This is a genomic window from Aeromicrobium erythreum (assembly GCF_001509405.1).
Classification (GTDB): domain Bacteria; phylum Actinomycetota; class Actinomycetes; order Propionibacteriales; family Nocardioidaceae; genus Aeromicrobium; species Aeromicrobium erythreum.
The window spans coordinates 1,578,905-2,482,367 of the sequence record NZ_CP011502.1 but is presented as its reverse complement, the minus strand read 5'-3'; the positions used below and the strand labels follow the sequence as shown (position 1 = coordinate 2,482,367).

General features: G+C 72.1%; 856 protein-coding genes, 12 tRNA genes, 1 other RNA gene, 3 pseudogenes and 4 riboswitches (2 of these 876 cut by a window edge). Of the genes and pseudogenes, 480 read left to right on the top strand and 392 right to left on the bottom strand.

Translation table 11 applies throughout. The features are described from left to right. On the bottom strand, positions 1-1,301 hold the 5' portion of the coding sequence (locus Aeryth_RS11745) for a hypothetical protein (RefSeq protein ID WP_067858853.1). Its footprint begins 526 nt before the window's first position; the window shows 1,301 of its 1,827 coding nt (coding positions 1-1,301); the start codon lies at positions 1,299-1,301; the stop codon falls past the left edge of the window. A gap of 223 nt (positions 1,302-1,524) precedes the next feature. Between Aeryth_RS11745 and Aeryth_RS11740 the strand changes: the two genes are divergently transcribed. Genes Aeryth_RS11740 through Aeryth_RS11730 form a run of 3 tightly spaced genes read left to right on the top strand, consistent with a single transcriptional unit; the run spans position 1,525 to position 4,947 of the window. Further along, positions 1,525-2,748, top strand: coding sequence for a glycosyltransferase (locus tag Aeryth_RS11740; RefSeq protein WP_067858850.1), 1,224 nt, complete (start codon positions 1,525-1,527; stop codon positions 2,746-2,748). Between the two features lie 2 nt (positions 2,749-2,750). After that, positions 2,751-3,986 (top strand): polysaccharide pyruvyl transferase family protein, encoded by a 1,236-nt coding sequence (locus Aeryth_RS11735; RefSeq protein ID WP_067858847.1) that lies wholly within the window; start codon positions 2,751-2,753, stop codon positions 3,984-3,986. Continuing rightward, on the top strand, positions 3,976-4,947 hold the full coding sequence (locus tag Aeryth_RS11730; RefSeq protein WP_067858844.1) for a lysylphosphatidylglycerol synthase domain-containing protein: 972 nt from the start codon (positions 3,976-3,978) through the stop codon (positions 4,945-4,947). Before Aeryth_RS11735 ends, Aeryth_RS11730 begins: the two co-directional genes overlap by 11 nt. Positions 4,948-4,965: 18 nt before the next feature. Here Aeryth_RS11730 and Aeryth_RS11725 read toward each other — a convergent pair whose 3' ends face one another. Next, the gene (locus tag Aeryth_RS11725) at positions 4,966-6,876 is read right to left on the bottom strand and encodes a glycosyltransferase (RefSeq protein WP_067858842.1); all 1,911 of its coding nucleotides are present in this window, start codon (positions 6,874-6,876) and stop codon (positions 4,966-4,968) included. Between the two features lie 100 nt (positions 6,877-6,976). Here Aeryth_RS11725 and Aeryth_RS11720 point away from each other — a divergent pair, with 100 nt between their 5' ends. Next, entirely contained in the window at positions 6,977-7,681 is a 705-nt protein-coding gene (locus tag Aeryth_RS11720; RefSeq protein WP_067858840.1) for an IspD/TarI family cytidylyltransferase, read from the top strand. 21 nt (positions 7,682-7,702) lie between these two features. Here the strand turns inward: Aeryth_RS11720 and Aeryth_RS11715 are convergent, their stop codons facing one another. Further along, positions 7,703-8,683, bottom strand: a complete 981-nt coding sequence (locus Aeryth_RS11715) for a glycosyltransferase (RefSeq protein ID WP_067858839.1) — start codon at positions 8,681-8,683, stop codon at positions 7,703-7,705. 61 nt (positions 8,684-8,744) lie between these two features. Between Aeryth_RS11715 and Aeryth_RS11710 the strand changes: the two genes are divergently transcribed. From Aeryth_RS11710 to Aeryth_RS11695, 4 genes are all read left to right on the top strand, one after another. After that, on the top strand, positions 8,745-10,091 hold the full coding sequence (locus Aeryth_RS11710) for a TrkH family potassium uptake protein (protein ID WP_067858836.1): 1,347 nt from the start codon (positions 8,745-8,747) through the stop codon (positions 10,089-10,091). Further along, positions 10,084-10,758 (top strand): potassium channel family protein, encoded by a 675-nt coding sequence (locus Aeryth_RS11705; RefSeq protein WP_067858832.1) that lies wholly within the window; start codon positions 10,084-10,086, stop codon positions 10,756-10,758. Before Aeryth_RS11710 ends, Aeryth_RS11705 begins: the two co-directional genes overlap by 8 nt. A 790-nt stretch (positions 10,759-11,548) precedes the next feature. After that, positions 11,549-13,261 (top strand): sodium:solute symporter family protein, encoded by a 1,713-nt coding sequence (locus Aeryth_RS11700; RefSeq protein ID WP_067858829.1) that lies wholly within the window; start codon positions 11,549-11,551, stop codon positions 13,259-13,261. 9 nt (positions 13,262-13,270) lie between these two features. Beyond that, on the top strand, positions 13,271-13,543 hold the full coding sequence (locus Aeryth_RS11695; protein ID WP_067858824.1) for a hypothetical protein: 273 nt from the start codon (positions 13,271-13,273) through the stop codon (positions 13,541-13,543). Positions 13,544-13,599: 56 nt separating this feature from the next. On the opposite strand, the gene Aeryth_RS11690 is transcribed toward Aeryth_RS11695, so the two are convergent. Then, positions 13,600-14,154, bottom strand: coding sequence for a 1-acyl-sn-glycerol-3-phosphate acyltransferase (locus tag Aeryth_RS11690; RefSeq protein WP_067858821.1), 555 nt, complete (start codon positions 14,152-14,154; stop codon positions 13,600-13,602). 69 nt (positions 14,155-14,223) lie between these two features. Here Aeryth_RS11690 and leuS point away from each other — a divergent pair, with 69 nt between their 5' ends. Together leuS and Aeryth_RS11680 are read left to right on the top strand one after the other, a co-directional pair. Next, positions 14,224-17,025: a leucine--tRNA ligase gene (gene leuS / locus Aeryth_RS11685; protein WP_067858818.1), complete on the top strand. Its 2,802-nt coding sequence runs from the start codon at positions 14,224-14,226 to the stop codon at positions 17,023-17,025. A 15-nt stretch (positions 17,026-17,040) separates the two neighbouring features. Then, a complete protein-coding gene (locus tag Aeryth_RS11680) occupies positions 17,041-17,898 on the top strand; it encodes a DegV family protein (RefSeq protein WP_067858815.1) in 858 nt (285 codons plus the stop codon). On the opposite strand, the gene Aeryth_RS11675 is transcribed toward Aeryth_RS11680, so the two are convergent. Further along, the gene (locus tag Aeryth_RS11675) at positions 17,879-18,226 is read right to left on the bottom strand and encodes a putative quinol monooxygenase (RefSeq protein WP_067858812.1); all 348 of its coding nucleotides are present in this window, start codon (positions 18,224-18,226) and stop codon (positions 17,879-17,881) included. The genes Aeryth_RS11680 and Aeryth_RS11675 overlap by 20 nt on opposite strands. Positions 18,227-18,320: 94 nt before the next feature. Here Aeryth_RS11675 and Aeryth_RS11670 point away from each other — a divergent pair, with 94 nt between their 5' ends. The 3 genes from Aeryth_RS11670 (at position 18,321) to Aeryth_RS11660 (ending at position 21,855) form a co-directional block, all read left to right on the top strand. Then, a complete protein-coding gene (locus Aeryth_RS11670) occupies positions 18,321-18,602 on the top strand; it encodes an ArsR/SmtB family transcription factor (RefSeq protein WP_236749729.1) in 282 nt (93 codons plus the stop codon). A gap of 113 nt (positions 18,603-18,715) precedes the next feature. Then, on the top strand, positions 18,716-19,591 hold the full coding sequence (locus tag Aeryth_RS11665; RefSeq protein ID WP_067858807.1) for a helix-hairpin-helix domain-containing protein: 876 nt from the start codon (positions 18,716-18,718) through the stop codon (positions 19,589-19,591). Continuing rightward, positions 19,588-21,855, top strand: a complete 2,268-nt coding sequence (locus Aeryth_RS11660; protein WP_067858804.1) for a DNA internalization-related competence protein ComEC/Rec2 — start codon at positions 19,588-19,590, stop codon at positions 21,853-21,855. The genes Aeryth_RS11665 and Aeryth_RS11660 overlap by 4 nt, the downstream gene beginning before the upstream one ends. Here Aeryth_RS11660 and Aeryth_RS11655 read toward each other — a convergent pair. Continuing rightward, entirely contained in the window at positions 21,840-22,652 is an 813-nt protein-coding gene (locus tag Aeryth_RS11655; protein WP_067858801.1) for a DUF1206 domain-containing protein, read from the bottom strand. The two genes, Aeryth_RS11660 and Aeryth_RS11655, sit on opposite strands and share 16 nt — an antisense overlap. A 62-nt stretch (positions 22,653-22,714) precedes the next feature. Between Aeryth_RS11655 and holA the strand changes: the two genes are divergently transcribed. Continuing rightward, positions 22,715-23,686, top strand: a complete 972-nt coding sequence (gene holA, locus Aeryth_RS11650) for a DNA polymerase III subunit delta (protein ID WP_067858798.1) — start codon at positions 22,715-22,717, stop codon at positions 23,684-23,686. A gap of 102 nt (positions 23,687-23,788) precedes the next feature. Here holA and rpsT read toward each other — a convergent pair whose 3' ends face one another. Next, positions 23,789-24,049: a 30S ribosomal protein S20 gene (rpsT, locus tag Aeryth_RS11645; protein WP_067858795.1), complete on the bottom strand. Its 261-nt coding sequence runs from the start codon at positions 24,047-24,049 to the stop codon at positions 23,789-23,791. A 223-nt stretch (positions 24,050-24,272) separates the two neighbouring features. Between rpsT and Aeryth_RS11640 the strand changes: the two genes are divergently transcribed. Beyond that, positions 24,273-24,608, top strand: a complete 336-nt coding sequence (locus Aeryth_RS11640) for a hypothetical protein (RefSeq protein WP_067858791.1) — start codon at positions 24,273-24,275, stop codon at positions 24,606-24,608. Positions 24,609-24,675: 67 nt separating this feature from the next. Further along, a complete protein-coding gene (gene lepA / locus Aeryth_RS11635) occupies positions 24,676-26,544 on the top strand; it encodes a translation elongation factor 4 (protein ID WP_067858788.1) in 1,869 nt (622 codons plus the stop codon). An 18-nt stretch (positions 26,545-26,562) separates the two neighbouring features. Here the strand turns inward: lepA and Aeryth_RS11630 are convergent, their stop codons facing one another. Continuing rightward, a complete protein-coding gene (locus Aeryth_RS11630; protein WP_067858785.1) occupies positions 26,563-27,801 on the bottom strand; it encodes an FAD-dependent oxidoreductase in 1,239 nt (412 codons plus the stop codon). Positions 27,802-28,044: 243 nt separating this feature from the next. On the opposite strand from Aeryth_RS11630, the gene Aeryth_RS11625 reads away from it, so the two are divergent. The 3 genes from Aeryth_RS11625 to Aeryth_RS11615 all read left to right on the top strand — a co-directional run bounded on the left by Aeryth_RS11625 (position 28,045) and on the right by Aeryth_RS11615 (position 32,096). After that, positions 28,045-29,880, top strand: a complete 1,836-nt coding sequence (locus Aeryth_RS11625; RefSeq protein WP_067858782.1) for an AMP-dependent synthetase/ligase — start codon at positions 28,045-28,047, stop codon at positions 29,878-29,880. Between the two features lie 54 nt (positions 29,881-29,934). Further along, on the top strand, positions 29,935-31,044 hold the full coding sequence (hemW, locus tag Aeryth_RS11620) for a radical SAM family heme chaperone HemW (RefSeq protein ID WP_083516622.1): 1,110 nt from the start codon (positions 29,935-29,937) through the stop codon (positions 31,042-31,044). Positions 31,045-31,190: 146 nt separating this feature from the next. Continuing rightward, positions 31,191-32,096, top strand: coding sequence for a CHAP domain-containing protein (locus Aeryth_RS11615; RefSeq protein WP_158509206.1), 906 nt, complete (start codon positions 31,191-31,193; stop codon positions 32,094-32,096). 81 nt (positions 32,097-32,177) lie between these two features. Here the strand turns inward: Aeryth_RS11615 and Aeryth_RS11610 are convergent, their stop codons facing one another. After that, positions 32,178-33,026: a DUF3097 domain-containing protein gene (locus Aeryth_RS11610; protein WP_067858773.1), complete on the bottom strand. Its 849-nt coding sequence runs from the start codon at positions 33,024-33,026 to the stop codon at positions 32,178-32,180. Beyond that, positions 33,019-33,450 carry a hypothetical protein gene (locus tag Aeryth_RS18335; RefSeq protein WP_067858770.1) on the bottom strand — a complete coding sequence of 144 codons (432 nt, stop codon included), beginning with the start codon at positions 33,448-33,450 and terminating at the stop codon, positions 33,019-33,021. Before Aeryth_RS18335 ends, Aeryth_RS11610 begins: the two co-directional genes overlap by 8 nt. Before the next feature lie 153 nt (positions 33,451-33,603). On the opposite strand from Aeryth_RS18335, the gene hrcA reads away from it, so the two are divergent. The 8 genes from hrcA (at position 33,604) to era (ending at position 40,355) form a co-directional block, all read left to right on the top strand. Then, on the top strand, positions 33,604-34,641 hold the full coding sequence (gene hrcA, locus Aeryth_RS18330; protein ID WP_067858767.1) for a heat-inducible transcriptional repressor HrcA: 1,038 nt from the start codon (positions 33,604-33,606) through the stop codon (positions 34,639-34,641). Positions 34,642-34,657: 16 nt separating this feature from the next. Next, positions 34,658-35,818: a molecular chaperone DnaJ gene (gene dnaJ, locus Aeryth_RS11595; protein WP_067858765.1), complete on the top strand. Its 1,161-nt coding sequence runs from the start codon at positions 34,658-34,660 to the stop codon at positions 35,816-35,818. 44 nt (positions 35,819-35,862) lie between these two features. Continuing rightward, positions 35,863-36,207 carry a histidine triad nucleotide-binding protein gene (locus tag Aeryth_RS11590; RefSeq protein ID WP_067858762.1) on the top strand — a complete coding sequence of 115 codons (345 nt, stop codon included), beginning with the start codon at positions 35,863-35,865 and terminating at the stop codon, positions 36,205-36,207. Positions 36,208-36,272: 65 nt separating this feature from the next. After that, entirely contained in the window at positions 36,273-37,295 is a 1,023-nt protein-coding gene (locus tag Aeryth_RS11585) for a PhoH family protein (protein ID WP_067858760.1), read from the top strand. Next, positions 37,273-37,800, top strand: a complete 528-nt coding sequence (ybeY, locus tag Aeryth_RS11580) for an rRNA maturation RNase YbeY (RefSeq protein ID WP_067858757.1) — start codon at positions 37,273-37,275, stop codon at positions 37,798-37,800. The genes Aeryth_RS11585 and ybeY overlap by 23 nt, the downstream gene beginning before the upstream one ends. Continuing rightward, positions 37,797-39,092, top strand: a complete 1,296-nt coding sequence (locus Aeryth_RS11575) for a hemolysin family protein (protein WP_067858754.1) — start codon at positions 37,797-37,799, stop codon at positions 39,090-39,092. The genes ybeY and Aeryth_RS11575 overlap by 4 nt, the downstream gene beginning before the upstream one ends. Next, positions 39,085-39,444 carry a cytidine deaminase gene (locus Aeryth_RS11570; RefSeq protein WP_067858751.1) on the top strand — a complete coding sequence of 120 codons (360 nt, stop codon included), beginning with the start codon at positions 39,085-39,087 and terminating at the stop codon, positions 39,442-39,444. The genes Aeryth_RS11575 and Aeryth_RS11570 overlap by 8 nt, the downstream gene beginning before the upstream one ends. Next, positions 39,441-40,355, top strand: a complete 915-nt coding sequence (gene era, locus Aeryth_RS11565; RefSeq protein ID WP_067858749.1) for a GTPase Era — start codon at positions 39,441-39,443, stop codon at positions 40,353-40,355. The genes Aeryth_RS11570 and era overlap by 4 nt, the downstream gene beginning before the upstream one ends. Here era and Aeryth_RS11560 read toward each other — a convergent pair. Then, positions 40,352-40,621 carry an acylphosphatase gene (locus Aeryth_RS11560; protein ID WP_067858746.1) on the bottom strand — a complete coding sequence of 90 codons (270 nt, stop codon included), beginning with the start codon at positions 40,619-40,621 and terminating at the stop codon, positions 40,352-40,354. The two genes, era and Aeryth_RS11560, sit on opposite strands and share 4 nt — an antisense overlap. A gap of 33 nt (positions 40,622-40,654) precedes the next feature. On the opposite strand from Aeryth_RS11560, the gene Aeryth_RS11555 reads away from it, so the two are divergent. Beyond that, positions 40,655-41,665, top strand: a complete 1,011-nt coding sequence (locus Aeryth_RS11555) for a PHP domain-containing protein (protein ID WP_067858743.1) — start codon at positions 40,655-40,657, stop codon at positions 41,663-41,665. 1 nt (position 41,666) lies between these two features. Here Aeryth_RS11555 and Aeryth_RS11550 read toward each other — a convergent pair whose 3' ends face one another. From Aeryth_RS11550 to Aeryth_RS11540, 3 genes are read right to left on the bottom strand one after another with little or no spacing between them, the layout of a single operon-like run. Then, on the bottom strand, positions 41,667-42,404 hold the full coding sequence (locus Aeryth_RS11550) for a hypothetical protein (protein ID WP_067858740.1): 738 nt from the start codon (positions 42,402-42,404) through the stop codon (positions 41,667-41,669). Continuing rightward, on the bottom strand, positions 42,401-42,760 hold the full coding sequence (locus tag Aeryth_RS17690) for a hypothetical protein (protein ID WP_067858737.1): 360 nt from the start codon (positions 42,758-42,760) through the stop codon (positions 42,401-42,403). Before Aeryth_RS17690 ends, Aeryth_RS11550 begins: the two co-directional genes overlap by 4 nt. 40 nt (positions 42,761-42,800) lie before the next feature. Next, positions 42,801-43,310: a flavodoxin family protein gene (locus Aeryth_RS11540; RefSeq protein ID WP_067858734.1), complete on the bottom strand. Its 510-nt coding sequence runs from the start codon at positions 43,308-43,310 to the stop codon at positions 42,801-42,803. A 180-nt stretch (positions 43,311-43,490) separates the two neighbouring features. Between Aeryth_RS11540 and Aeryth_RS17965 the strand changes: the two genes are divergently transcribed. The 5 genes from Aeryth_RS17965 (at position 43,491) to Aeryth_RS11520 (ending at position 48,960) form a co-directional block, all read left to right on the top strand. Further along, positions 43,491-43,634 (top strand): hypothetical protein, encoded by a 144-nt coding sequence (locus Aeryth_RS17965; RefSeq protein WP_158509205.1) that lies wholly within the window; start codon positions 43,491-43,493, stop codon positions 43,632-43,634. A gap of 47 nt (positions 43,635-43,681) precedes the next feature. Continuing rightward, entirely contained in the window at positions 43,682-44,413 is a 732-nt protein-coding gene (gene aqpZ, locus Aeryth_RS11535) for an aquaporin Z (RefSeq protein WP_067858731.1), read from the top strand. Positions 44,414-44,578: 165 nt separating this feature from the next. After that, positions 44,579-45,520 (top strand): AAA family ATPase, encoded by a 942-nt coding sequence (locus Aeryth_RS11530; protein WP_144433761.1) that lies wholly within the window; start codon positions 44,579-44,581, stop codon positions 45,518-45,520. A 22-nt stretch (positions 45,521-45,542) separates the two neighbouring features. Next, the gene (locus tag Aeryth_RS11525) at positions 45,543-46,802 is read left to right on the top strand and encodes a DUF58 domain-containing protein (protein WP_067858725.1); all 1,260 of its coding nucleotides are present in this window, start codon (positions 45,543-45,545) and stop codon (positions 46,800-46,802) included. Next, on the top strand, positions 46,789-48,960 hold the full coding sequence (locus Aeryth_RS11520) for a transglutaminase TgpA family protein (protein ID WP_067858722.1): 2,172 nt from the start codon (positions 46,789-46,791) through the stop codon (positions 48,958-48,960). The genes Aeryth_RS11525 and Aeryth_RS11520 overlap by 14 nt, the downstream gene beginning before the upstream one ends. A gap of 8 nt (positions 48,961-48,968) precedes the next feature. On the opposite strand, the gene Aeryth_RS11515 is transcribed toward Aeryth_RS11520, so the two are convergent. Together Aeryth_RS11515 and Aeryth_RS11510 are read right to left on the bottom strand one after the other, a co-directional pair. Further along, the gene (locus Aeryth_RS11515; protein WP_067858718.1) at positions 48,969-50,417 is read right to left on the bottom strand and encodes an acyl-CoA synthetase; all 1,449 of its coding nucleotides are present in this window, start codon (positions 50,415-50,417) and stop codon (positions 48,969-48,971) included. Then, positions 50,414-51,751, bottom strand: coding sequence for an SLC13 family permease (locus Aeryth_RS11510; RefSeq protein ID WP_067858716.1), 1,338 nt, complete (start codon positions 51,749-51,751; stop codon positions 50,414-50,416). The genes Aeryth_RS11515 and Aeryth_RS11510 overlap by 4 nt, the downstream gene beginning before the upstream one ends. A 145-nt stretch (positions 51,752-51,896) precedes the next feature. Here Aeryth_RS11510 and Aeryth_RS11505 point away from each other — a divergent pair, with 145 nt between their 5' ends. After that, complete coding sequence (locus tag Aeryth_RS11505) at positions 51,897-52,634, top strand: IclR family transcriptional regulator (protein ID WP_067858713.1); 738 nt, start codon at positions 51,897-51,899, stop codon at positions 52,632-52,634. Between the two features lie 24 nt (positions 52,635-52,658). Here Aeryth_RS11505 and Aeryth_RS11500 read toward each other — a convergent pair whose 3' ends face one another. Next, on the bottom strand, positions 52,659-53,708 hold the full coding sequence (locus Aeryth_RS11500) for a glutathione S-transferase C-terminal domain-containing protein (RefSeq protein ID WP_067858710.1): 1,050 nt from the start codon (positions 53,706-53,708) through the stop codon (positions 52,659-52,661). A 194-nt stretch (positions 53,709-53,902) separates the two neighbouring features. Here Aeryth_RS11500 and leuA point away from each other — a divergent pair, with 194 nt between their 5' ends. The 6 genes from leuA to Aeryth_RS11470 all read left to right on the top strand — a co-directional run bounded on the left by leuA (position 53,903) and on the right by Aeryth_RS11470 (position 62,260). After that, complete coding sequence (gene leuA / locus Aeryth_RS11495; protein WP_067858707.1) at positions 53,903-55,669, top strand: 2-isopropylmalate synthase; 1,767 nt, start codon at positions 53,903-53,905, stop codon at positions 55,667-55,669. Between the two features lie 278 nt (positions 55,670-55,947). Next, positions 55,948-57,039 (top strand): saccharopine dehydrogenase C-terminal domain-containing protein, encoded by a 1,092-nt coding sequence (locus Aeryth_RS11490; RefSeq protein WP_067858704.1) that lies wholly within the window; start codon positions 55,948-55,950, stop codon positions 57,037-57,039. Continuing rightward, positions 57,036-58,568, top strand: a complete 1,533-nt coding sequence (amaB, locus tag Aeryth_RS11485; RefSeq protein ID WP_067858702.1) for an L-piperidine-6-carboxylate dehydrogenase — start codon at positions 57,036-57,038, stop codon at positions 58,566-58,568. The genes Aeryth_RS11490 and amaB overlap by 4 nt, the downstream gene beginning before the upstream one ends. A 77-nt stretch (positions 58,569-58,645) precedes the next feature. Beyond that, positions 58,646-59,866: a VOC family protein gene (locus tag Aeryth_RS11480; protein ID WP_067861686.1), complete on the top strand. Its 1,221-nt coding sequence runs from the start codon at positions 58,646-58,648 to the stop codon at positions 59,864-59,866. Positions 59,867-59,928: 62 nt separating this feature from the next. Further along, complete coding sequence (locus tag Aeryth_RS11475) at positions 59,929-60,243, top strand: hypothetical protein (RefSeq protein WP_144433760.1); 315 nt, start codon at positions 59,929-59,931, stop codon at positions 60,241-60,243. Between the two features lie 976 nt (positions 60,244-61,219). Continuing rightward, positions 61,220-62,260 carry an SGNH/GDSL hydrolase family protein gene (locus tag Aeryth_RS11470; protein WP_067858696.1) on the top strand — a complete coding sequence of 347 codons (1,041 nt, stop codon included), beginning with the start codon at positions 61,220-61,222 and terminating at the stop codon, positions 62,258-62,260. 13 nt (positions 62,261-62,273) lie between these two features. On the opposite strand, the gene Aeryth_RS11465 is transcribed toward Aeryth_RS11470, so the two are convergent. Beyond that, entirely contained in the window at positions 62,274-62,972 is a 699-nt protein-coding gene (locus Aeryth_RS11465) for a DUF429 domain-containing protein (RefSeq protein WP_067858693.1), read from the bottom strand. A 68-nt stretch (positions 62,973-63,040) separates the two neighbouring features. Here Aeryth_RS11465 and recO point away from each other — a divergent pair, with 68 nt between their 5' ends. The 12 genes from recO (at position 63,041) to Aeryth_RS11405 (ending at position 72,044) form a co-directional block, all read left to right on the top strand. Then, positions 63,041-63,769 (top strand): DNA repair protein RecO, encoded by a 729-nt coding sequence (gene recO, locus Aeryth_RS11460; protein ID WP_067858690.1) that lies wholly within the window; start codon positions 63,041-63,043, stop codon positions 63,767-63,769. A 16-nt stretch (positions 63,770-63,785) separates the two neighbouring features. Next, positions 63,786-64,580 (top strand): isoprenyl transferase, encoded by a 795-nt coding sequence (locus Aeryth_RS11455; protein WP_067858686.1) that lies wholly within the window; start codon positions 63,786-63,788, stop codon positions 64,578-64,580. Between the two features lie 20 nt (positions 64,581-64,600). Beyond that, positions 64,601-65,047, top strand: a complete 447-nt coding sequence (locus Aeryth_RS11450; protein ID WP_067858683.1) for a hypothetical protein — start codon at positions 64,601-64,603, stop codon at positions 65,045-65,047. Positions 65,048-65,070: 23 nt separating this feature from the next. Next, positions 65,071-65,739: a peptidylprolyl isomerase gene (locus tag Aeryth_RS11445; protein WP_067858680.1), complete on the top strand. Its 669-nt coding sequence runs from the start codon at positions 65,071-65,073 to the stop codon at positions 65,737-65,739. Positions 65,740-65,768: 29 nt separating this feature from the next. Next, positions 65,769-66,548, top strand: a complete 780-nt coding sequence (locus tag Aeryth_RS11440) for a fumarylacetoacetate hydrolase family protein (RefSeq protein ID WP_067858677.1) — start codon at positions 65,769-65,771, stop codon at positions 66,546-66,548. Continuing rightward, entirely contained in the window at positions 66,541-68,082 is a 1,542-nt protein-coding gene (gene gltX, locus Aeryth_RS11435; protein WP_067858674.1) for a glutamate--tRNA ligase, read from the top strand. Before Aeryth_RS11440 ends, gltX begins: the two co-directional genes overlap by 8 nt. A gap of 108 nt (positions 68,083-68,190) precedes the next feature. Continuing rightward, positions 68,191-68,262, top strand: a tRNA-Gln gene (locus Aeryth_RS11430). A 27-nt stretch (positions 68,263-68,289) separates the two neighbouring features. Continuing rightward, a tRNA-Glu gene (locus Aeryth_RS11425) sits at positions 68,290-68,362 on the top strand. Between the two features lie 61 nt (positions 68,363-68,423). Then, positions 68,424-68,499 (top strand) — tRNA-Glu (locus Aeryth_RS11420). A gap of 736 nt (positions 68,500-69,235) precedes the next feature. Further along, positions 69,236-70,045: an NYN domain-containing protein gene (locus tag Aeryth_RS11415; RefSeq protein WP_067858671.1), complete on the top strand. Its 810-nt coding sequence runs from the start codon at positions 69,236-69,238 to the stop codon at positions 70,043-70,045. 62 nt (positions 70,046-70,107) lie between these two features. Then, entirely contained in the window at positions 70,108-71,586 is a 1,479-nt protein-coding gene (locus Aeryth_RS11410; RefSeq protein ID WP_067858669.1) for an Ada metal-binding domain-containing protein, read from the top strand. Continuing rightward, the gene (locus Aeryth_RS11405) at positions 71,583-72,044 is read left to right on the top strand and encodes a methylated-DNA--[protein]-cysteine S-methyltransferase (RefSeq protein ID WP_067858666.1); all 462 of its coding nucleotides are present in this window, start codon (positions 71,583-71,585) and stop codon (positions 72,042-72,044) included. The genes Aeryth_RS11410 and Aeryth_RS11405 overlap by 4 nt, the downstream gene beginning before the upstream one ends. Positions 72,045-72,067: 23 nt before the next feature. On the opposite strand, the gene Aeryth_RS11400 is transcribed toward Aeryth_RS11405, so the two are convergent. Continuing rightward, on the bottom strand, positions 72,068-72,682 hold the full coding sequence (locus tag Aeryth_RS11400) for a class F sortase (RefSeq protein ID WP_067858662.1): 615 nt from the start codon (positions 72,680-72,682) through the stop codon (positions 72,068-72,070). Continuing rightward, the gene (locus tag Aeryth_RS11395) at positions 72,675-73,505 is read right to left on the bottom strand and encodes a CHRD domain-containing protein (RefSeq protein ID WP_067858660.1); all 831 of its coding nucleotides are present in this window, start codon (positions 73,503-73,505) and stop codon (positions 72,675-72,677) included. The genes Aeryth_RS11400 and Aeryth_RS11395 overlap by 8 nt, the downstream gene beginning before the upstream one ends. A gap of 228 nt (positions 73,506-73,733) precedes the next feature. Here Aeryth_RS11395 and Aeryth_RS11390 point away from each other — a divergent pair, with 228 nt between their 5' ends. The 3 genes from Aeryth_RS11390 (at position 73,734) to Aeryth_RS11380 (ending at position 75,515) form a co-directional block, all read left to right on the top strand. Then, positions 73,734-74,243, top strand: coding sequence for an RNA polymerase sigma factor (locus Aeryth_RS11390; RefSeq protein ID WP_067858657.1), 510 nt, complete (start codon positions 73,734-73,736; stop codon positions 74,241-74,243). Continuing rightward, positions 74,240-74,959, top strand: a complete 720-nt coding sequence (locus tag Aeryth_RS11385; protein ID WP_067858654.1) for a hypothetical protein — start codon at positions 74,240-74,242, stop codon at positions 74,957-74,959. The genes Aeryth_RS11390 and Aeryth_RS11385 overlap by 4 nt, the downstream gene beginning before the upstream one ends. 76 nt (positions 74,960-75,035) lie before the next feature. Beyond that, positions 75,036-75,515, top strand: a complete 480-nt coding sequence (locus Aeryth_RS11380) for a hypothetical protein (protein WP_067858651.1) — start codon at positions 75,036-75,038, stop codon at positions 75,513-75,515. 36 nt (positions 75,516-75,551) lie between these two features. On the opposite strand, the gene Aeryth_RS11375 is transcribed toward Aeryth_RS11380, so the two are convergent. Continuing rightward, on the bottom strand, positions 75,552-76,268 hold the full coding sequence (locus Aeryth_RS11375; RefSeq protein WP_055965411.1) for an IclR family transcriptional regulator: 717 nt from the start codon (positions 76,266-76,268) through the stop codon (positions 75,552-75,554). Between the two features lie 110 nt (positions 76,269-76,378). Between Aeryth_RS11375 and leuC the strand changes: the two genes are divergently transcribed. From leuC to Aeryth_RS11350, 5 genes are all read left to right on the top strand, one after another. Further along, a complete protein-coding gene (leuC, locus tag Aeryth_RS11370) occupies positions 76,379-77,803 on the top strand; it encodes a 3-isopropylmalate dehydratase large subunit (protein ID WP_067861683.1) in 1,425 nt (474 codons plus the stop codon). 2 nt (positions 77,804-77,805) lie between these two features. Further along, a complete protein-coding gene (gene leuD / locus Aeryth_RS11365; protein ID WP_067858648.1) occupies positions 77,806-78,405 on the top strand; it encodes a 3-isopropylmalate dehydratase small subunit in 600 nt (199 codons plus the stop codon). A gap of 127 nt (positions 78,406-78,532) precedes the next feature. After that, positions 78,533-79,060 carry a hypothetical protein gene (locus Aeryth_RS11360; protein ID WP_202967661.1) on the top strand — a complete coding sequence of 176 codons (528 nt, stop codon included), beginning with the start codon at positions 78,533-78,535 and terminating at the stop codon, positions 79,058-79,060. A gap of 10 nt (positions 79,061-79,070) precedes the next feature. After that, the gene (locus Aeryth_RS11355) at positions 79,071-79,886 is read left to right on the top strand and encodes a lysophospholipid acyltransferase family protein (protein WP_083516407.1); all 816 of its coding nucleotides are present in this window, start codon (positions 79,071-79,073) and stop codon (positions 79,884-79,886) included. Next, the gene (locus Aeryth_RS11350) at positions 79,886-80,887 is read left to right on the top strand and encodes an NAD(P)H-dependent glycerol-3-phosphate dehydrogenase (RefSeq protein WP_067858645.1); all 1,002 of its coding nucleotides are present in this window, start codon (positions 79,886-79,888) and stop codon (positions 80,885-80,887) included. Before Aeryth_RS11355 ends, Aeryth_RS11350 begins: the two co-directional genes overlap by 1 nt. A 24-nt stretch (positions 80,888-80,911) precedes the next feature. Here Aeryth_RS11350 and Aeryth_RS11345 read toward each other — a convergent pair whose 3' ends face one another. Next, positions 80,912-81,976 (bottom strand): trans-sulfuration enzyme family protein, encoded by a 1,065-nt coding sequence (locus Aeryth_RS11345; protein ID WP_067858642.1) that lies wholly within the window; start codon positions 81,974-81,976, stop codon positions 80,912-80,914. A 116-nt stretch (positions 81,977-82,092) separates the two neighbouring features. Here Aeryth_RS11345 and Aeryth_RS11340 point away from each other — a divergent pair, with 116 nt between their 5' ends. Continuing rightward, positions 82,093-83,166, top strand: coding sequence for a D-alanine--D-alanine ligase family protein (locus tag Aeryth_RS11340; RefSeq protein WP_067858639.1), 1,074 nt, complete (start codon positions 82,093-82,095; stop codon positions 83,164-83,166). A gap of 574 nt (positions 83,167-83,740) precedes the next feature. Here Aeryth_RS11340 and Aeryth_RS11335 read toward each other — a convergent pair. Beyond that, complete coding sequence (locus Aeryth_RS11335) at positions 83,741-84,217, bottom strand: DUF3515 domain-containing protein (RefSeq protein WP_083516406.1); 477 nt, start codon at positions 84,215-84,217, stop codon at positions 83,741-83,743. Then, positions 84,196-84,432, bottom strand: coding sequence for an Lrp/AsnC family transcriptional regulator (locus Aeryth_RS11330; protein ID WP_067861677.1), 237 nt, complete (start codon positions 84,430-84,432; stop codon positions 84,196-84,198). The genes Aeryth_RS11335 and Aeryth_RS11330 overlap by 22 nt, the downstream gene beginning before the upstream one ends. Positions 84,433-84,512: 80 nt before the next feature. On the opposite strand from Aeryth_RS11330, the gene Aeryth_RS11325 reads away from it, so the two are divergent. Beyond that, positions 84,513-85,490, top strand: a complete 978-nt coding sequence (locus tag Aeryth_RS11325) for a thiamine-phosphate kinase (protein WP_067858636.1) — start codon at positions 84,513-84,515, stop codon at positions 85,488-85,490. Positions 85,491-85,527: 37 nt separating this feature from the next. On the opposite strand, the gene Aeryth_RS11320 is transcribed toward Aeryth_RS11325, so the two are convergent. Further along, positions 85,528-86,982, bottom strand: coding sequence for an amidase (locus Aeryth_RS11320; RefSeq protein ID WP_236749728.1), 1,455 nt, complete (start codon positions 86,980-86,982; stop codon positions 85,528-85,530). Then, positions 86,952-87,137, bottom strand: a complete 186-nt coding sequence (rpmB, locus tag Aeryth_RS11315) for a 50S ribosomal protein L28 (protein ID WP_055965440.1) — start codon at positions 87,135-87,137, stop codon at positions 86,952-86,954. The genes Aeryth_RS11320 and rpmB overlap by 31 nt, the downstream gene beginning before the upstream one ends. 168 nt (positions 87,138-87,305) lie before the next feature. Here rpmB and Aeryth_RS11310 point away from each other — a divergent pair, with 168 nt between their 5' ends. From Aeryth_RS11310 to coaD, 4 genes are read left to right on the top strand one after another with little or no spacing between them, the layout of a single operon-like run. After that, complete coding sequence (locus Aeryth_RS11310) at positions 87,306-88,901, top strand: DAK2 domain-containing protein (RefSeq protein WP_067858633.1); 1,596 nt, start codon at positions 87,306-87,308, stop codon at positions 88,899-88,901. A 10-nt stretch (positions 88,902-88,911) separates the two neighbouring features. After that, entirely contained in the window at positions 88,912-91,095 is a 2,184-nt protein-coding gene (gene recG, locus Aeryth_RS11305) for an ATP-dependent DNA helicase RecG (protein WP_193786266.1), read from the top strand. Beyond that, complete coding sequence (gene rsmD / locus Aeryth_RS11300; protein WP_067858631.1) at positions 91,092-91,646, top strand: 16S rRNA (guanine(966)-N(2))-methyltransferase RsmD; 555 nt, start codon at positions 91,092-91,094, stop codon at positions 91,644-91,646. The genes recG and rsmD overlap by 4 nt, the downstream gene beginning before the upstream one ends. A gap of 13 nt (positions 91,647-91,659) precedes the next feature. Next, positions 91,660-92,139, top strand: coding sequence for a pantetheine-phosphate adenylyltransferase (coaD, locus tag Aeryth_RS11295; protein ID WP_067858628.1), 480 nt, complete (start codon positions 91,660-91,662; stop codon positions 92,137-92,139). An 8-nt stretch (positions 92,140-92,147) separates the two neighbouring features. Here the strand turns inward: coaD and dinB are convergent, their stop codons facing one another. After that, complete coding sequence (dinB, locus tag Aeryth_RS11290; RefSeq protein ID WP_067858624.1) at positions 92,148-93,362, bottom strand: DNA polymerase IV; 1,215 nt, start codon at positions 93,360-93,362, stop codon at positions 92,148-92,150. A gap of 382 nt (positions 93,363-93,744) precedes the next feature. Between dinB and Aeryth_RS11285 the strand changes: the two genes are divergently transcribed. From Aeryth_RS11285 to Aeryth_RS11245, 9 genes are all read left to right on the top strand, one after another. Beyond that, positions 93,745-94,326, top strand: a complete 582-nt coding sequence (locus Aeryth_RS11285; protein WP_067858621.1) for a YceD family protein — start codon at positions 93,745-93,747, stop codon at positions 94,324-94,326. A gap of 3 nt (positions 94,327-94,329) precedes the next feature. After that, entirely contained in the window at positions 94,330-94,515 is a 186-nt protein-coding gene (gene rpmF / locus Aeryth_RS11280) for a 50S ribosomal protein L32 (RefSeq protein WP_055965465.1), read from the top strand. Then, on the top strand, positions 94,490-95,227 hold the full coding sequence (rnc, locus tag Aeryth_RS11275) for a ribonuclease III (protein ID WP_067858618.1): 738 nt from the start codon (positions 94,490-94,492) through the stop codon (positions 95,225-95,227). The genes rpmF and rnc overlap by 26 nt, the downstream gene beginning before the upstream one ends. 7 nt (positions 95,228-95,234) lie before the next feature. Further along, entirely contained in the window at positions 95,235-96,089 is an 855-nt protein-coding gene (mutM, locus tag Aeryth_RS11270) for a bifunctional DNA-formamidopyrimidine glycosylase/DNA-(apurinic or apyrimidinic site) lyase (protein WP_067858615.1), read from the top strand. A 186-nt stretch (positions 96,090-96,275) separates the two neighbouring features. Continuing rightward, entirely contained in the window at positions 96,276-97,397 is a 1,122-nt protein-coding gene (locus Aeryth_RS11265) for a TIR domain-containing protein (protein WP_144433759.1), read from the top strand. 126 nt (positions 97,398-97,523) lie between these two features. Continuing rightward, positions 97,524-98,753 carry a deoxyguanosinetriphosphate triphosphohydrolase gene (locus Aeryth_RS11260; RefSeq protein WP_067858609.1) on the top strand — a complete coding sequence of 410 codons (1,230 nt, stop codon included), beginning with the start codon at positions 97,524-97,526 and terminating at the stop codon, positions 98,751-98,753. Positions 98,754-98,776: 23 nt separating this feature from the next. After that, positions 98,777-100,657, top strand: coding sequence for a DNA primase (dnaG, locus tag Aeryth_RS11255; protein ID WP_067858606.1), 1,881 nt, complete (start codon positions 98,777-98,779; stop codon positions 100,655-100,657). Between the two features lie 98 nt (positions 100,658-100,755). Further along, positions 100,756-101,361 (top strand): sigma factor, encoded by a 606-nt coding sequence (locus Aeryth_RS11250; protein ID WP_067858603.1) that lies wholly within the window; start codon positions 100,756-100,758, stop codon positions 101,359-101,361. After that, positions 101,352-101,424, top strand: a tRNA-Asn gene (locus Aeryth_RS11245). Before Aeryth_RS11250 ends, Aeryth_RS11245 begins: the two co-directional genes overlap by 10 nt. An 82-nt stretch (positions 101,425-101,506) precedes the next feature. On the opposite strand, the gene Aeryth_RS11240 is transcribed toward Aeryth_RS11245, so the two are convergent. From Aeryth_RS11240 to Aeryth_RS11230, 3 genes are read right to left on the bottom strand one after another with little or no spacing between them, the layout of a single operon-like run. Next, positions 101,507-102,064 (bottom strand): LURP-one-related family protein, encoded by a 558-nt coding sequence (locus Aeryth_RS11240; protein ID WP_236749727.1) that lies wholly within the window; start codon positions 102,062-102,064, stop codon positions 101,507-101,509. Positions 102,065-102,092: 28 nt separating this feature from the next. Then, the gene (locus Aeryth_RS11235; protein WP_067858600.1) at positions 102,093-102,677 is read right to left on the bottom strand and encodes a hypothetical protein; all 585 of its coding nucleotides are present in this window, start codon (positions 102,675-102,677) and stop codon (positions 102,093-102,095) included. Between the two features lies 1 nt (position 102,678). Beyond that, the gene (locus tag Aeryth_RS11230; RefSeq protein ID WP_067858598.1) at positions 102,679-103,428 is read right to left on the bottom strand and encodes a PIG-L deacetylase family protein; all 750 of its coding nucleotides are present in this window, start codon (positions 103,426-103,428) and stop codon (positions 102,679-102,681) included. A 35-nt stretch (positions 103,429-103,463) separates the two neighbouring features. On the opposite strand from Aeryth_RS11230, the gene Aeryth_RS11225 reads away from it, so the two are divergent. Further along, positions 103,464-103,682 (top strand): DUF4287 domain-containing protein, encoded by a 219-nt coding sequence (locus Aeryth_RS11225; protein ID WP_067858595.1) that lies wholly within the window; start codon positions 103,464-103,466, stop codon positions 103,680-103,682. A 6-nt stretch (positions 103,683-103,688) separates the two neighbouring features. On the opposite strand, the gene Aeryth_RS11220 is transcribed toward Aeryth_RS11225, so the two are convergent. From Aeryth_RS11220 to Aeryth_RS11205, 4 genes are all read right to left on the bottom strand, one after another. After that, complete coding sequence (locus tag Aeryth_RS11220; RefSeq protein ID WP_083516619.1) at positions 103,689-104,879, bottom strand: heparan-alpha-glucosaminide N-acetyltransferase domain-containing protein; 1,191 nt, start codon at positions 104,877-104,879, stop codon at positions 103,689-103,691. Positions 104,880-105,292: 413 nt separating this feature from the next. Continuing rightward, positions 105,293-105,700, bottom strand: a complete 408-nt coding sequence (locus Aeryth_RS17685; protein ID WP_144433758.1) for a hypothetical protein — start codon at positions 105,698-105,700, stop codon at positions 105,293-105,295. Next, positions 105,697-106,137, bottom strand: a complete 441-nt coding sequence (locus Aeryth_RS11210) for a hypothetical protein (RefSeq protein ID WP_144433757.1) — start codon at positions 106,135-106,137, stop codon at positions 105,697-105,699. Before Aeryth_RS11210 ends, Aeryth_RS17685 begins: the two co-directional genes overlap by 4 nt. 259 nt (positions 106,138-106,396) lie before the next feature. Next, positions 106,397-106,473, bottom strand: a tRNA-Ile gene (locus tag Aeryth_RS11205). A gap of 37 nt (positions 106,474-106,510) precedes the next feature. Here Aeryth_RS11205 and Aeryth_RS11200 point away from each other — a divergent pair. Then, a complete protein-coding gene (locus Aeryth_RS11200; RefSeq protein WP_067858583.1) occupies positions 106,511-106,939 on the top strand; it encodes a phosphatase domain-containing protein in 429 nt (142 codons plus the stop codon). A gap of 19 nt (positions 106,940-106,958) precedes the next feature. Here the strand turns inward: Aeryth_RS11200 and Aeryth_RS11195 are convergent, their stop codons facing one another. Next, positions 106,959-107,264: a GNAT family N-acetyltransferase gene (locus tag Aeryth_RS11195; RefSeq protein WP_067858580.1), complete on the bottom strand. Its 306-nt coding sequence runs from the start codon at positions 107,262-107,264 to the stop codon at positions 106,959-106,961. Between the two features lie 173 nt (positions 107,265-107,437). Here Aeryth_RS11195 and Aeryth_RS11190 point away from each other — a divergent pair, with 173 nt between their 5' ends. Continuing rightward, a complete protein-coding gene (locus Aeryth_RS11190) occupies positions 107,438-107,938 on the top strand; it encodes a DUF3145 domain-containing protein (RefSeq protein ID WP_144433756.1) in 501 nt (166 codons plus the stop codon). 14 nt (positions 107,939-107,952) lie between these two features. Here Aeryth_RS11190 and Aeryth_RS11185 read toward each other — a convergent pair whose 3' ends face one another. After that, the gene (locus Aeryth_RS11185; protein WP_067858575.1) at positions 107,953-108,780 is read right to left on the bottom strand and encodes an acyl carrier protein; all 828 of its coding nucleotides are present in this window, start codon (positions 108,778-108,780) and stop codon (positions 107,953-107,955) included. Between the two features lie 74 nt (positions 108,781-108,854). Here Aeryth_RS11185 and Aeryth_RS18325 point away from each other — a divergent pair. Continuing rightward, positions 108,855-109,532: pseudogene (locus tag Aeryth_RS18325) on the top strand (alpha/beta fold hydrolase); the annotation flags it as partial. A 73-nt stretch (positions 109,533-109,605) separates the two neighbouring features. Then, on the top strand, positions 109,606-109,806 hold the full coding sequence (locus tag Aeryth_RS18320; RefSeq protein WP_236749726.1) for an alpha/beta fold hydrolase: 201 nt from the start codon (positions 109,606-109,608) through the stop codon (positions 109,804-109,806). Here Aeryth_RS18320 and Aeryth_RS11175 read toward each other — a convergent pair. Together Aeryth_RS11175 and aceE are read right to left on the bottom strand one after the other, a co-directional pair. Then, complete coding sequence (locus Aeryth_RS11175; RefSeq protein ID WP_067858572.1) at positions 109,746-110,828, bottom strand: phosphatase PAP2 family protein; 1,083 nt, start codon at positions 110,826-110,828, stop codon at positions 109,746-109,748. The two genes, Aeryth_RS18320 and Aeryth_RS11175, sit on opposite strands and share 61 nt — an antisense overlap. Before the next feature lie 77 nt (positions 110,829-110,905). Next, on the bottom strand, positions 110,906-113,668 hold the full coding sequence (aceE, locus tag Aeryth_RS11170; RefSeq protein ID WP_067858569.1) for a pyruvate dehydrogenase (acetyl-transferring), homodimeric type: 2,763 nt from the start codon (positions 113,666-113,668) through the stop codon (positions 110,906-110,908). Positions 113,669-113,888: 220 nt separating this feature from the next. On the opposite strand from aceE, the gene Aeryth_RS11165 reads away from it, so the two are divergent. The 4 genes from Aeryth_RS11165 (at position 113,889) to Aeryth_RS11150 (ending at position 115,358) form a co-directional block, all read left to right on the top strand. Further along, a complete protein-coding gene (locus tag Aeryth_RS11165) occupies positions 113,889-114,275 on the top strand; it encodes a DUF3052 domain-containing protein (RefSeq protein WP_067858566.1) in 387 nt (128 codons plus the stop codon). Positions 114,276-114,339: 64 nt separating this feature from the next. After that, positions 114,340-114,795: a peroxiredoxin gene (locus tag Aeryth_RS11160; RefSeq protein ID WP_067858563.1), complete on the top strand. Its 456-nt coding sequence runs from the start codon at positions 114,340-114,342 to the stop codon at positions 114,793-114,795. After that, entirely contained in the window at positions 114,795-115,100 is a 306-nt protein-coding gene (locus Aeryth_RS11155) for a thiamine-binding protein (RefSeq protein WP_067858560.1), read from the top strand. The genes Aeryth_RS11160 and Aeryth_RS11155 overlap by 1 nt, the downstream gene beginning before the upstream one ends. Before the next feature lie 184 nt (positions 115,101-115,284). Next, a tRNA-Val gene (locus Aeryth_RS11150) sits at positions 115,285-115,358 on the top strand. 27 nt (positions 115,359-115,385) lie between these two features. On the opposite strand, the gene Aeryth_RS11145 is transcribed toward Aeryth_RS11150, so the two are convergent. Further along, positions 115,386-115,736 carry a hypothetical protein gene (locus tag Aeryth_RS11145; RefSeq protein ID WP_067858557.1) on the bottom strand — a complete coding sequence of 117 codons (351 nt, stop codon included), beginning with the start codon at positions 115,734-115,736 and terminating at the stop codon, positions 115,386-115,388. Between the two features lie 71 nt (positions 115,737-115,807). On the opposite strand from Aeryth_RS11145, the gene Aeryth_RS11140 reads away from it, so the two are divergent. The 4 genes from Aeryth_RS11140 to Aeryth_RS11125 are packed head-to-tail and all read left to right on the top strand — an operon-like array spanning position 115,808 to position 121,024. Beyond that, on the top strand, positions 115,808-117,937 hold the full coding sequence (locus tag Aeryth_RS11140) for a RecQ family ATP-dependent DNA helicase (protein ID WP_067858554.1): 2,130 nt from the start codon (positions 115,808-115,810) through the stop codon (positions 117,935-117,937). Positions 117,938-117,966: 29 nt separating this feature from the next. Next, positions 117,967-119,112, top strand: coding sequence for a Nif3-like dinuclear metal center hexameric protein (locus Aeryth_RS11135; protein WP_067861662.1), 1,146 nt, complete (start codon positions 117,967-117,969; stop codon positions 119,110-119,112). Further along, a complete protein-coding gene (locus Aeryth_RS11130) occupies positions 119,070-119,852 on the top strand; it encodes a zinc ribbon domain-containing protein (RefSeq protein ID WP_470207147.1) in 783 nt (260 codons plus the stop codon). Before Aeryth_RS11135 ends, Aeryth_RS11130 begins: the two co-directional genes overlap by 43 nt. Next, positions 119,849-121,024: a bifunctional RNase H/acid phosphatase gene (locus Aeryth_RS11125; protein ID WP_067858548.1), complete on the top strand. Its 1,176-nt coding sequence runs from the start codon at positions 119,849-119,851 to the stop codon at positions 121,022-121,024. The genes Aeryth_RS11130 and Aeryth_RS11125 overlap by 4 nt, the downstream gene beginning before the upstream one ends. A gap of 48 nt (positions 121,025-121,072) precedes the next feature. On the opposite strand, the gene Aeryth_RS11120 is transcribed toward Aeryth_RS11125, so the two are convergent. The 3 genes from Aeryth_RS11120 to Aeryth_RS11110 form a co-directional block, all read right to left on the bottom strand. Next, complete coding sequence (locus Aeryth_RS11120) at positions 121,073-121,834, bottom strand: YaaA family protein (protein ID WP_067858546.1); 762 nt, start codon at positions 121,832-121,834, stop codon at positions 121,073-121,075. Positions 121,835-121,880: 46 nt separating this feature from the next. Further along, positions 121,881-122,456, bottom strand: coding sequence for a TMEM165/GDT1 family protein (locus Aeryth_RS11115; protein WP_067858543.1), 576 nt, complete (start codon positions 122,454-122,456; stop codon positions 121,881-121,883). Between the two features lie 204 nt (positions 122,457-122,660). Further along, positions 122,661-123,050, bottom strand: a complete 390-nt coding sequence (locus Aeryth_RS11110; RefSeq protein ID WP_067858541.1) for an ACT domain-containing protein — start codon at positions 123,048-123,050, stop codon at positions 122,661-122,663. A 65-nt stretch (positions 123,051-123,115) separates the two neighbouring features. Here Aeryth_RS11110 and rnpB point away from each other — a divergent pair. Together rnpB and Aeryth_RS11100 are read left to right on the top strand one after the other, a co-directional pair. Then, positions 123,116-123,511, top strand: an RNA gene (rnpB, locus tag Aeryth_RS11105) — RNase P RNA component class A. A gap of 817 nt (positions 123,512-124,328) precedes the next feature. Next, positions 124,329-124,823: a hypothetical protein gene (locus Aeryth_RS11100; RefSeq protein ID WP_067858538.1), complete on the top strand. Its 495-nt coding sequence runs from the start codon at positions 124,329-124,331 to the stop codon at positions 124,821-124,823. Positions 124,824-124,901: 78 nt separating this feature from the next. Here the strand turns inward: Aeryth_RS11100 and map are convergent, their stop codons facing one another. Next, positions 124,902-125,750: a type I methionyl aminopeptidase gene (gene map / locus Aeryth_RS11095; protein ID WP_067858535.1), complete on the bottom strand. Its 849-nt coding sequence runs from the start codon at positions 125,748-125,750 to the stop codon at positions 124,902-124,904. Between the two features lie 76 nt (positions 125,751-125,826). Here map and Aeryth_RS11090 point away from each other — a divergent pair, with 76 nt between their 5' ends. Together Aeryth_RS11090 and Aeryth_RS11085 are read left to right on the top strand one after the other, a co-directional pair. Beyond that, a complete protein-coding gene (locus Aeryth_RS11090) occupies positions 125,827-126,024 on the top strand; it encodes a hypothetical protein (RefSeq protein WP_067858532.1) in 198 nt (65 codons plus the stop codon). Continuing rightward, entirely contained in the window at positions 126,021-126,293 is a 273-nt protein-coding gene (locus Aeryth_RS11085; RefSeq protein WP_067858529.1) for a hypothetical protein, read from the top strand. Before Aeryth_RS11090 ends, Aeryth_RS11085 begins: the two co-directional genes overlap by 4 nt. 169 nt (positions 126,294-126,462) lie before the next feature. Here the strand turns inward: Aeryth_RS11085 and panB are convergent, their stop codons facing one another. Further along, the gene (gene panB, locus Aeryth_RS11080; protein ID WP_067858526.1) at positions 126,463-127,398 is read right to left on the bottom strand and encodes a 3-methyl-2-oxobutanoate hydroxymethyltransferase; all 936 of its coding nucleotides are present in this window, start codon (positions 127,396-127,398) and stop codon (positions 126,463-126,465) included. 154 nt (positions 127,399-127,552) lie between these two features. Then, the gene (locus Aeryth_RS11075; RefSeq protein ID WP_067858523.1) at positions 127,553-129,313 is read right to left on the bottom strand and encodes an NAD+ synthase; all 1,761 of its coding nucleotides are present in this window, start codon (positions 129,311-129,313) and stop codon (positions 127,553-127,555) included. A 41-nt stretch (positions 129,314-129,354) separates the two neighbouring features. On the opposite strand from Aeryth_RS11075, the gene Aeryth_RS11070 reads away from it, so the two are divergent. From Aeryth_RS11070 to Aeryth_RS11055, 4 genes are all read left to right on the top strand, one after another. After that, complete coding sequence (locus Aeryth_RS11070; protein ID WP_067858520.1) at positions 129,355-129,753, top strand: YchJ family protein; 399 nt, start codon at positions 129,355-129,357, stop codon at positions 129,751-129,753. Between the two features lie 53 nt (positions 129,754-129,806). Continuing rightward, a complete protein-coding gene (locus tag Aeryth_RS11065) occupies positions 129,807-131,144 on the top strand; it encodes a glutamine synthetase family protein (protein WP_067858518.1) in 1,338 nt (445 codons plus the stop codon). Between the two features lie 862 nt (positions 131,145-132,006). After that, positions 132,007-134,937, top strand: a complete 2,931-nt coding sequence (locus Aeryth_RS11060; protein ID WP_067858515.1) for a bifunctional [glutamine synthetase] adenylyltransferase/[glutamine synthetase]-adenylyl-L-tyrosine phosphorylase — start codon at positions 132,007-132,009, stop codon at positions 134,935-134,937. A 5-nt stretch (positions 134,938-134,942) separates the two neighbouring features. Further along, positions 134,943-136,133: a DUF3152 domain-containing protein gene (locus Aeryth_RS11055; protein WP_144433755.1), complete on the top strand. Its 1,191-nt coding sequence runs from the start codon at positions 134,943-134,945 to the stop codon at positions 136,131-136,133. Between the two features lie 33 nt (positions 136,134-136,166). Here the strand turns inward: Aeryth_RS11055 and Aeryth_RS11050 are convergent, their stop codons facing one another. The 7 genes from Aeryth_RS11050 to Aeryth_RS11020 all read right to left on the bottom strand — a co-directional run bounded on the left by Aeryth_RS11050 (position 136,167) and on the right by Aeryth_RS11020 (position 142,661). Then, entirely contained in the window at positions 136,167-136,445 is a 279-nt protein-coding gene (locus Aeryth_RS11050) for a WhiB family transcriptional regulator (protein WP_067858509.1), read from the bottom strand. A 116-nt stretch (positions 136,446-136,561) separates the two neighbouring features. Then, positions 136,562-137,794: an SAM-dependent methyltransferase gene (locus tag Aeryth_RS11045; RefSeq protein ID WP_067858506.1), complete on the bottom strand. Its 1,233-nt coding sequence runs from the start codon at positions 137,792-137,794 to the stop codon at positions 136,562-136,564. Continuing rightward, positions 137,791-138,609 (bottom strand): DUF1365 domain-containing protein, encoded by an 819-nt coding sequence (locus Aeryth_RS11040; protein ID WP_236749724.1) that lies wholly within the window; start codon positions 138,607-138,609, stop codon positions 137,791-137,793. The genes Aeryth_RS11045 and Aeryth_RS11040 overlap by 4 nt, the downstream gene beginning before the upstream one ends. Beyond that, a complete protein-coding gene (locus Aeryth_RS11035; protein ID WP_067858503.1) occupies positions 138,606-139,898 on the bottom strand; it encodes an NAD(P)/FAD-dependent oxidoreductase in 1,293 nt (430 codons plus the stop codon). The genes Aeryth_RS11040 and Aeryth_RS11035 overlap by 4 nt, the downstream gene beginning before the upstream one ends. Positions 139,899-139,913: 15 nt before the next feature. After that, on the bottom strand, positions 139,914-140,147 hold the full coding sequence (locus Aeryth_RS11030) for a hypothetical protein (RefSeq protein ID WP_067858500.1): 234 nt from the start codon (positions 140,145-140,147) through the stop codon (positions 139,914-139,916). A 127-nt stretch (positions 140,148-140,274) separates the two neighbouring features. Next, the gene (locus Aeryth_RS11025; protein WP_083516402.1) at positions 140,275-141,555 is read right to left on the bottom strand and encodes a fatty acid desaturase family protein; all 1,281 of its coding nucleotides are present in this window, start codon (positions 141,553-141,555) and stop codon (positions 140,275-140,277) included. Positions 141,556-141,569: 14 nt separating this feature from the next. Further along, positions 141,570-142,661, bottom strand: a complete 1,092-nt coding sequence (locus tag Aeryth_RS11020) for a ferredoxin reductase (protein ID WP_067858497.1) — start codon at positions 142,659-142,661, stop codon at positions 141,570-141,572. Positions 142,662-142,821: 160 nt separating this feature from the next. Between Aeryth_RS11020 and Aeryth_RS11015 the strand changes: the two genes are divergently transcribed. From Aeryth_RS11015 to Aeryth_RS11005, 3 genes are all read left to right on the top strand, one after another. After that, the gene (locus tag Aeryth_RS11015) at positions 142,822-143,481 is read left to right on the top strand and encodes a TetR family transcriptional regulator (RefSeq protein ID WP_067858495.1); all 660 of its coding nucleotides are present in this window, start codon (positions 142,822-142,824) and stop codon (positions 143,479-143,481) included. 310 nt (positions 143,482-143,791) lie between these two features. After that, positions 143,792-144,814 (top strand): IS30 family transposase, encoded by a 1,023-nt coding sequence (locus Aeryth_RS11010; protein ID WP_067854539.1) that lies wholly within the window; start codon positions 143,792-143,794, stop codon positions 144,812-144,814. A gap of 512 nt (positions 144,815-145,326) precedes the next feature. After that, entirely contained in the window at positions 145,327-145,899 is a 573-nt protein-coding gene (locus Aeryth_RS11005; protein WP_067858492.1) for a hypothetical protein, read from the top strand. Positions 145,900-145,902: 3 nt separating this feature from the next. On the opposite strand, the gene Aeryth_RS11000 is transcribed toward Aeryth_RS11005, so the two are convergent. Further along, on the bottom strand, positions 145,903-146,325 hold the full coding sequence (locus Aeryth_RS11000; RefSeq protein ID WP_067858489.1) for an SRPBCC family protein: 423 nt from the start codon (positions 146,323-146,325) through the stop codon (positions 145,903-145,905). Positions 146,326-146,489: 164 nt separating this feature from the next. Here Aeryth_RS11000 and Aeryth_RS10995 point away from each other — a divergent pair, with 164 nt between their 5' ends. From Aeryth_RS10995 to Aeryth_RS10985, 3 genes are all read left to right on the top strand, one after another. Further along, positions 146,490-147,026, top strand: a complete 537-nt coding sequence (locus Aeryth_RS10995; RefSeq protein ID WP_067858486.1) for a hypothetical protein — start codon at positions 146,490-146,492, stop codon at positions 147,024-147,026. Positions 147,027-147,097: 71 nt separating this feature from the next. Further along, the gene (locus Aeryth_RS10990) at positions 147,098-147,316 is read left to right on the top strand and encodes a hypothetical protein (RefSeq protein ID WP_067858483.1); all 219 of its coding nucleotides are present in this window, start codon (positions 147,098-147,100) and stop codon (positions 147,314-147,316) included. A gap of 15 nt (positions 147,317-147,331) precedes the next feature. Then, on the top strand, positions 147,332-147,814 hold the full coding sequence (locus Aeryth_RS10985) for a hypothetical protein (RefSeq protein ID WP_067858481.1): 483 nt from the start codon (positions 147,332-147,334) through the stop codon (positions 147,812-147,814). A 1-nt stretch (position 147,815) separates the two neighbouring features. Here the strand turns inward: Aeryth_RS10985 and Aeryth_RS10980 are convergent, their stop codons facing one another. Then, positions 147,816-148,850 (bottom strand): zinc-binding dehydrogenase, encoded by a 1,035-nt coding sequence (locus Aeryth_RS10980; protein WP_067858479.1) that lies wholly within the window; start codon positions 148,848-148,850, stop codon positions 147,816-147,818. Positions 148,851-148,971: 121 nt separating this feature from the next. Between Aeryth_RS10980 and Aeryth_RS18070 the strand changes: the two genes are divergently transcribed. From Aeryth_RS18070 to Aeryth_RS10970, 3 genes are all read left to right on the top strand, one after another. After that, positions 148,972-149,118, top strand: coding sequence for a GPGG-motif small membrane protein (locus Aeryth_RS18070; RefSeq protein WP_169795972.1), 147 nt, complete (start codon positions 148,972-148,974; stop codon positions 149,116-149,118). Positions 149,119-149,197: 79 nt separating this feature from the next. Then, complete coding sequence (locus Aeryth_RS10975) at positions 149,198-149,656, top strand: SRPBCC family protein (RefSeq protein ID WP_067858476.1); 459 nt, start codon at positions 149,198-149,200, stop codon at positions 149,654-149,656. Positions 149,657-149,937: 281 nt separating this feature from the next. Continuing rightward, complete coding sequence (locus tag Aeryth_RS10970; protein ID WP_067858473.1) at positions 149,938-150,540, top strand: DUF6226 family protein; 603 nt, start codon at positions 149,938-149,940, stop codon at positions 150,538-150,540. A gap of 25 nt (positions 150,541-150,565) precedes the next feature. Here the strand turns inward: Aeryth_RS10970 and Aeryth_RS10965 are convergent, their stop codons facing one another. Continuing rightward, positions 150,566-152,167, bottom strand: a complete 1,602-nt coding sequence (locus tag Aeryth_RS10965) for a peptide chain release factor 3 (protein ID WP_067858471.1) — start codon at positions 152,165-152,167, stop codon at positions 150,566-150,568. Between the two features lie 60 nt (positions 152,168-152,227). On the opposite strand from Aeryth_RS10965, the gene Aeryth_RS10960 reads away from it, so the two are divergent. After that, positions 152,228-152,923 carry a polyamine aminopropyltransferase gene (locus tag Aeryth_RS10960; protein ID WP_067858468.1) on the top strand — a complete coding sequence of 232 codons (696 nt, stop codon included), beginning with the start codon at positions 152,228-152,230 and terminating at the stop codon, positions 152,921-152,923. A gap of 10 nt (positions 152,924-152,933) precedes the next feature. On the opposite strand, the gene Aeryth_RS10955 is transcribed toward Aeryth_RS10960, so the two are convergent. After that, on the bottom strand, positions 152,934-153,377 hold the full coding sequence (locus Aeryth_RS10955; protein ID WP_067858465.1) for a hypothetical protein: 444 nt from the start codon (positions 153,375-153,377) through the stop codon (positions 152,934-152,936). Positions 153,378-153,469: 92 nt separating this feature from the next. Here Aeryth_RS10955 and Aeryth_RS10950 point away from each other — a divergent pair, with 92 nt between their 5' ends. Next, complete coding sequence (locus tag Aeryth_RS10950; protein ID WP_067858462.1) at positions 153,470-154,624, top strand: PQQ-dependent sugar dehydrogenase; 1,155 nt, start codon at positions 153,470-153,472, stop codon at positions 154,622-154,624. A gap of 148 nt (positions 154,625-154,772) precedes the next feature. Here the strand turns inward: Aeryth_RS10950 and Aeryth_RS10945 are convergent, their stop codons facing one another. Continuing rightward, a complete protein-coding gene (locus Aeryth_RS10945; RefSeq protein WP_067861656.1) occupies positions 154,773-155,999 on the bottom strand; it encodes an FAD-binding domain-containing protein in 1,227 nt (408 codons plus the stop codon). Positions 156,000-156,106: 107 nt separating this feature from the next. Between Aeryth_RS10945 and Aeryth_RS10940 the strand changes: the two genes are divergently transcribed. Beyond that, on the top strand, positions 156,107-157,690 hold the full coding sequence (locus Aeryth_RS10940; protein WP_067858460.1) for a protein kinase domain-containing protein: 1,584 nt from the start codon (positions 156,107-156,109) through the stop codon (positions 157,688-157,690). Between the two features lie 9 nt (positions 157,691-157,699). On the opposite strand, the gene Aeryth_RS10935 is transcribed toward Aeryth_RS10940, so the two are convergent. Continuing rightward, positions 157,700-158,122, bottom strand: a complete 423-nt coding sequence (locus Aeryth_RS10935) for a DUF3806 domain-containing protein (protein WP_067858457.1) — start codon at positions 158,120-158,122, stop codon at positions 157,700-157,702. A gap of 79 nt (positions 158,123-158,201) precedes the next feature. On the opposite strand from Aeryth_RS10935, the gene Aeryth_RS10930 reads away from it, so the two are divergent. Then, positions 158,202-158,639, top strand: coding sequence for a VOC family protein (locus tag Aeryth_RS10930; protein ID WP_067858455.1), 438 nt, complete (start codon positions 158,202-158,204; stop codon positions 158,637-158,639). Positions 158,640-158,658: 19 nt separating this feature from the next. Here Aeryth_RS10930 and Aeryth_RS10925 read toward each other — a convergent pair whose 3' ends face one another. From Aeryth_RS10925 to glnA, 7 genes are all read right to left on the bottom strand, one after another. Then, on the bottom strand, positions 158,659-159,006 hold the full coding sequence (locus Aeryth_RS10925) for a hypothetical protein (protein WP_067858452.1): 348 nt from the start codon (positions 159,004-159,006) through the stop codon (positions 158,659-158,661). 113 nt (positions 159,007-159,119) lie between these two features. Then, the gene (locus tag Aeryth_RS10920) at positions 159,120-160,631 is read right to left on the bottom strand and encodes a S8 family serine peptidase (protein ID WP_067858449.1); all 1,512 of its coding nucleotides are present in this window, start codon (positions 160,629-160,631) and stop codon (positions 159,120-159,122) included. Between the two features lie 149 nt (positions 160,632-160,780). Beyond that, entirely contained in the window at positions 160,781-162,508 is a 1,728-nt protein-coding gene (locus Aeryth_RS10915) for a DUF2075 domain-containing protein (protein ID WP_083516401.1), read from the bottom strand. After that, entirely contained in the window at positions 162,489-162,815 is a 327-nt protein-coding gene (locus Aeryth_RS10910) for a MazG-like family protein (RefSeq protein WP_067861650.1), read from the bottom strand. Before Aeryth_RS10910 ends, Aeryth_RS10915 begins: the two co-directional genes overlap by 20 nt. Positions 162,816-162,988: 173 nt before the next feature. Next, a complete protein-coding gene (locus tag Aeryth_RS10905; RefSeq protein WP_083516400.1) occupies positions 162,989-164,671 on the bottom strand; it encodes a TIGR02391 family protein in 1,683 nt (560 codons plus the stop codon). Continuing rightward, positions 164,664-165,812, bottom strand: coding sequence for a DNA cytosine methyltransferase (locus Aeryth_RS10900; protein ID WP_067858443.1), 1,149 nt, complete (start codon positions 165,810-165,812; stop codon positions 164,664-164,666). Before Aeryth_RS10900 ends, Aeryth_RS10905 begins: the two co-directional genes overlap by 8 nt. A 470-nt stretch (positions 165,813-166,282) precedes the next feature. Continuing rightward, the gene (gene glnA, locus Aeryth_RS10895) at positions 166,283-167,704 is read right to left on the bottom strand and encodes a type I glutamate--ammonia ligase (RefSeq protein ID WP_067858441.1); all 1,422 of its coding nucleotides are present in this window, start codon (positions 167,702-167,704) and stop codon (positions 166,283-166,285) included. 190 nt (positions 167,705-167,894) lie between these two features. Between glnA and Aeryth_RS10890 the strand changes: the two genes are divergently transcribed. Next, positions 167,895-168,260, top strand: a complete 366-nt coding sequence (locus tag Aeryth_RS10890; protein WP_067858438.1) for an RDD family protein — start codon at positions 167,895-167,897, stop codon at positions 168,258-168,260. A gap of 6 nt (positions 168,261-168,266) precedes the next feature. On the opposite strand, the gene Aeryth_RS10885 is transcribed toward Aeryth_RS10890, so the two are convergent. From Aeryth_RS10885 to lipA, 3 genes are read right to left on the bottom strand one after another with little or no spacing between them, the layout of a single operon-like run. Further along, positions 168,267-168,605, bottom strand: coding sequence for a hypothetical protein (locus tag Aeryth_RS10885; RefSeq protein ID WP_067858435.1), 339 nt, complete (start codon positions 168,603-168,605; stop codon positions 168,267-168,269). Beyond that, the gene (locus tag Aeryth_RS10880) at positions 168,605-169,309 is read right to left on the bottom strand and encodes a DUF4191 domain-containing protein (protein ID WP_067858433.1); all 705 of its coding nucleotides are present in this window, start codon (positions 169,307-169,309) and stop codon (positions 168,605-168,607) included. The genes Aeryth_RS10885 and Aeryth_RS10880 overlap by 1 nt, the downstream gene beginning before the upstream one ends. Positions 169,310-169,330: 21 nt before the next feature. Beyond that, positions 169,331-170,296 (bottom strand): lipoyl synthase, encoded by a 966-nt coding sequence (gene lipA, locus Aeryth_RS10875; protein ID WP_236749723.1) that lies wholly within the window; start codon positions 170,294-170,296, stop codon positions 169,331-169,333. Positions 170,297-170,374: 78 nt separating this feature from the next. On the opposite strand from lipA, the gene Aeryth_RS10870 reads away from it, so the two are divergent. The 4 genes from Aeryth_RS10870 (at position 170,375) to Aeryth_RS10855 (ending at position 175,011) form a co-directional block, all read left to right on the top strand. Continuing rightward, a complete protein-coding gene (locus Aeryth_RS10870; RefSeq protein ID WP_067858432.1) occupies positions 170,375-171,646 on the top strand; it encodes a sensor histidine kinase in 1,272 nt (423 codons plus the stop codon). Next, complete coding sequence (locus Aeryth_RS10865) at positions 171,643-172,299, top strand: response regulator (protein WP_067858431.1); 657 nt, start codon at positions 171,643-171,645, stop codon at positions 172,297-172,299. Before Aeryth_RS10870 ends, Aeryth_RS10865 begins: the two co-directional genes overlap by 4 nt. 628 nt (positions 172,300-172,927) lie before the next feature. Then, entirely contained in the window at positions 172,928-173,806 is an 879-nt protein-coding gene (locus Aeryth_RS10860; protein WP_067858430.1) for an ABC transporter ATP-binding protein, read from the top strand. After that, positions 173,803-175,011 (top strand): ABC transporter permease, encoded by a 1,209-nt coding sequence (locus Aeryth_RS10855; RefSeq protein ID WP_067858429.1) that lies wholly within the window; start codon positions 173,803-173,805, stop codon positions 175,009-175,011. The genes Aeryth_RS10860 and Aeryth_RS10855 overlap by 4 nt, the downstream gene beginning before the upstream one ends. A gap of 41 nt (positions 175,012-175,052) precedes the next feature. On the opposite strand, the gene lipB is transcribed toward Aeryth_RS10855, so the two are convergent. Next, positions 175,053-175,778 (bottom strand): lipoyl(octanoyl) transferase LipB, encoded by a 726-nt coding sequence (gene lipB, locus Aeryth_RS10850; RefSeq protein ID WP_236749722.1) that lies wholly within the window; start codon positions 175,776-175,778, stop codon positions 175,053-175,055. Between the two features lie 67 nt (positions 175,779-175,845). Here lipB and Aeryth_RS10845 point away from each other — a divergent pair, with 67 nt between their 5' ends. Continuing rightward, positions 175,846-176,271, top strand: a complete 426-nt coding sequence (locus tag Aeryth_RS10845; protein ID WP_067858427.1) for a hypothetical protein — start codon at positions 175,846-175,848, stop codon at positions 176,269-176,271. A gap of 3 nt (positions 176,272-176,274) precedes the next feature. On the opposite strand, the gene Aeryth_RS10840 is transcribed toward Aeryth_RS10845, so the two are convergent. From Aeryth_RS10840 to lpdA, 3 genes are read right to left on the bottom strand one after another with little or no spacing between them, the layout of a single operon-like run. Beyond that, positions 176,275-177,165: a TIGR01777 family oxidoreductase gene (locus Aeryth_RS10840; protein WP_067858424.1), complete on the bottom strand. Its 891-nt coding sequence runs from the start codon at positions 177,163-177,165 to the stop codon at positions 176,275-176,277. A gap of 7 nt (positions 177,166-177,172) precedes the next feature. Further along, positions 177,173-179,050, bottom strand: coding sequence for a 2-oxoglutarate dehydrogenase, E2 component, dihydrolipoamide succinyltransferase (gene sucB, locus Aeryth_RS10835; protein ID WP_067858421.1), 1,878 nt, complete (start codon positions 179,048-179,050; stop codon positions 177,173-177,175). 19 nt (positions 179,051-179,069) lie between these two features. Next, entirely contained in the window at positions 179,070-180,482 is a 1,413-nt protein-coding gene (lpdA, locus tag Aeryth_RS10830; RefSeq protein WP_067858418.1) for a dihydrolipoyl dehydrogenase, read from the bottom strand. 214 nt (positions 180,483-180,696) lie between these two features. Between lpdA and Aeryth_RS18125 the strand changes: the two genes are divergently transcribed. Beyond that, positions 180,697-181,299, top strand: a complete 603-nt coding sequence (locus Aeryth_RS18125) for a hypothetical protein (protein WP_193786265.1) — start codon at positions 180,697-180,699, stop codon at positions 181,297-181,299. 17 nt (positions 181,300-181,316) lie between these two features. Here Aeryth_RS18125 and Aeryth_RS10820 read toward each other — a convergent pair whose 3' ends face one another. The 3 genes from Aeryth_RS10820 to Aeryth_RS10810 are packed head-to-tail and all read right to left on the bottom strand — an operon-like array spanning position 181,317 to position 184,583. Next, a complete protein-coding gene (locus Aeryth_RS10820) occupies positions 181,317-181,772 on the bottom strand; it encodes an ASCH domain-containing protein (RefSeq protein ID WP_067858416.1) in 456 nt (151 codons plus the stop codon). Further along, complete coding sequence (locus tag Aeryth_RS10815) at positions 181,772-183,139, bottom strand: serine hydrolase domain-containing protein (RefSeq protein WP_236749721.1); 1,368 nt, start codon at positions 183,137-183,139, stop codon at positions 181,772-181,774. The genes Aeryth_RS10820 and Aeryth_RS10815 overlap by 1 nt, the downstream gene beginning before the upstream one ends. Continuing rightward, positions 183,132-184,583 carry a leucyl aminopeptidase gene (locus Aeryth_RS10810; RefSeq protein WP_144433754.1) on the bottom strand — a complete coding sequence of 484 codons (1,452 nt, stop codon included), beginning with the start codon at positions 184,581-184,583 and terminating at the stop codon, positions 183,132-183,134. Before Aeryth_RS10810 ends, Aeryth_RS10815 begins: the two co-directional genes overlap by 8 nt. A 78-nt stretch (positions 184,584-184,661) precedes the next feature. Here Aeryth_RS10810 and gcvT point away from each other — a divergent pair, with 78 nt between their 5' ends. Both gcvT and Aeryth_RS10800 read left to right on the top strand, forming a co-directional pair. Then, a complete protein-coding gene (gcvT, locus tag Aeryth_RS10805; protein ID WP_067858413.1) occupies positions 184,662-185,777 on the top strand; it encodes a glycine cleavage system aminomethyltransferase GcvT in 1,116 nt (371 codons plus the stop codon). 87 nt (positions 185,778-185,864) lie between these two features. Further along, positions 185,865-186,059 carry a hypothetical protein gene (locus tag Aeryth_RS10800; protein WP_067858399.1) on the top strand — a complete coding sequence of 65 codons (195 nt, stop codon included), beginning with the start codon at positions 185,865-185,867 and terminating at the stop codon, positions 186,057-186,059. Between the two features lie 49 nt (positions 186,060-186,108). Here the strand turns inward: Aeryth_RS10800 and Aeryth_RS10795 are convergent, their stop codons facing one another. Further along, positions 186,109-186,675 (bottom strand): DUF3043 domain-containing protein, encoded by a 567-nt coding sequence (locus tag Aeryth_RS10795; protein ID WP_067858396.1) that lies wholly within the window; start codon positions 186,673-186,675, stop codon positions 186,109-186,111. A gap of 69 nt (positions 186,676-186,744) precedes the next feature. On the opposite strand from Aeryth_RS10795, the gene Aeryth_RS10790 reads away from it, so the two are divergent. From Aeryth_RS10790 to Aeryth_RS10740, 11 genes are all read left to right on the top strand, one after another. Continuing rightward, the gene (locus Aeryth_RS10790; protein WP_067858394.1) at positions 186,745-187,455 is read left to right on the top strand and encodes a PspA/IM30 family protein; all 711 of its coding nucleotides are present in this window, start codon (positions 186,745-186,747) and stop codon (positions 187,453-187,455) included. Then, positions 187,430-188,341, top strand: a complete 912-nt coding sequence (gene htpX / locus Aeryth_RS10785; protein ID WP_083516398.1) for a zinc metalloprotease HtpX — start codon at positions 187,430-187,432, stop codon at positions 188,339-188,341. Before Aeryth_RS10790 ends, htpX begins: the two co-directional genes overlap by 26 nt. Before the next feature lie 13 nt (positions 188,342-188,354). Then, positions 188,355-188,927 carry a PspA-associated protein PspAB gene (pspAB, locus tag Aeryth_RS10780; protein WP_067858388.1) on the top strand — a complete coding sequence of 191 codons (573 nt, stop codon included), beginning with the start codon at positions 188,355-188,357 and terminating at the stop codon, positions 188,925-188,927. A gap of 37 nt (positions 188,928-188,964) precedes the next feature. Further along, positions 188,965-190,233, top strand: a complete 1,269-nt coding sequence (locus Aeryth_RS10775) for an aspartate aminotransferase type Ic (protein ID WP_067858385.1) — start codon at positions 188,965-188,967, stop codon at positions 190,231-190,233. A gap of 4 nt (positions 190,234-190,237) precedes the next feature. Continuing rightward, positions 190,238-191,338, top strand: a complete 1,101-nt coding sequence (locus Aeryth_RS10770) for a glycerate kinase family protein (protein ID WP_067858382.1) — start codon at positions 190,238-190,240, stop codon at positions 191,336-191,338. A gap of 121 nt (positions 191,339-191,459) precedes the next feature. After that, positions 191,460-191,837 carry a HesB/IscA family protein gene (locus tag Aeryth_RS10765; RefSeq protein WP_067858379.1) on the top strand — a complete coding sequence of 126 codons (378 nt, stop codon included), beginning with the start codon at positions 191,460-191,462 and terminating at the stop codon, positions 191,835-191,837. Between the two features lie 353 nt (positions 191,838-192,190). Continuing rightward, on the top strand, positions 192,191-193,165 hold the full coding sequence (locus Aeryth_RS10760; protein WP_067858377.1) for a carbohydrate kinase family protein: 975 nt from the start codon (positions 192,191-192,193) through the stop codon (positions 193,163-193,165). Between the two features lie 120 nt (positions 193,166-193,285). Next, complete coding sequence (gene ctaC / locus Aeryth_RS10755; protein ID WP_067858374.1) at positions 193,286-194,134, top strand: aa3-type cytochrome oxidase subunit II; 849 nt, start codon at positions 193,286-193,288, stop codon at positions 194,132-194,134. Beyond that, the gene (gene ctaD, locus Aeryth_RS10750) at positions 194,134-195,891 is read left to right on the top strand and encodes an aa3-type cytochrome oxidase subunit I (RefSeq protein WP_067858371.1); all 1,758 of its coding nucleotides are present in this window, start codon (positions 194,134-194,136) and stop codon (positions 195,889-195,891) included. The genes ctaC and ctaD overlap by 1 nt, the downstream gene beginning before the upstream one ends. Positions 195,892-195,894: 3 nt before the next feature. Continuing rightward, complete coding sequence (locus tag Aeryth_RS10745) at positions 195,895-196,299, top strand: cytochrome c oxidase subunit 4 (protein ID WP_317698907.1); 405 nt, start codon at positions 195,895-195,897, stop codon at positions 196,297-196,299. A 39-nt stretch (positions 196,300-196,338) separates the two neighbouring features. Beyond that, the gene (locus Aeryth_RS10740; RefSeq protein WP_236749720.1) at positions 196,339-197,520 is read left to right on the top strand and encodes a L,D-transpeptidase; all 1,182 of its coding nucleotides are present in this window, start codon (positions 196,339-196,341) and stop codon (positions 197,518-197,520) included. A 551-nt stretch (positions 197,521-198,071) separates the two neighbouring features. On the opposite strand, the gene qcrB is transcribed toward Aeryth_RS10740, so the two are convergent. The 4 genes from qcrB to ctaE all read right to left on the bottom strand — a co-directional run bounded on the left by qcrB (position 198,072) and on the right by ctaE (position 202,410). Then, positions 198,072-199,775 carry a cytochrome bc1 complex cytochrome b subunit gene (qcrB, locus tag Aeryth_RS18120; protein WP_067858368.1) on the bottom strand — a complete coding sequence of 568 codons (1,704 nt, stop codon included), beginning with the start codon at positions 199,773-199,775 and terminating at the stop codon, positions 198,072-198,074. Next, positions 199,772-200,839 carry a cytochrome bc1 complex Rieske iron-sulfur subunit gene (qcrA, locus tag Aeryth_RS10730; protein WP_067858365.1) on the bottom strand — a complete coding sequence of 356 codons (1,068 nt, stop codon included), beginning with the start codon at positions 200,837-200,839 and terminating at the stop codon, positions 199,772-199,774. Before qcrA ends, qcrB begins: the two co-directional genes overlap by 4 nt. A gap of 5 nt (positions 200,840-200,844) precedes the next feature. Then, positions 200,845-201,675, bottom strand: a complete 831-nt coding sequence (gene qcrC, locus Aeryth_RS10725; RefSeq protein WP_067861630.1) for a cytochrome bc1 complex diheme cytochrome c subunit — start codon at positions 201,673-201,675, stop codon at positions 200,845-200,847. 96 nt (positions 201,676-201,771) lie between these two features. Then, positions 201,772-202,410 carry an aa3-type cytochrome oxidase subunit III gene (gene ctaE / locus Aeryth_RS10720; RefSeq protein WP_470207139.1) on the bottom strand — a complete coding sequence of 213 codons (639 nt, stop codon included), beginning with the start codon at positions 202,408-202,410 and terminating at the stop codon, positions 201,772-201,774. 24 nt (positions 202,411-202,434) lie between these two features. Here ctaE and Aeryth_RS18315 point away from each other — a divergent pair, with 24 nt between their 5' ends. Together Aeryth_RS18315 and trpD are read left to right on the top strand one after the other, a co-directional pair. Further along, positions 202,435-202,845, top strand: coding sequence for a response regulator (locus Aeryth_RS18315; protein WP_417863350.1), 411 nt, complete (start codon positions 202,435-202,437; stop codon positions 202,843-202,845). Beyond that, on the top strand, positions 202,842-203,888 hold the full coding sequence (gene trpD / locus Aeryth_RS10710; RefSeq protein WP_067858360.1) for an anthranilate phosphoribosyltransferase: 1,047 nt from the start codon (positions 202,842-202,844) through the stop codon (positions 203,886-203,888). Before Aeryth_RS18315 ends, trpD begins: the two co-directional genes overlap by 4 nt. Before the next feature lie 12 nt (positions 203,889-203,900). Here the strand turns inward: trpD and Aeryth_RS10705 are convergent, their stop codons facing one another. Further along, positions 203,901-204,176: an Lrp/AsnC family transcriptional regulator gene (locus Aeryth_RS10705; RefSeq protein ID WP_067858357.1), complete on the bottom strand. Its 276-nt coding sequence runs from the start codon at positions 204,174-204,176 to the stop codon at positions 203,901-203,903. Beyond that, the gene (locus tag Aeryth_RS10700; protein ID WP_067858354.1) at positions 204,173-205,912 is read right to left on the bottom strand and encodes a DEDD exonuclease domain-containing protein; all 1,740 of its coding nucleotides are present in this window, start codon (positions 205,910-205,912) and stop codon (positions 204,173-204,175) included. Before Aeryth_RS10700 ends, Aeryth_RS10705 begins: the two co-directional genes overlap by 4 nt. Before the next feature lie 804 nt (positions 205,913-206,716). Here Aeryth_RS10700 and Aeryth_RS10695 point away from each other — a divergent pair. From Aeryth_RS10695 to Aeryth_RS10685, 3 genes are all read left to right on the top strand, one after another. Beyond that, positions 206,717-206,938 carry a hypothetical protein gene (locus tag Aeryth_RS10695; protein WP_067858351.1) on the top strand — a complete coding sequence of 74 codons (222 nt, stop codon included), beginning with the start codon at positions 206,717-206,719 and terminating at the stop codon, positions 206,936-206,938. Positions 206,939-207,033: 95 nt separating this feature from the next. Continuing rightward, a riboswitch (cyclic di-AMP (ydaO/yuaA leader) is annotated at positions 207,034-207,197 on the top strand. A 24-nt stretch (positions 207,198-207,221) separates the two neighbouring features. After that, positions 207,222-208,187: a C40 family peptidase gene (locus Aeryth_RS10690; protein ID WP_067858348.1), complete on the top strand. Its 966-nt coding sequence runs from the start codon at positions 207,222-207,224 to the stop codon at positions 208,185-208,187. A 27-nt stretch (positions 208,188-208,214) separates the two neighbouring features. Next, the gene (locus tag Aeryth_RS10685) at positions 208,215-209,462 is read left to right on the top strand and encodes a hypothetical protein (RefSeq protein ID WP_144433752.1); all 1,248 of its coding nucleotides are present in this window, start codon (positions 208,215-208,217) and stop codon (positions 209,460-209,462) included. Here Aeryth_RS10685 and Aeryth_RS10680 read toward each other — a convergent pair. Next, entirely contained in the window at positions 209,429-211,216 is a 1,788-nt protein-coding gene (locus tag Aeryth_RS10680; RefSeq protein WP_083516395.1) for an AMP-dependent synthetase/ligase, read from the bottom strand. The two genes, Aeryth_RS10685 and Aeryth_RS10680, sit on opposite strands and share 34 nt — an antisense overlap. A gap of 101 nt (positions 211,217-211,317) precedes the next feature. Between Aeryth_RS10680 and Aeryth_RS10675 the strand changes: the two genes are divergently transcribed. Genes Aeryth_RS10675 through Aeryth_RS10660 form a run of 4 tightly spaced genes read left to right on the top strand, consistent with a single transcriptional unit; the run spans position 211,318 to position 214,138 of the window. After that, positions 211,318-211,755, top strand: coding sequence for an SRPBCC family protein (locus tag Aeryth_RS10675; RefSeq protein WP_067858342.1), 438 nt, complete (start codon positions 211,318-211,320; stop codon positions 211,753-211,755). Beyond that, the gene (locus tag Aeryth_RS10670; protein WP_067858339.1) at positions 211,748-212,086 is read left to right on the top strand and encodes a hypothetical protein; all 339 of its coding nucleotides are present in this window, start codon (positions 211,748-211,750) and stop codon (positions 212,084-212,086) included. Before Aeryth_RS10675 ends, Aeryth_RS10670 begins: the two co-directional genes overlap by 8 nt. Further along, positions 212,083-213,102: an ROK family glucokinase gene (locus Aeryth_RS10665; RefSeq protein ID WP_067858336.1), complete on the top strand. Its 1,020-nt coding sequence runs from the start codon at positions 212,083-212,085 to the stop codon at positions 213,100-213,102. The genes Aeryth_RS10670 and Aeryth_RS10665 overlap by 4 nt, the downstream gene beginning before the upstream one ends. Before the next feature lies 1 nt (position 213,103). Continuing rightward, entirely contained in the window at positions 213,104-214,138 is a 1,035-nt protein-coding gene (locus tag Aeryth_RS10660; protein WP_067858333.1) for an ROK family glucokinase, read from the top strand. Here the strand turns inward: Aeryth_RS10660 and Aeryth_RS10655 are convergent. Both Aeryth_RS10655 and Aeryth_RS10650 read right to left on the bottom strand, forming a co-directional pair. Continuing rightward, a complete protein-coding gene (locus tag Aeryth_RS10655) occupies positions 214,044-214,487 on the bottom strand; it encodes a hypothetical protein (protein WP_067858330.1) in 444 nt (147 codons plus the stop codon). The two genes, Aeryth_RS10660 and Aeryth_RS10655, sit on opposite strands and share 95 nt — an antisense overlap. Further along, positions 214,480-215,265, bottom strand: coding sequence for an alpha/beta hydrolase (locus Aeryth_RS10650; RefSeq protein WP_067858328.1), 786 nt, complete (start codon positions 215,263-215,265; stop codon positions 214,480-214,482). The genes Aeryth_RS10655 and Aeryth_RS10650 overlap by 8 nt, the downstream gene beginning before the upstream one ends. Before the next feature lie 80 nt (positions 215,266-215,345). Here Aeryth_RS10650 and Aeryth_RS10645 point away from each other — a divergent pair, with 80 nt between their 5' ends. From Aeryth_RS10645 to Aeryth_RS10635, 3 genes are all read left to right on the top strand, one after another. Continuing rightward, positions 215,346-216,098: a lysophospholipid acyltransferase family protein gene (locus tag Aeryth_RS10645; RefSeq protein ID WP_067858325.1), complete on the top strand. Its 753-nt coding sequence runs from the start codon at positions 215,346-215,348 to the stop codon at positions 216,096-216,098. Positions 216,099-216,219: 121 nt separating this feature from the next. Continuing rightward, entirely contained in the window at positions 216,220-216,735 is a 516-nt protein-coding gene (locus Aeryth_RS10640) for a DUF427 domain-containing protein (RefSeq protein WP_067858322.1), read from the top strand. Between the two features lie 73 nt (positions 216,736-216,808). Beyond that, complete coding sequence (locus Aeryth_RS10635) at positions 216,809-218,146, top strand: class II 3-deoxy-7-phosphoheptulonate synthase (RefSeq protein WP_335338735.1); 1,338 nt, start codon at positions 216,809-216,811, stop codon at positions 218,144-218,146. A gap of 57 nt (positions 218,147-218,203) precedes the next feature. Here Aeryth_RS10635 and pknB read toward each other — a convergent pair whose 3' ends face one another. Beyond that, complete coding sequence (pknB, locus tag Aeryth_RS10630) at positions 218,204-220,243, bottom strand: Stk1 family PASTA domain-containing Ser/Thr kinase (protein WP_067858316.1); 2,040 nt, start codon at positions 220,241-220,243, stop codon at positions 218,204-218,206. A 130-nt stretch (positions 220,244-220,373) separates the two neighbouring features. Beyond that, complete coding sequence (locus Aeryth_RS10625) at positions 220,374-221,381, bottom strand: polyprenyl synthetase family protein (protein WP_236749719.1); 1,008 nt, start codon at positions 221,379-221,381, stop codon at positions 220,374-220,376. Between the two features lie 59 nt (positions 221,382-221,440). Between Aeryth_RS10625 and metF the strand changes: the two genes are divergently transcribed. Beyond that, positions 221,441-222,349 carry a methylenetetrahydrofolate reductase [NAD(P)H] gene (gene metF / locus Aeryth_RS10620; protein ID WP_236749718.1) on the top strand — a complete coding sequence of 303 codons (909 nt, stop codon included), beginning with the start codon at positions 221,441-221,443 and terminating at the stop codon, positions 222,347-222,349. 13 nt (positions 222,350-222,362) lie between these two features. Here the strand turns inward: metF and Aeryth_RS10615 are convergent, their stop codons facing one another. Continuing rightward, positions 222,363-223,643, bottom strand: coding sequence for a phytoene desaturase family protein (locus Aeryth_RS10615; RefSeq protein ID WP_067858302.1), 1,281 nt, complete (start codon positions 223,641-223,643; stop codon positions 222,363-222,365). Between the two features lie 74 nt (positions 223,644-223,717). Between Aeryth_RS10615 and Aeryth_RS10610 the strand changes: the two genes are divergently transcribed. The 22 genes and pseudogenes from Aeryth_RS10610 to Aeryth_RS18305 all read left to right on the top strand — a co-directional run bounded on the left by Aeryth_RS10610 (position 223,718) and on the right by Aeryth_RS18305 (position 243,911). Next, complete coding sequence (locus Aeryth_RS10610) at positions 223,718-224,449, top strand: methyltransferase domain-containing protein (protein WP_067858299.1); 732 nt, start codon at positions 223,718-223,720, stop codon at positions 224,447-224,449. A gap of 22 nt (positions 224,450-224,471) precedes the next feature. Then, on the top strand, positions 224,472-224,864 hold the full coding sequence (locus tag Aeryth_RS10605; protein WP_067858296.1) for a DUF3040 domain-containing protein: 393 nt from the start codon (positions 224,472-224,474) through the stop codon (positions 224,862-224,864). 367 nt (positions 224,865-225,231) lie between these two features. Further along, positions 225,232-225,681, top strand: a complete 450-nt coding sequence (gene mraZ / locus Aeryth_RS10600; protein ID WP_241270777.1) for a division/cell wall cluster transcriptional repressor MraZ — start codon at positions 225,232-225,234, stop codon at positions 225,679-225,681. Positions 225,682-225,834: 153 nt separating this feature from the next. Then, entirely contained in the window at positions 225,835-225,966 is a 132-nt protein-coding gene (locus Aeryth_RS18470) for a hypothetical protein (protein ID WP_256475569.1), read from the top strand. Between the two features lie 14 nt (positions 225,967-225,980). Beyond that, positions 225,981-226,943 (top strand): 16S rRNA (cytosine(1402)-N(4))-methyltransferase RsmH, encoded by a 963-nt coding sequence (rsmH, locus tag Aeryth_RS10595; protein ID WP_067861615.1) that lies wholly within the window; start codon positions 225,981-225,983, stop codon positions 226,941-226,943. Continuing rightward, positions 226,940-227,365: a cell division protein FtsL gene (gene ftsL, locus Aeryth_RS10590; RefSeq protein WP_067858293.1), complete on the top strand. Its 426-nt coding sequence runs from the start codon at positions 226,940-226,942 to the stop codon at positions 227,363-227,365. Before rsmH ends, ftsL begins: the two co-directional genes overlap by 4 nt. Further along, positions 227,362-229,125, top strand: a complete 1,764-nt coding sequence (locus tag Aeryth_RS10585) for a peptidoglycan D,D-transpeptidase FtsI family protein (RefSeq protein WP_067858290.1) — start codon at positions 227,362-227,364, stop codon at positions 229,123-229,125. The genes ftsL and Aeryth_RS10585 overlap by 4 nt, the downstream gene beginning before the upstream one ends. 231 nt (positions 229,126-229,356) lie before the next feature. Then, positions 229,357-230,841 carry a UDP-N-acetylmuramoyl-L-alanyl-D-glutamate--2,6-diaminopimelate ligase gene (locus Aeryth_RS10580; protein WP_067861612.1) on the top strand — a complete coding sequence of 495 codons (1,485 nt, stop codon included), beginning with the start codon at positions 229,357-229,359 and terminating at the stop codon, positions 230,839-230,841. Next, complete coding sequence (locus tag Aeryth_RS10575; protein WP_067858287.1) at positions 230,838-232,193, top strand: UDP-N-acetylmuramoyl-tripeptide--D-alanyl-D-alanine ligase; 1,356 nt, start codon at positions 230,838-230,840, stop codon at positions 232,191-232,193. The genes Aeryth_RS10580 and Aeryth_RS10575 overlap by 4 nt, the downstream gene beginning before the upstream one ends. Before the next feature lie 81 nt (positions 232,194-232,274). Beyond that, entirely contained in the window at positions 232,275-233,339 is a 1,065-nt protein-coding gene (gene mraY / locus Aeryth_RS10570; protein WP_067858284.1) for a phospho-N-acetylmuramoyl-pentapeptide-transferase, read from the top strand. Next, positions 233,336-234,802 (top strand): UDP-N-acetylmuramoyl-L-alanine--D-glutamate ligase, encoded by a 1,467-nt coding sequence (gene murD / locus Aeryth_RS10565; RefSeq protein ID WP_067858281.1) that lies wholly within the window; start codon positions 233,336-233,338, stop codon positions 234,800-234,802. Before mraY ends, murD begins: the two co-directional genes overlap by 4 nt. Before the next feature lie 7 nt (positions 234,803-234,809). Continuing rightward, complete coding sequence (gene ftsW / locus Aeryth_RS10560; RefSeq protein WP_067858279.1) at positions 234,810-236,036, top strand: putative lipid II flippase FtsW; 1,227 nt, start codon at positions 234,810-234,812, stop codon at positions 236,034-236,036. A gap of 2 nt (positions 236,037-236,038) precedes the next feature. Beyond that, a complete protein-coding gene (gene murG / locus Aeryth_RS10555) occupies positions 236,039-237,124 on the top strand; it encodes an undecaprenyldiphospho-muramoylpentapeptide beta-N-acetylglucosaminyltransferase (RefSeq protein ID WP_067858276.1) in 1,086 nt (361 codons plus the stop codon). Continuing rightward, a complete protein-coding gene (murC, locus tag Aeryth_RS10550) occupies positions 237,121-238,536 on the top strand; it encodes a UDP-N-acetylmuramate--L-alanine ligase (RefSeq protein WP_067858273.1) in 1,416 nt (471 codons plus the stop codon). Before murG ends, murC begins: the two co-directional genes overlap by 4 nt. Next, positions 238,533-239,258, top strand: a complete 726-nt coding sequence (locus Aeryth_RS10545) for a cell division protein FtsQ/DivIB (protein WP_067858270.1) — start codon at positions 238,533-238,535, stop codon at positions 239,256-239,258. The genes murC and Aeryth_RS10545 overlap by 4 nt, the downstream gene beginning before the upstream one ends. Before the next feature lie 217 nt (positions 239,259-239,475). Beyond that, entirely contained in the window at positions 239,476-240,651 is a 1,176-nt protein-coding gene (gene ftsZ, locus Aeryth_RS10540) for a cell division protein FtsZ (RefSeq protein ID WP_067858267.1), read from the top strand. 35 nt (positions 240,652-240,686) lie between these two features. Next, positions 240,687-241,403 carry a purine nucleoside phosphorylase YfiH/LACC1 family protein gene (locus tag Aeryth_RS10535; protein ID WP_067858264.1) on the top strand — a complete coding sequence of 239 codons (717 nt, stop codon included), beginning with the start codon at positions 240,687-240,689 and terminating at the stop codon, positions 241,401-241,403. After that, complete coding sequence (locus Aeryth_RS10530; protein WP_067858261.1) at positions 241,400-242,113, top strand: YggS family pyridoxal phosphate-dependent enzyme; 714 nt, start codon at positions 241,400-241,402, stop codon at positions 242,111-242,113. Before Aeryth_RS10535 ends, Aeryth_RS10530 begins: the two co-directional genes overlap by 4 nt. A 72-nt stretch (positions 242,114-242,185) precedes the next feature. After that, positions 242,186-242,680, top strand: coding sequence for a cell division protein SepF (locus Aeryth_RS10525; RefSeq protein WP_067858258.1), 495 nt, complete (start codon positions 242,186-242,188; stop codon positions 242,678-242,680). Further along, positions 242,680-242,982, top strand: a complete 303-nt coding sequence (locus tag Aeryth_RS10520; protein WP_067858255.1) for a YggT family protein — start codon at positions 242,680-242,682, stop codon at positions 242,980-242,982. Before Aeryth_RS10525 ends, Aeryth_RS10520 begins: the two co-directional genes overlap by 1 nt. A gap of 111 nt (positions 242,983-243,093) precedes the next feature. Beyond that, positions 243,094-243,198: pseudogene (locus Aeryth_RS18310) on the top strand (DivIVA domain-containing protein); the annotation flags it as partial. Positions 243,199-243,410: 212 nt separating this feature from the next. After that, positions 243,411-243,911 carry a hypothetical protein gene (locus Aeryth_RS18305; RefSeq protein WP_236749716.1) on the top strand — a complete coding sequence of 167 codons (501 nt, stop codon included), beginning with the start codon at positions 243,411-243,413 and terminating at the stop codon, positions 243,909-243,911. A 205-nt stretch (positions 243,912-244,116) separates the two neighbouring features. On the opposite strand, the gene ileS is transcribed toward Aeryth_RS18305, so the two are convergent. Continuing rightward, entirely contained in the window at positions 244,117-247,347 is a 3,231-nt protein-coding gene (ileS, locus tag Aeryth_RS10510; protein ID WP_067858252.1) for an isoleucine--tRNA ligase, read from the bottom strand. A 285-nt stretch (positions 247,348-247,632) separates the two neighbouring features. Here ileS and Aeryth_RS10505 point away from each other — a divergent pair, with 285 nt between their 5' ends. Genes Aeryth_RS10505 through Aeryth_RS10495 form a run of 3 tightly spaced genes read left to right on the top strand, consistent with a single transcriptional unit; the run spans position 247,633 to position 249,562 of the window. Next, the gene (locus Aeryth_RS10505; RefSeq protein WP_067858249.1) at positions 247,633-248,034 is read left to right on the top strand and encodes a TraR/DksA family transcriptional regulator; all 402 of its coding nucleotides are present in this window, start codon (positions 247,633-247,635) and stop codon (positions 248,032-248,034) included. A gap of 35 nt (positions 248,035-248,069) precedes the next feature. Next, positions 248,070-248,624, top strand: a complete 555-nt coding sequence (lspA, locus tag Aeryth_RS10500; protein ID WP_236749715.1) for a signal peptidase II — start codon at positions 248,070-248,072, stop codon at positions 248,622-248,624. Next, positions 248,621-249,562: an RluA family pseudouridine synthase gene (locus tag Aeryth_RS10495; RefSeq protein ID WP_067858247.1), complete on the top strand. Its 942-nt coding sequence runs from the start codon at positions 248,621-248,623 to the stop codon at positions 249,560-249,562. Before lspA ends, Aeryth_RS10495 begins: the two co-directional genes overlap by 4 nt. A 76-nt stretch (positions 249,563-249,638) precedes the next feature. Here Aeryth_RS10495 and Aeryth_RS10490 read toward each other — a convergent pair whose 3' ends face one another. Continuing rightward, entirely contained in the window at positions 249,639-250,313 is a 675-nt protein-coding gene (locus Aeryth_RS10490; RefSeq protein WP_067858244.1) for a PDDEXK family nuclease, read from the bottom strand. Beyond that, on the bottom strand, positions 250,310-250,606 hold the full coding sequence (locus Aeryth_RS10485; protein ID WP_144433751.1) for a hypothetical protein: 297 nt from the start codon (positions 250,604-250,606) through the stop codon (positions 250,310-250,312). Before Aeryth_RS10485 ends, Aeryth_RS10490 begins: the two co-directional genes overlap by 4 nt. Before the next feature lie 168 nt (positions 250,607-250,774). Between Aeryth_RS10485 and Aeryth_RS10480 the strand changes: the two genes are divergently transcribed. The 5 genes from Aeryth_RS10480 to Aeryth_RS10460 all read left to right on the top strand — a co-directional run bounded on the left by Aeryth_RS10480 (position 250,775) and on the right by Aeryth_RS10460 (position 258,100). Further along, positions 250,775-252,001, top strand: a complete 1,227-nt coding sequence (locus tag Aeryth_RS10480) for a pyridoxal phosphate-dependent aminotransferase (RefSeq protein WP_067858238.1) — start codon at positions 250,775-250,777, stop codon at positions 251,999-252,001. Between the two features lie 112 nt (positions 252,002-252,113). Next, positions 252,114-253,094 carry an ATP-binding cassette domain-containing protein gene (locus tag Aeryth_RS10475; protein WP_067858235.1) on the top strand — a complete coding sequence of 327 codons (981 nt, stop codon included), beginning with the start codon at positions 252,114-252,116 and terminating at the stop codon, positions 253,092-253,094. After that, positions 253,091-253,894 carry an ABC transporter permease gene (locus Aeryth_RS10470; RefSeq protein WP_067858231.1) on the top strand — a complete coding sequence of 268 codons (804 nt, stop codon included), beginning with the start codon at positions 253,091-253,093 and terminating at the stop codon, positions 253,892-253,894. Before Aeryth_RS10475 ends, Aeryth_RS10470 begins: the two co-directional genes overlap by 4 nt. A gap of 127 nt (positions 253,895-254,021) precedes the next feature. Next, positions 254,022-257,576, top strand: coding sequence for a DNA polymerase III subunit alpha (gene dnaE / locus Aeryth_RS10465; RefSeq protein ID WP_067858230.1), 3,555 nt, complete (start codon positions 254,022-254,024; stop codon positions 257,574-257,576). 11 nt (positions 257,577-257,587) lie between these two features. Next, positions 257,588-258,100: a hypothetical protein gene (locus Aeryth_RS10460; protein WP_067858227.1), complete on the top strand. Its 513-nt coding sequence runs from the start codon at positions 257,588-257,590 to the stop codon at positions 258,098-258,100. On the opposite strand, the gene ybaK is transcribed toward Aeryth_RS10460, so the two are convergent. After that, positions 258,066-258,557 (bottom strand): Cys-tRNA(Pro) deacylase, encoded by a 492-nt coding sequence (gene ybaK / locus Aeryth_RS10455; RefSeq protein WP_067858224.1) that lies wholly within the window; start codon positions 258,555-258,557, stop codon positions 258,066-258,068. The two genes, Aeryth_RS10460 and ybaK, sit on opposite strands and share 35 nt — an antisense overlap. Further along, entirely contained in the window at positions 258,532-259,749 is a 1,218-nt protein-coding gene (locus tag Aeryth_RS10450; RefSeq protein WP_236749714.1) for a benzoate/H(+) symporter BenE family transporter, read from the bottom strand. Before Aeryth_RS10450 ends, ybaK begins: the two co-directional genes overlap by 26 nt. 43 nt (positions 259,750-259,792) lie before the next feature. Between Aeryth_RS10450 and hisD the strand changes: the two genes are divergently transcribed. The 6 genes from hisD to Aeryth_RS10420 all read left to right on the top strand — a co-directional run bounded on the left by hisD (position 259,793) and on the right by Aeryth_RS10420 (position 265,310). Next, on the top strand, positions 259,793-261,094 hold the full coding sequence (gene hisD, locus Aeryth_RS10445; RefSeq protein WP_067858217.1) for a histidinol dehydrogenase: 1,302 nt from the start codon (positions 259,793-259,795) through the stop codon (positions 261,092-261,094). Next, positions 261,094-262,185, top strand: a complete 1,092-nt coding sequence (locus Aeryth_RS10440; protein WP_067858215.1) for a histidinol-phosphate transaminase — start codon at positions 261,094-261,096, stop codon at positions 262,183-262,185. The genes hisD and Aeryth_RS10440 overlap by 1 nt, the downstream gene beginning before the upstream one ends. Continuing rightward, the gene (gene hisB, locus Aeryth_RS10435; RefSeq protein ID WP_067858212.1) at positions 262,182-262,784 is read left to right on the top strand and encodes an imidazoleglycerol-phosphate dehydratase HisB; all 603 of its coding nucleotides are present in this window, start codon (positions 262,182-262,184) and stop codon (positions 262,782-262,784) included. Before Aeryth_RS10440 ends, hisB begins: the two co-directional genes overlap by 4 nt. Next, complete coding sequence (gene hisH, locus Aeryth_RS10430) at positions 262,784-263,434, top strand: imidazole glycerol phosphate synthase subunit HisH (RefSeq protein WP_067858209.1); 651 nt, start codon at positions 262,784-262,786, stop codon at positions 263,432-263,434. Before hisB ends, hisH begins: the two co-directional genes overlap by 1 nt. 596 nt (positions 263,435-264,030) lie before the next feature. Next, positions 264,031-264,777 carry a bifunctional 1-(5-phosphoribosyl)-5-((5-phosphoribosylamino)methylideneamino)imidazole-4-carboxamide isomerase/phosphoribosylanthranilate isomerase PriA gene (gene priA, locus Aeryth_RS10425; protein WP_067858207.1) on the top strand — a complete coding sequence of 249 codons (747 nt, stop codon included), beginning with the start codon at positions 264,031-264,033 and terminating at the stop codon, positions 264,775-264,777. Positions 264,778-264,779: 2 nt separating this feature from the next. Continuing rightward, entirely contained in the window at positions 264,780-265,310 is a 531-nt protein-coding gene (locus tag Aeryth_RS10420; protein ID WP_067858204.1) for a DUF1707 SHOCT-like domain-containing protein, read from the top strand. A 2-nt stretch (positions 265,311-265,312) separates the two neighbouring features. On the opposite strand, the gene Aeryth_RS10415 is transcribed toward Aeryth_RS10420, so the two are convergent. Next, positions 265,313-265,651 (bottom strand): hypothetical protein, encoded by a 339-nt coding sequence (locus Aeryth_RS10415; protein WP_067858201.1) that lies wholly within the window; start codon positions 265,649-265,651, stop codon positions 265,313-265,315. Between the two features lie 32 nt (positions 265,652-265,683). Here Aeryth_RS10415 and hisF point away from each other — a divergent pair, with 32 nt between their 5' ends. The 20 genes from hisF (at position 265,684) to Aeryth_RS10315 (ending at position 288,255) form a co-directional block, all read left to right on the top strand. Then, entirely contained in the window at positions 265,684-266,460 is a 777-nt protein-coding gene (hisF, locus tag Aeryth_RS10410; RefSeq protein WP_067858198.1) for an imidazole glycerol phosphate synthase subunit HisF, read from the top strand. Beyond that, on the top strand, positions 266,450-268,252 hold the full coding sequence (locus Aeryth_RS10405; protein ID WP_335338721.1) for an ABC transporter ATP-binding protein: 1,803 nt from the start codon (positions 266,450-266,452) through the stop codon (positions 268,250-268,252). Before hisF ends, Aeryth_RS10405 begins: the two co-directional genes overlap by 11 nt. Then, on the top strand, positions 268,249-270,063 hold the full coding sequence (locus Aeryth_RS10400) for an ABC transporter ATP-binding protein (RefSeq protein ID WP_067858192.1): 1,815 nt from the start codon (positions 268,249-268,251) through the stop codon (positions 270,061-270,063). The genes Aeryth_RS10405 and Aeryth_RS10400 overlap by 4 nt, the downstream gene beginning before the upstream one ends. Positions 270,064-270,083: 20 nt before the next feature. Continuing rightward, the gene (gene hisI, locus Aeryth_RS10395; RefSeq protein WP_202967660.1) at positions 270,084-270,422 is read left to right on the top strand and encodes a phosphoribosyl-AMP cyclohydrolase; all 339 of its coding nucleotides are present in this window, start codon (positions 270,084-270,086) and stop codon (positions 270,420-270,422) included. Then, positions 270,419-271,006: a Trp biosynthesis-associated membrane protein gene (locus tag Aeryth_RS10390; RefSeq protein ID WP_067858186.1), complete on the top strand. Its 588-nt coding sequence runs from the start codon at positions 270,419-270,421 to the stop codon at positions 271,004-271,006. Before hisI ends, Aeryth_RS10390 begins: the two co-directional genes overlap by 4 nt. A gap of 98 nt (positions 271,007-271,104) precedes the next feature. Next, on the top strand, positions 271,105-272,295 hold the full coding sequence (locus tag Aeryth_RS10385; protein WP_067858183.1) for a glycosyltransferase family 4 protein: 1,191 nt from the start codon (positions 271,105-271,107) through the stop codon (positions 272,293-272,295). Then, the gene (locus tag Aeryth_RS10380; RefSeq protein ID WP_067858180.1) at positions 272,292-273,053 is read left to right on the top strand and encodes a hypothetical protein; all 762 of its coding nucleotides are present in this window, start codon (positions 272,292-272,294) and stop codon (positions 273,051-273,053) included. Before Aeryth_RS10385 ends, Aeryth_RS10380 begins: the two co-directional genes overlap by 4 nt. Next, entirely contained in the window at positions 273,053-273,793 is a 741-nt protein-coding gene (locus tag Aeryth_RS10375) for a sugar transferase (protein ID WP_067858177.1), read from the top strand. The genes Aeryth_RS10380 and Aeryth_RS10375 overlap by 1 nt, the downstream gene beginning before the upstream one ends. 38 nt (positions 273,794-273,831) lie before the next feature. Beyond that, positions 273,832-274,077: an HGxxPAAW family protein gene (locus Aeryth_RS10370; protein ID WP_067858174.1), complete on the top strand. Its 246-nt coding sequence runs from the start codon at positions 273,832-273,834 to the stop codon at positions 274,075-274,077. 7 nt (positions 274,078-274,084) lie between these two features. Further along, a complete protein-coding gene (locus Aeryth_RS10365; protein ID WP_067858171.1) occupies positions 274,085-274,744 on the top strand; it encodes an RDD family protein in 660 nt (219 codons plus the stop codon). A gap of 120 nt (positions 274,745-274,864) precedes the next feature. Beyond that, positions 274,865-275,350, top strand: a complete 486-nt coding sequence (locus Aeryth_RS10360; protein WP_067858168.1) for a hypothetical protein — start codon at positions 274,865-274,867, stop codon at positions 275,348-275,350. A gap of 143 nt (positions 275,351-275,493) precedes the next feature. Continuing rightward, positions 275,494-276,300 (top strand): indole-3-glycerol phosphate synthase TrpC, encoded by an 807-nt coding sequence (trpC, locus tag Aeryth_RS10355; RefSeq protein ID WP_067858165.1) that lies wholly within the window; start codon positions 275,494-275,496, stop codon positions 276,298-276,300. Between the two features lie 86 nt (positions 276,301-276,386). Further along, positions 276,387-277,616, top strand: a complete 1,230-nt coding sequence (gene trpB, locus Aeryth_RS10350; protein ID WP_067858163.1) for a tryptophan synthase subunit beta — start codon at positions 276,387-276,389, stop codon at positions 277,614-277,616. Continuing rightward, the gene (gene trpA, locus Aeryth_RS10345; protein ID WP_202967659.1) at positions 277,613-278,410 is read left to right on the top strand and encodes a tryptophan synthase subunit alpha; all 798 of its coding nucleotides are present in this window, start codon (positions 277,613-277,615) and stop codon (positions 278,408-278,410) included. The genes trpB and trpA overlap by 4 nt, the downstream gene beginning before the upstream one ends. Continuing rightward, positions 278,407-279,267, top strand: coding sequence for a prolipoprotein diacylglyceryl transferase (gene lgt / locus Aeryth_RS10340; RefSeq protein ID WP_083516392.1), 861 nt, complete (start codon positions 278,407-278,409; stop codon positions 279,265-279,267). Before trpA ends, lgt begins: the two co-directional genes overlap by 4 nt. 70 nt (positions 279,268-279,337) lie before the next feature. After that, on the top strand, positions 279,338-280,060 hold the full coding sequence (locus Aeryth_RS10335) for a VIT1/CCC1 transporter family protein (protein WP_067858160.1): 723 nt from the start codon (positions 279,338-279,340) through the stop codon (positions 280,058-280,060). A 184-nt stretch (positions 280,061-280,244) separates the two neighbouring features. After that, positions 280,245-284,813, top strand: coding sequence for a glutamate synthase large subunit (gene gltB / locus Aeryth_RS10330; RefSeq protein WP_067861604.1), 4,569 nt, complete (start codon positions 280,245-280,247; stop codon positions 284,811-284,813). Next, positions 284,806-286,275 (top strand): glutamate synthase subunit beta, encoded by a 1,470-nt coding sequence (locus tag Aeryth_RS10325; protein WP_067858157.1) that lies wholly within the window; start codon positions 284,806-284,808, stop codon positions 286,273-286,275. Before gltB ends, Aeryth_RS10325 begins: the two co-directional genes overlap by 8 nt. A 191-nt stretch (positions 286,276-286,466) precedes the next feature. After that, positions 286,467-287,924, top strand: coding sequence for a pyruvate kinase (pyk, locus tag Aeryth_RS10320; RefSeq protein WP_067858154.1), 1,458 nt, complete (start codon positions 286,467-286,469; stop codon positions 287,922-287,924). 55 nt (positions 287,925-287,979) lie between these two features. Then, positions 287,980-288,255: a DUF3072 domain-containing protein gene (locus Aeryth_RS10315; RefSeq protein ID WP_067858151.1), complete on the top strand. Its 276-nt coding sequence runs from the start codon at positions 287,980-287,982 to the stop codon at positions 288,253-288,255. A 16-nt stretch (positions 288,256-288,271) separates the two neighbouring features. On the opposite strand, the gene Aeryth_RS10310 is transcribed toward Aeryth_RS10315, so the two are convergent. Next, positions 288,272-288,357, bottom strand: a tRNA-Leu gene (locus Aeryth_RS10310). A 29-nt stretch (positions 288,358-288,386) separates the two neighbouring features. Between Aeryth_RS10310 and Aeryth_RS10305 the strand changes: the two genes are divergently transcribed. Both Aeryth_RS10305 and Aeryth_RS10300 read left to right on the top strand, forming a co-directional pair. After that, on the top strand, positions 288,387-289,043 hold the full coding sequence (locus tag Aeryth_RS10305; RefSeq protein ID WP_144433750.1) for an ANTAR domain-containing response regulator: 657 nt from the start codon (positions 288,387-288,389) through the stop codon (positions 289,041-289,043). A 130-nt stretch (positions 289,044-289,173) separates the two neighbouring features. Further along, the gene (locus tag Aeryth_RS10300) at positions 289,174-290,448 is read left to right on the top strand and encodes an ABC transporter substrate-binding protein (protein ID WP_067858148.1); all 1,275 of its coding nucleotides are present in this window, start codon (positions 289,174-289,176) and stop codon (positions 290,446-290,448) included. Between the two features lie 617 nt (positions 290,449-291,065). Here the strand turns inward: Aeryth_RS10300 and Aeryth_RS10295 are convergent. The 5 genes from Aeryth_RS10295 to Aeryth_RS10275 form a co-directional block, all read right to left on the bottom strand. After that, positions 291,066-291,890 carry an ABC transporter ATP-binding protein gene (locus Aeryth_RS10295; protein ID WP_083516390.1) on the bottom strand — a complete coding sequence of 275 codons (825 nt, stop codon included), beginning with the start codon at positions 291,888-291,890 and terminating at the stop codon, positions 291,066-291,068. Position 291,891: 1 nt separating this feature from the next. Beyond that, a complete protein-coding gene (locus Aeryth_RS10290; RefSeq protein ID WP_067858145.1) occupies positions 291,892-292,794 on the bottom strand; it encodes an ABC transporter ATP-binding protein in 903 nt (300 codons plus the stop codon). Continuing rightward, positions 292,784-293,779 (bottom strand): branched-chain amino acid ABC transporter permease, encoded by a 996-nt coding sequence (locus Aeryth_RS10285; RefSeq protein ID WP_067858142.1) that lies wholly within the window; start codon positions 293,777-293,779, stop codon positions 292,784-292,786. Before Aeryth_RS10285 ends, Aeryth_RS10290 begins: the two co-directional genes overlap by 11 nt. Positions 293,780-293,790: 11 nt before the next feature. After that, complete coding sequence (locus Aeryth_RS10280; protein WP_144433749.1) at positions 293,791-295,131, bottom strand: branched-chain amino acid ABC transporter permease; 1,341 nt, start codon at positions 295,129-295,131, stop codon at positions 293,791-293,793. Positions 295,132-295,251: 120 nt separating this feature from the next. After that, entirely contained in the window at positions 295,252-295,995 is a 744-nt protein-coding gene (locus tag Aeryth_RS10275) for a DUF554 domain-containing protein (protein WP_067858135.1), read from the bottom strand. Positions 295,996-296,091: 96 nt separating this feature from the next. Here Aeryth_RS10275 and Aeryth_RS10270 point away from each other — a divergent pair, with 96 nt between their 5' ends. Both Aeryth_RS10270 and polA read left to right on the top strand, forming a co-directional pair. Then, complete coding sequence (locus Aeryth_RS10270; RefSeq protein WP_067858134.1) at positions 296,092-296,703, top strand: GNAT family N-acetyltransferase; 612 nt, start codon at positions 296,092-296,094, stop codon at positions 296,701-296,703. A gap of 685 nt (positions 296,704-297,388) precedes the next feature. Next, positions 297,389-300,052, top strand: a complete 2,664-nt coding sequence (polA, locus tag Aeryth_RS10265; RefSeq protein WP_067858131.1) for a DNA polymerase I — start codon at positions 297,389-297,391, stop codon at positions 300,050-300,052. Between the two features lie 704 nt (positions 300,053-300,756). Here polA and Aeryth_RS10260 read toward each other — a convergent pair. Then, positions 300,757-301,956, bottom strand: a complete 1,200-nt coding sequence (locus Aeryth_RS10260) for a hypothetical protein (RefSeq protein WP_067858128.1) — start codon at positions 301,954-301,956, stop codon at positions 300,757-300,759. Positions 301,957-302,052: 96 nt separating this feature from the next. On the opposite strand from Aeryth_RS10260, the gene Aeryth_RS10255 reads away from it, so the two are divergent. Further along, positions 302,053-303,732, top strand: a complete 1,680-nt coding sequence (locus Aeryth_RS10255) for an MmpA family trehalose lipid delivery protein (protein ID WP_067858125.1) — start codon at positions 302,053-302,055, stop codon at positions 303,730-303,732. A 96-nt stretch (positions 303,733-303,828) separates the two neighbouring features. Next, positions 303,829-303,972 (top strand): hypothetical protein, encoded by a 144-nt coding sequence (locus Aeryth_RS17960; protein WP_158509204.1) that lies wholly within the window; start codon positions 303,829-303,831, stop codon positions 303,970-303,972. A gap of 109 nt (positions 303,973-304,081) precedes the next feature. On the opposite strand, the gene Aeryth_RS10250 is transcribed toward Aeryth_RS17960, so the two are convergent. Continuing rightward, positions 304,082-305,167 carry a glycosyltransferase family 4 protein gene (locus Aeryth_RS10250; RefSeq protein ID WP_236749713.1) on the bottom strand — a complete coding sequence of 362 codons (1,086 nt, stop codon included), beginning with the start codon at positions 305,165-305,167 and terminating at the stop codon, positions 304,082-304,084. Between the two features lie 144 nt (positions 305,168-305,311). Between Aeryth_RS10250 and Aeryth_RS10245 the strand changes: the two genes are divergently transcribed. Together Aeryth_RS10245 and Aeryth_RS10240 are read left to right on the top strand one after the other, a co-directional pair. Beyond that, the gene (locus Aeryth_RS10245; RefSeq protein WP_236749712.1) at positions 305,312-306,043 is read left to right on the top strand and encodes a class I SAM-dependent methyltransferase; all 732 of its coding nucleotides are present in this window, start codon (positions 305,312-305,314) and stop codon (positions 306,041-306,043) included. After that, entirely contained in the window at positions 306,010-310,041 is a 4,032-nt protein-coding gene (locus Aeryth_RS10240) for an alpha-(1->3)-arabinofuranosyltransferase domain-containing protein (protein WP_083516388.1), read from the top strand. The genes Aeryth_RS10245 and Aeryth_RS10240 overlap by 34 nt, the downstream gene beginning before the upstream one ends. Here the strand turns inward: Aeryth_RS10240 and Aeryth_RS10235 are convergent. After that, positions 309,942-311,204 carry an acyltransferase family protein gene (locus tag Aeryth_RS10235; RefSeq protein ID WP_067858116.1) on the bottom strand — a complete coding sequence of 421 codons (1,263 nt, stop codon included), beginning with the start codon at positions 311,202-311,204 and terminating at the stop codon, positions 309,942-309,944. The two genes, Aeryth_RS10240 and Aeryth_RS10235, sit on opposite strands and share 100 nt — an antisense overlap. Next, the gene (locus tag Aeryth_RS10230; protein WP_067858113.1) at positions 311,201-313,027 is read right to left on the bottom strand and encodes a hypothetical protein; all 1,827 of its coding nucleotides are present in this window, start codon (positions 313,025-313,027) and stop codon (positions 311,201-311,203) included. The genes Aeryth_RS10235 and Aeryth_RS10230 overlap by 4 nt, the downstream gene beginning before the upstream one ends. An 89-nt stretch (positions 313,028-313,116) precedes the next feature. On the opposite strand from Aeryth_RS10230, the gene pgfA reads away from it, so the two are divergent. The 3 genes from pgfA to rpsA all read left to right on the top strand — a co-directional run bounded on the left by pgfA (position 313,117) and on the right by rpsA (position 317,107). Beyond that, positions 313,117-314,121 carry a cell envelope lipid trafficking protein PgfA gene (gene pgfA / locus Aeryth_RS10225; RefSeq protein ID WP_083516387.1) on the top strand — a complete coding sequence of 335 codons (1,005 nt, stop codon included), beginning with the start codon at positions 313,117-313,119 and terminating at the stop codon, positions 314,119-314,121. 78 nt (positions 314,122-314,199) lie between these two features. Then, on the top strand, positions 314,200-315,465 hold the full coding sequence (locus Aeryth_RS10220) for a M18 family aminopeptidase (RefSeq protein ID WP_067858107.1): 1,266 nt from the start codon (positions 314,200-314,202) through the stop codon (positions 315,463-315,465). Between the two features lie 196 nt (positions 315,466-315,661). Next, positions 315,662-317,107 (top strand): 30S ribosomal protein S1, encoded by a 1,446-nt coding sequence (gene rpsA, locus Aeryth_RS10215; protein ID WP_067858104.1) that lies wholly within the window; start codon positions 315,662-315,664, stop codon positions 317,105-317,107. 80 nt (positions 317,108-317,187) lie between these two features. Here rpsA and Aeryth_RS17955 read toward each other — a convergent pair whose 3' ends face one another. Continuing rightward, positions 317,188-317,349, bottom strand: a complete 162-nt coding sequence (locus tag Aeryth_RS17955) for a hypothetical protein (RefSeq protein ID WP_158509203.1) — start codon at positions 317,347-317,349, stop codon at positions 317,188-317,190. A 93-nt stretch (positions 317,350-317,442) separates the two neighbouring features. On the opposite strand from Aeryth_RS17955, the gene Aeryth_RS10210 reads away from it, so the two are divergent. Further along, positions 317,443-318,396, top strand: coding sequence for a GlxA family transcriptional regulator (locus Aeryth_RS10210; RefSeq protein WP_067858101.1), 954 nt, complete (start codon positions 317,443-317,445; stop codon positions 318,394-318,396). Between the two features lie 282 nt (positions 318,397-318,678). Here Aeryth_RS10210 and Aeryth_RS10205 read toward each other — a convergent pair whose 3' ends face one another. Further along, the gene (locus tag Aeryth_RS10205) at positions 318,679-320,019 is read right to left on the bottom strand and encodes a class I adenylate-forming enzyme family protein (RefSeq protein WP_236749711.1); all 1,341 of its coding nucleotides are present in this window, start codon (positions 320,017-320,019) and stop codon (positions 318,679-318,681) included. Between the two features lie 61 nt (positions 320,020-320,080). On the opposite strand from Aeryth_RS10205, the gene Aeryth_RS10200 reads away from it, so the two are divergent. Continuing rightward, the gene (locus Aeryth_RS10200) at positions 320,081-320,989 is read left to right on the top strand and encodes a VldE C-terminal domain-containing protein (RefSeq protein WP_067858098.1); all 909 of its coding nucleotides are present in this window, start codon (positions 320,081-320,083) and stop codon (positions 320,987-320,989) included. A 1-nt stretch (position 320,990) separates the two neighbouring features. Beyond that, positions 320,991-321,587 (top strand): dephospho-CoA kinase, encoded by a 597-nt coding sequence (coaE, locus tag Aeryth_RS10195; RefSeq protein WP_067858094.1) that lies wholly within the window; start codon positions 320,991-320,993, stop codon positions 321,585-321,587. 98 nt (positions 321,588-321,685) lie between these two features. Here the strand turns inward: coaE and Aeryth_RS10190 are convergent, their stop codons facing one another. Beyond that, positions 321,686-322,630: a sigma-70 family RNA polymerase sigma factor gene (locus Aeryth_RS10190; protein WP_067858091.1), complete on the bottom strand. Its 945-nt coding sequence runs from the start codon at positions 322,628-322,630 to the stop codon at positions 321,686-321,688. A gap of 259 nt (positions 322,631-322,889) precedes the next feature. Here Aeryth_RS10190 and Aeryth_RS10185 point away from each other — a divergent pair, with 259 nt between their 5' ends. After that, the gene (locus Aeryth_RS10185; protein WP_067858089.1) at positions 322,890-323,393 is read left to right on the top strand and encodes a hypothetical protein; all 504 of its coding nucleotides are present in this window, start codon (positions 322,890-322,892) and stop codon (positions 323,391-323,393) included. Between the two features lie 9 nt (positions 323,394-323,402). Here the strand turns inward: Aeryth_RS10185 and Aeryth_RS10180 are convergent, their stop codons facing one another. Next, positions 323,403-324,698, bottom strand: coding sequence for a geranylgeranyl reductase family protein (locus Aeryth_RS10180; protein WP_067858086.1), 1,296 nt, complete (start codon positions 324,696-324,698; stop codon positions 323,403-323,405). Between the two features lie 36 nt (positions 324,699-324,734). Here Aeryth_RS10180 and Aeryth_RS10175 point away from each other — a divergent pair, with 36 nt between their 5' ends. Beyond that, positions 324,735-325,460 (top strand): queuosine precursor transporter, encoded by a 726-nt coding sequence (locus Aeryth_RS10175; protein ID WP_067858083.1) that lies wholly within the window; start codon positions 324,735-324,737, stop codon positions 325,458-325,460. Between the two features lie 27 nt (positions 325,461-325,487). Here the strand turns inward: Aeryth_RS10175 and Aeryth_RS10170 are convergent, their stop codons facing one another. The 4 genes from Aeryth_RS10170 to Aeryth_RS10155 form a co-directional block, all read right to left on the bottom strand. Next, positions 325,488-326,795 carry a tRNA guanosine(34) transglycosylase Tgt gene (locus Aeryth_RS10170; RefSeq protein WP_067858080.1) on the bottom strand — a complete coding sequence of 436 codons (1,308 nt, stop codon included), beginning with the start codon at positions 326,793-326,795 and terminating at the stop codon, positions 325,488-325,490. Between the two features lie 31 nt (positions 326,796-326,826). Continuing rightward, positions 326,827-327,486 carry a M50 family metallopeptidase gene (locus tag Aeryth_RS10165; protein ID WP_067858077.1) on the bottom strand — a complete coding sequence of 220 codons (660 nt, stop codon included), beginning with the start codon at positions 327,484-327,486 and terminating at the stop codon, positions 326,827-326,829. A gap of 25 nt (positions 327,487-327,511) precedes the next feature. Beyond that, positions 327,512-327,916 (bottom strand): tetratricopeptide repeat protein, encoded by a 405-nt coding sequence (locus Aeryth_RS10160; RefSeq protein ID WP_067858074.1) that lies wholly within the window; start codon positions 327,914-327,916, stop codon positions 327,512-327,514. Between the two features lie 69 nt (positions 327,917-327,985). After that, positions 327,986-328,684 (bottom strand): hypothetical protein, encoded by a 699-nt coding sequence (locus tag Aeryth_RS10155; protein ID WP_067858071.1) that lies wholly within the window; start codon positions 328,682-328,684, stop codon positions 327,986-327,988. Between the two features lie 125 nt (positions 328,685-328,809). On the opposite strand from Aeryth_RS10155, the gene Aeryth_RS10150 reads away from it, so the two are divergent. Then, positions 328,810-330,291, top strand: a complete 1,482-nt coding sequence (locus Aeryth_RS10150; RefSeq protein ID WP_067858068.1) for a DNA recombination protein RmuC — start codon at positions 328,810-328,812, stop codon at positions 330,289-330,291. A 51-nt stretch (positions 330,292-330,342) separates the two neighbouring features. Here the strand turns inward: Aeryth_RS10150 and Aeryth_RS10145 are convergent, their stop codons facing one another. The 4 genes from Aeryth_RS10145 to Aeryth_RS10130 form a co-directional block, all read right to left on the bottom strand. Next, positions 330,343-331,512: a cystathionine gamma-synthase gene (locus tag Aeryth_RS10145; protein ID WP_067858065.1), complete on the bottom strand. Its 1,170-nt coding sequence runs from the start codon at positions 331,510-331,512 to the stop codon at positions 330,343-330,345. Beyond that, positions 331,509-332,885, bottom strand: coding sequence for a cystathionine beta-synthase (locus tag Aeryth_RS10140; protein ID WP_067861593.1), 1,377 nt, complete (start codon positions 332,883-332,885; stop codon positions 331,509-331,511). Before Aeryth_RS10140 ends, Aeryth_RS10145 begins: the two co-directional genes overlap by 4 nt. 99 nt (positions 332,886-332,984) lie before the next feature. Continuing rightward, the gene (locus Aeryth_RS10135; RefSeq protein ID WP_067858062.1) at positions 332,985-335,276 is read right to left on the bottom strand and encodes a protein translocase subunit SecDF; all 2,292 of its coding nucleotides are present in this window, start codon (positions 335,274-335,276) and stop codon (positions 332,985-332,987) included. Between the two features lie 44 nt (positions 335,277-335,320). After that, complete coding sequence (locus Aeryth_RS10130) at positions 335,321-335,647, bottom strand: hypothetical protein (RefSeq protein ID WP_067858059.1); 327 nt, start codon at positions 335,645-335,647, stop codon at positions 335,321-335,323. 54 nt (positions 335,648-335,701) lie between these two features. Between Aeryth_RS10130 and Aeryth_RS10125 the strand changes: the two genes are divergently transcribed. After that, a complete protein-coding gene (locus tag Aeryth_RS10125; protein WP_067858056.1) occupies positions 335,702-336,679 on the top strand; it encodes an aldo/keto reductase in 978 nt (325 codons plus the stop codon). A 235-nt stretch (positions 336,680-336,914) separates the two neighbouring features. Here the strand turns inward: Aeryth_RS10125 and Aeryth_RS10120 are convergent, their stop codons facing one another. From Aeryth_RS10120 to Aeryth_RS10105, 4 genes are all read right to left on the bottom strand, one after another. Then, positions 336,915-337,505, bottom strand: coding sequence for a hypothetical protein (locus Aeryth_RS10120; protein ID WP_067858053.1), 591 nt, complete (start codon positions 337,503-337,505; stop codon positions 336,915-336,917). A gap of 70 nt (positions 337,506-337,575) precedes the next feature. Beyond that, positions 337,576-338,409: an iron uptake transporter permease EfeU gene (gene efeU / locus Aeryth_RS10115; RefSeq protein ID WP_067858050.1), complete on the bottom strand. Its 834-nt coding sequence runs from the start codon at positions 338,407-338,409 to the stop codon at positions 337,576-337,578. A 70-nt stretch (positions 338,410-338,479) separates the two neighbouring features. Continuing rightward, positions 338,480-339,706 carry a ribonuclease D gene (locus tag Aeryth_RS10110; RefSeq protein ID WP_067861591.1) on the bottom strand — a complete coding sequence of 409 codons (1,227 nt, stop codon included), beginning with the start codon at positions 339,704-339,706 and terminating at the stop codon, positions 338,480-338,482. Positions 339,707-339,711: 5 nt separating this feature from the next. Further along, the gene (locus Aeryth_RS10105; protein WP_067858047.1) at positions 339,712-340,290 is read right to left on the bottom strand and encodes a DUF3000 domain-containing protein; all 579 of its coding nucleotides are present in this window, start codon (positions 340,288-340,290) and stop codon (positions 339,712-339,714) included. 78 nt (positions 340,291-340,368) lie between these two features. Between Aeryth_RS10105 and hemE the strand changes: the two genes are divergently transcribed. The 3 genes from hemE to hemQ are packed head-to-tail and all read left to right on the top strand — an operon-like array spanning position 340,369 to position 343,467. Continuing rightward, the gene (gene hemE / locus Aeryth_RS10100; RefSeq protein WP_067858044.1) at positions 340,369-341,418 is read left to right on the top strand and encodes a uroporphyrinogen decarboxylase; all 1,050 of its coding nucleotides are present in this window, start codon (positions 340,369-340,371) and stop codon (positions 341,416-341,418) included. Further along, on the top strand, positions 341,418-342,740 hold the full coding sequence (gene hemG, locus Aeryth_RS10095; protein ID WP_067858041.1) for a protoporphyrinogen oxidase: 1,323 nt from the start codon (positions 341,418-341,420) through the stop codon (positions 342,738-342,740). Before hemE ends, hemG begins: the two co-directional genes overlap by 1 nt. Before the next feature lie 22 nt (positions 342,741-342,762). Beyond that, the gene (hemQ, locus tag Aeryth_RS10090) at positions 342,763-343,467 is read left to right on the top strand and encodes a hydrogen peroxide-dependent heme synthase (RefSeq protein WP_067858038.1); all 705 of its coding nucleotides are present in this window, start codon (positions 342,763-342,765) and stop codon (positions 343,465-343,467) included. A 291-nt stretch (positions 343,468-343,758) separates the two neighbouring features. On the opposite strand, the gene msrB is transcribed toward hemQ, so the two are convergent. Beyond that, a complete protein-coding gene (msrB, locus tag Aeryth_RS10085) occupies positions 343,759-344,181 on the bottom strand; it encodes a peptide-methionine (R)-S-oxide reductase MsrB (protein ID WP_067858035.1) in 423 nt (140 codons plus the stop codon). Between the two features lie 64 nt (positions 344,182-344,245). Here msrB and Aeryth_RS10080 point away from each other — a divergent pair, with 64 nt between their 5' ends. Beyond that, entirely contained in the window at positions 344,246-345,115 is an 870-nt protein-coding gene (locus Aeryth_RS10080; protein ID WP_236749710.1) for an SGNH/GDSL hydrolase family protein, read from the top strand. On the opposite strand, the gene Aeryth_RS10075 is transcribed toward Aeryth_RS10080, so the two are convergent. Then, entirely contained in the window at positions 345,087-345,746 is a 660-nt protein-coding gene (locus tag Aeryth_RS10075; protein ID WP_067858032.1) for a dihydrofolate reductase family protein, read from the bottom strand. The two genes, Aeryth_RS10080 and Aeryth_RS10075, sit on opposite strands and share 29 nt — an antisense overlap. A gap of 27 nt (positions 345,747-345,773) precedes the next feature. Here Aeryth_RS10075 and Aeryth_RS10070 point away from each other — a divergent pair, with 27 nt between their 5' ends. Further along, complete coding sequence (locus Aeryth_RS10070) at positions 345,774-346,607, top strand: PPK2 family polyphosphate kinase (RefSeq protein ID WP_067858029.1); 834 nt, start codon at positions 345,774-345,776, stop codon at positions 346,605-346,607. Between the two features lie 2 nt (positions 346,608-346,609). On the opposite strand, the gene Aeryth_RS10065 is transcribed toward Aeryth_RS10070, so the two are convergent. From Aeryth_RS10065 to Aeryth_RS10050, 5 genes are all read right to left on the bottom strand, one after another. Beyond that, positions 346,610-347,647, bottom strand: coding sequence for an AbrB family transcriptional regulator (locus tag Aeryth_RS10065; protein WP_067858026.1), 1,038 nt, complete (start codon positions 347,645-347,647; stop codon positions 346,610-346,612). A gap of 90 nt (positions 347,648-347,737) precedes the next feature. Next, positions 347,738-348,496, bottom strand: coding sequence for a sirohydrochlorin chelatase (locus tag Aeryth_RS10060; protein ID WP_067858023.1), 759 nt, complete (start codon positions 348,494-348,496; stop codon positions 347,738-347,740). Next, positions 348,493-348,672 (bottom strand): hypothetical protein, encoded by a 180-nt coding sequence (locus tag Aeryth_RS17385; RefSeq protein WP_083516385.1) that lies wholly within the window; start codon positions 348,670-348,672, stop codon positions 348,493-348,495. Before Aeryth_RS17385 ends, Aeryth_RS10060 begins: the two co-directional genes overlap by 4 nt. Further along, complete coding sequence (locus Aeryth_RS10055) at positions 348,669-350,351, bottom strand: nitrite/sulfite reductase (protein ID WP_067858020.1); 1,683 nt, start codon at positions 350,349-350,351, stop codon at positions 348,669-348,671. The genes Aeryth_RS17385 and Aeryth_RS10055 overlap by 4 nt, the downstream gene beginning before the upstream one ends. Before the next feature lie 290 nt (positions 350,352-350,641). After that, the gene (locus Aeryth_RS10050) at positions 350,642-351,262 is read right to left on the bottom strand and encodes a hypothetical protein (RefSeq protein ID WP_144433745.1); all 621 of its coding nucleotides are present in this window, start codon (positions 351,260-351,262) and stop codon (positions 350,642-350,644) included. 133 nt (positions 351,263-351,395) lie between these two features. Here Aeryth_RS10050 and Aeryth_RS10045 point away from each other — a divergent pair, with 133 nt between their 5' ends. The 3 genes from Aeryth_RS10045 to Aeryth_RS17950 are packed head-to-tail and all read left to right on the top strand — an operon-like array spanning position 351,396 to position 353,228. Beyond that, positions 351,396-352,271, top strand: coding sequence for a YihY/virulence factor BrkB family protein (locus Aeryth_RS10045; protein ID WP_067858014.1), 876 nt, complete (start codon positions 351,396-351,398; stop codon positions 352,269-352,271). Between the two features lie 11 nt (positions 352,272-352,282). After that, entirely contained in the window at positions 352,283-352,684 is a 402-nt protein-coding gene (locus Aeryth_RS10040) for a DUF4333 domain-containing protein (RefSeq protein ID WP_067858011.1), read from the top strand. Position 352,685: 1 nt separating this feature from the next. Beyond that, complete coding sequence (locus Aeryth_RS17950; RefSeq protein WP_067858008.1) at positions 352,686-353,228, top strand: DUF4333 domain-containing protein; 543 nt, start codon at positions 352,686-352,688, stop codon at positions 353,226-353,228. Positions 353,229-353,328: 100 nt separating this feature from the next. Here the strand turns inward: Aeryth_RS17950 and Aeryth_RS10030 are convergent, their stop codons facing one another. After that, on the bottom strand, positions 353,329-353,598 hold the full coding sequence (locus tag Aeryth_RS10030; RefSeq protein ID WP_067858005.1) for a hypothetical protein: 270 nt from the start codon (positions 353,596-353,598) through the stop codon (positions 353,329-353,331). 261 nt (positions 353,599-353,859) lie between these two features. On the opposite strand from Aeryth_RS10030, the gene Aeryth_RS10025 reads away from it, so the two are divergent. Further along, positions 353,860-354,285, top strand: coding sequence for a hypothetical protein (locus Aeryth_RS10025; protein WP_067858003.1), 426 nt, complete (start codon positions 353,860-353,862; stop codon positions 354,283-354,285). 608 nt (positions 354,286-354,893) lie between these two features. Here the strand turns inward: Aeryth_RS10025 and Aeryth_RS10020 are convergent. Beyond that, a complete protein-coding gene (locus Aeryth_RS10020; protein ID WP_067858000.1) occupies positions 354,894-355,322 on the bottom strand; it encodes a GNAT family N-acetyltransferase in 429 nt (142 codons plus the stop codon). Positions 355,323-355,649: 327 nt separating this feature from the next. Here Aeryth_RS10020 and Aeryth_RS18300 point away from each other — a divergent pair, with 327 nt between their 5' ends. Both Aeryth_RS18300 and Aeryth_RS18295 read left to right on the top strand, forming a co-directional pair. Beyond that, positions 355,650-356,447, top strand: coding sequence for an MFS transporter (locus Aeryth_RS18300; protein ID WP_236749709.1), 798 nt, complete (start codon positions 355,650-355,652; stop codon positions 356,445-356,447). Between the two features lie 6 nt (positions 356,448-356,453). Beyond that, on the top strand, positions 356,454-356,903 hold the full coding sequence (locus tag Aeryth_RS18295; RefSeq protein WP_236749708.1) for an MFS transporter: 450 nt from the start codon (positions 356,454-356,456) through the stop codon (positions 356,901-356,903). Between the two features lie 114 nt (positions 356,904-357,017). Here Aeryth_RS18295 and Aeryth_RS10010 read toward each other — a convergent pair whose 3' ends face one another. The 5 genes from Aeryth_RS10010 to Aeryth_RS09985 all read right to left on the bottom strand — a co-directional run bounded on the left by Aeryth_RS10010 (position 357,018) and on the right by Aeryth_RS09985 (position 359,119). Next, on the bottom strand, positions 357,018-357,581 hold the full coding sequence (locus tag Aeryth_RS10010) for a hypothetical protein (RefSeq protein WP_067857997.1): 564 nt from the start codon (positions 357,579-357,581) through the stop codon (positions 357,018-357,020). A gap of 342 nt (positions 357,582-357,923) precedes the next feature. Beyond that, on the bottom strand, positions 357,924-358,343 hold the full coding sequence (locus tag Aeryth_RS10005; RefSeq protein ID WP_144433744.1) for a hypothetical protein: 420 nt from the start codon (positions 358,341-358,343) through the stop codon (positions 357,924-357,926). Positions 358,344-358,845: 502 nt separating this feature from the next. Then, positions 358,846-358,920 (bottom strand) — tRNA-Val (locus Aeryth_RS09995). Between the two features lie 29 nt (positions 358,921-358,949). Further along, a tRNA-Cys gene (locus tag Aeryth_RS09990) sits at positions 358,950-359,020 on the bottom strand. A gap of 27 nt (positions 359,021-359,047) precedes the next feature. Next, positions 359,048-359,119: transfer RNA gene (locus tag Aeryth_RS09985), tRNA-Gly, on the bottom strand. A 93-nt stretch (positions 359,120-359,212) separates the two neighbouring features. On the opposite strand from Aeryth_RS09985, the gene Aeryth_RS09980 reads away from it, so the two are divergent. The 3 genes from Aeryth_RS09980 (at position 359,213) to Aeryth_RS09970 (ending at position 360,719) form a co-directional block, all read left to right on the top strand. Next, the gene (locus Aeryth_RS09980; protein ID WP_067857987.1) at positions 359,213-360,049 is read left to right on the top strand and encodes an aminotransferase class IV; all 837 of its coding nucleotides are present in this window, start codon (positions 359,213-359,215) and stop codon (positions 360,047-360,049) included. A 41-nt stretch (positions 360,050-360,090) separates the two neighbouring features. Beyond that, positions 360,091-360,162: transfer RNA gene (locus Aeryth_RS09975), tRNA-Val, on the top strand. Positions 360,163-360,233: 71 nt separating this feature from the next. Further along, positions 360,234-360,719: a YbaK/EbsC family protein gene (locus Aeryth_RS09970; RefSeq protein WP_193786264.1), complete on the top strand. Its 486-nt coding sequence runs from the start codon at positions 360,234-360,236 to the stop codon at positions 360,717-360,719. Between the two features lie 25 nt (positions 360,720-360,744). On the opposite strand, the gene Aeryth_RS09965 is transcribed toward Aeryth_RS09970, so the two are convergent. The 4 genes from Aeryth_RS09965 to Aeryth_RS09950 are packed head-to-tail and all read right to left on the bottom strand — an operon-like array spanning position 360,745 to position 363,571. Then, positions 360,745-360,948: a hypothetical protein gene (locus Aeryth_RS09965; protein ID WP_067857982.1), complete on the bottom strand. Its 204-nt coding sequence runs from the start codon at positions 360,946-360,948 to the stop codon at positions 360,745-360,747. Between the two features lie 42 nt (positions 360,949-360,990). Continuing rightward, positions 360,991-361,578: an acetoacetate decarboxylase family protein gene (locus Aeryth_RS09960; RefSeq protein ID WP_202967658.1), complete on the bottom strand. Its 588-nt coding sequence runs from the start codon at positions 361,576-361,578 to the stop codon at positions 360,991-360,993. Then, positions 361,575-362,996, bottom strand: coding sequence for a flavin-containing monooxygenase (locus tag Aeryth_RS09955; protein ID WP_067857976.1), 1,422 nt, complete (start codon positions 362,994-362,996; stop codon positions 361,575-361,577). Before Aeryth_RS09955 ends, Aeryth_RS09960 begins: the two co-directional genes overlap by 4 nt. Continuing rightward, positions 362,993-363,571, bottom strand: coding sequence for a TetR/AcrR family transcriptional regulator (locus Aeryth_RS09950; RefSeq protein ID WP_067857973.1), 579 nt, complete (start codon positions 363,569-363,571; stop codon positions 362,993-362,995). The genes Aeryth_RS09955 and Aeryth_RS09950 overlap by 4 nt, the downstream gene beginning before the upstream one ends. A gap of 56 nt (positions 363,572-363,627) precedes the next feature. Between Aeryth_RS09950 and Aeryth_RS09945 the strand changes: the two genes are divergently transcribed. Continuing rightward, positions 363,628-365,322, top strand: coding sequence for an FAD-dependent oxidoreductase (locus Aeryth_RS09945; protein WP_067857970.1), 1,695 nt, complete (start codon positions 363,628-363,630; stop codon positions 365,320-365,322). 18 nt (positions 365,323-365,340) lie between these two features. Here Aeryth_RS09945 and Aeryth_RS09940 read toward each other — a convergent pair whose 3' ends face one another. Continuing rightward, positions 365,341-365,799 (bottom strand): Lrp/AsnC family transcriptional regulator, encoded by a 459-nt coding sequence (locus Aeryth_RS09940; RefSeq protein ID WP_067857968.1) that lies wholly within the window; start codon positions 365,797-365,799, stop codon positions 365,341-365,343. A 37-nt stretch (positions 365,800-365,836) separates the two neighbouring features. Continuing rightward, positions 365,837-367,252 (bottom strand): aspartate aminotransferase family protein, encoded by a 1,416-nt coding sequence (locus Aeryth_RS09935; protein WP_067857964.1) that lies wholly within the window; start codon positions 367,250-367,252, stop codon positions 365,837-365,839. Positions 367,253-367,403: 151 nt separating this feature from the next. On the opposite strand from Aeryth_RS09935, the gene Aeryth_RS09930 reads away from it, so the two are divergent. From Aeryth_RS09930 to Aeryth_RS09835, 20 genes are all read left to right on the top strand, one after another. Continuing rightward, on the top strand, positions 367,404-368,945 hold the full coding sequence (locus Aeryth_RS09930; RefSeq protein ID WP_067857962.1) for an APC family permease: 1,542 nt from the start codon (positions 367,404-367,406) through the stop codon (positions 368,943-368,945). Positions 368,946-369,029: 84 nt separating this feature from the next. After that, positions 369,030-370,277: a saccharopine dehydrogenase family protein gene (locus Aeryth_RS09925; protein WP_067857959.1), complete on the top strand. Its 1,248-nt coding sequence runs from the start codon at positions 369,030-369,032 to the stop codon at positions 370,275-370,277. 78 nt (positions 370,278-370,355) lie between these two features. Beyond that, a complete protein-coding gene (thrS, locus tag Aeryth_RS09920) occupies positions 370,356-372,341 on the top strand; it encodes a threonine--tRNA ligase (protein WP_067857956.1) in 1,986 nt (661 codons plus the stop codon). A gap of 327 nt (positions 372,342-372,668) precedes the next feature. After that, positions 372,669-373,940 carry a hypothetical protein gene (locus Aeryth_RS09915; RefSeq protein WP_144433743.1) on the top strand — a complete coding sequence of 424 codons (1,272 nt, stop codon included), beginning with the start codon at positions 372,669-372,671 and terminating at the stop codon, positions 373,938-373,940. A gap of 59 nt (positions 373,941-373,999) precedes the next feature. Beyond that, on the top strand, positions 374,000-374,539 hold the full coding sequence (locus tag Aeryth_RS09910; RefSeq protein WP_067857951.1) for an HIT family protein: 540 nt from the start codon (positions 374,000-374,002) through the stop codon (positions 374,537-374,539). Further along, on the top strand, positions 374,539-375,177 hold the full coding sequence (pgsA, locus tag Aeryth_RS09905; RefSeq protein WP_067857948.1) for a phosphatidylinositol phosphate synthase: 639 nt from the start codon (positions 374,539-374,541) through the stop codon (positions 375,175-375,177). Before Aeryth_RS09910 ends, pgsA (Aeryth_RS09905) begins: the two co-directional genes overlap by 1 nt. Positions 375,178-376,064: 887 nt before the next feature. Then, positions 376,065-377,099, top strand: coding sequence for an AurF N-oxygenase family protein (locus tag Aeryth_RS09900; RefSeq protein ID WP_067857945.1), 1,035 nt, complete (start codon positions 376,065-376,067; stop codon positions 377,097-377,099). A 1-nt stretch (position 377,100) separates the two neighbouring features. Continuing rightward, on the top strand, positions 377,101-378,765 hold the full coding sequence (locus tag Aeryth_RS09895) for an FAD-dependent oxidoreductase (RefSeq protein ID WP_067857942.1): 1,665 nt from the start codon (positions 377,101-377,103) through the stop codon (positions 378,763-378,765). 9 nt (positions 378,766-378,774) lie between these two features. Further along, on the top strand, positions 378,775-379,701 hold the full coding sequence (gene pdxS / locus Aeryth_RS09890) for a pyridoxal 5'-phosphate synthase lyase subunit PdxS (RefSeq protein ID WP_067857939.1): 927 nt from the start codon (positions 378,775-378,777) through the stop codon (positions 379,699-379,701). A 326-nt stretch (positions 379,702-380,027) separates the two neighbouring features. Continuing rightward, entirely contained in the window at positions 380,028-380,651 is a 624-nt protein-coding gene (gene pdxT / locus Aeryth_RS09885; RefSeq protein ID WP_067857936.1) for a pyridoxal 5'-phosphate synthase glutaminase subunit PdxT, read from the top strand. Between the two features lie 41 nt (positions 380,652-380,692). Continuing rightward, positions 380,693-381,448 carry a YebC/PmpR family DNA-binding transcriptional regulator gene (locus Aeryth_RS09880; protein ID WP_067857933.1) on the top strand — a complete coding sequence of 252 codons (756 nt, stop codon included), beginning with the start codon at positions 380,693-380,695 and terminating at the stop codon, positions 381,446-381,448. An 832-nt stretch (positions 381,449-382,280) separates the two neighbouring features. Continuing rightward, on the top strand, positions 382,281-382,823 hold the full coding sequence (locus Aeryth_RS09875) for a crossover junction endodeoxyribonuclease RuvC (RefSeq protein ID WP_067857930.1): 543 nt from the start codon (positions 382,281-382,283) through the stop codon (positions 382,821-382,823). Further along, positions 382,820-383,416 (top strand): Holliday junction branch migration protein RuvA, encoded by a 597-nt coding sequence (gene ruvA, locus Aeryth_RS09870; protein WP_067857927.1) that lies wholly within the window; start codon positions 382,820-382,822, stop codon positions 383,414-383,416. Before Aeryth_RS09875 ends, ruvA begins: the two co-directional genes overlap by 4 nt. Positions 383,417-383,421: 5 nt before the next feature. Continuing rightward, complete coding sequence (ruvB, locus tag Aeryth_RS09865) at positions 383,422-384,477, top strand: Holliday junction branch migration DNA helicase RuvB (RefSeq protein ID WP_067861586.1); 1,056 nt, start codon at positions 383,422-383,424, stop codon at positions 384,475-384,477. A 156-nt stretch (positions 384,478-384,633) separates the two neighbouring features. After that, positions 384,634-384,927, top strand: a complete 294-nt coding sequence (yajC, locus tag Aeryth_RS09860) for a preprotein translocase subunit YajC (RefSeq protein ID WP_067857924.1) — start codon at positions 384,634-384,636, stop codon at positions 384,925-384,927. Beyond that, the gene (secD, locus tag Aeryth_RS09855; RefSeq protein ID WP_067857921.1) at positions 384,927-386,558 is read left to right on the top strand and encodes a protein translocase subunit SecD; all 1,632 of its coding nucleotides are present in this window, start codon (positions 384,927-384,929) and stop codon (positions 386,556-386,558) included. The genes yajC and secD overlap by 1 nt, the downstream gene beginning before the upstream one ends. Continuing rightward, entirely contained in the window at positions 386,558-387,691 is a 1,134-nt protein-coding gene (gene secF / locus Aeryth_RS09850) for a protein translocase subunit SecF (protein ID WP_067857917.1), read from the top strand. Before secD ends, secF begins: the two co-directional genes overlap by 1 nt. 50 nt (positions 387,692-387,741) lie before the next feature. Further along, on the top strand, positions 387,742-388,191 hold the full coding sequence (locus Aeryth_RS09845; RefSeq protein ID WP_067857914.1) for a hypothetical protein: 450 nt from the start codon (positions 387,742-387,744) through the stop codon (positions 388,189-388,191). A gap of 5 nt (positions 388,192-388,196) precedes the next feature. Further along, the gene (locus tag Aeryth_RS09840; protein ID WP_202967657.1) at positions 388,197-388,721 is read left to right on the top strand and encodes an adenine phosphoribosyltransferase; all 525 of its coding nucleotides are present in this window, start codon (positions 388,197-388,199) and stop codon (positions 388,719-388,721) included. A 165-nt stretch (positions 388,722-388,886) separates the two neighbouring features. Then, on the top strand, positions 388,887-391,220 hold the full coding sequence (locus Aeryth_RS09835; RefSeq protein ID WP_083516382.1) for a RelA/SpoT family protein: 2,334 nt from the start codon (positions 388,887-388,889) through the stop codon (positions 391,218-391,220). 67 nt (positions 391,221-391,287) lie between these two features. Here Aeryth_RS09835 and opgC read toward each other — a convergent pair whose 3' ends face one another. From opgC to Aeryth_RS09810, 5 genes are read right to left on the bottom strand one after another with little or no spacing between them, the layout of a single operon-like run. Then, positions 391,288-393,756, bottom strand: a complete 2,469-nt coding sequence (opgC, locus tag Aeryth_RS09830) for an OpgC domain-containing protein (RefSeq protein ID WP_067857911.1) — start codon at positions 393,754-393,756, stop codon at positions 391,288-391,290. Then, a complete protein-coding gene (locus Aeryth_RS09825) occupies positions 393,726-394,151 on the bottom strand; it encodes an ATP-binding protein (protein WP_067857908.1) in 426 nt (141 codons plus the stop codon). Before Aeryth_RS09825 ends, opgC begins: the two co-directional genes overlap by 31 nt. Further along, complete coding sequence (locus tag Aeryth_RS09820; RefSeq protein WP_067857905.1) at positions 394,151-394,480, bottom strand: STAS domain-containing protein; 330 nt, start codon at positions 394,478-394,480, stop codon at positions 394,151-394,153. The genes Aeryth_RS09825 and Aeryth_RS09820 overlap by 1 nt, the downstream gene beginning before the upstream one ends. Continuing rightward, positions 394,477-396,432 (bottom strand): glycosyltransferase, encoded by a 1,956-nt coding sequence (locus Aeryth_RS09815; protein WP_067857902.1) that lies wholly within the window; start codon positions 396,430-396,432, stop codon positions 394,477-394,479. Before Aeryth_RS09815 ends, Aeryth_RS09820 begins: the two co-directional genes overlap by 4 nt. Continuing rightward, positions 396,429-397,676, bottom strand: a complete 1,248-nt coding sequence (locus Aeryth_RS09810; protein ID WP_083516381.1) for a PP2C family protein-serine/threonine phosphatase — start codon at positions 397,674-397,676, stop codon at positions 396,429-396,431. The genes Aeryth_RS09815 and Aeryth_RS09810 overlap by 4 nt, the downstream gene beginning before the upstream one ends. Before the next feature lie 855 nt (positions 397,677-398,531). On the opposite strand from Aeryth_RS09810, the gene Aeryth_RS09805 reads away from it, so the two are divergent. After that, positions 398,532-400,106 carry an alkaline phosphatase D family protein gene (locus Aeryth_RS09805; RefSeq protein WP_067857896.1) on the top strand — a complete coding sequence of 525 codons (1,575 nt, stop codon included), beginning with the start codon at positions 398,532-398,534 and terminating at the stop codon, positions 400,104-400,106. A 40-nt stretch (positions 400,107-400,146) separates the two neighbouring features. Here Aeryth_RS09805 and Aeryth_RS09800 read toward each other — a convergent pair whose 3' ends face one another. Both Aeryth_RS09800 and Aeryth_RS09795 read right to left on the bottom strand, forming a co-directional pair. After that, positions 400,147-401,751: a hypothetical protein gene (locus Aeryth_RS09800; RefSeq protein WP_067857893.1), complete on the bottom strand. Its 1,605-nt coding sequence runs from the start codon at positions 401,749-401,751 to the stop codon at positions 400,147-400,149. 75 nt (positions 401,752-401,826) lie between these two features. After that, the gene (locus Aeryth_RS09795) at positions 401,827-403,059 is read right to left on the bottom strand and encodes a DUF349 domain-containing protein (protein WP_067857890.1); all 1,233 of its coding nucleotides are present in this window, start codon (positions 403,057-403,059) and stop codon (positions 401,827-401,829) included. 116 nt (positions 403,060-403,175) lie between these two features. Between Aeryth_RS09795 and Aeryth_RS09790 the strand changes: the two genes are divergently transcribed. The 3 genes from Aeryth_RS09790 to aspS are packed head-to-tail and all read left to right on the top strand — an operon-like array spanning position 403,176 to position 407,042. After that, positions 403,176-403,886 (top strand): MBL fold metallo-hydrolase, encoded by a 711-nt coding sequence (locus Aeryth_RS09790; protein ID WP_067857887.1) that lies wholly within the window; start codon positions 403,176-403,178, stop codon positions 403,884-403,886. A 1-nt stretch (position 403,887) separates the two neighbouring features. Further along, on the top strand, positions 403,888-405,258 hold the full coding sequence (gene hisS, locus Aeryth_RS09785; protein ID WP_067857884.1) for a histidine--tRNA ligase: 1,371 nt from the start codon (positions 403,888-403,890) through the stop codon (positions 405,256-405,258). After that, complete coding sequence (gene aspS / locus Aeryth_RS09780; RefSeq protein WP_067857881.1) at positions 405,255-407,042, top strand: aspartate--tRNA ligase; 1,788 nt, start codon at positions 405,255-405,257, stop codon at positions 407,040-407,042. Before hisS ends, aspS begins: the two co-directional genes overlap by 4 nt. Positions 407,043-407,067: 25 nt before the next feature. Here the strand turns inward: aspS and Aeryth_RS09775 are convergent, their stop codons facing one another. Next, the gene (locus Aeryth_RS09775; RefSeq protein WP_067857878.1) at positions 407,068-407,565 is read right to left on the bottom strand and encodes a hypothetical protein; all 498 of its coding nucleotides are present in this window, start codon (positions 407,563-407,565) and stop codon (positions 407,068-407,070) included. 8 nt (positions 407,566-407,573) lie between these two features. Next, positions 407,574-408,599 carry a DUF695 domain-containing protein gene (locus tag Aeryth_RS09770; RefSeq protein ID WP_158509202.1) on the bottom strand — a complete coding sequence of 342 codons (1,026 nt, stop codon included), beginning with the start codon at positions 408,597-408,599 and terminating at the stop codon, positions 407,574-407,576. A gap of 56 nt (positions 408,600-408,655) precedes the next feature. Between Aeryth_RS09770 and Aeryth_RS09765 the strand changes: the two genes are divergently transcribed. From Aeryth_RS09765 to Aeryth_RS09730, 8 genes are all read left to right on the top strand, one after another. Next, positions 408,656-410,026 (top strand): replication-associated recombination protein A, encoded by a 1,371-nt coding sequence (locus Aeryth_RS09765; RefSeq protein ID WP_236749707.1) that lies wholly within the window; start codon positions 408,656-408,658, stop codon positions 410,024-410,026. A 588-nt stretch (positions 410,027-410,614) separates the two neighbouring features. Then, positions 410,615-411,145: a hypothetical protein gene (locus Aeryth_RS09760; RefSeq protein ID WP_067857873.1), complete on the top strand. Its 531-nt coding sequence runs from the start codon at positions 410,615-410,617 to the stop codon at positions 411,143-411,145. Next, positions 411,142-411,459 (top strand): DUF6167 family protein, encoded by a 318-nt coding sequence (locus tag Aeryth_RS09755; RefSeq protein WP_067857870.1) that lies wholly within the window; start codon positions 411,142-411,144, stop codon positions 411,457-411,459. The genes Aeryth_RS09760 and Aeryth_RS09755 overlap by 4 nt, the downstream gene beginning before the upstream one ends. After that, complete coding sequence (alaS, locus tag Aeryth_RS09750; RefSeq protein WP_067857868.1) at positions 411,459-414,137, top strand: alanine--tRNA ligase; 2,679 nt, start codon at positions 411,459-411,461, stop codon at positions 414,135-414,137. Before Aeryth_RS09755 ends, alaS begins: the two co-directional genes overlap by 1 nt. Positions 414,138-414,175: 38 nt before the next feature. Then, a complete protein-coding gene (ruvX, locus tag Aeryth_RS09745) occupies positions 414,176-414,622 on the top strand; it encodes a Holliday junction resolvase RuvX (protein ID WP_067857865.1) in 447 nt (148 codons plus the stop codon). A 7-nt stretch (positions 414,623-414,629) separates the two neighbouring features. Continuing rightward, the gene (gene mltG, locus Aeryth_RS09740) at positions 414,630-415,757 is read left to right on the top strand and encodes an endolytic transglycosylase MltG (protein ID WP_067857863.1); all 1,128 of its coding nucleotides are present in this window, start codon (positions 414,630-414,632) and stop codon (positions 415,755-415,757) included. Further along, on the top strand, positions 415,750-416,586 hold the full coding sequence (locus Aeryth_RS09735; protein ID WP_083516380.1) for a shikimate dehydrogenase family protein: 837 nt from the start codon (positions 415,750-415,752) through the stop codon (positions 416,584-416,586). Before mltG ends, Aeryth_RS09735 begins: the two co-directional genes overlap by 8 nt. A 9-nt stretch (positions 416,587-416,595) precedes the next feature. Beyond that, on the top strand, positions 416,596-417,303 hold the full coding sequence (locus Aeryth_RS09730) for a prepilin peptidase (RefSeq protein ID WP_067857860.1): 708 nt from the start codon (positions 416,596-416,598) through the stop codon (positions 417,301-417,303). A gap of 33 nt (positions 417,304-417,336) precedes the next feature. Here the strand turns inward: Aeryth_RS09730 and Aeryth_RS09725 are convergent, their stop codons facing one another. Next, positions 417,337-417,651: a DMT family transporter gene (locus Aeryth_RS09725; RefSeq protein WP_067857856.1), complete on the bottom strand. Its 315-nt coding sequence runs from the start codon at positions 417,649-417,651 to the stop codon at positions 417,337-417,339. A gap of 11 nt (positions 417,652-417,662) precedes the next feature. Next, positions 417,663-417,726, bottom strand: a riboswitch (guanidine-III (ykkC-III) riboswitch). Positions 417,727-417,820: 94 nt separating this feature from the next. Between Aeryth_RS09725 and aroC the strand changes: the two genes are divergently transcribed. The 10 genes from aroC (at position 417,821) to Aeryth_RS09675 (ending at position 426,526) form a co-directional block, all read left to right on the top strand. Then, a complete protein-coding gene (gene aroC, locus Aeryth_RS09720; RefSeq protein ID WP_067861575.1) occupies positions 417,821-418,999 on the top strand; it encodes a chorismate synthase in 1,179 nt (392 codons plus the stop codon). Next, positions 418,996-419,511 carry a shikimate kinase gene (locus Aeryth_RS09715; RefSeq protein WP_067857853.1) on the top strand — a complete coding sequence of 172 codons (516 nt, stop codon included), beginning with the start codon at positions 418,996-418,998 and terminating at the stop codon, positions 419,509-419,511. The genes aroC and Aeryth_RS09715 overlap by 4 nt, the downstream gene beginning before the upstream one ends. Next, positions 419,508-420,719, top strand: a complete 1,212-nt coding sequence (locus Aeryth_RS09710) for a 3-dehydroquinate synthase family protein (RefSeq protein ID WP_067857850.1) — start codon at positions 419,508-419,510, stop codon at positions 420,717-420,719. The genes Aeryth_RS09715 and Aeryth_RS09710 overlap by 4 nt, the downstream gene beginning before the upstream one ends. Next, on the top strand, positions 420,716-421,825 hold the full coding sequence (locus Aeryth_RS09705; protein ID WP_067857847.1) for a M24 family metallopeptidase: 1,110 nt from the start codon (positions 420,716-420,718) through the stop codon (positions 421,823-421,825). The genes Aeryth_RS09710 and Aeryth_RS09705 overlap by 4 nt, the downstream gene beginning before the upstream one ends. Next, the gene (efp, locus tag Aeryth_RS09700; protein WP_470207146.1) at positions 421,822-422,388 is read left to right on the top strand and encodes an elongation factor P; all 567 of its coding nucleotides are present in this window, start codon (positions 421,822-421,824) and stop codon (positions 422,386-422,388) included. Before Aeryth_RS09705 ends, efp begins: the two co-directional genes overlap by 4 nt. Next, a complete protein-coding gene (nusB, locus tag Aeryth_RS09695) occupies positions 422,388-422,792 on the top strand; it encodes a transcription antitermination factor NusB (protein ID WP_067857841.1) in 405 nt (134 codons plus the stop codon). Before efp ends, nusB begins: the two co-directional genes overlap by 1 nt. A gap of 130 nt (positions 422,793-422,922) precedes the next feature. Then, complete coding sequence (locus Aeryth_RS09690; RefSeq protein WP_067857839.1) at positions 422,923-423,570, top strand: ABC transporter permease; 648 nt, start codon at positions 422,923-422,925, stop codon at positions 423,568-423,570. Further along, positions 423,563-424,756, top strand: a complete 1,194-nt coding sequence (locus Aeryth_RS09685; RefSeq protein ID WP_067857836.1) for a betaine/proline/choline family ABC transporter ATP-binding protein — start codon at positions 423,563-423,565, stop codon at positions 424,754-424,756. The genes Aeryth_RS09690 and Aeryth_RS09685 overlap by 8 nt, the downstream gene beginning before the upstream one ends. Then, positions 424,753-425,556: an ABC transporter permease gene (locus tag Aeryth_RS09680; protein ID WP_202967656.1), complete on the top strand. Its 804-nt coding sequence runs from the start codon at positions 424,753-424,755 to the stop codon at positions 425,554-425,556. Before Aeryth_RS09685 ends, Aeryth_RS09680 begins: the two co-directional genes overlap by 4 nt. Position 425,557: 1 nt before the next feature. Beyond that, positions 425,558-426,526: a glycine betaine ABC transporter substrate-binding protein gene (locus tag Aeryth_RS09675; protein ID WP_202967655.1), complete on the top strand. Its 969-nt coding sequence runs from the start codon at positions 425,558-425,560 to the stop codon at positions 426,524-426,526. 23 nt (positions 426,527-426,549) lie between these two features. Here the strand turns inward: Aeryth_RS09675 and Aeryth_RS09670 are convergent, their stop codons facing one another. Together Aeryth_RS09670 and Aeryth_RS09665 are read right to left on the bottom strand one after the other, a co-directional pair. Next, the gene (locus Aeryth_RS09670; RefSeq protein WP_067857833.1) at positions 426,550-428,424 is read right to left on the bottom strand and encodes a hypothetical protein; all 1,875 of its coding nucleotides are present in this window, start codon (positions 428,422-428,424) and stop codon (positions 426,550-426,552) included. A gap of 121 nt (positions 428,425-428,545) precedes the next feature. After that, complete coding sequence (locus tag Aeryth_RS09665) at positions 428,546-429,718, bottom strand: HNH endonuclease (RefSeq protein ID WP_067857830.1); 1,173 nt, start codon at positions 429,716-429,718, stop codon at positions 428,546-428,548. Between the two features lie 142 nt (positions 429,719-429,860). Here Aeryth_RS09665 and Aeryth_RS17945 point away from each other — a divergent pair, with 142 nt between their 5' ends. From Aeryth_RS17945 to Aeryth_RS09580, 17 genes are all read left to right on the top strand, one after another. Beyond that, entirely contained in the window at positions 429,861-430,856 is a 996-nt protein-coding gene (locus Aeryth_RS17945) for a hypothetical protein (RefSeq protein WP_067857828.1), read from the top strand. A gap of 89 nt (positions 430,857-430,945) precedes the next feature. Further along, positions 430,946-431,554, top strand: coding sequence for a bifunctional pyr operon transcriptional regulator/uracil phosphoribosyltransferase PyrR (gene pyrR, locus Aeryth_RS09655; RefSeq protein WP_067857825.1), 609 nt, complete (start codon positions 430,946-430,948; stop codon positions 431,552-431,554). Beyond that, entirely contained in the window at positions 431,551-432,516 is a 966-nt protein-coding gene (locus Aeryth_RS09650; RefSeq protein WP_067857822.1) for an aspartate carbamoyltransferase catalytic subunit, read from the top strand. Before pyrR ends, Aeryth_RS09650 begins: the two co-directional genes overlap by 4 nt. Next, positions 432,513-433,820: a dihydroorotase gene (locus Aeryth_RS09645; protein ID WP_067857818.1), complete on the top strand. Its 1,308-nt coding sequence runs from the start codon at positions 432,513-432,515 to the stop codon at positions 433,818-433,820. Before Aeryth_RS09650 ends, Aeryth_RS09645 begins: the two co-directional genes overlap by 4 nt. Beyond that, the gene (gene carA / locus Aeryth_RS09640; protein ID WP_067857815.1) at positions 433,817-435,004 is read left to right on the top strand and encodes a glutamine-hydrolyzing carbamoyl-phosphate synthase small subunit; all 1,188 of its coding nucleotides are present in this window, start codon (positions 433,817-433,819) and stop codon (positions 435,002-435,004) included. The genes Aeryth_RS09645 and carA overlap by 4 nt, the downstream gene beginning before the upstream one ends. Next, positions 435,004-438,324, top strand: a complete 3,321-nt coding sequence (carB, locus tag Aeryth_RS09635; protein WP_067857812.1) for a carbamoyl-phosphate synthase large subunit — start codon at positions 435,004-435,006, stop codon at positions 438,322-438,324. Before carA ends, carB begins: the two co-directional genes overlap by 1 nt. Next, the gene (pyrF, locus tag Aeryth_RS09630; protein WP_083516377.1) at positions 438,321-439,172 is read left to right on the top strand and encodes an orotidine-5'-phosphate decarboxylase; all 852 of its coding nucleotides are present in this window, start codon (positions 438,321-438,323) and stop codon (positions 439,170-439,172) included. The genes carB and pyrF overlap by 4 nt, the downstream gene beginning before the upstream one ends. Before the next feature lie 65 nt (positions 439,173-439,237). After that, positions 439,238-439,681, top strand: coding sequence for a hypothetical protein (locus Aeryth_RS09625; RefSeq protein WP_067857810.1), 444 nt, complete (start codon positions 439,238-439,240; stop codon positions 439,679-439,681). 61 nt (positions 439,682-439,742) lie between these two features. After that, positions 439,743-440,066, top strand: a complete 324-nt coding sequence (gene mihF / locus Aeryth_RS09620; protein ID WP_067857807.1) for an integration host factor, actinobacterial type — start codon at positions 439,743-439,745, stop codon at positions 440,064-440,066. After that, positions 440,056-440,652, top strand: coding sequence for a guanylate kinase (gene gmk, locus Aeryth_RS09615; RefSeq protein ID WP_067857804.1), 597 nt, complete (start codon positions 440,056-440,058; stop codon positions 440,650-440,652). Before mihF ends, gmk begins: the two co-directional genes overlap by 11 nt. Before the next feature lie 36 nt (positions 440,653-440,688). Next, positions 440,689-440,997: a DNA-directed RNA polymerase subunit omega gene (gene rpoZ, locus Aeryth_RS09610; protein WP_083516376.1), complete on the top strand. Its 309-nt coding sequence runs from the start codon at positions 440,689-440,691 to the stop codon at positions 440,995-440,997. A gap of 10 nt (positions 440,998-441,007) precedes the next feature. Further along, complete coding sequence (gene coaBC / locus Aeryth_RS09605; protein WP_067857798.1) at positions 441,008-442,261, top strand: bifunctional phosphopantothenoylcysteine decarboxylase/phosphopantothenate--cysteine ligase CoaBC; 1,254 nt, start codon at positions 441,008-441,010, stop codon at positions 442,259-442,261. An 83-nt stretch (positions 442,262-442,344) separates the two neighbouring features. After that, positions 442,345-443,532 carry a methionine adenosyltransferase gene (gene metK / locus Aeryth_RS09600; protein WP_067857795.1) on the top strand — a complete coding sequence of 396 codons (1,188 nt, stop codon included), beginning with the start codon at positions 442,345-442,347 and terminating at the stop codon, positions 443,530-443,532. A 366-nt stretch (positions 443,533-443,898) separates the two neighbouring features. Next, positions 443,899-444,981, top strand: a complete 1,083-nt coding sequence (locus tag Aeryth_RS09595; protein WP_067857792.1) for a sugar ABC transporter substrate-binding protein — start codon at positions 443,899-443,901, stop codon at positions 444,979-444,981. A gap of 121 nt (positions 444,982-445,102) precedes the next feature. After that, positions 445,103-445,864, top strand: coding sequence for an ATP-binding cassette domain-containing protein (locus Aeryth_RS09590; RefSeq protein WP_067857789.1), 762 nt, complete (start codon positions 445,103-445,105; stop codon positions 445,862-445,864). Positions 445,865-445,872: 8 nt separating this feature from the next. Continuing rightward, complete coding sequence (locus tag Aeryth_RS09585) at positions 445,873-447,168, top strand: sugar ABC transporter permease (protein WP_067857786.1); 1,296 nt, start codon at positions 445,873-445,875, stop codon at positions 447,166-447,168. Positions 447,169-447,220: 52 nt separating this feature from the next. Then, a complete protein-coding gene (locus tag Aeryth_RS09580) occupies positions 447,221-448,405 on the top strand; it encodes an ROK family protein (RefSeq protein WP_067857783.1) in 1,185 nt (394 codons plus the stop codon). Positions 448,406-448,417: 12 nt separating this feature from the next. On the opposite strand, the gene Aeryth_RS09575 is transcribed toward Aeryth_RS09580, so the two are convergent. The 3 genes from Aeryth_RS09575 to xylB all read right to left on the bottom strand — a co-directional run bounded on the left by Aeryth_RS09575 (position 448,418) and on the right by xylB (position 452,197). After that, positions 448,418-449,566: an ROK family transcriptional regulator gene (locus Aeryth_RS09575; RefSeq protein WP_067857780.1), complete on the bottom strand. Its 1,149-nt coding sequence runs from the start codon at positions 449,564-449,566 to the stop codon at positions 448,418-448,420. Positions 449,567-449,568: 2 nt separating this feature from the next. Further along, on the bottom strand, positions 449,569-450,729 hold the full coding sequence (gene xylA, locus Aeryth_RS09570) for a xylose isomerase (RefSeq protein ID WP_067857777.1): 1,161 nt from the start codon (positions 450,727-450,729) through the stop codon (positions 449,569-449,571). Between the two features lie 82 nt (positions 450,730-450,811). After that, positions 450,812-452,197 carry a xylulokinase gene (gene xylB / locus Aeryth_RS09565; protein WP_067857774.1) on the bottom strand — a complete coding sequence of 462 codons (1,386 nt, stop codon included), beginning with the start codon at positions 452,195-452,197 and terminating at the stop codon, positions 450,812-450,814. A gap of 149 nt (positions 452,198-452,346) precedes the next feature. On the opposite strand from xylB, the gene Aeryth_RS09560 reads away from it, so the two are divergent. The 5 genes from Aeryth_RS09560 to Aeryth_RS09540 all read left to right on the top strand — a co-directional run bounded on the left by Aeryth_RS09560 (position 452,347) and on the right by Aeryth_RS09540 (position 458,822). Next, a complete protein-coding gene (locus Aeryth_RS09560) occupies positions 452,347-454,071 on the top strand; it encodes an alkaline phosphatase D family protein (RefSeq protein ID WP_067861567.1) in 1,725 nt (574 codons plus the stop codon). A gap of 59 nt (positions 454,072-454,130) precedes the next feature. Then, positions 454,131-454,634, top strand: a complete 504-nt coding sequence (locus tag Aeryth_RS09555) for a flavin reductase family protein (protein WP_067857771.1) — start codon at positions 454,131-454,133, stop codon at positions 454,632-454,634. Positions 454,635-454,679: 45 nt separating this feature from the next. Next, positions 454,680-456,569 carry a 1-deoxy-D-xylulose-5-phosphate synthase gene (gene dxs, locus Aeryth_RS09550; protein WP_067857768.1) on the top strand — a complete coding sequence of 630 codons (1,890 nt, stop codon included), beginning with the start codon at positions 454,680-454,682 and terminating at the stop codon, positions 456,567-456,569. Between the two features lie 10 nt (positions 456,570-456,579). Next, on the top strand, positions 456,580-457,485 hold the full coding sequence (locus Aeryth_RS09545) for a PAC2 family protein (protein WP_067857765.1): 906 nt from the start codon (positions 456,580-456,582) through the stop codon (positions 457,483-457,485). Positions 457,486-457,949: 464 nt separating this feature from the next. Beyond that, positions 457,950-458,822, top strand: coding sequence for an acyl-CoA thioesterase (locus tag Aeryth_RS09540; RefSeq protein ID WP_067857762.1), 873 nt, complete (start codon positions 457,950-457,952; stop codon positions 458,820-458,822). A gap of 12 nt (positions 458,823-458,834) precedes the next feature. Here Aeryth_RS09540 and Aeryth_RS09535 read toward each other — a convergent pair whose 3' ends face one another. From Aeryth_RS09535 to Aeryth_RS09525, 3 genes are all read right to left on the bottom strand, one after another. Then, entirely contained in the window at positions 458,835-460,727 is a 1,893-nt protein-coding gene (locus tag Aeryth_RS09535; protein ID WP_067857759.1) for a CocE/NonD family hydrolase, read from the bottom strand. A 65-nt stretch (positions 460,728-460,792) separates the two neighbouring features. Then, positions 460,793-461,668, bottom strand: a complete 876-nt coding sequence (locus Aeryth_RS09530; RefSeq protein WP_202967654.1) for a MaoC family dehydratase — start codon at positions 461,666-461,668, stop codon at positions 460,793-460,795. After that, entirely contained in the window at positions 461,665-463,011 is a 1,347-nt protein-coding gene (locus tag Aeryth_RS09525; protein ID WP_067857756.1) for a 3-oxoacyl-ACP reductase, read from the bottom strand. Before Aeryth_RS09525 ends, Aeryth_RS09530 begins: the two co-directional genes overlap by 4 nt. A gap of 217 nt (positions 463,012-463,228) precedes the next feature. Here Aeryth_RS09525 and Aeryth_RS09520 point away from each other — a divergent pair, with 217 nt between their 5' ends. After that, entirely contained in the window at positions 463,229-464,632 is a 1,404-nt protein-coding gene (locus Aeryth_RS09520) for an acetyl-CoA C-acetyltransferase (RefSeq protein ID WP_083516608.1), read from the top strand. Positions 464,633-464,718: 86 nt separating this feature from the next. Here the strand turns inward: Aeryth_RS09520 and Aeryth_RS09515 are convergent, their stop codons facing one another. Beyond that, entirely contained in the window at positions 464,719-465,420 is a 702-nt protein-coding gene (locus Aeryth_RS09515; RefSeq protein WP_067857753.1) for a TetR/AcrR family transcriptional regulator, read from the bottom strand. 117 nt (positions 465,421-465,537) lie between these two features. On the opposite strand from Aeryth_RS09515, the gene uvrB reads away from it, so the two are divergent. The 4 genes from uvrB (at position 465,538) to Aeryth_RS09495 (ending at position 470,450) form a co-directional block, all read left to right on the top strand. After that, positions 465,538-467,622: an excinuclease ABC subunit UvrB gene (uvrB, locus tag Aeryth_RS09510; protein WP_067857749.1), complete on the top strand. Its 2,085-nt coding sequence runs from the start codon at positions 465,538-465,540 to the stop codon at positions 467,620-467,622. Next, on the top strand, positions 467,619-468,407 hold the full coding sequence (locus tag Aeryth_RS09505) for an aldose 1-epimerase (RefSeq protein ID WP_067857747.1): 789 nt from the start codon (positions 467,619-467,621) through the stop codon (positions 468,405-468,407). Before uvrB ends, Aeryth_RS09505 begins: the two co-directional genes overlap by 4 nt. 111 nt (positions 468,408-468,518) lie before the next feature. Continuing rightward, entirely contained in the window at positions 468,519-469,253 is a 735-nt protein-coding gene (locus tag Aeryth_RS09500; RefSeq protein WP_067857744.1) for an N-acetylmuramoyl-L-alanine amidase, read from the top strand. Between the two features lie 198 nt (positions 469,254-469,451). Next, a complete protein-coding gene (locus Aeryth_RS09495) occupies positions 469,452-470,450 on the top strand; it encodes a TerC family protein (RefSeq protein ID WP_067857741.1) in 999 nt (332 codons plus the stop codon). Positions 470,451-470,496: 46 nt separating this feature from the next. Here the strand turns inward: Aeryth_RS09495 and Aeryth_RS09490 are convergent, their stop codons facing one another. Further along, on the bottom strand, positions 470,497-470,802 hold the full coding sequence (locus tag Aeryth_RS09490; RefSeq protein ID WP_067857738.1) for a putative quinol monooxygenase: 306 nt from the start codon (positions 470,800-470,802) through the stop codon (positions 470,497-470,499). Beyond that, positions 470,795-472,243 carry an APC family permease gene (locus Aeryth_RS09485; RefSeq protein WP_067857735.1) on the bottom strand — a complete coding sequence of 483 codons (1,449 nt, stop codon included), beginning with the start codon at positions 472,241-472,243 and terminating at the stop codon, positions 470,795-470,797. Before Aeryth_RS09485 ends, Aeryth_RS09490 begins: the two co-directional genes overlap by 8 nt. Before the next feature lie 109 nt (positions 472,244-472,352). Here Aeryth_RS09485 and Aeryth_RS09480 point away from each other — a divergent pair, with 109 nt between their 5' ends. Then, positions 472,353-473,633: a cytochrome P450 gene (locus Aeryth_RS09480; RefSeq protein ID WP_236749706.1), complete on the top strand. Its 1,281-nt coding sequence runs from the start codon at positions 472,353-472,355 to the stop codon at positions 473,631-473,633. Positions 473,634-473,642: 9 nt separating this feature from the next. On the opposite strand, the gene Aeryth_RS09475 is transcribed toward Aeryth_RS09480, so the two are convergent. Further along, on the bottom strand, positions 473,643-474,035 hold the full coding sequence (locus Aeryth_RS09475) for a hypothetical protein (protein WP_067857732.1): 393 nt from the start codon (positions 474,033-474,035) through the stop codon (positions 473,643-473,645). A gap of 76 nt (positions 474,036-474,111) precedes the next feature. Beyond that, a complete protein-coding gene (locus Aeryth_RS09470; RefSeq protein ID WP_067857729.1) occupies positions 474,112-474,765 on the bottom strand; it encodes an MBL fold metallo-hydrolase in 654 nt (217 codons plus the stop codon). Between the two features lie 55 nt (positions 474,766-474,820). Here Aeryth_RS09470 and Aeryth_RS09465 point away from each other — a divergent pair, with 55 nt between their 5' ends. Together Aeryth_RS09465 and uvrA are read left to right on the top strand one after the other, a co-directional pair. Continuing rightward, positions 474,821-475,027: a hypothetical protein gene (locus tag Aeryth_RS09465; RefSeq protein ID WP_067857726.1), complete on the top strand. Its 207-nt coding sequence runs from the start codon at positions 474,821-474,823 to the stop codon at positions 475,025-475,027. Positions 475,028-475,145: 118 nt separating this feature from the next. Then, positions 475,146-478,007 (top strand): excinuclease ABC subunit UvrA, encoded by a 2,862-nt coding sequence (gene uvrA, locus Aeryth_RS09460; protein WP_067857723.1) that lies wholly within the window; start codon positions 475,146-475,148, stop codon positions 478,005-478,007. Between the two features lie 105 nt (positions 478,008-478,112). Here the strand turns inward: uvrA and Aeryth_RS09455 are convergent, their stop codons facing one another. Further along, complete coding sequence (locus Aeryth_RS09455; RefSeq protein WP_144433740.1) at positions 478,113-479,096, bottom strand: type IV toxin-antitoxin system AbiEi family antitoxin domain-containing protein; 984 nt, start codon at positions 479,094-479,096, stop codon at positions 478,113-478,115. Positions 479,097-479,329: 233 nt separating this feature from the next. Here Aeryth_RS09455 and uvrC point away from each other — a divergent pair, with 233 nt between their 5' ends. From uvrC to Aeryth_RS09405, 10 genes are all read left to right on the top strand, one after another. Further along, the gene (gene uvrC, locus Aeryth_RS09450; RefSeq protein ID WP_067857716.1) at positions 479,330-481,270 is read left to right on the top strand and encodes an excinuclease ABC subunit UvrC; all 1,941 of its coding nucleotides are present in this window, start codon (positions 479,330-479,332) and stop codon (positions 481,268-481,270) included. Next, positions 481,267-482,127 (top strand): RNase adapter RapZ, encoded by an 861-nt coding sequence (gene rapZ, locus Aeryth_RS09445; protein WP_067857711.1) that lies wholly within the window; start codon positions 481,267-481,269, stop codon positions 482,125-482,127. Before uvrC ends, rapZ begins: the two co-directional genes overlap by 4 nt. Continuing rightward, positions 482,124-483,092 (top strand): gluconeogenesis factor YvcK family protein, encoded by a 969-nt coding sequence (locus tag Aeryth_RS09440; protein WP_067857705.1) that lies wholly within the window; start codon positions 482,124-482,126, stop codon positions 483,090-483,092. The genes rapZ and Aeryth_RS09440 overlap by 4 nt, the downstream gene beginning before the upstream one ends. A 38-nt stretch (positions 483,093-483,130) precedes the next feature. Continuing rightward, a complete protein-coding gene (whiA, locus tag Aeryth_RS09435; RefSeq protein ID WP_067857702.1) occupies positions 483,131-484,114 on the top strand; it encodes a DNA-binding protein WhiA in 984 nt (327 codons plus the stop codon). Beyond that, positions 484,095-484,880 (top strand): putative protein N(5)-glutamine methyltransferase, encoded by a 786-nt coding sequence (locus tag Aeryth_RS09430; RefSeq protein WP_067857699.1) that lies wholly within the window; start codon positions 484,095-484,097, stop codon positions 484,878-484,880. Before whiA ends, Aeryth_RS09430 begins: the two co-directional genes overlap by 20 nt. 62 nt (positions 484,881-484,942) lie before the next feature. Then, a complete protein-coding gene (gene gap / locus Aeryth_RS09425) occupies positions 484,943-485,947 on the top strand; it encodes a type I glyceraldehyde-3-phosphate dehydrogenase (RefSeq protein WP_067857696.1) in 1,005 nt (334 codons plus the stop codon). A 1-nt stretch (position 485,948) separates the two neighbouring features. Next, positions 485,949-487,166 (top strand): phosphoglycerate kinase, encoded by a 1,218-nt coding sequence (locus Aeryth_RS09420; protein ID WP_067857693.1) that lies wholly within the window; start codon positions 485,949-485,951, stop codon positions 487,164-487,166. Then, on the top strand, positions 487,166-487,960 hold the full coding sequence (tpiA, locus tag Aeryth_RS09415; RefSeq protein WP_067857689.1) for a triose-phosphate isomerase: 795 nt from the start codon (positions 487,166-487,168) through the stop codon (positions 487,958-487,960). Before Aeryth_RS09420 ends, tpiA begins: the two co-directional genes overlap by 1 nt. Positions 487,961-487,976: 16 nt before the next feature. Further along, entirely contained in the window at positions 487,977-488,213 is a 237-nt protein-coding gene (secG, locus tag Aeryth_RS09410) for a preprotein translocase subunit SecG (RefSeq protein ID WP_067857686.1), read from the top strand. A gap of 1 nt (position 488,214) precedes the next feature. Continuing rightward, on the top strand, positions 488,215-488,568 hold the full coding sequence (locus Aeryth_RS09405) for an RNA polymerase-binding protein RbpA (RefSeq protein WP_067857684.1): 354 nt from the start codon (positions 488,215-488,217) through the stop codon (positions 488,566-488,568). An 85-nt stretch (positions 488,569-488,653) separates the two neighbouring features. Here Aeryth_RS09405 and pgl read toward each other — a convergent pair whose 3' ends face one another. From pgl to tkt, 6 genes are all read right to left on the bottom strand, one after another. After that, positions 488,654-489,370, bottom strand: coding sequence for a 6-phosphogluconolactonase (pgl, locus tag Aeryth_RS09400; protein ID WP_067857681.1), 717 nt, complete (start codon positions 489,368-489,370; stop codon positions 488,654-488,656). Further along, on the bottom strand, positions 489,370-490,269 hold the full coding sequence (locus tag Aeryth_RS09395; protein ID WP_067857678.1) for a glucose-6-phosphate dehydrogenase assembly protein OpcA: 900 nt from the start codon (positions 490,267-490,269) through the stop codon (positions 489,370-489,372). Before Aeryth_RS09395 ends, pgl begins: the two co-directional genes overlap by 1 nt. Beyond that, positions 490,269-491,786: a glucose-6-phosphate dehydrogenase gene (zwf, locus tag Aeryth_RS09390; protein ID WP_067861559.1), complete on the bottom strand. Its 1,518-nt coding sequence runs from the start codon at positions 491,784-491,786 to the stop codon at positions 490,269-490,271. Before zwf ends, Aeryth_RS09395 begins: the two co-directional genes overlap by 1 nt. Before the next feature lie 9 nt (positions 491,787-491,795). Beyond that, positions 491,796-493,400: a glucose-6-phosphate isomerase gene (locus Aeryth_RS09385; RefSeq protein WP_067857675.1), complete on the bottom strand. Its 1,605-nt coding sequence runs from the start codon at positions 493,398-493,400 to the stop codon at positions 491,796-491,798. Between the two features lie 3 nt (positions 493,401-493,403). After that, positions 493,404-494,492 carry a transaldolase gene (gene tal / locus Aeryth_RS09380; RefSeq protein ID WP_067857672.1) on the bottom strand — a complete coding sequence of 363 codons (1,089 nt, stop codon included), beginning with the start codon at positions 494,490-494,492 and terminating at the stop codon, positions 493,404-493,406. 83 nt (positions 494,493-494,575) lie between these two features. Continuing rightward, positions 494,576-496,753 carry a transketolase gene (gene tkt, locus Aeryth_RS09375; RefSeq protein WP_067857669.1) on the bottom strand — a complete coding sequence of 726 codons (2,178 nt, stop codon included), beginning with the start codon at positions 496,751-496,753 and terminating at the stop codon, positions 494,576-494,578. A 47-nt stretch (positions 496,754-496,800) separates the two neighbouring features. Here tkt and Aeryth_RS09370 point away from each other — a divergent pair, with 47 nt between their 5' ends. Both Aeryth_RS09370 and Aeryth_RS18465 read left to right on the top strand, forming a co-directional pair. Further along, positions 496,801-497,838 (top strand): heme o synthase, encoded by a 1,038-nt coding sequence (locus tag Aeryth_RS09370; protein ID WP_417864619.1) that lies wholly within the window; start codon positions 496,801-496,803, stop codon positions 497,836-497,838. Next, on the top strand, positions 497,835-498,278 hold the full coding sequence (locus Aeryth_RS18465) for a GNAT family N-acetyltransferase (protein ID WP_144433879.1): 444 nt from the start codon (positions 497,835-497,837) through the stop codon (positions 498,276-498,278). Before Aeryth_RS09370 ends, Aeryth_RS18465 begins: the two co-directional genes overlap by 4 nt. Before the next feature lie 66 nt (positions 498,279-498,344). Here the strand turns inward: Aeryth_RS18465 and Aeryth_RS09360 are convergent, their stop codons facing one another. From Aeryth_RS09360 to Aeryth_RS09350, 3 genes are read right to left on the bottom strand one after another with little or no spacing between them, the layout of a single operon-like run. Next, positions 498,345-499,247, bottom strand: coding sequence for a COX15/CtaA family protein (locus tag Aeryth_RS09360; RefSeq protein ID WP_067857660.1), 903 nt, complete (start codon positions 499,245-499,247; stop codon positions 498,345-498,347). Beyond that, entirely contained in the window at positions 499,238-500,011 is a 774-nt protein-coding gene (locus Aeryth_RS09355; RefSeq protein WP_067857657.1) for an ABC transporter permease, read from the bottom strand. Before Aeryth_RS09355 ends, Aeryth_RS09360 begins: the two co-directional genes overlap by 10 nt. Continuing rightward, complete coding sequence (locus Aeryth_RS09350) at positions 500,008-500,952, bottom strand: ABC transporter ATP-binding protein (protein WP_067857654.1); 945 nt, start codon at positions 500,950-500,952, stop codon at positions 500,008-500,010. The genes Aeryth_RS09355 and Aeryth_RS09350 overlap by 4 nt, the downstream gene beginning before the upstream one ends. Before the next feature lie 58 nt (positions 500,953-501,010). On the opposite strand from Aeryth_RS09350, the gene Aeryth_RS09345 reads away from it, so the two are divergent. Next, positions 501,011-502,108 carry an ATP-dependent DNA ligase gene (locus Aeryth_RS09345; protein WP_067857651.1) on the top strand — a complete coding sequence of 366 codons (1,098 nt, stop codon included), beginning with the start codon at positions 501,011-501,013 and terminating at the stop codon, positions 502,106-502,108. Here Aeryth_RS09345 and Aeryth_RS09340 read toward each other — a convergent pair. After that, a complete protein-coding gene (locus Aeryth_RS09340) occupies positions 502,105-502,896 on the bottom strand; it encodes a GTP pyrophosphokinase (protein WP_236749705.1) in 792 nt (263 codons plus the stop codon). The two genes, Aeryth_RS09345 and Aeryth_RS09340, sit on opposite strands and share 4 nt — an antisense overlap. Before the next feature lie 105 nt (positions 502,897-503,001). Here Aeryth_RS09340 and Aeryth_RS09335 point away from each other — a divergent pair, with 105 nt between their 5' ends. Then, positions 503,002-503,577, top strand: a complete 576-nt coding sequence (locus tag Aeryth_RS09335) for a YdeI/OmpD-associated family protein (RefSeq protein ID WP_236749878.1) — start codon at positions 503,002-503,004, stop codon at positions 503,575-503,577. 203 nt (positions 503,578-503,780) lie between these two features. On the opposite strand, the gene Aeryth_RS09330 is transcribed toward Aeryth_RS09335, so the two are convergent. Next, positions 503,781-504,869, bottom strand: a complete 1,089-nt coding sequence (locus Aeryth_RS09330; protein ID WP_067857646.1) for a DNA polymerase domain-containing protein — start codon at positions 504,867-504,869, stop codon at positions 503,781-503,783. 124 nt (positions 504,870-504,993) lie between these two features. Between Aeryth_RS09330 and Aeryth_RS09325 the strand changes: the two genes are divergently transcribed. The 10 genes from Aeryth_RS09325 to Aeryth_RS09280 all read left to right on the top strand — a co-directional run bounded on the left by Aeryth_RS09325 (position 504,994) and on the right by Aeryth_RS09280 (position 514,668). Next, entirely contained in the window at positions 504,994-505,695 is a 702-nt protein-coding gene (locus Aeryth_RS09325) for a helix-turn-helix transcriptional regulator (RefSeq protein WP_067857643.1), read from the top strand. After that, positions 505,692-507,116 carry a Fe-S cluster assembly protein SufB gene (gene sufB / locus Aeryth_RS09320; RefSeq protein ID WP_067857641.1) on the top strand — a complete coding sequence of 475 codons (1,425 nt, stop codon included), beginning with the start codon at positions 505,692-505,694 and terminating at the stop codon, positions 507,114-507,116. Before Aeryth_RS09325 ends, sufB begins: the two co-directional genes overlap by 4 nt. Next, positions 507,116-508,303: a Fe-S cluster assembly protein SufD gene (gene sufD / locus Aeryth_RS09315; RefSeq protein WP_067857638.1), complete on the top strand. Its 1,188-nt coding sequence runs from the start codon at positions 507,116-507,118 to the stop codon at positions 508,301-508,303. Before sufB ends, sufD begins: the two co-directional genes overlap by 1 nt. Before the next feature lie 3 nt (positions 508,304-508,306). Next, on the top strand, positions 508,307-508,633 hold the full coding sequence (locus Aeryth_RS09310; protein ID WP_067857635.1) for a non-heme iron oxygenase ferredoxin subunit: 327 nt from the start codon (positions 508,307-508,309) through the stop codon (positions 508,631-508,633). A gap of 5 nt (positions 508,634-508,638) precedes the next feature. After that, a complete protein-coding gene (sufC, locus tag Aeryth_RS09305; RefSeq protein WP_067857633.1) occupies positions 508,639-509,397 on the top strand; it encodes a Fe-S cluster assembly ATPase SufC in 759 nt (252 codons plus the stop codon). A 2-nt stretch (positions 509,398-509,399) separates the two neighbouring features. Next, positions 509,400-510,641, top strand: a complete 1,242-nt coding sequence (locus tag Aeryth_RS09300; RefSeq protein WP_067857630.1) for a cysteine desulfurase — start codon at positions 509,400-509,402, stop codon at positions 510,639-510,641. A gap of 2 nt (positions 510,642-510,643) precedes the next feature. Beyond that, positions 510,644-511,105: a Fe-S cluster assembly sulfur transfer protein SufU gene (gene sufU, locus Aeryth_RS09295; RefSeq protein WP_067857627.1), complete on the top strand. Its 462-nt coding sequence runs from the start codon at positions 510,644-510,646 to the stop codon at positions 511,103-511,105. A 20-nt stretch (positions 511,106-511,125) separates the two neighbouring features. Continuing rightward, on the top strand, positions 511,126-511,485 hold the full coding sequence (locus Aeryth_RS09290; RefSeq protein WP_470207145.1) for a metal-sulfur cluster assembly factor: 360 nt from the start codon (positions 511,126-511,128) through the stop codon (positions 511,483-511,485). A gap of 227 nt (positions 511,486-511,712) precedes the next feature. Next, entirely contained in the window at positions 511,713-513,311 is a 1,599-nt protein-coding gene (locus Aeryth_RS09285; protein ID WP_067857621.1) for an ABC-F family ATP-binding cassette domain-containing protein, read from the top strand. A gap of 142 nt (positions 513,312-513,453) precedes the next feature. Next, the gene (locus Aeryth_RS09280; protein ID WP_067857618.1) at positions 513,454-514,668 is read left to right on the top strand and encodes a glycoside hydrolase family 16 protein; all 1,215 of its coding nucleotides are present in this window, start codon (positions 513,454-513,456) and stop codon (positions 514,666-514,668) included. On the opposite strand, the gene Aeryth_RS09275 is transcribed toward Aeryth_RS09280, so the two are convergent. Next, positions 514,652-515,437 (bottom strand): SURF1 family cytochrome oxidase biogenesis protein, encoded by a 786-nt coding sequence (locus Aeryth_RS09275; RefSeq protein ID WP_067857615.1) that lies wholly within the window; start codon positions 515,435-515,437, stop codon positions 514,652-514,654. The genes Aeryth_RS09280 and Aeryth_RS09275 overlap by 17 nt on opposite strands. A gap of 69 nt (positions 515,438-515,506) precedes the next feature. Between Aeryth_RS09275 and moaA the strand changes: the two genes are divergently transcribed. Then, entirely contained in the window at positions 515,507-516,493 is a 987-nt protein-coding gene (gene moaA, locus Aeryth_RS09270) for a GTP 3',8-cyclase MoaA (RefSeq protein WP_067857613.1), read from the top strand. A 5-nt stretch (positions 516,494-516,498) separates the two neighbouring features. On the opposite strand, the gene Aeryth_RS09265 is transcribed toward moaA, so the two are convergent. Together Aeryth_RS09265 and Aeryth_RS09260 are read right to left on the bottom strand one after the other, a co-directional pair. Further along, positions 516,499-516,693 (bottom strand): acetone carboxylase, encoded by a 195-nt coding sequence (locus Aeryth_RS09265; RefSeq protein WP_202967653.1) that lies wholly within the window; start codon positions 516,691-516,693, stop codon positions 516,499-516,501. Further along, complete coding sequence (locus tag Aeryth_RS09260; protein WP_067857607.1) at positions 516,686-517,048, bottom strand: DUF3099 domain-containing protein; 363 nt, start codon at positions 517,046-517,048, stop codon at positions 516,686-516,688. Before Aeryth_RS09260 ends, Aeryth_RS09265 begins: the two co-directional genes overlap by 8 nt. 77 nt (positions 517,049-517,125) lie before the next feature. Between Aeryth_RS09260 and Aeryth_RS09255 the strand changes: the two genes are divergently transcribed. Beyond that, positions 517,126-517,341 carry a dodecin gene (locus Aeryth_RS09255; RefSeq protein ID WP_067857604.1) on the top strand — a complete coding sequence of 72 codons (216 nt, stop codon included), beginning with the start codon at positions 517,126-517,128 and terminating at the stop codon, positions 517,339-517,341. Between the two features lie 6 nt (positions 517,342-517,347). Here the strand turns inward: Aeryth_RS09255 and serB are convergent, their stop codons facing one another. Further along, positions 517,348-518,592, bottom strand: a complete 1,245-nt coding sequence (serB, locus tag Aeryth_RS09250; protein ID WP_067857601.1) for a phosphoserine phosphatase SerB — start codon at positions 518,590-518,592, stop codon at positions 517,348-517,350. A gap of 125 nt (positions 518,593-518,717) precedes the next feature. Between serB and Aeryth_RS09245 the strand changes: the two genes are divergently transcribed. The 3 genes from Aeryth_RS09245 (at position 518,718) to Aeryth_RS09235 (ending at position 521,170) form a co-directional block, all read left to right on the top strand. Beyond that, on the top strand, positions 518,718-519,524 hold the full coding sequence (locus Aeryth_RS09245) for an ABC transporter ATP-binding protein (RefSeq protein ID WP_067857598.1): 807 nt from the start codon (positions 518,718-518,720) through the stop codon (positions 519,522-519,524). Positions 519,525-519,602: 78 nt separating this feature from the next. Continuing rightward, the gene (locus Aeryth_RS09240; protein ID WP_202967652.1) at positions 519,603-520,052 is read left to right on the top strand and encodes an NfeD family protein; all 450 of its coding nucleotides are present in this window, start codon (positions 519,603-519,605) and stop codon (positions 520,050-520,052) included. A gap of 2 nt (positions 520,053-520,054) precedes the next feature. Continuing rightward, positions 520,055-521,170: an SPFH domain-containing protein gene (locus Aeryth_RS09235; RefSeq protein WP_067857595.1), complete on the top strand. Its 1,116-nt coding sequence runs from the start codon at positions 520,055-520,057 to the stop codon at positions 521,168-521,170. 87 nt (positions 521,171-521,257) lie between these two features. On the opposite strand, the gene Aeryth_RS09230 is transcribed toward Aeryth_RS09235, so the two are convergent. Next, positions 521,258-521,785 carry a YbhB/YbcL family Raf kinase inhibitor-like protein gene (locus Aeryth_RS09230; RefSeq protein WP_067857592.1) on the bottom strand — a complete coding sequence of 176 codons (528 nt, stop codon included), beginning with the start codon at positions 521,783-521,785 and terminating at the stop codon, positions 521,258-521,260. A gap of 221 nt (positions 521,786-522,006) precedes the next feature. Between Aeryth_RS09230 and pstC the strand changes: the two genes are divergently transcribed. From pstC to Aeryth_RS09185, 9 genes are all read left to right on the top strand, one after another. After that, positions 522,007-523,020: a phosphate ABC transporter permease subunit PstC gene (gene pstC, locus Aeryth_RS09225; RefSeq protein ID WP_236749704.1), complete on the top strand. Its 1,014-nt coding sequence runs from the start codon at positions 522,007-522,009 to the stop codon at positions 523,018-523,020. Continuing rightward, positions 523,017-524,228 (top strand): phosphate ABC transporter permease PstA, encoded by a 1,212-nt coding sequence (pstA, locus tag Aeryth_RS09220; protein ID WP_144433739.1) that lies wholly within the window; start codon positions 523,017-523,019, stop codon positions 524,226-524,228. The genes pstC and pstA overlap by 4 nt, the downstream gene beginning before the upstream one ends. Then, positions 524,225-525,844 carry a substrate-binding domain-containing protein gene (locus tag Aeryth_RS09215; RefSeq protein ID WP_067857589.1) on the top strand — a complete coding sequence of 540 codons (1,620 nt, stop codon included), beginning with the start codon at positions 524,225-524,227 and terminating at the stop codon, positions 525,842-525,844. The genes pstA and Aeryth_RS09215 overlap by 4 nt, the downstream gene beginning before the upstream one ends. After that, on the top strand, positions 525,841-528,417 hold the full coding sequence (locus Aeryth_RS09210; RefSeq protein ID WP_067857586.1) for a hypothetical protein: 2,577 nt from the start codon (positions 525,841-525,843) through the stop codon (positions 528,415-528,417). The genes Aeryth_RS09215 and Aeryth_RS09210 overlap by 4 nt, the downstream gene beginning before the upstream one ends. Then, complete coding sequence (locus Aeryth_RS09205) at positions 528,414-529,346, top strand: sortase domain-containing protein (RefSeq protein ID WP_067857584.1); 933 nt, start codon at positions 528,414-528,416, stop codon at positions 529,344-529,346. Before Aeryth_RS09210 ends, Aeryth_RS09205 begins: the two co-directional genes overlap by 4 nt. A gap of 148 nt (positions 529,347-529,494) precedes the next feature. Continuing rightward, a complete protein-coding gene (locus Aeryth_RS09200; RefSeq protein ID WP_067857581.1) occupies positions 529,495-531,366 on the top strand; it encodes an Ig-like domain repeat protein in 1,872 nt (623 codons plus the stop codon). 68 nt (positions 531,367-531,434) lie between these two features. Beyond that, the gene (locus Aeryth_RS09195; protein WP_067857576.1) at positions 531,435-532,295 is read left to right on the top strand and encodes a phosphate ABC transporter ATP-binding protein; all 861 of its coding nucleotides are present in this window, start codon (positions 531,435-531,437) and stop codon (positions 532,293-532,295) included. Position 532,296: 1 nt separating this feature from the next. After that, complete coding sequence (locus tag Aeryth_RS09190; RefSeq protein WP_067857573.1) at positions 532,297-533,019, top strand: lytic murein transglycosylase; 723 nt, start codon at positions 532,297-532,299, stop codon at positions 533,017-533,019. Positions 533,020-533,189: 170 nt separating this feature from the next. Further along, entirely contained in the window at positions 533,190-533,987 is a 798-nt protein-coding gene (locus Aeryth_RS09185) for a TrmH family RNA methyltransferase (RefSeq protein ID WP_067857570.1), read from the top strand. 35 nt (positions 533,988-534,022) lie between these two features. On the opposite strand, the gene def is transcribed toward Aeryth_RS09185, so the two are convergent. Beyond that, complete coding sequence (def, locus tag Aeryth_RS09180; RefSeq protein WP_067857568.1) at positions 534,023-534,619, bottom strand: peptide deformylase; 597 nt, start codon at positions 534,617-534,619, stop codon at positions 534,023-534,025. A gap of 177 nt (positions 534,620-534,796) precedes the next feature. Here def and Aeryth_RS09175 point away from each other — a divergent pair, with 177 nt between their 5' ends. The 3 genes from Aeryth_RS09175 to Aeryth_RS09165 all read left to right on the top strand — a co-directional run bounded on the left by Aeryth_RS09175 (position 534,797) and on the right by Aeryth_RS09165 (position 537,905). After that, positions 534,797-536,104: an acyl-CoA dehydrogenase family protein gene (locus Aeryth_RS09175; RefSeq protein ID WP_236749703.1), complete on the top strand. Its 1,308-nt coding sequence runs from the start codon at positions 534,797-534,799 to the stop codon at positions 536,102-536,104. A 14-nt stretch (positions 536,105-536,118) separates the two neighbouring features. Further along, a complete protein-coding gene (locus Aeryth_RS09170) occupies positions 536,119-537,342 on the top strand; it encodes an acyl-CoA dehydrogenase family protein (protein WP_067857562.1) in 1,224 nt (407 codons plus the stop codon). Positions 537,343-537,449: 107 nt separating this feature from the next. After that, a complete protein-coding gene (locus Aeryth_RS09165) occupies positions 537,450-537,905 on the top strand; it encodes a MarR family winged helix-turn-helix transcriptional regulator (protein WP_067857559.1) in 456 nt (151 codons plus the stop codon). A gap of 46 nt (positions 537,906-537,951) precedes the next feature. On the opposite strand, the gene Aeryth_RS09160 is transcribed toward Aeryth_RS09165, so the two are convergent. Further along, entirely contained in the window at positions 537,952-538,971 is a 1,020-nt protein-coding gene (locus Aeryth_RS09160; RefSeq protein ID WP_067857556.1) for a zinc-dependent alcohol dehydrogenase family protein, read from the bottom strand. Between the two features lie 380 nt (positions 538,972-539,351). On the opposite strand from Aeryth_RS09160, the gene Aeryth_RS09155 reads away from it, so the two are divergent. Then, positions 539,352-539,714 carry an FKBP-type peptidyl-prolyl cis-trans isomerase gene (locus Aeryth_RS09155; protein WP_067857553.1) on the top strand — a complete coding sequence of 121 codons (363 nt, stop codon included), beginning with the start codon at positions 539,352-539,354 and terminating at the stop codon, positions 539,712-539,714. A 64-nt stretch (positions 539,715-539,778) separates the two neighbouring features. Here Aeryth_RS09155 and hrpA read toward each other — a convergent pair whose 3' ends face one another. Genes hrpA through ypfJ form a run of 3 tightly spaced genes read right to left on the bottom strand, consistent with a single transcriptional unit; the run spans position 539,779 to position 545,092 of the window. Continuing rightward, positions 539,779-543,399, bottom strand: a complete 3,621-nt coding sequence (gene hrpA / locus Aeryth_RS09150; protein ID WP_236749702.1) for an ATP-dependent RNA helicase HrpA — start codon at positions 543,397-543,399, stop codon at positions 539,779-539,781. Beyond that, positions 543,396-544,166 (bottom strand): CPBP family intramembrane glutamic endopeptidase, encoded by a 771-nt coding sequence (locus Aeryth_RS09145; RefSeq protein ID WP_067857550.1) that lies wholly within the window; start codon positions 544,164-544,166, stop codon positions 543,396-543,398. The genes hrpA and Aeryth_RS09145 overlap by 4 nt, the downstream gene beginning before the upstream one ends. Further along, on the bottom strand, positions 544,163-545,092 hold the full coding sequence (gene ypfJ, locus Aeryth_RS09140; protein ID WP_067857547.1) for a KPN_02809 family neutral zinc metallopeptidase: 930 nt from the start codon (positions 545,090-545,092) through the stop codon (positions 544,163-544,165). Before ypfJ ends, Aeryth_RS09145 begins: the two co-directional genes overlap by 4 nt. Positions 545,093-545,166: 74 nt before the next feature. Here ypfJ and Aeryth_RS09135 point away from each other — a divergent pair, with 74 nt between their 5' ends. Beyond that, a complete protein-coding gene (locus tag Aeryth_RS09135; RefSeq protein ID WP_236749701.1) occupies positions 545,167-546,453 on the top strand; it encodes a DUF445 domain-containing protein in 1,287 nt (428 codons plus the stop codon). A gap of 78 nt (positions 546,454-546,531) precedes the next feature. Next, positions 546,532-546,617: transfer RNA gene (locus Aeryth_RS09130), tRNA-Leu, on the top strand. A 97-nt stretch (positions 546,618-546,714) separates the two neighbouring features. Here the strand turns inward: Aeryth_RS09130 and Aeryth_RS09125 are convergent. The 5 genes from Aeryth_RS09125 to Aeryth_RS09105 form a co-directional block, all read right to left on the bottom strand. Beyond that, positions 546,715-547,353: a potassium channel family protein gene (locus Aeryth_RS09125; protein ID WP_067857544.1), complete on the bottom strand. Its 639-nt coding sequence runs from the start codon at positions 547,351-547,353 to the stop codon at positions 546,715-546,717. Positions 547,354-547,399: 46 nt separating this feature from the next. After that, entirely contained in the window at positions 547,400-548,365 is a 966-nt protein-coding gene (locus tag Aeryth_RS09120) for a GGDEF domain-containing protein (protein ID WP_067857541.1), read from the bottom strand. Positions 548,366-548,475: 110 nt separating this feature from the next. Then, positions 548,476-550,503, bottom strand: coding sequence for a glycoside hydrolase family 16 protein (locus tag Aeryth_RS09115; protein WP_067857538.1), 2,028 nt, complete (start codon positions 550,501-550,503; stop codon positions 548,476-548,478). A gap of 178 nt (positions 550,504-550,681) precedes the next feature. Continuing rightward, positions 550,682-552,163: a vWA domain-containing protein gene (locus Aeryth_RS09110; protein ID WP_067857536.1), complete on the bottom strand. Its 1,482-nt coding sequence runs from the start codon at positions 552,161-552,163 to the stop codon at positions 550,682-550,684. Positions 552,164-552,171: 8 nt separating this feature from the next. After that, positions 552,172-553,047 (bottom strand): AAA family ATPase, encoded by an 876-nt coding sequence (locus Aeryth_RS09105; RefSeq protein ID WP_067857533.1) that lies wholly within the window; start codon positions 553,045-553,047, stop codon positions 552,172-552,174. A gap of 36 nt (positions 553,048-553,083) precedes the next feature. Here Aeryth_RS09105 and Aeryth_RS09100 point away from each other — a divergent pair, with 36 nt between their 5' ends. Then, positions 553,084-553,482 carry an SRPBCC family protein gene (locus Aeryth_RS09100; RefSeq protein WP_144433738.1) on the top strand — a complete coding sequence of 133 codons (399 nt, stop codon included), beginning with the start codon at positions 553,084-553,086 and terminating at the stop codon, positions 553,480-553,482. A 9-nt stretch (positions 553,483-553,491) separates the two neighbouring features. Next, positions 553,492-554,802, top strand: a complete 1,311-nt coding sequence (locus tag Aeryth_RS09095; protein ID WP_067857530.1) for a M20/M25/M40 family metallo-hydrolase — start codon at positions 553,492-553,494, stop codon at positions 554,800-554,802. A gap of 25 nt (positions 554,803-554,827) precedes the next feature. Here the strand turns inward: Aeryth_RS09095 and Aeryth_RS09090 are convergent, their stop codons facing one another. Together Aeryth_RS09090 and Aeryth_RS09085 are read right to left on the bottom strand one after the other, a co-directional pair. Next, on the bottom strand, positions 554,828-555,025 hold the full coding sequence (locus Aeryth_RS09090) for a DUF5703 family protein (RefSeq protein ID WP_067857528.1): 198 nt from the start codon (positions 555,023-555,025) through the stop codon (positions 554,828-554,830). 2 nt (positions 555,026-555,027) lie between these two features. Continuing rightward, positions 555,028-555,993, bottom strand: a complete 966-nt coding sequence (locus tag Aeryth_RS09085; protein WP_067857525.1) for an aldo/keto reductase — start codon at positions 555,991-555,993, stop codon at positions 555,028-555,030. Between the two features lie 48 nt (positions 555,994-556,041). Between Aeryth_RS09085 and Aeryth_RS09080 the strand changes: the two genes are divergently transcribed. After that, positions 556,042-556,881: an undecaprenyl-diphosphate phosphatase gene (locus Aeryth_RS09080; RefSeq protein WP_067857522.1), complete on the top strand. Its 840-nt coding sequence runs from the start codon at positions 556,042-556,044 to the stop codon at positions 556,879-556,881. Between the two features lie 38 nt (positions 556,882-556,919). Further along, positions 556,920-557,612 (top strand): SDR family oxidoreductase, encoded by a 693-nt coding sequence (locus Aeryth_RS09075; protein ID WP_067857519.1) that lies wholly within the window; start codon positions 556,920-556,922, stop codon positions 557,610-557,612. Between the two features lie 466 nt (positions 557,613-558,078). Here Aeryth_RS09075 and Aeryth_RS17940 read toward each other — a convergent pair whose 3' ends face one another. Beyond that, positions 558,079-558,231: a CorA family divalent cation transporter gene (locus Aeryth_RS17940; RefSeq protein ID WP_158509201.1), complete on the bottom strand. Its 153-nt coding sequence runs from the start codon at positions 558,229-558,231 to the stop codon at positions 558,079-558,081. Between the two features lie 83 nt (positions 558,232-558,314). Here Aeryth_RS17940 and Aeryth_RS09065 point away from each other — a divergent pair, with 83 nt between their 5' ends. Continuing rightward, positions 558,315-559,676, top strand: a complete 1,362-nt coding sequence (locus Aeryth_RS09065) for a recombinase family protein (RefSeq protein ID WP_158509200.1) — start codon at positions 558,315-558,317, stop codon at positions 559,674-559,676. A 285-nt stretch (positions 559,677-559,961) separates the two neighbouring features. Here Aeryth_RS09065 and Aeryth_RS09060 read toward each other — a convergent pair whose 3' ends face one another. Then, positions 559,962-560,555, bottom strand: coding sequence for a hypothetical protein (locus tag Aeryth_RS09060; protein ID WP_067857510.1), 594 nt, complete (start codon positions 560,553-560,555; stop codon positions 559,962-559,964). A gap of 170 nt (positions 560,556-560,725) precedes the next feature. Here Aeryth_RS09060 and Aeryth_RS09055 point away from each other — a divergent pair, with 170 nt between their 5' ends. The 4 genes and pseudogenes from Aeryth_RS09055 (at position 560,726) to Aeryth_RS18285 (ending at position 564,090) form a co-directional block, all read left to right on the top strand. Further along, a complete protein-coding gene (locus Aeryth_RS09055) occupies positions 560,726-562,996 on the top strand; it encodes an ATP-binding protein (protein WP_144433737.1) in 2,271 nt (756 codons plus the stop codon). A gap of 125 nt (positions 562,997-563,121) precedes the next feature. Further along, positions 563,122-563,364: pseudogene (locus tag Aeryth_RS18550) on the top strand (SDR family NAD(P)-dependent oxidoreductase); the annotation flags it as partial. Between the two features lie 46 nt (positions 563,365-563,410). Beyond that, entirely contained in the window at positions 563,411-563,623 is a 213-nt protein-coding gene (locus Aeryth_RS18290; RefSeq protein ID WP_067857505.1) for an SDR family oxidoreductase, read from the top strand. Positions 563,624-563,652: 29 nt separating this feature from the next. Next, the gene (locus Aeryth_RS18285; RefSeq protein WP_067857502.1) at positions 563,653-564,090 is read left to right on the top strand and encodes a hypothetical protein; all 438 of its coding nucleotides are present in this window, start codon (positions 563,653-563,655) and stop codon (positions 564,088-564,090) included. Positions 564,091-564,629: 539 nt separating this feature from the next. Here Aeryth_RS18285 and corA read toward each other — a convergent pair. From corA to Aeryth_RS09025, 3 genes are all read right to left on the bottom strand, one after another. After that, entirely contained in the window at positions 564,630-565,589 is a 960-nt protein-coding gene (gene corA, locus Aeryth_RS09035; RefSeq protein ID WP_067861543.1) for a magnesium/cobalt transporter CorA, read from the bottom strand. A gap of 101 nt (positions 565,590-565,690) precedes the next feature. Further along, positions 565,691-566,524 carry an FHA domain-containing protein gene (locus tag Aeryth_RS09030; RefSeq protein WP_067857496.1) on the bottom strand — a complete coding sequence of 278 codons (834 nt, stop codon included), beginning with the start codon at positions 566,522-566,524 and terminating at the stop codon, positions 565,691-565,693. 1 nt (position 566,525) lies between these two features. After that, positions 566,526-566,795 carry a hypothetical protein gene (locus Aeryth_RS09025; RefSeq protein ID WP_067857493.1) on the bottom strand — a complete coding sequence of 90 codons (270 nt, stop codon included), beginning with the start codon at positions 566,793-566,795 and terminating at the stop codon, positions 566,526-566,528. Positions 566,796-566,916: 121 nt separating this feature from the next. Between Aeryth_RS09025 and mshC the strand changes: the two genes are divergently transcribed. After that, complete coding sequence (gene mshC / locus Aeryth_RS09020) at positions 566,917-568,131, top strand: cysteine--1-D-myo-inosityl 2-amino-2-deoxy-alpha-D-glucopyranoside ligase (protein WP_067861541.1); 1,215 nt, start codon at positions 566,917-566,919, stop codon at positions 568,129-568,131. Positions 568,132-568,162: 31 nt separating this feature from the next. Here mshC and Aeryth_RS09015 read toward each other — a convergent pair whose 3' ends face one another. The 4 genes from Aeryth_RS09015 to Aeryth_RS09000 form a co-directional block, all read right to left on the bottom strand. Next, complete coding sequence (locus Aeryth_RS09015; RefSeq protein WP_067857490.1) at positions 568,163-568,864, bottom strand: DUF2786 domain-containing protein; 702 nt, start codon at positions 568,862-568,864, stop codon at positions 568,163-568,165. Next, positions 568,861-569,706: a PAC2 family protein gene (locus Aeryth_RS09010; protein WP_335338720.1), complete on the bottom strand. Its 846-nt coding sequence runs from the start codon at positions 569,704-569,706 to the stop codon at positions 568,861-568,863. The genes Aeryth_RS09015 and Aeryth_RS09010 overlap by 4 nt, the downstream gene beginning before the upstream one ends. Before the next feature lie 39 nt (positions 569,707-569,745). Next, positions 569,746-573,414, bottom strand: coding sequence for a methionine synthase (metH, locus tag Aeryth_RS09005; protein ID WP_202967763.1), 3,669 nt, complete (start codon positions 573,412-573,414; stop codon positions 569,746-569,748). Positions 573,415-573,673: 259 nt separating this feature from the next. Then, positions 573,674-574,966, bottom strand: a complete 1,293-nt coding sequence (locus Aeryth_RS09000; protein WP_083516368.1) for an MFS transporter — start codon at positions 574,964-574,966, stop codon at positions 573,674-573,676. A gap of 74 nt (positions 574,967-575,040) precedes the next feature. On the opposite strand from Aeryth_RS09000, the gene Aeryth_RS08995 reads away from it, so the two are divergent. The 5 genes from Aeryth_RS08995 to Aeryth_RS08975 all read left to right on the top strand — a co-directional run bounded on the left by Aeryth_RS08995 (position 575,041) and on the right by Aeryth_RS08975 (position 579,985). Further along, a complete protein-coding gene (locus tag Aeryth_RS08995) occupies positions 575,041-575,688 on the top strand; it encodes an HAD family hydrolase (protein WP_067857484.1) in 648 nt (215 codons plus the stop codon). Positions 575,689-575,725: 37 nt separating this feature from the next. After that, positions 575,726-576,679: a site-2 protease family protein gene (locus Aeryth_RS08990; protein ID WP_067857481.1), complete on the top strand. Its 954-nt coding sequence runs from the start codon at positions 575,726-575,728 to the stop codon at positions 576,677-576,679. Then, on the top strand, positions 576,676-577,563 hold the full coding sequence (locus Aeryth_RS08985) for a tRNA (adenine-N1)-methyltransferase (RefSeq protein WP_067857478.1): 888 nt from the start codon (positions 576,676-576,678) through the stop codon (positions 577,561-577,563). Before Aeryth_RS08990 ends, Aeryth_RS08985 begins: the two co-directional genes overlap by 4 nt. A gap of 185 nt (positions 577,564-577,748) precedes the next feature. Continuing rightward, on the top strand, positions 577,749-579,461 hold the full coding sequence (gene arc, locus Aeryth_RS08980) for a proteasome ATPase (RefSeq protein WP_236749700.1): 1,713 nt from the start codon (positions 577,749-577,751) through the stop codon (positions 579,459-579,461). Positions 579,462-579,556: 95 nt separating this feature from the next. Continuing rightward, positions 579,557-579,985 carry a GNAT family N-acetyltransferase gene (locus Aeryth_RS08975; RefSeq protein WP_067857472.1) on the top strand — a complete coding sequence of 143 codons (429 nt, stop codon included), beginning with the start codon at positions 579,557-579,559 and terminating at the stop codon, positions 579,983-579,985. 37 nt (positions 579,986-580,022) lie between these two features. Here Aeryth_RS08975 and Aeryth_RS08970 read toward each other — a convergent pair whose 3' ends face one another. Next, complete coding sequence (locus Aeryth_RS08970) at positions 580,023-581,198, bottom strand: glycosyltransferase family 4 protein (protein ID WP_067861535.1); 1,176 nt, start codon at positions 581,196-581,198, stop codon at positions 580,023-580,025. A 140-nt stretch (positions 581,199-581,338) separates the two neighbouring features. Here Aeryth_RS08970 and dop point away from each other — a divergent pair, with 140 nt between their 5' ends. From dop to Aeryth_RS08945, 5 genes are all read left to right on the top strand, one after another. Beyond that, positions 581,339-582,841 (top strand): depupylase/deamidase Dop, encoded by a 1,503-nt coding sequence (dop, locus tag Aeryth_RS08965; protein WP_067857469.1) that lies wholly within the window; start codon positions 581,339-581,341, stop codon positions 582,839-582,841. Between the two features lie 724 nt (positions 582,842-583,565). Next, complete coding sequence (locus tag Aeryth_RS08960; protein WP_067857466.1) at positions 583,566-583,766, top strand: ubiquitin-like protein Pup; 201 nt, start codon at positions 583,566-583,568, stop codon at positions 583,764-583,766. An 11-nt stretch (positions 583,767-583,777) separates the two neighbouring features. Further along, entirely contained in the window at positions 583,778-584,593 is an 816-nt protein-coding gene (gene prcB / locus Aeryth_RS08955) for a proteasome subunit beta (RefSeq protein ID WP_067861533.1), read from the top strand. 11 nt (positions 584,594-584,604) lie between these two features. After that, positions 584,605-585,300 (top strand): proteasome subunit alpha, encoded by a 696-nt coding sequence (prcA, locus tag Aeryth_RS08950; protein WP_067857463.1) that lies wholly within the window; start codon positions 584,605-584,607, stop codon positions 585,298-585,300. Between the two features lie 109 nt (positions 585,301-585,409). After that, complete coding sequence (locus Aeryth_RS08945; protein WP_067857460.1) at positions 585,410-587,029, top strand: alpha/beta hydrolase; 1,620 nt, start codon at positions 585,410-585,412, stop codon at positions 587,027-587,029. 30 nt (positions 587,030-587,059) lie between these two features. Here the strand turns inward: Aeryth_RS08945 and Aeryth_RS08940 are convergent, their stop codons facing one another. Beyond that, positions 587,060-588,040 (bottom strand): aldo/keto reductase, encoded by a 981-nt coding sequence (locus Aeryth_RS08940; RefSeq protein ID WP_067857457.1) that lies wholly within the window; start codon positions 588,038-588,040, stop codon positions 587,060-587,062. A 77-nt stretch (positions 588,041-588,117) separates the two neighbouring features. Between Aeryth_RS08940 and pafA the strand changes: the two genes are divergently transcribed. The 8 genes from pafA to Aeryth_RS08900 all read left to right on the top strand — a co-directional run bounded on the left by pafA (position 588,118) and on the right by Aeryth_RS08900 (position 597,330). Then, on the top strand, positions 588,118-589,479 hold the full coding sequence (pafA, locus tag Aeryth_RS08935; protein ID WP_067857454.1) for a Pup--protein ligase: 1,362 nt from the start codon (positions 588,118-588,120) through the stop codon (positions 589,477-589,479). Between the two features lie 108 nt (positions 589,480-589,587). Next, positions 589,588-590,511 carry an FKBP-type peptidyl-prolyl cis-trans isomerase gene (locus Aeryth_RS08930; RefSeq protein ID WP_067857452.1) on the top strand — a complete coding sequence of 308 codons (924 nt, stop codon included), beginning with the start codon at positions 589,588-589,590 and terminating at the stop codon, positions 590,509-590,511. Between the two features lie 20 nt (positions 590,512-590,531). Beyond that, positions 590,532-591,518: a helix-turn-helix transcriptional regulator gene (locus Aeryth_RS08925; protein WP_067857450.1), complete on the top strand. Its 987-nt coding sequence runs from the start codon at positions 590,532-590,534 to the stop codon at positions 591,516-591,518. After that, on the top strand, positions 591,515-592,480 hold the full coding sequence (locus tag Aeryth_RS08920) for a helix-turn-helix transcriptional regulator (RefSeq protein ID WP_067857447.1): 966 nt from the start codon (positions 591,515-591,517) through the stop codon (positions 592,478-592,480). Before Aeryth_RS08925 ends, Aeryth_RS08920 begins: the two co-directional genes overlap by 4 nt. A 25-nt stretch (positions 592,481-592,505) precedes the next feature. Next, positions 592,506-592,769, top strand: a complete 264-nt coding sequence (gene tatA / locus Aeryth_RS18510) for a twin-arginine translocase TatA/TatE family subunit (protein ID WP_083516367.1) — start codon at positions 592,506-592,508, stop codon at positions 592,767-592,769. Between the two features lie 3 nt (positions 592,770-592,772). Beyond that, a complete protein-coding gene (gene tatC, locus Aeryth_RS08910) occupies positions 592,773-593,630 on the top strand; it encodes a twin-arginine translocase subunit TatC (protein ID WP_236749699.1) in 858 nt (285 codons plus the stop codon). Between the two features lie 33 nt (positions 593,631-593,663). Then, the gene (locus Aeryth_RS08905) at positions 593,664-594,533 is read left to right on the top strand and encodes a YegS/Rv2252/BmrU family lipid kinase (protein ID WP_067857443.1); all 870 of its coding nucleotides are present in this window, start codon (positions 593,664-593,666) and stop codon (positions 594,531-594,533) included. Between the two features lie 19 nt (positions 594,534-594,552). Next, on the top strand, positions 594,553-597,330 hold the full coding sequence (locus Aeryth_RS08900; protein ID WP_067857439.1) for a DEAD/DEAH box helicase: 2,778 nt from the start codon (positions 594,553-594,555) through the stop codon (positions 597,328-597,330). Here Aeryth_RS08900 and Aeryth_RS08895 read toward each other — a convergent pair. Next, positions 597,320-598,282: a 5'-3' exonuclease gene (locus Aeryth_RS08895; RefSeq protein WP_067857435.1), complete on the bottom strand. Its 963-nt coding sequence runs from the start codon at positions 598,280-598,282 to the stop codon at positions 597,320-597,322. The genes Aeryth_RS08900 and Aeryth_RS08895 overlap by 11 nt on opposite strands. Positions 598,283-598,568: 286 nt before the next feature. After that, on the bottom strand, positions 598,569-600,122 hold the full coding sequence (locus Aeryth_RS08890; protein ID WP_067857433.1) for a M20/M25/M40 family metallo-hydrolase: 1,554 nt from the start codon (positions 600,120-600,122) through the stop codon (positions 598,569-598,571). A 107-nt stretch (positions 600,123-600,229) separates the two neighbouring features. Here Aeryth_RS08890 and Aeryth_RS08885 point away from each other — a divergent pair, with 107 nt between their 5' ends. The 3 genes from Aeryth_RS08885 to Aeryth_RS08875 are packed head-to-tail and all read left to right on the top strand — an operon-like array spanning position 600,230 to position 603,625. Further along, complete coding sequence (locus Aeryth_RS08885) at positions 600,230-601,306, top strand: M24 family metallopeptidase (RefSeq protein ID WP_067857430.1); 1,077 nt, start codon at positions 600,230-600,232, stop codon at positions 601,304-601,306. Between the two features lie 13 nt (positions 601,307-601,319). Beyond that, entirely contained in the window at positions 601,320-602,819 is a 1,500-nt protein-coding gene (gene lnt, locus Aeryth_RS08880; protein WP_067857427.1) for an apolipoprotein N-acyltransferase, read from the top strand. 14 nt (positions 602,820-602,833) lie between these two features. Beyond that, positions 602,834-603,625 carry a polyprenol monophosphomannose synthase gene (locus Aeryth_RS08875; protein WP_083516602.1) on the top strand — a complete coding sequence of 264 codons (792 nt, stop codon included), beginning with the start codon at positions 602,834-602,836 and terminating at the stop codon, positions 603,623-603,625. Between the two features lies 1 nt (position 603,626). Here Aeryth_RS08875 and Aeryth_RS08870 read toward each other — a convergent pair whose 3' ends face one another. From Aeryth_RS08870 to Aeryth_RS08845, 6 genes are all read right to left on the bottom strand, one after another. Beyond that, the gene (locus Aeryth_RS08870; RefSeq protein WP_067857424.1) at positions 603,627-604,001 is read right to left on the bottom strand and encodes an RNA polymerase-binding protein RbpA; all 375 of its coding nucleotides are present in this window, start codon (positions 603,999-604,001) and stop codon (positions 603,627-603,629) included. Positions 604,002-604,063: 62 nt separating this feature from the next. Continuing rightward, the gene (locus Aeryth_RS08865; protein ID WP_067857421.1) at positions 604,064-605,389 is read right to left on the bottom strand and encodes an MFS transporter; all 1,326 of its coding nucleotides are present in this window, start codon (positions 605,387-605,389) and stop codon (positions 604,064-604,066) included. Then, positions 605,376-606,161, bottom strand: coding sequence for a glycerophosphodiester phosphodiesterase family protein (locus Aeryth_RS08860; protein WP_067857418.1), 786 nt, complete (start codon positions 606,159-606,161; stop codon positions 605,376-605,378). The genes Aeryth_RS08865 and Aeryth_RS08860 overlap by 14 nt, the downstream gene beginning before the upstream one ends. Positions 606,162-606,222: 61 nt before the next feature. Beyond that, positions 606,223-607,758 (bottom strand): UDP-N-acetylglucosamine 1-carboxyvinyltransferase, encoded by a 1,536-nt coding sequence (locus Aeryth_RS08855; protein WP_067857415.1) that lies wholly within the window; start codon positions 607,756-607,758, stop codon positions 606,223-606,225. A gap of 38 nt (positions 607,759-607,796) precedes the next feature. Beyond that, positions 607,797-608,765 carry a DMT family transporter gene (locus Aeryth_RS08850; RefSeq protein WP_067857412.1) on the bottom strand — a complete coding sequence of 323 codons (969 nt, stop codon included), beginning with the start codon at positions 608,763-608,765 and terminating at the stop codon, positions 607,797-607,799. A gap of 1 nt (position 608,766) precedes the next feature. Then, a complete protein-coding gene (locus tag Aeryth_RS08845; RefSeq protein WP_067857409.1) occupies positions 608,767-609,426 on the bottom strand; it encodes an MBL fold metallo-hydrolase in 660 nt (219 codons plus the stop codon). A 67-nt stretch (positions 609,427-609,493) separates the two neighbouring features. Between Aeryth_RS08845 and Aeryth_RS08840 the strand changes: the two genes are divergently transcribed. Both Aeryth_RS08840 and Aeryth_RS08835 read left to right on the top strand, forming a co-directional pair. After that, positions 609,494-610,387, top strand: coding sequence for an alpha/beta hydrolase (locus tag Aeryth_RS08840; protein ID WP_067857406.1), 894 nt, complete (start codon positions 609,494-609,496; stop codon positions 610,385-610,387). A gap of 41 nt (positions 610,388-610,428) precedes the next feature. Continuing rightward, entirely contained in the window at positions 610,429-611,223 is a 795-nt protein-coding gene (locus Aeryth_RS08835; protein WP_067857403.1) for an alpha/beta fold hydrolase, read from the top strand. A gap of 27 nt (positions 611,224-611,250) precedes the next feature. Here Aeryth_RS08835 and Aeryth_RS08830 read toward each other — a convergent pair whose 3' ends face one another. The 3 genes from Aeryth_RS08830 to Aeryth_RS08820 are packed head-to-tail and all read right to left on the bottom strand — an operon-like array spanning position 611,251 to position 613,238. Beyond that, entirely contained in the window at positions 611,251-611,637 is a 387-nt protein-coding gene (locus Aeryth_RS08830) for a low affinity iron permease family protein (protein WP_067857400.1), read from the bottom strand. A 9-nt stretch (positions 611,638-611,646) separates the two neighbouring features. Further along, a complete protein-coding gene (locus Aeryth_RS08825; protein ID WP_067857397.1) occupies positions 611,647-612,819 on the bottom strand; it encodes an MFS transporter in 1,173 nt (390 codons plus the stop codon). Continuing rightward, positions 612,816-613,238, bottom strand: coding sequence for a DoxX family protein (locus tag Aeryth_RS08820; RefSeq protein WP_067857394.1), 423 nt, complete (start codon positions 613,236-613,238; stop codon positions 612,816-612,818). Before Aeryth_RS08820 ends, Aeryth_RS08825 begins: the two co-directional genes overlap by 4 nt. Positions 613,239-613,986: 748 nt before the next feature. Here Aeryth_RS08820 and Aeryth_RS08815 point away from each other — a divergent pair. Beyond that, positions 613,987-616,347 (top strand): ATP-binding cassette domain-containing protein, encoded by a 2,361-nt coding sequence (locus Aeryth_RS08815; RefSeq protein ID WP_067857391.1) that lies wholly within the window; start codon positions 613,987-613,989, stop codon positions 616,345-616,347. Further along, complete coding sequence (locus Aeryth_RS08810; protein ID WP_067857388.1) at positions 616,344-617,282, top strand: DMT family transporter; 939 nt, start codon at positions 616,344-616,346, stop codon at positions 617,280-617,282. Before Aeryth_RS08815 ends, Aeryth_RS08810 begins: the two co-directional genes overlap by 4 nt. Here Aeryth_RS08810 and Aeryth_RS18275 read toward each other — a convergent pair. After that, a complete protein-coding gene (locus Aeryth_RS18275; RefSeq protein WP_067861529.1) occupies positions 617,266-619,011 on the bottom strand; it encodes a GNAT family N-acetyltransferase in 1,746 nt (581 codons plus the stop codon). The genes Aeryth_RS08810 and Aeryth_RS18275 overlap by 17 nt on opposite strands. Positions 619,012-619,154: 143 nt before the next feature. Here Aeryth_RS18275 and Aeryth_RS08800 point away from each other — a divergent pair, with 143 nt between their 5' ends. Together Aeryth_RS08800 and Aeryth_RS08795 are read left to right on the top strand one after the other, a co-directional pair. Then, a complete protein-coding gene (locus Aeryth_RS08800) occupies positions 619,155-619,955 on the top strand; it encodes an alpha/beta fold hydrolase (protein ID WP_067857385.1) in 801 nt (266 codons plus the stop codon). A gap of 215 nt (positions 619,956-620,170) precedes the next feature. Beyond that, positions 620,171-620,350: a hypothetical protein gene (locus Aeryth_RS08795; RefSeq protein WP_144433736.1), complete on the top strand. Its 180-nt coding sequence runs from the start codon at positions 620,171-620,173 to the stop codon at positions 620,348-620,350. A 5-nt stretch (positions 620,351-620,355) separates the two neighbouring features. Here Aeryth_RS08795 and Aeryth_RS08790 read toward each other — a convergent pair whose 3' ends face one another. Both Aeryth_RS08790 and Aeryth_RS08785 read right to left on the bottom strand, forming a co-directional pair. Further along, positions 620,356-621,435 carry an SDR family oxidoreductase gene (locus Aeryth_RS08790; protein WP_083516365.1) on the bottom strand — a complete coding sequence of 360 codons (1,080 nt, stop codon included), beginning with the start codon at positions 621,433-621,435 and terminating at the stop codon, positions 620,356-620,358. A 91-nt stretch (positions 621,436-621,526) separates the two neighbouring features. Beyond that, positions 621,527-621,991: an Lrp/AsnC family transcriptional regulator gene (locus Aeryth_RS08785; RefSeq protein WP_067857376.1), complete on the bottom strand. Its 465-nt coding sequence runs from the start codon at positions 621,989-621,991 to the stop codon at positions 621,527-621,529. 81 nt (positions 621,992-622,072) lie between these two features. Here Aeryth_RS08785 and Aeryth_RS08780 point away from each other — a divergent pair, with 81 nt between their 5' ends. The 8 genes from Aeryth_RS08780 (at position 622,073) to Aeryth_RS08745 (ending at position 630,401) form a co-directional block, all read left to right on the top strand. Then, positions 622,073-623,005, top strand: coding sequence for an EamA family transporter (locus Aeryth_RS08780; RefSeq protein WP_067857373.1), 933 nt, complete (start codon positions 622,073-622,075; stop codon positions 623,003-623,005). Between the two features lie 355 nt (positions 623,006-623,360). Beyond that, a complete protein-coding gene (locus Aeryth_RS08775; protein WP_067857370.1) occupies positions 623,361-624,716 on the top strand; it encodes an HNH endonuclease signature motif containing protein in 1,356 nt (451 codons plus the stop codon). Between the two features lie 9 nt (positions 624,717-624,725). Further along, on the top strand, positions 624,726-625,259 hold the full coding sequence (locus Aeryth_RS08770; protein WP_067857367.1) for a GNAT family N-acetyltransferase: 534 nt from the start codon (positions 624,726-624,728) through the stop codon (positions 625,257-625,259). A 99-nt stretch (positions 625,260-625,358) separates the two neighbouring features. Then, complete coding sequence (locus Aeryth_RS08765) at positions 625,359-626,081, top strand: MIP/aquaporin family protein (protein ID WP_067857365.1); 723 nt, start codon at positions 625,359-625,361, stop codon at positions 626,079-626,081. A gap of 46 nt (positions 626,082-626,127) precedes the next feature. Beyond that, a complete protein-coding gene (gene glpK / locus Aeryth_RS08760; RefSeq protein WP_067857362.1) occupies positions 626,128-627,648 on the top strand; it encodes a glycerol kinase GlpK in 1,521 nt (506 codons plus the stop codon). An 83-nt stretch (positions 627,649-627,731) separates the two neighbouring features. Next, on the top strand, positions 627,732-628,280 hold the full coding sequence (locus Aeryth_RS08755; RefSeq protein WP_067857359.1) for a DnaJ family domain-containing protein: 549 nt from the start codon (positions 627,732-627,734) through the stop codon (positions 628,278-628,280). Continuing rightward, a complete protein-coding gene (locus Aeryth_RS08750) occupies positions 628,273-629,202 on the top strand; it encodes a DNA-3-methyladenine glycosylase family protein (protein ID WP_067857356.1) in 930 nt (309 codons plus the stop codon). Before Aeryth_RS08755 ends, Aeryth_RS08750 begins: the two co-directional genes overlap by 8 nt. Positions 629,203-629,228: 26 nt before the next feature. Beyond that, positions 629,229-630,401 carry an MFS transporter gene (locus Aeryth_RS08745; RefSeq protein ID WP_067857352.1) on the top strand — a complete coding sequence of 391 codons (1,173 nt, stop codon included), beginning with the start codon at positions 629,229-629,231 and terminating at the stop codon, positions 630,399-630,401. On the opposite strand, the gene Aeryth_RS08740 is transcribed toward Aeryth_RS08745, so the two are convergent. After that, the gene (locus tag Aeryth_RS08740; RefSeq protein WP_067857349.1) at positions 630,379-631,104 is read right to left on the bottom strand and encodes an alpha/beta fold hydrolase; all 726 of its coding nucleotides are present in this window, start codon (positions 631,102-631,104) and stop codon (positions 630,379-630,381) included. The two genes, Aeryth_RS08745 and Aeryth_RS08740, sit on opposite strands and share 23 nt — an antisense overlap. Beyond that, positions 631,101-631,721 carry an L-threonylcarbamoyladenylate synthase gene (locus Aeryth_RS08735; RefSeq protein ID WP_067857346.1) on the bottom strand — a complete coding sequence of 207 codons (621 nt, stop codon included), beginning with the start codon at positions 631,719-631,721 and terminating at the stop codon, positions 631,101-631,103. The genes Aeryth_RS08740 and Aeryth_RS08735 overlap by 4 nt, the downstream gene beginning before the upstream one ends. 104 nt (positions 631,722-631,825) lie before the next feature. Here Aeryth_RS08735 and Aeryth_RS08730 point away from each other — a divergent pair, with 104 nt between their 5' ends. From Aeryth_RS08730 to cysD, 4 genes are all read left to right on the top strand, one after another. Further along, the gene (locus Aeryth_RS08730) at positions 631,826-632,386 is read left to right on the top strand and encodes a winged helix-turn-helix domain-containing protein (RefSeq protein WP_144433735.1); all 561 of its coding nucleotides are present in this window, start codon (positions 631,826-631,828) and stop codon (positions 632,384-632,386) included. Then, a complete protein-coding gene (locus Aeryth_RS08725; protein ID WP_067861527.1) occupies positions 632,383-633,630 on the top strand; it encodes an MFS transporter in 1,248 nt (415 codons plus the stop codon). The genes Aeryth_RS08730 and Aeryth_RS08725 overlap by 4 nt, the downstream gene beginning before the upstream one ends. Before the next feature lie 62 nt (positions 633,631-633,692). Continuing rightward, the gene (locus Aeryth_RS08720) at positions 633,693-634,502 is read left to right on the top strand and encodes a phosphoadenylyl-sulfate reductase (protein WP_083516363.1); all 810 of its coding nucleotides are present in this window, start codon (positions 633,693-633,695) and stop codon (positions 634,500-634,502) included. 32 nt (positions 634,503-634,534) lie between these two features. Next, entirely contained in the window at positions 634,535-635,473 is a 939-nt protein-coding gene (gene cysD / locus Aeryth_RS08715; RefSeq protein ID WP_067861524.1) for a sulfate adenylyltransferase subunit CysD, read from the top strand. Positions 635,474-635,558: 85 nt separating this feature from the next. Here cysD and Aeryth_RS08710 read toward each other — a convergent pair whose 3' ends face one another. Next, positions 635,559-636,395, bottom strand: a complete 837-nt coding sequence (locus Aeryth_RS08710) for a TIR domain-containing protein (protein WP_083516362.1) — start codon at positions 636,393-636,395, stop codon at positions 635,559-635,561. A 135-nt stretch (positions 636,396-636,530) separates the two neighbouring features. On the opposite strand from Aeryth_RS08710, the gene Aeryth_RS08705 reads away from it, so the two are divergent. The 3 genes from Aeryth_RS08705 to cobA all read left to right on the top strand — a co-directional run bounded on the left by Aeryth_RS08705 (position 636,531) and on the right by cobA (position 640,225). Continuing rightward, positions 636,531-637,544 carry a hypothetical protein gene (locus Aeryth_RS08705; RefSeq protein WP_202967651.1) on the top strand — a complete coding sequence of 338 codons (1,014 nt, stop codon included), beginning with the start codon at positions 636,531-636,533 and terminating at the stop codon, positions 637,542-637,544. A gap of 198 nt (positions 637,545-637,742) precedes the next feature. Beyond that, positions 637,743-639,041 carry a sulfate adenylyltransferase subunit 1 gene (locus Aeryth_RS08700; protein ID WP_067857338.1) on the top strand — a complete coding sequence of 433 codons (1,299 nt, stop codon included), beginning with the start codon at positions 637,743-637,745 and terminating at the stop codon, positions 639,039-639,041. A 2-nt stretch (positions 639,042-639,043) separates the two neighbouring features. After that, entirely contained in the window at positions 639,044-640,225 is a 1,182-nt protein-coding gene (gene cobA, locus Aeryth_RS08695; protein WP_067857335.1) for a uroporphyrinogen-III C-methyltransferase, read from the top strand. Positions 640,226-640,229: 4 nt separating this feature from the next. Here cobA and Aeryth_RS08690 read toward each other — a convergent pair whose 3' ends face one another. The 3 genes from Aeryth_RS08690 to Aeryth_RS08680 are packed head-to-tail and all read right to left on the bottom strand — an operon-like array spanning position 640,230 to position 641,704. Further along, positions 640,230-640,661, bottom strand: a complete 432-nt coding sequence (locus Aeryth_RS08690; RefSeq protein ID WP_067857332.1) for a hypothetical protein — start codon at positions 640,659-640,661, stop codon at positions 640,230-640,232. Then, a complete protein-coding gene (locus tag Aeryth_RS08685; protein WP_067857329.1) occupies positions 640,654-641,019 on the bottom strand; it encodes a hypothetical protein in 366 nt (121 codons plus the stop codon). Before Aeryth_RS08685 ends, Aeryth_RS08690 begins: the two co-directional genes overlap by 8 nt. A 1-nt stretch (position 641,020) precedes the next feature. After that, entirely contained in the window at positions 641,021-641,704 is a 684-nt protein-coding gene (locus Aeryth_RS08680; protein WP_083516360.1) for an alpha/beta hydrolase, read from the bottom strand. Positions 641,705-641,855: 151 nt separating this feature from the next. Between Aeryth_RS08680 and sigK the strand changes: the two genes are divergently transcribed. The 4 genes from sigK to Aeryth_RS08660 are packed head-to-tail and all read left to right on the top strand — an operon-like array spanning position 641,856 to position 644,528. Continuing rightward, positions 641,856-642,452, top strand: a complete 597-nt coding sequence (gene sigK / locus Aeryth_RS08675) for an ECF RNA polymerase sigma factor SigK (RefSeq protein ID WP_067857327.1) — start codon at positions 641,856-641,858, stop codon at positions 642,450-642,452. After that, the gene (locus Aeryth_RS08670) at positions 642,449-643,153 is read left to right on the top strand and encodes an anti-sigma factor (protein ID WP_067857325.1); all 705 of its coding nucleotides are present in this window, start codon (positions 642,449-642,451) and stop codon (positions 643,151-643,153) included. Before sigK ends, Aeryth_RS08670 begins: the two co-directional genes overlap by 4 nt. Before the next feature lie 43 nt (positions 643,154-643,196). Beyond that, on the top strand, positions 643,197-643,964 hold the full coding sequence (locus Aeryth_RS08665) for an alpha/beta fold hydrolase (RefSeq protein WP_236749698.1): 768 nt from the start codon (positions 643,197-643,199) through the stop codon (positions 643,962-643,964). Between the two features lie 27 nt (positions 643,965-643,991). Further along, complete coding sequence (locus Aeryth_RS08660; RefSeq protein WP_144433734.1) at positions 643,992-644,528, top strand: hypothetical protein; 537 nt, start codon at positions 643,992-643,994, stop codon at positions 644,526-644,528. A gap of 18 nt (positions 644,529-644,546) precedes the next feature. Here the strand turns inward: Aeryth_RS08660 and Aeryth_RS08655 are convergent, their stop codons facing one another. Genes Aeryth_RS08655 through Aeryth_RS08645 form a run of 3 tightly spaced genes read right to left on the bottom strand, consistent with a single transcriptional unit; the run spans position 644,547 to position 646,739 of the window. Beyond that, positions 644,547-645,032, bottom strand: coding sequence for a hypothetical protein (locus Aeryth_RS08655; protein ID WP_067857317.1), 486 nt, complete (start codon positions 645,030-645,032; stop codon positions 644,547-644,549). A 46-nt stretch (positions 645,033-645,078) separates the two neighbouring features. Further along, positions 645,079-646,359: a WXG100 family type VII secretion target gene (locus Aeryth_RS08650; protein ID WP_067857314.1), complete on the bottom strand. Its 1,281-nt coding sequence runs from the start codon at positions 646,357-646,359 to the stop codon at positions 645,079-645,081. Next, complete coding sequence (locus Aeryth_RS08645) at positions 646,356-646,739, bottom strand: hypothetical protein (protein WP_067857311.1); 384 nt, start codon at positions 646,737-646,739, stop codon at positions 646,356-646,358. Before Aeryth_RS08645 ends, Aeryth_RS08650 begins: the two co-directional genes overlap by 4 nt. A 116-nt stretch (positions 646,740-646,855) precedes the next feature. On the opposite strand from Aeryth_RS08645, the gene Aeryth_RS08640 reads away from it, so the two are divergent. After that, entirely contained in the window at positions 646,856-647,191 is a 336-nt protein-coding gene (locus Aeryth_RS08640) for a DUF4333 domain-containing protein (RefSeq protein WP_067857309.1), read from the top strand. A gap of 21 nt (positions 647,192-647,212) precedes the next feature. Here the strand turns inward: Aeryth_RS08640 and gcvP are convergent, their stop codons facing one another. The 10 genes from gcvP to Aeryth_RS08590 form a co-directional block, all read right to left on the bottom strand. Further along, positions 647,213-650,077: an aminomethyl-transferring glycine dehydrogenase gene (gcvP, locus tag Aeryth_RS08635; protein ID WP_067857306.1), complete on the bottom strand. Its 2,865-nt coding sequence runs from the start codon at positions 650,075-650,077 to the stop codon at positions 647,213-647,215. Between the two features lie 78 nt (positions 650,078-650,155). Further along, positions 650,156-650,244, bottom strand: a riboswitch (glycine riboswitch). A gap of 32 nt (positions 650,245-650,276) precedes the next feature. Beyond that, positions 650,277-650,867, bottom strand: coding sequence for a MerR family transcriptional regulator (locus Aeryth_RS08630; protein ID WP_067857303.1), 591 nt, complete (start codon positions 650,865-650,867; stop codon positions 650,277-650,279). Between the two features lie 175 nt (positions 650,868-651,042). After that, a complete protein-coding gene (locus Aeryth_RS08625) occupies positions 651,043-651,504 on the bottom strand; it encodes a bifunctional nuclease family protein (RefSeq protein WP_067857300.1) in 462 nt (153 codons plus the stop codon). Positions 651,505-651,506: 2 nt separating this feature from the next. Next, entirely contained in the window at positions 651,507-652,223 is a 717-nt protein-coding gene (gene ftsR, locus Aeryth_RS08620) for a transcriptional regulator FtsR (RefSeq protein ID WP_067857297.1), read from the bottom strand. After that, the gene (locus Aeryth_RS08615; RefSeq protein WP_067857294.1) at positions 652,220-652,654 is read right to left on the bottom strand and encodes an FHA domain-containing protein; all 435 of its coding nucleotides are present in this window, start codon (positions 652,652-652,654) and stop codon (positions 652,220-652,222) included. Before Aeryth_RS08615 ends, ftsR begins: the two co-directional genes overlap by 4 nt. 152 nt (positions 652,655-652,806) lie before the next feature. Further along, complete coding sequence (gene gcvH, locus Aeryth_RS08610; protein WP_144433733.1) at positions 652,807-653,184, bottom strand: glycine cleavage system protein GcvH; 378 nt, start codon at positions 653,182-653,184, stop codon at positions 652,807-652,809. A gap of 52 nt (positions 653,185-653,236) precedes the next feature. Further along, positions 653,237-653,959: a DUF881 domain-containing protein gene (locus Aeryth_RS08605; protein ID WP_067857291.1), complete on the bottom strand. Its 723-nt coding sequence runs from the start codon at positions 653,957-653,959 to the stop codon at positions 653,237-653,239. Beyond that, positions 653,952-654,284 (bottom strand): small basic family protein, encoded by a 333-nt coding sequence (locus Aeryth_RS08600; RefSeq protein ID WP_067857287.1) that lies wholly within the window; start codon positions 654,282-654,284, stop codon positions 653,952-653,954. Before Aeryth_RS08600 ends, Aeryth_RS08605 begins: the two co-directional genes overlap by 8 nt. Further along, positions 654,281-655,096 carry a DUF881 domain-containing protein gene (locus tag Aeryth_RS08595; RefSeq protein ID WP_067857283.1) on the bottom strand — a complete coding sequence of 272 codons (816 nt, stop codon included), beginning with the start codon at positions 655,094-655,096 and terminating at the stop codon, positions 654,281-654,283. Before Aeryth_RS08595 ends, Aeryth_RS08600 begins: the two co-directional genes overlap by 4 nt. Before the next feature lie 8 nt (positions 655,097-655,104). Next, entirely contained in the window at positions 655,105-655,680 is a 576-nt protein-coding gene (locus tag Aeryth_RS08590) for a cardiolipin synthase ClsA (RefSeq protein WP_067857280.1), read from the bottom strand. 185 nt (positions 655,681-655,865) lie between these two features. Here Aeryth_RS08590 and Aeryth_RS08585 point away from each other — a divergent pair, with 185 nt between their 5' ends. Further along, complete coding sequence (locus Aeryth_RS08585) at positions 655,866-656,483, top strand: superoxide dismutase (protein WP_067857277.1); 618 nt, start codon at positions 655,866-655,868, stop codon at positions 656,481-656,483. A gap of 89 nt (positions 656,484-656,572) precedes the next feature. Here Aeryth_RS08585 and Aeryth_RS08580 read toward each other — a convergent pair whose 3' ends face one another. From Aeryth_RS08580 to Aeryth_RS08565, 4 genes are read right to left on the bottom strand one after another with little or no spacing between them, the layout of a single operon-like run. Further along, entirely contained in the window at positions 656,573-658,531 is a 1,959-nt protein-coding gene (locus Aeryth_RS08580; RefSeq protein WP_067857274.1) for a bifunctional copper resistance protein CopD/cytochrome c oxidase assembly protein, read from the bottom strand. Then, positions 658,528-659,052, bottom strand: coding sequence for a copper resistance CopC family protein (locus Aeryth_RS08575; protein ID WP_067857272.1), 525 nt, complete (start codon positions 659,050-659,052; stop codon positions 658,528-658,530). Before Aeryth_RS08575 ends, Aeryth_RS08580 begins: the two co-directional genes overlap by 4 nt. Next, positions 659,045-659,761, bottom strand: a complete 717-nt coding sequence (locus tag Aeryth_RS08570; RefSeq protein ID WP_067857269.1) for a YcnI family copper-binding membrane protein — start codon at positions 659,759-659,761, stop codon at positions 659,045-659,047. Before Aeryth_RS08570 ends, Aeryth_RS08575 begins: the two co-directional genes overlap by 8 nt. A 37-nt stretch (positions 659,762-659,798) precedes the next feature. Next, a complete protein-coding gene (locus Aeryth_RS08565) occupies positions 659,799-660,305 on the bottom strand; it encodes a hypothetical protein (protein WP_067857266.1) in 507 nt (168 codons plus the stop codon). A gap of 58 nt (positions 660,306-660,363) precedes the next feature. Between Aeryth_RS08565 and rocD the strand changes: the two genes are divergently transcribed. After that, positions 660,364-661,575, top strand: a complete 1,212-nt coding sequence (gene rocD, locus Aeryth_RS08560) for an ornithine--oxo-acid transaminase (RefSeq protein WP_067857263.1) — start codon at positions 660,364-660,366, stop codon at positions 661,573-661,575. 3 nt (positions 661,576-661,578) lie between these two features. After that, positions 661,579-661,998 (top strand): hypothetical protein, encoded by a 420-nt coding sequence (locus tag Aeryth_RS08555; protein WP_067857261.1) that lies wholly within the window; start codon positions 661,579-661,581, stop codon positions 661,996-661,998. A gap of 3 nt (positions 661,999-662,001) precedes the next feature. Here Aeryth_RS08555 and Aeryth_RS08550 read toward each other — a convergent pair whose 3' ends face one another. Then, positions 662,002-662,805 (bottom strand): spermidine synthase, encoded by an 804-nt coding sequence (locus Aeryth_RS08550; RefSeq protein ID WP_067861518.1) that lies wholly within the window; start codon positions 662,803-662,805, stop codon positions 662,002-662,004. 5 nt (positions 662,806-662,810) lie between these two features. Next, positions 662,811-663,029 carry an RNA-binding S4 domain-containing protein gene (locus Aeryth_RS08545; protein WP_236749877.1) on the bottom strand — a complete coding sequence of 73 codons (219 nt, stop codon included), beginning with the start codon at positions 663,027-663,029 and terminating at the stop codon, positions 662,811-662,813. 83 nt (positions 663,030-663,112) lie between these two features. Between Aeryth_RS08545 and Aeryth_RS08540 the strand changes: the two genes are divergently transcribed. Beyond that, a complete protein-coding gene (locus Aeryth_RS08540; RefSeq protein WP_067857254.1) occupies positions 663,113-663,481 on the top strand; it encodes an RNA-binding S4 domain-containing protein in 369 nt (122 codons plus the stop codon). Between the two features lie 7 nt (positions 663,482-663,488). Here the strand turns inward: Aeryth_RS08540 and Aeryth_RS08535 are convergent, their stop codons facing one another. The 24 genes from Aeryth_RS08535 to infC all read right to left on the bottom strand — a co-directional run bounded on the left by Aeryth_RS08535 (position 663,489) and on the right by infC (position 690,068). Beyond that, positions 663,489-663,893 carry an NUDIX hydrolase gene (locus Aeryth_RS08535; protein ID WP_067857250.1) on the bottom strand — a complete coding sequence of 135 codons (405 nt, stop codon included), beginning with the start codon at positions 663,891-663,893 and terminating at the stop codon, positions 663,489-663,491. A gap of 7 nt (positions 663,894-663,900) precedes the next feature. Then, a complete protein-coding gene (locus tag Aeryth_RS08530; RefSeq protein ID WP_067857248.1) occupies positions 663,901-664,500 on the bottom strand; it encodes an LOG family protein in 600 nt (199 codons plus the stop codon). Continuing rightward, positions 664,497-665,288, bottom strand: a complete 792-nt coding sequence (locus Aeryth_RS08525) for an inositol monophosphatase family protein (protein WP_067857246.1) — start codon at positions 665,286-665,288, stop codon at positions 664,497-664,499. Before Aeryth_RS08525 ends, Aeryth_RS08530 begins: the two co-directional genes overlap by 4 nt. A 61-nt stretch (positions 665,289-665,349) precedes the next feature. After that, positions 665,350-665,787 (bottom strand): MarR family winged helix-turn-helix transcriptional regulator, encoded by a 438-nt coding sequence (locus Aeryth_RS08520; protein ID WP_083516357.1) that lies wholly within the window; start codon positions 665,785-665,787, stop codon positions 665,350-665,352. Positions 665,788-666,523: 736 nt separating this feature from the next. Then, a complete protein-coding gene (locus Aeryth_RS08515) occupies positions 666,524-667,096 on the bottom strand; it encodes a DNA-3-methyladenine glycosylase (protein WP_067861516.1) in 573 nt (190 codons plus the stop codon). Further along, positions 667,093-668,418, bottom strand: coding sequence for a M1 family metallopeptidase (locus Aeryth_RS08510; RefSeq protein WP_067857242.1), 1,326 nt, complete (start codon positions 668,416-668,418; stop codon positions 667,093-667,095). The genes Aeryth_RS08515 and Aeryth_RS08510 overlap by 4 nt, the downstream gene beginning before the upstream one ends. Next, positions 668,391-672,269, bottom strand: coding sequence for a Pls/PosA family non-ribosomal peptide synthetase (locus Aeryth_RS08505; protein ID WP_067857239.1), 3,879 nt, complete (start codon positions 672,267-672,269; stop codon positions 668,391-668,393). The genes Aeryth_RS08510 and Aeryth_RS08505 overlap by 28 nt, the downstream gene beginning before the upstream one ends. Positions 672,270-672,336: 67 nt before the next feature. Further along, entirely contained in the window at positions 672,337-672,582 is a 246-nt protein-coding gene (locus Aeryth_RS08500; RefSeq protein ID WP_067857236.1) for a DivIVA domain-containing protein, read from the bottom strand. After that, the gene (gene argH, locus Aeryth_RS08495; protein WP_067857232.1) at positions 672,579-674,018 is read right to left on the bottom strand and encodes an argininosuccinate lyase; all 1,440 of its coding nucleotides are present in this window, start codon (positions 674,016-674,018) and stop codon (positions 672,579-672,581) included. Before argH ends, Aeryth_RS08500 begins: the two co-directional genes overlap by 4 nt. After that, positions 674,015-674,548 (bottom strand): arginine repressor, encoded by a 534-nt coding sequence (locus tag Aeryth_RS08490; protein ID WP_193786282.1) that lies wholly within the window; start codon positions 674,546-674,548, stop codon positions 674,015-674,017. The genes argH and Aeryth_RS08490 overlap by 4 nt, the downstream gene beginning before the upstream one ends. Beyond that, complete coding sequence (gene argF / locus Aeryth_RS08485) at positions 674,545-675,483, bottom strand: ornithine carbamoyltransferase (protein ID WP_067857218.1); 939 nt, start codon at positions 675,481-675,483, stop codon at positions 674,545-674,547. Before argF ends, Aeryth_RS08490 begins: the two co-directional genes overlap by 4 nt. Beyond that, complete coding sequence (locus tag Aeryth_RS08480) at positions 675,480-676,700, bottom strand: acetylornithine transaminase (protein WP_067861512.1); 1,221 nt, start codon at positions 676,698-676,700, stop codon at positions 675,480-675,482. The genes argF and Aeryth_RS08480 overlap by 4 nt, the downstream gene beginning before the upstream one ends. A gap of 29 nt (positions 676,701-676,729) precedes the next feature. Beyond that, on the bottom strand, positions 676,730-677,710 hold the full coding sequence (gene argB / locus Aeryth_RS08475) for an acetylglutamate kinase (RefSeq protein WP_067857216.1): 981 nt from the start codon (positions 677,708-677,710) through the stop codon (positions 676,730-676,732). A gap of 9 nt (positions 677,711-677,719) precedes the next feature. After that, on the bottom strand, positions 677,720-679,063 hold the full coding sequence (locus tag Aeryth_RS08470; protein WP_067857214.1) for a bifunctional glutamate N-acetyltransferase/amino-acid acetyltransferase: 1,344 nt from the start codon (positions 679,061-679,063) through the stop codon (positions 677,720-677,722). Then, a complete protein-coding gene (gene argC / locus Aeryth_RS08465) occupies positions 679,060-680,118 on the bottom strand; it encodes an N-acetyl-gamma-glutamyl-phosphate reductase (RefSeq protein WP_067857212.1) in 1,059 nt (352 codons plus the stop codon). Before argC ends, Aeryth_RS08470 begins: the two co-directional genes overlap by 4 nt. A gap of 61 nt (positions 680,119-680,179) precedes the next feature. Continuing rightward, on the bottom strand, positions 680,180-681,610 hold the full coding sequence (gene argG / locus Aeryth_RS08460) for an argininosuccinate synthase (protein ID WP_067857205.1): 1,431 nt from the start codon (positions 681,608-681,610) through the stop codon (positions 680,180-680,182). Positions 681,611-682,336: 726 nt separating this feature from the next. Next, on the bottom strand, positions 682,337-684,850 hold the full coding sequence (gene pheT / locus Aeryth_RS08455) for a phenylalanine--tRNA ligase subunit beta (RefSeq protein WP_067857202.1): 2,514 nt from the start codon (positions 684,848-684,850) through the stop codon (positions 682,337-682,339). An 82-nt stretch (positions 684,851-684,932) separates the two neighbouring features. Continuing rightward, positions 684,933-686,036 carry a phenylalanine--tRNA ligase subunit alpha gene (gene pheS / locus Aeryth_RS08450; protein WP_067857199.1) on the bottom strand — a complete coding sequence of 368 codons (1,104 nt, stop codon included), beginning with the start codon at positions 686,034-686,036 and terminating at the stop codon, positions 684,933-684,935. A 64-nt stretch (positions 686,037-686,100) separates the two neighbouring features. Continuing rightward, a complete protein-coding gene (locus Aeryth_RS08445; protein WP_067857197.1) occupies positions 686,101-687,129 on the bottom strand; it encodes a sensor histidine kinase in 1,029 nt (342 codons plus the stop codon). A 24-nt stretch (positions 687,130-687,153) separates the two neighbouring features. Then, a complete protein-coding gene (locus tag Aeryth_RS08440) occupies positions 687,154-687,882 on the bottom strand; it encodes a 3-keto-5-aminohexanoate cleavage protein (RefSeq protein WP_202967721.1) in 729 nt (242 codons plus the stop codon). Beyond that, positions 687,879-688,703 carry a TrmH family RNA methyltransferase gene (locus Aeryth_RS08435; RefSeq protein WP_067857195.1) on the bottom strand — a complete coding sequence of 275 codons (825 nt, stop codon included), beginning with the start codon at positions 688,701-688,703 and terminating at the stop codon, positions 687,879-687,881. The genes Aeryth_RS08440 and Aeryth_RS08435 overlap by 4 nt, the downstream gene beginning before the upstream one ends. Positions 688,704-688,723: 20 nt before the next feature. After that, complete coding sequence (gene rplT / locus Aeryth_RS08430; protein WP_067857192.1) at positions 688,724-689,116, bottom strand: 50S ribosomal protein L20; 393 nt, start codon at positions 689,114-689,116, stop codon at positions 688,724-688,726. A gap of 27 nt (positions 689,117-689,143) precedes the next feature. Next, entirely contained in the window at positions 689,144-689,338 is a 195-nt protein-coding gene (gene rpmI, locus Aeryth_RS08425; RefSeq protein ID WP_067857189.1) for a 50S ribosomal protein L35, read from the bottom strand. A gap of 1 nt (position 689,339) precedes the next feature. Continuing rightward, entirely contained in the window at positions 689,340-690,068 is a 729-nt protein-coding gene (gene infC / locus Aeryth_RS08420) for a translation initiation factor IF-3 (protein WP_067857186.1), read from the bottom strand. A 275-nt stretch (positions 690,069-690,343) separates the two neighbouring features. On the opposite strand from infC, the gene Aeryth_RS08415 reads away from it, so the two are divergent. Continuing rightward, positions 690,344-691,363: a GNAT family N-acetyltransferase gene (locus Aeryth_RS08415; RefSeq protein WP_083516355.1), complete on the top strand. Its 1,020-nt coding sequence runs from the start codon at positions 690,344-690,346 to the stop codon at positions 691,361-691,363. Positions 691,364-691,591: 228 nt separating this feature from the next. Here Aeryth_RS08415 and Aeryth_RS08410 read toward each other — a convergent pair whose 3' ends face one another. From Aeryth_RS08410 to rpe, 9 genes are all read right to left on the bottom strand, one after another. Then, positions 691,592-692,077, bottom strand: coding sequence for an SseB family protein (locus tag Aeryth_RS08410; RefSeq protein WP_067857180.1), 486 nt, complete (start codon positions 692,075-692,077; stop codon positions 691,592-691,594). Next, positions 692,074-692,490: a PH domain-containing protein gene (locus Aeryth_RS08405; RefSeq protein ID WP_067857177.1), complete on the bottom strand. Its 417-nt coding sequence runs from the start codon at positions 692,488-692,490 to the stop codon at positions 692,074-692,076. The genes Aeryth_RS08410 and Aeryth_RS08405 overlap by 4 nt, the downstream gene beginning before the upstream one ends. Beyond that, on the bottom strand, positions 692,487-693,332 hold the full coding sequence (hisG, locus tag Aeryth_RS08400) for an ATP phosphoribosyltransferase (protein WP_067857175.1): 846 nt from the start codon (positions 693,330-693,332) through the stop codon (positions 692,487-692,489). Before hisG ends, Aeryth_RS08405 begins: the two co-directional genes overlap by 4 nt. 91 nt (positions 693,333-693,423) lie before the next feature. Next, positions 693,424-693,687, bottom strand: coding sequence for a phosphoribosyl-ATP diphosphatase (locus tag Aeryth_RS08395; protein ID WP_067857173.1), 264 nt, complete (start codon positions 693,685-693,687; stop codon positions 693,424-693,426). Positions 693,688-693,694: 7 nt separating this feature from the next. Continuing rightward, positions 693,695-694,174: a 6,7-dimethyl-8-ribityllumazine synthase gene (ribH, locus tag Aeryth_RS08390; protein WP_067857170.1), complete on the bottom strand. Its 480-nt coding sequence runs from the start codon at positions 694,172-694,174 to the stop codon at positions 693,695-693,697. Then, positions 694,175-695,455, bottom strand: a complete 1,281-nt coding sequence (locus Aeryth_RS08385; RefSeq protein ID WP_067857167.1) for a bifunctional 3,4-dihydroxy-2-butanone-4-phosphate synthase/GTP cyclohydrolase II — start codon at positions 695,453-695,455, stop codon at positions 694,175-694,177. Then, on the bottom strand, positions 695,452-696,078 hold the full coding sequence (locus tag Aeryth_RS08380) for a riboflavin synthase (protein WP_067857165.1): 627 nt from the start codon (positions 696,076-696,078) through the stop codon (positions 695,452-695,454). Before Aeryth_RS08380 ends, Aeryth_RS08385 begins: the two co-directional genes overlap by 4 nt. Continuing rightward, positions 696,078-697,115 (bottom strand): bifunctional diaminohydroxyphosphoribosylaminopyrimidine deaminase/5-amino-6-(5-phosphoribosylamino)uracil reductase RibD, encoded by a 1,038-nt coding sequence (gene ribD, locus Aeryth_RS08375; RefSeq protein ID WP_067857163.1) that lies wholly within the window; start codon positions 697,113-697,115, stop codon positions 696,078-696,080. Before ribD ends, Aeryth_RS08380 begins: the two co-directional genes overlap by 1 nt. Positions 697,116-697,196: 81 nt before the next feature. Next, a riboswitch (FMN riboswitch) is annotated at positions 697,197-697,324 on the bottom strand. Positions 697,325-697,424: 100 nt separating this feature from the next. Further along, on the bottom strand, positions 697,425-698,090 hold the full coding sequence (rpe, locus tag Aeryth_RS08370) for a ribulose-phosphate 3-epimerase (protein WP_067861508.1): 666 nt from the start codon (positions 698,088-698,090) through the stop codon (positions 697,425-697,427). A 76-nt stretch (positions 698,091-698,166) separates the two neighbouring features. Between rpe and Aeryth_RS08365 the strand changes: the two genes are divergently transcribed. Then, positions 698,167-698,388 carry a hypothetical protein gene (locus Aeryth_RS08365; protein WP_067857161.1) on the top strand — a complete coding sequence of 74 codons (222 nt, stop codon included), beginning with the start codon at positions 698,167-698,169 and terminating at the stop codon, positions 698,386-698,388. A 7-nt stretch (positions 698,389-698,395) separates the two neighbouring features. Here Aeryth_RS08365 and Aeryth_RS08360 read toward each other — a convergent pair whose 3' ends face one another. From Aeryth_RS08360 to Aeryth_RS08320, 8 genes are all read right to left on the bottom strand, one after another. Then, positions 698,396-699,667, bottom strand: coding sequence for an RsmB/NOP family class I SAM-dependent RNA methyltransferase (locus Aeryth_RS08360; protein WP_067857156.1), 1,272 nt, complete (start codon positions 699,665-699,667; stop codon positions 698,396-698,398). Next, positions 699,664-700,587: a methionyl-tRNA formyltransferase gene (gene fmt / locus Aeryth_RS08355; RefSeq protein ID WP_067857153.1), complete on the bottom strand. Its 924-nt coding sequence runs from the start codon at positions 700,585-700,587 to the stop codon at positions 699,664-699,666. The genes Aeryth_RS08360 and fmt overlap by 4 nt, the downstream gene beginning before the upstream one ends. A gap of 70 nt (positions 700,588-700,657) precedes the next feature. After that, positions 700,658-702,655 carry a primosomal protein N' family DNA-binding protein gene (locus Aeryth_RS08350; RefSeq protein ID WP_202967720.1) on the bottom strand — a complete coding sequence of 666 codons (1,998 nt, stop codon included), beginning with the start codon at positions 702,653-702,655 and terminating at the stop codon, positions 700,658-700,660. Between the two features lie 141 nt (positions 702,656-702,796). Continuing rightward, the gene (locus Aeryth_RS08345) at positions 702,797-705,625 is read right to left on the bottom strand and encodes an aconitate hydratase (RefSeq protein WP_417864568.1); all 2,829 of its coding nucleotides are present in this window, start codon (positions 705,623-705,625) and stop codon (positions 702,797-702,799) included. Between the two features lie 162 nt (positions 705,626-705,787). Further along, entirely contained in the window at positions 705,788-706,504 is a 717-nt protein-coding gene (locus Aeryth_RS08340; RefSeq protein WP_067857149.1) for an RDD family protein, read from the bottom strand. Continuing rightward, the gene (locus tag Aeryth_RS08335) at positions 706,501-710,031 is read right to left on the bottom strand and encodes an SCO7613 C-terminal domain-containing membrane protein (protein ID WP_144433732.1); all 3,531 of its coding nucleotides are present in this window, start codon (positions 710,029-710,031) and stop codon (positions 706,501-706,503) included. Before Aeryth_RS08335 ends, Aeryth_RS08340 begins: the two co-directional genes overlap by 4 nt. Before the next feature lie 57 nt (positions 710,032-710,088). Next, entirely contained in the window at positions 710,089-711,264 is a 1,176-nt protein-coding gene (locus tag Aeryth_RS08325; RefSeq protein ID WP_417864611.1) for a class I SAM-dependent RNA methyltransferase, read from the bottom strand. Between the two features lie 242 nt (positions 711,265-711,506). Further along, positions 711,507-713,537 carry an APC family permease gene (locus Aeryth_RS08320; protein WP_067857139.1) on the bottom strand — a complete coding sequence of 677 codons (2,031 nt, stop codon included), beginning with the start codon at positions 713,535-713,537 and terminating at the stop codon, positions 711,507-711,509. Positions 713,538-713,656: 119 nt separating this feature from the next. Here Aeryth_RS08320 and Aeryth_RS08315 point away from each other — a divergent pair, with 119 nt between their 5' ends. Beyond that, entirely contained in the window at positions 713,657-714,319 is a 663-nt protein-coding gene (locus Aeryth_RS08315; RefSeq protein ID WP_067857136.1) for a potassium channel family protein, read from the top strand. After that, complete coding sequence (locus Aeryth_RS08310) at positions 714,319-714,981, top strand: potassium channel family protein (protein ID WP_067857134.1); 663 nt, start codon at positions 714,319-714,321, stop codon at positions 714,979-714,981. Before Aeryth_RS08315 ends, Aeryth_RS08310 begins: the two co-directional genes overlap by 1 nt. Before the next feature lie 687 nt (positions 714,982-715,668). Here Aeryth_RS08310 and Aeryth_RS08305 read toward each other — a convergent pair. From Aeryth_RS08305 to dut, 4 genes are read right to left on the bottom strand one after another with little or no spacing between them, the layout of a single operon-like run. Continuing rightward, the gene (locus Aeryth_RS08305; RefSeq protein WP_067857130.1) at positions 715,669-716,361 is read right to left on the bottom strand and encodes a DUF3159 domain-containing protein; all 693 of its coding nucleotides are present in this window, start codon (positions 716,359-716,361) and stop codon (positions 715,669-715,671) included. Continuing rightward, positions 716,354-716,710: an OB-fold nucleic acid binding domain-containing protein gene (locus Aeryth_RS08300; protein ID WP_067857126.1), complete on the bottom strand. Its 357-nt coding sequence runs from the start codon at positions 716,708-716,710 to the stop codon at positions 716,354-716,356. Before Aeryth_RS08300 ends, Aeryth_RS08305 begins: the two co-directional genes overlap by 8 nt. 9 nt (positions 716,711-716,719) lie before the next feature. Continuing rightward, positions 716,720-717,367, bottom strand: coding sequence for a DUF3710 domain-containing protein (locus Aeryth_RS08295; protein WP_067857121.1), 648 nt, complete (start codon positions 717,365-717,367; stop codon positions 716,720-716,722). Continuing rightward, positions 717,364-717,822 (bottom strand): dUTP diphosphatase, encoded by a 459-nt coding sequence (dut, locus tag Aeryth_RS08290; RefSeq protein WP_067857116.1) that lies wholly within the window; start codon positions 717,820-717,822, stop codon positions 717,364-717,366. The genes Aeryth_RS08295 and dut overlap by 4 nt, the downstream gene beginning before the upstream one ends. 51 nt (positions 717,823-717,873) lie before the next feature. Between dut and Aeryth_RS08285 the strand changes: the two genes are divergently transcribed. Both Aeryth_RS08285 and Aeryth_RS08280 read left to right on the top strand, forming a co-directional pair. Next, entirely contained in the window at positions 717,874-718,359 is a 486-nt protein-coding gene (locus Aeryth_RS08285; protein ID WP_067857114.1) for a DUF3093 domain-containing protein, read from the top strand. A gap of 5 nt (positions 718,360-718,364) precedes the next feature. Beyond that, entirely contained in the window at positions 718,365-718,811 is a 447-nt protein-coding gene (locus tag Aeryth_RS08280) for a DUF4235 domain-containing protein (protein ID WP_067857112.1), read from the top strand. Positions 718,812-718,853: 42 nt separating this feature from the next. On the opposite strand, the gene Aeryth_RS08275 is transcribed toward Aeryth_RS08280, so the two are convergent. From Aeryth_RS08275 to Aeryth_RS08265, 3 genes are all read right to left on the bottom strand, one after another. Continuing rightward, the gene (locus Aeryth_RS08275; protein ID WP_067857109.1) at positions 718,854-719,153 is read right to left on the bottom strand and encodes a DUF4193 domain-containing protein; all 300 of its coding nucleotides are present in this window, start codon (positions 719,151-719,153) and stop codon (positions 718,854-718,856) included. Positions 719,154-719,217: 64 nt separating this feature from the next. After that, positions 719,218-720,036, bottom strand: coding sequence for an inositol monophosphatase family protein (locus tag Aeryth_RS08270; protein ID WP_067861503.1), 819 nt, complete (start codon positions 720,034-720,036; stop codon positions 719,218-719,220). Continuing rightward, positions 720,033-721,085 (bottom strand): ferrochelatase, encoded by a 1,053-nt coding sequence (locus Aeryth_RS08265; protein WP_067857105.1) that lies wholly within the window; start codon positions 721,083-721,085, stop codon positions 720,033-720,035. Before Aeryth_RS08265 ends, Aeryth_RS08270 begins: the two co-directional genes overlap by 4 nt. Before the next feature lie 886 nt (positions 721,086-721,971). Between Aeryth_RS08265 and Aeryth_RS08260 the strand changes: the two genes are divergently transcribed. Both Aeryth_RS08260 and Aeryth_RS08255 read left to right on the top strand, forming a co-directional pair. After that, complete coding sequence (locus Aeryth_RS08260) at positions 721,972-723,183, top strand: MFS transporter (protein WP_067857099.1); 1,212 nt, start codon at positions 721,972-721,974, stop codon at positions 723,181-723,183. Position 723,184: 1 nt separating this feature from the next. Then, entirely contained in the window at positions 723,185-726,631 is a 3,447-nt protein-coding gene (locus tag Aeryth_RS08255) for a proline dehydrogenase family protein (protein ID WP_067861501.1), read from the top strand. Positions 726,632-726,635: 4 nt separating this feature from the next. Here Aeryth_RS08255 and Aeryth_RS08250 read toward each other — a convergent pair whose 3' ends face one another. After that, positions 726,636-727,238, bottom strand: a complete 603-nt coding sequence (locus Aeryth_RS08250; RefSeq protein ID WP_335338733.1) for a trimeric intracellular cation channel family protein — start codon at positions 727,236-727,238, stop codon at positions 726,636-726,638. A 121-nt stretch (positions 727,239-727,359) separates the two neighbouring features. Between Aeryth_RS08250 and sepH the strand changes: the two genes are divergently transcribed. Then, complete coding sequence (sepH, locus tag Aeryth_RS08245; RefSeq protein ID WP_067857091.1) at positions 727,360-728,364, top strand: septation protein SepH; 1,005 nt, start codon at positions 727,360-727,362, stop codon at positions 728,362-728,364. A 12-nt stretch (positions 728,365-728,376) separates the two neighbouring features. On the opposite strand, the gene Aeryth_RS08240 is transcribed toward sepH, so the two are convergent. Genes Aeryth_RS08240 through Aeryth_RS08225 form a run of 4 tightly spaced genes read right to left on the bottom strand, consistent with a single transcriptional unit; the run spans position 728,377 to position 733,432 of the window. After that, a complete protein-coding gene (locus Aeryth_RS08240) occupies positions 728,377-729,030 on the bottom strand; it encodes a thymidine kinase (protein ID WP_067857088.1) in 654 nt (217 codons plus the stop codon). 21 nt (positions 729,031-729,051) lie between these two features. After that, positions 729,052-730,161, bottom strand: coding sequence for an alkaline phosphatase family protein (locus tag Aeryth_RS08235; RefSeq protein ID WP_067857085.1), 1,110 nt, complete (start codon positions 730,159-730,161; stop codon positions 729,052-729,054). After that, complete coding sequence (locus Aeryth_RS08230) at positions 730,158-730,730, bottom strand: DUF5998 family protein (protein ID WP_067857083.1); 573 nt, start codon at positions 730,728-730,730, stop codon at positions 730,158-730,160. Before Aeryth_RS08230 ends, Aeryth_RS08235 begins: the two co-directional genes overlap by 4 nt. After that, on the bottom strand, positions 730,730-733,432 hold the full coding sequence (locus tag Aeryth_RS08225; protein ID WP_067857079.1) for a bifunctional acetate--CoA ligase family protein/GNAT family N-acetyltransferase: 2,703 nt from the start codon (positions 733,430-733,432) through the stop codon (positions 730,730-730,732). Before Aeryth_RS08225 ends, Aeryth_RS08230 begins: the two co-directional genes overlap by 1 nt. A gap of 115 nt (positions 733,433-733,547) precedes the next feature. Between Aeryth_RS08225 and Aeryth_RS08220 the strand changes: the two genes are divergently transcribed. The 5 genes from Aeryth_RS08220 (at position 733,548) to Aeryth_RS08200 (ending at position 739,770) form a co-directional block, all read left to right on the top strand. Then, entirely contained in the window at positions 733,548-734,138 is a 591-nt protein-coding gene (locus Aeryth_RS08220; RefSeq protein ID WP_144433730.1) for a hypothetical protein, read from the top strand. A 130-nt stretch (positions 734,139-734,268) separates the two neighbouring features. Next, positions 734,269-736,737, top strand: coding sequence for a DNA gyrase/topoisomerase IV subunit A (locus Aeryth_RS08215; RefSeq protein WP_067857073.1), 2,469 nt, complete (start codon positions 734,269-734,271; stop codon positions 736,735-736,737). A 4-nt stretch (positions 736,738-736,741) separates the two neighbouring features. Further along, positions 736,742-737,491, top strand: a complete 750-nt coding sequence (locus tag Aeryth_RS08210; protein ID WP_067857070.1) for an LppX_LprAFG lipoprotein — start codon at positions 736,742-736,744, stop codon at positions 737,489-737,491. A 3-nt stretch (positions 737,492-737,494) separates the two neighbouring features. Next, entirely contained in the window at positions 737,495-739,279 is a 1,785-nt protein-coding gene (locus Aeryth_RS08205) for an MFS transporter (RefSeq protein WP_169795970.1), read from the top strand. Next, positions 739,276-739,770 carry a beta-class carbonic anhydrase gene (locus Aeryth_RS08200; RefSeq protein WP_067857067.1) on the top strand — a complete coding sequence of 165 codons (495 nt, stop codon included), beginning with the start codon at positions 739,276-739,278 and terminating at the stop codon, positions 739,768-739,770. The genes Aeryth_RS08205 and Aeryth_RS08200 overlap by 4 nt, the downstream gene beginning before the upstream one ends. A gap of 92 nt (positions 739,771-739,862) precedes the next feature. On the opposite strand, the gene Aeryth_RS08195 is transcribed toward Aeryth_RS08200, so the two are convergent. Next, positions 739,863-740,870: a DUF1707 domain-containing protein gene (locus Aeryth_RS08195; protein ID WP_067857066.1), complete on the bottom strand. Its 1,008-nt coding sequence runs from the start codon at positions 740,868-740,870 to the stop codon at positions 739,863-739,865. Positions 740,871-740,905: 35 nt separating this feature from the next. Further along, complete coding sequence (locus tag Aeryth_RS08190; RefSeq protein ID WP_289016631.1) at positions 740,906-742,966, bottom strand: DNA gyrase/topoisomerase IV subunit B; 2,061 nt, start codon at positions 742,964-742,966, stop codon at positions 740,906-740,908. 257 nt (positions 742,967-743,223) lie between these two features. Between Aeryth_RS08190 and Aeryth_RS08185 the strand changes: the two genes are divergently transcribed. The 6 genes from Aeryth_RS08185 (at position 743,224) to Aeryth_RS08160 (ending at position 747,219) form a co-directional block, all read left to right on the top strand. Then, positions 743,224-743,451: a DUF7455 domain-containing protein gene (locus Aeryth_RS08185; protein WP_067857058.1), complete on the top strand. Its 228-nt coding sequence runs from the start codon at positions 743,224-743,226 to the stop codon at positions 743,449-743,451. 162 nt (positions 743,452-743,613) lie between these two features. Beyond that, on the top strand, positions 743,614-743,802 hold the full coding sequence (locus tag Aeryth_RS08180) for a DUF6458 family protein (RefSeq protein ID WP_067857049.1): 189 nt from the start codon (positions 743,614-743,616) through the stop codon (positions 743,800-743,802). 72 nt (positions 743,803-743,874) lie between these two features. After that, positions 743,875-744,396, top strand: a complete 522-nt coding sequence (locus tag Aeryth_RS08175) for a hypothetical protein (protein WP_144433729.1) — start codon at positions 743,875-743,877, stop codon at positions 744,394-744,396. Further along, positions 744,393-744,854, top strand: coding sequence for a hypothetical protein (locus Aeryth_RS08170; RefSeq protein ID WP_067857044.1), 462 nt, complete (start codon positions 744,393-744,395; stop codon positions 744,852-744,854). The genes Aeryth_RS08175 and Aeryth_RS08170 overlap by 4 nt, the downstream gene beginning before the upstream one ends. 1 nt (position 744,855) lies before the next feature. Next, positions 744,856-746,694, top strand: a complete 1,839-nt coding sequence (locus Aeryth_RS08165; RefSeq protein ID WP_067857035.1) for an alpha/beta hydrolase — start codon at positions 744,856-744,858, stop codon at positions 746,692-746,694. Positions 746,695-746,724: 30 nt separating this feature from the next. Further along, positions 746,725-747,219 (top strand): hypothetical protein, encoded by a 495-nt coding sequence (locus Aeryth_RS08160; protein WP_158509199.1) that lies wholly within the window; start codon positions 746,725-746,727, stop codon positions 747,217-747,219. A gap of 97 nt (positions 747,220-747,316) precedes the next feature. On the opposite strand, the gene Aeryth_RS08155 is transcribed toward Aeryth_RS08160, so the two are convergent. From Aeryth_RS08155 to Aeryth_RS08145, 3 genes are all read right to left on the bottom strand, one after another. Beyond that, a complete protein-coding gene (locus Aeryth_RS08155) occupies positions 747,317-748,561 on the bottom strand; it encodes an RNA polymerase sigma factor (RefSeq protein WP_083516350.1) in 1,245 nt (414 codons plus the stop codon). 270 nt (positions 748,562-748,831) lie between these two features. Continuing rightward, the gene (locus tag Aeryth_RS08150) at positions 748,832-750,307 is read right to left on the bottom strand and encodes a glutamate-cysteine ligase family protein (protein ID WP_067857029.1); all 1,476 of its coding nucleotides are present in this window, start codon (positions 750,305-750,307) and stop codon (positions 748,832-748,834) included. 36 nt (positions 750,308-750,343) lie between these two features. After that, positions 750,344-751,339: a DUF4192 domain-containing protein gene (locus tag Aeryth_RS08145; RefSeq protein WP_067857026.1), complete on the bottom strand. Its 996-nt coding sequence runs from the start codon at positions 751,337-751,339 to the stop codon at positions 750,344-750,346. Positions 751,340-751,475: 136 nt separating this feature from the next. Between Aeryth_RS08145 and Aeryth_RS08140 the strand changes: the two genes are divergently transcribed. The 6 genes from Aeryth_RS08140 to Aeryth_RS08115 all read left to right on the top strand — a co-directional run bounded on the left by Aeryth_RS08140 (position 751,476) and on the right by Aeryth_RS08115 (position 758,923). Then, positions 751,476-752,897 carry a DNA polymerase IV gene (locus Aeryth_RS08140; RefSeq protein WP_067861493.1) on the top strand — a complete coding sequence of 474 codons (1,422 nt, stop codon included), beginning with the start codon at positions 751,476-751,478 and terminating at the stop codon, positions 752,895-752,897. Positions 752,898-752,906: 9 nt separating this feature from the next. After that, positions 752,907-755,075 (top strand): S9 family peptidase, encoded by a 2,169-nt coding sequence (locus Aeryth_RS08135; RefSeq protein ID WP_067857024.1) that lies wholly within the window; start codon positions 752,907-752,909, stop codon positions 755,073-755,075. A gap of 9 nt (positions 755,076-755,084) precedes the next feature. Next, positions 755,085-755,882, top strand: coding sequence for an exodeoxyribonuclease III (locus tag Aeryth_RS08130; protein WP_067857022.1), 798 nt, complete (start codon positions 755,085-755,087; stop codon positions 755,880-755,882). 2 nt (positions 755,883-755,884) lie between these two features. Continuing rightward, a complete protein-coding gene (locus Aeryth_RS08125; protein ID WP_236749851.1) occupies positions 755,885-757,099 on the top strand; it encodes an APC family permease in 1,215 nt (404 codons plus the stop codon). 86 nt (positions 757,100-757,185) lie between these two features. Continuing rightward, on the top strand, positions 757,186-757,620 hold the full coding sequence (locus Aeryth_RS08120) for a MarR family winged helix-turn-helix transcriptional regulator (RefSeq protein ID WP_067857020.1): 435 nt from the start codon (positions 757,186-757,188) through the stop codon (positions 757,618-757,620). Further along, positions 757,604-758,923, top strand: coding sequence for an MFS transporter (locus Aeryth_RS08115; RefSeq protein WP_067857014.1), 1,320 nt, complete (start codon positions 757,604-757,606; stop codon positions 758,921-758,923). Before Aeryth_RS08120 ends, Aeryth_RS08115 begins: the two co-directional genes overlap by 17 nt. A gap of 82 nt (positions 758,924-759,005) precedes the next feature. Here Aeryth_RS08115 and Aeryth_RS08110 read toward each other — a convergent pair whose 3' ends face one another. Then, positions 759,006-761,399, bottom strand: coding sequence for an immune inhibitor A domain-containing protein (locus Aeryth_RS08110; protein ID WP_067857011.1), 2,394 nt, complete (start codon positions 761,397-761,399; stop codon positions 759,006-759,008). A gap of 249 nt (positions 761,400-761,648) precedes the next feature. Between Aeryth_RS08110 and Aeryth_RS08105 the strand changes: the two genes are divergently transcribed. Both Aeryth_RS08105 and cspE read left to right on the top strand, forming a co-directional pair. Then, the gene (locus tag Aeryth_RS08105) at positions 761,649-762,149 is read left to right on the top strand and encodes a CAP domain-containing protein (RefSeq protein WP_067857008.1); all 501 of its coding nucleotides are present in this window, start codon (positions 761,649-761,651) and stop codon (positions 762,147-762,149) included. Positions 762,150-762,353: 204 nt separating this feature from the next. Continuing rightward, entirely contained in the window at positions 762,354-762,560 is a 207-nt protein-coding gene (cspE, locus tag Aeryth_RS08100; protein ID WP_055967782.1) for a transcription antiterminator/RNA stability regulator CspE, read from the top strand. 101 nt (positions 762,561-762,661) lie between these two features. On the opposite strand, the gene Aeryth_RS17935 is transcribed toward cspE, so the two are convergent. Continuing rightward, on the bottom strand, positions 762,662-762,838 hold the full coding sequence (locus Aeryth_RS17935) for a hypothetical protein (RefSeq protein WP_158509198.1): 177 nt from the start codon (positions 762,836-762,838) through the stop codon (positions 762,662-762,664). A 67-nt stretch (positions 762,839-762,905) separates the two neighbouring features. Next, positions 762,906-764,486, bottom strand: a complete 1,581-nt coding sequence (locus Aeryth_RS08090) for a DUF7669 domain-containing protein (RefSeq protein WP_067857003.1) — start codon at positions 764,484-764,486, stop codon at positions 762,906-762,908. Between the two features lie 158 nt (positions 764,487-764,644). Here Aeryth_RS08090 and Aeryth_RS08085 point away from each other — a divergent pair, with 158 nt between their 5' ends. From Aeryth_RS08085 to Aeryth_RS08070, 4 genes are all read left to right on the top strand, one after another. Next, the gene (locus tag Aeryth_RS08085) at positions 764,645-765,040 is read left to right on the top strand and encodes a thioredoxin family protein (protein ID WP_067857001.1); all 396 of its coding nucleotides are present in this window, start codon (positions 764,645-764,647) and stop codon (positions 765,038-765,040) included. A gap of 88 nt (positions 765,041-765,128) precedes the next feature. Continuing rightward, positions 765,129-765,449: a putative quinol monooxygenase gene (locus Aeryth_RS08080; RefSeq protein ID WP_067856998.1), complete on the top strand. Its 321-nt coding sequence runs from the start codon at positions 765,129-765,131 to the stop codon at positions 765,447-765,449. Positions 765,450-765,501: 52 nt separating this feature from the next. Further along, positions 765,502-768,159: a DEAD/DEAH box helicase gene (locus Aeryth_RS08075; RefSeq protein WP_083516348.1), complete on the top strand. Its 2,658-nt coding sequence runs from the start codon at positions 765,502-765,504 to the stop codon at positions 768,157-768,159. Positions 768,160-768,290: 131 nt separating this feature from the next. Beyond that, complete coding sequence (locus Aeryth_RS08070) at positions 768,291-769,667, top strand: GntP family permease (protein ID WP_067856992.1); 1,377 nt, start codon at positions 768,291-768,293, stop codon at positions 769,665-769,667. Between the two features lie 5 nt (positions 769,668-769,672). Here Aeryth_RS08070 and Aeryth_RS08065 read toward each other — a convergent pair whose 3' ends face one another. After that, positions 769,673-770,356 (bottom strand): FadR/GntR family transcriptional regulator, encoded by a 684-nt coding sequence (locus Aeryth_RS08065; RefSeq protein ID WP_067856991.1) that lies wholly within the window; start codon positions 770,354-770,356, stop codon positions 769,673-769,675. 17 nt (positions 770,357-770,373) lie between these two features. Between Aeryth_RS08065 and Aeryth_RS08060 the strand changes: the two genes are divergently transcribed. Continuing rightward, entirely contained in the window at positions 770,374-770,925 is a 552-nt protein-coding gene (locus Aeryth_RS08060) for a gluconokinase (protein ID WP_236749850.1), read from the top strand. Here Aeryth_RS08060 and Aeryth_RS08055 read toward each other — a convergent pair. After that, entirely contained in the window at positions 770,922-772,151 is a 1,230-nt protein-coding gene (locus tag Aeryth_RS08055) for a lipase family protein (RefSeq protein WP_067856985.1), read from the bottom strand. The two genes, Aeryth_RS08060 and Aeryth_RS08055, sit on opposite strands and share 4 nt — an antisense overlap. A 198-nt stretch (positions 772,152-772,349) precedes the next feature. On the opposite strand from Aeryth_RS08055, the gene Aeryth_RS08050 reads away from it, so the two are divergent. Then, entirely contained in the window at positions 772,350-773,855 is a 1,506-nt protein-coding gene (locus Aeryth_RS08050; protein ID WP_067856982.1) for an aldehyde dehydrogenase family protein, read from the top strand. Positions 773,856-774,050: 195 nt separating this feature from the next. Here the strand turns inward: Aeryth_RS08050 and bluB are convergent, their stop codons facing one another. After that, on the bottom strand, positions 774,051-774,701 hold the full coding sequence (gene bluB, locus Aeryth_RS08045; RefSeq protein ID WP_067856980.1) for a 5,6-dimethylbenzimidazole synthase: 651 nt from the start codon (positions 774,699-774,701) through the stop codon (positions 774,051-774,053). Positions 774,702-774,799: 98 nt separating this feature from the next. Here bluB and Aeryth_RS08040 point away from each other — a divergent pair, with 98 nt between their 5' ends. The 3 genes from Aeryth_RS08040 to Aeryth_RS08030 are packed head-to-tail and all read left to right on the top strand — an operon-like array spanning position 774,800 to position 778,631. Further along, a complete protein-coding gene (locus tag Aeryth_RS08040) occupies positions 774,800-776,374 on the top strand; it encodes an alkaline phosphatase D family protein (protein WP_067856977.1) in 1,575 nt (524 codons plus the stop codon). Then, entirely contained in the window at positions 776,371-777,615 is a 1,245-nt protein-coding gene (locus tag Aeryth_RS08035) for an alkaline phosphatase family protein (protein WP_067856974.1), read from the top strand. Before Aeryth_RS08040 ends, Aeryth_RS08035 begins: the two co-directional genes overlap by 4 nt. 59 nt (positions 777,616-777,674) lie before the next feature. Next, positions 777,675-778,631, top strand: a complete 957-nt coding sequence (locus tag Aeryth_RS08030) for a glycoside hydrolase family 6 protein (RefSeq protein ID WP_067856971.1) — start codon at positions 777,675-777,677, stop codon at positions 778,629-778,631. Positions 778,632-778,637: 6 nt separating this feature from the next. On the opposite strand, the gene Aeryth_RS08025 is transcribed toward Aeryth_RS08030, so the two are convergent. The 3 genes from Aeryth_RS08025 to Aeryth_RS08015 form a co-directional block, all read right to left on the bottom strand. Beyond that, entirely contained in the window at positions 778,638-780,452 is a 1,815-nt protein-coding gene (locus Aeryth_RS08025) for a serine/threonine-protein kinase (protein WP_158509197.1), read from the bottom strand. 11 nt (positions 780,453-780,463) lie between these two features. Then, positions 780,464-781,465: an FhaA domain-containing protein gene (locus Aeryth_RS08020; RefSeq protein WP_067856965.1), complete on the bottom strand. Its 1,002-nt coding sequence runs from the start codon at positions 781,463-781,465 to the stop codon at positions 780,464-780,466. Positions 781,466-781,579: 114 nt separating this feature from the next. Next, positions 781,580-782,005, bottom strand: coding sequence for an organic hydroperoxide resistance protein (locus Aeryth_RS08015; protein ID WP_067856962.1), 426 nt, complete (start codon positions 782,003-782,005; stop codon positions 781,580-781,582). 154 nt (positions 782,006-782,159) lie between these two features. On the opposite strand from Aeryth_RS08015, the gene Aeryth_RS08010 reads away from it, so the two are divergent. Further along, entirely contained in the window at positions 782,160-782,894 is a 735-nt protein-coding gene (locus Aeryth_RS08010) for a hypothetical protein (protein ID WP_067856960.1), read from the top strand. A 67-nt stretch (positions 782,895-782,961) separates the two neighbouring features. Here Aeryth_RS08010 and Aeryth_RS18115 read toward each other — a convergent pair whose 3' ends face one another. The 5 genes from Aeryth_RS18115 to recC form a co-directional block, all read right to left on the bottom strand. Further along, positions 782,962-783,798, bottom strand: coding sequence for a hypothetical protein (locus Aeryth_RS18115; protein ID WP_067856958.1), 837 nt, complete (start codon positions 783,796-783,798; stop codon positions 782,962-782,964). 95 nt (positions 783,799-783,893) lie between these two features. Next, positions 783,894-784,604: a hypothetical protein gene (locus Aeryth_RS08000; protein WP_144433726.1), complete on the bottom strand. Its 711-nt coding sequence runs from the start codon at positions 784,602-784,604 to the stop codon at positions 783,894-783,896. A 153-nt stretch (positions 784,605-784,757) separates the two neighbouring features. Then, positions 784,758-786,578 (bottom strand): exodeoxyribonuclease V subunit alpha, encoded by a 1,821-nt coding sequence (gene recD / locus Aeryth_RS07995; protein WP_067856953.1) that lies wholly within the window; start codon positions 786,576-786,578, stop codon positions 784,758-784,760. Next, positions 786,575-789,904: a UvrD-helicase domain-containing protein gene (locus Aeryth_RS07990; protein ID WP_067856950.1), complete on the bottom strand. Its 3,330-nt coding sequence runs from the start codon at positions 789,902-789,904 to the stop codon at positions 786,575-786,577. Before Aeryth_RS07990 ends, recD begins: the two co-directional genes overlap by 4 nt. After that, positions 789,901-793,254: an exodeoxyribonuclease V subunit gamma gene (gene recC / locus Aeryth_RS07985; RefSeq protein WP_083516345.1), complete on the bottom strand. Its 3,354-nt coding sequence runs from the start codon at positions 793,252-793,254 to the stop codon at positions 789,901-789,903. Before recC ends, Aeryth_RS07990 begins: the two co-directional genes overlap by 4 nt. Positions 793,255-793,660: 406 nt before the next feature. On the opposite strand from recC, the gene Aeryth_RS17670 reads away from it, so the two are divergent. Both Aeryth_RS17670 and Aeryth_RS17665 read left to right on the top strand, forming a co-directional pair. Beyond that, on the top strand, positions 793,661-794,146 hold the full coding sequence (locus Aeryth_RS17670; protein WP_144433725.1) for a DUF6318 family protein: 486 nt from the start codon (positions 793,661-793,663) through the stop codon (positions 794,144-794,146). Further along, positions 794,143-794,916: a hypothetical protein gene (locus tag Aeryth_RS17665; RefSeq protein ID WP_144433724.1), complete on the top strand. Its 774-nt coding sequence runs from the start codon at positions 794,143-794,145 to the stop codon at positions 794,914-794,916. The genes Aeryth_RS17670 and Aeryth_RS17665 overlap by 4 nt, the downstream gene beginning before the upstream one ends. 60 nt (positions 794,917-794,976) lie before the next feature. Here the strand turns inward: Aeryth_RS17665 and Aeryth_RS07970 are convergent, their stop codons facing one another. Further along, on the bottom strand, positions 794,977-796,407 hold the full coding sequence (locus Aeryth_RS07970) for a S8 family serine peptidase (RefSeq protein ID WP_067856937.1): 1,431 nt from the start codon (positions 796,405-796,407) through the stop codon (positions 794,977-794,979). Between the two features lie 114 nt (positions 796,408-796,521). Continuing rightward, positions 796,522-797,493, bottom strand: coding sequence for a hypothetical protein (locus Aeryth_RS07965; RefSeq protein WP_067856934.1), 972 nt, complete (start codon positions 797,491-797,493; stop codon positions 796,522-796,524). Positions 797,494-797,599: 106 nt separating this feature from the next. Between Aeryth_RS07965 and Aeryth_RS07960 the strand changes: the two genes are divergently transcribed. Further along, a complete protein-coding gene (locus Aeryth_RS07960; RefSeq protein ID WP_067856929.1) occupies positions 797,600-797,968 on the top strand; it encodes a DUF2256 and DUF3253 domain-containing protein in 369 nt (122 codons plus the stop codon). 49 nt (positions 797,969-798,017) lie between these two features. Next, positions 798,018-798,557 carry a hypothetical protein gene (locus Aeryth_RS07955; RefSeq protein WP_067856921.1) on the top strand — a complete coding sequence of 180 codons (540 nt, stop codon included), beginning with the start codon at positions 798,018-798,020 and terminating at the stop codon, positions 798,555-798,557. 1 nt (position 798,558) lies between these two features. Here the strand turns inward: Aeryth_RS07955 and Aeryth_RS07950 are convergent, their stop codons facing one another. Next, positions 798,559-799,200 (bottom strand): dihydrofolate reductase family protein, encoded by a 642-nt coding sequence (locus Aeryth_RS07950; RefSeq protein ID WP_067856918.1) that lies wholly within the window; start codon positions 799,198-799,200, stop codon positions 798,559-798,561. A gap of 31 nt (positions 799,201-799,231) precedes the next feature. Next, positions 799,232-799,504: an excalibur calcium-binding domain-containing protein gene (locus tag Aeryth_RS07945; RefSeq protein WP_067861487.1), complete on the bottom strand. Its 273-nt coding sequence runs from the start codon at positions 799,502-799,504 to the stop codon at positions 799,232-799,234. Between the two features lie 147 nt (positions 799,505-799,651). On the opposite strand from Aeryth_RS07945, the gene Aeryth_RS07940 reads away from it, so the two are divergent. Beyond that, complete coding sequence (locus Aeryth_RS07940) at positions 799,652-800,599, top strand: ADP-ribosylglycohydrolase family protein (RefSeq protein WP_067856915.1); 948 nt, start codon at positions 799,652-799,654, stop codon at positions 800,597-800,599. An 85-nt stretch (positions 800,600-800,684) separates the two neighbouring features. Here the strand turns inward: Aeryth_RS07940 and Aeryth_RS07935 are convergent, their stop codons facing one another. Together Aeryth_RS07935 and nrdR are read right to left on the bottom strand one after the other, a co-directional pair. Then, complete coding sequence (locus tag Aeryth_RS07935) at positions 800,685-803,612, bottom strand: vitamin B12-dependent ribonucleotide reductase (RefSeq protein WP_067856912.1); 2,928 nt, start codon at positions 803,610-803,612, stop codon at positions 800,685-800,687. 103 nt (positions 803,613-803,715) lie between these two features. Then, entirely contained in the window at positions 803,716-804,237 is a 522-nt protein-coding gene (nrdR, locus tag Aeryth_RS07930) for a transcriptional regulator NrdR (RefSeq protein ID WP_067856910.1), read from the bottom strand. Between the two features lie 362 nt (positions 804,238-804,599). On the opposite strand from nrdR, the gene Aeryth_RS07925 reads away from it, so the two are divergent. After that, positions 804,600-805,010, top strand: a complete 411-nt coding sequence (locus tag Aeryth_RS07925) for a VOC family protein (protein WP_067856908.1) — start codon at positions 804,600-804,602, stop codon at positions 805,008-805,010. A 9-nt stretch (positions 805,011-805,019) separates the two neighbouring features. On the opposite strand, the gene Aeryth_RS07920 is transcribed toward Aeryth_RS07925, so the two are convergent. Together Aeryth_RS07920 and Aeryth_RS07915 are read right to left on the bottom strand one after the other, a co-directional pair. Then, entirely contained in the window at positions 805,020-805,736 is a 717-nt protein-coding gene (locus Aeryth_RS07920) for a type 1 glutamine amidotransferase (protein WP_067856905.1), read from the bottom strand. A 39-nt stretch (positions 805,737-805,775) separates the two neighbouring features. After that, positions 805,776-806,135, bottom strand: coding sequence for a LysM peptidoglycan-binding domain-containing protein (locus Aeryth_RS07915; protein ID WP_067856903.1), 360 nt, complete (start codon positions 806,133-806,135; stop codon positions 805,776-805,778). A 393-nt stretch (positions 806,136-806,528) separates the two neighbouring features. On the opposite strand from Aeryth_RS07915, the gene lexA reads away from it, so the two are divergent. After that, positions 806,529-807,329, top strand: coding sequence for a transcriptional repressor LexA (gene lexA / locus Aeryth_RS07910; protein ID WP_083516344.1), 801 nt, complete (start codon positions 806,529-806,531; stop codon positions 807,327-807,329). A 78-nt stretch (positions 807,330-807,407) separates the two neighbouring features. On the opposite strand, the gene Aeryth_RS07905 is transcribed toward lexA, so the two are convergent. The 4 genes from Aeryth_RS07905 to miaA form a co-directional block, all read right to left on the bottom strand. Continuing rightward, positions 807,408-809,339 (bottom strand): ATP-dependent DNA helicase, encoded by a 1,932-nt coding sequence (locus tag Aeryth_RS07905; protein ID WP_067856900.1) that lies wholly within the window; start codon positions 809,337-809,339, stop codon positions 807,408-807,410. Positions 809,340-810,437: 1,098 nt separating this feature from the next. Next, a complete protein-coding gene (hflX, locus tag Aeryth_RS07900; protein WP_067861483.1) occupies positions 810,438-811,832 on the bottom strand; it encodes a GTPase HflX in 1,395 nt (464 codons plus the stop codon). A gap of 29 nt (positions 811,833-811,861) precedes the next feature. Next, positions 811,862-812,698: a diaminopimelate epimerase gene (dapF, locus tag Aeryth_RS07895; protein WP_067856897.1), complete on the bottom strand. Its 837-nt coding sequence runs from the start codon at positions 812,696-812,698 to the stop codon at positions 811,862-811,864. 10 nt (positions 812,699-812,708) lie between these two features. Further along, positions 812,709-813,650, bottom strand: coding sequence for a tRNA (adenosine(37)-N6)-dimethylallyltransferase MiaA (gene miaA, locus Aeryth_RS07890; protein WP_067856894.1), 942 nt, complete (start codon positions 813,648-813,650; stop codon positions 812,709-812,711). Positions 813,651-813,714: 64 nt separating this feature from the next. Between miaA and Aeryth_RS07885 the strand changes: the two genes are divergently transcribed. Beyond that, positions 813,715-813,966, top strand: a complete 252-nt coding sequence (locus Aeryth_RS07885; RefSeq protein WP_067856891.1) for an antitoxin — start codon at positions 813,715-813,717, stop codon at positions 813,964-813,966. Positions 813,967-813,984: 18 nt separating this feature from the next. Here Aeryth_RS07885 and Aeryth_RS17930 read toward each other — a convergent pair whose 3' ends face one another. Further along, on the bottom strand, positions 813,985-814,653 hold the full coding sequence (locus tag Aeryth_RS17930; RefSeq protein WP_067856888.1) for a class III extradiol ring-cleavage dioxygenase family protein: 669 nt from the start codon (positions 814,651-814,653) through the stop codon (positions 813,985-813,987). Positions 814,654-814,774: 121 nt separating this feature from the next. Here Aeryth_RS17930 and Aeryth_RS07875 point away from each other — a divergent pair, with 121 nt between their 5' ends. Next, on the top strand, positions 814,775-815,344 hold the full coding sequence (locus Aeryth_RS07875; protein WP_067856886.1) for a hypothetical protein: 570 nt from the start codon (positions 814,775-814,777) through the stop codon (positions 815,342-815,344). Positions 815,345-815,359: 15 nt separating this feature from the next. On the opposite strand, the gene Aeryth_RS07870 is transcribed toward Aeryth_RS07875, so the two are convergent. Continuing rightward, entirely contained in the window at positions 815,360-815,935 is a 576-nt protein-coding gene (locus tag Aeryth_RS07870; protein WP_067856884.1) for an HhH-GPD-type base excision DNA repair protein, read from the bottom strand. 54 nt (positions 815,936-815,989) lie between these two features. Then, positions 815,990-816,655 (bottom strand): TetR/AcrR family transcriptional regulator, encoded by a 666-nt coding sequence (locus Aeryth_RS07865; protein ID WP_067856882.1) that lies wholly within the window; start codon positions 816,653-816,655, stop codon positions 815,990-815,992. Positions 816,656-816,705: 50 nt separating this feature from the next. Between Aeryth_RS07865 and Aeryth_RS07860 the strand changes: the two genes are divergently transcribed. The 3 genes from Aeryth_RS07860 (at position 816,706) to Aeryth_RS07850 (ending at position 823,214) form a co-directional block, all read left to right on the top strand. Beyond that, positions 816,706-819,591, top strand: a complete 2,886-nt coding sequence (locus Aeryth_RS07860) for an MMPL family transporter (RefSeq protein ID WP_067861481.1) — start codon at positions 816,706-816,708, stop codon at positions 819,589-819,591. Next, positions 819,591-821,669, top strand: coding sequence for a YhgE/Pip domain-containing protein (locus Aeryth_RS07855; RefSeq protein WP_067856879.1), 2,079 nt, complete (start codon positions 819,591-819,593; stop codon positions 821,667-821,669). The genes Aeryth_RS07860 and Aeryth_RS07855 overlap by 1 nt, the downstream gene beginning before the upstream one ends. Positions 821,670-821,846: 177 nt before the next feature. After that, complete coding sequence (locus Aeryth_RS07850) at positions 821,847-823,214, top strand: aminotransferase class I/II-fold pyridoxal phosphate-dependent enzyme (protein ID WP_067856876.1); 1,368 nt, start codon at positions 821,847-821,849, stop codon at positions 823,212-823,214. Positions 823,215-823,259: 45 nt separating this feature from the next. Here Aeryth_RS07850 and miaB read toward each other — a convergent pair whose 3' ends face one another. From miaB to Aeryth_RS07830, 4 genes are all read right to left on the bottom strand, one after another. After that, on the bottom strand, positions 823,260-824,777 hold the full coding sequence (gene miaB / locus Aeryth_RS07845; protein ID WP_067856873.1) for a tRNA (N6-isopentenyl adenosine(37)-C2)-methylthiotransferase MiaB: 1,518 nt from the start codon (positions 824,775-824,777) through the stop codon (positions 823,260-823,262). A gap of 106 nt (positions 824,778-824,883) precedes the next feature. After that, positions 824,884-826,509: an alpha/beta hydrolase gene (locus Aeryth_RS07840; RefSeq protein ID WP_144433722.1), complete on the bottom strand. Its 1,626-nt coding sequence runs from the start codon at positions 826,507-826,509 to the stop codon at positions 824,884-824,886. A 129-nt stretch (positions 826,510-826,638) separates the two neighbouring features. Then, on the bottom strand, positions 826,639-827,061 hold the full coding sequence (locus tag Aeryth_RS07835; RefSeq protein WP_067856871.1) for a VOC family protein: 423 nt from the start codon (positions 827,059-827,061) through the stop codon (positions 826,639-826,641). Positions 827,062-827,137: 76 nt separating this feature from the next. Then, the gene (locus tag Aeryth_RS07830) at positions 827,138-827,821 is read right to left on the bottom strand and encodes a DUF305 domain-containing protein (RefSeq protein ID WP_067856868.1); all 684 of its coding nucleotides are present in this window, start codon (positions 827,819-827,821) and stop codon (positions 827,138-827,140) included. 123 nt (positions 827,822-827,944) lie between these two features. Here Aeryth_RS07830 and Aeryth_RS07825 point away from each other — a divergent pair, with 123 nt between their 5' ends. From Aeryth_RS07825 to Aeryth_RS07805, 5 genes are all read left to right on the top strand, one after another. Then, complete coding sequence (locus Aeryth_RS07825) at positions 827,945-829,498, top strand: LVIVD repeat-containing protein (RefSeq protein WP_067856865.1); 1,554 nt, start codon at positions 827,945-827,947, stop codon at positions 829,496-829,498. A gap of 183 nt (positions 829,499-829,681) precedes the next feature. Next, on the top strand, positions 829,682-830,410 hold the full coding sequence (locus Aeryth_RS07820) for an amino acid ABC transporter ATP-binding protein (RefSeq protein ID WP_193786293.1): 729 nt from the start codon (positions 829,682-829,684) through the stop codon (positions 830,408-830,410). A gap of 43 nt (positions 830,411-830,453) precedes the next feature. Beyond that, the gene (locus Aeryth_RS07815; protein ID WP_067856859.1) at positions 830,454-831,347 is read left to right on the top strand and encodes a glutamate ABC transporter substrate-binding protein; all 894 of its coding nucleotides are present in this window, start codon (positions 830,454-830,456) and stop codon (positions 831,345-831,347) included. A 75-nt stretch (positions 831,348-831,422) separates the two neighbouring features. Next, positions 831,423-832,067, top strand: a complete 645-nt coding sequence (locus Aeryth_RS07810) for an amino acid ABC transporter permease (protein ID WP_067856856.1) — start codon at positions 831,423-831,425, stop codon at positions 832,065-832,067. After that, on the top strand, positions 832,064-832,936 hold the full coding sequence (locus Aeryth_RS07805) for an amino acid ABC transporter permease (protein WP_067856853.1): 873 nt from the start codon (positions 832,064-832,066) through the stop codon (positions 832,934-832,936). The genes Aeryth_RS07810 and Aeryth_RS07805 overlap by 4 nt, the downstream gene beginning before the upstream one ends. A 3-nt stretch (positions 832,937-832,939) precedes the next feature. On the opposite strand, the gene Aeryth_RS07800 is transcribed toward Aeryth_RS07805, so the two are convergent. After that, on the bottom strand, positions 832,940-833,401 hold the full coding sequence (locus Aeryth_RS07800) for a hotdog fold domain-containing protein (protein WP_067856850.1): 462 nt from the start codon (positions 833,399-833,401) through the stop codon (positions 832,940-832,942). Positions 833,402-833,482: 81 nt separating this feature from the next. On the opposite strand from Aeryth_RS07800, the gene Aeryth_RS07795 reads away from it, so the two are divergent. Beyond that, on the top strand, positions 833,483-834,040 hold the full coding sequence (locus Aeryth_RS07795) for a PadR family transcriptional regulator (protein ID WP_067856848.1): 558 nt from the start codon (positions 833,483-833,485) through the stop codon (positions 834,038-834,040). A 22-nt stretch (positions 834,041-834,062) separates the two neighbouring features. Here the strand turns inward: Aeryth_RS07795 and Aeryth_RS07790 are convergent, their stop codons facing one another. The 13 genes from Aeryth_RS07790 to dapA all read right to left on the bottom strand — a co-directional run bounded on the left by Aeryth_RS07790 (position 834,063) and on the right by dapA (position 845,620). Beyond that, on the bottom strand, positions 834,063-834,629 hold the full coding sequence (locus tag Aeryth_RS07790) for a regulatory protein RecX (RefSeq protein ID WP_236749849.1): 567 nt from the start codon (positions 834,627-834,629) through the stop codon (positions 834,063-834,065). A gap of 2 nt (positions 834,630-834,631) precedes the next feature. Further along, complete coding sequence (recA, locus tag Aeryth_RS07785) at positions 834,632-835,711, bottom strand: recombinase RecA (protein WP_067856842.1); 1,080 nt, start codon at positions 835,709-835,711, stop codon at positions 834,632-834,634. Between the two features lie 446 nt (positions 835,712-836,157). Then, positions 836,158-836,601, bottom strand: a complete 444-nt coding sequence (locus tag Aeryth_RS07780) for a hypothetical protein (protein ID WP_067856839.1) — start codon at positions 836,599-836,601, stop codon at positions 836,158-836,160. A 104-nt stretch (positions 836,602-836,705) separates the two neighbouring features. Beyond that, a complete protein-coding gene (locus Aeryth_RS07775; RefSeq protein WP_067861477.1) occupies positions 836,706-836,900 on the bottom strand; it encodes a DUF3046 domain-containing protein in 195 nt (64 codons plus the stop codon). Between the two features lie 45 nt (positions 836,901-836,945). Further along, positions 836,946-837,467: a GNAT family N-acetyltransferase gene (locus tag Aeryth_RS07770; RefSeq protein WP_067856836.1), complete on the bottom strand. Its 522-nt coding sequence runs from the start codon at positions 837,465-837,467 to the stop codon at positions 836,946-836,948. A 92-nt stretch (positions 837,468-837,559) separates the two neighbouring features. Further along, positions 837,560-837,856: a helix-turn-helix domain-containing protein gene (locus tag Aeryth_RS07765; protein WP_067856833.1), complete on the bottom strand. Its 297-nt coding sequence runs from the start codon at positions 837,854-837,856 to the stop codon at positions 837,560-837,562. Positions 837,857-837,934: 78 nt separating this feature from the next. Then, the gene (locus Aeryth_RS07760) at positions 837,935-838,414 is read right to left on the bottom strand and encodes a CinA family protein (RefSeq protein WP_067856830.1); all 480 of its coding nucleotides are present in this window, start codon (positions 838,412-838,414) and stop codon (positions 837,935-837,937) included. Beyond that, positions 838,411-839,034, bottom strand: a complete 624-nt coding sequence (gene pgsA, locus Aeryth_RS07755) for a CDP-diacylglycerol--glycerol-3-phosphate 3-phosphatidyltransferase (protein WP_067856827.1) — start codon at positions 839,032-839,034, stop codon at positions 838,411-838,413. The genes Aeryth_RS07760 and pgsA (Aeryth_RS07755) overlap by 4 nt, the downstream gene beginning before the upstream one ends. 29 nt (positions 839,035-839,063) lie before the next feature. After that, positions 839,064-839,543: a hypothetical protein gene (locus tag Aeryth_RS07750; protein WP_067856825.1), complete on the bottom strand. Its 480-nt coding sequence runs from the start codon at positions 839,541-839,543 to the stop codon at positions 839,064-839,066. Between the two features lie 4 nt (positions 839,544-839,547). Further along, positions 839,548-842,043, bottom strand: coding sequence for an FtsK/SpoIIIE family DNA translocase (locus Aeryth_RS07745; protein ID WP_083516340.1), 2,496 nt, complete (start codon positions 842,041-842,043; stop codon positions 839,548-839,550). A gap of 85 nt (positions 842,044-842,128) precedes the next feature. Then, the gene (locus Aeryth_RS07740; protein WP_067856822.1) at positions 842,129-842,827 is read right to left on the bottom strand and encodes a sirohydrochlorin chelatase; all 699 of its coding nucleotides are present in this window, start codon (positions 842,825-842,827) and stop codon (positions 842,129-842,131) included. A 190-nt stretch (positions 842,828-843,017) separates the two neighbouring features. After that, positions 843,018-844,697, bottom strand: coding sequence for a ribonuclease J (locus tag Aeryth_RS07735; RefSeq protein WP_067856819.1), 1,680 nt, complete (start codon positions 844,695-844,697; stop codon positions 843,018-843,020). 11 nt (positions 844,698-844,708) lie between these two features. After that, positions 844,709-845,620 (bottom strand): 4-hydroxy-tetrahydrodipicolinate synthase, encoded by a 912-nt coding sequence (dapA, locus tag Aeryth_RS07730; RefSeq protein WP_067856816.1) that lies wholly within the window; start codon positions 845,618-845,620, stop codon positions 844,709-844,711. Positions 845,621-845,732: 112 nt separating this feature from the next. On the opposite strand from dapA, the gene Aeryth_RS07725 reads away from it, so the two are divergent. Next, positions 845,733-846,539, top strand: a complete 807-nt coding sequence (locus Aeryth_RS07725; protein ID WP_067856813.1) for a thioesterase family protein — start codon at positions 845,733-845,735, stop codon at positions 846,537-846,539. Here Aeryth_RS07725 and Aeryth_RS07720 read toward each other — a convergent pair. The 4 genes from Aeryth_RS07720 to Aeryth_RS07705 are packed head-to-tail and all read right to left on the bottom strand — an operon-like array spanning position 846,518 to position 848,794. Continuing rightward, on the bottom strand, positions 846,518-847,012 hold the full coding sequence (locus tag Aeryth_RS07720; RefSeq protein ID WP_067856811.1) for a DUF2306 domain-containing protein: 495 nt from the start codon (positions 847,010-847,012) through the stop codon (positions 846,518-846,520). The genes Aeryth_RS07725 and Aeryth_RS07720 overlap by 22 nt on opposite strands. Next, positions 847,009-847,443: a MarR family winged helix-turn-helix transcriptional regulator gene (locus Aeryth_RS07715; protein WP_067856808.1), complete on the bottom strand. Its 435-nt coding sequence runs from the start codon at positions 847,441-847,443 to the stop codon at positions 847,009-847,011. The genes Aeryth_RS07720 and Aeryth_RS07715 overlap by 4 nt, the downstream gene beginning before the upstream one ends. 32 nt (positions 847,444-847,475) lie before the next feature. Further along, positions 847,476-847,985 (bottom strand): dihydrofolate reductase, encoded by a 510-nt coding sequence (locus Aeryth_RS07710; protein ID WP_067856805.1) that lies wholly within the window; start codon positions 847,983-847,985, stop codon positions 847,476-847,478. Beyond that, complete coding sequence (locus Aeryth_RS07705) at positions 847,982-848,794, bottom strand: thymidylate synthase (RefSeq protein WP_067856803.1); 813 nt, start codon at positions 848,792-848,794, stop codon at positions 847,982-847,984. The genes Aeryth_RS07710 and Aeryth_RS07705 overlap by 4 nt, the downstream gene beginning before the upstream one ends. Positions 848,795-848,847: 53 nt before the next feature. Here Aeryth_RS07705 and Aeryth_RS07700 point away from each other — a divergent pair, with 53 nt between their 5' ends. From Aeryth_RS07700 to Aeryth_RS07680, 5 genes are all read left to right on the top strand, one after another. Further along, positions 848,848-849,348 carry a hypothetical protein gene (locus tag Aeryth_RS07700; protein ID WP_067856800.1) on the top strand — a complete coding sequence of 167 codons (501 nt, stop codon included), beginning with the start codon at positions 848,848-848,850 and terminating at the stop codon, positions 849,346-849,348. A gap of 300 nt (positions 849,349-849,648) precedes the next feature. Then, the gene (locus tag Aeryth_RS07695; RefSeq protein ID WP_067856797.1) at positions 849,649-850,302 is read left to right on the top strand and encodes an SPFH domain-containing protein; all 654 of its coding nucleotides are present in this window, start codon (positions 849,649-849,651) and stop codon (positions 850,300-850,302) included. Beyond that, complete coding sequence (locus tag Aeryth_RS07690) at positions 850,299-850,817, top strand: GNAT family N-acetyltransferase (protein WP_067856794.1); 519 nt, start codon at positions 850,299-850,301, stop codon at positions 850,815-850,817. Before Aeryth_RS07695 ends, Aeryth_RS07690 begins: the two co-directional genes overlap by 4 nt. Next, entirely contained in the window at positions 850,814-851,518 is a 705-nt protein-coding gene (locus Aeryth_RS07685; RefSeq protein ID WP_067856791.1) for an AzlC family ABC transporter permease, read from the top strand. The genes Aeryth_RS07690 and Aeryth_RS07685 overlap by 4 nt, the downstream gene beginning before the upstream one ends. After that, on the top strand, positions 851,515-851,823 hold the full coding sequence (locus tag Aeryth_RS07680; protein WP_067856788.1) for an AzlD domain-containing protein: 309 nt from the start codon (positions 851,515-851,517) through the stop codon (positions 851,821-851,823). Before Aeryth_RS07685 ends, Aeryth_RS07680 begins: the two co-directional genes overlap by 4 nt. On the opposite strand, the gene Aeryth_RS07675 is transcribed toward Aeryth_RS07680, so the two are convergent. From Aeryth_RS07675 to Aeryth_RS07650, 6 genes are all read right to left on the bottom strand, one after another. After that, positions 851,820-852,437: a PaaI family thioesterase gene (locus Aeryth_RS07675; protein ID WP_067856784.1), complete on the bottom strand. Its 618-nt coding sequence runs from the start codon at positions 852,435-852,437 to the stop codon at positions 851,820-851,822. The genes Aeryth_RS07680 and Aeryth_RS07675 overlap by 4 nt on opposite strands. Then, positions 852,434-853,186 (bottom strand): 4-hydroxy-tetrahydrodipicolinate reductase, encoded by a 753-nt coding sequence (dapB, locus tag Aeryth_RS07670; RefSeq protein WP_067856781.1) that lies wholly within the window; start codon positions 853,184-853,186, stop codon positions 852,434-852,436. The genes Aeryth_RS07675 and dapB overlap by 4 nt, the downstream gene beginning before the upstream one ends. A gap of 9 nt (positions 853,187-853,195) precedes the next feature. Then, positions 853,196-854,407 carry a kynureninase gene (gene kynU / locus Aeryth_RS07665; RefSeq protein ID WP_067856763.1) on the bottom strand — a complete coding sequence of 404 codons (1,212 nt, stop codon included), beginning with the start codon at positions 854,405-854,407 and terminating at the stop codon, positions 853,196-853,198. Positions 854,408-854,494: 87 nt separating this feature from the next. Beyond that, positions 854,495-856,735 (bottom strand): polyribonucleotide nucleotidyltransferase, encoded by a 2,241-nt coding sequence (locus Aeryth_RS07660; protein WP_067856748.1) that lies wholly within the window; start codon positions 856,733-856,735, stop codon positions 854,495-854,497. 236 nt (positions 856,736-856,971) lie between these two features. Continuing rightward, complete coding sequence (gene rpsO, locus Aeryth_RS07655) at positions 856,972-857,262, bottom strand: 30S ribosomal protein S15 (protein WP_067856746.1); 291 nt, start codon at positions 857,260-857,262, stop codon at positions 856,972-856,974. A 144-nt stretch (positions 857,263-857,406) separates the two neighbouring features. Then, entirely contained in the window at positions 857,407-858,363 is a 957-nt protein-coding gene (locus Aeryth_RS07650) for a bifunctional riboflavin kinase/FAD synthetase (RefSeq protein WP_067856742.1), read from the bottom strand. Between the two features lie 96 nt (positions 858,364-858,459). Here Aeryth_RS07650 and Aeryth_RS07645 point away from each other — a divergent pair, with 96 nt between their 5' ends. The 3 genes from Aeryth_RS07645 to Aeryth_RS07635 are packed head-to-tail and all read left to right on the top strand — an operon-like array spanning position 858,460 to position 860,829. Next, the gene (locus Aeryth_RS07645; protein WP_144433720.1) at positions 858,460-858,765 is read left to right on the top strand and encodes a hypothetical protein; all 306 of its coding nucleotides are present in this window, start codon (positions 858,460-858,462) and stop codon (positions 858,763-858,765) included. Then, positions 858,752-860,173 carry a sensor histidine kinase gene (locus Aeryth_RS07640; RefSeq protein ID WP_202967719.1) on the top strand — a complete coding sequence of 474 codons (1,422 nt, stop codon included), beginning with the start codon at positions 858,752-858,754 and terminating at the stop codon, positions 860,171-860,173. The genes Aeryth_RS07645 and Aeryth_RS07640 overlap by 14 nt, the downstream gene beginning before the upstream one ends. Continuing rightward, positions 860,170-860,829: a response regulator transcription factor gene (locus Aeryth_RS07635; protein ID WP_067861473.1), complete on the top strand. Its 660-nt coding sequence runs from the start codon at positions 860,170-860,172 to the stop codon at positions 860,827-860,829. The genes Aeryth_RS07640 and Aeryth_RS07635 overlap by 4 nt, the downstream gene beginning before the upstream one ends. 138 nt (positions 860,830-860,967) lie before the next feature. On the opposite strand, the gene Aeryth_RS07630 is transcribed toward Aeryth_RS07635, so the two are convergent. From Aeryth_RS07630 to rimP, 9 genes are all read right to left on the bottom strand, one after another. Continuing rightward, positions 860,968-861,822 carry a serine/threonine-protein kinase gene (locus Aeryth_RS07630; protein ID WP_144433719.1) on the bottom strand — a complete coding sequence of 285 codons (855 nt, stop codon included), beginning with the start codon at positions 861,820-861,822 and terminating at the stop codon, positions 860,968-860,970. Then, positions 861,822-862,187: a hypothetical protein gene (locus Aeryth_RS17655; RefSeq protein WP_144433718.1), complete on the bottom strand. Its 366-nt coding sequence runs from the start codon at positions 862,185-862,187 to the stop codon at positions 861,822-861,824. The genes Aeryth_RS07630 and Aeryth_RS17655 overlap by 1 nt, the downstream gene beginning before the upstream one ends. A gap of 97 nt (positions 862,188-862,284) precedes the next feature. Then, positions 862,285-863,487 (bottom strand): phospholipase D-like domain-containing protein, encoded by a 1,203-nt coding sequence (locus tag Aeryth_RS07620; protein WP_067861471.1) that lies wholly within the window; start codon positions 863,485-863,487, stop codon positions 862,285-862,287. A gap of 71 nt (positions 863,488-863,558) precedes the next feature. Next, on the bottom strand, positions 863,559-864,449 hold the full coding sequence (gene truB, locus Aeryth_RS07615) for a tRNA pseudouridine(55) synthase TruB (protein WP_067856731.1): 891 nt from the start codon (positions 864,447-864,449) through the stop codon (positions 863,559-863,561). Next, positions 864,446-864,898 carry a 30S ribosome-binding factor RbfA gene (gene rbfA / locus Aeryth_RS07610; protein WP_067856728.1) on the bottom strand — a complete coding sequence of 151 codons (453 nt, stop codon included), beginning with the start codon at positions 864,896-864,898 and terminating at the stop codon, positions 864,446-864,448. Before rbfA ends, truB begins: the two co-directional genes overlap by 4 nt. 66 nt (positions 864,899-864,964) lie before the next feature. Beyond that, positions 864,965-867,748, bottom strand: coding sequence for a translation initiation factor IF-2 (gene infB / locus Aeryth_RS07605; protein WP_067856725.1), 2,784 nt, complete (start codon positions 867,746-867,748; stop codon positions 864,965-864,967). A 154-nt stretch (positions 867,749-867,902) separates the two neighbouring features. Then, entirely contained in the window at positions 867,903-868,190 is a 288-nt protein-coding gene (locus Aeryth_RS07600; protein WP_067856722.1) for a YlxR family protein, read from the bottom strand. Further along, the gene (gene nusA / locus Aeryth_RS07595; RefSeq protein WP_067856719.1) at positions 868,187-869,290 is read right to left on the bottom strand and encodes a transcription termination factor NusA; all 1,104 of its coding nucleotides are present in this window, start codon (positions 869,288-869,290) and stop codon (positions 868,187-868,189) included. Before nusA ends, Aeryth_RS07600 begins: the two co-directional genes overlap by 4 nt. Then, positions 869,290-869,853, bottom strand: coding sequence for a ribosome maturation factor RimP (rimP, locus tag Aeryth_RS07590; protein WP_083516335.1), 564 nt, complete (start codon positions 869,851-869,853; stop codon positions 869,290-869,292). Before rimP ends, nusA begins: the two co-directional genes overlap by 1 nt. Positions 869,854-869,955: 102 nt before the next feature. Here rimP and Aeryth_RS17925 point away from each other — a divergent pair, with 102 nt between their 5' ends. Further along, entirely contained in the window at positions 869,956-870,420 is a 465-nt protein-coding gene (locus tag Aeryth_RS17925; protein WP_067856716.1) for a hypothetical protein, read from the top strand. Between the two features lies 1 nt (position 870,421). Continuing rightward, positions 870,422-870,835 carry a DUF4439 domain-containing protein gene (locus Aeryth_RS07580; protein ID WP_067856713.1) on the top strand — a complete coding sequence of 138 codons (414 nt, stop codon included), beginning with the start codon at positions 870,422-870,424 and terminating at the stop codon, positions 870,833-870,835. A gap of 24 nt (positions 870,836-870,859) precedes the next feature. Here the strand turns inward: Aeryth_RS07580 and Aeryth_RS07575 are convergent, their stop codons facing one another. Beyond that, on the bottom strand, positions 870,860-872,605 hold the full coding sequence (locus Aeryth_RS07575; RefSeq protein ID WP_193786292.1) for a proline--tRNA ligase: 1,746 nt from the start codon (positions 872,603-872,605) through the stop codon (positions 870,860-870,862). A gap of 15 nt (positions 872,606-872,620) precedes the next feature. Then, entirely contained in the window at positions 872,621-872,989 is a 369-nt protein-coding gene (locus tag Aeryth_RS07570; protein ID WP_067856707.1) for a DoxX family protein, read from the bottom strand. Positions 872,990-873,075: 86 nt separating this feature from the next. On the opposite strand from Aeryth_RS07570, the gene Aeryth_RS07565 reads away from it, so the two are divergent. Continuing rightward, complete coding sequence (locus Aeryth_RS07565) at positions 873,076-873,369, top strand: putative quinol monooxygenase (RefSeq protein WP_067856704.1); 294 nt, start codon at positions 873,076-873,078, stop codon at positions 873,367-873,369. A gap of 14 nt (positions 873,370-873,383) precedes the next feature. Here the strand turns inward: Aeryth_RS07565 and Aeryth_RS07560 are convergent, their stop codons facing one another. From Aeryth_RS07560 to Aeryth_RS07535, 6 genes are all read right to left on the bottom strand, one after another. After that, complete coding sequence (locus tag Aeryth_RS07560; protein ID WP_067856701.1) at positions 873,384-874,274, bottom strand: GNAT family N-acetyltransferase; 891 nt, start codon at positions 874,272-874,274, stop codon at positions 873,384-873,386. A 106-nt stretch (positions 874,275-874,380) separates the two neighbouring features. Continuing rightward, the gene (ispG, locus tag Aeryth_RS07555; RefSeq protein WP_067861470.1) at positions 874,381-875,514 is read right to left on the bottom strand and encodes a flavodoxin-dependent (E)-4-hydroxy-3-methylbut-2-enyl-diphosphate synthase; all 1,134 of its coding nucleotides are present in this window, start codon (positions 875,512-875,514) and stop codon (positions 874,381-874,383) included. A gap of 29 nt (positions 875,515-875,543) precedes the next feature. After that, the gene (locus Aeryth_RS07550; protein ID WP_067856699.1) at positions 875,544-876,854 is read right to left on the bottom strand and encodes a M50 family metallopeptidase; all 1,311 of its coding nucleotides are present in this window, start codon (positions 876,852-876,854) and stop codon (positions 875,544-875,546) included. Further along, positions 876,851-878,083 carry a 1-deoxy-D-xylulose-5-phosphate reductoisomerase gene (gene dxr / locus Aeryth_RS07545; RefSeq protein WP_067856696.1) on the bottom strand — a complete coding sequence of 411 codons (1,233 nt, stop codon included), beginning with the start codon at positions 878,081-878,083 and terminating at the stop codon, positions 876,851-876,853. The genes Aeryth_RS07550 and dxr overlap by 4 nt, the downstream gene beginning before the upstream one ends. Positions 878,084-878,149: 66 nt before the next feature. Next, the gene (locus tag Aeryth_RS07540; RefSeq protein ID WP_067856692.1) at positions 878,150-878,956 is read right to left on the bottom strand and encodes an ABC-2 transporter permease; all 807 of its coding nucleotides are present in this window, start codon (positions 878,954-878,956) and stop codon (positions 878,150-878,152) included. Beyond that, a complete protein-coding gene (locus Aeryth_RS07535; protein WP_067861469.1) occupies positions 878,953-879,864 on the bottom strand; it encodes an ABC transporter ATP-binding protein in 912 nt (303 codons plus the stop codon). Before Aeryth_RS07535 ends, Aeryth_RS07540 begins: the two co-directional genes overlap by 4 nt. Before the next feature lie 131 nt (positions 879,865-879,995). Here Aeryth_RS07535 and Aeryth_RS07530 point away from each other — a divergent pair, with 131 nt between their 5' ends. The 3 genes from Aeryth_RS07530 to Aeryth_RS07520 are packed head-to-tail and all read left to right on the top strand — an operon-like array spanning position 879,996 to position 882,846. Further along, positions 879,996-881,147: a sensor histidine kinase gene (locus tag Aeryth_RS07530; protein ID WP_067861468.1), complete on the top strand. Its 1,152-nt coding sequence runs from the start codon at positions 879,996-879,998 to the stop codon at positions 881,145-881,147. Beyond that, entirely contained in the window at positions 881,144-881,809 is a 666-nt protein-coding gene (locus Aeryth_RS07525) for a response regulator (protein ID WP_202967718.1), read from the top strand. Before Aeryth_RS07530 ends, Aeryth_RS07525 begins: the two co-directional genes overlap by 4 nt. 56 nt (positions 881,810-881,865) lie before the next feature. Beyond that, the gene (locus Aeryth_RS07520) at positions 881,866-882,846 is read left to right on the top strand and encodes an SDR family NAD(P)-dependent oxidoreductase (protein WP_067856689.1); all 981 of its coding nucleotides are present in this window, start codon (positions 881,866-881,868) and stop codon (positions 882,844-882,846) included. Here Aeryth_RS07520 and Aeryth_RS07515 read toward each other — a convergent pair. From Aeryth_RS07515 to rpsB, 15 genes are all read right to left on the bottom strand, one after another. Further along, positions 882,843-883,283, bottom strand: coding sequence for an AMP-binding protein (locus Aeryth_RS07515; protein WP_067856686.1), 441 nt, complete (start codon positions 883,281-883,283; stop codon positions 882,843-882,845). The two genes, Aeryth_RS07520 and Aeryth_RS07515, sit on opposite strands and share 4 nt — an antisense overlap. Beyond that, complete coding sequence (locus Aeryth_RS07510; protein ID WP_067856683.1) at positions 883,283-884,014, bottom strand: enoyl-CoA hydratase; 732 nt, start codon at positions 884,012-884,014, stop codon at positions 883,283-883,285. The genes Aeryth_RS07515 and Aeryth_RS07510 overlap by 1 nt, the downstream gene beginning before the upstream one ends. A gap of 28 nt (positions 884,015-884,042) precedes the next feature. After that, complete coding sequence (locus tag Aeryth_RS17920) at positions 884,043-884,198, bottom strand: hypothetical protein (protein WP_158509196.1); 156 nt, start codon at positions 884,196-884,198, stop codon at positions 884,043-884,045. A 98-nt stretch (positions 884,199-884,296) separates the two neighbouring features. Continuing rightward, positions 884,297-885,265 carry a DUF222 domain-containing protein gene (locus tag Aeryth_RS07505; RefSeq protein WP_067856680.1) on the bottom strand — a complete coding sequence of 323 codons (969 nt, stop codon included), beginning with the start codon at positions 885,263-885,265 and terminating at the stop codon, positions 884,297-884,299. Positions 885,266-885,321: 56 nt separating this feature from the next. Continuing rightward, on the bottom strand, positions 885,322-886,101 hold the full coding sequence (locus Aeryth_RS07500) for an HAD family hydrolase (protein ID WP_067856677.1): 780 nt from the start codon (positions 886,099-886,101) through the stop codon (positions 885,322-885,324). Continuing rightward, positions 886,098-887,228 carry a dual-specificity RNA methyltransferase RlmN gene (gene rlmN / locus Aeryth_RS07495; protein WP_067856672.1) on the bottom strand — a complete coding sequence of 377 codons (1,131 nt, stop codon included), beginning with the start codon at positions 887,226-887,228 and terminating at the stop codon, positions 886,098-886,100. The genes Aeryth_RS07500 and rlmN overlap by 4 nt, the downstream gene beginning before the upstream one ends. A gap of 61 nt (positions 887,229-887,289) precedes the next feature. Then, positions 887,290-888,291, bottom strand: coding sequence for a zinc-binding metallopeptidase family protein (locus Aeryth_RS07490; protein ID WP_067856669.1), 1,002 nt, complete (start codon positions 888,289-888,291; stop codon positions 887,290-887,292). Between the two features lie 54 nt (positions 888,292-888,345). Beyond that, positions 888,346-889,218, bottom strand: a complete 873-nt coding sequence (locus Aeryth_RS07485; RefSeq protein WP_067856666.1) for a transglutaminase family protein — start codon at positions 889,216-889,218, stop codon at positions 888,346-888,348. Then, positions 889,215-891,683, bottom strand: coding sequence for a circularly permuted type 2 ATP-grasp protein (locus Aeryth_RS07480; protein ID WP_067856663.1), 2,469 nt, complete (start codon positions 891,681-891,683; stop codon positions 889,215-889,217). The genes Aeryth_RS07485 and Aeryth_RS07480 overlap by 4 nt, the downstream gene beginning before the upstream one ends. Further along, positions 891,680-895,015: a transglutaminase family protein gene (locus Aeryth_RS07475; RefSeq protein WP_067856660.1), complete on the bottom strand. Its 3,336-nt coding sequence runs from the start codon at positions 895,013-895,015 to the stop codon at positions 891,680-891,682. Before Aeryth_RS07475 ends, Aeryth_RS07480 begins: the two co-directional genes overlap by 4 nt. A gap of 66 nt (positions 895,016-895,081) precedes the next feature. Beyond that, positions 895,082-895,963, bottom strand: a complete 882-nt coding sequence (locus Aeryth_RS07470) for a phosphatidate cytidylyltransferase (protein ID WP_236749846.1) — start codon at positions 895,961-895,963, stop codon at positions 895,082-895,084. Beyond that, positions 895,953-896,507, bottom strand: a complete 555-nt coding sequence (gene frr / locus Aeryth_RS07465) for a ribosome recycling factor (RefSeq protein ID WP_202967752.1) — start codon at positions 896,505-896,507, stop codon at positions 895,953-895,955. Before frr ends, Aeryth_RS07470 begins: the two co-directional genes overlap by 11 nt. Then, entirely contained in the window at positions 896,507-897,241 is a 735-nt protein-coding gene (gene pyrH, locus Aeryth_RS07460) for a UMP kinase (RefSeq protein ID WP_236749874.1), read from the bottom strand. Before pyrH ends, frr begins: the two co-directional genes overlap by 1 nt. 125 nt (positions 897,242-897,366) lie before the next feature. Beyond that, complete coding sequence (gene tsf, locus Aeryth_RS07455) at positions 897,367-898,182, bottom strand: translation elongation factor Ts (protein WP_067856651.1); 816 nt, start codon at positions 898,180-898,182, stop codon at positions 897,367-897,369. Positions 898,183-898,275: 93 nt separating this feature from the next. Continuing rightward, the gene (gene rpsB / locus Aeryth_RS07450) at positions 898,276-899,151 is read right to left on the bottom strand and encodes a 30S ribosomal protein S2 (protein WP_067856648.1); all 876 of its coding nucleotides are present in this window, start codon (positions 899,149-899,151) and stop codon (positions 898,276-898,278) included. A gap of 334 nt (positions 899,152-899,485) precedes the next feature. Here rpsB and Aeryth_RS07445 point away from each other — a divergent pair, with 334 nt between their 5' ends. Continuing rightward, entirely contained in the window at positions 899,486-900,424 is a 939-nt protein-coding gene (locus tag Aeryth_RS07445) for a M23 family metallopeptidase (RefSeq protein WP_067856645.1), read from the top strand. On the opposite strand, the gene Aeryth_RS07440 is transcribed toward Aeryth_RS07445, so the two are convergent. The 3 genes in view from Aeryth_RS07440 to Aeryth_RS07430 are tightly spaced (each overlapping or abutting the next) and all read right to left on the bottom strand, a layout consistent with a single transcriptional unit that may run on beyond the window. Then, entirely contained in the window at positions 900,381-901,781 is a 1,401-nt protein-coding gene (locus Aeryth_RS07440) for a condensation domain-containing protein (protein ID WP_067856641.1), read from the bottom strand. The genes Aeryth_RS07445 and Aeryth_RS07440 overlap by 44 nt on opposite strands. Continuing rightward, positions 901,762-903,246, bottom strand: a complete 1,485-nt coding sequence (locus Aeryth_RS17650) for a hypothetical protein (protein ID WP_067856639.1) — start codon at positions 903,244-903,246, stop codon at positions 901,762-901,764. Before Aeryth_RS17650 ends, Aeryth_RS07440 begins: the two co-directional genes overlap by 20 nt. Next, positions 903,243-903,463, bottom strand: partial view of a condensation domain-containing protein gene (locus tag Aeryth_RS07430; protein ID WP_067856636.1) — the end only. 1,201 nt of this gene lie beyond the right edge of the window; only the last 221 of its 1,422 coding nucleotides appear in the window; its start codon lies off the right edge, out of view; the stop codon is at positions 903,243-903,245. Before Aeryth_RS07430 ends, Aeryth_RS17650 begins: the two co-directional genes overlap by 4 nt.

The following is a 903,463-nucleotide window of genomic DNA, read 5'->3' as shown; positions in this document are numbered from 1 at the left end:
AACGGCTCGAGGTCGCGGAACCGCAGGAGCGGGTAGATGCCGGCGTTGTTCGCCGGGCCGTAGTTCGAGCCCCACGTCGGGACGATGCGGATCGCCCACGCGACGGTGCCCGCCACCACGACGAGCGAGAGACCGAGGCCGACGGCGGCGGTCCGCCGGTCGAGGCGGCGGATCACGGCGGCCAGCCCCACCAGCACGACGCCGGTGACGAACGGGTCGATGTAGCGCGTGTACGTCCAGGAGTCGAAGCGGGGACCGTCGGGGTAGACGTGCGACGTGGTCGACGACCACGCCACGAACGACAGCAGCGCGGCGGCCACGCCCAGGCCCCACACGAAGCCGTCGGGCCCGACCGCACGGCGCAGCCGCAGGTCCGACCACGTGTGCCGCGTGAGGACGAGCCCGCCGATGACGACCAGGCCGAGCGTCGCGCACAGCTGCGCCCACGTCTGGACCAGGGTGACGCGGGCGAAGATGCCACCGAGCGACGTCAGCTTGCCGAGCAGCGAGGTGCCCTGGCCGAAGCCGTCGACTGTGACCTCGCTGACGACGAGCCCGGCGAGCCAGGCGACGAGGCGCTGGCCCACGCCGAGGAGCACCAGGCCGACGAGCGCGGTCTGCCAGCGGCGCCGCACGAGCAGCAGCAGCCAGATGCCGGCGACGAGCACCAGCACCAGGGCCCGGGCGTGCGTGAAGTAGGCGAGCAGCGTCGCGAGGACGAACCATCCGACGTTCGGGACGGTCGGGCGGTCCCACAGCCGGTACGCCGCGACCATCGCCCACGCCGCGAACAGCGCGAGCGACTGCTCGGCGAGGACGTAGTCGGAGACGGCGGTGCGCGCGGGCAAGAGCATCACGACGCTGGCGGCGGCGACCGCCTGCGGCGTCGTGAGGCCGAGGCGGCGGCCGAGGAAGGTCAGCGGGACGACGGTGAGCAGGCCGACCAGGATGTTGACGTGGATCGCCGCGGCGTAGACCGTGGCGCCGTCCTGCGTGAACCACCAGATCGGGGCGAGGAACAGGCCCGCGCCCGGGTAGTAGCCGAGCGACAGGGTCTTGGTCACCGTCCCCTCGCCGGACAGCAGCCTCGACGCCTGCAGCACGCCGATCTCGTCGTACGGAGTGCGGGGCGCGGCGGCGGACAGGGCCACGTAGAGGTTCAGCAGGACCAGGCCGACGAGCAGGCCCACCGACACGACCCACCAGAAGCGGGCGTGGGCGGGCGTGGCGCCGGCGGGGTCGATCAGCTCGCGGTCGACGCTGCCGCGTCCGCTCTGCTGCTGCGGCGTGGTCTCGCGCAAGGCGGCTCCCTCGTCAGGTCGTGAAGATCATCGACGATGCTATCCGGCGGCCCTGCGGGGGCGCGGCGAGCCCTTCGGCGTCCCCGGGGCCGTGGGCCCGCGCTGCTAGGGTGGGGTGGCTCCGATCGTCGGTCGGAGAGCCAGCAGACCGCCCGTTCAGCGGGAGTGACAGCGAGACGAGACGGGCGTGCCGCAGCACGCCCGGGGACGGGGACGAAGCAGCGTGCACCTCCTCGTGGTCGCCTCCACCTTCCCGGCGCACGACGCCGACCCCGTGCCCGCGTTCGTCCGCGACCAGGTGATCGCCCTGCGGGCGGAGGATCCGTCGCTGCGGGTCACGGTGCTGGCGCCGCACGACCGCCGGTCGGGCACGCAGAGCTCCACCCGGCACGCCGACTACGACGAGCACCGCTTCCACTACGCGTGGCCGCGCGGTGCGGAGCAGCTGGCCGGTCGGGGCATCATGCCCACGCTGCAGGCCAAGCCCTGGCTCCTGCCGACCGTCCTCACGCTCTTCGTCGGCGAGTTCCTCGCCCTGTGGTCGTTGGTGCGCCGCGAGCGCCCCGACGTCGTCTACGCCCACTGGTTCACCCCGCAGGCCGTGGTCGCGCGCTGGGTCGGGCGGCTCACCGGCACGCCGTTCGTGTTCACCACCCACGCCTCCGACGTCAGCGTCTGGTGGAAGATCCCGTGGCTCGGGCCCCGCGTGGTCCGCTCCCACGCCGTGCGCGCCCGGCGCATCACGGCGGTGAGCCGACGCTCGATGGCCAAGCTCCGCGCGTTCTTCGACGACGACGCCTGGGCGGCGCTCGAGCCCCGCACCCGCATCATCCCGATGGGGGTCGACCTGCCCGACGCCGAGGAGCCGTCCGTCGGTCCGGGCGAGCGTGTGCTCTTCGTCGGCCGGCTGGCCGAGAAGAAGGGCGTCGCCTACCTCCTCGAGGCGCTCGCCGAGGTGCGTCGCACCCGGCCGCAGGTCTCGCTCACCGTCACCGGCGACGGGCCGTTGCGCGCCGACCTCGAGCAGCGGGCCGTCGAGCTCGGTCTCGGCGCCGACGCCGTGCGGTTCACCGGCTACCTCACGGGCGCCGACAAGGCGGCCCTCCTCGCGGACCACGGCACCTATGTGGTCCCCTCGATCATCACCGACAGCGGCGACGCCGAGGGCCTGCCGGTGGCGCTCATGGAGGGCCTCGCCGTCGGTCAGGTGTGCATCGCCACCGCCGAGAGCGGTGCCGACGACTTCCTCGTCGACGGCGAGAACGGCTTCCTGGTCGGTGAGCGCGACAGCGCCGCCCTGGCCCGGGCGCTGACCGCCGCCGTCGACCTGGACGACGCACGACGCGCACGCATGGGACACGAGGCGATGCGGACCGCCCGACAGTTCCACTGGCCCACCGTGGCCCGTGCCCATCTCGACTTCCTGTTCGCGGACGAAGGAGTGTGACCGTGGCTCGCCGCATCCTGCTGATGAACAGCGACCTCGCAGCCAACCGAGGAGACCGCGCGATCGCCGAGGGCATCGTGGCCCTGGTGCGCTCGCGCGACCCCGAGGCCCGCATCACCGGCATCTCGCAGTACCCCGAGCGCGACGGCCGGTGGTACGACATCGACGTCCTCGACATGGACTTCCAGTCGCTGTCGCCGTTCGCCTGGCTGCGGCTGCTGCGCGAGGCGCGGCGTCACGACGTCGTGCTCTGGGGCGGCGGGGAGATCCTCAAGGACTACACGAACAAGGCCGCCCTCTGGTACTGGGTGGTCAAGATGACGATGCTCTCGTTCGTCAACCGCAAGGTCGTGGGCGCGTTCCAGGGCATCGGCCCCACGCGGTCCGCGTCGAGCCGGCGGCTCATCGCCCTCGTCGTCGGCCGCTGCCGCCGCTTCATCGTCCGCGACGACGAGTCGCGCGACAAGCTGCTCGGCTGGGGCGTCGACGCCGACCGGGTGCTCGCGGCGTCGGACCCGGCCGTGCTGCCCCGCCCCGAGCCGATGTCGCAGGAGCTGCGCGCCTCGCTCGTGGCCACCTACGGCCTCGCCGACGACTTCTTCGACGACGTGGTCTGCATCGGCCCGCGCGACTGGTTCCACTACAAGCAGAGCGGGCTGCTGCCGTTCAAGTACCGCCAGGCGCTGCTGCGGCGTCTCGGTCGTGACGTCACGGTCGGCGACGAGCGGCACGAGGCCTACCTCGCGTCGCTGCGCAGCACGGTCCGCGAGGTCGCCCAGGCGTCCGGCTCGCGGCTGCTGTTCCTGCCGATGCACATGGGGGAGGCCGACACCGCGCTCTGCCACGACCTCGCGGCCGCCGTCGGCGACCTGACCCAGACCTGCGTGCTCGACCAGGACGACCTGGGGCCGGCCGAGCTGCGGTCGGTCATCTCCTCGGCACGCGCCATGGTCGGCTTCCGCCTGCACTCCAACATCATCGCGATCAGCTCCGGCGTACCGTCGATCAACGTGTACTACGTCGACAAGGGCCGGGTCTTCTTCGACCAGGTGGGCATGAGCCGGTACGCGCTCCCGATCGAGGACGCGCTCGAGGACGGCTTCGGCGCGCGGGTCGGCGGTCTGCTGACCACGCTGCTGGCGGAGTCCGACGAGGTGCGGGCCTCCCTGGAGGAGGCGACCGCGGCCCAGCGTGCGTCGGTCGCCGCGGCCTACGACGAGGCGCTCCGTGTCCTCTAGGGTCCGCCTCGCGCTCGTCACGACGTTCATCGTCCTGGTCGTCGTCTTCTTCGCGCTCTACCTGCACGACCTCGACTGGTCGGTGCTCGGCGACCTGACGTTCACGTGGTGGCTCGTCGTCCTCGCCTCGCTCGTCTCGCTCGCGTTCCGGTTCTGGGGCGTGATGATCTGGGCGCTCATCCTGCGCGACCTCGGTGCCCCGCGGCTGCCCCGCTTCCCGGTGCTCGCCGACATCTACGCGAAGGCGTGGATGGGGCGCTACATCCCGGGCACGGTCGCGTGGATCGGCGGCAAGATCTACCTGGCCAGCCAGCAGGGCATCGCCAAGAGCCGGCTCGCCGTGTCCTCGCTGCTCGAGGCAGGCATGCAGATCGTGGCGTCGATGTTCGTCGCGCTGCTCATCCTCGGCCTCGACCCGCGGCTCGACGTCATCTCCACGACGATGAAGGCGTTCATGGTGGGCCTGGCGCTCGCCATGCTGCTCATCCTCGTGCCGCCGGTCTTCAACCGCGCGACGCGCTTCGCGTTCCGGCTGATCAAGCGCGAGTCGGCGCTCGCGGAGGTCCGCACGAACGCGACCGCCACGATCCGCTCGTTCGTGCTCTACAGCATCGGCACGGTGCTGGCGGGCAGCAGCTACTTCTTCCTGACCAAGGCGATGTACCCGCAGATCAACGCGGCCGACGACTTCTGGTTCATCGTCGGCGCGTTCACGCTGGCCGGTGCGCTCGGCATGGCGACGCCGCTGCTGCCCAGCGGCATCGGCGTGCGCGACGGCGTCCAGCTCGTGCTGCTCTCGCTCATCATGCCCAGCGAGTTCGCGCTCGCGATCACCGTGGCGAGCCGGCTCTGGTCGGCACTCGTCGACCTGCTGTTCCTCGGGACGGCCGTCCTCGGACGCAAGGTCCTGGCCCGCAACGACACGGTGCCGGGCCCGGTCGCCCCGCCGCCCGCGGGCTGACCCGCCGGCGGACCGGGCTCAGCCGCGGTCGCGGCTGGTGCCGAAGGTGTCCTTCCAGGCCTCGGGCGACGTGACCTCGGGCAGCGCCTCGCGGTACTCGCGCGCCAGCCGGTCCCAGTTCTTGCGCAGCTCGGCGTGCAGGCGACGGCTCTCGCGCCACAGGCGACGGAACGTCGTCCGGTCGCGGCGGTACAGCGACTGTCCGCGTCCGTCGGCGCTGGAGATCAGGGCCGAGTCGTAGGCCGGGACGCGCCACCACGTGGCGTCGCCCTTGGCCAGCTCGACCTGCGGACGCTCGACGTTGCCCTGGGGCACCTCGGTGCGCCAGTGCCGGGCCGCGGCCTTCGCCGTGAACAGCGCCAGGCGGGGGCCGCGTGGCTCGCGGTCGAACTTCGGCGGGAACACTCGCTTGCCCTCCCACGTGTCGGGTAGCTTCTCGGGGTCGCTGATGACCTGCGTCTCGACGAAGTCGCGCGTGGCCGCGCGCAGCTCCGGCATCGTGCCGGCCATGGTCGGGTGCAGGTGGCTCGGACCCTTGAGCAGGTCGCGGATCGCGCGGTGGCGCAGGGTCGCCGCGTAGTACTGCATCGTAAGCAGGTGCTTGAGGTCGATGCGCCCGGAGTTGCTCAGCAGCTTGCCGCCGCCCGGGTGCTGCGAGTGCAGCAGGCCGGTGAGGAGGCGGTTGCGGGCGTGGTAGTACGCCTGCCAGTCCTGCGAGTCGTCCTTGTCGACCCACGACACGTGCCACAGCGCACTGCCGGGCAGCGAGACGGTGCGGTAGCCGTGCTCGCGGGCGCGCAGCGCGTACTCGGCGTCGTCCCACTTGATGAAGACCGGCAGGGACAGCCCGATCTCGCGGATCACCTGGGTGGGGATCATGCACATCCACCAGCCGTTGTAGTCCGGGTCGAGGCGCTGGTGCATCCAGGGCGTTTGCCGCAGGTTCGCGCGCCGGAAGTCGTGGCGCATCTGCTCGGGCAGCGCCGAGCGCCACATGAAGTAGTAGGTGTCGACCGTCTCCGACAGCGCGTGCAGGATCGGCTTGTCGAGCAGGTCGAACATGTGGCTGCCGACGATCGTGGGCGTACGGCAGAAGCGCGAGAACTGCACCGAGCGGCGGATGCTCTCCGGCTCCACCTCGACGTCGTCGTCGAGCAGCAGCAGGAAGTCGCTGCGCCCGGCGTCGACGGTCTCGAGCATCGCGCGCGAGAAGCCACCCGACCCGCCGAGGTTCGGCTGGTCGACGATCTGCAGCTGGTCGCCCAGCGCGGCGGCGACGTCGGGGAAGCCGGGCTGGTCGGCGACCTTCTGGTCGCCCTGGTCGACGACGTAGACGACGTCGACCTCGCGCAGCACCTCGGGCTGGTCGGCGAGCGTGCGCAGGGTCGTGACGCAGTAGTCGGGCTTGTTGAAGGTCGTGATGCCGAGGGAGGTGTTGCCGGTCCGCACCGGCTCGTCGTCCGTGCTCCAGTCGCCGCCCTCGAGCACCACCGGCTCGTCGCCCGCGACGATGTCGAACCAGTACCAGCCGCCGTCGCCGAAGTTGCGGATGGGCAGGTCGAAGACGCTCTCGGTGAGGCCGCTCAGGTCGTTGGTGGCGACCCGCTGCTGCACGCCCTGGGCGTTCGAGCGGTAGACGATGATGCTGCCCTCGCCCTGGGTGCGCACCGTCAGGCGCACCGAGCCGACGACCGTCCAGCGCTGCCAGTAGGCCGCCGGGAACGCGTTGAAGTAGCTGGCGAAGGACACCCGGCGCGACGTGCGGACCCGGAAGCGGTCGCGGCCGAGGATGTCGTTCGCGTGCGCGTCGTCGCTCACGCGCAGCGGCTTGCCCCGCACGGCCGTCCAGACCTCGGGGTCGGCGTAGAGCGGCAGGATGTCGGGGTCCCGCTCGAGGGGGAAGAGGACGCGCTGCAGCAGGTGGGGCATAGGTCAGGGGTCTCCGAGGTCGACGGTCCGCGGCCGGGCGACGGGCGGCGGCATGCGCGTCCGAGCCTAGTACGCCGGTTGCTGCGCTACGCTCACCGGCGTGGCAGAGCGTCGGACGTGGGCGATCGTGCTCGCTGGCGGGCTCGGACTGCGGGTCGGCGCCGACCGGCCGAAGCAGCTGCTCGACCTCGCCGGACGCAGCGTGCTGCAGCGCAGCGTGGCCGCCCTGCGCGACCACCCCGCGGTCGACGACGTCGTCCTGGTCGCGCCCGCCGCGTGGCGCGCAGCCGTCGAGGAGCACGTGGGGCCGGGGCTGCGGGTCGTCGACGGCGGACGCGAACGTCACGACAGCACCCGGGCGGGTCTCGCGGCCCTGCTCGGGGCCGGAGCGAGCGCGGGGGACAGGGTCCTGGTGCACGACGCGGCCCGTCCGCTCGTGAGCGCCCGCATCGTCGCCGACGTGGTGCGCGCGCTCGACGAGCACGACGTCGTCGCCGTGCTGGTCCCGACGCCCGACACGATCGTGCAGGTCGACCCGACGACCGGGCTGCCGACCGCGCCGCTCCCGCGCGCGACGCTGCGTCGCCACCAGACGCCCCAGGGCTTCACCGTGGGCGTGCTGGAGGAGGCGCACCGCAGGGCCTGCGCCGACCCGGCCGTGCAGGTCACCGACGACTGCACGCTGGCGATCGCGCTCGTGCCCGACGTCCGCGTGGGCGTCGTCGAGGGAGACCCCGAGAACCTCAAGATCACCGACGCGACCGACCTCGTCGTGGCCCGGGCGCTGCTGGCCGCGCGCCCCTAGGGGATCCCCGCCGCCGACCGGTCAGCTCGGCGGAGGCGGCACCTCGGCGGGGTCCATCGGTCGCCAGGTGCGGTCGCGCCAGATGCGACGCGACGCCCGCGCCCCGCGCACGAGGTCGCCGACGCCGTGCAGCGTGTGCTGGACGACGACCAGCCGGAAGACCTCCTTGGCGAAGGTCAGCAGCGTGCCCAGCGCGAAGCCGACCCGGTGCAGCTGCCCGTGCTCGGCGAAGTAGCGTCCCACGTAGGCGCGGTTGCGCATGACGTGGAAGCGGAAGAGCGGGCTGCCGTCGTTCAGGTGCCGCACGCCGAGGTTCACCTGCTGCTGCTCGCGCTTGCGCTGCAGCACGAACGCGTCCATGTAGACGACCTCGGTGTGCTGGGCCGCCAGCCACGCGTAGGCGGCGTCGTCCCACGTGATGAAGAAGCGGGGGTCCGGCAGGCCGATCGTGCGCACGACGTCGGCGTGGATCAGCATGCCCTCGAACGTGCCCGAGTTCGTGATCGCGTAGCCCTCGTCGTCGAAGGTGCGCCGGAAGCCGTACGGCAGCGGCACGCCGAGGAACTGGTTGAACTTGGCCTGCCAGTAGAACGGCGAGCCGTCGAAGTCGTAGCGGCGGCCGTGGATGACGCGGAACCGCTCCATCGCGGGCGCGAACCGCTCGAGCGCCTCGGGCAGGATCTCGACGTCGTCGTCCATCAGCCACACCCACTCCGCGCCCAGCTCGAGCGCGGTGCGCGTGCCCTCGCAGAACCCGCCGGACCCGCCCGTGTTGGTGTCGAGGCGGCGGTCGACCAGGACGCCCTCGGGGAACCAGCCGGCGGCCTCGGCGACGACGTCGGGGGTGTCGTCGGTGCTGGCGTTGTCGACGACCACGATGCGCCACGGCGGCACGGTGAGCGCGGTGGCGCTGCGCAGCAGGTCGGCCAGGTACGTCGACCTGTTGTAGGTGACGATGACGATGGCCAGCCGGGCGGCAGGCGAGGCGGGGACGTCGGACATCCGCGTCAGACTATCGGCCGATCCAGGCCAGGTGGCCGGGTGGGGCAGGTACCGTCGTCCCGTGCCCCGACCGAGGATCCCGGCTGCCATCGCGCACCCCGTGCGTCTGCTGCCCCTCACGTTCTTCGCCCTGGTCGTGCTCGGCACCCTCCTGCTGCTCCTGCCCGTCGCGCGCAGCGCCGAGGGTCGCGCCGACCTCGTCGACGCGTTCTTCACGTCGGCGTCGGCCGTGACGGTGACCGGGCTGGCCAGCGTCGACACCTCGACGTACTGGAGCCCGACCGGGCAGGCGATCATCCTCGTCCTCGTCGAGATCGGCGGGCTCGGCATCGTCGCGCTCGCGACCGTGCTCGGCCTGTTCATCGGCGGGCGCCTCGGCCTGCGCACGCGCCTCGTCGCCCAGGCCGACATGCACGTCGTCAACATCGGCGAGGTGCGGCCCCTGTTCCGCCGCGTGGCCGTGACCATGTTCGGGTTCCAGGCCGTCATCGCGGCGATCCTCACGACGCGGTACCGCCTCGCGTACTTCGACGACCTGCCGACCGCCCTCTGGCACGGCGTGTTCGACTCGGTGATGGCGTTCAACAACGCCGGCTTCTCGCTCAACAGCGACAGCCTGGTCGGCTACGCCGGCGACGGGCTCATCATCATCCCCATCTGCGTGGCGGTCTTCATCGGCGCGATGGGCTTCCCGGTGCTGGCCGAGCTGTTCAAGGAGTGGCGCACGCCCGACCGCTGGACGATCCACACGCGGCTGACGGTGTGGGGCTCCCTCGGCCTGCTCGTCTTCGGTGCGCTCACGTTCCTCGCGCTCGAGTGGGCGAACCCCGACACCCTCGCGCCGATGTCGGTGCACGACAAGCTGGTCACGGGCATCGAGGGCGGCATCATGCCGCGCTCCGGCGGGCTCAACAGCTTCGACTGGGGTGCCGTGTCGGGGGAGACCCTCGCCATCGGCACCATCCTCATGTTCATCGGTGGCGGCAGCGCCAGCACCGCGGGCGGCATCAAGGTGACCACGTTCCTGCTGCTCGCGTTCGTCATCCTCGCCGAGCTGCGCGGCGACCCCGAGGTCACGGTCGGCAACCGGTCGGTCGGCCCCGCCGTGGTCCGCACGGCGCTCAGCATCGCTCTGCTCTCGGTGATGCTCGTGACGTCGATGACGCTGCTCATCATGATCCTGACCGACTTCCCGTTCGACGAGGTCCTGTTCGAGACGACGTCGGCGTTCGCGACCGTCGGGCTGAGCACCGGGCTCACGCCGCAGCTGCCCGACAGCGCGAAGCTGGTGCTCGCCGTCTTGATGTTCATCGGCCGAGTGGGCACGATTGCGGCGGCGTCGGCGTTCGTCCTGAGACGGCGTGCACCGCGCTACCACCTTCCCGAGGAGCAACCGATCATTGGCTAAGAAGAAGGACACCGCACCCAATGCGCCCGTCATCGTCCTCGGGCTGGGTCGCTTCGGCACCGCCGTGGCGCGCTCCCTCGTGCACCTGGGGCACGACGTCCTGGCCGTCGACGAGCGTCCGGAGATCGTGCAGCGCTACGCCAGCGACTTCACGCACGTCGTCGCCGCCGACACCACCGACACCGAGGCGCTGCGCCAGATCGGCGCCGAGCAGTTCGAGGTGGCCGTCGTCGGGATCGGCACCGACATCGAGGCGAGCGTGCTGACCGTGCTCGGCCTGCTCGACCTCGGCGTCAAGGAGGTGTGGGCCAAGGCGATCAGCGGCAAGCACGCCGCCATCCTCGAGCGCGTCGGCGCCACCCACGTGATCCGGCCGGAGTCGCAGATGGGCAAGCGCGTCGCCCACCTCGTCACCGGCACCATGACCGACTTCATCGAGTTCGACGACGGCTTCGCCATCGCCCGCACCCGCGCCCCCGAGTGCACCGTCGACCGTACGCTCACCGACTCCGACGTGCGCCGCAAGTACGGCGTCACCATCGTCGGCGTGAAGACCCGCGGCCAGGACTTCACCTACGCCCAGGCCGACACCTTCGTCACCACCGGCGACGAGCTGATCGTCTCCGGCCCCACCTCCAAGGTCGAGGAGTACTGCGCGCTGGGGTGAGGGGCTGCTGCTGCGTGCACGCGGCTCCTCGCTCGACCTGCGGCTGCGTCGGCGCGGCTTCTCGTGGACCTGCGCTCCGCCAGGGCTTCGACCGGGCGGCTGGGAGCGGCGCTGGTCCGGGGTCTCCGGCTGCGGGTTGGTGTTGAGGGTCGAGCGGTGGGTCTGCCACTGGATCGTCGTCGGCGGTGGATCTGCCACCTTCTGAGCGCTGTACAGGTGGAGAATCCACCGCCGGCAGGGCCAGACGTGGCAGAGGTTCTCGCTTCTCGTGGACCGTGCCACGCGAAGGAAGAAGCACTGCCCACCCCGCCCCCAAGGGCACCCACGATTCTTCCTTCGTGCGTCGAAGGTCGAATGCTTCTGCGTTGGTGACGGGATCCCGTAGCAAACGCAGAAGCCTTGGAGTCCCACGCACGAACGCAGATCCTTGCGTCCGACGCGGGCCACGGCCCGAGACCCCAGACCAGCGCCGCCGCCAGCCGCCCGGTCGAGGCCTTTCGGAGACCACCCCCAGCGAAAGTCGAGGCAGCGCACCAGCAGGACGAGACCCCCTGCGACAGCGCACCAGCAAACCCGGACCCCCGCAGGCAGCGCACGAGCAGACCCAGACCCCCGCGGCAGCGCACCACCAAGCCCAGACCCCCTGCGGCAGCGCATCAGTAGGACGAGCGGACGCCACATCAGGACGCGACACCGCCCCCGCCCGGCCCGGCGCGCGGGGAGGGCGGGGGAGGCGTACCGTGCGGGAGGACCATCCGGTTGTGCACGGGAACCATCTGAGGGGAAGAGGATGCAGGCCATCACCACGACGCTCGCGTCCGCCGACGGGTCGTTCCGGCTCGACGCGGACGTCTTCGACTACACGATCGTCGCGATCTACTTCGCCGTCGTGCTGGGCATCGGCTTCCTGGCGCGTCGCCAGGTGTCGACGAGCATCGACTTCTTCCTGTCGGGGCGGTCGCTGCCGGCGTGGGTGACGGGGCTGGCGTTCATCGCGGCGAACCTCGGCGCGGTCGAGATCATGGGCATGAGCGCGAACGGCGCGCAGTACGGCATGGCGACCGTCCACTACTTCTGGATCGGCGCCGTCCCCGCGATGCTCTTCCTCGGCGTCGTGATGATGCCGTTCTACTACGGCTCCGGCGTGCGCAGCGTCCCCGAGTTCATGCGCCGACGCTTCGGCACCGGCGCGCACCTGGTCAACGCGCTCAGCTTCTCCGTCGCGCAGCTGCTCATCGCCGGCATCAACCTGTTCCTGCTGGCGACGATCGTCAACCGGCTGCTGGGCTGGCCGCTGTGGGTCTCGCTGGTCGTGGCCGCCGCCGTCGTCCTCAGCTACACGGCGCTCGGCGGGCTGTCGGCGGCGATCTACAACGAGGTCCTGCAGTTCTTCGTCATCGTCGCCGCGCTCGTGCCGCTGACGATCATCGCGCTGCACAAGGTGGGCGGCTGGCAGGGCGTCGTCGACAAGGTCCAGCCCGGGCCCGAGCAGCTGTCGTCGTGGCCGGGCACCGACCTCACCGGCATCGACAACCCGTTCTGGTCGGTGGTCGGGCTCGTCCTCGGTCTCGGCTTCGTCCTGTCGTTCGGCTACTGGACCACCAACTTCGTCGAGGTGCAGCGCGCCATGGCGTCGTCGTCGATGTCGGCGGCCCGACGCGCCCCGGTCATCGGCGCCTTCCCGAAGATGTTCATCCCGTTCGTCGTGATCATCCCGGGCATCATCGCCGCGATCGTCGTCCCCGAGCTCGCGGCGCTCAAGTCCGGCGGCGACGCGCAGGGCGTCACCTACAACGACGCCATCCTGCTGCTCATGCGCGACCTGCTGCCCAATGGCATGCTCGGCGTCGCCCTCGCCGGACTGCTCGCGTCGTTCATGGCCGGCATGGCCGCCAACATCTCCGCGTTCAACACCGTCTTCAGCTACGACCTCTGGCAGCAGTACGTCGTCAAGGACAAGGAGGACGGCTACTACCTGAAGGTCGGCCGCATCGCCACGGTCGGCGCCACGGTCGTGGCCATCGGCACCGCGCTCATCGCGTCGAACTACGACAACCTCATGGACTACCTGCAGACGCTCTTCGGGTTCTTCAACGCGCCGCTGTTCGCGACCTTCATCCTCGGCATGTTCTGGAAGCGCATGACGGCGACCGCCGGCTGGTCGGGCCTGGTCGCCGGCACCGGGGCGGCGGTGCTCGTGGCCGTCCTCAGCGAGGACGCGCTCGGCCCCGCCAGCATCGGCGCGATCGGTCTCTCGGGCCAGGGCGCATCGTTCGTCGCCGCCGGTGCCGCCTTCGCCGTCGACATCCTCGTGAGCGTGGCCGTCACCCTCGTGACCGCGCCGAAGCCCGAGAAGGAGCTCGTCGGTCTCGTCTACTCCCTGACGCCCAAGGAGGACCTCGTCGACCCCGACGAGGGTGCGCTGCCCTGGTACCAGTCGCCGGTCAAGCTCGCCGGCATCGGGCTGGTCCTCGTCGTCGTCCTCAACGTGATCTTCCGGTAGGAGCACAGCATGAGCGAGAAGCACACCGCGGGCGCGTTCGACGTCCGCACCCTCATCGGCGGCCTGCTCGGCGTCTACGGCCTGATCCTCACCGGCCTCGGGCTGTTCCGCGCCACCGAGGCGGAGCTTGCGCGAGGGGACGGGCTCAACATCAACCTGTGGGCCGGCATCGGGATGCTCGTGGTGGCCGCCGCGTTCCTCACCTGGGTGCGCGTGCGTCCGCTCGTCGTCCCCGCCGAGCCGACGTCGTCACCCGCCGACGGCACGTCCGACGGGAGCTGAGCCGGGCGTCGCTGTACCTTTCGCCGCCCACGGCCCGGCACCCCCGCCGGGCGGGCCTACTCCTCGCGCAGACGCGGGACGGTGGCGTTGGCGGGCTTGATGCCGAGCTTGTCGGCGTAGAAGGCCCGCACGACGTCCATGTCGGCGGCGACGTCGTCGGAGGCGACGAACGTCGGGCCGTAGCCCATCGTGCGGGTCGGCGGGTCGAAGAAGGCCAGCGTGATCGGGAGCCCCGTCTCGCGCGACAGCCGGTGGAAGCCCGACTTCCAGTACTCCCCGCGCGAGCGCGTGCCCTCCGCGGCGATGACGAGGCGGAAGTCCTCGCCGTCCCGGGCCTCCGCAGCCAGCTCGCCGACCACCCCGCCCGCGTCCCGACGGTCCAACGGCACACCGCCGAGCGCCCGCAGGACCCACCCGAGCGGCCCCTTGAACAGCTCCTTCTTCACCAGCACGCGCGGGTGCGCCCCGTCGTGCCACATGACGAGCAGCATCGTCACGAAGTCCCAGTTCGACGTGTGGGGCGCCCCGACGAGGATCCCGCGCGACGGCGTCTCCCCGACCATCGTGTAGCCCATGCGGCGGATGACGAACCGAGCGAGACGTTGGCGCATGCGGCGAGCGTAGCCGCGTCGGGTGCTCCGCTCGTCAGACCGTCGATGCCTCGTCGGTAGCATCGTCCGGTGAGCACCGCCGACCGCGCCGACACGACCGACCGTCCCGACACCCACCGCTACACCGCCGGCCTCGCCGCCGAGATCGAGGCGCGCTGGCAGGAGCGCTGGGAGCGCGAGGGCACCTTCGAGGCCCCGAACCCGACCGGTGAGCTCGCGGGCGACGGCGAGCTGCCGACGTCGACGTACTACCTGATGGACATGTTCCCCTACCCGTCGGGCGCGGGGCTGCACGTCGGCCACCCGCTGGGCTACATCGGCACCGACGTGGTCGGGCGTCACCAGCGGATGCTCGGCAAGAACGTGCTGCACACCCTCGGCTACGACGCCTTCGGGCTTCCGGCCGAGCTGCACGCCATCCAGACCGGTGAGCACCCGCGCGCCAACACCCTGGCAAACATCGCGAACATGCGCCGACAGCTGCGCCGCCTCGGCCTCGGCCACGACCAGCGCCGCTCGTTCGCGACCATCGACCCCGACTTCGTGCGTTGGACGCAGTGGGTCTTCCTGCAGATCTTCGACGCCTGGTACGACGAGGAGGCGGGCCGCGCCCGGCCCATCGCGGAGCTGCGCGAGAAGCTGGGCACCGACGACCCCGCGGTCATCGACCCGCACCGCCTGGCCTACGTCAGCGAGTCGCCGGTCAACTGGTGCCCCGCGCTCGGTACGGTGCTGTCCAACGAGGAGGTCACCGCCGAGGGCCGCAGCGAGCGCGGCAACTTCCCGGTGTTCCAGCGCAACCTGCGCCAGTGGCAGATGCGGATCACCGCGTACGCCGACCGCCTGCTCGACGACCTCGAGACCGTCGACTGGCCCGAGCCGGTCAAGCTGATGCAGCGCAACTGGATCGGCCGCTCCCACGGCGCGGAGGTCGAGTTCGACGTGCCGGCGGTCGAGAACGCCGCGATCCGCGTGTTCACGACCCGTCCCGACACGCTGTTCGGCGCCACGTACATGGTCCTGGCCCCCGAGCACGAGCTGGTCGACGCGATCGTCACCGACACGTGGCCCGAGGGCACCGACGAGCGCTGGACCGGGGGCGCCGCCTCGCCCACCGAGGCGGTCGCGGCCTACCGGCACGCGGCGTCGCGCAAGACCGACGTCGAGCGCCAGGAGAGCAAGGAGAAGACGGGCGTCTTCACGGGCGCCTACGCGGTGAACCCGGTGAACGGCGAGCAGGTGCCGGTGTTCGTCGCCGACTACGTGCTCGTCGGCTACGGCACCGGCGCGATCATGGCCGTGCCCGCGCACGACGAGCGCGACTTCGCCTTCGCCACGGCGTTCGGCCTGCCGACCCCCCGCGTCGTCACGGGCGGGGACGAGCTGCCGTGGACGGGGGAGGGCGTGGCCACCGCGTCGTCGAACGACGAGGTGAGCCTCGACGGCCTGTCGGTCGCGGAGGCGAAGGCGCGCATCATCGCGTGGCTGGAGGAGAAGGGCCTCGGCACGGGCACCACCACCTACCGGCTGCGCGACTGGCTGTTCTCGCGCCAGCGGTACTGGGGCGAGCCGTTCCCGATCGTCTTCGACGACGAGGGCCACCCGCACGCGGTGCCCGACCACCTGCTGCCCGTCGAGCTGCCCGACGTGCCCGACTACTCGCCCCGCACCTTCGAGCCCGACGACGTCACGAGCGAGCCGGAGCCGCCGCTGGGTCGCGCGCACGACTGGCTCGAGGTCGAGCTCGACCTGGGCGACGGCCCGCGTCGCTACCGTCGCGACACCAACACGATGCCGAACTGGGCCGGCTCCAGCTGGTACCAGCTGCGCTACCTCGACCCGCACAACGCCGACGCGCTCGTCGACCCGGCGAACGAGGCGTACTGGATGGGTCCCACGGACGCCAAGACGACCGGCGGCGTCGACCTGTACGTCGGCGGTGTCGAGCACGCGGTGCTGCACCTGCTGTACGCGCGCTTCTGGCACAAGGTGCTGTTCGACCTCGGCCACGTGAGCAGCGCCGAGCCGTTCCACCGGCTGGTCAACCAGGGCTACATCCAGGCGTACGCCTTCACCGACGCACGCGGCACGTACGTGCCCGCCGACGAGGTGCAGGAGCACGTCGCCGACGACGGCAGCACCACGTACACCTACGACGGCGCCCCGGTCACCCGCGAGTACGGGAAGATGGGCAAGAGCCTGAAGAACGTCGTCACCCCCGACGAGATGTACGACGAGTACGGCGCCGACACCTTCCGCGTGTACGAGATGAGCATGGGCCCGCTCGACCAGTCGCGGCCGTGGGAGACGCGCGCCGTCGTCGGCGCGCAGCGCTTCCTGCAGCGGGTCTGGCGTCTCGTCGTCGACGAGGAGACCGGCGAGACCCGTGCCGACGGCGGCGAGCCCGACCGTGCGACGCTGCAGGTCCTGCACCGCACGATCGACGGCGTCGCGGCCGACCTCGACGGCCTGCGGTTCAACACCGCGATCGCGAAGCTGATCGAGCTGACCAACCACTGCACGAAGGCCACGGTGACCAGCCGCGAGGTGCTCGAGCCGCTGGTGCTGATGCTGGCGCCGTTCGCCCCGCACGTGGCGGAGGAGCTGTGGTCGCGGCTCGGGCACGACGCCTCCCTCGCCCACGCGTCGTTCCCGCAGGCCGATCCGAGCCTGCTGGTGGCCGACACCGTCACGTGCGTCGTGCAGGTGCAGGGCAAGGTCCGCGCGAAGCTCGACGTCGCGCCCGACGTGTCCGAGCAGGAGCTGACGTCGCTCGCGCTGGCCGAGGAGAACGTGCAGCGGGCCATCGACGGTCGTGAGGTCCGCAAGACGATCGTGCGCGCCCCCAAGCTCGTCAACATCGTGGTCTGAGGGGACGGGACCGACATGGCGGCGCGACGCATCGCGGTGGTGACCGACTCCACCGCCTCCCTCGACCCGGCCGACGCCGAGCGTGAGGGCATCACGGTCGTGCCCCTCAAGCTCGTCATCGGGGCGGCGACGTTCACGGAGGGCGTCGACGCGACGTCCGACGACGTGGCGCAGGCGCTCAAGGACTTCGTGCCGGTGAGCACGTCGCGCCCGACGCCCGAGGAGTTCGCCGCGGTCTACGCGCGTCTCGCGCAGGAGGGCCACGACGCGATCGTCTCCGTGCACCTGAGCGCCGAGATCTCCGGCACCTTCGAGTCGGCCCAGGTGGCTGCGCGGGAGGCGCCCGTCCCCGTCATGTGCGTCGACACCCGGCAGGTCGGGATCGCGACCGGGTTCGCCGCAGGGCGGGCGGCCGCGGTCGCGCGGGCGGGCGGCGACGAGGCCGCGGCGGTCGGGGCGGCGCTGGCGGCGGGGGAGTCCTCGAGCGTGCTCATGTACGTCGACACCCTCGAGTACCTGCGTCGCGGTGGACGCGTGGGCGCGGCCACGGCCCTCATCGGCTCGGCCCTCGCGGTGAAGCCGTTGCTCACGCTGCGTGACGGCGTGGTGGTGCCGCTCGAGCGCGTCCGCACGTCGGCCAAGGCGGTGGCGCGGCTCGAGGCCCTCGTCGCGGAGGCGGCGGAGGCGGCCACCGAGGGCTACGACATCGGCGTGCAGCACCTCGCCAACCCCGACCTCGCCGACCAGGTCGCGGAGCGGCTGGCCGGTGTGCTCGGCCGCGACCGCCTGCCGGTCAACGAGGTCGGCGCGGTGATCGGAGCGCACGTGGGTCCCGGCATGCTCGCGGTGACGGTCACGCCTCGTCCGGGGTAGGCACAGGCTCCAGCGGCGTCCAGAAGGTGACCTCGAGGTCGCCGGCCAGGAGCTCGTGGCGACGGTCGAGGAACTCCTGCATCGTGGGCGTCGCGAGGTGCGCCGCCAAGGCGGCGCCGTCGGCCCACTGCTCGTAGAACCTGAGGTCGCCGTCGGGGCCGTGGTGCAGCTCGTACACGCGGCAGCCGGCCTCGGCGCGCGTGGGGACGAGGAAGGAGCGCAGGGTGCGCTCGAGCTCGTCGGCCCGTCCAGGTCTCGCACGTGCGGTGCCGACGAGGGCGACAGACGTGGCGGCGTGAAGCACGGCCTCAGGTACGATCTCGCTCATACCTACGGACCCTAGGACGGGATCCAGGTACGATGCAAGACCTACCTCAAGGAGCCGACGGACGGGAGCGCAGGTGACGGACCGGGAACCCGGGGTGCCGGCGGACCTCCAGGCCGTGCTCGCGGCCCTGGCCGACCCGCACCGGCGGCGGGTCGTCAGCAGCCTCGCGCGCGAGGACGCCGACGTCGAGCGACCCTGCGGCTCCTTCGACCTGCCGGTCTCCAAGGCGACGCGGACGCACCATTTCCGGGTGCTGCGCGAGGCAGGTCTGGTGGAGCAGCGCTTCCACGGCAACGGCAGCAGCGTCAGGCTCCCACGCGAGGACATCGAGCGAACCTATCCGGGGCTGCTCGCCCTCGTCGTCGCCGAGGACTGACGACCGCTCCGTCCGCAGGTCCTGTACACAGGGGTCGACGGCGCCGGCGGTCGTCGTCCACAGTCTCTGCGGCGATCCGCCGCGGGACGTCGCCAGGTGCCTAGCGTCGAGGGGTGAGCACCCCACGGCACGGACCTCGTCCGGCACCACCCCAGGAGACCCGCGCCGAGGTCGCGCGGCGCCGGCTCGCGCAGCTCGCCGCGTCGTTCGAGGCCACGCACGACGACGACCCGTTCGACCGGCTGGTCGGTCCGACTCAGGACGCCTCCGGCGCTGGGTCCGAGGTCGTCGACCGTGCCCTCCAGAGGCCCGCGCAGGGGCCGGAGCAGGCGCCCGTGCCGGCTCGCGGCCGGCGTCGCGCCGACGTCGGACCACGCGCGGGGCTGTCGGCGGTGCATCTGCGCGTCGTGGCCACGGCAGCGGTCGCGGCTGGCGTGCTGCTCACGTGGTGGCTCCTGGCGGAGCGGCCGCGCACGTCCGACGTCGACCGACCGCTCGAGGTCTCGGCCCGGGCCGACCCGACGGGTGCCCCGGCGGCCGAAGGCGGCGCGGAGGACGACGGGCGCGTCGTCGTCGACGTGGCCGGGCAGGTCAGGCGGCCCGGCATCGTCACGCTGCCCGCGGGGTCGCGGGTCCACGAGGCCATCGAGCGGGCCGGCGGCATCAAGGGCGCGCTCGACCAGCCGACGCTCAACCTCGCGCGGGTGCTCGTCGACGGCGAGCAGATCCTCGTCGGCGTCGACCCTCCCGCAGCTGCCGTGGCAGGCCCGGGCACGGGCGGCACGGGTGGACCGGGCGTCGCCGTCAACCTCAACACGGCCACGCTCGAGGAGCTCGACGCGCTGCCCGGCGTAGGCCCGGTCACCGCCCAGGCGATCCTCGACTGGCGCACCGAGAACGGACGCTTCACGTCGGTCGACGACCTGCTCGACGTCGCCGGCATCGGCGAGAAGACCCTCGAGGACCTCCGCGACCGCGTGAGCGTGTGAGGCGCCCGGTCCTGGTGCTCGCCGGCGTCGACGTCCGGCTGGTGCCGGCGGCGCTCGGCGCGTGGGCCGTCGCCGCCTGGGGCGTGACCGCCGGGCCAGGTGCTACCGTCGTCGCGGCTCTCGGGGCCGTCGCACTCGCGGGCGTCGCAGCACGGCGCTGGCCCCGCGTCGCGCTGGTGGCGGTGGCCGTGGCCGCCGTCGCGACGTCGGTGACCTGGCGGCTCGGCGACGTCCGCGCGACCCCGACGGCCGCGCTCGCCGAGCAGCGGGCGCGGGTGACGCTCGAGGTGCAGGTGAGTCGCGACGGCCGCACCTTCGAGGGCGTCGGTGGTCCTGGCACGGTCGTGGGCCTCGTGGTGCTGCGGCTGCGCGACCAGCGCGGTCGGGTGCATGGCGTCCGCGACCCCGTGACGGCCTTCCTCGTCGGCGAGCACCGCGACCTCGTCGTCGGTCGTCGGCTCACGGTCGACGGTCGGCTGTCGCCGGCGGACGACGACCAGGACACCGCGACGCTGCGCGTCGAGCGACGCTCGGCTGTCCAGGGCAGCGCCTGGTGGTGGTCGGCCTCCGAGCGCGTGCGAGCGGGTGTGCGCCACGCCGTCGACCACGTGCCCGGCGCTCCCGCCGCCCTCGTGCCGGCCCTCGTGGTCGGTGACGACGCCGACCTCTCGCCCCGCGTCGAGGAGGAGTTCCGACGCACCGGTCTGACGCACCTGCTGGCCGTCTCGGGGACGAACCTCACGATCGTGCTCGCGCTGGTGCTGGCGGTGGCGCGAGCGGGCCGGGCGCCGCCGCGCGTGCTCCTGGCGGTGGGTCTGCTCGGCGTCGTCGGGTTCGTGCTGCTGGCGCGGCCCGAGCCGAGTGTGCTCCGGGCCGCGGGCATGGGGGTCGTCGGGCTCGCAGCCCTCGGGCTGGGGTCGCGCGGTGGTGTGCGCACGCTCTGCGTCGCCGTCGTAGCGCTGCTGTTCTGCGACCCGTGGCTCTCGCGCGCGGCGGGGTTCGTGCTGTCCGTGAGCGCGACCGCCGGCATCCTGCTGCTCGCACCCCCGTTCGTGCGGGCCCTGGAGCGGTGGGCACCGCGGTGGGTGGCCGTCGCGGTCGCCGTGCCGCTCGCCGCACAGGCGGCCTGCACGCCGGTCATCGCGGCGCTGTCGTCCGAGGTGTCCGTCGTCGCCGTCGTCGCCAACCTCCTCGCGGCGCCGGCGGTCGCGCCCGCGACGGTACTGGGGCTGGTGGCCGGGCTCCTCGACCTCGTCGTCCCGTCGGTCGCGTCGGTCCTCGGCACCGCGGCCGCGGCCTGCGCCGGCTGGATCGTGCTCGTGGCGCACCACGCCGCGGCCCTTCCCGGGGCGAGCCTGGTCTGGCCCTACCCGTGGTGGTGGCTGCTGGGCGTCGTGCCGGTGGTGCTGTGGCTCGGCCGCCGCGCCGCCTCGCGCCCGGTCGTCGCGACCGGCCTGGTCCTGGGCCTGTGCCTCGCGATGCTGCGACCGCCCAGCCCCGGGTGGCCACCGCCCGGGTGGGTCATGGTGCAGTGCGACGTCGGCCAGGGCGACGCCACCGTGCTGCGCTCCGGCCAGGACGAGGCGGTGGTCGTCGACGCCGGTCTCGAGCCCGTCGACGTCGACCGCTGCCTGCGCGGTCTCGGCGTGCGGCGTATCCCGGCCCTCGTGCTGACGCACGGCGACGCCGACCACGTGGGCGGGAGGTCAGGGGTGGCGGGCGGTCGTGCGGTCGGCGCGGTGCTCGTCGGACGCCCGGGGCCCACGGTGCCAGGGGTCCCCACCCGCACGGTGTCGCGGGGCGACCGTCTCGTGGTGGGCGACGTGACGGCCGACGTGCTCTGGCCGCGGGCTCAGCCCACGACGCGGGCTCGGAGGATCGAGGTCGACCGCAACGCCGACAGCGTGGTCCTGCGCGTGGTGGTGCGGGGCGTGACCCTCCTGCTGACGGGCGACGTGGGGGAGGAGGCGCAGGAGCACGTGCTCCGCGCCGGCAGCGTCGTGCGGGCCGACGTGCTGAAGGTCGCGCACCACGGCAGCGCCGACACGTCGTGGCGGTTCACGCGTGCGGTCGCTCCACGCCTGGCCACCGTGTCCGTCGGGGCCGAAAACGACTACGGGCACCCCACCGGCACCGCCCTGCGGATGCTGCGCCAGGTCGGCGCGGTGGTGCACCGCACCGACCACGAGGGCGACGTCGCGGTCGTCGTGCGCGACGGACGCCTGTCGGTCGTGTCGCGGGGGAGCGGTCAGCGGTCGAGGTAGCGCGCCCGGGCGAGGCACCAGACGCCGTACAGGCCGATCCCCACCGCGATGAGCGCCAGCAACCATGGTCCGAAGGGCTGCTGCAGGACCGTGCGCAGGGCCTCGTCGAGGCCGCCCGAGCGGTCGGCGTCGTGGGTCAGCGCGGCGAAGCAGAACAGGGTCCCGACCAGCCCGATGGCGACCCCCTTCGCCACGTGCCCGACCGCGCCGAGACGCAGGAGCCAGTCGCCCGAGGTGCCGCTCAGACCCTCCGGCGCGAGGTGCTCGCGGTGCCGGTCGCTGAGTCCGCGCCATGCCGTCCACGCGCCGTAGCCCACGACGGCGAGCCCGGCCACGCCTACGAGCACCGCGCCGGCGGGCAGGGCCAAGGCGCGCGCCGTCCACGTCTCGCTGCCCGACCCGCCCGAGCTGCCGCTCCGGGTGATGACCTGCACGCCGCTCCAGCCCACGACGCCGTAGACCACCGCCTTGACCAGGTCGGCACCGCGAGCCGCCCACAGCGTCGCGCCGTCGTCGTCGCGGTGCCCGACGACCGCCTCGAGCACGCGCCACAGGACGAGCACCGCCATCCCCGCGACCACGAGCCAGAGCACGGTCCGGCCGAACGGCTGCTGCGCCAGCTCGGCCAGCGCGCCTCGGGTGTCGGCCGAGCCGCTGCGGTGCCCGAACGCGAGCTGCAGCGCGAGGAACGCCAGCACGAGGTGCACGAGCCCGTAGGCCACGAAGCCGAAGCGGACCAGGTGGTCCACCCACGCGTCGTCGGCGTGGGCGACGACGTCGTCGGCGTCGAGCGGCATGGCGAGAGCGTACGCCCGCGTCGTCGGGCGGGCTCGTCGGAGCGGACGACTACGCTGGGCGCGTGGCGTCGCCGTTCGGGAAGATCCTGCTCATCACCGGGAGCTCGGAGTACCTGTCCGACCGCACCCGGGCGCGCGCCGTGGCCGGCATCAAGGCCGCCGACGCCGAGTGCGAGGTCGCCACCGCCACGTCGGGCGGCCTCGGGGCGGGCGAGATCGCCGGACTCACGAGCCCGTCGCTCTTCAGCTCCGCCAGCGCCCTCGTCCTGACCGAGCTGCAGGACCTGCCCGACGTCGCCCAGGGCGAGCTGCTGGCCTACGCGAAGGACCCCAGTCCCGACGTCGCCGTCGTGCTCGTGCACGGGGGAGGGCAGAAGGGCAAGGGTCTGCTCGACAAGCTGCGCGCCCAGGCGGCGGTCCACGAGGTCAAGAACGAGGCGCCGAAGTACGAGCGCGACCACGCGCGGTGGGTGGCCGGCGAGCTGCGCGACCTCGGCACGCGGATCGACGAGGAGGCGGCGACGCTGCTGGTCGCCGCCGTGGGCCAGGACCTGCGCGCCCTCGCCGGTGCCGCCGACCAGCTGGCCGCGACCCTCGACTCCGGCAGCGAGGTCACGGTCGAGGTCGTGCGCCGCTACTTCGGCGGTCGCGCCGACGTGCGCGGCTACGAGATCGCCGACGCCGCCATCGAGGGGCGGATCAACGTCGCGCTCGAGCAGGCGCGCTGGGCCGAGACCGCCAAGGTCGCGCCGGTGCTCATCACGAGCGCGCTCGCCGCTGGGCTGCGTCAGCTCGCCCGTCTCGCCGACGCGCCCGCGCGGCTGGGCGAGGGCGAGCTGGCCCGCCACGTCGGTGCGCCGCCGTTCAAGGTGCGCGTGCTGCGGCGCCAGCTGCAGGGGTGGGAGCCGTCCGGGCTGGCCCGCGCGCTCGACGCGGTCGCGCAGGCCGACATCGACGTCAAGGGCGGCGCGGCCGATCCCGCGTACGCCGTCGAGCGCATGGTCCTGCAGGTCGCGGCCGCACGCCGGCGTTGACGTCGCCGCCGTGTGCGTCGGCCCTGCGCGGTCGTCAGCGCCTGAGCACGACGAAGGCCCCCGGCGGTGCCGGGGGCCTTCGTCGATGCTGGGGGGCTGCGGTCAGAGCGACGCGGCCTTCTTGGCGATGGCCGACTTGCGGTTCGCCGCCTGGTTCTTGTGGATGACGCCCTTGCTGGCGGCCTTGTCGAGCTTCTTGCCCGCCTCGGCGGCGTACGCCTTGGCCTGGTCGGTCTCGCCGGCCTCGACGGCGGCGTGGAAGCGACGCACGGCCGTCTTCAGCGCGGAACGCACCGACTTGTTGCGCTCGCGAGCGGCCTCGTTCTGACGGTTCCGCTTAATCTGCGACTTGATGTTCGCCACGTGGCTGACCTGTTCTCTCGTGCGTGAAGGGAATGTGCTGCAAGTGTGAGGGCGTGCGTGCGGGCACGCGACCACCCACAGTACCAGCGAGCACCGTGCGCCCCCAAATCAGCCCCGAGCGCCCCTCGCCTCGCCCGCGTTCCGTGGACCTGATGACGAAAGTCCGCGCCGAAACCGTCGCCAGCTCCCCACGACGCGGGGAGGGGGTCCTACGATCCGAGGCATGCAGACGCTCTACGACGTCCTGGTCTGGCTCCACGTCCTCAGCTGGGTGGTGGCCCTCGTCGGCTACGTGACGACGATCCGCCGCCCCCAGCTCAACCTCGCGATGGTCGTCGGTGTGACCGCCGCCTTCGTGCTCGGCGTCGTGCTGACCGGCGTCGCGCCCGCGGCCGACGTCGACCTGAACTACGCCAAGATCGGGCTCAAGCTGGCCATCGCCTTCGTCGCGGTGGGCCTCGCCCACGGCACCCGACGTCGCCCCACGCCGAACCCGTTCGCGCACGTCGTGGCCGGCCTGGTCGTGGTCAACGTCGCCATCGCCTACCTCTGGACGTGAGCCCCGGTGGGTACGCCCCGGTGGGCGTGCTCACGGGCCTCGCCCCGGATGGGAGGATGGGGGCACCATGACGAGCACCACGACGCCGGGCGCGGCGCCCCAGCCGGGTTCGACCGACCCGTCCCTCCTGCGCAACTTCTGCATCATCGCGCACATCGACCACGGCAAGTCGACGCTGGCCGACCGCATGCTGCAGCTCACCGGCGTCGTCGACGAGCGTGCCGCGCGGGCCCAGTACCTCGACCGCATGGACATCGAGCGCGAGCGCGGCATCACCATCAAGAGCCAGGCCGTCCGCATGCCGTTCACCAAGAGCGCGGGCGACGACGCCGGGACGCACTACGTGCTCAACATGATCGACACGCCCGGCCACGTCGACTTCACCTACGAGGTGAGCCGCTCGCTGGAGGCCTGCGAGGGCGCCATCCTGCTCGTCGACGCCGCCCAGGGCATCGAGGCGCAGACGCTGGCGAACCTGTACCTGGCGATGGACGCCGACCTGCACATCATCCCCGTGCTGAACAAGATCGACCTGCCCGGCGCGCAGCCGGAGAAGTACGCCGAGGAGATCGCCGGCATCATCGGCGGCGACCCCGACGACGTGCTGCGCGTCTCGGCCAAGACCGGCCAGGGTGTCGAGGCGCTGCTCAACCTCATCGTCGACGAGGTGCCGCCGCCGGAGGGTGACGCCGACGGTCCGCCGCGGGCGCTGATCTTCGACTCCGTCTACGACACCTACCGCGGCGTCATCACCTACGTCCGCGTCGTCGACGGTCGGCTCAGCCACCGCGACAAGATCAAGATGATGTCGACGAACGCCGTGCACGAGATGCTCGAGGTCGGCGTCATCAGCCCCGAGCCGGTCAAGGCCGACCACCTCGGCGTCGGCGAGGTCGGCTACCTCATCACGGGGGTGAAGGAGGTGCGCCAGTCGCGCGTCGGTGACACCGTCACGTCGAACGCGCGCCCGGCCGACGAGCCGCTCGGCGGCTACGCGCACCCCAACCCGATGGTCTTCTCGGGCCTGTACCCGATCGACGGCGACGACTTCTCGACCCTGCGCGAGGCCCTCGAGAAGCTGCAGCTCAACGACGCCGCGCTCGTGTACGAGCCGGAGTCGTCGGGCGCGCTGGGCTTCGGCTTCCGCATCGGCTTCCTCGGCCTGCTGCACCTGGAGATCGTGCGCGAGCGTCTCGAGCGCGAGTTCGACCTCGACCTCATCTCCACGGCGCCGAACGTCGTCTACAAGGTGGTCATGGAGGACGGTCGCGAGATCGTCGTCACCAACCCGAGCGAGTACCCGTCGGACGGCAAGATCGCCTCGGTGCACGAGCCGATCGTCTCCGCGACGATCCTCGCGCCGTCGGACTACATCGGCGTCATCATGGAGCTCTGCCAGGCCCGCCGCGGCCAGCTGAACGGCATGGACTACCTGTCCGAGGACCGCGTCGAGATCCGCTACACGCTGCCCATGGGCGAGATCATGTTCGACTTCTTCGACGCGCTGAAGAGTCGCACGAAGGGCTACGCGTCGCTGAACTACGAGCTCGCCGGCGAGCAGCAGGCCGACCTCGTCAAGGTCGACATCATGCTGCAGGGCGAGGTGGTCGACGCGTTCAGCGCCATCGTCCACCGCGACTCGGCCTACGCGTACGGCGTGATGCTCGCGGGCAAGCTCAAGGAGCTCATCCCGCGCCAGCAGTTCGAGGTGCCCATCCAGGCCGCCATCGGCGCCCGCATCATCGCCCGCGAGAACATCCGTGCGATGCGCAAGGACGTGCTCGCCAAGTGCTACGGCGGCGACATCAGCCGCAAGCGCAAGCTGCTGGAGAAGCAGAAGGAGGGCAAGAAGCGGATGAAGAACATCGGCCGCGTCGAGGTCCCCCAGGAGGCGTTCATCGCCGCCCTCTCCACGGGTGGCGACGCCGCCAAGTAGCCCCGCCGGCCGTCGGGGTCAGCGGGCGCCGACGGCCGCGGCGACGTCCTGCGCGGCCCGCACGCCCGACGCGAGGGCTCCCTGGATCGAGGGCGTCTCGCGGTGGTCGCCGCAGACGAACATCCCGCCGCCGACGTCGGCGCGGCGGGCGGGCTCCAGCGGGGGGACCGCCCTCGGCAGCGCGCGGACGACGTCGTGGCGCACCAGCAGCTCCCACGCGTCGACGTCGGTGCCCCACAGCCGGGCCGCCTGCGCCAGCGCCGCCGCGTCGGAGAGACCGGCGCCCGCCAGGGCGGTCACCTGCACCAGGTCGCGTCCCGGTGGGGCGTAGCCGGGCGCGGCGGCCGACACGACGGCCGTGTTCACCACGGGGCCGCAGTCGCCGTCGACCAGCAGCAGCCGGTCCCGGGGCATGCCGGTGGGGGTGCTGAACCACCAGGTGACCAGCCCGCCGACCGGCGGGGCCACGGACACCGCGCCCAGGCCGACCGCGTCCTGCACGTCGGTCGCGACGACGACGGCGCGGGCCCGGAGCGACCCCGACCCCGTGCGGACGGTGACGCCCTCGGCGCCACGGTCGACGCCGAGCACCCGGACGCCCGTCTCGGCCGGACGACGCAGGCCGCCCGCGAGCCGGGCGGGCAGGGCTCTCATGCCGTCGCCGGGCACCGCCGGTGTGCCGAGCAGGAACCAGCGGACCAGCAGGCGTGCGTACCGGGCCGACGTGGCCCCGGTGTCGTCGGCCAGGACGCCGGCCAGGAACGGCTCCAGCACCTGCCGGCGCAGCGGGCCGCGGACACCGGCCGCGTCGAGCGACGCCGCCACCGTGTCGTCGGCCCGCCGCAGGACGTGCCCCTCGCCGCCCAGGATCGGTGCCGCCCACCGGGCCAGGGCCGCCAGCTCACGGGGGCGCAGCAGACCGCTGCGCAGGGTGGGGGCGAGCAGACGCGGCTCGCGGCGCGGGTCGCCGAGGGTCGCCACGGAGCCGCCACGACGGACCCGCACCCCGGCCGCGAACGGCTGCAGGTCGAGCGCGTCGAGGTCGACCAGGTCGCGCAGCGCCGGGTACGCCGGGTTGAGCAGCTGGAAGCCGACGTCGCAGAGGTGGCCGTCGACCACGTCGGTGGCCACGCGCCCGCCCACCACGTCCGAGGCCTCCAGCAGTCGGGCGTCCACGCCACGCCGCTGCAGCGTCGTCGCGCAGGCCAGCCCCGCGAGTCCTGCTCCGACGATCACCACGTCCACCCGTTCCGCCATGGGTCCACGATCCCATCGTGTCCGCGATCCGGCACGGTGCGGCGAGGCTGCCGACGGCGGGCGGAAGCACGCCGACGCCGCCGCGGACGCCTCGGGTTGCAGGCCGGGCGACGGGTCCTCAGGAGGTCCGGTCGTCCGATGGATGAGCGGCGCAACCGATCGATCGGGCCCTCCGGGAGTGACCGGTGGGTAGGTTATGGTGAGCGGCACCACATTCCCCCGGAACGTCGTGTGAGGACACCCATGCCGCAGACCGCAACGCCCGAGCAGCTCAAGATCGTCGAGGACCGCGCGCCGAACGTGGCGACGATGTTCTACGACCGTGTCGCTGCGTCGCCGAACCGGGAGGCGTACCGCTTCCCCGACGAGAACGAGACCTGGCACTCGCTCACCTGGGCGCAGACCGGCGAGCAGGTCGACCGCATCGCCGCCGGCCTCGTCGCGCTCGGCGTGCAGCCGGAGGAGCGCGTCGCCATCGTCTCCGGCACCCGCTACGAGTGGATCTTCGCCGACCTCGGCGTCAACGCCGCCGGTGCCGCCACGACGACCGTCTACCCGACCACGACGGTCGACGACGAGAAGTACATCCTCACCGACTCCGCCAGCCGCGTCGTCTTCGCCGAGGACGACGAGCAGGTCAAGAAGCTGCTCGAGATCCGCTCCGAGCTGCCCGACGTCGTCAAGGTCGTCACGTTCGCCAGCACCCTCACCGACGGCGACTGGATCATCTCCCTCGACGACCTCGAGGCCCTGGGCTCGGAGCACCTGGCCTCGAACCCCACCGCCGTGACGGACCGCGTCGCGGCCATCACCCGCGACGACCTTGCGACCCTCATCTACACCTCCGGCACCACGGGCCGCCCGAAGGGCGTCCGCCTCGCCCACGACGGGTGGACCTACGAGGGTGCGGCCATCGCCGCCGGCGGCTTCCTGACGCCCGACGACCTCGAGTTCCGCTGGCTGCCGATGGCGCACTCCTTCGGCAAGGTGCTGCTCACGACGCAGCTGCAGATCGGCTTCGCCGCCGCGATCGACGGTCGCGTGCCGAAGATCGTCGAGAACCTCGCCATCGTGAAGCCGACCTTCATGGGCGCGGCGCCGCGCATCTTCGAGAAGGCCTACGGCCGCATCATCAACATGACCGAGGAGGAGGGTGGCGCGAAGCTCAAGATCTTCCGCTGGGCGGAGAAGGTCGGCCTCGAGCACTCGCGCGCCGTCCGGGCCGGCAAGCCGGTCTCGCCCGCGCTGAAGGCCAAGCACGCCGTTGCCGACAAGCTCGTCTTCTCCAAGGTGCGCGCCCGGTTCGGTGGGCGGGTCCGCTTCTTCATCTCCGGCGCAGCGGCCCTGTCGCCCGACATCGCCGAGTGGTTCCACGCCGCGGGCGTGCTCATCCTCGAGGGCTACGGCCTCACCGAGACCAGCGCGGGCTCCTTCGTGAACCACCCCGACGCGTTCAAGCTCGGCTCGGTCGGCCTGGTCATGCCGGGCACCGAGGTCCGCGTCGCCGACGACCGCGAGATCCTGATCAAGGGTCCCGGCGTCATGCGTGGCTACCACAACCTCGAGTCCGAGAGCGCCACCACCGTCACCGACGACGGCTGGCTGCACACGGGCGACGAGGGTCGCGTCGACGAGGACGGGTTCCTCTTCATCACCGGCCGCAAGAAGGAGCTCTTCAAGACCTCCGGGGGCAAGTACGTCGCCCCGCCACACATCGAGGGCGTCTTCAAGGGCATCAGCTCGATGACGTCGCAGATCATCGTGCACGGCAACGAGCGCAACTTCTGCTCGGCGCTCATCACCCTCGACCCCGACGCGGTGGCCGAGTGGGCCGAGGCCCACGGCATGCAGGGCAAGTCCTATGCCGAGGTCGTGAAGTCGCCCGAGATCCACGCGATCGTCTCCGAGCAGGTCGAGGAGCTCAACCAGCGCCTCAACCGCTGGGAGACCATCAAGAAGTGGGAGATCCTCGACCACGACCTCTCGGTCGAGTCCGGCGAGCTGACGCCGAGCATGAAGGTCAAGCGCGCGGTCGTGGAGGCCAACCACAAGGACCTGCTGGACTCCTTCTACGCTTGAGCGGTGCAGTCGTACGCCGAGGGGCCGGTCACCGAGGGTGACCGGCCCCTCGGCATGTACGTGCACGTGCCGTTCTGCTCCGTGCGGTGCGGCTACTGCGACTTCAACACCTACACGGCCGACGAGCTCGGCGAGGGTGCCACCCGCGCCACCTACGCGTCGTCGGCGATCGCCGAGGTGCGTCGCGCCGCCGAGGTGCTCGGACGCCGGCCCGTCGAGACCGTGTTCTTCGGCGGCGGCACGCCGACGCAGCTGCCCGCCGACGACCTCGTCCGGGTGCTCCGCGCGCTCGACGAGCACCTCGGGCTGGCCCCCGACGCCGAGGTGACGACGGAGGCCAACCCCGACAGCGTCACACCCGCGTCGCTCGCCCGGCTGCGCGAGGGCGGCTTCACGCGGATCTCCTTCGGCATGCAGTCGGCGGTCCCGCACGTGCTGGCGACGCTCGACCGCACCCACGACCCCGCACGGGTGCCGCAGGCGGTCCGCTGGGCGCGCGAGGCCGGCTTCGAGCAGGTCAGCGTCGACCTGATCTACGGCACGCCGGGGGAGTCCGTCGACGACTGGCGCACCACGCTCGACGCCACGGTCGCGCTCGAGCCCGACCACGTGTCCGCGTACGCCCTCATCGTCGAGGACGGGACGGCCTTCGCCCGCAAGGTCCGCCGCGGCGAGGTGGTCATGCCCGACGACGACGAGACGGCCGACAAGTACCTGCTCGCCGATGCGGTCCTGTCCGAGGCCGGGCTCGGGTGGTACGAGCTGTCGAACTGGGCCCGTGACGCCGACGCCCGCTGCCGCCACAACCTGCTCTACTGGCACGGGGCGGACTGGTGGGGCGTCGGCCCCGGCGCGCACTCGCACCTGGCCGGGCGACGCTGGTGGAACGTCAAGCACCCTGCGGCCTACGCGCAGCGGCTCGAGCGCGGCGAGTCGGTCGAGGCGGGCAGCGAGGTCGTCGACGCGGCCGGCCGCCGGCTGGAGCAGGTGATGCTCGAGCTGCGCCTGCGCGAGGGCCTGGCCCTCGACGCCCTCGACGCCGCCGGACGGGCGGAGGTGCCCGACCTGCGCGACCGCGGCCTGCTGCTCGGCGACGAGCGGCTCGTGCTCACCCTGGAGGGCCGGCTGCTCGCCGACGCCGTCGTCCGACAGCTGACCCCATAGCGGAGGTTCCTCTCACTTTTCGGGACTTTAGTCATTCGCGATGCAGGACCTTCGTCGAGGACTTACGGTTCACGTGGGAGAAACAGCAACTCGGGGGAGTTGGCGAGGGAGCAATGCGCATCGCGCATTGGCCAACGGTGATCAGCATGCTCATCGGATTGGCCATTTTTGGTATACCGACATCGGCGGACGCGGCGAGGACCGTGCTCTGCACGAGCTACACGCAGTGCAAGGCGAAGGGGTACAGCGACGGTGGCTACGGCTCCGTCCGGTCCACGTCCTTCTGGAACCAGACGCCGGGCCGCAACTGCACGAACTACGTCGCCTACCGGCTGACGAAGAACCGTCTGGTGGCACGCCCGCCGGGTACCGACGCGGCCCGCACGTGGGGCCGGGCGGCCCGGGCGGCCGGCGTCCCGGTGCGCAGCTACGCCCCGCGTCGCGGCGACGTCGCCTGGTGGGACGCCTACAAGGGCTACTCCGGGGAGAAGGGCCACGTCGCGATCGTCGAGCGGGTCCGCGCCGACGGGTCGATCGTGGTCTCGGAGGACAACATGAACGGCACGTTCATGTGGCGCGTCGTGCGGCGCGGCTCGGCGTGGCCGTCGGGCTTCGTCCGCTACCCGACGTCGGACGGCTCGCCGTCGGGGCTGCTCGAGTCGATGAGGTCCGAGGACGGCAAGGTGTCGGTCAGCGGCATGGCCAGCGAGCCCGACCGGTGGGGCAAGGACGTCGACTACACCGTGGCGCTCGGCGCACCGCTCGACGCGGCGAACGGGGTGCGACCCGTCGAGACGTTCTCGTTCAGCACCGCCTACTACAAGTTCACGTGGCGGCGCACCGTGCAGACGAGGGGACCGGTGCGGGCCTACCTGTACGCGCACAACACCGAGCGCACGCGGGGCAAGGACACGCTGCTCGGTGTCGCGACCCTCGACCTCGTCGAGGACGGGAACGTGCTCGGACGCGTGCTGCCGCGGACGGAGTGGCTCACGCCCACCCCGGCGCCGACCCCGACCGTGCCGACGGTGCAGTCGGTGCTGCAGGACTGAGGGAGGCGCGACGGCCCGGGACCACCTGGTCCCGGGCCGTCTCGCTGCCCAGGCACCGACGGTACGGCGAGGAGCCGCCCGTTACGGGGCGGTGACGAAGTCGATGAGCTCCTCGACGCGACCGAGGAACTCCGGCTCCAGGTCGGTCCAGGAGTCGACCCGGGAGAGGATGTGCTGCCACGCGCGGGCCACGTCGGCCTGCTCGGCGTGCGGCCAGCCGAACGCGGCGCACACCCCGCGCTTCCACTCCAGGTGGCGCGGGACGACCGGCCACGCGGCGACGCCGAGCCGGGCGGGCTTCACGGCCTGCCAGACGTCGACGTACGGGTGGCCGACGACGAGCACGTGGGGTCGGCCGGACAGCCTGGCCGCGATGCGCGACTCCTTCGAGCCGGGCACGAGGTGGTCCACCAGGATCCCGAGCCGGCGGTCGGGGCCCGGGTCGAAGTCGTCGACCACGCCCACCAGGTCGTCGACGCCGTGCAGCATCTCCACGGCGACGCCCTCGACACGCAGGTCGTCGCCCCAGACCTTCTCGACCAGCTCGGCGTCGTGCTTGCCCTCCACGAGGATCCGGCTCGGCAGGGCCACGCGCGCCCGCTGCCCGGCCACCGCACGCGATCCCGACGCCGTGCGGGCGGGCTGCCGCGGGGCGGCGCCGGACGGGGCGACCAGCACCACCGGCCTGCCCTCGAGCAGGAAGCCCGGTCCGAGGGGGAAGACCTTGATCTTGAGGCGCCGGTCCTCCAGGGCCACGGTGCCGAGGTCGCGCTCGACACGCACCACCTCGCCGCACCAGCCCGTCGTGACCTCCTCGACGACCATCCCGAGCTCGGCGGGCACCTCGGTCGAGCGCCCGCGCGGGGGCGCCTTCCAGTCGCCGGCGAGCACGTCGTCGCCGTAGCGACCCCACCCTCGGGTCTCAGCCATGGAGCACGCCCAGCAAGGTCTGGTGGAACGCCTCGAGGTCGTCGCGGCCGATCTCGCCGCTGCTCGTGAGGATCCGCGTGGACGAGCGGGTCAGCCCGACGGCGAGGTCGACGGCCTGCGCCCAGCTGGGCCGCGCGGTGCTCGGCACGACGTCGAGGGGCGGGACGAGGTCGCCGAGGGCCACGGTGTCGCCGTCGGGGACGACGAGCACCAGCTCGCCGCCGACGGGGCCGTGCCCCAGGTGCACCACCTCGACGAAGAGGTCGCCGAGGTCGGCGGCCCACACCGAGCTCAGCGTGCCGCCGCGCGACTCGTGCAGGAGGAACGTGCCGTCGGAGAGCGTCACCCGGCGCGGCCGGTACGTCAGGGTGCGCGAGCGACCCGCGACCGAGACGACCTCACCCTCGCTCCCGATTGCTCCCACGGCGCTAGACTGGCACTTGCGCCTGGTGAGTGCCAAAGCGCCACGCCGCGCCGACGGACCCCGTCTGCGCCGTGCGCGCCCGAGGCCGTCCGGCGTCGTCGCACCCGAGCCACGCACCGTCCAGCCGAGACCGTCCCAGAGGAGGAGAGCGCCGTGCCGGAGGACCGTCGTCTCCCGTCCGAGGACCGTCGCCTGGAGGTCCTGCGCGCCATCGTCGAGGACTACGTCGAGACCCAGGAGCCGGTCGGCTCCCGCGCCCTCGTCGAGCGTCACCAGCTCGGCGTCTCGCCGGCCACCATCCGCAACGACATGGCCGTGCTGGAGGAGGAGGGGCTCATCGCCCAGCCCCACACGAGCGCGGGTCGCGTGCCCACCGACAAGGGGTACCGGCTGTTCGTCGACCGGCTCTCGCAGGTCAAGGCGCTCACGTCGCCCGAGCGTCGCGCGATCGAGACGTTCCTGGGCGGCGCCGTCGACGTCGACGACGTCGTGCAGCGCAGCGTCAAGGTGCTCGCCCAGCTCACCAACCAGGTCGCGATCGTGCAGTACCCGTCGCTGACCCGATCCACGGTGCGTCACGTCGAGGTCGTGGCGCTCGAGGGCGCCCGCGTGCTCGTGGTCGTCATCACCAGCAGCGGTCGCGTCGAGCAGCGCATCGTCGAGCTCGAGGCCACGCCGGGCGACGGTCTGCTGTCCGACGTCCGCTCGCGCATCATGACGGCGGCGGTGGGCCAGCGCCTGCCCGAGGCGTCGCTGCGCCTCGCCGACGTGATCGGCACGTTCGCGCCCGCCGACCGCCCCCTCGTGACCTCCGTGGTCACGACGCTCACCCACGTGTTCTCCGACGAGCGCAGCGACGAGCGCGTGGCCGTCGGCGGCACCGCGAACCTCGCGCGCTTCGGTCGCGACTTCGACACCTCCATCCGCCCCGTGCTGGAGGCGCTGGAGGAGCAGGTCGTGCTGCTGAAGCTGCTCGGCGAGGCCACCACCGACCCCACCGTGCGCATCGGTCTGGAGACCGGCACCGAGGGACTGCCCGGCACGGCGGTCGTCTCGTCGGCGTACGGCACCTCCGAGCAGGCGCTGGCGATGCTCGGCACGCTCGGACCCACCCGCATGGACTACCCCGGAACCATGGCCGCCGTCGGCGCGGTCGCCCGCTACGTCGGGCGACAGCTCGCGGACGGCTGAACAGGACGAAGGACGTATGGCACAGGACTACTACGCGCTGCTCGGCGTCTCCCGGTCGGCGACGCCCGAGGAGATGAAGAAGGCGTACCGCAAGCTGGCGCGCCAGCTGCACCCCGACGTGAACGACGCCCCCGACGCCGCCGACCGCTTCAAGGAGGTCACCACCGCGTACGAGGTGCTGTCGGACCCCCAGAAGCGTGCCGTGTACGACCGCGGCGGCAACCCGCTCGGCGGCGGGGGTGGCGCGGGCGGCTTCGGCGGGGGCGCCGGGTTCAGCTTCGACGACATCATGGACGCTTTCTTCGGCGGTGGTGGCAGCAGCAGCCGTGGTCCGCGCTCGCGTGTGCAGCGGGGGCAGGACGCGCTGCTGCGTCTGCAGGTCGACCTCGCCGAGGCTGCGTTCGGCGTCACGCGCGAGATCAAGGTCGACACCGCCGTGGTCTGCGAGCGCTGCTCGGGCAGCGGCGCCGAGGACGACTCGGCGACGGTCACCTGCGGCACGTGTCACGGCCACGGCGAGGTGCAGCAGGTCCAGCGCACGCCGCTCGGCAGCGTCCGCACGGCCCGCCCGTGCCCGACCTGCCACGGGTTCGGCACCGTCATCCAGGACCCCTGCCACGAGTGCCACGGCGACGGCCGCGTCCGCTCGCGCCGCTCGATCACGGTCTCGATCCCGGCCGGCGTCGACCAGGGCACCCGCATCCAGCTCGCCGGCGAGGGGGAGGTCGGCCCGGGCGGGGGTCCGGCGGGCGACCTCTACATCGAGGTCGAGGTGGCTCGCCACCCCGTCTTCACCCGCAAGGGCGACCAGCTGCGCTGCCAGGTGACGCTGCCCATGACGGCCGCCGCGCTCGGCACGCACGTCGACCTGCCGACCCTCGAGGCCGACCTCGTCGACGAGGACGGACCGGAGGTCGTCGGGCTCGAGGTGCCGGCCGGCATCCAGTCGGGCGAGACGCTCACGCTGCGCGGCCAGGGCGTGCCGCGCCTGCGGGGACCGGGTCGCGGCGACCTCGTCGTCGAGATCGTCGTGCAGACCCCGGACGAGCTCGACGACGCGCAGCGCGACCTGCTGAAGCAGCTGGCCGCCCTGCGCGACGAGGAGCGTCCCGAGGCGCAGCTCGGCAGCACCCACCGCGGCAGCGTCTTCGGCCGCATCAAGGACGCCTTCCGCTGAGTGGCGGCCTCGTCGCGGGCCGCCGGGTGCGGTAGGAAGGGACCATGAGCCCCAGCGCCGACTGCCTGTTCTGCAAGATCGTCGAGGGCGAGGTGCCCGCCGACGTCGTCGCGCAGGACGAGCACGCCGTGGCGTTCCGCGACATCAGCCCGCAGGCACCCACGCACGTGCTCGTCATCCCGCGCGTGCACCAGCCCGATGTCGGCAGCCTGGCCGAGGCCGAGCCGGAGGCGGCCGTGGGCCTGCTGCGCCTGGCCCGCCGCGTCGCCGACGAGGCGGGCGGCTCCTACCGGCTCGTCTTCAACACCGGTGCCGACGCGCACCAGACGGTGTTCCACTGCCACGGGCACGTGCTCGCCGGGCGCTCGCTCGGCTGGCCGCCGGGCTGAGCGCACGGGCGCCGCGGTCCGGCGCTGTCGACGTGTCGGCGCACCCCCGTACCATGGGGGCACACATGACTCCTGATTCTCCCGGGGACCAGCGTCCCCACACGTTCACCGTCCCGACCAGCATCGACACCGTCTCCCTCTACGGACCGGGCGACGAGTACCTGCGCATCGTCGAGGACGCGTTCGACGCGGCGGTCCACGCGCGGGGCAACCAGCTGACCGTCACCGGCGCCCCGGCCGAGGTCGCGCTCGTCGAGCGGCTGCTCGACGAGCTCGTCGCCATCGTGCGCACGGGCCAGGGACTCACCGCCGAGACCGTCGAGCGCTCCATCGGCATGCTGCGCACCGAGACGCAGGAGCGCCCGGCCGAGGTGCTCAGCCTCAACATCCTCAGCAACCGGGGCCGCACCATCCGGCCGAAGACGCTGAACCAGAAGAAGTACGTCGACGCGATCGACCAGAACACGATCGTCTTCGGCATCGGCCCGGCCGGTACGGGCAAGACCTACCTCGCGATGGCCAAGGCCGTCCAGGCGCTGCAGGCCAAGGAGATCACCCGCATCATCCTGACCCGACCCGCCGTCGAGGCGGGGGAGCGGCTGGGCTACCTGCCCGGCACGCTGAGCGAGAAGATCGACCCGTACCTTCGCCCGCTGTACGACGCGCTGCACGACATGCTCGACCCCGAGACGATCCCCAAGCTCCTCACGAGCGGTACCATCGAGATCGCCCCGCTGGCCTACATGCGCGGCCGCACGCTCCAGGACGCCTTCATCATCCTCGACGAGGCGCAGAACACCACCCCCGAGCAGATGAAGATGTTCCTGACCCGGCTCGGCTTCGGCTCGCAGATCGTGGTCACCGGCGACGTGAGCCAGGTCGACCTCCCGTCGGGCCAGAAGAGCGGCCTGCGGGTCGTGCGCGACATCCTCGCGGACGTCAAGGACATCCACTTCGCGACGCTGACCTCGAGCGACGTCGTGCGGCACAAGCTCGTCGGGCGCATCGTCGCCGCGTACGACGCGTTCGAGAACGAGTCGGCCCCGGCCGCGGGACAGGTGGAGCATGAACGTCGACGTCCTCGATGAGTCCGGCCAGGGCGTCGACGTCGTCGCCCTCACCCGGCTGTGCCGCTTCGTCATGCGGCGCATGCGGCTGCACCCGGCCACCGAGCTGACGGTCCGCCTCGTCGACACCGACACCATCGCCGTGCTCAACGAGCAGTGGATGGACAAGAAGGGCCCCACCGACGTGCTGTCCTTTCCGATGGACGAGCTGTCGCCCGGACGGCGCGACCGCGAGCCGGAGGACGAGCCCGAGGGCTACCTCGGCGACATCGCCCTCTGCCCGCAGGTGGCGGCGCAGCAGGCGCCGGCCGCCGGCCACGACGTGTCCGACGAGATCGACCTGCTCACCACGCACGGCATCCTGCACCTGCTCGGCTTCGACCACGCCACGCCCGAGGAGCACGCCGAGATGTTCGGCATCCAGGGTCGGCTGCTGCTGGAGTGGCAGCAGGTCGCGGCGGGCGGCGACGTCGAGGACGGCGTCGTCGAGCCCCGACCGGGCGCCGACGGAGGCAGCCTGCGATGACGGTCGCGATCGTCGCGTCGGTCGTCCTGGCGGTCGCGGCGGGCACGCTGGCGAGCGTCGACGCCGCGCTGTCGTCGTTCTCGCGCGCCCGCGCCGCGGAGCTGCGCGAGGAGGGTCGCGGCGGCGCCGTGCCCCTCGGCCGGATCCTCGAGGACCCCGCACCCGCCCTCAACACGGTGCTGCTGCTGCGGGTGGTCTGCGAGACGGCGGCCGTCGTGCTCGTCGCGCTCGTGGTCGACGACGTCGTCGGCGGGCTGTGGTGGCAGATCGTCGTCGCCGTGGCGATCATGGTCGTCGTCTCCTACGTCCTCATCGGCGTCGGGCCGCGGACGCTCGGTCGCCAGCACTCCGAGGCCGTGGCGCTCGCGTCGGCCGGTCCGGTGCGGCTGCTCACCGCCCTGCTCGGACCGGTGCCCCGGCTGCTCATCGTGCTCGGCAACGCGCTCACCCCCGGTCGCGGCTTCCGTGAGGGACCGTTCGCGTCGGAGGTCGAGGTGCGCGAGCTCGTCGACCTCGCCGCCGCCAGCAGCGTCATCGAGTCCGACGAGTCACGCATGATCCAGTCGGTCTTCGAGCTGGGCGACACGATCGTGCGCGAGGTCATGGTGCCGCGCCCGGACCTCGTGTTCATCGAGCAGTCCAAGACGCTGCGCCAGGCGATGTCGCTGTGCCTGCGCAGCGGCTACTCGCGGGTGCCGGTCATCGGCGAGAACCTCGACGACGTGCTGGGCATGGCGTACCTGAAGGACGTCACGAAGCGGGTCTTCGACAACCACGTCGCGGAGTCGACCGAGCGCATCGACTCCATCATGCGTCCGTGCCTGTTCGTGCCCGACACGAAGCCGGCCGACGACCTCCTCAAGGAGATGCAGGCGCAGCGCACGCACGTCGCGATCGTCGTCGACGAGTTCGGCGGCACGTCGGGCATGGTCACGATCGAGGACATCCTCGAGGAGATCGTCGGCGAGATCACCGACGAGTACGACACCGAGCCCGACGAGCTCGAGAGCCTCTCCGACGGGTCGTACCGGGTGAGCGCCCGCTACGACGTCGACGACCTCGGCGAGCTGTTCGACGTCGACCTCGACGACGAGGACGTCGACTCCGTCGGCGGCCTGCTCGCCAAGCACCTCGGCAAGGTCCCCATCCCCGGCAGCACGGTGGAGGTGGAGGGCCTGCGGCTCGTCGCCGAGGCCCCGAGCGGCCGCCGCAACCGCATCGGACGCGTGCACGTCTCGCGCGTCGACGTCCCGTCCGACCCCGACCCCGTCCCCGGAGGATCCCGTGGCTGACCCCACCCCCGCCCACGCTCTCGACCCGGCTCCCGGACCGGAGGACGCGAAGCTCGCCACCCTGGCCCGCGCCACCCGCGCGCGCACCCAGGCGCCGGCGGGTGCCGCCGTGCGCGACCTCGACGGTCGCACGTACGCCGCGGCCGACGTCGCGCTGACGTCGCTGCACGTCGGTGCGCTCGACCTCGCCGTCGCCATGGCCGTCTCCTCCGGCGCGCGCGGTCTCGAGGCGGCGCTCGTCGTCGCCGACGCGCTGCCCGACGTCGGCGCGGTGCGCGACCTCGCCGGGACGGGTGTCCCGGTGTTCCGCGCCGACACGGCCGGCACGGTCGTCGAGGGGACCACGACGTGACCTTCCGCTCCGGCTTCGCCTGCTTCGTCGGCCGCCCCAACGCGGGCAAGTCGACGCTCACCAACGCCCTCGTCGGCGAGAAGGTGGCCATCACCTCCTCCAAGCCGCAGACCACCCGGCACGCGATCCGCGGCCTGGTGCACCGCGACGACGCGCAGCTCGTCCTCGTCGACACGCCGGGTCTGCACCGACCCCGCAACACCCTCGGCCAGCGCCTCAACGACATCGTCCGCACCACGTGGGCCGAGGTCGACACCATCGCCATGTGCTTCCCCGCGGACCAGAAGGTCGGGCCCGGCGACCGCTTCCTCGTCGAGGAGCTCGCGAAGATCCGCCGCACGCCCGTGCTCGCCGTGGTCACCAAGACCGACCTCGTCGCCCCCGAGCGGGTGGGGGAGCAGCTGCTCGCGGTCCAGTCGGCCGGTGAGGCGGCCGGTCTCGTGTGGCGCGACATCGTGCCGGTCTCCGCGGTCGCCGGCGACCAGGTCGACCTGCTCGCCGACCTGCTCGTCGCCACGCTGCCCGAAGGTCCGCCCATGTACCCGGAGGGCCAGCTCACCGACGAGCCGGAGGAGACGATCGTCGCGGAGATCGTCCGCGAGGCCGCTCTGGAGGGCGTCCACGACGAGCTGCCGCACTCGATCGCCGTGGTCGTCGAGGAGATGGTGCCGCGCGAGGACCGTCCGGCCGACCGCCCGCTGCTCGACGTCCGGGTCAACGTCTACGTCGAGCGCGACAGCCAGAAGGGCATCGTCATCGGGCGCAAGGGTGCGCGCCTGAAGGAGATCGGCACGGTCTCGCGCACCCAGGTCGAGCGGCTGCTCGGGACTCCCGTGCACCTCGACCTGCACGTCAAGGTGGCGAAGGACTGGCAGCGCGACCCCAAGCAGCTGCGCAAGCTCGGGTTCTAGCCGCGGGTCCTGAACCCGGTCTCGCCGACCGGCTCCTCCTCCTCGACCGCGACGTCGGCGACCTCCGCGCGAGGTGGCCCCTGGCGGCACCACGCGAGCACACGCTCGACGGCGGCAGGCTCGCCCTCGAGCACCGCCTCAACGGTGCCGTCGTCGCGGTTGCGTACCCAGCCGGCCACACCCGCTGCGTGCGCCTCGCGCTCGAGCGACGCACGGTAGAAGACGCCCTGGACGTGGCCGGAGACGACGACGTGGCGACGGATCATGCGCCCACCGTAGGCCCGGTGCACGATGGACGCATGGACCCGGTGACCGCGCTCGAGGAGGTCGCGTTCTGGCTGGAGCGCGCTCGCGCCTCGAGCTACCGCGTGGAGGCGTTCCGGCGGGCCGCCGACGTGCTGCGCGACCGCGACGACGTCGAGCAGCTCGCCCGGGAGGGGCGGCTGCGCTCGCTCGACGGGATCGGCGAGCGCACGGCCGGGGTGGTGCGCGAGGTGGTCGAGGGTCGGGTGCCCGACTACCTCGCCACCCTCCGGGAGGAGGGCGAGGGTCCGCTCGTCGCCGGCGGCGAGCGGGTCCGTGCGGCCGTCCGCGGCGACCTGCACACCCACACGGACTGGTCCGACGGCGGCTCGCCGCTGGAGGTCATGGCCCGGACGGCGGCGCGCCTCGGGCACGAGTACGTCGCGATCACCGACCACTCACCACGCCTGACGGTGGCCAACGGCCTGACCGCGGACCGGCTGGAGGCGCAGCTGGAGCTGGTCGCCGACGTCGACGCGCAGGTAGAGGGCACCCGGGTGCTGTCGGGCATCGAGGTCGACATCCTGAAGGACGGGTCGCTGGACCAGGACCCGGCGCTGCTCGACCGGCTCGACGTCGTGGTGGCGAGCGTGCACTCCGACCTGCGCGCCGACAGCATCGCGATGACGCGACGCATGCTCGCCGCCGTCAGGAACCCGGCGACCGACGTGCTCGGCCACTGCACGGGTCGGCTGGTGGAGGGGGGACGAGGTACTCGTCCGCCGAGCCGGTTCGACGCGCGCCGGGTGTTCGCGGCGTGCGCCGAGCACGACGTGGCCGTGGAGATCAACGCCCGTCCTGAGCGGGCCGACCCGCCGGACGACCTCGTGCGGCTGGCGCTCGAGGCCGGCTGCCTGTTCAGCATCGACTCCGACGCGCACGCCCCCGGCCAGCTCGACTTCCTCGACCACGGCTGTGCGCGAGCTGCCGCTCTGGGCGTGCCGCTCGAGCGCATCGTGACCACCTGGCCACTCGAGGATCTCCTGGCCTGGACCGGTCGCCGGTAGCTCAGAGGCGCGCGGCGAGCGCGGCGGCGTCGCGAGGGGCGACGGCGTCGGCCACGCGGCCGGTGACGTCGTCGTAGACGTCGATCAGCTCGCCGAGCTCGCGCACCATGCGACGGGCACGGGCCTCGCCGTCGCCGCAGTCGGCGCGGCACTCGCCGGCGGCCACGCGGTGCGCGGCAGCCAGGGTCGCCAGCGACCACGCCTCGGGCGCGGTGAGGTCGGGCCCGGCCGCGAAGGCCATGACGCGCGACGCGGTGCGGTGGTGCTCGGCGTGTGCCGGGTCGAGGTCGCCCCCGTGCAGCGATGCGGTGCGGGCGACGTCCCAGGCGGCCGCGACCTCGCGCGCCTGCGCGGCGGCGTCGAGCGCGTCGACGTCGTGCGACGCGAGCAGCAGCTGCGTGTGGTCGGCGTAGCCCTGCACGCTGACGCGCGCCGTCGGGTCGACGAGGCGGAGCACCTGCGCGGCCTGTGCGAGACGTAGCCGGGTGCGCAGCTCGACGGAGTCGTCGCCCGTGCCGAAGAGGCGACCGACCAGCGGCACCAGACGGTGCCGGTCGGCGTCGCTCGCGAGGTCGTTGGCGGTGCGCGCCTCGTGGGCGAGCACCGGGTGGGTGCACTCGGGCCGGTCGCTCCACGGCTCGCCGGCCAGGACCGAGACGTACTCCATGACGCAGGCCTCGCCCGCGTCGGCGTCGTGGGCGCCGGCCGTCAGCGTGGGCAGTCCCTCGGGGAGGTTCATGACCCCATGGTCCCAGGACGGCCCAGCCCCGTCCTGTCGACGGCGCGGCGGCGCCGGTGCGCCGCGACGACCACGACGCCGAGGGCGACGGTGGTGAGCGTCCAGACGACCGCACCACCCTGCAGCGCGGGACCGACCCACGACGGTTCCTCGCCCAGGCCGTCGACGGCGTCGAAGCCTGTGCCCCAGGCCCTCCACAGGACGGCGGCGGATGCCAGGGAGGCCACCGCGAGGAGGACGACCGCGACGCGCCACCCGGCAGAGCGGGCCTGCGCGACCACGACCGGCCCGACGCCGACGGTGGCCAGCGCACATGGCGGGCCGGCCATCAGGGCGGCGGCAACGAGCAGGTCCATCCGGTCAGCCTAGGGCGGCACCGGTCGGTCGAGGTGAGCGTCAGCCGACGTCGAGCAGGGCCGCCACCGTCGCGCCGAGCTCGTAGGCAGCCGCACGCTCGTCGTCGCCGACGTCGCCGAGCAGCTGCAGCGGGGCCGCGACGCGGCGCCAGGGGAGGGCCTGCGCGATCGACTCGACCGAGCGGACGGCGCCTTCGGCGTCGTAGCGGCCGTGCACGCAGAGCGCCCACGGAAGGCGGCCGCCGTCGGAGGTCCCGCCCCCGGCGTCGGTGCGGGCCCCGCCGCCGTCGTCGCCCAGCGCTCCGCCGACGGCCAGGAACGTCCGGTCGAAGAGGTCCTTGAGCAGACCCGACATGTACCCGAAGTTGGCCGGGCAGAGCAGCACGAGGCCGTCCGCCGCGAGGAGGTCGTCGGCCGTGGTCGTGTCGGGGGAGAGGACCCGGACGTCGACGCCCTCGATCGCGTCGTCCTGGGCACCGGCTGCGAGCTCCTCGCCCAGGAGGCGGGTGGCCGCCGTGGGCGTGTGCAGCACGAGCAGGAGGGTGCTCACCGAGCCGTCCGGGTCTCGAGAGTCATGCCCCCCAGTATCGCCGGACGCGCATCGTCCGGCGCTGGCGCGACCCTGCGCGAGGAGACGTGACCTGAGTCATATGTCGTCGGACGTGACGATCGGTCTCCTCCGGCACTCTCACCGTCGTCCCCCACCACCCGTCTCCCCGAGGAGTCCCCGATGGCTCGACCCAAGCGCAACCTGTTCGCCCTGCTCGGCTGGCTCGTCTGGAAGCTGCTCTCGCTCGTCGGACTGCCGATCGAGAAGCGCAAGCTCGAGGAGCGTCGCCACGACCGCGGCTCGCGCCGGTCGCGTCGGCGCTGACCGCCCGGCACCCCGTCCCGTCCCCACCTCGACACGAGAGAGGCCCCATGTCCACCACCACGCCCGTCTTCACCACCTCGCAGCGCCTGACGGCCGAGGCGCTCGGCACCTTCTGGCTCGTCCTCGGCGGCTGCGGCACCGCGGTGCTCGCCGGTGACCAGGTCGGCTTCGCCGGCGTCGCGCTGGCGTTCGGCCTGACCGTCCTCACCGGCGCCTACGCGTTCGGCCCCGTCTCCGGCGGGCACTTCAACCCCGCGGTGTCCGTGGGACTCGCGACCGCCCGCCGCTTCCCGTGGAAGGACGTACCGGCGTACGCGGCGGCACAGGTGGTCGGCGCGACCGTGGCCGGTGCGCTCCTGCTCGCCATCGCCTCGGGCAAGCCCGGGTTCGACGCCGTCGCCTCCGGTTTCGCCACGAACGGCTACGGCGACCGCTCGCCCGGCGGCCACGGGTTCTGGGCCGTCGTGGTCACCGAGGTCGTGCTGACCGCCTTCTTCCTCTTCGTGATCCTCGGCGCCTCGTCCAAGCGTGCGGCGGTCGGCTTCTCGGGCCTCGCCATCGGTCTGGCCCTCACGCTGATCCACCTCGTGAGCATCCCGGTCAGCAACACGTCGGTGAACCCGGCGCGCTCGCTCGGCGTGGCCTGGTTCGCGGGCGGCGACGCCCTCTCGCAGGTCTGGGTCTTCATCCTGGCGCCCGTCGTCGGTGCCGCGATCGCCGGCCTCGCCCACGCCGCCCTCCTCGGCGACGACGAGGAGGACGCGGCCGACGCGCAGTAGTCGACGCGTCGTGCCGGCCTGGCGTCGGTCCTCCCCCGGAAGACCGTCGCCAGGTCCGCACATCGCGGGGACGGGGAGGCCCGGCGGAAACTCCTGGTCGTCCTGCGACGTTGGGGGGAGCAGGGGATGATGGACCGACCCCCCGCCACCGACCGAGGGAGTCCCATGGACGACGCCCGAGCCGCCGCCCGCCGTGTCCTCACGAACATCGAGTCCGTCGTCGACGGCAAGCCCGAGGCGGTCCAGACCGCCGTCGTGGTCCTGCTCGCCGAGGGCCACCTGCTGATCGAGGACGTCCCCGGCGTCGGCAAGACCGTGCTCGCCCGCGCGCTCGCGCGCAGCGTCGACGGCTCCGTGCGTCGCATCCAGTTCACGCCCGACCTGCTGCCCTCCGACGTCACCGGCGTCTCGGCGTTCAACCAGCAGAAGGGCGAGTTCGAGTTCAAGCCCGGTGCGGTGTTCGCGAACATCGTCATCGGCGACGAGATCAACCGCGCCTCCCCCAAGACCCAGTCCGCGCTCCTGGAGGCCATGGAGGAGCGGCAGGTCACGGTCGACGGGCGCACCCACCGGCTGGCGACGCCGTTCAGCGTGATCGCCACGCAGAACCCGTACGAGATGGAGGGCACGTACGCGTTGCCCGAGGCCCAGCGCGACCGCTTCACCGCCCGGATCTCGATGGGCTACCCCGACGTCGATGCCGAGCTGGAGATGCTGCGCGACCGCGACGTCGACAACCCCCTCGACCGGCTGCAGCCGGTCGTGACCATCGACGACGTCCGCGTGATGATCGCCCAGGCACGTGCCGTCTTCGCGTCGGAGTCGGTCGAGCGGTACTGCGTGGCGATCGCGCGCGCCACGCGTGAGGACGCCGCGTTGCGCCTCGGCGCCAGCCCGCGCGCGACCCTGCAGCTGGTGCGTGTCGCCAAGGCCCGCGCCTACCTGGACGACCGCGACTACGTGCTGCCCGACGACGTCGACGCCCTCGCCCCGCTCGTGCTCCCGCACCGGCTCGTCCCGGCCCGGGGCTCGGCGCCCGTGGAGGAGACGGTGCGCCGCATCGTGGCCGAGACTCCCGTGCCGCAGGGCGCGGTGGAGCCCCGATGAGCCACCGGTCGGTGACCACGGCGTGAGGCTGCTGCGACGGCTGCCCCGTCCTGGCCTGGCCTGGCCTGGTCTGCGACTGACGGGTCGTGGTGCCGGCTTCCTCGTGACGTCGCTGGTCCTGCTCGCCGCGGCGCCGTTGCTGTCGCTCCCTGCTCTGCTGAGCGTCTCGGCGATGCTGCTGGGCGTCGTCGTGCTGGCGGCCGTCTTCGTGCTCCTCGGGCAGGCGCGGGTCGTCGTCGAGCGGCGCTTCGCGCCCGAGGTGCTCTCGCCGGGCGACACCACGACCGCCACCGTCGAGGTGACCAACCTGTCGGTGCTGCCCGCCCTCGAGGCCCGCTGGAGCGACACCGTGCCGCACGGGCTGAGCGCCGATGCCAGCGGCGTGCTCCCGCCGCTCGGCGGCAGTCGCACCCGCCGGTCGCGGGCGCGGTTCCGCTACCCCGTGCAGGGCCTGCGGCGAGGTCGGCACGTGCTCGGGCCGCTGCGGGTCGAGGTCGTCGACCCGTTCGGCCTCGTGCTGCGCCGCCACACCTTCGGCGACGCCCAGGACCTCGTGGTGCTCCCGCGGCGGCACGCGCTCGACGCGGGATCGACCCGGGGGCTCGACGAGGGGGTCGCCGCCCAGGGCGCGGCACACCGCGCCGGCATCGGCGAGGACGACCTGGTCGCCCGCACGTACCTGCCCGGCGACGCGCTGAAGCGGATGCACTGGAAGGCCACCGCGCACCGCGGCGAGCTCATGGTGCGCCAGGAGGAGCAGCAGGACGACCCGAGGATCGGCGTCGTCGTCGACCCCGACGCGGCGTCCTTCGGCACCGCCCGGGAGCGGGACGGCTGGTCGTACTCGCCCGAGCTGGAGTGGGCGGTCAGCGCCGCGGCGTCGATGGTCGACCACCTCGTGCACGCCGGTTTCGCCGTCACCCTCCGCTCGCCGCTCGACGTGGTCGACCGCCAGCTCGACCACGTCGAGGCCGTCGAGGAGGCCCTCGTCGACCTCGCGGTGCTCGAGCCGCTGCCGGGCGCCGACCCTGCCGACGCCGATCCCGGGGAGCGGACCGTGGTGGCCGTGCTCGGGCGTCCCGACGTCGCGCGTGCCCAGGCCTGGACCGAGGCGCTCGCGGGCGCCACCAGCGTGCTCGCGCTCGTCTCCGCCGGGACGCGCGGACCGGCGCTCGAGGTGCTCGAGCGTGCCGGCTGGCGGCACGTCCCCTACACCGCCCACGACGACGTGTCCGAGGTCTGGTCGCGCCTGGGGGTGAGTCGCACCCGTGCTGCGTCCTGAGGCCTCCACCCGACGTCGCGCCGCCGCCGTACCGCGGCGCCCCTGGCTCGACCAGCTCCTCGTCGTCGGCGCGCTCGCCGTGCTCCTGCTGGGCTACGACACGGTCGTCGAGGGTCGTGACTGGTGGGTGACCACCACACTGGTCGCCGGCCTGGTCGCCCTCGTCTGCGCGGTGCTCGGCAGCCTCGCACCGCGGTTCGCCGTCCCGGTCGGGCTCCTCGTGCTGGTGGTGGTGCTGGGGTGGGTGTTCGTCCCCGAGACGTTCGCCGGACCCCTCCCGACCACCTCGACCTTCCAGGGACTCGGCGAGGCGCTGTCGCGGGCCCAGGTGATCGTGATGGAGGAGGCCGCGCCGGCGGCGGCCGCGCGCCCGCTCGTGCTGCTCCTCGCCGGGGCCTTCGGCCTGCTCGTCCTGGTGCTCGACCTCGTGCTGCGTCTGCGCGTCGGCGTCTTCTTGACGGGAGCCGTGCTGCTGGTGGTCTACGCCGCGCCGGCCCTGGTCTCCGGCGAGACGCCCTCGCTCTGGGTCTTCGCCGGGGCGGCCGCCTGCTGGCTCGCGCTCCTGCGCACCCGCACGGCAGCGACGTCCGCGGGCTGGGCGTCGCTGGTGCCGGCCCTCGGTCTCGGTGGCTCGGCCCTGCTCGTCGGCGTGCTGCTGCCCCCCGTCCTGCCCGACGTCACCGCCGTCGCCAAGCCGTGGGGCGAGCCGCCGCCGCAGGTGTTCGGCCGCGGCATCAACCCGATGCTGCAGCTGGGCCAGAACCTACGTCGCAACAGCACCACCGTCTCCGCGCGCTACACGACCACGCTGCAGGACCCGCCGTACCTCAAGGTCGCGACGCTGCGCGACTTCCGCGGCCGCACGTGGCGTCCGGCGACGGCGAACGACGGCGACCCGTTCGAGAGCCGCATCGGCATCGAGCCGGAGGTCCGGACGAGCCAGGAGACCACCACCATCCGGATCGCCGACCTGCGCAGCAGCATGCTGCCGGTGCCGTACCCGGTGCTCGACGTCGACGGTCTGCGCGGGGCCTGGTCGCTGCGCCGCACCGGCCTGACCATCAGCTCCGACAGCTCCACGACGCGCGACCAGCAGTACACGGTCACGAGCCTCGAGCGGCTCCCGACGGCCGAGCAGATGCGGGCGCTGGTCACGTCGCCGACCGCAGTACCCCTTGACTACACCGCGCTGCCCGACGACGTGCCGCGGGTCGTCGCCTCGACGGCGCGCGAGGTCACGGCCGACGCCACCAACGACTACGACCGTGCCATGGCGCTGCAGGACTACTTCCGCCAGAACTTCGTCTACTCCGAGACCGCGCCGGTCGCAGAGGACTACGACGGCAACGGGGTCGGCGTGCTCGGCACGTTCCTGGAGGAGAAGGCCGGCTACTGCGTGCACTTCTCCTCCGCCATGGCGGTCATGGCACGCGAGCTGGGGATGCCGTCGCGCATCGCGGTCGGCTACGCGCCCGGCCAGGCCGCCGGGGTCGACGACGACGGGAACACCGAGTACGAGGTGACGTCCGACGACCTGCACGCGTGGCCCGAGATCTACTTCGACGGCGTCGGCTGGGTCGGCTTCGAGCCGACGCCGGGCGTCGGGTCGCGCACCGGCTTCGAGGAGCCCGAGGGCACCCCGGAGAGCACCGAGCAGGCAGCACCGCAGGACCAGCCGTCGCAGCGACCGAGCGATGCCGCCGCGGAGGAGGGCTCGGTCACGACCGAGGCGTCGGCCGCCGACTCCGAGGCCCCGACGGCGCCGCGCACCGCCCTCACCGTCGCGGTCGTCCTGCTGCTCGCGGCGCTGCTGCCCGGTCTGCTGCGCAGCCTGCTGCGACGTCGTCGGCTTGCTGCCTCCGACCCCGAGCCGTGGTGGCGCGAGGTGGAGGCGTCGGCCGTCGACGTCGGGCTGGCCGTGCCGCGGGCCGGGACGCCGCGCGGCCTCGTCGACGTGGTCGGTCCTCGGGCCGACCCCGACGACCTGCGCCGGGTGCTCACCGCCGTCGAGCGCTCGCGCTACGCCCGGCCGGGCACCGACGTCGCCGACGAGCGCGAGGCCGCACGCCGGGTGGTCGACCGGGTGCGTGCGGCCGGGTCGCGCGGGGAGCGGCTGCGGGCGTTGCTCCTGCCGCGGTCGCTGCTGCGTCGACGCTGACGCGCGGCTCAGCCCGGCACGTCGAGCATGAGCTTCTTCTGCACCTTGCCCATCGCGTTGCGCGGCAGCGACGGCACGAACCGGACCTCGCGCGGCCGCTTGTGCCACGACAGGTCCGCCGCGACGTGCTCGACCATCCGCGCGGCGAGGGCGTCGTCGGCGTCGTCGGGCGCGACCACCGCGTAGGCGACGATGCGCTGGCCGAGGTCCTCGTCGGGCAGCCCCAGCACGGCCACCTCCTGCACCTCCGGCAGCGCGAGCAGGGACGTCTCGATCTCGCCGGCGCCGATGCGGTAGCCCCCGGACTTGATCAGGTCGACCGACTCGCGGCCGACGATCCGGTGGAAGCCGTCGGCGTCGACGACGGCGAGGTCGCCCGTGGCGAACCACCCGTCGGACCCGAGCACCTCGGCCGTCGTCTCCGGCAGGTTCAGGTAGCCGTCGAACAGCATCGGCCCGCTGACCTCGAGCCGACCGACGGTCTCGCCGTCCGCCGGCACCTCGCCGCCGTCCTCGGCCCGCAGGCGCGTGCGGGCCTCGCCCACCGGCAGGCCGACCCAGCCGGGGCGTCGTTCGCCGTCGGCCCGCGTGCTGAGGGTGATCATGGTCTCCGTCATGCCGTAGCGCTCCACGAGCGCGTGGCCCGTGAGCTCGCGCAGCCGCTCGAAGACGGGCACGGGCAGCGGAGCGCTGCCCGACACGAGCAGGCGCGCGCCGGACAGCGCGCGCGCCGCCTCGGGGTCGCGCGCCACGCGCGTCCAGACGGTCGGCACGCCGAAGTAGACGGTGGCAGGTGTCGCCGCGTACGCCTGCGGCGTTGGACGGCCGGTGTGCACGACGCGCGAGCCCAGGTGCAGCGACCCGAGCACGCCCAGCACCAGGCCGTGGGTGTGGAACAGGGGAAGGCCGTGCGCGACGACGTCGTCGCCCGTCCAGCCCCACGCGTCGGCCAGGCCCTCGATCCCGGTCCGCAGGGCCCGGTGGCTCAGGACCACGCCCTTGGGCGCGCCGGTGGTGCCCGACGTGTAGAGCACGATGGCCGTCTCGGTCTCCGCCACCGGCTCGGGCAGGTCGACGCCTCGGTCCCCGGCGGTCGGGGCGGTCGGCACCTCGACGAGCGGCAGGTCCACGCCGTCGCGTCGTGGCCCGGCCCAGCACGTCGCGCCGGAGTCGGTCACCACGTGCGCGGTCTCGGCCGGGCCCGCGTCGGGCGGCACCGGCACCACGGGCACGCCCGCCAGCAGGCAGCCGCTCACGGCCACGACGGTCTCCAGCGTCGGCTCGGCGCACACCGCCACCGGCCCGGCGTCCGGCAGCCGCGACGCGAACGCCACGGCGACCTCGCGCAGGCCCGCGCGCGACAGCGCCCGGCCGTCGACCACGACGGCCTCCGGGTGGTCCGGGAGGTCGAGGTCGCGCAGCGCACGAAGGAGGGTCGTGGGGGAGGAGGACGTCATGAGAGCACCATGCCAGGGAGGATGAGGGTCAGGGTCAGGGCGACGGGACCGACGACGACCATCGACAGCCCCCACCGCGTCAGCAGGCTGGTCATGCGGGGACGCGCGTCCGGGTCGACGGTCGTGGCGACGTAGGTGGCGCCCACGGTCGAGAACGGCGACACGTCGACGATCGACGCGCAGACGCCGATGGCGCAGATCATCGCCCAGCCGGGTATGCCTCCGTCGGCGATGAGCGGCAGGGCGAGGGGGACCAGCGCGGCGAGCATCCCGGTCGTCGACGCGAAGGCCGAGATGAGGCCGGCCGCCGCGCACAGCAGCAGTGCCGCCACGACGGGTGCGCCGACGTGCGCGGCGCGCTCGCCGATGAGGTCGATCACGCCCATCTGCGTCAGCACGCCGACGTAGGTGATGATGCCGCCGACCAGGAGCACCGAGCCCCAGTCGATCCGGCTCATGGCAGCCTTCCCCGCCGCCGGGTCGACCAGCGCCAGCAACGCACCCAGGCCGAAGCCGATGACGCCGATGTCGGGCTCGAGGCCGCCGAGCGCCATCACCACGACGGCCACGACGAGCGCGACCATCAGCACGAGCGTGAGCACCTGGTGCGGCGTCGCCCGACCGGGCGAGCGGACCTCCGCCGGGGCGTCGTCGTCGAGGGAGAGCGAGGACTGGCCGTACTCCGGCAGCGCGGCACCTCGCGCGACCATGGCGCGCTCCAGGCGCGGCGCCTCCGCACGGCGTCGACCGCGGCCGAACAGCACGTGCGCCACGGCCAGCAGGACCAGGTTGATCACCACGGCCACCGCGAAGAGCAGCAGCGGGCTGAGCGCGATGCCTGCCGCGTCGGCGGTGCCCCACGTGATGATGCCGAACAGGCTGGTGGGGGCGAACGCGCCGGCGCTGAGCCCGCAGCCCATCGACAACGCCATGAGCATGGGGTCGATGCCGCGACGGTGCGCGACGCTCATGCCCATCGGGGCCATGACGAGCCCGCCGAGCGGAGCGCCCATGGCCGACACGAGGGCGGTCAGCGCGAAGAACGTGGTGGGCAGCGCGGCGTCCCGGTCGCCGACCCGCGCCAGCGACGTCTCGATCAGCCAGTCGATGGTGCCGTTGCTGTGGGCGATGCCGAAGAAGTAGGTGACGCCCACGAGCAGCACGAGGATCGACAGCGGGAACCCCGCGACCACCTCCTCCAGGCTGAGGTCGGCGATCCACAGGCCGACGAGCGCGGCCACGGGGAACAGGACGATGCCGATGTTGACGTTGCGGGCTGCGGCGATCGCGAACACGGCGACGAAGATGCCGAGGGCGACGAGCTGGGCGGTCATGGCGCCTCCAGGTGGGGGACGGCTCCCGGTCGGTCCATCAGGTGGAACAGTGGGCCGTAGGCCGGGACGGGCGTGTAACGTAGAGCACACGCGTGTTGCAGGGCAAGTGCCTGGACCCGCCCGTGCTGAGCCCGAGGAGGAGCCTGTGACGACCGCCAGCGTGGTGACCGCGTTCTCGGTGCTGGAGCGCGTCGCCGAGCTCCAGCCGGTCGGGCTGTCCGAGCTCGCCCGGGCCGCGGACCTGCCGAAGAGCACCGTGCACCGCTGCCTGCAGACGCTGCAGGAGGTCGGCTGGGTGGAGTCGTCCGGCGGCACGAGCGCGCGCTGGTCGATGAGCCTGCGCGCGCTGTCCGTGTGTGGCGGCGCCGGAGGTCGCCAGAGCCTGCGCGACCTCGCGCTGCCGCTCATGAGCGACCTGCAGCTGGTCACGACCGAGACCGTGCACCTCTGCGCCCCCGACGGCGACGTGCTGGTGCTGCTCGAGCGGCTCGACACCTCCCACGCCCTCCGCGCGTTCCTGCCGCTGGGGGAGCGGATCCCGCTGCACGCCTCCGCCACCGGTCTGGCCTACCTGTCGGCCTGCCCCGACGACGTGGTCGAGCGCTACCTCGCCGGCCCGCTCGAGCCGCGGACCCCGGCGTCGCTCGTCGACCCCGACGCGATCCGCGCCGAGCTCGTCGCCATCCGAGACCGCGGGTACTCGATCAACGAGAACGGCCTGTCGACCGGTATCAGCTCGCTCGGGGCGCCCATCGTCTCGCGCACCGGCGTCGTGGGGGCCCTGTCGGTGTCGGGACCCTCGATCCGCATCGTGCCCGCGCGCTTCGAGGAGCTCGGGACGCAGGTGGTGGAGTCGGCGCGCCGCCTGGGCCGACTCCTCTGACCCGCGCCCGCCCCGCCCGCTCGCTCAGCTGGGCGGCGTGCCGTCGCCGAACGGCGACCCGCCGAGCTCCTCGCGGTGGTGTGCGGTCGTCCAGCCGGAGAGGTCGGGGCCCTTCGGGACGACGCTCGTCGGGTTGATGTCGGTCTGCACCACGTAGTAGTGCTGCTTGATCTGCTCGAAGTCGGTCGCGTCGCCGAAGCCGGGCGTCTGGTAGAGGTCGCGCGCGTAGCCCCACAGCGCCGGCATCGTGGCGAGCGTCTGACGGTTGGCCTTGAAGTGGCCGTGGTAGACGGGGTCGAAGCGCGCCAGCGTCGTGAAGAGCCGCACGTCGGCCTCGGTGATGGTGTCGCCCATGAGGTAGCGACGCGTCGTCAGCCGCTCCTCGAGCCAGTCGAGCGCGGTCCAGAGCCGGTCGTACGCGGAGTCGTAGGCCTCCTGCGAACCGGCGAAGCCGCAGCGGTACACGCCGTTGTTCACCTCGGTGAACACACGGTGCATGACCTCCTCCATCTCGTCGCGGGTCGCGTCGGGCCACAGGTCGGGCGCACCCTCGCGGTGGTGGTCGGTCCACTCGAAGAAGAAGTCGTGGGTGATCCACGGGAAGTCGTTCGTGACGACCTTGCCGCTCTCGACCTCGACGACGGCGGGCACCGTGATGCCGCGCGGGTAGTCGGGGTAGCGCGCGAAGTACGCGTCCTGCAGGCGCGGGATGCCGAGCACCGGGTCGACCCCGTCGGGATCGAGGTCGAAGGTCCAGCTGCGCTTGTCGTGCGTGGGGCCGGCGAGCCCGAGCGACAGCGCGTCCTCCAGCCCGAGGAGGCGGCGCACGATGACGGTGCGCGTCGCCCAGGGGCACGCGAGCGCGGCGACGAGCCGGTAGCGGCCGGCCTCGACGGGCCAGGTCGGCGCGTCGTCCACGGGCGGCTTGCCGGTGCCCGCGCGGTCGTCGACCGGGGCGCCCCCCTGCCGCGTGATGCGGTCGGGGATGTAGTTCATGTCGCGGTCGAACTCCTGGCCGCTCGTGACGTAGGAGCCCGCCGTGGACTGGTCCTCGCTGCTGGTGTCGCTGCTCATGACCCCAGTCTGTCCGAGCCCGCCCACCGCTGCAGCGTGGTGGTCCCCGCGGACGGTGGGGTAGGCTGGCCGCGATGTACGCGAGCCGACTCCTTCTCTGCCGCGTCGAGGTCCACTAGGTCGGGCCCCTCGGCGCGGAGTTCGTCATGCACCGACCGCAACGACCTGACGAGCACCCCGAGGAAGACACCGACATGACCACGCACCGCACCGGACTGCCCAGCAACGTCGTCGCGCCGCAGAAGGCGTCGCCGATGCCGTTCGGCCGCTACCGCCCGTTCGCGCCCATCGACCTGCCCGACCGCACCTGGCCGTCCCAGACGATCACGAAGGCCCCGCGCTGGCTCTCCACCGACCTGCGCGACGGCAACCAGGCCCTCATCGACCCCATGACCCCGGTGCGCAAGCGCCGCATGTTCGAGCTGCTCGTGCGCATGGGCTACCAGGAGATCGAGGTCGGGTTCCCGTCGGCCAGCGAGACCGACTTCGCGTTCGTGCGCTCGCTGATCGAGGACGACGTCATCCCCGACGACGTCACGATCTCGGTCCTGACCCAGGCCCGCGAGGACCTCATCGAGCGGACCACGCAGGCGCTGACCGGCGCCCGGCGCGCCAACATCCACCTCTACAACGCCGTCGCGCCGCTGTTCCGCCGCGTCGTCTTCCACGCCTCGAAGGACGAGGTGCGCGCCATCGCCACCCGCGGCACCGAGCTCGTCATGAAGCACGCCGAGCAGAACATGCCGGGCACCGCGTTCGGCTACCAGTACAGCCCCGAGATCTTCACCGGCGCCGAGCTGGAGTTCAGCGTCGAGGTCTGCAACGCGGTCATGGACGTCTGGCAGCCCGAGGACGGTCGCGAGATCATCCTCAACCTGCCGGCCACCGTCGAGATGGCCACCCCGAACACCTACGCCGACCAGATCGAGTGGTTCGGCCGCAACGTCGAGCACCGCGAGAACGTCGCCATCAGCCTGCACCCGCACAACGACCGCGGCACCGCCGTCGCCGCCACCGAGCTGGCGCTGATGGCCGGAGCGGACCGCGTCGAGGGGTGCCTCTTCGGCCACGGCGAGCGCACCGGCAACGTCGACCTCGTCACCGTCGGCATGAACCTGTTCAGCCAGGGCATCGACCCGCAGGTCGACTTCACCGCCGGCGGCATCGGCATCGACGAGGTGCGCCGCACCGTCGAGTACTGCACGAGCCTGCCGGTGCACCCGCGCCACCCGTACGCGGGCGACCTCGTCTACACCGCCTTCTCCGGCTCCCACCAGGACGCCATCAAGAAGGGCCTGGAGGACCTCGACCGGATCGCCGCCGAGCAGGGCGTCGACGTGTCCGAGGTGCCGTGGGAGGCGCCCTACCTGCCCATCGACCCGCACGACGTCGGCCGCACCTACGAGGCCGTCATCCGCGTCAACAGCCAGTCCGGCAAGGGCGGCGTCTCTTACCTGCTGAAGACCGAGCACCAGCTCGACCTGCCGCGTCGCCTGCAGATCGAGTTCAGCCGGGTCGTGCAGGGCCTCACCGAGGGCGAGGCGGGCGAGATCTCCGCCGACGGCATCTGGACGGCGTTCAGCCAGGAGTACCTCGAGCGCGAGGAGCCCTACTCCCTCGTGACCTTCACCTCCACCACGTCGTCGGACGGTCACGACCAGCAGGTCGTCGACCTCGTCGTCCGCGGGGAGGAGCGCTCCTTCAAGGGCGAGGGCAACGGTCCCGTCGACGCCTTCGTCGACGGCATGCGTCAGGCCGGGGCCGACATCCGGGTGCTCGACTACACCGAGCACGCGCTGTCGGCTGGCGGCGACGCCCTTGCCGCCGCCTACGTCGAGGCCGAGATCGCCGGCGAGATCGTGTGGGGCGTGGGCATCCACGCCAACATCGTCACCGCCTCGCTGCGGGCCGTCGTCTCCGCCGCCAACCGCGCCGCGGCCCAGACCATCCCCGCCGTCTAGCCCGGTCTGCTCCGCGCCCCCGCCAGGCACCCCCGCCAGGCCCTGCTCCCTCCCCGCTGAGTGTGACGTTTCGGTGTCGTCGCGACCCGATCCGGCCCGCGAACGTCGCGCCCAGCGGGGGAGGACGGTCGGTCCGACGAACTTCACCGGATCGTCATCACTGGACCGTCCAGCCGGTACAGACACGGGGCCTCCCGCTGGCTAGCATCGTGTGACGTCGAGCACCCCTCGACGCCACACTCACGCGACGCGATCCGTCGCCGGCCCCAGGAGGTCCCGTGTCCCGTTCGCTCAACACCGTGGCGGTGTTCGGTCTCGGGAAGGTCGGCGAGCTGGTGGCCGACCTGCTCGTCCGCGCGCAGTTCGACGTCGTCGGCTACGACGCCGCCCCGCGCGACGACCTCCACTTCGCCTCCCACGTGGTCGACGTCGCCGACGCCACCGCCGTCCGCAAGGCGCTCACCGACGTCGACGCCGTCGTGTCGTGCCTGCCCTACCACCTGAACATCGCCGTCGCCGAGGCCGCGTACGACACCAGCACGCACTACTTCGACCTCACCGAGGACGTCCCGACGACGAACCGCGTCGTGGAGCTGAGCCGCCAGCGCCCCGAGTCGGCGTTCGTGCCGCAGTGCGGCCTGGCGCCCGGGCTGATCGGCATCGTCGGTGCCTCGCTCGCGCAGGGCTTCGAGCAGATCCGCAACATCGAGCTCAAGGTCGGCGCCCTGCCGCAGAACCCGACCGGCCTGCTCGGCTACGCGTTCAACTGGTCGGCCGAGGGCGTCGTCAACGAGTACCTCAACGACTGCGAGGTGCTGCGCTCCGGCCGCCGTCAGATGGTGCCGGCCATGACCGAGAAGGAGCGCGTCTTCATCGGCGGCATCGAGCTGGAGGCCGCGCTGACCTCCGGTGGTCTCGGCACGATGTGCCAGACGTACGAGGGCCGCGTGAGCCGGCTCGACTACAAGACCCTGCGCTACCCGGGCCACTTCGAGCAGATGCACTTCCTGTTCGACGAGCTCAACCTGCGCGAGCGTCGCGAGGAGGTCGGCCGGATCCTCGTCGACGCCAAGCCGCCCGTGAACGACGACATCGTCTACCTGCACGCCGCCGTCGAGGGCACGAAGGCCGGCCAGCCGTTCCGCGAGAACTACGTGCGCGGCTACCTGCCGATCGAGATCGAGGGTCGCACCTGGCGCGCCATCAGCTGGACCACCGCCGCCTCAGCCGTCTCCGTCGTCGAGCTCGTCGCCGACGGCGGCCTGCCGCACGCCGGCTTCGTCGCCCAGGAGGACATCCGCCTCGACGACCTCTTCGCCACCACCTCCGGACAGCTGTTCGCCTCCCACGGAAAGGTCTCTCCCGCATGAGCGACGTCACCACCCGCGCCCTCGAGATCCTGCAGCGCCTCGGCGCCGGCAATCCCTTCGACGCCGTTCCCGAGGGGGCGCAGCGCGACCTGCCCGCGACGTCGCCGATCGACGGCCACGAGATCGGTCGGCTCGCGTCGCACTCGGCCGCCGACGTCGGCGACGCGGTGGGCCGCGCGCACGACGCCTTCCTGCAGTGGCGCAGCGTCCCGGCGCCGGTGCGCGGCCAGTTCGTGCGCGAGCTGGGCGAGCTGCTCCGCGAGCACAAGGACGACCTCGGCGCGCTGGTGAGCATCGAGGCCGGGAAGATCCTGAGCGAGGGTCTGGGTGAGGTGCAGGAGATGATCGACATCTGCGACCTCGCGGTCGGGCTCTCCCGCCAGCTGCACGGGCTGACGATCGCCACCGAGCGTCCTGGGCACCGGATGATGGAGCAGTGGCACCCGCTGGGCGTCGTCGGCGTCATCAGCGCCTTCAACTTCCCGGTCGCGGTGTGGTCGTGGAACGCGGCGCTCGCGTTCGTCTGCGGCGACGCCGTGGTGTGGAAGCCGTCGGAGAAGACGATGCTGACCGCCCTCGCATGCCAGGCCCTCGCCGACGAGGCGGCCCGCCGCGCCGGCGCGCCGGAGCACCTGTCGCAGGTCGTGCTCGGCGCCCGTGAGGTCGGCGAGGCGCTCGTCGACGACCCGCGCGTGCCGCTCGTCTCGGCCACCGGCTCCACCCGGATGGGCAAGGAGGTCGCGCCGCGCGTGGCCGCCCGCCTGGGCCGCTCGCTGCTCGAGCTCGGCGGCAACAACGCCGCCGTCGTGGCGCCCAGCGCCGACCTCGACCTCGCCGTGCGCGGCATCGTGTTCTCCGCCGTCGGCACGGCCGGCCAGCGCTGCACGTCGCTGCGTCGCGTGATCGTGCACGAGAGCATCAAGGACGAGCTGGTGGAGCGGCTGGCGAAGGCGTACGCGACGCTGCCGATCGGCTCGCCGCTGGATCCGACCACGCTCGTCGGGCCCCTGGTCGACGAGGCGTCGTTCCGGGCGTTCGGCGACGCGATCAGCCGTGCCCAGGCCGACGGCGGCACGCTCGTCACCGGCGGCGCGCAGGACGTCGCCGCCAGCGACGCGACCGGCGGCGGCTACTACGTGCAGCCCGCCATCGTCGACATGCCCGGCCAGACCGACGTCGTGAAGGAGGAGACGTTCGCGCCGATCCTCTACGTGCTCACCTACTCCTCGTTCGTCGATGCCCTGGCCCTGCACAACGACGTCGCCCAGGGCCTGTCGTCCTCGATCTTCACCCTCGACGTGCGCGAGGCCGAGACGTTCGTGTCGGCGGTCGGCTCCGACTGCGGCATCGCCAACGTCAACATCGGCCCCTCGGGTGCCGAGATCGGTGGCGCGTTCGGCGGGGAGAAGGACACCGGCGGCGGTCGCGAGTCGGGCTCCGACGCGTGGCGCGCCTACATGCGCCGCGCGACGAACACGGTGAACTACTCCACCGAGCTGCCGCTGGCTCAGGGCGTGGAGTTCGTGTGAGCCGCTTCCGGTACCTCCGGGTGTCGGAGGAGGTCGAAGCCGAGGGCGGCCACAGGTGGTCCGTCTCGCCCACGCGCTTGCGCGCGGACCTGGCGGCGAACCTCTCCGAGCTCTACGGCTCCGAGGTGCCGGCGTACACGACGCTCGTCGAGGCGTGCGAGCACGTCAACGCCGACGTGCTCGCCCGCCGCGGCGGCGACGCCGAACGGCTCGGCTCGATCCGTCGCGTCACGGCCGAGCGGCACGGTGCCATCCGGGTCGGCACCGAGACGGAGCTGGCGCAGGTGGCGCGGATCTTCGGCGCCTGCGGCATGTACCCCGTCGGGTTCTACGACCTGCGCGAGGCGACTCCGCCGATCCCCGTGGTCAGCACAGCGTTCCGGCCCCTGGCACGCGCTGAGCTGGCGGAGAACCCGTTCCGCGTCTTCACGTCGGTGCTCGTCGTGGACGACCGTCGCTTCTTTGACGAGCGCACCGAGGCGCGGCTGCGCGAGTTCCTCGACGCCCGCACGCTCTTCCCCGCCGAGCTGCTCGAGCTGGCCGACCAGATGGAGTCCGAGGGCGACCTGACGTTCGAGCGGGCCGACCGGTTCCTGGAGCTGGCGACCGCGTCGTTCGCGTTGTCCGACGAGCCGGTCGACCGTGCCTGGTACGAGCACCTCGAGTCGATCTCGAGCGTCGCGGCCGACATCGGCGGCGTCGGCTCCACGCACATCAACCACCTCACGCCCCGCGTGCTCGACATCGACGCGCTCTACGCGCGCATGGGCGACCTCGGCATCGAGATGATCGACCGCATCCAGGGCCCGCCGCAGGTCGAGCCGGGGGAGGGCGTCGACGTTCTGCTGCGCCAGACGTCGTTCCGTGCGCTCGCCGAGCCCCGCCGCTTCCGCGAGCCCGACGGCTCGGTCGTCGACGCGCACCTGCGGGTGCGGTTCGGCGAGGTCGAGGGCCGGGGCGTCGCGCTGACGCCCGCCGGCCGCGACCTCTACGACGGTCGGGGCTTCCGCGCCTTCCCGCGCACCGAGGAGGAGCTGCACGCGCAGGGCCTGGCCTACTACCGGCGCGACGACCAGGGTCGGCTGCAGCCGATCGTGTACGAGGACTTCCTGCCGAAGTCGGCGGCGGGCATCTTCGCGTCGAACCTCACCAGCGACGGCACGGCCGACGCCCGCCAGCGCGCCTCGTCGCGCGACGCCGCCTGGATGCAGGACGCCCTCGACCGCACCCTGCACGACCCGTACGCGCTCTACGAGGCCGAGCGTGCCGGCGAGGTCTACCGGTTCCCCACCCGCTGACCCGACCGTTGCCGCCTCCGGCCGCGTGTCCCTAGGATGCGGGCGAACCGATCGGAGGACCCGTGCATCGACCCACCGCCCCCGTGGCGCTCCTGGCCTTCACCCTGCTCGCCGTGGCGGCCTGCGGCAGCGGCGTACGACCGAGCGTCGACGACGTCGCCGACGCGATCCGCGACGGACGGATCTCCAGCATCGAGGCCGAGAACGCCGACTGCTCCGCCCGGGTGTTCGTGGAGTCCGACCTCTCCGACACCGCGCTCCTCGGGCTGGTCGACCGTGCCGACCGCCCCGTGACGACCCAGGACGACCGCGATGCCCTCGTCGCCGTGGAGGAGCGACTGATCGCCGAGTGCGACCTCCAGCAGGCCGCCGGCTGACCTCGACCCCGCAGCCCGACAGACCTCCTTCGTTGCCCGACCAGCGACACCGTTGGTCGAGTAGGCCGACCGGCGACGGAGGAGCTCGGTCGGGCGTATCGAGACCACTCTGGCCTGTCGCTGGGGGCTGGCTCGCGCTGGGCTGTTGCCGGGTGGTCTCGATACGCAGGGGCCTCGCAAGCTCGTCCCTGCTACTCGACCAGCGGGGGGTTCGTTGGTCGAGTAGTCGACGCCGCGACGGAGGAGCTGGCGGAGACGTATCGAGACCATTCCAAGCGGGCGCTGGGAGTCGAGCCACGCTGGGCCGTTGCGGGGTGGTCTCGATACGCGTCGACGTGCTCGCTGGCGCTCGCCGTCGCTGCTACTCGACCAGCGGTGGGTCTCGCTGGTCGAGTAGGCCGGCCGGCGACGGAGGAGCTCGGTCGGTCGTATCGAGACCATTCCAAGCGGGCGCTGGGAGCTGGCTCGCGCTGGGCCGTTGCGGGGTGGTCTCGATACGCGTCGACGTGCTCGCTGGCGCTCGCCGTCGCTGCTACTCGACCAGCGGTGGGTCTCGCTGGTCGAGTAGGCCGGCCGGCGACGGAGGAGCTCGGTCGGACGTATCGAGACCACTCTGGCCTGTCGCTGGGGGCTGGCTCGCGCTGGGCTGTTGCCGGGTGGTCTCGATACGCAGGGACCTCGCAAGCTCGTCTCTGCTACTCGACCAGCGAACTTACCGCTGGTCGAGTGCCTGCCCGAGCGCCAGCGAGGGGAGGTGTATCGAGACCACTCTGGGCTGTCGCTGGGGGTTGGGTTGTGCTGGACCGTTGCCGGGTGGTCTCGATACGCAAGGGCCTCGCAAGCTCGCCCCTGCTACTCGACCAGCGGAATTCACCGCCGGGGGTGGGCACGGAGTGTTCACCCCGCAGGCCTGGACGGTGTCGGACCCCCGGCCTAGGTTGAGCGTGTCATCCACGTCACATGATTCGGGGGGATCATGCACCGCACTCCACGTCCACGACTCGTCAGGCTGGCCGCCGCGTGCGCCGGCCCCGTGCTGGCCCTCGGGCTCGTCGTCGCGCCCACCACGGCGCAGGCCGTCACGTACGTCGCGCTCGGCGACTCCTACTCCTCGGGGCTCGGCACCCGCTCCTACCTCGACGACGGCACCGAGTGCCGACGCTCGGCGCAGTCGTACCCGGCGCTCGTCGCCGCAGCCCGTGGGTGGTCGCTCGACCTGCGCGCCTGCTCGGGGGCCACGATCCCCGACGTCCGCGCCGCCCAGCTCGGCGCACTGTCGACGTCGACGCAGAAGGTCACCCTCTCCGTCGGCGGCAACGACGCCGGGTTCGCCGACGTCCTCACCGAGTGCGCCCTGCCGGCGTGGGCGAGCGACTGCGACGCCGCGATCGACCAGGCGCAGGCCACCATCAGCGGCACGCTGCCGTCGGCCCTGTCGTCGCTCTACGCACAGATCGGGTCGCGCGCGCCGTCCGCCGACGTGGTCGTGGTCGGCTACCCGCGGGTGTTCATGGGCGAGGACTGCAACGCCCTCACCTGGTTCTCGCCCGAGGAGCAGACCCGTCTCAACGCCACCGCCGACCGGCTCAACAGCCTCCTGGCGGCACGTGCGTCGGCTGCGGGCTTCCGGTTCGCGAACCCGACGTCGGCCTTCACGGGACACGCGGTCTGCGACGACCCCGAGTGGCTCAACGGCCTGTCCAACCCGGTCGAGGAGTCCTACCACCCGAACGTCGCCGGCCACCGCGACGGCTACGCGCCGCTCGTCGGTGCCCGGGTCGCCTCGACGTCGGTGCGCATCACTGCGGCCACGCAGGAGCAGGCCGCGGAGGAGTCCGACGTGCTCACCGACCGCGCCCGGCGGCACACCGCGGCCGACCGACGCATCGAGCCGCAGGAGTTCCAGGCGCCCGACCTCGACAGCCCACAGGTCCAGCGCGCTGCGCGCCGGCTCGGCATCGACACCTCCGACCGGGCCGAGGTGGACCGCTTCGACCGACGCTTCGCCGCGCGCTGAGCGCCGCGGCCGCTCACACCCAGATCGGGGCGCCGTCGGCCGGGTCCTCCGGGAGCCGGACGGCGGTGCCCTGCGCGACGCGACGTGCCGACCACGCGGCTGCGCCGGCGTCGAGCAGGTCGTCGAGACCTGCACCGCGGGGTGCGACGAGCGGCAGCGTGAGCCCGACCTCGACGAGCAGCGCCCGCCGTCGCGCGGCGCCGTCGGCGGTCTTCTTGCGCTCCAGCAGCGGCTCGCCCGCGAGCTCCGCGAAGCTCGACTCCGGGTGCACCTCCTCGACGCGGACCTCCGGGCGTCCGGCGAGCCATGCGCGCGCGTCGCGGATGGCCGGGAACAGACCGAAGGCCTGCCGGCTGAGACCCAGCCCCGTCGCCTCGCGGTTGAGCCGGTTCGCCTCCGCGTAGTCGGGCGCGTCGATGGCGGCCGTCGACGGCGACCCGAACACCGTCGACGCACGTCCCGGCAGCCGTCGACGCGCCTCGCGCTCGGCGGCTCGTGGTGCGTCGGTCGGCAGGTGCAGGGGGATGTCGACGCCCACCACGTCGACCGGCCCGTGGGCGGCGACGAGACCCCCGACGAGCTCGAGCATCGTGCCGGCGACGAGCACCGCGGCCGTGTCGTCGACGGACCAGTGCACGCCCACCCATCCGGCGCGGCAGCCGTCGACGCCGATGACGGCGGCAGCGGCGGGCAGGGGTGCGGGCGACGTCACGGCTGCATCGTGGCACGGTCGGCTCGTGGCGGCCCGGTTCCGTGGGCGCCGGACGGCAGAATGGGGGAGTGAGCCTCTTCCGCGACCAAGGTGTGGTGCTGCGTACCCACAAGCTGGGCGAGGCCGACCGGATCATCACGCTGCTCACGCGTCAGCGCGGACTGGTCCGCGCCGCCGCCAAGGGGGTGCGGAAGACGTCGTCGCGGTTCGGCGGACGTCTCGAGCCGTTCATGCACGTCGACCTGCAGCTCGCCGAGGGGCGCACGCTCGACGTCATCACCCAGGTGGTCACCCTCTCCGCGTTCGCCCGCGACCTCGGTCTCGACTACCCGGCCTACACCGCCGGCACCGCGATCCTCGAGACCGCCGAGCGTCTCACCCCTCACGACGGCGAGCCGGCGGTGCAGCAGTACCAGCTGCTCGTGGGCGCCCTTGCCGCGCTGTCCGCCCGTCGGCAGCCGCCGAGCACGTTGCTCGACTCCTACCAGCTGCGTGCCCTGGCGGTCGCCGGCTACGCGCCCAGCTTCTCGGGCTGCGCCCGGTGCGGGCTGGAGGGTCCGCACCGCAACCTGCACGTCCCGTCCGGCGGCGTGCTGTGCGACGGCTGCCGGCTCCCGGGCTCCTCGGCACCCCCGGCCGTCACCCTCACGCTGCTCGCGGCGCTGCTCGCCGGCGACTGGCCGGTCGTCGAGCAGGCCGACGACCGCACCCGACGGGAGGCCGCCGGTATCGTCAGCGCGTACCTGTCGTGGCACCTGGAGCACGGACTGCGCTCCATGGGGCACGTCGACCGCTGAGAAACGCCCTGGAGCCATGACCCCCGCACCCCGCCGTCCCCCGAGCGCTCGCCCGGCGCCGCGCGCACCCGAGCCGCACCCGTCCGGCGCGCGCCCGCCCCAGCTCGAGCCGCACCAGGTGCCGCGCCACGTCGCGGTCGTCATGGACGGCAACGGCCGCTGGGCCAAGGAGCGCGGCCTGCCCCGCACGGAGGGGCACAAGCGCGGCGAGTTCGCCCTGCTCGACGTCGTCAAGGGCGCCATCGAGCTCGGCATCGAGGCGGTGAGCGTGTACGCGTTCTCCACCGAGAACTGGAAGCGCTCGCCCGAGGAGGTGCGCTTCCTCATGGGCTTCAACCGCGACGTCGTGCACCGTCGGCGCGACGAGATGCACGCGCTCGGCGTCCGGGTGCGCTGGGCCGGGCGTCCGCGGCGGCTGTGGCGCAGCGTGATCAACGAGCTCGAGACGGCAGAGCGGCTGACCCGCCACAACGACACCCTCAGCCTGACCATGTGCGTCAACTACGGCGGACGCGCCGAGATCGCCGACGCTGCCGCGGCGCTGGCGCGCGACGTCAAGGCCGGCAAGGTCGACCCCGACCGCGTCACCGAGCGCACCTTCGCGCGCTACCTCGACGAGCCCGACCTGCCCGACGTCGACCTCTTCTGGCGCACCTCCGGCGAGCAGCGCACGAGCAACTTCCTGCCCTGGCAGTCGGCCTACGCCGAGCTGGTGTTCTCCGACATCGCCTGGCCCGACGTCGACCGGCTCGCCCTGTGGGCCGCGGTCGAGGAGTACGCCCGACGTCAACGACGGTTCGGATCGGCATGACCGGACCAGGAGGAGCCCCTGTGCGAGGACCGAAGGCGTCGCCGCGCCGTCTGCTGACCGACTGGACCACCACGGCCGGCGTGGCCGGAGACGGCCTGGCCGCACTCGTCGCCGCGGCGGACTCGGTGGCCGACGCGATCCACCTGGCCACGCTCGGCTACGAGGTGTTCGTGCTCGACCCGGTCACCCCCGACGACGCAGCCCCGCCGCGCGTGCACGTCGTCGACGTCGCCGCGGCCGACGTCCCCGACGCGTGGCACGGACGGTTCGCCCTGGTCGTGGCCGACGCGTCGACGTCGGGCCAGGTCGCGCCCTGCGTCGCCGAGGCGGGCCTCCTGGTGGTCGTCGACGACGCGCCGGTCCCGCCCGACCTCGCGCCCGGGCTCGTGGAGGTCGTGGTCGAGGTCGGGCGCGACCCGGACGCCCCGTCCGTCGAGCGCTTCCGCGCGGTGCACGCCCGACTCTGACCCGCGTTGTCTACGATCCGGTCATGCGCCTGCGTCGAACTGCCGCCCTGCTCGCCCTGACCGCCTCCGTCGCCCTCAGCGGCTGCGGTGGTGACGACTCGTCGGCTGCGAAGGACGACGCCGACGGATCGGCGTCGACGGGCGGGTGCGACTGGGTGCGTGGGGGAGAGGCGGCCAAGAAGGTCGACCCGCCCGCGGCGGACGCGAAGCCGGCGACGTCGGTGGTGCTCACGATCAACGGCGCGGAGGTGCCGATCGAGCTGAACACGAAGGCACCCTGCGCCGCGACGTCGTTCACCTCGCTCGCCGAGCAGGGCTACTACGACGACGCCCCCTGCAGCCGCGTGAGCGACCCTGCGCAGGTGCCCTACGGCATCCTCCAGTGCGGCGACCCGACCGGCACGGGCAGCGGCGGCCCCGGCTACTCCTTCGCCGACGAGCTCAGCGGCGACGAGAGCTATCCGGCCGGCAGCGTCGCGATGGCGAACGCCGGCCCTGACACGAACGGGTCGCAGTTCTTCCTGAACTTCGCCGACTCCCAGTTCCCACCGGACTACACCCTGCTCGGCACCATCTCGCCCGAGGGGATGACGGCGCTGAAGAAGGTCGTCTCCGTGGGCGCCGAGGGCGGCGTGGGCGACGGTGCCCCCGCCAAGGCGGTCACCATCGAGTCGGCCCGTCCGGTCGAGTAGCCGCCGCCCCCGCTCGGTAGGGTCGGGGCATGCGTGTTGCGAGGTTCGCGGGGGACGACGACCCCCGATTCGGTCTGGTCGGCGACGAGGACGGGACGCCCACGATCGCCGTCCTGAAGGGTGACCCGCTGTACGCGGGCTACGAGCTGACGGGGCAGAAGATCGCCGTCGACGACGTGCGGCTGCTGGCGCCGGTCATCCCGCGCAGCAAGGTCGTGTGCGTGGGCAAGAACTACGTCGCGCACGCCGCCGAGATGGGCGGGGAGGTGCCCGCCGAGCCTCTCGTCTTCCTGAAGCCGAACACCAGCGTCGTGGGCCCCGGCGACCCGGTCGTCTACCCCGCGCAGAGCTCGGAGGTGCACCACGAGGCCGAGCTGGCCGTCGTGATCGGGCGCATCTGCAAGGACGTCGCCGTCGAGGACGTCGACAAGGTCGTGTTCGGCTACACCGCCGCCAACGACGTGACCGCCCGCGACCTCCAGCGCACCGACGGCCAGTGGGCCCGCGCGAAGGGCTTCGACACGTTCTGCCCGCTCGGACCTTGGATCGAGACCAACCTCGACCCGTCCGACCTGCGCGTGACCTGCGAGGTGGGTGGCGAGCTGCGCCAGGACGGCCGCACGAGCGACATGGTCTTCTCCGTGGCCGACATCGTCGCCTACGTCTCCTCCTTCATGACGCTGCTGCCCGGCGACGTCATCCTCACCGGCACGCCCGAGGGCGTCGGACCCGTCCAGGTGGGCGACACGGTGAGCGTGACCGTCGAGGGCATCGGCACCCTCTCCAACCAGGTGGTCTCCCATGACTGACAGCCCCGTGACGTCGACCGCGTCGATCCCGACGGTCGGCGACGACGTGCCCGTCGTGGCGCGGTTCTGCCCGTCACCCACCGGCAACCCGCACGTCGGCATGGCCCGCACCGCGCTGTTCAGCTGGGCGTACGCGCGGCACCGCGGCGGTCGTTTCGTGTTCCGCATCGAGGACACCGACGCGAGTCGCGACAGCGAGGAGTCCTACGACCTGCTCGTCGACGTGATGCGCTGGCTCGGCCTCGACTGGGACGAGGGCGTCGAGGTCGGCGGCCCGAACGGTCCGTACCGCCAGAGCCAGCGGATGGACGTCTACGCCGACGTCGCGCAGCGTCTGCTCGACGCCGGCCTCGCGTACAAGGCGTACGACACCGCCGAGGAGCTGGAGCAGCGTCGCGACGCGGCCCGCGCGGCGGGTCGCCCGAGTGGCTACGACGGCCTGCACCGCGACCTCACCCCCGAGCAGCAGGCGGCCTACGAGGCCGAGGGCCGCCAGCCGGTGATCCGGTTCAAGATGCCCGCGAAGGACTGGACGTTCGACGACCTCGTGCGTGGACCGATCACCTTCGGCGCCGACAACGTGCAGGACTTCGTCATCGTCCGCGCCAACGGCCAGCCGCTGTACACGCTCACCAACCCCACGGACGACGCGCTGATGGGCATCACGCACGTGCTGCGCGGCGAGGACATCCTCAGCTCCACCCCGCGCCAGATCGCGATGTACGAGGCGTTCGCGCAGATCGGGCTGGGTCACGGCATGGTCCCGCGCTTCGGGCACCTGCCGTACGTGACGGGCGCCGGCAACAAGAAGCTGTCGAAGCGCGACCCCGAGTCGAACCTGCTGGGCTACCGCGACCAAGGCTTCCTCGCCGAGGGGCTCCTGAACTACCTCGCGCTGCTCGGCTGGTCGTTGCCGGCCGTCGACGGTGTCGAGAAGGACGTCTTCACGCTCGAGGAGATGGTGCAGGCCTTCGAGATCTCGCGCGTCAACCCGAACCCGGCGCGGTTCGACCTCAAGAAGTGCGAGGCGATCAACGGCGACCACGTCCGGCTGCTGTCGGATGAGGAGCTGCGCTCCCGCCTGGTGCCGTTCTTCGTGGCGGAGGGCCTTGTGCAGGACCCGCCGACGGAGTCGGAGGCGGCGATGCTGGCGGCGGCGGTGCCGCTCGTGCACGAGCGGATGGCGCTGCTGACCGAGGCGGTGGCGATGCTGCGCTTCCTGTTCGTCGACGACGCCACCTTCACGATCGACGAGGCCGACGCTGCGAAGCAGCTCGACGAGAAGGGTCTCGACGTCGTGCGAGCCGCGCTCGCCGCGCTGGAGTCGATCGGCTCGACCGTGGAGTGGTCGACGCCGACGATCGAGGGCGCGCTGCGCGTGGCGCTGATCGACGACCTCGGGCTGAAGCCGAGGGTCGCGTTCGGGCCGGTGCGCGTGGCGGCCACGGGCAGCCGGATCTCCCCGCCGTTGTTCGAGTCGCTCGAGCTGCTGGGGCGCAAGCGCACCCTGGCGCGGCTGCGCGCCGTCGTCTGAGACCGGCCGACGTCGTCGAGGGACCCGGTTTGAGAGTCCGAGACGACGTCGGGTAAGGTTTCTCCCTGGTTCGGACACCGGTCGAGAGAGCGGGATCCGATACCCCCATGGGGTATGGTGTAATTGGCAACACAGCGGTTTCTGGTACCGCCATTCTAGGTTCGAGTCCTAGTACCCCAGCGAAGATCGGGCTTGCGCCCGGTCCGCGCCCCGTTGGTCTAGCGGTTATGACGCCGCCCTCTCAAGGCGGAGATCGCCGGTTCGAATCCGGTACGGGGTACGAGACAGTCGCACCGCGCCTCGGCGCGGCTGCACTGCTCACATGGTCCCTCGTGGACCGTGGCCCCGTTGTGTAGCGGCCTAGCACGCCGCCCTCTCAAGGCGGTAGCGCGGGTTCGAATCCCGTCGGGGCTACCAGCACCACCCCAGACCCCCCGGCCCTCGGCCGGGGGTCTGGTGCTTTCGCTCGTCCTGCGGCTGCGTTGGTGCGGTTTCTCGTCGAGCAGCGGCTGCGTCGGTGCGGCTCCCCCCTCGGGCGGGGCTGCGCTGGTGCGGCTTTGACTCGTCCTACGCTCCGCAAGGGCCTCGACCGGGCGGCTGGGTGGCGCGCTGGTCTGGGGTGTCGGGCTGCGGGTTGGTGCTGGGAGTGGACGTAGGAGTCTGCGTTTGCGCTGGCCATCGGTGGATCTGCCACCTTCTGAGCGCTCTACAGGTGGCAGATCCACCGCCGGGGAGGTCAGACGTGGCAGAGATTCTCCCTTCTCGTGGACCGTGCCACGAGAAGGGAGAAGCACTGCCCACCCCACCCCGAAGTGCACCCAAGATTCTTCATTCGTGCGACGAAGGACGAACACTTCTGCGTTGGTGACGGGATCCGGTAGCAAACGCAGATTCCTTGAAATCTCAGCGCACGAACGCAGATTCTGGGGTCCCACGCGAGCCACAGCCCGAGACCCCAGACCGGCGCAGCCGCCAGCCGCCCGGTCGAGGCCCTTTCGGAGACCACTCCGAGCGCGACCCGCGGCAGCGCACCAGCAAGTCCGGACCCCTTGCAGCTGCGCAGCAGCGGGACGAGACCCCCGCAGGCAGCGCAGCAGCAGGACGCCCCCGACGCGTGGTCAACCGCCTCACCCGCCGCCCCTAGGGTGGACCCATGCCTCCTGCTCGCATCGCCGTGCTCATCGACGCCGACAACGCGCCTGCCTCGAAGATCGGCGCGATCTTGTCGCAGGTCGCGAAGTCGGGGAACGCGCACGTCAGGCGTGCGTACGGGGACTGGAAGAACGCGCACCTGAAGGGGTGGGAGAGCCGGCTGCAGGAGTTCGCGATCGCGCCGGTGCAGCAGTTCGCGTACACGAAGGGCAAGAACGCGTCCGACATCGCGATGGTGATCGACGCGATGGACCTCCTGCACGCCGGTGTGGCCGACGGGTTCGCGATCGTCTCGAGCGACGCCGACTTCACGCCGCTCGTCATGCGGCTGCGCCAGTCGGGCGCCGAGGTGCTCGGGTTCGGTGGGGAGAAGGCGCCCAAGGCGTTCCAGAACGCGTGCTCGACGTTCTACAAGCTCGAGACGCTGCGCGAGGACGACGACACCGACGACGACGTCGAGGACACCGACGACGTCGCCGAGACCGGTGGCGCCGGCGGCGGCGACACCGTCGAGACCACGAAGACGTCGGCAGGGCGCACCACGCGGCCCGGTCAGCGGGTCGACTCCGCCACCCTCAAGAGCGACCGTCAGCTCGTGCGCATGCTGCGCACCGCGGTCGACGAGGCCGCGGACGACGACGGGTGGGCGCAGCTGTCGCAGGTGAGCGACCAGATCCGCAACCAGTCGTCGATCCAGCCCGGCAACTACGGCTACGCCAAGTTCAGCGGCCTGATCGAGGCGATCGACCTGTTCGAGGTCAAGCGCGACGGCAAGGCCGTGATGGTCCGCCGGAGGAAGCGCGGACGCTGACGTCCCACGGCCACGTCCGAATCCCGCCAGAGACCTCAGGGCCGCCAGGGCAGGATGGGGGTGTGGACGACGTCGAGGCGCAGTACCGGGCGGTGAGCTCGCGCGACGAACGCTTCGACGGCGTGTTCTTCACCGCGGTCCGCACGACCGGCATCTACTGCCGCCCGTCCTGCCCCGCGCGAACGCCGCGGCGCGAGAACGTCGAGTTCCACCGCAGCGCCGCGTCGGCGGAGGCCGCCGGCTTCCGGGCCTGCCGACGGTGCCGCCCCGACAGCACGCCCGGGTCGCCGGAGTGGGACGTCCGCGCCGACGTCGTGGGCCGGGCGGTCCGCCTGGTGCGCGACGGCGTGGTCGAGCGTGAGGGTGTGCCGGGTCTCGCGAGCCGGCTCGGCTACAGCGAGCGGCACGTCACCCGCATGCTCACCCAGGAGCTCGGCGCCGGTCCGCTCGCGCTCGCGACGTCGCAGCGCACACGGACGGCGCGGGTGCTCGTCGAGACGACGGACCTGTCGATGGCCGACATCGCGTTCGCGTCGGGGTTCTCGTCGGTGCGTCAGTTCAACGACGCGTTCCGTCGGGCCTTCGCGCGGACGCCGACCGAGCTGCGTGCGCACGGGCCGGCGGGCACGCGCGGGGGCGGCGCGCTGCACCTGCGGCTCGCCGTCCGCCAGCCGTTCCACGCCGACGCGCTGGCCGGCTTCCTGGCCGACCACGCCGTGCCCGGCCTGGAGCGCGGTGACGGGCGGCTGTTCGCGCGCGTGCTGACCCTGCCCCACGGCAACGGTGCTGCCGAGATGGTCCTGCACGACGACCACGTGGCCGTCCGGCTCGAGCTCGCCGACCAGCGCGACCTGACCGCGGCGGTCGCGCGGCTGCGTCACCTCCTCGACCTCGACGCCGACCCCGCTGCCGTCGACACCGCGCTCGCCGAGCCGGGCCCGCACGCGGTCGACCTGGCCGACCTCGTCGCGACCCGCCCCGGTCTGCGGGTGCCGGGCACGGTCGACGCCGCCGAGACCGCCGTCCGCACCGTGGTCGGGCAGCAGGTCTCCGTCAGCGGGGCCCGGACGGTCCTCGGCCGCGTCGTGGCGACGGCGGGGGAGCCCGTGACCTTCGACCTCGCGCACGAGCACGGCCTCACCCACGCGTTCCCGACGGCCGACGCGCTCGCCACGCTCGAGCCGGAGACGCTCCCGATGCCGCGCTCGCGCGGGCGCACCGTGGTCGGGCTCGCGCACGCGGTCGCGGTGGGCGACCTCTCGCTCGACGTCGGCGTCGACCGGGACGAGGCGAGCCGGACGCTGCTGGCGCTCCCGGGCATCGGACCCTGGACGGTCGGCTACGTCCGGATGCGCGGACTCGGCGACCCCGACGTCCTCCTCGACACCGACCTGGTCCTGCGCCGCATCCTCGACGCCCGCGGTGCCACGACCGACGACGTCCGGCACTGGAGCCCCTGGCGCTCCTACGCCGGCATGCACCTGTGGACCGAGCACCTCGCCCGCCAGGCCGAGCAGCGCACGAGAGGATCGAGAGCATGAGCACCCGATGGATCGACTCACCGATCGGAGGCCTGCGGCTGCACGCGTCGGCCGGGCTCCTCACGAGGATCGAGTTCGACGCGGAGCCGGTCGGCCGGCGGGTCGCCGACCCCGTCCTCGACCTCGCGGAGGAGCAGCTGGCCGCCTACTTCGCGGGGGAGCGGCACGAGTTCGACCTCCCGCTCGCCAACGACGGCACCGAGTTCCAGAAGAAGGTGTGGGGCGAGCTGCACCGGATCCCGTACGGCGAGACCGCGAGCTACGCCGAGGTGGCGCGCCGTCTGGGGTACGAGCCGGTGGTCTCGCGCGCGGTCGGCGCGGCCAACGGCGCCAACCCGCTGCCCGTCGTCGTGCCGTGCCACCGGGTGGTCGGCGCCGACGGCTCGCTCACCGGGTACGCAGGCGGTGTCGAGCGCAAGCGCACCTTGCTCGCACTGGAGCGCCCCGGCCTGTTCTGACCGGGGCGCTCCACGTCCGTGGCTCAGACCTCCTCGGCGAACACCACACGGTTCTCGGTGTAGCGGCCGACGCCGCGGTCGTACGGTCCGGTGCAGGTGATGAGCCGCAGCTGGGAGTCACCCGTCTCGCCGTACACGTCGTCGGTCGGGAACCGTCCGTCCTGCGGTACGTCGCGCACCTCGGTGATCTCGTAGGTGCGGCGCTGGTTGCGGGTGTCGACGACGCTCACCTGCTGGCCGACCTGCAGCTCCGTGAGCCGGGCGAAGACGGCCGGTCCCGTGCGTGAGTCCTTGTGGCCGGCGATGACCACCGGCCACGTCTCGCCCGGCTTGCCGCCGCCGGTGAACCAACCCACGCGGGCAGGGTCCTCGGGCACCTCCAGCTCGCCGCTCGCGTCGTCGATGCCGAGGTCGACGAGCTCCTCGTCGAGACCCAGGGTCGGGATCGTCACGCGCCGCGGGGGAGCCGCTGCGCGCTCCGTCGCCGGGCTCGTCGGCGCGGCGGCGGTCGCCGAGGCACTCGACGTGCTGCGCGGCGGCTCCTCGGGCGCCGCGTCCTGCCCGCCGCAGCCCGAGAGCAGTGCGACGAGCAGGACGGCGAGCAGGACGACCGGGGCGACGCGGGTGCGCTCAGGCACCCTGACGACGCCGCACGACGGTGGCACCGGCGACGCCGAGACCGAGCAGCGTCAGGGCCGCGACCGGCAGGAGGGTCGGGGACCCGGCGGTGCCGCCCTGGCCCGTGTCGACGCCGTTGACGGGCAGCTGGCGCTCGTCGTCCGCGTCGGCGACGCCCTCGCCCGGCGCGGGCTCGTCGTCGGCCGGCGGCGTCGGCTCCTCGTCGACCGCGTTCGCGGCGTCCAGCAGCTCCTGGCTGAAGACCAGCTGGCCACGCACGGCGCCCGCCGTGAAGCCGGCGGTGTGCGTGTCCGCGGAGAACCCGGCCGGGTTCGCCTCGAGCTGCGCGAGGGTGAAGCCGGTGCCGGTGTCGGTGCCGTTGGGTGCGAGACCCGTGGTGAACGGACCCTCCGAGCAGCCGGTGCTGGTGCGCACCGTCGCCGTCGGGTCGTCAGCGGGCGTCGGGTTCGGGAAGGCGATCCGCGGCGGGCCGTTGACGCCCGCGCCGGTCTGGTGGATGTGCGTCGCGGTCTTGGCGGGGCTCTGGTACGGCGTCACCACGTTGTTCAGCGTGATGTTCCAGCAGATGACCTCCTCGTCGGAGTTCACGAGGAACTCGAAGCGACCCGTCGCGCCCGGCTGGCCGACGCCCACGGTGCCGTCGGTGCCGACGACCTGCTGGGGCGTCGCGTCGACGACGAAGGCGCTCGTGAAGCTCTCCGGCGGGTCGACGGGGTCGGGGGTGTCGGCCGAGGCGGTCGACCCGAGGGCGCCCAGGGTCAGGGTCGCGGTGGTCGCGAGGACTCCCGCTCCGGTCCATCGGGTGGCGCGCTTCACGGTCATGGTGGTCCCTTCGTCGTGAGGCGCCGGACGACGCCCGCTCGCGGGGTGTACGTCGGTCGACGACGTCGCGTTCACGGCGTGCACCGGCTTTCTTCTCCCCGCGTCTCGGTGAACGACGACGGCGCGGTGGGCGTAGACCTCGGCATGGGCGCGACGTCGGTGATCGATCTGCCGAGTCGTCCTCGCGTGGCTACGGTGGTGCGGACCCGAGCGCGAGAGGACGGCCGGATGGATCCTCGCGGGTTCGACGTACGTGCTGCGTACGCCGCTCACGGCCACGACCTCCTGGGCTTCATGGTCAATGCCGTGCGCGACCGCGGCCTCGCGGAGGAGTGCGTCCAGGAGACGTTCACGCGGGCCTGGCAGGCGCGCGAGCGCTACGACCCGGCGCGCGCCTCGCAGCGCACCTGGCTGTTCGCCATCGCCCGCAACGTCGTCGTCGACGCCGTGCGGGCGCGGGCCCGCCGGCCCGCGCCGGCGTCGGGGGAGCAGACCGAGGAGTCCGCGACCCGTGACGCTGACCTTGCGCGCCTCCTCGACCACGTGACGCTGGTGTGGGCCCTGGCCCAGCTGAGCGAGGCCCACCGCCGTGTCGTCGTGGCCGTGCGGCTGGAGGGCTTCGGCTACGAGGAGCTCGCAGAACGTGACGGCGTGCCGGTCGCGACCCTGCGCACCCGCATGTTCCACGCGCTGCGAGCCCTGCGTGCGATCCTCGACGAGGGAGAGGAGAGCCGATGACTACGTCGCACCGCCGTGAGCAGCTGCTGGCCGCTGCTGCCACGGGCACCCTCGGCGCCGACGAGCAGGCCGAGCTCGACGCCCTGCTGCGCGAGGACCCGCAGGCGCGGGAGGAGCTCGAGGCACTGCGCGACGACGCCCGACGTCTCGACGCCTGGCACGCGCCCGCGGGGGAGGGCTGGCTGGCGGCCGAGCCGTCCGCCGCGCTCGACGCGCGCGTGGCGTCCGTGGCCGGCCCGGGCCCGTCGGGGTCCGACCACGACGGGCGACGGAGCATGGGAGGGGCCCGGCGAGGGCGCCTGGTGCTCGCCGCGGCGCTGCTGGTGCTGGCCGGTTCCGGCGCGACGCTCGCCGTCCAGTCCCTCACGAGCGAGCGTCCGGTGCAGGGCCCGCCCGGGACCCTCGGTGCCGTCGAGACGCTCGCGCCGGTGCGCGGCGACAGTCGTGAGCCCGCCGACGTGCAGGCGGCGTTCGTCGCGCACACCTGGGGGACCGAGGCCGTGCTCGACGTCCGGCGCACGCGCCCGGGCGCTGCCTACGAGGTCTACGTCGTCGACGAGTCTGGCCGCGAGGTCGAGGCCGGCGGGTTCCTCGGCTCGCGGGTCGAGGTGCACTGCCGCGTCAACGCCGCGGTCGCGCGCCAGGACGTCTCGGGGCTGAGGATCGTCGACGCCCGAGGTGCGACGGTCGCCCTCGCGCGGGCCCCCCGCGTCTGACGGTTGCGAGGTTCATCGACGTGTCATCTTCGTCTGTCATCATCCGGCCGGAGCCCTGACGAGAGCAAGGAGCGAGATGGCCAAGGTCACGTCGTCCGACGACACCACCCCCGCCGTGGGCAAGGCCGGTGTCGAGAAGTCCGGCAAGAACGCCGGGAAGAAGACGAAGAAGGCGAAGAAGGCGAAGCAGGCCCTCTCCGATGCCGAGGAGCAGCTCGCGAAGGCGCTCAAGCAGGTCGAGAAGCTGCGGTCGACGGTCGAGCTGCTCGAGGGCAAGCTGGAGAAGTCGAAGGCGAAGTCCCAGCAGTGGAAGACCGAGGCGCGTCAGGAGCGCACCAAGGTGGCCAAGCTCGAGGCTAAGCTGCGACGGGCCAAGCGGGACGCGCCCGTCGACCGACAGCCGCCGGCCGAGCGCGGCGACCTGCCGGTGGACGACCCGTCGGTGCCCGACGCGTCGTGGACCGTCGTGCGGCTGCGGGCCGCGGCCCGTGAGAAGCAGCTCCCGGGCGTCTCGCGCATGACGAAGTCGGCCCTGCTCGACGCCCTGCGGTCCTGACCCGGCTCTTCGACGCGGGCTGGCGACCAGGAGGCGTCAGCCCGCGCGACGCAGGCTCTGGCTCAGCCGCTCCGCCGCGGCGGCGACCGCCGGCGCGTGCATGCGTCCGGGCTGCCGGGTGAGGCGCTCGAGCGGACCCGACACCGACACGGCCGCCACGACCTTGCCGGAGGGGGAGCGCACGGGGGCCGAGACTGAGCCGACGCCCGGCTCGCGCTCTCCGACGCTCTGGGCCCAGCCGCGTCGGCGCACGGCCGACAGCTCCGCGGCGGAGAACGTCGCCTTGAGCAGGCCCTTGTTCATCCGCTCGGGGTCCTCCCAGGCGAGCAGGATCTGCGCGGCGGACCCGGCGGCCATGGTGAGCTGGCCGCCGACGGGGATCGAGTCGCGCAGGCCGGTGGGCCGGTCGGCCGCGGCGACGCACACGCGGAAGTCGCCCTGACGGCGGTACAGCTGGGCCGACTCGCCGGTGATGTCGCGCAGTCGGGCGAGCACCGGGCCGGCGGCGGCCAGCAGCCGGTCCTCACCGGCCGCGGCGGCGAGCTCGCCGAGGCGCGGGCCGAGCACGAAGCGACCCTGCATGTCGCGGGAGACCAGGCGGTGGTGCTCCAGCGCCACGGCGAGGCGGTGCGCCGTCGGACGGGCGAGCCCGGTGGCGGCGACGAGACCGGCCAGGGTGGCGGGGCCCGGCTCGAGGGCGGAGAGCACGAGGGCTGCCTTGTCGAGCACTCCCACACCGCTGGCGTTGTCCATGCCTTGATACTGCCGTATCGCATGGTGAGACGCAAGTGTTATGCTCTCCACGCGCCGCAGGACGGGCGCACCACGGACCTGGAGACCACGTCAGAGGAGAGATGATCGCGATGGGCAGGACGCTCGCGGAGAAGATCTGGGACGACCACGTCGTCCGCACGGCAGACGGTGAGCCCGACCTCCTCTACATCGACCTCCACCTCATCCACGAGGTCACGAGCCCCCAGGCCTTCGACGGTCTGCGCCTCTCCGGCCGCCCCGTACGTCGTCCCGACCTGACGCTCGCGACCGAGGACCACAACATCCCGACGACGGACCTCGACAAGCCGATCGCCGACCCGGTCTCGCGCACGCAGGTCGAGACGCTGCGTCGCAACGCCGAGGAGTTCGGCGTGCGGCTGCACCCGATGGGCGACATCGACCAGGGCATCGTCCACGTCGTCGGCCCGCAGCTGGGTCTCACCCAGCCGGGCATGACGATCGTCTGCGGCGACTCGCACACGTCGACGCACGGTGCGTTCGGCTCGATCGCCTTCGGCATCGGCACCAGCGAGGTCGAGCACGTGCTGGCCACGCAGTCGCTGTCGCAGGCCAAGCCGAAGATGATGGCGGTGGAGGTCGAGGGCACGCTGCCCGAGGGCTCGACCGCCAAGGACCTGATCCTGGCGCTCATCACGCAGGAGACCACGGGCGGCGGTCAGGGCTACATCGTCGAGTACCGCGGCGAGGCCATCCGCGCGCTCTCCATGGAGGAGCGCATGACGATCTGCAACATGAGCATCGAGTGGGGTGCCAAGGCCGGTCTGATCGCCCCCGACGAGACGACCTTCGCGTACATCCAGGGCCGTCCGCACGCCCCGCAGGGCGAGGCGTGGGACGAGGCCGTGGCCTACTGGCGCGACCTGGTCACCGACGACGACGCCCACTTCGACAAGGTGGTGCGCCTCGACGCCTCGCAGGTCACCCCGTTCGTCACGTGGGGCACGAACCCGGGCCAGGGCGCACCGCTGTCGGCGACCGTTCCCGACCCCGAGAGCTTCGAGGACCCGATCGAGCGTGAGGCCGCCGCCAACGCGCTCGCCTACATGGGGCTCGAGGCCGGGACGCCGCTGCGCGACATCGCCGTCGACACCGTGTTCGTCGGCTCGTGCACCAACGGTCGCATCTCCGACCTGCGTCGAGCGGCCGAGCTGATCAAGGGCCACAAGGTCGCCGACGGCACCCGCATGCTCGTGGTGCCCGGGTCCGTCCGGGTCCGCCTGCAGGCGCAGGAGGAGGGCCTCGACCAGGTGTTCACCGAGGCCGGTGCCGAGTGGCGGGGCGCAGGCTGCTCCATGTGCCTCGGCATGAACCCCGACCAGCTCACGCCGGGCGAGCGCAGTGCCTCGACGTCGAACCGCAACTTCGAGGGCCGCCAGGGCAAGGGCGGCCGGACGCACCTCGTCTCGCCCGACGTCGCGGTCGCCACGGCCGTCCTCGGCCACCTGGCCAGCCCCGCCGACCTCGAGCCCGTCCGCGCGACCGCAGGAGTCTGACCATGGAGAAGTTCACCTCGCACACCGGCGTCGGCGCGCCCCTGCGTCGCAGCAACGTCGACACCGACCAGATCATCCCCGCCGTCTACCTGAAGCGGGTCACCCGCACGGGCTTCGAGGACGGGCTGTTCGCGGCCTGGCGCAACGACCCCGACTTCGTGCTCAACCGCGAGCCCTACCAGCACGCGACCGTCCTGGTCGCCGGCCCCGACTTCGGTACCGGCTCGTCGCGCGAGCACGCCGTGTGGGCGCTGCAGAACTACGGCTTCAAGGCCGTCATCAGCTCGCGGTTCGGCGACATCTTCCGCGGCAACTCCGGCAAGGCCGGTCTGCTGGCCGCGCAGGTCGACGAGAAGGTCGTGCAGCGCCTCTGGGACCTCCTGGAGGAGGAGCCCGGCGCCCAGGTCACCGTCGACCTCGAGTCGCGCACGGTGCGGGCGGGCGAGGGTCCCGACGCGATCGTCGACTCGTTCACGATCGACGACTACACCCGCTGGCGCCTGCTCGAAGGTCTCGACGACATCGCCATCACGCTCTCGCACGACGACGACATCGCGGCGTACGAGCAGCGTCGACCGGCCTTCAAGCCGGCCACGCTCTGACCCACGCCCGGACGTCCGTCCGGCGCGCTGCCAAGAGGCTCCAGTCGCTCTTGACCGCACCCGCGGTGCCGGTGCGAGAGTGAGGCCGGAGCGGGTCCACAGGGCCCCGGAGGGGCAGGAGGCAGCGATGGTCGTCGTCGTGGAGGTCGCGTCGACCGTGCCGCTGCCACGCGAGCTGGTGTGGGAGCGAGTGGCATCGGTGGCGGGCATCCAGCACGAGATGCTCCCGTGGCTGCTCATGTCGATGCCGCGCGGCACGGAGCAGCTCGACGTCGACACCCTCCCCGTCGGGCAGCCGCTCGGCAAGGCCTGGCTCCGGCTCCTCGGCGTGCTGCCGGTGGAGTATGACGACCTCACCGTGGTCGAGGTCGAGCCCGGCCGGCGGTTCCGCGAGGTCTCGCGGATGCTGTCCGCGCGTCGGTGGGAGCACGAACGCACGTTGTCGTCGGTCGACGGGGGTGGCACGCAGGTGCACGACAGGCTCACGATCGAGCCCCGTCTGCGCCATGGCGCCGGTGCCACCCGCGCCGTCGGTGACGGCGATCTTCCGGCACCGCCACCGACGGCTGGCCCGGTGGTGCGCGGAGCACGCGGTGGGCCCCTGAGGGCTCGACACGTGCCGCCCGTCACGTCGCGCGGCGACCGCACGTCATAGGGTCGGGCCCATGGATCGTCCCCGGGCACAGCTGCCGCGAGCGACCCGGTGGATCGTGCGGATCCTGCGCCCGTTCCTCATGGTCGTCACCCGGCGCGACTGGCGGGGTGTCGAGAAGCTGCCGCGCGACGGCGGCTACGTGATCGCCCCGAACCACATCTCGCACCTCGACCCCATCCTCATCAGCCACTTCATGGTGGACCAGGGGGTGGCGCCGCGCTTCCTTGCGAAGGACACGCTGTTCTCCGTCAAGGGCCTCGGGCCGCTGCTCGCCGGCGCGGAGCAGATCCCCGTGCACCGCAGCACCGAGGGTGCAGCGGAGTCGCTACGCTCGGCCGTCGCCGCGGTCGAGGAAGGCAAGGTGATCTCGATCTACCCCGAGGGCACCATCACCCGCGACCCCGACCTGTGGCCGATGAGCGGGCGCACCGGGGCGGTCCGGGTCGCCCTCGCCACCGGACGTCCGCTCGTGCCGCTCGCGCAATGGGGCGCGCAGCGCATCCTCTGGCCGTACACGAAGCTCCCGCGGTTCCTGCCGCGCAAGACGATCCACGTCGTGGTGGGCGACCCGGTCGACCTCTCCGACCTCGTCGGCCTGCCGATCACCGAGGACGTCCTGCGCACCGCCACCGAGCGGCTCATGGACACGCTGACCGCGATGGTCGGCGAGATCCGCGGTGAGCTGCCGACCGGCCCCCGGATCGACGTGCACACGCTCGCCGCCCCCCGGACCGCGTACCGTGCACCGACCGACGCGACCGACGACGTCGCCCCTCCAGCCGACCCCGCCCCGTCCGGCGCGGACGACACCCCGAAGGAGCCGTGATGGCCAGGACCGCCGTGATGGGAGCAGGATCGTGGGGCACCGCGTTCGCGCTGGTGCTGGCCGACGCTGGCAACGACGTACGGCTGTGGGGCCGGCGCGCCGAGCTCTGCGACGCGATCAACGCGACGCACGAGAACGCCGACTACCTGCCCGGCATCGCGCTGCCGGAGACCGTCCGCGCCACCCACGACCCGCGTGAGGCGCTCGCCGGCGCGGAGGTCGTGGTGCTCGCCGTGCCGTCGCAGCAGCTGCGCGCCAACCTCGGCGACTGGGGCGACGGGATCGAGGACTCCGCGGTCATGGTCAGCCTCATGAAGGGCGTCGAGCTCGGCACGCACCTGCGCATGAGCGAGGTGGTCGCCGAGCTCACGGGTGCCGGTCCCGAGCGCATCGCCGTGGTCACCGGCCCGAACCTCGCGAAGGAGATCGCTCGGCGCGAGCCGGCGGCCAGCGTGGTGGCGTGCGCCGACCAGGCCGTCGCCGAGCGGCTCCAGAAGCTGTGCCACACGGCGGCGTTCCGCCCGTACACGAACACCGACGTCATCGGCTGCGAGCTCGGCGGCACCACCAAGAACGTGATCGGCCTGGCCGTCGGCGTGTGCATCGGTCTCGGCTTTGGCGACAACACGAAGGCGTCGGTGATCACGCGCGGTCTCGCCGAGACCGCACGGCTCGGGGTCGCGATCGGCGCCGACCCGCTGACCTTCTCGGGGCTCGCCGGCATGGGCGACCTGGTGGCCACCTGCTCGTCACCGTTGTCGCGCAACCGCACCTTCGGCGAGAAGCTCGGTCAGGGCCTGAGCGTCGAGGAGGTGACGGCGCAGACCCGGCAGGTCGCCGAGGGCGTCAAGTCGTGCCGCTCCGTCGCGGAGCTCGCCGCCGCCCACGACGTGGACATGCCGATCGTCACCCACGTCGCCGCGCTCATCGCGGGCGAGATGGACCCCGAGGCGCTCGTGAAGGCGCTCATCTCGCGCGAGGCCAAGCCAGAGGTCCGCTGACCCTCGCGTCGCCCTGCGCGGGGCTCAGATCGCCGCGAGGGACCGCTCGACGTCGTACCAGATGTCCTCGACGTCCTCGATGCCCACCGAGAGACGCACCAGCGCCTCGGGCACCACGTCGGGCTCCGCCGCGTGCCGGCGACGTCGCTCCCAGGTGGACTCCACGCCGCCGAGGCTCGTGGCGTGGGTGATGACGTCGGACTGCTCGGTGACCTTCTGCGCCATCTCCGGCCCGCCCTGCACCTCGAAGGACAGGATCGTGCCCCAGCCGGGGTAGCGGATGCCGGAGACCACCGACGACGACTGCAGACGTCGGGCGATCTCGCGCGCGTTGGCCTCCGCGCGGTCGAGGCGCACGTGCAGCGTGCGGATGCCGCGGGTGGCGAGCCAGCACTCCATCGCGCCGGGGATGGCGCCGAGGTTGGCGCGGCGGGCCTCGATGGCACGGTGCGCCCGCGGGTTGCCGGTGACCACGGCGCCGAGGATCACGTCGCTGTGCCCGGAGATGAGCTTGGAGGCCGAGTGCACGACGAAGTCGGCGCCCAGCTCGAGCGGCTTCTGCCGCAGCGGCGTCGCGAACGTGTTGTCGACGGCGACGGCCGTGCCGGCGCGCGCGGCCTCGGCGGCGATGTGCTCGACGTCGGCGACCTCCAGCAGCGGGTTGGTGGGCGACTCGAGCCAGACGAGCGCGGCGTCGTCGGCGGCGTCGACCACGGCCTGGGTGTCGGTGACGTCGACGAGCCGCAGGTCGATGAGTCCGCGTCGGGCGCGCTCGCGCAGCTGCACCAGCGTGCCGGAGTAGGCGCCGGCGGGGGCGACCACGGCCGCGCGGGCGGGCACGAGGTCGAACACGGCCGCGCAGGCCGCCTGACCCGACGCGAACGCGAGGGCGCGACCGCCCTCCAGGGCTCCCAGCACCTCCTCGAACGCGGTCCACGCCGGGTTGCCGTGACGTCCGTACTCGGACTCGCCGCCGGGGACGAGGGCGCTGGCCAGCGTGATCGGCGCGTTCAGCGGGGCCCCCGGGGTGCGAGCAGGACGCCCGGCTCCGACGGCGATGGTCGACGACGAGAGCTCGGGTCCGTGCATGACCTCCATTGTGCAGGCCGCCGCCGACACAGCCCAGGGGCCGAGGGCCTCTTCCGCCGTGACATGTTCCATAGGCTCCCGCGGCACGTCGCCGACGCGGGCTAGGCTGACGGGCGATGAACGAGACCTCCAGCACCGTGCCCGCCCGTCCCCGGGTCGTCGTCCTGTTCGGCGGGCGTTCCAGTGAGCACGGGGTCTCCTGCCTCACCGCACGCAACGTCGTCGCGGTCGTGGACCGCGAGCGCTACGACGTCCTCACCGTGGGCATCACGCCCGACGGTCGCTGGGTGCGCGACGACCTCTCCGCCCCGGTGCCGGCGAGCGGACTGCCCGAGGTGGCCGTCGACGGCGAGCCGTTCGCGTGGGAGGAGCTGCGCGACGTCGACGTCGTGCTGCCGCTGCTGCACGGGCCGTGGGGCGAGGACGGCACGGTGCAGGGTCTGCTCGAGGTCGCGGGCGTCCGCTACGTGGGGGCCGGGGTGCTGGCCAGCGCGGTCGGCATGGACAAGCCGTTCACCAAGACGGTGTTCGCGGCCGCCGGCCTGCCGCAGATCCCGTACGTGACGATCCTGCCCGCCCAGTGGGACACCGAGCGCGACAAGGTGCTCGCCCGCGTCGGCGCACTCGGACTGCCCGTGTTCGTCAAGCCGGCCCGGGCCGGGTCGAGCTCGGGCGTCACCAAGGTCGACGACGCCGGGTTCCTCGTCGAGGCGGTCGAGGCCGCCCGCAAGCACGACCCCAAGGTGATCGTCGAGGCCGCCGCGGTCAACAAGCGCGAGCTCGAGGTCGGCGTCATCCAGCAGCCCGACGGCACGCCCCTCGCGAGCGTCGTCGGCGAGGTCCGCAACGACGACACCACGCACGACTTCTACGACTTCGAGGCCAAGTACCTCGACGGCACGAGCGCCAACCTGGTGCCCGCCGACATCTCCGACGTCTTCGCCGCCCGCATCCGCGACTACGCCGTGAAGGCCTTCACGGCCATCGGCGGCGAGGGCCTGGCCCGCGTCGACTTCTTCGCCACCGACTCCGCCCCCGACGGCCTCGTCATCAACGAGATCAACACGATGCCCGGCTTCACGTCGACGTCGATGTTCCCCGTCCTCTGGGAGGCCACCGGCATCGGCTACGCCGAGCTCGTCGACCGCCTCCTCCAGCTCGCCCTCCACCGCTCGCCCGGGCTGCGCTGACGGGGGCTCGTTCTCGTCCTTGACCTGCGGGTGCGCCGGCGCGGGGGTCGTGACCTTGCTGGTGCGCTGCCTGCGGGGGTCTGGTCGCGCTGGTGCGCTGCCTCGGCTGGCGCTGGCTGTGGTCTCCGAAAGGGCCTCGACCGGGCGGCTGGGCGGGGCGGTGGTCTGGGGTCTCGGGCTGCGGGTTGGGCTCGGGGTGGACGCAAGATTCTGCGTTCGTGCGTGGAACTCCAAGGCTTCTGCGTTCCCTACGGCATCCCGTCACCAACGCAGAATCGTTCGACCTTCAGCGCACGAAGGAAGAATCCTGCCCACCCATGCCCCGCTCAGCGGTAGGCCTGCCACCTGTCGAGCGCTGAGAAGGGTGGCAGATCCACCGCCAACGGCGATTCGGTGGCACAGCTACCGCTCAGCGGGCGGGAACGCAGAATCTTGCGCCCGATGCGGCCCACAGCCCGAGAGCCCAGACCAGCGCGGTCGCCACCCGCCCGGTCGAGGCGCTTTCGGAGCGCAGGTCGACTCGAAGCCGCACCGACGCAGCCGCAGGACGACTCGAAGCCGAGCCGCTACGACGTCAGCCCTGGCAGCGCCGCTCGGCGGGGACGTGCTTCTCGATGCTGGCGGCGAGGTCGATGAGGACGTCGGAGGCGGGGTCGTGCACGGCGGGGACGTCGACCTCGACGTTGACGCGACGGTAGACGGTGGTGAAGCGGTAGCCGTCGGCGGTCGTCTCGGCGAACCAATCCACGTCGCGGAAAGGTGCGCATTGAGATGTGGGACCGAAGGCGTCGGGCGTGGCGACGCCGCAGCGCAGCACGACGGGCGGGTCGCCCCAGGCGGCGGCGGGCACGTCCTGGTCCAGGCCCCGCTTGTCGAGGCCGCCGACCGACGCGGGGAGGTCGGCGAGGAGTGCCTGGCAGTCGACGTCGGTGCCCGGCTCGGTCGGGTAGGCGTCGACGAGCACACCGCTCCCGCAGGCGCTGAGCGGGACCACGACGAGGGCGGCGGCCAGCAGGCCGGCGCGACGGGTCAGATCTTGACGACGGGGCACGTCAGCGTGCGGGTGATGCCGGCGACCTTCTGCACGCTCTGGACGACGAGCGTGCCGAGCTGGTCCATCGACGGACCTTCCGCACGGACGATCACGTCGTACGGGCCGGTGACGTCCTCGGACACGGTGACGCCGGGGATCGCAGCGATCTCCTGCGCGACCTGGGCGGCCTTGCCGACCTCGGTCTGGACGAGGATGTAGGCGTGGACCGTCATGAGGACCTCCTGCTCGGGAACCTCGACACCATAGCCGACCACGCCGGTGTCCCGGCGTCCGGCTGGTCCACAATGGACGGGTGCCAGCGCAGCAGCAGGGCCCGGGGCCCGGGACGGTGTCCGACGTCGGCGAGTTCGGCCTGATCGACCGGGTCACGGAGGCCGGTGGCACGTCCGACCGGGTGCTCATCGGGCCCGGCGACGACGCCGCCCACGTCCGCACCGCCGACGGCACGTTCGTCGTCTCCACCGACCTGCTCGTGGAGGGTCGGCACTTCCGACGCGACTGGTCGACGGCCCTGGAGATCGGGCGGAAGGCCGCCGCGGCGAACCTGTCCGACGTGAACGCGATGGGCGGCGTGGCCACCGCGCTCACCGTCGGGCTCGGCGTCCCCGCCGACACGCCGTCGGCATGGGTCGTGGAGCTCGCGAAGGGCTTCGAGCAGGAGGCGGCCGTGGTCGGCGCGCACGTCGTCGGCGGCGACATGACGGCCAGCGACGTGGTCGTCGTGGCCGTGACGGTCATGGGCGACGCGCCGCGTCCGGTCCGACGCTCCGGCGCGCTGCCCGGCGACGTGGTGGCGGTGGCCGGACGCCTCGGCTGGTCCGCGGCCGGTCTCGCGACCCTGGGCCGCGGCTTCCGCTCCCCGAAGGCGGTGGTCGACGCGCACCGCGTGCCGACGCCCCCGTACTGGGCCGGCCGAGCAGCGGCCGACGCGGGCGCGACGGCCATGATCGACGTGAGCGACGGCCTGCTGGCCGACCTCGGCCACGTGGCACGCGCCAGCGGCGTCGTCGTCGACCTCCGCACGTCGGCGCTGACGATCGACGCCCCGCTCCTGACCGTCGGTGAGGCGCTCGGCCTCGACCCGCTCTCGCTCGTCCTGACCGGTGGCGAGGACTACGCGCTTGCCGCGACGTTCAGCGCGCCCACGGTGCTGCCCGACGGCTGGACGGTCGTCGGCGAGGTGCGCGACGTGCCCGAGGGCGCCAGGCCGGCAGTGCTGGTCGACGGCGCGACGTGGGAGGGCGAGCCGGGCTGGCGTCACTGGCGCTGACCCGCGCCCCGACGCGCCGTGCCGCCTCACCGCTCGGCTACGAAAGCGGTGCGACGCCGTCCTGGATGCGCGGGAACGGCCGCGCGGCCTCCAGCTCGTACGACAGCTCCAGCAGCAGACGCTCCTGGCCGTGCAGGGCCTGCAGCTGCACGCCGATCGGCAGTCCGTCGCCGGTGCGGCCGAGCGGCAGCGACACGGCGGGCGTCCCGGTGGCGTTGTTCAACGGCGTGAACGCGGCGTAGCGGACGAGACGGTCGAACATCTCCGGGAACGGCTGGTTCGGCGAGAGGTGACCGAGACGCGGCGTCGTGTGCGCGACGGTGGGGGAGAGGGCAGCGTCGAGCCGGTGCTCGGCGAAGTGCGCGCGCACCACGTGCTCGGAGCGCCTGAGCGCACGGATGGTGCGGGGCAGCCGCCAGAACGACCGCGCGAACCGCGCGGCGAGGAACCGGGTGAGCGGGTCGGTCGCGGTCTTGTCGAACTGCGGGTGCATCACGCGCCGACCGAAGTGCTGGGTCGAGAACGCGAGCATGGCCCAGTAGTGCGTGAACGCGTCGACGAACGTGTCGTCGGCGGGCAGTGGCACCTCGACGACGTCGTGCCCGAGCGACGTCAGCAGCTCGGCGGTGGCGAGCACGGCGGCGCGCGTGTCGGCGTCGGTGGGGGTGTCGGTGAGCGAGTCGAGGACGAGCCCGACGCGCAGCCGCCGCGCCGACGGCCCCTCCACGAGACCCACCGGCGGCAGACCGGGGGCCGTGCGGTGCGCCTCGGCCGCGGCCAGGAAGTGGGCGGTGTCGCGGACGGTCCGGGTGAGGACGCCGTTGCAGACGACGTCGACCGGCAGCTGCGCCGCGTGCACGTCGGGCGCGAGCCGACCTCGCGTGGGCTTCAGTCCGACGAGCCCGCAGGCCGCGGCGGGGATGCGGATCGACCCGCCGCCGTCGTTGGCGTGCGCGATCGGCACGACGCCCGACGCCACGAGCGCGGCGGCACCGCCCGACGACGCACCGCTGGAGAACGCGGTGTCCCAGGGGTTCCGCGTGGGGTCCCACTCGTCGAACTCGGTGCTGGCGCTCCAGCCGAACTCCGGCAACGACGACTTGCCCAGCGGCACGAGCCCGGCCGCGCGCAGCTGGGTCGTGAACGGCGCGTCGGCCGCGGCGGGGACGTCGGGCATGGCCCGCGATCCCTGACGGGTCGCCAGGCCCGCGACGTCGGTGTTGTCCTTGACGTACGTGGGAACCCCGGCGAGGCGGCCGGTGAGCGGACCTGCGGCCAGCCTCAGCGCACGCTCGACGTCGTCGACGACGATCGCGTCGAGGTGCGGCTCCACGCACGCAGCGCGGTCGACGGCTGCCTGAGCAGCGTCGACCGCGCTGATGTCGCCGCGACGGATCGCGGCTGCCAGGGCGACGGCGTCGAGCTCACCGAGCGCGTCGTCGCCGAAGGCGTGGACCTGCCTCAGCGGCTGACCTTGCCGGCCTTGAGGCACGACGTGCAGACGTTGAGGCGCTTGGGCGTGCCGTCGACGACGGCGCGCACGCGCTGGATGTTGGGGTCGAAACGACGCTTCGTGCGTCGGTGCGAGTGGGACACGTTGTGGCCGAAGCCGGGTCCCTTGGTGCACACGTCACAGACCGCTGCCACAGCGACCACTCCTGCAAGCTCGAGAACGGGGTTCGTCGGACGACGAACGTACGAAAGGTGTGCCCGGTGAACGGGCAACCACGTAAGGATAGCCGATGCCCCGGCGGCGGGGCCAATCGCCCTCGCGGTGCCCGGCGCCACGTCGGTGGCCCACGCTAACCTGCCCCCATGGTCCTGCGCCTGCGAGCCGACGCCTTCCGCGCGTGGACGCAGCTCTGCGTGCAGGCGCTGTCCACGGCACGGGCTGAGATCGACGCCCTCAACGTGTTCCCCGTGCCCGACGGCGACACCGGCACGAACGCCTACCTGACCTTCGTCGCGGGTGCCGACGCCGTCGCGGCGCTGCCCGACGACGTCGTGCTGCCCGACCTGGTGAAGGCGCACACCGACGGCCTGCTCATGGGCGCCAAGGGCAACAGCGGCGTGATCCTGTCCCAGCTCGTCCGGGCGGTCTTCGGCGACCTCGACCTCGGCGCCGAGGTCCGCGCCGACGACGTCGCGCACGCGTTCCGCGCCGCCTCCGACGCCGCGCATGCCGCCGTGGGCCGACCCGTGGAGGGCACGATCCTGTCCGTCGCGCGGGCCGCCGCCGACGGAGCGCAGGACGCCGTCGAGTCCGGTGCCGAGGCGCGCGACGTCTTCGCCCTGGCGGCCGCGTCGGCGCGCGTGGCCCTGGAGCGCACCCCCGAGCAGCTCGCGCGGCTCGCAGAGGCCGGCGTCGTCGACGCCGGGGGTCGCGCGCTCGTGGTGGTGCTCGACGCCACGGAGCGCGCGCTCACGGGCCGGGCGCCCACGCCGGCCGCCCAGCACGTGCCCACGCCGCTGGCCGCGTCGGGCGACGACTTCGTCGAGGGCGGTCCGGCGTACGAGGTCATGTACCTCCTCGACGCCGAGGAGAGCGAGATCCCGGCGCTGCGGCACACGCTCGACGCGTTGGGCGACTCGCTGGTGGTCGTCGGCGGCGACCGGCTCTGGAACGTCCACGTCCACGTCGACGACGTCGGTGCCGCCATCGAGGCGGGCCTGCAGGCCGGCCGCCCCTACCGCATCGCGGTCACGCACTTCGCCGACCAGGTCGCGCGGCAGCAGGGTCGGCAGCGGTCGGGCCGGGCCGTGGTCGTCGCGGCCACGGGCGCGGGGCTGGCCGACCTCTGCCGCGAGGCCGGTGCCCACGTGCTCGAGTTCACGCGCGAGCGCCCGGTCGACGTCGCCACGATGCTCGAGACCCTGCGCGGCCTCGACGCCGAGGAGGTCGTGGTGCTGCCGAACAACCAGCGCTACGTCGGCCTGTTCGACGCTGCCGCCAAGCAGGTCAGGGCCGACGGTGTCCGCGTCGCGGTCATCCCCACCCACGCACAGGTGCAGGGGCTCGCGGCGCTGGCCGTCCACGACCCCGGCCGCGACTTCGACGAGGACGTCGTCGCCATGTCGAGCGCGGCGGCGCACACGCAGCACGGCGCCGTCACGGTCGCGGTCGAGCCGGGCATCACCATGGCCGGACCCTGCGAGGCCGGCGACGTGCTCGGCGTCGTGTCGGGCGACTTCGCGGTCGTCGGCTCCGACGTCGCCGAGGTGGCCGACGCGGTGCTCGACCGGCTGCTCTCGCCCACCGCGGAGCTCGTCACCCTCGTCGTCGGCGACGGTGCCGACCACACGGTCGCGCAGACGCTGTCGCGCCGGCTGCGCGAGGAGCGCGTCGACGTCGACGTCGTCGTGTACGAGGGCGGCCAGGAGAACTACCCGCTGTTCGTGGCGGTCGAGTAGGGATGCCATCGTGACCACCAGTCCCGCAGCGACGCCGGGTCCCACGAACCCGCCGGAGCGCCGGCTGCGCTCCGTCGTGGGCGACGCGACGGCCAAGAAGCTCGCGACCCTCGGCCTGGAGACCATCGACGACCTCCTGCGGCACTACCCACGGCGCTACGTGTCGCTGGGGGAGATGACCGACCTCGCGTCGTTGCAGGTCGGGCAGTACGCCACCGTCATGGCGCGCGTCGTCGAGGCGGTCAACAAGCGGTTCGGCCCCGGCGGTCGCAAGACGCGCACCGAGGTGACGCTCACCGACGGCAACGCCCGGCTGACGCTCACCTTCTTCTCCCAGCCGTGGCGCCAGGCCCAGCTGACCCCCGGCACGGTCGGCCTGTTCGCGGGCGAGGTGGGTCAGTTCAACGGCCGGCTCCAGCTGACGCACCCCCTCTACGAGCCGCTCGAGGGCCCCGACGCGCTGGAGGGCCGGATCGCGCGCGGCATCATCCCGATCTACCGGGCGAGCGCGAAGATCCCGTCGCTCGCCATCGAGCGCTCCGTCGAGACGGTGCTGCCCGTCGCCGACGTCGAGGACCCGCTTCCGCAGGACGTCCGCGCCGACCGGGGGCTCCCGTCCGCCGACGTCGCGTTCGAGATGATCCACCGTCCCCGCTCGGACCAGCAGTGGCGCACCGCCCGCGACCGCTTCCGCTTCGAGGAGGCGTTCGTCCTGCAGACGGTGTTCGCGCAGCGCCGGCACGCGGCGCTCGGGCAGACCGCGGTGCCGCGTCGTCGGCGCTCGGGCGGTCTGCGCGACGCCTTCGAGCAGCAGCTGCCGTTCACGCTCACCGACGGGCAGCGTGCGGTGGTCGCGGAGATCGAGGCCGACCTCGCGCGCGAGCACCCCATGCACCGGCTGCTGCAGGGCGAGGTCGGCTCGGGCAAGACCGTCGTCGCGCTGCTGGCGATGCTCCAGGTCGTCGACGACGGCGCGCAGGCCGTGCTGCTGGCGCCCACCGAGGTGCTGGCCGCACAGCACCACCGCGGCATCACGGCCATGCTGGGGGCGCTCGCCGAGGGCGGCATGCTCGGGGGAGCCGCGGAGGGCACCCGGGTCCGGCTCCTGACGGGCTCGATGGGCGCCAAGGCCCGCAAGGAGGCGCTGCTCGACGCCGCCTCGGGCGCGGCGGGCATCGTCGTCGGCACCCACGCGGTGCTGCAGGAGACCGTCCAGCTCGCCGAGCTCGGACTGCTCGTCGTCGACGAGCAGCACCGCTTCGGCGTCGAGCAGCGTGCCGTGCTCGTCGACCGCTACGACACCAAGCCGCACGTGCTGGTCATGACCGCCACGCCGATCCCGCGCACGATCGCCATGACCGTGTTCGGCGACCTCGAGACCTCCACGCTCAGCGAGCTGCCGGGCGGTCGCCAGCCGATCCAGACCACCGTCGTCCCGGCCGCCGAACGCCCCGACTGGCTCGCGCGGGCGTGGGACCGGGTGCGCGAGGAGGTCGCCGACGGTCGTCAGGCGTACGTCGTGGTCTCGCGCATCGGCGATGGCGACAAGGAGGCGGGGGAGAGGGCGGATCCCGAGGGCCCGCCCACACGGTCGCTGGTCGACCTGCACGAGGAGCTCGCGGCCGGGCCGCTCGCGGGGCTGCGGCTCGGGATGCTGCACGGACGCCAGCACCCGGACGAGAAGGATGCCACGATGACGGCCTTCGCGCGGGGCGAGATCGACGTGCTCGTCGCGACGACCGTCGTCGAGGTCGGCGTCGACGTCCCCAACGCCACCGTCATGGTCGTCGTCGACGCCGAGCGGTTCGGCGTGTCCCAGCTGCACCAGCTGCGCGGTCGCGTCGGCCGAGGCGGGCACGCGGGGCTCTGCCTGCTGGTCACCTCCGCCGAGGACGGCTCGCCGTCGCGGGAGCGTCTCGACGCCGTCGCCTCCACGTCCGACGGGTTCGCCCTGTCGCGACTCGACGCCGAGCAGCGCCGCGAGGGCGACGTGCTGGGCGCGGCGCAGTCGGGGGTGCGCAGCAGCCTGCGGCTGCTCTCGGTCGTCAAGGACGAACAGGTCATCGCCGACGCCCGCGAGGCGGCTACCGCGTTCGTCGAGGCCGACCCGGAGCTGACGACCGCGCCCGACCTGCGGGCCGCGGTCGAGCGCCTCGAGCAGTCGCAGCAGGCCGACTACCTGGAGCGCACGTGACCCGCGTGATCGCCGGGCGCTGGGGCGGTCGACGTCTGCGCACGCCACCGGGTGACGGCACCCGCCCGACGTCGGACCGCGTCAGGGAGTCGCTCTTCTCCTCGTTGCAGTCGCTGTTCGGTGGCCTCGACGGGGTCCGCGTGCTCGACGTCTACGCCGGGTCCGGGGCCCTGGCGCTGGAGGCGCTCTCGCGGGGGGCGGCGTCGGCGGACCTCGTCGAGTCCGACCGGCGCGCCGCGCAGGTGGCGCAGCAGAACGCGCGCGAGCTGGGGGCCGAGGCCACCGTGCACCGCACGAGCGCCGCGTCCTTCGCCGCCTCCGCCACCGGCCCCTACGACCTGGTGATGCTCGACCCGCCCTACGCGGTGGCCACCGACGACGTCGCCGCCGTGGTCGCGGCCCTCGCCCCGTCGCTCGCCGACGACGCCGTGGTCGTCGTCGAGCGGTCCACGCGCACGCCGTTCACGTGGCCAGCGGGGTTCGAGGGGTTCCGCGACCGCGCCCACGGCGAGACCACCGTGTGGTTCGGTGCCCGCTCCGACGAGTCCTGATAGCGTCGCCGCCGTGACGCGCGTCGTGTGCCCCGGCTCCTTCGACCCCGTGACCAACGGTCACCTCGACATCGTGCGCCGGGCCTCCCGGCTGTTCGACGAGGTGGTCGTGGCGGTCCTCGTGAACGAGAGCAAGAAGAGCCTCTTCTCGCTCGAGGAGCGGATGGACCTGCTCGCCCAGGCCACCGAGGACCTGCCGAACGTGTCGGTGGCGTCGTTCCGCGGTCTGCTCGTGAACTTCTGCACCGAGCACGGGATCAGCGCGATCGTGAAGGGTCTGCGAGCGGTCTCCGACTTCGACTACGAGCTGCAGATGGCGCAGATGAACGGCAGCCTCACCGACGTCGACACCGTCTTCGTCCCGACCAGCCCCGAGTACTCCTTCCTGGCCTCCAGCCTGGTCAAGGAGGTCGCACGCGGCGGCGGCGACGTGAGCGGTCTCGTGCCCGACTTCGTGCTCGAGCGCCTCGATCGGGAGTTCGGCCGAGCCTGACCCGGCGCCTACGCCTCGTCGCCGTCGTCGGGGAGGGTCGGCATGTGAGCGCGCTCCCCGCGCCCCAGCTGCACGCCTCGGCGCACGGCCCGTGCGCCGAACCGGTCGCGGACGGCGTCGAGAGCGGTGTCGAGACCGGGGTCGGTGGCCGACGTGAGGGGCAGCAGCAGCTGCTCGCCCTGGTCGTCGAGCCCGGACGCCTGGAAGCCGACGAGGGTGACGCCGCGTCGGGCGATCTCGCCGTGACGTCCGCGCAGCAGCTGCAACGTGGCGTCGAGGAGGACCTGCGTGTGGGCGGTCGGGCGCGGGAGCGTGTGCGAGGCGGTGGAGCTGGTGAAGTCGCCGAAGCGGACGCGCAGGGTGACGGTCGCGGCGGTGCGCCCGGCCGTGCGCAGACGCCGCGCGACGCGGTCGACCAGGCCCAGGAGCACGATCTCGACGCCCTCGGGGGTGCGCTCGTCGCGGCCGAGGGCGTGCTGTGCGCCCATCGAGCGACGTGACGGTCGCGCCCGGACCGGTCGGGGGTCGTGGCCGGAGGCGAGGGCGTGCAGGTGACCGGCCGCGCCGCTGCCGACGAGCGTGGCGAGCTCGCCGGGCTGCATGCGGGCGACGTCGGCGATGGTGCGCACCCGCGCGGCGTGCAGCTTCTCCGTGGTGCGGGGCCCGACGCCCCAGAGCGCCTGGACGGGCAGGGAGAGCAGGAAGCGGCGTTCGTCGTCGAGCGGGACGACCAGGAGGCCGTCGGGCTTGGCCATCGCGCTGGCCACCTTGGCGAGGTACTTGGTGCGCGCGACGCCCACCGAGATCGGCAGCCCTACGCGTTCGCGCACCTGCTCGCGCAGTGTGGTGGCGATCTGCGACGGTGCGCCGCGGATGCGTCGCAACCCGCCGACCTCCAGGAACGCCTCGTCGATCGAGACCCCCTCCACCAAGGGCGTGGTGTCGGCGAAGACCGCGAACACCGCGCGACTCGCCTCGCTGTACGCGTGCGGCCTCGGCGGCACGACGAGGAGGTCGGGGCAGAGCCGCAGCGCCTGCCGCAGCCCCATCGCGCCCTTGACGCCGTGCGCCCGCGCCTCGTAGCTGGCGGCCATGACCACCCCGCCGCCCACGGCCACCGGCCGCCCCCGCAGGCTCGGGTCGTCGCGGATCTCGACGGAGGCGAAGAAGCTGTCGAGATCGGCGTGCAGCACCGTCCCCTCCTGCTCCGCCGACGTCTGCACCTGCGCATCCTCCCAGCCCCCACCGACAGTCCGCCGGGCGGAGATTCCCAGGTCGACCTGGGAATCTCCTGTCCAGGCATGGTTTCCTCAGCCGCGCACGGAATGCTCTCCATGCGCGGCTGAGATTCCCGTGCTTGACGGTCCGTGCGCGGAGATTCCCAGGTCGACCTGGGAATCTCCCGCCAGGCACGGCTTCCTCAGCCGCGCACGGAAAGCTCTCCGTGCCTCGCTGAGATTCCCGTGCCCCGTCCGCGCTGCGCTCGTCCAGCCCCCCGCGGCTCGACGGGTGGGGGAGCGATTGGTGTCGCGTGACCTGCACCGGTTATGATGGACGGCGGCCTGGAAACAGGCCGTGATCTGTTGTGCACCTCGACGGACGGACGTGACCGTGCAACCGGGCCCCTTGGTCTTCGACACCCAGGTTCTGGGTCGTCGACCTGGGACCGAACGTACCTTCACCCGCACCGTCGCGGCGCCGGCGGATCTGGGCCACGACGTCTACGGCGTGCCCGAGGACTCGCCCATCGACCTGGAGCTCCGGCTCGAGGCCGTCATGGACGGGGTGCTGGCCACCGGCACCGCCTCGGCGCGCGTGGTGGGGGAGTGCGTCCGCTGCCTGGACGTCCTCGACGACACCGTCGTGGTGGACCTGCAGGAGCTGTACGTGTACGACCCGATCGGCGCCGGTGACGGTGCCGAGGAGGACGGGGAGGAAGACGAGCTTCCGGCCCTCGAGGACGACTTGCTCGACCTCGAACCCGTCCTGCGGGACGCGGTGGTGCTCGCACTGCCGCTCAACCCCGTGTGTGATCCGGAGTGTCCGGGACTGTGCCCCGAGTGCGGGGCGCGACTCGCGGACGATCCAGACCACACACACGGCGATCCGATCGACCCCCGGTGGGCGTCGTTGAGCCGGCTGACCCAGAACCTCCCGGGCGACGTCCCGGGGCCGAACAAGGAGTAGATCGTGGCCGTTCCGAAGCGGAAGATGTCGCGCAGCAACACGCGCCACCGCCGGTCGCAGTGGAAGACCACGGCGACCACCCTCGTCGACTGCGCCAACCCCGCCTGCGACTCCAAGGTCGTCCCGCACCGTGCGTGCGGCGAGTGCGGACAGTACGGCGCGCGTGGCGAGCGTCGCCAGGTCCTCTGATCCTCAGGGCCACGAGGCCCTGAAGGAGGTGCTCGGCGTCCCCGACCTGGACGCCGAGCTGCTGGAGCACGCCCTCACGCACCGTTCGTACGCGTACGAGAACGGGGGCCTGCCCAACAACGAGCGCCTGGAGTTCCTGGGCGACTCGGTGCTGGGGCTCGTCGTCACCGACGCGCTCTTCACCAACCACCCCGACCTCGCCGAGGGCCGGCTCGCGAAGCTGCGCGCTGCCGTCGTGAGCGCGAAGGCGCTCGCGGAGGTGGCGCACACGCTCGACCTGGGCTCGCACCTGCGCCTCGGACGGGGCGAGGAGGCCACCGGCGGTCGGAACAAGTCGTCGATCCTGTCCGACACCGTCGAGGCCGTGATCGGTGCCGTGTACGTGCAGTTCGGCATCGAGCGCGCGTCGCAGGTCGTGCACGCCGTGTTCGACCCGTTCATCGCCCGCGCGGCCGACCTCGGCGCCGGGCTGGACTGGAAGACGTCGCTTCAGGAGATCGCCGCCAACCACGACCTCGGTGTCCCGCGCTACGTCCTCGAGAGCGAGGGACCCGACCACGACAAGACGTTCACGGCGTCCGTGGTGGTGGGGGAGCAGCGCTACGACGGCGGCACCGGCCGGTCGAAGAAGGAGGCCGAGCAGCAGGTCGCCGAGATCGCGTGGCGTGCCATCACCGCCGCGGTGACCCCGGCCGACGCCGTCGAGGCCTGACCGGTCCGTGCCTGAGCTCCCCGAGGTCGAGGTGGTCCGCCGCGGCCTCGACACGCACGTCGTCGGCCGCACGATCGTCGCCGTCACGGTGCTCGACGTCCGGTCCCTCAAGCGGCACCTGCCCGGCGCCGCCGACTTCGTCCCGCGTCTCGTCGGTCGACGGGTCGACGCGGCACGGCGTCGCGGCAAGTACCTCTGGCTCGTGCTCGACGGCCAGGAGGCCCTGCTCTGCCACCTCGGCATGAGCGGACAGATGCTCATCAGCGACGCCGACGCGCCGCCGCCGCGACACCTGCGGATCGTGCTCGACCTCGACGACGGCCGTCAGCTGCGGTTCGTCGACCAGCGCATCTTCGGCGGCATGATGCTGGCCGACGTCGACGAGGAGCAGGTGCCGGTCACGATCGGGCACATCGCGCGCGACCCGCTCGACCCGCGGTTCGACCGCGGTCTCTTCGCCACGCGGCTGCGTCGTCGACGCACGGGCGTCAAGCGCGCCCTGCTCGACCAGACGTTGATCTCCGGCGTCGGCAACATCTATGCCGACGAGTCGCTGTGGCGCGTGCCGCTGCACTACGCCCGCGCGACGGAGAACTTGCGCGCCAAGGAGGTCGACGCGCTGCTCGGCCACGTCGTCGACGTGATGGGCGAGGCGCTCGAGCAGGGCGGCACCTCCTTCGACGCGCTGTACGTCAACGTGAACGGCCAGAGCGGCTACTTCGACCGGTCCCTCGCCGCGTACGGGCAGGAGGGCGAGCCGTGCCCGCGGTGCGGGACGCCGATCCGCCGCGACGCCTTCATGAACCGTAGCTCCTTCACCTGCCCCCGCTGCCAGCCCCGCCCCCGCAACGGCCGCTTCTGATGCGTCCGTGACGAATGCTGCTCACCGCGATTTACCCCTCATTCGCTGGGGACATCCCTCGCAAGGCACGATGTAACGCGCATCGAAGTTGGGCGCTGGGACGGACGTATGTAAGGCGCATGGATTGCGGTCATGTGGCTTCACAGGTTCATGCCGGTCTGTTCGAATGTCCAAAAGGAGATCTCGATGACCGAATTGCCCCTTGCTTTTGTGCTGATGCCGTTCGATGAAGCATTCAGTGATGTCTATACGGAACTGATTGAGAAGCCTCTCGTTGAGACGGGCTTCGAGGTTCGACGTGCGGACTCGCTTTTGAATCAGCGCAGCGTCCTCCAGGACGTGATCCGCGGTATCGATGACGCGGACCTAGTGGTGGCTGACGTGAGCGGACTCAATCCGAACGTCATGTACGAGCTCGGTCTCGCACACGCCATGGGCAAGCGGACGGTCATGATCACTCAGAAGATCGATGAGCTCCCGTTCGATCTTCGGCCTTACCGGGCAAACGAGTACTCGACGCGGTTTGGTGCGGCAGGCCAGATCGCGCAATCTTTGAGGGAAATTGGGGCAGCGGTGCTCACCGGAAGCGCGCAATTTAGCAATCCGGTGCAAGACTTCGCTCCCGCCGCCCTTAGCGGCGAGAGCCAAGTGCAGGATGACGTACCCGGGTCTCGCCGCTCAGGCTTCGCAAACGGAGCAACTAGCGGGGACGATGACGACGCGGAGGACGACCCGGTCGCGGAGCCTGGACTCTTCGAGCACGCTTTGGCGCTACAGGCCAGCAGCGAGCGAATCGTCGATGTGACAAATGTAATTGCGACCGCGACGACCGAAGTCGGCGAGGCTCTCCAAGGGCGCACAGACGAATTGCAGCGTGCTCAGAAGAACCTTGGAGACAAGGGGGCTGGCGTCTACCTGCAGATTATGCGTAAGACAGCAGGCGATCTGGATCAGTTCTCGGATGTGGTGGGTCCGGCCAACGGTGAGTTTCGTGAGTCAATCACGGACTTCGCGAAGGCGGCAACGGCCCTGGCACGGGCGAGAACTGTGGATTCCGAAGAGGACCGCGCTTCGTTGCAGCAGGACATCGATGCGATCTCTGAGGCGGAGGAAACGATGGTGAGTACGTACTTTTCCGTCACGCAGTTCGCCGACACTTTGCTTGCACTGCCTCACATGGATCGAGTGCTTACGCAGGCCGCGCGACGCGCTGCGGCTTTGGTCAGTGAGACCGCCGAGATCACTGAGACCGCGCAATCTGAATATTCACGGGCGCGTGCGCTTCTCGAAGAACGGGCGGCGGAGTAGCGGCTCGACGGACGGACAAAACTGCGCTTGAGCGGGAGCCGCACCAGGTTGTGGTGGTTTAGGTACCAAGGCCGAGCTCGTGGTAGGCCCGTCAGATGAGGCGCCGACCCGGGTAGCCTGCGTCCCGTGGAGAGTCCCTACGGCATCGAGGCGCGCGCCCGGGTCGTGGCGGAGCCGACGAAGCGGGCCGGGCGCACGCCGTTCGAGCGCGACCGCGGCCGCGTCGTCCACTCCGCCGCACTGCGCCGGCTGTCGGCGAAGACGCAGGTCATGGGCGCCGGGTTCGACGACTTCGTGCGCAACCGGCTCACCCACACCCTCGAGGTGGCGCAGGTGGCGCGGGAGCTGGGCGCCTCGCTCGGCTGCGACCCCGACGTCGTCGACTGCGCCGCCCTGTCCCACGACCTCGGGCACCCGCCGTTCGGCCACAACGGCGAGGTCGCGCTCGACGAGGCGGCGGCGGACGTCGGCGGCTTCGAGGGCAACGCGCAGACGCTGCGGATCCTCACCCGGCTCGAGGCGAAGACGGTCGACGGCGCGGGCCGCAGCGTCGGGCTGAACCTCACGCGCGCGACGTTGGCCGCCTGCGTCAAGTACCCGTGGGCACGCGGCGAGGCGCCCGGGGGCGGCCCGAAGTTCGGCGTCTACGCCGACGACCGACCCGTCTTCGACTGGCTGCGGGCCGGCGCTCCGGCGTGGCGTCGCCCGATCGAGGCGCAGGTGATGGACCTCGCCGACGACATCGCCTACTCCGTGCACGACGTGGAGGACGCGGTCGTGGGTGGCTGGTTCAGCCTGCTGCCCGGACGGCTCGACCTCGACGGCGTGCACGCCGTCGCCCGCGACTGGTACGACGCGAGCGCCGACGACGACCGGCTCGGGGGCGCGCTGGAGCGGCTGCGGGCGTTGCCGGAGTGGCCGCGCGCCGAGTTCGACGGCAGCCGCGAGGCCCTCGCCGTGCTGAAGAGCCTGACGAGCGCGCTCATCGGCCGATTCGCCGTGAGCGCGCAACGGGCCACCGTCGAGCGGTGGGGGCCGGGGCCGCTCACCCGCTACACCGCCGACCTGGAGGTCCCGCAGGCGACGCGGGACGAGATCACCGTCCTCAAGGCCGTGGCCGCGCACTACGTGATGCTCGCCGACGACCGGGCACGTCAGCTCGCGACGCAACGCGAGGCGCTCGGCGCACTCGTGGCGCGTCTCCTCGCGACGGGGGAGGAGCACCTCGAGCCGGAGTTCCGAGCCGACCTGCGTCGTGCCACCGACGACGCCGCCCGCACACGCGTCGTCATCGACCAGGTGGCGAGCCTGACCGACGGGTCGGCGAGGCTGTGGGCCGACCGGCTCCTCGGTTGACGCGCACCGCCTAGGATCGACCCGTGGCGGGCCTGATCAACGACGAGGACATCCAGCTCGTCCGCGAACGCGCCCGCATCGACGAGGTGGTCGAGCAGTACGTCACGCTGCGGCGCTCGGGCGGCACCATGAAGGGTCTGTGCCCGTTCCACGACGAGAAGACGCCGTCGTTCCACGCCAACCCGGCGCGCGGCACCTTCCACTGCTTCGGCTGCGGCGAGGGCGGCGACGCGATCGCCTTCATCCAGAAGATCGAGGGCCTCAGCTTCGTGGAGGCCATGGAGCGGCTCGCGGCGAAGTACGGCATCCAGCTGCGCTACGAGGAGGGCGAGTCCCGCGGGCCTCGCCGCGACCCGCAGCAGCGTCAGCGCCTGCTCGAGGCGCACCGTCTCGCCGGCGAGTTCTACGCCCAGACGCTGGCATCGTCGCCCGAGGCGTCGGTTGGGCGACAGTTCGTCACCGACCGCGGATTCGACCAGCGGGCCGCCGAGACGTTCGCCATGGGCTGGGCCCCCAGGTCGGGCACCGCGCTGCTCGGGCACCTCAAGGGCAAGGGGTTCACCGACGACGAGCTCGTCGCGGGCGGCCTGGCGCGCCGCTCGACGCGGGGCCTGTTCGACGTCTTCCAAGGACGGCTGCTCTGGCCGATCCGCGAGATGACCAGCGAGATCATCGGCTTCGGCGCCCGACGGATGTTCGACGACGACTTCATGCAGGGCAAGTACGTGAACACCGCCGAGACGCCGATCTACAAGAAGAGCCAGGTGCTCTACGGCATCGACCTCGCACGCCGCCAGATCTCCTCGGAGAGCCGGGCGGTCGTCGTCGAGGGATACACCGACGTCATGGCCTGCCACGAGGCCGGGGTGCGCACCGCGGTCGCGACGTGCGGCACCGCGTTCGGCGAGGGCCACGCGAAGGTGCTGCGGCGGATCCTGCTCGACGACGGCGCCATGCACGGCGAGGTCGTGTTCACGTTCGACGGCGACGAGGCGGGGCAGCGGGCCGCCATGAAGGCGTTCGAGGGCGACCAGCAGTTCGCCGCGCAGACGTACGTCGCGGTCGAGCCGCGCGGCATGGACCCGTGCGACCTGCGGATCGCCGACGGCGACGCCGGCGTCCGGGCGCTCGTGGACGCCCGGATCCCGCTGTACCGCTTCGTGCTCGAGAACGTGCTGCTGCGCTACGACCTCGACCGTGCCGACCAGCGGGTCGACGCAGTGCGTGAGGCGGTAGGTCTCGCGACGTCGATCCGCGACAAGAGCAAGGTCGAGGAGTTCCTGCGCGAGATCTCCACGCGCGTGGGGGTCGACGTCGACCAGGTGCGGGCCGAGCACCGTCGGTACCGGCCCCCGACGAAGCCGGAACGTCGGGCCCCGGCGCAGCAGTCGGCCGAGCCGGCACCCGCGCCACCGCCGCAGCCGTTCGTCAGCTTCGGCGCGCCCCAGTTCGCCGACGAGCGTGAGGCGTTGAAGGCCCTGGCGCAGCACCCGCACCTGGCGCGTCCGCACGCGGAGGAGCTCGACGACGGCGACTTCACACACCCCGTCGCGCAGGAGCTGTGGCGCACGATGACGACGGTCGGCCTCCCGGCGCAGCCCGACCCGACCTTCGTGCCACGGGTGTCCGACGCGCTCGTCTCCGACGACCTGCGGCGCGTGCTCTCCGTCGCCGCGATGGAGCCGCTCAGCTCGACAGAGGGGGCCACGGCGCGCGTCGTCGCGGCGATCATGACGCGGCTGCGGCTGCTCACGGTCGGACGCCAGGTCAACGACCTGCGCTCCAAGCTGCAGCGCACCGACCCTGCCGAGCAGCAGGAGGAGTACCGCGCGGTCTTCACCGACCTGCTCGCGCGGGAGGCGGAGTTCCGTCAGCTGCGCAACCGCACCTTGGGCGGCGAGTAGTCCCCAGGCCCGCCCGCACGGGCGGGTCCGGCGGGCGCGCGTCCACAGGCGGCGGGGTCGTGCTGGAGCCGGTGCGGCCTGGCGCCGAGGGTGGAGCCATGGACATGGTGCGCCGTCTGCTGGGGGAGCCGACACTCACCGCGGAGGAGGAGCACCGGTTGGCCGTCCTCGCGCGTGGGGGTGACGACGACGCGCGGGCGGTGCTGCTGCGCCGGTCGTTGCGCCTGGCGGCCCTGCGGGTGTGGGCGCTGGGCTTCCGGGGCGACGACATCGACGACGCCCTGCAGGTGGCCGTGCTGGCCCTGATGTCGGCCGTGGCGCGCTTCGACCCCGACCATGGCGCCCGGCTCGCTACCTACGCGTGGCCGTGGATCACCCGGGCCCTGCACGCCCACCGCGAGGCGCGCCCGGAGGTGCCCCACGACGTCGTCCCCGAACCGCGTGAGCCCCACGACGACGGCACCGGGTGCGTCGTCGCCGGGCACCTGGCCAGCCTGCCGCCGCGCGAGCGAGCGGTGCTAGCCGCCCGGTTCAGCAGGACGCCGGAGGGCACCTGTCCGACCCCGTGGGTCGACGTCGCGGGCGGCCTCGACCTCCCCGTCTCGACGGTGCGTCGAGTCGGTGACCGGGCCCTGTCGAGACTGCGCGAGGGGGTTGGTAGAGTTACCGATCGTGCTCCCCGAGTGGGAGACATTCCCCCGTAGCTCAATTGGCAGAGCATTCGACTGTTAATCGAAGGGTTATTGGTTCGAGTCCAATCGGGGGAGCACGGTGCCCGCCAGGGCGACGAGAAGGGGACCGACGCAGCAGCGTCGGTCCCCTTCTCGCGTCAGTGCCGCCTTCGTGCGTTCAGCGGCCGAGGAGCGCGTCCATGCCCACGGCGAAAGCGGCAGCGAGGCGGACGTCCACCCGGGGGTCGGGCACGGAGACCTCGTAGCGGTCGCGCACCGACGTCGCGCGCTCGACCGAGAGCAGCGGCTGACCGGTCGCGTCGTCGACGACGTCGAAGTGCATCTTGAGGAAGGGCAGGTCGGTGAAGCGGCGCAGCACCGCGACGAGCTGGCTGCGCTCCTGGCCCGTGCCGACGAAGCCGTCGCCCTCGAGCGTGAAGGTCGTGCGCATCAGCGACGCGCCGAACTGCTTGCGGAAGGTGCCGAGGGGCGTGCCGTCGGATGCGACGACGTCGTAGGCGCCGCGCAGCTCCATCACGTTGCGGGCGCCGAACGTGAACGCCTCCTGCCGCCGGGACTCGTCGGTGTAGAAGGTCACCTTCTCCTTGAGCGCGAGGCGCTTCTGCTGCGCGACGGCGAGGAGGGCGCCGTCGGGGCCGACGACCTCGTAGCGGTTGGTGGTCATCGCCAGCTTCTGGTTGACGGTGAACGACGGGACGTGCTGCACGGTGGTCACGCCGAGAGCCTAGGGGCTCGGGGGCCGTTCAGTGGTCGATCATGCCGAGCAGTCCCACGACGAAGGCTGCGGCCAGGCGCACGTCGACACGGGGGTCGGGCACGTCCACGGCGTACGTCGAGCGCTCGCCGGGTGCGCGGGCGACCGAGAGCAGCGGCTGTCCGGTGACGTCGTCGATGACGTCGACCGCGATCCGGCGGGTCGGCGTATCGCTGCTGAGCCGCCGCTCGAGCGCGAGGAACCCGCTGCGCTCCTGCGCCGTGCCCGCCAGTCCCTCGGCCTCGAGCACGAACGTGGTGCGGACGAGGCTGCGGGCGGCCTGCTTGCGGAAGGACCCGAGCGGGCGACCGTCGGCAGCAACGACCACGTGACGTGCCCCGAGGCTCGGGCGGCCACGGACCTCGCTTCGGAACGTCTCGCGCGTGCGTGCCTCGTCGGTGTGGAACATGGTGGTCGCTCCCGGTCCCCACGAACGACGACGTTCGGCGAAGGCCAGGGTCGCACCAGTGGGGTCGAGGACCTCGTGCCGCTCGGCGCGCAGAGCCGGACGCTCCCGCACGAGGAAGGCGGGCACGTGCTGGACGTCGACGGTCGTGTCGGGCTGGTCGGGCACGTCAGTCGCCCCACGTCATCGACACGACCTCGAACGCGGCCGCGTGGGTGACGCCCATGCGGGTCCCGAGGGGCCGCGACATCCCCTCGAGGAACTCGGCGGCGTCGAAGTGCTCCCATCCGAGCCCGTCGATGTAGGCGCGGTGGGCCTCCAGCGACGCGACCCCGCGGTCGAAGGTGGCGGAGGTGTCGACACCGTGCGTCGCGGCGGGGGAGCCGGACACCCACACCTGCCGGACACCGCCCCAGGGCTCGAGCCCGTCGAGCAGCTGCTCGCGGTGGATCCACCGGTTGCCGGCGTCCTGCACGGCGTGGATGGTGGAGCGGCCGACGGCGACGTGGTCGGCCTGGTTCGGTGCGCTGCCACCCCACGTGTCGTGGTGGTTCACGGTGACGACGACATCGGGCCGGTGCTGTCGGACCTGCTGGGCGATCGCGGCCCGCAGGGCCACGGTCTGCTCGACGACGCCGTCGGGGAAGCCGAGGAACTCGACCTCGTCGACGCCGACGATGCGCGCGGACTCGACCTGCTCGGCCTCGCGCACCGTCCGGCACTCCTGAGGCGTGAGCGCGTCGATGCCGGCCTCCCCGCTCGTGACCATGCAGTACACGACGGTCTTGCCCTGCTCGGTCCAGCGGGCGACGGCGGCAGCGGCGCCGAACTCCACGTCGTCGGGGTGGGCGACGACGACGAGCGCCCGCTCCCAGTCCTCGTCGAGCGGAGTGAGCGGGACGGGCGCCTCGTCGGTCATGGCGTCAGGCTACGGGGCGCGGCTAGGGTCGGGCCATGGCTGAGCAGCAGTGGCCGACGCAGGGACCCGCGTCGTACTTCCCGTCGATCGAGAAGCGCTACGGCGAGAGCATCGAGCACTGGCTCGACCTCCTGCGCGGGCTCGGCGACGTCGCGCACATGGAGAAGGTGGCGTACCTGAAGAACGAGCACGGGCTCGGCCACGGCCACGCCAACGCGCTCGTGGCCTGGCTCAAGCAGCACCCCGAGGGCTGAGGTCGCTCAGCCCTCGGCGCGGGGGCGGCTGACGCGTGCCACGAGGCGTTCGAGCGGCCCCCGACCGACGAACGCGACCCAGAGCGTCGCCAGCACGAGCAGGCCGACGCTGGTGCGTGCCCAGACGGTGTTGCTGACGCCGACGTACCCGCCGAAGGGACCTCCGGCCAGCGCGGTGAGCAGGAGCAGGTGTCCGGTGTAGGCCGTCAGCGGCATGGAGCCCAAGGCCGCGAGGGGGAGCAGCACGGCACGCAGTCGTCGGGCGAGGAGCAGGCAGAGTCCGATGACGGCGACCGCGAGCCCACCGGATCCGACGATCTCGGGCGCACCGGCCGTGTGCGGCTTGTACTGCATCGCGGTGCTCCACACGTGCTGGATCTCGTCGGACTGCTCGAGCCGGGTGAGGTAGCCGGGCTCGTTGGTGGGGTTCCCGAGGTCGTCGTAGTAGTCCGGTGCGTCCCAGCCGAGGTAGGCGACGAGGTCGTCCCGGTCCGAGCCGATGAGGTGGCCCGCGCCGTACCCGAGCGTGGCGACCAGGACGCCCCCGAGCAGGAGCCCCGCCGCCACGCGTGCGCGGGTGAGCTGCAGACGGCCGACGGCCATGCCGGCCAAGAGCACGGCGAGCCACGCGGTGACGGGGTAGAGGCCGAACAGGGTGAGGTTGAGGCCGGGGCCCGACGCGGCGAGGCTGAGCGCGTGCGCCAGCGCGACCGCGAACGGCGCGACCACCGCGAGCAGCACCGCCACCGTCCAGAGCCGTCGCGTGCTCCAGTGCAGGACGAGGGTCGACGCCACGAACAGCAGCCCGTAGAGCGGCAGGATGACGCCGACGCCGGTGTTCAGGAGCTCGATGGCGAGGCCGATGACGAGGATCAGCAGACCGCGGCGGACGAGCATCATCTGCAGGCGGGTGTCCCCGGGGCGGGCGCGGCCCTTGCAGATGAGGCTGATGGAGACGCCGGCCAGCATCGCGAAGAGTAGCGAGGAGCGCCCGTTGACGATGCCGTCCCAGGTGGACGGATCGGACCAGGTGATGTCGTCGTGGGTGTCGCCCAGGTGGGCGCCGACCATCCCGAGCACGGCCAGCCCACGAGCGACGTCGATGCCGACGATGCGGGGCGGTCGGCCGAACCGGCGCAGCCGCTCCACGGGTCCGACACGTCGGCGCGACGGGGCGCCCTCCTCGACGACGGTCATCGCCACCTCGCTGCCTCGTCCCCGACCTGTCGGGCCGAGCATGCCCTGCCCGGCTGAGAGCGTCGTGAGGGCGCGCCGCGCGCCCGCTCGTCGGGTGCAGTGCAGTGTCATGTTCGTGGTGGGCGGAGCGAGTTCAACTGAAGGATGGTGAGTATCGCGGGGCCCGTGCCAGGTGTCGATCGGATCGCGACCCCCGTGTACAGCAGTGAGCGTCGACCCCTCCCGCCCGTCCGTGGTCATGAAGTATCTGCAACCTGAGCGAAACTTGAAGGCACTCAACGATCTGCGGTCGTCGAACCACGACCGATTGCAGTGACCTGGCCCTCTCTTGAATGAACGCAACTCGGGCCACGGTCGGACTGGGTTGTCGAACTTCGGCGATCGACCCCGCGGAGATCAACGACGCTGTTCAGCTAGCGGGCGAAGTCGGCGCCGATCGTGAATTGAACGCCCTGCATGCGCATCGCAGCGATCCGGTGGATCCCGTTCGTGATCTGCACGCTATCCGCGTCGATGGGCCACGAGACGAGACTGTCGACCGCCAGACGATTGCGCCGGAGCATCCATCGACTCGCGCGGTCCACTGCCTCGTAGTCATCCAATCGTTCTGCCTCGAACAACTGGGTGACCACTCGATTGACTCGCCGCCAGTTGACACGCGCGGCCCATTTTTCGGTGTCCGGTCGATAGGCCTGTTCTCGCGGCAGCGCATTTATGTCGACCACCACCCACCGGTGCGTGCGGTTCGGGTTCGATTGCGACTGAAGCCCTGCGAAAGTCCGTCGCCGTCGCTGCAACACTTTGCGGAGCGACCCGCTCATCGCTGCGACAACGTTCCGAATGCCGCGTAGGCCGATGCAAGAAGGAGCAGAGCCCACGCCACGACTTCCCAGTACACGCGACGATAGTTGAAGATCTCGTCGGGATAATCTGCAAGAAGACTCATGATCTCTCGGCGTCGGCGGATGCGACGGATCGGCTGACGCCAGCGGACTTCTTGCATGAGATCGCGAACGGTTGAGAAATGGCGCGCTAACCTCGCGTCGTTGTGCCAGTACATGCTCACCCGCCAGTAGATCTGGACCAGGGTCGCGGCAAGAGCCATCACTGCCGCAACCTTGTTCGGTGACATACGGGAAAGGCTGCCTGCGCCGTCTGACATTTCCTTCTTTCGGTGCGGTCGAATCCTTCGAGATGTGCAGTTGTCGGAGACAAACGTGGATTCCCTCGTTGGGATGCAGTGCATGTTGATGTCCACGTTCTGATCGTCACGACGCCGACGAACAGGTCTCGATAGCTCAAAGTTCTCTCGCATCGCACTCGAAGCCACCCCGGTCCATCTTCCCTTGGGTGCATCGTCGGCTTGGTCCGCCGCGTACGGGAAGATGGCGAAATCCCGATGATGACGCTCTTAGCGGTTCGTGGGCTTGCCCACGCGGGCCGGGGAAGCGGGCAGTGTTTCAGGTGTCGAGCAAAGGATGACAAGCCTCGCGAGGGACGTGCTGCGTCGTGACCTGTGGTGGGGCGGGTGGGGCTCGAACCCACGACCCAAGGATTATGAGTCCTCTGCTCTGACCGGCTGAGCTACCGCCCCAGGGGTGCACAGCCTAGCGAGCGGGCAGACTGGGCCCATGACCGACGCCGTGATCGCCGACCTGGACGGGACGTTGGTCGACGTGTCGTCGATCCTGCACCACGTGACGGGGGACGAGCGCGACTTCGCGGCCTTCCACTCGGCGTCGCGCGACTGCCCGCCGCGGCCGGAGGTGGTCGAGGCGGTGCGTGCGGCGCACGAGCAGGGGCGTGCGGTGCTGGTGGTGACGTCGCGGGAGTTCGTGTGGCGCGACCTGACGCTGGACTGGCTGCAGGAGCACGACGTGCCCTACGACCAGCTCGTCATGCGCATCGTGGGCGACTACCGCCCCGACCACGTCGTGAAGGCGGAGATGCTCGACCAGCTCGAGAAGGACGGCTACCGGGTGGTCGAGGCGTGGGAGGACGCGGAGGACATCGCCGACCTGTGGTGCTCGCGGGGCATCGACGTGCACGTGGTCGGCTGAGCCGGCCGCGACGTCGCGCTCAGAGGCCGAACATGCCCCGCTGGTCGGCCGGCACGAGGTCGAGGAACTCGGGGTGGTCGCGGATCACCTTGGGCACGAACGGGCAGAACGGCAGCACCTGCGCGTCGCGCTCGGCCAGCTCGCGCAGGGTGCCGACGATGAGCTCCGAGCCGATGCCGCGACCCTCGAACGCGGGGAGCACGCGGGTGTGGGGCAGGGCGTACACGTCGCCGTCGGCGCGGTAGTCGACCCAGCCGGCGAGCTCGTTGTCGACGGTGATCTCGAAGCGGGAGGCGCTCGGGTTGTCCTGCACGACGGAGGTCATGACCTCATCGTCACATGCGCCGCCGACGGTCGCGACCGACCGCTCGGGAGTGTCGCGCCGACGCGGGGGTGGTGCCGAGGAGGCTGCTGTGGCTACCATGGGCGCAACGCGGACTGATGACGCGTGGCTCCGTGAGGTCGCTGGGGAAGGCGGATCTCGAGCTAGGAGGCACGATGAGCATCCCCACCCGTGGAGTCCTGTATGTCCACTCCGCGCCGTCCGCGCTGTGCCCGCACGTCGAGTGGGCGGCCGCGGGCGTCCTCGGCGACAGCGTCGACCTCGACTGGCAGTCCCAGCCCGCGGAGGCCGGCACGTACCGGGCCGAGCTGTCGTGGCAAGCCCCGGCAGGGTCCGCTGCGGCCCTCGCGTCGGCGATGCGTGGCTGGGACCGGCTCCGCTTCGAGGTCACCGAGGAGCCGACCGCCGCGAGCGAGGGGGCACGGTTCTCCTTCACCCCGACCCTCGGCATCTTCCACGCGATGACCGGCCTGCACGGCGACGTCCTCATCCCCGAGGACCGCATCAAGGCGTTCCGGGTCAAGGCGGCGCTGGGTGAGATCACCATGGACGAGGCGCTCGACGGTCTGCTCGGGGTGGCGTGGGACGCCGAGCTCGAGCCGTTCCGGCACGCCGGTGAGGGCGCCCCGGTCCGCTGGCTGCACCAGGTCGTCTGACCCGGCGCGCTCGCTCAGCCGATCGTGACCTTCGCGGACGGCGACGCGGTGTTGCTGTCCTCGTGGAACACGCGGAACTCCCGCTCGCCGGGACGTGACGTGTAGATCTGGGTCTGGAACCGGCCGCCCTCGCGGGTCTGCAGCGAGACGGGGAAGTCCTCCCAGTCGGCGCCCGGGTCGCGGGACTGCACCTGCAGCAGCTGGCCCTCGCCGAGGGAGGGGAACCGTCCGGAGATCGTGAACCGCTGGCCGGCGGCGATGCGGTCGCTCTCGACCGAGAACGTCGGCTTCTCCTCCGGCTCCTGCGTCGCGGACGGCGTCGGCGACGGGCTCGCCGACGGGCTGCTCGACGGCGTCGCAGGGGCGGTCGGGCCGGAGATCGGCGGCAGCTCGACACCGCCCAGACCCGTCGCGCGCACCACGGTGGCGCCGGCGAAGCCGAGGCCTCCGCCGATCACGAGACCGGCCACGACGAACCACATGGCGAGCCGCCAGAGCGCGTCGGCGCGGCCCGCGAGGCTGCGCTCGCCCGGTGCCCGCTCGCGACCCTCGGCGCCGAGGGTCACCGCCACGGCAGGACCACGGCGACCACGGCGGCCGGCAGGTCGGTGCTCGACGACGGCACGGACGGCGTCGTCGACGGTCACGAGCGTGTCGACCGTGGCGTCCTCGAGGTGGACGCCGAAGCGACGACCCAGCTCGTCGGCGACCTCGACGGCGGCGAGCGAGTCGACGCCGAGGTCCTCGAGGCGGGCGTCGTCGCGCACCTCGTCGGGGGTGCACTCGACGACGGTCACGAGGATGTCGGTCAGCTGTGCGCGGACCTCGGCTGGGGTGGGCACGGCGCCAGTCTAACGAGCCACTCGACGTGCTCGGTTCCGGCGCGGCCGAACCCGCCACCTCCTACGATGGGTCGATGACCAGCGGCGACGACCTGCAGTTCGTGGTGGTGCACGGCTACCGTCGCGCCTACCGACGCAAGGGCAAGGGGCCGGCCCTGCTCCTACTGCACGGCCTGGGTTGTGAGTCCAGCACCTGGGAGCCCGTCATGGACGCGCTCGCGGAGCACTACACGGTGATCGCGCCCGACCTGCTCGGCCACGGCGAGTCCGACAAGCCCGACGCCGACTACTCGCTCGGCGGCTACGCCAACGGCATGCGCGACCTGCTGACGATCCTCGGCATCAACAAGGTGACGGTCGTGGGCCACAGCTTCGGCGGTGGGGTGGCGATGCAGTTCGCCTACCAGTACCCCGATCGCACCGAGCGGATCGCGCTGGTGTCGTCGGGTGGCCTCGGCAAGGAGGTCACGCCGCTCATCCGCTTCCTGACCCTGCCCGGCAGTGGCACGGCGCTCGGCCTCGCGACCCTGCGCCCGTGGCGCCGGGCGGTTGCCGCCAGCATGCGCGGACTCTCGCGCACGGGCGTCCGTCAGCTGCGCGACCTCGGCGAGGTAGCCGCGATCTACGAGTCCTTCGCCGACCCGCGGGCCCGCCACGCGGTGCAACGCGTCACGAGCCACGTGCTCGACTGGCGCGGCCAGTTCGTCACGATGATCGACCGGACCTACCTGGCCCGGATCATCCCCGTGCTCGTCGTCTGGGGCGCCGACGATCTCGTCATCCCCGCCTCGCACGCCGACATCGCGCAGCCAGGCGTGGTCGCACGTGCACGTGCTGCCCGACGCGGGTCACTTCCCGCACCGCGACCACCCGGGGCAGTTCGCGCAGATCCTGCACGACTTCGTGGCCGCGACCGACCCGGCCACCTACCACCGGAGCACCTGGCGCGCGATGCTGCGCCAGGGTCAGCCCGTGATGGACCCGGAGCCGCCGCCGGGACCAGGCGCGGTGACCGTGGCCGGCTGAACCGGCTGCTCGTCGACCGGCGCCAGACCTCGTCGCTTGCGCCGCCCTCGGTTCCCCGACGCCCAGGCGCCCAGCGACACCGACGCCCAGCCGATGACGATGCCGGCGATGTCGTCGGCCAGGTAGTGCCAGCCGAAGTAGATGGTGGCCAGCACGGTGACCACGAAGAACGCCCAGGTGATCGCGCGGATCGCGAGCTTCTGGCCGGTGCGCTGCATGAACAGCGCCGCGGTGAACGTCACGGAGACGTGCAGCGAGGCGAAGCCCGCGACGCCGTGGATCTTCTCGCTCGCCCACGGGTCGGTGAGCACGTCGACCCTGTTGCGGAACAACGAGCGTTGCAGCTCGGTGACGTCAGTCGTGGCGAGGTCCCAGTACATCGACGGCTGCGCGAACGCCGGGCCGAGGGTCGGGAGCGCGTAGTAGCTGAGGACGCCGAGGATCCAGTTGAGGCACAGCGCCGTGGCGTACCAGGCGCCGATCGAGAAGTCGCGGTTGAGCACCAGGAAGGCGCCCAGCGTGATGGGGATGAGCGGCAGGTAGGCGATGTACGCGAACGACAGCACGTGCGCCATCACGTCGGTGCCGAGCAGGTTGTGCAGGACCGTGGCCGGGTTGTGGCCGAACATGAGCCAGTGGTCGAGCTCGAGGAGCTGGCGGTCGAACAGCACGCCCTCGCGGTACGTCGGCAGGTAGCTCTTGAGGTTGCGGTAGCTGACGTAGCTCGCGTAGAAGGTGATCAGTCCGGTCGCGATGTAGCCGACCCGCTTGAGCGACCACTCCTCCCGCACCACCTCGCGCGCGCCCTCGCCGATCTGCTTCCAGCCGCGACGACGCACGGCGGCGGGCACGATGCCGGCGGCGAAGAACAGCAGCGCCAGCAGCGGGAGGCGCACGTACGCCGGTCCGAGGAACCCCTCGGGGTCCTTCATGGGCAGATCGAGGTAGAGGGAGGAGAACACCGCGGCGCCCGTGACCGCCACGGACAGCGCGACGGCAAAGGTGTACGGCCAACGACGCATGGGCAACATCCTAGGGTGCATCGGCTAGGAGTTCCCTGAGACGCCGACCGTCGCGGTCGGCGCCCCAGGGCGGTTCGTCAGGCGTCGCCGCCCTCCTGGGCGACACCGCGGGTGGCGGTCGGGTCGTCGATGCGCAGCGACGTGAAGGCGTCGCGCACGACCGACTGCTCGACGAGCTCCTGCTGCGCGAGGCTCTGCAGCACCGAGACGACGATCGACTCCGCGTCGATCTGGAACACGCGACGTGCGGCGGCGCGCGTGTCGGCGAAGCCGAAGCCGTCGGCGCCCAGCGACTGCCACGGTCCGGGGACCCAGCGGGCGATCTGGTCGGGGACGGCCCGCATGTAGTCGCTCACCGCGAGCGTGACGTTCGCGTGGTCCATGAGCTGCGTCGTGATCCACGGGACCCGCTGGTACTCGCCCGGGTTGTTGAGGTTCCACTTCTCGGCGGCGACCGCGTCGCGCGCGAGCTCGTTCCACGACGTGACGGACCAGACGTCGGCCTTCACGTCGTACTGCTCGGCGAGCATCTCCTGCGCCTTCAGCGCCCACGGCAGCGCGACGCCCGAGGCCATGATCCGGGCCGTGTGCCGGCCGCGCTCGCCGCGGCGGTACAGGTAGGCGCCCTTGAGCAGCGCGTCGACGTCGAGGTCCTCCGGCTCGGCCGGCTGGTTGATCGGCTCGTTGTAGACCGTCAGGTAGTAGAGGACGTCCTCGCCGTGCGGACGGTCGTCGGACGTGCCGTACATGCGACGCATGCCGTCCTTGACGATGTGCGCGATCTCGTAGCCGTACGCGGGGTCGTAGTGCACGACCGCCGGGTTGGTCTGCGCGATGAGGGGGGAGTGGCCGTCGGCGTGCTGGAGGCCCTCACCGGTCAGCGTGGTGCGACCCGCGGTGGCACCGATGAGGAACCCGCGCGCGAGCTGGTCGGCCATCGCCCAGATCGAGTCGGCGGTCCGCTGGAAGCCGAACATCGAGTAGAAGAGGTAGACGGGGATCATCGGCTCGCCGTGCGTGGAGTAGGCGCTGCCGGCCGCGATCGCCGACGCCATCGCGCCGGCCTCGCTGATGCCCTCGTGCAGCAGCTGGCCCTTCTCGGACTCCTTGTAGGCCAGGAGCAGCTTGCGGTCGACCGACTCGTACGTCTGGCCGGCCGGGTTGTAGATCTTCGCCGACGGGAACATCGAGTCCATGCCGAACGTGCGGTACTCATCGGGCGCGATGGGGACGATGCGGCGGCCGATCTCGGGGTCCTTCATGAGGTCGCGCAGGAGGCGCACGAAGGCCATCGTCGTCGCGATCTGCTGCTTGCCCGAGCCCTTGGAGAGCGCCGAGTAGGTGTCGGGCTCCGGGAGCTTGACCGACGCGGGATCGACCCGACGCGACGGGAGTCCGCCGCCCAGCGCGTCGCGGCGGGCGCGCATGTACTGGATCTCCTCGCTGTCCTCGCCCGGGTGGTAGAACGGCGCGAGGTCGTCGCCCTCGATCTGCGCATCGCTGACCGGGATGTTGAGCCGGTCGCGGAAGCCCTTGAGGTCGTCCTTCGTCAGCTTCTTCATCTGGTGCGTGGCGTTGCGGCCCTGGAAGGACTCGAGCAGCCAGCCCTTGATGGTGTGCGCCAGGATCACGGTCGGCTGGCCAGTGTGCTTCTGGGCGGCGTCGAACGCGGCGTAGACCTTGCGGTAGTCGTGGCCGCCGCGCGGCAGGCGCTCGATGTCCTCGTCGCTCAGGTGCTCGACCATGGCGCGCAGGCGCGGGTCGGGGCCGAAGAAGTTCTCGCGGTTGTACGCGCCGGACTCCACCGACAGCGTCTGGAACTCACCGTCGGGCGTGCGGTTCATCTGGTTGACGAGCACGCCGTCGACGTCGCGGGCGAGGAGGTCGTCCCACTCTCGGCCCCACACGACCTTGATCACGTTCCAGCCGGCGCCGCGGAAGTACGACTCCAGCTCCTGGATGATCTTGCCGTTGCCGCGCACCGGGCCGTCGAGCTGCTGCAGGTTGCAGTTGATGACGAACGTGAGGTTGTCGAGCTCCTCGCGCGCGGCGAGGCCGATGGCGCCGAGCGACTCCGGCTCGCCCATCTCGCCGTCGCCGAGGAACGTCCACACGTGCTGCTGGCTGGTGTCCTTGATGCCGCGGTCGTGCAGGTAGCGGTTGAACCGCGCCTGGTAGATGGAGTTGATGCCGCCGAGACCCATGGAGACCGTCGGGAACTCCCAGTAGTCGGGCATGAGACGCGGGTGCGGGTAGGACGACAGTCCCTGGCCCGGGCCGTGGGAGTGCTCCTGGCGGAAGCGGTCGAGCTGCTGCTCGCTCAGGCGGCCCTCGAGGTAGGAGCGGGCGTAGATGCCGGGCGCTGCGTGGCCCTGGAAGTAGATGTGGTCGCCGCCGCCGGGGTGGTCCTTGCCGCGGAAGAAGTGGTTGAAGCCGACCTCGTAGAGGCTGGCCGCCGACTGGTAGCTGGCGATGTGGCCGCCCACGCCGAGGCCGGGCCGGTTCGCGCGCGAGACCATGACGGCCGCGTTCCAGCGGATGTAGGAGCGGATGCGTCGCTCGATCGCCTCGTTGCCGGGGAACCACGGCTCGTGCTCGGGCGGGATCGTGTTGATGAAGTCGGTGCTGCGCAGCGCCGGCACGCCGACGTTCTGCTCGCGGGCCCGCTCGAGGAGCTTGAGCATGACGTAGCGGGCGCGGGAGCGGCCTCGCTCGTCGACCATCTGGTCCAGTGAGGCGAGCCACTCGGACGTCTCGTCGGGATCGATGTCGGGCAGCTGCGTCGGCAGCCCCTCGTGGATGACAGCGGGGCGCTCGGTGGGGGACTGGCCGGTGGGCATGTGCGACTCCTGGGACGTCTTGTGGACCTCTCCATCTTTCCACGCCGGATTCGCTAGGGTGACACCGGCGGACGTTGTGAACATCTACCGATCAGTAGGAAAATCCCCTACTTTGCAGTAGGTTCTCGACCACCGCCGCACCCGACCCGGTCCCGGGCGGCACCGCCCCTCCAGGCGTGCCAGAGTGGGACCACACCACCGGACGAACTGAGGAGAACCGTTGGACGCCGCGAGGCTGGGCTTCAGCCCCGACACCGTCATCCAGGAGCTGGGCTGGGACGAGGACGTCGACAACGAGCTCCGCTCCGCGATCGAGGAGATCGTGGGCCACGCACTCGTCGACGGTGAGTCCGACGAGGTGGTCGACGGCGTCATCCTCTGGTGGCGCGACGACGACGGCGACCTCGTCGACGCGTTGTTCGACGCGCTCTCCGACCTCGCCGAGGGTGGGTCGATCTGGGTCCTCACGCCCAAGGTCGGCCGACCGGGCTACGTGACCGGCGCCGACATCGCCGAGGCGGCTCCCGTCGCGGGCCTGTCGACGACCACGACCTCCTCGGCGTCGGCCGAGTGGGCCGCCACCAAGCTCTCCACCCACAAGCGCTGAGCTCCGCCGTTCCCCGCGGCCGATGCAGCGGCGCCCGGGGCTCGTCGCGTCCTAGGCTGGGGCCATGACGATCGACGTAGGCCAGGCGGCCCCCGACTTCACGCTCAAGAGCCAGCATGGCGAGGACGTCACCCTGTCTTCCTTCCGCGGACGTCCCGTGGCGCTCGTGTTCTTCCCGTTCGCCTTCAGCGGCATCTGCACCGGTGAGCTCTGCGAGATCCGCGACAACATCGGCGCCTTCGCCGACAGCGACGTCGAGGTGCTCGCGATCTCCTGCGACCACTTCTTCTCCAACCGCGCCTTCGCCGACGCGGAGGGCCTCACGTTCCCCGTGCTGAGCGACTTCTGGCCGCACGGCGAGGTCAGCCGCGCCTACGGCATCTTCAACGAGGGTGCGGGCGCGCCCGAGCGCGGCACCTACCTCGTCGACGCCGAGGGCGTCCTGCGCTGGAAGGTGGAGCACCCCATCGGTCAGGCGCGCGACTTCGACGCCTACCGCGCCGCGCTCGCCGAGCTCTGATGCTCGCCGCGTTCAGCGTCAGCCCGGTCAGCGCCGACGAGTCGGGGTCGGTGGCGGCCGCAGTCGCCGAGGCCGTGCGGGTCGTCCGTGCGTCGGGCCTGCCGTGCGAGACAACGTCGATGTTCACCACGGTCGAGGGGGAGTGGGACGAGGTGATGGCGGTGGTGAAGGCTGCCGTCGACGCCGTCGCGGCGGTCTCGTCGCGGGTCTCGCTCGTGCTGAAGGCGGACATCCGTCCGGGGTTCACGGGCCAGCTGACGGCCAAGGTCGAGCGGCTGGAGGCGCACCTGCGCGACGACGGCTGAATTCGCCCGAGTTTCCCGCCCAAACGGCTGCGCGCGACACCCGTGCTGCGCCATGATGGGGGTGCTGCGGCCGCCCGGGACCCGAGACCCCGGCGGCCGCAGCCTCTGTCTGTCGGGGACCAGGTCGTCGCGCTCGCGTGCGGTAGGGTTCCCAGGCGTCCGACGCACTCGTCGGATGCACCCGGGGCGAATAGCTCAGCTGGTCAGAGCACTCGGCTTACACCCGAGCGGTCGGGGGTTCGAGTCCCTCTTCGCCCACCCGAGGCCGACGTCCGCCGGGTCGTCTCAGCGCTGCGGGCAGGACGAGCGGACGAGGCGCTCGATCTGCGCCAGACCGTCCGCGACGCCGTCGCCCTCGGCCTGGGCAACGACGGCCACGCCGTAGCGGTCGTGCAGGAGACGGTATGCCCGCTCGACGTCACCGTCGACCAGCGCGACGATCCCGGCGGGCGTGCTGCGAGCGAGGCGCACGACGACGTCGTCGGTGCGCAGACCACCGACCTTCTCCACGACGTCCTTCGCCGCGTCCGTCGTCTGGTCCTGGGCGCACCGCAGGTCGGGAGCGGTCGCGGTGGTGGGCGCACCCGAGCAGCCGAGGAGCAGGACGAGGATGCCGACGGCGAGGGCGCGACGCATGCGACCACTGTCGTCCACAGGGCGCGACGCGGCAAGGAGCCGGTGTCGGCAGCGCCTGACACGATGACCGGGTGACCACCTCCACCGCCACCGCCACCGACGCGCTCGACGCCCTGCGTCGCCTCACCGGCCGACCCGACGCCCAGTTCCACGACGGGCAGCTCGAGGCGATCACGGCCCTGGTCGACGACCACCGGCGCGCGCTCGTCGTCCAGCGCACCGGCTGGGGAAAGTCGGCGGTCTACTTCGTCGCGACCTCGCTGCTGCGCGCGCGGGGCACCGGCCCCACACTCCTGGTGTCCCCGCTCATCGCCCTCATGCGCGACCAGGTGGCCGCCGCCGCGCGCGCCGGGGTGCGGGCCGTCTCGATCAGCTCGGCCAACGCGCACGAGTGGGACGACGTGCGGGCCCGGCTCGACGCCGACGACGTCGACGTGCTGCTGGTGTCGCCCGAGCGCCTCACCAACCCGCGGTTCCGCGACGAGCAGCTGCCCGAGCTGCGCCGCCGCATCGGCCTGCTCGTCGTCGACGAGGCGCACTGCATCTCCGACTGGGGCCACGACTTCCGGCCCGACTACCGACGCCTGGCCGACCTCATCGACTCGATGCCCGACGGGGTGCCGGTGCTGGCCACCACCGCCACCGCCAACCAGCGGGTCGTCACCGACGTCGAGGAGCAGCTGGGTGCCTCCGGGCCCGGCGTTCCGGGCGACGCGGACGTCCTCACGCTGCGTGGCTCGCTGGCGCGCACGAGCCTGCGTCTGGGCTCTCTGCGGCTGCCCAGCTCCAAGGAGCGGCTCGGCTGGCTGGTCTCGCACCTCGCCGAGCTGCCGGGCAGCGGCATCGTCTACACCCTCACGGTCTCGGCGGCCGAGGACCTCGCGCGGCTGCTCACCGAGGCGGGGCACGAGGTGGCGGCCTACACGGGACGCACCGACCCCGACGAGCGCGTGCGGCTCGAGCAGGCGCTGAAGGACGACCAGCTGAAGGCCCTCGTCGCCACCAGCGCGCTCGGCATGGGCTTCGACAAGCCCAACCTGGGCTTCGTCGTGCACCTCGGGGCGCCGTCCTCGCCCGTCGCGTACTACCAGCAGGTCGGCCGCGCGGGCCGCGCCACGGAGTCCGCCGACGTCCTGCTGCTGCCCGGGCCGGAGGACGCCGACATCTGGCGCTACTTCGCGACGGCGTCGATGCCGACGCAGGCCAAGGTCGATGCGGTGCTCGGGGCCCTGGGCAGCACGCCGATGTCGGTCGCTGCGCTGGAGGCGCAGGTCGACATCCGTCGCACGCCGCTCGAGCTGCTGCTCAAGGTGCTCGACGTCGACGGTGCCGTGCGCCGCGTACAGGGCGGCTGGGTCAGCACGGGCGAGCCGTGGGTCTACGACGCGGAGCGGTACGAGCGCATCGCGCAGGCGCGCGAGGCCGAGCAGGAGGCGATGCTCGAGTACCAGGCCGGTCGCACCTGCCGGATGGAGCTGCTGCAGCGCCAGCTCGACGACCCGACCGCCGCGCCCTGCGGCCGCTGCGACGTGTGCGCAGGCCCCTGGTACCCGACGAGCACCGACGGCGAGGCCGTCGCGCGGGCCACGCAGTCCCTCGACCGCGTGGGCGTGCCCGTCGACCCGCGGGCGCAGTGGCCGTCCGGCGTCGGCCGGCTCGGGGTCGACGTGTCGGGGCGCATCCCGCCCGCGGAGCGGCCCGAGACCGGTCGGGTGGTCGCACGACTCACCGACCTCGGTTGGGGCGGCACGTTGCGCGAGCTGTTCGCCACGGGCGCGCCCGACGTCGCCGTGCCGGAGCCCCTGCTGGGTGCCTGTGCGCGTGCGCTGCGCGACTGGCCCTGGGCGGAGCGGCCGGTGGCGGTCGTCGCGATGCCCTCGGTCGCGCGACCCACGCTGGTCGCCTCGGTGGCCGAGGGGCTCGCGCGACTGGGCCGACTCCCGCTGCTGCCGCCCCTGCAGCTGGCGCCGGGCGCACCCCCCGCCACGCAGGGAGGCAACAGCGCGTTCCGGCTCGCGGCTGTGTGGGGGCGGTTCGTCGTGCCCGACGACCTGCGGCAGGCGCTGGACGGGCTCTCCGGTCCGGTCCTGCTCGTCGACGACCTCGTCGACAGCCGCTGGACGATGGCCGTGGCGTCGCGCGAGCTGCGCCTCGCCGGGGCCGACGCGGTGCTGCCGTTCGCGCTCGGCTCGGTCGAGTAGGGCCGCGGTCGGGTCGTAGGGTGGCCGCCATGCCGACCTTGCGTGACGTCGTCCGCGTGCTCGACGAGCTCTACGACCCGCGGTGGGCCGACGACTGGGACGCCGTGGGCACCGTCGTCGGCGACCCTGACGCCGAGGTGTCACGCATCCTCCTCGCCGTCGACCCCGTCCAGGCGGTCGCCGACGAGGCCGTCGCCCGCGGGGCCGACCTCCTCCTCACGCACCACCCCCTGTACCTCAAGGGCGTCACGTCGGTCGCTGCCACGACGCCGAAGGGCCGGGTCGTGCACACCCTCGCCTCGCACGGGGTGGCCCTGCACACCTGTCACACCAACGCCGACTCGCCGCCGCTCGGCGTCTCGGAGTCGATGGCCCTGGCCCTCGGGCTCACCGACGTCCGCCCGCTCGACGTCGACAGCGATCCAGGGCTCGACGCGTGGGTCGTGCACGTGCCGCGCGCCGACGCCGACGCGGTGGCCACCGCCATGCACGAGGCGGGCGCCGGAAGCATCGGCAACTACGACTCGGCCGTCTTCCGCTCCGACGGCACGGGCTCGTTCCGGCCGCTCGCCGGCGCCCGCCCGGCGATCGGCGAGGTCGGGGCGCTCGAGCACGTCGAGGAGACCCGCCTCGAGCTCGTGGCGCCCGCCGCGGTGCGTGAGTCCGTCCGCTCCGCCCTGCTGGGAGCCCACCCCTACGAGGAGGTGTCCTACCTCCTCCTGCCCACGGCAGCGCGACCGAGCGAGCGGGGCAGCGGACGCATCGGCGTGCTCGCGCAGCCCACGACGCTGGGGGAGTTCGTCGAGCACGTCCACCGCACCCTCCCCGCGCACGGCAGTGCCACCCGGGTGGCCGGCGACCTCGACCGGACGGTGCGCACGGTCGCGCTGTGCGGCGGATCGGGCGACTTCCTGCTCCCGACGGCCGACGCGGCCGGCGCCGACGTCTACGTCACGTCCGACCTCAAGCACCACCCGGTGAGCGAGCACCTCGAGCGCCCGGGCGCCTGCGCCGTCGTCGACGTGCCGCACTGGGCGGCGGAGTGGACGTGGCTGCCGGTGGCGGCGTCCGCACTGCAGGACCGGCTGGGCGATACGGTTGACGTCCACGTGTCCACGCTCGTGACCGATCCCTGGTCGCACGCGCTGGCTCCCGCACCCAGGAGGACCCCCTGAAAGCCGAACCGTCCGCCCAGCAGACCCTGCTGGAGCTGCAGACCCAGGACTCCGCGCTCGCCCGTCTGCAGCACCGACGCGGCACCCTGCCCGAGATCGCGCGCATCGAGGAGCTGACGCAGGAGGTCGCGCAGCTGCGTGGGCGCCAGATCGAGGTCGAGACGAAGGTCAGCGACCTCGCCCGGGTGCAGGCGAAGGCCGAGGCGGAGGTCGAGCAGGTCAAGGCGCGACGCACGCGCGACGAGGAGCGTCTCTCCTCCGGGGCGATCACCAACCCCAAGGACCTCGAGAACCTGCAGCACGAGCTGGGTGCGCTCGAGCGCCGCATCGGGACGCTCGAGGACGAGGAGCTCACCGTCATGGAGGACCTCGAGATCGCCGAGGCGGAGCTGCGTGCCGTCACGGCCGACCACGACGCCCTGGTCGCGGAGCTCGAGCACGTCACCGCGGCGCGCGACGCCGCCGTCGCCGCCATCGACGACGAGATCGTCTCGGTGCAGCACGAGCGCGAGTCGACCGCGCCGGCCGTCCCGAAGGATCTCCTGGCGCTCTACGACAAGGTGCGGGGCCAGTACGGCGGGCTCGGCGCCGCCGCGCTGCGGGCGCGTCGCTGCGAGGGGTGCCGCCTGGAGCTCAACGGCGCCGACCTCCGCGAGCTGGCAGCCCGCCCGGAGGACGACGTCCTGCGCTGCCCCGAGTGCAGCCGCATCCTCGTCCGGACGGCCGAGTCGGGGCTGTGAGCACCACCCGCGTCGTCGTCGAGGCCGACGGCGGGTCACGGGGCAACCCGGGACCCGCCTCCTACGGAGCCCTCGTGCGCGACGCGGACACCGGCGAGGTGATCGCCACGCGGGGCGAGACGATCGGCACCGCCACCAACAACGTCGCCGAGTACCGCGGCCTCATCGCCGGTCTCGAGCTCGCGGCCGAGCACGCACCGGGTGCCGACGTCGAGGTCCGCATGGACTCCAAGCTGGTCGTCGAGCAGATGGCGGGCCGGTGGAAGGTCAAGCACCTCTCGATGCAGCCGCTCGCGGCGCAGGCCCGAGAGCTCGCAGGAGCGGTCACGGACTGGACGTGGGTGCCGCGGGAGCGCAACGCCGCCGCCGACGCGCTCGCGAACGAGGCGCTCGACGCGCAGGCGCGCACGGGCAAGCCCGCCGTCGTCGGCACCGGCGTCCGGCAGGAGACCAGCGCCCCACGACCCGCCGACGACGTGACGGCCCCGGTCGACGCACCGGCAGCCGGCGGTGCCAAGGACACCAACCCGCTGCTCGGCTGGCGCGGCGACGTGCACGGACGCCCGACCACGCTGGTGCTCCTGCGGCACGGGGTCACGGCCAACACCCAGCGCAAGCTCTTCTGCGGGCGCGGCGGCTCCGACCCCGGTCTCGTCGCCGAGGGGGAGTCCCAGGCCGCCCGCGCGGCGGCGTGGATCGCGCGCCACCACGACGTCGACGCCATCGTCGCGTCCCCGCTGCGGCGGACGCAGGAGACGGCCGGCTTCGTCGCCCGCGAGACCGGGCTGGAGGTCGCGGTCGACGACGGCGTCGAGGAGGCAGCCTTCGGCGACTGGGACGGCCACGGGTTCGGCGACATCATGGAGCGTTGGCCCGAGGAGATGTCGGCCTGGCTCGCCTCCACGTCGGTCGCCCCGCCCGGTGGCGAGTCCTTCGACGAGGTCCAGGAGCGGGTGCGTGAGGCGCGCGACCGGATCCTCGCCGACCACGCGGGGGAGACCGTCGTCGTGGTCAGCCACGTCACCCCCATCAAGCTCATGACGCGCCTGGCGCTCGACGGCCCGATGTCGATCATCCACCGGATGGAGCTGGCCCCCGCCAGCATCACCACGATCGCGTGGTGGCCCGACGGCACGCCGTCGCTGCGCGGGTTCTCGATCGTCCCCGAGTAGCCCTGCGGTCCGGACGGGTCGGGCCCAGACAGGTAGAGCCCCGACGGGTCAGTGCGCGCCGGTGGTGACGACGTCGAGGCGCGTGCCGTCCTGCTCGACCGTCCAGCCGAGGTCGCGCCAGGCGACGACGAGCTCGTCGACCGTCGTCGGCTGAGCCCCCTCGACGAGCAGGGCGCGGACCAGCCGTCCCTTGGTCGCCTTGTTGAAGTGGCTGACGACCGTGCGGCGGCCGTCCTGCTCGTGCAGCACGCGCACGGTCGCGGTGCGCGGCGCCAGGTCGGCGGACGGCTTGCCCAGGTTGACGTACGCCCCTGATCGCAGGTCCACGAGGAGGCCGCCGTCGGCGGCCTCGTCGAGCACGTCGGGCAGCACGGGCCGCCAGCGCCCCGCGACCGGCCCGAGGCGCGGCAGCGTGACCGTGCCCGACAGCCGGTACGCCGGGATCGCGTCGCCGACGCGGACGAGCCCGAAGAGCGCGCTCGCGACGGCGACGGACGCGTCCGCACGCGCCGTCGCGTCGGCGTCGAGAGAGGCGAGGTCGAGCTCGCCGAACAGCACCCCGGTGTAGACCGACCCGGCGGGCGCGCAGGGCACCTCGAACAGGCGGGCGTCGGTCTCGATCGCGTCGGCCTGCGTCCGGCCGAGGCCGAGCACCTCGGCCGCGCGGCGCGTGCCGGCCAGTCGCACGAGCGCACGGGACACCTGGTCGCGCACGCGGTGCAACTGCGGGAACGACAGTGCGTCGAGGTCGAGCGTGGGACCGTCGGCCGGTGCGGTCTTGCCCTCGGAGGGCGGGAGCAGGATCAGCACCGGGCGAGCCTATCGAGGTCGCGTCGGAGCACAGCGCGCCGGCCGGTCAGCGCAGGCCCTCGACGATCAGCAGCACGCCGAAGATCGCGAACGCCGCCGCAGCACCGATCTTGATGACCTTCTCGGGCAGGTGCTTGCCGAGGACCGCACCCACGACGATCGCCAGGGCGTCGGCGGCGACCATGCCGACGGTGCTGCCGATCCAGGTGCCGAGCCAGTCCTCGCGGACGGCGAGCGTGATGGTCGCCAGCATCGTCTTGTCACCCAGCTCGGCCAGGAAGAACGCCAGGCCGACGGCCAGGAGCGCCGAGCCGGTGGCCTTCTTCGCCTTGTCGGCCTCGTCGTCGGTCAGCTCGTCGCCGCGCAGCGTCCAGGCGGCGAAGCCGAGGAAGGCGATGCCGGCCGCGATCGCGATCGGTCCCTGGTACTGCTCGAAGCTGGAGCCGATCGCGTAGCCGATGCCGACCGACGCGAGGTGGACGATCGCGGTCGCCAGGGTGATGCCGAGCAGCACGTCGCGTGCGCGGTACCGGGTGGCGAACGTCATCGCCATCAGCTGGCTCTTGTCGCCGAGCTCGGCGACGAAGATGACGGCGGTGCTGAGCCACAGGGCCTCGAACATGGGATTCTCCTCGTCCGGACCAGGACGAGGAGCCACGATCGACGAGCCTCGACCCGGACCGTCGTGTGTGTACGACATTCGGGTCGAAAGTCTCGTCCGCCGGACCGTTCTCACGGTCCTGGCCCGCTGCACCGGAGGCGGGGCCCGAGGGCCCGGCATCAGTATGTCGACGCAGCGATTGGGGACTACTCCCTTTCGCGACCCTCACCCTAGGGCATCGAGGATGCGCAGCGCATCGTGACGTCGGTCCCACGGGACGACGAGGTGGTCGTGGTGGAAGCCAGCCACGACGTTGCAGGCGATCTGCTCGGCGGCGAGGGCGGTGGAGATGGAGCTGGTGAGCCCGACGGCGTCGAGTGCCGACACCACGGCGAGCGTGATCCACGCGCCCACGAACTCGTACACGAGCCCGTCCTCCTCGGCCTCCACCTGCTCGACCACGACCGTGAGGCCTTCCCGCTCGCGCACGGTGGCGAGCGCCGTCGAGGTGTCGAAGCCGGGCGCGACGATCGCATACACGACCGGCTCCGGGTGCAGGCGCGGGCGCAGCTCGCCGATCGCCGACGTCGTCCGGGCTTCGTCCTCGAGCTCCACGCGTCCAGCGTAGACGTGTCCGGGGTCCCGGGCCGGGTCGGCTGCGGCCTAGACTGGACGACGAACGAGGCGGCCGGGCGGCCGCGGCGGGCTCCGGTCCGTCGAGGAAAGTCCGGACTCCACAGAGCACGGTGGTGGCCAACAGCCACCCACGGCGACGTGCGGGACAGTGCCACAGAGAACAGACCGCCAGCGGCCCCGCGGCCTTCGGGCCACGGGGTGCGGGCAAGGGTGAAACGGTGAGGTAAGAGCTCACCAGCGACGTCGGCGACGGCGTCGGCTCGGTAAACCCCACCGGGAGCAAGACCAAGAGGGCGCTCCGGCGCCTGCGCTGACGGGCTGCTCGTCCGACGTCAGCGGGTAGGTCGCTCGAGGCACGCAGCAATGCGTGACCCAGATGGATGGTCGCCCCCCAGCCCTCGGGCCGGGGACAGAATCCGGCTTACAGGCCGCCTCGTTCGCCCTTTGTCTTGAACGGTAGAAACTCGCGAGGAGGGCGTGCCGGGCTGCGTGCTTTTGAGGACATCGCACCGTCCTCGCTTGTCGTCGGGGAAGTTGACGTTCACCGAGGCTAGGTCCGCTGTTGCGGTTCGAAGTCGGCTGTTCTGACGGGACCGGCGCACTGCTCGAGTTCCCACTTGGGAGAAGGCGGATGGCTGCGACCGGACAGGTGAACGTTTCGGGTGGCTTGCTTTCCTTGCCGGTAAAGCCATCCTTCACGCATCCGATGCGGATATGACTCTAGAGTGATGACGCATGAGAGAGCATCTCGTCCGCACTAATGGACACCGAGATCACGTTCCCTTCGAATTGGCCATGAAGGACGCCAGCATTCCCGTCGCCCCTGCCGATCCTGAGTGGATTGATGAATTGGAGGTGCCACCTGCGCAACGACCCGCGAACTGTGAGCATTGGGCTGTACATGCCGACGATGTCGGCACGATCGGGGATGCTGTCCGGCGTCGACAGTCGAGTCGGAAGAAGTGGCCCATAGATCCCGATTTCAAGCATCTCGGAAGTCGCGAGTTGAGGTCATATCCGGCGATACCCGGCGAGGAGGACTTCCGCTCCTGACCGGGCGTGCATGGCCTTCAGATGAATGGCCTTCAGATCTGGTTGCGATGGACCTTTGTCGCTTGTCCGCGCGACGTCGGGCTGCAACGATACGCACCGTGAAGCAGTGGAATTCGCAAGGACGGGGACTATCGTAGACATGGCCAGGTTCAATCGGTGTCGGAGGGATCAAAATTCAGTCCCTCAAGAGTTGAGGAGGTATCCGTGATCGACCCGACAATTACAGAGGCTCTAGTGCGACTCGCGGAGGTGGCTGCGCGGAACACGGCAGGTGCCGTGCAGACCAGGGTTCAAACTGCTCGTGCGGCAAAGCAGAACGAGAACACGATCAACGAGCTCGCTGAAATCATCAACCAGTTGGTCGACGACCGCATGGAACTGATGAGCATTGCCAACGTGTTGCGTGAGCAGCTCGTGGCACAGACGATTACGACTGAAGAGATCTCCTACATTACAGAGAAGCTGATCCCTACGGCCGAGACCCTGATGAGTATGTCAGGCGAAAACGACAAAGCGGCCCTGGAGGCGCTGAAGATGCTTGTTTCCGTCGAGACGCTCACGGTCTTGCAGCTCGTAGGCTTCAATTTCAAGGCTGCGGTAGGCGAACCGTTGACGGAAGTCGTGTCTGAGTTTGTGAGTTCGCTCGCGCCGAAGTCCAGGGGAGCGGGGAGACAGAGTCAGGGCCAGAAGCGCCGGTAGTCTTACACGGAACTTGGAGATATCGCTGCGCTGGCCGCCTACTCGCTTTCCACGATGTTTCTGATGCCACGGAAACAGTCAGGGGAGGGTGAGGATCTCCGCGCCGTCGGGGGTGACGAGCAGCGTGTGCTCGAACTGGGCGGTGCGCGAGCCGTCGCGGGTGACGGCCGTCCAGCCGTCGTCCCACTGGTCCCACTCGATCGTGCCGAGGGTGAGCATGGGCTCGATGGTGAACGTCATGCCCACCTCGATGACGGTGTCCGCGGCGGGATCGTCGTAGTGCGGCACGATCAGGCCGTCGTGGAACGCGGGGCCCACCCCGTGACCCGTGAAGTCGCGCACGACGCCGTAGCCGAACCGCTTGGCGTAGGCCTCGATGACGGCACCGATCACGTTGATGCGTCGGCCCGGCTTCACGGCGCGGATCGCCCGGTGGGTGGCCTCGCGGGTGCGCTCGACGAGCAGCCGCGACTCCTCGTCGACATCGCCCACGAGATAGGTCTTGTTGGTGTCGCCGTGCACGCCGTCGACGTAGGCGGTGATGTCGATGTTGACGATGTCGCCGTCCTCCAGCGGACGGTCGTCGGGGATGCCGTGGCAGATCACCTCGTTGACGCTGCTGCACAGCGACTTCGGGTAGCCGCGGTAGCCGAGCGTCGACGGGTAGGCGCCGTGGTCGAGGAGGAAGGTGTGACCGACCCGGTCGAGCTCGTCGGTCGTGACGCCCGGGGCGATCGCTGCCTCGACGGCGTCGAGGGCCTGGGCAGCGATCCGGCCCGCGACCCGCATCCGCTCGATGGTGTCGGCGTCGCGCACCAGCGGGCCACGGTAGGGCAGCGGCGCCGCCTGGCCGACGTACTCGGGACGATCGATCGTCGACGGGACGTGACGCAGCGGGGAGACGTGGCCGGGGCGTAGGAGAGGCACCCAGGCATGCTACGAGGGCGGCCGGAGCGGACCCGGGTGAGGGGCGGCGGCGCGCGCGGTGCGGCAGGATGGCGTCATGAGTGCCGAAGCCCCTGCCTTCTACTTCTGCCTGAAGCACCACACCGTCGAGGGTGAGGACGGCTGCAAGGCCTCCGACCGCCTCGGCCCGTACCCGACGCACGCTGCCGCCGAGCACGCCCTGGAGACGGTCCAGGAGCGCAACGAGTCGTGGGACAACGACCCGGACTGGAACGACGACGCACCTCGCCCGTGAGGCGCACGCGACGCGAGCGGGAGCGGTCGGGCCCGTGGATCGGGGTCGGCGGCCTCGTCGTCATGCTGTGGCTCGTCGTCTCGACCGTCCTCTACGCACCGTGGTGGGGCATCGTCCTGCACCTGCTCGTGCTGGCGTCCTTCGTCCCGCTGCTGCGCCGCCGCATCGCCACCCGCCCCGCCGACGCACCCTGGGTGCCGGTGTACGCTCTCGCGGCCTGGGTCGCCCTCAACGCAGTGGGCGTGCTCGCCTGGGGCTGGCAGGTCTGATCGTTTGCGTGGGGCCCCACGCAAACGTGCAGATCGGGCGCGTGTTTCCGTGGGGGAGAGCCCGTTCACGTGGGGCCCCACGTAAACGCGCAGGTCGGGCGCATGTTTGCGTGGGGGAGAGCCTGTTTACGTGGGGCCCCACGTGAACGGGCCCTGCCGGCGGGCCTTGTCAGGCGTCGAAGGAGTGCTCCGGGGCCGGGAAGGTGCCGGACGCGACGTCGGCTGCGAACTCCTGCGCGGCGCCGAGGATGATGCCGTGCAGGTCGGCGTAGCGCTTGACGAAGCGCGGCGCCTTGCCCGTGCGCAGGCCGAGCATGTCCTGCCAGACCAGGACCTGGGCGTCGCAGCTCGGCCCGGCACCGATGCCGATGGTCGGGATGTGCAGCCGCTCGGTGATCTCGGCGGCGATGGGCGCGGGCACCATCTCCATGACGACCGAGGAGGCGCCGGCCTCCTGCACCGCGAGGGCGTCCTCCATGAGCCGTGACGCCGCGTCTCCGCGACCCTGCACCCGGTAGCCGCCGAGGGCGTGCTCGGACTGCGGCGTGAAGCCGATGTGGGCCATCACGGGCACCGCGCCCTTCGTCAGCAGCTCGATCTGCGGCGCCATCTCGGCACCGCCCTCGAGCTTGACCACGTGCGCCTCGCCCTCCTTCATGAACCGCACGGCCGTGTCGTACGCCTGCTCGGGGGAGCGCTGGTAGGAGCCGAACGGCAGGTCGGCCACCACGAGCGCGCGACGGGCGGTGCGGGTGACGGCCTTGACCAGCGGCAGCAGCTCGTCGACCGTCACCGGGAGGGACGACGCGTAGCCGAAGACGTTGTTCGCGGCGGAGTCGCCGATGAACAGCACGGGCACACCGGCCTCGTCGAACGTCGCGGCCGTGTACTGGTCGTACGTGGTGAGCATGACCCACTTGTGGCCCTGCTCCTTCCACTGCTGCAGGTGGTGGGTGCGCACACGACGGATCGCGGGGTCGGTCGTCGGGCCGGTGGCCGCGGTGCCGACGGACGTCGCCGACGCCGACGGGCCGCCGCCATAGGGGGCGGGCTCCTCCGCCGAGGTGCTCGTGCCGGTCGCGGGGGCAGGGGTGGGTTCGGACATGGTGGTTCCCTCTCTTCTCGCAGCCCCTCGGTGGGGGTCCACGGACGAGGACCATCCTGCCGCATCGACGACGTTTGTCACGTCGCTGTGCCCCAGGTCATGCCCCGGGTGTGCCGGGTGTGCGCACGGTGTGCGCTGGGGTTCGCGCCGCAGGTCAGTCGAGCGACTCGCGCCACCCGTTCGTCATCGGCACGCGCCGGTCGCGGCCGAAGTTGCGTCGGCTGACCTTCGGGCCCGGCGGGTACTGGCGGCGCTTGTACTCGGCCTTGTCGACCAGCGTCACGACCCGCTCCACGAGCGCAGGGTCGAAGCCCTCGGCCACCACGGCCGCGGCGCCCAGGTCGCGCTCGACGTAGGCGTCGAGCACGGCGTCGAGCAGGTCGTAGGACGGCAGGGAGTCGGAGTCGAGCTGGCCGGGACGCAGCTCGGCCGACGGCTCCTTGTCGATCGCGTTCTCGGGGATCGGCGGCTGCTCGCCCTGCTCCTCGGCCCAGCGGTTGCGCCAGCGCGACACCTCCCAGACGAGGGTCTTCGGCAGGTCCTTGATGGGTGCGTACGCGCCGACCGCGTCGCCGTAGATCGTCGAGTAGCCGGTGGCCAGCTCGGACTTGTTGCCGCAGGCGAGCACCAGGTGCCCGTGCTGGTTCGACAGGCCCATCCAGATCACGGCGCGGATGCGGGCCTGCAGGTTCTCCTCGGCGATCCCGTCGAGGTGCAGCGCGTCCTGGTAGGCCTCGAAGATGGGGGCGATCGGGACGGTGTCGAGCTGCAGCCCCGTGCGTCGCGCGAGCTCGGCGGCGTCGCTGCGGCTGTGGTCGGTCGACCACGCACTCGGGTTCGACACCCCGAAGACGTTCTCGGCACCCAGCGCGTCGACCGCGATCGCGCCGACGAGCGTCGAGTCGATGCCGCCCGAGAGCCCCAGCAGGACCGAGCGACCGCCGTTCTTGTGCACGTAGTCGCGCAGGCCGAGCACGATCGCCCAGTAGCGCTCGCCGAGGTCGTCCCACCGCTCGGCGACACGCGGCTCCAGCGGCTCGTACGGCTCCAGCGGCTCGGACGAGACGACCGTGCGCTCGACCCGGAGTCCGGCGAAGCGGGCGTCGGGGTCGGGCATCGGAGCCGTCGCGGCGGGCAGGTCGAGGTCGACGACGAGCAGCTCGGGCTCGAACTGCGCGGCGCGGGCGACGAGCTCGCCGGCGGCGTCGACGACGAGGGAGTCGCCGTCGAAGACCAGCTCGTCCTGGCCGCCGACGAGGTTCACGTAGGCGAGGGCGCAGCTGCCCTCGCGCGCGCGTCGGGCGCAGAGCTCGAGCCGGGTGTCGTCCTTCGCGGCCTCGTACGGGGAGCCGTTGAGCACGACCAGCAGCCCGGCCTCGGCGGCGTCGGCTGCCGCGGAGGGACCGTCCTGCCAGATGTCCTCGCAGATGGCGATGGCGACGTCGACGCCGTGCACCTGCACGACCTGCGTCTCGTCGCCAGGCACGAAGTGTCGGAACTCGTCGAACACGCCGTAGTTCGGCAGGTGGTGCTTGTCGTAGCGGGTGACGACGCGCCCGCCCGTGATCACCGACGCGGAGTTGGTGGGTGCGTTCTTCGGCACCCCGAGCCGCTCGGTGTCGATGTGGTCCTTCGCGGTGTCGAGGTGCCCGACGACGACGACGAGGTCGCCCAGCCCCTCGTCGGCCAGGCGGGTGGCGAGCGCCGGGACGTGCGCGCGGGTGCCGTCGATGAAGCTCAGGCGGTAGGCGAGGTCCTCCACCGGGTAGCCGTTGAGCACCATCTCCGGCAGCACCAGCAGGTGGGCACCCGCCTGCGCCGCCTCGTGCGCGGCCGCGACGACGAGCTCGACGTTGCCGTCGAGGTCGCCGAGACGCGGGTTGACCTGAGCAAGGGCGAGTCGGAGCTGAGGCACGTGGTCAGCCTAGGGCGTCGAGCGTGCCGCATCATGTCGTCATGGCCAGGACCTGGCCGTGCGGCACCGGTGCACCCTTCGACGACTGCTGCCGGCCCTACCTCGACGGCGAGGCAGCGCCGACGGCGGAGCGACTCATGCGGTCGCGGTACACCGCGTACGTCCGCGGCGACGGCGGGCACCTGCTGCGCACCTGGCACCCGACCACCCGTCCGAGGCGCGTCGACCACGACCCGGGCCTCGAGTGGCTCGGGCTGGAGGTGCTGCGCACCGAGGCCGGCGACGTCGGCGACGCGTTCGGCGTGGTGGAGTTCCGGGCCGCCTACCTCGCCGACGAGCCGGGCGTCCTGCACGAGGTGAGTCGTTTCGCGCGGACCGACGAGGGGTGGCAGTACGTCCGCGGAAGGATGGTCGACGACGGCGTGCCGACGATCCCCTGAGCCGCCTCGACCACGAAACATCGCCGTAACACGACCCGTGCGAGACTCTGGCCATGGGTAAGCAGGAAGACTTCGTCCTCCGGGCGCTCGAGGAGCGTGACGTCCGGTTCGTGCGGCTCTGGTTCACCGACGTGCTTGGCTCGCTGAAGTCGGTCGCCATCGCCCCGGCCGAGCTGGAGGGGGCCTTCAGCGAGGGCATCGGCTTCGACGGGTCGGCGATCCAGGGGTTCGCCCGCGTGCACGAGGCCGACATGCTGCTCAAGCCCGATCCGTCGACCTTCCAGATCCTGCCGTGGCGGGGCGAGGCGCCCGCGACGGCGCGCATGTTCTGCGACATCGCGATGCCCGACGGGTCGCCGTCGTTCGCCGACCCGCGGCACGTGCTCAAGCGGACGCTGACGAAGGCCTCGGAGGCCGGCTTCACCTTCTACACCCACCCGGAGATCGAGTTCTACGTCTTCCGGGGCAAGCCCGACGTCGGCGGACGGCCGGTCCCGGTCGACGACTCCGGCTACTTCGACCACACGGCGCAGGGTGGCGGCCAGGACTTCCGTCGCGAGGTCATCACGATGCTCGAGAACATGGGCATCAGCGTCGAGTTCAGCCACCACGAGGGCGGACCGGGGCAGCAGGAGATCGACCTGCGCTACGCCGACGCGCTCTCCACCGCCGACAACGTGATGACGTTCCGCACCGTCGTCCGCGAGGTCGCGCTCAGCCAGGGCAAGTGGGCCTCCTTCATGCCCAAGCCGTTCACCGAGCACCCCGGCTCCGCGATGCACACGCACCTGTCGCTGTTCGAGGGCGACGAGAACGCCTTCTACGAGGCGGGTGCCGAGTACCAGCTGAGCGCCACCGGCCGCTCCTTCATCGCGGGCGTCCTCGAGCACACGGCGGAGATCACCGCCGTCACGAACCAGTGGGTCAACTCCTACAAGCGGCTCGCGAGCGGCTACGAGGCCCCCAACTACCTGAGCTGGGGCCACAACAACCGCTCCGCGCTCGTGCGGGTGCCGATGTACAAGCCGCACAAGAGTGGCTCGGCGCGCGTCGAGCACCGCGGGATCGACGCCGGCTGCAACCCCTACCTCACCTACGCACTCGTCCTCGCCGCCGGACTGAAGGGCATCGAGAACGGCTCGACCCTGCCGCCCGAGACCGAGGACAACGTCTGGTCGCTCACCGACCGCGAGCGCAAGACGATGGGCCTGACCCCCATGCCGCGCAACCTCGACGAGGCGATCCGCGAGATGGAGAGCAGCGAGCTCGTCGCCGAGACCCTCGGCGAGCACGTCTTCGACTTCTTCCTGCGCAACAAGCGCCAGGAGTGGGACGCCTACCGCTCCCAGGTGACCCAGTTCGAGATCGACCGCCTCCTGCCCGTCCTCTGACGGGCGGGGTGGTCGGCTGCTCGTCGGCCGTGACCTTGCTGGTGCGCTGCCTTCGGGGGTCTTGACTCGGGCGGTGCGCTGCCGCAGGGGATCTGGGCTCGGTGGTGCGCTGTCTCGGCTTCCGCTGGGTGTGGTCTCCGAAAGGGCCTCGACCGGGCGGCTGGCGACCGCGCTGGATTGGGCACTCGGGCTGTGGCCCGCGCGGGACCCAAGAATCTGCGTACGTGCGTTGGAGGGCCAAGGGTTCTGCGTTTGCTACGGGATCCCGTCACCAACGCAGAAGCGTTAGACCTTCTACGCGCGAATGAAGAATCTTGGGTGCCTTTTGCGTTGGGGTGGGCAACGCTTCTCCCTTCTCGTGGCACGGTCCACGAGAAGGGAGAATCTCTGCCACGTCTAGCCCCGCCGGCGGTGGATATGCCACCTGTAGAGCGCTGAGAAGGTTGTAGATCCACCGATGGGACGCGCAAACGCGGATTCTTGCGCCCCCCGCGAGCTACAGCCCGAGAATCCGAGCCGCCGCCCCTGCCAGCCGCCCGGTCGAGGCCCTTTCGGAACGCAGGACGAGTCGAAGCCGCGCCGACGCAGCCCCACCCGAACGAGAAGCCGCGCCGACGCAGCCCCACCCGAACGAGAAGCCACACTGACGCAATCCCACCCGAACGAGAAGCCACACTGACGCAACCCCACCCGAACGAGAAGCCGCGCTGACGCAGCCCCACCCGAACGAGAAGCCGCGCCGACGCAGCCGCACCCGAACGAGAAGCCGAGCTGACGCACCCGCAGGCCGAGCCACACCCACACCCCACCCACGCCCCCAGCACGTCACAGCACCTCCACCCACCCCCGGTAGCCTGCGAGCGTGCCCCCCGAGTCTCCCGAGCTGGCCCTGGCGCGTCGTGGATTCCGCGACGGGGCGGCGGCCGCGGCCCACCTCGCCCGCCTCGACGGCATCGACGACGCGCTGGTGGAGCAGGTGGCATCGGTCGCGAGCCCCGACACCGCGCTCGCGTCGCTGGTGGCGATCGCGGAGACGTGGGGGGTCGAGCGGCTGCTCGCGACGCTGCGGGGCGACGCGGAGCTGCGGCAGCGGCTCCTCATCGTCCTCGGCACCAGCGAGGCGCTCGGCGACTTCCTCGCCCGGCACCCGCAGCACGTCGAGGACCTCGCCGCCGACCGGCTGTCGCCCGTCCCGCTCGACCTCGACCTCATGCGCCAGCAGCTCGGTGACGCCGACGACGCCGACGCCCTGCGCGTCGCCTACCGCCGCAAGCTGCTGCACGTCGCCGCCCGCGACCTCACCGCGCTGACCAGCTTCGAGGAGTCGTCGGCCGAGCTCGCCGACCTCGCCATGGCGACGCTGGGCGCCGCCCTCGACCTCGCACGCCGCGACGAGCCCGACGCCGACTGCGTGCGGCTGGCGGTCATGGCGATGGGCAAGACCGGCGGCCGCGAGCTGAACTACGTCAGCGACGTCGACGTGATCTTCGTGCACGAGCCCGCCGACGGCGCCGACGAGCAGGTGGCGGGACGGATCGCCGCACGTCTCGCATCGGCCATGATGCGCCTCTGCTCCGACCACACCCGCGAGGGCACCATCTGGGAGGTCGACGCGAACCTGCGACCCGAGGGGACCCAGGGTCCGCTGAGCCGCACGCTGCGCAGCCACGTCGCCTACTACGACCGGTGGGCGTCGACGTGGGAGTTCCAGGCGCTGCTGAAGGCACGGTTCGCGGCGGGCGACGCGGAGCTCGGCCAGGCCTACCTCGACGCGCTGTCGCCGAAGGTCTGGGAGGCCAGCACCCGCGAGAACTTCGTGCGCGACGTCCGCGCCATGCGCACGCGCGTCATCGAGAACATCCCGTCGCAGCAGCGCGAGCGGCAGCTGAAGCTCGGGTCGGGCGGCCTGCGCGACGTCGAGTTCTCGGTGCAGCTGCTGCAGCTCGTGCACGGTCGGGGCGACGCGTCGCTGCGCAGCCCCACCACGCTGGAGGCGCTGCGCGAGCTCACGGAGGGTGGCTACGTCGGCCGGCGCGACGGTGCCGCCCTGGAGGACGCCTACGAGTTCCTGCGCACCCTGGAGCACCGCATCCAGCTCTACCGGCTGCGGCGCAACCACGTCGTGCCCGACGACGAGGAGGACCTGCGACGCCTCGGCCGGTCCATGGGCTACCGGGCGAACCCGGCCGAGGGTCTGGTCAAGGACTGGCAGGCGCACAAGCGCCTCGTGCGACGCCTGCACGAGAAGCTCTTCTACCAACCGCTCCTGGAGGCGGTCACCTCCCTGCCCGACGAGGGCCTGCGGCTCACGCCCGAGGCGGCGCAGGCCCGGCTCATGGCGCTCGGCTTCAAGGACCCCAAGGGCGCCCTCGCGCACATCCAGGCGCTCACGTCAGGCGTGTCCCGACGCGCGGCGATCCAGCGCTCGCTGCTGCCGGCCATGCTGCAGTGGTTCGCGGAGTCGCCCGCGCCCGACGCCGGCCTGCTCGCGTTCCGACGGATCAGCGAGTCGCTGGGGGAGTCGCACTGGTACCTGCGCAAGCTGCGCGACGAGGGCGAGGGTGCCGAGCAGCTCGCGGCGGTCGTCGGGTCGAGCCGCTACGTGTCCGACCTGGTCCAGCGTGCGCCCGACGCCGTCGCGCTGCTCGGCGACGACGCCGAGCTGGTGCCCAGGGACGCCGAGCGCCTGCGCGGGGAGATGCAGCTCGCTGCCAGGCGCCACACCCGGCCCGACCAGGCCATCAAGGCCGTCCGACGCGTGCGACGCCGGGAGCTGTCGCGCATCGGCATCGCCGACGTCCTCGGCCGGCTCGACATCGACGAGGTCGGCACCGCGCTGTCCGACCTCACGGAGGCGACGCTCGGCGCCGCGCTCACCGCCTCGATCGGGGCCGTCGCCCGCCAGCGGGAGGAGGCCGGCAAGGAGCCCTTCCCGACGCGCATGGCCGTGGTCCTCATGGGCCGCCTCGGCGGCCGTGAGTCGGGCTACGGGTCCGACGCCGACGTCATGTTCGTGCACGAGCCGCTGCCCGGCGCCGACGACGGGGAGGCGGCGGCTGCCGCCACGGCCGTCGCGACGTCGCTGCGCACCACCCTCGGCGCGCCCGGCGACGACCCGGCCCTCGAGGTCGACGCCGAGCTGCGACCCGACGGCCGCAACGGACCGCTCGTGCGCTCCTTCGCCGCCTACGCGTCGTACTACGAGAAGTACTCGGCGGTGTGGGAGGCCCAGGCCCTGCTGCGTGCGCGCGCCAGCGTCGGCGACGCCGACCTGTGCGCCCGGTTCGAGGCGCTCGTCGAGCCCCTGCGTTGGCCCGACGGCGGCGTCTCGGACGCGCAGGTCCGCGAGATCCGGCGCATCAAGGCCCGTGTCGAGGCCGAGCGCCTCCCGCGGGGCGCCAACCCGAAGACGCACCTCAAGCTCGGTCGCGGCGGCATCGCCGACGTCGAGTGGACCGTGCAGCTCCTGCAGCTGCAGCACGCCCACGCGGTTCCCGGACTGCGCACGACGTCGACCTGCGGCGCCCTCGCAGCCGCTGCCGACGCCGGGCTGGTGACCGCGGACGACGCCGAGGTGCTGCTGCACGCGTGGCGGCTGGTGAGCCGCATCCGCAACGCCGTCGTGCTCATGCGCGGCAAGCCGGCGGAGTCGATGGTGGAGCAGAGCGAGGAACGCGCCGGTGTCGCGCACCTGCTGGGGTACGGTCAGCAGCACAGCGAACGCATGGTCGACGACTACCTGCGCGCCACCCGGCACGCGAGACAGGTCGTCGAACGCATCTTCTGGGAGTGAGCGCGATGACGTCGACTGGACCGATCCTCCGCCGCGGTCGACGCGCCTCGTCCCTTGTGACGAGCACGGTGCTGGCCGTCGGGCTGCTCGTCGCGGCCGGCCCTGCGTCGGCCGACGAGCCGACCCCCACGGCCCCGAACCCCACCGGGCCCACCCCGACCCAGCCGACGCCGGCCACCGCGGTGCAGGTCGTCGAGCCGCCCGTGGTCACCGGCACCGCGCGCTACGGGTCCACGCTGACCTCGACGACCGGACGCTACGAGCCCGGGACGGCACGGGTCACCCGTCAGTGGCTGCGCGACGGTGCCCCGATCCGCGGTGCGACGGCTGCCACGTACCGGCTCGTGGGGGCCGACGTGGGCCGCCGCGTCGCGGTCCGCGTGGTCGCCAGCGCCGACGGTCTCGAGCCGGCCACCACGACCACCGGTCCGACGACCGCGGTCGCCACCGCGCCGCTCACGGTGCGGACCGCGCCGCGGATCGCCGGCACCCGACGCTACGGCCAGGTGCTCCAGGCCTCGGCCGGACGCTGGAGCAGCAGCGGCCTGACGAAGCGCTACCAGTGGTACCGCGACCGCACGGTCATCCGTGGCGCCACGCAGCGCCGGTACGCCATCGCGCCGGCCGACGTGGGCCACCGGCTCCGCGTCCGCGTGACGGTCTCGAAGGCGTACCACCGCACCGCCTCGGCCACCGCGGTCACCGCACCCGTGCGGCACCGCCGCGACGCGCGCCGCACTCTCACCTACTCCGTCCGCTCCGACGGGTCGCGGTCGAGCCTGGCCACCTTCCGTCGGCAGGCTGCACAGACCCTCGCCGACGCCCGCGGCTGGCCTGGAGCCGGCGTCCGGTTCCGCGAGGTGCGCTCAGGCGGAGACTTCACGCTCGTGCTCGCGCGGGCCTCGCGCCTCACGTCGTACTCGACCGAGTGCAGCGTGCTCTACAGCTGCCGCGTCGGCCGCAACGTGATCATCAACGAGGACCGCTGGGTGCACACCACGCGTGTGTGGCGCTCGGCCAGGGGGTCGGTGCGCGACTACCGCCACATGGTCGTCAACCACGAGGTCGGGCACTTCCTGGGGCGCGGGCACCTGAGCTGCCCGGGTCGGGGTCAGGCGGCGCCGATCATGCAGCAGCAGTCGAAGGGGTTGCACGGCTGTCGGGTCAACCCGTGGCCGCGTCGCGACGAGCTCTGAGCGGGCCGTCCCGCCCAGCTCAACCGGCCCAGCTCACCCCGCGTCGCGGAGCAGGTGCTCGCGCTCGGTCTGGTTGAGCCCGCCCCACACACCGAACGGCTCACGCACCGTGAGGGCGTGGTCGAGGCACTCGGCCACCACGGGGCAGCGGGCGCAGAGCGCCTTCGCCACCGCCTCGCGGCTGCGTCGACGCGGACCACGCTCTGTCTCGGGGGAGAAGAACGTCTCCGGATCCACACCGCGGCACGCTCCGCGGTGCTGCCACTCGTAGGACTCCTGGATCGGGTCCGGGAGTCGGCTGGTGCTCGCCATGGCCCCTCCTGTTCGACGTGACGGACGCTTCCGTCACTGGGAGTTCGACGCCACGCCGTCTACGGATGGGTCGCATCCGTCACACGGGCACCAGGGGCCACCGCTCGGGTCCACCGTCAGGCAGGGCGCTCCATGCGCAGCTGGAACACGTCGATGTAGCCCACACCGAAGCCGGCCTCGCAGTAGGCGAGGTAGAACTCCCAGAGCCGACGGAAGGTCTCGTCGAAGCCGAAGGTGGCGATCTCCTCCCAGTTCGCCTCGAAGCGCTCGCGCCACAGGCGCAGCGTCTGGGCGTAGTCCTGCCCGAGGCTGCGTCGGTCGGTCACCGCGAGCCCGTGCGTGTGCGCGGCGAGGTTCTCGTCGATCGCCTCGAGCGACGGGATCAGGCCGCCCGGGAAGATGTACTTCTGGATCCAGCCGTAGGAGTTGCGCGTCGCGAGGTAGCGGTGGTGCGCCATCGTGATCGCCTGGATCGACACGCGGCCGCCGGGAGCGAGCACCTCGTCGATCTTGGCGAAGTACGTCGGCCAGTACTCCTCGCCGACGGCCTCGATCATCTCGCAGCTCACGACGGCGTCGAACTCGCCGGTGACGTCGCGGTAGTCCTGCAGGCGCAGCTCGATGCGGTCGGCGACGCCGGCGGCCTCGAACCGCTCCTGGGCGAGGGCGGCCTGCTCCGAGGAGATGGTGATCGTGACGACCTGCGCGCCACGCTGCGCGGCACGGATCGCGAGCGACCCCCAGCCGCTGCCGATCTCGAGCACGCGGGTGCCCTCGGTGACGCCCGCCTGGTCGAGGATCCCGTCGAGCTTGCGGTACTGCGCCTGCTCGAGCGACTCCTCGGAAGACGCGAACCAGGCAGACGAGTACGTCATCGTCGGGTCGAGGAAGCGCTCGAAGAGATCGTTGGAGAGGTCGTAGTGCCGCTCGATGTTCGAGCGCGAGCCCTCCTTGGTGTTCCGCTCGTGCTGCGGCAGCTGCCGGTCGACGAGGCCGCGCAGCCTCTGCAGCGACGGGGGCACGATCGTCGTCAGCCGCTCCGCGAACGGCGTGAGCAGGTCGGCGAGGTCGGTGCCGGGACCGGTGGTCCAGTCGCCGGCCATGTAGGCCTCGCCGAAGCCGATCTTGGTGTCGTGGCCGAGCCGGCTGAAGAAGGCTGCCGGGCGGCGCACCTCCATCTCGGGGGCACCGGGCTCGCCTGCCCCCCACACGGTGCCGTCGGGGAACGTCAGACGCACGGGCGTGCTGGACACGGCGGGGCGGAGGATCGCCTTGGCGACGCGTGCCTTGAACGGGGTGCGCGGGGTCTGCGCGATGCCGGGCCAGCGGGTGGCGAGTACGTCGGTCATCGGGTCGTGCCTTCCTGGGGTTCGTGATGCGGTCGCGGGACGACCGGGAGTCGGCGCAGCCAGAGCCACACACCGTGGATTCGGATCAGCAGGCTGGTCCGATGGGTCATGAGGGGCATCGTCACGAGGAGCCGCACCAGCCGACGTCGCGTGGCGGGCAGCGGCCGGCCGCGGAACGTCGCGGTGAAGACGGCCTCGTCGGGACGGGAGGCGGGGGAGCCCTCGTCGGAGGGCGACTGGCGCAGCACCACCGTGCTCGCGACGGCGTCGGGCTGGAGCCGGAACTGCAGGTCGTAGCGTCCGGCCACCGTGAAGAACGGCGAGACGTAGAACGCCTTCTCCGTGGAGGTGCGGCCCTTCTCGTCGGGCTGCAGCAGGTACGCGTGCCGCTCGCCGTAGGTGTTGTGCACCTCCGCGACGATCGCCTCGGTGCGCTCGCCGTCGAGGATCCAGAACACCGAGAGCGGGTCGAACACGTGGCCCAGGGTGCGGGCGTTCGCGAGCATGACGATCCGGCGACCGCCGACGTCGAGGCCCTGCGCCCGGCAGAACGCCTCGATGTTCTCGCGGAGCGAGCGGTCGGGGTCGCCGATGTGGTCGGCGGCGCGGAAGGTCGAGAACGGGCGCAGCCAGCGCGGCATCCGCGGGAGGTCGTCGACGTCGACGAGCCACTGGTAGACGCGGTAGCGGAAGCGGTGCTTCAGCGGCACGCGTCGGGTGTGGGCGACGTCGCCGACCACGAGCGCGGGCAGCACGGGCAGACGTCCCTGCTCCTCCTCGTCCGCGACGTCGCGCTCGACGTCGGCGGTGGTCACCAGGTCGCTCCGAGGGAACGGGCGGCCTCGACGCCGGAGCGGCAGCCGTCCTCGTGGAACCCCCAGCCGTGGTACGCACCGGCGAACGCGGTGCGGCCGTCGGACAGCCCGGGCAGCTCGCGCTGGGCCGCGACGGACGCCGGTGTGTAGACCGGGTGCGTGTACTGCATCGTGGCGATCACCGTCGTCGGGTCGACACGGTCGGTGGAGTTCAGGCTCACGAGGTACGGACGACTGCTCTCGATGCCCTGCAGGAGGTTCATCCAGTAGGTCACGTCGGTGGCCTCGCCGCGGCCCTCGCAGGAGTCCATGCGGTAGTTCCATGACGCCCGGGCGCCCTCGGCGTCGGGCAGCACGCTGGCGTCCTGGTGCAGGACCGTCTCGTTGCGCGAGTACTCGAACGCGCCCAGCACGCGACGCTCGGCGTCGGTGGCGTCGGTGAGCAGGGCGAGGGCGTCGTCGGCGTGCGTGGCGATCACGACCGAGTCGACGACGTGCTCCTGGCCGGACGCGTCGAGCACGACGACGCCGTCGGGCTTGCGGGAGACGGCGCGGACCGCCGTCGAGGCGCGGACGTCGCCGATCGCGTCGACCACCTTGCGGGTGTAGGCGTTCGAGCCGCCCTGCACCGTGAACCACTGCGGCGAGCCCGTGACGGACAGGAAGCCGTGGTGGCGCAGGAAGGCGAACAGGTAGCGCGCGGGGTACTGCAGCGCGGTGTCCTGGCCGGACGACCAGACGCAGGCCACTACCGGGATCGCGTAGTGCGCGACGAAGTGGTCGGAGAAGCCGTGCAGGCGCAGGAAGTCGCCGTACGTCTGCGGCTCGGCGTCGTCGGGCTCGCTGTCCAGCAGCGCCAGGGCGGCGCGCTGGAAGCGCTTCACCGACGTGAGCAGGCGCAGGTAGGTCGGGTCGACGATGCGGCGACGCTGCGCGAACAGGCCGGGCAGCTTGCGACCGCCCGCGTACTCGAGGCCGCAGCCGTCGCAGTGGATGCTCATCGACATCTCGGTCGGGTGCACGGCGACGTCGAGCTCGGCGAACAGCCGACGCAGCAACGGGTAGGTCCGGTCGTTGTGCACGATGAAGCCGCTGTCGACGTGGTGCGTCGTCCCGTCAGCCTCGACGTCGTGGGTGTGGGCGTGGCCGCCGATGCGGTCGTCGGCCTCGAAGAGCGTGACGTCGTGGGTCGTGCGCAGCACGTAGGCGGCGGTGAGGCCGGAGACGCCGGACCCGATGACGGCGACCCGGGGCCGGTTGCCGGTCGCGGACGTCGAAGAGGTGGTCATGTGAGGGATTCGCCCTCACCGGTCCTGCGGATGGGTCGGTGTGACGCGATCGGTGGGGTCGGGGTCCTCGCCGGCGCGCTTGCTGGCCTCGGTGATCTCGAACAGCTCCGCGCCGAACGCACCCAGCTCCGTCGTGACCCGGCGGGCGGTGTCGAAGAGGATCGCGCTGATCCGACCGCCGGTCGTGATCGCAGCCTCCACGCCCTGCTGGACGGCGTCCTTGGCGATCTCTCGGCGGCTCAGCGCCATGGCCGTCTCCTCGGGGGTCGTGCGGTCGGTCGGCAGCCACCATTGTGGCGCACCACCTGGTGCGTGCACGCCGACGCCCCGGGGCTGGACCGGGGCGTCGGCGGGGTCGTGCTGGGGCAGGGTCGCGTCAGGCGGCGACGTTCTCGCGCTCAGCCTGGGCCGCGGCGGCAGCCTCGCGCTTGGCGCGACGCAGCGCCTTGGACTCCGGGCTCTTGCCCTGCTTGTACGGGTCGTCGGGCTTGCGGGCGTACGACGCGAGCTGACGGGCGACGCTCGCGAGCTGCTTGCTCAGTCGGCCGCTGTTGTACTGCAGGCCGTGGCGCTCGCAGATCGCGCGGATCTCCTGCGCGACCTCGGGGTAGCGACGGGCCGGGATGTCCGGGAACAGGTGGTGCTCGATCTGGTGGCTCAGGTTGCCGCTGAGCACGTGGAACGTGCGGCTGCCGCTGATGTTCGCCGACCCGAGCAGCTGGCGCAGGTACCACTGGCCGCGCGACTCGTTCTCGGCGTCCTCCTCGGCGAACGTCTGCACCTCGGCCGGGAAGTGGCCGCAGAAGATGATGAGGAAGGTCCAGATGTTGCGGATCAGGTTGGCGGCGAAGTTCGCGCCCATGACGGCCAGCGGGGCCCACCAGCCGACGAAGGGCACGAGGGCGAGTGCGATGGCGGGGTAGGCGACGTAGTCCTTCACGACCTGACGACGGGCCTTGCGGGCCGCGCGGCTCTTGCGGTCGCGGAACTCCTTCTTACTCATCTTGCCGCCGAGGTACTCGTCGAGCTCGAGGCCGTGGTACATCACGCCCCACTCGAAGAACAGCATCAGCGCGAACGCGAGCGGCAGGTTGAACCGGTGGTTCGGGTACCAGGGCTGGTCGTCGTCGATCCGCAGCAGGCCGTAGCCGATGTCGCGGTCCTTGCCGTGGATGTTGGTGTACGTGTGGTGGATGAAGTTGTGGCCGTGCTTCCAGTCCTGCGCGGGGGCCACGTTGTCCCACTCGTAGCGCTTGCCGTCGACCAGCGGGTCGTTCATCCAGTCGTACTGGCCGTGCATGACGTTGTGGCCGATCTCCATGTTCTCGAGGATCTTGGAGAGGCCGAGGAGCACGATGCCGGCGACGAACGTCGGCCAGAAGAACGGCGTGAGGATGCCGATGCGGCCCAGCACCTCGCACACCTGCTGCACCCGGATGACGCGGCGGATGTAGTCGGCGTCGGCCTGGCCGAGCGAGTCGAGCGTCTTCTGGCGGATGCCGTCGAGCTCCTCGCCGAAGCGCTCGAGCTCCTCGTAGCTCATGTACTCGAGCCCGATGGTCGACTGCTTGGTGCGGTCGGTGCCCACGAGCGGTGCGGGCGCCTCGTTGTGGTCCGACGCGCTGTAGGGCGCGATGGGGGTGCGCTTGCGAGACATGGAACTCCCTCTTCCTAGAGTGCGACGCTGACGTCGCCGACAGGGACCTGGACGCAGACCTTGATGGTCTCGTCGGTGTTGGCGCCGACCTCGCCGGTGACGACGTGGCGGACGGCGCCGCTGAGCTTCTTGACGGCGCAGGTGTTGCAGACGCCCATCCGGCAGCCGTACTCGGGCGCCAGGCCGGCGGCCTCGGCCTGCTCGAGGATGGTGGCGCCGGAGTTCTCGGCGGTCGTGCCCGAGGCGTCGAAGCTGAGGGTGCCCGTGGCGTCGGCGGCCGTGAGGTCGACGGAGGGCACCTTGAAGTACTCGGTGTGGAGCTGCTCGGTCGCACCACGCTCGGCGTAGACGTCGCGGACCGCGGCGATCAGGCCGGCTGGGCCGCAGCACCAGGTGGGCGACGACGTCGGGTCGACGTCGAGGTGGTCGAGGTGGTCGGCGGTGAACCGACCCTCGAGCGCGGCGCCCGCCTCGGGCTCGCGCGTGTAGACGCGGTGCACGACGGCGCCCGGCAGCTCCTCGGCGAGCCGGTCGAGCTCGGGCGTGAACATCTCGTCGTCGCGGGAGCGGGCGTAGTGCAGGAACGTGACGCGTCCGCGGTGGCCGCGATCGCGCAGCGTGCGCGCCATCGACATGACCGGCGTGATGCCGGAGCCCCCGCTCAGCAGCACGAGGTCGTCGGGCACCTCGTCCGGCAGCACGAACTCGCCCTCGGCCTGGGAGAGGTAGACGATCGTGCGGGGCTGGAGCTCGCGGTGCAGGAACTGGGAGACGTAGCCGTCGGGGTGGGCCTTGACCGACACGCTGAAGGTGCCGTCGCGCAGGGCGCGGGAGCTGGACACCGAGAACACGCGCACCTTGCGGGTGCCGTCGACCTCGATGCCGAACTGGACGTGCTGGCCGGGGACGAAGCCCTTCCACGCGCCGTTGGGCCGCAGGACGACCGTGCTGGCGGCGCCGGTCTCGCGTCGTACCTCGACGACCCGTGCGCGGACGGCGTCGACCGTGAGCATCGGGTGCAGCTGGTCGAGGTAGTGGTCGACCGAGTGCGGCGAGGTCAGGGACGCGACGGCCCGCGACGAGAGTGCGGTGCGGACGAGGCCCATCGCGTGTCTCCTTCGGTCGGCGAGTAGTTCAGTGCACGAGCGTACACTCAAAGTGTGGCGCGATGAAGCAGGCCGCGGCAAGACGCGCCGGTCGTGACGTCCGGCACGCGAACACGTGTTCACCGAGTGGGGTGGGGTCAAGGGCCACTAGACTCCCCACGTGTCCGGAAGTCCGTCGCCGTCCGCTGCGCGGGCCGACACGTCGCGTCAGGCTCAGAAGGAGCGGACGCGCGAGGCGATCCTCGCGGCCGCCCTCGAGCTCAGCCAGACCCAGGGCTTCGCCCAGACCAGCCTGCGCCAGGTCGCACGGCAGGCCGGCGTCGTGCCCACCGCCTTCTACCGCCACTTCGCCGCGATGGACGAGCTCGGGCTGGCGCTCGTCGAGCAGTCCTTCGGCACCCTGCGCGCGATGATCCGTGACGCGCAGCGCGACCCCGAGACCTTCGCCGACATCATCGACGCGTCCGCCGAGATCCTCGTCCGCGTCGTCAAGCAGAACAAGGCCCACTTCGGCTTCGTCGCCCGCGAGCGCAACAGCGGCTCCGAGGCCGTCCGCCAGGCCATCCAGCGCGAGCTCGAGCTGTTCATCTCCGAGCTCGCCGTCGTCCTTGCCCGCCTCCCGCACCTCGACACGTGGTCGGCCGAGGACGTCAAGCTCGCGTCGGGCCTCTTCGTCCGCAACATGGTCTACCGCGCAGAGCAGGTCGTGCAGATGCCCGACGGCCGCCCCGACCTGGAGGAGGAGATCAAGCGCAAGGCCCGCCGCGAGATGCGCCTCATCGTCCTCGGCTTCGAGAAGTGGGACAGCCACTCGGGGTGACGTGGTGACCTTGCCGCTGCGCTGCCGCAGGGGTCTGTGCTTGCCGCTGCGCTGACGCGGGGGGTCGCACCTCGCTGGTGCGCTGCCGTAGGGGGTCTCGCCGTGCTGCTGCGCTGCCTCGGCCTTCGCTGGGGATGGTCTTCGAAAGGGCCTCGACCGGGCGGCTGGCGGCGGCGCTGGTCTGGGGTCTCGGGCTGTGGGTTGGTGCTGGGGTGGGGCGCAAGATTCTGCGTTGGCGACGGGATCCCGTCGTGAACGCAGGGTGGTCTCAACCGGTAGTTGCAAGACGATGTGACTACTGGAGGTGGGTATGCCTGGTTCTCGTCTGGTCGAGGGTGAGCGGTGGGTGATCGAGCGTGGTTTGGAGGCTGGTCTGACGCAGGGCCAGATCGCTGCGGTGCTGGGTCGTTCGCCGGCGACGATCTCGCGTGAGGTGCGTCGTGGTGGTGGTCCGCGTTCGTCGCGTGCCGGTGTGGTGCTGATCGGTCGGCCTGCCCGTTATCGGGCGTCCAAGGCGCAGCGGTTGGCGCGGCGGCGGGCTTGTCGACCCAAGCCGTGCAAGGTGGTGGGCGAGCTTGCTGCGGTGGTCGCTGGCTTGTTGGAGGCTGACTGGTCACCACAGCAGATCGCCGCCATGTTGCCGAGCCTGTATCCGGACGATGAGGCTATGCGCGTGAGTCACGAGACGATCTACCAGTCGCTGTTCGTGCAGACCCGTGGCGAGCTGCGCAGGGAGCTGACGGCGCATCTACGCACCGGTCGGGTCGCGCGCGGCACGAAGACCCGTAGCGAGAAGATCGGCAAGCTCAAGGGCATGGTCTCGATCTCCGCGCGGCCGGCTGAGGCAGATGATCGGGCCGTGCCCGGCCATTGGGAGGGCGACCTGCTGCTGGGCGGGATCGGCAAGGGCCAGATCATCACGCTGGTCGAACGCCGATCCCGGTTCGTGCTCCTGGCGCCGTTGAACACCTCGCGCACCGCGGCCGATACCCGCGAGCAGCTGACCGCGATCATCGCCCGGCTCCCGTTGGAGCTGCGCAAGTCCCTGACCTGGGACCAGGGCCGCGAGATGGCCCAACACGCCCAGTTCACCATCGCCACCGGCATGCCCGTCTACTTCTGCGACCCCCACTCGCCCTGGCAGCGCGGCAGCAACGAGAACACCAACGGACTCCTGCGCCAGTACTGGCCCAAGGGTGCGGACCTGCGCCACGTCACCCAGGACGAATGCGACGCCATCGCCCTACGCCTGAACACCCGCCCACGCCAGACCCTCGGATGGAAGACTCCAGCCCAGACCCTCAACGAAGGGCTACTTGCAACAACCGGTTGAGCCCAACCAGAAGCGTTCGGCCTCGCACGCGTGAATGAAGAGTCTTGAGTGCACTTTGCGTTGGGGTGACGAACGATTCTTCCTTGGTGTGGACCGTTCCACGCGAAGGAAGAATCCTTCCCGCGCGACGCCCGCCATCGGTGGATCATCAACCGCAAGAGCGCTCCTGCGGTTGCAGATCCACCGATAGGACGCGCAAACGCAGAATCTCGGCCCGAAAACGCAGAAACGAAGAATCGTGGATCCAAAGGCGAGCTCAGGCCAGACCCCGAGACCCGAAGCCACCCCCGGGCCCCCTGCCGGTCGAGGCCCTTTCGGAGACCACTCCCAGCGTGAGCTGCGGCAGCGCACGAGCAATCCCAGTCCGCCTGCGGCAGCGCACCAGCAAGGTCACGACCATGGCAGGCCGCGCACCAGCAGGACAAGACCCCCCCGCAGCCAGCACAGCGGCGAAAAACTCCCCTCCAGTGCTAGCGTGGACGCACTACCACTCAACTCGACGGAGGGTCCCGATGGACGAGCTCGGTGCGCTGCTGGACGAGGTCACGCGCGACCACGCCGTGGGTGTCACGGACGACGGTGAGCGTCTGGTGGCGATGCGGGTGGCGGAGGACTGGTCGGTGGGGGTGCGGCTGCACCGGGAGGGGAGCCACCGGCAGTGGGCGATGCGCGAGCTCGTCGTCCGGCGCGGCGCGGGGGACCGGTCGTTCCAGGGCGCCGACGTGCGGGACCTCCCGCTCGGGGCGGTCGTCTCGGAGGCTCGACGGCTCGCGACCCGCAGCGTCGATCCGGGCAGCGAGCCGCGGACGACCGTCGGCCGGCTGCTGGAGGAGCGGTCGGGCCGACTCGGCCGCGACGACCTCGCGATGGCCGCCGTGGCGCTGGAGTACACGCGGCTCGTCGAGCGGGGCGAGCGGGCGCCGGCCAAGCGCATGGCGGAGCGGCACGGCGGCAGCCCCGGAACGTGGACGAACCGGGTCGCCGAGGCCCGACGACGCGGGTACCTCACCGCCGTCGAGCGTGGCGAGGCCGGCGGGGCGCTGACGTCGACCGCCCGCGTCCTGCTCGACCTCGACGTCGGCTGACGGTCAGGCCGACGCGCTCGCCGCTGCGGCGACGTCGGCCGCCTGGCGCTCATGGGCGGCCGTGGCGAGCCGGTCGAGGGCGAGCTTGAAGACGTCGTCGCCGAGCTGGTCCTCGAGCAGGTGGATGATGCCGGGGTCGGACTCGAACTCCGCCGACCACTCGACGTGGCACGTGGTGTCGGAGAACGCCTGCACCTGCACGCTCGCGCGGTCGTTGGTGATGGGGAACGGCGGCTCGGGCATCGTGTAGGTGAGGGTGCGGGTCTCGTCGTCCTGGCTCTGCACGCTGACGACGATGTCGGCGTCGGCCTCGGGGCCCCCGGAGTAGATGCTCAGCCGCGGATGCCACTGGGCGAAGTCCTGGAGGAGCTCCCACACGAGGTCGGCGGGGGCGGCGACGAAGGTCCTGCGGATGATGCGGCTCATACGTGCTTTCCGGTCGTCGGTCGAGGGGGTGGACCCATCCAACAGGTTGCGCCAGGGTCCGGGCCCACCGGGGTGGCAGGATTCTGCCACCCCGGGGCGCGCGGCGTCGCGGGGGCGGGTCGGGCGAGTGCCGTAGGCTCGACGCGCCTCGAAGGGAGAAGCCGATGTCCGACGCTCAGACGCCCACCGCGTCACGGCAGCGCCTGGCGAGCGTGGCGTTGTCGGTCGCCGGTCTCGTCTTCCTCGTGGCCGGGCTGCTCTCGTCGTGGTCACGTCTCGACGTGCTGCTCGTCCCCGTGGCGCTCGGCCTGGTGGCGCTAGCGCTCGCGGTCAGGGAGACAGCAGCCGCCGCTCGACCCAGCCGGGTGGCCGCCGTCGTGCTGTCCGCGCTGTCGATCCTCAGCCCGGTCGCCACCGTCGCCGTCGTGCTGGCAGCCGACGCCCTGGGCACGTCCGCGTCGTACACGCTCACGGTCGACTCGCCCGAACCGGTCGACGTGGTCGTCAGGAAGGACGCCGACCAGGAGCGCAGGAGGTGGGACAGGGGAGACTCGATCACGTTCTCCTCGAGGGCGTCGGTCGTCGGGATCGACGCGCGGGCCGCGACTCCGACCACGGTGATCTCGTGCGAGATCCGCCGCGACGGCAGGACCGTCGCGTCCGCGCAGCGCGCCGGGTCGGTCGACTGCAGCGTCCGCTAGGCGCGAGGCTCCTCGGCGCCGGCGCGACTGATCGGGATGCGGATCGGCCGGTCTTGCGTAGCGTCACGGTCATGACTGATCTGACTCCCGAGAAGCTCGAAGCGATCCAGAACGTCGTCGACCGCGTCGGCGCCTACCAGGACGGTGCTCCCGAGGGGACCGTCGAGACCGAGCTGCGCAAGGGCCTCGACGAGGCCGACGTGAGCCTCGAGGACGCGCACGTGACCGCCCTGGCCGAGGCCATCGAGTCGGCCGACGGCGACGTCGACGCCTCCTCGGTGCTCGGCTGACGGAACCGACCCACGATGGTCGTCGTCCTGCGGGCGCCGCTGCGCTCGCGTGACGACGACGTCGACCACGCCGCAGCCGTCGCGCACGCGCTGCGGCGTGGTCTCGTCGGGGTCGGCGGCCGGCTGCCAGAGCTGCCGGCGGACCTCGACGACGCGGTCGCGCAGGTGGCACGACGTCACGGCGACCGCACGGCCGCGCGCCTCGGTCGGTTCGCGGCGGTGGAGCGGGGCGCGTTCGCCTGGACCCGCGACGTCGCGGGCGAGCTGTGGCTCGGTCGGGTGACCGGCGACTGGCACTTCGACCCGTCGGCCGATGCGGCGACGCTCGACCTCCAGCACGTCCGCGACTGCCGTTGGCTGGACGACCCCGTGCCGTGGCCGGAGGTGCCCTCAGCGGTGCACGCCACGTTCGAGCGGGGCGGGCGCAACCTGCAGCGCGTCCACGACGTCGGCGCCGAGGCCGGCTCGCAGCTCCTGTGGGAGCGCCGCAGCGGCTGAGTCAGCGCCAGGGGTCGATGATCGTCAGGCCCGCGACGGTCGCGGTGTCGAACGTCGGCAGCAGCGCGGCGGCCGTGTCGAGGTCGACGGTGCGCTCGAGCAGCAGGTCCGGACGCAGCCGCCCCTCGGCGACGAGCGTCATCATCTCCGGGTAGTCGCTGGCGGCCATGCCGTGGCTGCCCAGCAGGTCGAGCTCCCACGCGATCGCGCGCTCCATCGGCACCCGCGGGTGCCCCTCGACGCCGGGCAGCAGGCCGACCTGCACGAGACGGCCACGCCGGCGCAGGCTCAGGAGGGCCGTCGCGCTGGTCGCCTCGCTGCCGACGGCGTCGACGGACACGTGGGCGCCTCCGCCGGTGAGCTCCGCGACCGCGGCCTCGACGTCGTCACCGGCGAGCAGGGTGTGGTCGGCGCCGAGTCGACGCGCGACGTCGAGCGCCGCGGTCGTGCGGTCGACGGCCACCACCCGCGCCCCGAGGGCCCGGGCGATCATCACGGCGCTCAGTCCGACGCCGCCGGCCCCGACCACGACGACCCACTCGTCGGCCGCCACGCGGGCCCGTGCCACCAGCGCGCGGTAGGCGGTCGCGAACCGGCAGCCGAGTGCCGCGGCGGTGGCCAGCTCGACGTCGTCGGGCACCGCCACGAGGTTGGTGTCGGCGGCGTGGAGCGCGACGTGCTGCGCGAACGAGCCCCAGTGCGTGAACCCGGGCTGCTGCTGGTCGGGGCACACCTGTGCGTCGCCTCCACGGCACCACGAGCACCGGCCGCAGCCGCACACGAACGGCGTGGTCACGCGGTCGCCCACGGCCCACCGGGTGACACCGGTGCCGACCTCGGAGACGACTCCCGCCAGCTCGTGCCCCGGGACGTGCGGGAAGACGAGGTCCTCGTGCCCGGCCCACGCGTGCCAGTCGCTGCGGCACAGGCCGGTCGCGCGGACCTCCACGACGACGCCGCCGGCCGGTGCCGTGGGGGCGGGGACGTCGCGGACCTGGGGGTCCGCGCGGACGGCGTCGAGGACGATGGCGCGCATCCCGTCATCCTCCCACCCGGCCGGCGCGGAGCGTCTCGCGCTCCAGGTGCGAGCCGCGCGGCGCGGTCCTACGGTGGCGGGACGTTCGGCCCACCCGGGGCCGACGGGAGGGAGCACCATCATGTGGGACACCATCCTGTGGATCGCCGCCGTCGTGATCGGCATCTTCGGCGTGCTGCGCATCATCCGCGGCGACATCCTCTGGGGCGCGGTGCTGATCGTCGTCGCGCTGCTCGTCGGCCCGGGAGGCGTCAGCATCTTGAGCTGATCCGCGTCCCGTGCGCCGTTTCGACGGCGCGCGGGACGGGTAGCACTGATGGGTACAGCCTTCTGCGAGAGGACAGCCCATGAGCACGATCACCGAGTCCGTCGACGTCGACGTCGACGTGCGCACCGCGTACGACCAGTGGACCCAGTTCGAGGACTTCCCGGCCTTCATGGAGGGCGTCGAGCGCATCGACCAGATCGACGACACCCATCTGCACTGGGTGGTCAAGGTCGGACCCGTCACGCGCGAGTTCGACGCGACGGTCACCGAGCAGCACCCCGACGAGCGCGTCGCGTGGACGTCCGACAGCGGGCCGGAGCACGCCGGCGTCGTCACGTTCCACCGGCTCTCGGACCACGCCACACGCGTGACGGTGCAGATGGACGTCGACCCCGACGGCTTCGTCGAGGAGGTCGCCGACAAGGCGGGCCTGCTCGACCGACGCACCCGTGGTGACCTCCAGCGGTTCAAGGAGTTCATCGAGCGTCGCGGCGGCGAGCCGACCGGCGCGTGGCGCGGCGAGGTCGAGCGACCCTGAACCCGGCGTCGCGTCCCTGACGCGACTGCCTGACCTGGGCGACGGCCCAGCGGGGCGACGGTCGGCGCGGTCTCGGATCCGCGCCGACCGCGCGCTGTCTCGACCCCTGGCGCGAGACACCGCCCACCCGGCCTCGTGTCGTGCACCAGGCTACGGACGGGCAGTCCCGCTCCCCAGGGACCAAGGTCCTCGGAACGTCGCGGTGCGCCCGGGACCGACGGCCCGGGCCTCTCGGAAAATGAGGTGCTCGTCGCCCGGGTCGCGTGCCAGGATCAGCCGTCGTGAGCGCGTACCGCAGGCCCGACGTCGAGATCGCGACGTTCCTCGACGACGAGGGTCGTCCGGTGCCCTATGGCACCCTGCAGGGCGACCCGCCTGAGGAGGCCTACAGCCGCTGCGCCCACCCCGAGCGGTTCGAGCCGGTCGTCGCGGTGGCTCGCGCGCTGCTCGAGCACCTGGTGGCCACCTACGAGGTGGAGCGGCGCGACGACGTGGTCGACGGTCGACCGACGACGGTGCTGACCCCTGCCGGCGGGGGAGCCGTGCTGCGGCTGCAGATCGGTGGTGGACCGCTGCCGGACGCGAGGGTCGCAGCGGGCTTCCGTTTCGAGGACATCTGGCCCGACTGCGGCTGCGACGCGTGCGACGACGACGTGGCAGACCTCCTCGACGACCTGGAGCACACGGTGCTGTCGATCGTCGAGGGGCGTCTGAGCGAGTGGCGCGAGGTCCCTGCGCGCGACGGGAGCGCCGCCTGGACGATCCACCAACGGATCGAGGGTCCCCTCGGGCACGACGGCGGGTGGTGGAACCACAAGGCACCGTTCCCCGCGGAGCTCCCCGACGAGCCGCACCGCTGGCCTGCCTGGCACCGGCGCTCCTGACGGAGGGTGCCGGTCCGGCGGACCCTCAGGACAGTGGCGCGCGGTCGTCGACGTCGGCCGACAGCGACTCGAACGTGATGTCGGGGTGCTGGCGCGAGACGAACTGCAGGCGCCAGCGGTCGCTGAACACCGCGAGCGCCGTGCCGTCGCTGCGCTCGAACGTCTCGACGCCGTTGATGCCGGCGAGCGTCTCGCGGTCGGCGGGCTGGATGCGTCGAGCCAGCGTGTAGGGCAGGAAGTCGAGGCGGGTCTCGGCGTTGAACTCGCGCTGCAGCCGGTCGGTGACCACCTCGAACTGCATCGGCCCGACGGCCGCGAGCACCGGCGACTGGTCGCCGCGCAGCGTCGAGCGGAGCACCTGCACGACGCCCTCGCGGTCGAGCTGCTCGATGCCGCGCCGGAACTGCTTGAACCGCGACGTGTCGCGGGCGCTGATCGTCGCGAAGTGCTCGGGCGCGAACTGCGGGATCGGCGGGTACTCGACCTTCGGCCCGAGGTAGAGGGTGTCGCCGATGCCGAGCTGGGAGGCGTTGACCAGTCCGATCACGTCGCCGGGGTAGGCGAGGTCGGTGGTCTCGCGGTCGCGTCCGAAGAGGTTCTGCGCGTACTTGGTGGCGAACGGTCGCCCGCCCTGCGTGTGCTGCACGACCTCGCCGCGCTCGAAGACGCCCGAGCAGATCCGGGCGAAGGCGACGTGGTCGCGGTGGGCGGTGTTCATGCCCGCCTGGATCTTGAACACGAAGGCGCTGAAGGGGGAGTCGACGGCGCGCGGCTCGCCCTGCGCGTCGAGGCGGGGGCGCGGTGCGGGCGCCAGCTCGAGCATCACGTCGAGCAGCTGCGTGACGCCGAAGTTCAGCGCCGCCGCCGCGAAGAGCACGGGCGTGGTGCGTCCGGCGAGGAACTCCTCGGGGTCGTGGTCGGCGCCGTCGGCGGCGAGCAGCTCGTGCCCGCCGACCGCCTCCTCCCACGCGTCGCCGAAGACGGTCGACGCGTCGTCGGGGGAGTGCACCGTCTCACCGGCGATGGTCGCGCCGCCCGACGTGCGCTCGTACTCGACCGCGTGCCCGAGCCGACGGTCGAGCACGCCGCGGAAGTCGCCCGCGATGCCGATCGGCCAGGTGAGCGGCGTGGGCCGGATGTCGATGCGCTGCTGGATCTGGTCGAGCAGCTCGAGCGGGTCGAGGCCCGGGCGGTCCCACTTGTTGACGACGGTGATCACCGGGATGCCGCTGCGGTGGCAGACGTCGAACAGCTTCAGCGTCTGCGGCTCCAGGCCCTTCGCGCCGTCGAGCAGCATGACGGCGAAGTCGACCGCGCTCAGCACGCGGTAGGTGTCCTCGGAGAAGTCGGCGTGACCGGGGGTGTCGACCAGGTTGACCACGTGCCCGCGGTGCTCGAACTGCAGCGCGGTGGACGAGATCGAGATGCCGCGCTCCTTCTCCATCTCCATCCAGTCCGAGACGGTGGCGCGGCGGCCGGCCTTGCCGTGCGTGGCGCCGGCCTCGGAGATCACGCGTGCGTGCAGGGCGAGCGCCTCGGTGAGCGTCGACTTGCCGGCGTCGGGGTGGGAGATCACGGCGAAGGTGCGACGGCGGGCGGCCTCGGCGAGCACGGTGGGGGAGGACATCGACCCGACCTTACCGGCGGCTACCGTCGGCCCGGGAACGAGCCGTGACGAAGGGGCACGATGGCGAGGTTCGAGGAGCTCGACTGGGCGGAGACGCCGTGGGGCCTGGTGGTGCTGCGACGCCGGTTCGACCTCGTGACGCAGCGTGACGTGCACGAGGTCAAGCTCGGCGACGACTACCTCATGTCGAGCCAGTTCACGGTGAGCGAGCGGGCCCTGGCCGAGCTCGGGCTCCGCGCGGCCGCGGGCTCGTCGCTGCGGGTCATGGTCGGAGGTCTCGGCCTCGGCTACACCGCGTTCGAGGCACTGCGCGACGACCGGGTCGTCGAGCTGGTGGTCGTCGACGCGCTCGACGCGGTGATCCGCTGGCACCGCGACGAGCTGTTCGACGACACGCGCGGGCTCGCCTCGGACCCCCGCACCACCCTGGTGCGCGACGACTTCTTCGACCTCGTGCGGACGGGTCGTCTCGAACGACCGGTCGACGTGCTGCTCGTCGACATCGACCACGCGCCCGACTGGCTGCTGCGCACCGACCACGGCGACTTCTACACGGTCGAGGGGCAGCGGGCCGCGGCACGCATGCTCGTCGACGACGGGGTGTTCGGGCTCTGGTCCGACGAGCCGCCGGACGACGCGTTCGTCGACGTGATGCGTCAGGCGTTCGCGACGGCCGAGGCCCACGTGGCGACGTTCGACAACCCGCTCACCGGGGGCACGTCGACCGCGACGATCTACGTCGGCACGCGCGCCTGAGCTGAGTCGCTCAGCCCGGCGTGGCCTCGTGGTGGCGTCGGCCCTGGGTGCGCCGGTCCTCCTTCATCTCCGCCTCGAACAGGTGCGGACGACCGTCGACCAGGCCGTCGCGGGCGGCGCGCTCGAGGTCCTTGAAGGTCGCGTAGTAGCCCTCGTCGTACTCCTCGACGAGCTGGAAGGTCCAGCGCCCCTCGATGACGTTGCGTCCGACCAGCTCGGACTCGATGCGGTCGGCGAGGTCGCCGTGGCCGGCGTCGCGCAGGAGGTCGGCGGCCTCGCCGGCCTGCAGGTCGGCATGCCCGGACAACCGGTGGAAGGCGTACAGCGAGCCGCGCGCCTCCTCGACGGCCTCGAGGGCCTCGCTGAGCTTGCCGAGCGCCTCGACGGTGTCGTCGGAGACGCCGTCGGGTCGGCGGTGGCGGGTGGCGGGACGGTCCTGTCGGTCGCTGCTCATGTCTCCACGGTGGCACTGGTCGCTGGTCGCGGCATCCGCGCGCGCCCTGCATTCACGGTGCGCCCCTTGGTGTGCTCGGTGACACTCGACGCATGAGGCTTCTCGGACTCGGACTCGCGGCCGTCCTCGTGGCGGGCTGCTCCACGGACCCCGACCCCCGCCAGGACGAGGCCTCGCCGGCCTCCACCCCTGCGACGTCGGCGAGCGGCAACCCGCCGTTCGAGGTGGAGGAGGTCGACCGCTTCGAGACGCCCTGGGCGATGGCCTTCGTGCCGGGGACGGGCGACCTGCTCGTCACCGAGCGCACCGGCACCCTCACCCTGCGCGACGCCGAGACCGGGGACCGCACCGAGGTGTCGGGCGTGCCCGACGTCGTCGCGGCCGGGCAGGGAGGCCTCGGCGACGTGGTCGTCGCGCCGAGCTTCGAGGACGACCAGCGTGTCTACCTCAGCTGGGCGGAGGCGGGCGACGGCGGCACCGGTGCCGTCGTCGGTCGGGCGAGACTGGCCACCGGCGACGGGTCAGCGGCCCTCAAGGACCTCGAGGTCGTCTGGCGCCAGACGCCGAAGGTGTCGGGCAACGGCCACTTCTCGCACCGCATCGCGTTCGACCCCGACGGCGAGCACCTCTTCATCAGCTCCGGCGACCGCCAGCAGAAGACGCCGGCCCAGGACACGTCGAACACGCTCGGCACGATCGTCCGGCTCACCCTCGACGGCGAACCGGCGCCCGGCAACCCGCTGGCGGACGAGGGCGGCGCGTCGGCGCAGATCTGGAGCTGGGGCCACCGCAACCCGCTCGGCCTGGAGTTCGCCGACGACGGCACGCTCTGGTCGAGCGAGATGGGCCCCGAGGGCGGCGACGAGCTGAACATCATCGAGAAGGGCGGCAACTACGGCTGGCCCGAGGCGTCCAACGGCAGCGACTACGGCGGCGGCGAGATCCCCGACCACACCGACGGCGACGGCTTCGTCGCGCCGCGCACCGGCTGGACCCCGTCGATCTCGCCCGGCAGCCTGCTCATCTACACCGGAGACCTGTTCCCCGAGTGGAAGGGCGATGCGTTCCTCGGCGCGCTGTCGGGCGAGTCGCTCGTGCGCGTCGACCTCGACGGCACGACCGCCGGCGACGACGAGAAGATCGTCGAGGGCCAGCGCGTCCGCGCCGTCGAGCAGGCGCCCGACGGCTCCATCTGGCTGCTCGAGGACGCCGGCTCCGGCCGCCTCCTCCGCCTCGCCCCCGCCTGAGCGGAGATTCCCAGGTCGACCTGGGAATCTCCGGCGAGGCACGGTTCCCTCAGCCGCGCACGGCTTGCTCTCCGTGCTTGCGTGAGATTTCCGTGCTTCGTCGCGTCGCGTCGCGTCGCGTCCCGCCCCGTCGCGTCGACGCCCACGTTCAACGACGCACACCCTTGCGCCAGGCGCTGTACGACGTGAGCCGCTGCGACGTCGGCCGCTCCAGCCACCGCCACGGGTGAAGGGCGGCGACGTCGACGTCGGCCGAGCGTCGCGTGAACCACGGGACGGGCGCGAAGGTGACGGCGACGGACCGACCAGCGAGCTCCTCGCCGACGACGCCCCGACGTACCTCGACGTCGCGCCGGGTGGCGAGGTCGGCGAGGGTCTCGGCGAGGAACACGAGCCGCTTGCCCGACCACCGCAGCTCGGCCAGCTTCGGCTCGTCGAACACGTAGACGACGGGGAGGTCGGGGTGCGCCTCGAGTGCGGGGTCGGCGTCGCCCATCGACTCCGGCGTCAACCACACGGCCGACGCTCCGCCCTCGACGACGGGCGTGTCGGGGCCCGGGCCGGGGGCGCCGGCGGCGTGCCCGATGCGGACGGGCGCGTGCTCGACCGTGGGTCCGGGGTGGGCGTCGGGCCACTCCTGCACCGGACACGCATCGCGGAGGACGCACGAGCCGCACAGCTCAGAAGCGCGCTTCTCCACCTGCCACCGGCTGAAGCCGTACGGCTTCCCGGTGCCGGCGCCGATCGTCCACTGCCAGCCTAGGCGGTTCGCGGCCCGCGAGCCGTCGAGCAGGTGGCGGTAGAAGTGGTCCTCGCCGTCGCGCCAGTCGCGCCCGTGCCGGACGGTCCAGTGGGAGGCCCACCACGTGCGCACCTGGTTGACGAGCCACCCGTCCTGCTCGAGCTGGTCCTGCACCCAGCCGATGCACGCCATCCGCTCGTCCCAGTCGGGGTCGACGTCGGGGTGGGGAGGCTCGCGGCGCAGCGGCTCGCGCGTCGCCGGGCCGACCCTGGCGTACACGTGGCGCGCGTACTCCTGCCACAGCAGCTCGTCGCGGTACTTGCGCCGGTCGCCCGACGGCGCGTCGGCCACCGCGTCCCACACGGTCGGGAGGTCGAGGAGCCCGTGCGTCAGGTACGGCGACACGCGACTCGCCCCCTGACGCTCGACGGGCAGCACGTTCGAGCGGGTGCGGGCGTAGCCGGTGACGTCGAGCCCGGCGAGCGCGACGTCGGCGGCCGTCTGCCCGCCGCGGTGACCGCCGGGACGGACGTCGCCAGCGGCCTCCCGCGTCAGGTCGCCCAGGTGCTCCGCGACCCAGGCGACAACGGCGTCGGTGTCGTCAGGCGCCGGCAGGGCGGGGAGGGCGGGCATGGGCACAGCGTGCCAGCGGTCGGGCGGCGTCACGACTCGAGCGGGACCGCCGTGTGGGGGTCGCCACGACGCGCGCGCCTGCGGCCGATGGGCTCTAGCCTGGTCGAATGGCCGAACGCTTGAACGACCGTTACGAGCTGGGTGACCTCCTGGGCGCCGGCGGGATGGGTCGGGTCCACCGGGCCCGCGACCTGCGCCTCAACCGCGACGTCGCCGTGAAGATCCTCAAGGGCGACCAGGTCGGCGACGACACCGCGGCGCGCGCCCGCTTCGAGGAGGAGGCCCGCACCGCCGGACGTCTGCACCACCCGGGCATCGCGACCGTCTACGACGTCGGCGAGGACCAGTCGAGCGAGGACGAGGACCCGTTCATCGTCATGCAGCTGGTCGAGGGGACGGCGGTCTCGGAGGTGCTCAAGCAGCGCGGGACGCTCGCGCCCGACGCCGTGGAGCGTCTGCTCGGCGGCGTCGCCGACGCGCTGTCCGCAGCCCACGCCGCCGACATCGTGCACCGCGACGTGAAGCCCGCGAACATCGTGCTCGCGGAGGGGTCGCGTCCGGTGCTCGTCGACTTCGGCATCGCGATCGGCGCGTCGCGCGAGCCGCTGACGCAGACGGGCAACGTGCTGGGCACCGTCGACTACATCAGCCCCGAGCAGGCGCGTGGCGTGACGGCCACTGGCGCGTCCGACGTGTACTCGCTCGGCCTCGTGGCCTACCAGTGCCTCACCGGCACGTCGCCGTTCCGACGCGAGACGTCGGTGGCGACCGCGCTCGCGCAGGTGGGCGACCCGCTGCCGCCCCTGCCCGACAACGTCCCGGAGCCGCTGCGCCGCCTCGTCGAGACGATGACCGACAAGGACCCGCTGAAGCGTCCGACGGCGGCGCAGGTGCGCGACGCGGTGCAAGGTCGCACCGACGGTGTCACCGAGGTGCTGCCCGCCTACGCGGGTGCGACGACCGCGCCGATGGGCGCTCTCGGTGCCACGGGTGCGACGGCGTCGACCTCGGTGCTCGCGCCCGTCGCTGCCACGGCGGCGATGCAGGCGCCGCCGGAGGAGCCGCGTCGACGTCGGCGTGGCCTGGCGGTGTTCGCCGGGGTGGCGGCGCTGGCGGTCCTCGCGCTGCTGGTCGGCATGTCCGGCGGTCTGTTCGCCGACGCCGACGAGACCGTGCCCGACGTCGTCGGCCAGTCGGTCGCCAGCGCGACGGACAAGATCGAGGCCGTGGACGCGACGGTCAAGACCGAGACCGTCGACGAGCCGAACGCGAAGGAGGGCGAGGTCGTCGGACAGAGCCCGAAGGCGGGTGCTCCCGTGCCGACCTCGGGCCCGGTGACCCTGCAGGTGGCGTCGGGCCGCGTGACGGTTCCGGCCGACCTGGTGGGCCAGCCCGCCGACGAGGTCGCGGCCACCCTCGGCGACCTCGGCCTCACGGTGAAGCGCACCGACGTCGAGTCGTCCCAGACGGCCGGCACGGTCGTCGTCGTCGATCCGACGGGTCGGGTGACGGTCGGCTCGACCGTGACCATCGCGGTGGCCGTCGTGCCGGTGGTTCAGCAGACGCAGCCGACCCAGCAGCAGCCTCAGCAGCAGGACCAGGGCAACGGCAAGAAGGACGAGAAGCAGGACCCGAACGACAAGGGTCCTGGCGGCGGGGGCCCGGGCGGCAAGGACGACAAGAAGCCCTGACGCCGGGCGTCACTGCCCTGGCCGCCGTGCCTGCAGGTCGCGCACGGTCTCGCTGACCTGCACGAGGTAGTCTTCGAGGGTCGACTGGTTCTCGCCCGACCACCGCTTGGCGACGGCGTTCGTGGGGTAGAGCACGAGTGACGGGTCGCCCACGACGCCGAGCTCGCTGCCGTGCTGGTCGGTGACGAGCGCCCACCGCAGTCCGAGGTCGTCGACGAACAGCTGCCCGATGCCGGCGCCGAACGCGTTGATGGTCGGGTTCGGGTCGGGGCGCTCCGCGGCGGGAAGGTCCCACCACGCCTCGCGTGCCTCGAGGAAGACGGCGCACAGTGTCGCGGCGTCCTTGACGCCCATCTGCACGAGCCCGCCCTGCAGCGCCTGGAGCCACTGGTGCTCGGCCTCGGTGAGGTCCTCGATCGTGACGTCGTCCATGGGTCCTCCGTCGCTGCGTGTCGTTCGTCGGCCAGCCTAGGTGCTTGACACGACACGTCCCGCCGAGCGTGGATGAGGGATGTCGTCGCTGCCCCGCCTGGACCACGTGAACCTCACCGTGGCCGACCTGCCCCGCACGGTCACCTTCTTCACGAGCCTCGGACTCGAGCTCGCCGAACGCATGACGATCGAGGGCGAGTTCCTCGACACCGTCGTCGGTCTCCACGACGCCCGCACCGAGACCGTCTGGCTGCGTCCGCCGGGAGGCGGGGGAGCGCTGGAGGTGTCGCGGTACGACCGCCCCGGCCACGTGCTGACGGTCCCCGCGCCGCCGCACGCGGTGGGCCTGCGTGCGGTGTGCCTGGAGATCACTGACCTGCGCGCGACCGTCGCGCGCCTCGACGACGAGGGCTACGCGCTGGTCGGCGACGTCGGCGAGCACGAGGGGACCTGGCTGATGGCCTACGTCCGCGGTCCGGAGGGGATCATCGTCTCCCTGACCGAACGGATCGGCTGACGAGCGTCCAGCGGCTCGCTCAGCCTGCTGTGGACGTCGGGTCCGCCAGGAGGCGAGGGAACACCCCGTCGACGCGGAACTCGGCGTCGAATGGCGTCGTGAGGCTGCGGCCGTCGGTGTACTCGACGTGGGCCTCGCAGCGGAGCGAGTCGCCCGTGTCGGTGAGGAAGCCGAGCTCCTCGCAGGTGACGTCGACGTCGCGGACGTCGGCGTGCACGCCGTAGCGGGAGATCAACCAGGCCGCGCCCTCCGTCCCGTAGCGGAGGTCGTCGGCCATGGCCTCCTCGATCTCGGCCGTGGTGGTGCCGCTGCAACCGGCCAGCACGACCGACCCGAGGGAGACGGCGACGAGGCGGGCAAGGCGCATGACCGCAGGGTAGGGCCGCTGGCGAGGGCGGGTCTTCGTCTTCTGGAACGCGTTCCGGCACGACAGCGGCCCCCGAGCGGAGAGCTCGGGGGCCGCTGCGTCGTGGTGCTGCGTCAGCGACGGACGGCGTCGAGCGCGTCGATCATGCCGTGCCCGGCGTAGCTGTTGTTCGACGGCGATCCGGTGCAGAGCGCGCCCGGGGACGAGCTCGTCTGCTGGGGTGCGCAGGGTCGCTCGTCGGCCTGGGCCTTCAGCTGCTGGATGACGCGCGCCGGCCGCCAGCCGGGGTGCTTGGACTTCATGAGGGCGGCGACGCCGGCGACGTGCGGAGAGGCCATCGACGTGCCGCTCTTGAGGCCGTAGCCGTTGTCCTTGACGATCGTCGACAGGATGCGCGAACCGGGGGCGGCGACGTCGATGACGTTCTTGCCCCGGTTGGAGAACGACGACAGCTGCGTCTCGTTCGACGTGCCGATCTGCGCGTACGAGGACACGGTGACGACCTCGGGCAGCTCGGTGGGGATGTCGAGGCAGCCGTTGTTGATGGTCCGCTCGATCGGGGTGCTGTCGTTGGGGCTGCTCGCGCTGGTCGTCTTGTTGGCGAGGTCGTAGGCGGCGTTGCCGGCTGCCGCGACGTGCACGGTGCCCTTCTTCGTCGACCAGGTGACGGCGCGGCCGACGGCCTCGACGACGGCGGCCTGGTTGGCCTGGTCCTGGCACCAGAACTCGAACGGGTCGATGTAGTAGCTGTTGTTGGTGACGTCCATGCCGCGCAGGCCGGACCACATGAAGCCGCAGATGGCGTACTCGGGGTAGATGAAGCCGTCGTCGTTGACGACCTTGACCGACGCCATGCGCACGTTCGGTGCGACGCCGGTGATGCCGATGCCGTTGCGGGCGGCGCCGATGGTGCCGGCCACGTGGGTGCCGTGGTCGCTGGTGGTCGGCTGCCAGCCGGTGGGGGAGCGGTCGACGGTGCCGCCGTCGGTGCAGTTGACGGAGTTGCTGACGTCGATGTTCGGCGCGAGGTCGGGGTGGTCGGCGTCGATGCCGCTGTCGAGGACGCCGACGAGCACCTTGCGGGAGCCGTCGGTGATCTCGTGGGCGTGGTCGGCCTTGATGTGCGCCATGTCCCACTGCTCGCCCTCGCGCGGGTCGGGCTTGACGTACTTCTGGGGCGTGTTCGCGAACTCGCCCTTCAGCTCGGCGCGCTCGGTGGAGCGGCTCCGCGCGGACTGGCGCAGGGTCGACGCCTGCTCGGCGCGCTCGCTGACGGCGACGGTGCGGGTGGTGCCGACGGAGGTGACGCTGGTGCGGCCGAGGCGGTAGACGTCGGCGCGGAAGTCGGCGTGCGTCGACTGCGCGATCACGACGCCGATCTGCGGCCACGCCTGGACGACGGTGCCGCCGGCCTTCTGCACGACCTTGCGCGCGTCGGCGGTGCCCTTGGCGTTCGCCTTCTTGGCGTTGACGACGTAGGCGCTCACCTGCCCCTCGGGCGTCGCGACCGGTACGGGCGTGGACTTGTCGGTGGTCGCCGCGCCGGCGCTGGTGAGCGTGGTCGCGACGACGCCGAGCGTCAGGGCGGCGGCCCCGACGGCGAGCCCGCGTCGGGCTCGAGACATACCTGTGTTCACGTGCTGTCCCCCCTAGGAACTGCCGGCGGCCACGTGAACGTGGCACTGAGACCGACCGTCCCACCCCACCACAGCCCTCGGACAGTCGTCCAGGGTCGGCGGGTTGCAGGTCGGTGACGGAGCGACAGACCCGTCGCTCAGGGGCGATGCGGTGGCGGAGGGAAGTAGGTGCGGAGTCGCTCACGCAGAGCGGGGTCGCACACGTAGACGTAGGTGCCTCGGATGCCTCGGGTGAGCAGGACCCGGTAGATGTTGATGACGTACTCGAGGAGGTCGTCGTCGGTGTAGGTCTGGCCCAGCGTCGTGTTGTTCGCTCGTCCGTTGCGGTCGTGGTAGTTGGACCTGACGAACTCCGGGCCATCGGTGGCGACGTTCCAGCGCAGCTCGTGGCCGATGATCACCCCGGCGTAGTTGAGGTCGTAGCCCTGGCTCGTGTGGATGCACCCGACTTCCTCCAGGGCAGTGCGTGAGTTGATCCAGTCCTTGTCGGTGCGGTTCCAGAACAGCTGCAGGCCGTCGATCTCGATGTCGGGCCTCTGCTTGTCCTTCTTGCTGACCCAGGGCCAGGCGAAACCAGCCAGCACGCGAGAGAGTCCGTGGTCGACGTCGCGCGCCATGATGTCCTCACGCATCTCGCGGAGGTCGTCGTAGAGGCGGAGGTCGTAGTCGGGGAACTCGATCCGCTGCACGGCTGAGCCTCGCAGCACGTCAGCGACGTAGTCGATGTAGGCATCTCCAGCGAGGGTCCGCATCTGGGTCCAGAGGCGCACGTGCCGGTCGTCGTGCTTGGCCGTCTCGATCAGCGCCGTCACCGTAGCGACCGGCAGGTCCGACATCGGCCTCACCGTCTGCTTGTCGTCGAGCAGCAGCACAGGGACACGGCTCCGAGCCTTGATCCAGTCGAGCTGGGTGTGCTCAATACCCTCCTCGTCGCCCGGGAACAGGCGACGGTTGATCTCGCGGTAGCGGCTGCTCAGCATCTGCAGGCTGCCGGAGAACTGCTGAAGACGGTGGGCCTCGTCGACGATAAGCACGTCGAAGTCGTCGTCAGACTCGGCAACGTCGAAGGGAGTGAGCACAGGCAGGTCGCTTAGTGCTGGCGTCGCTTTGAACACGCTGCGGATCGTCTCGCGCAGCGACTGCTGCGGCACGACGAAGCCGATGCTCAGGTCGCCGAGCGTTACGTCGCCTCCCACCTCGTCCTCGACGAAGGTGTCTGCGTCGAGGTGTGCGTCCCGAGGCTGACGCAGGTCGGCCAGGAGCTTGGCGAGGAAGATGCCGACGATCGTCTTGCCCGTTCCGGGATCTCCCTGGACGACCGCTGGCTCTGACCGACCACCTGCTGCCTCCCGGATGATCGCGACGATCGCCTCGACCGCCGAGGCCTGGGTCGGCGTCAGTGACACGAACGGCGACAGCTTGAAGAGATTGCTGTTCTCGATCTCCTCCAGGTCGTTCCTGAAGAGCCCCTCGGCACGGAGCGACTCGAAGATGGCCGCGAACTTCTCGCGGTAGTGGGACCGGTCGTAGTAGTTGCTGTTCCTGGCGCTCGACTGCTTGTTGAGCACGGTGAAGGTCTGGTCAGCGTTGAGTGCGCGGATCAGGTACGTCTCGAGGTCGAGGCAGACCGACTTGTTGAACGTGTCGTCGAGCACGACGCGGAACTTGTCGAGCAGCCTCGCCTTCGGCGACCTGAGGTGCTGGAACATCCTGGTCGCTGCGTTGACCGACTCGCCCACATACACGTGCCTGGACCCGGTGATCGCGTAGACGACGGGCCAGTTGTCGTAGCGCTCGTCCTCGCGCATCCAGTCGTGGACACAGGACGCATCGAACGACGCTTTCCTAATCTTGGAGCTGGTCATACTTCGTGCTCCGTCCGCGCGCCTTCTCGACCGGGTACTTCGCCTTCGTCCGCTCGAGCTTCGCCAGGACCACCTCGTCGAGATCCGCCTCGAGAGCGTCGGCGAGGAGCAAGGCGTAGGTGGCCACGTCCGCGAGCTCGTCGAGCACCGCCTGGCGGTCATGCTCCTCGTCCCACTGAAAATGCTCGAGCAGCTCGGCCGACTCGATGACGATGCTTCGCGCCAAGCTCGCTGGTGTGTGGAACTGCGCCCAGTCGCGCTCGGCGACGAACTCTCGCAGGGAGCGGAGCACCTCGTCGCTTGACATGGGAGCGAGCCTAGCCATCATCAAGCGCTGGCGGGCCGAAGAGCCGTGTCGGAGCGACCTGGGGGTGCTGTTCGCACATCAGGCCGCAGGGTCATCCCGTTGCAGCGTCGGGTTGGAGGACGGTCACGTGACGTGCGTTGAGTTTCTACTCGCCGTCGGAGTCGGCCGCACTTTCATGGCATGAGAACCGCGTCGTCGAGGCGGCGACGGAGGTGAGACATGAGACTGAGTGCGTCCAGACAGTCGTGATGACTGATCACACCGAGTGACTTGATGGTCTCCAGCGTCTCGTGCGACAGCGGATTGCGGAAGGCCGACCAGATCGCCTTCGACAGCTCCCGCTGCCCGTTTTCCAGGTTCTTCGCAGAGTCGCCGGAGATGGACGGTGAACCAGCGCGAAACTGGGATGTGAAGTTAAGGCGCGGACCCGTCCCTTCGCCAAGCGCCTTCCCGAACAATGATGCCTCGGCTTCATCAGGGAGACTTGCGGCCGCGCGCAGGTCGGCCACGTACTGCTTGCAAGCCTCCAGTAGTGCGTGGTAGTAGTCGCCCGCCTTGAAATAGGTCTCGCAGGCCACCTGGATGCTCGGGTGAAGATGGCGCCAGATGAGATCCGCGTAGGGCGGGGCGATTCCCTTTAGGCTCCTGACGGCCTTACCGCGGTCCTCGTCACTCATGTCCGTGTCATCTGACTCGATGATGTTGATGAGTTCGCGGAGGGGTTCTTTCTCCGGCCCTGCAATGGTGTCGGCCCAGTCGTCTGGGTCGACGCCTGCTTCAGTCTCGATCTGCTGCTTCTTCTTGGCCGCTCGAAGCTGCCGACGAAGTTGAGCTATCTCTTCGACCATCCGCTTCAGCACCGAGCGAATCCGTGCCGCGTCTGTCTGGTCCCAGTTGACGGCACGTCGATCCGTAGCGACAACATCCGGCTTGATGGCGTCAAGACCATCGACTGCGATGTACCCCGTGAGGTACGCGTACGCGTAGCTCGAGTCCGAGGCGCCGAAGAACTCGGGCTCGTTGACCAATCGGCCGTTCGCGTACACTGCCACACCTCGCATTTGGGTTGGCAACGGCTTTTCGGCAGCGATCACGACGCCGACGACCCCGACTCTTGTCAGATCTGTTGAGCTTTCGGGTAGGTCGTTCGGTACTTCCCATTTGAACTCGGTGGCAACAGTGGAGACCCTCAGCTCCCGAGTAACCGATATTTCTGAGCCGTCACGTCCGACCACACGGAGGACAACCTCGCTATCGCTGTAGTGAAACAGGCGCGAAAGGCTCTGCGCGAGATCTGCTGCAGCAATGTCGCTGGATCGATTGAGTTGCGAGACCTTGACGGATGTTCCGTGGTCTGCGGGTTCTGCTGGCTCGCTGCGTGAATCGGGCTGGTAATCACCATCGCCCGTCTCGATGAGGTCCTCCCAGACCATCGTGACAAGGGTCCGTTCCGTCTGTCCTTTACGAGTCGTCGACACCTCGATCCGGTGTCCGATCCCAAAAAGCGCGAGCTTCCCCAATCCCTTCTTGCCTGACACAGTTCTTTTGCCGCTCTCGGAGGCAGCCGTCGTGGCCGAGCCTCTCCTATTACGCCCGATCCGCAGATACTTGTTCCGGACGTCGTCGCGCGACATCCCATGGCCGTTGTCCTCGACCACGATGTACTGCGCGTCGCCGCTGCCGACCACGCGGACCGTGATCTCCGTCGCGTCCGCATCGTAGGCATTGGCAACCAACTCCGCTACGGCGTTGGGAAGCCTTGAGTACATATTTGATCCCAAGTGCTCGATCGTGAGGGGGTCGAACTTTAGGACGAGTTTCGGAGCACCTTGGGCCCCATCCTTCGAGTTAGTCATCGTTCATCTCGGACCCAGGGAGGAGCGACGGAGCATCGAGGGCCGCGAGCAGGTGCGCCCCGACTGCCCGTGCGAGCGGAATCGGGACCGCGTTGCCGATCTGTCGAGCGATCGCGACCTTCGACCCAACCCACTTGTAGTCATCGGGAAACCCCTGGACTCTGGCGGCCTCGTGGTGGGTCAGGGCGCGGTTCTCGGTTGGGTGCAGGTATCTGCCCTTCTCGGGCTTAAAAAACTCCGTGCGGATCGTCACAGACGGCTTCGCGTAATTCAGCCGCCCCATGACGTCCCCGCTACCGGACTTATGTTTCTTCCAGCAATCGGCCAGAAGCCGTTCAGGGATGTCGAATCTGTTTCCGTCGGCTGGGATATGACGGATGCGATCAATCGATAGCTGTTCGTAGTGCCGAGTCAGGTGGAGCTCGTTGGTCTTGAATGCTCCAGGGAGTAAGGTGCCGCCAACCTCAATTGTGCGGTTGGGCAAGTCGATCTCGGTCACGGCGGGTCGGAGTCCGTGGAGCACATCGCCCAGTGAGCGCCACGCTGCGTGTGTTGCGTCCTCGGCCTTCGCGTGAGTCGACACCGGGAAACCTGGGGAAGGCAAGTCGCGGTGGTGGCCAATGAGTATGACTCGCTTCCGGACCTGGGCAGCGCCGTAGTCAGCTGCATTCAGCACCATCGCCCGGAACGTGTAGTTGCCGAGAGGCTGGCTTGGCTGGCACTGACGCTTGAATCGGGCCAACTGCACCGAAGCTAGGAACTGCGGAACGTTCTCGAGCACAAAGTACTTTGGCCTGGCCTTGCGGATAGTTTCGGCATAACGCAGCCACAGTTGATTGCGCTCATCGAGCTGCTGCTGCTTGCCGAGGGCGGAGAAGCCTTGACAAGGTGGCCCGCCGATTACGACGTCCGCTTCAGGTATGTCCTCAGATTTCAGCCAGTCCTCGATGCCACCCGCGAACACGGTCTCGGGGTCGTGGTTCTCGGCATAAGTCGCTGCTGCTGCTGTGTCATTCTCGATGGCCCTGAGCGTCTTGAAGCGAGTCGACTCCGCACCGAAGCCAGAGCTGAGGCCTCCGGCCCCACTGAAGAGGTCGAGCACGCGAATCTCGGTGCGCGGAGAAGGCCGAGGAACCGTCATGCACCGAACTCTAACCAGTCTGTAGGACGCTTCGCGGGGGGTTCGCGGAGACGCGCCGATGACACCGCAGTGGTCACCTGCGGCATCGGGGCGTCCAGCTCTCGATGCTTGCCAGCGTCCTCTGAGAGCGAGCGAACGGGATACACGCGCTTCGGCATTCCGTACATATAGATGTGGCTGGAAGGGGGAAAGCGTATCGACGCGTCTGTGACGCGGATTCAGACCGTGCGCTCCGCGTCGGACAATTGTGCCATTCCCTCGCCCGGCAATCGAGTGCGCGACGCGGTGAGAGCGGCATCGACCAGGGCCGGAGACCCTCTGAAGCCGCTCCCATCACTGGCGCACGGCCAGCGCGGGTGACTCCTGTAAGAGGTGGTCAACGAGCGATAACGACAGACGTCCAACTGGCAGGGGTTGCAACAAGAAGCCCCACCACGGCATGCGGGGCGGGGCTTCTCGTTACCGACGGGTCAGATGTCGTAGTACAGCTCGAACTCGTGCGGGTGCGGACGCAGCTGGACCGGGAGGATCTCCTCGGTGCGCTTGTAGTCGATCCACGTCTCGATGAGGTCGGGGGTGAACACGTCGCCCTGGGTGAGGAACTCGTGGTCAGCCTCGAGGTTGTCGAGGACCGCGTTCAGCGACGTCGGGACCATGTCGATCTCGGCGTACTCCTCCGGCGGGAGCTCGTAGATGTTCTTGTCGATCGGGGCCGGCGGCTCGATCTTGTTCTTGATGCCGTCGATGCCGGCGAGCAGCAGGGCCGAGAAGGCCAGGTAGGGGTTGCTCGACGGGTCGGGGCAGCGGAACTCGATGCGCTTGGCCTTCGGGTTCGAGCCCGTGATCGGGATGCGGACGCAGGCCGAACGGTTGCGGGCCGAGTAGACCAGCGCGATCGGGGCCTCGAAGCCCGGCACCAGACGGTGGTAGGAGTTCACGGACGGGTTCGTGAACGCCAGCAGCGACGGCGCGTGCTTCAGGATGCCGCCGATGTAGTGGCGCGCGGTGTCGGACAGTCCGCCGTAGCCGGCCTCGTCGTAGAACAGCGGCGAGCCGTCCTTCCAGACCGACTGGTGCACGTGCATGCCCGAGCCGTTGTCGCCGAAGATCGGCTTCGGCATGAAGGTCACCGTCTTGTCCGCGGCCCAGGCCGTGTTCCGGACGATGTACTTGAACTTCATGATGTCGTCCGCCGCCTTGAGCAGCGTGTCGAACTTGTAGTTGATCTCCGCCTGGCCGGCCGTGCCGACCTCGTGGTGACCGCGCTCGAGGACGAGGCCCGCGTTCGCGAGGTTCGTCATCATGTCATTGCGCAGGTCGGCGGTCTGGTCGGTCGGCGCGACGGGGAAGTAGCCGCCCTTGTAGCGGACCTTGTAGCCACGGTTGTCGGTGATGTCCTCACCGGTCGACCACGCCGACTCCAGCGACGTGATCTCGTAGAACGACTTGTTGGCGCTCGTGCCGTAGTTGACGCGGTCGAAGATGTAGAACTCGGCCTCGGGCGCGAAGAACGCGGTGTCGCCGATGCCGGTGGTGGCGAGGTACGCCTCCGCCTTGCGCGCGATGTTGCGGGGGTCGCGCGAGTACGCCTCGCCGGTGATCGGGTCGTGGACGAAGAAGTCCATCGCGATCGTCTTGCGACGCTTGAAGGGGTCGACGTAGGCCGTGCCGAAGTCGGGGTAGAGCACCATGTCGGACTGGTCGATGCTCTGGAAGCCGCGGATCGACGAGCCGTCGAAGGCCACACCGTTCTCGGCGGCGTCGGCGTCGAATGTCCACGCCGGCAGCGTCACCTGCTGCTGGATGCCGGGCAGGTCGGTGAAACGGACGTCGAGGTACTCGACGCCCTCGTCCTTGACGTACTTGAAGAACTCGTCGGCATTGCCGAACATGGGGCCTCCTCAGCCACGCGGTGGTGGCCTGGTCGTCGATGTGGCGGGAGCGGACGCCTCGGCGGCCGCGTCACCGACGCTAGGCAGAGGCAGTTTCCCTACCGTCACTCCATTGTTTCGGGCATGTTACAAGTCTCGCCCGAGGATGAACGCCACGTGTCGTCGGTGTGCCGCCCGCTAGGCTCACGACGTGTACGACGTCTCGCTCGGTCGCCGCCTGCTGGCCCTCTTCATCGACTGGGCGGTGGCGATGCTCAGCGTCGTCGCGGTCACCCGGACGCCGCTGGCGGGGGAGGGGGCCGTCAGCTCCTTCGTCACCCTCGGGGTCTTCTTCGTCGAGGTCACGCTCCTGACCGGCGTGCTCGGCTACTCCATCGGCAAGCGCGTGCTGAGCCTGCAGGTCGTCTCGCCCGACGGGCAGCCGATCGGCCTCCCGCGGGCGGCGCTGCGCACGGCCCTGCTGTGCCTCGTGATCCCCGCCGTCATCCAGAACGAGGACCACCGGGGACTGCACGACATCCTCTCCGGGTCGCGCGTCGCCCGCCTCGGGATCTGACGTCGCTCAGCGGTCGAGGTCGGCGCGGTTGCGCTCCACCGACACGACCGTCGCGCCGTCGAAGCAGAAGCGCGCCACCCCGCGGTAGGACTCGCGGTAAGTCGTCCGTGCGTACAGGCACGACGCCCCCGACGGCTCCGCCCGTCCGCCCTCCTCGACGAACGTGCGCGCTAGGTCGGGGTCGTCCGTGCCACCGGCCTCGCGCACGTCGTCGGCCGTGAGCGCGTCGCCGCGCGCGTCGAGCGAGCGGTACGTCTGGCTCGTCATCTCGCCCGACGTCGCCGCCTGGCACGCGCCGACGCCGAGCGTCGCCGCGAGCGCCAGGACCAGCCACGTGCGAGGCATCAGCCCCGCATCTGGCGGCGGGCGCCCTTCATGCTCGTCGGCACCGGGCCACGCGGCATGGGTGCGGCCGGGCGCATCGCGTCGAGCGCCTTCAGCTTGTTGAGGATCGCGGTCTGCTCGGCCGGCTTGATCGCGTTCGGCAGCTTGCGCACGTGCTTGATCAGCTTCGGCAGCGGCACCTCGCCGTCGCCGCGGCCGACGACGACCTCGAGCACCGGCACCTCGTCGCCGACGATGCGCGCGTGCTTCTTGCGCTCCGACGCGATCAGGCTGCGCACGCGGGTGGAGTTGCCCTCGCCGACGAGGATGATGCCCGGACGCCCGACGACGCGGTGCACGACGTCCTGGTTCTTGTTGAACGCCGCCGCCTGCTTGACGTGGTAGCCGCGACGCAGCATCTGCAGCGCGCCTGCAGCGGCGCCCGTCTGGCCCTCGACCTGCGAGTAGGCGGCCTTCTCCGCGCGACGTCCGAGCACGAACAGCGCGCCGAGGATGCCGAACAGCACCGAGATGATCACGGTGAGGACGATCGCCAGCACGCCGGTGCCGATGAACGTCAGCAGCAGCACGGCCGGGATGCCGGCGCCCAGCACGAAGGCCAGCAGCATGAACAGGCCGACGTTGCGGTCGGACTGCTTGGTGATCTTGTACGCCTGGCGCAGCTGGCGCAGACGTCCCTCGGGCGGGGCGGCAGGGGTGGACATGCCGCCCATCCTACGGGTGCCTCAGGCGGCGCCGTCCGTGTGGCGGAGGACGACCTCGCCCGTGGACTCACGCCTCTCGACGGCCTGCTGGTAGAGGCGTCCGGCGCGGTACGACGAGCGCACGAGCGGGCCCGACATGACGCCGGCGAAGCCGATCTCGTCGGCCTCGTCCTTGAGCTCGACGAACTCCTCGGGCTTCACCCAGCGCTCGACGGGGTGGTGGCGCGGGGAGGGGCGCAGGTACTGCGTGATCGTGATGAGGTCGCAGCCGGCCTCGTGCAGGTCGCGCAGCGCCTGCGAGACCTCCTCGCGGGTCTCGCCCATGCCGAGGATGAGGTTGCTCTTGGTGACCAGGCCGTAGTCGCGCGCCTGCATGATGACGTCGAGCGAGCGCTCGTACGTGAACGCCGGACGGATGCGCTTGAAGATGCGCGGCACGGTCTCGACGTTGTGCGCGAGGACCTCAGGCCGGGAGCTGAAGACCTCCTCGAGCAGGTCGGGCTTGCCGTTGAAGTCGGGGATGAGGTTCTCGACGCCGGTGCCCGGGTTCAGCTCGTGGATCTTGCGGACCGTCTCGGCGTACAGCCACGCGCCACCGTCGGGCAGGTCGTCGCGGGCGACGCCCGTGATCGTCGAGTAGCGCAGCTCCATCTTCTGCACGCTCTCGGCCACGCGGCGCGGCTCGTCGCGGTCGAGCGGGGCGGGCTTGCCGGTGTCGATCTGGCAGAAGTCGCAACGTCGCGTGCACTGCTCGCCGCCGATGAGGAAGGTGGCCTCGCGGTCCTCCCAGCACTCGAAGATGTTGGGGCAGCCGGCCTCCTGGCAGACCGTGTGCAGACCCTCGCCCTTCACCAGCTTCATCAGCTCGTTGTACTCAGGACCCATCTTCGCGCGGGTCTTGATCCACTCGGGCTTCTTCTCGATCGGGGTCTGGCTGTTGCGGACCTCGAGTCGAAGCATCTTGCGGCCGTCCGGTGCGATCGTCACGCCGTCCAGCGTACGCCGCCGTCCCAGCGTCGCCACGGGCGCACGCCTACCGGGGCGTAGCCTCGCTAGGGTCGAGGCGTGAGCATCCTCGACCGCTCCTGGACCCGACCGCGACCCACGCGCGCCCAGCTGGCGACCGACGTCGTCCTGGGGGTCGTCGCGGCCCTCGTGAGCGTCGCGTCGGTGCAGGTCTACGCCAGCGCGTCGGGCGTGTCGACGGGCTGGAAGGGCGTCGAGGCGTACCTGTGGTTCGGCCTCGGCGGCCTCGCCCTGTGCTGGCGTCGGCAGTACCCGCTGACCGTCCTCGTGGTGGTCTCGGCCGTCTTCATCGTCGTCGGCGAGCGGCTGCTCGAGCTGGGCGCCGTCTTCACCATCCAGATGGTGCTCTTCGCCGCGCTCTACGCCGCGTGGGCGTGGTCGCGGCGGCCGAGGTCGCTGATGGTCGTCACCCTGGTGGTGCTCGTCGGCATGTTCGGCTGGCTGCTGTGGTCGTTCGGTCGCGACCTCATGCCGCCGCTCGGCGAACAGACCGGTCTGCTGCCACCCAAGGTCGCGCTCATCGTCTACAGCGTCGCGCTGAACGTCATGTACTTCTTCGGAGCCATCGCCTGGGGGCAGGCCGCCTACCTCAGCGCCCGACGCAGCGCGCTCGTGGAGGACCAGCGCGAGCGCGAGCGCGCCGTGCAGGACGTCGAGCAGCGGCAGGCCGTGCAGGCCGAGCGGGTCCGGATCGCACGCGACCTGCACGACGTCGTCGCGCACCACGTCAGCGGCATCGGCGTGCAGGCCGCCGGCGCCAGCCGCCTGCTCGAGGCCCGGCCCGAGCGCGCCCGCGAGGCGCTCGGGGCGATCGAGACGTCGTCGCGCCAGGCCGTCGCCCAGATGCACCAGATCGTCGGGCTGCTGCGCTCCGACGACGACGCCGCGCCGTCGGACCGCGGCCCCCAGCCAGGCCTCGACGACGTCCGCCAGCTCGCCGTGACCACCGACCGCCCGTCCGTCGAGGTGCACTGCGTGGGGGAGACGTTCCCCGTGCCGGACACGGTCGGGCTGTCGCTCTACCGGGTCGCGCAGGAGGCGCTCAGCAACGTGCGACGCCACTCCGCGGCGACGTCGGCGCGGGTGACCCTGCGCCACCTCAGCGAGCCGGGGGAGCGCGCCGCGGTCGAGGTCGAGGTGCTCGACGACGGCCCCACCCGCTCCACGCCCCGCGAGGACGGCGGCGGGTTCGGGCTCGACGGCATCCGCGAGCGCGTCGCCATGCACGGCGGCCTCGCCGACATCGGCCCCCGACCCGCGGGCGGCTTCCGCGTGCGGGTACGCATCCCCGTCGACCGGGAGGACGCATGAGCGACCCGACCCCCATCCGCGTGCTGCTCGTCGACGACCAGGAGCTGATCCGCGCCGGGTTCTCGATGATCCTGGAGATCGAGGACCACATCGAGGTCGTCGGCGAGGCGCGCGACGGCGACGAGGCGCAGCGCCAGGTCGCGGCGCTGTCGCCCGACGTCGTGCTGATGGACGTGCAGATGCCCGGCACCGACGGCATCGCCGCCACGGAGCGCATCGTCGCCGAGCACCCCGACACACGCGTGCTCATCCTCACGACGTTCGACGACGACGAGTACCTGTTCGCGGCGCTGCAGGCCGGCGCCAGCGGGTTCCTGCTCAAGAACTGCCCGCCCGAGGACCTCGTGAGCGCCATCGGCCTCGCCGCGCAGGGTCACGGGCTGCTTGCGCCCGAGGTCACGCGTCGCGTCATCGCCCGCTCCACCGGCCGCGCCCGCCACGACGCGACCGTCCTCGACGACCTGACCGACCGCGAGCGCGACGTGCTCCGCGCCCTCGCTCGCGGGCTCAGCAACGCCGAGATCGCCGCCGAGATGTACGTGAGCAGCGCGACCGTGAAGTCGCACGTCTCGCGCATCCTCACCAAGCTCGGCGCCCGCGACCGCGTGCAGGCGGTGATCGTCGCGTTCGAGTCCGGCCTGATGGATGACTGAACCCGACCGAGCGCAGCGAGGGAGCCGTGAGGGCGATGGAGCCGTCGCACCATGGGCGTAGCCGCGACGGAGCGAGTGGTGCACGCCGAAGGCGTCCCGCTGTATCGAGACCTCGGCAGCGGTCAGGCTCAGGTGTGTGCCCGCTCTGCGCTGATCCGCGCCGAGTGGTCTCGATACGCGGCCTCGAGCTCGCTGGCGCTCGCCGCGGCCGCTACTCGACCAGCGGTGGGGTGCTTGCTCGACGCTGATCCGCCCTGAGTGGTCTCGATGCGCCGATGCGGATGCTCGTTCCTCGCGTGCATCGGCTACTCGACCAGCGGTGGGGGTGCTCGCTCGACGCTGATCCGCGCCGAGTGGTCTCGATACGCGGCCTCGAGCTCGCTGGCGCTCGCCGGGTCCGCTACTCGACCAGCGGTGCTGGGTGGGCGCTCGGCGCTGGTCCGCGCCGAGTGGTCTCGATACGCGGCCCCGGGCTCGCTGGCGCTCGCCGGGTCCGCTACTCGACCAGCGGTGGGGGTTACTCGACCAGCGGTGCTGGGTGGGGTGGGCTCGACCTAGCCGAACGGGGGAGGCGATGGTGGCCGCGCGGCCGATGCGGCGAACCTGGACGGATCCCTAGCGTGGACGCATGATCACCGTCGAGAAGCTCAGCAGACGCTACGGGGACGTCACGGTCGTCGACGACGTGTCCTTCGAGGTCCGGCCGGGGCGCACCACGGGTTTCGTGGGCGCGAACGGCGCGGGCAAGACCACCACCATGCGCATGATCATGGGGGTGCTCAGTGCCAGCGCGGGCGAGGTGCGCTGGAAGGGCGAGCCGATCACCGCCGACGTGCGCCGCTCCTTCGGCTACATGCCGGAGGAGCGCGGGCTCTACCCGCGCATGAACCTCGTCGACCAGCTCGTCTACTTCGCTCGCCTGCACGGGCTCGACCCCCGCGACGCGCGCTCGCGCGTCGACGAGCTCCTCGAGCACTTCGACCTCACCGACCGCGGCAGCGACCTGCTCGACACGCTCTCGCTCGGCAACCAGCAGCGCGTCCAGATCGCCGCGTCGCTCGTTCACCGCCCGACCGCGCTGGTGCTCGACGAGCCGTTCTCCGGCCTCGACCCGCTCGCCGTCGACTCGATGGTCGACCTGCTGCAGCAGGAGGCCGCCGACCTGCCGCTGCTGTTCTCCAGCCACCAGCTCGACCTCGTCGAGCGGCTCTGCGACGACCTCGTCATCCTCGCCGGCGGCCGCGTCGTGGCCGCCGGACCCGTCGACGAGCTCCGCGACCGCGGCGCTGTCCGCTACCGGGTGGTCATGGACGGCGCCGACGCCGCGTGGCTGCGCGACCTGCGTGGCGTGCGCACCCTCGACGTCGATGGCGAGGAGGCGCTCGTGGAGCTGGACGGACTCAAGCCCGCCGAGCTGACGCGTGCCGCCTTCGAACGCGGTCCGGTCGTCGAGGTCGCCCGCATGCACCAGCCCCTGTCCGACATCTTCCGGGAGTCCGTCCGATGAGCACCCACACCCCGCACCCCGACCAGAGCAGCGGCACCCGCGCGCCGCGTGACGCGTGGAAGGTCGTCGCGCGGCGTGAGATCGACGTGCAGGTGCGGACGAAGTCGTTCCGCATCGGCCTGCTCGTCACGATCGTCGGCATCGTCGCCACGATCGTCGGCGTCCACTGGTTCCAGAACCGCGACACGACGCAGACGGTCGCCGTCGTCGAGCCGGCGGCCGCCGCGGTGGTCAAGGCCGCCGACCAGCTCGCCGGCGACGACACGCTGACCATCCGCCCGAAGAGCGTCGCCGACACCGCCGCGGCGGAGCGGGCCGTGAAGGACGGCGACGCCGACGCCGCCCTGCTCGCGACCGACGACGGCTACGAGCTCGTGGGGGAGCGCGACGTCGACGCGACCGTGCAGCAGTCCGTCACCGCAGCGGTGCGCGCGACGGCGCTGCAGCAGAACGCCGCCGCTCAGGACGTCGACCTGTCCGCGCTCGACGCCGGCACGACCACGTCGGAGCGGCTGCTCGATCGCGGGGCCGACGACGGCGGGCTGCGCCAGGCGACGTCGTTCGTGTTCGTCCTGCTCTTCTACCTGACCGCGATCGTGCTCGGCATGGGCATCGCGAGCAGCGTGACGCAGGAGAAGGAGAGCCGGGTCGTCGAGATCCTCGCCGCCGCCGTCCCGATCCGTCAGCTGCTGTGGGGCAAGGTCGTGGGCAACACGGCGCTGGCCGTGCTGCAGATCGTCAGCTACGCCGCAGCCGGTGTCGTGGGGCTGCTGCTCACCGGCCAGAGCGGCGCGCTCGACGTCGTCGGCCTGCCGATGCTCTGGTACGTCCTGTTCTTCCTCGTCGGCTTCGTCGCCCTCGCCAGCCTCTGGTCGGTGGCCGGGTCGCTCGCGTCGCGCACGCAGGACCTGCAGTCGACGACGATGCCCGCGCAGATGCTGCTGCTCGTGCCGTACTTCCTCGCGATCCTGGGCGGGGAGAGCATCAAGACGGTCGTGTCGATGATCCCGGTGGTCTCGTCGATGATGATGCCGGCGCGGCTCGTGGAAGGGTCCGTGCCCGCCTGGCAGGTCGCGGTCGCCCTCGGCGGCACGCTGCTCGCGTCGGTGCTGCTCGTGAGGGTCGGAGCGCGCGTGTTCGAGCGGACCCTGCTGCGCACCGGCGACAAGATCGGCTATCGCGAGGCGCTCTCGCTGGCCGAGTAGACGCCACGTCAGCGCCACGTCAGCGCTGGGTCAGGCCGACGTCAGGACGTCGCAGCCCCCGGGAGCCCGAGCACGGGCACCTGGGGGTGCGCGTCGTCGTGCACGAGGTCCGGTGACGACGTGTACGGCTCCCAGCCCAGCAGGTCGACGAGGTGCGGACGCACGGCGTCGGCCGCCTCAGGCACGCGCACCCGGCGTCCCAGCTCAGCGGTCAGCGTCGTCACGCCTGCGTCGGCGATGCCGCAAGGCACGAACCGGTCGTACCAGGCGAGGTCGACGTCGGCGTTGAGCGAAAAGCCGTGCATCGTCACCCCGCGGGTCACGCGGATGCCGATCGCGGCGATCTTGCGCTCCGGGCCGCGCTGGTCGGCCGCCACCCACACGCCGGAGCGTCCCGGCACCCGGCCGGACGCGACCCCGAGGTCGGCGACGGCGCGGATCAGCGCCTCCTCGACCCGCCGCACGTAGTCGACGACGAGCACGTGGGAGGGCAGGCGCGTGATCGGGTAGCCGACCAGCTGGCCCGGGCCGTGGAACGTGATCTTGCCGCCGCGGTCGACGTCGACGACGGGGGTGCCGTCGAACGGACGCTCGTGCGGCTCGGTGCGCTTGCCGGCCGTGTAGACGGGCGGGTGCTCGAGCAGGAGCGCGGTGTCGTCGATCTCGTCGGTCACGCGCTGCGCGTGCAGCTCGCGCTGCAGCTCCCAGGCCGCCTCGTAGTCGAGGGCGCGGTCGCCGTACCAGTCGTCGATGATCTGCAGGCTCACGCTCCTACCGTAGCCCCGGTGTGGACGGCCGCTCGACGCGAGCGGGACGGGCGTCGAGGCTGACGTCATGACCAGCTGGCTGGCGGCGCTCGTGACGTGGTGCAGCACGCTGCTCGGCACGGGCGACGCCGACCTTGCCTGCCTCGAGCTGGGCCGTCTCGACGCGCTGCGGGCGGAGGCGTTCGTGAGCGGCGACCCGGAGCCGCTCCGCGACGTCTACGCCACGCCCACGCTGCGCGAGGCCGACGCGAGCGTCCTGCGCGGCTGGTCCGACCGGGGGCTGCGGCTCGAGGGCATGGCGCAGCAGCGGACGTCGTGCCACGTGGTCGCGCGGTCCGGCCGGCGGGTGGTGCTCGACGTCGTCGACCGGCTCGGGCCCACCCGTGCCGTGGGCCCGCAGCAGGCGTACCGGCTCCCCAGCGACCAGCCGACCCGACGCAGGGTCCTGCTCACCTGGACGGCCGACGGGTGGCGCATCGGCGCGACCCGGTGAGCGTCAGGCGAGGGCCGAGCGGAGGGCCGACGCGAGGTCGGCGTCCTCGAAGACGAACCCGTTGTCGAGCAGCACCCGCGGCACCATGCGCAGCGAGCCGAGCAGGTCGTCCGAGAGCGCCCCCAGCGCCACGCGCAGCACGGGAGCCGGCGCGACGAGCACGGTCGGGCGGCCCAGCACGTCGCCGAGCGTGTTCGTGAACTCGGCGTTCGTCGGCGCCTCCGGCAGCGACAGGTTGACCGGGCCGCTGATGCTCTCGCGCTCGAGCAGGAAGGCCACGGCGCGCACCCAGTCGCGGCGCGACATCACCGACATGCGCTGGCGACCGTTGCCCAGGCGCGGACCGAGCCCGAGCTTGAACGGCAGCAGCATCGGACCCAGGAGCCCGCCCTCGTCGTCGAGGGGGAGTCCGGTGCGCAGGTGCACCACGCGCTGGCCGGCCTGCTCGGCCTCGACCGTGGCACCCTCCCACGCGACGCAGAGGTCGGCGAGGAACCCGTCGCCGCGACCGGCCGACTCGGTGAGCCGGTCCTGGCCGCGGTCGGCACCGTAGATGCCCATGGCCGAGCCCGACAGCAGCACGGTCGGGGAGCTCGACGCCGCCACCGCGCGCGCGATGGTGGTGGTCGAGTCGACCCGCGACGACCACAGCTGCTTCTTGTAGCTCTTCGTCCGGGGCCACCGGGCGATCGTCGCGCCCGAGAGGTTGACGACGGCGTCGGCGCGGTCGATCAGCACCTGGTCGATCCGGCCGGCGGCGGGATCCCACAAGGAGGCGTCAGGACCTGGGGTCCCCGAGCGCACCAGACGCGTCACCTGGTGGCCCTGGTCCCGCAGGTGCGAGACCAGGGCCGAGCCCAGGAAGCCGGACGCGCCGCCGACGACGACGTGCATCAGCGGGTCAGAGCTCGCCCTCGAAGGAGCCGCTCTGCAGCCGCTCCTTGACCGCCGTCAGGAACCGACCGGCGTCGGCACCGTCGATGAGGCGGTGGTCGTAGGTGAGCGCCAGGTACGCCATGCTGCGCACCGCGATGCTGTCGCTGCCGTGCGCGTCGGTGATGACCACCGGGCGCTTGACGACAGCACCGACACCGAGGATCGCGACCTGCGGCTGGTTGATGATCGGCGTGTCGAACAGCGCGCCGTTGCTGCCGAGGTTCGTGATCGAGAACGTGCCACCGGACAGCTCGTCGGGCTTGATCTTGTTCGTGCGGGTGCGCTCGGCCGCGTCGGCGATCTTGCGCGCCAGCCCGGCGATCGAGAGGTCGCCGGCGTCCTTGATCGTGGGCACGAGCAGACCGCGCTCGGTGTCGACGGCGATGCCGAGGTGCTCGCCGGCCGGGTACGTGACCGTGCCGGCCTCGAGGTCGAGCGCCGCGTTGAGCGTCGGGTACTGCTTGAGCGCCTCGACGGCCGCCTTCGCGAAGAACGGCAGGAACGTCAGCTTGACGCCCTCACGCTCGAGGAACGCGTCCTTGTGCTTGGTGCGCAGTCGGGCGATCTCGGTGACGTCGACCTCGTGCACCTGCGTGAGCTGGGCCGAGATCTGCAGCGACTCGGTGAGTCGCGACGCGACGACCTTGCGCAGCCGGCTGAGCTTCTCCGTCTTGCCGCGCAGCGGCGACGGCTCCGATGACGCGGCCGGCGCGGGGGCGGAGGGCGCCGACGCGGCCGGGGCGGGCGCTGCGGCCTCCTCGGCCTTCTTGGCTGCGTCGAGGACGTCCTGCTTGCGGATGCGACCGCCGACGCCGCTGCCGGTGACGGCCGCGAGGTCGACCCCGTGCTCCTTGGCGAGCTTGCGCACGATCGGCGTCACGTAGGTGTCGCCGCCGCTCTGCGTCGAGGCGCCCGACGTCTGCGGGGCCTCCTGCTTCGGCTCGGGACGCGCCTCGTTCTCCGGGTGCGCCTGCTTCTCGGGCTGGGCGGTCGGGGCGGAGGCGGACGGGGCGGGAGCCGACTCCTCCTTCGTGACCTCCTCGGCCTTCTCGGGCTGGCTCTTCTCGGCCTCGGCGGCCTCCTCGAGCTTCTCGGCCTGCGCCGGGTCCTCGGCGGGGTCGCTGTCGAGCGACGGGGCCTCGTCGGACGAGCCGCCCGAGGAGGAGCCCGCGGCGGACGGGTCGCCGACGACGGCCAGCACGGCGCCGACCTCGACGGTCTCGTCCTCCTCGACCTTGATCTCGAGGATGGTGCCCGCGACGGGGGAGGGGATCTCGGTGTCGACCTTGTCGGTGGAGATCTCGAGCAGCGGCTCGTCGACCTCGACGGTGTCGCCGACGGCCTTGAGCCAGGTGGTGACGGTGCCCTCGGTGACGCTCTCGCCGAGCTCGGGCAGCGTGACCTCGGTGCCCTCGCCGGTCGACTGCGTCTCCAGGTGCGGCTCCTCGCCGTGCTGGTTGACCGGGGTGCCGTCGCTCTCGCGCGCCGGCTCCTCACCGGGCTGCTCGGCGGACGCCTCGTCGGAGGAGCCCTCCTCGACGTCGGCGTCCTCGGTCTCCTCCGGCTCGGCCGGGGCCTCGCCGCCGCCGTCGGACGGGCTCTCGTCGGCGTCGCCGATCACGGCGAGGTCGGCGCCGACCTCGACGGTCTCGTCCTCCTCGACCTTGATCTCGAGGATGGTGCCCGCGACGGGGGAGGGGATCTCGGTGTCGACCTTGTCGGTGGAGATCTCGAGCAGCGGCTCGTCGACCTCGACGGTGTCGCCGACGTTCTTCAGCCAGGTGGTGACGGTGCCCTCGGTGACGCTCTCGCCGAGCTCGGGAAGGGTGACGGTCGTTGCCATGATGTCGTCCTCGTTCGGGTCAGGCGTGCGAGTGGAGGGGCTTGCCGGCCAGGGCGAGGGCAGCCTCGCCGAGAGCCTCGTTCTGGGTGGGGTGCGCGTGGATCAGCTGCGCGACGTCCTCGGGGTAGGCCTCCCAGTTGACGATGAGGGAGGCCTCGCCGACCTGCTCGCCGTAGCGGGCGCCGATCATGTGCACGCCGACGATCGGCCCGTCCTTCTCGCGGACGAGCTTGATGACACCGGCCGTGCCGAGGATCTGGCTCTTGCCGTTGCCGCCGAGGTTGTACTCGACCGTCTCGACGTTCTCGTCGCCGTACTTCTCCTTGGCCTGCGGCTCGGTGATGCCGACCGACGCGAGCTCGGGGTCGCAGTAGGTGACGCGCGGGATGCCCGGGTCGAGGACCGGCTGCGGGGAGAGGCCCGCGATCTCCTCGGCCACGAAGATGCCGTGCGCGAAGCCGCGGTGCGCGAGCTGCAGGCCGGGCACGAGGTCGCCGACGGCGAACACGCCGGGGACGTTCGTGCGCAGGCGCTCGTCGGTGGGGACCCAGCCGCGGTCGACCGTGACACCGGCCTCCTCGAAGCCGTTGCCGTTGCCGTTCGGACCGCGACCCACCGCGACGAGGACGAGGTCGGTCTCGATGGTCGAGCCGTCCTCGAGGGAGACCGTGACGCCGCTGTCGGTCTGCTCGACGCCGGAGAACTTGGTGCCCGTCTTGAAGGCGATCTTGCGCTTGCGGAACGCGCGCTCGAGGTTCTTCGACAGCGTCGGGTCCTCCAGCGGGACCAGCGACGGGAGCGCCTCGATGATGGTGACCTCGGCGCCGAAGGAGCGCCAGACCGACGCGAACTCCACGCCGATGACGCTGCCGCCGATGATGACGACCTTCTCGGGGACCTCGCTCATCGTGAGGGCCTCCTCGCTCGTCACGACGCGGCCGCCGATCTCGAGGCCGGGGAGGCTGCGGGCGTAGGAGCCGGTGGCGAGCACGACGTTGCGGCCGGTGTACTGCTGGCCGTCGACCTCGACGACGCCGCCGCCGTTCGCGTCGGTGGAGACGAGGCGACCCTCGCCCTCCACGACCGTGATGCCGCCGGACTTGATGAGGCCCTGCAGACCCTTGTAGAGACGGTCGATGACGCCGGCCTTGTAGCTGTTGACCTGCGCCATGTCGATGCCCTCGAACGTCGCCTTGACGCCGTAGGTCTCGCTGTGGCGGGTCTCGTCGGCGACCTCGGCGGCGTGCAGCAGCGCCTTGGTCGGGATGCAGCCGTTGTGCAGGCAGGTGCCGCCGAGCTTGCCCTTCTCGACGAGCGCGACGCTGAGGCCGAGCTGCACCGCACGGAGGGCGCAGGCGTAACCGCCGCTGCCGCCGCCCAGGATGACGATGTCGAAGGTGTTCGTGCTCTGGTCGCCCGGGCTGTCCGCCACAGTGTCCTCCCGCGTGGAATGGTCGTTCGCCAGCCATCTTGTCACCCTCGGCCCACGCCGCACCACGGGGGGAGCGACCGGTGAGTAGGTTCTCTGGACTCGTCCGCGGGGCTCGTCCGCAGGGGTCGTCGCAGGCGTCGTCGCAGGGGTCGTCCGGGGGAGCGGTCGCCTCGTACCGGGCCCGTCGCCACCGGGGGTCGGGCAGAATGTCGCCATGGCACTGTTCGGCCGCCGACGCGGCAGCTCCGACCGCCGCGCCGTGCGTGACGACATGGCGGCGCTGCGCGACTGGGCGACCATCCGTCACGGCGTCGAGGCGTACGTCGAGCCGCGCACGTCCTTCAACGAGCCCACGGTCGTGCTGGTCGCGTCCGACGGCGAGTCGATCCGCCGACGCGTGGAGTCCTACAAGGCGGCCGCCGAGCTGGCCCGCAAGCTCGGGATCCCGGTCTACGACGCGAACCGTGTGGGCTACCCGCAGCGCATGCGCGACTACGCGGTGCGCCAGCAGGGCCGCTCCAGCGGCCACACGGCGTCGTCCAGCAGCCGCGACCCGCGACGCTCCACCGCCGGCGGCGGACCGACGCGTCCGCCAGCCGGACCCCGCTCGCTGTCGCCGAGCGAGCGCGACGCCATCGCGACGCTGCAGGTCTCGGCCGACGTCGCGGGCGGCGACGTCACCGTCCGCCCCGACGACGAGGTGCTGCGCCGCTGGTGGAAGCAGGCCCGTGCGCGCTCGCACCCCGACCGTCGCGGCGGCGACCGCACGGAGTGGGACGAGGTCGAGCAGGCCGCCCAGACCCTCAACCTCTCCTGACCCCCAGCCTCAGGACGTCAGGGGCGGGGGTCGGCGTGCTCCGGGGGCCAGACCACGGCGAAGCGCTCGAACCGGGTCTCCATCGCGTCGACGTCGACGTCGTCCGCGAGGCCCAGCACCCGGCGGGCGAAGTCGCGGTGCGCCCGCAACCACCAGGCGCGGGTGAGGTCGCCCTCGCCCTCGTCGCGCGCGAACGCGTCGTCGACGGAGTCGAGGCGCCCGACGCGCACGTCGACGGTCCGCAGCACGACCTGGGACCGTCCGGAGCCGTCGAGCACGACCCAGTGGTCGCCGACGCGGACCGGGTGGTCGTCGGGGCACACCGGGCCGGCCGTCGCGCGCTTGCCGCCACCGACGACGAGCGCGAGGAGCGCGTCGGCCATCGCGGGGGAGTCGCCGAACGGCTCCACCGCGGGCTCGACGTCGGCCGCCTCGGGGTGCGCGGCGACGTACGCGGCCCAGAGGTCGTCCATCAGGACCAGCCGGCCTCGTCGAGACCGCCCGGCACCTCGACGTCGGGAGACGGGTCGTAGGGGGTGCGGGTGAAGACGAAGCTCGCCAGCGTCAGCTGCACCGGTCGGCCGTCGGCGTCACGACGGACCGCCAGGCGTTCGCCCTCGTGGTAGCCCTCCAGCCCGATCCAGGTGCCGTCGGCGTCGGCGCGGAAGCGGGCACCGCGGCCCGCGCCCGGCTCGCCCAGCACCAGGTGCTCGTCCTCGAGACGGGCTGAGTATCGGGCGGTGCCCCAGAACCAGTCGCCCACCAGGTCGAGCCGGTCCGCGTGGCCGGGCCGGCGTGTCCAGGCCGGACCAGCCAGGGGCTCCAGCTCGCGCAGGAGGTCGAGCAGGTCGGTGGCCAGGGGGCCGAGGCCGGAGGTGGCGTTGGCAAGGACGACGACGCCATCCCCGGTGGCCGCGTCGACCCGCAGGCCCGCGAGGAAGCCGGGCATCGATCCGCCGTGCCCCACGAAGCGGCGACCGCCGACGTTCCAGACCTGCCAGCCGAGCGCGTGGGCCCCGGTCCAGGGCTGCCGCGGGACGTCGCTCACGGCGACGGGTCGCAGCATCTCCTCGAGCGTGCCCGACGGGAGCAGGTCGTCGGTACGGCCGGCGGCGAACGCGGCCCAGCGCGCGAGGTCCTCGGCGCTCGACCAGAGCTGCCCGGCGGGAGCGAGCGCCTCGGCGTCGTGCTCGGGCTCCACGTGGGCGACGTCGGCGAAGGGGTGCACGGCCAGGCCCGGTGCCGCGTCGGGGCCGGGTCGCAGCGTCGTCGCGGTCATGCCGAGCGGCTCGAGGAGGTCGGCGACGACGCTCTCGTGCCACGACGTGCCCCGCAGGCGGGCGACCAGCTCGCCCAGCACGGCGAAGCCGGTGTTGGAGTAGTGGAACCGCGTGCCGGGGACGTGGACGAGCCGCGGTGCGGCCGTCGCTAGCAGGTCCGTCCACGTCAGCCCTGGCGAGCGCTCCCACCACGAGGCGTCGGTCTCGGCCTGCAGGCCGGCGGTGTGGCTCAGCAGCTGCGCGACGGTGACGTCGAGGTCGAGCTCCGGCAGGTGCCGACCGATCCGGTCGTTGAGGGCCAGGTGGCCCTCGTCGCGCAGCCGCAGCACCTGCACGGCGACGAAGGTCTTCGTGATCGAGCCGATCCGGTACGCGGTCCGGGGCGTGGCCTCAGGCGACGCATCGATGCCGTCGACGTGGCCGGCCGCGCCCGACCACACCGTCCGACCCCCGCGCACGAGAGCGGCGGTGACCGACGGGAGCCGTCGGTCCCGCTGCTCCGCGGCGACGCGGGCGTCGAGCCGGCGGCGGGTCGCCTCGAGCAGGTCCGGCTCAGTCACCGGACGCGAGGTCCGACGCGAGACGCACGAGCGTGCGGACCGAGACGCCGGTGCCGCCGGACGGCGTGTAGCCGTGCTCGCCGCCGTCGTTGAACGACGGACCGGCGATGTCGAGGTGCGCCCAGGGGGTGTCACCGACGAACTCGCGCAGGAACGCGGCCGCGAACAGGGTGCCACCGTAGGGCTTGGGGTTGTGCTGGCGGATGTCGGCGATCTTCGACGACGTCACCGCCGACTTCATCTCCTCGACGATCGGCAGCGGCCACATGGACTCGCCCGTGGTGCGCGCGGCGTCGAGGATCGCGTCGCTGAGGGCGTCGTCGTTGCCGAGCACGCCCGTGGTGCGCTCGCCGAGCGCGACGACGCAGGCGCCCGTGAGGGTCGCGACGTCGACGATCCGGTCGGCGCCGGCCTCGACCGCCAGGGAGAGACCGTCGGCGAGGACGAGGCGGCCCTCGGCGTCGGTGTTGTGCACCTCGACCGTGGAGCCCGAGCGCATGATGAGGACGTCACCCGGACGCGTGGCCGAGCCGCTGGGCATGTTCTCGGCGAGGCAGGCGAAGGCGGTGACCTTGACCGGCAGGCCGAGCTCGGCGATGGCGAGCGTGGCGGCGACCACGGCTGCGGCACCCGCCATGTCGATCTTCATGGTCTGCATGCCGGAGCCGCTCTTGATCGAGAGGCCGCCGGAGTCGAACGTGATGCCCTTGCCGACGAGGGCGAGGTGCGTGACGGCCTTGCGGGGCTCGTAGGAGAGCCGCACCAGACGCGGGGGAGCCTCCGAGCCGGCACCGACGCCGAGGATGCCGCCGCACCCCTCCTTCTCGAGCCGCCTCTCGTCCCACACCGAGACCTTGACCGGCTGGCGTCCGGCGACCTCGGCGATCTGGTCGGCGAACGCCGGCGGTCGCAGGTCCCCGGGCGGGGTGTTGACCCAGTCGCGGGCGAGGGCGGTGGCGCGTGCGACGACCGCGGCGTGCTCGACGGCGTCGACGACCGTGCTCTGGCGCCCGAAGGCCGACAGCACCGTGACCGCACCCAGGCGCGCGTCGTCGTCGGACGCCTTCGTCTTGTAGGCCTCGTAGCGGTAGGCGCCGAGCAGCGCGCCCTCCGCGACCGCGACGACGTCGTCCGCACCGGCCGGCTGCAGCGCCAGGGCGGTGGTCGAGGCCTTCAGCCTGATCGCGGCGCGCACGCCCGAGGCGGCGGCGCGGCGCAGCTCCTCGGCGTCGGGCTCCTCGCTCAGGCCGACGGCGACGACGGTGCCCGCCTTCGTGGCCTCCCCGCCGGGCGCCACGACGACCTGCCCCTTCTCGCCGGTGAAGCCGAGCAGGGCCAGCGTCGGGGCGAGGTCGGCCGCGTCGTCGTCGGTCCGCACGCCGAGCACGAGGACGTCGGTCTTGACCGTCGAGGGCTTGGCGGTGCTGACGGAGACGTCAGGCAAGGAGGAGGCGGACGAGCGGGCGGGCGTCGAAGGGGCCATGTCGCCCATGTAATCACGCAGCCCGCTACGTTGGCCGACATGGACCTGCTCCGTTCGCCGCTGCACGACCACCACGTGGCCCTCGGCGCCAAGATGGCCGAGTTCGGGGGCTGGTCGATGCCTTTGGAGTACCCGTCGGAGTCCGGTGGCGGCGTCCTCGCCGAGCACGCTGCCGTGCGCGAGGCGGCGGGCCTGTTCGACGTGAGCCACCTGGGCAAGGCCAGCGTCCGCGGCGCGGGCGCCGTCGACCACGTGAACGCGCACCTGACGAACGACCTGCGTCGCATCCGTCCCGGCCAGGCCCAGTACACGCTCTGCTGCGACGAGGACGGCGGCACCGTCGACGACCTCATCGCCTACGTGCGCAGCGACTTCGACGTCTTCCTCGTGCCCAACGCCGCCAACACGGCCGCCGTCGTGGAGCGGCTGCGCGCCGATGCTCCGGCCGGCATCGAGGTGGTCGACCGTCACCGCGAGCTGGCCGTCCTCGCCGTGCAGGGGCCCGCGGCCGACGCGGTGCTCGCCGGTGTCGGCGTGCCCACCGACCACGCCTACATGTCGTTCGTCGAGGCGCCCGTCGGCGGCGCCGAGGCGATCGTGTGCCGCACCGGCTACACGGGGGAGAAGGGCTACGAGCTCGTCGTCCGGGCCGACGACGCCCCCGCTGTCTGGGAGGCGCTGCTGGCCGCAGGCGAGCCGCACGGGCTGCGGCCCTGCGGTCTCGGCGCGCGCGACACGCTGCGCACCGAGATGGGCTACCCGCTGCACGGCCACGAGCTGTCGGCCGAGATCTCCCCGGTCATGGCACGCGCCGGCTGGGCGGTCGGCTGGGACAAGCCGACGTTCACCGGCAAGGACGCGCTCGTGCGTCAGCGTGAGGAGAAGAGCGTCCCGCTGGTGCGCGGCATCGTCTCCTCCGGCCGCGGGATCCCGCGACCGGGCATGGTGGTGCGGGCCGTCGGACCCGACGGCGCACCCGGTGACGTCGTCGGCGAGGTGACGTCCGGGACCTTCTCGCCCACGTTGCGCCAGGGGATCGGGCTGGCGCTGCTCGACCGCGCGGTCGGCGACGGCGACGACGTGCTCGTGGAGGTGCGACGTCGCGCTGAGCCGTTCACGGTGACCAAGCCCCCGTTCGTCGCCCCCTCGACCTGAGCCCCGACCTCGTCCCGGCCTGCCGCACGGTCACGTCGGGGCGAGGATGGCACGACCGACCACGCACGACCGATCAGGAGGACGTCGATGAGCTGGACCTGGCTGCTGGAGACCGCCGACGGACAGGAGAAGGGTCGTTCCGACGCCTTCGACAGCCGCGGTGACGCCGAGACCTGGATCGGCGAGACCTTCGCCGAGCTGCTCGACCAGGGCGTCGACCAGGCACGGCTGCTCGACGGCGACACCGAGGTCTACGGACCGATGTCGCTGCACGGCGAGTAGCCCCGTCGGGGCCCTCGCGCGACAGGTGAGGGGCGCGACAGGTGAGGGGTCAGACGCGCTCGCGCGGCTCCTCGCCGCGCGCGATCGCCGGCTTCGGCAGGCGGAAGCGGCGCAGCTGCGTGCTGCGCAGGACGGCGTACCCGGTCGCGCCGCGGGTCGACTCGCCCGGGAAGCGCAGCTTCAGCTGCTTGCGCAGGCCGCTGACCAGCAGGACCTCGTCGAGGATGGTCAGCAGGATCATCACGCCCCAGGCGTAGACGACGACGAGCTGCGCGAGCGGCGCCTGGACGAAGCTGAGGACGAGCACCGCGAGCAGGATCGGCAGCAGGTACTCGGCGACGTTGCGACGACGGTCGACGTAGTCACGCACGAACGCGCGCACCGGGCCGCGGTCGCGCGGGGGGAGGGCGTCGCCCTTGCCGGCCCGCAGGGCCTCCTGCTGACGACGACGCAGGTCCGAGCGCGCCTGACGGTCGCGCTGCATCTGCTCCTTGCGCGTCATCGGCGTCTTCATCGCCTTCTTCCGCGCCGCCTCGGCCTCCTTGCGGCTCGGCGTCGCACGGCCCTTCTTGGCGGCCTGGGTGCGGTCGTCGGGGGCGGCGTTCTCCTGCGTCACGGCGTCACCCTACACAGCGCGCCCACGCGGTCCGGACGCCCACGTGCCGCAGCCCCGTAGGCTGACCTCATGGGGATCGGACGCAGGATTCGCGACATCTGGAGGTCGCGCTCGCACCGTGAGCTCGACGGCGAGGAGCTACGCAGCTCCCTCGACGACACCTACCGCGCCCAGCTCGCACACCTGCAGAAGGTGCGCCGCGGCGTCGCCGACGTCACGACCAGCCGCAAGCGCGTCGAGGTGCGGCTGCGCCAGCTCGAGCAGCAGGCCGCGACGTTCGACGCGCAGGCCCGCGAGGCCGTCGAGCGCGGCGACGACGCCACCGCCCGCACCGCGCTCGGCCGCAAGGTCGGGCTCGAGGACTCGCTCGCCGACCTGCGGGAGCGGCACGCCGCGCTGCAGCAGGAGGAGGCGACCATCACCGACGCCGCCACCCGGCTCGAGGACAGCATCGAGGACTTCCGGCTCCGCAAGGACACGCTGACTGCTCGTGCGTCGGCCGCCGAGGCCCGCTCGCAGCTGACCAGCGCCGACACCGGCATCGCGTCGTCGCTCAGCAGCGTCAACCAGCAGATGGAGGCCGCCGAGCGGCACACCCGCGAGCTGGAGGCCCGTGCCGACGCGATCGACGAGCTCGTCGCCGACGGCATCGTCGCGCGGCCGGGGGAGAGCAGCGACGACCTCGAGGCGCGGCGCTTCGACCGCGAGCTGGGTCTCGACGTCCCGCAGGGCACCGAGGTGGAGGGAGAGGGCCGTGGCCCGCAGCAGGTTCAGGGCTGACCGGGGGCTCACGCTCCGCATGGGCGGGGTGAGCCTCGGGCTGGGCGCGCTCTACGTCGCGTTCGGTGCCGTCCTCATCTCCTTCTCCGGCAGCGCGGTGATCGGCCTGGTCATCACCGTCGCGCTCGCCTGGGGACAGTGGTACTTCTCCGACACGCTCGCGCTGAAGTCGATGGGTGCGCGCGTCGTCAGCCCCGAGCAGGCGCCCGAGCTGCACGCCATGATCGACCGGCTGTGCGTCATGGCCGACATGCCGAAGCCGACGGTCGCGGTCGCCGTCACCGACCTGCCCAACGCGTTCGCGACCGGTCGCACGCCGCGGCACTCGGCCGTGTGCGTCACGACCGGCATCATGCAGCGCCTCGACGCCGACGAGCTCGAGGGCGTACTGGCGCACGAGCTGTCGCACGTGGCCAACCGCGACGTCTCCGTCATGACCGTCGCGTCGTCGCTCGGCCTGCTCGCCGGCTTCATCACCCGCTGGGGGTTCTACCTCGGTGCGGGCAGCAACGACCGCGACAACCGCAACGGCAACGGCAACGGCGTGCCGTTCATCGTCGTGTTCCTCGTGAGCATGCTCGTCTACTTCGTCAGCTTCCTGCTCACCCGCGCCCTGTCGCGCTACCGCGAGCTCAGCGCCGACCGCAGCGGTGCGTACCTGACGGGTCGTCCGTCGAAGCTCGCGTCGGCGCTGGTCAAGATCTCCGGCGACATGAGCCGCATCCCCAACGAGGACCTGCGCGGCGCCCAGGCGCTCAGCGCCTTCTTCTTCGCGCCGGCGATCAACCGCGCGTCCGTGAACGCGGTCATGGCCACCCACCCGCCCCTGGAGCAGCGCCTCGCGCAGCTGGCCAAGGTCGGCGCCGAGCTGTCGGACCCGATCTGATGGGCCCGATCTGATGGGCTGGCTCGACGGCATCCTCGGCCGCTCCAAGCCGCCGGAGGCCGACCTCGACGTCCTCTTCGGGGTGCCCCAGGCCGCCCTGACGCTCGAGGCGGCGGGCTTCGCGGCCACCGGTGCGGGAGCCGTGTGCTTCCGCGACGTCGACGGCGTCAGCGACGACCGCGTGATGGCCGAGGTGCAGCAGGTCATCGGCACCGACGCCTCCGCGACGGTGGCCGTCACCGACGACGGCCAGGGCTTCCGCTGGCTGCAGGTCACGCGGGCGCCGGGCGACCTGCAAGGCCTCGTCAGCGACCTGCACGCCGCGAACTCCTCGATGGCCGATGCGGGCTTCGGCTCCCAGCTGCTGTGCTCCACGGTGCTGTTCTCGACGCCGTCGGGCGGCCCGCTCGGGCTGGTCTACCTGTTCAAGCAGGGCACCTTCTACCCGTTCGCGCCGCAGGCCGGTCGACGTCGCGACAACGCCGTCGAGCTGCAGGTGCGGGCGCTCGTCGAGGGCGACGTGCCGGTGGAGAAGGCGCTGGAGCGCTGGCTGGCGCTCTGGGACGCCCCCGGTCTGTCCGTCTGACGACGTCGGCTCGCACGACCTTCGGTAGGTTGGGCCCGTGAGCCTCGACACCCTCTCTCCCGACGAGATCCGCGCCCTCCACGACGAGCAGCAGGCCGCCTACGAGCAGCTGAAGCAGGCCGGTCTTGCGCTCGACATCACGCGTGGCAAGCCGTCGTCGGCGCAGCTCGACCTCTCCAACGCGCTCCTCGACCTGCCCGGCCAGGACTACAAGGACGCGGCCGGCACCGACACGCGCAACTACGGCGGCGTCGTCGGCAACGTGCAGCTGCGCGAGATCTTCGCCGAGCTCCTGCACGTCCCCGTGGAGCAGCTGGTGACGGGCGACAACGCCAGCCTGGCGATCATGCACGACCTCATCGTCTTCGCGATGCTCAAGGGCACGGTCGGGTCGCAGCAGCCGTGGGCGCAGGAGGAGGAGGTCGTCTTCCTCTGCCCGTCGCCCGGCTACGACCGGCACTTCGCGATCTGCGAGCAGTACGGCATCACCATGCGCACGATCGACATGCTCGACGACGGTCCCGACATGGCCGCCGTGCGCGAGGCGGTCACCGACCCCGCGGTCAAGGGCATCTGGATCGTCCCGACCTACGCGAACCCGACGGGCGCCGTCGTCAGCGAGGCGGTCGCCGCCGAGCTGGCTGCGCTCGAGACCGCCGCGCCCGACTTCCGGATCTTCTGGGACAACGCGTACGCCGTGCACCACCTCACCGAGGAGCGCACCAAGACCGCCGACATCGTCGGTCTGTGCGCCGCATCGGGACACCCGGACCGTCCCTTCGTGCTCGCGTCGACGTCGAAGATCACCTTCGCGGGAGCCGGCGTGAGCTTCTTCGCCTCCTCGCCCGAGAACATCGCCTGGTACACCGGGCTCGTCGGCAAGCGGACCATCGGGCCCGACAAGGTCAACCAGCTGCGTCACGTCCGGCTGCTCGGCGACGTCGACGGCGTGCACGCGCTCATGGACCAGCACCGCGAGATCCTCGCGCCCAAGTTCGCCGTCGTGCAGGAGGTGCTGTCGGCGCGGCTCGGCGGTCTCGACGTCGCCACCTGGACCGACCCCCGCGGCGGCTACTTCGTGAGCCTCGACGTCCCCGACGGCTGCGCCACCCGCGTGGTGCGCCTGGCCAAGGAGGCGGGCATCGCGCTCACCCCGGCGGGTGCGTCCTTCCCGTACGGCAAGGACCCGCGCGACCGCAACATCCGCATCGCGCCGTCGTTCCCGCCGATCGAGGAGCTGCGCACCGCGATGGAGGGCCTGGCCACGTGCGTGCTGCTCGCGGCCACCGAGCAGCGGCTGGGCTGAGCCCGTGCGCGTGCTCGTGGCGCCGGACAAGTTCGCCGGCACGCTGAGCGCGCCCGAGGCGGCCCGGGCGATCGCCCGCGGCTGGGCCCGGACGTCGCCGGACGACGAGGTGGTCCGGCTGCCGATGGCCGACGGCGGGCCGGGCTTCGTCGACGCCCTGCACGACGCGCTCGGCGGCCGGCTGCACGTCGTCCCCGTGCGCGGGTCGACGGGCGCCGAGGTGCCCGTGACGCTGCTCGTCGTCGACGACGTCGCCTACCTGGAGTCGGCGCAGGCCTGTGGGCTGCAGCTCGGTCCGCCGGCCGCCCGGACCGCGTCCACGTGGGGCGTGGGCGAGGCGGTGCGGGCCGCCGTCGAGCTGGGGGTGTCGAGCGTCGTCGTGGGGCTCGGCGGCAGCGCCACGAACGACGGGGGAGCCGGGCTGCTCGGCGCGCTGGGCGCGACCGCCGACCGACCCCTCGACGCCGGTCCGGACGGTCTGCGCGGCGTCACGTCCGTCGACCTCGCCGCCGCGCGACAGGTCGTGGAGGGCGTCGACCTGGTCGCCGCGAGCGACGTCGACGTCCCGCTGCTGGGCCTGTTCGGCGCCACCAAGACGTTCGGGCCGCAGAAGGGGCTCGACGAGGCGGACCTGCTGGAGGTCGACGGCCTGCTCGACGCCTGGGTCGACGCGGTGTGCGGTCCGACCCCGGCGCAGCGGCGCGTGGCGGACGCGCCCGGGGCCGGCGCGGCGGGCGGTCTGGGCCTGGGGCTGCTGCTCCTGGGAGCGGACCGACGTCCCGGCGTCGCGGTGGTGGCGGAGGCGGTCGGGTTGGACGTCGCGTGTGCGGACGCCGACCTGGTGGTCTCCGGCGAGGGCTCCTACGACCACACCTCGCGCAGCGGCAAGGTCGTGCACGGGGTCGCCCAGGTGGCCGGACGACACGCTCGACCGTGCGTGGCGATCGCCGGACGGGTGACGGTGGGTGCGCGGGAGATGCGGGCCATGGGCGTCGAGTCGGCGTACGCGATGCTCGACCTGGTGGGGGAGGAGCGCTCGTTCGCGGACCCGTCGGGCGCTCTGGCCGACGTCGCCGAGCGGGTGGCGCGCACCTGGTCGCGCTGATCGGCGCCCCGCGAGTCCGCGCCCGGCGAGGGATCTCCTGAGGATCGGCGCGTACGATGGAATGGAACCGGCTTCCTCCTGGTTGTCCACCAGGAGAGCACCCGAGACCGACGGAGATGACATGAGCGTCGACAGCAGCACCACCCCCGAGACCACCGAGACCGCCGCCCCGGCCGACGGTGTGAACCTGTCCGCGAACGCTGCGGAGAAGGTGCGGAGCCTGCTCGCCCAGGAGGGTCGCGACGACCTTGCCCTGCGCATCGCTGTGCAGCCCGGCGGCTGCTCGGGCCTGCGCTACCAGCTGTTCTTCGACGAGCGCACGCTCGACGGCGACGAGGTCCGCGACTTCGACGGCGTGAACGTCGTCGTCGACCGCATGAGCCTGCCGTACCTGCACGGCGCGTCGATCGACTTCGTCGACACGATCGAGAAGCAGGGCTTCACCATCGACAACCCGATGGCGACGGGCTCCTGCGCCTGCGGCGACAGCTTCCACTGATGGAGTGACCTCGGGAGCTTTGCGATCGAGCCACCTCGCGAGCCCTGCGAGCGACGGTGGCGAGAGGTCGAGTGGTGCACGCCGAAGGCGTCGGACTGTATCGAGACCTCCAAGCGGTCCAAACCCCACCACGAGGTGAGCGACGAGCATGACCGCCCAGGGTGGTATCGATAGACCTCCCCTCGCTAGCGCTCGTGGAGGCACTCGACCAGCGGGAGCGGGGCACTCGACCAACGAGAGCTGAGCCTCGACCAGCGGTCACCCGGCACGAGCGGCGTGACGCGACGTCACGCCCGACTTCCTCACACGACGGCCCCCTGCGGACGCAGGGGGCCGTCGTCTAGTCTCATCTGGTGCATCTCGCGATCGCCGGCTCTGTGGCCACCGACCATCTGCAGGTCTTCTCGGGGAAGTTCTCGGACTCCCTGGTCCCGGACCAGCTCGACAAGCTGTCCGTCTCGTTCCTGGTGGAGGACCTCGACGTCCGCCGCGGCGGGTGCGCCGCGAACATCGCGTTCGGCCTGGCGGCGCTGGGCCTGCGGCCGACGCTGGTGGCGTCGGTGGGGCGTGACTTCGCCGACCAGGGCTACCAGCAGTGGCTGGAGGACGCGGGCGTCGACTGCTCGCGCGTGCACGTGTCGCCCGACAAGCACACGGCGCTGTGCACGATCACGACCGACGACGCGCACGCGCAGATCGTCACCTTCTACGCCGGCGCGATGGCCGATGCCCGCACGATCGACGTGCTGGAGCTCGGCGACTTCGACCTCGTCCTCATCGGTCCGGACGACCCGGAGGCGATGAACCGGCACACGGCGGCCTGCCGCAAGGCGGGGGTGCCGTTCGCGGCGGACCCGTCGCAGCAGCTGGCGTGGGCCGACGGCGACCTGATCCGCGAGCTCGTCGACGGTGCGGCGTACCTCTTCAGCAACGACTACGAGTCGGCGCTCATCCAGACGAAGACCGGCTGGAGCGAGGAGGAGGTGCAGGCGCACGTCGGCACGCGGGTCGTGACCCGCGGCAAGGACGGCGTGACGGTGTACCCGTCCGACGGCGCGCCGATCGAGGTCGCGGCGATCCCCGACGTCGACGCGGTCGACCCGACGGGCGTCGGCGACTCGTTCCGCGGCGGGTTCCTCGCTGGCGTGGCCGCAGGCCTGGACCTGGAGCGGTCGGCGCAGATCGGCTGCACGATCGCGGCGAGCGTCGTGGAGACGACGGGCACGCAGGAGTACACGCTGACGCGTGAGGCGTTCCTGGACCGTCTGGGCTCGGCCTACGGCGACGACGCGCGGGCCGAGGTGTCCGCCGCGCTGGACCTCGCGTGAGCGTCCCCGACACGGGTCGGGGCAAGGGTGCCCTTACCTGCTCGACGAGGGACGAGTGAGGGTACTGTGAACAGGTCATCGCATGAGTGGTGTGGACAAGAAAGGCGCCTCGTGGGTCGGATGAAGCTGGCGGCTGCTGTCGTCGTCGCAGTTCTCCTGAGTGGTTGCTCGCCCGTCGCGGACCACGACATCAAGCGCCTCGCGCTTCCTGTCGCCGCCAGTGACCGGTCGCAGCCCGTGTGGGACCTGTGGCTCGGCGCCTGGATCGCCGTGCTGGTCGTGTTCGTGCTCGTCTTCGGGCTCATCGTCTACGCCTCCGTGCGCTACCGCCGTCGCAGCGACGACGAGGTGCCCACGCAGGTGCGCTACAACCTGCCGCTCGAGGCGCTGTACACGATCGCCCCGGTGATCGTCGTCGCGGTGTTCTTCTTCCACACCGTCACGAGCCAGAACGAGGTGCTCAAGGAGGTCGAGAACCCCGACCACACGATCGAGGTCGTGGGCTCGAAGTGGCAGTGGGCCTTCAACTACCTCGACGAGGACGCCACGCAGGGCGAGGACGTGTACGACTTCGGCACGCCCGACCAGCCCGCCGAGCTGTGGCTGCCGAAGGGCGAGTCGGTGCGCTTCAACCTGCGCAGCCCCGACGTGATCCACTCCTTCTGGATCCCGGAGTTCTACTTCAAGATGGACGTCGTCCCCGGGCGTGACAACACGTTCGACATGACGCCGACGCGCGAGGGCACGTTCACCGGACGTTGCGCCGAGCTGTGCGGGCTGTACCACTCGCGGATGATCTTCAAGGTCAACGTGGTCTCGCCCGAGGAGTACGAGGCCCACCTCCAGGACCTCGTGAGGATCGGTCAGATCGGTGCCCCCGCGGGCCAGAAGGAGGCCGACGCCGTCGCCGGTCTGCGCGGTGCCGACACGGAGGACGACCAGGACGTCCAGGACGGAGCGGGTAACTGATGGCCACCACTGCGGCATTCGACGACGGTCGGGAGACCACCACCGTCCGTCGTGAGACGACGCTCGGCCAGAAGGTCGTCACGATCATGACGACCACCGATCACAAGGTGATCGGCAACATGTACCTGGCCACGTCGTTCATCTTCTTCCTGATCGGCGGCGTGCTCGCGCTGGCGATCCGCGCGAACCTCATGCAGCCCGGCTCGAACCTGCTGTCGGACGAGGCCTACAACCAGGCCTTCACGATGCACGGCACGATCATGCTGCTCATGTTCGCGACGCCGCTGTTCTTCGGCTTCGGCAACGCGATCATGCCGCTGCAGATCGGCGCGCCCGACGTCGCGTTCCCGCGTCTGAACATGTTCAGCTACTGGCTGTACCTGTTCGGCTCCACCATCGTCGTCTCGGGCCTGTTCGTGCCCGGCGGCGCTGCGAGCTTCGGCTGGTTCGCGTACGCCCCGCTCTCGGACGGCGTCAACTCGCCCGGCATCGGCGGTGACCTGTGGGTCATGGGTCTGTGGATGTCGGGTCTGGGCACGATCCTCGGTGCCGTCAACTTCATCACCACGATCTTCTGCATGCGCGTGCCCGGCATGACGATGTTCCGCATGCCGATCTTCGTGTGGAACACGCTGGTGACCAGCCTGCTGGTGCTCATCGCGTTCCCGATCTTCGCCGCCGCGCTCCTGACGCTGGCCGCGGACCGCATGCTCGGGGCCCACGTGTTCGACGCCGCGAACGGCGGCCCGATCCTGTGGCAGCACCTGTTCTGGTTCTTCGGGCACCCCGAGGTGTACATCATCGCGCTGCCGTTCTTCGGCATCATCTCCGAGATCCTGCCGGTCTTCAGCCGCAAGCCGATCTTCGGCTACGTCGGCCTCGTGGCCGCGACGCTGCTGATCGCCGCCCTCTCGGTGGCGGTGTGGGCGCACCACATGTTCGTCACGGGTGCGGTCGACCTCGCGTTCTTCAGCTTCATGACGTTCCTCATCGCGGTACCGACCGGCGTGAAGTTCTTCAACTGGATCGGCACGATCTGGGGCGGGAGCATCTCCTTCGACACCCCCATGGTGTTCTCGCTGGGCTTCCTCGTGACCTTCCTCTTCGGTGGTCTGACGGGCGTCATCCTGGCGTCGCCGACGCTGGACTTCCCGCTCTCGGACTCCTACTTCGTCGTGGCGCACTTCCACTACGTCGTCTTCGGCACCGTGGTGTTCGCGATGTTCGCCGGCTTCTACTACTGGTGGCCGAAGCTCACCGGGCGGATGCTCGACGAGAAGCTCGGCAAGATCCACTTCTGGCTGCTGTTCATCGGCTTCCACATGACCTTCCTCGTCCAGCACTGGCTGGGTGTCGAGGGCATGCCGCGCCGCTACGCCGACTACGGCCCGAACGACGGCTTCACGACGCTGAACGAGATCTCCTCGATCGGTGCCTTCCTGCTCGGTGCCTCGACCCTGCCGTTCCTGTGGAACGTGTGGAAGTCGCGCAAGAGCCCGCTGGTCAAGCTCGACGACCCGTGGGGCTGGGGCCGCTCGCTGGAGTGGGCCACGAGCTCGCCCCCGCCGCGGCACAACTTCCACTCCCTGCCTCGGGTCCGCAGCGAGAGCCCTGCGTTCGACCTGCACCACCCGGAGATCGCGGAGCTGGAGCTGCTGCACAACCCGGACGAGGGCGGCCTCTTCGCCGACGCGCCGAACACGAACGGCAAGGGTGCGGCCATCAAGGACGCCAAGCAGCAGAAGGACGGTGAGTGAGCGATGAAGGGCATGAAGGCCGAGTACTGGGTCATCATCTCCTGCGGGATCTTCTTCGTCTTCATCGCGCCCGTGTACTGGGTGCTGACGGAGGACCCGACGGGCACCACGGCGCTCGTCATGACGTTCCTGCTGTGCGCGCTGCTGGGCTTCTACCTGTACGTCGTCGCCAAGCAGATCCCGGCACGTCCGGAGGACCTCGACGACGCCGAGATCGCCGACGGCGCCGGTGAGCTGGGCTTCTTCCCGCCGTACAGCTGGTGGCCGCTCTACTGCGCCCTGGCGCTCGCGACGATCGTCCTGGGCGTCGTCGTCGGCTGGTGGCTTTTCATCATCGGCGCCACCATCGGCGCGGTGACGGTCTGCGGCTGGGTCTACGAGTACTACCGGGGCGTGCACGCCCACTGACTGGTCGGTGCGTTCGTGCTCACCGCGTAGGATGACGCGGTGAGCACGACGAACCGTTCCCTGCGCCTGCTGATGGGTGCTGTCCTCCTGGTGACCCTGGGCGCCTGCACGGCCGCCCGGTCCGAGCAGCCGTCGGCTTCGCCGACGCAGCAGCCGGCCACGGTGAGTGCGAACGTCGAGGACCAGGCGTCCGACGTCCCCGTCGACACGGTCGTCTCGGTCGAGGTGCAGCACGGCACCGTCACCGAGGCGTCGTTGACGTCGTCGGACGGCAAGCAGGTCGTCAAGGGCGAGGGCGGCGACGGTCGCTGGGCAGCCACGTCGCGGCTCGAGCCGGGCACCGCGTACACGCTGACCGCGCAGGCGGAGGGCACCGACGGGAAGCCGGCGAAGCTGGTGCGCACCTTCACGACGCGGGCCCTGACGCTGGACCAGCAGACGTACCCCGCGGTCGCTCCGCTGGCGAACGAGACGGTGGGCGTGGGCATGCCGGTCATCGTCACGTTCGACGTGCCCGTGGAGAACAAGAAGCTGTTCGAGCAGCACATGCACGTCACGTCCACCCCGAAGGTCGAGGGTGCCTGGCACTGGATGAGCGACACGGTCGTGCACTACCGGCCGAAGGAGTTCTGGCCTGCGGGCACCAAGGTGTCGGTCGACCTCGACCTGAACAGCCTGCCCGCCGGCAACGGCGTGTACGGCCAGCAGGACCAGCACGTGCCGTTCACGGTCGGACGTCGCATCGTGTCGACGGTCGACGTCGCCCGGCACACGCTGACGATGAACATCGACGGCCGCGACGTGCGCACCATCCCGGTCTCGACCGGCAAGCCGGGTCACGAGACCCGCGGCGGCACGAAGGTCATCATGGAGAAGTTCGCGTCGGTCGACATGGACGCCGCGTCGACCGGCGTCTCGGAGTCCGACCCCGACTACTACGACATCAGCGACGTCCGGTGGGCGATGCGCGTGACGAACTCCGGCGAGTTCCTCCACGCCGCGCCGTGGTCGGTCGGCTCCCAGGGCCGGGAGAACGTGAGCCACGGCTGCGTCGGCATGAGCACCGCCGACGCCCAGTGGATCTACGACCAGTCGCGCCGCGGCGACGTCGTGAAGTTCGTCAACAGCGGCCGCTCCCTCGAGCAGAACAACGGCTGGACCGACTGGAACACCCGCTGGAGCGACTGGGTCCAGGGCTCCGCCCTCAAGCGCGCCTCCTGAGGCTTCTGCCCCGCCGGGCGGGGGAGTGGCGGGCTCTTGGTGCGCCGGCGCGTCCTACGGGCCCGTGGGGCGGCTGAGGACTCGTCCTGCGGCTGCGTCGGCGCGGGTCGTCGTGGGTGTGGTCTCCGCAAAGGCCTCGACCGGGCAGCTGGGCGGCGCGCTGGTCTGGGGTCTTGGGCTGCGGGTCGCGCTCGGGGTGGACGCAAGAATCTGCGTTCTCGCCCGCTTAGCGGTAGGTCTGCCGCCGAATCACCCGTCGGGGGTAGGTCTGCCGCCTTTCCGAGCGCTGTAGAGGCGGTGGATCTACCGCTGAGCTGGGCTGTCGTGGCAGGAACGCAGAATCCTGCGTCCCACGAGAGCCACAGCCCGAGAATCAGAGCCACCTCGCCGCCCAGCCGCCCGGTCGAGGCCCTTGCGGAGACCAGACCCAGCACGAGCTGAAGCAGCGCACCAGCAGAGGTCGGACCCCCCTCGCAGCAGCGCACCAGCAGGGGAGGGGACGACGAAGGGCCCCGGAATACTCCGGGGCCCTTCGTCGTGCGTGCGGTCGGTCAGTGCGACTTCGGGATGCCGGTCTCCGACACGCCCTGGAAGTCCTCACCGAGGTGCACGGGGTGGCCCTCGATCTCGGCCAGGTGCTCGTCGGCGTGCTCGACCTCGGCGAGCGTCGGCTTGTCGATCGCACCCTTGTAGTAGAACGAGCGCACCCGGTGGCGGACCTTCGCGACCCGGCCGTGCGGCAGCGCGACACCGTTCTCGTCCGTCTCGGCCGGAGCCTCGAGGGCCGGGAGACGGTCGTGCGCGGTGAGGCGGTACTGCTCCGTGACCGGGAGCGGGGCGTGACGCTCCGCGTAGCTGCCGTCGGGCGAACGCTCGATGACACCGGTCTCGTAGCCGTGCAGGATCTTGTTCTGGTCGGCGCGCTGCAGACCGATGCAGATCCGTCGCGTGATGATGAACGCGATCACCGGGAACAGGAAGATGCCGATCCGGAAGATGTGCGTGAGCGCGTTGATGCTCAGGTGGAACTGCGTGGCGATGATGTCGTTGCCGCCGGCAGCCCAGCCGACACCGTAGAACGTCATGCCGGCCACGCCGAGACCCGTGCGGGTCGGGGCGTTGCGCGGACGCTCCAGCAGGTGGTGCTCACGCTGGTCGCCGGTCACCCAGCGCTCCACGAACGGCCACAGGGCGAGGACCGTGAACAGCAGGCCCAGTCCACCGACACCCGGGATGAAGACGTTCCAGCTCCAGGTGTGGCCGAGGAAGGTGCTCTCCCAGTTCGGCATGATGCGCACGAGACCCTCGGAGAAGCCCATGTACCAGTCGGGCTGCGAGCCGGCCGTGACCTCCGACGGGTTGTACGGACCGTACGCCCACACCGGGTTGATCTGCACCAGCGCGCCCATGAGGGCGGTGAAGCCGAAGACGACGAAGAAGAAGCCGCCGGCCTTCGCCGCGTACACGGGGAGCATCGGGTAGCCGACGACGTTGTCGTTCGTGCGTCCGGCGCCCGGCCACTGCGTGTGCTTGTGGTAGACGAGCAGCAGCATGTGCGCGGCGATCAGGCCGAGCAGCAGGGCCGGGATCAGCAGGATGTGCGCCATGTACAGGCGGGGGATGATCTCCTCGCCCGGGAACTCGCCGCCGAAGATGAAGAACTCCAGGTAGGAGCCGACGAGCGGGATCGAGCGGATCAGGCCGTCGACGAAGCGTAGGCCGGTGCCCGAGAGCAGGTCGTCGGGAAGCGAGTAGCCGGCGAAGCCCTCGACCATGCCGAGCGCCAGCAGGCCGACACCGATGAGCCAGTTGATCTCACGCGGCTTGCGGTACGCACCCGTGAAGAAGATGCGCAGCATGTGGGCGAGCATCGCGCCCACGAACAGCGCCGCCGCCCAGTGGTGGATCTGCCGCATGAGCAGACCGCCGCGGATGTCGAAGGAGATGTGCAACGTCGAGGCGTAGGCCTGCGACATCTCCAGCCCACGGAACGGGGCGTAGGAGCCGTCGTAGACGACCTCGGACATGCTCGGCTGGAACCAGAACGTCAGGAAGACGCCGGTGAGCAGCAGCACGACGAAGCTCCACAGGGCGATCTCGCCGAGCATGAACGACCAGTGCTCCGGGAAGACCTTGCGCAGGTTCTTCTTCGCCACCCCGGCCAGTCCGAGGCGGTCGTCGAGCCAGCCGACGGGACCAGCGGCCTTCTTGCCGAAGCCCGTGTCCTCGACCGGCGTGTAGGTGTCAGTGCTCATGACTCACCATCCAGTCTCTTCTGGTCGCGCGCAAGCTCGGGATAGCTCGGCGCCACGATCTCGGGGAAGTCGCTCATCGCGATGATGTAGCCCTCGGAGTCCACACCGAGCGGCAGCTGCGGCAGTGGACGGTGGGCGGGGCCGAAGATGACCTTGCCGTTGTCGGCGAGATCGAACGTCGACTGGTGGCAGGGGCACAGCAGGTGGTGCGTCTGCTGCTCCCACAGCGAGATCGGGCAGCCGACGTGCGTGCAGATCTTGGAGTAGCAGAGGATGCCGTCGATGCCCCAGTTCTCGCGACCCTCGGAGGGCGTGATGTCCTCCGGGCGCATGCGTACGACGATGATGGCGGCCTTCGACTTGGCCGCGAGGAGCTCGTGGCCGTGGACCTCGGCCTCCTCCTCGCCCTCGGCGGGGAAGAAGACGGCTGGCTCGGCGTTGATGAGCTGACCGACCTCGATCTCCTCGGGGCGGATGGGCAGGCCCGAGACGTCGTTGACGACGCGCATGCCCTTCTTCCAGACCGTCTCGTCCTGGCCGTGGGGGAGCGGGCCGAGGTCGCGCAGCAGCACGACCGACGGGACCGCCAGCGCGCCCACGGAGAGGAAGAGGCTGTTGCGGATGAGCGGTCGACGACCGACGCCCGACTCCCGCAGGCCGGCGTTGATGTCGGCCATGACGGCCTCGCGGTCCTCGGCGGAGGAGCGGGCCGGGTGACGCATCTCGACCATCTCGTGGTCGCCCATGAGCTTCTTGGCCCACTGGATGATCCCGACGCCGATCAGCAGCAGACCGCCGCCGAGCGTCGCGCCGAGGGCGAAGTTCGACGCGGACCAGTTGAGGAACGTCTGGTCGGAGTCGATCGCGAAGTAGGAGACGGCGAACAGCACGAACAGCAGCGCCGCCACGGTGAACATGCCGGAGATCTGACGCTCGGCGCGGCGCTCCTGCGCCGGGTCGACGTCGGTGGGACGCCACTGGTGCGGCTGCAGGCCCGGGTCTTGCACCGGCTCGGTGCGGGCCGGGGTGCTGCTGCTGTCGTGGGACTGGATCTCGTCACTCATCTCGTTCAGGCCTTCTTCTTCTTCGATCGCGCTCCGTGGGCACCGATCCAGATCGCGAAGCCGATCAGACCGCCGATGCCGAGGACCCAGACGAACACGCCGTCGACGACCGGGCCGAGGCCGCCGCCGCCGAGGCCGCCGTAGTTCGGCTGCTCCTGGACGCGCTTGATGTAGGCGATGACGTTGCGCTTGTCCTCAGGGGTGATGAGGTCGTCGTTGAAGACCGGCATCTGCTGCGGACCGGTGACCATGGCCTCGTAGATGTGCTTGGCGCTGACGCCCTTGAGCGTCGGGGCGTAGCGGCCGTTGGGCAGCGCGCCGCCGGCGCCGACGGAGTTGTGGCAGGCGGTGCAGTTGGTGCGGAAGAACTCGCCGCCCTCACGCAGGCCCTCGACGTCGACGTCCTTGTAGTTCAGGTACTCCTCGGCCGGGATGGCCGGGCCGGGCGCCAGCGACGCGATGTACGCGGACAGCTGGCGGGTCTCCTCGGCGTCGTACTCGGGTGCCTTGCGCGGTGCCTGCGGAGCGCTCTGCGCCATCGGCATGCGGCCGGTGCCGACCTGGAAGTCGACGGCAGCGGCGCCGACGCCGATCAGCGACGGACCGTAGTTGCCGCCGTCCTTCGTCGTGATGCCCTCGGCGTTCTGCCCGTGGCAGCTGGCGCAGCCGATGAGGAAGAGCTCGCGCCCCGCCTCGACGTCGCGTGCCGTGTACTGCTCCGCCTGGGCGGGCTTCGGGGCGAGCGCGGACCAGAGCCCGGCAGCGGCCACGAGACCGAGCACCAGGACGACGAGTCCGGCGAGGGGGTGACGGCGGCGGGTCGACAGAGTGCGCACCGAGAACCTCATTCCTGTCAGGGGTAACCAGCGTACCTAGCGTTCTGCCAGGTCCGCAGGCTTAGGTTGGCCTAACGCCGAGCCGTGCGGCAGGCGTCAGCGGATCAGGTAGATGGTCGCGAACAGGGCGACCCAGACGATGTCGACGAAGTGCCAGTAGTACGACACGACGATCGCGGAGATGGCCTGCTCGTGCGTGAAGCGGCGGGCGACGAACGTGCGGCCGATCACCAGCAGGAAGGCCAGCAGACCACCGACGACGTGGATGCCGTGGAAGCCGGTGGCGAGGTAGAAGAGGGAGCCGTAGGCCGAGGACGGGATGGTCACGCCCTCGTGGACGAGCTCGGCGTACTCGAAGGCCTGGCCGCCGATGAAGATCGCGCCCATGACGTAGGTGAGCACGAACCACTCGCGCATGCCCCACTTGCGGAACTGCAGCAGCGTCCCCGTGCGTCCGGGACGGCCGCGCTCGGCCGCGAAGACGCCGAACTGGCAGGTCAGCGACGACAGCACGAGGATCGAGGTGTTGACGGCCGCGAACGGCACGTTCAGCAGCTGCGTCTCCTGGTCCCAGAGCGCGGGCGTGACGTTCTTGACGGTGAAGTACGCGGCGAAGAGGCCGGCGAAGAACATCAGCTCGCTGGAGAGCCAGACGATCGTGCCCACCGTCACCATGGAGGGACGCCCCTCGGTGCCGTGGAGTCGGGACGCGGGGATCACGGAAGTAGTGGCCACGCGCTCATTATGTACGATTCCCACGTGACCGAGCGCAGCAGGTTCCGAGTCCTGGTCTACAGCGATGACCGAGACGTGCGGAACGCCGTCATGGCAGCGCTGGGCACGCGCCCGCACCCCGACCTCCCCGAGGTCGAGTTCGTCGAGTGCGCGACGGAGCCGGTCGTCTGGCAGTACCTCGACGACGCCCGTCGTCGTCCGGACCTCGTCGTCCTCGACGGCGAGTCGACGCCCGTCGGCGGACTCGGCGTGGCGCGGCAGATGAAGGACGAGATCTTCCAGGCGCCGCCGGTGCTCGTGCTGACCGGCCGCCCGCAGGACGCCTGGCTCGCGACCTGGTCGCGCGCCGACGCCGCCGTGTCCCACCCGATCGACCCGCTGCGGCTCGCCGAGGTCTTCGTCGACCTCGCGCGCTCCGTGCTGCAGCCGGGGTGAGCGCGCGCACCTGGCCCGACGTGCTCGACGAGCTCGTCGGAGGCCGCGACCTGGACTCCGGGTCGACCGCGTGGGCGATGGCGGCGATCCTCGAGGGCGAGAGCACGCCGGCGCAGATCGCCGCGTTCGCGGTGGCGCTGCGCGCGAAGGGCATCTCCCAGGCCGAGCTGCAGGGACTCGTCGACGCGCTGCTGTCGCACGCCGTCCTCGTCGACGTCCCCGGCCGGGTGGTCGACATCGTCGGCACGGGTGGCGACCGGGCCAAGACGGTCAACATCTCGTCCATGTCGGCCGTCACGGCGGCCGGTGCGGGCGCCCCCGTCGTCAAGCACGGCAACCGCGCCGCGTCGAGCCAGAGCGGCACCGCCGACGTGTTCCAGGTGCTGGGCGTGCGGCTCGACGTGCGGGCCGCGTCGGTGCCGGCGGTGCTCGAGCGCGCCGGCATCACCTTCTGCTTCGCCCCGCTGTTCCACCCGGGGCTGCGCTTCACCGGCCCGCCGCGGCGCGAGATCGGCATCGCCACCCCGTTCAACGTCCTCGGCCCGCTGGTCAACCCCGCGCGTCCGCAGGCGTCGGCGGTCGGGTGCTCCGACCTGCGCACGGCACCGCTCATGGCGCAGGTCTTCGCCGACCGCGGCGACGACGCGTTCGTCTTCCGTGGCGACGACGGTCTCGACGAGATCACCACGACGACCACCACTCGCGTGTGGACGGTCGTGGGCGCCGGCGTCGTGGAGGAGGTGCTCGACCCGCGCGAGCTCGGGTTCTCGCTGTCGTCGCCCGAGGCGCTGCGCGGCGGCGACCCCGTGCACAACGCCGACGTGTTCCGCCGGATCCTCGACGGCGAGGTCTCGCCCGTCCGCGACGCCGTGCTGCTGAACGCGGGTGCTGCCCTCGCGGCCTACGACGGCGGCAGCGGACCGCTGCTGGAACGCCTGGCTGCAGGTGTCGAGCGGGCGCGGGCGTCGATCGACTCCGGGGCCGCGCGCGACGTGCTGGCCCGCTGGTCCGCTGTCACGCAGGAGCTGGCACCGACCGACTGAGCAGCCGTCGGCTCAGAGCCCGATGCTGAACGCGTCCTCGAGGTCGTGCCGGCTGAAGGTCTGGAACGCGATCTGCGTCTGCGTCGACAGCACGCCGTCGACCTTGTTGAGCCGGTCGGCGACGACCGCGGAGACGTCGTCGATCCGCGGCACCCGCACCATCGCGACGAGGTCGAGGTCGCCCGTGACGGAGTACACCTCGCTCACCCCGTCGAGGTCGGCGATCTGCGCGGCGGTCTCGGACAGCCGGGACACCTCGGCCTGGATGAAGACGATGGCGGTGATCACGCCGACAGCCTAGACCGCGTGGCGCGCTGGTCGTCGGACTCCGTCGGGAGGGCGGCGACGTGCCGGGCCGCGCCGGCCGTCGGGACCTGCCACGACCCGCGCACCATGCGCACGCCCGGGGACTCGAGCCAGCGCAGGAGCGTCTCGGTCTCCTCGACCGACGCCGCCGGCGCCGGATGGGTGCCGTTGCCGGGCGTGGGCACGTCCTCGGCGGTGGCGAGCAGCGTGTCGACCCAGGCGGCGGGGTGCACGTGCCGGGGGAGCAGGCCGGCGGCGGCGAGCCGGCCGTGACGCACGACGTGCACCTCCCAGCCCTTCTCCGCCGGTGCGGCCGCCACGAGCTCGGCGACGTCGGTGAGCTGCCGCAGCCGCTGGGTGCGGTCGACGGCCCGCAGCGACGCGGCCAACCGGTCGCGCACCTGCGCCGCCTCCTCGTAGCGCTGCTGCGCCCCGAGCTCGCCCATGCGGGCGCGCAGCCGCTCGACGACCTCGGCGGGGTCGCCCGTGAGCGCGGCGTCGAGGCGGGCGACCTCGGTGGCGTAGACGTCGGGGTCGAGGTCGCCGGTGCAGGGCGCGAGGCAGCGTCCGAGGTCGGCCAGGGCGCACGTGCTGCCCCGCGGTCGACGGCCCATGCGGGTGGTGCACTGACGCACCTGGAACGTCTCGTGCAGCGCGGCCAGGGCCAGCTCGCCCTGGCTGCGGTGGCCGAAGGGACCCACGTACACGGCGTCGTCGTCGAGCACGCGACGCACCATCGACAGCCGCGGCCAGGGCTCGCGGGTCAGCTTGATCCACGACTGGCGCTCGGGGAAGCGCGACCGTCGGTTGTACGGGGGGCGGTGCGCGGCGATGAGCCGCAGCTCGCGCACCCGCGCCTCGAGCGCGGTGGCGCAGACGACGGCGTCGACGCGCTCGGCGAGCTTGACCATCTCGCCCATCCGGGTGCGCGTCTCCGCGGCGGTGAAGTAGCTGCCGACCCGCTTGCGCAGGTCGCGCGACGTGCCGACGTAGAGCACGTCGTCGCGCGCGTCGCGGAAGAGGTAGACCCCCGGCTCGTGCGGCAGGTGCTGCGCGAGGTGACGCTTGCGTCGCTGCTCGGGCGTCACCTTCGAGGTGAACGTGACCGCGTCCTCGAGGGTGTGCACGCCGAGCGAGCCGAGCCGCTCGAACAGCCCGTGCAGCACGTCGACGGTGGCGCGGGCGTCGTGCAGGGCCCGGTGGTCGGGGGTCGTGCCGGCACCGAAGTGCGCGGCGAGCGTCGAGAGCTTCACGTTGCGCACCTCCTCGCGCAGCAGTGCCCGCCGCGCGAGCACGGCGGTGTCGAGCACCTCGAACCGCGGCCACGGGATGCCCAGCTCGCGGGCGTTGTGCTTGAGGAAGCCGACGTCGAAGGGCGCGTTGTGCGCCACCAGCACGCTGCCCGCCGCGAGCTCGAGGAAGCTGGGCAGCGCCTCGGCGATCCGCGGGGCCTGCACCACCATCGCGTCGGTGATGCCCGTGAGCACCGTGATGAACGCAGGGATGCTCTCCTCGGGGTTCACGAGCGTCTGCAGCTCGCCCAACACCTCGCCACCGCGCACCTTGACCGCGCCGATCTCCGTGATGCGCGCCCCCGCCTTCGGCGACCCGCCCGTCGTCTCGAGGTCGACCACGCAGAACGTGACGTCGCTCAACGGCCGCCCCAGCTCCTCGAAGCTGGCCTGGTGGTGCACGGGTCGCGTGGGCTGGCTGGTCACGGAGGTGACCGTAGGCGTGGGGTCGGACAGAGTCGGGGCTCCTGGGGGACGGGGGGCGTCCTGCGGCTGCGTCGGTGCGGCTTCTCTCTCGACCTGCGGCTGCGTCGGTGCGGGTTCTCTCTCGGGTGGGGCTGCGCCGGTGCGGCTTCTCGTCGACCTGCGCTCCGAAAGGGCCTCGACCGGGCGGCTGGGTGCGACGGCGGCTCGGGTTCTCGGGCTGTGGCTCCCGTTGGGGGCGCAAGATTCTGCGTTTGCGCGGGCCATCGGTGGACCTGCAACCTTCTGAGCGCTCTATAGGTGGCAGATCCACCACTGAGGGGGCCAGACGTCGCAGAGGTTCTCCCTTCTCGTGGACCGTGCCACGAGAAGGGAGAAGCGCTGCCCACCCCACCCCCGAGGGCACCCAAGATTCTTCGTTCGCGCGTGGAAGTCGAACGCTTCTACGTTGGTGACGGGATCCCGTAGCAAACGCAGAAGCCTTGGAGTCCCAACGCACGAACGCAGATTCTTGTGTCCAATGGGGGCCACAGCCCGAGAACCAGAGCCGCCGCCCGCCCAGCCGCCCGGTCGAGGCCTTTCGGAGACCATACCCAGCGCCAACCGAGGCAGCGCACCAGCAGGACGAGACCCCCGCGGCAGCGCACCAGCAGGACGAGACCCCCGCGGCAGCGCACCAGCACGACGAGACCCACCGCGGCAGCGCACCAGCAGGTCGAGACCCGCCGCAGACAGCGCCGCAGCCCGGCGCACGGCGCACGAAGCACGCAGGGGTTTCTGTCGGGACCGCTGTCTAGCGTCGTGGGCATGAACAGTGAATCCGTCGTCATCGACTGCGACAGCTGCCTGGTGCGCAGTGCCAGCGCGTGCGGCGACTGCGTGGTGAGCGTCCTGCTCGGGGGGCCGCCGCAGGGGGTGGAGGTGGCGCCGGAGGAGATGGCGGCGCTCACGGCCCTCGCCGACGAGGGGCTCGTCCCGCCGCTGCGGCTCGTGACCCCGCTGTCGGGCCCCGACGTGCAGGCAGGGTGACGCGGCTCGCCGTGGGAACCCCTCCTCGACGCGACCCCCCGTCGGCTAGACTCGGCCTCTGTGCGACCGGAGCATGCTGCTCACCCTGAGCGGCATCGGACGCACCGCCGAACTGGCCCGGACGTGGGGAAGACGTCCAGGCCGGACCGGGGAACCATGTTCCTGGGGTGAATCGTGGCGCCGTCCCGCACGGCGTCGCGTAGGGCAGACCTTGGCCCGAACCCGTCAGCTCACCCGGTAGGCGACGAGGACACTGGAGAGAGCACACGTGCACCGACGAGGCATGCCCCGGACGACCCGCACCCATCGCACCGCCGCCGCGGTCGCCGTCCTGACGGTCGGAGCGACGCTCGGCGTCGTCGGCCCCGCGCAGGCCGACCGCGTCACCCCCGCCGACGTCGAGAAGGCGTTCCACGAGGCCGAGGTCGCGAACGAGCAGGCCAACCAGCTCGAGGAGGACGTCAAGGAGGCGCGCGCCGAGATCGCCGACCTCGACGCCGACATCGCCGACCAGCTCGCCGTGTACGAGCGTCAGCGCAAGGCGCTCGGCGCGTCCGTCGTGCAGCAGCAGCTCGACAACCCGCTCGGCCCGACCGCGAGCCTCTTCGGCAGCAAGGACCCGCAGCAGTTCCTCGAGGGCCTCGGCGCCGTCCAGGCCCTCAACAGCACCCGCGCCGACGCCGTCGAGGCGTTCGCCGCCACCGCGCAGGAGCTCAAGAACCGGCGCACGCTGCTCAAGGAGCGCAAGGCCGAGCTCGACCGCGACCGCGACCGTGCCGACGCGAAGCGCGACGAGATCGAGAGCCGCTACCAGGAGGCGAAGACGGCCCTGTCGCGGCTGTCCGCCCCGCAGCAGAAGACGCTCACGAAGAGCGACACCACCGTCGACTTCACGGTCGAGGCCAGCGGACGCGGCGCCGCCGCCATCCAGTTCGCGATGGCCCAGCTCGGCAAGCCGTACATCTACGGTGGCGTCGGCCCCGACGGCTACGACTGCTCGGGCCTGGTCATGAAGTCCTTCGAGGCCGCCGGCGCGTCGCTGCCGCGCGTCGTCGGGCCGCAGTACCAGGCCTCGCAGCCCGTGCCGATCAGCCAGGTCCAGCCCGGCGACATCGTGTTCTTCCCCGACATGTCGCACGACGGCATCTACCTCGGCGACGGCAAGGTCATCCACGCACCGCGTCCGGGCAAGACGGTCGAGATCACCACGCTCTCCATCGGCTTCACCATGGCCGGCCGCGTCGGCTGACCCTGCGATGACCCACCCGCGTCGGCCATGAGGAGGCCGTCGGCCAACGTCGTGGCCGTCGCCGTCCTCGTGGCCGTCGCCGCGGCGGTGCTGCTGTGGCAGCGACCCTGGGCCGGGCAGCCGGCCGCCGCTCCCGCGCCCGTCGCGGTGCCCGCCGACGCACGCGCCGTGCTGGCCGACCAGCTGCAGGCCCTGTCCGACGCCGACACCGAGCAGGCGTTCGTCGCCGCAGCGGGGTCGACCGCTCGGGCCCGCACGTTCGCTCAGGAGGCGTGGGACGCCCGCCGCGACCTCGGCGTGGAGTCGGTGACGCTGCGCTACCTCTCCGGCGGCGACGTCGCCGACCGCGCCGACGGCTCGACGCTGGCCACCGTCGAGGTGTCCTGGCGGGCCGGGGCCGACTCGCCCGTGGCAGGGACGGCCGTGCGGTCGAGCCGGGTCGGTCTGCGGCTCGACCCCCAGCGCGACGGGACGTTCGCCGTCCGCAGCGCCACCAACGTCGGGCAGGACCGTCTGCCGCTGTGGCTGGCAGGTGAGGTGCGGGTGGGCGAGGGTCCCGACGACGTGCGCGTCGTCAGCGTCGACGGCGGCGTGCCCGACCTCGACGCGCTCGCCGCCGCCACGCGCGCCGACCGTGCCGTGCGCGCGACGGTCGCCGACGCCGACGGACGCCTCACGGTGGTCGCGCCGCGCTCACGGGCGACCACCGCGGCGCTGGTGGGGGAGACCCAGGACGAGGTGGCGGCGATCGCCGGCGTGACGACGACCGTCGACGGCACGACCGGGACCGCCCGCGTCATCGTGCTGAACCCCGACCTCTTCGCCGACATGGACGCACGGGCCCGGCAGGTCGTCATCACCCACGAGGCGGCCCACCTGCTCACCGGCGCGGTGGGGACGTCGATGGTCACGTGGGTGGCGGAGGGCTTCGCCGACTACGTGGCGCTGCGCCGCGACGACGCGCCGCTCGCCGTCAGCGCGGGGCAGGCGCTCGCTCAGGTCCGGGCCGACGGTCCGCCGCGCACCCTGCCCGACGCCGACACGTTCGCCGCAGCGGGCGGGCACGGGCTGGGTGCCGTGTACGAGTCGGCCTGGCTCGTGTTCCGCATGCTTGCGCAGGAGCGCTCGAACGAGAGCATCGTCGCCTTCTACGAGTCGGTGCGCGACGGCGCCGACGTCGACGACGCCGCACGGCGTCACCTGGGGCTCAGCGTCGCGCAGATCACCACGCAGTGGCGGGCCTACCTGGAGAAGAGCGCCTCGACGGTGTCGTGAAGGTCGCGCAGCACCGCGGTGCGCTTCACCTTGAACGACGGCGTGAGGTAGCCGTTCTCCTCGGTCCAGTCCTCCTCGAGGATCACGAACTTGCGGATCGACTCAGCCTGGGAGACCAGCGAGTTCGCGTCGTCGACCGCCGACTGGACGGCGGCCTCGAGCTCGGGGGAGTCCAGGGGGCCGTCCCATGCCTCGCGGTCGATGGTGACGAGCGCGGCGATGAACGGCTTGCCGTCGCCCACGACGAGGCACTGGCTCACGACGGGGTGCGCCCGGACCCGGTCCTCCAGCACCGCCGGGGCGACGTTCTTCCCGCCGGCGGTGACGATGATCTCCTTCTTGCGGCCGGTGACGCGCACGTAGCCGTCGTCGTCGACGTCGCCGAGGTCGCCGGTGGCGAACCAGCCGTCGGCGTCGAGAGCGGCGGCGGTGGCCTCGTCGTTCTCCCAGTAGCCGTGGAAGACCTGCGGGCCGCGGAACAGCAGCTCGCCGTCGTCGGCGATCCGCACCTCGGTGTCGGGGAACGGGCGGCCGACGGTCCCGACGCGCTGGGCGGTCGGCGTGTTGACGCACAGGGCCGCGGTGGTCTCGGTGAGGCCGTAGCCCTCCAGGACGGTGACCCCGATGCCGCGGTAGAAGTGCGCGAGCCGGTCGCCGAGGGGCGCGCCGCCGGAGATGGCCCACTCGGCGTGGCCGCCGAGCGCCGCCCGGAGCTTGCCGTAGACGAGCCGGTCGAAGAGGGCGTGCCGCGCGGCGAGCACCGGCCCGACGCGCTTCGGTGCGCCGCGACGTGTCGTCGCGTCCTGCGCCTTGCTGTAGGCGATGGCCGTCGCCACCGCGCGGTCGAAGATGCGGCCCTTGCCGTCGGCGTAGGCCTTCGTGCTGGCGGAGTTGAAGACCTTCTCGAAGACGCGCGGCACGGCGAGCACGAAGGTGGGCTGGTACTCGCCGAGGTCGGCCACGAGGTCCTTGACGTCGGCGGTGTGCCCGAGCCGCGCGCCGGAGCGGATGGCGCCGACCTGGATGATCCGCGCGAAGACGTGCGCCAGCGGGAGGAACAGCAGGGTGGAGGCACCCTCGCGGCCGAACAGCTCCGGCAGCCGCTCGAGGGCGCCGCCCAGCTCGGCGCGGAAGTTGCCGTGCGTGAGCCGGCAGCCCTTCGGCCGCCCGGTCGTGCCAGACGTGTAGATGAGGGTGGCGAGCGAGTCGGGCGTGAGCGTCGAGCGCGCCTGCTCGAGCTGCGCGTCGTCGACCTGCGACGCCTGCGCGCGGACGGTGTCGAGGCCACCGTCGTCCAGGCACCAGACGTGCTGGAGGGCGGCCGTCGCGTCGCGCACGGAGTCGACGCGCTCGCGGTGGTGCGGGCTCTCGACCACGGCGGCGACGGCGCCGGAGTCGGAGAGGATCCACGAGATCTGCTCGGCCGAGGACGTCTCGTAGATCGGCACCGTGACGGCACCGGCCCACCAGATCGCGTAGTCGACCAGCGTCCACTCGTAGCGGGTGCGCGACAGCAGCGCCACGCGGTCGCCCGGGCGCACGCCGGCGGCGAGCAGGCCCTTGGCGACCGCGACGACGTCGGCGTGGAACGCACCGATGCTCACGTCGGACCATCCGTCGGGCCCGCGGCGCGCCAGGGCGACCGCGTCGGGGTCGCGTGCGAGCCGGTCGAGGACGTCGTCGGTCAGGTTGCCCTGGTCGGTCGACGCCGGCGAGGCGGCGGGGACTCGGGTGGCATCGTCCGCAGCAGTCACGTAGCGCAGGCTACTCGCCGTCGACGCCGCACCGGAGGCGTGGGGCGGCGGCGACGCGCCGTCCCACTACGATGAGGATCCGACCGACCGAGGAGGGCTGCATGGCGCGCACGACCAGCGACATCGTCATCGATGCCGCGCCCTCCGCCGTCATGGCGGTCATCGCCGACTTCGACGCCTACCCGGCGTGGGCCACGGGCGTGCGCCAGGCCGACGTGCTGGCCACCGGTGCCGACGGACGCGCCGACCACGTGCGCTTCACGCTCGACGCCGCACCGATCCGCGACACCTACGAGCTGCTCTACACGTGGGACGGCGACCGGTCGGTGTCGTGGCGTCTCGCCGAGAAGGCCACGGTCCTGACCGCGCTCGACGGCACCTACGCGCTCGCGGTGGTCGACGGCGGGACGCGGGTCACCTACCAGCTGGCCGTCGACGTGGCCGTGCCGTTGCTCGGCACGCTCAAGCGCAAGGCGGAGAAGGTCATCATCGACGCGGCGCTGAGCGGGTTGAAGCAGCGGGTCGAGAGCCTTGCCTGAGGACGAGGTCGGGTCCCTCGGGCAGGAGACCCTGAAGCTGCTCCGCGCGCTCGCCGTCGACACCGAGTCGGTCGCCGACGCCGTGCGCGACGCACCGGACCCCGACGCCCCGGCACCTGACCACACAGGGACCGAGGCCGGGTCGCAGCACGTCTGCACCACGAGCTGGTGCCCGGTGTGCCAGGTGGTCGGCTTCGTGAAGGACAACCCCGAGGTGGTTGAGGAGGTCGCGCTGGCGGCCCTCCACCTCGCCCGGACGGTGCGCGACGCCTTCGAGGCCGCCACCCGCACGGCCGCACCGGCCGACGACGAGGAGGAGACGCGCCCATGACGGGTCAGCGCAGCACGGACCGCCCGCCGACCCTCGGCGTGGGCGTCGACATCGGTGGCACCAAGGTCGCCGCCGGGCTCGTCGACGCCGACGGCACGATCCTCGACAGCGTCTCCGAGCCCACCCCGGCCGGCGGCAAGATCGCGGCGCTCGTGGCCGACCTCGTCGACCGCCTGCGCGACCGTGCCACGGCGCCGGTCGCCGGCATCGGCGTGGGTGCGGCGGGCTTCGTCTCCGCCGACCGCTCGACGGTCACGTTCGCGCCGAACATCGACTGGCGCGACGAGCCCCTCGGTGCGGACATCGCGCGGCTGCTCGACCTGCCGGTCGTCGTCGAGAACGACGCGAACGCCGCGGCGTGGGGCGAGTACCGCTTCGGTGCCGGCGCCGACTCCGACGACCTGCTGCTCGTGACGATCGGCACCGGCGTCGGTGGCGGCGTGATCCAGGACGGTGACCTCGTGCGGGGCGGCTTCGGCGCCGCCGCCGAGGTCGGCCACCTGCGGCTGGTGCGCGACGGCCGGCTGTGCGGGTGCGGCCAGCACGGCTGCTTCGAGCAGTACGCGAGCGGCAGCGCCCTCGTTCACGACGCGCGGGAGCGCGCGGCGTCCGACGACCCGACGGCGGCGGCCCTGCTCGCCCGCGCGGGCGGCGTCGACGCGATCACGGGCCCGATGGTCACCGACCTCGCCCAGCAGGGCGACCCCCTGTGCGTCGACCTGCTGCACGACCTCGGCACCTGGATCGGCGAGGGCTGCGCCTCGCTCGCCGCCGTCCTCGACCCCACCGTCATCGTCATCGGCGGGGGCGTGGGCGCGGCCGGCGACCTCGTGCTGGGACCGGTCAGGGCAGCGTTCGAGGAGCACCTGCCCGCCCGCTTCCACCGGCGTGTGGCCGAGGTCCGGCTCGCGACGCTCGGCAACGAGGCCGGCATCGTCGGCGCGGCCGACCTCGGGCGTGCCGCGTCCGACCGCACCACCAGCACGTCGGCCCCCGCCGACCGGACAGGAGACTGACGTGGCGGACAGGCTCGCCGTCGGCATCGACATCGGCGGTACCAAGATCGCGGCCGGCGTGGTCGACGAGGACGGCCGGGTCATCGCCCGCACGCGGCGCGAGACGCCGACGACGGAGCCCGAGGCCGTGCTCGACGCGATCGTCGAAATCACCGCCGAGTTCCGCGCCGAGCTGCCGGTCAAGGCCGTCGGCATCGGCGCCGCCGGCTTCGTCGACGCGTCGCAGTCGACCGTGCTCTTCGCGCCCCACCTCGCGTGGCGGCACGAGCCGCTGCGCGACCGGGTGGCGCGTCGCACGATGCTGCCCGTCATGGTCGACAACGACGCCAACACCAGCGGGTGGGCGGAGTGGCGCTTCGGCGCGGCGCAGAACGAGCCCGACCTGGTCCTCATCACGCTGGGCACCGGCATCGGCGGGGCGCTCGTCATCGACGGCCTGCCCTACCGCGGACACTTCGGCATCGCCGGCGAGTTCGGCCACATGCAGGTCGTGCCGGGCGGCAACGCCTGCGAGTGCGGCAACCTGGGCTGCTGGGAGCAGTACGCGAGCGGCCGCGTGCTCGGGCGACGCGCTGCGGCCGCCGTGGCGGAGGGCTCGCCCATCGGCCGACGTCTGGCCGAGGCGGCCGGCGGACCCGAGCGGGTCGAGGGTGCGCACGTGACGCCCCTGGCGGAGTCCGGCGACGAGGAGGCGATCGCCTGGATCGCCGAGGTCGGCGACTGGCTCGGCGTCGGGATGGCGAACCTCGCCGCCGCGCTCGACCCCGGCCTCTTCGTGGTCGGCGGCGGCGTGAGCGACGCCCGCGAGATGCTCCTCGGCCCCGCGCGGGAGGCCTACTCGCGGACCCTGACGGGGCGCGGCTACCGCTCGGAGGCGCGGATCGTCCGCGCGCACCTCGGGCCCGAGGCGGGTCTCATCGGCGCGGCCGACATGGCCCGTCTCACAGCGCGGCGCCGTCGTCCGGCCAATCCTGCTGCCCGGGTCCGTGTTCGGGCAGCTGCGCGATCAGGTAGATCGCCGAAGCGACGAAGGTGAGCGCCGCGCCCAGCAGCACGGGGCGCGACAACCAGCTGCCGCCGACCGTCGCGAGCACGAGCAGGAGGGGCGAGCCCACCAGGCCCGCCCAGGCGGTCGCGCGACCCCGGTGCAGCGGCCGTGCCGGCCCCGGCCGGACGTGGCGGTAGAACTGCTCGTCGACCGGGTCGGGCTGGTCGTCGAGCTCGACCGGCTCGGGCTCGGGCTCCGGCTCTGCGGGCTGCGCGACCCCGAGGGGGAACGGCAGGTCGAGGTCGAGCCGCTCGACGATCGCGTCGAAGGCGTCGCGGTCGCTGCTGCGTCGCGCCTCGCCGTCGTCGTCGGGCGTGCGGTCGTCGCGGTCAGCCACGGTCGACCCCGTCCGTGATCCCACCCGTGATCTCCGCGACGAACGCGGCGGACCGCTCCCGGATCAGCGGGGCGTCGTGGTCGACGGTCGCGACGTGGTAGCTGTCGGTCAGCTCGACCACGGTCAGGAGGTCGGGTCGCACGCCCTCGCGCACGAGCGCCAGGGTGCTGTCGTCGACGACGTGGTCCTCGACGGAGCGGAAGAACAGCACGGGGGACTGCACGCGGTCGAGGCCGTCGCGGACGTCGTCCCACAGCTGCATCATCGAGTGCAGCGCGCGCAGCGGTGTGCGGTCGTAGGCGCCCTCGCTGACCCCGGGCTTCTTGATGTCGCCGCCGATCGCGGCCATGGACGGCAGCATGTGCTTGAGCACGGGCACCGCCTTGAGCCGCGGGTCGCGCGACGCGACCGCCGGGTTCACGAGCACCACGCCCGCGACGTCGGCGGGCCGCTGCTCGGCCAGGCGCAGCGCGAGGCAGCCGCCCATCGACAGCCCGGCCACGACGACGGCGTCGCACCGCTCCCGCAGGACGTCGAGCTCGTGGTCGAGGGCGCCGTACCAGTCGCGCCAGGTGGTGCGGTTCATCTCCTGCCACGTGGTGCCGTGCCCGGGCAACCGCGGCACCCGGACGGTGTACCCGCGCTCGGCGAGGTCGCGGCCCCAGTCGACCATCGACGCGGGGGACCCGGTGAAGCCGTGGCTGAGCAGGACACCGACGCGGCCGGCGTCGTGGGCGAAGGGCTCGGCTCCGGGCACGACGGTGGGGGACGGGCTCATGGAACCATCCTCTCCCACGGTGTCGCCGCCGCACACCCCCCGGATCGCGGTAGTGTCCGGGTGACGCTGAGGAGGCGACGTTGTTCTACTGGTTCCTGAAGTTCCTGGCCCTGGGTCCGCTGCTGAAGCTGATCTTCAGGCCGTGGGCCGAGGGCACCGAGAACGTGCCCAAGGAGGGCGCGGTCATCCTCGCGAGCAACCACCTGTCCTACAGCGACTGGTTGTTCATGCCGCTGGTGATCCCGCGGCGCGTGACGTTCGTGGCGAAGGCCGAGTACTTCGAGACCCCCGGCATCAAGGGCTGGTTCCAGAAGAAGTTCTTCTCCGGCGCCGGCCAGGTGCCGATCGACCGGTCGAGCGGGTCCGCCGCCGCCGGCGCGATCGCCACGCAGCTGCGCCTGCTGTCGGAGGGCGAGGTCTGCGGGATCTACCCCGAGGGCACCCGCTCCCACGACGGCAAGCTCTACCGCGGACGCACGGGCGTGGCGCGCATCGCGCTCGAGTCCGGCGTGCCGGTGATCCCGCTCGCGGTCATCAACACCGACGTCGTGGCTCCTCCCGGCAAGGTCTTCGGGCGGATGGCCCGGCCCGGTGTCCGCTTCGGCGAGCCGCTCGACTTCAGCCGCTACGAGGGGCTGGAGGGCGACCGGTTCATCCTGCGGGCCGTCACCGACGAGATCATGTACGAGATCATGCGGCTCTCCGGCCAGGAGTACGTCGACCTGTACGCGCAGGACGCCAAGAAGCGCGACCGCGAGGCCGAGCGCGAGGCGGCGCGGACGGCCGAGCGCGCGGAGTCCGACGAGGTCTGGGACCAGATCAAGCCCGAGTGACGCCGCGTCGTCGCGCCCACCTGCCCGGTCCGGCACTCGTCGTGCGCGGCGGAGGTAGGGCGACGACGATGGGAGCAGGGCCCACAGGCGTCGGGCCCGCGACCAGCGGAGGACGGCGGGCATGAGCGCGTACGAGGGTCACGACCACGACCAGCACGGGACCCGGCGGCCCGACGTGGAGGACGTCTGGTCCTACCCGCGCCCGCCCGCCGTGGTCCCCAGCTCCGAGACGGTCGTCGTCGAGCTCGGCGGCCTCGAGGTCGTGCGGACCACGTCGGCCTTGCGCGTCCTGGAGACGAGCCACCCGCCGACCTACTACCTGCCGATCGCCGACGTCCGTGACGGCGTGCTGCGGCCCGTCGCCCGTCGGACGTGGTGCGAGTACAAGGGGGAGGCGGCCTACTTCGACCTCGTGGCGGGCGACCGCGTGGTGCCCGCGGGCGCGTGGACCTATCCCACGCCGACCCGGGGCTACGAGGTGCTCCTGGACCACGTGGCGCTGTACCCTGCGCAGATGGACCGCTGCACCGTCGACGGCGAGGTCGTGCAGGCCCAGGACGGCGACTTCTACGGCGGCTGGATCACCTCGCGCGTCGGCGGACCGTTCAAGGGTGCGCCCGGCACGCTGCACTGGTGAGCCGGGCGTCCTGCGCCGGGCGTCCCTAGGACGGACGGGTTTCGAGCCGGCGGGGGAGCCGCACTAGACTCTCCTGGTGAGCATTCCGAGCCTCGACGACCTCCACGCGATGGGGGCTGCCCAGCAGCCCACCTACGCCGACCCCGCTGCCCGCGAGCGCGCGCTCGAGCAGCTGCGCCGGATGCCGCCCCTGGTCTTTGCCGGCGAGTGCGACGACCTCCGCGACCGCATGGCCGCCGTGGCCCGCGGCGAGGCGTTCCTGCTGCAGGGCGGCGACTGCGCCGAGACCTTCGAGGGCGTCACCGCCGAGAACGTGCGCAACAAGCTGCGGGTGCTGCTGTCGATGGCCGTCGTCCTGACGTACGCCGCCAGCGTGCCCGTGGTCAAGGTCGGCCGGCTCGCGGGGCAGTACGCCAAGCCGCGATCCCGCGACACCGAGACCCGCGACGGCGTGACGCTGCCGGCCTACCGCGGCGACGCCGTCAATGGCTTCGACTTCACGCCCGAGTCGCGCGTGCACGACCCGCAGCGTCTCGTCGACGTGTACCACGCGTCCAGCGCCACGCTGAACCTCGCGCGCGCCTTCACCACGGGCGGCTATGCCGACCTGCGCCAGATGCACGAGTGGAACAAGGACTTCGTCAAGAACAGCCCGGTCGGCGTCAGCTACGAGCAGGTGGGCGGCGAGATCGACCGCGCCCTCGCGTTCATGGACGCCATCGGCGTCGAGCCCGACGCGTTCCGCTCCGTCGACTTCTACTCCTCCCACGAGGCGCTCATCCTCGAGTACGAGCACGCCCTCACCCGGGTCGACTCCCGCACCCAGCGCTCGTACGACGTCTCCAGCCACTTCGTCTGGATCGGCGAGCGCACGCGCCAGCTCGACGGCGCCCACGTGGAGCTGCTGAGCCACATCGCCAACCCGATCGGCGTCAAGCTCGGCCCGACCACGTCGGCCGACGACGCGATCGCGCTGTACGAGAAGCTCAACCCCGAGCGCGAGTCGGGCCGGATCACGTTCATCACCCGCTTCGGCGCCGACAAGATCCGCGACCTCCTGCCGCCCCTCGTGGAGAAGGTGACGGCCGCCGGCCTCGAGGTCGCGTGGGTGTGCGACCCCATGCACGGCAACACCTTCGAGGCCTCCACGGGCTACAAGACCCGCGAGTTCGACGACGTCATCGACGAGACCCGCGGCTTCTTCGAGGTGCACCGCGCGCTCGGCACGTGGCCCGGCGGCATCCACGTGGAGCTGACCGGCGACGACGTCACCGAGTGCGTCGGCGGCGGTCGACGCGTCTCCGCCGAGGACCTCGCCACGCGCTACGAGACGCTGTGCGACCCGCGGCTCAACCGCGAGCAGTCGCTCGAGCTGGCCTTCCTCGTGGCCGACATGCTGCACCAGCGCTGATCCTGCGGCACCCGCCGACACCGGCGCCCCCGGACGAGGTCCGGGGGCGCCGGTCGTTCAGACGTAGATGACGACGGTCGAGCCGACCTTGGCCTTGCCCGAGCCCGGGTCCTGGAAGACGACGCGGTCGGAGCCGGGGATGCGGTTGCGCACGTCGACCTCGAAGCCGGCCTCCTCGAGCGCCTTCACGGCCTCGTCGCGCGGGCGACCGAGCACGTCGGGCACGTCGACGGACTCCGGGCCCTTCGACACCTCGATCGTGACGGTGTCGCCGCGGAACAGCGTGCCGTCCCTCGGTGTCTGGCTGATGACCCGGTCCTTCGGGACGTCGTCGGAGAAGGACTCGCGCACGGTGACGGCGAACGACGCCTCCTCCAGCGCCGCGCGCGCCTCCTGGCGGGTGCGGCCGGTCTGGTCGGGCACCTGGATCGGCTCGCGGCCCCGGCTCACGACGAGGTCGACCACGGTGCCGCGCCGGACCTGCTGGCCGACCTTGACGCCGGAGACGGCGACGACCTGCCCCTGGGGCACGGTCTCGTCGTAGCGCTCGGTGACGTCACCGGCCTGCAGGTTGCGCCTCTCGAGCGCCGCGCGGGCGTCGTCGAGGGTCCGGCCCGACAGGTCGGGCACGGCGTAGCGCTCCTTGCCCTTGGAGACGACCGCCGTGATCTTCTGGCCCGGCAGCAGCCGGTCGCCGACGGCAGGGTCGGTGGAGATGACGGTGCCGAGGGGCGCGGTCTCGGAGAACGCGCGACGGGTGACGTCGAGCTCGAACCCCGCGTCCTTGGCCTCCTCGGCCGCCTGCGCCTCGGCCTGGCCGACCAGCTGCGGGACCGCCTCGTAGCGGCCGAAGCCCAGCCAGTAGCCGGCACCGGCTGCGACGAGCGCCGCGAGGAGCGTGGCCACCAGCAGCAGCCGGCCGCGTCGTCGTGCACGGTCGTCGCGGGTGCGGGTGGGCGGCTCCTGCGGCGGGGGAGCCGCTGCGGCGGCGGGGGTGCGCGACCACGTGTCGCTGCTCCAGCGCATGGTCGGCTCCGCGCGGGCGACGACCTCGCCGGTCTCGCGGTCGACGAGGACGGTCTCGCCGCCGTCGTCGTCCAGGGCCGAGGCCGCGGACGGTGACATCGGGCCCGAGAGGGCGCCGTCGGGGTACTCGTGCTCGAGCACGACCGGGCGGGTCGGCTCGTCGTCGGGGGCCGTCGTGCGCGGCAGGAGGTCGGCGGTGAGGTCGGGGTCGTCGGCCAGCCCCTCCACGAGGGCCCGCTCGACCAGCCGGACCTGCCGCAGCAGCACGCCGGCGTCCTGCGAGCGCTGCGTGCGGTCGCGGACCGTGGCCCTGGCGACGAGCGCGTCGACGTAGGGCGGCAGCTCAGGACGCAGCAGCGACGGCGGCGCGACGTCCTCGTGGACGTGCTTGTAGGCCACCTGGATGGGTGACTCGCCCGTGTGCGGCTTGACGCCCGTGAGCATCTCGTAGAGCAGCGCCCCGCACGCGTACACGTCGGAGCGGGCGTCGGCGCCCTCGTTCACGACGATCTCGGGCGCGAGGTAGGAGACGGTGCCGATGAGCGTGCCGCCCGTGGCGGTGGTGGCGGCGCTGACCGCGCGGGCCAGCCCGAAGTCGGCGACCTTGACCTCGCCGTCGGGGGTGATGAGCACGTTCTCGGGCTTCACGTCACGGTGGACCAGGTGCGCGCGGTGCGCCGCGGACAGCGCCGTGAGGACGTCGGCCAGGAGACGCAGCGCCCGCAGCGGACGCATGGGCGCCTCCTCGCGCATGACGTCGCGCAGGGTGCGCCCCGGTACGTACTCCATGACGAGGTAGGTGATGTCGCCGTCGCGGCCCTGGTCGAAGACGGCCACGACGCCGCGGTGGTTGAGCTTGGCGGCGGCGCGCGCCTCGCGCTCGAAGCGCTGCGAGAACTCCTCGTCGTCGCCGAGCCCGGCGTGCATGACCTTGACGGCGACCGGACGGTCGAGCCGTTCGTCGTGCCCGAGGAAGACGCTGGCCATGCCGCCCCGCGCGATCCGCTCCGCCACCCGGTACCGGCCGTCGAGGACACGTCCGACGAGCGCATCATCACGCGTGACCGTCACGCCGGACCTCCTCACGTCGGCTCCACAGGCCGGCTGACCCTGGGACGAGTGTAGAGAACAGCCTCGCGCGGACGGTGCTGCGCGGCCGTGTCCTCGTCGGGAGTTGCCCGCGCAGCCCGCTCCGCGGTGCTCAGGAGGAGCGTCGGGTCGCGCTGAGCGCCAGCGGTGCCAGGACGTCGCGCGCTGCCGGACCGAGCGCGTCGATCGCCTCGTCGACCTCGTCCTCGAGCCGGGCGATGTCGCGCTCGACGGCCGCGAGCGCGCCGGTGCGGGTCATGAGGTCGGTGAGCGGGGCGACGCCCTCGCGCGTGCCCAGCAGCCGGGTGAGCAGCTCACGGTCGTCGTCGGAGCCCAGCTCGAGGGCACGGGCCACCAGCACCGTGCGCTTGCCCTCGCGCAGGTCGTCGCCCGCCGGCTTGCCCGTCGCGGCCGGGTCGCCGAAGACGCCCAGCACGTCGTCGCGCAGCTGGAACGCCTGGCCGAGCGGCACGGCGACGGCGCTCAGCCCCGCCACCAGCGCGTCGTCGGCTCCTGCCAGCGCCGCGCCGATGTGCAGCGGTCGCTCCACCGTGTAGGAGGCGGCCTTGAACCGCACGATCGTCATGGCCTCCTCGACGGTGACGGTGGCGCGGGTCTGCGCCAGCACGTCGAGGTACTGGCCCGCGACGACCTCCGAGCGGCAGAGGTCGAGGTAGCGCAGCGCCTCGGGCACCCGAGGCAGGCCGGAGGAGCGCAGCTGCTCGTCGGCCCACGAGAGCATGAGGTCGCCCAGCAGCACCGCGGTGGCCTGGCCGAAGCGTGCGGCGTCGCCCACGGACCCCTCGACCGCGCGGTGCCGTGCCTCGAAGTCGCGGTGCACGCTCGGGTGCCCACGCCGGGTGTCGGAGCCGTCCATCAGGTCGTCGTGGACGAGGGCGCTGCCCTGCAGCCACTCGAGCGACGCCGCGGCGGTGACGAGGGCGGGATCGTCGGGGTCGCCGCCGGCCACGAGCCACCCGGCGCGGCAGAACAGCGGCCGCAGCCGCTTGCCGCCGGCGACGAAGGCCACGGCGCTGTCGAGGAACGGGGCGAGGTCGGTGCCGACGTCGGCGAGCTCGGCGCGGCGTCGAGCCGCGAAGCGCTCGAGCTCGTCGGCCACGGCGTCTCGGAACTCGACAAGATCGGCGGCTACCACGTCGCGGACGATACCGTTGGCCCGTGACCGACGCCCCCGCGCCCGTGCCCTCCCACTCGATCGTGGAGGACCTCCGCGACCAGCGTCCCTGCGTCTCCTTCGAGTTCTTCCCGCCCAAGGACGACGCGGGGGAGGAGGTCCTGTGGCGCACCATCGCCGACCTCGAGCCGCTGCGTCCGTCGTTCGTCTCCGTGACCTACGGCGCCGGCGGGACGAGCCAGGACCGCACGGTCCGGGTGACGTCGCGCATCGCGGAGGAGTCGCGGATCCGCGCCGTCGGGCACCTGACCCTCGTCGGGCAGAGCCGCTCGGAGATCGAGGCGGTCCTCAAGCAGTACGCGGCGTCCGGCATCCGCCACGTCCTGGCCCTGCGCGGCGACCCCAAGGGCGGACCCCGGGCGCCGTGGGAGACCCACCCGGAGGGCATGGACCACGCGGTCGAGCTCGTCGAGCTGGCCCGTGACCTGGGCGACTTCACGGTCGGCGTCGCGGCGTTCCCCGAGGGCCACCCCGACGCCGGCGGACTCGAGCCCGACGCCGACGTGCTCGTCGCGAAGCACCGGGCGGGCGCGGAGTTCGCGATCACCCAGCTGTTCTTCCGCGCGCAGGACTACGTCGATCTCGTCGAGCGGGTCCGGTCCCGCGGGAGCGACCTGCCGATCGTCCCCGGCATCATGCCGATCCTGAACTTCTCGCAGGTCGCCCGCATGGCCGAGCTGTCCGGGGCAGAGATCCCGCGTGAGGTCCTCGACGTCGTCGAGCCGGTGCAGGACGATCCTGCGGCGGTGCGTGCGCGTGGCATCGAGCTGGCCACCCAGCTGTGTCGCGACCTGCTCGCCCAGGGCGCGCCCGGCCTGCACTTCATCACGCTGAACCGCTCCAAGGCCACGCGCGAGATCTTCGAGACGCTACGGGGCGAGGGCCTGGTCTGACCCGCACTCCCGCTCAGGCGGGGGTGGCCGGACGACGCGGCACGGCGCCGAGCCGTTCGGCGATCGCCTCGGTGGCGAGACCGATCGCCTCCAGCGAGGGTCCCGGGTGCGCGTGCGCGCCGGCCATCACGACGCCGGGGGGCAGCGTCGGGCCCGGGCGCTGCAGCACCGTGCGCCAGCCTCGCCACTGCCAGCCCCAGTGACCCAGGCGCACGAGGTCGGCGGGGGCAAGGTCGTGGCGCTCCACCACCCGGTCGCGCAGGTCGATCCCGACGCGCACGAGCGCGACCAGCGGGTCCTCGGCCTTGTGGTGCGCGATCGTCCAGCAGCCGGGAGAGCCCTCCCAGAGGTGCAGCGGCGGGTCGGCGTGCACCGCGACGTCGCGGGCGAGCTCGGGCGTCGGGGCGTCCGGCGACACGCGGACGAGTGCCCGATGGGCCGGGATGCGCGGCAGCAGCGCCGGCTCGGGGAGCCCGTCGGGCCAGGTCGGCGCGCACCACGCCACGACGTCGGCCGCCACCACCCCGTCGTCGGTGCGGACGCCGGTGACGCCGGACGTGTCGCGCTCGACGCCCCACGCAGAGCACCCGAGGCGCACGTCGACGCGACGTTCCTCGAGCCGCCGGGCGAGGGCGTCGGCGAGCGCCGGCATGCCGCCCTCGACCTCCCATCGCCCGAAGTTCCGCTCGACCTGGTGGCGTACCGCCGTGGCAGCGGGCACGGCGCGCGGGTCGTCGCCGGCGAGCACGACGTCGTCGAGCACCATGCGACGCACCCGGTCGTCGTCGAAGGTCCGCGCGACCTCGCGGCTCAGGGGACGGCGCGCGTGGAGGGCGCGACGGGTCGCCCGGTCGAGCGAGTCGGCGCTGGGCACCTGGTTGAGCAGCCGTCGTCGGACGAGGTCCCAGGGCTCGGTCATCGGGTCGAGCCACGGGCTCCAGGGATCCTCGCCGAAGGTCCCGAGGAAGGCGTCGACCTGTCCCGAGCGCCGGCCCATCGGCAGGTCCATCACGGTCCGGTCGGCGAACACGTGCCGACGCCCGGGAAGCGTGTGCAGCGTGAGGGCGGCGTCGAGCGGGCGCCCCGACTTGCGGAAGAGGTCGCGCAGGACGCCGGGCAGCGTGAACGTGTCGAGGTCGAGCTGCCACAGCCCGTCGCCCGCCTGGTGCCCGCGCAGACGTCCGCCGAGCCGGTCGCCTGCCTCGAGCAGCACCACCTCGTGCCGCAGCTTCGCGAGCCGTGCCGCGAGGGACGTGCCGGCGAATCCTCCGCCCACCACCACGACGCGCGCCATGGGCCGACCCTAGCGAGCGGCGGCGAGGGCCGGGAGCGTCCGGTCCCGCGGCCACGCTGTGACACAGTGACGCCATGCGTCCCGTGCGTCAGGAGATCATGTGGCAGGCCGTGCTCGACGCGGTCGCGGCCCTCGAGCGCAGCGGTCCGCTCGACGTCCTCGACGTCGGCGGCGGCACGGGCGGCGACGCGGTGCGACTGGCGGCGCTCGGGCACCGGGTCACGGTCGTCGACCCGAGTCCCGACGCGCTGGCGTCGCTGGACCGTCGCGCCGCCGAGGCGGGCGTGCACGACCAGGTCGTGGGCGTGCTGGGCGACACCGGCGACCTGGGGGAGGAGGTCACCCTGGCAGGCACGGACCTCGCGCTGCTCCACGGCGTGCTCGAGCACGTCGACGACCCCGCCGAGGCGCTGCGCACGGTCGCGGCGACGTTGCGCCCCGACGGCGTGCTGAGCGTGGTCGTCGCGGGGCGGCCGGCCGCGGTGCTCGCGCGGACCCTCGCCGGCGACTTCGCCGCCGCGTCCGCCCTCGCGCAGGCCCGCGTCGAGGGCTGGGACCTGCGCGCGCACGGTCCGCGGCGCTACGTGCCCGAGGAGCTGCACGAGCAGCTCGCGGCGGCCGGCTTCACGGTGCTGGCGCACGCGGGTCTGCGCACCTTCGCCGACCTCGTGCCGAGCGCCGTCGTGGACACGGAACCGGGAGCACGCGAACGCTTGTACGCTCTGGAGCGTCTGGTCCGGACGTCCAGCGAGTTCTCAGGGATCTCGGCTGGTCTGCACACCATCGCCCGCCTAGACTTGATCTAGACCCACCACCAGGAGGCCTCCGGTGCCACTCTCCGACGAAGAAGCCCGCCTGCTCCAGCAGCTCGAGCAGTCTCTCGCGGCCGAGGATCCCGACTTCGCGTCGACCCTCCGGGGCTCCAAGCAGGCCGCGCGCAACCGCAAGGTCGCCGTGCTGTCCGGTCTGGGTCTCGTCGTCGGCCTCGGCATCCTGTTCGCCGGTGCGGTCTCCGCGCTGACCTGGCTCGGTGTGCTCGGCTTCGTCGTCATGCTCGCCGGCGGCTACTTCTTCGTCACCGCGTGGCGCCACGGCCTGACGGCCGCGCCCGACGCCGGCCCGACGCGCTCCTCCGGTCCCAAGGGCCCGAAGCAGTCCGGCTCGTTCGTCGACCGCATGGAGGAGCGCTGGCAGCGTCGCCAGGACGGCGACGACCGCTGACCCTCCTGCGGACCTCCTGAGGTCCGCCCCCCACCTCCCCACACCGGGTTCCGCACCAGCGGGACCCGGTGTCGTCATGTCCGGCCCCTGCACGCGTCGGCGGCCCCCACTCAGCGGGGGAGCGGACGGGAGCGGACGCGCATCCGCTCCACTTCGCCCCACCTCGGCGCCCGCCGGGTCGCTGCGCGCTGCAACGACGGGCCAGCACGCCGCTCACGGCGCGCTGCGGCGCGTCGCGAAACTGCCGGAATTTCCGCTGTGTCGCGTTGACGGTGGGGAAAGGTGGGGTAGGGTGGTGCGAAATGGAGCACACGGGGATCCCTGCACGACGGTGGAGGGCCCGACGCGGGAGACGAGGTGAGGGGAGGTGGGCATCGATGCGGACAACTTCTTCGGCACCTACACGCCCCGCCTCGACGACAAGTCGCGCCTGTTCCTGCCCGCCAAGTTCCGCCCGCGGCTCGAGGGCGGCATCGTGCTGACCCGCGGGCAGGAGAACTGCATCTACGGATGGACGACCGAGGCCTTCGGCGCGTTCACCGACCGCATCCGCGAGACGCCGTTCACCAACCGCGAGGCCCGCAACTTCGTGCGCATGCTCTACTCGGGCGCCTCCTCGGAGGTCCCCGACAAGCAGGGCCGCATCTCCATCCCGCCGGTGCTGCGCACCTGGGCCGGGCTCGAGCGCGACGTCGCCGTCGTTGGCGCGATGGACCGCATCGAGATCTGGGACGCCCGCCGCTGGGACGAGTACTCCGCCGGCCAGGAGGAGCAGTTCTCCGACATGTCCGACGAGGTGATGCCCGGCATCTTCTGAGCCCGCGAGGTCCGACCTCCGCCTGTCCGGTCCTGGCATCACTTCCCCGGTGCCAGAGCCGTACGGACGGGGATCAGGCCGCACGGTCACCCCCGCACCACCGTCCACCCCCCAGCCCGCTCCCACGGAGCCCCGAGCACCCGAGGAGGTGCGATGCACCAGCCCCGACGCGTCCGGCATGAGCTCGCCGACGCCGCCGTCCTGATGGCGTTCTCCGCCGGCGTCTCCGTCGCCCTCGCGCTGCTCATCGGGCTCGCCGTCACCCTCGTGGCCGGTGCCGCGTGACGCAGGACGACGGGGTGGGCACCCCGGACGCCCGGCACGTGCCGGTCCTGCTCGACCGGTGCCTCGAGCTGCTCGAACCTGCCCTGACCGCGCCCGGCGAGCGCCGCCGCGTCGTCGTCGACGCGACCCTCGGCCTCGGCGGGCACACCGAGGCGATGCTCCAGCGCTTCCCCGACGTGCACGTCGTCGGCGTCGACCGCGACACCGAGGCCCTGGCCCGTGCCCAGGCGCGCCTGGAGCCCTTCGGCGACCGCGTCACCTACGCCCACGCCGTCTACGACGAGCTGCCCGACGTCCTCGCCGACGCCGGGCTGCGGCGCGTCGACGGGGTGCTCTTCGACCTCGGGGTCTCCTCGATGCAGCTCGACCTCGCCGACCGCGGTTTCGCCTACGCACAGGACGCACCGCTCGACATGCGCATGACCCCCGGCGTCGGGCCCACGGCCGCCGACGTGCTCAACACCTACCCGGCCGACCGGCTCGCGCGCGTCCTGCGCGTGCACGGCGAGGAGAAGTTCGCCCGCCGGATCGCCGACGCCGTCGTCGCCGCCCGCGAGACCGAGCCCTTCACCCGCAGCGCCCGCCTGGTCGAGCTCGTCCGCGACAGCATCCCCGCCGCCGCCCGCCGCACCGGGGGACACCCGGCCAAGCGGACCTTCCAGGCGCTGCGCATCGAGGTCAACGACGAGCTCGCCGTGTACGCCCGCGCGCTGCCCGCCGCACTCGACGCCCTCGCCGTCGGCGGCCGCGTCGTCGTCCTCTCCTACCACTCGCTCGAGGACCGCATCACCAAGCGGACCCTCGCCGACGTGACCACCCTCGACGTGCCCCACGGGCTGCCCGTCGTCCCCGCCGGCCTCGAGCCGCGCTTCAGACTCCTCACCCGCGGCGCCGAGCAGGCGAGCGAGGCCGAGGCCGCCGACAACCCCCGCGCCCGGTCCGTCCGGCTGCGCGCCGTCGAGAGGGTCGCCGCATGAGCACCATGCACGCCGCGCGTCCGCGCCAGAGGACGGCCCGTCAGGCCCGTCCGACCACCCTCCCGCTGCGGCTCGTCGCCCCCGTGCGCAGCCGCGCCGGCCGGGCTCCCTTCGTGGTCGTCGTGCTCACCGTGCTCGGCATCGGCCTCGTCGGACTGATCCTCCTCAGCACCGTCCTGCAGGCCCAGGCCTTCGAGATCGCCCGGCTGCAGTCGAAGGCCGACGCCCTGACGGTGCAGGAGCAGGACCTGCGCCGCGAGGTCGAGCGGCTCCAGGCGCCCGCCGACCTCGCGCAGCGCGCCGTCCAGCTCGGCATGGTGCCCAACACCAACCCCGTCTTCCTCCGCTCGAGCGACGGCAAGGTCGTCGGCGACCCCGTGCCCGCCGAGCCCCGCAGCAACGTCGAGAGGGTCGATCGATGAAGCGTCAGCGTCTCTCCCGCACCCGGCTGCGGGTCAGCCTCCTGCTCGTCGTCAGCCTGTTCATGCTCTTCGGCGTCCGGCTCTTCTGGATCCAGGGCCTCGACGCCCAGGCCTACGCGGCCATGGCGCGCAACGCCAGCACCCAGCCTGTCACCGTGCCTGCGCCACGCGGCGACATCCTCGACCGCAACGGCGAGGTCATCGCGACCAGCGTCGACTCGCTCACCCTCACCGCCGACCCGACGCTGACGACGAAGAAGGCCCCGCAGATCGCGCGGATCCTCGTCTCGAGCCTCGGCGAGGACCGCGTCGACTACTTCGACCTCATCGAGAAGCTGCGCACCCCCGACACCCGGTTCGTCGTCCTCGAGAAGAACCTCCCCGCCGCCAAGGGCCAGAAGGCGCTCCAGGCGCTCCGCAAGGCCGGCGCGGCGGGCGTCTTCAGCCAGAAGACCACCATGCGCACCTACCCCGGCGGGCGGCTCGCCGCCAACCTCGTCGGCTACATGAGCCAGACCAAGGACTCCGACACGCCCGTCGGCGTGCAGGGCATCGAGCGCCAGTACGACGCGCTCCTCACCGGCAAGGACGGCTCCGCCACCTACGAGGTGTCACCGACCGGGCAGCGGATCCCCATGGCCGACAGCACCGTCGTGCCGATGAAGCCCGGCCAGGACGTCCAGACCACCATCGACCGCGACCTGCAGTGGTACGCCGACCAGCGCCTCGCCGACGCCGTGCGCTCCGCGGGGGCCGACTGGGGCCTGGCCATCACCATGGACGTGCGCACCGGCCAGGTCGTCCAGCTCTCGCAGGCGCCCACCTTCGACCCCGGCTCGAAGGCCACCATGCAGGACTCCAACACCGTCTCGCGGTTCGTGCAGACGGTCTACGAGCCCGGCTCCGTGCTCAAGACCATCACCATGGCAGCGCTCGCCGACCAGGGCAAGATCACGCCGGACACGCAGATCAGCGTCCCCGGCAAGATGGTCATCGACAAGTTCCCCATCGGCGACTACTGGCAGCACGGCACGCTCAACCTCACCGCCGCCGGCGTCATCGCCAAGTCCTCGAACCTCGGCACCATCGTCGCCGCGCAGCAGATGAGCAACCAGACGATGCACGACTACCTGCGCAAGTTCGGCTTCGGCGTCGGCTCCGGCGTCCAGCTGCCCGGCGAGTCGCGAGGCATCCTCGCCCCCGCCGCCAGCTGGACCAAGGCCAACCACGCCACCATCTCCTTCGGCCAGGGCATCTCCGTCACGGCGTTGCAGGTCGTGCGCGCCGTCGGCGCCATCGCCAACGGCGGCGTCATGGTCGACCCGTCGGTCGTCAGCGGGTTCGTCGACGCCGACGGCCACCGCACCGACGCCAAGGAGGTGCCCTCCCGACGGGTCGTCTCCAAGAAGGCCGCCGCCGAGGTCACCCGCATGATGGAGGCCGTCACCGCCGACGACGGCACCGCGCCCGCCGCGCAGATCCCCGGCTACCGCGTCGCCGGCAAGACCGGCACCGCCTGGCGGGTCAACCCCGTCACCGGACGCTACGTCCGCGGCCAGAACACCGTCTCCTTCATCGGCTTCGCCCCCGCCGACGAGCCCCGCTTCATCACCTACGTCGTGCTCGACAAGCCCTTCGCCAACGCCGGAGGCGGCTCGACCGCCGCCCCCGTCTTCCACGACATCATGTCGATGGCCCTCGAGCGCTTCGGCGTCGCGCCCACCGGGTCGCGCTCGCCGAAGGTGGCGCAGGAATGGTAGCCGGGCGCGCTCGTGCCTCGCGCTGCAGCACGGCTCGCTCGCTGGCGCTCGCTCACCGCGGACCGGCTCGGCTTCGCTCGCTGGCGCTCGCTCGCCGCTGAAGCGAGTTCGCGGTTCGGTTGGCGTGGCTTGCACACGGTGGGGCTGGAACGGGTTCCGGGGCGGGGTGAGGGGATGGCGCGGAGTCGCTACGTTGGACCGGTGACCGACAGCGAGGACCTCCCGACGACCATGCGGACCCGGCCACGCGAGGTGGCGCGGCGGACGCTCGCCGACGTCGCCCAGCACCTCGACGCACCGCAGGCGGCGGGGGAGGACCCCGTCGTCACCGGCATCAGCCTCAGCACCCGCAACCTCCAGCCCGGCGACCTCTACGCCGCCCTGCCCGGCAGCCGGGTCCACGGCGCCGACTTCGCCGACGCCGCGAAGGCCGCCGGCGCCGTCGCCGCGCTCACCGACGCCGACGGCGCCGCGCGCACGGCAGGCCTGCCCACCGTCGTCGTCGACCGTCCCCGCAGCCGGCTCGCCGAGCTCAGCGCCTGGTTCCACGACCACCCCACGCGGGCGTTCACGACCTTCGGCATCACGGGCACCCAGGGCAAGACCACCACCACCTACCTCGCCGAGTCCGCCGTCGGCAGCGCCCGCAGCGCCGTCGTCGGCACCATCGGCACCCGCGTCAAGGGCGTCCCTGCCGCGTCGGCGCTCACCACCCCGGAGGCGCCGGACCTGCAGGCGCTGTTCGCCGTCATGCGGGAGGAGCAGGTCGAGGTCTGCGCCATGGAGGTCTCGAGCCACGCCCTCGTGCAGGGCCGCGTCGAGGGTTTCGCCTTCGACGTCGCCGCCTTCCTGAACCTCGGGCGCGACCACCTCGACTTCCACCGCGACCTCGACGACTACTTCGCGGCCAAGGCCAGCCTCTTCACGCCCGAGCACGCCGAGCGAGCCGTCGTCAACATCGACGACGAGCACGGCCGACGCCTCGTCGACCTCACGCCGCTGCCCGTCACCACCTTCTCCACCGACGGACGCGTCGCCGACTGGCGAGCCGCCAACGTCCGTCCCCACCGCCTCGGCACCGACCTGGAGGTGCTCGGACCCGACGGGCTCGAGCTCGACCTGCACGTGCCGCTGCCCGGCGTGTTCAACGTCGCCAACGCGCTCGCCGTCATCGCCTCCCTCGCCACGGTCGGCCACGACCCGGCCGACCTCGCCGCCGGCATCGCGACCAGCCCCGGCGTCCCCGGCCGGATGGAGCGCGTCGAAGCCGGACAGGAGTGGACGGCCGTCGTCGACTACGCGCACAAGCCCGACGCCGTCGAGGCCGTCCTCACCGCGCTGCGTCCGGTCACCCCCGGCCGCCTCGTCGTCGTCATCGGCGCCGGCGGCGACCGCGACCTCGGCAAGCGCCCCCTCATGGGCGAGGTCGCCGCGCGGTACGCCGACCTCGTCGTCGTCACCGACGACAACCCGCGCACCGAGGACCCCGCCGCCATCCGACGGGCCGTCCTGGCCGGTGCCGAGGGCGGGGCCGCCGAGGTCGTCGAGGTCGCCGGTCGCCGTGACGCGATCGCCCACGCCGTGGCCGTCGCCCGACGCGGCGACACGGTCGTGGTGGCCGGCAAGGGCCACGAGCAGGGCCAGGAGATCGGCGACGTCGTCCACCCGTTCGACGACCGCGAGGTGCTGCGCCGCCTCGTCGAGGAGCTCGCATGATCCCGCTCAGCCTCGCCGCGATCGCCCAGGCCGTCGGCGGCGTGGTGCACGGCGACGGCGACGTCGTCGTCACCGCACCCGCCACCCTCGACTCGCGCGCCGTGACGCCCGGCGGGCTCTTCGTCGCCCTGGCGGGGGAGCGGGTCGACGGGCACGACTTCGTCGGCGCCGCCCTGCAGGGCGGAGCGGTCGCCGTGCTCGCCTCGCGCCCCGTCGAGGCGCCGACCGTCGTCGTCGACGACGTCACCGACGCCCTCGGCCGGCTGGCCCGGCACGTCCTCGACCTGCTCGACGTCCAGGTCGTCGCGCTCACCGGCTCCCAGGGCAAGACCAGCGTCAAGGACCTCCTGGCCCACCTCCTCGGCCGGGTCGGGCCCACCGTCGCCACGGCCGGCAACTACAACAACGAGCTCGGCGTCCCGCTGACCGTCCTGCGGGCCGACCTCGCCACCCGCTACCTGGTGGTCGAGATGGGGGCTCGGGGGATCGGGCACGTCGCACGCCTGTGCCGGGTCGCGCCGCCGCACGTCTCGACCGTGCTCAACGTCGGCAGCGCCCACGTGGGCGAGTTCGGGTCGGTCGACAACATCGCGATCGGCAAGGGCGAGATCGTCGAGGGCCTGCGACCGGGTGGCACCGCCGTGCTCAACGCCGACGACGTCCGCGTCGACGCCATGGAGCCGCGCGTTCCTGCGGGCTGCGAGGTCGTCCGGTTCGGCCGGGCCGCCCAGGGTCCCGACGACGTGCGCGTCGTCGACGTGACGCTCGACGCCCACGGCGAGCCCGACGTCGTGCTCGAGCACGGGTCCGAGCGCTGGACCACGCACGTGCCGCTCCTCGGCGTGCACCAGGCGTCCAACGCCGCCGCCGCGCTCGCCCTGCTCGCCGGCCTCGGGCTGCCCGTGGCAGGCACCTCGCTCGACGACTACGCACCTGCCACCGCGCAGCGCCTCGAGCGGCACGAGCGCGCCGACGGCGTCGTCGTGCTCGACGACTCCTACAACGCCAACCCCGAGTCGGTGCGGGCAGCGCTGGAGGCCCTCTCCGGGCTCGGCGCGCAGCGCCGCGTGGCCGTGCTGGGGGAGATGCTCGAGCTCGGCGCCGACGCCCACGCCCGGCACGTCGAGGTCGGGCGGGCCGCGGCCGAGCTCGGGACGTCGCTCGTCGTCGCGGTCGGCGACGGCGCGCGCGGCATCGCGGAGGGTGCCGGCGACGTCGGCCTCGCCGTGCCCGACGTCGACGTGGCCCTCGACACGCTCCGGGCGTGGCTCTCCCCGGGCGACGCGGTCCTCGTGAAAGCATCGAGAGGTGCCCGCCTCGAGCGGGTCACGACGCGCCTGCTCGAGCCCTGACCGGCATACTCGACCCGGACCACCCCGACCCGGACCAGCCTCGCGCCCCGCCCCGAACCCCCCGAGAGGACCACCGCCCGCATGCTCGCCGTCCTGATCGCCTCAGCCGTCGCCCTCGTGGGCACCCTGCTGGGCACGCGCGTGGCCATCAACGTGCTGGTCAAGAAGGGCTACGGGCAGCTGATCCGCGACGACGGCCCCACCTCGCACCACGTCAAGCGCGGCACGCCGACCATGGGCGGCACGGTCATCATCCTCGCGTCGCTGCTCGCCTACGCGATCGCCAAGCTGGTCACCGGCTACCCGCCCAGCGCCTCGGCCCTGCTGCTGCTGTTCCTCTTCGCGGGGCTCGGGCTCATCGGCTTCCTCGACGACTACATCAAGATCTCCAAGCAGCGCAGCCTCGGGTTGCGCAGCAAGGCCAAGATGATCGGCCAGGTGCTCGTCGGCCTCGTCTTCGCGGTGCTCGCCATCGGCTGGGAGGACGAGAACGGGCGCACACCGATCTCGCACGCGATCTCCTTCGTGCGCGACATCCCCGGCACCCAGCTGCCCACCGTGCTGCTGGTCGTCTGGGTCCTGCTCATGATCGCCGGGGCCAGCAACGGCGTGAACCTCGCCGACGGCCTCGACGGCCTGGCCACCGGCGCCTCCGTCATGGTCTTCGGCGCGTTCGTCGTCATCAACGTCTGGCAGTACAACCAGAGCTGCGCGACCGAGCAGGTCAGCCGCTGCTACGAGGTGAGGGACCCGCTCGACCTGGCGGTGGTGGCCGCGGCGATCACCGGGGCCTGCTTCGGCTTCCTCTGGTGGAATGCCTCGCCGGCGAAGATCTTCATGGGCGACACGGGGTCGCTGTCGCTCGGCGGCGCCATGGCCGGGTTCGCGCTCATGACCCGCACCGAGCTGCTCCTCGTGATCATCGGCGGCCTGTTCGTCGCCATCACGTTCTCGGTGATCCTCCAGGTCGCGTACTTCAAGGCCACCGGCGGCAAGCGGATCTTCCGCATGGCACCGCTCCAGCACCACTTCGAGCTGCTCGGCTGGGCCGAGATCACCATCGTCGTCCGGTTCTGGATCATCAGCGGGCTGTGCGTCGCCGCCGGTCTCGGCGTCTTCTACTGGGAATGGCTCGCCTTCCGATGAGCACGGAGCACCCGCGTCGCGACGTCGAGACCCTCGGCGTCGGCGATGACTGGACCGGCGTGCGCGCCGTCGTCACCGGCTTCGGGGTCAGCGGCTTCGCCGCGGCCGACACCCTGCAGCACCTCGGGGCGAGCGTCACGGTCCTCGACGAGCGCGTCCCCGACGACGGCTCGGCCCGCGCCGAGCAGGCCACGCTGCTGGAGACGCTCGGCGTCACGTTGCGTCTCGAGCCCGGCGCCACGGCCACGCTCCCTGACGACGTCGACCTCGTCGTCACGTCGCCGGGCTGGCGTCCGGAGTCGCCGGCACTGCGCGCTGCCGCCGAGCGTGGCGTGCCCGTGTGGGGGGAGGTCGAGCTGGCGTGGCGCCTGCGCGGTCCCGACGCGCCGCCGTGGCTGTGCGTCACCGGCACCAACGGCAAGACGACCACCGTGCAGATGCTCGACGCGATCCTGCGCGCCGCCGGACTGCGCAGCGCCGCGGTCGGCAACGTCGGACGCCCCGTCCTCGAGGCGGTCATGGACCCCGAGCCGCTCGACGTCCTCGCCGTCGAGCTCTCCAGCTTCCAGCTGCACTGGAGCTCCTCGCTCGCTGCAGAGGCGTCGGCCGTGCTGAACATCGCCGACGACCACCTCGACTGGCACGGCACGCTCGACGCCTACGCCCACGCCAAGGGCCGGGTGTACGAGAACGTCGAGCGGGCGTGCGTCTACAACGTCGAGGACCCCCGCACCGAGCAGCTCGTGCGCGACGCCGACGTCCAGGAAGGCGCCCGCGCCATCGGGTTCACCCTGGGCGTCCCTGCGCCCGGGATGCTCGGCGTCGTCGACGGCCTGCTCGCCGACCGTGCCTTCGCCCCGGACCGCCAGAACAGTGCCGCCGAGCTCGGCTCGGTCGCCGACCTGCCCGACGACGCGCCGCACACCGTGGCCAACGCCCTCGCCGCCGCGGCGCTCGCCCGCGCGCACGGGGTCGAGCCGAGGGCCGTGCGCGACGGGCTGCGCGGCTTCCGCCGGGGACCGCACCGCGCCGACCTCGTCGCCGAGGTCGACGGCGTCCGCTACGTCGACGACTCCAAGGCCACCAACCCCCACGCCGCCCTCGCCTCGCTGCGCGGCGTCGAGTCGGCCGTGTGGATCGCCGGGGGGCTCGCCAAGGGCGCCCGCTTCGAGGAGCTCGTCGAGGCCGCCCGGGAGCGACTGCGCGGCGTGGTGCTCATCGGCACCGACCGCGCCGTGGTCGCGGAGGCGCTGGCCCGACACGCGCCGGATGTGCCCGTCACGGAGGTCGTCGGCGGGGAGGATGGCCTCATGGACGACGTCGTCGCGGCAGCAGCCGCCCTCGCGCGCACGGGTGACACGGTGCTGCTGGCGCCCGGCTGCGCGTCCATGGACCAGTTCCGTGACTACGCCGCACGGGGCGACGCCTTCGCCGCGTCGGTGCGCCGGCTCCCCACCGCGTGAGCGTGCGATGAGCACCACCGACAAGTCGCCGCGGTCCTCCGGCAGCGCCGTCGCCGGCGCCCAGCGTCTGCTCGACCGTCCGCTCGCGTCGTACCAGCTCGTGCTCGGCACCACGGCGCTGCTCCTCGGCCTCGGCCTGATCATGGTGCTCAGCGCCAGCTCGGTGCTCTCGCTGCAGGTCTACGGCAACTCCTTCGCCATCGTGCAGCGCCAGCTCGTGCTCGCCGTCGTCGGCCTGGCCGGCGCCTACGCGGTCACGCGCATCCCCATGACGCTGCTGCGCCGCCTGATCCTGCCCGGTCTGCTGGTCTCGATCGCCCTCACGCTCGCCACGTTCATCCCGGGCGTCGGCGTCGAGGTCAACGGCAACACGAACTGGATCCCCGTCGCCGCCGGGTTCCGCCTGCAGCCGTCGGAGTTCCTCAAGCTGACCCTCGTGCTCTGGATCGCCGACCACTACGCGCGCCGCCAGAAGCACCTCGACAACCCGCGGCTCGTGCTGCTGCCGATGACGCTCGTCGCGGGCTTCTGCGCCGCGCTCGTCGTCGCCCAGAACGACCTCGGTACCGCCCTGGTGCTCTTCGCGGTCATCGTCGGCATGCTGTGGGTCGTCGGCCTGCCCGGACGCTTCCTCGGCGCGATCGTCGCGTTCGTGGGCGTCCTGCTCGTGTTCTTCGTGGCCACGGCGCCGCACCGCGTCGCGCGCATGCTGAGCTTCCTCAACCCGATGGCCGACCCCGACAAGGACGGCTACCAGGCCGTCCACGCGATGATGGGCTTCGCGCGCGGCGGCTTCGGCGGCGTCGGGCTCGGCGGCAGCCGCCAGAAGTGGGGCTCGCTGCCCGAGGCGCACACCGACTTCATCCTCGCCGTCGTCGGCGAGGAGCTGGGGCTGCTCGGCAGCCTCGTCGTGCTGGTCCTGTTCGTGCTGCTGGCCGTCGCCGGCGTCCGCATCGCCACCCGCAGCCGCGACCCGTTCGCGCGCTACGCGGCCGCCGGCGTCACCATCTGGATCACCGCGCAGGCGGCCATCAACATCGCCATGGTGCTCGGGCTGCTGCCCGTCATCGGCATCCCGCTCCCGCTGCTGTCCTACGGCGGCTCGAGCGTCCTCGTGACCCTGGTCGGCTGCGGCGTCCTCCTGCGCTGCGCCACCACCGAACCAGGCGCCGCCCGCGCGCTGGCCGCCGGCAAGGCGCGCCGCGCGCGCAGCAGCGCCGCCCGGAGGCGTTGACCGTGCGTGCTCTCCTCGCCGGCGGTGGCACCGCCGGCCACACCTCCCCGCTCCTCGCGACGGCCGCCGTGCTGCGCGACGAGGGCGTCGACGTGACCTGCCTGGGCACCCCGCGGGGCCTGGAGACCACCCTCATCCCCGAGGCCGGGTTCCCGCTCGAGCTCGTCCCGCCGGTCCCGCTGCCCCGACGCCCCGGCGCGGCGCTGCTGCGCGTGCCGGGACGGCTCCGCGCGGCGGTGCGCGCCACGCACGACGTCTTCGAGCGCGTGCAGCCCGACGTGGTCGTCGGCTTCGGCGGCTACGTCTCCGTCCCGGCCTACCTCGTGGCGCGACGTCGCGGTGTCCCGCTCGTCGTGCACGAGGGCAACGCGAAGCCGGGCATCGCCAACCGCCTCGGCGCGCGCTTCACCGAGCACGTCGCCACCAGCTTCCCCGACACGCCGCTGCGGCACGGGCAGTACGTGGGGCTGCCGATCCGTCGCCAGATCTCCGGGCTCGACCGCTCCGCCGCGCGGGCCGAGGGTCGCGCGCACTTCGGGCTCGACCTCGACCGACCGACGCTGCTCGTCACGGGCGGCTCGCAGGGCGCCCGTCGCATCAACCAGGCGGTCAGCGGTGCCGCGCGCGACCTCGCCGAGGCCGGCGTCCAGGTGCTCCACGCCGCCGGACGCCCCGAGGAGGTCGTGCTCGAGCGTCCCGCCGACGCCCCGCCGTACGTCGTCGAGCAGTACATCGACCGGATCGACCTCGCCTACGCGGCCGCCGACCTCGTCGTCTGCCGCGCCGGCGCGAACACCGTCACCGAGGTGGCCGCCGTGGGGCTGCCGGCGGCGTTCGTCCCGCTGCCGATCGGCAACGGTGAGCAGGCGCTCAACGCACACCCCGTGGTGCAGGCTGGCGGCGGCCTGCTCATCGACGACGAGGCCATGACCCCCGCCTGGGTCGACCAGGTCGTCGTGCCGCTCGTGCAGGACACCGAGCGGCTGGCCCTCATGTCGGCCGCGGCGACCGACCTCGTGCCGCGCGACGCCGACGCCCGGCTCGCGCGCATGGTCCTGGCCGCCGCAGGTCGGGAGCTCGGTCGATGAGGGTCCCCGTCCCCGACCACGTGCCCGGACCGCACGACCTCGGCCGCGTCCACCTCGTCGGCATCGGCGGGGCGGGCCTGTCCGCGATCGCGCGGCTGCTCGCCCAGCAGGGCGTGAGCGTCAGCGGCAGCGACGTCGCCGACGGCACCGTCGTGCGCGCGCTGCGCGAGGAGGGCATCACCGTCCACGTCGGGCACGCGGCGGAGCACGTCGAGGGTGCCGACACCGTCATCGTGTCCACCGCCGTCCGCGAGGACAACCCCGAGGTCGTGGCCGCCACGGCGTCGGGTGCGCGGCTCTGGCCACGGTCGGCGGGCCTGCGCTCGGTCATGACCGACCGGCGCACGGTCGCTGTCGCGGGCACGCACGGCAAGACCACCACCACCGCCATGCTCACCTGCGCCCTCGTGGCCGCCGGCGCCGAGCCGTCGTTCGCCATCGGCGCGGAGGTCGCGAGCCTTGGCACCAACGCACGCGTGGGCACCGGCGACGTGCTCGTCGCGGAGGCCGACGAGAGCGACGGCGCGTTCCTGCACTACGACCCGGCCCTCGCGGTCGTGACCAACGTCGACGCCGACCACCTCGACACCTGGGGGACGGAGGAGGCCTACGCCGCCGCCTTCGAGCAGTTCGTCGCGACCGTCGGCGAGGTGCTCGTGCTCGGTGCCGACGACCCGGGTGCCGCCAGGCTCGCCGCCGCGGGCACCGCGCGCGGGCTCGACGTCGTCACCACGGGCCTGGGAGAGGGCCACGACCTGCGGGCCCGCGACGTGCAGGTGGCCGCCGGGGCGACGACCTTCACCGTCGACGGCCTCGGCCTCTCCGGCCTGCCGGTCCGACTGGCCGTGCCCGGCGCCCACTACGCGCAGGACGCGCTCCTCGCGCTCGCGGTCGGCCTGCGCCTCGGCCACCCGGCCGAGGCCCTCGTGGAGGGCCTGGCCGCCTACGGCGGTGCCCGCCGTCGGATGGAGCGGCTCGGCGAGGTCGACGGCGTGGTCGTCTACGACTCCTACGCCCACCACCCGACGGAGATCCGCGCCGACCTCGCGGCGGCCCGCTCGATCGCGGGGGAGGGGCGGCTCGTCGTGGCCTACCAGCCGCACCTGGTGAGCCGCACGCGTCTCTACGGCGTCGAGATGGGCCGGGCCCTGTCGGCGGCCGACCTCGTCCTGGTCGCCGACCTGTACCTCGCCCGCGAGGACCCCGACCCCGCCGTCACGTCGGCGCTCGTCGTCGACGCCGTCGACGGCCCGCCCGCCTCCGCCGGTGGGCCCGTGGCCGACCTGCACGACGTCCTGCTGCCGCAGGTGCGGCCCGGCGACCTCGTCCTCACGCTCGGGGCCGGCGACGTGACCGTCGTCGGTCCGCGTCTGCTCGACGCGCTGCGCGCCCGCGGGACGGGCGGGGCATGACCGAGCAGCGCTTCCACGAGCGGCGTCGACGCGACCGCCGGAAGCGGCTGCTCCGCTGGGCCGGCGGTCTCGGCGCCGTCGTCCTCGTCGGCGTGCTCGTCTGGCTCGTCTGGTTCTCCCACGTCCTCGGCGTCCGCGACGTCGAGGTCGAGGGCACCAGGACCCTCGGGGTCAAGCAGGTGCGCTCGGTCGCGGACGTCCGGCCCGGCACGCCCCTGGCGAGGCTCGACACCGCCGCCGTCGAGGCCCGCGTGGCGGGACTGCCCGCGGTCGAGCGCGTCGAGGTCCGACGCAGCTGGCCCCGCACCGTCCGGGTCGAGGTCACCGAACGCACCGCCGTCGCCTGGACCAGGGTCGACGGCGACGTGCGCGCGCTCGACCGCTTCGGCATCGACTACCGGACCCTGCGCCAGCCGCCCCGGGGCCTCGTCGAGGTCAGCACCTCGGCCACCGACCCGCGGCAGCGCCAGCTGGCGGTCGTCGCCGCGGCCGCGGTCGTGGCCCGGCTGGAGAAGGACGACCCCGACCTCCTGAAGGCCGTCCGTGCGGTCGAGGCGCCGAGCCGCGACGCCGTGACGCTGCGGCTCTCACGCGACCGCACGGTCACGTGGGGGAGCGCGGCCAAGCCGGAGCAGAAGCTCAAGGTCCTGCGGGCCCTGCTGCGCATCCGGGCGCGCGGCTACGACGTCAGCGCGCCCGAGCAGCCCACCACGCGCCAGTAGCGCCGACGGCCTCCGGGTCGGCTCGAGCGGGTTCGGAGAGGCGCGCGCGACGGACGTGAGGCAGAGCGTGCGCGACGCGCGGCGTGTCGTCCGTGAGGGCGTCCGCGCGCCGCGTAGCGTGATCCTCGGACAGCAGGTTGACATAACTATAACCCTGACGTTCACGTTCAGACTTGAGGGAGACCCCCTCCAGCCCTCCTCCTGAAAGGCATCGCACATGGCGGTCCAGAACTACCTCGCCGTGATCAAGGTCGTCGGCATCGGCGGCGGCGGCGTCAATGCCGTGAACAGGATGATCGAGGTCGGCCTCAAGGGTGTCGAGTTCATCGCCATCAACACCGACGCGCAGGCGCTGCTCATGAGCGACGCCGACGTCAAGCTCGACGTCGGTCGCGACTCCACGCGCGGTCTCGGCGCCGGGGCGAACCCCGAGATCGGCAAGCGTGCCGCCGAGGACCACGCCGAGGAGATCGAGCAGGCCATCAAGGGCGCCGACATGGTCTTCGTCACCGCCGGCGAGGGCGGCGGCACCGGCACCGGCGGCGCGCCCGTCGTCGCACGGATCGCCCGCTCGCTCGGCGCGCTGACCATCGGCGTCGTCACCCGTCCGTTCACGTTCGAGGGTCGCAACCGCTCGGGCCAGGCCGACGCCGGCATCCAGGCGCTGCGCGAGGAGGTCGACACCCTCATCGTCATCCCGAACGACCGGCTGCTGTCGATCAGCGACCCCAACGTCAGCCTGCTCGACTCCTTCCGCCAGGCCGACCAGGTGTTGCACCAGGGCGTCTCGGGCATCACCGACCTCATCACGACCCCCGGTCTGATCAACCTCGACTTCGCCGACGTCAAGTCGGTCATGTCCGACGCCGGCTCCGCCCTCATGGGCATCGGCTCGGCCCGCGGCGAGCAGCGGGCCGCGGTGGCCGCCGAAATGGCCGTCTCCAGCCCGCTCCTCGAGGCCTCCATCGAGGGGGCGCGCGGCGTCCTGCTCTCGATCGCGGGTGGCTCCGACCTCGGTCTGTTCGAGATCAACGAGGCCGCAGGCCTGGTCGCCGACGCCGTCCACCCCGAGGCCAACATCATCTTCGGTGCCGTCATCGACGACGCCCTCGGCGACGAGGTGCGCGTGACGGTCATCGCGGCAGGCTTCGACGGCGGCGAGCCGAAGGCGCGCGACGCCTCGCAGCCGGCGCTGCTCAAGGAACAGGCGGCACAGGAGCCTGCCACGCCGAGCACGCCGCCGCCGACCGCCGAGACCTACACGGGACAGAAGTACTCCTCGTCGACGCAGGCCGACCCGCTGCCGTCGGGCGACCCGCGCTCGGTCCCCACGCGCGAGCCGCGCGAGGTGCCCTACGGCGACGACCTCGACATCCCCGACTTCCTGCGCTGAGCGCGGCGTCGCCCGCCCGCGCTACCGTCGACGACGTGTTCTTCCACCAGGACCTCGGCTGGGCGCAGGTCGGCTTCACCGACGCCGGCACCGACCTCGGCCGCACCGACGCGGCCGAGGCGGTGCAGGCACGACGTCGGGCCGCCCGGTCGGTGGCCGGAGGACTCGACGCAGGGTCCGACGGCGCGCTCGACGTCGTGTCGATGCACCAGGTCCACGGACCCGACGCGGTGCTCGTCGGCCGTGGCACGCCGACCCCCACCGCCGACGCCCTCGTCACCCGGACGCACGGGGTCGCGCTCGTGGTGAGGGTCGCCGACTGCACGCCCGTGCTGCTCGCCAGCGAGGACGGAGCCGTCGCCGCCGCGGTGCACGCCGGCCGGGAGGGGCTGGTGCGCGGGGTCGTGCCCCGCGCGGTCGAGCGTGTCGTGGCCGACGGGCCGACCGCACCGCTGCACGCCTGGGTCGGACCCCGCGCGTGCGGTCGCTGCTACGAGCTGCCGGCCGACCTCGCCGACGCGGTCGACGCCGCCGTCCCGGGCACCCGGTCGACGACGTCCTGGGGCACCCCGGCGGTCGACGTGGGCGCCGGTGTGGTCGCGCAGCTGGAGGCGCTCGGTGTCACCGTGCACGACGTCGGCGCCGGAGCCTGCACGATCGAGGACGACCGGTTCTGGTCGCACCGTCGCCAGGGCGAGCGCGCGGGCCGCATGGGCGGCGTCGTCGTGCTGGCCGCGGAGGGCAGGCCATGACCCGGCCCGACGAGCTGGCCGCCAACCTCGCCGAGGTGCGGGCGCGCGTCGCCCAGGCCTGCGCGGCCGCCGGTCGCGCTCCCCAGGACGTCACCACCATCGTCGTCACCAAGACCTACCCCGCGTCCGACGTCGCCACGCTCGCCGGGCTCGGCGTCACCGACGTGGGGGAGAACCGTCACCCGGAGGCCGGCCACAAGGCGGCCGAGCTGCCGTCGCTGCTGGCCGACGGCGTCGCCGCACCGCGTCTGCACTTCGTCGGCGGGCTGCAGACCAACAAGGCGGGCGCCGTGGCGCGCTACGCCGACGTCGTCCAGAGCGTCGACCGCGCGAAGCTCGCCCGGTCCCTCTCACGCGGGGCCGAGGCCGCCGACCGCGACCTCGTGCTGCTCGTGCAGGTCGACTTCGACCTCCAGGACCCCGGTCGCTCCGGCGCTGCACCCGACGACGTGGCGGCGCTCGCCGACCTCGTCGCCGAGCTGCCCCGCGTGCACCTCGGCGGCCTCATGACGGTCGCCCCGCTCGGCGTCGCCCCCCGGCCCGTGTTCGAGCGACTGCGCGAGCTGTCCGAGCAGGTGCGCGCGCAGCACCCCGACGCGCGCATCGTCTCGGCCGGGATGAGCGGCGACTTCGAGGACGCGGTCGCCGCCGGCGCGACACACCTGCGGATCGGGCGCGCGGTGCTCGGCGAGCGGCCTCCGCTCCGGTAATCTCACCAGTGTCGTTCACCGACACCACTTCTTCCTCCGAGCCCCCGCTCACCCGCACCCGACGGAGACATCATGGCTGGCGCAATGCGAAAAGTAGGCGAGTACCTGGGCCTCGTCGAGCAGGCTGACTTCGACGAGTACGACGACGAGCCCACCGGTCCGGTGCCGGCCGTCCGTCGCGAGGAGGAGCGGACCCCCGCGGTGCGCGCCCCCGAGCGTCGGGCGCAGGTCGCGTCGATCGACGACCACCGACGCACGCCCCGCGCCGTCGAGCCGGCGCCGTCGATGCTGGCCCGCATCGAGACGGTCACGCCGCGCACGTACAACGACGCGCGCACGGTCGGCGAGCACTACCGCTCCGGCGTGCCGGTCATCATGAACCTCTCCGAGATCGACGACGACGACGCCAAGCGCCTCGTCGACTTCGCTGCCGGTCTCGTGTTCGCGGTGCGCGGCACGATCAACCGGGTCACGTCGAAGGTCTTCCTGCTCTCGCCGGAGAACATCGAGGTGACCGACGAGGACAAGCAGCGCATCGCCGCGGGCGGTTTCTACAACAACGGCTGATGGCGCTCTCCACCATCGGGCAGGTCCTCAGCTTCGTCCTGCTCGTCTGCATCCTCGTGCTCATCGCACGGCTCATCCTGGACTGGGTCCAGCTCCTCGCGCGGTCCTGGCGACCCACCGGGTTCGTCGCCGTGCTGTGCGAGGGCATCTACACCGTCACCGACCCGCCGCTGCGCGCCGTGCGTCGGGTGATCCCCCCGGTCCGCCTCGGCTCGGCCATGCTCGACCTGTCGCCGATGGTGCTCCTGATCGGGATCTACATCCTCCAGGCGATCGTGAACAACACGCTCGTCGGTCGGTGAACACCGCGCGGCGTCCGCGGACGGGACGCGTGTGGCAGCAGTGAACGGTGACCGAGTACGGTGGGTCAGAACCACAGTCTTCGAGACGAAACCACGACACGAGGTGAACTCATGCCCCTGACGCCAGAGGACGTGCGCAACAAGCGCTTCACTCCGGTACGTCTCCGCGAGGGTTACGACATGGGCGAGGTGGACCAGTTCCTCGACGAGGTCGAGGCCGAGCTGGAGCGACTCACCGTCGAGAACGAGGAGCTGCGCGCCAAGGTCGCCGCGGCCTCGACCGGCGAGCCCACCGGTCTGATCCCTGCCGTCAAGGCGGAGCCCGCGCCGGCCCCGACCCCGAGCCCGAGCCCGAGCCGGAGCCGGAGCCCGAGCCGGTCGTCGAGAAGGCGCCTGAGCCCGCCCCGACCCCGGCCCCCGCGCCGGTCGTGGCCGCCACGCCCGAGCCGGTCCAGACCCGCGCGAGCAGCATCGGCGAGGCGTCCACCGCCGCCGCCCGCCTGCTCGAGATCGCGTCCACCAACGCCGACCAGCTCATGGAGCAGGCGAAGGAGGAGGCCGACCGCATCGTCGGTGAGGCCCGCACCAAGGCCGAGCGCCTCACCAACGAGTCGCGCGGCAAGGCCGACCGCCTCGAGACCGACGCCCGCATCCGCGCGCAGAAGCTCGACGAGGAGACCAACGAGCGCCGCCAGCAGGCCGTCGCCGCCATCGAGCGGGAGCGCTACGAGCTCCAGCGCGAGGTCGAGCACCTGCGGGCCTACGAGCGCGAGTACCGGGCCCGGCTCAAGAACTACTTCCAGAGCCAGCTCGACCAGCTCGCCGCGAACGAGAACACCCCGGCTGCCGCCAACCAGGGCCAGAACGACGGGTCGCCCCGCCGCCTGCGCTCCCTGCTCGGCGACGAGGACAGCAACGCCTCGCTCTGAGACCAGCACGACGAAGGCCCCCACCGTCTGGTGGGGGCCTTCGTCGTCTTCTCGGCCGGAGATTCCCAGGTCGACCTGGGAACCTCCCCGGAGCACGGAGAACTCAGCGACGCACGGAGAGCAAGCCGTGCTGGGAGGAGATTCCCGCGCCTGGTGGGGAGATTCCCAGGTCGACCTGGGAATCTCCCCACCGCGTGCAGAAACGTCAGGCCCTGGCCACGGCGACGCGGGCGCTGGCGCCGGTGACGTCGATGCTCGTGCCCTCGGGGAGGTCGCCCAGGTGCACCGACGTCGCGAGCGTCTCGCCCGCGACCAGCGCCTCGTGGATGCGGACCGCGTCGAGGACGGCGGCGTCGCCGTCGACGTGCAGGACGATCCGGTCCGAGACCGACAGGCCGGCGTCGCGTCGGGCCTGCTGGACGCCGCGCACGACGTCGCGGGCCAGGCCCTCGGCCTCGAGCTCGGGCGTCACGGTGGTGTCGAGCGCGACGAAGCCGCCGCGGGGGAGCACCGCGATCTCGGTGCCGCCGGACGCGCCCGCCACCTGCTCGAGGGTGAACTCGCCCTCCTGCAGCGCGATGCCGCCGGACGTGACCGTGCCGTCGTCGGCCACCGACCAGTCGCCCGACTTGGACCCCTTGATCGCCTGCTGCACGTCCTTGCCGAGGCGCGGACCGGCGACGCGGGCGTGCACGGTCAGGCGCGACGTCAGCCCGTGCGCGGCGGCCTCCTCGGAGTCGGCCGCGACGAAGCGGACCTCCCGCACGTTCAGCTCGCGGGCGACGACCTCCTCGAATCCCGACAGGGCAGCAGGGTCGGGCACGGCGACCTCGAGCAGGGGCAGCGGCAGCCGCACGCGCAGGGCCGCCGCCTTGCGCAACGCCGAGCCGGCGGAGCAGACCTCACGCACCTGGTCCATCGCCTCGACGAGGGCGTCGTCGACGACGAACGCGTCGGCGTCGGGCCAGTCGGTCAGGTGCACCGAGCGCCCGCCGGTGAGGCCACGCCAGATCTCCTCGCTGACCAGCGGCAGCAGCGGCGCGACGACGCGGCACACCGTCTCGAGCACGGTGTAGAGGGTGTCGAACGGCGCGCGCTGCTCGTCGGTGAGCTCGCCCTCGGCGTCCGACAGCCAGAACCGCTCGCGGGAGCGCCGGATGTACCAGTTCGTCAGGACGTCGAGGAAGTCGCGCGTCGACTCGCAGGCCTCGGCGATGGCGTAGTCGTCGAGGTAGGTCGTCATCTCGCGCACCCAGCGGCCCAGCTTTGCCACCACGTACCGGTCGAGCGGGTCGGCCGGAGCCGCGTCCAGCGGACGCGCGTCGTACTCGGCCGCGTTCGCGTACAGCCCCAGGAACGCCCAGCTGTTCCACAGCGGGATCATCACCTGGCGCACGCTGTCGCGGATGCCCTGCTCGGTGACCACCAGGTTGCCGCCGCGCAGGATCGGCGACGCCATGAGGAACCAGCGCATCGCGTCGGCACCGTCGCGGTCGAAGACCTCCGAGACGTCCGGGTAGTTGCGCAGCGACTTGCTCATCTTGTTGCCGTCGGAGCCGAGGACGATGCCGTGGCTGACGCACGTCTCGAACGCGGGTCGGTCGAACAGCGCCGTCGCCAGCACGTGCAGCGTGTAGAACCAGCCGCGCGTCTGGCCGATGTACTCGACGATGAAGTCGGCCGGGAAGTGTCCCTCGAACCACTCGCCGTTCTCGAACGGGTAGTGGTTCTGCGCGAACGACATCGACCCGGAGTCGAACCAGACGTCGAGCACGTCGGGCACGCGGCGCATCATCGACGTCCCGGTCGGGTCGTCGGGGTTCGGACGCACCAGGTCGTCGACGTACGGACGGTGCAGGTCGGGCACGCCGTCCTTCAGTGGCAGCGTGCCGAAGTCGCGCTCGATCTCCTCGAACGAGCCGTACACGTCGATCCGCGGGTACGCGGGGTCGTCGCTCTTCCACACCGGCACGGGGGAGCCCCAGAACCGGTTGCGGGTGATCGACCAGTCGCGCGCGTTCTCCAGCCACTTGCCGAACTGGCCGTCGCGGATGTGGTCGGGCACCCAGCGGATCTGCTGGTTCAGCTCGACCATGCGGTCCTTGAACGCCGTCACGCGGACGAACCACGACTCGACGCCCTTGTAGATCAGGGGCTGACGGCAGCGCCAGCAGTGCGGGTAGGAGTGGTCGTACGTCTCGCGCCGCAGCAGCAGCGTGCCCGACGTGACCGCGCCCGTGCCGTTCTTGAGGTCGTCGATCACGTGCGGGTTCGCGTCGAAGACCTGCATGCCGGCGTAGTGGCTGACCGGCTCCGTGAACCGACCGTCCTTCGCCACGGGCATGACGGGCGCGATGCCCTCACGGTCGGTGACCTCCTTGTCGACCTCGCCGAACGCGCCGGCGCTGTGCACCAGGCCGGTGCCGTCGGTGGTCGTGACGGCCTCGTCGGCCGCGACCACGCGGAACGCGTTCTCGTGGTCGGCGTAGTAGGAGAACGGCGGCGCGTAGACCAGGCCGACCAGGTCGGCCCCCGTGCCGCGCCACACGACGGCGGGCTCGTCGCCGAGCTCGCGCGCGTACGCACCCAGGCGGGCCTCGGCCATCACCAGGGAGGTGCCGCCGTGGTCGACGGCCACGTAGTCGATGCCGGTCCCGACCATGACCGCGAGGTTCGACGGCAGCGTCCACGGCGTCGTCGTCCAGATCATCAGGCGGGCGCCCTGCAGCTGGCCCGGCGTCGTGATCTCGAAGCCGACGGTGACCGCCGGGTCCTGACGGTTCTGGTAGACGTCGTCGTCCATCCGCAGCTCGTGGTTCGACAGCGGCGTCTCATCGTTCCAGCAGTAGGGCAGCACCCTGAAGTCCTCGTACACGAGGCCCTTCTCGTGCAGCTGCTTGAACGCCCAGATGACCGACTCCATGTACTCCGGGTTCAGCGTGCGGTAGTCGTGCTCGAAGTCGACCCAGCGGGCCTGGCGCGTCACGTACGCCTCCCACTCGCCGGTGTACTTCAGCACCGACGCGCGGCACGCCTCGTTGAACCGGTCGATGCCCATCGCGACGATCTCGTCGGTCGTCTTGATGCCGTTGAGCCGCATCGCCTCGAGCTCGGCCGGCAGCCCGTGCGTGTCCCAGCCGAACCGACGCTCGACCCGGCGGCCGCGCATCGTCTGGTAGCGGGGCACGAGGTCCTTCACGTAGCCGGTCAGCAGGTGCCCGTAGTGGGGCAGGCCGTTGGCGAACGGGGGACCGTCGTAGAAGACGAACTCGTTCGAACCGTCGTCGCCGGGGTCGCGGGCGTCGACGCTCGCGCGGAAGGTGCCGTCGTCCTTCCAGTACGCCAGGACGCGCTCCTCGATGTCGGGGAAGCGCGGCGTGGAGGGGACGTCGCCGGCGGGCTGGTCGAGGCCCGTCTGCGCCTTGGGGTACGTCATGCGGCTGCTCCTGGAGGGTCGTTCTCTGCCTCGAGGACGACCCTGGGGAGGACCGCGGTACCACCTCGGTTGCCGCCGTCGGACCTGCCGATGGCGACCACTCGTCGAACGGCTGTGACGGGCCACCCGTCCGGTTCTACTGAGGCCTCGGGGGAGGCCCGTTCTTCCGGAAGCTCGCCGCTGATGACGGCTCGGACGCTGCTGGTGACAGCGTACTCCGCCCGCCGGCCCGACCGTGCCCTGGGCGAAGTTGTGTCGCCAGGGGCCCGGGTCTACTGTTCCCGCATGACCGAGACCACCCTGGCCGTGCGGGGCGACGAGGATCCCTGGACCTCCGACGAGACCGCGGCCGTCCGCGCCGAGCTGGAGGACGACCTCGTCCGGCTCCGCAAGGAGCTCGACCTCTCCGCCAAGGAGCTGCAGGACCTGCTGCGCGACGGCGTCGACGGCGCCGGGAACGACCAGGCCGACGTCGGCTCCACGAGCCTCGAGCGCGACGCGGAGATGTCGCTCGCCGCGAACCAGCGCGTGCTCCTGCTGCAGACCGAGAAGGCGCTCGACCGGCTCGGCAAGGGCACCTACGGGGCCTGCGAGACGTGCGGCGAGCCGATCGGCAAGCTGCGCCTGCAGGCCTTCCCGCGTGCCACGCTCTGCAAGTCGTGCAAGCAGCGCGAGGAGCGTCGCTGACCCTGCGCGTGGGCCCACGTGGGACGATGACGGCGATGCCTGAATCCTCCGAAGCGGCCTCCGTGCCCACGCCCCGTCGCCGGGTCGTGCCGCTGTTCCTCGCCGTCGTCGCCGCCGCCTGGGTCGTCGACCAGCTCACCAAGGTGCTCGCCGTCGACCGGCTCGCCGACCGCGCCGAGCCGATCCGCCTCGTGCCGGGCGTCCTCGAGCTGACGTTCCTGCGCAACCCCGGTGCGGCGTTCGGCATGGGCGCCTCCATGACGGTGCTGCTCAGCGTTGTCGCGATCGCGGTCTGCGTCGCGGTCGTGCGGCTCGCGGCCCGGCTGCGCGACCGGGTCTGGACCGTCGCGCTGGTGCTGCTGCTGGCCGGTGCGCTCGGCAACCTCACCGACCGCGTCTTCCGTGAGCCCGGACCCTTCCGCGGCCACGTCGTCGACTTCATCGACTACGGCGGGTTCTTCGTCGGGAACGTCGCCGACATCTACCTGACCGTCGCGGCCGTCCTCGTCGTCATCCGCACCTGGCAGGGCGTCGGCATCGACGGCACCCGCGCCGAGGCCGACGAGTCCGGCGCCAAGGACCGCGCATGAGCGCCGGGGTCGGGCAGGAGCACCGGGTCATCGCGGTGCCCGAGGGTCTCGCCGGCGAGCGCGTCGACTCCGCCCTGGCGCGTCTGCTGGGACTCTCGCGCACCCGCGCGAGCGAGCTGGTCGCCGAGGGCCACGTGCTCCTCGACGGGCAGGTGCCGCAGAAGTCCGAGCGCGTCGAGCCCGGCTCGCTGCTCGAGGCCACGATCCCCGCGCCCCGCGTCGCGACCGTCGTCGCCGAGCAGGTCGAGGGCATGAGCATCGTCTACCAGGACGACGACATCGTCGTCGTCGACAAGCCCGTCGGCGTCGCCGCCCACCCCAGCGTCGGGTGGGAGGGACCCACGGTCGTCGGGCACCTGGCCGGCGCCGGGGTCCGCATCTCCACGTCGGGCGCGCCCGAGCGGCAGGGCATCGTGCAGCGCCTCGACGTCGGCACGAGCGGGCTCATGACGATCGCGAAGTCCGAGCGGGCGTACAGCGTCCTCAAGCAGGCCTTCCGCGACCGCACGGTCGAGAAGACGTATCACTCGCTCGTGCAGGGCCACCCCGACCCGCACACCGGCACGATCGATGCCCCCATCGCCCGGCACCCGAAGCACGACTTCAAGTTCACGGTGCGCGCCGACGGCCGGCCCAGCGTCACGCACTACGACACGCTCGAGGCGCACCGGTTCGCGTCGCTGCTGACCATCAAGCTCGAGACGGGTCGCACGCACCAGATCCGCGTGCACATGAGCGCGCTGCACCACCCGTGCGTCGGCGACCTGCAGTACGGCGCCGACCCGACGCTCGCGGCCCGGGTCGGGCTGGACCGGCAGTGGCTGCACGCCGTCCACCTCGGCTTCGACCACCCCACCACTGGCGAGCGCGTCGACTTCGAGAGCCCCTACCCGTCCGACCTCGCCCACGCCCTCGACGTCGTCCGCGACGCCCACTGACCCACCCACCCCCCTGAGCGTGACGTTTGCGGGGTGGCTCAGCGCTCCGCGGCCCGCAAACGTCACACTCAGCGGGTCAGTGCCAGGGTCGGGCGCCGGGCCAGGTGGACCACCACGGGGGAGGGTCGAGCGTCCAGCGACGTCGAGACGTCCGGGCGGCGTCGGGCCGGCCCCGGACGATGCGCGCGCTCAAGCCCCACCGATCGCGATGATCGAGGGCCATGGCGCGCACGACCACGCACCCGGCGCGCTCGAAGGCCTCCTCGCGACGGTTGTCGAGCGTGTGCTGCTCGATCTCACGGTGCCCTGCTCCGTCGGTCTCGATCACCAGCCCGGTCTCGGGGTCGACGAGGTCGGCGACCCCGAGCAGCACGCCGTCGAGGTCGAAGAGCGGAGCGTTCACTCGAAGGCCGGTCAGACCTGCGTCGAGCTGGGCGACGAGCCGGGTGTGGGTCTCGGCCGGACTCGCTGAGCGTTCGGACGCGAGGGACAGGGCCTTGCGGACCTGCACGACGCCGCGGACCTTGACGTGACGAGCCTCGACCCGACGTACGGCGTCAAGCGTCGTACGGGGTCGACGGTGCGTGGTGCTCACCGCCATGTCGATCGCGACGACGGCGGCCCGCAGGTCCGGTGCGATCCGGGCCTCGTCGAAGGCGGCTCGAGCGAGTGTCGTCACGGCGACATGTTCACCGACGTCGACCACAGTGAGCTCCTCGGCGAGGACCCGTCCGCGAAACGGCGTGATCACCTCGCGACGTCGGAGCTGGGTGCCGGGCGAACAGTGGACGAGCGCTGGTCGCACCCGTCGCCGGTCCGCCCGTCGAACCAGTTGTTGCCCTGGAGGAGCAGCGAGGCCCAGCCCCCGAGCGCCGTGCCGGGGAGGAGGAGCCCGACGGCGTCGTCGACGCGCTGCAGGTGCGCGGGAGCGTCCAGACCGGTCGCCCTGAGCGGGCCGTGGGCGCGGCGCTCCATCGTCGGCCCCCGCGCCACGTCGGGGGTGAGGCCGGCCCGGAGGTGGTGCGCGGTGCGACGTGCGTGCATGGCCCCACCGTCGCGTCGACGGCGCACGCGGTCATCCCGCCGTCCACACCCCGCTGAGCGTGACGTTTGCGGGCCGATTCCTCGGGTTCTGGCCCGCAAACGTCACGCTCAGGGGGAGGGAGCGTCACACTCAGTGGGGAGGGGAGGGGCGTCTGGGAGGATGACGGCATGCCCAGCCAGCGTGTGCGCCAGTCCGAGAAGCTGAGGGACGTCCTCTACGACATCCGCGGACCCGTGAGTGCCCGCGCCGCCGCCCTGGAGGCCGAGGGGCACCGGATCCTCAAGCTCAACATCGGCAACCCGCAGCCGTTCGGGTTCGACGCGCCTGCGGAGATCCTGCAGGACGTCATCGCCGCCCTGCCCGACTCCGCCGGCTACTCCGACTCCCGTGGCATCCAGTCGGCTCGCCGCGCCGTCGTGCACCACTACCAGCTGGTCGACGGCTTCCCGGCGCTCGACGTCGACGACGTGTGGATCGGCAACGGCGTCTCCGAGCTCATCCAGATGGCCCTGCAGGCGCTGCTCGACAACGGCGACGAGGTGCTCATCCCCATCCCGGACTACCCGCTCTGGACGGCCGTGACCAACCTGGCCGGCGGCACGCCCGTGCACTACCGGTGCGACGAGCAGAACGAGTGGAACCCCGACCTGGAGGACCTCGAGTCCAAGATCACCGAGCGCACGAAGGTCATCGTCGTCATCAACCCGAACAACCCGACGGGCGCGGTCTACTCGCGGGAGACGCTCGCCGGCATCGCCGACCTCGCGCGCCGGCACGGGCTCGTCCTCATGGCCGACGAGATCTACGACAAGATCCTCTACGACGACGCCGAGCACGTCTCGCTCGCGACGCTCGCGCCCGACGTCCTCACGCTGACCTTCAACGGCCTGTCCAAGGCCTACCGCGTGTGCGGCTACCGCGCCGCCTGGCTCGTCGTCACCGGACCGCTGGAGGGCGCGCGGGACTACCTCGAGGGCATCACGCTGCTCGCGTCGATGCGCCTGTGCCCCAACGTCCCGGCCCAGAACGCCATCCAGGTGGCGCTCGGCGGGTACCAGAGCATCAAGGACCTCGTGCTGCCTGGCGGTCGGCTCGTCGAGCAGCGCGACACCGCCGTCAAGGAGCTCAACGCCATCCCGGGCGTGTCCGTCGTGGAGCCCAAGGGCGCCCTCTACGTGTTCCCGCGACTCGACCCCGAGGTGCACGAGATCCGCGACGACCAGCAGCTCGTGCTCGACCTGCTCCTGAAGGAGAAGATCCTCCTGACGCAGGGCACGGGCTTCAACTGGCCCGACCCCGACCACCTGCGGATCGTCACCCTCCCGTGGGCGCAGGACCTGCGCGACGCCATCCAGCGCCTCGGCAACTTCCTCGCCAGCTACCGCCAGGACTGAGCTCGCCCGGGGGTCCGGATCTCATCCCTTCGGACGATGAGTTCTGTCGGCGCGACAGGGCATGATCGTCCCCAGGTGTTCCATCCCGGAACACAGGGCGGAGAGGTAGTTGATGGCCGACATGATCCGGGCCACCGGGCTCGTCAAGCGCTACAAAGGGGTCGAGGCGCTGTCCGGCCTCGACCTGTCGGTGCCCGAGGGCACCGTCCTGGGCCTGCTCGGCCCCAACGGGGCGGGCAAGACCACCGCCGTGCGCATCCTCGCGACCCTGCTCAAGGCCGACGGCGGCACCGCCGAGGTCGCCGGGGTCGACGTCGCGCGCGACCCCGAGGGCGTCAAGGCACGCATCGGCCTCTCGGGCCAGTACGCCGCGGTCGACGAGTACCTCACGGGCTTCGAGAACCTCGACATGATCGGGCGGCTGTACGGGATGGGTCGCACGCAGGCCCGCGACCGCGCGCGCGAGCTGCTCGAGCGCTTCGACCTCGCCGACGCGGGGGACCGGCCCTCCAAGACCTACTCCGGTGGCATGCGACGTCGGCTCGACCTCGCCGGCGCGCTCGTCGCGGCCCCGCCGGTGATCATCCTCGACGAGCCCACCACCGGGCTCGACGTCCGCGCGCGGCAGCAGATGTGGGGCGTCATCCAGGAGCTCGTCCGCTCGGGTGCCACCCTGCTGCTCACCACGCAGTACCTGGAGGAGGCCGACGTCCTCGCCGACGAGATCGTCGTCATCGACTCCGGCCGCGCCATCGCCCGCGGCACCGCCGACGAGCTGAAGGCCCGGACCGGTGGCGAGCGGGTCGAGGTCGTCGTCGCCGACCCCGCCGACCGCGACGCCGCCGCCCGGCTCCTCGCGACCGTCGCCACGGGTGAGGTGCAGGTCGACGCGAACGGCCGGGGCCTGTCCGCGCCCGTCACCGACGGCGTCGCGCGCCTCGCCACCGTCCTGCAGGCCCTGCAGGAGCAGCAGCTCGCCGTCGTCGACGTCGGACTGCGCCGCCCGACGCTCGACGACGTCTTCCTCAGCCTGACCGGTCACGCGACCGCGTCGGACGCCGCCACCGACCAGAAGGACGAGGCCACCGCATGAACGCCACCCGGGTCGTGAGCGACGGCTGGGTCGTCGCCAAGCGCAACGTCATCAAGATCAAGCGGGTCCCCGAGATCCTCGTGTTCGTCCTGATCTCGCCGATCATGTTCGTCCTGCTGTTCGCGTTCGTCTTCGGCGGGGCGATCGACGCGGGCCAGGGCCTGAACTACCGCGAGTTCCTGATCGGCGGCATCTTCGCCCAGACCGTCGTCTTCGGGGCGACGTTCACGGGCGCCGGCCTGGCCGAGGACATGCAGAAGGGCATCATCGACCGCTTCCGGTCGTTACCGATGTCACCGTCGGCGGTGCTCGTGGGTCGCACGACGTCCGACATCATCTACAACGTCCTGTCGCTCGTCATCATGGCGCTCACCGGCCTGCTCGTCGGCTGGCGGGCGCGCGAGGGCGTCCTCGACATGCTGGGCGGGTTCCTGCTGCTCCTGCTCTTCGCGTACGCGGTCAGCTGGGTCATGGCCTACGTCGGGCTGATCGTGCCGAGCGTCGAGGTGATCAACAACGCCTCGTTCATCGTCATCATGCCGCTCACCTTCGTGTCGAACGCCTTCGTCCCGACGAAGGACTTCAACTCCTTCCTGCGCCCGTTCGTGGAGTGGAACCCGGTCTCGGCGGTCACCCAGGCGTGTCGCGAGCTGTTCGGCAACGTGCCCGCGGGCCCGGTCGACAGCACGGCGTGGAGCCTGCAGCACCCCGTGCTGTACACACTGCTGTGGGTGGCGCTGATCCTCGTGGTCTTCGTGCCGCTCTCGATCCGCCGCTACCGGGTCTCCGCCGCGCGCTGAGGACCGATCCCGACCCGTCCCCGCGTGTGCTGGCGGGACGGGTCGGGACCCTCGCGTAGGCTGGCCTCCTTCCCCTCCACCGCCCCTCGGGGCCGTCCGTCCGCCATGTCTGGAGGCGCATCACCCGATGCCGAGCGACTCGTCCTTCGTGCACCTGCACAACCACACGGAGTACTCGATGCTCGACGGTCACGCACTGCTCGACGGCATGTTCGCGCGCACCGCCGAGCTCGGCATGCCGGCCATCGCGATGACCGACCACGGCAACGTGCACGGCGCCTACGACTTCTGGTCCAAGGCCCGCAAGCACGGCGTCAAGCCGATTATCGGCATCGAGGCCTACCTGACGCCCGGCACGCACCGCAGCGAGCGGCGCAAGGTCAAGTGGGGCCGTGGTCTCACGGGCGATGAGGAGGAGGGCGGCAAGGACGTCGCCGGTGGCGGCGCCTACACGCACATGACGATGCTGGCCTCCACGACGGAGGGCATGCACAACCTCTTCCGGCTGTCGTCGCGCTCGAGCCTCGAGGGCTACTACTACAAGCCCCGCGCCGACCGCGAGCTGCTCGCCGAGTACAGCTCCGGGCTGATCGCCACCACGGGGTGCCCCTCGGGCGAGGTCCAGACCCGGCTGCGGCTCGGGCAGTACGACGAGGCCGTCCAGGCGGCGTCGGACTTCCAGGACATCTTCGGCAAGGGGAACTTCTTCCTCGAGCTGATGGACCACGGCATCCCGATCGAGCGGGAGGTCCGCGACGACCTCCTGCGCCTGGGCAAGCAGCTCGGGCTGCCGCCCGTGGCCACCAACGACTGCCACTACACGCACCCCGAGGACGCCGACGCCCACGACGCGCTCATCTGCGTCGCGTCGGGCAAGTCGATCGCCGACCCCAAGCGGCTCAAGTTCGACGGCGGCGGTTACTACGTGAAGTCCGCGGCCGAGATGCGCGAGCTGTGGGAGGACCGCTACGGCATGAAGGAGGCGTGCGACAACACGCTCCTCATCGCCGAGCGCTGCGACGTCGAGTTCTCCGAGAACACCGGCGGCTACATGGCGCGCGCCGACGTGCCGGAGGGCGAGACCGAGGAGAGCTGGTTCGTCAAGGAGGTCTGGCGCGGGATCGAGTCGCGCTACCCGGGCGACGCGCTCACCCAGGAGGTGCGCGACCGCGTCGACATGGAGCTCGAGGTCATCAAGACCAAGGGCTACTGCGGCTACTACCTCGTGGTCGCCGACTTCATCAACTGGTCGAAGGACAACGGCATCCGGGTCGGGCCGGGTCGTGGCTCCGGCGCGGGCTCGATCGCCGCGTACGCACTGCGCATCACCGACCTGTGCCCGCTCACGCACGGCCTGATCTTCGAGCGCTTCCTCAACCCCGAGCGTCCCTCGATGCCCGACTTCGACATCGACTTCGACGAGCGTCGGCGCGCCGAGGTCATCCGCTACGTCAGCGAGAAGTACGGCAACGACCGCGTCGCCTACATCGCCACCTTCGGGCGGCTGAAGTCCAAGGCCGCCATCAAGGACGCCAACCGCGTCCTCGACTACCCGTTCAGCATGGGCGAGCGGATCAGCAAGGCACTCCCGGCCGACATCATGGGCAAGGGCGTGCCGCTCAAGCAGCTGTTCGACCCGAGCCACAAGCGCTTCAACGACGGCAAGGAGTTCCGCGAGCTCCACGAGAGCGACGCCGAGGTCCGCAAGATCTACGAGACGGCGCTCGGCCTCGAGGGCCAGATCCGCAACTGGGGCGTGCACGCGGCCGGCGTCATCATGAGCAGCGAGCCGCTCGTCGACATCGTGCCCATCATGCGGCGCGAGCAGGACGGCGCGATCATCACCCAGTTCGACTACCCGATGTGCGAGTCGCTCGGGCTGGTCAAGATGGACTTCCTGGGTCTGCGCAACCTGACCGTCCTCGACGACGCCCTCCTCAACATCAGGGCCAACCGGGGCGAGGAGGTCGTCCTGGAGGACCTCACGTTCGACGACCCCGCCACGTACGACCTGCTGTCGCGCGGCGACACGCTCGGCGTGTTCCAGCTCGACGGCGGCCCCATGCGCGCCCTGCTGCGCAGCATGCGTCCGGACAAGTTCGAGGACATCTCGGCCGTCGGCGCGCTGTACCGCCCCGGCCCGATGGGTGCGGACTCCCACAACAAGTACGCCCGGCGCAAGAACGGCCGCGAGGCGATCGAGCCGATCCACCCCGAGCTGGAGGAGCCGCTCAAGGACGTCCTGGGGGAGACGTACGGCCTGATCGTCTACCAGGAGCAGGTGATGGAGATCGCCCAGGTCCTGGCCGGGTTCAGCCTCGGACAGGCCGACAACCTGCGTCGCGCGATGGGCAAGAAGAAGAAGGAGGAGCTCGACAAGCAGTACGCGGGCTTCCAGGCCGGCATGCTCGAGCGCGGCTACTCCCAGGCGGCCATCACCGCACTGTGGGAGATCCTGCTCCCGTTCTCCGACTACGCCTTCAACAAGGCGCACTCCGCCGCGTACGGCGTCATCTCCTACTGGACCGCCTACCTGAAGGCCAACTACCCGGCCGAGTACATGGCGGCGCTCCTGACGAGCACCCGCGGCGACAAGGACAAGTCGGCCATCTACCTCGCGGAGTGCCGCCGGCTCGGCATCCAGGTGCTGCCGCCCGACGTCAACGACTCGGTCTCGAACTTCGCCTCGGTGGGCGAGGACATCCGCTTCGGCCTGAGCGCCGTGCGCAACGTCGGCGAGAACGTCGTGGCCGGCATCGTCGCGGGCCGGGAGGACAACGGCCCCTACAAGGACTTCACCGACTTCCTCGACAAGGTGCCCACGCACGTGTGCAACAAGCGCGTGCTCGACTCCCTCATCAAGGCCGGCGCGTTCGACTCGCTGGGCCACCGTCGTCGCGCGCTGACGACGATCGCCGAGGACGCCGTCGACCAGTACATCGACCTCAAGCGCAACGCCGCGATCGGCCAGGACTCCCTGTTCGGCGGGATGGACGACGCGTTCACGGGCGTCACCGTCAGCGTGCCGGACATGCCGGAGTGGGAGAAGACCCAGCTCCTGGCGTTCGAGCGCGACATGCTCGGCCTCTACGTCTCCGACCACCCCCTCATGGGGCTGGAGCACGTGCTGAAGGCCAGCAGCGACTGCTCGATCGGCGACCTCATCGCCGACGCCGAACGCCCCGACGGCACGACCGTGCGGGTGTGCGGGCTCATCACCGCCGTCCAGCGCCGGCTCAGCAAGAAGGGCGACACCTGGGCGCTCGTGACGGTCGAGGACCTCGACGGCAGCATCGACGTGATGGTCTTCCCCGGCGCGTACAACCTTGCGGCTCCCGTGCTCGTGCCCGACACCGTCGTGGTCGTCAAGGGACGTCTGCGCCGCAAGGACGACAGCGTCGAGCTCAACGCGCTCGAGGTGACCATGCCGGCCATGGGCTCGGGCGGGCAGGCCGACGCCCCCGTCGTCGTCACGCTGCCGGTCGCGCGGTGCACGAGCGACACCATCGGCACGTTCAAGCAGGTGCTGGGCAGCCACCCGGGCATGACCGAGGTGCACCTGCGCCTCGTCGGCACCGGCACCACGAAGGTCATGCGTCTCGACGACAGCCTGCGGGTCAAGCCGTCCTCGTCGCTCATCGCCGACCTCAAGGAGCTCCTGGGGCCCCATTGCCTGGGATGAAGGGATCAGGAATGAGGCGCACGGTCGTGCAGGTGGTCGCCCTGGTGGTGGGTCTGCTCGTGCTCGCCGCGGGCGCCGCGGTGCTGTGGGTCCAGCTCGCGTCGCCGCCGCAGTGGGAGGTCACGCAGCAGGGTGTCGTGCTCACCGAGGAGGCCGCGGGTGCCCAGGTCGGCGTCGAGCTGCTGTTCGTGGCCATCGGCGCCGCCGTGGCGGCTGCTTGGGGCCTCGTCGCCGGCTTCGTGCTGCGCCGGCTCGGCTGGGTCGTCGTGCCGCTGACCGTCGCGGCCACGCTGGCCGCGTCGGTGCTCACCTGGCGTCTCGGCGTCCTGCTCGGCCCCGACGGGCCCGAGGCGGTCCGGTCGCCGCAGCTCGGCGACAGCATCCCGGCCCGTCTGGCCGTGGACTCGCCGGCGTCCTTCGTGGTGTGGGCGATCGCGGGGCTGGTCGGCGTCTTCGTCGTCACCTGGGCGGCCGGCCGACGCCCCGACGTCAGCGAGCGATCGGCCCCGGCACTCCACCCGTGAGCCGCAGCAGATCGGCGGGGGAGAGCTCGATCTCGAGCCCGCGCCGACCACCCGAGACGTGGAGCGTGTCCCACAGCTCCGCGGTCTCGTCGACGACCGTGCGGTGCGCGCGCTTCTGGCCGAGCGGCGAGATGCCCCCGACGACGTAGCCGGTGGCCCGCTCGGCCCGCGCCGGGTCGGCCATCGCGGCCCGCTTGCCGCCGAGGGTCGCTGCGAGCGCCTTGAGGTCGAGCTGCAGGGTCACGGGCACCACCGCGACGCAGAGCTCGCCGTCGACGTCGGCGACCAGCGTCTTGAAGATGCGGTCGGGCTCGACGCCCAGCGCCTCGGCCGCCTCCCAGCCGTACGACGTCGAGCGAGGGTCGTGGACGTAGCGGTGCACCTGGTGCTCGACCCCGGCGCGCAGCACGGCCGCGAGCGCCGGCGTCGCCTCAGCGTCGGACGTCTTCCGCGCCATCGGCGGCCTCCTCCTGCTCCACGGACGCTGCGGTGCGACGTTCCAGCGTCGCCCGCACGACGAGGCCGACGACCAGGGCCCAGAACGCCGCCCCGACGCCGAACAGCTGCAGACCCGACGCGGCGACGAGGAACGTGACGGTGGCGCTCGTGCGTCCGGTGTCGGTGGCGAGCGCCGCGACCATCGACGCGGCGAACGTCGAGAGCAACGCCAGGCCGGCGACCGTCTCGACGATGCCGGCCGGCGCGGCCTCGGTGACCGCGACCAGCGCACCGGAGGTGAGGGCGAGGAGCAGGGCGACGAGACCCGCCGTGAACGCCGCCACCCAGCGCCGCTCGCGTGGGCCCGCGCCGTCGCCCGCCGCGAGCGCGGCCGAGATCGCGGCCAGGTTGATGGCGTGACCGCCGAACACGGCCGCCGCCGACGTCCCCGCCCCGGTCGTGACCATCGACGCGCGCCACGGCACGGTGAAGCCGAAGCTGCGCATCACCGCGACGCCCGGCACGTTCTGCGAGGCCAGCGTGACGACGGTCAGCGGCACGGCGATGCCGACCACCGCCGCGACGGTGAGCGTCGGCGTCGTGGGCTCGAGGCGGGGGAGGAGGTGCCCGGTGGGCACCGAGGTCCCCGTCGTGGCCAGGGAGACGCCGATGACGACGAAGGCGCCGAGCAGCGCCAGCGGGACCGCCCAGCGGGGCGCCCAGCGGGTGGCGAGCAGCCAGACCAGCACGACCGGACCGACCGCGGCGGGCGCGTCCGCCAGGGCGGTGAACGGCGCCAGGCACAGCTGCAGCAGCACGCCCGCCAGCATCGCCTGCGCCAGCGGCACCGGGATCGCGGCCGCCAGCCGACCGAGCCAGGGGACGAGCCCGGTGAGGGCGAGCAGCACGCCGGTCAGCACGAACGCGCCGACGGCGGCGGGCCAGCCACCCTCGACCGGTCCGGTGCTCACCAGCAGCGCCGCGCCCGGCGTCGACCACGCCAACGTGACCGGCAGGCGAGTCCACACCGCGAGCCCCGACATGAGCAGGCCGAACGCGACGGTGAGCGCGAGGAGCCCGCTGGCCGCCTCGTCGGGCGAGGCGCCGACGGCGCGCAGACCCGCGAGCACGACCGCGAAGGACGACGTGAACCCGACCACCGCGGTGACCACGCCGGCCACGATCGGCTGCTGCAGGTCGCGGGACGTCACGGGGCCTGATCCTAGGCGCAGGGACGGTCCCTAGAATCGGTGCGTGATCAGACGACTCGACCTCCGCACCGACCCGACCGCCGAGCTGCCCCGCGCGCAGCAGGACGTCGAGCACGCGCTGCACGTGGTCGGGCCGTTGTGCGACGACGTCCGGGCCCGCGGCGAGGAGGCCGTGCTCGAGTACGGCGAGCGCTTCGACGGCGTCCGTCCCGCGTCGCTGCGGGTCGCGCCGGAGTACCTCGAGAAGGCGCTGGCCGACCTCGACCCCGCGATCCGCGCCGGTCTGGAGGAGTCGATCGCGCGTCTGCGCACCACGTGCGAGGCCGAGCTCGAGCAGACGGTCGTCACGACCGTCGCCCCCGGCGCCACGGTCGAGCGGCGCATCGTGCCCATGCAGCGCGTGGGTCTCTACGTGCCCGGTGGGCTCGCCCCGCTCGTCAGCACCGTCGTCATGAACACCGTCCCGGCGCAGGTGGCGGGTGTCGGCTCGATCGCCCTCACGTCGCCCCCGCAGGCGGAGTTCGACGGCCTCCCACACCCGACGATCCTCGCGGCGTGCGCGCTGCTCGGCATCGACGAGGTGTACGCGGCCGGGGGAGCGCAGGCCCTCGCGCTGCTCGCCTACGGCAGCGTCGCCACCGGCGGCAGCGTGCAGCCCGTCGACCTCGTGACCGGACCGGGCAACATCTACGTGGCCGCCGCCAAGCGCTACCTGCAGGGCACGGTCGCCATCGACTCCGAGGCCGGCCCCACCGAGATCGCCGTCATCGCCGACGACACCGCCGACCCCGCCTTCGTCGCGGCCGACCTCATCAGCCAGTCCGAGCACGACCCGATGGCCGCCAGCGTGCTCGTCACGCCCAGCGACGCGCTCGCCGACGCGGTGACCGCCGAGCTGGAGCGCCAGGTCCCGACCGCCACGCACCAGGCGCGCATCAGCACGTCGCTCGCCGGACCGCAGTCGGCGATCGTGCTGGTCGCCGACCTCGACCAGGCCGTCGACGTCGCCAACGCCTATGCCGCCGAGCACCTCGAGATCCAGACGGCCGAGGCGGCCGGCGTCGCAGCACGCATCGTCAACGCCGGCGCGATCTTCGTCGGCGCGTGGACGCCGGTCTCCCTCGGCGACTACGCCGCCGGGTCCAACCACGTGCTGCCCACGGCCGGCTGCGCCTGTCACTCCTCGGGCCTGTCGGTGCGCGCATTCTGCAAGAACGTGCACGTCGTCACCTACACCGAGGCCGCCCTGCGCGAGGTCGGGCACCACGTCGAGGTGCTGGCGAACGCGGAGGACCTCCCGTCGCACGGTGCCGCGGTGGGGATCCGTACGGGCCGGACCCGGTAATGGCCGTTCCCGACTGGGTCCCGGTGCGTGAGGAGCTCCGGGACGAGGAGCCGTACGGCGCGCCGCAGATCGACGTGCCGGTGCGGCTCAACACCAACGAGAACCCGTACGGGCCGAGCGAGGCGGCCGCCGCCGACGTCGCCGAGGCCGTGCGCACCGCTGCGCTCGAGCTCAACCGCTACCCCGACCGCGAGGCCGCCGCGCTGCGCGAGGGGCTCGCCGCCTACCTGTCGCGCGACACGCCGGCCGTCGACCTCGACGCGTCGCGCGTGTGGGCGGCGAACGGCTCGAACGAGATCATGCAGCAGGTCCTGCAGGCCTTCGGCGGGCCGGGGCGCACCGCGCTGAGCTTCGCACCGACCTACTCGATGTACCCCGAGTACGCGCGCAACACCCACACCCGATGGGTCGCGGGACGTCGGCGCGACGACTTCGGCATCGACGTCGACGCCGCGGTCGCGCTCATCGACGCCGAGCAGCCTGACGTCGTGTTCCTGACCTCGCCGAACAACCCGACGGGCACCGCGCTCGACCCGGCCCACACTCGGGCCGTGCTCGACGCCGCACCCGGCATGGTCGTCGTCGACGAGGCGTACGCGGAGTTCCGGCGCGCCGGCACGCCCAGCGCGCTCGAGCTGCTCGCCGACCACGGACGGTTAATCGTCACCCGCACCATGAGCAAGGCGTTCGCCCTCGCCGGCGGCCGCCTCGGCTACCTCGCCGCCCACGCCGACGTCGTCGATGCGCTGCGCATCGTCCGGCTGCCGTACCACCTGTCGTCGGTCACGCAGGCCACCGCGCTGGCGGCGCTGCGGCACACCGACGAGCTGCTCGCGAACGTCGACGCCCTGCGGGTCGAGCGCGACCGCACCGCCGAGCGCCTGCGCGGCCTCGGGCTCACCGTCGCCGACTCCGACGCCAACTTCGTCCTCTTCGGCACCTTCGAGGACAGGCACGCCACCTGGCAGGCCCTCGTCGACCGTGGCGTGCTCATCCGCGAGACCGGACCCCTAGGATGGCTGCGCGTCTCCATCGGGACGCCGTCCGAGATGGACGCGTTCTTCACGGCACTCCAGGAGGTCATCGCATGAGCAGCAGGACTGCCCGCATCGAGCGCAAGACCTCGGAGTCGCACGTCGTCGTCGAGCTCGACCTCGACGGCACCGGCACGCACGACATCTCCACCGGGGTCGGCTTCTACGACCACATGCTCACGGCGCTGTCGCGGCACTCGCTCATCGACCTGACGGTCCGCACCGAGGGCGACCTGCACATCGACGCCCACCACACGGTCGAGGACACCGCCATCGGCATCGGCGACGCGCTGCGCGAGGCGCTCGGCGACAAGGCCGGCATCACCCGCTACGGCACGGCGACCGTCCCGCTCGACGAGGCCATCGCCACCTGCACGGTCGACGTGTCCGGTCGGCCCTACTTCGTGCACACCGGCGAGCCCGAGCGGCAGATCACCGTCGTCATCGGCGGTGACTACTCCGGCTCGCTGACCTCGCACGTGTTCGAGTCGATCGCCCACCACGCGGGCCTGACGATGCACATGACGCTCACCGCCGGCCGCGACCCGCACCACATCGCCGAGTGCCAGTTCAAGGCGCTCGCGCGGGCGCTGCGCGCGGCCGTCGCCATCGATCCGCGGGAGACGGGCATCCCGTCGACCAAGGGGGCGCTGTAGTGCCGACCGCGACGTCGCGGCCCACGGTCGCGGTGCTCGACTACGGCTCCGGCAACCTGCGCTCGGCCGTCCGCGCGGTCGAGCGCGCCGGCGCCGACGTCACGCTGACGTCCGACCCGGCGGTCGCCGAGGCGGCCGACGGCCTGCTCGTGCCCGGCGTGGGCGCATTCGCGGCGTGCATGGAGGGGCTGCGGGCGGTCGACGGCGAGCGCATCATCGAGCGCCGGCTCATCGCGAACCGTCCCGTGCTGGGCATCTGCGTGGGCATGCAGATCCTCTTCGGCGAGGGCATCGAGCACGGTGTCCGCTCCGTCGGCTGCGGCGAGTGGCCCGGCACGGTCGAGCGCATCCAGGCCCCCATCGTCCCGCACATGGGGTGGGACACGGTCCAGGTGCCCGACGGCTCGAGGATGTTCGCCGGTCTCGAGGACGAGCGGTTCTACTTCGTGCACTCCTACGGCGTGCGCCGGTGGGAGCTCGACGTCCAGGGCACGTCGTTCACCGCCCCGCGGGTCACGTGGACCGACTACGGCGGCGACCGCTTCGTCGCCGCCGTCGAGAACGGCCCCCTCTGGGCCACGCAGTTCCACCCGGAGAAGTCCGGCGACGCCGGCCGCCGCCTCCTGGAGAACTGGCTCGCCACCCTCTGACCCGCCTCCGCTGGTCGAGGAGCGACACCCACCGCTGGTCGAGTAGCGGCACGGGCGACGAAGGAGCTCCGTGCCGCGTATCGAGACCACCCGGCAACGGCCCCGCGCGGGCCAACCCCCAGCGTCTGCGTGGAGTGGTCTCGATACGTCCGACCGTGCTCCTTCGTCGCCGGTCGGCCTACTCGACCGGCGGGAGGCCCCGCTGGTCGAGTAGTCAGGACGGCGAGCGCCAGCGAGCACGTCCTGACGTATCGAGACCACCCGGCAACGTCTCAGCGCGGGCCAACCCCCAGCGACGGCGTGGAGTGGTCTCGATACGCGCGGAGCACGCTCGTGCCTCGCGGCTCCGCGCTACTCGACCAGCGGTTGTCTCGCTGGTCGAGTAGTCAGGACGGCGAGCGCCAGCGAGCACGTCCTGACGTATCGAGACCACCCGGCAACGGCTCAGCGCGGGCCAACCCCCAGCGACGGCGTGGAGTGGTCTCGATACGCCCGGAGCACGCTCGTCCCTCACACCCACCCCGACCACATCCAGTACCGAGCCCGATGAGACAGGCCGCGGCCGGGCGCGAGCGGGCGTCGATAGCATCGCCCGCGTGAGTGACTACCTGGAGCTGCTGCCCGCCGTCGACGTCAAGGGCGGCCAGGCCGTCCAGCTGGTCCAGGGGGTGGACGGGTCGGAGAAGCGGTTCGGCGACCCCGTCGAGGCTGCGCTGCGCTGGCAGTCGGCCGGCGCGGAGTGGATCCACCTCGTCGACCTCGACGCCGCGTTCGGCCACGGGCACAACCGCGACCTGCTCGCGCGGATCGTCGGCACCCTCGACATCGACGTCGAGATGTCCGGCGGCATGCGCGACGACGAGTCGCTCGCGGCCGCCATGGACGCCGGCTGCCGCCGGGTGAACATCGGCACCGCCGCGCTCGAGAACCCCGAGTGGTGCGCGAAGGTCATCGCCGAGTGGGGCGACCGGGTCGCCATCGGGCTCGACGTCCGCGGCACGACGCTCGCCGCACGCGGCTGGACCCGCGACGGCGGCGACCTGTACGAGACGCTCGCCCGCCTCGACGCCGAGGGCTGCGCCCGCTACGTCGTCACCGACGTCAACAAGGACGGCATGCTGCAGGGACCGAACCTCGACCTGCTGCGCGACGTCTGCTCCCGCACCGACCGGCCCGTCGTCGCGTCCGGCGGCGTCACCACCCTCGCCGACATCGAGGCGCTGATGGGCCTCGTCGACATCGGCGTCGAGGGTGCCATCGCCGGTACCGCGCTGTACACCGGACAGTTCACGCTCGAGGACGCGCTCGCCCTGACCCGCGGCCAGGCCCGACCGGAGGCCTGACCGTGGCCGCGGGACCGGTGTGGGACCGCTTCGAGGCGGACCCACGCGATCCCGCCCACGTCGCGCTGCGCGCCTCCGACGCCGACCGCGACGTCGTGCTCGCCGCGCTGCGCGACGCCTACGCCGCCGGGAAGGTCGACACCGCCGAGTACGAGCGGCGCGTCGACGCGGCCCTGGAGGTCGTCCGCCTCGGCCAGGTGCTGCCGCTGCTCGAGGACCTCGCGTCAAGCCGCACACCCGCCCGACGGGCGCGTCGTGCTCCCGAGGGTGCCACCGTGCGGGAGGAGGCCCTGGCCACGTTCGAGCGCGACCTGCGCGACATGCGCACCGGCTGGGTCGCCCTCTCGGTCCTGCTCGTCGGCATCTGGGGCGCGACGTCGGTGGCCGCGGGGGAGCTGCTGTTCTTCTGGCCGGTGTTCCCCGTGCTGGCCGTCGGGGTCGGTTACCTGTCGCACCGGCTCAACCCCGAGAAGCACGTCGAGGAGCTCGAGGAGAAGATCGCCCGCAAGCGTCGTCGACGCCGCGAGGACTGAGCTCAGGTCAAGCGCGACACCAGGCCGACCAGCCCGGACACGGCGCCCACGAGCAGGGCGAGCAGGAGCAGCGCGAGGACGAAGCAGCCGACCCAGTCGCCGACCGACATGTGGTCGTCATCGACGACCCCGGCGTTCGGCGGCGGCAGCGGGAACCGCTCCATGTACTCCGCGAGGTGCGCCTGGGAGCAGAACCGGAACGTGTCCTTCGCGGCGTCGACGAACCAGTCGTCGCCCCACTCGTCCTCGGCGATGCGGCGGTGGACGTTCACGACCATCGCGTCGTCGGAGGTGACGTCGATCGTGCCGCGGCAGAGGAAGCACTGGTAGGTCGCAGGCACCGGGGAAGCATAGCCATCGGTAGGCTCGGCGGGTGAGCCTCGCCGTCCGTGTCATCCCCTGCCTCGACGTCGACGCGGGACGCGTCGTGAAGGGCGTCAACTTCGTCGACCTCGTCGACGCCGGCGACCCCGTGGAGATGGCCCGCGTGTACGACGCCGAGGGCGCCGACGAGCTGACCTTCCTCGACATCACCGCCTCCAGTGGCGACCGCGCCACGACCTTCGACATCGTCGGCAGCACGGCCGAGCAGGTCTTCATCCCGCTGACCGTCGGGGGAGGGGTGCGCACCGTCGACGACGTCGACCGGCTGCTGCGCGCCGGCGCGGACAAGGTCGGCATCAACACGGCCGCCATCGCGCGACCGGAGGTGATCGCCGAGATCGCGCACCGCTTCGGCAACCAGGTGCTGGTGCTGAGCGTCGATGCACGACGCAGCCCCACGAGCGGCGACGGGGCGCAGCCGAGCGGCTACGAGGTGACCACGCACGGTGGTCGACGCAGCGCCGGTCTCGACGCCGTGGAGTGGGTGCGTCGTGCGGAGGAGCTGGGCGTCGGCGAGGTGCTGCTGAACTCCATGGACGCCGACGGGACGAAGGCGGGCTACGACCTGGAAATGATCCGGGCGGTCCGCAGCGTTACCCAGGTGCCACTGATCGCCAGTGGTGGTGCCGGACGGCTCGAGCACTTCGCTCCCGCGGTCGAGGCCGGTGCCGACGCCCTGCTCGCCGCGAGCGTGTTCCACTTCGGCGAGCTCACGATCGGACAGGTGAAAGAGACCTTGCGAGCAGCTGGACACCGTGTCAGGTAGCGACCTCGGGTCGGCCCGGCAGGACCGGATGATGCGCCGGGGCCTCGGCCTCCTCGGGCGCGGCATCGTCGAGCAGAAGGGGCTGTTCGCCGTCTCGGCGGTCGGCAGCGTCCTGTTCGGCGCGATGACCGTCGCCGACGCCTGGGTGCTCGGCTGGGCCACCGACCACGTCGTCCGGCCCTCCTTCGCGCGGGGCGAGGTGGCCCAGGGCGCGCTGTGGACGGCCATCGGCCTGTTCCTGGCCGTCGCGACCCTGCGCGCCCTGGGCGTCATCGCCCGTCGGCTCATCGGCGGCATCGTCTACTACCGGCTCGTCGCCACCTACCGCCGCAAGGTCACCCGCCAGTACCTCGCGCTGCCCATGTCGTGGCACCACCGCCACCCCACCGGGCAGCTGCTCTCGAACGCCAACGCCGACGTCGAGGCCGCGTGGGCGGTGTTCATGCCGCTGCCGATGGCCGTCGGCGTCGTCGCGATGCTCGCGGCCGCGCTCGTCGCCATGGTCGAGGCCGACTGGGTGCTGACGATCGTCGGCCTCGTCGTCTTCCCCGCACTGTTCGGCATCAACGTCTTCTACCAGCGCTGGCTGTCGCCGCGTGTGGCCCGCGCGCAGGCGCTGCGCGGCGACCTCAGCGCGGTCGCGCACGAGTCCTTCGACGGCGCGCTGGTCGTCAAGTCGCTCGGCCGCGAGGCCGAGGAGACCGAGCGGTTCACGCGGGCCACGCACGAGCTGCGCGACGCGAACATCGCGGTCGGGCGCATCCGCAGCATCTTCGACCCGCTCCTGGAGGCGCTGCCGAACCTCGGCATCCTCCTCGTGCTCGTCCTCGGCGTCGGCCGGGTCGCCAGCGGTGCCGCGGAGCCGGGCGACGTCGTGCAGGTCGCGTACCTGTTCACGGTCGTCGCCTTCCCCGTGCGCGCGATCGGCTGGGTCCTCGGCGAGCTGCCGCGCAGCGTGGTCGGCTGGGACCGCGTCGACAACGTCCTGCAGGCGACGGGGTCGATGGCCTACGGCGACGGCACGGTCCCGGGCGCCGGAGCGGTCGACCTGCGCCTGCGCGGCGTGGCCCACCGCTTCGACGACGCCGAGCACGACGTGCTCCAGGGCGTCGACCTCCACGTGCCCCGCGGCAGCGTCACCGCGCTCGTCGGAGCGACGGGCAGCGGCAAGAGCACGCTCACCACGCTGCTGTCCCGGCTCGTCGACCCGCGACTCGGCACCGTCGAGGTCGACGGCCTCGACCTGCGCACGCTCGACCACGGCGCGCTGGCCAGCACCGTCGCCGTCGTCCCGCAGGGCACGTTCCTGTTCGACGACTCCGTCCGCGAGAACGTGACGCTCGGCCTCGACGTCCCCGACGAGGACGTGTGGGAGGCGTTGCGCACGGTGCAGGCCGACGGGTTCGTCGCACGCCTCGGCGCCGGGCTCGACACCCAGCTCGGCGAGCGCGGCACGACCCTGTCGGGCGGTCAGCGCCAGCGCCTCGCGCTCGCCCGCGCCCTGGTGCGCCGACCCCGCCTGCTCGTCATGGACGACGCGACGAGCGCGGTCGACCCGGAGGTCGAGCAGCGGATCCTGCGGGCGCTCGCGGAGCGCACGTCCGACGGCAGCGGCCCGACCGTGCTCGTCGTCGCCTACCGCAAGGCCACCATCTCCCTCGCCGACGAGGTCGTGCTGCTCGACGGCGGCCGCGTGGTCGAGCGGGGCACCCACGAGGAGCTGCTGGAGAGGTCGAGCGTCTACCGCGATCTCGTCGACGCCTACGACCAGGCGAGGGAGGCGAGCGCATGAGCAGCGACACCACGCTCCCCGGCGTCGCACCCGTGCGCGCCACCGGCGGTCAGATCGTGCGCCGCGGGCTCGCGCTCTCGCCGGCCATCCGCGACGGCCTGTGGCTCACCCTTCTGCTGGCCGTGCTCAGCACCGTCGGCGGCTCCGTGGTGCCCGTGGTCATCCAGCGCACGATCGACTCCGGTCTCGGCGACGGCGGCACGACGTCGCTGTCCGCCATCGGGCCCTACCTCCTCGGGGCGCTCGTCCTCGTGCTGCTGACGGCCGTCGTCGCCTACTGGATGCGGGTGCGGCTGTTCGTCGCGAGCGAGCGCGGCCTGGCCGAGCTGCGGGTCACCGCGTTCCGGCACGTCCACGACCTGTCGATGCTCACGCAGAACGCCGAGCGGCGCGGCGCCCTCGTCTCGCGGGTGACCTCCGACGTCGACCAGGTGTCCCTGTTCCTGCAGTTCACCGGCATCACCATCGTCATCAGCATCGGTCAGATGCTGGTCGCGACGATCATCATGGCGTTCTACTCCTGGCAGCTCACGCTCGTCGTGTGGGCCTGCTTCCTGCCGCTCGTCGTGAGCCTGAAGTTCTTCGCCGGACGGCTCAGCCGCGCCTACGACACCGTCCGCCGGACGGTCGGTGAGATGCTCGCCGTGGTCGCCGAGCCCGTCGTGGGCGCGTCGGTCGTCAAGGCGCACGCCATCGAGGAGCGCACGCAGCAGCGCGTCGACGACGGCATCCAGCGCAACCTCGACGCCAACGTCCGCGCGCAGAAGCTGGTCGCCGTCACGTTCGCGTCGGCGGGGCTCGCCGGAGGCCTGGCGAACGCCGGCGCCATCGCGGCCGGTGTCGTGATCGGCGTGGCGGGCGGGCTGTCGATGGGCACCGTCATCGCCTTCGCGTTCCTCGTCGGGCTGCTCGTCGGGCCGGCGCAGATGGCCACCCAGGTGCTCACCGAGGCGCAGAACGCGATCGCGTCCTGGCGACGCGTCATCGAGCTCCTCGACACGCCCGCCGACGTCGTCGACCCCGGTCCCGACGGGCTCGCGCTCCCCGACGAGGTGCTCGGTGCGCGCTTCGAGGGCGTCGGGTTCGCCTACCCCGGCGGACCGGAGGTGCTCTCCGACGTCGACGTCGTCATCGAGCCACGGCAGCGGATCGCCGTCGTGGGCGAGACGGGCTCGGGCAAGACGACGTTCGCGAAGCTGCTGACCCGCCTCATGGACCCGACCCGCGGCACCGTGCGGCTGGGCGACACCGACATCACGCAGGTCGCCTTCGACGACCTGCGGCGGCACGTGCTGATGGTGCCGCAGGAGGGGTTCCTGTTCGACGCCACGCTGCGCGAGAACCTGCGCTACGGCCGGCGGGACGCGTCCGACGAGGTGCTCCTGGCGACGGTGGCCGACCTGGGGCTCACCGACTGGTTCGCGACGCTGCCGCGAGGCCTCGACACGCCGGTCGGCCAGCGTGGCGAGTCGTTGTCGGCGGGGGAGCGGCAGCTGGTGGCGCTGGTGCGCTCGGCGCTCGCCGACCCCGACTTCCTCGTGCTCGACGAGGCCACCAGCGCCGTCGACCCGCAGACGGAGCTGCGCGCCACCCGCGCCCTGGAGACGCTGCTCGACGGGCGCACGAGCGTCACCATCGCGCACCGGCTGACCACCGCCGAGAACGCCGACCGGGTGCTCGTGTTCGATGCCGGCCGGCTGGTGGAGGACGGGTCGCACGCCGCGCTCGTCGAGGCCGGCGGCGTGTACGCGCGCCTGCACGCCAGCTGGGTGGCGCAGGCGTCGCTGGGCATCGCCCCGGTCGCCGACTGACCCTCTGGGAGGATGGACCCGTGAGCTCCCTCGACCCCGCCGTCGCCGCACGGCTCAAGCGCGACCCTGCCGGCCTCGTGCCGGCCGTCGTCCAGGACGCCGGCACGCACGCCGTCCTCATGGTCGGCTGGATGGACGACGAGGCGCTGCACCGCACGCTCACGACGGGCCGCGGGACCTACTGGAGCCGCAGCCGCCAGGAGTACTGGGTGAAGGGGGAGACCTCCGGCCACGTGCAGCACGTGCGCGAGGTCCGGCTCGACTGCGACGGCGACACGCTGCTCGTCGTCGTCGACCAGGAGGGCCCCGCCTGCCACACGGGCGCCACCACCTGCTTCGACGCGGACCGGCTGCTGTGACGTCACCCGCTGCCGCGCCGACCCGCGGCCGTCGGCTGTACGCGCCGTCGGTGCTCGGCCTGCTGGTCGCGGGCGGCGTGGCCTGGGTCGCCCTCGGACGCACGTGGGCCAGCACCCGGCTCGCGCCCCAGGGCCTCCCGCCCGCCGACGTCGTGGTCACGGGCCGCGACGTCGCGCCGCTGGCCGCTGCCCTGGCGGTGGTGGTCGTCACCGCGGCGCTCGCCGTGCTCGCGACGCGCGGCCGGGGCCGGTGGGTCGTGGGCGTGCTGGTCGTCCTCCTGGGCGTCGGTGGCGCGGTGCTCAGCGTGCTCGGCGGCACGGGCGACGGCTCGCGCGACGCGCTCGTGGGCGCGGCCGAGCAGTCGCCGGCGTTCACCGGTGAGGACCTCGGCCGCGTCGCGACCTCGCCGTGGCCGTTCGTGGCGGCCGGAGGCTTCGTGGTCGCGGCGCTGCTCGGCGCCCTGGTGGTGCGGCACGGACGCGGCTGGCCCGGGATGAGCGGACGCTACGACGCACCGTCGCGCCGACCGGTCGTCGAGGACCCGTGGAAGGCGCTCGACGAGGGACGCGACCCGACCGTGTGACGAAAGTCCCTCCACGAGCCGTCGCGGACGTAACCCTGGGTGCCGCGCCTCGTTGACCCGTGCGACACCGAGAGACGGTGACCACGAGTGGAGGTCGAATGCGCGTCCTCGTGCACGACTACAGCGGGCACCCGTTCCAGGCCCAGCTCAGCCGCGAGCTCGCCCGGCGCGGGCACGACGTGACGCACTCCACCTGCAACGCCTACGTCTCCGGCAAGGGCCGACTCGAGGCCCAGCCCGGCGAGACCATCCGCTTCGAGACCGTCGGCGACGGCATCGTCTTCGACAAGAGCCGCTTCGTGCAGCGGCTCCTGCTCGAGGTGCGCCTCGGCGTCGAGCTCGTGCGCCACGTGCGCCGCGTCCGCCCCGACGTCGCGCTCATGTCGAACGTGCAGATCCCGACGCTCGTCGTCTTCGCCGCCGCCATGGCGCTGTTCCGCCAGCCCTGGGTGCTGTGGCACCAGGACGTCTACTCGGTGGCCGTCCGGTCCTTCGCCGGCGCCAAGCTCTCGCGCTCCTTCCGCGCCGTCGCGCTCGCGTTCGACCTGGCCGAGCGCTGGACGTCGCGGCGTGCCAGCCAGGTGGTCGTCATCGCCGACTCCTTCGTCCCGGTGCACGAGCGGTGGGGCACGGCTCACAAGACGACCGTCATCGCCAACTGGGCCCCGCTCGATGAGATCGTGCCGGTCCAGCGCAAGAACGACTGGGCCGTGGAGCACGAGCTCGACGACGTCCAGACCCTCCTGTACTCCGGGACCCTCGGCCTCAAGCACGACCCGGCCCTGCTGGTGCGGCTGACGGCCGCCGTGCGCGAGCTCGGTCGTCCCGTGCGGCTCGTCGTCGTGAACGAGGGTCCGGCGGCCGACGTGATCCGCGCCGAGGCCGACCGGCTCGACGTCCCGCTCACCCTGCTGCCGTTCCAGCCCTACGAGCGTCTCCCCGAGGTGCTCGGCAGCGGCGACGTCCTCGTCGTGCTGCTCGACCAGCAGGCCGGCGCGTTCTCCGTGCCGTCCAAGACGCTGTCCTACCTGTGCGCGGGCCGTCCCGTCGTCGGCCTGATGCCCGAGGAGAACGCCGCCTCCGACCTGGTCGAGCGCGCCGGCGGTCACGTCGGCCGTCCCGAGGCGACCTCGCTGCCCGCGGCCGCGGCCTGGGTCGACGCCCTGCTCGCCGACGACGAGCGTCGCGACACCGTGCGCGCCCAGGCGCGTGAGCTCGCCGAGCAGGAGTTCTCGCTGGCCGGCTGCGCCGACCGGTTCGAGGCCGTCCTCGAGCGGGGTGCGCGATGACCGCCGTCACGAGCGACGCCACCGTGCAGGCGGGCGCCGAGCCCGAGCGGCGCGGCGCCGTGCCGCTGGTCGTCGTCGGCCCGCGCACGCGTGTCGGCCGCAGCCTGCTGGCGCGGCACGAGGGACCTGTGCTCGCCGTCTCGCGGCACGCCGACGACACGGCGGCGCTCGCAGGCGCCGACGTGCTCGACGTCGAGGACGACGACCTGGGCTCACGGCTGGCCGACGCGTCGGCGGTCGACGTCGCGGTGTGCGCGCTGGGCCCGGTCCACCCGGGCGTCCCCGACCACGACCGCGACGTCGCAGGCCTGCGCCGCGACCTCGGACTGCTCCGCGGCGTCCTCGGTGCCGCCGACGGCCGTCCGGTCCGCATCGTCCTCGTGTCCTCGGTGGTCGCGCTGGCGCCCACGCCCGACCGGCGCTACTACGGCGGCGCGAAGAGCCTCGTCGAGCAGCTGCTCCTCGAGCTCGTCGCCGCCCACCCGCACGCACGCCTCGACGTGCTCTACCCCGGGCGGCTCCTGGCCGCGGGGGAGGGCACGCGACCGTGGCACCGGCTGCACGCGCGGTTCGACCGCGTCGCGGCGCACGTCGAGCGCGCGCTGCGGTCGTCGCAGCCGCTCGGCCGTCGTCGCGTCGTCGGCCTCGACGCGCGTCTGTGGCTGCTGGTGCGCTCCCTCTCCCTCGTCGTCCAGGCCGTCCGGCCCGGACGCGTCGATCCGACCCCCGAGCTCGTCGACCCGAAGGTGGCCCCCTGATGTGGAAGAAGCGCGCACTCGACCTGTTCCTCACCGTCGTCGGCGCGATCGTCTGGGTGCCGGTGGTGCTCACCGTCGCGGCCGGCATCCTCCTCGCGGAGGGGCGTCCGGTGTTCTACCGCTCGCGCCGTCGAGTCAGCAGCGACGAGGTCGTGCTGCTCACCAAGTTCCGCACGATGGTGCGCAACGCCGACAAGCTCGTGAACCGCGACACCGTCCCGGTCGACGACACCACCCGCTTCCTCAACATCCCCGCCGACTCGCCGCTGTACACGCGCATCGGCCGGTTCGTGGAGCGGTTCGCGCTCACCGAGCTGCCGCAGCTGTGGCACGTCGTGCGCGGCGACATGAGCGTCGTCGGCAACCGGCCGCTGCCGCAGAACGTCATCGACTGCCTGCGCGAGGAGTTCCCGCAGGTCTCCGACCGCTTCCTCACCCGCGCGGGCCTGACCGGACCGGCGCAGCTGGTCGGTCGTGAGGCGCTCGGCGACGCGGAGCGCCTCGACCTCGAGGCCGCCTACTGCCGTGCCTGCCTCAACGGCTACCAGGCGCGCCTGGACATCGTCATCCTGGCGGCTACGATCCTCGGCGTCCTGGGCATCGGTCGCGACCGCGATGCGCGCGCCGTGCACGCCCTCATCGCCCGCCACTCCGGACGCTCGCGCTCGTACGCGCTCGCGCCCACCGGCTCGACGCGCTCCGCAGGAGGTCGCGCCAGCGGCGCCGCCGCGCACCGGTAGGCTGTCGGAGTCGTCCCCCTCGCAGGAGAGAGAGCTGCATGTCGCACGGATCGTCGCCCGCGTCCTGGACCGCCGTCCTGGTCTGCCTCGCCGGCTTCACCATCGGCGGGATCGCTCTGATCCCCGAGCCGCACTGGGTGCCCTTCACGATCGGCGCGGCGCTCGCCGTGATCGCCGGACCGCTCGGCCTGGTCATGTCGCGCATGGGCTTCGGCGCCGAGCGCGCCCCCGGCCACGGTGCGACGGCGCACGGCGTCGACGAGCACCGCGGCGTCACGGACTGACCCTCACGTGAGCAGCGACGGGCCCGCCTGGGGCGAGCGGCCCGAGTCGGACGCTCCGACGCCGCCGCCCGCCGCCCCCGCCCCGCAGTACCCGACCTACCCCGGTCAGGCGCCCGAGGGCGACGTCGCCGGTGCGCCGCACCCGGTGGCGGCTACCTCGGCCGCGTCGTCGCCGGCCCTGCCGACCGCCCCGCCGGTCGCGCCCGCGGCCGAGCCGGCCGGGTGGTGGATCCGCGTGGCCGCGGCGTTCGTCGACTTCCTCGTGCCGTTCGTCATCACCTGCATCCCCTTCGTCGCGGGCTTCGTCGTCGCCTTCTCGGGCTCGAGGTACGACGAGGCCACCGACACCGTCACCGACGTCGAGCCGGGCGGCTTCGTGATCACCGGGCTCGCCGTCGTCGCCTTCCTTGCCTTCGACGCGTGGAACCGTGGCCTGCGGGTGGGCTACCGCGGCGAGAGCCTCGGCAAGCAGCTCGTCGGCGTGCGCATCGTGCGACGCGACGGCACCGTCACCGGACCCCTTGAGGGCTTCTTCCGGTGGATGATCGGACTGTTCCTGCAGTGGACGTTCCTCGGCCTGCTCGTCGACCTGCTGTGGCCTCTGGGCAACGACGCGCGGCAGACGGTCCACGACCTCGCCGTCGGCACGTTCCCGATCCGCACCTGACCGGTCCCGCTACGTCAAGCCCGACACGCCAGGTACTGCTCGGCTGGACCCGGCGTCCGCGCCACGCTTGGATGGTGGCAGAGCCGGGGCAGCACCCGGCCCGACCGGAGGAAGAGATCCATGGAGCCGTTCCCCGCCAGTCCCGAGCCGGAGTACCGACCCGAGGGCAAGGGCCCGCGCCCGGCGTCGGTCGCCACCGCCGTCAAGCTCATCTGGGCCAACGTCGCGCTGAGCCTGCTCTCCGCGGTGCTCGCCTTCGCGATGCTCGACGACCTCATCGACCAGGCGATCGACAACGCCGGCTCCGGCGCGACGATCGACCGTGACGCGGCCCGTATCGGCGCCATCGGCGCCGTCGTCTTCGGCCTGATCATCGGCGTCGGCCTCGCGGCGCTGTTCGCCTACTTCATCGGCAAGGGCGCCAACTGGGCGCGCATCGTCTACACGGTCCTCATCGTGATCGGCGTGCTCGGGTCGCTGGCGCAGCTGGGCGGCCAGCCGCCCGTCCTGCTGGTGCTCTCGCTCGTCAGCCTCGCGATCGGCATCGCCATCGTCGTCTTCCTCTACCGCCCCGACTCGAACGCGTACTTCAAGAAGAAGGCCTGAGCCGGACGCCCGCCGCCCCGGCCCGATCCCGCACGATCGGACCGGGGCGGTCGCGCGTGCGGACGCCAGGACCCAGGGCCGTCGTCCGCCTGCTGCGCGGGTACCCTCGGGGGAGCAGCTCGAACCCTGACGAGGAGGTGGCCATGACGGTGCTCGACGACATCCTCGCGGGCGTCGCGGAGGACCGCGCCGCCCGACAGGCCACCTGCTCCCTCGAGCAGCTCAAGGAGCAGGCACGGCTCCAGCCGCCCGCGCTCGACCCGATGCCGACGTTCCGCGCCGACGGCGTGAGCGTCATCGCCGAGGTCAAGCGGGCCAGCCCCAGCAAGGGCGCCCTCGCGGCCATCAAGGACCCCGCCGGTCTCGCCCGCGACTACGCCGCCGGTGGCGCCGCCACGATCAGCGTGCTCACCGAGCGTCGCCGCTTCGACGGCAGTCTCGACGACCTGCGCGCCGTCCGCGCCCAGGTCGACGTGCCCGTGCTGCGCAAGGACTTCATCACCACCTCCTACGAGCTCTGGGAGGCGCGTGCGGCAGGCGCCGACATGGCGCTGCTCATCGTCGCCGCGCTCGACCAGCAGGCCCTCGTCAGCCTCATCGAGCGGGCCCGGTCGATCGGCCTCACGCCACTCGTGGAGGTCCACGACGAGGACGAGGTCGACCGCGCGCTCGACGCCGGCGCCGAGCTGATCGGCGTCAACGCCCGCGACCTCAAGACGCTCGAGGTCAAGCGCGACACCTTCGAGCGGCTCGCGCCCCGCATCCCCGACGGTGTCGTCCGGGTGGCCGAGTCCGGCGTCCGCGGTCCGCACGACGTGCTCGAGTACGCGCGCGCCGGTGCGCACGTCGTGCTCGTCGGCGAGACGCTCGTCCGTGGCGACGACCCCCGCGCCAGCGTGGCCGACCTGGTCGCGGCCGGAGCCCACCCCGCGCTGCAGCAGAGGCCCTGACGTGGCTGCCACAGCGTCGCGGCGATGGTGACGGTCGCACCCGCCCCACCGACCCCTCTGCACCCCGCCACGCCAGGGAGACACCCATGACCGTCTACGCCCAGCCGGACGCCACCGGCCACTTCGGCCGCTTCGGTGGCCGCTTCATGCCCGAGGCGCTCGTCGCCCCGCTCGACGAGCTCGCGGAGGCCTGGGCCGACGCGCAGGCCGACCCGTCCTTCCTCGGCGAGCTCGACCGCATGTTCCGCGAGTACGCCAACGTGCCCAGCCCGCTCTACGACGCCACCCGGTTCTCCGAGGCGGTCGGCGCGCGCGTGCTGCTCAAGCGCGAGGACCTCAACCACACCGGCGCGCACAAGATCCGCAACGTGCTCGGCCAGGCGCTGCTCGCCAAGCGCATCGGCAAGCCCCGCGCCATCGCCGAGACCGGCGCCGGCCAGCACGGCGTCGCCTCTGCCACCGCCTGTGCCTACCTCGACCTCGACTGCACCGTCTACATGGGCGAGGTCGACACCGAGCGCCAGGCGCTCAACGTCGCCCGGATGAAGATGCTCGGCGCCGAGGTCGTGCCCGTCACGACCGGCAGCCGCACGCTCAAGGACGCCATCAACGAGGCGCTGCGCGACTGGGTGGCCAGCGTCGACCACACCTCCTACCTGTTCGGCACCGCCGCGGGTCCGCACCCGTTCCCGACGATGGTCCGCGACCTCACGCGCGGCATCGGCGACGAGGCTCGCCGCCAGGTGCTGGAGCTGACCGGCAGCCTGCCCGACGCCGCCGTGGCGTGCGTCGGCGGCGGATCGAACGCCATCGGCCTGTTCACCGCGTTCATCGACGACGCCGACGTGCAGCTCCTCGGCGTCGAGGCCGGCGGCGACGGCTACGAGACCGGGCGCCACGCGTCGCCGATCACGGCCGGCGAGGTCGGCGTGCTGCACGGTGCGCGCTCCTACCTCCTGCAGGACGAGGACGGCCAGACGATGGAGTCGCACTCGATCTCGGCCGGGCTCGACTACCCCGGGGTCGGGCCCGAGCACTCCTACCTCGCCTCGATCGGCCGGGCCCGGTACGTGCCGGCCACCGACGCCCAGGCGATGTCGGCGTTCGACCTGCTGTGCAAGACCGAGGGCATCATCCCGGCCATCGAGTCGGCGCACGCGCTCGCCGGCGCCGTGGAGCTCGCGAAGGAGCTCGGCCCCGACGCCACGATCCTCGTCAACCTCTCCGGCCGAGGCGACAAGGACGTGCACACGGCCGCCGAGTACTTCGGCCTGATCGACGGCCCGGTCGTGCTCGAGGAAGGCGTCGAGGAGTGAGCAGCAGCATCGACGCGCTCTTCGAGCGCACGCGCGCCGAGGGGCGCGCCGCGCTCGTCGGCTACCTGCCCGCCGGCTTCCCCGACGTCGAGACGTCGGTCGCCGCGTTGACCGCCATGATCGAGGGCGGCTGCGACCTCGTCGAGATCGGTCTGCCGTACAGCGACCCGGTCATGGACGGCCCCACCATCCAGGAGGCCGCCGAGACGGCGCTGGCCAACGGGTTCCGCACCAGCCAGGCGTTCGACGTCGTGCGCGACGTGGCCGCCGCGGGCGCGCCCGTTGTGGTCATGACCTACTGGAACCCGGTCGAGCGCTACGGCGTCGACCGCTTCGCCGCCGACCTCGCCGAGGCCGGGGGAGCGGGTCTCATCACGCCCGACCTCATCCCCGACGAGGCCGAGGAGTGGGAGGAGGCGTCGCGCGCCCACGGGCTCGACCGCACCTACCTGGTCGCACCCTCCTCCACCGACCGCCGGCTCTCGATGACCGCCGACGCCGCGAGCGGGTTCATCTACGCCACCGCCGTCATGGGCGTCACGGGAGCCCGGCAGGAGACCAGCTCGCTGGCGCCCGAGCTCGTCGCGCGGCTGCGCGAGGTGACCGACAAGCCCGTCGGCGTCGGGCTGGGGGTCAGCAACGGCGCCCAGGCGCACGAGATCGCCCAGTACGCCGACGCCGTCATCGTCGGGTCCGCGTTCGTGCGCCGTCTGCTCGACGCGCCCGACCCGGCCAGCGGCGTCGAGTCGGTCCGTGAGCTGGCCCAGGAGCTGCGCGAGGGAGTCGTCCGATGAGCCTGTCGAGCGCCAGTCTGGTCACCTACATCCCCAGCCCCTCCACGGGCGTCTGGCACCTCGGACCCTTCCCGCTGCGCGCCTACGCGATCGGCATCATCGTCGGTGCGCTGCTCGCCATCTGGATCGGCGAGCGACGTTTCGTCGCGCGCGGCGGACGCGAGGGACTCATCAGCGACGTCGCCATCTGGGCGATCCCGTTCGGCATCGTCGGCGCGCGGATCTACCACGTCGCCACCGACCCCGAGCTGTACTTCGGCGAGGGACGACGCGCCATCGAGGCGCTCTACATCTGGAACGGCGGGCTCGGCATCTGGGGCGCCATCGCCGGCGGCGCCGTGGGCGCGTACATCGCGTGCCGTCGTCACGACGTCTCGTTCCTGGCCGTGGCCGACGCGCTCGCGCCGGGCCTGCTCGTCGCCCAGGCGGTGGGCCGGATCGGCAACTACTTCAACTCCGAGCTGTTCGGCCGCCCCACCGACCTGCCGTGGGCGCTCGAGATCGCCCCCCAGCACCGTCCGGCCGGGTACGAGCAGTTCGCGACGTTCCACCCCACGTTCCTCTACGAGCTGCTGTGGAACCTCGCCGCGGCAGCCCTGCTCGTCGTCCTCGACCGCCGGGTGAGATTCACGGGCGGTCGGGCGTTCGCGCTGTACGTCATGCTCTACACCGCAGGTCGGTTCTGGATCGAGCAGCTGCGCATCGACACCGCCAACCACGTCCTCGGCGTCCGGCTGAACGTGTTCACCGCGGTCATCGTGTTCCTGGCGGCCCTCGCGTACTTCCTGTGGAGCCGGCGTCGCGACCGTGCCGCGCAGGACGGCACGCCCGCCGACGAGGACGCCACCGCCTCCTGACCCGTCCGACGTCGGGCAGGCCAGCCTGCGCTGCGGTGACACGGGGACGATCGCGGCCTAGGTTCGTGCCGTGAGCACCCCTGAGCCGCTGCCCGACCCGGGCGCCGTCACCCACGAGCACCCCGACGTCACCGGAGGCTGGCTGCGACCGGCCGTCTTCGGCGCCATGGACGGTCTGGTGTCCAACTTCGCCCTCATCATGGGCGTCACCGGCGGCAGCAGCGACCGCACGCCCGTGATCATCGCCGGCCTGGCCGGCCTCGCCGCCGGTGCGTTCTCGATGGCAGCGGGGGAGTACACCTCCGTCGCCAGCCAGCGGGAGCTCGCGCAGGCCCAGGTGGCCATCGAGCGCGAGGAGATCGTGCGCAACGGTCCGGCCGAGCAGGCCGAGCTCGCCGCCGCGTTCGTCGCCAAGGGCATCGACGAGGCCACCGCCCGCGAGGTCGCGCAGCAGGTGCACCGCGACCTCGACCACGCCGTCGCCGTGCACGCGGCGGAGGAGATGGGCATCGACCCCGACGACCTCCCGTCGCCCGTCGTCGCCGCGGCGTCGTCGTTCCTCGCCTTCACGGCCGGCGCCGTCGTGCCCCTGCTGCCGCTCGTGCTGGGCGCCACGTCGTCGGCGCCGACGATCGTGCTCTCGCTCCTGGCGCTGTTCGCGTGCGGCGCCGTCGTCACGCGCGTCACCAGCAGGCCTTGGTGGTACGGCGGTCTGCGCCAGCTCGTGCTCGGCGGCGCGGCGGCCGGCGTCACCTACCTCATCGGCCACGCCGTCGGCACCGGCGTCGGCTGACCCCGCCGCACGCACACCCGCTGCACAGGGTCGCCTTCCTCGTCGCGCGGCCGCCGAGCCTGTACAGTGGGGATGCTGTCCTGGGCCAACGTCGTCCCAGGGTCGGACCACTTCCACGGTGGTCCAGCACCCATCATGATGACGCGAGAAGGGACTCTCGGTGAGCGCATCCACCCCTCCTGAGCTGCAGCGGACCACCGGCCCGAAGTTCTCGGCCCTCCCGGCCGCGCAGGGCCTCTACGACCCGATGCACGAGCGCGACGCCTGCGGCGTGGCGTTCGTCGCGACCCTCTCGGGCGTGCCGAGCAACGAGATCGTCCAGCACGGCCTCACCGCGCTGCGCAACCTCGACCACCGCGGCGCCGTCGGCGCCGAGGAGAACACCGGCGACGGCGCCGGCATCCTGCTGCAGGTCCCGGACCGGTTCGTCCGCGGCGTCGCGCAGGAGCAGGGCTTCGACCTGCCCGAGGTCGGCAGCTACGCGGTCGGCCTGGCGTTCCTGCCGGCCGAGCCCGACGCGGCCGCCGAGGCCAAGCAGCGCGTCGAGGCCATCGCCGCCGAGGAGTCGCTGACCGTCCTCGGCTGGCGCCCCGTGCCCGTCCAGCCCGACATCCTCGGCTCCATGGCGCGCGGCGCGATGCCGTCGTTCGAGCTGCTCTACGTCGAGTCGGCCGGCCAGCCCCGCGCCGGCCTCGAGCTCGACCGGCTCGCGTTCTGCCTGCGCAAGCGCGCGGAGCACGAGACTGGCGTGTACTTCCCGTCGCTGTCGGCGCGCACGCTCGTCTACAAGGGCATGCTCACGACCGAGCAGCTCGACGCGTTCTTCCCCGACCTGCTCGACGAGCGCATGGAGTCGGCCCTCGCGATCGTGCACAGCCGCTTCTCGACCAACACGTTCCCGAGCTGGCCGCTCGCTCACCCCTTCCGGTTCGTCGCGCACAACGGCGAGATCAACACCGCACGCGGCAACCGCAACTGGATGCGCGCCCGCGAGGCGACCCTCGAGAGCGAGCTGATCCCCGGCGACCTCTCGCGCCTGTACCCCATCTGCGACCCCGAGGGCAGCGACACCGCCTCCCTCGACGAGGTCCTCGAGCTGCTGCACCTCGGCGGTCGCGAGCTGCCGCACGCCGTGATGATGATGATCCCGGAGGCGTGGGAGAACAACGACGTCATGGACCCCGCACGCCGGGCGTTCTATGAGTTCCACTCCTCGATCATGGAGCCGTGGGACGGGCCCGCCTGCGTGTGCTTCACCGACGGCACGCAGATCGGCGCGGTCCTCGACCGCAACGGCCTGCGCCCGGGTCGCTTCTGGATCACCGACGACGGTCTCGTGGTGCTCGCGTCCGAGGCCGGCGTGCTCGACCTCGACCCCGCCACCATCACCCGCAAGGGCCGTCTCGAGCCGGGCAAGATGTTCCTGCTCGACCTCGACGAGCACCGCGTCGTCGAGGACGAGGAGATCAAGTCCCGGCTCGCGAACGAGCACCCCTACGACGAGTGGCTCTACTCCGGTCTCGTCCGCTTCGAGGACCTGCCCGACCTGGAGCACATCATCCACACGCACGCGTCCGTGACGCGTCGCCAGCAGGTCTTCGGCTACAGCGAGGAGGACCTGCGGATCCTGCTCGCCCCGCTGGCCCGCACGGGCGCCGAGGCGATCGGCTCGATGGGCACCGACACGCCCATCGCCGCCATCTCCGAGCGTCCGCGCATGCTGTTCGACTACTTCAGCCAGCTGTTCGCGCAGGTCACCAACCCGCCGCTCGACGCGATCCGCGAGGAGGTCGTCACGTCGCTGGCGGGCACGATGGGCCCGGAGGCGAACCTGCTCGAGCCGAGCCCGGCCTCCTGCCGCATGCTGCAGCTGCCGTTCCCGGTGATCGACAACGACGAGCTCGCCAAGATCCGGCACATGAACAAGGACGGCGACATGCCGGGGTTCAGCGTGCACGTGGTCCGCGGTCTCTACGACGTCAACGGCGGTGGCGCGGCGCTCAAGGCGAAGCTCGACGAGATCTGCGCCGACGTCTCGCGCGCGGTCGCCGACGGCGCCCGCATCATCGTGCTCTCGGACCGGCACTCCGACTCCGAGCGCGCGCCGATCCCGTCGCTGCTGCTCACGGCGGCCGTGCACCACCACATGGTGCGCGAGAAGCTGCGCTCGCAGGCCGGTCTGCTCGTCGAGACCGGCGACGTCCGCGAGGTGCACCACGTCGCGCTGCTCATCGGCTACGGCGCGACGGCCGTCAACCCGTACCTGGCGCTGGAGTCGGCCGAGGACCTCGCCCGCGAGGCGAACTTCGTGCGCGACGTCAAGCCGGAGCAGGCCGTGCGCAACGTCGTCTACGGCCTCGGCAAGGGCGTCCTCAAGGTCATGAGCAAGATCGGCGTCTCGACGGTCGCGTCGTACACCGGCGCGCAGATCTTCGAGTGCGTCGGACTGTCGCACGAGGTCGTCGACGCCTACTTCACGGGCACGTCGAGCAAGCTCGGCGGCATCGGTCTCGACGTCATCGCCGACGAGGTCGCCTCGCGGCACGCCCGCGCGTACCCGACCCAGGGCATCGTCGGTCGTCGTCGCGTCCTCGAGGTGGGCGGGGAGTACCAGTGGCGTCGCGAGGGGCCGGAGCACCTCTTCGACCCCGAGACGGTCTTCCGCCTGCAGCACTCCACCCGCTCGGGTCGCTACGACATCTTCAAGAAGTACACCGAGCGCGTCGACGAGCAGTCCGAGCGGCTCATGACGCTGCGTGGCCTGTTCTCCTTCAAGGAGGGCGTGCGTCCGCCTGTGCCGATCGAGGAGGTCGAGCCGGTCAGCGAGATCGTCAAGCGCTTCTCCACCGGTGCGATGAGCTACGGCTCGATCAGCCAGGAGGCCCACGAGACGCTCGCCATCGCGATGAACCGCCTCGGCGGCAAGTCCAACACCGGCGAGGGCGGCGAGGACCCCGAGCGGCTCTACGACCCGGAGCGTCGCTCGTCGATCAAGCAGGTCGCGTCGGGACGCTTCGGCGTCACCAGCGAGTACCTGAGCAACGCCGACGACATCCAGATCAAGATGGCGCAGGGCGCGAAGCCCGGCGAGGGCGGCCAGCTGCCCGGACCGAAGGTGTACCCGTGGGTGGCCAAGACGCGTCACTCGACGCCGGGTGTCGGCCTCATCTCGCCGCCGCCGCACCACGACATCTACTCGATCGAGGACCTCAAGCAGCTCATCCACGACCTGAAGAACGCCAACCCGTCGGCCCGCGTGCACGTCAAGCTGGTCTCCGAGGTCGGCGTCGGCACGGTCGCGGCGGGCGTCTCGAAGGCCAAGGCCGACGTCGTGCTGATCTCCGGCCACGACGGCGGGACGGGTGCGTCGCCGCTGACGTCGCTCAAGCACGCCGGCGGTCCGTGGGAGCTCGGTCTCGCCGAGACCCAGCAGACCCTGCTCGTCAACGGGCTGCGCGACCGCATCGTCGTGCAGTGCGACGGCCAGCTCAAGACCGGACGCGACGTGGTCGTCGCGGCGCTTCTCGGGGCCGAGGAGTTCGGCTTCGCGACCGCACCGCTGGTCGTCAGCGGCTGCATCATGATGCGCGTCTGCCACCTCGACACCTGCCCGGTCGGCGTCGCGACCCAGAACCGCCAGCTGCGCGAGAAGTTCTCGGGCAAGGCGGAGTACGTCGTGAACTTCTTCGAGTTCCTGGCGCAGGAGGTGCGCGAGTACCTCGCGGAGCTCGGCTTCCGCTCGATCGACGAGGCCGTGGGCCACGCCGAGGTGCTCGACGTCCGCCAGGCCGTCGACCACTGGAAGGCCCAGCACCTCGACCTGTCGCCGATCCTGTACGTCCCCGAGCTGCCCGAGGGCGCTTCGCTGCGCAACACCAGCGGCCAGGAGCACGGGCTCGACGTGGCGCTCGACGCGGAGCTCATCCGCCTCAGCGCCGACGCGCTCGAGCGCGGCGAGCCGGTGCGCGCGCAGCTGCCGATCCGCAACGTCAACCGCACGGTGGGCACGATGCTCGGCCACGAGCTGACCAAGCGGTACCGCGGCGAGGGCCTGCCGGAGAACACCATCGACCTGACCTTCCTCGGGTCGGCGGGCCAGTCCTTCGGCGCGTTCGTGCCGCGCGGCATCACGCTGCGCCTCGAGGGCGACGGCAACGACTACGTCGGCAAGGGCCTCTCCGGTGGACGGCTCGTCGTGCGACCCCCGCGCGACGCGACGTTCGCGGCGGAGGCGCAGATCGTGGCCGGCAACGTCATCGGCTTCGGCGCGACCAGCGGCGAGATCTTCCTGCGCGGCAAGGTCGGCGAGCGGTTCTGCGTGCGCAACTCCGGTGCGTCGGCCGTCGTCGAGGGCGTGGGCGACCACGCCCTCGAGTACATGACCGGAGGCACCGTGGTGATCCTCGGACCGACCGGCCGCAACGTCGCGGCCGGCATGAGCGGCGGTCAGGCCTACGTCCTGGACCTCGACCACTCGCTCGTCAACCCCGAGATGGTCGCGCTGAACACCGTCGAGGCGGGGTCGGAGGCGGCCGAGGCGCTGCACGCCCTCGTGGTCAAGCACCACGAGGAGACCGGGTCCGCCGTGGCCGAGCAGCTGCTCGGCGCGTGGGAGCAGTCGCTCGCACGCTTCACCGAGGTCATGCCCGTCAACTACCGCAAGGTGCTCGACGCCAAGGCCGAGGCCGAGGCCGAGGGCCTGTCCGAGGACGACACGACCGCACGCATGATGGAGGTGGCCGCACGTGGCTGATCCCCGAGGTTTCATCACGACCCCCCGCCAGGTGGCCCCGCGCCGCCCCGTCGAGGAGCGGGTGAACGACTGGAACGAGGTCTACCCCGGTGGACCGGGCAAGGCGCTGCTCCCGATCATCACGGAGCAGGCCGGACGCTGCATGGACTGCGGCATCCCGTTCTGCCACCAGGGCTGCCCGCTGGGCAACCTGATTCCCGAGTGGAACGACCTGGTCTGGCGCGACGACTGGATCGAGGCGATCGACCGGCTGCACGCGACCAACAACTTCCCGGAGTTCACGGGTCGGCTCTGCCCGGCCCCGTGCGAGACGGCGTGCGTCGTCGGCATCAACCGCGAGCCGGTGACCATCAAGAACGTCGAGGTCTCGATCATCGACCGCGCGTGGGAGTGGCGGAACGTGCGCCCCGAGCCGCCGGAGTACCTCACGGGCAAGACCGTGGCCGTCGTCGGCTCGGGTCCGGCCGGCCTCGCCGTCGCGCAGCAGCTGACCCGCGCCGGTCACACCGTCGCAGTGTACGAGCGCGACGACAAGGCGGGCGGCCTGCTCCGGTACGGCATCCCGGAGTTCAAGATGGAGAAGGTGCACGTCGACCGCCGCGTCGAGCAGATGCAGCGCGAGGGCACCGTGTTCCGCACCGGCGTGCAGGTGGGCGACACGCTCACCGGCAGCCAGCTGCGCGACCGCTACGACGCCGTCGTGCTCGCCATCGGCTCGACCGTGCGCCGCGACCTCCCCGCCCCGGGGCGTGAGCTCGCCGGCATCCACCAGGCGATGGAGTTCCTGCCGCAGGCCAACCGCGTCGCGGTCGGCGAGGAGGTGCAGGACCAGATCCTGGCCACCGACAAGGACGTCGTCATCATCGGCGGCGGCGACACCGGTGCCGACTGCCTCGGCACGTCGATCCGCCAGGGTGCGCGCTCGGTGACCAGCCTGGAGATCATGCCGCAGCCCGGCGAGGACCGGCCCGAGACGCAGCCGTGGCCGACCTACCCCATGGTGTACCGCGTCGCGTCGGCGCACGAGGAGGGCGGCGAGCGCAAGTACGCCGTCTCCACGAAGGAGTTCGTCGGCGACGACGACGGCAACGTCGCCGGCCTGCGCATCGTCGAGGTCGAGATGAAGGACGGCCGGTTCGAGGAGGTGCCCGGCTCGGAGAAGGTGATCCCGGCGCAGCTCGTGCTGTTCGCGATGGGCTTCACCGGCCCCCAGCGCGAGGGCCTCGTCGAGCAGCTCGGCGTCGATCTCGACGAGCGCGGCAACATCGTCCGCGACCGCGACTTCATGTCGTCGGTGCCGGGCGTGTTCGTGGCCGGCGACGCCGGTCGTGGCCAGTCGCTCATCGTCTGGGCCATCGCCGAGGGGCGCTCCGCGGCTGCCGGGGTCGACGCCTACCTGACGGGTGGGCGCAGCCCGCTGCCGCGGCCGATCAAGCCGAACGACCGTCCGCTGATGGTCTGAGCGACGCGTGGTGCCGGCGGCCCAGGTCGCCGCACGGAGGGGTCGGGAGCGAGTGCTCCCGGCCCCTCCGTCGTCCCGCCCCGGAGGATGCTCGTGCGCTGCCTCCGGGCGGGGTGAACTCTCAGCGTCTTTTGTTGCGCGGATCGACAAAGTGACTCGCCGGTACACCCCGCGGTCGATAGGGTCGTGGGGTGCGTAGAGCCAAGATCGTCTGCACGCTCGGACCGGCCGTCGCGACCGCCGAGCGTATCCTCCAGCTGGCCGAGGCGGGCATGGACGTCGCCCGGCTCAACATGAGTCACGGCGACCATGCCGACCACGAGGCGAACCTCGGGTACGTGCGTGCGGCCGCCGAGCGCACCGGGAAGGCGATCGCCGTGCTCGCCGACCTCCAGGGTCCGAAGATCCGGCTCGGCCGCTTCGCCGACGGTCCCGTCGACCTCGCCGTCGGCGACCGCTTCACCATCACCACCGACGACGTCCCCGGCGACGCCGAGCGTGCGTCCACCACCTACTCGGGGCTGCCGGGCGACGTCTCGCCCGGCGACGAGATCCTCATCGACGACGGCCGCGTGCGGCTGCGTGCCCTCGAGGTCACCGGGCACGACGTCGTCACCATCTGCGAGACCTCGGGACGCCTCAGCAACAACAAGGGCATCAACCTGCCCGGCGTCGCGGTCAGCGTCCCCGCCATGAGCGACAAGGACGTCGAGGACCTGCGGTTCGCGCTGCGCCAGGGCGTCGACTTCGTCGCGCTGTCGTTCGTGCGCAACGCCCGCGACGCCGACGACGTCCGCCGGGTCATGCACGAGCTCGACATCCACCGCCCCGTCATCGCCAAGATCGAGAAGCCGCAGGCCGTCGACAACCTCGACGAGATCATGGACTCCTTCGACGGCTTCATGGTCGCGCGCGGCGACCTCGGCGTGGAGCTGCCGCTCGAGGACGTGCCGATCGTGCAGAAGCTGATCGTCGAGAAGGCCCGGCGCAACGCCAAGCCGGTCATCGTCGCCACCCAGATGCTGGAGTCGATGATCTCGGCGCCGCGCCCGACCCGCGCGGAGGCGTCCGACGTCGCCAACGCGGTGCTCGACGGCGCCGACGCGGTGATGCTGTCCGGCGAGACGAGCGTGGGGGAGTACCCGATCCAGACAGTGCGCACGATGGCGCGCATCATCGAGTCCACCGAGGACCACGGCCTGCCGCGCATGGCCGCCTACACGTGGCAGGCGAAGACCCGCACCGGCATCATCTGCCGCGGTGCCTCGCAGGTGGCCGAGGCGATCGACGCACGCTACGTCGTCGCGTTCACGACGATCGGCGGGTCCGCCCGCCGCATGTCGCGCTACCGCTCGCACATCCCGGTCATCGCGTTCACGCCCGACCCCATGACCCGCAACCAGCTCGCGCTCACGTGGGGCGTCGAGACGTTCCTCGTGCCCGAGGTCAAGCACACCGACGAGATGGTGCTGCAGGTCGACAAGCGTCTGCTCGAGGTCGCACGGTGCTCGCACGGCGACGAGGTCGTCATCGTCGCCGGCGCCCCGCCCGGCATCCCCGGCTCCACGAACGCGCTGCGGATCCACCGCATGGGCGACGCGATCAACCGCGTCGTGCCTGCCTACGAGCACCCCGCCGAGGAGGGCTGAGCCCGGCGCCGACGCTCGACGGGCGGGTGTCGGCGTCCGGACGTACGGTGGGGACATGACTGAATCGAACACGTCGTCGAACACGTCCCCTGGCTCCACGGCAGGCTCCACGCCCGACTCCGACGTCCTCGGCGCGGACGCTGGCGGCACCACCGAGAAGGACCCGCAGGACTGGGTCACCGGCGACGAGCCGATGACCGGCGCGCAGCGCTCCTACCTCGACACGCTCGCCCGCGACGCTGGCGAGACGCTCTCGGCCGACCTCACGAAGGCGGAGGCCTCGGAGCACATCGAGCGGCTGCAGGAGCAGACGGGGCGCGGGTCGGACTGACGGTCCGCGGTCGCGCTGGTGCCGACTGCGGGACTCGAACCCGCACGCCCTCTCGGACAACGGTTTTTGAGACCGTCGCGTCTACCATTCCGCCAAGTCGGCGCGCCGCACGTGCCCGCTAACCTTCTCACGTGACCAGCCGACCGACCGAGACGCCCCGCACCGACGACACCTCTGTGACGGGCGAGCCCGCCGACCGTCCCCGCGTCGTCATCGCCGAGGACGAGGCGCTCATCCGGCTCGACCTCGCCGAGATGCTCGGCGAGGAGGGCTACGACGTCGTCGGGCAGGCTGCGGACGGTGTCGAGGCGGTCGAGCTCGCCACGGCCCTGCGGCCCGACCTGGTCGTCATGGACGTCAAGATGCCGCGCCTCGACGGCATCGCCGCGGCCAGCCGCATCGCGGGGGAGCGGATCGCGCCCGTCGTCATGCTGACCGCGTTCAGCCAGCGCGATCTCGTCGACCGGGCCCGCGAGTCCGGCGCGATGGCCTACCTGGTCAAGCCGTTCACGGCCTCCGACCTCGTCCCCGCCATCGAGATGGCCCGCAGCCGCTTCGCGGAGCTCGCCGCGCTGGAGGCGGAGGTCGAGGACCTCACCGACCAGCTCGCCACCCGCAAGGTCGTCGAGCGCGCCAAGGCGCAGCTCCAGGCTGCCCTGGGACTCAGTGAGCCGGAGGCGTTCGGCTGGATCCAGCGGACGGCGATGGACCTGCGCATGTCCATGCGCACGGTCGCCGAACGGGTCGTGGAGCACGGTGTGCCGGGCGCCGATCCCTCACCCGAGTGAGCGATCCGTATTACAAGTTGACTACGAAACAGGACTTTCACACGAGCCCGACCTGCGCGACCCCCGCGGCGACTAGTTTCGTCCTACGGCTCGACCCGTCGGGGGTCGGACCAGAGTTCCCGGAGGATCAATGAAGCGCAGTACCAGGACCATGCGGCTCGCTGCGGTCGCCGCGGCCGGCGCGCTCGTGCTCGCCGCCTGTGGTGGAGGCAGCGGCAGCGACGACGAGAGCAGCGACAGCGGCGACAAGGCCTCGGCCTCGAAGGCCGACGGCACGCTCACGATCGGTACCCTGCTCCCGCAGACCGGCAGCCTCGCGTTCCTCGGCCCGCCGGAGTTCGCGGGCGTCGACCTCGCGATCAAGGACATCAACGCCGACGGCGGCGTGCTGGGCAAGGACGTCAAGGGCGTGAAGGGCGACTCGGGCGACACCGACTCGGGCATCGCCCCGGCCGAGACCGACAAGCTGCTCGACGCCGGTTCCGACGTCATCGTCGGTGCTGCGTCCTCGGGCGTCTCGATGACGGTCATCGACAAGATCATGTCGGCCGGCACCGTGATGTTCTCGCCCGCCAACACGTCGACCGACTTCGACAAGGGCGACTACGCCAAGCCCGACCTGTACTTCCGCACCGCGCCCTCGGACATCCTCCAGGGTGCAGTGATGTCGAACCTGCTCGTCCAGGACGGTCGCCAGAACGTCGCGATCCTGGCCCGTCAGGACGCCTACGGCGAGACGCTGGCCTCGGAGATCAAGAAGGGCCTCGAGAACGCCGGCTCCAAGGTCGCCGCGACGGTCTTCTACGGCGAGAACGCGCAGTCCTACGACTCGCAGGTCCAGGAGATCGCCGACAGCAAGCCGGACGCGATCGTGCTCGTCGCCTTCGAGGAGACCACCACGATCATCCCGCAGCTGGTGCAGGCCGACGTCGGCCCGCAGAAGGTCCCGACCTACTTCGTCGACGGCAACACGGCCGACTACAGCGGCAAGCTGCCCGAGGGCACGCTCAAGGGCACGAAGGGCACCATCCCCGGCGCCGAGACGTCCGGTGACTTCAAGAAGCGCCTCCTCGAGGTCGACCCGAAGCTGAAGGACTACTCCTACGCGGCCGAGTCCTACGACGCGGTCATCGTGTCGGCGCTCGCGGCCATCAAGGCCGACAGCGACGCGGGCGACAAGATTGCCAAGGAGATCCCGGGCATCACCGAGGGCGGCGAGAAGTGCACGACGTTCAAGGACTGCGCCGCGCTCCTGAAGGACGGCAAGGACATCGACTACGACGGTGTCTCCGGCCCCATCGAGCTGGGTGAGACGGGCAGCCCGACGGCCGCCTCCATCGGCATCTACGAGTACGGCGCCGACAACACCTACAAGGCGGTCGACTACATCAGCGGCACGATCTGAGCCACTGACGTCGAGCACGTCCCGCACGAGGCCCCCGGGTTCCCCCCGGGGGCCTCGTCATGTCTGGCGGTACCGCTGGTTCTCCTGACGTGAGGGGATTCCACTCACCTGCGGATGACACCAACGGTGAGCGAGATTCCCAGGTCGACCTGGGAATCTCTGCGACGCACGACGCTCGGATGTTCCCAGGAGGAGCGGCGCGGGCACCAGGCACGATTTCCTCAGGCAGGCACGGAAAGCTCTCCGTGCGTGGGTGAGAGAACCGTGCCTCGTGGGAGGAACCAGCGACCCAGGGTCGTTTGCTTCGACCACCGGCCGACTCCAGGGGCGGGTCGACGAGATTCCCAGGTCGAGCTGGGAATCTCGTCGACCCAGGACCGTAGGACGCCTCGTAGGCGGCGCGGCGCGAGCTCCAGGCACGATTTCCTCAGCCACGCACGGAAAGCTCTCCGTGCGTGGCTGAGAGAACCGTGCCTTGTGAAAGGAAACCGGGCAGCCAGGCAGCGAACCATGCCTCGCGGGAGATTCCCAGGTCGACCTGGGAATCTCACCCCGCACACGTGGAAGGCCCCCGACGCTCGCGTCGGGGGCCTTCGGGGTCGAGCTGAGGGGAGCGGTCAGCTCGCCTTCTTGCCCAGCGTGCCGAGGTAGAGCTCGATGACCTTCGGGTCGTTGCCGAGCGAGCGGCCGGTGCCCGAGTAGGCGGAGCGGCCCTGGTCGAGGACGTAGCCGCGGTCGCAGATCTGCAGGCAGCGCTTGGCGTTCTGCTCGACCATGATGACCGAGACGCCGGCCTTGTTGATGTTGCGCGTCTGCACGAACACCTCGTCCTGCAGGACGGGGGAGAGCCCGGCGGACGGCTCGTCGAGCAGCAGCACCTGAGGGTCCATCATCAGGGCGCGACCCATGGCGACCATCTGACGCTCACCACCGGACAGCGACCCGGCGCGCTGCTTGCGGCGCTCGCCGAGACGCGGGAACAGGTCGGTGACGAACGCGAAGCGCTCCGTGAACGTCTTCGGCGCCTGGTAGCAGCCCATCTCGAGGTTCTCCTCGATGGTCAAACTCGGGAACACGTTGTTCGTCTGGGGGACGAACCCGATGCCCTTGGTGACCAGCTGGTCCGCGCGCTGGTTGGTGATCTCCTCACCCTTCAGCGTCACGCTGCCCTCGTGGATCGTCACCAGGCCGAACAGCGACTTGAGCAGCGTCGACTTGCCGGCTCCGTTCGGGCCGATGATGCCGACGAGCTCGCCGGGCTGGCAGTACAGGTCGGCGCTGTTGAGGATGTTCACGCCGGGCAGGTAGCCGGCGATGAGACCGTCGGCGCGCAGGATGGCCCCGTCGGCGCCCTTCTGGTGCTTCGCGCGCTCCTCGGCGAAGTTCGCGTCGCGTGCGGCCTCGCGTCCGGCGTCCTGGCCGGGCTCGTGGATCTCTGCCATGTCAGGCCTCCTGGTCGAGCTCGGCCTCGGTGGCCTGCTCGAGCTCGGTCTCGTCCAGCTCGGTGATGTCGGTGTCGTGGTGCGCGCCCAGGTAGGCGTCGATGACGGCTTGGTCGGACATCACCTGGTCGGGGGTGCCCTCGGCGACGATCTTGCCCTGCGCCATGACGATGACCCAGTCGGAGATGTCGCGCACCATGTCCATGTCGTGCTCGACGAACAGCACCGTGCGGCCCTCGTCGCGCAGCGACTTCACGTGGCCGAGCAGCGACTGCTTGAGGGCCGGGTTCACGCCGGCCATGGGCTCGTCGAGCATGATCAGCTCGGGGTCCACCATGAGCGAGCGGGCCATCTCCAGCAGCTTGCGCTGGCCGCCCGAGAGGGAGCCGGCGAAGTCCTCGCGCTTGGCGTCGAGCTTGAACCGCGCGAGCAGCTCGTCGGCACGTGTCGTGATCGAGTCCTCCTGGCCGGACCACAGGGCACGGAAGGGGGCGGACCAGAAGCGCTCGCCGCGCTGGCCCGTGGCCCCGAGCCGCATGTTCTCGATGACGGTGAGGCGCGACAGCACCTTCGTCAGCTGGAACGTGCGCACCATGCCACGGCGAGCGACCTTGTAGGCCGGCACCTTCTGCAGCGACTGGCCGTTGAACGACCACTCGCCGGTGTCCGGTGCGTCGAAGCCCGTCAGCAGGTTGAACAGCGTCGTCTTGCCGGCACCGTTGGGGCCGATCAGCGCCGTGATGACACCGCGCTGGACCTCGACGTGCTCGACGTCGACGGCCTTCAGGCCGCCGAACTGCCGCGTGATGGAGGAGCCGACGAGGATCGCGTCGGGCTTCTTCACACCGGGCGTGTTCGCGACCCCGGCGAGCGGGTCGGTGGTGGGGGTGGTGTCAGCGGGCATCGATCGCCAGCTCCTTCCGGTCGCCGAAGATCCCCTGCGGTCGGTAGATCATCAGGAGCATGAGGCCCAGGCCGACGAGGATGAGTCGGACCAGGCTGGACTGGATGTCGCTCATCGCCCAGTCGGGGATGAGCGGGTTCGAGCCGGACGTGGCCTGGCTGAAGAACGAGCCGATGCCGCCCATGAGCAGCCAGAAGATCATCGCGCCGATGACGGGACCGAGCACGCGGGCCGCGCCGCCGATGAGCAGCGCGGTGTAGGCGAAGAACGTCACGTTCGTGGAGTAGTCGCTCGGCACGACCGACGCCTGCTTCAGTGCGAGGAAGAGGCCGGCGAGACCACCGAAGACACCACCCAGCACGAGCGCCTGCATCTTGTAGGCGAACACGTTCTTGCCCAGCGAGCGGACGGCGTCCTCGTCCTCGCGGATCGAGCGCAGCACGCGTCCCCACGGGCTGCGCATGAGCAGCCACACGAAGAGGCAGCCGAGGGCGACCAGGACCCAGCCGACGGTCAGCGACCACAGGTCGTCCTGGCGGAACCGGACGACGCCGAGGTCGACGCCGCCGGAGTAGGGGTTGAGGTCCTGGAAGGTCTTGGCGAAGCCGGTGAGGCCGTTCGAGCCGCCGAAGACGTCCTTGGTCTCCACGGCGCCGAACACCAGACGCAGGATCTCCGCCGTCGCGATGGTGGCGATGGCGAGGTAGTCCGCCCGAAGGCGCAGCGTCGGCACACCGAGGACGAGCGCCAGCACCACGGGGGCGAGGAGCGCGACCACGACGCCGAGCCAGAACGACTGGTCGTAGGTGACGACCGTGACGGCGAGGCCGTAGGCGCCGACGGCCATGAAGCCGGCCTGGCCGAAGTTCAGCAGGCCGGTGTAGCCGAAGTGGATGTTGAGGCCGATGGCCGCGAGGGCGAAGACGATCGCCTGTGGTCCGAGGGCCTGCGACAGTGCGGCGTTGAGGATGGTTCCGAAGTCCATGGGAGTCCCTTTCAGCCGATCCGCTCGGCGCGGCCCAGGATGCCCTGGGGCCTGATCAGCAGGATGAGGATGAGCACCACGAGGGCGCCGACCTCCTTGATGGACGACGGGACACCAGGCCAGATGCCGATCTGCAGCGTGCCGACCTCGACCATGATGCCGATGATCATCGACCCGACCAGCGCGCCCCAGATGGTGCCGAGGCCGCCGAGGGTCACGGCCGCGAACACGAGCAGCAGCAGCTTGAAGCCCATGAGGAAGTTGACCTGGCTGTTGACCGCCAGCAGGCCGCCGGCCAGACCCGTCAGGGCGCAGCCGAGGACCCAGACCGACCGCACGACGCCGTCGACGCGCAGGCCGGACGACGCCGACAGTGCCGGGTTGTCGGCGACGGCGCGCATCGACTTGCCGAGGCGGGTCTTCATGAGGACCACGCACGTGACCGTCAGCACGACGATCGAGACGAGAATGATCGCGATCTCCTTGTCGGCCAGCGCGAACGGACCGTAGGACTTGCGCGTCTGGTTGACGTACTGCGAGAGCGACTCGCGCGAGCCGCCGAACGTGTACTGGAAGACGTTGCGCAGCAGCAGACCGAAGCCGATCGAGACGATCATCATCGCGATGATGCCGATGCCCTTGCTGCGCAGCGGCTTCCACAGGAACTTGTCCTGGAGCCAGCCGAAGGCCGCCGAGGCGAGGACCGCCACGACGATCGCGAGGATGACCGGCAGCCCGAAGGCGCGGTTGGCGACGTAGGTGGCGATCGCGCCGAAGGTGATGATCTCGCCGTGCGCGAAGTTGGTGAGCTTCGTGGTGCCGAAGATCAGCGACAGGCCGAGGGCGGCGAGCGCGATGATCAGGCCGAACTTCACGCCGTTGACCATGGCGCCCGCGAAGCGCTCACCGAGCGAGGGCCCGGCCTGCTCGACGACGCCGATCTGGAACTGGGCGAAGTTGCCGCCGTCCAGGAGCGCGTCGACGGTGCGCTTGTTGCTGCCGGCGAACTGGATCCCCGACGGCAGCGTGTCGGTGTCGAGGGTGACGACGTAGCTGCCCCGTTCCGGGATCGCGATGAAGGCGCGTCCGTTCGGGTCGGTCACCGCCTCGCCGACCTCGGTGCCGGAGGAGGAGGCGACGCTCAGCGTCGCTCCGGGGATCGGGGCCTTGTCGTCACCGCTGTTCTGCAGCGTGACGCCGATGTAGGCGCCGTCCGGCGGGGTGGCCGGCGCCGTGGGCGCCGTCGGGCTCGCGCTGGGCGTGGGCGTGCTGGTGGCCGAGGCGCCGAGTGGCACCAGGACGACCAGACACGCCAGGAACGCCGACACGAGGACCTTGGATGTCAGTCGCACGCAGGACTCCTGGAGTTCGGGCAGCGCTTGTGGCGCCGTCGTCCCGGGGACTATATCCCCGCCGGGGTCCGAGGTGGCCCCTTCGCGAAAGTCCACAGGTAACAGTTCTGTGAAGTCCGCTCAGGCCAGCGAGACGGCCAGCTGGGTGAGCAGCGGCGCCACGAGGAGTGCCGGCAGCAGGTCGGCGACCGGCAGGGCCTTCAGGTCGAGCAGACGCAGCGCCACCCCGACGAGGACCAGTCCGCCCGTGGCGCCCAACGCGTCGAGGTGGGCCGCCGGCAGCGCCTCGCCGAGGGCCAGCCCGACGAGCGTCAGCGATCCCTGCACGACCAGCACGGCCACGGCGGATGCCATCACCCCGACACCGAGCGCGGCGGCGAAGGCGAGCGACGCGAAGCCGTCGAGCGCCGACTTCAGGAGCAGCTGCTCCGCCCCACGGCCGAGGCCCTCGTTGATCGAGCCGAGGATCGTGAGGGGGCCGACGCAGAAGACGAGCGAGGCGACCACGAAGCCCTGGACGAAGCGGTCGCGGTCGCCGCCGTCGCCCCGCGACAGGGCTCGCTGCAGGACACCGCCGAACGACTCGAGCCGGTCCTCCAGGCGCAGGAGCGAGCCGACGACGCCACCCACGAGCAGCGAGCCGAGGACGATCAGCGTCGGCGCGCCCCGTGGCGTCGCGTCGACCAGGGCGTCGCTGCGGACCGCGAGGGCGGCGTCGGCGGCGATGAGTAGCGTCACGAGACCGAGCGCGGAGGTGACGGTCGTGCGCACCCGTTCGGGCAGCCGCTGGCCGACCAGCAGGCCGAGCCCGGACCCGACGAGCACGGTGGCCACGTTGGTGAGCGTGCCGCTACCCACGAACATGTAGGCTCCTCTCGCTCGTTGAAGATCGCACGACCCGACCGGGCCATGGTGACAGCCGTCCGTCCGGGGTCGCGCCCGACACCCGCCGAGGACGTCATGGCCACTCGCTCGCCGATCGTGATGCGCGACGCGGTGCCCGAGGACGCGGCCGAGCTCGTGGCCCTGTGGGCCGAGTCGGCCGCGGTGAGCGACGAGGAGGGCGCGGAGGCGTTCTCCTACCAGTCGCTGTTCCGCGAGCCGACCGCGACGGAGGCGGAGTCGGCGATCGAGCAGACCCTCGCCAAGCCCGGCAAGCGCATCATCGTCGCCCTCGTCGAGGACGAGATCGTCGGCGCGACGGTGTGCGACCTGAGCACCCTGACACCGATCACGCTCACCCCCATCCTCATCGTCACCGACATCCAGGTCTCCCCGCGCCACCGTCGCCGCAACGTCGCCGCGACGCTGCTGTCGGCCGCCGCGACGTACGGCGAGGAGAACGCCTGCGAGATCGTCGTCGCGGCCATCCCGCTCATGGCCCGCGAGCCGCACCGCTACCTGACGAAGATCGGGTTCACCCAGGTCGCAGCCGTCCGCGCCATCCAGGCCAGCCGCCTGCGCTCCCGGCTCAGCTCGAAGGCCACCCACTCCCGCGACACCGGCAAGCTCATCGCCGTCCGCCGCACGCTGCGCCGCCGCCAGGACGACCGCCGCTCCGGCCGGGTCTGAGGTCGGGGGCTCCTTCGTCCCTGGGCGTCGTGATTGTCCGGTGCGGTGGCAACGGGTCTTGGGCTGCTGGTGCGTTGCCTGCGTTCGTCGTGACCGTGCTGGTGCGCTGCCTCGGCCTTCGCTGGGGGCGGTCTCCGAAGGGGCCTCGACCGGCAGGGGGCCTGGGGCTGGCCTCGGGTCTCGGGGTCTGGCTGGGCCCGCCCTTGGATCCACGATTCTTCGATTCTGCGTTCAGGGGCCAAGGTTCTGCGTTCGTGCGTCCTATCGGTGGATCTGCAACCGCAGGAGCGCTCCTGTGGTTGAAAATCCACCGATGGCGGGCTGAGCGGCGGAAGGATTCTTCCTTCGCGTGGAACGGTCCACACCAAGGAAGAATCGTTCGTCACCCCCACGCAAAGTGCACCCACGATTCTTCATCCACGCGTGCGAGGCCGAACGCTTCTGCGTTCACGACGGGATCCCGTAGCAAACGCAGCATCGTTGGCCTTCACCCCTGCGGCAGCGCAGCAGCACGACGAGACCCCCTGCGGCAGCGCACCACCGAGCACACCGCTCCCGCGGCAGCGCACCAGCAGGTCCGAGGCGTCCGACGACAGCGCACCATCACGACGAGACCACCCCACGACCACGCACACGAGGCACACGCCGCAGGCCAGTGTCCGCCGGTGCGTCTAGAGTCGACGACGTGGATCGACTGCTGCTGATCGACGGTCACTCCGTCGCCTACCGTGCCTTCTTCGCCCTGCCCGTCGAGAACTTCTCCACGACCACCGGACAGCACACCAACGCGGTGTTCGGCTTCACCTCGATGCTCATCAACGTGCTGCGCGACGAGCGTCCGACGCACGTCGGCGTGGCGTTCGACGTGTCGCGGCAGACGTTCCGCGTGCAGGAGTACGCGGAGTACAAGGGCAACCGCAGCAAGAGCCCCGACGAGTTCAAGGGCCAGGTCGGCCTGATCAAGGACGTCGTCGCCGCGCTCGGCATCACCGCGTTCGAGAAGGACGGCTTCGAGGCCGACGACGTGATCGGCACGCTCACCACGCAGGCGCAGGAAGCCGGTATGGAGGTGCTGATCTGCACCGGCGACCGCGACGCGCTCCAGCTGGTCACCGACACCACCACCGTGCTCTACCCCCGCAAGGGAGTCTCCGACCTCGCGCGGATGACACCGGCCGCGGTCGAGGAGAAGTACGGGGTCACGCCCGAGCACTACCCCGAGATCGCCGCGCTCGTCGGCGAGACGAGCGACAACCTGCCCGGAGTCCCCGGGGTCGGGCCGAAGACGGCGGCCAAGTGGATCAACCAGTACGGCTCGCTCGAGGCCCTCGTCGCCGACGTCGACGCCGTGAAGGGCAAGGCGGGGGAGTCGTTGCGGGCCCACCTCGACGACGTGCTCCGCAACCGGCGCATCAACGCGCTCGTGCGCGACCTCGACCTCCCGGCCAAGCCCACCGACCTCGCGTTCAGCACCGAGTGGAACCGCGACGCCATCCACGAGGTGTTCGACGCCCTCGAGTTCGCGGCGCTGCGCACCCGCCTGTTCGAGTACCTGGGCGGTGGTGACGAGTCGAGCAGCGACGAGGCGGCCGTCGAGGTGGTCGTCGACCGTCCCGCCGCCGGAGCGCTGGCCGCGTGGCTCGACGAGCACACCGATCGCGAGCCGGTCGGCGTGGAGGTCACGGGCGTGCTGCGACCCGTCGGCGCACGCGTCGACATGCTCACCGTCGCCACGGCCGCTGGCCGTGCCGTGAGTCTCGCGCCGGAGTCGCTCGACCCGGCCGACGAGAAGGTGCTCGCCTCGTGGCTGGCCGACGCGGACCGCCCGAAGGTCATGCACGACGCGAAGGGTCAGCGGCACGCCCTGGCGGCGCAGGGCTGGTCGCTGGGCGGGTTGGCGGCCGACACCGCGCTCGCCGCCTACCTGGTGCGTCCGGACCAGCGCTCCTACGACCTCGCCGACCTCGCGCTGCGCGCGCTGAAGCGCGACCTGAGCCCCGCCGACGACTCCGGCCAGCTGGCCTTCGACGACGACACCGCGGGCGTCGAGGGCGCCGCCCAGCGGGCTCGCGCCGCGCTCGACCTGTGGGACGTGCTCGCGGAGGAGCTGGAGCAGCAGGAGGCGCTCACGCTGCTGCGCGACGTCGAGCTCCCGCTGGTGCACGTGCTCGCCGCCGCCGAGACCGCCGGCATCGCCGTCGACTCCGAGCACCTCGACGCGTTGCACGAGGAGTTCACCGGTCGCATGACGGCAGCGGCGGAGGAGGCCTACGAGGCGATCGGCCGCGAGGTGAACCTCGGGTCGCCCAAGCAGCTGCAGGAGGTGCTCTTCGACCAGCTGGACATGCCGAAGACCAAGCGCACGAAGACCGGCTACACGACCGACGCCGAGGCGTTGCAGCAGCTGTTCGTCAAGACCGGCCACCCGTTCCTGGAGCACCTGCTCGCGCACCGCGACGTGACGCGTCTGCGGCAGACCGTCGAGGGCCTGCAGAAGACGGTGCAGCCCGACGGCCGGATCCACACGACCTACTACCAGACCATCGCGGCGACCGGCCGGCTCAGCTCGGCCGACCCGAACCTGCAGAACATCCCCATCCGCACCGAGTCGGGACGCCGGATCCGTGAGGCGTTCGTCGTCGGCGAGGGGTACGAGACCCTGCTGACCGCGGACTACAGCCAGATCGAGATGCGCATCATGGCCGACCTGTCCGAGGACGCCGACCTCATCGAGGCGTTCCGCTCCGGTCACGACTTCCACACCGTGATGGCGGCGAAGGTCTTCGAGCGCGAGCCCACCGACATCGACGGGGGACTGCGGGCCCGGATCAAGGCCATGAACTACGGACTGGCGTACGGGTTGTCGGCGTACGGTCTCAGCCAGCAGCTGCAGATCTCCACGGGTGAGGCGCAGGGCCTCATGGACGACTACTTCGAGACCTTCGGCGGCGTGCGCACCTACCTGCACGGCGTGGTCGAGGAGGCCCGCCAGACCGGGTTCACCGCGACGATCCTCGGCCGCCGCCGCTACCTGCCGGACCTGCTCAGCGACAACCGCCAGCGACGCGAGATGGCCGAGCGGATGGCGCTGAACGCCCCGATCCAGGGCTCCGCCGCCGACATCATCAAGGTGGCGATGCTGGGCGTCGACGCAGCCCTGCGCGACCAGGGACTGACGTCGCGGCTGCTCCTGCAGGTCCACGACGAGCTCGTCCTCGAGGTCGCCGAGGGCGAGCGCGACGTCCTCGAGACCCTCGTGCGCGAGCAGATGGCCTCCGCAGCCCAGCTCTCCGTCCCCCTCGACGTCTCCGTCGGCACCGGCCGCACCTGGCACGAGGCCGCCCACTGAGCCGGAGCCGCCGACGTCGCTGAGCCGCGGCGCGGATTCCTGCCGGGGTGAGGCTGCGCTGGTGCGGGTTCTCGGTCGGGTGGGGCTGCGCCGGCGCGGCTTCGACTCGTTCTGCGCTCCGAAAGGGCCTCGACCGGGCAGTTGGGACCGGCGGTGGCTCGGGTTCTCGGGCTGTGGCTGGCGTTGGACGCAAGATTCTGCGTTTGCGCGTCCTGAGCGGTGGATCTGCCACCTCAGCGCCCTCGCCGGTGGATCTGCCACCTTCTGAGCGCTCTACAGGTGGCAGATCCACCGCTGAGAGGGTCAGACGTGGCAACGGTGCTTCCTTCTCGTGGACCGTGCCACGAGAAGGGAGAAGCGCTGCCCACCCCACCCCCAAGTGCACCCAAGCTTCTTCGTTCGCGCGTAGAAGGTCGAACGCTTCTGCCTTGGTGGCGGGATCCCGTAGCAGACGCAGCATCCTTGGTCTTCCGCACACGAACGCAGCATCGTGCGTCCACCCCGAGCGCGACCCGCGGCCCGGGACCTCAGGCCAGCGCCCTCCCCAGCCGCCCGGTCGAGGCCCTTTCGGAGACCACCGCCAGCACCAGCCCGAGGCAGCGCAGCAGCAAGCCCAGACCCCCTACGCCCGCGCACCAGCAAGCCCAGACCCCCGCAGCCACCGCACCAGCAAGCCCACGAAGGGCCGACCCGAGGACCGACCCTCAGCGTGGCGCGGTGGTGCGGCCCGGGACGAACCAGACGACCAGGGCGAGGGCGGCGGAGACGGTGGCGACGGTGGTGACGAGGCCGGTGAGGTGGACGTCGAAGCCGTAGGCGACGGCGACGACGAGGGCGGCGGCGATCCACACCAGGACGACGACGCCGTGGGCGTGGCGGGCGAGCGCGTCGAAGACGAGCAGGTGGACGACGGCGAGACAGGACCCGGCGAGGGCGAACAGCCAGAGCCGCCCGGCGATCTCCTCGTACTGCGCGCCGCCGACGAGCACGAGGGCGAGGCGGGGGAGCAGGGCCGTGGCGGCGACGGCGACCGCACCGAGGCCGGCGACCGCGAGCACCGCCTGCGCGCGGGCGCGGCGGGTCTCGTCGCGGGCGAGGTCGGGGAAGAGCACGACGCTGACGAACTGGGGCGCGAACAACGCGGCCTTCGACAGGATGAGTCCTGCCGCGTACAGGCCCGCCTCGTGCGCCTCGAACCGGTTGCGGGCCACGAGCGCGTCGAGGCTGCTCAGCACGAAGTAGGCGAGCAGGGCGTGCGAGCCGAGCACCGTCTCGCGGACGAGCGGGCGACGGCTCACCCCCTGCGCCGGCCGCAGGTGTCCGCGCAGCAGGGGCATCCCGACGAGCACGGGAGCCCACGCGCCGACGGCGATCCCGACCATCGCCGACGTCGCCGACGGGACGACGAGCACCGCGATCGTGCCGCACAGCAGCCGCCCGAAGCCGTTGGCGAGGTAGATGCCGGTGAGGGTGCGCCAGCGCTCCGACCCCTGCGCGATGCCCGCCTGCGCGCCCATGACGGTCAGGGGGACGAGGGTCGCGCCCGCGAGCACGACGGGCCAGGCGGAGTCGAGTCGCAGCAGCGGCACCAGCGCCACCGACGCCAGGGCGACGACGGCACCCACGGCGAGCGCGGCGGCGGCCGTCACCCGCAGCACCACGCCGATCACGTCGGCGCTGTCCTGCGGCGCCACGGCGATCCGTCGCGCGGTGACCGCCTGGATGCCGAGCGAGACGACGTTGCCCATGAGCAGCACGCCGAGCAGGGCCACGAGAGCACCGAGCTCCGCCGGCACCATGGTCCGCGCGGCCGCCACGGTGAACCCGTAGATGGCGACGTTCATGCCGACCATGCCGAGCGCGACCGTCGAGCCGCTCGAGAGGCGGTGGCTGGTGCTCGTCACCGGGTCACCCTAGCCAGCCCCTGGTCCCGTCGCCCGACGGAAGCATCGGCGCGGGGCACCCTCGACCTCTAGGGTGAGGCTCGAACGAGGAGGACCATGAGCCGGTGGCGCGACGCGATCGTCCTGCAGTGGAGCGCCCTGCTGGCGGTGCTGGTCGGCCTGCCCTGGTTCCGTCCCGGCTACGTCCTCTCCTACGACATGGTCTGGGTGCCGCACCTCGCGCTCGACCGCGACGACCTGTGGGGCCTCGGCAGTGCGCTGCCGCGCGCCGTCCCGTCCGACGCGGTGGTGGCGCTGCTCGGTGCCGCGATCGACCCGCAGGTGGTGCAACGGCTCGTGCTGCTCGGTGCGCTCGTGCTGGCCGGTGTCGGTGGCGCGCGACTCGTCCCGACGCTCGGGACGACCGGTCGGCTCGCCGCAGCGACCTTGGCCGTCTGGAACCCGTACGTCCTGGAGCGCCTCGCGATCGGGCAGTGGCCGATGCTGCTCGGCTACGCGGGGCTGCTCTGGCTCGTCGGCGAGCTGCGACGCGACGACCCCCGCCCGCGCGTGGTGGTGCTCGCGCTGGCCGGCGCCGCCCTCACGCCGGCCGGGGGAGTGATGGGCCTGGTCGCGGGTGTGCTCGCCGGACGTCGGTTCGGCTACCTGCGGGTCGTCGTGCTGGCGGTGGTCCTCAACGCGCCGTGGGTGGTCACGTCGGTGCTGCGCGGTCCGGTCGACGCCGACCCGCTCGGCGTCACCGCGTTCGCCCTGCGGGCCGAGGGGGCACTCGGGCACGTCGGCACGGCGCTGTCGCTCGGCGGCATCTGGAACGGCGACGTCGTGCCCGACGGCCGCGGGACGGGCCTCTCGCTCGTGCTCACCGTGGTGCTCTGGGCGGTCGCCCTCGGGGGGTTGGTCGTCCTCGCGCGGACCGACCGCCCGACGCTCGTCACGCTCGCGCCGGTCGCGGTGGTCGGCCTCGTGGTCGCCCTCCTCGGCTGGGCCGCGCCGGAGCTCGTCGAGGACCTGGTGCGACGCGCGGGCACCGTGGCCCTGCTCCGCGACGGCTCGCGGTACCTCGCCCTCGTCGCTCCGCTGGTCGTGGCGGCGTTCGCGGTCGGTGTCGACGCGCTCGTGCGGGTCCACGCCCGACGTCGCCTCGCCGCGGTCCCGGCCGTCGCGGGGGTCCTGCTGCCGCTCGCGCTGCTGCCCGCCCTCGCGAACGGGATCGGCGGTCGGCTGGAGCCCGTCCGCTACCCGGCGTCCTGGGAGACGGCGCGCGAGCTCGTCGCCCGGTCGCAGGTGCGGGGCGACCTGCTGGTGCTCCCGTTCACCGCCTACCGCGCACCGGCGTGGAACGACGGACGTCCCGTCCTCGACCCGGCCGGCCGCTACTTCGACCGCACCACCCTGACCGACGACCGGCTCGTCGTCGGCGGGCGGACGGTGGCAGGGGAGGACCGCAAGGCGGCGCAGGTCCGTCAGGCGCTGCGCTCGCGCGACGTCCCGCGTGCGCTCGCGCGCCTGGGCGTCGGGCTCGTGGTGCTCGACACCACCGCGCCCGACGCCGACCGGGCGGCGCGGCAGGTACGGGGTCTGCAGCGGGTCGGCGGCACCGACCTGCGCGTCCTGGCGGTCCGGGACGCGCGCGTGCGCCAGGTCGACGACACCGACCGACTCGCGACCACGGCCGCCTGGGGCGTGTGGGGCGTCGCGGTCGTCGTGGCGCTCGCCGCCACGGCCGGCGCGGCCGTCGGTGCGGTGCGCGTGCGCCGCCCCCGACCACGTGCCTGAGCCTGTGGTCCGACGCGACGAGACCTGTGCCACGTGTCCGGCCCCGCGTGGTCTCGCTGCCTGGTATCCTGACGTGGTCTCGAGGGAGGACAAAACGTGGGAACTTCAATCGTGGGCGGCGTCGTCGCCTTCTTCGTCGGATGCGGACTCGCCGCGGCTACCGCCGTCGGCGTGGTGCAGTCGCAGCAGAGCGCGGGCACCGAGCCCGTCCAGACCAGCACGGTCAGCTACGGCAACTGACGCATCCAGCACAGCAACGACGAGGGGCCCGGTCTTCTGACCGGGCCCCTCGTCGTTGCTGTGCGTGCTGCGTGGTGTCTCGTGAGCCGGGTGGTGCTGACCGTCGGGCTCAGTCGTCCAGCGCCGCGGCGAACGCGGCCTGCGAGGCGCCCCACGTGAACGTGGCCGCCTTCGTGCGAGCGCCCTCGCCGAGGAACGTGCGCCACTCGTGGTCGGTCACCAGGTCGCACGTCGCCCGCACCAGCTCGTCGCGGTCCTCGACCAGCAGGCCGGAGTCCTTGTGGTCGATCGACTCGGTCGTGCCGCCCGCCGACGCGTAGGCGACCGTGGGCGTGCCGTGCGCACCCGCCTCGCCGACGACGATGCCCCAGCCTTCCTTCAGCGAGGGCAGCAGCATGATCCAGGCCTGCGCGAGCAGCGCGTGCTTGGTGGTGTCGTCGACGTGGCCGTGGAAGACGACGGCGTCGGACACGCCCGCCTCACGTGCGTAGTCGTGCAGCTGCTCGTCCCACCAGCCCGACCCGACGACGTCGAGCACGGCGCCCGGGTGGGTGCGTCGCACGGCCACGAGGGCGTCGATCGCGTGCTCGACCTGCTTGTGCGGGACCAGGCGGCCGAGCACCACGAGGCGCGGGACGTCGGAGCGCTCGACGTCGACGCGCGGCGCCGGGTCGTTGCCGTTGTGGACGATGCGGATGCGGTCGCGGTCGACGCCGAGCTCGACCAGCTCGGCCTTGCTGGCGGCGGAGACCGTCACGTAGCGGCTACGGCGGTAGAGGCGGGGCGCGAGGCGGCTCTCGATCCACCACCCGACGCGACCGACCAAGCCCGGGTAGACGACGGGCCACTGCTCACGGTGCACGTGGTGCACCAGCACGACGACGCGCGCGCGGGTGGCCCAGCGGGTGAAGAACGGCAGACCGTTCTGCACGTCGACGACGAGGTCGACGCGCCCGTAGCGGCGGGTCAGCAGCCGCAGGAAGGTCAGGACGTAGATGTCGAGCTTGCTGCCGCGCCGGACGAAGCGGACGCCGTCGACGACCTCGTCGTCAGGCGCGCCGTCGTGGCGGGCGCAGGCGATCGTGACCTGGTGGCCGCGCTCGACGAGGCCGCGAGCCATCGTCTCGACGTAGTGCTCGGAGCCGCCGCCCTCGGGGTTGCGCGTGTCGCGCCAGTTGCAGAAAAGAATGTGCACGTGTGCCCCGGCGTGGTTAGCCGGTCCCTCCTCGTGCCGGCCGCGGCCGACGCTCCCTCGACGCCAGGGCGTCGTCCGTGTCCCTCAACACGGTGATTGCAGTCTACGTCAGGAATGGACCTCCGTGGGGGGTATCGTGCCCTGGTGCCTGCGCCGTTCCGTCCCACGCTGCGCCGCTCCTGGCGGCTCTTCCGGGCGTTCCAGGTGGAGCAGACCGACCCCGACCGCTTCTACGGTGCGCTCGCGGCCGACTCCGTCGCGCACGTGCAGCACTTCGCCGACCTCGACGGCGCGTGGGTGCTCGACGTCGGCGGCGGACCGGGCTACTTCGCGCGCGCCTTCCGCGGGGCGGGCGCCCGGTACACCCCGCTCGACGCCGACCTCGGCGAGCTGTCCGGGCTGGGGTCGCCCGAGCCGGGCACCGTCCTCGGCAGCGGCATGCAGCTCCCGTTCGCCGACGGCAGCTTCGACGTCACGTACTCCTCGAACGTCCTCGAGCACGTCCCCGACCCGTGGCTCATGGCCGACGAGATGGTCCGCGTGACCCGTCCCGGTGGGCTGGTCTTCTGCTCCTACACCCTCTGGTGGGGACCGTGGGGCGGTCACGAGACGGCTCCCTGGCACTACCTCGGCGGCCACCGCGCCGCCCGACGCTACGCCCGGCGTGAGGGGCACCCCCCGAAGAACGTGTTCGGCACGTCGTTGTTCGCGGTCACGGCCGCGGCCGGACTGCGCTGGGCACGGTCGCGACCCGACGTGGAGGTGCTCGCGCTCGTGCCGCGCTACCTGCCGCGCTGGGCGTGGTGGGTGCTGCGCGTGCCCGTCGTGCGTGAGGTGGTGACGTGGAACCTCGCGATCGTGCTGCGCAGACGCTGAGGGGGGACGGTCGCCGACGCACGCGCCTGGTCGCGTGGTCCGCGGTGCTCGTGGCGCTCGCGTTCGCCCAGGCCCCCGGTCGGGTCGTCACCGACACCAAGCTCGACCTCACGGTCGACCCGTGGGGGTTCCTGGGCCGGGCGCTGACGCTCTGGGACCCGTCGGGCGCGTTCGGCCAGGTGCAGAACCAGGCGTACGGGTACCTGTTCCCGATGGGCCCGTTCTTCGGGCTGGGTGACCTCGCGCAGCTGCCCCCGTGGGTCGTGCAGCGTGCGTGGTGGGCCGTGGTGCTCGTGGTGGCGTTCGTCGGGGTGGTGAAGCTGGCCGAGGCCCTCGGCATCGGCTCGGACGCCTCGCGCATCGTCGCGGCGCTCGCCTTCGCACTGTCGCCGCGCATGCTGTCGGTGCTGGGGCCGTCGTCCATCGAGGTGTGGCCGTCGGCGGTGGCCCCCTGGGTGATCCTCCCGCTCGTCCTCGGCGCTCGCCGTGGCGACCCGCGCCGGTACGCGGCGCTCAGCGCCCTCGCCGTGGGCGCGGTCGGCGGCGTCAACGCGGTCGCCACCTTCGCGGTCGTGCCGCTCGCGGGCTGGTTCCTGCTCGTCGGGACGAGCGGGCCGCGACGTCGGGCGCTGCTGCTGTGGTGGCCGCCGCTCGTGCTGGCCGTGACCTGCTGGTGGATCCTGCCGCTCCTGCTGCTGGGCCGCTACAGCCCGCCCTTCCTCGACTACATCGAGTCCGCCCCGACCACGACGTTCGCGGCGACCGTTCTCGACGCGCTGCGCGGCACGACCAACTGGGTGCCGTACGTCGACCTCTGGTCCGATGCCGGACGCCTCCTGGTCACCGACCGGCTGCTCGTCCTCAACGGCGTGCTCGTGCTGGCGCTCGGTCTCGTCGGACTCGCGCGGCGCGACGTGCCGCACCGTCGCTACCTGGTCACCGGGCTGGTGCTGGGGCTCGTCGCGGTCACCGCCGGCCACGTCGGCGCGACGCGGGGCCTCGGGGCGACCGACGTCCAGGCGCTGCTCGACGGCGTGCTGTCGCCCGTGCGCAACACCCACAAGTTCGACGTGCTCGTGCGCCTGCCGCTCGTGCTGGGACTCGCGCACCTGCTGGGCGTGCTCCTGGCGCGAGGGTCGGGTGCCGTGCGACGCACGAACGCCGTCGGCGTGGCCGTGCTGGCCTGCGCGGCGCTCGCCGGAGCGACGGCACCGGCGTGGACGGGTCACGTCGCTCCGCGCGGCAGCTACGTCGACGTCCCGCAGTACTGGACGCAGACCGCCGACTGGCTCGCCGACAACGCACCCGGCCGGGCCCTGCTGCTGCCGGCGACGACGTTCGGCGAGTACGCGTGGGGTCGCACGAACGACGAGCCGCTGCAGCCGCTCGCGCGGTCGCCGTGGGCGGTCCGCAACGTCATCCCGCTCACGCCGGGCGGCACCATCGAGTGGATGGACGCGGTCTCGGCGGCGCTCGAGTCCGGACGCGGCGACGCCGGTCTCGCGGCGACCCTGCGACGCGCCGGCGTGCGCACGTTCGTCGTCCGGTTCGACGTCTCCCGCTCCGGCGACGTGCTGTCGCCGGAGACCGTGCGGTCGACGCTGCTCAGCACTCCTGGCGTGCGACGCGCGGCGGGCTTCGGCCCGGTGATCGGCGGCGGGCCCCGGCTCGACGGCGCCGACGGACCAGGACCCTTCGTCGACGCCGGGCTGCAGGCCCCGCGGCAGGCCGTCGAGGTCTTCGTCCTCGACGGCGTCGACCCACCACGCACCGCCACGTCGACGTCGCGCACGGGTGTGCTGGTCGGCGACGCGCGGTCGCTGCTGCGTCTGGAGCAGCGCGGTGCAGCGCCCCCGACGACGGTGATGGCGCAGGACGTGACGGGCGACGAGCTCGACGACGCGCCGGTCGTGCTGACCGACGGCAACCGGCGCCGCGAGGCCGACTTCGCGGCCGTCCGCGACAACCGGTCTGCCTCGCTGACCCGGCAGGAGCCGTGGCGCGCCGACCGGCCCGTCCACCGGTACTCCCAGGACGCCGTCGAGCCGTGGTCGACCGTGCCGGTGCTGCGCGGTGCCAAGGCGCTCACGGCGTCGTCGTCGCGGTCCGACGCCGGTGCCTCGCCGTGGACCGACCCGTCGGCGAGCCCGTGGGCCGCGTTCGATCGCGACCCGACGACGGCGTGGACCGCGGATCCCGGCCGGTTCGACCGGACGGCCTGGCTCGACCTCGACCTCGGCCGCGAGGTCGACCTCGGCATCGTGCCGATCACCGCGGCCGGCCGCGACGGCGAGGAGCGCCGGGTGCGGGTGACGACGCAGGACGGGCCACGCGACGTCGTGCTCCGCGACGGTCGTGCCGTCCTCGTGGAGGTCGGCCGGGTCTCGCGGCTGCGGATCAGCGGAGCCACGAGCGCCGAGCGCCCCCTCGCCCTGCAGGAGGTCGGCATCCCGGACGCGGTGGGCCTGGCGCGACCGCTGCGTCTCCCGCTGCTGCCCCGAGGGTGGGCGGCGCCGGCCACGGTGCTCCTGCAGGCCGACGTGGGCGCTGCCGACGGTTGCTCCGTCGTCGAGGGCGTGCAGAACTGCTCGGACCGGCACGTCCGCGAGGTCGAGGACGCCGGCGCGCTCGACCGGCTCGTCCCGCTGCGCACCGCGGCGCGCTACCGCCCGTCGATGACCGTCACCGGACGTGGCGGCCAGGCGCTCGACGCCCTCGTGCAGCGCGGCCGGCTCGCCACCGTGGAGGTCTCCTCGCAGCAGGGCACGTCGGGGCGGGGCGGGGCACTCGCGCTCGCCGACGGCGACCGCTCGACCGGATGGGTCGCCGCGGCCGACGATCCCGACCCCACCGTGACCCTGCGCTGGGCGCGCCCGGTCCGCCTCGACCGCGTCCGTCTGCAGACGTCCGTCGACCTGGCCGCCACGCCCGTCCGGTCGGTGCGGACGGTGCTCGCCGACGGCACCACCCGCACCGTGCAGGTCCGTGACGGGGTGCTGCGGCTGCCGCGCGTGCGCACGACGTCGGTCGAGCTGCACCTGTCGCCGCAGGCGCCCCGTACCGACCTGGACTTCACGGGCACGGCGCGCGCCCTCCCGGTGGGCCTCACCGAGCTCTCGACGCCCGGCGTCGCCGGACTTCCGGTACGCCTCGACACGGTCGACGTCACGGTGCGGTGCGCCGACGGGCCCACGGTCGTCGTCGACGGCACGGTGCGACGCACCCGTCTGGCCGTCGACGCCCGCACGCTGCTGTCGGGCCAGGCGGTCCCGGTCGAGCTCTGCTCAGACGACGACGTCGCGCTCACGTCGGGCGAGCACCGGGTGGTGGCGGCGGGCACGACGGCACTGCGCCCGGCCGACCTGCTGCTGCAGCGTCAGGTCGCGACGCCCGACTCGGCGACGGTGGTGCTCGCCGAGCGGTCGAACACCAACGCCGGCTGGGAGGCCACCGGACCCGATGGGGCGGCGCTGCGGCCCACGGTCGTCGACGGCTGGCGGCAGGCCTGGCTCGTGCCGGCGGGCGCCGCGGCGCAGGTGAGCACGAGGTTCGCGCCGCAGTCGCTCTACACGACCGGCCTCGGCGTCGGTGTGCTCGCGTTCCTGGCCGTGGTCCTGCTCGCAGCGCTCCCGTCACGCCCGGGTCCGCCCGCGCGCCGCCGTGTCGAGGGCGCGTCCGGCGAGACCGTCGTCCTGGGCGGCTGGGTGCTGGCGGCGGCCTGGCTGGCCGGAGCGCCGGGCGTGCTGACCGCCCTCCTGGCCGTCGGAGCCGCGTGGGCGGCCCGGCGACGTGTCCCGCCCGCTGCCCTCGTGGGGCTGCTCGTCGCCGTGGCCGGCGGGATCGCGGTGCTGCGCCCGTGGGGACAGTTCAGCACGTGGTCGGGCGACCTCGCGCTGCCTCAGCTGGCGGCGCTCGCCGCCGTGTCGGTCGTGGTGGCCGCCGGCGCGCGCCGGCCGAGGTTCTTGAGGCGGAGGAACGGGCGCTCGACCAGTCGGTAGAGCAGCTCCGAGACGGGCAGCGACACGGCGAGGACCAGCACGATGACGAGCGGGAACGACGCGTTGAAGAGCGTGAGGTCGAGCCGGTCGAACAGCACCCACAGCACGATCACGTGGCAGCAGAAGAGGCTGTAGGACACGTGGCCGAGGTGCCGCAGCCACGGGTGCGCCATCCAGCGGGCGTAAGGGGAGTCGGCGTCGCCGAACACGCTCGGGAGCACCACGAGCGCGGCGACGACCGCGTACGCCACGGCGCGCACGAGCGACTCCGACGACGTGCGCGCGAAGAGTCCGGCCGCGCCGCCGAGCGGGGTCGACGCGACGACGAGCACCGCCCCTGCCAGGAGCCAGCAGGCACCCGGGGCGGACGCCACCGACTCGAGGCGGTGCGCGACGCGCGACGGGCGCCCGGGCAGCGGATGGCGGCGGTCGACGTCGACGACGGCGAACGCGATGCCGACCGCGAACCAGCCCAGGAAGGCCGGGAGCGCCTGCGTCGTCCAGGGACCTAGTGGCACGAGCGGGCCGCCGATCGAGGCCGCCGACGTCCAGACGAGCGACAGCACGGCGAGGACGGAGAGCAGCGTGAGCACCCGCCTGACGCGCAGACCGTGGGTGCGTCGACCCAGCAGCACGACGAGGATCAGGGGCAGCGCGGCGTAGAACGCGACCTCGGTCGCGAGGCTCCACATCTGCGAGAGGCCCTCGGGCAGCGCCGGCTCGCGGTAGAGGTCCACGAGCGCGAGGTTCTGCACCCAGCGGTCCAGGCCGAGCTCGCGGTTCTGCCGCACGATCAGCAGCGCCAGCACGACGGTGACCCAGTAGACGGGCAGGACGCGCAGCGCGCGCTTCCAGGCGTACCGCGCCACCGAGTCGTGCTGCTCGCGGGTGCGCGCCGCGGTGAGCCAGGGATGCGCGAGCAGGAAGCCGGACAGCACGAAGAAGACGGCGACACCGACCTCGAGGCGCTGCATCGCGGCTCCGAGCAGACCCTCGTCGTAGAACCCGGCCCAGAACGCGCAGTGGGTGAGCACGACCGCGAGGGAGGCCACCGCGCGCAGCGTGTCGAGGCCCGGGTACACGGGTGCGACGGCGCGTCCGCCCGACGTCCGGTCGGCGGGTGCCGCGGGGGAGGTGGGGGAGCCGGGAACCGTCGCCGTCATCGCAGGGCCTCCAGCGTGCCCGCCGCGACGCGGTCGACGCAGACCGTCAGGCCGGGTGTCGTCACGTCGACCTCGAGCGTCGAGTAGGCGCCGTCGCCGTTGACGAGGTAGGTGTGCGGGCCGCTGAGGACCTGCATGCGCACGGGCTCGCGACCGTCGAAGCGCAGCACGGCCTCGCCGTCGACCGACGCGGCGTAGTTGATCGTGGTCCACGGGAAGTCGGGCATCTGCGCCCGGTCGAGCGCGATGCGCCCCGGCTCACCTGGTACGACCTTCGTCCCGCAGCCGGCCACGGGTCCGGGAGCGCTCTCGGCGCCGCGCACGAGCGGCTGGCGCGCCGTGCCGTCGGTATCGAGCACCGCGAGGTCGTTGCCCTGCCTGCGTGCGTCCACGAGATCACCGTACGGCGCGAGCACGTGCGACGGCAGGTTCCGCGGGTAGTGCAGCCCGAGCTGCACGAGCTCCGGGACCTCGAGGTCGGCGACGGGGCGCGGGTCGGCGAGCAGCGACGCGCGCGCGTTCTCGACGTAGCGACGCGCGGGGAAGTCCTCGTGCCACGGTCGCGCGTAGTCGGCCGCGTTCACCAGCGACGCGACGAGCACGACGGAGAGCGCGGCTCCCTGCGCTGCGCGCGGCACCGAGGGCAGACGGGGCAGCAGCGGACGCTCGCGCACGGTCGGTGCGTCGGGCACGCGCACCGGCAGGACAGCAGCGGCCAGCGCCAACGGCAGCACCGCGGCGAGGTCGGGCAGGTAGCGCGTGAACTGGCCGGCGACGGCCCCGACCTGCAGCCCACGGCCGAGGGCGATCGCGACGTAGGTGCCCGCCACCTGCACGAGCACCACGACGACCGCACGCCACGTGGTGCTCGGGTGCCGACGCCACGCGACGGCGACGACCACCAGGACCGCGACGGCAGCCACCACGCGCACCGCGAGCAGGGGGTCGGGGACCGACAGCGGGTCCGCGGCGACGTCCCAGCGCCAGGGTCCGCCGACCAGCCCGGGCAGCACGGATGACAGGAGGAGCCGGTCGGCGACGTCGAGCCACGGCGTGGCACCGGTGACCTGCACCGGCGGGGGCGTGGTGGCCCGGTAGAGCACGAGGTAGGCGACGCCGAGCGCGGCGAGCGGCGCGACCACGGGGCCGTGCCGGCGTACGACCCGGCCGAGCGTGCTCCGTCCGGTCCCGGAGCAGAACAGGACGACGAACGCGCCCACCGGCAGGGCCATGAGCAGCGCGCGGGGTCCGCTCGCCGCGCCGAGGAGGTAGGCCAGCACCACGAGCGCAGCCCAGCGCGGACGTCGGTCACGGGTCCAGAGCACGAACCCCGTGACCACGAGGAAGAACGCCACCTGAGCGGGGAGCGCGTTCAGCGCGACGGCCCACCAGGAGCTCGCGTCGGCGGCGAGGGGGAGGAAGCAGAAGAGCGCGAACGGCACGAGGACGAACGGGCGCGGACCGAAGACCGTGCGCAGCATGAGCCAGCACGCGGCCGTCGCGGCGGCCGACAGCACCAGCACCGACGTCGCGGCAGCCCACCACGCGTACGGTCCGGCGGCGGCGACCAAGGCGGCGACGACGCGCCCGAGCGGCATCAGCTGGCTGTCGTTCGGCTCCAGGAGCACCGTGTGCAGCGGCCGCGCTGCGTCCTCCAGGAGCAGCAGGTCGTCGGAGTAGAACCAGCCCGGGACGACGATCCAGGCACGCCAGGCGAGCTGGGCCAGGAAGAGCACGAGAGCGGCGCCGGAGACGAGCTCCCGGGTGCCGACGCCCTCGTCGCGCAGGGTCCCGAGCAGCCGGCGCGTGACAGGTTCGACCACGACTCATCCTCACACACGTCGGGTGCGGCTCCGATGACCCTACGGACTGGTAACGTGCGCCTGATCACAACAGCGGAGGGAGCCCGACTGTGGGTAAGAAGCTGGGACTGGTGGCGCTCGTGCTGGGCGCCTTCCTGGTTCTTCTGGCAGGACTGAGCAAGTTCTACATGTACGACCGTCTGGCCGTGGTGCCCGACAACAACGAGACCACGAGCATCTCGCAGACGGCGCCGGGAGAGGACGCTGAGTACCTCAACGTCGGCGCCGAGGGCGGACCCGCGGTCGAGACCGGACCCCTGAAGTCCACGCGCATCGTGCAGGGCAAGGTCGACCTGAGCGAGAAGGCCTCCGACGAGCTCGGCCGCGACGTGGCCGTGTGGGACACCTACACGTGCACCGACACGCCCGACTTCGACTGCGCCAGCGGGCAGACGCCGCTCAGCAGCACGAAGGACCGCGTCGCGTTCGACGCCCACACCGGCGAGACCGTCTCGTGGAGCGGCTCGACCACGGAGACCGGTGGCGAGGAGTCCGAGGGCGCCTTCAAGGGCCTGTACTTCAAGTTCCCGTTCGGGACCGAGAAGAAGACGTACGACTTCTGGGACGGCACCCTGAAGAAGGCCACCCCGGCCGTCTACAAGGGCGAGACCACGATCAAGGGTCTCGACGTCTACGAGTTCGAGCAGGTCATCGAGCCGACGAAGACCGGCACGATCGACGTGCCCGGCTCGCTCGTCGGCGAGGACGCCTCGCAGGTCACGGCCGACCGGATCTACGCGAACACGCGCAGCTTCCTGGTCGAGCCCGTCACCGGCGTCATCATCAAGGGCGGGGAGGCACAGGACTCCTACCTGGAGGTCGACGGCGAGCGCAAGCTCACCACCACGAAGGCGACGCTCGGCTACACCGACGCCTACATCCAGGACACCGTCGATGAGTACAAGGGCAAGGCGACGCTGCTGAAGGCCGTGGACACCACGTTCCCGATCGTCGGCGGCATCGTCGGACTCGTCCTGCTGGTCCTCGGCGTCGCGGGCCTGGCCCGTGGTCGCAAGGCCGCAGGTCGCCAGGACGGCGGCACGCACACCGCCTGAGCCGCAGGCACCTTCGTCCGGCGCGTCACCCATGGGTGGCGCGCCGGACGTGCGTCCGCAGGTCGCTACGGTGGGGCCATGGGTGCCGCCGACGACCTCTGCCGCTTCGTGGATGCCTCGCCGTCCCCGTTCCACGCCGTCGCCACCGCGGCCGCCGCGCTGGAGTCGGCGGGGTGGTCGAGGGTCGACGAGCGCGCCGCATGGCCCGGGCCGGGTGGTCGCGGCTACGTCGTGCGCGGCGGGTCGCTCGTGGCGTGGGACGACACCGCCTCGTCCGCCGCCTCCGACCCGTTCAGGATCGTCGGTGCGCACACCGACAGCCCGACGCTGCGCCTGAAGCAGCACCACGACCGACGCTTCGAGGGCACCGACGTGCTCGCGCTCGAGCCCTACGGCGGCCCCCTGCTCACGACCTGGCTCGACCGCGACCTCGGCGTCGCCGGCCGCGTGGTGCTGCGCGACGGCGAGGAGCGGCACGTGCACGTCGACGAGCCGGTGCTGCGGGTGCCGAACCTGGCGATCCACCTCGATCGCGACGCCGCCGGCGCGCCCGACCGTCAGCGTCACCTCGACGCCATCTGGGCGCAGCGCGGCACCCCGTTCCTCGCGTGGCTGGGGGAGCGGGAGGGCTTCGGCGCCGACGACGTGCTCGGCTTCGAGCTCATGACGGCCGACGTCGTGCCCAGCGCGCGCGTGGGCGTCGACGGCTGGCTGGTCGCGGCACCCCGCTTGGACAACCAGGCCACCTGCTTCGCCGGGCTGCAGGCGCTGCTCGACTCCGCGGCCGGCGGCAGGGCGCCGGTGGACGGCCAGCGGTCGGTGCTCGTGCTGTTCGACCACGAGGAGGTGGGCAGCTCCTCCGAGCGCGGCGCCGCCTCGGACCTGCTGCTCACGGTGCTCGAGCGCATCGTCCTGGCCGCCGGTGGCGACCGCGACGACCTGCACCGCGCGGTCGCGGGCTCGGTCTGCGCGTCCGGCGACATGGCGCACGCGACGCACCCCAACCACGCCGAGCGTCACGAGCCGCTGCACCACGTGCGCCTCGGCGCCGGACCGGTCCTCAAGGTCAACCAGAACCTGCGCTACGCCACCGACGCCGTCGGCGCCGCGGTGTTCGCACGGGCCTGCGAGCACGCCGGGGTGCCGCTGCAGCGCTACGTCCACCGGGCCGACCTGCCGTGCGGCTCGACGATCGGGCCGATCAGCGCCGCCCGCACCGGCATCACCACCGTCGACTTCGGTGCCCCGCAGCTGGCCATGCACTCCGCGCGGGAGACGATGGCGGCCGCCGACGTCGAGCACTACGTGCGTGCGCTGACCGCGTTCTTCGCCCTGCCCGCCTGAACGTCGTCCGGCCGTCCCTCACGACGCCCCCGGTGGTCCGGGAACGACGGGGATCGCGTACCCTGAGAGGTGCGCTGGTGACCTGTGCGTTCCTCGGACCGAGCAGGAGCGCTCCTCGCACGCCCTCACGGGGCGTCCGAGGCACGTCCGCCGGCCGCTATCCCTACATCATCCATCCATCGGAGTCCATCTACCTATGAGCATCGCACCCTCTGCGGCACCGCAGGTTGCGGTCAACGACATCGGCACCGAGGAAGACTTCCTCGCGGCCATCGACTCGACCATCAAGTACTTCAACGACGGCGACATCGTCGACGGCACCATCGTCAAGGTGGACCGCGACGAGGTCCTCCTCGACATCGGCTACAAGACCGAGGGCGTCATCCCCTCGCGCGAGCTGAGCATCAAGCACGACGTCGACCCGCACGAGGTCGTCGCCGTCGGTGACAGCGTCGAGGCCCTCGTCCTCCAGAAGGAGGACAAGGAAGGCCGTCTGATCCTGTCCAAGAAGCGCGCCCAGTACGAGCGCGCCTGGGGCGACATCGAGAAGATCAAGGCCGAGGACGGCGTCGTCGAGGGCACCGTCATCGAGGTCGTCAAGGGCGGCCTCATCATGGACATCGGACTCCGTGGCTTCCTGCCCGCGTCGCTGGTCGAGATGCGCCGCGTGCGCGACCTCGACCCGTACATCGGCCAGAAGCTCGAGGCGAAGATCATCGAGCTCGACAAGAACCGCAACAACGTGGTCCTGTCGCGCCGTGCGTGGCTCGAGCAGACCCAGTCGGCCGTGCGCCAGAAGTTCCTCGACGAGCTCAAGAAGGGGCAGGTCCGCAAGGGCGTCATCTCCTCGATCGTCAACTTCGGTGCGTTCGTCGACCTCGGCGGCGTCGACGGTCTCGTCCACGTCTCCGAGCTGTCCTGGAAGCACATCGACCACCCGAACGAGGTCGTCCAGGTCGGCGACGAGGTCACGGTCGAGGTGCTCGACGTCGACCTCGAGCGCGAGCGCGTGTCGCTGTCGCTCAAGGCGACGCAGGAGGATCCGTGGCAGCACTTCGCCCGGACCCACCAGATCGGCCAGATCGTGCCCGGCAAGGCCACCAAGCTCGTCCCGTTCGGTGCGTTCGTGCGCGTCGAGGAGGGCATCGAGGGCCTCGTGCACATCTCCGAGCTGGCCGAGCGTCACGTCGAGATCCCCGAGCAGGTCGTCCAGATCGGCGACTCGGTCATGGTCAAGATCATCGACATCGACCTCGAGCGTCGTCGCATCTCGCTGTCGCTCAAGCAGGCCAACGAGACGCAGGCCGCTGCGGCCGACGACTTCGACCCGACGCTCTACGGCATGACGTCCTCCTACGACGAGCAGGGCAACTACATCTACCCCGACGGCTTCGACCCGGAGACCGGCGAGTGGCAGGAGGGCTTCGAGGAGGCCCGCGCTGCCTGGGAGAAGCAGTACGCCGAGGCTCACGAGCGCTGGGAGGCGCACAAGAAGCAGATCGAGGAGGCCGAGAAGGCCAACATCGAGGCCGGCGAGGTCAGCAACTACTCCGCCGGTGGCGACGTCGAGACGGGCGAGGGTTCGCTCGCGTCCGACGAGGCCCTGCAGGCCCTGCGCGAGAAGCTGACGGGCGGCGAGTGATCCTCACCCGCTGAACGACCGCACGACGAGACCCCCGGCCGATGGTCGGGGGTCTCGTCTTGTCGGGGCGAGGGCCGGGGTCACCGGACGGGCAGGTCGTGGTCGTCGGCCCGCGACGGCTCGAACGGGTCGCGCGGACGGCTGCGCGGCCCGGGACGGCTGCCGTAGCCGTCGAGGGAGACGCAGATCGCGAGGACGATGACGAGGGCGGACAGGGCCAGGAGGATGAGCAACAGGAACATGGCAGAAAGTCTCGTCTCCGTCTGATCCTGCCACCAGTGGCAGAAAAGCCAGTCATCCTCGATAAACCGCCACACCTGTGGCAGGCTGGGTCCATGAAGAAGGTCGCGGTCGTCGTGCAGGACGGGGTCGAGGCGTTCGGCCTCGGAGCCATCTGCGAGGTCTGGAACGAGCCCTACCACCCCGAGGACGACAACCCGGTCTTCGACTTCACGATCTGCACGCCCGAGCCGGGGCGGGTCCGTGGCTCGAGCGTCGACCTGCACGTGGAGGCTTCGCTCGACGCGACCGCTGACGCCGACCTCGTGTGCGTCGCGCCGAAGCGCGGCTACCGCCACCACCACCCGGCCGCCGTCGAGGCCGTCCGCGCGGCGGGGGAGCGCGGTGCCTACGTCTCGGCGCACTGCACCGGCGCGTGGCTGCTGGGCGAGGCGGGCCTGCTCGACGGGCGGGAGTGCACGACGCACTGGCGCTACGGCACCGAGCTGCAGGAGGCCTTCCCGACGGCGGTCGTGCGCCCGGAGGTGCTGTACGTCCTCGACGGCAACGTGCTGACCGGGGCCGGCTCTGCCGCCGGCATCGACGCCTCGCTGCACCTCGTGCGGCGGGTGTTCGGGGCGCGCACGGCCGCGACCACCGCACGGCGCATCGTCATGCCGCCGCACCGCACGGGCGGGCAGGCGCAGTTCGTGCGCACCCCGGTCGGCCAGGTCGAGGCCGAGACGTTGTCGCCGGTGCTCGAGTGGGCGCTCGAGCACGTCGACGAGCCGCTGCCCGTCGACCGGCTCGCCGCGGTCGCGCACATGTCGCCACGCACCTTCGCCCGGCGCTTCCGCGACGAGACCGGCACCACCCCGCTGCAGTGGCTCACCAGCCAGCGCATCGCGCTGGCCGAGCAGCTGCTCGAGGGCTCGACGCTCTCGGTGGAGCAGGTGGCGTCCCGTGTCGGCTTCGGCAACGCCGCCACGCTGCGCCACCACTTCACCCAGGCGCTCGGCACCACGCCCCAGGAGTTCCGCCGCACCTTCGCCTGCGCCGACGCGGGCTGACCGGACCATCGCCTGTCGCTGATTCCCATCACTTGATGGGAATCAGCAGCTCGCCATGGTTCTCCCGCGCTCACCTGCGGATGCTTCCCGAGGTGAGCGGGGGAGGACCGTGGTGAGCGGGCCGGTCGCGTCCGCCCGTCGAGATGCGCCTGAGCGCATCGCGCCTGGTGGCACTCACCATGGTTCTTCCTCACTCACCGGCGGGATCAACCGCAGGTGAGTGAGGATTCCCCTCAGGTGATGGGAATCCTGGGACGGGTGCGACGGACGGGGTCGGGGAGCTCAGAGCTCGGTCCGGCGCACCTTGCCGGTGGCGGTGCGGGGGAGGGCGTCGAGGCGCAGGTACTCCTTGGGCCGCTTCGGCGGCGCGAGGCGCTCGAGGGCGCGCGCCCGCAGGGTCTCCTCGTCCGCGTCGCCGACGTAGGCCGCCACCACCCGCTGGCCCCACCGCTCGTCCGGCCGGCCGAACACGGCCACCTCGAGCACGCCGGGCAGGTCCTCCAGCGCCGCCTCGACCTCGGCGGGGTAGACGTTGACGCCACCGCTGATGACGAGGTCGCTGCGACGGGCGTCGAGGTAGACCCAGCCGTCCTCCACGCGGCCCAGGTCGCCGACCGTGAACGCCGGGCCGTCCGGGGTGTCGCGCCAGGCCTGCGCGGTCTTCTCCTCGTCGCGCCAGTAGGTGAAGCGTCCCCAGCGCGGCACGACGCACCACAGCTGGTCCTCGTCGTCGACCGTCACCACCCGGCCGGGCCGGGCTCGGCCGACGCTGCCGGGACGCTCGTGCCACGCGTCACCGCGACAGGCCGTCCACTGTCCCTCCGTCGACCCGTAGAACTCCCACACGGTCCGCTCGCCGAACTGCGCGTGCGCGCGGCGTCGGACGGGCTCGGGGCACGGTGCGCCGGCGTGCGCCACGAGCCGGAACGACGAGAGGTCGGGCTCGTCGCCCGTCTCGTCGAGGTGCTGCTGCAGGCGCTGTAGGTGCGCCGGCACGCAGAACATGGTCGTGGGACGGACCTGCGCGACGGCGTCGACGAAGGCGGTCGCGTCGAAGTGCGGCAGCACCGCGATGCTCCCGCCGGCCAACAGGGTGCCCGTGGCGAAGCGCAGGGGAGCGGAGTGGTAGATCGGCGAGACGACGAGGTCGACGTCGTCGGCCCGGAAGCCCCAGAGCTCGCGCTCCTCGACCACGAGGTCGCGGGCGTCGTCCGGCTCGAGCAGGCCCGACCACACACCCTTCGGCCGACCGGTCGTGCCCGACGTGAAGTGCATCGGCCGGCACAGAGGGTCGGGCGCGAGGTCGGCAGCGGGTCCGTCCAGCAGCGCCCGCAGGGCGGCCGAGTCGTCCACGACCAGGGCGGCGTCGAGGTCGCCGAGGACCCGCTCGCGCTCCCAGGCGGTCAGGCGCGGGTCCAGCGGCACCGGCACGACGCCCGACCGTGCCGCGCCGAGCACGACGCTCGCGTAGGCCGGCTCCCCGGGGCACAGCAGCACGAGCCGGTCGCCCGTGCCGAGGCCCCGCGCCCGCAGCGCGCCGGCCACGCGACGCTGGTCCTGCTCGCTGCGTCCCGCCGTCAGGACCTCCAGCCCCTGCGGGCCGTCCCCTGCGCGCGCATCCACCCGCCCAGTATGCTGCAGGGGTTGGTCGGTCCTGTTCCCCACCACCTGAAGGTGATCGTCTGTGGCATCCTCGCGCCACAAGCACGCCGTGCCGCGGCGTGCCGGACGCGGGTCGAGCGGACCGCGGACGCCGGGCGGGGCCCGACGCAGCAGCCGTCACGCGGCGCCGTCCTGGCAGCGTCGCGCCGTCACCGTCGTCCTCCCTGCCGTGAGCGTGGTGGCCGTGCTCGGCGCCGCTGTCGCCGTGGTGCAGGCCCAGGGCCCCGACGCTCCGACGACGGTGCCTCGCGCAGCCGCCGCACCTGTGCAGGACGACGTCATCGCCGAGGCCTTCGAGGAGGCGCCGGAGGTGAACCGCAGCGCCGAGCGTCCCGAGCTGCCCGTCGAGGGCACCGTGCAGGTGGTCGTCAAGGGCCAGCAGGTCGCGCTCGACGACGGCGTCGCCGTGCACGCCGACGCCGACTCCGCGTCGCCGGTGCTCAAGCGGCTCGAGCGCGGGCAGAAGATCGACGTCACGGGCCGGACCCGCGACGGCTGGACCGAGGTGGTCCTCGCCGACCTGCCCCGCTGGGTGCCGTCGCGGCAGGTCGCCGACGACCTCCCGCTCGGGACGCAACCCTGCAACAAGATGTCGGAGGCCGGTCTGCAGCCCGACACCGTCAAGGTGTTCCGCGCCGTGTGCGAACGCTTCCCCCAGGTCGGCGAGTACGGCGGCATCGCCGGACGTGGCGAGCACGCGACCGGGCAGGCGCTCGACATCATGGTGCGCGGCCCGCTCGGCGACGAGATCGCCGCCTTCCTGCAGGAGCACCGCAGCGAGCTCGGCATCGAGTACCTGATCTGGGAGCAGCGCATCTGGCGGCCCGCCACCTCCGCGAGCTGGCGGCCCATGAGCGACCGCGGTGGCGACACCGCCAACCACGTCGACCACGTGCACGTGACCACCTACGGCAGCGCGGCGACGGGCTGACATGACCCTGCACGTCGGCCTCACGGGCGGCATCGGCTCCGGCAAAAGCACCGTCAGCGCACGGCTCGCCGAGCTCGGCGCGGTCGTCGTCGACTACGACCTCCTCGCGCGCGAGGCCGTCGAGCCCGGCACCCCCGGGCTCGCAGCGATCCGCGAACGGTTCGGCGACACCGTGGTCGCCGCCGACGGGTCGCTCGACCGCCCGGCCCTCGGTGCCGTCGTCTTCGCCGACGAGGCCGCCCGACGCGACCTCGAGGCCATCACCCACCCCGCGATCCGCGACCTCGCCGCCGCCCGGGTCGCCGCGGCGCCCGATGACGCCGTCGTCGTGCACGACCACCCGCTGCTCGTGGAGATGGGCATGGCCGCCGCGTGCGACGTCGTCGTGGTGGTCGACCTGCCCCCCGAGCTGCAGGTGCGGCGGCTCGTCGAGCAGCGCGGCATGGCCGAGGACGACGCCCGCGCCCGCCTGGCCGCCCAGACGAGCCGTGAGCGGCGGCTCGAGGCGGCCGACGAGGTGCTCGACAACCAGGGCAGCCGCGAGGACCTCCTCGCGGCGGTCGACGCCCTCTGGGCGCGCCTCACGTCCGACCGCTGAGCAGCGCGTCGGCGCTGGACAGGACGAGGCTCTGAGCACGACGAAGCCGCCCTGTCGGGGGTGGCAGGGCGGCTTCGGGCTGGCGGTCAGAGGGGGTGTCAGGCCGCCAGGTCGGGGTCGGCGATCTTGCGCAGCGTGACGAGCGCCTGGCGCTCGAGCTGGCGCACGCGCTCGGCGGAGATGCCGTGGCGCTTGCCGATGTCGGCGAGCTTCTGCTGACGACCGTCGAGCAGGCCGTAGCGGGCCCGCACGATGTCGGCCTCGCGGGCTCCCAGGTGGTCGATCAGCGAGCTGATCAGGTGCTTGGTCTCGTCGTCCAGGACCGCCAGGTCGGGGCCAGGCTGGGTCTCGCGGGCGATGAGGTCACCGAGCGAGGTGTCGCCGTCCTCGTCGACCGGGGTGTCCAGGCTGACGTGGTCGCGACCCCAGGACAGCAGGTCGATGACGCGGTCGACGTCCATGCCGAGCTCGTCGGCGATCTCCTGCGGCTCGGGGTCGTAGCCGAGCGTGCGCTCGAGCGTCCGGCGTGCCGCCGTGACCTGGTTCAGCTCCTCCACCACGTGCACGGGCAGCCGCACGACGCGCGCCTGCTGCGCGATGCCGCGGGTGATCGCCTGACGCACCCACCAGGTGGCGTAGGTGGAGAACTTGAAGCCCTTCGCGTAGTCGAACTTCTCGACGGCGCGGATCAGGCCGGTGTTGCCCTCCTGCACCAGGTCGAGCATCGGCATCGCGGAGCGGCCGTACTTGCGCGCGATCGAGACGACCAGGCGCAGGTTGGCGTTGATGAACTCCTGCTGGGCGCGCTCGCCCTCGGCCGCGATGAACTCGAGCTCCTCGCGGGTGGCCCGCTTGGGTGCGCCGCCCTTCGCGCGGCCGATGCGTCCTTCGTCGAGCAGGTGCTGGGCGTAGAGGCCCGCCTCGATGCTGCGGCTGAGCTCGACCTCGCGGGCGGCGTCCAGCAGCGGCGTCCGGGCGATCTCGGCCAGGTACATGCCGACGCTGTCCTTGCCCTCGGCGCTCTCGTGCCTCGTTGACGTCATGTGAATACGCCTCCCATCGTGTCTGTACCAGTGCAACGCACCGGACACACCGGGGATTCCACTCTCAGCCTCTTCTTGGCAGGTGTTCGCCGGGGTCTCAGGCCCATCTCCGGACCGCCCGCAGGAGGGTCACGGAAGGGTCCGGCGCGCCGCGGACGGGTGCGCACGGTCTCACACCGCGAGCCTGTTCCCCTCAAGTGGGACGAGGGACTAGGTTGTTCCCGTTCTTCATCCTTTTCTCAGCAACGGAAGGTTCCCCATGGCAGCCGACTTCAAGGCGCTCTCCAAGTTCGACCAGGGTGCCCTGGTCGCGGGAGCTGTCGCGATCCTGTTCTCGTTCTTCGACGCCTTCGTCACGGCCTCGGTCAAGGGCAGCGGCGACTTCGCCGTCAACACCTCGGCCGGCCGCAACGCCTGGTACAGCTTCGCGACCCTGGGCATCCTGCTCGTCATCGTCGCGGTCGCCGTCGTCGCGGTGAAGGCCTTCGCCGCGCAGAACCTCCCCGACGGCGTCCCGTGGCGCCTGGTGGCGCTCGCGACGGCCGCGCTCGGCACGATCCTGCTCGTCCTGCGTCCGCTCACCGAGGGCGGCGACGTCCCGTCCGGCATGGGCGTCGACGTGAGCGTCGGCCCGGGCTGGTCCGGCTACATCGTCTGGATCGCCGCGATCGCGCTGACCGTCTTCACGGCACTGTCGTTCAAGGACTCCGGCGAGAAGCTGCCCGAGGTCAACAAGAAGTCCGACCCGCCCGCCGCCTCCTGAGCGCAGCGGTCAGGCGGTGAACGGCGGTCGGTCGTCGAGCGCGACCGACCGCCGTCCCGCCCACCTCCACAGGCGCGCGGTGACGTCGCGGTCCTCGTCGGTGACGAGGTTGCCCATCACCCGCAGCGCCACGGTCATCAGGGTCTGCGAGCGCATGCCGAGCGGTCCGAACGTCGGCAGCAGCCGCGGCACCGTGAGCAGCCCGGCCAGACGACGCGCGATCGAGAACGCCTCGCCGTAGTGGCCGGTCAGCAGCTGGGGCCACGCCTCGGCGACGTCGGTGCGTGAGGCGAGGAGCTCCGCGCCGACGCGTCCCGTCTCCAGGCCGTAGTCGATGCCCTCGCCGTTCAACGGGTTGACGCACCCCGCCGCGTCCCCGACGAGGATCCAGTTGGGTCCGGCGACACCCGACACCGCACCACCCATCGGCAGCAGGGCCGACGTCGGCAGACGCAGGTCGGGCCCGAGCTCCCACTCCTCGCGCCGCAGCTCGGCGTAGTACTCCATGAGCGGACGGATCTGCAGCGCCGCCGGCCGCTTGGCCGTGGCCAGCGCGCCGACGCCGAGGTTGACCTCTCCGCCCTCGCCGGCCGTGCCGAGGGGGAAGATCCAGCCGTATCCGGGCAGCAGAGCGCCCTTGTCCTTCGCCGCCCGTGGCCCGGCACCCCCGCCGGGCGCCGCCCTCAGCTCCAGGTGGGAGGAGATCCACGGGTCGTCGAAGCGCCCGGACTTGACGTAGGAGCGGCCGGCGACCCCGTAGGCGGTGTCGCGATGCCACTCCCGCCCGAGGACCTTGCCGAGCGGCGACCGCACACCGTCGGCGACCACGAGTCGTTCGCAACGCACGACGTGCCGCTGCTTCTCGGGACCGACGACGAACACGACGGCGCTGACCCGGCCGGAGCCGTCGCGCTCGACGTCGACCGCCCGCGCGCGGTCCAGCGGCTGCGCACCGTCGGCGAGCGCGACGTCGCGGATGCGCGCGTCGAGCTGCGTGCGGGGCACCGCCGAACCGTGGTCGGGCAGCGAGCCGCCGGGCCAGGGGAGCAGGAGCTCCTGGCCGAAGCCCGCGGCGCGCAGGCCACGGTTCGTGCCGAACGAGCGGGTCCAGTCGCCGAGGCCGAGGCGGTCGAGCTCGGCGACGGCGCGAGGGGTCAGGCCGTCGCCGCACGTCTTGTCGCGCGGGAACGCCGCCGCGTCGGCCAGCAGCACGTCCGCACCCGCCCGGGCCGACCAGGCTGCCGCGGCAGCGCCGGCGGGCCCGGCACCCACCACGAGGACGTCGGTGCGGTCGGGCAGGCTCATGGGGCGATCATCCCATCCCGTGCCAGGATGTCGCTCATGACCTCGTCGTCCTCCGCGCCCTCGCAGGCACCGGGCCAGGAGGTCCGGTTCGCGTCCTCGGGCTCGTCGGCCTACGCCGTCGTGCTCGCGCTGTTCGCCACCATCGTGGTCGTCTCGAACGTGGTGGCCACCAAGCCGATCGAGGTCGGCTCCGGCTCGCTCACGCTCGGGCCCGTGCAGCTGTGGCCGCTCATCATCGACGGGGGAGCGGTGCTCTTCCCCCTCGCGTACGTGCTGGGCGACGTGATCTCGGAGGTCTACGGCTTCCGCGCGGCACGTCGGGCCGTGCTCACCGGCTTCGCCTGCGCCCTGCTGGCCGTCCTGACGTTCACCGTGGTCGCCCGTATCCCGGGCGCCTCGTTCTACGGCAACGACGAGGCCTTCTCGACCGTCCTGGGCCCGGTGGCGCAGATCGTGCTGGCGAGCGTCGCCGGCTACGTGTGCGGGCAGCTGACCAACGCCTGGGTGCTCACCCGGATGAAGGCGCGGACGGCCGAGCGCGCGCTGGTGGCGCGGCTCGCGTCGTCGACCGGTCTCGGCGAGCTCGTCGACACCTTCCTGTTCTGCGCGATCGCGGCGAGCGCCATCGGCATCACGGGCACGGGCGGGTTCCTCAACTACTTCGTGGTCGGGGTGCTGTTCAAGGTGGCGGTGGAGCTGCTCGTCATGCCGGTGACGGTGCTCGTGATCGCGCGGCTCAAGGCCGCCGAGCCCACGTACTGAGCCCTGCGGCGCGGTCCGGCGCTCGCCTCAGCGGGAGGAGCGGATCCGGCCCATCGTCTCGGCGCGCAGCTCGTCGAACGTGCCGTCCTCGAGGGCGGCCCTCATGCGGTCGACCAGGCGCACCACGTAGCGCTCGTTGTGGATCGTGGTCAGGGTCGCGGCGAGGTACTCCTTGGCCTTGAACAGGTGGTGCAGGTAGGCGCGCGTGTAGTGCGCGCAGGTGTAGCAGTCGCAGTCGTCCTCGATCGGCTCGAAGCGGCGGCGCGATCGGGCGACGAGCAGGTTCTCGCGTCCGTCGGCGGTGTACACGCGCGAGGAGCGCGCCACCCGCGACGGGCCGACGCAGTCGAACGTGTCGGCACCCGCCTCGACCGCGGCGAACAGGTCGTCGGGCTCGCCGATGCCGAGCAGGTGACGGGGCTTGTCGTCGGGGAGCTCGTCGGTGACCCAGCCGACGATGGTCGCCAGGTTCTCCTTCTCGATGGCGCCGCCGATGCCGAACCCGTCGAAGCGCGTGCCGTCGACCTCGAGCTCGGCCAGGTGCCGTGCGGCGCGACGGCGCAGGTCCTCGTGCTGGGCGCCCTGCACCACCCCGAACAGGGCAGGTCCAGCGGGCCCGGCGGGGGTGCCGGGCTGGGGGCGGCGAGCGGGCCCGGTGGGGGTGCCGGCGAGGGTGCCGGGCTGGGGGCGGCGAAGAGAAGAGAGGCGGCGGTGCTCGGCGAGGCAGCGCGCGGCCCACGCCTCGGTGCGGGCCAGCGACTCCTCCTGGTAGGCGCGGCTGTCCAGGAGGGTGGTCAGCTCGTCGAACGCGAAGATGACGTCGGCGCCCAGGCGGTGCTGGATGCCCATGGACACCTCGGGGGTGAACCGGTGGGTCGAGCCGTCGAGGTGGCTGCGGAAGGTGACGCCGTCGTCGTCGACGTGCGCCAGGCGGTCCTTGTCGGTGGCGATGACGTCGGCGGCCTCGGACGTGGAGTCCATCGACAGCGTCTTGCGGAACCCGGCGCCGAGGCTCATGACCTGGAAGCCGCCGGAGTCGGTGAAGGTCGGGCCGGACCAGCCCATGAACCGGCCGAGCCCGCCGGCCTCCTCCACGACGTCGTCGCCGGGCTGGAGGTACAGGTGGTAGGCGTTGGCGAGCAGGGCCTGCGCGCCGAGCTCGGCCATCGCCTCCGGCAGCACCGCCTCGACGGTGGCCTTGGTGCCGACGGGGACGAAGGCGGGCGTGCGGATCGTGCCGTGCGCGGTGGTGAGCGTGCCGGTGCGGCCGGCGCGGTCCCCGAGGCGGGCGCCGACCTCGAAGAGCGGCGGGGTCGTGGTGGGCGAGTCGGTCACGGGCTCATCCAAGCAGGCGACGGGCCCTGCGTCAGCGCAGGGCGGTGAGGTCACGCAGCAGCGTCCAGGCGGGGACGAGGGCGCCGAGGGTGAGCAGCACGAAGCCCGCGTTCCAGGCCGCGGCGGGCAGGGGCGTGAGCCGGGCGAGCACGTCGGCGTCGCTCGTGCGCGACCGCGACCTGCGCCGCGACGACCACAGCTCGACCGTGGTGCGCGGTCCGCCGACCAGCAGGAACGTGGAGAGCGCGACGGCGGCGAACCCCTGCGCCGCCGGGTCGGTGCGCCACACCAGCAGCGCGACGCCGGCCCCGGCGAGTCCCACCACGAGGAGACCGAACACGTTGCGGATGAACACGAGCATGCCGGCGACGACAGCGAGCGCGGTCCACAGGGCCCAGGCGGTGCGATCGAGCGACACGAGCGCGAGCAGCCCGAGGCCGAGGGCGCTCGGTGCGAGGTAGCCCGCGGCGGCGGTGGCCACCATGCCGGGGCCGGTGGGCCGGCCCACCGAGGTGGTCAGCCCCGAGGTGTCACGGTGCAGGCGCACCCCATTCAGCCGCCGACCGGTCAGCACGGCGACCAGCGCGTGGCCCGCCTCGTGCACGAGGGTGACGACGTGCCGGCCGGCCCCCCATCCCCACGGCAGCAGCGCCAAGGCGGCGCCGACCGCCGCGGGGACGTAGGGGCTCATCGGGCGGCTCCGGCCGGACCGGGGCTCAGACGACCGGTCGGTCGACGAGCTGCACGCGCGAGGCGTCGCGGGCCGACTCGCCCATGGCGGCCGCCATGCGGTGCATGAGCGCACCCTCGCGGTGACGGCTCTGCCGGTCGAGCGTCAGGCCGAGCGCGGTGTGCGCCCAGCCGCTCGTGGGCTCCAGCTCGACGAGCCGACGGAACGCCTCCTCCGCAGGCCGCAGCTGGGCGGCCGCGAAGTGGGCACGAGCGAGCAGCTCCCACGCCGACGCGTTGTCGGGGGAGTCCTCGACGACCCGCCGCAGGACGCGCGCGGCGTCGCGGGGGTAGCGCGACTCCAGCAGCTCCTCGCCGAGCCGGAAGGCGTCGAAGACGTCCATCGCCGCGATCTGGTCGTCGGAGATGTTCGGGGTCAGGTAGATGGTCATGGGGCTCCTCCTCCCGGGGCGTGCTGGTCGGGCTCGTCAACGGCGTCGTCGTCCGGTTCATTCCCGCGCTCACGGGGCCGGCGCGGGGTCCTGCTGGTCGCCGGTCGTGGCGCTCGGGGTTGGCGTCGGCACGGGGTCGGCGCTCGACGTCGGGGTCGGCGTCGGCGTGGGGTCGGGGGTGGCCTCGTCGTCGGGGGTCGGCGACGCCGTGGGGTCCGGGGTGGCGGTCTCGGTGGGCGTCGGTCGCTCGTCGCGCGGTGTCGAGTCGCCGCCACCGCCGGAGAAGTGGCCGATGCGGGGGTTGTCGGGGTTCGAGCCGTAGGCCTTGCCGGTCACGAGCTCGTAGCTGCCCATGGCCACGCCCGCGACGAGCAGGACGACCACGGTCGACAGGGCCACGGCCCTCCACCGGATGGTGCGGCGGGGCGCGTCGACCACCTCGGCGCCGGTGACCTCCTCGTGCGTGGCACGGCGGACCGCGGCCAGGGCCTCGGCGGTGTGACCGGGCTCGGCCTCGGTCTCGACGACCTGGCCGCCGTCGGTCTGCACGATGAGCGTGCGTCCCTTGTCGAGCGTGCTGGCGTAGAGCGAGGACGTGATGGTGACGACCAGGCTGCCCAGCGCGGCCCCGACGATGGTGCCGGCCACGCCGAGCGCGGAGGCGATCCACGCCGACGTCATCGCGGCGAGGGCACCGGCCAGCACCTGGAACCACGACAGGCCGCCCAGGACCGAGGAACGTTCGCGGGTGTCGGTGGAGTCAGGCATGGATTCCAGCGTAGGGGGGCCACGCCAGCCGTTCGAGCCGCGCGGAACGCGTTCCACGTCACGCATCGACAGGGGTCCGGCACGCCTGCACGGTTCTGTCGGTCAGTCTTGCCAGACTCGGACCCATGGCTCCCACCCTCACCCTCCTGCTCGGTCTGCTCGTCGGTGTCGCGCTCGGCGTGGTGGTCGGCCTGTTGGTCGCCCGCCTGCGTCAGGTCGACGGGGCGGCGGGCGCCGAGGACCCCGCGGTGGTCCAGGCCCGACACGCCGCGGAGCTGGCCGAGGTGCGGCACATGGCCCGCGCGGAGCTCGCCGACGCGCGGCACGCGGCGGCGGCGGAGCGGGCGCAGGTCGAGCAGGCGCTGGCGGCGGAGCGCAGCCGCGTCGAGAGCGCTCTCGCCGCGGCCAAGGCCGACGTCGAGGCCCGGCTCGCGGCCACGCGGGCCGAGGCGGACGCCCTGCGCGAGCAGGTCGAGGTCGCCCGGCGTCAGACGCGCGAGCTCGTGGCGCAGCACGACCGCGAGGCCAAGGAGCGCCAGGCCAAGGAGCAGAGCGAGAGCCGCGTGCTGCAGAAGCTCGCGCCGGTGGCCACCCAGCTCCAGCAGATGCAGCGCAAGGTCGAGGAGATCGAGGAGAAGCGTGCCCGGCAGCACGGCCACCTCGCCGAGCAGATCCGCGCCACGCAGGAGTCGGCGGCGCGCTCCCAGCAGGCTGCAGAGACGCTCTCCGGCGCCCTGCGCAACAACACGGTCCGCGGGGCCTACGGCGAGACCCAGCTGACGTCGCTCGTGGAGTCGGCCGGGCTGCTCAACCGCATCGACTTCTCCACCCAGGAGTCAATCACCGCCGACTCCGGCGCCCGACGTCCCGACATGGTCATCAAGCTGCCGGGACGCAAGCAGATGGCGGTCGACGCGAAGGTGCCTTACGCGGTCTTCATCGACGCGAACCGCCCCGACCTCGACGACGCCGAGCGCAAGCGGATGTTCGTGCAGCACGCGAAGGCCGTGCGGGCGCACGTCGACGCGCTGGCCCAGAAGGAGTACTGGACCGGTCTGCCCACCAGCCCGGAGTTCACGGTGGCGTTCATCCCGAACGACGCGATCCTCAACGCCGCGCTCGACGCCGACCCGTCGCTCATGGAGCACGCGTTCGCGCGGGGCATCGTGCTGGCGACGCCGGTCAACCTGTGGGCGGTGCTCAAGACCGTGGCGTTCACCTGGCGCCAGGAGGACCTCGCCGAGAACGCGCAGGAGCTCGTCGACCTCGGACGTGAGCTGTACAAGCGGCTCGGCACCCTGTCCTCGCACGTGTCCAAGCTCGGCCGCTCGCTCGAACGGTCGGTCAAGGACTACAACACCTTCGTCGGCTCGCTCGAGCGCGGCGTGCTCGTCACGGCACGCAAGCTCGACCGCGTCGACGACACGGCCCTGCTGGGCGACGTGCAGGAGCTCGACGTCGACCCGCGCAGCCTCACCGCGAGCGAGCTGACGCAGCCCTCCCCGTCGCAGGAGTTCGCGCTGTTCGAGGACCTCGAGCGACCCGAGATCGACCCGCTCCTCGTCGAGGGCGAGACCGTCGACGACGCGCAGGAGCAGGCGGGCTGAGCGGCCCACCTGTCCGTGGCGTCCCTGGCGGGGCGAGCCACGGGCGGCGGGTCAGCCGAGCGCCTGCTCCAGGTCGGCCAGCAGGTCGGCCGTGTCCTCGATGCCCACGCTGAGCCGCACCAGGTCGTCTGGCACCTCCAGCACCGAGCCCGCGGTCGACGCGTGCGTCATGGCCCCCGGGTGCTCGATGAGCGACTCGATGCCACCGAGGCTCTCCGCGAGGGTGAAGATGCGGGTCCGCGCGCAGAGGTCGAGTGCCGCCTGGCGCCCTCCCGCCAGCCGCAGCGAGACCATGCCGCCGAAGCGACGCATCTGCCGGGCGGCGACCTCGTGCCCGGGGTGGTCGGGCAGGCCGGGGTAGAGCACCGACGCGACGGCCGGGTGACCGACGAGGAGGTCGACGACCGCCTCCGCGTTCGTGCAGTGCTGCTCCATCCGGACCGCGAGCGTCTTCGCGCCGCGGAACGTCAGGTAGGCGTCGAACGGACCCGGCACGCCGCCGGCGCCGTTCTGCAGGAAGGCGAACCCGGTGTCGAGCTCGGCGTCGTCGGTGACGAGCGCGCCGCCCACCACGTCGGAGTGGCCGCCGAGGTACTTCGTGGTGGAGTGCAGGACCACGTCGGCGCCGAGGGCGAGCGGCTGCTGCAGGTAGGGCGAGGCGAAGGTGTTGTCGACGACGAACCGTGCACCTGCGGCGTGCGCGACCTCGGCCACCTGCTCGACGTCGGCGACGTTGAGCAGCGGGTTGGTCGGGGTCTCGACCCACACGACCTTCGTCTCGGGCCGGATCGCAGCGCGGACGGCGTCGACGTCGTTGACGGCGACGGGCGTGTAGGAGATGCCCCAGTGGGTGAACACCTTGTCGATGAGCCGGAAGGTGCCGCCGTAGGCGTCGTCGGGGATGACGAGGTGGTCACCGGGCCGCAGCAGGGTGCGCAGGGCGGCGTCGGTGGCCGCCATGCCCGAGGAGAACGCGCGACCGTGCGCGCCGTTCTCGAGCGACGCCAGGTTCGCCTCGAGCGCCGCGCGGGTCGGGTTGCCGGTGCGGGCGTACTCGTAGCCGCCGCGCATGCCACCCACGCCGTCCTGGGCGAAGGTCGAGGACGCGTAGATCGGCACGTTCACCGCGCCGGTCTGCGGGTCGGGCTCGAAGCCTGCGTGGATCGCGCGGGTCGCGAAGCCCAGCGCCTCGCCCGTGCGGTCGTCGCTCTGGTCGCTCATACGTGCACCCCCAGGAGGTCGTGCCGGGTCAGGACGCCCAGCGGCTTGCCGTCCTCGATCACCATGACGGCGTCGCTGTCCTTCAGCATCGTCAGCGCGGTGTCGAGGTCCTCGTGCGCGCCGAGCAACGGCAACGGCGGCTCCATGTGCTTCCACACCGGGTCGGTGAGCGAGGCGCGACCCTCGAAGACGGCGCTGATGAGGGTGCGCTCGCTGACGCTGCCGGCGACCTCGCCGATGACGACGGGCGGCTCGGCGCCGACGACCGGCATCTGGGAGACGTTGTACTCGCGCAGGATCTCGATCGCGTCGCGGATGGTCTCCGACGGGTGGGTGTGCACGAGCGCGGGCAGGTCACCGGACTTGCGGCGCAGCACCGCGCCGACGCTGGGCCGGTCGGTGTGGCCGTCGAGCGGCTCGCGCAGGAAGCCGTAGGACGACATCCAGTCGTCGTTGAAGATCTTGGAGAGGTAGCCGCGTCCGCCGTCGGGCAGCAGGACCACGACGACGGCGTCGGGGCCCTCGCGCTCGGCCACCTCGAGCGCCGCGACGACGGCCATGCCGCAGGAGCCTCCGACCAGCAGCCCCTCCTCGCGGGCGAGGCGGCGGGTCATCTCGAACGCGTCGGCGTCGGAGACCGCGATGATCTCGTCGGCGATCTCGGGGTCGTAGGCGCTCGGCCAGAAGTCCTCGCCGACACCCTCCACCAGGTACGGGCGGCCCGTGCCGCCGGAGTAGACCGAGCCCTCGGGGTCGGCGCCGATGATCTTGACCCGACCGCCGGAGACCTCCTTGAGGTAGCGGCCGGTGCCGGTGATGGTGCCGCCCGTGCCGACGCCGGCCACGAAGTGCGTGACCGTGCCGTCGGTGTCGGCCCAGATCTCCGGACCCGTCGTCTCGTAGTGCGAGGCCGGCCCGGCGGGGTTGGAGTACTGGTCGGGCTTCCAGGCGTTCGGGGTCTCGCGGACGAGCCGGTCGGAGACGTTGTAGTAGCTGTCGGGGTGCTCCGGCGGCACGGCGGTCGGGCAGACCACGACCTCGGCGCCGTAGGCACGCAGGGTGTTGCGCTTGTCCTCGCTGACCTTGTCGGGGCAGACGAAGATGCAGGAGTAGCCGCGCTGCTGGGCCACCAGCGCGAGCCCGACCCCGGTGTTGCCGGAGGTGGGCTCGACGATGACGCCGCCGGGCTTGAGCGCGCCGGAGGCCTCGGCCTCGTCGACCATCTTGACGGCGATCCGGTCCTTGGAGCTGCCGCCGGGGTTGAGGTACTCGATCTTGGCCGCCACCAGGGCAGATCCTGCCGGGACGACGCTGGACAACTTCACGAGCGGGGTGCCGCCCACGAGGTCGACCACGTGGTTCGCGATACGCATGACGTTCATCCTGCCACCCGTGTCGAGCGTGGAACCGCCGAGGCGTCGCCGACCCTCCCGTGCGGGGGAGCGGTCGACGACGCCCTCGGGTGAGGTCCGTCAGACGACGGCGCCGTCGGTGTTCCGTCCGTCGTCGATCTGGGCGTACTTGTCGACGACCTTGGGCTTCTTGTCCGGGTCGTGCGGCCAGCGCTCCTCGAGCTTCACGGCGAGGGCGGACGCCGTGAAGATCGTCGAGAGGATGCCGATCGAGAGCCCGAGCAGGAGGGCGATCGCGAAGTCGGTCAGCGAGTCGCCACCGAGGAACGCGAGCGCCGCGAGGATGAACATGGCACCGAGGCCGGTGTTCACCGTGCGCGGGATCGTCTGCAGGATCGCCTCGTTCACGACGTCGCGCAGCCGTCGGCCTCGGTTCTCGCCCGTGTGCTCGCGGATGCGGTCGAACACGACGATCGTGTCGTTGACCGCGAGGCCGATGATCGACAGCACCGCGGCCAGGAACACGCCGTCGATCGGCTTGCCCCACCACGCGAAGATGCCGACCACGGTGAGCACGACCGACGCCATCGACAGCTGGGCCGACACCGCGTAGGTCCAGCGGAACCGCCAGGCGAGGTAGACCATCTGCGCGGCGATGGCGATCGCGAACGCGATGAGCGCCTTGTCGCGCAGCTCCTTGCCGAGGCTCGGACCGATCAGCTCGTCGCGCTCCTTCGTGGCCTGGCCCGCGACCGACTCGACGGCCTCCTCGACCTCGACGGCCTCGTCGTTGGTGATGTCGTCGAGGCGGACGCTGACGTTCTCGCTCTGACCGTCGCCGGACGACTCCTGCACGACGGCGCGCGGGAAGCCCGCGTCCGACACCGCCTCGCGCACCTCCTGCACGTCGACGGCCTGGGCGGTGGAGAACTCGAGGATGCGCCCGCCCGTGAACTCGACGCCGAGGTTCAGGCCGCGCAGCAGGATGCCGCTGATCGACACGCCAGCGACGACCAGGGTGAGGCCGATCCAGAGCCCGCTGCGACGCATCAGGTTCGGGCCGCGCTCGTTGAGCCACTTGCGGACCGGGCCCGTCGAGGCCACGCCGGTGAGACCGGGCCGCTTCTTCAGGAACGACCGCTTCACCGCGAACTCGGTGAGCACGCGTGCGACGACCAGCGCCGAGAACATCGATGCGATGGTGCCGATCGTCAGGGTGACGCCGAAGCCCTTGACCGGACCGGACGCCAGGAAGAACAGCAGCGCGGCGGCCAGCACCGTGGTGACGTTGGAGTCGAGGATGGCCGACCACGCCTTGTTGAAGCCGGTCGTGAGCGAGGTGTGCAGGTTGCCGTTCTTCTCGTACTCCTCGCGGGCTCGCTCGAACACCAGCACGTTGGCGTCGATGGCCAGGCCGATGGCGAGCACGAAGCCCGCCAGGCCGGGCAGCGTGAGGGTCGCGCCGAGCCAGACGAGCAGGCCGTAGGAGATCGCGGCGTAGGTGGCCAGCGCGAACGTGGCCATGAGCCCGACCACGCGGTACACGAGCACGATGAACAGGCCGGTCAGGATGATGCCGATGATGCCGGCCTCGATGGACGCGTCGATCGCCGCGTCGCCCAGCGTCGCGCCGACCGTGCGCTGCTCGATGACCTCGACGGGCACCGGGAGCGCGCCGCCCTTGATGAGGACGGCGAGGTCGTCGGCCTGGGCCTGGGTGAAGTTGCCGGTGATGCTGGTGCTGTTGCCGCCGCCGGAGCGGCACAAGTCGGGCTGGACGGCGGGGGAGGAGATGATGTCCTCGTCGAGCAGGATGGCGACCCGGTTGCCGCCCTCGGTGTTGGCGCAGGCGGCCGCGACGAGGTCGCGCCAGCCGGTGCGGCCCTCGCCGGCGAAGTTGACGTTGACGACCCACTGGCCCACGCCCTGCTGCGGCGTGGCGGCCTCGGCGTCGGAGACCCCCTCGCCGTCGACGAGCGTCGGGCCGAGGAGCAGCGGCTGGCCCTGCTCGTCGTTCGCGACGACCTGGCCGTCCTCGGGCTTCTGGCCCTCCTGCGCGGGGCGCAGGACCTCGTGGAAGGAGAGCTGGGCGGTCTGGCCGATGACCTCGGCCGCCTCCCGCGGGTCGGTCACGCCGGGGAGCTCGACGATGATCCGGCGGTCGCCGGACTGGGCGAGGGTCGGCTCGGCGACGCCCAGGGCGTCGACACGGCCGCGGATGACCTCCAGGGCCCGGGAGGTCGACTCGGCGTCGGCCTTGACGCGGTCGGTGTCCTGGGTCTCGAGGACGATCTGCGTGCCGCCCTCGAGGTCGAGGCCGAGGTTGGCGGGCTTGAAGTAGGCGAAGGCGAGGGAGGCGGCGAGCACGGCGAACGCCGCGATCGCACGCCACAGAGGGGCGCGCTGGTGCATGGATGACTTTCGGGATGGACGACGGGACGGCTGACGAAGGTGCGTCAGGCCGTCGGCGGTCCGCGTCCCGCGGCGGCGGGTGCCTCGGACTCCACCACGGCGACCCCTGCGTCGACGACCGTGTCGCGGGCGAGGACCGGGGCGACGGGCGCGCTCTCGGGCGGCAGCGCCCAGAGGTCGAGGTGGTGCTGGTCGACGTGCTGGCCCGATGCCTTCACGTGCGCCGCCTGGTGGCTCGACGCAGCCGAGGTGTGCGTCGTCGTGGCCCGCTGGTGCGCCCCCGCGTGGGTGGCGCCGATCCCGGCCACGAGGAACAGCCCGACGACGGCCGCGCTCAGGGCGGCAGCCAGCGTGCGGCGGGGTCCGGGCATGGGGTGCAGTCTAGGCGACGCGCGCGACGGGACCGTCGGCCTAGGCTCGGGGGCATGAGCCACGACCTCCTCCACCGTCCCCTCGGCCACTCCGGCATCCAGGTGCCCGTCGTCGGCATCGGCTGCAACGCCTTCGGCACGCGCATCGACGCCCCGCAGGTGCAGGCCGTGGTCGACGCCGCCCTCCAGCGGGGCGTCACCTTCTTCGACACCGCCGACGTCTACGGCTTCGGCGCGAGCGAGGAGCTGCTCGGCGCGGCGCTCGGGTCACGTCGCGACGAGGTGGTCGTCGCCACGAAGTTCGGCATGGACATGCAGGGCCGCAACGGCGACGACGGGGGTCGACGGGGGAGCGCCGCCTACGTCCGCACCGCCGTCGAGGCCAGCCTGCGACGTCTGGGCACCGACCACCTCGACCTCTACCAGCTGCACACGCCGGACCCCGCCACCCCGCTCGACGAGACGCTCGAGGCGCTCGACGCCCTCGTGCAGGCCGGCACGGTGCGCGCCGTCGGCTGCTCGAACTTCCAGTCCTGGCAGCTGGTCGACGCCGACTGGCGCGCCCGGACCGCCGGACTCACCCGGTTCACGACCGCGCAGAACGAGTACTCGCTGTACAACCGGACCGCGGAGGTCGAGCTGACCCCGGCCTGCGAGCACCTCGACGTCGGGATCCTGCCGTACTTCCCGCTCGCCTACGGGCTGCTGACCGGAAAGTACCGGCGCGGGGAGGACGCGCCGGAGGGGACCCGGCTGGCGACGCAGTCCGAGCGGCTGGCGACGGCCGACTGGGAGCGCATCGACACGCTCCAGTCCTTCGCCGACGCTCGGGGCATCTCGCTGCTGGAGCTGGCCATGGGTGGACTGGCGGCCCAGCCGGCGGTCAGCAGCGTCATCGCGGGCGTGTCCCGTCCGGAGCAGGTGGCGGCGAACGCCGACGCCGTCTCGTGGCAGCCGAGCGAGGACGACCTGACGGAGCTCGCGTCGATCGGCCGCCCGGCGCAGTCGTACACGACCTTCGCCCCGGCCTGAGCGCGCCGCGTGCACGAGGGCGGCGACACGAAGATGGTGGGGCGCCGGGCCGGGAAGCGCCTCACGGCGCGTGGCCGCTCGTAGCGGCTATTTTTGGGACCCGGGGCTTACCGCGGCCCGGCGCGATGACCAGCCTAGCCCGCCGCTGGGCACGCACAAGCGATGTGGTCGGGCGGCCTGCGATGCCGCCCCCGGCGGTCCGCCGGCAGCGACCGGAGGACGCGTGGTGCGCGCCTCAGTGCAGCGAGCCGGACCGCTCGAGCGCCGCCGCCCGACGCAGGTGCAGCGCCATGTCGAGCAGGCGTGCGCCGCTGTGCGCGTCGGCGTCGTCGAGCTGTCCGCGGCCGACGCCGACGATGTGCGCGAACGCCGCCGCGCGGTCGAGGACGACGTCGAGGTCGGTGACGACGATGCCGCGCACGACCGTGTCGACGAGGTCGACCACCTCATCGGCGCCAGGCGGCTCGACGACGCCGGCGAGCATCTCGTGCACGGGCGCGAAGCCGCGCCCGGCGGCGAACTCGGCGGCGGCCTGGCGGGGCTGGCGGTGGACCCACTCGCGCAGCAGGTAGAGCCGCCACAGCGCGCCCGACAGCGTGTCGGGCGGGGCGTGCGACCACAGCTCGGCGATCACGCCGAGGCCCTCGGCGTCGGACAGGTGCAGCACGCGGTCGACGAGGTCGCGGTCGTCGCGGTCGATCGGTCCCCGCACGAGCAGGTGCGCGATCCGGTGGCCGGCGGCGGCCACCTCGGCCGGGTCGGTGTCGTGCGCGAGCGCCTCGAAGAGTCCCTGCCCGGGCAGGGACGGGCGATGGAAGTCGCTCATCCTGCGGACCGTCCGGGCATGGGCCCCACCGTATCCGGGGCCCGGTCGTCCGGCACCCAGATCGCGTGCGTCAGACGTGCGCGTCGGGTCGCGGGGCGGTGGGCGCCGCGCTTGCCTGGGGGCGCAGGTAGAGCCACAGCACCGGCACCACGTAGGCCACCCAGGCGATCGTCTGCAGCCAGGTCGGGTCGGGCTGGAAGTTCACGGTGCCCTTGAGGAGCGTGCCGTACCAGCTGTCGGGTGCGATGACACCGGAGACGTCGAACGCGAGGTTCGTGATGCCGGGCAGGATGCCGGCCTCCTGCAGGTCGTGGACGCCGTAGGCGAGCACGCCGGCGGCGACCACGATGAGCAGGGCACCCGTCACCTGGAAGAAGGTCGAGAGGTTGATGCGCAGGGCCCCGCGGTAGATGAGGTAGCCCAGGAGCACCGCGACGAGGATGCCTGTGGTCGCGCCGACGAACGGCGAGGCGGTGTAGCTGCCGGAGATCGTGGCCCAGATGATCGCGGCGGTCTCCAGACCCTCGCGCCCGACGGTCAGGAACGCGACCGTGGCGATGGCGACGGGTCCGAGCTCGACCGCCGTCGCGAGCTCGCCCTCGAGCTCGCGCTTGAGCCCGCGGGCGGTACGGCGCATCCAGAAGATCATCCACGTGACCAGGGCGGCGGCGAGGATCGAGAGCGTCCCGCCGACGGCTTCCTGCCACACGAAGGGGAGCTGCTCGAAGGCGAGCGTCACGGCCGTGAACACGAGCACGACGAGGGCCAGCGCTCCGCCCACGCCGATCCAGATGTAGCGGACGTCGCGGCGGCGGTCCGTGCGCACGAGGTAGGCCAGCAGGATGCTGACGACGAGGCTGGCCTCCAGCCCCTCGCGCAGACCGATCAGGAAGTTGGCGAGCACACCGACATGCTACTCAGGTTCGCCTTGCCTCAGTGGGTGATCCCGCGCACGACTGAGGGTGCGTGACCGATCAGGGCGTCAGGGCGTCGACGAGGTCGGCGGCGACGAGCTCGACCTGCCACGGACGGGCCCCGCCCTCGGTGAGCGCGTCGCCGACGTGGACGACGTCGACGACGGTCGGCGGGTCCCAGGCCAGACCGCGGACGAGGCCGGGGGAGATGAGGTTCTCCGGCGGCAGGTCGTGCTGCTCGGCGATGCGCGTGACCGCCTCGCGGGCCGATGTCAGCCGCGCCGCGGCCTCGGGGTGCTTGTCGGCCCACGCGCGCGGCGGGGGCGGCCCCTCGCGGTGCTGCGTGGAGAGCGGCAGGGCGTCGTCGGGGAGGGCGAGGCCCTCCTCGACCGCGTCGAGCCACTGCTGCAGGAAGCGGCGCGGTCCGCGCGAGCGCATGACGGGCAGGTTGCGCAGCGTCGAGGCGTCGCGGGGAGCCTCGCGGGCGATCTCGAGGATGGAGGCGTCGGGCAGGATCCGCCCGGGCGTCGTGTCGCGCTGCTCGGCGATCCGGTCGCGCGCCTCCCAGAGGGCGCGCACCAGCCCGAGGGTACGTCGGCCACGGGCCCGGTGGATCCCCGACGTGCGCCGCCAGCGCTCCTCCTTCGGCGGAGCCCCCGTGAACGACAGGAGGGCCTCGAAGTCCTGCGCGGCCCACTCGCGCTTGCCGGCGCGCTCGAGGTCGGCCTCGATGAGGTTGCGCAGCTCGATGAGCACCTCGACGTCGAGCGCGGCGTACTCGAGCCAGGGCTCCGGCAGCGGTCGCGTCGACCAGTCGGCGGCCGAGTGCTCCTTGGCCAGGCTCAGCCCGAGGTAGTGCTCCACGAGGGAGGCCAGGCCCACGCGCGGGAGGTTGAGCAGCCGGCCGGCGAGCTCGGTGTCGAACAGGGCGGTCGGGTGCAGCCCGACCTCGGCGAGGCACGGCAGGTCCTGCGTGGCCGCGTGCAGGATCCACTCCGCGTCGCCGATCGCCTCGTCGAGGTCGACGAGGTCGTCGAAGGCGATGGGGTCGACCAGGCCGGTGCCGCTGCCGTCGCGGCGCACCTGCACGAGGTAGGCCCGCTGGGAGTAGCGGTAGCCCGACGCCCGCTCGGCGTCGAGGGCCACCGGACCGTGGCCGAGCGCGAGACGCGCGCAGTAGGCCACGTAGTCGTCGACCGTGTCGATGACGGGGGGCAGGGGGTCACGCAGCTGCAGACGTGGAAGAGGAGGAGCCTGCTCCTCCGGGCTCCCCGTCTCCTCGGGCACGGAGGTCAACGGCGACCTCGGCGACGCTGCAGCGGGACGACGCCCGGTGCGAGCGGGGGCAGACCGGCGAGCGTGCAGAGCAGCTCGGTCCAGGCGGCGACGTGCGCTCCGGCCTCGGAGGTGGGTGTCCAGGACGCGCGGATCTCGACCTGGGCCGAGCCGGTGTCGCCGGCCATCTCGCCGAAGGTCTCGGTGCTCACGACCGTGACGCTGCCGCTGGCGGCGGTGTGCGTGCCGCCCTGCGCCTCGAGCGCGTCGACCAGCCAGCTCCACCCGACGGTCGCCAGGGCGGGGTCCTCGGCCATCTCGCGCTCGACCTCGGCCCGCGCGAACGTGACGCAGCGGAACGTGCCGTCCCACGCGTCGTTGCCGGCGGGGTCGTGCAGCAGGATGAAGCGACCGGTGGCCACGTCGTCGCCGCCGACCTCGAGGTCGCCGCTCAGGGCGTGCGCGAACGGCGCGATCCGCTGGGGTGCGGGGATCTCGTCGACGACGACCTCGGGACGCACCGGTGCGGCCAGCAGCTGCTCCAGGGCAGCGGCGAACGCTGGAGGGGTGTGATCGAACTCGCTGCGGGCGCCCACAGGCCGATGGTAGGCACTCCGGGCGCCGACCGGGTCCCGACACGCAGACGGTGATCCCACCCCTGAGAGAATCCCTCGGTGACCACCTCCCCCTCCGCCCGGCTCGCCGAGAGCGACTTCCTGCGCGCGTGCCGTGGCGAGCCCACGAGCCGCACCCCTGTCTGGTTCATGCGTCAGGCGGGTCGCCACCTGCCGGAGTACCTGAAGGTGCGCGAGGGCGTCGCGATGCTCGACTCGTGCTTCACGACCGACCTCGTCGTCGAGATCACGATGCAGCCGGTGCGTCGCTACGGCGTCGACGCGGCGATCTTCTTCTCCGACATCGTCGTCCCGCTCAAGGCGATCGGGGTGGACCTCGACATCGTGCCCGGCACGGGACCGGTGATCGCCGACCCGATCCGTCGGCGCGGACAGCTCGACCAGCTGCGCCGGCTCGAGCCCGACGACGTGGAGAGCATCGCCGCGGCGGCGCGGGCGCTCGTGGGGGAGCTGGGCGGCACGCCGCTCATCGGCTTCGCCGGCGCGCCGTTCACGCTCGCGTCGTACCTCGTGGAGGGCGGGCCCTCGCGCGACCACCGGATCACGAAGCAGCTGATGTACTCCCAGACCGGCCTGTGGAACGACCTGCTCGAGCGGCTCTCGCACCTGGCGGCCGACTTCCTGCGCGTGCAGGTCGAGGCCGGCGCCTCCGCGGTGCAGCTGTTCGACTCCTGGGCCGGCGCGCTGTCGCCGTCGGACTACGAGACCTACGTGGCCCCCCACTCCCGACGCGTGCTCGAGTCGGTCGCCGACCTCGGCGTGCCTCGTATCCACTTCGGGGTCGGCACCGGCGAGCTGCTCGACCAGATGGGCGACGTCGGCGCCGACGTGGTCGGGGTCGACTGGCGCGTGCCGCTGGACCGCGCCATCGAGAAGGTCGGACCGCACCGCTCCGTGCAGGGCAACCTCGACCCGACGCTGCTCTTCGCCCCGGCCGACGTGCTGCACACGAAGGCGGCCGCCGCGATCGAGCGCGGTCGCGGTGCGCGGGGGCACGTCTTCAACCTCGGCCACGGCGTGCTGCCGCAGACCGACCCCGACGCGGTGAAGGGTCTCGTCGACTTCGTGCACGGCTACGAGCGCGTCTGATGCGCGTCGCCGTCGTCGGGGCCGGCATCGGCGGGCTGGTCGCCGCCCTCGACCTGCGTGAGGCCGGGTGCGACGTCGTCGTGCTCGAGGGTGCCGACCAGGTGGGCGGCAAGCTGCGCGTCGACGACGTCGGCGACCTGCGCGTCGACGTCGGCGCGGAGTCGATGCTGGCGCGTCGGCCCGAGGCCGTCGACCTCGCCGCCCGGGTCGGGGCGGAGCTGACCCACCCGGCGACGACGTCGGCCGCGATCTGGACGCGGGGTGCGCTGCGTCCGCTGCCGCCGACGGTCATGGGCGTGCCTGCCGACCTCGACGCCCTCGAGGCGTCGGGGATCCTCGCCGAGCGTCCGGTGCCGCACGCCGAGCCGGTGCCCGACGACGACGTGTCGGTGGCGGCCTTCCTCGCGCCGCGGGTCGGTCGCGAGGTGGTCGACCGGCTCGTCGAGCCGCTGCTCGGCGGCGTGTACGCCGGTCACGCGGACCGCCTGTCGCTGCGCGCCGCCGCGCCGCAGGTGCTGGCGCTGGGCGCCGATCCGCTCGCGGGGGCCGCTGCCACCCGGGCCACGACGCGCACCCTCGCCACGCCGGTGTTCGCCGGCGTCGTCGGCGGGGTGGGCACGCTCCCGCAGCGCGTCGTCGAGCACGGTGACCTCGACGTGCGGCTCCGGTCGACCGTGCGGGCCGTGCGGGTCGACGATGGCGTCTGGACGGTCTCCGCGGGCCCGGTGTCGGCGATCGAGACGTACGAGGTCGACGCGGTCGTCGTCGCGACACCGGCGCCGGCCACCGCGCGCCTGCTCGCCGAGGTCGCGCCGCCGGCGGCCTTCGCGCTGGCCGCCGTCGACTACGCCTCGATGGCGCTGGTGACGTTCGTGCTCGACGGGCCGATCGACGTGGAGGGCTCGGGATTCCTCGTGCCGCCGGTCGACGGCACGGTGGTGAAGGGCTCGACGATCTCCTCGCAGAAGTGGGCCTGGCTGGGGGAGCGGGCGGGTGACCGCACGGTCGTGCGCGCCTCGATCGGCAGGGCCGGCGACACCGCTGTGCTCCACCGCGACGACGCCGACGTGGCCGCGCTGGCGCTCGCCGACCTGACGTCCGCGTACGGCGGGCTGCCGCCGGTGCTGGCGACGCACGTGCAGCGCTGGGGCGGCGGCCTGCCCCAGTACGACGTGGGCCACCTCGGCCGCGTGGCGACCGTCGAGGCGGCGGTCGCGCTCGTCGACGGTCTCGAGGTGTGCGGTGCCGTCTACCACGGGGTGGGCATCCCGGCGGTCGTCGCGTCGGCCCGCGCCGCCGCGGCCCGCCTCCTCGCACGCTGAGCCGCGGGGGGAGAATGGACCCATGAGCGTGCCGAACCAGGGAAAGCTGGCCAAGGAGATCAACGAGACCATCCGCTACACGATGTGGTCGGTCTTCAAGCTCGAGCGGGTGCTCGGGGACGCCGACCGTGCCGCGGAGGCCGCCGAGGTCGACGACCTGGTGAAGCGTCTGGCCGACGAGGACGTCGTGGTCCGCGGCTTCTACGACGTCAGCGGCATGCGCGCCGACGCCGACCTCATGGTCTGGTGGCACGCGTCGTCGGCCGACGCGCTGCAGGCCGCCTACAACGCGTTCCGGCGGACCGCGCTGGGCTCGCGGATGGCGCCCGTGTGGTCGCAGACCGCCCTGCACCGTCCTGCGGAGTTCAACAAGTCGCACGTGCCCGCGTTCATGGCCGACGAGACCGTGCGCGACTGGGTCTGCGTGTACCCGTTCGTCCGCTCCTACGAGTGGTACCTGCTGCCCGATGAGGAGCGTCGCGCGATGCTCAAGGAGCACGGCATGCAGGCCCGCCCCTACCCCGACGTCCGCGCCAACACGGTCGCGTCGTTCGCGCTCGGCGACTACGAGTGGATCCTGGCGTTCGAGGCCGACGAGCTGCACCGCATCGTCGACCTCATGCGCGACCTGCGCGCCAGCACCGCCCGCCGCCACGTGCGCGAGGAGATCCCGTTCTACACCGGCCGCCGCCACGACCCGGCCGACCTCACCGCGCTCTGGCCCTGATCGGGGATTCCCAGGTCGACCTGGGAATCTTCAGCGAGGCACGGAAATCTCAGCCACGCACGGAGAGCAAGCCGTGCGTGGCTGAGATTTCCGGGTCGACCTGGGTTGTCTCCCCGCAGGGCACGGGAAGCTCAGCAAGGCACGGGAAGTGCACCGCGCGTAGCAGCGATTCCGAGGTCGACCTCGGAAGCTCCAGCGAGGCACGGAAATCTCAGCCACGCACGGGAAGCAAGCCATGCGTGGCGCGGATTCCCAGGTCCACCTGGGAATCTCCCACCGATTGCCGAGGGGTCAGACGGGGACCTGGGTGAGGCTGATGCCGTTGATGCAGAACCGCTGGTCGGTGGGGGTGGGGAAGCCCTCGCCCTCGAACACGTGGCCGAGGTGGGAGCCGCAGGTGGCGCAGCGGACCTCGACGCGACGCATGCCCATCGAGCGGTCCTCGATGTACTCGACGCGGTCCTCCGCGAGCGGGGCGTAGAAGGCAGGCCAGCCGCAGTGCGCGTCGAACTTGGTGTCGCTGCGGAACAGCTCGGAGCCGCACGCGCGGCAGGCGTACACGGCCTCCGTCGGGTCCGTCTCGAAGGGGGAGCTGAACGGCCGCTCGGTGCCGGCCTCGCGGAGCACGTGGTACTCGGCGGCGCTCAGCTCGGCGCGCCACTCCTCGTTGGACTTCTCGACGTCGTAGCTGGTCTTGCCCGCCTGGTCGCTCATGTCTCCAGCCTACGTTCAGGTGCAAGAGACCACCTGTTCACACGGGTGTGGGAGGAACGTCCTCGTGGGAGTGACGAGGACGGTGGCGACGGGTCTGCTGGTGACCGCGACGGCGGGGGCGGCCGCGGCGTGGGGGGCGCGGGCGGTGCTGCAGCACCAGGCCGCGCTCGCGCGCGCGGCGATCGGCAAGCCGCTCGGCGAGGACGCACCCCTTGCCGACCGCGTCTACAAGAAGCGGCACGGCGGCACCATCGACCTGCTCGTGCTGGGCGACTCGATCGCCGCGGGGCTGGGTGCCGACGGACCGCGGGGCACGCTCGGTGCGCGGCTCGCCCGGCAGGTGTCCAAGCGCACCGAGCGCGCCGTGCGCCTGCGCACCGCCGCCGTGGTCGGGTCCGAGAGCAGCCGGCTGGCCGAGCAGCTCGCGTCGCTGCCGCCCGACTACGCGCCCGACGTCGCGGTCGTCGTCGTGGGCGGCAACGACGTGACGCACCGGGTGCCGGTGGTCGAGTCGGTGAGCCACCTCGAGGCGTGCGTCTCGGCGCTGCGAGGTCGTGGCACCGCGGTGGTCGTCGGCACGTGCCCCGACCTCGGCGCCCTCACCCCCGTGCCGCAGCCCCTGCGCGCCCTCGGGTCGCGGGCCTCGCGCCAGCTCGCGGCCGCCCAGCAGGAGGCGGCCCTGCGCCACGGTGCCTACGTCGTCTCGCTCGCCGACGTCGTCGGGCCGTTCTTCATCACGAACCCCGACGAGATGTTCAGCCTCGACCGCTTCCACCCCAGCTCGCTCGGCTACAAGCGGACCGCGCAGGCCATGCTGCCGTCGGTGCTCGCGGCGCTGGGGGAGCGCGACGAGGTGCCGTTCGGCCACCTCGCCCCCGACCTCACGCTCGTGCCGGACGGCCGGGTCAGCGTCCCTGCCGCACCCACCGCGTGAGCAGCGTGCCGTCGACGTCGACGGCGTGCGCCAGCCGCAGCGGCACCTCCGCCGACTCGCCGCCGGTGGAGATGCGCTGACCGTCGCCGGCCACGAGGACGGGGGAGACGGTCAGGCACAGCTCGTCGACCAGGTCGAGCGCCGTGAGGCCGGCGAACAACGACGGGCCGCCCTCGCACAGCACCCGCTGCAGGCCGCGACGGCCGAGCTCGGCGAGCGCCGCCGGCCAGTCGACCTCGTCCTCGCCGGTGAGCAGCACTTCCACGCCCGCGCCCTCGAGCGCCACCACCTGCTCCTCGTCGGCGGCTCCTGGCGCGATGACGAGCACGCCCGGGACCTTCAACCGGTCGGGCACGTCGAGGCTGCGGCTGACGAGCGCGAGCAAGCCGTCGTCGATGGGTCCGTAGTCCTCAGACCGCGCGGTGCCGGCCGACACGAGCACGACGTCGCACAGCTCGCGCAGGAGCCCGAACACGGCCTGGTCGGCGTCGGTGCCGAGCGACCCCGACCGCCCGTCGGCCCCCTCCGCCGAGCCGTCGACGCTGCTGACGAAGTTGACCCGCACCCAGGCGCGGCCCTCCTCGAGGTCGGGGTACTCGTACAGTGCACGGTCGATCGTCGGCGTGGCCATGACGCCCACCCTAGGTACGGTGGCGCCATGTCGCAGAGCCTGAGCAGCACGCTGTCCGCCGTCAGCAGCCTCGCCGAGGTCGACTCCCGCTCGACCCCCGGCTTCGACGGCGACAAGGCGGCCGGCAAGGCCGCGCTCGCCGAGCTCGGCACCGAGCTGGCCGACCTGCAGGAGCGTCTGCACGCGCACGGCACGACGGGCGACCCGCGCTCCGTCCTGGTCGTGCTGCAGGGCATGGACACCTCGGGCAAGGGCGGCACGATCGAGAAGGTCGTCGGTCTGGTCAGCCCGCTCGGGGTCCGCATCGCCTCCTTCAAGAAGCCGACGCCCGAGGAGCTCGCCCACGACTTCCTGTGGCGGGTCGAGCGACGGTTGCCGTCGGCCGGCGAGCTCGGCGTCTTCGACCGCTCCCACTACGAGGACGTGCTCATCGGGCGCGTGCGCCGGCTGGCCGACGTCGACGAGGTCGAGCGACGCTACGACGCGATCAACGCCTTCGAGCGCCGGTACGTCGAGTCCGGCGGCACGGTCCTCAAGTGCCTGCTGCACATCAGTCCCGACGACCAGGCCGCTCGACTCCTCGCCCGGCTCGACGACCCGACGAAGCACTGGAAGTTCAACCCGGGCGACATCGACGAGCGTGAGCTGTGGGACGACTACCAGGACGCGTACGACCTGGTGCTCCAGCGGACGTCGACCGACGTCGCCCCGTGGCACGTCGTGCCCAGCGGACGCAAGTGGTACCGCAACTGGGCGGTCGGCCGGCTGCTCCTGGAGCACCTGCGCGCGCTGGACCTGACCTGGCCCGAGGCCGACTACGACGTCGACGAGCAGCGCGCCCGGCTCGCTGCGTCGAGCTGACGTCAGCCCCGGCGCAGCAGCCGGGCGAGGGCCGGAGCCAGCAGCAGCACCAGCAGCAGCCGGAGCAGCTGGACGGCCGTCACGAAGGTGACGTTGCCGCCGGTGGAGGTCGACGTCGCGAGCACGGCGTAGAGGCCGCCGGGCGTCGTGGCCAGGTACGCGTCGAGGCGGCTCGTCCCGGTCGCCGCCGCGAGGGCGAGTCCCAGGCCCGCGCAGGTGACCATGGTGAGCGCGATGGAGACGGCGGCGGTCGGGAGCATCCGCGCGATCGACCGCAGGCTCTCCAGCGTGAACCGCAGCCCGACCTGGACGCCGATCGCGAGGTACCCGAGACCCTCCACCCAGGTCGGCACGACCGCGTCGGTGAACCCCGGCACGGCGTGCAGCGCCGCCGCGGTGACCACGGGGCCGAGGATGGCCGGCGACGGGAGGTGCGCGACGCGCCCCAGCAGCAGCCCCGAGCCGACGGCGAGGGCGCAGTAGAGCAGGTCGCGGCCACTGCCGAGGACGAACCCGCCGGAGGCTGCACCACCGCGCTCGTGGAAGACGAGCCCGACCACGAGCGGCAGGCTGAACAGCACCACGAGGACGCGCAGGTACTGCAGCACGGTGACGACCCGGTCGTCGGCGCCGAGGTCGCGGGAGAGGGCCGTCATGCCCGACGCGCCGCCTGCGATCGAGGCGAAGGCAGCCGTCACGGGGGTCACACCCCGGTGCAGACGCAGCAGCTGCCCCGCCAGGACGCTCACGACGATCGTCGAGGCCGAGGCCGCCACGACCACGGGCCACGACCAGCCGAGCGACGTGAACGTCCCCCAGTCGACCGAGGCGCCGACGATCGTGCCGACGACGCCCTGGCCCGTGAGAGAGACCCAGCGGGGTGCGTCCAGCGGTCGGGGCGCGAGCCGGCCCGGGGCGAGCAGTGCGTACACGAGGGCGCCGAGCAGTCCGCCGAAGAGGAGTGCCGACGGCACCTGGGCGAGCTCGAGCGCCGTCGACGCGACGACGACGAGGATCCCGAGACGCAACCAGGCCCGCACCCGGGGAACGCTAGTCCCCGGGGTGCGGGCCCGGTGCGCCGGAGGGTCCGGCGGTGGGTCGTGCGGTGTCGTACCAGTGCCGGGGGGTGCTCAGGCGAAGAGCGCGTCCAGCGAGACCAGCTCGACGGCCCCGACCGCGTAGCGGGCCAGGATGACCTCGGCCACCTCGTCCGAGACGCCCAGTGGCTCGGCGACGGCGACGGCGCCGGCCTCGTACGCCAGCTCCTTCACCCGGTCGGGCAGGAAGCCCGGTGCGAGCATCAGCTGACCGACCGCGATGTTGCGGCGACCGTCGGCGCGGTGCGCCCGCACGGCCTCGCCCGCGGCGGGCGGCGCGCTCGACGCGAACGCAGCGATCGTCGGCAGCTTATGGTGCGCGCCCCAGGCGCGGGCGGCCCGGGCGATGGTGGCGTTCGCGACCGCGTCGGACGAGCCGGCACCCGCGAGCACCAGGGCGTCGAGCTCGCGCACCCGGTTCTCGCGCAGCACCTCGCGCAGCCGACGGTCGAGCACGTGGAAGAACGCGTTCTCGATGCCGAGGACGTCGGTCACCTCGATCTGCAGCCCCTCGTGACGGGAGCGGGCCGCCTTCGCGGCCTCCGGCACGTCGACCTTGGCGTGGTAGGCCTCGGTGAGCAGCAGGGGGACGAGGACGATCTCGCTGTGACCCTCGGCGACCAGACGGTCGACGACGGCGTCGAGGTCGGGCTCGGAGTGGTCGAGGAACGCGGTGGCCACCCGGAGGTCGGGACGCATGCACGCCACGCGCTCCGTCAGGGCAGTGATGGTCTCGGCGGACCGCGGGTCGCGGCTGCCGTGCGCCAGGGCGATCAACGCTGGTGCAGTCATGCTGTCCTCCTTCCAGAGGGGTCGGTGGTGCTGGTGTGGGTGGGGGAGAGGAGTCCGATGGAGCCGAGGCGGAAGGCGCGCAGACAGCTGCGGCACTCCCACTCGCCGTGGGTCTCGCCGTGCGGACGCAGGTCCTCGTCGGCGCAGTACGGACAGTGGAACGGTGTCGCCCTCATCGCAGGACCTCCTCGTCGGCGCGGGCGACCCAGTGCGCGAACGACTCGTCGGCGTCGCGCTGCTCCAGGAACGTGCGCGACAGCTTCTCGACGTAGTCGGGCAGCTGCTCGCCGGTCACCTTGTGGGCGCGGAGCTTGCGGCCGAAGCCGGCCTCCAGCCCGAGGGCACCGCCGAGGTGCACCTGGAAGCCCTCCACCTGGTCGCCGTTCTCGTCGAGCACGAGCTGGCCCTTGAGGCCGATGTCGGCCGTCTGGATGCGGGCGCAGGAGTTCGGGCAGCCGTTCACGTTGACCGTGATCGGGGCGTCGAGCTCGGGAACGCGCTTCTCCAGCTCACCGATGAGGTCGGCCGCGCGGGCCTTCGTCTCCACGATGGCGAGCTTGCAGTACTCGATGCCGGTGCAGGCCATCGTGTTGCGACGCCACTGCGACGGCCGCGCGTGCAGGCCCAGCTCGGCCAGCGCCTCGACGAGCGACTCGACGCGGTCCTCCTCGACGTCGAGCACGACGAGCTTCTGCATGGGCGTGGTGGCGACGCGGTCGGAGCCGTGCGCCTCGACGACGTCGGCCACCCGGTTCAGCAGCGTGCCGGAGATGCGACCGACCGTCGCGGCGACGCCCACGTAGTAGCGGCCGTCCTTCTGGCGGTGCACGCCCACGTGGTCGACGGGCGTGGCCGGCACCTCGGGGGCGTCGAGGTCGACGAGGGTGCGCTCGAGGTACTCGGTCTCCAGCACCTCGCGGAACTTCTCGATGCCCCAGTCGGCCACGAGGAACTTGAGGCGGGCGCGGGAGCGGAGCCGGCGGTAACCGTAGTCGCGGAAGATGCTGACGACGCCCTCCCACACCTCCGGCACCTCGTCGATCGGCACCCAGACCCCGACCCGCTGGGCGAGCATCGGGTTGGTGGACAGCCCGCCGCCGACCCACAGGTCGAAGCCGGGTCCGTGCGCGGGGTGCTCGGCGCCGATGAAGGCGATGTCGTTGATCTGCGGGACAACGTCGTGCCCAGGGTGTCCGCTGATCGCCGACTTGAACTTGCGCGGCAGGTTCGAGAAGGCGCGGTCGCCGATGTAGCGGCTCTCGACGGCCTCGATGGCCGGGCGGGCGTCGATGATCTCGTCGGCGCTGATGCCCGCGACGGGCGAGCCGAGGATGACGCGCGGGCAGTCGCCGCAGGCCTCCTGCGTCGACAGGCCGACACCCTCGAGCCGCTCCCAGATCGTGGGCATGTCGCGCACGTCGATCCAGTGGTACTGGACGTTCTGGCGGTCGGTGAGGTCGGCGCTGTCGCGCGCGAACTCCACGGAGATGTCGGCGATGGTGCGCAGCTGCGCGAGGTTCAGCTGTCCGCCGTCGATCCGCACGCGGAGCATGAAGTAGCGGTCGTCGAGCTCCTCCGGCTCGAGCGTCGCGGTCTTGCCGCCGTCGATCCCGGCCTTGCGCTGCGTGTACAGCCCCCACCAGCGGAAGCGTCCACGCAGGTCGCCGGGGTCGATGCTGTCGAAGCCGCGGTGCGCGTAGATGTTCTCGATGCGGGCGCGGACGTTCAGCGGGTTGTCGTCCTTCTTGGACTGCTCGTTCGCGTTGAGCGGCTCGCGGTAGCCCAACGCCCACTGGCCCTCGCCGCGACGGCGGCGGGCCGGACGGGAGGGGGGCGTGGTGGTGCTCGACGTCATGGGAGTCCTCGGGGAGGACGCGCGACGGCCGGTCGGGGACGGACGGGCGTCGCGCGTCGCGGCAGGTGGGTGCGGGCGCGGTGGGTCAGCGACACGCCATGGTGCGCGCACGACCGAGGTCGACGTGGAGACGTCCCACGAGCCAGAGCGGGTGCGCGATCAGCATGCGGACAGTGTTGCCAGCCCGTGGACGCCCCACAACTGCAGATCTCACCATGTGGTCCCTGCGTCCACATGATGGGATCAGCGCATCGAAACCGGTGCGAACGCGGGCAGTGGCGTGACCGGGGTCACTCGGCGTGCGGCGACACCCACGAGACGACGAAGGTGCCCAGCAGGCCGCCCAGCAGGGCTCCGACGGCCACGACCAGCGCCAGCGGCCACGCCACGACGCCGGCGGTCGCCAGTCCCAGGACGGCGGCGGGCTGGGCCGCGGCGGCCAGGCCGACGCCGAGCAGGCCCCCGGCGGAGACGGGACCGACCACCTGCCAGGCGGGGCTTGCGGGGTCGCCGGCGAGCGTCGCCCACCCCGTGAGCAGGCCGACGACGGCCGCGAGGACGCCCCCGGCCAGCAGCGTCGGATCGTCCCAGACCAACCTCCCGCCGGGCAGGTCGAGGGCGGTGACGGCCGCCCCGGCCGCGACCGCACCCACGACCTGGGCGGCGACCACGGGCAGGGCGCCCGCAGCGGACGCGCGTCCGACCAGGGCGAGTGCCGTCAGCTGCACGGGACCGGCGAGGGCGACTCCCGAGCCGGTCGGCCCGTCGTGGAAGCGCGCGAGCCATGCCGTCGCCACCGCGACGGCAGCGACGGCGGCCACGGCCGTCGTCGCGTCGGTGGCCCGCAACGCCCATGCCGCGACCGCCGTCGTCAGGGCCGAGGCCACCGCGGCCAGCGCGAGCGGCTTCACCGGGCCGTCCCCGTCACGCGACGCACCGAGGTCGCGAGGCACCTCGTGCCTGCCCCCGCGTCGAGGGCGACGAGCGGGATCGCCCGGGTCGAGGGTGCGCGGCGGAAGGGATGCATGTCGATACCGTAGGGGCATGGCGGCTGAACGGGTAGGACGCCCGGCGGCCGTGGACCGGCTGGCGCGAGTCACGGCACGCACCGTCTCCCGCTGCATCCAGCACCGGGTCACCGGCCTCGCGGCCGAGGCGGCGTTCTTCGCGATCCTGTCGCTGCCGCCGCTGGTGTTCGGGCTCGCCGGCACGATCGGGTTCGTCGCCGAGCGCTACGACGTCGCCCAGGTCGACGTGCTGAAGGACCGGGTGCTCGAGCTCTCGTCCCAGGCGCTCACGCAGGGCACCGTCGACCAGGTCATCGCGCCCACCCTCGACGAGGTGCTGAGGTCCGGGCGCATCGACGTCGTCTCCATCGGGTTCGTGCTCGCGCTGTGGTCGGGCTCGCGGGCCCTCAACGTCTTCCTCGACACCATCTCCATCCTCTACGGGCTCGGCGGCGTGCGCGGCATCGTCAAGACGAGGGCGCTGTCGTTCTCGCTGTACGTCGTCGCCCTCGCGATCGCGATCGTCGTCGTGCCGCTCGTGCTCGCCGGTCCGGAGGTCGCGGCGTCGGTCGTGCCCTCGCAGCTGGCCGTGCTGCAGCCGCTGTACTGGCCGGCGGTGCTGCTCGTCTCGGTCGGCTTCCTCGCGTCGCTCTACCACCTGGCCGTCCCGGTCAAGGTGTCGTGGAGGTCCGGGCTGCCGGGTGCGTTCTTCACGATGGGGCTGTGGATCGGCGGCAGCCTGCTCGTGCGGTGGGCGCTCGGCTTCTCCACCGGTGGCACCTCCATCTACGGTCCGCTCGCCGCGCCCATCGCCGTCCTGCTGTGGCTGTACGTCATCTCCATCGCCGTGCTCATCGGCGCTGCGATCAACGCCTCCTTCGACGAGGACCGCCACCCCCGTCCCGACCGCTAGAATCGTCGCCCGTGAAGAAGATGCGGAAGGTCGCGGCCCTCGTCGTGGTGCTGCTCGGGGTCGCAGCGCTGCTCTTCGCGCTGCGTTCGTGCAGCCCCGACGACGACGGCGGGTCCGGCTCCAGCGCCGACCCGACACCGTCGGCGTCGGCCAGCCCGTCGCTCGCGCCGACCAAGATGACCACCACGCGGATCGAGCAGTCGATCAAGACCCGTCTGGACCAGAACGCCGGTCAGCCGACCCGCGTCGAGTGCCCCGACCGGGTGCTGCAGAAGATCGGCACGGCCTTCGACTGCCAGGTGTTCTTCGCCAACCAGCCGAACACGGCGGCCGTCGCGGTCGCGGCGGTCAAGATCGACGGCCCCGACGGCCACTTCACCTGGAACTCCAAGCCCGTGTCGCAGGGGGAGTGACGTGGGCGCGTCGAAGAAGGTCCTGGCCGCGCTCGTGCTGACCGTCCTCGTGCTCGCCGGCGGCGTGTTCGGGCTGCGGTCGTGGCTCGGGACCGACGGCACCGAGGGGGACGACCAGCGAGCCGCGGGGGAGCGGGTCGTGCCGACGCGTTCGCCGGCGGCCGAGCCGGCCGCCTCCGCGTCGCCGTCGCCCTCGGCTACCCCCTCCCCGTCGGCGAGCCCGTCGCCGTCGGCCTCGCCGACCCCCTCCGCGTCGCCCACCCCGACCCGGTCGACGGCTCCGCGCCCCGCCCGACCCGCGCCCGCTGCTTCGCGGACGGTCCGGTCGACGGCTGCGGTGTCGGCGCAGGTGAAGGCCTCGCTCGACGCCCAGGGTCGTCCCACGGTGGTCTCGTGCCCCCGATCGGTCCCGGCAGCGGTCGGCACGCGGTTCAGCTGCGCCGTCGCCTACGCGGCGCAGCCGTCGGTGGTCGTGGCCGACGCGATCGTGCGGATCACGTCGGCCGACGGCACCTTCACCTGGCGCTCCGTCTCGCGCACCTGACGTCGCTCCGGTTGCGGTACTGGCAGACGCACCTAGATTGGAACTACGCCGGGTCCGGCCGTCGGCTTGCGCAGCTCGACGGCCGCCCGGCGGTATCGCGTCAGGACGGGCCCGGGCCTCGAGCGGGACGCAGCAACGACGCAGGCACCCAGTTCGCCACCAGCGCGCCCGTCGGCAGCAGCATGACCACGTACGCCCACCAGCCGTCGTCGCGGCGCTGCCAGGTGACGAGCAGGCCGGGGTAGGGCCGCAGGTCGACCTGGCGCGCGGACGGCGCCACCCACACGTGACGCGCGCGCTCGACCGACGACGCCTCCGGCGACGGCCTGGCTGCCGTGGAGCGCGGCGTGTGGTGGGGGTGGGCGCTCACCCGGACGATGGTAGTCGAACACGTGGTCGAATGCTCTGCGGACCGGGTCGTCCTCGAGATGCGAATGCGGCAGACCTGCGTACCGTCAGGTGTACCGGTTCGGTGAGTGTCCCGGACCGGGCCAGCCTCACACCAGCCCCGCATCTCGCATGTCGGTGTGACGACGAGCGGCCCCGCCAGTGGTGGGGCCGCTGTCGTGCGGAGCGCGATGCCGCCGTCTCGGGCGTGCTGCCGCGACCGGGGCCGACGTACGCTCCCCGCATGAGGCGTCGTCTGGTCGCGGTCGCGGTGGTCCCCCTGCTGCTCCTGACGGCCTGCGGCGGGTCCGACGGCGGGTCCGCGCCGATCGCCACGGAGCCGGGGCCGGCGGAGTCGGCGTCGGGTGCGCAGGGTGAGGCGCTCGAGCAGGCCGTCGTCCGCTACGTCGACGCCTTCCACGGCGGTCGCGCCGACGACGCGTACGCGTCCCTGTCCGCGCGGTGCCGTCAGGAGCTGCCGTTCGCCGAGTTCCAGCGGATGACGCGCCAAGCCACCGAGCTCGACGGTGACGACCCCCTGCGCGACGTCGAGGTGACGGCCGACGGCGCGCGCGGTTCGGTGTCGTACGAGCTCGACGTCGAGTCGTTGTCGCAGCGGGACCAGCCCTGGGTCCGCGAGGACGGCACCTGGCGCAACGACGACTGCTGAGTCCCGTCGCAGGCGAAGGGCCGGGACGGCTCGGGGCGCGACGGCTCCCCGCGTCACGCCCCGAGTCGGTCAGCGTCGCCCCTGGCCGACGCGCTCCCGTGCCGACGCCTCGTGCGCCAGAGGCGCACCGACCGACGTCGACCTCTTGTACCCAACCAGAGGTCCCGGAGGGCCGCACTCCCATTCCCGGGACCCTGCCGGTCGGCGTCGGTCCTGTCGTCGTCGCGACACGCCGGATGAACATTGTGCGGTTTCGTCCCGCAACGACCCGGGGACCTCTACATTGAGCGCCGGCCCGGTCCGCAGCGCATGGCGGCCGGATCTGGCGGTGGGTCCGATTCCCGAGGTCGAGCCCGTCGTCTGATGAGGCCCGCGCGGCGTCCGGTGGTCCTCGTCGCCGCGCGGGCCCATCTCCTCTCGCTCTGACCGCTTGTCGACACGTGGTGGAGATCACATCGCAGACGGACTCGCACGCCGCGTGGGACCAGGCCATGGGGGAAGGCAGTACACAGCACCGTCGGGTTCAACCCAGGAGCCCCGAGTGCGAGCGGCTGGGGCGGCTTCGGCCGAAGCGCCCTGGCTGCGCTCGGGGGCCGCTTGCGCAGCGATCAGCCCGGTCGCGGCTCGTCCACGAGGACCATGCCGAGGGACCTTGGCGCCGTCTCGACGAACCCCATCGAGGCGTACAGGCGGCGCCCGGGCGCGTCGGCCATGAGTGTCACGTACGGGTCGGGCGGGGCTCCCTCGGCGATCTGCGCGAGGAGGTCGGTCAGGACCAGACGCCCCAGGCCGCGGCCCTGGTGCTCCGGCAGGGTCGCCATGTCGGCGACGTGGAAGTACCAGCCGCCGTCGCCGATGACGCGACCCATGGCCACGGCCCGTCCCTCGTGCTCGACGACACTCCATGCCCAGCTGCCCGCCAGCGCGCCCTCGCCCTGGGTCGCGGACCTCGGGGTCAGCCCGGACGTGGTCCGCAGGCGCAGGTAGTCCTCGAGCGTCGGGGGCGTCCTCAGCACCTGGTCACCGGGCGTCGTCATCGCACCGACGGTAGACGAGCGCGCGACGCCGTCCCGCAGGAACCCGGGGAGCCGGCCACCAACGACGAGACGCTGCCCACGCTCTCGGGGAGATGAGAGTCGTCGACAGCGTCTCGCGGGCCCAGCTCCTCGTGAAGCAGGCGCAATGTCGTGGATCGTTCCTTGGGAGAGTGGATCAGCGACGGCACGAGGCTAGCGGCCTGGCGGGCGGCTCGACCACGTCTTCGGCCATGCCGAATCTCACCCCTGATCCGACCCATCCACAACGTGTCGGGCGACGAAGATTGCGGTCAGAGACTGCGCCCTCCTGGGCGAGGATCGCACCTCGTGAGCGACTCGCCGTCCGTCCCTTCTCGTGCCGGTCCTGTCTGGTCGCCGTGGCGGTCCATCGTCGCGTTCGCCCTCGTCAGCCTGGCTGCCGACATGGTCTACGAGGGGATGCGGTCCCTCGCTGGCCCCCTGCTCGGCGAGCTCGGGGCCTCGGCGCTGACCGTCGGTGTCATCACCGGCGCTGGGGAGGCGGTGGCGCTGGTGCTGCGCCTCCTGACGGGCACCTGGGCCGACCGCAGCCAGAGGCACTGGGCCCTCACGGTCGTCGGGTACGGGATGACTGCGGTCTGCGTTCCGCTGCTGGCGGTGACGCCCTTCCTCGGCACGGCCGGGCTCGCCGTGGCAGCCACGCTGATCCTGCTCGAGCGCACGGGGAAGGCGGTGCGGAGCCCGGCCAAGTCGGCGCTGCTGGCACGCATGGCCTCCGGCACGGGTCGGGGCAAGGGCTTCGGCGTCCACAAGGCGCTCGACCAAGTCGGGGCGTTCGCCGGCCCGCTGCTGCTGGCGGCCATCGCGGCCGCGACAGGGATGCTGTGGCCCGGCTTCGCCGTGCTCGCCGTGCCCGGAGTGCTCTCGATGCTGCTGCTCGCCCAGCTGCGCCGCCGGGCGCCGATCGTCGTCCAGCCCGACGTGGAGGAGGCCGACGGAGTGTTGGCGGCTCGCAGCACGAGGTCCGTCGGCGTCCGTGTCCTGGGCCTGGACCTGCCCGTCGCGTTCCACGTCTTCTCTGCAGCCGTCGCGCTGACGACGGCGGGGCTGACGACGTTCGGAGTGATCTCCTACCGGCTCGTCTAGGACGACGTGGTCGACGTCGCGGCCGTGCCGCTCGTGTACGCGTTGGCGATGGCGACAGGAGCGGTCACTGCCCTGGTCAGCGGTTCGTTCTTCGACCGGGTCGGGCCGCGTGTGCTCCTCGTCGTGCCGCCGCTCGTCGCCCTCGTCTCGCCGCTGGTCTTCGCCGACCACCTCGCGGTGGTGGTGCTCGGCATCGTGTGCTGGGGCGCCGCCTTCGGGGTGCAGGACTCCGCCGTCAAGGCGCACGTGGCCGACCTCGTGCCGGCCAGCCGAGGTGCCAGCGGGTACGGAGTCTTCGCGGCGGTCCAGGGCATCGGGGCGCTGGTGGGCGGCGTCGTCGCGGGTGCGCTCGTGGAGGACCACGTCGTCGGCTTCGCGATCGGCGTCGCGGTGGTCCAGGCCGTCGCGCTCGCCATGCTCGCGCGCTCGGTCCGGCACGCCTCGCCCCGACCGTGATCGTGCGGAACCGCGCAAGGACTGGAGCGACCGGGGCTAGCGACACCATCGAGGTCACCATGGAACTCCCGCTCGAGGCCGGTCGGGGCGGGACTCCTCCCGGCTCTGAGCAGGTCAACCGTCGGGCGGTTGCCAGCGCCCTTCCTTCTCAAAATCGGGTTGAACCGGGAGGGTCGATGAGTCGGCGTTGTAGTGCTGGCTCACCGTTGCTACGTAGTCGCGCAGCAGTCGCTCGAGTTCGGGTAGTTCAGAGTTCACGGACTCCATGTGCTCTGCGGTGATGTCCTTTTGCATGATCATGGCGAGTTCTGCCAGGAGGCTGATCTTTACGTCAAGCCGGTCGGCGCCCTCCACAGACCAGGAAGGGCCCTGGATGCGTAGAGCGAGAACGGCGTTGCGAAACCTGTCCCGTGTCCGGTTGAACTCACTGATCGCCTCGGAGAAGCCTTGAGGTGCCTGTCGATACTGCTGCTTCAGGTGAATGCCGTGGAGAAGCGATCGAATCATCCCAGCGGTGTCGCGGCCGAGCGTGACGGTGTCGACCACTCTCTGGCGCGCCGCGGCCTCTTCGGCTTCTTTCGCCTGTCGATCGGCGCTTCCGCGAAGCGTGCGCTGGTTGAGCCACCATCCAAGGACAATGCCGAGTGGCCCGAACAACCACGGTGCGATCTGCTCCATGTCGCAAACCCTAGGTCTGCGTTCTGACGCTGCGGCTGGGAGTCGGGCTCGCGCGCGCGGCCGGCAAGTGGCCGAGCGGGGAACACAGAACCGCGCGAGGTTCGGAGTTTCTGGCTGTGGGCGGCAGTTGGACGTGAGCACGGTGCTATTCCGTGCCAGGGATCAGCTCGGTGCAGGTCGGCTCAGGTACCCCCGTCGTGTCGGGACGGAGAGCGTCACAGGAGCTATAGGGGGCATGGTCGATCGCGCGTCCGGGCACATGTGGGGCGTCTGTTCTGACGTGCGGTGGCAGCCTCCGTCGCGCAGGATCCGGACATGACCTTATTGACGACCGCGGTCTCCTCAGGAGACCGCGGCTTCTCGGGCGCCGCCGGCGTCGCCATCATCGTCGTAGCGGCTGTCGTGGTGCTTGTCCTTCGCAGCCGCCGGAAGTAGTCGGTGGCCCATCGCGCGGACACGAGGGTCCACGGCCGTCGACAGCATCCTGGTGGCGCCCACCGACGACGTGCCGGGAGTGGTTCGCCGCGAGGGGATGTGGTGTTCGGCGCCGACGCCATACAGACACAGGTGCGTTGACCGACCGAGCGCGGTCGCCGTCTGAAGCCCCACCCACAGCCCGAGCGGCACGATCCTTGCCACGTCTCGGTAGGTCCTGAAGCGTGGTTCATCCTCGGGCAGACCCACGAAGATCCCGCCAAAGGGGCCGAGGGCCAGGTGACCTCCTCCGATCGTTGCCTCACGCCTGCCGCTGCTCCCGGCCATGCACGGAACCACGCCGAGATCTTTGACTGGTGCGGTGTCGTCGGCGGATCGAGGGAACTCGCCGCGCTGCTGTCTGCTTGCTCGGATCGTCGAGGAGAGTCGCCGCTACGAGCGGGGGTCGATGTTGGCGCGGTATCGACGCACTCCCCAGGCGATGAGAGCGAAGCCCACGGCGATGCCGGTCCACGTGGGCCATCCCGGTTGCCGGCCCACCGTGGAGCCCGCCCAGATCTGCATCATCCAGAAGAGGATCGAGCAAGCGCCCAGGGCGATCTCCGACCGGGCCTGTGATCTCAACCTCTTGCGTCGCCAGCGGGGCGACTCGTCGGGGCTGCGTTTCATGCTGGAACGGTCTCAGACCGGGCGGCCGGCTGCACGGCGCAGTCGAGTGCCGAGTGCCTCCGACCCGCGTGCGCAGACTCCCGCCGCACGGATACCGCGCGAGTACTGGTGGCTACCACGAGAAGAGCCCCGGAATCTTTGGGATTCCGGGGCTTCTTGGTGGTGGGCGATACTGGGTTTGAACCAGTGACCTCTTCCGTGTCAGGGAAGCGCGCTACCGCTGCGCCAATCGCCCGTGGGTGGTGCTGTTCTGTTGGGGGATCGAGGTGGGTACGGGATTTGAACCCGTGTACACGGATTTGCAGTCCGTTGCCTCGCCTCTCGGCCAACCCACCGCTGGATGGGTATGGGGACCCTCTCCGAGCGGACAACGAGATTCGAACTCGCGACCCTCACCTTGGCAAGGTGATGCTCTACCACTGAGCTATGTCCGCATTCGCACCGTTCCCGGCGCGAGATGAAACATTAGTACATGCCCCTGCGGCGGCCAAACAGGGGGGTCCGGGCGGGCGCGTTAGGGTGGGGCCATGCGTGCCTGGCTGAACGGAAAACTGCTGGAATCACCGGACGAACCGGCCCTCAGCGTGCTCGACCACGGGCTCGTCGTGGGCGACGGCGTGTTCGAGACCGTCGCCGTCGACGACGGGCAGCCGTTCGCCCTCACGCGCCACCTCGACCGGCTCGCGCGCTCCGCCGAAGGGCTCGGCATCGGCCGGCCCGACCTCGGCCTCCTGCGCGAGGGGATCGACGCCACCCTGGACGGCCAGGACCTCCCCTTCGGACGGGTGCGGATCACCGTCACGTCGGGTCGGGGTCCGCTCGGCTCGCCCCGCGGCGACCACGGGCTCACCCACGTCGTCGTCACCGAGCCGGCCCAGAAGCCGCCGAGGGTCGCCACGATCATCACGGTGCCGTGGCCCCGCAACGAGCGCGGCGCGCTGTCGGGCCTCAAGACCACGTCCTACGCCGAGAACGCCAGGATGGTCGAGGCGGCGCGCGCCGCGGGCGCGTCGGAGGCGGTCATGCCGAACACCCAGGGCCACCTGTGCGAGGGCACGGGCTCGAACATCATGTACGTCCTCGACGGCACCCTCGTCACCCCCACGCTCGCGTCGGGCTGCCTGGCCGGTATCACCCGGGCGCTGGCGCTCGAGTGGCTCGCCGACGAGCTCGACGTCGTGGAGCGTGACGCGCCGATCGAGGTGCTCGCCGACGCCGAGGAGGTCGTCCTCGTCGGCACGACGCGCGACATCCAGGCCATCTCGCACGTCGACGGACGACCCGTCGCCGCGGCTCCCGGGCCCGTCACGCAGCGTGCGCAGGCCATCTGGGCGCGGGAGGCCGCGAAGACGTCGGACCCGTAGCTCGACCTCGAGACGGGGTGGAGTAAGGTTCTGACGTCCCCGGGCGATTGGCGCAGTGGTAGCGCGCTTCGTTCACACCGAAGAGGTCACTGGTTCGAACCCAGTATCGCCCACCGACACGCAGGCCCCCGGCTCTCGAGCCGGGGGCCTCGTCATTCGCTGCGCACTCCCTACGATGGCCGGCATGTCGATCGAGAGCGCCCGCGCCCACCTCGCCCGCTTCGGACGCGACGGCGACGTCGTCGAGACGTCCGGGTCGAGCGCGACGGTCGAGCTGGCGGCCGCGGAGCTCGGTGTCGAGCCGGCGCGCATCGCGAAGACCCTCGGCTTCTACGGACGTGAGCCGGGCACCAGCATCCTCGTCGTCGCCGCGGGCGACGCACGGGTCGACAACGCGGCCTTCAAGGCGACGTTCGGCCTCAAGGCGCGCATGCTCAAGGCCGACGACGTCGAGGCGCTCACGGGCCACCCTGCGGGCGGTGTGTGTCCGTTCGCCAACCCCGACGGAGCGGCCGTGCACCTCGACGAGTCGCTGCGTCGTTTCCCGTCGGTCTACCCGGCCGTCGGCAACGCGGCGTCGGCCATCGAGCTCACGCCCGACGAGCTCGAGGTCGTCGCCGAACCCGTCGGCTGGGTGAGCGTGACGAAGCAGCCCCCTCCCGCAGGCTGAGGCCGCGACCCGGGGCAGGGGAGCGTCAGGTGGTCTCGGCCGTGCCGAGCGGGTCGAGGCGCACCCACCCGCGGTCGGTGTGACGCTCGAGGCGCAGCCCGCGGCCCTCGCCGGGGGTGGGAGCCTCGAACGGTCGGCTCGAGCGCCAGGCGACGGCCGCCTGGTCGTGCTCCAGCGTCTCCTCGGCGACGACGTCGCCGTCCTCCGTGGTCAGTCGGTACTCAGCCATGGGACCACCGTGCCGTGGAACGCGACGACGTGCGAGCCGAGGTCACCCGCGACCGAACAGCAGCCGGAACCTCGACGCCCGCACCGACACGACCGGACGCCGTCCTGCGAGCAGCGACAACGGGCCCGAGAACGTCCACGACGTGCGCAGCAGCTGCGCGCGGAGGCGTCCGCGCACGGACGTGACGACGGATCGCCCGCCCCGACGCTGCACCACGCGGAAGGCGAGCGGCCAACGACCCGGCAGGCCCACCGTCCGCGCGACCTCGACGCTCGCGAGGCCGTCGCCGCGGTGCCGACGTCCCGGCTCGACATCGAAGCGGGCGAGGTCCTTCGGGATGGCCCACAGCGCGCGCCCACCGTCGCGCGACGCCTCGCTGTCGACCCAGATCCATGGGATCCACACGCGCGGTCGCACGCCGCGGCGCACGAGCACGGTGGCCATGACCTCGTCGTAGACGAGTGGGCTCGGCTCCTCGTACCGGAAGAAGGCGGCGGTCACGACCGCCCGCCCCGCCACGGAGACGACACGGGTGCCGGGCGGCGGCGCCGGCAGCGACCGGACGGGCACGAGGAACACCGACGCGACCGCCTGGCCGTGCAGGTCCCACGGCTCGGGGGGATAGCTCACGCCCACGCGAAGTCCTCGACGTCGAGCGAGCGCACCCGGCGGTGGTACGGGTACGTCGACCCGGGCCAGTTCGACGTGATGCGACCCGACGGGTGGCGGTACCAGCTGTCGCAGCTGCCCCAGACCGACTTCTCCAGCCGCTCCTGCACCTGCCGGTCGTAGGCGGCCTCGACCTCGGGGCGCACGTCGACCGTGGCGTGGGCGCCCTCGCGCATCCGGTCGAGCACCTGACGCATGTGCCGGGCCTGCGCCTCGAGCATGTAGATGATCGACCCGCCGCCGAGGTTCGTGTTCGGGCCGTAGGAGACGAACAGGTTCGGGAAGCCGGGCACGTACATGCCGAGGTGGGCGTGCGCGCCGTCGACCCAGCGCTTGGCGAGGGCCTCGCCGTCCACGCCGCGCACGTCGATCGTGTCGAGGAAGTCCTGGGCGGCGAAGCCGGTGCCGTAGACGATGACGTCGGCCGGGTGCACGGTGCCGTCGGCGGTCTCGAGCCCTTCGGGGACGACCCGCACGATGCGTTCGGCGACGACGTCGACGTGGTCGCGCTCCAGCGTCGGGTAGAACGTGTTGGAGAACAGGATCCGCTTGCAGCCGATCGGGTAGTCGGGCGTGAGGACCTCGCGCAGGCGCGGGTCGCGCACCTGCCGGTGCAGGTGCGCGAGGGCCACGCGCTTCTCGATGGCGCCGACGACCGTGCCCTCGTCGAGACCTCGCGAGAACTGCTCGCCGAACGTCCACCACAGCGGGCGCTCGAGCCGGATCCCCGGCCGCCACCAGCGGGGGAGCGGCCCGTCGGGCTTGGGCAGGATGTAGTTCGGCGAGCGCTGGAATAGCGTCAGCTCGCCGGCCACGTCGGCCAGGTGCGGCACGTACTGGATGGCGCTCGCGCCGACGCCGACCGCGGCGACCCGCTTCCCGCGCAGGTCGAGGTCGTGGTCCCAGCGCGCCGAGTGGAACGCGTCGCCCTCGAAGTCGTCGATGCCGGGGATGGAGGGCAGCCGTGGCTCCGACAGCTGCCCCACGGCGCTCACGAGCACCTGCACCCGCTCGAGCGAGCCGTCGGCGAAGCCGACCTCCCACTGCTGGTCGGTCTCGTGCCAGTGCGCCGAGACGACCTCGCGACGCAGCTGCACGAGCGGCGTGATGCCGAGGTCGTCGGCCGTGCGCCGCAGGTAGGCGTGGATCTCGGGCTGCAGCGCGTACCGGCGCGACCACTCGGTGTTCACGGCGAAGGAGAACGAGTACAGCGGCGAGGGGACGTCGCAGCCGGCGCCGGGGTAGGTGTTGTCGCGCCACACGCCGCCGACGTCGTCGCCGCGCTCCCACAGCCGTACGTCGGCGTGGCCGTGCTGCAGGAGCTCGGCCGCCACGGCGATGCCGCCGAAGCCCGAGCCGATGATGCCGACGGACGTCATGAGCCCTCCAGGACGTGGACGAGGTGGGTGGTGAGCAGGTCGAGGACGTCGTCGCGCGTCAGCGTGCCCCGCTGGAGCCACTCGCGGCACAGCGCCTTCACGTACGCGGCCGAGGCCCGCAGCCGGGCCCGCAGCACGGGGGAGTCGGGGAGCCCGACGGCGTCGAGCACGAGACGGGCGGCGCGGTCGTCGGCCTCGTCGACCACGACCTGCAGGTCGGACTCCCCGTGCAGCTCGGCGGCGCCGGACGCCGCGACCCAGGCCTGCCCGTACGTCTGCGCGGCGTCGAGGATCCAGTCCATCGTCACGCGCACGCGCTCGGAGAGCGTTAGGTGCAGCAGGTCCGGCAGCTCCGTCTCGGGCATGAGCGTGGAGTCGCGCATGACGGCGAGGAAGATCTCGCGCTTCGACCCGAAGTAGTGGTGCAGGAGCCCGCGGGTGACGCCGGCGGCACGCGCCAGCTCGGCGAGGGAGACGTCGTCGTAGGCGCGCTCGGCGTAGAGCGTGCGCGCGGCCTCGACGATCTGGCGGCGCCGGGCGTCGGGCTCGAGACGGGTGCGGGAGACGGCGGTCACAGGACGAGTGAACAACGCTATTGGCAAAGTGTCAACAAGCGGGTACGGTGCCAGGCATGAAGCACTACGACGTCCTGGTGGTCGGCTCCGGGTTCGGCGGCAGCGTGACCGCGCTCAGGCTCACCGAGAAGGGGTACTCCGTCGGGGTCATGGAGGCCGGTCGACGCTTCGCCGACGACGAGCTGCCCGAGACGTCGTGGCGTCTGCGTCGCTACCTGTGGGCCCCGTGGGCGCGCTGCTTCGGCATCATGCGCATCACGCCGCTCAAGGACGTCCTCATCGCGAGCGGCACCGGCGTCGGCGGCGGCTCCCTGGTGTACGCGAACACGCTCTACCAGCCGCTCGACGGCTTCTACGACGACCCGCAGTGGGCGCACGTCACCGACTGGCGCGACGAGCTCGCCGCGCACTACGACCAGGCCCGCCGCATGCTCGGCGTCGCGACCTACCCGCGCACGACCCTGCCCGACCGGCTGATGGCGGAGGTCGCCGAGGGGCTCGGCGTCGGCGACACGGTCCACGCCGCCGACGTCGGCGTGCTGTTCGGCGACCGTCCCGGCGAGGAGGTCGACGACCCGTACTTCGGCGGCGCCGGGCCCACGCGCCGCACCTGCACCGACTGCGGCGCGTGCATGACCGGCTGCCGGCACAACGCCAAGAACACGCTCGTGAAGAACTACCTGCACCTGGCCGAGCGGGGCGGCGCCCAGGTCCACCCGCTCACCACGGTGACCGACGTGCGTCCGCGGCGCGGTGGTGGCTACGTCGTGCACACCCGACGCACGGGCAACCGGCTGCGCCGTCGTCGCTTCAGCGCCGACCAGGTGGTCTTCGCGGGCAACGCGCTCAACACGCAGGACCTGCTGCACCGGCTCCGCCGTCGCTCGCTGCCGGGGATCTCCGAGCGGCTGGGCGAGCTGAGCCGCACGAACTCCGAGGCGGTGCTCTCGGCCCGCGCGAGCGCCAAGGACGCCGACGTCACGCCCGGCGTCGCGATCACCTCGTCGTTCCACCCCGACCCGCAGACGCACGTCGAGCCCGTCCGCTACGGCCGGGGCTCGGGCGCGCTGAGCCTGATGAACATGGCGCTGGCCGACCACCGCGGCGGCGGCTCGCAGCTGCGCAAGGTGCTGCGCGGCTACCGCGGCCTCGGGCTGCGCGGCACGCTGCGCCTGCACGACCCGCGCCGCTGGGCCGAGCAGTCGGTCGTGGTGCTCGTCATGCAGTCGCTCGACAACTCCGTCACGACGTTCCTCAAGCGCGGTCCGTTCGGCCTCAGGATGAGCAGCCGGCAGGGCACGGGCGCGCCGAACCCGTCGCACATCCCCGTGGCCGACCACGTCGCCCGCGAGATCGCCGACAAGCTCGACGGCGTGCCCGGCGGCTCCGTCGGCGAGCTCGTCGGCATCCCGCTCACGGCCCACTTCATCGGGGGCTGTCCGATCGGCACCACGCCGCAGGAGGGGGTCATCGACCCCTACCAGCGGCTGTTCGGGCACGAGGGCCTGCACGTCGCGGACGGCTCGGCCATCAGCGCGAATCTCGGGGTCAACCCGTCGCTCACGATCACGGCCCAGGCGGAACGGGCGATGTCGTTCTGGCCCAACCGCGGCGAGCCCGACCCGCGTCCGCCGCTGGGCTCGACGTACCGCCGGATCGACGCCGTCGCCCCGCACCGGCCCGTCGTGCCGGAGGGCGCGCCGGGCGCCCTCCTCCTGCCGATGCCGCGCCTGCGCGTCGGGGCCTCCTGACGCCTCGCCGAGGTCGGGTCAGTCGGGGACGCCCCAGGTGTACGTCTGCTTGACCAGCTTCAGGTAGGTGAACGTCTCGGTGCTGACGACGTCGTCGCGGGCGCGGATGTTCTCCGACAGCACCTGCAGCAGGTGCTCGTCGGTCTCGCAGACGAGCTCGAGGATGATGTCGAACGAGCCCGCTGTGATGACCACGTAGTCGACCTCGGGGATCTCGGCGAGGCTCTCGGCGAGCGGCTCCAGCGGACCCTTGCCGCGGATGCCGATGAGCGCCTCCCGCGCGAAGCCGAGCTGCATCGGGTCGGTGACCGCGACGATGTTGATGACGCCGGAGTCCGTCAGCTTCTGCACGCGCTGGCGCACGGCGGCCTCCGAGAGCCCGACCTCCTTGCCGATGGCCGCGTACGACATGCGGCCGTCGACCTGCAGCAGCGCGATGATGCGCTTGGCGACCTCGTCGAGCACCGGCGCGCTCACGGTGTCGCCTCGGCGACGGAGGGGGACTGGCGAACGTTCATGCGGAGATCTTGGCCCACGCCTCCGTCAGCACGCTACGCAGCACCTGCTCGATCTCGTCGAACTGGGCCTGCCCGGCCACCAGGGGCGGCGCCAGCTGGACCACCGGGTCGCCCCGGTCGTCGGCGCGGCAGTAGAGGCCGGCGTCGAGCAGCGCGTGCGACATGAATCCGCGCAGGAGCCGGTCGCACTCCTCTGGCGTGAAGGTCTCCTTCGTGTCCTTGTCCTTCACCAGCTCGATCCCGTAGAAGAAGCCGTCGCCGCGCACGTCGCCGACGATCGGCAGGTCGCCCAGCCGCTCCAGGGTGCTGCGGAAGGCGCCCTCCGTGGACCGCACGTGCTGCAGCAGGCCCTCGCGCTCGAAGAGGTCGAGGTTGGCCAGGGCCACGGCGCAGGAGACGGGGTGCCCGCCGAACGTGTACCCGTGCGCGAACATCTCGCCGGTGCGCTGGAAGGGCTCGGCGATGCGGTCGCTGACGATCGTCGCGCCGAGGGGGGAGTAGCCCGACGTCAGCCCCTTCGCGCAGGTGATCATGTCGGGCACGTAGCCGTAGCGCTCGGCCCCGAACGTGGTGCCGAGACGTCCGAAGGCGCAGATCACCTCGTCGGAGACCAGCAGCACGTCGTGGCGGTCGCAGATCTCGCGCACCCGCTGGAAGTAGCCGGGCGGCGGCGGGAAGCACCCGCCGGCGTTCTGCACCGGCTCCAGGAACACGGCGGCGACCGTCTCGGGACCCTCGGCCTCGATGGCCACCTCGATCTGGTCGGCGGCCCAGCGCCCGAAGGCCTCGAGGTCGTCGGCGTGCTGCGGGGCCCGGTAGTGGTTGGTGTTGGGCACCCGGAACGTCGACGGCACGAGCGGCTCGAACTGCTGCTTCAGCGTCGGGAGACCCGTGATGGAGAGCGCCCCGTGCGTGGTGCCGTGGTAGGCCACCGAACGGCTGATCACCTTGTGCTTCATCGGTTTGCCGACGAGCTTGAAGTAGTTCTTCGCCAGCTTCCACGCCGTCTCCACGGCCTCCCCGCCGCCGCTGGAGAAGAACACGCGGTTCAGGTCGCCGGGCGCCAGCGACGCGATCCGCTCCGCGAGGTCGATGGCCGTGGGGTGCGCGTACGACCAGAGCGGGAAGAACGCGAGGTCCTGCGCCTGGCGTGCCGCCGCCTCGGCGAGCTCACGCCGACCATGGCCGGCCTGCACGACGAAGAGACCGGCGAGGCCGTCGAGATACCGCCGGCCCCGGTCGTCCCAGACGTAACAACCCTCGCCCCGCACGATCACGGGCACGTCGGCGGCGTCGGCGTCCTTCAGGGGCGCGAAGTGCATCCAGAGGTGGTCGCGTGCGGCCTTCTGGCGTCGCGCGAGCTGCTCGTCGATGCCGGGGGCGCGGTGGGGGTCGAGCGTGGGGTGGGTCATGGTTCCTCCGATCACTGCGAGTATTCGCGACGGAATGCGTCGAATGCAAGGGTCGAGGCGACTGAACACGTAACGATCGTGTGACGACTCTTGTGGATTCCGTCGAGCGGGTGCAGAGTTCCTGCAACGAGTCGACGGGAGAGGAGCACCCATGGCGCAGGACGTGGGACCGGGAGCCGCCGACGTGGCCCCCACGGGCAGCAAGGGTCTGAAGGCCAACGCGATCGGCTTCTGGGAAGGCCTGTCGATCGGGCTCGACGCGACCGCACCGGCGTACTCGATCGCCGCCGTGCTCGGCTCGATGGTGGTGGTGGCGGGCATCCACGCCCCGGCGGTGCTGTGGCTGTCGTTCGTGCCGATGTTCCTCATCGCCGGTGCGTTCCTGTACATGAACCGGGCCGACACCGACTGCGGCACCACGTTCTCGTGGGTCACCCGCGCGATGGGCCCGTGGATCGGCTGGATGGGCGGCTGGGCCGTCTTCACCACCGGCGTGCTGGTGATCGGCTCCCTCGCCGACGTCGCCGCGCGCTACCTCTTCGTCATGGTCGGCGCCGACTCGCTGGCCGCCAACCGCCCGGTCGTCGTGACGATCGCCGTGGCCATCGTCGTCGTCATGACGTGGCTGTGCGTCCGCGGCACCGAGGCGTCGGCGAGGTTCCAGGTCTGGCTCGTCTTCGCGCAGGTCGGCGCGCTGCTCCTCTTCGTCGGCGTCGCCGCCGTGCGGCTCGCGACCGGCTCGCTGCCCGCCGGCGCGACGACGCCGAGCTGGAGCTGGCTCAGCCCCGCCGGACTCGACTCCCACGAGCTCGTCAGCGGCCTGCTCATCGGCGTCTTCATCTATTGGGGCTGGGAGAGCGCGGTGAACCTCTCCGAGGAGTCGACCGACGGCGACACCACGCCCGGCCGCGCCGGCATCTGGAGCACGGTCATCCTCGTCGCGACCTACCTGGGCGTCGGGATCGTGACCATCGCCGCCGGAGGCGTCGACTTCGTCACCGGCTACGAGGACGACGACGCGCTGTTCGGTGCCGTCGGCGACCTCGTCATGGGTCCGTTCGCCTTCGTGCTGCTGCTCTCGATCATCACCTCGGGCATCGCCTCGACGCAGACGACCATCCTCCCCGCGTCGCGTGTGTCGCTCTCGATGGCGAGCGCCGGGGCGTTCCCGAAGGTGTTCGCCCGCATCCACGAGCGGTACGGGACGCCGTCGTTCAGCACGTGGTTCATCGGCGCCGTGGCCATCGCATGGTACGTCGGCGCGAGCGCGATCAGCGACAACTTCCTGTTCGACTCGATCTCGGCGCTGTCGCTGATGATCGCCTTCTACTACGGCCTCACCGGACTGGCGTGCGCCATCTACTGGCGTCGGCGGCTCTTCACGTCGGTCAAGGCGTTCCTGTTCATCGGCGTGGGGCCGCTCGTCGGCGCCGGCACCCTGTTCTACCTCCTGTACGAGTCCGTGCTCGACCTCTCCGACCCGGGCGCCTCCTACAGCGGCTCGTCGGTGCTCGGCGTCGGGCTGCCGCTCGCCATCGCCGTCGTCTTCCTGGTGCTCGGCCTCGTGCTCATGGTCGTCTGGCGGTTCACCGTCGGCGCCACCTTCTTCACGCGCAAGGGCTTCGAGACCGTCTCCGACGAGGTGGCGCTGGCGGCGCTCGGCCCGACGCGTCCCGGCGCGGCCCTCGACTGAGTCGTCGCCGCACCCCGCCCCCTGCTCACCACCCCGCCCCACCACTGCACACCGTCCCGACCCGGGACACCTCCGAGGAGAGACATGAAGATCCTGCTGGTCGGCTCCGGCGGCGTCGGCGCCGCCTTCACGGCCATCGCCGCACGTCGCGACTTCTTCGAGCTCGTGGTCGTCGCCGACTACGACGAGTCGCGCGCCCGTGCCGCCGTCGACGCCCTCGACGACGACCGCTTCGTGGCAGCCCGCGTCGACGCGTCGTCGGCCGACGACGTCGCGGCCCTGTGCCGTGAGCACGACGTCACCCACGTCATGAACGCCGTCGACCCACGGTTCGTCATGTCGATCTTCGACGGCGCCTTCGCCGCCGGCGCCGACTACCTCGACATGGCGATGTCGCTGTCGACGCGCCACCCCGAGGAGCCCTACGCGAAGGTCGGGAAGAAGCTCGGCGACGACCAGTTCGCCGTCGCCGACCAGTGGGAGTCGGCCGGTCGTCTCGCCCTCGTCGGCATGGGCGTGGAGCCTGGCCTCTCCGACGTGTTCGCCCGGTACGCGGCCGACCACCTGTTCAGCGAGATCCGTGACCTGGGCACCCGCGACGGCGCCAACCTGGCGGTGCACGACGAGCACGGCAACGAGGTGTTCGCGCCGTCCTTCTCGATCTGGACGACGATCGAGGAGTGCCTCAACCCGCCCGTCGTCTGGGAGAAGGCGCGCGCCGACGAGCCCGACGGCGGCTGGTTCGTGACGCCGCCGTTCTCCGAGCCCGAGGTGTTCGACTTCCCCGAGGGCATCGGGCCCGTCGAGTGCGTCAACGTCGAGCACGAGGAGGTGCTCCTCATGCCGCGCTGGGTCGACGCCGAGCGGGTGACGTTCAAGTACGGGCTGGGGGAGGACTTCATCAACGTCCTCAAGGCCCTGCACGACGTCGGGCTCGACAGCACCACCCCCGTCCGCGTGCCGTCGGCAGGCGGACCCGTCGAGGTCTCGCCCCGTGACGTCGTCGCCGCCTGCCTGCCCGACCCCGCGACCATCGGCCCACGCATGACCGGCAAGACCTGCGCCGGGCTCTGGGTCACCGGCATCGGCAAGGACGGGCAGGAGCGCGAGACGTACCTGTACCACGTCGTCGACAACGAGTGGGCGATGCAGGAGTACGGCCACCAGTGCGTCGTGTGGCAGACCGCCGTGAACCCCGTAGTCGCGCTCGAGCTGCTCGCCGACGGCACCTGGAGCGGGGCGGGCGTGCTCGGTCCCGAGGCCTTCGACGCGGTGCCGTTCCTGGAGCTGCTCACCGCCTACGGCTCCCCGTGGGGCCAGCGGGACTCCTGATCCCGCGCAGGCCCTAGGGTGTGGCCAAGCAGAACGGCCCAGTCGTAGGGGTCGTCGGGACCAGAATGGAGCACCGCCATGTCCGTCACCGTGCACGTCGCCGCCGAGGCGGGGGCCGAGGCCGCACCCCAGACCGTCGACGAGGGGACGAAGGCGTGGCAGCTCTTCGCCGAGCAGCCCGACGTCGTCGCCGCGCGCATCGACGGCGACCTGCGTGACCTGTCGACGCTGCTCGTCGAGGGCCAGACCGTGGTCCCGGTGACGCTCGACAGCCCCGACGGCCTCGACATCCTGCGCCACTCCACCGCCCACGTGATGGCGCAGGCCGTGCAGGAGCTGTTCCCGGAGGCCAAGCTCGGCATCGGCCCGCCGATCACCGACGGCTTCTACTACGACTTCGACGTCGCCGAGCCGTTCAAGCCCGAGGACCTGCAGGCCATCGAGTCGCGCATGAAGAAGATCGTCAAGGAGGGCCAGCGCTTCGACCGCCGCGAGATCAGCGACGACGCCGCGCGCGAGGAGCTCGCCGACGAGCCGTACAAGCTCGAGCTCATCGGCCTGAAGTCGAGCGCCGGCTCCACCGAGGGCGCGAGCGTCGAGGTCGGCGAGGGCGGCCTCAGCATCTACGACAACGTCAAGCGCGACGGATCGCTGGCCTGGAAGGACCTCTGCCGGGGCCCGCACCTGCCCACGACCAAGCGCATCCCCGCCTTCCGGCTCATGCGCTCGGCCGCCGCGTACTGGCGCGGCGACGAGAAGAACAAGCAGCTGCAGCGCATCTACGGCACCGCCTGGCCCACCAAGGAGGCGCAGGAGGAGTACCTGCACCGCCTCGAGGAGGCGCAGCGTCGCGACCACCGCCGCCTCGGCACCGAGCTCGACCTGTTCTCCTTCCCCGACGAGATCGGCTCCGGCCTGCCCGTCTTCCACCCGCGCGGTGGCGTGATCAAGCGCGAGATGGAGGACTACGTCCGTCGTCGGCACATCGAGGAGGGCTTCGAGTACGTCGGCACCCCGCACATCGCCAAGGAGGGCCTGTTCCACACGTCGGGCCACCTGCCGTACTACGGCGAGGGGATGTTCCCGGCGCTCGACGTCGACGGCCAGGACTACCGCCTCAAGGCGATGAACTGCCCGATGCACAACATCATCTACCGCTCCCGGCAGCGCTCCTACCGCGAGCTGCCGCTGCGCTTCTTCGAGTTCGGGCACGTGTACCGCAACGAGAAGTCCGGCGTCATCCACGGCCTCACGCGCGTGCGCGGCTTCGCGCAGGACGACTCGCACTCCTACGTCACCCCCGAGCAGGCGCCCGACGAGGTGCGTCACCTGCTGAACTTCATGCTCAGCCTGCTGCGCGACTTCGGCCTCGACGACTTCTACCTCGAGCTGTCGACCCGCGACGCGTCGAAGGACAAGTTCATCGGGTCCGACGAGGACTGGGAGCTCGCCACGCAGGTGCTCGCCGACGTGGCCGCGGAGACCGGGATCGAGCTCGTGCCCGACCCGGGCGGCGCGGCCTACTACGGCCCGAAGATCTCGGTGCAGGCGCGCGACGCGATCGGTCGCACCTGGCAGATGGGCACGGTGCAGTACGACTTCAACCAGCCGTCGCCGGAGCGGTTCAACCTGGAGTACGTGGCCGCCGACGGCACGCGCCAGCAGCCGGTGATGATCCACTCGGCGAAGTTCGGCTCGATCGAGCGGTTCCTCGGCGTGCTCGTCGAGCACTACGCCGGCGCCTTCCCTCCGTGGCTCGCGCCCGTCCAGGCGGTCGGCATCCCGGTCGCCGAGCGGCACTCGGACTACCTGCACACGCTGGGCCAGCGGCTCCGCGGTGCGGGCATCCGCTTCGAGGTCGACGACTCCGACGAGCGCATGCAGAAGAAGATCCGCACCGCCCAGACGCAGAAGGTGCCCTTCATGCTGCTCGTCGGCGACCGCGACATCGAGGCCGACGCCGTCTCGTTCCGCTACCGCAACGGCGAGCAGGAGAACGGGGTGCCCGTCGACGACGCGGTGCGCCGCATCCTCGAGGCCGTGGCGTCGCGCGAGCAGGTCTGAGCAGCACCAGCACATCCGTACGGCTGTCGCCCTCGTTCCCCGTGATCCGGGGACGGGGGCGACGTCGTTGCCCTAGGGTCGCGCCGTGAGCAGATGCAGCTTCGCCGCCGTCGTCGAACGAGAGCTGGTCCGAGCGAGGGCCGTCCGAGGGTCGCTCGTCGTCTCCGGCTCCCGGAAAGTGCGTCGTCGGTGATCGGCTCGGCGCGGTCACGCTCGATCGTTCTTGGCGTCGCCCTCCTGCTCACCATCGGCCTTCTCGGGTCAGCGGCTGCCCCCGCGGACGCGGGGGATTCCTACATCGGCCCGGTCGGGCCGCGGACCCGATGCGTGGAGGGAACCGACCCGTTGCAGCTTCCCGTCGTGCGCTCCGTCGGGGCTGACGGGCCTCGCACCGGCCAGCTGATCCGGTGGGAGTACCGCACCAGCTCGAACGGTCCGTGGGTCTCCACGGACGCCGTTGCCGTGCGGGAGGACGGCCTGGCGGTCCCGCCGCCCGTGGAGGCCTCGCTGGGTGAGACGGGGCGAGGCCACGTCCGGTCCCTCGTCCTGGTCAAAGACACGTGGCACTACCTCGACGCCTCCGTCTTCTACCACCCTTCCCGCGCCGCCCTGCTGCGTGAGGCCTCGGTACAGATCAGCGAACCAACGACCAAGAAGTGGTCTCACGGCGTCGACGTGCTGGGGCTCTCGCCGCTCTACGAGGTGGCCGACGAGTCCGGAGCCTGCGCCGAGGCGCCAGCGCGCGACGTGCAGCTGGAGGTCTGGGCAACTCACGGGATCACGGGTCAGCGCACGCTGCTCGGCCGGGTCGACGTGAATCGTCGCGTCTGGAGCCTCATGACCTATCCGCCGACCACCGGCCCCTTCTCCCTCACCGTCGAGCAGGTCCGAGCCGGGCAACGGCGCCAGGTCGCCGACACCGCGAACGTCACCCTCGTTCCCGACGACACGCGACTGGGCGTCACGGTGCCGGAAGCACGAGCCCACTCGCTGGGTCGTCGCCGCCAGGACGTGTGGTGGATGCCCCGCGGGACGCGCTTCACGCTCGTGGTGACGCAGCATCAGCAGTACTGGCGTCCGGTCGAGCTCGACGGCGCCTCGAGGATCGTCACCGCGCGCTTCAGGGCGTGGGGTGCGCGGGCGGCCACGACCCTGTCCGACATCGTGCTGACTCGTGGCACCGACTTCCGCATCGGGCGACAGGATCACGTCATTCGCGGAGGTGGCCACGTCGAGCTCGCCTCCGCCGTTACCGCGACCGAGTCGGCGGGTCGGGTCGGTGCGGACGTCCGACTGCTGCCCCGCCCGTCGTTTCCCTCACGCACCACGCGAGCGCGGGCCTACCATCCCGTCACCCGCACCGTGACGGTGAAGGACGGAGCGGGACTGAAGGCGTGGCTCGAGCTGAGGACCCGGGACGGGTGGTCGCCCGCCGGGCGGGAGCGCACGATCGGCAAGGACGGTCGGGTCCGCCTCCGCCTCGACAACGACACTCGACGCACGCGACAGTACCGACTCACCATCTGGGCTCCGTCCTATGGCGGCGGACTGGAGCAGATCATGGTGGCGCGCGGTCGTTGGACCATCCGGAACCGCTGACCTCGCTCCACCGCGTCGGTCCCGGCAGCCGCGGTGAACCCCTCGTCTAGGGTGGTCGGGTGAGCCTCGACGACCGCCTGGAGCGTCTCTGGGTGCCGTACCGCATGTCCTACGTGCGCGGCGAGGAGCCCGAGCCCGACGACACGTGCCCCTTCTGCCGCATCGCGGCCGGGGGAGCGCAGTCCGAGCTCGTCGTGCACCGCGGTGCCACCTGCTTCGTCGTGCTCAACCTCTACCCGTACAACCCCGGGCACCTCATGGTCGTGCCGAACCGGCACGTCGCCGACTACACCGAGCTCACGGCCGACGAGACCGCCGAGGTCGCGGCCCTGACGCAGACGGCGTTGCGCACCATCCGCGCCGTGTCGGCGCCGCAGGGGTTCAACGTCGGCCTCAACCTGGGCGGCGTGGCCGGCGGGTCGCTGTCGCAGCACCTGCACCAGCACGTCGTCCCGCGCTGGTCGGGCGACGCCAACTTCATGACCGTGCTCGGCCGCACCAAGACGCTGCCGCAGCTGCTCGAGGACACCCGCGACCTGCTGGCCGAGGCCTGGCCCGCAGCCCCCACCACCACTTCGACCACCCTTGGGGACCTCTGATGCTCGAACGCTTCCGCCAGTTCTGGACCAACGTGTGGTCCCCGCTGGCCGACCTCCTGCTGCGCCTCGGCGTGAAGCCCGACCACGTGACCATCGTCGGCACGCTCGGCGTCAGCGCCGGCGCCCTGTGGTTCTTCCCGCGCGGGCAGTTCTTCATCGGCGTCATGGTGGTCACGGCGTTCGTGTTCAGCGACCTCATGGACGGCTACATGGCCCGCAAGTCCGGGCAGTCGTCGAAGTGGGGGGCGTTCCTGGACTCCACGCTGGACCGGGTCGGCGACGCGGCCGTCTTCGGCGGTCTGCTGCTCTACTACACGCGCCCCGACGCGGAGTCGACGCTCGGCCCGGCCGACCTGTACCTCGGCCTCAGCCTCGCCTGCCTCGTGCTCGGCAGCCTCACGTCGTACGCCCGCGCCCGCGCCGAGAGCCTCGGCATGCAGGCCAAGGGCGGCATCGCCGAGCGCGCCGACCGGCTCGTCGCCATCCTCGTCATGACCGGCTTCTCCGGCCTGCTCGACCTCCCGGTGCTGCGCGAGGTGACCCTGTGGGCCCTCGCCCTCGCCAGCCTCGTCACCGTCTTCCAGCGCATGGCGATCGTCCACCGCCAGGCCGTGCAACAGCCGGGCCTGGACGTCTGACGTCGTCGGCGCGGCTTCTCTCTCGGGAGGGGCTGCGCTGATGCGGCTTCGACTCGGGGTGGGGCTGCGTCGGCGCGGCTCTCTGCTGGGGTGGGGCTGCGCTGCCGCGGCTTCGACTCGTCCTGCGCTCCGCAAGGGCCTCGACCGGGCGGCTGGGAGCGGCGCTGGTCCGGGGTCTCGGGCTGCGGGTCGGTGTTGAGGGTCGAGCGGTGGGTTTGCCACCGAATCGTCGTCGGCGGTGGATCTGCCACCTTCTCAGCGCTGTACAGGTGGAGGATCCACCGCCGACGGGGCCAGACGTGGCAGAGGTTCCCCCTTCTCGTGGACCGTGCCACGGGAAGGGGGAAGCGCTGCCCACCCCACCCCCAAGGGCACCCACGATTCTTCCTTCGTGCGCTGAAGGTCGAACGCTTCTGCGTCGGTGACGGGATCCCGTAGTAGACGCAGAAGCCTTGGCCCCCCACGCACGAACGCAGAATCTTGCGTCCAACGAAGGCCACAGCCCGAGAACCAGAGCCGCCGCGCCACCCAGCCGCCCGGTCGAGGCGCTTTCGGAGACCACACCCAGCACGAGCCGAGGAAGCGCACCAGCAAGCCCAGACCCCCCGGGGCAGCGCACCAGCACGACGAGACCCCCCGCGGCAGCGCACCAGCACGACGAGACCCCCCGCGGCAGCGCACCAGCACGACGAGACCCCCCGCAGGCAGCGCACCAGCAAGCCCAGACCCCCCGCAGGCGGCGCACCAGCAAGACGAGACCCCCTGCGGCAGCGCACCACCAAGCCCCCGGCATCCGAGAACCATCACGAAGATGCGCCCAGAAACCATGACACCATCAATGTGACATTGGCCTTGACACATAGCGACCGCCGTCACATACTCGCGGTATGACCCTCATGGACGAGCAGGATCTCGACCGCACCCAGGAGAGCCTCGCGTCGCTCGCGACGCCCGAGTACGAGGCGACGCTCCGGGCCCTGTCGCAGGCGTCCGTCGACCGGAACTTCGACGCGTTCGTCGACGTCCCGTGGGACGACCCGGACTTCCGCATCGACCCCCACGACCGGCACTGGGTGCTCACCGAGGCCGACCCGCTCGGTCGCCACCCCTGGTACCAGAACCTGCCCATCGAGCGTCAGATCGAGATCGGGATGTGGCGCTACGCCAACATCTTCAAGGTGGGTCTGCAGTTCGAGAACCTGCTGATCCGCGGCATCATGCAGTACGTCTTCACCCGCCCGAACGGGTCGGCCGAGTTCCGCTACCTCACCCACGAGGCCACGGAGGAGTGCCACCACACGCAGATGTTCCAGGAGTGCGTCAACCGCATCGGCGCCGACGTCCCGGGCATGCCGCGCTGGATGCGGGCGCTCCACGGCGTCATCCCGCTGTTCGCGTCCCGCTACCCGCTCGGCTTCTTCATCGCGGTCCTGGCCGGCGAGGAGCCGATCGACCACACGCAGAAGCGGATGCTGCGCGAGGGCGCGAACCTGCCGCCGGTCATGCGACGCATCATGCAGATCCACGTCGCGGAGGAGGCACGCCACATCTCCTTCGCCCACGCCTACGTCATGCGCAGCGGCCCCCACCTCGGGAAGGTCGACCGCTGGATCATGTCGATGCTCTTCCCGATCATCATGCGCGTCGCCGGCGACCTCATCCTCGTGCCGCCGAAGGAGCTGCGCACCCAGATGGGCGTGCCGCAGGAGGTCATCGACGAGCTCTACTGGGACGCGCCCGAGTCCCGCGAGTTCCTCGCCGAGCTGTTCAGCGACGTGCGCATGCTGGCGGAGGAGTCGACGCTCATGACGCGCTCGTCGCGCCGCGTGTGGCGCTGGCTGAAGATCGACGGCCGCCCCTCGCGCTACCGCAGCGAGCCGCCGGCGCGGCTGACCGACCCGTCCCCGGTCGGTCCCTCCTGACGTGCCGCACGTCGTCACCCAGGCGTGCTGCGGCGACGCCGCCTGCGCCTTCGCCTGCCCGGTCAACTGCATCCACCCGACGCCCGACGAGCCCGACTTCGCCACGTCGGACATGGTCTACATCGACCCGCAGGCCTGCGTCGACTGCGGCGCGTGCGTCCGGGCGTGCCCCGTCGGCGCGATCAAGCCAGCGTCGCGGCTCACTCCCGACGAGCAGGTCTTCGTCGAGCTGAACGCGTTGTTCCACGTCGGGTCCGACGTCGGCAACGGGCTCGAGTCGCGCACCCGTCCGGCGCAGGCGCCCGTGCCGCCGGTCGTCCGGCTGCCGCCGGAACGCCGGCTCGACGTCGCCGTGGTCGGCGCGGGGCCCGCTGCGCTGTACGCCGCCGACGAGCTGCTGAAGCAGCGTGGTGTGCGGGTGACGGTCGTCGACCGGCTCCCCACGCCACACGGTCTCGTGCGCGCCGGCGTCGCGCCCGACCACCAGCACACGAAGGCCATCACCGACCTCTTCGCGCGCATCGAGGCGCAGCCCGGCTTCTCCTACGCGCTCGGGCTCGAGGTGGGCGTCGACGTCACCCACGAGCAGCTCCTGCAGCGCCACGACGCAGTCGTCTACGCCACGGGCGCGTCCGCCGACCGTCGCCTCGGGATCCCGGGGGAGGACCTGCCGGGCAACACCACCGCGACGGCCGTCGTCGCCTGGTACAACGGCCACCCCGACCACGTGGACATCCCGATCGACCTCGACGCCGAACGCACCGTGGTCGTCGGCAACGGGAACGTCGCCCTCGACGTCGCCCGCGTGCTCCTCAGCGACCCCGCGGAGCTGGCCCGCACCGACATCGCCGACCACGCCCTCGAGGCCCTGCGGACCAGCCGGCTGCGCTGCGTCGAGCTGGTCGCCCGACGCGGACCCGCCCAGGCGGCGTTCACCGTGCCCGAGCTCGTCGGGCTGCTGCACCACCCCGACGTCGACGTCGTCGTGCCGCAGCGCGACCTGCTCGACGGCGACGACGTGAAGAGCCGGCTGCTGCGCGAGGGCACCACGGCCGAACCGGTCGCGGGACGCCGCCACGTGCTCCTGCGCTTCCTCGCCGCCCCGGTCGAGGTGCTGGGGGAGGGTGCGGTCACGGGGGTGCGCCTCACCCGCACCCGCCTGGAGACCGACGTCGACGGCACCGTCCGCGCCGTGCCCACCGGCGAGCTCGACGACGTCGCCACCGCGTCGGTCCTGCGTTCGGTCGGCTACCGCTCGACGCCCGTGCCCGGGGTGCCGTTCGACCCGGTGGCGCACCGCATCCCGAACGTCGGCGGGCGCGTGCTCGACGCTCCCGACGGGGCGCTCCTGCCGCGCACCTACGTCGTCGGGTGGGCCAAGCGCGGCCCGACCGGCTTCATCGGCACCAACAAGTCGTGCTCGTTGGAGACTGTCAACCACCTCCTCGCCGACGTCGCGCTGGGCCGGCTCGACCCCGAGTCGGCTTCCGTGCCTCCTGGGCGGTCCGGCCGCGTGCAGGACCTCGCGGGGCTCGACCTGGACGCCTGGCGACGCCTCGACGCGCACGAGCGCGCCACCGGACGCGAGCAGGGCCGTCCGCGTCGCAAGGTCGTCGACCGGGCACGGATGCTGGACGTCGTGAACGGCGCCGCGAGCGCTCGATAGACTGGAGCCGTGAGCACCCCGCAGACCTCCCCGACCCCCGACGGCACCAGCACCCCCAGCGTCGGCACGGCCCGCGTCAAGCGCGGCATGGCCGAGATGCTGAAGGGCGGCGTCATCATGGACGTCGTCGACGCCGACCAGGCGCGCATCGCCGAGGACGCCGGCGCCGTGGCCGTCATGGCGCTCGAGCGCGTCCCGGCCGACATCCGTGCCCAGGGCGGCGTCGCGCGCATGAGCGACCCCGACCTCATCGACGGCATCATCGAGGCCGTCTCGATCCCGGTCATGGCGAAGGCGCGCATCGGCCACTTTGCCGAGGCGCAGGTGCTCCAGAGCCTCGGCGTCGACTACATCGACGAGTCCGAGGTCCTCACCCCGTCGGACTACGCCAACCACATCGACAAGTGGGCCTTCAACGTCCCGTTCGTGTGCGGTGCGACCAACCTCGGCGAGGCGCTGCGCCGGCTCACCGAGGGTGCGGCGTTCATCCGCTCCAAGGGCGAGGCCGGCACCGGTGACGTGTCGAACGCCGTCACGCACATCCGCAAGATCACCGGCGAGATCCGCCGCCTGCAGTCGCTGCGCGAGGACGAGCTGTACGTCGCGGCGAAGGAGCTGCAGGCGCCCTTCGAGCTGGTCAAGGAGGTCGCCGAGCTCGGCAAGCTGCCCGTCACCCTGTTCACCGCCGGCGGCATCGCCACGCCCGCCGACGCCGCGCTCGTGATGCAGCTCGGCTCGGAGGGCGTGTTCGTCGGCTCGGGCATCTTCAAGTCCGGCAACCCGCAGCAGCGCGCCGAGGCCATCGTCAAGGCCACGACGTTCTACGACGACCCCGACGTGGTCGCCAAGGTCTCCCGCGGCCTCGGGGAGGCGATGGTCGGCATCAACGTCGACGACATCCCCGAGCCGCACCGCCTCGCCGAGCGCGGCTGGTGACGACTCCCGCACGACCCTGACGGAGGACCCGGCGCCGGCGCCGGGTCCTCGGTCGTTCCCGGCCCCGAGGCGCGCCGGGCCCGGTGCCGCCCCGCCCCGACGGGTGATGACCCAGGGCGCGCTAGGCTGACGTCGTCGCCCCGGGATGGAGTGCTCGGAGCGGCTTCAGGGACTGCGTCACCAGGCCGGTGCGTGCGGTCCCGACCCCAGACCCGATCGGGAGGGATGCCGTGAGGGAGCGGCGGGGGTGTGAGGCGCTCAGCGCCCGCCCCCGCCTGCTGGGTCCTCTCCGACGTCACGCGCACCGGCGTCACTAGGCTGTCCCGGTGACCTCCCCGACCATCGGCGTCTTCGCCCTCCAGGGCGACGTCCGCGAGCACGTGCAGGCCCTCCAGGCGCTGGGGGCGGACGTCGTCGCCGTGCGCCGCGAGGAGGAGCTCGACCGGGTCGACGGCCTCGTGATCCCGGGCGGTGAGTCGACCACGATGATCAAGCTGGCCGACGTGTTCGGCGTGGCCGACGCGTTCCGCCGCCGGATCTCCGAGGGGCTGCCGACGTTCGGCACGTGCGCGGGCATGATCATGCTCGCCGACCGCATCGTCGACGGCGCCGACGGCCAGACCACGTTCGGCGGGCTCGACGTCACCGTCCGCCGCAACGCGTTCGGTCGCCAAGTCGACTCCTTCGAGGCGCAGGTGCCGTTCACGACCTTCCCGGACCCCGTCCACGCCGTGTTCATCCGGGCGCCGTGGGTGGAGCAGGTCGGGCCCGACGTCGAGGTGCTCGCCAGCGTCCCGGTCGTGCTGGACGCGGCGACGGACGACGACGACGAGCGAGCCGATAGGATCGTCGCGGTCCGGCAGGGTGCCCTGCTCGCGACGTCGTTCCACCCGGAGGTGGGGGACGACCTCCGCCTGCACCGCCTGTTCCTGGACCTCGTGGACATGTAGGGATCCGCCACCTGCCGAGGTGGCGCGGAAAGGGGCACGGGATGTCAGGCCACTCCAAGTGGGCGACGACCAAGCACAAGAAGGCCGCCATCGACGCCAAGCGCGGCAAGATGTTCGCCAAGCTGATCAAGACCATCGAGGTGGCGGCGCGTACCGGCGGGCCCGACCCCGACGGCAACCCGACCCTGTACGACGCCATCCAGAAGGCGAAGAAGTCGTCGGTCCCGAACGACAACATCGACCGTGCGGTCAAGCGCGGCGGCGGCATCGGCGGCGACGTGGTCGACTACACCACGATCATGTACGAGGTGTACGGGCCGAGCGGCGTCGCGCTCCTGGTGGAGTGCCTCACCGACAACAAGAACCGGGCCGCGATGGAGGTGCGCACCGCCGTGTCGCGCAACGGCGGGACGCTCGCCGACCCCGGCTCCGTCGCCTACCTGTTCCACCGCAAGGGTGTCGTGCAGGTGCCCGCGCAGGACACCACCGAGGACGACATCCTGCTGGCCGTGCTCGACGCCGGCGCCGAGGAGGTCAAGGACCACGGCGAGAGCTTCGAGGTGATCAGCGAGGCCTCCGACCTGGTCGCCGTCCGCTCCGCCCTCCAGGACGCCGGCCTCGACTACGACTCCGCCGAGGCCTCCTTCGTCCCCTCGGTCGAGGTGCCCGTCGACGTCGACGGCGCCAAGAAGGTCATCAAGCTCGTCGACGCCCTCGAGGACCTCGACGACGTCCAGAACGTCTTCTCCAACGTCGACATCAGCGACGACGTGCTCGCGGAGCTCGACGAGGACTGACGTCGGGGTCCCGTGCGGGGGCGTGGCTCGTTGCTGCGCTGCCTGCGGGGGATCGTGACCTGCTGCTGCGCTGCCGCAGGGGGTCTCGACCTGCTGGTGCGCTGCCTGCGGGGGTCGTGACCTGGTGCTGCGCTGCCTGCGGTCGTCGTGACCTTGCTGGTGCGCTGCCTCGGCCTTCGCTGGGGGTGGTCTCCGAAAGGGCCTCGACCGGCAGCGGGCCTGGGGCTGGTTTCGGGTCTCGGGGTCTGGCTTGGGTCTGTGGGTGACGCACGATTCTTCGATGCTGCGTCCATGGGCCACGGTTCTGCGTTTGCGCGTTCTATCGGTGGATTCTCAACTGCAGGAGCGCTTCTGCGGTTGAGAATCCACCGATAGGGGGGCCGCGTCGGAAAGATTCTGCTTTTGCGTGGACCGTTCCACGCGAACGCAGAATCTTGCGTCTCCCCAACGCAAAGAGCGCTCACGACTCTGCGTTCGCGCCTTCGAGGCCGAAGGCCTCTGCGTCCACGACGGGATCCCGTAGGCAACGCAGAAGCCTTGCCCTCCCGCACACGAACGCAGAAGCTTGCGTCGACCCCGTGCCGAAGCCACAGCCCGAGACCCCAGACCAGTGCGGTGCCAGCCGCCCGGTCGAGGCCCTCTCGGGGACCACACCGAGCGAACGCCGAGGCAGCGCACCAGCGGGTCAAGACCTCCTGCGACAGCGCACCAGCGGGTCGAGACTCCCGCAGGCAGCGCACCAGCAGGTCGAGACCCCCTGCGGCAGCACCCCCACCCCCAACCCCGGCGTGGCGTCCGCCCCGCCGTCCCGACAGCGCGTTATCGTTCGAACATGCGTTCCCCCACGCGCGTGCTCGCGGTCGATCCCGGGCTGACGCGGCTCGGTCTCGGTGTCGTGCAGGGCTCGGTCGGTCGGCCGCTGGAGATGGTGCACGTCGACGTGCTGCGCACGCCGGCCGACCTCGACACCGCTCGGCGTCTGCACCGGCTGGAGCAGGGGCTGGAGGAGGCAGTGCGGCTGCACCGGCCGCACGTGGTGGCCGTGGAGCGGGTGTTCAGCCAGAACAACGTCAGCACCGTCATGGGCACCGCGCAGGCGAGCGCGGTCGCGATGCTCGTGGCGGCGCGGCACGGTGTCGACGTCAAGCTGCACACGCCCAGCGAGGTCAAGGCGGCCGTCACGGGCAGCGGGCGCGCCGACAAGGCGCAGGTGGCGGCCATGGTGGTGCGGCTGCTGCGTCTCGCGGAGGCACCCAAGCCGGTCGACGCCACCGACGCGCTCGCCCTGGCCATCTGCCAGATCTGGCGTGGCGGCGCGCAGAACCGTCTGCAGCAGGCCCACGCCGCTGCCCAGCGCAAGGAGTCCCTCCGGTGATCGCCCACGTCCGCGGCCAGGTGGCCGCCCTCTCGCTCGACTCCGCCGTCATCGACGTGGGCGGCCTCGGCCACCTCGTGCACTGCACGCCCGGCACCATCGCCCGGCTGCGGCTGGGGGAGCAGGCCCAGCTCGCCACCACCTTGGTCGTCCGCGAGGACTCCCTGACCCTCTACGGGTTCGCCGACGCCGACGAGCGCGACATGTTCCTGCTGGTGCAGACCGCCAGCGGCATCGGGCCCAAGGTCGCCCTCGCGATGCTCGCCGTCCTCGCGCCCGACCGGCTGCGTCGCGCCATCGCCGAGTCCGACCACGCGGTGCTCACGTCGGTGCCCGGCATCGGCCGCAAGGGCGCCGAGCGGATCGTCGTCGAACTCAAGGACCGCGTCGGCCCCGCACCCGTCGCGACGTCCGGCGGCACCGGTGGCGACGGCGAGCCGTGGCGGGCCCAGGTGCTCGAGGCGCTGCAGAGCCTCGGCTGGTCCGCGCGCGACGCCGAGCGCGCCATCGACGCCGTGGCCGACTCCGCCGGCGACGAGCCCGACGTCGGGCAGCTGCTGCGCCTCGCCCTCCGATCCCTGTCCAAGGCGTGAGCGGCGTGCACGACGAGTACCGCGACTCCTTCACCGACCTCGACGCCGTCCTCGCCGAGGCCACCCCCGACGACCGCGCCTTCGACGCCGCCCTGCGCCCACGCACCCTCGAGGAGCTGGTCGGGCAGGAGCGGGTCCGCGAGCAGCTCTCCCTCGTGCTCGAGGCAGCGCAGCAGCGAGGCCGCACGCCCGACCACGTCCTGCTCTCCGGTCCTCCCGGCCTGGGCAAGACCACGATCGCGATGATCATCGCCCACCAGCTCGGCGCGCACCTGCGGCTCACCAGCGGTCCCGCCATCCAGCACGCCGGCGACCTCGCCGCCATCTTGTCCGGTGTCGACGAGGGCGACGTCCTCTTCATCGACGAGATCCACCGCATGTCACGGCCCGCCGAGGAGCTGCTGTACATGGCGATGGAGGACTTCCGGGTCGACGTCGTCGTCGGCAAGGGCCCGGGGGCGACGGCGATCCCGCTCGAGATCCCGCCGTTCACCGTCGTCGGCGCCACCACACGCGCCGGGCTCCTGCCCGGACCGCTGCGCGACCGGTTCGGCTTCACCGCGCAGCTCGACTACTACGAGGCCGCCGAGCTGCAACGGATCGTCGAACGGTCGGCCCGGCTGCTCGACCTCACCATCTCCGACGACGGCGCCCGCGAGATCGCCTCCCGTTCTCGGGGCACCCCGCGCATCGCCAACCGGCTGCTGCGGCGCGTCCGCGACTACGCCCAGGTCCGCGGCGACGGCACCGTCGGACACCCCGAGGCCCGCAAGGCCCTCGCCCTGTACGAGGTCGACGACCTCGGACTCGACCGGCTCGACCGCGCTGTGCTGCAGGCGCTCTGCGGCAGCTTCGGCGGGGGACCGGTCGGCATCAGCACCCTCGCCGTCGCCGTCGGCGAGGAGCGCGAGACCGTCGAGGAGCTCGCCGAGCCGTTCCTCGTCCGGCTCGGCTTCCTGGCGCGCACGCCGCGCGGTCGCATCGCGACCCCTGCCGCGTGGCGTCACCTCGGGCTCGCCGCGCCGGCCGACCCGGCGCAGCTCCCGCTCGACGACGCCTAGCTGCCGCGCGCCCACGGCGGGGCAGACGTCCGTCCCGACACGCCCTCGTGGAAGCATGGGAAGGGCCACGGTGCTTGGTTGCGTGTCTAAACTTCCTCCTGGCCCTGAGCCAGGTCCGCCCTGCGGACGACATCCCACCCTGACGGAGCATCTCCCGTGACCGACCTCTACAGCCTCCTGCCGATCGTCCTGCTGCTCGTGATCTTCTACCTGCTGGTCATGCGACCGGCGCGGGCGCGGCAGAAGGACTACCAGAACACCCAGGCCGCCCTCGAGCCCGGCCGTCGTGTCATGCTCGCCAGCGGCATCTACGGCGAGCTCGTCTCCCTCGGCGACGTCGAGGCAGAGCTGCGCATCGCCCCGGACACCGTGATCACCGTCAACCGCCAGGCCGTCGCGAAGGTCGCCGACCCGAGCCCGACCCCCGAACCCGAGAGCCCGAACGACTGATGGCCAGACCTGCGCCCCGACCCGGGACCCCGCGTCCTCGTCGCACCCTCCTGCTGTTCCTCGCGCTGGTCGTGGCGCTCTACGGCCTGCTCGTCGGCGTCGACCTGAAGCACGACGACGGCGCCGTCTGGAAGCCGCGTCTCGGCCTCGACCTGCAGGGCGGCACCCGCATCACCCTGCAGGCCGAGGCCTCCTCGGGCGACGTGACGCCGGAGAAGCTGCGCGAGGCGCGCGACATCATCGACCAGCGCGTCAACGCCACGGGCGTGTCGGAGGCGGAGGTCACCACCCAGGGCGGCAACCAGGTCATCATCGAGATCCCTGGTGAGCGCCGCGGCAACATCGTCGACCAGGTCGGCAAGACCGCCCAGCTGCGCTTCCGGCTCGTGTGGGCCGCGGCCCAGGGCGCCACCGGCCAGCCGCTCGACGACGCCGCGCGCGCGAAGGCCGAGAAGGCCGTGGCCGACGTCGACTGGACGAAGCTCTCGCTCGACCAGATGATCGCCGCCGAGACCGACTCGCCGGCCACGCTGCCGAAGCAGTACTCCGACGGCGTCGCCGCGCTGCAGCAGCTGGCCGCCGGGTTCCAGTGCTCGCCGGACGGCAACCAGGTCGAGGACGTGCCGAGCCGGCCGCTCGTCACCTGCGACCCAACCAACGGGCAGGTCTTCGTCCTCAGTCCCTCGGTGATCGAGGGCTCGCAGGTCAAGAAGGCCGAGCAGGTCTACGACAGCCAGCGGTCTCAGTGGGTCGTCTCCATCGCCATGCGCGACGCCGGCTCCAAGGTCTTCGACGCCGTCACCACCGCGCTCACCCCGCAGCAGAAGAGCTTCGCGATCGTCCTCGACGGCGAGGTGCTCAGCGCGCCCACGTCGCAGGCGGTCATCCGCAACGGGCAGTCCCAGATCCAAGGCAGCTTCACCTCGACGTCGTCCAAGGCGCTCGCCAACCAGCTCACCTACGGCGCGCTGCCCCTGACCTTCAAGGTCAACGGCGTCTCCGTGGAGGGTCCGTCGCTCGCGGGCAGCCAGCTGCAGGCCGGGCTGCTCGCCGGCGGCGTCGGCCTCGTGCTCGTCATGGGCTACCTGCTGCTCTACTACCGGGGGCTCGGCCTCGTGGCAATCGGCTCGCTGCTCATGGCCGCCGCCGTCAGCTACGCCATGGTCCTGCTGCTCGGGCAGTCGCTCGGCTTCACGCTGACGCTGCCCGGCATCGCCGGCCTGATCGTCGCGATCGGCATCACCGCCGACTCCTTCATCGTCCTCTTCGAACGCATCCGTGACGAGGTGCGCGACGGCAAGTCGTTGCGCCTGGCGGTCGAGTCGGGGTGGGACCGCGCCCGGCGCACCATCCTGGCGGCCGACGGCGTCTCGCTGCTCGCCGCGGTGATCCTGTTCATCTTCGCGATCGGCGTGGTGCGCGGGTTCGCGTTCGCGCTCGGCCTGACGACGATCATCGACGTCATCGTCGTGTTCCTGTTCACCAAGCCGCTGATGTCGCTGCTCGCCAGCACGACGTTCTTCGGCAAGGGGCACAAGCTCTCCGGCTTCGACGCCGCCCACCTCGGCATCGGTGAGCGTGCCGTCGACCAGTCCGGCCCCGCCCGGGCCCGCACGGGAGGACGCGCCTGATGGGACGTCTCAGCAGCTTCGGCCAGCACCTCTACACCGGCCGCGTCTCGGTCGACTTCGTCGGCCGCCGCCGGCTCTGGTACGCGATCTCCGTCGTGATCCTCCTGGCCTCCACGCTCGGCTTCGTCGTGCAGGGCTTCAACCTGGGCATCGAGTTCAAGGGCGGTGTCGAGCTCACCGCCAAGGTGCAGCAGGCCGACACCGCGACCGCCGACCGGCTCACGCGCGCCATCGACGAGGCCGGTGTCCCGGAGGCGGGTGACCCGATCGTCACCACGTCGGGACAGGACACGATCCGCATCGACGTGCGTGCCCTGACGCAGGACCAGACCGCCACGCTCGAGAAGGCGCTCACCGACGCCGGCGCGACCGAGGTGAGCCAGAACCTCATCGGCCCGTCGTGGGGCAAGCAGGTGGCCAGCAAGGCCCTCACCGGCCTGCTCGTGTTCCTCGTGGTCGTCGTCGTGTTCATCGCCGCCTACTTCCGCGACTGGCGGATGTCGCTCGCGGCCGTCGTCGCGCTCGCGCACGACGTGCTCATCACCGCCGGTGTGTACGCGTGGTCGGGCTTCGAGGTGACGCCCGCGACCGTCACGGGCTTCCTGACCATCCTCGGCTACTCGCTCTACGACACCGTCGTCGTCTACGACAAGGTGCGCGAGAACACGCACGGGGTGCTGGCCTCGAACCGCCGCACGTACGCCGAGCAGGCCAACCTGGCGGTCAACCAGACCCTCGTGCGGTCCATCAACACCTCGGTCACGGCCCTGCTGCCGGTGCTCGCGCTGCTCGTGGTCGGCGTGGGCGTGCTCGGGTCGGGCCCGCTCAAGGACCTCGCCCTGGCCCTCTTCATCGGCATGGCGGCCGGCACCTACTCCTCGATCTGCATCGCGACGCCGCTCGCGGTCCAGCTCCGCGAGCGCGACCCCGCCGTCAAGGCGCACACGAAGCGGGTGCTCGCGCGACGGGCCAAGGACGCCCAGGTCGCGGCCGAGCAGGCGGCTGCCGACGACGCCGATCCGGTGGCGGCGGGGGAGCAGGGCGCCGCTGTCCGCGGCCCCGGCGAGCGTCGCCAGCCGTCCCGTCCGCCGCGTTCGGCGCGCAAGGGCGGCACCGGGTCCAGCGGACGGTGACGGTGTGGGGCCGTGGGCCGGCCGAGGATCGGCATGACATGCTTGCGGGCATGAAGAAGCTTGCCCTCGCCGGCGCCCTGCTCGCCGCCACCACCACCCTGACCGCCTGCGGATCCGGCAGCAGCGCCTACTGCTCCGACCTGAAGTCCGCCACGAAGCAGTTCGACTCGCTCGAGAGCAACGACCTCGGCAAGATCGACGAGGCGTTCAAGACGTTCCACAAGCTCGCCGACGAGGCCCCCTCCGACATCGAGAGCGACTGGAAGGTGCTCGACGACGGCATCACCTCCGTCGAGAAGGCGCTCGACGACGCCGGCCTCAAGATGTCCGACCTCGCGAAGGTCCAGTCGGGCAACCTGCCCGAGGGCGTCGACATGACGAAGCTGCAGGGTCTGGCCTCGGAGTTCCAGAAGCTGGGCGACGAGAAGTTCACCAAGGCGTCCGACGCGATCGAGAAGCACGCCAAGGACGAGTGCGACGTCGACCTGAAGACGTCCTGACCTCCGTGGACGCCGCTACGGCGATCGACGCCTGCGTCCGGCCGGTCGAGGACTGGCCGGTGCAGGGCGTCACCTTCCGCGACGTCACGCCGCTGCTCGCCGCCCCGGACGCGTTCGGGGCGGTGACGGCCGCGCTCGCCGACGCCGTCCGTGAGCTGCGCCCCGACGCCGTGGTCGGTGTCGAGGCGCGTGGCTTCATCTTCGGCGCGCCCCTGGCGCTCGAGCTCGGCGTCGGCTTCGTGCCGGTGCGCAAGGAGGGCAAGCTGCCCGCCGACACGCACCGCGCCACCTACGCGCTCGAGTACGGCGAGGCGACCGTGGAGATCCACACCGACGCGCTGGCGCCCGGCGCCCGCGTCGTCGTGGTCGACGACGTCCTGGCCACCGGCGGCACGCTGCGCGCGGCCGCCGAGCTGGTGCAGACCTGCGGGGCCCAGGTCGTGGGCAACGCCGTGGTCCTGGAGATCGGGGCGCTCGCAGGCCGCGAGCGGCTCGCGGACGTCCCGCTCGTGAGCCTGCGCCGCTACTGAGGACCGGAGACCGTGAACCCTCGACACACCCGCACCATCGCCCTCGTGCTCGTCGCCATCCTGGTGCTGACGGCGGCCGCCACCCTGCTGGACGTGCTCCTCTGACACGCCGCTTCGGTGGTGGCCGCCCCTGGCCTACGATGGAAGGCACGACAGGAGCAGTGAGTGGCTGATCGCATCGAGACACCGCAGGCCGGAGCCCCCGAGGTGGCGCCGGCGACCGAGCCTGCCCGCGTCGACCCCGCCCCGGCGGGCGCCCGGGTGCGCAGCCGGCTGGCGCGCATCGGCGGCCGCTCGACGCCGCAGAACCCGGTGCTCGACCCGCTGCTCGCCGTGTACCGCGAGAACCACCCGAAGGCCGACGTCGACGTCATCCGCAAGGCGTACGAGATCGCCGAGCGCATGCACGAGGGTCAGAAGCGCAAGAGCGGCGACCCCTACATCACCCACCCTCTCGCCGTCGCGACGATCCTCGCCGAGCTGGGCATGACCGGTCCGACGCTGTGCGCCGCGCTCCTGCACGACACCGTCGAGGACACCCCCTACACGCTCGACGCGGTCAGCACCGACTTCGGCGAGGAGGTGGCGCTGCTCGTCGACGGCGTCACCAAGCTCGACAAGGTCAAGTACGGCGACTCCGCGCAGTCGGAGACCATCCGCAAGATGGTCGTCGCGATGAGCCGCGACATCCGCGTGCTCGTCATCAAGCTCGCCGACCGGCTGCACAACATGCGCACGCTGCGCTACCTGCGCCAGGACAAGCAGGAGCGCATCGCCCGCGAGACGGTCGAGATCTTCGCGCCGCTCGCGCACCGGCTCGGCATGAACACGATCAAGTGGGAGCTCGAGGACCTCGCGTTCTCCACGCTGCACCCGAAGGTCTACGACGAGATCGTCCGCCTCGTGGCCGACCGTGCGCCGTCGCGCGGGCAGTTCCTGGAGCGGGTCATCGGCGAGGTCGAGTCCGACCTGCGGCACGCGAAGATCAAGGCGACGGTCAGTGGCCGGCCCAAGCACTACTACTCGATCTACCAGAAGATGCTGGTCCGCGAGCGCGAGTTCACCGACATCTTCGACCTCGTCGGCGTGCGGATCCTGGTCGACTCCGTGGCCGACTGCTATGGCGTGCTGGGTGTGCTCCACGCGCGGTGGAACCCGATCCCCGGTCGGTTCAAGGACTACATCTCGGTCCCGAAGTTCAACATGTACCAGTCGCTGCACACGACCGTGATCGGTCCGCAGGGCAAGCCGGTCGAGCTGCAGATCCGTACGCACGCCATGCACCGTCGCGCCGAGTACGGTGTCGCGGCGCACTGGAAGTACAAGGAGAACGGCAGCGCGCGTCCGGCCACCGGCAAGAACGCCTCGCCGGGCAGTGACGACATGGCCTGGCTGCGCGAGCTGGTCCAGTGGCAGTCCGAGACCGAGGACTCCGTCGACTTCCTCGACAACCTGCGCTTCGAGATGAACAGCGCGGGCGTGTACGCCTACACGCCGCGCGGCGACGTCATCCAGCTGCCCGCCCAGGCCACCCCGGTCGACTTCGCCTACGCGGTGCACACCGAGGTGGGCCACGCGTGCATCGGCGCCCGCGTGAACGGACGGCTCGTCTCGCTGGAGTCGGAGCTGAAGACGGGCGACGTCGTCGAGGTCTTCACGTCCAAGTCGCCTGACGCCGGGCCCAGCCGCGACTGGCTGGAGTTCGTCAAGAGCCCGCGCGCGCGCAACAAGATCCGTCAGTGGTTCACCAAGGAGCGGCGCGAGGAGGCGATCGAGCACGGCCGCGACCTCATCGCGAAGCAGATGCGCAAGGAGAACCTGCCGCTGCACCGCATCTTCAAGCACGACACGCTCGACGCGATCGCCAAGGACCTCAACCTTCCCGACGTCTCGGCGCTGTACGCCGCCGTGGGGGAGAACAACGTCGGTGCGCAGAACGTCGTCGAGCGGGTCATCGCCCTGTCCGGCGGCCGCGACGGTGCGGAGGAGGACCTCGCCGAGGCGACCGTCATCCCGGGCAGCGGCTCGCGCCGTCCGCGCGGCGACGGCCAGGCGGGTGTGCTCGTCGTGGGCGTCTCCGGCGACCTCATGGTCAAGCTCGCCCGCTGCTGCACGCCGGTGCCGGGCGACGACATCGAGGGGTTCGTCACCCGAGGCTCGGGCGTCTCGGTGCACCGCAAGGACTGCGTGAACCTGCAGTCGCTGCGCTCGCAGCCCGAGCGTCTGGTCCCCGTGCAGTGGGCCCCCACGGCGCACAGCACCTTCCTCGTCGCCATCCAGGTCGAGGCGCTCGACCGGCCGCGCCTGCTCAGCGACATCACCCGGATCATCTCCGACCAGCACGTCAACATCCTGTCGGCGGCGCTGACCACCGGGCGCGACCGAGTCGCGAAGAGCAAGTTCAGCTTCGAGATGGGCGACCCGAAGCACCTCGACCACGTGCTCGCGGCCGTGCGGCACATCGAGGGCGTCTTCGACGTCTACCGCGTCACCCAGTGACGCTGCCCTGACGACGGGGTCCTGGCCGCCAGCCCAGGACCCCACCGTCAGGACACCCGTCGTCTCGTCAGGTCGGGATCACCTTGAACAGGAAGCGCCGGCGCACCATCAGCCAGATCAGCCCGAGCTCGACGGTGTGCACGACGGCGCCCTGCCACGGGCTGGTGCGGTCGAGGCCGGGGATGTTGGCGACGGCCACGACGAAGAAGACGTGCACGATGAACACGTAGAGGCTGGCCGCGCCGATCGGCATGTAGAACCAGCCGAACACGCGGTTCAGCGGCTTCCACGCGGCCGTGAGCAGCGCGTAGGCGACGACCAGCACGAGCAGCAGGTCGATGAGCCGCCCCGGCTGCAGGTAGATGCGCTGGTAGAGGTTCTCGTACAGCCAGTCGTAGCGCACGATCCCGAGGAACGGCGCGCCCTGCGTCGCCCACAACGTCGTGAGCACCACCGCGTACCCCACGACGAGAGTCGTGACGACCGCGACGCCGCGCCGGCTCGTCAGCGCCCGGGTGATCGGGCGGCGGTAGTAGCCGATCACGAGTCCGTGCAGGAAGGGCAGCTGCCAGCTGAGCAGCGGGAACACGGCGTCGAACTGCGAGGGCAGGACGGACGCCTTGGTGACGGCCTCGATCCCGTAGAGGGTCCAGGAGATGACCAGGACGAGCCACCACAGTCGTCGACGCAGCAGCCACATGAGGGCCGGCACCAGGGCCGAGAGCACGACGAACAGCCCCATGATGTTGAAGACCCAGGGGCCCATCTCCAGGAGCAGCAGCCCTCGCACGGCGTACCAGGGAGGCGGGTAGGCGAGCAGCTGCGGGAAGTTCGCGTAGAGGTCGTACACCTGGCCCGCCGCGGCCCCGCCGCCCGTGCCCGTGCCGCGGTCGGTGAACGTGGTGACGACCGTGGCGCTGATGCCCGGCACCAGTCCGATGAGGTAGACGAGCACGACGACGCCCAGGGCCGTCAGGTACTGCTTGCGCACACGGGCCCAGGCTGCCGCCGACGCGGCCCGCTCGCCGACGCGCTCGACGGCCCGCGGGTAGACCATCCCGAGCACGAGTCCGGACAGCAGCACGAACATCTCGGCCCCGGTGATGGCCCCGATCGCGTTGCGGCTGAGGAACGAGTACGGGCCGGCCAGCTCGGTGTGGACGACGACCACCGTCACCATCACCCAGCCGCGCAGGAAGTCGACCCGGCCGTCGCGCAGCCCGCCGTCGTCGGGGTAGCGCCACGACGGTGCGACACGACGCACCAGGCCCGAGCCGACGAAGAGCAGGGCGGCGAGCACGACGCAGCCGACGATCCAGGCCATGGGGTCGCCGTCGGCCGGGTCGGCCTGCCGGTACTCGGCCGTCGACTCGTTCGCGACGTCCTGGTCGACCACCCGGGTGACGGCGCCGGTCGTCGCCCCGGTGCGCAGTACCGCCTCGAACGGTCGGGCGAGCTCGGGTCGCGACGTCACCCGCCAGTCGGTCTCGCGACCGTCGGCCTCGTCCTCGCGCCGACGTTGCTCGAGCCAGGTGACGAGGTCGAGGCGGGGGTAGGCGGACCGGACGGCGGGGGAGAAGACCTGGTCCCACCAGGCCGACTTCACGGCGAGCTCGTCGACGTCGCCGCGGTCGTACCAGGCCGCTGCGGTCTCCAGCGACATCGAGCGTCCGTCGCGGGCGAAGCGGTCGTAGAACGGACGACGTCGGGTGTCGTCGTCGTAGCCGTAGCGCTCCTGCAGACGGGCGACGAGCTCGTCGGGGGCGGGGACGGAGTCGGTGCCGAACGGCTGGGCCCGGCCGAACCGGAACATGACCAGCCCGACCCGGTCGACGACGTCGGCGCCGGGCCAGTACGGACCGTACGGGTCGTCGGCCTCGGTGACCCGACCGTCGTCGTCGGTGTCGAGCTGCCCCACGGGCCGCGGCGCGGAGCCGGGGATGGAGCCATAGGCCCGACCGAAGGGGTAGCCGGCGCCGTACACCGGGACCCAGGCCATCTCGACGGCGTCGGTCCGCGACGCGATCCCTCGGGCAGCCTCGCGGAACGCTGCCTTGTACGCCTCGGGCTGCTGCCCCCACGCGGTCCACGTGCCGTTCATCTCCGGCGCGAACCGGACGACGAAGTCGGTGTCGAGCTGCTCGTGGAGGGTCTGCAGCTGCTCGCCGACCGCGCGAGCGTCAGCCGCGGTCAGCTGGTCCAGCGGGACCCGCGGCTCGAGGGTGAGCTGCGCGATCGCCCCGTGCGCGGCGGTCTGCTGCACGAACTGGCGCAGGAACAGGCGGTCGTCACGGTCGAGCGGATAACGCACCTTCTGGGCGTAGACCGACGGCGAGACGCCGAGCCGGTCGGCGTAGTCGTCGGCAGAGTCACGGGTCCAGTCGAGCATGGGCCCCACGTAGGGACCGTCCGTCGGCGTCGGCACCACGTCGGCGGCCTGGGCGGGTGCTCCGCCCAGGAGGGGGAGGAGCCCGACGAGCGCCGTGAGGAGCAGACGCCGCAGGATCACCCGCTCCTCCGGCAGGTCACCGTCCACCGGTTGATGTCGCCCTCGCGCTCGTAGGCCAGGGCGTCGACGGCGGCGATCGTCAGGGCGAGCCCGCGACCGTCCTCGGCGTCCGGCGGGGGCATCGTCACGTCGCTCAGGTCGAGCCCCACCGGACGGCCGTCGTCGGCGAACCGCGCCTCGACCAGCCCGGGGGACACGTCGAGCCGGATGGTCACCTGGCGCAGGGGAGGGCCGGGGTGGTGGCGGACGCTGTGCTCCACGATGTTGGCGAAGATCTCGACGAGCGCCATCTCGAACCGCACCCGGTCGGTCGTCGACACCGACGGGACGCTCTCCCAGAGCTGGGCGATCTCGTCCTGCAGCGTGTCGACCTGCTCGGGGACGGCCTCCAGCACCAGGTCGACGCTGTGCATGTCGGCCATCAGAACGCCTCCGCGACCGAGGCACGCGGTCGGAGCACGCGGTCGAGGTTGGTGAGCGACAGGACGGTCGTCACCTGCTCGGTCGGTCGGGCGAGCCGCAGGTCGCCGCCGGCCTGGCGGCACCGCTTGAGACCGGCGATGAGCGCACCCAGGCCGGAGGAGTCGAGGAACGTCGTCTCGCCCAGGTCGACGACGACCTTGGACGTCCCCCCGTCGACGAGGCCGGTGATGGCCTCGGTCAGCTGGCGGGTGACGACCATCGTGAGCCGGCCGACCGGGGTGACGACCCCGATCCCGCGCTCGGTGTGGGCGACGTGGATGTCGGTCATGCGGGGGTCCTCTCCTCGACCGATGCGCTGCCGCGGTACCGCGCGGCCCGGATGATGATGCTCAGGATGACGAGGTCGAACACGACCCACACCACGTTCAGTGCCGTACCCAGCGGCTGGGCCTGACCCACGGCGAGGCGGATGCCGCCGATGACGAGAGCCGCGACGAGCAGGCCCATGGCGATCAGCTGCGGCCTGATGAGGTCCCAGCGGGGACGTCCCTCGGTGGGCGTGACGACCTTCGGCGTCACGGCGAAGTCGAGCGCGCGGCCGCGGAACACGTTGCCGAAGGCCGACGTGAACGCCTTGATCCAGACCGGGAACAGCGCGAGCGAGTACTGCTGGCCGCGCCAGGTCTTCACCCCGCGCCCCACCACGAAGAACAAGAGCTGGTTCACGACCAGGAACGGCACGAGGCGGATGAAGAAGTCGCTGCTCAGGGCCTGCACGGGCAGCACGCCGAGGATCAGGTAGACCACCGGTGCGCCGATGTAGACGATGGCGGCGAAGCCGGACAGGTAGCTCCACATCGTCGCGAAGTACATGAGGCGCTGCGGCCACGACAGCCCCCGCTGCACGAGCGGGTTCTCGCGGAACATCACCTGGACCGTGCCCTGGGCCCAGCGCAGTCGCTGCGTGAGCATCGAGGCCATGTCCTCGGGCGCGAGACCGTGGGCGAGGACCTCGTGGTGGTAGGCCGTGCGCCACCCCATGCCGTGCAGGCGCATCGCGGTGGCCATGTCCTCGGTGACCGAGATGGTCGCCAGCGGCATGACGGGCTGCGCCTCGTCGAGTCGCGACACGTCGACCGCGTCGACGAGTCGTCGCACGCTGCTGAGCGCCCCGGCCGCCGACCAGTCACGCTCCAGCGTCGCGGCGAGCACCTCGACGTCGACCGCGTCCAGGCCGTCCGTCGACAGCCCGTCCTCGAGGGCGGCGATGGCGGCGACGTCGTCGGCGAGCAGCCGCGCGTCGGAGCGGGCCACCTCGCGCTCGGCGTCGCGCAGACGCAGGCCGAACCGGAACGTCACGTCGGCGACGGCCTCGCCGCGGTCGAGCGCGCCCAGCGCGCGTCGGGCGTCGTAGTCGATGCTGTCGAGCAGGGTGCGCAGGGAGGCGTCGGACTCCTCGATGCCCGACCGCGCGCGGCCGACGATCTTTCGGGCCGTGCGCAGGGCGGTGCGGACGCTGCGCTCGAGCTCGTCGGCGTAGCGCGAGACGCCGAGCTGCATGAGCGCCTCGCGGCGGATGACCGCGTTCGAGCCGCAGAAGAACGCGGCGTTCCAGCCGTCCTTGCCCTGCTGGATGGGCCCGTAGAAGAGCGGCGCCTGGCTGCCGAGCACGTCGGCGTCGTCGACGTTGACGAAGTACTGCGGCGTCTGGACGAGCGCCATGCGCGGGTCGTCGAAGTAGCCGAGGACACGGTCGAGGATGTCGGGGGTCGGTACCTGGTCGGCGTCGAGGATGAGGATGAACTCACCCTCCGTGGCCATGAGCGCGTTGTTGATGTTGCCGGCCTTGGCGTGCCGGGGACGGTCGACCCAGTCGGCCGTGCGGTGCAGGCAGCCGATGCCGTGCTGCTCCGCCCAGGCGGCGAGCTCCGGGCGGTTGCCGTCGTCCAGGATCCACGTCTGGTGCGGGTGACGGATCTCGGCGGCCGCCAGGGCGGTGCGCTGCACGAGGTCGAGCGGCTCGTTGTAGGTGGTGATGAAGACGTCGACGGTGGCGTCGGGCGGTGCGTCCGGCGGGGCGGGACGTCGCTTCGAGCGCCACATGGTCATGCCGAACAGCAGCGAGTCGATGACGCTGTACGTCTCGGCGATCACCAACGGCACGGCGATCCACCAGGCCGGCCAGTTGACGGAGAAGAACCAGCGCCAGAGGACGTAGTTGACCCCGAGGACGGCCGTGAGGACGACCAGGAGCCGGACCTGCCAGAGCGGTGAGCTCACTCCGCCGCGTCCTTGCGCACCGCCAGCACCGTCACGTCGTCGCGCACGGGCACGGCGAGGGCGAGCCGCTCGACCTCGCGCACGAGCCGGTGGGGCGAACCCGTGGCGGCCACCAGGCGGCTCACGGCGGCCGAGGGCACCTCGATGTCGGGGACGACGTCGAGCAGACCGTCGCTGAAGCACACGAACGTGTCGCCCGCGGCGAGCTCGACGCGCTGCTCGTGCCAGTCGGACGTCGCGTCGACACCGAGCGGCAGGTCGTCGGACCCGAGGGTCGTGGTGCTCCCGTCGTGGTGGACGACCACGGAGAGCCCGTGGCCGGCGTCGACGAACGACAGGACGCCGGTGTGCGGGTCGGCCCAGCCGAGGAAGACGGTGACGAACGCCTCGGCGGCCTCCAGGTCGTCCTGGACGACGTCGCGAGCGCGCTCGAGCACACCGCCCAGGTGGCCGCGCGTGGCCGGGTCGGTCTCGGCGAAGCGGCGCATCTCCGCCCGGATGACGGTCCGAACCGCCGACATGAGGATGGCGGCGGCGGTGCCCTTGCCCATGACGTCGGCGACGAGCACGTAGTGCCCGCCCTCGAGCTCGCGGTGGTCGAAGGCGTCGCCCGCGACGAGCCCGGTGGCGACGCAGGTGGCGGCGAACGTGTAGCCCGGCACGGGAGGGACGCCGCGGGGGAGCAGGGCCTGCTGCACCGACGTGGCGTGCTCGCGGTCGGAGCTGAGGTGCACCTCGTCCTGCACGCAGGTCGCGAGCTGCTCGAGCATCGTGAGGTCGTGGTCGCCGAACTCGCGGGGGCTCGTGTCGTACAGGCAGAGCGTCCCGATCGTCGTGCCGTGCTGGTCGCGGATCGGGTGACCGGCGTAGAAGCGGACCCCGAAGGCGGTGACGGTGGGCAGTGAGGCGAACGTCGGGTCCTCCACGGCGTCGGTGACGACGAGGGGCGCGTCGTGCTCGCGGGTGGTCTCGCAGAACGTGTCGCTCGTCCTGACCTCGGTGACCCCGTCGATGCCGGCGGTCGACTTCAGGAAGGACCGCTCGTGGTCGAAGAGGTTGATGCTCGACATCGGCACGCCCCAGATGGTGCGAGCCAGCTGCGTGAACCGGTCGAACCGCTCCTCGCGGGGAGTGTCGAGGAGCCCGGTCGCCTCGACCGCGCGGTCGGGATCGGTTGTCGTGGTGGGCGTCGCGCGGTCCGCGGTCAACGTCCGCGTCCCGCCCTCCCCGAGAGCATCGTCCATACGATTTATCTAACCGGAGGTTGGCCGACCCTGCCACCGAATCAGCCGCATGGCGGTGGGGTGGAAGGTGGGGGCCGGCTTCTCGTCCGTCCTGTTCGTTGTGATCGTCCTGCGGCTGCGTCGGTGCAGCTCCTCGCTCGGACGGGCCTGCGTCGGTGCGGCTTCGACTCGTCCTGCGCTCCGCAAGGGCCTCGACCGGGCGGCTGGCAGCGGCGCTGGTCTGGGGTCTCGGGCTGCGGCTCGGTGCTGGGGCGGGCGCACGATTCTGCGTTCTTGCCCCCTGGGCGGTGGGTCTGCCACCGAATCGCAGTCGGCGGTGGATCTGCCACCTTCTGAGCGCTGTACAGGTGGTGGATCCACCGCTGAGCGGGTCAGAGGCGGAAGTGCTTCTCCCTTCTCGTGGACCGTGCCACGAGAAGGGAGAAGCGCTGGCCACCCGACCCCACAGTGCACCCACAATTCTTCATCCACGCGCTCAAGGTCGAACGCTTCTGCGTCGGTGACGGGATCCCGTAGCAAACGCAGCATCCTCGGCCTTTCGCACACGGACGCAGAATCCGGCGTCCACCCCGAGCGCAACCCGCAGCCCGAGACCCCAGACCAGCGCCGCTGCCACCCGCCCGGTCGAGGCCCTTTCGGAGACCACCCCCAGCACCAGCCGAGGCAGCGCAGCATCACGACGAGACCCCCTGCGGCAGCGCACCGGCAAGCCCAGACCCCGCTGCGGCAGCGCACCAGCAGGAGGAGACCTCCTGCGGCCGCGCACCACCAAGCCACGCCAAGACCCCCTCCTGCGCCACGTGCAGGTCACCGGCGCGACACCCGGTGGTCAGACGGGTGAGGGAGGGTCGTGGCATGAGCTCGGGGGAGATCGATCGCCGTACCGTCGTCCGCGCTGCTGCGCTCGCCGCTGCCACTTCCGGTGGGGTGCTGCTGGGGGGTGGGCCGGCGTCAGCGCGGGGTGTGCCGGCTCTCGTGCGGCGGGGCAGGCCCGAGCTGACGCACGGGGTGCAGGCCGGTGACGTGCACGCGGGGCAGGCCACGCTGTGGGGGCGGGCCGACCGGCCGGCGCGACTCGTCGCGGAGATCTCGCGCGACCCCTCCTTCCGGCGCGCCGTGACCGTCCCTGGTCCGCGCGTCACGCCCGACACCGACCTCACCGGGCAGTGGACGGTGCGAGGGCTCCCGCCCGGGACCGACGTGCACTACCGGCTGCGGGCCGTCGACCTGCACGACCCGCGCCGCTCGGGACGTCCCGTCTCCGGCCGGCTCCGGACGCTCGGCGGACGGCGGCGCGACGTCCGCTTCCTGTGGTCCGGCGACGTCGCCGGACAGGGCTGGGGCGTCAACCCCGACGTGGGCGGCTTCCGCATCGCCGACGCGATGGCCCGCCGCGACGCCGACTTCTTCCTCTGCAGCGGCGACACCGTGTACGCCGACGGTCCCGTGCAGGCGTCCGTGCCGTTGTCGGACGGCCGGACGTGGACGAACCTCGTCACGGAGGAGAAGTCGAAGGTCGCCGAGACCCTCGCCGAGTACCGAGGCCAGTACCGCTACAACCTGGAGGCGGAGAACTGGCGCGCATTCCTGGCGAGCACCGCGCAGGTGACGCAGTGGGACGACCACGAGGTCACCAACAACTGGTACCCCGGCGAGGTCCTCGACGACGCGCGGTACACCGAGCGTCGCGTCGACGTGCTGGCGGCGCGGGCGCGGCGCGCGTTCCACGACTACGTGCCCGTCGCCGAGATCTCGCCCGACCGGGTCGGCCGGGTCTACCGCGTCCTGCACCAAGGACCGCTGCTCGACGTCTTCGTCCTCGACATGCGCACCCACAAGGACCCGAACACGGCCAATGACGAGACCTCGGGCGACGGAGGGGTGCTCGGCGCCGAGCAGACCCGCTGGCTGCTGCGTGAGCTGCGCGCCTCCCGCGCCACGTGGAAGGTCATCGCGGCGGACCTGCCGATCGGGCTGGTCGTGCCCGACGGCAGCAGCGCGCAGGAGGGTCTGGCCCAGGGCGACGCCGGGGCGCCGCGCGGTCGCGAGATCGACATCGCGCAGGTCCTCACGGCGCTGCAGGACGCCGGCATCCGCAACCACGTGTGGCTCACGGCCGACGTGCACTACACGGCGGCGCACCACTACTCGCCCGACCGGGCCGCCTACCAGCGTTTCGACCCGTTCTGGGAGTTCGTGTCCGGCCCGTTGAACGCCGGTGCCTTCGGACCGAACCGGCTCGACGCGACGTTCGGTCCGCGCGCGGAGTTCGTCGCCGCCCCGCCGACGCCCAACACCGGACCAGCGGACGGGTTCCAGTTCTTCGGCGAGGTCGAGATCGACGCCGTCACGCAGGCGCTGACCGTCACGCTGCGCGACGTCGAGGGACGGGCGCTCTACACCCGCACGCTCGCACCGCAGCGCCGCTGACCCGGTCGGCGCGCCGCGCGGCTTGGGCCCGCTCCGGGCCTCAGCGCGGGACGCGACGAGCGAGCGAGGTGAGGGTCAGGTCCTGGTAGGCGACCCGCGTGCCCCGTACCCGCACGGAGAGCTGCTTGCCGCGCAGGGCCCTCGTGACGAGCAGGGTGCGGTCGTCCGCGCGACGCAGGGCCTTCCCGTCCGCGTACCACTGGACGGCCGTGTAGGTGCTGCGCGGCGTCCAGGTGCCGAGCGACACCGACGCGCGCGTGCCGACGCGCAGGGAACCCCGCACGACGGGGCGAGGCGCCGAGAACACGCCGGCGCCGACGCGGACGCCCGCCGCGGTCCGGTCGATCGGGACGTAGCGGTCTCGGTCGGCCCGCAGTCGGACTGACAGGCGCGCGTGCAGGTCGTCCCGACCGAGGCGGAAGGTCTGCCCCGTCGCGCCCCGCACCGGCTCCCCGTCGAGGTACCACTGCACGCCATGCGTGGTCGGCTCCGGCGAGATCGCGTCGTAGGCGACCCGCGCGGTCCCGCCGACCCGCACGGATCCGACGACCCGCGGCACGCCGCCCTCGAACGCGGCGTCGTAGCGACCCTCGCGGGTGACGGTCACGGTCGCGCGCTCCGCCTGCTCGCCGAAGACGACGGTGAGCCGGCCGCTGCGCAGCGTCGTCCCGGGCCCGAAGGCCCCGTCCCACGACGGCGACCCGTCGTCGGCGGGTGCGGCGCGCGGCACGAGGTTGAGCAGTCCCTGCTCGGTGGACGTGACGGTGACGCCGGTCGTCCAGCGGACGCGGTGGCTGCGTCGCTCGCCGCCGTAGGGTGCGTCGGCGTCCAGACCGGTCCGGTCGCGGTAGTCGAACCACAGCCGGTGGCCGGTGCTCGCGTCGCGGACCGCGAGCCCGCGCAGGCCGCTGGCGGCGCCACGCGAGGCGAGCTCGAAGGTACGGGTCTCGTCGAGGTCGTCGTCACCGTCGAAGACGGCCACCTCGCCGGCCTGGAGCACGCCCAGCGCCGAGCGGACGACGGAGTCGAGCGCGCCGGGCTCGCTCCCGAGCGACGCGGCGCCGGTGCCGGTGCCGCCATAGGGGTTCGCCGCGACCTGCACGACCCGACCGTCGTCGTCGAGGATGCGGGCGTGCACGGTCGGGACGCGAGCCACCCTGCCGACCAGGGGGTGCAGCGTCGGTCGCACCGCGTCGCGTCCGAGAGATAGGCCGATGGTGGCCGGGTCGTCTCCGCGGCGCTCGATCGTCCATGACGGGTCGTCACAGGGCGTCAGCGCCAGGACGCTCACGTCGGTGTCCGCGAGGTCGGTGCCGTCGAGCTGCGCGGCTGCCCACCGTCGGACGTCCTCCTCGGCGCAGGAGGTGGGGGCCTGCGAGGTCGTCACCGTACGACCGCGCCCGAAGACCCAGCCGGTCTCCGCACGCCACCGCGCGAGGACGCGGTCCACGTCGTCCAGCGCCGCTGACGTGCCGTTCGGGTAGGTGGTCGGGTCGTCGGCGTCGGCGACCACGACGGCCAGCACCGGCGCGGGCGTCGGGGGCGCCGCCTGGGCGCTCGAGGCCGTGACGGCCAGGACGCCCGTCACGAGGACGGCGGACAGGACCGTGACCGGGGCACGACGGCCTCGAGAGGGGTGCGGCACCGCGCCAGCCTAGGAGCGCGACGACGCTGGGGAGGCTGATGCGGTGAACACCAGCCGAACGGTCGGTGTCGGGACTCAGCCGAAGTCGGCGGCGGCCTTCTGCGCCATCGCCAGGAACGACTCGTTCGACTCCAGCTTCGCGCTGAGGTCCTTGACCTTGCGTGCGTCGCCGGCCGCCTCGGCCTTGGCGAGGGCCTCACGGGTCTCGTCGATCGCGCGCTGCAGCTTGCCGATCATGTCGTCGGCGCGGGCGGACTTCTCGGGGTCCGAACGCTTCCACTCCTGCTCACCGGCGGCCCGGACGGCCTGCTCGACCGTGCGCAGACGTCCCTCGAGCTCCTTGACCCGGCCGCGCGGCACCTTGCCCGCGGCCTCCCAGCGGTCGGCGATGTCGTTGAGCGCGCGACGTGCTTTGTCGAGGTCGGTGACGGGCAGCAGCGCCTCGGCCTCGACCAGGAGCTGCTCCTTCACGACCGCGTTGGCCGCGAACTCCTCGTCGAGCGCGGCGTTCGCGGCGTCACGGGCCTGGAAGAAGACGTCCTGCGCGGCGCGGAAGCGCTTCCAGAGCTTGTCCTCGACGTTGCGCGGCGCGGAGCCGGCGGCCTTCCAGCGGGTCATGAGGTCGCGGTAGGCGCCCGACGTCGGGCCCCACTCGGTGGAGGAGGAGAGCGCCTCGGCCTCGGCGATCAGCTTCTCCTTGACCTTCTGCGCGGCCTCGCGCTGGGTGTTCTGCTCGGCGAAGTGGGCCTTGCGCTTGCGCGTGTACGCGGTGCGCGCGGCGCTGAAGCGGTGCCAGAGCTGGTCGTCGGCCGACTTGCTGAGCCGGGGGAGCGCCTTCCACTCCTCGAGCAGCTCGCGCAGCCGGTCGGCGCCTGCACGCCAGTCCTGGCCGGCCGCGATCTTCTCGGCCTCCTCGACGATGCGCGTCTTCGCGACGGTCGCCTCGGCGACCTTGGCCTCACGCTCCGCCCGACGCTCCTCGCGCTGCTTCTCGATGGCGGGGGCCAGCGCGTCCAGCCGCGCCTCGAGGGAGGCGAGGTCGCCGATCGCGGCGGCGTCGGTCACCTCCCCGCGCACCTTCGCGACGGCCTTGGCGGCCTCGTCGGGCGACAGCGCACCCGAGGCGAGACGCTTCTCGAGGAGGTCGACCTCGGTCTCGAGGCCCTCGAAGCGTCGGACGTAGAAGGCGAGCCCCTCGGCGGGGTCCCCGACCTTCCACTCGCCGATCTCTCGTTCGGAGTCACCGGTCTTGACGAAGACCGTCCCCTCGGCGTCGACGCGGCCCCACGGGTGCTCGGCGGTGGTCATGGCGACAGTCTAGGAGGACGCCACCCCGACTCCGCCACCCCGCCGCCCGTCGGGACGCCTCGGCGGGGCGCCCGCCGTGGTCCGGGGGCCGCCACGCCCCGCGTACCCTGTGGGGCGTGCTGCTCACGTCCTTCCCCGCCGGCCCCCTGCAGGCCAACTGCTACGTGCTCGCCCGCGAGGCGGGTGCCGGGTGCGTCGTCGTCGACCCGGGCATGGACGCCCTCGACGGGGTCCGCCAGGTCGTCACCGAGCACGACCTGCGCGTCGAGGCCGTCCTCGTCACCCACGGTCACTTCGACCACCTCTGGAACGCACAGGACGTCGCACGCGAGTTCGACGCGCCGGTGTGGATCCACCCCGCCGACCGGCACCTGCTGAGCGACCCGATGGCGGCGATCTCCGGACCGTCCGCCGCGATGCTGCGCGCGCAGTTCGGCCTGCACGACCCGCCGGAGTTCGTCGAGCCCGCCGACGTGCGCGACGCCGTCGACGGTGCCGTGATCGAGGTCGACGGCCTGAGCCTCAGCGTCGACCACGTCCCCGGCCACACGCCCGGCACCGTCTACTACCGGGTCGACTGGGACGGCAGCGGCGTCTCCGAGGGGACGGTGTCGCAGGTGATGTTCTCCGGCGACTTCCTGTTCGCCGGCTCGATCGGTCGCACCGACCTGACCGGCGGCGACCACGACCAGATGCTGCAGAGCCTGCGCGAGAAGGTCCTGCCGCTGCGCGACGACGTCGTCGTCCTCCCCGGTCACGGCCCGCAGACGTCGATCGGGCGCGAGCGCGCCACCAACCCGTTCCTCGCCGAGCTGCAGGAGGGCTGACATGGCGAAGCTGAGTGGATTCCCCGAGCTGCTGCCCGCCGACCGTGCGGTGGAGCTGGCGGTCGTCGACGCCCTGCGCCACGTGTTCGAGCTGCACGGGTTCGCCAACGTCGAGACGCGGGCCGTCGAGCCCGTCGAGACGCTGCTGCGCAAGGGCGAGATCGACAAGGAGGTGTACGTCGTGCGTCGCATCCACGACGACGCCTCCGTCGAGGTGGGCTCCCGCTCCGACGCGCTCGCCCTGCACTTCGACCTCACCGTGCCGTTCGCGCGCTACGTCGTGGAGAACGCCGGCAAGCTGGCCTTCCCGTTCCGTCGCTACCAGGTCCAGAAGGTGTGGCGCGGCGAGCGTCCGCAGCAGGGCCGCTTCCGCGAGTTCACGCAGGCCGACATCGACATCGTGGGCGACGGCACCCTGCCCTTCCACGCCGACGTCGAGGTCGCGCGGGTGATGGCCGAGGCGCTCGCCGCCGTCTCGAGGGTCCTCGGCGCCGGACCGGACGACCCGTCGTGGTTCACGTTGCAGGTCAGCAACCGCAAGGTGCTCGAGGGCTTCTACCGTGGCCTCGGCGTCGCGGAGCCCACCGCCGTCATGCAGGTCGTCGACAAGCTCGACAAGCTGCCGGGCGAGCGCATCCTCGAGCTGCTCGCGGAGACCGGCCTCGACGACGACTCCGCCCGCGCCTGCCTCGCGCTGGCGGAGATCAGCACCGAGGACACCTCGTTCGTCGAGCGGGTCCGCGCGCTCGACGTGCAGCATCCGCTGCTCGACGAGGGGCTCGACGAGCTCGCGACGGTGGTCGCCGCGTGCGCCGACGTCGAGGGCGTGCGGGTGACCGCCGACCTGCGCATCGCGCGCGGGCTCGACTACTACACCGGGACCGTCTTCGAGACGCGCATGACGGGGCAGGAGCAGCTCGGCTCCGTCTGCTCCGGCGGGCGCTACGACGAGCTCGCGTCCGACGGACGGCGCACGTACCCCGGCGTAGGCATCTCGCTCGGCCTGTCGCGGCTGCTCGTGCCGCTCGTCGCGAACGGTCTGACCAGCAGCCGACCCGTGCCGTCGGCCGTGCTCGTCGCCGTGACCGACGAGGAGTCGCGGGCGGCGAGCGACGCCCTCGCGCAGCGGCTGCGGCGCCGTGGCATCCCCACCGAGGTGTCGTCGGCGGCGCAGAAGTTCGGCAAGCAGATCCGCACCGCCGAGCGGCGCGGCATCCCGTACGTCCTCTTCCCGGGCGAACCGCCTAGTGTCAAGGACATCCGTACCGGCGACCAGGTCGACGTCGACCCCGACACCTGGACGCCCCCCGCCGCCGACCTGACGCCCACCGTCGTCGGGCTCGGCCACCACTCGAAGGAGACCACGCCGTGATCCGCACCCACGCCGCCGGAAGCCTGACCGCCGCCCAGGTGGGCGAGCAGGTCACCCTCGCCGGATGGGTGGCGCGCCGGCGCGACCACGGCGGGGTCGCGTTCATCGACCTACGCGAGGCCAGCGGCGTCGTGCAGGTCGTCGTCCGCGAGGAGGTCGCGCACCAGCTGCGAGCCGAGTACTGCCTGAAGATCGTCGGCACGGTCGAGAAGCGTCCCGAGGGCAACGAGAACCCGGCCATCCCGACCGGCGAGATCGAGGTCATCGCGAGCGACGTCGAGATCCTCAGCGCCTCGGCGCCGCTGCCCTTCCCCATCGACGACGCCGCGTCGTCGAGCGCGGGCACGGTCGGTGAGGAGGTGCGGCTGCGCCACCGCTACCTCGACCTGCGCCGCTCGGGCCCGGCCCACAACCTCCGCCTGCGCAGCAAGGTCAACGCCGTCGCACGCGAGGTGCTCGGCCGTCACGAGTTCGTCGAGGTCGAGACGCCCACGCTCACCCGCTCGACCCCCGAGGGCGCCCGCGACTTCCTGGTTCCTGCGCGCCTGCGTCCCGGCAGCTGGTACGCGCTGCCGCAGAGCCCCCAGCTGTTCAAGCAGCTGCTCATGGTCGGCGGCCTGGAGCGGTACTACCAGATCGCACGCTGCTACCGCGACGAGGACTTCCGCGCCGACCGGCAGCCCGAGTTCACCCAGCTCGACGTCGAGATGAGCTTCGTCGACCAGGACGACGTCATCGCGCTCGCCGAGGAGATCTACGCCGAGCTGTGGCGGCTCATCGACGTCGAGCTGCCCCGGCCGTTCCCGCGGATCACGTACGCCGACGCGATGCGTCGCTACGGCTCGGACAAGCCCGACCTGCGCTTCGACCTCGAGCTCGTCGAGCTGACCGACTACTTCAAGGACACCCCCTTCCGCGTGTTCCAGGCGCCTTACGTCGGCGCGGTGGTGCATCCGGGCGGTGGCTCGCAGGCCCGTCGCACGCTCGACGGCTGGCAGGAGTGGGCCAAGCAGCGCGGCGCTCGTGGCCTCGCCTACGTGCTCGTGGGCGAGGACGGCACCCTGGGCGGTCCGGTCGCGAAGAACCTGTCCGAGGCCGAGCGCGAGGGACTCGCGGAGGCTGCCGGCGCGAAGCCGGGCGACGCGATCTACTTCGCCGCCGGCCCCACGAAGACGATGCGCCAGCTCCTCGGTGCCGCGCGCATCGAGATCGCCCGGCGCGAGAACCTCATCGACGAGTCGGCGTGGGCGTTCTGCTTCGTCGTCGACTGGCCGATGTTCGAGGCCGTGAGCGAGCTCGACTCCGGCGACGTCGCGGTGGGCGGCGGCGAGTGGACCGCCGTGCACCACGCGTTCACCGCGCCGCAGGACCCCGCCTCGCTCGACGACCCGGGCAGCTCGATCGCCCAGGCCTACGACATCGTCTGCAACGGCAACGAGGTCGGTGGCGGCTCGATCCGTATCCACCGCCCCGACGTCCAGAAGCGCGTCTTCGAGATCATGGGCATCGGCGAGGAGGAGGCGCAGGACAAGTTCGGCTTCCTGCTCGACGCGTTCGCCTACGGAGCCCCGCCGCACGGCGGCATCGCGTTCGGCTGGGACCGCACGGTCGGTCTGCTGGCCGGCACCGACTCCATCCGCGACGTCATCGCGTTCCCGAAGTCCGGCGGCGGGTACGACCCGCTGACCGCGGCGCCCGCGCCGATCACGCCCGAGCAGCGCGCCGAGGCCGGGGTCGACGCCGAGCCCGAGGACGACGAGGAGGACGCTGCCCCCGCGTCGTGAACTCGCGCCGGCCGGTCGACCCTGCTCAGCGCGCGGTCGTCGGCGAGGGCCACGCGAGCGTTCGGGCAGCGTGGCAGAGCACGAACCAGGGGCCGACCAGCTCCACGACCTTGTCCGAGGGGAGCGTCAGCCGGGCTCGCCAGGGCGTGTGCGCCAGCCGGGAACGGCGGACCCCGTATCGCGGGCGCACCACGACCGCGACGGGGTGTGGCAGCACGATTGGCGTGCGAGAACCGGTCGTGACCGTCGCGAGGACCAGGCCGTCGACCGTGACCTCCAGGACCCACCTGAATCCTCGCAGCCCCGGGGCCACGACCCGCTCGCCCTCGGTGACGTCGAGCATCCCGACGTAGCCGTCGTGGCGCGCGCCCGGGAACAGGCTCCAGACGTGGAGGGTGCCCCCCAGAAACGCGTCGAACAGGTTCGTGACGGTGTTGCTCAGCAGCCAGTACGTGACGGCGAACGGTCCCGGTCGCCGGACGTGCCAGGAGCCACAGTCGTCACGAGCAGGACGCAGCTGCACGGTGGCCCTCAGCCGAGCAGGTGGCGGACGCGGGTCCAGCCCGGGTCGCGCTCGTCGGTGACGGTCAGCCCGTGGGTCGAGGCCCATCGGGCGACGTCGGCGCCGGCGTTCTGGTCCTCGCCGTCGGTGTAGACGTGCAGGGTCCGGGTGCCGTCGGTCGTCACCTGGGCGACGACCAGCCCGCGCGGCTCGATGGTCGCGGTGAGGGAGTCGTCGAGGGCCTGCAGCCTGCCGAGCTCCTCGGGGGAGGGCAGACCGCGTTCGTCCGGCTGGAACGTGGCGACGAGCGCGTGGTGCAGGTCGAGGGTCGGTGCGTCGACCCATCGCGCGCCGGTGCGGGCGAGCGCGAACACCGGACGACCCTCGGCGGTCTGTCCAGAGAGCGCCGACCACACGTCGGTGTCGCGCTCCTCGGCGCACACGGCCACCGCAGCCTGCAGGTCCGCCACGGTGCGTGCCGGTGACGGGGCGTCGACCAGCGGCTCGACCCCGCCCACCCAGCGCGCGACGTCGTCCTCGCCCAGCGCCCAGTCGAGCACCATGAAGGTCAACGGGCCGTGCACCCGCTCGGGCAGCTCGGCGAACGCTGGATGGTGCACGCCGACGTGCACGCGTAGCGCCTCGAGGTCGGTCTCGACGGCGAGCACGACCTTCGCGAGGTCGACGGCGGCACCGTCGACCTCGAGCACGGCGTCGAACGCGGTGGGGTCGGCCTCGACCGCCGGCGCGTACTCCCACGTGGCGTCCGTCGGGGGAGCGGCACGGAACCACCGCTCGGCGGCGGGACGGGCGTCGGCGAGGCCGCCGGCCGACACGGTGAGCCGGTGCTGCGCGGTGCGGCCGGGACCCAGGTGCCAGGTCAGGTCGGGGTCGATCGCCGCCAGCAGCCCGTCGAGCGCGGCGTGGGCCGGTCCTGCCTGCGACGGGTCGAGGTGCCGCCCCTCCTCGGTCCACCAGTCCCAGAACGCGCCGACGGGTGTGGGGCCCGGCCGGGCGGGCTCGTCGGCGGGGGCGGAGCGTGAGAACGGACCCATGGCCTCACCCTGGCACAGCATCCGGACGTGTCGGCGCCTGTGACTAGGCTCGTGGGGTGAGCGACGACGGACTGTTCGACCTGCCCGGGGACGACGTGCGCCCCGTGGCGCGTCCGGACTCCTCGGGCTCGCTCGCCGGCAACGCCCACTCCTCGGCGCCGCTCGCGGTGCGCATGCGCCCGCGCACGCTCGACGAGCTCGTCGGCCAGGAGCACCTGCTCGTGCCGGGGTCGCCGCTGCGGCAGGTGATCGACGGCGACCAGCCGCTCACGATCCTGCTCTGGGGACCTCCGGGCACGGGGAAGACCACGATCGCCTCCTTGATCAGCAACCACACGCACCGACGCTTCGTCGAGGTCTCGGCGGTCTCCGCGGGCGTCAAGGAGGTCCGCGACGTCATCGCCGGCGCCCGGCGCGCCCTGCAGAACGGCGTCGAGACGGTGCTGTTCGTCGACGAGGTGCACCGCTTCTCCAAGGCCCAGCAGGACGCACTGCTGCCGGGCGTGGAGAACCGCTGGGTCTCGCTCATCGCCGCCACCACCGAGAACCCGCACTTCAGCGTCATCTCGCCGCTGCTCAGCCGGTCGCTGCTGCTCACCCTGCAGTCGCTCGACGACGGCGACGTCGCCGTCATGATCGACCGGGCGGTCCAGGACGACCGGGGCCTCGGGGGACGGGTCAGCCTCACCGACGACGCCCGCGACCACCTCGTGCGGCTGGCCGGTGGCGACGGTCGTCGTGTCCTCACCTACCTCGAGGCCGCCGCGGGGGCGACGCTCAGCCAGGGTCGCACCGAGGTCACCGTCGACGACGCCGCGCTCGCCGTCGACAAGGCCGCCGTGCGCTACGACCGCCAGGGCGACCAGCACTACGACGTCACGAGCGCCTTCATCAAGAGCATCCGCGGCTCCGACGTCGATGCCGCCCTGCACTACCTCGCGCGCATGGTCGAGGCGGGCGAGGACCCCCGGTTCATCGCACGACGTCTGATGATCCACGCCAGCGAGGACATCGGCATGGCCGACCCGACGGCGCTGCCCGTCGCCACCGCCACCGCGCAGGCCGTCGCGCTGATCGGGTTCCCCGAGGCGCGCATCCCGCTCGCCCAGGCGGTCATCCACCTCGCCACCGCGCCCAAGTCGAACGCCGTCGTGCGGGCGATCGACGCCGCCCAGGCCGACGTCCGCGCCGGCCGGGTGGGTGCCGTGCCCCCGGCGCTGCGCGACGCGCACTACTCCGGCGCCAAGAAGCTCGGCCACGGGCACGACTACCGCTACGCCCACAACGACCCGCGCGGCGTGGTCACCCAGCAGTACGCGCCCGACGACGTCGACGGACGCGACTACTACGAGCCCGGCCGCCACGGTCACGAGGCCGCCGTCGCCGACCGGGTCGCGCGGATCCGCGCCATCCTGCGCGACCGCTGATCCCACGACGTGCTGCTGCACTGCCGCAGCCCGCGCCGGAGGGGTCTCCGCAAGGGCCTCGACCGGCGGGCAAGGATGCTCCCTTCTCGTGGCACGGTCCACGAGAAGGGAGAACCTCTGCCCCTCCTCGCCCCTCAGGCGCAGCGACGGGGTGGGGAGATGCCACGATGCTGCGTTTGAGTGCCACCGACGCGACGGTGCTGCGTTCGCGTCCGGATCCCGTCACGAAGGCCGAACCCTTGGCGCCACCGCACGCGAACGCAGATTCGTGCGTCCCGTAGCCTCGCCACAGCCCGAGGGCCCAGGCCGAGGGCGCGCCCAGCCGCCCGGTCGAGGCCCTTGCGGAGACCATCCCCGGCGTGGGCCGGGGCAGCGCACCAGCGGGTCGAGACCCCCGTCGCGCTGCGCAGCCGCGGGACCAGACGCTCCAGGCACCACGCCCCAGCCCGCCCGGACCACCGGCACCCCTCGCGTCCGGTCCGCAGGGACCGGGCGACCCCGTGTCGACCACCGGACTCGACGCGCACGAGCACAGCACCCCATCTCCCACGCGGGAGCAGGGCCGCCGTTCCTAGTAACCTCGACACCATGCCCTCCGACGTCGTCGTCCTGGTCGCCACCGCGGTGCTCGCGGTCGTGACCGTGGTCGCTGCCGTCGTGGCGGTCCTCGCCGCCCGTCGGGTCGCCCGCGGTCCCGTGCCCGCTGTGCCGGAGGCCCCGCCGCTCGAGCCCGTGCACGAGGACGTCGCCGCGTCCGTCGTCCCCGGCGAGCTCGTGCGCGTGGAGCGCACCCGCGCGCCGCGGACGGACCTGCCTGTCTCGGAGCGGTCCGGTGCGCTCGCACCCCGGGTGGTGGAGGGTCGCGTCGTCGTCCCGCCCACGCAGGACCAGGTCGTGGCGGCCACGCTGAGCCGACCCCAGGTGCGGCTCGCGGTCGTCGCCGAAGGCCTCGCGCACGCGCTGCGACCCGAGAGCCGCGACCGGATCAGCGCCCTGGTGCGACGCGAGTACCGCGGACGTCGCCGCGAGCGGCTGCGCGCCGGACGTCGCGCCGCCCGCGCCGCGCACGCGTCGGCGCTGCCGACCGCGCCCGCCGACCAGTGGCTGGGGGAGCGATGAACCCGCGGCTGATCTGGTTCGTCGCCGGCTCCGCCGCCGGTGTCTACGCGAGCGTCAAGGCACGCCGCGCCGCCTACCGCATGTCGATGCCCGGACTCATCGACCAGGCCGCCGCGCTCGGCACGGGCGTGCGGGCCTTCGCCGACGAGGTCCGCGACGGCATGACGACCGCCGAGCACCGGTTCGCCCGCGAGCTCGCCGCCGACGACCCCCATCCCGAGCCCCTCGGCCCCGCCACGACCCTCGCGCCGCTCGACGCCGCACCGCTCGACGACGCCGCCCCCGACCTCCCCGACGAGAGAGACCACCCCTGATGCAGACCGCAGAGATCCGGCGCCGCTTCCTCGCCCACTTCGAGGCCGCCGGACACACCGTCGTGCCGTCGGCGCCGTTGCTGCTCGAGGACCCGAACCTGCTCTTCGTGAACGCAGGCATGGTGCCGTTCAAGCCGTACTTCCTCGGCCAGGAGACGCCGCCCTACGGCACCGCGACCAGCGTGCAGAAGTGCGTGCGCACCCTCGACATCGAGGAGGTCGGCAAGACCACGCGGCACGGCACGTTCTTCCAGATGAACGGCAACTTCAGCTTCGGTCAGTACTTCAAGGAAGGTGCCATCACGCACGCGTGGCGGCTCGTCACCGGCCACGTCGACGACGGCGGCCTCGGCTTCGACGCCGAGAAGGTGTGGGTCACCGTCCTGGAAGGCGACCACGAGTCGCGCGAGCTGTGGCGCTCCGTCGCCGGGCTGCCCGACGAGCGGATCCAGGACCGCGACCTCAACGACAACTACTGGCACATGGGCGTGCCCGGCCCCGGCGGGCCCTGCAGCGAGATCTACATCGACCGCGGCCCCGAGTTCGGCCCCGACGGCGGCCCGGTCGTCGACGAGGACCGCTTCCTGGAGATCTGGAACCTCGTGTTCATGCAGGAGGAGATCACCAACGTCCGCGCCAAGGACCAGTTCGACGTGGTCGGCCCGCTGCCCAGCCAGAACATCGACACCGGCATGGGCCTGGAGCGGGTGGCCTACCTCCTGCAGGGCAAGCAGAACCTCTACGAGACCGACGAGGTCTTCCCCGTCATCGAGCGCGCCTCGCAGCTGACCGGACGCACCTACGGCGCGAACCACGTCGACGACGTGCGCTTCCGCGTGGTCGCCGACCACGTCCGCTCGGGCCTGATGCTCATGGGCGACGGCGTCACGCCCGGCAACGAGGCCCGCGGCTACGTGCTGCGTCGCCTGCTGCGCCGCGCCGTGCGCTCCATGCGCCTGCTGGGCTACGAGGACCCGGCGCTGCCGGAGCTGCTGCCCGTCAGCCTCGACCGCATGAAGGCCTCCTACCCCGAGCTGGAGGCCGACTTCCCGCGGATCGAGCAGGTCGCCTACGCCGAGGAGGACGCGTTCCGCTCCACGCTCGGCAAGGGCACGCAGATCTTCGACGTCGCGGCGCAGAAGGTGAAGGCCGACGGCGGCACGGGGCTGTCCGGCGAGGCCGCCTTCACCCTGCACGACACCTACGGCTTCCCGATCGACCTCACCCTCGAGATGGCGCAGGAGCAGGGGCTCAGCGTCGACGCCGACGGCTTCCGGGCCCTCATGGCCGAGCAGAAGGCACGCGCCAAGGCCGACGCGAAGGCCAAGAAGGGCGTCCACGCCGACACCCACGCCTACCGGGCCGCGCTCGACGCGAACGGTCCGACGGACTGGCAGGCGTACACGACGCTCTCGACGGAGTCGAGGGTCCTGGCGCTGCTGAGCCAAGGCGAGGCCGTGCCGGCGCTCACGGCGGGCAGCATCGGCGAGGTCGTGCTCGACCGCACCCCGTTCTACGCCGAGTCCGGCGGCCAGAACGCCGACGCCGGCACCCTCACGTGGTCCGGCCACGGCGGTGGCACCGCCGAGGTGCTCGACGTCCAGCGCCCCATCAAGGGCCTGGTCGTCCACCAGGTGCGCGTGCTGGAGGGCGAGCTGGTCGTCGACGAGCAGCTCTCCGCCGACGTCGACCCCGAGTGGCGTCTCGGTGCGCGGCAGGCGCACTCCGGCACGCACGTCGTCCACGCGGCGCTGCGCGAGGTGCTCGGCCCCACGGCGCTCCAGTCGGGCTCCTACAACCGCCCCGGCTACCTGCGCCTCGACTTCGGGTGGAGCGGCGCGCTCTCGCCCGAGCAGCTGCACGACGTCGAGCACGTGTCGAACCGGGCGCTGCGCGAGGACCTGCCGGTCTCGGCGCAGTACATGACGCTGCCCGAGGCCCGGGAGTGGGGCGCGCTCGCGCTCTTCGGCGAGACGTACGGCGAGGAGGTGCGCGTCGTCGAGATCGGCGGGCCCTGGTCGCGCGAGCTGTGCGGTGGCACGCACGTCGACCGATCGAGCCAGATCGGCACCGTCGTCGTCACCTCCGACGGGTCCGTCGGCGCCGGCAACCGGCGCATCGAGGCGCTCACCGGCCTCGAGGGCTTCGCCTACCTCGCGAAGGAGCGCGACCTCGTGCTCCAGCTCACCGACGTGCTCAAGGCGCGTCCCGAGGAGGTCCCGACCCGGGTCAACGACCTCCTCGCCCGGCTGAAGGCCACCGAGAAGGAGCTCGAGAAGCTCAAGGCGGCCGAGCTGCAGGGCGCCGCCGGCGACGTCGCCGCTGCGGCCGTCGACGTCGACGGCGTCGCGGTCGTGACGCACCGCGCCGAGGGCGTGGGCGGTGGCGACGTGCGCAGCCTCGCGCTCGACGTGCGCGGCCGGCTGCAGGACCGCGCTGCCGTCGTCGTCGTGGTCGGGACGGCGAACGACCGTCCCTCCGTGGTCGTGGCGCTCACCCCCGCCGCGCAGGAGCGGGGGCTCGCGGCCAACGCCCTCGTCGGCGTCGTCGGCGAGCGGATCGGCGGCAAGGGCGGCGGCAAGCCCGACGTCGCGCAGGGCGGCGGCACCGACGTCGCAGGCATCGACGCAGCCTTCGCCGCCGTGCTCGACGCGGTCCGCGTGGCGGTCGGACGATGACGGCGGCTGCATGAGGACGGGCCGATGAGGCGGAACCGATGAGGCGGGGCCGCAGGCTCGGGGTCGACGTCGGCGACGTGCGCATCGGCGTCGCCGTCTGCGATCCCGAGGGTCTGGTCGCGACGCCGCTCGAGACGGTGGCGGCCGGACGCGACGCCGTCGCCCGCCTCGTGGCCCTGGCCGAGGAGGTCGACGCGCTCGAGCTGGTCGTCGGTCTTCCCGTCTCGCTCAACGGTCGCGAGGGGCCCGCCGCGGCGAAGGTGCGCGGGTTCGCGCAGGGTCTGCGCGAGGCCGTCGATCCGCGGGTTGTCCGGCTGTTCGACGAGCGCATGTCTACGATGACTGCCGACAGCCTGCTCCGCGAGGGCGGGCGTCCGGGACGGAAACGACGTCAGGTGATCGACCAGACCGCGGCCGCGGTGATCCTGCAGACCGCCCTGGACACCGAACGGACCCGAGGCAGCGCCCCGGGCGAGACGATCTGAGGTCTACGTGAGCGACAGCGGACTCGACATCCTCGGCAGCGAGCCGGGCGACCGTCGCGCGACCCGCCCCGGAGGCCGACGTGCCCCGCGGCGAGGTCCGCGGTGGGGGCGCATCATCCTCGTGCTCGCGCTCGTCGGTGGCATCGTCTTCGGCGGCAAGGTCGTCTGGGACAAGGCCGGCACCTACCTGAACGGTCCGCAGGACTACACGGGTCGGGGCAGCGGCGAGGTCGTCGTGGAGATCCCGTCGGGCGCGGACGGGCAGGCCATGGCCCGCATCCTGGCCAAGCAGGACGTCGTCAAGACCGCCGAGGCCTTCTACCAGCTCTCGCTCAACGACGACCGGTTCTCGACGATCCAGCCCGGCTTCTACCAGCTGCGCCGCAAGATGTCGGCCGCGGCGGCCCTCGACGGCCTGACCGACACGTCGAACCGTGTCGAGGGACGCGTCGTCATCCCCGAGGGCTCGCGCGTCGGGCAGATCGTCAAGGCGATCGCCGCGGGCTCGGAGATCCCCGAGGCCGACGTGACGAAGGTCCTCGACGACCCGAGGGAGCTCGGCCTGCCCCCGGAGGCGAACGGCAACCCCGAGGGCTACCTGTACCCGGCGACCTACACGGTCGAGCCCGGGACCACGGCGCTCGAGCTGCTGCAGCAGATGGTCAAGAAGACTCTCGACGTCGAGAACGACCTCGACATCGACACCCGGGCGCGGGCGCTCGGGCTCTCCAAGGAGGACGTGCTGACGGTCGCGAGCATCCTCGAGTACGAGGCCGCCCGCGACGAGGACTACCCCAAGGTCGCGCGGGTGCTCTACAACCGCATCGCCGACGGCATGCCGCTGCAGCTCGACTCGACCGTGTCGTACGTGAGCAAGCGCGAGGGCGACGTCTGGACGACGCCCGAGGAGCGCGCCAACCCGTCGGAGTACAACACGTACCAGAACACCGGCCTGCCGCCCGGACCGATCGGCTCGCCCGGGGAGAAGACCATCGAGGCCGCACTGAACCCCGCGCAGGGCGACTGGCTGTACTTCTTCGCCGACAAGCAGGGCGTCACCATCTTCAACACGAGCTTTGCCAAGCACACGGCCGACTGCCAGAAGGTCTACGGCGCCGGCTCCTGCGGTGGCTGACCACGGCTCGGGCCGCCGCTGCGCCGTCGTCGGGCACCCTGTGGCGCACTCGCTGTCGCCGACGATGCACCGGGCCGCGTACGCGGTGCTGGGCCTCGACTGGACCTTCGAGGCCGTCGACGTCGCGCCTGGCGAGCTGCCGGCGCACGTCGACGCCCTCGACGCGTCGTGGCGGGCTCTCGCCGTCACCGCACCGCACAAGCGCGACGCGCTCGACCTCGCCGACAGCGTCACCGACGTCGCGCGTGCCGCCGGCGGCGCCAACACGCTGCTCCTGGAGCAGGGACCGCGCGGTCGCCACGTGCGCGCCGACAACACCGACGTCCCCGGCGCGCGCGCCGCGCTGTCGGAGGCCGGCGTGGTCGACGTGCCGGTCGTCCGCGTCCTGGGCGCGGGCGCGACGGCCGCGTCGGTCGCGCACGCCGTGGCCGGCCTGGGAGCTGGTCTGGTCGAGCTCGTCGTGCGCGACGTCGGCCGCGCCGAGGAGACGGTGGCCGCGGTCCACGCCGCCGGCCTGGAGGCCCGCGTGCTCGACGCCTCGACGTCGCCGACCGGTCCGGTCGACCTGCTGGTCTCCACCGTCCCGGAGTCCGTGGCGGGGGAGCGGGCCGACGCCTGGGCGGCCGACGCGGCGGCGGTCTTCGACGTCGTCTACGACCCCTGGCCGACGCGGCTGAGCGTCGCGGCCAGGGCGGCCGGCCGCCCGGTCGTCACCGGTCTGGACCTCCTCGCGCACCAGGCCGTCCTCCAGCTGCGCCTCATGACGGGTGCGTCGGTCGACGTCGACGTCGTGCGCGGGGCCGCGCTGGAGGTCCTCGCGAGCGCATAGTCTGCGGGCGTGGACATCGCGTACGTCGTGGCCGCCGCGCTGGCGGCCGGGATCCTGGGGGCTCTCGGCCCCGTCGCGATCGCGCGCCTGCCCGAGCCGTCCCCGCACCCCGAGGACGACCCGGACGAGCCGCCCAAGGAGCCGTACGTCGAGCTCGCCCGTCGTCCGCACCTCGCAGCGGGGCTGGCGCTGACGTCGGTGCTGCTGCTGCTCGTGGTCGCCACCGGGTTGGACGAGCCGTGGCTGCTGCCGGCATGGGCCATATTCGCCGGCGCAGGGAGCTGGCTGGCGTGGGTCGACCTGCGCACGCGTCTGCTGCCGTACCTCCTCACGCTGCCGCTGCACGCGGTGTGCCTCGTGCTCGTCGCGCTCGCGGCCCTGCTGGCCGGCGACCTCGGCATCCTGCTGAAGGGACTCCTCGGCAACGTCGTCGTCTTCGCGGTGTTCCGCGCCGTCTACGCCCTGGGACGCTGGGTCCGTCAGCCCTTCGGCTTCGGCGACGTCCGGCTCGCCGCCCTCGTCGGCCTTCTCCTCGGGGCGGTGGGTCCGAGCGCGACGCTGTACGGCACGTACGCGGGGTTCGTCGTCGGCGCCGTCGCGGGCGTCGTCCTGTACCGGACGGGCCGCATCGGTCGCCGCGACCCGTTCGCCTTCGGCCCCTACCTCGTGCTCGGCGCGTTCCTCGGGCCCCCGCTCGCGGTGCTGCTGCACGGCTGACCGCTCGCGCCGGGGACCGTCGGAGGTCGTGGTTCAGTGCGTCAGCTTGAGCCCGACGATCCCGCCGACGACGGCCAGCAGGCACAGCACCCGGGCGACCGACAACGGCTCCTCGCCCTGCGCCATCGCCCACGCAGCGGTGAGGGTCGCGCCGATGCCGACCCACACCGCGTAGGCGGTGCCGGTCGGCAGCTCGCGCATGGCCCACGCGAGACCGACCATGCTGGTCACGAGGGCGACGGCGAACACGACCGTGGGGGCGAGCCGGCTGAGACCGTCGGAGCGGCCGAGGGCCGTGGCCCACACCGCCTCGAGGACGCCGGACCCCACGAGCACGATCCACGACATGACGGGCTCCTGACCTGCCGTCTTTGCGCTGGTCGGGTACGGCAGCCTCGTCCGAGCCCCCAGGGAGGGGACGCCTCCATGATGGCACGGCGTGGGCGCGTGTCCCGTCCGGGCGTGCGGGGGCGGGCGGCTCGGTCCCGGCAGGACGGTTCCTGACACAATGACCCCCATGCTTCGATGGCTGACTGCCGGTGAGTCCCACGGACCTGCGCTCGTCGCGATCCTCGAGGGACTCCCTGCCGGCGTGCACGTGACCAGCAAGGACGTCCAGGACGCGCTGGCGCGTCGCCGCCTCGGCTACGGCCGCGGTGCCCGCATGAGCTTCGAGGCCGACGAGCTCGAGGTGATCGGCGGCCTGCGGCACGGCGTGTCGATGGGCAGCCCCGTCGCCCTGCGGATCGGCAACAGCGAGTGGCCCAAGTGGGAGCAGGTCATGGCGGCCGACCCCGTCGACCCCGAGGTGCTCGACGGCCTGAAGCGCGGTGCCCCGCTCACGCGTCCGCGTCCGGGGCACGCCGACCTCGCCGGCATGCAGAAGTACGGCTTCGACGAGGCCCGACCCGTCCTTGAGCGGGCCAGCGCCCGCGAGACCGCCGCCCGCGTCGCGCTCGGCGAGGTGGCGGCCAAGTTCGTCGAGCAGACGACGGGCGCGACGGTCCTGTCGCACGTCGTGGAGCTCGGGACCGTGTCCGCCCCTGCCGGCGTGGTGCCCCGGTACTCCGACGTCGAGGCGCTTGACGCCGACCCGGTGCGCTGCTTCGACGCCGCCACCAGCACGGCCATGGTGGCCGAGGTCGACGCCGCCCACAAGGACGGCGACACGCTCGGCGGCGTCGTCGAGGTCGTCGTCGAGGGCCTGCCGCCCGGACTCGGCTCGTACACCCACTGGGACCGGCGCCTCGACGCGCGGCTCGCGGCGGCGCTCATGGGCATCCAGGCCATCAAGGGCGTCGAGGTCGGCGACGGCTTCGAGCTCGCCCGCACGCGCGGCTCGCTCGCGCACGACGAGATCGTCCCGACCGACGAGGGCATCCGCCGCGTCTCCGGCCGCTCCGGCGGGACCGAGGGCGGCATGACGACCGGCGAGCTGCTGCGCGTGCGCGCCGCGATGAAGCCCATCGCGACCGTCCCGCGCGCGCTGCGCACCGTCGACGTCAGCACCGGCGAGGAGACCCGCGCCCACCACCAGCGCTCCGACGTGTGCGCCGTGCCCGCGGCGGGCATCGTCGCCGAGGCCATGGTCGCGCTGGTCGTCGCCGATGCGATCACCGAGAAGTTCGGCGGCGACTCCGTCGAGGAGGTCCGGCGCAACGTCGAGGCGTACCGCGAGCACCTGAGGTACCGGTGACGCCGGTCGTCGTGCTCGTCGGCGCACCGGGCGCCGGCAAGACGACGGTGGCGCACCGCCTCGCCGACCGCCTGGGCACCTCCGTGCGCGATACCGACGTCGACGTCGAGCGCTCGACGGGCTCGAGCGTGCAGGACCTCTTCGTCGAGCACGGCGAGGCGCACTTCCGTGACCTCGAGGCCGCCGCGGTCGCGACCGCGCTGCGGGAGCACGACGGCGTGCTGGCGCTGGGCGGCGGCGCCGTCCTCCACCCGGGCACCCAGCGGCTGCTGCGCGAGCAGCAGGTCGTCTTCCTCGACGTCAGCCTGTCCGCCGCCGCCCAGCGCGTCGGCCTCGGCACGAACCGGCCGCTGCTCCTCGGCAACGTCCGCGCGACCATGAAGGCGCTGCTGGACGCGCGCCGCCCGGTCTACGAGGACCTCGCCACGCACACCGTGGTCACCGACGACCTCACCGCCGACGACGTCGCCGCCCGCATCCACCAGCTGATCCAGGAGAACGCCACCCCATGACCGTCCGCATCCGGGTCGAGACGTCCGCCCCGTACGACGTCCTCGTCGGCTCCGGCGTGAGCGACCAGCTCGCGTCGCTCGTCGGGGACGACGTGCGTCGGGTCGCGATCGTGCACCCGACGGTGCTGCGCGAGCGCGCCGCACGGCTCCGGTCGACCCTGCTGCGCGAGCAGGCGACGCGGGCGCTCGACGTGCACCTGCTCGAGGTGCCCGACGGCGAGGCCGCGAAGAACGCCGAGGTCCTGCAGTACTGCTGGGACGTCCTCGGGCGCACCGGCTTCACCCGCTCCGACGTCGTGGTCGGGTTCGGCGGCGGGGCGACGACCGACCTGGCCGGCTTCGTGGCCGCGAGCTGGTTGCGTGGGGTCCGGTTCGTCAACGTCTCCACCACGGTGCTGGGCATGGTCGACGCGGCGGTCGGCGGCAAGACCGGCATCAACACCGCGGCCGGCAAGAACCTCGTCGGCGCGTTCCACGAGCCCGTCGGCGTCCTGTGCGACCTCGACCTGCTGGTCGACCTGCCGTCCGCGGAGCTGCGCAGCGGGCTCGCCGAGGTGGTGAAGTGCGGGTTCATCGCCGACCCGTCGATCCTGGAGCTGATCGAGGGCGTCGGCACGGGAGCCGTGCTCGACCCGACGTCGGCGATCCTCGCCGAGTTGGTCGCCAAGGGGATCCGGGTGAAGGCGCAGACCGTCGCCGGCGACCTGCGGGAGACCGGCGGGGGTGCCGGGCCGTGGGCGGCGAGGGGCGCCGGCGGGGGTGCCGGGCCGTGGGCGGCGAAGAGCACCGGCGGGGGTGCCGAGGACGACAGCGGCATCGGCCGGGAGGCGCTGAACTACGGACACACCCTGGGGCACGCGATCGAGCGCGAGGAGCGGTACACGGTGCGCCACGGCGAGGCGATCAGCGTCGGCATGGTCTACGTGGCGGAGCTGGCGCACCGGCACGGCCTTATCGACGCCGACCTCGTGCAGCGTCACCGCGACGTGCTGTCGTCGCTGTCGCTGCCGACCACGTGGGCGGGCGCCTTCTCGCCGCTGCTCGCGGCGATGCGTCTGGACAAGAAGACGCGCGGCGACCAGCTGCGGTTCGTGGTGCTCGAGGACCTCGGACGCACGACGATCCTCGCCGGCCCCGACGAGCAGACGCTGCGCGACTCGTTCGCGGCCCTCGCCGCTCCCTCGTCGTCACCGGGCGCTGCCCGATGAGCACGACCCTGGCGCCGGACGCGCAGACGCTGCAGCGTCGCCGCGAGCGCGTGGGTGCGTCGCTCGCCGACGCCGGTCGGGCCGGCCTCGTGGTCACGACGCTGGTCAACGTCCGGTACCTCACCGGGTTCACGGGCTCGAACGGCGCCCTCGTGCTGCGCGCCGACGGCAGTGGACTGTTTCTCACCGACGGCCGCTACCGCGACCAGGCCGCGGCCGAGGTGCCCGGTCTCGAGCACACCATCACGCGCGACCTGCTCGGCGTCGCGGGCCCGCGGCTCGCCGACGTCGGGGGAGCGTGGGCCGTCGAGACGCACACGCTGAGCGTCGACGCCCACGCGACGCTGGGTGACGCGGCGCCCGGGGTCGACCTCGTCGCCGCCGACCGGGTGGTCGAGCGGGCGCGCGAGACGAAGGACGACGTGGAGGTGGCGGCGCTGCGCGAGGCCTGCCGGGTCTCCGCGGCCGCGCTGGAGTCGCTCTGGGCGGGTCCGCTGGTGGGGCGGACCGAGCGCGACGTCGCCCGCGACCTCGAGTGGCGCATGCTCGAGCTCGGCGCCGAGGCCGTCGCCTTCGAGACCATCCTCGCGTCGGGCCCGAACACCGCCGTGCCGCACCACCACCCGACCGACCGGGTGCTGCAGCCCGGTGACCTCCTCAAGACCGACTTCGGCGCGCGGGTCGCCGGCTACCACGCCGACTGCACGCGCACCGTCGTGCTCGGCACCGCCGACGCCTGGCAGCGCGAGGTCCACGCCGCGGTGCGTGCGTCGCAGGCCGCCGGTGTCGACGCGTTGCGCGAGGGTCGTCCCGTGGCCGAGGTGGACGCCGTCGCGCGGGGCGTCCTCGAGGAGGCCGGGTGGCTCGAGCACTTCACCACCGGCCTGGGCCACGGCGTGGGTCTGCAGATCCACGAGGACCCGTTCATCGCCGCGGCGCACGTCGGTACACTGGAGCGTCGCACCGTCCTCACCATGGAACCGGGCATCTACGTCCCGGGCCGCGGGGGAGTGCGCATCGAAGACACCGTCCTCGTCACGCCGGCCGCCACGGGCACCCCCGAGGTGCTGACCGACCTGACCACCGAGCTCCTGGAGATCGCCTGATGGCCACCACGAACGACCTGAAGAACGGCATGGTGCTGAACATCGACGGCCAGCTCTGGACCGTCATCGAGTTCCAGCACGTCAAGCCGGGCAAGGGTCCCGCCTTCGTGCGCACCAAGATGAAGAACGTCGAGTCGGGCAAGGTCGTCGACAAGACCTTCAACGCCGGCACCAAGGTCGAGACCGCCACCGTCGACAAGCGCGACATGCAGTACCTCTACAACGACGGCACGAACTACGTGTTCATGGACGTGCAGACGTACGACCAGCTCGAGATCGCGCCCGAGGCCATGGGCAGCGCGCCCGACTTCCTCCTGGAGAACCAGGAGGCCACCGTGGCCACGAACGAGGGCCGCGTGCTCTACGTCGAGCTGCCGCTCTCGGTCGAGCTGCTCATCGAGCACACCGACCCGGGCCTGCAGGGTGACCGCTCCAGCGGCGGCACGAAGCCCGCGCGCCTGGAGACGGGTCGCGAGATCCAGGTGCCGCTGTTCGTCACCACCGGCGAGAAGGTCAAGGTCGACACCCGCGACGGCAACTACCTCGGCCGCGTGAAGGCCTGATGGGCGCGCGCACCAAGTACCGCAAGCGCGCCCTCGACATCCTCTTCGAGTCCGAGCTCCAGGGCCTGCCCCTGGGCGGGACGCTCGCGGCGCGGCGCGAGACCAACGACCCGCCGGTCAACCCCTACACGGTCCGGCTGGTCGAGGGTGTCGTGCAGCACCAGCAGCACATCGACGGCCTCATCGCCGAGCACTCCCGCGGCTGGACGCTGGACCGCATGCCCGGGGTCGACCGCAACCTCCTGCGCGTCGCCGTCCTCGAGATCGTCTACGTCGACGACGTGCCCGGGCCGGTCGCCGTGAGCGAAGCCGTCGAGCTCGCGGCGGAGCTCTCCACCGACGACAGCCCCAAGTTCGTCGGCGGCCTCCTGAGCCGCATCCTCGAGGTCGCCACCCCCGCCTGACCCGTCGACGCGGCGGGGCGACGCGCCGTCACGCGCAGTTGCACCTTCGGCCAGGTTCGCTACCGTCGAGGCACCCGCGACGGCGGACGACGGCTCCTGCCTGCGTCACCGTCCTGACGAGAGGTGACGTGTGGGCTTCCTCGACTTCGTCCACGATCGATGGTCGGTGCTGTCGTTCCTGGCGTACCAGCACCTGAGCCTGGTGGTGCAGACGTTGGCCGCGGCCACGCTGCTGGCGATCGTGCTCGGCGTGCTGGCCTACCGGTCCCGCTGGGGCACCGCCGCGGCGCAGGCGCTGTCGTCCGTCGGGCTGACGCTCCCCTCGTACGCGCTGCTCGGCCTGCTGGTCGGTGTCGTCGGCATCGGGGTGCTGCCCTCGGTCATCGCCCTGGTCTTCTTCGGGTTCCTGCCGATCCTGCGCAACGTGATCGTCGGCCTCACCGGTGTCGACCAGGCGCTCGTGGAGTCGGCGCGCGGCATGGGCATGGGGCGGGTGGCCACGCTCGTGCGGCTCGAGCTGCCGCTCGCATGGCCGGTCATCATGACCGGCGTCCGCGTCTCGGGCCAGATGCTCATGGGCATCGCCGCGATCGCGGCCTACGTGCTGGGGCCCGGCCTCGGCGGCTACATCTTCTCGGGCATCTCCCGCACCGGCGGGGCCAACGCCACGTACTCCATCGTCGCGGGCACGGTCGGGATCATCCTCCTCGCCGTCGTGCTCGACCTCGTCCTCAACCTGCTCACCCGAGCCACGACCTCCAGGGGCATCCGTGTCTGAGACCACCACGACCACCACCACGTCCGGGCAGCAGTCGCACGGGCAGCGCATCCTGCTCGAGAACGTCACCAAGAAGTACTCGGGCCAGTCCGGCGCGGCCGTCGACGACGTGACGCTCGAGATCCCCGCCGGCGAGATCGTCATGCTCGTCGGCCCGTCGGGCTGCGGCAAGACCACGACGATGAAGATGATCAACCGGCTCATCGAGCCGACCAGCGGTCGCATCTACATCGGCGACGAGGACGTCACCGACCAGGACGCCGACGACCTGCGCCGACGCATCGGCTACGTCATCCAGGGCGCCGGGCTGTTCCCGCACTACACGGTCGCCGAGAACATCGCGATCGTGCCGCGGCTGCTCGGCTGGAAGAAGGACCGCGTCGCCGCGCGCGTCGACGAGCTGCTCGACCTGGTGAACCTCGACCCCGAGCAGTACCGCGACCGGTACCCCCGGGAGCTGTCCGGCGGCCAGCAGCAGCGCGTCGGCGTGGCCCGGGCCTTGGCGGCCGACCCGCCGGTGCTGCTGATGGACGAGCCGTTCGGCGCCGTCGACCCCATCACCCGCCAGCGGCTGCAGGACGAGCTCCTGCGCCTGCAGGAGGAGCTGCGCAAGACGATCGTGTTCGTCACGCACGACTTCGACGAGGCCGTGAAGCTCGGCGACCGCATCGCGATCCTCGACGTCGGCTCGCGGATCGTCCAGTACGACACGCCCGAGGCCATCCTGACGTCGCCGGCGAACGAGTTCGTCGAGGGCTTCGTCGGCCACGGTGCCGCCCTGAAGCAGCTGACGCTCACCCGCGTGCGTGACGTCGAGCTGCACGAGGCCGCCGTCGCGCACGTCGGCGGCGACGCAGCCGCGGCTGCGCAGGACGCCCGCGCCAAGGGTCGCGACTGGGTGATCGTCCTCGACGCGCAGGAGCGCCCGCAGCGGTGGGTCTCCGTCCGCGAGCTCGAGCGGGGCGGCGCGCTCGACCGCGTGTCACGCGACCTGGAGCTCGAGACCGTCAGCTCCGCCTCGACCCTCAACGACGCGCTCGATGAGATGCTCACGTCGTCGCACGGCGTCGTCGTGGTCACGGGTCGGCGCAACGTCTACCAAGGCGTCATCCGCGTCGAGACGATCATGCAGGCGATGCAGCAGCTCAGCAGCAGCGCTGCGGACGTCGACCCGGTGCAGCCGTGAGCGCCACCACCGCCGGTCCGGCGAACGACGCGGCCGTGCGGGGCGAGGCGGCGACCCCGACCGTCACCGTCGACCGTCCGGGCATCGGTCGCTGGATCGGCCAGCCGCTCGTCGTCGTCGCCGCGGTCGTCGGTTGCCTGGTCTACGTGAACACCGCGGACGTCACCGACGTGGAGCGCCGCTCGCTCACGGTCGACAACCTGCTCGACCTGACCGGGCAGCACCTGTTCATCAGCCTCGTCGCGACGCTCCTGACCTGCCTGGTCGCGATCCCGCTCGGCATCGCGTTGACGCGGGGTCCGATGCGACGCTTCTCCAAGCCGATCATCACCGTCGCCGGCTTCGGGCAGGCCGCCCCGGCGATCGGCCTCATCGCCCTCGGCTCCGTGATCTTCGACGTGGGCGCCACGGGCGCGATCGTCGCCCTCGCGGTGTACGGCATCCTGCCGATCGTGGCCAACACGGTCACCGGTCTCGACGGCGTCGACCAGCGTCTGGTCGAGGCGTCGCGCGGCATGGGCGTCTCGGCGGGCGGCACCCTCGTGCGCGTCGAGCTGCCGCTCGCGCTGCGCGTCATCGTCGCCGGCGTCCGTACCGCCCTGGTGCTGATCGTCGGCACCGCGGCCCTGGCGTCGTTCACCGGCGCCGGGGGTCTCGGTGAGCTGATCACCACCGGCATCAAGCTGCAGCAGGACGTCGTGCTGGTGGTCGGCGCGATCCTGGTCGCGGCCCTGGCCCTGTTCATCGACTGGCTGGCGCGTCTCGTCGAGATCGCCGCCGCCCCGAAGGGAGTGGGCTGACGTGCGAGGTCACCTGCGCAGCAAGCTCGTCACGTCCGCCGTCGCCCTGGCCTGCCTGGGGTTGGCCGGCTGCGGCCTGCAGTCGGCGTCGGGAGCGGTGCTCGGCGCCGAGCCCGGCACCATCAAGCGGGTGAAGTCGCTCGAGGGCGTCCCGGTCACCGTGGCGGCGAAGGACTTCACCGAGCAGCTCGTGCTCGGCAACATGATGTCGACGGTGCTGAGCGTGGCCGGTGCCGACGTCACGAACCTCAGCAACACGCCCGGCAGCTTCGGCGTCCGCCAGGCGCTGCTCGACGGTCGCGTCGACATCTCCCCGGAGTACACGGGCACCGGCTGGATCAACTACCTCGGCAACCAGAAGCCGGTGAAGGGCGAGGAGCAGCAGTACAAGGCCGTCTACGACGCGGACCTGAAGAACGGGCTGACCTGGCTGCCCTACGCCCCCATGAACAACACGTACGCGTTCGCGATCGCCGAGAAGAAGGGCGAGGAGCTCGGCATCACCAAGCTCTCGCAGCTGAAGGACCTGCCGAAGGACCAGCGCACGTTCTGCGTCGAGAGCGAGTTCGCCAAGCGCGACGACGGCTTCGTCCCGATGCTGAAGACGTACGGACTCACCGAGGCCGACCTCGGCAAGGTGACGACCCTCGACACGGGCGTCATCTACACGGCGACCGCGCGCGGCACCTGCAACTTCGGCGAGGTGTTCACGACCGACGGCCGCATCCCGGGGCTGAAGCTGCGGGTGCTGGAGGACGACAAGGAGTTCTTCCCGTTGTACAACCTGAGCTTCGTCGCCCGCACGTCGTTCTTGAAGGAGCACCCCGAGGTGGAGGAGATCTTCGCCCAGGTGCTCCCGAAGCTGACCAACGACGTCATGCTCGAGCTGAACGCCAAGGTCGATGTCGAGGGCCAGGACCCGGCCATCGTCGCGCGGGACTGGCTGAAGTCCGAGGGGCTGGTGCAGTAGCGCGCGGTCCGTTGGACGGCGACTCACACGAGCGGCAGCATGCCGCCGGTGGCGATCCAGGTGGCGCCGACGACAGCACTCGCGCCGAGTAGGGCGGCGAGGACACCGGCGTTGGGTCGTCGCCTGACCGTGCCGTCGACCGTCGACGTCTCGGCGCACTGACGCACGTCGTCGGCCATGGCGTCGAGCCGACCCCACGCGGGCCGGTCGTGCACGCTCACGGTCTTCCGGGTGCCGGCGATGTCGATCGCGAGGTACCAGGGCCGTCGGCGTACGTCGGCGACGAGGGTCCCCGGCACGTGCAGCGTCGTGTAGACGTCGTGCAGCTGCACGACACCCTCGTACGTCGTGACCGGACGGGCGCCGAGGTGGAGCAGTCGCGCAGCGCCCTCTCCGACGAACGCCGCAGCGAGCACCACGAGGAACCAGCCCGGGACCCCCTCCTCAGGAGGGAGGGTGCGCCAGAACCACAGCACGGTGAGGAAGACGCCCACGGCACCGATGGGGACCAGCGCGGAGACCAGCGGCAGCAGGTGGCGCAGCGGCGAGGGGCGCCCGGCGTCACGGGCCGTCGAGGTCGTCCGTGGATGGCGAGGCGTGGGCTCGACGCGCAGGGACTGCCGGGATCGGCCGAGCCCGTCCAGCGCGTCGCCGACCCGGTGCGCGAGGGAGCCGACCGTGACAGGGTCGCGCGACGCGCGGGTGGACAGCAGTCCCGTGCCGTCCTCGAGGACCACGAGGGTGGCGCCGCCGAGACGCTCGAGTCCGTGCACCGTCGCCGGACGACGTGCGGGAGCGTCCTGCGGGGCGTCGTCGTCCCCGTCGATCTCGTCCCAGACGTCGTCGAGGGTGCTCGGGTCGCCGATCCACGCATCCGGGAACCAGAGCTCGGAGGGCCACCAGCTCTTCAGCCAGGGCGGCAGCCCTCCCGGTCGCTCGTCGAGGGGCTCCGGCGTGAGGAGCAGGGCGACGGGCCGGTCGTCGTCGAGCGGCCTCACGAGCAGGTGGGGGCCGTACGGCTCGACCTCGACGTCCCAGCCGGGTCGCCCGGGAGCCAACTGGAGCAGCAGTCGCGCCTTGCGTACGGGGCCGGCGGCGCTGAGGAGCACCGCGACTCCCAGGAGGACTCCGGTGAGCATCGGGAGCATCGACCAGTCGTCGGGGTCGGCGTTGCCGAGCCCCCACGGTCGTTCCTCGCCGAGCGGGTCGACCATGACGGTGACGTCCTGGCCCTCGCGGTAGGTGCTCGCGTCGTCGACCCAGAAGTCGTACGTCCGGGAGCCGACGCGGACGTCCAGGCTGTCCTCGAACGTGTCGACGCCGGTGACGACGGCGGCGGCAGGACGGCCGCGCTCACCGAGGTCGATGAAGGTGGCGCGGCGGTCGAGCCAGAGGAGCATCGCGGTGAGGCTCGCGACGACGAGGAGGCCTGCGGTCACGCGCCGTGGCACACGCCAGGGGTCGCTGCGACGGCCGAGGCTCAGCACGTCGTCCGGCAGCGGGTGGCCTGCGGGGCGGCCCACCCGTGCCTGGGCGCGCCGGAGCATGACGTCGGCGACGACGACGGCGAGCCAACCGAGCCACAGGTGCCGGACGACGAACCCGGGGCCTGGGTCGCCGAGGGGTGAGAGGGCGACGAGGGTGAGGACGGCGGCGACGCGCGGGGCCCACCAGGCGAGGACGACGGCGGCGGCGAAGAGTCCGAACGTGACGGAGCCGGCGGTCTCCTCCCAGGAGACGACCTGTTCGAGGGTGGGCAGGTAGCCAGCGGACTCTGTCCAGGTGAGCAGGACGACCAGCGCGACCATGACGGCGGGGCCGAAGGTCAGGACGAGCGTGGGGACGCGGAGCCGGCCCCAGCGTCGCGCTGACGAGCGAGGGGCCGGGGTGTCGTGCACGCGCCCACCCTAGGAGACCTGGTCGGCGGCGCCCTCAGCCGCGAAGGTAGAGCCGCATGAGCACGCGCGGGTGGCCGGCGAGCCTGGAGTGTCGGGCGGGGGTCCGACGTTCTCCAGGCCCTCAGCCGGCTCGGGCGCGGCGGGTACTGGTGCGTTGGGTGCGCAGGGTGCGGTGGGTCTGGTGGGTGTCGGGGTCGATGGTGAAGAACCCTTGGTGCACCGCGGAATGGCATCTGGGGCAGAGCCCGATGAGGTTGGCGAGGTCGGTGGGTCCGCCGTCGGACCAGTACTCGACGTGGTGGACGTGGACGACGGGTCCGTGGCAGCCGGGTCCGGCGCAGGTGCCACCTTGTCGGTTGACGACGGCCTTGCGTTGGTGGGGTGTGGCGAGGCGGTGGGTTCTGCCGACGTCGAGGACGGCGTGTCTGCCGGCGGTCAGGATGGGGGTGAGGTCGGCGTCGCAGAGCATCTGCTGCAGCTGCGTGGGGCCGATGGTGCCGAAGCCGGCGAGCTCGGCGGTGGCGGTCTCGGGGTTGTGAGCGAGCCGGGACAGGTCGACGGTCAGGTCCACGTGGGGGCGCACGCCCTTGTCCTGGGGCAGGCCGGAGTCGAGTACCGAGGACAGCAGGGCGTCGAGGGCGGTGACGCGGCGGATGCTGACGGGTCGGTCGTCCTCGGCGCAGGTGGGCGCGGACAGTGACTGCAGGACGGTCTTGAGCTTGGTGCCGGTGTCGAAGGGCAGGAACCCGGTGACGGCGACGCCGTCGCCGACGACGGAGACCTTGAGGTCGTGGCGGTCCATGCCCTTGATCCAGGCCTCGTCGAGCTCGTCGGGGTGGGCGGTGGCGCGCAACTTCTTGACGGCTTGACGCACGGTCGTGGGTGCCGCGTGGGTGGCCAGGTCGAGCAGTGGGTTCATGCACTGCTCGACGACCATCGGGTCGATGTGCTTGGCGGCGTAGGTGAACGCGTCGACGTGGTCCAGGGAGACGGCACCTTCGACGGCGAGTGACTCCAGGTCGGGCATGTCCCGCAGGGTCCGGCCGGAGCGGACCAGCTGGCCCGCCTGTCTGCCGTCGAGGTGGAGCTGGTCACGCAGCCAGTTCTTCAGGCTCGAGCAACCCTCGGCCTCGAAGTCCCGGTGCTCATCGACCTCCGCGACCAGGACCACCTTCTCCGCGTCGATCGCGTTCGAGAGTCCCTGCAGCAGCCGCAACGCATCGGTGGGCGTCGGGTAGGCGCGCAGCTCGGCGGCGACGGCCTCGAGCCGGTCGGCGAGCTGCGTGCTGGACATGTCTCCATGATACCGAAAAGACGTTCGAAAGCACAGTCGATCGGGTCCTGTTCTTGCTCTGATTCCAGCGGTTTCGAGACCATCCGAAGGTCCTGAACTTGTCCACGACCTCGTCGGACCTCGCGCGTGCGACGCTTCCTCCATGACCGACGCGCAGTGGCTGGAGATCCTCGTCCGCATGGTGGCGGGGGAGGCGTCCGAGGAACCCATCGAGGGCGTGCTCGCGGTCCGGCTGGACGAGGACTCTGAGGAGCTCACGCGCTTCCACGTCCGCAAGCACGGCCATCGGTGGCGTGTCGACGACGAGTCCGGCCGCCCGTGGGCCATCCAGGGTGATCGGGTGGGATACCTCTTCCACCACGACGAGGCCGACGAGGACGTACCCGAGCGGGTCGGCCGCGAAGCGATGGCGATGCATGCTCCGTTCGGAGGCGCGCTGGCGCGACCTCGACCGGTCGACTGGCTCATCGCCGGAGATTGGCGACACGGCCCCGCCGAGCTAGCGGCTCCGCTTCGACGCACGACCCACCTCGGTCGCGAGGCGTGGGACGTCCGACTCATCCGTCCGGAAGGTGCCGGTGAGGTCCGGTACGTCGTCGACGGGAGCGACGGCCGCCTCCTGGCTTGTGAGGGCGCGTACGAGCTCAACTTCCGGTGGGAGGAGCTGGCGGTCGTGGATCCACACCCGCCCGCGCTCTTCGTCTGGGACGGACCGTACGGGACCGGCCCCGGAGGCGTGGACTACGTGGACCCGTCCGAGGACGCCGCGACCGTGATGGCGCGCAACCGGGAGGCGACGGCGGCGCTCGTGACCGGCCTCGGTCTCGATTCCCTCTCCGTGACCAGCGCGGGCACGGCTGAGGCGTACGTCGTGGGCGACGGGGCCGTCTCGTTGCACTGGAACGCATCAGCCTGGTTCTCGGTGCTTCGCGTCCCTCTCGAGGCGGAGGACGACGAGGATGCGGACGAGGGTGAGGAAGGACCCGCGGCGCGCGGAACCGTCGCGACCGGCTGGTCTGACGACCGCTGGTCCTGGACCGTTGCGGTCGGTGACGAGCTGCAGGAGCCCGAGAGGCAGCGTCTCGTCGCCCACCTCCAGGCCCGCACCCACGCCCTGTCCGCCACCCCCGACCCCTGATCGGCCCGCGGTCCGCCGCTGCTAGGCTCGAGCCGTTCCATCCGACGTCCTTTAACCACCGTCCCGTGAGGCGGAGAAGGAGGTCAGACATGGTCGTGCCCGACGGCACTCCCGGTCCTGACACGCGTGACCCGGCACCCGGCGTTTCCGCCGCAGACGAGGCCGGTCGCACGGTCCTCGACGAGACCGACATCTCCCGGGCCCTCACCCGGATCACCCACGAGATCCTCGAGCGCAACCGCGACGCCGACGGGCTCGTCATCCTCGGCATCCCCACCCGGGGCGTGCCGCTCGCGCGCCGTATCGCGGCCCGCATGAGCGAGGTCGAGGGTCGGACGATCACCGCCGGCGCGCTCGACATCACGATGTACCGCGACGACCTGCACAGCGGTCCGGTGCGGTCGCTGGAGCACACCGAGATCCCCGAGGACGTCGACGGACGCACGGTCGTGCTCGTCGACGACGTGCTGATGAGCGGTCGCACCATCCGCGCGGCGCTCGACGCCCTCGCCGACCTCGGTCGGCCGAAGGCGGTGCAGCTGGCGGTCCTCGTCGACCGCGGCCACCGGGAGCTGCCGATCCGCGCCGACTTCGTGGGCAAGAACCTGCCGACGTCGCTCGTAGAGAAGGTGCGGGTTCGGCTCGCCGAGGTCGACGACCAGGCCGACTCCGTGACGATCCGAGGAGGGGTCGCGTGAAGCACCTGCTGAGCGCCGGCGACCTGAGCCGCGACGAGGCCGTCCGCATCCTCGACACCGCCGAGGAGCTGCTGGGTGTCGCGCAGCGGCCCATCAAGAAGCTCCCGACGCTCCGCGGCCGGACGGTCGTCAACCTCTTCTTCGAGGACTCCACCCGCACCCGCATCAGCTTCGAGGCGGCGGCCAAGCGGCTCTCGGCGGACGTCATCAACTTCTCCGCCAAGGGCTCGAGCGCGTCCAAGGGCGAGGGCCTGAAGGACACCGCGCTGACGCTGCAGGCCATGGGTGCCGACGCGGTCGTGGTCCGCCACGGAGCATCGGGTGCACCCCACCGGCTGGCCCACGAGGCGTGGACCAAGGGGGCCGTGGTCAACGCCGGCGACGGCACGCACGAGCACCCCACCCAGGCCCTGCTCGACGCGTTCACGATGCGTCGCCACCTGACCCACGGCACCGGTACCGGTGCCGACCTCGCCGGCAAGCGGATCACGATCGTCGGCGACGTGCTGCACAGCCGCGTCGCCCGCTCCAACGCGCTCCTGCTGCACACGCTCGGTGCGCACGTCACGCTCGTCGCGCCGCCCACGCTGCTGCCGGTCGGCGTCCACACGTGGCCGGTCAGCACCTCCTACGACCTCGACGCCACGCTCGAGGGCACCGACGCGCTGATGATGCTGCGGGTCCAGGGGGAGCGGATGAACGCCGCCTACTTCCCGAGCGCCCGCGAGTACAGCCGCCGCTACGGCCTCGACCGCGCGCGCATGAACCGGCTGCCCGACCACGCGGTGGTCATGCACCCCGGCCCGATGAACCGCGGCATGGAGATCAGTGCCGACGTCGCCGACTCCGACCGCTCCGTGATCGTCGAGCAGGTCACCAACGGCGTCGCGGTGCGGATGGCCGTGCTCTACCTGCTCCTCGGCGGCGCACCCGCCGACGGCTCGAACGAAGGAACCGCATGACCGCCTACCTCCTCCGCGACGCGCGACCGCTCGGCGGCGACCCCACCGACCTGCTGCTGCGCGACGGCGTGATCGTCGCGATCGGCGCCGACCTCGACGTCGACGCGCAGGACGTCACGGTGGTCGACGCCGACGGCCTCGTCGCGCTGCCCGGTCTCGTCGACCTGCACACCCACCTGCGCGAGCCGGGCCGCGAGGACGCCGAGACGGTGCTCACCGGCACGCAGTCCGCCGCGCGCGGAGGGTTCACCTGCGTGCACGCGATGGCGAACACCTCGCCGGTCGCCGACACCGCGGGCGTCGTGGAGCAGGTCTGGCGCCTCGGCCGCGAGGGCGGCTTCTGCGACGTCCAGCCCGTCGGCGCCGTCACCGTCGGGCTGAAGGGCGAGCGCCTCGCCGAGCTGGGCGCCATGGCCGACTCCGCCGCAGGCGTGCGCGTCTTCTCCGACGACGGCATCTGCGTGTCCGACGCGGTGCTGATGCGCCGCGCGCTCGAGTACGTCAAGGCCTTCGACGGCGTCGTGGCGCAGCACGCACAGGAGCCGCGGCTCACCGAGGGCGCTCAGATGAATGAGGGCGCGCTGTCGGGCGAGCTCGGCCTGGTGGGCTGGCCGGCGGTCGCCGAGGAGGCGATCATCGCCCGCGACGTCCTGCTCGCCGAGCACGTCGGCTCCCGCCTGCACGTCTGCCACCTTTCCACGCGCGGCTCCGTCGAGATCGTCCGCTGGGCGAAGAGCCGGGGCATCGACGTGACCGCGGAGGTCACGCCGCACCACCTGCTCCTCACCGACGAGCTGGTCCGCAGCTACGACCCGATCTACAAGGTCAACCCGCCGCTGCGCACCGCCGACGACGTCGCCGCGGTCCGCGAGGGCCTGGCCGACGGCACGATCGACATCGTCGCGACCGACCACGCACCGCACCCGATGGAGGACAAGGAGTGCGAGTTCGCGGCCGCCGCCTTCGGGATGATCGGCCTCGAGACGGCGCTGTCGATCGTGCAGCAGACGATGGTCGACACCGGCGCCCTCACCTGGGAGCAGGTCGCCGAGGCGATGTCGGCGCGCCCGGCGCGCATCGGCCGGGTCGCCGAGCACGGCCGCCCGCTGGCCGTCGGCGAGCCGGCGCACGTCGTCCTCTACGACCCGTCCGCGACGCGCACCGTCACGCCCGGTGACACCGCGTCGCTGTCGCGCAACACCCCCTACGCCGGGCACGAGCTGCCCGGCCGGGTCGTCGCCACGTTCCTGCGCGGCGTCCCCACCGTCCTGTCCGGCGAGCTGACCGAAGGAGTCCACGCATGACCCACACCGACGAAAGCGGCTCCTCGCGCCGCGCGGAGCCCGGCGCCCCCGCCGTGCTCGTGCTCGAGGACGGTCGCGCGTTCCGCGGCAAGTCCTTCGGCGCGCAGGGCACGACGATCGCCGAGATCGTCTTCGCCACCGGGATGACCGGCTACCAGGAGACGCTGACCGACCCCTCCTACCGCGGCCAGATCGTCGTCATGACGGCGCCGCACATCGGCAACACCGGCGTCAACGACGAGGACTTCGAGTCCAGACGCGTGTGGGTCGACGGCTACGTCGTGCGCGATCCCTCCCGGGTGCGCAGCAGCTGGCGCTCGAACCGGTCGCTCGACGACCTGCTGACCGAGCAGGGCGTCGTCGGCATCAGCGCGGTCGACACCCGCGCCCTCACGCGTCACCTGCGCGAGCGGGGCTCGATGCGCGCCGCGATCAGCAGCGACCCGCAGCACGTCGGGGGCTCGCTCGACGCGCTCGTCGCGCTCGTGAACGAGGCGCCCTCGATGGAGGGCTCCAGCTTCCTCGACGACGTCACGACGCCCGAGCCGTACGTGGTGCCCGCGGTGGGGGAGAAGCGGTTCACCGTGGCCGCCGTCGACCTCGGCATCAAGGGCATGACTCCGCGCCGCCTGGCCGAGCGGGGCATCGAGGTGCACGTGCTGCCCGCGTCGTCGACCATCGACGACGTGCTGGGTGTGCAGCCCGACGGTGTCTTCATGTCCAACGGGCCTGGCGACCCGGCCACCGCCGACCACGTCGTCGGCGTGCTGCGCGAGGTGCTCGAGCGGCGCATCCCCTACTTCGGGATCTGCCTGGGCAACCAGATGCTCGGCCGCGCCCTCGGTCGCGGCACGTACAAGCTGAAGTACGGGCACCGCGGCATCAACCAGCCGGTGCAGGACCGCACGACGGGCAAGGTCGAGATCACCAGCCAGAACCACGGCTTCGCGGTCGACGCACCGCTCGACGGGACGTTCGAGACGCCCTACGGCGACGCGCACGTGACCCACGTCGGGCTCAACGACCAGGTCGTCGAGGGCGTCGCGCTCGTCGACGGACCCGCGTTCAGCGTCCAGTACCACCCGGAGGCCGCCGCCGGACCGCACGACGCGGCGTACCTGTTCGACCGGTTCGTCCAGCTCATGGCCGACCACGCCCCCGACCACGCGAAGGTGACCGACTGATGCCCAAGCGCACCGACATCTCCTCGATCCTCGTCATCGGCTCCGGCCCGATCGTCATCGGGCAGGCCTGCGAGTTCGACTACTCCGGCACCCAGGCGTGCCGCGTCCTCCGCGAGGAGGGCATCCGCGTGATCCTCGTGAACTCCAACCCGGCGACGATCATGACCGACCCCGAGTTCGCCGACGCCACGTACGTCGAGCCGATCACGCCCGAGTTCGTCGAGAAGGTGATCGCGAAGGAGCGCCCCGACGCCCTGCTCGCCACCCTCGGCGGCCAGACCGCGCTGAACGCGGCCATCGCGCTCGACAAGGCCGGGACGCTCGAGAAGTACGGCGTCGAGCTGATCGGCGCGTCGGTCGAGGCGATCGAGAAGGGCGAGAACCGCGAGATCTTCAAGCGGATCGTCGAGGGCCTGCCGAAGGAGTGGGGCGCGGAGGTGGCCCGCTCGGTCATCTGCCACACGATGGACGAGTGCCTCGCCGGCGTCGAGCAGCTGGGCGGCTACCCCGTCGTCGTGCGCCCGTCGTTCACGATGGGTGGGTCCGGCTCGGGCCTGGCCTACGACGAGGAGGACCTGCACCGCATCGCCGGGTCCGGTCTCGCGCTGAGCCCCACCACCGAGGTGCTCCTGGAGGAGTCGATCCTCGGCTGGAAGGAGTACGAGCTCGAGGTCATGCGCGACACCGCCGACAACGTGGTGATCGTCTGCTCGATCGAGAACTTCGACCCGGTCGGCGTGCACACGGGCGACTCGATCACCGTCGCCCCGGCCCTGACGCTCACCGACGTCGAGTACCAGCGGCTGCGCGACATCTCCCTGGGCGTCATCCGCGAGGTCGGCGTCGACACCGGCGGCTGCAACATCCAGTTCGCGGTCAACCCCGAGAACGGGCGCATCGTCGTCATCGAGATGAACCCGCGCGTGTCGCGGTCCTCGGCGCTGGCCTCCAAGGCCACGGGCTTCCCGATCGCGAAGATCGCCGCGAAGGTGGCCATCGGCTACACGCTCGACGAGATCCCGAACGACATCACGCGCGAGACGCCCGCGTCGTTCGAGCCGACGCTCGACTACGTCGTGGTCAAGGTGCCGCGGTTCGCGTTCGAGAAGTTCCCCGCGGCCGACTCGACCCTCACGACGCACATGAAGTCCGTGGGCGAGGCGATGGCCATCGGCCGCAGCTTCACCGAGGCGCTGCAGAAGGCGCTGCGCTCGCTGGAGCGCCCGGGTGCGGAGTTCGACTGGAGCAAGGAGTGGGTCGAGCTCGACAAGGCGAGCCTGCTCGAGGAGATCAGGCGCCCGCACGACGGCCGCCTGAAGAAGGTCATGGACGCGATCCGCGCCGGCGCCACGCCCGACGAGATCTTCGCGGCCACGAGCATCGACCCGTGGTTCGTCGACCAGCTGGCCCTCATCAACGAGGTGGCCACGGAGCTGATCGAGGCGCCCGAGCTGTCGCCGGCGCTGCTGCGCCGCGCGAAGCGGCACGGCTTCTCCGACGCGCAGCTCGGCCGGATCCGCGGCATGTCGGCCGACGTCGTGCGCGGCGTGCGGCACGCACTCGGCGTGCGCCCGGTCTACAAGACGGTCGACACGTGCGCGGCGGAGTTCGCGGCGCGCACCCCGTACCACTACTCCTCCTACGACGAGGAGACCGAGGTCGAGCCGCGCGAGAAGCCGGCGGTGCTGGTGCTCGGCAGCGGCCCGAACCGGATCGGCCAGGGCATCGAGTTCGACTACTCGTGCGTGCACGCCGTGCAGGCGCTGAGCGCGGTGGGCTACGAGACCGTCATGGTCAACTGCAACCCCGAGACGGTCTCGACCGACTACGACACCGCCGACCGGCTCTACTTCGAGCCGCTGACGCTCGAGGACGTGCTGGAGGTCGTGCACGCCGAGCAGCAGGCGGGCCCGGTGGCCGGCGTCGTCGTGCAGCTGGGCGGCCAGACGCCGCTCGGCCTGGCCGCGGGCCTGGAGGCCGCCGGCGTGCCCATCGTCGGCACGCAGCCGTCGGCGATCGACCTCGCGGAGGAGCGTGGCGCGTTCGGCCAGGTGCTCGACGCCGCCGGCCTCGTCGCGCCCAAGAGCGGCATGGCCACGACGTTCGAGCACGCCAAGCAGATCGCCGACGAGATCGGCTACCCCGTGCTGGTGCGCCCGTCGTACGTGCTCGGCGGCCGTGGCATGGAGATCGTGTACGACGAGCAGACGCTCGAGGAGTACATCTCGCGCGCCACGGAGATCACGCCCGAGCGTCCGGTGCTCGTCGACCGGTTCCTCGACGACGCGATCGAGATCGACGTCGACGCGCTGTTCGACGGCGAGGAGCTGTTCCTGGGCGGGGTCATGGAGCACATCGAGGAGGCCGGGGTGCACTCCGGCGACTCCGCGTGCGCGCTCCCGCCGATCACGCTCGGCGGGCTCGAGGTCGACCGCATCCGCGAGGCCACGGAGGCCATCGCCCGCGGCGTCGGGGTGCGCGGCCTCGTGAACATCCAGTTCGCGCTGTCCTCGGACATCCTCTACGTCATCGAGGCGAACCCGCGGGCCAGCCGCACGGTGCCGTTCGTCTCCAAGGCCACGGCGACGCCGCTCGCGAAGGCCGCCGCCCGCATCATGCTGGGGGAGTCGATCGCCGACCTGCGCGCCGAGGGCCTGCTGCCCACGGGTCGCGACGGTGGCCTGCTGCCCGACGACGCGCCGATCGCGGTCAAGGAGGCCGTGATGCCCTTCAACCGGTTCCGCACCTACGAGGGCACCTACGTCGACACGCTGCTCGGGCCGGAGATGCGCTCGACCGGCGAGGTGATGGGCTTCGACACCACGTTCGGCACCGCGTTCGCGAAGAGCCAGGCCGGCGCCCAGAACGGCCTGCCCACGGCGGGCAAGGTGTTCGTCTCGGTCGCCAACCGCGACAAGCGGCACATGATCTTCCCGATCAAGCGGCTCGCGGACCTCGGCTTCGAGATCCTCGCGACGAGCGGCACGGCCGTCGTGCTCGCGCGCAACGGCGTGCAGGCCACGGTGATCCGCAAGCTGCACGAGACGCCGCTGCCCGGCCAGGAGCCGTCGACGATCGTCGACAAGATCCGCGAGCAGGACGTCGACCTCATCATCAACACCCCGCACGGCATCTCCGCCGGCACGAACGCCCGCATGGACGGGTACGAGATCCGCACGGCCGCAGTGGCCGAGGGCATCCCGTGCATCACGACGGTCCAGGGCCTGGCGGCCGCCGTGCAGGGCATCGAGGCACTGCTGGAGCAGCGCGTCGGGGTCCGCTCGCTGCAGGACTGGGCGGCGCAGGTGACGGCGTCGTGAGCTTCGGCTCGCGGGCCCGTGCCGCGATGGACGCGTACGGGCCGGTCTGCGTCGGCATCGACCCCCACGCCTCGCTGCTCGAGGCGTGGGGGGTCGGCGACACGCTCGACGGGCTCGACCGCTTCGCCGCGACCTGCGTCGAGGCGTTTGCAGGCCAGGTCGCGTTCGTGAAGCCGCAGTCGGCGTTCTTCGAGCGGTTCGGGTCGCGCGGCGTCGCGATCCTGGAGCGCACGTTGCAGGACCTGCGCCACACCGGCACGCTCACCGTGCTCGACGTGAAGCGCGGCGACATCGGCTCGACCGCCGCCGCCTACGCCGAGGCCTACCTCGACGAGGACAGCCCGATGGCGGCCGACGCGGTGACCGTGAGCCCGTTCCTCGGGTTCGGGTCGCTCGCGCCGTTCCTGGAGGAGGCCGAGAAGAACGACGCCGGCGTCTTCGTCCTCGCGCTGACCTCCAACCCCGAGGGTCCACAGGTGCAGCACGCCCTCGTGCAGCACGGCCGCCCGGCGGGGGTGCCGGGCCGTGGGCGGCAGACTGGAACGGTCGCCGGCGACGTGCTGGCGGCGCTGCGCGAGGCGAACGCGGGCGCGACCCCGATGGGCTCCTACGGCGCCGTCGTGGGCGCCACCATCGGCTCGACCGACGAGGACCTCGACGTGAACGGGCCGCTGCTCGTGCCGGGGTTCGGCAGCCAGGGCGGCACCGTCGACGACCTGCGACGCATCTTCGACGGCGTCACCCGGTACGTGCTGCCGTCGACGTCGCGACAGGTGCTGCAGGCCGGACCCGACGTGGCCGCACTGCGCGACGCCGCCGTCGCCGTGAACGACTCCCTGCAGTTGTAGGCTCCCCTCGTGGCCGACGTCCGTCGGCCCTGGTCAGAGCATCCCGACCCCTCGAGGAGACCCGCATGACGCGACCCCGTGCGAAGCACGTCGCCACGGCTGCCGCGGCCGCGCTGACGACCCTGCTGCTCACCGGGTGCGGCGGCCAGAGCCCGTACTGCTCGGCCATCGAGAAGAACGCGGACGCGCTCAACTCCTTCGGCAAGACCCGCACCGACGCCGGCTACACGGCGTACGCGAAGGCCTTCCGGAGCGTCTCGAAGGAGGCGCCGTCGTCCGTCCGCAAGGACTGGGCCGCGTTGGCCGACGTCACCGACGGCGTGCTCGCGGCGCAGAAGAAGGTCGGCCTCCCGCTGGAGGACATGAAGGACAAGGCCGTCGTGGCGAAGCTGGACGAGACCCAGCTCAGCACCCTCAACGACGCCTACGAGAAGTTCAACGACACGTCGGCGCAGCGGACCGCCGTCGTCAAGAACGCGAAGACCGAGTGCGAGATCACCCTCAAGTGACCGCCCCGCATCCCGCCCACGCCGGCCCGACGACGCGCCCGGCACGAGAGAGGACGACATCGTGGCCCTCCCACAGCTGACCCCCGAGCAGCGGCAGGCCGCCCTCGCCAAGGCCGCGCAGGCCCGGCAGGTGCGCGCCGAGGTGAAGAACCGCCTCAAGCACTCCGGCGCCAGTCTGGCCGACGTGATCAACGAGGCCCGGGTCGACGACGTCATCGCCAAGCTCAAGGTGAGCGACCTGCTGCAGTCGATGCCCGGCGTGGGCAAGGTCCGCGCCAAGGAGATCATGGACCGCATCGGCATCGCCGACAGCCGGCGGCTGCGGGGCCTCGGCGTCAACCAGGTGCAGGCGCTGCTGCGCGAGTTCGGCAGCCGTGAGCGCTGACCCGGCCACGTCCGAGTCACCCGTCCGCTCCCGGCTCGTCGTCCTCGCCGGCCCGACCGCGGTCGGCAAGGGGACGGTCGCTGCGTGCGTGCGCGAGGAGCGGCCCGACATCTGGATCTCCGTGTCGGCCACCACCCGGCCGCCGCGTCCCGGTGAGCAGGAGGGCGTGCACTACCACTTCGTCAGCGAGGCCGAGTTCGACCGGCTCGTCGAGACCGACGGGCTGCTCGAGTGGGCCGTCGTGCACGGTCGCCACCGCTACGGCACGCCGCGCGGCCCGGTCGAGGAGCGCCTCGACGCGGGGGAGCCCGCCCTGCTCGAGCTCGACCTGCAGGGCGCGCGCCAGGTGCGTCGGGCGATGCCCGACGCCCTCATGTGCTTCCTCGCGCCGCCGTCGTTCGAGGAGCTCGAGCGGCGTCTCGTGGGGCGCGGCACCGAGGGGCCCGAGGAGCGGGAGCGCCGCCTGCGCACCGCCCGCGAGGAGCTCGCCGCCGAGGCCGAGTTCGATCTGACGATCGTCAACACCGACGTCCGGGCCGCGTGCCGGGAGTTGATAGACTTGTTCGACGGGCCCGCGCGGGCCTGACCCGAACTTTCCGCCATCCATTCTCTGCGAGGCACAGTGACCAGCACGCGTTCCGTGGCCGAGGGCATCACGAACCCGCCCATCGACGACCTGCTCGACAAGGCCGACTCCAAGTACAAGCTGGTGCTCTACAGCGCCAAGCGCGCGCGTCAGATCAACGCGTACTACTCCCAGCTCGGCGAGGGCCTGCTGGAGTACGTCGGGCCGCTGCTCGAGACCGAGGTCCAGGAGAAGCCGCTCTCCATCGCCCTGCGCGAGATCAACGCGGACCTGCTGACGGTCGAGGAGACCGACGGCAGCGAGGGCTACCAGAGCAACGGGGCTGCTGCGTCGTCCCAGGTCTGACCTGCCCCGCATGAGCGAACCCGTTCCGGGCGACGTCCGACGTCCCCGCGTCGTCCTGGGCGTCGGCGGGGGCATCGCCGCCTACAAGGTGGCGTCCCTGCTGCGCCTGTTCACCGAGTCGGGCCACGACGTCCGCGTCGTGCCCACCCGGTCCGCGCTGCAGTTCGTCGGCGCCCCCACCTGGGAGGCGCTGAGCGGCCAGCCCGTCGCGACCGACGTGTGGTCCGACGTGCACGAGGTGCCCCACGTGCGGCTCGGCCAGGGGGCCGACCTCGTCGTCGTCGCACCGGCGACCGCCGACCTGCTCGCCAAGGCCGCGCACGGCCTCGCCGACGACCTGCTCACCAACACCCTGCTGACCGCGCGGTGCCCCGTGGTGCTCGCGCCGGCCATGCACACCGAGATGTGGGAGCACGCGGCCACGCAGGCCAACGTCGAGACGTTGCGCTCGCGGGGCGTGCTCGTCGTCGAGCCCGCCGCCGGCCGGCTCACGGGCAGCGACACCGGCAAGGGTCGGCTCCCGGAGCCCGACCAGCTGTTCGCCGTCTGCCACGACGTGCTCGACGCCCACGACCAGGACCTCGCCGGGCGGCACGTCGTCGTCTCCGCGGGCGGCACCCGCGAGTTCCTCGACCCCGTGCGCTACCTCGGCAACCGTTCGTCGGGCCTGCAGGGCATCGCCATCGCGCAGGCCGCTGTCGCGCGTGGCGCCACCGTCACGCTCGTCGCCGCGAACGTCGGGCTGCCCGCCCCGGCCGGCGTGGACGTCGTCGAGGTGGTCACCACCGCCGAGCTGCACGCCGCCGTCGTCGGCGCCGCGGCCCGCGCCGACGTCGTCGTCATGGCGGCCGCACCCGCCGACTTCCGGCCGGCGGACGTCTCGGGCAGCAAGATCAAGAAGCGCGACGACGGGCGCACACCGGTCGTCGAGCTCGTCGAGAACCCCGACATCCTCGCCGGCCTCGTCCGCGACCGCGGCGACGCGCGACGTCCGTTCATCGTCGGCTTCGCCGCCGAGACCGGCGACGAGAACGCCAGCGTCGCCGGCCACGGTCGCGCCAAGCTCGAGCGCAAGGGCTGCGAGCTGCTCGTCGTCAACGACGTCAGCGAGGGCAAGGTCTTCGGACGCGAGGACACCGAGGCGGTCATCCTGGCCGCCGACGGCAGCGAGGTGCCGGTGCCGCCCGGCTCGAAGTCCAGGCTCGCCCACACGCTGTGGGACGAGATCGTCCGACGCGCGGGACGGCAGAACCCTTCGCGCTGAGCGTCGTTACACTCCGGGGAGTCACCCCGCCCACCGCCCGACGCCGTCGGGCGCCAGCGCATCCAGCCAACAGGAGAGATCGAGTGAGCCGCTTCTTCACGTCCGAGTCGGTGACCGAGGGCCACCCCGACAAGATCGCCGACCAGATCAGCGACAGCGTCCTCGACGCGCTGCTGGCGGAGGACCCCAAGAGCCGTGTCGCGTGCGAGACGTACGTGACCACGGGCCTCGTGCTCGTCGGCGGCGAGGTGACCACCGAGGCGTACGCCGACATCGCGCGCATCGCCCGCGACCGCGTCCTGGAGATCGGGTACGACTCCTCCGTCAAGGGCTTCGACGGTGAGTCCTGCGCCGTGCAGATCACCCTCGACGCGCAGAGCCCCGACATCGCCCAGGGCGTCGACACCGCGTTCGAGAACCGCGCCGACGGCTCCGTCGACCCGCTCGACCTGCAGGGCGCCGGCGACCAGGGCCTCATGTTCGGCTTCGCGATCGACGAGACCCCCGAGCTGATGCCGCTGCCGATCACCATCGCGCACCGCCTCGCCGAGCAGCTGACCGCGGTCCGCAAGGACGGCACGCTGCCCTACCTGCGCGCCGACGGCAAGACGCAGGTCACCATCGAGTACGGCGACGACGACAAGCCCAAGCGCGTCGAGGCCATCGTCGTGTCCACGCAGCACGAGGAGGGCATCGACCTCGACGCCCAGCTCCGCGGCGACATCAAGAAGCACGTCATCGACGTCGTGCTCGGCCAGTACGACATCGACTCCAGCGACTACAAGCTGCACGTCAACCCCACCGGTCGCTTCGTCATCGGCGGACCCATGGGCGATGTCGGCCTGACCGGCCGCAAGATCATCGTCGACACCTACGGCGGCTACGCCCGCCACGGCGGCGGGGCGTTCTCCGGCAAGGACCCGAGCAAGGTCGACCGCTCCGCCGCGTACGCCATGCGCTGGGTCGCGAAGAACATCGTCGCCGCCGGCCTCGCCACCAAGGCCGAGGTCCAGGTCGCGTACGCGATCGGCGTCGCCAAGCCGGTCGGCTTCTACGTGGACACCTACGGCACCGAGACGGTCCCGGTCGACAAGATCCGTGAGGCCGTCCTCGAGGTCTTCGACCTCCGCCCCGGCGCCATCGTCCGCGACCTCGACCTGCTCCGCCCGATCTACGCGCAGACCGCCGCCTACGGCCACTTCGGCCGCCCCGGCCTGCCGTGGGAGGACACCGGCCGCGCCGAGGCCCTCAAGGCCGCCGCGCACGCCTGACCCGCACGCCACCACCGCCCGCCATCCGCCCGGATGGCGGGCGGTGGTGCGTCAGGGCTTCGTCCTGCGGCTGCGGTGATGTGGTCGGTCGTGGTCCCGCTCGTCGCTCGGCCAGTGGGGCGGTAGGTAGCCCGCGTCATCGAGGCCCGGTAGCGCCGGTCGGCTACCGCGAACCCGCGTTCCGCGTCTCACCTACCGCTCGGGCGGGGGCTGCGGAAGAAATTCGTTGTCCGCGACACGAAATTGTCCGAAGATGCTGGACGTGACCCCGATCACGCGATAGGTTCACGCAAACAACAATTGCGTCCGGGTGTCGATCAGATGTCGTCTCCGTGTCGCGCGAGATGAATCAAGGAGGCGGTTCGTGTGAAGCGGACGCGCAATCTGGTGCTGGCCGGGCTCATGGGTGCCACGCTCATGCTGAGCGCCTGCGGCAGCAGCGACTCGGGGAACGACGGCAGCGACAGCAAGGGTGACGCGGGCAAGATCGGCGTCATCCTCCCCGACACCAAGTCCTCGGTGCGCTGGGAGTCGGCCGACCGTCCCGCGCTCGAGAAGGCGTTCAAGGAGGCCGGCGTCGAGTACGAGATCCAGAACGCCGAGGGCGACGCCGACAAGATGGCCACCATCGCCGACAGCATGATCGCCGACGGCGTCACCGTCCTCGCGATCGTCAACCTCGACTCCGACTCCGGTGCCTCCATCGAGGAGAAGGCCGCGCAGCAGGGCGTCAAGACGATCGACTACGACCGGCTCACGCTGGGCGGCTCGGCCGACTACTACGTCTCGTTCGACAACACCAAGGTCGGCGAGCTGCAGGGCCAGGGTCTCGAGCAGTGCCTCGGCGACAAGGACGCGAACGTCATCTACCTGAACGGCTCGCCCACCGACAACAACGCGACGCTGTTCTCCGAGGGTGCGCACAGCGTCCTCGACAAGAACACGAAGTACAAGAACGTCGGCGAGCAGGCCGTCCCCGACTGGGACAACGAGCAGGCCGTCACGATCTTCGAGCAGCTGTACACGAAGGTCGACGGCGACGTCCAGGGCGTCTACGCGGCCAACGACGGCCTCGCCGGCTCGGTCATCTCGATCCTGCAGAAGAACGGCCAGGCGGGCAAGGTCCCGGTCACGGGCCAGGACGCCACGGTCGAGGGCCTGCAGAACATCCTCAAGGGCGACCAGTGCATGTCGGTGTACAAGTCGGCCACGCAGGAGGCCGGCGCGCTCGCCAAGGCGGCCATCGCGCTCGCCAAGGGCGACAAGGCCGAGACCAACGGCACCACCGAGGACTCCGAGGGCAAGCGTGAGGTTCCCTCGATCCTCCTGACCCCGCAGTCCATCACGAAGGACAACGTCAAGGACGTCGTCGACGACGGAGGCGTCAGCAAGGACGACCTCTGCGCCAACGACTTCGCGAAGCTCTGCGCGGACGCCGGCATCAGCTGACGTCCACCCCGACGTCCCGCGGGGGACGGTCCTGCCAGACCGTCCCCCGCGGGAGTCACGCTGGGCGCGCTCGCGCCCGCACCGTCCGACCGCCCTCCTGCGACTCCCTGGAGACATCCCCATGACCACCAACCCGCTGCTGGAGCTGCGCGGCATCAACAAGAGCTTCGGCGCCGTCCACGTCCTGCACGACGTCGACTTCGCCGTCTACCCCGGCCAGGTCACGGCGCTCGTCGGCGACAACGGCGCCGGCAAGTCGACGCTCGTCAAGACGATCGCCGGCATCTACTCCGCCGACACCGGCCAGCGCTACTTCGAGGGCAAGCCGGTCGACATCCACGGCCCCCGCGACGCGGCCGACCTCGGCATCGAGGTCGTCTACCAGGACCTCGCCCTCTGCGACAACCTCGACATCGTCGAGAACATGTTCCTCGGCCGCGAGCTCATGAAGGGTCCGCAGCTCGACGAGGCCACCATGGAGTCCCGCGCCCGCGAGACCCTCGCGTCGCTGTCGGTACGCACGGTCAAGTCGGTGCGCCAGAGCGTCGCCAGCCTGTCCGGCGGACAGCGCCAGACCGTCGCCATCGCGAAGTCGGTCCTCTGGAACTCCAAGGTCGTGCTGCTCGACGAGCCCACCGCGGCCCTGGGCGTCGCCCAGACCCGCCAGGTCCTCGACCTCGTGCGCCGTCTCGCCGACCAGGGACTCGGCGTCGTGCTGATCTCCCACAACATGGTCGACGTCTTCGAGGTCGCCGACCGCATCACCACCCTGTACCTCGGCCGCGTGGCCGCCGACGTCGCCACGAAGGACGTCACCAACACCCAGGTCGTCGAGCTCATCACCGCGGGTCGCTCGGGCGACCTCGGGCTCGCATCCGTCTGAGAGGCACCATGACCACGTCATCCACGGGCACCCAGCCCGCCCAGAACGCCGGCAGCGGCCTCGCCGACTCCGACTTCGCGATCGACTCGCGCCAGACCACGACGCTCGGCGAGGCCTGGCAGGCCTACCTCAACCGCCTGCGCGGCGGCGACATGGGCGCCCTGCCCGCGACGCTGGGCCTCGTCGTCCTCTTCATCGTCTTCGGCTCGCTCAGCGACACCTTCCTGACCGCGCTGAACATCGCCAACCTCATCACCCAGGCCGGCGCGATCTGCGTCCTGGCCATGGCGCTCATCCCGGTGCTGCTGCTCGGCGACATCGACCTGTCCGCGGGTGTCGCGGGGGCGGTCGGCGCCGCGGTCGCGGCGCTGGCGATCGACGACCACGGACTGCCCTGGTACGTCGCCGTCGTCGGCGCGCTCGTCGTCGGCATGGTGCTCGGTGCGTTCATCGGCGCGCTGGTCGCCAAGCTCGGCATCCCGAGCTTCGTCGTCACGCTGGCCTTCTTCCTGGCCCTGCAGGGCGTGCTGCTGAAGATGATCGGCCAGGGCGGCTCGGTCCGTGTGGCCGACCCGGTCCTGCGCGGCATCACCATCAAGAACGTGCCCGTCACCGTCGGCTGGATCGTCGCGGTCGCCGTGGTGGTCCTGTTCGCGGCCCTCACGCTGCTGCGTCACCGCACGCAGGTGCAGCGCGGTCTCGCGCACCAGCCGCTCAGCCTCATCCTCGTCAAGATCGCCGGCCTGGCGGTCGTCGTGCTGGGCCTCACGGCGCTGCTCAACGTCGACCGCAGCCGGAACCCGAACTTCCCGATCCAGGGTGTGCCGTACGTGCTGCTCGTGGTGGGTGCGCTGCTGGTGCTGTTCACCTTCCTGCTCAGCCGGACCCGCTACGGACGTCACGTGTACGCCGTGGGCGGCAACCGCGAGGCCGCTCGACGCGCGGGCATCAACGTCGACCGCATCCGCATCTCGGTCTTCGTCATCTGCACGTCGACGGCAGCCATCAGCGGCATCATCGCCGCGTCGTACGCCGGCAAGGTCTCGCCGTCGTCCGGTGGCGGCAACACGCTGCTGTACGCCGTCGGTGCGGCGGTCATCGGCGGCACGAGCCTCTTCGGCGGCAAGGGCAAGGCGCGCGACGGCGTCATCGGCGGTGTCGTGATCGCCACGATCGCCAACGGTCTCGGCCTGCTCAACCAGGCCAGCTGGATCAACTACGTCGTCACCGGAGGCGTGCTGCTGCTCGCCGCCAGCGTGGACGCCCTGTCGCGCCGTCGCCGGTCGGCGTCGGGCGTGAGCTGAGCCGACCGTGCAGACGCGGGCCCGCGGGGGGGCGGGCACCAACCAGGAGGCCGTGAGACGGCACAACCTGGGCACGCTGCTCGGCCAGGTGCACCTGCGGGGCCGCGTGTCCCGGGCCGACCTCACCACGCACATGGGCCTGAACCGCAGCACGATCGCGGGGCTGGTGACCGAGCTGGAGTCCCTCGGCCTGGCCGAGCAGGTGCGGTCGGCCGCCGTGCGCAACGGCGCCGGCCGCCCCTCGCCCGACGTGGTCCCGACCCCGGACGGAGCCCACGTGCTGGCTGTCGACGTGCGGGTCGACGGCCTGGCCGTGGCCCGCGTCGGGCTGGGCGGCACGGTGCTCGCCCGCGCCACCGGCCCCATCCCGGCCTCGCGCGACCCGCACGCGGTCGCCGACGCCATCCACGCGATGCTGCGCCTCGTGGTGCGCGACGCCGCCCCGAGCAGTGCGCTCGTCGGCGTCGGCATGGCCGTCCCCGGCGTGGTGCGCCGGTCCGACGGCATGGTGCGGCTCGCCCCGAACCTCGGCTGGGTCGACGTGCCGTTCAGCGCGATCCTGTCCGAGCGCCTCGGCCGGATCGCCCCGGTCGAGGTGGGCAACGACGCCGACCTCGGCGCGCTCTCGGAGCATCTTCGCGGTGCGGGCGTCGACGTGGCTGATCTCGTGTACCTCTCGGGCGAGGTCGGCGTCGGAGCCGGTGTGATCGTGGGCGGGCACCGGCTCGTCGGCGCAGGCGGCTACGCGGGCGAGATCGGTCACCTGTCGCTCGACCCGCAGGGTCGCGAGTGCCACTGCGGCAACCGCGGCTGCTGGGAGACGCAGGTCGGTGCGCACGCCATCGCCGAGGCGATCGGGTGCCCGGCCGACCGGGTCGCGTCGCTCGATGAGGTGCTCGACGCGTTGACGAGCGCCGACGAGGACCTCCGCGAGGTCGGCCGGCTCCTGGGTCGCGGGCTCGCGAACGTCGTCAACCTGCTCAACCCGCAGGTCATCGTCCTGGGCGGGTTCCTGCGCTCGCTCTACCCCCTCGTGGGCGAGGAGGTCGACCGCACCCTGCACGACGCCGCGCTCGTGGCGCCCCAGGAGCTGGTGCGGGTCGCGCTGCCCGGTCTCGGGCCCGATGCGGTGCTGCTGGGTGCGGCGGAGACGGCCTTCGGCCGGCTGCTCGCCGACCCGGTCAGCTGCCTGGGCCAGGCCCAGCTCGACGTCGAGTCGGCGCTCGTCGTCGCCTGAGCGCCGGACGGCTCAGAGCGCGGCGACGCCGCTGAGCACGTCGGCCAGCGCCTGCTCCGCGGCACCCAGCGCGGCGGCCTCGATGCCCAGCTCGCCGACCCGCAGCGTCGGTCGGTGCGCGTCGGCCGACGGCAGCCGGTCGGCCAGCGTGGCGTCCGCGTCGTCGAGGATCCAGGGGGCCAGGGGCTGGAAGTAGCCGCCCAGCACCACGGTCTCGGGGTCGAGCACCGTGCACAGGGCCGCGAGGCCGCGGCCGAGGTCGGTCGCCAGCGACCGGAGGACGTCGGCGGCGGCGGGGTCGGTCGACGCGCGCTTCGCGACCTGGGCTGCGCGCTCCATGGGCGTGCCCTCGCCGGTCACGTCGACGGCCGCGAGCGTCGGCCGCAGACCGACCGTCGCCTCCCAGCACCCCAGCCGGCCGCAGGCGCACCGACGGTCGGGCTGTCCGACGGGCATGTGCCCGACCTCGCCGGCGAACCCGGACCCGCGCACGAGCCGACCGTCCTGCACGATCCCGCCACCGATGCCGACGGTGCCGGTGATGTACAGCGACGACGCCGTGCCGCGTGCTGCGCCGTGGGTCGCCTCGGCCACGGCGGCGAGGTTGGCGTCGTTGTCGACCTGCACGGGCAGGCCCAGCGACGCGGCGAGCCGGTCGCCGGGCCGGGTGTCCGTCCAGCCCAGGTTCGGCGCGAGCCGGACGGTCGCGTGGTCGCGCTCGACCAGGCCGGGGACGGCGAGGTGGGCCCCGACGATGCGCCCGGGGGCCTCGCGCCGGACCTCTAGCGCGAGGCCCTCCAGCACGTCGAGGGCGTCGCCGCCCTGCGGCACCTCGCGCGTCGTGGTGAGCACGCGCGACCCGGCGAGGTCGACGAGCGCCGCCGCCACGTAGTCGACGTTCACCTCGAGCCCGAGACCGAGCACGCTGCCGGCGACCAGCCCGACCGGGGTCGACGGTCGACCCCGGCCCTGCGAGGACGCCTCGCCCTCGACGACGACGGCGTGCTCGGCGAGCTCGCCCACGATCGCCCCCACCGTGGCCTTGGCCAGGCCGGTGCGACGCGCGAGCGCCGACCGGCTCCCAGGGCCGTGGTCGCGCAGCGTGCGCAGCACGAGGGCCGTGTTGGCGCGACGCAGCTGGTCGGGGGCGGCCGGGGGCATGCTCAGCGCACCCCGTAGAGGTGCTCGAGCGCCAGCTGGTCGAGCCGCTCGAAGGCCATGCCGCGAGAGCCGAGGGTCTCCGGGTCCTCCTCCGGCGCGGCCTGCAGGTCCTGCCAGGTCTCGCCCTCGGCCAGGGTCGGCGTGGCCAGCTCGCCGACGCGCGACGCGGCGAGCGCCTCCTGCACGTCGGGGTCGGCGCGGAAGGCGAGCGCCTTCTCGCGCAGCACCAGGTAGTTCGTCATGCACGCGGCGGCCGCCGTCCACACGCCGTCCTCGTCCTCGGTGCGCGGCGTCTTGAAGTCGAAGTGCACCGGTCCGTCGTAGCCGCCCTGGAGCAGCGTGTCGACGACCCAGAACGCGCCACGGGCGTTGCCGGCGCCGAAGCGGAAGTCCTGGTCGTAGCGCGGGCCGGTCTGGCCGTTGAGGTCGATGTGGAAGAGCTTGTCGTGCCACAGCGCCTGCGCGTACCCGTGCGCGGCGTTCAGCCCGGCCATCTCCTCGTGCCCGATCTCGGGGTTCACGCCCACGAGCTCGGGACGCTCGAGGCTGTCGATGAAGGCGAGGGCGTGGCCGATCGTCGGGAGCAGGATGTCGCCGCGGGGCTCGTTCGGCTTGGGCTCGATCGCGAACCGCAGGTCGTAGCCCTGGTCGACGACGTACTGGCCCAGGAGGTCGAAGCCCTCCTTGTAGCGCGACAGCGCAGCCTGCACGTCCTTGGCTGCTCCGCTCTCGGCGCCCTCGCGCCCGCCCCAGCACACGTAGACCTGGGCGCCGAGCTCGGCGGCGAGGTCGATGTTGCGCATGACCTTGCGCAGCGCGAACCGGCGCACGGCGCGGTCGTTCGACGTGAACCCCCCGTCCTTGAAGACGGGGTGCCCGAACAGGTTCGTCGTCGCGGTCGTCACGGCCAGGCCGGTGTCGGCGAGGCCCTGGCGGAAGCGGCCGAGGATGGCGTCGCGCTCGGACGTCGAGGAGCCGAAGGGCACGACGTCGTCGTCGTGGAAGTTCACGCCGTAGGCGCCGATCTCGGCGAGCTTCTCGAGCGCGTGGACCGGGTCCATCGGCGCGCGGGTCGGGTCGCCGAACGGGTCGCGACCGGCGTACTGGACGGTCCAGATGCCGAAGGAGAACTTGTCGGCGGGGGTCGGGGTGGGGACGGACATGGTGCGCCTCTCGGTGGGTGGTGCGGTGGTCGGTGGTGGGTCGTCGGTGCGGCTGTCGTGCTGCCGGGTCAGGGGGGGCGGGTCAGGGAGTCAGGGCGGGCGCGCGGTCGCGCAGCGCGGCGTACGCGTCGCGGACGGCCGGGGTCGGCTCCGCCTGGAGCACCCGGGTGCCGGCGAGCGGCCAGGCGGGCGGCTCGGCCGACCCGGACAGGGTCCACGCGGCCTGGCGGGCGGCGCCGAGGGCGACGTACTCGGCGGAGGCCGGCAGCACGACGTCGCGTCCCAGCACGGCCGGTGCGAGCGCCTGCACGGCCGAGCTCTTGGCGCCGCCGCCGATGAGCAGCACGCGGTCGACCCCGGTGAGCCCCTGGGCCACGGCGTCGAGCGCGTCGGCCAGGGAGCACAGCAGCGCCTCGACGGCGGCCCGGGCGACGTCGGCGCGGCTGGTCGCCGTGGTGAGCCCGGCCCAGGTGCCGCTGGCGTCGGGCCGGTTCGGGGTGCGCTCGCCGTCGTAGTACGGGCTGACGGTGAGGCCGTGGGCGCCGGGCACGGAGTCGAGGGCGAGGGCGGCGAGCTCGTCGTGGTCGACGCCGAGGAGACGGGCGTGCAGGTCGAGGATGCGGGCGGCGTTGAGCGTCGTGGCCATCGGCAGGTAGCGGCCCGTCGCGTCGGCGAACCCGGTCACGACGCCGGTGCGGTCGACGACGGGGGAGTCGCTGACGGCGGCGGCGACGCCGGACGTGCCGATCGACAACGACACGTCGCCCGGTCCGAGCCCGAGCCCGAGGGCGGCCGCCATGTTGTCGCCCGTGCCGGGAGCCACGACGGCGCCGTGCTCGGTGGTGCCGACCTGCTCGTTCGGGCCGGCGACGCGGGGGAGGCCGGCGGCATGGCCCAGGGCGCGCTCGAGGAGGTCCTCGCGGTACGCGCCGTCGGCCGCGGAGTAGTAGCCGGTGCCCGAGGCGTCGCCGCGGTCCGTGGCGGGCGCGGAGCGACGACCTCCGGCGTGCCACGTCAGGTAGTCGTGGGGGAGCAGCACGCGCGTCGTGCGTCGTGCGGCGTCGGGCTCATGGTCGCGCAGCCAGCGCAGCTTCGTGATCGTGAAGGAGGCGACGAGGACGCTGCCCACGGCCTCGGCGCAGGCGGCCGGTCCGCCGATCTCCTCGACCAGCTCCGCGGCCGCAGCGGCCGAGCGGGTGTCGTTCCACAGCAGCGCGTCGTGGACGGGCGCGTCCTCGGCGTCGAGCGCGACCATGCCGTGCTGCTGCCCCCCGACGGCCACGGCGGCGGCGCGGGGGAGCAGGGGACCGGCGGCGGCGTCGAACGCCTCGAGCCAGGCCCGCGGGTCGACGCTGGTGCCGTCGGGGTGAGGGGCCGTGCGTGACGCGACGACCGTGCCGTCGTCGGCGTCGACGAGGACGGCCTTCGTGGACTGCGTCGAGGAGTCGACGCCGAGGACGAGGGGCATGTCCCCATATTCGTTCAGGGTCCGAACGAAGTCAAGCGCGCAGCGTGACGTGTCTCACGCGCGGGGGAGCCGCGACGTGCGCGCGGCCGTTCGGCGTGCGCTCCCGCGCGCGTCGCCGTGCGTTCATCCGCGACCGGTCGGCTGGGGCCATGACTGACACGCCCGCACCCACCACCCCGCCCGCACCCGACCGCACGCGACGACGTCTCGTCGTGGGCGGGGCCGTCGGCGCGGCCACGGTCGGCACCGGCGGCGTCCTGGTCCCCGCGGCGGCCTCGGGGGCTGCCGCGGACCGACGCCGGCACGCCGACGCGCTGCGCCGCAATCCCTTCACGCTCGGCGTCGCGTCCGGCGACCCCGTGCCCGACGGGGTCGTGCTCTGGACCCGGCTCGCCCTCGACCCGACCGCCGCCGACGGACGGGGCGGCATGCCCGACCGACCCGTCGCGCTCACGTGGCAGGTGGCCAGCGACGCTCGGTTCCGCCGCGTCGTGCGGACCGGTCGCGTGACCGCGCTCCCGCAGCACGCCCACAGCGTGCACGTCGAGGTCGAGGGACTGCGGCCCGGTCGCGAGTACTGGTACCGCTTCCGGGCCGGGCGCCACGTCTCTCGCGCCGCCCGCACCAGCACGTCACCGACCCCGGGCGCCCTGCCCGCCTCGATGACGATGGCGTTCGCCTCCTGCGCCCAGCTCGAGCACGGCTTCTTCAGCGCCTACCGCAACATCGCGGCCGACCAGCCCGACCTCGTCCTCCACCTGGGCGACTACCTCTACGAGTACACGGCCCGCGACTACGTGGCACCCGGCGGGAACGTGCGCGACCACGAGGGTCCGGAGACCGTCGACCTCGCCTCCTACCGCCAGCGGCACGCGCAGTACAAGGCCGACGCCGACCTGCAGGCAGCCCACGCGGCCGCACCGTGGCTCGTGGTGTGGGACGACCACGAGGTCGACAACAACTGGGCGGGCGACACCCCCGAGAACATCGCGGAGAAGCCCGGGTTCGCCGCGCGCCGGGCGGCCGCGTTCCGGGCCTACTACGAGAACATGCCGCTGCGCCGCTCGTCGATCCCGCGGGGGGACCACCTGCAGCTCTTCCGTCGGCTGCACTGGGGTGCGCTCGCGTCGTTCCACATGCTCGACACGCGCCAGTTCCGCGACGACCAGGGCTGCGGCGACGGCTACCGGGCCGACTGCCCGGCGGCCGTCGACCCGAGCCGCAGCATCGTCGGACCCGCGCAGGAGCGCTGGCTGCTCGACGGGTTCCGCCGCTCGCGGGCCCGCTGGGACGTCATCGGCCAGCAGGTGTTCTTCGCCCAGCGCGACAGCACCGACGGTCCGGTCAAGACGGTGTCGATGGACGCCTGGGACGGCTACCAGGCGTCGCGAGACCGCATCACGCGCGGCTGGGTCGACGCGCAGGTCCGCAACCCCGTGGTGCTCACCGGCGACGTGCACGCCCACTGGGCCTCGGAGCTGAAGCTCGACTACGACGACCCGACGTCGCGCAGCGTCGGCACCGAGCTCGTGTGCTCGTCGGTCACGTCGGGCGGCAACGGCGCCGACAGCGCCGTGACGGCGCACCCGTGGCTGCGGTGGAACCCGCACCTGAAGCTGCAGAACAACCTCCGCGGCTACGTGCGCACCCGCATCACGCCCGACGACCTGACGGCCGAGTTCCGCTGCCTGCCCCAGGTGCGGACCCCGGGCGCGGAGGCGTTCACACGGGCCACGTTCGTCGTGGAGGACCGCGTGCCGGCGCTGAACCTCGTCCAGGACCGTGGGGTCCCCGGCGCGCGGACGTTCGCGGGGCGCTCGGCCGAGGAGGACACCCGCGCGACGATCGAGCACGAGACCGCGCGTCCCCGGTGACCGTGCTCGGGGACGCCCGCCGCGCTGCCGCGAGGTCCGGAGCTGCCTAGGCTGACGACGTGACGATCCACGACGAGCACCCGTTCGTGCCGCCCGAGGGGGAGCGCGACGTGCTCCGACGCCTGCGCGGTCGTCTGCCGGCGGCCGTCACGGTCTGGGCGGCCGGCGAGGGGCGGAGCAGGGTCGGGCTGACCGTCTCCTCCTTCCTGCTCGCCGCGGGCGACCCGGCTCGCGTGCTGGCGCTGGTCGACGAGGAGTCCGACCTCTGGGACGCCCGCCCCGAGCGCGTGAGCGTGAACGTGCTCGGGGCGGACCACGCCTACCTCGCCGACGCCTTCGCGGGGACGGCGCCGGCTCCCGGCGGCCCGTTCACGCTCGGGTCGTGGAGCGACGGTCCCTGGGGACCGTGCCTCGACGACGCCGTCGCCTGCGTCGGCGTCAGCCTCGACGACGTCGAGCCCGGGCACGAGGGGTGGGGCCTGCTGCTGCGCGGCACCGTCGACGACGTCGACCTGCGCGACGGACCCGCCCTGATGCACCTGCGCGGTCGCTACCGCACCTGACGGTGGTGCCCGGCGTGCGTGAGGTGCGCTGGCTAGACTGACCGAATGGCGTTGCTCGACGAGATCACCGGCCCCGCGGACCTGCGGGCGATGTCCGACGCCGACCTCGAGACGCTCGCCCACGAGATCCGTGAGCGCACGATCGACGCCGTCGCGGCGCACGCCGGGCACCTGGGCCCGAACCTCGGCGTCGTCGAGCTGACGCTCGCGCTGCACCGGGTCTTCGACTCCCCGCGCGACCGCATCGTGTGGGACACCGGCCACCAGGCCTACGTGCACAAGATGGTCACCGGACGCGCCGGCGACTTCGACACCCTGCGCCAGGAGGGTGGCCTGTCCGGCTACCCGAGCCGGGCGGAGTCCGAGCACGACTGGGTCGAGAACAGCCACGCGTCCACCAGCCTGTCCTACGCCGAGGGCATGGCGCGGGCCAACCAGGTGCTGGGACGCGACGACCACGTCGTCGCGGTGATCGGCGACGGCGCCATGACGGGCGGCATGGCCTGGGAGGCCATCAACAACATCGCCGCCTCGCAGGACCGTCGCGTCGTCATCGTCGTCAACGACAACGGGCGCTCCTACCAGCCGACGGTCGGCGGACTCGCCAACCGGCTCACCGACATCCGCACCAACCCGCGCTACGAGCCGGCGCTCGGCGCGATCCGCGAGCGGCTGAACCGCGGCGGCTCGGTCGGCCCGGCCGCCTACGACGCCCTGCACGCCATCAAGAAGGGCCTGAAGGACGTCCTCGCGCCGCAGGGCATGTTCGAGGACCTCGGCCTCAAGTACGTCGGCCCCGTCGACGGGCACGACCGCAAAGCCGTCGAGTCCGCCCTCGCGCACGCCAAGCGCTTCGGCGGTCCCGTGCTCGTGCACGTCCTGACCACCAAGGGCCAGGGCTACGACATCGCCGTCGCGAACGAGAACGACCAGATGCACCAGGCCCCGCAGTTCGACCGGACGACGGGCGACGCCGTCTCGGTCGCGCCGGCCGGGTGGACGTCGGTCTTCCGCGACGAGGTCGTCCGGATCGCCGACGAGCGCCCCGACGTCGTCGGCATCACCGCGGCGATGCTCTACCCCGTCGGGCTCGACGCGTTCGCCGACAAGTTCCCCGACCGCGTCTTCGACGTCGGCATCGCCGAGCAGCACGCCGCGACGAGTGCCGCCGGCATGGCGATGGCCGGGCTCCACCCGGTGGTCGCGGTCTACGCCACGTTCCTCAACCGCGCGTTCGACCAGGTGCTGCTCGACGTCGCCCTCCACCGGTGCGGCGTCACGTTCGTGCTCGACCGCGCGGGCGTCACCGGCGACGACGGCGCGAGCCACAACGGCATGTGGGACATGTCGATGCTGCAGCTCGTGCCGCGGCTGCGCCTGGCCGCGCCGCGCGACGGCGCACGGCTGCGCGAGCTGCTGCGCGAGGCCGTCGACGTCGACGACGCGCCCACGGTGGTGCGCTTCGCGAAGGGTGCCGTGCCCGCCGACGTCGAGGCGATCGACACGGTCGGCACGTGCGACGTGCTCGCCCGCGGCGACCGCCAGGACGTCCTCGTGCTCGCGGTCGGCTCGATGGTGCCCACCTGCCTCGCGGCGGCGGAGCAGCTGTCGGCGCAGGGGCTGGGGGTCACGGTCGTCGACCCGCGCTGGGTCAAGCCGTTCGACCCCGCCGTCGTCGGGCTCGCCGCCGAGCACCGCCTCGTCGTGACGGTCGAGGACAACGGCCGGACCGGCGGTGTCGGGGCGGCGTTCACGCAGGCGCTGCGCGACGTCGAGAGCGACGTGCCGGTCCGCGTGCACGGCGTGGCCCAGGAGTTCCTCGACCACGCGAAGCGTCCGGTCATCCTGGAGCGGCTCGGCCTCACGCCGGACGCCGTGGCCGCCGACACGCACGCCGCCTGGCTGCGACTGACCGGGAACAACGCGGACGTCTGAGGGCTTGACGATGAAGTGGCCCTCACGACGTGACCGAGACGACGCGACCGACCCGACGCCCTCCGGCGACGGCCCGGTCCTCATCCATGCCCTCGACGGGTTCCTGACCGCGGGCGGAGCGCCGCGCATCGCGGCGCAGCACCTGCTCTCCGGGCGCGGCGAGGTGCTGCGCAGCTTCGACGTCGACGAGCTGTACGACTACCGCGCGCGGCGTCCGTTCATCACCTTCCGCCAGGACCACTACGTCGACTACGACGAGCCGCGGCTCGACGTCGTCCGCGAGCACGACCGGTCGGGCACGCCGTACCTGGTGCTGACGGGTCCGGAGCCGGACTTCCGGTGGGAGTCGTTCGTCGACGGCGTGCAGGAGGTCGTGGAGGACCTCGACGTGAGCCTGACCCTCGGCCTGGGGGCGGTGCCGATGGGCGTGCCGCACACGCGGCCCACGATGATCACGGCGCACGGCTCGCGACCGGAGCTCGTCGACCGCACGAACCTGTGGCAGGCCGAGGTGCGCGTGCCGTCGTCGGCGCAGTCGCTGCTGGAGTACCGGCTGACCCAGCGCGGGCTCGACAGCGCCGGCTACGTCGCGCACGTGCCGCACTACCTGACCCAGGTCGACTACCCGCCGGCGGCGCTCGCGCTGCTCGAGGCGGTGCTCGACCGCACGGGCCTCGACCTCGACCTCGACCCGCTGCGCGCCGTGCAGGGCGCCACGGTGGCCGACATCGAGCGTCAGATCGAGGACCAGGGCGGCGCCGAGGTCCTCGCGGGCCTCGAGCAGCAGTACGACGCCTTCACCCGCGGCGCCGCCGAGTCCCTCCTCGCCGAGGACGGCGACCTGCCCAGCGGCGACGAGCTGGCCGACCAGTTCGAGCAGTTCCTCGCCCGTCAGCGCAAGGACGACCAGGACTGACGCGGTCTCGCCCACCATCGGTGGATCTGCACCCCCAGGACCGCTCCTGCGGTCGAGGATCCACCGATGGCGGACAGTGCGGCGGAAGGAACCCGCCTAGACGCGCGCCGTGTCGAGCAATGTCGAACGATGATGCGTTCGCGCCGGGATCCCGTAGCCGACGCGGAATCCTTGGACCTTCCGCACACGAACGCAGAATGCTGCGTCCACCCCCCAGCACCCCCCGCAGCCCGCGCCCCCAGACCAGCGCCGCCGCCAGCCGCCCGGTCGAGGCGCTCTCGGAGACCAGACACAGCGCCAGCCGAGGCAGCGCAGCAGCACGACGAAACCCCTTGCAGGCAGCGCAGCAGCACGACGAGACCCGAGCAGGCAGCGCGGCAACGAGCTCGTCACCCCGGTGTGAGCCCGCTCTCCACCCCCGCACGCCGACGCGGAGCGGTCTCGCGGATCGGTAGGATCTGCGCGTGCCTGCATCCCTCGACGAGCTCGTGACCCTGCTGGACCTCGAACCGCTCGAGGTGGGCCTCTTCCGTGGCGGTCAGCCGGAGGGGTCCAGCCTGAAGCGGGTCTTCGGCGGCCAGGTGGCGGCCCAGGCCGTGACGGCCGCCCAGCTGACGGTGCCGGAGGACCGGCACATCCACTCGTTGCACGCGTACTTCCTGCTCGGCGGCGACCCGTCGATCCCGATCGTGTACGACGTCGAGAACGTGCGCGACGGTGGCTCGTTCACGACGCGTCGGATCGCGGCGCGTCAGCACGGCGAGAACATCTTCTACATGACGGCGTCGTTCCAGCGCACGGAGGACGGGTTCGACCACCAGGACGTCATGCCGCAGGTGCCGTCGCCGGAGGAGTCGGTGCCGCTGCTCGACGTGATCCGCCAGGTCCGCCCGCAGGAGGTGGAGTCGTGGAAGCGTGAGTGGTCGTCGTTCGACCTGCGCTACATCGGCGACAACCGCCCGGCCGACGACCCGACGCGGGCGACGGTGCCGGCGGTGCAGCGGCTGTGGTTCCGGGCTGACGGCACGCTGCCGGCGTCGCGGATCATCCACACGGCGGCGTTCGTGTACATCAGCGACTTCAGCCTGCTGGGCGTCGCGCTGCTGCCGCACGGAGAGCTGATCAGCTCACCGCGGGTGCAGCCGGCGTCGCTGGACCACACGATCTGGTTCCACCGTCCGATCAGCGCCGACGAGTGGCTGCTGTACGACCAGACGTCGCCGTCGGCGTCGGGTGCGCGCGGACTGAGCACGGCCCGGGTGTTCGCCGAGGACGGCACGCTCGTCGCGACCGTCGCGCAGGAGGGCCTGATCCGACGGGTCACGCCCCGCGACTGACGCCCGCGGTCGTCACGGCGTCCCGAACGACAGCGACGACGGGTGCTGGGGTCCGGTGAGCACCGTCATCGGCACGAGCGACGGCAGGAGCGAGCCGAGGGTCGGCAGCAGGTGTGGCGCGTCGAAGCCCTGCACCGAGACGCGCAGCCGGTGTCCCTGGGGGATGCGGGCGCGGGTGGGGAAGACCTCGACGTCGATCGGCGCGACCTGGCCGGGGGCGAGCGGAGCCTGCGCCGCGCGCGTGAACGGGTGGTACGGCTGCACCAGCGTCCCGTCGACGTAGCGCGAGCGTGAGCGGTCGAGCGCGCGGTGCGAGAGCACCTGCCAGCCGCCGGTGAGCCGCGAGACCGTGCCGTCGGGTGCGACGTCGGAGACGGTGACCGAGAGCATGCCGTCGCCGGCGGGGGAGGAGGTGTAGAGGCGTGCGTTCAGCGGTCCCTGCACCACGACGTCGGCCTTGAGCGGCCCGGTCTCGAACACGGGGCCGAGGGTGTCGTTGAAGGAGTTGTTCGTGAAGCACGGCAGGTCCGGCAGCGCCTGGCGCAGGATGCCCGCGGTCCACTGGTTGGCCGAGCGCGTGCAGAGACCCTGCACGGGGATGGTCGGCACGGTCGTGCTGCCGCTGCGCGGCGGCCCGGCGGTGAGGCCGCCCGGCGCGCCGGCCGTCGTGGCGGTGCCGCTGAGCCGGAACGTGCGTGGGGTGAGGGTCGACGGCATCCACGACGTCCCGCGGACCCAGCGACCGCTGCCCTGCTCGTAGCTGCTGAGACCGGCGATCTCGTCGAGCCGCTGGCCGGGGAGGCCCTTGACGTAGTGGTCGAACCAGCGCAGCTGCAGCTGCTCGATGCTGCCGTAGCCGGCGTCGCCGACCTCGGCGCCCGACGAGCCCTGCAGGTGGTCCCAGGGGCCGACGATCATGCGGGTCGGGACGCCCCGACGCTGCAGGTTCTCGTACAGGAGCGGGGTGCCGCGCTGGAAGAGGTCGTACTGCCCGGCGATGAAGAACGTGGGCACGGTGATCCGTGACGCGACCTGCAGCGGCGAGCGCTGCGTGTAGAAGGCACCGTCGTAGGCGGGTTCGCCGCCGGTGAAGGCGGCGAGCAGGAGCTGGCTGCTGAACAGGCCGTTGCCGAGCAGGTGGGTCACGAGGGTGCCCAGGCCCGTGCCGGGGTCCGTCGCGGTGAGGGCCGGCGGGATGATCGACGTGCCGCTCACCAGGCCGAGCCAGAGCGGGATGAACCCGACGTCGAGCGCTCCGCCCGAGGCGACCACGTCGCGGTACACGTCGGCGCCGGGCACCTGGGGGAAGATGGCCTTCAGGCCCTTCGGCCGGTCGGCGGCGGCGAAGAGCTGGGCGATGCCCATGTAGGAGGGGCCGTTCATGGCCGTGCGTCCGTCGCTCCACGGCTGCTCGGCGGCCCAGGTCATGACCTCCCCGAAGTCGCGGTCCTCGCGCGAGCAGAACGCGCACCAGGTGCCGCCGGAGCTGCCGGTGCCGCGGGCGTCGACCGTGAGGTGCAGGTAGCCGCGCTTGACCAGGTAGCTCGGGTCGGTCCCGAGGAGGCCGCCGGCCTGGGACTGGACGTTCTTGTTGTAGGCCGTGATGGTGACGACGACCGGCAGCCGTCGGGTGACCGTCCGTCCGGAGGCGTCGACGGGGCGCATGAGGTTGCCGCGCAGCACGGTCCCGTCGGACGTGCGGATCGCGAGGTCCTGCTGGGTGACGGTGCTCGGGTACTGCTCGGGCCGCGGCTTCCACGCCGACGTCGCCGAGACGGCGCCCGTGACGGATGTCGCGGAGGCGGGCGGGACCGCCGTGGCCGCGCCCGCCGGGGCCGTCAGCGCGGCGCACGTCGCCGCTGCGGACACGGCGAGCACGAGGGTGCGGGTGAGCAGGTTCGTCATCGGTCCTCCTGGTGGTCCGGGAGGACCAACGACGAGACCTGCATCACGTCACGCCCGTGACGACGTCAGTGGCTGACCCGACCGACGAGGTGCGTCACGTCCTTCTTCTGCGCGCGGACGCCGAAGACGATGCCGTCGTCGGACGCGTCGGACCCGAAGACGACGGTCGTCGGCAGCAGCACCGGCTTCTTGAACTCGACGTCGACGGTGAACGCGTCGGGCAGCCGGTTCTGCAGGGCCGCCAGGCTGCGCGCCTTGGTCCACATCCCGTGCGCGATGTTGGTCGGGAAGCCGAACGCCTTCGCGGTGACGGGGTAGAGGTGGATGGGGTTGCGGTCGCCCGAGACGGCGCCGTAGCGGCGTCCGAGGTTGCCCGCGAGCCGCCAGTGCACGACGCCTCGCGGCGCCTCGACGCCGTCGAGCACCGGCGTCGAGGTCTCGGCGTCGCCGCCGCGCCCCCGCGAGAACAGCGTCATGGTCTCGTCCCAGACGACCTCGTCGCCGACCGTGACGGTGGTGAGCACGTCGACGAGGCGGCCCTTCGGGTGCGGGCGCAGGTCGGCGGCGTGCACGGACACGTCGAACGTCTCGTCGAGGCCGATCGGGCGGTGCTGGGTGATGCGGTTGCGCAGGTGCACCAGGCCCATGGGCGCGAACGGGAACGACGTGTCGGTCATGAGCGCCATGTGCAGCCCGAAGGCCGCCATGTGCGGGTACGTGACCGGCAGGTGCTCGGCGCGCGGGAACGCGCAGACCTCGAGGTAGCGCTCCAGGTGGGCCGGGTCGGTACCGACGCCGCGCCGCTCGAGCACGAGGTCGGGCACGGTGCCCGACGCGTGCTTGACGCCGGGCAGCGATCCGACGACCGGCAGGGCCGGCAGGGCCGCCTTGAGCATGAGCGGCAGCGTGGCCGGAGCCGCCTCGAACTGCCTCGTGGTCACGACGCCCCCAGCAGCATCTGGCCGTTGACGCCGAGCACGTTGCCGCTCACCGCGCCGGAACCGGGGTTGGCGAACCAGGCGATGGCCTCGGCGACGTCGACGGGCTGGCCGCCCTGCGACATCGAGTTCATGCGACGGCCGGCCTCGCGGATGCCGAGCGGGATGGTCTTGACCATCTCGGTCTCCATGAAGCCCGGGGCCACGACGTTGGCCGTGATGCCGTCGCCGGCCACGCGCTCGGCGAGCGCCTGGATCCAGCCGATGACGCCCGCCTTCGCGGAGGCGTAGTTGGTCTGGCCGTTGTTGCCCGCGATGCCGGCGATGGACGCGATGCCGATGACGGTGCCGCCCTCGTTGATGAGGCCCTGGGCCAGGAGCTCGTCGGTGATCCGCTGCGGGGCGCCGACGGAGATGTCGACGACGAGCTGCCAGTTCTCGGGCTTCATGTTCCGCAGGCGCTTGTCGCGCGTGATGCCCGCGTTGTGCACCACCACGTCGACGGCGCCGTAGTTCTCCTTGACGTACGCCGCGATCGTGGCGGGGGCGTCCTCGGCGGTGATGTCGCCGACGATGTAGCCGCCGCCGAGCTCGTCGGCGAGTGCCTTGAGGTCGGCCTCGAGGGGCGGGACGTCGAGGCCGATGACGGTGGCGCCGTCACGGGCGAGGGTGCGCATGTCGGCCTCGCCGAGACCGCGCGACGCGCCGGTGACGAGGGCGACCTTGCCGGCCAGCGGCTTCTCGAGGTCGACCGGGTCCGTGACCGACGTGATGCCCGTGGTGCCGATCCGCACGACCTGGCCGGACACGTAGGCCGACTTGGGGGAGAGGAAGAAGCCGAGCGTCGACGCGAGGGACGTCTCGGCGCCGGGGGCGAGGTAGACGAGGTTCGCCGTGCTGCCGCCACCGACCTCCTTGGCGAGGGAGCGGGTGAAGCCCTCGAGGGCACGCTGCGCGACGCGGGCGCCCTCGCTGCCGGCCTCCTCGGGGACGGTCCCGACCACGACGACGCGGCCGCTGCCCTGGAGCTGGCGCAGCACGGGCGTGAAGAACTGCTGCAGCGCGACGAGGCCGGCCGCGTCCGCGATGCCGGTCGCGTCGAACACGAGGCCCTTGTAGCGCTTGCCCTGGGCGGGCACGCCGGTCGCCTCGACCTTGAGCGCCTTCAGCGCGGCCGTGACGGCCTTCGCGACGTCGCCCTGCGTGGCGCTGCCCGTCAGCACGGAGCCCTGGACGAGCGGGCCGCCCTCGTAGCGCTCCAGGTACGGAGGGTTGGGCAGTCCGAGGTTCTTGACGAGGAACTTGCCGATCGGGTTGTGGGCCAGGTCCTGGTAACGATCGCTCATCGCCGGGTGTGTCCTATCTCTCGCATACCATTGGTATCTGGATTCGCAGCCAAACTGTAACTTGGAGTGACACCAACGTCCACCGAGGGTGGCGAGGCGCACACGGGCGTGCAGGCGACCGAGGACCGCGTCGCGTGGCACCATCGTCGCACCCACCCCGGTGGCTCGGCACCACCCGACCACCCCGTCCACCCCGAAGCGCAAGGAGCACCGCGCCATGGCGGAGAACACCCCCGCGAAGAAGACGGCCGCCAAGAAGGCCCCGGCCAAGAAGACGCCGGCCTCGACGTCCCCCGCCGCGACGAGCGGCGCAGCGGCCGAGGCCTCGTCCGGCCAGAGCATCCGCAAGGTCGTCGTCGTCGGCGGCAACCGGATCCCGTTCGCCCGGTCGAACACCGTCTACCAGAACGTCTCCAACCAGGAGATGCTCACCGCGGCGCTCGACGGCCTCGTCGCCCGCTACGGCCTCGAGGGCGAGCGCATCGGCGAGTTCGTCGCCGGCGCCGTCCTGAAGCACAGCCGCGACTTCAACCTCGCCCGCGAGGTCGTGCTCGGCTCCGCGCTGTCGCCCGAGACGCCCGCCGAGGACATCCAGCAGGCCTGCGGCACCGGTCTGCAGGCCGCGTTCCAGGTCGCGGCCAAGATCCAGCTCGGCAAGATCGAGTCCGGCATCGCCGGCGGCACCGACACCACGTCGGACGCCCCGCTGGCCATCGGCGACAAGCTCCGCAAGATCCTCATCGAGGCCAACAACGCCAAGGACACCAAGGGCCGGCTCGCCGCCCTGGCCAAGGTCCGTCCGGCCTACCTCGCGCCCGACCAGCCCCGCAACGCCGAGCCGCGCACCGGCCTGTCGATGGGTGACCACCAGGCCCTCACCACGCACGCCTGGGGCATCACGCGCGAGGCGCAGGACGAGCTCGCCGCGCGGTCGCACCAGAACCTCGCGAAGTCCTGGGACGAGGGCTGGCAGGACGACCTCGTCACCCCGTTCCACGGCGTCACGAAGGACAACCACCTGCGCCCCGACTCCACGGTCGAGAAGCTGGCGAAGCTCCGGCCGGTCTTCGGCAAGCAGCTCGGCGACGAGGCGACCATGACGGCCGGCAACTCCACGCCGCTGTCCGACGGCGCCTCGGTGGCGCTGCTCGCCTCGGAGGAGGAGGCGGAGCGTCGCGGCTGGACCAAGCGCGCCTACTTCGTCGACTACGAGACGGCCGCCGTCGACTACGTCAGCGGCGCCGAGGGCCTGCTCATGGCTCCGGCCTACGCCGTCCCGCGCATGCTCGCCCGCAACGGCCTGACGCTGCAGGACTTCGACTACTACGAGATCCACGAGGCGTTCGCCGGCCAGGTGCTGTCGACGCTGGCCGCCTGGGAGGACGCGGACTTCTGCCAGCAGAAGCTCGGCCTCGACGTGCCGCTCGGCTCGATCGACCGCAGCAAGCTCAACGTCAAGGGCTCCTCGCTCGCCGCGGCCCACCCGTTCGCCGCCACCGGAGCCCGCATCGTGGCCAACCTCGCGAAGCTGCTCCACGAGAAGGGCGCGGGCAGCCGCGGCCTCATCTCGATCTGCGCCGCCGGCGGCCAGGGCGTCGTCGCGATCCTCGAGGGCGCCTGACCCTCGACGTCCCGACGTCGACGACCCGCACGAACGAAGGACCCCCACGGCAGCGCCGTGGGGGTCCTTCGCGTGCCGAGGGTGAGTCAGGCGCCGCGCGCCATGGCCAGCGCGCCACGCAGCAGGTGGGCCAGGAGGTCGTCGGTGCCGACCGGGTCGACCACGGGCAGGCCCGAGATGTGCCGGCGGACCGACAGCTGCAGGTGGGCGAGGTTCAGCGCGCCGAGGCCCTGCGTGTAGAGCACGTTGGCGAGCAGGTGCGGGTCGGCCACGGCGAAGTCGCCGGTCCGGGTGCCGTCCTCCAGCACGCCGACGACGTGGCCGAGGCAGGCGCTCATGCCCGTGCCGAGGCGGATCATGACGTCCTCGCTGACCTCCTCCATCAGCTCGGTGCCGCGGCGACGCAGCAGCGTCTGCGCGCAGTCCACGAAGGCCGGGTGCTCGAGGCCGTAGCCGAAGAAGGCCCGCACGAGCAGCTCGAGCCGCTCGGCCGCGCCGAGGTCGGGGTCGTCACCGGGGGCGAGTGCGGCGTCGAGCTCGGTGAGGTAGCCGAGCAGCGTGACGGCGAACAGCTCCTCCTTGCTGGAGAAGTGCCGGTAGATGATGGCCCGGTTGATGCCGACGGCCCGCGCGATGTCCTCGATCTGCGCCTCGCGCACGCCCCGCTCGTCGAACAGGGCGCGGGTGGCGGCGACGATCTCGCGCGAGCGCTCGGCCCGCCGCTCGGCCGTCCGCGGACGCACCGCGGGGGGTGCTGGCGAGTCGGCCTCCGGCTCCGATACAGACATGGATCCATCCTAGGCTCGACGACGCGCGGCTCGTCGCTCCCGGTGCGTCGTGGCGGGTCGTCCGGCCGGACCTCGTCGGGCGCGCCACTGTCGGTGGCGGGTCGTACGGTGGAGCACATGAGGCCCTTGTCCGAGCTGCGCCGCCAGGTCGCCCCCTTCACCGTCGTCTCCGAGTACCAGCCCGCGGGCGACCAGCCTGCCGCCATCCAGGCGCTGCAGGAGCGGATCGAGGGCGGCGAGCAGGACGTCGTGCTCATGGGTGCGACCGGTACGGGCAAGACGGCCACGACGGCCTGGCTCGCCGAGCGGCTCCAGCGACCCATGCTCGTGATGCTGCCGAACAAGACGCTGGCCGCCCAGTTCGCGAACGAGCTGCGCGAGCTGCTCCCCAACAACGCCGTGGAGTACTTCGTCTCCTACTACGACTACTACCAGCCCGAGGCGTACGTCCCGCAGAGCGACACCTACATCGAGAAGGACTCCTCGATCAACGAGGAGGTCGAGCGGCTGCGCCACAGCGCCACCTGGTCGCTGCTCACCCGACGCGACGTGATCGTCGTCGCGACCGTCTCGTGCATCTACGGCCTCGGCTCGGCGCAGGAGTACATGGAGCGGATGATCCGCTTCAAGGTCGGCGACGAGAAGCCACGCGAGGAGCTCCTGCGCACGCTCGTGCAGGCCCAGTACGTCCGCAACGACGTCGCGCCGACCCGCGGCACCTTCCGGGTCAAGGGCGACACGCTCGAGATCTTCCCGGTCTACCAGGAGATGGCCGTCCGCATCGAGTTCTTCGGCGACGAGATCGAGCGGCTCATGACGCTGCACCCGCTCACCGGCGAGGTGATCAGCGAGGACACCGAGCTGGCCGTCGGCGCAGCAACCCACTACGCCGTCGGGCCCGACATCATGACTCGGGCCATCGAGAGCATCGAGATCGAGCTCAAGGACCGGCTGGCCGAGCTCGAGGCGCAGGGCAGCCTGCTCGAGGCACAGCGGCTGCGCATGCGCACCACCTACGACATCGAGATGATGCAGCAGGTCGGCACCTGCTCCGGCATCGAGAACTACTCGCGCCACATGGACGGTCGTGCACCGGGCTCGGCGCCCAACTGCCTGCTCGACTACTTCCCGGAGGACTTCGTGCTCGTCCTCGACGAGTCGCACGTGACGGTGCCGCAGATCGGCGCCATGTACGAGGGCGACATGTCGCGCAAGCGCACGCTCGTCGAGCACGGCTTCCGGCTGCCCAGCGCCATGGACAACCGTCCGCTCACGTGGAGCGAGTTCCTCGAGCGCATCGGCCAGACCGTCTACCTCTCGGCCACGCCGGGCAACTACGAGATGGAGAAGACCGGCGGCGAGGTGGTCGAGCAGATCATCCGTCCCACCGGCCTCGTCGACCCCGAGGTGCTGGTCAAGCCCACGCGGGGCCAGATCGACGACCTCGTGGCGCAGATCCGCGACCGGGTCGAGAAGAACGAGCGGGTGCTCGTCACCACCCTCACGAAGAAGATGTCCGAGGACCTCACCGACTACCTGCTCGAGGCCGGCATCCGCACGCGCTACCTGCACAGCGAGGTCGACACGCTGCGTCGCGTCGAGCTGCTGCGCGAGCTGCGCATGGGCGAGTACGACGTGCTCGTCGGCATCAACCTGCTGCGCGAGGGTCTCGACCTGCCCGAGGTGAGCCTGGTGGCGATCCTCGACGCCGACAAGGAGGGCTTCCTGCGCTCCGGACGCTCGCTCATCCAGACGATCGGTCGCGCCGCCCGCAACGTGTCGGGCCAGGTGATCATGTACGCCGACCGGATCACGGACTCGATGGCGCTGGCCATCGACGAGACGAACCGACGGCGCGAGCGGCAGGTCGCCTACAACACCGAGCGCGGCATCGATCCCCAGCCCCTGCGCAAGAAGATCGGCGACATCACCGATCTCCTGGCCCGCGAGGACGCCGACACGACCAAGCTGCTCGCCGCCACCGGCGACCACAAGCGTCGCGGTGCGCCCGTGCCGCTCGGCCAGCACACGGCCGACCTCGCCGACCTGCCCTCGGCCGACCTCGCCGCGCTCATCGAGCAGCTGAGCGAGCAGATGCACACGGCCGCGGCCGACCTGCAGTTCGAGGTCGCGGCGCGGCTGCGCGACGAGATCGGGGAGCTCAAGAAGGAGCTGCGCGGCATGCTCGAGGCGCACGCGTGACCGTCCGCGCCACCGCGGGTGACCTCGCGATCGAGGTCGACCCCTCGCACGGGGCCCGGCTCGTGTCCTTCACCGTCGCGGGGGAGGAGATCCTCTCCACGCAGGAGGTCCCCGGCGTGCCGACGTCGATCTCGCGCGGCTGCTACCCGATGGTGCCCTGGGCGGGACGGATCGGCGGCGGCACGCTCGAGCACGCCGGGCGGCGTCACGCCCTGCCGCTCGACGGCGATGGGAACGCGCTGCACGGTCTCGGTCTCGACGCCGTGTGGCAGCAGGACGACGCGACCGACGACGGTGCGGCGTTCTCCGTCGAGCTGGGCGACCCGTGGCCGGTCCGCGGGCGCGCCACGCTCCGCTACGCGCTCACGCCGCGGCAGCTGGTCTGCACGCTCACCTGGGACGGCGCCGGTCCGGGCGCGTCGTTCGGCCTGCACCCGTGGTTCCGACGCACGCTCTCCGACGGCACGAGGGCCGACGTCGATGTCGCACCCCTCGAGATGGTCGAGCGCGACGGCGCCCTGCCCACCGGTCGCCTCGTCGCACCCCGTGAGGGTCCGTGGGACGACTGCTTCCGGCTCGCTCGCGACCCCGTCGTGCGCTGGGGCGATGCGCTCACGCTGCGGCTGTCCAGCGACGCACCCTGGTGGGTGGTCTACAGCGAGCCCGAGCACGCGGTCTGCATCGAGCCGCAGACCGCCCCGCCCGACGCCTTCGCCCACCCGGACTGGCACCGCTGGCTGCAGGCGCGCTCCCTCACCTTCACGCTCGACGTCGAGACGCGGTAGGACCGGCGCCCCCGACCGCAGTGCGAGCGGCGACGTCGGCGGCGCGGCTGGGTCGGGCCCCGTAGCGTCGTCCTGAGACGTCCCGCCGGGACCAGGACCGAGAGCAGCCCGATGACACGGATCGACGAGGAGCCGACCACCGGCCCGACGTCGTCGTCGGCGACCGTCGGCCGTCGGATGTTGCTCGGCGGGGCCGTGGCCACGACGCTCGCCGTCGGTGGTCTCGCCGTGCTCGACCGGATGCCGTACGTCAGGGACCTGCCGATCCCGGGACGCCGGCGGGTGCAGCTGACCTGGTTGGCCGACGAGCTCCGCACGGCGGGGCTGCGCGTGCAGGGCGACGCGGGGTGGCTCCAACGGGGGAGGCCCTGGGCGTTCGACCCGGTCGGGGTGCTGATGCACCACACGGCCTTCCGCGCCACGGGAGCGGACCCGCAGCCGGCGCTCGCCACCGTGCGCGACGGTCGTCCGGGGCTGCGCGGTCCGCTGTGCCACGTGCTCGTCGCCCGCGACGGCACCTGCCACGTGATCTCCGCGGGTCGCGCCAACCATGCCGGCGAGGCCCGAGCGAGCGGCCCGGTGGAGGGCGGCGACGGCAACGTCTCCTACGTCGGCATCGAGATCGACTACGCACCCCAGCAGCCGTTCTCCCAGCAGCCGACCACGGCGCAGCTCGACGCCTCCGTCGTCGCGGCGGCGGCCATCGTCGCGCGACTGGGCAACGGCGCCGACCACGTGCGCTACCACGCGGAGACGAGCCTCGCGGGCAAGTGGGACCCGGGCAGCACGCTCGACGCCGACGCCTTCCGGGCGCGGGTGGCGGCCGAGCTCGACCGTCGGGCCTGAGCGCGCCTCGCTCCCTCGCCGCCCGACCCGCGCCGTGCGCCAGGCCGGTGCCGGCTGCAACAATGTCCGGCGGAGGGGAGTATTCCTTCGCTGCAGCGTCGTCATCACGGGGGTCCGCCTGACCCTCCGGTGCTGCGGGCCCGCGGTCCGCGGGCGGAAGAGACCTCCGGTACACGTCTGTCGACCGGAGGAACCTGAGTGAACGTCTCGACCCTGGAGTGGTCCATCACCGTCGGGGTGACCATCGCCATCATCCTGTTCGACGTGTTCGTCGTGGCGCGCAAGCCGCACGAGCCGTCGATGAAGGAGTGCGCCACCTACCTCGCCATCTACGTCGGGCTGGCGGTGGCCTTCGGCATCTGGACCTTCAGCTACCACGGCTCGCAGTACGGCGTGGAGTTCTTCGCCGGGTGGCTGACGGAGTACAGCCTGTCGATCGACAACCTGTTCATCTTCATCATCATCATGGCGAGCTTCAAGGTGCCGCGGAAGTACCAGCAGGAGGCCCTGCTGGTCGGCATCATCATCGCGCTGGTGTTCCGCGGGATCTTCATCGCCGTCGGTGCCGTGGCGATCAACAACTTCTCGTGGATCTTCTACCTGTTCGGCGCCTTCCTCATCTACACGGCGATCAACCTGATCCGCGACACCGACCACGACGACGACGGCGAGAACGCGGTCGTCCGGTTCGCCCGTCGTCGCTTCAACCTCACCGAGCAGTGGGACGGCCTCAAGCTCGTCGTGAAGGAGAACGGTCGCCGCGCGCTGACCCCGATGGCGCTCGTCATCATCGCGCTGGGCACCACCGACCTGCTGTTCGCGCTCGACTCGATCCCGGCGATCTACGGCCTCACCAAGGAGCCGTACCTGGTGTTCACGGCCAACGTGTTCGCGCTCATGGGTCTGCGTCAGCTCTACTTCCTGCTCGGCGACCTGCTCAAGCGTCTGGTGTTCCTGTCGCAGGGCCTCGCGGTGCTGCTCGCGTTCATCGGCGTCAAGCTGCTGCTCCACGCGCTGCACGAGAACGAGCTGCCGTTCATCAACGGCGGCGAGCACGTGAAGGTCCCCGAGATCCCGACGCTCGCCAGCCTCGGCGCGATCGTCGTCATCCTCGGCACGACGACCGTCGTCAGCCTCTGGTACTCCCGCCGGCACCCCGAGAAGGTCGACGACGACCACGGCGCGCCGAAGGAGTAGCGGTACCGCGGGCGCGTCCCGCGCGCGTCGAGGAGGAGGGTCCGGCTCAGGCCGGGCCCTCCTCCTGCACGTGGTAGCGGCGGACGTCGGCGTCGAGCACGTCGGGGAGCTCGACCTCCTCGTCGTCCGGCAGGGCACGGAAGGCGAGCAGCGCGACCTCGTCGCGCCAGTGCTCGTGGACGATGACGAGGCCGGGGTCGACGCTGTCGGCCGTCAGGGCGAAGGCGAGGCAGCCGTCGGTGCGGCGCGCCAGCTCCACGACGGGACGGCACGCGGCCACGTAGGCGTCGCGGTCGGCGGGCCCCACGCGGAGCCAGCCGGCCACGACGAGCGAGTGCGGGGAGTCAGTCACCGAGCTTCTCGACGTCGTCGAACTCGCTGTCCGCGCTGCCGGTGATCAGGTTGATCGCGTAGGTGATGGCCCAGAGCACGACGCCGATCAGCATGAGCACGCCCGCGATGACGTACACCTGACCGTCCCGCTCGACCCAGGGACCGGCGAGGAAGACGCACAGCACGGCGGCGACCGCAGGCAGGACCCCTGGGGACACGAAGTGGTTCGGCTTCGCGTCGCCGGGGTTGCGGCGCAGGATCAGGCACGCGACGTTGACCACCGCGAAGACGCAGAGCAGCAGGAACGCGGTGACGTTCGAGAGGTTCGCCACGACGTTGCTCTCGGCGTCGCGCGTGACGTAGAAGATCAGGCCGAGCGCGAGGAGCGTGCTGAACGCGACGGCCACCCAGGGCGTGCGGCGACCGGGCAGGACCGCTCCGAGCTGGCGGGGAAGCACGCCCTGCTTCGCCATGCCGTAGAGCAGCCGGCTCGCCATGAGCATGTTGATCAGGGCCGTGTTGGCCACCGCGAAGACGGCGAGGAACGGGAACACGCGGTCGATCGGGAAGTCGGGCGCTCCCTTGGAGACGACCTCCAGGAGCGCGCGGCCCTCGGAGTCGGAGATGTCCTTGAGCTCGGGTGCAGTGAGCACGGTGACGACGGAGACGGCCACCAGCATGTACAGCAGCACCGCGATGCCGAGGCCGGTCAGCATGGTCCGCGGGAAGATCCTGTTCGGCTCCTTGACCTCCTCGACCATGTTCACGGCGTCCTCGAACCCGACCATCGCGAAGAAGGCGATCGACGTCGCGGCGGTGACGGCCAGGAACAGGCCGCGGTCCTCGTAGTCGCGGAAGGTCACGACCTCCGACAGGTCGGCGCCGTTCTGCGTCATCGCGTAGAAGCCGACGCCGATCACGATGGAGAGCGCCGCCAGCTCGACGACGGTCAGGACCACGTTGAACTTCACGCTCTCGCCGACACCGCGCAGGTTGATGATCGCCAGCAGGATCATGAAGGCCATCGCGATGGCGACGATCGTCCCGCTGCTGGCCGGCCCGTCGGTCCAGCCGTTGACGTCGAGACCGCCGGTGAAGTTGTCGGCGAGGGTCTTGGCCGACGTCGACGCACTCGTGATGCCGGAGCAGACCACCGCGAACGCGATGAGGAAGGTCACGAAGTGGATGCCGAACGCCTTGTGCGCGTACAGCGCCGCACCGGCCGCCTGCGGGTACTTGGTGACGAGCTCGAGGTACGACAGCGCCGTCATCGAGGCCACGACGAACGCCAGCAGGAACGGCAGCCAGACGAGGCCGCCGACCTTGCCGGCCATCTGTCCTGTCACCGCGTAGATGCCGGCACCGAGGATGTCACCGACGATGAACAGGAGGAGGAGCTTCGGCCCCATGACCCTCCGGAGCTCCGTCGGCCCCTGGACTCCCGCGGTCTCGGTGGTCATGCGTCTCCCTCGCTCGTGGACGCACCGGGGCGTCCGCCCCGGCGCAGAGTTTGGGTGACACCTTGCTCCGCCTGCCTGTCAGATGCAACACCAGTAGTACCTTCGTTACGTGATCGACGTACGCGGACGGCTGACGTCCTGGGCCGGTTCGCTCGTCATGCGGCGGGTACGACGCAAGGGGATCGACCTCTCGCGCATCTCCTTCATCCCCGAGGCGACCAAGGTGCCGCTGCAGCGCCACGGCACCGACCCGGTGCCGCGGCTCGCCGAGATCCGCGGCCAGGAGCGTCTGCACAAGCTGTCGCTGCCGTTCTCGTTCAACGCCTACCTGGTGTCCGGGTACGACGAGACCCGCACCGTCCTGACCGACCGCGACAGCTACTCCAACGACATCCGCCACCTCTTCCACGGCGACGGTCCGGCCACCTCCGACGACATCGGCGGACTGGGCTTCACCGACCCTCCGCTGCACACGCGGCTGCGCAAGATCGTGACGCCCGAGTTCACGATGCGTCGGCTCGCCCGGCTCGGCCCTGCCGTCGAGCGGATCGTCGACGACGCGCTCGACGCCTTCGAGGCGTCGGGCTCGCCCGGGGACCTCGCGAAGCACCTCGCGTTCCCCGTCCCGTTCCAGACGATCTGCGAGCTGCTCGGTCTCGACTACGACGACCGCGAGGCGTTCGCCGCGCTCGGCAGCGCACGGTTCGACGCGACCAACGGTGCGGCAGCAGCGTTCGGCGCGGTGTCGGCCCAGCGCGAGTTCCTGTTCGACGCCGTCGCGCGGCAGCGTCGTGACCCGGGGCCGGGCCTGATCGGGCAGATCATCCGCGACGAGGGCGACGCCATCAGCGACGTCGACCTCGCCGGGCTCGCCGACGGCGTGTTCACGGGCGGCTTCGAGACCACCGCCGGCATGATCGCGCTCGGCACGATCGTCCTCATGCGCGAGGAGAAGCACGCCAACCTCGTGCGCAACGGGACGTCGCAGGACGTCGACCTCGTCGTGGAGGAGCTGCTGCGCTACCTCTCCGTCGTCCAGGTGGCGTTCCCGCGCTTCGCCAAGGAGGACATGACGCTGTTCGGCCAGCGCATCCGCAAGGGCGACGTGCTGCTCGCGTCGCTGAGCGGCGCGAACCGTGACGCCGCGGCCGCGGGGGAGAAGCCCGAGGACTTCGACCCTTTCCGGGTGCCGCGCAGCGGGCACCTCGCGTTCGGTCACGGCATCCACCGCTGCATCGGTGCCGAGCTCGCCCGGATGGAGCTGCGCACCGTGTTCCCGCGGCTGCTGCGCCGCTTCCCCGACCTCGCGCTGGCGGTGCCGGAGTCGGAGCTGTCGTTCCGTCAGCTGTCGTTCGTCTACGGCGTCGACGAGCTTCCCGTCACCTTCTGACCACGTCGGTCAGGTCTGCGACTCCTGGTCGGGGGAGTCCTCCGGCTGCGCGTCGCCGCACTGTCCGAGGGTCGTGGCCTGGTGGCGCTTGAAGTCCGGGGACGACTCGAACGCCTTGCGGTACTCGTCAGCCGGCAGCGCGGCGTAGTACTCGACGGCCTCGAGAAGCTCGTCGGCCCGCGGGTCGTCCGTCGCGTCGGCGAGGCGCCGCGCAGGGTCGAGCGCCGCCTGGAACCGCTCGATCGTCTCGGGGAAGTCGTTCTCGTTGAACGCGGCCACGCCCGAGCGCACCAGGCTGCACGTCTGGTCGAACGCCCGCTGGGCTGTCCCGTCGTCGCGCCCGCCCCCGGTGCAGCCGGCCGTCAGCGCCAGGACGGCGGCGGCGACGGCGGACGATCTCACGCTCGCAGCGTAGGCAGCCTCGCGCGGTTCCGCAGGTCAGCGGGCGCCGCGGCCCGGCTCGTCACCATCTGCGCAGTCACCAGCCGCGCTCGCGCCACTCCGGCAGGTGCGGGCGCTCGGCGCCCAGCGTCGTGTCGTTCCCGTGGCCGGGATAGACGTGCGTGTCGTCAGGGAAGCGGCCGAACAGCTTCGTCTCGACCTCTCCGATCAGGGTGGTGAAGTCCTCCGGTGACCACGTCTTGCCGACGCCACCGGGGAACAGGTCGTCGCCGACGAACAGGTGCACCACGCCGTCGGGGTCGTCGTAGGCGAGCACGATCGAGCCGGGCGTGTGGCCGACGACCTCGATCACCTCGAGCTCGCACGACCCGACCCGCACGCGCGCGCCGGTCGCGACGGTGCGGTCCGACGCGACCTCGATGCCCTCCGCGTCGCGCTCCCCGGCCACCGTCTCGGCACCGGTCGCCTCCTTCACGGCGGCGAGGGCGCCCCAGTGGTCGTGGTGACGGTGGGTGGTGACGATCCGCGCCAGTCCGGTGTCGCCCACGAGCTCGAGGAGCCGGTCGGGCTCGGCCGCGGCGTCGACGAGCACCTGCTCGCCAGTAAGCTCGCAGCGCAGCAGGTACGCGTTGTTGCTCATCTCGCCGACCGCCAGCTTCGTGATCCGCAGGTCGCCCGCGGACTGCACGTCGGCGGGACCGCCGACCTCGACCTCACCCGTGTACGTCATGATGCTGATCCTAGGCGGACGGGAGCGGCCCGGTCGGGGAGCAGGGGAGCGGACGATGAACGGTGCAGAGCTCGCAGGACGACTGATCGGCTTCGCCATCGTGCTGGCCGTGCCGATCGTGATGATCGTCGTCGGCCAGCGTCGCAAGCGGGAGAGCGCCGGTGAGCGGGGCGGCGTGCTGTTCGTGAGCGGCATCGTGCTGCTCGTCCTCGTGGTGCTGGGCATCCTGAGCTCCGCGGCACAGATGAGCACCGCCCCCTGAGGCGCGGCGCCGGGGCCGTGGGTGAGGTCACCGTCGCCCGAGGTGTTTCTGTCGGCGGTCGCGACTAGGGTCGAGCACGTATGCATACTCCTGTCTTCGTAGCCCTGGAGGGACGCTCGTGACGTCGGACCGCATCGTCGTGCGCGGCGCCCGCGAGCACAACCTCAAGGACGTCTCCCTCGACCTCCCGCGCGACGCCCTCATCGTCTTCACCGGCCTGTCCGGGTCGGGCAAGTCGTCGCTCGCCTTCGACACGATCTTCGCCGAGGGGCAGCGACGCTACGTCGAGTCGCTGTCGGCGTACGCGCGCCAGTTCCTCGGGCAGATGGACAAGCCCGACGTCGACTTCATCGAGGGTCTCTCGCCGGCCGTCTCGATCGACCAGAAGTCCACGTCGCGCAACCCGCGCTCCACGGTCGGCACGATCACCGAGGTCTACGACTACCTGCGTCTGCTGTTCGCGCGCGCCGGCCGGGCCCACTGCCCCGAGTGCGGCGAGCCGATCTCCCGCCAGACGCCCCAGCAGATCGTCGACCGCATCCTCGCGATGCCCGAGGGTGCCCGGTTCCAGGTGCTCGCGCCCGTCATCCGCGGTCGCAAGGGTGAGTACCTCGAGCTGTTCAAGCAGCTGCAGCAGCAGGGCTTCAGCCGGGCGCTCGTCGACGGCCAGGTGCACAACCTCGCCGACGAGCCGCCGAAGCTCGCCAAGCAGAAGAAGCACACGATCGACGTCGTCGTCGACCGGCTGCAGGTCAAGGAGTCGATGCAGCAGCGGCTCACGGAGTCCGTCGAGACGGCGCTCGGCATCGCCGACGGTCTCGTGCTCGCCGACTTCGTCGACCTCGACGACGACGACCCGAACCGCGTGCGTCGCTTCTCCGAGAAGCTCGCGTGCCCCAACGACCACCCCCTCGCCGTCGACGAGCTCGAACCGCGCTCGTTCTCCTTCAACGCCCCCTTCGGCGCGTGCCCCGAGTGCCACGGCCTCGGCACCCGGATGGAGGTCGACCCCGAGCTCGTCGTGCCCGACCCGACGAAGTCGATCAGCGACGGCGCCATCGCGCCCTGGAGCTACAACCAGGTCTCCGAGTACTTCCTGCGGATCACGCAGGCGCTCGCCCAGGAGATGGGCTTCTCCACCGACACCCCCTACGGGAAGCTGCCCAAGAAGGCGCAGGACGTGCTCATGCACGGCCACCCCGACAAGGTGCACGTCACCTACAAGAACCGGTACGGCCGGCAGCGGTCGTACTACACGGCGTTCGAGGGTGCCATCGCGTTCATCGAGCGTCGCTACGCCGAGACCGAGTCCGAGACCAACCGTGAGCGCCTCGAAGGCTTCATGCGCGAGGTGCCGTGCGGCGAGTGCGGCGGCAGCCGGCTCAAGCCCGTCATCCGCGCCGTCCTCATCAACCACCCCGAGCTCGGCCCCAAGAACATCGCCGAGGTCAGCAACCTCTCCATCGCCGAGGCGGCCGAGTACCTCAAGGGCCTCGAGATGACCGACCGCGAGCGCCAGATCGGCGAGCGCGTGCTCAAGGAGATCCACGAGCGGCTGCGGTTCCTGCTCGACGTCGGCCTCGACTACCTCAGCCTCGACCGCGCGGCGGGGTCGTTGTCCGGCGGCGAGGCGCAGCGCATCCGACTCGCCACCCAGATCGGGGCCGGTCTCGTCGGCGTCCTGTACGTCCTCGACGAGCCGTCGATCGGGCTGCACCAGCGCGACAACCACCGGCTCATCGAGACCCTCGTCCGACTGCGCGACATGGGCAACACGCTCATCGTCGTCGAGCACGACGAGGACACCATCAAGGCAGCCGACTGGGCCGTCGACATCGGACCCGGCGCCGGCGAGCACGGTGGCCAGGTCATCGTGTCCGGGCCGGTCAAGCAGCTGCTGAAGAGCAAGGACTCCGTCACCGGACAGTACCTCTCCGGGCGGCAGTCGATCCCGGTGCCCGAGGTCCGGCGTCCGCGCGAGAAGGGTCGCGAGATCACGATCCACGGCGCCCGCGAGAACAACCTGCGCGACATCGACGTCACGTTCCCGCTCGGCCAGCTGGTGGCGGTCACGGGCGTGTCGGGCTCGGGCAAGTCGACGCTCGTCAACGACATCCTCTACACGTCGCTCGCCCGTCAGATCTACGGCGCGCGCACCATCCCCGGACGGCACCGGACCATCAGCGGCGCCGACAACGTCGACAAGATCATCCACGTCGACCAGTCGCCGATCGGTCGGACCCCGCGGTCGAACCCCGCCACCTACACGGGTGTGTTCGACCACGTCCGCAAGCTGTTCGCGCAGACGCCCGAGGCGAAGATGCGCGGCTACCAGCAGGGTCGCTTCTCCTTCAACGTCAAGGGCGGTCGCTGCGAGGCGTGCTCCGGCGACGGCACGATCAAGATCGAGATGAACTTCCTGCCCGACGTGTACGTGCCGTGCGAGGTCTGCCACGGAGCGCGCTACAACCGCGAGACGCTCGAGGTGCGCTACAAGGGTCGCACCATCGCCGAGGTGCTCGACATGCCGATCGAGGAGGCCGTCGAGTTCTTCGAGGCCATCCCCGCGATCGCCCGTCACCTGCGCACGCTGGTCGACGTCGGGCTCGGCTACGTCCGCCTCGGCCAGAGCGCGCCGACGCTCTCCGGCGGCGAGGCGCAGCGCGTCAAGCTCGCGTCGGAGCTGCAGAAGCGCTCGACCGGCCGGACCCTCTACGTGCTCGACGAGCCGACGACGGGCCTGCACTTCGAGGACATCCGCAAGCTGCTGCTCGTCCTCGGCCGTCTCGTCGACTCCGGCAACTCGGTCGTCGTCATCGAGCACAACCTCGACGTCATCAAGACGGCCGACTGGCTCATCGACATGGGCCCCGAGGGCGGCTCCGGCGGCGGCACCCTCCTCGCCGAGGGCACCCCCGAGCACGTCGCCACCGTCGAGGCCTCCCACACCGGCCGCTTCCTCGCCCCCCTCCTCACCTGACCGGAGCGGAGATTCCCAGGTCGACCTGGGAATCTCCGCCGAGCACGGGAAACTCAGCGGCGCACGGAGAGGTTTCCGTGCGCCGCTGAGATCTCTACGCTTCGGTCACGCGATGTGGCGGCGACGGCGGCGATAGATGCGGTCGGACTGCTCGAGCTCGTGGGCGATGCGTCGCCCCGTGGCCCCTGCGTGCTTCGGCGTCACCTCCGAGAAGGTGGCACGAGAGACGCCGAAGTCACGGCGTCGGATGCGGTCCTCCCGGTGCTTCTCGCGCACGACGACGTCGCTCGCATCCTCACCCGGCCGAAGGTCGCGCCAGTACTTGCGCCGACCGTCGACCTCGCCGACGTGACGATGCTCCGGCCATCCGACGTCGGTCCAGGCGAAGACCTCCCCGCGATCGTCGGCGACAGGGAACTGCGTGACCGGTATCGGTAGTCCGGCCTCGAAGCACACCTGCCGGAGCAGCGACTCGGCCGCTGTGTGGGCTCCGGGGTCCGCCCGACGCACGACGAGTCGAGCCAGCCGTGACCCCTGCCATCCCCGGAAGCGTCCGGTGGCCTCCTGGAGCGCTGCGCGTTCGGCCAGGCCCAGGTGCAGCGCCGAGTCCATGACGACGAGCGCGCGCCGGACGTCCTGACCGCACGCCACCTGAAACGCAGCGTGGTCGGCTCGCACCGCGGGAAGACCAGAGAGAGTCTCGACGACCTCAACGCCGTCGAGCCTTCGATGGTGGTGCACTCCCGACTCCGACCGTGCCGAACCCGGATCGAGCCTCATCACGTGGACGACTTGCAGGTCGACCGCCCACGTGGCCATGCCGTGCGCGATTGCTGCACTGTGGTGCGACAATGCCATGCTCCCTGGCGCGAACTTCGCCAGCACACTGCGGGCGAGGAGCAGGTGACGCTGCTCCCGGTCGAGGGACGCGAGGAAGTGCGGGAGGGCGTAGGTCCCGACCCGGATTCGTGTCAACACACCTGCCATCAGGTGCGCCGCGATGCTCTGGTCGCTCCACCCCAGAGCGAGAAGGTCCGATCGGAGCACGAACCCTCCTCGTTCTCTCGCGGCGTGCTCGACCTCGTTCATGCCTCCGAGCCTGGCGTCTGCTCGGGGAAGTCGGAACGCCGCTTCTCAGCCCTGTGGACGACAGCGACCATCCGCTGAACCCGGTGTGGACGGCCGGCACGAAGCACGGGAATCTCAGCGAAGCACGGGGAGCAAGCCGTGCTTCGTTGAGATTCCCGTGCTCCGTCGCAGATTCCCAGGTCGACCTGGGAATCTCCGTCGAGGGTGTCGGTGGGGGCTCGTAGGGTGGGGGAGTGGCGGATCCAGCGACCTATCGGCCGGCTCCGGGGGAGATCCCCGTCGAGCCCGGGGTGTACCGGTTCCGGGACGCGCAGGGGAGGGTGATCTACGTCGGGAAGGCGAAGTCCCTCCGCGCCCGGCTCAACTCCTACTTCCAGGACGTCGCGGGCCTGCACGAGCGCACCGCGCGCATGGTCACCACGGCCGCGTCGGTCGACTGGACCGTGGTCACCACCGAGGTCGAGGCGCTGCAGCTCGAGTACACGTGGATCAAGGAGTTCGACCCGCGGTTCAACGTCAAGTACCGCGACGACAAGAGCTACCCGTGGCTCGCGGTCACGGTCGGCGAGGAGGTGCCGCGCGTGCAGGTCATGCGCGGTGCGCAGCGCAAGGGCGTGCGCTACTTCGGCCCCTACGGCCACGCCTGGGCCATCCGCGACACCGTCGACACGCTGCTGCGCGTTTTCCCGATGCGCTCCTGCTCCGCCGGCGTCTACCGACGAGCGCAGGGCATCGGGCGTCCCTGCCTCCTCGGCGACATCGGCAAGTGCGCCGCGCCGTGCGTCGGACGGGTCACGCCCGAGGAGCACCGCGACATCGTCGACGACTTCATGGCGTTCATGGGCGGGCAGACCTCCGGCTTCGTCAAGGGCATCGAACAGAAGATGCGCCACGCCGCGGAGCAGCAGGAGTACGAGCTGGCCGCGAAGTACCGCGACGACCTCGGGGCTCTCCGTCGGGCGCTCGAGAAGCAGACGGTCGTGCTCGGCGACGGCACCGACGCCGACGTGCTCGGCTTCGTCGACGACCCCCTCGAGGTGGCCGTGCAGATCTTCTCCGTCCGTGGCGGACGCATCCGCGGCCAGCGCGGGTGGGTCGCCGACAAGGCCGACGACGCCGACTTCCCCGAGCTCGTGCAGCGCGCCGTCATGACCCTGTACGAGAACACCACCACCGAGGCCATCCCGCGCCAGGTGCTCGTGCCCGAGCTGCCCGCCGACGTCGACGCCGTCACCGAGCTGCTCACCGAGCTGCGCGGCGGTCCGGTGCGGATCCGGGTGCCGCAGCGCGGCGACAAGAAGCGCCTGCTCGAGACCGTCGAGCAGAACGCGCAGCAGGTCATGGCCCGGCACAAGCTCAAGCGCGCCGGCGACCTCACCGCGCGGAGCAAGGCGCTCGAGGAGATCCAGGAGTACCTCGACCTGCCCACCGCGCCGCTGCGCATCGAGTGCTACGACGTGTCGAACCTGCAGGGCACCGAGATCGTCGCCTCCATGGTGGTCTTCGAGGACGGTCTGCCGCGCAAGGGCGAGTACCGCCGCTTCACCATCCGTCACGAGGGCCAGAGCGACGTCGCCGCCATGCACGAGGTCATCACCCGACGCTTCCAGCGGCTGCTGAAGGCGCGCAAGGAGGGCGACGAGGTGCCCGGCATCGACCCCGAGACCGGGCTGCCGCGCAAGTTCGCGTACGCGCCCGGGCTGGTCGTCGTCGACGGCGGCCCGCCGCAGGTCGCGGCGGCCCAGGCGGCCATGGACGAGCTCGGCATCACCGACGTCGCCCTGTGCGGGCTCGCGAAGCGGCTGGAGGAGGTGTGGGTGCCGCAGGACGTCGACCCCGTCATCTTCCCGCGCACCAGTGAGGCGCTCTACCTCCTGCAGCGCGTGCGCGACGAGGCGCACCGCTTCGCGATCACCCACCACCGGCAGCGTCGTGCGAAGGCCATGACCGGCAGCGCGCTCGACGACGTCCCGGGGCTCGGGCCGAGCCGGCGCAAGGCCCTCATGGCGGCGTTCGGGTCGGTCCGCAAGATCCGCGCCGCGAGCGTCGAGGAGGTGGCGGCCGTGCCCGGGTTCGGACGCGCTACGGCAGAATCCGTCGTGGCGGCACTCGCCGCCGACACGCCCGGGCCCACCGTCGACACCGCGACGGGGGAGATCGTGGAGGACCGATGACCCCGCTGACCACCTTCGTCGTCGTCACCGGCATGACCGGTGCGGGTCGCGGCACCGCCGCGAAGGCGCTCGAGAAGCTCGGCTACTACGTCATCGACAACCTGCCCGCCGCGATGATCGAGGAGGCCGTCGACGCCGTCCAGGGCGCCGACGTCCCGCGTCTGGCCGTCGTCGTCGACTCCCGCTCCGGTGCGTTCTTCGGTGGCCTCACCGACGCGCTCGAGTCGCTGCGCGAGCGCGGCATCCGGGCGCGCGTGCTCTACCTCGAGGCCGCCGACGAGGTCCTCGTCCGCCGTCAGGAGGCCGCGCGCCGACCGCACCCGCTCAGCATGGAGGGACGGCTGCTCGACGGCTTCAACCGCGAGCGCGAGCTGCTGCGCACGGTCCGCGGTCGCGCCGACATCGTCATCGACACGACGCGGCTCAACATCCACCACCTCGCCCGGCGGGTCCAGGCCGCGTTCGAGGAGCCCGGTGCCCTGGGGCTGCGGGCGTCGGTGATGTCGTTCGGCTTCAAGTACGGCATCCCCATCGACGCCGACATGGTCGCCGACATGCGCTTCCTGCCCAACCCGTACTGGGTCGAGGAGCTCCGGCCGATGAGCGGCCTCGACGCCCCGGTCAGCGAGTACGTGCTCAGCCAGCCGAAGGCCGAGGAGTTCCTCGACTCCTACGAGAACCTCGTCGACATGCTCACCGACGGGTTCCTGCACGAGGACAAGCGCTTCCTGACCATCGCGATCGGCTGCACCGGCGGACGTCACCGCAGCGTCGCCATGTCCGAGGCGTTCGCCGAGCGGCTGCGCGGCCACGGCGTGCGCACGCTCGTCGTCCACCGCGACCTGGGGCGCGAGTGACCACCCCGCCGACGGCACCTCCCGGCGGCGTCCGGGTCGTCGCCCTCGGCGGCGGGCACGGGCTGGCCGCGAGCCTGTCCGCGCTGCGTCTGCTCGACACCCAGCTCACCGGCATCGTCACCGTCGCCGACAACGGCGGCTCTTCCGGCCGGCTGCGCGAGGAGCTCGGGGTGCTGCCGCCCGGCGACCTGCGGATGGCGCTCGCCGCCCTGTGCGCCGACGACCAGTGGGGCCGGCAGTGGGCCACGGTCCTGCAGCACCGCTTCAGTAGCGACGGCCCGCTCGACCAGCACGCCGTCGGCAACCTGCTCATCGCGGCGATCTGGGGGATCCTCGACGACCACGTCGCCGGGCTCGACCTCGTCGGCGACCTCCTCGGCGCGCGGGGCCGGGTGCTCCCCATGGCCGCCGTCCCGTTGCACATCGAGGCGGACGTGCACCTGCGCGCAGACCCCGACCGGCTCACCGTGGTGCGCGGCCAGGCGCAGGTCGCGTCCGTCGACGGGCAGGTGGTGAGCGTCCGGCTCGACCCGGAGGACCCGCCGGCGTGTCCCGAGGCCGTCGAGGCCGTGGAGGCGGCCGACTGGGTCGTCGTCGGCCCCGGCTCGTGGTTCACCTCGGTCATGCCGAACCTGCTGGTGCCGCAGCTGCGCGACGCGCTCGAGCGCACGTCGGCGCGCCGCGCGCTCGTGCTCAACCTCAGCGAGCAGGAGGGCGAGACCGAGGGGCTCTCGCCGACCGACCACCTCGAGGTGCTCGCCGCGCACGCCCCCGACCTACGGCTCGACGTCGTCCTCGCCGACCACTCGCTCGTCGACGACGCAGGCGTGCTCGAGCGGGCCGCGCAGTCGCTCGGCGCACGCGTCGTGGCGGCCGACGTCGCGGTCGCCCGGGGCGCCGACCAGCACGACCCCGCCCGGCTGGCCCGGGCCTTCGAAGGGTTCTTGCGCGCGGGCATACAGTGAGGGTCTGACTGCACGCGACGACGTTGGAGGACGCCCGCATGGCCATGACGGCTCAGGTCAAGTCGGAGCTCGCGAGCACCACGGTGACGAAGGCGTGCTGCCGCAAGGCGGAGGTCGCCTCGATGCTGCGCTTCGCCGGCGGTCTGCACATCGTGGCGGGTCGCATCGTGGTGGAGGCCGAGCTCGACACCGGCGCCGTCGCGCGGCGTCTGCGCCGCGACATCCAGGAGGTCTACGGGCACGCGAGCGAGATCCTCGTCGTCCAGGGCACCAATCTGCGCAAGGGCACGCACTACGTGGTGCGGGTGGCCAAGGACGGTGAGGCGCTCGCCCGCCAGACCGGCCTCATCGACGCGAGCGGTCGCCCCGTCCGCGGGCTGCCGCCGCAGATCGTCTCCGGTGCGTCGTGCGACTCCGTCGCCGCCTGGCGCGGCACGTTCCTCGCGCACGGCTCGCTCACCGAGCCCGGCCGCTCGTCGGCGCTCGAGGTGAGCTGCCCCGGTCCCGAGGCGGCGCTGGCGCTCGTGGGCGCCGCGCGCCGGCTCGGCATCAGCGCCAAGGCGCGTGAGGTGCGCGGTGGCGACCGCGTCGTCATCCGCGACGGCGAGGCCATCGGTGCGCTCCTGACCCGCCTCGGGGCGCACGAGACGCTGCTGGCGTGGGAGGAGCGCCGCATGCGCCGCGAAGTGCGTGCCACCGCCAACCGGCTCGCGAACTTCGACGACGCCAACCTGCGTCGCTCGGCCCGCGCGGCGGTCGCTGCCGGAGCCCGGGCACAGCGCGCGCTGGAGATCCTCGGCGAGGACGTCCCGGACCACCTGCGGATGGCCGGCGACCTGCGCGTCGAGCACCGGCAGGCCAGCCTCGAGGAGCTCGGTGCCCTGCACGAGCCCCCGCTCACGAAGGACGCGATCGCGGGTCGTATCCGCCGCCTCCTGGCCATGGCCGACAAGCGCGCGTCCGACCTCGGCATCCCCGACACCGAGGCGAGCGTCAACGAGGATGCGCTCCCCGAGGCCTGACGCCGACGCCGTCGCGGCCCGTCTGCGCGCCGCCGGGTGCGTGTTCGCCGACGACGAGGCGCGTCTGCTGCTCGCCGAGCACGAGGCGGGCCGTCCGCTCCACGACATGGTCGCTCGACGGGTCGCCGGCGAGCCGCTCGAGCAGGTGCTCGGCTGGGCCGAGCTCGACGGCGTGCGCGTACGGCTGCGGCCGGGCGTCTTCGTGCCGCGGCGCCGCTCCGCCGCCCTCGTCCACGCGGCCCTCGAGGTCGTCGACCGCGAGGCCCGCGCCGTGGTCGTCGACCTGTGCTGCGGGTCGGGGGCCCTGGGGCTCGCGGTCTCCCGCTCGGTGCCCCACCTCGAGCTGCACGCGGCCGACGTCGACCCGACGGCCTGTGCTTGTGCCCGCGACAACCTCGACGGCGTCGGCGAGGTCCACCAGGGAGACCTGCTCGACGCGCTGCCCGCCGACCTGGCCGGGCGTGTGGACCTGCTGCTCGTGAACGCGCCCTACGTTCCGACGGCAGACCTCGTCACGCTGCCGCGCGAGGCCCGCGACCACGAGTCCGCGACCGCGCTCGACGGTGGCGCCGACGGCGTGGTGCTGCACCGGCGCGTCGCAGCAGACGCCGGGGCCTGGGTCCGCCGCGGAGGACGGGTGCTGGTCGAGACCTCCAGGCGCCAGGCGCCGCTCACCGTCGCCGGCTTCGCCCCGGCCGACTGGCACGTCGACGTGCTCACCGACGACGACCTCGGCGCGACCGTGGTGCGGGCGACTCGCCGGTAGCCGACGCGACTCGATAGGCTGGCGCCCACCACACCCCGACCCCAGTAGGAGCAGGTTTCACCGTGACCGTTCGCGTGGGCATCAACGGCTTCGGCCGCATCGGCCGCAACTTCTTCCGGGCGGCCCGTGCCGCCGGGACCGACATCGAGATCGTCGCCGTCAACGACCTGACGGACAACAAGACGCTCGCGACGCTCCTCAAGTACGACTCGATCCTGGGCCGCCTCGACGCCGACGTGTCCTACGACGACACGTCGATCACCGTCGGCGACCAGAAGATCGCCGCGTTCGCCGAGCGCGACCCCGCGAAGCTCGACTGGGCCTCGGTCGGCGTCGACATCGTCGTCGAGTCCACCGGCTTCTTCACCGACGCCACCAAGGCGAAGGCGCACGTCGACGGCGGCGCCAAGAAGGTCATCATCTCCGCCCCGGCGAAGAACGAGGACATCACCATCGTCATGGGCGTCAACCACGACCTCTACGACGGTGCGCAGCACACGGTCATCTCCAACGCCTCCTGCACCACCAACTGCCTCGCCCCGATGGCCAAGGCGCTCAACGACGCCCTCGGCATCGAGCAGGGCCTCATGACGACGATCCACGCGTACACGCAGGACCAGAACCTGCAGGACGCGCCGCACAGCGACCTGCGTCGCGCCCGCGCCGCCGCGCTCAACATCGTGCCCACCTCCACGGGTGCCGCGAAGGCCGTCAGCCTCGTGCTCCCCGAGCTCAAGGGCAAGCTCGACGGCTACGCGCTGCGCGTGCCGGTGCCCACCGGCTCGGCTACCGACCTCACCTTCACCGCGTCGCGCGAGACGTCGGTCGAGGAGGTCAACGAGATCCTGAAGACGGCCTCCGAGGGCGCGCTCAAGGGCTTCCTCACCTACACCGAGGACCCGATCGTCTCCTCCGACATCGTCACCGACCCGTCGTCGTGCATCTTCGACTCGGGCCTGACGAAGGTCATCGGCGACCAGGTCAAGGTCGTCGGCTGGTACGACAACGAGTGGGGCTACTCCAACCGCCTCGTCGACCTCGTCAAGCACGTCGGCGCCTCTCTCTGACGTGGCGGCCCAGACGATCGACGACCTGCTCGCGAGCCGCGGGGGAGACCTCAGCGGCACGCGGGTGCTGGTCCGCAGCGACCTGAACGTGCCGCTGGACGGCAGCACGATCACCGACGACGGCCGCGTGCGCGCCAGCGTCCCGACCATCCAGAAGCTCGCCGGTGCCGGTGCGCGCGTGCTCGTCACCGCGCACCTCGGCCGGCCGAAGGGTGCGCCGGACCCCGCCTACTCGCTGGAGCCCGTGGCCGAGCGCCTCGCCGAGTTGCTCGGCACGCCCGTGCTGTTCGCCAACGACACCGTCGGCACCGAGGCGCAGCGGATCACCGCGGCGCTGCAGGACGGCCAGGTGGCCGTGCTCGAGAACGTCCGCTTCAACGAGGGCGAGACGAGCAAGGACGACGCCGTCCGCGGCGCGTTCGCCGACGAGCTCGCGGCGCTGGCCGACGTGTTCGTCTCCGACGGGTTCGGGGTCGTGCACCGCAAGCAGGCCAGCGTCTACGACGTCGCCACGCGGCTCCCGGCCGTGGTCGGCGGTCTCGTGCAGGCCGAGGTGGAGGTGCTGGAGCGGCTCACCGAGTCGCCCGAGCGCCCCTACGTCGTCGTGCTGGGCGGGTCGAAGGTCTCCGACAAGCTGGGCGTCATCGACAACCTGATCGAGAAGGCCGACAGCCTGCTCATCGGCGGCGGCATGGTCTTCACGTTCCTCAAGGCGCAGGGCCACGACGTCGGCTCCTCGCTGCTCGAGGCCGACCAGCTCGACGTCGCCCGCGAGTACGTCGAGCGCGCTGCCGCGCGGGGCGTCGACCTCGTGCTCCCGACCGACGTCGTCGTCGCGCCGGAGTTCTCGGCCGACGCCCCGGCCACGGTCGTCGCCGCCGACGCGATGCCCGACGACCAGATGGGCCTCGACATCGGCCCGGAGAGCGCCGAGCGCTTCGCCGAGGTCGTGCGCGGCGCGCGCACCGTCTTCTGGAACGGCCCCATGGGCGTGTTCGAGTTCGAGGCGTTCGCGGCCGGCACGAAGGCCGTCGCGCAGGCGCTCACCGAGGTCGACGGACTGTCGGTCGTCGGCGGGGGCGACTCCGCCGCGGCGGTGCGCCAGCTCGGCTTCACCGACGACCAGTTCGGCCACATCTCCACCGGGGGCGGCGCGAGCCTCGAGTACCTCGAGGGCAAGACCCTGCCCGGCCTGCAGATCCTCGAGAAGGAGTCCTGATGGCACGCACCCCTCTCATGGCGGGCAACTGGAAGTCCAACCTCAACCACCAGGAGGCCGTCGTCCTGGTGCAGAAGCTGGCCTGGACCCTGCAGGACAAGAAGCACGACGCCGCCCGGTCCGAGGTCGTCGTCATCCCGCCCTTCACCGACATCCGCAGCGTGCAGACGCTCGTCGACGGCGATCGGCTGCCCATCCGCTACGGCGCGCAGGACGTGTCCGAGCACGACGGCGGGGCGTACACCGGCGAGGTCACGGCAGCGATGCTCGCCAAGCTCGGCTGCTCCTACGTCGTCGTCGGCCACTCCGAGCGTCGTGAGTACCACGGCGAGACCGACGCGGTGGTGAACGCCAAGGCCACGCGGGCCCTGGCCGCCGACATCACGCCGATCGTCTGCGTGGGCGAGGGGCTGGAGGTCCGCCAGGCCGGCGACCACGTCGCGTACACGCTCGACCAGCTCGACGGCTCGCTCGCCGGGCTGACGCCCGAGCAGGTCGCGGGCCTCGTCGTCGCCTACGAGCCCGTCTGGGCCATCGGCACCGGCGAGGTGGCCACGCCCGAGGACGCGCAGGAGGTGTGTGCGGCCATCCGGTCCCGGATCGCCGAGACCTGCTCTTCCGAGGCGGCGCAGGCGGTGCGTATCCTGTACGGCGGATCGGTGAAGGCGGCCAACATCGCCGCGATCATGGCCAAGTCCGACGTGGACGGCGCCCTGGTCGGCGGTGCGAGCCTCCAGGCGGAGGAGTTCGCCGCCATCGCCCGGTTCTACGACATGCCGGCCCTGCCCTCCTGATGGAAGACCTGAACCTGTGATCATCCTGTTGTCGTCCGTGCTGACGATCTCGAGCCTGCTCATGATCGTCCTGATCCTCATGCACAAGGGACGCGGAGGCGGTCTGTCCGACATGTTCGGCGGCGGCATCTCCAGCTCCCTCGGTGGCTCGTCCGTGGCCGAGCGCAACCTCGACCGCATCACCGTCGGCATCGCCGTCGTGTGGACGGTCTCGGTCATCCTGCTGGGCCTCCTGCTGAAGGTGAGCAACTGACATGGCGGCGGGAGCGATCCGCGGCAGCCGCATCGGCTCGGGGCCCATGGGCGAGGCCGAGCGTGGCGAGGCCGCGCCGCGCAAGGCGGTCACCTACTTCTGCGCCAACGACCACCAGACGGCGCTGAACTTCGCGCTCGAGGCGGAGCCGCCGGAGTCGTGGGACTGCCCGCGCTGCGGCCTCCCGGCCAGCCACGACGCCGAGAACCGTCCGACGGCCCCGAAGACGGAGCCCTACAAGACGCACCTGGCCTACGTGAAGGAGCGTCGCAGCGAGGACGAGGCGCAGGTGATCCTCACCGAGGCGCTCGACTCGCTCCGGTCGCGTCGCAAGTCCGGCGAGATCATCTTCTGACCGTCCCCGCGGTCCGGAACACCATCGCCCTCCACGCCGAGCGTGGAGGGCGGTGTCGTTCCCGCAGCGGGGGTGGTGCTCGGCGTCAGAGCCGGCCGGCGGCGTCCTCGTCGAGGAACCAGAGCGTCTCGTCGCGACCGTGCGCGCCGCGTGCCGGGGTCTCCTCCAGGGAGCCGTCGGCGGCGAGCGCCCGGGCCACCGCGTCGGCCTTGCCGTCGCCGGAGACGAGGAACCAGGTGGCGCGCGTGTGGTTGAGCGCCGGGAAGGTCAGGCTCGTGCGCTCCGGCGGGGGCTTGGGGGAGTCGAAGACCTCCACGCAACGACGCTCCTGCTCGTGCACCTGGGCGAAGCCCGGGAACAGCGACGCGACGTGCCCGTCGGGTCCGACGCCGAGCAGCACGACGTCGAAGGGTTCGTCGGGCAGGGACGCGCCGTACCCGTCGGCCGCCTCGGCCATCGACGTCGAGCAGCCGTGCGCCGGCATGCTGTGCACCTGCGACGCCGGGACAGACAGCCGGTCGAGGAAGCTGTCGCGCGCCTGGCGGTCGTTGCGGTCCTCGTGCCCCTCCGGGACGAAGCGCTCGTCGCCGAACCAGTAGACGACGTCGGACCAGTCGGCGGCCTCGGCGTCGAGCCGCTCGTAGATCGCGATGGCGATCGTGCCGCCGGTGAGCACCACGTGCGGCGTGCGTCCCTCGGCCTGGACGGCTGCGACACGCTCGGCGAGCGCGGCGGCCACGGCCGCCGCGAGGGCGTCGGCGCCGGTATGGACGAGGGTGCGGGCGGCGGGGGCGTCGGGCATCAGGACTCCAGGAGGTGGGTGAGGGTCTCGTGGTAGACGTCGTCGGCGTCGAGGCGGCGCAGGTCCTCGGCGAGCAGCTCTGCCAGCGTGCGCGGGCCGAGCGGGACGTGCCGCGGCGCGGCGCCCGGGATCGAGAACAGACAGGTCTCGGCGTCGATGCGCTCGATGGTGACGTCGCCGGCGTCGGTCTCCAGCACGACGCGGGCGATCTGCTCGCCCTCGCTGCGCCGCTCGGTGATCGGCACCCGCAGCCGCGACTGCAGCCACGCGGTCAGCAGACGCGCCGCCGGGTTGCCCGACCCCGCCTCGACGCTGCCGCGGTGCACGGTGCCCGTGGCCTGGTCGAGGGCGGCGGCCAGCAGGGCACGCCACGGCGTGAGGCGCGTCCACGACAGGTCGGTGTCGCCCGGGCTGTAGTGCCGCGCCGTCGCCTTGAGCGTCCGGACCGGGGAGTCCGACGCCTCGGCGTCGGTGAGCCGGCGCTGCGCGAGCCGGCCGATCGGGTCCTGCGACGGGTTCGTCGGCGGCTTGCCCGGCCACCACACCACGACGGGGGAGTCGGGCAGCAGCAGGGGGAGCACGACCGACTCCGCGTGCTTGGTGAGCGGTCCGGAGAGCCGCAGCAGGATGGACTCGCCGGCGGCGTTCTCGCCCACCCGCACCGTCGCGTCGACCCGCGGGTGACCGCGACCGTCGCCGAGCACGATGCCGATCACGCGCGACGGGTGCTCGCGCGAGAGCGCCGCCGCCGTGCGCAGCGACTCGCCGACCGTCTCGTCGTCGGTGACGACGAGCGCCGTCAGCACCATGTCCATGGCGGGGCTGCCGGAGTCGACCCGGGCCCGGACGAGGGCGCGGGCGATCTGCGGCGACGTCGTGTTCTCGAGGTTGATCTGCATCAGGGACGCCTCCAGGTGCGACCGTCGCGCTCCATCATGGCGTCGGCGGTGGGCGGACCCCACGTGCCCGACGTGTAGGTGTCGATGCTCTTCTCCCGCTGCCAGTGCGCAATGACCGGGTCGAGGATCTTCCAGGAGAGCTCGACCTCCTCCTGCTGCGGGAAGAGCGGCGGGTCGCCTAGGAGCACGTCGAGGATGAGCCGCTCGTACGCCTCCGGGCTGCTCTCGACGAACGCCCCGCCGTAGGCGAAGTCCATGAGCACGTCGCGGATCTCCATCGTCGTGCCAGGGACCTTCGCGCCGAAGCGCAGCGTGACGCCCTCGTCGGGCTGGATCCGCATGACCAGCGCGTTGCGGCCCAGCTCCTCGATGTCGTTCTTGCTGAACGGCTGGTGCGGCGCCGCCTTGAAGACCACGGCCACCTCGGTGACGCGCCGACCCAGCCGCTTGCCGGTGCGCAGGTAGAACGGCACGCCCGCCCACCGCCGCGTGGCGATGTCGATCTTGATGGCCGCGTACGTCTCGGTGCGCGAGCCCTCCGGGATGCCCTGCTCCTCGAGGTAGCCGACCACGTGCTCGCCGCCCGCCCAGCCGGCGGTGTACTGGGCCTGCGCCGTGTGCTGGGCCATCGGGGTGGCGGGCCGCGCGTTCGCGAGGATCTTCTGCTTCTCCAGCCGCAGGCTCTCGGCGTTGAAGGAGACCGGCTCCTCCATCGCGATGAGCGCCATCAGCTGCAGCAGGTGGTTCTGGATCACGTCGCGCGCCGCGCCGATGCCGTCGTAGTAGCCCGCGCGGGTGCCGATGCCGATGTCCTCGGCCATGGTGATCTGGACGTGGTCGACGTAGTGGCTGTTCCACAGCGGCTCGAACATGCCGTTGGCGAAGCGCAGCGCCAGGATGTTCTGGACCGTCTCCTTGCCGAGGTAGTGGTCGATGCGGAACACGCTCTCGCGAGGGAAGACCTCCGAGACGAGCGTGTTGAGCTCCCGGGCCGACGCGAGGTCGTGCCCGAAGGGCTTCTCGATGACGACGCGGCGCCAGCCGCCGGACTGGTCGGCGAGCCCGTGCTCCTTGATCTTGCCGACGACCACGGGGAACAGGCCGGGCGGGATCGACAGATAGAAGGCGTGGTTGCCGCCCGTGCCCTGCTGCTCGTCGAGCTCGGCCATCGTCGCGGCCAGCTGCAGCCACGCGGCGTCGTCGTCGAAGGACCCCGGCACGAACCGGATGCCCGCCTCGAGCTGCGTCCAGACGGTCTCGCGCCAGGGCGTGCGTGCGCCGGCCTGCGCGGCGGCCTTCAGCATCTCCGAGAACGACTGGTCGCCGAAGTCCTGCCGGGCGAAGCCGACGAGCGCGAAGCCCGGCGGGAGCAGGCCGCGGTTGGCGAGGTCGTAGATGGCCGGGATCAGCTTCTTGCGCGCCAGGTCGCCCGTGACGCCGAACATGACCACGCTGCACGGGCCCGCGATGCGCGGCAGGCGCCGGTCGCGGACGTCGCGCAGCGGGTTGCTCTGCATCGCCACGGCTCAGCCCAGCAGGTCGCGCAGCGGGGCGGCCGCGGCCTGCGGGTCGGAGAGGTGCAGGCGCAGGACCGGACGGCCGTGGTCGCGCAGGACCTGCGCGTCGCCGGCGGCCTGGGAGGCGATGAACTCCCCGAACGTGAAGTCGCGACCGGGGACCGCGAGGTCCTCGTGCGGGTCGCTCGTCAGCTGGAGGAACACGCCCGTCGCCGGGCCGCCCTTGTGGTACTGGCCCGTGGAGTGCAGGAACCGCGGCCCCCACCCGAACGTGACGGGGCGCCCGGTCCGGCGGGCGAGCTGCTCGCGCAGCCCCGCGTAGGCGCTGAGGTCCCAGCGGTCCAGGTAGGCCTGGACGGCGAGGTACCCGTGCTCGTCGTCGACCTGCGCGAGGAGCTGCTCCACGGCGTCGGCGAGGCTGGAGGCGTCGGTGCCGAACGCGGAGACCGGTCCCTCGACCAGGTCGGCGCCCGGCTCGTTGTCACCGCCGCCGCTGAGCTTGTCGCGAGCGGCCTGCTTGGCGCTCTCGACGTCGGGCTGGTCGAACGGGTTGATGCCGATCAGGGCGCCCGCGACGCTCACGGCCACCTCCCACAACAGCATCTGCGCTCCGAGGCCGCCGGTGACGCCCGCGGCCCAGCCGGACGTGCTCGTCGGGGTGTCCGAGGAGCCGGAGACGGCCAGGAAGGAGTCGGGCGTGCTCGGCTCGACGTTCACCGCGTGGCTGCTCTCGACCACGACGGGCAGGATGCCGTGGCCGATCTTGCCCGTCGACTCGGCGACGAGCTGCTCGATCCAGTCGCCGACGCCCCAGGCCACGGCCGTGCCGGCGTCGTGGTCGAGGAGCACCAGCTTGTCGACGGAGGAGCGGTTGGCGACGCCGAGCGCGGCCCCGAGGCGCAGCGCCGGGTTGGCGGCGTCGTCGGCGAACAGCGTCGCCGTGGCGTCGGCGGCCTCGTCGAGCAGATCGCCGATGTCGGCACCGGCGAGACCGCTCGGCACCAGGCCGAACGCGGTGAGCGCGGAGTAGCGACCACCGACCTCGGGGTCGGCGTGGAACACGCGGTACCCGGCCTGCGTCGCCTGCTCGTCGAGCGGCGAGCCGGGGTCGGTGACGACCACGAGGTGGTCGGCAGGGGAGAGCCCCGCCTCGGTGAAGGCGTGCTCGTAGGCGCGACGCTGGCTGTCGGTCTCGACGGTGCCGCCGGACTTGCTCGACACGACCACGACCGTGCGCTCGAGGCGGTCGGCGATCGCCGTCCGCACCATGTCGGGCTGGGAGGAGTCGAGCACGGTCAGCTCGACGCCGGCAGCGGCGCAGATGACCTCAGGGGCCAGCGACGAGCCGCCCATCCCGCAGAGGACGACGTGGTCGAGACCGCGCTCGTGCAGCTCGGCACGCAGCGCCTCGACCTCGGCGACGAGCGGTCGCGACGACTCCGCGAGCGTCGTCCAGGACAACCGCTTGGCCGCCTCGGACTCCGCGTCGGGACCCCACAGGATGGCGTCGTGGGCGTGCAGCCGCGAGGCGAAGCGGTCGGCGACGAGCTCCGCGAGCGCGGCGTCGAGGGCGGCCTGGTCGGCGACGGTGAGCGTGACGTCCGGTGCCGCCATGGCTCAGGCCTTCTCGAGCTCGGAGCGGACGCTGTCGAGCAGCTCGGCCCAGGAGGCGTCGAACTTCTCGAGGCCCTCCTTCTCGAGCTTGGCCACGACCTCGTCGTAGCCGATGCCCTTCGCCTCGAGGTCGGCGATGACCTGGCGGGACTCGTCGTAGCGGCCGGTGACCCGGTCGCCCTCGACCTCGCCGTGGTCGGCGAAGGCCTGCAGCGTCTTCTCCGGCATCGTGTTGACGGTGTCGGCGACCACGAGCTCGGTCACGTAGAGCGTGTCGGGGTAGGCAGGGTCCTTCACGCCGGTGGACGCCCACAGCGGCCGCTGGGGGCGGGCGCCGCGCTCGCGCAGCGAGCCGAAGCGCTCGGAGCCGAAGACCTCCTCGAAGGCCTCGTACGCGAGCCGCGCGTTGGCGATGGCCGCCTTGCCGCGCAGGGGGTCACCCTCCTCGAGCCGGCCGTCGACCTCGCTGTCGACGCGGCTCACGAAGAACGACGCCACCGAGTGGATGGCCGAGAGGTCGCGACCGGCCTCGGCGGCGCGCTCGAGACCCTCGACGTAGGCGTCCATGACGGCGCGGTAGCGCTCGAGGGAGAAGATCAGCGTGACGTTGACGCTGATGCCCTCGGCGATCGCGTCGGCGATGGCCGGGAGGCCCTCGACGGTCGCGGGGATCTTGATGAGCAGGTTCGGCCGGTCGACCGTCTCCCACAGCCGCTTCGCGATCGTGGTGGTGCGGGCGGTGTCACGGGCCGCGCCCGGGTCGACCTCGATCGAGACGCGGCCGTCGACGCCGTCGGTGCGGTCGTGGACGGGTCGCAGCACGTCGCACGCCTCGCGCACGTCAGTGGTCGTGAGGGCGAAGACCGTCTCGTCGACGTCGGCACCGGCGGCCTTCAGCTCGGCCACCTGGGCGGCGTAGCGGTCGCCGTCGGAGAGCGCGGAGGCGAAGATCGTCGGGTTCGTGGTGACGCCCACGACGCCGTCCTCGGTGACGAGCTCGGCGAGGTTGCCGGACTCGATGCGCTCGCGGGACAGGTCGTCCAGCCAGATGGAGACCCCGGCGTCGGCCAGGGCCTGCAGTCGCTCGTTCATGATGCTCCTCCTGCCGCCGTCCGGCGGCGTGATGGTCGGGGTGGGACCCGCGCCGGCGGCGCAGGCCCCGTTGCTGTGCGCGCTCAGTGCTGGTCGGGCAGGACCGGACCGCTCGGGCGTGCGTGGAACGGTGCCTCCGCGGCTCCGACCGCGTCGATCGAGGCGCGGGCGGCGTCAGCGACGGCGCCGGGCGTGATGCCGAACTCCTGGTAGAGCCGCTGGAAGTCGGCCGAGGCACCGAAGTGCTCGATCCCGACGACCTGGCCGGCGTCGCCGACCACGTCGCGCCAGCCGAAGGACACGCCGGCCTCGACGACGACGCGGGCACGGACGGACGGCGGGATCACGCTGTCGCGGTACCCGCTGTCCTGCTGCTCGAACCACTCGCGCGACGGCATCGACACGACACGGGCCGCGATGCCGTCGGCGGCGAGCGCCTCACGGGCCTGGACCGCGATCTCGACCTCGCTGCCGGTGCCGACCAGGACGACGTCGGGGGTGACGACCTGGCCGTCGCGACGGGCCTCGAGCAGCACGTAGGCGCCCTTGGCCGTGTCGGCGGCGTCGCCCCAGGTCTCGCCGTCGACCTCGCCGCGCGGGTAGGTGCGCAGGTTCTGCCGGCTCAGGGCCAGCGCGACCGGACGGTCGTGGATGCCGAGCAGCGTCTGCCACGCCGCGACCGTCTCGTTCGCGTCGGCGGGCCGCACGACGTCGAGGCCGGGGATGGAGCGCAGCGCCGCGAGGTGCTCGATCGGCTGGTGCGTCGGGCCGTCCTCGCCGAGGCCGATGGAGTCGTGGGTCCAGACGTAGGTGACGGGCAGCTGCTGCAGCGCGGCGAGGCGCACCGCGGGGCGCATGTAGTCGCTGAACACGAGGAACGTGCCGCCGTACGGCCGGGTCGGGCCGTGCAGCGCGATGCCGTTGAGGATCGCGCCCATGGCGTGCTCGCGGATGCCGAAGTGCAGCACGCGGCCGTACCAGTCGCCCTGGAACTTCTTGGTCGACCACTCCGGCGGGATGAACGACGGCTCGCCCTTGGGGGTCGTGTTGTTCGACCCGGCGAGGTCGGCGGAGCCGCCCCACAGCTCGGGCAGGACGGGGGCAAGCGCGGTGAGCACGTCGCCGGAGGCGGCGCGCGTGGCGACGCCCTTGTCGCTGGCCTCGAACGTCGGCAGCGCGTCGGTCCAGCCCTCGGGCAGCTCGTGCGCCTGGAGACGGTCGAGCAGGGCCGCGCGCTCGGGCTGGGCGGACCGCCAGGCGTCGTAGGTCTCCTGCCAGGCGGCGTGCGCCTCGGCGCCACGCTCGCGGGCCGCGTGCGTGTGCGCGATGACCTCGTCGGCGACCGCGAACGTCTGCTCGGGGTCGAAGCCGAGGAGCTCCTTGGTGGCCGCGATCTCGTCGCCGCCCAGCGCCGAGCCGTGCGAGGCGCCGGTGTTCTGCGCCGACGGGGCGGGCCAGGCGATGATCGAGCGCAGCACGATGAGGCTCGGCTTGTCGGTGACCTGCTCGGCGGCCTGGTAGGCGTCCCACAGCGCGGGGACGTCCTCGCGGTACTCGCCGCCGCCGTGCGTCCAGTCGACCGTCTGCACGTGCCAGCCGTACGCCTCGTAGCGGGCCGCGACGTCCTCGGTGAACGCGACGTCGGTGTTGTCCTCGATCGAGATCTTGTTGTCGTCGTACAGGACCGTCAGGTTGCCGAGCTTCTGGTGCCCGGCGAGCGAGGACGCCTCGGCCGACACGCCCTCCTGCACGTCGCCGTCGGAGCAGATGACGTAGACGTGGTGGTCGAACGGGCTCTCGCCGGCGCCGGTCTCGGGGTCGAGGACGCCGCGCTCGCGGCGGGCGGCCATGGCCATGCCGACGCCGTTGGCGATGCCCTGGCCGAGCGGGCCGGTGGTGACCTCGACGCCGGGGGTGTGCCCGTGCTCGGGGTGGCCCGGCGTCTGGCTGCCCCACGTGCGCAGGCTCTTGAGGTCCTCGAGCGTCATCGGGTAGCCGGCGAGGTAGAGCTGCACGTACTGCGTGAGGCTCGAGTGGCCGCACGACAGGACGAAGCGGTCGCGACCGATCCACGACGGGTCGTTCGGGTCGTGCCGCATGAGCTTCTGGTAGAGCAGGTAGGCCGCCGGCGCGAGGCTCATGGCGGTGCCGGGGTGGCCGTTGCCGACCTTCTCGACGGCGTCGGCAGCGAGCAGACGCGCGGTGTCGACCGCCTTGGCGTCGAGCTCGGTCCAGTCCAGGGTTGCAGAGGTGCTGGTCACGGTGCTGGTCGCTCCTGGGTCGTGGGGAAATTCTGGGGAGGGACGTGGTGGAGCCCTCGGTTCGACCCTATCGCCGAGCGTCTAGACTCTGCCAGGTGAGTGCACTTCGGTCGAGCAGCCGCAACGACCCCTCGTCGACCCCGGCGGAGGACGCTGGCGCGGACACCCGCGTGGTGACGTCCAGCCAGGTCCGTCGCAGCGGTCCGGTCGACGTGCTCAACGCCTACGTGGCGCTGATGAAGCCGCGCATCATCGAGCTGCTGCTCCTCACCACGGTGCCGGTCATGTTCCTCGCCGCGCGCGACGTGCCGTCGTTCTGGCTGATCGTCGCGACCGTGGTCGGCGGGACCCTCTCCGCGGGCAGCGCCAACGCGCTCAACTGCGTGTTCGACGCCGACATCGACCAGAAGATGCGGCGCACGTCGCGTCGACCGCTGCCGCGCCACGGTGTCTCCACCGCGGGTGCGCTCTGGTTCGGCCTGGCTCTCGCCGTCGTCTCGACCCTGTGGCTCGGCCTGCTGGTCAACTGGCTCTCGGCCGGGCTCGCGCTCGCCGCCAACGTCTTCTACGTCGTCGGCTACACGATGCTGCTGAAGCGCCGCACGCCGCAGAACATCGTGTGGGGCGGGGCGGCCGGCTGCTTCCCGGCGCTCATCGGCTGGACCGCCGTCACGAACGAGCTGGCCTGGCCGCCCGTCGTGCTCTTCCTCGTCGTCTTCTTCTGGACCCCGCCGCACTTCTGGTCCCTCGGCCTGCGCTACCGCGACGACTACTCGGCCGCCGGCGTGCCGATGCTGCCGTCGGTGGCCAGCGCCGCCACGGTGTCGCGCCAGATCGTCGTCTACTCGTGGGTCATGGTCGCCACGTCGCTCGCGCTCTGGCCGGTCGCCGGCATGGGCTGGTTCTACACGGGTGTCGCGATCCTGCTGGGCATCGTCTTCCTCGTCGAGGCCTACGACCTGCGCTCGCGCGCCAAGGACACCGAGGAGCTGTCGGTCATCAAGCCGATGCGGCTCTTCCACTTCTCCAACGCCTACCTCGCGCTGCTGTTCGTCGCTGCGGCGGTCGACCCGTTCCTGCGCTGAGCATCGAGCGGCTCGGCCCGGACGACTGGCGGCGGTTCCGCGCCGTCCGCCACGCCGCGCTGCGCAGCGACCCTGACGCGTTCGCCGCGTCGGCGCACCGCTGGCTCGACGACCTCGACGTCGAGCCGCGCTGGCGGGAGCGGCTCGAGGCGGTCGCCACCTACGTGGCCTGCCTCGACGGGACCGACGTCGGTACTGCGGGCGTGAGCGGGGACCACGAGCTGCTCGGCATGTGGGTGGCGCGCGCCGCGCGGGGCACCGGCGTGGCGGACCGCCTCGTCGAGGCTGTGGCTCGGCACGCCGCTACCGGGGCGCCGCTGCACCTGCGCGTGATGGCCGGCAACGCCGTGGGCGTGCGCTTCTACACGCGCTGCGGCTTCGTCCTCACCGGTCCGGAGCCCGACGCCGAGGGCTGCCTCACCATGACCCGCCCCCGCTGACCGTGACCCCGCTGACCGTGACGATGTGGCCCCTGAACGTTCCGGATCGGGGCCACATCGTCACGGTCAGTGCTGGAGCTGGGGCTCGCGCACGCGGGTGCGGGTGAGCACCACGAGCCGGGTGCCGACCGACACCAGCACGGCAGCACCGACGAGGTGCACCGCGACCAGCGCGATCGGCAGGTCCGTGAAGTACTGCACGAAGCCGATGACGCCCTGCGCCAGCTCGGCGACGAGCAGCAGCGTGGCCGCGCGGACGGCGAGCGGGCTGGTGCCGCTGCGACGCAGCACGAGGATGGTCGCGATCGTCAGGGCGACCAGGAGGTAGACGCCCCAGGCGTGCACGTGGCTCCACAGACGCGGGTCGAGCCCGTTCCGGGGTGCGTTCACGTCGCCGGCGTGCGGCCCGCTCCCGGTGACGACCGTGCCCAGGTAGACGACGACCCAGAGCGTCGCGTACGTGGCCAGCACGAGACGGCGGGCGAGCACCGGCACGTCGTCGGCGACGTCGCCCCGCACGCGCAGGAGCAGCCAGGTGGAGCCCGCCACCAGGAAGAGCGACAGCACGAGGTGCAGCGCGACGATCCAGGGGTTGAGGTCGGTCAGGACGGTGATGCCGCCGATGACGCCCTGGAACGGGATGCCGACGGCCAGCACGACCGCGAGCCGACGCAGGCCGCGACCCTCGGACCAGCGCCACACCGCGACGACCGTGCCGATCGCGATGGCGATGAGCACGTAGGTGAGCAGCCGGTTGCCGAACTCGATCAGGCCGTGCAGGCCCAGGGCGCGGTGCGGCACGAACGACTCGTCGGTGCAGCGCGGCCAGGTGGGGCACCCGAGCCCGGAGGCGGTGAGGCGCACCAGCCCGCCGGTCAGGATGATGACCGTGTTGGCGACGAGGCTGGCCCACGCCCAGCGCTCCACGACGTCGCGGGTGGGGGTCCGGAGACCGAGCATCATTCCCATCGGAACGTCCTTGCGGTCAGGGCGGTGCCGACGGCCGCCCAGGCCGTGAGCACCACGAGGGGGAGCAGGTCGACGGTGCCGGCGTCGAACGCCGTGCGCAGGCCCTCGCCGAGCGCGCCGGACGGCAGCAGCTGCAGCAGTCCCTGCGCGCCGTCGGGGTAGCGCGACAGCGGCACGATGAGACCGCCGCCGACCAGGAGGAGCACGTACACGAGGTTCGCGACGGCGAGCGTGGCCTCCGCGCGCAGCGTGCCCGCGATGAGCAGGCCGAGCGAGCCGAAGGCGGCGGTGCCGAGCACGGCGAGCACCACGAGCCACAGCCACGGGGCCACCCCGCCGGCGGGCGACCAGCCGAGCGCGAGCGCCACCGAGGCGAGCAGCACCAGCTGCACGACCTCGACCACGACCACCGCGGCGACCTTGCCGACGAGCAGGCCCCAGCGCGGCAGCGGCGACGCGCCCAGCCGCTTGAGCACGCCGTAGCGACGCTCGAAGCCGGTGGCGATCGCCAGCGACGTGAACGACGTGGAGAGCACGGCCAGTCCGAGCACGCCGGGCGTGACGATGTCGATCGGACGACCGGCGCCGAGGTCGACGACCTTGCCCGAGCGGGTGCCGGCCACGAGGAGCAGGAGGGGGACGACGAGCGTGATGAGGAGCTGCTCGCCGTTGCGGGCGAGCAGGCGCAGCTCCATGCGGGCCTGCGCGGCCAGCATGGCCGGGGTGCGGGCCGCGCCAGGACGCGGCGAGAGGTCGAGGCTCATCGCAGGGCCCGTCCGGTGAGGTCGAGGAACCGGTCCTCGAGCGTCTGCTTCTCCACGAGCACCGACTCCGCGAGCACGCCCTGGCCGGCGAACCAGGCGGTCAGCGTGGCGAGGAGGCCGGGGTCGACCGTGCCGACGACGACGTACTGCCCGGCGGCCGTCTCCCGCACCTTGGTGTCGGCGGGCAGCGCGGTCATGAGCGCGTCGAGGTCGAGCCCGGGCCGGGCAGCGAACCGGACCGTGTTCTCCGCGCCGGAGCGCACGAGGTCGGCGGGGGAGCCGCTGGCGATGACGCGCCCGGCGTCGACGATGTGCACGACGTCGCTGAGCGTCTCGGCCTCGTCCATGAAGTGCGTCGTGAGGACCACCGTGACGCCGCTGGCGCGCAGCTCGTCGAGCAGGTCCCACGTGGCGCGCCGTGCCTGCGGGTCGAGCCCGGCGGTCGGCTCGTCGAGGAAGACGAGCTCCGGGCGACCGACGACGGCCATCGCCAGGCCGAGCCGCTGCTGCTGGCCGCCGGAGAGACGACGGTAGGCGGTGCGGCCGCACGACCCGAGCCCGAGACGCTCGACGAGGGCGTCGACGTCGAGCGGGTGGGCATGCAGCGACGCCACGTGGCGCAGCATCTCGTGCGCCCGCACGCCAGACCACGCGCCACCGGCCTGCAGCATCACGCCCACGCGGGGTCGCAGCGCCGCCGCGTCGCGCACCGGGTCGAGGCCGAGCACGCGGACCGAGCCCGACGTCGCGCGCCGGAAGCCCTCGCAGGTCTCGACGGTGCTGGTCTTGCCGGCACCGTTGGGACCGAGCACCGACGTGACCGTGCCGGTGCCGACCGTGAGCGTGAGCCCGTCGACCGCGGTGACGTCGCCGTAGCGGACGACGAGGTCGTGGATCTCGACGGCGGCGCCGACGGTGCCGTCGACGGGAGGGTGCTTCACCCCGTCAGTCTAGAGATCGTCACCCGGCGGGTGGTCCGGGGCACCGTAGCCTGGTGCGATGGACCTGCCCGTCATGCCGCCGCTGCAGCCCATGCTCGCCAAGTCGGTCAAGGGGGTGCCCGCCGCCGACGCGGTCGACGGCGGCTACCTGTTCGAGCCGAAGTGGGACGGGTTCCGTGCCGTCGTCTTTCGCGACGGCGACGAGGTGGAGATCGCGAGCCGGTCCACCAAGCCCCTGACCCGCTACTTCCCCGACGTCGTCGCGGCGGTGCTGGCCCAGCTGCCGCAGCGCTGCGTGATGGACGGCGAGATCGTCACGGCCGTCGGCGACCGGCTGGACTTCGACACGCTGTCGCAGCGCATCCACCCGGCAGCGTCGCGGGTGGCCATGCTCGCGGAGGAGACGCCCGCGAGCCTCGTCGTGTTCGACCTGCTGGCGCTCGACGGCACGTCGTACCTGGACGCGCCGCTGCACGAGCGCCGTGCCGTGCTCGAGGCGGCCCTCGCGGACGTCGAGGCGCCGGTCCACCTCACGCGCACGACGCGGGACAGCGCCGAGGCCGGACGCTGGTTCGAGCAGTTCGAGGGGGCGGGTCTCGACGGGGTCGTGGCGAAGCGGCTCGACGCCCCCTACACGCCGAACGGCCGCACCATGCTCAAGGTCAAGCACGCGCGCACGGCCGACGTCGTGGTGGCCGGGTACCGGCTGCACAAGACGTCGACGCCCGAGCAGCCGCTGCTCGGGTCGATGCTGCTGGGGCTGTACACCGACGACGGACGCCTGCAGCACGTCGGCGTCTGCGCCTCGTTCACCGCGACGCGCCGGGCCGAGCTGGCGGCCGAGCTCGCGCCCCTGCGCGCGGAGCTGTCGGAGCACCCGTGGGGTGCCTGGCAGACCACGCAGGCGCACGAGGACGGCCGGCTGCCGGGCGGGCAGAGCCGCTGGACCGGCACGAAGGACCTCTCGTTCGTGCCGCTGCGCCCGGAGCGCGTGGTCGAGGTCGGCTACGAGCACATGGAGGGCCGCGGCGAGGAGGGCCGGTTCCGCCACACCGCGCAGTTCAAGCGCTGGCGCCCCGACCGGGAGCCGACGTCGTGCACGTACGCCCAGCTCGAGGAGGTCGTGTCCTACGACCTCGGCGACGTGCTCGCCTAGCGGCGCGGACCGTCGCCGAGCCGTCTCAGCTGCTCCAGCAGCGCCTCGGACGGCAGGAGCTCGTCGCCCGCGATCAGGTCGTCGCGCACCTCGGTCGGCAGCGTCTCGACGCCGTCCTCGCCGAGGTGGCGCACCTCGTCGTGCAGCGCCTCCATCCGGGCGTCGAGGGCGTGCGCAGAGTCGGCGGCGTCGCAGAGGCGCTCGGCGAGGTCGTCGGGGACGGCACCGCGGTACTTGTAGTGGATCTTGTGCTCGAGGCTGGCCCAGAAGTCCATGGCGATGGTGCGCAGCTGCACCTCGACCGTGACCGGGACCGGCCCGTCCGACAGGTACACGGGCACCTCGAGCAGCAGGTGCAGGCTGCGGTAGCCGTTGGCCTTGGGCGAGGCGATGTAGTCGCGGACGTCGAGGACGGTCAGGTCGTCCTGCGACGTGAGCAGCTCGTGCACGCGGTAGACGTCGGAGACGAAGCTGCACGTGACGCGCACGCCGGCGATGTCGGTGATGGTCTCGCGGATCGACTCGAACGTGGGCAGCGTGCCCTTGCGGCCCATCTTCTCCGCGAGGCTGTCGGGCGACTTGAGCCGCGACGCGATGTGCTCGATGGGGTTCGTGTCGTGCATGAGCGCGAACTCGTCGCGCAGGATCGTCAGCTTGGTGACGACCTCCTCCATCGCGAACCGGTGCCGGAGCATGAAGCGGGTGAAGTCCTGCCGCAGCGCCTTGGGGTCGTCGAGGTGCAGGACCTCGTCGCCCTGCCCCAGCGCCTCCTTGCTCGTCAGCTCCACGCGGTCAGCCTACGACGGGCGGTCGACGCGTGACGGGTCGCGCGCGAGGCGGCCTCGTCCCGGCGCGGTGTCGGTACGGCGCCCTACGGTGGCCCCGTGGGCGTGATGGACGAGGCGGAGCAGGTGGCTCCCGGGTCGCTGACGGCGTGGCACGACTGGTTGCGGGAGCACCACGGCGACGCACGGGGCGTGTGGCTGGAGATGTCGGCCCGCGTCGCCGAGGGCGACGATGCGCTGTCGTACGAGAACGCGGTCTGCGAGGCCCTCTGCTGGGGCTGGATCGACGGACGGGTCCGTGGCGCGGCCGACGGCCGGGGCGCCGCGATCTGGATGTCGCCCCGCCGGCGGGGTAGCGCGTGGGCGGCGTCGAACCGGGCCCGCGTGGCCCGGCTGGTCGAGGAGGGGCGGATGCGTCAGCCCGGCCAGGCCGTGGTCGACGCCGCGCGGGTCGACGGCTCCTGGACCGTCCTCGTCGGGCCCGAGCAGGGCGAGGAGCCGGACGCACTGCGCGCCGGCCTCGACGCCGACCCCGCCGCCCGCGCGTTCTGGGACGCCCTCCCGCCGAGCGCCCGCCTCTTCGCGCTCACCCAGCTGGCCACGGCCAAGCGGGAGCCGACCCGCCTGTCCCGCATCGAGAAGCTGCTCGCCCAGTGCCGCGCCGGTGAGCGGCCCGACCGCTGACGCATCGCTGGACGGTCGCCCCCGCGGGCGGTGGATCGTCCACCTTCTCAGCGTCCAGACGGTGGAGAGCTCACCGCCCGGCGGAGGCGGTGTGGGGGCGGTGGATCGTCCACCTCCTCAGCGCCCGGACGGTGGAGAGCTCACCGCCCAGGGGTAGACAGCGTCGGGCGGTGGATCGTCCACCGTCCCAGCGCGCCCGGACCTCAGCCCTGCTTGTTGCGTGTGTCCTTGCTGGGCTGCACGCGCTTCGGCTCGCCGGGCATCTTCGGGTACTCCGGCGGGTACGGCAGATCGCCGAGGCCACGCTCGAGGTCGGCCCGCCAGAGGTCGAGCAGCGGCTCGAGCGACTGGGGCTCGTCGTCGATGTCAGCCCAGGCGTCGCCGCCGCGCTCCGCGAGGAGGTCGGGGATCGTGCGCAGCGTGAAGGCCATCGGGTCGTCGACGTCGGCGAGCTCGTCCCACCGCAGGGGGAACGACGCGGGCGCGCCCTGCTTCGGGCGCAGGCTGTAGGCCGACGCGATGGTGCGGTCGCGGGCGTTCTGGTTGACGTCGACGAAGATCCGGTCGCCGCGCTCCTCCTTCCACCAGGCCGTGGTCACGCGGTCGCTGCGTCGCTCGAGCTCGCGGCCGAGACCGATGGCGGCGTGCCGGACGTCGGTGAAGGTCCACCGCGGCTCGACCCGGACGTACACGTGCACGCCGTTCTTCCCGCTGGTCTTCACGTGGCCGCGCAGGCCGAGGTCGCCGAGCAGCTCCCTCACGGTGCCGGCCTCCCGGACGGCGTCGACGAACCCGGTGTCGCCGTGCGGGTCGAGGTCGATCCGCAGCTCGTCGGGCCGGTCCAGGTCCGCTCGCCGGGCCGGGCCGGGGTGGAAGGTGATGGTGCCCATCTGCGCGGCCCACGCCACGACGGCGACGTGGTCGGGGCAGAGCTCCTCGGCGGTGCGTCCGGTGGGGAAGTGCACCCGCACCGACCGCGCCCAGTCGGGCATGCCGCGCATGACCCGCTTCTGGTAGAACGCGTCGCCCTGCGGGCCGCGCCCGTGCGTGGCCTCACGAGCCGTGAGCGTCATGCCGGGCTGCACGCCCTTCGGCCACCGCTCGAGCGCGGTGGGGCGGTCGCGCAGGGCACGGACGATGCCGTCGCCGACCGCGACGTAGTACTCGACCACCTCGAGCTTCGTGACCTCCGGGCCGTGCTCGGACGCCGGGTAGATCACGCGGTCGGCGCTGGAGACCTTCACCTCGCGTCCGCCCGCGTCGACGACGACCGCCGCAGTCTTGCCTGCCATGACGGCAGCCTAGGCCCGACGCGGCGGAGGTGCCGGGCCGTGGGCTGCAGGGGGGCGGCGTGGGTGAGGGTTGCCTTCTTTGAACGACCGGAATCAATAACGGCACACTGGTGTTGTGAAATACATGCGCGCCGAGGAGATGGAGTCGACCACCGTCGACGACGCCCCCACGCGCGAGCGCGTGGCGACGTCGATCCTGGAGCACGGTCCGTCGACCGCAGCCGACCTCGCCCAGCGGCTGGGCCTCACGCCCGCCGCCGTGCGACGTCATCTCGAGCAGCTGCTGGCCGACGGCGTCCTCGCCCAGCGCCAGCCGCGCTCCACGGCGCGTCGCGGTCGCGGCCGACCCGCCAAGGTCTTCGTCATCACCGACGCCGGCCGCGACACCTTCGCGCACTCCTACGACGACCTCGCCGCCGACGCCCTCCGCTTCCTCGCGGAGACCGCGGGCGACGACGCGGTCGCCGCGTTCGCAGCCCGACGCCTGCGCGCCCTCACCGAGAAGTACCGCCCGCTCGTGGAGGCCGCACCCGTCGAGGAGCGTCCTCGGGTGCTCGCCGACGCGCTGAGCGCCGACGGGTTCGCGGCCTCGGCCGGCACGACGCCGGCCGGTGCGCAGATCTGCCAGCACCACTGCCCGGTCGCGCACGTCGCGGCCGAGTTCCCCCAGCTGTGCGAGGCCGAGACGGCGATGTTCGCCGACCTGCTCGGCTCCCACGTCCAGCGCCTCGCGACGATCGCCCACGGCGACGGCGTGTGCACGACCCACCTGCCCCATCCCACGACCCAAGCCACAGGTCCCACCACAGAGAGGGTGTCGTCATGACGACCAACTCGATCGAAGAGCTCAACCCCGGGCTCAAGGACGTCGGCCGCTACGAGTTCGGCTGGTCCGACGCGAACGACGCGGGTGCCAACGCCCAGCGCGGCCTCAACGAGGAGATCGTCCGCGACATCTCCGCGAAGAAGAGCGAGCCGCAGTGGATGCTCGACCTGCGCCTCAAGGGTCTGCGGCTCTTCGACCGCAAGCCGCTGCCCACGTGGGGCGCCGGCCTCGAGGACATCGACTTCGACAACATCAAGTACTTCGTGCGCTCCTCGGAGAAGCAGGCCGCCTCGTGGGAGGACCTGCCCGAGGACATCAAGAACACCTACGACCGTCTGGGCATCCCCGAGGCGGAGAAGCAGCGTCTCGTCGCCGGCGTCGCCGCGCAGTACGAGTCCGAGGTCGTCTACCACTCGATCCGTGAGGACCTCGAGGAGAAGGGCGTCCTCTTCCTCGACACCGACACGGCGCTCAAGGAGCACCCGGAGATCTTCGAGGAGTACTTCGGCACCGTCATCCCCGTCGGCGACAACAAGTTCTCCGCGCTGAACACGGCGGTGTGGTCCGGCGGCTCGTTCATCTACGTGCCCAAGGGCGTCCACGTCGACATCCCGCTGCAGGCCTACTTCCGCATCAACACCGAGAACATGGGCCAGTTCGAGCGGACGCTGATCATCGCCGACGAGGACTCCTACGTCCACTACGTCGAGGGCTGCACGGCGCCGATCTACTCCAGCGACTCGCTGCACTCCGCGGTCGTCGAGATCATCGTCAAGAAGAACGCCCGCGTCCGGTACACGACGATCCAGAACTGGTCGAACAACGTGTACAACCTGGTCACCAAGCGTGCGACCTGCGAGGCCGGCGCGACCATGGAGTGGGTCGACGGCAACATCGGCTCGAAGGTCACCATGAAGTACCCGGCCGTCTACCTGATGGGCGAGCACGCCCGCGGCGAGACGCTGTCGATCGCCTTCGCCGGCGAGGGTCAGCACCAGGACGCCGGCGCCAAGATGGTGCACGCCGCCCCCCACACGTCGAGCTCGATCCTGAGCAAGTCGGTGGCCCGCGGTGGCGGTCGCACCTCCTACCGTGGCCTGCTGCAGGTCATGGAGGGCGCGTACGGCTCGGCCAGCACGGTCAAGTGCGACGCGCTGCTCGTCGACCAGGTCAGCCGGTCCGACACGTACCCCTACGTCGATGTCCGTGAGGACGACGTGACGCTCGGCCACGAGGCCACGGTCTCGAAGGTCAGCGACGACCAGCTCTTCTACTTCATGCAGCGCGGCATGGAGGAGGACGAGGCCATGGCGATGATCGTCCGCGGGTTCGTCGAGCCCATCGCGCGCGAGCTCCCGATGGAGTACGCGCTCGAGCTGAACCGCCTCATCGAGCTGCAGATGGAAGGAGCCGTCGGCTGATGACCCTCGTCGACACCGACCGCACGGTCGAGAACATCGGTCAGGCCCTGGAGCTCGACCACGTCGAGTCCCACCTGCACCCCGAGCCGTCCTACGACGTCGCGGCGCACCCGGTGCCCACGGGCCTGGAGGAGATCTGGCGCTTCACGCCGCTGAAGCGGCTGCGGGGCCTGCTCGACGGCACCCCCTCCGACGCGCACCTCACGTGGGAGCAGCAGCTGCCCGAGGGCGTCACGCTCACGCAGGTCAGCACGGCCGAGGCGCAGGCCCTGGCCGTCAACGCCCCCTTCGACCGGCTCGGCGCGCTCGCCGTGGCCAACGCCGGCGGAGCGGTGCTGCTCGACGTGCCCGCCAACCTCGAGCTCAGCGAGCCCGTGCGGCTGACGCTGACGGGTGACTCCGTCGACTCGACCGTCTGGGGCCACGTCGTGGTCCGCGTCGGCACGCACGCGAAGGCCACCGTGGTCGTCGACCACGCCGGCAGCGCGACGTACGACGCGTTCACCCAGGTCGTCGTCGGCGACGGCGCCTCGCTCGACCTTGTCACGGTCAACGACTGGGCCGACGACGCCGTGCACGCCGGCCAGTACAACGTGCGTGTCGGTCGCGACGCGTCGGTCCGCGCGTTCGAGGTCAGCCTCGGCGGCGACCTCGTCCGCACGAACGTCAACGTCGACTACGCCGGTCCGGGCGGCAGCGCCGAGCTGCTCGGCGTGTACTTCGCCGACGCCGGCCAGCACATCGAGCACCGTCAGTTCGTCGACCACACGGCACCGCGCACGAAGAGCAACGTCGAGTACAAGGGCGCGCTGCAGGGCCAGGACGCGCACACCGTGTGGGTCGGCAACGTGCTCATCCGCAAGGTGGCCGAGGGCATCGAGACGTTCGAGCAGAACGACAACCTTGTGCTCACCGACGGCGCGAAGGCCGACTCGGTGCCCAACCTGGAGATCGAGACCGGCGACATCGCCGGCGCCGGGCACGCCAGCACCACCGGCCGCTTCGACGACAACCACCTGTTCTACCTGCAGAGCCGGGGCATCGAGGAGGCCGAGGCGCGTCGTCTCGTCGTGCACGGCTTCTTCAACGACATCATCCGTCGGATCGGCGTGCCCGAGCTGCAGGAGCGGCTCGTCGAGGCGATCGAGTCCGAGCTCGCCGGTGCCGACCTGAGCAAGGTCGGCTGAGCGATGACCGGTCCCCAGTTCGCGGCACCCCTCGACGTCCTCGTCGAGGGGACCGCGACCGCGGTCACCGTCGACGGCGTCGACGTCGCGCTGGTACGCGAGGGCGACGCGGTCTACGCGATCCGCGACGAGTGCTCGCACGCCGCGATCCCGCTGTCGGAGGGGGAGGTGGAGGGCTGCGAGATCGAGTGCTGGCTGCACGGGTCGCGCTTCGACGCCCGCACCGGCAAGCCCCTCAACCTGCCGGCCACCGAGGCCGTCCCCACCTACCCCACGACCATCACCGACGGACGCGTCCTGGTCGACGTGTCCGCCCCCACCAGGAGCTGAACCACATGAGCACCCTCGAGATCAAGAACCTGCACGTCTCGGTGAACACCGAGGACGGCGCGAAGGAGATCCTGCGCGGCGTCGACCTCACGGTCAACAGCGGCGAGGTCCACGCCATCATGGGCCCGAACGGCTCGGGCAAGTCGACCCTCGCGTACTCGATCGCCGGCCACCCCAAGTACACCGTCACCGACGGCGAGGTCCTGCTGGACGGCGAGAACATCCTCGAGCTCAGCGTCGACGAGCGCGCCCGCGCGGGCCTGTTCCTCGCGATGCAGTACCCCGTCGAGGTCCCCGGCGTTTCCGTCGCGAACTTCCTGCGCACCGCCAAGACCGCCATCGACGGCGAGGCCCCCAAGCTGCGCACCTGGGTCAAGGACGTCAACGCCGCCCTCGAGCGCGTCACGCTCGACCCGACGTTCGCGCAGCGCAGCGTCAACGAGGGCTTCTCCGGTGGTGAGAAGAAGCGTCACGAGATCGCCCAGCTCGAGCTGCTGAACCCCAAGTTCGCCGTGCTCGACGAGACCGACTCCGGCCTCGACATCGACGCCCTGCGCGTCGTGTCCGAGGGCGTCAACCGCTACACCGACCAGGGTGACCGCGGCGTCCTGCTGATCACGCACTACACGCGGATCCTGCAGTACATCAAGCCCGACTTCGTGCACGTGTTCGTCGCGGGCAGGCTGGCCGAGTCCGGTGGTCGCGAGCTGGCCGACCAGCTCGAGGCGGAGGGCTACGACAAGTACGTGAAGGCTGCGGTCTGATCATGACCTCCTACGACGTCGAGGCGGTCCGCAAGGACTTCCCCATCCTCGAGCGCACGCTGGCGGGCGACCACCCGCTGGTGTACCTCGACAGCGCCAACACGTCCCACAAGCCGCGCCAGGTGGTCGAGGCGATCGAGCAGCACTACCTGCGGCACAACGCCAACGTGGCGCGGGCGATGCACCAGCTCGGTGCCGAGGCCAGCGAGGCGTTCGAGCTGGGTCGCACCAAGGTGGCCGGCTTCATCGGCGCCGGTCGACGTGAGGAGGTCGTGTTCACCAAGAACGCGTCCGAGGCGCTGAACCTGGTGGCCCGCGTGCTCGGCGACGCCGGCACGGTGGGGGAGGGCGACGAGGTCGTCATCTCCGAGATGGAGCACCACTCCAACATCGTGCCGTGGCAGCTGCTCACGGAGCGCACCGGCGCGACGCTGCGCTGGTTCGGGGTCACCGACGAGGGGCGTCTCGACCTCGACGACCTCGACACGCTGGTCACCGAGCGCACCAAGGTCGTCTCGCTGACGTGGGTCTCGAACATGCTCGGCACGATCAACCCCGTCGAGAAGGTCATCGCTCGGGCCCACGAGGTCGGCGCACTGGTCGTCATCGACGCCTCCCAGGCCGTGCCGCAGATCCCGGTCGACGTCAGCACGCTCGGCGCCGACTTCGTCGCCTTCACGGGTCACAAGATGGTCGGCCCGACGGGCATCGGCGTGCTGTGGGGCCGCTACGACCTGCTCGCGTCGCTGCCCCCGTTCCTGGGTGGCGGCGAGATGATCGAGACCGTGACGATGGAGCGGTCGACGTTCGCCGCGCCGCCGCACCGGTTCGAGGCCGGCACCCCGCCGATCGCGCAGTCCGTGGGGCTCGGCGCCGCGGTCGACTACCTGACGGCGCTCGGCATGGAGAACGTGGCCGCGCACGAGCAGGCGATCACCGCGTACGCGCTGGAGCGCCTCCAGGAGGTCGACGGGCTCGCGGTCGTCGGGCCGAAGGAGGCCGTGCAGCGCGGAGGGGCGATCAGCTTCACGCTCGACGACGTGCACCCGCACGACGTCGCCCAGCTGCTCGACTCCCGCGGCGTGGCGGTCCGCGCGGGACATCACTGCGCCAAGCCGGCCCACCAGCGGTTCGGGGTGCAGTCCACCACGCGCGCGTCGTTCTACCTGTACACGACCGAGGCCGAGATCGACGCGCTCGTCGACGCGGTTCGGCACACCCAGCAGTACTTCGGAGGCCGGTGACCATGGCCGACGCATCCCAGGTGGACGCGCTGTACCAGGAGATCATCCTCGACCACTACAAGCAGAAGCACGGCTCGGGCCTGCGCGACCCGTTCGAGTCCGAGGTGCACCACGTCAACCCGACGTGCGGCGACGAGGTGACCCTGCGGGTCCACCTCGACGCCGGCACCGTGTCCGACGTCTCCTACGACGCGGTCGGCTGCTCGATCAGCCAGGCGTCGGCGTCGGTGCTGAACGACCTCGTGGTCGGCAAGCCCGTCGACGACGCCTTCGCGACGCTCGATGCCTTCCAGGCCCTCATGCAGGGCAAGGGCGAGGTCGAGCCCGACGAGGACGTCCTCGAGGACGGCATCGCGTTCGCCGGTGTCGCCCAGTTCCCGGCGCGCGTGAAGTGCGCGCTGCTCTCGTGGATGGCGTTCAAGGACGCCACCAGCCAGGCTCTCAGCACCCAGGAGGACGCATGAGCACCCCGGACCACTCCGACCTGCCCGAGGTCGACCTGAACGCCCCGCAGGAGTCCGCCGTGTCGACGGCGACGAAGGACGAGGACGTCTGGGAGGCGATGAAGGACGTCGTCGACCCCGAGCTCGGCATCAACGTCGTCGACCTCGGCCTCGTGTACGGCGTCGACGTCGACGACCACAGCAACACTGTCCTGTCGATGACGCTGACCTCCGCGGCCTGCCCGCTGACCGACGTCATCGAGGACCAGACCCGCGCCGCCCTCGACGGCATCGTCAACGACTTCCGCATCGAGTGGGTCTGGATGCCGCCGTGGGGTCCGGACAAGATCACCGACGACGGCCGCGAGATGCTGCGGGCGCTGGGCTTCAACGTCGGCTGAGACCTGCCGCGACCTCCGACCCCGACTCCCGCGCATCGCGGGGGTCGGGGTCGGCTGCGTCGGAGGGTCGAGGGCCCGAAGTCCACGGCATGACCCACGTCTCGCGGTCACGATGCGGGGGAGCGGGGCTCGGGCCCGTAGACTGCTCCGGTGAGCTACTACCAGCGGGAGTGACGACCGGACCACGTCCGGCGTTCTCGCACACCCCCTGACCACGAAAGCTCCCCATGATCACCGTCAACGACGTGACGCTGCGCTTCGGCGCCCGCGTCCTCATGCAGAACGTCTCCTTCCGCGTCGACAAGGGCGACAAGATCGGCCTCGTCGGCCGCAACGGTGCCGGCAAGACCACCCTCACGCGCATGCTGTCCGGCGACGGTCAGCCCGCCGAGGGCAGCATCACGCTCAGCGGGAAGATCGGCTACCTGCCTCAGGACCCGAAGTCCGGCGACCTGTCGATCACGGCGCGCGACCGCATCCTCGGTGCCCGCGGCCTCGACGAGGCCCTCGCGACGATGCGCAAGGCCGAGCTCGACATGGGCTCGGCCGACCCCGACGTCGCCGAGCGGGCGATGAAGGCCTACGGCCGCGCCCAGGACGTGTTCTCGGCCGGCGGCGGGTACGCCGCCGAGGCGGAGGCCGCCACCATCTCCAACGCGCTCGGCCTGCCCGACCGCGTGCTCGACCAGCAGCTGCAGACGCTCTCCGGTGGTCAGCGTCGCCGCATCGAGCTGGCCCGCATCCTGTTCAGCGACGCCGACACGATGCTGCTGGACGAGCCGACCAACCACCTCGACGCCGACTCGATCACGTGGCTTCGCGGTTTCCTCAAGACGTTCTCCGGTGGTCTCGTGATCATCAGCCACGACGTCGACCTGGTCGAGGAGACGGTCAACAAGGTCTTCTACCTCGACGCCAACCGCGCGACGATCGACATCTACAACACCGGCTGGAAGCACTACCTGCGCCAGCGCGAGGCCGACGAGGCGCGGCGCAAGCGCGAGCGCGAGATCACGACGAAGACCGCCGAGCGGCTCGTCGCCCAGGGCAACAAGATGCGCGCGAAGGCCAGCAAGGCCAGCGCCGCGCAGCAGATGCTGCGGCGCGCCGAGCAGATGATGTCCGGCCTCGACGACGTCCGCCAGGCCGACAAGGTCGCCAAGATCGACTTCCCGAAGCCGGCTCCGTGCGGCAAGACCCCGCTCATGGCCCAGGGGCTCTCCAAGTCCTACGGCGCGCTGGAGATCTTCGCCGGCGTCGACCTGGCGATCGACAAGGGCAGCCGCGTGGTCGTGCTCGGCCTCAACGGCGCGGGCAAGACGACCCTGCTGCGGATGCTCGCCGGCACCCTGCAGTCCGACACCGGCGAGATCCAACCGGGCCACGGGCTCAAGATCGGCTACTTCGCGCAGGAGCACGAGACGCTCGACATGGACCGCACGGTGCTCGAGAACATGCAGCGCTCCGCGCCGGAGCTCACCGACACCCAGGCGCGCAGCGTCCTCGGCGCGTTCCTGTTCTCCGGCGACGACACCGCGAAGCCGGCCAAGGTGCTCTCCGGCGGAGAGCGGACCCGCCTCGCGCTCGCGGGACTCATCGTCTCCAGCGCGAACGTGCTGCTGCTCGACGAGCCGACCAACAACCTCGACCCTGCCTCGCGCGAGGAAGTGCTCGACGCGATCCGCCGGTACGAGGGCGCGATCGTGCTCGTGTCCCACGACGAGGGCGCCGTGCGCGCGCTCGACCCCGACCGCGTGCTGCTCCTGCCCGACGGCGACGAGGACCTGTGGAACGACGGCTACGCCGAGCTGGTCTCCCTGGCCTGACCCGCGGCCCCCGTGCGAGGTCGGGGGCGTGACAGAGCCCGCCGTCCGGGTCTAAGGTCGTCAGACCACCAGGACCTGAGTCCCGACACCGGGAAGTCCGTGCAGGGCGGGCAGCCTGACGCCGGGGCGTCGAGGAGCTGCCATGGCCAACCGTCGACACCACCGTCTCGTCGGACCGATACGCGCCTCCTGCGCCGCGGTGGTCCTGGTCGTGGTCGGGCTCGCCGTCACGGCACCCGACGCGGCCGACGCGGAGGACGACCAAGCGTCGATCACCTACTCGACGGAGTGGACCCAGACGGAGTCGGCCACCGTCACCGAGTCGGCCACCGTCGACGGCTACGTGGGATACGGGGAGGCGACCGCCAGCGCGACGGCTACCCGCACCGGGACCGCGACCGCCGCGACCCAGTGGGAGGCGTACTACGACGCCACCATGGACGCCTACGAGAAGGCCCGTGCCGCCGCCCTCGAGGAGGCCGACGCGCAGGCGCGTGCGCTGGCGCGGGAGCGGGCGGTGGCCGACGCCCAGGCCCAGGCCGACGCGGCGTCGTCCGGCGAGGGCACGGGTGCGCCGTCGTGCGGTGCGCAGCGCCTCAAGTCCGACGGCACGCCGTGGACGTGCACGTTCGCCGACGAGTTCAACGGCACCACCCTCGACACGTCGAGGTGGCAGCGGATCACGACCGAGGGTTCCAGCTTCAGCTACGGCGACTGCTTCCTGCCCGACGGCGACAACGTCGCCGTCCGAGACGGGGCGCTGCGCCTCACCACGCGCCGCGAGGCGTCGGATGTGACCTGCCGGGCCGGCGACCGCACGGTCACGACCCCGTGGACCTCCGGCTCGGTCAGCTCGCTGGGTCGCTTCTCCCAGACGTACGGCCGCTTCGAGTTCCGGGCCGCGATGCCCGCCGTCGACGGACCGGGCTTCCAGTCGGCGCTCTGGCTGGTCCCCGACGAGCCCACCCACTACGGAGGCTGGCCGTACTCCGGCGAGATCGACGTGGTCGAGTACTACGCCCAGTACCCGGACCGCCTGATCCCCGCACTGCACTACGGGTCCGCGTCGCCGTGGTCGACCCGCACGAACAACGACTGCCGGGTCTACGAGCCCAGCAGGTTCCACACGTACGGGCTCGAGTGGACGCCGACGACGCTGACCGTGACGATCGACGGCACCACGTGCCTGGAGCACCGCATCGACCCGGAGGAGCCGCTCACGGCGCCGCAACCCTTCGACCGACCGTTCAACCTCAACCTCACGCAGATGCTGGGCTCGGGGGAGAACAGCGTCCCCGAGGGGGCGACGGCGACGCCGAGGACGATGAGCGTCGACTACGTCAGGGTGTGGCGCTGACGTCCTCGCGGTCGCCGTCGCGCGTGGACGGCGGGCCACCGTGGCCCGCACGTCGCTCCAGCCACTCGATCCGCGCGAACCAGACGAAGCCGGCCAGCGCGAGCCCGGCGAAGAACCACCACTGCAGCCCGTAGAAGAAGTGCGGTCCGCCGCCGAGGTCGGGCTTCGGCTCGAGCTCGAGCCCGCCGGTGCCGCCGGTCTGCTCGCGCAGGTTGAGGTAGCCCGAGCGCACGTCGTACGGGAGCGAGCCGGCGAGCCCGGTGCTGGAGACGGAGCGGACCTGGCCGTCCACCGGCGTCGTCGCGTCGGCACCGGCGTTGCTGTCGGGCCGCAGCCAGCCCTGTACCGTGACGGTCCCGCTCGGTGGCGCGGGGACGTCGCTGGGGGCGGCCGCGGTGTTCGACGTCGGCACCCAACCGCGGTCGACCAGCACGGCGCTGCCGTCGTCGAGGAGCAGCGGCGTGACCACCTCGGCGCCGGGGCGCCCGTCGCGGGTGCTGAACTTCACCGTCACCTGCGACGTCGGGTCGTAGCGGCCCTGCGCGACGACCCGCGTCCACTCCAAGTCTTTCGTGACCTTCAGGCCGACCGGTGCCACCTGGTCGAGGGGGACGGGGTCGGCGGCCAGGTGCTGCTCGACCCGCTCGTTCGACTCGTGCCGGACCTCGCGCTTGTGCCACTGCCAGTCGCCCATGAGCACGCACACGACCGCGAGCGCCACGACGGCGAGGAAGAACCCGATCCACCGGGCGCTGAGCAGGAACCGCACGCCTCGAATCTAGCCGCCCGACACCAGCGGGCTCCGGCGAGGTTGGGTCCTCGCTCCTAGACTGGGGGGATGCAGCTCGGTGACAGACATGGACGTGTGGCCACCGACCTGCGGGTCTCGTTGACGGACCGCTGCAACCTGCGCTGCCAGTACTGCATGCCGGCCGAGGGGCTCGACTGGATGCCCACGGCCGAGGTGCTCACCGACGACGAGGTCGTCCGGCTGATCCACGTCGCCGTCACGCGTCTCGGCGTCGTCGACGTGCGGTTCACCGGCGGCGAGCCGCTGCTGCGTCGCGGACTGGCCTCGATCGTCGCGGCCACCAAGGCGATGCCGGGGTCGCCGCGCACCGCCATCACCACGAACGCCCTCGGGCTGAGCCGCACGGCCCACGCGCTGGCCGCCGCCGGCCTCGACCGGGTCAACGTCAGCCTCGACACCACCGACCCGGAGATGTTCCACCGGATCACGCTGCGCGACCGCTTCCACGACGTCGTCGCCGGGCTCGAGGCCGCCGCCGAGGCCGGGCTCACCCCCGTCAAGATCAACGCGGTGCTGCTGCGGGGCCTCAACGAGGACGAGGGGCCCGCGCTGCTGCGCTGGTGCATGGAGCGCGGCTACGAGCTGCGCTTCATCGAGCAGATGCCGCTCGACGCGCAGCACGGCTGGGACCGCAGCCGCATGATCACCGCCGACGAGATCCTCGCGCGACTCTCCGAGCACGTGACCCTCACGCCGCTGGACGGGCGGGGGAGCGCCCCGGCCGAGAAGTTCCAGGTCGACGGCGGCCCCCACACGGTGGGCATCATCGGGTCGGTCACGCGGCCGTTCTGCGCCGACTGCAACCGTGTCCGCCTGACCGCCGACGGCCAGGTGCGCACGTGCCTGTTCGCCCGCGAGGAGTCCGACCTGCGGGCCGCGCTGCGCGGGGGAGCCGACGACGACGAGCTGGCCCGCCGGTGGGTCGAGGCCATGTGGGGCAAGGCGGCCGGCCACGGCATCGACGACCCCACGTTCCTGCAGCCGTCGCGACCCATGTCGTCGATCGGCGGCTGAGGACCTCAACCCTCGAGCGGGAGCGTCTCCTTGTAGAAGCCGCGCGCGTCGAGGAAGCGCCGCAACGACTGCTCGTGCTCCTCGCACGCCAGCCACGTCTTGCGGCGGTCGGGCGTGTGGATCTTCGGGTTGTTCCACTCGATCCGGTGCAGGGCCGCTGCCGTGCAGCCCTTGGCCGAGCAGACCAGCTCGTCAGTCACGCTCGGCACGGCGCTCCTCCGCGGGTCCGCCGCCGATCTGGCCGAACGGCTCGGGCTTCATGATGTCGGTGCCCTCACCCTTGGTGCGGACGCCGGCGTTGGCCAGGATCACTGAGGTGTAGGGCAGGAAGACCGCGCCCACCAGGAGCACGATCGCGAGCCACATGACGTTGTTCCAGGCGATCACGGCCCCGATGAAGCAGAGCGTGCGCACGCCCATGCTCAGGGCGTAGCGGAGCTCGCGGGACCCCAGCTCGTCGCTGTGCCCCTCGCTGGCCGAGGTGATCGAGTAGACCTGCTCGTCGCGGCTGCCAGCGGAGCCGGTCGACGAGCCCTTCGGCGGTGTGTGCTTCACCTCTCCAGCGTACGTCGCGTCAGGCGGACCCGCCGGGCGCCGGGACGTGAGGAGGAGGACACCGGCATGATGCTGTCATGAGCAACCGCACCTACCGCGTCACCGAGATCGTCGGCACCTCCCCGGAGGGCGTCACCCAGGCCATCGAGAACGGCATCCAGCGCGCCGGCCAGACCCTGCGCCACCTCGACTGGTTCGAGGTCGAGGGCATCCGCGGCGCCATCACCGACACCGACGTGTCGCACTACCAGGTGACGATGAAGATCGGCTTCCGCCTGGAGGACGACGAGTAGACCCCGTCAGGGTCCCGGCTGCGACGCCGCCGGGCCCGTCGGCTCCTCCTCGGCCGCGTCGGCGGCCTCGACCTCCTCGCGCGTGATGCCGAGCAGGTACATGACCGAGTCGAGGTACGGCACGTTGACCGACGTCTGCGCCTGGTCGCGGACCATCGGCTTGGCGTTGAACGCGATGCCCAGCCCCGCCGCGGCCAGCATGTCGAGGTCGTTGGCCCCGTCGCCGACCGCCACCGTGTTCTTCAGCCCGATGCGCGCCTCGGCGGCGAAGCGGCGCAGCGCCTCCGCCTTGCCGGCCCGGTCCACCACGGCACCCACGACGCCGCCCGTGAGCCGGCCGTCGACGACCTCCAGCTCGTTCGCCGCCCAGTAGTCGATGCCCAGGTCGTCGGCGATGCGCTCGATGATCTGGGTGAAGCCGCCGCTGACGAGCGCGAACCGGTAGCCGAGCCGCTTGAGGCTGCGCACCATCGTGCGCGCGCCGGGCGTGTACTCCAGGGCCGCGTAGACGTCGTCGAGCGCCGACGCCGGCACGCCCTCGAGCCGGGCCACGCGCTGGCGCAGCGACTCCTCGAAGTCGATCTCGCCCCGCATCGCCGACTCCGTGACCGCCGCGACCTCGTCGGCGCAGCCGGCGTGCTCGGCGAGCATCTCGATGACCTCGCCCTGGATGAGCGTGGAGTCGACGTCCATCACGACGAGCCGCTGGGCGTGGCGCAGGATGCCGCGCTCCTCGACGGCCACGTCGACGCCGTGCTCGAAGGCGGCCGCCGCGAGCTCGACCTGGAGGACGTCGGGGTCGGCCCCGGAGACCTCCAGGCGCAGCGCCGTGACGGGGTAGCGGGCCAGACGCAGGATGCGGTCGATGTTGCCGCCCGCCGCCTTGATGCGGCTGGTCAGCGCCGACATCGCTGCCGGACGGAGGGGGTGGGCGAGCAGCGTGACCTGGCTGCGGCCCACGCGACGCGGACGGTTGTCACCGACCCCGTGCTCGACCTCGACCACCATGTCGAGCTCCGTGGCCGTGGCGCGGACGGCGTCCTCCAGCGCACGCGGGTCGTCGGGGAGCGACACGAGCACGCTCAGCACGAGCCGACCGCGGACGACGAGCTGCTCGACGTCGACGACCTCGACCTCGAACGGCTCGAGCGACGCGAACAGCCTCGTCGAGACGCCGCTGCGGTCGGGTCCCGTCAGGGTCAGCAGCAGGGTGGGCGAGGTGAGGTGCACGGCCGGCACGTGGGCGCTCATCGCGACCGAGGCTATCGTCCGACCGCCCGTCGGCGACGCGGGACGCCACGATAGGTTGGACACAGCGCGCTCGCCCCGCTGCGAGCGCGCCGTCGTCCGGTCCGACCAGCAGCAGGAGACCCCGCATGGCCACCGCGTTCCAGCTCGACTCGGTGAGCGTGGTCAGGCCCGGCAAGCGCCTGCTCGACGACGTCTCCTGGACCGTGCACGACGACGAGCGGTGGGTCGTGCTCGGCCCCAACGGTGCCGGCAAGAGCACGCTGCTCCAGGTCGTCGGCGCGCACCTGCACCCGACGACGGGCAGCGCGCAGATCCTGGGGGAGCGCCTCGGCGCGACCGACGTGTTCGACCTGCGCACCCGGATCGGCCACAGCGCGACCGTCGTCGCCGACCGGATCCCGCCGGCCGAGCGCGTGGAGGACGTCGTGCTGTCCGCCGCGCACGCGGTGACCGGACGCTGGCGCGAGACCTACGACGAGGACGACGTGCAGCGCGCCCGCCAGATCATGGGCGAGCTCGGCATCACCGGCCTCGCCGACCGCACCTTCGGGACGCTCTCGGAGGGCGAGCGCAAGCGATCGCTCATCGCCCGCGCGCTGATGACCGACCCCGAGCTGCTGCTGCTCGACGAGCCAGGCGCCGGGCTCGACCTCGGGGCCCGCGAGGACCTCCTGGCCAGCCTCGACGTGCTGTCCTCGACCCCCGGCGCGCCCGTGCTCGTGATGGTCTCCCACCACGTCGAGGAGATCCCGCCGGGCTTCACGCACGTGCTGCTGCTGCGCGACGGCGGCGTCGTCGCGCGGGGTCCGATCGCCGAGGTGCTGACCGCGGAGAATCTTGGCACCACGTTCGGGATGCGGCTCGAGCTCGACCACGTCGACGGTCGCTACGCAGCCCGGCGCGCGCAGTACGGCCGACGAGCGCTGCGCTGACGTCGTGCCTCACGTGGCTGGTAGCGTGACGCGCCCGACGCGTGTGCGCGACAGCGCCGTCACGAGAGGAGACCACCGATGATCGAGTGGATGACGGAGAACGCCTGGGTCACCTGGGTCGGTGTCGCCGTCCTGCTGGCGGTCGCCGAGCTGCTGAGCCTCGACCTCGTGCTGCTCATGTTCGCGATCGGCGCCCTCGCAGGCGCGGTCGCGAGCGCCCTGGGCGCCCCGTTCTGGGTCGCGATGCTCGCGTTCGGCGTCGTCGGCGTCGGGCTGCTGTTCTTCGCCCGACCACCCATGGTCGCCCGCCTGCACGCCGGACCGACGCTCACCACCGGCCACGACGCCCTCGTCGGTCGGACCGGCGTCGTGCTCGAGCCGGTCGGCCCGTTCGGCGGTCGGATCACCCTGGCCAGTGAGGTGTGGTCGGCCCGCACCGAGGGCGACGCCGAGGTGGCGCCTGGAGCCGAGGTCGTCGTGACCCGCATCGACGGCGCCACCGCCGTCATCACCCCGAAGGAGTCCTGAGCATGACCGCCTTGACCATCTTCCTGGTCCTGCTGGCGATCCTCGCCGTCGTCGTCGTGACGATGACGATCAAGATCGTCCCGCAGGCCCGCGCCGGCATCGTGGAGCGGTTCGGCAAGTACCGCACCACCCTCTCGGCCGGCCTGAACATCGTCGTCCCGTTCATCGACAAGGTGCGCTACATGATCGACCTGCGCGAGCAGGTCGTCTCGTTCCCGCCGCAGCCGGTGATCACCGAGGACAACCTGACGGTCTCCATCGACACCGTCATCTACTTCCAGGTGACCGACCCCGTGGCCGCGACGTACGAGATCGCGCACTACATCCAGGCGATCGAGCAGCTCACCATGACGACGTTGCGCAACATCATCGGTGGCATGAGCCTCGAGCACGCGCTCACGAGCCGCGACCAGATCAACTCGGGCCTGCGCGGCGAGCTCGACGGGGCCACCGGCAAGTGGGGCATCCGCGTCAACCGGGTCGAGCTCAAGGGCATCGACCCGCCGCCGTCGATCATCGACGCGATGGAGAAGCAGATGCGCGCCGAGCGCGACAAGCGTGCCGCCATCCTCACCGCGGAGGGCGACCGCCAGAGCGCCATCCTCACCGCAGAGGGCCAGAAGCAGGCCGCGATCCTGACCGCCGAGGGCGAGAAGCAGGCGGCGATCCTGTCGGCCGAGGGCGAGAAGCAGGCCGCCATCCTGACGGCGCAGGGCGAGGGGCGAGCTATCGAGACGGTCTTCCAGGCCATCCACGACGGCAATCCCGACCAGAAGCTGCTGTCCTACCAGTACCTGCAGACGCTGCCGAAGATCGCCAGCGGCGAGAACGCCTCGACCTGGATCATCCCGGCCGAGCTCACCAAGGCCCTCGGCACGCTCGGCAACCAGCTCGGCACGATCCCCGTGGACGGCGGAGGCAGCCGCACCCGCGTCGACCTCGACGAGCCCGTCGAGACGGGGGAGTCCTCGGCCGGCACTCAGGCCGCCGTCGAGGCGGCGCTCGAGGCCGCCAAGGCAGCCGAGAAGCCCGGCGTGGGGACCGGCGGCGGCACCGCCGACCCGGTCACCCCGCCGTCGGCCACCGACGGCGAGGAGCCGCCGGCCCCGCAGGCCTGACGAGCACCCAGCCCGCGCAGGACGGCCCCGGAGCAGCTGCTCCGGGGCCCTCGTGCGTCCGGCCGTCGTGCGCGACGGCGGGACGTGTCAGTGCTGGTAGGTGCCGTGGACGATCGCGCGGCCGAGCGTCTTGAACGCCAGGTTGAAGCCGACGACCGCGGGGCTGACGTCACCGTCGACCCCGAGCTTCTCCTCGCCCACCGCGTGGACCACGAAGAAGTAGCGGTGCGGCTGGTCGCCCTCCGGCGGCGCAGCACCCATGAAGCTCTTGCCGCCGCCGTCGTTGCGGACGTGGAAGGCGCCCTCGGGCAGCGTGTCGTCGCTCGCGCCGGCACCGGCGTCGAGGGAGGTCACGTCGGCCGGGATGTCGACGACCGTCCAGTGCCAGAAGCCCGAGACGATCGGGGCGTCGGGGTCGTAGCAGGTCACGACGTAGGACTGCGTGCCCTCGGGGGCGCCGCTCCAGGACAGCTGCGGCGACGTGTCGCCGTGGGAGTTGACCTGGTCGTCCTTGAGCGGGGCGCCGTCCGTGACGTCGTCGCTCGTGACCGAGAACGACGCCGCGGCGGGCAACAGCGGGTAGGGGTCGGGGGTGACGGGACGTTCGAGACTCATGGGCCCACGCTAGCGACGCGGACCTCCTCCTGCAGCGCGACCGCGGGCCTGCCGGGCGTGCGGCGCAGGTCCCGCGACGGGTCGACGACGCGTTCCCCCGAGTGCTCGCCGACCATTCATCACCCGTTCACCGCAGACGCTCCGGACGCCGTCGCGCGCTGTCAGAGTTCTCGAGGCCCGTCCACCGACGCGCCGTCCTCCACCCCCCAGGAGCACCAGGCGTGACCACCGTCCTGCGCAGCGAGCCTGCGCGCGTCGACGTCGACGAGCCCCGACCGCTCTCGACGGAGCTCAGCGGCTCCGACCGCACGTTCGTCCTCTCCACCCGGAGCATCGCCGTGACGGTGCTCGTCATCACGGGTGGGATCGGCCTGTTCCTCGCGTGGTCGGCGGTGCCGACGATGCAGCGCTACGGGCTGGGGTTCCTCACCGAGACGCAGTGGGAGCCGGAGTCGGACAAGCTCGGCATCGGCTCGGTGCTGATCGGCACGTTCACCGTCGCCTCCGTTGCCCTCGTGGTCGCATTCCCGCTGTCGTTGCTCGCGGCGCTCTACATCGCCGAGTACGCGCCCCCGGGCCTGCGTGCACCGCTCACCTCGCTCGTCGACCTCATGGCCGCGGTGCCCAGCCTCGTGTACGGCCTGTGGGGGTTCTTCCTGCTGAAGCCCTACGTCGCCGACGTCGCGCACTGGCTGCACCAGCACCTCGGCTTCATCCCGATCTTCCGGGTCGACACCGACCCCGACGCCGCGGTCTGGGACCGCTCGGCCTACACCGCCTCGGCCTTCCTCGCGGGCCTCGCCGTGGCGATGATGGTGATCCCGATGGCGACCGCCGTGATGCGGCAGGTGTTCTCCCAGACCCCGCCCGGGGAGCGTGAGGCGGCCTTCGCCCTCGGCGCCACCCACTGGGGCGTCGTGCGCACCGTGGTGCTCCCGTTCGGCCGCGGCGGCATCATCGGCGGCACGATGCTCGGTCTCGGCCGCGCGCTCGGCGAGACGATCGCGGTCCTGCTGATCATCTCGCCGTCGTTCGACCTGAAGGTCCGACCGCTGGAGATCGGCACCAACACCATCTCCGCGCTCATCGCGGGCCGCTTCGGCGAGGCCGCCGACACCCAGCTGGCCGCGTTGCTCGCCGCGGGCTTCGTGCTGTTCGTCATCACCCTCATCATCAACTCGCTCGCCGCGATGGTCGTCGCGCGCAGCCGGTCCGGAGCAGGAGCCGACGCATGAGCGCGCCCACCCTCGACCCCGACCTCACCCGCACGACGGACCTCCCGGCCGTCACGGTCCCGCCCGTGACCACGCAGGCGGTCGCGCCCCCCGTGCCCGCCGCGCCGGCCGGCCGGGGCACGACGGCGGTGCGCACCGAGCCGTCCGTCGGCAAGAACGACGTCGACGGGCCGCGCCGCCTCCTGCGCTCGACGACGGCCGAGCAGCGCTTCGTCCAGCTGGGCGCATGGCTGGCCGCCGTCGCACTGGCCTGGCTCGTGACCGACCGCCTGCTGCCCTGGGACGGTGCGGTCGCGTTCACGCTGACGACCTTCGTGCTGGGCCTGGTGATCGTCGGGCTGCTCACGGCCGTGGTCGGGACGGGGCCGGAGGTCGTCGACCGCGTCATGAGCGCCGTGGTGCACGCCGCGGTGGTCCTGCTGGGCCTGGCGCTGCTGAGCACCGTGCTGTTCATCTTCCTGCGCGGCCGCGAGGCGCTGTTCCACGTCAACTTCTTCACCCACGACATGGAGGGCGTCGGTCCGCGCGACCCGTTCACGCGGGGCGGCATCCTGCACGCGATCGTCGGCTCGCTGATCCAGGTCGGCATCGCCGTGGCCATCACCATCCCGCTCGGCATCGGCACCGCGATCTACATGACCGAGGTCGGCGGCCGGCTCGCGCGGATCGTGCGCACCGTCGTCGAGGCCATGACGGCCCTGCCGTCGATCGTCGCCGGCCTGTTCATCTACACCGTCGCGATCGTGACGCTCGGGCTGCCGAGCTCGGGCCTGGCCGCCGCCCTCGCCCTGGCCGTCATGATGCTGCCGATCATCGCCCGCGCCTCCGACGTCGTGCTGCGGGTCGTGCCCGGCAGCCTGCGCGAGGCGAGCCTGGCGCTCGGCGCCTCGCGCTGGCGCACGGTCTGGCACGTCGTGCTGCCGACGGCGCGGCCCGGACTGGCGACCGCCGTCATCCTCGGCGTCGCGCGCGGCATCGGCGAGACGTCGCCGGTCCTGCTCACCTCGGGCTCGGCCACGTTCCTCGTGACCAACCCGACCGGTGGCGTCATGAACTCGCTGCCGCTCTACATCTACTCGACGGTCCGCTCCGGCGAGCCGCTCGAGATCGCCCGCGCCTTCGCAGCCGCCTCCGTGCTGCTGGGCCTCGTGCTCACGTTGTTCGTGGTCGCTCGCCTCCTGGCGCGACCGAGGAAGGGAACCCGGTGAACCAGAGTCTTCTCGCCCGCCCCGCTCGCGCGGGCGTCGGCGTCGTGCTGCTCGCGATCGCGGTGCTGATCGCGTCGTCGCGCCCCGCGGAGGCTGCCTACGCCCAGATCGAGGGGTCGGGCTCCACCTGGTCCCAGGTGATCGTCAACCAGTGGATCACCGACGTGTCGGCCAACGGCATCAAGGTGACCTACACCGGACGCGGCTCGTCGGCCGGACGCAAGGCGTTCGCGGCCGGCACCACTGACTTCGGCATCACCGAGGTGCCCTACCAGGGCAGCGGTGCCCAGGGCGGTGACGACCCGCCTCCGAAGAACCGGCCCTTCTCCTACGTGCCGATCGTCGCGGGCGGCACGGCCTTCACCTACCAGGTCCGGGTCGGCGGGAAGATGGTGCGCAACCTGCGCCTGTCGGGAGACACGATCGCGAAGATCTTCACGAACAAGATCACCAACTGGAACGACCCTGCGATCGCGAAGGACAACAACGGCACCAAGCTGCCGTCGCTGAAGATCCGACCGGTCGTCCGTTCCGACGGCTCGGGCACCACCGCCCAGTTCACGGCCTGGCTCGACTCGCAGCACGCGAGCGACTGGCGCCCGTTCTTCGGCCGCGCGGGCCTCACGTCCTACTTCCCGCGCAAGGGCAACGCGACCGGCGCGAACGGCTCGGACCAGGTGATGAACACCATCGCCGACGCGGCCGGCAACGGGACGATCGGCTACGTCGAGTACTCCTACCCGGTCAACAAGAACTTCCCGGTCGTGAAGGTGCTGAACCGGTCGGGCTACTACGTCGAGCCGACGCAGTACAACGTCGCCGTCGCCCTGACGAAGGCGCGGATCCGCAAGGACCTGACGCAGGACCTGCTCGGCGTCTACACGGCGCAGGACAAGCGGGCCTACCCCCTCTCGTCCTACAGCTACCTGCTGCTGCCGACCGGCGCGAAGGACCAGCGCATGACCACGTCCAAGCGCCAGTCGCTGGCGGACTTCATGTTCTACTCGCTCTGCGAGGGGCAGACGAAGGCCGGCAAGTACGGGTACTCCCCGCTGCCGCTCAACCTCGTGCAGGCCGGCTTCACGGAGCTGTCCAAGCTGAGGAAGGCCGACCCGAAGGTGAACCTCAACGACCGTTCGGTCACGAAGTGCAACAACCCCACGTTCGTGCCGGGCAACCTGTCGGCCAACAAGCTGGCCCAGATCGCGCCCATGCCGGCGAGCTGCGACCAGCAGGGCCAGGGGCCGTGCACCACGGGCACGGGCACCGCGCCCACGTCGGTGGAGCAGGCGAAGAAGGGCGGCGGCGCCGGCGGCGGGTCGGGCGGCACCGGGGGTGCTGCGGGCGCTGACGGCTCGGCCGGGGGCGGGTCCGACGCGCCCGGCGCGGGCGCAGCGATCGACCCCGAGACCGGTCTTCCGGTCGGCTCCGCCTCCTCGGGCGGCGGCGCGGCGACGGTGGCGGTGCAGACCGAGCTGACCGCAGGCCGGGCCGGTGACGACGGGATCTTCGGCACCCTCGCGGCGGTCGAGCTCCTGGCCATCATCCTGGCGCCGGGCGTCGTCGCCGTGGCGCTGCGGCGTCGCACGCGCAGCACGACGGGGGCACGCTCGTGAGGTGGCGCAAGGTCCTCGCGACCGTCGCGGTGGCCGCCGTCGGCACCGGACTCCTCACCTCGGCCGGCGTGCAGGCGCAGGGCGACGACGTCGGCGCGTTCCGCCAGACGAAGACCGTCGAGCGCACCTTCACCGAGAACGGCGACGAGGTCCGCGTGGACCGCCGCGACGTGACGGTCCAGGTCGACCACACCCGCAACCTGCGCGGACGCGAGCGCGTCCACGTGACGTGGGACGGCGCCCGCCCGAGCGGCGGTCGCTCGACGAGCCCGTTCGGCGAGAACGGCATGGACCAGGAGTACCCGGTGGTCGTGCTCCAGTGCCGCGGCCGCGACGACGCCGGCCTGCCGGCGGCGCAGCGCGTCCGCCCCGAGACCTGCTGGACCTCGACCGTCCAGCAGCGCTCGCAGCTGCAGGTGCCGGACGCCGCAGCCATCTGGCGCTCGGACCGCTACGCCGACGACACGGCGCGCAGCGCCCTGTCCGGGGTGCGGACGCTCCCGGCGAGCTGCGGCGGAGCCGCGCCGGGCACGTCGACGCACGTGACGCCGTTCGTGTCCGCGAAGGGCCAGACGTTCGCCTCCTGCTCCAGCGACACCCTGCCTCCCGAGGCGGCCGTCGACGCGTCGTTCCCGCCCGCCGAGCAGGCCGCGTTCACGACCGTGGACGGCAAGGGCGACATCCAGTTCGAGGTGCGCTCGAGCATCGAGAACGAGTCGCTCGGCTGCAACGACACGACCGCGTGCAGCATCGTCGTCATCCCCGTCATGGGCATCAGCTGCCTGCAGTCGGACTCGCGCCAGCTCAACGCGGCCTGCCGCAAGCAGGGCCGCTTCGAGCCCGGCTCGAGCAACTTCGACGGCCAGGGCGTCGACGAGAGCGTGTCGCCGCGCTACTGGTGGACCGAGTCGAACTGGCGCAACCGGATCAGCGTGCCGATCACCTTCGGCCCCGCGCCGAACGTCTGCTCCGTGCTCGACGACCGACCGCCGGTCGGCTTCTACGGCTCGGAGCTGATGTCGCAGGCCACCGTGCAGTGGGCGCCTGCCTACTGCCTGCGCAAGGACCGCTTCCGCTTCCAGCACAACGTCCTGCCCGACCTCGCCTCGTTCCAGCTGATGCAGCAGGACGAGATCCCGGGAGCCTTCGTCTCGAGCCGCAAGACCGTCGAGGGCGAGGCGCCGACCGCCTACGCCCCGACGGCCGTCACCGGGTTCGCGATCTCCTACGTCATCGACGAGCCGAAGAACGCCGGCGAGCGTCGCACGCTGAACCTCAACGCCCGGCTCCTCGCGAAGCTGCTCACGCAGAGCTATCCCGGCTCCAGCCTCGGCCGCCAGCACCCCGGGCTGGAGGACAACCCGGGCTCGCTGAACGCCGACCCCGAGTTCCAGGCCCTGAACCCCGGTCTGTCGACGGGGGAGCAGGAGGCCGCGGCCGTCCTGGTGTCGCTCTCGGAGTCCTCCGACGTGATCAAGGCGATCTCGACCTACATCGACGACGACCCGGAGGCGCACGCCTTCGTGGAGGGCCGTCCCGACCCGTGGGGCATGCGCATCAACCCTGCCTACAAGGGCATCAGGCTCCCGGTCGACGAGTGGCCCCTGCTCGACACGTTCACCCCGGCCGTCCAGCAGGAGTGCCTCAAGCAGAACAACGACACGCCCTACCTGACGCGCCTGGCCGCGCCGGTGACCTCCTTCGTGAAGATCGCCGACGCGCTGCTCGACGCCTGGCCGTACTCGCAGACGAAGTGCAGCGGCCTCGGCACCGACCAGTTCCCGTACGTGCTCGGCCGTGCTGACCGTCAGGGCGTCGGCGCACGGTTCCTCGTCGGCGTGACGACCCTCGGCGACGCCGAGCGGTACGGCCTGCACACCGCCGCGCTGCAGACGTCGGCCGTGTCCCCACGTGCTCCGTTCACCGTCCGTGGACGGCAGTTCGTGGCGCCGACCGACGCGACGCTCGCGAAGGCGATCTCGACGGCCCGGCCGACCGGACGCACGCAGCCGTTCGCGCTCGAGGACGGGGCCGTGCGCCAGGCGAACGGCTACCCGGGCACGCTCGTCGTCTACACCGCGGCGAAGACCTCGGGCCTGGACCGCAGCACGGCGCGCACCGTCGCGTCGTTCATCCGGACCGCCACCACGGAGGGCCAGCGTCGCGGGTCGGGCAACGGCTTCCTGCCCGACGGCTACCTGCCGATCACCCGGACGGGCACCACCGCCGCCCTCTTCGCGTCGGCCCAGCAGGCGGCCCAGGACGTGGAGGCGCAGACCGGCACGACGCCCGGCGGCTCGGGAGGCGCGGGCGGCGGCGGAGCCACCGACCCCGCCTCCGGGGCGCCAGGGACCGACGGTGTGCCGTCCGACGCCGCGGCAGCCGGAGACGACCCCGCGGCGGCGGGCGGCAAGCAGCCCGTCGACGCCGAGCTGAAGAGCCTCGGCAGCACGCAGGGCGTCCACTCGGCCCTCGGCGCCTGGTTCCTGCCCGCGCTGATCCTCCTGCTCCTCGGCTGCGCGATCGCCGGCCCGGTGATCAGGCTCCGCGCGGCCGGGAAGGAGGACTCATGACCGTCGCACCCCTCAACGGTCGCCTCACCGGGCAGCGCCGGGGGAGTGGCGCCCTGAAGGGCAGTCTCGCCGCCGCGCGCGACACCTCGCGCGTCCCCGAGCGCGACCTCGTCCTGAGCAGCGGACTCATGGTCGTGGCGCTGCTCGTCGCCTGGGTGCTGCTCCAGACCCTCGTGCTCGGTGGTCTCTCCTACTCCCGCGCGCAGGACCGGCTCTACGACGAGCTGCGCGCCGACCTGGCCGCGGGCACCGCGCCGACGGGCGGGGTCATCGCGCCCGGCCGCCCCGTCGCGCTCTTCTCGCTGCCGTCCCTCGACATCGACCAGGTCGTGGTCGAGGGCACGTCGGCCGGTCTCCTGCTCGACGGTCCCGGACACCGGCGCGACACCGTCCTGCCCGGCCAGGCAGGCGTCTCGCTCGTCTACGGACGGTCACGGACGTTCGGACGACCCTTCCACGTGATGATGCACGAGGCCGTGGGCACCCGGCTCGACGTCGTGACCGGGCAGGGCCGCTCGACCTACCGGATCGAGGGCGTCCGGCGTGCCGGCGACGACGTGCCGGCGCCTCCTGCGCAGGGCCAGGGTCGCCTGACGCTCATCACCGCGGCCGGCGACGGCCGCCTCGGCGGGCTCCGACCGGACGAGCTGGTCTACGTCGACGCGTCCCTGCAGTCCAAGCCGTTCCCGGCCGGCGGCCAGCGGGTCAACACCCTCGGTCAGTCCGAGCTGGCGATGGCGAACGACACGTCGGTGCTGCCGCTGCTCGCCCTGACGCTCGGTGGCCTGCTCGTGGCCCTCGTGGGCATGCTGCTGCTGCGTCGACGGCTGCGCCCGGCCCTCGTCTGGACGGTGTTCGCACCGGTGTTCCTGGCCCTCGCGTGGTTCGCCGCGGACCTCTCCGTGCACCTCATCCCGAACCTCGTCTGAGTCGTGCACCGACCATTCACCGAGTCGCACCGAATGGACGTCTGCTGTTCACCGCAGACCGTCCGGACCCCCTCCATCGACGCCTAGCGTGCTCGTCGGGACGTCGCCCGACGGCCCACCCCCCTTCACGACAAGGAACTCCACGCGCATGATCTCCACGCGTACCCGGTTCGCCGCGGCCCTCGCCGTCGCTGCGACCTCGATGGCGACCCTCGGCGCCGTCGCACCGGCCCAGGCGGCCGACACCAACCCCGCCGACCCCACCTTCACGCCGAGCAGCACCGACCTGGTGGGCGTCGGGTCCGACACCTCCCAGCTCGCGCTGCACTACCTCGCGGAGGGCAAGGACGGCGTCGCCGCCGGCTACAACGCCTCCCGCACGGTCAAGATCGCCTCGTGGGCGGCCGACGGCTCGCCCTCCACGATCTCCCTGCGCAGCGGCACCTCGGCGATCACCCGCCCGAACGGCTCGGGCGCCGGCAAGAAGCTGCTGTACGGCTCCAGCAACGACGCCAACGTCGACTTCGCCCGCTCGTCCTCCGCGATCTCCACGACCGAGCGCGACGCCGGCCTGAAGGCCTTCCCCTTTGCCGTCGACGGTCTGAAGCTCGGCACGCGCAAGGCCGGCACCGACGCCCCCGCGTCGCTGACCGAGGCGCAGGTGCTCGCCATCTACAAGGGCGACGTCACGAACTGGTCGCAGGTCGGCGGCAAGGACGCCGTGATCCACCCCTACGTCCCGCAGTCGGGCTCGGGCACGCGCTCGTTCTTCGAGGCCCAGCTCGTCCGCATCAACGACGGCAAGCCCGTCTCCCTCGGCTCGAACGTCAAGGAGACGCAGGAGCACTCCGACGAGAAGATCAAGGACGACCCGGACGCGGTCGTGCCCTTCTCGACCGGTCGCGCCAAGTCGACGACCAGCATCGGCCTGCTGAACGGCTTCAGCGTCCGCCGCGCGCTCTATAACGTCGTCCGCGGCAACGACCTCACCGGCTCGAAGGCCGCCGACCTCAACGCCGCCTTCGGCGAGACCGGTTTCGTCTGCTCCGACGCCGCCCGCCCGCTCATCGAGGCCGCCGGCTTCGACCAGCTGGCGCGCACGGCCCAGGGCGGCGTCTGCGGCCAGACGACCACGTCGGCGACGACCAACTTCCTCACCGCCGGTGGTCAGCAGAGCACCGTCGCCCTCACGGGCAAGGCGACGCCGAGCGGCAAGGTCACGCTGAAGGCCGCGGTCGGCCCGTCGACCGCCACCGGCACCGTGACGTTCACCGAGGGTGACGCCACCGTCGGCACCGCCACCGTGGACACGCTGGGCAACGCCACCCTCGCGCTCGAGGGCGTCGCCAAGGGTGCGCACAGCTACACGGCGACCTTCGCGCCCGACGACCCGCAGGCCTACTCCAAGGCGACCGGCTCGATCACCGTGACGGTCCCGGACGCGAAGTACTCCAAGGCCATCGAGGTCACCGCGCCCACGTCGGCCTACGGCGCGGCGCGCACCGTCACGGTGAACGTCGGCACCAGCGACCTCAAGGCCACCGGCAGCGTCACCTTCGTCTACGGCGACGCCGCCGAGCAGACGGCCGACCTGCAGGGCGGCACCGCGACCTTCACCGTCCCGGCCTCGCTGGACGCCGGCACGTACTGGGGTGCCGTCTCCTACTCCGGTGACAGCGACTTCGCCGAGGGCTACAAGCTCGTGAAGTTCGTCGTCACCAAGGCCACGACCCGCACCTCGCTCAAGCTCGCGGCGGCGAAGGTCAAGGTCCGCAAGGCCACGAAGGCGACCGTCACGGTCGGCATCACGGGCTCGACGCTGAAGGCGTCGGGCACGGTCACCCTGAAGATCGGCTCCAGCGTCGTCGGCACCGGCAAGGTCGTCAACGGCCAGGCCGTCGTCACGCTCAAGGCGCAGAGCACCACGGGTGCCAAGCGCGTCGTCGCGACGTTCGCGCCGTCGAGCAGCAACTACGGCGGATCCACGTCCGCCACGGCGACCTACACCGTCGTCAAGTGATCGACCGCCGTGGCCGGCTCCTGCGGGAGCCGGCCACGGCGCGTTCCACCCGCCCCCGAGGAGAGACCATGTCCCTGACCGACGAGACCACCACGATCCCGGTGCTCGACGACGCCACGCAGAGCATCCCCGCGGTGCTGCCGGACCGGGCGTCGCTGGCCACGCTGGAGGCGACCGACGTCTCGGCGTGGTTCGGCACGCACAAGGTGCTCGACCGGGTCTCCCTCACCATGCCCGCCGGGCGGATCACCGCACTCATCGGACCGTCCGGCTGCGGCAAGTCGACCTTCCTGCGCATCCTCAACCGGATGCACGAGCTCGTGCCGGGCGCCTCGCTCGCCGGCCGCGTCGAGATCGACGGCGCCGACGTCTACGACCCCGACCGCAAGCTCACCGACGCGCGTCGCGCGATCGGCATGGTCTTCCAGAAGCCGAACCCGTTCCCGGCGATGTCGATCGAGGAGAACGTGCTCGCGGGCCTCAAGCTCACCGGGACCAAGGTCGCGTCGCGCGACCGTGACGACCTCGTCGAGGAGTGCCTCACCAAGGGTGGGCTCTGGAAGGAGGTCAAGGACCGTCTCGACGCACCGGGCGGCGGACTCTCCGGCGGCCAGCAGCAGCGCCTGTGCATCGCCCGATCGCTCGCCGTCAAGCCGCGCGTGCTGCTCATGGACGAGCCCTGCTCGGCCCTCGACCCCACCTCGACGCGCGTGATCGAGGAGACGATGCTCGAGCTCGCGCAGGAGGTGACGATCGTCATCGTCACGCACAACATGCAGCAGGCCGCGCGTGTGTCCGACCAGTGCGCCTTCTTCCTCGCCGCGTACGGCACCCCCGGCGTGATCATCGAGCACGGCGACACCGCGACCATGTTCGAGTCGCCGCAGGACCAGCGCACGTCGGACTACGTGAACGGTCGGTTCGGCTGAGGTGACCCGTCTGCTCTCGGTCTTCGGCGTCGTGGCGGCGGCAGCTGCGCTCGTCGTGACCGCCGTCCTGGCGAGCACCGCGCCCTCGACCCCGCGCGACGTGCAGGACCTCTTCCCGGCCGCCGCGTCGGTACAGCTGCCCGACGCCGGTGCCGATCCGGCCGCGCCGTCGTCCGCGGGGACGAGCACGACGTCGCACGAGCCCGACCCGGCGTGGTTGGCGAGCACCGCGACGGCCACCGGCGTCCCGGCACGGGCGCTGCAGGCGTACGCGTCGGCCACGCTGCGGGCCGGTGCCGAGCTGCCCGGCTGCCGGCTCGGGTGGACGACGCTCGCCGGCATCGGGCACGTCGAGTCGGCTCACGGCGGGAGCACGCTGGCGCCGGACGGTCGCACGAGCGTCGAGGGTCCCGCGCTCGACGGCACGTCGGGCTACGCGGCGATCAGCGAGGACGGCGCCTGGGACCGGGCGCGCGGGCCTCTGCAGTTCATCGCCTCGACGTGGCGACAGTGGGGCTCCGACGGCGACGGCGACGGTGTCGCGGACGTCGACGACGTCGACGACGCCGCCTGGACCGCGGCGCGCTACCTCTGCGCCTCGGACGCGGACCTCACCACACCGGCCGGGTGGACGGCCGCCGTGCACTCCTACAACCACTCCGACGTCTACGTGCGCAGCGTCCTCGCCGCCGCCGACGCCTATGCCGCGCGCTCGGGCGGCTGATTCCCATCCGGTGATGGGAACCAGCAGCTCACCACGGTCTTCCCCCGCCCACCCTGGAAAGCATCCGCAGGTGAGCGACGGATTCCCATGAAGTGATGGGAATCAGCAGCCACGGGCAGCCGGTGCGGCCGGGGGTGGGGGAGCGGCCGAGGCGCCCGTAGGGTGGGCCGGTGGCCCGCATCGTGCACGTCGACGACCTTGACGACCCCCGCCTCGCCGACTACCTGCACCTGCGCGACGTGCAGATGCGGCTGGCGCACGAGAGCGAGCACGGCATCTACCTCGCCGAGGGGGAGAAGGTCGTGCGACGGGCCCACGAGGCCGGCCACGAGGCGGCGTCGTTCCTCATGGCACCGCGCTGGCTCGACGGCCTGCGCGACGTCCTCGACGCGAGCGACGCGCCGTGCTTCGTCATGTCGGAGAAGGACGTCGAGCGGGTCACCGGGTTCCACGTGCACCGGGGAGCGCTCTCGGCCGTGCGCCGGCCCGCGCCGGCCGACGTCGACGACGTGCTCGCCGCCGCGCGACGCGTGGTCGTGCTGGAGGACCTGGTGGACCACACCAACGTCGGCGCGATCTTCCGGGTGGCGGCGGCCCTGGGCTTCGACGCCGTCCTGCTGTCGCCGCGCTGCGCCGACCCGTTCTACCGGCGCGCGGTCAAGGTGGCCATGGGTGCGGTGTTCTCCGTGCCGCACGCCCGAGTCGACGACTGGTACGGGACACCCGCCCTGCTGTCACGCCACGGGTTCACGACCTACGCGATGACGCTCGCCGACGACGCGGTGTCGCTCGAGGACGTGGGCGACGTGCCGGAGCGGCTCGCGCTGGTCGTCGGCTCCGAGGGGCCCGGGCTCACCGAGCACTGGCAGCGCAGCAGCGACGTGCGCGTCACGATCCCCATGGCGGCGGGCATCGACAGCCTCAACGTCGCCACCTCGGTCGCCGTCGCCTGCTGGCACCTGCGCTGACGTCGCGTGGTCGTCGACGCTGCGACGACGCAGGCTCAGTCCTCGATCGCGGCCGGGGTCACCGGCCAGTCGCCGGGGTAGGCGTCGGCCAGCTCCTCGTGCTTCCTGTAGAGCTTCTTGCGCGCCTTCGCCGGCACGCGGTCGCCGAAGACGGTGCCGTGGAGGTGGTCGGTCTCGTGCTGCAGGCAGCGCGCGAGCAGGCCGGTGCCGTGGAACTCGACCGGCTCGCCCTTCTCGTCGAACCCGGTCACGCTCGCGACGTCGGGGCGCGAGCACTCGGTGAACGCACCGGGCAGCGACAGGCAGCCCTCGTCGGCGGTGTCGAGGTTGCGCTCGGCCGCCTCGGGCAGCGTGAGCCGCGGGTTCACGACCACACCGGTCACGCGGACGTCGTCGTCGTCGGGGCAGTCGAAGACGAACACCTTGAGGTCCACACCCACCTGGTTGGCCGCCAGGCCCACGCCGTTCGCGGCGTACATCGTCGCGACCATGTCGCGGACGAGGGTCTGGAGCTCCTCGTCGAACGACGTCACCTCGCGGAGCTCGTGGTGCATGACGGGGGTGCCCCACCGGGTGATGGGACGGACCGATCCGCCGTCGGGCAGGGGACGGGAGCTGGGGTGTGACGCCACCGCCCCAACGTATCGCGGGGTGAATCGCCCCGAGTCGTGGACTCCGCCCTGTGACGTCGGATACCATCGGTACGCGGCACTGCAACTCACAGTTACAGTGGAGTCGTGCACCCCAGCGGTGCCGGCGGGAACCCGTCCCGACCCCCATCACACCAACGTCCCTGCCAAGGAGACACCGTGGCGAACCGACCAGACCCCATGGGCATCGGGCTCGCGGTGCTGAACCGCATCGCGAGCTCGCCGGCCATCGACAAGCTCGGCCTGCGCAAGGCCACCGAGCGCGCCGTCTACCAGGGAGCCAAGTCCGGCTTCCAGCTCGCGGCCAACGCCAACCGCACCTTCAAGCGCGTCAAGGGCTCGGGCACGCCGCAGCGCCTCGGCGCGACCCAGGACAGCGGCCTGTTCGACCTCACCCCGACCGAGGACCAGCAGATGATGGTCGACGTCATCGGCGAGTTCGCCGACGAGGTGCTGCGCCCCGGCGCCGAGGCCGCCGAGAAGGCCGACGACACCTCCAAGGAGGTGCTCGACCAGACCAGCGAGTTCGGCCTGACGCTGCTGAACGTCCCCGAGTCGCTCGGTGGTCTGTCCGAGGAGCGCTCCGTGGTCACCGGCGTCCTGGTCAACGAGGCGCTCGCCTACGGCGACATGGGCCAGGCCGTCGCCTGCCTCGCGCCGGCGTCCGTCGCCACCGCCATCTCGCTCTGGGGCACCGACGAGCAGCAGCAGACCTACCTGCCGGCGTTCACCGGTGACGACGTGCCCGCCGCGGCGCTCGCCGTGGCCGAGTCGCGACCGCTGTTCGACCCGTTCGAGCTGCAGACCACTGCCACCGCGACGGAGGGTGGCTACCGCCTCACCGGCGTCAAGTCCGCCGTCGTGCGCGGCACGGAGGCCGAGCTGTTCGTCGTCGCCGCGGCGCTCGACGGCACCCCGCGCCTCTTCGTCGTCGAGTCGAGCACGCCCGGCCTGACCCTCGCCGCCGACCCGTCCATGGGTCTGCGTGCCGCCGGGCTCACCAAGCTGAGCCTCGACGGCGCGGTCGTCCCGGAGACCGCCCTGCTGGGCACCGCCGACGACTACCGCGAGTGCGTGCGGCTGTCGCGCCTGGCGTGGTCGGCGCTCGCGGTCGGCACGGGTCGCGCCGTGCTCGACTACACCAAGGAGTACGTGAAGACCCGTGAGGCGTTCGGCGAGCCGATCGCGCACCGCCAGGCGGTCGCGTTCATGGTCGCCAACATCGCGATCGAGCTCGAGGGCATGCGCCTGGTCACCCTCAAGGCCGCCTCGCGCCACGAGCAGGGTCGCGACGCGTCCCGCGAGATCGCCCTCGCCCGCAAGCTCGCGGCCGAGTACGGCATGAAGATCGGCACCGACGGAGTCCAGCTGCTCGGTGGCCACGGCTTCGTCAAGGAGCACCCGGTGGAACGGTGGTACCGCGACCTGCGGGCCGTCGGCGTCCTGGAAGGAGCAGTCCTCGTCTGAGGACGGACACGAAGATGACGATCAACCTCGACACCCCCAAGAAGTTCCGCGGGTTCATCCAGCAGGCCCACGAGGTCGCTGACAACTTCCTGCGCGCGAACTCCCGCAAGTACGACCTCGCCGAGCACGCCTACCCCAAGGAGCTCGACCTCCTCGCCTCGCTGATCGACGGCATGGGCGACTCCGGCGCCGGACAGGGCGCCGGTGCCGCCGGCGTCCGCCGCAGCGAGGACGCCTCGGAGAAGGACAAGGGCAAGGTCAAGAACGGCACCAACCTCTCCTCCGTGCTCTCGATCATCGAGATGTGCTGGGGCGACGTCGGCCTGCTGCTCTCGATGCCGCGCCAGGGCCTGGGCAACTCCGCCATCGCGTCGGTGGCCACCGACGAGCAGCTGGAGAAGTTCAAGGGCACGTGGGCCGCCATGGCGATCACCGAGCCCGGCTGCGGCTCCGACTCCGCTGCCATCCGCACGACCGCCATCAAGGACGGCGACGAGTACGTGCTCAACGGCGAGAAGATCTACGTGACGTCCGGCGAGCGTGCCGACTCCGTCGTGGTCTGGGCGACGCTCGACCCGAAGCTCGGCCGTGCGGCCATCAAGAGCTTCGTGGTGCCGAAGTCGCTGCCGGGCATCCGGGTCGAGCGGCTCGAGCACAAGCTCGGCATCCGCGCCTCCGACACGGCCGTGATCGTGCTCGACAACTGCCGCGTGCCGGCGGAGAACATCCTCGGCAACGAGGAGATCGACACCAAGCAGGGCTTCGCCGGCGCCATGGCGACCTTCGACAACACCCGCCCGCTCGTGGCCGGCATGGCCGTGGGCTGCGCCCGCGCGGCGCTCGAGCTCACGCGTGAGCTGCTCGAGGACGCCGGCGTCGTCATCGACTACGACCGTCCCGCGACGTCGCAGTCGTACGCGGCGGCGACCTACCTGCAGATGGAGGCCGACTACGAGGCAGCGCTGCTGCTGACCCTCGAGGCGGCGTGGCTGGCGGACAACCGCAAGCCCAACTCCATGGAGGCGTCGATGTCGAAGGCCAAGGCCGGCCGCGCCGGCAACGACATCACCCTGCGGTGCGTCGAGCTGGCCGGCAGCCTCGGCTACAGCGAGGGCGAGCTGCTCGAGAAGTGGTCGCGCGACTCCAAGATCCTCGACATCTTCGAGGGCACCCAGCAGATCCAGCAGCTGATCGTCGCGCGTCGCCTGCTGAACCTGTCGTCGGCGCAGCTGCGCTGAGGACCGACGCCCCCGACCGCAGCACCGTGCAGGCCCCGTCACCCCCAGGGTGGCGGGGCCTGCGCGCGTCGTCGGTGCGGTGTGGGGCGTACCCCTAGGATGTCGACATGACTGGGCAGCTGCCGCCGGACTTCGACGTCGACTACCAGCTGACGCGGCTCGTCCGCCAGGTCAGGGCTCGGTCGTTGCGCAACCTCGCGACCATCCACGACGACCTCGACTACAGCACGTTCGTGCTGCTTCTGGCCATCGTCGACGCGACGACGTCGAGCGGTGGCGTGCGCGCGTCGGACCTCGCCGACTCCCTGCACGTCCACAAGTCGACCGTCAGCCGTGCGGTCCGCATGCTGGAGGACGCCGGGCTCGTCGACCGGACCCCGCACCCGGAGGACGGTCGCGCGCACGTGCTGCGGGCCAGCGCCGAGGCCGTGCGTCGTGTCGACGCCTACCGCGAGGACTCCCACGCCGCCCTCGCCCGCGTGATCGAGGACTGGGAGCCCACCGAGCTGCGCACGTTCGCGCAGCTGCTGGCGCGACTGAACGACGCCTTCGGCACTGAGTGAGCACGACGCCTTCGGCACTGGGTGAGCGCCGGGCGAGCCGCAGGCCTCAGGGGCGCAGCAGCACCTTGACAGCGCGCCGCTCGTCCATGGCGCGGTAGGCCTCGGCGACGTCGTCGAGACCGAGCTGCAGGTCGAACACGTCCCCCGGGGTGATCGCGCCCGAGACGACGTCGGGCAGGAGCTCGTCGAGGTAGTGGCGCACCGGCGCGACACCGCCGGCGAGGCCGGAGTTCGTGCCGAACATGACCGGCACGTTGAGCTCCACGCCGTGGGGGACGCCGACGTAGCCGACGGTGCCTCCGGGACGCAGGCTCTGGAACGCCTGCTTCATCGACTCCTTGGTGCCCACGCACTCCAGGACGCTGTCGGCGCCGATCCCGCCGAGGATCTCCTTGACCTCCGCGGCACCCTCCTTGCCCCGGGTCGCGACGACGTGGTCGGCGCCGAAGCGCCGCGCCAGCTCCTGGCGGGGCTCGTGGCGCGACATCGCCACGACCGTCTCCGCGCCGAGACGCTTCGCGGCGAGCACCGCGCTGAGGCCGACGGCACCGTCGCCGACGACCGCCACGGTGGAGCCCGGACCCACGCGGGCGGAGACGGCGGCGTGGTGACCGGTCGGGAACACGTCGCTCAGCGTCAGCAGGTGGGGGACGAGCGCGTCGTCGACCGGCTGGGGCACGCGCACCAGGGTGCCGTCGGCGAACGGCACGCGGACGAGCTCGGCCTGGGCGCCGTCGTAGCCGCCGCCGTTGACGCACGAGGTCTGCACACCCTTGCGGCAGACCGCGCAGGTGTTGTCGCTGTACAGGAACGGGGCGATGACGAACTCGCCCACGGCCACGTCGGCCACCGCCGAGCCCACCTGCTCGACCACGCCGACGAACTCGTGCCCGATACGACGCGGCTCCGGCTGGTCGCCGTTCGCACCGCGGTAGGGCCAGAGGTCGCTGCCACACACGCAGGCAGCCACGACGCGGACCACCGCGTCGGTGTCGTCCTGCACGACCGCGTCGGGCACGGTGTCGAGACGGATGTCGCCAGGGCTGTGGAGGACGGTCGCACGCATACGTCCTTCCTACCAGTGCGGGCGTGGGCGTGCCGCTGGCCGTCGTGCGTCGTGCGTCCTTCGGGTGCGTCGGTCTGGGCGGTCGTGACCTTGCTGGTGCGCTGCCGCGGCTCGCGCTGGGTGTGGTCCCCGAAAGGGCCTCGACCGGGCGGCTGGCGGGCGCGGCGGCTCGGGTTCTCGGGCTGCGGCGCGGGTGGGACGCAAGAATCTGCGTTCGTGCGCTGAGATCCCAAGGCTTCTGCGTTGGCTACGGGATCCCGTCGTGAACGCAGAAGCCTTGTCTCGTTCGCGCGAATCCACCGCCGGTCCCGCGAGAACGCAGATGCTTGCGTCCGACGCGGGCCGCAGCCCCGACGGAGCAGGTGTGGAAGGATCGAGGCATGACCTCCAAGCCTGAAGTGGACTTCATCGAGGGCCCCGCGCCCACCGAGCTGCAGATCAAGGACATCATCGTCGGCGACGGCCCCGAGGCCGTGCCCGGCGGCGTCGTCGACGTGCACTACGTGGGCGTCGAGTTCGACACCGGCGAGCAGTTCGACGCCTCCTGGGACCGCGGCCAGTCCGCGCGCTTCCCGCTCCCGCAGCTCATCGGCGCCTGGCAGCAGGGCATCCCCGGCATGAAGGTCGGCGGACGTCGTCAGCTGGTGTGCCCGCCCGAGCTGGCCTACGGACCCGCCGGCGGCGGACACCGCCTGTCGGGCAAGACCCTCGTCTTCATCATCGACCTGCTGGGCGTCGGCTGATCCGACCCCCACGAACCACGACGCCCCCGGACCCTCGGTCCGGGGGCGTCGTCGTGCTCGCGCCTCACACGCGCAGGTCGTCGAGCAGACGGCGCAGCCGCTTGACCGACACCGGTCGAGCCGTCCCGAGGTTCTGGGCGACCACGCTCACCCGGAGCTCCTCCAAGGCCCAGCGGACCTCCTGCACGTCGGCCGCGGCGCGACGCAGCGGGCTCAGGCCACCGGTGCGCTCGTGGAACTCCGCCTCGAGCTCGTGCACGCGCACCAGCTGCTCGGTGAGCGGCGTGGCGAGCCGTCGACGCGCGGCCTCGAGGTAGACCGGCAGGCGTCGCAGCTGCTCGACGCCCAGGTCGCGGACGAAGCCCGGTGCCACGAGCCAGCTCAGCTGCACGCGGACGTCCTCCGCCGGCTCGCCCGTGCCCTGCGGCTGGGCCTGGCCGAGCTTCTCCAGCGACCGCAGGACGTCGCGCAGCACACCCGCGGTGACGTCGTGGACGTCGGCCCTCACCCGTTCGCGCAGGGTCTGGAAGGCAGCCTCGTCCCACACCGGGCCCCCGTGGCGGGCCACCAGGTGGTCGAGGGCGGCGAGCCGAGCGTCGTCGAGCACGGCCGCCGCGTCGCCGTAGGGCGAGGAGGCCAGCAGCAGCTTCTGCCGCAGGTCGAGCGTGCGGCCGAGCGAGGGCGTCGTGGTCGGGGTCGAGAGGGCGAGCAGCCGACCCTGGCCGCGCACCATCGCGACCTGCTGCTCCTCGGGGGTGTCGAGCACGCGCAGCGCCACCGACGTCCCCTCGTCGACGAGCGCCGGGTACCCCACGACCTGCCCGGCCGGCACGGCCCGCTCGAGCGTGCCGACGTCCCACGTCGTGATCCCGGTCCGGGCCGACTCCGCGGCGACCACCTCGAGGTCGCGGCGGACGACGTCCCCCAGCTCGGTGCGCAGCGCGTCGAGGTCGCGACCCCGGGCCAGCTCGGCGCCGTCGTCGACCACGCGGAAGGTCACCTTCAGGTGGTCGGGGACGGCCGAGAGGTCGAAGTCGTCGGGGGAGACGAGCGTGCCGGTGCGCTGCCGGATGCCGCGCACCAGCTGCTCGAGCAGCGGACCGGCCGCGGGGTCGAGCTGCTCGACGAGCGCCGCCGCGTGGTCGGGCACGGGCACCAGCTCGCGACGCAGCCGCTTCGGCAGCGAGCGGACCAGCGCCACCACCAGCTCGTCGCGGTGCCCCGGCACGTTCCACAGGAACTCCGCGGGGTCGAGGGAGAGCAGGTCGTCGACCGGCACGTCGACGACGACGCCGTCGCTCTCGGTGCCGGGCTCGAACGTGTACGTCACGCGGTACTCGGCCGACTCCGACGTCCAGGTCGTCGGGTAGTCGTGCTCGAGGTCGCCGACGTCGGCCAGCAGCATCGCCGGGTCGAGGTCGAGCAGGTCGGGCGTCTCGCGCGACGCCTTCTTCCACCAGCTGTCGAAGTGACGCACCGAGACGACGTCGGCGGGCACCCGTGCGTCGTAGAACGCGAACAGCGTCTCGTCGTCGACCCGCAGGCCCCGGCGTCGGACGCGGTCCTCGACGGCCTCCGCCTCGCGGATCCGCTGGGCGTTGCGCTGCACGAAGGCGTGGCGCGTGCGCCACTCGCCCTGCACGAGAGCGTGCCGGACGAACAGCTCCCGCGCGAGGGCGGGGTCGTGCCGGCCGAGCGGCACGAGCCGGTCGACCACCAGGGGCACGCCGTAGAGCGTCACCCGCTCCTTCGCCATGGCCGCCCCGCGCCGCGCCGACCAGTGCGGCTCGGCGTACTGACGCTTCACCAGGTGCGCGGCGGCCTGCTCGACCCACTCGGGCTCGACCTTCGCGACGGTGCGCCCCCACAGCCGGCCGGTCTCGACGAGCTCGCCGGCCACGACCCACAGTGGCGGCTTGCGCGCCAGCGCCGACCCGGGGAACACCATGAAGCGCGCACCGCGCGCGCCGAGGAACTCCTTGGAGTCGGCCTGCCGGACGCCCACGTGCGACAGCAGCCCGCTGAGCAGCGCCCGGTGCACGTCGGCCGGGTCGGCCCCGATCTTGCCCGGCTTCATGCCGAGGTCGCGCACGGTGCGCCGCAGCTGCGCGTGCACGTCCTGCCACTCACGGATGCGCAGCCAGTGCAGCATCTCGTCGCGGCAGAGCCGGCGGAAGGCGCTGCTGCTCAGCTCGTCGCGCTTCTCCTGCACGTACTGCCAGAGCACGAGCCAGGACAGGAAGTCCGAGTCGGGGCTGCGGAACCGCGCGTGCAGCTGGTCGGCGCGGGCCTGCTGCTCGGCCGGCCGCTCCCGCGGGTCCTGGATCGAGAGGCCGGCGACGATGACGAGCACGTCGGCCAGGCACCCCTGACGGTCCGCGGCGAGGAGCATGCGGGCCATGCGCGGGTCGACCGGCAGGCGCGACATCGTGCGACCCAGCCGCGTGAGCCGGGGTCGGCGGTCGCGGCCCTCCTGCAGCGCCCCGAGCTCGGTCAGCAGCGCCCGGCCGTCGCCCACGGCGCGGCGGTCGGGTGCGTCGAGGAACGGGAAGTCCTCGACGTCGCCGAGGTCGAGCGACGCCATCTGCAGCAGCACCGACGCGAGGTTCGTGCGCAGGATCTCCGGGTCGGTGAACTCGGGGCGACCGTCGTGGTCCTCCTCGGCGTAGAGCCGGATGCAGATGCCGTCGGCCACGCGGCCGCAGCGCCCCGCGCGCTGGGCGGCGCTCGCGCGGGAGACAGGCTCGATCGGCAGCCGCTGGACCTTGAGCCGCTGGCTGTAGCGCGAGATGCGGGCGTAGCCGGTGTCGACGACGTACCGGATGCCGGGGACGGTCAGCGACGTCTCGGCGACGTTCGTGGCCAGTACGATGCGCCGTCCCGGGTGCGATGCGAAGATCTTCGCCTGGTCCTGCGCGGCGAGCCGGCCGTAGAGCGGCAGGACCTCCGTCTGGCGCCAGCGCAGGCCCTCGAGGTGGGCGGCGGCGTCACGGATCTCCCGCTCGCCGGACAGGAAGACGAGCACGTCGCCCTCGCGTGGCAGCTCACGGATGGCGGACTCGATGCCGTCGAGCATCCCGTCGTCCGGGTCGGTCAGCGGCCGGTAGCGCACCTCGACCGGGTAGGTACGCCCGCTCACCTCGATGACCGGCGCACCGTCGAACATCTCCGAGAAGCGCTCGACGTCGATCGTCGCCGACGTGACCACGACCTTGAGGTCGGGTCGGCGGGGGAGGAGCTGCTTGAGGTACCCCAGCAGGAAGTCGATGGCGAGGCTGCGCTCGTGGGCCTCGTCGACGATCACCGTGTCGTAGCGCGACAGGTCGCGGTCGTGGTGGATCTCGCTGAGCAGCAGCCCGTCGGTGACCAGCCGGATCTGGGTGCTGTCGCTCGTGCGGTCGTCGAAGCGGACGGCGTAGCCGACCTCCCGCCCGAGCTCGACCTCGCACTCCTCGGCGATGCGGGCCGCGACCGACCGGGCGGCGATGCGTCGAGGCTGCGTGTGCACGATGCGCTCGCGGCCGAGCAGACGCGCGATCTTCGGCAGCTGGGTGGTCTTGCCCGACCCGGTCTCGCCGGCGACGACCACGACCTGGTGGTCGCGCAGCGCCGCCGCGATGTCGTCGGCGCGGTCGGCGATGGGCAGCCCCGGCGCGACCTCCACCTTCATCGTCGACGTCGTCATCGCAGCCCCAGCCGGTCGCCGAGGACGAGGACACCGACGAACGCGAACACGTCGAGCAGCGTATGGGCCACCACGAGGGGCGCGAGCCGCCGGGTGCGGTGGTACCAGTAGCCGAACACGAGCCCCATGAGCACGTTGCCGAGCGCCTGGCCGAAGCCCTGGTACAGGTGGTAGCTGCCCCGCAGCAGGGCGCTGGAGACGATGATCGTCGGGGTGCTCCACCCGATCTGACGCAGTCGGGTGAAGAGGTAGCCGATCATCACGACCTCCTCGAGCACGCCGTTCTGGAACGCGGCGAGCACGAGGACCAGGGCCGTCCACCAGTAGACCTGCTGGGGCACGGTGACCACGTCGGCCGTGACGCCGAGGGCCCGGCCGGCGACGTAGACGCCGATGCCGGGCAGGCCGATGAGGGCGGTGAGGCCGACCCCCTCCAGGACGGTCCGCAGACGTCCCGCTCCGGTGAGCCCGAGACGGCGCAGGACGCCGGGGCCGTCGCCGGCCAGCAGGAACAGCGCGAGGCCGACGGGCACGAGCGCGAAGCCGATGCCCAGCAGCTGGTAGGTGACGTCGAGCCACTCGCGGTCGCTGCGCGAGGCGTTGAGGGTCGCGGTGGCGTCGCGCAGCGGGCCGCGGGTGAGTGCGGCGAGCAGGCTGAGCGCGGCGTAGACGGCCGACTGGCCGAGCGACACGCCGAGGACGAGCCAGACCTCCAGGCGCAGCCGACGGCCGTCCGGGGCCGCCGCGCCCGTGGCAGGGACGCTCACAGGTCGTTCGTGGCGAACGTGTCGCACTGGTCGGCGCTGCCGCCGTCGTAGCCGGTGAGGAACCAGCGCTGGCGCTGCTCGCTCGAGCCGTGCGTCCAGGTGTCGGGGTCGACCGTGGCCCCGGCCGAGGCCTGGATGTGGTCGTCACCCACCGCGGCCGCGGCCGAGAGGGCCGAGCGGACGTCGGCCGGCGTCAGGGGCTCCAGCAGCGTGGTCCCGTTCGCGTCCTGCGTCGTGGCGGCATGGTGCGCCCAGACACCGGCGAGGCAGTCGGCCATCAGCTCCACGCGCACGCCACCACCGGTCGCGCCGCTGCCGGACTGCGCGCGGCCGAGGATCCCGAGGATCTGCTGGACGTGGTGCCCGTACTCGTGGGCGACGACGTACTCCTGCGCGAGCGCGCCGCCGTCGGCCCCGTAGCGGCTCGAGAGCAGGTCGAAGAAGCCGGTGTCGATGTAGATGCGCTCGTCCGACGGGCAGTAGAACGGCCCCGTGCTGCTCGAGGCGGTGCCGCAGGCCGACTGCGTCGCGCCGGAGAAGACGACCGTGCGGGCCGGGCGGTACTGGCGGCCGACGTCGGCGGGCAGGGCGTCGGTCCAGTAGTCCTGCACGCTGTTGACGGTGCCGACGACGCGGCAGACGTCGTCGCGGTTGGCGTCGGCGCCGGTGCGGCACTGGCTGAGGTCGACGGTGGAGTCCTCGCCCGCGGTCTGCACCTGGCTCGTGTCGAACGGGTTCTGGCCCCCGGTGAGCTCACCCGGGTCGATGTCGAGAAAGAGGGCGACGAGCGTGACGACGAGGGCGCCGATGCCGCCGCCGACCACGGCGCCGCCGCGCACGCGACCGCCGCCGACCACGGCGCCGCCGCGCACGCGACCGCCGGTGACCTGGCTCGTGTCGAGGCGGGCGTCCTCGTTGAAGCTCATGCGCGGAGTCTACGCAGCGGACGTCACGTCGGCGCTGCGCAGCCGAGCCGCCCGGACTCACCTACGCTCGGGCCGTGAGCACCTCCGTGACCGAGCGCAACGCCGCTGCCGGCCCCGCCCTGTCGTCCGACCCGGCCGCCGACGAGGCCCGTCGCCGTGGCCTGCGCCGCATGCGCGTCGTGGCCACGTCGCTGCTCGTCGTCGCGGCCGTCGTGTTCCTCCTGACCCGTGAGCAGGGCGGCGCGTGGGGCTACGTCAACGCCGCGGCCGAGGCCGCCATGGTCGGCGCGATCGCCGACTGGTTCGCGGTCACGGCGCTGTTCCGGCACCCGCTCGGGCTACCCATCCCGCACACCGCGATCATCCCGCGCCGCAAGGCCTCGCTCGGCGCCAGCCTGCAGGAGTTCGTGACCGAGAACTTCCTGCGCCCGGAGGTCGTGAAGGAGCGGCTCGACTCCGCCGAGCTCACGCGGCGTGCGGGCGTCTGGCTCGCCGAGGGCGACCACGCCGAGCGGCTCGTGCGTGAGGGGTCCAAGATCACCGCGCACGCGCTCACCCGCGTCAAGCGCGACGACGTCGCCGCCCTCGTGCGCGACGCCATCGTGCCGCGGCTCGTGGAGGAGCCGCTCGCGCCGGTGGCCGGCAAGCTGCTCGGCGACGTGCTCGCCGAGCGGGCGCACGTCGGCATGGTCGACCTGGTGCTCGACGAGCTGCACGCGTGGTTGCTCGAGAACGAGGACGAGGTGATGGCGCTGGTGGGGGAGCGTGCCCCCTGGTGGACGCCGCAGTGGGTCGACGAGCGGGTCGGCTCGCGGCTGCACCTCGAGGCGGTCACCTGGGTGCAGGAGATCCGTGACCAGCCCGAGCACCGCGCCCGCCGGGCGCTCGACGGCTGGCTCGGTCGTCTCGTCGACGACCTGCAGTCCGACGAGGCCACGCAGGAGCGCTTCGAGCGGCTCAAGAGCCGCATGCTGAACCAGCCCCAGGTCACGACGACGGGCGTGGCGATCTGGGACGCCCTGCGCCGCGCGCTGGTCGAGACCCTCCAGGACGAGGACGGCATGCTGCGCCGCCGTGCGCTGCAGGAGCTGCACGCGCTGGCCGACCGGCTGCAGCACGACACCGAGCTGCAGGCCCGTGGCGACCGGGTCGTCGCCGACGCCGGCGCCTACCTCGTCGAGCACTACGGGTCTGAGGTGGCCACGATCATCTCGGCCACCGTCGACCGCTGGGACGGCGTGGAGACCGCGCGCAAGGTCGAGCTGCACGTCGGGCGCGACCTGCAGTTCATCCGCATCAACGGGACCGTCGTCGGTGGCCTGGCCGGCCTCGTGATCCACACCCTCAGCCACCTCGTCTGAGCAGGGGGTGGGGTGCGCGGGTCGCGCAGCACCCCTGGTACAGTTCCTGACTGCACCACGGACCTCTACGAGGTCCACGTCCGGGTGGCGGAATAGGTAGACGCGCTAGCTTGAGGTGCTAGTGCCCGGTTACGGGCATGGGGGTTCAAGTCCCCCCTCGGACACGTTGAGGAGACCGGCCGCGAGGCCGGTCTCCTCTTGTCGTTCCTGGTGGCCTGCCGGTGCGACCCCGCACGTCCGGGCGCGGGTCTCTGCGCGCGATCACCCTGACGTGCGGCGCTCCCGCTCCGCGCGGGCGAGCATCGCCGTGGCCACCGACGCGGTGACCGAGCCGACCACGCCGATGCCGACGACCATGAGCACGACGGCGATGACACGACCCTGCGTCGTGACGGGGGAGTAGTCGCCGTAGCCGACGGTCGTGACGGTCACGCACGCCCACCAGAGCGCGTCGCCGAAGGACGTGATGGTCGCGTCGGGCGCGTCGCGCTCGGCCTGGAGGACGGCGAGCGAGGCGAGGCCGACCGACGCGACGGCGGCCCCCGACACGTAGACCAGCGTGCGGCCGGCCAGGCTCCCCGCGGCGGACCGGTCGAGGATCCGCAGCAGGGCCACGAGGCGCAGCAGCCGCAGCGGGCGGAGCATCGGCACCGCGATGAGTGCGACGTCGTACCAGTGACGCACCGCGTAGTCCCTCCGGTCGTCGGCGAGCCCCAGCCGCACGACGAAGTCGAGGGCGAACGCGGCCCAGACCGTCCAAGACACGGTCTCGAAGAACTCCCGCCACCCCCGGTCCAGGCGCGGGTCCAGGACCGGCCAGGCGTAGGCGACCAGGAAGGCCAGGGACAGCAACAGCAGCGGGACCTCTGCGCGACGTTCCCAGCGCTCGACACGAGTCATGGCCACCATCCTGGGCCCAGCGCCGCGGTGGCGAAGAGCAGCCCTGTCAGCCGGACGCGCCCTCGGCCTCGGAGGCGTCGGGCGAGGACCCGCCGGGGGAGTGTCGGGGCGGGGGCGGCGACTCCGTGACCTGCTCGGCCGCCCGCCGCAGACGCTTGTCGCCATACATGTCGAGGTCGGCGTGCCGTAGCCCCTCGGGGCCGCCGGGTGCGACGCCCATGCTGAGCGTCACCTGCTCGGTGGCCGCCCACCACCGGCGCAGCTCCTCGAGCCGGCGCCGGGCCGACGCCTCGTCCTCGTCGAGAACCAGCACGAACTCGTCACCGCCCGTGCGGAAGACGTCGCCGGAGCCGTGGACGCTGCAGGCCAGCAGCGCACCCAGCCTGCGCAGGAGGTCGTCACCGGCGACGTGGCCGTGCGTGTCGTTGAACCGCTTGAAACCGTCGACGTCGATCACGGACACGGTGGAGCGCCCCGACGACGCCTCGAGGCGACACACGAGGTCGCGCCGGTTGAGCACGCCGGTGAGCGGGTCGGTCCGCGCCAGGCGCTCCAGCTCCGCCCGCTGCTCGTTCAGGTGCGTGATGAGGCGCGCGGGCAGCTCGGCGACGATCACCCACATGACGGCCGTCGCCGTGGTCCGCTGCAGCACAGGTCCCTCCAGCCCGCCCCACGCGACGACGAACGCAGGCACGGCCGGGACCAGCAGCCACAGCGAGCGCCACGGCGGCTGCGTGAGCCCCGCGAACACGAACGCCATGCTGATCAGCCCCGGCACCAGGCGCGCAGCGGCGGGCGTGTCGACCCCGACGAGGCCGTACAGCACGCACACGGCCGCAGGCCACAGCAGCAGCGTGGATCGACGCCGCCAGCAGCCGGACCGGAGGCAGACCATCAGCACCAGCGCGGCGAGCGGGGGAGCGACGAGCAGGGCCACCGGTGTCGGGCTGCCGGGCGGTGTGCTCGTCGCGGCCGTCACCGCCAGCACCACCGACTCGACGAACACCGCCACCGCGCCGCAGACGTGCCAGACCCGCAGGTCCCATGCGCCAGGACGCCGCCACGGCGGTCGTTCCGCCGGCCGTCCTCCTGTCGCTCCCCCCGATCGTCCGTCGCGCGCCCTCACGGATTCACGCGGTACACCCTGACGCTGTCGACGACGTAGTCGAAGGCGTCCTTGGTGTGCTGCTGGTCGGGCATGCCCCAGTAGGACGAGCCCACCTGCATGTTGAGCCGGATGTTGAACGGGCTGTCGAAGGCCGTGCGGGCCCACGGCACCTGCTCGATCGGGATCGTCGACAGCACCTGGTCGTCGTAGGTGAACTGCATGCAGTCCGGCGTCCAGTTGAAGCCGTAGGTGTGGAAGCCCTCGTACACGCCGGGCGTCCGCGTCGCCCAGTTCTGGTGCGCCCACGAGTACCACTCGCCGCGCTGCTTGCCCAGGTTGGTGTCCTCCCACAGCGTCGTCGTGTAGGAGCCGGCAGGGTTCCAGCGCTGTGTCGACTCGCCGCCGTAGGCCTCCATGACGTCGATCTCGCCGTTGGTGCGGTCACCGCGCAGCCAGAAGGCCGGCCAGACGCCGCGGGTCATCGCGCGCGACGTCGGCAGCTTGGCCCGCATCTCCCAGCGTCCGTACTTCTGGGAGAACTTCCCGACGGTGTCGAGGTAGCCCGTGTCGTACCACCGCTCCCGGACACCGCTGGAGACCGACGCCGGCGTCGAGCGGCGACGTCCCTCGATCGTGAGTGTCCCGTCGGACACGTCGACCGCGTCCTTCGTCACGTACGCCGCGTCGAAGGAGAGGTGCGTCCGGTCGCGGACCCGCCACTTGGTGGTGTCGAGGCCCGTCCCGTCGAACTCGTCGGCGAAGCTCAGCGTGCGGCGCTGCGGCGAGTTCAGGTCGTCGCAGGTCCGGGTGGTGCTGCCCGGCGGCGTGGGCTCAGGCGTCGGGGTCGGGCTCGCCGTCGGCGTGGGCGTCGTGGGCTCGGGCGTCGGGCCCGGGTCCGTGGGGGTCGGCTGCGTGGGCGTCGGCTCGGACGGCGTCGGCTGGGGGGCCGGTGTCGACGGCGACGTCACCGTCACGTCCGCACCGCGGAACCGGAGGGCGGCGCCGCGCGCGAGGCCGTCGCCGCGGTAGACGACCCGGATGCGACTGCCGGAGCGCTCGGTGCGCAGCTGCGCGCCCAGCCAGGCCCAGTCGGTCACGGCGTCGCGGGAGCCGCTGAACGACTGGACGACGCTGCCGTCGGTCGCCACCTCCTGCAGGGTCAGGCGCACGGGACGCGCGCCGCCCACCGTCGACACCTGGCTCGCGACGTGCACGAGCGAGCCGGCTTCCAGGCGGTCGCCCGACCGACGCGAGGTGGCCGTGAGGTTCCCGCTCCCGCTGGCGCGCAGCTGGCAGACGCGCTCGGGCGCGTCGACGCCGGAGAGCAAGGCGTTCGGCGACGTCGTCCAGCCGAGTGCGCCGGAGCGGCAGGTGCTGTTGGGCACCCACTCGCCGGCACGGCCCGGCGGCAGCACCGCGCGCACGCGCACCGGCCGGACGAAGAAGCGCGCGTGCCCGCGCGTGCGGGTGTGCACCGGGCGTACGGCGATCCGGCTGCCCTCGTGCGCGATGGTCAGGGTGGTGGAGACGGTGCGGTACCTCCAGCTGCCGGGCACGGCGCGCCCGGTGACGATACGGGTCGCGCCCGACGGGCGTCGCTCGGTGACCCGCAGGGCCAGCCGGCCGCCGCGCAGGCCCGAGGCCATCGGCGCCGTGACCGTGACCCGGGTACCCGCGGGGAAGGCCAGCAGGCTGGAGCTGCTCTGTGCCGCGACGTCACGGGTGCGGCGTGAGTGGTTCTTGACGACGAGCGCACGGCGTGACGAGCGCTGCTGGACCGCGAGACGGGCACGGTCGCCGGGGTGCCACGACGCACGGCCCGCGGCGAAGTCGTGGTTGCGCAGGACCTGCGCTGTCGTGGGGGAGGTCGTGGCCGAGGCGGTCGTCGCGGTGGCCGGCCCCGGGTCGAGCGAGCGCGCGGGGGCTCCAGCGAGCGCGGCGGAGGCCGGAGCGGCCATCGCGCCGACCACGAGCACCCCCGACAGGAGGTGGATGCCGATGCGCGGCACCCACCCCCCGGGGGCGATGGTGCGTTCTCCCATGACGTGCCACCTTGGTGTTCTTCTCCCTGGCGCAGCACGCGGTCTCCCGTCCGCGACGCTGCTCGTGGGACGAACTCAACCACAGGTCGGGACTTTGGTCCTGATTTAAATTGAGAATCTTCGGGACAATGTCCCGGGGCCGTCCGGGACCTGCGGGCGAAGGCCCCGGGACACCCGCTCAGGTCGGGAGCAGACGGCCGACGAAGGCCTCGAGCTGGGCGATGGTGCTGCAGGCGTGCATGGGCACGACCTGGGCGTACTCGGGTGCCACGGAGTCGCCGAGACCCCACCGGGTCGGGTGCTCGGGGTTCAGCCAGAACGTGCGGCGCGCGCGGTCCGCCACCGCAGCGAGCGCGGGCAGGCCGAGGGGCTGGTTGTTGTTCCGCGCGTCGCCCAGCACCAGCACGCTCGTCCGCGGACCGACGGCGTCGAGGTGGTGCTCGGCGAAGTCCGCGAACGCCTCGCCGTAGTCGCTCGAGCCGTGCCAGGAGGTCACGCGCGCCTCGGCCGCGATGCGCGCCGCCAGGTCGCCCCCGTCCTTGACGATGTCGGTCACCTCCGCAGTGGCGTTCACGAAGGCGAACACGCGCACCTTGCTGAACTGGTCGCTCAACGCACGGACGAGCAGCATCGTGAACGCCGAGAACCCCGCCACCGACCCCGACACGTCGCACAGCAGCACCAGCTCCGGTCGTCCCGGGTGCGGCCGGGCGTGGACGGGCACGATCGGGACGCCACCGGTCGACAGCGCCTTGCGCATCGTCCGGCGGACGTCGATCCGTCCGCGCTGCGACGCGCGTCGTCGGGCCGACAGCCGGGTCGCGAGCCGACGCGACAGCGGACCGACCGCCACCCGCAGCTCCTCGAGCTGCTGACGGTTGGCGCTCAGGAAGTCGACGTGCTCGCTCGTGCTGCGCACGGCGTGCCGCAGGATCGTGTCGCGCCCGCGCGACTCCGCGGTCCGACGTCGAGCCTCGGACGCCACCATCTGGCGGAACGCCTCCACGAGCCGCCGGACCTCGTCACGCTCCAGGCGGTCGGTGAACGGCGTGGCGTCGACGTCCCCGTCGCCGGACTGCGCGGCAGGACCCTGGGCACCGCCGGGCCCTCGACCTGGCCCCGAGCCACCCTGGCCCTGGCCTGACGCGCCCTCGCCGCCGGCGCCGCGCAGGGCGAGGGCGCGGGCGATCGCCGTCTGCGGAGCCATCCTGTCGAGGGTCTGGAACGCCGACCAGCCCGTGCTGCCCGTCCCGGGCGTTCCCACCGTGCCCAGCGCGTCGACGGCCAGCTCGGCGAGCTGCTCGAGCGTGCGCAGGTCGCCGTCCGCCAGGGCCATGACCAGCAGGTCGCGCAGGTCCTCGGTGTCGAGCGGCCCGTCGTGCTCGGCGACGCTCGCCGACGCGCCGACGCCCGTGGGGAAGAACAGGTCGAAGGTCATGTCGAAGACCTCGCGCTGACCACCGCGGCGCACCAGCGCGGATGCCAGGCCCTCGCGCAGGAGCGCCCGGTCCTCGAGACCGAGCACCGTCGCCACCTGTCCGGCGTCGACGACCTCGCTGGTGCCCACCTGCATGCCCTTCGAGCGCAGGGCGGTCGCGAACGCGACGAGCCGGCCGGCGAGGTCCTCGCCGACCGCTGCCGTCCCGCTGACGTCGTCCACGCGGCCGCTCAGACCTCGAGCGCGGCGCCGACGTCGAGCGTCTCGCGCGCCTTCTCGATGTCCTCGTGGTGCTTCAGCACGACGCCGAGCGTCTGCTGCACGGCGTCGTCGTCGAGCCGGCCCCCGAGGGCGAGCAGCGTCTGCGCCCAGTCGATGGTCTCCGAGACCGACGGCGTCTTGCGCAGCGGCATCGCGCGCAGGGCGTTGACCACGCGCACCAGCGAGGCCGACACCGCGTCGTCGAGGCCCGGGGCCTTGAGCTCGACGATGCGCCGCTCCAGCTCAGGGTCCGGGAAGTCGACGTGCAGGAACAGGCAGCGCCGACGCAGCGCCTCCGACAGCTCGCGCGTGGCGTTCGAGGTGAGCACCACGAACGGGCGGCGGGTGGCGCGGATCGTGCCGAGCTCGGGCACCGTCACCTGGAAGTCGCCGAGCACCTCCAGCAGCAGCCCCTCGATCTCGACGTCGGCCTTGTCGGTCTCGTCGACGAGCAGGACGGTGGGCTCCGTCCGACGGATCGCCGTCAGGAGCGGGCGGGGGAGCAGGAACTCCTCGCTGAACACGTCGGTGCGGGCCTCGTCCCACGACTCGTCGCGTCCCGCGGTGATGCGCAGCAGCTGCTTGGCGTGGTTCCACTCGTACAGCGCCCGGGCCTCGTCGACGCCCTCGTAGCACTGGAGCCGCACCAGCTCGGCGTCCTGCGAGGCGGCGACGGCACGCGCGAGGTCGGTCTTGCCCGTGCCCGCAGGCCCCTCGACGAGCAGCGGCTTGCCGAGCACCGACGCCAGGTACACGGTCGTGGCGATCGCGTCGGACGCGAGGTAGCCCTGCTGCGCCAGGCGATCCTTGACGTCCTGCACCGAGCTGAAGTTGGTCGTGGCCATCGTGCCCCTTCCGGCGATCGTGCCTACCATCGTGCCGTGGGAGCTTTCGAGGTCGTGCGCGAGGTGCCGATGGAGCCCGCCGAGGTCTTCGCGCGGCTCACCGACTGGGAGCGTCACGGCGAGGCCGTGCCCCTCACGCGGATCCGTCGGACGGAGTCCGGGTTCGTGGCCCGCACGGGCGTGGGGCCGCTCGGGTTCGACGACGTGATGGACGTCGTCGCCTGGGACCCGCCACGCTCGTGCCGCATCGAGAAGCGCGGCCGGGTCGTGAAGGGCTGGGCCGAGGTGCACGTGGAGCCCACGCCGCACGGCTCGCGCGTGGTGTGGCGCGAGGTCGCGCACACGGTGGGCGTCCCGCGCTTCGCGGCGCGCCTGGAGGAGGCTGCGGGTCGGCGGCTGTTCGGCCGCGTGGTCGACCACCTGCTGCGCACCTAGACTGCCCGCATGGGCACCAGCGAGCAGTCGTACACCGCCGAGGCCGAGGCCCTGGAGATCTGCCGTGACCTGATCCGGCTCGACACCTCCAACTACGGCGACGGCAAGGGACCGGGCGAGCGCAAGGCGGCCGAGCACGTCGCGGCCCTGCTGGCCGACGTCGGCATCGAGTCCGAGATCGTCGAGGCCGCGCCGGGTCGGGCGAGCGTCGTGGCGCGCTGGGGCGACCAGACCTCCAGCCGCGACGGTCTCCTCGTGCACGGCCACCTCGACGTCGTCCCGGCGCAGGCCGCCGACTGGACGGTCGACCCGTTCGCCGGCGAGGTCCAGGACGGCTACCTGTGGGGCCGCGGCGCGGTCGACATGAAGGACTTCGACGCCATGCTGCTGTCGGTGGTGCGTGCCCGTCAGCGGGCCGGCGTCGTGCCGGAGCGCCCCGTCACGCTCGTGTTCACGTCCGACGAGGAGGCCGGCGGACGCGAGGGCGCCCACTGGCTCGTCGAGCACCGTCCGGACCTGTTCGAGGGCTGCACCGAGGCGATCGGCGAGGTGGGTGGCTTCTCCGTCGAGGTCGGGGGACAGCGGCTGTACCTGATCGAGTCCGGCGAGAAGGGCATCAGCTGGATGCGGCTGCGGGCGCGCGGCACGGCCGGGCACGGGTCCATGCGGCAGAGCGACAACGCGATCACCCACCTGGCGCAGGCGCTCGCGGCCATCGGCGAGCACGCCTGGCCGGCGACGCCGGGACCGTCGATGCAGCTCCTGCTGGCCAAGATCGCCGAGCTCACCGGCGACGACGCGCAGGACCCCGACACGCTCCTCGAGCACGTCGGCCCGGCCATCCGCATGCTCGGTGCCGGCCTGCGCAACTCCACCAACGCGACCATGCTCGAGGCCGGCTACAAGCACAACGTCGTGCCGGGGGAGGCCATCGCCTACGTCGACGGCCGCTACCTGCCGGGACACACCGACTCCTTCCTGCCGGCCGTGCAGGAGATCGTCGGCGACCGGGTGGACGTGGAGCCCTACATCGTCGACCGCGCGCTGGAGTACCCGTTCCGCGGCGACCTCGTCGACGCGATGACGGTGGCCCTGCACGCCGAGGACCCCGACGCGCACATCGCGCCCTACCTGATGTCCGGCGGCACCGACGCGAAGGCGTGGGACAAGCTCGGCATCACCTCCTACGGCTTCACGCCGCTGCGCCTGCCCGGCGACCTCGACTTCACGGCGCTGTTCCACGGCGTCGACGAGCGCGTGCCGGTCGACGCCCTGGAGTTCGGCGCGCGGGTCTTCGACCGGTTCCTCGACCTCGCCTGAGGCCGGGATCCCGGCGGAAGATCGTTCAGAGCGTCGCGCTGACGCGGATGATCTTTCGTCGTAGCCGAACAGTGCGGTGGCCGGAGCGGTCCTTGCGGAGCCGGTCGATCTCCCAGCCCTGGAACTCCGCCGCGTCGGTCAGGAGCCGGCAGACGGCGTTGCGCGACTGCGTCCGCGGGATCGAGAAGTCCCAGAACTCGTACTCCACGGCACCTCGTCGCATGCTCACCTCTCGTCCTCCCAGGTGTGGGGCGCGGACACGTCGTCCAGCGCCGCGATGATCTCCGTCGGCAGCTCGAGCGCGTCCGAGCCCAGGGCCGTGCGCAGCTGCGCCGTGGTGCGCGCGCCGACCAGCGTGGAGGCCACGGTCGGCCGGTCGCGGACCCAGGCGAGCGCCACGTGGGCCGGTGCGGCGTCGAGGCCCTCCGCGGCCCGGACGACGGCGTCGACGACGGGTGCCAGGTCGGGGTTGAGGTACGGGGCGACGAAGCCGCTCCACTGGCTCGACGCGGCCCGCGAGTCGGCCGGCGTGCCCGTCCGGTACTTGCCGGTCAGCACGCCGCGCGCGAGCGGGGACCACGCGAGGTGCCCGAGCCCGAGGTGCTCGGCCGCAGGGACGAGCTCCTCCTCGACGGTGCGGTTGAGCAGCGAGTACTCGACCTGGTGGGCGACGAGCAGAGGTCCGAGCGTGCGCGCTGCCGTCGCCGCGGCCAGGCCCACCTGCCAGCCGGCGAAGTTGGACACCCCGACGTAGCGGACACGGCCGGTCGTCACGGCGTGCTCGAGGGCGGACAACGTCTCCTCCCATGGCGTCAGCGGGTCCCAGGCGTGGAGCTGCCAGAGGTCGAGGTGGTCGGTGCGCAGCGCGCGCAGCGACGCGTCGAGCTGGGCGAGCAGGTGGCCGCGGGAGGCGTCGGTGACCGCGTGGCCCCGCCGGAACCCGACGACGCCCTTGCCGGCGAGCACGACCTGGTCGCGGACCCCGCGCTTGGCGACCAGGTCGCCGACCAACGCCTCGGCCCGGCCCTCGCCGTAGACGGGAGCGGTGTCGATGAGCGTGCCGCCGGCGTCGAGGAACGCGTCGAGCTGCTCCTCGGCCTCGACCTCGTCGACCTGGGAGCCGAAGGTCATGGTGCCGAGACCGAGCCGCGAGACCCGCAGCCCCGAGTGACCGACCTGACGCTCCTGCATGCCAGCACCCTAGACCGCTGGTCCACATCGGAGGTCTAGGCTCGCAGCGTGGATGTCCTGCGATCTGTCGTGCTCGGCCTCGTCCAGGGGCTGACCGAGTTCCTCCCCATCTCCAGCAGCGCGCACCTGGCGATCGTGCCCCGCTTCCTCGGCTGGGACGACCCGGGCGCGGCGTACACGGCGGTCGTGCAGATCGGCACCGAGCTGGCCGTGGTCCTGTACTTCTGGAAGGACATCTGGCGGATCGGCACCGGCTGGCTGCGCGGTCTCGTGTCGTCCGACGCGCGCGCCCTCCCGGAGTGGCGGATGGGCTGGTTCGTCATCATCGGCTCGATGCCGATCGTGCTGCTCGGGCTCGCGCTGGAGAGCCTGATCGACCGGCAGTTCCGCAACCTGTGGGTCATCGCGACGATGCTGATCGTCCTCGGCATCGTGCTGGGTGTCGCGGAGCGCGTCGGGCGGCGCACCCGCCCGATCGAGCAGCTCACCTGGACCCACGCGGTGGCGCTGGGCCTCGCACAGGCTGCCGCCGTGGTCCCGGGCGTCTCGCGCTCGGGCGCGACGATCAGCATGGGCCTGCTGCTGGGCTACGAGCGGGCCGCGGCCACCCGGTTCGCGTTCCTGCTGGCCATCCCCGCCGTCGTGGGGGCCGGTCTGTACAAGCTCAAGGACGTGCCGGGCGGGGAGAACGCCTACGGCTGGGGCCCGACGCTGATCGGCACCGTCGTGTCGTTCGTCGTGGGCCTCGCCGTCATCCACTGGCTCCTGCAGTACGTGAGCAAGCACTCGTACGCACCGTTCGTCGTCTACCGCATCGCGCTCGGCACGCTGGTGCTCGCGCTCCTGGCGTTCGGCGTCATCGGCGCCGGCGTCTCGGCGTCGGTCTAGCGGCTGCGACCTCCCCGGCGTCGTCCTAGGGTCGGGACATGACCCGTCCCACCGCGCTCGTCACCGGAGCCACCCGAGGGATCGGCCGCGCCGTGGCCGAGGACCTCGCCCGTACGCACGACGTCGTCCTCGTCGGACGTGACGTCGAGGAGCTCGACGCGGTGGCGTCGGGTCTTGAGGGCTCCAGCGTCCTGGCGCTCGACGTCGCGGACGCCGACGCGGTCGACGCGGCGTCGTTGCCGGAGGGTCTCGACGTGCTCGTGCACGCGGCGGGCGTGGCCGTGAACGGCACGGTCGGCGACGTGACGCGCGACGACTGGCGCTCGGTGTTCGAGGTCAACGTCTTCGGCGTCGCCCACCTGACGTCGCGGCTGCTGCCCACGCTGCGCGACGGGGGAGGGACGGTCGTGCTCGTGAACTCCGGCGCCGGGCTGTTCTCGACGCCCGGCAACGCGGTGTACTCGGGCAGCAAGTTCGCGCTGCGCACCTTCGGCGACTGCCTGCGCGAGGAGGAGCGCGAGCACGGCGTGCGCGTCGTGTCCGTGCACCCGGGGATCGTCGACACGGCGATGGGCCGACAGGTGCTGGAGCGTGGCGACGGCGGCCACCCGGAACGGATGATCCAGCCCGCCACCATCGCCGCCGCGGTGCGCGTCGCCGTCGACGCCCCGCCCGAGGCGCAGTTCGAGACCATCTCCGTCCGCCCGACGCTGGACCCGAAGGGCGACTGAGGTCGGGGGACAGGGGGCCGTTCTGGTGCGCGGTCTCGGCTCACGCTGGGCGCCGTCTCCGCGCGGGCCTCGACCGGGCAGCTGGGCGCGACCTGGTCTGGGTTCTCGGGCCCTGGCGGGGCCTGGGTGACGCACGATTCTGCCTTGGTGTGGACCGTTCCACACGAAGGCAGAATCCTTCCCACCCGTCGCCCGCCATCGGTGGATTCCCCACCGCAGAAGCGCTCCTGCGGTTGCAGATCCACCGATAGGACGCGCCAACGCAGAAGCCTGGCCCGAGAACGCAGAAACGAAGAATCGTGCGTCCAAGGGCGGGCCCAGACGAGACCCCGAGACCCGAGGTCGCCCCCAGCCCCGCTGCCGGTCGAGGCCCTCTCGGTGGCCACACCCAGCGCGACCGCAGGCCGCGCACCAGCAGGTCGAGACCCGCAGCTACCGCACCAGCAAGGCCCAGCCCCCACCCGCCCTACAGCCACCCCGACCGCTTGAAGCGCCAATAGATGTAGAGGCAGAGGCTGCCGATCACGGCCAGGCACAGCGGGTAGCCGAGGTGCCACGAGAGCTCCGGCATGTAGCGGAAGTTCACGGAGTGAAGACGTTCCCGTGCTATCCGGTCCATGACTGACAGGGGATAGGAGCGGATCTCCCTCGACAACGAGCGGTCGGGGTCCATCACAAAGCAGGCTACTCGGATCGACCGCTTTGGCTCGGAGGTCGTCCACTACCGACGAGAGTGTCAGTGGATCGAAAATCCCGTTCGGCGCTCGACCGGCAGGCAAGCGCTTGCTCGGCGACCTGCGCCCGGGCGACCGCGTGCTCGTCACCAAGATCGACCGAGCCGCCCGGAACGTGCGGGACCTGCTCGACCTCGTGGAGCACATCGAGGAAGCCGGAGCCTCGATCGTCTCCATCGAGCAGAACATCGACACGTCGGGACCGATCGGCAAGTTCATCCTCGTTGTGCTCGCGGCCATCGCTGAGCTCGAACCAAACATCACCGGAGAGCGTCGTCGGGAGTCCCTGGTCGCGTTCGCCAACGAGGGTCGGCACGCGGTGGGCGCTGCCCCCTTCGGCTTCAAGTCCGTCGACAACCCGAACGGTCGTGGCCTGGTGATCCGGCCCGACTGGGATGCTCCCGGTCGAGGCGAGCAGTCGCCCGCGGCGATCCTTCGAGACGCGATCCGTCGCGTGATGGGCGGCGAGCCCCAGGCGAGGGTTGTCGAGGATCTCCCGATCAAGGAGGCGGGCTTCTCGGTGCTGCTCCGCAACGCCCGGCTCGCCGGCATGACCCCGAGCGGGGACGGGGTGGTGAACAGTCACGGCGTGCCCCAGGTGGACCCCGAAGCGGCCCTGCTCACGATGGCCGAGTGGAGCGAGCTCCGCGACTACATGAAGCGCCCGGAGAAGCGATCGTGGAGCCGCCAGGAGGGCTACGGTCCCGCACTCACGTGCTCGGAGTGTGGCTTCAGGCTCTACCGGAGCAACGGTGGTCCGTCGAGGCCGAACAACAACGGCTACAAGTGCGGTCGAGCCAAGCATGAACGGGGCACGCCAGCCGCCTCGGTCCAGGTCTCTGCCGCCGACTCGTACATCGAGCAGACTTTCCTCGACCTCTACGGCGACCGCTCGGTCGTGGCAGGAAGGTGGTCCGACTCGACCAGCACCAAGGCAGAGGCCATCACGCGCGCTGAGGTAGATCTGGAGGCCGTCCAAGCGGCTCTTCTGGACGACCTAGAGGACGAGGAAGAGGAACGGGTCTTCCAGTCCCTGCGGCGGGCGAAAAAGGCGCTGAAGTCCGCGCACGAACTACCTGCGGATCGCACGTACGTCATTGACGAGACCGGGAAGACGGTCAGCGAGATGAGGGTTGAGAGCACCTCGGCTGAGCGATGTCGCCTGCTCGTCGCCATCGGACGGTGGATGGTCTACCCCGGACGTCTTCCCATAGAGCAGAAGATCGTCTTCGAGCTGGATGTGGCCCTCAACGAGTTGCTCACCCATAGGGTCGGCCGCCAGGAACCAAGGACTATCGATGACGCAGGACAGTTCCTCCATCCCACCTGAACCGTGCGGAGGCGATCCAAATCGAGGGGACCAGCGCGGGGCGGTTCTTCTTGGTTCCACCGCGACCGCCGTCGTCACGGCGAGGGGGACGCGAAATGGACCTGTGGATGACCCCAATGATCTTGGTCGGACTTCCCGTTACTGGAGTCTTCGCGTCGTGCACAAACACGCGACACAGGTAGCCGCTCGTACTCACGGAAGTACCTTTGAGGGTGCGCGGTATCTCAAGCTCGGAGGCTCGCTGACGGGAGGTTCGGGTTGCCGCGCTAGCGGACCGGAGTGGTCTTATCCGAACCGTTCAGCGCACTGGCTCCGGCTGAGATTGCCGTTCAATTCGACACAGGTGAGAAGGTCGAAGTCCTGCATCAACTCGCTAGCTTCATCTTGGACCTCTGTTACGTCCTCTTCCTCCTCGGCTGACGGTTCCTTGAACATCTCGTCAACGTATGCACCCCAGGGCCTCGCGTAGCGCGTGTTTCCGCTGTCCATCAATTCATCGAGTCGATTGATCGCCTTCACCGCGTCATCGCTCCCAAAAATGCGGACCGCAGTCACCGCGTCCAGCCAGGCACTTCGCGCTGTCATGAAGTCGCCAGTAAGTACGTACATCATGCACGTAGGCCCAGATTTTCCCTTCACGGTGACTTCGAACTGGCAATGCTGATCGCGGGTTTCATAGAATTTCACTGACTCGTCGATGTACTTGGGCAGCGTCGCAGCGAGCGCGGTGTACGCCGCGTGTCGAGACTCGCGAACTTCGCGATCACGATCGGCAGAGATTGACACCTGGCCGACGAAGAGTGTCGCCCCAACGCCGAGGGCGGCCCCAAGCAAAGTGCTCGTGGCAGCAAGTAGTGCGGACTGCTTCGTACTCGTCATCAGTCTTCGTCCCCGCGCCTGTGGACATCGGCACGCTCAGTGTAGGGAGAGTTGCCCGCTGGCGACCCTTCAACGCCCGCGAACGAGCAATGCCGAGTCTGGTGCCTTTGGGGGAGAGTGCGCGTGAACGACAGGACCGAGAGATCCCCAGACTCTCTACAGTCGACTTCGTGCGAAGTTACTCAATGCTCTCAGATCACGACTTTGAACTCCTCGTTTGCGCCATCCTCCAGGCAGAGAGGGATGGCAACGTGCGGTGGGAGGTGTTCGCTCGCGGCCGCGATCGAGGCGTTGACGTACGTCGCCTTGGTCCCGCGGGACTTGAAGTGGTCCAGTGCAAGCACATGCTCGGCAGCACGTTCCCGCAGTTGAGGTCCTCGGCGAACGACGAGAAGAAGAAGCTCGATGTGTTGTCTTCCAGGCCGAAACACTACGAGTTTTGGACGACGATGTCGTTGACTAGCGCGAACAAGGCTGAACTGAAGTCAAAGTTGTCGCCGTGGATCAAGAGCGAGAGCGACATCTGGGGTCGAGAGGACATTGAGTTGGCCCTCAACCGGAACCCCGATGTTGAGAGGGGGCACGTCAAGCTCTGGATCGCGGGTGCCGGTCAGTTAAGCGCCCAACTGCATGCGGGTATCTGGGAACGGAGTCGCGAGTTGGCGTCTGAAGTTGAAGCCACGATGTCTCGGTACGTGGAGACAGGCGTGTTCCATCGAGCGTCGGAGATGCTTGATGCGAACAAGGTTCTTGTCATCAGTGGGCCCCCAGGTGTTGGAAAGACAACCATTGCGCGGTTGCTCGTTGCCCAGGCCGCCAGTAGAGGCTTCGAGCCAGTTTTGGTGTCGGCAGACATCGATGAGGCGCATAGAGTTCTCGATCGCGAGAAGAAGCAGATTTTCTACTACGACGATTTCCTAGGTAGCAACTTTCTCAGCAACCGGTTGGACAAGAACGAAGACAAGAGATTGGCGTCGTTCATACGTTCTTGTCGGCAGAATGAGAATTCACTGTTCGTGATGACGACCCGGGAGTACATCCTTCGACAGGCGCTGGCTGACTATGAGGAACTTGAACGCGTCGACGTTCACCTCGACCGGCTGATCATCGAGTTGGACGAGTACACGCGAGTCGAACGAGCCCGGATCCTTTACAACCACATCTTTCACTCACCTCACCTCCACGACTCTGAGGCGCTCACCCAATTACGTGAGGGCCAGGCGTATCTTCGACTGATTGACCACCCGAACTACAATCCTCGGCTCATCGAGTTCGCCACCTACACGGACCCGAGCCTTCGAGCGGGGGTACCAGCAGATTTCGCCGCTTACATCAAGGCTGTCTTTGACAATCCGGACTCGGTTTGGCGAGCACCTTTCGAGTCGCAGGTCGAGTCGAAGGGGCAAGCGCTCGTGATGCTACTCGCTTGCCTTCCTGGAGCCGTTTCTGAAAGCGTCGCCTACGAGTTGATCAACGCGGCCGCGTCAAGCGAATTATGCGATGCGAGTCGACCAGGGGACCTCGAGCGAATGTTGAGGGTCCTTGATGACTCCTTTATCGCTACTAGCCGGGACGGCGCAGGTACCGGAGAGCTACTAGTTCGACTGCGCAACCCTTCGATTGCGGATTTCGTTGCCGGACTTCTTGTCGAAGAGCAATCGCGTAGGACTGCGTTGATCGGGTCGCTTTCGTACTTCGAGCAGGCAGTGTGGGTCCTCGACAGTGTCCGAGATCGCCTGAGGCCCGGCGAAATCGACAATTTTGATCGACTCGTCGGCGACGCACTCCTCAAACTTTTTGATCGTCCCGCTCCGAACTTTGGATTGAGGTTCGTTGGGCTTCAGTCGAGGGTGGGTTGGTCGTACTCAAGTCCCGCGGTCCGTCTGCTCGCTCTGCAACGTGCCGCTTCTGTCTCCGCAGTTTGTCGGGAGTCGCTCTCTACCGCGCTCAACGAGCTCACGACCGCTGAAGCAGAGCGGTGGGCGAAGAGCACGGAAGACTTTGACGAGCTCGCCTGTGCTGAAGTTGTTGATCTTCTTGAAGCAGTAGGTAAAGAGTCAGTGCCAGAAGGGGTCTGGACGGCGGCCCGCGATCTGTTAGACGAGTTGCCACCCAGCGCAGAAAAGTGGGACCTGCTCAACCGGTTGTCAGCGGAGGACGCCAATGGGAGCGACTACCTAGGACGTCACTCATGGGAGTTCGAGTCATGGTTTAACGATCTGCTCGACAACTCGCTGGAATATCTCGATCTAGACGAACTGGAGCAAGCCCGAGAGCTAGCGGAGTTCCTTGGCGTGCGCTACGACGAAGGGCTCTTCGAAAGCATTCAGACCGAGTTGGCCGGGCGTGCGGATGAGATTGCCGAACACCGGGCCGAAGAGTGGAGGGATAGGGGAGATCAATCTGACGATAGGGAGGTCAGTGCGATCTTCGATCGCTGAAAATCGTCCTATCGGATCGTCTTTGAGCGTCTCCGACCGTCGGGCACCCACCCTCGGACGAACATTCTCGCCACGCCCCGTGTTGATGTGCTTGCGATTGTTCGTGCGCGACTAAATCCCACGGCGTGTACCGACGACCTGCGAGAAGCTCACCGCCGCGTCATGACGTGTTAACGGTCGCCGACGCCACGGTTGGCGAGGTGACGCGCGAGGACTGGCGCTCGGTGTTCGAGGTCAACGTCTTCGGCGTCGCCCACCTGACGTCGCGGCTGCTGCCCACGCTGCGCGACGGGGGAGCGACGGTCGTGCTCGTGAACTCCGGCGCCGGGCTGTTCTCGACGCCCGGCAACGCGGTGTACTCGGGCAGCAAGTTCGCGCTGCGCACCTTCGCCGACTGCCTGCGCGAGGAGGAGCGTGAGCACGGCGCGCGTCGTGTCGGTGCATCCGGGCATCGTCGACACGGCGATGGGCCGTCAGGTGCTGGAGCGCGGCGACGGCGGGCACCCGGAACGGATGATCCAGCCGGCCACCATCGCCGCAGCGGTGCGCGTCGCCGTCGACGCCCCGCCCGAGGCGCAGTTCGAGACCATCTCAGTCCGCCCGACGCTGGACCCGAAGGGCGACTGAGGGCGTGCACCTTCGATAGCCTGCGGCGCATGCTACGGCGACGCGACGAGTGGGCGGTCGAGACCGCCGGGCTCTCCGACGACGCGCGAGCCGATGTCGTCAGGGCCGTCCTTCGCGTCGTCCGGCCGATGGCCGACCGCTTCCAGACCGACGTCCCCTGGGACGTTGCGCGCGACTGGCCGGTCGCCGTGCGACACGCGGCCCAGGTGCTGTCGCCGGAGTCCCGTGGATACGCCTCCACGGGGTGGCGGGACGCCCAGGACGCCGCCCAGTGGGAGGCCTATGAGCTCCTGGCACCCTTCGCGTACTCCTCAGACGTCTGGGACGCGCGGAGCGCGGAGCTGGCCTCGGTGTGCGACGAGGGGACCTCGGTCACCGTCAGGGCTGCCGGCGACCTGCACGAGCAGCTGCTCGCCTCGCTGCGCCCATTGACCTCGCTCGGCCCTGTTGTCCTGCGGCCTCTGTGACGGTTCCCGCCCGGGAAACGGGTGTCACGTCGTCACGATGTCGCCGTTGATGGCGGTTTACAGCCACCCCGACCGCCTGAAGCGCCAGTAGACGTAGAGGCAGAGGCTGCCGATCACGGCCAGGCAGATCGGGTAGCCGAGGTGCCACGAGAGCTGGGGCACGTAACGGACGTCGGTGTGGGCTCCTGCCGGCGCCCGGCGGACCGCCTTGCCCCACTCCCTTTCCTAGAAGCTCCCGTAGAGGTGATCGAGGCCGAGGAACAACAGTCCCAGCAGCAGACCGGACGCGAGGAAGCCAGCCGCAGCTCCTGCGGCTGCATCGCGGTATCGAGTGGGGAGACCGACGAGGGCGAAGGCGGCAGGAACTGCCGCGCTGCACAGCAGCGCGGCACGGTAGGGGATGCCTTGGTCTGGATCCAAGACGTCGAGCAACGCCAGGGTGCCGCAGCTGAGGACCGGGCCGACAAGGAGGCCCGGCCACAGGGCAGCGCGGAAGGTTGTGGACCTGGACCGTTCGGGCAGGGGCCTCGTGCGGTTCATCAGAGCCACCCCGACCGCTTGAAGCGCCAGTAGATGTAGAGGCAGAGGCTGCCGATCACGGCGAGGCACAGCGGGTAGCCGAGGTGCCAGGAGAGCTCGGGCATGTACCGGAAGTTCATGCCGTAGATGCCGGCGATGGCGGTGGGGACGGCGAAGATCGTCGCGCCGGCGGTCAGCTTGCGCATGTCTTCGTTCTGCTGGACCGACAGCTGCGCGAGGTGCGCGTTCAGCGCGTTGTCGAGGAGGTGGTCGATCGCGTCGATCGCCTCCGACGCCCGGGCGAGGTGGTCGGCGATGTCGCGGAAGTAGGGGCGCGCCTCCTCGGGCACCGCCACCGTCGCGAAGCGGTGCACCGGCTCACGCAGCGGCAGCACCGCGCGCCGGAACTCCAGCGTCTCGCGCTTGAGCCGGTAGATGCGCGTCGAGTCGCTGGTGCGCTCGTCGGAGAACACCGACGTCTCGACCTCCTCCACGTCCTGCTCGAGCTCGCGGGCGACGTCCTCGTAGTGGTCGACGATCGTGTCGATCACGGCGTGGAAGGCCGCCGTGGGACCGTGCGACATCGCGCCGTCGACCGACTCGGCCCGCCGCCGAGCCTCGCGCAGCGACTCGCCGCCGTGGCGGACCGTCAGCAGGAACTTCTCGCCGAGGAAGACGTTGACCTCGTGCGTGCGGATGTCGTCGTCGCTGTACGTGACGCTGCGCAGCGACGCGAACAGGTGGTCGGAGTAGCGCTCGACCTTCGGCCGCTGGTGCGCCTCCAGCGCGTCCTCGACGGCCAGCGGGTGCAGCGAGAGCGCCGACGCGACCCGCGACAGCTCGTCGACGCGTGGGTTGGCCATGCCGATCCAGATGAACTCGTGGTCCTCCAGGGCGTCCAGCGCCGCGCGGAGCGACTGCTCGTCGTGGGCGGTGTCCTGACGGACGCCGTCGCGGTAGGTGGCGCAGTCGACGATCACGCACACATTCTGAACCACCGACGGTCCCCGCACGCGCGACGCGCCCCGCGGTGGTCACCGCGGGGCGCGTGGCCGTCCCGTCGTCCTGCGCCGTCGTCGGGTCAGCGCTGGTACCGCGGGGGCTCCTGGGGGCGCTGGCGGCCGATCTCGCCGCCCTGGCGCCCGCCGAACGGACGACCGTGGTCGGCGAACTCGTCGCGCACGTAGGTCAGGCGCCACGGCCCGACTTCGATCCGCGCGCCCGTGCGCAACGTCTGCACCGGAAGCTCGCGACCGTTGACGAACGTCGGCGTCGCGCGGCCGCGGGCCCCGATCACGTACTCGTCGTCGTCCGTGCGGGTGACGACGGCCTGCAGGTCGCTCGTGTCGTCGAGCACGAGGTCGCAGCCCTCGCCGGCGCCGATCGACGTCTCGCCGAGCGCGAGGTGGTGCACGCGCACCTCACGCGCCATGGCGGGGACGCGCGTGTCGGAGAGGTAGAGGCGCGGGTGGCCGCCACCGTACGGGTCGTGGGTGGTCGTCACCCGACGACGTGCCCACGGCGCGGTGGGCAGGTCCGGCCAGGCGACCGGAGGCGGGACGTCGAGGGCGTCACTGCCGCTCGTCAGGGCGCGCGTCTTCAGCCGGGCGGCAGCACGCCAGCGCAGCACCTGCACGTGCCGCGAGCCGGTGGCCAGCCGGTGCCACACGTGCGTCGGCACCGCACCCAGCCGCAGGATCGGGCCGTCGTCGTCGGCGACGTCGAGCGTCCACCCGTCGTCGGCCAGCCGGGCGGCGACGGTGCGCAGGTCGCCCCCGCTGCGGCCTGCGACGAGGACGTCGAGGTCACGGCTGTGCAGGACGACGCGGTGACCCGCCGACGTGACGCGCGCCGACGCCACGGCGCCGCTGTCACGCAGCAGCTCCACGGTGACGTCCGCGGCGAGGCCGGGCATGTCAGCGGCGCGCCGGGTCGGCGCCCGGCAGGTCGTCGTCGCTCGTGGTCACGCGCACCGTGCCGTTGAAGCGCCACAGCGCGCGAGGGGCGTCGGGGCCGGTGTCGCGCGGCACCTCGACGTCGAGGTCGCGCAGCTCGTAGTTGACGGCGGCGCCACGTCCGGTGAGGTACTCCCACATCTCGCGACCGAGGTCGGTCCAGTCGGTCACCGGCTGCGGTCCGGAGGCCTGTCCGCTCAGGTCGCGAGCGTGCTCGGGGGTGGTGGTCATGTCGGATCCTCCTGTCAGGGCTGCCTCCAGCGTGACCAGCGGCCGGGGGTGCGGCAACTCGAACGGGACGGCCGACGACTCGCCGCGCGACCCCCAGCGGCCGGCGGATACGCTCGGACCCATGCGCGCCTGGACGGGTCCCGAGGTCCCCACGATCGAGCTCTCCGGGGTCGACGTCCCGCCGCTGCGGATCCACGACACGCGTGCGTCGGCACTCGTGGAGTCCGCGCCCGAGCACGTCGCGCGGCTCTACGTCTGCGGCATCACGCCCTACGACGCCACCCACCTGGGACACGCCTCGACCTACCTGACGTTCGACCTGCTGCAGCGCCAGTGGCTGGCGCGAGGGCTCGACGTCTCGTACACCCAGAACGTCACCGACGTCGACGACCCGCTGCTCGAGCGGGCGACGGCGACGGGCGTCGACTGGCAGGAGCTCGCCGAGCGCGAGACCGAGCTGTTCCGCACCGACATGTCCGCCCTGCGCGTGCTGGCGCCCCAGCACTACGTCGGCGCGGTGGAGTCGATCGACCTCGTCACCGCCCTGGTCGAGCGTCTCGGCGACGCCGTCTACCGGGTCGACGACGACCTCTACTTCGACGTGCACGCCGACGCCGCGTTCGGCTCGGTGTCGGGGCTGGACGACGACACGATGCGCCGCGTGTTCGGCGAGCGTGGCGGCGATCCCGACCGGTCCGGCAAGCGGCACCCGCTCGACTGCCTCGTGTGGCAGGCGCCCCGCGAGGGCGAACCCTCCTGGGAGTCGCCGCTGGGTCCTGGGCGCCCCGGCTGGCACGTGGAGTGCGCGGCGATCGCGCTCGAGCACCTCGGCACCGACTTCGACGTGCAGGGCGGCGGCTCCGACCTCGCGTTCCCGCACCACGAGATGTCCGCGTCGGAGGCGCGCGTCGCCACCGGCGAGGAGTTCGCCCGCGCCTTCGTGCACGCCGGCATGGTCGGCTTCGAGGGCGAGAAGATGTCGAAGAGCAAGGGCAACCTCGTCCTCGTGTCGCGGCTGCGCGAGTCCGGCACCGACCCCATGGCCATCCGGCTCGCCCTGCTCGCCCACCACTACCGCAGCGACTGGGAGTGGTTCGACGCCGACCTCACGTCCGCCGAGGAGCGTCTCGCGCGCTGGCGCACGGCCGTCGAGCGGCCCACGTCTGCGCCGGCCGACGACGTCGTGCGCGACGTGCTGGCGGCCCTCTCCGACGACCTCGACGCTCCGCGCGCCCTCGCGGCCGTCGACGCCTGGGCCGCGGCCGACGGGTCCGACACCGACGCGTCCGCGCGCGTGCGGGCCGCGCTCGACCTCCTGCTCGGCGTCCTACTCTGACGCCCCGCGCGGTGGTTCGCCGTGCGAGGCGTCAGCCCTGCAGCGACGTGCCGCGCCCCAGGTCGGCTCGCCTGCCGCTGGCGTAGCCGTCGGCGAGCCCGCCACCGCTGAGCCGGCGCCGCGGAGCGCGCCGCAGGCCGCCGTACCGGGCGTGCATCGCCGACTCGACCTCCGCGCTGCGGTCGGCCAGGACGAGCTCGACCGACGGCTGCTCCTGCGAACGCTCCGCCTGGGCGTCGGCGCGGGCCTCGTCCTCGACGCTGCGCAGCCTCACGTAGACCGCCTGCGCGAAGCCCTGCCACCACGAGCGGCGGAAGGCCGCGGTGTGCTCGCCGGGTGGCACCGTCACCCGGGCCAGCTCGTGTGCTGCCTGCAGCAGCAGGCTCGTCACGAGGATCTCGGTGCCCCGCACGTCGGCCTCGAAGCCGAAGACGTGCACCGTGGTGGTCCGCTCGCCGCCCACCAGCACCGACTGGCAGCGCAGCGCGTGGGCGACGTGCACTGCGAGCGTCGCCTTGTCGCGCAGGTAGGGCCCGTCGAGCCGCAGGTAGGCGTCGACGACCCCGCTCGTGCGGTGCCCCTCGGCGGCGAGCAGCGCGGCGTCGATGCCGTAGCGGGCCATCAGCGCCTCGGCCTTGTCGCGGCAGGCCTGAGCCTCGGCAGGCGTCGCTCCCGGGTCGTCGGCGAGCACGAGCAGCTGCCGGACCCGACGCAGGGTGGCGTCGTCGCTCACGGACCGCCGTCGACGTTGCGCCGGCGCAGGTAGCGCTCGAACTCGCGCGCGATCGCGTCGCCGCTGGCCTCGGGCAGCTCGTCGGTCGTGTGCTCCTCCTCGAGCTCCGACACGTACTCGGCGATCTCCGGGTCCTGCGCCATGAGGTCGTCGGCGCCGTGCTGCCAGGCCTGGGCCATCTCCTCGAGCGCGCCCTGGGGGAGCGGCACGCCGACGGCGTCCTCGAGCGACCCGAGGAGGGCCAGCGTGGCCTTCGGGCACGGCGGCTCGGCCACGTAGTGCGGCACGGCGGCCCACAACGAGATGGCGGGCAGTCCGTCGGCCGACGCGACCTCGCCGAGCACCGCGTTGATGCCGACCGGTCCGACGTAGCTGGAGGGCCGCAGCGAGAGCCGCTCGGCCAGGGTCGGGTCGCTCGTCGAGCCGCTGACCGGCACCGGTCGGGTGTGCGGCGTGTCCGCGAGCAGCGCGCCGAGCGTGACCACCTCGGTCACCCCGGCGAGCCGCGCAAGCCCCAGCACCGTGGAGCAGAAGTGCTTCCAGCGGAAGTTCGGCTCGGGCGCCTTGAACAGCAGCACGTCGCGCTCGGAGGAGCGTGGGCGCGCGTGCCACAGGGTCGGCGTGGGCCAGTGCAGCACCCGCGCACCGTCCTCGTCGGGGTGGACGATCGGCCGGGTCACCTGGAAGTCGTAGTAGTCCTCCGGGTCGAGCTCGGCGAGCACCTGCGCGTCCCACTCGTCGACGAGGTGGTCGACGACCGACGACGCAGCGTCGCCGGCGTCGTTCCAGCCCTCGAACGCGGCCACCATCCAGGGGTCGTTCAACGGGGGGATCGACTGCACGTCCACCACCCTACGGGGGAGGGTGTGCAGGGCCGCTCCCTACTCGTCGTCAGGGCGGTACCCGAGGTTGGGGGAGAGCCAGCGCTCCGCCTCGGCGACGCTCCAGCCCTTCCGCTCGGCGTAGTCGGCGACCTGGTCGCGGCCGAGGCGGCCGACGACCATGTACTGCGACTGCGGGTGCGAGAAGTACCAGCCGCTCACGGAGGCGCCGGGCCACATCGCCATGCTCTCGGTGAGCTCGATGCCGGTGTGCTTCTCGACGTCGAGCAGCTCCCACAGCGTCTGCTTCTCGGTGTGCTCCGGGCATGCCGGGTAGCCGGGCGCCGGGCGGATGCCGACGTACTTCTCGGCGATGAGCTGCTCGTTGTCGAGCGACTCCTCCGGCTGGTAGCCCCAGATCTCGCGGCGGACACGCTCGTGGAGCCGCTCGGCGAACGCCTCGGCGAGCCGGTCGGCGAGCGCCTCGAGCAGGATGGCGCTGTAGTCGTCGAGCTGCTCCTTGAACTCGGCGATGCGGTCGGCGCTCCCGAGGCCCGCGGTGACGGCGAACGCGCCCACGTGGTCCGGGAGCCCGGTCTCCAGCGGCGCGACGAAGTCGGCGAGGCTCTTGTGGGCGACGCCCTGGCGGTGCTCGGTCTGCTGGCGCAGGTGGTGCAGGACGGCCACGGACTCCTCGCGCGCCTGGTCGGCGAAGAGGACGGTGTCGTCGCCGCGTCCGTTGGCGGGGAAGATGCCGACCACGCCCCGCGCCGTCAGCCAGCGCTCGGCGACGATGCGGTCGAGCATCTCCTGGGCGTCGGCGTAGAGCTTGGAGGCCGCCTCGCCGGTGGCGGGGTTGTGCAGGATGTCGGGGAAGCGTCCCTTCATCTCCCACGCGTTGAAGAACGGCTGCCAGTCGATGTACTGGCGCAGCTCGTCGAGGGGGTAGTCCTCCAGGACGTGCGGGACGCCCACCTCCCACTGCGGCTGCGGCGGGGCGTAGCCGTCCCAGTCGATCGGGGTCGCGTCGGCGCGCGCCTCCTCGATGGGCAGCAGCTTGCGCGTGTCCTGGCGGGCGGCGTGCCGCTCGCGCAGCCCGTCGTAGTCGTCCTTGAGCGCCTCGAGGAACTGCGGCTTCTGCGCGTCGGACAGCAGCGACGCGACGACCGGGACCGAGCGCGACGCGTCCTTCACCCACACCACGGGGCCGTGGTAGCGCTCGTCGACCTTGACGGCCGTGTGCGCCCGCGACGTCGTCGCGCCACCGATGAGGAGCGGGACGTCGAAGCCCTGGCGCTCCATCTCGCCGGCGACGGTGACCATCTCATCGAGCGAGGGCGTGATCAGCCCCGACAGGCCGATCACGTCGGCGTCGTGCTCCTTCGCCGCGTCGAGGATCTTCTGCGGCGGGACCATGACGCCGAGGTCGATCACGTCGTAGTTGTTGCACTGCAGCACGACGCCGACGATGTTCTTGCCGATGTCGTGCACGTCGCCCTTGACCGTGGCCATGATGACCGTGCCGTTGCTGCGGCCCTTGTCGGACTCGTCCTTCGTGGCCTCGATGTACGGGATGAGGTAGGCGACGGCCTTCTTCATCACGCGTGCGGACTTCACGACCTGGGGGAGGAACATCTTGCCCGCGCCGAAGAGGTCGCCGACGACGTTCATGCCGTCCATGAGCGGTCCCTCGATGACCTCGATGGGCTTGCCCCCGCGCTCCTCGATGAGCGAGCGCAGCTCCTCGGTGTCGTCCTCGACGTGGGCGTCGATGCCCTTGACGAGCGCGTGCGTGATGCGCTCGCCGATGGGCAGCGAGCGCCACTCCTCGCTGGCGGCCTCGGCCTTCTCGCCGGTGCCCGCGAACTCGCCGGCGATCTCGAGCAGCCGCTCCGTGGCGTCGGGGCGGCGGTTGAGCACGACGTCCTCGATGCGCTCGCGCAGCGTCTCGTCGACCTGGTCGTAGACCACCAGCGCACCGGCGTTGACGATGCCCATGTCCATGCCCGCCTTGATGGCGTGGAACAGGAACACGGCGTGGATCGCCTCGCGCACGGCGTTGTTGCCGCGGAAGGAGAACGAGACGTTCGAGACGCCGCCCGAGACGAGCGCGTGCGGGAGGTTCTGCTTGATCCAGCGCGTGCCCTCGATGAAGTCGGTGCCGTACTCGGCGTGCTCCTCGATGCCGGTGGCGACCGCGAACACGTTCGGGTCGAAGATGATGTCCTCGGGCGGGAAGCCGACCTCGTCGACGAGGATCCGGTACGCCCGCTCGCAGATCTGCTTGCGTCGCTCGAGGTTGTCGGCCTGGCCGTCCTCGTCGAAGGCCATGACGACGACGGCGGCACCGTACTTGCGGCACAGCCGCGCGTGCTCGACGAAGGGCTCCTCGCCCTCCTTCAGGGAGATCGAGTTGACGATCGACTTGCCCTGCAGCACGCGCAGACCGGCCTCGATGACCTCCCACTTGGAGGAGTCGACCATGACCGGGACGCGGCAGATGTCGGGCTCGGCCGCGACGAGCTTGAGGAAGCGGTCCATCGCGGCGACGCCGTCGATCATGCCCTCGTCCATGTTGACGTCGATGACCTGCGCGCCGTTCTCGACCTGCTGCAGGGCGACGGCGAGGGCGGTGTCGTAGTCGCCGTCGCGGATGAGGTTGCGGAAGCGGGCCGAGCCGGTGATGTTGGTGCGCTCGCCGACGTTGACGAACAACGAGTCGGCGTCGACCACGAGCGGCTCGAGGCCCGAGAGCCGCAGCGCGGGCTCGACGGTGGCGGGCACCCGCGGGGGCAGGCCCTCGACGACCCGCGCGATGTGCGCGATGTGGTCGGGCGTCGTGCCGCAGCAGCCGCCGACGAGGTTGTACAGGCCCGCCTCGGCGAACTCGCGCAGCACGGCCGCCGTCTGGTCCGGCGCCTCGTCGTACTCGCCGAACGCGTTGGGCAGACCGGCGTTGGGGTAGCAGGACACGAAGCAGTCGGCCAGGCGCGAGAGCTCGGCGACGTAGGGCCGCATCTCCTCGGCGCCCAGCGCGCAGTTCAGGCCGACCAGCAGCGGCTTGGCGTGCCGCACGGAGTACCAGAAGGCCTCGGTGGTCTGGCCCGAGAGCGTGCGCCCGGACGCGTCGGTGATGGTGCCGGAGATGACGATCGGCCAGCGACGGCCGTACTCCTCGAACACCGTCTCGACGGCGAAGATCGCGGCGCGCGCGTTGAGCGTGTCGAAGATGGTCTCGATGAAGACGAGGTCGGCACCGCCGTCGAGGAGCGCCCGCGTGGCCTCGGCGTAGGCGTCGACGAGCTCGGTGTAGGAGACGTTGCGCGCACCCGGGTCGTTGACGTCGGGGGAGATCGAGGCGGTGCGGGTCGTCGGGCCGAGCGCACCGGCGACGTAGCGCGGCCGGTCGGGGTCCTGGGCGGTCACCGCGTCGGCCTCGCGACGGGCGAGGGCAGCCGCCTCGTAGTTCAGCTCGTAGGCGAGCTCGACCATGTCGTAGTCGCGCAGGGAGACGGCGTTGGCGTTGAACGTGTTGGTCTCGATGACGTCGGCGCCGGCCTCGAGGTACTCGCGGTGGATGCCGGCGATGATGTCGGGCTGGGTGAGCGTCAGCAGGTCGTTGTTGCCGACGACGTCGCTCGGCCAGTCCTTGAAGCGCTCGCCGCGGTAGCCGGCCTCGTCGGGCCGGTCGCGCTGGATCGCGGTGCCCATGGCGCCGTCGAGCACCATGATGCGCTCCGAGAGTCGGGCCGTCAGGTCCTCGGTGGCGTCGGGACGCCACGCCTGGGGTCGGGTCACACGCTGCTCCACTGTCGCCTCAGTCCTCCACGATCGACACGAACGGACGACGTCCCCCGTCCTGGTGCACGGAGCGTTGACGTCCTGGTGATGGTGGGAACCCCCAGCCGGCGGCGGGCTCGCGTGGACCTTCGCGGAGATTCGTGCACCATCATCCCACGAGAACGCAAGGCGACGCGGGAGGTCACGCTCACAGCGGGTGCGCGACCTCGTCGGCCGGCATCCGCGCCCCCACGATGGCCAGGACCGCGACGACCACCGGGACCACCGAGGCGACGAGGAACACCTCGCGCACGCCGACCAGCTCGCCTGCGGGACCGGCGAGAGCGACGGACGCGGGCACCAGCAGCAGCGAGACGAAGAAGTCGAGGCTCGACGCTCGTCCGAGCAGGTCCGGCGGCACCCGACGCTGCAGCAACGTGCCCCAGATCACCATGGGCGCGGAGAGCAGGACGCCGACGACGAACAGGGCCACGGCGATCGCGGGCACCGACGACGTGAAGCCGACGACCACGAACGGCAGGCAGCCGACGCCCCACATGAGCACCATGACGGTGAGGTAGCGCCGCGGCATCCGCAGCATGCTCATGCCGAGCGAGGCGAGGGCGCTGCCCGCGCCGTAGGCCGCCAGGATCCACGCGTGGCCCGTCGCGTCGCCCCCGCCGTCCTTGACCACGAACGGGATGAGCACGTCCATCGGACCGACGACGAGCAGCAGCATGAGACAGGCGAAGAGCAACGTCGCGAGGAACCAGGGCGTCCTGACCATGTAGTGCAGTCCGCCGCGCAGGTCGGCGATCGCGCCACGCAGCGGATGGTCGCCGAGGGCCGCGGCGTCGCGGCGCAGCGGGACGGGCCGCAGGAGCAGCAGGGTGAGCAGGCAGCACAGCTGGCACACGGCGACCACCAGGAGCGCCCACGCGGGGGAGGCCGTGGCCACCACGAGGCTGCCCAGCGCGGGACCTCCGGCGTGCTGGAGCGTCGGCCGCAGGAACCCCTCGACGCCGTTGGCCGCGAGGAGGTCGTCGGCCTCGACCACCGAGGGCAGCAGCGCGCTGTAGGCCGGGAAGTAGAACCCGACCGCCATGCCGAGCACGGCGCCGCCGACGGTCAGGTGCCAGATCTCCAGCCCCCCGGCGAGCGCCAGCGCCGCGACGACGGCCAGGACGACCATGCGGGTGGTCGCCGTGGCCATGAGGATGCGCCGCTGCGGCACCCGGTCGGCCGCGACGCCGCCGACGAGCACCGTGGCGACCATGCCGAGCGCGTAGCCCGTGACGGCCAGCGAGAGCGCCCCGGGACCGCCGCCGAGGGCGATCACCTGCCACACGACCGCGATGACCCAGACGCCCTCGCCGAGCAGCTCGAAGGCCGCCGCGCCGATGAGTGGGCGGTACTGGGGGTGGCGGAACGGACGCAGCGGTCCGCGGGCCCACCCCCGGACCGGCAGCGCGCCACCGGTCCGGGGCGTGAGCTCGGTCATGTCGCTCCCAACCTAGGCGCCGGCACCGACAGGCCGTGTCCGAGGGGCGGTGGCACGTCTCCTAGGCTCGTCCGGTGACCACACCCGCCGCCGTCCTCTGGGACCTCGACGGCACGATCGTCGACACCGAGCCGCTCTGGATGGCCGCCGAGACCGCGCTCGCCGCGCAGTACGGCGCGACCTGGACCGAGGAGGACGGTCTCGGTCTCGTCGGCAACGACCTCATGGAGTCCGCGCGCATCATCGAGGCGCGGATCGACTCAGGGCTCACGCCGGAGCAGATCGTCGCCCACCTGGTCGAGGAGATCGTCGTCGCGATGCGTCGCGACCTGCCGTGGCGCCCGGGCGCGCGCGAGCTGGTGCACGCGCTGGCCGATGCCGGCGTGCCCCAGGCGCTGGTCACGATGTCGTACCGCGAGATCGCGCAGCCGGTCGTCGACCTCCTGCCGTTCGACGCCGTCGTCACGGGCGACAGCGTCACCCACGGCAAGCCGCACCCCGAGCCCTATCTCGCTGCCGCACGGGCGCTCGGCGTCGACGCCGCGTCATGCCTCGCGATCGAGGACTCCGCCACCGGTGCGGCCTCGGCCGACGCCGCCGGGTGCGTCGTGCTGGCCGTGCCCCACATGGTCAGCGTCCCCGACGGACCCCGTCGGCGGCTGCGCACCACCCTGGCGGGCCTCGACCCCGCGGGTGTCGCAGCCCTGTGGTCGGGCGCCTGAGCACGCGGGCGCGGCTCGCACCGCTAGGTTGGGTGGCGTGAGCGTCCCGTCGAACCCGCCGCCGCGTGGCACGATCCGCTTCGGCCGGCTGGGCGGTGCCGACCTGGTGGCTCGGCCCTCGCTCCTGGTGATGGGTGTCGTCCTCGTGGTGCTGTTCGCGCCGCGCTTCCAGGCCGAGGCCCGGACGAGCGCCTACCTGCTGGCCGCGAGCTTCGTCCTGGCGCTCTACGTGTCGGTGCTCGTGCACGAGCTCGCTCACCTGGGCGTCGCGCGCGCGTTCGGCATGCGGGTCCCGTCGGTCACGTTGCACCTGCTCGGCGGGGAGACGGCGATCGAGGGGGAGAGCCGCACGCCCTTTCAGGAGCTGCTGACGTCGATCGTCGGACCCCTGGCCTCGCTCGGCATCGGGCTCCTGGCGCACGCGCTCGCCGACGGCAGCGACGGCGTCGCGCGCGACCTCTGGTGGTCCATCGGGTGGGTGAACCTGCTCGTCGCGGCCTTCAACATGCTGCCCGGCCTCCCGCTCGACGGCGGCCGCGTGCTGCGCGCGCTGATCTGGATGGCCACGCGGTCCGAGCGCCTCGGCGTCGTCGTGACTGCGTGGATCGGGCGGATCGCGGCCGTCGGCATCAGTGCCTTTGTCCTCTGGCGCGCCGCGCAGGGCGAGACGTGGAGCGCCCGTTGGTGGCTCGACGTCGTCCTCGTCGCGTTCGTCGCCTCGTTCCTCTGGGTGGGTGCCACCGGCGCGCTGCGCGGTGCCGACCGCGGCACCCGCATGAACGGACTGCGCGCCGACGAGCTCGGCCGTCCGCTCACCGACGACGTCTCGCCCCACTGGCCCCGCCTCAGCGTCCGGACGCAGGGCACCGCCCTGCTGCGCGCGATGACCGCGCGCCCGGCCGAGGTGTACCTGCTCGTCGACGACGAGGAGCGGCCGGTGGGCGTCCTCCTGGCGTCGGACGTCGACGCCGCCTACCGAAGGGAATCATGACCACCTGGATGCGCAGCGGACCGTTCGTCGAGGGCGAGTGGGTCCGGCTCTCCGACGCCAAGGGTCGCAAGCACAACATCCGGCTCGAGGCCGGGCGGGAGTTCTCCACCAAGAAGGGCCAGCTCCGCCACGACGACATCATCGGCGAGCCCGAGGGCATCATCGTCACCTCCACGCTCGAGGGGCAGTACCAGGTGTTCCGGCCGCTGCTGTCGGAGTACGTGGTCTCGATGCCGCGCGGCGCGGCGATCATCTACCCCAAGGACGCGGCGCACATCGTCACGATGGCCGACATCTACCCCGGCGCGCGGGTCGTCGAGGCCGGCGCGGGCTCGGGCAGCCTGACCGCCTACCTACTGCGCGCGGTCGGCCCGGACGGCCACCTGGGGTCCTACGAGATCCGCGAGGAGTTCGCCGAGACGGCCCGCAGGAACGTCGAGCAGCTCGTCGGCACCGACCACCCGGAGTGGACGCTCACCGTCGGCGACGTGCGCGAGGTCATGGCGGAGTCGGAGATCGACCGGCTCGTCCTCGACATGGTCGACCCGTGGTCGTGCGTCCCGCTGGCGGCGGAGCGGCTGGTGCCCGGCGGCATCGTCTGCGCCTACGTCGCCACGACGACCCAGCTGTCGCGCTTCGTCGAGACGCTGCGCGCCGAGGGCGGGTTCACCGAGCCGCACGCGTGGGAGACCATGCAGCGCTCGTGGCACCTCGAGGGCCTCGCCGTGCGTCCTGACCACAAGATGGTCGGCCACACGGCGTTCCTCGTCACCGCGCGACGCATGGCGCCGGGGCACCCGGCCCTGGAGAAGACCCGCCGACCCGCGCCGGGCGCCTACGGCCCCGACTACACCGGGCCCCGGCCGGCCGGCACCGAGCTCTGACCCGCCCGGGGGAGCAGGGCCTGGCGGGGGTTCCGGGCCGTGGGCGGAGGACGGCCTGGCGGGGGTTCCGGGCCGTGGGCGGAGGACACCCCGCAACACGATCGTCATCCGACGCGCGCCGAGACGACCTTTCGTGCAACCTGATCTCCGTTAGGGTCGAACTCGACGAGCAGGAGGTGGCGATCGTGAACGAGAACCCCCGTGGCGCCGACCACGAGCTGGCATATCTGCGCGCCGAGGTCGAGCACCTCAGGCGACGCCTGGGCTCGGAGGGGTCACTCGACTCCCGGCTCTCCGATCTCGAGGCCCGACTGGCCTCCACCACGTCGCAGAACGAGCGGCTGAGCACCACGCTGCGGGACGCGCGCGACCAGATCGTCGCGCTCAAGGAGGAGGTCGACCGCCTGGCGCAGCCGCCGACGGGCTTCGGCACGTTCCTGCAGCGCAACGACGACGACACGGTCGACGTGTTCACCGGCGGCCGCAAGCTGCGGGTCACCGTCAGCCCGGCCGTCGACCGCGACGAGCTGCGCCGCGGCCAGGAGGTCATCCTCAACGAGGCGATGAACGTCGTGGCCGCGCTGGAGTTCGAGACCACCGGCGAGGTGGTCATGCTCAAGGAGATCCTGGCCGACGGCGAGCGCGCCCTCGTGCTGGGCAACACCGACGACGAGAAGGTCGTCAAGCTGGCCGACTCCCTCGTCGGGCTGAAGCTGCGTGCCGGTGACTCGCTGCTGCTCGACAGCCGCGCCGGCTGGGTCTACGAGCGCATCCCGAAGAGCGAGGTCGAGGAGCTCGTCCTGGAGGAGGTGCCCGACGTCGACTACGAGTCGATCGGTGGCCTCCGTGGACAGATCGACTCCATCAAGGACGCCGTCGAGCTGCCCTACCTGCACCCCGACGTGTTCGTCGAGCACGAGCTCAAGCCGCCGAAGGGCGTCCTGCTCTACGGTCCGCCAGGGTGCGGCAAGACGATGATCGCCAAGGCGGTCGCGGCGAGCCTGGCCAAGAAGGTCTCCGAGCGCACCGGCGAGGAGGGACGCTCGTACTTCCTCAACATCAAGGGCCCCGAGCTGCTCAACAAGTACGTCGGCGAGACCGAGCGGCACATCCGTCTCGTGTTCCAGCGGGCTCGCGAGAAGGCCAGCGAGGGCACGCCGGTCATCGTGTTCTTCGACGAGATGGACTCCCTGTTCCGCACGCGCGGGTCGGGCGTCTCCTCCGACGTCGAGAACACGATCGTGCCGCAGCTGCTGAGCGAGATCGACGGCGTCGAGGGCCTCGAGAACGTCCTGGTGATCGGTGCCTCCAACCGTGAGGACATGATCGACCCGGCCATTCTGCGTCCCGGTCGTCTCGACGTGAAGATCAAGATCGAGCGCCCCGACGCGGAGTCGGCGCGCGACATCTTCAGCAAGTACCTGACGCCGACGCTGCCGCTGCACCCCGACGACCTCGCCGAGTGGGGCGGCGACCGTGCCGCGACGACGCAGGGCATGATCCAGCGCACCGTCGAGGCCATGTACACCGAGTCCGAGGACAACCAGTTCCTCGAGGTCACGTACGCCAACGGCGACAAGGAGGTCCTGTACTTCAAGGACTTCAACTCCGGCGCGATGATCCAGAACATCGTCGACCGCGCCAAGAAGATGGCGATCAAGGACCTGCTCGAGACCGGGCAGAAGGGTCTGCGGGTCCAGCACATGCTGCAGGCGTGCCTCGATGAGTTCAAGGAGAACGAGGACCTCCCGAACACGACCAACCCGGACGACTGGGCCCGGATCTCGGGCAAGAAGGGCGAGCGGATCGTCTTCATCCGCACGCTCATCACGGGCAAGGGTGGCAACGAGCCCGGTCGGTCGATCGACACGGTCGCGAACACGGGGCAGTACCTCTGAGCGGCGACCTCACCGCGAGCGCGTCGGGTGCGGCCGTCCCCTCGGGGCGGCCGCACCTGCGCGTCGCGCGCTACGACGACCCCGACGTCGTCGCGATGACCGCGGAGGTGCAGGCCGAGTACGGCCGTCGCTACGGGGGAGAGGGCGACGTCTCGCCCATCGACGCGGAGCAGTTCGTGCCGCCGGCCGGCCTGTTCGTCGTGCTCGACGTCGACGGCCGGCCCGCGGCCATGGGCGGGTGGCGACGCGGTGGGCCGCAGGGTGCGTCCGACGCCGAGATCAAGCGGATGTTCGTCCGCGAGACGCACCGACGGCGCGGTCTCGCGCGGCTCGTGCTCGCGGAGCTCGAGCGCACCGCCGCGGAGGCCGGTGTCCGGCGCCTCGTGCTCGAGACGGGCGACCAGCAGCCGGAGGCCATCGCCCTGTACACCTCCAGCGGCTACGCCGACGAGCCGGCGTTCGGGTTCTACGCCGACTACGACGACAGCGTGCACCTCGCGAAGAGCATCGCCGGGGAGGAGTGAGCGGGGGCCCGCGGCCCCGCCCCGGTCGCGCTGCTGCTCAACCCTTGACCATGCGGCGCGTGGTCCAGTGCAGGAGCCCGATGTCCTGGGGGCCGACGCCCGCGTGCCGCTCGATCGCCGTGGCGTAGTGGCCGACGAGCTGGGAGCACACGGCCTGCCAGCCGCGTCCGTCGACGGCCCGGCGCGCGGCACGGCCGAACGCCGCCCGCTTGGCGTCGTCGCCGGTCAGGTCGCGCACGAAGCCGGCCATCGCGCCCATGTCGCCCGCGGGGTACAGCCAGCCCGTGCGGCTGTGGTCGACGAGGTCGACCGGCCCGCCCACCCCGGCCGCCACGACGGGCACGCCGCTCGCGAGCCCCTCCTGGACGACCTGGCAGAACGTCTCCGTCTCGCTCGTGCTCACCAGGACGTCGAGGCTCGCCATCGCGGTCGCGAGCTCGGTGCCGTGCAGCATGCCGGTGAAGAGGGCACCGGGCAGCAGGCGCTCGAGCCGCGCCCGCTCCGGTCCGTCGCCCACGACCACGAGGCGGGTGCCCGGGACGCCGGCGAGGGCCGCGAGGTCCTGCGCCTGCTTCTCCGGCGCGAGCCTGCCGACGTACCCGACGAGCCGCTCGCCGCCGGGTGCCACGGCGCGGCGCCAGGCGTCGTCACGGCGGGCGGGGGAGAAGCGCTCCGTGTCGACACCGCGCCGCCACAGGACCAGGCGCTCGACGCCCTGCGCCTGGAGCGTGTCGAGGGTGGCCGTGGACGGGACGAGATTGAGGTCGGCGCGCCCGTGCACGTCACGGACCCGCTTCCACAGCAGGTTCTCGACGCCGCGGATGCCGTAGCGGCCCGCGTACGTCGGCACGTCGGTCTGGTAGACGGCGACGACGGGGATGTCGAGCGCGTTCGCGGCGAGGGCGGCACGCCAGCCGAGCGCGAACGGAGACGCCAGGTGCACGACGTCGGGGTCGAAGTCGCGCAGGATCGCGGTGACGGGGGAGACCCGACCCGTGGCGACCCGCACGTCCGGGTAGCCGGGGAAGGCCCAGGCCGGCATGGTTACGACGCGGGCGCCGGCCACCTCTGCCGGCACCTCGCCGGCGGCGTCGGGGACGACCACCAGCACCTCGTCGCCTCGCGACGCGAGGTGGTCGAGGACCCTCAGCACCGAGTGCACGACACCGTTGGTCTGGGGGAGGAAGGACTCTGCGACGATCACGATCCTCATGCGTCGAGCGTCGGGGCCGCCGACGTCCGTCGGGCCACGCCCAGGTGACCTCGCGGCGAAGTCGGCGTGACGCTCCGGCACCCGGTCCGTCAGGATGCGGGCGGCCGACGCCACGAGGACGACACCCCTACGCTGGGCCCATGACGGTGCGTCGGGTCCAGGGCAGCGAGGTCGAGTACGGGATCGCGGTGCAGGGGCAGCCCAGCGCGAACCCCATGGTCGCGTCGACGCACGTGGTGAACAGCTACGCCGCCGCGCACGGCCTGACGCGTCGCGCCCGGTGGGACTTCGAGGAGGAGAGCCCGCTGCGCGACGCGCGCGGCTTCGACCTCAGCCGCGACCGCGCCGACCCGACGCAGCTCACCGACGAGGACCTCGGGCTCGCCAACATCATCCTCACCAACGGCGCCCGGCTCTACGTCGACCACGCGCACCCCGAGTACTCCTCGCCGGAGGTCACCTCGCCCCGTGACGTCGTCGTCTGGGAGAAGGCCGGCGAGCAGGTCATGCGTCGAGGCGCCGAGCTCGCCGCGCAGGTGCCGGGCGCTGGCTCGATCGTGCTCTACAAGAACAACATCGACAACAAGGGCGCGTCGTACGGGTCGCACGAGAACTACCTCGTCGACCGGGCCGTCCCGTTCGACGCGATCGTCGCGCAGCTGACGCCCTTCTTCGTGTCCCGCCCCGTCGTCTGTGGCGCGGGACGGGTCGGGCAGGAGCAGGACGGCAGCGTCCACGCCTTCCAGCTGTCGCAGCGCGCCGACTACATGGAGGTCGGCGTCGGGCTCGAGACCACGCTGAAGCGGCCGATCATCAACACCCGCGACGAGCCGCACGCCGACCCGAAGAAGTACCGCCGGCTGCACGTCATCGTCGGCGACGCGAACCTCGCGGAGACGTCCATCTACCTCAAGCACGGCACCACGTCGCTCGTGCTGGCGATGCTGGAGGCCGGGTTCCTGTCGCCCGCGCCGGCGCTCGCCCAGCCCGTGGTCGCGCTGCACACCATCTCGCACGACCCGACCCTCACCGCGCTCGTCGAGCTGCAGGACGGCAGCACGATGACCGGCCTGGACCTGCAGTGGCACTACCTCGAGCAGGCGCGCGCGTTCGTCGCCCGCGAGGGGTCCGACGAGCAGACCGACGACGTCCTCGCCCGTTGGGACAGCGTGCTGACCCGGCTCGGCCGCGACCCGATGGAGTGCGTGCGCGAGCTCGACTGGGTCGCGAAGCTGTCGCTGCTCGAGTCCTACCGCGACCGCGACGGGCTCGACTGGGACCACGCGAAGCTGCACCTCGTCGACCTGCAGTACCACGACGTGCGACCCGAGCGCGGGATCTACCACCGCCTCGTCCACTCCGGCCGCATCGAGCGGATCGTCGACGACGCCGAGGTGCTCCGCGCCATCGGCGAGCCCCCGCACGACACGCGCGCCTACTTCCGCGGCCGCTGCCTCAGCACCTTCGCCTCCGAGGTCGCCGCCGCCTCCTGGGACTCCGTCATCCTCGACCTGCCCGGCTACGAGTCGCTGCAGCGCATCCCCACCATGGAGCCGCTGCGCGGGACCGCCGAGCACGTCGGCGCGCTGTTCGAGGACAGCGTCGACGCGACGGCCTTCTTCCGCACCATCACGGGGCGCTGACCCTTCGACGTGTGCGCTGCGGGAGGTCTGACCTTGCTGGTGCGGTGGTCGTGACCTTGCTGGTGCGCTGCCTGCGGTGGTCGTGACCTTGCTGGTGCGCTGCCGCAGGGGCCCGTGCTTCCTGGTGCGCTGCCGCAGGGGGTCTCGTCGTGCTGCTGCGCTGCCTCGGCGATCGCTGTGTCTGGTCTCCGAAAGGGCCTCGACCGGGCGGCTGGCACCAGGGCTGGTCTGGGGTCTCGGGCTGCGGGTTGGGCATGGGGTTGACGCAAGATTCTGCGTTCCCGCGTCGGGGTCCAAGGATTCTGCGTTTGTCACGGGATCCCGTCGCGAACGCAGAGACATCTGCGCCGGCAGCCCGCTATCGGTGGATCTTCAACCGCAGAACGGCTCCTGCGGTTGCAGATCCACCGATAGGACGCGCGAACGCCGATCGGTGGGTCAAGAACGCAGGAACGAAGAATCTTGCGTCGAGGGCGGGCCTAGGCCAGACCCCGAGACCCGGAACCGCGTCCAGGCCCGCTGCCGGCCGAGGCCCTTTCGGAGGCCGCCCCAGCGCCAGCCGAGGCAGCGCACCAGCAAGGTCACGACCACCGCAGGCAGCGCACCGGCAACCACACGACCACCGCAGGCAGCGCACCGGCAAGGCCCACGCCCAGCGCACGACGCACCCGCACCACGAGGAAACCCGAGCGGCGCGTGGGCCCCAGGGGGCTAGGGTGAACCCATGGCCGAGCAGCAGCACAGGACGCCCCGCAGGTCCGACGACGAGCAGGCGGAGACCGCCGAGACCACCGCGCCCCAGGACACCGAGCGCAAGGAGAAGCTCGACGACGACGTCGACGCGATCCTGGGCGACATCGACGACGTCCTCGAGGAGAACGCCGAGGAGTTCGTCCGCAGCTTCGTGCAGAAGGGCGGCCAGTGAACGGCCCAGCGATGCTGCCCGACGGGTACCGCTCGGTGGGCGGGTCGTCGTTCGCCGACCTGCTCGCCTCGCAGGCGCCGGAGATGATGCCGGGCGCGGCAGGGGCCGCCACCGGTGAGCTCGCCGGCGTCGCGCACGGCACCACCATCGTGGCCGCCACGTTCGCCGACGGAGTCGTCATGGCCGGCGACCGCCGGGCGACGATGGGCAACGTCATCGCGCAGCGCGACATCCAGAAGGTCTTCCCGACCGATGAGTACTCGTGCGTCGGCATCGCCGGCACGGCCGGCATCGCGATCGAGATGACCCGGCTCTTCCAGGTCGAGCTCGAGCACTACGAGAAGATCGAGGGTGCGACGCTGTCGACCGACGGCAAGGCCAACCGGCTCGCCACCCTCATCCGCGGCAACCTCGGCATGGCCATGCAGGGCCTCGCCGTCGTGCCGCTGTTCGCCGCCTACGACCTCGACCAGCAGTGCGGGCGCATCTTCGCCTTCGACGTCACCGGCAACAAGAACGAGGAGCGCACGTTCCACTCCGTCGGCTCCGGCTCGACGTTCGCGCGCGGCTCGCTCAAGAAGCTGTACGCCGAGGGCATGGACGAGCGCTCGGCGGTCACCGCCGTCATCCAGGCGCTCTACGACGCGGCCGACGACGACACCGCCACCGGCGGCCCGGACCTCACGCGGCGCATCTTCCCGCTGGTCAGCGTCATCACCGCCGACGGCTACCGGGCGTGGGACGAGGCGCAGACCGCCGCCGTCGCCGACGCCGTGATCGGCGGCCGCATGACCCGTCCCGACGGCCCCTCGGCCCCCCTCACCTGAGGAGTCCCCGCATGACCGCACCGTTCTACGTCTCGCCCGAGCAGCTCATGAAGGACCGGGCCGACTTCGCGCGCAAGGGCATCGCCCGTGGCCGCAGCGTCGTCGTGGTCCAGTACGCCGACGGCATCCTGCTCGTCGCCGAGAACCCCTCGCAGGCGCTGCACAAGATCAGCGAGATCTACGACCGCATCGGCTTCGCGGCGGTCGGTCGCTACAACGAGTTCGAGAACCTGCGCATCGCGGGCGTCCGGCTCGCCGACATGCGCGGCTACGCCTACGACCGGCGCGACGTCACCGGTCGCGGGCTGGCCAACGCGTACGCGCAGACGCTCGGCACGATCTTCTCCTCCGGCGGCGAGAAGCCGTACGAGGTGGAGATCTTCGTGGCCGAGGTGGGCGACGACGCCGCCCACGACCAGGTGTACCGCCTCACCTATGACGGCTCGGTCGCCGACGTCCGTGGCCACGGCGTGATGGGCGGACAGAGCGAGCAGGTCGACGCGCACCTCACCGAGCACTACACCGAGGGTCTCGGGCTGGAGGAGGCGCTGCGGCTCGCGGCCGCCGCGCTCGGCCAGGACAGCACGCCCGCCCGCGACATCACGGCGGCCGACCTCGAGGTGGCCGTGCTCGACCGCACCCGAAGCCAGCCCCGGAAGTTCAAGCGACTGCCCGACGCGACCGTCGCGTCCGCGCTGTCGACCTGAGCGCCTCCGTCGCACGGCCGACGACGACTCGGCCTCGCGGCCGATGCGCGGGACGACCCCCCACGCCTAGCGTCGGTGACGTCACGTCATCGATCCTTCGGGGGGAACCATGCGACGACTCCTGTCGTCCGTCACGGCGGCCGTACTGGCCGCCGGGCTGCTGACCGCGACCACCACCACGGCCCAGGCACGCGCCTTCGACGAGCAGCAACGCCTCGATCGCATCGCCACGCCCACCATCGACTGGCAGGCGTGCGACGAAGGTGCGCCCGCTGGCTTCGAGTGCGCGAGCGTGCAGGTGCCGACCGACTACGACCGCCCCCGTGGCGCCACGACGACCGTTGCGCTCACCCGTCTTCCGGCGAGCCGGCCGTCGTCGCGCAAGGGGAGCCTCTTCCTCAACTTCGGAGGCCCCGGCGGTGAGGGGGTCTCGACCCTGCAGCAGGTCTTCGACGTCCTCGTCACCCCCGAGGTGCGCGAGCACTACGACCTCGTCGGGTTCGACCCGCGCGGGGTCGGCCTCTCCGATCCCGCGCGCTGCTTCGACGACGCGGACGCGGAGGCGGCCGCGCTCGAGGGCCTTCCGGCCTTCCCGGTCACGCGGTCCGAGGAGCGCGCCTTCGTGCGCCAGACGGCACGGATCTCGCGCGCCTGCCGTGCGGAGGCCGGTGACGTCATCCGTCACGCGTCGACCGCGAACGTGGCCCGTGACCTCGAGCTGTTGCGGCGCGCCGTCGGCGACGACACCCTCGCCTACCAGGGCTACTCCTACGGTACCTACCTCGGCGCGACGTACGCTCGGTTGTTCCCCGACCGGGTCGGCTCGATGGTGCTCGACGGCACGGTCGACGTCGAGGCCTACTCCGGCGCGAACCGCGACCCGCGCTCCGTCGGCGCTCGCCTCGCGCAAGGTCCGGCGGCGGAGGAGGTGTTCGACGAGTTCCTGGAGCAGTGCCGCCTCGCCGGGGAGCGTTGCTCGTTGAACGCGCTGGGTGATCCCGCAGAGGTCGTCGACGAGGTGCTCGAGCGGCTACGGACGCGACCCGTGACGATCGACGTCCAGGGCACGCCGGTCGAGTTCACCTTCCCGCTGGCCATCTCCTCGATCTTCCTCCAGCTCTACTCGCCGAGCGCGTTCTCTGGCCTCTCGGACTTCCTGGTGCTGCTCGCGGAGGGCGGTGGCGAGGCGCCGACGACCCTGCAGCGTCAGCTGGCCCCCACGCAGGAGCGGTACACCTCACTCGGCAGCTCGCTCGCCCAGCTCTGCGTCGACTCCCGCTCGGTTCTCCCGCCCGCCGCGTACCCCGCGCTCGCCGACCGCGAGGACCGGGTCGCGCCTCGGTTCGGACGCTTCCGCAGCTGGGTCGGTGTCCAGTGCCCGCAGATCGGCCTGCGCGATCGCGACGCCTTCACCGGACCGTGGACGCAGACGACCGACGCCACCGTGCTCGTGATCGGTACGCGCTTCGACCCGGCGACCCCGTACGCGAACACCCGGCCGTTCGCCGAGAAGTTCGACGACGCTCGCGTGCTGACGGTCGAGGGCTACGGCCACACGACCCTCGCGGTGAGCACGTGCGCCGACGCTGCGATCGCCCGGTACCTCGTCGACGGGGAGGCGCCACGCGATCGCTCGACCTGCGAGCAGGACCGTGCGCCGTTCACCGACGAGCCGACCACTCGACGGGCACCCGCACCGGTGCTGCCGGCGCCGCTGCCCGGGCTCTGAGCCGACCAGACCGTCCACCCCCGCTGGTGCTCACCAGCGGGGGTGGACCGCCTCGCGCAGGTGCTCGTCGTAGATCCGCTGCACGCCCTCCAGCACGGAGGCGTCGAGGGTGACGTCGGCGGCCGACGCGTTGCCCCGTGCCTGCTCGGGGTTCCGGGCGCCGGGGATGACGGTGCTCACGCCGTCCTGCGCGACGACCCAGGCGAGGGCGGCCTGCGCCGGGGTCACGTCGTCGGGCAGCAGCGCGGCGAACTCCTGCGCGGCCTGCACGCCGACCTCGAAGTCGACGCCGGAGAACGTCTCGCCCACGTCGAACGCCTCGCCGTGGCGGTTGTAGGTCCGGTGGTCGTCGGACGCGAACGTCGTGTCGCGCGTGTAGCGGCCGCTCAGCAGACCGCTCGCGAGCGGGACGCGCGCGATGATGCCGACGCCGGCCTCGCGGGCAGCGGGGAGCACCGCGTCGAGCGGCTTGAGCCGGAACGCGTTGAGGATGATCTGGATCGACGCGACGTTCGGGCGGGCGATCGCCGCGAGGGCCTGGTCGCACGTCTCGACGCTGACGCCGTACGCGGCGAGCACGCCCTCGTCGACCAGCGTGTCGAGCGCGTCGTAGACCTCGTCGTCCTCGACGACGGCCGTCGGGGGGCAGTGCAGCTGCACGAGGTCGAGCGTGTCGACGTCGAGGTTGCGGCGGGAGCGCTCCGTCCACGCCCGGAAGTTCTCGATCACGTAGTTCTCCGGCACCTGGTCCAGGCGGCGGCCCATCTTCGTGGCCACCGTGAGATCCAGGTCGGGGTGCGCGCGCCGGAACGCGGCGATCGCCTGCTCGCTGCGACCGTCGCCGTACACGTCGGCGGTGTCGAGGAAGGTCACGCCGGACTCCACGGCCGCCTCCAGGACGGCGGCGGCGTCATCGCTGCTCACGTCGCCCCAGTCCGCTCCGAGCTGCCACGTGCCGAGACCGACGACCGACACGTCGCGGCCGGTCCTTCCGAGAGTCCTGTGCTCCATGGCGACGACCCTACGGCTGCCTCGCGTCCGCGGCGCTTCGAACCCCATCGGCTGGTACTCAGGACTACGCTGACGACATGGACCGGCGGATCTTCGGGATCGAGAACGAGTACGGCGTCACCTGCTCGTTCAAGGGACAGCGCCGTCTGTCGCCCGACGAGGTCGCGCGCTACCTCTTCCGACGGGTCGTGTCGTGGGGACGCAGCAGCAACGTGTTCCTGCGCAACGGCGCGCGGCTGTACCTCGACGTCGGCAGCCACCCCGAGTACGCCACGCCCGAGTGCGACGACCTCGTCGACCTCGTCACCCACGACCGCGCGGGGGAGCGGATCCTCGAGGGCCTGATGATCGACGCCCAGCAGCGCCTCGCCGACGACGGCGTCGACGGCGACATCTACCTGTTTAAGAACAACACCGACTCCGCCGGCAACTCCTACGGGTGCCACGAGAACTACCTGGTCGGTCGAGGCGGGGAGTTCAACCGGATCGCCGACGTGCTGATCCCGTTCCTCGTCTCGCGGCAGATCATCTGCGGCGCGGGCAAGGTGCAGCAGACGCCGCGCGGCACGATCTTCTCGGTCAGCCAGCGTGCGGAGCACATCTGGGAGGGCGTCTCGAGCGCCACGACCCGCTCGCGGCCCATCATCAACACGCGCGACGAGCCGCACGCCGACGCCGAGCGGTTCCGGCGCCTGCACGTCATCGTCGGCGACTCGAACATGAGCGAGACCACGACGCTGCTCAAGGTCGCCACGACCGACCTCGTGCTGCGGATGATCGAGGCCGGCGTGGTCATGCGCGACATGACCCTCGAGAACCCGATCCGCGCGATCCGCGAGATCTCCCACGACATGACCGGGCGTCGCACGGTCCAGCTGGCCAACGGCCGCGAGCTGTCGGCGTTGGAGATCCAGGCCGAGTACTTCGCGAAGGCGGCGGAGTTCGTCGACCGGCACGGTCTGCACACCCCGACGATCGACCGGACGATGGACCTCTGGGAGCGGACGCTCAAGGCCGTGGAGTCCGAGGACCTCACGCTCGTGGAGCGCGAGATCGACTGGGTCATCAAGTTCCGCATGCTCGACCGCTACCGCACCGCGCACGGTCTCAGCTGGGCCGACCCGCGCATCGCGCAGCTCGACCTCGCGTACCACGACATCCGCCGCGACCGCGGCATCTTCTACCTGCTGCAGAACCGGGGCGCCGTCGCCCGGGTGACGAACGACCGCGACGTCTTCGCCGCCAAGTCGGTCCCGCCGCAGACCACGCGCGCGAAGCTGCGCGGCGACTTCATCAAGCGTGCGCAGGAGCGTCGCCGCGACTTCACGGTCGACTGGGTGCACCTCAAGCTCAACGACCAGGCGCAGCGCACCGTGCTCTGCAAGGACCCGTTCCGCGCCGCCGACGACCGGGTCCAGAGACTCATCGACGGCATGTGAGCACGGGCGTCGCCCGACGTCCGCAGCGTGTTCTGGGCGGTCGTTCAGGCTGCTCTTGGTCGGTGCCGATAGCGTGACGGAGGCCATCACCTCGACGAAAGTGATTCCGTGCGTCGCCATCTCGCCCTCGCCCTGACCTCCGTCCTCGCGCTCGTGCTCGCCGGCTGCGGTGCCGGGTCCGACGGACTCGACGACGTGAAGGTCAGCTCGGCCAAGAGCCCCTCCGTCACGGTCCCCGACGACTTCACCGCGTCGGCCACCGAGACGCGTGTCGTCAAGGAGGGCAGCGGCGCCGAGGTGAAGGACGGCGACACCGTGAAGCTGAACTACGTCGCGGTCAACGGGCGCACCGGCAAGCAGTTCGACAACTCCTTCAAGGCCGAGCGCCCGCTCACCACGAAGCTGTCGACCGAGAGCGTGCTGGCGGGCTTCGTCAAGGGACTCACCGGCCAGAAGGTCGGCAGCCGCGTGCTCGTGGCGATCCCGCCGAAGGACGGCTTCAAGGACGGCCAGGCCCAGACGCAGGCCGAGCAGACCCTCGGCGTGAAGAAGGACGACACGATGGTCTTCCTGTTCGACATCGTCGGCAAGGTCGGCACCGAGGCCAAGGGCACGGCCGAGAAGCTGCCGAGCAGCGTGCCGTCGATCGTGCTGAAGGACGGCCAGCCGAGCGGCTTCAAGGACGGCAAAGACGTCACGAAGGACCCGAAGCGCGCCGCCGCGTACGTCGCGATCAAGGGCGACGGCGAGAAGGTCAAGAAGGGCGCGGAGATCACCGCGCAGTACGTCGGCCAGGTCTACCCCGACGGCAAGGTCTTCGACAGCAGCTGGGGCCGCGGTGCGCCGGCGTCGTTCTCGCTCGACCAGGTCATCGCCTGCTGGAAGGACGAGCTCCCGGGCCAGACCATCGGCAGCCGCGTCGTGCTGGTCTGCCCCGCCGACAGCGCCTACGGCGACAAGCCGCCGGCCGGCAGCGACATCAAGGCGGGCGACACCCTGGCCTTCGCGATCGACATCCTGGACGCGTCCTGACCGTCTGACATGCTGGGGGCGTGGCCGACCGCAAGACCGAGAGGTTGATGAACCTCATCTTCACCCTCCTCGTCACCCGTCAGTACCTGTCGAAGGACCAGATCCGCCAGGCGATCGCCGACTACCGCGAGTCCAACCAGGTCGCGTTCGAGCGCAAGTTCGAGCGCGACAAGGAAGAGCTGCGCGAGCTGGGCATCGCCGTGGAGACCGGCACCAACGACAAGTACTTCGACGACGAGCCCGGCTACCGCATCCGCCGCGACACCGCAGAGCTGCCCGACCTCGACCTGACCCGCGAGGAGGCTGCGGTGCTGGGCCTCGCCGCGCAGGTGTGGGAGCACGCCGGGCTCGCCTCGAGCTCCACCTCGGCGCTCGTGAAGCTCAAGGCCGCCGGCGTCGACGTCGACACCGACGTGCTCCGCATGGCCGAGCCGAAGCTGTCGGCCCACGAGCCGGCCTTCGAGGTCGCGCTCGACGCGGCGGCCCGCAGCGTCCCCGTGCGCTTCGCCTACCGTCGCCCCGGCGCCGACGAGCCGTCGCAGCGGCACGTCGAGCCGTGGCGGATCCTCTCGTGGCGCGGTCGCTGGTACCTGGTCGGCCACGACGTCGACCGCGACGCACCGCGCATGTTCCGCCTCTCGCGCGTGGTGGGCGACCTCGAGCTGGACGGCGAGCCGGGAGCGTTCCGCCGCCCGCCGGAGGAGGTCGTCTCGGCGGCCGCCACCGCACTCTTCCCGCGCCCGTCCGACCGCGTCGCCCGGCTGAGCGTGGCCGAGCGCCGCGCGAACGCACTGCGACGCACCGCCACGCACGTCGAGGCCGGCCCCGACGGCCGCGACGTCCTCGTGGTCCCGTTCTCCACGGGGTGGGACCTCGCGGCCGAGATCGCGTCGTACGGGCCCGACGTCGTCGTGCTCGACCCGCCCGACCTGCGCGACCAGGTCGTCGCCCGGCTGCGCGCGGTGCTGGCGGACACCGGACTGCCGAGCCCGGGGGTGGGCGCGTGACGCGGCCCGCGAACCGCTCCGCGCAGCAGGTCGTGCGGATGCTGGCGCTCGTGCCGTACCTGCAGGGCAACGACGGCGTGCCCGTGCGCGAGGTGGCCCGCGAGTTCGGGGTGACGCCCAAGCAGATCCGCGACGACCTCCGCCTGCTCATGTTCACGGGCGTGGGGGAGTACGCCGGTGAGCTGATCGACGTCGACCTCGCCGCGCTGGAGGTCGACGACGTCATCCACATCCGCGACGCCGAGTTCCTCAGCCGGCCCCTGCGGCTCACGGCCGACGAGGGCGTGGCGCTCGTGGCTGCCCTGCGCACCCTGCGGGCGTCGGCGTCGGGTTCGCAGCTGCCCATCGTCGACGCGGCGCTCGCGAAGCTCGAGACGGCGGTGGCCGCCGAGGGTGCCGTCGAGGCGGTCGACGTGCACGTCGCCGACGTCGACCCTGCCGTGCGCGACACCGTGGCCGCGGCGCTCGCCGACGGGCACCGTCTCGAGATCGACTACGCGACCGACTCCCGCGACGACGTCACGACGCGCCAGGTCGACCCGCAGCGGCTCTTCACGCGCCAGGGCCACACCTACCTCGAGGCGTACTGCCTGCGCGCCGACGACGTGCGCTTCTTCCGCCTCGACCGTGTCGTCCGCGCCGACGACACCGGTCGTCGCGCCCAGCGGCACGACGCGACGTCGCGCGACCTGGGCGACGACCTCTTCGAGGTGGGTGAGCAGACCCCCTCGGCCGTCCTCGACCTCGACCCCGCCGCGCACTGGCTCACCGAGTACTACACCGTCGAGGAGCTGGGCGACGTCGCCGGCCGACGTCGCGTGCGCCTGTACGGTGGCGACGAGGCGTGGCTGCGTCGGCTCGTGCTGCGCAACGGCGGCACCGTGCACGTCGTCGAGCCGGACGCACTGCGCGTACAGGTGCTGGACACCGCCCGTTCAGCACTTGCGGCGTACGATGGATGAGACCGCACCCGACGAAAGAGACACCATGTTCAGGCAGATCGGCCCCACGGAGATCCTTCTCATCCTCGGCGTGGTCCTGCTGCTGTTCGGAGGCCGCAAGCTCCCTGAGCTCGCCCGTGGCTCCGGACGCGCGCTCCGCATCTTCAAGTCCGAGGTCAAGGAGCTCAAGGACGACGAGAAGCCGTCCCACGACCTCGACGGCGAGGTCGTCGACGACTCCGGCGCGCGGACCGAGGCAACCACCCGCTCCGAGCAGCTGCGCCGCGACGGCACGTCCGAGCAGGCGTAAGTCTTGGCGTCGCTGAGCGGCGCGCCGTCCGGGGCCGCGGGCGGCACCATGCCCCTCGTGGAGCACCTGCGGGAGCTCCGCTCCCGACTCACGCGCGCGGTCCTCGCGATCGCCGTGTTCACGATCCTCGGGCTGGTCTTCTACGCCCCGATCCTGAACTTCCTCACGCACCCGTACAACGAGATGCGTCCGCTGCTCGAGCGCGAGGGCATCGACACGCAGCTGATCATCACCGGCGTCGGCGGCGCGTTCCAGTACCAGCTCAAGATCTCGCTGGTGTTCGGGCTGCTCGCGTCGAGCCCGTTCTGGCTGTGGCAGATCTGGGCGTTCGTGCTGCCCGCCCTGCACCGCCACGAGAAGCGCTGGGCGCTGCTGCTCGCCGGTACCGGCGCGCCGCTGTTCATCGGCGGCGCGGCGCTGGCCTACGTGGTGCTGCCGAAGGCGATGGAGATCCTCATCGGGTTCGTGCCCGACGGCTTCGGCTCGCTCGTCACCGGCGCCGAGTACTTCGACTTCATCGTCAAGATGATGCTGGTGTTCGGCGTCGCGGCCGAGATCCCGCTGGTCGTCGTGCTGCTCAACCGGCTCGGACTGGTCTCGGCGAAGCAGCTCGCGTCGGCCCGGCCGTGGACGATCATCGGCATCTTCGTGTTCGCCGCCATTGCCACGCCCACGACGGACCCGCTGACCATGCTGTTCCTCGCGGTGCCGATGACGATCCTCTACCTCATCTCCGAGGTGATCGCGAAGCTCACCGACCGCAAGCGTGGACGCGAGCGGGTCGACGAGACGGCGGACGACGACGCGTCGCCGCTGGACGGGCCGTCCGAGCTCGAGGGTCCGTCGTCGGTCGACGACTGAACGACGGACGGGGGACCCCCTAGGCTGTCCGCCATGCTCGTGACGTTGGTGGTGAACCCGGTCTCCGGCCGCCGCCAGGGCGAGCGGATCGCCGCAGCCGCCGCGGCGCGACTCACCGGCGCGGGGCACCAGGTGGCCCGGATCCACAGCAGCGACGGGGCCCAGGCGCGGGAGGCGGTCGCGCGCGACGTCGCGGCGGGCACCGAGCTGGTGCTCGTCGTCGGCGGCGACGGGCTGCTGCACGACGTGCTGCCGGCCGTGGCGGAGCGCGACGTCACGGTCGGCCTGCTGCCCGCAGGGACGGGCAACGACACCGCCCGCGCGCTGGGCCTGCCCGTCGGCGACCCGGACGCGGCGCTCGACGTCGTGCTCCGCGGACGCACCCGTGTCGTCGACCTCGCGAGCACCGACCGGGGTCACGTCGTCACCGTGGTGGCGTCGGGGTTCGACTCGAAGGTCAACGAGCGCGCCAACGCCATGAGGTGGCCGCGCGGGAACCAGCGCTACAACCTCGCGATCCTCGCCGAGCTGCGGACGTTCCAGCCGCTGGCGTTCACCCTCGACCTCGACGGCACGCGCCTCGACACCGAGGCGATGCTGGTGGCCGTCGGGAACGGTCCGTCGTTCGGCGGCGGACTGCGCATCGCCGAGGGCGCGCTCATGGACGACGGCCTGCTCGACGTGTGCGTGATCCGACCGGTCAGCAAGGCGAGGCTCGTGCGGGTGTTCCCGCAGCTGTACCGCGGCACGCACGTCGACCTGCCGGAGTTCGAGCGGCACCGCGTGCGTCGCGTGCACCTCGCGTGTCCCGACGTCGTCGCGTACGGCGACGGCGAGCGTCTGGGCCCGCTGCCGCTCACCGTGACGGTGCTCGAGCGCGCGTTGCGCGTGCTCGTGCCCTGAGGGTCCGTAGGCTGGGGGCATGACGAGCCCGGCCGAGAAGTTCGCCCAGGCCTCGGCCACGAGACGTCACCCCCACCTCGCGGAGTTCCGCGGGCTGCACGGGTTCACGCTCGACCCCTTCCAGGTAGAGGCGTGCCAGGAGGTCGAGGCGGGCCGCGGCGTGCTCGTGGCGGCGCCCACCGGGTCGGGCAAGACGATCGTGGGCGAGTTCGCCGTGCACCTCGCGCTCGCCACCGGGCGCAAGTGCTTCTACACGACGCCCATCAAGGCACTCTCCAACCAGAAGTTCCACGACCTCGTCGAGCGCTACGGTGCCGACCGGGTGGGACTCCTGACCGGCGACAGCACCGTCAACGGCGAGGCGCCCGTCGTCGTCATGACGACCGAGGTGCTGCGCAACATGCTCTACGCGGGCTCGCGCACCCTCGACGGCCTCGGCTACGTGGTCATGGACGAGGTGCACTACCTCGCCGACCGCTTCCGCGGTGCCGTGTGGGAGGAGGTCATCATCGGCCTGCCCGAGTCGGTCAGCGTCGTCTCGCTGTCGGCGACGGTCTCCAACGCCGAGGAGTTCGGTGACTGGCTGAGCGAGGTGCGCGGGTCGACCACGACGATCGTCGAGGAGCGCAGGCCCGTGCCGCTGCACCAGCACGTGCTCGTGGGCCGCAAGATGTTCCCGCTGTTCGAGGACGATGCGGCGGAGTCGGCGCCCGGGTCCGGGAACGAGGCGGTGCGCGTCAACCGTCAGCTCGAGAGCATGGCCCGCCAGGACTGGCAGCTCGACCGTGCCCGCAAGGGAGGCGGTCGCGGGCGGCCGCCGAAGGGCCACCGGCGCCCGCAGAGCCGGCACCGCACGCCGAGCCGCGTCGAGGTGGTCGAGAAGCTCGAGGCCGAGGGTCTGCTGCCCGCGATCGTGTTCGTGTTCAGCCGAGCGGGCTGCGCCGCGGCCGTCCAGCAGCTGCTCGACGCCCGCGTCATGCTGACCACCCCCGACGAGCGTCGCGAGATCGAGGACCGCGTCGACGAGGCGTGCGCGCACCTGCCCGACGAGGACCTGCACGTGCTGGGCTTCCACGAGCTGCGCGAGGGGCTCGGTCGCGGTGTCGCCGCCCACCACGCCGGCATGCTGCCCGCGTTCAAGGAGGTCGTCGAGCAGCTGTTCAGCGACGGCCTCGTCAAGGTCGTGTTCGCCACCGAGACGCTGGCGCTCGGCATCAACATGCCCGCCCGGTCGGTCGTCATCGAGCGGCTCACCAAGTGGAACGGCGAGGCGCACGTCAACGTGACGCCGGGGGAGTACACCCAGCTCACCGGCCGCGCGGGGCGTCGCGGCATCGACGTGGAGGGTCACGGCGTGGTGCTGTGGCAGCCGCAGCTCGACCCCAAGCAGGTCGCCGGCCTCGCCTCCACGCGGACCTACCCGCTCAACTCCTCCTTCCGCCCGTCGTACAACATGGCGGTCAACCTCGTCGACCAGATGGGGCGCCGGCCCGCGCGCGAGCTGCTGGAGCAGTCGTTCGCGCAGTTCCAGGCTGACCGTGCCGTCGTCGGGATGGTGCGTCAGATCCGCAAGGCCGACGACGCGCTCGAGGGGTACCGCGAAGCCGCGCAGTGCCACCTCGGCGACTTCCTGGAGTACGCACGGCTGCGGCGCGAGCTGGGCGAGATCGAGTCGTCGGGGGCACGTCAGCGCAAGGCCGACCGACGTCAGGACGCGGTCGCGTCGATGGCGAGGCTGCGCACGGGCGACGTCATCAACGTGCCCGGTGGCAAGTTCGCGGGACTCGCCGTCGTCCTCGACCCGGGTGTCGTCGGTGCGGCCGAGGCGCCACGGCCGCTCGTGCTCACCGCGAGCCGCCACTCGCGTCGTCTGGGCCCGGTCGACTTCCCGGTGCCCGTCGAGCCGATCACGCGGATGCGGATCCCCAAGTCGTTCAACGCCCGCAACGCGCAGGCCCGCCGCGACCTCGCGTCCTCGCTGCGCAGCCGGGCCGAGGGGCTGCGCTGGCAGACCGACACGCCCTACCGTCCCGACCGGCCCACCGAGCGGGTCACCGACGAGCGCACCGACCCGCGTGTGGCCGAGCTGCGTGCCGCGCTCAAGGCGCACCCCTGCCACGCCTGTCCCGACCGCGAGGCGCACGCCCGGTGGGCCGAGCGGTACACGAAGCTCGAGCGCGACACCGAGCAGCAGCGCCGACGCATCGAGCAGCGCACGAACACCGTCGCCCGTCAGTTCGACCGCGTCTGCGACGTGCTCGACGAGCTCGGCTACCTCGACGGGGACACCGTCACACCGGACGGTCGGCGCCTGCAGCGGCTCTACAGCGAGCTCGACCTGCTGGTCAGCGAGTGTCTGCGGCGGGGGGTGTGGGACGGGCTCGACCCCGCCCAGCTCGCGGCCGTCCTGTCGGGGCTCACCTTCGAGAGCCGCAAGGACGACCCGCCGGCGCCGCGCTTCCCCGACCGCACGACGCTCGACGTCTCCGAGGAGATGGCGTTGCTCTGCACCGACCTGCAGGCGCTCGAGCGCCAGCACCGGGTGAAGTTCCTGAGCACGCCCGACTTCGGGTTCGCGGAGACGGCGGCGGCCTGGGTCGGGGGCGCGTCGCTCGACGACGTCCTGCGGACCACGGGCATGGCGGCCGGCGACTTCGTGCGCGCCATGAAGCAGCTCATCGACCTCGTCGCCCAGGTGGCCGACGCGGCCGGGCCCGGCCCGCTGCGGACCACCGCCCGCCAGAGCCTCGACGGTCTGCGGCGCGGCGTGGTGTCGTACTCCTCGCTCAGCGGCTGAGCGCGGCCGTCAGGCGCTCGACGACACCGCCGAGCCCCCACGTGGTGCCGAACGCCTCCAGCGCGTCACGCTGCTCCGGCGCGAGCGGGGCGAGGGCGCGGACGACGTCGGTGCCGCACACGTCGTCGCGCACGCGCACGACCTGGCGCATCACCCCGACGAGCTCCTCGTTCTCGACGAGCGAGGCGCGCACCCGCGGCTTCACGGCCGAGTCGGGGTCGTGCGCCGCCGTGAGGATGCCGTCGAGGTCGCCGTAGGCATCGAGCAGGAGGGCCGCGGTCTTCTCGCCGATCCCCGGGACGCCCGGGATGCCGTCGGACGTGTCGCCCCGCATGGTCGCGAAGTCGGCGTACTGCTGCGGCTCCACGCCGTACTTGGCGCGGATCCAGGCCGCGTCGACCACGTCGGCCGAGGACACCCCACGGGCCGTGTAGAGGACCCTGACGCCGGCGTCGTCGTCGACGAGCTGGAAGAGGTCGCGGTCGCCGGTGACGATGTCGACGGGCCCGTCCCAGGCCTGCGCGAGGCTGCCGATGACGTCGTCGGCCTCCGCACCTTCGCGGCCGACGACCGGGATCGCGAGGATGCCGAGCGCCTCGGCGATGAGCGGCACCTGCGGCGTGAGCAGCTCGGGCGACTCCTCGGCCGCGCCGGTGCCGCCCGCGCCGTCGCTGCTCGCCTCGCCCAGGCCGTCCTCGCCGGCCTGCGCGACGCGGTGCGTCTTGTACGACGGCAGCAGGTCGACCCGCCACTGCGGGCGCCAGTCGTCGTCCCAGCACGCCACGACCGCGTCGGGACGATGCTGGTCGACCAGCGTCGAGACGAAGTCGAGCAGACCACGCAGCGCGTTGACGACCGTCCCGTCCGGCGCCTTGAACGAGTCGGGCACGCCGTAGAAGGCGCGGAAGTACAGGCTCGCGGAGTCGAGCAGGAGCAGGCGTCCGGTGGTCACGCGCTCAGCCTAGGCCGTCGTCAGGCTGGCGGATGGGCGCAGAGTCCAGGATCGGCCGAGCGCCTCCGATCAGTCGGCGTCGACGTTCGCGCGTCGAAGACCAGCGTCCCCGCCGTCGCCGCACGGGATTCTCACCGGTGCACGGAAAGCAAGCCGTGCACGCGTCGGTTCCCCGTGCGCGGTGGAGATTCCCAGGTCGACCTGGGAATCTCCGCGACCTGGAACACCATCGCCCATCCGGCGGGGCCAGATGGGCGATGGTGTTCCGAAACGTGGGGACTGCTCGTCAGCGCTGGGCTGCGGGGCCCTCCGTGACCTTCGGGGCCTTCTTGGCGGTGGCGTTGGTGCGCACCTTGGTGCGGGCGCCGTCGCCGTACAGACCCTTCTTCGACAGGCCCAGGGTGGCGACGGCGTGGGCCGCGCCGTCGGTGAGCTGGCCGAGCACCGTGGTGTTCACGCGGGTGATGTCGTCCTGCGGCGTGTGGTAGTTCGGGTCGAGGATCTCGCCCGCCGTCCCGCCGTAGATGCTCGCCTGACGCTCGGTCTTCACGTCGTCGGCACCGCTGAACAGGCCGCCGGCCGGGATGCCGTACTGGATGAACGGGCCGTAGTCGGAGCGACCGTCGAACTCGGTCGGGTCGGTCGCGAGCCGGGCGCGGCCGAAGTAGTCGGTGAAGACCTTCTCGATCTGGGCCGAGCCCGCGGGACCGGCGGTGCCGAACGACGAGCCGTCCCCGTCGTAGACCAGCCGCACGTAGTTCGGCGAGCCGAGCATGTCGAAGTTCAGGTTCGCGTAGATCTTCGAGCGTGCGCCGTCCGACAGCGTGTCGACGTAGTGCTGCGAGCCGAGCAGGCCCAGCTCCTCCGCTCCCCAGAACGCGAACCGGACCGGACGCTGCAGCTTCTTCGTGTAGCCGGTCTTCGCCAGCTGCTTCGCGATCTCCAGCGTGCCGGCGACGCCGGTGCCGTTGTCGTTGATGCCGGGCCCCTCGGGCACCGAGTCGAGGTGCGCGCCGACCACGACGACCTGGTCGTCGTGCTTCGTGCGACGCGGCCAGTCGGCGATGAGGTTGTGCGTCTCGCGCTCCAGGTCGGTGACCGTGTCGGTCGTGACCGTGGCCGTGGCGCCACCCGCGCGGACGTCGTCGACGAGCGCCACGGCGTCGTCGTACGACAGGCCCACGACCGGCAGGTCGACCGGCGAGCCGAGCGTCCCGGTGGCCAGCTCGGTGCGGTCGGGGTTGCCCTCGTTGAAGATGATCACGGCGTCGTAGCCGGCGGCCTGGGCGTTCGACGCCTTGAGGCCGAAGTCGCAGGTGCCGCGCTGCACGAGCGCGACCGAGGGCTCCGTGGGAGCCGGCTCGAAGTCGGCCTCCTCGCAGCCCGACGTGCTGCTCGGCGTGGGCGAGGCCGGGATGACGACGTCCTTCGTGGGGACGACCGGCCCGGTGACCGAGCCGGAGCCGGAGTAGGTGAAGACCCCGGTCTCGAGCGTCTTCTCCTCAGGCGTGCGCTGCACGAGCGTCGCCGGGCTGTTCTCCGCGAAGAACGGGAAGGTGAAGGTCTGCTTGCGGACCCGGTAGCCGGCCGCTCGCAGCGTCTTGGCGACGTAGTCCGACGACGCCTCGTAGCCCGGCAGCCCCGACGCGCGGTTGCCGCCGTTGCGGTTCGCGATGGTCTGCAGCTGACGCAGGTGCTGGAGCACCCCGTTGACCTGGACGGCCTGCGTCAGCCTCGTCGTGTCGACCTCCGGCTTCGAGCCACCGGCGACGGCCGGTGACGCGGAGACGAGGCCTGCGGACAGGACGACCGCTGCGGTGGCAGCGACGATCTTGCGCATGGGGATCCCCCGATCCACTCGTGATGTGATCCGTACACCCTAGGGGAGACGCGCCGCCACGGCACCTGTCGACGGCTGCGGCGGGCTCCACGACGTAGGCTCGACGCGTGACCTCCCGTTGGACCCGTGCCCAAGACCTCGCCCGCAGCCGGTCCGTCGGGGCCCTGCTCATCACCCCGGGCGCCGACCTGCGCTACCTGACCGGCTACCACGCCAAGCCGCTGGAGCGGCTGACCTGCCTCGTCGTGCCCGCCGACGGCGACCCGGTGCTCGTCGCGCCCGCGCTGGAGCGCGCCGCCGCGGAGGCGTCGGGCGTCGAGGTCGAGATCGCGACGTTCGGCGAGACCGACGACCCCTACGCCCTCGTCGGCTCGCTGCTGCCCGCCGACGCCGTCGTCGCGGTCGACAACCAGATGTGGGCCGAGCGGGTGCTCGCCTTCCAGCGACGCTTCGCCGACGTCCGGCTCGCCGGCCCGCTGCTCGCGGAGCTGCGCATGCGCAAGGACCCGCACGAGGTGGCCGCCCTGCGCGACGCCGGTGCCGCGATCGACCGCGTGCACCAGCGCATGGGGGAGTGGCTGCGACCCGGCCGCACGGAGCGTGAGGTCGGCGCCGACATCGGCCGCGCCATCCTCGAGGAGGGGCACGAGCAGGTCGACTTCGTCATCGTCGGCTCCGGCCCGAACGGCGCGTCCCCGCACCACGAGGTCTCGGACCGCGTGATCCAGGAGGGCGACCCCGTCGTCGTCGACATCGGCGGCACGAACGCGGCCGGCTACTGCTCGGACTGCACCCGCAACTACCTGGCCGGAGGTACGGCCCCGCGCGAGTACCTCGACGCCTACGCGGTGCTGGAGGAGGCGCAGCAGGTGCAGCGCGAGCACGCGCGACCTGGCGTCACCGCCGAGTCGGTCGACGCGGTCGGACGTCAGGTGCTCGCCGACGCCGGGCTCGGAGACCTCTTCATCCACCGCACCGGCCACGGCATCGGCACCGAGACGCACGAGGAGCCGTACATCGTGGAGGGCAACGAGCTCGTCCTCGAGCCCGGCATGGCCTTCTCGATCGAGCCCGGCGTGTACCTCGAGGGTCGCTACGGCGCGCGGATCGAGGACATCGCCGTCTGCACCGACGACGGCCTCGAGGTGCTGAACAACACCTCCCGCTCCCTGACCGTCCTGTGACGCGGCGTCGACCGTGAGGTGGTACCTGGCGGCGCCGCTCGCCGCGGTCGCCGGCCTGTTGAGCGCCGCCGCGTTCGACCCGTGGTCGGTGCCCTACGCGATGATCGTCGGCGTCGCGCTGCTCGTGTGGGTGCTGCGTCGTCAGCGTGACGTCCGGGTCGCGGCCGTGCTCCTCTCCGGTGCGCTCTACGGGGCGGCCTTCATGGGTCCGCTCATCTGGTGGATGAATGCCGTGAGCAGCGGCGCGTACGTCGCCCTCGTCGCCGCGCAGGTCGTGATGCTGGCGGTGATCGCCGTGCCGCTGCGCGCAGCCCTGCGGCTGCCGGGCTGGCCGCTCTGGGGCGCTGCTGCCTGGGTGCTGGGGGAGCAGGTGCGCAGCGGCTTCCCGTTCAGCGGGTTCCCGTGGGGCCGGCTCGCCCACACGGCGATCGACACCCCGCTCGCCCCCTACGCCCGTCTCGTCGGCATGCCGGGGACGTCGGCGCTGCTGTTCGTGCTCGCGGCGATGCTCGTGGTGCTCGCCGGCGCCGGGGTCGCCCGGCGCTCGCTCGCCGTCGGCGTCGTGGTCGCGGTGGTCGTCGCGGGTCTGTTCCTGCCGTCGGGGCTCGCCGGGGGAGGCCCGGAGCGGCGGATCGCGGCCATCCAGGGAAACACGCCGGGTGCGTTCCTGACGTGGCCGCGCGGCGAGATCGGCGCCCTGCACCTCGCCGAGACGCAGCGCTACGCCGACGCCGTGTCCGCCGGCACCGAGCGCGCCCCGGACCTCGTCGTCTGGCCCGAGAACGCGCTCGACGTGGACCCGTTCGCCGACCCCGTCCTGGCCGGGCGCATCCAGGCCCTCGTGCAGCAGCTCGGCGCGCCCATCCTCGTCGGCGCGATCCTCGACGGGCTCTCCGACCGCACCGCCTACAACGCGGGCATCGTCTGGGACGGTGACGGCCCCGGCGAGGTGTACGTCAAGCGCAAGCTCGTGCCCTACGGCGAGTACGTCCCGTTCCGACGCGAGCTCGGCGACCTCGTGCCGCGTGTCGACCGCGACATCCCGCGCGACATGCTCCCCGGTCGACGGGCCGGCGACCTGCGCGCCGGGTCGGTCGTCGTCGGCGACACGATCTGCTGGGACATCGCCTACGACGGCGTCGTGGAGCAGGCCGTCCGTGGCGGCGCCGAGGTGCTCGTGGTCCAGACGAGCAACGCCAGCTTCACCGGCACGTCGCAGCCCGACCAGCAGTTCAAGATCTCCCGCCTGCGCGCCATCGAGACCGGACGCTGGGTCGTCGTGCCGTCCACGAACGGCATCAGCGGCATCATCGACGCGAGCGGTCGCGTCGTGGCCGAGGCGCCGCGGGAGCAGCCTGCGACGCTCGTCGCCGACGTCGGCACGGCGACCGGCCAGACCCCCGCGACGCGGGCCGGACGCTGGCCGGCCGTCGCGCTGATGACCCTCGGGCTCCTAGGGTGGGTCCTCGGAGCACGTGACCTGCGCCGGTCGCGTCGGAGGGAGCACGCGTGAGGGTCCTGGTCGTCATGCCCACCTACGAGGAGGCGGACAGCCTCCCGGGGGTGCTGCAGCGTCTGCGCACGTCGGAGCCCGACGTCGACGTGCTCGTCGTCGACGACGCGTCGCCCGACGGCACGGGCGAGCTCGCGGAGCAGGTCGCGGCGACCGACCCCGGCGTGCACGTGATGCACCGTAGCGGCAAGGCCGGGCTCGGCGTCGCCTACCGCGCGGGCTTCGCCTGGGGCCTCGAGCGCGGCTACGACGTGCTCGTCGAGATGGACGCCGACGGCTCGCACCTGCCCGAGGAGCTGGGTTCGCTGGTCGAGGCCGCCCGGACGGCCGACCTCGTCATCGGGTCACGCTGGGTCGCCGGCGGCTCCGTCGTGAACTGGCCGTGGTACCGCCGGCTGATCTCGCGTGGAGGCACTCTCTACGCGCGGGTCGCGCTCGGGCTGCCCGTCCACGACGCGACGGCCGGGTTCCGCGCCTTCCGTGCCGACACGCTGCGCCGCATCGACGTGGCCGGCGTCGCGTCGCAGGGCTACTGCTTCCAGATCGACATGACCCGTCGGGTGCACGAGGCGGGCCTGCGGGTCGTCGAGGTGCCGGTGACGTTCGTCGAGCGCGAGCTCGGCACGTCGAAGATGAGCTCGTCGATCGTGCGGGAGGCGCTGTGGCGCGTCACGGTGTGGGGACTGGCACGGCTCGTCCCCGGACACCGCCGCCGCGCCCGGCGGATCGCCCCCGGACACGGCGAGACCCCGGCACCGGGCCGGGGTCTCGGATCGTCGTCCGACGTGGGGCGCGAGCCCCGCTGAGTCAGGCGGACTTCTTCTTGCGGCGGTGCAGGTGGGGCGGTCCGATCTCGCCGGAGCGCAGCAGCTCCAGGCGCTCGGTGAGGATCTCCTCCAGCTCGGTCTCCGAGCGGCGCTCCAGCAGCATGTCCCAGTGGGTACGTGCCGCCTTCTCCTCCTTCTTCTCCGGCGCGGTGCCGTCGCGAAGTCGGCCGATGCGACCCGTCTTCGGGTCCTCCCACTCGTAGGGGATCTCGGCCTCGTCGGACATCACGACCAGGAAGCTGTGTCCGTCGTCGCAGACGTACTCGATCTCCTGACGAGGGGCCATCTCGACCCCGCGCTCGTCCTCGAAGCTCTGGGCGCCCAGCCGGGCCCCCCGCAGTGCTCGTTCAGCCATGGGTCACTCCTCTCGTAGGTGACAACGTAGGTCACCCCCTTGAGATTCCCCTGAGGAGCGGGTCAGCGCATCTCGAGTGCCTTGTCGCGCAGCTGCGCCGGGACGAGCAGCAGGGCGACCAGGCCCAGGCCGAGCACGAGGATGAGCCCGAGGATGCCCCAGCGGTCGTCGCCGCCGACGAAGGCGAACAGGCCGAAGAAGGTCGGGGCGAGGAACGACGCGGCCCGCCCGGTCATCGCGTAGAGGCCGAAGTTCTGGCCCTCCTTGCCCGGGGCCGTGAGACGTGCGAGGTACGTGCGCGACGCCGACTGCGCCGGACCGACGAAGAGGCACAGCAGCAGGCCGAAGACCCAGAACCCGGCCGTGCCGTGCACGAAGACGAGCACCACGCCGACGACGATGAGGGACACCAGCGAGAAGACGATGACGCGCCGCGGGCCGAGGCGGTCGTCGAGCCGACCCGCGACGATCGCGCCGCCTGCCGCGGCGACGTTGGCGGCGATCGCGAAGTAGATGACCGTGTCGCTGGTGAACCCGTACACCGACACGGCGATGACGCCGCCGAAGGTGAACACGCCCGCGAGGCCGTCGCGGAACAGGGCGCTCGCGAGGAGGAACTGCAGGGTCACGCGGTCGTCGCGCCACATGGCGCGCAGCTCGGCGAACAGCACCCGGTAGGACTCGACGAAGCCGGCCCGGGGGAGCGGACTGGCCTCCGCCGGCAGCTCCGGCACGGCCAGCAGCACGGGGAGGGCGAACACGAGGAACCAGGCCGCCGAGACGACCGCGACGACGCGGATGTTGAGGCCCTCGTCGGTCGACACGCCCAGCAGGCCGCCGTCGCCGCTGATGAAGCCGAGGAACACGACGAGCAGGAGCACGATGCCGCCGAGGTAGCCGAACCCCCAGCCGATGCCGGAGACCCGGCCCACCGTCGCCGGCGTGGACACCTGGCGCAGCATCGCGAAGTAGGGCACCTGGGCGAGCTCGAAGAGCACCGTGCCGACCGCCAGGAGCAGCAGGCCCAGCCACAGGTGGTGGTAGTCGTCCTTGACGAAGAACATCAGCGCCATGCAGGTGACCACCGCGCCGGTGAGGAGCGCGAGGGAGCGCTTGCGGCGGCCGCCGCCGTCGGAGCGTTGGCCGAGGACCGGCGCGAGCACGGCGATGACCAGCGATGCGGCGGCGATGGACCAGGCGAGCCAGGTGCTCGGCGAGACGGGGCCCGGCAGCCCCTTGCCGACGCTGTCGGTGAGGTAGACCGAGAAGACGAACGTGACGATGACGGCGTTGAAGGCTGCGGACCCCCAGTCCCACAACGACCAGGCGACGACCTGGCCGGGGCGGGTGCGCCCGGCGACGACGTCGCCGGTCTCAGTGCTGCTCATCGGGCCAGCTCCCTCGTTCGTCCAGGACGTCGCGCAGGACGTCGGGCCGGTCGGTGACGATCCCGTCGACGCCGATCTCGAGCAACATTCTCATCTCGTCGGGGTCATCGACGGTCCAGACGTGCACCTGCAGACCCGTCTCGTGCGCGCGGCGGACGAAGCGCGGGGTGACGACCGTGATCGGGCCCCGCCGTACGGGCACCTGCACGCAGTGCACGCCCCGACGTGCCGCGAGCCGGCGGACCCAGCGCGTCGGACCGAGCTTGAGCGCGGCGATCTCCAACGGTCCGCCCGAGCGGGCCGCGTCGGGGCAGAGCGCGCGGAGGCGGCCGAGGCGGGCCCCGGAGAACGACGCGAGGCACACGCGGTCCTCGGCGCGCGCCTCCTGCACGACCTGCACCGTCGCCTCCACGGCGCCGTCGGCCTTGACGTCGATGTTGAATCGGGCGTCGGGCAGCGTCGCGAGGAGGTCGGCGAGGCGGGGGACCGGCTCCCGTCCGGCCACCGGCACGCGGTCGATCTCGGCCGACGTCAGCGCGGCGATCGGCGTCCCGACGCCCGTCATGCGGCCGAGGTGCTCGTCGTGGAAGGCGTACACGACACCGTCGGCCGAGACGTGGACGTCGGTCTCGAGGAAGACGTAGCCGAGGGCCACGGCGTTGCGGAACGCCGTCAGCGTGTTCTCGATGCCGTCGTTCGCCGGGAGTCCGGCTCCTCCCCGGTGCGCGAGCGCGAGGGGGAGGGGCGCGTCGAGGTACGGGTGCGGGGACACGGCGACCACGCTAGCCCGACCCGGGGGCAGCGCGGGCGCGCCGCGCGCCCGACGCCGACGCTCAGATGTCGCGGAAGGTCTCGATCTGGGCGCCGAGGGCGTTGAGGCGCTCGGCGAGGTCCTCGTAGCCGCGGTTGATCACGTAGACGCTGCGCAGGACCGACGTGCCCTTCGCCGCGAGCATGGCGAGCAGGATGACGACGGCGGGCCGCAGTGCCGGCGGGCACACGATCTCGGTGCCGCTCCAGTGCGTGGGGCCGTCGACCAGCACGCGGTGCGGGTCGAGCAGCTTCACGCGCGCGCCGAGCTTGTTCAGCTCGGTCAGGTAGATGGCGCGGTTCTCATAGACCCAGTCGTGCAGGAGCGTCTGGCCCTGCGCGGTCGCCGCGATGACGGCGAAGAACGGCAGGTTGTCGATGTTGAGGCCCGGGAAGGGCATCGGGTGCACCTTGTCGATCGGCGCGCGCAGGTCCGACGGGTAGGTCGTGATGTCGACCAGTCGGGTCTGTCCGTTCTCGGCGGCGTACTCGGCGCTGCGGTCGTAGCGGAAGCCCATCTCCTCCAGCAGCGCGAGCTCGATCTCCATGAACTCGATCGGCACGCGGCGCACGGTGATGCTCGACTGCGTGACGATGGCCGCTGCGATGAGGCTCATCGCCTCGATCGGGTCCTCGCTCGGGGCGTAGTCGACGTCGGTGTTGATGCGCGGCTTGCCGGTCACGCGCAGCGTCGTCGTGCCGATGCCCTCGATGCCGACGCCGAGCTTCTCGAGGAAGAAGCAGAGGTCCTGCACCATGTAGTTCGGGCTGGCGTTGCGGATGACGGTGACGCCGTCGTAGCGGGCCGCCGCGAGCAGCGCGTTCTCGGTGACGGTGTCGCCGCGCTCGGTGAGCACGATCGGCCGCTCCGGCCCGACGCCACGGGCGGCGTCGACGTGGTAGCTGCCCTCCGTGGCGACGACCTTCAGGCCGAAGGGGCGCAGGGCCGTCATGTGCGGCTCGACGGTGCGGGTGCCGAGGTCGCAGCCGCCCGCGTACGGCAGCTCGAACTGGTCGACCCGGTGCATGAGCGGGCCGAGGAACATGATGATGCTGCGGGTGCGTCGGGCCGCGGCCTCGTCCATCGCCGCGAGGTCGAGCTGGGCGGGCACGACGAGCTCGAGGTCGCCCTCGTCGCCGAGCCACCGGGTGCGGACGCCGATCGACGACAGCACCTCGAGCAGGCGGTTGACCTCCTCGATCCGCGCGACCTTCCGCAGGATCGTGGTGCCCTCGTTGAGCAGGGAGGCGCAGAGCAGGGCGACCCCGGCGTTCTTGCTCGACTTCACGTCGATCGCACCGGACAGCTGCGTGCCGCCCTTGACCCGCAGGTGGCTCGGGCCGGACGTGCCGACGCTCACGATCTCGGAGTCGAGTGCGGTGCCGATCCGGGCGATCATCTCCAGCGTCAGGTTCTGCTGGCCCTTCTCGATCCGGTTCACCGCGCTCTGGCTGGTGCGCAGCTCCGTCGCCAGCTCCGACTGCGTCAGCCCACTGTGCTGACGAGCGTCGCGGATGAGGGTGCCGATACGGGCCAGGTAGTCGTCTCGTGCGCTCACCCCACCAGGCTATCTCACAAGTGAGATAGGACAAGCACTCAGGTGCGGCGCCGTGTCGCCAGCGCGACGACCACGCCGACGACCGCCAACAGGCCGCCCAGCAGGCCCAGCCAGGACACGTCGACGGAAGGATCGAGCACCTCGATCACCTCCGCGGCGACCACCTGGCCGGCGATCGAGCAGAGCCCGAGGACCAGCACGCCGTGGATCTGCACGGCGACGGCGGAGATGGCGATGAAGCCGATGCCGAGCACGCCTCCGACGTAGTACCACCACTGCGAGGGGAACCCGTCGACGTGCCCCGGCGCGAGGAAGCTGACGAGGAGCAGCACCAGCAGCGCCGACGTGCCGACCAGGAAGTTGTTCCAGGTGGTGACCAGCGGTCCGCCGACCGCGGAGATCTTCCCGTTGAAGGCCTGCTGCACCGCCTGCAGGCACCCGGCCACGAGGGCGAGCGAGGCAAGGAGCAGCGACAGGCCGAGGTGGCTGCCGTCGAGGTCGCCGAGGACCTTCACGGTCACGGCGGCCACGGCGAACAGGGCAGCCACCGCCCGCGGTCGCGAGACGGGCTCGTGCCCGCCTGGCCCGAGCCCCACGTGGTCGACCACGAGCGAGGCCACCGACTGGCCCGCCGTGAACGCGACGATGAACAGCGCGACGCCGATGACGCCGACGGCGATGCCCTGGGACGCCACGAAGAACGCCCCGCCCAGCCCGCCGAGCAGGTGCACCGGCCGCAGTCGCGGGCGGTCGGCGCCGTCGGCAGGATCGCGCAACGCGTCGAGGACGCGACGCAGGCCGGCGCGCCGACGCGGGTGCGACAGCACGACGGCGCTCAGCAGGACCAGGCCGCTGCCGAAGCTGACGACCGCGGCCAGGGCGCCCGCCCGGAGGCCGTCGCCGAGCTGACCGGCGAGCGAGGCGTTGACGCGCGACTGCAGCGTGATGAGGGCGCCGACCAGCAGCATGAGCGGGACCGTGGCGGCCCGCAGGACGGGGTGCTCCACCTCAGACGTCGAGGCTCTGGCCGGGCGTCAGTCGGTGCGCGCGGTCGGCGTCGACCCCACCGAAGTTCACGACGTGGTTCCAGTACACGCCGTAGGCGACCTCGGAGATCGTCGCGTCGTGGATCGGCAGCAGGTTCGACGGCGACACCGTCTGCAGGAACTCGACGGTGTCGGCGATACGGGCCCACGGCGCGCTGAGCGGGAGGGCGAGGACGTCGACCCCGTCCGGGATCGACGCGTAGGAGTCGCCCGGGTGGAACAGGCGCACGCGGCCCCCGTCGGCCGACGGTCCCTCCACGAGGAGACCGACGTTCGCGACGACGGGCAGCGCCGGGAGGATCACGGCGTGCCGCTCGCCGACGCCGGTGAGGGTGAGGTCGCCGATCTCGGTGACGTGACCGGCGCGGTGGGCCTGCCACGGCTCGCCCTGCTGCTCCGCGGTCTCGGGGTCGGCCACGAAGAGCGCCTGCGGGTTCGCCTCGACGAGCTCGCGCGCCCGGTCAGGGTGCAGGTGGTCGGGGTGCTGGTGCGTGACGACGACGGCATCGAGGTCGCGCGCGGTGAACGCGTCGTCGAGGCTGAAGGCGCCGGGGTCGACGAGCACACGTGCTCGATCGGTCTCCAGCAGCAGGGCGGCGTGCCCGAGTCGGGTGATCCTCACCCCTCCATCATGCCCGCGTCCCTCACGGCCCGCCCATCCGTCCACCACCCGGCCACGAACGAGGGTCATGGGCCTCTACGCCGACGCGACCGCGCTCCTGATGAACCTCACCGCACCCCTGACGGTGCGCTACGGCGACGCGCTGCAGCTCGTGCGCGACGAGGTCGACGACCCGAGCACCTGGCGGGTGCCGACGCGCCACGGCCAGGTGCGGTGCTTCGTGTACCGGCCGCGTCCGGGCCGCCGGGCGGCACCGTCGACCCCAGGTGCGTACGTGCACCTGCACGGCGGCGCGTTCCTCATGCGACACGCGGCGATGGACGACTTCTTCGCCCGGTGGGTGGTCGCGACGACCGGTGCGGTCGTCGTGAACGTCGACTACGACGTGGCCCCGCGGCACCGGTACCCGGTGGCGCAGGAGCAGGCGCACGACGTGCTGCGGTGGGTCCAGGAGCACGGCCACGAGCGCGACGTCGACGGCACACGGGTCGTCGTGGGCGGATTCAGCGCCGGCGGCAACCTGGCCGCGTCGGCCTGCCTCCAGGCGCGCGACGCCGGCGAGCCGCCCGTGCGGCTGCAGCTGCTCGGCGTCCCGTCGCTCGACGTCTCGACCACCGTCAAGCCCGCGACGATCCCGCGGCCGATGATCGACGAGCGCATCGTCGGGCTCGTCCGAGCCACGTACTTCAAGGACGCCGCGCGACGCACGGAGCCCTACGCGTCGCCGCTCCTCGCCGACGACGTCTCCGGCCTGGCGCCCGCACTCGTGCTGACCGCGCAGCACGACGCGTTGCGCGCCGAGGGCGACGCGTACGCACAGCGCCTGTCCGATGCGGGCGTCGCCGTCGAGCACCACGTCGTGCCGGGCCAGGACCACTACTTCCTCGATCCCGGCGACCTCGACCAGGCACGTCACTGGATGCGGGTGATGTCCGAGGCGATCCTGCGCGCGCTGGACTGACCCGGTCGGGTCCCGTGGGCGCGCGGTCCTAGGCTGGGCGCGTGAGCGACGCCATCTACGCCCGCGAGGTGGGGGAGAGCGGCGAGCGCGTCGCGTTCCTGCACGGTCTGTTCGGCCAGGGCCGCAACTTCACGCAGGCGGCGAAGGCGCTGCAGCCCGAGCTGCGCTCCCTCCTCGTCGACCTGCCGAACCACGGTCACTCGCGCTGGACCGACACCGTCGACTACGTCGACGTCGCCGACCGGGTCGCGGCGTTCCTGCGGGAACGCTGGGTGGGCGGCGGTCGGACGCACCTCGTCGGGCACTCCATGGGCGGCAAGGTCGCGATGGTGCTCGCGCTGCGTCATCCCGAGCTCGTCGACCGGATCGTCGTCGTCGACATCGCCCCCGACCGCAGCGAGGGTGCCGACGAGTTCGTCCACCTGCTCGACAGCCTCGCGTCGCTCGACCTCGCGACCCTCGTGCGTCGCGGCGACGCCGACGAGCAGCTGCGCTCCCGCATCGACAACGACACCGTCCGCGGGTTCCTCCTGCAGAACCTGCGCAGCGTCCCGGCCGAGGAGGGAGGCGGCTTCCGCTGGCAGGCGAACCTCGACCTCCTGCGCCGCGACCTCGAGGTGATCGGCGGGTTCCCCGAGGTCGACGCGACCTTCGACCGTCCGGTGCTGTGGCTGGCGGGGGAGCGGTCGGCCTACGTGGGCCCGCAGCACGCCGAGCACATGCGGCGGCTCTTCCCCCGCACCCGGCTGGTCACGGTGAAGGGCGCCGGCCACTGGGTGCACTCCGAACGGCCCGAGGCCTTCGTGTCCGCCCTGCGGACGTTCCTGCTCGCCTGAGGTCGGCGCCCGACCGCGCGGTCTGGATCAGTGCCGGTCCTCCAGCCCGACCGCCTCGCGCAGCCGCGTGACCGACTCGGCCAGGCGCTCGTCGTCGCGGGCCCGCGACTCCATGAGGTCGGCGATCGCCTCGGCGAGCACGTTGAGCTTCTCCTGCGACGCCTCCTCGGTCCGACGCCCGGCGTTCTCGAGCAGCGCCAGCAGGAACAGCGACTGCACGCTCGCCACGGTGTGGATCGCCACCTGCCACGACTTCAGGTCCGGCCAGAACGGCACGCTCACGAGCCAGGCCACCACGATGGCGGCGCACAGCAGGAAGAACGGTCCCCTGGAGACGAAGCCCTGCGTCGCCTCCACGAACCGGTCGAACACGGAACGGTCGTCCTGGCCGCGTGCGGCCTCCTCGGTACCCATGACCGGAGGCTAGGCCCGGCGCGCCTCCCGCGCAGCAGGGACGACGAGGGCTGACGGCACGAGGAGCACCGCCACGACGAGCAGCGCGTCGAGGGTGCCGACGTGGTCGGCCACGAAGCCGATGAGCGGGGGACCGGCGAGGAACGCCGTGTAGCCGATCGTCGACACGACGCTCACGCGCGCGGCGGCGCGTCGGGGGTCGTCGGCGGCGGCGCTCATGCCGACCGGGAAGCCCAGCGAGGCGCCGAGCCCCCAGAGCGCCACGCCGACCATCGCGACGACGACGTTGCCGGCGAGCACCGTGAGCAGCACGCCGACACCGGCGAGCGTCATCGTCGACCACAGGACGGCGACACGTCCGTACCGGTCGAGCACCGACGTGCCGACGACGCGTCCCGCTGTCATGGCCGTGACGAACAGCCCGAAGCCGAGCGCGCCCGCCCAGTCGGGCAGGTCGTAGCCGTCGACGAGCGCCACGGTGAGCCAGTCGTTGGCCGTCCCCTCCGTGAGGGCGAGCGCCAGGACCATGAGGCCCACCAGCAGCGTGCGCGGCTCCAGCCAGGCGGAGCCGGCCGCGGGCGCGTCGTCGTCCTCGCTCGCCTCCTCGCCCGGCAGGAACGCGCGGACCACCCAGACCACGACCACGACGGCGGGCGCGGCGACGAGCCCCAGGTGCACCCAGAGCGCCAGGTCGGCGGCTGCGGCAGCGGCTCCCGCGCCTGCACCCAGGACCGTGCCGAGGCTGAACGCGGCGTGGAAGCGCGGCATGATCGTCCGGCCGAGGTCGTGCTCGACGCGAGCGCCGTGCAGGTTCATGGCGACGTCCCACGTGCCCACGCCGAAGCCGAAGACGACGAGCGCCGGCGCCACGGCGAGCGCGGTGGCGTGCTCCACCGCGAGCGCACCGCACACCTGGGCCACTGCGACGGCGACGACGCCCGCAGTCACGACGGCGCGCGCGCCGAAGCGCTCGGCGAGCCGTCCCGCCACGGGGAGACCGGTCAGCGAGCCCAGCGAGAGCGCCAGGAGCAGCAGCCCCAGACGGCCGGGGGTGAGCCCGAGCTCGTCGCGCACGAGCGGCAGCCGCGACATCCACGACGCGACCATGAAGCCGTTCACTGTGAAGACGACGGCGACGGCAGTGCGGGCCCGTACGAGCGGTGTCGTCGCTGTCGTCGTCATGCCCGACCCTCCTCGTCGCGCTGCCGAGGCCAGGCGCCGGTGCTCCACAGCGCCCACAGGACGAGCAGCGGCTGGAAGAACAGCCGCGTGAGCCGCGCACCGTCGGAGTCGAGCCCGAACGCGTCGACCCCCTCCACGTACTGGGCGACGTTGCCGGGGAAGACCGCCACGAAGAGTCCGGCGACGAGCCAACCCACCAGCGGACGTCGAGCTCGCGGCGCGAGCAGCACCGCCGCACCCAAGGCCAGCTCGACCGCACCCGACACGAGCACCGTGACGTCGGCGTCGACCGGGAACCACGACGGCACCTGCGCGTGGAACTCCTGCCTCGCCACCACGTGCGCCACCCCCGCCACCACGAGGAACGCACCCAGCAGCAGACGACCGACGGGGCGGGGGAGGGAGGTGGGTGCTGTCACCGGACGAGGATGTCAGGTGGGTGGGGCTGGACGCGCGCGGGTGGGCGTGGTCGTGTGCCTGCTGGTGCGCTGCCTGCGGGGGTTTGGTCCTGCTGGTGCGTTGCCTGCGGGGGTCGTGGGCTTGCTCGTGCGCTGCCTCGGCTCGCGCTGTATCTGGTCTCCGAAAGGGCCCCGACCGGCAGCGGGCCTGGGGTGTCTTCGGGTCTCGGGGTCTGGCTTCGGCCTGTGGGTGACGCACGATTCTTCGTTTCTGCGTTCTTGACCCACCGTTCTGCGTTGGCGCGTCCTATCGGTGGATCTGCAACCGCAGGAGCGTTTTTGCGGTTGAGAATCCACCGACGGTGAGCGTCGCTTCGGAACGATTCTGCTTTCGGGTGGACCGTTTCATCCGAAAGCAGAATCGTTCGTCACCCCAACGCAAAGGGCACCCACGATTCGTCACCCACGCGTGCGAGGCCGAATGCTTCTGCGTTCACGACGGGATCCCGTGACAAACGCAGCATCCTTGGACCCCGACGCGCGAACGCAGAATCTTGCGTCAACCCCGTGCCCAACCCGCAGCCCGAGACCCCAGACCAGTGCCGTCGCCAGCCGCCCGGTCGAGGCCCTTTCGGAGACCAGACAGAGCGAACGCCGAGGCAGCGCACCAGCAGGACCAGACCACCCGTGGCAGCGCACCAGCAACACACCCCCGAGCACACTCCGAAGCACGTGACCACCCACCGCCGCCGTCGCTAGCCTGAGCGACATGGCTCACACCGCTGACCGGCACGACGTCATCCGGGTGCAGGGTGCCCGGGAGAACAACCTGAGGGACGTGAGCGTCGACCTGCCGAAGCGACGGCTGACGGTGTTCACGGGGGTCTCGGGGTCGGGGAAGAGCTCGCTGGTGTTCGGGACGGTCGCGGCGGAGTCGCAGCGGCTGGTGAACGAGACGTACAGCGCGTTCCTGCAGGGGTTCATGCCGTCGCTGTCGCGTCCCGACGTCGACCACCTGGACGGGCTGACGACGGCGATCATCGTCGACCAGGAGCGGCTGGGGGCGAACCCGCGGTCGACGGTCGGCACCGCGACCGACGCGAGCACCATGCTCCGCATCCTGTTCAGCCGGATCGGCCAGCCCTACGTCGGCCCGCCCACCGCGTTCTCGTTCAACGTGCCGACGCGCACGGCGAGCGGTGTCATGACGACGGAGCGGGGCGGTCGCACGGAGAGACGCGTCGCGCGCAAGGAGGTCTACCTCGGCGGCATGTGCCCGCGCTGCGAGGGCATGGGCGCCGTCAGCGACTTCGACCTCACCGCGATCTACGACGCCGACAAGTCGCTCTCCGACGGGGCGCTGCTCGTCCCGGGCTACAGCATGGACGGGTGGTACGGACGCATCTTCTCCGGCGCGGGCCTGCCGATGGACGTGCCCGTCGGGCAGCTCACCGACGCCCAGCGCGAGAAGCTGCTGCGCGGGGAGCCCGAGAAGATCCGCGTCGACGGCGTCAACCTCACCTACGAGGGCGTGCTCACGAAGGTGCAGAAGTCGATGCTCAGCAAGGACGTCGAGGCGCTGCAGCCGCACGTCCGGCGCTTCGTCGAGCGTGCCGTCACGTTCACGACCTGCCCCGACTGCGGCGGCACCCGACTCACCGTCGGTGCCCTGTCGTCACGCATCAGAGGCAAGAACATCGCCGACCTCAGCGCGATGCAGGTCAGCGACCTCGCCGCATGGCTGCGTGACCTCGACGAGCCCTCCGTGGCCCCGCTCGTCGCCGGCCTGCAGCACGTCCTCGACGCGTTCACCGAGATCGGTCTCGGCTACCTGTCCCTCGACCGTCCCGCCGGCACGCTGTCGGGAGGCGAGGCGCAACGCACCAAGATGATCCGGCACCTCGGGTCGTCCCTCACCGACGTCACCTACGTCTTCGACGAGCCGACGGTCGGCCTGCACCCGCACGACGTCGAGCGGATGAACCGCCTGCTCCTGCAGCTGCGCGACAAGGGCAACACGGTGCTCGTCGTCGAGCACGAGCCGGAGACGATCCGCGTCGCCGACCACGTCGTCGACCTCGGGCCCGGAGCCGGGTCCGAGGGCGGCACGCTCTGCTACGAGGGTGACGTCGCGGGACTGCTCGCCAGCGGCACCGTCACCGGACGCCACCTCGACGACCGCGTGCCCCTGAAGGACGAGGTCCGCGCGCCCACCGGACGGCTCGAGGTGCGCGGCGCCTCCAGCCACAACCTGCGCGACGTCGACGTCGACGTGCCTCTCGGCGTGCTCTGCGCGGTGACGGGCGTGGCCGGCTCGGGCAAGAGCTCCCTGGTGCACGGGTCGATCGCCGCGCACGAGGGCGTCGTCGTCGTCGACCAGTCGCCCGTGAAGGGTTCGCGGCGCAGCAACCCGGCCACCTGGACGGGCCTGCTCGAACCGGTGCGGAAGGCGTTCGCGAAGGCCAACGGGGTCAAGCCGGCGCTGTTCAGCTCGAACTCCGAGGGAGCGTGCACCACCTGCGGCGGCGTGGGCGTCGTCATCACCGAGCTCGGTGTCATGGCGACCGTCGAGTCACCCTGCGAGGAGTGCGAGGGACGTCGCTTCCAGCCGTCGGTGCTCGTGCACACCCTCGGCGGCAGGAACATCGCCGAGGTGCTCGAGCTCTCGGCGGCCGAGGCCGCCAGCTTCTTCGCCGAGGGCGAGTCGCGCGTGCCGGCGGCGCAGAAGGTCGTGGCGCGGCTCGTCGACGTCGGGCTCGGCTACCTGACGCTCGGGCAACCGCTGTCGTCGCTGTCCGGCGGCGAGCGTCAGCGGCTCCGGCTGGCGGCGCAGCTGTCGGAGTCGGCCGAGGTGCTCGTGCTCGACGAGCCGACGACCGGACTCCACCTCGCCGACGTCGAGAACCTGCTGGCCCTGCTCGACCGCATCGTCGACGAGGGACGCTCGGTGGTCGTCGTGGAGCACCACCAGGCGGTGATGGCTCACGCCGACTGGGTGATCGACCTCGGCCCCGGCGCCGGCCACGACGGCGGGCGCATCGTCTTCGAGGGCACGCCCGCGCAGCTCGTGTCGTCGGGCAGCGGGCTCACCGCGCAGCACCTGGCGGCCTACCTCGGCACGTCCGGATGAGGGACGCACGTGCGGTCGGGGCGGTGCTGCTCGCGTCGCTCTGCTTCGCCACGACCGGCACCGCCCAGGCCCTCGCCGAGGTCGACGCCTCGCCCGTGGCGGTCGGCCTCGCCCGCATCGCGCTCGGCGGCGTGCTGCTCGGTGCCGTCGCCGTCCGGCTCGCGCGCGTGCCGTCGTCGTCGCGGGCCTCCACGACGGCGGAGGGGAGGGGCGCCTCGCTCCTCGGCCGGCTGCCTCCCGCCGCACTCGTCGCCGTCGGCGCGACCGGCGTCGTCGCCTACCAGCCGACGTTCTTCGAGGGCACCGAGCGCAACGGCGTCGCCGTGGGCACCGTGGTGGCGCTCGGGTCGGCACCGGTCGTCACGGGGGTGCTCGACGCGCTGCTGTCGCGGCGGGCACCGACGCTGCGGTGGTGCGTGGCCACCGTGCTCGCACTCCTGGGCGTCGTGTGCGTGGCCGGCCTGCTCGACGGGGGCGCCTCCACCGGCGCCGCGGTGCTCTGGTCGGTCGGGGCGGGCGGCTCGTACGCGCTCTACACGCTCGCCGCGAAGGAGCTCCTCGGTCGGGGCTGGTCCGCGGCGCGCACCATGGGGGTGCTCTTCGGCGTCGCGGGCGTCGTGAGCCTGCCCGTGCTGGCCGTCCTGGCTGGCGCGTGGCTCCTGACGCCCGCCGGCCTCGTCCTGGTGGTGTGGCTCGGCGTCGTGACCACGACCGTGGCGTACCTGCTGTTCGGCTGGGGGCTCGCCCGGCTGCCGGCGCCCGAGGTCGCCACCCTGACCCTCGCCGAGCCGCTGTGCGCGACGCTGCTCGGGGTCGGCCTGCTCGACGAGCGCCTCGGCCTCGTCGCCGGCGTCGGCCTGCTGGTGCTCGCCGCCGGCCTCGCGCTGCTGGCCACGGGAGCCCGCGAGCCTGCGGCCGTCAGAGGGGTCGTTTGAAGCCGACGTGGCTCGGCTCGTAGCCGAGCCGCTCGTAGAACCGGTGGGCCGCGTCGCGCGAGGTGTCGCTGGTGAGCTGGGAGAGTCGCGCGCCGCGGGCGCGACCGTGCTCGTGCGCCCACGCCATGAACGCGCCGCCCAGGCCGCGGCTGCGCCAGCGGGGCGCCACGCGGACCCCCTCCACCTGCATGCGCGTCGTCCCTCCGCGCGAGAGGCCGGGCAGGATGGTCAGCTGGGCCGTCGCGACGACCTCGTCGCCGTCGCGCACCACCACCACGAGCTGCGACGGGTCGCGCACCAGGGAGTCGAACGCCTCCTGGTAGACCGACGCCGTGCCGTGCTCGCGGGAGGCGCCGATCGGGTCGTCGGCGAGCAGCGCCACGATGGCGGGCACGTCGGCCCGCTCCGCCCGCTCGACGCGCAGTCGCTCGCCGTCGACCTCGAGGGTGGTCCCGGCGTCGCGAGCGGCTCGACGGACGCCGTCGACGACGGCGTCGAGCCAGCCGCCGACCGACCCGCGCGCCTCCGCGGTGTCGGGGTAGCGGCAGCGCAGGTGCACGCCGCCCTCGTCGAGCACGAACCACACCATGACCCCGTCGGTGCGCCCAGCTGCGCTGACGTACTGCGCCTCGAGGCCCACGTGGTCGACGTGCACCGGCAGCCGGCGCAGGTCGAGCCACGAGAACGCGAACATGCCGGGGGACTGGGGCATGCCGCCGTACGGGGCGAACACGTCGGCGAGCGGCCACGACCCGAGCCGGATCGCCTCCTTCACGGCAGCAGCGCAGGCGGTCGGGTCGGGGTCGGGGGAGTCGATCACCGCGTTCGTGATGAACCACCCGACCGCGTCGTGCCAGATCTCCTCGTAGCGACTGTGGACCGGGAAGACGGCGCGGAACGGCGCGTCGGCCAGCGACCGCGTGACCCGGGTCAGCACCGACGTCACCAGCGCCAGGGTCGAGACGCCCTGGGCCCGCGCCGCGCGCTCGAGCCAGGCCATCGCGTCGACGTCGAGCACGTCGCGCACCTCGACCCGTTCGAGCACCGGCGTGGTGACGTCGCCGAGGGGGAGGGGGAAGCGGGGCATGGTGTCGCCGCAGGCGCCGAGCACCTCGGCCCACCGGTCGCGGACGTCCTGCGGGGGTCGCTCGCGGCCGAGCAGCGACTCCGTGTGGCTCGAGAACGCGCGGGGGAGCACCTCCGACGCGGTGTGCCCGAGCTCGCGCAGGAGGTCGCGCACGACCACGAGCAGCGACCACATGTCGACGTGCGCGTGGTCGGACCCGATGACGACGGTGGGCCGGTCGTGCGACTGCACGACGCACAGCCGGTGCGACGGCCTCGACAGGGGCCGGCAGTGCTCGTCGAGCACCCCGCGGATCGCGTCGCTCAGGCGGGTGCCGGGTGCCATCGGGTGCTCGCGCCAGGACCCCGGCCCGACCTCGACCTCGTGCAGCTCGACGTCGCCGTCGTCGTCGAGGGAGAAGACGGTGTGCAGAGTGCCGTGCCGTCGCACGACGGCGAGCCAGGCCTCGGCGAGCCGGTCGAGGTCGACGTCGGGGAGCCGGACGGTGATCGCCATCCACGAGCCGGGGCGGTCGCCCTGACCGACGTGACGCTCCTGGTCGAAGGAGACCGGGAGGCGCTCGCCCGTGGCGCCGACGGTGAGGTCGTACCCCATCACGCGACCGAACGGGAGTCGCAGGTGGGCCACGTGGGTGAGCCGCATGGTCGTCACTCTAGGGCCGGCCCCGACGTCGCGCGCCCCGTCGGCCACTGCGTGTCTCGTCGCTCACAACGGGCGCTCGGAGGGCCGTCGGGGCCTTGCGCCGTCGTAGTCTGGGAGGTCCCGAGACCGAGGAGCCGCCCGCCATGTCGTCCGTGTCCGTGCCTGGAGCCGTCCTCGACGTCGACGTGCAGGGCGACGACGGTCCGGCGGTGGTCGTGCTCCACGGCCTCACGTCGAGCAGGCGCCGCGACGCGCTGCTGGGGCTCGACGTCGCCGCCCGTGTGCCGGGGGTGCGCCTGCTGCGCTACGACGCGCGAGGCCACGGACGCTCCACCGGCCGGACGGTCGTCGACGAGTACACGTGGCCACGGCTCGCCGACGACCTCGAACACGTGATCGAAAGCTTCTTCCCGGGGGAGCAGGTCCACGGGCTCGGCGGGTCCATGGGGACCGCGACGCTGCTGCACGCCGCGCTCAGGGACCCGGCACGGTTCGCCTCGCTCACGCTCATGATCCCGCCGACGGCCTGGGCGTCCCGCCGGGCCAAGGCTGCTGAGTACGAGGCGTCGGCGCGGCTCGTCGAGTCGTCGGGCGTCGACGCGTTCGTCGCACTGGCCGCCGACGCCGTCCCGCCGCCGGCGACGCACGGCCGCCCTGACACGGTGCCTGACGTCGACGAGACGCTGCTGCCCACCGTCCTGCGTGGCGCTGCGCGTTCGGACCTGCCGTCCACCGCGGCGCTGGCGACGCTCGACGTCCCGACCCAGCTGCTGGCCTGGACCGACGACCCGGCGCACCCGTTGAGCACCGCGCGGACGCTGCACGACCTGTGGCCGTCGAGCTCGCTCGTCGTCGCGACGACGCCCGACGACGTCCGCGCCTGGAGCGCGCTGCTGGCGGAGCACGTGCACCGTCACGACGTCGCCGTGCGCGCCGGCTCCTGAGCCCCTTCTGGAGCACACGATATCGATCCGATAATGCACATTATGTCAAGTAGTGTCGATCGTTGTGCCTCCCCCTGACCGCAAGACCTCTGCAGAACCTCTCTGGCCGACGTTCGTCGAGCCAAGTGCGTCCTTCACTGCGACCCTCGAGATGCGGGTGCGGAGGAGCCGCCACGCAGACCGGGTCGTCAGGGCGACGGATGGGAGCGGGCGCGATGTCGGTGCTGGGGATGCTGGGAGCCGTCGCGATGCTGGCGGGCATGATCGCGTTCGTCGGGCCCGCGACCCGGTTGGCCCTGACGGGCGCCGCGGGTTGGGTGACGTCGGAGAAGGTGCTCGTCGCAGCGTCGATCGCGCTGATGCTGTCGGGCGCGGTCTGCTTGACACGTCCCTGAGCACCTCAGGGCCGCGGGACGACGCGGGCCTGCTCGAGACGGTCGAACAGGTCGAGGAACGCCTGGAGCGTCGGCTGGTACCCCGTGAACCCGAGGACACGACTGCGGGTCATGTCGGCCAGGCACTCCATGTCGCGTCCGAGGTCGCCGTCGGTGTGCCACCAGGAGGCCACGCGGTCCACGTCGGCCTCCACCAGGCCGTCACGTTCGGCGATGCGTGACCACGTCGCTGCGGCGTCGGCCATCTGCTCCTCCAGCGGCCGCGGCTCGCCCTCGGAGCCCTCGGCGTCGACGCCCAGACGTGCGGCCAGCAGCGGCCACAGCCATCGCCAGCGGAAGACGTCGCCGTTGACGACGTTGAACGCCGTGTCGGCAGCGGCCGGTGTCGTGGCGGCCCACGCCAGGTGCTGGGCCAACAGGCCCGCGTCGGTCATGTCGGTCAGACCGTCCCACTGGGTCCGCGACCCAGGGAAGACCATCGGTCTCCCCTGCTCACGGCAGATCGCGGCCTGGACCGCGAGCGTCTGCCCCATGTTCATCGCGTTGCCCACTGCGGCGCCGATCACCGTGTGGGCGCGGTGCACCGACCACGTGAAGCCCGCCCGCTCCGCAGCGGCGAACAGCTCGTCCTCCTGGGCGTAGTAGAAGTTCGGGTACGGCAGCCGCGGCTCGTCCTCGCGGAACGGGGTGTCCGGCACCTCCCCCTTCCCGTACGCCTCGAACGGACCGAGGTAGTGCTTGAGACCCGTCACCAGCGCGACGTGCTGCACGCTGCCCGCCGCGTCGACGGCGGCCAGGAGGTCGCGCACCATGCGTCCGTTCACGCGGATGTTCGCGGCCTCGTCCTCCTGTCGCATCCAGGCCGTCACGAAGACGTGGGTCGGGGCGTGGGGCGCGAGCGACTCGCGCAGCGACGCCTCGTCGGTCAGGTCCGCCGCCACCCCGAGCACGCCGTCCACCGGCGCGCGACCGCTGCGCGACAGGCCGAGCACCTCCCAGCCCTGCTCGACCAGCTCCCGGCACAGTGCCGAGCCTGCGATGCCGGTGGCTCCTGCCACCAGCGCGGTCCGCGTCGTCTCTCCCATGTCCTCGACCCTAGGCACGTCGCGTCCGGCCTGCTCGGCGCGCGGCGGCCACGCAGCGTGCTCCGAAGGACGACTCCCTTCCTCCCCTCCCCTACGGAACCGGGACGGGCGACGGATCCTTCGTGACGCCGAACGCGAAGGTCGTCTCGATCGACGCGAGCGACGGGATGTCGCGGATCCTGTCGCGCAGCAGCTGCTCGTAGCTCGCGAACGACTCGGCGACCACCTTCAGCAGGTAGTCGTGGTCGCCCGCCAGGACGTACGCCTCGACCACCTCGGGCAGGCCCCGCAGCTCCGCCTCGACCGCCTCGACGGTGTCGGTCGCGTGCGACGACAGCCGCAGCCTGACGAACGCGGTGATGCTCAGCCCGACCTCCTGCTGCGCGACGACTGCGCGGTACCCGCTGATCACCCCCGCCGACTCCAGGGCCCGCACCCGGCGCAGGCAGGGCGACGGTGACAGGCCCACCCGGTCGGCGAGCTCCTGGTTGGTGAGCCGACCGTCCAGCTGCAGCTCGCGCAGGATCGATCGGTCGATGGCGTCGAAGCGGCTCATGTGGCAGATCCTGCCACGAGGCTGCAGTGCGGTAGCAGAAATGGCAATCGCATGCCGGGGCGATCGTCCTACTGTTGCGGCGTGACCAGGACCATCCCGACCGTGCGCGCCGCCGCAGGCCCCGCCGCCCTGCTCGCCACCGTCCTGCTGTGGTCGTCGTTCGCGCTCACGACGCGGGCGCTCGGGACGTCGGGACTCACGACCCTCGACCTGGCCCTGCTCCGCTTCGCCACTCCCCTCGTCCTGCTGGCGCCGTGGGTGCCCGGCGCGCTGCGTCGGGCGCGGCAGGAGCGGACGAGCACGCTCGCCCTGCTGATGGTCGGCGGACTCCCCCACTTCCTGGTCTTCGCGGTCGGCGCTCACCTCACCAGCGCCGGGCTGACCGGGTTGCTCGTCCCCGGCACCGTGCCGCTGTTCGTCACCCTCCTCCTGCTGGGTCGGCGCAGCGTCCCGCGCGGGCGGGTCGTGGCCCTCGCGCTGATCACGGGCGGGGTCGGCGTCAGCGCGAGCACGATGACCTCGGCGAGCGGGTCGGTCGGCGTGGTCGCGCTGCTCGCGGCCGGTCTGCTGTGGGCCGTCTACACGCTCGCCCTCGCCCGGACGACCCTCGGGCTGCTCGACGTGGTCGCCCTGGTGAGCCTCGGCTCGACGGTCGGTGTGGTGGCCGCCGTGGCGCTCGGACTCGGGCCGTCAGCGGTGCTCGGCGGCACGGCAGACGGTTCGCAGGTGCTGACGACGGTGCTGCTGCTCGGCGTCGGAACCGGCATCGCGTCCACGCTCTGCTACGCCCAGGCGGTCCGGCTGCTCGGTAGCGGCGCCGGCGCCGTGGCGGGCGCGTCGAGCCCCATGCTCACGGCCACCCTCGCCGCTCCGCTGCTGGGTGAGCCGCTCGGCCCCGTCCTCGCCTTCGGGCTCGTCCTCGTCGTGGTGGGCCTCGTGCTCTTCCACACCTCCGGCCGCGCGCCCTCCTCCGCCAGGCTGTCGGTCGACCGACGACCGCTGCTGGTCGAGTAGCGGCTCCGCGCTACTCGATCAGCGACACGTTCCGCTGGTCGAGTAGTCAGGACGGCGAGCGCCAGCGAGCACGTCCTGACGTATCGAGACCACCCGGCAACGGCTCAGGGCGGGCCAACCCCCAGCGAGAGCGTGGAGTGGTCTCGATACGTCGGCCCCGGGCTCGTCCCTCGCCGGGACCGACTACTCGACCAGCGACACGTTCCGCTGGTCGAGTAGTCCGAGCGAGCTTGCGAGGCTCGGACGTATCGAGACCACCCGGCAACGGCCCCGCGCGAACCAGCAGAAACTCCACTGTCCACAGGGGTTTTCCGGGCTGGAGGGGGGTGTCGGAGGGGGTCTCTAGGTTGGAGACATGAACCCCACCGACACCCTCCTGGCCGACGCGGCAGCCGCGTCGGCGCGGGTGTGGGCTGGTGAGGCGGAGCAGGCTCGGGCGGTGCTGCGGTTCGTGGAGACCCGCCGCACCGACGCCCTCGCCCAAGGGTTGAGCGCTCGTCAGGTCGAGGACGCCCGGCAGGTCGCGATCCTGGAGGTCGCGGTCGAGCTCCACGTGGCGCAGGGGTTCGTGGCCAACCTGGTCTCGGCCACCCGCACCCTGGTGATGGACCTGCCGACCGTGTGGGCGGCTCACGTGCGGGGTGAGGTCGACCGGGCCAAGGCCCGCGAGATCGCCTCGACCGCCTGGAAGCTGCATGCACCGCAGAACCTCGCCCGGTTGGACGAGACCGTGCTCGCCTACGCCACCAGCCACACATTGGGTCAGTTGAAGGGGTGGCTGCGCCGGTTCCTGGTCCGGGTCGAGCCCGACCGTGCGATCGAACGCCGCAAGGCCGCCCACGCGGACCGCACCGTCACCATCACCGCCCTGGATGACGGGATGAGCCTGCTGCAGGCCCTCATCCCCACGGCTGACGCGCTCCTGGTCGAGCGTGACCTGACCCTGGCCGCGAAAGCCTCCCGCCATGCCACCACTGACGATGACCGGACGTTGGCGCAGGCCCGCGCCGACGCCCTCGTCCACACCCTCCTGCACAAGGACGAGACCGACACCGCTGACCACGCGCCGGTCAGCGCCTCGGGCCGCGGCCGGTTCCACGTCGGGATCACTGTCTCCCTGGCCACCCTCCTCGGCCTGTCGAGTGAGCCGGGCGTCTCCGCTGATGGGCAGCACGTCCTCGACCCCGCCCTGCTCGCCGAGCTCGCCAGTCAAGAGGGAACCCTGTTCTCGCGGTTGTTGACCGACGAGAACGGCGGGATCCTCGACGTCACCGAGCTGGGCCGCTTCCCCACCCAACCCCTCCGCAGGGCACTCAACCTCATCGACGGGACCTGCGACGTCCCTGGTTGCACCCGACCCGCCCTCGCCTGCGACGTGGACCACCAGATCCCCTACGACCCCCACCCACCACCAGGACAACCACCCGGCCAGCAGCGCGGACCCACCGTCGCGGGCAACCTGCACCACCGCTGCCCACCCCACCACGGACTCAAGACCCGAGGAGCACTCACCGTCAGCCACGACGAGGACGGCAACGCCCACTGGCACCTGCCCACCCGCACCCTGCCCGCCGAGACCGCCTTCACCCGCGCCTGGACCCGACGCCCCCGCACCATCCAGTTCGTCGAGATCCATCACGTCGACCCGCGCCACATCGTCGAGCACCGGCGTCGAGGCGGACCCGGGAGGCGCGCCGCACAGGCGCCGTAGGCTGCCCCCATGATCACGCTCACCGATCCGCCCACCCTGGTGGCGCCGACGGCGGCCGTGCGTGCCACCTACCTGGTCGGCGAGATGGCCGACATGAAGGACCGTGGCGCCAGCACCGAGTGGCTCGCCGTCGCCAGCCGCGACTTCGACGCCTTCGTCGCGGAACGCATCGGCGTGCGCGAGCGATGGGGCGTCCCCTCGGAGGTCTTCTGGTTCGTCTCCGGCGACTTCTACCTCGGCAGCCTCGTCATCCGGCACCGGCTCATCGCCGACCAGGGCGGAGGCCACATCGGCTACCACGTGGTCAGCCCCTGGCAGGGCCAGGGACACGCCACCGAGATGCTCCGCCAGGCACTCGTGAAGGTCGGAGCCCTCGGCATCTCCCCCGCGCTGCTCACCGTCTCCCCCGTCAACCACGCCTCCCGACGCGTCGTGGAGAAGAACGGCGGCGTCCCCGACGGGATCAACCACGAGGGCGAGCAGCGCTTCTGGGTCCCCACACCGGCCTCCTCCTCGGCGCCCTCACCCGCCGTCGCCGTGTGACCACCGTCACGCTAGCCTGACGACGGGTCCGACGCTCAGCCTTCCAGGGACGTCCGCACCGGGCGGGCGACGGGCGACGAGCCGGGCCCGGGGGGAAACATGCTGACCGGGATCTTCCTGCCCGAGCTGATGGGCACGGCCACCTTGCTGCTGCTCGGCTGCGGCGTCGTCGCCAACGTGGTGCTCGCCCGGACCAACGGGCACGGCGGCGGACCGCTCATGATCACCATCGGCTGGGGACTCGCCGTCTTCGCGGGCGTGTACGTGGCCTACCAGTCCGGCGCCCACCTCAACCCCGCCGTCACGCTCGGCCTCGTCGCCTCGGGTGACGACCTCGGCGGCGACACCGCCGTCAAGGTGCTGGTCTACCTCGCGGCGCAGCTCGTCGGGGCCATCCTCGGAGCCACGCTCTGCTGGCTCGCCTACCGCGACCAGTTCGACGCCGAGGAGAGCGACCCCGACGACAAGCTCGGCGTCTTCTGCACCGCACCGCAGATCCCACGCACCAGCTCGAACCTCCTCACCGAGGTGATCGGCACCTTCGTGCTCGTGTTCGTCATCATCGCGTTCGGCAAGACGCCCAGTGGGCTCGGGCCGCTCGCCGTGGCACTGCTCGTCGTGGCCATCGGCGCGAGCCTCGGCGGCCCCACCGGCTACGCCATCAACCCCGCGCGCGACCTCGGTCCCCGCATCGCCCACACGCTGCTGCCCATCCGACGCAAGCGCGACAGCAACTGGTCCTACGCCTGGATCCCTGTCGTCGGACCGGTCGTCGGTGGCATCCTCGCAGGACTGCTCGCCGCCGCCGCGAACTACGCCTGACCTGACCGAACTCCACCCGACCGCACCACAGAAACGAGAACCGAGCATGGCCGACAACACGTACGTCCTCGCGATCGACCAGGGCACGACCTCCACCCGCGCGATGATCTTCGACCGCAGCGGCTCCGTCGTCGCGGTCGACCAGGTCGAGCACGAGCAGATCTTCCCCCGGGCCGGATGGGTCGAGCACGACGCGCTGGAGATCTGGGAGAACACGCGGCGGGTCATCGGCGGAGCGCTCGCCAAGGCGAACTTCAACAGCCGCAACATCTCCGCCGTCGGCATCACCAACCAGCGCGAGACCGCCGTCGTCTGGGACCGCAGCACCGGCCAGCCCGTGTACAACGCCATCGTCTGGCAGGACACCCGCACCCAGAAGATCGTCGACCGCCTGGGCGGCGACGCCGGCCCCGACCGCTACAAGGAGACCGTCGGCCTGCCCCTCGCCACCTACTTCGCCGGCCCGAAGGTCACGTGGATCCTCGAGAACGTCGACGGCGTCAAGGACCGTGCCGAGGCCGGCGAGCTGCTGTTCGGGACGATGGACACCTGGGTCCTGTGGAACCTCACCGGTGGTGCGGAGAACGACGGCGTGCACGTCACCGACGTCACCAACGCCTCGCGCACCATGCTGATGAACCTCGAGACCCTCGAGTGGGACGAGCAGATCGCCGCCGACATGGGCATCCCGCTCTCGATGCTGCCCGAGATCCGCTCGAGCTCGGAGGTCTACGGCGAGTGCAAGCCGGGCATCCTGCGCGGCACCCCCGTCGCCGGCATCCTCGGCGACCAGCAGGCCGCCACGTTCGGCCAGGCGTGCCTGGCCAAGGGCGAGGCCAAGAACACCTACGGCACCGGCAACTTCATGCTCCTGAACACCGGGACCGAGGCCGTCCCGTCGGAGAACGGGCTGCTCACCACGGTCTGCTACAAGATCGGCGATCAGCCGACCGTCTACGCGCTCGAGGGCTCCATCGCCGTCACCGGTTCGCTCGTGCAGTGGGTCCGCGACAACCTCGGTCTCATCTCCGGCGCCCCCGAGATCGAGGAGCTGGCGCGGAAGGTCGACGACAACGGCGGCGCCTACTTCGTGCCCGCGTTCTCCGGCCTGTTCGCCCCGCACTGGCGGCCCGACGCCCGCGGCGCCCTCGTGGGCCTGACCCGCTACGTCAACAAGAACCACATCGCCCGCGCCGTGCTCGAGTCCACCGCGTACCAGACCCGCGAGGTGCTCGACGCGATGAACGCCGACTCCGGCGTCCCCCTCGCCGAGCTGCGCGTCGACGGCGGCATGGTCGTCAACGAGACCCTCATGCAGTTCCAGGCCGACATCCTCGGCGTCGACGTCGTGCGCCCGAAGGTCGCCGAGACCACCGCGCTCGGTGCCGCGTACGCCGCCGGGCTCGCCGTCGACTACTGGCAGAACGAGGACGACCTGCGCGCCAACTGGGGCGAGGACAAGCGGTGGACGCCGCAGATGTCCGAGGACCAGCGCGAGAAGTACTACCGCAGCTGGAAGAAGGCCGTCACCAAGACCCTCGACTGGGTCGACGACGATGTCGACTGAGGGGGTCGACTGAAAGGGTCGACGAAAGGGTGACCGAGCGGCCGATGTCGTCCCTCCTGGCTACGGTGGAGCCAGGAGGAACGATGGCCGACGACCCCCGCCGCCGGGCGGCGCACTACCGGCTCGGCGACGACCCCGCGCCCGAGGAGACGCCGTCGCGCCCCGAGCGCGGACGTCGTCCCGAGGACCAGACCCTCTACGTCGACGGTCAGATCCGGGCCGCGATGGCCCGGGGCGAGTTCGACGACCTGGCGCTGGCGGGCAAGCCGCTCCCGGCGCGGGTCTACCGCCACGACCCCGACTGGTGGCTCAAGCAGCTGATGGAGCGCGAGAACGTCTCCGGCGTCCTGCCGCCGGCGCTCGCGCTGCGACGCGAGGACGCCGAGCTCGACGACCTGCTCGACACCTCGGGCTCGGAGACCCACGTCCGCGACCTCCTGACCGACTTCAACCGGCGGGTCGTCGAGGCCCGACGTCAGCTCCAGGGCGGACCGCCCGTCATCACCCCCCTGCGCGACGTCGAGGAGGAGGTCGCCGCGTGGCGCGAGCGTCTGCGCGCCCGGGCCGCCGCGCGCACCTCTCCCCCGCCGCCTCGACGACGCTGGTGGCAGCGGCGGGCGCCCCGTGGCTGAGCCCGGTGCGAGGGAGCCCGACGCGCAGCGCACGCACGACGACGGCGCGCCGCTCGACCTGCGCCGCACGCTCTCGACCCTGCGTCGCGGCCCTGCCGACCCGGCGTACCGACGCATCGGCGACGACCACTGGCGCGTCGTGCGGACCCCCGACGGCCCCGCCACCACGCTGCTGCGCCAGGTCGGACCCACGGCCGTCCACCTGCAGGCGTGGGGCCCCGGCGCGGAGCACCAGGCCGAGATGCTGCCCCGGCTCGTCGGGCGGCCGGTCGACGACCTGCCGCTCGCCCACCCGGTCGTGGCTGACGCGCGACGGCGCTTCCCGGGGCTCCGGGTGCCGTCCACCGGCGACGTCGTCGGTGCGCTGGTCCCCGCGATCATCGAGCAGAAGGTGCTCGGCGCCGACGCGTTCCTGTCGTGGCGCCAGCTGCTGCACCGGCACGGGGAGCCCGCGCCCGGTCCGGCGCCCGCGGGCATGCGCGTCCCGCTCACGGGTGCCGCCTGGGCGGCGCTGCCCTCGTGGTCGTGGCACCACTGCGGCGTCGACCCGAAGCGCTACCGCACGGCGCAGGTCGCCACCCGGATGGCCGACGCGCTCGAGCGGCTCGGCCCGCACGACCTCCTCGGCGCCTACCGCGGGCTGCGCAGCATCCCCGGCATCGGCGTCTGGACGGCTGCCGAGGTCGGCTCGCGCGCGTTCGGCGACACCGACGCCGTCCCCTTCGGGGACTACCACCTCGCCAGCACGGTCGGCACGGCCCTGCTCGGGCGCCGGCTCGAGCACGACGACGAGGTCGCCTTCGTGCTCGAGCCCTTCCGTCCCCACCGCTTCGTCGCGCTGCGGCTCATGCAGCTCAGTCCGCACGTGCAGGTCGAGCGGCGCGGGGCGCGCATGTCACGCGTCGACCACCGCGGGCGGTAGGGGGCGCCCGCTCCTACAGTGGGCGCGTGCTGCCTCCCGGACCCGTCCAGCGTGCCTCCCGGTCGTGGCCGGCGCCGGCGCTGTCGCTCTTCGCCGTCGGCTGGGGCGCCAACCAGTTCGCGGCGCTGCTGCCCGTCTACCGCGTCGAGGACGGCGCGACCGCCGCGGAGGTCACGCTGCTGTTCGGGGCGTACGCCGTCGGTCTCATCCCGACGCTGCTGCTCGTCGCGCCCGTCTCGGACCGGCTCGGCCGACGCCGCGTCATGCGGCCGGTGCTCGTGCTCTCGTTCGTCGCCACCGTGGTGCTGCTGCTCGGCGGCCACAGCCTCCTGCTGCTCCTGCTGGGTCGCCTGCTCGCCGGCATTGCGTCGGGTGCGGCGTTCGCGCCCGGGACCGCCTGGGTCAAGGAGCTCTCGACCGGACCGGCCGGCACGGGCGCACGACGCGCGGCGATCGCCCTGTCGGCCGGCTTCGGCACCGGCCCGCTCGTCACGGGGTTGATGGCCCAGTGGCTGCCGCACCCCCTGCTGCTGCCCTACGTCCCGCACCTCGTCCTCACGGTGCTCGTTGCCGGGTTCGCCTGGAACGCACCCGAGCCTGTGCGCGCGCACCACGACCCGCTCGACGCCGAGACGGGGCGTGTCGCGCACGCGCTGCGCTCCCCCGCCTTCGTGCGGCGCACGCTGTTCACCGCGCCCTGGGTGTTCGGGTGCGCGACGCTGGCGTTCGCGACGGTGCCCCAGGTCGCGCCCGTCCCCGGCCCCAACGTCGCCGTCGGCGGCGCGCTCGTGGCTCTGACGCTCTGGACCGGCGTCCTCGTCCAGCCCCTCGGTCGCCGCCGCACCCCGCGCACCACGGTCCTCCTGGGGGTGGGTGCCGGCGTCGTCGGCTTCCTCGTCGCCACGCTCGCCTCGCTGACCGGGTGGGGCGCGCTCACCGTCCTCGCGGCCGTCGGGCTCGGAGCCGCGTACGGCTGGATCCTCGTCGCCGGGCTGGCGACGGTCGAGGAGGTGGCGCAGCCGGCCGACCTGGCCACGGTGACCGCCGTCTTCTACAGCCTCACGTACCTCGGCTTCGCCGCCCCCTACCTTGGGACGCTGCTGCTCTCGTGGCTGCCCGGCACCCCGGCCATGCTCCTGCTCGCGGTCCTGCTGGCCGCGACGGCGCCGCTCGTCCTCAGCTCGGCGCGGCGGCGCTGAGACAGGCCACCAGCGCGTCCACGAGCTCCCGCGGACGGGTCAGGGCGTTCAGGTGCCCGCCCGGCACCGACGTCGCCTCGAGGCCGAGTCGCTCGCGCGCCACCTGGCCTTGCAGGGTCGGCGGGAAGAGCCGGTCGTCGTCGGCGACGAGCACGTGGGTCGGCACGTCGGGCCAGCGCTCACCTGGCCACGGGGAGCCGAACGCGAGGTCGGTCTGCTGGCGGTCGTGCTCCGCGGCCTCGGCCAGCACGTCCTCGGGAGCGTCGTGGAAGAAGACCTCGAGCACGTCGAACGGGCGCGACGGGTCGCGTCCGGCCGCGGCCTCGGCGTCGCGCCGGGCTGCGGCCTGCCCGACGGCACGCCACCATTGCGCGCCCGACTCACGCGGCCGCGGGACCATCGCGTTCAGCAGCACGAGGAGGTCGACGGGCTCCACGAGAGCCGCTGCCGACGCGCTGAAACCGCCGAAGGACTGACCGACCAGCACCACTCGGCCGTCGCCGCGCGCGGTCCGCACGGCGTCCACCACGCGGTCGACGTAGCCCTGCAGGTCGACGTCGGGATCGTCCCCGGGCAGGTCCACCGCGACGGCCTGGTGCCCCGCCGCCTCAAGAAGGGGCACCACGCGGCTCCAGAACCACGGCGAGCCCCCGGCGCCGGGCACCAGGACGAACGTGGCGTCCCGGTCGGCGGACGCGCTCACCGGAAGCGGTCCGGGTCGCCCGCGCCCTCGCGCACGACCTCGGGCACGCCGTCGACGAAGTCCACGACCGTGGTCGGCTCGGCCACGACGTCGCCGGACTCGACGACAGCATCGACGAGGTGGTCGAGCTCCTCCTTGACCAGCCAGCCCTCCGTCATCGGCTCGGTCTCGCCCGGCAGGATCAGCGTGCTCGACAGGATCGGCTCGCCGAGCGAGTCGAGCAGCGCCCGGACCACGACGTGGTCGGGGATGCGCACGCCGACGGTCTTCTTCTTCGGGTGCAGCAGCCGACGCGGGACCTCGCGCGTGCCGGGCAGGATGAACGTGTACGGGCCCGGCGTGGCGTTCTTGACGGCGCGGAAGATCGCGTTGTCCAGGTGCACGAGCTGCCCGAGCTGCGCGAAGTCCTTGCAGACGAGGGTGAAGTGGTGCTTGTCGTCGAGCCGGCGGATGCTGCGGATCCGGTCGAGGGCCTCCTGGTTGCCGGGAGCGGCACCGAGCGCGTAGCCGGAGTCCGTCGGGTAGGCGACGAGGCCGCCGTCGCGCAGGATCGACGTCGCCTGCTCGACCGCGCGGCTCTGCGGGTTCTGCGGGTGGATCTCGAGGTAGCGGGCCATGTCCCGACCCTACGAGCACGACGCACCGTTGCCCACCCGTCACGACGCTCCCGATCTCGCCAAGAACTCTTTGCAAAGCTCTCTTGGCGATCTACGCTGGCCGGGTGACCGAGCCCGTCGTCGTCCCCTCCGCCCACGCCCTGCGCGCACTGAGCCATCCCCTGCGGCTCCGGCTGCTGGGCCTGCTGCGCATCGACGGACCGTCGACGGCCACCAGCCTGGCCGCCCGGACCGGCACCTCCTCGGGGGCGACGTCGTACCACCTGCGGCAGCTCGCCGCGCACGGGTTCGTCGAGGAGGCCGAGGGCGACGGCGACGCCCGGACCCGCTGGTGGCGTGCCGTGCACCGCTCGACGTCGACGAGCGCGCCCCGCGACACCGACGAGCTCGCCGCGGTCGACGCGTTCGGCCAGGCCGTCGCGGTCGTGCACGCCGAGCAGCTCCAGCGGGCCGTCGAGGAGTACCCGCTGCTGCCCCAGGAGTGGCGCGCCGCCTCGACCCTGAGCGACTGGGTGCGGCGGCTGCGACCGGAGCAGGCCCGCGCGCTCACCGAGCAGCTCGTGGACCTCCTGACGGCCGTGGAGGACGACGATCACCCCGACGCGCGACCGTTCAGCGTGCGCGTCCACGCGAACCCGTGGCCGGGCAGCGTGACCGACGCATGAGGCACGGCCGGTTGCTCGCCGCGTGGCTCGTCGCGGACGGGCTCGCCCTCACCGGCACGCGGCTGGCGACCGTGGCCGTCCCGTGGCTGGCGCTCACCACGACCGGCTCGCCCGCCGCTGCCGGACTCGTCGCCTTCGCGGAGCTCGCGCCCCTCGTGGTCGCGAAGGTGCTGGCCGGGCCCGTGATCGACCACCTCGGAGCCCGTCGGGTCGCAGTCGTCTGCGACGCGGCCAGCGCAGCGGTGGTGTGCGCCGTGCCCGTGCTCCACCACCTCGGTGCCCTGCCGTTCCCGCTCCTCCTCCTGCTGGTGGCGCTCACGGGTGCGCTGCGTGGGCCGGCCGACGCGGCCCGCCGCAGCCTGGCGCCGACGGTCGCCGAGGTCGCGGACGTGCCGCTCGAGCGGGTCACGGGGCTCTCGTCGGGGGTCGAGCGGACCGCGGGGCTGGTGGGCGCGGCGCTCGCGGCGCTCCTCGTCGCCGTCGTGGGCGCCGCCGACGCGCTGGTGGCCAACGCGGCCGGGCTCGCCCTGGCCGCCGTGGTCCTCGGCCTCGGCACGGCCGGCCTGCTCCCCGCGACCGTGACGACGGCCCGCCCCGAGCGCTACGCCCGGCGTCTGCGGGAGGGGTGGGCCTTCCTGCGCGGCGATCCCGTCATCCTGGCGCTGACGTCGATGATCGCCGTCACCAACCTGCTCGACGTCGGCCTGACGGCAGTGCTGCTGCCGGTGTGGGCCGAGACGAGCGGTGCCGGTGTCGCGGCCGTCGGACTGCTGTTGGCGGTGATGGCCGGGACGTCGCTCGTCGGGTCGCTGCTGGCGGCCGCGTGGGCGCAGCGGATGCCCCGCTTCGCCGTGTACGTGACGGCGTTCCTGGTCTGCGGCCTCCCCCGGTTCGCCGTGCTCGCGTGGACGGGGTCGACGACGTGGCCCGTCGTCGTCATGGCGGTCGCGGGGCTCGCCTCCGGGTTCCTGAACCCGATCGTCGGCGCCGTGTTCTACGAGCGCATCCCGCGCGCCCTTGTCGGTCGGGTCGGGTCGCTGTCGACCGCCGTCGCGTGGGCGCTGATGCCGTTCGGCGGCCTCGTCGCCGGCGGCCTGCTGGCCGTGCTCGGGCTCGAGGCCGCCCTGCTCGCCGCGGGCACGCTCTACCTGGTCGCGACCCTGGCCCCGCTGGCCGACCGACGGTTCCGCGCCATGGAGCGCCCCGCCGCGACCACCCGGCTCGCCCCGGAGCGGGTGTCCTAGCCGACATGTCCATCATGCGGCTGCCGTGCCCATTCCTCGGGATGCCCGCCTAGGCTTGAACCATGCCCGAGACCTCGCCCACGTCCGGCCTGACGCTCGCGGAGCGCCGGGACCGCCAGCTCGCGCACGACGCCGCGCGCGAGGAGCACCACCGCACCCGCGACGCGGTCCTCGGACCCCGCCGCGACGCGGACACGCTGCGCGCCGTCGCCGAGGAGGCCGCCGTCCGCCTCGCCGACGCGAGCACGGACGAGGTGCTGGCCTGGGTCGCGGAGGAGTTCGGCTACCGCACGGCGGTCGCGTGCTCGATGGCCGACGCCGTCCTCCCCCACGTCGTCGCACGACACCTGCCCTGGGTCGACACGCTCTTCCTCGAGACCGGCTACCACTTCGCCGAGACCATCGGCACGCGTGACGCCGTCGAGTCCTCCATGGAGCTCACCATCGTCGACGTGATGCCCCGGCAGACCGTCGCGGAGCAGGACGCCCAGCACGGCAAGGACCTCTTCGCCCGCGACCCCGGCCTCTGCTGCCACCTGCGCAAGGTCGAGCCGCTCACCCGCACGCTCGCCGGCTACGAGGTGTGGATCACCGGCGTGCGCCGCGACGAGGGCCCGACCCGCGCCGACACGCCCCTCGTGACGTGGGACGAGAAGAACGGCCTGGTCAAGGTCAACCCGCTCGCCGCCTGGACCTTCGACGAGCTGCTCGCCTACGCGGAGGAGCACGACGTCGTCGTCAACCCGCTCGTGAAGGACGGGTACCCGTCGATCGGCTGCGCGCCGTGCACCCGCCGCGTCGCACCCGGCGAGGACCCCCGCGCGGGCCGCTGGGCCGGTCTGGACAAGACCGAGTGCGGCCTGCACACGTGAGCGAGACCCTCACCCCGAACGAGAAGGAACGCATGACCGTCGTCGACGACGCGCCCGGCACCGCCGAGCGCCCGACCTACCGGCTCGACCAGCTCGCCTGGCTGGAGTCGGAGGCCATCCACATCATCCGCGAGGTCGCGGCCGAGTTCGAGCGCCCGGTGCTCCTGTTCTCGGGCGGCAAGGACTCCGTGGTGATGCTGCACCTGGCGACGAAGGCCTTCTGGCCCGCGCCGGTGCCCTTCCCCGTCATGCACGTCGACACCGGGCACAACTTCCCCGAGGTGCTCGCGTTCCGCGACGCGACCGTCGAGCGCCTCGGCCTGCGGCTCGTCGTGGCCTCGGTGCAGGACTACCTCGACGACGGCCGGCTGCGTGAGCGCAGCGACGGTACGCGCAACCAGCTGCAGACCCAGCCGCTGCTCGACGGCATCACCGACCACAAGTTCGACGCCGTCTTCGGTGGCGGTCGACGCGACGAGGAGAAGGCCCGCGCCAAGGAGCGCGTGTTCAGCCTGCGCGACGAGTTCGGCCAGTGGGACCCGCGCAACCAGCGCCCTGAGCTGTGGAACCTCTACAACGGTCGGCACCGCCCCGGCGAGCACGTGCGGGTCTTCCCGCTGAGCAACTGGACCGAGCTCGACGTGTGGCAGTACATCGCCGCCGAGGGCATCGAGCTCCCCCCGCTGTACTACGCGCACGAGCGTGACGTGTTCGAGCGCGACGGCATGCTCGTCGCGGTCACCGACGTCTCCCAGCCGCGTCCCGGCGAGTCCGTCGAGCGTCGGCTGGTCCGCTACCGCACGGTCGGCGACATGTCGTGCACCGGCGCGGTCGAGAGCGACGCCGCGACGGTCGAGGACGTCGTCGTCGAGGTGGCCGCCACGCGGCTGACCGAGCGCGGCGCCACCCGCGCCGACGACCGTGCGTCCGAGGCCGCCATGGAGGACCGGAAGAAGGAGGGTTACTTCTAGCCCGTTAGGCTAGCTTCGAGCGAGCCCTACGCATTTTCGACTGCAGTTGCAGGCTTTTTCGGCCAACGAGCGGGGCATTTTCCGACTAGCCTCCCAGAAGTGCGGCTGGGTCTACGTCGATCCCGGCGGCCTGAAGTTCGCCCAGCAGCCGAGCCTTCCACGCGCCGCCAGAGTCAAGCGGCCAGTACGCGACGCCTTGAATATCAGATGGCATGTCGAGGCCCTCCTCATGCAAGATCGCTACACGGCGACGGCCCAGTGCACCCATTGCAAAACCGAGCTCTAGGACCACGTTCTGCCTCGCTCGTGGTTCCAGACTTGAGTCCTCTCCCCTGAGTCGTCCTTCATCGTCGCCCGTCATGAGAATCACCGCGAACGAGGTTCTGCCGAGATGCTCCTCGAGCTTCTCGATCAGAGTGGCTCCCCTGTTCGACTGCTCACCCAGGACGATTGGGTCCGTGGCTGTCGCTCTGTGCACGAGCAGTTCGACAGCCATCCGAGGCTCGCTGGCCCTGCCGTGGACGATGAAGACGGTATTCGTAGCCTGGCTTGCGTCATCCGGCTCTGCTTCATCGTCACTCGCGTACATGTCAAGCGTTGCAAGTAGTTGGCGCAGACGACCAACCTTCGTCGCAAGGTCGGCGAGGATGCCGGACAAGGTCACATCGTTCGCCAGCCCCAATCCGAAGGGGTACGTAAGTCCTACTGCACTGACGTAGTCGTCCTTTGGAGAACTCTCTAGGAAGCCCGTCTTAGTGAAGGCGCGCTCAAGAAGGATCTCATTTCGCTTGTCCCACGTCTCGTATGCGGTTCGGACGACTTCGACGTCTTGGCCTCCGCCAGCGATCTCCTCAGCAGAAGCTATTGCCTCTTCCAACTGGGCACGCAAACGGGCTTCAGGGGTCCTGAGCGATGCAGTCATGTAGTCCTCTCGAAGCAGAGATCCTTTACCCGCGAGTGACCGGCGACGGGTACCTCAGCCTACGTGCAGCATCGGACAGGACGGCCCGAAGTCGCGCATCTTTCCAGCGACTTTGATCTCCTCTAGATTGCAGATGTGAACTCCTCGATCTCACTTCGCACTGAGACCCAAGCCAATGAGGTCGGAGACATGGGTCAGGCCGTGCGTGCCGCCATCGCGCCGATCCTGCACGGCCTTCTGTTCTCGACGAAACTTGAGCGCATCGAATGGCATGGCGGCTACGAGGTCATCACCCTCAAGCAATTGGCCGTCAGCAGAGAGCCCGGGGACGGGGATCTCGGCATCTGCTTCGAATACGCGGCCCACGATGCCGTTGCAAGGGGAGAAGAGTCCGTCGTCGACAGGGTTTCGGAGGCGTTGAAGCTCTGCAGGGTCGGTGATGGAACCCCGAGCTCCATTCTCTTTGGCGCCGAGAAGGCGGGAGCCCAATCTCTCATCGCGACGGCGGCAAGCACGCTGACGGATGACTCACGCGTGATGAGCGGCGTTGCAGGGCGGCCAGTGAAACTGAAGCGACACCTCGACTCCCTTGCTCGTGCGTTCCGACAAGCCAGTGCGCGCGAAGCGCTTCCCGGAAGCATCCGAGGGCTTTGGCGAGCGGACCTCTTCTTGGGCACCACTGACGACGATCGTTGGGTCGGCACCTCGGTCAAGCACAATCCAAGAGATCTGACGCCTGGAGGGCAGGGGATGCGTATCGGTCTGGTCCCTCTGCCTTGGGATGGTTCCGACCTGGTTCGACTAGACGAGCAGAAGAACCTCGTCATCTGTCCTGTCCCCTACAACGACGCGTTTATGGAAGTCTTCAACGTCGCCTGGCGAATCGTTGCAGCCGTTATGGCCGCGCGAGGCAAACAGCCCAAGGCTGCTCTACTAGCCTTGGCTAGCGAGCAGTTCGTAGCGAAGGAACTGGTAGACCGGATGAACCTGCCGGTACTCGAAGTCATCGAGGCCATGCGCGTTCTGGGTCAGCCTCATCTACTGCGCCCAAAGGAGGAGGACATCAGCCTCGTGCCGGCCGGGCGTTCCTCTTCCACACAGGAAACCGGGCAAGTCGTCGCGCCGGTTCCCGTCGGGCTCTCGGAGTAGAACGGCACCCTCTGGCCTGACCCGTGAGAGCAATCGTCTCAGGGATCTGCAGGTTCCGACGAGCCTGTAGCCCGAACACGTAAAATCGGCCCGTGATCACAACAAGGATCGGGACCTTCTGATGCCGACGTCGTTCTCGCTTGTCTCGCAGTTCCCAGAGGTCGAATGTGGGACTTGCAGAACAGAGGGCTACTTCTGATGGCCACCACCACCTCGCCCACGAAGACCGTCCTCCGGCTGGCGACGGCCGGCTCCGTCGACGACGGCAAGTCCACCCTCGTCGGCCGGCTGCTCTACGACTCCAAGTCGGTGCTGGCCGACCAGTTCGACGCGGTCGAGCGGGTCAGCCGCGACCGCGGGCTCGCGTCGGCCGACCTCGCGCTGCTCACCGACGGACTGCGGTCCGAGCGCGAGCAGGGCATCACGATCGACGTCGCCTACCGCTACTTCGCGACCGCCGAGCGGTCGTTCATCCTCGCCGACTGCCCCGGCCACGTGCAGTACACGCGCAACACCGTCACCGGCGCCAGCACGGCCGACGTCATCGTGCTGCTCGTCGACGCCCGCAAGGGCGTGCAGGAGCAGACCCGCCGCCACCTGGCCGTCGCCTCGCTGCTGCGGGTGCCGCACGTCGTGGTCGTCGTCAACAAGATCGACCTCGTCGACTTCGACGAGGCCACGTACGACCGGGTCGCGGCCGAGGTGCTCGCCGTCGCCACGTCGCTCGGGCTGACCGACGTCACCACGATCCCCGTGTCGGCCCTCGACGGCGACAACGTCGTGGAGTCCTCCGCGCGGACGCCGTGGTACGACGGGCCGAGCGTGCTGTCGTTCCTCGAGACGCTCGAGCCGGCAGGCGAGCCGCACTCCGAGCCGCTGCGCTTCCCCGTGCAGCTGGTGATCCGTCCGCAGGCCGCCGGCGGCGACGAGCACCGCGACTACCGCGGCTACGCGGGCCAGGTCGCGTCGGGCCTCGTGCGCCCGGGCGACGCCGTCACGGTCCTGCCGAGCGGGCGGACCAGCACCGTCGCCGGCATCGACACCGCCGACGGCGAGCTCGACGTGGCGTTCGCGCCGCAGTCGGTCACGCTGCGCCTGACCGACGACGTGGACATCTCCCGCGGCGACCTCATCGTCACCTCCCGCAGCGTCCCGGCCGTCACGCAGGACGTCGAGGGCACGGTCGCCTGGCTCGCCGACCACCGCCTGGCCGGCCGCACGAAGGTGCTGCTGAAGCACGGCACCCGCACCGTGCAGGCCATGGTCACCGAGATCAAGGGTCGTCTCGACCTCGACGCGGCGACGCTCGAGCCCGCTGACTCCCTCGAGCTCAACGACATCGGGCACGTCACCCTGCGCCTGGCCTCGCCCATCGCGGCCGAGGAGTACCTGCACGCCCGGGCGGGCGGGTCGTTCCTCCTCGTCGACGCGCAGGACGGCACGACCCTGGCCGCGGGCATGGTCGGCGACGCGCTGCTCGCGACCGCTACGGTCTGAGCGTGCCTCTCCCCCTCACCCTGCGTCCGGAGGGCCGCCGCGTCGTGGTGGTCGGTGGCGGCACGGTGGCCTCGCGCCGCGTCCACGCCCTGCTGGGCGCCGATGCCGACGTCGTGGTCGTCGCACCCGAGGTCAGCGCCCGCATCCGCGAGCTCGCCGACCTCGGCCGCCTCACCTGGATCGAGCGCGGGTACCGCACCGGCGACCTCGACGGCGCCTGGCTGGTGCAGACCGCCACCGACAGCCCGGTCGACGACCTGGTGGCGGCCGACGCCGAGCAGGCCAGGGTGTGGTGCCTCAAGGGCGGCGACCCCGACCACGCGACGGCGTGGATGCCGGCGGTGGCCTCCGTCGACGACGTGCACGTGGCGGTGAGCGGGGGTGGCGACGCGCGCCGGGCGTCGGTGCTGCGCGACGCCGTCGCGACGGCGCTGCAGTCCGGCGACCTCCCGCTGCGGCACCGGACCCACCACCCGGAGGGCTCGGTCGCCCTCGTGGGCGGCGGGCCGGGCGACGCAGACCTGCTCACCACGCGCGGCCGACGCCTGCTGGCCGAGGCCGACGTGGTCGTCGTCGACCGACTTGCACCCCTCGACGCGCTCGACGAGCTCGCCCCGGACGTGGAGGTGGTCGACGTCGGCAAGCTGCCCGACCACCACCCTGTCCCGCAGGACGAGATCAACCGGATCCTGGTCGACCGCGCCCTGGCCGGCAAGCTCGTCGTCCGGCTCAAGGGCGGCGACCCGTACGTGCTGGGCCGCGGCGGCGAGGAGCGTCAGGCGTGCGAGGCGGCCGGGGTGCCCGTGGAGGTCGTCCCCGGCGTCACGAGCGCCATCGCCGTCCCGGCGGCGGCCGGCATCCCCGTGACCCACCGCGGCGTCGCGACGGGCTTCAGCGTCGTCACCGCGCACGACGAGCTCGGTGACCTCCCCGCATCGCCGGACCACACCATCGTCATGCTCATGGGCGTACGCCGGCTCGCCCAGAGCGCCGCGACGCTCGTCGCCGCCGGACATCCCGAGACCTCGCCGGTCGCGGTCGTGGAGCGCGGCTGCTCGCCCGACCAGCGGGTCACCGTGGGCACCCTGGCCACGATCGCCGAGCGCTGCGTCGAGGTCGGGGTGGGCTCGCCCGCCGTCACGGTGGTGGGCGAGGTCGTCCGCCTCTCCCCCGCCTGGCGCTGACGGCTCAGGCGCGGCCGCGGGTGCGACGCAGCCACCACAGCCCGACGAACGGCAGCACGAGCGGGACGTAGCCGTACCCGGCGCCGAAGTCCGACCACACGGTGGCATCCGGGAACAGCTCGCCGTCCAGGAGCGTCAGCAGGCCGACGCCGAGCACGCCCACCAGCTCGAACAGGACGGCTCCCACCGCCAGCCGGTGCCGGTCCGTGCCGAGGGCGAAGGTCGCGACGACGTACACCACGCCCGCGAGCGCCGACAGCGCGTACGCGACGGGAGCCTCGTCGGCCTTCACGACCAGCTGGTAGAGCGAGCGGGCCGTCGCCGCGATGGCGAAGACGGCGTAGACGGCCACGAGCGCCCGGCCCGGACCGGTCGAGGTCCGGCCGCCCTGGCTCGCGTCCGAGGGCGTGCGGTCGGGTGAGGTGCGCTCAGACATAGGTGCCCTTCCAGATCCCCAGCAGCCGCACCATCAGCGCGGCGACGGTGAGCAGTGCGACGACGACGACCCCCGTGCCCCACCGGCTCTTCTCGGCGATTCCCCACAGGACGGCGGCCGGCGGGAGGACCACCACCGTCAGCCAGTACGACACGTACAGCCCGCCCGACACGTCGCGGTCGGTCTGCGCGAGCGCCACGAAGCCGCCGACCATGGCCACCACCAGCACGATCTCCAGGACCGACACCGCATAGAACAACGGGTTGCCGAACGGTGCGTCCCGCACGGTGTGCGTCGCCGCGAACACGGCCACCAGCAGCGCCAGCAGGGCGACGCCGTAGGCGATCGTGTCGGTCACGTCAGGCTGGTCCTCTGGTCGGCTCGTCGGTGTCGCGGGGGTCCCGGGCGTCGGCGCCCAGGATCCGCAGGGTCGAGTCTTCCACGAAGCCGTTCCACGTCGACACCTGGCGCAGCATGTAGTGCCCCGCGCCGGGCAGGGCCGTCCACGTCGCCTCGGTCGCGATCGGGCGGCAGCGCTCGACGAAGGTCCGGCTCAGGGCGGCGGAGGTCCACCGGTCCTGCGGTCCGTGGAGCACGTGCAGCGCGCGGCCCGCGAGGGCGCGGTGCGGCTCGCCGGCCGGCAGCCACGGCGCCAGGCCGACGACGCCGACGACCGAGCGGTCGTCCGCCGTGCGGCACGCGGTGCGGCCACCCATCGAGTGCCCCACGAGCACGACCGGCAGGGCGCCGTGCTGCTCGCGCAGCCGGTCCAGCGCCCACCGCGCGTCGCGCACCGGGGACGGGTCGTGGTCGTCGTTCCAGCCCCGTACGCGGTGCTGCAGCAGGTGCACCGCCAGGTGCTCGCGGCGGGCGGTCGGCCGCAGCGCCTTGGCGACGAGCAGCATGCGCCACCAGCTCGCGTTGCGGTTGCGTACCGGCTGGGTGCTGCGCTGCTGACCGCCGTGCAGCACGAGCACCACGGCTCGTGGCCGGTCCGGCACGTGGATCGCGTCCAGCCGCGGCTCGCGCGGTTCCTCGCTCATCAGACCACCGTGACACAGGGGTCCTGAGGCTGCAGCCGGAGCGTGGGGGGCTCTCCCTAGGATGTGACCGAGAACTCTTCCCCGCTCGACCCATCCACCCCGGAGGCAGCCGCGAATGGCCCGTAGAAGCTTGTTCGGGAAGGAGTCGCGCATGAGCCAGTCAGCAGCCGATCGCCTGGCCGCGGTTCCGGAGACCGCTCAGGCGGTCGACCCCGACGACCTGCTCGTCCGTGTCGCTCGAGGCGACGAGGCCGCGTTCGCGGCACTCTACGACGTCCTCGGTGCGACCGTGTTCGGCATGGCCCGTCGCGTCATCCGCGACCCCGCCCGGGCCGAGGAGGTCGCCCAGGAGGTGTTCCTCCAGGTCTGGCAGACCGCGGCGCGGTTCGACCCGGCACGCGGCACCGCCAAGAGCTGGGTGCTCACGCTCGCCCACCGTCGCGCCGTCGATGCGGTCCGTCACGACCAGGCGGCCACGAACCGGGAGAACAGCTACGACTGGTCGCCCGGCGTCGACCACGACCAGGTGCTGGAGACCGTGACCATCCGCCTCGAGCACGAGCAGGTACGCCGCTGCCTCGAGGGCCTGACCGAGCTGCAGCGCGAGGCCGTCAACCTCGCCTACTACCAGGGATACACCTACGCCGAGGTCGCGCAGGTGCTCGGCGCCAACCCCGCCACCGTCAAGACGCGCATGCGCGACGGACTCGTCCGTCTGCGTGACTGCATGGGAGTGGAGGTCTCATGACGCACGATCTGCACACCCTCGCCGCGCCCTACGCGCTCGACGCGCTCGACCCGCACGAGCGGGCCCGGTTCGAGGGCCACCTCGATCAGTGCGCGGAGTGCCGCCAGGAGCTGCGCGGCTTCCACCTCACGGCACTGCGCCTCGCCGAGGCCGAGGCCGACACGCCTCCGCCGGCGCTGCGTGCGCGTCTGCTGGCCGAGGTCAGCGCGACCGCGCAGGAGCGTCCGGTCGTCACGACGCTGGCGCAGCATGGCCGGATCCGCCGTGCCGGCCCGCGCCTGCTGGTCGCCGCCTCCGTCCTCGTGGCGGCCGGTGCGATCGGCGGCTACGTCTCCGAGCACCAGCGTGCCGACAGCCTGCAGGCCGACAGCGCGCGGATCAGCGCGGTGATGGTCGCGGGCGACGCCACCATGCTCGACGGGAAGGTCCGCACGGGCGGCACGATGCGCGTCGTCGCCTCGCCCTCGCACGACGCCGCCGTCGTGATGGGCTCCGACCTCAAGCCGCTCGACGACGGCCACGTCTACCAGGTGTGGGCGATGCACGACGGCGTGCCGCGCTCCCTCGGCGTGCTCGGCAACGGTGCCGGCATGATCTACGCGCAGGACATCGCGGGCAGCGACGCCTTCGCGGTGACGGTCGAGCCCGACGGCGGCTCGCCGGCCCCGACGACCGACCCGGTCGCCGCGATGCCGGCCTGACCCCTCCGCCGCGCCGCGACACCTCTACGGGACCATGGTCGACGTGAACCCGCACGTGCTCGTGTCCCCCGCCATGGCGGTGCCGTCGCGCTTCTACCGTCCGCTCGTCGCGGCGTTCGAGGACGTCGGCTGGTCGGCGCAGGCACTGGGCCGGCGCGGGTTCGAGCCCGACGGCCCGACGGCCTCGCGCGCGAGCGACTGGTCCTACGCCGACGAGATCGACGACCTCGCCGACGCCGTCCGGTCCGCGCGCAGCGCCGAGCCGGGGCGTCCGGTGCTGGTGCTCGGCCACAGCCTCGGCGCACAGCTGGCGGTCGGGCTCCAGCAGCGGGACGACACCGCGGTGCACGCCGACGGGCTCGTGATGGTGGGAGCCTCCACCCCCCACCACCGCTTCTACCCCTACGGCGGTCTGCCCATGCTGGCCTTCGCCTCGACGATCCCGCTGCTGACGCAGGGCCTCGGCCACCTGCCGAAGCCCGCCTTCGGTGCGCCGGGTGCCCGCACGCTCATGCGGGAGTGGGCACGTTTCGTCCGCACCGGTCGCCCGCCCTTCGACGTGAGCGGCCCGGTCACCGCTCCGACGCTCGTCGTGCACCTGCAGGGCGACGCGTACGCCGTCTCCGCCGCCAACAAGCGCTTCCTCGAGCAGTTCCTGGACCCCGCGTCCGTGACCCGCTGGGTCTACACGCGCGACGCCGTCCCCGACGGCGGGAGCACCGACCACGTCCGCTGGGTCAAGCACCCGGGCGTGGTCGTGGACCGGGTCGTCTCGTGGTGGCAGACCGCCTCGGTGCGCGCCGCGTCCTAGGATCGGCCCCATGAGCCGGAGCCGCGCATGACCCCCGCCATGGACCTCCTCCTGCAGGCCGTCCGCGACGCGGTGGAGGACACGCCGTACGTCGTGGACGTCGTCGACGACGGCTTCGACCTGCGCCTCGACCTCGCCGACCGTCGCTGGCGGACGGTCCTCGGGGCGGCTGGCATCGAGCGGACGGTGATCCACGAGGTGCGCCCCCGGGGCGACGGTGTCGCCGTCACCGACGTCGTGCGCCGCGTCGACTGGGTCGCGGGTGCGCCGGCACTGGCCGGCTCCGCGTCGGTCCAGCGGGGACGCACGATCGCACTCGGGGTCGAGAAGGTCTGGGGGCTCGACGAGCACGGGATGCCGGTCAAGGTCGCCGACCTGCGTTTCGCCCCCCAGGAGGGACGCGAGCTCGTCACCCTCGCGGCCCAGCAGGTCGGCCTGCGCGTCGTGCGTGGCGGTGCCGAGCTGGTCGGTCTGGTCTTCGCCGGCATCGCGGTCGGCGGACTCCTCGTCGGCGGCCTGGTGGTCCTGGTGCTCTGGCTGACCGGCGTGCTTCCGCCCGGCTGACGCGCGGGCCGCGACCGCTCAGGCGCCCTCGGGACGCGCCGAGGCCACGAACGTCTGCAGCTGCGGGCCGAGGGTGCCGAGCTGCTCTGCGAGACAGGTGAGCGTGAAGACGACCACCGCGCGACGGTCGCCGTCCCGCGTGGGGGCCGTCGCCACGACCTGCGCCTGGCGAACCTCACGCTGGCGACCCTGCAGCGGCGCCCGGCCGGCGAGCACCTGGGAGACCCCGGGCGCGGTCGGCGTCCCCGACATCACGCGGTCGACGACCTCGGCGTCCGCGACCTGCTCGGCGAACACGGCCAGGGACTCCTCGGCCACCACGGCCACGTCCTCGGTGGCGTCGCGCAGCCCGCCCGAGACGGTCAGCAGGGGCGCGAAGACGGCGCCGGGCTCGGGCCGGGTCGCCGCGAACGCCGCCCCGGGGAGGCCGAGCTCGGCGGGGTCGGCCACGAGCCACCCGGGGTCGGGCAGCCTCAACGTCAGGTCGATGGGCAGCTGGGCCACGGCCGGTCCTCTCCTCGAGCGGTCACGGGGGTGGTCACGCAGGTCGTCATGGGAACAGCTCCGTCAGCGCGGTGACACCGCTGTCGAGCGACTCCACGAGCTCCGGCACGTCGACCTCGAGGTCGAGCCCGAGCTTGCCGCCCAGGCCCCAGGCCGCTCCCCCGGACCCGCTCAGCCGGAAGACGCCGTCATCGTAGCCGAGCACGCCGTCGGCACCGGCGCCCGCGCCCGCCCAGCCCTCGGCCGTGCCGCGGGCCGTGATGCCGAAGAGCCCGCCCTCCAGGTCGCCGGCGATGCGCGCGCCGGCGAACACCTCGCCGCCCACGTGGACCCCGGTCGCACCGACGTCGGCGTGCCCCTCGGCCGACGCCTCGACGGACCCCTCGGCGGACGCGCCGTAGTGGCCGTACTCCCAGGCGTGCTCGAACTCCCCGGACGCGCCGACCAGCGTCAGCGTGCCGTCGGCGTTGAGCCGGAGCCCCTCGGGGGTCAGGCTGCCGCCGGCGGAACCGTCGGCGGTGAGGAACCGGAACTCGCCGTCGGCGGTGGCACGGCCCCCGGCGATGTAGTCCTCCCAGCCGCCCTGCGCGCGGTAGACCCAGGCGTCACCGCTGGCACTGCCGAAGCTGAGCCCCGCGTCGCTGTGCTCGCCGTCGCGGTAGTCACCGGTGCGACGGTCGCCGAACGCCTGGGAGAAGGCGTCCCAGGTGAAGGTCGGGCCGGACACCTCGCCCTCGGCGCCGAACCAGCTGCTGCTGCCCTCGGTCCGCGAGCCCGGCAGTCCGCCGAGCGACCGCACGGCGTCGGTGCCCGCCGAGTCGAGGGTGTCGCGCGCGTCGGAGAGGATCTCCTCGGCCTCGTCGCGCAGGTCCTGGCCGGGGTCGACGAACGTGCCCGGGTGCGGCGGGAGGGGGCCACCGCTGCGGATCGCCTCGTTGTAGGCGTCGACGTCGCGGTTGAACGCCTGGGTCGCGGTCTCGGTGGCCTGCTCCCCGCGGTCCCAGGTCTCGATCGCCTCCCGGGCGCGGTCCTGCGCGGTCCGCAGGGCGCCGGCGTACCCGGTGAACGCCGTCGCGGCGGTCTCGAGGACCTCCACGAGCCGGGTGAAGCGGGTCAGCTCCTCGTCCATCCGCGTCTCCCAGGCATCGGCCGCGACACCGGTCCACGACGCGGCACGCACCCGCGACAGCGCGGTGCGGCGGGCGTCGACGTCGCTCGCGGTGTCGGAGAACCGGGTGGCGATGCTCTCGACGGTCTCGACGCTGCCGACGACGAGCGCCGTGGGGTCGTCGGTGCTGCCGAGGGACGCGCCGGCGACGAGCGTCACGGCTGTCCTCCCGTGCCAGAGCCCTGGAGCGGCACCGCCGGGCCGATCCGTGGCGGCCCGGGGTCGAAGCCCTCGGGCAGGCCCAGCGCCGTGATCGGGTCCTGCGCGAAGCACTGCGCGACCTGGTCGTCGGTGCTCTCGTAGCGCGAGGCGACGTAGTCGAGGGCGCCCGCGATGCCGACCATGGCCTCACGCAGCTGCGCGGCGGCGTCGTCGACCTGTCCGGCGATCGTCGTCATCCAGGTGTCGAGCTCGACGTGGCCGAGCGCGGTGTCGGCGTAGCAGACCTGCAGCACCGTGAACCCGGCGAACGGGTCGACCTCGGTGCGCAGCGTCTCGGCCGCTGCGCGCAGCTCGGTCGGAACCACCTCGAAGGACATGAGCCCACCCCCTCTGGACGACATGTCAGACACTAGTCCAGGTCCTGGGTGCAGGTCACGCCCTCCCGCGTGTGGCGTGGGTATCGTGGGGCCGCACCCGATCCTGGAGGAGCGTCATGCGACGTCGCGCGACAGCCGTGCTCGTGTCGGTCGGTCTCCTCCTCGCTGCGGCCTGCAGCGTCGACGTGAGCGCAGGCCGCGTCGGCAGCATGCCGGAGCGGCAGGTCGAGCAGCAGGTGATGGACAGCCTGCGCGAGAAGTACGGCCGTGCGCCCGACCGGATCGACTGCCCCGGACGGCTCGTCGGCGAGGTCGACCGCACGATGCGGTGCACGCTCGTCGACGAGGACACCCGCTTCGGCCTGACCCTGACGGTCACGTCCGTGACCGGAGAGCGGGTCCGGTTCGACATCCAGGTCGACGACGCGCCGCTGCCCGGCGACACGGCCTGAGGCCGCGCGCCGAGCCACGACTCAGGCGAAGGCCTCGATCGGCGGGCAGGAGCAGGTCAGGTTCCGGTCGCCGTAGGCCTGGTCGATGCGGCCCACCGGCGGGAAGTACTTGTCCTGGGTGCTGCCCGTGGGGAACACGCCCGTGGCAACCGGGTAGGCGTGCTGCCAGTCGAGCAGCTCGCGGGCCGCGTGCGGAGCCTGCACGAGGGGGTTGTCGCCCTCGGACCACTCCCCTGCCGCGACCTGGTCGATCTCCGCGCGGATGGCGAGCATCGCGTCGCAGAAGCGGTCGAGCTCGGCGAGGTCCTCGGACTCGGTGGGCTCGACCATCAGCGTGCCCGCGACCGGGAAGCTCATGGTGGGTGCGTGGAACCCGTAGTCGACGAGCCGCTTCGCGACGTCGTCGACGGTGACACCGGTCTCCTTCGTGATGCCGCGGACGTCGAGGATGCACTCGTGCGCCACCAGCCCGGAGCGTCCGGTGTAGAGCACCGGGAAGGCGTCCTTGAGCCGGGCGGCGACGTAGTTGGCCGACAGGACCGCCACCGACGTGGCGTCGGTGAGTCCCTGCGCGCCCATCATCGACACGTAGGCGAACGGGATCGGCAGGATGCCCGCCGAGCCGTACGGTGCCGCGCTGATCGCGCCGATGCCCTGACGCTTCGCGGCGACCGGGTGCAGCGGGTGGCTCGGCAGGAACGGCACCAGGTGCTCGGCCACCGCGACGGGGCCGACGCCGGGACCGCCGCCACCGTGCGGGATGCAGAACGTCTTGTGCAGGTTCAGGTGCGAGACGTCGCCGCCGAACGTGCCGGGCTCGGCGTGGCCGAGCAGGGCGTTGAGGTTGGCGCCGTCGACGTAGACCTGGCCTCCCGCGGCGTGCACGACGTCGCACAGCTCGGTGATGCCGTCCTCGTAGACGCCGTGCGTCGACGGGTAGGTCACCATGATCGCCGCGAGGTCGTCGGCGTGCTCGGCGCAGACCGCGCGCAGGTCGTCGAGGTCGACCTCCCCGATCTCGGTGGCCTTGACGATCACGACCCGCATGCCCGCCATGACGGCCGACGCGGCGTTGGTGCCGTGCGCCGAGCTCGGGATCAGGCAGACGTCGCGACGCTCGTCGCCGTTGCTGCGGTGCCAGGCGCGGATGGCGAGCAGGCCGGCCAGCTCGCCCTGCGACCCGGCGTTCGGCTGCACGGAGACGGCGGCGTAGCCGGTGACCGCGGCGAGCCACGACTCGAGCGTCTCGACGAGCTCGATCATGCCCGCGGCGTCCTCGGCCGGCACGAAGGGGTGCAGGTCGGCGAAGCCGGGCCAGCTGATCGGCTCCATCTCGGCGGTCGCGTTCAGCTTCATGGTGCACGAGCCCAGCGGGATCATGCCGCGGTCGAGCGCGTAGTCGCGGTCGCTCAGCGTGCGCAGGTAGCGCAGGAGCTGGGTCTCGCTGCGGTGCTCGGCGAACACCGGGTGGGTGAGGATCGCGTCGTCGCGGACGAGCGCCTCGGGCAGCGCGTCGGCGGCGGGACCCTGGTGGGAGCCGGCGACCCCGAACGCACGCCACACGGCCTGCAGGTGCGGCACGGTGGTGACCTCCGACGTCGAGACGGCCACGTGGTCGGCGTCGACCCTGCGCAGGTGGATCCCCTCGGCGCGGGCCCGGCCGACGACGGCGTCGGCCTCGCCGGGCACCCGGGCGACCACGGTGTCGAAGTACGTCTCGTGCAGCACCTCGACCCCGCCGGCCACGAGGCCCGCCGCGAAGGTCGTCGCGGCGGTGTGGACGTGCTGCGCGATCCGCCGCAGGCCCTCGGCGCCGTGGTAGACGGCGTACATCGAGGCCGTCACGGCCAGCAGCACCTGCGCCGTGCAGATGTTGGAGGTCGCCTTCTCACGACGGATGTGCTGCTCGCGGGTCTGCAGCGCCAGCCGGTACGCCGGACGTCCGTCCTTGTCGACCGAGACGCCGACGAGGCGCCCGGGCAGGTGTCGCTCGAGCCCGTCACGCACGGCCATGAAGCCGGCGTGGGGCCCGCCGTAGAACATGGGGACGCCGAAGCGCTGCGACGAGCCGACCACGACGTCGGCGCCCAGCGAGCCGGGTGAGCGCAGCAGCACCAGGGCGAGCGGGTCGGCGACGACGACGGCCAGGCCACCCGCCGCATGGACCGCCTCGATGGCCCGCGACGGGTCGGTGACGGCGCCGTCGGCCGCCGGGTAGGCGACGATCGCGCCCGCGACGTCCGCGGGCACGTCGTCGGTGCCGAGGTCGACGTCGAGGAGCTCGATGCCCAGGGCCTCGGCGCGGGTGCGCACGACCGCGAGCGTCTGCGGCAGGAGGCGGGTGTCGAGGACGAGAGGACGCAGGTCCTTGCCACGGGCGGCGCGGCGCACGAGCGTCATCGCCTCGGCGGCTGCGGTGCCCTCGTCGAGCAGGGAGGCGTTCGCGGTGGTCAGGCCGGTCAGGTCGGCGACCATCGTCTGGTAGTTCAGCAGCGCCTCGAGCCGGCCCTGCGAGATCTCGGGCTGGTAGGGCGTGTAGGCCGTGTACCAGGCCGGGTCCTCCAGCACGTTGCGTCGGATGACGGCCGGCGTCACGGTGGGGTGGTAGCCGAGGCCGATCATCGAGACGCCCGGGTTGTTGCGGGAGGCGAGGGCCTTCAGCGTGCCGAGCGCGGCCTGCTCGCCGAGCGCCGCGGGGAGCGTCGGGGCCGACGTCGCGCGGATCGACTCCGGGACGGCGGCCTGCATGAGCGAGTCGAGGGACGTGTGGCCGATGCGCTCCAGCATGGCCTGCTGGTCGCTGGCACGCGGGCCGATGTGCCGGTCGACGAAGACGTCGGTCGGTGCCGTCAGCGGGCTGGTCGTCGAGGGGGCGTCAGAGGACATGCAGGGACTCCAGGGATCGAGGTCTGGTTTCCCTCCCCTCCTGTCACGTCCGCACGGTGACGTGCGCTCCAGGGTGGCCTCGTCCGCATGGTCCGTGGTGCCTGAGAGGTTCCGGGGAGGAATTGCCCCTTCGGCGCCGCCTGGGCGATCTCTCCCACGCGTGGTCGACAGCGGTCCTACGGTACCAGCGTGGCGCCCGTCAGCTGGTCAGACGGGCACGACGACGCGCCGACAGCTCGTCGTCGGCGGTCTCCGGAGCGACCGAGCGCTCGCTCGGCAGCTCGTGCAGCGACCCCTCGATCTCCTTCCAGACACCACCGATGGCGATGCCGAAGACGCCCTGTCCGCCCTGGAGGAGGTCGATGACCTCGTCGGCGGAGCGGCACTCGTAGACGCTGGCGCCGTCGCTCATGAGCGTCACCTGGGTGAGGTCGTCGGTCCCGCGCTCGCGCAGGTGCTCGACCGCAGTGCGGATCTGCTGCAGCGAGACGCCGGCGTCGAGGAGCCGCTTGATGATCTTGAGGAGCAGGATGTCCTTGAAGGAGTACAGGCGCTGCGTGCCCGAGCCCGTCGCCGAACGGACGGTCGGCTCGACCAGCTTGGTCCGGGCCCAGTAGTCGAGCTGGCGGTAGGTGATGCCGGCCGCGCTGCAGGCGGTCGGACCGCGAAAGCCCGTGTCGCGCGGGAGCGGCTCGACGTCGTCGGTGAACAGCAGGCCTTGGTCGCCGGCCTGCGCCGCGGCCTCGGCGGCCTCCAGGGCCGTCGCGTCGTCGTCGCGTCGCTCGATCATCGGGTCTCGCCTTCCAGACAAGGGTGAGGGGGAAGACCACCTCGGCGAAACTACAACGGTGTTCGCGTGCGGCAGTGCTCTCACGGTAGGCCCGGCGCGGACTCCGGTCAATCACTGCGACGGCGTGTCGCAACCCTTGCGTGAGGGTTGAGGGTTCGGGCGTCGACCCACTGGGTCAGGCGAAGTCCTCGGGCTCCACGTGGTCGAGGAACGTGCGGAACCGCTCCACCTGCTCGTCCTCCTCGCGCGTCGAGGCGATGCCGGCCTCGTCGAGCACGTCCTCCGTGCACAGGATGCGGGCCCCGCAGCGCAGCGCGAGCGCGATGGCGTCGGACGGACGGGCGTCGACCGTCGCGCCCGAGGCGAAGACCAAGGTGGCGAAGAACACGCCGTCGTCCACGTCGACGATGTGGATCTCGGTGAGCTCGTCGCCGAGCGCCTCGACGACGCGCTGCATGAGGACGTGCGTGAGGGGACGCGGGGTCGCCTCGTCCTGCTGGGCGAAGGCGATGGCCGAGGCCTCGACCGCACCGATCCAGATGGGCAGGTAGCGCGCACCCTCGCTCTCGCGCAGGAGCACGAGCGGCTGCTTGGTGGGCATCTCGACCCGTACGCCGAGGACGTCGAGCTCGCGCACGGTCAGTCCCGGAGCCGGTGCCGCAGGAGCACCGTGTGCAGACGCATGAGGAGGGCGGCCAGCTCCCCGAGCTGCTCCGCCGCGGCGGCCTTGTCCTCGCGACGACGACGCTCCGGCACCGCGCGGCCCAGCAGGTCGGACTCGCGCTCCGCCGCCGTGCGCACCGCACGCAGGTGGCGCGGCTCCACGCCGAGCGCGGACAACCGGACGACCGCGTCGACCACGACGAGGTCGTCGCCGTCGTACGCGTGCTGGCCCGGGCGACGCTCGAGCAACCCGTGCTCCTCGACCTGGGCGAGCAGCTCCTCGCTCGCGCCGGTGCTCTCCAGCACCTCCTCGCGGCTCAGCCGCATCCGGCTGCGGCCCTCCAGGAAGGCGCCCGGCGTCGGCAGGCCGTCGGCGTCGCTGGAGACCTCCGGCACGCGGACGTTGCCGTCGAGGTCGGTCTGCGGCACGAGGCCGCGGTCCATCTCGTCGAGCGCCTGTCGGATCGTGCTCAGGGGCCAGTACCGCTTCTGCTGGCGCAGCACGAACCGGAGCCGCTCGACGTCGTCGAAGGAGAACTTGCGGTACCCCGAGGGCGTCCGCTCCGGCTCGAGCAGACCCTCCCGCTCGAGGTAGCGGATCTTGCTGATGGTCAGCGACGGGAACTCCTCGCGGAGCTCCGCCAGGACCTTGCCGATCCCGAGCCGAGCCGTCTCCGGCAGCGGCTGGGTCACGCCTGGCCCCGCTGCGCGCCCGCGAAGTAGATGAGCCGGTACTTGCCGATCTGGACCTCGTCGCCGCCACCGAGCGCGATGTCGCCGTCGATGCGGTCGCGGTTGACGTAGGTGCCGTTGAGGCTGCCCAGGTCGCTGACGACGTAGCCGCGGCCGGACCGGCTGAACACGGCGTGGCGGCGCGAGACGCTGATGTCGTCGAGGAAGATGTCGCTGTCGGGGTGTCGCCCGACCGACACCGTGTCGGTGTCGAGCAGGAACCGCGCCCCGGCGCCCGGACCGCGCTGAACCAGCAGCATCGCGCTGCCCGCCGGCAGGTTCTCCACCGCGTCGACGTCGGCCGAGGTCATCTCCTCGGTGTCGGCGTCGATCAGCGGGATGTGCGTGGTCTCGTCCGGGACGTTGCCGTGCTCGGGACCGGGCGAGGTCATCGGATCACTCCTGGCTGTGCTCGAAAGGTGGTGGCTCGAGAGGTGCGGGCTGGGCCGCGAGGGCTGGGCTGCGAGGTCTCACCCCGGGGTCGAGGGTCGACGTGACCAACCTAGCACCCGTACCAGGTCGGGCCGGGTGGTCCGGCCCGACCTCAGGACGAGACGAGAGCCGTGTACTGCTCGGGGGCGAGCAGCGCGGCGGTGGCATCGTCGTCGGCGGCCCGCACCTTGAACAGCCAGCCCTCGCCGTAGGGGTCGGAGTTGATGACCTCGGAGGCACCGTCGAGGCTCTCGTTGCGAGCCACGACCTCGCCGCTGACCGGGCTGAAGACGTCGCTCACCGACTTCGTCGACTCCAGCTCCCCCACGACCGACCCGGCCTGGACCTCGTCGCCGACGTCGGGCAGGTCGACGTAGACGATGTCGCCGAGCTGGTCCTGCGCGAAGTCGGTGATGCCGACGACGAGGACGTCGCCCTCCACGCGCACCCACTCGTGCTCTTCGCTGTAGTACAGGTCCTCAGGGATCACGCGGCGCTCCTGCTCGGTGTGTGGTGGTGCTGGGAAGGTGGTCGTCGGTCGCTCAGGGCGCGCCGACGTCGGGACGAGCGTACTCGGGGGTGCGCACGTCAGCCAGGGCCGTGATGGTGATCGTCGAGCGGCGGGCGACGGCGGCCTGCGCGCCGCGCGCCTGCAGCAGGTCGCGCACGCCGCCGCGGAAGGTGATGGACTCCTCGAGCGTGCTGGGGTCGCCGATCACGTCGAACACGTAGGGGCTGCTGACCTGGCGTCCGCCGATGCGCAGACCCTGCTCGTCGTCGAGCACGTACGTCTGGGCGACGACCCGCGCCGTGTCGTTGACGACGATCGCCTCCGCCCCGGCCTCGCGGAGCTCCTGCAGGACGTCGAGCACCAGACCGGCGTCGACGAGCCCGTCGGGGTCGGAGACGGTGAGCCGCACGCCCGGGCCCGTCGCGCCGACCGAGCCGGCGAGCACGGCGAGCTCCTCGGCACGCTGGCGGGCGACGTCCTCGGCCTCGGCGGCGCCGCCGCGGGACGCGCGCAGCCGGTCGCGGGTGGCGGTGAGCTCGTCGATCTGGCCGGCGAGCCGCTCGTTGGCGACGTCGACGGACTTGAGCAGCTCGACCAGCTCGACGCCGCGCAGCGAGCCGTAGTCGGTCGCGTCGTCCTGGCCGACCTGCACGGTCATGGCGAACGCCAGCCCGCCGACGAGCAGCGCGACCAGCACCTGCGACCCGGCGCGCCGGTGCGGTGCCGCCCGGTGCGGCCGCTCCGTGTCAGGCATGGAAGATCCTGCGGCGGATGGCGGCGGCGTTGGCGAAGATGCGGATGCCGAGCACGACGACGACGCCGGTCGAGAGCTGCGAGCCGACGCCGAGCTGGTCGCCGAGGAAGACCATGAACCCGGCGATGGTCACGTTGGAGATGAACGAGACGACGAACACGCGGTCGTCGAAGCGACGCTCGCCGAGCGCCCGCAGCGCGCCGACGACGGCATCGAGCGCGGCGACGATCGCGATCGGGAGGTACGGCTGCAGCCAGAGCGGCACGTCGGGCTGGAGGAAGAGGCCGAGGCCGACACCGACGACGAGTCCGATCACCGGGATCACGGTCTGCCCTCCCCTCGTGGACCGTCCGCCGCCGGGAGAGGCTCCGCGCGGCGCAGCGTGGTCCGTTGCTCGGGCGCCGACGGCACCACCTCGTCGTCCGATGGTGCCATGCCCACGGAGATGCCGGCGTCCTCGGCGCGCTCCTGGAGGTAGCGTCCCGCGAGGTTGGACTGCAGCCGGGACCGCAGCACCGCACCGTCGCCGAGGGCCACGATCCGCACCGGCACCTCGATGCGGCGGAAGTTCACCGTGATCGCGCCGTCGAGGGAGGAGATCGCCGAGGTCTCGGCGAGCCGCTGACCGCCGACCGACACGGCCTCGGCACCCGCGTACCAGAGCCCGTTGACCACGGCGACGACGTCCTGCGCGGTGACGCGGCCCGCGCGGGCACCGTCGGGGCTGCCCGCCATGGTGACCACCAGAGCCGTGCCGCGCAAGGACCGGGCCCCGGCCAGGACGGTGTCGGCGGCGACGTCGGTCGAGGTCTCCGCGGTCGAGCCGCCCTGCAGCGACGCGACCTGCTGGCGCAGCGCGCCGACGGCCTCCTGCCGCGCGGCCAGGACGTCGCGCCGGTCGGCGACGTCGGCGACGAGCGTGCGTCGCTCCAGCTCCGAGCCCGGTCGCTCGGTCTGGGTCTGGACCGCGGTGACCGTGAGCATCGCCGCGAGCACCGCGACCACCACGCCCACGGCCGGGGTCGCGACGGCGCGCTGGCCGTACCGCTCCCCCGCCCGCACGACGTAGTAGTCGTCGTCGAGCGCGTTCTCCGCGACCTGCTCCAGCAGGCTCTCCGCAGGACGGACGACAGCCACGGCCGACCTCAGCGAGCGAGGGGCTCGGTCGTGGCGAGGAGGCGTCGCACCTGGAAGGCGTAGAGGACACCGCCCCACCAGTACAGACCGACGCCCCAGATCGCGAACGCCCAGCCGAAGACCTCGGCGAGGTCGGCGACCGTGCCCGACCCGTCGCCGAGCAGCAGCAGCGGGAAGGCGTAGAGCAGCCCCGCCGTGGCGGCCTTGCCCAGGAAGTGCACGGGCAGCGAGCTGTACCCGCGGGTGCGCAGGAACGGCACGAGGCTGAACAGGAACACGTCGCGCAGCGGGAGCAGCACCGCGAGCCACCACGGGATGATGTCGCGCAGCGCCAGCCCGACGACGACGGCGAGGATGTACAGCCGGTCGGCGACGGGGTCGAGGATCGCGCCGATCTTCGACGTCTGGTTCAGCCGGCGGGCCAGCTTGCCGTCGAGGTAGTCGGTGACGCCGGAGACGACGAGCACGAGCAGCGCCAGCACGTCCTCCTCGGGCCCGAGGACGAGCCACAGGAAGACCGGCAGCAGCACGATCCGGACCACGCTGAGCAGGTTGGGGATCGTGACGAGCCTGTCCTCACCCACGTCGACCCTCTCGCAGCTCCTTCATCGCGCGCTCAGCCTAGGGCATCGTCGACGGGGCGGGTGACTGCCGGGCCCGTCCGCATCGCGGGCCGGTCTTGCGTGGGCTTGAGCGACTGACAGACTGAGGGAGCACGATCCGTAACGACATCCGCGGGCACCGCGAGTGCCCCGACCTAGGAGGACGCGTGGCCGACTACACCCTGCCCGACCTGCCCTACGACTACGGTGCGCTGGATCCGCACATCTCCGGCAAGATCATGGAGCTGCACCACAGCAAGCACCACCAGAACTACGTCAACGGCCTGAACACGGCCCTCGAGAAGCTCGAGGCGTCCCGCGCCGACGGTTCGTACGACACGATCAACCTGCTCGAGAAGAACCTCGCGTTCAACCTCGGCGGCCACATCAACCACTCCATCTTCTGGAAGAACCTGTCTCCGGACGGTGGCGACAAGCCGACCGGCGAGCTGGCCGCGGCGATCGAGGACAACTTCGGCTCCTTCGACGCCTACCGCGCGCAGTTCGAGGCGACGGCGCTCGGGATCCAGGGCTCCGGCTGGGCGATCACCGCCTGGGACACGCTGGGTCAGAAGCTGGTCATCGTCCAGCTGTACGACCAGCAGTCCAACATCCCGGCGACGCTGATCCCGATCTCCCAGCTCGACATGTGGGAGCACGCCTTCTACCTCGACTACCTCAACGTCAAGGGCGACTACGTGAAGGCGTTCTGGAACATCGCGAACTGGGCCGACGCCCAGGAGCGGTTCACCGCGGCCACGAGCGGCGGCCAGGTCCTCTTCTGAGACCCGGCAGCCCGCCACGCACGAGGGCCCCGCACCGATCTCGGTGCGGGGCCCTCGTGCGTGCGGCGGCGGGACCCAGGCGGCCGGGCTCAGGCGTCGGGGTCGCGGCGCTTGCCGTGCTCGGCGAGGTCCTTGAGCCGAGCGTTGTAGGCGGCGAGGGCGGCGTCGCCGTCGCGGTCCGCGGCACGGTCGATCCGGCGTGCCTCGCGCTGGTCGGAGCGGAACCACTGAAAGAGCAGCGCGATCATGACGAGCACGAGGGGCACCTCGCCGAGGGCCCAGGAGATGCTGCCGCCGAGGTACTGGTCGGCGAGGAGGTCCGTCCGGTACGGCCGGTCGATGGTGGTCCAGTACGGCTCGGCCAGGACCCGCGCCGACGACATGATCGCGATCGAGAAGAACGCGTGGAACGGCAGCGTGACCAGCATGATCCCGAACCGGGCGAGCGGCGGGAGACGTCGCGGCGACGGGTCGACGCCGATGATGACGTAGTAGAAGAGCGACCCGACGAGCAGGAAGTGCAGCTCCATGGCGGTGTGGCCCCAGTGCTCGCGCATCAGGAAGCCGAACAGTGGCGTGAAGTACAGCGCGTAGAGGCTGCCCACGAACAGCACCGGCGGCACGACCGGGTGCGTGAGCACGTGCAGGAAGCGGGACGCGAGGAACGACGTCAGCAGGGTCCGGGGCGACACGTCGCCCGGCTGGCGGGGCCCGGGCAGGGTGCGCAGCGCAAGGGTCACGGGTGCGCCGAGCACGAGGAAGATCGGCGCGACCATCGAGAGCAGCATGTGCGAGACCATGTGCGCGCTGAACATCACGTGCGAGTAGACCCCGAGCCCACCGATGGTCGACCACGCCACCACGAGGAGACCGACGAACCAGGCGACGGTGCGGCCGACGGGCCAGGCGTCGCCGCGGCGGCGCAGCACGAGGAGCCCGCGGACGTAGAGGGCGGCGCCGAGCACGACGATCGTGAGCCCCAGCCCGTTGGGCGTGAAGCCGAGGGCCATGCGCAGGACGTCGGGCGCGGGCGGCACGGGCCCACCGAGCAGCTCCTGCGCGGGCGTGGTGAGGATGTCCCCGACCGGCGTCGGCGTGCGCGAGAGTGCCACCGCCAGGCCGATCGTCGCGGCCATGAGCAGCACCTCCGACGTCGCGACCGACAGGAACCCGGCGTCGCGGTCGGCGAGCCGTCGGCGCTGGACCCAGCCGAACCAGCCGAGCGCGACGAGCGCGACGACCTTGGCGAGGACGAGCTGTCCGTACCCGGTGCCGACGACGTCGGTGACGCTGCGCAGCCGCACCGCGGCATTCACCACGCCGGAGACCCCGACCACCACGAACGCCCAGAGGGCGAGCACCGAGTAGCGGCGCAGTGCGGGGGCGAGCCGCTTGCTGCCGCGCCAGGCCACCCAGGTCAGGGCGACGAGCCCGCCGACCCACAGGCAGACACCCACGAGGTGCAGCAGCAGGCTCAGCGCGGCGAGGTCGTGCGAGCCCGACGACGCCGAGTGGCCGGCGAACGCGACGGGGACGAGCGAGGCGAGGACGACGCCGAGCACGACTGCGAGGCGTCGGACGGCGATCGTCCAGCGCAGGACCGCCCACGCCAGCGCGCCGACGAGGACCTGCAGCAGCACGACCCCGCCGGTCGCGGTCGTCGCGAGCTCCGAGAGCAGCGGGAACGTCAGCGAGCCGATCGGCCGGGCGAACACGTCGGCGACGGTGAGGACGTAGAGCACGATGCTGAGCAGCGACCACGCCGCCGCGACGCGGGCGGCGCCGCGGACCGCGTCGACCGACAGGCCCTGCACGTCGTCGGCCGACGTCGGCAGCAGGGCGACGACCGCGAGCAGCAGGCCGACGAGGACCACGAGCAGACCGTCGGAGACGACCGACGCGAGCGGCAGCGACCAGCCCACGAGCGGGCCCGGGTCCGGGAGGCCCTCGGGTACCTGCTGGGGCGCCCCTCCACCCAGGCTGAGCGCAGCCACGCAGGCCGCGGACGCGACCAGGAAGCTGGCGACGGTGGTGCGCAGGATGCTCACGCGTGCTCCTCGGTCCGGCGGCGCAGGAGCGGCCAGACGATCAGGACGACGGCCACGAGGCCACCGCCGACGGCCCACCACAGGTGCTCTGCGTGGCGGTGGATGAAGGACTCCGAGGTGTCGTCCTGGCGGGGGGCCTGCTCGACCGTGCGACCCGCGGTGGTGCGGAAGGTCGACTCCCCCGCGATCGGGTGGCCGTCGGCGGAGACCACGCGGTACGCGATCGTGTAGGTGCCGCGCTGGCCGTCGGCCGTGCCGTCGCGCAGCCGACCGGTGACCTCGCGGTCCCGAGCGCTGACGTCGAGCGGCACGCGGCTGCCGTCGGGCGCGGTCAGCACCAGCTCGGAGCGGGTGACCGGCTCGTTGAACTCGAGCGTGACCGTGCCCGGCACCTCCTCGACGACGGCCTCGTCGGCGGGGTCGGTGCCGACGAGGGCCGCGTGCGCCGACGCCGGACCGGCGGTCAGCGCCGGCGCCAGGAGGACGGGCAGGAGCAGCAGGACGACCAGGGCTCTACGCACGGCGTCGATCCTGCCGCAGGACACCCAGGAGCGCCGCGACCGCGACCACGAGGGCCGCTCCGCCGAGGACGCGACCCAGGACGTCGGAGCCGGACCCGCCGGACTCGTGCGCGCCCGACTGGTGCTCGCCGGCGTCGTCGCCGGTGGCGGAACCGCCGTGCGCGTGGCCGCCCTCGCCGGCGGGCAGCAGGCTGAGCGTCGGGGCGGGCTTGTCGGGCTCGGTGTCGCCCTGCTGCACCTGGTCCCAGTCGACGACCTCGCCGTCGGAGTAGGTCTGCTCGGCCTCGAACCGGATGCTGTCGGCGTCGGGGAACGGGCCGCCCGACAGGGCGAACTCGTCGAACTCCCCCGGCGGGATGCCGTCGCCGTCCGCGGTCCACGTGACCGTGCGGACGGCTCGGGTGATCTCGGTGCCGTCGACCTCGACGGGCGCGGGCAGGCGGCCCTCGCGCGTCGTGATCGTCCAACCGGGCTTGGTCTGGGCGGTGAGGTGCAGGAAGGGAGCGTCCGCGGGCAGCGTCACGACGAGCTTCGTCGTGTCGGCCGTGTCGGACTCGGTGGGCACGCGGAAGACGATCTTGCCGTAGCCGTCGCGTGCCGCGTCGGGCGAGGAGACGCCGACGTGGGCGACGGCGGGGCCGGCGACGGCCACCGTGGCGAGAGTGAGGGCCGCGGCGGCGGCGAGACGGGTCGGACGGGTGGTGGGCATGACGGGACCTTCGGGTACGAGGGGCTGGTGGACGGGCTCACGCCGTCAGCGGCGGGGCCCGGCCCGAGGGCCGGGGGCCCGCGTCGCTCCCCTCGCGCACCAGGACGCCCGACGTGACGCCCGTCCTGCGACGTGCCAGCACCACGAGGCCGGGCACGCGCACGAGCCCGACGACGGTGTCGGCGGCCCGCCACCAGAGGTCCTCGGCGCGACGCAGTACGAGCAGGCTCACCAGCGTCGCGAGGGCGTGCGCCCCGAGCATCCTCGTGTCGTGGGACCCGGACGGCGTGGCGAGCAGGTGCGCCGCGACCTGGCCGAGCACCAGCAGGCCGAGCAGCTGGGACGACGTGAGCCTGCGCGCGCCGACCAGCCGGGTCACCAGCGCGGCGCCGGTGGCCACGAGGACGACGGCCGCGGAGGGCACCTCGCCACCGGCCAGGACGTGGGCGGAGGTCGCGCAGGCCGCCACTGCCACGCCCACGAGCGCAGGGCGGAGGAGCCGCGGGCCCAGCCCGCGTGCCGCCGTCCCGCTGCGCGTCGTCACCCCACGAGGGTAGTCGGGACGGACCACGGGCCTGGCGGCGGCCGTTACGGTGGGAACCATGTCCGACATGCAGCAGACCGCCGGCATCATCGCGCTCGACGAGCGGTGGGGTGCCCACAACTACCACCCCCTCCCCGTGGTGATCTCCGAGGCCGAGGGCGCATGGGTGACCGACGTCGACGGTCGCCGGTACCTCGACTTCCTCTCCGGGTACTCCGCGCTCAACTTCGGGCACCGCCACCCCGACCTGGTCCGAGCCGCGCACGAGCAGATCGACCGGCTCACCCTGACCTCCCGCGCCTTCCACAATGACCAGTTCGGCGCCTTCTGCGCCGAGCTCGCCGAGCTCACCGGCACCGAGATGGTGCTGACGATGAACACCGGCGCCGAGGCCGTCGAGTCCGCCATCAAGGTCGCCCGCAAGTGGGCCTACGAGGTCAAGGGTGTCGCCTTCGACGCGGCCGAGATCATCGTCGCCACGCACAACTTCCACGGCCGCACGACCACCATCGTCTCCTTCTCCGACGACCCGGTCGCGCACGACAACTACGGCCCCTTCACGCCGGGCTTCGTCACCGTCCCCTACGGCGACGCGCAGGCCGTGCGCGACGCCATCGGCCCGAACACCGCCGCCGTCCTCATGGAGCCGATCCAGGGCGAGGCCGGCGTGGTGGTGCCGCCCGCCGGGTTCTGGGCCGACGTGCGCGACGCCTGCACCGAGAACGAGGTGCTGCTCATCGCCGACGAGATCCAGTCCGGTCTCGCCCGCACGGGCCGCCTCTTCGCGCTCGACCACGAGGGCGTGCGGGCCGACCTGTACACCTTGGGCAAGGCGCTCGGCGGCGGCATCATCCCCGTCTCGGCGGTCGTCGGACGCGCCGACGTCCTCGGGGTGCTGCGGCCAGGGTCGCACGGCTCGACGTTCGGCGGGTACCCGGTCGCGTGCGCGGTCGGCCGCGCGGTCGTCGGCCTGCTCGCGACGGGTGAGTTCCAGGAGCGATCCGCCGACCTCGGCCGGCACCTGCACGACCGGCTCGAAGCCCTCCTCGGGCAGGGCGTCGCCGCCGTGCGCGGTCGAGGCCTGTGGGCCGGCGTCGACCTCGACCCCCTGGGACGTACCGGACGCGAGGTGTCGATGGCGCTGCGCGACGAGGGCGTGCTGTGCAAGGAGACGCACGAGCGGACGCTGCGCATCGCCCCGCCGCTCGTCATCACGCGGGACGAGATCGACCACGCGGTCGACGCGCTCGAACGTGCGCTGAAGGTCTGATCCGTGGGCACGCTGCTCGCCGTGCTCGCGCTCGTCGCGGGGCTGGTGCTGCTGCTCGTCGTGGTGGGTCTCGTCCGGCTCGCGCTGGTGCGACGTGGTCACCGCCGTCGGGTGGCCGGCTACGCACCCGAGGTGGTCGAGCAGGCGGGTCTCTTCGCGGTCGCCTCCGACCGGCAGACGCAGGTGCGGGGCATCGGCTCGCTGCTGCTCGGACGCGAGCACCTCGCGTTCGTGCCGCTCGTGGCCGGCCGCGACGTCGAGGTGCCGCGCGACGCGATCACCTCGGCGACCCTCTCGCGGACCTTCCTGGGCAGGTCGACCGGTGCCGACCTGCTGGTCGTCACCTGGTCCCTGGACGGGCTGGCCGACGCGGCGGCCTTCCAGGTGTCGGACCCGGCCGGTTGGCGCGACCGGCTCTCCTGAGGCTCAGCCGAAGAAGGTGGCGCCGCCGGGCGGGGCGGGCGACGCCTCGCTGCGGGCGTCCGTGAACGCCGTCCCGCCGGCCAGCCGGTCGCGCACCTGGACCGCGTCGAGCACACGGTAGGGGAACATCGACCCCGCGGCACGTCGTGCGAGGGGCGCCGGGTCGACCGGCGCACGCGATGCGACGACGAGGACGTTGCCGTGACGCCGCCCCTTGAGCGTCGCCGGCTCCGCGCTGACGACGACGTGCGGCAGGGCGGTCTCGACGGCCCGCAGCGCGTCGCGGACGAACGGGAACGGCGCGCGGTCGGCGAGGTTCAGCAGGACCAGCCCCTGCGGTCCGGCCACGCGCGCGACGTCCGCGTACCACTCACACGTCACGAGGTCCGCCGGGACGCTCGCCCCCGCGAACGCGTCGACGACGACGAGGTCGTAGGCGGCGTCGCGCAGGCTCGCGACGCCGGCGCGTCCGTCCTCGGCACGCACGCGGATGCCGCTGCGCTCGGGCAGCGGCAGCTCCGCCCGGACGAGCGCCGTCAGCTCGGCGTCGGGCTCGAGCACGAGCTGGCGGGAGCGCGGGCGCGTGGCGGCCACGTAGCGCGCCAGCGTCATGCCCGCCCCGCCGACGTGCAGCGTGCGGACCTGCACGCCCGGCGCCCATGCCGTGTCGACGACGTCGGCCATGCGGCGCACGTAGTCGAACTCGAGGTGCGTCGGGTCGTCGAGGTCGACGTGCGACTGCTCGGTGCCGTCGACCCGCACCGTGGCCGCGCGCGGGCGGTCCCGGTCGGGGACCACCTCCACCACCCGGGTCACCAGGGCACGTCGACGTCGTCGCCGGTGACGACGCGCAGCACGCGCGGACCCTCTGGCAGGGCCACCGTGACGACGGCGCCGTCGCCGAGCTGGCGTCCGCGACGTGTCTCGACCTCGCCGTCGACCTGCACGTCGCCCGAGGCGACGAGCGCACCGGCCTGCGCACCCGACTCGGCGACGTCCGCGAACTTGAGCAGCTGACCCAGCCGGATCATGTCGCTGGTGATCGCGATGGTCTCCACGTCGTCCGGTCCCGTCATGACGTCCAGCCTAGGCCGGACCCGCCTAGGGTGGACGGGTGGAACCGAGCAGCGTGCGCGCCGACGTGTGGGTGTGGTCGGTGCGCCTGTTCGCGTCGCGCTCCGCCGCGAGCGCCGCGTGCAAGGGCGGACAGGTGCACGTGAACGGCCGCCGCGCCAAGCCCTCGCAGCCGGTGCAGGTCGGCGACCGGGTCGAGGCGACCACGCCCGGAGGCCCCCGGGTCGTCGAGGTGCGTCGCGTGCTGACCAAGCGCGTCGGTGCCGCCGTGGCGGCCGAGTGCTACACCGACCACACACCACCACCCCCGCCGCGCGAGGAACGTCTCGCCATGCCCCGCCGCGACCGCGGTGCCGGACGGCCGACCAAGCGCGAGCGTCGCGAGATGGATCGCTTCCGCGGTCGCTGAGCCGTGGTCAGCGGCGGGCGAGCAGCGGCAGCAGGTGCTCGGCCGCGAGCGGCGCCAGGGCGACGTCGGGGGCGTGCGGGTCGACCCAGCGGGCCTCCTCGATCTCCGCGGCCACCTGGTGGGTCGGGTCGTCGAGCCGCAGGGCGAAGCAGTGCGCCAGGAGGTCGTGTCCTGCCTCGTTCGCGGCGACGGTGCGGATGGTGCCGAGCGGCGCGAGCCGGGCCGGGTCGACCAGCAGACCGAGCTCCTCGGCCAGCTCTCGCACCAGCGCCTCGACGTGGGACTCCCCCGCCTCGGGCTTCCCGCCCGGGTTCATGAACAGCGTGGTCCCGCGCTTGCGCACGAGCAGCGTGCGACCGTCCGCGCGGGTGGCGAGCGCCGCGACGACCTCGATGACCGGACGCGCGGTCACGGTCGGCTCACGGGGTGGGCGACGGCAGCGCGCCGCCCCACTTGTCGGTCCACGTCGGCGCCGACGCGAGCACGTCGAGCAGCGTGTCGAGGTCGGGGTCGATGGTGACGATGTGCTGCTGCGCCTCCCGCACGAACCCGTCCACGACCATGCGGTCGAGCACGGCCCGCATCGGCGACCAGAAGCCCTCCACGTCGAGGAACCCGGACCGCTTCGCGTGGATCGTGAGCTGCGCCCACGTCCACTGCTCGGCGACCTCCTCGAGAGTGCCGGCGCCGCCCGGGAGGGCGAGGAACGCGTCGGCGAGGTCGGCCATGAGCGCCTTCCGCTCGTGCATCGTGTCGACCACGTGCAGCTCGGTGCAGCCGGTGTGGGCGAGCTCGCGGTCGTGCAGCGACCGCGGGATGACGCCCACGACGGTGCCACCTGCCGCGAGCGCGGCGTCGGCCACGGTGCCCATGAGCCCCACACGACCGCCGCCGTAGACGACGGTGATGCCCCGCTCGGCGAGCGTGCGTCCGACGTGCTCGGCTGCCGCGGCGTACGCCGGGCTCGTGCCGTGGCTGGAGCCGCAGAAGACCGCGACCGCACCGAGGGCGGTGCTCACGCGTCGTCCTCGAGCGCCTCGCGCAGCGCGGCGACGGCCTGCGGTCCACCGGCGAGCGACCAGCGCAGCCCGGCGACGTCGACCTGCTCGGCGGCTCCGCCCGCACCGCGCACGAGGGCCGCGCCCGGCAGCCAGTCCCAGGCCGGGGTGCTGTGCTGGAACCAGGCGCCGAGCCGTCCGGTGACGACGCCCACGAGGTCCATCGATCCCGAGCCGTGCATGCGCAGCGTCGCCGGCAGGGCGGCGGCCCGCAGGAACGGCTCGCGCACGTGGGCGTCGGAGACGTTCCCGGGGTGGAGGTAGGTGGCGGCACCCACGGTGGTCACGTCGACGTCGCGCACGGGCTCGACGACGGACCCGTTCCACGTGGTCGGCAGGTCGGGCCCGCCCACGAGCACGCCGTCGCGGGCGTGGGCCACCGCGCCCAGCACCAGCGTGTCGCCGTCGAGCAGGGCCACGGCGGAGCACCAGTAGTCGGACCCGCTCGCGAAGTTGTAGGTGCCGTCGACCGGGTCGATCACCCAGCGGCGGCCGGAGATGCCGGGCTCGTCGGTGCCCTCCTCCCCCAGCAGGCCGTCCTCGGGACGCAGACGTCGCAGCATGTCGACGACGAGCGCCTCCGCGGCGTGGTCGGCGGCGGTGACGACGTCGGAGACCGACGTCTTGCTGCGCACGTCGAGGTCGGAGCCCTCGCGCATGCGGGCGGCCAGCGCGACGGCCTCGGTGACCAAGCGGACCGCGAGGTCGGCGTCGGACAGGACGGACGGGTCGGCGGCGAGGTCGCTCACGCGTCCATCCTGCCGTGCCGGTGGAGGCCGCGGCAGCGCGGGTCGGGGCCGGCGGGCGTCGTCAGTCGATGGGTGCGGCGGCCAGGCGGTCGCGGACCGTGCCGATCAGGCGGCGCAGGGTGGCCAGGTCGGCGTCGTCCATCTCGAGGACGTCGGCGGCGTGCTCGTAGAGCCGGTCGGCCAGCGGTCGCAGCGCGGCGCCGGCCGGCGTCAGCGTGACGAGGGTCGAGCGCTCGTCCTGCGGGTTCCGCGCCCGCGTGACCCGCCCGTGCGCCTCGAGTCGTTTCACCAGCGGCGACAGGGTGCCGTAGTCGAGCCGCAGCCGCGCCGCGAGCTCCTTCACGCTCTGCCCGTCCTGCTCCCACAGCGCCAGCAGCACGAGGTACTGCGGGTACGTCAGGTCGTGCTCGTCCAGCAGCGGCCGGTACGCCGCCGTCATCTGGCGCGACGTCGAGTACAGGTCGAAGCAGAGCAGGTCGGACACCGTGGGAGTGCTCATCCTCCGATGGTACATCGTGCACGATGGATTCGACGGGGTTTCGTGTGCTTGCGTGGTGGGCTGGGCCCTGCGGGTGCGCTGCCTGCGGGGGCGTGGGGTTGCTGGCGCGTTGGCTGCGGGGGTCTCGCCTTGATGGTGCGTTGCCTGCGGCTGGTGCTGGGGCTGGTCTCCGAAAGGGCCTCGACCGGCAGCGGGCCTGGGGTGTCTTCGGGTCTCGGGGTCTGGCTTGGGCCTGTGGGTGACGCACGATTCTTCGTTTCTGCGTTCTGGGGCCACGGTTCTTCGTGTGCGCGTCCGGGCGGTGGATCTGCCACCTTCTGAGCGCTCTCCAGGTGGCAGATCCACCGCCGACGGGGTCAGACGTGGCAACGATGCTTCCTTCTCGTGGACCGTGCCACGAGAGGAGAATCTCGCGTCCCCCCAACGCAAAGGGCACCCACGATTCTTCATCCACGCGTGCGAGGCCGAACGCTTCGACGTTCACGCCGGGATCCCGTCGCCAACGCAGAATCTTGCTTCCTACCCAGCACCAACCCGCAGCCCGAGACCCCAGATGAGCGCCGCCGCCAGCCGCCCGGTCGAGGCCCTTGCGGAGACCAGCCCCAGCGAGGGCCGAGGCAGCGCACCAGCAAGCCCAGACCCCCTTCAGCAGCGCACCAGCAGGTCAAGACACCCTGCGGCAGCGCACCAGCAAGCGGAGACCCCCTGCGGCAGCGCACCAGCAGGTCGAGAACCCCTACCCCCGCGGCGCGCGCGGCGACCGCCGGTACGCCGAGACGGTGGGGTCGCCGGCGATCCAGAACCGCCACGGGATGTCGGCGGCCTGCGCGACGCCGACCCGGGGGCCGCTGGCGACGTCGGGCTCGTCGGTCGGTCCGGGGCCGAGGTGGACGCCGGTGGGGTCGAGGAGGTCGGTGCCGAGGTCGGTCGCGGAGATGCCGAGGGCCTGCGCGAGGTTCCCCGGGCCCCGGGCGAGGCGGGTGTCGGCGACGTCGCCGCGACGCTCCCGGGCGAGGTCGAGTCCGTCCACGACGCGTCCGGCCCGCACCAGCACGGCCGCTGCCTGCTCGGTCGGGCCGGTCACGACGTTCGCGCACCAGTGGATGCCGTACGAGCGGTACACGTAGAGGCGCCAGGGCGGGCCGTACATGATCTCCGAGCGCGGCGTCCGCGTGTACGCGTGCGACGCCGGGTCGAGGATCCCGCCGTACGCCTCGACCTCGGTGATCCGCACGGTCACCCCGTGACCGCGCAGCTCACGGCCGAGCAGCGCCACGGCCCGCGCGGCGACGTCGTCGTCCGACGTCACGGCAGGTCCGGGACCGCGGTCGCCCTCACCCACTGGTCGAAGAGGTCGGTCTGCTCCCCCGCGACGTCCGCGACGACGCGCTCCAGGTCGGCCGTGTCGGCGTTGGCGTGGCGGAAGCGGTCGGTCCAGGTCCGCAGCACCGTGAAGAAGGCGTCGTCGCCGACCCGGCGGCGCAGCGCGTGCAACGTGAGGGCGCCGCGCTTGTAGACCCGGTCGTCGAACATCAGGTCGGGGCCGGGGTCGGCGAGCAGCAGGTCCTGGTCCTTCGCCTGCAGCTTCGCGTGGTGGTGGCGCGCGCGCTCGTCGGCGCTCTCGCGGCCGGACTCCTCCGACCACAGCCACTCGGCGTAGCAGGCGAAGCCCTCGTGCAGCCAGATGTCGTTCCAATGCCGCAGCGTCACGCTGTTGCCGAACCACTGGTGGGCCAGCTCGTGCGCGATCAGTCGCTGCGCGTCCCACCCGTCGTGCAGGAGGTTCGGTCCGAAGATCGAGAGCCCCTGCGCCTCGAGCGGGATCTCGAGATCGTCGGGGGTGACGACCGCCAGGTACCGCTGGAACGGGTACGGGCCGAAGACCCGGTCGAAGAAGGCGACCATGGCGGGCTGGTCGGCCAGGGCATCTTGGGCCTGCTCCCGCAGGCTGCCAGGCGCGACGAAGCCGACGGGCACCGGCGACGTCGCCTGCTGCTCCTCGACGAAGTCGCCCACGTGCACGGTCGCGAGGTAGGTGGCCATCGGCTCGGGCTGGTCGAAGACCTGCACGACCCGTCCCGCGGTGCGTCGCCGCTCGCCGGGCACGCCGTTGCCGACGACGGTGAACGCCTGCGGCACCGAGAGCTCCAGCCGGAACGGCGCCTTCGCGGACGGCAGGTCGTTGCACGGGAACCACGACGGCGCGCCGTGGGGCTGCGAGGCGACGATCGCGCCCTCCTCGAGCTCCTCCCAGCCTGCGTCGCCGTCGGGTCCGCGCATCGGGTGCGGGCGGCCGCCGTAGGCGACCATGATCTCGGCCTCCTCGCCCTCCGCCAGCTCCCGACCCAGCTCGACGCTCACGGACGCGCGCTGCTGCCGGTACTTCGCGCGGGCGCCGTCGACGAGGAGCTTCTGCACCCGCAGGTCGTTGAGGTCCAGACGGACCTTCCGCAGCGGCTCGAGCGCACGCACGCCGAGGGTCGCGGTGCCGGTGAGCCGGTTGGACTCGGGGACGTAGTCGACGACGAGGTCGTAGCGTGTGACGGTGTACGACGGGTCGCCGTGGTGCGGGACGTAGCGCTCGTCGACGGACGCGGCCCGGCTCACGCGGGCGCCGTCGCGTCGGTCCAAGGTCCGATGGGGTTGCCGACCCAGCTGGTGCCGTCGGGCACGTGCTCGCCGCGCATCACCAGCGACCCGGGGCCGACTCGCGCGTGCCTGCCGATGCGTGCGGCCGGCAGCACGACGCCGTGCGGACCGAGCGTCGCCCCCGCGTCCAGCCTGACCTCGTCCATGCTGAGTATCCGATCATGGAAGAGGTGCGTCTGCACCACGCACCCCCGGTTGACGGTCGCGCCGTCGCCCACGGTCACGAGGTCGGGCTCGGGCCACCAGTACGTCTCGCACCAGACCCCCCGGCCGACGCGCGCCCCGAGGCTGCGCAGCCACAGCGGCAGCAGCGGCGTGCCCAGCGCCCAGCGGCAGAACCAGGGGGCGGCCACCACCTCGACGAAGGTGTCGGCGAGCTCGTTGCGCCACACGAAGCTGCTCCAGAGCGGGTGCTCCTCGGCCCTGACCCGACCGACGAGGACCCACTTGGCCGCAGTCGCGACGAGCGCCCCCACGACGCCGGCGGCGAGCAGGACCGGGCCGGCGACGAGCGCCGCGACCCACCACCCCGCACGGTCCGCGACCGTGACGATGCTGCCGGCGACGGCCAGGACGAGGAGGGCCGCTACACCGACGGCGAGCACGCGGCAGGCCTCGAGCGCCGCGCGCGCCACCCTGAGCCGTCGTCCCGGCTCGTAGGTGCGGGCCTCGTCGACCTCGCCGGCGGCGCGGCGGAGCCTCGTGGGCGGGCTCCCCAGCCACGACGACCCCTTGGTCGCCTTCGCGCGACGGGGTGCCGCCGACAGCACCGCGACCAGCCCGCGCGCCGGCACCTTGCGGCCGGGCGCTGCCATGCCCGAGTTGCCGACGAAGGCCCGACGCCCCACCTTCACGCGCTCGACCCGCAGCCACCCGCCACCGAGCTCGTACATGCCGAGCATCGTGTCGTCGGCGAGGAAGGCGCCGTCGCCGACCGACGTGAGGCTCGGCAGCAGGAGCACGGTCGACGCCTCCACGTCGGCCCCGACGTCGGCGCCGAGCGCGCGGAGCCACGTCGGCGTGAGGCTGCTGGAGTACAGCGGGAACAGCCACTCGCGGGCGCTGTCGAGGACGCGCAGCACCGTCCAGGCCGACCACGCCGCGCGGCCGTGCACGGGGTGCACCCCGGCCGCCACGCCGGTCGACGCACCCCGGACGACCGACCACACCAGCCCGGCGAGGACCAGCAGGGACCCGACCACGAGGACGGGCAGGAGCGCAACCAGCAGCAGCGCGAGGTCGGCGGGTGATTGCGGGTCGACACCGAGCGCCAGGGCCGCGCCGAGCGACGCCGCGGACACGAGCCCGACCGCGAGCGCCGGGAGCGCCGACAGCACGAGACCCGTCACCGCGTAGACCGTGGGCCAACCGCGACGGCGCGGTGCCGGCTCGAGCTCGGCCGGGCCACGCGCCTCACCGACGCGCGTCGCGGGGGCTCCGGCGGCGAAGCTGTCGTCGGCCACGTCGCCCAGCACCGTCGACCCTGCGCCGACCTCGGCGCGACGACCGACCACGACTCCGGGACCGAGCGTGCTGCGGACGCCGACGCGAGCCTCGGCCCGTACCCGGACCGGCCCCACGACGAGACGGTCGCCGTCGACCCACCAGCCCGAGAGGTCTGCCTCGGGCTCGACCGTGGACCCGCGGCCGAGGGTCAGCATGCCGGTGAGAGAGGGCAGCGCGTGCAGGTCGACTCCCGCACCCACCTTCGCGCCGAGCATCCGCGCGAAGACGGTCAGCACGCCGACGCTGGCGAGCGTGCCCACGCGGAGCTCCTCGACCAGGCGCTCGGCCGCCCACAGCCGCAGGTGCGTCGACCCGCCGCGCGGGTAGGTGCCGGGCGTCAGCCGACGCAGGAGCAGCCGCACGCCACCCGCGGCCGCGGCAGCCCGGACGGGCGGGAGCAGCAGCACCGCCGCGACCACGGTCGCCGTCCATCCGGGTCCCGGGAGCCACGACCAGTCCGTGGCGACGGCCAGCGCCTGCACCGCGAGCATCGTCCAGGCCACCCAGACCAGCCCGCCGACCGCGCGCAGCGGCAGGAGCAGGACCAGCTGGACCAGGCTCGACCGGCGGGGCACCGGCCGCACCTCGCGGACGTCGACGACGGCCGGGGTGGTGAGCGTGTCGAGACGAGCCGCGAGCGCACCCACCGTGGGCGCCTCGTAGACGTCGGCGACCGTCACCTCCGGGTGCGTCTCCCGCAGCCGAGCCACGAGCTGCGCCGCGGTGAGGCTCGAGCCACCGGCTTCGAAGAAGTCGTCGGCCGGCCCGCCGACGGCCGAGCCCAGGATGCGCGCCCACGCGTCGGCGACCAGCGCGGCGGTGCCGTCGAGCGACGCCTCGGTGCCGGTCTCGAGCGGCCACGGCAGGGCGTCGCGGTCGACCTTGCCCGACGTGCGGACCGGGATGGTCTCGACGACCGCGATGCGAGGCACCGCGGCCGCGGGCAGGCGCTCGCGCAGGGTCGCGCGCGCACTCCTCGCGTCCAGCGTCCCGTCGGTCACGACGTAGCCGACCAGGACGCTGTTGCCCGCCTCGGACCGACGCACGGACGCGGCTGCCGCCTCGACGCCGGGCAGGGCGAGCAGGGCGCTGTCGACCTCACCGAGCTCGATGCGTCGTCCGCCGATCTTCACCTGGTCGTCGGCACGCCCGGCGAACAGCAGACCCGCCTCGTCGAGCACGACGCGGTCGCCGCTGCGGTAGGCGCGGTCCCACCCGAGCGAGGGCATCGGGGCGTAGGTCGCGGCGTCCTTCTCGGCGTCCAGGTACCGCGCGAGGCCGACACCGCCGATCACCAGCTGACCGGTCTCCCCCGGCCCGACAGGGCGTTCGTCGTCATCGACCACCGCGAGGTCCCAGCCCTCGAGCGGCAGGCCGATGCGGACCGGCTCGCCGGGCCGCAGCTGCGCGCCGCAGGCGACCACGGTCGCCTCGGTGGGCCCGTACGTGTTCCACACCTCACGGTCGGCGGTGGCGAACCGGTCGCCGATCTCCGGCGGGCAGGCCTCGCCGCCGAGGATCAGCAGCCGCACCGCGTCGAGCGCCTGCGCGGGCCACAGCGAGACCAGCGTCGGCACGGTCGAGACGACCGTGACGTCGTTCGCGACGAGCCACGGCGCGAGGTCCGCGCCACTGCGGACGAGCGAGCGCGGTGCAGGCACGAGGCAGGCGCCGTGCCGCCACGCCAGCCACATCTCCTCGCAGGAGGCGTCGAAGGCCACGCTGAGCCCGGCCATCACGCGGTCGCCGGGACCGAGAGGTGCGTCCTGGCAGAAGAGCACCGCCTCGGCGTCCACGAACGCCGCCGCGGAGCGGTGCGTGACGGCCACGCCCTTGGGCGTCCCGGTGGAGCCCGACGTGAAGATGATCCAGGCGTCGTCGTCGAGGGTCGGCGGCTCCACGCTGCCCGAGCCGCGCACGTCGTCGCGCAGGCGTCGCACCACGAGGCCGTCGGTCACGACCGCGTCGGCCTGGGCCTCGCGCAGCACGGTCGCTGCTCGCTCCTCCGGGTCGTCGACGTCGATCGGCACGTAGGCGGCACCGGCGAGCAGGACGCCCAGGATCGCGACGTGCAGGTCGGTGCTGCCCGAGGACACCCGCACCCCAACGCGGGCGCCGCGACCGACGCCGACGGCACCGAGCTCGTCGGCCAGCGCCGACGCCGTCTCGAGCAGGGTGTCGTAGGTCAGGACGACGTCGCCGCAGGCGAGCGCCGGCTCCTCGGCGTGGTCCCGGGCGGTGGCCTCCAGCACCTCGACGAGGGTGCGCGCGGGTGCCGCCCGGCCCGAACGCAGGAACGTGGCAGGGACGTCGACGTTCTCGAGCACCCGCGCATGATGCCAAGACCGCGTGAACGAGCCGTGAACACGGCGCGCTCCGGTGCCGAGGCGTCCGTCACGCTCCAGGGGCAGGCGGGCCGCCGACGCGGCCCACGAGGTCGTCGAGGTAGGCGTCGACGTCGCTCATGTCGTAGCCCGCGCCGAGGTGCACGGTGGCGAACCTCGCTTGCACGATGCGCTCGGCCAGGGCCGGGTCGGGACGGTCCGTCACGCGCGGCAGCACGTCGGCGAGGAAGTCGTCGACGTCGTCGACGCGGTACCCGGTGCGCCAGCGGGTCGTCCGGAACACCGGCCCGCTCACGACGCCGCCCGCGCCCGCACCTCGGCGAGCTGCTCGGCCACCCGGACCTGCGCGGTGCCGCCGCGCCCGTCGCGCGAGGCGATGGAGCCCTCGACCGACAGCACGCTGCGGACGTCGGGCGTCAGGTGCGGCGAGATGGCCGCGAAGTCGTCGTCGGAGAGGTCCCACAGCTCGATGCCGCGCTGCTCGCAGACCTGCACGCAGGCGCCGGAGACCTCGTGCGCCACGCGGAAGGGCACGCCCTGGCGCACGAGCCACTCGGCCACGTCGGTGGCGAGCGCGAAGCCCTGCGGCGCCAGCGCTGCCATGCGCTCGGTGTGGAAGGTGAGCGTGCGCACCATGCCGGTGAACGCCGGCAGCAGCACCTCGAGCGTGTCGACGGAGTCGAAGACCGGCTCCTTGTCCTCCTGCAGGTCGCGGTTGTAGGCCAGCGGGAGGGCCTTCAGGGTGGCCAGCAGGCCGGACAGGTTGCCGATCAGTCGCCCGGCCTTGCCGCGGGCCAGCTCGGCGATGTCGGGGTTCTTCTTCTGCGGCATGATGCTCGAGCCCGTGGAGTACCCGTCGTCGAGCGTGACGAAGTCGAACTCCTTGGTGTTCCAGAGGATGATCTCCTCCGCCAGACGTGACACGTCGACCCCGACCTGGGCGAGCACGAACGCCAGCTCGGCCACGACGTCACGCGACGCCGTGCCGTCGATCGAGTTCGGCGTCGAGCCCGTGAAGCCGAGCGACGCGGCGACCTTCTCCGGGTCGAGACCGAGCGAGGAGCCGGCCAGCGCGCCCGAGCCGTACGGCGACCCGCCGGCGACGCGCGCGTCCCAGTCGGCGAGCCGGTCGAGGTCGCGCACGAGCGGCCAGGCGTGCGCGAGGAGGTGGTGCGACAGGAGCACCGGCTGGGCGTGCTGCAGGTGCGTGCGCCCCGGCATCGGTGCGCCCAGGTGACGCTCCGCCTGGTCGGCGAGAGCACCGACGAGCGCGCGTAGCAGCTCGCCGATGCGTGCGGCGTGCTCGCGCAGGTACATCGTGAACAGGGTGGCGACCTGGTCGTTGCGCGACCGGCCCGCGCGCAGCCGACCGCCGAGGTCGGGGCCGAGACGCTCCATCAGCCCACGCTCGAGGGCCGAGTGCACGTCCTCGTCGCCCGGCTGCGCCGTGAAGGCGCCGGAGGCGACATCGGCGTCGAGCGCGTCGATGCCCGCGAGCATCGCGACCAGGTCGTCGTCGGTCAGCAGGCCGGCGGTGTGCAGCACCTGGGCGTGCGCACGGGAGCCCTGCAGGTCGTAGGGCGCGAGCCGCCAGTCGAAGTGGGTCGAGCGCGACAGCTCCGTCAGCTCCGGCGACGGACCGCCCGCGAAGCGACCGCCCCAGAGACGGGAGTCGCCCGGGGTGTCGTTCTGGGTGCCCGAGGGGACGTCGGACGGGCTCTGCTCGGTCATGCGGGTCCCTCGCTGGTGGATCGGGTGTCGGTGGGGAGCTCGGCGAGCTCGGTCAGACGGGCGGCGACGGTCGCGCCGCCCTCGGGGTCACGACAGATCATCATGACGGTGTCGTCGCCGGCGATGGTGCCCAGCACCTCGACGGCGCCCGTGTGGTCGATGGCCGAGGCCAGGAACTGGGCGGCGCCGGGCGGGGTGCGCAGCACGACGAGGTTGGCCGACGACTCGGCCGAGACCAGCAGCTCGCGCAGCAGACGGGTCAGCCGCTGCTGCGAGGCGGCGCTGTCCTGCGCGGCGCGGGGCGTGCGGTCGCCGCCCTCGCCGGGCACGGCGTAGACCAGCGCGCCGTCGGGGTTGCGCACGCGCACGGCGTCGAGCTCCACGAGGTCACGCGAGACCGTCGAGGCGGTCGCGGTGACGCCCTGCTCCTGCAGCAGCGCCGCCAGCTCGCCCTGCGAGCGCACCGGCGTGCGGCCCAGCAGCTCGATGATGAGCCGCTGGCGCGCGCGCTTGGTGTCGGGGATGCTCACGAGCGCTCCAGCAGGAACGCGAGCAGGGCCTTCTGGGCGTGCAGGCGGTTCTCCGCCTCGTCCCAGACGACGCTGCGCGGTCCCTCGAGCACGTCCTCGGCGATCTCCAGGCCCCGGTAGGCGGGCAGGCAGTGCAGCACGATCGCGTCCTTCGCGGCGTGCTGCAGCAGCGCACCGGTCACGGCGTACGGGCCGAAGGTGGCGATCCGCTCGGCCTTCTCGGCCTCCTGGCCCATCGAGACCCACGTGTCGGTGATGACGACGTCGGCACCGCGCACCGCCTCGACCGGGTCGTCGGTGACGGTCACGGATCCACCGGTACCAGCGGCGACCTTCTCGGCGTCGGCGACCACGTGGCCGGCGGGGGCATAACCCTCGGGTGCTCCGACCCGCACGTGCATCCCCGCGACCGCGCCGCCGAGGACGTAGGAGTGCGCCATGTTGTTGGCGCCGTCCCCCACGAAGGCGACGGTCAGGCCGGCCAGCGTGCCCTTGTGCTCGCGCACCGTCAGCCAGTCGGCCAGCAGCTGGCAGGGGTGGAAGTCGTCGCTGAGCGCGTTGACCACGGGCACGCCGGCGTGCCGCGCCATCTCCTCCAGGTCGGCCTGTGCGTAGGTGCGCCAGACGACGGCGTCGACCATGCGGCCGAGCACGCGGGCCGTGTCGGCCACCGGCTCGCCGCGGCCGGCCTGGGTGGTCGCGGCGTCGAGGATGACGCAGTGCCCGCCGAGCTGGGCGACGCCGACGGAGAACGACACCCGCGTGCGCGTGGACGACTTGTCGAAGACGACCGCCACGGAGCGCGGACCCTCGAGCGGACGGAAGGCGAACGGCTCGGCCTTCATCCGCAACGCCAGGTCGAGCACCTCGGCCTGCTCCGCCGGGCTGAGGTCGTCGTCGCGCAGCAGGTGCCGCACGGTGGCCGTGGCGGTCATGCGAGCACCTCCGAGATCACCGCGGAGAGCGTGGTGGTGGCGTGCGCCGCCTCGGCCTCGGTGAGCACGAGCGGCGGGACGATGCGCAGGCGGTCGGGCGTCGGTGCGTTGAGGACGAGCCCGGCGTCGAGCGCGGCCTTCTGCACGTCGGCCGCACGGGGGTCCGTGAGCACGACGCCCAACATGAGGCCACGTCCGGTGACCTCGGCCACCCGGGGGTGCGCGGCCAGTGCGGACGCGAGCTGGTCACCGCGGGTCGTGGCCTGGGCGAGCAGGCCGTCGGACTCGATCGTGTCGAGCACCGCGAGCGCCGCCGCGCAGGCCACCGGGTTGCCGCCGAAGGTCGTGCCGTGGTTGCCGGGACCGAGCAGGGTCGCGGCGTCGCCGATGCCGATGCACGCGCCGACGGGGAACCCGCCGCCGAGACCCTTGGCCAGCGTCACCAGGTCGAGCACGACCCCGGACTCCTGGAACGCGAACCAGGCGCCGGTGCGCCCGACGCCGGTCTGGACCTCGTCGATCCAGAGCAGGGCGCCGTGCTCGCGGGTGATCGCGCGGGCCCGGGCCAGGTAGCCCTCCGGCGGCACGACCACGCCAGCCTCGCCCTGGATGGGCTCGAGCAGCACGGCCGCGACCGTGTCGTCGACCGCCGCGGTCAGCGCGTCGGCGTCGCCGTACGGGACCCAGCGCACGTCGCCCGGCAGCGGCTCGAACGGCTCGCGGTACGCCGCCTTCGACGTCAGGGCGAGCGCGCCCATCGAACGTCCGTGGAAGCTTCCCTCGGCGACGACGACCGTCGTGCGACCCGTGCGCCGGGTGGCCTTGAACGCCGCCTCGTTGGCCTCGGTGCCGGAGTTCGCGAAGAACGTGCGCACGGGCACGTCGGCCCCCTCGTCCGAACCTGGGTCGAGCAGGGCGGCGAGCCGCTCGGCCAGCCGGACCTGCGGCTCGGTGGTGAAGAAGTTCGACACGTGCCCGAGGGTCCCGAGCTGCTCGGTGACCGCCTGCACGACGGCCGGGTGCGCGTGGCCCAGCGCGTTGACCGCGATCCCGGCCAGGAGGTCGAGGTAGTGGTTGCCGTCGACGTCCCAGACCGTGCTCCCCTCACCGCGCACCAGCACGCGCTGGGGGTCGCCGAAGGTGTTCATGACCGCGCCGCGGTAGCGCTCGGTCCACTGCTCGCCGCTCTCGGGACGACCCTGCGCGGCGCAGGGCAGGGTGGCGCGGGTGGGCTGGTCGGACGTGGTCACGACGTCTCCTTCGGTGCGCTCGTGGCGTACAGCGCGGTACGGATGCGGGTCTCGACGCCGGGCAGCACCTGCGTGCCGACGCCCTCGTCGGTGAAGATCTCCAGCAGCACGGCGTGCGGCTCGCGGCCGTCGACGACGGTCGCACCGCGCACCCCGCCCTCGACCGCCTCGAGGCAGGCCTGCATCTTCGGGATCATGCCCGACGCCAGCGTCGGGAGGATCTCGCGCAGCGCCTCCGGGGCGATCTCGCCGATCACGTCGGTGCTGTCGGGCCAGTCGCGGTACAGCCCCTCGACGTCGGTCAGCACCAGCAGCTTCTCCGCGCCGAGCGCGACGGCGAGCGCCGACGCCGCCGTGTCGGCGTTCACGTTGTGCACCTGCCCGGACGCGTCGGGCGCGATCGTCGAGACGACCGGGATGCGGCCGGCGTCGATGAGGTCCTGGACGGCCTCGGGGCGCACCTGGGTGACCTCGCCGACGAGGCCGATGTCGGTCTCGACGCCGTCGATGACGGGTCGCGTAGTGGTCGCCGTGAACAGGCCGGCGTCCTCGCCCGACAGGCCGACGGCGAGGGCTCCGTGCCGGTTCAGCAGACCGACGAGCTCACGGCCGACCTGGCCGGTGAGCACCATGCGGACGACGTCGACGGCCTCGGGGGTCGTGACGCGCAGCCCGCCGCGGAACTCCGACTCGATGCCGAGCCGGTCGAGCATCGCGCTGATCTGGGGTCCGCCACCGTGCACCACGACCGGCTTGAAGCCCGCCAGGCGCAGGAAGACGATGTCCTCGGCGAACGCCTGCTTCAGCGACTCGTCGGTCATCGCGTTGCCGCCGTACTTCACCACCACGACCTTGTCGTGGTAGCGCTTCAGCCACGGGAGCGCGCCGGCCAGCGTGGCCGCCTTCTCGGTGTGCTCGGCCCACTGCTCGCGCGTGTGGCCCGGGTCAGGGGTGCCGAAGGTGTCGTCGTCCGTCATCGGGGGTCCTCAGGAGGAGTAGGCGGAGTTCTCGTGAACGTAGGCGTGGGTCAGGTCGTTCGTCCAGACGGTCGCCGTCTCCGGCCCCGACTTCAGGTCGATGGTCACGGAGACCGCGCGGTCCTCCAGCGAGACGCTCGTCGCCGGCTCGCCGGGACCGCTGTCGCGGCACACCCACACGCCGTTGAGCGCGACGTCGAGGTCGGCGGGGTCGAACGTCGCCGACGTCGTGCCGACCGAGGCCAGCACGCGACCCCAGTTGGGGTCCTTGCCGAACACGGCGGCCTTGAACAGGTTGCTCCGGGCCACGGAGCGGGCGACCTCGACCGCGTCGTCCTCGCTCGCCGCGCCGCGGACCTCGATCGAGATCTCGTGGTCGGCGCCCTCGGCGTCGGCGAGCAGCTGCAGGGCGAGGTCGTGGCAGACCGTCGTCAGGTGCTCGGCCAGCTCGTCGACCGACGGGGTGGCGCCGGAAGCCCCGCTCGCCATGAGCAGCACGGTGTCGTTGGTCGACTGGCAGCCGTCGGAGTCGAGCCGGTCGAACGTCACACGGGTCGCCCGGCGCAGCGCCGCGTCGAGCGTGGCCGCGTCGACGTCGGCGTCGGTCGTGACGACCACGAGCATCGTGGCCAGCGCAGGGGCCAGCATGCCGGCACCCTTCGCCATGCCGCCCACCGTGAACGCCCGCCCTGCGGAGTCGGTGCCCTCGGCGACCGACTGCTTCGGGACGGTGTCGGTCGTCATGATGGCCGCCGCCGCCGCTGCTCCCCCGTCGTCAGACAGCGCCGCGTGCGCCGCCCGGACGCCGGCGAGCAGGTCGTCGCGATCGTTCAGCAGACCGATCAGGCCGGTCGAGCAGACCTGCACGTCGATCGCGGCAATCTCCTCTTCCGCCCGCGGCCCGGAACCCCCGCCGGGCTCCTCTTCCGCCCGCGGCCCGGAACCCCCGCCGGGCTCCTCTTCCGCCCGCGGCCCGGAACCCCCGCCGGGCTCCTCTTCCGCCCGCGGCCCGGAACCCCCGCCGGGCTCCTCTTCCGCCCGCGGCTCGGAACCCCCGCCGGAGAGGAGCTCGCCGACGAGCTCGGCGGTGGCATGGGTCAGCTGGAAGCCCTCGGCGCCCGTGTAGCAGTTGGCGCCGCCGGAGTTCAGCACGACCGCCCGCGCCGAGCCGGTCTTGATCGCCTCGGCGCTCCAGAGGACCGGGTTGGCCCGGCACCGGTTGCTGGTGAAGACCGCCGCCGCGGCCGACGACGGACCGTCGTTGACGACGAGCGCGACGTCGGGCGCGCCGGTCGACTTCAGGCCGGCGGCGACACCGGCGGCGCGGAAGCCCTGTGCTGCGGTGACCGTCATGGCGCCACTCCCGTGGTGGTGAGGCCCGTGGTCTCCGGGAGGCCGAGGGCGAGGTTCATGGACTGGATCGCGCCACCGGCGGTGCCCTTGACGAGGTTGTCGATCACGGTGGTGACCACGAGGCGTCCGGCGGCCGAGTCGACGGCGACCTGGAGCTGGGCCGTGTTGGCGCCGAGCGTCGCGGCCGTCGTCGGCCACTGGCCCTCCGGCAGCAGGTGGACGAACGGCTCGCCCTCGCCGGGTCCCCCGTACGCCTGCTCGTAGACGCTGCGCACGCGCGCTGCGTCGACGCCGTCGGCGAGGCGCGCGGTGGCGGTCGCGAGGATGCCGCGAGCCATGGGCACGAGCGTGGGCGTGAAGGAGATGGTGACGTCCTCTCCTCCGGCCTTGGTGAGGTTCTGGATGATCTCGGGCACGTGGCGGTGCACGCCGCCGACGCCGTACGGCGACGCGGCGCCGAGGCCCTCGGAGGCGAGCAGGTGCGTCTTCGGCGCCTTGCCGGCACCGGAGAACCCGTTGGCGAGCACGGCGACGAGGTCGTCGGGCGCGACGACACCGGCCGCGATCGCCGGCTGCAAGCCGAGCGTCACGGCGGTGACGTTGCAGCCCGGGACCGCGATCCGCTTGACGCCGGCGAGGGCGTCGCGCTGACGGCTCTCGCCCACGAACAGCTCGGGCAGTCCGTAGGGCCAGGTGCCTGCGTGCTCGCTGCCGTAGAACGTCGTCCAGTCCTCGGCGCTCTCCAGCCGGTGGTCGGCGCCGCAGTCGATGACGAGCACGTCGTCACCGAGCTCGGCAGCGATGCGTCCGGACTCGCCGTGGGGCAGGCCGAGGAAGACGACGTCGTGACCGGCGAGGGTCGACGCGTCGGTCGGCTGGATCACGCGGTCGGCGAGGTCCACGAGGTGCGGCTGGTGCTCGCCCAGGCGCGAGCCCGCGGAGGACGCCGCGGTGACGGCGCCGATCGTCACGTCGGGGTGCGCGCCGAGGAGCCTCAGCACCTCGCCCCCGGCGTAGCCGCTCGCGCCGGCGACGGCAGCGGTGTAGGTCGTCATCGGTCCACCTTGTCAGGTCGGGTCGGGAAGGGGTGGGACGTCGGCGCCCCGACGTCGGTGCTCAGTCGGTGCCGAGCTCCATCGCGGCGGCGTCGAGCGCCTGCTCCGTCTCGGTCGCGGCGGCCGGGTTGGCCTCGATGCGCAGGGCTCCGCCGGCGGGCAGCTCGCCGAAGAGCGTGCCGTTCTCGACGAGGACCTGGCCCTGATCGAGGGGCTGGCCGGCGTACATCTCGAGCTTGGCGCGCGAGTCGGCGATGTCGAGGTTGCGCATCGTCAGCTGGCCGATCCGGTCGGTCGGGCCGAACACGGCGTTGTCGGTGCGCTCCATCGACAGCTTGTCGGGGTGGTAGGAGAAGTTCTCGCCCTGCGTGTCGAGGATCGAGTAGTCCTCGCCGCGCCGCAGCCGGAGCGTGACGCTGCCGGTGACGAGCGAGGCGATCCAGCGCTCGACGGACTCACGCAGCATCATCGCCTGCGGGTCGAGCCAGCGGCCCTCGTACATGAGCCGGCCGAGCCGACGTCCGTGGGCGTGGAAGTTGGCGATCGTGTCCTCGTTGTGGACGGCGTTCACGAGCCGCTCGTAGGCGATGTGCAGCAGGGCCATGCCCGGCGCCTCGTAGATGCCGCGGCTCTTGGCCTCGATGATGCGGTTCTCGATCTGGTCGGACATGCCGAGACCGTGGCGTCCGCCGATCGTGTTGGCGGCGTGCACGAGCGCGACCGGGTCGTCGAAGCGGGTGCCGTCGATCGCGACCGGCCGTCCGGCCTCGAACGTGATGGTCACGTCCTCGGTGTCGATGTCGACCGACGGGTCCCAGAACTTCACGCCCATGATCGGCTCGACGGTCTCGAGGGAGACGTCGAGGTGCTCGAGCGTCTTCGCCTCGTGGGTGGCGCCCCAGATGTTCGCGTCGGTGGAGTACGCCTTCTCCTGGCTGTCGCGGTAGGGCAGGTCGCGCTCGGTGAGCCACTGGCTCATCTCGGTCCGCCCGCCGAGCTCGCTGACGAAGTCGGCGTCGAGCCACGGCTTGTAGATGCGAAGCGCCGGGTTGGCGAGCAGGCCGTAGCGGTAGAACCGCTCGATGTCGTTGCCCTTGAACGTGGAGCCGTCGCCCCAGATGTCGACGCCGTCCTCGTGCATGGCACGCACGAGCAGCGTGCCGGTGACGGCCCGCCCGAGCGGCGTCGTGTTGAAGTAGGTGCGCCCGGCCGACTTGATGTGGAAGGCGCCGCATGCGAGGGCGGCCAGGCCTTCCTCCACCAGCGGGGTCTTGATGTCGATCGCGCGGGCCAGCTCGGCGCCGTACTGCATCGCCCGACCCGGGATGCCGGAGATGTCCGGCTCGTCGTACTGGCCGATGTCGGCCGTGTACGTGCAGGGCACCGCGCCCTTGTCGCGCATCCACGCGACGGCCACGGACGTGTCGAGCCCTCCGGAGAAGGCGATGCCGACGCGCTCGCCGACGGGCAGGGAGGTGAGGACCTTGGACATGCTCACAGTCTTGCACACGCCTGCAAGGTCTTGCAGTGCGGGGGTGTCTTGGCCTGCTGCTGCGCTTCCTGCGGGGGTCGCGTCGTGCTGCTGCGCTGCCGTCGTGGCTCTCGTCGTACCGCTGCGCTGCCGCGGCCTTCGCTGAGGTTGGCCTCCGAAAGGGCCTCGATCGGGCGGCTGGCACCGCGCTGGTCTGGGGTCTCGGGCTGCGGGTTGGTGCTGGGGTGGACGCACGATGCTGCGTTCGTGCGTTGAAGGCTGAGGTTTCTGCGTTTCCTACGGGATCCCGTCGCTAACGCAGAGGCGTGCGGCCTCGCACGCGTGAATGAAGAATCTTGGGTGCACTTTGCGTTGGGGTGACGAACGATTCTTCCTTGGTGTGGACCGTTCCACGCGAAGGATGAATCCTTCCGCCGCTCAGCCCGCCATCGGTGGATTCTCAACCGCAGAAGCGCTCCTGCGGTTGCAGATCCACCGATAGAACGCGCAAACGCAGAATCTTGGCCCCAGAACGCAGAAACGACGAATCCTGCGTCACCCACGAGCCCAGACCAGACCCCGAGACCCCGAGCCAGCCCCAGGCCCGCCGCCGGTCGAGGCCCTTTCGGGGACCAGACACAGCGCCAGCCGAGGCAGCGCACCAGCAGGACGAGACCCCCGCAGGCAGCGCACCAGCAAGCCCAGACCCCCTGCGGCAGCGCACCAGCAGGGACCAGCCGCCCCGACTCAGCGCAGCACGCCCCCCAGCGCCTCGCCGGCGGCGACGAGGGCGGCGCGCGCCTCGGCGATCTCGGTGTCCTTCAGGGTGCGGTCGGGGGCGCGCAGGCGGACGGCGAAGGCGAGCGACTTCTGGCCATCCGGCACGGGCGCGCCCGTGTAGACGTCGAAGAGGCGCACCGACTCGACCGCGGCGTGGGCCGACGCCAGTGCCGCGCGCAGCGACTCGGCGGTGACGGACGTGTCGACGAGGAACGCGAGGTCCTCCTTCGCGACCGGGTAGGTCGAGAAGTCGGGCCGGGGGCCGATCGCGGGCGAGGCCGCGAGCAGCGCGTCGAGGTCGAGCTCGCCGGCCACCGAGCGCGGCGGGAGGCCGTGCTCCTTCAGCACGGTCGGGTGCAGCTCGCCCGCGTGCCCGACGACCGTGCCGTCCAGCACCAGCGCGGCGCACCGACCCTGGTGGAACGGGGCGGTGGCGGCCTGCTCGACCGTCAGCTCGACGTGCAGGACGTCGGCCAGCCGGCGCGCGACCGCGACCGCGTCGGACCACGCCACCGGGCGACCGGCACCGTCCCAGCCCGACCGCTCGCGCTCCCCCACCAGCACCCAGCCCGCGTGGAACGGCTGGTGCGGCAGGGCGGCGTCGAGCGCCGCGAGCTCCTCGGGCGTCGGGCGGCGGTCGGTGCCGTAGATCGGGGCCTCCGGCGCACCCTCGCGCGCGAGGAACACGCGTCCGACCTCGCTGACCTGGACCGACTCGTGGCCGCGGCCGACGTTCAGCGACGCGGCCCGCAGCAGCCCCACGAGCAGGGTCGTGGTGAGACCCGGCTCCTCGGTCGACAACGGATTGGCGAGCAGCACCTGCCGGCGGCGGACGTCGTCGGCGTCGATGCCGAGGCGGTCGAGGTCGGCCGGTCCTGCGAAGGGCAGGGTCGTGACCTCGACGAGACCCGCGCCGGCGAGCACGTGCCCGACGCGACGCCGCAGCTCCTGGTGGCGGGTGAGACCCCGCCCGCCCGTGGGCGTCGGCAGCACCGACGGCACCTGGTCGTACCCGGCCGTGCGCAGCGCCTCCTCGACGAAGTCGTAGGGATCGTTCAGGTCGAAGCGCCAGCTCGGCGGCGTGACGACGAAGACGTCACCGTCGCGCTCGACCGTGCAGCCGTTGCGCTCGAACGTGCGCTGGGCCTGCTCGGGCGCGATCGGCACACCGCTGATCCGCGCCGGGAGGTCGACCGGCACGCGCACGGCGGCGCGGGCCGGCGCCTCGCCCACCACGGTCGCGCCCGGCTCGAGGGTGCCTCCGCCCAGCTCGACCAGCAGCTCGGCCACGCGGGCCGCGCCCACCAGCGCCAGCTCGGGGTCGACGCCGCGCTCGTAGCGCTTGGCCGCCTCCGAGGGCAGCCGGTGACGCTTGACGGCGCGGAAGATCGTCACCGGGTCCCAGTACGCGGCCTCGACGACGACCGAGGTGCTCGTGTCGCTGATCTCGGTCGACGCACCACCCATCACGCCAGCCAGACCGATCGGTCCGGAGTCGTCGGCGATGACGAGGTCGTCGGGCGTGAGGGCGCGGTCGACGTCGTCGAGGGTCGTCAGCCGCTCTCCCTCGCGCGCCCGGCGGACGACGACGTCGCCCTGCAGGCGGTCGCGGTCGTAGCAGTGGTTCGGCTGACCGAGCTCGAGCATGACGTAGTTGGAGACGTCGACGGTGAGCGAGATCGACCGCATGCCCGCGTCGGTGATCCGTCGGGCCATCCAGGCGGGCGTCGGCGCCGTGGGGTCGACGCCCGAGACGACCAGGGCCGTGAACACCGGGCACCCGTCGGGGTCCTCGACGCGCACCGGGTAGGCGGGCGTGTCGGCCGACGGGACCGGGCGGTCGGCGGGATCGGTGAAGGGGACGTCGAACGCGAGCGCGGCGTCGCGCCCGACGCCGCGCAGGCTGAGCGCGTAGGCGCGGTCGGGGTTGACCTCGAGGTCGAGCGTCTGGTCACCGAGGCCCAGGACCGTGACCGCGTCGTCGCCCGGCGTCGCGGAACCCGGCTCGAGCACGAGGATCCCCGCGGCGCTGGTCTCGTCGTCGGGGAGGCCGAGCTCGCGGGTGGAGCAGATCATGCCGTCGGAGACGTGGCCGTAGGTCTTGCGCGAGCCGATCTCGAAGCCCAGCTCGGGCAGGTGCGTGCCGGGCAGCGACACGACCACGAGGTCGCCGACGCCGAAGTTGTGTGCACCGCAGACGATCCCGCGCGACGGCACGTCGTCGCCCGGCGCGTCGGGCACCGACGGCTCGTTGCGCTGTGGCCCGACGTCGACACGGCACCAGTTGATGGTCTTGCCGTTCTTCTGCTCCTCCGGCTGGACGGCCAGCACGCGGCCGACCGTGAGCGGGCCGGTGATGCCGCCGCCGACGATCTCCTCGAGCTTGAGGTCGTACATCGTCAGCCGGTCGGCGATCTCCTCGGTGGTCGCCTCGGCCGGCAGCTCCACGACGGAGCGCAGCCACTCGACGGGTACGCGCATCAGCGATCGACCCCCGTCGACAGCGCATCACGGTTCGGGGGCAGGTCGCTGGTCATCTGACGGTTCCTTCGCTGACGCTCGTTCACAGACCCACTCCGAACGGCTCGGTGAAGCGGATGTCGCCGTCCCACAGGTCGCGCAGGTCCGCGATGTCGTAGCGGCTGGTGATGGTGCGGTCCAGGCCCATGCCGAAGGCGAAGCCCGAGTACTCCTCGGGGTCGACGCCGCAGGCGACGAGGACGCGCGGGTTGACGACGCCGCAGCCACCCCACTCGATCCAGCCCTCACCGCGGCACGTGCCGCAGTCGGCGACGGCCCCGGGGTCGTTGTGGCAGACGTAGCAGAGCAGGTCGACCTCGGCGCTCGGCTCGGTGAACGGGAAGTACGACGGGCGGAAGCGCGTCGTGACCTCGGGTCCGTAGACGGCGGCGGCGAAGTGGTCGAGCGTGCCCTTGAGGTGCGCCATGGAGAGGCCGCGGTCGATCGCGAGCCCCTCGACCTGGTGGAAGACCGGCATGTGCGTGGCGTCGGCCTCGTCGGTGCGGTACACCCGGCCGGGGCAGACGACGTAGATCGGGGGCGTGCGGGTCAGCATGCTGCGGGCCTGCACCGGCGACGTGTGGGTGCGCAGCACGAGCGCGGCCCGCTCCGGCGAGACCCAGAACGTGTCCTGCATCGTGCGCGCGGGGTGGTTCGGTCCCAGGTTGAGCGCGTCGAAGTTGAGCCACTCGGCCTCGACCTCGGGGCCCTCGGCGACCTCCCAGCCCATGGCCACGAAGAGGTCGGCCACGTGCTCCTGGATGGTGGTGATGGGGTGCCGGGCGCCGACGGGCTCGCGGTCGGTCGGCAGCGTGACGTCGACCGTCTCCTCGACGAGACGACGCTCCTCCTCCAGCGCCTCCAGCGCGGCCCCCCGTGCGGCGAGCGCCTGGTTGACCGCGCCGCGGGCCTGGCCGATCCGCTTCCCGGCGTCCTTGCGCGCCTGCGGCGGCAGCGCGCCGATCTCCCGGTTGGCGAGCGCGAGCGGCGAGCGGTCGCCGGTGTGGGCGATGCGCACGGCCTTCAGCGCGTCGAGCGAGTCGGCGGCCTCGATGGCGGCGAGGGCGGCGTCGCGCGCCTGCGCGACCTCGTCCTCGCCCAGCGCGGCGACCTGCTTGGGGTCGTAGTCGGAGTTCGGGGCGGACACCCGAGCAGTCTAGTGAGCGGCGCGGACGCCCCGGCACCGGTCGGTCGTGCGACGGCGTGGAAGCTCAGTCGGTGAGCGCGTCGGGCTCGTTGACGGGCACCCAGATGCGCAGCAGCGCGCCACCCTCCTCGGCGTCGTCGATGTCGATCCGGCCGCCGTGCTGCTCGACGATGCCGCGCACGATGTACATGCCGAGACCGCTGCCCGCTCCGGGGCCGGCGCGCCAGAAGCGGCTGAACACGCGCTGACGCATCTCCTCGGGGATGCCGGGTCCCTGGTCGTGGATCTCCAGGACCGCTCCCCCGGCGTCGGGCAGGTGCTCGACGACGACACGGCGCAGACCGTGACCGTGCCGCAGCGCGTTCTCGACGAGGTTGGTGACGACCTGCGTCATGCGGTCGGCGTCGCCCCAGACGAGGTACGGCTCGCCGCGCGACTCGAGCGCGAACGGGTCGCCGCCGGCGGAGATGTTGCGCAGGACGCCGCGCGCGACCTCGTCGAGCTTGACCGGTCCGCGCCGCAGGGTCAGTCGACCGGCGTCGATGCGAGCCGCGTCGAGCAGCTCGGTGATGAGTCGGCTGAGCCGGTCGGCGTCGGAGTCGACGGTCTCGAGCATGAACTGGCGCTGCTCCTCGGAGAAGCGGTCCCACTTCGACAGCAGGGTCGACGTGAACCCCTTGATGCCGGTGAGCGGCGAGCGCAGCTCGTGGGCGACGGTGGCGACGAGGTCGGAGCGCTCGCGGTCGCGCTGGTTGCGCACCTTCGCGTTGCGCACGCTCGCGACGACGCGCACGACGGCGCCGCCGGGACGGTCCCGCACCAGGCGCGCGGTCACGAGGTACTCGCTCCCGCGCGGGGAGTACCAGGACTGCTCCGACAACCGGTTGCGGATGTTGAGACCGTCGTACGGGCGGGTCGAGTCGTACCAGCTGTTGCCGTTCAGGTCGTCGAAGGGCATCGCGTCGGACAGGTGCATGCCGAGCATCTCCCCGGGCGCCGCGCGCGCCATCCGCTCGATGCGTTCGTTGACGTACTCGACGACGCCGTCGGCCCCGGCGATGACCACGCCGTCCGGGAAGTCGTCGAGGTCCATGGCGAGGAATCTAGTACCAAAGGACTAGACGCGACGAGCACCCCGGCCCACCGCGATCCGCACGAGGGCGGCGTTGTCGTCGACGGCCTCGCCGTCGGGTCCCTCGACGACGTCCTCGAGCCCGATCCGCGTCGACACGCCGTGGGCCACGGCGAGCTCGAGGACCGGCCACGTCGAGCGGCCCTCGCCGTGCAGCAGCACGGGCAGACCCGTGGGGCGGACGAGCTCGAGCAGACGCTCCGCCGTCTCCTCCTGATCGGGTGCGTCGGCGAGCTCGAGCAGGACGAGCGCGGTCCGCTCGGGCCACGAGGAGTCGAGCCACGCCTGCGCGGCGTCCTCGGTCCAGAGCCCGGCGTTCACGGCCACGCCGCGCTCGTGCAGGGCGGTCGCGAGGTCGGTGGCGCCACGCTCGTGCCAGTTCACCGACGCGTGGTCGGGCAGCGTCGTCCAGGCACCGACGGCGCGGATGGGCGTGCCTCCACCGGTCCAGGCCCACGCCCCGGTGGTGACGCCGACCGGGACGTCCACGGCCTCGCGCACCGCCTCGACCCACCGCGCGACGTCGGCCGGCGCGAGGCTGTCGCGACCGTCGTCGGTGCGTGGGTGCACGTGGAGGTCCTGCGCCCCGGCCTCGACCGCGGCGCGGGCGTCCTCGGCGCACGCGGAGGCCGTCACCGGGACGGCGGGGTGCTCGTCGACGTCGCGCGAGCCGTTGAGGCACGCTTGGAGGATCACCTGCTGCACGCTGCTCATCGTGCGCCCTGCGCCCGGGCACTGGCGTAGAGACACACCGCGGCCGCGGTGGCGAGGTTGAGGCTCTCCGCCTGTCCGAGGATCGGCACGGCCACGGTCAGGTCGGCCGCGTCGCGCACCTGCGCCGACAGGCCCTGTGCCTCGTTGCCCATGACCCAGGCGGTGGGTGCGGCGAGGTCGACGGGCGACGTCGCGCGCTCGGCCTCGAAGAGGTCGAGGTCGGCCTCGCCGTCGGTCGCGAGCACCTGCAGGCCGCGCTCGCGGAGGGCGGCGAGGACCAGGTCGTGGTCGCGCTCGACCACCACCGGCAGGTGGAACAGGCTGCCGGCGCTGGCGCGGACGGCCTTCGGGTTCGTGGGGTCGACGCTGTCGGCCGACAGCACGACGGCGTCGGCCCCCGCGGCGTCGGCGCAGCGCAGCACCGCTCCGGCGTTGCCGGGGTCGCGCATGTCGTGGCAGACCACGACGAGCCGGGGCGTGGTGGGCAGCGCGTCGAGACCCTGCACGACGGTGTCGCAGACCGCGACCACGCCCTGTGGGGTGGTGGCGTCGGCGATCTCGGCCAGCACGTCGTCGTCGACGACGCTCCACGGCACCTCGCCATCACGAGCGGCGTCGTGCAGGGCGGCGTGACGCTCGGTCGCCGCGGCGGTGGCGAAGACCTCGTGCGTGACGCCCGTCAGGGCGAGCGCCTCGCGGACCGCCTGCGGGCCCTCGGCGAGGAACTGGCCCGTCTCGGCCCGGAAACGCCGCGTGGCGAGCCGTCGAGCACGTCTGACCCGCCCGGTACGGGTGGTCAGGGTCGGCTCGGGGCTCGCCACGGGCGTGGAGGCGAAGGCGGTCAGGCCGTCGCGTCTTCCTTGGGTGCGTTCACGTCGGCCGGAAGGTTTTCCTTCGCGACCTGGACGAGCGCGCTGAACGCGGCGGGCTCGTTGACGGCCAGCTCGGCCAGCATCTTGCGGTCGACCTCGACACCCGCGGCCTTGAGGCCCTGGATGAAGCGGTTGTAGGTGAGGCCCTCGGCGCGGACCGCAGCGTTGATGCGCTGGATCCAGAGACGACGGAAGTCGCCCTTCTTGGCCTTGCGGTCACGGTAGTTGTAGACCAGGGAGTGGGTGACCTGCTCCTTGGCCTTGCGGTACAGACGCGAGCGCTGGCCACGGTAGCCGGACGCCCGCTCGAGGGTCTCGCGGCGCTTCTTCTGCGCGTTGACGGAACGCTTGACGCGTGCCATGTCGGTTCTCCTTCGGGTGGGGTGCGGTCAGAGACCGAGCAGCTTCTTGACCTTCTTGGTGTCCGCCTTCGACACGTCGGTCGTGCCGGCGAGGCGACGGGTCCGCGTGCTGGACTTGTACTCCAAGAGGTGACGACGGTTGGTCTGCTCGCGGCGCAGCTTGCCCTTGCCGGTGAGCTTCACGCGCTTCTTCATGCCCGAGTGGGGCTTGAACTTCGGCATCTCATGCCTCCATGTCTGGGTCGAGGTTCTCGGAGCGACGCCGGGCCTTCTTGGGCGTCGCGGTCTTCTGCTGGGCCTCGCGGTGCGCCTTCTCGGCGGCTGCCTCGGCCTCGCGCTCCGCGGTCCGCTCGGCCGTGGTCTTCGCCTTCTCGGCGGCGACCTCGGCCTGGGCCTCGGACTTCTTCTTCAGCGGTGCGAGCACCATCGTCATGTTGCGGCCGTCCTGGCGCGGGTGCGCCTCGACGACTCCCAGGTCCGACACGTCCTCGCCCAGCTTCTGGAGCAGCCGGTACCCGAGCTCGGGACGGTGCTGCTCACGACCGCGGAACATGATCGTGATCTTGACCTTGTCGCCCGCCTTCAGGAACCGCACGACGTGACCCTTCTTGGTGTCGTAGTCGTGCTGGTCGATCTTGGGGCGGAGCTTCATCTCCTTGATGATGGTGTTCGTCTGGTTGCGTCGTGACTCGCGTGCCTTCTGGGCGGCCTCGTACTTGAACTTGCCGTAGTCCATGAGGCGGCACACCGGGGGGCGGGCCGTCGGGGCGACCTCCACGAGGTCGAGGTCGGACTCGGCGGCGAGGCGCAGGGCGTCCTCGATGCGCACGATGCCGACCTGCTCGCCTCCGGGTCCGACGAGACGGACCTCGGGAACGCGGATGCGGTCGTTGACGCGCAGCTCTGTGCTGATGGATCCTCCTGTGGTCTGTGTCCAGGAGGCCCACGACAATGGCCCCCGTCCCTCAGGACGGAGGCCACCGATGCACGCCGCCGGCGCGTACCGGACGGCGTCGCTCGACCGGGCGTACCGGCCGAGGTACCCCTCGATCCGCGGACCGAGCAGGTGGGAGGTGGGCCTCCACTTCCTGTCCAGGATAGCAGGCGTGCCCCGAGGAACGAAAACGGCGCGCTGGAGGACGACCACGTCCGGCGTCATCGCCGCGAAACACGGCGGACGCGGACGAGCAACAGCGCACCGCCATCCTGGCACCAGGAGGTGCGGACATGAGGTGGAGGGTGCGGGCGACGTTCCCGGACAGGCCGGGACTGCTCGGTCGGGTGGCGCAGGCGTGCGGCGACGCGGACGTCAACATCGTCGCGATGCAGGTCTTCTCGACCCGCCCGACGGTGACCGACGAGTTCGTCGTGGAGGGTGACGACGGCCTGACGGAGCTGGCGCTCGCGGGGCTGTTCACCGAGGCGGGCGGCGCGGAGGTCTCGGTGACGCGGGCCGACGGCGACGCGCACCTCGACGCGCCGACCCGGTACCTGGACGCCGTGCACGAGGTGCTGGAAGGAGGTCGCGACGTCGAGGAGGTGCTGGGCGAGCTGCTCGCCATCGCCCCGCCCGACGTCGCCGACTACGCCGGTCACGACGTGCTCGACCTGCGACGTCGCAACGGCTCGACGCTCAGGGTCAGCCGCGCGGTGCCGTTCACGGCGGTCGAGCGCGCGCGGGCCCAGGCGCTGCTGTCGCTGGTCAGCGACGCGGGGGTCGACGTGCCGCTGATCGCGCCGTCGCCGCGTCACCCCGTCCCGCTGGTGCGGGTGGCCGGTCTCGCCGACATCGAGGCCGTGTCGGCCCTGCACGAGCGGTGCAGCGTCGACACGCTCTACACGCGCTACCAGGTGCCCCTGCGGATGCCGATGACGACGCGCATGGCGCGCCGCCTCGTGACGCCCGAGCACGGGATCGCCCTGGTCGTGCAGGTCGGGCTCGACCTCGTGGGTCACGGCGTCCTCGAGCGGGGCGTGCTGGAGGGCCGTCCCGACGACCACGTCTTCCAGCTGCTCGTCGAGGACGCCTGGCAGGGTCGCGGTTTCGGCACCCTGCTCGTCAAGCAGGCCGCCCGGCACGCGAAGACCGACGGTGCCGAGCGGCTCACGTTCGTCTCTGCGGGCTCCAACGACACCCTGCTCCGGGCCGTCGGAGCCGCTGGCTTCGTCGCCCGCGTGGAACGTCACGACGCCGCCGTGCACGTCACCGTCCCGCTGTCCGGGGTGCGGGCGGTCGAGACGGCCTGAGGGCGCGGTGGTCGGGCCAGGTCGCCGGGCTGTGGCCGGGCCCGGCGTGTGGGAGGTAGGTGGCGCGCGCTTGCTGCGGGGGTGGAGGTAGGTGACGCTCGGGATGAGCCCCTCATTCCGAGCGTCACCTACCTCCGGGCCCAGGGATACGCGTGCTATCTACCGCCCACCCGCCCGGTCGAGGCTCCCTCAAAGACCGACCGCAGCGTGACCACGGGTCGACGCCCGTCAGCTCCCCGTGACCCAGGCGTGGCCGGCGTCGGTGGCGACGAGCCGGTCGCCGGCGGCGAGGTGGCGCAGGTCGTCGGTCTCGACCACCTGGAAGTGCGGCGAGCCGAGGTCGAGCAGGATCGCGGCGGCACCCTCGGAGAGGGCCGCGACGGCGGCGGCCTGTCCCCACACGGGCACCGGACGTGCCTGCGGGTTCCAGCGCGCCATCGCGTCGAGGCTCGTGAAGGTGAGCAGCGCCTGGCGGCCGTCGCGGCCGGTCATGAGCACCGCCGCCATGTCGGCGTCCTTGTCGCCCGACACGAGCGCCTCCGGCCCGGCGGCGCGGCTCGCCTCACCGAGGGTGGCCACGATCGGGACGAACACCCGCACCTGGCCCAGCAGCGAGAGCACCGCCGTGGTGTCGCCGAGCACCGCGCCGAGGCGCGGGTCGAGCCGGCCGTCGTCGTCGGGGAACGCCGGCTCGGCGAGCGAACGGCCGGTCACGGGACGCGCCGCACGAGGTCGTCGACCGCGTCCCGCACCCGACCGTGGCCGCTGGACCCCTGCAGCGCGAACAGCATGAGCCGCTCGTCGTCGACGGTCACCAGCGTCGGCCACGGGGCGCCCTCGCCGAACGCGAAGCCACGGACCCGCGACCACGGCACGTGGTGCGTGCGGAAGCCGTTGACGACCTCGAGCTCGTTGTCGTCCACCGTCACCCGGCTGCGGCCGATGCCGTGCAGGATCACGAGGAACACGGCGATCGAGCCGTACAGCGTGAGCGCCTGCGACAGCGTCACCTGCGCGCGGATGTCCTGCGGCAGCGCCAGCGTGACGGCCACGCTCATCGCCACGAGCGCCACGCACGACCCGTACGCGACGTACCGGGTGCCGCCCGGGCGGTAGGTCGTCCTCACACCCGGCACGCGAGGATGTCCGTGACGAGGATGCCGCGGGCGCCGAGGCCGTACAGGCTGTCCATGATCTTCTGGGCGGCGTCGCGCGGCACCATCGAGCGCACGGCGACCCACCCTTCCCGATGAAGGGGCGACACGGTCGGCGACTCGATGCCCGGCGTCAGCTCGACGGCGCGCTCCACCTGCTCGACCCGGATGTCGTAGTCCATCATCACGTAGGTGCGGGCGACGAGGACGCTGTCGAGGCGGCGCTTGAACACCTCGTAGCCGGCGGGCTCCTCGGCGCCGGCCCGGGTGATCAGCACGGCCTCCGACGACAGGATCGGGTCGCCGAAGACGGCGAGGTCTGCCTGGCGCAGGGTGCTGCCCGTCTCGACGACGTCGGCGATGGCGTCGGCGACCCCGAGCCGGATCGACGACTCGACCGCGCCGTCCAGGCGCACGACCGAGGCGCTGACACCGCGTCCGCGCAGGTAGTCCTGGACGATCACGGGGTAGGACGTGGCGATGCGCTTGCCCTCGAGCTCGTCGATGGTCCGCATCGTGCCCGTGGGGGCGGCGAAGCGGAAGGTCGAGCGACCGAAGCCGAGCCCGACCTGCTCCGCCGCCGAGGCGGCGGAGTCGAGCAGGAGGTCGCGGCCGGTGATGCCGACGTCGAGCGTCCCCTCGCCCACGTACACGGCGATGTCGCGCGGGCGGAGGTAGAAGAACTCGACGTCGTTCTCGGCGTCGACGAGGACGAGGTCCTTCGCGTTGCGCCGCTGCCGGTACCCGGCCTCGGCGAGGATCTGGCTGGCGGCCTCGGACAGGGCACCCTTGTTGGGCACGGCCACTCTCAGCATGGTGGGGTCCTTCTGACGATGGGGGGCGGGCCCGGCAGTCGGCTGCCGTCGACGACAGCGGCGCGGCCCAGGAGGTCAGGCTCCGCTGTCGTCACAGATGCGCGTAGACGTCGTCGAGCGTGATGCCGGCGGCGATCATCATCACCTGCGCGTGGTACAGCAGCTGGCTGAGCTCCTCGGCGGTCCGCTCGCGGCCCTCGTGCTCGGCGGCCATCCACGACTCGGCGGCCTCCTCGACGAGCTTCTTGCCGATGGCGTGCACGCCGGCGTCGAGCTCGGCCACGGTGCGCGAGCCCTCGGGCCGGGCCTGCGCCTTGGCGGCGAGCTCGGCGAACAGGTCCTCGAAGGTCTTCATGGTGACCTCAGTCTAGGGACGCGAGACCGCGGAGGGTCGCCCAGGTCGACAGAGCGGCCTCTGCGGCCTCCCGGCCCTTGTCCTCGGCGCTGCCCTCGAGCCCGGCGCGGTCGAGCGCCTGCTCCTCGGTGTCGCACGTCAGCAGCCCGAAGCCCACGGGCACGCCCGTGTCGAGCGCGACCCGCGCGAGGCCGTCGGTGGCCGCGGCCGACACGTACTCGAAGTGCGGGGTGCCGCCGCGGATGATCACGCCGAGGGCCACGACCGCGTCGAAGCCGGCAGCCGCGCAGCCCTGCGACACGAGGGGCAGCTCGAACGACCCGGCCGCCCGCAGCAGCGTCACGTCGGTGACGCCGGCGTCGGCCAGGGCGCGCTCGGCACCCGCCACCAGACCGTCCATGACCTGGTCGTGCCAGCTCGACGCGACGATCGCGACGCGCGCTCCCGCCGCCTCGACCTGGAGGGTGGGCGCTCCGTGTCCGCTCATCTACTCGCCTTCCGTGGTGGTGTCGCCGAGACCGAGGTCGGGCAGGTCGTGCCCCATGCGCTCGGCCTTCGTGCGCAGGTACTGGATGTTCTCGGGGGTCGGCTCGATCTGGATCGGCACCCGCTCGGCCACCTTGACGCCGTAGGCCTCGAGCTGCGTGGCCTTGTCGGGGTTGTTGGTCAGCAGCCGCACCGAGCGCAGGCCGAGGTCGCGCAGCATCTGCGCCCCGGCGGCGTAGTCGCGCTCGTCCTCGCCGAAGCCCAGCGCGAGGTTGGCGTCGACCGTGTCGCTGCCGGCGTCCTGCAGCGCGTACGCCTGCAGCTTGTGCAGCAGGCCGATCCCCCGGCCCTCGTGCCCCCGCAGGTAGACGACGACGCCGGCACCCTCGGCCTTGATCGCCGCCATCGACGCCTGCAGCTGCGGGCCGCAGTCGCAGCGCCGCGAGCCGAACACGTCACCGGTGAGGCACTCGGAGTGCAGCCGCACCAGCACGCCCGCTCCTCCGGCAGCCGCCGCGTCGACGTCACCGTGCACGAGCGCGACGTGCTCCGCGCCGTCGATGCGGTCGCGGTAGCCCAGCGCCCGGAAGGAGCCGAACTCCGTCGGCAGCGACGTCTCCGCGAGCCGCTCGACCTGCGACTCGTGCAGGCGCAGGTGCACCTGCAGGTCCTCGATCGAGACCAGGGCGAGGTCGTGCTCGTCGGCGAACGCGCGCAGCGCGGGGGCGCGCATCAGCTCGCCGTCGTCGTGCACCACCTCCCCGATGACCCCGACCGGCGTGAGGCCCGCCAGGCGGGTGAGGTCGACCGCGGCCTCCGTGTGCCCGGCGCGGGCCAGCACGCCGCCGTCCTTCGCGCGCAGCGGCAGCACGTGGCCCGGCATGACGAGCTCGAAGGACTCCGTCGCCGAGTCCGCCAGCACCCGGACGGTCCGCGCCCGGTCGGCGGCCGAGATGCCGGTCGTGATGCCGTCACGCGCGTCGATCGAGATCGTGTACGCGGTGCGCATCAGCTCGCGGTTGTGCGGCGTCATGAGCGGGATGCCCAGCCGGTCCAGCACGGCGCCGGGGGCCGGGGCGCAGACGTAGCCGCTGGAGTGCCGGATGAGGAAGCCCATCAGCTCCGGCGTCGCCTTGCTCGCCGCGAAGATGATGTCGCCCTCGTTCTCGCGGCCGGGGTCGTCGACCACGACGACAGCCTTGCCGTCGCGGATGTCGGCGATCGCCCGTTCGATGCTGTCGAGCCGGACGGTGTCGCCGTCGGCGTCGGAGTAGGTGCTCATGCGGGGTTCTCCTTCGGGAGGCGGGCGGCGAGCAGCCGCTCCACGTACTTGGCGAGGACGTCGACCTCGAGGTTCACCCGGTCGCCGGGGGCGAGGGTGCCGAGGGTCGTGTCCGCGAGGGTGGTGGGGATGAGGGACACCGAGAACCAGGGAGCGGGATCCTGGGGGTCGGTGACCTCGACGACCGTGAGCGAGACGCCCTGGACCGTGATCGAGCCCTTCGGCACGAGGTAGCGCGCGAGGTCGCTGGGCAGCGAGAAGCGCAGCACCTCCCAGTGCTCGCTCGGGGTGCGGTCGATCAGGGCGCCCGTGCCGTCGACGTGACCCTGCACGACGTGGCCGCCCATGCGCCCGCCCGCCGCCATCGCGCGCTCGAGGTTGACCTCGGCCCCGGCCGCGAGGTCGCCGAGCGACGTCTTGTCGAGCGACTCGGCCATGACGTCGGCGCTGAAGACGTCCGCCTCCTGCGCCATCACGGTGAGGCAGCAGCCGTTGACGGAGATCGACGCACCATGGGTCGCGTCGCTCGTGACGAGCGGTCCGCGCACCGAGAGCCGCACCGCGTCGTCGAGCGTCTCGACCGCGGTCACGACGCCCTTCTCCTCCACGAGTCCGGTGAACATCAGGGCATCTCCTCCCGCGGGGCACGCCCGGGCGTGCCGATGATGCGGATGTCGGGTCCGATCCGCGTGACGTCGTCGAGGTCGATCGGCCGCAGGTCGGCGAGCGTGGCGGCCTCGCCCTCCAGCGCGGCTCGTCCCGAGCCCAGCATCGCCGGGGCGATGTAGCCGATGACGCGATCGACCAGCCCGGCGTTCCAGAAGCCGCCCGCGAGGCGGGGCCCGCCCTCCAGCCACACGTGCCGGACGCCGTTCTCGACCATCTTGGACAGCACCTCGTCGGGCTCACGCGTCTGCACGAGCAGCGTGGGCGCCACCCGGTCGAAGACCCGGTAGTAGGAGGGGATGCGCGACTCCCCCACGACCACGCGCAACGGCTGCTGCGCGTAGGGCAGCGGCAGGTCGTCGGCGTCGCGCACCGTCAGGCGCGGGTCGTCGGCCAGCACCGCTCCGGTGCCCGCCATGATCGCGTCGGCCTCCGCGCGGAAGCGCTGGACGTCGCGGCGGGCCTCGCTCGAGGTGATCCACTTGCTCGAGCCGTCCGGGGCAGCGCTGAGGCCGTCCATCGTGGCCGCGTACTTCCAGGTCACGAACGGACGTCCGTGCGTGACGGCGAAGGTCCACTCGACGTTGAGCGCCGCGGCGTCCTCGGCGAGGACACCGCCCTCGACGTCGACACCGGCCGCGCGCAGCCGCTCGGCGCCGCCCGCAGCCTCGGGGTTCGGGTCGGACTGCCCGTGCACCACCCGCGCGACCCCTGCCGCGAGCAGCGCGTCGACGCAGGGGCCGGTGCGTCCGGTGTGGGCGCAGGGCTCGAGGGTGACGACGGCCGTGGCGCCGCGGGCCGCGTCGCCGGCCTGCTGCAGCGCGTCGACCTCGGCGTGGGCTGTCCCGGCGCCGTGGTGCGCACCCACGGCGAGGACCTCGCCCGACGGGGCGAGGAGCACGCAGCCGACGCGGGGGTTCGGGAGCGTCCGCGCGGTGGATCGGGCGGCCTCGAGGGCCGTGCGCATCGCCTGCAGCTCGGTGTCGCTCGCCATCTCGTCCTCCGGTCGGGCTCGCCGCACCGGGGTCGACGGGTCTGACGCCATGGTCCAGGACGGACCTCGGCACCAGACCCCGCGTGTTTCCTCTCATCCGGACTTTCACCGTCGGTACCGGAGTTCCACCGGTTCAACCTCACCCCGAGAGGTGCGGGTCGCGGACTGTCACCGCCGGTTCGGACTTGCACCGACCCCGGAACACGCGAGCTGTTGCTCGTTCGTCGACAGTCTAGCCGGGCGTGTCGCGCCGGCTGCGACGTCCCACGCTGCGGACGCGTCGCACCGTCCGGGCGGCCGTCGTGGTGCTCAGTGCGCGCAGGCGCTGGTGGCGAGGTCGCGCAGGGTCTCCACCATGGAGCCCGGGTCGTCCGCGCCGAACACCGCCGAGCCGGCGACGAACGTGTCGGCGCCGGCCTCGGCGCACCGCTCGATGGTCTCCACGGAGACCCCGCCGTCGACCTGCAGCCAGACCTCGCCGCCGCTCGCGGCGATCAGCTCACGGGTGCGCCGGATCTTCGGCAGGCAGAGGTCGAGGAACTTCTGGCCGCCGAACCCGGGCTCCACCGTCATCACGAGGACCATGTCGAGCTCGGGCAGCACCCCGGCGTAGGGCTCGATCGGCGTCGCCGGCTTGAGCGCCATGGACGCCCGCGCACCCTGGGCGCGGATCTCGCGGGCCAGCCGCACCGGCGCAGCGGCGGCCTCGACGTGGAAGGTGATGCTCCCCGCCCCTGCCTCGGCGAACGCGGGGGCCCACCGGTCGGGGTCGGCGATCATGAGGTGGGCGTCGATCGGCTGCTGCGCCGCCTTGCTCAGCGCCTCGATGACGGGCGCGCCGAGCGTCAGGTTCGGCACGAAGTGGTTGTCCATGACGTCCATGTGGAGCCAGTCCGCCGTCGGGATGCGAGCGGCCTCCCCCGCGAGGTTCGCGAAGTCGGCGTTCAGCAGGCTCGGCGTGATCTGGATGGCCATGCGGGCCAGCGTAGTGGCGCTGGCACCGACCCAGTCGTCCGGCGTACGGTCGAGGGACACCCACTCGGGAGGTCCCATGTCCAGCTCGCTCGTCGTCCTCGTCACCGTCGTGGTGGTGGCCGTCGCCCTGCTTGCCGTGGTCGTCGCGCTCGCCCGCCGCGCCGGCCGGGCCCGCCCGCCGGGCGAACGCGTCGACCGAGCCGAGCTGCAGGCCCAGCAGCAGGCGCTCGGGCAGGCGCGCCGACCCGAGCACGGATACGGCGCCGACCGCACGTACGGGGGCGGAGGCTCCTTCTGACCCGTCGTCAGCGACGGCGCAGGAGGGCGAGGAACATCGCGTCGGTGCCGTCGCGGTGCGGCCACCACCGGTGGACGCCGACGAGCTCCGCCACACCGGGCCCGACCGACTCGACGACCTCGAGCGTCTCGTCGACGAGCGGGGAGCAGGTCGCGTAGCCCACGAGCCCACCCGGACGCGTGAGGTCGACCGCGCGGCGCAGCAGCGCGCGCTGCAGCGGCACGAGCGAGGCGAGGTCCTCCGGCGTCCGACGCCAGCGCGACTCCGGGCGCCGGCGCAGCGCACCGAGGCCCGTGCAGGGCGCGTCGACGAGGACACGGTCGAAGGAGCCGGGCTCCCAGGGCCCCTCACGTCCGTCGTGGACGGTGACCTCGACGTCGGGGAGGGCCCGCAGCCCGCGCCGGACGAGCTCCGCGCGGTGCGGCTGCACCTCGTTGGCGACGAGGTGGGCGCCGCGCTGCGCGGCCAGCGCACCCAGGAGCGCGGCCTTGCCGCCCGGGCCGGCGCACAGGTCGAGCCAGCGAGCGTCGGACCCCTCGAGGGCAGCCTCGGCGAGGGTGAGGGCCACCATCTGCGATCCCTCGTCCTGCACGCCCGCGCGACCGTCGCGGACAGCGGCGACGTCGCCGGGATCGCCGGCGTCGAGGACGCGCGCGTAGGGCGACACCTGGCCGGGCGTGCCCGGCAGGTCGGAAGGGTCGACGAGGCCGGGGCGGGCCACGAGCGTCACCTTCGGCGGACGGTTGTCGGCCTCGAGCAGCGCGTCGAGCTCGTCGGCGGCGTCGACCGCGCGCAGGGCCGACCGCAGCCCGCGGACGACCCACGTCGGGTGCGACCGGCGGACCGCCAGGGCGTCGTCCGGCTCGAGGTCCTGGGTGAGCCGCTCGACCCACGTGTCGAGGTCGTCGGCCGCGACCTTGCGCAGGACCGCGTTCACGAGCCCGGCCGGCTTGTGGCCGACCACGCGCCGGACGAGGCTCACGCTCGTGGAGACCGCCGCGTGCGACGGGACGCGCATGGACAACGCCTGGTGCGCGCCGAGGCGCAGCACGTCGCGCACCTCCGGGTCGAGCGGGCGACCGACCAGCGAGTCGAGCACCGCGTCGTAGGTGCCGCGCAGGCGCAGCGTGCCGTGCACGAGCTCGGTGGCGAACGCGGCGTCGCGTCCGACGATCCCCCGTTCGCGCAGGAGCTGCGGCAGGAGCAGGTTGACGTAGGCGTCGCGCTCGTCGGCGGCGCGCAGCACGTCGTAGGCGACACCGCGCGACGGGTCGCTCATGCGAGCACCGTGCCCGGCTCGATCGTCGTGCCGCGCGCCCAGTCGGCGGCAGCCATCGGCCTCTTGCCGGTGGGCTGCACCGTGCCGAGCACGACGTCGGTCGTGGCGGTGCCGACGCGGACCTCGCGCCGGCCGGCCTGGACCTCCCCAGGACGCAGCGTGTCGTCGGTCGTCGGCGTGACCGGTCCGAGCTTGACGCGCTGCCCGTCGAGCAGCGTCCACGCGCCGGGTGCGGGCGTGCATCCGCGCACCTGGCGGTCCACCGCGAAGGCCGGCCGGCTCCAGTCGACGTGCGCGTCGTCGGTCGTGAGCTTCGGGGCGTAGGTGACGCCGTCCTCGGGCTGGGCGACGGCGGCGATGTCGCCGTCCTCGACGTGGTCGAGGGCGTCGACGAGGAGCCGCGCGCCCTCGTGGGCGAGCCGCTCGAGGAGCGTGCCGGCGGTGTCGTCGTCGCGGATCCGCTCGGTGATGGTGCCCAGCACCGGGCCGGCGTCGAGCGCCTCGACGAGACTGAAGACCGTGGCGCCCGTGACCTCGTCGCCGGCCATGATCGAGCGCTGCACCGGCGCGGCGCCACGCCAGGCGGGCAGGGCCGAGAAGTGCAGGTTGAGCCAGCCGTACTCCGGCACGTCGAGAGCATCGCGCTTGAGCAGCGCGCCGTAGGCGACGATCGGGCAGCAGGCCGGACCGATCTCGCGGAGCCGGTCGAGGAACGCCGGGTCGTCGGCACGCTCGGGCTTGAGCACCTCGATGCCGAGCTCCGCCGCGCGGGCGGCGATCGGCGACGGGTGCAGGGTCCGACCGCGACCTTGGCGCGCGTCGGGGCGGGTCACGACCGCGGCGACGTCGTGCCGGCTCCCGACCAGCGCCTCCAGGGACGGCAGGGCGGTCTCGGGGGTACCTGCGAACACGATCCTCACGTCGGCCGAGTCTAGGTGCTCGTCGCGACCGGCCCCGCCCCGCGTGGTGCTGCGGCGTGGTGGTGGGGACTCAGAAGGCGTGCGGGTCGACGCGCACGCGCAACGGCGGCTGCTTGGCCGCCGAGCGGGCCGCCTGCACGTCCTTCAGCGCGGCGGCGAGGGCCGGACCCTCCCGACGTGGCGCCCGCAGCACCAGGCGCTCGTGCACCGGCTCGCCCGGGCGCGTGGAGGTCGGCACCGGGCCGAGCACCTCGGTGGAGGGCGTCCACCGTGCGTCGACGAGCGGCGCCACGTCGGCGGCCGGACCCTCGACCACGGCCACCCGCGCGACAGGGGGCAGGTGCGCCTCCGCGCGCTCGGCGAGCTCACGCTCGGCGAGGCCGGCGGGGTCGGCACGCACGAGTCCCTGCAGGAGCGCCGGGTCGCCGACCGCCACGGCGTCGGCGCGCTCCCGCGCCAGGGCGAGGGCGTTGAACCAGCGGCGGTGCGCCTCCTCGAGCACACGGAGGTCGTCGCGGCCCAGCGCCAGCCAGGTGTCCATCAGCACGACGAGCGCGTAGCCCCCGGCCACCCGCGGCTCCGCGCCGGGCGTGGCCAGCACCAGCACGTCGCCCTTGGGCGCGACCGCGAGCACGTCGGCACCGCCGGAGGTGACGACCTCGCGGCCCGGGAACGCCGCGGCGTACTCCTCGGCGGTCCGCAGCTGGCCGACGACGGGCGCGCGGAGCCGGTGCGACCCGCAGGTGCGGCAGATCCAGCGCGGGTCGGCGGTCCCGCACCAGCGGCAGGTGGGCAGGGCGTCGCGACCGGACTGGGCGAGCGGGCCCTCGCACGTGGTGCACCGGGCCGGGGTCCGGCAGTCCTGGCAGGCGAGCGACGTGCGGTACCCCCGGCGCGGCACCTGCACGAGCACCGGCCCGTCGGCGCGCCGGACCGCGGCGAACACCTCGTGCGGGAGGCGGGCAGGAGCACCTCCGGCGACGCTGCCGTCGGTGACCGCGAGCCGGGGCCAGGCGCGACGCCGGGTGACCGCCTCGGCCTGGACCGACCTCGCCCAGCCCGACGCGACGAGCGACTGGCCCTCCGCCGTGCGCGCGTAGCCGGCCAGGAGCAGCGCGGTGTCCTCCCGAGCCGCGCGGGTGAGCAGCACCTCGCGGGTGTGCAGGTACGGGGCGCGGGGCTCGACGTAGAGGTCGTCGCCGTCGTCCCAGAGCGCCACCAGCCCCAGCTGCCGCACCGGCGCGAACGCCGCGGCACGGGTGCCCAGCACCACCGACACCTCTCCCCGCGCGACGGCCAGGAACGCCCGATAGCGCTCGGCGGGCTTCTGTGCGGACGACAGCACGACGTGGCGTCCCTCGCCGAGGACAGAGCCGAGCACCGTGTCCCAATGGTCGAGGTCGCGGGCGTCGGGGACGCACACCACGCTGCCGCGACCGGAGCGCAGCGTGGCCAGCACCGCCTCCGCGACGGCGACCGCCGGGTCGCGCAGCGGGAGCGCCTCCCACACGACGCGAGGCGCTCCCCCGGACTCGAGCGAGGCGAGGAGATCGGGGCCGTCGGGCCACACGTGCCAGGCCTCGTCGTCGACGTCGGGCAGGGGACCCTCGGGCGCAGGGATCGACGGACGGGCCTCGACCCGTGCCTGACGCGGCGGGACGGCCAGGCGCAGCACGTCGGACAGCGTGCCCGCCCAACGGTCGGCGACCTCGCGGGCCAGGCCGAGCACCTGCGGGCTCAGCACCGGCTCGGCCGACACGACCTTGGCCAGGGGGGCGAGCCGACCCTCGTGCGCCGAGGCGCCGCCGAGACCGACCACGAACCCGTCGGTGAGCCGTCCGGCGAAGCGCACCTTGACCCGACAGCCGGGCACGGGCTGCGGGTCCAGGTCGGCAGGCACGGCGTAGTCGAAGAGCCGGTCGAGGTGCGGCAGCGGCGTGTCGACCGCGACCCGCGCGACCAGCACGGGTTCCGCCTCACGACCAGGCTCCTCGGCTGCTGCCGGCTGGGGCGTCGGTGGGGGCGACGGCGGCAGCGCGAGGAGCTCGAGCTGGTCGCTGGTGGTCACGCGCACTGTCTACCAGCCGGCTCCGACGACACGACCGCCCCACCACGGTCCCACGCACGGGCTCACCCACGACGGACGAGACGCCGCCCCCGAACCGGGGACGGCGTCTCGTCGTGGCGCGGCGGCCCGGAGGCCGACCGCTCAGTCCAGCAGGCTGCGCAGCACGTACGGCATGATGCCGCCGTTGCGGTAGTAGTTCGCCTCGCCGGGGGTGTCGATGCGGACGACCGCGTCGAACTCGACGGTCTCGCCGCCCTCCTGCGTGGCGACGACCTTGACCGTCTTCGGCGTGCGGCCCTCGTTGAGCTCGGTGACACCGGTGACCGAGAAGGTCTCCTCGCCCGTGAGGCCCAGCGACTCGGCGTTCTCGCCCTGCGGGAACTGCAGCGGGAGGACGCCCATGCCGATGAGGTTCGAGCGGTGGATGCGCTCGTAGGACTCCGCGATGACGACCTTCACGCCCAGCAGCGCCGTGCCCTTGGCCGCCCAGTCGCGCGACGAGCCGGAGCCGTACTCCTTGCCCGACAGCACGACCAGCGGCACGCCGGCGGCCTGGTAGTTCTGCGACGCGTCGAAGACGGTCGTGACCTCTCCCCCGGCCGTGAAGTCGCGCGTGAAGCCACCCTCGGTGCCCGGGGCGATCTGGTTGCGCAGGCGGATGTTCGCGAACGTGCCGCGGATCATGACCTCGTGGTTGCCGCGGCGCGAGCCGAGGGAGTTGAAGTCACGCGGCTCGACGCCCTTCTCCATCAGGTACTTGCCCGCGGGGCTGTCCTTCTTGATGGCGCCGGCCGGGCTGATGTGGTCGGTCGTCACCGAGTCGCCGAGCTTGAGGAGCACGCGGGCGCCCTCGATGTCGGTGACCGGCTCCGGCTCCAGGCCCATGCCGTCGAAGTACGGCGCCTTGCGGGCGTACGTGGAGTCCTCGTCCCAGGCGAACGTGTCGCCCTCGGGCGTCGGCAGGTTCTGCCAGCGCTCGTCGCCCGCGAAGACGTCGGCGTACTCCTTGCCGAACGTGTCGCTCGTGATCGAGGAGGCGATGACGTCCTCGACCTCGGCCGGGGACGGCCAGATGTCCTTCAGGTACACCGGGTTGCCGTCGGTGTCCTCACCGAGCGGCTCCGTCGTGATGTCGACGTCCATCGAGCCGGCGATGGCGTAGGCGACCACCAGCGGCGGCGACGCCAGGTAGTTCATCTTGATGTCCGGGTTGATGCGGCCCTCGAAGTTGCGGTTGCCCGACAGCACCGAGACGACGGCGAGGTCGTTCTCGTTGACGGCGGCGCTCACCTCGGGGATGAGCGGACCGGAGTTGCCGATGCAGGTCGTGCAGCCGTAGCCGACGAGGTTGAAGCCCAGCTTGTCGAGGTAGGGCGTGAGGCCGGAGCGGTCGTAGTAGTCCGAGACGACCTTCGACCCGGGCGCCAGCGTCGTCTTGACCCACGGCTTGCGCGTCAGGCCCTTCTCGACGGCCTTCTTCGCGAGCAGCGCCGCGCCGATCATGACCGACGGGTTCGACGTGTTCGTGCACGACGTGATCGCGGCGATGGTGACGGCGCCGTGGTCGAGCGTGAACGTCTGGCCGTCGAGCGTGACCTCGATCGGGTTGCTCGGGCGACCGCCGTCGGCGGGGACGCACGAGAGGTAGTCGCGCGAGGGCGTGGTGCCCTCGGCGTCCGAGGCCGGCGGGTCGGAGGCGGGGAACGACTCCTCGAGCGCCTCGTCGTACTTGCCCGTGGTGGTCTCGGCCTCCTCCTCGACGTACGCGTTGAGCGCGCCGCGGAAGCCCTCCTTGGCCGACGCGAGCTCGACGCGGTCCTGGGGACGCTTCGGGCCGGCGATCGAGGGGACGACCGTCGAGAGGTCGAGCTCGAGGTACTCGGAGTAGCGCGGCTCGTGGTCGGGGTCGTGCCACAGGCCCTGGGCCTTGGCGTAGGCCTCGACGAGCGCGACCTGCTCCGCGCTGCGGCCGGTCAGCTCGAGGTACTTCGTGGTCTCCTCGTCGATCGGGAAGACCGCGATGGTGGAGCCGTACTCGGGGCTCATGTTGCCGATCGTGGCGCGGTTGGCCAGCGGGACGGCGCCGACGCCGGAGCCGTAGAACTCGACGAACTTGCCGACGACGCCGTGGTCGCGCAGCATCTCGGTGATCGTGAGCACGAGGTCGGTCGCCGTGGCGCCCTCGGGCAGCTCGCCGTGGAGCTTGAAGCCGACGACGCGCGGGATGAGCATGCTGATCGGCTGGCCGAGCATCGCGGCCTCGGCCTCGATGCCGCCCACGCCCCAGCCGACGACGCCGAGGCCGTTGACCATGGTGGTGTGGGAGTCGGTGCCGACGCAGGAGTCGGGGTAGACCGTGCCGTCCTTGTCGAACACGACGCGCGCGAGGTGCTCGATGTTGACCTGGTGCACGATGCCGGTTCCGGGCGGCACGACCTTGAAGTTGTCGAACGCGCCCTGGCCCCAGCGCAGGAACTTGTAGCGCTCGCCGTTGCGCTCGTACTCGATCTCGACGTTGCGCTCGAAGGCCTCGGGCGTGCCGAAGACGTCGGCGATCACGGAGTGGTCGATGACCATCTCGGCGGGTGCGAGCGGGTTGATCTTCGACGGGTCGCCGCCGAGGTCGACCATGGCCTCGCGCATGGTGGCGAGGTCGACGACGCAGGGGACGCCGGTGAAGTCCTGCATGATCACGCGCGCGGGCGTGAACTGGATCTCCTGGTCGGGCTCGCTCGACGGGTCCCAGGCGGCGATCGCCTTGATGTCGTCGGCGGTGATGTCGGCCCCGTCCTCGGTGCGCAGGAGCGCCTCGAGCAGGACCTTCAGGCTGAACGGGAGCGTGGCGACGTCGAGGCCGTCACCCTGCACCGCGTCGAGCTTGAAGTACGTGTAGCTGGTGCCGTCCACCTCGAGCGTCTGCTCGGCGTTGAAGCTGTCGACCATGGGTGTCTCCTTCGCGTCGGGTTCCATCCTGCCGACCGGACCGCCGGGCTGCCAGGTCAGGTGCGCCTTACCTCGCGCCCTTCCGGCTGCCGCGGCACGTGCACCGCGAGGGTGTCCGGCCGGGAAAGTCTCTTGATATCAAGATACACGATGTCAAGAGGAATGTCCGACGTCGTGGCCGCCGGCGGGTCAGAAGAGCCCGGGCCAGCGCCACAGGAGCGGCCACATGAACGCCAGCTGCGCCGCGCACACGGTCAGGACGCCCACCACGCCGACTGCGTCGAGGACGACGAGCGCGCGCCGCCGCGGCACCGACGTGGCCGCGTCGTCGCCGTGCGCACGGACGACCTCGGTGCCGGCGACGCGGTCGAGCACACCGCGGTGCATGCCCAGGAGCAGCGGCACCAGCAGCGCCAGGAGGCCCAGGTAGGCCGCGAACCCGAGGTGCCACGCGTCCGGCGTGGCCGAGCGCAGGACCGTGGGCAGGCCAATGGGCACCGCCGCCACGGCGAGGTCGATCAGCACCGCGGCCGCGAGCCCACGCAGCAGGCCACGCGCGGCCCCGGTCGGGCTCCCCTCTCCCGCGCGGACGACCCGCAGGCCCTCGCGGTGCTTGCCGATGCTGTGCCCGCGGACGCCCTGCCGCAGACCGTTGTTCCACAGCACGAACAGCTCTCCGGCGACGAGCCCGCCCAGCAGCAGTCCGTCGGAGCGGCCCAGGGTCCACACGTCGCCGGTGGTCGCGCTGCCCAGGATCCGCGCGACGAGCACCACCAGCGCGCCCGCGGTGAAGGCGACGCAGAACAGCAGCACGTCCTGGGCGAGCGCCGAGCGTCGCAGGTCGCCGACGGTGCGTTCCTCGTCGCCGACGTCGGACGCGGGCGTGAGGTCCTGGGCGTCGTTCATCGCATCGCTCCGATCCAGCGGGCGGCCGCGCGGCCGTCGCGCACCCGACTCTCCCACGTCATGCCCACGCCGAGCATCGACACACCGGCGGCGGCGATGAGGATCCAGCGCGGCAGCGCGACGGCGACCGGACCGAGCTGGACGAGGAGCAGCAGCCCCACCAGGACGGCCCCTGCCACGAAGGGCGCGAGCCAGCGCAGCCGGACGCCGAGCGCCAGCACGGCGAGCGACACGAGCCCCAGTGCGAGCCCCCGCGGACTCGTCGGAGCGAGGAGCGCCTGCGGCAGGCTCGGCAGCAGTCCGAGCACGAGCCCCGGCCCGAGGGCGACCACCGTGCTGCGCGGCGGCTCCGTGCGCAGCAGCACCCACGCCCCGGCACCGAGCAGCACGAGCGCGAACGGCACGGTGTAGGCCTCGACCACGCCGACGTCGCTGGCCACGAGCCGCAGCACGTAGGCGATGCCGAGCGGCACGGTCGCCACCCACCGCAGGACGGCCCGGTCGGGGACGAGGAGCGAGACGAGCACCAGCGTGGCGCCCAGCAGCGTGAGCAGGAGGGCGAGCCAGGCGAGCGACGTCGTCCCCGCCGCCCACAGCACGGTGACGAGGAGCGCGGTCACCGCGGCCAGCTCGACCCCACGGCGACCTCGACGGTCGTCGAGGAGTGCCGACGCCCCCGCCCCGACGACGAGGGCCGCGAGCAGGACGGTGAGCGAGGCGACGGTCGCAGGCGCGTCGACCAGCTCGAGGACCGGGACGGTCGAGGCGATCGCGGTCACGGCCGCCGCCGACGCGGCGAGGTCGCGCCAGGGCGGTCCGTCGTCCGGCAGCGCGCAGACCCCGAGCAGGACGGCCGCCAGCGGCCAGGCGACGACGGCCGTCTCCCAGTCGCCGATGCACACGACGACGGCCACGGTCGCGAGCACCCCACCGACCGCGCGCAGGACGGCGCGGTCGGCGACCAGCAGCGAGACCAGGACGGCGGCAACGGCCGGGAGCAGGAGGGTGGCGACGAGCCACACGACGTCGACGTCGACCACGGCCGCGGCGACGAGCACGCCGCCCAGCGCCAGCAGGCCCGAGCCGCCCTCGACGCCCAGACGACCAGTGCGGTCGCGCAGCCCGACGCCGGAGACCACCAGTGCGAGCGCGGCCGCCGCGGCGAGGACGACGCCTGTCGCCCCCGTCCCCAGGTCGGTCAGCTGGGCGGGCGGCACGAGCGCGATCCCGACATGCACGGTCGCGACCGCTGCCAGCACCTCTCGCACCGGAGCGGGTCGTGCCGCCCGGGCGGCGACCACGGCCACGAGCGCCGACACGCCCCACACCCACCACGCGGTGGACCAGTCCCCCGCGACCAGCAGGTCCGCGACCACCGCGGCCGTGGCCGCGAGAGCGGGGTGGGCGACCCGTCGACCGTGCGGCGCGGCCGCGACGAGCGCGAGGGTCGCCCCGAGCGTGAGCGCGGCGACCGCTCCCGCGACCGGGCTGACCTCCGCCGCGCTGGTCGCGACGGTCACGAGGAGCGCGGCGGCGAGACCGGTCTCGACCCCGGTGCGCCGGGCGACGTCGTCGACCAGGAGCACGCCGACGAGGAACGTCAGCACGATCGCGGCGACGAGGGCGGCCAGCCGGACCTGCGCGTCGCCGTCGAGCGCCACCACCAGCTCGCCTGCCGTCCCTGGGCCCCAGGCTGCGGCCAGGCCGAGCGCGACACCACTCCGCAGGCGGGGCGCCCGCACGAGCGCGACGACGACCAGGCCGAGCGTCGCGGCAGCCCAGACGACGACGCACGCCCACGGCGCGTCGAGGGCGAGCGCCGGCGCGACGGCCAGCGTCGCGACCGCCACCCACCACCACGGCGTGGGCCTTCCGGCGCGCGTCCCGAAGGTCGTCACGGCCCAGAGCACGAGGGCACCGGCGACGACGCTGCCGGCCAGCAGCACCGCCGACGGACCGGCGTCGGCGAGCACCGACCAGGCGGTGACGACGGCGACGCTGGTGGCCGCGCCGGGCGCCCAAGGCCGCAGACGTCCCACGACGCGCCAGCGTGCAGCACCGAGGACGACCAGCGTCGCCGCTGCACCGAGGGTCCACGCGAGCCAGGGCCGGTCGGTGCCGGGCACGTCGAAGGTCGTGAGGGGGTGGTCGATGCGATGTCCGCCCGTGGTCGACAGTGCCTCGCCCACCACGGCCAGCAGCTGCGCTCCCCACGGGAAGAGCGCGAGGGCCACCAGGAGCGACGGCGCGACGCCTGCTGCTCGCGCTCCGCGTGCCCACGGTGCGCGGCCAGGGACCCAGACCGCGGGGACCGCGACCGCGGCGAGCACGAGCAGGGCGCCGTACTGCGGAGCCGCCGACCATGCGGGCAGGGCCGCCAGGAGCGTGAGCGTCGAGAGCGCGGCGCCGGCGGACACCGTCCGCGCCGGGGCGGGCAGCCGCCCGAGCGACGCGGCGCCGGCAGCGACGGCGGTGACGATCGCGAGCGGGACGCCGTGGGCCCCGCCGACCAGGTCGCCGAGTGCGGGGTGCGCGACGGCGTCCACGAGGGCCAGGACGACGGCGACCAGCGCAGCGACTCCGCCCGCGGCGAGAGCGACCCAGGCCCCCACCCGTGCGGTGGCCCGGTGCAGCGCGGCACCGACGAGGACGGCGACGACGAGCGCCGCGGTCGCCGACCAGAAGGGGCGCGCTCCGCCGTCGTCGAGCACGACCGCCACCCGAACCGCGGCCACCGCCCCGGCGAGGCCGCCGAGCACCGACACGACGACCAGCTCGCGGGCGTCGTCGAGGGTGCGTCGTCCGAGCCTGACGATCCCCGCGGTCGTGAGCACCACCACGGCGCACCACAGCAGGTCCCACGGCGCGCCGGGCAGCGTGTCGAGACCGAGCAGTCCCTGGTCGCGCGCGGCGAACCAGTCGAGCGTGAACAGGCCCAGGAAGACGGTCCACAGGGCCTCGGCCGACGCCCGCAGACGCCGGCGCGTGACCACGGCGGCGACGCCACCGGCCACGGCTGTCGCCGCCAGCAGCACCAGGGCGCGGCCGAGGATCCCCATCGGACCCCAGTAGACGGTGATGAAGATGGCCCCGGCCACGAGGAGGGCGAGGGCACCGAGCGCCAGGAGGACCGTGCCCACCGAGACGGGGGCGCGCGGCGTCGTCGCCGCGACGGAGTCGACGGTAGGGACGGTCGAAGGCGGGCTGGTCGGGGCTGGGCTGGTCGAGGCTGGGCTGGTCGAGGCTGGGCTGGCGGCCGCTGGTGCTGGGGCCGGCACTGTTGCCGTGGCTGGCTCCGGCACCGTCACGGTCGACACAGGAGCGGGCGCTGCGGGGACGGGTGCCGCGACCGTCTGCGGCCGGCTGGCGCGGCGGGCTCGCTCGAGGTCGCGGTCGACCCGCAGGAGCTGGTTCCAGAGCCGTCCCGCCTCGGCGGTGCGCAGGTCGAGACCGCAGCGCGCGCAGACCCGCGCACCGTCGAGTCGCGCCCGGCAGTCGGGACACACGGTCGGGTCGGCGTAGGCCATGGCGACACCCTGCCCGTCCAGGTGGTCCTCGGACAACCTCGTCGGCCGCCGCGGAGGTCAGTCGACGCGGTCGAGGACGGCCACGCACTCCACGTGGTGCGTCATCGGGAACAGCGCGAACGCCCGCAGCGGACCGAGGCGGTACCCGTGCTCGGCGAACGTGGCGACGTCGCGCGCGAGGGCTGCCGGGTCGCAGGCCACGTAGACGACGCGGCGGGCGCCGAGGGCCGCGACGCCCGGCACGGCCTTGCGCGCTCCGGTGCGGGGCGGGTCGAGGACGACGACGTCGACGCCGTCGGCGAGCGCGGGTTCGCGGCGCAGCGCCCGCTCGGTCGAGTCGGCCACGAGGCGCACCTGGCTGCGACCGTGCAGCGACCTGCGGGCGTCGCGAGCTCCTTGCCGGTCCGCCTCGACGCTGACGACGAGGCCGTCCGGTCCGACGGCGTCGGCGAGGAAGGCGGTGAAGAGTCCCACGCCGGCGTAGAGGTCGGCGACGCGGTCGCCGGGGCGCGCCTCGGCGGCGTCGAGGACGGCGTCGACGAGGGTCCGTGCCGCCTCGGGGTGCACCTGCCAGAAGCCCGAGCCGGTGACGGTGAAGTCGTGCGGTGCGACGTGCTCGGTGAGCCGGGTGCCCCCGGCGCGGCGGTGACCGTCGGTGCCGGCCACGCCGTCGACGTCGAGGTCTGAGGGCACGGTGGCGTCGGTGACGACGAGGCGCTGCCCGGTGGACGACACGATGGCCTCGACCGGGCCGCTGTCCCAGCGGTGCGCGGTGACGTCGGGCAGGTCGGGGTGGGCGATGGGGCAGTGCTCGACGGGCACGACCTCGTGCGTGCGGTGCTTGCGCAGACCGGGGCGCCCGTCGGGCGTGGTCGACCAGGTGACGCGCGTGCGCCAGCCGAGGGTGGGTCGGACCTCCTCGACGACGACGTCGCGCTCGATGCCGGCGAGCCGGCGCAGCTGCTCGGCGACGACGTCGGCGAGCAGCCGGCGCTGCGCAGCGGGGTCGACGTGCTGGAAGTCGCAGCCGCCGCAGGTGCCGGCGAGGGCGCAGGGCGGCTCGACGCGGTCGGGCGAGGCCTCCAGGACCTCGACGGCGTCGGCTCGCAGGAACCGCTTGGTGGTGTCGGTGACGCGGATGCGGACCCGCTCCCCCGGCAGGCTGTGGCGGACGAAGACGACCTGCCCGTCCAGCCGCGCCACGCAGCTTCCGCCGTGGGCGACGGGCCCCACCTCCACCACAGGAAGACTCGTCCCGTTCACGCCTGACCACCTCGCACGGGCCCACGAGCCCACCGAGGGCACAGGGCGACGGGCCCCACCTCCACCACAGGAAGACTCGTCCCGTTCACGCCTGACCACCTCGCACGGGCCCACGAGCCCACCGAGGGCACAGGGCGACGGGCCCCACCTCGACTACGGGAAGACTCGTCCCGTTCACGCCCGACCACCTCGCACAGGCCGACTGGCGCCGGTCACTTGCGGTGGTCCGGCTGCTCGGGGCGGGGCTGGTCGCCGAGACCGCGGCGGACGTCGCCGGGTGCGGGGCCGATGACGCTGCGCGGGTCGACCTTGGCGGCGGAGCTGAGCTGGTAGGGCACGCTGGTGACCATGACGCCGGGCATGAACAGCAGGCGGCCCTTGAGGCGCAGGGCGGTCTGGTTGTGCAGGAGCTGCTCCCACCAGCGCCCGACGACGTACTCGGGGATGTAGACGCTGACGATGTCGCGGGGGCTCTCGCGGCGCTTCTCCTTGACGTACTTGACGACGGGGCGCACGAGCTCGCGGTAGGGCGAGGAGACGACGGTGAGCGGCACGGGGATGGCGAGCTCGTCCCAGCGCTCGCGAAGGGCTGTGGTGTCCTGCGGGTCGAGCTCGACGTAGAGCGCCTCGAGCGTGGAGGGCCGCGCCACGCGCGCGTAGGCGAGGGCACGGAGGGCGGGCTTGTGGAGTCGTCCGATGAGCACCACCGCGTGCACGCGCGACGGGAGGGCGACGTCGGTGTCGTCGATGGCGAGCTCGTCGCTGACCCGCTGGTAGTGGCGGTTGATGCCGAGCATGAGGAAGAAGACGAACGTCATGGCCAGGATGGCGATCCAGGCGCCGGCGAGGAACTTGGTGATGAGGACGATGACGAGCACGGTCGCCGTCATCGCCAGGCCGAAGCTGTTGACGATGCGCGAACGCTTCATCCGGCGTCGCTCGGTGGGGTCGGTCTCGGTCGCGAGGTGGCGGGTCCAGTGCCGGATCATGCCGAGCTGGCTGAGGTTGAAGGAGACGAACACGCCCACGATGTAGAGCTGGATCAGCTTGGTGACCTCGGCGTCGAACGCGAGGATCAGGACGATGGCGGCGACGGCGAGCAGGACGATGCCGTTGCTGAACGCCAGACGGTCGCCGCGGGTGTCGAGCTGGCGGGGCAGGTGGCCGTCGCGGGCCAGGATCGAGCCGAGGACGGGGAAGCCGTTGAAGGCGGTGTTCGCGGCGAGGACCAGGATCACGCCGGTGCAGGCGATGGTGAAGTAGAACAGCGGCTGGGCGTCGCTGTAGAGGGCCTTCGCGAGCTGGGCGATGACGGTCGGCTGGTCGTAGCCCTCGCCGACGGGCTGGCCGTCGAGCAGCAGCTGGCGGGCGGGGTCCTCGACGTAGCGGACGTGCATGGCGTCGGCGAGCAGGATGATGCTCATCAGCATCGTGATGGAGATGGTGCCGAGCAGCAGGAGCGTCGTGGCGGCGTTCTGGCTCTTCGGCTTGCGGAAGGCGGGGACGCCGTTGCTGATCGCCTCGACGCCGGTGAGGGCGGCGCAGCCGGAGGAGAAGGCACGCGCCAGCAGGAACGCCATCGCCAGTCCGGTGAGCGCGGAGTCGTAGGGCGCCTCGGCGGCGATGTCGTACGGCGCGCTCTCCGCCTGCGGCAGGTCGCCGAGCAGGTACCGGAAGAGCCCCCAGGCGGCCATCAGGCCGATGGCGAGCATGAACAGGTAGGTCGGGACCGCGAAGGCGGTGCCGGACTCCTTCGTGCCGCGCAGGTTCAGCGCCATGAGCAGCAGGACCAGGACCGACGCGGCGAGCGCCTCGTGGCCGACGAGCCACGGGATGGCCGAGGTCGCGTTCTGCACGCCCGAGGAGATCGACACGGCGACCGTGAGGACGTAGTCGACGAGCAGGGCGCTCGCCACCGTCACGCCGGCCTTCGGTCCGAGGTTGGTGGTGGCCACCTCGTAGTCGCCGCCGCCGCTCGGGTAGGCGTGGACGTTCTGCCGGTAGGACGCGACGACCGTGAGCATGACGAGGACGACGGCGATGCCGATCTTCCAGTTGAACGCGTAGGCGGTGATGCCGCCCATGGAGAGCGTCAGGAAGATCTCGTCGGGGGCGTACGCGACGGACGACAGCGCGTCGCTCGCGAACACGGGCAGGGCGATGCGCTTCGGCAGCAGCGTCTCCCCCAGCTGGGTACTGCGCAGCTTCCGTCCGACGATGGTCCGCTTGACGGACTCGACCATGCCCACGAGCGACGATGGTAGCCGCGGGGTCGTCCGCCCGCCGGGGCGCGGGCGCGCGGCAGGGCACCGGTGCCCCGGACCGGCCCACGACGTCCTCGCGTCCGTGTAGCGTCGCCCCCGTGCACATCGTGATCATGGGCTGCGGCCGCGTCGGGTCGACGCTCTCGCGCAGCCTCGAGGAGCGCGGCCACACGACGGCCGTGATCGACTCCAACCCTGACGCGTTCCGCCGCCTGGGCCCCGGCTTCACGGGGACGACGGTCACCGGCATGGGCTTCGACCGCGAGGTGCTGCGCGCGGCGGGGATCGAGAAGGCCGACGGCTTCGCGGCGGTCTCCAGCGGCGACAACTCCAACATCATCTCCGCGCGCGTGGCCCGCGAGCAGTTCGGCGTCGGCAACGTCGTCGCGCGCATCTACGACCCCGGTCGCGCCGAGGTGTACGAGCGGCTGGGCGTGCCCACGGTGGCCACCGTCCCGTGGGCGGCCGACCAGGTGCTGCGCCGTCTGCTGCCGGCCGGGTCGGAGCCGGCCTGGCGCGACCCGTCGGGCCAGCTGCGCCTCGACACCGTGTACGCGCCGTTCCCGTGGATCGGCCACCACGTCTCCGACCTCGAGGACGCCGCCGGCGTGCGCGTCGCCTACCTCACCCGGCTCGGCTCGGGCGTCGTCGCGACGGCCCGCACCGTGATGCAGGAGGGCGACGTGCTCGCCGTGTTCATGCGAGACGAGGACGCCGAGCGTGCCCACGCGGTGCTCGAGTCCGGACCTGAGGAGGCCTGATGCGCGTCGCCATCGCCGGTGCCGGTGCGGTCGGCCGGTCCGTCGCCCTCGAGCTGACCGAGAACGGTCACCAGGTGCTGCTCATCGACAAGTCGCCGGGGTCCATCCGCTCCGACGTCGTGCCCGACGCCCAGTGGCTGCTCGCCGACGCGTGCGAGATGTCGTCGCTGGCCGAGGCCGGCCTGCACACCTGCGACGTCGTCATCGCGGCGACCGGTGACGACAAGGTCAACCTCGTCGTCTCGCTGCTCGCCAAGACCGAGTTCTCCGTGCCGCGCACCGTCGGCCGCGTGAACCACCCGAGCAACGAGTGGCTGTTCGGCGAGTCGTGGGGCGTCGACGTCGCCGTCTCGACCCCCCGCCTCATGTCGGCGCTCGTCGAGGAGGCGGTCTCGGTCGGCGACCTCGTCCGCCTGTTCACGTTCCGCCAGAGCAACACGAGCCTGGTCGAGCTGACCATGCCCGCCGACTCCCCCTACACAGGCCGCCTCGTGCGCGACGTCCCCTGGCCGCGCGACGTCGTGCTCGTCGCCATCCTGCGCGACAACGCCATCGAGACCCCCGACCCCGAACGCTCTCTCGAGGCGGGCGACGAGCTGCTCTTCGTCACCGCCGAGGACGCCGAGGTCGAGATCGGCTCGCTGCTCTCCCCCAAGTCCTGACGTCGCGGGGGCCTGCGCTGGTGCGACTTGCTGCACGGGTGGGGCTGCGCTGCTGCGGCTTCTCGTGGAGGTGGCCTCCGAAAGGGCCTCGACCGGGCGGCTGGGCAGGAACTGGGCTGGGTTCTCGGGCTGTAGCCCGCGTGGGACGCAAGATTCTTCCTTTGTGCGTGCCGGCGGTGGATCTGCCACCTTCCGAGCGCTGTTGAGGTGGCGCATCCACCGCTGGTGGGCTAGAGGTGTGAAGGATTCTTCCTTCTCATGGAACGGTCCACGAGAAGGAAGAATCCTTCGTCTCCCCAACGCAAACGGCACCCAAGATCCTGCATTCGCGCGTTGAGATCGGAACGCTTCTGCGTTCACGACGGGATCCCGTGGCGAACGCCGAATCGTTCGAGTCCCGGCGCACGAACGCAGATTCTTGCGTCCCACGCGGGCCACAGCCCGAGACCCGAAGCCGGCTCCCGCCCAGCTGCCCGGTCGAGGCCCTTTCGGAGCGCAGGACGAGTCAAAGCCGCGCCGACGCAGCCGTACCACCTCGAGAAACCGCGCCGGCGCAGCCCCACCTCCGCGAGAAACCGCGCCAGCGCAGCCCCACCTCCGCAAGAAACCGCACCGACGCAGCCCCACCCGAACGAGACGCCCGCCACCACACCCCCACCCCCACCCCCACGACCAGCGCGGACAGCGTCAACGAGCGTGCGGGCCAGGCTCGAGGGGGGTGGCGTTGCGCGACAGGACCCACGCCATGGCGGCGAAGGCGGCGACCTGGAGGGGCCAGCCGAGCACGACCTTGGAGGTGCCGAGGAGGGCGACGTGGTCGCCGGCCCAGAGCGGGTACTGCACGAGGACGCGCACGATGCAGGGGGCGGCGAAGAGCCAGGTGAGCAGCGAGCACAGGCGGACGAGCTGGCGGTCCTCGTGCCACTCGGTGGGCTCACCGGTCAGGCTGCCGATCAGGAAGCCGACGAGTGGCCAGCCGACCAGGATCGACACGACGAACACGGCCGCGTAGGCGCCGTTGTAGAGGATGCCCGGCAGGAACACGTCGCGGGCCTCGCCGCTGCGCGAGGCGAACACCGCCGCGATCGCGATGCCGACGAGCGCATTGAGCACGAACTGGACCGTGGAGCGCTGCACCAGACGCACGGCCAGCAGCACGACCGCGCTGCCGACGCTCGCGACCAACGACGTACGGAGGTCCTTCGTGACGATCCAGCAGACGGTGAAGACGATCGTCGGCACGGCGCTCTCGACGATGCCGCGACCGCCGCCCAGCGCCTCGGCGAGCTTGGAGCGGACGAGCTCCTCGACCGTGGCGTAGCGCCGTGCCCCGTCGCCCGGACCGTCGTGACGGGCGGGCTCGGCGGAGGCGTCAGGCATCGAGCTCGTAGCGCGGGTTGTAGAGCACGCAGCTGTCGCCGCGCCGGCCGATGCGTCCGTGGACCGTCAACCGACGTCCGGGCTCGATGCCCTTGATCTCGCGTCGACCGAGCCACACGAGCGTCACCTGGCCGGACCCGTCGTACAGCTGCGCCTCGAGCGCGCTGACCCCGTCGGAGACGGGCCGGGTGGTCACCGAGCGCAGCTCGCCGTGCAGCGAGCAGACGGCTCGGTCGGACTGCGACGCCAGGAGCCGGCAGCCGGCCTGGTCGGCGCTGCGCTGCAGCTCGTCGTCCTCGATCTGCTCGAGGGTCGGCCGGCGCCAGGCACGGCTCAGTCGCGAAGGCATGCGTCCATCCTAGGTCGGTTCGCCGTCAGGACCGAGGGTCACGGGCTCCGCGTCGGGCGGCAGCTCGATCAGCAGCGGCTCGCGGACGGGGCGCGGGTCGTCGCCGCGCACGACCACCACCTCGCGGAACGCCTGCTCGAGGAGACCGTCCTCGTCGGGCTCGAGGGCCGCGGAGCCGAGGAACGTCGCGCGCAGCATCCAGCGGGGACCCTCGACGGCGACGATCCGCGACGGCTGGAACCCGTCCTGGCCGTCGGGCAGGGTGACGGGGATCTGCACCCGCAGCTCCGGTCCGAAGGGCCCGTCGAGCTCCTCGACCTGGCCCTCGAGCCGCTGCACCTCCGCCACCAGCTCCTGACGCACCTCGTCCCACAGGCCGCCGCTGCGGGGCGCGGCGAAGGCGCGCAGCTCCAGGCCCGCCTCCTCGGTCACGAGCACGACGGAGCCGGCGCCGCCGCCGTCGTCCTGCGGCACCTGCAGCTGGAAGCCGACCCGGCCGCGGATGCGCAGCGGGCCGAGGTCGACGTAGCCCGCCTCGTCGGCGGAGGCCTCCGTGGAGTCGCGCGGTCGGGTCGGCGTGCTCGCCGCCTCGGACTGCTCGCTGGTGCTCGTCTCGTCGGGTGCGGTCTGCTCGCGCTCGCGGCGACGTCGGATCATCGGTGCTCTCCCACGGATCGGTGGCCGCCGGTCGAGCCGTAGCCCCCGGCGCCTCGGCTGGTGTCCTCGAGTGACTCGACCTCGCGGAAGGTCACGTGCTCGACGCGCTGGACGACGAGCTGCGCGATGCGGTCGCCCCGCGCCACCTCGACCGTCTCTCGTAGGTCGTGGTTGACCAGCAGCACCTTGATCTCGCCGCGGTAGCCCGCGTCGACCGTGCCGGGCGTGTTCACGACCGAGAGGCCGTGCCGCAGCGCCAGACCGGACCGGGGGTGCACGAAGGCCGCGTACCCGTCGGGCAGGGCGATGGCGATGCCGGTCGGCACGAGCACCCGCTCGCCCGGGGCCAGCGTGGCCGGTGCTGCGGCGTGCAGGTCGACGCCCGCGTCCCCCGGGTGCGCGTACGCGGGGACCGGGAGCTGCGGGTCGAGGCGTCGCACCGCGATCTCGAGCATGCTCGCGACCCTACTCGGGTGGACCTGGCCCGGATGCGGCAGGCTTGCAGGGTGCAGAACCGTCGTGAGCGCCTCGTGGCTCCCGTGTCGTGGTGGGTCGGCGTGCTCGCCTTCGCCCTCGCCTGGGCCTGGCTGCTGCTGGTCGTCGCCGGCACCGGCGCAGCCGTGGTGACCTTCGTCGGCGTGGCCGTGCTGACGGGTGCCGTCGTGTGGGCGTACGGACGCACCGTCGTCGACGCCGGCCCCGACGGCCTGCGCGTCGGACGCGCGTTCCTGACGGCGGAGCACGTGGGTGCCGTCACCCCGCTCGACCGCGTCGCGACCCGCGAGGCCCTCGGACCCCGTGCCGACGCCCGTGCCTGGTTGCACGTGCGCCCCTACGTCGACACCGCCGTGCGCGTCGACGTCGACGACCCGGCCGACCCGGCCCCCTACTGGCTGGTCTCCACCCGCCACCCGAAGGCGGTCGCCGCCGCGCTCGGCGCGCGTCCCGCCTCCTCCGACGCACCCGACCAGCCCACTCCAGACCCGAGGTGACGACCATGGCTCGCACGTCCCGCAAGGCCCGCACGACCCCCAGCCTGGAGACGGCGACCCCGCCGCGGAAGGCGTCGCGCTCCAGCCGTACCAGCTGGAAGCTGCTGGACCGCTCGACCACCATCGCCGCGGGTCTGCTCGCCCGCCAGGCCTCGACCGTCACCTGGCGTCTCGCGACGGGTCGCAAGCCCCCGACCGCGGGACGGCACCCGGACGTCGAGACCAAGGAGGCCGTGGCATGGGCTGTGGTCGGGGGTGCCCTCGTCGAGGTCGTCCGCCTGCTCGTGCGTCGAGGCGCGGCGGGCTACTGGGTGCGCTCCACGGGCGACCTCCCGCCCGGGATGAAGCCGCTGAAGGGTGCCTCGGTCGGGGCACGCGTGGCCGCGGCCGCAGGAACGACAGAGCCGGCTTCCTCGCGGAAGCCGGCTCGGCGTCGTCGGCGCTCGCGCTGAGCGAGCCCGGGCTGGTGGGACGTCCCACCGGTGCGTGCTGCGTCAGTAGGCGCAGTCCCGGCAGATGAGCCGGTCGCCCTTCTCCTCGGCGAGCTGGGACCGGTGGTGCACCAGGAAGCACGACGAGCACGTGAACTCGTCGGACTTGCGCGGCACCACCTGGACGGCCAGCTCCTCGTGAGAGAGGTCGGCACCAGGCAGCTCGAAGGACTCGGCCGCCTCGACCTCGTCCTCGTCCACCTTGCCCGAGTTCTTCTCGTGGCGACGCGCCTTGAGCTCCTCGATGCTGTCCTCGGACTGCTCTTCCTCAGTCTTGCGAGGCGCGTCGTAGTCGGTAGCCATGTACCCCTCCGTCGTGTGCGTTCAACCGACGGGATTGTTCCACACCGGCACAAGCCGTCGTCGGTCAGAACCCACAAGCCCGGACGACGTCGAAGTATTCCCCTGCGAGGGCGGGGTGGGCGGCCATCACGAGCCGTCCGTCAGGCGCTCCGTCGAGTCCCTCGACGCGCACGCCCGCCTCGCGCGCCACGAGCGCGCCCGCTGCCCTGTCCCACGGCTGCAGACCCTGCTCGACGTACGCGTCGAGCGTGCCGTCGGCGAGCGCGCACAGGTCGAGCGCGGCCGCGCCGATGCGACGAACGTCACGTACCTGGGGCAGCAGCTGGGCGACGGCGAGTCCCTGCTCGCGGCGACGCTCCGGCAGGTAGCCGAAGCCGGTGCCGACGAGTGCCTCGGCCAGCGGCGGGGGCTCGGGGGCGTGCAACGGCCGTCGCTCCTCGCCGCTCCAGCGCCAGGCACCGGCGCCCAGGACGGCCGCCCACTCCTCGCCGGTCGCGATGTTCACGACGTACCCGGCCACCTCGGTCGCGCCGTCCGGGCCGTCGAGACGAGCCGCGATGGAGACCGCGTAGGCCGGGATGCCGTAGACGAAGTTGACGGTGCCGTCGATGGGGTCGACCACCCACTCGACACCGCTGGTGCCGCGGACGCCGCCACCCTCCTCCCCGAGGAAGCCGTCGTCGGGGCGGGCGGCGAGCAGACGCTCCCGGATCAGCTCCTCGCTGGCGCGATCGACCTCCGTGACGACGTCGACGCGGCTCGACTTGGTGTCGGCCACGCCCACCCGGCCCTCCGGTCGCCGCGCACGCACGAGCGCCGCGGCCTCGAGCCCGACCTCCCGGGCCAGCTCGACGAGTGCATGGGGGTCGACGGCGTCGCTCATGCGTGCGCCGGGCGGTCGCCGCGCAGGTTGGCGCAGCAGTTCGGCACGCACACCCACGGGTTCGCCCCGCAGCTGCCGATCGTGGCGGGCGTCGGGTCCTCGCCGCGGTCGGCCGCCGCGCGCTCCTGCAGGAGGTCGGTGATCATCGCGACGAAAGCCGGGTGCGAGCCGGGCGTCGGCACGCGGACGAAGCGCAGCCCCAGCTCCTCCGCCGTCGCCTTGGCCTCGGTGTCGAGGTCGTAGACGACCTCCATGTGGTCGGAGACGAACCCGATGGGCACCACCACCACCGACGTCACACCGTCGGCGGCGAGCTTCTCGAGATGGTCGTTGACGTCGGGCTCGAGCCACGGGGTGCGCGGCGAGCCGGACCGCGAGCAGTAGACGAGCTCCCACGGCAAGCCCTGGTGCCGCGGCTCGAGTCCGGCCATCACGAGGCGCGCGGTCTCGAGGTGCTGGTCGCGGTAGGCGCCGACACCCGGGCCGCCGCTCGCGTCGTTCATCGCGTCGGGGATCGAGTGGGTCACGAAGACGACGTGCGTGTCGTCAGGTGCGTCGGCGAGCGCAGCGCGCGTGTGCTCCACGAACGGCGCCACGAAGCCGGGGTGGTTGAAGGGCAGCCGCAGTCGACTGAGCTCGATGTCGAGGCCCTCGGTCGCGTCGGCGAGGTTCTCGCGGTACTGACGGCAGCCCGAGTACGAGGAGTACGCACTCGTGAGGAAGTAGGCGGCGTGCCGGACGCCGTCGGCCACCATCTGCTCGAGAGCGTCGCGCAGGTACGGGTCCCAGTTCCGGTTGCCCCAGTAGACGGGCAGGTCGACGTCGCGCGACGCGAGCTCACCCTCGAGCGCCGCGATGACCTGCCGGTTGAGGTCGTTGATCGGGCTGCGACCGCCGAACAGGAAGTAGTGCTCCCCCACCTCCTCCAGCCGCTCGCGCGGGATGCCCTTGCCGACGGTCACGTTCTCCAGGAACGGGACCACGTCGTCGGGCTTCTCGGGACCACCGAAGGAGACGTAGAGGAGTGCATCGAAGGGGCGGACGTCCATGCCGTCATCGTCCCACGCACCGCCTTCCCGCGCGGCGCGGCAGGGGTGGAGGTGGGTGGTGCTGGTGCGCTGCCGCGGATGGTCGTGGCCTTGCTGCTGCGCTGCCTGCGGAGGTCTTGCCCTGCTGCTGCGCTGCCTGCGGGGGTCTCGACCTGCTGCTGCGCTGCCGCGGGCGGTATCGACCTTGCTGGTGCGCTGCCTCGGCTGGCGCTGGGGGTGGTCTCCGAAAGGCCTCGACCGGGCGGCTGGCATCCGCGCTGGTCTGGGGTCTCGGGCTGCGGGTTGGTGCTGGGGTGGACGCAAGATTCTGCGTTGGCGACGGGATCCCGTCGTGAACGCAGAAGCGTTCGGCCTCGCACGCTCGAATGCAGAATCCTGGTTGCCCTTGGGGGTGGGGTGGGCAGCGCTTCTCCCTTCTCGTGGCACGGTCCACGAGAAGGGAGAACCTCTGCCACGTCTGCCCCCGCCATCGGTGGATCTGCAACCGCAGAACCGCTCCTGCGGTTGCAGATCCACCGATAGGACGCTCAAACGCAGAACCATGGCCTGACAACGCAGAAACGAAGAGTCTTGAGTCAACCGCGGGCCCAGGCCAGACCCCGAGACCCGGAACCACCCCCGGGCTCGCTGCCGGTCGAGGCCCTTTCGGAGCCCACCCCCAGCGAACGCCGAGGCAGCGCACCAGCAAGGTCACGACGACCGCAGGCAGCGCACCAGCAACGTCACGACCCCCGCAGGCAACGCACCCGCACGACGAGACCCCCGCAGGCAGCGCACCAGCAAGCCCACGACCACACGAAGCCCCCGCCCCTCCACCGACCCCACCACCCACCAGGCCCGCGGGTAGTCTGCGGTCGCGCAGCCGTGCAGCGAGGGAGGGGGCAGGGTGCGATCGACGTACGGGCGGGTCCTGGCGCTGCCGGGTGCCGCGCTGTTCAGCCTGACGGGGCTCGTGTCGCGGCTGCCGCTGTCGATGGCGTCGCTCGGTCTCGTGCTGCTGGTGCGGGAGCACGGCGGCGGGTACGGGGCCGCGGGCCTGGTCGCTGCCGCCTACGTGGCGGCCGCTGCGGTCGTCGCTCCGGTGCACGGCCGGCTGAGCGACCGGTGGGGGCAGCGTGTGGTGCTGCTGCTCGCCGGGGCGGGGTACGCGATCGGCGTGGCTGCGGTGGTGCTGGCCGTCACGCGCGACGCCGCCGCTCCCATGCCGCACTTGGCGGCTGCCGTGGCCGGGGTGTTCACGCCACAGACCGGGTCGCTGGTGCGGGCCCGCTGGACCCACCTGCTGCGCGACGACCGGCCGCTCCTGACCACGGCGTTCGCCATCGAGGCGGTCATCGACGAGGCCGTGTTCATCGTCGGGCCGGTGCTCGTCACGTTCCTGACCCTCCAGGTGGCCGACGTCGCGGGCCTCGCGGCCGCTGCCGCCGCCGCGACGCTGGGCAGCTGGGCGCTCGCCGCGCAGACCGCGACCGAGCCGCCCGCCGGCGGTCACCGCACCGGTCCGCGCGTCGCGATGGGCTGGTCGGTGCTCGGCCCCGTGCTCGTGGCCGCGGTCGGCATCGGCGTCCTCTTCGGCTCGACCGAGGTACTGGTCGTCGCCTTCACGGAGGCCCAGGGAGAGCGCGGGGCGGCCGGGCTCGTGCTGGCGGTCTGGGCTGCCGGGAGCCTGCTCGCCGGTGTCGTCGTCGGGGCGCTGCCCGCGCCGGCCGACGCCATCGCGCGACTGCGGTGGACCGTCCTCGTCCTGGGTCTGCTGTTCGCGCCGCTGCTCCTCGCGCCCACGACCCCCTGGCTCACGGCCGGACTCTTCCTGGCGGGCGTCATGATCTCCCCGACCATGATCGCCGCGACGAGCGTCGTCGAGGAGTACGTCCCGCCGAGCCGCCTGACCGAGGCGCTCACCTGGACGAGCACCGGTCTGGCCGTCGGGGTCGCACCCGGCGCCGCCGTCGCGGGCGCCGTCGTGGACCGGTTCGGTGCCTCCGCCGGGTTCGCCGTGCCCCTCGTGGCAGGCCTCGCGGCGGCGGCCGTCGCCTGGTGGTTCCGACCGCCGCCCCGACCCGACCGTGCCCTCGTGCCCGGTGCCGTCGCGGACTAGGCTGTCCCGGGAGATGAGCACCTCCGCCGCACCGCCCCCCGACGCCCTGCTCGACGACGCCCCGCTGGACGAGCGAGCCGTCGCGCTCGTGCGACGGTGGGTCTCCACCACCGGAAAGCGGCGCAGCGACCCTGCCGCTCGACGCCTCGCGACGCTCCTGAAGGACCCGGCCGGACTCGACTTCACGATCGGCTTCGTCGACCGCGTCGTCCGACCCGAGGACGTCGACGTCGCGGCCCGCAACCTGCGTGACCTGGCGCGGTCGCTGCCGACGTTCCTGCCCTGGACCCAGCGGTTCCTGCTGCGCCTCGGCGCCGTCGTGTCAGTGCTGATGCCAGGCCTGGTGGTCCGGACGGCACGGGCCACGCTGCGACGCATGGTCGGCCACCTGGTGGTCGACGCACGTCCCGAGAAGCTGGGCCGCGCCATCGCCACGCTGCGTCGGCGCGACGACCGGCTCAACCTCAACCTGCTCGGCGAGGCCGTGCTGGGCGAGGCGGAGGCGGTGCGCCGCCGCGACCGCACCCTCGAGCTGCTGCGCCGCGACGACGTCGACTACGTGTCGGTCAAGGTCTCCGCGGTGGCCAGCCAGCTGTCGATGTGGGCCTTCGACGAGACCGTCGACCGGGTCGTCGAGCGGCTCGAGCCGCTGTACGAGGTGGCCGCCGAGCGTGGCTCGTTCATCAACCTCGACATGGAGGAGTACCGCGACCTCGACCTCACCGTGGCGGTGTTCACCCGCGTGCTCGAGGCGCACCCGCAGCTCGAGGCGGGGATCGTGCTGCAGGCCTACCTGCCCGACGCGCTCTCCGCGATGCAGCGTCTGCAGGGCTGGGCACGGGCCCGGCGCGAGGCGGGCGGCGCCGCCATCAAGGTCCGCGTCGTCAAGGGCGCCAACCTCGCCATGGAGCGTGTCGACGCGACCCTCCACGGCTGGCCGCTGGCCACCTGGGGCAGCAAGCAGGAGACCGACACCCACTACAAGCGGGTGCTGCGCTGGGCGCTCACGCCCGAGCGGGTCGACGCCGTCCGCATCGGCGTCGCCGGTCAGAACCTGTTCGACGTCGCCTACGCCTGGCTGCTCGCCGGCGACCGCGGCGTGCGCGACGCGGTCGACGTCGAGATGCTGCTCGGCATGGACGCCGGCCCGGTCGCCGCGGTCCGCGACGACGTCGGTGCCCTGCTGCTGTACACGCCCGTCGTGCACCCCGACGAGTTCGACGTCGCGATCTCCTACCTCGTCCGCCGGCTCGAGGAGAACGCCAGCCCCGAGAACTTCATGTCGGCCGCGTTCGACCTCGCCGACGACCCCGAGGCCTTCGAGCGGGAGGCGAGCCGCTTCCTCGACTCCGTCAAGGCCCTCGACGACGTCGTGCCCCCGCCGCACCGCGTGCAGGACCGCCGCACCGACGCGACCGACCACCACGTGCACGCGCACACGGACGGCTTCTCCAACACCCCCGACACCGACCCGTCCACGGCGGGCAACCGGGTGTGGGGACGTCAGGCGCTGTCGCGCTCCACGTACACGCAGGTCGGCCTGTCGACCATCGAGACCAACCGGGTCCACGGTCCGGCCTCGCTCGAGACGCTCGTGGTCGGTGCTCGCGAGGCCGGTCGCGACTGGGCTGCGCGGGGCGCCGAGGTGCGCGCCTGGATCCTGCACCAGGCGGCAGCGGCACTCGAGACCCGCCGCGGCGACCTCGTCGCCGTCATGGCCGCGGAGACCGGCAAGACCATCGCCGAGGCCGACGTCGAGGTGAGCGAGGCGATCGACTTCGCCCACTACTACGCCGAGTCGGCGCGTCGGCTCGAGGTGGTCGACGGCGCACGGTTCGAGCCGGTCGCCCTCACCGTCGTCACGCCGCCGTGGAACTTCCCGGTCGCCATCCCCTGCGGCTCCGTCGTCTCCGCGCTCGCCGCCGGCAGCGCCGTCGTCATCAAGCCCGCGCCGCAGAGCCCCCGCTGCGCGGCCGTGATGGTCGAGGCGCTCTGGCAGGGAGGCGTGCCGCGCGACGTGCTGCGCTACGTCACCCTCGAGGAGGGCGAGCTCAGCCAGTCGCTCGTGTCCCACCGGTCGGTCGACCGGGTCATCCTCACCGGCTCCTGGGAGACCGCCGCCCTGTTCCGTTCCTGGCGGCCCGACCTGCCGCTGATGGCCGAGACGAGCGGCAAGAACGCGCTCGTCGTAACGCCCAGCGCCGACCTCGACCTCGCCGTGGCCGACCTCGTGAAGAGCGCCTTCGGGCACGCCGGGCAGAAGTGCTCCGCCGCCAGCCTCGGCATCCTGGTCGGCTCGGTCGCGACGTCCGAGCGGTTCCGTCGCCAGCTCGTCGACGCGGTCACGTCGTTGAAGGTGGGCTGGCCGGACGATCCCGACGTCTCCGTCGGACCCGTCGTCGAGGCACCGACGGGCAAGCTGCTCGACGCGCTCACCGTGCTCGGCGAGGGCGAGGAGTGGCTCGTCGAGCCCCGTCGCCTCGACGAGACCGGTCGGCTCTGGTCGCCTGGCGTCAAGGTCGGCGTCCAGCCGGGCAGCACGTACCACCGCACCGAGTACTTCGGTCCGGTGCTCGGCCTCATGCACGCCGCCGATCTCGATGAGGCGATCGCGTGGCAGAACGCCACCGACTTCGGCCTCACCGCCGGCATTCACTCCCTCGACCCCGACGAGGTCAACCGCTGGCTCGAGACCGTCGAGGCAGGCAACCTCTACGTGAACCGCGGCATCACCGGCGCGATCGTGCAGCGTCAGCCGTTCGGCGGTTGGAAGCGCTCCAAGGTCGGTGCCACGAGCAAGGCCGGCGGGCCCAACTACCTCTGCCACCTCGGCACCTGGCACCGTCGACCCCTGCGCCACGTGCCCGACGACGTGGCACTGGCGCCCGAGGTCGGCGCGCTGCTCGACGCCGTCGCCCCGCACGTGCTCCAGGACCCGCTGGCCCAGCTGCGCGCCGCCGCCGGGTCCGACGAGGTCGCCTGGCAGCGGGAGTTCGGCCGCGAGAAGGACGTCAGCGGGCTGGGCGTCGAGCGCAACGTGTTCCGGTACCGCCCCGGCAGCGTCCACGTGCGGCTGGGCGACGACCTCGTCCTGGCCGCCCGTGTGCTGCTGGCCGCCCGTCGCTCGGGTGCGACCGTCACGGTCTCCTCCCCCGTGCCGCTGCCCGACGGCCTCGCCGACGACCACGTCGTCGAGGACGCGCAGGCGTGGCTGCGTCGGATGGCCGGCGAGCGGCCGGGCGTGGTGCGCCTGCTCGACCCGTCCCTCGCCCGACCGCTCGCGGAGGCCGTCGAGGGCGACCCCGACGTCGCCGTGCACGCCGACGAGGTCACGTGGTCCGGCCGGGTCGAGCTGCTGCCGTTCGTGCGCGAGCAGGCCGTCACGATCACGGCGCACCGCTTCGGCAACCACGACCCCGCCTTCGACCGGGTGCTGCCCCGCTCCTGAGGTCTCAGCCCTGCTGCAGGCCCGGCGGCAGGGGTGCGCGCCAGCCCCGCCAGAGGGCCAGGAGGCGCCAGCCGACGCAGAGCGCCCCGGCGCCGACGTACGCCCACCAGCCGAGGCCGGCCCCGTGCGCAAGGACGGCGAGCAGCGCGCCGGCGAATGCCGGTGTCGCGTACAGCTCCTCGCGGAAGATCACGGGCACCCGCCCGGCGAGCACGTCGCGCAGGATCCCGCCGCCGATCGCGGTGACCATGCCCAGCAGCGCCGCGGGCAGGACCCCGAGGCCGTACTCGGCGGCCTTGACCCCGCCGGCCACGCAGAACACCGCCGCTCCGACCGCGTCGAGCACGGTGATCTGGGACTCCCGGCGTCCGAACGTCGGGTGGAAGGCGAAGACCACCACCGACGCGACGGCCGGCACGAGCAGGTAGCGCCAGTCCAGCAGGGCCGCCGGCGGCACGGCACCGATGAGCACGTCGCGCAGGACGCCGCCGCCGAGGCCCGTGACGAGTCCCAGCACTGCGGCGCCGAAGACGTCGAGCTCCTTGCGGACGGCCACGATCGCGCCCGTGCATGCAAACACCGCGATCCCGACCAAGTCGAGCGTCACGATCCACACCTCGGGCACACCGAGAGCCTAGGACGTCGCCCCGGTGGCGGGCGAGCGTGTCGCCGCAGCGGGGCCTCGACGGACGCCTACGATGGCAGTGCAACCAGTGGGAGGACGCTCGATGCGCGAACTCGGCCCCGATCGGCTCAGCGACGACGGACGGTACCTCGTCCTGCGCGAGCCCGGTCGACCGGAGCTGTTCCGCGTGCCCGTCGACCGGCGGCTCGCCGCCCTCGTCGAGGCCTCCCCCCGTGCCCGGGGCCGTGCCCACGGCCAGATGGAGATCACGATGGAGAGCAGCCTCACCCCGCGCGAGATCCAGACCCGGATCCGGCGCGGCGAGTCCCCCGACCAGGTCGCCGAGTCCGCCGGCGTGCCCACCGAGCAGATCGAGGGCTTCGCGACCCCGGTGCTCGCCGAACGTGCCTACATGGCCGAGCAGGCCCGCACCACGACGATCCGTCGCCGCCACGCCGCCGGACCGGGCGTGCTGCTCGGCGCGGCCGTCGACGAGAGCGTCGCGGCCCAGGGCGGCGTGCCCGAGGAGGCTGCGTGGGACGCGTGGCGACGCGAGGACGGTCGCTGGACCGTGCAGGTCTTCGCGCCCGACGCGCTCGAGCCGGCCCGGTTCTGCTTCGACGCCAAGAGCCGCTACGTCCTGCCCGACGACGAGGCCGCCCGCCTGCTCGTGGGCGACGTCGCCGCACCGGAGGCGACCGACATGGCCATCGCCGACGCGCTGCGTGCCGACGAGGAGCGGGTCGAGGAGCCGACGGCCCCCGAGGCGGAGCCGGAGGAGCAGCTGCTCGTGCACCTGCCCGACGAGGCGCCGCACGCGCTGGTGCACTCGCTCAAGGAGGCCCGCGACCGTCGGGCCATGGAGCAGCTCTCCCTCACCGACGAGCCCGCTGCCGAGCCGGTGCGTCCTGCCCAGCGTCGTGACGAGCCGCAGGGCCGGGACGAGCCCCCGAGCGAGGCACCCGAGCCGGAGGTCGCGCAGGCTGACGACGACGTCGAGGAGCACGTGGCCGTCCCCGACACCGTCGCCCCGCGGGGCAAGAAGCGCCCCGAGCGTCGGCGGGTGCCGAGCTGGGACGAGATCATGTTCGGCGGCCGACCGGAGTAGCGGCCCCGCCGTTCAGGGGAACGGCAGGACGTCCGGCGAGAGCGCCGCGGCCTTGGCCGTCGCTGCGGTCATGCGCCGACGGTGGTGGCGCCGGCACAGCACCTCGTAGCCGACCGACGGGGTCGGTCGGTCGGGGTCGTCGACGTCGCCGACGACGATGACCTCGCCCTCGGTGACCATCACGCCGTCCTCCGTACGGGCGTTGTGCGTGGCGCGCTCCCCGCACCAGCACAGCGCCTCGACCTGCAGCGGCAGGACCCGGTCGGCGAGCTCGACCAGCCGGGCGGCTCCGGGAAAGAGCCGGGTCCGGAAGTCGGTGAGGATGCCGAAGCAGAACACGTCGATGTCGAGCTCGTCGGCGATCTTGGCGAGCTGGTCGACCTGCTCGGGCGTGTAGAACTGCGCCTCGTCGCACACCAGGTAGTCGATGCGTCCGCCGCGGGTCAGCTCGTCGACGACGTGCTCCCAGAAGTGCAGGTGCTCCTCGACCTCGGTGGCCGGCACCGACAGGCCGAGCCGGCTGGAGAGCGTCGCCTCGCCGGCGCGGTCGTGCGAGGCGAAGACGCGTCCGACCCGCCCGCGGGCCCGGTGGTTGTGGTCGAGCTGCAGGGCGAGGGTGCTCTTCCCGCAGTCCATCGTGCCGGAGTAGAAGATCAGGTCGGCCACGGGCTCATCCTCCCAGCGGGGTCACGTCGCGAGCAGCACGGGGATCCGCAGCTCGGCCTCGGTGACCGACCCGTGGAAGCCCTTCATGCGCATCTCGAGCGGGAAGTCGTCGGTGCTGAAGACCCCGAAGTCGCCGAGCGCGGCGACGACGACGTCGCCGACCCGTCCGGCGACCTCCGGAGCCAGGGGGCCGAACCAGTCGTCGAGCTCGTCGCGGGTGCGCACCACCGCCCGGTCGCCGCACGCGGCCCGCCAGCGCTCGGCGACGGCCTCGCGCTCCTGACGCGCCGTGTACAGGTGCCGGAACCGTGCCTCCCCGGCGAGCAGGTCGACACCCTCGAGCAGGTCGGGTCGGTCGGCGACGTCGAACCGGCCCTCGGCCGGCAGGTCGACCATGCCGTGGTCGGCGGTCACGAGGAGCACGGTGTCGTCGGGCAGGAGGTCGCGCAGCTGCGCCGTCTCGCGGTCGACCGTGACCAGCACGTCGCGCCACTCCTGCGACGTCGAGCCGTGCGCGTGGCCCGCGTGGTCGAGCCGCGACTCGTAGGCGTAGACCAGCGAGCGGTCGGCGTCCTCGACGACGTCGGCGACGACGTCGAGACGCTCCCACACGGAGCCGACCCCGTGGAACGGCGCGCCACGCTGGCTGCAGAGCGTGAGACCCGAGCCCTCGAAGCGCGACTCGTTGACGCTGGCGGCGTTCAGTCCCGCCTCATGGAGACGCTGGAGCACCGTGGGGTGACGCTGCCACTGCTGGGCGTCGACCGGCTGGTCCCAGGCGAGGGCGTTGAACCGACGGCCTGTCTCTGGCACCCGTGAGGTGTAGCCGACGACGCCGTGCGATCCCGCGCGCAGCCCGGTGCCGAGCGACGTGAGGCTCGTGACGGTCGTCGACGGCACGCCGCAGACGACGTCGGGGACCGAGGGCAGGGACGACAGGAACGGCGCGAGGTGCGCGTGCTCGCGCAGCAGCTGCTCCCCCATCCCGTCGACGAGGAGCACGACGTAGCGGCGCGCCTCGGGAAGGCCGAGCGTGTCGTGGAAGCCGAGGTCGGGTCCGGCGACGACGGCCGCGGCGGACGTCATGACCTCGTGCAGTCCGTGGCGGCCCGCGGGTCCGGGTCGGCTCATGCGGTGCCGCTCGTGGCGGCCGAGAGCCGCCGCGCGAACTCCAGCAGTCGCTCCACCGCCGCGCCGCCGTCGGCCGCGGAGCTGAGCCGCAGCGAGAAGTCGTCACCCGTCAGGTTGCCGGTGTAGCCGTGGTCGGCGTCGCAGTCGGGGTCGCTGCACTGCGCCGGCTCGAGGTCGAGGTGCGACACGGCACCCCAGCCGATCGTGACCACGGCCTCCTCGAGCTTGCCCGACGTCGCGACCATGCGGGTGACGACCACCGACCGGATGCGGTGGATCGACACCGCCTCGCTCGTGGTGGAGGTGTAGGGCTTCGGGAGCAGGTCGTCCGGCGGGTGCTCGTCGGTGTGCACGAGCACCACGCGCGACGGCGTCATCACCAGGACGGTCATGTGACGGCGGATCTCGTCGCGCTCGAACGTCGGCTCGTGGTGCACGACGTGCGCGAGGACGTCCTCGCCGGCGAGGGCGTCACGGAGACCGGCGGTGACGATGTCGGGGTAGTAGCCGCTGCGGGCGATCTCGGTGAAGACGTCCGAGCTCGGGCCGGCGGGGCGCTCGCGTCGCATCAGGCCAGCGTATCCCTGCTCGGGGTGCTGAGTCGTCGCACGTACCGCTCCTCGCGCCGGTCGGTGGCGGGCACGATCTTGGCGCGCGCGCTGAGCGCCGTCAGCCCGCCCTCGTGGACGAGCACCGGCTCGAGGTCGAGCTCGGCCACCTCGGGGAGGTCGTCCTTCAGCGCCGCCAGCCGCAGGATGACGTCCTGGATGGCGGCGGTGTCGACCGGCTCCGACCCGCGGTACCCGTAGAGCAGCGGCGCGGACCGCAGGTCCTGGATCATCGACTCGGCGTCGACGTCGGTGAGCGGGGGGATGCCGTAGGCGCGGTCGCCGAGCAGCTCGCTCGACGCGCCGGCCAGGCCGAACGACACGAGCGGGCCGAAGAGGGCGTCCTCGGTGACCGTGAACGACAGCGGGATGCCCGCCGGTGCCGACCGCTGCACGAAGAACCGGGTGTCGGCGCGCATACCGGGCCAGGAGGTCAGCTGGTCCCACGCCTCGGTCATGTCCTGGCGGTCCTGGATGTTGCGCCAGATGTGCGCGAGGTCGGGGCGTGCGCGCAGGTGCTCGCTGCCGGCCTTGAGGACGACGTCCCAGCCGAGCTGCTCGGCCGCGGCGATCGCCTCCTCCGGGTCGTGCACGTTGATCCACGTCCACAGGTCGATGCCGTAGCAGGCGAGCAGCGCGTGCACCTGCTCCGTCGACAGGATCGCGCCCCGCGGTGCGTGCGAGAGGACGTCGCGCACGAGCGCACGGGCGTCGCCCGTGCGGATGTCGGTGTGCGCCCGGAACTCGCCGTGGTCGCGGGCGGCCCACTCGGCGTAGGTGACCACGCGGGCCAGGGCGCGGACCGCGGACTCCGGGGCCGGGTACGACGGGACCGAGCCGCGTCCGGCCGAGCCACCCTGCACGTCGGGGACGCGCAGCAGCTCGGGGATGCCCTCGGTGCCGAGGAAGGTCGAGACGATCGGCTTGTCGGACTGCTCGCCGATCGACGCCAGCACGTTCGCGACCTCCTCGCCGGAGGTGTTGAGCGGCGGGATGTAGACGACCATGAGCGCGTCGATGTCGTCGGACGCGAGGGCCGTCTCGATGGCGACCTCGAAGTCGTCGGCGCCGGCGTCGGCACCGAGCGGGACGGAGTCGGCGACCTGCAGGCCGGTGGCGGTGGCCGCGTCGGCGACCAGCAGGCCCATGGCGTCGGAGTTGCCGACGACGCAGATCCGGTTGCCGCGCGGCAGCGGCTGGTGCGCGACGAGCTGCCCGACGTCGAACATCTCCTCGAGCGTGTCGACCTGCACGACCCCCGCCTGGCGGAACATGGCGTCGACGGCCGCCTGCGGCGCGGTGCTGCGCTTGACGGCGTGGCCGACCGGGACGCCCTGCGTCGAGCGACCCGACTTCACGGCGACGACGGGCTTGGACTCCGAGACGCGTCGGGCGATCCGCGAGAACTTGCGCGGGTTGCCGATGGACTCGAGGTAGAGGAGCACGACCTCGGTGTCGTCGTCCTCCTGCCAGTACTGCAGGAGGTCGTTGCCGGAGACGTCGGCGCGGTTGCCGGCGGAGACGAACGTCGAGAGGCCGAGACCACGCCGCGACACCGACTCCAGGATCGCCGTGCCGAGCGCACCGGACTGGCAGAAGAAGCCCACGCGACCCTGGGGCGGCATGGCGGTGGAGAGCGAGGCGTTCAGCTGGACGGCGGGTGCGGTGTTGATGACGCCGAGGCAGTTGGGACCCACCAGGCGCAGCCCGTAGGAGCGGGACAGGTCGAGCAGGGTGCGCTGACGCTGGCGACCCTCCGGGCCCTCCTCGGCGAAGCCGGCCGAGATCACGACGAGCCCGTGCACGCCCTTGGCGGCGCAGTCGAGCACGACGTCGTTGACCGACTCCGCCGGCACGGCCACGATCGCGAGGTCGACCTCGTGCGGGATGTCCTTCACGCTCTTGAACGCCGGCAGGCCCGACACGGCCTCCGCCTGGCTGTTCACGGCGTACACGCTGCCCTGATAGTCCCCCAGCACGAGGTTGCGCACGATGGTCTGGCCGATCGAGCGCTGGCGGCGGCTCGCGCCGACCACGGCGATGCTGCGCGCGGCGAAGATCCGCTCGATCGAGGCGGCCTCGGCACGCTGCTCGCGCGAGCGCATGACGCCCACGGCGGAGTCGGTGGGGTCGATGCGGAACGAGAGCTGCTGCACGCCGTCCTCGACGACGCCCTCGACGGAGTAGCCCATCTCGCGGAAGACCTGCAGCATGCGGTTGTTGCTCGGCAGGACGTCGGCCGTGAACCGCTTGATGCCGCGCTCGCGACCCGCCTGCGCGAGGTGCTCGAGCAGCAGCTGCCCGACCCCGCGACCCTGGTGCGCGTCCTCCACCAGGAACGCGACCTCGGCCTCGTCGTCGCTGGTGGCGTCGTAGCGCCCGACCCCGATGATGTCGTCGTGCAGCGTGAGCACGAACGCGACGCGACGGTCGAGGTCGACGTGCGTGAACCGCTCGACGTCGCGCGCGGACAGGGTCGGGTACGGCGCGAAGAACCGGTAGTACTTCGACTCGTCGGAGACCCGAGAGTAGAAGGCGACGAACGCGTCGGTGTCCTCGGGCGTGATCGGCCGCAACTGCGCGACGCGACCGTCCTTCAGGAGGACGTCGGCGTCCCACGACGGCGGTCGTCCGTCCTCGTAGGTCGTGGGCTCTCGGTGCACTGCTCCAACCTACCGGTCGGCTGCTGCGTCCTCGCTCCACCCGAGCGCCGTAGAGTTCCCACGACGACACGCCGGGGCCGAGGTCCATCAGTGCGTCCCCTACGAGAGGCCGACCGTGACACCCATCGAAACGCTGCGGGTCATGGTGCGGCGAGGGGCCGGCAGCATCGAGCGCGCTCCCGGCTACCGTGAGGCCGTCGCGCAGATCCACCGGAGTCCGATCGACGAGGTCGATCGAGGGTTCCTCGTCGAGCTCTACTGGGCGACGAGGGACCTCTTCACACGCAACCAGGTCCTCAAGGCGCTCGTCCTTCGATGCGAGGAGCAGGACCTGGGGGACTTCTTCCTGGCAGCGATCAAGCGGGAGAAGATGCTGCACGACCTTCGTCTCACGGCGGTCCGCGGGTACGCCGCCCACGCCACCGAAGCAGAGGTCGAGCCATGGATGAAGCGGCTCTCGACGTCGCTCGCGAAGATCCCCGAGCACACGCCCGCAGCCTTCGACACGTACACACCGCTCCTGTCGCCGTTCGGCCTGCCCTACCTCGCGGACCGCTACGGCTACCGGTGCTTCGTCGACACCCTCGCGCAGGTGTGGAGCCAGTACGACGCGATTCCCGCCGAGTACGCACGGTTCAGGCCGACCTGGCGCATCGGCGCGGACGGCACCCTGGTCGACGAGCCGCTCGACGCGCCACCGCGCTGACGACGGTCACCTCGCCCCAGGCGCCGGTGCGGCGTGGCGACGCACCGGGCGCGAGCCGGGCCAGGGATGATGGGTGACGCCTGAGTGGAAGCCGGAGGACTCCGGCTCCTGAGTGATCGAGAGAGGTTGCATGGCCCGCAGCAGCACCCCGAGCCCCCCCGAGGAGTTCGACGAGCACATCATCGACACCGACATCACGGACGAGATGAATGCCAGCTACATCGAGTACGCGTACTCGGTGATCTACTCGCGGGCCATCCCCGACGCCCGCGACGGTCTCAAGCCCGTGCAGCGCCGCACGCTCTTCACGATGGACGACATGGGCCTGCGCAGCGACCGCGGCCACGTCAAGAGCGCCCGCGTCGTCGGTGAGGTCATGGGTCGGCTGCACCCGCACGGCGACGGCGCGATCTACGACGCCCTCGTGCGGCTCGTGCAGGCGTGGTCGATGCGTCTGCCCCTCGTCGACGGGCACGGCAACTTCGGCTCGCCGGACGACCCGCCGGCCGCGATGCGCTACACCGAGTGCCGCATGGACGCCGCCGCGGAGGCCATGACCGCGTCGATCGACGAGGACACCGTCGACTTCCGCCCCAACTACGACGGCCGCGAGCTCGAGCCGAGCGTCCTGCCGGCGTCGCTGCCGAACCTGCTGGTCAACGGCGCGTCGGGGATCGCCGTCGGCATGGCCACCAACATCGCCCCGCACAACCTCGTCGAGGTCGTGCAGGCCCTGCGCCACCTCATCGAGCACCCCGGAGCCGACCTCGACGACCTCATGCGCTTCGTGCCCGGGCCCGACCTGCCCACCGGCGGCAAGATCGTCGGTCTCGACGGCATCCGCGACGCCTACGCGACCGGCAACGGCTCGTTCCGCATGCGCGCGACCACCCGGATCGAGAACATCACGCCCCGTCGCAAGGGCATCGTCGTCACCGAGCTGCCCTACAACGTCGGCACGGAGAAGGTCGTCGAGGCGATCAAGAAGCTCGTGCAGGCCAAGAAGCTGCAGGGCATCTCCGACATCAAGAACCTGACCGACCGTCACAAGGGCCTGCACCTCGTGATCGAGGTGAAGAACGGGATCGTGCCCGAGGCGCTGCTCGAGCAGCTCTTCAAGCAGACGCCGATGGAGTCCTCGTTCTCGATCAACGCGGTCGCGCTCGTCGACGGGCAGCCGCGGACGCTGGGCCTCAAGCAGATGCTCGAGGTCTACCTCGACCACCGCTTCCAGGTCGTGCGCCGCCGCAGCGAGTTCCGTCGGGCGAAGGCGGCCGACCGGCTCCACCTCGTCGAGGGCCTGCTCGTGGCGATCGTCGACATCGACGAGGTCATCCAGCTGGTCCGCAGCAGCGACAACCGCGGCGAGGCGCGCACCCGCCTGATGGGCGTGTTCGACCTCAGCGAGGCGCAGGCCGACTTCATCCTCGACCGGACGCTCGGCAGCCTCACCAGGTTCTCCCGCATCGAGCTGGAGAAGGAGGCCGACGAGCTGCGCGCCACCATCGAGCAGCTCGAGGAGATCCTCGGCGACGACACCGTCCTGCGCGGCGTCGTCTCCGACGAGCTCGCCGAGGTCGCCCAGAGCTTCGGCACGCCGCGCCGCACCGTCCTCCTGGAGTCCGCGGGCCAGACCGTCACCGCCACGGCGTCGCTCGAGGTCGCCGACGACCCGTGCTTCGTGCTGCTGTCGGCGACCGGCCTGCTGGCCCGCACCACCGACGCGACGCCGTTCGGCGACGTCGGGAACCGCGCGAAGCACGACGTGATCGTCTCCGCAGTCGCGACGACGGCCCGCGGGCAGGTCGGCCTCGTGACGCAGGACGGCGTGGTCCACCGGCTCGACGTCCTCGACATCCCCGCGCTGCCGCCGACCGCGTCGGCGCCGCACGTGCAGGGGGGGATCCCGCTGCGTGAGCTGCTGTCGACCCCTGCCGCGCCGATCACGCTGATGTCGTTGTCCGACGACGGGCCCGGGATCGCCCTGGGCACCCGCGCGGGTGTCGTCAAGCGGGTCAAGCCCGACCCCGTTCTCACCCGCGACGCGTGGGAGGTCGTCAGCCTCGCCGACGGCGACGTCGTGGTGGGCGCCGCGCCGCTCGCGACGGGCGAGGAACAGCTCGTCTTCGTCACGTCCGACGCCCAGCTCCTGCGCTTCGAGGCCGGTCTGGTGCGGCCTCAGGGCCGTGGCGGCGGTGGGGTCGCCGGCGTCAAGCTCGCACCCGGACAGCGCGTCGTCGGCTTCGGCGTCGTTGGCGAGGTCGACTCCGCGCACGTCCTCACCATCGCCGGCTCCGGTGACGCGCTCCCCGGCACGCAGACGGGCGCGGCCAAGGTCACGCCCCTGTCGGCCTTCCCGGCCAAGGGACGCGCCACGGGAGGGGTGCGCTGCCAGCGGCTCCTGAAGGGCGAGGACGGGCTGATCCTGGCGTGGGTGGGCGACGGCGTGCCCCTCGCCTGCGCCACGAGCGGGTCGTCGGTCGACCTGCCTGCGGTGGACCCCAGGCGCGACGGCTCCGGCGTGCCCGTGGCCCAGCCCGTGCTGGCCGCCGCGTCGCCCGCGGCACTCCTGCCGGGACTCCCCGTCGTGCGAGACTGACGCCGTGCGCCCTCTCACCCGAACCGCGTCCATCTCGCCGCTCCGGGCGGCCCTGCTGCCGCTCGCGCTCGTCCTCGCCGTGCTGCTCGCCGGCTGCACGGGCGGCGGTGACGACGGCGGCTCCACGGACACCGCCGCCGTGCAGAAGCGGCTCGACGCTGCCAAGAAGACCATCGACGACGCCGAGACGGTCGACGTCTCGCTGACGACGTCGTCGGTGCCGGACGGCGTGTCCGGCCTGCTCTCCGCGACGGGGAAGGGCAATCACTCCCCCGCCTTCGAGGGCGACGTGAAGGTCTCCTCCGGCGGTGCCACGCTGACCGCCAAGGTGATCGCCGTCGACGGCACCGTCTACGCGAACACGGGCATCACGCCGGGCTACCTCACGATCGATCCCGCGTCGCTCAAGGCACCCGACCCGGCGGGCCTGCTCGACCCCGACTCCGGTCTCACGAGCATCCTCGCCTCCACGGAGGACCTGAAGACGGGCGACCAGTCGCGCGACGGCCGCGACGTGCTCACCTCCGTCACCGGGACGCTCCCCGGCTCGGTCGTGGCCGACATCATCCCGTCGGCCTCCCGGCAGGGGACGTTCACGGTCACGTACCGGCTGACGGACGAGGACGAGCTGCGCGACGCCAAGATGACTGGGCCGTTCTACGGCGAGGGCTCGAAGGTCACCTACACGGTCAAGCTCGCCACGTCGGACGAGCCCGTCACGATCACGGCTCCCGCCGCGACCGGCGGCCGCTGACCCGTGGCGGAACCCCGCGGCCCCGGCGACGTCCGGCTGGCCTCGCGCACCTTGCTCGGCCTGGCCGCGGTGGCCATCGCGTTCGCGGCGGCCGACACGTACGTCGTCGTGCTCGCGCTGCCCGACATGATGTCGGCGAGCGGTCTCGACGTCGACGAGCTCCAGCGCGCGGCCCCGATCGTCTCGGGCTTCCTGCTCGGCTACGTCGGGGTGCTGCCCCTCATCGGACGGATCTCCGACCTGCGCGGCCGGGTGCCGGTGCTGCTGGGGTCGCTGGTCGTCTTCGCCGTCGGGTCCCTGGTGACCGCCGCGGCCTACGACCTGGAGACCATCGTCGCGGGACGTCTCCTGCAGGGTGTCGGGGGCGGCGGGCTCATCCCCCCGACCCTCGCGCTGGTCGCGGACCTGTGGCCCCCGAAGCGGCGCGGCCTCCCCCTGGGCGTCGTGGGTGCGGTGCAGGAGCTCGGCAGCGTCCTCGGACCGCTCTACGGCGCGGTGGTGCTGGCGTTCGGGTCGTGGCGTGACATCTTCTGGGTGAACGCCGCCGTCGGCCTGCTGCTCGCCGCGGTCATGCTGCGGCTGCGGGACGCGGCCCCGTCGACAGAAGAAGCTACGGCGACCGACCGTGGTCGCCCCGACCTGCTGGGCGCCGGCCTCCTCGCCCTCTCGCTGCTCGGTCTGTCGCTCGTGATGCTGGAGCCGCAGCGGCTCGTCACCGGCGTCACCTCGGGCCTGGCGTTCCTGCCGGTCACCGGCGACTCGCGGTGGCTGACACCCGTCGCGCTCGTCACCTACGCGCTCGCGGCGCTTCTGCTGGTGCGGCAGGCCACCGCCCGACGGCCGCTCGTGCAGTGGCGCAGCTGGGGCGAGGTCGCGCGCAGCACCGACCTGGTGGGCGCGGGTCTGCTCACGCTGGCGCTCGCCGCCGTCATCATCACGTTCGCCTCGGCCGAGCCCGAGTCGGGCGCGATCTCGCCCGCTGCCCCCTGGCTGCTGCCGGTGGCCGCGGCGGCTGCGGCCGGCTTCGCCTACCGCCAGCGGACCGCCGCCACACCGCTCGTGCCGCGCGGCGCCCTCGCGTCCCGCCCCGCCTGGGGCGCGCTGGTGGTCTCCTTCGTCGTCGGCGCCTCCCTGATCGCGGCGCTCGTCGACATCCCGTTCTTCGCCCGTCTCACCGTCTACCGCGACTCCCAGCTCGACGCCGCGCTGGTGCTCGTCCGGTTCCTCGTGGCCCTGCCCGTCGGCGCGGTGATGGGCGGCTGGCTGCTGCGTCGCGTGCCCGCCGCGTGGATCACCGCCGCGGCGATGCTGATGAGCGCACTCGCCTTCCTGCACATGGCGACGTGGGACGCCCAGTCGCTCGCGAGTGGGTGGGAGACGCTCTCGCTCGTCGCAGCGGGTCTCGGCTTCGGCCTGGCGATCGCCCCGGTGAACGCGGTGCTGCTCGAGCACACCGCCGACGCGGTGCACGGGGTGGCGAGCGCCCTGCTGATCGTGGCGCGCATGGTGGGCATGCTGATCGGCATCTCCGCGCTCACGACCGTCGGCCTGCGCGCCTTCTACGCGGCGTCGGAGAAGATCCCCCCGGCATCGGAGGTGTGCTCGGGCGCGGTCCAGCTGTGCCAGGCCTACCGCGACGAGGTGCGCGACGCCGGGATCGCCCAGCTGCACGCGGTGTTCGTCGGGGCGGCCGTCTGCGCTGCGGTCGCAGCGGTCCTCGCGCTGTGGTTGTTGCGTGAGGCACCTAACAGGCGGGCGCGAAACACCGGCGGTACGATGCCGGTGTGACGGACTTCGACGATCTTCTCGCAGCCAACCGGACCTTCGCCGACTCCTTCTCGCTCACCGGCTTCGACGGCATCGCGCGTGCCGGCGTCGCCATGGTGACGTGCATGGACTCGCGCATCGACCCCCTCGGCATGATCGGCCTCCAGCCCGGTGACGCCAAGATCCTGCGCAACCCCGGCGGTCGCGTCAACGACCCGGAGCTCGTGGCCCTGGTCCTCGGCTCGCACCTGCTGCAGGTCAACCGCGTGCTCGTCGTCGAGCACACGCGGTGCGCGATGGCCTCCTCCACCGAGGAGCAGATCCACCAGCGGGTCTCCGACAGCACCGGCACCGACGCCACCTGGATGTCGATCGGACCGATCTCGGACCAGAAGCGCCAGATCCGTGCCGACGTGCACCGCGTGACGTCGCACCCGCTCATCCCCGACAGCGTCGAGGTCGGCGGCTTCATCTACGACGTCGACACCGGTCTGCTCGAGCAGGTCGTCTGACGACCCCTGCGTCCCCAGGACGACTGCACGACGCCCTCCTCCCGGCCTGGGAGGAGGGCGTCGTCGTGCGGGGACCGTCTCCGCAGCCGTGGTCAGTCGAGGCGGGTGCCGTCGAGGCCGAAGGTCCCGCGTGTGGTCGTGGAGCCGTCGGTGACGTCGACGACCAGTCTCGGCTCGGTGCCGCTCGTGACGACGTGCAGCTGCACGTCCGGCGACGCGTCCGGACCCACCTCGAGCAGCGTCGTCTCCACGATGTCCTGGACCACGGACGGGGCGACGTCGGCCAGGTCGACGGGTGAGGCCGCCGGGTCGAGCCCGGTCGGCTCGCCGACCGGCTCCCACTCGACCCCTCGGAAGACCCACTGACGGGCGGTCGTGCCGTCGACGACCGTGGCGGTGCCGCTGCCGTCGCGCACGTCGTACGTGGTGACGGTCGCCGCGCCGGCGTCGTCGTCGAGGTCCGCGACCTGCAGGTCCCACCACGTCGCGGCGTCGGGCACCGTCACGCCGTCCTTCTCGGTGTAGCCGTCGTCCGCGAGCCCGACGTCGTCGGAGGACCCGGAGTCGAAGCCGTCGTCGATGGAGCCGGCGACGCCGACGAACACCACGACGGCGACGATCAGCGGCACGAGGAAGACCGCGATGACTGCGATGACGCCGCACCCGATCTTGCGCTCCGTCGTCCACCCGCTGGGCTGCGGGCCCGCCGCGGCTCCCGAGCCGGAGCCGCCGTAGGAGGGCGGCGCCCAGCTGGGACCCTGCCCGGCCGAGGCTGGCAGACCTGCCGAGGGAGGCGGCAGGGACGGGGCCGAGGGGGTCGGCAGGTCCCGCGGGGCGACCGGGTCGAGGTCGGCGACCGGGGGCGGCATCCCGAAGGGCGGTGCACCCAGGTCCGGCGAGGTCGGCGTCGGCGGGCGGCTCTCGAGGTCGCGCAGGACCATCGCGAGGTCGCCCTTGGTGGAGGCGGCGTCGATCTGCTCGAGGCGCAGGGCCCGGTCGGCGGCCGTGATGCGACCCTCCGCGTACGCCTCGTCCACCATCCGGCGTGCCCGCCGACGGTCGCCGCGGCTGGCGCCGCTGGGGTCGCTGATGTCGCTCACGGCGGCAGCGTAGCGGGACGGACGTCCGGTTCCGGTCAGGCGTCGATCAGGTCGGAGTCGACGTCGTAGGCGCTCTGCACGATGAACTCCTTGCGCGGCGCGACCTCGTTGCCCATGAGGAGCTCGAAGACCGCCGCGGCCTGCTCGGCGTCGTCGACGGTGAGCCGACGCAGGGTGCGATGGCGGGGGTCCATCGTGGTCTCCGCCAGCTGGTCGGCGTCCATCTCGCCGAGGCCCTTGTAGCGCTGGATGGGGTCCTTCCAGCGGACGTTGCGCCGCTTCAGGTCCGCCAGCGTGCGCTGGAGCTCCGCGTCGGAGTAGGTGTACTGGTACTTGTCCTGCCCCTTCTTCGGGTTCGTCAGCTCGATGCGGTGCAGGGGCGGTACGGCCGAGAACACCCGACCCTGCTCGACGAGCGGGCGCATGTAGCGGAAGAAGAGGGTGGCCAACAGGCAACGGATGTGGGCGCCGTCGGAGTCGGCGTCGGCCATGAAGATGATCCGGCCGTAGCGGGCCTGGTCGAGGTCGAACGTGCGCCCGGACCCCGCACCCACGACCTGGATGATCGAGGAGCACTCGACGTTCTTCAGCATGTCGCCCACGCTGGCCTTCTGGACGTTCAGGATCTTGCCGCGGATCGGCAGCAGCGCCTGGAACTCCGAGTCGCGCGCCGACTTCGCCGTGCCGAGCGCCGAGTCGCCCTCGACGATGAACAGCTCGGTGCGCTCGGCGTCGCCCGCGCGGCAGTCGGCCAGCTTGGCCGGCAGGGCACTGGACTCCAGGGCGTTCTTGCGGCGCTGGTTGTCCCGCTGCTGGCGTGCCATGAGACGGGTCCGCGACGCGGCCACGACCTTCTCCATCACCTGCCGCGCCTTCGCCTTCTCGGCCGCCTTCGTCGACGTCAGGAACGCCTTGAGCTCGCGGGAGACGACCTGGTTGACGATGCGCGTGACGGCCGGCGTCCCGAGCACCTCCTTGGTCTGTCCCTCGAACTGCGGCTCGGCGAGCCGCACCGTCACGACGGCGGTGATGCCCTCGAGCACGTCGTCCTTGACGATGTCCGGATCGCCGGACTTCAGCAGCCTGGTGGTGCGCAGGGTGTCGTTGAAGGTCTTCGTGACGCCCCGCTCGAAGCCCTGCACGTGCGTGCCGCCCTTGGGGGTGGCGATGATGTTGACGAACGAGCGCAGCTCCGACTCGTAGCCGGTGCCCCAGCGCAGGGCGACGTCGACGCCCAGCTCGCGCTCGACCTCCTGCGGCGTCATGTGTCCCTTGCTGTCGAGCACGGGCACGGTCTCCTTGAACGACCCCTCGCCCTGCAGGCGCAGCACCTCGCTGACCGGCTCGTCGGGCGCCAGGAAGTCGCAGTACTCGGTGATGCCGCCGTCGTGCTTGAACGACTCCTCGACCGGCTCCTCGCCCCGCTCGTCGCGCAGCACGATCTGCAGGCCGGGCACCAGGAACGACGTCTGGCGCGCACGGTTGACCAGCTCGTCGTAGGCGAAGGTCGCGGTCTTGATGAAGATCTGCGGGTCGGCCCAGTAGCGGACCCGCGTGCCCGTGACCGTCTTCTTCACGCGTCCGCCCTTGTGCAGCGTGTTGTCGGGCGTGAAGTCCGCGGCGGGGCCCTCACCGGCGAAGACGCCGGGCTCGCCGCGACGGAACGACATCGACCACGTGGCCCCGGACTTGTCGACCTCGACGTCCAGGCGCGAGGAGAGCGCGTTCACGACCGAGGCGCCGACACCGTGCAGACCCCCGGTCGCGTTGTAGGAGCCACCGCCGAACTTCCCGCCCGCGTGCAGCTTGGTGTAGACCACCTCGACGCCGGTCAGGCCGGTCTTCGGCTCGATGTCGACGGGCACGCCGCGGCCGTTGTCGCGCACCTCGACCGAGCCGTCGGCGTGCAGGACGACGTCGATCCGGTCGCAGTGCCCCGCGAGGGCCTCGTCGACGGAGTTGTCGATGATCTCCCACAGGCAGTGCATGAGACCGCGGGTGTCGGTGGAGCCGATGTACATGCCCGGACGCTTGCGCACGGCCTCGAGGCCCTCGAGGACGAGCAGGTTGCGAGCGTCGTAGGTCGACACGTCCAGGACCTCCAGGAGACGTAGGGGGGAATCGTGAGACGTCCGGGCTGCCCGCGTGACGGGCGGACGACGTCCCGCTGCCAGCCTAGTCAGCGCCCCGTCGGTGACCCGTCTGACACGCGGCACGCCGACGTGCGTCCGGGCGTTTGACCCTGCTCGGCAGTATCTATGTCGTATGTCACCTGGGCCTGTGCGGAACAGGCCGCCGTGGTTGGATGTTGTGACAGACGTACCCCCGACGCCGCTGAGGAAGAGAGAACATCATGGCTGCAGTCGCCGAGCTTCCCGGTCTGAACGCGACCGACCGTTGCGACCGGTGTGGAGCACAGGCGTACGTCCGCGTCGAGCTCGCCGGCGGAACCGAGCTGCTCTTCTGCGCACACCACGCCCGCGAGCACGAGGACAAGCTGCGTGAGATCGCCGTGTCGATCCACGACGAGACGGGCCGCCTCGCCGGCGTCCCCGCCTCGGCCCCCGACACCGAGGTCTGAGACCACGGCCGGACGCCGAGGCCTGAGACAGGCTTCGTCCGAGAGCCCCTCGCCGCACTGCGGCGAGGGGCTCTCGTCGTCTGGACGTGCGGGACGAGTCGACGCGTGCCACGCTCGCCGCACCCGGTCGGCAACGCGTCGACCACTGTCCGAGGAGTCCTCATGCAGATCGGTACCTCGCTCTTCCTGCTGGCGGTCGGCGCGATCCTGTCCTTCGCCGTCCAGGACCGCATCAGCGGCGTCGACCTGACGATGGTCGGCTACATCCTCATCGCCGTCGGCGCGCTCGGTCTGGTGCTGTCGCTCATCCTCGGCACGCGCACGCGTCGCGACCTGCCCCCGCCGCGTTGACCGCCCCGCTGACCGTCCCGGTCGCCGCCGGAGGCTGGCCAGCAACCCGAACACGTTGCTAACGTCATCCACATGAGTGTCGGGGAGGGGCCGGTGGCCCAGGATCCGTTCTGGGGCGTCGTGCGTCGGCGTCGTCCCGACGTCGACCTGGTGCTCCTCACCGGCCGCTCCCCGCTCGACCCTCCCCCGGCCGAGCCGGACGACGCGATCACGCTCGACGAGGCGCGGAAGATCGAGCGTGGCGTCGACGACGCGTACGCGTCGATCCGTCACCTGCTGCCGCCGGACACGCCGCCGCCGACGCGGCTCTGGCGGGCGGCCGACGGCGGTCACGCCTACCTCAACGAGAAGGCACTGCGTGGCCTGGCCGGACCCCGCGCCGTGGTCACCCTCCGTGCCCTCGCACGCTCCCTGCAGGAGCGTGGTTGGGAGATCGGGGCGACGGGCGACGATGACCGGCCGCACCTCATGGCCACCAACGGCTGGATCGACCTCGACGTCCGCAGCGGCGCCGCGGCGACGCAGCTGCTCATGGCCGGCCCGGTCGTGCCGGTGCGGGCCGACGACCTCGCGACCCTGAAGGCCGAGCGATGAGCAGCGTCGAGGCCGACTGGAACGCCATCACCGCCGCAGCCAGGATCTGGGACGGCGCGGCCGACGGGCTCGACGGTGCGTGGCGACGACTGCACGGCACGACCGGCTCCCCCATGGCGCCCGACGTCGCAGCGGCCTTCGAGACGTTCCGCGAGGCGTGGGTCGACGAGGTCAAGGACGTCGCGACGACCGCGCAGGCGCACGCGGAGTCCCTCGACGACGCCGCCGCGACCTACTCGGCCGTCGACGACGCCGCCTACCAGCGCATCAGGTCGCTGATGCCGTGGTCGTACCGCGACAGCAGCATCGACCCCGACGGCGGTCCGCCGCCGATGCCGACGCCCTCGGCGGGTCCGAGCCCCACCCCCGCTCCCCCGGCCGACTCGGCGCCCGCCACGCCACAGCCCTCGCCCGGCCCGTCGCCCACGCCGTCGCCCAGCCCGACGGGAGGTGACTGACGTGGCCCTGGTGCGAGTCAGCCAGCCCGACCCCTTGCGCACGGAGTCCTCGGCGGTCGCCGCCGTCACCAACGGGGTGCGTGCGACGGGTGAGAGCGTCAGTGACGCCCAGGAGTCGCTCGCCGGGCAGGGCACTCCGTCATCGTGGTCGGGCGACGCGTCCGAGGCCGCCCGCAACGAGTTCACCGCCTTGTCCGGTCGCCTCGACTCCGCCTCGGCGGCATTCGTACGGGCCGTGACCGTGCTCGACGCCTTCGACGACACCGTCCAGACCCTCAGGTCGCGGAGGCTCGACCTGCTCGAGCAGGTCTCGAACCTCAACGGCCGCATCGACACCTACGACGCCGATGTCGCCGCGTCGGACAGGGACGACGCCACCGCGCAGGAGGCGCTCGTCCAGAGGTCGGCCAACCTCGAGCGCGAGGCCACGGCCCTCCAGGCCGACGTCGACGCCTGGAACCGCGACCAGGAGTCGGCCGAGCAGACCGTGATCACGGGACTCCAGGGCGTGGACACCGTCGCTGAGGGCGCGAGCGCGGCGTCGGACCCGAACCGTCCCGACGCCGACGCGCTGGCCGACCAGCTGCAGCAGCGCGTGGACGCCGGCGACCCGGAGGCCGTCGCCGACTGGTGGAGAGGGTTGAGCCCCGACCAGGTCGCCGCGCTGGTCATGCACTCCCCTCAGCTCGTCGGCAACGCGGGAGGCGTCCCGAGCGAGGTCCGCGACGAGGCCAACCGGACGTCGATGCTGAGCGACATCGACTACCTCACCCAACGTCGCGACGACGGCCAGCTGACGGAGCTCGAGCGCCAGCAGCTGATGAATGCCGAGGACGCGCGCTCCGTGCTGGAGGAGAACGCCGATCGTGTCGACCCCGAGACAGGTGAGGACCAGGCGTTCCTGCTGGTGTACCGGCCCGACGCGTTCAACGGCGACGGTGGCGTCGCCATGAGCCTCGGCAACCCCGACACCGCGGACGACGTCACCTCGTTCGTGCCCGGCCTCACCAACGAGGCGACGTCGCTCGGCTCGAACGTCAGCTCCATGGAGCGGCTCATGGACCTGGCCGACGACAAGAACGGTGATCGGACCGTCGCCGCGATCACCTGGATCGACTACGACGCACCCAGCAGCGCCGAGGGCCTCACCGACGACCCCTGGGACTTCGTCCAGGTGGCCGGCCAGGGCAAGGCCACGGACGGCGGCGAGAGGTTCGCGGACTTCGTCGACGGGCTGCGCGCGAGCGACCACCGTCCACCCGGCGAGGATGCCCACTTCACGGCCATCGGACACAGCTACGGCTCGACCACCGTCTCGCACGCCGCCACCGACAACGACCTCCAGGTCGACGACATGGTCCTCATCGGCAGCCCCGGCACCGGCTCCGCCCAGACCGCGACCGACCTGATGCCGGAGGGCCACCTGTTCGTCGGCTCCGCGGACTACGACCCGGTGACCCTGCTGGGCGCGCCGGGCATCGGCGCACTGGGGCACGACCCGGCGCAGGCCGACTTCGGGGCTCACCGCTTCGAGGTCGATCCCGGGTCGTACCGTGTCCAGGACCTGCTCGAGAACCACTCGTCGTACTTCAACGAGGGCTCGACGTCGCTCGACGCGATGGCAGACGTGGTCGCCGGCCGCACGCCCGACGAGGTGGAGGGCCGCACCCTCGGAAGCACGCAGCCCCTCGACACGCTCCTGGTCGGGACGAGCCTCGCCTCGGGCGGTGAGCAGGTGTGGAACGGTGTCGAGTGGACGGGCGAACGCGTCGCCGACGGGGCAGGCTGGGCCTGGGACCGGGCGAAGGACGCCGGCAGCTGGCTGAACCCCTTCGACTGAGAGGCCGGGATGAGACGTTCGAGGATCGTGGTGGGAGTCGTGATGATGGCCAGCCTGTTCGGGTGTGGCGGTGGTGGCGGCGGGGCCGACGACCCGGCGGACGCCGAGCGCGTGGCCGCGCAGACCCGCAGCGCCGCGCAGGAGACGTTCGACGCCATCGGTCGAGGCGTGGAGGTGCTCGGCTACACCAGCACCGGCGCGGGCCGCTGGGTGATCTGCGGCATGGAACCCAGTCCCAACGGCACGCAGTACGTGGCAGAGATCGCCGTGACCCAGAGCAACGTCCCGCCGTCGCAGTACGGTGCCGTCGTCCGCGAGCAGGCCGAGGCGCAGGGCTGGAGCGTCGAGCAGGTCGCCGGCGACACCCTCGAGGGCCGCAAGGACGGGTTGCGGCTGCGCGCCCAGTACGGGTCCGCAGCCATGAACCTCTCGGTCCGGAGCCGGTGCCTGGACGTGCCGAAGGACGAGATCCGTCGACTCACCGACCTCCCGAAGGACGAGCTGGGAGTCGAGCCGCCGGCCTGACCGCGCCGCACGGACAGGGTCCGACCTTCGGCTGATGCACGACCACGGCCCGCCTCGAGGATCTCGGGGCGGGCCGTCGTCGTGTCGGGCTGTGGGCTCAGTCCAGGTAGTCGCGCAGCACCTGCGAGCGGGACGGGTGGCGCAGCTTGCTCATCGTCTTGGACTCGATCTGGCGGATGCGCTCACGCGTGACGCCGTAGACCTTGCCGATCTCGTCGAGGGTCTTCGGCTGGCCGTCGGTCAAGCCGAAGCGCATCGAGACGACGCCCGACTCGCGCTCGCTGAGCGTGTCGAGCACCGCGTGCAGCTGCTCCTGCAGCAGCGTGAACGACACGGCGTCGGCCGGGACGATCGCCTCGGAGTCCTCGATGAGGTCACCGAACTCGCTGTCGCCGTCCTCGCCGAGGGGCGTGTGCAGCGAGATCGGCTCGCGCCCGTACTTCTGGACCTCGACGACCTTCTCCGGCGTCATGTCCAGCTCGAGCGCCAGCTCCTCCGGGGTGGGCTCGCGGCCCAGGTCCTGCAGCATCTGGCGCTGCACGCGGGCCAGCTTGTTGATGACCTCGACCATGTGCACCGGGATGCGGATCGTGCGGGCCTGGTCGGCCATGGCGCGGGTGATCGCCTGGCGGATCCACCACGTCGCGTACGTGGAGAACTTGAAGCCCTTGGTGTAGTCGAACTTCTCGACCGCACGGATCAGACCCAGGTTGCCCTCCTGGATCAGGTCGAGGAAGAGCATGCCGCGGCCGGTGTAGCGCTTCGCGAGCGAGACGACCAGACGCAGGTTGGCCTCGAGCAGGTGGTTCTTCGCCCGACGACCGTCGACGACGATCCAGTCGAGCTCCTCGCGCGTCTTCTCGGAGATGCGGCCGCCCTTGCCGAGCTTCTCCTCGGCGAACAGGCCGGCCTCGATCCGCTTGGCGAGCTCGACCTCCTCACCGGCGGTGAGCAGGGAGACCTTGCCGATCTGCTTGAGGTAGTCCTTGACCGGGTCGGCCGTGGCGCCGGCGACGAGCACCTGCTGCACCGGCTCGTCGGACTCGTCGGCGGCCGACAGCGTGAAGCTGGACTCCTCGTCCTCCTTCAGCGTCGGGTCGTTCTTGAGGTCCTTGACGAACTCCTCGTCGGAGATGTCCGGCAGGACCTTCTTGCCCTGGGCGTCGACCTTCGCGGCCTGACCGCCCTCCGGCACGTCGAGCGCGTCGGCGATGTCGACGGGCGCGTCGGCAGTCTTCTTCGCCGCGGCCTTCTTGGCCGGCGCCTTCTTGGCGGCCGTCTTCTTGACCGGCGCCTTCTTCGCGGGAGCGGGGGCGGCGGTCTTCTTGGAAGTCTTCGTCACGGGCTCTTCTGATCTCGCGGGTGGACTGGACGATCGTGCTGCGCGCTACCCCGGACGGTCTCGGCGAGGGGGTCGACGACGGTTCCGGCGTGGCGGGACGGCAGGATCTGACACCTGCGTCCGATGACGGAACTCACCGAGGACTCACCTCCCTGACCTGTCTGAGGGCGCACCAAAGAGGCCTGCGGTCAACCTCTGCGTGACCCAGTGTGCCACGGGGACACAACCGGCGTGGTCGGACCCCCTGGATGGTCCGCGCGCCCTGCGACCTCAGTCGAGCGGCCAGGTGTGCACCGGCTCGTTGGTGTGCATGAGCTCCGCGTAGCGACGCGTGACGGTACGCAGCGCGTCGGTGCGGTCGCCCGTGCGGCCCAGCTCCCGCTCGACGGCCGAGACCAGCCAGGTCGCGCCGTTGGCGCCGCGGACGCACCGCTGCTCCACGACGTCGAGCAGCCGGTCGGAGACCGCGGCGTCGACGCCCATCTGGGCGAGACCCTCGTGCGCGAGCGGCAGGAGGTGACGCAGCACCAGCTCGCGGACGGAGACGGTGCCGACCGACGGCCAGTACTGGTCGGCCTCGATGCCTACCCGCGCCGCCTGGTGGAAGTTCTCCTCGGCCGCCTTGAACGAGAGCTGCGACCAGACCGGACGCTCGCTCTGGCGCATCACCTGGACGAGGCCGTAGAACAGGGCCGCGTTGGCGACCGTGTCGACCACCGTCGGACCGGCGGGCAGCAGTCGGTTCTCCACCCGCAGGTGCGGACGACCGTCGCTCACGTCGTAGATCGGCCGGTTCCACCGGTAGACGGTCCCGTTGTGCAGCAGCAGCTCGGCGAGCGACGGGACGCGCCCGGCCTCGAGCTCGGCCACCGGGTCCTCGTCCTCCACGATCGGCAGCAGCGCCGGGAAGTACCGGACGTTCTCCTCGAAGAGGTCGAAGACCGAGGTGATCCACCGCTCGCCGAAGAAGACCCGCGGCCGGACGCCCTGAGCCTTCAGCTCCTCGCTGCGCGTGTCGGTCGCCTGCTCGAACAACGGGATCCGCGTCTCGTGCCAGAGCTGACGGCCGAGGAGGAACGGGGAGTTGGCGCCCACGGCCACCTGGACGCCGGCGATGGCCTGCGCGGCGTTCCACGTGGCCGCGAAGTCGTCGGGCTCGACCTGCAGGTGCAGCTGCGTGCTCGTGCAGGCCGCCTCGGGCACGATCGTGTCGGCCGTGGTCTCCAGCCGGTCGACCCCGTCGATGACGATCGCGATGTCCTCACCACGCGCCGAGAGGATCTGGTCCGACAGCAGGTGGTAGCGCGGGTTCGGCGACAGCGACTCCTGACCGAGGTGCTCCGAGCGCAGCGTCGGCAGCACCCCGACCATCAGCAGTCCGGCCTCGGCGCGTGCCGCCTTCCCCTGCGCCTCGTTGAGGTCGCGGCGGACCGTCCGCTCCAGCACGGCGAAGCCGTCACCACTGGCCGGCTGCGGGGGGACGTTGATCTCGATGTTGAACAGCCCGAGTTCGGTCTGGAACGCCTCGTCGGCGATCGCCTCCAGCGCCTCGGCGTTCCTCATCGCAGGGTCGCCGGCGTCGTCGACGAGGTTCAGCTCGATCTCGACGCCGATCTGCGGCTCGCCCACGGAGAAGTCGTGCTCGGAGAGCATCCGGGCGAACACGTCGAGGCAGCGTCGTACCTTCTCCCGGTAGCGCGTCCGGTCCTCACGCGTGAAGGTCCTGTCGTCGACGTCCTGACCCATGCGTTCACCCTAGGGGCGACGCTCGTCCCGTGCGCGTCATCGCAGCGAGCCCGCACCCGCGTAGGCCGCACGGACGATCTCCCGCAGCCGCCGAGGGTGCGTGCCGAGGCGGAGCGCGTCGCCGAGGGTCGCTGCCATCGCGTAGCCCGGGTCCGCGCTCGTGGCCCTGTCGAACCCCATGGCGGCCTGCGCGCCGTCGCCCCGCAGGTACGCGAGGTAGCCGGCCACCGTGTACGGCACGGCGGCGTAGACACCGGGCGAGCGCCGGGCCAGCTCGCGCCACGTGACGAGCCGCTCGGGACCTGCGTCCTCGAGCGTCGGCCAGAGCCCGTCGCGGACCGCCCCCAGGGTCAGCCAGACACCGAGGCGCAGCAACGACCGAGCCTCCACCGCGTCGACCCCGGAGTCCTCGGCGGTGCGCACGACGTCCTGCACCTCCTGCAACCCGGTGACGGCGAGGTCGATCGGCTCGCGCCACGCCTGCTCCACCAGCTCCCGCTCGACCTGGACCACCTGGGTCACGAGCCACGTCGAGCCCGGCCCGTCGCAGGGGCGCCAGCGGTCCTCCAGCACCGTGCGGTCGGGCAGCACCTCCTGGCCCGCGACGACGGCCTCGAGCACCGCCGGGTGGTGCGGGCTGAGGTCGAGCGGCGTCCCGGTCTCATCGTCGTCCGACGCGGTCCAGTAGCGCGTGGTGTCGGTCCAGGCGACGACGACGGGTCGGATCGCGCCGAGCGCGCCCTCGACCGCGCGCGCTGCCTGGGCGGCTCGCTCGACCCGGGTCGAGACGACGAGCACGATGGCGCCGTCGGCGCCCTGGGCGCGCAGGTGTCCGGCCACGAAGCGGCCCACGTGCTGCACGTGGTCGTCCTGGTCCGGCAGGTCCACGCGCATCGTGAAGCCGAGACGCTGTCGAGGCCCGCTCGTCGCGATCGCGCAGATCGACTCGTGCGGGGCGAAGCCGAGCGCGGCGGGCAGGAGGTTGAAGAGGTCGGCCACGTCGTGGGCCGTGTACACGGGCTGGGAGGTCATGGACCCAACCTGCTGCTCGCGGACGGCGTGTGGCGGCGCTCGTCCTCCGCCTGTGGACGGACGGCAGGCGGGGACGCCCCCGGCGACCCAGGGTGTGGACGCAGCGACCGTCGGCGGTCCGCAGCAGAATGGGGCCATGCGGTCCACGGCGTCGGTGCTCCACCTCGACCTCGACGCCTTCTTCGCCTCGGTGGAGCAGCGCGACAAGCCGTCGCTGCGCGGTCGGCCGGTGATCGTCGGCGGCATCGGCCAGCGCGGCGTGGTCTCCACCTGCTCCTACGAGGCACGCGTGCACGGCGTCCGCTCGGCGATGCGCATGGCGGAGGCCCGGGCGCGGTGCCCCCACGCGGCGTTCCTCTCGGGTCGCTTCGACGCCTACCGCGAGGCGAGCACCCTCGTCATGCGGCGCCTGCGCGAGGAGTCGCCGCTCGTCGAGCCGCTCTCGCTCGACGAGGCCTACGTCGACCTCGCGGCCGGCGCCGACGACGACCTCTCCCCCGACGCCGTCCTCGAGCGTGTCGAGACGCTGCGCCGCGACATCACCGAGATCACCGAGGGCCTCACGGCGTCGGTCGGCGTCGCGTCCTCCAAGCTCATGGCGAAGATCGCCAGCGAGCTGCGCAAGCCCGACGGCGTGTTCGTCGTGGCCCCCGGCACCGAGCTCGCGCTGCTGGAGCCGATGCAGGTACGGGCGATCCCGGGCGTCGGTCCCGCCACGGCCGAGCGGCTGCGTCGGATCGGCGTCGGCACGGTCGGCGAGCTGCGCGAGCGCGACGAGGACGAGCTGGTCCGGCTGCTGGGATCGGCGTCGGGGCGCTCCCTCGCCCGCCTCGCCCGCGCCGACGACGACCGTCCTGTCGTCGCGGAGCGCGAGGCGAAGTCGATCAGCGTCGAGGACACCTTTCCCGATGACGTCACCGACCGCGCCCGGCTCGAGGGGGTCGTCGACACGATGGCACGGCGGGTCGGCGGACGGCTGCGCAGCGCGGGGCTGTCCGGCCGCACCGTCACCCTGAAGATCCGCTACCACGACTTCGAGACCCACACCCGCTCCACGACCCTCGCGGGCCCCACCGACTCGCCCACGTTGCTCGCCGCGAGCGCGCAGGGCCTGCTCGCCGCCACGGACCTGTCCGGGGGCCTGCGCCTGGTCGGCGTCGGGGTCAGCGGGCTCGCCGACTGGGTGCAGGACGACCTCTTCGCCGAGCCCGAGCCAGACCCCGACACGCAGACCGCGGACGAGCCGTCCGCCGGTCCCGAGCCCGACGCCACACCCGCGCTCCGCTCCCCCGACCCCAGCCCGGCCTGGAGCCCCGGTGCCGACGTCCACCACCGCGACCACGGCGACGGCTGGGTGTGGGGCGCGGGCCTCGGCCGGGTGACGGTCCGCTTCGAGACCCGACTCACCGGCCCCGGGCCCGTGCACACCTTCGCGGCCGACGACGACGCCCTCACCCCCGGTCACACCGGGCCCACGCGCCCGCGCCGACCCGACGAGCTGGCCGCGCCGATCGCTGCGGAGCGGTCGAGCGACGAGGGCCTGGGTGCCGGGCGATAGCGTCACCGCATGACGTCGACGCACGAACCGCCCGTCGCCCCTCAGCACCCGGTCGTCCGCCGCCACCACGGCGACGAGGTCGAGGACCCGTACGAGTGGCTCCGCGACAAGGACGACCCACGCACCCTGGCGCACCTCGAGGCCGAGAACGCGTACGCGGAGGCCCGGACGGCGCACCTCGCCGACCTGCGCGGCCGGCTGTTCGAGGAGATCCGCTCGCGGACCCTCGAGACCGACCTCTCCGTGCCCGTGCGGCACGGCGGCTGGTGGTACTACTCGCGCACCGTCGAGGGCAGCCAGTACGCCATCCGGTGCCGCACCGCGGTCTCCTCCCCCGACGACTGGGACCCGCCGACGCTCGTGCCGGGCGAGCCCGTGCCCGGCGAGGAGGTCCTGCTCGACTCGAACGTCGAGGCCGAAGGGCATGACTTCTTCTCCCTCGGCGGGTTCTCGCTGAGCGACGACGGCAGCCTGCTCGCGTGGTCGACCGACGTGGTGGGCGACGAGCGCTACACGATCCGCGTCAAGGACCTACGCACCGGCGAGCTGCTCGCCGACGAGATAGCCGGCACGAGCGGCGGCGTCACGTGGTCCGCCGACGGCAGCCACCTCTTCTACACGACCGTCGACGACGCGTGGCGCCCGCACCGCGTCTGGCGGCACCGGCTGGGCTCCGACGCCGACGACGTGCTCGTGCACGAGGAGACCGACGAGCGGTTCTTCACCGGGATCGGGCGCACCCAGTCCGAGCGCTACCTCGTGATCGGTGCGTCGTCGAAGATCACGAGCGAGGTGCTCGTCCTCGAGGCCGACGACCCGACCGGCGACTTCAGTGTCGTGGTGCCGCGGCGCGACGGCGTCGAGTACTCGCTCGAGCACGCGGTGGTCGCCGGACGCGACCTGTTCCTGGTGCTGCACAACGACGGCGCGGAGGACTTCGAGCTCGGTGCGCTTCCCGTCGACGCCGCACCGGTCGATCGACCGCTGCGCGAGGCGCTCGAGACGGTCGTGGCGCACCGCCCGGGCACACGCCTGGAGGGCATCGACGTCTTCGCGCGGTCGCTCCTGCTCTCCTACCGTCGCGAGGCGCTGACGCGTGTCGCCATCGCGAGCATCGACGACGACGGTCTCGGCGAGCCGCGCGAGATCGACTTCGGCGAGGAGCTGTTCACCGCGGGGGTGGGCGCGAACGCCGAGTGGGACCAGCCCGTGATCCGTCTGGGGATGGGGTCGCTCGTCACGCCCAGCACGGTGCTCGACCTCGTCGTCGAGACGGGCGAGCTGGTCGTGCGCAAGCAGCAGACGGTGCTCGGCGGCTACGACCCCGCCGACTACGTGCAGCACCGCACGTGGGCCACCGCCGACGACGGCACGCTGGTGCCGATCTCGCTCGTGGCCCGTGCCGACACCCCGCGCGACGGCTCCGCCCCCGCCCTGCTCTACGGGTACGGCTCCTACGAGATCAGCATCGACCCCGGCATGTCCGTGCCGCGGCTGTCGTTGCTCGACCGCGGCTTCGTGTTCGCCATCGCGCACGTCCGCGGCGGCGGCGAGCTCGGTCGCGCCTGGTACGACCACGGCAAGCTGACCCACAAGAAGAACACCTTCTCCGACTTCGTCGCCGCGGCACGTCACCTCGTGGCAGAGGGCTGGACGTCGCCCGAGCGGCTCGTCGCGGAGGGCGGCAGCGCCGGCGGGCTCCTCGTCGGCGCCGCCCTGAACCTGGCGCCCGAGGCGTTCGGCGCCGTCGTGGCGGAGGTCCCGTTCGTGGACGCCCTCACGACGATCCTCGACCCGAGCCTGCCGCTGACCGTCATCGAGTGGGACGAGTGGGGCGACCCGCTGCACGACCCCGACGTCTACGCCTACATGAAGTCGTACACGCCCTACGAGAACGTCGGCGAGGTCGCCTACCCGCCGGTGCTCGCGGTCACCAGCCTGAACGACACGCGCGTGCTCTACGTGGAGCCCGCGAAGTGGGTCGCCCGGCTGCGCGAGCGGTCGACCGGCGAGGTCCCCGCCCTGCTCAAGACCGAGATGAACGCGGGCCACGGCGGCGTGAGCGGACGCTACGCGGCCTGGCACGAGCGGGCCTGGGAGCTGGCGTGGATCATCGACGTCGTCGGGGCGCCCCACGAGCCCCGACCGGCTGCGACCGATGTCGGTGCCGGCTCGTAGGCTGCTCGCGTGCTCCGCATCGCCACGGTCAACGTCAACGGCATCCGCGCCGCCCTCCGACGCGGCATGGGTCCCTGGCTCGAGGCTGCCGACGCCGACGTCGTCACCCTGCAGGAGGTCCGCGCGCCCGACGCGCTCGTGCACGAGCTGATGGCCGAGACCGGCTACCACGTCGTGCACACCGAGGCGGCCGCCAAGGGCCGCGCGGGTGTCGCGGTGCTCAGCCGCACCGAGCCCAAGGCGCACCGCGTCGGGCACGGCGACCCGTCCTTCGACGACGCCGGCCGCTGGGTCGAGTCCGACATCGTGCTGCCCGACGGCAGTCTCCTCACGGCCGTGTCGGCCTACGTCCACTCCGGCGGCGTCGGCACGCCGAGCCAGGACGAGAAGTACCGCTTCCTCGACCAGCTGCTGGTGCGCCTCGGCGAGCTGCGCGACCACGCCGACCACGCGGTGGTCACCGGCGACTTCAACATCGGCCACACCGAGCTCGACATCAAGAACTGGAAGGGCAACCTCAAGAAGGCGGGGTTCCTCCCGGAGGAGCGCGCGTACCTCGACCGCGTGCGCGACGAGCTCGGCTGGGTCGACGTCGCGCGGGTGCACGCCGGCGAGGTCGACGGCCCGTACACCTGGTGGTCGTGGCGGGGCCAGGCGTTCGACAACGACACCGGCTGGCGGATCGACTACCAGCTCGCCACGCCCGAGCTGGCCGCCTCGGTCAGCGCCGCCCGCGTCGACCGTGCCGCGACCTACGCGGAGCGGTTCTCCGACCACGCACCGCTCGTCGTCGACTACGCCCTCTGACGGTGGCACTCGCCCGCGTCCTCGGACCCGTCCGAGCGACCGGCCTCGGGGCCGGGTCGATGCTGGGGGCCGGCGTGTTCGTCGCGCTCGGCCCGGCCGTCGGTCGCACCGGCGTCTTCGTCGTGTGGGCGGTGCTGCTCGCGGCGCTCGTCGCGGGGCTCAACGCCCTGGCGTCGGCCCGCCTCGCGACCCGCTACCCCGCCGCGGGCGGCACCTACGTGTTCGCGCGGGAGCGGCTCGGGCCTGCCTGGGGGCACCTCGCGGGCTGGGTGTTCGTGGTCGGGAAGACCGCATCGTGCGCGGCGATGGCGCTGGCGGTGGGGGCTCACCTGGCGCCTGGTCACGCGACCACGCTCGCGGTCGTCGCGGTCGCCGTGCTGACGGCCGTCGACCTCACCGGCGCCCGCCGCTCGGCTGATGCGCTCACCGTGTCGGCGGTGCTGGTCGTGCTGGTGGTCGGGGCGTCGTCGCTCCTCGTCCTGGGCGGGACGCCGCGCGAGGACGGCGTCGGCCACGCCATCGACCTGCAGGCGGTCCCCCAGGCCGCCGCGCTGCTCTTCTTCGCCTTCGCCGGCTACGCCCGCCTCGCGACGCTCGGCGAGGAGGTGCGCGACCCGGCGCGCACCATCCCGCGCGCCGTCGCCGTCTCCTTCGCGGTGGTCACGGCCCTCTACGTGGTCGCCGCTGCGGCCGTCGCCCACGCGCTGCCCCCGGACGTCGCCGACGCCAGCGACCGGGCCGTCGCCGACGCGGTCGACACGCTGGGTCACCCCGCGCTCACCACCGCCGTGGCCGTCACGGCCGTGGTCGCGGCGGGCGGCGCGCTGCTGTCGCTGCTCGGCGGGGTCAGCCGCACCACCCTGGCCATGAGCCGCGACCGTCACCTCCCGCGGGCGCTCGCGCGCGAGTCGTCGCGCGGCGTGCCCGCGGCCGCCCAGGTCGCGGTGGCGGTCGTCGTCGTGGCCGCACTCCCGTTCGTCGACGCGGCGGAGGCCGTGGCTGCCTCGAGCGGCTGCGTGCTGGTCTACTACGCCCTCACCAACGCTGCGGCACTCACGCTCGACGGGACCGTCCTGCGGGTGCTCGCGGCGGCGGGCCTCCTCGGGTGCCTCCTGCTCGTCCTCTCCCTGCCGGTCGCCGGCGTGCTCTGGACGCTCGCGGTGGTCGTCGCCGGTCTCGCCGCCGGCCGCCTCACCCTCCGCCGCGCCGCGGCCTGAGCCGCCCGCTGCTCCCACTCCCCGCGTTTCGTGGAGTGGGAGTGCGGGCTCAGCGCAATACATCAGGTGCTGATATAGTTGGTTGCATGCAGCAACCTGATGTCGCGCGCCTGTCCCAGGCCCTGCGGGAGCTGGTCGCGGTCGTGTCCCGCGACTCGGCCACGCGAGGCCTGAGCCGCACGGCGGCAGGGACGCTGTCCGCGCTCGACCGGCACGGTCCGAGCCGCGTCTCGGACCTGACCCGGCTCGAGGCCGTCGGCCAGCCCGCGATGACCGGACTCGTCCAGCGGCTCGAGGCCACCGGCCTCGTCAGCCGCACGAGCGACCCCAGCGACCGCCGAGCGACCCTCGTCGCGATCACCGACGCCGGACGCTCCGCCCTCGCGGAACGACGCCGGAGCCAGGACGCCCTGATCGCCGCCCGACTCGGCCGCCTCTCACCCGACCGACTCGACGCCCTCGGCCACGCCGTCGACGCGCTCGTCGAGCTGACCCAGGAGGACCATGACCAGCCCCACTGACCAGACACCCGACACCGGCGGCCACGGCTCCGCCCGAGCAAGCCTGCTCGGACAGCCGAAGGCCGTCTACGCGGTCGCCTTCGCCTGCGTGATCTCCTTCATGGGGATCGGTCTCGTCGACCCCATCCTGCCCGCCCTGAAGGAGCAGCTCGACGCCACCGAGAGCGAGGTGACGCTGCTCTTCACCAGCTACCTCGTGGTCACCGCGGTCGCCATGCTCGTGACCAACGCGGTCTCCAGCCGCTTCGGCGCCAAGCGCACGCTCGTGGTCGGTCTGGCCATCATCGTGGTCTTCTCGGCGCTCGCGGGGTCGAGCGGCAGCATCGAGGGCATCGTCGCCTTCCGCGCCGGCTGGGGACTGGGCAACGCCCTGTTCATCGCCACCTCGCTCGCCGCCATCGTCTCGAGCGCGCGGGGCGGGTTCGCCGGGGCGATCATCCTCTACGAGGCGGCGCTCGGCCTCGGCATCGCAGCCGGCCCCCTGGTCGGCGGCACCCTGGGCAACATCAGCTGGCGCGGCCCGTTCTACGGCGTCGCCGTCCTCATGTCGATCGCGCTCGTCGCGACGGTGCTCCTGCTGCCGTCCACGCCGAAGCCCACGCACGCGACGCCGATCAGCGCCCCGCTCAAGGCGCTGCGCCACCGCGGCCTGGCGACGATGAGCGTGGCCGCCCTGCTCTACAACTGGGGCTTCTTCACGATGCTCGGGTACGCCCCGTTCCCGATGGCGCTGTCCATCACCCAGCTCGGCTGGGTCTTCTTCGCCTGGGGCGTCCTGGTCGCGTTCTTCTCGGTGGTCGCCGCCCCGTGGCTGCAGCAGCGCTTCGGCACGTCGGTCTCGCTCTACGCCGCCTTCACCCTCTTCGCCATCGACCTCGCGCTGATGGCGACCGACCCCACCGACCAGCGGCTCATGGTCGGCTGCGTCATCGCGGCGGGCATCTTCATCGGCATCAACAACACGCTCATGACGCAGGCCGTCATGACCATCTCGCCGGTCGAGCGTCCCGTGGCGTCCGCCGCGTACGGCTTCGTCCGCTTCATCGGCGGCGGCCTCGCGCCGTTCGCCGCCGGCCGGATGGTGCAGGCCTGGTCGGTGCACGTGCCGTTCGCCGTCGCGGCGGTTGCCGTGCTGGGCGCCGCGGTCGTCCTGTCCACCGCCCACCGGGCCCTGCGCGACGCCGACGCCGGGCTCGACGAGGACGGTCACGTCGTCACCGACCAGGACGACGTCGCGGGCGAGGTCGCCGACGAGTTCGGCGGCGCACCCGGCGCCATCGACGAGGCGCTGCACGCCCGCTGAGCCGGTCCACGACGACGGGGCGCGCACCTTCGTGGTGCGCGCCCCGTCTGCTCGGGACCCCGGTCCGGCCGGTCAGGTCAGGTCAGTTGAACCGGACCTTCACCGACGCCCCCTTCTCCGACAGCACCCGGACCTTGACCCCCGCACCGGGCAGCTTCACGCCGTGCTGCGGCGCCTCCGCGTAGAAGTACTTCTTCGTGTCGTCGAAGAGCGGAGCGGCGGCCTGTCCACGGACGTACGTGGGCTTGCCGTCGGTGTGCAGCGTCATCGAGTCGGCCCTGCGCGTCGAGAACGGCGCGTCGTAGACCTGCACGCGGGCGCGGAACGGCTTGCCCGTCGTCCGGTCGATGATCGGTCGGGGCCGGGCATCGATCGGCAGGTTCCGACCCTCGCCCGGGTGGGTGATGGTGTTGTTGTCGGCCTGCGACGTGTCCCAGTAGGAGATCAACAGACCCTGCTGGTAGGCGTAGTGCTCGACCCAGTCGGGGCGCGTGCTCGCGAAGCCGAAGTTGTACGGCCCCGTCCGCAGGTACCGGTCGTAGGAGACGTACGAGCGGTGCCCCATGACGTAGAAGTTGTCGTAGAGGTCCGTCGTCGACGATCCCACGACGCTGAACCCGTCGAGGGTCCAGGCACCCGCACCGTCCTCCGCACCGTCCGACGTCAGCGTCGAACCGCCGGCGGTCACCGCGACGTCGTCGAGGAACAGGCCGGGCAGCGCGAGACCGCCGTCGGTCTTGTACAGGAACCGCAGCTGGACGCTCTCACCTGCGTAGGCGTCGAGCGGCACCGAGAGGTCGGTCCACGTCTTCTGCTCACCGTCGATGCCCGGGCGACCGGACGTGTCCTCGCCGATGGGCGTGCCCCCGACGGTCCCGTCGAGCGCGGTCCACGTCAAGCCGCCGTCGGTCGAGGCCTGGACGTACGCGTAGTCGTAGCCCTCCTCGATCTCGTACCTGACCTTCGCCGTCAGCGTCGCGTCGCTCGCGCCCGCCGGGATGTCGACCTTCGTCGTCATCGTGGTGGCGAGGTCGTCACCGGAGCCGGAGTGGAACTGCTTCGAGCCCGCTGCCGGTGCACCCAGGTCACGGGTGACCTCCTTCTTCGGGAGCACCACGACGGCTCCCTGCGCCTTCGCGGTGTTGTACTCCTGGGGCCCGAGCTCGAGCGTCCGCTTCTCCTTGGCCCCGACGACCTCGTAGTCGAGCCAGCCGAGCTGCAGCTTCTCCCACGCGCCCAGGTCGCCCGCGCGCTCGCCGAGGGCCTCGCCCTTGGCGTTGAGTCGCGACTGCGCCATGAGCGTCCAGTACTCGTTGCTGTTGTCGCCGCCCGCCGTGCTGTACGCGTCGGGCAGGCCGAGGTCGTGACCGTACTCGTGGACGAAGACGGAGAGACCGCCGTTCTCCGGCTGGACGGTGTAGTCGCCGATCCAGAGCCCGGTGTCGCCGATCTGCGTGCCGCCGAGGCGGTTCTGCGACGGTCCCGTGACGCCCTGGTCGGTGAGGAAGGCGTACCAGCGGTGCGACCAGATGGCGTCCTCGCCGTAGGTCGCGTCGCCGTCCTCCTCGCCGTGCCCGGCGTGGACGATCTGGAAGTGGTCGATGTAGCCGTCGGGCTCGTTGAAGTCGCCGTCGCCGTCGTAGTCGTAGCGGTCGTAGACGTCGTACTCGGCGAGCTGCTGCTTGATCTGCGCGTCGGTGCGGCCCGCCTTGCGCTGGCCGGCCACCCACTGGGTCGTGGCGTCCTGGATCAGGTTCCACGTCGAGGCATCGTCGCGGCCGTAGCGGGCGGTGTTGTACTTCACCTTCACCCAGTCCGAGACGGTTCCGTCGACCGTGTAGCGACCCGACGACTGCGTCTCGTAGTACGTCTTGGCCGACTCGGCGCCCTTGCCCTCCTTGAAGTAGAGGTCCTGGTAGTGCTGACGGTCGTAGTCGGGCTGCCAGACGGTCGAGTTGTCCTTCGTCCGGTCCGGCTCCTCGATCTGGTTGTGCTGCGGACCGTCGAACTTCTCGGGTCCGGGCGTCGACGGATCGGTGTCGGCGTCCGGGTAGTCGGGGTGCCGCTCGTCGCCGAACTCGGCGAGGATGACGAAGACCTTGTCGGCGCGCTCCTGCGACAGCTCGACGTACTGGTCCTTGCGCTTGCCCCTCGCCGCGCGCTCCTTCGCCCCGCGCGACGCCTTCGGGCTCGCGAGCGTCGCGGCGTCGGCCGGTGCGGCTGCCTCGCCGACCTTGACGACGGTGCTGCCGTTGCGGGTGACGGGCTTCGCCTCACCGCTCACGACGGACGCGACGGCCTGCTCGCGCAGCTCCCGACGCTTGTCCTCGAGCGGGTTCGGCAGGTCGTGGTCCTTCTGGACGCGGTCGACCCCCTGCTGCGGCGGCGCCTCGGCCGCCGTGGTCGGTGCTGCGAACGTGAGTCCGAGCGATGACGCGAGCCCGATCCCGAGCACGCATGACGTGACACGCTTCACGTGGTCCCCCCTAGGAACAACTGATGTCTCGGGGGCCGGTCGGCCCCCTGTCGCATCGGCGGGCCGGTGGGCTCGTCCGACACGAGGCTCGGGCCAACCTAAACGTTTCCTGAGGACGACGACAGTCTTGACTTCACCGGTGACTAGTACTAACGAACTAGTTCTTCGGCCGATCTCAGGTGAGGACCTAGTGCCCGGGACCTAAAGGTGTGAGACTGACCAGGTTCGGTCCCCGTCACCAGGAGCAGCATGCGTACCACCATCGCCGTCGTCCTCACCGCGCTCCTCGTGAGCCTCACGGGAGGCTCCGCCCACGCCGTGGTGCGGGTCAGCGTGTACTCCCAGCAGATCCTCGAGCAGACCAACGGGGTCCGGGCGAAGTTCGACCGCCCCAAGCTCGCGCTCAACAGCTGCATGGACGGCTACGCCGACTCCTGGGCCAAGCACCTCGCCACGCAGGAGAAGGCGCTCGTCCACCGCTCGTCCGCGTCGCTGCAGGCGATCATGAAGAAGTGCGGCCTGCGCAGCATCGGCGAGAACCTGGCGTTCGGCTACCCGGACGGTCGCAGCGTCGTCGGCCGTTCCACCGACAAGGTCTGCTCGTCCTCGTGCTCCAAGGTCAACTGGATGACCTCCGGCGGTCACCGCGCCAACCAGATGAACGCCGCGTTCCGCCGCATCGGCGTGGGCGCGTGGCGCGACAGCAACGACCGCTACTACTCCGTCGCGCTGTACGGACAGCCCCGCTAGTCGCCCTCGTCGGGTCGGGCCTCCGACGCGCCGAGACGGCGTTCGGCCCGCGTCGCGACCGTGTCCTAGGCTGGTGTCGTTGCCGTTGGATTTAACCGTGCCGGCAGCTCGGGGACCGCACACCGGGCGCTCTGCTCAGCGGGTGAAACGACGGACGACGCGTCCACGACGGTCGTGGACGCACCCGAAGGAGTAGTAGGAAAGATGGCAACCGGAACGGTCAAGTGGTTCAACGCCGACAAGGGCTTCGGCTTCATCGCGCCCGACGACGGCAGCGAGGACGTCTTCGCCCACTTCAGCGCGATCCAGACGAGCGGCTACCGCTCGCTCAACGAGAACCAGAAGGTCGAGTTCGACGTCGAGCAGGGCCAGAAGGGCCTGCAGGCGGCGAACATCCGTCCGCTGGACTGACCTCAGCACCGACGACACGGCCCCGCGGAGCGCATGCTTCGCGGGGCCGTGTCACGTCACCGGCGCGTGAGGGACACGCGGCGACCGCACCGGGTCAGGTCTCAGAGGTGACCGGACTCGTCCCAGGCGTGCTGGGCGAAGTCGGTGCCCCGCTCGCGGACCGCCTGCGTCGCGTCCGTGGCGACCGGTCGGTCCAGGACGCCCAGCGGACGCCCGGGGAACCGGGCGGACGCGGCAGCGACATCGGAGGGGCGGAAGTCGAAGGTCAGATCGTCCATGTTCATGAGGCTAGTCTCATGTTCGGCGGTCCGACACCCCTACCCGACGGTAGTCTTCGGCGGCGGCTCAGCGGACGGCGCGGCGTAGCTCGCCGAGACGTCGACGCACCTCGCCCGCACGGAGGTGGTCGACGTTCAACGGCGGTTCGAGCTGCTCCACGACGTGCTGGGCGAGCTCGCGGATCGCCTCGCGGTCGTGCATCGGCCAGGTGACGACCCGCAGGTGCTGCTGCATCCAGTCGGCGACCACCGGGTCGTCCAGGCCGTGTGCTCGTAGCGGCTCCTGCAGGATCGTGGCCAGCGCGGCACGGAAGGTCGACGAACGCGACCGCCCGTGCAGCTGGACGGTCTGCACGAGGTGGCGCACCGTCGTGACGACGTCGTCGGTGCGGCCCACGGCTCCCGCGTGGCCCACGTGCAGCACGCCGGCGCCGACAGGCAGCATCAGGCTGCGGTTGAGCACCCGGGCGCCCTCGGCGTCGACGTGCCAGGCGAACACCCCCGCGACCTCCTGGATCGCGTCGAGGTCCTGGGGCCGCACGGCGTGCTCGGCGCTGGCGAGATGCTCGACCGCCGCCAGCACAGCGTCGCCGGGACCATCCTGCATCGGACCTGCCTGTGCCAGCCGTGCCTGCTCGGCGCGACGCTCCGGGGGCGTCACGGGCTCCTCCTCGACCTCGGCCTCGGTCTCGACCACGGGCACGGGCACGGCCTCCTCGACAGCGACCCGAGGCTCGGCGACGACGGGCACGCGACGTGGCTCGTCGCCGCCGACCGTCACCTCCGCACCGGCGTCCTGGAGCACCGCGGCGAGGGGTCCGACGTACGCCTGGGGAGCGACGAGGTGCACCCGCCTGCCGGCCACCGGCCCGTCGAGGGACTCCAGACGCACCAGGACCCACTGCGCCCAGACGCCGCGGTAGACCGGGGCGAGGTCGGCGAGGTCGCGCGAGTCGGGCGAGACCCACTCCCCTGGCTCGAGCAGCCCATGCTCGGCCGAGAGCACGAACCACGTCGCGCCTCGTGCCTGCGCACGGAGTCGGGCGGCCTGGAAGCGGTCCGCGCGGTAGACCTCGCGGGCGGGGGCCGGCACGAGCACCCGCTCCCCGGCACCGGCGAGCAGCAGCACGTCGGCGGACTCGGCGGTCGGGTCGCGGACCTCCAGGCGAGGCCCGGCGAGCCCCGCTCGCTCGACGATGTCCTCGAAGGTCGCCAACCGCGCCGAGGGCCCCGGAGCGTCGTGCCGCGCCTCGACGTCGGGCTCGGGCCGCGCCTGGACGACCGTCGCCTCGGTGAAGGCCGACCTGGCGAGCCTCGCCTCGCGACGGGCCCGGTCGACGGGTGCAGCGGGGGGCAGCAGGTCGGCCGGGTCCTCGGGCAGGTCGGGGTCCAGCTTGCGTTCCTCGGGCGGGATCACCTCGTACAGACCGCGGGCGACACGCCGGAACAGCGACGACCTCACCGCGAACTGCGGCTGCTTGGGCCGACCGCCCTCGCACAGGCCCACCAGGTGCGCGCGGATGGTGGCCTGGCTCACCTCGGGGTAGCGTCGGGCGAACCACCGGTGGACGTGCTCGTAGCCGAACGGGTCGGGCATCGCGTCGGCGCACTCGTACATCAGCTGCCAGACTGGCTTGTCGTACTTCATCGCACCTCCCGATCCCCTGTGATGCCGCTCCTCGACAGGTACGCAGAGACCACGACCCGCGATCCATGACGCGACGGGACGTGGATCACAGGGAATGCAGGCGAGCGGCGCGTCGTTCACGCTGGGGTACGACCCACGACGTCTCCGGAAGGAACCCCATGTCGACCATCGACCTCACCGCCCAGAGCTTCGAGGAAGCCGTCACCGGCGAGGGCATCACCCTCGTGGACTGGTGGGCGTCGTGGTGCGGTCCGTGCCGGCAGTTCGCACCCGTCTACGACGCCGCGAGCGAGCAGAACCCCGACGTGACCTTCGGCAAGATCGACACCGAGGCCGAGCAGCAGCTCGCCGGAGCCGCCGGCATCACGTCGATCCCGACGCTCATGGCGTTCCGCGACGGCGTGCTCGTCTTCAGCCAGCCCGGCGCGCTGCCCGCGCCGGCGCTCGACCAGGTGATCCAGGCGGTCCGCGACCTCGACATGGACGACGTCCACCGTCAGGTGGCCGAGGCGCGCGCCGCCGAGCAGCCGGGCACGCCCGACGCGAACGCCTGAGTCCGAGCCCCCACGAGCCCACCGCCCCGACCTCGGGCGGCGGCGCGTCGCGCCGAGGGGCGCGACACCACCACCGGAAGGGACCCCCATGATCCTGATCAACGTCAAGTTCTCCGTACGCCCCGAGGCCGTCGAGCGGTGGCCGGAGGCCGTCCGCCCGTTCACCGAGGCCACGCGCGCCGAGGAGGGCAACCTGTTCTTCGAGTGGTCGCGCAGCTTGGAGGAGGAGAACACGTTCGTCCTGGTCGAGGGCTTCCAGGACGATGCCGCCGAGGCGCACGTCTCGAGCCAGCACTTCGCCGACGGCCTCGAGGCGATGCGTCCGCTGCTCACGTCGACGCCGCAGATCATCAGCCACACGATCCCCGTCGACGGCTGGGGTCGCATGGGCGAGCTCCAGGTCGACTGAACGCGCACGGGCCCCTGCGCCGTCGCCCGACCGCGTGAGGGACACTAGAGGGATGCCCACGACCACCGACCTGCGCGTGCTGCTGCGCCACCCGGTCGACTTCGTGGTCGCCGAGGACCCCGCCGCCTCGCGGTTCGTCTTCACCGCCCCCGACGGGGAGCACGAGGTGACGGCGAACGACGCCATCGGTCCGTTGAGCCAGGGCATCCGCACGATGAACGCGGACCCGTCGGTCCGGGCCTGGGCCACGCCCGCGATCCTCGCACTGCGGCTCATGGCCACGGGGCGGCTGGCCGCGCCCGACTCGTCCTCGGCGTCCCAGCTGCAGGACGCTGCGCGCTCCGTCGGTTCCGACGCAGCGTCGGGCCAGGCGAAGGTCCGGGGGTTCCTCGCGGCGCTCGCGGTCGACGCGCCCGCCGTCGCCACGCAGCCCCAGGACGACGCGGTGCCGGACCCGCAGGGCATGCGTCGCCGCAGCCGCCCGAGCGGCGCGGTGGCGCCACCGCTCGTGGAGCAGGCACCGGTCCGGCCGCGCACGTTCAGCGGACAGCTGGTGGTCACCTTCCGGCAGTCCGCCGACGCAGAGGGCCACGTGGCCGACGTGCGCCTGAAGGTCAAGCCGCTCGACGCGTCGTGGTCGGCCGTCGACGTCGCCGACCTGTGGCGTCGCGACGACCACCACTTCGGCGCGGGCGCACGACCCGGGGTGCGGACGCTGGTCAGCACCGCCGCCGCGGCCTGGCCGACCCTCACGCGCATGCTCGGCCGGCTCGACCAGGGTTCGGTACCCCTCACGGCCGAGGAGGTCGGCGAGCTCGGCCGCACCCGCGTCTCCAGCCTGCTGCGCTCCTACCGGGTCGAGGTGCTGTGGCCCGACGGACTGGTCCGCTCGCTCGACTCGCGCCCCACCGTCCGCCGGGTCGGCGACGCGATGCCGCACGACCGGCGCCGCGCGTTCGGCCGCTCGCAGGTGTTCCGTTTCGACTGGAACCTCGCCCTCGGCGACGAGACGCTCACGGCCGAGGAGCTCGACGTGCTGGCCGAGGCCCAGCACGGCCTGGTGCGCCTGCGCGAGCGCTGGGTGCTGGTCGACCCGGCCCGCACCCAGGCCCTGCTCGAGCGACGCACGCACGAGCTCACCGCGGTCGAGGCCCTGCGCGCCGCCGTGTCCGGCGAGATCGAGATCGACGACGTGCGCACCGAGGTCTCCACCGAGGGCTGGCTCGACGACGTGCGCCGCCGGCTCGCCGAGCACGGCTCGCGCGACCCCGTCGAGCCGTCGCCGCGGTTGCACGGGACCCTGCGCGAGTACCAGCGCGACGGCCTGCGCTGGATGGCCCAGCTCGTCGACCTCGGCCTGGGCGGCATCCTCGCCGACGACATGGGCCTGGGCAAGACCGTCATGCTCATCGCGCTGCACCTCCACCTCGAGGACCAGGCGCGCGCGGCCGGACGCCCCGTGGCCCCCACGCTCGTCGTCTGCCCCGCGTCCGTCGTGGGCAACTGGGTCCGCGAGATCGAGCGGTTCGCGCCGGGCGTCCCGGTCCGACGCCACCACGGCACCGGGCGCAGCCTCGTCGGTGTGACCGAGGGCTTCGTCGTCACGACCTACGCCACGCTGCGCCGGGACGCGGTCGACCTCGCCGACGTCGAGACCGGGTGGGGCGTGGTCGTCGCCGACGAGGCGCAGTACGTCAAGAACGTCCGGTCCGCGGCTGCCAAGGCACTGCGCTCGATCCCTACGCCGGTCCGCCTCGCCCTGACGGGCACGCCCGTGGAGAACGGCCTGACCGAGCTGTGGTCGATCCTGGACTGGACCACCCCGGGGCTGCTCGGCGGGCTCGAGGAGTTCCGGCGCCGGTGGTCGCGACCGATCGAGCGTGGCCAGGACCGCGACCGCGCCGGCGAGCTGTCGCGTCTCGTCCGCCCGTTCCTGCTCCGGCGTCGCAAGAGCGACCCGGGCATCGCGCCCGAGCTGCCCCCGAAGACCGAGACCGACTACCGGGTGCACCTGACGCGGGAGCAGGTCGGCCTCTACGAGGCCGTCGTGCGCGAGACGATGACGGAGATCGAGTCCAGCGAGGGCATGCAGCGCCGCGGGCTCGTCGTCCGGCTGCTCACGCAGCTGAAGCAGATCTGCAACCACCCTGCGCAGCTCCTGCGCGAGCCGCGGGCCACGCTGACGGGCCGCTCCGGGAAGCTCGACATGCTCGACGAGCTGCTCGACGAGATCGTCGCCAGCGACGGCGCCGCCCTCGTGTTCACGCAGTACGCGCAGATGGGACACCTGCTCACCCGGCACCTGACCGAGCGGCGCATCCCCGTGCAGTTCCTGCACGGCGGCGTCCCCGTGCCGACGCGCGAGCAGATGGTCGCGCGCTTCCAGGCGGGCGAGGTCCCGGTGTTCGTGCTGTCACTGAAGGCCGGAGGCACCGGCCTCACGCTGACCCGCGCCGACCACGTCATCCACTACGACCGCTGGTGGAACCCCGCCGTCGAGGACCAGGCCACCGACCGGGCCCACCGCATCGGGCAGACCAAGCCGGTGCAGGTGCACCGCATCATCGCCGAGGGCACCATCGAGGAGTCCGTGGCCGAGCTGATCGCGTCGAAGCGGGCGCTCGCCGACGCCGTCGTGAACGCGGGCGAGAGCGCGCTGACGGAGCTGACCGACGCCGAGCTGGTCGAGCTGGTGCGACTGCGCCGCTGACGGGTTGCCGCGAGCCGGGGGCCCTGCCGACTTGCCTTGGTACTACCTTTCGTGGCACGCTCGCGTGACCTGCCTCACGTCCTGTGTCGCCCCGCTCGGGTGGCCGTCGTCCCCTCACGTCCGGAGTCCCCGTGGATCCCATCGACCCCGTGCACGGGACCGGCGTCCTGCTGGCCATCGCGCTGGCCGCCGTCGTCCTGCTGCTCGTCCTCATCATCCGCGTCAAGCTGCACGCCTTCATCGCGCTCGTCCTGGTCAGCCTGCTCACGGCCGTCGCCACCGGCATCCCGCTCGTCGACGTGCCCACCGCGCTCACGTCGGGGTTCGGCTCGACGCTGGCGTCGGTGGCCCTGCTCGTCGGCTTCGGCGTGATGATCGGCCGCCTCCTCGAGGCATCCGGCGGGGCCCAGGTGCTCGCCGACACCCTCGTGTCGCGCTTCGGCGAACGCCGCGCGCCGCTCGCCCTCGGCGTCGCGGCCTTCCTCTTCGGGCTGCCGATCTTCTTCGACGCGGGCCTCGTGGTCTTCCTGCCCATCGTGCTCACGGTGGCCCGCCGGTTCGGCGGGTCGGTGCTGGTCTACGCGCTACCCGCCGCCGGCGCCTTCGCCGCGACCCACGCGCTCCTGCCGCCGCACCCCGGACCCGTCGCCGCCGGCACGGTCATGGGCGGCGACCTCGGCGTCGTCCTGCTGGTCAACCTGCCCATCGCGGTCGTCGCCTGGTACGTCGGCGTGTACCTGTTCTCGCGGTGGGTCGGGGCGCGGGTGCACGTCGACGTCCCGACGCTCCTGCTGGGCGAGGAGCAGGACGGCGGACCCGACTCGACGCCGCCGCCGGTCGCCCTCGTGCTCTCGATCCTGCTCGTCCCCCTCGTCCTCATCGGGCTCAACACGGTGCTGACCACCCTCGTGGCCGCAGGCACCCTCGCCGAGGGCCAGGCCTGGGTCGACGCCCTCGTGCTCGTCGGGACGACGCCGGTGGCCCTGCTGCTCACGCTGCTGCTGGCCATCGGGACCCTGGGACGACGCGGCCGCTCCCTCGCCGAGTCAGGAGCGCTCCTCGACGCCTCGCTCGGACCGGTCTGCTCGGTCATCCTCATCACGGGCGCGGGCGGCATGCTCGGCGGCGTCCTGCGCACCAGCGGCGTCGGCGCGGCGCTCACCGACTCCCTCGGCGGGCTGGGCGTGCCGCTGCTGCTGCAGGCGTTCCTGCTCGCGGCGGCGCTGCGCGTGGCGCAGGGATCAGCGACGGTGGCCCTCACCACCGCGTCCGGCCTCGTCGCCGCGCAGACCGCCGACCTCTCCGACGTGCAGGTCGCGCTGCTCGTCACGGCGGTCGCTGCCGGCGCGACGGTGCTCTCGCACGTCAACGACTCCGGCTTCTGGCTCGTCAGCCGGTTCTTCGGCCTGGACGTCCGCACGACGCTGCGGACCTGGACCGTCATGGAGACGACGCTGGGACTCAGCGCCCTCGCGCTCGCCGCCGTCGCCTACCCTCTGGTCGCATGAGTGGCTCAGTCCGGTCGGAGCTGACCGACGACCTCGACGCAGATCGCGTGCATCGCCGCGCGCGCTGCCTCGGCCTCCCCTGCAGCCACCGCGCGAGCGACCTCCGCGTGCAGACGTCGGGCCTCGGGCGCGGGCTCGGAGGGCATGAGGTCGTGGTCGGTGCGCCCGCGCAGCACCTCCTCCACGACGTCGCCGAGCGCGCGGAACATCGGGTTGCCGGTGCCGTCCAGGAGGAGCCGGTGGAAGGTCACGTCGAGCTCGAGGAAGGCCTGCAGGTCGCCACCGGCCCCGGTGCGCTCGAGGTCGTCGGCGAGGCGCAGGAGTCGACGCCGCGTCTCGGGCGTCGCGTGGGCGGCCGACAGCGCCGCGCTCGTCGGCTCGACCGCCGCCCGCAGCTGGGCCAGCTGGTGCAGCAGGCGTCCGCGACCGGGCCCGGCGAGGCGCCAGCGGATGACGGACGGTGCGTAGTGGTCCCATCGTTCCTCGGGCAGCACGGTCACGCCCGTACGACGACGACTCTCGACCAGCCCCATCGACGCGAGCACCTGCACGACCTCGCGCGCGACGGTGCGCGAGACCTCGTAGTCCGCGCGGATCGCCTCGAGCGTCAGCGCCTCGCCCGGGGCGAGAAGACCGTCCACGATGCGTGGACCGAGGTCGGCCAGGACCTCCTCGTGCGCCGTCGGCATGAGGAGGACTCTAGGGCGTGCGGGGGCCGACGATGAACGGCGCGCTGCAGGTCGTCGTGATGGGCGTCTCGGGCACCGGCAAGTCGGCCGTCGGGTCGCGGGTGGGCGAACGGCTGGGTGTCCCGTACGTCGAGGGCGACGAGCACCACCCGGCGGCGAACATCGCGAAGATGGCCGCGGGGACGCCGCTGACCGACGACGACCGCCGCCCCTGGCTCGAGGAGCTCGCCGAGGTGCTCGCCAGCAGGGAGCGTGCCGGCACCTCGACGCTCCTCGGGTGCTCGGCGCTGCGCCGCACCTACCGCGACCTGCTCCGCGGTGGCCTGCCGGCAGGGACCGTCGGCTTCCTGCACCTGGTGGCCGAGCCCGAGGTGCTGCACCGACGCATGGAGGAGCGCGAGCACTTCATGCCCCCCAGCCTGCTGCGCAGCCAGCTCGCCACGCTCGAGCCGCTCGAGCCCGACGAGCTCGGCACCGCGATCCACGTCGACGCCCCGCTCGACGTCGTGGTCGAGCGGGGCGTCGAGGCCGTGCGCGCCCTCGCGGGGCGCGGTGCCGCGCAGCGCTAGAAGGTGCCGCAGGTCGAGACGAACGGCGTGCCGGCCACCCGGCCCTCGAGGAACGCGAACGCACTCGGGAACCCGGCGACGGCCCCGCCGACGTGGGTCGGCGTCACCAGTGTCTGGAAGCGGACCTTCGCGCCCTGCGAGCACCATGACCGCGCCATGTCGCGGTCCTGCGCGTAGTCGACGACGTCGTCGAGCGCCGAGTGCGCGACGAGGCTCGGCACCGTCGGGCGGACCGTGCCGAGACGTCGCTCGGCGAGCGCAGCGGCGATGTCGGGTCGGCTCAGGTAGTCGGCGATCGGACGGCCGTCCTTCGTCAGGGTCGAGGTCTGCGTGAAGGCGAAGGATGCGACCCCGTCGATGAGGCACGAGTCCTGGACGCGGTCGAGGAACTGCTGTCCTCGCTCGTTCAGCAGGTCGCGGATCCGCAGCTGCGGCTCGGCGTCGTCGAGCGCCGCGACGGCGTAGCCGAGGAACGCCGCGTACGGCGAGCCGTCGAGCTTCGGGGCCACGCGCGAGAGGTCGGCGGGCACCGCACCGGCGTAGCCGCCCTTCAGCTTGAGCTCCGGCGCGTAGGACGACGCCAGCTCGAGGGCACCGGCGGCGGCGTTGCCGCCCTCGGAGTAGCCCGACACGAGGACGGGCGCCGTGCTCGTGACGATGCCGAGGCGCTGCGCGGCACGCACCGAGTCGAGGACGTTGCGCCCGAGGGAGCGCGGGTCGACGTACGGGTGCACGCCGGGGGTCCCGAGACCCTCGTAGTCGGTGACGGCCACCGTGTAGCCGCGGGCGAGGAGGCCCTTGATGAACGCCCCTTCGTACTCCGTGCCGGCGGCGAGCTGCTTCGAGGGCGCGCACCGGTCGGCCATGCCCTGCGTGCCCACGGCGTACGCGACGACCGGACGCTCCCCCGCGCCGAACCAGGCTGCCTTGGGCTTCAGGATCGTGCCCGTCACGACCGTCGGGCCCTGGGCGTTGGCGCTGGTGTACATCACGCGGGTGACGTCGGCCGGAGCCCGCAGCGCCTTGAGCGGGTCGAGGTAGAACACCGACGGCTCGCTGCGCAGGACCGTGCCCGGCGCACCTGACGTGTCCGCGGGCGGGGTGTAGAAGTCGTCGGCCGACGCGGGTGGCGCGGCGACGAGGCCCGCGCCGAGCGTGGCGGCGAGGGCGAGCAGGACACGACGCCCCCGCGACGGACGTCGTCGGGACAGGACGGACTGAGACATGGTGGGACCCCCTCTGCGCGACACCCTCGGTCGCGCCCGCCCAGTGTGACGGTGAGTTACATCACAGGTCAACATCGAGGTGGGGGCGAAGGGGCGGACGTCCGACGTCGCGGGCGGTGGCCGGCCCGTGCGGGGCTGGATTGCGGACGTCTTCGAGAACCGGTTGGGTCGAGGGACCGACCGACCCAGGAGGACCCGTTGACCACCCTGTTCATCGACGGCCGGTGGCGCGACGCGTCGGACGGCGAGAGCCGCACGATCCGCTGTCCCGCCGACGGCCGCACCGTGACCACCGTCGCCGAGGCGACCTCCGCCGACGCGGCCGACGCCGTCCGCGCCGCCCGACGTGCCTTCGACGACGGCCCGTGGCCCCGGACGCCCGCACCGGAGCGCGCCGCACTGCTCCGCCGTCTCGCCGACCGGCTCGAGGCGGAGAAGGGGGACGTCGCACGGCTGGAGGCCCTCGACACCGGCAAGCGCATGGTGGAGGCCCGCATCGACATGGACGACGTCGTGGGCGTGTTCCGGCACTTCGCCGGCCTGGCACAGGCGGACGCCGGCCGCGTGGTCGACACCGGGCAGCCGCACGTGGCGAGCCGCGTCGTGCACGAGCCGGTCGGCGTCTGCACGCTCATCACCCCGTGGAACTTCCCTCTGCTGCAGACGTCGTGGAAGGTCGCTCCGGCGCTCGCGACGGGCTGCACGTTCGTGCTCAAGCCGAGCGAGCTGACCCCGTCGACGGCGATCTGGCTGGTGCGGACCCTCGCCGACCTCGGCCTGCCCGACGGCGTCGCCAACCTCGTCCTCGGTGCCGGGGACCGCGTGGGCCCGACGCTCACCGAGGCTCCCGAGGTCGACCTCGTGTCGTTCACCGGTGGCCTCGTGACCGGTCGACGGATCATGGCCGCGGCCGCGCCGACCGTCAAGAAGGTCGCCCTCGAGCTCGGCGGCAAGAACCCGAACGTCGTCTTCGCGGACGCCGACTGGGAGGCGGCGGTCGACAACGCGCTCACGGCGGTCTTCCTCGACTCCGGCCAGGTCTGCTCGGCCGGCACACGGCTCGTCGTCGAGGACTCGATCCACGACCGGTTCGTCGACGAGCTGGTCGCCCGCGCTGCACGCATCCGGCTGGGCGGACCCGACGACGAGCGTGCGGAGACCGGCCCGCTGATCAGCGCAGCCCACCGCGAGAAGGTCGAGGCGTACGTCGCGGCCGGCGTCGCGGAGGGGGCCGTGCTGCGCGTGGGCGGGGCCCGGCCCGACGACCCGGACCTCGCGGACGGCTTCTACTACCTGCCCACCATCCTCGACGAGTGCTCGGCCGACATGTCCTGCGTGCAGGACGAGAGCTTCGGGCCGGTCCTGACCGTCGAGCGGTTCACGGGCGAGGACGCCGACGCGCTCGAGGACGCGGCCGTCTCGATCGCCAACGACACGATCTACGGTCTCGCCGGGGCCGTCTGGACGCAGGACGCCGGTCGCGCCGAGCGGGTCGCGTCGCGGTTGCGCCACGGCACGGTCTGGATCAACGACTACCACCCGTACGTGCCGCAGGCGGAGTGGGGCGGCTTCAAGCAGAGCGGCATCGGCCGCGAGCTGGGCCTCGCCGGGCTCGAGGACTACCGCGAGCCCAAGCACATCTGGCACAACACCCGACCTGCACCGAGCGGCTGGTTCGGCGCCGACCCCACTCCGCAGGACTGACGGAGGTCACGCGCTGGCGACGACGTCGCCGTCGGACGTCCGGTGAGAGGCGGCAGGACCGGCCCAGGGGAAGCGACCCGGCCCCGCCGCCCGTCCCGAGAGAAGGTCATCCTCCCTCGCCCGCGCCGGTGAGGAGGGCGTCGGACGGCTCCTCCATGAGAACCGACCGTCAACGACAGGTCAAGGGTCTGGGCGTCACCGCTCGGCGGGCCAGTGGTTCTCCGCGACCAGGTCCGTCAGCGGGCGGGGGCTGGTCCAGTGCTCCTCCTCGAGCATCGGGCGCTCGTAGAAGGCCTCGACCGGCCCGAGGCACAGCAGCGCGACCGGCTCCGCACCGTCGGGCATCGCGAGCTCGCGCGCGACGACGGCGGGGTCGAACATCGACACCCAGCCCATGCCGTAGCCCTCGGCCCGCGCCGCCAGCCAGAGGTTCTGGATGGCGCACGCCGCCGAGGCGAGGTCCATGTGCGGCATGGTGCGTCGGCCGAACACGTGCTCCTCTCGTCCGTCGGGCAGCGCGACCACCAGCAGCTCGGCGCAGTCGAGGACGCCCTCGACCTTCAGCCGCATGAACTCCTCGGCCCGCTCCCCCATCGCCTCCGCGGTCAGCCGACGCTCGGCGTCGACGTGCGCGTGCAGACGCTGCCGGAGCGCGCCGTCGGTGACCCGGACGAAGCGCCACGGCTGCATGAGTCCCACGCTCGGCGCCCGGTGGGCGGCCTCCAGCAGCCGCGCCAGCACGTCGGCCGGGACCTCGCCGCCGGCGAAGTGCCGCATGTCGCGACGTTCCGCGATGACCCGGTGGACGACCTCCCGCTCGTGCGCGGCGTACGCGTGCTGGCTCACCCGGCGACGCTAGCAACCGACGGCGGCGATCGACGCGTCGGCCGGTCGCCGACTGTTCACCTCCAGGACAGGGACCTCTGCCAGGGTGCGTCGTTGAGATGACCGTGACCTTCTTCCGCCACGGGGTGGCCTCCGGCGACCCCCTGCCCACCGCCGTCGTCCTGTGGACGCGGGTGACCCCCACCGCGAGCGCCACGCCCGGCTCCGGCCGCGGACCGCGTGCCGAGGTCTCGTGGGTCGTCGCCCTCGACCGTGCCTTCCGGCGCGTGGTGCGTCGAGGCACCGCGACGACGAGCGCCGCCCAGGACCACACCGTCAAGGTCGACGTGACCGGGCTCGCCCCCGGCACGACGTACTACTACCGCTTCTCCTACCAGCGGAAGCGTTCGACGACCGGCCGTACCCGCACCGCGCCGGCGACGAACGCCGCACCCGCGCGGATGCGCTTCGGCGTCGTGTCCTGCGCCAACTACGAGGCCGGCTACTTCAGCGCCTACCGCCACCTCGCGCAGCAGCAGGTCGACGTCGTCCTGCACCTCGGCGACTACATCTACGAGTACGGCACCGGCGAGTACGCCATGGGCCAGAAGAACGTCGTCGTGCGCCAGGCCGACCCGACGCACGAGATCGTGTCGCTCTCGGACTACCGCCGTCGGCACGCGCTCTACAAGACCGACCCGGACCTGCAGACCCTGCACCGCTCCGTCCCGTTCATCTGCACGTGGGACGACCACGAGTCGGCCAACGACGCCTGGCTCCAGGGCGCGGAGAACCACGACCCCGCCACGGAGGGCTCCTGGGCGGCCCGTCGGGCCGCGGCCTACCGCGCCTACGACGAGTGGATGCCCGTGCGGCTGAGCGGCACGGCCCGGCTCGGCGACGGCACGCAGATCTACCGCCGGTTCACGTTCGGCCGGCTCGCCGAGCTCTCGATGCTCGACCTGCGCAGCTACCGCACCGCCCCGGGAGGCGCATTCACCCAGGTGCCGTCGCGCGACGACGCCGGCCGCAAGATCGCCGGCGACGACCAGATCGCCTGGCTGAAGCGCGGGCTCAGCACGACCGCCTCGCAGTGGAAGCTCGTGGGCAACCCGGTGATGATCTCCCCCGTGCTGGTCCCGCCGCTGCCGAACCGCGTGCGCGACGGCCTCCAGGACTCCATCGGGCTGCTGCCCGCGGAGGGCGTGCAGTACAACACCGACCAGTGGGACGGCTACACGGTCGAGCGTCGGCAGGTGCTCGAGCACCTCGCCGACCAGAACATCACCGACACGGTCTTCCTGACCGGCGACATCCACTCGGCGTGGGCCTGCGACCTGCCGACGGACCCCGGCACCTACCCGTTCAGCACGACCGTCGGCACCGAGCTCGTCTGCACGTCGGTGACCAGCAACAACCTCAAGGACATCCTCGGGGCACCCCCGCGCACCGCGTCGGTGGGGGTCGAGGAGGCGATCAAGACGGCGAACCGTCACGTCAAGCACCTCGACTTCGACAACCACGGCTTCTCGGTCCTGGACGTGACACCGGCTCGCGTGCAGATGGACTGGTACGTCATCAGCAGCCGCGCCGACCGCGCCGCGACCGCCAGCTGGTCGACGTCCTACGAGGTCCCGGCCTCGGCCCAGAAGGTCCGCAAGGTCAGCCAGCCCACGACAGGAGCCAGCGCATGAGCGCCCCCCAGCTCGACCGACGGACCGTGCTGCGCGCGGCCGCCGCCACCGGTGGTGCCGTCGTCCTCTCCGGCGCTGCCGGCGCCCCGTGGGCCTCGGCCGCGCCCGTCACGTCCAAGCGCGTGTACGTGCTGGTCATCGACGGCTGCCGACCTGACGAGATCACGCCCGAGTCGACCCCGAACCTGCACGCGCTGCGCGCTGCTGGCCGGTGGTTCCCGCAGGCCCGATCCATGCCGATCGCGGAGACCATCCCCAACCACGTGATGATGATGACCGGCGTGCGTCCGGACCGCAGCGGCGTCCCGGCGAACTCGATCTACGACCGTGCGCGGCAGGAGGTGCGCACGTGCGGCGAGCCGACCGACATCGTCTTCCCCACCATGCTCGAGCGCCTGCGCGAGCGCGGGCTCACCACCGGCTCGGTGCTCAGCAAGGACTACCTCTACAGCGTGTTCGGCACGCGGGCGACCTACCGCTGGGAGCCGTTCCCGCTGCTGCCGGTGACCAACCACGCCCTCGACGTATTCACGATGAGCGCGCTGCGCACGATGATCTCCGAGGCCGACCCGCACCTCGTGTTCGCGAACTTCGGCGACATCGACCGCTTCGGGCACAGCGACCTCACGGGCTCCAACCTGCAGGTGCTGCGCCGCACGGCGCTCACCTCCACCGACGCGCAGATCGGCTCGTTCGTCTCCTGGCTGCGCACCCGCAGCACCTGGTCGTCCACGACCGTCGTCGTGCTGGCGGACCACTCCATGGACTGGAGCGACCCCGACCGGCTCATCAGCCTGACCCGCGCCTTCAAGGGCAACGCCCTGCTGGAGGGCCAGGTCGCGATCGCCGACAACGGCGGCGCCGACGTGATCAGCTTCCTCGGCCGCAGCGCCGACCGGTCCCGTGCGCTGGCCGAGGCCACGCGGGTGGCGCTGGCGACGCCGGGCGTGCTCAGCGTCCGCACGACGGCGCAGCTGCGCCTCGGCGCCAAGGCGGGCGACCTCGTCGTCTACTGCAAGTCGGGCTACCGCTTCTCCGACCCCGACCTGTACTCCAACCCGATCCCGGGCAACCACGGCCACCCGGCGACGGAGGCCATCCCGTTCTTCCTCACCGGCGGCGCCGTCCGACCGGCGGTGCTCAGCGAGCGCGCCGCGACGATCGACGTCGCTCCGACGATCGCGAAGATCTTCGGGCTGTCAGCGCCGCGCGATGGCTTCGACGGCGTGGCACGGGTCTGAACGGGTCGGGTTCGGCGCAAAGTCGGCGCGCACGACCCGGCGGCCGTAGGATCGGCCGAGTGGTGGGAGCCGTGCGACGCGTCGGGCCGCCGGTGTCGGTGCTGACGCTGGTGTGCCTCGTGCTGTCCGTGCTCGCTGCCACCGCCCCGGCCGAGGCGGCCAAGGACCCGCGCCTGACCCGCGCGGTCTACGTCGACCCCACGACGGCGTCGGCGCGCGCGGCGGTGAAGGACAAGCGCTATGCGCCCATCGGGTCGCGCGCGCAGGCCTTCTGGCTGACCGAGGGGTACCCGGCCTCCAAGGTGGCGTCGGTCGCCGCCGAGTACGCCGACCGGGCGCGTCGCGCGAAGCGCACCCCGTTGCTCGCGGTCTACGCGATCACCGGACGCGACTGCGGGCAGCACTCCGCCGGCGGCCTCAACCCGACCCAGTACAAGGCCTGGGTCGACCAGGTCGCCAAGGGGCTGCGCGGCCGGTACGCGATGGTCGTGCTGGAGCCCGACGCCCTCGCCCTGCTCGGCGCGTGCTCCGGCCAGGGCGATCGCACCGCACTGCTGCGGTACGCGACGCGGAGCCTGGCGCGGGCAGGTGTCTGGGTCTACATCGACGCCGGGCACAGCCGGTGGATCACGCCGCAGGACATGGCGAAGCGCCTGGTGTCGGCCGGTGTCCGCGACGCGCGTGGCCTGGCCACCAACACCTCCAACTTCCGGCCGACGAGCGAGGAGCGCACCTACGGTGCCGCCGTCGTGGCCGAGCTCGCGAAGCTCGGCGTCAAGGGCAAGCGGTACGTCGTCGACACCTCGCGCAACGGCGCGGCCAAGCCCGTGACGCCGGGCGTCTGGTGCAACCCGCCGGCCGCGCGCCTCGGGCACACGCCGACGATCGTCGACCGCAACGGCCTCGACGCCTACCTGTGGGTCAAGCGGCCCGGCGAGTCCGACGGTCAGTGCGAGGGCGGCCCGAACGCCGGCACCTGGTGGCCCACCGGTGCCCGCCGCCTCCTGGCCCGCTGAGCTCGGTCAGAGGACGTAGGTCCCCGCGAGCAGGAAGAACGCCGCAGCTCCCCCGGCCGCCACGAGCAGCAGGAACGAGAACGCCAGGGCCCCGAGCCGCGGACGCATGCCGAGGATGCCGCGGAGACCGAGCACGACCGCGACCAGCGGTGCCAGCACCCATGCCGTGGTCCAGACGTCCGCGAACGGGTCGCCCGGCGCGGGTGCGCCGGCGGCAGTCAGCCCGGCGAGCAGACCCAGGACGTACCAGGGCACCAGCAGCGGCAGCGTGCCGACGAGCGCCGCCACGAGCGCCATGCGGACGCCGCGGCCGACCGTCGGCGCGAGCGGACCGTCCGGCAGCGGGCTCCCGACCTCCGGGCCCGCCAGGTGGCGGAAGAAGCGACGGCGGCGCACGAGCAGGAGCACGAGGGCCAGGCCCACCGAGAGCATCCACCACGCGTCGGCGGACATCTGGTCCATCGCCTCCGGGCGCACGCGAGCGGGCGCCAGCTCGAGGCTCGCCCACGCCAGCATCGGCACGACGGTGAGGACCACGGCACAGATGCCGAGACCGAGCAGCAGAGAGACGAGCCGCGTCCAGCGCGTGACGGCGGGGCCCTGCGCGGGAGTCGCAGGCTCCGACGTGTGGTCGGGGGTCGCGGCACGGGCGACGGCGTCGGGTCGGTCGCCGAGGTCGGCGGGACGGCTCAACGGCCGGACGAGAGGGGCGGCCGCGGCTGCGGGCGGCGCGAGGACGACAGGTGGCGTCGCGACCGACCGCACGGGCGGGCTCACCGCAGCGTCCGGGGCGCTCGTCGGGGCCGGGACCGCGGACGCCGCCGACCCGGTGACGTCGTCGGCAGCCGACCGCAGGGCGCGCGCCATCGCCTCCACCCCGCTGTACCGCTCGTCGGGCTCGACGGCCATCGCGGTCTGCACGACGGCCGCCAGGCGCGGCCCCACCCAGGGCGCCGACGCTCGCGGGTCGGGACGTGGCTGGGTGCGGTGGGCCATCAGCTGCGCGGCCATCGTCCCCTCGAACGGCGCGCGACCGGTGAGGGTCTCGAAGAGCAGGCAGCCGACGGAGTAGACGTCGCTGCGCTCGTCGGCTCGCCCGTCGTACTGCTCGGGCGCCATGTAGTGCGGCGTGCCGGCGACCGTCGCGGTGGCGTCGGAGGCCGCCCGCGCGATGCCGAAGTCGACGATCTTGATGCCGCCGGAGTCGGTCACGAGCACGTTGGCCGGCTTGATGTCGAGGTGCAGGATCCCGGCGCGGTGACAGGCTGCGAGCCCGTCGAGCACGCCGGCGACCACGACCACCGAGCGTGGGCTGGGACCGCGCAGCGCGAGCAGGTCGCGCAGCGAGGTGCCCTCGACGAGCTCCATGACGAGGTGCGGAGTCACCTCGCCGTCACCGTCGGGCATCCGGACGAGATCGTGCACCGTGACGACGTTGGGGTGCGAGACCCGGGCGAGCGTCTCGACCTCGCGCGTGATGCGCCGCATCGCCCGCGGGTCGTCGGCCAGGAAGTGCGAGAACCGCTTGATGGCGACCTGGCGGCCGAGATGACGGTCGAGTGCGCGGAACACCACCCCGTGGTTCCCGGCACCGATCCGGCCTTGCAGCTCGAAGCGTGACGCGTCGACCTGCGGCTCGACCGTGTCGCGGCCGTCGGACCCGCCGACCGGCATCGTGCCGGCCGCTGTGCTGATGGCTGGGGCGAGTGGGACGGGCGCGGTCGACGCCCCGTCGGGCCGTGGTGTCGTGGCAGGGCCAGGCGTCGACGTCGTGCGACGCCTCCTCCACCGTCGGGAGCGACGGTCACGCTGGTCGGCCATGGGCACCATTGTCACGGCCGACGCGAAACGCCTGACACGGCCACCGTGCCGTGCGTGTCGGAGCCGACGGCGACCTTGATCCCGGCGAGCGCGAGGACGGCACCGTCACGCACCGTCACCCACGTGTCGCCGATGCGCTCGCCGTCGACCGAGGTGCCGTTGGTGCTTCCGGCGTCGCGCACCTGCCACGAGCCGCCGAGCAGCCGCAGCTCGGCGTGACGGTAGGAGATCTCCGGCTCCTCCAGCGGCAACGGGCTCTCGGGCAGCCGTCCGAGGACGGTGACGCCGTCGCGCGGCACGCGGACGCTGTGGGCGCCTCGGTGCAGGAACAGGTCGCGTGCGCCGGCGACGGTCGGGGTGGCGTCGGCCGGCACGAGGACGGGGAAGGCCATCGTCTCCTGCGCGGCAGGCACGTCGGTCCGCGCGGGCAGCGGCGTCGGCGCGGCCGGAGCGGTCGACGCGGTGGGCGTGAGGTCGGCGACGACGTCCCAGTCGGGGACGACGGGCTGCCGCTCGGGTCGAGCGGACGACTCGAGCGGACGTCGCACGGAGGCGCCCGTGCGACTGCCCCGGGCCGGAGGCACCCAGCCGGGTCGCAGCGCGGGGTCGACCTCGACCTCCACGCGCACCTCCTCGGGCGTGCTCCAGCCCTCGCGCTCGGCGTGCGTCAGGTACAGCTTCGCCGCGTCCTCGCCGAGCCGGTCGACGTCGCCGTCGGGGTCGAGCCGCTCGAGGTCCTCCGGCGAGACCCGCACGACGAGCTCGCTGAACGCCACCCGGTCGCCGCTCGGCATCACCACGTGCTGGCCGGTGAGCGCCTTGACGAACCGCCGGCGGAGCACCGCGGCCGAGCCGGTCGGGTACGCGACGAGACGCGCCGCGGCCTCGGTGGCCGCGGCCTTCTTGGAGCCGGTGCCGAAGATGCTCTGGGCGACGCGCAGTCCCACGAGGACCACGCCGACGAAGGCGACGAGGATCAACAGGTTCGTGGCGAGGGAGGTGAGCGTGGTCATGCTGCCATCGTCGGACGAGGCGCCAGGAACAGGCGAGCCGCGGTGGAACATGTTCCACCGCGGCTCTTTCCCAGGGCACGACACGCCCCGGCCAGGACGTGGCGTGCGGGTCTCTCAGTCGTCGACGACGACGATCTGGACGTCGATGTTGCCGCGCGTGGCGTTGGAGTACGGGCACACCTCGTGCGCCTTGTCGGCCAGGGCCTGCGCCTCGTCGTGCGGCAGGGTCGGGACGGTCACCTCGAGCGTGACGGCGAGGTCGAAGCCGCCCTTGCCGTTGGAGCCGATGTCGACCTTCGCGCCGACGCTCGAGTCGCTCACGTCGGCCTTGGCCTGACGGGCGACGAGCTGGAAGGCGCCGTGGAAGCAGGCGGCGTAGCCGGACGCGAAGAGCTGCTCGGGGTTCGTGCCCTCGCCGTTGCCGCCCATGCTGGTGGGCAGTGCCGTGTGCAGGTCGAGGCGACCGTCGCTCGTCACGACGTGCCCGCCGTCGCGGCCGCCGCCCGTCGCGAGTGCCTCGGCGGTGTAGATCGCGTCCATGGTTCCTCCTGGGAGTCGGGGATCGGGGCGGCCCGTGCCGCACCCTCGGCACTATCATTGCACACGATTACATCGTGTGCAATGCATTGAGCGGTCAGGCGTGTCCGCCGGGTGCTGGCATGATCGACGTCGTCGAGACAGGAGGGACGGAAGCGTGCTGCGCATCGGCTGGTCGGTCGGACCCGAGTCGTCGGGTCGTACGGTCGTGGACCCCGGCGGGAAGCTGGTGCTCGCGCGACGGATGACGCTGCCCGAGCAGAGGTCCGTGGCCGTCGAGGAGATCGCCGGCTCGACGTACGTGTTCGTCCGACTCCCCTACCTCAGCGACCCCGCGGTGGTCGTGCAGGCCGGCGCCGGACATCCCGTGCTCCACCGCGGGCAGCGCGCGAACGGCGTGGTCGTGGAGGTCGTGACACCGGACGGCGACGCGTCGACACCCGTCCCTGGTCAGCGGATGTCGCTCACGGCGCCCGGCACGCGCGTGAGCCTGCGCTTCCCCGACCTCAGCATCGACCTCGTCGTCGACTTCGACCCGCCGACGCTGGCGCCGGCGGGCACCGGCACCGTCCAGCTCGACGTCGACGCGCTGCAGCACGACGACGCCTGGCTCGTGGCGGCGATCGCGGTGGCCCTGTCGCCGGAGCACGGCGTGGTCGGGCACGCGCAGCTGAAGGAGGCGTTCGCGCGCTGGCGCGAGGAGCCTGAGCGCAGCGACGGCGCGTTCGACCGCAACGTCCTGCGACCGGCCCTGGAGTCGCGCGGCGTCGAGCTGCCGGGCCCCCGACTCAACAAGATCCTCTACCTGGTGGAGCGCTGTCGCCGCACCCACGAGTTCCCGCCGCGGGTGCTCGACCAGGTCCGCGCGCGGCTCGGTCAGCCGTCGACCTGAGTCGGCGACACGACGCGCGAAGGCCCCGCGCGGACGTGGGTCCGTGCGGGGCCTTCCTCGCTGAGGATCAGCGCTGGTCGTCAGGACCTGAGGTGTGGACGATCTCGTCCTCGACCTCGGGGATGTGCGCGTCGGGGTCCTCGAGCGCCGCAGGCGTGCCGGTCTCGTCGGCAGCGCCCTGGGCCTTCTGCGCCACGCGCTCGACCGCCTCGGCCGACTCGTCGCGCACGTGCTTGGCGCCCTGCTGGGCCGATCCGACGGCGTCGGCGATCGCGTCCTCGTCGCTCGAGCGCGGCGCGGCCTCGGCGACCTTCTCGCGCACCTCTCCGGCCTGCTCGGCCGCCTCGTCCTTGACGTCCTTCGCGGCGTCCTTGGCCGTGTCGACCGCCTCGGACAGCCCGCCCTCGTCGGCAGCGTCCTTCACGTCCTCGGCCTTCGAGACCGCCTCGTCCTTGACGTCCTTCGCGGCGTCCTTGGCCGTGTCGACCGCCTCGGACAGCCCGCCCTCGTCGGCGGCGTCCTTGACGTCCTCGGCCTTGGAGACGGCCTCGTCCTTCAGGTCCTTCGCGGTGTCCTTGACGCTCTCGACGGTGCTGGACAGGTCTCCGTCCGTGGCGTCCTCGACGGTCTCCTTGACCGCCTCGGCCGCGCCGGTGGCCTGGGCGCGGACGGTGCCGACCGTACCCTTCAGCGAGTCGACGACCTCGTGGCGCTTGTCCTCGTCGCGGACGGCGTGCACGGCGTCCTCGGCGAACGCCTCGGCCTTGTGCACCGCGTCCTGCACGCGCGGATCGGACTGGAAGCGCTCCGCCGCGTCACGCAGCTGCTCGTACCGCTCGCGGCCGGCTCGGGCGCCGAGCACGTAGCCGATGCCGAACGCCAGCGCGTAGACGATCTTCTTCATGGGGTTCCTCCCGACTCGTGGTCCGTGACGACCAGCCTGTCAGGGCTCGCTGCGACCTGCATCCCAGGACGAAGTGGGGCGTGTCGGACGGAACCTCAGGAACTGCTGGCGGCCTTCGCGCGAAGCCCGGCCCTCCGCTGCTCGTCGAAACGTTGAATCCGCTCGATGAGCTCGCGCGCGAACCGTCGCTCCATCGGCGTGCCGTCGAGGCCGGCGATCCACCGCCCGAGGTCTCGGCCCGGCAGGAAGAGCACACCGTCGACGACGGGATGCCCCAGCACGACGTGCTGCGCCGGTCCCCAGACCACGACGACCGGCAAGAGCGGCACATCGCTCCCGGACTCGCGCCGCCGTCCGCGTCCCCTCTCTGTGACCGAGTGGACGAGGCCACGCGTCCGCTGCGCCGAGCGTTGCGCCGACCGCACGAGCGGCGCCGGGTCGTCGATCTCGCTGCGCCACTTCGAGTCCATCACCACGAGCCCGCCGTGTCGCGTCGCGACGACGTGGTCGATGTCGCCGCCGTCCACCGCGACACCGTCGACCCAGGCCCAGACGCGGCGTCGACGGCGCGCCGACCGCAGCACGTCGGTCGTGTTGTCCTCACCCCACGCGCCGCGGAGCTGATGAATCGCGTCCCTGCGCTGGGCAAGGAAGCAGACGTGCAGAAACCAGAGAAGCCCGCACGCGATCGTCGCGTGCACGAATCCGAGGAGATAGGGGCGGGGACCCGCCGGCACGAGCGTCATGAGAACAGCTGTCTCCGCGAGCAGGAGCACGACGCCACCAGTCAGGATCGACGCCAGCACACGACGATTCGTGTGAGACCACTCGCGAAGCAGCTGCCTGTACTGCTCCCTTGGATACGACGTCCTGCCGTTCATCGCGTTCTCCCTCGTCCGGACTCCCGGTGATGAGGGTGCCGCACGAAGAACCGCTGCGGAGCGGAACGGGCAGATCGCCTAGCTCAGTTGGACGATCGCAGAGAGGCGACGGGCGACGCCGCTGGCGCGGGCGGTGCGGCGCTCGACGGCGCGCCGGAGGACCTCGGGGGTGGCGACGATCGTCAGGCTGGTGCGTGCGCGGGTGATCGCGGTGTACAGCAGCTCGCGGCTGAGCACGAGCGAGTCCTCGTCGGGCAGCAGCAGGGTGACGTGATCGAACTCGCTGCCCTGGCTGCGGTGGACGGTGCTGGCGTAGGCGCTCTGCACCGACGAGAGTCGCGTCGAGGAGACGGTCGTCGTGGAGTCCAGGTGCACGACGAGCCGGTGGCCGTTGTCGAGGGTGACGCCGACGTCGCCGTTGTTGACCCGGAGCGAGGCGTCGTTGCGGGTGACGAGGACGGGGCGGCCGACGAACCAGGGCCGGGCCGGGTCCGGGAAGATGCGCACCTCCCGCTCCAGCCGCTCGTTCCAGTGGCTCACGCCGTACGGACCGTCACGGTGCGCGCAGAGCAGCCGGTGCTCGCCGAGGGCCGCCAGCGCGGTGGGCACGTCGCCCTCGGCTGCGGCGCGGGCCACGGCACGGGCCTGCTGTGCGGGACGTCCGGACACGACATCCTCGACCTCGTCGGGGTGCCGCAGTGACACCGCGTCGACCCCCTCGGCCAGGAGGTCGAGCACGCGGTCCGCGTCGCCCTCGACCACCGCCGAGGCGAGGGCCCCGATGCCACCGTCGAAGCGGTGCGACTGCTGCAGGTGCGTGACGACGGGACTGTCGTCGCCGCCGAGGCCTTCCACCACGTCGCGCAGCACCGCGCCGGCCTCGACGGAGGCGAGCTGCTCGGCGTCACCGACGAGCACCAGCCGACAGCCGGACGGCACGGCCTGCACGAGCCGCTCCATGAGCAGCAACGAGACCATGGACGTCTCGTCGACGACCACGACGTCGTAGGGCAGCTTCTGCCCCGCGTGGTGCCGGAAGGCCGTCCGATGGTCGGGCCGCGAGCCGAGCAGCCGGTGCACCGTGCCCGCCGGCAGCGTGCGCAGCCAGTCGCGCTCCGCCTCGGTGAACACCGGATTGGTCGACGCGGCGGCGACGGCCTCACGCATCCGGGCCGCGGCCTTGCCGGTCGGTGCAGCCAGTCCGACGGCCAGGGGTCGGTCGTGCCCCGTCGCGGCGTGCTGGCTCGCGAGCGCCGCCAGGAGTCGCGCGATGGTGGTGGTCTTGCCCGACCCTGGGCCGCCCGTGAGCACCGTCGTCCACGAGTGCGCGGCGCGGGCCGCGGCCGCCCGCTGCTCGGCGAACCCGGGGTCGCCGAACAGACGTCGCAGGTCGGCGTCGAGGGCGGCCCTGTCGACGGGCGGGGGTCGCAGGGCGAGCCGCTCCCCCAGCCGTCGGCACAGCGACACCTCGAGTGCGTGGTAGCGCACCAGGTGCAGCAACGGACGCTCGACGACGAGGACACGGTCGCGCCCGAACGCCAGCGGGCTGGCGTCGACGCGGGCCCACCAGGCGTCGAGGTCGTCGACGTACGTCGGCCACTCGACGTCGGGCGCCTCGAGGCGCAGGTCGTCGAGCACGCCGCCGAGGTCGACGCACGACGACCCGAGGCGGACTCCTCGGACGGCGAGGGCCAGGGCGAGCAGCACCGCCTCGTCGTCCTCGTCCGCCAGTCGGGCGACGGTGCGGGTGACGTGGACGTCGGCGGCGGCCAGGACACCTGCCCGGTTGAGGACGGCCAGGATCGCGTCGCTCTCGACGTCGAGACCCTGGACGACCTGACGGTCGAACGGGTCGCCCGCCGACACCTCGACCGCGGGCGGCGCAGACGTGTCGCTCATCGCGGACCTCCGTCGGTCGGGCTGCCGTCGAGCAGCGCACTGAGGTCGAGCACCAGCGCCGACGGGGGCCGCCACGCGAACACGCCGAACGGGCTCCCGTCGGCACCGCGTGGTCCATCAGGGCCGGTCATGCCTCGCACGAACAGGTAGAGCACCCCGGCCAGGTGCACGTCGGGGTCGTACCCGCGCAGCCGCCACCGCAGGAACCGGTGCTGCGCCACGGCGTACAGCAGGGCCTGCAGCGGGTAGGTCGTGTGCAGCATGGCGTCGGCCAGACGCTCGGGTGCGTACGCCTCCAGGCCGCCGCCGGCCTCGACGAGCGCGCCGCTCTCGAGCCGGTTGGTCTTGTGGTCGACGACGAGCGTACGGTCGCCGTCGAGCCTCAGGAGCAGGTCGATCGAGCCGGTGAGGTAGCCGCGCAGGGTGCGTCCGCGCAGGCTGGCGTCGCGCAGCTCTGCCGCGAAGGGCCGCAGCGGGTCGCCCGACGGCAGGTGCGCCTCCATGAGGTCGGCGACGTCGGCGAGCGTGCCGGTGCGACCTGCCGCCCGGACCGAGTCGCCGCCGGCGAGCGGCAGCTCGAACTCCATCTCCCGGAACGGGCGTCGGCCGAGCGCCTCCGCCAGCGTGAGGTCGTCAGCGAGCGGCCCGAGCGGCGTGCTGAGGGCACCGACGAGCGCCGGTGCGAGCACGTCGACGTCGACGGCGAGCGGACGCGACGCCAGCTCCTCCTCCGCCCGCCGGCGGACCTCCGCGTCGAGGTCGTCGGCGCCGACGTCGACGTGCTCGAGCACGCCGTGCACGAGCGTGCCGAGCGCCGCTCCGCCGGCGAGCTCGGCCCATGGCGACGGGCCCAGCACCGGGCTGGCGGCGACGTCGGCGACCACGTCGACCTCGTCGTCCGCGGCGGTCGGCTCCGGCTCGCTCGAGACACTGGGTCCCTCGTCACGCCGGACGAGCGAGGTGTAGGAGGTGCGGGTCCAGACGGTGTCGACGTCGCGACGCAGGTGACGGACCTCGAGTCGTTCCGCCTCTCCGGCCGCGGGTGCCAGCTCGGCGTCGCCCGTGACCATCTGCTCGACGACCGGCCCGCCACGCTCCTGCCACGCACGGAGGCGCGCGACGGCGTCGTGGTCCGACGGCACGGCCTGCACGTCGGGCACCTCGGGCCGTGTCGGGTCGGGCCGGAACAGCAGGCGGTGCAGGGCGCCGTGCCGCGCGTTGAAGGTGGGTGACCAGTGCACGACCAGCCGCGACTGCGCGCGGGTGAGCGCGACGTACAGCAGCCGCAACGACTCCCCCGCGCGCTCGACGTCGGAGCGGCGGGCGTGCGTGGTCCAGGAGGGACCCGCCCCGCCGACGTCGAGACAGCGTCGGCCGTCGTCGTCGTGCAGACGGACGATGCTGGGCTCCGGGACCCATCGGTCGAACAGGAACGGCACGTAGACGACGGGGTACTGCAGACCCTTGCTGACGAACGTGGTGACGATCTGCACGGCGTCGGCGTCGGTGTCGAGGCGATGGGTGCGGTCGGCGGCCGGGGAGGTCTCGCTGCGCCGGTCGAGCAGCCACCGTCGCAGGCCGGACAGGCCGAGTCCGTGCTCGCGTGCGGCGATCGCCAGCACCTGGCCGACGTGCTCGAGGTCGGTGAGTCGACGTCGACCGCCCTGGTGGCGCAGCAGTCGCTCGACCACGGAGGCGTCGGCGGTGAGGGCCTCGACCATGCCGGCGGTGCCGCGCTCGCGCTGCAGGTCGGTGAGGTCGCGCAGCCGGGAGGAGACGCGGTCGGTGAGGGCGTCGCCGTCGTCGGCCGCGAGCTCGGTGGCCGTGAGGCCGAGGAACGGTCCGAGCGCGGCGGCGCGGGTGTAGCCGCTGCGGTGCGGCGCCTCCATGGCGGTCAGCAGCGTGACCCAGTCCTGGCCCGCCCGGCTCTGCAGCACGTCCGCGCCACCGGTGCGCACGGCGGGCACGCCGCGCCGCTCCAGCTCGGCGTGCAACAGCTCGGCGTCGCCGTGCCGCTCGACGAGCACGGCGACGTCGCCGGCCGTCAGCGGCACGGGTCCGGCGCCGTGGTCGTAGGTGGCGCCGCTCCCCAGGAGCGCGGCGACGTCGGCGGCGACGTCGCGCGCGACCCGCGGCCTGACGTCGCCGATGCGCAGGGCGTCGTCGTCGGAGCCGGCGTCGCTGCGCAGGTGGGCCCGCAGCCGGAAGGGGGCGTCGCCGCGGGGGTCGTGGAGCCGTGACCCGTCGAGCGAGGCGCTTGCCGGACGGACGACGATCGCGGGGTCGCCGAGCGCGGCGCCCCGGAGCACGGCGTCGACGGCGCTCACCAGGGGGGCGTCGCTGCGATGGTTGACGGTGAGGGTGCGTCGGGTGTCGGCCTGCGCGGCGGCGCGCAGGTAGGTGTCGACATCGCCGCCGCGGAACCCGTAGATGGCCTGCTTCGGGTCGCCGACCAGCACCATCGTGGCGTGGCCGACGAAGGCGCGCTCCAAGATGCGCCACTGGACGGGGTCGGTGTCCTGGAACTCGTCGACGAGCACGACCCGCCAGCGGTCGCGCATGACCGTGCGGGCCGGTGAGTCGTCGGGCTCGAGCGCCTCGGCGAGACGTTGGAGCAGGTCGTCGTAGGAGAGGGTGCGGGCCGCCAGGCGGCGTCTCGCCGACTCGTCGCGGACGGCCGACGCGAACCGTCGACGCAGGTCGGGCGCGGACCCGGGCTCGGCGTCGGTGGGCAGCAGGTGCGCCGACGGGTCCTCGACCGCGCGCCGACCGAGCACGGCCGCCTCCTGGTGGTCGAACGGCGGGGTCTGACCTCGACCGACGGCTCGCAGGTAGAGGTCGGAGACCACCTGGTCGACGATGTCGGTGTCGTCCTCCACGAGGACCGACCCGGGCTCGACGTCGCCGGTGGTGCCGAGGCTGCGCAGCACCGCCTGGCAGAACCCGTGGGTCGTGGTGATGGTGGCCTCGTCGAACCGCGCGACCGCCGCACGCAGGCGCCGACGACGGGCGGTGCGCTCGGTGTCGTCGACGTCGAGGAGAAGCCGTTGCAGGGGGTCACGCTCGTCGCCGTGCCCGGCAGCGAGGACGGCGTCGGCCTGCACGAGCCGCTCGCGCACGCGGTCCTTGAGCTCGGCGCTGGCCGCCCGGCCGAAGGTGACGACGAGCAGCTGGTCGAGCGTGGCGACCCCCTCGGCCACGAGCCGGGTGACGAGGGCCGCGATCGCCCACGTCTTGCCGGTGCCGGCGCTGGCCTCGAGCAGGGTGGTGCCGGTGGGCAGCGGGTCGGCGATGTCGAACTCGACGACCGGTGCGTCGGCGCTCATGCGTCGACCTCCATCCGGTCGAGCAGCGGGAACCAGAGCGTGGCCGCGTGCTGCTCGAAGCCGCGCTCGACGAGGTCGGCGATCGGCGCGTCGGGGCCGAGGACGAGGCGGTGGTAGGCGTCGGCGACCTCGCCGGGCACGTCGCGGCTGCCGACCCACTCGCGCTCGGCCTTGGCGAGCGCGATCTCGGGGCGGGTGCGCCGCGCGAGGTCGGCGTAGGCCTGGGAGGTCTTCACCGGCAACGGCAGGAACGTGGTGCGACCGATCGCATGGAGGTCGAGCAGCTCGGCGAGGACCGAGCGTGCCTCGTCCTGCGACGGTGCGGCGAGGGTGATGACGCCTGGTGCCTTCCGGTAGCCGCTCGGCACGCGACCGACGAGGTGCGCGGGTCGCCCCTGGCCCGCCGCGGCGAGGGCGAGGACGTCGACCCAGGCTTCGAGGAGCTGACGTCCTTGGACAGTCGACGCGGTGACGCGCAGTGCGTGGTGCGGGTGGACGCCGGCGACGGTGCCGATCACGCGGCGGCCGTCGCCGAGCTCGACGTCGACGTCGACGCTGCGGGCGGTGTCGGTGCGCAGGGGTGCGGCGAGGGCGAAGAGGGTGCCGACCTCCGGGCGCACCCGCGCGAGCTCGGCGTCGCCGAGCGGACCGGGCGGCAGGAGCCCGCGGCGGCGTTCGTCGGCCTCGGCGTCGTGACCGGGCACGCCGGCCAGCACGGCGGCGAGCACGCGGTCCTTGACCTTCCACCGCTCGAGGTGGTCGAGCCCGAGCGGGACGCTGTCGTCGATGGGCTCGTCCTCGTAGGGCAGACGCACGTCGAGCCGGCCGGTGACGAACGAGCGCACGGGGTGGCGGACCAGGTCGCGCAGGGTGTCGAGCGTGGTGATCGGGTCGGCGTCGCCGGGCAACGCGGCCGGGAGGAACGGCGGTTCCGGGACCTGCGGTCGGACGGTGGCACGGGCACCGGCGTAGGCGGCGGTGTCGAAGCTGAAGGCGGAGCCCGGGACCAGAGCGCCGGGGATGAACGAGCTTGTGTCGAACGCCTGCAGCGGGTGCTGCACGAGCACCTGGCTGCGGACGTCGGCGGTGGGGACGGTGCGCGCGAGCTGGTCGAGCAGCTCCCCGACCGGGGTGGCCGGCGGGAGCGAGCGCCCGGTGTGCTCGCTGGCGCCGGTGTAGGTGATGACGAGGTGCTCGGTGGCGGACAGGACGGCGTCGAGGAACAGCTGCCGGTCCTCCCCTGCCGCATCGCGCTCCCCGACCAGCGGGGTGCGTGCGAGCACGTCGTCGCCGAGCGGGGTGGGCGTGCGCGGGAAGGCGCCGGAGTCGAGCCCGAGGAGGCAGACGACGCGGTGCGGCACGGAGCGCATTGGCACCATCGTGCAGACGGTGAGGGACCCGGTGCGGAAGCTGGTGCGGGTCGGGCGCGGGGCGAACGCGTCGGTGAGGAACGCCGCGACCTCGACGACGGTGAGGGTGCCGCGGACGACGGGGCCGGTGTCGGCGCGGGTGAGGTCGGCGAGGACGCGGAGGACCTGCTCGCGCTGCCACGCGTCGCGGGCGGGCACGTCGGTGAGCGTCTGGACGGCGGTGGTGAGCAGCTCGACCCAGTCGTCGACGGGCTGCGGGCGAGACGACTCGAGCACCGCGGCGAGTCGTTCGACGGCCTCGGTGAAACGGCCGACCAGGTCGACGCCGGTGCTGCCGAGGTCGTCGAGCGGCAGGACCCCGCCGAGCCGGTTGCCGGTGTGGGTGTCGTCCTGGGCGTCCGGGTCGTCGTGACCGTCGGTGACGACGCCGAGCGCGAGGCGCTCGAGGCCGGTACGCCAGGTGTTCTGGGCGAGTCCGCCGAGCTGCCAGGCTGCGCGGGCGTCGGCGTCGACGCCCCAGCGGATGGCGGTCTGCACGGTCCACTCGTCGACCTGCTCGAGGTCGTCGTCGGTGAGCGCGAAGCGTCGTCGGACGGGTGCGAGGCTGAGGAGGTCGCGCACCTCGGTGGCGGTGGTGCGACGTGCTGCCGCGATGGCGACGACCTTCTGCAGGACATCGGCGACGGGGTTGGTGGCGCCGGTGGCGCGGTCGGCGAGGCGGACGCGGAGCCGGTGGCCGGGGTGGTCGACGTCGGGCACGTCGTCGAGCCCGAACGCGGCTTCGACGAGCGGCGCGAAGGTCTCGACGTCGGGGCACATGACGAGCACGTCGCGCGGCTCGAGGGTGGGGTCGTCGGCGAGGAGGCCGACGACGACCTCGCGCAGCACGTCGACCTGTCGGGCGGGACCGTGGCAGGCGTGCACCTGCACGGACCGGTCGAGTGGGTCGAGGGTGCGGATGTCGTCGGCCGGGCCGTCGCGGTCGGCGGCGAGGTCGGCCTGGAGCTGACCGAGCAGGGTCGGGGGGCGCTCCGGAGCGGGCAGATGGACCGTGGTCGCCTCGCCGGGCAACGCGAGGAGGCTGCGTTCGAGCTCGGTGACGTCTCGTGCGCACGCGGCGAGGAGGGTGTTGCCGGTGTCGGGGGCGTCGACGGTGTCGCGACGGGCCGGCTGTCGCGGGGCGTCGGTGGTGGTGGCGGCCACGTCGTCCCATCGGCTGCGTGAGGGGTGGGGCAGCCAGAGGTGCACGTCGCGGGTGTGGGCGAGCGCGCCGACGACATCGAGCTCGGCGTGCGGCATGCGGGTGTGCCCGAAGAAGGAGAGCCGTTGGGGCAGGTCGGGGTCGAGGGTGCGCCCACGGAGGGCCGCGGCGGTGTCGGCGAGGCGGAGGTCGGGCGAGGGGTGGCCGTCGAGGAGGGTGTGGACGCGTCGCCAGATCTCGGCCTGCCAGCGGACCTCGTGGACGAGGGGCGAGCCGACTCCGTCGACGTCGTCGCCGGCCGTCCAGGCCTGCACCATCCAGGGTCGTTGGACGGCGTAGCCGTGCAGGAGGGCGGCGATGCGCTTGGCGGTCGGGTAGCGCCGACTGCGCCGCAGGGCCTCCTCCCCCGGTTCGAGGCCGTGGCCGACGTGTCGGGCGACGATCGCGAGCCAGGGCTCGTCGAGGTGCTGCTCGATGACGTCGAGGACTGCCCAGGCGAGACGCCGCGGCGCCCAGGGGTCGTCGCGTTCCTTCTCGGTGAGCTCGGTGAGCAGGTGGAGGGGCCGCACGAAGGAGACGCCCGCGCAGATGCCGTCGTCGTGTCCGGGGGCCGTGCCGAGCCGGTGGCTGAGGGTCTGGGCGAGCCACCGCTCCACCCCGGCTGCCGCGACCACGACGAGGTCGCGCTCGAAGGGGTCCTCGGGCGGCTCGGCCAGGAGCCCGGCGAGCCCCTCCGCGAGCACGTCGGCCCGCTCCGCCCGATGGATCGTCAACGCCACATGACGAACCTAGCCGTAGGGGCGGACACGAGTCGCGACCCCGTCCACAGCACCCTGCGGCTCCAGCCGATCGGTCGGCGCGAGGGCGGACGGACCCGCAGTGCTTGCGGGGTAGACAAGGCGCGCACCGGACCGGCGCGAGGTAGCTGAGGCGCGCATTAGGTCGGCAGGAGGTAGGTAACGCGCGCATCAGGCCAGCGGGAGGTAGGTAAGGCGCGTCAAGGACGACTCTTTTCGAGTGCTGCCTACCTCTAACCTGGGTTGTGCTCGCCAGTTCAGCTCAGAGTCGTCGAGAGCGATCGCTCACGTATGCGCTTTCGGACGGACATCCGAGCGTTGTGGATCGAGACTTCACCCGGCGTCGGGATTTCGCTAACTTCTGACGCGTCAGATCGGGGGATCCAACATGAGAGAAGCCTTGACCGTCGGCGCGGTAGCGCTGCTCCTGCCGCTCCTGGCTTGCAGCAAAACATCGGAAGTCCGTGAGCCTGAAGTCGAACCCACTCCGAGTTCCTCGCAACTACCTGCTCCGCCAACTTTTCCTTCCCAGGCGCGAGAATCAACAGACGAAGGCGCCGTGGCCTTCGCTTCGTACTGGGTCGACGCATTCAACTACGCAGCCATCACTGGCGACGAGAAGACACTGCGTCAGCTGAGCCGTCAGTGCGACGCATGCACCCGCTTTGCGGATTCAATCGGAGACCTGAAGCCCAGCGAGCGTCCCGAAGGCCCGACCTGGAAAATCCGTTCGATGGTGGTTTCGCGTGACGATGTAGCCACCGACGTCAAGTTCGACCTCGTCTTGCTTGGAGGCGAGAGGTCAACCGTCGCCTTCGAGATGACCCCCAATGCACCGTTCACCATCACCGACCTTTACAGAGTCAAATCATGAACTTTCTCGCGTCGTCGATGATGATCAGCATCTTGGTGTGGCCCGCAGCCGCTGGTAGCGACGTCGATGTCTTGCCCGACGGCCTCAACCCGAATCTCAGTCTGACGGCACGCGACTGGTCTTCTGGCGGAGAGTCGCGCCGAAGTCATCAAACGCGTTCCTCGGAGAGTGCCTTCACCGGAGCAGCCGCACCCCGCGCGCAGACAAGGTGTTTCTTTGACTCCGGCGACGTTCAAGAACGACGCTTCGAGAGAACTTTCCGCTGCGGAGCCCGCGGCACCGTTGCTTCCGAGCCCGACGAGGTCGCGCCGCAGGAGGAGCCGGAGCTGACCGAGGGTGATGTGCGGCGGGCGGTCAGCGAGATCCCGATGCCGGCGCTGCGGGTCACCGTCCAGCCGGGCGGGCGGACTCTCGTGAACGTGCCGACGATCCTGCACACCGACCCGCGGCCGGTGCGCGAGAGCATCACCCTGCTCGGGCACGACATCGACGTCGAGGCGACGCCCACCGGCTACACCTGGCACCACGGGGACGGGACGAGCCGGACCACCACGCGACCCGGTCGGCCCTACCCGGCGAAGGACGTCACGCACACCTACCAGCGCACCGCCGAGCGGGTCAGCATCCGCGTCGACACCACCTACACCGTCCGGTACCGCGTCGACGGTGGAGCGTGGACACCCCTCGGCCAGCCACTCACCGCCACCGGCGCAGCGACCCCGCTCCAGGTCACCGAGGCCGCTCCGGTGCTCGTCTCACCACGACGCTGACCGAGCGACGACGAGGTCCTGGGACCCGCCAGGGGTGTCCCAGGACCTCGCCGGTCCGGCTCAGCGCAGGGCCGACACCGCAGCCACCACGTCGACCAGACCGTGACCCTTGTCGAAGGACGAGCCGTCGACGTAGGCACTGCCGTCGGTGTACTTGTACGCCGTCGACGTCAACGCCGCCTCCACCTCGGCCGGCGTCGCCGTCGGGTCAGCCTGGAACAGCTGCGCGACGATACCCGCCACGTGCGGCGCGGCCATCGACGTTCCGCTGATCGTGTTGAACGTGCCCACGTCGAGCGGACCAGGCCCGTCCTTCGGGTCCAGACCCGTCGCGCAGATCACGAGGTACGGACGGCACGAGGACGTGATGTCCTCCCCCGGCGCCGACACGTCCGGCCACGTGGACCGGTCCGTTGCCGCACCGCGGCTGGAGAACGACGAGACCCGGCCGTCGCGGGTGCCGGTGTCGACGTCGTAGTACGACGCGACGGAGATGATGCCGCCCGTCGGGTCCTGACCGGGCGGGTTCGTCAGGCTCTCGCTGCCGTCACCGCCGTCGTTGCCGGCAGCCCACACCGTCACGACACCCTCGGCAGCCAGCGCGCGCTGAAGCTTCACGGTCGCCGACTCGGGGTCGAACGCACCGCCACCCGACGGCCCGTAGGAGTTGTTCGTGACCTTGATCGGCGGGCACTCGGCCGCCGACACCCCGTCGCCGCACGGCTTCGCGTGGTTCTCCAGGACCCAGTTCAGCGACGCGTCCGCGCCGAGGATGAGGATCCCCGCGCCCGTCGACAGCGACACCAGGCTCGCGCCCGGCGCCGCGCCCTGCAGCTTCTCCCCGCTCGTCAACGTCGTGGGTCGACCGACCGCGATGCCCGCGACGTGCGTCCCGTGGCCGCCGAGCGACGTCGTGTCCGTGTCGAGCGCGTTGGGCACGCGCAGCACCTGGCAGGTCGACTCGTCGAGCGGCGAGCACACCGACTTCAGGTTCGCGACAGTCGCACCCCTCAGGTACGGGTGCGTCGGGTCGACGCCGGAGTCGATCACGGCGACGCTGACGCCGCGACCCGTGAGGGCCGTGCCGTCCGCTCCCGTGAGCGTCGCAGCGGCCTCGGCGCCACGCGTGGCGATGTTCGACGTCTCCTGGTGGTACTCGATGGGCTGGTCGCCCTCGAGGTAGGTGACGCCCTCGGCCGATCGGGCAGCCTCGATCTCGCTGCGCGTCCCGCTGGCGATCACCACGCCGATCTTGTCGAAACTGCCGGCCCGCTCCAGACCGGAGTGGCGTACCGCTCGCTCGGCGTCGACCAAGGTGCGGCCGTGGACCAGCACGGTCGTGGCGGCGCCGCCCTTCAAGGTCGACAGCTGGTCGGCCAGGAACGGCTGCAGACGAGCCTGGTCGTCGGCGCCGGCCTGGGCCGGCGCGGTGAGAGCAGCCAGCGCCAAGGCGGCCGCTCCGATGGATGTGGAGATGATGCGTCGACGCATGTCTATCGTTCCCCCGAACGTGCGCTCCGTCGGAATCGGAGCGCGTGTAGCACACCCAACGACGAGCACGCGGCGTGGTTACTGCTCTCCTGGGAACTGTTGTCGACTTCGTGGTCACACCGCCGCTCCCACTGACACGCCGAAGGGGACGAACGGCGTCCACGCGGCCTGGACGGCGGTGCGCTCCGACGCGGTGACGGCGTCGTCGAGCGCAGCCACCAGCAGGCACGACTCGATGGCGTCGTGGACCAGCCGCGCGAGGTGCTGCTCGACGCAGCAGCCGTACGGCAGGTCCGACCGTCGGCGCGCCACCGCGACGGCCGTCCGGTACCCGCAACGTTGGCTGATCGCGCGCACGACCCGTCCGGTCAGCCGCTCGACCGGCTCGAGCACCTGCACCCGACCGACCGTGCGCGAGCGTTCGCGCAGCTGGGTGCGCAGCTCGGGGTCGCGCTGCGCGACCACGTCGTCGACCAGGCTCGACACGATCGCACCGGCGGGCGCCGACGCCAGGGCCTGCGCGACCGCGTGCACCCAGGGGGCCAGCGGACCGAGCGCGTCATCCCTCGCGGGGAACGCGCTGGGGTCGGGATCTTCGAAGCCGTGCACCCGCGGTGTCCGGGCCACGAGATCTCCCACGCGACGTCGCCAGCCGCCGACCTCCTCGGGCGGCACGCCCGGGTCGGCGCCGACCGGGCACCGCACGAGCGCCCACGGCAGCGGGACGACGGCGTCCGACGACGCTCGCAGTGCCTCCACCCAGCCGGCGGGCACGGGCGCACCGACCTCGAGGTACGCGGTGCTGAGGCCGGCGTCGAGCTGCACGTCGACGTCGTCGCCGAGGCTGAGCGCATCGGCGGCCATCGCTGCCGCGACGTCGCCGAGCACACGCGCCATCGCGCGATGGCCCAGGACGTAGTCAGCGCCGGGATCGCAGCCCAGACTGGGTCGAGACGACACATGCAGGTCGTGCAGGCCGTAGCGCGCCAGCCCGACGGTGTAGCCGAACGACGGCACGCCGGGCGGGTCGCTGATCGTCTGGATGCGCCACGCGGGCTGGTTGTGCTGGTCGTCGAAGATGGTCATGCGTCCTCCCCTGGATCGATGTTTCGACACTATGTTCGACGTCGGACAAGGGGTCTCGGCCCGGCTGCGTCGCGCGGGATCGTCGAGTTGGCCCGAGACTGGAGACATGTCCCCCGAGCCGAAGGTCTGCGCGTCGTGCGGACGTCGGATCGAGTGGCGCAAGAAGTGGGAGCGCGACTGGGACCAGGTGCGCTACTGCTCGCAGGCCTGCCGCAAGCGCGGCGTGACGCGCACCGACCAGGAGCTGGAGGCGGCCATCGTGGACCTCCTCGACGGCCGGGCCGGCGGCGCCACGATCTGTCCCTCGGAGGCGGCCAGGCGCGTCGACCCCGACGGCTGGCGCGAGCTGATGGAGCCGGCTCGACGGGCAGCTCGACGGCTCGTGGCCGACGGTTCAGTGGAGATCACGCAAGGCGGACGTGTGGTCGATCCCTCGACCGCGAAGGGTCCGATCCGCGTGCGGCGGGCGCTCTGAGCGATCCGCAAGGACGTACCCGTGGACCGGTCGTCTAACGTTGTGAGACGTGGCCAAGCTCCTCCCCCAGTTCGCCCGGTGGACCCCTGCAGCACTCGACATCCTCCGCGAGACCGCGAGCCGCTACGGCGCCGTGATCACCGTCAGCGACCTGGCCGACCAGGTCCTCGTCCGCACGCGCGTGGAGAGCCCGACGTCGCGCCGCACGTGGCTCGGCGACTTCATGGAGATCACCGCCCTGGCTGCCGCACGCGCAGGTGACCCGCCGCTCACGTCGCTCGCGGTCCAGCGCGACGGCACGGTCGGCGACGTCTACGCACGGGCCGTGCTGGCCACGACCGGTGACGTCGTGCGCGACGTCGAGACGCGCGCGGCCGAGGACCGGCTGCTCTGCTACCGCGCTCTCGCCACCGACCTGCCCGCCGACGGTGGCGTGCCGCGGCCCGCCAAGGTGCGCCGCGCGAGCCCGAGCACGACGTCGACCCGCCCCAGCAGGGCACGCGCTGCCGTCGAGACGAAGCCGGTGAAGGTCTGTCCGACGTGCTTCACGGCGCTCCCCGCCACCGGCCTCTGCGACTACTGCGACTGACTCACGCCCTGCGCTGCAGGGTCAGGTGCACGACGCCCGACGGCGACGACACGACCTCGACGTCGTAGTCGTCCTCGAGCCCTGCGAGCCCGTCCCACAGGCGCGCTCCACGACCGAGCACGATCGGAACCTGCACGACGTGCGCGACGTCGACGAGCCGCTCGGCCAAGAACTGGCGCGCCACGTCGGCACCTCCGCCGATGCGCACGTCGAGACCGCCGGCCATCTCACGAGCCTTCTCCAGCGCCTCGTCCGGAGCGGCGTCGAGGAAGTGGAACGTGGTGCCGTCGAGGACGAGGGGCTCGCGGGGGCGGTGGGTGAGCACGAGCACCGGTGTGCCGAACGGCGGCGTCTCACCCCACCATCCGCGCCAGTCGGGGTCGTCCTGCCAGCCGGACGGCCCGAACTTGCCCGCCCCCATGATCTCGACACCGATCCCGTCGGCGAAGCGCTGCGCGAACGCCTGGTCGACCCCGTCCGACCCGCCGGCGCGGCCCATCATCGCCGCGCCGAAGGCGGTGTCGAACATCCAGGTGTGCAGGCGTTGCCCCGCGTGACCCATCGGCGTCTCGAGCGCCTGAGGCTCCCCCGCCGCGAAACCGTCGAGGGAGATCGAGAGGTTGTGCATGCGGACGCGACTCATGCGTCCGTTCTACTCCGTCCCACCGACGGCGTCACCGCTTCTCGCAGGCGATGCCGTCCTTGTCGCGGTCGGACTTCTTGTTGGCGTTGTAGACGGCCTTGTTCTTCGTGAAGTTCGTGACCGGCTTCGTCTTGCCGCGCACCTTGTCGCGCGCGCCCGGCAGGCCGACGCCGTGCTTGTAGACCTTGTTCAGCTCGGTGCAGTTCTTGTAGGTCGTGGCGGCCTCGGCGGGGGCCGCGACGGCACCCAGCGTCCCGATCGAGAGGGCCGTGGCGAGGACCAGGGCGCTTGCGCGTCGCTTCATCGTGTTCTCCTTCATCGATCCTCGACGCTAGGTCGGATCGCGTCACGCGTCGGACGATCCTGGGAAGATGACTCAGACGAACTAGGCGACGTCAGACGTCCGTCCCACCGCGCACAGCGATGATGACGTCGCACCACGGGAGGCGAGATGGATGAGGTACAGCGGGACCGTGCCGCCGGCGTGCTGCTGGGGCAGGCTTGCGGCGACGCGTTGGGGGTGCCGCACGAGTTCGGGCCGTCGTTGGCCGACGACGTCGTCCTGCTGATGTCGGGCGGAGGTCCGTTCGGATTCGCGCCGGGTGAATACAGCGACGACACCGCCATGGCGGTGTGCATCGCCCAGGTCGCTGCCGCGGGCGCCGACCTGACCTCCGAGCGCGCACTCACCGACGTGGCCGCCCGCTTCCTTCGCTGGGGCCGGGACGCCAAGGATGTCGGGAACCAGACGCGCGCCGTGTTCGCCCGCACCGCGCAGCCGGCACAGATGCCGGCCGCGGCAGAGGAGTACGCGCGGACGCACGAGCACAGCGCGGGCAACGGCGCGCTCATGCGCACGGCCGTCGTCGGCCTGACTCGTCTCTCGGACCGTGACGCGACGGCTGCTGCCGCCGAGGCTGTCGCCCGCCTGACGCATCCGGACGCGCTGGCGATCGAGTCGTGCGTCCTGTGGTCGGAGGCAGTCAGGCTGGCCGTGGTGACGGGCGAGCTCGACCTCCTCGCGGGACTGGACCTGCTCCCAGCCGTCAGCAGGTCTCCGTGGCGGACGTGGATCGACGAGAGCACGGGCGTCGATCCTCGCAGGTTCCGCGAGGGGAACGGCTTCACGGTGACGGCCCTGCAGGCCGCCTGGGCGGCCATCACGTGGACCCCCGGCGACAGCCCGGAACACCTGCGCCGTGCGACCGAGAACGCCGTACGGACGGGCCACGACACCGACACCGTCGCCGCCATCGCCGGGGGCCTGCTCGGCGCACGCTGGGGGCGGTCCGCGATCCCCGAAGAATGGGCGTCGAGCATCCACGGCTATCCAGACCTGCGCGGTAGCGACCTCATCGATCTCGCGAGCGGCACGGCCGCCGGTGTGACGTCCGCGTGATGCTCTGATCGCTGCGCTAACGACGTCACCGACGACGAAGCGCCCCCGACTCCGCACGGAGTCGGGGGCGCTTCGAGTCAGCTGATCAGCTGCAGCCGCTGGTGCTGCCGCAGCCCTCGCAGACGTGGCAGGAGCCGGCGGGGCGCATCTTGGTGCCGCAGGTCATGCAGAGGGGCGAGTCGACCGCGGAGCCGGTGATGACCTCGAGGAGCTCGGCCGACGTGTGCGCCGCCTTCGGGGCGGGCTTGGCCGTGTCGGCCTGAGCCTGCTCCGCGGAGACGTCCGCGGGGACCTCGGTGGTGGTCGCGGCCTCGGCGGTCGCGGCCTCCTTCAGGGTCTCCGGCTGGGTCTCGACCAGCTCGGCGGCCGTCGAGCCCTTGCTGATCGGCTGGTGGCTGCCCGTGTCGAGGTAGCGCTGACGCTCCTCGGCCGAGTGGATGCCCAGCGCCGACCGCGTGTCGTAGTCGATGTAGTCCAGCGCCAGACGGCGGAAGACGTAGTCCATGATCGACTGCGCCATGCGGACGTCGGAGTCGTCGGTCAGACCGGCCGGCTCGAACTTGAGGTTCGTGAACTTCTGCACGAACGTCTCCAGCGGCACGCCGTACTGCAGGCCGATCGAGACCGCGATCGAGAAGGCGTCCATCACGCCGGCCAGGGTCGAGCCCTGCTTGCCCAGCTTCAGGAACAGCTCGCCCAGCTCACCGTTCTCGTGGGCGCCCGAGGTCATGTAGCCCTCGGCGCCGCCGACGCTGAACGACGTGGTGATCGACTGGCGCGACTTCGGCAGACGACGACGGATCGGCTTCTCGACGACGACCGTCTTGACCTCGGGGGTCGCCTCGGCGGTCGCGCTGGCCGACGTCTTGTCGTCCTGGCTCTTCTGCGAGGACAGCGGCTGGCCGACCTTGCAGTTGTCGCGGTAGACGGCGAGCGCCTTCAGGCCGAGCTTCCAGCCCTGGAAGTAGACGTCGGCGATCTCCTCGACCGTGGACGTCTCCGGCATGTTGACCGTCTTGGAGATCGCGCCGGACAGGAACGGCTGCGCGGCCGCCATCATCCGCACGTGGCCCATCGGCTTGATCGCGCGGTCACCGACGGCGCAGTCGAAGACCTCGTAGTGCTCGGTCTTCAGGCCGGGGGCGTCGACGACGTGACCCTTCTCGGCGATGTACTCCATGATCGCCTCGATGGTCTCGCCCGTGTAGCCGAGCTTCTTGAGCGCGACCGGGACCGTCTGGTTGACGACCTGCATCGAGCCGCCACCGACGAGCTTCTTGAACTTGACCAGCGAGAAGTCGGGCTCGATGCCCGTCGTGTCGCAGTCCATCATGAAGCCGATGGTGCCGGTCGGGGCGAGCACGGACGCCTGGGCGTTGCGCCAGCCGTTCTTCTCGCCGATCTTCAGGTTGTCGGCCCACTGCTTGGTGGCCTCACGCTGCACGGCGATGTCCATCGAGTGCATCGTGCGGATGTCGTCGTTGGCGGCGAGGTGCTTGCGCATGACCCGCGTGTGCGGGGCGGCGTTCTGCTGGTAGCCGTCGTACGCACCGACGACACCGGCCAGCTCGGCCGAGCGACGGTAGGACACACCGGTCATCAGCGACGTGATCGACGCGGCCAGCGCACGGCCGCCGTCGGAGTCGTACGCCAGGCCCGAGGCCATCAGCATCGCGCCGAGGTTGGCGTAGCCGATGCCGAGCTGACGGTAGGCCTTCGTGGTCTCGCCGATCGCCTCGGTCGGGAAGTCGGCGAAGCAGATCGAGATGTCCATCGCCGTGATGATCAGCTCGACGCTCTTGACGAACCGCTCGACGTCGAACGTCGTGCCGTCCTCGGAGAGGAACTTGAGCAGGTTCAGGCTGGCGAGGTTGCAGCTGGAGTTGTCGAGGTGCATGTACTCCGAGCACGGGTTGGACGCGGTGATGCGGCCCGTCTCCGGCGTCGTGTGCCAGTCGTTGATCGTCGAGTCGTACTGGATGCCCGGGTCGGCGCAGGCCCACGCGGCCTTCGCGACCTTGCCCCACAGCTCCTTCGCGTCGATCTCCTCGATGACCTCGCCGCTCGTGCGGGCGCGCAGGCCGTAGGAGGTGCCCTCCTCGACGGCACGCATGAACGCGTCGTCGACGCGGATCGAGTTGTTGGCGTTCTGGTACTGGACGCTGGTGATGTCCTCGCCACCGAGGTCCATGTCGAAGCCCGCGTCGCGGAGCACGCGGATCTTCTCCTCCTCGCGCTCCTTGGTCTCGACGAACTCGACGATGTCCGGGTGGTCGACGTCGAGGACGACCATCTTGGCCGCACGACGCGTCGCGCCGCCGGACTTGATGGTGCCGGCGGACGCGTCGGCGCCGCGCATGAAGGAGACCGGACCGGACGCGGTGCCGCCGGAGGAGCGGAGCAGCTCCTTGGACGAACGGATGCGCGAGAGGTTGAGGCCGGCGCCCGACCCACCCTTGAAGATCAGACCCTCCTCGCGGTACCAGTTGAGGATCGAGTCCATCGAGTCGTCGACGGCAAGGATGAAGCAGGCGCTGACCTGCTGCGGGCTCGACGTGCCGACGTTGAACCAGACGGGGCTGTTGAAGCTGAAGACCTGGTGCAGGAGCATGTGGGTCAGCTCGTGCTCGAAGACCTCGGCGTCGGCGTCGGTGGCGAAGTAGCCGTGCTCCTTGCCCGCCTTCGTGTAGGTGAGCACGACGCGGTCGAGCAGCTGGCGCAGGCTCTGCTCACGCTCGGGCGAGCCGACGGCACCACGGAAGTACTTGGTCGTGACGATGGTGGACGCGTTCACGCTCCAGAAGTCGGGGAACTCCACGCCACGCTGCTCGAAGACGGTCTCGCCGGTCTTCCAGTTGGTCTGCACGACGTCGCGACGCTCCCACGTCACGGCGTCGTAGGGGTGCACGCCCTCGGTGGTGTACACGCGCTCGATGGACAGGCCCTTGGCCTTCCGTGCACGCGCGCGCCCGGACTGTGCCCGGCTCGTCGATCCGTCGACCGTCTCCGTCATGAGATTGCTCCTGTGGTCTCGCTGAGGGTGTGTAAAAGGTGGGCCCGAGGCTCAGGCCGTGCTGCTGTGGTGCGTCCGCTCGTCCCGCGGGACGAGCAGTGGTTCAGGGGTGCTGCGTGGTGCTGTCGTGCTCGCGGGGCTCGTCACGGTGGGCCGTGTGCTCGGCGAGCTCCCCGTCGGCCGCGCGGGCCATGAGCTCGGCGATCTCGGCCGCGAAGTCGTCGACGGAGTCGAACGCCTTGTACACGCTCGCGAACCGCAGGTAGGCGACCTCGTCGAGACACTTGAGCGGCTCGAGGATGGCCAGCCCCACCTCGTCGGCGGCGATCTCCGCCGCCCCGCTCTCGCGCAGCGCGTCCTCGACCTGCTGGCCGAGACGTGCGAGGTCGTCGTCGGAGACGGGGCGACCCTTGCACGCCTTGCGGACACCCGCGACGGCCTTCTCGCGGTTGAACGGCTCGGTGGCGCCGGAGCGCTTGAGCACGCTGAGCTGCATCTGCTCGATGGTCGTGAACCGCTTCTGGCAGTTCCCACAGACGCGCCGTCGGCGGATGGCGCCGCCGTCGTCGGCCACGCGCGAGTCGAGCACGCGGGTGTCGCCGTCCTTGCAGAAGGGACAGTTCATCGTGCTCTCCTCTCGGTGGGCTGATCGGGTCGGTCGGGGCCGACCGACCTGGGGACGGATCTGGGGATTCCCGGTGGATTCCCCGTCATTCCTGTGGGTAACTCATCGTTCTCTGTGGGACTAGATGTGGAGAACTACATCGGTGTAATCACTAGATGTAGTGGCTACGGTACGCCTCGGCACAAGGTCGTGCAAGCCAGTCAACCGATCTGCTCCGACAAATTCAGCGGGGTCGCATTTGCGCAGGTCAGGGCGCTACGAGGCCGTCTGCGCGACGCCACCGAGGGCGTGTCGCAGGACGAAACATCACCGGATCCGGCCGTTCTGTTCCATCTCGGAACAGGAGCGAGCAGGATGGGCGCATGACGATCCGCCTGAACCCGTACCTCAACTTCCGCGACCAGTCGCGCGCGGCGCTGGAGTTCTACCACTCCGTCCTCGGAGGCGAGCTGACGATCGCCACCTTCGGCGACTACGGCATGAACGAGGACCCCGACCGGGCCGACCTGGTCATGCACGGCCACCTCGTGTCCGACGCCGGGCTGGACATCATGGCCTCCGACACGCCCCCCGGTGGCGACGACCCCGCGATGGGCACCGCCATCAACATCGCGCTGACGGGCGACGACGAGCGCCTGCGCGACTACTTCACCGCGCTCAGCGAGGGCGCCGAGGTCGTGGTGCCGCTGGCGCCCGCGCCGTGGGGCGACGAGTTCGGCCTGCTGAACGACAAGTTCGGCGTGGCCTGGCTGTTCAACGTCGCGACGTCCTGAGCAGGACGCCTAGAAGGTCCGGACGCGCAGGTACGCCAGCGCCGCGTCGACGAGGTCGTGCGCGGCCTGCCGGCTTCGCACGGCGTTGGCGAGCGCCTGGCGCTTGAGCTCGGCCGGCGAGGAGCCTTCCGCGCGCACGAGCGCGGCGTCCTCGTCGACCCAGCGGGCGAACGTCGCCGTCGTGACCTCGGGGTGGAACTGCCAGGCGATGACCCGCCCGCCGAAGGCCTCGTCAACGAAGCACTGCGGCCCGAACCAGGAGTGGCCGAGGACGGTCGAGGTCGGCGGCGGGGCCAGCACGTCCTGGTGGAACTGCGCCCACGGGCCCTCCGGGCAGAGCACCTCGTCGATCGTGTCGATGCGCTTCCAGCCGGCCTCGGCTCCGTCGCCGCGGTACGACGTGCCGCCGAGGGCTCGTGCCGCGAGCTGGGCGCCGTAGCAGATCGCCATCACGGGCGTCCCGGTGCCGACGGCGACGCGGACCATGTCGGACTCCTGCTCGACGACCGACTCCCACCGCGGGTCGTGCGCGGAGCGCTCCGAACCGAGCAGGAGCAGCAGGTCGACGCCGTCGGCGTCCCAGTGCGGGGGAAGGTCGTCGCGGTCGAGCCAGTCGATCTCGGCGCCGAGCTCCTCGAGCCGCTCCAGCACGTGCCCGCCGTCGCGGTCGGTCGCGTCTGCGACGACGTGGACGACCAGGGGGTGCGCGTCAGGTCCGGGAGCCATGCCCCCATGGTGCCCGACGCGCGGGGCCGGACGGCCGGGTCACTGGTAGACCGGGACCGCCAGGTCGGAGCCGAGCTGCAGGTCACCGGCGCTCGGCAGGGAGTTCATGCGCATGATGTCGTCGACCGTGTCGCGCACGTCGCCCTCGGGGTTGGCCTCGGCGGCGATCTGCCAGAGGGTCTGCCCCTCCTGGACGGTGACGACGCGCGTGGCGGGCACGGCGCCGGCCTCGTCGGTGGCGACCGTGGAGGAGCCGAGCACGACCGCACCCACGGCGAGCGCGGCGATGACCGCGAGCACCAGCACCAGGCGACCACGGCGGGTCAGCCGGACAGGAGCGGCAACGGCGGGACGACGCAGGCTGCGACGGTCGTACGTGGTGATCGAGATGGTGCTCATGGGGGCCTCCGGGGAAGGAAGAGGATCGTGCGAGGTCTGGTGTGTCGATCGAACGCCTGCCGATGTCATTCGAACGTCGGTCCTCCGCGGGCGGTTGCTCAGCGAACCCGGCGAACAGATGTTCGATCGAACACGTGTACGACTGTAGGGGAAGGTGCCGACAAAAGCAGCCCCCTGTCGAACACGATGTCGATCTCTGCCCGATCACCACTGCCATTCCAGGCACAAGTCATCCGAAGAAATGTTCGATCGTGACCGATGACACCCGTCCCTGCCACCGTTTTCAAGCTCGAGCGCACCCGCGAGGAGCCCCGTGGAGGGTCGTGTTCGAACGGCGACACGCTGTCGAACATGTGTTTGTAAACGTCCTTCCCGAGGTCTAGCGTGGTCCCCATGAGCGACGACACCCCAGCCGACGACCCAGCCGACGACGCTGTCGACCCGTCCAGCGAGGCCCCGCGCCGCGGCCGCCCGAAGGGCTCACGCAACTCCGTGCGCGAGCTCCCCGACGGACCGGTCGACGAGATGACCGGTCTCACCGGACGCCAGCAGAAGATCCTTCACTTCATGCGCGACCAGATCGAGCAGCGCGGCTACCCGCCGAGCATGCGTGAGATCGGCGGCGCCGTCGGACTGGCCAGCACGTCGTCCGTGGCGCACCAGCTGCGGGTGCTGGAGCGCCTCGGCTACGTCAAGCGCGACCCCAACCGTCCCCGCGCGATCGAGATCTTCCTGCCCGAGGTCGTCAAGGCCCGACGGACGCTCAGCTCGGCCGACGACTCCCTCGTCGACGAGACGGGATTCGGCGACCAGCGCCCCGAGGCCACGTACGTGCCCATGGTCGGGCGGATCGCCGCCGGCGGGCCGATCCTCGCCGAGGAGCAGGTCGAGGAGATCTTCCCGCTCCCCCGCACGCTCGTCGGTGACGGCACGCTGTTCCTGCTCGAGGTGCGCGGCGACTCGATGGTCGACGCCGCGATCTGCGACGGCGACTACGTGGTCGTCCGACAGCAGCCGGTCGCCGAGAACGGCGAGATCGTGGCCGCCATGCTCGACGGCGAGGCCACTGTCAAGACGTTCCAGCGCAAGGACGGCCAGGTCTGGCTGCTCCCGCACAACGACGACTACTCCCCCATCGACGGCACCCACGCCACGATCCTGGGCAAGGTCACGACGGTCCTGCGTCGTCTCTGAACCCTGTCCTTTGGTCGCCGTCGCCCGACCCGCAGACCCCGCGCCGTGAGGTGCGGGGTCTGCGTGCTCTCGGGGCCCTCAGGTGTCGAGCCGCTGCAGCGCGCCGAGCACGGCAGCACGGTCGGTCGTGCGCCACAGCGGCGGCAGCGACGCAGCCAGGAAGCTGCCGTACCTGGCGGTGACGATGCGTGGGTCGAGGATCGCGACCACGCCGCGGTCGTCGGTGCGCCGGATCAGCCGTCCCGCACCCTGGGCGAGGAGCAGCGCTGCATGCGACGCGGCGACGCTCATGAACCCGTTGCCGCCCCGCTTCTCGACCAGTCGCTGACGGGCGCTCATCAGCGGGTCGTCGGGGCGAGGGAACGGCACCCGGTCGATGACAACCAGCCGACAGGTGTCGCCCGGCAGGTCGATGCCCTGCCACAGCGACAACGTGCCGAACAGGCTGGTCTCCTCCTCGGCGGCGAACCGGCGCGTCAGCTCCGACAGATGCGCATCGCCCTGGCAGAGGATCTCCCGCCCCGGCAGGCGCGTGCGGACGCCCTCGGCCGCGGCCTCCGCGGCGCGACGTGAGGAGAACAGCCCGAGGGTCCGGCCACCGGCGGCCTCGAGGAGGTCGGCGATCTCGTCGAGCTGCGCGTCGGTGATGCCGTCGCGTCCCGGCGGAGGCAGGTGCTTCGCGACGTAGAGGATGCCCTGACGTCGGTAGTCGAACGGCGAGCCGACGTCGAGCCCGGTCCACCGGTCGGCATCGTCGCGCCACAGGCCGACAGACGCGGCCACGGGCTCGAACCCGCCGCCGACGGTCAGCGTGGCGCTGGTGAGGACGACGGTCTTCTCCTCGAACAGCTTGTCGCGCAGGCTGCCCGAGACGTCGATGGGTGCCACGTGCAGCACCGGTCCGCGAGCGTCCGACATCCACAGCACCTCGGTCTCGCGCAGGGACGCCATCCGGTCGGCGACCAGGCGGATCTCCTCCAGTCCGGCCTTGGCCTGCTGCCGTGCGGCATCACCCTCGACCTCCGCCTTCTCGCGAGGGAACGCCGACAGGCAGGAGCGTGCGGCGTCGCGCACGCGCGACAGCGCCTCGTGCAGCTCGTCGACGACGTGGTCGATCCGCCCTGGCTGGACGCCGGCCAGCGCGGCCGCGAGCGCGTCGCCCGCGTCGCTGAGGTCGTCGGTCTCGCCGTCGGTGTAGGGCCGTCCGCGCCGCGCGGCACGTTCGACGATGGCCGGGTCGAGGTCGGCGGTCGCTGCCTGGGTGACCCGGGCGGCCAGCTCGTGCGCCTCGTCGACGACGACCGCGTCGTACTCCGGGAGCATGGGCACGCCGTCGATGGCGTCGATGGCGAGGAGCGCATGGTTGGTGACGACGACGTCGGCCGTCGATGCGGCCTCCCGCGCGAGCTCGACGAAGCACTCGGCAGCGTGCGGGCACCGCGTGGCACCGAGGCACTCGCGGTGCGTGACGCTGACCTGCCGCCACGCACGGTCGGTGTGCGAGGGTGCGGACTCGCGGTCGCCGTGCGACCCGTCGCCGTTCCCGCGCTGGGTGGCGAGCTCCTCGGCCCACTCGCGCAGCTCGAGCACCTCGGCACCGAGCGTCCCCTCCGGGACGTCGACGAGCGTGCCCTGGTCGTCGGGCACCCCCTCGCGCACACGGTGCAGGCACGCGTAGTTCGAGCGTCCCTTGACGACGGCGTAGCTGGGTGTGGTGCCGAGCACCTCGTGCGCACCCTTCACCAGGGCGGGGAGGTCGCGCTGGACGAGCTGGTGCTGCAGGCCCAGCGTGGCCGTGGAGACCACGACACGCTTGCGGTGCAGCAGCGACGGCACGAGGTACCCGAGCGACTTGCCGGTGCCGGTCCCGGCCTGCACGAGGAGGTGGCGCCCGGACTCCAGCGACTTCGCGACCGCCTCCGCCATCGCCACCTGCCCGGGTCGCTCCGTGCCCCCGACCGCCCCGACCGCGGCGTGGAGGACGTCGCGGACACTCGGGCTGTCAGGCATGCCAGCGAGCCTAGACGGCCCCCTCCGCACCGTCGGTCGGGTGTCCACAGGACGCCGTCGGCCCGCCCCGAGCGCTGCGAAGAGTTTTCGTGGTCAAGCGGCGAGACCTCCCGCTGGTCGAGTAGCAGCACGCGCGAGGAACGAGCGTCGTGCTGCGTATCGAGACCACCCGGCAACGGCCCAGCGCGAGCCGGCTCCCAGCGAAAGCCCAGAGTGGTCTCGATACACCTCCCCTCGCTAACGCTCGTGGAGGCACTCGACCAGCGGTGGGTTCGCTGGTCGAGTAGCAGGGACGAGCTTGCGAAGTCCCTGCGTATCGAGACCACCCGGCAACAGCTCCGCGCGGACCAACCCCCAGCGACGGCCCAGAGTGGTCTCGATACGTCGGGCTCAGGCTCGTTCCTCGCCAAGCCCGACTACTCGACCAGCGGTGGGTTCGCTGGTCGAGTAGCAGGGACGAGCTTGCGATGCGTATCGAGACCACCCCGCGACGGCCCAGCGCGAGCCGACCCCCAGCGAAAGCCCAGAGTGGTCTCGATACGTCGGGCTCAGGCTCGTTCCTCGCCAAGCCCGACTACTCGACCAGCGGTGGGTTCGCTGGTCGAGTAGCAGGGACGAGCTTGCGATGCGTATCGAGACCACCCGGCAACAGCTCAGCGCGGACCAACCCCCCGGCGACGGCTTGGAGTGGTCTCGATACACCTCCCCTCGCTGGCGCTCGTGGAGGCACTCGACCAGCGGAGGGTTTCGCTGGTCGAGTAGCGGGGACGAGCTTGCGAGGTCCCGCGTATCGAGACCACCCGGCAACGGCCCAGCGCGAGCCGGCTCCCAGCGACGGCTCAGAGTGGTCTCGATACACCTCCCCTCGCTGGCGCTCGTGGAGGCACTCGACCAGCGGTGGGTTCGCTGGTCGAGTAGCAGGGACGAGCTTGCGAAGTCCCGCGTATCGAGACCACGCGGCAACGGCTCCGCGCGGACCAACCCCCAGCGACCGCTCCGAGTGGTCTCGATACACCTCCCCTCGCTAGCGCTCGTGGAGGCACTCGACCAGCAAAACCCTCCGCTACTCGACCAGCGGACGCACCGCTGGGCGCGTGATCAGAGGGCGTTGAGCTGGTGGGCGAGGTCGTCGGAGACGCGGGCGACGAGGTGGGTGCCGTCGGACTCGTGCGCCAGCTCCTCGATCTCGCCGGTCTCGTGCACCTGGTTGAGGAGGTCACCGCGCTCGTAGGGCACCACGACCTCGACGCGCACCGCGGGTCGGGGCAGGTCGGCCTCGATGGCGGCGAGCAGCTCGTCGACGCCCTCGCCCGTACGCGCGCTGACGACGACGGCGTGCGGCTCGCGGGCGAGCAGCTGCTTGACCTCGAGCGGGTCGGCGGCGTCGGCCTTGTTGAGGACGATGATCTCCGGCACGTGCAGCGCCTCGATCTCGGCGAACACCTCGCGCACGGCCGCGATCTGGCCGGCGGGGTCGGGGTGCGAGGCGTCCACGACGTGGAGCACGAGGTCGGCCTCGGCCACCTCCTCCAGCGTGGAGCGGAACGCCTCGACCAGCTGGTGCGGCAGGTGTCGCACGAAGCCGACGGTGTCGGACATCGTGAACACGCGTCCGTCGCTCGTCTGCGTCTTGCGCGTCGTGGGGTCGAGGGTCGCGAACAGCGCGTCCTCCACCAGCACGCCCGCGCCGGTCAGCCGGTTGAGCAGGCTCGACTTGCCGGCATTGGTGTAGCCGGCGATGACGACGGCCGGGACCTCGTTGCGCCGACGCCGCGCCTTCTTGATGTCGCGGGTGGTGCGCAGCGCCGTGAGCTCTCGACGCAGCTTCGCCATGCGGGACTGGATGCGACGCCGATCGGTCTCGAGCTTCGTCTCACCGGGACCACGACCACCGATGCCCTCACCGCCGGCAGCGCGTCCGCCGGCCTGGCGCGAGAGGTTGCCGCCCCATCCGCGCAGACGCTGGGTCTGGTACTGCAGCTGGGCGAGCTCGACCTGCGCCTTGCCCTCCGCCGACTTCGCGTGCTGCGCGAAGATGTCGAGGATCAGCGCCGTCCGGTCGACGACCTTGACCTTGGTGCGGTCCTCGAGGTTGCGCAGCTGGCTGGGCGCGAGCTCGCCGTCGCAGATGATCGTGTCGGCGCCGGTGGCCTGCACGGCGGCGGTGAGCTCCTCGACCTTGCCGCTGCCGATGAAGGTGGCGGGGTCGGGCCGCTGACGACGCTGCAGCAGCGCGTCGAGGACGTCGGAGCCCGCGGTCTCGGCGAGCAGCTTCAGCTCGGCGAGGGAGTTCTCGGCGTCCTCCGCACTGCCCTCGGTCCACACGCCGACCAGCACGACCCGCTCGAGCCGCAGCTGGCGGTACTCGACCTCGGTGATGTCCTCGAGCTCGGTGCGCAGCCCGGCGACGCGCCGCAGCGACTGACGCTCGGCGAGCTCGAGTCCGTCGTGCGCGCCCTCCAGGTCGCGGTCGACCGCGGGGTCGATGCCCAGCCTGCTGGCGACGTTCGTGTCGGACTCGCTCACGCGATCCACTCCATCTCTCCGGTGGCGACGATGCGGGCCGGTCCCGCGAGGACGACCCGGGTGGGCTCGACCGTGATGTTCAGGGTGCCGCCGGGGACGTCGACACGGTACGTCGTGGAGCCGGCGGCGTCGAGGGCGTGGTCGGCGAGCGCGGTAGCGATCCCGACGGCGCACGCGCCGGTGCCGCACGACCGGGTCTCGCCGGAGCCACGCTCGTGGACGCGCATGGCGACGTGGTGGTCGGCGACCCGCTCGACGAACTCGACGTTGACGCCGTCGGGGTAGGTCGCGGTGTCGTAGCTGGGCGCCCGCAGCAGGGTGCCTGCGTCGGCGAGGGTGTCGACGAAGGTGACGGCGTGGGGGTTGCCCGTGCGCACGTCCTGCGCCTCCCACACGCGACCGTCGACCTCGACCTTCGACGTGCCGCGCACGTCGTAGCCGCCCATGTCGACGCTGAGCTGGTCGCCGTCGACGGTGACCACCTTGTCGCCGTCGCGGGTGCCGACGACCACGGGCGCGTCGGCCGGCACGAGGCCGGCGTCGATCAGGTGTCGGGCGAACACGCGGACGCCGTTGCCGCACATCTCGCTGACGGAGCCGTCGGCGTTGCGGTAGTCCATGAACCACTCCCCGGCGCTGGCGGCCGCCTCGGGCACGTCGAGCGCGGCCGAGCGCACCACGCGGAGCACGCCGTCGGCACCGAGGCCCGTGCGTCGGGCGCAGAGCGCCGCCACGAACGCAGGGTCGAGGTCGCCGTGCACCGTGCCGTCGTGGTCGGGGAGCAGGACGAAGTCGTTCTCGGTGCCGTGCCCCTTGAGCCAGGGGAAAGTCATACGTTCCAGTCTACGTCCGAGGGCCCGACGGAACCGGGTCGTCGCCGCGCACCGCGCGGAGCGCCTGCTCGAGGACGTCGTCGGCGTCGTGCGGCAGCCACACGACCCGCGGGTCCTGGTGGAACATCCGGTCCTGACGCCGGGCGAACGCACGCGTGCCGCGCACGGTCTCGGCGCGCGCCTCGGCGTCGCTCAGGTCGCCGTCGAGCAGCGCGAGCACCTGCTGGTAGCCGATGGAGCGCGACGCGGTGGGCGAGTCGGCCAGTCCGTGGTCGAGCAGGTCTCGCACCTCTTGGACCAGGCCCGCGTCCCACATGGCGTCGACGCGTCGGACGATGCGTTCGTCGAGCACGGGACGCGGGACGTCGAGGCCGAGCAGGACCACGTCGGGGTAGATCGACCGGTAAGGCGGGAGCGTGGCGACGAACGGCTCCCCCGTGATCTCCGTGACTTCCAGCGCCCGGACGAGGCGACGGCCGTTGCTGGGCAGCACATGCTCGGCGGCGTCGGGCGCGACCCGCCGCAGCTCCGCGTGCAGGGCGTCCGGCCCCTCCGTCTCGAGCCGGCGCTGGTACTTCTCGCGTACCTGCGGCACGGTGCCCGGGAACACGAAGTCGTCGACGACGGCCCGCACGTAGAGCGACGACCCGCCGACGAGGATCGGCGTGACGCCGCGACGCAGGCAGTCCTCGACGGCGGCGCGGGCGTCGCGCTGGAAGGCGGCCACCGACGTGGCCTGGTCGACGTCGAGCACGTCGAGCAGGTGGTGCGGCACGCCACGCCGTTCCTCGGGCGTGACCTTCGCGCTGCCGACGTCCATCCCGCGGAACAGCTGCACGGCGTCGGCGTTGACGACCTCTCCGCCCAGCGCGAGGGCGAGGTCGACGGCGAGCGCCGACTTGCCCGACGCGGTCGGGCCGACGACGACCACGAGGCGTTCGGCACTGCTCACCTGGGGAGTCTCTCGTACGCTCGAGGCACACACGACCGCTCCCCCGCGACCGAGGAGAGATTCGATGGGCTTCCTGGACAAGCTGAAGAAGAACGCACCCGAGCTGAAGGCGAAGGCCTCCGAGTTGGCGCGCACGCAGAACGCGAAGATCGACCAGGGCATCGACAAGGCCGCCGGGCTGGCCGACAAGGCCACGAAGGGCAAGTACACGCAGAAGATCGACGGTGCCGCGGGCAAGGCGAAGGACGCCGCCGACAAGCTCGCCGAGGACGACCGTCGCGGCCCGGGCGGCACCGCGGGTCCTGCGCGCCCCTGACCCAGGGGGCGGTGGCGCTCAGCCCACCTGCCAGGACGCCACGAACCAGCCGACGCCGAACGGCGCCTCGTCGAGCGACAACTGCGCGCTGACGCGTGCGTGGTCGCGGTGCACCCGTGCGGCGACGGCGTCGCCCGCGACCCGCAGGGTCGTCGCACCCTGGCACCAGAGCTCGGCGGCGAGGGCGAGGTCGATGCCACCGAGCGCGTCGGGGTCGCCGTCGGCGAGCGCCGAGGCGATCGCGGCGTCGAACGCCTCGGCACGGGCGTCGAGATGCCCGGGCGCCTTCTCGGTGCGGGTGGCGCTGCCGTCGGCCATGACGAGCACGGCGACGTCGTCGTCGAGGTCTGCCGCGTCGAGGGTCGCCGCGTAGCGTCGCGGTCCGTCCCAGCCGACGCTGTCGAGCAGCCAGGCGCCGACGGTGTGGGCGAGCCCCAGCGTGGCGGCACCCGCTGCGCCGGCGCCGAGAGCGATGCCGTGCGGCTCCAGCGAGCCGCCGACCGTCTCGTCCGCGGGCAGGTCGTCGCCGTCGGGGCCGAGCACGACGACGACGCGCGGAGCAATCGCGACGAGGTCGCGCACCGCGTCGAGCGAGGCGTCGCGCAACGCCCCCGCCTCCTCGACGTCGCCGACGAGGGACCCGGCCGGCAGCACAGGCGGGTGGGGGCAGAAGGCCAGACGCGTCACGGGGCGAGCGTAGGCGGGACCTCGCGGGCCCGCTGGTCGAGCCCTTCGGCGCTCGGCGAGGACTGACGCCACGGCCCTCGCTCGAGCCGCCGCGCCGGTCGTCGCGTGGCACGATGACGACGTGCCTTCCTACCTCCCAGACGAGGACGTCTGGCGCTACGCACCGGCGCCCGTGGGGCGGGGGTGGCGGCGTCTGGCCGTCGTCGGTCCGCTCGTGGCGGTGCTCGTCGCGGCCGGGGCGGTGGGGGTGGCGCTGCAGGCGAGGTCCCAGGACACGCGCGGCACGTTGGACGACCCGCGCGTGACCCGCATGGTCGCGCAGGCCTGCGGCATCATGACGTCGGCCGTGGCGCAGGTACGGGTCGACGGTCCGGCGCGGCTGCGCGGCGCCCAGCTGGCCGACCAGAACCTCGAGGTACGGCGGATGATCGACCGCGTGCGGACGCTGTCGCCGGCCGTGCGCCGAGCCGACCGTCCGCTGGAGGCCTGGCTCGCCGACTGGGAGACGCTCCTCGCCGCCCGCGAGCAGTACGCCCGTCAGGTCTCGGGCGGCTTCCGCGGCGACTTCCGACCCCCGACGGCGCCCGACGGCAGCGGGCTGGAGCAGCGCATGGACCGCGCGGCCCAGGGCACCTGCCAGGTGCCGGCGACGCTCGTCGACCCGTTCGCGTACCAGGACGTCAGCGTCTGACGCGCCCGACGTACGTCAGGACCGACCGGACTCGGCCTTCGCCTTCGCTTTCGCCGCCTTCTTGAAGTCGCGGACCTTCTTGAGCGAGTCGGCGTCGACGACGTCGGCGACCGACCGGTAGCCCTTCTTGCTGTAGTCGCCGGAGACGGTGGTCCAGCCGCGCGGCTTCACGTCGAGCTGCTTGGCGAGCAGGGCGACGAAGATCTTGGCCTTCTGCTCGCCGTACCCGGGCAGTGCGGTGAGCCGCGCGAACAGCGCCTCGCCGGACTTCGCGTCCGTCCAGATGCGGGAGGCGTCGCCGTCGTACTCCTCCACCACGACCTGCGCGAGGGCCTGCACCCGTCCGGCCATGGACCGTCCGTACCGGTGGATCGCCGGCGGGGTCGCACAGAGGTCGGCGAAGGCGTCGGGCTCGGCCGTCGCGATCGCGGCCGGGTCGAGCGTGCCGAACCGGTCGAGGATCTTCGCCGGGCCGCGGAACGCGTGCTCCATCGGGTACTGCTGGTCGAGCAGCATGCCGACGAGGAGGGCGAACGGGTCGGCGCTGAGCACCTGGTCGGCGGCGGGGTCCTGGGCGATCTGGATGGCCATGGAACCATCCTGCCGCACCGGCGCGGGGCAGGGTCGTCGAGCGCGCCGCGCGACTCAGGCGGGCTGGGTGAAGGAGAGCAGCATCCGCGGCAGGGCGACGCGCATGGCCTCGACGTCGACAGGACGGTCGTCGACGAGGGAACCGAGGACCAGGGCGTCCCACGTGCCCATGAGGATCGTGCACACCTCACGGACGTCGAGGGTGAGCCGCAGGTCGAACGCGGCCAGGGCGGAGGTGAGCACCTCGCCGATGCCATCGAGCACGGCGTTCCACCAGCCGACGAACACGTCGCCGCCCACGTCTCCGCGCAGGCCCCTCAGCTGCATCTCGAGGTGGAGCTGGAAGTCGTCGCGGTCCGGGGGCTGCAGCAGCAGGAACCGTTCGAGGATGACGCCGGCGGCCTCCTCCGCCCCGAGGCCGTCGAGGGTGGTGAGGTCGGCCGCCTCCTTCAGCATGGCCAGGACGCGCTCCCGCTCCCGCTCCGTCAGGGCCACCACGAGCTCGTCCTTCGACGTGAAGTTGGAGTAGAAGGCGCCGCGCGTGAAGCCGGCCTCCTCGCACAGCCGCTCGACGGACACCCCCTGCAGCCCCTCGCGCACCAGCAGGGACCGGGCAGCGTCGAGCAGGCGCTCGCGGGTGGCGGCCCGGCGGCGCGAGACCGCGTCGGCGGGCGCGGACTCGTCGGGGCGGCCGGCGACGGCGTCAGGCGTGGTGGACACGACATCAGGATACATTGATGTATTCAATACAGAACCGTATCGTGATGGACATGTCGTCCTCCCTGTACGAGCTCGGACGCCGGTGCTTCCTGCGGCCCGGTCGCGTCCTCCTCGCCTGGTTCCTGGTCGCGCTGATCGGCGCCGGTGCCGCGCTCGCGCTCGGCGACGGGACGCGCGACGAGTTCGACGTCCCCGGCACCGAGGCCAACGACGCCTTCGTCGACCTCGGCCGCACCTTCCCGGAGCTGTCGGGCCTCACCGCCTACGCCGTGGTGGTGGCCCCCGACGGCACGTCGATCGAGTCGCCCACGTCGAAGGCACTCGTCGGTCGCACGGTCGCCGCCCTCGAGCGGGTCGACGGCGTCACCTCCGTGACCTCCCCCTACGACGAGCTGGCACGAGCCGCCTCGATCTCGCGCGACGACCGCGCCGCCCAGATCCAGGTCTCCCTCGCCGGCGACCTCGGCGGGGTGACCGAGCGTCTGAAGAGCGACCTCCAGCAGACCGGCACCAGCCTCGACGACGCCGGCTACACGGTCGCGTTCGGCGGTGACGCCTTCTCCAACACGGGGCCGAAGCTCTCGATCATCGAGGTGATCGGTGTCGTCGTGGCGCTCGTCGTGCTCTACCGGATGTTCCGGTCGTGGCGTGCGGCCTTCCTGCCCATCATCACCGCCCTCGTCGGCGTGGTGGTGACGATGGAGCTGCTGTGGACCGCCACCGGCTTCCTGACGATCAGCTCGACCGCCCCGCTCCTGGCCCTCATGATCGGGCTGGCGGTGGGGATCGACTACGCGCTGTTCATCGTCTCGCGGCACCGCGAGCTCATGGCCGACGGCATCCCGGCCGACGAGGCCGTCGGGCGCGCCGTCGCGACGGCCGGATCCGCCGTGGTCTTCGCGGGCGTCACGGTGATGATCGCGCTGGTCGGCCTGTTCGTCGCCGGCATCCCCTTCCTCACCGTCATGGGCATCAGCGGCGCCGTCTCGGTGGCCGTGGCCGTCGCCGTGGCGCTGACCCTGCTGCCGGCCCTGCTCGGCCGGGCCGGCGACCGCCTGCAGCCCACGGCGAAGGAGAAGCCCGCGGGCGGCTTCTCGCGACGTTGGGTGCGCCTGACCACCCGCTTCCCGGCGGTCGCGATGGTCGTCGTGGTCGGCGTGCTCGCCGTCGGGACCCTGCCGGTGAAGGACCTGCAGCTCGCCCTCCCCGACAACGGCAGCGCGCCGACCGGCAGCACGCAGCGCGAGGCCTACGACCTCGTCGACCAGCACCTCGGCCCCGGCTACAACGGACCGCTGCTCGTCAAGCTCGACGTGATCACCTCCAACGACCCGCTCGGCGTCGTCGACGACGTCGAGCGCGACCTGCGGGCGACGAAGGGCGTGGAGACCATCGGTCTCGCCACCCCGAACCGCTCCGCCGACACCGCCGTCATCCAGGTGATCCCGACGACGGGTCCCGCGTCGCCCCAGACCGCCGACCTCGTGCAGCGGATCCGGGCCGAGGCGCCCCGCTGGGAGCAGGAGCACGGCGTGGACGTGTCGGTCACGGGGCTGACCGCCGTCGGCATCGACGTGTCCGAGCGCCTCCAGGACGCCCTCCTGCCCTTCGGCCTGCTCGTCGTGGGCCTGTCGGTGCTGCTGCTCATGGTGGTCTTCCGCTCCCTGCTCATCCCCCTCAAGGCGACGCTCGGGTTCCTGCTCTCCACGGGTGCTGCGTTCGGTGCCGTCGTCGCGGTGTTCCAGTGGGGCTGGCTCGCCGACCTCGTGCACCTGCAGGACACCGGACCGCTCATCTCCTTCCTGCCGATCCTGCTCATGGCCGTGCTGTTCGGCCTGTCGATGGACTACGAGGTGTTCCTGGTCTCGCGCATGAAGGAGGAGTACGTGCGCACCGGCGACCCCGACGAGGCGATCGTCGAGGGCTTCGTCGGCAGCTCGCGGGTCGTCACCGCAGCGGCGGTGATCATGCTCGCGGTCTTCGCGGCGTTCGTCCCCGAGGGCGACGAGAACATCAAGCCGATCGCCTTCGCGCTCGCCGTGGGGGTGTTCGCCGACGCGTTCCTCGTGCGGATGCTGTTCGTGCCGTCGGTCATGCGGTTCGCCGGTCACCGATCGTGGTGGCTCCCCCGCTGGCTGGCCACGCGCCTGCCCCATGTCGACGTCGAGGGCGAGGCGCTGCACCGCCGGGTGGAGCTCGAGACCTGGCCGCGTCCGCACTCGACCGCGGCCGTCTCCGCCGCCGGGCTCACGCTCGCGACGCCGGAGGGCATCGTCTACAACGACGTCACCGTGGAGCTCCCGGCCGGTGAGTGGCTCGTGGTCCACGGGCCGAGCGGCAGCGGCAAGACCGCGCTGCTGCTCACATTCGCCGGACGCATGGCCTTCGACGAGGGACGGCTGCGCGTGACCGGCCACCTCCTCCCGCAGGAGGCGCGCGACGTCCGCCGCAAGGTCTCGCTCGCGGAGTTCCGCGACGTCAACGACCTCGACCCGAACCTCACCGTCGACCAGCACGTCGCCGAGCGGCTGTCGATCCGCACCCTCGGCCTGTGGGTCTCGCGGTCGAAGGTCGCGCCCGTGCGCGGGCTGATGAACGAGGCCCTGGAGGCGGCCCACGTCGAGCACGGGCTGCCGTTCACCGACGTCGACGGCTCGACGCTCGTCTCCGACCTCTCGCGCCTGGAGCGCAAGACCCTAGGCATCGTCCTCGCCCTGCTGGCCCGGCCGGAGGTGCTCGTCGTCGACGACGCCGACGACCTGCGCGCCACCGAGCACGTCGACCTGCTCTGGTCGACCCTCGCGCACCTGCTGGAGGACCGGCCGACCGCGCTCGTCGCGAGCGTGCAGTCGGCCACCTCTGCCCCCGCCCCGTCCCCGCGGCTCCACCTGCTGGAGCTCGACACCCGACGCACTCTCGATGAGCTGATGATCTGATGCTGCCCACCCCCTCCCTCCCCTGGTTCGAGCTCGCGCGGTTCCGTCGCAGCCGGCTCACCCGCCTGGCCGTGCTCGCCGTCGCGATCGTCCCGCTCTTCTACGGCGCGCTGTACATCTGGGCCAACATCGACCCGACCGGTCGGCTCGACCACGTGAAGGCCGCCGTCGTCAACGAGGACCAGATGGTCGAGGTCGCCGGCCGTGACGGCGAGAAGCAGCCCGTGGCCGTCGGCCGTCAGCTCGCCGCGAACCTCGTCGGCAACGACGACCGCAACAACTACGACTGGGTCCTCACCGACCCCTCCGACGCCCGCAGCGGTCTGGCCGACGGTCGCTACAAGGCGGTCCTCACGATCCCGCGCGACCTGTCGAAGGCGGCGACGTCGACGAGCGGCGACCCCGACGCGGCGGTCCAGGGCCGGCTCGACCTGAAGACGAACGACGCCGTCAACTTCGTGAACGGCCAGATCGCCGACCGCATCCTCGAGGCCGCGAAGTCGTCGCTGAACGCCCAGGTCACGCGCACCTACCTCGACAACCTCTACCTCGGCTTCACCGACATCAAGAGCTCCCTGGAGGAGGCGGCCGACGGCGCGGGCACGCTCGCCGACGGCGCCGGCCGGCTCGGCACCGGAGCCGACCAGCTGGCCGACGGCACCCGTCAGCTCAGCAGCGGTGCGGCGACGCTCGCCGACGGGAACCGGCAGCTCGCGGGCGGTGCGGAGCGGCTCGACGCCGGCGCCGGACAGCTCGCGAACGGTCTCGACCAGCTGCAGGAGCGCACCGCTCCCCTGCCCGGGCAGACCCGCCAGCTCGCCGACGGGGCGGAGCAGGTCGCGGGAGGCGTGGCGCAGCTCGACGCCGTCGTCCAACGCGTGGTGGGCGGCATCAACGGCAGCACCGGCCAGGTCCGAGAGCAGCTGCAGACCCTGGAGACGTCGCTGCGCGACGCCGCGCAGCGGTGCCGCGCCGACGGCGTCCCTGCGGCCACGTGCGCGAACCTCGACGCCGGCGCCGACGCCGCCGCGGCGGCCCGCACGCAGGTCGGCACCGTGACCGGGCGCGCCGACGAGATCGGGCGGCAGTCGGCGCGCCTGAACGATGGAGCGCAGCGCGTCGCGGCGGGCAACCGTCAGCTCGCCGACAACGTCCCGACCCTCGTCGGGGCGATCGGCCAGGCCTCCGACGGCGCCGACCAGCTGCAGTCCGGCACGTCTCAGCTGGCCACCGGCGCCCGCGAGGCGGCCGGTGGTGCAGATCGGCTCGCGAGCGGGGCCAGCCGTCTGACCGACGGTGCCGACCAGCTCAGCGACGGCGCAGGCGCGTTGCGCGACGGCGCACTGCGACTGCAGGACGGTCTGACCGACGGCAGCGAGCAGGTGCCCGACTACACGAAGGACCAGCGCGAGAAGCTCGCCAAGACCGCGGCCACCCCGGTCACCGACGCCGCCGACCGGCTCAACGCCGTCGCGTCGTACGGCGAGGGCCTCGCGCCGTACTTCATGGCGCTCGCGCTGTGGGTGGGCGCCATGTCGATCTACCTCCTGCTGCGCCCGGTCTCCGCGCGCGCGATCGCCTCGACGACGAGCGCTGTACGCACGGCGCTGGCCGGGTTCGTGCCAGGGGCCGCGCTGTCGGTCGTGCAGGCCGTGCTGCTGGTCGGCGTGCTGCTCGGGATCGTCGGCGTCGACGCCTCGCAGCCAGGCCTGCTCCTCGGTCTGGCATTGCTCACCGGGCTGGTGTTCACCGCCATCAACCAGACCTTCATCGCCTGGTTCGGCGGGGCCGGACGCTTCCTGGCGATCGTGTTCGTCTGCCTGCAGCTGACCGCTGCGGGCGGGACCTACCCGATCGAGACCTCACCGTCGTTCTTCGGCTTCCTGCACGCGCTGCTGCCCATGACCTACGCGGTGCACGGGCTGCGCGCGGCGACGGCAGGTGGCACCACGGGTGTCGCGTTCGACGTCTTCGTGCTGGTCGTGTTCGCCGTGGGTGCGCTCGCCCTCACCGCGTTGGCGGCGAAGCGTCGCGAGCGCGTGACGATGACCGCCCTGCACCCGACGCTCCAGGTCTGACAGGTCGCCCGACCAGATCGTGGCAGCACCCGCGCGACGAGGGCACTCACGGTCCTCTCACGAGATCCTCACACAATCTTGATGCTCTTCTGTGACGTCCTGAACGGCGTTCACCTCGATGCGGGCGCACCCTGAAAGGGCAGCCCCATCGGGGGGCCATCACCGTGGAGGAATGCCATGTGGACCACTGCGCAGCGCCGTCGCCTGACCGAGACCCCGTACGCCGATGCCCTCGACCGACATGCCGGGGCCGGCATCGCCTCGTTCCACGCGCTGCCCATCGGTTCGCTCGCCCACGCGCCCGATGGCGACGACTCCGCACTCGCTGAGCGCACCCGTCGGCTCTTCGGGAGCTACCTGGCGACCGAGCTGACCCTCGGCTCGCCCGAGCTCGACTCCTTCTTCCGCGCCCACCGCCAGCTCGCGCGGTCGCGGCGGCTGACGGCGGAGGCCTTCGGCGCCGACGACACCCAGTACGTCACCACGGGCACGACGGGCGCCAACCAGGTGGCGCTGGAGGCGCTGCGCGTCGCCGGCGCCCGGGTGCTCGTCGACCGCTCGGTGCACCAGTCCATCCACTTCGCCCTCGACCGCCTCGGCGCCGACGTCCTGTACGCACCGACGTCGCCGACGGACACCGAGCACGGCGTCATCACCGCGCTGCGCGAGGCGAAGGCCGCCGGGGTGGAGGTCGACGTCGTGGTCGTCGGGGTGTCCGCCTACGACGGGTCCCTGGTGCAGATGCGTCGCTTCCTGGGCGCGCTGCAGGAGCTGACCGCCGAGTCGGGCTGCCGGGTGCTCGTCGACGAGGCCTGGACGGCGATCCACGCGTTCCACCCGTGGCTGCGGCGGCTCACCGCCATCCACGCGATCCGCGAGACGCTCGCGGAGCACCCCGACTGGCCGGCGTCGTTCCTCGTGACGCACTCGACCCACAAGTCGATGCTCGCGCTGAGGCAGGGCTCGTACCTGCACGTCATCGGGCCGGACACGCTCAAGGCCACCGTGCGCGCGGCGCTGTACCGCGTCCACACCACGAGCCCGTCGCTGCCGGTGCTCGCGAGCCTCGACATCGCGCGCGCCCACGCCGTCGCCGAGGGGACCGCCCTCGTCGAGAGAGCCCTCGCGCAGGCCGACCGGCTCAGGGAGCTCGCGCGCCGGGTCCCGTGGCTGGCCGAGCACCGGCCGGTGGCCACCACGAGCGCGTACCTCGCGGACCCGATGAAGGTGCACCTCGACCTCGGGACGCCCGAGCGCGCCCAGGAGGTGCGCGCGGCCCTGTTCGACGAGTACGGCATCTTCGTCTCGCGGCAGGACGGCTCGACGCTGCTGTTCACGATGCACGTCGGCGTGACCCCCGAGCAGGTCGACCTGCTGGTCGAGGCGCTGGAGAGCGTGTGCTGCCTCGATGCCCCGGAGTGCTCCTGCGGCGACGAGCGGTACATCATCGCCTACCCGCCGGGGATCCCCCTGCAGGTGCCGGGCGAGCAGCTGTCCGCGCCGCCGTCGCGACGGGCGGGCGAGGAGCTGTACTCGACGTTCTGAGCTGCCTGCCCTGCCACCTGCGGTCTCGCCGAGCTCGACGAGGGGTCAGCGGGCGCAGGCGGGGGCGTCGACGACCGGCAGCGGGGCCGGGACGCCGAGCGACGGCATGCCGAGGGAGACCGCGGGGCGCACCTCGGTGCGACCCTGGCGGGCCTCCCACGCGTCGCCGGCCCGTGTGCGGCGGTAGGAGACGACCTCGGCGTCGCTGACGAGGTGGTGCGGTGCGGCGTGCGTGACGGTGACCTCGACGAGGTCGCCGGGGCGCACGTCGTGCCCGCCGGGGGCGAAGTGAACGAGCCGGTTGTCGCGCGCGCGGCCGGTGAGGCGCTGGGTCTCGTGGTCCTTGCGGCCGCCGGCGGCGCTGTGGTCGGAGACGAGCAGCTCGACGGTGCGGCCCTCGAGCCGCTGGTTCTCGGCCCAGGCGGTCTCCTCGACGGCTGCCGCGAGGCGCATGTAGCGCTCCTGCACGACTTCCTTGGGCAGCTCGGGCAGGTCGGCGGCTGGCGTGCCCGGCCGGCGCGAGTACTGGAAGGTGAACGCGCTCGCGAACCGCGCCTGCCGGACGACGTCGAGCGTCTCGGCGAAGTCCTCCTCGGTCTCGCCGGGGAACCCGACGATGATGTCGGTGGTGATCGCGGCGTCGGGCATCGCCTGGCGCACGCGGTCGAGGATGCCGAGGTACTTCTCCTTGCGGTAGGAGCGCCGCATCGCCTTCAGCACCCGGTCGGAGCCGGACTGCAGCGGCATGTGCAGCTGCGGCATGACGTTGGGCGTCTCGGCCATCGCAGCGATGACGTCGTCGGTGAAGTCCTTCGGGTGCGGGCTCGTGAAGCGCACCCGCTCCAGGCCCTCGATCTCCCCGCACGCGCGCAGGAGCTTGCCGAACGCGAACCGGTCGCCCAGCTCCACGCCGTAGGCGTTGACGTTCTGGCCGAGCAGCGTCACCTCGACGACGCCGTCGGCGACGAGCGCCTCGACCTCCGCGAGCACGTCGCCGGGTCGGCGGTCCTTCTCCTTGCCGCGCAGGGCGGGGACGATGCAGAAGGTGCACGTGTTGTTGCAGCCGACGCTGATGGAGACCCAGGCGGCGAACACGGAGTCGCGCTTGGTGGGCAGCGTCGACGGGAAGACCTCGAGCGACTCGAGGATCTCGACCTGCGACTCCTCCTGCACCCGCGCCCGCTCGAGCAGGACCGGCAGCGAGCCGATGTTGTGCGTGCCGAAGACGACGTCGACCCAGGGGGCACGCTTCGTGATGGTGTCGCGGTCCTTCTGCGCAAGGCAGCCCCCGACGGCCACCTGCATGCCGGGGTGCTGGGCCTTGAGACTCGCGACGTGCCCGAGGTTCCCGTACAGCTTGTTGTCGGCGTTCTCCCGCACGGCGCACGTGTTGAACACGACGAGGTCGGGGATCGCGGCGCCCTCGTCGGCGTCCGACGTGTGCTTGGCGTACCCCGCGGTCTCCAGGAGCCCCGACAGCCGCTCGCTGTCGTGGACGTTCATCTGGCACCCGTAGGTGCGCACCTCGTAGGTCTTCGCCGTCGGCGTCGCTGCAGCAGTCATGACCGCTCAATCGTACGTGCCGGGCGACACCCCTTGGACGACGGCGGGCGTCGACGCTCAGCGACCGTGAGGTCACTGCACGCCGACGCCCGTCGTGGGTCGCAGGTCAGGGACGGATGGCGTCCCGCTGCATCTGCTGGCGCAGCTCGCTCGGCGCCGGGGTGGCGCTCTGCGTGCGGGCGGTCGCCTGCTCGGGCACCGGCTGCGGGAGCGGCTGGCACACGACGTCGGCGCGGTTGCCCGACACCCGTCGCGGCAGCTTGCCGGTGAGCAGGTAGTCGGCGATGCGGTTGTCGGTGCACGCGTTGCCGCCGAGCGACCCCGAGTGGGTCGTGCCGCCGGAGACCGCCACCAGGCGCGCGCCGGGGTAGCGCTTGCGGACCTCGATGCTGCCCGGGTACGGCGTGGCGGCGTCGTACGTCTCGTTGATCATCAGCACGCTCGTCGACTTCGCACCCTTCACCCGGACGGGCTGGTGCGCCTTGGCCGGCCAGTGGCGGCACGGCTCGTTGTACCAGGCGTTCGCCCACGTCTCGAACGGCGCGATCGCGTCGAGCGCCCAGTTGTCGCGCGCCCACTTCTCCCAGCTCGTCGGCCAGGCGGCGTCCGTGCACTGGACGCCCAGGTACACCGCATAGCCGTTGTCGTCGCCGTAGCCGCTCGCGTCGAGGTACGCGGCCTTCAGCGACGCGACGTCGCCCTGGTTGACGAAGTCGGAGAAGACCTGCGCCAGGTCGGTCCACGTCGACTGGTAGTAGCCGGCGTACAGGAAGGAGTCGTTCCACTCGCTGCCACCCAGACGGTTGCCGTCGGCGTCCGCGACGGGCTCGTCGTAGAGCTTCTCCTGCGTGTCGTAGAAGAGGTTGCGGACGGCGCGGGTGGTCGTGCCGAGGTGGTAGACGTCGTCGTAGCGGGCGATCCAGGCGAACCAGCGGTTCACGTTCTTGTCGAACGGCTCGTTCTGGTTCAGGTTGCCCTGGTACCAGACGTCGCGCGGGTCGACCGTGCCGTCGAAGATCATGCGGCGCACGTGCGACGGGAACAGCGAGGAGTACACCTGGCCGAGGTAGGTGCCGTAGGAGAAGCCGTAGTAGTTGATCCGCTTCTGGCCGAGCGCGATGCGGATCTGGTCGAGGTCCTTCGCCACGTCACGGGTCGTGAGGTGGTCGAGGATCGGCCCGTTCTTCTCGGCGCACGCCGTCGTGTAGGCGTTCGTGCGCGCGAACCACGCGTCGCGGATCTCGGTGGTGCTCGGCTCGTAGCGGGGACGGTCGTACCCGCCGTAGCTCGGGTCGCACGAGACGGCCGGAGCGCTCTGGCCGACGCCTCGCGGGTCGAAGCCGATCCAGTCGTAGGCTGCACCGGCGTTCTTCGGGATCGCGCCGCCCAGGCGCGACAGGCCGAGGCCAGAGCCGCCCGGTCCGCCCGGGTTCACGAGCACGCCACCCTGGTACTTGCTGCGGGCCACCGTGTGCTTCACGCGCGAGATCGCGATGGTGATCTTCGTGCCGCGCGGCTTCGCGTAGTCGAGCGGCACCTTGACGCGGGCGCACTGGGCACCGGCGCGCACGAGCCCAGGGCCGCTGTCACCGAACGACGCACACGAGCCCCAGCTGACCGACGGCGCCTGGGCCGCAGCGCTCGGCGGTGCTGCCTCCGCCGTCGCGGGCAGCGCGAGCGTGAGCGCGCCGACCGAGACGATCGCGAGCGCACCGGACATCCACTTCTTCATCCGACATCCTCCACCGTGAGAGGTTCCTCCCCGATGGAGGACCGTCGGACACCGTCACACGCGGTGGATGCGGGGCGCAACCACCCGAAGGTCACGATCGTGAAAACTTCACGACCGTCACCGGCACGGTCAGGACGTCGGAGCGGCGATCTCCAGCGCGATCCCGTCGGGGTCTCGGAACTCCAGGATCGCCTGCCCGCCGACGTCCTTGACGTCCTCGTGCAGGATGCCGAGGTCGTCGAGCACCGCGACGGCGTGGTCGAGCGCAGCGCGGTCGGCGACGGCGAGGCTGAGGTGGTCGAGCCCGATCCGGTCCTCGTCGAAGGAGTCGTCGCCTGGAGCGACCGGGCGCAGGCCGAGCAGCCCTCCGGGGAACCGGTAGATGACGCCACCGAAGAGGAAGGAGAGCTGCTCCCGCGTCTGCTCGTCGGGGTCCTCCGGCAGCTCGAACGCGACGTCGAAGCCGAAGACATCGTCGTAGAAGCGGCGCGAGACGTCGATGTCGCGGACGGTGAGGCGGACGTGGGCGAAGTCGGTGGCGGCGATGGGCACGAGGGCTCCTTGGAGTGGGCGGGACGTGCCTCCACGCTCACACGGGTCGGGCCCGACCGCGACGCGAACGCCGGCCTCAGAGGTCGGCGAGCAGCTGACGCATGCGGTCGATCTCGGCCGTCTGGTCCGCCGCGATGCTGGTCGCCAGCTCGTTGACCTGCAGGTCCGCACCCTCGCGCACCACCGTGTCGACCATCTCGATGGCGCCCTGGTGGTGCATGATCATCAGCTCCAGGAACAGCCGGTCGAAGTCCTTCCCGCGCGAGGCCTCGAGCTCCTCCAGCTGCGCCTCGCTCGCCATCCCGGCCATGTCGTGGACGTCGCCGCCGTGCGAGCCGTGGCCACCGTGGCGGCCCATCGGGATGTTGCCACCTTCGATCTGCTCCTTTGTCGGCGCGTCGAGACCCTGGTCGGTGAGCCACCCGGCCATGAAGACGATCTCGGGGCGCTGGGCCCCGTCGATGCGGTCGGCCATGGTGCGCACGGCCCTGCTCCCCCGAGCGTCGGGGGCGAGCTGCGCCATCTGCAACGCCTGCGCGTGGTGCGGGATCATCATCTGCACGAACTCGACGTCGGCATCGTTCGCCCGCGCCCGCTCGATCTCCGGCGCCTCGTCGAGCACCTCGGCCTTCTCGCCCGGCTTGCCCGGCTGGATCACGGCACCGTCGACCTGCCGTGACCGGTCGTCACCCGAGCAGCCCGAGAGCAGCACCGCCGACGCGGCCAGCGCCACCGTGACGCCCCGCAGAGGTCGTCGCATCCGAGTCCCCTTCCCCCGAAGTGGAGCCGTCATCAGATCGTCATCGACGGACCCGCGCGGGCCCTTGTCGCCGTGACGGCTTTCGGGTGAGGATAGCCGGACATCGGGGGAAGGACACACCACATGCGTCATGCACGCAGACGGGCCACGACGGCCCTGCTCGGAGCCGCCGCCACCGGCGCGCTCACCACCGCACTGCTCTCGCCCTTGGCCGCCGTGGCCGAGGAGAGGACCGAGGAACGGGTCGAGACCCGCCCCTCGAAGGAGTGCAAGGGCGAGCGCACGTTGTCGGAGGCCGACCGCCTCGCCGGCAACTGCCTGCCCGGCAACGACACGGCACGGATGAACGCCAGCGGCGTCGACCTCGCACCCGGCGAGGAGGCCAGCAGCGCCAACGTCAAGCGCCTCGCCACCATCGCCAAGCAGGGCGCCTTCGCCTCGGAGGATGCCCTCAACAGCGACCTCGCGTTCCAGGGTAAGTACGCCTTCGCGGGCAACTACAACGGCTTCACGGTGTACGACATCTCCAAGCCGGCGAAGCCGAAGACCGTCGCGCAGGTCGTGTGCGCCGGGGCCCAGAACGACGTCTCCGTGTACGACGACGTGCTCATCCTCAGCACCGACTCCTCGCGCAGCGACTCCTCGTGCGAGAGCACCGCCCAGTCGGCGACCATCAAGGACTCGTGGGAGGGCATCAAGGTCTTCGACATCTCCGACCCGCGCCGTCCGGAGTACGTGGCCGCGGTCGAGACGCCGTGCGGCTCGCACACGCACACGCTCGCGCCCGGCAAGAGCAAGGGCGCGAAGGGCAAGGGCAAGGTCGACGACCTCTACGTCTACGTGTCCTCGTACGCGCCGAACGCGGCGTTCCCGGACTGCCAGCCGCCGCTGGACTCCATCAGCGTCGTCAAGGTGCCGCTGAAGAAGCCGTCCACGGCGCGCATGATCTCCCAGCCCGTGCTGTTCCCCGACGGCGGCAACCCGGCCGGCGGGTACTCGCGGGAGACGAGCGGCTGCCACGACCTCACGGCCTACCCGAGCAAGGACATCATGGCGGGCGCCTGCATGGGCGACGGCATCCTGCTCGACATCGAGGACCGGGAGAAGCCGAAGGTCACCGAGAACGTCCGCGACACCGAGAACTTCGCGTTCTGGCACTCGGCGACCTTCAACAACGACGGCACGAAGGTCGTGTTCACCGACGAGCTGGGCGGCGGTGGCGCGCCCACCTGCAACCCGACGGTCGGCGACACCAAGGGCGCCAACGGGATCTACGACATCACCCGCTCCGGCGACCTGGAGTTCAAGAGCTACTACAAGATCCCCCGGACCCAGGCCAACACCGAGAACTGCGTCGCCCACAACGGCTCGCTGGTCCCGGTGAAGGGCAAGGACATCATGGTCCAGGCCTGGTACCAGGGTGGCTGGTCGATGTACGACTTCACCGACTCGGCCAACCCGAAGGAGATCGCGTGGCACGACCGTGGCCCGAACGACGCCGAGCGTCTCGTGGTCGGCGGTCCGTGGTCGACGTACTACTACAACGGCCACATCTACTCCAACGAGATCCAGCGAGGTTTCGAGGTGTTCCGCGTCGACGACCGTCGCATCAAGGGAGCCGAGCGGGTGAGGTTCAAGGAGCTCAACCCGCAGAGCCAGCCGCGCTACCGCGAGTAGGTCTCCCACCCTCGCGGTCCTGAGACGTCGGCCGCCGTGCGCAGCTCCCCTGCGACGGCGGCCGACGTGTGTCCGGACGGTTGCCGACGTCCCGCCGGCCGTCGCGTCAGGTGACGATTCGATTGCGGACTTGCAGGACGGGGCGGTGTCGCGGATAGGTTGTCGGCCATGGCTGACACACCCATGGTGGCCATGCGGGGGGTCCAGAAGCACTTCGGGTCCCTGCATGTGCTGCAGGACATCGAGCTCGACGTCGCACGCGGCGAGGTCGTCGTCGTGATCGGGCCGTCGGGCTCGGGCAAGTCGACGCTCTGCCGGACGATCAACCGCCTCGAGACGATCGACGCGGGCGAGATCACCGTCGACGGCGAGCCGTTGCCGGCCGAGGGCAAGGCCCTCGCCCAGCTGCGCGCCGACGTCGGGATGGTGTTCCAGTCCTTCAACCTCTTCGCCCACAAGACGGTGCTCGAGAACGTGACCCTTGGCCCGATCAAGGTGCGCGGACAGTCGAAGTCCGACGCCGAGGCGCGCGCCATGGAGCTGCTGCGCCGGGTCGGCGTCGACTCGCAGGCGCAGAAGCTGCCGGCCCAGCTCTCCGGAGGCCAGCAGCAGCGGGTCGCGATCGCGCGGTCGCTGGCCATGGAGCCGAAGGTCATGCTCTTCGACGAGCCGACGTCGGCCCTGGACCCGGAGATGATCAAGGAGGTCCTCGACACGATGGTCGACCTCGCCCAGGGCGGCATGACGATGATCGTCGTCACCCACGAGATGGGCTTCGCCCGTACGGCCGCCGACCGCGTCGTGTTCATGGCCGACGGCCGGATCGTCGAGCAGAACACCCCGCACGAATTCTTCAGCGCTCCGCGCTCCGACCGTGCGAAGGACTTCCTCGGCAAGATCCTCAACCACTGAGCCTCCTGGAAGTACCCAACCAACCGATCGAGGGGAACACACCATGAAGGTGCGCACCATCAAGCTGGCCGCGGTCGCGGCGGCGGTCGTACTGGCCGCGTCGGCCTGCGGCAACGCAGGCGAGGACGACGGCACGACCGCGTCCGGCAACGAGTACGAGGTCGTCGACAGCCCGGACTTCGAGGCTGGCACGCGCATGGCCGACCTGGCCGAGGCCGGCACGGTCAAGATCGGCGTGAAGTTCGACCAGCCCGGTGTCGGCTTCCGCGCCGCCGGGTCGGACACGCCGACCGGCATCGACCCGGAGCTCGGCAAGATCATCGCCGGCCAGCTCGGCATCGAGCCTGACAAGATCGAGTGGGTCGAGACCATCTCCGACAACCGCGAGCCGTTCCTGCAGAACGGCACGGTCGACTTCGTCATCGCGTCGTACTCGATCACCGACGAGCGTCGCAAGGTCGTCGGCCAGGCCGGCCCGTACTACGTGACGGGGCAGAGCCTGCTCGTCGCGAAGGACGACGACTCCATCAACGGCCCGGACGACCTGTCGGGCAAGAAGGTCTGCTCCGTCACTGGCTCGACGTCGATCAAGACCGTCGAGGAGGAGTACGGGGCCACGCCTGCCGGCTTCGACACCTACTCCGAGTGCGTCGACCAGCTGAAGAACGGCTCGGTCGACGCGGTCACCACCGACGGTGCGATCCTGCTGGGCTACGCGGCCCAGGCGCCCGACGAGCTGAAGGTCGTCGGCGAGCCGTTCTCGGAGGAGCGCTACGGCGTCGGCTACAGCAAGGACGCCCCGGAGCTGTGCCAGTTCCTGAACGACAGCATCGAGAAGGCGTACGACGACGGAGACTTCGAGAAGGCCTTCGACGCGACGCTCGGCAAGTCGGGCAACGACGTCCCGGCGAAGCCGACGCTCGACGCCTGCGCCTGATCCCCGCGGCGGTCGCCGGGCCCACGACAGGCCCGGCGACCGTCGCTCCACCCTGCGATCCCCCACGGAGGTGACGTGGACGCGTTCACCGAGAACTTCGACCTGGTGCTCTCCGGCTTCGGCGAGACGCTGAAGCTGCTCGTCGTGTCAGGGCTCATCGCCCTCGTCGTCGGCACGCTCGTCGCGGTCGCGCGCGTCTCCCCCGTGCCCGTCCTGCGTGGTGTCGGCATCGGCTACGTGACGATCTTCCGCAACACGCCGCTGCTCGTGCTCATCCTGCTGACCTACTACGGGCTGCCCGAGCTCGGCATCGACTTCGGCTTCTTCGTCATGGTCACGATGGCGATGGGCCTGTACACGGCCGCCTTCGTCACCGAGGCGATCCGGTCGGGCATCAACGGCATCGGCCTCGGCCAGGCCGAGGCGGCCCGCTCGCTCGGCATGCCGTTCTCCCTGACGATGACGCAGGTGGTCCTGCCGCAGGCGTTCCGGCTCACCGTGCCGCCGCTGGCGAGCGTGATGATCGCGCTGACGAAGAACACGTCGCTCGCGGCCGTCTTCGGCATCGCCGAGGCGACCTTCCGCATGAAGGGGCTGAGCAACGACTACGCCAGCGAACGGGTGGTCATCTTCGCCGGGATCGCGCTCGGCTACATCCTCATCGTCGAGCTGATCTCCTTCGGCGCCAACCGCTTCGAGAAGGCCTGGAGGGTCGCATGAGCAACGCCTCGGTCCTGTTCGACGTGCCCGGCCCGCGGGCCGCACGTCGCCACCGCATCGCCGGCGTCGTCACCGTCGTCGGCATCCTCGCCCTGCTCGCGCTCGTCGTCTGGAAGCTCTGGTCGGAGGACCAGCTGACAGCGCAGCAGTGGGAGCCGTTCGTCACGCCACGCCTCGTCGACCTGCTGCTGCAGGGTCTGCTGGACACGCTGCGTGCCGCCGGACTCGCCATCGTCGGCGCGGTCGTGCTGGGTGTCCTGCTGGGCGTCGGCAAGCTCAGCGACCGCGCCGTGGTGCGGTGGCCGTCGTGGCTCGTGGTCGAGTTCTTCCGCGCCGTCCCGCTCTTGCTGCTCATCATCTTCGTGTGGGGGCTGGCCGGGAACCCGAACGGCGTCATCTTCCCGCTGGTGGTCGGGCTGGTGCTCTACAACGGCTCCGTCCTCGCCGAGGTGTTCCGCGCCGGCATCAACGCGGTGCCGCGCGGGCAGGCCGAGGCCGGGTACGCGCTCGGGCTCACGAAGTCGACCGTCACGCGGATCGTCCTGCTGCCGCAGGCGGTGAAGATCATGTTCCCGTCGATCATCAGCCAGTGCATCGTCGTCCTCAAGGACACCAGCCTCGGGTACGCGATCCTCGCGCCGGGACTCACCGTGGCCGGTCGGGACATCTTCCGGACGTTCGACAACCGTCTGGCCACCGCGCTCGTGCTCGCGGCGATCTACATCGTGCTGAACCTGCTGCTGACCTGGCTGGGTGGCGTGGTGCAACGGCGTTACGTCGGCGGAAAGCGCACCGAGCTGGTCGGAGGCATCGTGCAGGGGCAGCCCGACGGCGGCGGCAGCGGCACCGGCGCCACCACCGGCGCGTGAGCCTCAGCGCTTCTTGGGCGTGACCCAGAGGTGGATGGTGCCGGCCACGGTGACCGTGCCGTCCTTCAGGGCGGCCGTGACGCGGACCGGGACGTCGGGGCCGTCGGCCCAGGCCTCGGGGTCGGACTCGGCGGTGCAGACGAGGTCGCCGTCGGACTTCGCCAGGTACTGCACGTCCATGCCCTTGGGCAGCCAGCGGTGGTCGCTCGGGCAGGTCGCCTCGGCGAGCAGTCCCATGGCGGCCTCGAGACCGTTGCACGCTGCGATCGCGTGCACGGTGCCGATGTGGTTCTGCACGCTGCGCCGCTTGGGGATGGTGATCTGCGCGAAGTGCGGCTTCATCTCCTCCACGCGGAGGTGGATCGAGGCGAAGTAGGGCGCCTTTTGTCCGTAGAAGATCGAGAACAGGCGCTTGCCCTGCGGGAGCGCTGACATCTTCTGGTACACGTCGAGGGTGCTGGGCATGCGCGCGAGTCTAGGACGCTGACAGCGACGCTGTCTGCGTCGCCGGGCCGAGTGTGGCGAACCGCTCAGTAGGGTGAGGCCGTGAACCTGTCGATGACGTCGTACGCGCTGCTCGGTCTGCTCGCGTTCGACGACATGTCGCAGACGACGGGTCTGACGGGCTACGAGCTGAAGCAGCGGGCGGACCGCACGCTCAAGTTCTACTGGACGTCGCCGGCGATGAGCCAGATCTACACCGAGCTCGACAAGCTGCTGGAGCGTGACCTCGTGCACGCCGTGGAGCACGTCGAGGGCCGTCGCACGACCCGCCGGTTCCGGATCAGCGACGAGGGTCGCAGCCAGGTCGAGCGCTGGTTGTCAGCGCCCGTCGACGACCCGTTCCCGGTGCTCAAGCACCCGGTGGCGTTGCGCCTGCTGATGGGCCATCTGACGTCGGCCGAGCACGTGCAGGAGATGCTCGAGGACTACCTGATCCGCCTCGCAGACCGGCGGCGTGAGCTCGAGACCGTCCGTGAGCTGCTGGGCGACGTCGAGGAGGTGCGGTACGCCGCGCGCGTGGCCGAGTGGGGGTTGTCGTACTACGACAGCGAGCGCGAGATCGTCGAGCGGATCCGGCGCGACGTCGAGGAGCGCGGCTGAACCGCGCTCCTCGACGGGTCGCTCAGGTGGAGACCAGCGGGTCCCACGTGACGCCGGAGTCGTCGGCGTCGAGCTCCTCGCGGACGACGTCGAAGGCGACCTGCGGTGAGTACCCCTTGCGGGCGAGCATGCCGGTGAGCCTGCGGATGCGGGTGGTGTCGTCGAGACCGCGCAGGGAGCGCAGCTTCTTCTGCACCAGCCGGTGGGCCGCCTGACGTTCGGCGTCGGGGTCGACGTCGGCGAGCACGTCGCGGGCGAGGTCGTCGGCGATGCCCTTGCGGCGCAGCTCGAGGGCGAGCACCTTGGTGGCGAGCCCCTTGCTGCGCGAGCGTGACTCGACCCAGGCCCGCGCGAACGCGGCGTCGTCGACGAGGCCGACCTCCTCGAACCGGTCGAGCAGGCGGGCCGCGACGTCGTCGGGCACGTGCTTGCGGGCCAGTGCCTCGGCGAGCTCGGCGCGGCTGCGCGGCGAGTCGGTCAGCTTGTTCAGCAGGATGGTCCGGGCGACCGACTCGACGTCGGCGTCCGGGTCCTGCTGGACGTCACGTGGCGCGTCGGTCGGCGCCGGCGGCTCGTGTCCCCCGGCCACGCTCAGAACTCCGTGGCCGGCAGGTCGACGTCGTCGACCTCCTCGTCGAGCTGTGCACCGACACCGAGGTGCTCCTTGACGCGCTTCTCGAGCTCCTCGGCGAGGTCGGGGTTGTCCTTGAGGAACTGGCGTGCGTTCTCCTTGCCCTGGCCGAGCTGGTCGCCCTCGTACGTGTACCAGGCGCCGGCCTTGCGGACCATGCCCGTCTCGACGCCGACGTCGATCAGGCTGCCCTCGCGGCTGATGCCCTGGCCGTACATGATGTCGAACTCGGCCTGCTTGAAGGGCGGCGCGAGCTTGTTCTTGACGACCTTGACGCGGGTGCGGTTGCCGACCATGTCGGTGCCGTCCTTGAGCGTCTCGATGCGGCGGACGTCGAGACGGACCGAGGCGTAGAACTTGAGCGCCTTGCCGCCCGTGGTGGTCTCGGGCGAGCCGAACATGACGCCGATCTTCTCGCGCAGCTGGTTGATGAAGATGGCGGTGGTGCCGGAGCCGTTGATGGCACCGGTCATCTTGCGCAGCGCCTGGCTCATGAGACGGGCCTGCAGACCGACGTGGCTGTCGCCCATCTCGCCGTCGATCTCGGCCCGGGGCACGAGGGCGGCGACGGAGTCGATGACGATGATGTCGAGCGCGCCGGAGCGGATGAGCATGTCGGCGATCTCGAGCGCCTGCTCACCGGAGTCGGGCTGGGAGACCAGCAGCGCGTCGGTGTCGACGCCCAGCTTGCGGGCGTAGTCGGGGTCGAGCGCGTGCTCGGCGTCGATGAAGGCCGCGACGCCACCGGCCTTCTGGGCATTGGCCACGGCGTGCAGCGCGACCGTCGTCTTGCCGGAAGACTCCGGGCCGTAGATCTCGACGATGCGCCCACGCGGCAGGCCGCCGATGCCGAGCGCGATGTCGAGGGCGGTGGCGCCGGTGGGGATGACGCTGACCGGGACGCGGCCCTTCTCACCGAGGCGCATGACGGCGCCCTTGCCGTAGTTGCGGTCGATCTGGGCGATCGCGTTGTCGATCGCCTTCTCGCGCTGGTCGCTCGTCACGGCGGTGACGGGCGCGAGGGGGGACTTGGGAGGCATGCGCTGGTCCGTTCTGCTCGGTGGGTGGCCGGTCGTCTACGACGCTAGGGGCCACCTCAGACATCTGGAGCCTCGTCGACCCCGCCTGTGGACAGCGACACCCTTCGCGTCAACCGTGTGCACAACCGTAGTACGAACACCTGTTCGAGTGGGTGCGACACGCCGGGACGTGCGTGTGTGGCGTTTCCGGGGTCGCCGCTGCGCTGCCTCGGCCTTCGCTGGGGCTGGTCACCGAAAGGGCCTCGACCGGGCGGCTGGCATCGGCGCTGGTCCGGGGTCTCGGGCTGTGGCTCGCGCTCGGGGTCGCCGCAGGATTCTGCGTTGGCTACGGGATCCCGTCGTGAACGCATCATCCTTCGGCCACGACACCCCTATCGGTGGATCTTCAACCGCAGGACGGTTCCTGAGGGTGCAGGTCCACCGATGGTGGCGGAGGGTCACTCGACCTACACGGAGGACCCGGACGAGGAGGCCTCGTCCTGGGTGGTGCTGCCGGACGGGGCCTGGTCGAGGCCGTCGGTGCCCGTGCCGTCCTGCGACGGGGGTGCGAGCTGGCCGTCGGGCGGAGTGGGGAGCTGACCGTCCTGGCCCATCGGGCCGCCGGCGCCGCCCGGGCCGGTCTGTCCCGTCGGACCGCCCTGCGAGGTCGTGCCCGGCGACGACGCGGGGCCCTGGCCGGCGACGGCGTGGCCGGTGGCGAAGCCGCCGCCGAAGAGGGCGAGGGCGAGCACCACCGCGCCGGCGGCGACGGCAGCGGTCCGGCGTGGGCGCTCGGAGCTCGGCTCGACCGGCTCGTCGTCGGGCCGCGCGAGCACGACCGTCTGCGGAGCGGTCGGGTGCTCGACGGTGTCGTCGACGTCGTGGGGGCGGATGGTGTCCGTGGTGCTCATCGTGGCTCCTTCGTCGGACCACTCGGCCCGTCGACCTCCACGATGGTCGGGCACCTTCAGCGATCGCCGTGCCCTCCCTGTGCGTCGCCCATGAGGGGCAGGCCTCAGCGCTCGCGCGCGGGAAGCTCCAGGCTGGCGTGGACGGCGCGCCACACGACCTTGGGGTCGACACCCGCCTCGAGGGCCTCGCTGGCCGTCCGGCCGTCGAGCTCGGCCATGACCTGCGTCGCGGCCCAGACCCGCGCGTACCCCGGGCCGAGGTGGAGGGTCATCCGCTCCCAGAACTCGCTGTGCCTCATCGCGGCCAGCATGCCACGCGACACCCGGCGTCGGCGGGCCGGCCGTCAACCCAGCGCGACGATCTCGGCGAGCAGCCGGCGGTCGAGCGGACGGTCGGCGTGGATGATCCCGGCCGGGCCGTCGGCCCACGGCTCGACGTGGACCCGCTCGAGACCGGCCTGCTCGCTCACGCGGCCCGAGGCCGGGTTCGTCTCCATCGATCGCGCGACGACGGGCCAGTCGGGCTGCGTGCGATGCGCGGCCCCGAGGGCGACGCTCGCGACCCACGTGCCGAGGCCGTGGCCCCAGACGCTCGGCGCGAGCCGGAAGCCCAGGTTCCACCAGCCGCCGCGGGGCGACACCCCACCGGTCCCGACGACGTCGCCGCGCACGGTGACGGCCCACTCCCCCAGGCCGCTCTCGCGCCAGTCGCGCTCGGCACGCTCGGCCAGCGCGACGCTGCGCTCGCGCTCGACGAACACGCCCTCGGGGAAGTGTCGCCAGGTCTCAGGATCGGAGTAGACGGCGTGCACGGCGTCGACGTCGTCGAGCACGAGCGGACGCAGGCCCCAGTCCGACGGGTTCATCGCGACACCACTACGGGTCCCGTCGTCGCCACCATGGCGTCAGCATGGCAGGCGCGCCCCGACGGACGGACGTCAGGCTCGGACCGCGTGCGTCAGGCCGCGGAGGCCGAGACCTCGCCCGGGGTGATGGTCGAGACGCTCGCGAGGTCGGTGGCCTCCTCGATGGCCAGCAGCGTGCTGACGTCGAGCAGGACCTTGCTGAGCGGGACGTCGAGCGCGGCGGCGAGAGCCGCGAGCAGCTCCGAGCTCGGCTCCTTCTGCCCGCGCTCGACCTCGGAGATGTAGCCGAGCGACACCCGCGCCTTGGCGGACACGTCGCGGAGCGTGAGTCCCTGCGCGACCCGGCGGGCGCGCAGCACCTCACCGACCAGCTGCCTCATGGCGGTCATGGTCCACCTCCTCCGCGTGGGTCACGTCGGGATCAACGTCGCTCGACCGGAGGTGATTCCCCGGTCTCGTGACAGGTCCTACTCACAGAGCGTAGCGACCAGGGACGACAGCGCAGCACCGACCGTCCCCCGACGGACGGCGTCGCGGTCGCCGTCGAGGTGCAGCGGCTCCGACCGCAGGCGGTGGTCGGGTCCGTCGAGGCCGACGAAGACGGTGCCGGCCGGCTTGGCCTCGTTCGGCCCCGGGCCGGCCACGCCCGTCGTCGCGATGCCCCAGTCGGCGTCGAGCAGACGTCGCACGCCGTCGGCCATCTGTGCTGCCGTGCCGGGGTCGACGGCCCCTCGCTGCGCCAGGTGCTCGCCGTCGACGCCGAGCACCGACTCCTTGACCCGCGTCGCGTACGACACGACGCCGCCCACGACGACGTCGGACGCGCCGGGCACGTCGACGAGCGCCGCGCACAGCAGGCCGCCCGTGAGGGACTCCGCGCACGCGATCGTCTCGCCCCGCTCCCGCAGGAGCCGGACGGCCTCGACCGCGGCCGGCAGGGGTGTCACGCCGCGCTCTTCGCGTCCCGTCGCAGGGCGATCGCGTCACGGACGTACTGGACGGCCGTGACCACCGTGATGACGAGGGCGGCGGCCATGAGCACGTGGGTGACCCAGCGCAGCACGTCGCTCGCGGTGTTGTCCCACAGCTCGAACGGCAGGACGTAGCCGCCGATCGCGAGGGCCTGCAGCGTCGTCTTGATCTTGCCGCCCTGGCTCGCGGGCATGACGCCGTACTTCTTCACGACGAACCGCATGAGGGTGATGCCCCACTCGCGCACGAGCAGGACGATGGTGACCCACCACCACAGCACGCCGATGATCGACAGGCCGACGAACGCCATGCCGGTGAGCGCCTTGTCGGCGATCGGGTCGGCCAGCTTGCCGAAGTTGGTGACCAAGTTGTGCTTGCGGGCGAGGTCGCCGTCGATCCGGTCGGTGATCATCAGCAGGGCGAACGCGACCCAGGCCCACACGCGCGTCGAGACGTCCTCGCCGTCCTGGGTGAGCAGCAGCCAGCCGAACAGCGGCACGCCGAGGATGCGCACCACCGTGAGGGCGTTGGCGATGTTCAGGTTGCTCGGGACGTGCTGGGGGTCCTGCTGGTGGCTGGCGTGGGCCGGCTCCATGGGTGCCTCTCGCTCGCGGGACGGACGGTTCAGTATGCCCCACCGCGTCGACGGGCGATCTCCTCGCGAGCCTCCTCGACCGACACGGTGGTCCCGAGGCCGAGGGGCGCGGTGTGGATGCGGCGCCCGTCGGGGCTGATCACCTTCACCCGGGGGTCGAGCAGGCCGTCGCGCGACTCGACCCGGATGTCGGCCATCTCGCTCCAGAGCAGACCTACCCAGCCGTCGCCGTCGCGCATGCGCACGCCGTGCGAGTCGGCCACGAACAGCGGCGTGCGGGCGTCACGCACGCCCTGCAGCACCGTCAGCGCGAGGAACAGCAGCACGCCCCCCGGGACCCAGAGGGCGGTGTCGTCGCGCTCCCAGGCGAGGAAGCCGAACCCGGCACCGACGGCCAGCGCGGCGAGCCCGACCACGAGGTAGAGCAGCGCGCGCCGGCGGATCTCGAACGGCTGGTCCTCGACGCCGTCGTCCTGGAGCGACTCGAGACGCTCGGTGCTCACGGCCATCACCTCATCCTGCGCTGATCGACGCCAGGACGTCGTCGAGGTCGTCGGGCTTGACGAGCACGTCGCGCGCCTTCGAGCCCTCGCTGGGCCCGACGACGCCACGGCTCTCCATGATGTCCATGAGGCGTCCGGCCTTGGCGAAGCCGACGCGCAGCTTGCGCTGCAGCATCGACGTCGAGCCGAACTGCGTCGTGACGACGAGCTCGACGGCCTGGAGCACGAGGTCGAGGTCGTCGCCGATGTCGTCGTCGAGGTCGCGCGCGGCCTGGGCCGGGGCGGTGACGTCCTCGCGGTAGCTGGGCTGCAGCTGCTCCTTGCAGTGCTTGACCACCTCCGCGATCTCCGCCTCGGTGATCCAGGCACCCTGCATGCGCATGGCCTTGTTCGCGCCCATCGGCAGGAAGAGCCCGTCACCTTGGCCGACCAGCTTCTCCGCGCCGGGCTGGTCGAGGATGACGCGGCTGTCGGCGAGCGAGCTCGTGGCGAACGCCAGGCGGCTCGGCACGTTGGCCTTGATGAGTCCGGTGACGACGTCGACGCTGGGTCGCTGCGTGGCGAGCACCAGGTGGATGCCCGCGGCACGTGCCAGCTGCGTGATGCGCACGACCGAGTCCTCGACGTCGCGGGGGGCGACCATCATGAGGTCGGCGAGCTCGTCGACCACGACCAGCAGGTACGGGTAGGGCGTGAGGACGCGCTCGCTGCCGGGCGGCGCCTGCAACGAGCCCGCCCGGACCGCCTTGTTGAAGTCGTCGACGTGCCGGAAGCCGAAGTTGGCGAGGTCGTCGTAGCGCATGTCCATCTCGCGCACGACCCACTGCAGCGCCTCGGCCGCCTTCTTCGGGTTGGTGATGATCGGCGTGATGAGGTGCGGGATGCCCTCGTAGGCGGTCAGCTCGACGCGCTTGGGGTCGACCATGATCATGCGCACCTCGTCGGGCGTGGAGCGCATGAGCAGCGACGCGATCATGGAGTTCACGAAGCTCGACTTGCCCGAGCCGGTGGCGCCGGCGACGAGCAGGTGCGGCATCTTCGCCAGGTTCGCGACGACGAAGCCGCCCTCGACGTCCTTGCCCAGGCCGATGACCATCGGGTGGTGGTCGCCGCGCGCCTTGCCGGAGCGCAGCACGTCGCCGAGGGAGACCATCTCCTTGTCGACGTTCGGGATCTCGACGCCGATCGCCGACTTGCCGGGGATCGGGCTGAGGATGCGCACCTCGTTGGACGCGACGGCGTAGGAGATGTTCTTGCTGAGCGCGGTGACCTTCTCGACCTTGACGGCCGGGCCGAGCTCGACCTCGTAGCGCGTGACCGTCGGGCCGCGCGTGTAGCCCGTGACCTGCGCGTCGATCTGGAACTGCTCGAGCACCTCGGTGAGCCTGTCGACGACCTCGTCGGAGGCGGCCGACCGGGCCTTGTGCGGACTGCCCTCGCGCAGGACGGTGGAGTCGGGGAGCGCGTACACGACGTCGCCGGACAGCGAGAGCTGCTCGGCGCGGGCCGGCAGCGGCTCCAGCGGCGGGAGCACGACGTCGGCCGGGTCGTCGACCTCGGCGGCCGGCGGCTCGGGCGCCGACGCGGCTGCGGCTGCGGCTGCTTCGGCCTCCGCGGCCTTCTCGGCCTTGCGTCGCTGACGCGCCGAGACCTGGCGGTCCTCGTCGGGTCCGTCGACGAGCGGGTTCTCGTAGGGCTCGTCCGGCACCGTGCGCGGGTGGCGCTTGCGAGGGGTGTCGAGCTGCTCCTCGGGCTCGGCCGAGCGGCCGAGGGCCTTGTCGCGGGTCTCGCGGAGCCGGGTCGGCACCGCGTGCAGCGGGGTGGCCGTCACGACGAGCAGCCCGAAGACGACCAGGAGCACGAGGATCGGCGCGACCGCGAACGGCGAGCGCAGGAGGTCGACGGGGATGGCGGAGAAGAGGAAGCCGACCGCTCCCCCGGCGTCACGGACGGCAGGCATGTCGTCGGGACGGGGCACGCCGTGCGCCAGGTGCACCAGGCCGAGCACGCCGCCGCTCATGGCGGACCAGCCGATGACCTGGCGTCCGACGGGACCGTTGCGGTCGGGGTGGCGCAGCGTGCGCCAGGCGATGACGGCGAGCACGATGGGCACGGCCCAGGCGAGCAGGCCGACCGAGCCGGTGGTCGCGGCACGGACGCCGTCGGCGACGGCGCCGGGCACCTGCCACCAGACCGACGCGGCCACGACGATCGCCAGGGCGACGATGCCGAACCCGACGCCGTCGCGGCGCTGCTCGGGCTCGAGCTCGGCTGCGGAGTGCCCGATGCTGCGGGCCACCGCACCGACCGCGCCGGCGATGCCGAGCCAGATCGCCGTCAGGGCGCGCGCGACGCCCCCGACGACGACCGCGACCGGACCGGGGCCCGTGCGCGGGGCAGGCTTGCGTGCCGCGGGCTTGCGCTTCGCGGTGCTGGAGGCAGGCTTCTTGCGGGCCTGGCTGCCGGACGGCCGCTTGCGCGGCGGGGAGGACGTGCGGGTCGCCATGGCGTGAGCCTAAACCACAGGTCGAGACTCGGGCGGTTCCCACGCCGTGGGCGCGGGTGGATGCCCCTGTTGCGCGGTGCGGGACTCAGAGCGCCGGGACGCCCAGGCCGAGGGCCTGGTGGAACCGCGTGAGGACGAGGTCGACGACCCGACGGTCCGGGATGCCGCCGTCGAGCACGGGAGCCGTCACCAGGTCGGCGCCGCTCTGGCGCAGCTGGTCGGCGTCGCGCCCGGGCGTGAGCACGTAGGAGGCCACCACGACCCGGCGGCCGTAGGCGCGGGCGATGTCGACGGCGTCCGAGAGCGGTGTGTCCTTGCCGCCGATCGAGCCGACGTGCACCGGACCGCCCCAGACCGCGCTCACGAGCCGCGCCATGCGCGAGTAGCCGCTGATCGCCCCGTCGTTCTCCGAGCCGGAGACGCCCAGCACGATCGTGTCGTCCTTGCGGGCGCCCGCCTCGATGAGTCGCTGCACGGCCAGCTCGGCCAGGGTCCAGTCCGGGCCGAGGGCCGGGGCGACCACCAGGTCGGGGTCGTGGCCACGGGCCACCTCGAGCGCCGTGGCCACCTCGCTGTGCGGCACGAGGGTCAGCGGCACCGCGACGCGCACGGGCGGGTAGGTCTCGTCGTGGCTCATGATCTCCACGGGCGTGTCGCGCACGTCCACCGACGGGGCGTCGCGACGCACGGCGCTGATGAGCGCCTGCAGGGCCGCGCGCTCGGCGACTCCCGCGTGGCCGGAGGAACAGGCCAGGAGCGCCTCGTCGGAACGTCGGATCACCACGGGCGACTCCCCCTCGCTGCCGGAACCGGTGCACGGCCGGCAGCGACGTGCGTAACGTCGCCGCCGGCCGCAACCGGTGTCCCACCACGGTTCGGCCCCGCGCCGAACTCTTGACCACGACGTTAGGCAGCCTGTGTTTCGCGCCCTGCGCCCGCGCGTTTCGGGCGCGTAACAGTCCGCGGGACCTTCGTCACGCCTCCAGGACGATGGGGATGATCATCGGACGACGCCGCAGCTTGCGGCCCGCGAAGGAGCCGAGCACGCGCCGGACGACCTGCTGAAGCTGCTTGGTGTCGTGAGTGCCGTCACGCAGCGACTGCTCGATGGCGTCGACGATGCGCGGCGTGACCTCGTCGAAGACCGACGGATCCTCGGCGAGTCCACGTGCCTGGATCTCCGGGCCGCTGACGATCTTGCCGTTGGTCGAGTCGACCACGACGACGACGGAGATGAAGCCCTCGTCGCGCAGGATCCGGCGGTCCTTCAGCTCGCTGTCGGTGATCTCGCCGACCGAGGAGCCGTCGACGTACACGTAGCCGCACTCGACGGCGCCGACGATCGAGGCGTGCCCGTCGACGAGGTCGATCACGTAGCCGTCCTCGGCGAGGAGGACGTTCGGCACGCCGGTCTGGGTGGCCAGGGCGCCGTTGGCGTGCAGGTGACGGATCTCGCCGTGCACCGGCAGCACGTTCGACGGCTTGACGATGTTGTAGCAGTAGAGGAGCTCGCCGGCCGACGCGTGACCGGACACGTGCACGAGGGCGTTGCCCTTGTGCACCACGCGGGCCCCCAGCTTCGTCAGGCCGTCGATCACGCGGTAGACCGCGTTCTCGTTGCCGGGGATCAGCGACGACGCCAGCAGCACGGTGTCGCCCGGCTCCAGGCTCACCTGCTGGTGGCTGCGGTTCGCGATCCGCGACAGCGCCGCCATCGGCTCGCCCTGCGAGCCGGTGGACATGAGCACCATCTTCTCCGGCGGTGCGGCGTCGATCTTGTCGACGACGACGCCATCGGGCACGTGCAGGTAGCCGAGGTCGCGCGCGATCTGCATGTTGCGCACCATCGAGCGACCCACGTACGCGACCTTGCGGCCGTGCTTCGCCGCGGCGTCGAGCACCTGCTGCACGCGGTGCACGTGCGAGGCGAACGAGGCGACGATGATCCGCTGGCTGCTCGACGCGAACACGGCGTCGATCGCCGGGGTGATGTTGCGCTCCGCGACCGTGAACCCGGGCACGTCGGCGTTCGTGGAGTCGGTGAGGAAGAGGTCGACCCCCGCCTCGCCGAGGCGGGCGAAGGCCCGCAGGTCGGTGATGCGGCCGTCGAGCGGCAGCTGGTCCATCTTGAAGTCGCCCGTGTGCAGCGCGACGCCGGCGGGCGTCTTGACCGCGACGGCGAGCGCGTCGGGGATGGAGTGGTTGACCGCGACGAACTCCAGCTCGAACGGGCCGAGGTGCAGGACGTCGTTCTCTGCCACGACGTGCTGCGGGACGTCGCGCAGGCGGTGCTCGCGCAGCTTCGGCTCGACGAGGGCGAGGGTCAGCTTCGAGCCGACCACCGGGATGTTGCCACGCTCGCGCAGCAGGTACGGCACGCCGCCGATGTGGTCCTCGTGCCCGTGCGTCAGCACGACGGCCACGACGTCGTCGAGCCGGTCACGGATGGGACCGAAGTCGGGGAGGATCAGGTCGACGCCCGGGTGGTGCTCCTCGGGGAACAGCACCCCGCAGTCGACGATCAAGAGCTTGCCGCCGAACTCGAAGACGGTCATGTTGCGACCGATCTCTCCGAGGCCCCCCAGGGGGATGACGCGCAGGGTGTTCGTGCCGAGTGCCGGGGGCGTCCCCAGCTCCGTGTGCATGTGGCTCAAGGAGTGTCCGTTCAGTCGAGGAGGCCGACACCATGGAGGGCGTCGCGCACCAGCGCGACCTCGTCCTCGGTGGCGTCGACCAGTGGTGCACGGGTCGTGCGGTTGTCGAGGACGCCGAGCAGCTGCAGAGCGGCCTTCGCGGCGATGACGCCTTGCGTCAGGGTCATGATCGCGCGGACGAGCGGGATCATGCGGTCGTTGATCCGGCGGGCCTCGCCGAGGTCACCCGCGTCGAGCGCAGCGAACATGTCGGCCCATGGCTGCGCCGTGATGTTGCCGCACGTGCTGACGACACCACTGGCCCCGTAGGCCATCCAGCCCAGGGTCAGAGCGTCGTCACCGGAGTACAGGCGGATACCGGTCTCGCGCATGAGGTAGGCACCGCGCTCGAGGTCACCGACCGCGTCCTTGACCGCGACCACCAGGGGGTTGCGGCGCAGCTCCACATAGGTGGACTCGGCGATGGTCGTGCCCGAACGTCCGGGGTGGTCGTAGAACATGACGGGCACGTCGCCGCCCGCAGCGGCGACCTCGTGCACGTGCCTGACGATGCCAGCCTGGGGCGGCTTGCTGTAGTAGGGCGTGACGACGAGCAGGCCGTGCGCGCCGGTCTTCGCAGCACTCTGGGCGAGCTCGACGCTGTGCCGCGTGTCGTTCGTGCCGACCCCCGCCACGATCGTGGCGCGGTCGCCGACCGCCTCGAGGACCGCCGCCAGCAGACGCGCGTCCTCCTCCCCCGTCGTCGTCGGCGACTCACCGGTCGTGCCACTCACCACGATGCCGTCGTTGCCGTGGTCGACCAGGTGCGTCGCGAGCCTCTGCGCCGCGTCGAGGTCGAGGTCCCCCTCAGGGGTGAACGGCGTGACCATGGCGGTCAGGACGCGGCCGAACGGTGCGGCCTCGCTGGCGAGCGGGGAGGTCATGGACCGAGGTTACCGCTGACCGCCGTCGGCATCCCCGCCGCACCTGTGTCGTCTGCCGCCCACAGCCCGGCACCCCCGCTGTGTCCTCTGCTGGGGCCGCTACCGTCGGCGCATGACGTCGTACGAGCTCGACCGCGCCGTCGCCTCCACCGCGGGCGACGACGGGCACCGCCACCTGACCCTCACCGCGGACTGGAACACGCCCAACGGGACGGCCAACGGCGGCTACGTGCTCGCGATCCTCGCCCGAGCGGTGCTCGACGAGGCCCGCACGAGCGCACCGGACCACCCGGACCTGCTCACCGTCTCGGTCAGCTACTTCAAGCCGCCGACCCCCGGACCGGCGTCGGTCGAGGTCACCACCCTGCGCGTCGGCCGGCGCGTCTCGGTGCACCAGGCCGCCCTGCAGCAGGGTGGCCGCACCGTCGCGCACGCCGTGATCTCCCTGCACGACTGGGACGCGGCCGGCACCGTCGAGCACCTCCCGCACGCCGCGCCGGCGGTGCCCGGGCCCGACGACAGCTCCGACCTGTCGCCGTTCATCCCGACCGGCGCCGTGCCCATCGTGGAGCGCTACGAGTCCCGCTCGCCCGAGGTGCCCGGCTGGCTGCGCGGCGAGCCGTCGGGCTCCGCCGAGGCGACCGTCTGGGTCCGGCCGAAGGACGGCCGTCGGGTCGACGCCCTGGCAGCGGCCGCCATCGTCGACGGGTACCCGCCGGTCACGGCCGAGCTCGGCCACCTCGCGTCCGCCACCGTCCAGCTCACGGTCCACCTGCGCCGACGCCCCGACAGCGCCTGGGCGCTGCTGCACGTCACGACCCGCCACGTCCAGCAGGGCTACCACGACGAGGACGTCGAGCTGTGGGACGAGCAGGGTCGGCTCGTCGCGCAGAGCCGTCAGCTGGCCGTGCTGTCCTGAGGGCGCGCCTGCCCGACCGCGACGTCGAGCGCGCGACCTGCGCCGACCACCGCGACGGCGGTGAGCAGCACGAGCGCACCGGCGACGACGGCCGCGAGGGGGTCGTCGAGGACCAGCTGCGGGATGGCCCGCTGCGGCACGAGCGACGCCGCTGCGCCGGCGCCCACCAGGCCGATCCAGTTGCCGGTCATCGCGGCGCGGTGCTCGGGGATCCGGCCCTGACGGGCCCTGACCACGCCCAGCGGCAAGGTGACGAGCGTGACGACCGACAGGGCGTGCAGCGCGCTGAAGTGCCCCGGTCGGATCTCCTGGATCCAGAACGACGTGACGGCGACGTAGAGGATCGCGACCACCCACACCCGTCCCGCCAGGCGATGGCCCCGCGTGCCGCGCGGTCCGACGAAGAGCTGCCAGAAGCCGACGACGAGCGCGACCAGGGCCGCGAAGGCGTGGGTCGCGACGAGCGGCGTCATGCCGTCTCCGGTCGCAGGACCTGGAGGAGGGGGTCGGTCACGGCGCGGACCTGGTCGACCGTGACGCCGCCGGCCTCCAGCAGCCGCCCGAACGCGTCCTCGAGCAACGCCCCGCCGTCGGCCACGAGCCGCTCCCCCGCCGGCGTCAGGGTGAGCGCGCTGCGGTTGCCCGTGCCCGGCGTGCGCGCCGCGGTCAGCAGCCCGGCCTCGGAGAGGGTGCGGACCATGCGGCTCGCGGCGGGGGCCGAGACCTCCTGGGCGGCGGCGAGCTCGGCCTGGGTCGGCGTGCCCAGCGCCTGCACCGTGACGAGCGTGAGGAAGCGCGCGTAGCTCGTGCCGTGGGCGGCACGCAGCATCTCGTCGGCGGCCGCGTCGAGCGCGGCGACGAGCGTGTGCAGGCGGTAGGCCGGCTGCCGGGGGTCGTAGGTCACCCGACCATCATGACGCGGTTAACTTAACAGCGTCAAGATGCTCGGCCGTAGGTGACGATGTCGAACGGCACCCGGTCGGGCTCGGGGCCTACGGAGGGCACGCGGCCCACCTCCTGCCACGCCTCCCAGTCGACCCGCGGGAAGAAGGCGTCGCCGTCCGGCGACGCCGCCACCCGGGTCACCACCATGACGTCGACGAGTCCCTGCTCGAGCGCCTGCGCGTACACCTGCGCGCCGCCGACGAGGAAGACGTCGTCGTCGAGCTCGTGGGCCGTGGCCAGCGCCTCCTCCAGCGACGCCGCGACGAGCACGCCGTCGCCCTGGGGCCCCGCCGACCAGTCCGGGTCGCGGGTCAGGACGATCGTGGTGCGACCCGGGAGCGGCCGACCGATGGAGTCGTAGGTGGTCCGTCCCATCACCATCGGGTGCCCGAGGGTGAGGCGCTTGAAGTGCGCGAGGTCCTCGGGCAGACGCCACGGCAGCGCCCCGTCGACCCCGATCACCCGGTTCGCGCCCATCGCGACGACGAGCGTGACGCTCATACGGCGATCGGCGCCTTGATGCCCGGGTGCGGGTCGTAGCCGGTGACCTTGATCGCGTCGAAGTCGAAGCCGTCGATGCTGGTGACCGTCGGGTCGAGCCAGAGCTCCGGCAGCGGACGCGGCTCGCGCTGCAGCTGCAGCCGGGCCTGGTCGAGGTGGTTGAGGTAGAGGTGCGCGTCGCCGAAGGTGTGCACGAAGTCGCCCACCCGCAGGCCGGCGACCTGCGCCACCATGTGCGTCAGCAGCGCGTAGGAGGCGATGTTGAACGGCACGCCGAGGAAGACGTCGGCGGAGCGCTGGTACAGCTGGCACGACAGCCGGCCGGGTCCGCCGTCGTCGGCCGGCGCCACGTAGAACTGGAAGAACGCGTGGCACGGCGCGAGCGCCATGGCGGGCAGGTCGGCGACGTTCCAGGCGCTGACGATGTGGCGCCGGGAGTCGGGGTCGGCCTTCAGCGCCTCGACGACCTGGGCGAGCTGGTCGACCGTCTCGCCGGACGGCGTCGGCCAGCTGCGCCACTGGTGCCCGTAGACCGGACCGAGCTCGCCGTCGGCGTCGGCCCACTCGTCCCAGATGGTGATGCCGTGCTCGCGCAGCCACGTGGTGTTGGTGTCGCCACGGACGAACCAGAGCAGCTCCCCGACGACCGACCTGAGGTGGATCTTCTTGGTGGTGACGAGCGGGAACCCCTCGGAGAGGTCGAAGCGCATCTGGTGCCCGAACACGCTGAGCGTGCCGGTGCCGGTGCGGTCGCCCTTCTCGACCCCCTCGTCGAGGACGCGGCGGACGAGATCGAGGTAGGCCTGCATGACTCGCAGGATACTCGCCCCCACGACCGTCCCGGTCGTGCGAGACTCTGGGCGTGCCCCTCGCCGAGTACGAGGCCTCGCCCCAGGAGGTCCGCCGTTTCGCCCTCCTGCAGATCGTCCTGACCGCCGCCTTCATGACGCTGATCTTCCTGGCGCTGGGCGGCACCGACGCCGACCTCCCGCCGTGGTGGCTGCTCGGCGTGCTCGGCCTCGGGCTCGTGGCCGCCGCGGTGCTCTCCGAGCGCGTGTGGCTGCAGTCGTCGCCGCTCGACCCCGAGGCCGACCCCGCCGAGAACCAGCGGCGTGCCGTCGGCATCTTCGCGGCCCAGACGGTCCGCAAGCTCGTCTTCTGCGAGGCCGTGGTGCTGGTCTCGATCCTGGTCGCCTTCGTCGGCTCGTGGGGTGGGTGGACGATCCTGCTCGTCGGCGTCCCCGGTCTCTTCCTCCTCGGCTGGGAGACCTGGCCGGGACTGCGGAACCTGTCGATGACGGCGGCGATGCTCGACGCCCAGGGCGCCGACTCGAGGCTGGTCGAGAGTTTCCGGTCCTGGTGAAAGGGCTTGGAGCCCGCGCGACGCCCGGTCCATACTGGGTGCCGAGCGGGATCAGTGGCCCGGCGGTCGTCACCGCCCCGGTCCCACGTGTCGTACCTCGCTCACGTCCCCGCACAGGACACTCCGGGTGATCCCGCCACGGCGGGTGGGGTTCAACTCCCCTCGTCGGCGCGGGCCGGCAGCCCCGGGACCTCCCGGGGCACCTGGACGCGAGGCCCTGCAGGACTCCGGGTCCTCCGCCTCCTGCACGGGGCCGTCCCGCGCCGATCCACCATCCGACGACCACCCGAGAGGACCATCGTGAAGATCACCGTCCAGCCCCACGAGCGCGTGCTGGTGCACCGCGACGGTGCCCTCGTCGACGTCCTCGGACCGGGCCGTCACCGGCTGCGCCGCCGACGGACCGTGCGGCACGTCGTCGACGTGCGTGAGCGTCTGCTCGGCCTCGCCACCCAGGAGGTGCCAACCTCCGACGGCCTGCGGGTCAAGGTCGGTGCCACGCTGACCTGGCGGGTCGTCGACCCCGTCGCCTGGCACGCCGTCGCGCTCGACCCGAAGGCCGTGGTCTACGAGGCGGCGCGACGCGCGGTGCGCGACGTGGTGGCCGCGTCGGACCTGGCCGGCCTCGCGTCGGGCGTGCCCGAGGACGACGTCCCGGCCGCCCTCGCGGCTGCCATGGGCGCTGTCGGGGTGGAGGCCACGTCGCTGCGCGTCACCGACGTGCTCCCGCCGGCGGAGGTGCGCCGGGCGGTCGAGGCCGCCGAGGTGGCCCGCCACCGCGCCGTCGCGGCGCTGGAGGAGGCGCGGGGGCAGAGCGCGGCCGTGCGACACCTCGCCAACGTCGCCGACGTGCTCGACCACCACCCCGCCCTCGCCGCGCTGCGGCTGGCGGAGGTGGCCGCGGCCGGCGGCGGCAGCGTCGTCGTCGAACGCCCGAGCGGCGCTGCCCGGTGAGCGACGCCGACGTCAGCGTCCGGCTCGCCTGGCCGGACGACGCCCCAGCCATCGCCGAGGTGCAGCGCTCCGCGTGGGGCGCTGCCCTCGGCGAGGTCCCCGACGTCGACCTGGCACCGGCGTGGGCACGCCTGCTGGGCTCCCCACCTGACGCGAGGGCCCGCGTGCTCGTGGCACTCGAGCAGGCCACGGTGCGCGGCGTGGCCTTCGTGCACCCGTGCCACGACCCCGACGCCGACCGGGTGGCCGACGGCGAGGTCGGCGAGCTGCTCGTCGATCCCCAGCACCGCGGCGCGGGACACGGCTCGCGCCTGCTCCAGGCCGCCGTGGACACGCTGCGCGCCGACCACTTCGTCCGCGCGCGCTGGTGGGTGCCGACCACCGACGACCGGCTGCGCGCCTTCGTCGTCGGCACCGGCTGGACGGCCGACGGGGCGCACCGCGAGCTCGCCGACGAGGCCGGCGGGCGGACGGTCAAGCAGATCCGCCTCGTCACGTCGCTCGTCGAGGCATGAGCGACGCAGCCGGCCCGGACCGCGCGGCCCGACGTCGCGTGGTCGTGGACTCCCTGGGGGTCGGTGCGGCGACCGGCGCGTACGGCGTCTCCTTCGGTGCGCTCGGCACCACCTCGGGGCTCGACGTCCTGCAGACCTGCGTGCTCTCCCTGCTCGCGTTCACGGGTGCGTCGCAGTTCGCGTTCGTCGGCGTGGTCGCGGCCGGAGGAGCACCGGTCACCGGCGCCGTGACGTCGGTCCTGCTCGGCTCGCGCAACCTGTTCTACGGCCTGAGCATCGCGTCGGTGCTGCGATTGCACGGTGTGCGGCGCCTGCTCGGTGCGCACCTCGTGATCGACGAGTCGACCGCCGTCGCCCTGGCCCAGCGCCACCCGGCCCTCGGGCGGCTGGGGTTCTGGTGGACGGGCATGTCCGTGCTGGTGCTCTGGAACCTGTCGACCCTGCTGGGCGCGCTGGCCGGGACGGCGATCGGCGACCCCCGCGCCTACGGCCTCGACGCCGCGGTCGGCGCCGCGTTCCTGGGTCTGCTGTGGCCGCGTCTGGACGGCCCGCTCCCCCGCCTCGTCGCGCTCTGCGGCGCCGCCGTGGCGGCCGGCCTGGTGCCGTTCACCCCCGCCGGGCTGCCGATCATCGCCGGTGGGGCCATGGCGGTTGCGGCGGGCCTGCTCCTCGGTCGTGCCCGAGGCGGGGCGCCGACGTGAGCGCTCTCTGGATCGGCATCGTGCTCACGTGCGCCGGCTGCTACGCGCTGAAGCTCGCGGGGCTGTCCGTGCCCGATCGCGTGCTCGAGCACGCCACGACGCAGCGCGCGGTCGCCCTCATCCCGGTGGCGCTGCTGGGCGCCCTGGTCGCCGTGCAGGTCCTCGCCGACGGGCAGCGACTCACCGTCGACGCGCGGCTGGCGGGCCTCGGCGTGGCTGCCGTCCTGCTGGCGCTGCGGGTGCCGTTCCTGCCGATGGTCGTCGCGGCGGCCCTCACGGCGGCACTGCTCCGTGCGGGCGGCTAGGTCGTCCGCGTGCCAAGCCCCTGCTCGGGACGCAGCCGCAGGAACAGGGCGTCGCCCTCGGCACAGACGACGTCGCCGTGCCGGATCTCCCCACGGACGGTGATCTTGCGACCCTCGACGCGCTCGATCCAGGCCTCGACCTCGAGCTCGACGTCGATCGGGGTGAGGGCGCGGTAGTCGGTGTGCAGGAACGCCGTGCGCGTGATGGCCTGGGCCTGCGCGGCGGCGAGCATGCCGAGCACCTCGTCGAAGACCAAGGAGACGACACCGCCGTGCACGGCCATGCCGCCGCCCATCGACCAGCGTCCGAAGGTCACGTGCCCTGCCACCCGCGAGGCGTCGCGCGTGTGCATCCGGATCTCGGGCAGCATCGCGTGCCCGCGGACGGGCAGCTGCGGGACGCGTCCGTTGACCTGCTCGAGCTCCTCGCCCCCGAGCGGGGCGAGCCGCTCACGCCACGCCCGCAGGTCGTCGGCGAGCCCCGAGGCCACGTCGGCGTCGAACCGGGCCGCCGCCAGGGCGTCCTGGAAGGCACGCAGCTGCGACGCCATCTCCCCCCAGGCCCGCGCCTCGTCGTCGGTGAGCCCGGCGCTGAAGATCGACTCCCAGCTCACGCGTCGAGCCCGAGCACCGCGTCGAGCCCCACCGTGACGCCCGGCCGGTCCGCCACGTGCCGCACGGCCGTGACCACGCCGGGCATGAAGGACTCACGGGTCGAGGAGTCGTGCCTCAGGGAGAGGATCTCCCCCTCGCCGCCCAGGAGCACCTCCTGCGACGCGACGAACCCGCGCGAGCGCACGGCGTGCACGGTGATGCCGTCGACCTTGGCGCCGCGGGCGCCCTCGGGATCGGTGGTCGTGGCGTCGGGCACCGGGTCCGAGCCGGCCTCGGCACGGGCCGCGGCCACGAGCTCGGCGGTGCGCACGGCCGTGCCCGACGGGGCGTCGACCTTCGCCGGGTGGTGCATCTCGATGATCTCGACCGACTCGAAGAACGGTGCGGCGGTCGCGGCGAAGCGCATGAGGAGCACGGCCCCGATGGAGAAGTTCGGGACGACGAGCACGCTCACGTCGGTGCGCTGCTCGACCGCCTCGCGGACCGCGCGCAGCCGGTCGCCGTCGAAGCCGGAGGTGCCGACGACCACGTGCACGCCCTGCTCCACGCACCACAGCACCTGCTCGAGCGCGACGTCGGGCGTGGTGAAGACGAGCGCGACGTCGGCCTCCTGCTCCGTGACCCGCTCGATCGGGTCACCCACGTCGACCTGGGCGACGACCTCGAGCCCCTCGGCCGCCTCCAGCGCCGTCACCGACGTCGATCCCATGCGCCCCTGGGCGCCCAGCACGGCTACGCGAGTCGTCATGCGCCCAGCCTAGTGAGCGAGCTCCTCGGCCAGCACCGAGAGCCCGGCGTGCAGCTCGGCGAAGGAGGTCGTGAGCGGCGCGAGGCCCAGTCGCAGGAGGTCGGGCTCGCGGAAGTCGGGGACGACGCCACGGTCGGTGAGCCGTGCCGTGAGCGCCCGCGCGTCGGGCACCCGGACGGTGACGTGGCTCCCCCGCCGGTCGGGCTCGCGCGGCGTGACGAGCTGCAGCGCGAGCCCGCGCTCGCCGAGCGCGTCGAGGGCGTCGACCGTGAAGCCGGTGAGCAGCTCGGACTTGGCCCGCGCAGCCTCGACCCCGGCCTCGGCGACCATCGCCACGCCCTCGCGGACGGCGACGAGGCCCGCCACGTTCGGGGTCCCGGAGAGCAGCCGGCGCGCGTCGGTGGCCGGGCGGTACTCCTCGGCCATCGCGAACAGGTCGTCGGCGCTCCACCAGCCGGGCAGCGGCTGCTCGAGGTGCGGCAGGTGCCGCGCCGCGGCGTACAGGAACGCCGGAGCCCCCGGACCGCCGTTGAGGTACTTGTAGGTGCAGCCGACGGCGAGGTCGACCTCGGCGGTGTCGAGCGACGTCGGGACGACGCCGGCCGAGTGGCAGAGGTCCCACACCACGAGCGCGCCCGCTGCGTGCACCTGCGCCGTGAGCGACGGGAGGTCGAGCAGCACGCCCGTGCGGTAGTCGACGTGGCTCAGCAGCACGACGGCCGTGCGCTCGTCGAGCACGTCGGCCAGCGAGGCGGCGACGTCGCCCTCGGCGTCGCGGTGCACGACGACGAGCTCGAGCCCGCGCTGGCGGGCGACCTCCTCGGCGAGGTAGCGGTCGGTCGGGAAGTCGCTCGCGTCGACGACGAGCCGGGTGCGTCCGGGCGCCAGGGAGGCCGCGGCGTGCAGCGCCTTCGCGATGCCGATCGACGTCGAGTCACCGACCACCGTCTGGCCCGGGGCGGCGCCGAGCAGCGCCCCGACCTCGTCGCCGACGACGACCGGCAGCTCGACCCAGCCCTCGGACCAGCCGCGGATCAGGCGGGCGCCCCACTCCTCACGCACGAACGTCGCGAGCCGCTCACGGGTGCGCAGCGGCAGACGTCCGAGCGAGTTGCCGTCGAGGTAGGCGACGACGTCGGCGTCGAGCTGGAACTGCTGACGCCACGCCGACAGCGGGTCGGCGGCGTCGAGGGCCGCGGCACGTTCACGGAAGTCGCTCACCCTCGGGATCGTCTCACGTGCGCCCGGACCCCGGACGCGACGAGGCCCCCACCCCGAGGGGTGAGGGCCTCGTCGGCCGTGCGTGGGTCAGGCGTCGGCGCCGGCCTCGGCGGCCTCCGGGGCCTCCTCGGCGGCCGCGTCGGCCACGACCGGGATCAGCGAGATCTTGCCGCGGTCGCCGAGCTCGGCGATCTCGACCTGGACCTTCTGGCCGACCGTCAGCACGTCGTCGACGCTGCTGACCCGCTGGCCACCGTTGAGGTCGCGCAGCTTGCTGATGTGCAGCAGGCCGTCCTTGCCGGGCGACAGGGCCACGAAGGCGCCGAAGTCGACCGTCTTGACCACGGTACCGAGGTAGCGCTCGCCGACCTCGGGCATCGTCGGGTTCGCGATCGCGTTGATCGCGTCGCGCGCAGCGTCGGCCGAGCCGCCACCCTCGCCCGCGATGTACACCGTGCCGTCGTCCTCGATCGAGATCTTGGCGCCGGTGTCGGCCTGGATCTGGTTGATCATCTTGCCCTTGGGGCCGATGACCTCGCCGATCTTGTCGACCGGGACCTTCACCGTGATGATCCGCGGCGCGAACTGGCTCATCTCGTCGGGCGTGTCGATGGCCTCGGACATGACGTCGAGGATCGTCAGGCGCGCACCCTTGGCCTGCGTGAGGGCACCGGCCAGCACGTCGGCAGGGATGCCGTCGAGCTTGGTGTCCAGCTGCAGGGCCGTGATGAAGTCCGGCGTGCCGGCGACCTTGAAGTCCATGTCGCCGTAGGCGTCCTCCGCACCGAGGATGTCGGTGAGAGTGACGTACTGGGTAGTGCCGTCGACCTCGCCGGAGATGAGGCCCATCGCGATGCCGGCGACCGGGGCGCGCAGCGGCACACCGGCGTTCAGCAGGCCGAGCGTCGAGGCGCAGACCGAGCCCATCGACGTCGAGCCGTTGGAGCTCAGCGCCTCGGAGACCTGGCGGATCGCGTACGGGAACTCCTCGGTGGTCGGGAGCACCGGCAGCAGCGCACGGCCGGCGAGCGCGCCGTGACCGATCTCGCGACGCTTCGGCGAGCCGACGCGGCCCGTCTCGCCCGTCGAGAACGGCGGGAAGTTGTAGTTGTGCATGTAGCGACGCGTGGTCTCGGGGCTCAGCGTGTCGAGCTTCTGGACCAGGTCGAGCATGTTCAGCGTCGTGATGCCCAGGATCTGGGTCTCACCGCGCTGGAACAGGGACGAGCCGTGCACGCGCGGCACCACGCCGACCTCGGCCGACAGCTCGCGGATGTCGGCGAGGCCACGGCCGTCGATGCGCACCTTGTCGCGCAGCACGCGCTGGCGCACGAGACTCTTGGTGACGGCGCGCAGTGCGGCACCGACCTCCTTCTCGCGGCCCGCGAACTGCTCGCCGAGCTGGTCGAGCACGTCGGCCTTGATCGCGCTCTCGCGCTCCTCGCGGTCGGCCTTGGAGACGATCGTCAGGGCCTCGGACAGCGGGCCGGACGCGACCGCGGCGACGGCGTCGTAGACGTCGTCCTGGAAGTCGAGGAAGACCGGGAAGTCCTGGACGGGCTTCGCGGCGGCCTCGGCGAGCTGCTGCTGGGCCTCGCAGAGCTGGCGGATGAAGGTCTTCGACGCCTCGAGGCCGCCGGCGACGACCTCCTCGGTCGGCGCCTGGACACCGGACTGCACGAGGTCCCAGGTGGACTCCGTGGACTCCGCCTCGACCATCATGATCGCGACGTCGGTGGAGCCGTCGGCCTGCGTGGCGATGCGGCCGGCGACGACCATGTCGAACACGGCGTCCTCGAGCTGGCTGTGCGTCGGGAACGCGACCCACTGGCCGTCGATGAGCGCGACGCGCGTGGCACCGATGGGGCCGGAGAACGGCAGGCCGGAGATCTGCGTCGACGCCGAGGCGGCGTTGATCGCGAGCACGTCGTAGGGGGTGTCGGGGTTGAGGGCCAGGACCGTGATGACGACCTGGACCTCGTTGCGCAGGCCCTTCTTGAAGGTCGGGCGCAGCGGACGGTCGATGAGGCGACAGGTGAGGATCGCGTCCTCGCCCGGGCGGCCCTCGCGACGGAAGAACGAGCCGGGGATGCGACCCGCGGCGTACATGCGCTCCTCGACGTCGACCGTCAGCGGGAAGAAGTCGAAGTGGTCCTTGGGCTGCTTGCCGGCGGTGGTCGCCGAGAGCAGCATCGTGTCGTCGTCGAGGAACGCGGACACGGAGCCGGCGGCCTGGCGGGCGAGCTGGCCCGTCTCGAAGCGGATGGTGCGGGTGCCGTACCGACCGTTGTCGATGACGGTCTCGATGGCGTGGATGGTGTCGGACATGGGAGTCCCTTCTCGCGACGCGTGTCGCGCGGTGGGACGAGACCCGGACCTGCCGTGATGGTGGTCGGTCTTCGATCGAGGCCCGCGGCCCGGCGTACGCCGTCCCGAGGGCCACTACCGAGGACCGGACCCGACGTGGCGGCTCTCGTCCGTGGATGTGTCGTGTTCAGTTGTCGGGGCGCACGGCCCCGGATGCAGTTCAGGCGGCCACCCGGAGGGTGACCGCCTGAACGAGGTCAGCGACGCAGACCGAGACGCTCGATCAGCGAGCGGTAGCGCTCGATGTCGGTGTTCTGCAGGTAGTTCAGCAGACGACGACGGCGACCGACGAGCAGCAGCAGGCCACGACGGCTGTGGTGGTCGTGCTTGTGCTCCTTGAGGTGGTCCGTCAGGTGCGAGATGCGCTGCGTGAGCAGCGCGACCTGGACCTCCGGGGAGCCGGTGTCGCCCTCGCTGCGGGCGTACTGGCTGATGATCTCGTCACGCGGGGTACCGGCGACGGTGGGGGCAGCGGTCTTCTTCGACATTCTTCTCCTGGGAGGTCGTTGCACGGCGCTCCCGGGCATGTCCACCGGGGCTCTACGGACCGTGGGCGTTCGCACGCCGTCGTCCAGGTTATCAGCGCGCCGGTCATTCCGACGAATCGCCTCGCCGCCGTGGACCGCGCGTCGTCAGGCGAGCGCCGCGCGTGCCTGCTCGACGTCGGCGTGCATCTGCTCCACGAGCGCGTCGACGCCCCGGTACGCGACCATCGGGCGCAGGTGCGAGACGAGCTGTACCCGCACGGGCCGGCCGTAGAGGTCGAGGTCGTGGCCGTGGTCCATGACGTAGGACTCCACGCGTCGCTCGGTCCCGGCGAAGGTGGGGTTGGTGCCCACGGAGATCGCCGCGGGGTAGTCGGCGTCGCCGGTGAGCAGCCGTCCGGCGTAGACGCCGTCGGGCGGCACGCAGTAGTCGGCCTGCACGGGGACGTTCGCGGTGGGGAACCCAAGGTCGCGTCCGCGCTGGTCGCCCGGGGTCACGACGCCGTCGACCTCGTGCGGACGCCCGAGCAGCTCGGCGGCCTCCTCGAGGCGGGCCTCCGCGACGAGCGCACGGACCCGTGTGGACGACCACGGCACGCCGTCGGCCCCGTGCCCGTCGCCGACGAGCGTGAAGGCGCTGGCGTCGCAGCCGTGCCGGTCGCACAGGTCGCGCAGCGTCTCGGTCGTCCCCGCCGCCTTCGCGCCGAAGGTGAAGTTCTCGCCGACGACGACGTGCCGGGCCCCGAGCTCCTCGACCACCACGCGCTCCACGAACTCCTCGGGCGACCAGCCCGCCATCGCACGGTCGAAGTCGAGCACGCGCACGTGGTCCGCCCCCCGCACGCCGGGCGCGGGCTCGTGCAGCAGCTCGATCCGGCGCTGCAGCGACGTCAGCCGCGGCGGGACCCGGTCGGGCGCGAAGACCGCCACCGGGTGCGGGTCGAACGTGACGGCGACGACGGGCAGGCCCTCCGCGACCTCGCGGGTACGCCGCAGCAGGGCCTGGTGGCCTCGGTGGACCCCGTCGAAGGTGCCGATGGTGACCGCCGTCGCGGTGCCCAGCGGGGCCGTCGAGGCGCCGCCGCGGTCTGTCCAGGTGCCCACCCCTGAACTGTGCCACACCCGCTCGGGAACGTCGGATGAGAGGACTCTCATCGACGTCTCATCGTGGCGTGCGCGGGCGTGCGGCACAGTGTCGCCATGACGCGAACCCGCTTGCTCGTGCCGATCGTCGTGGCCGTCGGCCTCGTGCTGCTCGGCATCGTCGTGGCGCGGGTCGTGGCGCAGGAGGACGCACCGCAGGTCGACTACTCCCCGGTGACGGTGCCCACGTCGACCGAGACGCCGCGGCCGACGCTCTCGCCGACGCCCACCCCGTCGGGATCCCGCGAGGACGACCGGGACGACGACGATGACGATGACGATGACGACTACGAGCGCGTCCCGCAGACGCCGCGACCCATCGACGAGCGCGACGGCGACCGGGACGACGATGACGACGACTGACCCCCGCGTGGACGGGCCGCCCCGGTTCTCCGTCCGCCAGCGTCTGACCGCCGCCGTCGCCCTGCTGACGGCGGCGGCGCTCGTCGCGGTCGGGGCGACGCTCTTCGTGCTGGAGTCCCAGCGCATCGACCGGGTGATCGACGCGAGCCTGGGCCAGGAGGTCGGCGAGCTGCGTCGGCTCCAGGCGGAGGGTGTCGATCCCGAGACGGGCCGGCCGTTCACCAGCCCCGACCGCCTCATCGCGTTCTTCCTCTCGCGCAACGTCCCCGACACCGACGAGAACCTGTGGCACTTCCCCGTGTCGGGCACCCCGACCTTCGTCGGCGAGGGGCAGCGCGTGCTGCGCACGTCGCCCCGGTTCCCCGCCCTGGTGGAGCGACTCACGCGCCGCGGCGGCGTCGCCGACCTCGACGTCGACGGGCGGACCTTCCGGGTCGCGGTGCAGCCCGTGCAGCAGGGCGACCAGCGCGCTGCCTTCGTCGTCACCCACGACGTCGACGGCTCGCGCGCCCAGCTCCGCGAGCTGATGGTCACGTACGCGCTGCTCAGCGCGCTCTCCGTCATCCTCATCTCCGCCGTCGCGTCGTGGCTCGCCGGGCGGCTGCTCTCCCCCGTGCGACGGCTGCGTGAGACCGCCCGGGGCATCAGCGAGGGCGACCTCGGCGGTCGTCTCGAGGTCACCGGCAACGACGACCTCACCGAGCTGCAGCGCACCTTCAACGACATGCTCGACCGGCTCGAGGAGGCGTTCGCGAGCCAGCGTCGCCTGCTCGACGACGCCGCCCACGAGCTGCGCACCCCGCTCACCGTGCTGCAGGGGCACCTGGAGGTGCTCGACCCGACCGACCCCGACGACGTCCGCACCACGCGCACGCTGCTGCTCGACGAGATCGACCGGATGACCCGCCTCGTCCACGACCTCCTGCTGCTCGCCAAGGCGGAGCGTCCGGACTTCGTGCGCCTCGAGCGCACCGACGTGGAGGCCCTCACCCTCGGGGCCCTCGAGCGCGCACGGGGTCTCGCCGACCGCGCGTGGGTGCTCGACGCGGTGGCCCGCACCCACGTCGACGTCGACCCGCAACGGCTGACGCAGGCGCTGCTCCAGCTCGCCGACAACGCCGTCCGGCACACGCAGCCTGGCGCCGAGATCGGTGTCGGGTCGCGGGTGCACGACGGGCACGTCGAGCTGTGGGTGCGCGACACGGGCGTCGGGGTGCCGTCGGCACTGCGTGGGACGATCTTCGAGCGGTTCACGCAGGGCGACGGGGAGCAGGCCGGCTTCGGGCTGGGCCTGTCGATCGTGGCCGCGATCATGGAGGCGCACGAGGGTCGGGTGGTGCTCGACCCGCCCGGGGCGACGTCAGGTGCGACGTTCCGGCTCGTCATCGCGACAGGAGGACTGTGGTGAACCGGATTCTCGTGGTCGAGGACGAGGAGCGGATCGCCTCGTTCGTCGCGAAGGGCCTGAAGGCCGAGGGGTTCACGCCGACGGTCGTCGCCGACGGCGTGAGCGGCCTGGACTACGCGCTGACCGGCCCGTTCGACCTCATGGTGCTCGACATCGGGCTGCCCGGGCTCGACGGCTTCACGATCCTCGAGCGCGTGCAGGCCGAACGACCCGAGCTCCCCGTGATCGTGCTGACGGCCCGCGACTCGGTGACCGACACCGTCCAGGCGCTCGAGGGAGGCGCGGCCGACTACATGAGCAAGCCCTTCCGCTTCGCCGAGCTGCTGGCGCGCGTCCGCCTGCGGCTGCGCGCCCCGGCCGCCCCTCCCCCCGACGACGAGCTGGTCGCCGGCGACGTCCGCCTCGACCTGCGCCGACGTCGCGCGTACGTCGGCGAGCGCGAGGTCGAGCTGTCGGCCCGCGAGCTGTCGCTCGCCGAGGTGCTGATGTCGCACCGCGGGCAGGTGCTCTCGCGCGAGCAGCTGCTCTCGCACGTGTGGGGCTACGACTTCGACCCCGGCTCCAACGTCGTCGACGTGTACGTCGGCTACCTCCGCCGGAAGCTCGGCGCCTCCCTCGTCACCACCGTGCGGGGGCTCGGGTACCGCGTGGACTGAGGCGCCGGAAGGTAGGTCACGCGCGGAAAGCGAGCTCGTTTCCGCGCGTGGCCTACCCCTGCCCCAGCAAGCGCGCGCCACCTACCGCCCACACGCCAGACCTCGACCCGGCCGGGTACCGGGTGGACTGAAGCGAGGTCACCGCCGCAGCGTGAAGCCCGACAGCCGCGCGGACGGCAGCCCGGCGATCATCGGCTCGAGCTCGACCGCGACGTCGCGCGGCGTGGGGCGCTGCGCCGGGTCGGCGTCGAGGCAGCGCCTGATGAGGTCGGCGGCTCCCCGGTGGACGAAGCCGGGCAGCGGCTTCGGCTCGTCGTGCAGCTGTGACCAGCGCGGCTCGCGGTCGAACGCGCGGAATCCGGCGGCGGCCCGGAAGAGGGTCGCGCCGAGGCCCCACACGTCGGCCGCGGGGCCGACGGTGCCGCGCTCCCCCGGCGCGCACTGCTCGGGAGCCATGTACTCGTCGCTGCCGACTGCGTGGTCGAGGGCAGCGGCCTCGTCGACGTCGAGCGCGACGGAGAGGTCGACGAGCTGCGCGGGCGCACCCATGATGACGTTGCTCGGCTTCACGTCGAGGTGCACGACCCCCTCGCCGTGCAGGTAGTGCAGCACCGACGCGAGCTCGAGCGCGAGGGGCAGCAGCTGGTGCTCCGGCACGGCACCGTGCCGTGAGACCAGCCGCGACAGGTTCGGCCCGTCGACGTGCTCGAGGACGAAGTAGGGGCGGGCGCCCTCGTCGTCGTAGGAGAAGACGCGCGTGAGGCCGGGGTGCGCCAGACGTGCGAGCAGCGCGACCTCGCGGTCGAGTCCCACCCGCGAGACGGGGTCGTCGACGTGGCCGGGGCGCAGCACCTTCACGACGACCGGTGCGTGCAGCCGGTCGTCGAAGGCCAGCCACGCCTCGTAGACGGTGCCGCCGCCGAGGTCCTTCACGGCCGTGAGGCCGGGGGCGATCTCGTCGCCCCCGGCCAGGCCCCACGCGTCGTCGGACATCAGCGGTCGGTGCCGGTCGTCGGAGCGGTGTTCACCGTCGGGGCCGTGTTCTTCGTCGGTGCCGACTGGACGGTCTTGGCCGTGTTGGCGGTCGGGGCCGTGTTGCGGGTCGGGGCGGTGTTGCGGGTCTGGGTCGTGTTCGCGGTGTTGGCCGTCTGACGCGTGACGTTGGTGCTCAGCTCGTCGTCGCGGTCGTCGTCGTCGTTGTCGTCCGCGGTGACGACCCATGACGTGGTGGAGTCGTCGCGCTTGAGCATGGGGTCACGGTCGGCGTCGGCGTGGGCGCTGGAGAGCGCGAAGCCGGCGGTGCCGAGCGCGAGGGTGCCGGCGACGGCGGCGATGGCGGTACGGGCGGTGGTCTTCATGGATCCTCCTGAGGTCGGTGCGATGACCCCAGGTTGCTGGCGGGTCGTGAGCCCGCCGTGAGACGTCGATGAGAGGCCTCTCATCGACGCCGGGCGCCTACAGCAGAGGACGCAGTGGCGTCAGCAGCAGCTCGCAGGCGCGCGCGACGATCGGCCGCGACTGCCAGTGCTCGAGGGTCAGCTCGCGACAGTTCGCCAGGTCGGTCTCGAACACCGTCTCGAGGTGCTCGGCGAGGGCGGGGTCGACGACCTCGAGGTTGATCTCGTAGTTGCCGGTCAGGCTGAGCCGGTCGATGTTGGCGGTGCCGACGGTCGACCACTGGCCGTCGATCGTCGCGGTCTTCGCGTGCACCATCGCGTCCTGGTACAGCTGGATCCGCACGCCGTGGCGCAGCAGCTCGCCGTAGAAGCCGCGCGACAGCCAGTCGGCGACGACGTGGTTGCTGACCTCGGGGACGATGATCGTCACCTCCACGCCGCGCGACCGGGCGTCCTTGAGGGCCTGCAGGATGTCGTGGTCGGGGATGAAGTAGGCGGCCGTGATGTGGATGTGGTGCCGGGCGCGGTCGATGGCCTCGAGGTACATGCCGCGGATCGGGAACACGAGCTGGCGCGGCACGTTGCGGTGGGCGCGGACGCTCGGCTCCCAGCTGGCCTCCCCCAGCGGCTCGATGGGCACCGGGTGCAGGTCGTTCCAGAAGTCGATGAAGGCGTTGTCGAGGTCCCAGACCGCCGAGCCCTCGACGCGCAGGTGCGTGTCGCGCCACTGCGTGGCGTACAGCGAGCCCACGTTGTACCCGCCCACGAAGCCGACCGTGTCGTCGACGACGAGGATCTTGCGGTGGTCGCGACCCCAACGTCGCGGGTTGAAGGGCTGCAGGCCCGTCTTGAGGAACGGGAAGCGCAGCACGTGGACGCCCGGCGGGAACGTCAGGAACGAGCGCGGGACGACGAGGTTCGCGAACCCGTCGTAGATGACCCGCACGTCGACCCCGCGGTCGGCGGCAGCGACGAGCTCGCGCTTGAACGCCTCGCCGACCTCGTCGCCCTTGAGGATGAAGGTCTCGAACAGCACGCGGGTACGGGCTCCCCGGATCGCCGCCAGCATGTCGTCGTACAGGTCCTCGCCGTACGTGTAGGTGGTGGCCGTGTTCTCCTCCCCGACCGGCACCGTGGTGGGCGGGACGGTGGGGAACGTGGAGTCGTTCGCGCCGCGCAGGATCTTGCGGATCTTGGTGGTGATCATCAGCCCGGCGACGATCCCGACCACGGAGAGGAACCACGTCTGCAGGGGGCGCATGATCAGGCGCTGGGTCGAGAGTCGGGCCACGTCGTCACCCTAGGGCACCGCCGCGCGTCGGAGCGGCAGCGTCAGACGAAGACCGCGACGGCCCGGGCGTCGGGACCGCGCTGCTCGTAGAGCGCCAGGAAGGTGCCGTCGGGCGCGAAGAGGGCGACGGGGTCGGCGTGGCCCAGCTCGCGCCCAGGGAGCGCACGACCGAAGCGCACCTCGCCGGCTGCCGCGTCGTCGAGGTCGAGCGACGGGAACGCCGCGCGGGCGGCGTCGTCGAGCGCGACGTGCTGCCAGGAGCGCTCGAGCTCCTCGAGCGTGCGGGCGACGTCGAGGTCGAACCCCCCGACACGGGTGCGGCGCAGCATGGTCAGGTGGCCGCCGACGCCGAGGGCGGCTCCGAGGTCGCGGGCCAGGGCACGCACGTAGGTCCCGCTGCTGCACACCACGCGGGCGTCGACGTCGACCACGGCGAGCCCGTCGACCTCGAGGTGCCGGACGTCGGTGACCTCGAACGTCGACACCGTGACGGGCCGGGCGGGGAGCTGGACGTCCTCGCCCGCGCGGACGCGGGCGTACGAACGCTTCCCGTCGACCTTGATCGCCGACACGGCCGTCGGCACCTGCTCGATGTCGCCGGTCAGCGGGAGCACCGCGGAGCGGACGGTGTCGTCCGTGACGCCGGAGGCGTCGGCCCGCTCCAGCAGGTCGCCCTCGGCGTCGTCGGTGACGGTGGTCTGGCCGAGCCGCATCGTCGCGAGGTACTCCTTGTCGGCCAGCTGCAGGTGGCCGAGCAGCCGGGTGGCCCGTCCGACGCCGAGCAGCAGCACGCCCGTGGCCATCGGGTCGAGGGTGCCGGCGTGGCCGACCTTGCGGGTGCCGGCCAGGCGACGGGTGCGGGCGACGACGTCGTGCGACGTCCACCCGGCGGGCTTGTCGACCACGACGAGCCCGACGGGGGTCTCGCTCATGCCTGCTCGTCGTCCTCGTCGTCATCCTCGGCAGCACGCGGCTGCTTGTACGGGTCGGGGTCGCCCGCGTACGTCTTGCCCTCGGCGGCCGCGGCGACACGCTCGTCGCTCTCACGGGCCTTGGCGAGCAGGTCCTCGATCTGGCGGGCCGACTCCGGGACCGCGTCGAGGAAGAACTCCAGCGACGGGGTGTGCCGGGTGCCGAGCTGCTTGCCGACCTCGGTGCGCAGCAGGCCGGTGGCGCTGCGCAGGGCCGCGGCCGTGTCGGTGGCGGCGCGCTCGTCGCCCATGACGGTGTAGAACACCGAGGCGTTCTGGTGGTCGCCCGTGAGTCGCACGTCGGTGATCGTCACGAAGCCCAGGCGCGGGTCCTTGACCCGACGCTCGAGCATCTGGGCGATGATCACCTTGATGCGGTCGGCGAGCTGCTGGGTGCGCTGTCCGGCCATGGTTCCTCCTGCTGGGTCGCCGCCGCGGGCCCAGGATCGCTCCCGGGCCCGCGGCGGACTGCTGACTCAGCTACGCGGCTTCTCGCGCAGCTCGAACATCTCGACGACGTCGTCGATCTTGATGTCGCCGTACCCCTTGAGGACGAGACCGCACTCGAAGCCCTCGCGGACCTCGGACACGTCGTCCTTCTCGCGGCGCAGGCTCGCGAGCTCGAGGTTGTCGGCCACGACCGAGCCGTCGCGGAGCAGCCGCGCCTTGGCGTTGCGCCGCAGCGTGCCGCTCGTGACCATGCAGCCGGCGATGTTGCCGATCTTCGACGAGCGGAAGATGTCGCGGATCTCCGCCGTACCGAGCTGGTGCTCCTCGAACTCCGGCTTCAGCATGCCCTTGAGGGCCGCCTCGATCTCGTCGATCGCCTGGTAGATGACCGAGTAGTACTTGATCTCGACACCCTCGCGGTCGGCCAGCTCCGTCGCCTTGCCCTGCGGGCGGACGTTGAAGCCGATGATGACCGCGTTGGAGGCCGCCGCCAGGTTGACGTCGGTCTCGGTGATCGCACCCACGCCACGGTCGATGACCCGCAGGTTGACCTCCTCGCCCACGTCGATCTGGGCCAGCGAGTCCTCGAGCGCCTCGACCGAGCCGGAGCCGTCACCCTTGAGGATGAGCAACAGCTCGTCGGTCTCGCCCTTCTCCATCGAGGACATGAAGTCCTCGAGGGTCCGGCGACCCGTGCGCTTGGCCAGCGCGGCGTTGCGCTCGCGAGCCTCACGCTTCTCGGCGATCTGGCGCGCGATCCGGTCGTCGTCGACGACCATGAAGTTGTCGCCGGCACCGGGCACGGCCGTCAGGCCGAGCACCAGGGCGGGACGCGACGGCGACGCCTCGACGATGTTCTCGCCGTACTCGTCGAGCATGGCGCGCACGCGGCCGAAGGCCGAGCCCGCCACGAGCGTGTCGCCCACCCGCAGCGTGCCGCGCTGGACCAGCACCGTGGCGACCGGGCCGCGACCGCGGTCCAGGTGCGCCTCGATGGCGAGGCCCTCGGCGTTCTGCTCCGGGTTGGCGCGCAGGTCCAGCGACGCGTCGGCCGTCAGGATGACCGCCTCGAGGAGGTCGTCCAGGCCGGTGCCCGCCTTGGCGGAGACGTCGACGAACATCGAGTCGCCGCCGTACTCCTCGGGGACGAGGCCGTACTCGGTGAGCTGGCCACGGGCCTTGGTCGGGTCGGCGTCGGGCTTGTCGACCTTGTTGACCGCGACGACGATCGGCACGCCGGCCGCCTTCGCGTGGTTGAGCGCCTCGACCGTCTGCGGCATGACGCCGTCGTCGGCCGCGACCACGAGGATCGCGATGTCGGTCGCCTGCGCACCACGGGCACGCATGGCCGTGAACGCCTCGTGACCCGGGGTGTCGATGAAGGTGATGGCGCGCTCGTTGCCGTCGACCTCGGTGGTCACCTGGTAGGCGCCGATGGTCTGCGTGATGCCACCGGCCTCCTTGGCGACCACGTTGCTGTTGCGCAGCGCGTCGAGCAGCTTCGTCTTTCCGTGGTCGACGTGACCCATGACGGTCACGACCGGCGGACGCGCCGCCAGGTCGGAGTCGTCACCGGTGTCCTCGCCGAACTCCAGCGAGAACGACTCGAGCAGCTCGCGGTCCTCGTCCTCGGGCGAGACGACCTGGACGTCGTAGTTCAGCTCCTCGCCGAGCAGCTGCAGGGTCTCGTCGTTGACGGACTGCGTGGCGGTGACCATCTCGCCCAGGTGGAACAGCACCTGCACGAGCGACGCCGCGTCGACGCCGATCTTCTCCGCGAAGTCGGTCAGCGAGGCACCGCGCGCCAGACGGACGGTCTGGCCGTCGCCCTTGCGGACGCGGACGCCGCCGATGGCGGGCGCCTGCATCTGGTCGAACTCCTGCCGCTTCGCGCGCTTGCTCTTGCGACCGCGACGCGCGGGACCGCCGGGGCGGCCGAAGGCGCCCTGCGTGCCACCACGACCACCGGGACGGTTGCCGCCGGGACGACCACCGGGGCCGCCGAAGCCGCCTCCGCCGCCCGGGGCGCCGCCGCCGGGACGACCGGCGAAGCCGCCGCCACCGCCGGGACGTCCGCCGCCGGCGCCTCCGCCGGGACGGGCACCGCCGGGACGACCACCGGGACCACCGCGGCCGGGCCCGGGACGCGCGTTGGCGAGGCCGGACTGCTTGGGCATCATCGCGGGGTTGGGACGCGGCATGCCGGGACGGCCGCCGGGCGCGGGAGCCGCGGTACCGGCGCCGCCAGCGCCACCCTCACGGGCGGCCGGCGGACGCGGAGCGCGCTCCTGCTGCATCCCCTGGCGCGAGGAGTACGGGTTGTTGCCGGGGCGGGCGCCACCGGGGCGCGGACCCGGACGGGGGCCCGGAGCCGGCTTGGGGCCGGGCTGGGCGGCCGGCGCGGACGCTGCGGCAGCCGGTGCCTCGGGCTCGGCCGGACGACGCGGGCCGGGACGCGGACCGGGGGTCGGCGTGGCCTTGGGCGCGGCGGGACCGGGCTTCGGCGCTGCGGACGCCGGGGAAGGTGCGCTGGGCGCCTGCGGTGCGGCGGGGGCCTGAGGCGCAGCCGGGGCGGGTGCCTCGGCGGCCGGTGCCTTGGGGGCGGGCGCGGGGGCGGCCTTCTTGACACCCTTCTTGGCACCCTTGGCGAGCAGCGCGTCGCCGTGCTCCTCCTTGAGGCGGCGGACGACCGGCGCCTCGACGGTGGACGACGCGGACTTCACGTACTCACCCATGTCCTTCAACGTGGACAGGATGTCCTTGCTCTGGACTCCGAGCTCTCGTGCGAGCTCGTGGACTCTGACAGCCACTGTTCTCCTTCGTGGGGGCCCGCACCCCGAAGGAGGTGAGGACCCTAGTTGACGTGCAGGCTCATCGGAACGTTCTCATCGAGAGCTCATGAGCGGTTGCTCCGTTTTCGGGTCGTGGGGCCGGTGGCCCCGTGGATGGGTTGGTGCGCCCTGGTCAGTCCCGCGGGCCGGTCACGTCGTCGAGCAGCGTCAGGTCGAGCGGTCCCTCCACGCGGAGGGCCCGGCCGAACGCCCGTCGACGTCGTGCCAGCTCCAGGCACCGAGGGTCGGGGTGCAGGTGCGCCCCTCGCCCCGGCATCGTCCGCCGCGGGTCGGGGGTCACGGTGGTACCCGCCTCCCCCGGCATCGCGACGAGCCGGACCAGAGCGGTCACGTCGTCGCGCGACCGGCATCCGATGCACGTGCGAGTGACCGTGGTCGAGTCTACCCCGTCCGTGGTCACGACCTGCGCTCGGGCCGCGCGCCGTCGCCGTCCTGCGGCACCTCGGTGTCGGAGCGGATGTCGATGCGCCAGCCGGTGAGCTTGGCGGCGAGGCGGGCGTTCTGGCCCTCCTTGCCGATGGCGAGCGACAGCTGGAAGTCGGGGACGACGACGCGGGCGGCCCGGGTCTGCTCGTCGACCATCGTGACCTTCTTGACCCGCGACGGCGAGAGCGCGTGCCCGATGAACTCCAGCGGGTCGTCGCTGTGGTCGACGATGTCGATCTTCTCGCCGTGCAGCTCGTGCATCACGTTGCGCACGCGCTGGCCCATGGGCCCGATGCAGGCGCCCTTGGCGTTGACGCCGGGCTTCGTGGCGCGCACGGCGATCTTGGTGCGGTGGCCGGCCTCCCGCGCCACGGCCATGATCTCGACGGAGCCGTCGGCGATCTCCGGGACCTCGAGGGCGAACAGCAGGCGCACGAGGTTGGGGTGGGTGCGCGAGACCTTGACCCGCGGGCCACGCATGCCCTTCTCGACCTCGTACACGTAGGCCTTGATGCGCTCGCCGTGGGCGTACTTCTCCTCGGCGACGCGCTCGGCCGACGGCAGCAGCGCCTCGACGCGACCGAGGTCGATCATGACGTCGCCAGGGCGGCTGCCCTGCTGGATGACGCCGGAGACGATGTCGCCGACCTTGCCGGAGAACTCGCCGAACTTCTGCTCGTCCTCCGCCTGGCGCAGGCGCTGCATGATCAGCTGCCGCGCGACGGTGGCGGCGAAGCGGCCGAAGTCCTCCGGCGTGTCGTCGAACTCCTCCGAGAACCGCGGGGCCGGCGGCGCGGCGGGCGACTGCGCCTCGTCGGACGCCGTGTCGGCCGCCTCGTCAGACCCGGTCTCGGCCGGCTCGGCGGGAGCGGCCGGCTCCGGTGCGAGCCGCTCCTTAGCCCAGACCGTCACGCGACCCGTCTGGCGGTCGAGCACGACCCGTGCGTGCTGGTGGGAGTACGGCGTCTTCTGGTAGGCCGACAGCAGCGCTGTCTCGATGGCCTCCACGACGACGTCGAGGGAGATGTCCTTCTCCCGCTCGAGGGCGCGCAGCGCGCTCATGTCGATGTCCATCAGGCGTCCTTCTCGCGGTGGTGGTCGGGGCGGCCGGGCCGCGGGGCGGAGCCGCGGCCCTTGGCCGACGACTTCTGCTGCTTGGGCCGGCCGGTGGTGGGCGCCTTGGGGGCGCCGAGCTCGGGGGTGACGAGGGCGCGAGCGACGTCGGCGTAGGCGATCCGGCGCTGCTGACCCTTCACGGTGATCTCGACACCGGTGTCGTCGCTGCCGACGACCCGTCCGGTGACGGCGGGACCGTCGTGCAGCGTCACGGCGACGAGCCGGCCGACGTTGCGCCGCCAGTGCCGGGGCTCGGTCAGCGGACGGTCGAGCCCGCGGGAAGTCACCTCGAGCGTGTAGGGCTGCTCCCCCATCGCCGTGCCGTCGTCGAGCGCGGCGGAGACGACGCGGGTGGCGTCGGTGATGAGGTCGAGCGGGACGCCACCGTCGGCGTCGACCGCGATCCTCAGGAAGCGCCTGGAACCGGAGCGGGAGAGCTCGACCGCCTCGAGGTCGAGTCCGAGGGCGGCGAGGGGTCCGGCGACCTCGTCCCTCACGGTGTCGGCCTGCGGGTCCGCCATGTCGTGCAGCCTCCTGTGTTCTGTTGTCGGCACGTCCGGTGCGCGGTGCCGCTGGGCGACCGCGCGACCCTCACTCTAGCGGGCACCCATTAGCCTGACGGGATGGTCAGCCGTCGCGTCGTCGTGGGAGGCGGGGTCGCCGTCGTGGCGGCCGGCGCGGCCCTGCACGTCGCGGGCCGCGACGACGACGTGCTGCGTGCCCTCGGGGCGCGACCGCGCCCGATGCCGGACGCCGCGGACACGCGTCTGCTGGAGCGCGCCGCGGCCGACCAGGTCACGCTCGCCGTGTCGGTCGAGGGTCTCGACGGCGTCCGCACCGACGACCTCGCGACGGTCCTGAGGACCCAGCTCGACGGGCTCGGCGGTGCACCGGACGTCGACCCGTCGCCGACGACCACGTCGTCCGACGTCGCCACCGTCGTGGCCGACCTCAACCGGACCGCCAGCCGCCGGCAGGCCGACGCGCTCGCGGCGGTCTCCCCCGACCTGGCCCGCGTGCTGGCGTCGCTCGCGGCCGGGCAGGCGCAGGTCGCCCGCACCCTGGGCCGGCGGGCAGGAGGTGCGTGACGTGGGCGACCCGTCCCCCGTCGGCCCCCTGCAGCGCCGCCTCGCGCTCGAGCACGAGGCAGTCTGGCTGACGTCGCTCAGCGCAGGCCGGTTCGCCGAGCTCGACGACGCCGCGCGCGCGGCCTTGCGCCGCCACGAGCGTGCGCGCGACGTGCTCGTCGCACGCGTGGCGGCCGCAGGGGCGACACCCGTGGGCCCACAGCCCGCCTACGGCGTGCCTCCCCGCTCCGTCGACCAGGCCCGCCAGCGGCTCGCGGACCTGGCCGAGCGGATGTGCCGCGCCATCGTGCCGCTCGTGGCGCTCGGCAGCGCGGGCGACCGTCGCGAGGCCGTCCGGTCGCTGCGGGCCTCGGCACTGGAGGCGACGAGCTGGGGCGCCGGGCCCAGCCCCTTCCCCGGACTCGACCGAGACTGAGCGCCGGGATCCGCGGCAGGGTGGTCAGCGGCAGACGCCGCGGACCTCGGTGATGACGTCGGCGAGCGCCACGTCGCGGCGCGTGCCGCTGGCGCGGTCCTTGACCTCCAGCAGCCCGTCGGCCAGCCCCTTGCCCACGACGACGGTCGTCGGCATGCCGAGCAGCTCGGCGTCCTTGAACTTGACGCCGGGCGACACCTTCGGGCGGTCGTCGTAGAGCACGTCGAGGCCGGCGGCCTCCAGCTCGGCGACGAGCCGGTCGGCCGCCTCGAACAGCTCGGGCTGCTTCCCGGCGACGACGACGTGGACGTCGAAGGGTGCCAGCTCGCGCGGCCAGACGATGCCGAGCTCGTCGTGCGAGCTCTCCACGACGGCCGCGACGGCGCGCGAGATGCCCACGCCGTAGGAGCCCATCGTGACGGTGACGAGCTTGCCGTTCTCGTCGAGCACCTTCAGGTCGAGCGCCTCGGCGTACTTGCGGCCGAGCTGGAAGATGTGCCCCATCTCGATGCCACGGGCGAGCTCGAGCGGGCCCGAGCCGTCGGGGGCGGGGTCGCCCGCACGCACCTCGGCCGCCTCGATCGTGCCGTCGGCGGTGAAGTCGCGGCCGGCCACGAGGTCGATCACGTGCGAGCCCGCCACGTTCGCGCCGGTGACCCAGCGCGTGCCGTCGACGACGCGGGGGTCGACGAGGTAGCGGATGCCGGTCTCGGACTCCTCCCCCAGCACGCCGGGGCCGATGTAGCCCTTCTTCAGGGCCGGGTGGGCGGCGAAGTCCTCCTCCGTGAACGGCTCGACGTCGGCGGGCGCGACCTGCGTCTCGAGCCGCTTCGTGTCGACCTCGCGGTCGCCGGGGACGCCGATCGCGAGCGCCTCGCGGGAGCCGTCGGGGTGGCGCAGCACGACGAGGACGTTCTTCAGCGTGTCGGCACCGGTCCAGGGGCGGTCCTCGCGCGGGAAGCGCTCGTTGAGGTGCGCGACGAGCGTGTCGATGGTCGGCGTGTCGGGCGTCTGCTCGGCGTGCGCGGCGGGCAGTCCGTCGTAGGGCTGGGGGTCGGGGGCCACCGTGACCACGGCCTCGACGTTGGCCGCGTAGCCGCCGGGCGAGCGGACGAAGGTGTCCTCGCCGATCTCGGCGACGGCGAGGAACTCCTCGCTCGCCGACCCGCCCATCGCGCCGGAGTCGGCCTGCACGACGACGTAGTCGAGACCGAGCCGGTCGAAGATGCGCACGTAGGCCTCGCGGTGCGCCTGGTAGCTGCGCTCGAGGCCCTCGTCGGTCACGTCGAAGGAGTAGGAGTCCTTCATGACGAACTCGCGGCCGCGCAGGATGCCAGCGCGGGGTCGCGCCTCGTCGCGGTACTTCGTCTGGATCTGGTACAGGCTCAGCGGCAGGTCCTTGTAGGAGCCGTAGAGGTCCTTCACGAGGAGCGCGAACATCTCCTCGTGGGTGGGACCGAGCAGCATGTCGTTGCCGCGACGGTCGTGCAGGCGGAACAGGTTGGGGCCGTACTCCGTCCAGCGGTTCGTCGCCTCGTACGGCTCGCGCGGCAGCAGCGCGGGGAAGCGCACCTCCTGCGAGCCGATGGCCTCCATCTCCTCGCGGACGATCTCCTCGACCTTGGCCAGCACCTTCAGCCCGAGCGGGAGCCAGGAGTAGATGCCCGGCGCCACGCGCCGCACGTAGCCGGCCCGGACGAGCAGCTTGTGGCTCGGGACCTCCGCGTCCGCCGGGTCGTCACGGAGGGTTCGCAGGAACAGCTGGGACATGCGCATGCGCCGACCCTATCGAGCGCTGCGCGAGGCCTTGAGGGCCGTGCGCACGAGCGGCAACTGCAGCGGCAGCCGGCCGACGACCCCGGCCTTCAGCACGGGCGAGGCGCGACGGCTGCGCAGCACGTCGGCCGTCATCTGCAGGTTGGCCGGGAACACCCCCACCAGGAGCCCGGCGGCGGCCAGTCCCCCGGCGCGTCGCGTGCGGGGGTGCGCGAGCAGCGCCGCGCAGGCCACCTCCACCACCCCCGAGGCGTGCACGAGCTCGCGTCGACGCGGAAGCGCGCGCGGCACCATCTGCTCGAACGGCTCGGGCTTCACGAAGTGCGCGACCCCGGCGACGGCGAGCAGGGCGGCCAGGGCCTTCACGTCACGATCCATGTCCGCACCCTAGGCGACCCCCGCCGAGCCGCACGGGACGGTGCGAGGATGGAGCGTCCGCACCCCGCGCCCCGCAGGAGGCATCCGTGTCCATCGTCGCCACCCTCGAGCTCCGGCTGCGACCTGAGAAGGTCGAGGCTGCACCCGCCGTCCTCGACGAGGTCCTCGCCGAGACCCGCGCCTTCGCCGGGAACCTCGGCGTCGAGGTGCTCACCGACGTCGAGGACCCGACCCGTGTGACGGCGTTCGAGCGTTGGGAGAGCCTCGAGCACGACGCGGCGTACCGCGCGTGGCGGGCCGGGGACGGCAACCGGCCCGCCCTCGGAGCGTTGCTGGCCGCTCCCCCGGTGCTCACGCACTGGACCACGACGGGCGACTGACGACGCGGGCCGGGCTACAGCAGGATCGACGCGAACGTGTCGACCTGGCGCAGCCCGACGCGGGCGTAGGTGGCGCGGGCGGCCGTGTTGAAGTCGTTGACGTAGAGCGTGACGTCGGAGGCGACGTCGCGCTGCACCACCCGGACGACGCCGGCGAGCGCTGGTGCCGCGATGCCTCGACCGCGGTGGTCGGGGTGCACCCAGACGCCCTGCAGCTGGCAGACGCCGCCGGCGGCGGCGCCGACCTCGGTCTTGAAGAGCACCTCGCCGTCCTCGATGATCGCGAACGCCCAGCCTCGGGCGACGAGCTGCGCCACGCGGGCGCGGTAGCCGGCGCTGCCACCGGCCTCGGGGTCGATGCCGACCTCCTCGCGGAACATCGCCACGGACGCCGGGTACAGCACGTCGACCTCGTCGATCATGACGCGGCGCAGCCGCGGGTCCGGCGCGACCGCCGGCTCGCCGTCGATGGCGAGGAACGGCTGGTCGGCCCGCACCGACCGCGCGGGACCCCAGTCCTGCTCGAGCCTCGACCACAGCCGCATGACGGCGGCCTGGCGGCCGACGAGCGACGCGCTGCGTCGCATGCCCGGGGCGACGCCGGTGAGGAGCAGCTGGCGCGCGAAGCCGTCGACGGCCTCGGCGTCGGCCTCCACGGGGACGAGGTTGGCGCCGCAGTGGCAGGCGGCGACGAGCCGGCCGTCGCGGAAGCAGCCGAGCATCGTGCCGCCGAGCATCAGGCTGCGCAGTCCGGTCTCGGCGACGCGGTGGCGCACGAAGAGGTTCGCGCGCTCGTCACGGGCCATCAGCGCCTCGAGCTCGACGCGGTCGTCGGGCCCGAGCAGCCGGATCTGCTGGTCGCGACGCCCGGTGGCGTCGGACGCGACCGGCACCAGCTCGATCATCGTGTGCTCCTCGCTCCGCAGGCCGCTCGCCCGGCTGCCGACAGCCTAGGCCAGCGGACCGGCCGTCGCCCCTCGACGGGCGCGACCTGGGACGGACGGCGGATGCTCAGCCCGAGACCGTCACCGAGGCGGTGGCGCCGTCCTCGGGCTCCATGTCCTCGGCGATGCGCAGGGCCTCTTCGATGAGCGTCTCGACGATCTTGCTCTCGGGCACGGTCTTGATGACCTCGCCCTTGACGAAGATCTGGCCCTTGCCGTTGCCGGACGCGACGCCGAGGTCGGCCTCGCGTGCCTCGCCGGGGCCGTTGACGACGCAGCCCATGACGGCGACGCGCAGCGGCACCTCGAGACCGTCGAGACCGGCGGTCACCTGCTCGGCGAGCGTGTAGACGTCGACCTGGGCGCGTCCGCACGACGGGCAGGAGACGATCTCGAGCTTGCGCGGTCGCAGGTTGAGCGACTGCAGGATCTGGATGCCGACCTTGACCTCCTCCACGGGCGGGGCGGACAGCGAGACGCGGATGGTGTCGCCGATGCCCTTGCCGAGCAGGTATCCGAACGCCGTGGCGCTCTTGATGGTGCCCTGGAACGCCGGTCCGGCCTCGGTGACGCCGAGGTGGAGCGGCCAGTCGCCGCGTTCGGCGAGCATCTCGTAGGCCTGGGCCATGATGACGGGGTCGTTGTGCTTGACCGAGATCTTGAAGTCGTGGAAGTCGTGCTCCTCGAAGAGCGACGCCTCCCACACGGCCGACTCGACCAGGGCCTCGGGCGTCGCCTTGCCGTACTTCTCGAGCAGACGCTTGTCGAGCGAGCCCGCGTTGACGCCGATGCGCAGCGAGACGCCGGCGTCCTTGGCCGCCCGGGCGATCGCACCGACCTGGTCGTCGAACTTGCGGATGTTGCCGGGGTTCACGCGCACGGCCGCGCAGCCGGCGTCGATCGCGGCGAACACGTACTTCGGCTGGAAGTGGATGTCGGCGATGACGGGGATCTGGCTCTTGCGGGCGATCGCGGGCAGCGCGTCGGCGTCGTCCTGGCTGGGGCACGCCACGCGCACGATGTCGCAGCCGGCGGCGGTGAGCTCGGCGATCTGCTGGAGCGTGGTGTTCACGTCCGACGTCAGCGTCGTGGTCATGGACTGCACCGAGACGGGGGCGTCGCCGCCCACGTCGACCGTGCCGACCTTGATCTTGCGGCTCGTGCGTCGCGGGCTGAGGACCGGCGGCGGCGCCTCGGGCATCCCGAGCGAGACCGGGACGGACCCGGCGCTCACGAGATGCTCACCGGGTTCACGATGTCGGCGTAGATCAGGATGACGCTCATGACCATCAGGATGCCACCCACCACGTAGGCGACGGGCAGCATCCTCGCGACGTCGACGTATCCGGGGTCCGGTCGGCGGCGCAGACGCGCCCATCCTCGGCGCACGGCCTCCCACAGCGCACCGGCGATGTGGCCGCCGTCGAGGGGCAGCAGCGGGATGAAGTTGAACAGCGCGAGGAACAGGTTCAGCGACGCGAGCAGGGCCAGCAGCCGCTGGGCGCGCTCCGCCCAGCTGGGCTCGTCGACCGTGACGAGCTCGCCCGCCACCCGGCTGGCGCCGACGACGCTGATCGGTCCGTCGGCGGGTCGCTCCGCGCCGAACGCCGCCTTGGTCACCTCGACCATGCGCACCGGCAGGTGGGCGATGGCGCTGGCGGTGGCCGCGACCTGCTCGCCCATGACGTCGACGACGGCGCCCGGGCCCTGTCGCTGCATGGTCTCGGTCGGCGTGACGCCGAGGAAGCCGACCTTCTCGGTACGCTGCGGATCGTCGAGCGAGGTGCGGGCGAGCACGGCGGTCGGGACGTCGGCGGACACCTCGCGACCGTCGCGGTCGACGACGAGGCGGGCCTCGCGGTCGCCGTTGGCGCGGATCAGGCCCGACAGCTGCTCCCACGACGTGATCCGCTCGCCGTTGAACGACACGAACCGGTCGCCGGGCTGCAGGCCGGCCTGCTTGGCCGGGGTCACGGGGTCGGCGTCGGTGCACGCCCGTCCCGCCTCGGCGTCGGTGATGGCGCAGTCGGAGACCGCCTGCACGGTCGTCGTCGGGGTGAGCGCACCGAAGCCCATGAGCACGACCGCGAACAGCACGACGGCGATGGCGACGTTGACGAGCGGGCCGCCGGCCATGACGATCAGCTTCTGCCACCAGGGCTTGCGGTAGAAGAGGCGGTCGAGGTCGTCGTCCTCGATGAGCTCGTGCTCCGCGTGGCGCGCGTCGCTGACGAGCTGGGTGAACAGGCCGGTGCTGGTCGCGCGGACCTCGTGCGGGTCGGCGGCGACGCCGTCGCGCCGCTCCGGCGGCAGCATGCCGACGAGCTTCACGTAGCCGCCGAGCGGGATCGACTTGATGCCGTACTCGGTCTCGCCCCGCTTGACCGACCAGATCGTGTTGCCGAAGCCGACGAAGTACTGGGTGACCTTGATGCCGAACTTCTTCGCCGGGACCATGTGGCCGAGCTCGTGCAGGGCGATCGACGCGATGACGCCGAGCACGAAGACGACGACGCCGAGCGTGTAGATGAGCGCGGTCACGCGCGGGCTCCGCTGGATGCACTCATGGACGCTCCCTCTACCAGGGCCCTCGCCCGCTCGCGGGCCAGGGTGTCGGCCTCGAGCACGCGCTCGAGGGTCAGGTCGGGGTGGGCGGCGTCCGGGTCGCGCAGGTGCTCGTCCAGGACCGCGCCCACCGTGTCCACGATGCCAAGGAAGCCCAAGTCGCCGGCGACGAACGCGTCGACGCACACCTCGTTGGCGGCGTTGAGGACGGCCGGCGCCGTGCGGCCGAAGGACCCGGCGCGCCGCGCCAGCGACACGGCGGGAAACGCGGTCTCGTCGAGCGGGAAGAACTCCCACGAGGTGGGCGAGGTCCAGTCGCAGCCGCGCGCCGCGCCCGGCACGCGCTCGGGCCACGCGAGCCCGAGGGCGATCGGCAGCCGCATGTCCGGGGGCGAGGCCTGCACCATCGTCGAGCCGTCGACGTACTCGACCATGGAGTGCACCACCGACGACGGGTGCACGACCACGTCGATGCGGTCGAAGTCGATCCCGAACAGCAGGTGCGCCTCGATCACCTCCAGGCCCTTGTTGACGAGCGTCGCGGAGTTGATGGTGATGACCGGACCCATGTCCCACGTCGGGTGCGCCATCGCCTGCTCGGGCGTCACGTCGGCGAGCTCGGCGCGGCTGCGTCCGCGGAACGGTCCGCCGCTCGCGGTGACGAGCAGGCGACGCACGTCGTCGACGCGCTCGCCGCGCAGGGCCTGCGCGATCGCGGAGTGCTCGGAGTCGACCGGCACGAGCTGCCCCGGACGCACCCGCGACGTGACCAGCTCACCGCCCACGATCAGCGACTCCTTGTTGGCGAGCGCGAGTGTGGTACCCGCGTCGAGGGCTGCCAAGGTCGGCTCGAGGCCGACCGCACCCGTCATGCCGTTGAGCACGACGTCGACGTCGGTGCGCGCCACCTCGGTGGCGGCGTCGGGGCCGGCGAGCAGGCGCGGCACACGGTGGTCGCCCTCGGACCAGCCGCGCCGCTTCGCCTCGGCGTAGAGCGCGAGCTGGACGTCCTGCGCCGACGTGGCGCGCGCGACGGCGACCACCTCGACCTCGTGCCGGATGGCCTGGGCGGCGAGCAGGGCCGGGTCGGACCCACCGGCCGCGAGCGCGACGACGTCGAACCTCTCGGGCGCGGCCTCGACCACCTCCAGGGCCTGGGTGCCGATGGAGCCGGTGGAACCGAGAATGGCGACACGCTTGCGCATGTCGCCATTCTCCCTCACCGGCACCGGGTGTCCCGCCCGGGCGCCGGAGGTCTCACCGCTCCGGGGTCACTTCACCTCGGAGCGCAGCAGCCGGTAGATGCCGAAGCCGAGCGGCAGCACCAGCCAGATCGTGCCGGCGGTCGCGATGCGCGCCCACTCCTCGCCGGTCGGGTCGAAGTCGCCGGTGAACAGCGGCACGAGGGCCGTGTTCAGCTCGATCCACGGGGCGAGGTCGCCGAACCACTCCACGAGCCCGCCGACGATGCCGACGACGATCGGAAGCACGAGCGTGTAGACGAAGTAGCCGACGATGGCGGCCGCCGTGTTCATGAGCAGCATGGCGATGGCGAACCCGATGAGCACGCCAATCAGGTTGCTCACCACGAAGTTGAAGACCTCGTGGCCGGTGATCGTCCACGACACGTCGACACCGCGGACGCTCGACGCGAGGAACGTGCCGATCGCCGCGAGCACGGCGGACAGCAGCATCACGCCGACGGAGATGATGAGTCCGGCGAGCAGCTTCGCGGCCACCACGCGGGGACGGCGAGGCTCGAGGGTGAACGTGACGAGCCCGGTGCGCTGGCCCCACTCCGAGGTGACCAGCATGATCGCGATGATCGGCAGGAAGTAGCCGAGCGTGCCGCCCATGGCCTGGATGAAGAACGGGAAGTCCTGGAACTCGCCCCCGTCGGTGACGAGGAACGCGATGACGAGCATCACCACGGCGCACAGGCCGAGGATCGAGATGCTCAGCCACCGTCCGGCACGCGTGTCGAAGGACTTGCGGACCTCCACACCCACCAGGCGGGTGAGGGGGATGCCCGGACGGTCGGTGTCGATGCTGACCGCGGGTGCGGTGGTGGTGCTCATGCCTGGGCTCCTTCGGTGGGGACGGCGTCGCGCTGGGTGGTGGCGGTGAGCTGGAGGAACATCTCCTCCAGGCCCGCGCCGTCGGCCTGGCGCAGCTCGACGAGGGCGACGCCCGCAGCGGCGGCCGCCTTGCCGACGACCTCGGGCGCGGCCTCGGTGGTGAGGCCCTCGCCGCTCGGCGTGACGGTGATGCCGGCGCCGGTGAGCGCCTGCTCGAGGGCGCGTGGCTCGACGCCGCGCACGTACGTGCCGGCCGCCTGCAGCAGCTCCTCCTTCGTGCCCTCGGCGACGATCTTCCCGTTGCCGATGACGATCAGCTCGTCGGCGATGATCTGCACCTCGTGCAGCAGGTGCGACGACAGGAGCACGGTGCCGCCGCGGTCGGCGTACTCACGAAGCAGGCCGCGCATCCAGTGGATGCCGGCCGGGTCGAGACCGTTGGCGGGCTCGTCGAGCATGAGGATCTTCGGGTCGCCGAGGAGGGCGTGCGCGATGCCGAGCCGCTGGCGCATGCCGAGCGAGTAGTTGCGCACGCGGCGGCGGGACTCCTTGTCGGACAGGCTGACGAGCGCGAGCATCTCGTCGACGCGGCTCGCGGGCAGCCCCATGGTGCGCGCGCCGATCGTCAGGATCTCCCGGCCGGTGCGGCCGGCGTGCTGCGCCGAGGCGTCGAGGAGGACGCCGACCTGCGTGCCGGGGTTGGGGATGTCGCGGTAGTTCACGCCGCCGACGGTGGCGGCACCCTTCGACGGGGGCGTGAGTCCGGCGATGATGCGCATCGTCGTCGACTTGCCGGCACCGTTGGGCCCGAGGAAGCCGGTCACCGCGCCCGGACGGCAGGTGAAGCTGACGTCGTCGACGGCCGTGAAGCCGGCGTACGCCTTCGTGAGGTTCTGGACCTGGATCATGGTCCCACTCTCCCGCACGCCGAACCGGTGACGCATCCGTCGCGCAGCCATGATCGGCGCGCCGAAAGTATGAGACGTCCCCGTCCGTCGGTCGTGGTCGGGAGTCCACGGGGCTGGGTAGCGTGTCGTCGGTGACCGGCACCGCTCCCCCGCTGACCTGGTGGGGACACACGTGGCGGTTGCTGCTCGTCCTCGCCGTGACCGCGCTGACGTGGGTGCCGCTCGGGCTCTGGCAGCTGCGGCACGCACCGCTGTGGTTCGCCCTCGACCTGGCGACGGGTGTGGCGTGCACCGTGGTCGCGATGGTCTGGCGTCGCCGGTTCCCCGTCACGGTCGCGCTGGTGACGAACGTCGTGAGCATCGGGTCGTTCAGCTCGGGCGGCGCGGCCTGCCTGGCGCTGGTCTCCCTCGCCACGCGCCGACGCTGGCGCGAGCTCGTGCCGGTGACCCTGGTGTGCCTGCTGACCATCCCGTTCGTGGTCGCCGTCAACCCGCTGCCGGGTGAGGACCCCCGCGTCGACGCCGCGGTCGTGGTCGTGGTCATCGGCCTCCTGGTCGCGGTGGGGCTGTACGTGGGGTCACGCCGCGAGCTGCTCGCGACCCTGCGCTCACGGGCGGAGAGCGCGGAGGCCGAGCAGGCGGCCAAGGTCGCGCAGGCGCGCAGCGCGGAGCGCACCCGCATCGCCCGCGAGATGCACGACGTGCTCGCCCATCGCATCTCCCTGGTCACTATGCACGCCGGTGCCCTCGCCTACCGCCAGGACCTCGGACGGGAGCAGGTGCACGAGACCGCCCTGACCATCCAGGAGACCGCCCACCAGGCGATGACCGAGCTGCGCGGCGTGCTCGGCGTGCTGCGCGAGGGCCCGGGTGACGCCGTGCCGGAGCTGCCGCAGCCGACGGCTCGCGACGTGGTCGAGCTGGTCGAGGAGTCGCGGGCGGCCGGGATGCGGGTGGAGCTGGACCTGCAGGGCGACCTCGACGACGTCGCGGGAGCCGCCGGGCGCACCGTCTACCGCGTGGTGCAGGAGGGCCTGACCAACGCGCGCAAGCACGCGGCCGGCACGCCCGTCGAGGTGACGGTCGACGTCGGCGCGCAGACCGTGGACGTGCGGGTCGTCAACCTTCTCCCGCTCGGCACGCCGACGGCACCGCTGCCCGGGTCGGGCCTGGGGCTCGTCGGCCTGCGCGAGCGGGTCGAGCTGGCGCGCGGCAGCCTGTCGCACCGCGTGTCGGCCGACCGCCGCTACGTCCTGGAGGCGCGGATACCGTGGACCGCGTGACGTCCGGCCGCCCCACCCGTCTCCTCCTCGTCGACGACGACGCGCTCGTGCGAGCCGGGCTCTCGCTCATGCTCGGCGGCGCCGACGACCACGAGGTCGTGGCCGAGGCGTCCGACGGGCGCGAGGCGCTCGACGCCGTGCGCTCCCACGACGTCGACGTGGTGCTGATGGACCTGCGCATGCCGGTCATGGACGGCATCGAGGCGACCGCCGCCATCACCGCGCTGCCGTCGCCGCCGCACGTGCTCGTGCTGACCACCTTCGACGCCGACGACTACGTCGTGCGGGCGCTCGCCGCGGGCGCCCACGGGTTCCTGCTCAAGGACACCCCGCCCGCGCAGATCGTGGAGGCCATCAGCACCGTCCTGAGCGGGGAGCCGGCGCTCTCCCCGGCCATCACCCGTCGGCTCATCGCCCAGGTGACCGACGGGTCGGGCGGCGGTCGTGAGGCCGACGCGGTGCGGCGCGTGGCGTCGTTGACCGACCGCGAGCGCGACGTGGCCCTCGCCATCGGGCGCGGCGCCTCGAACGCGGAGATCGCCGCCGAGCTGCACGTGAGCCTCGCGACGGTCAAGGCCCACATCTCGCACCTGTTCACGAAGCTCGACGCGGTCAACCGGGTGCAGGTGGCCATCACGATGCACGAGGCCGGGCTCCTGTAGCGCACGCCACCGTGGCTCGACGCGCCCGCGGACGCCCTGCTGCCTAGCGTGGGTGCATGCCCTCGACGTTCGCGAACCTCGCCGACACCGTCCTCGACAAGACGGTCCTGCCCGGCTACTCCAGCATCGGACCGGCCCTGCGACGACGCTGGTGGCCCGCCGACCCGGAGCCGGACGCGCTCCGCGGTCGGCACGTCGTGGTGACGGGTGCGAGTGGCGGCCTGGGCGCGGCGGCGGCCACCGGCATCGCCGCCCTGGGCGCGACGGTGCACCTCGTGGGCCGCAAGGCTAACCGGCTGGCCGATGCCGCCCGGGAGATCCGGGGCGGCGTGCCGGCGGCGGACCTGCGCGAGGAGGTGTGCGACGTCAGCGACCTCGACGACCTCCGGCGGTACGCGCAGCGGCTCACGTCGGACCTGGGCGCCCTGCACGCGATCGTCCACGACGCGGGGGTGATGCCGAAGGAGCGCACGGAGTCGGCGCAGGGTCACGAGCTGACGCTGGCCACCCACGTGCTGGGTCCGCTGCTGCTGACCGAGCTGCTCCGCCCGCTGCTGGAGGCGGCGGACGACGGCCGCGTCGTGTGGGTGTCGTCGGGCGGCATGTACACGGCACCGCTCACGTCGGCGCTCGTCGACGACCTGCAGTACCGCGACGGCGAGTACGACGGCGTGCGCGCCTACGCGCGCACGAAGCGGCTGCAGGTGGTGGTCGCCGAGCTGCTCGCCGAGCGCCACCCGCACCTGGCGAGTCACGCGATGCACCCGGGCTGGGCCGAGACGCCGGGGATCACCGACTCGTTGCCGGGCTTCGCGAAGGTCGTCGCCCCGGTGCTGCGCACGGCCGAGCAGGGTGCGGACACGATGGTGTGGCTCGTCGGCACGCCGACGTCGGTGACCGGACCCGACGGGTTCTGGTGCGACCGGCGGCGCCGCTCGCCGCACTACCTCCCGTGGACGACGGAGGACCCGGCGCTGCGGCGTCGAGCCTGGGACCGGCTGGCGGCCTGGGCGGGGCTCGAGCCCGAGGGCTCCTAGCGGACGGGCCGACGCGCGAGCAGCGGCTCGACGACGTCAGCCGCGTGCGCGAGCACGGCGTCGCGGAAGCCGTCGGCGTCCTTCGCGAGCGCCGTGGCGGCGTCGCCGGAGCCGGCCTGCCGGACGAGGTCGAGCGGGTGGACGCCCTCGGCGGAGCGCACCTCGGGGCCGTCGTCGCCGTCGACCACGACGACCGTGCCGTCGGGTGCGGGGACGGCGCCGATCCGGATGCACGCGCAGACGGCGACCACCCGGTCGTCGCCCGCCACCTGCACGCCGACCTCGTCACCAGGCTGCACGCCGAGCATCCGCAGGCCGGAGCCGAGGAACGACGAGCGCTCCAGCAGCGTGGCGTAGGTGAGCGTCGACGTGGCCGGGTCGTCCGCACCTCCGCCGATGACGTGCCGGTCGAGCAGCTCGAACCCGAGGCTCGCCATCAACGCCCCCGGAACACGGGCGTGCGCTTCTCGGTGCGCGCGGTGGCCGCCTCGCGCACGTCCTCGCTGGCCCAGACGTCGCGGAAGCCCTGCTCGATCGTGGCGTCGTCGTCGAGCCCGTTGAGGACGCGCTTGTTGTAGGCGAGGGTGAGCGGCGCGAGCGTGGCGATCTCGTGGGCCCAGGCCAGGGCGTCGTCGAGCGTGCCGGGCTTGTCGACGAGCCCGTGGCCGAGCGCCTCGTCGCGGTCGATGAGCTCGCCGGCCAGCATCATGCGACGGGCCGGCCCGGTGCCGGACAGCGCGGCGAGCGTGCGGATGGTCCACGCGTCGACGGCCATGCCGTTGCGGGCAGTGGGCACGCCGAACTTCGCCCGCTCGTCGGCGACCCGCAGGTCGCAGGCGATGGCGAGCTGGGTGCCGGCGCCGATGGCGGGGCCGTTCACGGCGGCGACGATCGGGACGGGCAGCCGGGTGAGGCCGTGCAGCATGCCGTACAGCGCCTCCAGGAACTCGTCCCCGTAGACGCCGCCGAGGTCGGCCCCCGAGCAGAACGCGGTCCCCTGGCCGGTGATGACGATGGCCCGCGCTCCCCCGTTCGCCGGCCCGTCGCCGACCGCGTCGCGCGCGGCCTCGTCGATCGCGCGGCACAGGTCGAGGTTGAGGGCGTTGCGGCGCTCCTCGCGCTGCAGCTCCAGGACGACGACGTCGCCGTCGCGGCTCACTCCGAGCATGGGTCTCCTCCGTCGGGTCGGACGCGGGTCAGCGTACTGGGGGCTCTCCGCGGTCGACGAGCAGCCGGGCGATGCGGTGCTCGACGTCGGACCCGACGTCGGGCGACGGGCCGTGGGTGGCGGGTTCGGCGTCGACGGTGCGGCCGGAGGGCAGGATCCAGCGCAGGGTGCGGTGGCTCTTCATGGCGTGGTGTCGGCGGTGCAGTGCCCAGAGGTTCGATCCCTTCGTGGGACCTCTGGGGTGGGGTTCTCGGTGGTCGAGGTCGCAGTCGCGGGCGGGTCTCAGGCAGCCGGGGCCTGGCAGACGCCGTCGCGGAAGCTGATGGCGGTGGCGAGGACGTCGGGCGCGAACCGGCCCACGTACTCGTGGGCCAGCACGTCCTTCGTGATGGGGTCGACGAGCAGCCGGTGGAAGAAGGTGTCGTCGGGGTCGAGGTGCTCGAGCACCCACTCGGCGGGCACCGTCCAGGTGCCGTCGTCGGAGACGGCGGGTCCGGGCTCGGCACCGGCGAGGACGTCGGCGTCGATGACGACGCCGATGTCGGTGCGGGCGCGGCCGGTGGCGGGGGTGTCCTCGGTGAGGAGGAGGTCGACGAAGGCGTCGGCGCGGACCTGGCCGCGGGTGCGGTCGTCGCCGTCGGCGCGGGGGGTGCGGCGCAGGCGGGCGTCGATGGCGGCGGCCTGGTGGGAGGGGATGAAGGCGTTGATCCAGGCCATGGCGTCGTCGACGTGGGTGACCTGCACGTCGCGCTGACGTCGGGCGGCCTCGGCCCTGGCGGCGGCCTCCTCGGCCTCGACGCGGGCGACGAAGCGTCGCAGCCAGGCGCGCAGCTCGGCCACGGTGTGGGTCGCCGCGTACCCGACGACCGACTCGTCGAGGCGTCGGTGGGACGACTCGTGCACCAGCAGCAGAGCCGCCGACGACACCTCGCGGGCTCGCGCCCAGTCGAGACGACCGTCGCGGAAGGCCAGCCAGGTGTACGGCGTGCGTTCGCGGAGCCGGTCGGCCGCCGCGAGCCGGGTGGTGACCTGTCCCTCGGACAGCCCGACGGCCTGGCCGATCTCCAGCGCGATCGCCGACCGCTCGACGAGCCGCACCATCGGCGACTCGATGCCGGCAGTGCGGACCAGCTCGGCGTCACGGAACCGGAGCATGTCGACGATCTCGGACGCCTCGGCACGCGCGCGCTCCCGCGCGCGGGCGGTCAGCGCGTCGAGCGCCTCCGTGTTGCCGTTGCCGTTCTCGTCCATGTCTCCAACCTAGGGGCAGCCTCCGACACCGCCCTCCAGCCCGGACACCCGTCCCGTCAGAGCGCCGTCAACCGCTCCAGCACCTGCGCGACGCCGTCGTCGTCGTTCGACCCGATGACCTCGTCGGCCGCGGCAAGGACGTCGGGATGGGCATTGGCCACGGCGAGCGCGCGACCGGCCCAGGCGAGCATCGGCAGGTCGTTGGGCATATCGCCGCACGCCCACACGTCGCGGGCCGCGATGCCGCGCTCGGTGCACCACGTCTGCAGCCCCGACGCCTTCGTGACGCCGCGCGGCGTCAGCTCGGCCAGGCCGACGGCGCCGGAGTAGCCCAGCTCGGCGCGGTCGCCCACCACCTCGGACACCCGCGTCAGGAACGCCTCCTGCTCGACGTCGGGGGCACGGGCCAGCAGCTTGCCGGCACCGACGGCCTCGAGGTCGTGGCCCACGGCGTCGTCGCGGTGCGCGTCGAGGAAGTGCTCGTCGCGGCGCATGCCGTCCGCGCACTCGACGGCGAAGCCGATGCCCGGCACGGCCGCCCGCAGGTCGGCCAGCAGGACCCGCAGGTCTGCCGGGGCGAACGGGTGCGACTCCACGACCTCGCGACGGGCGACGTCGAGCACGAACGCACCGTTGCCGCACAGCGCCACGCCGTGACCCCCGACCGCGTCGGCGAGCTCGTCGAGCCAGCGAGGCGGCCTGGCGGTCACGAACACGACCTCCACGCCGGACTCCTCGGCCGCCGCGACGGCGGCACGCGTGCGGTCCGACAGGGTGCCGTCGCTGCGCAGGAGGGTGCCGTCGAGGTCGGTCGCGAGCAGCGCGGGTCGGCTCACGCGTCGGACGCGGCGAGCTGCCCGCAGGCGGCGTCGATCTCGTCGCCGCGGGTGTCCCGGATCGTCGTGCTGATGCCACGCGAGACGAGGCGGCGGACGAACTCGTCCATGTCCTCGTCGCGGGAGCGGGTGAAACGCGACCCGGGGACCTCGTTGAGCGGGATGAGGTTCACGTGCACCCAGCCGCGACCCTCGCCGTGCGCGAGCAGCAGCTCGGCCAGCAGGTCGGCGCGCCAGGCCTGGTCGTTGATGTCGCGCATCATCGCGTACTCGATCGAGACCCGCCGACCGGTGACGTCGAAGAAGTGCTTCGCCGCCGAGACGGCCTCCTCCACGCTGTGCCGCGTGTTGATGGGGACCAGCTCGTCGCGCAGCTCGTCGTCAGGGGCGTGCAGCGACAGGGCGAGCGTGACCGGCACGCCCTCGTCGGCCAGCTGACGCATGCGCGGCGCGAGCCCCACCGTGCTGACCGTGATGTTGCGCGCCGACATGCCGAGTCCGTCGGGCGCGGGCGAGGTCATACGACGCACGGCGCCCACGACCGCCTTGTAGTTGGCGAGCGGCTCGCCCATGCCCATGAACACGACGTTGGAGAGCCGGCCGGGGCCACCGGCGACCCGCCCGTGCGCCATCGCGGCAGCCGCGTCGACGACCTGGTCGACGATCTCCGCGGTGCTCATGTTGCGCTGCAGACCGCCCTGGCCCGTGGCGCAGAACGGGCAGGCCATGCCGCAACCGGCCTGGCTCGACACGCACACCGTCGCGCGCTCGGAGTAGCGCATGAGCACCGACTCCACGAGTGCGCCGTCGAACAGGCGCCACAGCGTCTTGAGGGTCGTCCCCTGGTCGGCCTCCTGCACCTTGACGGTCGACAGCAGCGGCGGCAGCAGGGCCTGGGCGATGGCGTCGCGCTGCGCGGCCGGGAGGTCGGTCATGGCCTCCGGGTCGCGCTGCAGACGTGCGAAGTAGTGGTGCGCGACCTGCTTCACCCGGAAGGCGGGCAGGCCGAGCTCCTCGGCCGCGGCCTTGCGCTCGTCGGCGGAGAAGTCCGCGAGGTGACGCGGTGGCTTCCCGCGACCGCGCGGGGGCTCGAGGACGAGCGGCAGGGTCTTGATGGGCTCGCTCACCGCTCCATCCTCCCAGCCCGACCCCAGCGCTGTCGAAACGCGAGGGCCGGGCCGGGCCGGTTCACGCCGGGACGGGGTGCGGGTCGCGCGCCAGGGCGGCGACGAAGTCGAGCTTGTCGAGCACCGGCGGGGGGATGACGAACGGGTAGAGGTCGTCGGAGCCCATCGCCCGGTTGATCTGGTTGAGCGCCGTGGACAGCGGGATCCAGACGCCCGTCACGAGGTCGCTGAACAGGGTGAAGGCACTCGGGTCGACCGTGGTCAGGCCGTAGGCGCGGGCGGTCTCGACGGTGTCGCTGATGTGCATCCAGTGCGCGAACGTCTCCGCGAAGTCCTCGAACGGGTGCATCGTGGCGTAGGTGCTGATGTAGGACTCCTGCCAGTCCTCCGGCGGGCCCTCGCTGTAGTGCCGGTCGATCTCGGCCTGGTAGTCCTTCGACTCGTCGCCGAACAGCTCACGACACGTGTTCATGCGCTCGTCGCCGCGCACCAGCACCGACTCGAAGTAGTGACCCACCTCGTGGCGCAGGTGGCCGAGCATGGTGCGGTACGGCTCGTCGAGCTCGGACTGGACCTTCACGCGGTGCGCGTCGTCGCCCTCCGCGAGGTCGATGGTGATGACGCCGTCGGCGTGGCCGATGACGACGTTCTCCTCCACGCTCGACAGCATGTCGAAGCACAGGCCCTGCTCGGGGTCCTCGTCACGCGTGGTGATCGGCAGGCCGCGCGCGTCGAGCTCGACGACGAGGCGACGCTTGGCCGACTCGGCCACCGGGTACTGCGACAGACCCTCGAGGTCGTCGTCGGCCGGACGCGTGCGCGTGAGGTCGCAGCTGAAGCACTGGCCGCCCTCGACGGTGGCCAGCCACGTGCAGCCGGAGAGGTTGAGGTTGGCGCACACGTGCCAGACCAGACCCTGCCGGTCGACGTAGCGACCGTCCTCGTCGACGGGCACGATCTCGTGCTCGTTGCGGGAGTACCCGAGCGCCGTCCCGCAGGAGACGCACAGGGAGTTCTCGAAGTACAGGGCGTTGCCGCACACACGGCAGGAGAAGGCCTTCACGTGCCTATCCTCCCCCGGTTTCGCGGGCCCGCATCCCCATCCGGGAGGGACGTCTCAGACCGGTACGACGTCGACCGCGACCGCGAGCGTCGACGTCTTCGCCTCGGTGAAGATCACGCCCTTCAGCGGGGGCACGTCGGAGTACTCGCGACCCCACGCGACCGTCACGTAGCGCTCGTTCGCGGGCTGGTCGTTGGTCGGGTCGAGCGCGAGCCAGCCGCCTCCCGGGACCCAGACGGCCGCCCAGGCGTGCGTCGCGTCGGCGCCGACGACGCGCTCCTTGCCGGGAGGCGGCTCGGTGGCGAGGTAGCCGCTCACGTACCGGACGGCGAGGCCGTGCGAGCGCAGGCAGGAGAGCGTGAGCTGGGCGAAGTCCTGGCAGACGCCGGCCCGCGCCTCGAGGACGTCGGCGATCGTCGACGTCACCGTCGTCGCGCCCTGCTCGTACGCGAAGTCGACGTGCACGCGGTGCATCACCTCCAGCACCGCCTCGCCCAGCGGGCGTCCTGGCGTCAACGACTCCGCCGCGTAGGCGTGCGCCGCCTCGGGCTGGTCGACCGACGGCGACGCCAGGGCGAGGTCGAGCGCGCTCCAGGCGTCGGGCACGTCGGGGCGGGCTGCAGGACGCGCCTGCTCCCAGGGCACGGCCAGGGCGGCCGGGTCGAGCACCGGCTCGTCGACCTCCACCACGCTGTGCGCGACGACGTCGAGGGTGCGGTGCGGCGTGTCGAGCTGGAAGTACGTGGTGGTGTTGCCGTAGTAGTCGACGTCGGTCGAGCGGTCGAGCGGCTCGGGGACGACGTCGACCTCGTGGGCCACGACGCGCTGCCACGGCAGGTCGCGCGGCGTCAGGTACGCGACGCCGTAGCTGCCGGTCACGTCGTCGTCGTAGGTGTAGGTGGTGCGGTGGGTGACGTCGAGCCTCATCGGATCCCCCGTCCGGAGAGGCCGAACGCCCGGGGCGCTGGGGCCGTGGCCAGGTGCGTCCCGGCGAACGCCTCGGCGACGCGCAGGAGGTGGATGGTCAGGCTGTCGAGGTGCCGCTCGAGGTTGGGTCGCGACTCGCCCTCGATCGGCACGAGCTCGGCCACGTGGGTGCGGTCGACCTCGTCGACGAGGTCGTCCAGGAGCCGCTCGGGCCGGCTGGCTCCCGTCGACGCCGGCAGCGCCGCGACGTGGCGTCGCAGCGTCTCGAGGTTGAAGCGCAGCGAGCGCGGGTTGGCCGGGTCGGCCAGGAGCAGCTCGACGAGACTGGTGACGCGGACGAACCCGCGGTACCGGCGTCGGTGGGTGATGGCGCTCTCGGTGGCGGTGAGGACGCCCTGGTGCAGGTGCCGGTCGACGTCGATGCCGCGTCGGACCGTGACGGTGCGTCGCAGGAGGGCGACGACCTGCAGGCAGCGCTCGAGCGCGCGGCCGGCCTCGAGGGTCTCCCACCCCTCGTCGTGCACCATGCTGGCCGTCGCCCCGTGCAGCGCGAGGAGCCCGGTGAGCATGCGCTCGGCGCTCTCCGTGACCTGGAGGCTGTGGTCGTTCGCGCTGAGCAGCCCGGCCGCGCGCTCCGTGGCGCCGAACGCGCGGAACACGTCGACCGACAGCTGGTCGCGCACGCCCTCGGCCGCGCCCCGCAGCGCGGTGAAGGAGTGGGCCACCGACGCCGAGCGCTCGACGTCGAGCAGCACGGAGCGCAGGTCGGCGTCGACGCTCTCGCCGTCGCCGGCGTCGTACGGTCCGGGCACCTGGTGCAGCAGCGCGCCACGCAACACCCGCAGGGCCACGCCGCCCGCGCTGTGGGGGCGCGCCCGGAAGTCGTCCGCGAGGGCGTGGGCGACGAGCACGAGACGCAGCGTGTCCTCGGCGCGCTCGGCGTACCGGCCGAACCAGAAGAGGTCCTCGAGCACGCGCGGCACCAGCGGCGTGACGCTGCTCGACGACGTCACCGCCAGCACCTCGGCGAGTCCCTGGTCGGGCTGGTCGGGGGCTTCCTTCAGCACCCACACGTCCTTGCTCGACACCGACCGCGCACCGTCGAGCACCGACGCGAGCCCGCCCAGCATCGGCCGGTACGACGACCCGTACCGCAGCGTGAACGTGCGCAGCGCCACCGGCTGGGGGCGCACGGCACCACCCGCGAGCCGCGGCGCCTGCGACCACGCGGGCAGCTCCTGGGCCGCGAAGCGGTGCGGCTCGGCCTCCACGCGGGTCAGGAGCTCGGCCGGACCGAGGCGGTCGACGTCGACCGACCGGTCGATGGACCGGACGGCGAGATCGTCCCACCGCTCGCGGGCGAGGGCGAGGGCGTCGGGGTCGCCGAGCCAGGAGGTCGGGACCGACGGCAGCCGCAGGGGCTCGTCGAGGAGGTGCTCGCACAGGCCGGCCATGTACGGGAGCAGCCCGGGGTTCTCCAGCACGCCCGAGCCGAGGCCGTTCACGACCCGCACGCTCCCGCGCCGCACCGCCTCGAGCAGGCCCGGGACGCCGAGCTGGGAGTCGCCGCGCAGCTCCAGCGGGTCGCACCACGGCGCGTCGACACGCCGCAGGATCACGTCGACACGCTCCAGACGGCCGAAGACCCGCATCCAGACCGCGCCTGAGCGCACCACCAGGTCGCTGCCCTGCACGAGCGGGAAGCCGAGGCTCGACGCGAGGTGCGCCTGGTCGAACGCGGTCTCCGACGCCGACCCGGGGGTGAGCACGACGACGCGCGGGTCGTCCACGTGCTCGGGCGCGGCCTGCATGAGGGTCGACCGCACGGCCTGCAGGAACGGCCCCACCTGGTGCAGGCCGGCGTCGCGGTACATCTGCGGCAGCACGCGCGAGATCACGTGCCGGTTCTCCATGGCGTACCCGAGCCCGGACGGCGCCTGCGTCCGGTCGGCGACGACGACCCAGTCGCCGGCGGGCGTGCGTGCGACGTCGGTGGCGGTGAGCAGGAGCGGGCGGTCGTCGACGGTGCCCGGCCGGGCCGCCGCGCGCAGGAAGCCCTGGTGGGCGTAGACCACGGCCGGCGGGACGACGCCCTGCGCGAGGACGGTGCGTGGTCCGTGCAGGTCCGCCAGCAGGGCGTTCAGCAGCTCGGCGCGCTGGGCGAGGCCGACCTCCAGGGGTGCCCAGTCCTGCGCGCTGAGCACGAGCGGCAGCGGGTCGAGCCGCCACCGTGACCCGGGCTCCCCCGGACGTCGGTACGTGACGCCGTCGTCGCCCAGGAACCGCCCGATGTCGCGCTGCACACGACGCAGCTGCACGTCGGTGATCTCCAGCGCGCTCGCGGCGAGCGTCCGCCAGGCCGGCCGCAGGGAGCCGTCGGCGTCGACCACCTCGTCGTAGCGGGCGGGAGCGGCGTCGAGGGTCGGCTGACCGACCTCCGACGCGTAGTCGCGCAGGACGGTCATGGCGCGGCGGGCCGCCCGGTCGGAGGTACCCGTCGCAGGTCGAGCGTGTGGGGGTAGTCGGTGCTGTGCGCGCGCCGACCGGCCTCGACCAGCGCGCCGACGTCGACCGGTCCGGTGGACGCCGGGTGGGGCACGAAGCGGCTCGAGCGGCGCGCCTCCGCCTCCTGCGCGTTGACCGGCGGGTGGTCGTAGGCCCGCCCGCCCGGGTGCACCACGTGGTACGTGCAGCCGCCGAGCGACTGGCCGGCGACGGTGTCGACCACCTCGACGTGCAGCGGCGAGTGCACCGGGATCGACGGGTGCAGCGCCGACCACGGCTGCCAGGCGCGGTAGCGCACGCCGGCGTAGTACTCGCCGGGCACGCCGGTCGGGGTGAGGGGCACGGGAACACCCTGGCACGTCACGAGGTGCCGCGAGGGCGAGACGCCACGGACGGTCACCTGGAGCCGCTCGATCGAGGAGTCGACGTAGCGCGACGTCCCCGAGCCCGTCGCCTCCTCCCCCAGCACGTGCCACGGCTCGATCGCGCTGCGCAGCTCGAGCTCGACGGGGCCCGTCGGGGTGCTCACCTGCGTCACGCCGATGCGCGGGAAGCGGAACTCCACGAACGGGTCGAGCCAGGAACGCTCGAAGTCGATGCCATGGTCCTGCAGGTCGGCCACGACCGCGTCCACGTCGCGGACCGCGCCCTGCGGCAGCAGGAAGTCCTCGTGCAGCGCGGCGCCCCACCGCTCGAGCGGTCCGGTGGCGGGGTCGTCCCAGAACCGCGCCACGAGGGCGCGCACGAGCAACGCCTGCACGAGCGCCATCTGCGGGTGCGGCGGCATCTCGAAGCCGCGCAGCTCGAGCAGTCCGAGACGTCCGCGTGAGGAGTCGGGGCTGTAGAGCTTGTCGATGCAGAACTCGGCACGGTGCGTGTTGCCCGTGAGGTCGGTCAGCAGGTGCCGCAGCGCTCGGTCGACGAGCCAGGGCCGGACGTCCTCGCCCTGCTCCTCGGCCTCGGCGACGAGGCGGTGGACCTCGGCGATCGCGATCTCCATCTCATAGACCGACTCGGGGCGGCCCTCGTCGAAGCGTGGCGCCTGGCTCGTCGGGCCGATGAAGCGTCCGGAGAACAGGTACGAGAGCGACGGGTGGCGCTGCCAGTGCGACAGCAGGCTCACCAGCAGGTCCGGTCGGCGCAGCAGCGGCGACGCGGCAGGCGTGCGGCCACCGAGCGTCAGGTGGTTGCCACCGCCCGTGCCGGTGTGCAGCCCGTCGAGGTCGAACTTCTCGGTGCCCAGCCGGGTGCGGCGCGCCGCGTCGTACAGCGTCTCGGTGAGCGACACGAGCTCCGACCACGACGACGTCGGCTGCACGTTCACCTCGATGACGCCCGGGTCGGGCGTGACGCTGAGCTGGGTCAGGCGGGGGTCCGGCGGCGGGCCGTAGCCCTCGACGACCACCGGCGTGCCCACCGCGGCCACGGCCTGCTCCACGACGTGCAGGAGGTCGGCGTAGTCCTCGAGGCGCTCGGTCGGCGGCAGGAAGACGTGCAGCACGGGCGGCGCGTCGGGCCCGCCCGGCCGCACCTCGAACGCCAGGGCGGTCGTCGGCGCGCCCTCGGGGTCGCAGACCTCCACGTCGGGGACGCCCGGCACCAGGGTCGGGCCGGCTTCGAGGTAGGACGGGTCGCCCGTGGCCTCGGGGTCGGACCAGGCGATCGCGTCGAGCGGGAGCCGCAGGCCGACGGCGGAGTCGCCGGGCGCGAGCACGAGCCGGCCGCGTCGGAACCGCCACGCGGGGCTGCGCCACTGCTCGCCCGTCGCGAGCGGCAGCACCCATCCGGTGGGCCGCTCCTCGGCCCGGTCGAGCCGCGCGACCTGCTCGACGTCGGGCTCGGCGACCTCGGGCCGCTCCCCCTCGGGCCGGCCGACCTCTCGCGCCACGGCGGCGAACGGGTCCTCCCACGCGGGGAGCACGAGCTCCTGGGGCAGGCCCAGCACGCGCGCCACCTCGTGCGCGAGCCGCTCGGCGGTGTCGTGCTCCACCGGCGTCGGGTCGGACCACGGGTCGCAGAGCAGCGACGCGTCGTGCCACAGCGGCTCCCTGTCGGTGCGCCACTGCAACGAGACCTGCCAGCGCGGGAGCGGCTCGCCGGGGTACCACTTGCCCTGCCCGCGGTGCACGACGCCGCCCTCGGCGTACACCTGGCGCAGCCGCTCGGCGAGCTCGGTCGCCAGCAGGCGCTTCTCGGGCCCGTCGGCCGCCGTGCTCCACTGCTCCGACGTGGAGTCGTCGACACTGACGAAGGTCGGCTCCCCGCCCATGGTCAGGCCGACCTCGCCCGCGTCGAGCCGCGCGTCGACGGCTTGCCCGAGCGCGTCGACGCGGTCCCACTGCGCCTGGGTGTACGGCAGCGTGACCCGCGGGTCCTCGTGCACGCGGGTGACCTCGTTGAGGAAGGAGAACTCGACCTCCGCCGGCTCGAGCGCCCCCGTGATCGGCGCGGCCGACGACGGGTGGGGCGTCGCGGACAGCGGGATGTGACCCTCCCCCGCGAACAGCGACGACGTCGGGTCCAGGCCCACCCAGCCGGCGCCGGGCACGTACACCTCGGCCCAGGCGTGCAGGTCGGTGAAGTCCTCGGTCGCACCGGCGGGCCCGTCGAGCGCCTGCGCGGCCACGAGCGGGTCGGGCGCGAGCTGCACCAGGTAGCCCGACACGAACCGCGCGGCGAGACCGTGCTGGCGCAGGAGCGAGACCAGGAGCCACGCGCTGTCGCGGCACGAGCCGATCGCCCGGGTCAGCGTCTCGTCGGGGGTCTGGACGCCCGGCTCCATGCGGACCGTGTAGGCGACGTCGCGGTGGACGGCGGCGTTCAGGTCGGCGAGGAACTGCACGAGCGGCACACCGTCGGCGGCCGGCTCGGGCAGCGCGTCGCGCCAGGCCCGGACGACCGGCCCCGGACCCTCGCCGTCGCCCTCGTCGACAGGCCGCAGGTAGGGGGCGAGGTCGGCCGCGAGCTGCGGCTCGTAGCTGAACGGGTAGGTCTCGGCGTACTCCTCGACGAAGAAGTCGAAGGGGTTGACGACCATGAGGTCGGCCACGAGCGTGACGTCGACGCCGAGCTCGCTGACCTTCTCGGGGAACACCAGGCGCGCCTGCCAGTTGCCGAAGGGGTCCTGCTGCCAGTTCACGAAGTGCTCGGCCGGCGAGACGCGCAGCGCGTAGGAGTCGATCGGCGTCCGGCTGTGCGGCGCGGGGCGCAGCCGCACGACGTGCGGCCCGAGGGCGACGGGACGGTCGAACCGGTAGGTCGTGCGGTGGCGGAGCGAGACCTTGATCGACATGGACCCAGCCTGCCGCATCCCTGTTTCGGCTCGATGTCCGCGTCGGCCGACGCGGCCACCCGGTGCTCAGGCGGGCGAGACGAGGTAGTGCAGGATCAGCCAGGCGACGGGTGCGACGGCGATGAGCGAGTCGAGACGGTCCATGATGCCGCCGTGGCCGGGCAGGAGGTCGCCCATGTCCTTGATGCCGAGGTCACGCTTGATGAGCGACTCCGACAGGTCGCCGAGGGTCGCCATGACGACGCCGGCGATGCCGAGCAGGACGCCCACCCACCAGTCGCCGTCGAGCGCGAGGGTCACGGTGGCGATGCCGGCGGCGATGCCGAAGACGAGCGACCCGCTGAAGCCCTCCCAGGACTTCTTGGGACTGATGGTCGGGGCCATGGGGTGCTTGCCGAGGAAGACGCCCGCCGTGTAGCCGCCGATGTCGGAGGCGACCGTGGCGACGATGAAGGCGACGATGCGCCAGGGCCCGTCGGTCTCGACCAGCATGAGCATGACGAAGACGCCCATGAGGTGCAGGTAGGACAGGCAGAACACGCCGGCGCTCGCGTCGCGCACGAACCCGTCGGCACCGTCGGAGAGCCGCCACACGAGCGTGCCGATGACGGTGAGCGCCATCGCGACCGCGGCCGTCTCCATGCCGCCGTAGTACGCGCCGACGAGCATGAGCGTGCCGCCGGTGAGCACCGGCAGGAACGGCACCTTGATGCCGGCCGTCCCGAGGGCACGAGCCAGCTCCCACAGGCCGACGCCGAGCGCGAGCACGACGACCGCCACGAACACGTCCTTGAACAGGAACAGCGAGACGACCACCATCGCGCCGAGACCGGCACCGACGCCGATCGCGGCGGGAAGGTTGCGGCCCGCGCGACTCTTGCGCTGCGCGACGGCCGGGTCGGTCTCTCCCAGGGGTCCGTCGGTGGGCGCGGCCTCCTCAGACCTCAAGGAGCTCCGCTTCCTTGTTCTTCAGCAGCTCGTCGATCTGCTCGACGTGCTGCTTCGTCAGGGCGTCGAGGCGCTTCTCGGCGCCCACGTTGTCGTCCTGGCTGATCTCGGAGTCCTTCTCGGCCTTGTCGAGGGTCTGCTTCGCGTTGCGTCGCACGCCGCGGACGGCCACGCGTCCCTCCTCGGCCTTGGAGCGGGCGAGCTTGATGTACTCGCGACGACGCTCCTCGGTGAGCTCGGGCAGCGTCACGCGCAGCACCTTGCCGTCGTCGGAGGGGTTGACGCCGAGGTCGGAGTCGCGGATGGCCCGCTCGATCGCACCCTTCGCGCCCTGGTCGTACGGGCTGATGATGACGGTGCGCGGCTCGGGCACCTGGAAGCCGGCCAGCTGCTGCAGGGGCGTCGGCGTGCCGTAGTAGTCGGCCGTGATCTGGGAGAACATCGCCGGGTGCGCACGACCGGTCCGGATGGCCGCGAACTCCTCCTGGGTGTGCTCGACGGCCTTGTCCATCTTGGTGCCGGCCTCGCGCAGGGTCTGGTCGATCACGGTGCGTCTCCTGTCGTCGTCCCGATGTGTGGTCCTGCGTCGCCGTGGACCAGCGTCCCGATCCTCTCACCCTGGAGCACGCGGGCGATGTTGCCCTCGCCCTCCATGCCGAAGACGATCATCGGCAGGTTGTTCTCCATGCAGAGCGCGAACGCGGCGGCGTCGACGACCTTCAGGCCGAGGCGCAGGGCCTCCGCGAAGGTGAGGTCGTCGAAGCGGCGCGCGGAGGCGTCGGTGCGCGGGTCGGCGGAGTACACCCCGTCGACGCCGCTCTTGCTCATGAGCACCGCGTCGGCCTTGATCTCCAGGGCGCGCTGGGCGGCCACGGTGTCGGTGCTGAAGTAGGGCATGCCCGCGCCCGCGCCGAAGATGACGACGCGCCCCTTCTCGAGGTGCCGCATGGCCCGGCGCGGGATGTAGGGCTCCGCGACCTGGCCCATGGTGATGGCCGACTGCACGCGGGTGTCGATGCCCTGCTTCTCGATGAAGTCCTGCAGGGCGAGGCTGTTCATGACGGTGCCGAGCATGCCGATGTAGTCGGCCCGCGAACGCTCCATGCCCCGCTGGCTCAGCTCGGCGCCGCGGAAGAAGTTGCCGCCGCCGACGACGATCGCCACCTGCGCGCCCTCGCGGACCGCCTGGGCGACCTGGCGGGCGATGCCGTTGACGACGTCGGGGTCGATGCCGATCTTGCCGCCGCCGAACACCTCGCCGGACAGCTTGAGCAGCACGCGGCGGACGCCGGGGCCTGGGGCCCCGGCGTCCGCGGTGCTGAGGTCGGCCGGGTCACCGTGCGTCGGGTGGTGGGTCACGATGCTCCGGTCCTTCCTGTCGTGGTGCTGGTCGGCTCCGTGGATCAGGCGCCGATCTCGATGTGCGCGAAGCGCTTGACGTCCACGCCGGCGCCGTCGAGGACCGCCTTGACCGTCTTCTTGTTGTCGGTGACCGACGGCTGGTCGAGCAGGACGACGTCCTTGAAGAAGCCGTTGACGCGACCCTCGGTGATCTTCGCGATCGCCTGCTCGGGCTTGCCCTCCTCGCGGGCCGTCGCCTCGGCGATCTCGCGCTCCTTGGCGACGATGTCGGCGGGGACGTCCTCACGGGTGAGGTAGCGCGGACGCATCGCGGCGATCTGCATGGCGGCGCCGCGGGCGGCGTCGAGGTCGTCACCGGTGTACTCGACGAGGACGCCGACGGCGGGCGGCAGGTCGCTGGCGCGACGGTGCAGGTAGACGGCGACCTGGCCGTCGAACGCGGCCACGCGGCCGAGCTGGATCTTCTCGCCGATGACGGCGGCGAGGGCGCTGATGGTCTCCTCGACGGTCTTGCCGTCGTCGAGGGTCGTCTTCGCGAACGCGTCGGCGTCGGCGGGCTTCGTGGCGTCGGCCGCGGCGGCGAGCCGCTCGGCGAGCGCGATGAACTGCTCGTTCTTCGCGACGAAGTCGGTCTCGGAGTTCAGCTCGACGATCGCGTTGCCGGAGCTGGCCACGAGACCGGCGGAGGCCTCGCGCTCGGCGCCGCGCTTGGCGGCCTTCGCGGCACCGGAGATGCGCAGGATCTCGACGGCCTTGTCGAAGTCGCCGTCGGCCTCGGTGAGGGCCTTCTTGGCGTCCATCATGCCCGCGCCGGTGGCGTCGCGGAGCTTCTTCACGTCTGCGGCAGCAATGGCCATGTGAGGGTCTCTTCCCTGGGTCGTGGTGGTGGAAGGGGGGTGGTCGGGTGCCGGAGGTCGTCCGGCACCCGACCGGGTGTCACGGGGTCGACGTCACTTCTCGGCGGCGGCCGGCTCGGTCGCCTCGGCGGCGGGGGTCGCCTCGGCCGCGGGGGCGTCGGCCGCGGGGGCCTCGGCGGGGGCGTCGTCCTTCTTCTCCAGGAGCTCGCGCTCCCACTCGGCGAGCGGCTCGCCGTCACCGAGCTCGGAGCCGGCCTCCTCGGCGCCCGTCTTGGCGCCGCCGCGCTGCAGCAGGCCCTCGGCGACGGCGTCGGCGACGACGCGCGTCAGGACGCTGACCGAGCGGATGGCGTCGTCGTTGCCCGGGATCGGGTAGGTGACGTCGTCGGGGTCGCAGTTGGTGTCGAGGATCGCGACGATCGGGATGTTCAGCTTCTTGGCCTCGTCGACGGCGAGGTGCTCCTTCTTGGTGTCGACGATCCACACCGCGGACGGCGTGCGGCCCATGTCGCGCACACCACCGAGGGTGCGGTTGAGCTTGTCGTACTCGCGACGCATCTGGAGGAGCTCCTTCTTCGTGCGGCCGGAGCCGGCCACGTCGTCGAAGTCGATCTCCTCGAGCTCCTTCATGCGCTGGAGGCGCTGGTGCATCGTCTGGAAGTTGGTGAGCATGCCGCCCAGCCAGCGCTGGTTCACGTAGGGCATGCCGACGCGCTTGGCCTGCTCCTCGATCGGCTCCTGCGCCTGGCGCTTCGTGCCGACGAAGAGGATCGTGCCGCCGCGGGCGACGGTGTTCTTGACGAACTCGTAGCCGGCGTCGATGTAGGCCAGCGACTGCTGCAGGTCGATGATGTAGATGCCGTTGCGCTCGGTGAAGATGAAGCGCTTCATCTTCGGGTTCCAGCGACGGGTCTGGTGCCCGAAGTGGACGCCGCTCTCGAGCAGCTCTCGCATGGTGACGACCGCCATGGTCGATCCTTCCTGTGGACGCACCGGCCCGAGGGCGGGTGGTCCGGTTCCTGGTTGACGCACCACCGGTCGGTGGTGCCCTGACTCCCGCGCCGCGCGAGCCGACCTGCGAGCAGGACCAGGGTCGCGCCCGAGGTTCGACCGGCTGGCGGTGTCACGACGGAGGCGGGCGTGCGAATTTCACGTCCGAGGACGTGATGGGGCCAGTCTAGGACACGGGGCCGGAGATCGAGAAATCCACAGGTCGGCGGCGACCGCGTGCCGCACGTCGACGGCGTCCACACCTCTGCGTCGGCCCCTGGAGCGGCGGCGTCGGCGACGGTTGGCTCGGGTCATGCGTCGTCCGTCCTCGAGCGCCCTGCTCCTGCTGGTCCCCCTCCTCACGCTGCTGACGCTCCTCCTGCCCGGCCCGGCCGTCGCTGACGAGAGGCCCGCCGACGGCCCGCCGTGGCGGTGGCCTCTGGGCTCGCGCCAGGTGACGGCGGACTTCGACCTGCCCGACGGGCCCTACCGTGCGGGTCACCGTGGCGTCGACCTGCCCGGTCGCGCCGGTGAGCCGGTCCGCTCGGTAGCGGTCGGGCGGGTGTTGTTCTCGGGCACCGTCGCCGGCGTGGGCGTGGTGACGGTCGAGCACGGGGCGGAGCGGTCCACCTACCAGCCCGTGGTCCGCCGGGTCGTCCGCGCCGGCGACGCGGTGGAGGCGGGCGACGTCCTCGGCCGGCTCGACGTCGCGGGGTCGCACTGTGCCGGACCGTGCCTGCACCTCGGCCGACTCGCCGGCGAGCGCTACCTCGACCCCCGGGGGCGCCTGACGGGTGCGTCGCGGTTCGTGCTCGTCGACCCGGACGGCCCGCTCCCCCGCCCGCCCGCGGGCACGTCCGGCGCGGCAGGAGGGACGGGTGCGTGGTCGCGACCGGTGGGAGGGCCGGTCACGTCGGCGTACGGGATGCGGGTGCACCCGGTCACCGGGGTGCGCACGCTGCACGACGGCGTCGACCTCGGCGCCGCGTGCGGCACGCCGGTGCGGGCCGCGCGCGCCGGCACGGTGCGCAGCGTGGGCGACGACGGACCCTACGGCCTGCGGGTCGTGGTCGAGCACGGCCAGGGTGTCGAGACGGGCTACGCGCACCTCTCCGCCACGTCGGTCGCACCCGGCGCACGGGTGACGCCGCGCACCGTGCTTGGCGCGGTCGGCTCGACCGGCCTGTCGACCGGCTGCCACCTGCACTTCATGGTGACCCGACGGGGTGAGCCGGTCGACCCGCTCCGGTGAGGGCGAGCGGAGAGCTGCACGGCCCCGACGTCATCGACGCGATCCGCTCCCGCCAGCGCTCGAGCAGGCTCGCGACCACCCGGGCCGCCGTCAGCGTGGCGGGCGTGCGGACGCGGACACCGAGACCCTCGGGGGTGCGCGAGACCCACACCTGCAGGTCGTCGGCCAGGGTCGGTGCCGACACGTGGTGGGCCCGGCGCCCTAGCAGCTCCCGGTGCCCGGGCAGGCGCCGGTAGTCGAGGTAGGAGGCCATGAAGACGTCGGTCCGCTCGCGCACCAGCGGACGCGACACGCTGCCCAGCACCTGGTCGAGGGGCACGGCCGCCATCGCGCGAGCGGCGGCGACGGCTCGGGCCGCGTGCGCGAGCGTCGCGCACGGGTCGGGGTGCGACGCCAGCTCGACGGGGACCGTGGTGGTGAGCCACCCGACCGTCCGTCGCTCGGCGGGCGTCGACCGGAGGTGGACCGGCATGAGGAGCGGCAGCACGACCGGCCCGCCCACGTCGGCCACCGCGCAGGCGAGCGCGGCGAGCGCAGCCGTCGCCGTGGACCCGCCGTGCAGCCGGGCGTGCCCGCCGAGCCGGTCCGCGACGCCGGCGTCGGCCAGCACCGACACCTCGGTGCGCTGCGCGGCCCGCTCGCCGGGCTCGACGCCCAACGACAGGGGGAAGGTCGGCAGGCGGTGGTCCTGGCGCGCGAGGAAGTCGTGCCAGGACCGCAGTCGGGCGTCGTCGGCGGGCACGCGCAGCGGCGGGGCGGCCAGTCCGGCGACGAAGCACGCCGTCTCGGGCAGGTCCGGCACGCGTCCCTCCTCCGCGAGGCCGACGTACACGGTGTGGAGGTCGTCGACCAGCACGGCCAAGGAGTAGGCGTCGACGTGGAGGTGGTCGAGCCCGAGCACGACCGTCGAGCGGTCCGGGCGCGAGATCGCGGCGGGCCAGAAGGCCGGGTACGACAACGGCCAGCACGCGGCGTCCAGCTCTCGACGCACGTGGTCGCGGGTCTCGGCGACGGTCGACGTGGGCACGTCGGCACGGCGGGTCCAGCGCAGGTCGGCTGCGTCGTGGTGCCTGCCGTGCACGGCACCGGCCACCACTGTTGCGCCGACCTGCAGGGCACTGTGCCGGGCGACGACGGCTCGGTAGGCTCCCTCGAGCGCCGCCACGTCGACGGGACCCTCGACGTCGAACCCCGCGGCCATCCACACCGAGGGCTCTCCCGCGACCGCCGCGGCGAGGTGGTTGCGCTGGTTGAGGGAGAGGTCGACGCGGCGCCCCGGGGTCCCGCCGGGCTCGACGGCCCACGAGACGACGGTGCCCGGCGCGGGCGTCCAGAGGTCAGCCGACGTGACCAGCACGGCTGGTCTCCACCTCGGGCAGCGACGTCGACCCGTCGGCCAGCGCCGCGACCACACGGGCCAGCACGGCGGAGTACCGCGCGATCGCGTCGTGCGCCTCGGGCGTGTCGGGGTGCTGCAGCCCGACGTAGAGACGCTCCGCGTCGCGGTTGACCCACATCGAGGCGTTGGCCGTGCGGCCCTCGCCCGTGAAGTGCACCCCGCGCTCGTGCGCGGGCCGGCCCGCCCCGGGGAACCGACGGACGTCGAGGTAGGAGACCAGCTGCGGCGACCCCACGCCATCGGGTCCGAGGACACCTGTCCGCAGCATCTCGGCCAGGGCGACGTGCGCCGGCATGCGCGACGTGCGACGGCCGGTCTCGAACCCGGCGTGCGCGGCGACCAGCAGGGCGTCGAGGTCGTCGGCGTGCGGCGCGACCTCGAACAGCACGGGCGCGAAGGTGCAGAACCAGCCGTGCGACCGCAGGTACGGACCGGTGTCGCGGGCGCCCAGCACCGTCACGCCGGCGTAGGTCGCCCGGTCCGCCAGCAGGTGGTCGGTCGCTGCGAGCGCCGCGAAGACCGCGGAGACCGTCCGCACGCCGAGCGCGCGGCACCGGGCGTCCAGACGCGAGGCGGCCTGCGCGTCGAGCAGGTCGTAGGAGGCGATGTGCACGGGCGCCGTCGCACCGCGCTCGAGACCGAGGTCGAGCGGGAAGGACGGCAGACGTCCCCCTTGGGACCCGACGAGGTCGGCCCAGGCGCGGACCTCGGGCGAGGACGCGTCGTAGGTGGCGGCGCGGGCGCGCTCCTCGGCCGCGAAGACGCCGAACGGTCCCGACTCCTCCGGGGTCGGCAGCGCCCCCTCGACCAGAGCGGGACCGCCGGGCTCGGCCACCTCCGCCGCGTAGAGGTCGGCGAGCTCGGAGGCGACCATGAGCTGAGACGCGCCGTCGGTGAAGGCGTGGTCGCAGCCCCAGAAGAGGCCGAACCCGTCGACGCGCTCGACCGCGCCGAGCACGAACCCCGGCCAGGCGTCGGGCCGACAGGCGGCGTCGAAGGTCCGGACCAGGTGCGCCTGCAGGGCCTCGGCCCACGAACCGTCCCCGACGTCCAGCTCCTGCACGTCGACGACCGCGTGCTCGACGTCGGCCAGCGGCACGACGTGACGGACGGGGACCTCGCCGGTCAGGTCGAACCATGACCGCAGCCCCTCGTGCGTCGTCACCAGCCGCGTCAGCGCGCGGGCGAGGGCGTCGCGGTCGAGCGGGCCGTCGAGGTCGGTCGCGACCCCGGTCCAGGCGCGGTGCACGCCGCCCGCGCGCTGCCGGGCCGCGTAGGCCCTCAGGTGGTCGGCCTGCAGGAACGACGGCGGGGCGGCGTCGACGGGTGCCTCGGCGGCGGCCGCGAGGCTCTCCGGCGTCGGACCGAGGGTCAGCACCGTGCCGGGCGCCGTGCGCCACTGCGCCATCTCCGCGAGGATCATCGGTCCGCCGCCGTCACGAGACCGCTCTGCCGCTCGTGCTCCACCATGTCGGCGAAGACTGCGCGCAGGTGGGCCGCGAGACCTCGCACGGCCGCGTCGACGGCCCAGGCGCCCGGGTAGCGGGCCGAGAGGTTCAGTCCGCCCTGGTGGCGGATGAGCCAGAGGTACAGCTCGTCCGGGGCGAACACCGGGGACCTCAGCGCGCGGGCCTGCTGCG

Bases quoted from the DNA above. Each gene is read 5' to 3' on its own strand.
- Aeryth_RS11725 (WP_067858842.1), bottom strand. From the start codon at position 6,876: ATGCCCCACCTGCTGCAGCGCGTCCTCTTCCCCCTCGAGCGGGACCCC.
- Aeryth_RS11715 (WP_067858839.1), bottom strand. From the start codon at position 8,683: ATGTCCGACGTCCCCGCCTCGCCTGCCGCCCGGCTGGCCATCGTCATC.
- Aeryth_RS11700 (WP_067858829.1), top strand. From the start codon at position 11,549: ATGCAGGCCATCACCACGACGCTCGCGTCCGCCGACGGGTCGTTCCGG.
- Aeryth_RS11695 (WP_067858824.1), top strand. From the start codon at position 13,271: ATGAGCGAGAAGCACACCGCGGGCGCGTTCGACGTCCGCACCCTCATC.
- Aeryth_RS11690 (WP_067858821.1), bottom strand. From the start codon at position 14,154: ATGCGCCAACGTCTCGCTCGGTTCGTCATCCGCCGCATGGGCTACACG.
- Aeryth_RS11680 (WP_067858815.1), top strand. From the start codon at position 17,041: ATGGCGGCGCGACGCATCGCGGTGGTGACCGACTCCACCGCCTCCCTC.
- Aeryth_RS11675 (WP_067858812.1), bottom strand. From the start codon at position 18,226: ATGAGCGAGATCGTACCTGAGGCCGTGCTTCACGCCGCCACGTCTGTC.
- Aeryth_RS11655 (WP_067858801.1), bottom strand. From the start codon at position 22,652: ATGCCGCTCGACGCCGACGACGTCGTCGCCCACGCCGACGACGCGTGG.
- Aeryth_RS11640 (WP_067858791.1), top strand. From the start codon at position 24,273: ATGCAGACGCTCTACGACGTCCTGGTCTGGCTCCACGTCCTCAGCTGG.
- lepA (WP_067858788.1), top strand. From the start codon at position 24,676: ATGACGAGCACCACGACGCCGGGCGCGGCGCCCCAGCCGGGTTCGACC.
- Aeryth_RS11630 (WP_067858785.1), bottom strand. From the start codon at position 27,801: ATGGCGGAACGGGTGGACGTGGTGATCGTCGGAGCAGGACTCGCGGGG.
- Aeryth_RS11625 (WP_067858782.1), top strand. From the start codon at position 28,045: ATGCCGCAGACCGCAACGCCCGAGCAGCTCAAGATCGTCGAGGACCGC.
- hemW (WP_083516622.1), top strand. From the start codon at position 29,935: ATGTACGTGCACGTGCCGTTCTGCTCCGTGCGGTGCGGCTACTGCGAC.
- Aeryth_RS11615 (WP_158509206.1), top strand. From the start codon at position 31,191: ATGCTCATCGGATTGGCCATTTTTGGTATACCGACATCGGCGGACGCG.
- Aeryth_RS11610 (WP_067858773.1), bottom strand. From the start codon at position 33,026: ATGGCTGAGACCCGAGGGTGGGGTCGCTACGGCGACGACGTGCTCGCC.
- dnaJ (WP_067858765.1), top strand. From the start codon at position 34,658: ATGGCACAGGACTACTACGCGCTGCTCGGCGTCTCCCGGTCGGCGACG.
- Aeryth_RS11590 (WP_067858762.1), top strand. From the start codon at position 35,863: ATGAGCCCCAGCGCCGACTGCCTGTTCTGCAAGATCGTCGAGGGCGAG.
- Aeryth_RS11585 (WP_067858760.1), top strand. From the start codon at position 36,273: ATGACTCCTGATTCTCCCGGGGACCAGCGTCCCCACACGTTCACCGTC.
- ybeY (WP_067858757.1), top strand. From the start codon at position 37,273: ATGAACGTCGACGTCCTCGATGAGTCCGGCCAGGGCGTCGACGTCGTC.
- Aeryth_RS11575 (WP_067858754.1), top strand. From the start codon at position 37,797: ATGACGGTCGCGATCGTCGCGTCGGTCGTCCTGGCGGTCGCGGCGGGC.
- Aeryth_RS11560 (WP_067858746.1), bottom strand. From the start codon at position 40,621: ATGATCCGTCGCCACGTCGTCGTCTCCGGCCACGTCCAGGGCGTCTTC.
- Aeryth_RS11555 (WP_067858743.1), top strand. From the start codon at position 40,655: ATGGACCCGGTGACCGCGCTCGAGGAGGTCGCGTTCTGGCTGGAGCGC.
- Aeryth_RS11550 (WP_067858740.1), bottom strand. From the start codon at position 42,404: ATGAACCTCCCCGAGGGACTGCCCACGCTGACGGCCGGCGCCCACGAC.
- Aeryth_RS17690 (WP_067858737.1), bottom strand. From the start codon at position 42,760: ATGGACCTGCTCGTTGCCGCCGCCCTGATGGCCGGCCCGCCATGTGCG.
- Aeryth_RS17965 (WP_158509205.1), top strand. From the start codon at position 43,491: ATGGCTCGACCCAAGCGCAACCTGTTCGCCCTGCTCGGCTGGCTCGTC.
- aqpZ (WP_067858731.1), top strand. From the start codon at position 43,682: ATGTCCACCACCACGCCCGTCTTCACCACCTCGCAGCGCCTGACGGCC.
- Aeryth_RS11530 (WP_144433761.1), top strand. From the start codon at position 44,579: ATGGACGACGCCCGAGCCGCCGCCCGCCGTGTCCTCACGAACATCGAG.
- Aeryth_RS11515 (WP_067858718.1), bottom strand. From the start codon at position 50,417: ATGACGTCCTCCTCCCCCACGACCCTCCTTCGTGCGCTGCGCGACCTC.
- Aeryth_RS11510 (WP_067858716.1), bottom strand. From the start codon at position 51,751: ATGACCGCCCAGCTCGTCGCCCTCGGCATCTTCGTCGCCGTGTTCGCG.
- Aeryth_RS11500 (WP_067858710.1), bottom strand. From the start codon at position 53,708: ATGAGCAGCGACACCAGCAGCGAGGACCAGTCCACGGCGGGCTCCTAC.
- leuA (WP_067858707.1), top strand. From the start codon at position 53,903: ATGACCACGCACCGCACCGGACTGCCCAGCAACGTCGTCGCGCCGCAG.
- amaB (WP_067858702.1), top strand. From the start codon at position 57,036: ATGAGCGACGTCACCACCCGCGCCCTCGAGATCCTGCAGCGCCTCGGC.
- Aeryth_RS11470 (WP_067858696.1), top strand. From the start codon at position 61,220: ATGCACCGCACTCCACGTCCACGACTCGTCAGGCTGGCCGCCGCGTGC.
- Aeryth_RS11455 (WP_067858686.1), top strand. From the start codon at position 63,786: ATGACCCCCGCACCCCGCCGTCCCCCGAGCGCTCGCCCGGCGCCGCGC.
- Aeryth_RS11445 (WP_067858680.1), top strand. From the start codon at position 65,071: ATGCGCCTGCGTCGAACTGCCGCCCTGCTCGCCCTGACCGCCTCCGTC.
- Aeryth_RS11440 (WP_067858677.1), top strand. From the start codon at position 65,769: ATGCGTGTTGCGAGGTTCGCGGGGGACGACGACCCCCGATTCGGTCTG.
- gltX (WP_067858674.1), top strand. From the start codon at position 66,541: ATGACTGACAGCCCCGTGACGTCGACCGCGTCGATCCCGACGGTCGGC.
- Aeryth_RS11415 (WP_067858671.1), top strand. From the start codon at position 69,236: ATGCCTCCTGCTCGCATCGCCGTGCTCATCGACGCCGACAACGCGCCT.
- Aeryth_RS11405 (WP_067858666.1), top strand. From the start codon at position 71,583: ATGAGCACCCGATGGATCGACTCACCGATCGGAGGCCTGCGGCTGCAC.
- Aeryth_RS11395 (WP_067858660.1), bottom strand. From the start codon at position 73,505: ATGACCGTGAAGCGCGCCACCCGATGGACCGGAGCGGGAGTCCTCGCG.
- Aeryth_RS11390 (WP_067858657.1), top strand. From the start codon at position 73,734: ATGGATCCTCGCGGGTTCGACGTACGTGCTGCGTACGCCGCTCACGGC.
- Aeryth_RS11385 (WP_067858654.1), top strand. From the start codon at position 74,240: ATGACTACGTCGCACCGCCGTGAGCAGCTGCTGGCCGCTGCTGCCACG.
- Aeryth_RS11380 (WP_067858651.1), top strand. From the start codon at position 75,036: ATGGCCAAGGTCACGTCGTCCGACGACACCACCCCCGCCGTGGGCAAG.
- Aeryth_RS11375 (WP_055965411.1), bottom strand. From the start codon at position 76,268: ATGGACAACGCCAGCGGTGTGGGAGTGCTCGACAAGGCAGCCCTCGTG.
- leuC (WP_067861683.1), top strand. From the start codon at position 76,379: ATGGGCAGGACGCTCGCGGAGAAGATCTGGGACGACCACGTCGTCCGC.
- leuD (WP_067858648.1), top strand. From the start codon at position 77,806: ATGGAGAAGTTCACCTCGCACACCGGCGTCGGCGCGCCCCTGCGTCGC.
- Aeryth_RS11360 (WP_202967661.1), top strand. From the start codon at position 78,533: ATGGTCGTCGTCGTGGAGGTCGCGTCGACCGTGCCGCTGCCACGCGAG.
- Aeryth_RS11355 (WP_083516407.1), top strand. From the start codon at position 79,071: ATGGATCGTCCCCGGGCACAGCTGCCGCGAGCGACCCGGTGGATCGTG.
- Aeryth_RS11350 (WP_067858645.1), top strand. From the start codon at position 79,886: ATGGCCAGGACCGCCGTGATGGGAGCAGGATCGTGGGGCACCGCGTTC.
- Aeryth_RS11345 (WP_067858642.1), bottom strand. From the start codon at position 81,976: ATGCACGGACCCGAGCTCTCGTCGTCGACCATCGCCGTCGGAGCCGGG.
- Aeryth_RS11340 (WP_067858639.1), top strand. From the start codon at position 82,093: ATGAACGAGACCTCCAGCACCGTGCCCGCCCGTCCCCGGGTCGTCGTC.
- Aeryth_RS11330 (WP_067861677.1), bottom strand. From the start codon at position 84,432: ATGACGGTCCACGCCTACATCCTCGTCCAGACCGAGGTCGGCAAGGCC.
- Aeryth_RS11310 (WP_067858633.1), top strand. From the start codon at position 87,306: ATGGTCCTGCGCCTGCGAGCCGACGCCTTCCGCGCGTGGACGCAGCTC.
- Aeryth_RS11265 (WP_144433759.1), top strand. From the start codon at position 96,276: ATGACCGAATTGCCCCTTGCTTTTGTGCTGATGCCGTTCGATGAAGCA.
- Aeryth_RS11250 (WP_067858603.1), top strand. From the start codon at position 100,756: ATGGACATGGTGCGCCGTCTGCTGGGGGAGCCGACACTCACCGCGGAG.
- Aeryth_RS11230 (WP_067858598.1), bottom strand. From the start codon at position 103,428: ATGACCGACGAGGCGCCCGTCCCGCTCACTCCGCTCGACGAGGACTGG.
- Aeryth_RS11225 (WP_067858595.1), top strand. From the start codon at position 103,464: ATGGCTGAGCAGCAGTGGCCGACGCAGGGACCCGCGTCGTACTTCCCG.
- Aeryth_RS11220 (WP_083516619.1), bottom strand. From the start codon at position 104,879: ATGACCGTCGTCGAGGAGGGCGCCCCGTCGCGCCGACGTGTCGGACCC.
- Aeryth_RS17685 (WP_144433758.1), bottom strand. From the start codon at position 105,700: ATGAGCGGGTCGCTCCGCAAAGTGTTGCAGCGACGGCGACGGACTTTC.
- Aeryth_RS11200 (WP_067858583.1), top strand. From the start codon at position 106,511: ATGACCGACGCCGTGATCGCCGACCTGGACGGGACGTTGGTCGACGTG.
- Aeryth_RS11195 (WP_067858580.1), bottom strand. From the start codon at position 107,264: ATGACCTCCGTCGTGCAGGACAACCCGAGCGCCTCCCGCTTCGAGATC.
- Aeryth_RS11190 (WP_144433756.1), top strand. From the start codon at position 107,438: ATGAGCATCCCCACCCGTGGAGTCCTGTATGTCCACTCCGCGCCGTCC.
- Aeryth_RS11175 (WP_067858572.1), bottom strand. From the start codon at position 110,828: ATGCGTCGTTGGCCGTACACCTTTGCCGTCGCGCTGTCCGTGGCGGTC.
- aceE (WP_067858569.1), bottom strand. From the start codon at position 113,668: ATGCCCACCGGCCAGTCCCCCACCGAGCGCCCCGCTGTCATCCACGAG.
- Aeryth_RS11160 (WP_067858563.1), top strand. From the start codon at position 114,340: ATGACGATCGACGTAGGCCAGGCGGCCCCCGACTTCACGCTCAAGAGC.
- Aeryth_RS11155 (WP_067858560.1), top strand. From the start codon at position 114,795: ATGCTCGCCGCGTTCAGCGTCAGCCCGGTCAGCGCCGACGAGTCGGGG.
- Aeryth_RS11145 (WP_067858557.1), bottom strand. From the start codon at position 115,736: ATGCGTCGCGCCCTCGCCGTCGGCATCCTCGTCCTGCTCCTCGGCTGC.
- Aeryth_RS11135 (WP_067861662.1), top strand. From the start codon at position 117,967: ATGCCGACCTTGCGTGACGTCGTCCGCGTGCTCGACGAGCTCTACGAC.
- Aeryth_RS11115 (WP_067858543.1), bottom strand. From the start codon at position 122,456: ATGTTCGAGGCCCTGTGGCTCAGCACCGCCGTCATCTTCGTCGCCGAG.
- Aeryth_RS11090 (WP_067858532.1), top strand. From the start codon at position 125,827: ATGAGTGCCGAAGCCCCTGCCTTCTACTTCTGCCTGAAGCACCACACC.
- panB (WP_067858526.1), bottom strand. From the start codon at position 127,398: ATGTCCGAACCCACCCCTGCCCCCGCGACCGGCACGAGCACCTCGGCG.
- Aeryth_RS11070 (WP_067858520.1), top strand. From the start codon at position 129,355: ATGGCCAGGACCTGGCCGTGCGGCACCGGTGCACCCTTCGACGACTGC.
- Aeryth_RS11065 (WP_067858518.1), top strand. From the start codon at position 129,807: ATGGGTAAGCAGGAAGACTTCGTCCTCCGGGCGCTCGAGGAGCGTGAC.
- Aeryth_RS11055 (WP_144433755.1), top strand. From the start codon at position 134,943: ATGACGTCGACTGGACCGATCCTCCGCCGCGGTCGACGCGCCTCGTCC.
- Aeryth_RS11050 (WP_067858509.1), bottom strand. From the start codon at position 136,445: ATGGCGAGCACCAGCCGACTCCCGGACCCGATCCAGGAGTCCTACGAG.
- Aeryth_RS11045 (WP_067858506.1), bottom strand. From the start codon at position 137,794: ATGACCGACGTACTCGCCACCCGCTGGCCCGGCATCGCGCAGACCCCG.
- Aeryth_RS11035 (WP_067858503.1), bottom strand. From the start codon at position 139,898: ATGACCACCTCTTCGACGTCCGCGACCGGCAACCGGCCCCGGGTCGCC.
- Aeryth_RS11030 (WP_067858500.1), bottom strand. From the start codon at position 140,147: ATGGCGCTGAGCCGCCGAGAGATCGCCAAGGACGCCGTCCAGCAGGGC.
- Aeryth_RS11025 (WP_083516402.1), bottom strand. From the start codon at position 141,555: ATGTCTCGCAAGCGCACCCCCATCGCGCCCTACAGCGCGTCGGACCAC.
- Aeryth_RS11020 (WP_067858497.1), bottom strand. From the start codon at position 142,661: ATGGGCCTCGTCCGCACCGCACTCTCGTCGCGGGCCGTCGCGTCCCTG.
- Aeryth_RS11010 (WP_067854539.1), top strand. From the start codon at position 143,792: ATGCCTGGTTCTCGTCTGGTCGAGGGTGAGCGGTGGGTGATCGAGCGT.
- Aeryth_RS11005 (WP_067858492.1), top strand. From the start codon at position 145,327: ATGGACGAGCTCGGTGCGCTGCTGGACGAGGTCACGCGCGACCACGCC.
- Aeryth_RS11000 (WP_067858489.1), bottom strand. From the start codon at position 146,325: ATGAGCCGCATCATCCGCAGGACCTTCGTCGCCGCCCCCGCCGACCTC.
- Aeryth_RS10995 (WP_067858486.1), top strand. From the start codon at position 146,490: ATGTCCGACGCTCAGACGCCCACCGCGTCACGGCAGCGCCTGGCGAGC.
- Aeryth_RS10990 (WP_067858483.1), top strand. From the start codon at position 147,098: ATGACTGATCTGACTCCCGAGAAGCTCGAAGCGATCCAGAACGTCGTC.
- Aeryth_RS10985 (WP_067858481.1), top strand. From the start codon at position 147,332: ATGGTCGTCGTCCTGCGGGCGCCGCTGCGCTCGCGTGACGACGACGTC.
- Aeryth_RS10980 (WP_067858479.1), bottom strand. From the start codon at position 148,850: ATGCGCGCCATCGTCCTCGACGCCGTCCGCGCGGACCCCCAGGTCCGC.
- Aeryth_RS18070 (WP_169795972.1), top strand. From the start codon at position 148,972: ATGTGGGACACCATCCTGTGGATCGCCGCCGTCGTGATCGGCATCTTC.
- Aeryth_RS10975 (WP_067858476.1), top strand. From the start codon at position 149,198: ATGAGCACGATCACCGAGTCCGTCGACGTCGACGTCGACGTGCGCACC.
- Aeryth_RS10965 (WP_067858471.1), bottom strand. From the start codon at position 152,167: ATGTCCTCCCCCACCGTGCTCGCCGAGGCCGCCCGCCGTCGCACCTTC.
- Aeryth_RS10960 (WP_067858468.1), top strand. From the start codon at position 152,228: ATGGCGAGGTTCGAGGAGCTCGACTGGGCGGAGACGCCGTGGGGCCTG.
- Aeryth_RS10955 (WP_067858465.1), bottom strand. From the start codon at position 153,377: ATGAGCAGCGACCGACAGGACCGTCCCGCCACCCGCCACCGCCGACCC.
- Aeryth_RS10950 (WP_067858462.1), top strand. From the start codon at position 153,470: ATGAGGCTTCTCGGACTCGGACTCGCGGCCGTCCTCGTGGCGGGCTGC.
- Aeryth_RS10945 (WP_067861656.1), bottom strand. From the start codon at position 155,999: ATGCCCGCCCTCCCCGCCCTGCCGGCGCCTGACGACACCGACGCCGTT.
- Aeryth_RS10940 (WP_067858460.1), top strand. From the start codon at position 156,107: ATGGCCGAACGCTTGAACGACCGTTACGAGCTGGGTGACCTCCTGGGC.
- Aeryth_RS10935 (WP_067858457.1), bottom strand. From the start codon at position 158,122: ATGGACGACGTCACGATCGAGGACCTCACCGAGGCCGAGCACCAGTGG.
- Aeryth_RS10930 (WP_067858455.1), top strand. From the start codon at position 158,202: ATGTCGTCGCTGCCCCGCCTGGACCACGTGAACCTCACCGTGGCCGAC.
- Aeryth_RS10925 (WP_067858452.1), bottom strand. From the start codon at position 159,006: ATGCGCCTTGCCCGCCTCGTCGCCGTCTCCCTCGGGTCGGTCGTGCTG.
- Aeryth_RS10920 (WP_067858449.1), bottom strand. From the start codon at position 160,631: ATGTCTCGAGCCCGACGCGGGCTCGCCGTCGGGGCCGCCGCCCTGACG.
- Aeryth_RS10915 (WP_083516401.1), bottom strand. From the start codon at position 162,508: ATGACCAGCTCCAAGATTAGGAAAGCGTCGTTCGATGCGTCCTGTGTC.
- Aeryth_RS10910 (WP_067861650.1), bottom strand. From the start codon at position 162,815: ATGTCAAGCGACGAGGTGCTCCGCTCCCTGCGAGAGTTCGTCGCCGAG.
- Aeryth_RS10905 (WP_083516400.1), bottom strand. From the start codon at position 164,671: ATGACTAACTCGAAGGATGGGGCCCAAGGTGCTCCGAAACTCGTCCTA.
- Aeryth_RS10900 (WP_067858443.1), bottom strand. From the start codon at position 165,812: ATGACGGTTCCTCGGCCTTCTCCGCGCACCGAGATTCGCGTGCTCGAC.
- glnA (WP_067858441.1), bottom strand. From the start codon at position 167,704: ATGTTCGGCAATGCCGACGAGTTCTTCAAGTACGTCAAGGACGAGGGC.
- Aeryth_RS10885 (WP_067858435.1), bottom strand. From the start codon at position 168,605: ATGCCTCGCACGTGGCTGGTCCTGGCGCTCGCGGCGACGCTCGGCGTC.
- Aeryth_RS10880 (WP_067858433.1), bottom strand. From the start codon at position 169,309: ATGTCCACCCCTGCCGCCCCGCCCGAGGGACGTCTGCGCCAGCTGCGC.
- Aeryth_RS10865 (WP_067858431.1), top strand. From the start codon at position 171,643: ATGAGCGACCCGACCCCCATCCGCGTGCTGCTCGTCGACGACCAGGAG.
- Aeryth_RS10860 (WP_067858430.1), top strand. From the start codon at position 172,928: ATGATCACCGTCGAGAAGCTCAGCAGACGCTACGGGGACGTCACGGTC.
- Aeryth_RS10855 (WP_067858429.1), top strand. From the start codon at position 173,803: ATGAGCACCCACACCCCGCACCCCGACCAGAGCAGCGGCACCCGCGCG.
- Aeryth_RS10845 (WP_067858427.1), top strand. From the start codon at position 175,846: ATGACCAGCTGGCTGGCGGCGCTCGTGACGTGGTGCAGCACGCTGCTC.
- Aeryth_RS10840 (WP_067858424.1), bottom strand. From the start codon at position 177,165: ATGCACGTCGTCGTCGGCGGCGCGTCCGGCTTCCTGGGCTCGGCCCTG.
- sucB (WP_067858421.1), bottom strand. From the start codon at position 179,050: ATGGCAACGACCGTCACCCTTCCCGAGCTCGGCGAGAGCGTCACCGAG.
- Aeryth_RS18125 (WP_193786265.1), top strand. From the start codon at position 180,697: ATGGCACTGTTCGGCCGCCGACGCGGCAGCTCCGACCGCCGCGCCGTG.
- Aeryth_RS10820 (WP_067858416.1), bottom strand. From the start codon at position 181,772: ATGGACGACCTCTGGGCCGCGTACGTCGCCGCGCACCCCGAGGCGGCC.
- gcvT (WP_067858413.1), top strand. From the start codon at position 184,662: ATGGACCTGCTCCGTTCGCCGCTGCACGACCACCACGTGGCCCTCGGC.
- Aeryth_RS10800 (WP_067858399.1), top strand. From the start codon at position 185,865: ATGAGCTGGACCTGGCTGCTGGAGACCGCCGACGGACAGGAGAAGGGT.
- Aeryth_RS10790 (WP_067858394.1), top strand. From the start codon at position 186,745: ATGGGGATCGGACGCAGGATTCGCGACATCTGGAGGTCGCGCTCGCAC.
- pspAB (WP_067858388.1), top strand. From the start codon at position 188,355: ATGGGCTGGCTCGACGGCATCCTCGGCCGCTCCAAGCCGCCGGAGGCC.
- Aeryth_RS10765 (WP_067858379.1), top strand. From the start codon at position 191,460: ATGAGCGTCGACAGCAGCACCACCCCCGAGACCACCGAGACCGCCGCC.
- ctaC (WP_067858374.1), top strand. From the start codon at position 193,286: ATGAAGCTGGCGGCTGCTGTCGTCGTCGCAGTTCTCCTGAGTGGTTGC.
- ctaD (WP_067858371.1), top strand. From the start codon at position 194,134: ATGGCCACCACTGCGGCATTCGACGACGGTCGGGAGACCACCACCGTC.
- Aeryth_RS10745 (WP_317698907.1), top strand. From the start codon at position 195,895: ATGAAGGGCATGAAGGCCGAGTACTGGGTCATCATCTCCTGCGGGATC.
- qcrB (WP_067858368.1), bottom strand. From the start codon at position 199,775: ATGAGCACTGACACCTACACGCCGGTCGAGGACACGGGCTTCGGCAAG.
- qcrA (WP_067858365.1), bottom strand. From the start codon at position 200,839: ATGAGTGACGAGATCCAGTCCCACGACAGCAGCAGCACCCCGGCCCGC.
- Aeryth_RS10695 (WP_067858351.1), top strand. From the start codon at position 206,717: ATGAACAGTGAATCCGTCGTCATCGACTGCGACAGCTGCCTGGTGCGC.
- Aeryth_RS10690 (WP_067858348.1), top strand. From the start codon at position 207,222: ATGCCCCGGACGACCCGCACCCATCGCACCGCCGCCGCGGTCGCCGTC.
- Aeryth_RS10685 (WP_144433752.1), top strand. From the start codon at position 208,215: ATGAGGAGGCCGTCGGCCAACGTCGTGGCCGTCGCCGTCCTCGTGGCC.
- Aeryth_RS10675 (WP_067858342.1), top strand. From the start codon at position 211,318: ATGGCGCGCACGACCAGCGACATCGTCATCGATGCCGCGCCCTCCGCC.
- Aeryth_RS10665 (WP_067858336.1), top strand. From the start codon at position 212,083: ATGACGGGTCAGCGCAGCACGGACCGCCCGCCGACCCTCGGCGTGGGC.
- Aeryth_RS10650 (WP_067858328.1), bottom strand. From the start codon at position 215,265: ATGAGCCCGTCCCCCACCGTCGTGCCCGGAGCCGAGCCCTTCGCCCAC.
- Aeryth_RS10640 (WP_067858322.1), top strand. From the start codon at position 216,220: ATGAGCGCGTACGAGGGTCACGACCACGACCAGCACGGGACCCGGCGG.
- Aeryth_RS10615 (WP_067858302.1), bottom strand. From the start codon at position 223,643: ATGGCGCGCGTCGTGGTGGTGGGCGGAGGATTCGCCGGCACGTCCCTC.
- Aeryth_RS10610 (WP_067858299.1), top strand. From the start codon at position 223,718: ATGCGTCCCGTGCGTCAGGAGATCATGTGGCAGGCCGTGCTCGACGCG.
- Aeryth_RS18470 (WP_256475569.1), top strand. From the start codon at position 225,835: ATGCACCAGCCCCGACGCGTCCGGCATGAGCTCGCCGACGCCGCCGTC.
- ftsL (WP_067858293.1), top strand. From the start codon at position 226,940: ATGAGCACCATGCACGCCGCGCGTCCGCGCCAGAGGACGGCCCGTCAG.
- Aeryth_RS10585 (WP_067858290.1), top strand. From the start codon at position 227,362: ATGAAGCGTCAGCGTCTCTCCCGCACCCGGCTGCGGGTCAGCCTCCTG.
- Aeryth_RS10580 (WP_067861612.1), top strand. From the start codon at position 229,357: ATGCGGACCCGGCCACGCGAGGTGGCGCGGCGGACGCTCGCCGACGTC.
- Aeryth_RS10575 (WP_067858287.1), top strand. From the start codon at position 230,838: ATGATCCCGCTCAGCCTCGCCGCGATCGCCCAGGCCGTCGGCGGCGTG.
- mraY (WP_067858284.1), top strand. From the start codon at position 232,275: ATGCTCGCCGTCCTGATCGCCTCAGCCGTCGCCCTCGTGGGCACCCTG.
- murD (WP_067858281.1), top strand. From the start codon at position 233,336: ATGAGCACGGAGCACCCGCGTCGCGACGTCGAGACCCTCGGCGTCGGC.
- ftsW (WP_067858279.1), top strand. From the start codon at position 234,810: ATGAGCACCACCGACAAGTCGCCGCGGTCCTCCGGCAGCGCCGTCGCC.
- murC (WP_067858273.1), top strand. From the start codon at position 237,121: ATGAGGGTCCCCGTCCCCGACCACGTGCCCGGACCGCACGACCTCGGC.
- Aeryth_RS10545 (WP_067858270.1), top strand. From the start codon at position 238,533: ATGACCGAGCAGCGCTTCCACGAGCGGCGTCGACGCGACCGCCGGAAG.
- ftsZ (WP_067858267.1), top strand. From the start codon at position 239,476: ATGGCGGTCCAGAACTACCTCGCCGTGATCAAGGTCGTCGGCATCGGC.
- Aeryth_RS10530 (WP_067858261.1), top strand. From the start codon at position 241,400: ATGACCCGGCCCGACGAGCTGGCCGCCAACCTCGCCGAGGTGCGGGCG.
- Aeryth_RS10525 (WP_067858258.1), top strand. From the start codon at position 242,186: ATGGCTGGCGCAATGCGAAAAGTAGGCGAGTACCTGGGCCTCGTCGAG.
- Aeryth_RS10520 (WP_067858255.1), top strand. From the start codon at position 242,680: ATGGCGCTCTCCACCATCGGGCAGGTCCTCAGCTTCGTCCTGCTCGTC.
- ileS (WP_067858252.1), bottom strand. From the start codon at position 247,347: ATGACGTACCCCAAGGCGCAGACGGGCCTCGACCAGCCCGCCGGCGAC.
- Aeryth_RS10505 (WP_067858249.1), top strand. From the start codon at position 247,633: ATGACCGAGACCACCCTGGCCGTGCGGGGCGACGAGGATCCCTGGACC.
- lspA (WP_236749715.1), top strand. From the start codon at position 248,070: ATGCCTGAATCCTCCGAAGCGGCCTCCGTGCCCACGCCCCGTCGCCGG.
- Aeryth_RS10495 (WP_067858247.1), top strand. From the start codon at position 248,621: ATGAGCGCCGGGGTCGGGCAGGAGCACCGGGTCATCGCGGTGCCCGAG.
- Aeryth_RS10485 (WP_144433751.1), bottom strand. From the start codon at position 250,606: ATGCACGCACGTCGCACCGCGCACCACCTCCGGGCCGGCCTCACCCCC.
- Aeryth_RS10480 (WP_067858238.1), top strand. From the start codon at position 250,775: ATGCCCAGCCAGCGTGTGCGCCAGTCCGAGAAGCTGAGGGACGTCCTC.
- Aeryth_RS10475 (WP_067858235.1), top strand. From the start codon at position 252,114: ATGGCCGACATGATCCGGGCCACCGGGCTCGTCAAGCGCTACAAAGGG.
- Aeryth_RS10470 (WP_067858231.1), top strand. From the start codon at position 253,091: ATGAACGCCACCCGGGTCGTGAGCGACGGCTGGGTCGTCGCCAAGCGC.
- dnaE (WP_067858230.1), top strand. From the start codon at position 254,022: ATGCCGAGCGACTCGTCCTTCGTGCACCTGCACAACCACACGGAGTAC.
- Aeryth_RS10460 (WP_067858227.1), top strand. From the start codon at position 257,588: ATGAGGCGCACGGTCGTGCAGGTGGTCGCCCTGGTGGTGGGTCTGCTC.
- ybaK (WP_067858224.1), bottom strand. From the start codon at position 258,557: ATGGCGCGGAAGACGTCCGACGCTGAGGCGACGCCGGCGCTCGCGGCC.
- Aeryth_RS10440 (WP_067858215.1), top strand. From the start codon at position 261,094: ATGGCCGTTCCCGACTGGGTCCCGGTGCGTGAGGAGCTCCGGGACGAG.
- hisB (WP_067858212.1), top strand. From the start codon at position 262,182: ATGAGCAGCAGGACTGCCCGCATCGAGCGCAAGACCTCGGAGTCGCAC.
- Aeryth_RS10400 (WP_067858192.1), top strand. From the start codon at position 268,249: ATGAGCAGCGACACCACGCTCCCCGGCGTCGCACCCGTGCGCGCCACC.
- Aeryth_RS10385 (WP_067858183.1), top strand. From the start codon at position 271,105: ATGCGCGTCCTCGTGCACGACTACAGCGGGCACCCGTTCCAGGCCCAG.
- Aeryth_RS10380 (WP_067858180.1), top strand. From the start codon at position 272,292: ATGACCGCCGTCACGAGCGACGCCACCGTGCAGGCGGGCGCCGAGCCC.
- Aeryth_RS10375 (WP_067858177.1), top strand. From the start codon at position 273,053: ATGTGGAAGAAGCGCGCACTCGACCTGTTCCTCACCGTCGTCGGCGCG.
- Aeryth_RS10370 (WP_067858174.1), top strand. From the start codon at position 273,832: ATGTCGCACGGATCGTCGCCCGCGTCCTGGACCGCCGTCCTGGTCTGC.
- Aeryth_RS10360 (WP_067858168.1), top strand. From the start codon at position 274,865: ATGGAGCCGTTCCCCGCCAGTCCCGAGCCGGAGTACCGACCCGAGGGC.
- trpC (WP_067858165.1), top strand. From the start codon at position 275,494: ATGACGGTGCTCGACGACATCCTCGCGGGCGTCGCGGAGGACCGCGCC.
- trpB (WP_067858163.1), top strand. From the start codon at position 276,387: ATGACCGTCTACGCCCAGCCGGACGCCACCGGCCACTTCGGCCGCTTC.
- lgt (WP_083516392.1), top strand. From the start codon at position 278,407: ATGAGCCTGTCGAGCGCCAGTCTGGTCACCTACATCCCCAGCCCCTCC.
- Aeryth_RS10315 (WP_067858151.1), top strand. From the start codon at position 287,980: ATGACTGAATCGAACACGTCGTCGAACACGTCCCCTGGCTCCACGGCA.
- Aeryth_RS10300 (WP_067858148.1), top strand. From the start codon at position 289,174: ATGAAGCGCAGTACCAGGACCATGCGGCTCGCTGCGGTCGCCGCGGCC.
- Aeryth_RS10295 (WP_083516390.1), bottom strand. From the start codon at position 291,890: ATGGCAGAGATCCACGAGCCCGGCCAGGACGCCGGACGCGAGGCCGCA.
- Aeryth_RS10290 (WP_067858145.1), bottom strand. From the start codon at position 292,794: ATGCCCGCTGACACCACCCCCACCACCGACCCGCTCGCCGGGGTCGCG.
- Aeryth_RS10285 (WP_067858142.1), bottom strand. From the start codon at position 293,779: ATGGACTTCGGAACCATCCTCAACGCCGCACTGTCGCAGGCCCTCGGA.
- Aeryth_RS10275 (WP_067858135.1), bottom strand. From the start codon at position 295,995: ATGTTCGTGGGTAGCGGCACGCTCACCAACGTGGCCACCGTGCTCGTC.
- Aeryth_RS10270 (WP_067858134.1), top strand. From the start codon at position 296,092: ATGGCCACTCGCTCGCCGATCGTGATGCGCGACGCGGTGCCCGAGGAC.
- Aeryth_RS10255 (WP_067858125.1), top strand. From the start codon at position 302,053: ATGAGCCGGTGGCGCGACGCGATCGTCCTGCAGTGGAGCGCCCTGCTG.
- Aeryth_RS10235 (WP_067858116.1), bottom strand. From the start codon at position 311,204: ATGACGGCGACGGTTCCCGGCTCCCCCACCTCCCCCGCGGCACCCGCC.
- Aeryth_RS10220 (WP_067858107.1), top strand. From the start codon at position 314,200: ATGGGTGCCGCCGACGACCTCTGCCGCTTCGTGGATGCCTCGCCGTCC.
- rpsA (WP_067858104.1), top strand. From the start codon at position 315,662: ATGAGCATCGCACCCTCTGCGGCACCGCAGGTTGCGGTCAACGACATC.
- Aeryth_RS17955 (WP_158509203.1), bottom strand. From the start codon at position 317,349: ATGTTCCTGTTGCTCATCCTCCTGGCCCTGTCCGCCCTCGTCATCGTC.
- Aeryth_RS10210 (WP_067858101.1), top strand. From the start codon at position 317,443: ATGAAGAAGGTCGCGGTCGTCGTGCAGGACGGGGTCGAGGCGTTCGGC.
- coaE (WP_067858094.1), top strand. From the start codon at position 320,991: ATGACCCTGCACGTCGGCCTCACGGGCGGCATCGGCTCCGGCAAAAGC.
- Aeryth_RS10190 (WP_067858091.1), bottom strand. From the start codon at position 322,630: ATGACGTCAACGAGGCACGAGAGCGCCGAGGGCAAGGACAGCGTCGGC.
- Aeryth_RS10185 (WP_067858089.1), top strand. From the start codon at position 322,890: ATGGCAGCCGACTTCAAGGCGCTCTCCAAGTTCGACCAGGGTGCCCTG.
- Aeryth_RS10180 (WP_067858086.1), bottom strand. From the start codon at position 324,698: ATGAGCCTGCCCGACCGCACCGACGTCCTCGTGGTGGGTGCCGGGCCC.
- Aeryth_RS10175 (WP_067858083.1), top strand. From the start codon at position 324,735: ATGACCTCGTCGTCCTCCGCGCCCTCGCAGGCACCGGGCCAGGAGGTC.
- Aeryth_RS10165 (WP_067858077.1), bottom strand. From the start codon at position 327,486: ATGAGCCCCTACGTCCCCGCGGCGGTCGGCGCCGCCTTGGCGCTGCTG.
- Aeryth_RS10160 (WP_067858074.1), bottom strand. From the start codon at position 327,916: ATGACCATCTACCTGACCCCGAACATCTCCGACGACCAGATCGCGGCG.
- Aeryth_RS10155 (WP_067858071.1), bottom strand. From the start codon at position 328,684: ATGCCTGACTCCACCGACACCCGCGAACGTTCCTCGGTCCTGGGCGGC.
- Aeryth_RS10150 (WP_067858068.1), top strand. From the start codon at position 328,810: ATGGCTCCCACCCTCACCCTCCTGCTCGGTCTGCTCGTCGGTGTCGCG.
- Aeryth_RS10145 (WP_067858065.1), bottom strand. From the start codon at position 331,512: ATGAGCGACCAGAGCGACGACCGCACGGGCGAGGCGCTGGGCTTCGCG.
- Aeryth_RS10140 (WP_067861593.1), bottom strand. From the start codon at position 332,885: ATGCGTATCGCGAACCACGTGGTCGACCTCGTGGGCGGCACCCCGCTC.
- Aeryth_RS10135 (WP_067858062.1), bottom strand. From the start codon at position 335,276: ATGCACCAGCGCGCCCCTCTGTGGCGTGCGATCGCGGCGTTCGCCGTG.
- Aeryth_RS10130 (WP_067858059.1), bottom strand. From the start codon at position 335,647: ATGCCCGGACCCCGCCGCACGCTGGCTGCCGCCCTGAGCGCGGCCGTC.
- Aeryth_RS10125 (WP_067858056.1), top strand. From the start codon at position 335,702: ATGAGCCACGACCTCCTCCACCGTCCCCTCGGCCACTCCGGCATCCAG.
- Aeryth_RS10120 (WP_067858053.1), bottom strand. From the start codon at position 337,505: ATGAGCGACTTCCATCGCCCGTCCCTGCCCGGGCAGGGACTCTTCGAG.
- hemG (WP_067858041.1), top strand. From the start codon at position 341,418: ATGCGCGTCGCCGTCGTCGGGGCCGGCATCGGCGGGCTGGTCGCCGCC.
- hemQ (WP_067858038.1), top strand. From the start codon at position 342,763: ATGAGCGTGCCGAACCAGGGAAAGCTGGCCAAGGAGATCAACGAGACC.
- msrB (WP_067858035.1), bottom strand. From the start codon at position 344,181: ATGAGCGACCAGGCGGGCAAGACCAGCTACGACGTCGAGAAGTCCAAC.
- Aeryth_RS10075 (WP_067858032.1), bottom strand. From the start codon at position 345,746: ATGGCCACGCCGACGATCGACCGTGCACTGTACGAGTACCCCGACCTC.
- Aeryth_RS10070 (WP_067858029.1), top strand. From the start codon at position 345,774: ATGTCGCAGAGCCTGAGCAGCACGCTGTCCGCCGTCAGCAGCCTCGCC.
- Aeryth_RS10060 (WP_067858023.1), bottom strand. From the start codon at position 348,496: ATGACTGCACCAGCGTTGATCGCCCTGGCGCACGGCAGCCGCGACCCG.
- Aeryth_RS17385 (WP_083516385.1), bottom strand. From the start codon at position 348,672: ATGAGGGCGACACCGTTCCACTGTCCGTACTGCGCCGACGAGGACCTG.
- Aeryth_RS10055 (WP_067858020.1), bottom strand. From the start codon at position 350,351: ATGACGTCGAGCACCACCACGCCCCCCTCCCGTCCGGCCCGCCGCCGT.
- Aeryth_RS10045 (WP_067858014.1), top strand. From the start codon at position 351,396: ATGGCGGCTGAACGGGTAGGACGCCCGGCGGCCGTGGACCGGCTGGCG.
- Aeryth_RS10025 (WP_067858003.1), top strand. From the start codon at position 353,860: ATGAGGCGTCGTCTGGTCGCGGTCGCGGTGGTCCCCCTGCTGCTCCTG.
- Aeryth_RS10020 (WP_067858000.1), bottom strand. From the start codon at position 355,322: ATGACGACGCCCGGTGACCAGGTGCTGAGGACGCCCCCGACGCTCGAG.
- Aeryth_RS10010 (WP_067857997.1), bottom strand. From the start codon at position 357,581: ATGGAGCAGATCGCACCGTGGTTGTTCGGGCCACTCGGCATTGTCCTT.
- Aeryth_RS10005 (WP_144433744.1), bottom strand. From the start codon at position 358,343: ATGGCCGGGAGCAGCGGCAGGCGTGAGGCAACGATCGGAGGAGGTCAC.
- Aeryth_RS09980 (WP_067857987.1), top strand. From the start codon at position 359,213: ATGCGTGCCTGGCTGAACGGAAAACTGCTGGAATCACCGGACGAACCG.
- Aeryth_RS09970 (WP_193786264.1), top strand. From the start codon at position 360,234: ATGTCGATCGAGAGCGCCCGCGCCCACCTCGCCCGCTTCGGACGCGAC.
- Aeryth_RS09965 (WP_067857982.1), bottom strand. From the start codon at position 360,948: ATGGCTGAGTACCGACTGACCACGGAGGACGGCGACGTCGTCGCCGAG.
- Aeryth_RS09955 (WP_067857976.1), bottom strand. From the start codon at position 362,996: ATGACGTCCGTCGGCATCATCGGCTCGGGCTTCGGCGGCATCGCCGTG.
- Aeryth_RS09945 (WP_067857970.1), top strand. From the start codon at position 363,628: ATGAAGCACTACGACGTCCTGGTGGTCGGCTCCGGGTTCGGCGGCAGC.
- Aeryth_RS09935 (WP_067857964.1), bottom strand. From the start codon at position 367,252: ATGACCCACCCCACGCTCGACCCCCACCGCGCCCCCGGCATCGACGAG.
- Aeryth_RS09930 (WP_067857962.1), top strand. From the start codon at position 367,404: ATGGCGCAGGACGTGGGACCGGGAGCCGCCGACGTGGCCCCCACGGGC.
- Aeryth_RS09925 (WP_067857959.1), top strand. From the start codon at position 369,030: ATGAAGATCCTGCTGGTCGGCTCCGGCGGCGTCGGCGCCGCCTTCACG.
- thrS (WP_067857956.1), top strand. From the start codon at position 370,356: ATGTCCGTCACCGTGCACGTCGCCGCCGAGGCGGGGGCCGAGGCCGCA.
- pgsA (WP_067857948.1), top strand. From the start codon at position 374,539: ATGCTCGAACGCTTCCGCCAGTTCTGGACCAACGTGTGGTCCCCGCTG.
- Aeryth_RS09900 (WP_067857945.1), top strand. From the start codon at position 376,065: ATGACCCTCATGGACGAGCAGGATCTCGACCGCACCCAGGAGAGCCTC.
- Aeryth_RS09880 (WP_067857933.1), top strand. From the start codon at position 380,693: ATGTCAGGCCACTCCAAGTGGGCGACGACCAAGCACAAGAAGGCCGCC.
- Aeryth_RS09875 (WP_067857930.1), top strand. From the start codon at position 382,281: ATGCGTTCCCCCACGCGCGTGCTCGCGGTCGATCCCGGGCTGACGCGG.
- secD (WP_067857921.1), top strand. From the start codon at position 384,927: ATGGCCAGACCTGCGCCCCGACCCGGGACCCCGCGTCCTCGTCGCACC.
- secF (WP_067857917.1), top strand. From the start codon at position 386,558: ATGGGACGTCTCAGCAGCTTCGGCCAGCACCTCTACACCGGCCGCGTC.
- Aeryth_RS09845 (WP_067857914.1), top strand. From the start codon at position 387,742: ATGAAGAAGCTTGCCCTCGCCGGCGCCCTGCTCGCCGCCACCACCACC.
- Aeryth_RS09825 (WP_067857908.1), bottom strand. From the start codon at position 394,151: ATGGCCGACATGCACAGCGTCGACCTGGTGCTGGAGGCCGTCCCCGAG.
- Aeryth_RS09820 (WP_067857905.1), bottom strand. From the start codon at position 394,480: ATGACCGACATCCACGTCGCCCACACCGAGCGCGGGATCGGGGTCGTC.
- Aeryth_RS09810 (WP_083516381.1), bottom strand. From the start codon at position 397,676: ATGGACGATGCTCTCGGGGAGGGCGGGACGCGGACGTTGACCGCGGAC.
- Aeryth_RS09805 (WP_067857896.1), top strand. From the start codon at position 398,532: ATGAGCTCGGGGGAGATCGATCGCCGTACCGTCGTCCGCGCTGCTGCG.
- Aeryth_RS09795 (WP_067857890.1), bottom strand. From the start codon at position 403,059: ATGACCACCGCCGAGCACCCGTGGGGCCGCGTCGACGCCGAGGGGACG.
- hisS (WP_067857884.1), top strand. From the start codon at position 403,888: ATGGCGAAGCTGAGTGGATTCCCCGAGCTGCTGCCCGCCGACCGTGCG.
- Aeryth_RS09770 (WP_158509202.1), bottom strand. From the start codon at position 408,599: ATGGGTCCGTTCTCACGCTCCGCCCCCGCCGACGAGCCCGCCCGGCCG.
- Aeryth_RS09760 (WP_067857873.1), top strand. From the start codon at position 410,615: ATGCCCTCCGACGTCGTCGTCCTGGTCGCCACCGCGGTGCTCGCGGTC.
- Aeryth_RS09755 (WP_067857870.1), top strand. From the start codon at position 411,142: ATGAACCCGCGGCTGATCTGGTTCGTCGCCGGCTCCGCCGCCGGTGTC.
- alaS (WP_067857868.1), top strand. From the start codon at position 411,459: ATGCAGACCGCAGAGATCCGGCGCCGCTTCCTCGCCCACTTCGAGGCC.
- ruvX (WP_067857865.1), top strand. From the start codon at position 414,176: ATGAGGCGGGGCCGCAGGCTCGGGGTCGACGTCGGCGACGTGCGCATC.
- Aeryth_RS09725 (WP_067857856.1), bottom strand. From the start codon at position 417,651: ATGTCGTGGATCGTGCTCGTGGGGTCCGGCGTCCTCGAGGCGGTGTGG.
- aroC (WP_067861575.1), top strand. From the start codon at position 417,821: ATGCTTCGATGGCTGACTGCCGGTGAGTCCCACGGACCTGCGCTCGTC.
- Aeryth_RS09710 (WP_067857850.1), top strand. From the start codon at position 419,508: ATGACCGTCCGCATCCGGGTCGAGACGTCCGCCCCGTACGACGTCCTC.
- Aeryth_RS09705 (WP_067857847.1), top strand. From the start codon at position 420,716: ATGAGCACGACCCTGGCGCCGGACGCGCAGACGCTGCAGCGTCGCCGC.
- nusB (WP_067857841.1), top strand. From the start codon at position 422,388: ATGGGCGCGCGCACCAAGTACCGCAAGCGCGCCCTCGACATCCTCTTC.
- Aeryth_RS09665 (WP_067857830.1), bottom strand. From the start codon at position 429,718: ATGTCCAGCACGCAGCTCGCCGACCGGCTCGAGGCCGTCGCCGCCGAG.
- Aeryth_RS17945 (WP_067857828.1), top strand. From the start codon at position 429,861: ATGACCGACGCGCAGTGGCTGGAGATCCTCGTCCGCATGGTGGCGGGG.
- pyrR (WP_067857825.1), top strand. From the start codon at position 430,946: ATGGTCGTGCCCGACGGCACTCCCGGTCCTGACACGCGTGACCCGGCA.
- Aeryth_RS09645 (WP_067857818.1), top strand. From the start codon at position 432,513: ATGACCGCCTACCTCCTCCGCGACGCGCGACCGCTCGGCGGCGACCCC.
- carA (WP_067857815.1), top strand. From the start codon at position 433,817: ATGACCCACACCGACGAAAGCGGCTCCTCGCGCCGCGCGGAGCCCGGC.
- carB (WP_067857812.1), top strand. From the start codon at position 435,004: ATGCCCAAGCGCACCGACATCTCCTCGATCCTCGTCATCGGCTCCGGC.
- Aeryth_RS09625 (WP_067857810.1), top strand. From the start codon at position 439,238: ATGACGCGACCCCGTGCGAAGCACGTCGCCACGGCTGCCGCGGCCGCG.
- coaBC (WP_067857798.1), top strand. From the start codon at position 441,008: ATGAGCGAACCCGTTCCGGGCGACGTCCGACGTCCCCGCGTCGTCCTG.
- Aeryth_RS09590 (WP_067857789.1), top strand. From the start codon at position 445,103: ATGACCACCAACCCGCTGCTGGAGCTGCGCGGCATCAACAAGAGCTTC.
- Aeryth_RS09585 (WP_067857786.1), top strand. From the start codon at position 445,873: ATGACCACGTCATCCACGGGCACCCAGCCCGCCCAGAACGCCGGCAGC.
- Aeryth_RS09575 (WP_067857780.1), bottom strand. From the start codon at position 449,566: ATGCCCCCGGCCGCCCCCGACCAGCTGCGTCGCGCCAACACGGCCCTC.
- xylA (WP_067857777.1), bottom strand. From the start codon at position 450,729: ATGTCCGTCCCCACCCCGACCCCCGCCGACAAGTTCTCCTTCGGCATC.
- xylB (WP_067857774.1), bottom strand. From the start codon at position 452,197: ATGCCCCTCGTCCTCGGCGTCGACTCCTCGACGCAGTCCACGAAGGCC.
- Aeryth_RS09560 (WP_067861567.1), top strand. From the start codon at position 452,347: ATGACTGACACGCCCGCACCCACCACCCCGCCCGCACCCGACCGCACG.
- dxs (WP_067857768.1), top strand. From the start codon at position 454,680: ATGGCGTTGCTCGACGAGATCACCGGCCCCGCGGACCTGCGGGCGATG.
- Aeryth_RS09545 (WP_067857765.1), top strand. From the start codon at position 456,580: ATGAAGTGGCCCTCACGACGTGACCGAGACGACGCGACCGACCCGACG.
- Aeryth_RS09535 (WP_067857759.1), bottom strand. From the start codon at position 460,727: ATGACGAACCTGCTCACCCGCACCCTCGTGCTCGCCGTGTCCGCAGCG.
- Aeryth_RS09525 (WP_067857756.1), bottom strand. From the start codon at position 463,011: ATGAGCGATCGTTACCAGGACCTGGCCCACAACCCGATCGGCAAGTTC.
- Aeryth_RS09520 (WP_083516608.1), top strand. From the start codon at position 463,229: ATGGCGGAGAACACCCCCGCGAAGAAGACGGCCGCCAAGAAGGCCCCG.
- Aeryth_RS09515 (WP_067857753.1), bottom strand. From the start codon at position 465,420: ATGTCTGTATCGGAGCCGGAGGCCGACTCGCCAGCACCCCCCGCGGTG.
- uvrB (WP_067857749.1), top strand. From the start codon at position 465,538: ATGAGGCCCTTGTCCGAGCTGCGCCGCCAGGTCGCCCCCTTCACCGTC.
- Aeryth_RS09500 (WP_067857744.1), top strand. From the start codon at position 468,519: ATGACACGGATCGACGAGGAGCCGACCACCGGCCCGACGTCGTCGTCG.
- Aeryth_RS09485 (WP_067857735.1), bottom strand. From the start codon at position 472,243: ATGACCACCGAGACCGCGGGAGTCCAGGGGCCGACGGAGCTCCGGAGG.
- Aeryth_RS09470 (WP_067857729.1), bottom strand. From the start codon at position 474,765: ATGACGTACACGGGTGAGGTCGAGGTCGGCGGTCCCGCCGACGTGCAG.
- Aeryth_RS09465 (WP_067857726.1), top strand. From the start codon at position 474,821: ATGAACGGTGCAGAGCTCGCAGGACGACTGATCGGCTTCGCCATCGTG.
- Aeryth_RS09455 (WP_144433740.1), bottom strand. From the start codon at position 479,096: ATGAACGAGGTCGAGCACGCCGCGAGAGAACGAGGAGGGTTCGTGCTC.
- rapZ (WP_067857711.1), top strand. From the start codon at position 481,267: ATGACCCCGCTGACCACCTTCGTCGTCGTCACCGGCATGACCGGTGCG.
- whiA (WP_067857702.1), top strand. From the start codon at position 483,131: ATGGCCATGACGGCTCAGGTCAAGTCGGAGCTCGCGAGCACCACGGTG.
- Aeryth_RS09430 (WP_067857699.1), top strand. From the start codon at position 484,095: ATGCGCTCCCCGAGGCCTGACGCCGACGCCGTCGCGGCCCGTCTGCGC.
- tpiA (WP_067857689.1), top strand. From the start codon at position 487,166: ATGGCACGCACCCCTCTCATGGCGGGCAACTGGAAGTCCAACCTCAAC.
- Aeryth_RS09405 (WP_067857684.1), top strand. From the start codon at position 488,215: ATGGCGGCGGGAGCGATCCGCGGCAGCCGCATCGGCTCGGGGCCCATG.
- pgl (WP_067857681.1), bottom strand. From the start codon at position 489,370: ATGCCCGACGCCCCCGCCGCCCGCACCCTCGTCCATACCGGCGCCGAC.
- Aeryth_RS09395 (WP_067857678.1), bottom strand. From the start codon at position 490,269: ATGCAGATCAACCTCGAGAACACGACGTCGCCGCAGATCGCCCGCGCC.
- zwf (WP_067861559.1), bottom strand. From the start codon at position 491,786: ATGCAGAGCAACCCGCTGCGCGACGTCCGCGACCGGCGCCTGCCGCGC.
- Aeryth_RS09385 (WP_067857675.1), bottom strand. From the start codon at position 493,400: ATGGCGGCACCGGACGTCACGCTCACCGTCGCCGACCAGGCCGCCCTC.
- tal (WP_067857672.1), bottom strand. From the start codon at position 494,492: ATGAACGAGCGACTGCAGGCCCTGGCCGACGCCGGGGTCTCCATCTGG.
- Aeryth_RS09360 (WP_067857660.1), bottom strand. From the start codon at position 499,247: ATGGGAATGATGCTCGGTCTCCGGACCCCCACCCGCGACGTCGTGGAG.
- Aeryth_RS09355 (WP_067857657.1), bottom strand. From the start codon at position 500,011: ATGAGCCTCGACCTCTCGCCGCGTCCTGGCGCGGCCCGCACCCCGGCC.
- Aeryth_RS09345 (WP_067857651.1), top strand. From the start codon at position 501,011: ATGGACCTGCCCGTCATGCCGCCGCTGCAGCCCATGCTCGCCAAGTCG.
- Aeryth_RS09335 (WP_236749878.1), top strand. From the start codon at position 503,002: ATGGACGAGGCGGAGCAGGTGGCTCCCGGGTCGCTGACGGCGTGGCAC.
- Aeryth_RS09330 (WP_067857646.1), bottom strand. From the start codon at position 504,869: ATGGCAGGCAAGACTGCGGCGGTCGTCGTCGACGCGGGCGGACGCGAG.
- Aeryth_RS09325 (WP_067857643.1), top strand. From the start codon at position 504,994: ATGCGCGCCGAGGAGATGGAGTCGACCACCGTCGACGACGCCCCCACG.
- sufB (WP_067857641.1), top strand. From the start codon at position 505,692: ATGACGACCAACTCGATCGAAGAGCTCAACCCCGGGCTCAAGGACGTC.
- sufD (WP_067857638.1), top strand. From the start codon at position 507,116: ATGACCCTCGTCGACACCGACCGCACGGTCGAGAACATCGGTCAGGCC.
- Aeryth_RS09310 (WP_067857635.1), top strand. From the start codon at position 508,307: ATGACCGGTCCCCAGTTCGCGGCACCCCTCGACGTCCTCGTCGAGGGG.
- sufC (WP_067857633.1), top strand. From the start codon at position 508,639: ATGAGCACCCTCGAGATCAAGAACCTGCACGTCTCGGTGAACACCGAG.
- Aeryth_RS09300 (WP_067857630.1), top strand. From the start codon at position 509,400: ATGACCTCCTACGACGTCGAGGCGGTCCGCAAGGACTTCCCCATCCTC.
- sufU (WP_067857627.1), top strand. From the start codon at position 510,644: ATGGCCGACGCATCCCAGGTGGACGCGCTGTACCAGGAGATCATCCTC.
- Aeryth_RS09285 (WP_067857621.1), top strand. From the start codon at position 511,713: ATGATCACCGTCAACGACGTGACGCTGCGCTTCGGCGCCCGCGTCCTC.
- Aeryth_RS09280 (WP_067857618.1), top strand. From the start codon at position 513,454: ATGGCCAACCGTCGACACCACCGTCTCGTCGGACCGATACGCGCCTCC.
- moaA (WP_067857613.1), top strand. From the start codon at position 515,507: ATGCAGCTCGGTGACAGACATGGACGTGTGGCCACCGACCTGCGGGTC.
- Aeryth_RS09255 (WP_067857604.1), top strand. From the start codon at position 517,126: ATGAGCAACCGCACCTACCGCGTCACCGAGATCGTCGGCACCTCCCCG.
- serB (WP_067857601.1), bottom strand. From the start codon at position 518,592: ATGAGCGCCCACGTGCCGGCCGTGCACCTCACCTCGCCCACCCTGCTG.
- Aeryth_RS09245 (WP_067857598.1), top strand. From the start codon at position 518,718: ATGGCCACCGCGTTCCAGCTCGACTCGGTGAGCGTGGTCAGGCCCGGC.
- Aeryth_RS09240 (WP_202967652.1), top strand. From the start codon at position 519,603: ATGATCGAGTGGATGACGGAGAACGCCTGGGTCACCTGGGTCGGTGTC.
- Aeryth_RS09235 (WP_067857595.1), top strand. From the start codon at position 520,055: ATGACCGCCTTGACCATCTTCCTGGTCCTGCTGGCGATCCTCGCCGTC.
- Aeryth_RS09230 (WP_067857592.1), bottom strand. From the start codon at position 521,785: ATGAGTCTCGAACGTCCCGTCACCCCCGACCCCTACCCGCTGTTGCCC.
- pstA (WP_144433739.1), top strand. From the start codon at position 523,017: ATGAGCGCGCCCACCCTCGACCCCGACCTCACCCGCACGACGGACCTC.
- Aeryth_RS09205 (WP_067857584.1), top strand. From the start codon at position 528,414: ATGACCGTCGCACCCCTCAACGGTCGCCTCACCGGGCAGCGCCGGGGG.
- Aeryth_RS09200 (WP_067857581.1), top strand. From the start codon at position 529,495: ATGATCTCCACGCGTACCCGGTTCGCCGCGGCCCTCGCCGTCGCTGCG.
- Aeryth_RS09195 (WP_067857576.1), top strand. From the start codon at position 531,435: ATGTCCCTGACCGACGAGACCACCACGATCCCGGTGCTCGACGACGCC.
- Aeryth_RS09170 (WP_067857562.1), top strand. From the start codon at position 536,119: ATGACGATCAACCTCGACACCCCCAAGAAGTTCCGCGGGTTCATCCAG.
- Aeryth_RS09165 (WP_067857559.1), top strand. From the start codon at position 537,450: ATGACTGGGCAGCTGCCGCCGGACTTCGACGTCGACTACCAGCTGACG.
- Aeryth_RS09160 (WP_067857556.1), bottom strand. From the start codon at position 538,971: ATGCGTGCGACCGTCCTCCACAGCCCTGGCGACATCCGTCTCGACACC.
- Aeryth_RS09155 (WP_067857553.1), top strand. From the start codon at position 539,352: ATGACCTCCAAGCCTGAAGTGGACTTCATCGAGGGCCCCGCGCCCACC.
- hrpA (WP_236749702.1), bottom strand. From the start codon at position 543,399: ATGACGACGTCGACGATGAAGGTGGAGGTCGCGCCGGGGCTGCCCATC.
- ypfJ (WP_067857547.1), bottom strand. From the start codon at position 545,092: ATGAGCTTCAACGAGGACGCCCGCCTCGACACGAGCCAGGTCACCGGC.
- Aeryth_RS09125 (WP_067857544.1), bottom strand. From the start codon at position 547,353: ATGACTCGTGTCGAGCGCTGGGAACGTCGCGCAGAGGTCCCGCTGCTG.
- Aeryth_RS09115 (WP_067857538.1), bottom strand. From the start codon at position 550,503: ATGGGAGAACGCACCATCGCCCCCGGGGGGTGGGTGCCGCGCATCGGC.
- Aeryth_RS09105 (WP_067857533.1), bottom strand. From the start codon at position 553,047: ATGGCCACGACCAACTTCAGCTCGGTGCAGGACGTCAAGGATCGCCTG.
- Aeryth_RS09095 (WP_067857530.1), top strand. From the start codon at position 553,492: ATGGGCACCAGCGAGCAGTCGTACACCGCCGAGGCCGAGGCCCTGGAG.
- Aeryth_RS09090 (WP_067857528.1), bottom strand. From the start codon at position 555,025: ATGCGACGAGGTGCCGTGGAGTACGAGTTCTGGGACTTCTCGATCCCG.
- Aeryth_RS09085 (WP_067857525.1), bottom strand. From the start codon at position 555,993: ATGCAGGAGCGTCAGGTCGGTCACTCGGGGCTGCGGGTCTCGCGGCTC.
- Aeryth_RS09075 (WP_067857519.1), top strand. From the start codon at position 556,920: ATGACCCGTCCCACCGCGCTCGTCACCGGAGCCACCCGAGGGATCGGC.
- Aeryth_RS17940 (WP_158509201.1), bottom strand. From the start codon at position 558,231: ATGGACCGGATAGCACGGGAACGTCTTCACTCCGTGAACTTCCGCTAC.
- Aeryth_RS09060 (WP_067857510.1), bottom strand. From the start codon at position 560,555: ATGACGAGTACGAAGCAGTCCGCACTACTTGCTGCCACGAGCACTTTG.
- Aeryth_RS18285 (WP_067857502.1), top strand. From the start codon at position 563,653: ATGCTACGGCGACGCGACGAGTGGGCGGTCGAGACCGCCGGGCTCTCC.
- Aeryth_RS09030 (WP_067857496.1), bottom strand. From the start codon at position 566,524: ATGCCCGGCCTCGCCGCGGACGTCACCGTGGAGCTGCTGCGTGACAGC.
- Aeryth_RS09025 (WP_067857493.1), bottom strand. From the start codon at position 566,795: ATGACCACCACCCCCGAGCACGCTCGCGACCTGAGCGGACAGGCCTCC.
- mshC (WP_067861541.1), top strand. From the start codon at position 566,917: ATGCGCGCCTGGACGGGTCCCGAGGTCCCCACGATCGAGCTCTCCGGG.
- metH (WP_202967763.1), bottom strand. From the start codon at position 573,414: ATGGTGCTCGACGGCGCCATGGGCACCGCGATCCAGCGCGACCGGCCC.
- Aeryth_RS09000 (WP_083516368.1), bottom strand. From the start codon at position 574,966: ATGACCGAGCTCACGCCCCGGACCGGTGGCGCGCTGCCGGTCCGGGGG.
- Aeryth_RS08985 (WP_067857478.1), top strand. From the start codon at position 576,676: ATGACCACCTGGATGCGCAGCGGACCGTTCGTCGAGGGCGAGTGGGTC.
- Aeryth_RS08975 (WP_067857472.1), top strand. From the start codon at position 579,557: ATGACCGCGGAGGTGCAGGCCGAGTACGGCCGTCGCTACGGGGGAGAG.
- Aeryth_RS08970 (WP_067861535.1), bottom strand. From the start codon at position 581,198: ATGAGGATCGTGATCGTCGCAGAGTCCTTCCTCCCCCAGACCAACGGT.
- dop (WP_067857469.1), top strand. From the start codon at position 581,339: ATGACGGTGCGTCGGGTCCAGGGCAGCGAGGTCGAGTACGGGATCGCG.
- Aeryth_RS08960 (WP_067857466.1), top strand. From the start codon at position 583,566: ATGGCCGAGCAGCAGCACAGGACGCCCCGCAGGTCCGACGACGAGCAG.
- prcB (WP_067861533.1), top strand. From the start codon at position 583,778: ATGCTGCCCGACGGGTACCGCTCGGTGGGCGGGTCGTCGTTCGCCGAC.
- prcA (WP_067857463.1), top strand. From the start codon at position 584,605: ATGACCGCACCGTTCTACGTCTCGCCCGAGCAGCTCATGAAGGACCGG.
- Aeryth_RS08945 (WP_067857460.1), top strand. From the start codon at position 585,410: ATGCGACGACTCCTGTCGTCCGTCACGGCGGCCGTACTGGCCGCCGGG.
- Aeryth_RS08940 (WP_067857457.1), bottom strand. From the start codon at position 588,040: ATGGAGCACAGGACTCTCGGAAGGACCGGCCGCGACGTGTCGGTCGTC.
- pafA (WP_067857454.1), top strand. From the start codon at position 588,118: ATGGACCGGCGGATCTTCGGGATCGAGAACGAGTACGGCGTCACCTGC.
- tatA (WP_083516367.1), top strand. From the start codon at position 592,506: ATGTTCAGGCAGATCGGCCCCACGGAGATCCTTCTCATCCTCGGCGTG.
- Aeryth_RS08905 (WP_067857443.1), top strand. From the start codon at position 593,664: ATGCTCGTGACGTTGGTGGTGAACCCGGTCTCCGGCCGCCGCCAGGGC.
- Aeryth_RS08900 (WP_067857439.1), top strand. From the start codon at position 594,553: ATGACGAGCCCGGCCGAGAAGTTCGCCCAGGCCTCGGCCACGAGACGT.
- Aeryth_RS08890 (WP_067857433.1), bottom strand. From the start codon at position 600,122: ATGCGCAAGATCGTCGCTGCCACCGCAGCGGTCGTCCTGTCCGCAGGC.
- Aeryth_RS08875 (WP_083516602.1), top strand. From the start codon at position 602,834: ATGCCCACCTACGAGGAGGCGGACAGCCTCCCGGGGGTGCTGCAGCGT.
- Aeryth_RS08870 (WP_067857424.1), bottom strand. From the start codon at position 604,001: ATGGCTGAACGAGCACTGCGGGGGGCCCGGCTGGGCGCCCAGAGCTTC.
- Aeryth_RS08865 (WP_067857421.1), bottom strand. From the start codon at position 605,389: ATGAGCAGCACTGAGACCGGCGACGTCGTCGCCGGGCGCACCCGCCCC.
- Aeryth_RS08840 (WP_067857406.1), top strand. From the start codon at position 609,494: ATGGGCCTCTACGCCGACGCGACCGCGCTCCTGATGAACCTCACCGCA.
- Aeryth_RS08830 (WP_067857400.1), bottom strand. From the start codon at position 611,637: ATGGGTACCGAGGAGGCCGCACGCGGCCAGGACGACCGTTCCGTGTTC.
- Aeryth_RS08825 (WP_067857397.1), bottom strand. From the start codon at position 612,819: ATGACGACGACAGCGACGACACCGCTCGTACGGGCCCGCACTGCCGTC.
- Aeryth_RS08815 (WP_067857391.1), top strand. From the start codon at position 613,987: ATGGCTCACACCGCTGACCGGCACGACGTCATCCGGGTGCAGGGTGCC.
- Aeryth_RS08810 (WP_067857388.1), top strand. From the start codon at position 616,344: ATGAGGGACGCACGTGCGGTCGGGGCGGTGCTGCTCGCGTCGCTCTGC.
- Aeryth_RS18275 (WP_067861529.1), bottom strand. From the start codon at position 619,011: ATGCGGCTCACCCACGTGGCCCACCTGCGACTCCCGTTCGGTCGCGTG.
- Aeryth_RS08800 (WP_067857385.1), top strand. From the start codon at position 619,155: ATGTCGTCCGTGTCCGTGCCTGGAGCCGTCCTCGACGTCGACGTGCAG.
- Aeryth_RS08795 (WP_144433736.1), top strand. From the start codon at position 620,171: ATGTCGGTGCTGGGGATGCTGGGAGCCGTCGCGATGCTGGCGGGCATG.
- Aeryth_RS08790 (WP_083516365.1), bottom strand. From the start codon at position 621,435: ATGGGAGAGACGACGCGGACCGCGCTGGTGGCAGGAGCCACCGGCATC.
- Aeryth_RS08785 (WP_067857376.1), bottom strand. From the start codon at position 621,991: ATGAGCCGCTTCGACGCCATCGACCGATCGATCCTGCGCGAGCTGCAG.
- Aeryth_RS08775 (WP_067857370.1), top strand. From the start codon at position 623,361: ATGAACCCCACCGACACCCTCCTGGCCGACGCGGCAGCCGCGTCGGCG.
- Aeryth_RS08770 (WP_067857367.1), top strand. From the start codon at position 624,726: ATGATCACGCTCACCGATCCGCCCACCCTGGTGGCGCCGACGGCGGCC.
- Aeryth_RS08765 (WP_067857365.1), top strand. From the start codon at position 625,359: ATGCTGACCGGGATCTTCCTGCCCGAGCTGATGGGCACGGCCACCTTG.
- glpK (WP_067857362.1), top strand. From the start codon at position 626,128: ATGGCCGACAACACGTACGTCCTCGCGATCGACCAGGGCACGACCTCC.
- Aeryth_RS08755 (WP_067857359.1), top strand. From the start codon at position 627,732: ATGGCCGACGACCCCCGCCGCCGGGCGGCGCACTACCGGCTCGGCGAC.
- Aeryth_RS08735 (WP_067857346.1), bottom strand. From the start codon at position 631,721: ATGGCCCGCTACCTCGAGATCCACCCGCAGAACCCGCAGAGCCGCGCG.
- Aeryth_RS08725 (WP_067861527.1), top strand. From the start codon at position 632,383: ATGAGGCACGGCCGGTTGCTCGCCGCGTGGCTCGTCGCGGACGGGCTC.
- Aeryth_RS08720 (WP_083516363.1), top strand. From the start codon at position 633,693: ATGCCCGAGACCTCGCCCACGTCCGGCCTGACGCTCGCGGAGCGCCGG.
- cysD (WP_067861524.1), top strand. From the start codon at position 634,535: ATGACCGTCGTCGACGACGCGCCCGGCACCGCCGAGCGCCCGACCTAC.
- Aeryth_RS08710 (WP_083516362.1), bottom strand. From the start codon at position 636,395: ATGACTGCATCGCTCAGGACCCCTGAAGCCCGTTTGCGTGCCCAGTTG.
- Aeryth_RS08700 (WP_067857338.1), top strand. From the start codon at position 637,743: ATGGCCACCACCACCTCGCCCACGAAGACCGTCCTCCGGCTGGCGACG.
- Aeryth_RS08690 (WP_067857332.1), bottom strand. From the start codon at position 640,661: ATGTCTGAGCGCACCTCACCCGACCGCACGCCCTCGGACGCGAGCCAG.
- Aeryth_RS08680 (WP_083516360.1), bottom strand. From the start codon at position 641,704: ATGAGCGAGGAACCGCGCGAGCCGCGGCTGGACGCGATCCACGTGCCG.
- sigK (WP_067857327.1), top strand. From the start codon at position 641,856: ATGAGCCAGTCAGCAGCCGATCGCCTGGCCGCGGTTCCGGAGACCGCT.
- Aeryth_RS08670 (WP_067857325.1), top strand. From the start codon at position 642,449: ATGACGCACGATCTGCACACCCTCGCCGCGCCCTACGCGCTCGACGCG.
- Aeryth_RS08660 (WP_144433734.1), top strand. From the start codon at position 643,992: ATGACCCCCGCCATGGACCTCCTCCTGCAGGCCGTCCGCGACGCGGTG.
- Aeryth_RS08645 (WP_067857311.1), bottom strand. From the start codon at position 646,739: ATGTCCTTCGAGGTGGTTCCGACCGAGCTGCGCGCAGCGGCCGAGACG.
- Aeryth_RS08640 (WP_067857309.1), top strand. From the start codon at position 646,856: ATGCGACGTCGCGCGACAGCCGTGCTCGTGTCGGTCGGTCTCCTCCTC.
- gcvP (WP_067857306.1), bottom strand. From the start codon at position 650,077: ATGTCCTCTGACGCCCCCTCGACGACCAGCCCGCTGACGGCACCGACC.
- Aeryth_RS08630 (WP_067857303.1), bottom strand. From the start codon at position 650,867: ATGATCGAGCGACGCGACGACGACGCGACGGCCCTGGAGGCCGCCGAG.
- Aeryth_RS08615 (WP_067857294.1), bottom strand. From the start codon at position 652,654: ATGACCTCGCCCGGTCCCGAGCACGGCAACGTCCCGGACGAGACCACG.
- Aeryth_RS08605 (WP_067857291.1), bottom strand. From the start codon at position 653,959: ATGCCTGACACGGAGCGGCCGCACCGGGCGGCACCGCACCGGCGCGCC.
- Aeryth_RS08570 (WP_067857269.1), bottom strand. From the start codon at position 659,761: ATGCCCACCACCCGTCCGACCCGTCTCGCCGCCGCCGCGGCCCTCACT.
- rocD (WP_067857263.1), top strand. From the start codon at position 660,364: ATGTCCGACATGCAGCAGACCGCCGGCATCATCGCGCTCGACGAGCGG.
- Aeryth_RS08545 (WP_236749877.1), bottom strand. From the start codon at position 663,029: ATGATCCGGCTGGGTCAGCTGCTCAAGTTCGCGGACGTCGCCGAGTCG.
- Aeryth_RS08520 (WP_083516357.1), bottom strand. From the start codon at position 665,787: ATGAGCACTCCCACGGTGTCCGACCTGCTCTGCTTCGACCTGTACTCG.
- argH (WP_067857232.1), bottom strand. From the start codon at position 674,018: ATGACCGAGCAGAGCCCGTCCGACGTCCCCTCGGGCACCCAGAACGAC.
- argF (WP_067857218.1), bottom strand. From the start codon at position 675,483: ATGACCGCCACGGCCACCGTGCGGCACCTGCTGCGCGACGACGACCTC.
- argB (WP_067857216.1), bottom strand. From the start codon at position 677,710: ATGACGGACGACGACACCTTCGGCACCCCTGACCCGGGCCACACGCGC.
- Aeryth_RS08470 (WP_067857214.1), bottom strand. From the start codon at position 679,063: ATGACGGTCACCGCAGCACAGGGCTTCCGCGCCGCCGGTGTCGCCGCC.
- argC (WP_067857212.1), bottom strand. From the start codon at position 680,118: ATGACGACCTACACCGCTGCCGTCGCCGGCGCGAGCGGCTACGCCGGG.
- argG (WP_067857205.1), bottom strand. From the start codon at position 681,610: ATGTCCAAGGTCCTCACCTCCCTGCCCGTCGGCGAGCGCGTCGGCATC.
- pheT (WP_067857202.1), bottom strand. From the start codon at position 684,850: ATGCGCGTACCCGTCGAGTGGCTGCGCTCCGTCGTGGAGCTGCCGGCC.
- Aeryth_RS08445 (WP_067857197.1), bottom strand. From the start codon at position 687,129: ATGGACCTCGACGACTTCCCGGACGGCGTGGTCATCGCCGGGGCCGAC.
- Aeryth_RS08440 (WP_202967721.1), bottom strand. From the start codon at position 687,882: ATGAGCAGCGTGCAGCAGGTGATCCTCCAAGCGTGCCTCAACGGCTCG.
- rplT (WP_067857192.1), bottom strand. From the start codon at position 689,116: ATGGCACGCGTCAAGCGTTCCGTCAACGCGCAGAAGAAGCGCCGCGAG.
- rpmI (WP_067857189.1), bottom strand. From the start codon at position 689,338: ATGCCGAAGTTCAAGCCCCACTCGGGCATGAAGAAGCGCGTGAAGCTC.
- Aeryth_RS08415 (WP_083516355.1), top strand. From the start codon at position 690,344: ATGAGGTGGAGGGTGCGGGCGACGTTCCCGGACAGGCCGGGACTGCTC.
- hisG (WP_067857175.1), bottom strand. From the start codon at position 693,332: ATGCTGAGAGTGGCCGTGCCCAACAAGGGTGCCCTGTCCGAGGCCGCC.
- Aeryth_RS08395 (WP_067857173.1), bottom strand. From the start codon at position 693,687: ATGAAGACCTTCGAGGACCTGTTCGCCGAGCTCGCCGCCAAGGCGCAG.
- ribH (WP_067857170.1), bottom strand. From the start codon at position 694,174: ATGAGCGGACACGGAGCGCCCACCCTCCAGGTCGAGGCGGCGGGAGCG.
- Aeryth_RS08385 (WP_067857167.1), bottom strand. From the start codon at position 695,455: ATGAGCACCTACTCCGACGCCGACGGCGACACCGTCCGGCTCGACAGC.
- Aeryth_RS08380 (WP_067857165.1), bottom strand. From the start codon at position 696,078: ATGTTCACCGGACTCGTGGAGGAGAAGGGCGTCGTGACCGCGGTCGAG.
- ribD (WP_067857163.1), bottom strand. From the start codon at position 697,115: ATGGCGAGCGACACCGAGCTGCAGGCGATGCGCACGGCCCTCGAGGCC.
- rpe (WP_067861508.1), bottom strand. From the start codon at position 698,090: ATGGCCATCCAGATCACGCCGAGCCTGCTGAACGCCGACTTCGCGAAC.
- Aeryth_RS08365 (WP_067857161.1), top strand. From the start codon at position 698,167: ATGTCCAGCTCGCTCGTCGTCCTCGTCACCGTCGTGGTGGTGGCCGTC.
- Aeryth_RS08360 (WP_067857156.1), bottom strand. From the start codon at position 699,667: ATGAGCGACCCGTCGCGCGGTGTCGCCTACGACGTGCTGCGCGCCGCC.
- Aeryth_RS08345 (WP_417864568.1), bottom strand. From the start codon at position 705,625: ATGGAACCCGACGCGAAGGAGACACCCATGGTCGACAGCTTCAACGCC.
- Aeryth_RS08340 (WP_067857149.1), bottom strand. From the start codon at position 706,504: ATGAACGACGCCCAGGACCTCACGCCCGCGTCCGACGTCGGCGACGAG.
- Aeryth_RS08335 (WP_144433732.1), bottom strand. From the start codon at position 710,031: ATGGCCTACGCCGACCCGACCGTGTGTCCCGACTGCCGGGCGCGACTC.
- Aeryth_RS08320 (WP_067857139.1), bottom strand. From the start codon at position 713,537: ATGGTCGAGTCCGTCAAGCGGACCATCGTCGGACGGAAGCTGCGCAGT.
- Aeryth_RS08310 (WP_067857134.1), top strand. From the start codon at position 714,319: ATGCGCGTCGCCATCGCCGGTGCCGGTGCGGTCGGCCGGTCCGTCGCC.
- Aeryth_RS08305 (WP_067857130.1), bottom strand. From the start codon at position 716,361: ATGCCTGACGCCTCCGCCGAGCCCGCCCGTCACGACGGTCCGGGCGAC.
- Aeryth_RS08300 (WP_067857126.1), bottom strand. From the start codon at position 716,710: ATGCCTTCGCGACTGAGCCGTGCCTGGCGCCGGCCGACCCTCGAGCAG.
- Aeryth_RS08295 (WP_067857121.1), bottom strand. From the start codon at position 717,367: ATGATCCGACGTCGCCGCGAGCGCGAGCAGACCGCACCCGACGAGACG.
- dut (WP_067857116.1), bottom strand. From the start codon at position 717,822: ATGCTCGAGATCGCGGTGCGACGCCTCGACCCGCAGCTCCCGGTCCCC.
- Aeryth_RS08280 (WP_067857112.1), top strand. From the start codon at position 718,365: ATGGCTCGCACGTCCCGCAAGGCCCGCACGACCCCCAGCCTGGAGACG.
- Aeryth_RS08275 (WP_067857109.1), bottom strand. From the start codon at position 719,153: ATGGCTACCGACTACGACGCGCCTCGCAAGACTGAGGAAGAGCAGTCC.
- Aeryth_RS08270 (WP_067861503.1), bottom strand. From the start codon at position 720,036: ATGAGCGACGCCGTCGACCCCCATGCACTCGTCGAGCTGGCCCGGGAG.
- Aeryth_RS08265 (WP_067857105.1), bottom strand. From the start codon at position 721,085: ATGGACGTCCGCCCCTTCGATGCACTCCTCTACGTCTCCTTCGGTGGT.
- sepH (WP_067857091.1), top strand. From the start codon at position 727,360: ATGCGCGAACTCGGCCCCGATCGGCTCAGCGACGACGGACGGTACCTC.
- Aeryth_RS08235 (WP_067857085.1), bottom strand. From the start codon at position 730,161: ATGAGCCGACCCGGACCCGCGGGCCGCCACGGACTGCACGAGGTCATG.
- Aeryth_RS08230 (WP_067857083.1), bottom strand. From the start codon at position 730,730: ATGCGACGCGAGCGCCCCGCCGGCCCGAGCTCGGACGTCTTCACCGAG.
- Aeryth_RS08215 (WP_067857073.1), top strand. From the start codon at position 734,269: ATGGCCCGCAGCAGCACCCCGAGCCCCCCCGAGGAGTTCGACGAGCAC.
- Aeryth_RS08185 (WP_067857058.1), top strand. From the start codon at position 743,224: ATGGCTGCAGTCGCCGAGCTTCCCGGTCTGAACGCGACCGACCGTTGC.
- Aeryth_RS08180 (WP_067857049.1), top strand. From the start codon at position 743,614: ATGCAGATCGGTACCTCGCTCTTCCTGCTGGCGGTCGGCGCGATCCTG.
- Aeryth_RS08175 (WP_144433729.1), top strand. From the start codon at position 743,875: ATGAGTGTCGGGGAGGGGCCGGTGGCCCAGGATCCGTTCTGGGGCGTC.
- Aeryth_RS08170 (WP_067857044.1), top strand. From the start codon at position 744,393: ATGAGCAGCGTCGAGGCCGACTGGAACGCCATCACCGCCGCAGCCAGG.
- Aeryth_RS08150 (WP_067857029.1), bottom strand. From the start codon at position 750,307: ATGGGTCAGGACGTCGACGACAGGACCTTCACGCGTGAGGACCGGACG.
- Aeryth_RS08145 (WP_067857026.1), bottom strand. From the start codon at position 751,339: ATGACCTCCCAGCCCGTGTACACGGCCCACGACGTGGCCGACCTCTTC.
- Aeryth_RS08140 (WP_067861493.1), top strand. From the start codon at position 751,476: ATGCGGTCCACGGCGTCGGTGCTCCACCTCGACCTCGACGCCTTCTTC.
- Aeryth_RS08135 (WP_067857024.1), top strand. From the start codon at position 752,907: ATGACGTCGACGCACGAACCGCCCGTCGCCCCTCAGCACCCGGTCGTC.
- Aeryth_RS08120 (WP_067857020.1), top strand. From the start codon at position 757,186: ATGCAGCAACCTGATGTCGCGCGCCTGTCCCAGGCCCTGCGGGAGCTG.
- Aeryth_RS08115 (WP_067857014.1), top strand. From the start codon at position 757,604: ATGACCAGCCCCACTGACCAGACACCCGACACCGGCGGCCACGGCTCC.
- Aeryth_RS08105 (WP_067857008.1), top strand. From the start codon at position 761,649: ATGCGTACCACCATCGCCGTCGTCCTCACCGCGCTCCTCGTGAGCCTC.
- cspE (WP_055967782.1), top strand. From the start codon at position 762,354: ATGGCAACCGGAACGGTCAAGTGGTTCAACGCCGACAAGGGCTTCGGC.
- Aeryth_RS17935 (WP_158509198.1), bottom strand. From the start codon at position 762,838: ATGGACGATCTGACCTTCGACTTCCGCCCCTCCGATGTCGCTGCCGCG.
- Aeryth_RS08090 (WP_067857003.1), bottom strand. From the start codon at position 764,486: ATGAAGTACGACAAGCCAGTCTGGCAGCTGATGTACGAGTGCGCCGAC.
- Aeryth_RS08085 (WP_067857001.1), top strand. From the start codon at position 764,645: ATGTCGACCATCGACCTCACCGCCCAGAGCTTCGAGGAAGCCGTCACC.
- Aeryth_RS08080 (WP_067856998.1), top strand. From the start codon at position 765,129: ATGATCCTGATCAACGTCAAGTTCTCCGTACGCCCCGAGGCCGTCGAG.
- Aeryth_RS08075 (WP_083516348.1), top strand. From the start codon at position 765,502: ATGCCCACGACCACCGACCTGCGCGTGCTGCTGCGCCACCCGGTCGAC.
- Aeryth_RS08065 (WP_067856991.1), bottom strand. From the start codon at position 770,356: ATGCCGACGGCGCACGAGGAGGTCCTGGCCGACCTCGGTCCACGCATC.
- Aeryth_RS08055 (WP_067856985.1), bottom strand. From the start codon at position 772,151: ATGTCTCAGTCCGTCCTGTCCCGACGACGTCCGTCGCGGGGGCGTCGT.
- Aeryth_RS08040 (WP_067856977.1), top strand. From the start codon at position 774,800: ATGACCGTGACCTTCTTCCGCCACGGGGTGGCCTCCGGCGACCCCCTG.
- Aeryth_RS08035 (WP_067856974.1), top strand. From the start codon at position 776,371: ATGAGCGCCCCCCAGCTCGACCGACGGACCGTGCTGCGCGCGGCCGCC.
- Aeryth_RS08025 (WP_158509197.1), bottom strand. From the start codon at position 780,452: ATGGCCGACCAGCGTGACCGTCGCTCCCGACGGTGGAGGAGGCGTCGC.
- Aeryth_RS08020 (WP_067856965.1), bottom strand. From the start codon at position 781,465: ATGACCACGCTCACCTCCCTCGCCACGAACCTGTTGATCCTCGTCGCC.
- Aeryth_RS08015 (WP_067856962.1), bottom strand. From the start codon at position 782,005: ATGGACGCGATCTACACCGCCGAGGCACTCGCGACGGGCGGCGGCCGC.
- Aeryth_RS18115 (WP_067856958.1), bottom strand. From the start codon at position 783,798: ATGAAGAAGATCGTCTACGCGCTGGCGTTCGGCATCGGCTACGTGCTC.
- recD (WP_067856953.1), bottom strand. From the start codon at position 786,578: ATGAGCGACACGTCTGCGCCGCCCGCGGTCGAGGTGTCGGCGGGCGAC.
- Aeryth_RS07990 (WP_067856950.1), bottom strand. From the start codon at position 789,904: ATGAGCGCCGACGCACCGGTCGTCGAGTTCGACATCGCCGACCCGCTG.
- Aeryth_RS17670 (WP_144433725.1), top strand. From the start codon at position 793,661: ATGAGAGAAGCCTTGACCGTCGGCGCGGTAGCGCTGCTCCTGCCGCTC.
- Aeryth_RS17665 (WP_144433724.1), top strand. From the start codon at position 794,143: ATGAACTTTCTCGCGTCGTCGATGATGATCAGCATCTTGGTGTGGCCC.
- Aeryth_RS07970 (WP_067856937.1), bottom strand. From the start codon at position 796,407: ATGCGTCGACGCATCATCTCCACATCCATCGGAGCGGCCGCCTTGGCG.
- Aeryth_RS07965 (WP_067856934.1), bottom strand. From the start codon at position 797,493: ATGACCATCTTCGACGACCAGCACAACCAGCCCGCGTGGCGCATCCAG.
- Aeryth_RS07960 (WP_067856929.1), top strand. From the start codon at position 797,600: ATGTCCCCCGAGCCGAAGGTCTGCGCGTCGTGCGGACGTCGGATCGAG.
- Aeryth_RS07950 (WP_067856918.1), bottom strand. From the start codon at position 799,200: ATGAGTCGCGTCCGCATGCACAACCTCTCGATCTCCCTCGACGGTTTC.
- Aeryth_RS07945 (WP_067861487.1), bottom strand. From the start codon at position 799,504: ATGAAGCGACGCGCAAGCGCCCTGGTCCTCGCCACGGCCCTCTCGATC.
- Aeryth_RS07940 (WP_067856915.1), top strand. From the start codon at position 799,652: ATGGATGAGGTACAGCGGGACCGTGCCGCCGGCGTGCTGCTGGGGCAG.
- Aeryth_RS07935 (WP_067856912.1), bottom strand. From the start codon at position 803,612: ATGACGGAGACGGTCGACGGATCGACGAGCCGGGCACAGTCCGGGCGC.
- nrdR (WP_067856910.1), bottom strand. From the start codon at position 804,237: ATGAACTGTCCCTTCTGCAAGGACGGCGACACCCGCGTGCTCGACTCG.
- Aeryth_RS07925 (WP_067856908.1), top strand. From the start codon at position 804,600: ATGACGATCCGCCTGAACCCGTACCTCAACTTCCGCGACCAGTCGCGC.
- Aeryth_RS07920 (WP_067856905.1), bottom strand. From the start codon at position 805,736: ATGGCTCCCGGACCTGACGCGCACCCCCTGGTCGTCCACGTCGTCGCA.
- Aeryth_RS07915 (WP_067856903.1), bottom strand. From the start codon at position 806,135: ATGAGCACCATCTCGATCACCACGTACGACCGTCGCAGCCTGCGTCGT.
- lexA (WP_083516344.1), top strand. From the start codon at position 806,529: ATGAGCGACGACACCCCAGCCGACGACCCAGCCGACGACGCTGTCGAC.
- Aeryth_RS07905 (WP_067856900.1), bottom strand. From the start codon at position 809,339: ATGCCTGACAGCCCGAGTGTCCGCGACGTCCTCCACGCCGCGGTCGGG.
- dapF (WP_067856897.1), bottom strand. From the start codon at position 812,698: ATGACTTTCCCCTGGCTCAAGGGGCACGGCACCGAGAACGACTTCGTC.
- Aeryth_RS07885 (WP_067856891.1), top strand. From the start codon at position 813,715: ATGGGCTTCCTGGACAAGCTGAAGAAGAACGCACCCGAGCTGAAGGCG.
- Aeryth_RS07870 (WP_067856884.1), bottom strand. From the start codon at position 815,935: ATGGCCATCCAGATCGCCCAGGACCCCGCCGCCGACCAGGTGCTCAGC.
- Aeryth_RS07860 (WP_067861481.1), top strand. From the start codon at position 816,706: ATGTCGTCCTCCCTGTACGAGCTCGGACGCCGGTGCTTCCTGCGGCCC.
- Aeryth_RS07855 (WP_067856879.1), top strand. From the start codon at position 819,591: ATGCTGCCCACCCCCTCCCTCCCCTGGTTCGAGCTCGCGCGGTTCCGT.
- Aeryth_RS07850 (WP_067856876.1), top strand. From the start codon at position 821,847: ATGTGGACCACTGCGCAGCGCCGTCGCCTGACCGAGACCCCGTACGCC.
- miaB (WP_067856873.1), bottom strand. From the start codon at position 824,777: ATGACTGCTGCAGCGACGCCGACGGCGAAGACCTACGAGGTGCGCACC.
- Aeryth_RS07840 (WP_144433722.1), bottom strand. From the start codon at position 826,509: ATGAAGAAGTGGATGTCCGGTGCGCTCGCGATCGTCTCGGTCGGCGCG.
- Aeryth_RS07830 (WP_067856868.1), bottom strand. From the start codon at position 827,821: ATGCGACGACCTCTGCGGGGCGTCACGGTGGCGCTGGCCGCGTCGGCG.
- Aeryth_RS07825 (WP_067856865.1), top strand. From the start codon at position 827,945: ATGCGTCATGCACGCAGACGGGCCACGACGGCCCTGCTCGGAGCCGCC.
- Aeryth_RS07820 (WP_193786293.1), top strand. From the start codon at position 829,682: ATGGTGGCCATGCGGGGGGTCCAGAAGCACTTCGGGTCCCTGCATGTG.
- Aeryth_RS07815 (WP_067856859.1), top strand. From the start codon at position 830,454: ATGAAGGTGCGCACCATCAAGCTGGCCGCGGTCGCGGCGGCGGTCGTA.
- Aeryth_RS07805 (WP_067856853.1), top strand. From the start codon at position 832,064: ATGAGCAACGCCTCGGTCCTGTTCGACGTGCCCGGCCCGCGGGCCGCA.
- Aeryth_RS07800 (WP_067856850.1), bottom strand. From the start codon at position 833,401: ATGCCCAGCACCCTCGACGTGTACCAGAAGATGTCAGCGCTCCCGCAG.
- recA (WP_067856842.1), bottom strand. From the start codon at position 835,711: ATGCCTCCCAAGTCCCCCCTCGCGCCCGTCACCGCCGTGACGAGCGAC.
- Aeryth_RS07780 (WP_067856839.1), bottom strand. From the start codon at position 836,601: ATGAGCACCACGGACACCATCCGCCCCCACGACGTCGACGACACCGTC.
- Aeryth_RS07775 (WP_067861477.1), bottom strand. From the start codon at position 836,900: ATGAGGCACAGCGAGTTCTGGGAGCGGATGACCCTCCACCTCGGCCCG.
- Aeryth_RS07770 (WP_067856836.1), bottom strand. From the start codon at position 837,467: ATGAACCCGTCGGACTGGGGCCTGCGTCCGCTCGTGCTCGACGACGTC.
- Aeryth_RS07765 (WP_067856833.1), bottom strand. From the start codon at position 837,856: ATGACCGCCATGAGGCAGCTGGTCGGTGAGGTGCTGCGCGCCCGCCGG.
- pgsA (WP_067856827.1), bottom strand. From the start codon at position 839,034: ATGGAGCCGGCCCACGCCAGCCACCAGCAGGACCCCCAGCACGTCCCG.
- Aeryth_RS07750 (WP_067856825.1), bottom strand. From the start codon at position 839,543: ATGGCCGTGAGCACCGAGCGTCTCGAGTCGCTCCAGGACGACGGCGTC.
- Aeryth_RS07745 (WP_083516340.1), bottom strand. From the start codon at position 842,043: ATGGCGACCCGCACGTCCTCCCCGCCGCGCAAGCGGCCGTCCGGCAGC.
- dapA (WP_067856816.1), bottom strand. From the start codon at position 845,620: ATGACCTCCCCGCTCGCCAGCGAGGCCGCACCGTTCGGCCGCGTCCTG.
- Aeryth_RS07725 (WP_067856813.1), top strand. From the start codon at position 845,733: ATGACGTCGTACGAGCTCGACCGCGCCGTCGCCTCCACCGCGGGCGAC.
- Aeryth_RS07720 (WP_067856811.1), bottom strand. From the start codon at position 847,012: ATGACGCCGCTCGTCGCGACCCACGCCTTCGCGGCCCTGGTCGCGCTC.
- Aeryth_RS07710 (WP_067856805.1), bottom strand. From the start codon at position 847,985: ATGAGCGTCACGCTCGTCGTCGCGATGGGCGCGAACCGGGTGATCGGG.
- Aeryth_RS07705 (WP_067856803.1), bottom strand. From the start codon at position 848,794: ATGCAGGCCTACCTCGATCTCGTCCGCCGCGTCCTCGACGAGGGGGTC.
- Aeryth_RS07685 (WP_067856791.1), top strand. From the start codon at position 850,814: ATGAGCGACGCAGCCGGCCCGGACCGCGCGGCCCGACGTCGCGTGGTC.
- dapB (WP_067856781.1), bottom strand. From the start codon at position 853,186: ATGACGACTCGCGTAGCCGTGCTGGGCGCCCAGGGGCGCATGGGATCG.
- Aeryth_RS07660 (WP_067856748.1), bottom strand. From the start codon at position 856,735: ATGTCCGACACCATCCACGCCATCGAGACCGTCATCGACAACGGTCGG.
- rpsO (WP_067856746.1), bottom strand. From the start codon at position 857,262: ATGTCGAAGAAGACCGCTGCCCCCACCGTCGCCGGTACCCCGCGTGAC.
- Aeryth_RS07645 (WP_144433720.1), top strand. From the start codon at position 858,460: ATGACGCGAACCCGCTTGCTCGTGCCGATCGTCGTGGCCGTCGGCCTC.
- Aeryth_RS07640 (WP_202967719.1), top strand. From the start codon at position 858,752: ATGACGACGACTGACCCCCGCGTGGACGGGCCGCCCCGGTTCTCCGTC.
- Aeryth_RS07630 (WP_144433719.1), bottom strand. From the start codon at position 861,822: ATGTCCGACGACGCGTGGGGCCTGGCCGGGGGCGACGAGATCGCCCCC.
- Aeryth_RS17655 (WP_144433718.1), bottom strand. From the start codon at position 862,187: ATGAAGACCACCGCCCGTACCGCCATCGCCGCCGTCGCCGGCACCCTC.
- Aeryth_RS07620 (WP_067861471.1), bottom strand. From the start codon at position 863,487: ATGCGCCCCCTGCAGACGTGGTTCCTCTCCGTGGTCGGGATCGTCGCC.
- truB (WP_067856731.1), bottom strand. From the start codon at position 864,449: ATGAGCGAGACCCCCGTCGGGCTCGTCGTGGTCGACAAGCCCGCCGGG.
- rbfA (WP_067856728.1), bottom strand. From the start codon at position 864,898: ATGGCCGGACAGCGCACCCAGCAGCTCGCCGACCGCATCAAGGTGATC.
- nusA (WP_067856719.1), bottom strand. From the start codon at position 869,290: ATGGACATCGACATGAGCGCGCTGCGCGCCCTCGAGCGGGAGAAGGAC.
- rimP (WP_083516335.1), bottom strand. From the start codon at position 869,853: ATGGCGGACCCGCAGGCCGACACCGTGAGGGACGAGGTCGCCGGACCC.
- Aeryth_RS17925 (WP_067856716.1), top strand. From the start codon at position 869,956: ATGGTCAGCCGTCGCGTCGTCGTGGGAGGCGGGGTCGCCGTCGTGGCG.
- Aeryth_RS07575 (WP_193786292.1), bottom strand. From the start codon at position 872,605: ATGTCCCAGCTGTTCCTGCGAACCCTCCGTGACGACCCGGCGGACGCG.
- Aeryth_RS07570 (WP_067856707.1), bottom strand. From the start codon at position 872,989: ATGGATCGTGACGTGAAGGCCCTGGCCGCCCTGCTCGCCGTCGCCGGG.
- Aeryth_RS07560 (WP_067856701.1), bottom strand. From the start codon at position 874,274: ATGATCGAGCTGGTGCCGGTCGCGTCCGACGCCACCGGGCGTCGCGAC.
- ispG (WP_067861470.1), bottom strand. From the start codon at position 875,514: ATGCCCGAGGCGCCGCCGCCGGTCCTCAGCCCGCGACGCACGAGCCGC.
- dxr (WP_067856696.1), bottom strand. From the start codon at position 878,083: ATGCGCAAGCGTGTCGCCATTCTCGGTTCCACCGGCTCCATCGGCACC.
- Aeryth_RS07540 (WP_067856692.1), bottom strand. From the start codon at position 878,956: ATGAGCACCACCACCGCACCCGCGGTCAGCATCGACACCGACCGTCCG.
- Aeryth_RS07535 (WP_067861469.1), bottom strand. From the start codon at position 879,864: ATGATCCAGGTCCAGAACCTCACGAAGGCGTACGCCGGCTTCACGGCC.
- Aeryth_RS07520 (WP_067856689.1), top strand. From the start codon at position 881,866: ATGCCCTCGACGTTCGCGAACCTCGCCGACACCGTCCTCGACAAGACG.
- Aeryth_RS07515 (WP_067856686.1), bottom strand. From the start codon at position 883,283: ATGGCGAGCCTCGGGTTCGAGCTGCTCGACCGGCACGTCATCGGCGGA.
- Aeryth_RS07510 (WP_067856683.1), bottom strand. From the start codon at position 884,014: ATGCTCGGAGTGAGCCGCGACGGCGACGTCGTCGTCCTGGAGCTGCAG.
- Aeryth_RS17920 (WP_158509196.1), bottom strand. From the start codon at position 884,198: ATGAAGAGCCACCGCACCCTGCGCTGGATCCTGCCCTCCGGCCGCACC.
- Aeryth_RS07505 (WP_067856680.1), bottom strand. From the start codon at position 885,265: ATGGACGAGAACGGCAACGGCAACACGGAGGCGCTCGACGCGCTGACC.
- Aeryth_RS07485 (WP_067856666.1), bottom strand. From the start codon at position 889,218: ATGAGGCTCGACGTCACCCACCGCACCACCTACACCTACGACGACGAC.
- Aeryth_RS07480 (WP_067856663.1), bottom strand. From the start codon at position 891,683: ATGACCGTCCTGCGCGACTACGCGTCGGAGGTCGGTCAGCCGACCCTC.
- Aeryth_RS07475 (WP_067856660.1), bottom strand. From the start codon at position 895,015: ATGTCGATCAAGGTCTCGCTCCGCCACCGCACGACCTACCGGTTCGAC.
- tsf (WP_067856651.1), bottom strand. From the start codon at position 898,182: ATGGCCATTGCTGCCGCAGACGTGAAGAAGCTCCGCGACGCCACCGGC.
- rpsB (WP_067856648.1), bottom strand. From the start codon at position 899,151: ATGGCGGTCGTCACCATGCGAGAGCTGCTCGAGAGCGGCGTCCACTTC.
- Aeryth_RS07445 (WP_067856645.1), top strand. From the start codon at position 899,486: ATGCGTCGTCCGTCCTCGAGCGCCCTGCTCCTGCTGGTCCCCCTCCTC.
- Aeryth_RS17650 (WP_067856639.1), bottom strand. From the start codon at position 903,246: ATGATCCTCGCGGAGATGGCGCAGTGGCGCACGGCGCCCGGCACGGTG.